The sequence below is a fragment of the Phenylobacterium sp. T106 genome, assembly GCF_057219735.1.
Window position 1 is genome coordinate 1 of the sequence record NZ_JBXVWA010000001.1, and the last position, 886,537, is coordinate 886,537.

Sequence of the window (886,537 nt, forward strand, 5' to 3'; positions counted from 1 at the left end):
GCGGCTCGATCTTCGCCCACTGCTCGTCGCTGAACCAGAATTCGTTGCTCATGATCCACCTCCGCAGAGCTTGAATCACGATTTGGCAAACACCATCAACAAGCTGATCGAGTTTTCACCCTAGAACGTCGCGGTCCAGGATATCGGACCGCGCCTCCGCCGCGGCGGCCGCCAGAGGGCCGCCGCGGCCCCCACATCCGGCTCTTGCCGGTCGGCCGCGCCGGCCCGACGCTGCGCGCGGCGCGGGTCCCCGCGCCGAGGTCCAGGCACGGAGGAGCGCTTGCGCATCATCGATCGGGACGAGGTGGCCCGGAAGCTCACCTACGAGCTCTGCATCCCGCTCGTCCGGGAGGCGATGATCGCCTTCTCGAAGGGCGTCACGCGCCAGCACCTCCGCTCGATCCTGCCGCTGGGGCCGAAGGGGGTGTTCGGGATCATGCCGGGCGCGCTGGGCGAGGGCGCGATGTTCGGCGCCAAGCTGATCAGCGTCTACCCGGGCAACTTCGCCAAGGGCGTCCAGTCGCACCAGGGCGTGGTGGTGCTGTTCGACGGCGAGAGCGGCGCGCCGGTCTGCGTGGCGCACGCCGGCGAGATCACGGCGATCCGGACGGCGGCGGCGAGCGCCGTGGCGACGGACGCGCTGGCCCGGCCCGAGGCGGCCGCGATGGCGATCCTGGGCTACGGCGAGCAGGCGACGACGCACGCGCGCGCGATCGCGAAGGTGCGCCGGCTGTCGAAGATCGCCGTGTGGGGCCGCGACGCCGGGCGGGCGACGGCCTTCGCGGCCAGGATGGGGGCGGAACTGGGCCTTCCGGTCGCCGCGGCCGACAGCGTCGAAGCCGCCGTGGCGGACGCCGACATCATCACGGCGGTGACCAATGCGCGCGAACCGATCCTGCGCGGCGCCTGGGTGGCGCCGGGCGCGCACGTGAACCTGGTGGGCTCCAGCGGTCCCGGGCCGACGGAGGTCGACCACGACCTGGTGGTCCGTTCGCGCTTCATTGCCGACAGCCGCGAGGGCGTTCTCGCCCAGGGGGCCGAGTTCCTCTACGCCAAGGCCGCGGGCCTGGTGGGCGACGATCACGTGGTAGGCGAGATCGGCCAGGTGCTGGCGGGCGACCTGCCGGGACGCCAGTCCGCCGACCAGATCACGGTCTACAAGTCGCTGGGTCACGTGGTGCAGGACCTCGCGGCCGCCAAGGCGCTCTACGAGGCGGGCTGATGCGCGGGTTCTGCCTCGTGTTGTCGATGGCGCTGGCCGTGGCGCTCGGCCCTGCGCCTGCGGCCGCAGCCGCGGAGCCGGAGCTTCGGGTCGTGCTGAAGCCCGGGGGGATCGACGCGGCGGCCGGCCGGGCGTTCGTCGAGGTGAGCCTGACCATTCCCGACGTCGACGTTCCGGCGGGCGCGCCGCTGCTGACGCTGCCCCTGGTGATCGCGAACACCGACACCGTGGCGGCGACCCTGACGGAGCTGAAGGTCACGGACGCCGCGAGCGAGGTCCCGCTGAGCGTGAAGGACGACCCCGTCGCGATCGCCTACTCGCGCCGCTGGGTGGCCGGGCGGGCGGTGAAGGGGGACGTGACCGTGACCTACCGGGCGCCGGTGGACAACACGCCGCCCCGGAAGGGCTCGGGACCGCCGTACGGCCTGCGGACCGAAGGCGGCGGCGTCTCGGGCGTGGGCAACACCTTCATTCTGCTGCCCGAGGGCGGAACGGCCTATCGGGTGGCGCTGTCCTGGGACCTGAGCCGGATGCCGGCCGGCTCGACCGCGATGTCGAGCCTGGGCGACGGCGACGTCACGCTGCCCGCCGGGCCGGCGGAGCGGCTCCACCGCACCCTGTTCATGGCCGGACCCATGCGGCGCGCGCCGGCGAAGGTGACGGCGACCGGCTTCTCCGCCGCCTGGCTGGGCGACCCGCCGTTCGACCCGCGGCCGCTGATGGAATGGGCGTCGCGCCTGCACGGCTGGATGAGCGGCTTCTTCCAGGACCCGGAGACCCCGCCCTACCGGGTCGTCCTGCGCTACAACCCCATAAACGCCGGCGGCGGCGCGGCGCTGACCAACTCGTTCCTGCTGACCTGGGGCGAGACGGCCAAGGACCCCGAGGCGCTGAAGGGGACCCTGGCGCACGAGATGATCCACACCTGGACCGCCTCGGGCCTTGGCGGCCAGTGGTACGGCGAGGGGATCGCGGTGCACTACCAGGCGCTGTTGCCGATGCGCGCCGGCATGCTGACGCCCGCGCAGTACCTGGACGACATCAACGACACGGCCCGGCGCTACTATACCAATGCGCTGAACGACACGCCGGACGCCGAGATCGCCGCGCGGTTCTGGGAGGACACCCGGATCCGTACGCTGCCGTACGACCGGGGCGCGATGTACTTCGCCGTGCTGGACGGGAAGATCCGGCGGGCCAGCCAGGGCCGGCGATCGCTGGACGACCTGATCCGCGAGATGGTCCGGCGACGCCGCGCGGGCGAGACCGTGCCCGAGAGCGGCTGGGTCGAGCTGCTGGCGCGGGAGCTGGGCGAGGAGGGACGCCGCGTGCACGCGGACATGCTGGCGGGCCGGCTTATGCTGCCCGAGAGCGGCGACTTCGGTCCCTGCTTCAGCCGCACGACGGGCAGGTTCCGGCGCTTCGACCTGGGCTTCCACCCCCGCTCGCTGGTGGGGGACGTGAAGACCATCCGGGGCCTGGTCCCGGGCTCGGAAGCCGCCAGGGCCGGACTTCAGGACGGCGACGTCGTCACCTACTCGGTCGCCATGGACAGCGTGCAGGGCGACCAGGCGCGGATGCTGACGCTGCGCGTGACCCGCGCGGGCCGGACATTCCCGGTGACCTACCTGCCGCGCGGCGAGACCGTGGACGCCTGGCAATGGACGCGGGTCCCGGGCGTGCCCGACGCCAGATGCGCGACCTGAGACGGCGCTAGTGGCGCCGATGGATCAGCGCAGGGTCCCGCTCACCAGGGCGCGGATGTCGCGGCTGAAGCGCGCGCGGGTTTCGGCGTCGCGGTACATCATGTGACCGCCGGGATAGCAGCGGAACGTCATGGCGGCCTTCAGGGGCGCGGGGAGGTGACGCGCGATCTCGGCGTCGCCGGCGCAGTTCGCGAGGCTGTCGTACAGGCCCGAGGCCACGAGCACCCTGAGCCTCGGATTCAGCGCCACGGCCTCGGCCGTGCCGGGCAGGGGCGGGCCGAGCTTCGGCGGGCCGGCCCCCGTGCGGACGGCCTCTGCGAAGGCCTTCTCGCGCGCCTCGGAGGTGACCGGGCCGGTGGCGTAGTCCCAGCGCGCGCCGACGCCGGGCGGGGGCTTGCCGTCCGGGCCAGGCGGCTCGGCCTCGAGGCCCACGTACGGCAGGTCGGTGCGATTCCCGAGGTCGCCGCGCAGGTAGCGCAGGATGGCGTCCGCGGCGCGGTCGGACGGCTCGTCGACGCGGCGCATGTCGAAGACGTTCAGCGGCCTGTCGCCGCCGAGCGCGGTGCGGAACTGCCGCGGCGTCAGCATGAGGGTGCGGCGATCGACCTGGTCCGCCGGCACGCCGGTGAGGCGCGCCAACCCCGCCGCGATGTGCTCGCGCTCGTCGGGGTCCAGCTGCTCGCGCCGGGCCAGCGCCGGCCCGTAGGTGTCGCGGGCCCACCGCGCGGCGGCGCGGCGGACGGCGTCGGGCGTGCGTCCGACGTCCGGGGCAAGCCGGCCGTGATGGAAGGCGGTCACCGCGTATCCCACGACCCTCAGGTGGTCGATCGGCGGGTCGGCGGCGCCGCGGGCGAGCCCGGTTCCGCCGGAGATCAGCCCCAGGCCGTCGACCCGGACACCCCGCGCCAGCAGGGCCTGGCCGACGTTGGCGGCGCGGCCTGCGCCCCAGCTCTCGCCGATCAGGTAGAGCGGGTTGGCCTCGGCGGCGTGCTGCGCGCGCCAGGCGCGGACGAACTCGGTCACCGACGCCACGTCGCCCAAGGTGCCGTAGAACCCCTGGGCGTACTCGGGGCGGGCCGCGCGGCTGAAGCCCGTGCCGATGGGATCGACGAAGACCAGATCGGCGTGGGTCAGCCAGGTGTCGGCGTTGTCGACGAGGCGGCCGACTTCGCCCCGCTTCGGGCCGGCGACCTCGAAGTGCAGCGTGGCCGAGTTGGCGCCGGGGCCGCCGTTCCAGACGAAGGCGAGGGGGCGGGGCTTCGACGAGGGGACCCGGTAGGCGATGTAGAACATCCAGCCCCTGGTCTCGCCCGTCCCCGGGTCGCGGATGGCGATGCGGCCGGTCTCGGCCGTGTAGGCCAGCGGCCGCCCGGCGATGGTGATGGCGTGGCGCGTGACCACAGGGGCCTCGGCCGCTGGCTGGGCGACGGCGGTCGCGGCGGCGGTCGCCAGGACCGCGGCGGCGAGCAGGGCCCTCACCTCAGAGCGCCTGGGGCGCGAACCGCCCGCCGGTGATCCAGCTGCGGATGTCGCCGGTGAACGCCTTCAACGACGGCTCGTGCGTGTAGGCCATGTGGCCGCCCACGTACTGGCGCTGGATCACGCGTTCGCGCGGCCAGTCGCTCTTGGTCACGAGGTAGCGGGCCGGGCCGACCGTGGTCGTCAGGTCGTAGATGCCGGTGCCGATCATGAGCCGGAACTTCGGATCGGCCGCGAAGGCGGGGCCGATGCGCGCCTGGTAGTCGTAGTCCAGGAAGGGGCCGCCCGGCCCCAGCGTGCCGTTCCAGGCCCAGCCGCTCGTCTCCGGCGCCTGGGCCCGGTAGTCCGAAGCCGGCCGGGCGACGCCGAGGTCCCGGTAGTGCGCCAGCATGGCCGGCTCGACCGCGGCGGTCACCGGGCCGAAGGGGTCGGCCGCGCGCTGCCCGGCCGGCGCGGGACCCACGTAGCGGGCGTCGTACATGCCCAGCACCTGGCCGGGGAGAAGCTCGCGCAGGAAGGCGATCTTGGTGATCTGGAGATCGTTCCGCAGGTAGTAGTCGGCGCTGACGCCGGTCATCGCCTGAAGCTTCGCGGCGACCTCGCGGCGCCTGGCGGCGGGCAGGTCGTGGCCCTGCAGGAGGGCCTGCAGGTATTCGCTCATGCCCCAGGCGTAGGCGGCGTCCACCACGGCGCCCATGGACCGGCCTTTCCAGGCCGGGGCCCGGCCGTGGTAGGCGGCGACGGCGGCCAGCGCCGTGAGATTGGTGGCGTAGGCCAGGGCGTTCTTCGCGCGCTGGCTGGTCTCGATCATGTTGACGGCCTGGCCGAAGAGGAAGACGCCGGAGAGCGGCATCACCTTGGCCAGCTGGCCGGCCATGAGGGCCGCGCGAAGGGTGCCATAGCTCTCGCCCAGCACGAACTTCGGCGAAGCCTCGCGGCCGTTCGCCCGGATCCAGTCCGCCACGAAGTCGGAGACCGACTGGGCGTCGCCCTCGACCGAGTACACGCGCGACCGGTCGCCGCCGGGCAGCAGGCGCGAGAAGCCGGTCTCGGCCGGGTCGACGAACACCAGGTCGGCCACGTCGAGCACCGTCTCCGTGTTGTCGACGAGGCCGCCGGCGGAGGGGACCTTGGGATCCTGGGAGACCACGAGCCGTCGGGGGCCCAGAGCCATCATGTGCAGGGTGGCGGACGAGCTGGACGGGCCGCCGTTGAAGGCGAACAGCACCGGACGGGTGGCGGGGTCGGCGCCGGCCTTCACATAGGACGTGCAGACGAAGCGCACGCCGGGCCGGCCGTCTGCGGCCGCGACGACCGTCTCTCCGACCGTGGCGGTGAAGTCGACCTTCCGTCCGTTGAAGACGCCCGAATGCGTGCTCACGAACGGGCCGCCGGCGCCCGGGAGGGTCTCGGCGGCGTTCGCCGCGCCCGCGGCCGCCACGGCGAGGCCGCCGGCGCCCAGCAGCTCGCGCTTGGTGATCCCGGCCATATCCGCCCCCTGGTTTCCGTCGCCGGGGGAAGGCTAGCCCGGGGCCGCCGGATAATCTTTTCCTTCTGGCGGCGCGGCCCAATTCCCGCGGCATAGGCTATGCCGACGGCGCTTCGGGTCCCGCATTGATCTTGTCGCCCGCGACGGCGCTCGCCAGCAGTTCGAATAGAAAATCCCGACCCCGAAGGTACGATGATGCGGTCGTGAGGGGTCGTATCCATGCCGCTTAGAACCGCCGTCGCAGCCGGCCTGGCCCTGGCCGTCGCGCTCTCGGCGCCGGCGCTCGCGGCGACCCACAGGTACGTCGTCATCGCCAACGGCGAGAAGGTGGGCCATCTGACCGCCGACGTGCAGGGGCGCACGACGCGGGTCGACTACGCGGTCTCGAACAACGGCCGCGGCCCCAAGGCCCGCGAGACGATCGAGGCGGACGCCGGGGGCCTGCCCGTAGCCTGGACCATCGAGGGCGAGAGCCTGTTCGGCAGCCCCGTGGCCGAGCGCTACGCGTGGCGCGCCGGCGAGGCCGAATGGACCAGCCAGGCGGACAAGGGCCGGGTCTCCGCGCCCCGGCCGCTGCTCTACATCGGCAACGACGTCAGCCCCTGGATGCTGGGCGTCTATGTGAAGGCGCTGCTGAAGGCTCCCGGCCGCACGCTGCCTGTGCTGCCGTCGGGACAGCTGCGGCTGAGCGAGGTGCGCCGGACCACCGTGGGCGCGGGCAAGCTGGCGGTCCCGGTCACCGTCTACGAACTGGCCGGCATCGACCTGGCCCCGGACTACATCCTGGTGGACGGAAAGGGCGAGCTGTTCGCGGTGGGCGGCCTGATCCGCGAGGGGTACGAGGCCGAGGTCCCCAAGCTGGACGCCCTGAAGCGCGAGATCAGCCTGGCGCGGGCGCAAGAGGCGCAGGCGAAGCTGGCGCATCGCTTCGGCGGGCCGGTGCGGATCCGCAACGTGCGCGTCTTCGATCCGGTGTCGATGACGTTGAGCGCCGACCTGAAGACCGTGGTGGTGTTCAAGGACCGCATCACCGGCGTGCTCGCCAACGACACGCCAGGCCCGCCGCCGAAGGGCGAGGCGGTGATCGACGGGCAGGGCGGGACGCTGATGCCCGGCCTGCACGACATGCACTCGCACACCAGCCTGTCGTCCAACCTGTTCAACCTCGCGGCCGGGGTGACCGCGACCCGCGACCAGGGCAACGACAACGAAGAGCTGCTGTCCATGCTGGACGGGCTGGCCGCCGGCCGGCTGGCGGGCCCGCGGATCGTGCGCAACGGGTTCCTGGAGGGCCGCAGCCCCTATTCGGCGCGGCTGGGGTTCGTGTCGGACACGCTGGAGGACGCGCTCGCTCGGGTCCGCTGGTACGCCGACCACGGCTACTGGCAGGTCAAGATCTACAACAGCTTCAACCCCGACTGGGTGGCCCCCGTGGCGGCCGAGGCCAAGCGGCTCGGGATGGGGGTAACGGGCCACGTGCCGGCCTTCTCGTCGCCCGACCGGGTGATCCGGGACGGCTACGACGACATCGCCCACATCAACCAGCTGATGCTGGGCTGGATCCTGGACCCCAAGGAGGACACCCGCACGCCCCTGCGGCTGACCGGCATGGCGCGCGGCAAGGACCTGGACCTGAGGTCCGAGCGCGTCCAGTCGACCGTGCGGCTGATGAAGACCCGCGGGACCGCGCTGGACACCACGGCGATGATCCTGGAGCGCCTGATGCTCTCGCGCGCGGGCCAGGTGCAGGCGGGCGACCAGCCGTACCTGGACCATGTGCCGATCGGCTACCAGCGCTACCGCAGGCGCAGCTTCGTCACGATCCGCACGCCGCAGGACGACGCCGACTACCAGGCCGGCTACCGCAAGGTGCTCGAGGTGCTGAAGATGCTGGACGACGCGGGCATCCAGCTGCTGCCGGGCACCGACGACGGCACGGGGTTCTCCAGCCTGCGGGAGATGGAGGTCTATGTCGCGGCGGGCATCCCCGCCGGCCGGGCGCTCTATTTGGGCACCCTGGGCGCCGAACGCTATTTCCGGCGCGACCACGAGGCGGGCAGCATCGAACGCGGCAAGCTGGCCGACGTGATCCTGGTGGACGGCGACCCGGTGGCGAACATCTCGGCGCTGAGGAAGACCCGCATGACGATGGTCGGCGGGGTGGCCTACTACCCGGCGGAGATCTACGAGCACCTGGCGATCCGGCCGTTCGCGTCGCCGCCGCCGGTGACGAAGGCCGCGCCGTGAGGCTCGCCGGGGCGATCCTGTCGGGGCTGGTGGCCGTCGTGCTCGGGACGGGGGCCGCGGCGGCCGAGCCCCCGAAGCGGCTGGACGTGGTGCTGACGCCGCACGCCACCGGCGGCGAGGGCAGCCATCTCGGCGTCCGGATGACCCTGGAGGCGCCGGGGCTGAAGGCCGGCGATCCGCTGGTGCGGCTGCCGATCCGGCTGGTGGGCATCCCGACGCCGCCGTGGCCGGCGGACGCCGTCCAGGCGCGCGACGACCGGGGACCGATCCCGCTGTCGCAGGCCGAAGAGCCCCCGACGCCGCAGGGGGTCTACCGCCGCTGGATCGTGGGCCGGGCGAGCGCCGGGGACGTGGTGGTGAGCTACCGCGCGCCGCCCCGACGGGTGACGGCGGCCACCAACAACGGCCCGCTGTTCGACCTGCGCGAGGAGAACGGCGGCTTCGCCGGCTCGGGCAACGGCTTCTTCGCCGCCCCGGCCGCGCCTGGACCCTGGCGGGTCCGGCTGAGCTGGGACCTGTCGGCGGCCCCCAAGGGGTCGCGCGGCGTGTGGTCGCTGGGCGAGGGGACCGTCGAGACGGTGATCCCCTCCGACGTGCTGCAGTTCAGCTACTACTACGTGGGGCCGCTGAAATCCTATCCGCCGGACCCCGGCTCGGGCTTCGACGTCTACTGGCTGTCCGAGCCGCCATTCGACCCCAACGAGCTGGGCGCCAAGCTGAAGGCCCTCTACGGCGGCATGGCGGCCTTCTTCGGCGACAGGGGCGGGAGCTACCGGGTCTTCGCGCGGCAGAATCCCTACAAGGGCACGGGCGGCACCGGCCTCGCACGGTCGTTCATGTTCGGCTACCACCTGCCGGCGAAGCCCACGGTCGACAGCCTGCAGGGGCTCCTGGCTCACGAGATGGCCCACACCTGGCCGGGGATGCAGGGCGATCACGGGGAGACCGCCTGGTACTCGGAAGGCATGGCCGAGTACTATTCGACCGTGCTGTCGTGGCGCGCGGGGGCGATCAGCACGGGACGGCTGCTGGAGACCTTCAACGAGCGCGCGACGGCCTACTATTCGAACCCCTACGTGCGCGCCTCGAGCCCCGAAGCGGCGAAGAGGTTCTGGACGGATCCCGTGGCGCAGACCGTGCCGTACGGCCGGGGCTGGCTCTACCTGCAGCAGGTGGACGCGGCGGTGCGGGAGGCCTCGGGCGGCCGGCGCAGCCTGGACGACCTCGCCAAGGCGATGCGCCGGCGCCAGGACGCCGGCGGGCCCTATGGCGTCGCGCAGTGGCTGGAGCTCGTGGGGGCCGAGATCGGGCCGGTGGCGGCCACGGCCGGATACGAACGGATGGTGCGCGGCGACCTGCTGATCCCGCCGTCCGGGCTGTATGCGCCGTGCCTCGTCGTGCAGCCGCAGGCGGTGCGGCCGTTCCAGCTGGGCTTCGCGCGGGCTTCCCTGAACGACGACCGCGTGGTGCGCGACCTGGAGCCCGGCTCGGCGGCCGACCAGGCGGGCGTGCGCAACGGCGACGTCATCGTCGAGGCGAGCGACATCAGCGAGGTGCGCAAGGACGAGACGCGGCCGCTGATCCTCACCCTGCGGCGCGGCGACGCCACGACGACCGTGAGCTACCTGCCGCGCGGCGCGCCGGCGGAGGGCTATCGCTGGTCGCGCGATCCGAACACGCCCGACAACGCCTGCCGCTTCTAGGGGACCCATGACCGACCAGCTCCGCCACGGCGTCCGCCTGATCGACCTCGTCATGCTGGGGGCAGGGACGGCCATCGGCGCCTCGATCTTCTCGGTGCTGGGACCGGCGGCGCAGGTGGGCCGCGAGGGCATCCTGGCGGCGTGCCTGCTGGCGGCGCTGCCGATGGTGCTGTTCGGGCTGGTCTACGCCTACATGGCCTCGGCCGTGCCGCGCACCGCCGCCTCCTTCGAGTGGCAACGGCAGTTCACCCACCCGCTGATCGCCTTCGGGATCGTCTGGCTGCGGATCCTGTCGAACGCCGTGGTGATGATCGTGCTGGGCACGGTGCTGGTGAACTACCTCGGCAAGGTGGCGCCCGTTCCGGGCAAGCCCGTGATGTTCGTCCTGTTCCTGGCGGTGTTCGCGCTGAACTACCTGGGCGTGGCCATAGCGGCCCGGGCGCAGACGGTGATGATGCTGCTGCTGCTTGGGGTGTTCGCCGTGTTCGTGGCCGCGGGCGCGCCCCACCTGAAGCCGCAGCTCGTCGCGGACTCGGTCGGCGTGGGCTGGGTTCCCATCGTCGCGGCGCTGCCCCTGATGATCCAGCTGTTCCTGGGTATCGAAACCACCACCGAGGTGGGCGAGGAGGTGGCCGATCCGAAGCGGGTCGTGCCGCTGGCCCTGGGGCTCGCGCTGCTGCTGACGGTGGCCGTCTACCTCGCCATCGCGTTCACGGCGCTGTCGCTGGTGGGCGCCGAGGGGCTCGCGGCCAGCGACGCCCCGCTGCTGACGGCGGCCGAGGCGGCGCTCGGCGGCTGGGCGGCGCCGGTGATCGTGACGGCCGCCGTACTGGCGCTCGCCAAGTCGATGAACGCGGTGTTCCTGGTGTTCGCGCGGTTCCTCTACGCCATGGGCCGCGCCGGCGTGCTGCCTGCGCCGCTCGGCCGGATCCATCCGCGGTTCGGAACGCCGCACGTGGCGACGATCGTGGCCTTCGCGGCCTGCTGCCTGGGCCTATTCCTCCCGTCCAGCCTGCTGTTCCTGCTGCTGGCGGTAAACATCCCGACGATGATGAAGTACCTCGGCTCGTGCCTCGCGGCCTACAACGTGGCCCGGCGTCATCCCGAGATCCACGCGCAGGCGCGGCTGCGGTTCGGGCGGACGACCGTGCGGACGCTGTCGGTCCTGGGCATGATCGCCGCGGCGGTCATCGCGTCGGTCGGGATCACCTCCGACTGGCGGCCCTATGTGCTGCTGGCCGGCTGGCTGGCGGCTGGGCTGCTTTACTACCGCCTCCGCCGCCGTGCTCGAGGCTCCCCTAGCCTGATAAGCAGCTGAGAGGGTGCTGGCAGTCTAGCGGCAAAATGTCTCCAGTTTGGGCAGGAAGGGGCCGCCGCTGGGGGCGCCTTTGCACAAGCCGCTGTCCTTCGAGCGCCATCGCTTTCCCGCTGCCTAACTCAGCGACACCGCCTGCGCATTGCGCGGACCGGTGGGCCAGGGGAAACGTCCGCTTTTCGGGGCGAAGCCAACTTCCGCTCATGGCGCACTGTCAAATGCGAAAGTGCACGTTTGGATTCTCACATCCGCCGTTACCTGAAGCGTAAGGATCGCCGCTTACGCACAGGTCGCCCGGAGAGGGCGCGACGCCACAATCACCTGTTTCCTAAGGGTATCTCGCCGCCGGCCGCTGGTCGGAGCGACAGGATTTGAACCTGCGACCCCTTGACCCCCAGTCAAGTGCGCTACCAAGCTGCGCCACGCTCCGCTGGCCAGGCGGCGAGGCGCGTCTTCTAGCGGAAGCGCGGATGAGGGCAACGGGAAAGTTGGCGGCCTTGGCGGCGGGCGTGGCCTGCGTCGCCGGCGAGGCCGCAGCCGCCGACTGCGAACCGCCGGGATGGGTTCGAACGCCAACGGCTTCGGAGCTGGCCGAGGCCTATCCCAAGACGGCCCGCCAGACTGGCGTCGAAGGCCGCGCGACGCTCGCGTGTCGCTCCGAAGAGGACGGCCGGATGGTCGACTGCTCGGTCGTCGGCGAGACGCCGGCCGGGCATGGGTTCGGGGCGGCCGCGCTGTCGCTGGTCGGCAGCCTTCAGGGGACACGCCCGTGCCAGGGGGCGTCGAGCCTTCAGCCCGATGGCGCCCGGTTGACCATGCGCTTCGTGCTGCCACACGCCGAACCCCCGTTCCGTGAGGCAATCTACAGGCGCGACAAGGCCTTCGCCCGGCTCGGCGCGGCCGGGCCGTACTACCCTGAACGAGCCGCGCGCGTGGGCGCTACGGGCGTCGTCAACATGGACTGCCGGGTCGACGAGCGTGGACGGCTGAAGGACTGCACCGTCCTCGATGTCTCCACACCTGGCTACGGATTCGAGTTTGCGGCCGTAAGGATGGCCGAGAAGGGCTGGATGACCGCGGGACCCGAAATCCCAGGCGCGGCGCCGCCCCCGGACCGCCGGTGGAGGTTCCGCGTCATCTTCGACGGGCGGACTCGCTGAGGTTCGGGCCGTCCCGCCCGTTCACCCCGCGATCGGCCGTGCGTCGATGCCCTTGCCCAGTTCGTAGGTCGCTCCCGTGGCCCCGTAGGCGGCGGTGCGGCGGGTGAGGCCGGTGGCCTGGCGCAGGCGCAGGGTGGCCTCGATGCCGGTGCAGTGGCCCAGCAGCATGTAGCGGACGCCCGCGGCCTTCAGCTCGGCCCCCGTCCAATCCAGCCGCTCGTCGTTCAGGGCGAAGGTGTGCAGGCCGCCGATCAGCGCCAGCAACGGCTTGCCGCCGGCGATGGACCGGGCCCGGCGGACGATGTTGACCACCCCGGCGTGGCCGCATCCGGAGAGGGCCACGACGCCCTCGGCGGTGTCGAACACCATGGCCATGTCCTCGGGCACGTCGTCCTCGCCGCCGCCGGCCAGCCTCCAGCCCAGCGGATAGTTCTTCTCGCCGGTCTCACGCGGGACCGGTCCCGTCAGCCAGACGCCCGGCGCGATCTCCACGGGGCCCTTGTGCACGATGAAGGCGGCGCCGGCGGCCTCCAGGTCCGCGTGGAACCTGGGGATCGCCGGCCGGTAGCCCTGTCCGCCCGCCAGGAAGAAGCCCTCGGCCACATGCACGCGGGTCAACGCCTTGGGGTTCCGCGCCGCCAGCGCCTTGCGCAGCACCAGGAAGCCGCCGGTGTGGTCGCCGTGATGGTGGCTGAGGACGACGTCCTCCACGTCGGACAGGTCGATCTTCAGCTCGCGGGCGTTGGCGAGGACGGTCTCGGGACGCGCGCCGGTGTCGTAGAGGATCTTCCGGCCGTCCACCTCGACCAGGGCGGCGTAGCCCCATTCGCCCACCCCCTGGTCGGCCATCATGGTCGAGAGCACCGTGACCTTGAGCCGGGCCGCCTGGGCCGCCAGCGCGGGCAGGGGCGCCGAGACAAGGAGGATGAGGGCGAGCAGGAACCGCATGTGGCCTCCGGGACGAACGGCCGAGCTTAGGTCAGCCCCGGCGTTCCATCCAGCGGATCAGCGGGGCGAGCGGGACCCACCAGAGGATCCCGGCGAGGGCGTAGAAGACGAGCTGGGCGGCCCAGTGCGAGGGCAGGCGCTCGCCGACGGTGACCGCCACGATGATGTAGACGAACAGGAACGCCAGGATCGCGAGCATTCCGACGAACTTGCGCAGGCGAGGGGACATGGCCTCCACATAGAGCGCTCGCCGCGGCGGCGTAAGCCCGCTAAAGGGACGCCGCATCCGAGAAACGTCCGCTTCCCCCCGAGGCCATGATCTCCTTCCTGAGTTCCGACCGCTCCAAGCCGGTGGCCATCTGGCTGTTCGTCGTGGCGGCCCTGGTGCTGGGGATGATCGTCGTGGGCGGGGCGACCCGGCTAACGGATTCCGGCCTCTCGATCACCGAGTGGAAGCCGGTGACGGGCGCGATCCCGCCGCTGGGCGCCGACGACTGGAACGCCGAGTTCGAGCGCTACAAGCAGATCCCGCAGTACGCGCAGCTGAACGCCGGGATGAACCTCGCCGAGTTCAAGTTCATCTACTGGTGGGAGTGGTCGCACCGGTTCCTGGGCCGGCTGGTGGGCCTGGCCTTCGCCGTCCCGTTCGCGGTGTTCGCGTTCCGGCGGCAGCTGCCGCGGCGGCTGCTGGTGCGCCTGGGGGTGATCTTCCTGCTGGGCGCCGCCCAGGGGGCGATCGGGTGGTGGATGGTGGCGAGCGGGCTGTCGGAGCGCGTCTCGGTGGCGCCCGAGCGGCTGATGGTCCACCTGGGGCTCGCGTTCGCCCTGCTGGGCGCGCTGCTTTGGACCGCGTTCGACTGCTGGGCCGGGGCGGCGCGCCAGACCCTGCCCAGTCCCTGGGGCCGGCTGGCCGCGGGGCTGCTGGGCCTGATCTACCTGCAGATACTGCTGGGCGCCCTGGTGGCCGGCAACGACGCGGGCCGGGTCTACAACGACTGGCCCCTGATGAACGGCGCGCTGCTGCCGGACGACTACTGGGCCGGCGGGATCTGGGCGACGCTGGCGCACAGCCAGGGCGCGACGCAGCTGCACCACCGGCTCGTGGCCTATGTCCTGACGCTGGTCGCGGTCGCGATGGCGGTCAGCGCCTGGCGCACGCCCTACCTCGCGCGCACCTCGAAGCTGCTGGCGGCCGGCGTCGCGGGCCTGGTGGTCGTGCAGGCGGTCCTGGGGGTCGCGACCCTGATGGCGGGCGCGCCGCTGGGGCTTTCCATCGTGCACCAGCTGACCGCGGCGGCCCTGCTGGGCCTCGCCGTGGCGTTCGCCTGGCGGGTGCGGCGGGTCTAGTACGTGGGTTGTCATCCCGGTTTGCGCGGAGCGGAAGACGCCTGCGGTCGAGGGTTGGCGGCGGGGTTGGTCCTGGGTTGTCATCCCGGTTTCCGCGGAGCGGAAGACCGGGATCCATACGCGCCTGTGGTCGAGGGTGGTGCGCGGCGTTGGCGGCGGGGTTGGTCCTGAGCCGCGGAGTCTATGGGTCCCGGCTCTCCGCTTCCCTTCGGCCGGGATGACAGCGGAAAAGATGTGGTATTATATTACCGGATGCAAAATCTATAGAAAGAACAGTAGGTTAGAAGAACTCTGGCCTACCGCTCTCGGTTGACATGGGGCGGGGCATTCGGCATAAGCCGCGCCTCACTGTCGGGGGCGCAGTCCAGCGGTCCCGCGCAAGGTTCATTGGATCGTCCCTCATGCTGAAGAGCACCACGGCTTCGCTGAAGCCCGCCGAGGTCGAGAAGAAGTGGATCGTGGTGGACGCCGAGAACGCCGTGGTCGGCCGCCTCGCTTCGTTCATCGCGATGCGCCTTCGCGGCAAGCACCGGCCTGACTACACCCCGCACGTCGACTGCGGCGACTACGTCGTCGTCGTGAACGCCGACAAGGTGAAGTTCACCGGCAAGAAGGCCACCGACGAGGTCTACTACTGGCACACCGGCCACCCGGGCGGCGTGAAGCAGCGGACCCCGGCCCAGATCCTGGGCGGCAAGTATCCCGAGCGCGTCCTGCAGAAGGCCGTCGAGCGCATGCTGCCGAAGGAGAGCCCGCTGGCCCGCAAGCAGATGACGCACCTGCGCATCTACAACTCGCCGGAGCACCCGCACGCGGCGCAGAACCCCGAGACCATCGCGTTCGCCGACCTGAACGCCAAGAACGTGCGGAGCGCGTGATGAGCGAAGCCAACACCCAAGCCACCGGCTTCGACGCCCTGAAGGGCCTCGGGACGCAAGCCGAAGAGGCCGTGGTCCGTGAGCCCAAGCGCGACGCGCAGGGCCGCAGCTACGCCACCGGCAAGCGCAAGAACGCCGTCGCCCGCGTCTGGATCAAGCCCGGCAAGGGCAAGATCACGATCAACGGCCGCGATCAGGAGGTCTACCTGGCCCGCCCGGTGCTGCGCATGATGATCGCCCAGCCGCTCGAGATCGCCGACCGCATGGGTCAGTTCGACGTCGACGTGACCGTGGAAGGCTCGGGCCTCTCGGGCCAGGCCGGCGCGATCCGCCACGGCATCGCCAAGGCGCTGACCTACTATGAGCCCGGCCTGCGCTCGGTGCTGAAGCCGCACGGCTTCCTGACCCGCGACCCGCGCGTCGTCGAGCGGAAGAAGTACGGCAAGGCCAAGGCCCGACGCAGCTTCCAGTTCTCGAAGCGCTAAGCCAGCGCGCGATAACTCGCGTTTGGAGGGCGCTTCGGGCAACCGGAGCGCCCTTTCTCTTTGTCCTTTCATCGCTCGGAGGCCGCCATGGCCCACACAGTCTTCATCGATGGCGAAGCCGGCACGACGGGGCTGCAGATCCGCGAGCGCCTGGCGCGGCATGACGGCGTCGAGGTGGTCTCGATCGATCCCGCCCGGCGCAAGGACGCCGACGCGCGCGCCGAGCTGCTGAACGGCGTCGACGCGGTGGTGCTGTGCCTGCCGGACGACGCGGCGCGCGAGGCCGTGGGCATGGTCCGCTCCAACACGGTCAAGGTGGTGGACGCCTCGACCGCGTACAGGGTGGCGCCGGACTGGGCGTACGGCTTCGCCGAGATGGACCGGGGGCAGCGGGACGCGATCCGGCGCTCGACGCGGGTGTCGAACCCGGGCTGCTATCCGACCGGCTTCATCGGGCTGGTGAAGCCGCTGGTGGCGGCGGGCCTCGTGCCGGCGGACTTCCCGCTGACCGTGAACGCCGTCTCCGGGTACTCGGGCGGCGGCAAGGGGCTGATCGGCGAGTTCGAGGACCGGCCCGCGCCGGCGGGCACGAACGACGCCTTCCGGGCGTACGGCTATTCGCTGGCGCACAAGCACCTGCCGGAGATGCGGACGCACACGGGCCTGGCGCACGCGCCGGTCTTCGCGCCTTCGGTGGGGCGCTATGCGCAGGGCATGCTGGTGGAGGTCCCGCTGCAGCTCTGGGCGCTGCCGGGCAAGCCGGCGCCGGCCGACCTGCGCCGCGCGCTGGCGGCGGCCTACGCCGGCGAGACCTTCGTCGAGGTGGCGAGCGAAGCCGAGTGCGCCGAGCTGGCGAAGACGCGGGCAGGGGCGGCGGGCTACGTGGCGGCGCTGGATCCCCAGGCGCTGAACGGCACCAACCGCATGAAGCTGTTCGTCTTCGGCAGCGCCGACGGGGCGCAGGCGCGGCTGGTGGCGATCCTCGACAACCTGGGCAAGGGGGCGTCGGGCGCGGCGGTGCAGAACCTGAACCTGATGCTGGGCCTGCCGGAGGACGCCGGGCTGTGATCCTGCGGCCGGCGACGCCCGCCGACGCGCCGGCCCTGGGCAGGATCCACATCCTGGCGATGCGGACGCTGACCTTCCTGCCGCAGCTGCACACCGTCGAGGAGGCGCAGGGCTGGATGGCGCAGACGGTCCTGCCGGCGCACGCGGTGACCGTGGCCGAGCTGGACGGCGAGGCCGTGGGCTACGTCGCCTGCTCCGAAGGCTGGATCGACCAGCTGTACGTGCATCCCGAGCAGCACGGGCGCGGGATCGGCGCCGCCCTGCTGGCGGCCGTCCTGGCCGACGGCCGGCCGCGTCAGCTCTGGACCTTCCAGCAGAACGCCCGGGCGCGCGCGTTCTACGAGGCGCGGGGCTTCCGGGCGGCGGAATTCACGGACGGGGCGGGGAACGAGGAGAAGACGCCGGACGTGCGCTACGTCCGGGAGGCGTGACGCGCGCAAGGGTGTGGGGCGTGAGGCCGGTGGAGCCGCCCCTCTAACCGCAGAGGTCGCGGAGGATGCGCGGAGGGCGCGGAGGCCTCTGCGCGCTCTGCGTTCTTCTCTGCGTCCTCCGCGGTTCAATGGACGCCTGCGGCGGCCAGGAAACCGGGATGACAAGGAGATGGGGGAACGCGTGGTTATCGGGTTCATGCGCTCAGCGGACTTGAAACTGGGGCCGTGAGGCGCACGTATTCGGGTCATGCACACCGACCGCAGACATTTCCTGGCCGCCGCCTCCGCCGTCGCCCTGGCCGCGCCGCTCGCCGCCGAGGCCGCCGCCAAGGACGCCTACGCCAACTCCGCCTTCCGCCGGATCAGCGACGCCGAATGGCGCAAGCGCCTGCCGCCCGCGAGCTATCTGGTGCTGCGTCACGAGGACACCGAGCGGCCGGGCACGAGCCCGCTGCTCAAGGAGAAGCGCAAGGGGACGTATGTCTGCCTGGGCTGCGACCTGCCGCTGTTCTCGAGCGTCACCAAGTACGAGAGCGGGACCGGCTGGCCCAGCTTCTACCGGGCGCTGCCGGGCGCGCTGGGCACCAAGACGGACTACAAGATCGGCGTGGCGCGGACCGAGTACCACTGCGCCCAGTGCCTGGGCCACCAGGGCCACGTGTTCGAGGACGGACCGCGGCCGACGGGCCTGCGCTACTGCAACAACGGCGTGGCGCTGAGGTTCGTGCCGGCGTAGCGCCGCCGCCATGGCTCCCGGGGAAGGCTGACAAAAAAGAGGCCCGGGGGCGACGTTGCGCACCCGGGCCAGGAGGAAACCGTCGGCGCTCAGGGCTTGGGGGAGGGCGACGGGGAAGGGCTTGGGGACGGCGACGAGGCCGCCTGCTGGCGGATCTTCCCCGCGCCCGAGATCTCGGTCTCCAGGCTCCGGGGATTGGTCAGCAGGCGCACGTCGCCCATCCCGGAAATCTCGATGCGCGCCTGGTCGGTCGGCGCGATGGTCGCGTCGGCGGCGCCGGAGACCTCCACGTCGGCCCGCCGGGTGCGCAGCGCGCCCAGGTCGAGGTCGCCCGAGCCCGACAGATCGACCTTGAGCTCGTCGACCTCGCCGCTCGCCGTTACGTCGGCGGCGCCCGAGACGTCGAGGTCCAGCCGGGGCTGCCGGTAGTTCTCGATGGCGAGGTGGTTGGAGCCGGACACGTCGAAGCTGGTGACGGCCGGCGCCGTGACGACGATGGTGAGACGCGGGTGGCGTCCGTGGCGGCGGTGCTCGTAGCGGATCGAGTCGCCGCTCACCACCACGCGGTCGACGGCCTGCTGCGGTCCGGTGACCACCACGCTGCCGGCGCCGGGCGCCTGGACGTAGCGGACGTCGGCGGGCAGGTCGATGTCGAGCCGGTCGGCGCCGCTCCAGGCCAGGGTCCGGGTGGCCTGCGGGCCGCCCGCGTCCCAGCCTCGGTCCCAGTCGCCGTCGTGGCGGCCGTGGTGGCGGTCGTTGTCCCAGTCCCAATCCCAGTCGCCGGACAGGACCTGCCAGCCGCCGCGGGAGACGGCCTCGGGGCCGCCGATGGCGAGGGCGCCGGCGAAGCTGGCCACCGAGAGCACGAAGCCGGCGACGGTGATCATGGCGAGTACACGGATCATCGGAGGCTCCTCAGGCTTGCGGTTCGAGAGCCGGCTTCAGGAGCCGGTAGTGGAGCCGCCCGTACCAGACGAGGGCGTTCATCAGGCCGATCGAGATGATGGTCATCAGGGCGCCGCCCGAGGCCGAGCCCGCCATGACGCCGAGGCCGGCCAGGATCGCCGTCGCCGGTCCGCCGGGCGGATCCAGGAAGGGCCCTGCGGCGAAGACGAACGCGCCGGCGAAGAAGCAGACGATCACGGCGATGAAGATGCCGATGATGGCGCCGGCCACGCCCATCAGGATGGGCAGCAGGATCAGGATGTCGATCGCGCCCAAGCCCAGCACGGCGAACACCGCCGCGGCCGCCGACGACGGGCTGCGCTCGTCGCGCCAGCGGTTCAGCGTGCTCTCGGCGCGGATCTCGCGGGCCAGCCGGTCGGGGTCGCCCAGGGCCGCGGCCACCTCAGCCTCGGTGCGTCCGGCGGCCTCGCCGTCGGCGAAGTGGGCCTCGTAGTCGGCCACGATATCGGCCACGGTTTGCGGCGGCAGGCCTCGCAGGCCTTCGCGCAGCCGGGCCAGGAAAGCCTGGCGTGTCATGCCTTCGCCCCTCCAAAGACGATCTGGTCCACGGCGCCGGAGAACGAGGTCCAGGCGTCCTTCTGGCTGTTGAAGCTGGTCTTCCCGGCCTCGCTGAGCCGGTAGTACTTGCGCGGCGGCCCGGCGGAGCTCTCGACGAGGTAGGTCTCGACGAGCCCGTCCGACTGCAGGCGGCGCATCAGGGGATAGATGGTGCCTTCCCCCATGCCGATGGCGTCGGCGAGGCGGCTGGCGATCTCGTAGGCGTAGCTGTCGTGCTGATGCAGAAGGGCCAGAACGCAGAGTTCGAGCGCGCCCTTCTTCAGCTGGATTTCGATGGCGTCCGGCACGTCCGCGCCTCCTTGCTGAGCCATGAGGTACGGCAAGGTAGTGAGTGGTGCAAGGTAGCTTGCATTAAACCTTAGTAAGGTGGAACTCGTGGCCGGAGCGGCGATCGGCCCCGGGGGCGAGGGTGGCTTTGTGCCCGCCGCCGCGCTAGCAGGCGCCCATGATCCGCCTCGACAACATCTCCAAGCAGAACGGCCACCAGATCCTGTTCATCGAAGCCTCGATGGGCGTCCAGAAGGGCGAGAAGGTCGGGCTCGTCGGCCCGAACGGCGCCGGCAAGACGACGCTGTTCCGCATGATCACCGGCCAGGAGCAGCCCGACGACGGCCTGGTGGTGATCGATCCGGGGATGACCATCGGCTACTTCAGCCAGGACGTCGGCGAGATGTCGGGCCAGACCGCGGTCGAGGCGGTCATGGACGGCGTGGGCCCGATCAGCGCCCTGGCCGCCGAGATGTCCGCCCTGGAGGCGGCCATGGTCGATCCGGACCAGGCCGACCGGCTGGACGAGACCATCGCGCGGTACGGCGAGGTGCAGGAGCGCTTCCAGGAGCTGGACGGCTATGCGCTGGAGGCGCGCGCCCGCGAGGTGCTGGCGGGCCTCAGCTTCAGCCAGACGCGCATGGACGGCGACGTCGGCCTGCTGTCGGGCGGATGGAAAATGCGCGTGGCGCTGGCCCGCATCCTGCTGATGCGGCCCGACGCGATGCTACTGGACGAACCCAGCAACCACCTGGACCTGGAAAGCCTGATCTGGCTGGAGGCCTTCCTCAAGAGCTACGACGGCGCGCTGCTGATGACGTCGCACGACCGCGCCTTCATGAATCGGATCATCGGCAAGGTCGTGGAGATCGACGGCGGCGATCTCATCACCTACTCGGGCGACCTCGACTTCTACGACCAGCAGCGCGCGCTCAGCGAACAGCAGCGCCAGGCGCAATACGAGCGCCAGCAGGCCATGCTGGCCAAGGAGATCAAGTTCATCGAGCGGTTCAAGGCGCGCGCCAGCCACGCCGCCCAGGTGCAGAGCCGGGTCAAGAAGCTGGACAAGATCGAGCGCGTGGAGGCGCCGCGCCGCCGCCAGTCGGTCCAGTTCGAGTTCCGCAGCCCGCCCCGCTCGGGCGAGGACGTGATCAGCCTGCGGGGCGTGCACAAGGGCTATGGCGAACAGCGGATCTACGAGGGGCTGGACTTCCTCGTGCGCCGCCGCGAGCGCTGGTGCGTGCTGGGCGCGAACGGGGCCGGCAAGTCGACGCTGCTGAAGCTGGTGGCGGGCGCCGCCGCGCCCGACCAGGGGACGGTCAACATCGGGGCCAGCGTGAAGATGGGCTACTTCGCCCAGCACGCCATGGACCTGCTGGACGGCGAGGAGACGATCTTCGAGTCGCTGGACAGCGCGTTCCCGCACGCCGGACAGGGCGTTCTGCGCACCCTGGCCGGGTGCTTCGGCTTCTCGGGCGACGATGTCGAGAAGCCGTGCCGCGTGCTGTCGGGCGGCGAGAAGGCGCGGCTGATCATGGCCAAGATGCTGTTCGACCCGCCCAACCTGCTGGTCCTGGACGAGCCGACCAACCACCTCGACATGGCCACCAAGGAGATGCTGGTCCAGGCCCTGGAGTCGTTCGAGGGCACCATGCTGTTCGTCTCGCACGACCGCCACTTCCTGGGGGCGCTGTCGAACCGCGTGCTGGAGCTGACGCCGCAGGGCGTCCACCAGTACGGGGGCGGCTACACGGAGTACGTCGCCCGCACGGGCCAGGAAGCGCCGGGCCTGCACCCCGGCGGATAGGATCCGCTACTCGTCGCTGCGGACGCCGCCGCAGGCCATGTCGCCTTCCTCGCAATCGAGCTCGGCCTTGAGCGTGGCCGTGCGCTGGTCGGTGGCGCCTTCCAGGCAGAGCAGGCGCGCGGCGGGGTGGAACGAGCCTCCGCGGGCGCCGGCGCGGGCCTCGCAGTCGAGGTCGCGGAAGCGGATCCAGGCGCGCTGGGCCGCGCGCAGGCGGGCCTGCCCATTGGACGAGGCGGCGGCGAGGAGCTTGCGGTAGACGGCGTTCAGCTCGCGGTCGGCGATGCGGTAGCGGGCCTGGGCCTGGGCGTTCATCGCGCCCTGGCTGAGTCCGTCGAGCTCAGGGCGGCGCTCCTGGGCCCCGGCCGGCGCGGCGAGGCACGCGGCCGCGAGGGCGGCAAGGACGAGCCGCCGCATGCCTCAGCTCTTGACCTTCACGTACTCGCCGGGTGCGTCGCAGATCGGGGGCAGGGGCCCCTTGGCCGGGTCGCGGGCGGGGACCAGGCCGCCCGAGCGGGCCTTCAGCCACTCGGCCCAGTGCGGCCACCAGGAGCCGGGATGCTCGACGGCGCCGGCCTGCCACGCCTCGAGCGAGGCGGGGAGCTCCGCGTTGGTCCAGTGCTGGTACTTCCTGGCGACCGGGGCGTTGATCACGCCCGCGATGTGGCCCGAGCCGGCCATGGTGAAGGTGGTGGGGCCGCCGAACAGCTTCGCACCCTTGTAGACCGAGCGGGCCGGGGCGATGTGATCCTCCTTCGAGGACTGCACGTAGACCGGCACCTTGACCTGGCCGAGGTCGATCTTCACGCCGTCCAGGACGAGCTCGCCCTTGGCCATGGCGTTCTCGCCGTAGAACTTGCGCAGGTAGAAGGTGTGCAGGGTCTTCGGCATCCGCGTCTGGTCGGAGTTCCAGAACAGCAGGTCGAACGGCTTGGGCTCCTTCCCGAGCAGGTAGTTGTTCACGAAGAACGACCAGATCAGGTCGTTGCCGCGCAGCGCGTTGAAGGTGTCGGCCATGGTCTGGCCCGAGAGGACGCCGCCACCCTCGTCCATCTTCGCCTCGAGGTCCTTGAGCCAGTCCTCGTTGGTGAAGAGCAGCAGGTCGCCCGCCTCGGAGAAGTCCTGCTGGGCGGCGAAGAAGGTGGCCGAGCCGATGGACTTGTCGCCCTTGGCCGCCATGTGCGCCAGCGTGGCGGAAAGCAGAGTGCCGCCAATGCAGTAGCCGACGGTGTTCACGTGGTCGACGCCGGCCTGCTTCAGGGTGGCGGCGACGCCCTCGTAGATGCCCTCGCGCATGTAGTCTTCGAAGGTCTTGGTGGCGAGCCGGCTGTCGGGGTTCACCCACGAGGCCACGAAGACGGTGATCCCCTGGCTCACCAGCCAGCGGATCAGCGAGTTCTCGGGCCGCAGGTCCATGATGTAGAACTTGTTGATCCACGGCGGGAAGATCAGCAGCGGGATCTCGTGCACCTGCTCGGTGGACGGAGAAAACTGCAGCAGCTCGATGATTTCGTTGCGGAAGATCGCCTTGCCGGGCGCGGTGGCCACGTTCTCGCCGATCTTGAACATGTCGTAGTCGGTCTGGGCGATGGCGAGCTGGCCGCCGCCGCGCTGCAGGTCGGCCTGGAAGTTCTGCATCCCGCGCACCAGGCTCTCGCCCTTGGTGGCCATCACCTCCTTCAGCGCCGTGGGATTGGACGCCAGGAAGTTCGACGGCGAGAAGGCGTCGGTGAGCATCTTCATGAAGAACTCGACGCGGCGCTTCTCGAGCGGATCGACGCCGTCCACCTCGGCGACGAGGCCGTTCAGCCAGTTGGCGGTGAGCAGGTAGGACTGCTTGATGGCGTCGAAGACGGGGTTCTCGCTCCAGTCGGGGTCGGCGAAGCGCTTGTCCCCCTTGGCGGGGGTGACGACGGGCTCGGGCGTGTCGCCGGAGGCGCGCCGGGCGCTGGACTGCCAGAGGTCGAGGTAGCGCGAGAAGAGGTCGGCCTGCGCCCGCATCATGCGGTCGGGCTGGGCGGCGAGGCGGGTCATCACCTGGGTGAGCGCCGGCGCCACGTGGAACGGGTCGGGCGACAGCGCCGCGGGACGGTCGGCCTGGCGCAGGGCCATCTCGGCGATCGCGCCCTGGGCGGCGAGGGCGGCCCGGGCCAGGTTCATCGAGAGCTGCTCGATCTGCGCGCGCTGGTCCGCGGTGAAGGCGGCGGGATCGAAGGCCGCCGCCGCCGGCGATTCGGCGGCCGGCGCGGGCTTGGCGGACGCCCGGGCGTCGGCCGCAGCCGTCTCGGCCGCGATCTCGGCGGCCTGGGTGAAGGTCTTGGCCTCGGCCGCGGCCTGCGCGGCGCCCTTGCCCTTGCCGGCCTTCGCCGCCTTCTTCGAGCCGGCCTTCTTCGCCTTGGGCGGAGCCGAGGTCTGCTCGCTCATCGCGTCGTCCCTTCCGATTGGCGCGCGCGTCTCGAGGCGCGCTCTTTCGCCTGCAACAATGATCGCTTATGACCTTGCCGCAAATGAGTGCGCCGCGCCTGCCTTTTTCGACAACCCGCAGGATGTCCGTCGGGGTCCTGGCCGCCGGCGCGAGCGTGCTGCTGAGCGGCTGCATCGGCAATCCGTTCGTCGACGCCAAGATCGATCCGAGCTCGCCGATCGCCGCCGACGTGGCGCGGATGACGCGGCAGGACGCCCGGTTCCCGACCTTCGCGGGGATCCCCAAGCCGCCCACGGACCTGCGCCCCGCGGCGCAGTACGGCCGCAACGCCCAGGGCGTGCTGGCAGCCGGAGAGCAGCTGGTGGCGGCGACCGAGCCGTCGACCTGGACCCTCCAGGGCACCGACGCCTTCGCCGAGCGGGCCCGCAGCGACGCCGGACCGCAGATCGATCCCCCCCGGCCCGAGGACGCCGAGGCCTTCGCCCGGGAGCTGCGCGAGCGAGCTACCCCGCCTCCGCCGCGTTAGGCCGCTTCGTCCGACCGGGACCACCGATCGGAGCGGGCGGCCGGCGACGGAGGCAAAAAAAGCCCGAACCGGCTTGGCGGACTCCCGCCCGGAGTCTATCGAAGCCCCGACTTTCCGCTCGCAATCGGCCGCCCGGGCGTGTGGCGGCGCAAGAGCCTGGAACATGACACCCGAATTTCACCGTATCCGCCGCCTCCCGCCCTACGTCTTCGAGGAGGTCAACCGCATCAAGGCCCGCCTGCGCGGCCAGGGCGTGGACATCATCGACTTCGGCATGGGCAACCCCGACATGCCGACGCCGAAGCACATCGTCGACAAGCTGGTCGAGACCGCGCGCGACCCCAAGGCCGGGCGCTATTCGGCCTCGAAGGGCATCGCCGGCCTGCGCAAGGCCATGGCCGGCTACTACGCCCGCCGCTTCGGGGTGAAGCTGGATCCCGAGCGGGAGGTGATCTCGACGCTGGGCTCCAAGGAGGGCTTCGCGAACCTGGCCCAGGCGCTGACCGCGCCCGGCGACGTGATCATCTGCCCGAACCCGGCCTATCCGATCCACGCCTACGGCTTCATCATGGCGGGCGGGGTGATCCGGCACGTGCCCGCGGGCAGTCCCGAGGAGTACCTCTCGGGCATCAGCCGGGCGGTGAAGCACTCGGCCCCGCCGCCCAGCGTCCTGATCGTGAGCTATCCGTCGAACCCCACGGCCCAGTGGGTGGACCTCGACTTCTACAAGGAGGTGGTGGCGCTGGCCCGCAAGCACGACCTGCTCGTGCTGAGCGACATCGCCTATTCCGAGATCTACTTCGACGACAACCCGCCGCCGTCCCTGCTGCAGGTGGAGGGCGCCAAGGACATCGCCGTCGAGGTGAACTCGCTCTCCAAGACGTTCGCCATGGCCGGCTGGCGCGTCGGCATGGTGGTGGGCAACGAGCGCATGTGCGCGGCGCTGGCGCGGGTGAAGAGCTACCTCGACTACGGCGCCTATACGCCGATCCAGGTGGCGGCCGCGGCGGCGCTGAACGGGCCGACCGACTGCATCGACGAGATCCGCGCCATCTACAAGAGCCGCCGCGACACCCTGGTGGAGTCGATGCGCCGCGCGGGCTGGGACATTCCCGCGCCGCCGGCCTCGATGTTCGCCTGGGCCAAGCTGCCGCCGCAGTACGAGGAGGCCGGCTCGATGCTGTTCTCCAAGCTGCTGATCGAGGAGGCGGGCGTGGCCGTGGCGCCGGGCATCGCCTTCGGCGAGTACGGCGAGGGCTATGTGCGCATCGGCCTGGTGGAGAACGAGCACCGCATCCGGCAGGCGGCGCGCAACGTGAAGAAGTTCATCGCCAACGCCGACGATATCCTGGGCCGCGCGCACAACGCGCTCGCGGCCCAGTGACCCCCCGGGCCGGCGCAGGCGCAAGAGGATAGGCGAGATGGAAAGGCACCCCTGGGGGATCGGCCTGGCGGGCCTGGGCACCGTGGGCGCGGGCCTGCTGGAGCTCCTGCGCGAGAACCCGGCGTATGCGCCGGCCGGCGGGCTGTTCTACGTCAGCGGCGTCTCGGCGCGCTCGCGCTCGCGGCCGCGGCCTGTCGACATCTCGGCCGTCCCCTGGTTCGACGACCCGGTGGCCCTGGCCCAGTCCGACGAAACGGACATCTTCGTCGAGCTGATCGGCGGCTCGGACGGGCCGGCGAAGGCGGCGGTGGAAGCGGCGCTCAACGCGGGCAAGCCCGTGGTGACGGCCAACAAGGCGCTGATCGCCGAGCACGGGGCCGAACTGGCGGCGCTGGCCGAGGCCAGGGGCGTTCCGCTGCTGTTCGAGGCGGCGGTGATGGGCGGGGTCCCGGCCGTGAAGGTGGTGCGCGAGGCGCTGGTGGGCGACGAGATCCACTCGATCTCGGGCATCCTCAACGGCACGTGCAACTACATCCTGACCGAGATGGAGGCCACGGGCCGCTCGTTCGAGGACGTGCTCGCCGAGGCCCAGCGGCTGGGCTACGCCGAGGCGGATCCCACCATGGACGTGGGCGGGTTCGACGCCGCCCACAAGATCACCATCCTGGCCGCGCTGGCGTTCGGCTGCGCGCCCAACTTCGCGGCGGCCGAGATCGAGGGCATCGAGCAGGTGGCCCTGCTGGACATCCGCATGGCCAGGGACCTGGGCTACCGGATCAAGCTGGTGGCCTCGGCCGAGCGCTCGATCCACGGCGCGCTGGTGCGGGTGCACCCGACGCTGGCGCCGCTGGACCATCCCCTGGCGCGGGCCGGCGGGGCGCTCAACGCGCTGTTCATCGAGGGCGAGCGGACCGGGCGCATCTTCCTGCAGGGCCCCGGCGCGGGCGCCGGGCCGACGGCCGCGGCGGTCGCCGCCGACATCGCCGACGTCCTGGCCGGCGCGCGCCGCCCGGTGTTCGCCGGGCCCGCCGAGACCCTGGCGCCGTTCGACCCCGTCGACCCCTCGAAGATGATGGGCCGCGCCTACCTGCGCTTCCTGGTGAAGGACGAGCCCGGCGTGATCGCGGCGGTGTCGGAAACCCTCGCCGAGGCGGGCGTCTCGATCGAGAGCTTCCTGCAGAAGCCGGCCGAGGGCGCCGAGGGCGTGCCGATCGTCCTGACCACGCATGCGGTGGCCGAGTCGGTGCTGACGGCGGCAGTGGAACGGATCGCGGAGCTGCCGGCGGTGCTGGACCGCCCAAGATTGTTGCGGATCGCTCGCATCTAGGGTCAAAGGCGCGTCCAAGACTCGCCCACAGAGTTTGCCGCAGGGGCTGGAAACGACATGAGTTCGAACGTGCTGGACCGCAACCTGATCATGGACGCCGTCCGTGTGTGCGAAGCCGCCGCCATCGCGGCGTGGAAGATGGCGGGCCGCGGCGACGAGAAGGCCGCCGACCAGGCCGCGGTGGACGCCATGCGCACCGCGCTGAACGACCTCGACATCGACGGCGAGATCGTGATCGGCGAGGGCGAGCGCGACGAGGCGCCGATGCTCTACATCGGCGAGAAGGTGGGCAAGGGGAAGGGCGCGAAGATCGACATCGCCCTGGACCCGCTGGAGGGCACGACGCTCACCGCCAAGGCGATGGCCAACGCGCTGGCGGTGATGGCCTGGGCGCCGAAGGGCACCCTGCTGAACGCCCCCGACACCTACATGGACAAGATCGCCTGCGGGCCCGGCTATCCGGCCGGCGTGATCGACCTGGACAGGAGCCCGGCCGAGAACGTGCAGGCGCTCGCCAAGGCCAAGGGCGTGGAGCCCAGCGAGATCACCGTCTGCATCCTCGACCGGCCGCGGCACGCCGACATCATCGCCTCGGTGCGCTCGGTGGGCGCGCGGGTGCACCTGATCACCGACGGCGACGTCGCGGGCGTGATCAACACCGCCGATCCGGAGACGGGCGTCGACCTCTACGTGGGTTCGGGCGGCGCGCCCGAGGGCGTACTGGCCTGCGCGGCCCTGAAGTGCGTGGGCGGCCAGTTCCAGGGCCGGCTCGTGTTCCGCAACGCCGACGAGCGCGCCCGCGCCGCGCGGGTGGGGATCACCGACCTCGACAAGAAGTACGACCTGCACGAGATGGTCCGCGCCGACGCGATCTTCGCCGCCACCGGCGTGACCAAGGGCGCGCTGCTGGATGGCGTGCGGATGTCGGGCGGCTTCGTCCACACCCACACCCTGGTGATGAACTCCGCGAGCCACACGGTGCGCGAAGTGCGCATGAAGCGGCCGGCGTAGGACCCTCCAGCGGGCCGCTAAGGGTGGATACCTTACCTCCCCCGCGAAGCGGCGGGAGGGGGACCGCCCGCCGAAGCCGGCGCGAGCCGGCTGGAGAGCGGGTGGTGGAGGGGGCGGGCCTCATCCGCCGAGCTCAACAAAGCCGATCGTTCCGCAATGCCAGCGGCTCGCCCCCTCCACCCCTCGCTCTTCGGCTGCGCCTCGGCGAGCGGTCCCCCTCCCGCCGTCGCTGCCGCGACGGGGGAGGCAAGGTCCCTTACGGGTCGCACCCAGTCGTTGGCCGAGGGCCGCGAACCGGACACCCCCGGGATTTGCCCAAGATGCGTATGCGATAGACCCGTCCGCCGACCTACGTCCGAATCTGTCGGGCCGCGCCGCCATGCTCCCCGTCGATATGCTGGACGCGCTCGACATCACCGAGGAGGAGGCGCAGGGCCTCGCCGAGCTGGCGCGGCATGACCTGGCGCTGGCGCGGGACTTCGCGCGCCGGGCGCAGGCCGCCGAGGACCCGGACGAGGCCAACCGGCTGGCGCGCAGCTACCAGCGCGCCGCCCGGTCCTACCGCCAGACCCTGGCTCTGAAGGCGCGGCTGAAGCGCGACCTGGCGGCCGCCGCCAAGGTTCAGTCGGACACGCCCCGGCCCAAGCCCGGCGGCGCGGCCGTCGCGCGGCGCATCGGAGAGCTGCGCACGGCGCTCCTGCGCCTGGCCTGGGATGAGGCCGAGCGGCTCGACATCGAGGCTGACGAAACCGAGGACGGGGACCTTGCCGTCCAGACGTTTGCCTGGCATCGGCGCGACATCGAGCAGGCCGTCGCCCAGGACTGCCTCAAGCCCGATTTCGGCGACGAACCGGTGGACGACCATGTGGCGCGCCTCGCCCTCGGCCTCCGCTTCGCGCCCGACGCGCTCGCGCGCTGGCGCACCCTGCCGGACCCGCCGCAGGCGGCCCTCGAGATCGAGCCCGAAGAGCTCGATTGGCGCAGCTCGGCGTGACCGGCTCCCGTCCGCGGCGAAGGCGCCCGCGCCGCGCGGGTGGGGATCACCGACCTCGACAAGAAGTACGACCTGCACGAGATGGTCCGCGCCGACGCGATCTTCGCCGCCACCGGCGTGACCAAGGGCGCGCTGCTGGATGGCGTGCGGATGTCGGGCGGCTTCGTCCACACCCACACCCTGGTGATGAACTCCGCGAGCCACACGGTGCGCGAAGTGCGCATGAAGCGGTCGGCGTAGGGCGGCCCGCAAATCGCCGCGTCATGGCCCGGCTTGTCCGGGCCACCCACTGGGCTGTGCGCCGGGGCTTTTCATGTGCGCTCGATCCGGCGAGGCAGAGCCCAGTGGATCCCCCGGACGGGCCGGGGGATGACGGGGAAGAGCAAAGAAGCAGCGCTGACAGTCCAAGGCTTATCCGGTCCCGTGGTCAGCTTCAGGCGGCTACGTCCGGAATTGGCGTAGGTCGGGGCGAGGCTTCGCGCTGGCGACTCGTCGGGGCAGGGCGGATAGTGCCGCCGACGGAGACGGGAGCGGCATGGCGGACGGAAGCGCGAACCTGGGCTATCTTGGCGTCACCCGCTCGCTTTCGGGGCGGCTGTGGCGGCAGCGCGCGGCGTGCCCGCAGCTCACCCGCAGCCACCAGCTCAACCACGGCCTTTCGGAGCCACTGGCCCGCGCGATCGCCGCGCGCGGCGTGGACGAGGCCGCCTGCGCCGACTACCTCGCGCCGACGCTCAAGGCGCTGTTCCCCGATCCCTCAAGCTTCGCCGACATGGACCGGGCCGCCGAGATCCTGGTGGACGCGCTGGAGGCGCGGCGACGCATCGTGGTGTTCGCCGACTACGACGTGGACGGCGCCTCGTCGTCGGCGCTGATCGTGCGCTGGTTCCGCGCCATGGGGCTGGAGCTGTCGATCTACGTCCCCGACCGGATCACCGAGGGCTACGGGCCGTCGCCGGCCGCGTTCCGGAGCCTGAAGGACGGCGGGGCCGACCTGGTGATCACCGTGGACTGCGGGGCCGCAGCGCACGACGCCCTGGCCTGCGCCGCCGAGATCGGTTTGCCCGTGGTGGTGATCGACCACCACCTGATGCGCCCGGGCGAGATCCCCCCGGTGGCCGCGCTGGTGAACCCGAACCGGCCGGACTGCGCCTCGGGCCAGGGGCACCTGGCGGCGGCGGGGGTGGCCTTCGTGCTGCTGGCGGCGCTGAACCGCGAGGCGCGGAAGCGCGGCCTGGGCCCCGAGCCCGACATCCGGCCGTGGCTGGACCTGGCGGCCATGGGGGCGGTCTGCGACGTGACGCAGCTCACCGGCTTCAACCGGGCGCTGGCGGCGCAGGGGTTGAAGGTGATGTCCGGCTGGGCGAATCCCGGCCTGAAGGCGCTGATGGCCGTAGCGAAGGCGCAGGGGCCGGCTTCGGTGTTCCACGCGGGCTTCCTGCTGGGCCCCCGGATCAACGCCGGCGGCCGGATCGGGCGGTCGGACCTGGGCGCGCGGCTGCTGGCCACCGACGACGCCGAGGAGGCGGCGGCTCTGGCCGAGGAACTGGACGCGCTGAACGCCTCGCGCAAGCAGGTGGAGGCGGAGGTCCAGGAGGCCGCCGTGCGCCAGATCGAGCGCGAGTCGAACCAGGCCGACGCGCCGTGCCTCTTGGTGGCGCAGGACGGCTGGCACCCCGGCGTGATCGGCATCGTCGCCGGCCGCCTGCGCGAACGCTACCGCAAGCCGGTGATGGTCATCGGCATCGACCGCGCCGCGGACGTGGGCAAGGGTTCAGGCCGCTCGCAGCCGGGTGTGAACTTGGGCCGGGCGGTCCAGGCGGCGTACGAGGCCGGGCTGCTGCTGTCGGGGGGCGGGCACGCGATGGCGGCCGGCCTGGCGGTGCGGCCCGCCATGCTGCCCGAGCTGCGGGACTTCCTCTGCGAGCGGCTGGCGCAGGAGGCGCAGGTCGCGGCGGCCGAGGACGCGCTGGAGATCGACGCGCTGGTGACCGCGCGCGGCGCCGACCGCGGCCTGTGGTCGGATTTCCAGCGGCTGGCGCCGTTCGGACCGGGCAATCCCGAGCCGACCTTCGCGGGCGCGGACATGCGGATCGAGCGGCCCATGGCGCTGCGCGGCGGGCATGTGCGCGTGACGCTGACGGACGGCTCCGGCGGGCGGCTGAAGGCCGTGGCGTGGCGGTCGGAAGACACGCCGGCCGGCCGCCGGCTGCTGCAGGAGGGCGGCGCGATCCACGTGGCCGGGCGGCTGAAACCCGACGACTGGAACGGCCGCGAAGGGGTCGAACTGGAGATCGAGGACGTCGCCGATCCGCGCGCCTGCTGAGCATTCCTGCGGCTTGAATTCGGCCGCTTGCGCCCCAAATCGAAGGCCGCTATAGAGCCCGCCTCGCGCACGCGGTCCCTTCGTCTATCGGTTAGGACGTCAGGTTTTCAACCTGAAAAGAGGGGTTCGACTCCCCTAGGGACTGCCACGCGAATTTCCCCGTTTTCAGGATTCTCGCTTCCTGCGGCCCCCACAGGGCCGCGAAAGACCATTGACGCTCCGACCTCCAGCGAGAACAGTGTTATAGTATGGCCCTGAAAATATCGGGGGAGTAGCGGGCCGAGGGGCGAATGGCGGGTTTCGAATTTGAGCAGGTGGATGCGCCGCCGCCGGTGCGCATCTCCGGGCGAGTGAAGTGGTTCGATGCGGGGAAGGGGTACGGCTTCATCGTGCCCGACGATCCCAGCCAGACCGATCTGAAGGACGTGCTGCTGCACGTCACCAGCCTGCGCAGCTCCGGCCGCGAGAGCTGCCTGGAGGGGAGTCTCATCACCTGCGACGTCGTGCGCCGGGCCAAGGGCTGGCAGGTGGCCGAGGTTGTGCTGGTGGACGAGAGTTCGGCCACGCCCATGGAGCGCCGGCCGGACTTCGGCCGCGGCCGTCCCGAGGGCCTTTCGGCGCGGCCGCCGCGCCGCCCGCTGGCCGCCACCGGGCCGCTCGAAGAGGCCAAGGTGAAGTGGTTCAACCGCGCCAAGGGCTACGGCTTCGTGGTGCGCGACAGCCAGCCCGGGGACATCTTCGTGCACATCGAGACCCTGCGCCGCGCCGGCATGGAGGACCTGCAGCCCGGCGAGAGCGTCATGGTGCGGTTCGCCGAGGGGCCGAAGGGCCTTGTCGTCGCCGAGATCGAGGCGTCTAACCTGGATTGAAGACCGCTTCGGAGTTCGCGTCCTTGTCCCCAGTATCGTTCGCCCGGCGCAGCCTCGGCGCGCTGGCCCTGGCGCTCGCGGCCCAGGCCGCCGCGCTGGCCCCGGCCGCGGCGCAGGACATCCCGCGGATGGACCCCAAGTCCTGCCGCGGACAGCCGGAGATCAAGCCGTTCGAACCGCTGTCGGTCCGCACGGACCGTGGCGTCGCCACCTTCCAGGTGGAAGTGGCCGACACGCCCCGCGAGCATCAGTTCGGACTGATGTGCCGGCGCAAGCTGGCGTCGGATCGCGGCATGCTGTTCGTGTTCCCGGCGCCCGCGCCGCGGGTGTTCTGGATGCGCAACACGCTCATCCCGCTGGACATCGTCTATATCGGCGCGAACGGCCGCGTGGTGTCGATCAGCCGCAACGTCCAGCCGCTGGACGAGAGCGGGGCGCCCTCGGCCGGGCCGGCCAAGTACGTGCTGGAGCTGGCCGGCGGGCGGGCGGCGCAGATCGGGCTGCTGCCGGGCGACCGCGTGCTGCACAGGGCGCTGCCCCGTGGATGAGCTGATCCCCGATCCGCCGCCGGGCTTCCTCCCGTCGCAGGGCCGCGGCCAGTTCTCGACGCTGAACGGGCCCTACTTCCACAAGCCGCCGCAGGACGGGCTGGTGAGCCACGCGTTCTATGCGCTCCCCCGCCACACGAACGGCATCGGCCTGGTGCACGGCGGGATGCTCTCGGCCTTCACCGACGGGCTGCTGGCGTCGGCGGTGGGGCACGGCACGCAGAAGGTGGGGGTCACGATCCACCTGTCGCTCGACTACCTGCACATGGCGCGGCAGGGCGACTGGGTGATCGGCGAGGCGCGGATGACCCGCGCCACCAAGGACGTGGCCTTCGCCGAGGGCTGGCTGCGCGCCCGCGGCGTGGACATCCTGCGCGCCTCGGGGATCTTCAAGCTGATGGACCGGCGGGGGTAGGGGCGCGCTCGCGTTGCGGAAAGGTGGAAACGCCTATATCCCGAGCCCGCCGGCGCCCTCGGGGCGTAGCGCAGCCTGGTAGCGCATCTGCTTTGGGAGCAGAGGGTCGCGTGTTCGAATCACGCCGCCCCGACCAGCCGGCGGGACATTGAAGGCTTCAGAAGACCAGCATGCTCGCGCGCATCTACCGTCCGTCCAAGAACGCCATGCAGTCCGGCCGCGGCAAGGCCGTCGACTGGGTTCTCGAGTTCGAGCCGAAGGCCGCCCGTCGTCCGGACCCGCTGATGGGCTGGACCGTCACGAGCGACACGGAATCGAGCCAGGTGCGGCTGACCTTCGACACGCGGGAGGAGGCGGTGCGCTACGCCGAGGCCCACGGGATCGCCTTCCAGCTCATCGAGCCGCCGCCGGCCAAGCGCATCATCAAGGCCTACGCCGACAACTTCGCCTTCAACAGACGCATCCCCTGGACCCACTGACGCCCGCTGGTCCCGGCGAAGTTCGCGCCCGTAGCTCAACCGGATAGAGCATCCGCCTTCTAAGCGGACGGTTGCAGGTTCGAGTCCTGCCGGGCGCGCCAGGGGCGCGGGGCCGCGTATTGACCCCGGGCGCGAGGACCCTCAACAAGCGCCATGCCCTGGAGCCGCACCTACGACGAGGCCGAGCCGCAGCGGGTGAACAGGTGGCTCGCGCAGAGCGGCGTCTGCTCGCGGCGCGAGGCCGAGGGCCTGATCGCCGACGGGCTGGTGACCATCGACGGCGAGCGGGTGGACGATCCCGGCCGCAAGATCCTGCCGGGACAGACCCTGACGCTGGCCGACCGGGACGGAGCGGCGCGGGCCGGGTTCACGGCGGTGCTGAACAAGCCCGTGGGCTACGTCTCGGGCCAGCCCGAGCCCGGCTACACGCCCGCGGCGCGGCTGCTCACGAAGGCGGCGCTGGTGGGCGAGGGCGAGGCGCCCGATCCCCGCGCCAGCCTGCCGCCGCTGGGCCGGCTGGACTTGGACAGCCGGGGCCTGCTGATCCTGTCGGACGACGGGGTGCTGGCCAAGGCGGTGATCGGGCCGCAGTCGGAGCTGGACAAGGAATACGTGGTCCGCGTGGCCGGGGCGATCGACGAGCGGAAGCTGGCGCGGCTGCGCCACGGGCTGGAGCTGGACGGCCGCAGGCTGAAGCCCGCCAAGGTTAGCGTCGTCCAGGGCCAGACGCTGCGGTTTGTCCTGAAGGAGGGTCGCAACCGGCAGATCCGGCGCATGTGCGAGCTGGTGGGCCTGCGCGTGATGGACCTGCAGCGGGTGCGCATCGGGCCCCTGCGGCTGGGCGAGCTGCCCGAGGGGCGCTGGCGGCGGCTCACCGACGCCGAGCGCGAGGCTCTCATTTCAGCGTCAGCGGGACCGGCGACCGGTCGGGCTTGAGCAGCACCGTCCAGTCGGCGCGGGTGGGCATCTCGTCGAGGATCCAGCGCGTCAGCCGCTCGTAGTGTTGGACGAACTGGCCCACCTGGGCGTCGCTCATGCCCGCGCCGGTCCGGGCGCGCAGCTTGGCCTCCTGCTCTGTGCGCCAGCCGCGGACGACCTCGAAGCCGGGCGCCTGGAGGAGCACCAGGCGGTCCAGGCGGCCGAAGAGCGCCCCGTAGGACTCGGCGAGCTGGCGGTTGATCCAGGCGCGCCATGCGCCGGTGGGGTCGTCCCGGCGTTCGAGCGTGTTTACCGGCGTCATCAGCCGGACGGCCGGCTCGGGGACCGCGCCCACGCACCAGCCTTCCAGGATCACCACGTCGGCCGGGCCCTCGAACTCGCGCCACCGGGTGGTGGGCAGCCGCTCGTCGGTCGCCTTGTCGAACACCGGCAGGCGCGTGGTGATGCGCTGGCGCAGCTGGTCCAGGACGGCGCAGGCCAGGGCCACGTCGTGCGTGCCGGGCGGACCGCGCACCTGGAGCAGGCGGTGGACCTGCCCCGCAAGCCAGCCGCGGGCCTCACGGCCGAGGTAGAAGTCGTCGATCGACAGGCAGGCGGCGTGCAGGCCCCGCTCGGCCAGCAGGCGGGCGGTGATCGCGGCGATGGTCGACTTGCCCGAGCCCTGCGCCCCGCAGAGACCCACGACGACCGTCCGGCCGAAGTCGTTGCGCCAGTCCTGCGCGCGGTCGGCGAGCGGCCAACAGATCTCGTCGAAGGTGTCGCGGAAGGTCTCCGGCAGGCGCTCCTGCGCCATGAATTCAGCCAGCCAGTCGTCCAAGCGCCCCCGCTCTTTCGGCTAGTATCCCCCGATGATCGGCAGAATCTCGCCCGTGATGTAGCTGGCCGTCTGCGGGGAGGCCAGGAAGACGTAGGCGGGCGCGATCTCCTCGGGCTGGGCGGGGCGTTTCATGGGCGTCTGCGACCCGAACTTCGCCAGATCGTCGCCCCGGCGGTCGGCCGGGTTCAGCGGGGTCCAGACCGGGCCCGGCGCGACGCAGTTCACGCGCACGCCCTGCTTGATGAGCGAGCCGGCCAGCGAGCGGGTGAAGGCGTGGATGCCGCCCTTGGTCATGGAGTAGTCGAGCAGGCCCTTGGAGCCCTCGATGCCGGTGACCGAGCCGGTGTTGATGATCGAAGCGCCTTCCTTGAGGTGGGGCGCGGCGGCCTTGGCCATGTTGAAGTAGCCGTAGAGGTTGGTCTTCAGCGTGCGGTCGAAGTGGTCGAAGGTGATGTCCTCGATGGACTCGGCGTGCTCCTGGAACGCGGCGTTGTTGACGAGGATGTCCAGCCCGCCCAGGGCCTCGACGGTCTTGGCGACCGCGTCCTCGGCATAGGCGGGATCGGCGACGTCGCCCGGCAGAAGGATGGCCCGGCGGCCCTCGGCCTCGACCGCAGCCTTGGTCTCCTCGGCGTCCGCCTCCTCCTCGAGATAGGCGATGGCCACGTCGGCGCCCTCGCGCGCGAAGAGGACCGCCACCGCGCGGCCGATCCCCGAATCGGCGCCGGTGATCAGGGCGACCTTGCCCTCCAGCTTGCCGGAACCCTTGTAGAAGGGCGCGTCGTACATCGGCTTCAGCTCGAGGTCGGCTTCCAGGCCGGGCTTCTCGAGGTGCTTCTTCGGCAGCGGCGGGACCGGATAGTCGCGCGCGCCCGTCTGCGGCGGCTTGTCGTCGTCTTCGCCGGACGGCTGGAACGAGCGCTCCTCGCCCGAGTCGATGCGTTGCTGGATCTCGCGCTCGTGCTCGGCGACGCCGCGGGCGGCCTCTTCGAAGCCGTGGTCGGTGCTGGTCATGGGGCTCTCCGTCTGCTCGCCGGGGGCAAGCATCGGGGAGGGCGGTAAGTTCCCGGGTCAGCCCGCTGCGGCGGCGTAGGCGTCGAGTCCCGCGCGCAGGTCGGCCATCAGGTCGCCGGGATTCTCTAGCCCCACGTGGAGGCGCATGAGCGGGCCGCCGTAGTCGCGCGACAGCGTGCGCACCTTCAGCTGGGGGTCGCAGGCGATGGCGAGGCTCTCGAAGCCGCCCCACGAGAAGCCGAGCCCGAAGAGCTTCAGAGCATCCAGGAAGGCGTCGACCGCCGCGCGCGGTGCGGGTTTCAGCGCGAAGCCGAACAGGCCGCAGGCGCCGGCGTAGTCGCGGGCCCACAGGTCGTGGCCCTCGCAGCCGGGCAGGGCCGGGTGGTACATCGCCGCCACCTCGGGCTGGTCCCGCAGCCAGGCGGCCACCGCGAGCCCGCTGCGGCCGTGCTTCTCCATCCGGGTGGGCAGGGTGCGCAGGCCGCGCAGCATGGCGTAGGCGTCCTCGCCCGGAACGGCCCAGCCCAGGTGCGTCACGCCGTCGGCCAGCCGGCGGGCGAGACCCGCGTCGCGCACCGCGGCCGAGCCCATGAACACGTCCGAGTGGCCGCCCACGTACTTGGTCAGCGCCTGCAGCGAGAGGTCGACCCCATGCTCCAGCGGCTTGAAGAGCAGGCCGGCGCCCCAGGTGTTGTCGATGGCGGTGAGGATGCCGCGGGCGCGGGCGAGTTCGGCGATGCGGGGCGCGTCCTGCATCTCGAACGACAGCGAGCCCGGGCTCTCGAGAAGGATCAGCCGCACGTTGGGCGCCGCCCCGCCGACCAGCGCCTCGGGCGGCGTGGTCGGGTCGAAGTAGGCGATGTCGACCCCGTAGCGGCCCAGCATGGCGTCGCAGAAGCGCCGGATGGGCTTGTAGCAGTTGTCGGTGACGAGCACGGCGTCGCCGGCCTTGAGCACCGCCAGCAGGGCCCCCGCGATCGCCGCCATGCCGGACGGGTAGAGCGCCACCGCCTCGCCGCCCTCCATCTCGGCCAGCGCCGCGCAGAGGGCGGCCTGGGCGGACAGGCCGGCGCGGCCGTAGGTGACGTTGCGGGCGTCGTCGTACAGGGCCGCCGCGTTGGGCAGCAGCACCGTTGAGCCCTTCTGGATCGGCGGGCCAACGGTGCGGGCGAGGGGACCGTCGAGCTTGCCGGCGCGGATCAGGCGGGTCTCGTCCGACATGCGGGGTTGCGGGTCCAAGCGGCGCTGGCGAAAGTGGCCGACCAGTTAGAGCCCCAAGCTCATCCTCGTTTCAAGGAGCAGGAATGATCCGGCGCCTCTCGGCGGTTGCGTTGCTCGCGGCGCTGGCGGCGGGCTGCAGTCCGCCGAAGCCCGCGGAGAAGGCGGCCCCGCCGCCTGCGCCCGTGAAGGCCGCGCCGGTGCAGCCGGGCTATACCGCCGCCGCAAGCCCGACCCTGGAGGCCGTGCGCCGCCGCGGCTACGTGGCCTGCGGCGTCCACGAGGGGCTGCCCGGCTTCGCTCTCAAGGACGCCCGCGGCCTGTGGCGCGGGTTCGACGTGGACCTGTGCCGCGCGGTGGCGGCGGCCACGCTGGGGGACGCGGCCAAGGTCCGCTACACCGCCATCCCGGGCGCGGACCGCTTCGGCGCGCTGCAGCGGGGACAGATCGACGTCCTGTCGCGGAACACGTCGCAGACCTTCGCCCGCGCGGCCGGCCTGGGCCTCAGCTTCCCGGTGACCACCTACTACGACGGGCAGGGCTTCCTGGCCCCCAGGACGCTGGGGCTGACCAGCGCCGAGGAGCTGGGCGGCGCGCGGATCTGCGTGCAGGCCGGCTCGGCCAGCGCCGACAACATGGCGGACTACTTCCGCGTCCGGGGGATGGCGTACAAGCCGGTGATCGTGGCCTCGGAGGAGGAGGCGCGGACCCGCTACCAGAGCGAGGCCTGCGACGTCTTCACGGCGGACGTCTCGGCGCTCGCGGCCGCGCGCTCGCTGATGAACAACCCGGGCGCCCACGTGATCCTTCCGGACGTGATCTCGAAGGAGCCCCTGGGTCCTGTCGTGCGCCGCGACGACCCGGTGTGGGGCGAGATCGTGCGCTGGACCTTCCACGCCATGGTCATGGCCGAGGAACTGGGGCTCACCTCGCAGACGGTCGAGCAGACGCGCGAGACGGCCACGGATCCCGAGACGCGCCGGCTGCTGGGCCTGGAGGGCGAACTCGGGCCGCTGCTGGGGTTGAAGCCGGACTGGGCCTTCCAGGTGATCCGGCAGGTGGGCGCCTACCACGAGGTGTTCCGCCGCGACCTGGGCGCGGATTCGCCGCTGCAGCTCGACCGCGGGCTGAACGCCCTTTGGACGGCGCCGAAGCCGGGCCTGATGTACGCGCCGCCGATGCGGTGACGGCGGAACCGCTCTCGTCACCACCCGGCTCGTCCGGGTGATCTGCGCGCTTCAGAGGTCCATCACCATGGCGCAGCGGTCCTTGAGGCCGCGGGCGCGTTCGTTGGCCAGCGCCTGGCGGACGGTCGCCGGCGCCTCGGCCTCGGGCCATTCGCGGAAGCCCGCCGAGGCGTAGAAGGGCGCGTTCCAGGGGATGTTGCGGAAGGTCGTGAGGCTCATGGCCGTGAGGCCTCGGCTCCGGGCCCACTGGGCGGCGTGGGCGAGGAGGCGGCGGCCGAGCCCCTGGCCCTGCTGGTCCTGACGCACGTCGAGTTCGTCCACGTGCAGGCGCGCGCCCTCGACGCGGGCGGCGAGGAAGGCGACCGGCGCGCCGTCGCGGTCCACGACCCACAGCGTGCCGGCGTTCAGGTGCGGCCGATAGGCGTCGGCCGGCGCGACGGTGGTGAGGAGCTCGGGCGGGATGTCCTGGCCGACGAACTTCTGGGCGGCGGAGAGCTCGATCCTCGGGAGTTCGGGCAGCTCGTGCGCCAGGGCGAGGCGGATCTCGATGGGTCAGGCTCCGGTGACGACCGCGGTGTCGGCGCGGCCGCCCCACTCGGTCCAGGAGCCATCGTACACCGGCACGTCGGAGCGGCCCAGCCGGGCGAGCGCCAGCGCGAGAACGGCCGCCGTCACGCCGGAGCCGCAGGTGGTGATGATCGGGCGGCCGAGGTCCACGTGGGCGAAGGCGGCGCGCAGCTCGGCGCCGTCCAGAAGCGTCCCGTCGGGGCGGACCAGGTCGGTGAAGGGCAGGTTGAGCGCGCCCGGCATGTGGCCGGACCGCAGGCTGGCCCGCGGCTCGGGCGCCTCGCCGGTGAAGCGGGCGGCCGAGCGGGCGTCGACCACCTGGGCGGACCGGTCGGCCAGCACCTCCGTCACGTCGGCGAGGTCGGCCACCAGGGCGGGCTCGAAGGCCGGGAGCACGCGGGCGGGCGCCGGCGACGGCGTGGCGGTGCCGATGGGGCGGCCCTCGGCGCGCCATTTCCTGAGGCCGCCGTCCAGCACGAAGACGTTGTCGTAGCCCATGGCCCGCAGCGTCCACCAGACCCGCGCGGCGGAGTAGAGGCCGTGGGCGTCGTAGGCGACGATCGTGTGCTCCCGCGCGAGCCCCAGCGCGCCGGCCGCCTCGGCGAAGGCGACGGGAGAGGGCAGCATGTGCGGCAGGTCGGTGTCGGGGTCGGCGATGGCGTTGATGTCGAAGAACACCGCGCCCGGGATGTGGCCCGCCTCGTAGAAATCCCGCCCCTGTCCCGGCTGGCCCACCAGCGGCAGGGTGCCGTCCACCACGCGGACCGCAGGGTCGTCCAGACGTGCGGCCAGCCAGTCCGTCGTGACGAGGGGGTCTAGGCCAGCCATGGCGGGACCGGCAGGTCCTTCTCCCGCAGGAAGGCGGGATTGAAGATCTTGGACTGGTAGCGCGAGCCGTGGTCGCAGAGGACGGTCACGATGGTGTGGCCCGGCCCGAGGTCGCGGGCCATGCGGATGGCGCCGGCGACGTTGACGCCGGTGGAGCCGCCCATGACCAGGCCCTCGTACTCCATCAGGTCGTGGATCGTGAGGAGCATCTCGGCGTCGTCGATCCGGTAGAGGTGGTCGACCGCGAGCTCGGCGATGTTGGCGGTGATCCGGCCCTGGCCGATGCCCTCGCTGATCGACGTGCCCTCGGCCTTCAGCTCGCCGCCGCTATAGTAGGAGAACAGCGCCGAGCCGTGGGGCTCGGCGAGGCCGATCTTCACGTCGGGATTGCGGCCGCGGAGAGCCTCGGAGACGCCGGCCAGGGTGCCGCCGGACCCGATGGCGCTGATGAAGGCGTCCACCTTGCCGCCGGTCTGGGCCCAGATCTCGGGACCCGTCCCCTCGACGTGCGCCTGGCGGTTGGCCACGTTGTCGAACTGATTGGCCCAGACCGCGCCGTTGGGCTCGCTGGCGTCAAGTTCCGCCGCCAAACGCCCGGAGTACTTCACATAGTTCATCTCGTTGGCGTAGGGGACGGCGTCCACCTCGACGAGCTCGGCGCCATAGAGCCGGATGGCGTCCTTCTTCTCCTGGCTCTGGGTGCGCGGGATCACGATGGTGCACCTGTAGCCCAGCGCCTTGCCCACCATCGCCAGGCCGATGCCGGTGTTTCCCGCGGTGCCTTCGACGATCCGGCCGCCGGGACGAAGGGCGCCGCGCGCCTCGGCGTCCCGGACGATCCAGAGCGCGGCGCGGTCCTTCACGGACTGGCCGGGGTTCATGAACTCGGCCTTGGCGAGGATCTCGCAGCCGGTCAGTTCGCTGGCGCGGCGCAACCGGATGAGCGGCGTATTGCCGATGGCGTCGAGGACGGAGCTGGCGACCTTCATGCGGCCTACTTAAGGGGCTCGCGCGGCGGCGAACAGAGGCCGCCTACGCTTTGATGAGCGACAGTTGGACGACGTTGGTCCGCTCGGTCCGGAAGCCAGCCTCGCAGTAGCTGAGGTAGAAGCGCCACAGCTTGCGGAAGCGCTCGTCGAAGCCCAGGCGGCGGATCTCGTCCCAGGCGGCCTCGAAGCGGCGGGCCCACTCGGCGAGGGTGTCGGCGTAGCAGACCCCAAAGCGGCTGACGGGTCCCCAGGCGAGACCGGTGCGGTCGGTCACCGCCTTCAGCCGCTCCTCGGACGGCAGCATCCCGCCGGGGAAGATGTACTTCTGGATGAAGTCGGGCGTGCGCTTGTAGTGCTCAAAGAGCTCCTCGCGGATCGTGATGATCTGCAGGCCGGCCTGGCCGCCGGGCTTGAGGCTCTCGCGCACCTTCTCGAAGTAGGTGGGCCAGTAGCGCTCGCCGACCGCCTCGAACATCTCGATGGAGGCGACGCGGTCGAACTGGCCGGCCACGTCCCGGTAGTCGACCAGCCGGATGTCCGCCTTCTCGGCGAGCCCTTCGCGGAACATCCGCTCCTTGGCGAAGCGGTACTGCTCCTCGGAGATGGTGATGCCCGTGACCCGCGCGCCGACCTCCTTGGCCGCGAACTCGGCGAAGCCGCCCCAGCCGCAGCCGATCTCGAGGACATGGTGATCGGGCGCGAGGGCCATGCTCTCGCACAGGGTGCGGTACTTGCGCTTCTGCGCCTCCGGCAGCGACTCGCCGGGCTTTTCGAAGCGGGCGGCCGAGTAGGTCATCGTCCGGTCCAGCCACTGGGAATAGAAGGCGTTGCCCAGGTCGTAGTGGGCGTGGATGTTCTTCTTCGAACCCGTGCGCGAATTGCCGCGCAACGTGTGCTGCATCCAGTTCAGCGCCGCCATGATGCGGTTGCCGAACGCGACCTTCTCGAAGCGCGCGAAGTTGGAGGCCAGCACCTCCAGCAGGGCCGACAGGTCGGGCGTATCCCATTCGCCGGCCATGTAGCCTTCGCCAAACCCGATGGTGCCGTTCGAGATCGTGCGCTTGATGAAGTCGTAGTCGTGGACGATGAGGCGGGCGTCGGGACCGGGCTCGGCGCCCTTCAGGCGGACCTCGCGGCCGTCGGGCAGCACGAAGGTCATGGTCCCGATGGCCCAGTTCTCGATCATCGTGCGCGCCGCGGTGCGAAATGTGAGCGGCGTGCCGCTGAGGTCCGGCATCGGCGAACCCTTGATCATCTTGCCCCCTGTACCCCGGCCGAACGATACCACTGCCGCCCGCCCGCGCTAATCGACTGAGCGTGGGATACGGTCAAGTCGAACGCTCAGAGGCGCCGTTGGCTCTTGAGGCTCCACGCGCGTCGGGTCATTGGAGCCGGCATGACCATTCTCTCGCTAGACCGCTGGAAACTCTCGATCGGCGACGGTCAGCCGCTGGTGGTGATCGCCGGGCTGAACGTGCTGGAGGACCTTGAGCTCGCCCTGAGCGTCGGGCGCGACCTGAAGGCGCTGACGACCGAGCTGGGACTGCCGTACGTGTTCAAGGCCAGCTTCGACAAGGCGAACCGCTCGTCGATCCTGAGCTACCGCGGGCCGGGCCTGGAAAAGGGGCTGGAGATCCTGCGCACGGTGAAGGCCGAGCTGGACGTCCCGATCTGCACAGACCTGCACGAGGTGGACCAGGCGGGTCCGGTGGCGACGGTCGCCGACCTGGTGCAGATCCCCGCCTTCCTGTGCCGCCAGACCGACCTGGTGACGGCGGCGGCGCGGGCGACGGCGGACGCGGGCGGGCTGCTGCACGTGAAGAAGGGGCAGTTCCTGGCCCCGCAGGACTGCCGCTCGATCCTGGACAAGGTGTTCGAGGCCGCCGGCCGTCACATGACGGTGCTGTGCGAGCGCGGGGTGTCGTTCGGCTACAACAACCTGGTCGTGGACATGCTGGGCATCCCGCAGATGCAGGCGCTGGGGGCGCCCGTGAGCATCGATGCGACCCATGCGGTCCAGCTTCCGGGCGCGCAGCAGGGCTCGAACGGTGGCGCCTCGACCGGCGGGCGGCGCGGCGGCGTGCCGGTGATCGCCAAGGCCGCGGTGGCGGCGGGCGCGGACGCGGTGTTCCTGGAGTTCCACCCTGAGCCCGACCAGGCCCTCTGCGACGGCCCGAGCGCCCTGCCGCTGGAGGCGGCGCGGCCGCTGCTGGCGCAGCTCAAGGCGATCCGCGACCTTCAGGCCGCCTGACCGGGCCCCGCCGAGGCGCCCAAATGGGGCACGGCGGGGGGCTCGTTCGCCTTGACCGGCCCGCCAACGCGTCTCACAGGACTCGCCATGGATCTGGCCGCCCTGCAGAGCCTGCTCGCAGCACTTCCCGGGACGCGTGTCGCCTGCGTGGGCGACCTGATGGTGGATTGTTTCGTCTACGGCGCCGTGAACCGGATCTCGCCCGAAGCGCCCATTCCCGTGCTGGCGCGGTCGCACGAGCTGAAGATGCTCGGCGCTGCGGGTAACGTGGCGCGCAACGTCGCCGCCCTCGGGGGCGCGGTGGCCCTGGTCGGGCTCGTCGGCGACGACGCCGAAGGCGGCGAGGCGCGCAGGCTGGTGGCGGAGGCCGAGCTGGAGGGCGAACTGGTGGCCGATCACGGCCGCCCGACCACGCTGAAGACCCGCTTCGTCTCCGGCGGCCAGCAGCTCCTGCGGGTGGACCACGAGACCGTGCGACCGGTCTCCGGCGAGGTCGAGCAGCAGGTGATCCGGGCCCTTCGCCAGGCGGCCCTGGGGGCGGGCGTCATCCTGCTCTCGGACTATGGCAAGGGCGTTGTGACCGACGCGGTGATCGCCGCCGCCCGGGAGACGGGCGCCACCGTCATTGTGGACTCCAAGGCGCGCTCGTTCGCCCGCTACGGCGAGGTGGACCTGGTGAAGCCCAACGACGCCGAGCTGGCCTATGCGACCGAGTCGCCGACCGGAACCGACGCCGAGGTCGAGGCGGCGATCGCCCGGGCCCTGGAGCTGTGGTCCACGCGCGGCGTCCTGGTGACGCGCGGCGGCAAGGGCATGTCGCTGGGCCTTCGGGGCCAGCCGGTCCGGCACTTCCCCACCGTGGCGCGCGAGGTGTTCGACGCCTCCGGCCTGGGCGACACCGCGCTGGCGGCGCTGGGCCTGGCGGTGGCGGCGAAGGTCGACATCGAGACGGCGATCGCCTTCGCGCAGCTGGCCTCGGGCGTGGCCCTCGCCAAGGCGGGCACGGCGACGGTGAGCCCGGACGAGCTGGTGGAGGCGGTGCTCGCCCAGCATTCCGCTGTGGCCGAGGCCAAGATCGCCACGCCGCAGCGCCTGGTCGAGGAGGTCGCCCGCTGGCGCGCGCAGGGCCTGAAGGTGGGGTTCACCAACGGCTGCTTCGACATCCTGCACCGCGGCCACGTGGCCTACCTCGCGCAGGCGCGGACGTGGTGCGACCGGCTGATCGTGGGGGTCAACTCCGACGCCTCGGTGCGGGCCCTGAAGGGCGAGGGGCGGCCGGTCAACGACCTGGAGAGCCGCGCCCTGGTGCTGGCGGGGCTGCGCAGCGTGGACCTGGTGGCGCCGTTCGACGAGGCGACGCCGCTGAAGCTGATCGAGGCTGCGCGGCCCGACGTGCTGGTCAAGGGCGCGGACTACGCTGAGGACCAGGTGGTGGGCGGCGACCTGGTGAAGTCGTGGGGCGGCGAGGTCAGGCTGGCTGAGATCGTCGACGGCTATTCGACCACCGCGGCTATCGCACGGATGAAGAACAGGGCTGACGCATGACCCGCAGGATCGTCTTCGTCACCGGCGGGGCCGGCTTCATCGGCTCGAACATCGTGGCGCGCCTGGCTGAAGACCGGGCGCTCGACCTGGTGGTCTGCGACCGTCTGCGCGAGGTGGAAACCGGCAAGTGGCGCAACCTGGCCAAGCACCCCATCGGCGACTTCGTCGAGCCCGAGCAGATGTTCGACTGGCTCGAGCGGCGCTGGCGCGACGTGGAGCTGGTGGTCCACATGGGCGCGATCTCGTCGACGACCGAGCCGGACGCCGACAAGATCATGCGCAACAACTTCCAGCTCTCGCGCGACCTGTTCCGCTGGTGCGCGGACCGGCAGCGGCGGCTGGTGTACGCCTCCAGCGCGGCGACCTACGGCGGCGGCGAGCATGGGTTCGACGACGACAACGACTATGAGGCGCTCGCACGCCTGCGGCCGCTGAACACCTACGGCTGGTCGAAGGCGCTGTTCGACCTCTTCGCCGCCCGGCAGGCCGGCCGCGACTACGCGCCGCCGCAGTGGGTGGGGTTGAAGTTCTTCAACGTCTACGGCCCCAACGAGGAGCACAAGCTCTCGATGAAGTCGGTGGCCTCGCAGATCTGGCCGCAGGTGCGCGAGGGGCACGCGGTGCAGCTCTTCAAGAGCTACCGCAAGGACGTCCCCGATGGGGGCCAGAAGCGGGACTTCGTCTACGTCCGCGACGCCGCGGACGTGGTGCGCTGGCTGTTCGAGAACCCGCAGGTGAACGGAATCTACAACCTGGGCTCGGGCCAGGCGCGCACCTTCGAGGAGATGGCGCGGCAGGTGTTCGCCGCCGCCGGCAAGAACGCCCAGATCGAGTACGGCCCCATGCCGCCCGCCATCCGCGACAAGTACCAGTACTTCACGCAGGCCCGCATGGAGCGCCTGATGGAGGCCGGCTACCCCGGCGCGCTGACGCCGCTCGAGGAGGGGATCGGCGAGTACGTGACCCGCTACCTCGCGCAGCCCGACCCCTATCGATGACCCCGCCCGAGGCCCCCGCCCGCAAGCGCCGGGGCTGGCTGCTCCCGACGGTGCTGGCGGTGCTCACGTTCCTGGCCGCCGGCGTGGTGGTGTTCTGGGGCGACCTGGTGTCGACGGCGCTGGACCCGAAGGTCCCGTTCCAGACCTACGATCCGCCCCTGGCGCCCGACTATGCGGCGCCTTCGGCCTGGTACCTGCGGCCGAGCCCGGCGGCCGCCCAGGAGGCCGACGTCTTCTTCGTGGCGCCCACGACCTACGACGGCGGCCGCAACTGGAACGCCCGGCTGAACGCCCGGCGGGCGAACCGGCAGTTCGTCACGGTCATGGCGCCGAACTACGTGGGGCCGTACGTGGGCGTGGGCCGGGTCTTCGCGCCGCGCTACCGGCAGGCCAGCCTCTACAGCCTCACCACGCTGCGGGAGGATGCGCGCGAGGCGCGGCAGTTCGCCTACGGAGACGTGCGGACGGCCTTCCGTCACTACCTGCGCCACGACAACCGGGGCCGGCCGTTCTTCATCGTGGGAGTGGAGCAGGGGGGCACGCTGGCGACGCGGTTGCTGGCGGACGAGGTGGCGGTCGACCCGGTGCTCAAGGGGCGGCTCGTGGCCGCCTACCTGGTGGACACGGTCGTGCCCGCGGACTCACCCCCCATCAGCCCCTGCGTCGAGCGCCGGCAGGCCGGCTGCCTGGCGTCCTGGGCGCGGGTCTACGAGGAAGACTTCGACGCCGCCGAGCGGCTGCTCGCCCGGGCGCTGGTCTGGACGCCGGACGGGCGGCTGGACAACCTGGCGCCGCGCCCGGCGCTTTGCTGGAACCCGATCCTGGGCGCGGTGACCGACCAGCCCGCGCCCGCGCGGCTGCACCTGGGCGCGGCCAACGCCACCGGCCTGGAGTGGGGCGCCCGCCCGGCGTTCCTGGCGCGGCAGGTGGCGGCGCGCTGCGAAGCGGGCGTGCTTCGCGTGACCCGCCCGCGCTCCTCGGCGCTGCGGCCGACCGGCAACTGGGCCGACCGGCGCAAGGCCCCGGGGTTCAACCTGTTCTACGCCGACCTCGAGGCGGATGCGAAAGCGCGGCTGGCGGTGTGGCGCGCCCGGTGATTATGTCGCCCCCGACGAAAGAGGGAGCGACGCCATGACCAACCGCCAGATCCTGCTGGATCGCCTGCCGGGAGCCGAGCGCCTTGCGCCCGAGCATTTCGCCCTGGTGCAGGGCGAGCGCCCCACGGCCGGACCGGGCGAGGTGCTGCTGAAGACCCGCTACATCTCGCTGGACGCGGCCAACCGGGCCTGGATGCAGGGCGCGACGTATCGCGCGGCGCTGCAGGGCGGGCAGGTGATGGCGGGAGCCTCGATCTCGGAGGTGGTGGAGTCGAACGTGGACCACCTGAAGCCGGGCGACCTCGTCTTCGCCGACCTCGGCTGGCAGGACTATGCGGTGGCCCCCGGCGCCGGACTGTCGCGCCTGCCGGACCTGCGTCCAGAGACCTATCTGCTGAGCGTCTACGGCATCGCCGGGCTGACGGCGTACTTCGGGCTCCTGGAATGCGGCCAGCCCAAGCCGGGCGAGACGGTGGTGGTCTCGGCCGCGGCCGGGTCGGTCGGCACCATCGTGGGCCAGATCGCCAAGATCCTGGGCTGCCGGGTGGTGGGCATCGCGGGCGGCGAGGACAAGTGCCGCTGGCTGGTGGAGGAACTCGGGTTCGACGCCGCGGTCGACTACAAGGACCCGGAGTTCAAGCGGCGCCTGCGCGAGACCGTGCCCGACGGCATCGACGTCTACTTCGACAACACCGGCGGCGATATCCTGCAGGCCTGCCTGTTCGCCATGAAGAACTATGGCCGCATCGCCTGCTGCGGCGCGCTCTCGCAGTACGACGGCGCACCGTCGCCCTACGGGCCCCGCGGGATTCCCGGCCTGATCGTGAGCAAGCGGCTCACGCTACGCGGCTTCGTGCTGTTCGACTACGATGACCGGCGCGACGAGGCGCTGGCGGCGCTGAAGGGATGGGTCGACGCCGGCCGTATCAAGGTCCCGGAGGACGTGATCGAAGGGTTCGAGAATCTGCCGGCCGCACTGATCGGCCTGCTCAACGGCGAAAACCGCGGCAAGCGGATGGTGAAGGTATGAGCGCCGACGCCTTCAGCGCCACCTACGCCGAAGCGCGCGACAAGTTCCTGGCGGCGGCGAAAGCCGCGGGCGGCGCGGTCTCCAGCTACGCCCATCCCGAGCGGGCGCCAGATGGCGGCGCACTCGCAACCGACGTGGCGTGGTTCGGTCCAGCGGATGCCGCGGCCGTGTTCGTCACCGTCTCGGCGACGCATGGGGTGGAGGGGCACTGCGGCTCGGGCGCCCAGGTCGACTGGCTGCGGCGAGGCGAGGCCACGAACCTGCCTGCAGGCGTGGCGGCGATGGTGGTGCACGCCATCAACCCCTACGGTTTCGCGTGGAGCCGGCGGGTGACGCACGAGAACGTCGACCTGAACCGCAACTTCGTGGACTTCACCCGGCCGCTGCCGGCGAACCCCGCCTACGACTCGCTGCACGCCGCGGTGAAGCCCGCCGACTGGAGCGAGGCCACGCAGGCGCAGAGCCGGGCGGTCCTGCTCGGGTACGCCCGCGAGCACGGTTTCCCGGCGCTGGTGCAGGCGATGTCGGGCGGCCAGTACAGCCACCCCGATGGGATCTTCTACGGCGGGCGCGAGGAGACCTGGTCGCGGCGGACGCTGATGGCGATCTTCCGCGAGCGGCTGGCCGGCGCCGCGCACGTGGGCATCATTGACTATCACACGGGGCTGGGCCCCAACGGCTACGCCGAGCCGATCTGCAGCGCCCTGCCGACGTCGGAGGAGTACCGCCGGGCGCGCGACTGGCACGGGCTCGCGGTGAAGAGCCAGTCCGGCGGGGAGTCGGTTTCGGCGCTGCTGGCCGGCGACTGGCTGGAAGCGACGCCGAGGCTGATGCCGCATGCACGCGTCACAGGCGTCGCCCTGGAGTACGGCACCCTGCCCAGCACCGAGGTTCTGGATGCGCTGCGCGCCGACAACTGGCTGCACGCGCACGGAGACCCGCTGAGCCCGCAGGGCCAGGCGATCAAGGCGCAGGTGAGGGCGGCGTTCTACGGCGACAACGACATCTGGCGCGGGATGGTGCTGGGCCAGTCGCTGGTCGCCGCGCGACAGGCGCTGGCGGGTCTCGCGCGGGCCTTGGCGGGGTAGGGCGGCGGCCCTCGCTCAGACTGTCGGGTCGGGGATGCGGAAGAGGTCGCGTTCGGCGCCATCCGGGAACCGGGCGCGGCCGAGACTTTCCCCGCCGAGCGCGACGACGAGGCGGCGGGCCTCCGTGTTGTGGTCCTCCATGTAGGTCCGGACCTCGGGCCACCCGAACCCCCGGTAGGCGTAGGCCACCGCCGCGATGGAGGCCTCCTTCGCAAACCCGCGCCCGCGCGCCTCGGGCAGCAGCCACCAGGTGAGCTCGCGGGGCCAGCCCTTGCCCTGCCAGAAGCCGCAAACTCCGATGAAGTCCCCCTCGCGTTTGCGCTGGAGCGCCCAGACCCCGAACCCCTGGAGGTCCCAGCCGCCGCGGTCGGCCGCGAGACGCGACCACGCGGCGCCAGGGGTCAGCGGACCGCCGTAAGCACCCGAGGCCTCGGCATCGGTGTAGAAGCGCTGGTAAGCCGGCTCGCACCCCAGGCTGGGCGGCAACAGCCGCAGGCGTTCGGTCTCCAGGGTCGGGATTTCCACGTCGTCTCCCAGGATCTGCAGGCGTCAGCCGGCGTCGCGCAGGGCCAACCCCGCCTTCCAGTCGAACAGCTCCGACAGGATCTGCAGCGCCTGGCCGCGTTCGGACTTCAGTTCAGGGTCGCGCTCGACCGCGAGCCGGGCGTCGTCGCCGGCGATGGCGATCAGGTCGCGGTGCACGAAGGGGTCGGCGAAGACGTAGGTGGGCAGGCCGGACTGGCGCAGGCCCAGCGCATCGCCGCCGCCGCGCAGCTCCAGGTCCTTCTCGGCGATGGCGAAGCCGTCGTCGGTGCGGCGCAGGATGTCGAGCCGCTGTTCGGCGGTCTCGGACAGGGGCGGGTCGTAGAGCAGCACGCAGGCGCTCTCGCGGCGGCCGCGGCCCACCCGGCCCCTGAGCTGGTGAAGCTGCGCGAGGCCGAAGCGCTCGGCCTGCTCGATCACCATGATGGTGGCGTTGGGGACGTTCACGCCCACCTCCACCACGGTCGTGGCGACCAGCACCGAGAGCTTGCCGTCGGCGAAGCCGGCCATCACCGCGTCCTTCTCCGCGGCGGGCATCTTGCCGTGCACCAGGCCGACGCCGGGGCCGATCGTCTTGCGGAGGGCCAGGGCGCGCATCTCGGCCGCGGCCAGGTCGCTGACCTCGGACTCCGAGACCAGCGGGCATATCCAGAAGGCCTGAGCTCCGCCGCGGACGGCGTCCCTCAGGCGGCCCACGATCTCGTCGATCCGCGGCATCGGCACGGCGCGGGTAGCGACCGGCGTCCGTCCCGGGGGCTTTTCGTCGATGCGGCTGACGTCGAGATCCCCGTACATGGTCAGCTCGAGCGTGCGCGGGATCGGCGTGGCCGACATGGCGATGAGGTGGACGGCCTCGCCCTTGGCCTGCAGGCGCTGGCGTTCGGCGACGCCGAAGCGGTGCTGCTCGTCGATCACGGCGAGCTGCAGGCGATGGAAGACCACGTCGTCCTGGAAGAGGGCGTGCGTCCCCACTGCCACCTGGGCGTGGCCGCGGGCGAGGGCCCGCAGCTTTTCGGCCCGCGCCGCGCCCTTGTCCCGGCCCGTGAGCAGGACGACGCCGACGCCCTGCGCCTCGAGGGGCCCCGAGATGGTCTCGTAGTGCTGGCGGGCGAGGATCTCGGTCGGCGCCATCAGGGCGCTCTGGCCGCCCGAGTCGGCGACGTCGGCCATGGCGCACATGGCCACGACCGTCTTGCCGGAGCCGACATCGCCCTGCACCAGGCGGCTCATGCGCTCGCCGGCCGCGAAGTCCTGGCGGATGTCGGCCAGGGCGCGCTCCTGGGCTCCGGTAAAGGCGAACGGCAGGCCGGCCCGGAGGCGGCCGGCGAGCCCGCCGGCGCTGATCCGGGCCGCGGGCTCGCGGCGGCGCGCGGCCTTGCGCTGGGCCATGGCGAGCTGGTGCGCCAGGAGCTCATCGTAGGCGAGACGGCGGCGATGCGGACTGAGGGGGAAGAGGTCGGCCTCGCTCTCCGGGTTGTGCATCGCCGTGAGCGCCTCGCGCCACGAGGGGAAGCGCTCGCGGACGCGGAACGGCATGTCCTGCCACTCGGGCAGTTCGGGCGCGCGTTCGAGCGCCTCCAGGGCGAAGACGCGAACGCGGCGGGCGGGCAGCCCCTCGGTCGCCGGGTAGATCGGCTCGACCTCGGGGATCTCGTCGCGACGCTCGGGCGGGACGATGTAGTCGGGGTGGACCATCTGGCGGCCGAACTTGCCCTCGTCGACCTTGCCCGAGACGATCCGGCGTGCGCCCACGGGATGGCGTTGCTGCAGGCCCTCGCCGAAGCGGCCGAAGAACACGAGCATCAGCAGGCCGGTGTCGTCGGCGGCCTGCACGCGCCAGGGCTGGGCGCTCGTCCGTGGCCGCTGGTGGTCCTGGATGATCACCTCGAAGGTCATCACCTCGCCGTCGCGGGCGGCCGAGAGGACCGCCGGCGTCCGCCGCACGACGGTGTGCGGGCGCAGCCAGAGGACGTCGCGGACCTTCGGGCCCGCCACCCGCTCCAGAAGCGGAGCCACGCGCGGACCCACGCCCTTGAGGGACGTGACCGGCGCGAAGAGCGGGAACAGAATCTGCGGCCGCATCGCTGGAGCATAGCCTTTGGGCCCAACGCCGCGCATCATGGACTGACGGGCGCCGTTCGCCCGGGGGGCCATACGGGGGCAAGCAGCATGCTTCGAAAGGAAGCCTGGATCGCCATTGTCGGGGCTCTGACGATCGCGGGGTGCAGCGGCGGCGGCGACGACGAGGTGCTGGCGCGCGTCGGCGCCGAGCGGATCACGGTGTCGGACGTGGACGCCGAGCTGAAGATGAACGGAGTCGCCAGGACCTCGGACCCGAGGGTGCGGCGCGCCGCCCTCGAGCAGATCGTCAACCGCAAGCTGTTCGCCCAGGACGCCCGTGAGCGTCGGCTGCACAACAATGCCGAGGCCCAGGCCATCCAGAAGGCGGCCACCGAGACGTTCCAGGCCAGTCTCGCGCGTTCGTACATCACCCGCGAGGTGAAGAACCCGACGCCGGCGGAAGTCGCAGCCTTCATCGAGGCGCGTCCGCGGATGTTCGCGCGCCGCACGGCCTATCTGGTCGAGCGCATGCGGGCCCAGGGGACGCTGGACGCGGCGCTGGTGGAAGCCCTGAAGCCCACCCAGACGCTGGAGGCCGCGGAGGCCGTATTGAAGGCGCGGAACATCCCCTACCGGCGGATGGTGGACGAGCTCGACACGCTGCGGATTCCGCCCCAGGTGGCCGACAGCCTGGACAAGCTGGCGCCGGGCGAGCCGTTCGTCCTGCCCGAGCCCGGCGGATTCAGCGTCGGGCGCGTGCGCGACCGCCGGGTGCGGCCGATTGCGGGCGCGGAAGCGACGGCGATCGCCTCGGCGGTGATCGTCGCCGAGCGCCGATCCAAGGCGCTGGGCGACCGGATGAAGGCCATGCGGGCCGAGAAGGTGCGCTATGCCACGGCGGCCGACGCGCCCACGAAGGCCGCCGTCAAGCCACCGGGACCGCCGAGCGCCCAAGCTCCATCCAAGCCTTCATCGCCGGATCCAGCCGGGGCGCGTTGACGGCCTCGTAGAGCGCCTGGTTCTCGGGGCTGAGGATCTCGCGCCAGGCGTCGAGGCGCCCGCTGCGGAAGAAGTCGCTGTTGCTGCGCCATGTCCCGCGATCGGCGCCAGGGGCGTTCTGGTCGGCGGCGGCCTTCATGCGGGCGAACGACCCGGCGGCGAGGAACTGCGGCCAGCGCGCCTCGTCCACGTCGCGGCCGAGGAACGCCGCCAGGCGCCGCAGCTCGCCGTCGAGGTCGAGGGTCAGATCGCGGTAGTGCAGCAGGTGCAGGTTGGGCAGCGCGCGATGGATCCACCAGCTCGCGGTGAACCAGACCACAGACTGGAACGGGGCGCCGTCGAACATCCACGGGAACTGGCCCTCGGTGGCCCAGCGGGGGAAGAGCGCATTGGGATCGAGCCGCGCGCCGGACCCGATGCCGCTCTGGCGGCTGTCTCGGGTGTTGGCCACGTGATCGAGCATCGACAGGAAGGCGTCGCGCGGGTCGCGGCCGCAGAAGACGTAGCGGACCTGGGGATGCCAGGGCAGGCCGTCGCTGGGGGTGTGGGTCTTGATGATCCGCGGGCCGGGCTCGGCCTCGAGATCGGCGATCAGGCGATCCAGCGGCGCGGCGTGCATGTCGAGCCAACGGACCATGCGCCCGAGGGGCCGCGGCAGGTCGGGCGTGTCGTGCGCGATCATGGCGCACAGCTTCGCCGTCCAGGTGGTCCCGCACTTTGGCGGCGCGATGACCACGATGTCCCCCTCGCGGGGCCGGAAGGCCGCCCAGCGGGCATTGTCGAACACCGCGTTGCGGTAGTGTCGCGCAAGCTGGGGCAGGGCGGGGACCATGCGCATGACTCGCCCGCAGGCGCCCTTGTCGCAAGCCCGTGCGTTCACCGCTGGCGCACCGCGCCCCAGGGCCCTATATGCCGCAGTCCCTCATGACCACCGACGATGCAAGGCTGAAGAAGCTGAAGCTGCGCGCCTGGCGACGCGGCTTCAAGGAAGCGGACCTCATTCTGGGGCCGTTCGCGGACGAACACGTCGCGACGTGGTCTGACGCGGAACTCGACTGGTTCGAGCGCCTTCTCGAGCAGCCGGACCAGGACGTCTATGCGTGGATCCTGGAGCGGACGCCGACCCCCGGCGAATTCGACGGGCCTTTGATGAACCAGCTCAAGGCTTTCCGCGACAAAGCTCACCGATCGATCGTGGGGCCCGGGTCGAATGGCTGACGACGCGACCCCCTCGCCGCAGGCCCGGATGCGGCGGGTGGCGGACGATCCCGGCGGCCTGGACCTCGTCGGCGCGCCCGAGGGCTTCGATGCGCTGGTCATGGCCGACCTCATCAAGGCCCGCAAAGGCCTTTCGGTGTTCGTCGCGCGCGACAGCGCCCGCCTGTCGGCCTTCCTCGATGCGTTCCGGTTCTTCGCCCAGGGCGTCGAGATCCTGGCTTTTCCCGCCTGGGACTGCCTGCCCTACGACCGGGTGGGGCCCTCGGCCGCGGTCGCCGCCCAGCGCATGGCGACCCTGTCGCGTCTCGCGGGCGATCTCGACGCCAAGCCGCGCCTGCTCGTCACGACCGTCCCCGCGCTGCTCCAGCGCGTGCCGCCGCTGAAGGCGATCAAGCGGGCGAGCTACGCCGCGACCGTCGGCAACAGCGTCGAGATCGCGGAGATCGAGAGCTACTTCGCGGTGAACGGCTACACCCGGGCGTCCACGGTCTCGGAGAAGGGCGAGTTCGCGATCCGCGGCGGCGTCATCGACGTCTTCCCGCCGGGCGCCGACGAGCCGGTGCGCCTGGACCTGTTCGGCGACACGCTGGAGAGCATCCGCGCCTTCGACCCCGAGACCCAGCGTTCGACGCGGCAGCTGAAGGAGATCTCGCTGCTTCCGGTCAGCGAGACGCTGCTGGACAAGGACGCCATCAGCCGGTTCCGCACGGGCTACCTTGAGGCCTTCGGCGCGCCGGGCGACGATCCGCTCTACGCCACCATCTCGGAAGGCGGCCGCCGCGCGGGGATGGAACACTATCTGCCGCTGTTCTACGGCGATCTGGCCACCCTCTTCGACTACCTGCCGAAGGACGCGGTGATCGCCCTGGACCACCTGGCGCGCGACGCCCGCGACGAGCGGCTGGCGATGATCGAGGACGCCTTCGACGCCCGCAACGCCACCGAGCGGAAGACCCACTACCACCCGCTGGAGCCGACGCGGCTCTACCTCGACGCCGAGGAGTGGGACAAGCGGCTCAGGTCGCTGGCCACGCGGCGATTCTCGGCCTTCAACGAGGCCGGGGGCGAGGCGGTCGTCGACATGGGCGCGCGGGCGGGGCGCAACTTCTCGGCCGAGCGGAAGCTGGACAGCGTCAACCTCTTCGAGGCGACGGTCGACCACGCCAACAAGCTGGCCGCCGCCGGCAAGCGCGTGTTGTTCGCCTCGTGGTCTGAGGGTTCGTCCGACCGGCTGAGCCATATGCTGGCGGACCACGGGCTGAAGAAGCTGCCGCTCGCCCCCTATTGGGACGCCGCGCGTTCGGCCGACCCGAAGACGCCACAGCGGGTGGTCCTGCCGCTGGACGCCGGATTCGAGACCGACTCGCTGGCGGTCATCTCCGAGACCGACATCCTGGGCGACCGGCTGGCGAGGCCGCGCAAGCGGCGGCGGGCGTCGAACTTCCTGGCCGAAGCCTCGGCGCTGACGCCGGGCGACCTGGTCGTGCACATCGACCACGGCATCGCGCGCTACGAGGGCCTGAAGACGCTGGACGTGCAGGGCGCCCCGCATGACACGCTGGAGTTGCAGTACGGCGGCGAGGCCAAGCTGTACCTGCCGGTGGAGAACATCGACCTGCTGACGCGCTACGGGGCCGACTCCGAGGGCGTGCAGCTGGACCGCCTGGGCGGCGCGGCCTGGCAGGCGCGCAAGGCCCGCGCCAAGGAGCGCCTGCGCGAGATGGCCGACGGCCTGATCCGCATCGCAGCCGAGCGGGCGATGAAGCAGACCGACGCGGTGGAGCCGCCGAGCGGCCTGTTCGACGAGTTCTGCGCCCGCTTCCCCTACGAGGAGACGGACGACCAGCTGGCGGCGATCGGCGACGTGCTCGAGGACCTGGGCGGCGGCAAGCCCATGGACCGGCTGATCTGCGGCGACGTCGGCTTCGGCAAGACCGAGGTGGCGTTGCGGGCCGCCTTCGTGGTGGCGATGAGCGGGCAGCAGGTGGCCGTGGTGGCGCCGACCACGCTGCTGGCGCGCCAGCACTACAAGACCTTCTCCGAGCGCTTCGAGGGCTGGCCGGTGCGGGTGCGTCGCCTGTCGCGCCTCGTGGCGGCGAAGGAGGCCGCGGAGACCCGCGAGGGCCTGGCGAACGGCGAGGTCGAGATCGTCGTCGGCACGCACGCGGTGCTCTCGAAGCAGGTGAGCTTCAGGAACCTTGGCCTCGTGATCGTCGACGAGGAGCAGCACTTCGGGGTCAAGCACAAGGAGAAGCTCAAGGAGCTTCGCGCCGACGTGCACATGCTGACGCTGACCGCGACGCCGATCCCCCGCACCCTGCAGATGTCGCTGTCGGGCATCCGGGAGATGTCGATCATCGCCACGCCGCCGGTCGACCGCCTGGCGGTGCGGACCTACATCACGCCATGGGATCCCGTCGTGGTGCGCGAGGCGCTGCTGCGCGAGAAGTACCGCGGCGGCCAGGCCTATTTCGTGGCGCCGCGCATTTCGGACCTGCCCGATCTGGAGCGGTTCCTGCGCGAGCAGGTCCCGGAAGTGAAGTTCGTGGTGGGCCATGGACAGATGGCGCCGACGCAGCTCGAGGAGGTGATGAGCGCCTTCTACGACGGGCAGTACGACGTCCTGCTGTCCACCACGATCGTGGAGAGCGGCCTCGACATCCCGACTGCCAACACCATGGTCATCCACCGGGCCGACATGTTCGGTCTCGCGCAGATGTACCAGCTGCGTGGGCGTGTGGGCCGCTCCAAGGCGAGGGCCTATGCCTACCTCACCACGCCGGCCGAGAAGCAGATCACGCTGTCGGCCGAGAAGCGCCTGAAGGTGCTGCAGTCGCTGGACAGCCTGGGCGCGGGCTTCCAGCTGGCCAGCCACGACCTCGACATCCGCGGCGGCGGCAACCTGCTGGGCGAAGAGCAGAGCGGGCACATCCGCGAGATCGGCGTCGAGCTCTACCAGCAGATGCTCGAGGACGCGGTCAACGAGATCAAGGCGCGGGCCGGGGCCGAGGACCTGGTCGTGGATCGCGGCTGGTCGCCGCAGATCAACACCGGCGCGGCGGTGCTGATCCCGGATGAATACGTCCCCGACCTGAACGTCCGCCTGGCCCTCTACCGCCGCATTTCGGACGCCGAGAAGGCGCAGGATCGCGAAGCGCTGGCGGCCGAGCTGATCGACCGGTTCGGGCCGCTGCCGCCCGAGGCCGACCAGCTTCTGAAGGTGGTCGCGATCAAGGGGCTCTGCCGGGAGGCCAACGTGGCGAAGATCGACGTGGGTCCGAAGGGCGCCGTCGTCAGCTTCCGCAACGACGACTTCAAGAACCCGGGCAGCCTGGTGACCTTCATCGCGAAGAACGCCGTCGCCTGGCGGCTGCGTCCCGACAACAAGGTGGTGGTGAAGGGCGAGTGGGAAACGCCGAAGCAGCGGCTCGACGCGGCCGAGAAGGTCCTGTCGGAACTCGCGAAGCTGGCGGGATGAGGCCGCCCGCTGTCCTGCGGCGGGATACTGCTGGAACCTGCAGGAAAGGAATTCACTGTAGGTCGTCGCACAATGCGCCGGCGTCTGGCCGGAGGAGCTCGACATGAACCGCAAGACCCTTATGGCCGCCGCCGTCCTGAGCGCCGTGGCCACGACCCCCGCGCCGGTCCTGGCGCAGGCGTCCGCCGATGGCCCCGATGCGCGTTGCGTGCTCGTGCTGCAGGCCGTCGCGCGTGACCCGAAGCAGCGCGACGCGGCCATCAAGGGCGTCTATTTCTTCATGGGGCGGCTGAGCAGCCGGGGCCCCGCCACGCGCCTCGACGCGATCCTGCTTGCGGAAGCCCGGGCGATGGACGCCGGGAAGGCGCAGGCCGAACTCGCCCGCTGCGGGGCCCAGCTGACTCGCGAAACCCAGGCCTTCCAGGCCGCGAACCAGAGGCTCGCCGGCCGCGTCGCGGGGGGCGCTGCGCCTGCCAAGAAGTAGCCCAGGCGCCCGGGCCTGCCTGAGCGGAGGGACCGGGTTCAGCCGGCCTTGAGGGCGTGCGCCATGGCGGCGGCCTGCTCGAGCGCGTGACCGACCGCGTCCGGAGAAGCCACCTCGGCGACGCCGAGGTCGAACTCGACGACGAAGGGCGTGGCGCCCTGGCCGGCCTCGAAAGCGGTGCACCCGATCACGGCGGCGATCCGCTCGCCGGCCGCGCGGGCGTTGTGGAGCGGCGTGGCTGGCAGGGCCAGGGCGAACACCTCGGGCGCGAGGCGGGCGGCCGTGTCCTCGACCCGCACCAGGCGGCCGATCATCGAGCCGATCTGGGGGACGGCGCGCGCCACCCAGCCGCCGGCGCGCGGCGCCTTCAGGTCAGGCTTCTCCGCCACCTTCAGCATGCAGACCGACAGCGGACGGTTCCGGGCCTTGGCGCTCTTGGCCAGGCGCATGACGTGGGCGGCGAAGAGGTCGCGGGTGAAGAGTCCCGTCGCGGCGTCCATGAGCCCCGAGCTGCGCGCCTGCTCCAGCGCGCCCCGGATCGCCTTCTGCCGACGGTAGGCGCGGGCCAGTTCCACCACGCGCAGCGCCGTCTCGTTCTCGGGCGTATCGGGAGACGCCACGTCGGAGATGCCGCGGTGATAGGCCTCGGACGCCGTCACGGCGCTGTTCGCCCGCATGTAGAGCAGCGCGGGCGTGTGGTAGAGGCGGGTGTTCCGGCGCAGGCCGGCGGCGATCGACAGCGCCTCGTGCGGATTCTCGTCGGCCCAGAGGACCACGGCGTCGAACGGCCGCTCGTGCAGGTAGTCGAAGGCGGTGAAGGCCGTGAACGCACCCACCACCTCGGCGCCGTTGCGCTGGAGCGCGTTCGAGAGCGCCAGGAACTGCGGCGCGGGCTCGCCGATCGCCAGGATCCGATAGGGCGCGGGGTCGTCCTCGGGCGCGTCGAGCGCGTGCCCCCGCTCGGAGAAGGTCTCGGTCCGGACCTCGTACTCTTCCTCGGCCACGGCGGTGCGGACCAGGGTCTCGAGCCGCATGGCCGCCTGGGCCGGGTGGAGGGGCGCGGCCAGGGTCAGGTCGAAGCCGCGGTCCTTCTGGAAGGGATCCAGCGCGCCCATGGCCAGGACGGGGAGACGGCGCGGCGCGCAGGCCTCGCGCAGGCGGCCCGCCACGGTATCGACGTCGCCGTCGAAGCTCGCGAGATCGACGATCGCGGCCTGGATTTGCAGGTCGGCGAGGGCGATGCAGGCGGCGGCCTCGGTCCGCGCCGTGATCGTGCGCCAACCGAGCCGGTCGAGGCCCTCGGCGAGCGCGCCGGCCTCGGCGTCGTCGCGTGCGACGATCAGCACTCGCGCCTGGACCCCTGCCGTCATATCCCCGTCCAAACACTGCCCGGTTCCGTCATAAGTACGGAATCGCAAGGCCGGAAGGTTCGTCGCATACCCGATCGCAGGTTGCAGAAGGGTTAGTTGTCGCACGTGGAGGGGACATGAGTGTGGATCTGACCGGCCAGGTGGCCGTGGTGACGGGCGCCAGTGGCGGACTTGGCGAGCACTTCGCGCGGATCCTCGCCCGGTCGGGCGCCGCCGTTGCGGTGACGGCGCGGCGGGTCGAACGCATCGAGGCGCTGGCGGCGGAGCTGCGGGCCGAGGGCGCGCGGGTCCTCGCCCTGCCGCTCGATGTCGCAGAAGCCGAGACGATCGCCCCGGCGCTCGACCGGATCACCGAGGAGCTGGGCCCGATCGGCATCCTGGTGAACAACGCCGGGGTCGGCGGGGAGGGGCTGGCCCTGGACATCTCGATCGAGGCGTTCGACCAGACCTTCGCGGTGAACGTGCGCGGCATGTTCTTCGCGGCCCGGGAGGCGGCGCGCCGCATGATCGCCGCCGGCGTCGAGGGCCGGATCCTGAACATCGCGTCCATCGCCAGCCACACGGTGCTGCCGGGGCTCTCCGCCTACTGCGGCTCGAAGGCGGCCGTGGCGATGCTGACGCGGTCGATGGCGCGGGAGTGGGCGCGCAAGGGCCTGGCCGTGAACGCCCTGTGCCCGGGCTACATCGAAACCGGCATCAACGACTTCTGGTGGCCGACCGAGGGCGGCCAGAAGCAGCTCAAGGGCTTCCCGCGGCGACGGCTGATGGACGCGACCGACCTGGACGCTGCGTTCCTGATGCTGGTCGGGCCGGCGGCCAGCGCGATCACGGGCTCGGTGATCACCATCGACGACGGCCAGTCTCTGCCCGGCGGCGGCTAGGTCGCGAGGCAGTTGGCTGACCGAGCGGCAACGGGCTTAGATCGCCGCCAAACCACAGGGAGACAGCGCATGCGCCAGGGTCCGCTCACCGGCCTCAAGATCGTGGAATTCGCCGGCATCGGGCCGGGGCCGTTCTGCGGGATGCTGCTGTCGGACCTCGGGGCCGACGTAGTGCGGATCGACCGCAAGGGCCCGGGCCGCGGTTCGCCCACCGACGTCACCGGCCGCGGCCGCCGCTCGGTGGCGCTGGACCTGAAGTCGCCCGACGCCATCGAGGCCTGCCTGAAGCTCATCGCCCAGGCGGACGTTCTCTTTGAAGGTTTCCGGCCGGGCGTCATGGAACGCCTGGGCCTGGGCCCGGACGTGGTGCTGAAGCGCAACCCCAAGATCGTCTACGGCCGCATGACCGGCTGGGGCCAGACCGGGCCCTACAGCCAGGCCGCCGGCCACGACATGAACTACATCGCCATCACGGGCGCGCTGCACGCCATCGGCACCAAGGACAAGCCGGTGCCGCCGCTGAACCTCGTCGGCGACTTCGGGGGCGGCGCGCTCTACCTCGCGTTCGGTCTGCTGGCGGGCGTCATCCAGGCGCGCGAGACCGGCAAGGGCCAGGTGGTCGACGTGGCCATGAGCGACGGCGCCGCCAGCCTCATGGCCATGTTCTACGGCATGAAGGCCGCGGGCGGCTGGAAGGAAGAGCGCCGCCAGAACCTGCTGGATGGCGGGGCGCACTTCTACGACACCTACCAGTGCAGCGACGGCAAGTGGATCTCGATCGGCTCCATCGAGCCGCAGTTCTACGCGCTGCTGCTCGAGAAGACGGGCATCAACGACCCGGACTTCCAGAAGCAAATGGACCGCTCGATGTGGCCCGACCTGCGCGAGAAGCTGGCCAACGTCATCAAGACCAAGACCCGCGACGAATGGAGCGAGATCATGGGCGCGACCGACGTCTGCTTCGGCCCGGTCCTCGACCTCGACGAAGCGCCGAAGCACCCACACAACGTGGCGCGCGAGACCTTCGTCGAAGTGGCCGGCGTGGTGCAGCCGGCGCCCGCGCCGCGCTTCTCGGCCACGCCCGGCAAGATCCAGGGCCCGCCGCCGGCCATCGGCGCGAACAACCAGGACGCCCTGAAGGACTGGGGCTTCTCGGACGCGGAGATCGCCGCCCTGGCGTGAGAGCGGGGCCGGCGGGTCGACCCGAGCGTTAGCTGAAGGCGCCGTTCAGGTCGGGTTCAGCGAGCCGGCTGCAGATTGACGTCCGGATCGGTCGTCGCGCTCTCCCGTCCCTCGAAGCGGCGGACGGTCCGGATGGAACGACACGCCCATCGGCGGCGCGCCACCTACTAACCCAGGTGGCGCGCCGTTATCATTGGGCTCCCGCTTGCCGGGGCCCCCGAGTCGAGCCACGCCGCGCCGAATGACCCCCATCGAGATGATCCGCCGCTTCCGCGCGCGGGACTGGGACCCGGTCCACATCGCGCGGGTGGCCCTCGTCGTGCTCGGCAAGGCGCTCTCGCGCCTCTGGGGCCGGGACGTGATGCTCTACACGGGCGGCGTCTCGTTCTTCGTGATGCTGGCGATCTTCCCGGCCATCGCCATCGTGATGGGCCTCTACAGCCTGCTGTCGGATCCGAGCCAGGTCGCCGCCCAGGGCGAGGCCCTGTCGCGGGTGATGCCGGACGCCGCGCGGATGATCCTGCAGAGCGAGCTCATCCGGCTGTCCACCGCGCCGATCGAGAACATCTCCACCCAGAGCATGATCGCCCTGATCATCGGGGGCTACGCCAGCCACCGTGGGTTCAAGGCGCTGCTGGCCGGCCTCTCCTTCATCCACGACGAGCACAGGCCGCGCGGGTTCCTCAGCTTCAACCTGCTGGCGCTCGCCGTCCTCTTCGCGGCCCTGGGAGCGCTGGGCCTGCTGTCGGCGGCGTTCTTCGTGTTCCGGATCCTGGGGGAAAGCTTCGACCTGCGGCCGCTCCGCGGCGTCCTCTGGCTCTACAGCGAGTGGACCTGGGCCAGCGCCGGCATGGCGCTGGGCATGGCTCTGATCTACCGGTGGGCGATGTCGCGCGATCCCGTGGACTGGCGCGCCTCGCTCCTGGGCGGCGGCGTCGCCTCGGCGCTCTGCATCTTCGCGTCGTGGGGGCTGGGGATCTACGTGGAGCAGATCGCGGCGCTGGGCGCCACGTACGGCTCGATCGCCACCGTGGTCATCTTCCTGATCTGGCTCAGCTGGAACGTGAACGCGATCTTCTTCGGCGGCGCCCTGGCCACGGAGGTCGAGCTCGCGCTGCACCGGCAACGGCTGTCGCTGGCGTCCGAGCTGGGCCACCTGCGCGAGTAGGCTTCAGGCCTTCCAGATCGCCGCGGCGTTGCCGCCGAGGACGGCGGCCTGGCGCGCGGGCGTCAGCCCACGGACGCCGTCCCGGATGAGGTCGGCGGCGTCCATGCGGGAGTCCACGTGGGGGAAGTCGCTGCCCCACAGGATACGGTCCTCGCCGACCAGCTCCAGCATCGCGCCGATGGTGCGCTCCTCGGGCTCGGCCACGAACCAGACGTTGCGCCGCAGGTAGTCGCTGGGCTTGTGCTGGAGGGTCGAGGCGGCGCGGAAGAACTGGTGCTTCTCGTCGAGCCGGTCCATCAGGTAGGCGGCGAACCCGCAGCCGGCCTCCACGCAGACCACCTTGAGCGCCGGGAACCGGTCGAAGAGTCCGTCCAGGACCATGGAGGCGATCGCGGGGATCAGCTGCCCCGTCGCCCCGAGCCCGAAGCCGAAGGTGGGGCCCGGCATGGTGGCCAGCCAGTCGGCGAAGGGGCGGGCGGCGCCCTCGAAGCGAACGATCACATGCAGGCAGCCGGGCACGCCCGCCGCCTCGCACAGCTGCCAGATCGGGTCGAAGTGGGCCTGGCCCGGCCGGTGGGCCGAGACGGTCTCCGGCGGCACGAAGACGCCGCCGAATCCGAGGTCGAGGCAGCGCTTCAGCTCGGCCGCCGCGGCGTCCACATCGCGCCAGTTCAGCAGGGCCATGGGCACCACGCGCGATCCGGCGTCCTGGTGGAACTCGGCCTGCCACGTGTTGTAGGCGCGGCAGTAGGCGTTCGCGAGGTCGAGGTCGTCGGTGGGAAACGGCAGGATCCCGATGGTGGGGAAGAGGACGCAGCGGTCGACGCCCCACTCGTCCAGCATCCGGAGCCGCGCCGCGGGATCGTAGCTGGAAGGCAGGCAGCCGTCCGCGTAGCGGTGCTTGCCGGCGAACAGCTCCTCGCGCGGGATGTGGGCGCCGCCCAGGCCCGCCAGCCGATCCGACAGGACCACCTTCTCGCCGATGATGAGGTGCTCGGAACCGTCGCGCTCCTCGATGCGGATGGCGCGGTCGCGGAAGCGGGGTTCGAGGTAGCGGAGCCAAAGGTCGGCCGGCTCCATGACGTGCGAGTCGCAGTCGATCACCAGGGACATGGGGCGCCCTCCCGACGCGTCGGGCCAGCGTCGGACCCTGACCTAGGGGGAGGTCAAGGGCTTGCGCAGGATGAAGCTCAGGGCGCCCTGCTCGTAGCTGACGTCGAGGAGCTCGACGCCCGCCTGCCCGGCGAAGTGGGGCACGTCGATGCGGGCCAGCGGATCGTCGGCCAGCAGGCGAACGCGGGCCCCGGCCGCGGCGCCCTCCAGGGCGCGGCGCAGGCGCAGGGTTGGCACCGGGCAGCGATGACCGCGGGCGTCCACGAGGATCTCGGACGACTTCATGGGCCGGGCATACACCGCCGGCGCCGCGGGACCCAAGCTCGGCCGCTGTGCGTTGCCCATCGCATGACGTTCACAACCGACGTGCCGGCGCGCCTCGACCGGCTGCCGTTCGGCCGATTCCACTGGCTGGTGGTGACCGCCCTGGGCGTCACCTGGATCCTCGACGGGCTCGAGGTGACCATCGTGGGCTCGTTGTCGCCGGCCATCTCCGACAGCCTGAAGCTCAGCGCGGCCGAGATCGGCCTGGCCGGCAGCGCCTACATCCTGGGCGCAGTGCTGGGCGCCGTCGTGTTCGGCCGGCTGACGGACCGCTTCGGCCGGCGAAGGCTTTTCACGATCACGGTCGGGGTCTACCTCGGCGCGACGATCCTGACCGGGTTCTCCTGGGACCTCTGGTCCTTCCTGTTCTTCCGGTTCCTGACCGGGGCCGGGATCGGCGGGGAGTACGGCGCGATCAATTCGGCGATCGACGAGCTGATCCCCGCCCGTCACCGCGGACGGGTCGCCCTGGCGATCAACGGCAGCTTCTGGATCGGCGCGGCCATCGGCGGCGTGATCTCGCTGGTGGTGCTGGACCCCGACGTCATCGAGCCGGGGCTGGGCTGGCGGCTCGCCTTCATCATCGGGGGGCTGCTGGCACTGGTGATCGTGTTCATCCGCCGCTTCATCCCGGAGAGCCCCCGCTGGCTGATCACGCACGGCAGGCCCGAGGCGGCCGAGGCGGTGGTCAGCGCGATCGAGCAGCGGGCCGGGCAGGGGCCCCAGACCGGACTGCCGTCCATCCGGCTCGCCCGCCGGACGCGGACCAGCTGGCGCGAGATCGCGGGGACGCTGCTGCGGCGCCATCCCCGGCGGACCGCTCTGGGTCTCGTGCTCATGGCCACCCAGGCGTTCTGCTACAACGCGATCTTCTTCACCTACGCGCTTGTCCTGACACGCTTCTACGACATCCCGGCCTCGGCGGTGGGATGGTTCATTCTGCCGTTCGCGCTGGGCAACGTGCTGGGGCCGCTGCTGCTGGGACCGCTGTTCGACTCCTGGGGCCGGCGGCCGATGATCGCGCTGACCTACGGCCTGGCGGGCGTCCTCCTGTGCGGCACGGGCTGGATGTTCGCGCAGGGCTGGCTGACGGCGCAGACCCAGACCGCGGCCTGGATGGTGATCTTCTTCTTCGCGTCGGCCGGGGCCAGCGCCGCCTACCTGACCGTGGGCGAGCTCTTCCCGCTGGAGACGCGCGCCATAACCATCTCGCTCTTCTACGCGGTCGGAACGCTGCTGGGCGGCGTGGCCGGGCCGGCCGTCTTCGGAGTCCTCATCGACACCGGCGAGCGCGGGCAGATCTTCCTGGGCTACCTGCTGGGCGGCGGCCTGATGCTGCTGGCGGCGGCGGTCGAGCTCTGGCTGGGCGTGGCCGCGGAGGGCAAGTCGCTGGAGGAGGTGGCCGCCCCGCTCTCGCTCGCGCCTGAGGACGGGCCCTAGCGGGCCGGACGGCGAAGGTCTAGATCGGCCCGGTGACGAACGACGCCCGAGTCATCGCGGTGAGCCGCAAGCGCGCGCACGGGGTGGACAAGCCCAACCAGCTGATGATCCGGCTGGTCGCCGGGCTCGGCGTCGAGGGCGACGCCCACGCCGGCGCGACGGTGAAGCACCGCAGCCGCGTACGGGCGAACCCGAACCAGCCGAACCTCCGGCAGGTCCATCTGATCCATGCGGAACTGCACAACGAACTCGCGGCCCAGGGCTTCCATGTGACGCCGGGCCTGATGGGCGAGAACATCACCACCCGCGGCGTGGACCTGCTCGGCCTGTCCCAGGGCGCCCGGCTGCGGCTGGGCGATGCGGCGCTCGTCGAGGTGACCGGCCTGCGCAATCCCTGCCTCCAGCTCGACGGCCTGCAGCCCGGACTGATGGCCGCCTGCGTCGGCCGGACGGCCGCGGGAGACATGGTCCGCAAGGCCGGCGTGATGGCCGTCGTGCTGGCCGGCGGGGAGGTGGGGGCCGGCGACCCGATCGCCGTCGAGCCGCCCGAGGGCCCCTACAGGCCGCTGAAGCCGGTCTGATCCCGCAAGCAAGCGGGGCGGCGGGCTGGAGACCGCCGCCCCGCCGCCGTCGCCGGCGCTCCGGGGAAGGAACGCGCCCTAGCGGGACAGGTGCAGGGCGGCGATCTGCCCGGCGATGCTCTGAAAGACGGGCGTGAGGTTCGAGGAGTCCTCGACGTTGTAGTAGTAGTCGTTGGCCGTGGCGCAGTTGCGCAGCAGGCTCGAGTCGCCGGTCTCGACCTCGACGCGGACGGTGTAGAGCTCGATGCCCTTGGCCTTGATGTTGCTGCACAGGAGCGCGAGGCGGGAATCCAGGGCGGCGGTGCGGTCGGCGCTTGAGGCGCCCTGCTGCAGCGGCTGACCGTTGGCCTTCAGCACGCGCCCCTGCCAGATGTAGGCCGTGCCGGCGTACGAGCCGTCGTTCGGCGTGTCGCGCTGATCCATGGTGTTTTCGCCGTCGGTCATCAGGATGATGATCTTCTTGTAGTTCGGCGTGTTGTAAGCGGTGCCGTCGGCGAAGGGGGCGCCCGGCGCCACGGTGTTCCAGCCCCAGGCCAGGCCGATCGGGATGTTGGTGTTGCCGTCGGCGTTGAGGCTGTTGATCGCTGAGCGCAGACCGCTGTAGTCGGTCGTCAGGCGCTTGAGCCGGCTCAGCCCGCAGCCGCGGTTCGGACCGAAGTCGGTCGTCATGCTGCCCTTCCGGCTGCCCGTGTACTTGTTCACCATCCCCTGGCGAACGCGCCAGTTCGAACTGCTGGTGTTGTCGGGCACATAGTCGTTCCGATAGTCGTCCCCGTAGCCCGAGGTCTTCGAGTCCGGCTCGTCCACCGCGAAGAAGGGCGTGTAGAGGGTGACGGGATTGCCGACGTCGGGCGGCGTGTCCTGGACGTCGTACGGGGCCTTGCGCATCTCGACGCAGCCGCGCCAGCTGGTGCCCAGCTGCGAGAACAGCGTGAAGCGGTTGGCGAACTGGGTCCCGCTCGAGGTCGTGAAGATTTCGTTGTTGATCGGCGAGGCGCCGTTCTGGTCGATCCAGGTGGAGTAGCGGTGGGCCGTCGAATCCAGGCGCACCGTATTCGAGAACGGCACCAGCGAGATGCGCACCGCGTCCGGCTCGCTCGACTTCTCGGCGAGCTCCTCCATCTTGTCGATGAAGTCCTTGGCGGCGTTCTTGAGGTCGGAGAGCTTGCTGCCCTCGTTCATGGACCCGGTGTTGTCGAGGACGAGCGCGATCTCGACCTTCATCTCGGCGCGCACCACCTCGGTGGAGGCCCCCACATGCATCACGCCGTCGGACAGCATGCCGGCGATGAACGGGGTCACGGCCAGGCGGGCGCTGGCGACGATGCGCCCGTTCTCTCCGAAGCGGAACGTGGACTGGGCCAGTTCGAAGTCGCTTCCCAGCTTCAGGTTCTGGTTGAGGTAGCGGTCCCCGATGACCTGCAGCTCGGAGTCGGTCGTCGCGTTGGACCGCGCGGCGGCCAGGGCGGCGGAATCCAGGGCGTCCTGCAGCTGGCTCTTGGCGCTGGTGCCCCGGGCGAGATCGACGGCCCCCAGGCCGGCGATGCAGATGGGTCCCATCGAGAGGGCCGCCACCATCGCGACGTTGCCGCCGCGGTCGAGGAGGTAGCGGCGCAGGCGGGAAGGGATCGACTGGGTCATCGCAGGTGTCCGCGAATGGAAGCAGGGCCCGTTCGATAGCCGCCGGTTGGGTAATTTCGCCTTAGCTCTAAGTCTTAATTTCGATTCACCATGTATCGGCCAGGGTTAAGCGCCGTTTTCCTAGAGATGTAACCGGCCGTTTGCCTCGACGTGGCAGCCTCCCGGACATGCCGAGGTTGTCGCCCGCTTCTGCTTTCTCGCGCGACGAGCGCGGCGCCACGGCGATCGAGTTCGCCTTCGTGGCGCCGATCCTCTTCTTCGCGCTGTTGTCGCTCATCGAGATCGGGATGCTGGGCATGATGTCGTCCGGGCTCGACAACGCGGTCATCGACACCGCGCGCCGGATCCGGACGGGTCGGGACGACATGGCCTCGTCCGCGAACGACTTCAAAAGCCAGATCTGCACCAAGCTGGGCGGCGACTCGAGCTCGTGCATGAGCCGGCTGACGATCAGCGTGCAGAAGTTCCCGAAGTTCTACGACGCCAACCAGGTGTCCGCCGCCCAGCCGGCCGGCCAGTTCGACCCCGGCGGTCCGGGCGACATCGTCCTGATCAAGGCCAACTATCGCTGGCCGCTGATGACGCCGTTCCTCGCCACCGCCTTCGATCGCTCCGGTCCGTTCGAGGTGACAATCGCCTCGCGCGCGGCCTTCAAGAACGAGCCCTACGAATGACCCGTCTTCCCGTTGCACGGCCCGGCGTCCGCCGCGACGCGGTCGGGACGCTGGTGCGCGGCCTCCAGGATCGCCGCGGGGCGGCGGCCATCGAGTTCGCCCTGATCTTCCCGATGCTGTTCGTCCTGATCCTCGCCGCCGGCGAGGGGCTGCAGGCCTACATCGCCCAGCGGCAGGTTTCGCACATCGCCGCGACGATGGCCGACATCACGGCCCAGAGCCGGGTCGTCACCGTCTCGGAGGTGGACGACATCCTCACCGCCTCGACCTCGATGATCCACCCGTTCCCGACCACGAGCCTGCAGCAGCGGGTCGCGAGCGTGAGCGCGAACGGCTCGGGGACCGTCTCGACCGACTGGGTCCAGAACCGCGGCTGGCTCGGGTCCGGCAATCCGGGAATCCCGAATGGCTACCTCGCGGCGAACGAGAGCGTGGTGGTGGCCGAGGTCACCTACGATTACCGGCCCACGTTCGGCCTCTTCATGCCGGAGTCGATCCGCATCACGCGTCAGGCCTATTCCCGGCCGCGCCTGTCCCCGAAGGTCGAGCGGACCACCTGAGACCCTGCGCCTCACGGCGCTCGCGCTTTCGGCTTCGGCGGGAGTAGGCTCCCGCCAGGCTGACGGGGAGGCGCGCATGCTCACGAACCAGACAGGCCGGGCAGCCGCAGCGCGTGGGCTTGCGGCCGCAGCGCTGATCGGCCTCGCGGCCTTCGCCCCTCCGTCGGATCAGGGGGTGGGCGGCGCGCCGACCCGGGCCGTGGCCTCCGACGGCCGGTACATCTCCTGGCGCGAGCATGTCGTCGACGACGGCGCGGAACTGGACGGCGCGCTGACGGGCGGCGACGGCCTGATCCTGGCCGACCTCGACGGGGACGGGCGCGAGGACATCGTCTCGGTGCACGAGTCCGACACCCTCTACGACGGCCGGCCCGACGGCTTCGTCCGCATCGCGTTCGCCACGGGAGATCCCCGGCGCTGGGTGAACGTGACGCTGGCGCGGGGCCGCGAGGCGGCCGCGCCGGAGGACGCCGCGGTGGGCGACGTCAACGGCGACGGTCTCCCGGACATCGTGGTCGCGTCGGAACTGGCCCACGTGGCGTACTTCCAGAACCCGGGCCGGGAGGCGCGGCGCGGCGCGGCGTGGCGGCGACTGATCATCCCGCAGACCGAGGGCCACGGCTCGTACATCCGCGTGTTCCTGGCCGACCTGGACGGCGACGGGCGGCCCGAGGTCACCACGGCCAACAAAGGCGCGCAGAACCCTTCGCCGGCCGAGACGCGAACGACCCCGGTCTCGGTGCTGCGGCCTCGGGGGGACCCGCTGATGGGCCCCAACTGGGTCGAGCAGGTGCTGGGCCGCTATCCGGTGCCCCAGAACGCCCAGCCGGTGGATCTGGACGGAGACGGGGACAAGGACATCGTGGCCGGCGTTCGCGTGGGCGCCCGCCTGGTGATCTTCGAGAACGCCGGGGGCGCCTTCCGCGAGATTGCTGTCCGGATCGACGGCGCTCAGACGGGCGGTTTCCACCTCGGGTACGCCGACGTCGACCGTGACGGGCGCCTGGACATGGTGGGGGTGACGAACAAGGGGCTCGCCTGGATCCGTCAGCCCGAGCGCCTGGACGGCGTCTGGACCGCGCACGAGATCGGCGACACGGGCCCGGATCGCGCGACCGGCGTGCTCGTCGCCGATCTGGACGGCGATGGCGACGAAGACGTGCTCACCGGAGGCTACAGCGCCCCGCCGCGGGACCGCGACGGCGACCTGCCGCTCGACGCCGCCATGGGCCGGCTGGCGTGGTTCCAGAATCCGGGTGCGGCCAAGGCGGGCGCGGGGCCCTGGCCGCGGCACGATATCTCCAGGCGCCGCCGCGGCATGTTCGACATGTTCGTGGCCCGTGACCTGGACGGCGACGGCGACCAGGACATCCTGTTCACGCGCGGCAACAGCGAGCCATACGACGGCGTGTTCTGGCTGGAGCAGGTGCGGACCGCGCAGCCCGCGCCGGCCCTGACGCCGGCGCGGCCGCGCGAGAGCCGCGAGATGCCGCTGCCTTAGCGCGGGGGCGGCTGGCTACCGGCCGGCCACGCTGCCCGCGATCGAACCCGCCACCTCCGAGGCCATGCGGATCTGCGCGTCCCGGTCCTCGATCGCATAGCGGTCGGCGATGAAGGCGAAATCTGTGTAGGCGACCCACACCTTCCCGTCCGCGTCCTGGGTGACGAGGATCCGAACCGGCCAGTCGAGGCCGGCATAGGGGTTCGACGTCAGGAACTGCGCGCCCAGCGGCGGATTGCCGAAGATCAGCAGCTTGGAGGGCCGCAGGTCGATCTGCGCGCCCTTGGCGAGAGCCGACTGGTCGATCTCGGTGAAGAAGCGGATCCCCTTGGCCGAGATGTCGGCCTTGATGCGGCCGACCGTCTCGTCGAAGCCGTAGGCGCTGGGCGTGCGGATGACGCCCTGGGCGACCTGCGGCGGGGCGGCCGGATCGGCCACGGCGGCCGCGGCGCCGGCCGTCAGGGCGAGCGAAACGCCGGCGGCAAGCGCGAGTAGGGATTGGCGGGCGATACGGGTCATGCGGGGGTTCCTTCGGTCATATGTCCGGCCTCGGCCTCGTGGAGGATGACGCCCTCCGTGGGGTCGACGCCCTGGGTCCAGGGGGATTGCTCGAGCACGCGCCGGGTGTGGGCGTAGCCCGCCTCCCAGCGCGTGCGGATGCCGAGCGGCGAAAAGTCGATGTCCTTGGCGTGGTCCTCGCCCGCCAGCGGCGGGGCCAGCAGGCGGATCACGTGCATCTGGGTGGCGCAGCCGTAGGCGGCGAGCTCCGCCACCTCCGGGGTCTGGCGCACGTCGGGCGGCAGGCGGTCGGCCAGCTCCGAGATGATGTGGCGGAGCTTGTGGATCTGCTTCTGGCGGGCGATGTGGGTGATCGCCCGGCTCGAGTACTGCAGGTCCTTCTGCCGCGACAGCACGCTCCAGATGCTGTCGGGCTCGGGGCCGTTCGGCGCCCACATGTGGACGGCGAAGACCACGCCCGAGCGCCGGGGCCGGTCGTCGAAGACCGCCTCCACCGGCGTGTTCGAAAGGATGCCCCCGTCCCAGTAGAGCTCGCCGTCGAGGCGGACCGCGGGGAAGGCGGGGGGCAGGGCGCCCGAGGCCATGACGTGGCGCACGGTCAGAACGTCGTCCCGGCTGTCGAAGTAGCGCATCTGGCCGGTCTGGACGTTGGCGGCGCCCACGGTCAGCCTGGGCCGCCCTGCATTCAGGAGATCGGGGTCGATGAGATCGGCGAGGGTCTTCTCGAGCGGATCGGTCGAGTAGTAGCCGGCGAGCTCCGAGCCCAGCGGCGTCTGCATGCCGAGGAAGGCCCAGGGGTTGGGCCGGAAGAAGGCCTCGAGGCCCCGGCTCACGGTCATGGCGTTCGCGGCGAGCGCGCCGAGGCCCGGGATCATGCCGGCGAACTGGACCGCCCGCGAATGGGTGACACGGGACCAGAACTCGAGCAGCCGGCCCAGGCGGTCGCCAGGGGCGTTGCCGGCGATCAGGGCCGCGTTGATGGCGCCGATGGAGGTGCCGATGACCCAGTCCGGCTCGACGCCGGCCTCCTGCAGGGCCTGGTAGACGCCGGCCTGGTAGGCGCCGAGCGCGCCGCCGCCCTGGAAGACCAGGACGATCTGGCCGAGCTTCGCCTTGTCGATCGGCGACCGGCTGGTGGATTTGGTTTCGGCTGCGGTGTTCATGTCGCGGTTGTCTCAGCCGCCGACCTGAAGCGGAAATGACCGTTGGCTAACTGGGCGATGCGTTCCGTGCATCGGTGCGGCGATTACGCGCGCACACGATGGAGTCTGAAGTATTCGGCGATCACGACGTGGCGCATGGTGACCATAACCTAAAGCGAATTCATGGGCGAATGCCTCGCCTCTAGGGTCTGGGCATCGGAAAACACCTAGAGAACGGACCCATGAAGACCACGCTTCTCCTTACGGCCGCGGCTGCGGCGAGCCTTGTGTTCGCGACGGGCGCATCGGCCGGAACCTGCCCCGCCGACCAGATGCGGGCCGACGCCCGGACCGCGGGCGAGACCATGCCCGCCAAGGTTACCGACACCGAGCTGGCGTTCGTCGCCCTCGGCGACCAGATCGGCGGCCTGGACAACCGCCGCCTGCGTCTGCGCCGGCTCGTGGTGCTGCCCGGCGGCGTCGTCCCCTGGCACAGCCACACCGACCGGCCCGCCCTGATCATGACCGTCTCAGGTCAGATCACGGAGTACAGCTCCACCTGCGCCGTCGGCATCGACCACAAGCCCGGCGACGTGGCCCGCGAGGTGAAGGGCGTCAGCCACTGGTGGAAGAACAACGGCAAGGTCCCCGCCGTCCTGATCGCCGCCGACATCAAGAACGACGCCGAGCCCGCCGCGGGCGGCGACCACATGTGAGCAACCCCGCGGCGCGCGCCACCCCCGCCCGACGCGCCGCGGCCCCCGAGCCGGTTATCCCCCCAGTCCCAGCCGGCCTCGGCGACCGGGCAGCCGGCGGCTCCATGAGCCGCCGGCTGCCTTTGCCATTTCCGGAGCAACCCATGACCCGTGACCTTGCCCGCCGGCTCGTCGTCGGCCTGATCGGCTTCCTGACCCTGGTCGACCTCTTCGCGGCCCAGGCCATCCTGCCCACCCTGGCGCAGACCTACGGCGTCTCGCCCGCCGCCATGGGCGTCGCCGTCAACGCCTCGACCGCCGGCATGGCCGCCGCGGGCCTGGCGGTCGCGCTGTTCTCGCATCGGCTGCCACGCCGCGAGGGGATCTGGATCAGCCTCGCGCTCCTCGCCATCCCGACAGCGCTGCTGGCCTACGCTCCCGACCTCGCGACCTTCACCGCCCTGCGGATCGTCCAGGGCGTGTTCATGTCGGCCGCCTTCACCCTGACCATGGCCTACCTGTCGGAACAGGGTGCGGGCGCGACGACCGCCGGTGCCCTGGCGGCCTACATCACCGGGAACGTGGCCTCGAACCTCGTGGGCCGGCTCACGTCGTCGGCCCTGGCGGCGACCGCCGGCGTCGCCGTGAACTTCTACGCCTTCGCCGTTCTCAACCTCGCCGGCGCGGCCCTGGTGTTCCTCACGCTCAGCCGGACGCCTGGGATGGCGGTCGAAGTGGGCGATCCGCGCGCCGGGATCGCGGCTCGCCTCAAGGCGCATTTCGCCAATCGCTGCCTCGCGGCGAGCTTCGGGATCGGCTTCTGCGTGCTATTCGCCTTCCTGGGCGTCTTCACCTACGTGAACTTCGTCCTCGCCGCGCCGCCGCTGGACCTCAGCCCCATGGCGCTGGGCGTGGTCTACCTCGTCTTCCTGCCGGCCATGGTCACGACGCCTTTGGCCGGGGCCGTGGCCAGCCGCTTCGGTCCGCGCCCGACGTTCTTCGCGTCGCTGGGCACCGCCGTCGCCGGACTGCCCCTGCTGCTCGCGGGCGCAATCGCGCCGGTCATCGCCGGCCTGACGCTGGTCGGGGCCGGGACCTTCTTCGCCCAGGCCGTGGCCACGGGCTTCGTCGGCCGCGCAGCAAGGACCGACCGCGCCGCGGCGAGCGGGATCTACCTGGCCAGCTACTATCTGGGCGGCCTCGCGGGCGCCTGGATCGTGGGGCGGGTGTTCGCTTCGGCCGGCTGGCCCAGCGCGGTCGGGCTGGTCGCCGTGGCCCTGGTCGCTGCGGCCGCCCTGGCGGCGACGCTGCAGCCCGCCACGGCGGGGTCCAGGACCGGGGCGGTAGGGGCGGCGGGCCGGATAGCCGCTGCCGGCGTCAGCCGGCGACGGGGAGTTCGTCACCCGCGTCTTCCGCAGGGGCAGGCACGGGATCCAGGGTCCCCGTCGGCCACTTGAAGGCTCGCGCCGCCTGCACAAAGGCGCCGACGGCCGGGGAGTGGGGCCGGCCGCGCACCGTCACCAGCATGATGGTGCGCACGAACTCCGGGTCGATCAGGCGGCGCGTCACCAGGCCGGGGTCGGTGACCGAGAGTTCCGGGAAGAAACCGATCCCGAGGCCGGCCTTGATCATCCCCTGCACCCAGTCGTCGCGCTCGGACGAGAACACCTTGTTCCAGCGGACGCCGGCCTCGCGCAGCTGCCGGCGCGCGACGTCGAAGATCTCGCAGTTGGCGCGGCTCACGTAGGGCTGCTCGTGCGTGTCGCGGCAGCTGATGACGTTCTTCGCCGCCAGCGGATGGTCCGGCGGAATCGCGAGCACGAACCTCTCCTGGAAGAGCGGCAGGCCGTGGAACCGCACGTCCGGGCCCTCGGGCAGGCCGAAGAGCGCCAGGTTGAGATCGCCCTTGGAGAGCATCTCCATCAGCTCGGTGGAGCCTTCCTCGGTGACCTCGAGCTCGACGTTGGGGTGCGCCATGCGGAACTTGACGATCAGGTCGGCGATCAGCGCGGGTCCGATGGTGCACATGACGCCGATCTTCAGGGCGACGTTCTCGAGCTTCTTCGCCGCGCGCGCCTGCTGCTTGGCGGCCTCGGTCTGCGCCTGGATCTGCTCCAGGTAGGGCAGCATCATGCGCCCCAGCTCGGAGAGGTGGGTGTTGGCCCGCTCGCGGTGGAACAGGGGCCCGCCCAGCTCGTGCTCGAGCTGCTGGATGGCGCGGGTCAGCGCCGGCTGCGAGACGTTCGCCTGCTCGGCCGCGCGGGTGAAGTTCAACGTCCTCGCGAGCGCGAGGAAGTAGCGGACCTGCTGCATTTCCATGGCGGGATCCCCCGATGGCCAGGAACGCCCATCACGAGGCGGTACGCACCTCCACGGGCGGAGAGACTACACGGATTTCACGGCTGCGCGTCACGGCCTCGAAGACCAGCCGCGCGCCGCGCTCGAACGTCAGGTACGACCACAGCCAGTCCAGCACGACCTGGACCCGGTTTCTGAAGCCGATCAGGAACCAGACGTGGGCGGCGCACCAGAAGATCCAGGCGAGGAAGCCCCTGAGCTTGACGGGCCCCAGGTCGGCCACGGCCGCCTTCCGACCGATGGTCGCGAGGCTGCCGTAGTTGGCGTAGCGGAACGGCCCCGGCGAGGCGCGGCCGTGAGCGCGGGCGTCGATCAGCTTCGCGACGTAGGCGCCGGCCTGCTTGGCCGCCGGCGCGACGCCCGGTGCGACGCCGCCCCGGCCGTTCGGCATTCTTGCGACGTCGCCGATGACGAAGACCTCCGGGTGGCGGGGGAGGGACAGGTCGGCGTCCACGATCACCCGGCCGGCGCGATCGGTCTCGGCGGCGAGCCAGCGCCCGGCCGGCGAGGCCTGGACTCCGGCGGCCCAGACGATGGTCGCAGCCTCGATACGGGTATCCCCGACGGTGACCGCCTGGGCCTCCACGTGACCCACCGGGCGTCCCTGCATCAGCTCCACGCCGAGCTTCTCGAGCGCTCCCTTGGCGTAGGCGGAGAGCGAGGGGCAGAACGTCGAGAGCACGCGGGGACCGGAATCGATCAGCAGGATCCGCGCCCGCTGGCCCCGGATGCGGCGGAAGTCGCAGGCCAGCGCGCGCCGGGTGAGCTCGGCGATCGCGCCGGCGAGTTCGACGCCCGTGGGGCCGCCGCCCACCACCACGAAGGTGAGCAGGCGCTCGCGCGCGGCGGGGTCCATGTCGAGCTCGGCGGACTCCAGGGCCAGAAGCACCCTGGATCGCAGCGCCAGCGCGTCCTCCAGCGACTTGAGCCCGGGCGCATGCTCGGCCCAGCCGTCGCGGCCGAAGTAGGCGTGGGTGGCGCCGGTGGCGACGATCAGCTGGTCGTACGGGATCGTGCGGTCCCCGAGGCGCACCTGGCGCCCGGCCAGGTCGACGCCGGTCACTTCGTCCAGCTCGATATGCACGTTCGGCTGCCGGCGCAGGATCATCCGCACCGGGCTCGCGATCTGGGTGGGCGCGAGCCCGGCGGTGGCCACCTGGTAGAGCAGGGGCTGGAAGAGGTGATGGTTGCGGCGGTCGATCAGGGTGACGTCCGCATCGGTGCGGGCGAGCTTCGCGGCCGCGGTGAGGCCGCCGAACCCCGCGCCCACGATCACGACCCTCTGGCGCGGCGTGGACATGTCAGTGCGCGGTCCAGCCGCCGTCGACGGTGAGCGCCGCGCCGGTGATGGAGGCGCCGTGGCGGCCGCACAGGAAGGCCGTCAGGGCTCCGATCTCCTCGACGGTGGCGAACCTGCGGTTGGGCTGGGCGGTCAGGAGGACGTCGGTGACGACCTGCTCGTGCGTCATGCCGTGGGCGCGCGCCTGGTCGGCGATCTGCCGTTCCACGAGCGGCGTCCAGACGTAGCCCGGGCAGATCGCGTTGCAGGTCACGCCGGCGCGCGCGGTCTCGAGCGCGACGGTCTTGGTCAGCCCCACCACCCCATGCTTGGCGGCCACATAGGCCGACTTGAACGGCGAGGCGACCAGGCCGTGGGCCGAGGCGATGTTGACGATCCGGCCGAAGCCGCGCTCCACCATGGAAGGCAGCACCGCCTTGATGGCGTGGAAGGCGGACGAGAGGTTCACCGCCAGGATCGCGTCCCACTTGGCGGTGGGAAACTCGGCGACCGGGGCGACGTGCTGGATGCCGGCGTTGTTGACCAGGATGTCCACGGGCCCGAGGGCGTCGTGCGCGAAGGCGATCATCTCGGCGATCTGTTCCGGCATCGACAGGTCGGCCGGCGAATAGGCGGCCTCCACCCCGTACAGGGCCGACAGCGTCTCGCGGGTCTGCTCAATCTGAGCGGGGTCGCCGAAGCCGTTCAGCACGACCGCCGCGCCCTGTTCGGCCAGGCTCTCGGCGATGCCCAGGCCGATGCCGCTGGTGGAGCCGGTGACGATGGCCACCCGGCCGGTGAGCGGGCGGGTGAGGGTGGCGGCGGTCTCGCTGGCCGTAAGGGTCATGAGAGGTCCTCGGACGATGTGTTTCGAAGGATCGGGGTCGGCGTGGTCCGGCGGAAATGCCGAAAGCGCATGGACCTCAGGCCGCGTGGCGCATGAAGCTCGGGCGCCAAAGCGCGGCCATGTCCGGCGGCCCGGCGGCGTCGACGAGCCCGCGCCGGAACAGATCCAGCAGATGCGCCAGGACCGAATGGCAGGCCGCGGGATGCAGACGCCGGTCGTGGTCGGCGTAGAGCCGTTCGACGAGCTGGCGGACAGTGGCTGCGCCATGCGCCTCCAGGGCGAGCAGCACCTGGGTCTCGCGCTGGCGGCGATGGGCGATGTAGGCGTCCAGGAAGGGGCCTGTCGCCTCGACCGGCGGGCCGTGCGCGGGCAGCAGCCGCGCGTACCGCCGGGCACGGATCCGCTCCAGGCTTCGCATGTAGAGACCCATGTCCCCGTCAGGCGGGCTCACGACGCTGGTCGACCAGCCCATCACGCAGTCGCCGGGGAAGAGCGCGTTCTCCTCCAGCAGGGCGTAGGCGTAGTGGTTCGAGGTGTGCCCCGGTGTCGCCACCGCCTCGATCGACCAGCCGGGACCGCGGAAGACCTGGCCGTCGGCGAGGGCCTCGTCCGGCCGGAACGCGAGGTCGTCCCCGGCCTCGAGGCGCTCGGCGCCGCGCGACGGGCGACAGGGCGCGCCGCCGGCGTAGATGACCGCGCCGGTGGCCTCCGCCAGCGGGCGCGCGGCCGGCGAATGGTCGAGGTGACTGTGGGTGACGAAGATGTGGGTGATCGTCTCGCCCCGGGTCGCCGCCAGGATGGCGGCCACCTGGGCCGGATCGTCGGGCCCGGGGTCGATGACCGCCACCTCGCCCCGCCCAACGATGTGAGCGCCCGTGCCGGTATAGGTGAACGGGCCGGGGTTCTCGGCCACCACCCGACGGATCAGCGGGCTCATCTGGTCGGCGCGGCCGTACTCCAACGACATCTCGCGAACGAAGGGGATCATGGCGCAGGCTCCGTGATGAGGCGTCGGAGCGCCCGGCCCAGGCGGGCCACGGCGGCGATCTTGTCGGGGAAGGGCAGGGCGATGGGCGGCCCCATGTCGGTCTTGTTGACGTCGACCACATAGAGCCGGCCCGACGGGCCATCGCGCAGGACGTCCAGGCCGCCCCAGTCGAGGCGCATCGCCTGGGCGAAGGCCGACAGCTGGGCGATCTCCAGCGGCGAGAACACGTCCCGCGGCCGCGCCAGGCTGACGCTGGCGTTGTGGTTGGCGAAGCGGTCCGCGACCGGGCGTCGCTTGATGAACACCACCTCGGGCCGCCCGCCGACGAACGGCGTGCGGAGGTCCACCGCCAGGCCGTCCTGCACGTTGTCGATCAGGCGCTGATAGGTGCGTCCGGGCCGGGGCCGGCACGGCAGTTCCACCAGGCGACCGTCATGCGCGCCGTTCAGCTCGCCTTTCTCGACCGCCGGGCCGACGCCGGCCTCCGGGTCGAGCGCCAGGGGATAGCCGAAGACGTCCTCGAACACCTGGGCGACGCGGCTCTTGCTCACGTCGGCGCAGCCGAAGTTGAAGGCGCGCGAATGCCAGCGGGGCGGTGCGCGACCCACCGTGGAGTCGTCGAAGTAGAAGCTGGCCGCGGCCTCCTCCGGCGAGCGGGCGATGCCGATGCCCTCCCAGGCCGCCGCCGCCCAGATCAGGTACCAGGGGCGCGGCCGGTCGGGCGCGAACCAGATCTTCGGCGCCGGGCCCTTTAGGGCGTTGGCCGCCGCCTTGGCCCGCACCGCGAGGTAGAGGCCCAGCCACGTGGCCGCCTCCGAGGCCAGGGCGCGGTCGAGCGGGATCATGGCCCCGGTCTTCTTCACCCGGACGACCCCGCCGCTGAGGGTGAAGTCGGATGTCCAGAGGACGTCGCTCATGGCCGGGTCGGCGCGAACACCGCTCCCACGCGCTGGAGGAAGACGCCGAACTCGCGCCGCCGGAAGATCCCGAGGAGCAGCACCGCAGCGCCCAGGTTGATGCACGCGGCGACGAACAGCCCGCCGCCGTCGCGGTTGGGATCGACCCCCAGCGGCGTGAACAGGTGGAAGCTGACGGCGCCGGCCATCACGAGGAGGCCCGCGAGCGCGCCCGCCGCCTGGAGATGGCGGAACCGGGGCAGGAGCCCGGCCACGAGCAGCGTGGAGGCGAGCAACTCGATCGAGCCGATGACGTATTGGCTGAACAGTCCGGTCTGGGCGAACAGGCCCGGCAGTCCGAGGTCCGTCGTCCAGCCGTTGAGACGTCCGAAGATCACCTGGGTCTTGGGGTGGTCGGTGAACTTGAAGCGCAGGCTGTCCAGGAACACGGCGGCCATGAAGAGCGCGAGGCCGTGCGGGATCAGCCCGATGAGGCGGCGGCTCATCGCAGCACCTCCGGCCAGTTGCGGTCAGCCTTGGCGATGTTGCCGGGGATGTCCTTCGCCCAGCGCTGCTGCACCTTCTGGTCGTAGTTCAGGTAGAGCTTGCCGCCGACGACCTTCCAGGCGAGCGGATCGCTCTTGGCGGTGTAGCCGCCGGCCACGGCCCAGGCGCAGTAGCCGCCGTACTGCGGGACATAGGCGGCCGGGTTGGCCCTGAAGCGGGCCAGGTTGGCGGCGCTGGCGAACCGGTATTCGGCGCCCTTGAACGTGGCGACGAGCTTCGGATCCCCCTTCCGCGGGGCGCCTTCGAAGTAGCTCAGCGGGTCATAGCCGCCGATCGCCACCTTGCTGAAGGCGGGCAGGTAGACCTCCGGGGCCGCGGCCGCCAGGGTCGGCGCGCCCGCGCCGGCCAGCGCGATCAGCGCCGCAGCGGCGAGGGCCGTCAGGTTTGGTGTTTTGGGCAAGTGGACGTTCCTCCCAGAGCCCCGCCGCTGCGGCGGTCGACCGTCCATCGGTCGGCTCCTGGGTATCCGCGCCTCGCGCCCGGCGCTCATGCCGAAAGGTTATCGTCGTCCCTGCGCCAGACTCATCTGTCGTTGTTCGCCGAACGTAAATCCTTCAGGATCGCGCCCAGGGGGTTGGCTCATGAGCGGGTTGCATCGCGCGGCGGGGATCGTCGGCCTCATGGGCGCGGCTGTCCTTGCCTTATCGACTTCGGAGCGGCGCGCGGTCGCCGCGGATCACCTCGATCCGCCGACGCGGACGGATCCGGCCTTCGACACCACGGCGGACAGGGCGGCGGACATCGCCGACGTCTACGTGTGGCACACGGCCGACAATCTGGTGATCGCGCTGACCTTCGCGGGACCGGCGCCCCGGGAGCAACGTCCCACCTACGACCGCGACGTGCTCTATACGATCAACATCTCCAACGCAGGCTTCCCGACCGATCCGGAGATCTCGATCCGCTTCCGGTTCGGCCAGGACAGCTCCGGCAACTCCGGCATCGAGATCTCGGGTCTTCCCGACGGCGGGCCGCCCCTGGTCGGCCCCGTGGAGACGACGCTGTCGCGCAACGGCATCCTGGCGCGGGCCGGGCTCTACGACGACCCGTTCTTCTTCGACCTGCAAGGCTTCCGCGAGACGCGTTCGACGGGGAACCTCCAGTTCGTCGCCTCGCGCAGCTTCTTCAGCGGGACCAACGACACCTCGCTGGTGCTGCAGATCCCCCGCAGCCGGGTCGAGACCGGGAACGAGCTCAACATCTGGGCCACCAGCGCCCGCTTCGGGGGGCAACTGCAATGATGCGTCGCCCGGCGGCCCGCCGCACCGCGATCCTCGCCCTTCCGCTGGTGCTCGCCGCGTGCAGCGGCGGAAGCGGCGCCGATATCGTCGATCGGCCGTCCACCGCGCCCCCGGGCGCACCCCTGAACGTGCAGAACTGTCTCGACCAGCCGATCGGGCCGGGCCGCCCCAGCGTCGCCAACATCGTCGTGCCCGACACGATCAAGGTCGACTTCAGCCGGCCGGCGGGCTTTCCGAACGGCCGGCGCCTGACGGACTCCGTGATCGACATCACCCTGGCGTGGATCTTCGTCGACCTGGCCAAGCACGATTCCGGCGTGCTCGCCCGGCTTCCCCTCGGCCCGCAGGCGAACGACGTGCCGTTCCGCGCCGACTTCCCCTACCTGGCGCCGCCGCACGGAGGGGCTCCGACTCCGGCCGGAGGGTCGAACTTCATCTTCCGGACCGATCCGGTCTCGGCCTATGTGCAGGTGGACCGCATGGGCATGCCGGCCATCGCGACCGCGCTGATCGGAAGCAGCGCCAAGGTCCCCTACAACGACGACAATCCCGGGATCGACGGGACGCGGAAGTACGTGAACGAGATCACGGCGACCCTCGGCGTGCTCGCCAATGCGCTGCAGGACGACTTCCAGAGGGCCGGCCTGTCCATCTGCGCGCGGCCGGGGCCTTAAGCCATGACGGCGAGCGCCGCCTCGCCGCGCTGGCTCTGGCTGGCAGTCCCGGTGTTGTCGGTGGCGAGCGTGCTCGCGGTCCAGCGCCTGACTGCCCCCGCGCACGACCTCTCGCCGCGACCGCCGCCCGCCGTCCGGCAGACCGTCCCATCGGCCCCCGCGAGCTTCGGCGCAGCCCTCGGGCGCGCCGACGCCGACCTCGCCGCCGCCGAGGCCCGGGCGGCCGAGCGGCCGGGGGAGTGGATCTTCCTGGAGACGCTCGCCCGGCGGCGCGTCACCCGCGCACAGCTCACCGGCTCGTACGATGACTACGCGGCCGCGCAGGCCGCGCTGGACCGCGCCTTCACCCTCGCGCCCACGGGGGCCGGACCGCACCTCACCCAGGCGGCCCTGCACTTCAGCCTGCACCGGCTGGATCGCGCCGAGGCGGCGCTCGATGCGATCGGGCGTTACGCCGCGCCGCCGGGCGCCGTCGAGCGCGCGGAGGCGCTGCTGCTGCGCGGCGACATCGCCCTCTACCGCGGCGACCTGAAGGGCGCGGCTTCGTTCTACCGACAGGCCGAAGCCGTGGAGCCGGGCCCGGGGACGGCGTTCCGATGGGCGGTCTATTTCATGAAGACCGGACGGCCGGCCGAGGCCGAGCGCTTCTTCGACGCCGCCCTGCACGCCAACCCGGCGCCCACGCCGCAGTTCCGGGCCGGGATCGAGCTGCAGAAGGGCGTGCTGGACCTCGAGCGCGGCCAGTGGGACCGGGCGCTGGCCGCCTTCCGGCGCGCCGAAGAGATCTTCCCCGGGCACTATGTCATCGAGGAGCACATCGCCGAAACCCTGGCGCTCAAGGGCGAGACGGCCGCCGCCGAGCGGCTCTACGCCGACATCGTGCGCCGGACGGGACATCCCGAGTTCATGGACGCGCTCGGCGAACTGGCCCTGAAGCGCGGCGACCGGCAGGCGGCCCTGGGGTGGCGGGCGCGCGCGGGCGCCGAGTGGGCGCGGCGGCTGAGGCTCCTGCCCGAGGCCGCCTACGGCCACGCCCTGGACCATTACCTCGCCGCCGGCGACCCGATCCGCGCCCTGGAGATCGCCGAACGCAACCACGCGGCGCGCCCGAACGGCGACTCCAAGGCTCAGCTGGCCGAGGCCCTGCTCGCGGCGGGCCGCGCCACGGACGCCCGCCACGTCGTGGAGCCCGTCCTGCGAAGCGGCTGGGAGACCGCCACGGTCCACGCCGTGGCCTCGCGGGTCTACGCGGCCGCAGGCGAGCCCCGCCTGGCCGCCCGCGAGCGCACGCGCGCGCTCGCCATAAACCCCCACGCCTTCGACTGAGCGCGCGCCCGGAGGGGGCTCGTGAAGGCCGTGTCCAACCGCTGGCGGACGGGGTGTCCCCCGCAGCTATATCCCGCATCGTCCCATGACGTCCGGGAAACCATAATAGAGTCAGATGATTGTTAGCTTAATTGCTTAGCTTCGTCCCACGTCGTCCCGTAGAATCCCGTTCTGCGAGTGGGGCCTGAAGTGGGGCCTCCAAAGGGGCCAAGAGCATGGCGCGGACGCTACACCGCCTGAAGGCGAAGCAGGTCGACATTCTTGGAGCGGGACGGCACGCCGACGGCGGCGGGCTCTACCTGGATAAGGACGAACAGGGCAGGTCGCGCTGGCTGTTCATGTGGTCCCGATGCGGGAAGCGGCGAGAGATGGGCCTGGGTGCAGCGGGGCGAGCAGGGGTGTCTCTTGCAGAGGCTCGAGAACGGGCTAGTGCCGCACGGGAAGCGGTCCGGGAAGGGCGTGATCCCATCGAGGAGCGCCGCGCCGCCAAGGCACCGCCGGCTCGCGTTTGGACGTTTGGCGAGGTCGCAGACCAGTTTGTGACCGCGCTGTCGCCTCAGTGGCGCAATGAAAAGCATCGCGCTCAGTGGTCCATGACACTGAAGGTCTACGCGGCACCGTTAAGGGCACTTCCGGTAGACCAAGTTAGAACCGACGACGTACTAGAGGTCCTGAAGCCGGTCTGGGAGGCCAAGCCGGAAACCGCATCCCGGTTGCGAGGACGCATTGAGCGCGTCCTCGATGCCGCCAAGGCGCGGGGACTTCGCAACGGTGAGAACCCGGCGCGTTGGCGGGGGCACCTGGATCACCTGCTACCCCGTCGGCAGAAGCTGACCCGGGGCCACCATGCAGCTTTGCCGTATGCTGAGGTCCCGGGCTTCGTGACCCAACTGCAGGAGCGCCAGGCCGTTGCAGCTCTGGCACTAGAGTTCCTGATCCTTACGGCTTCGCGTTCTGGGGAGGTGCTCGGCGCCACTTGGTCCGAGATCGATCTGCAAGCGAAAATCTGGGTGGTCCCCGCCTGCCGTATGAAGGCGGGTCGCAATCACCGGGTGCCGTTATCTGGACGAGCTGTCGCGATCCTCGAACAAGTTCGCCTTCTGTCCTCGCACCCAGAACCCAGCACCGCGTATATCTTTCCAGGGCAAGGGCGGGCCTCCCTCTCATCTATGGCGCTCGCTATGTTACTTCGCCGCATGGACCTCGAAGTCACAGTGCACGGCTTCCGGAGCTCGTTTCGTGATTGGGCCGGCGAGGTGTCGAGTTTCCCTCGCGAGGTAGCTGAGGCGGCGCTTGCGCACACCCTAGGGGACTCGACGGAGCGCGCCTATCGCCGTGGAGACGCTTTGGAGAAGCGCCGGCGGCTCATGGACGCGTGGGCAGGCTACGTCGGGCGCGCACCTGGCACAGTGCTGCGCTTTGGGTCCGGCAAACGCAGCGCCGCGTAGGCCAAGCACGTTCCCCCAAGCCGGCGGAGCGCCAACACGCCAGGTCCTGCGGTGCCGGTGAAGGAGTGGGCGCACGCGGCGCAACTTCCGTGACTATAACAGAGGAAGTACCTGTGGACCGTCCGGGCATTGCTAGAACAAAACAGCAACGCGCTATTGCGTGCCGAGAATTCGTGCGTAGGATTTGGGGTCATCCAAGCGGACGAGATGCCGTCTGCGATTCGAGGGACCAAGGGATGACAACACAGAATCTATTGCCGCTGGCGTTCACGGTGGCTGGCGCAGTTTCGTACTCGGGGCTGAGCCGATCGAAACTGTATGAACTCATGAAAGATGGCTCGCTCGCGAGCGTACAGGTCGGCGGCCGCCGCATGATCCTTCGTGAGACGCTGGACGCGTTTTACCTGAAGCTATCGGGTGCTGCTTAAGATGGGCACCTCTCGGCGAAGGCATGGCCTAAGCAAGAGCCTTGGTCCGCCCGAAGGCCAGCCTTGGGTATGGCTGACTAGAACGATGATGTGCTCAATCACGTATCGAGCGCTCGGAATCCACGCGCGGCGAATTCTCGATTTCCTCCTCGCGGAGCACGCCAGCCACGCCGGACGCGAGAATGGCAACCTTGCAGCGCCTTACAGTCAGCTAGAGTCTTGGGGGGTGACTGCGGCCGATGTGCGCAAAGGCTTCGAGGAATTGTTCGTCACCGGCTTTGTAAGGTTGATCCATCGAGGTCTGCGACAGGCGGGCGGGGGCGAGCCGTCACGGTATGCGCTCACCTGGCTTCCAACGTTTGTAGGGAGCGCCAGGGAGGCTCCGCCTACCCATGATTGGGAGGGAGTCATTCGCCGTCTTCCCGGGAAGGGGGTGGGGACCGTGCGCGCCGCGAAAGCGTGGCTACGGCGCGAGACGGCACCAAACCGGCGCCCTCCGCCACGTGCCTCAAAGTCGAACACAACCCCTCACCTGCAAGTGGTGTCGCCTCTCAATCGACAGCCGAGGTTTGCTCAATGAGCACGTTCCTCGCCTCTCACCTGCAAGTAGGCACCGCCCCTCGCTTGCGAGGTACATTGTATATCTTGGGGAGATGCGGCTGGAATACCTGCAGCCATTTGGTCGGCCGCGCTCGCGTAGCGCGCCCCTCAAGGCGCCGTAGCGAGCGAGCGTGGTCGTTGCTCGGCGTGTTGCCTAGCCCGCGGCGCCGATGACCAAGAAGATTGCCAGCCCGAGCCCGGCCCCCCCAGCCAAGAGCACCGTCCGCGAGCCGACGCCGGCCGAAATCTCGGCCATGGCAGCCGCGAGCGAGAAGCAGACCAAGCGGCTCGCTCGACCGACCGTCACCTACACGGTCGATGGCAGTACCACCGCCAAGATCAGTAACCCGCACAGTGACTGGAGAGGCTGGATCGAGCAGACGCGGGAGGCCTTCGGGACGGCCTCGGAGCCGTTCATGCACCTTGCTTTCGCTCAGGCGCTCAACGCGGTCGCCAGCAAGCAGCGGCGGCCTACCGAAGACGAGGCGAACGCGACCCTGGCGCTCATGGCGGCCATCGAGCCGCGGGACGAACTGGAGGCGGCCATCGGCGTGCAGATCATCGCGGCGCACGCGGCGAGCCTCGACTTCATGCAGCGGGCTCGCCTGAACGCAGGAGAGTACGTCGCGAGCGCGGCGACCTACGCCAACATGGCGACGAAGGCCTCGCGCACCATGGCCGCGCACATCGAGAGCCTGGCGAAGCTCCGCAGCGGAGGGAAACAGACCCATGAGGTCCGGTACGTCTACGTCAACGGCCCAGCCGCCTTCGGTCCCGGAGCCAAGGCCGCAGCCGCCTACGGGGGAGGGGGTGGCGACCTTCGAAACCCCGGCCAATCCCATGCGCCGCAATTGCGATACGAGCCGGGCGAACGCTGCCCCCCGATGTGGGGCGCGGACCCGCCAGGGAACGCCGTGCAAGGGGCCGAAGGTGAAGGGGCGCAAGCGGTGCCGAATGCACGGGGCGCGGGCGGGAGCACCGAGGGGGAAGGCTAATGGGGCCTATCGTACGGGCCTGCATACGCTGGAGATGGCGGAGGCGCGGGCGCTGATCCGGGAGCTTCGGAAGGCTGCCCACGAACTGTACGGCAACGTCTAGCTCAGGGTGACCTGCCTTCCGCCCAGCGCAGCCGCGTCGCCAACAACTCTGACATTCTCGGTCGAACCTGTTCGGGTGAGCCTGCTCTCAAGCGCGCTCCAGGCTCGCGTCATCTTGCGTCGCGGAAGAGGAGGGCGCTCAGTTACCTTGCTCATCACTAGATCGATGGGACACGGCGCAAAGATTCCGATTGGATGGCGGGAGCGAGTGTGTTCAGGCGAGAGTTCGCGCGTCGAGCCATAACTCGTCCTGAGGGGGCGAGGCTTGCCGACGTCGGCTGGGCTGCCACAGCTCTCATTGCGCCAACCCTTCTCAAGTTTGGCCTGGACGCCGCGCTAACTGAAGTTCCCCCGTTCCTGACCTACTTCCCGGCCCTTACGGTGGCCGCGGTCCTACTCGGCCCGCGATGGGGCGCGGCCATCCTGCTGGGCTCAGCGGCTTTGGCGAACTATCTGTTCTTTGGCCCGGGGCCAGGCTGGGCGACATCGTACAACGATATCGTCATGCTGCTGCTGTTCCTGCTGGGGGGATCGCTCATCGTGCTCTTGGCTGCAGAGATGCGGCGCATATCGGTGGACTTGGCGCGGTCGGCGGAGCGTGAGCATGCGCTGAACGCCGAACTCCGGCACCGGGTTAACAACAACCTCGCGGTCGTCCAGTCGCTCGCCGCCCAGACCGCCCGCTCGGCACCCGATACCAGGTCGTTCTATGAGGCTTTCCGCGGAAGGCTGCTCGCGCTGCGTGATGCGCACAGCCTGCTTGCGCGAGCTGACTGGGAGCACTGCGCTCTGCCGGAACTCGCCCTATCTGCCCTGGAGCCCTTCTTGGCGTCTGGGGCGCTAAGCATCACCGGTCCGAAATGTGAGCTTCCACGGGCCTCCTGCGTGCCGCTGGTGCTGGCGCTTCATGAACTCGCGACCAATGCGTCCAAGTACGGCGCCCTCAGCGTGCCCAAGGGACGCCTCGATCTCTCTTGGTCCATCGCAGGTCAGCAACTCACCATGGTGTGGAAAGAAATTGGCGGCCCTCCCGTAGCGCGGCCATCGCGGCGCGGGCTCGGCTCCCGACTACTTTCTCGGCAGAGCGGGCTGGACGACGTGACCCTGGTCTTCGATCCTGCCGGTGTGACCTGCACCATTCGCGTGCTGCTGGAGAAGGCGCGAACGCACTGACACTCCAAACACACTCGGAACAAACTGCAGCTCTCGGGGCTTTGCGAGGCGACCAACCAGGAGCTTCGCTGTGCCTCGCAACATCATCTACATCGTTGGCCTCGTCGTAATCGTTCTTGCCGTTTTGTGGTTCTTCGGCCTGCGGTAGGACTGCCCGAATAGCCCCGGGCGCTGATCCGGCAGCTTCGGGAGTCAGCGCGCGACTTGCGCGGCGGCTGGGGCTGAGGGCGCCGTACACCTCTCGGCGCCGGCAGCCGCGTTGCCGTGAAAACTACCCAAAATGGGGTTTGGGGAGCTCGTGAACTTGCCCACCTGCTCCACGTTTCGCAGATGACCCCCAACATCGAGCCCTTCCAAGAAGCTCGTTAAGGCCTCCCGTTGGTGAGACTCTTCCTTGCTACGGTACGAAGTGGAGTTCCTCTTTGCGTCTGGCGAGGCCGCTAGGCGTCATAGCCTCAAGGCGCGCGACGACGGCGACGCTCGAACGAAGGCGGCGCTAAAGTTCGCCACCCTTGAGCCTGATAGGCGCGTGACGAGTTACACGCTCCGAGATCCTAATGGGCGCGTGGTCTTCGTTTATCGCAGCTCAGAACCAAAGTTCTGACGCTAGAAGCAGTCGCCTAGTTGCCATTTCCGCCTTCCGGCACGCCTGCCCCTCGCATCAGGTCTCCGACACTCCTGCCTTGAAGGGTGCACGACGCTACGACGCGGTCATAGCTCTGCCGAATAGGCCGACACTTGATGTGGCGGCCTTGAGCGATCCCCGCCAGGGTCCCTTTAGCCTGCCTACCGCCGGACTCATGAAGCTCAGGCGCGTAGAAGTCCGAAAGGCGCACCTCAACCCACTCTGACGGCGACGATCCTAATCCGACGCAGAGCGAGTCTCCGTCGCCAACGTAGGTGACCGGTCCCTCGAAAGGACCGCGGAGAAGTGCCGGCGGAGCCGGGCCCTGGTCTGGTATGGCCTTGCAGGGGTCAGCGGCCGCGGCTGTTGCCATGCAGACCACCGCGGCAGTCGCACTAAGCAGGCAGCCTTGTCTCTTGATTGGCAGCAACAGTTCCATGTTTGTTCCGACGCATGGGGCGCGGCTCAGAGGATCGATCACCACTCGCCTGGCAGGGTACCCTAGCGCAGATGCGCAGCCACGGGACCCGGTTGGCGCAGGCGTGCGTGGAGCCTCACTGTCGGTCATGGGTACTGTTGAGCGTGGACGCGCTGGAGCGTGAGTTTGGCTCCGACTTGTTGCTCTGGGGTCGGCGGCCTCCTTGCCGACATTGCGGGGGGCCGACCCATTACATGGCGTCGCCAGGCCCCTCGACCCCGTTCCGGCCGTTGCTGTCCGGGGCGGTTGCTGAGGCCTTGCGTCGGGCCTTCCTCAAGTCCTTCGGTTTCACCCGCAGGGACATCCGGCGCATTCAGGCGATGGCCGAGACGGTGGAGCCAGGTTTTGCGCCGGCAGCGCTCGATGATCTGGACGTGCCGTTCCGGGTCGGGGCGATATGGCCCGGCCAGGAAAGCCGCTCCAGCGGGAAGTACCTGGGCGAATGGAATGGTCGCACGCTGCTGTTCTGGGAGATGAACGGACCAGAGACGGACCAGTGGCGTCGGAAACGGGCGAGGGGCCCGAAGCCCGTTCCGTCTATCCGGACGGTGCGACACGCCTAGCTGGCGAGCCGTGGCTTTCGGGACAGCCCCCGTACCTGCGCCCCTCGTCCGCTGCTAACCGTCAGCGGTGTTGCACGTTGCGGTTTGGTCTCCTGAGCCGGGCTCAGCCGCGGCTCAATCCTCCTCCCACGCTTGGTTGATAATCTTCGCGGCCAGCGCAATCTTCTCGTCCGGCAGGAACCGCACGTAATGATTGGCTACCGACTGTGCCGTGTCCTGGATGGCGTAGCCCGCCACTTCGTATGAGCCAGTCTTCTTCAGCACATGGGTCGCCAGGACGTCCCGGACCGCGTGCGGGCCATGCGGGAGCAGGCCCGCGATCGCGCCACGTCCGGTGTATGGGTTGTAGATCCCGTAACGTCGGATGACGTCGCTCCACGCGTGAAAGAAGCCGGTGGAGGTGTAAGCGAGCCCGCTTCCTCCCCGCCGACCTGTCTTTACAAATAACGTCCCGGGATCCGGCCCGCCGCCTAGCAAGACAGCGCGGTGACGAGCGATCCAAGCTTCGATGTGAGTGTAGAGCTCGCCCACGTCAGGCAACGCGATCTGGACGGCTCGTCCTTTGAAGAAGCCGGAATCGGCGTTCTTGAACGCCGCTGCGGGGCAAAGGACTTCCCACGTCTCGGTCGACGCATTGAAGCGGAGTTCACCCCTGCGCAGGTCGGTGAGTTGGCGCTCAGTTCTGGGGTCTCCGCCGCGCGGACAGAAGAGGAGTTCCCGAAGATTGCGTTGCCGAAAGCCGAGGTGGAGGCCGAGGCGGATCATTAGGAATGCGCGGACAGCCTGTGCGTAGGATCGCGAATGATACTGTAGCGACGGCAACTGGCGCAGGATCTCGTCTGCGACCTTACGGTACTCCCCGACCGGGCTTGGCGTGTTGAGCACGACCATGATGGGTTCGAATGGATCGCGGTGCACCCGCGTAACCTGCCGCAGTTCCTGTTGCCGCTGGGCGGCATACTTGCGAAGCGCCGCGCACCCATCCTGCCAGTTCGCCTTGAGCCGCGCGATGTCCGCGGCGTCGACGAGTCCGGGGATCGGCAGGAGGCGGTCTGCGAGGGAGGGCGTCTGCGTGATCCAGCCGACGTCCGCCGCACACATCGCTGCGGCCTCTCGCAACATGTCGCGCTCGCTGGCCGTCAAGAAGCCACGCCTTTGCTCGCGCCAGCGCAGGTGCCAATCATGCACTCGCGGGAAGAGGAGCAACGCGAGGCCGACGGCCTCCACCGGTGCACCAAAGCCACGCGCGGGACTATCTGGGGCGGCTACAAGAGCTCCGAAGATCAGCCCCAGGTGCTGAATTCTGATGTCGACGCTGGCCGGGCTCCAGACGCCATAGCGACGGTACCCCTCCGGGGGCACGGCAGCCGTCTTGAACTTGACGAGAGCCGCAACCTCGCTCGTCAGCTCAGGCGGCGCCTCGATAGTCGCCGAGGCGCCGTCCCAGTTCCCGGAGCCATTAGACTTCGCAACTGTTCCGAAGCCAGGGAAACGCACGGCGAAACGATGCCGGGCGGCTTGGCGCACGTAGTCCCCATACGCCGTGCTGCCGGCCACGATGGTGCGGCGGACCCAGGACATGATCTCCTGCTGCTCGTCGAGGGGGCGTTGCATGAAGTCTGGCGGCAGGTGCCAGGAAAGGCGCTGCACCTCGCTGGCCGAGATGTCAGGTCTCAGGGCGCCGCCATCACCCTTCGGCCGGAGCAGTTCGGTGAAGTAGCCTTGGGGCAGCTTCCAGTACCCCTCAAGAAACTGGACCGCTGCCAAGCTGGTCGGCTGCCTCGGCAAGCTAAAGCCGGAGCGCCAGTGCACGAGAGTGCTGCCGTTTAGGGTCAGGCCTTTGTCCGCAAGCGTTTGCGCCAGAGCCTTTGAGGTCAGCGCACGCCGAGTCATCTGCAGCGTCAACGCCCGGGCGAACGTGGTCGGATGGAACCAGCTGTCATCCCCAACGCACCGGATCGCGAGCGTGCTCCGACGTTTCCTGAGCGAACGCGCCTGCCGCCGGTAACGTAGGAGCGGTCCGATCTCCAAGCTGAGCGCGTCGAAGCCTGGTGTGAGCGCGTTCTCGATGCTCAACAGGGCGGTACGGTCGATACCGGCAGCGCGCGCGATTGCGGCCCAATCCCAGCGTCGAGCTTGCACAGGGGCATGGGCGCGGCGGGCGAGAAGACCCTCCATATAGCTGGCGATACGCTGGAGGTCTGACCACGGTAGTGGCTGAACTGACGCTTCTTTGCAGGATAAGGATATTCTCGCTGCCAGGTTCTCCACCGAGGTGGCGGCCGTTTCAGGGTGTTGCGACATCGCGGTCTCGCCAGAGCCGGTCCAGCACCGGACGGAATCAGAACCTTCGGGCCACGGCGACCTGTTCCGATGCGCCGGAGAAATTGTGAGGCAGTAGGACTGCTCGAGACGGTGGCAGAGCAGCTGAAGCCGGCAAGAGAACCCAAGGTGCTCCCCTCGACTCCCTGCTGCGGTGGTGCGTAGCCTTCGTAAGGCATAGGACGATGAGGGGGCTAATGAGACTAGCTGTCCTAGGTTTCGCATTCGCGGCAGCGGTGTCGTTTGTGACGACGCCGCAGGCTTCGGCGCAACAGCCCGCCATTTGCAATTGCCAAGGGTACGCAGGTCCTGGCGGGCCATGCTACCGCGGACCCGGCGGCCCCGCCTACGATGGGCCTGGAGGGCCTGCTTACCGAGGCCCCGGTGGCGCGTGCTATGCAGGCCCGGGAGGCCCCGCTTATCGAGGGCCCGGGGGTCCCGCTTACGATGGGCCCGGTGGGCCAAGCTATCGCGGTCCCGGTGGCCCCGCATACAACGGACCCGGAGGGCCCGCATACGACGGGCCAGGCGGGCCCTGTTACCGGGGACCTGGAGGCGCGTGCTACAACGGTCCTGGCGGCTCGGGTCGAGGCTGCCCCGCCGTCTGCAGTCGGTGAGGACGTCCTTCCCGCGAGTGTGCGGCCGGTTCGCCTATGCGGTTGCCACGTGGTCCTGCTGTAGACCCTGAAGCAGTTGAACCAAGAGCTTCCGGCTCTTCGGGATCCTATCGTCACGCATGCTCTGAGAAGCTCAATGATCGGGCATTCTCACGTGAGGTTCCGTGACGTGCGCCATCGAACCAGTCAACTGGACAGCCATATGTAGCAATGCCCCACGGCGGAGCAGCTCTCCGGCAACTGCGTTTGAAATAGCTAGCGAATTACCGAAGTCGGGTGTCCGGCCCCACTTCAGGCCCCACTTGTCTCGGCGGCTAGGGGTAGGCATCGATGCGCCGATGGATCGGATCAGCCCTGAACGCCGCAGTGCCTTGATGTCGCGCATCCGGCGCTCCGACACGCGTCCGGAAAGGATCGTGCGTAGCTTGCTCCATCGCCTCGGGTATCGGTTCCGCCTGCAGTGGAAGCAGGCACCCGGTCGGCCAGACATCGCGTTTCCGGGGCGTCTCAAAAGCCATTTTCGTGCACGGCTGCTTCTGGCATCAGCACCCCGGTTGTGGCTTGGCTCGCGTCCCCGCAACACGCAGCGATTTCTGGCAGGCGAAGTTCGATCGCAACCGGGCCCGGGATGCCCGCGATCTTGCTCGGGCGGCCGACGAAGGGTGGGCGACCCTTGTCAATTGGGAGTGCGAGACCGCCGACGACGAGGCGCTCGCAAAGCGGCTCCGTGAGTTCGTTGGTCCTGTCTCCAGATCAGCATGTGGACAGGACGATGTTGGATCTTGCCCCCGTGCCAATAAGCCGTAGAATCCAAATCCGGCCCAACGGCCGACTCAGTGGAGAGCCAGGTGAGGGCTATCGATCTCTATGCAGGCATCGGAGGGTGGAGCCTTGGGCTGCGCCTCGCCGGTATCGAGGTGGTCGCCTCGTATGAGTGGTGGCAGCCTGCGATCGACACCCACAATGGAAACCACGGGGGTGCCCTTAAGCCGGTGGACATCCGCCAGCTTTCCCTGGCGGACCTGCCCTCCGACATCGACCTGGTGGTGGGCAGCCCGCCCTGCACCGAGTTCTCCTACTCAAACCGCGGCGGGAGCGGCGACATCGTCGAGGGGCTCAAGGATCTTGTGAAGTTCCTCGAGGTCGTCGACCATCTGAAGCCGCGATACTGGGCGCTGGAGAACGTGCCGCGGGTAGCCAAGGTGATGGCGCGCGGCTTCGCCGATCCGAAGCACGCGCTTTATCGCTTCCGGCATCTCGATCCCCGCATTGAGGTCGTGGACTTCTCCGACTACGGGGCGCCGCAGTCTCGCCGCCGCTGCATCGCCGGCAACATCCCCTTCGACCTTATCCAGGCCTACAAGGGGCGCCTGCCGCGCCGGACCCTGGGGGATGTGGTGGGCGGTCTGGCGCAGCGCGACGTCGTGGTCGATCCCGTCTGGCGCGTGGAGCTGCCGGCGCACAGTCTCACCGAGATCGAGACCGAGGCACCACTCAACGCCGAGGAGCTGCGGATGAACAGCGAATCCAAGCTGTTCCATCCGGTCTACAACAACATGGCGTTCCCCGATCGGCTGGACCAGCCGGCGCGGACTGTGACGGCAACCTGCACGCGGGTGTCCCGCGAGAGCATCGTAATCGCCGACCCGAAGGCGAAGGGCCATTTCCGGCGACTGACGATCCGCGAGCGGGCCTGTCTCCAGGGCTTCCCGATCACCTACCAGTTCTACGCGCGCTCCTTCGCCGAGAAGGCCAAGATGGTGGGCAACGCGATACCGCCCACCTTCACGCACTTGGTGGCACTTGCCGCCCAAGGCATCTCTGCGGAGCAGGTGAAGGGCTTTGCTGTCGCGGGTCGCCAGTTGCGGCTCCCGGAAAAGTCGGCACCGGTGACCCTACCCGATAGCGAGGGACGTAGCTATCCCGAGCGGCGGGCGTTCCGCGCGGCGCTACCCGGCCTCCGCTTCAAGAGTGGTATGCGGTTCGACTTCTCAAACGAGGTGAGTGCGGATGGGACGGAGTGGCGCGTACGGTTCTTCTTCGGCCCATCGAAAGACATCCGCGAGGTAGAGCTCGACGGCACCACCTTGTCGGAGCTGCGGCGCGAGTTCGCGGGGTCGGATTTCGCCGAGTTCCGGGCCCGCCTCGTGAAGGCCGAGCAGGAGCTTGCCCGGACGTCGCCACAGGCGCTCCAGGACCGTTGGACCCATCGCGCAAACGGCCTTGGTCCCTATGACGTCGTAGATCTGTTGGGATCCCTGGCCGCCGATCTTGTCGACATCCTCAGAAAGCAGGTGGAGGCCGACACCGCGCCCGTGCGCGCCTTCGTTCGCCAACGAGCGGAGACCGCGCCTGGCAGGGGCCCGACACCGGGCCTGGGCAAGGTCGAGAAGTACGCGGTTGAGGTCCTCGCGGGGCTGATCGTCGGCGACTGGTTCAACGGCCTGGGCTGGCACGCGTCGCAACGGGCCGCCGCCTAAGTCTCATTCCTCCTCGTCGGGTACGTCGACCTCGCCCACGGGCAGTCTGCCGTGACGGCTGCGCTCGGTGATCCGGTAAGGGTTCCGGCCCTCCAAAACCGCGTCGACGAGCCGATAGCGGTTAAGCTCCGTGTGTGACTTGGGGCTTCCGATCACCCTGCGCCCCTTATCCTTCAGCTCTGCAAGCGGAATCCGGACTTTGCGTAGATCGATGATGCGCGACGTTTCGTCGGGTTCGACCCCGATCACTAGAATAGGGAGGGTGATTGAGAGCTCCGCCGACGGCAGTTCCCGCAGGACGCGCTCGTAGTAGGCCACGTTCGAATCGATCCTCTTGGCGAGCGCCGCGGTGGGCACAATGCAGAGGCCCATGTCGATTAGGGACTGGGAGTAGGCGGTCTGGAACTTGAAGATGTCGGAGTACCAGCGGCTCATGTTGCCGAACTGGACTTCGGCCTGGATGGTCAGGTCTCCGAAGGATTTCCGAAAATCCGCCGCCAGCTTGGAGTCGGCGATCCCCGTTGCCAATGGGTGGTAGGTCCACCCGCGGTCCACAGCGAGGGCGCGATCATAGTAGGTGTTTTGGATTTTCTGGACGACGTCGAGTTTCTTGTTCTTGCTCTTACCGGCATAGACAAAGAGGGGCATCGCTCGGACCGCCGATACGATCTCGTCTAGCGCCACGCGGTACTTCGGGTGCTCCAGTATTTCGCGCGCGTACCGGTAGCTGTACATCTCGAGCTTCATGCACACCGCCTTCCCCCCGCCAACCATCGGGCGATTCCGTGCACAGGCCGACTCGCGAGACCCTATGGGGCGAAGAGGGCCGCTGGGTGTTCGAAGGACTGATCGAGAGAGGCTTCCAGGTGGAGTTCCGCTCGCACGCGCGGGCGATCCTCGGGATCGACTTCCCCGGCGCGGCCGAGGAACTCGAGCAGGCTCTGCTTGCGACGACTATCCCTATCGAGGAGATCATCGCCGGGGGCGGTGGAGAGGCCAAGGGAACCCAGAGGCTCCGCCGCGCCCTCCATGCTCTGGGCTGGCGCAAGATGGAGTTCGTGGTCGAGACCCGCATCAACGGCGTAGCCCGCGAGAGCCAGTCGCATGAAGTGGACCACGTCCGGGAGCTCGACGGCGGCGAGCGCATCGCCTTGGAGATCGAGTGGAACAACAAGGATCCGTTCTACGACCGCGACCTGGAGAACTTCCAGCGGCTGCACGCCAACGGGGCTATCTCGATCGGCATGATCGTCACTCGCGGACGCTCACTGCACGAGAACATGCGCCGGCTGGTTCGTCGCTTCCTGGACGAGCGTGGGATCGATGATCTCGAGGGCATGCGCCAGTGGGGTTATGACCCCACGTCCCGCCAGCGCACGGCCATGCATCAGCGGATGACGCGGGCGAAGGACCCAGTCGGGTTCCGCGACGCCTTCGTCGACAAGTTCGTCTCGGACAAGTTCGGCGAGGCCACCACTCATTGGCGCAAGCTTGACGACCGCCTGCGTCGCGGGGTGGGCAATCCCTGTCCCCTGGTGCTGATAGGCCTGCCGGACAGCATCGTGACCTTCAATGAGGGGAAGGCGGCGCTGGCCGAGGTCGAGGCAGCGGAGGCCGCTGCTGAAGCTGGCGCGGACTCCGGCGCGCCCGTGTAGCGGCACCGTGCGCCTGCGGGTCTCTCTAAGGGCGGTCCCGAATTCCCACGGGACCTATCCACGCACTGCCGGTCGGCCGGGAGGTGTTCTCCCTGCGGCGCCGGGGTGGGGCGTTCGAAAGTCCGCTATCGGCACCTCCTAAGTTCCGCTCCTGACGCGCATTGCGGACGGTTAGCACCGCCGCCTAGAGAAACTATTCGTTCCCCTAGCTTGGCCCGAAATGGGGCCGGCAGTGGGGCCCACCCGACGCCTGATCCAAAACACGTGAATTTACAAAGGGCTCTGGCGGACGGGGTGGGATTCGAACCCACGGTGGGCGTGAACCCACGGCGGTTTTCAAGACCGCTGCCTTAAACCACTCGGCCACCCGTCCGGCGCGGGCGCTATAGCAGGGAAGGGCGCGGGGGCTCCACCGCTACGGACGGTTAACCACGCCGCAAGGTTCGGCCGCGAGGATTCCGACCGAGTCGGAGACCTGCACCCATGTCGGCGTCCAATCCTTCGCGCACCGCGCGGCTCGCGATCCTGTTGGTGGCGGGGGCCTCGCTGGCCGCCTGCGCCACGCTGGAGCCGCGGTATCCGAGCCGGCAGGCGAACCTGCCGCCGGGCGCCGGCGGCGGCGAGCGGAAGATCGGCAAGCCGTACCAGGTGGGCGGGGTCTGGTACGTGCCGCGCGAGCAGCCGGACTACGACCAGGTGGGCGTCGCGTCCTGGTACGGCGACGCGTTCCACCTGAAGGCCACGGCGAACGGCGAGGTCTTCGACATGAACGCCGTATCGGCGGCGCACACGACCCTGCCGCTGCCGTCGATGGTGGAGGTCACCAACCTGGACAACGGCCGGCGCCTCGTGGTGCGGGTCAACGATCGCGGACCCTTTGTCGACAATCGCATCATCGACCTCAGCCGCGAGGCCGCTCGGCAGCTGGGCATGGACCGCGTGGGGCTGGCCAAGGTGCGGGTGCGCTATGTCGGCCCTGCGCCGCTGCTGGGCCCCGCCGACGGCTACCGCGTCGCCGACGGCGGCGCTCTGCCCACCCGCATGCCCTCGGCCGCCGCGACGCCGGCGCGCTACGCGGCGCGGGCGGGGACGGACCCGGCCCTGGAGTTCGCCGGCGCCGCGCCGAGAACCCCCGCGCCCTACGCCGCCGCCCCGGTCTCGCAGGCGCCCATCACCAGCCAGGGCCTGGCGCCGGTGACGGGGAGCGAGATCCTTTCCACGCCGATCCCGCCGCCGCCGGGCGCGGCTCCGCTGCGCGCGGCCATGGCGACCGCGTCGAACCTGCGTGTGCAGGCGGGCGCGTTCTCGAGCCAGGCCAACGCCGAGCTGGCCGCCAGCCGGCTGTCCGCGGCGGGCGCGGCGGCGGTCGAGCCGATCCAGACGACCGACGGGATGACGCTGTACCGGGTGATCCTGCCCGCGCCCGCGGACGAGGCCGGGGCCTATGCGCTGCGCGACCGCGTGGCCGAGTTCGGCTTCGCGGACGCGCGGGTCGTGCGCACCTTCTGACACCGCCCGCGCGCGCCGGGCCTCAGCGTCGCGGAGCTTCTGGACAAAGCGCCCGAACCGGCCAATTTGGCCGGCAGATGGCGCGCGGTCGGTTCATCACCTTCGAGGGCGGCGAGGGCGCCGGCAAGTCCACCCAGGTCGTCCGCCTGGCGGCGCGGCTGGGCCGGACCGGGCGCGAGGTCCTGACGACGCGCGAGCCGGGCGGCTCGCCGGGCGCGGAGAGCATCCGCGACCTGGTGCTTCGGGGCGACGCCGACCGCTGGAGTCCCCTGACCGAGACGCTGCTCATGTACGCGGCGCGGCGCGATCACGTGGAGCGGGTGATCCAGCCGGCCCTGGAGCGGGGCGCCTGGGTGATCTGCGACCGGTTCGCCGACTCCACGCGCGCCTATCAGGGCGCGGCCGGCGGCGTGGACCCGGCGCTCATCGAAGCCCTGGAGAAGCACGTCATCGCCGACGTGACGCCGGACCTGACGCTCGTGTTCGACCTGCCGGTGGAGGTCGGACTGCAGCGGGCGCAGGCGCGCGCCGGGGCGGAGATGCGCTTCGAGTCCAAGGGCGCGGCCTTCCACGAGCGCCTGCGGGCGGCCTTCCTGGAGATCGCCGCCCGCGAGCCCGGCCGGTGCGTGATCATCGACGCAGCGGCCAGCATGGACGCGGTCGAGGCGGCGGTCGGGGCGGCCGTCCGCGAGCGGCTATCGACAGATGGCTGAGCTGGACGTTCCGCATCCGCGCGAGGTGTTCACGCTGCAGGGCCAGGAGGCCGCCGAGGCCGCGTTCGAGGACGCGCGCAGCCGGGGGCGACTGCATCACGCCTGGCTGCTGACCGGGCCCATGGGGGTCGGCAAGGCGACCTTCGCCTACCGCGCGGCGCGCCGGCTGCTGGGCGCGGCCCCCGATCCGGACCATGGCCTGCTGGCCTCGGACCCCGAGCACCCGGTCTGCCGCCAGGTGGCGGCGCGCAGCCACCCGGACCTGATGGTGCTGGAGCGGGAGGGCCCCGACGGCAAGGCCCGGCGGCTGATCCCGGTGGACGACGCCCGCAAGCTGGCCGAGTTCTTCTCGAAGTCGCCGGCGGCGGCCCCGCACCGGGTGGCGATCATCGACGCCGCCGACGACCTGAACGTCAACGCCGCCAACGCCATCCTGAAGACCCTGGAAGAGCCGCCGCCGCGCGGCGTACTGCTGATGGTCTCGCATGCGCCCGGACGCCTCCTGCCCACGATCCGTTCGCGTTGCCGCCGGCTCGCCTTCCGCCCGCTCGAGCTTGAGGAGTCCGCGGCGTTCGTCCGCGCCCACGCCCAGGTGAACGTCGAGGAGTCGCTGCGCCTGTCGCGGATGGCCGAGGGCGCCCCCGGCCGGGCGCTGCAGCTGGCGGCCGCCGAGGCGCTGGCGATGGACGACGCGGCGCGCGAACTGCTGGCGGACCTGCCGAACGTCGACGAGACGCGGGCGCTGTCGCTGGCCGAGGGGTTCCGCGGCGGGGAGGGGCCGGCGCGGTTCGCCCTGCTGTTCGACCGTCTCTCGGACCGCGTGCACGCCCTGGCGAAGGACCGCGCCGCTCAGGGGATCGGCGACCTTGATCGCTGGGCCGCGGCGTGGGAGACGCTCCAGCGCCTGCCGCGCGAGGTGGACGGGTTGAACCTGGATCGCGCCGACGCGCTGTTCGCCGCGCTGGCCGAGCTGCGCCAGGCCGCCCGGACCTAGGGAGACGGCCCGAACCGCCGATGCTGATAGACAGCCACGTCAACCTGCACGCCCCGCAGTTCGATGAGGACCGCGACGCGGTGATCGCCCGGGCGCGCGCCGCCGGCGTGCATCTGATGGTCAACATCTCGGACCGGGTGTCGAACTTCGCCGCGGTGCGCGCGCTCGCCGACCATCCCGACATCTGGTGCACGGTGGGCACGCACCCGCACGAGGCGAAGGAGGACCCCGGCCTTTCCGCCGCCACGCTGGTGCGGATGGCGGCCGATCCGCGCGTGGTCGGCATCGGGGAGTGCGGCCTGGACTTCCACTACGACCTCAGTCCTCGCGAGATCCAGGCCAGGGTTTTCCGCGTCCACGTGGAGGCCGCGCGCGAGACCGGCCTGCCGCTGGTCGTCCACACCCGCGAGGCCGACGCGGTCATGGGCGAGATCCTGGAAACGGAGTACGCGCGCGGGCCGTTCCGCCTGCTGATGCACTGCTACACCTCGGGCGCGGAGCTCGCGCGCCGTTGCGCGGCCCTCGGCGCCTGGTTCTCGGTGTCCGGGATCGCCACGTTCAAGGCCGCCGAGGATGTGCGCGCGGTGATCCGCGACATGCCGGAGGACCGGATCATCGTGGAGACGGATTGCCCCTATCTGGCCCCGGTCCCGCACCGCGGCCGCCGCAACGAGCCGGCCTATGTGGGCCATGTGCTGGCGAAGCTGGCCGAGGTGCGCGGCTGGAGCCTGGAGGCGACCGAGCAGCGGACGACCGACGCCTTCTTCGACCTTTTCGACCGGATCCCGCGCCCATGACCGGCCGCCTAGAGATCACCATCCTGGGCTGCGGCTCCTCGGGCGGCGTTCCGCGGGCGGACGGCGACTGGGGAATCTGCGACCCGGCCGAGCCGAAGAACTTCCGCACCCGCTGCTCGCTGCTGGTCAAGCGGGTGGGGGAGGGGCGCGAAACGACGGCGCTGGTCGACGCCTCGCCGGAACTGCGGATCCAGACCGCCCGGGCCGGCATGACGCGCTGCGACGCGGTGCTCCTGACCCACGACCACGCCGACCAGGTCCACGGGCTGGACGACGTGCGCGCCTTCTTCCTGCGCCAGCAGGCGCGGATCCCCTGCTGGATGGATGCGGCCACCGACCGGACTATGATGCGGCGGTTCGGCTACATCTTCGAGGGGGAGGGCGGCTATCCCGCCATCTGCGAGCGGCGGCTGATCCCGGACCACGGCGCGCCCTGGCAGGTGGACGGCCCGTCGGGCGCGATCCCGGTGCGCACCTTCGACCAGGATCACGGCGGCGTCCGTTCGGTCGGCTACCGGTTCGGCGACGTGGCGTATTCGAGCGACGTGGTCGACCTGGACGACGCCGCCTTCGCCGCGCTGGAGGGGCTGGACGTGTGGATCGTGGACGCGCTCCGCCGCCGTCCTCACCCGACCCACGCCCACCTGGATCGCGCCCTGGAGTGGATCGCACGGGCGCGGCCGCGGCGCGCGATCCTGACGAACATGCACATCGACATGGACTACGCCCAGCTGGTCGCAGAGCTGCCGCCGGGCGTCGAGCCGGCCTACGACGGTCTCAGCTTCATCCATGACCTGGCGGCGTCGTGAGCGCGCGGCGGCTCAGGTTGGGGTTCCTGGCCTCGGGGAACGGGTCGAGCGCCGAGGCCATCGTGGACGCCATCGGCGCAGGCGAACTCGACGCCGAGGCGCGGCTGCTGGTGAGCAACAAGAAGGACTGCGCGGCCTTCGCCTGGGCGGCGGAGAAGGGGGTCCCCTGCCTGTGCATTCCCACGGTGGCTGACCCCGTGGGGGCCGACGCGCGGCTGGCCGACGCGCTCGCAGGCGCAGGGGTCGAGCTGATCGTGCTCTCCGGCTACCTGCGCCGGCTGGGCCCGCAGACGCTCGGGCGGTTCGCCGGGCGCATCCTCAACATCCACCCGGGACCTCTGCCCCGGTTCGGCGGGGAGGGGATGTACGGGGCACGCGTGCACCAGGCGGTGATCTCGGCCGGCGTTCCCGAGAGCGCCATCGTCGTCCACGGCGTGGACGAGATCTACGATCATGGGCCCGAGCTGGCCCGGCGCAGCGTCCCGGTGCTGCCGGACGACACGGCCGCGTCGCTGGAGGCGCGCGTGAAGGCGCTCGAGCCGGGCTTCTTCGTCGAGACCCTGCGGCGCGTCGCCTCGGGCGAGCTCCGGGTCTAGCCGGCCAGCGCGGGCCGGCGGCCCGACAGCTTCGCGGCGGCGAAGTAGCAGGGGATCGACAGCGCCGAGAGGGCGGTGAAGGTGAACAGGGTCCAGCTGTAGGGGTGCGTGTTGCCCTGGGCGGTCAGCACGTCGACCATGATGCCGCTGCCGGTGATGCCGATGCCCAGGCCGACCACGTTCAGCGACATGATGTAGAACGCCACCACCGTGGAGCGGACCTGGGGCGGGCAGAGTTCCTGCACCGCCGAGAAGGTCGGGCCATAGAAGACGCCCAGCTGGAAGGAGCCCACGACCAGGCAGAGCCAGAAGATGGCGTTCTGCGGATCGATCAGGCGATAGGTCAGGTTGATGGGCAGCAGCGCCAGCAGCACCCACACCATGAACATCGGGCGGCTCTGGCCCGTGGCGGCGACGAAGCGGTCGCAGGCGATGCCGCCGAAGAGATTGCCGGCCACGCCCGCGAACACCGAGATCAGCCCGGTGATGATGGCGATCTCGGCCTTCTCGAAGCCCCGCTCCCGGACCAGCCAGAGCTGGTCGAAGGTGGCCGCGCCCAGGAGGAAGTGGATGGCGACGCCGGCGGCGATGGTGAGCTGCAGGGGCGGGGACGCCTTCAGCGCCGCCACGAACACCTTCAGGAGTTCGCCGAACTTCGGCCGCTCGACCCCGTGAGCCGCGGGCGGCCGCGTCTCCTTCACCTGCAGCACCACCAGCGAGAACAGGACCCCGATCGCGCCCAGCAGGAAGAAGCAGTTCCGCCAGCCGATCGCCGGGCCGAGGAAGCCTGCGATGAGCAGACTGACGCCCACGCCCACCGGCACGCCCATGTAGTAGAATCCTGACGCAAAGCCGCGTCTTTCTGGAGGAAACCGGTCGGCGAGCAGCGACATGGACGTGGGCGTGAGCGCGGACTCGCCGATGCCGATGAAGACCCGCGGAATGGCCAGGGAGACGAAGTTCTTCGCGAGGCCCGACGCCGCCGTCAGGGCGCTCCAGGCGAACATCGCGATCGCGATCAGGCGCGGTCGGTTCACCATGTCGGCCAGCGCGCCCATGAAGAAGCCGGCCACCGCGTAGAAGACGATGAAGACCAGGCCGGTCAGGAGACCGAACTCGGTGTTGGTGAGCCCCAGGTCGGGCACGATGAAGTTCGAGAAGCTCGCCAACAGCTGGCGGTCCACGAAGTTGATGACGTTCATCAGGGTGAGCAGCACCAGGAGGCCGTAGCCTCCGCGCGCGCCCGCGTCGCCGGCGGACTGCGTCATCTTTCCTCCCATGCGAGAGCGGCTCTGACGGCCGCTTCGTTCACGCGATAGAGCCCGGCTTCCCTGGGGCTTGCAATGGGGATCACCGGACGTAACCCTCGGCGGATGTTCGAAAGACGCGAGTTCCTGGGCGGCTCGGCCGCCGCGGCGGTGCTGGCCGGTTCTGACGCCGCGGCCGCGGCCCCGATGTACGGCCTGATCGGCAAGATGCTGGCGCAGCCCGGGAAACGGGATCAGCTCATGGCGCTGCTGATGAGCGGCCTCGGCAAGATGCCGGGCTGCATGAGCTACATCGTCGCCAGGGATCCGGGCTCGCCCGACGCGATCTGGATCACCGAGGTGTGGGACAGCGCCGCGAGCCACGCCGCGTCGCTTCGGCTCCCGGCGGTGCAGACGACCATCGCCGCCGCGCGGCCTCTGATCGCGGGCTTCGGAGAGCGCTTCGAGACAGCGCCGGTGGGGGGCGTCGGCCTGGCCCGGACCCCATAGGCATATTTCCGATAATCTTCCTTAGGCGAGAAATGGACGGGAGAACACTCGGGGCCCCTCCGGCCCTGAGCAGCTATCCGACGACGTGCGCCAGAAGCCAGACGATCCCCGCCCACAGAGCGAGAGACGCCACTCCGCCAAGGGCGAGTCCATAGCCCGCCGGCCAAGGGCGGCTGGGGCGCGCCGCGACGCCAAGGGTTCGCGACGGTTGGAAGACGGCCTCGCGCATGGCGCTCGCTCCATGGGCTTCCATTCCCCGCCGAAGCTACCTGGATTCGCCTCTCAGGCGAGTCGCCGCCCGATGCGTTCACGAACTTGCGAAGATGCGTCCGACAACCCACATGTTACGTAATTACTGGACACGAACCCCGGGAGCCCAAATGCGCCTCCTTGCTCTCTCCGCAGCCGCCCTTTTCGCCAGCGCCGCCACGGCGGCGTTCGCTGCCCCAGCCTCCGTCGACGTTGGCCTGTCGCCCGAGATGCAGGCCAAGTTCCAGAAGACCTACGGGATGCGGGAGGCCGACATCCTGATCGGCGACCTGCGCGCCTCGGTGGAAAAGGCGCTGGGCAAGACCGGCGCCTACGACGGCGCGCGGATCTCGCTGACCATCACCGACGTGAAGCCCAACCGCCCGACTTTCAAGCAGCTCGGCGACAAGCCGGGACTGTCTCTCGAGAGCTTCGGCGTCGGCGGCGCGGCCATCGACGGCCAGGTGGTGGCCGCCGACGGCCGGACGACGCCCTTGAGCTACCGCTGGTACGAAAGCGACATCCGCCAGGCCGTCGGCAACTGGACCTGGAGCGACGCCACCTGGACGTTCGATCGGTTCGCCCGGAAGCTGGCCCGGGGCGAGGAACTCGCCAAGCGCTAGCCGGCAGCACATCCTTGCGCCAGCGGACGGCGCGCGGTCTGATCGCCGCGCGCCGTTCTGCATTTCCGGACCCCGATGACACGCCCTGCCCCGCCAGCCGACCTGAAGCCGATCGACCGCCTGCTTGCGATCATGGCCCGGCTCCGCGACCCCGCAGACGGCTGCCCCTGGGACCTCGAGCAGACCTTCGCCACCATCGCGCCCTACACGGTGGAGGAAGCCTATGAGGTCGCCGACGCGATCGAGCGCGGCGACCTCGCCGACCTGAAGGACGAGCTCGGCGACCTCTTGCTGCAGGTGGTGTTCCACACCCGCATGGCCGAGGAACGCGGCGACTTCGGCTTCGACGACGTGGTGCGGGCCATCAACGACAAGATGATCCGCCGCCATCCGCATGTCTTCGCAGAGGAAACCTACGCCAGCCTGGAGCATCAGAAGGCCGGCTGGGAGGCGTTGAAGGCGGCCGAGCGGGCGGGCAAGGGGAAGGCGCAGAGCTTGCTGGACGACGTGCCCGTCGGGCTCCCGGGGCTTACCCGGGCGGTGAAGCTCTCGAAGCGAGCCGCGCAGGTGGGCTTCGTCTGGCCCAGCGTGCAGGACGTCGTGGCGAAGCTGCACGAAGAGGTCGGCGAACTGCTGGCCGAGATCGAGGCCGGCGACCTGGAGAAGGCCCGCAACGAGATCGGCGACGTCCTGTTCGTCGTGGCCAACATCGCCCGCACGTTGGACGTCGATCCCGAGGACGCGGTGCGGTACACCAACGCCAAGTTCGTTCGTCGTTTCAAGTACGTCGAAGCAGAACTTGCCAAGCGCGGAAAGACGCCGGACCAGTCCGATCTCGGCGAGATGGACGCGCTCTGGGAAGAGGTGAAAGCCCGGGAACGCGCCGGCTCTTCCTGAATCCGCCGAGCTGTGCCTTGCTGGGCCGGGTTGCGGTGGGGAACGTCATGAACGTCGCAGGAATCGTGGGAGCGCTCGCGCTCGTCGGCATGTGCCTCGGGCCCGCTCCGGGGCTGGCGCAGACGGCCGACGCCAAGCGGCAGCTGGCGCAGCAGCTGATGGACGAGACCGGTATGACCGCGAACCTCGCTTCCATGACGAGGAACATGATCGAGCAGATGATGGCCCACGCAACTGCCGACATGAGTCCCGAGACCAGGGCCAAGGCCGGGCAGATGGCCGAGGCGATGTCGGCGGCCCTGCAGCGCGTGACCCCCCGGATCATGGCGGTGAGCATCGACGCTTACGCCCAGACCTTCACCGAGGAGGAACTGCAGGAGATACTCGCGTTCTACCGGACGCCTGTCGGCCGCTCGATGGCCGCGAAGATGCCGGCCCTAATGCGCAACGTTACGGACGCCAGTCTGGCGATCATGCCCGAGATGCAGGCGGCGATGGCCGCCGAGCTCTGCGCCCGCCAGACCTGTCCCGACCGCCTCAAGGCGCTCGCCGAGAAAGCTCCAAAGCCCTAGCCCTCTGCGGCGTCGACCTTGGCCGCCGGAAACTGCTGCTCGAACTGACCCAGCGACTGGGGCGTCAGGCTGACGGTGAGGGTGACCGCGCCGTCCTCCCCTTCCCGGCGCTCGATGACGCGCCCATGGCGATAGAGCCAGGCCACCGCGGCGCCGTCGCCGGGCGGCGTCAGCACCTGGACGGGCGGGGCCTCGTCGACCAGCCCGGCGATCGCCGCGAGCAGGTCGTCGACCCCCTGCCCCGTGACGGCCGACACCACGATGGCGGGCGGCTGCGCGCGGCGGGCGTCCTGCAGCACCTCGGCGCGGGCCTCGGCGTCGAGGAGGTCGGCCTTGTTCCAGACCTCGAGGATGCGGCGCTCGTCCATGTCGACGTCCAGCTGGCCGAGGACCGCGCGTACGTCGTCCGCCTGCTCGCGGGTCTCGGCGCTGGCGATGTCGCGCACGTGTAGCACCACGTCGGCCTCGCGCACCTCCTCCAGGGTGGCGCGGAAGGCCTCGACCAGTTCATGGGGCAGGTCGGAGATGAAGCCAACGGTGTCGGAAAGCATGGCCGGCCGGCCGTCGGGCAGCTTGAGCGCGCGGATGGTGGGGTCCAGCGTGGCGAACAGCATGTCCTGCGCCACCACCTCGGCCTTGGTCAGCCGGTTGAACAGCGTGGACTTGCCGGCGTTGGTGTAGCCGACCAGGGCCACGGCCGGGAACGGGATCCGCCGGCGGGCCGAGCGGGCGAGGGTCCGCGTGCGGCGCACCTCCTCCAGCTCGCGCTTCAGCTTGCCGATCTTCTCGGCGATGAGCCGCCGGTCGGTCTCGATCTGGGTTTCGCCGGGGCCGCCCATCACCCCGAAGCCGCCGCGCTGGCGCTCGAGGTGGGTCCAGGTGCGCACCAGGCGCGAGCGCTCGTAGGTGAGGCGCGCGAGTTCCACCTGCAGCCGGCCCTCGCGGGTGCGGGCCCGCCGGGCGAAGATCTCGAGGATGAGGCCGGTGCGGTCGATCACCTTGACCTGCCAGGCCTTCTCCAGGTTGCGCTGCTGCACGGGCGTCAGCGCATCGTCGACGACGACCACGTCGGCCTCCGCCGCCCGGACGCGCGCGGCGATCTCCTCCACCTTGCCGCCGCCGAACAGGGTCGCAGGCGTCAGCTTGCGCAGGGTCGCAATGACGGCCTCGCGGACCTCGAGGTCGAGCGCGAGCGCGAGGCCGGCGGCCTCCTCCAGCCGCGCCTCGGGCTGGCGCGCGCCAGCGCGCCCTTCCCGGTCGGGATGGACGACGATCGCGCCCTGCACGGGCGCCTCGCGGTCAACGAATTTGGTCGGGCTCAATCGGCCTCGTCGTCTGCCGGCTCGTAGAGCTGCACGGGCTGCGCCGGCATGATGGTGGAAATCGCGTGCTTGTAGACGAGCTGGGATTGCCCGTCCCTGCGCAGGAGAACGCAGAAGTTATCGAACCAGCTCACCACGCCCTGCAATTTCACGCCGTTCACCAGGAAGATGGTGAGGGGCGTCTTCGACTTCCGCACGCTGTTAAGGAAGGTGTCCTGCAGGTTCTGTTTCTTGTCGCTCACGGCTTTCCGCCTTTTCGTTGTCGCCGGGCGGCCGTCCGCCCACACACGGGAGTGACGCTAAGCGCCAAACGGCGGCGCTTGCAATCACGGGCGGCGCTTTTCCTGCGGTTGCCGGAAATCCGCCCGAGAGAGGTCAACGCGCAACCTAGATCGCGGTCGCCTTGGCCCGCTCGATATAGAGCTGCCGCAGTCGCGAGGCCACCGGCCCGACCTTGCCGTCGCCGACCGGCTTGCCGTCGATCCGGGTGACCGGCAGCACCAGCGTGCCGGCGCCCGTGATGAAGGCCTCCCGCGCCTGCACGGCCTCGTCGGGCGTAAACGGCCGCTCGTCGACCTTCAGCCCGGCCTCGCGGGCCACGTCCAGGAGCGACAGGCGGGTGACGCCCCGCAGGATGTTGGCCTGGGTGTCCCGGGTGCGCAGCACGCCGTCGCCGTCGAGGATCCACGCGTTGGAGGATGCGCCTTCGGTCACGAGCCCCAGGTCGTCGACGAACCAGGCCTCGACGGCCCCGGCCTCGCGGGCCTTCTGCTTGGCCAGGGCGTTGGGCAGCAGGCCGACGGTCTTGATGTCGCAGCGGCCCCAGCGGTTCTCGGGGGTGGTCACGACGGCGACCCCCGCGGCGGCTCGCGCCTCGGTGGCCGCGCGGTCCACCCGGCTCACGGTGACGACCACGGCCGGCGGCGTCGGAACGGTCGGGAAGGCGTGGTCGCGGCGGGCGACCCCGCGGCTGACCTGCAGGTAGACCAGGCCCTCGCGGATCCGGTTGCGGCGCACGGTCTCGCGCAGGACCGTGGTCAGCGCCTTGCGGCTCATGGGCATGTCGATCCGCAGCTCCGAGAGGCTGCGCTCGAGGCGCGCGAAGTGGCCCTCGGGATCGGCGAGCTTGCCGTCGAACAGGGCCCACACCTCGTAGACGGCGTCGGCCAGCTGGTAGCCGCGATCCTCGATGTGGACGGAGGCCTGGCTCTTCGGGACGAACCGGCCGTTGACGTAGGCGATGCGGCTCATGCCCCCTAGAGCTCCTCGGATTCCAGCGCCCGGGCGCCCGACAGGCCCAGGGACTTCAGCTTGCGATGCAGCGCCGACCGCTCCATGCCGATGAAGGCGGCGGTGCGCGAGATGTTGCCCGAGAACCGCAGCATCTGGGCGTTGAGGTATTCGCGCTCGAAGACCTCGCGCGCCTCGCGCAGCGGCAGGGCGATGATCCGCTCGGCGCCCAGCGACCCGGACTGGTCGTTCACCGAAGCCTCCGGCGGCAGCATGTCGGCCGTGATCGGGTCGCCGACGGCGCCCGACGCCAGAATCAGCATCCGTTCGACGTTGTTGCGCAGCTGGCGCAGGTTCCCCGGCCAGGCCCGGACCTGGAGCATGGCTAGCGCGTCGTCCGACAGCCGCCGCTTGGGCAGGCCCGAGGCGTCGCAGATGCGGGTGATGAAGTCCTCGATGAGCTCGGGGATGTCCTCGCGCCGCTCGGAGAGCCCCGGGACGTTCACCGGGACCACGTTCAGCCGATGGAACAGGTCCTCGCGGAAGCGCCCGGCGGAGATCTCCTCGCGAAGGTCGCGCGAGGTGGACGAGATCACCCGGACGTCGACCTGCACGTCGGCGTCGCCGCCCACCCTTCGGAAGCGCTGTTCCACCAGGACGCGCAGGATGCGGCTCTGCGTCTCGCGCGGCATGTCCGCCACCTCGTCGAGGTAGAGCGTGCCGCCGTGGGCGCGCTCGAAGACGCCGATCTTGGCGGGGCGGCCGCCTGCGCCCTCCTCGCCGAAAAGCTCGACGTCCATGCGCTCGGGCGTCATGCCGGCGGCCGAGATCGGCACGAACTCGTTGCGGGCCCTGTGGCTGCCGCCATGGATCAGCCGCGCCACGGTCTCCTTGCCCGAGCCTGGGGGGCCGGAGATGAGGACCCGGCTGTTGGCGCCCGCCAGCTTGGCGATCATCTGGCGCAGCTGCTGCGCGGCCATGGAACGGCCCAGCAGACCCTCGGGCGTGATCGCCTGGGCGCGCAGCCTGCGGTTCTCGCGCCGCAGGTTTGCGGCCTCGAGCGCCCGTTCGACCACCAGGATCAGCCGGTCGGACTTGAACGGCTTCTCCAGGAACTCGTAGGCCCCCCGCTTGATGGCCGAGACCGCGGTCTCGATGTTGCCGTGCCCCGAGATCATGATGACCGGCAGGTCCCCGTCGAGGGTCTTGACCAGGTCCAGCAGCTCCAGGCCGTCCATCCCGCCGCCCGACATCCAGATGTCGAGGATCAGCAGCGCGGGCTTGCGGGCCCGGACGGCCGCCAACGCGCTTTCGGAGTCGTTGGCCGTGCGGACGTCGTACCCCTCATCCGTGAGGATCCCCGCGACCAGCTCGCGGATATCGGCCTCGTCGTCGACCACCAGAACGTCAGACGCCATCTTTCACCTCTATTCCGCAGATACGGCCGCCGCCGGCCTCGCGTGGCGCTGGGCGGCCGCCGCCGGCAGTCGCAGCACCGCCAGGGCCCCCTGCCCGTCACGGGCGTCGGTCAGCTCGAGTTCGCCCCCGTGGTCCTCCAGGATCCGCTTCACGATCGCGAGGCCCAGGCCGGTGCCCTTCTCGCGCGTCGTGACGTAGGGCTCGGTGAGCCGGTCGCGGTCCTTGGCCGGCAGGCCGACGCCGTTGTCCTCGACCTCGAACGCCACGCCATGCTCGTCGGAGACCAGCCGCGCGACGATCCGGCCCTTGAGCTTGGGCTCCTTCGCCCGCCGCCCCTCGACCGCCTCGGCCGCGTTCTTCAGCACGTTGGTCAGGGCCTGGCCGATCATGCGCCCGTCGGCGTGCAGCGCGGCCTCGTGGATCGGCTCCTCGAGCACGACCTCGAAATCCGGGCTGGCGACGCGCTGCGCGAACACCGCCGCGCGCAGGAGCTCGGCGGCGTCCAGCCGGGCGAACTTGGGCGCGGGCATCCGCGCGAAGGACGAGAACTCGTCGACCATCCGGCCGATGTCGCCGACCTGGCGCACGATGGTGTCGGTGCAGCGATCGAAGGTCTCCAGCTCGGCGGGCGCGATGTCCTTGCGGTACTTGCGCCGCAGGCGCTCGGCCGAGAGCTGGATCGGCGTCAGCGGATTCTTGATCTCGTGGGCGATCCGCCGGGCCACGTCGCGCCAGGCGGCGTTCCGCTGGGCGGCGACCAGACGCGTGACGTCGTCGAAGGTGAACACGAGGCCGCCCTCGGACTGGCTCGCCCGGACGCGAAGCCGCCGCTGGTCGCGGCCGCGGGTGATGTCGATCTCCTCCTCGGCCTCCCCGGAGCGGCCCGCCGCCGCAAGCTCGGCGAACTCGGGCACCACGTCGGCCAGGCGGCGGCCGCGGCCCTGGTCGCGCGGCAGCGCGAGCAGCACGGAGGCCTGGCGGTTTGTGACCGAGATGCGCCCGTCCGGGTCCAGGCCGATCACGCCCGCGCTGACCTCGGCCAGCACCGTCTCAATGAACTGGCGCCGCTCCTCGGCTTCCTCGCCGGCCCGGCGCAGGGCCTCCTGCTGGGCCTGCAGGTCGTGGGTCATGCTGTTGAAGGCGCGCGACAGCACGGCGATCTCGGCGGGATCCGATTCGGCGTCCACGCGGGCCGACAGGTCGCCGCCGGCCACCCGCCCCGCCGCCTGCACGAGCCGGCTGATGGGCGCGGTGATGGAGTTGGCGGCCGCAAGCCCGAGCCAAACCGCGCCGACCAGCACCAGCATGGCGGTCTCGGCGTAGCTCAGGACGAAGATCGCCTGGATCCGCTCGCGGTTCTTGGCCACGTCCCGGTACGAGGCGAGCTCGGACTCCGACTCCCGCATGTAGCCCATGATCCCGGGCTTCAGCGGTCGGGTCACGTACAGGTAGACGTCGTTGAACGCGGTCAGCTTGTAGAGCCCCCGCATCACGCCCGCGTCGAAGTTCGGGATGTAGATTTCGCTCTGGTCGGCGGCGGCGTAGGCGGCCTGGGACGGCAGCACGTACGGCGGAGCGCCCGACGCCTCGGCCCGGGCCAGGACCCGGCCCTGGCGGTCCACCAGGTAGGCGGCCGGGAAGGCGTGGAACGACGCCAGCGCCTCCAGATAGCTCCCGGCGCTATCGGGCTTCTCCGCGATCCCCGCCGCCTCGCGGTTGAGGTCGCCGGCCATGGGAATCACATGGTCGCGGATGTAGCCGGTCTGCTCGTCGATATAGGACTGGAAGACGGTCGCGGAGTTCTCGACCACGGTCTGCACCCGCTGGGAGAACCACTTCTCGACCCCGCTGGAGACCACGAGCCCGTAGAAGATGAGCACGACGGCCGCCGGAACGAGGGCCGCCGCCGCGAACAGCCCCACGAACCGCACATGCAGGCGCGCGCCCGCGTCCGAGGACCGGGCGTCGAGCAGCTCGAAGATCCGCGTGCCCACCGAGACGAGCAGGAAGAGGATCAGGACGAGGTTGAGGAACAGGACCGTGAGGATCACGTCGCTGGCGGGACCCAGCGGCCCCTTCTCGGGCGGCGACGCGGCGAGGAAGATGGCGACGCCCGTCAGCAGGGCCGCCAGGCCATAGCCCACGCCGAGCGCGAGCCGGGACTGGAGCGCGGCTCGGATCCGGGTCAGCGCCGGATGCCGGAACGCGGGGTGGGCAAGCAACGCCATCGCGTGCGGAGCCTAGGGACCTGTGCTCCGAAATCAACACCTATGTTGCGCGGGCGCACAGCGCAGCCTGTACGCTACGACAGCGCCCGGGGATGGCGTTACCGGCGTCCCCGGGCCATCTCCACGCCGAGATCCTGGATCTTCTTGCGCAGGGTGTTGCGGTTGAGGCCGAGGATCTCGGCGGCGCGCACCTGGTTGCCACGGGTGGCGGCCAGCGTGAGCTGGATGAGCGGCCGTTCCACCTCCTCGAGAACCCGGTCGTACAGGCCGGCGGGCGGTATCCCGTCGGGCTGATCGGCGAAGTAGCCGGCCAGCTTCTGCTCGACGAGCTGCGACAGGGTCGCCGGACCCTCCTGGCCCTGCATCACGGGCTGCTGGTCGGAGAGTTCCTTCTCGATGATCCGCGCGGTGATCAGGTCCTCGCCGTAGAGCGCGCAGATGCGCCGCACGAGGTTCTCCAGCTCGCGGACGTTGCCGGGCCAGCTGTGGCGCTTCAGGCGGTCCAGCGCGCCGGCGTCGATGGTCTTGGCCGGCAGGCCCTCGCGGTTGGCGCGCAGCAGGAAGGCGCGGGCGAGGTCGGGAATGTCCTCGGCGCGGTCCCGCAGCGGCGGCAGGCGCAGCGGGGCGACGTTCAGGCGGAAGAAGAGGTCCTCGCGGAAGAGGCCCTGCTGGATCAGGGCGCGCAGGTCGCGGTTCGTGGCGGCGATGATGCGCACGTTCGGCCGGCGTCCGGTCTTGGGGTTCAACGCCGGCTCCGAGCCGTCGATGACCCGGAGCAGGCGCGTCTGGGCGTCGAGCGGCATGTCCCCGATCTCGTCCAGGAACAGCGTCCCGCCGTCGGCCTCCACCAGCTTCCCGAAGTCGCCCTCCTCCTTGCCGAAGAGTTCGCTCTCGACGCGCTCGCGCGGGGTGGCGGCCAGGTTGATGACGACGAACTTGCCGTCGCGCCGCCGCCCCATGTCGTGGAGGGCGCGGGCGACCAGTTCCTTGCCCGTGCCGCTCTCGCCGGTGATCAGCACCGTCAGGTCGGCGCCCACGAGCCGGGCGATGGTCCGGTACACGTCCTGCATCGGGCCCGAGCGCCCGATCAGCGGCAGCCGGTCATCGCGGACCGCACGCGCCTGCGCCTTGGAGGCCTCGGCGTCCGCGGGCCGCGCCAGCGCCCGCCTGGCGGCAGAGGTCATGTCGTCGAGGTCGAACGGCTTCGGCACGTACTCGAAAGCGCCGACCTCCGCCGCGTTGACGGCGGTGATGAGGTTGTTCTGCGCGCTCATCACGATCACCGGCAGCTTGGGCCGCTGCTTGCGGATGCGGGGCAGGACGTCGAAGACGTTCTCGTCGGGCATGACGACGTCGGTGACGACGAGGTCCCCCTCCCCGTCGCTCACCCATTTCAGCAGGGTCGTTGCGTTGCCCGTCGCGCGCACCTGATAGCCCAGGCGCGTGAACGCCTGCGACAGGACCAGGCGGATCGACGAGTCGTCGTCGGCGATCAGGATCTTCTTCGAGGCCGCGTTCATTCGGGCGCATCCAGGTAGGTGTCGTCGGCGGAAGCGATGGGCAGGAGCACGCGGAAGACGGTGCGCCCGGGTTCGGATTCGAAATCGATGAGGCCCCCGTGCGCCGCGACGAGCTTGGCGACGAGCGCGAGGCCGAGACCCGCGCCGTTGGCCTTGGACGTCACGAACGGCTGGAACAGGCTCTCGCGGATGTGCTCGGGGATGCCCGGCCCATTGTCCTGGATGCGGACCTCGATCGGGGCGCCGCGGAGCGCCTGGCCCTTGGCCGAGCGGACGCGGACGCCATGCCGGTAGGCGGTGTGGATCGAGACCTCGCCGCGGTCGTCGCCGCGGGCGTGGGCGGCCTCGGCGGCGTTCTTCACGAGGTTCAGAAAGACCTGGATCAGCTGGTCCTCGTCGCCCAGCACGGGCGGCAGCGACGGGTCGTAGATCTCCTTCAGCCCCAGTCCGTCCGCCACGCCGTTGGCCGCCAGAGCGCGGACGCGGTCGAGCACCTGGTGGATGTTGATCGGGCTGAGCGACGGCAGGGCGTCGTCCGAGAAGGCCTCCATGCGATCGACCAGCCGGCGGACGCGATCGGTCTCGTCCACGATGAGCTGAGCCAGCGGCGCGTCCTCGGCCTTGGCGCCGCTCTTCAGCAGCTGGGCCGCGCCGCGGATCCCCGCCAGCGGGTTCTTGATCTCATGCGCCAGCATGCGGCCGAGGCCGACCAGGGAGCGGAGGCCGGCGGCCTCGTGCGCGCTGCGTTCGTTGCCGAGCCCGCCCTTCACCGACAGGGTCAGCAGCACCGAGCCGTCGCCCAGCGGGGCCGCCGCGCCGTCGGCCTCGAAGGGCGGCAGGCCGAAGAGGCTGATCTGAACGCCGCGCTCGCGGACGCGGCCGTCCTCCTCGATGGCGCGGTTGAGCAGCGAGACCAGGGCCGAGCCCGGCGGCAACGCCGCGCGGAAGCGGCCGCGGGCGAGCAGGCCGAGGCCCTGGCCGAACAGGCCTTCCGCGGCCTCGTTCACGGCCACAAGGGCGCCGTCCTGGCTCACCACCAGGGCGGGATCGGGGGACAGTTCGAAGGCCTGCGCCTTCAGGGCGTCCATTTCGACGCCGCGGGTCTGCAAGCGTGTCGTGCCGGTCATGCGGCCAGTCTCCGGTCGGGTGCGATCCAGAGGGCTTCGAGCCCCCGTTCGACCGATCGGGCGTCCTCCAGGCGGCAGAGCGCCGCGCGCGCCTCGCGCCGGGCCGCGGGGTCCGCGGGCCAGGGGGCGTTCTCGATGTAGGCGGCCAGGTGCTTGCGGAAGATCCGCAGGCCCAGCCGTTCTCCGTAGAAGTCGATGCTGTCCCGCAGGTGGGCGACGGCGATGGCGAGGCGCGCCTCGGCGTCAGGCGGCGTGAAGGCGCGGCCGTCCAGCTCGGCCTCGATCTCGGCTGCGATCCACGGGCGCCCGTAGACGCCGCGCCCGATCATGACGGCGTCCGCGCCGGACGCGGCCAGGGCGGCCCGGGCCGTCCGACCGTCGACGATGTCGCCGTTGGCGATCACCGGGGTCGACACCGCCGCCTTGACCTCGGCGATGGCGGCCCAGTCGGCCTGGCCCTTATAGAACTGGCAGCGGGTCCGCCCGTGGACAGTGATCGCACGGACCCCGATCCGTTCGGCCGCCACGGCCAGCCCGGGCGCGTTGCGCGAGGCGTCGTCCCAGCCCAGGCGCATCTTGACCGTCACCGGGACATCCACCGCGGTGACGGCGGCCTCCATCAGCTCCAGCGCCAGGGCGGGCTCGCGCATGAGCGCCGAGCCGCCGTGACCGCCGGTGACCTCGCGGGCCGGGCAGCCGAAGTTCAGATCCACGATGTCGGCGCCGGCGGCCGCCGCCATGCGCGCGCCCTCGCGGATCGCCTGGGGATCGCGGCCGACCAGCTGGATGACCGTGAGCGGGAGCCCCTCCCCCACGGCCGCGCGGCGGACCACGTCGGGCCGGCCCCTGGCCAGTTCGGCGCATGCGACCATCTCGGTCGAGACATAGGCCGCGCCCAGGCGTGTCGCGGCGCGGCGGAACGGCAGGTCCGACACCCCCGTCATCGGGGCGATCCAGACCCGTCCCGCGACCTTGACGCCCCCGACCTCGAGTTCTTTGCTCATTTTCTAATCACGTACATATGCCCCATTTCTAGGCACAATGCTGCGGCGCCGTAAAGCGTGAAAGCTGGAATAAGTCGCCCCGCTTCCCTAAGAGCCACGCGATGAAATTCTCCGCCGTCGTCGTTGCAGCCGGTGAAGGTCTCCGCGCGGGGCCCGGCGATCCCAAGGCCTGGCGCCTCCTGGGCGGACGACCGATCCTGCGCTGGTCGGTTGAGGGGCTCTTGAGCGCGGGGGCCGAGCAGGTGGTCGTGGTGGTGGCCCCGGACCGGCTTGCGCAGGTGGAGGGCGCGCTCGCGGGCCTCGCCGGGTGGACGGCCGTGGCTGGCGGTTCTACGCGCGCCGCATCCGTGCAGGCGGGCCTCGCGGCCCTGACGGCGGCGGATGACGACGCGGTCCTGATCCACGACGCAGCCCGACCCTTCGTCGCCCGTGCGCATGTCGAGCGGTTGCTGGCCGCTCTCGAGCACGCCGACGGCGCCATCCCCGCGACGCCCGTGCCCGACACGCTGAAGCGCGGCGACGGCGTGGTCACCGCGACCGTCTCGCGCGACGGCCTCTGGCGCGCCCAGACGCCCCAGGCGTTCCGGCACGACAGGCTGAAGGCCGCCTACCGGACCTGGCCCGCGGGCGAGGAGCCGACCGACGACGCCTCGGTGATGGAGCGGGCGGGCGGCGCGGTCGCCCTGGTGGCCGGCGACCCGATGCTGATGAAGCTCACCTACCCGGAGGACTTCCTGATGGCCGAGCAACTCGCCGGCGGCCAGCGCATCGTGCGCATGGGCCAGGGCGTCGACGCCCACCGCTTCGGTCCCGGCGACGCGGTCTGGCTCTGCGGCGTCCTCATCCCGCACGAGCATGGCCTGATCGGCCACTCCGACGCCGACTGCGGCCTGCACGCGCTGACGGACGCGATCCTCGGAGCGGTCGGGGACGGCGACATCGGCGAGCACTTCCCGCCCACGGATGAGCGGTGGAAGGGGGCCTCGTCCGACCGGTTCCTGAAGCACGCCGCCGACAGGGTCGCCGCCCGCGGCGGCCGGATCGTCAACGTGGACGTCACCCTGGTCTGCGAGCGGCCCAGGATCCGGCCTCACCGCGACGCCATGCGCGCCCGGATCGCCGAGATCCTGGAGATCCCGGTCGAGCGCGTCAGCGTCAAGGCGACCACGACCGAGGGCATGGGCTTCACCGGCCGCCAGGAGGGCCTCCTGGCCCAGGCCGTGGCGACCGTGGAGACGCCGGCCTAGGTCGCCCCGACGCCGACGTCAGGCCCGGCTCACGGCAGCCAGGTCCAGCGCCCCTTGAGGTTGGCGTAGAGGGCGCCGGCGAGGTTCGTGTAGTCGTCGGTCCAGGGCCGGGCCTTGAAGGGGTTGCCGTCCGCCCACTTGCCCGTGGCCTTGAAGGCGGCGAGCGCCTCGGGGTTGCGGGCCACGATCACCGCGTCCTCCGAGGAATCCCAGGTTCCCGGAGGGTCCTTGTCGGGCGCACGGTAGTTCTGCGCCAGGGCGTAGCCGCCGGCGGCGCGGGCCACGGCCTGGGCGGGGTTCATCAGGTCGAGGTTGCGGTTCGAGAGGTGCAGGATGAGCACGCCGTCCGGCCTCAACTTCGACAGGTAGCCCCGCACGGCCTCGACCGTCAGCAGGTGGGCGGGCACCGCGTCCGACGAGAAGGCGTCGATGAGCAGGATGTCGAAGCTGCCGGCGGGCTGCTTCGCCACGGTCAGGCGCGCGTCGCCGATCACATAGTCGACCGGGCTCTTGGCGCACCGGGTCGTGTAGCTGAAGTTCTCGACGCTCGTGGCGACCTTCACCACCAGGGGATCGATCTCGAAGAACGTGAGGTGGTCACGCTCGCGGACGTAGGCCGCGACCGAGCCCGTGCCCAGGCCGACGGCGCCGATGCGGAGGCCCGGGGCGGCTTGCTGCTTGAGGGCGAAGACCTGCCCGATGGGGGTGTTCGGCGTGTAGTAGACCAGCGGCTTGCACATGTAGCGCGGGTCCTGCGACTGCGCCCCGTGCAGGGTGGTGCCGTGGGCCAGCATCTTCACGCGCCCCACCGTGCTCACATAGGTCTCGGACTGCTTGAGGACGCCGAAGAAGCTGCGCCAGCTCTTGCGCGTGTCGGTCCGGTCGGCCGCCGTTTCGGCCGCATAGCTCAGGATCGCGACGATCGCGAAGATGAACAGCGCGTGGCGGCGCACCAGGAAGGCGGCCAGCACCGCCAGGACCAGCAGGGTCTTCAGGCCCATGTCGAAGAGTTCGGCCGGATCGAAGCGGCCGACGATCTCCTCGGTGGACATCGTACGGCTGGCGAAGGTGACCGCCACCGGGGTCAGGGCCGCGGCGGCCACGCCCACGATCAGCATCGCCCACGTCCAGATGGGGACCTTCTGCAGGTCGCCCCAAGGCCGCGCCAGGCAGGCCAGCGCCAGGACGATGGGATACTCCCACACGTCGTTGAAGATGACCGGCGCCAGGAAGGCGTTGAAGGCGCCCCCGACCACGCCGCCGAGCGAGAGGCAGAGGTAGAACTCCGTGAGGTGCGCCGGATCCGGCCGGCGCGCCACGAGCTGCTGGTGGCACATGAGCGCGGTGAGGAAGAAGGCCGCCAGGTGGACGAACAGCAGGAATGCGAACAGCGTCGAGCGGAACGGCAGGATCGCCGCGCAGGCGGCGATGGCCGCGGCCTGCAGGGTCAGCGTCACCTCCGGCGGGATGGCGGGCCTGTCCTGGAAGGCGATGATGAACGTGGTCAGGTAGAGCGCCAGCGGCAGCACCCAGAGGAAGGGCGCCGACGCCACGTCGGTGGTGATGTAGGTGGTCACCCCCAGCATCAGGCTGGACGGAATGGCCGCCAGCCCGACCCAGATCGCGCGCGTGCGCCACGAGGGGGGCGGCTCGGTCGTGATCGCCGCCTCAGCCGCCTCGGCGCGGACGCGTGAGACCGCCACCGCCAGGACCCCGATGACCACCACGAACAGGCCGTAGCCTGCGCTCCATCCCATGCGCTGCCCCACCAGCGTCATCGTGGGCTCGACCACAACGGGATAGGCCAGGAGCGCGATCAGGCTGCCAAGGTTGGACGCGGCGTAGAGCGCATAGGGCTCCTTGCCCTCGATGGTCCCGAGGGTGCGCGCATGCCAGGCCTGCACCAGCGGCGCGGTGGCGGAGAGGATCGCGAACGGGGCGCCGATCGAGAGCGCCAGGACCGCCAGCAGCCAGAGGTTGGGATGGTCGGACGAGGGCGGGCCTGCCAGCCCGTTCACCCGCAGGGGCAACGCCACGGCGGCGATCAGCAGGGCCGCGACGTGCGTCATGGCCTGGGCGCGGACGGACGGGATTCGCTGCAGGAGGTGGGCGTAGAAGTAGCCCGCCAGGAGGGCGATCTGGAAGAACGCCATCGAGGTGTTCCAGACCGACGGACTTCCGCCCAGCAGCGGCAGCACCAGCTTGGCGACCATCGGCTGGACCAGGAACACCAGCGCGGCGCTCGTGAACACCGTGAGCACGAAGAGCGCCGCGGGCGGTTGGCGGGCCGCAGGCGCGGCGGCGAGCGTGGTCATGGGTCTCGAATCGCCTTGAACGGAGTGGCCTGTCGATGCTCTGTGCAGAGCGGCGCACGGTAAAGGGGACCAAGGCATGTCGATGTTCAACCTGGAGATCGTCACCCTGGCCCGGCTTCTCATCGACGAGGCGCGCGAGCGTTCGCTCCGGATCGTCACCGCCGAGAGCTGCACCGGCGGCCTGGTGGCGGGCGCCATCTGCTCCATCCCCGGCTCGTCCGACGTGTTCGAGCGCGGGTTCGTCACCTATTCGAACCGGGCCAAGCAGGAGCTGCTGGGCGTGCCCGGCGACCTGATCGCCGACCTGGGCGCGGTTTCCGAGCCCGTCGCGCGCATGATGGCCGAGGGCGCGCTGGAAGCGTCCAACGCCCACATCTCGGTGGCCATCACCGGGGTGGCGGGTCCCGCCGGCGGGACGCGGCTGAAGCCGGTGGGCACGGTCCACATCGCCACGGCGCGGACGAACCAGCGGCTGGTGCACGAGGAGCACTTCTTCGAGGAGGAGACCCGCGAGGGCGTCCAGCTGGGCGCCGTGCAGGCCGCCCTGCAGATGCTGCGCGACCGCGTGACGTCGAAGTAGCCGTGACGGCAGACGGCGCGCCCTCGTCCGCCGAGCCGGCGGCCGCCGAAGGCCAGTTGGTCCGCGCCCTGCGTCGGCGCGACATCATCGGGTTCCTGCTGAACGTCATGCTGGGCGCGGGCATGCTGACCGCCCCGGCCAAGGTCTACGGCCTCGTCGAGGGCTGGGGCCTGCTGGTGCTGCTGGCCAGCGCCCTGGCCGTGCTGCCGGTGATCCTCTGCTTCGCCGAGCTCGGCAGCCGGTTCAGCGGCACCGGCGGGCCCTATCTCTACGCCCGCGCCGCGCTGCCGCCCTGGATCGCCTTCGCCTCGGGCTGGATGCTCTGGGTGGCCCAGGCGCTGGGCGCCGCGACCCTCAGTAACCTCTTCGTCAGCTACCTGGCCGGCTTCGTCCCCGCGCTGGGCGAGGGCGCGGGGCGGATCCTCGCCCTGGGCGCCGTCGGGCTCGTCTGCACGGGGATCGTCCTGGTGGGCATCCGGCAGGCGGCCGGCGCGAGCAACCTCGTCATCGCCGTCAAGCTGGCCTTCATCGCGCTCTTCCTGGCCGCCGTCCTGCCGTTCGCGCAGATGGACCGCCTCGCGCCCGCCGCGCCGCCGCCCGCGGCCACGCCCTTCATCCAGGCCATGCTGATCTTCATCTTCGGGTACTCGGGCTTCGAGCGCGCTGCGCTCGTCGCCGGCGAGGCGCGGGACCCGCGGCGCGACGTGCCGGCGAGCCTGCTCTTCGCCCTGGCCCTCGTGACGGCGGTCTTCGCCCTCGCCTTCGGGGCCTGCGTGGGGGTGCTTGCCGACCCGGCCGCCAACGATCGCCCCTTCGCCGAGGCCGGACGGACCCTCTACGGGCCGCTCGGCGCCGCCGTGGTCTCGGCGGGCGCCCTGGCCGTCACCCTCGGCACCCTCCTCGTGATCGTGGTCTCCATGCCCCGCAACCTGCTGGCGCTGGCCGAGCATGGGGAGGTTCCTGCGCTGCTCGCCAGGATCCATCCGCGCTGGCGGACGCCGCACGTGGCCATCGTGGTCTCGAGCCTCGTCGGCTTCGGCGCCGGCATGGCCAGCGACCTGCTGAGCGCGCTGACCATGTCCACGGCGGCGCGGCTCGTGGTCTACATCCTGGCCTGCGTCGCGCTGATCCGGCTGGTTGGCCGCGCCCAGGCGCCGCCCGCCGCCTTCCGCCTGCCCTTCGCCCGCGTCGCCGCCGTCTTGGCGATCCTGTCCATGGCGGCCGTGGTCGCGTTCGGGGCGACGAAGGAGCTTCCGGCGCTGGCCGCCGTCCTTGCGGCAGGGTTCGTCATCATGCTCGCCACCCGCGCGGCGCGCCGGAGGACGACCCCGCAAGGGTCCTGAGTGGGGCGGCGGCGCGCCTAGCCGTAGAGCGCCTTCGCGCGATCCTCGAAGCAGCGCATCAGGCGCTCCACCGCATGGTGGAAATTGGCGGCCAGGAGGCCGTCCAGCAGACGCGACTTGAACTGGAAGTCGATGTCGAACTCGATCCGCGTGCCGGCATCGTCCGGCAGAAAGCGCCAGCGGTTCACCAGCCTGCGGAACGGGCCCGAGAGCAGGTTGACGTCGATCTGCCGGGCGGCGCCGTCGCGCAGCACCCGGGTGGCGAAGCGCTCCTTCAGGAACGAGAAGCCGACGCCGGCCTCGGCGTCCAGCTGGTCGGCGTCGTCGCGGACCTGCCGCCGGTTCCACGTGCGCATGGCGGTGATCCAGGGCACGAACTCGGGGTAGCGGTCCACGTCGCCGACAAGCTGGAAGAGCTGGTCGGGCGTGTACGGCAGCACGCGCGAGACGTGGTGCTGCAACCTACGCCGCGTCCCGCGCCCGGCGCGCAGCCTGCAGCCGGGCGAAGTCCTCGTCGGCGTGGTGCGACGAGCGCGTCAGCGGGCTGGACGAGACCACAAGGAAGCCCTTGGCCCTGGCGATCTCCTCGTAGGCCCTGAACTCGTCGGGGTGCACGAACCGGTCGATCGGCGCGTGCTTTCGGGTCGGCTGCAGGTACTGGCCGATGGTGATGAAGTCGACGCCGGCGGACCGCATGTCGTCCATCACCTGCATCACCTCCTCCTTCGCCTCGCCCAGGCCGACCATGATGCCGGACTTGGTGAACTGCTCGGGATCGCGTTCCTTGACCCGTTCCAGCAGGCGCAGCGAGTTGTAGTACCGCGCTCCCGGGCGGATCGGCAGGTAGAGCCGCGGCACGGTCTCGAGGTTGTGGTTGAAGACGTCGGGTCGGGCGTCGATCACCGCATGCACGGCCTCGAGGGGCTTGCGCAGGAAGTCCGGGGTCAGGATCTCGATCGTGGTGCCGGGCGAGGCCGCGCGGATCGCTCCCACGACCGCGGCGAAGTGCGCCGCGCCGCCATCGGCCAGGTCGTCGCGGTCCACCGAGGTGATGACCACGTGGCGCAGGCCCATCTTGGCCACCGCATCGGCCACGCGGGCGGGCTCGGTGGGATCCAGCGGATTCGGCTTGCCGGTCGCCACGTTGCAGAACGCGCAGGCCCGGGTGCACACCTCGCCCATGATCATCATGGTGGCGTGGCTCTTGGACCAGCACTCGCCGATGTTCGGGCAGGCCGCCTCCTCGCAGACGGTGACCAGGCCGTGGCCCTTCACGATCTCGCGGGTGGCGTTGTAGCCGGCCGACCCCGGCGCGCGGACGCGCAGCCACTCGGGCTTGCGCAGGATCGGCGTCTCGGGACGGTTCTGCTTCTCCGGATGCCGCGGACGCGCAGCCTTGCCGGAGACGGTGTCGATGACCACGGCCATGGCCCCTAGATCGTCCGTCCGGCCCGCCGGATCAAGCGCATCGCGGGGTCCGGCCCGCGATCACGGCAGGTAACCAAGCTTTTCAGGGGGAACGGCGCTCTGTAGGTTCCCGCCAACGACAATATGGGAGCGATCGCCCTTGAGCGCGTTCGACAGCGCGGCTGCGCAGTCCACAATCTTCGACGCCCTGGTTGCTTCCGCGCGGAAGTACGGGGCCAGGAAGCCGATCCTGGAGGACCAGGAGCGTAGTCCCCTCTCCTACCTCGACCTGATCCGGGCCGCGTTCGCGCTCGGCCGCAAGATCGCTGCGTTCACCGCCAAGGGCGAGCGCGTGGGCGTGATGCTGCCGTCCAGCTCGGGCGGCGTGGTCACCTTCTTCGCCCTGCACGCCTTCGGCCGCGTGCCGACGATGCTCAACTTCACGTCCGGCATCCGGAACCTGAAGGCGGCCTGCGAGCTGGCGGGCGTCAAGACTGTGCTGACGTCCCATCGCTTCGTCGAGCAGGGCAAGCTGCACGACCTGATCGACGCCCTCGAGACCCTCACCAACGTCGTCTACCTGGAGGACGTCCGGAAGACCGTGGGTCTGTCGGACCGCCTGTTCGCCGCGGCCGCCGGGGCCCTGCCGAAGTCGTTCCGCGCCGCCACGCGGCCCAGCGACCCGGGGGTGATCCTCTTCACGTCAGGCAGCTTCGGCACGCCCAAGGGCGTGGTCCTGAGCCAGGCCAACCTGGTCTCCAACGCCAAGCAGGTGGCCGCGCACATCCGGCTCGACCCGAACTGGGTGTTCTTCAACCCCCTGCCGATCTTCCACTGCTTCGGCCTCACCGGGGGCGCGCTGCTGCCCATCCTCGAGGGGATGAAGGCGTTCCAGTATCCCTCGCCGCTGCACATCAAGCAGATCCCGCCGCTGGTGAAGGACACCAAGGCCGCGGTGCTGTTCGCCACCGACACCTTCCTGAACCAGTACGCCCGCTCGGCCGATCGCGACGAGCTGGCCGGCCTCACCTTCGTGGTCTGCGGCGCCGAGAAGGTCCGGGAGGAGACCCACAACCTCATCGCCGAGAAGTTCGGACCCATTCCGATCCTGGAGGGCTACGGCGCCACCGAGGCCTCGCCGGTGATCGCGGTGAACCTGCCGGCCGACAACCGGCGCGGCACGGTCGGCAAGCTGCTGCCGGGCGTGGAGACGCGGCTGGAGCCGGTGGAGGGCATCCCGGGCGGCGGCAAGCTGCTCGTCCGCGGCCCGAACGTCATGGCCGGCTACCTGAACGCCCAGGGCGGCGTGGACGCGCCGTCGGGCGGCTGGCACGACACCGGGGACGTGGTGTCGATGACCGACGATCAGTGGATCAAGATCCTCGGCCGCGTGAAGCGCTTCGCCAAGATCGGCGGCGAGATGGTCTCCCTCACCGCCGCCGAGGACCTGGCGTCGGCAGTGTGGCCCGACTGCCGCCACGCGGTCATCGCCCTGCCGGATCCCAAGAAGGGCGAGCGCCTGATCCTGGTCACCGACCGCCGCGACGCTGACGCAGCCCCGCTGGTGGCCTACGCCCAGCAGATCGGCGCGCCCGAGCTCACGGTGCCGCGCAAGATCATCAAGGTGCAGGAGATCCCGGTGCTCGGCACCGGCAAGACCGACTACCCCGCCATCCAGCGGATCGTCGACGCCGAGCTCCAGCGGGCGGCCTAGGCCCCCCTCCCGGGGAGGGATTTCAGATGTGCAGGACCTTGCCGTAGGCGTCGAGGGTCGCCTCGTGCATGGCCTCGCTCATGGTGGGGTGCGGGAACACCGTGGCGTGCAGCTCGGCTTCCGTGGCCTCCAGCGTCATGGCGATGGCGAAGCCCTGGATCATCTCGTTGACCTCGTGGCCGATCATGTGCGCGCCGATGAGCGCGCCGGTCCTGCCGTCGAACACCGTCTTGATGAAGCCGTCCGTCTCGCCGGCGGCGATCGCCTTGCCGTTCACGCGGAACGGGAAGCGGCCCACCTTCGGCTCCAGCCCCTGCTCCTTGGCCTGGGCTTCCGTGACGCCGACGGAGGCGATCTGCGGCGTCGTGTAGGTGCAGCCCGGGATCGGGGCGGTCAGGTTCGTGGGCTTCAGACCCGCGATGTGTTCGATGCAGTGCACGCCCTCGTGGCTGGCCTTGTGCGCGAGCCAGGGCGGTCCGGCCACGTCGCCGATCGCGTAGAGGCCCGGCACGCCCGTGGCGCCGTGGCTGTCGGTGACCACGTGGGTCTTCTCGACCTTCACGCCCAGGTCCTCGAGACCCAGGTCCTCGACGTTGCCGACGATGCCGACCGCCACGATGCAGACGTCGGCCTCGAGGGTCTCGGCCTTGCCGCCGGCCTCGATCTCCAGCGCCACGCCCTTGGCCGTCTTGCTGAGCTTCTTCACCGACGCCGGCACGCGGAACCGGATCCCGCGCTTCTCGAAGCTCTTGTGGGCGGCCTTGGAGACCTCCTCGTCCTCGACGGGCAGGATGCGAGGCATCATCTCGACCACTGTAACGTCCGATCCCAGGGCCCTGTAGAAGCTCGCGAATTCCATGCCGATGGCGCCCGATCCGATGACCACCATGGTTTTCGGCGCCGCCTTCGGAACCAGGGCCTCGCGATAGGTCCAGATGCGCTCGCCGTCGGGCTCGAGGCCGATGGCGGGGATGGTGCGCGCGCGGGCGCCGGTGGCGAGGATCACATGCTTGGCGGTCAGCCGCCGGTCGCCCACGACGACGGTCGGCGCGGCCTCGCCCTTCTCCAGCCTGGCGACGCCCTGGACCACCTCGACCTTGTGCTTCTTCATGAGGAAGCCCACGCCCGAGTTCAGCTGGGCGGCGACCTTGCGCGAACGCTGGACGACGGCGTCGAAGTCGAACGCCTTCTTCTCCACCGACAGGCCGTAGTCCTTCAGGTGGTCGAGCTGCTCGTAGACCTCGCCGGACTTCAGCAGCGCCTTGGTGGGGATGCAGCCCCAGTTCAGGCAGATGCCGCCCAGCTCGGCGCGTTCGACGATGGCGGTCTTCATGCCGAGCTGGCTCGCCCGGATGGCGGTCACGTAGCCTCCCGGCCCCGAACCGATCACGATGACGTCGAAGGCGTCGGCCATCAGAGGAGCCTCTCGATCGCGCCGTGCAGCGCCCTGGGTTCAACGGTGGGCGCGAAGCGTCCGACCACCTGTCCGTTCCGGTCGACCAGGAACTTGGTGAAGTTCCACTTGATGCCCTCGGTGCCGAGGATCCCCTTCTTCTGCCCCTTCAGCCAGACGTAGAGGGGGTGGGCGGAGGGGCCGTTCACGTCGATCTTCCGCATCAGGGGGAAGTCCACGTTGTAGGTCACCGAGCAGAAGGTCTTGATCTCGTCGGCGTCGCCCGGCTCCTGCGCGCCGAACTGGTTGCAGGGAAAGCCCAGCACGACGAAGCCGCGGTTACGGTGCTTGCGGTACAGGTCCTCCAGGCCGCCGTACTGGCGCGTGAAGCCGCACTGGCTGGCGGTGTTCACGATCAGCATCACCTTGCCGCGGTAATTCGCCAGCGGCGCCGGCTGCCCGTCGATGGTCTCGGCCGTGAAGTCGTAGATCGTGCTCATGCCAGCCCCCTCAGGCGATCATGGTCAGCGGCTCTTCGATCAGCGCCTTGAAGGCGGCGAGCCAGCGGGCGCCCACCGCGCCGTCCACCACGCGGTGGTCGCAGGTCAGTGTGACGGACATGACGGTGGCGATGGCCAGCTCATCGCCGCGCACCACGGGCCGCTTCTCGCCGGCGCCCACCGACAGGATGGCGCCCTGCGGCTCGTTGATGATCGAGGCGAAGGTCTTGATGCCGAACATGCCGAGGTTCGAGACGCTGAAGGTGCCGCCCTGGAACTCCTCGGGCTTCAGCTTCTTGGTCCGTGCCCGCTCGGCCAGGTCCTTGGCCTCGGTGGCGATCTGGCCCACGCCCTTGGTCTCGGCGGCGCGGATGATGGGGGTGATCAGCCCGCCGGGCACGGCCACCGCCATGGCGATGTCGGCGTGATGGTGCATGGCGATGCCTTCGGGCGTGTAGCTGGCGTTGGCCTCGGGCACGCGCTTCAGGGCCACCGCGGCGGCCTTCATGACCATGTCGTTCACGCTGACCTTGATCCCGTCCTTCTCGAGGATCTGGTTGATGCGCGCCCGGGCGGCCAGCAGCGCGTCCAGTTCGATGTCCACGGTCAGGGGGAAATGCGGCACGTCGCGGAAGCTGTCTGTCATCCGCCGCGCGACCGTCTTGCGCATCCCGTCCAGCGGAATGAGGTCGTAGCTGCCGGGGGCGATGCCCATCTGTTCCAGGGTCTTGTGCTCGCGCGGCGCGGCGGCCGGCGCCGGCTTGGCGGCCGGCGGCGCCTCGGCGGCGGCGGGTGCGGGCTTCGCCGCCCCCGGCTGGGCCTTGTCGATGTCGGCCTTCACGATGCGCCCGTGCGGGCCCGAGCCCTGCACCGCGGCGAGGTCGATCCCCTTCTGCTCGGCCAGGCGGCGCGCCAGGGGCGAGGCGAAGATGCGGCCCTCAGATCCTCCCCCGCTCGCGGGCGAGGGGGACCGGGAGGGGGCGCTGGGGCCGGCCGCAGGCGCGGGTGTCGGGGCTGGGGCCTGCGCCCCCTCCGACGCCTTCGGCGCCGCCGGCGCGGGGGCGGAACTTGCCGCCGCGGCGGGCGCGGACGCCGACGCGGCGGGCTCACCCTCGCCGGAAAGGCGGGCGATGGGCGTGTTGACCTTCACGCCCTCGGTTCCCTCGGCGACCAGGATGTCCTCGACCACGCCCTCGTCGACCGCTTCGACTTCCATGGTGGCCTTGTCGGTCTCGATCTCGGCGATCACATCGCCCGAGCTGACCTTGTCGCCCTTCTTGACGTGCCACTTGGCGAGCGTGCCCTCCTCCATCGTGGGCGAAAGGGCGGGCATCAGGACGTCGATGGGCATGTCGTCTCTCGGCTCTCAGACGCTCGGTTGCAGTTCGGTCAGTTCGGCCGGCGACCAGCGCGCCTTGCGCCGCCGCGCGCGCTCCTCCGGCGTCTCGTCGTCGAAGACGTGGGGCTCCGGCGTGCGGCCGTCGAAGCCCTGGAGGTCGACGCCCGTGACGTTCAGGATGGCGTAGCGCTCGCCGTCGATGATCACCGTCGCGCCCACGTAGCAGCCGCACTCGGCGCAGAACATGTAGTCCGACTTGCGGTGCCCGAACCGGTAGTGGTGCAGCCGGCCGCCGATGAACGTGATCTGGGCGTCCGGATGGCTGGTGGAGATCGCGCCATGCCGGCGGCAGAAGCCGCACTGGCAGGCGCGGAGCGGCAGGTCGGCCGCCGCAACACCCTCGATCGCGACGCGCACCGCGCCGCAGTGGCACTGACCGTGCAGACGGCTCATGCGGGCTCCCTGGAGAGATGGGCGAGGCCGGCTGCGTTGGCCTCCCAGTTCTGGCCGTCGAAGGCCTCGATCACGATCTCCAGCCCCTCGACGGTGTCGAGGCAGCGGGCGTTCACGCTCCAGCCGTCCGGGTTGGACCTGGGGCGATAGAAGCTCTTGATCCCGCACTCCGAGCAGAACAGGTGCTTCGCCACGCGGGTGTTGAACGTGTACTCGGCCAGCCGGTCGGCGCCCTTGGTCAGCCGGAAGCGGCTCTCCGGCACGATGATGTGCACGAAGCCGGTCTTGGCGCACATGGAGCAGTTGCAGCTCTGCGCCTCGACACGACCCGGCAACGCCACCTCGAAGCGGACCCCGCCGCAGTGGCACCCGCCCGCCCGCCATTGGAACGGGCTCCGGCTCACGACCTGTAGCTCACGGCCTTGGCCGCCTTCACGATCCGATCGACCGAGGGCATCGAGAGCGCCTCGAGGTTGGCGGCGTAGGGGAGCGGGACATCTTCCTGGGTCACCCGCATCGGGGGGGCGTCGAGATAGTCGAACGCGAGCTCGGTGACCTTGGCGCAGACCTCGGCGCCGACGCCCATGGGGCCCCAGCCTTCCTCGACGGTCACCAGACGATTGGTCTTCTTCACGCTCTCGACGACGGTCTCGATGTCCATGGGACGGATGGTGCGCAGGTCGACCACCTCGGCCTCGATCCCGTCCTTGGCCAGATCCTCGGCCGCCTGCAGGCAGAAGCCCACCATCCGGGAGTAGGCCACCAGCGTGACGCCTGTCCCCTCGCGCCGAACCTTGGCCTTGCCGATCGGGACGACCCAGTCGATCCCTTCGGGCACGTCGAACTCCTGGCCGTAGAGCATCTCGTGCTCCAGGAAGACCACGGGGTTCGGATCGCGGATCGCGGCCTTGAGCAGCCCCTTGGCGTCGGCCGCGTCGTAGGGCGCGATCACCTTCAGGCCCGGCACATGGCCGTACCAGGCGGCGTAATCCTGGCTGTGCTGCGCCGCCACGCGAGCGGCTGCGCCGTTGGGTCCGCGGAAGACGATCGACGTCTTGATCTGGCCGCCCGACATGTAGAGCGTCTTGGCCGCCGAGTTGATGATGTGGTCGATCGCCTGCATGGCGAAGTTGAAGGTCATGAACTCGACGATCGGCTTCAGCCCCGCCATGGCGGCGCCGACGCCCAGGCCCGCGAAGCCGTGCTCGGTGATCGGGGTGTCGATGACCCGCTTGGGCCCGAACTCCTCGAGCAGGCCGCGGCTGACCTTGTAGGCGCCCTGGTACTGAGCGACTTCCTCGCCCATCAGGAAGACGTCGCCGTCCCGGCGCATCTCCTCGGCCATGGCGTCGCGCAGGGCGTCGCGGACGGTGACCTTCACCAGGTTCACGCCCTCGGGCAGCTCGGGGTCTTTCAGGGCGGGCTTCGGCGTGACGGGCGTAGCGCCCTCGCCTTCGGGACGCGGCTTCGCCGCCTCGGGCGGCTGCTTCTCGGGGTCGCCTGCGGCCGTCTGCATCGGCGCGGGCTGCGTCTGCGGCGTCGGCTCCGGCGCCGCCTTGGCCGCGCCACCCTCGCCGCCCAGCCGGGCGATGGGGGTGTTGACCTTCACCTCCTCCGTGCCCTCGGGCACCAGGATCTCGGAGACCACGCCCTCGTCGACGGCCTCGACCTCCATGGTCGCCTTGTCGGTCTCGATCTCGGCGATCACGTCGCCGGAACGGACCTGGTCGCCCACCTTCACGTGCCACTTGGCGAGGGTGCCCTCTTCCATCGTGGGCGAGAGCGCCGGCATCAGGATGTCGGTCACGGCTCAGGCCCCCTGTTCGACGGTCGTGTAGACGTGGGTGTAGAGCTCGGACGGGTCCGGCTCGGGGCTGGTCCGGGCGAACTCGGCGGCGTCGGCGACGATCTTCTTCACCTCGGCGTCGATGGCCTTCAGCGTGGCCTCGTCGGCCCAGCCGTTCTTCTCCAGCATCTCCTCCACATGGTCGATCGGGTCGCGGGTCTTGCGGACCTCGTCCACCTCCTCCCGGGTGCGGTACTTGGCCGGGTCGCTCATGGAGTGGCCGCGGTAGCGGTAGGTCTTCATCTCGAGGATGTACGGCCCCTTGCCCGACCGGCAGTGGTCGCAGGCCCGCTGCGCCGCCGCCTTCACGGCGGTGACGTCCATGCCGTCCACCTGCTCGCCGGGGATGTTGAACGAGATGCCGCGCTTGTAGAGCTCGACCTCGGACGTCGAGCGGTCGATGGCCGTGCCCATGGCGTACTGGTTGTTCTCGATCACGTAGATGACCGGCAGCTTCCAGACCGCGGCCATGTTGAAGCTTTCGTAGACCTGGCCCTGATTGGACGCCCCGTCGCCGAAGAAGGCGAAGCTGACCTTGCCGTCCTCGCGATAGCTGTTGGCGAGCGCCAGGCCCGTGCCCAGCGCCACCTGCGCGCCCACGATGCCGTGGCCGCCGTAGAAGGCGGCCTCGGTCGAGAACATGTGCATCGAGCCGCCCTTGCCCTTGGACGACCCGCCGATCCGGCCGGTGAGCTCGGCCATCACCTCGCGCGGATCCATACCCGCCACCAGCATGTGGCCGTGGTCGCGATAGCCGGTGATGAACTGGTCGCCCGGCCGCTTGGCCGCTTCGCAGCCCACCGCGATGGCCTCCTGGCCGATGTAGAGGTGGCAGAACCCGCCGATGAGCCCCATGCCGTAGAGCTGGCCCGCCCGCTCCTCGAAGCGCCTTATGAGCAGCATCTCGCGGTAGTACTTGAGGAGTTCGTCCTTCGTGACGGACGTCGCGTCCGCCCCGTTGGCCTTGCGCTTACCGGCTGCGGCCGTCGCTGCGCGCGCCATGCGTCACCCCGTGATCGTTTGATGTCGAAGGATCGCCCCGGAGCGAACCTTACTTCATACGGATCACATAGTCCCTAGGGTCTGCGAAGCCTAGAAGGGAGCGCGCCCTCTCCTCCAGCAGATCGGCGGAAAGGCTCTCGTCGCGGAGCAGCTTCGCGCGGACCTCGAGGTCGTGCCGCTGGGCCGTCAGGGCCTGGAGCTCGCGGGTCTTGGCCGCGAGCGCGGCGTCGCGGGTGTCCGACTTGAGAAGCCCGCCCTCGCCCGTGAAGGCGTGGAACCCGAAGTAGGCGATCAGGAGCGCCAGGAAGGCGGTCGACAGGTACGGACGCAGACTTGCGAGCACGGCGATTCCCAGCGGGGGTTTCGCCCTTGTGCGCCACAATCCCTAACGGCGCGCTAACCATCCCGTCCGCGAGGGGCAGGCACCCTCCCGCCCGTGGGCGGCGTGCACCATCGTGCACCCCGGCGCCTGCCGACGCCTCTTCCCGCAGCCGCATCGCCGAGGTGGGTGGATCATCCCTGCACGAGACACATGGAGGTAGGCATGATTTCCGACACCTGGCGAGCGGTCCTGCTCGCATCCGCCCTGCTGAGCGCGCCGCTGGCGGCTCAGGCGCAGACCATCTCGGAGGTTGGCGACGCCGGCGAGACGCTGGCGACGGCGAACATCATCTCGGGCGGCTTCAGCCGCATCACGGGCACGCTCTCGAACCGGGGGTCCGTCGACCTGCCCATCGACGATGTGGACATCTACCGCATCAACATCCTGGATACGGCCGCCTTCGGCGTGACGGTCGAGACCCAGCTCGTCGACTATGGCCTGCCCATCGACAACATCGACGACACGATGCTGTACCTGTTCGACGCGGACGGGGTTCAGGTCCTGCACAACGACGACGAGGCCGGGCCGGGGCTGGATCCGGTGTTCCTGCCGGGCCAGCTCGCCGCCTTCGCGCCCGGCGTCTACTATCTGGCCTTCGACCAGTTCCCGACGCGTTCGATCCTCGCGAACGGCGGCCACCTCGACGGTTGGGACCGCGCCGACACGTTCTTCCCGGAGTTCGGGACCTACACCCTCACCTTCACGGGCACGGGCGGAAGCCGGACGCCTCCGGCCGTGGACATTGCCGTCCCGGAGCCCGCGACCTGGGCGCTCATGATCCTGGGCTTCGGCGCGGCCGGCTCGGCGCTGCGGCGGCGTCGGCCGCTCGCCGCCTAGATCTGGCGCAGCGCCCCGCGGCCGGCGTAGACGGCCTGGTCGCCCAGTTCCTCCTCGATGCGGAGAAGCTGGTTGTACTTGGCCGTCCGGTCGGACCGGGCCAGCGAGCCGGTCTTGATCTGCCCGCAGTTGGTGGCCACCGCGAGGTCGGCGATCGTGGAGTCCTCGGTCTCGCCCGAGCGGTGGCTCATCACCGCGGTGTAGCTGTTGCGGTGCGCGAGATCGACGGCGTCGAGCGTCTCGGACAGCGTGCCGATCTGGTTGACCTTCACGAGGATGGAGTTCGCCAGACCCTTGCCGATGCCCATGCCGAGGCGCTCGGGGTTGGTCACGAAAAGGTCGTCGCCGACCAGCTGCACCTGCCCGCCCAGGCGGTCGGTGAGCAGCTTCCAGCCGTCGAAATCGTCCTCGGCGCAGCCGTCCTCGATCGTGACGATTGGGAATTGGCCGACCAGGGCCGCGAGGTACTCGACCATGCCGGCCGGATCCACCGTCTTGCCCTCGCCCTCCATGATGTACTTGCCGCCCTTGAAGAACTCGGTGGAGGCGACGTCGAGGCCCAGGTGGAAGTCCATGCCCGCCTTGTAGCCGGCGCTCTCGCCGGCCTTCATGATGAACTCCAGCGCCGCCTCGGCGCTGGACAGGTTGGGCGCGAAGCCGCCCTCGTCGCCCACGTTGGTGTTGTGCCCCGCGGCCTTCAGCTGCGCCTTCAGCGCGTGGAAGATCTCGGCGCCCGTCCGCAGGCCCTCGGCGAAGGTTTCCGCGCCGGTGGGCAGGATCATGAACTCCTGGATGTCGATCGGATTGTCCGCGTGGGCGCCGCCGTTGATGATGTTCATCATGGGCACCGGCAGGACCCGCGCCGAGACGCCGCCCACGTATTTGTAGAGCGGCAGCGCCGACGAGCTCGCGGCCGCCTTGGCGTTGGCCAGGCTCACGCCCAGGATCGCGTTGGCGCCGAGCCGGCTCTTGTTCGGCGTGCCGTCCAGCTCGATCAGCAGACGGTCGATCCGCCGCTGGTCCTCGGCGTCGCTGCCCGACAGCGCGTCGTAGATCTCGCCGTTCACGGCCTCGACCGCCTGGGTCACGCCCTTGCCCAGGTAGCGTCCCTTGTCGCCGTCGCGCTTCTCGACCGCCTCGTGCGCGCCGGTGGAGGCGCCGGACGGCACGGCCGCGCGGCCCATGGAGCCGTCCTCGAGGATCACGTCCACCTCGACCGTCGGGTTCCCCCGGCTGTCCAGGATCTCGCGGGCGATGATGTCGACGATCTCGGTCATGGGCGCTCCCTGAAGTGGGGGCGAGCCTTAGCCCAAGCCGCCGCGCCGGGGCAATCTCACGCGATACGGAACTTGGGGGGCGGCAGGGCCAGGCGGGCGTCCGACAGGCGCTCGCCCCGGAAGAACCGCACGATCATCGCCTGCACCTCCGGGTGCGCCTCGAAGACATTGTGCCCGGCGTTCTCCACCAGCACCTGGGTCCGGTTGCGGAACTGCGCCGCCACCTCGGCCTGCTCCTCCAGCACGGTCCGCCCGTCCAGCGACCCGGCGACCAGGAGGCTCGGATGGTCGATTCGGATGGGCCGGCGGAACGCCTCGCCCAGGTCGACGCCGTCGACGGAGCCCGAGAGGTGCGGCATCGGGAAGTTCAGGGCGTCGCCAAACACCGCCGTTTCAGCCTCGCGGCGGACCATCGCCAGCTTGCGCGGCGAAATCCCGGACGCGAGGTCCATGGCCTCGGGCATGCCGCTGACGGACAGCCCGCCGGCGAACTGGCCCGCGAAGGGCGCCAACGCGTCGATCCGCCCGGCGTCGAGCGCCAGATAGAGACGCGGCAGCATCGCCAGGGTCTCGGGGTTCGCCACGAGGCCTCCGGCCAGCAGCTGGACGGCGAAGCCGCCGATCCGCAGCTCCAGCGGGCCCGATGGACGGGGGACGGCTATCGGCTGGGGATCGGCCTCGAGGCGCGCGTGCACTCGCCGCATCAGCGCCGAAAGGTCGGGCACGGCCTGCCTAACCTCCGGGGCGGCGTCCAGGAGCCGGTCCACGCGCTCCAGGTAGCGGTCGCTCCGCGCCGGCCGCTTCACCGTCTGGTCCTGCCCCTCGAGGCTCGCCAGCGCCACGCGGTCCACCCGGTCGCCGTGACGCTTCAGCACCGCCAGCCCAAGGTGCGAGCCGTAGCTGATGCCCCAGAGGTTGATCCGTTCGGCGCGCAGGTGACGGCGCAGGTCGTCGACATCGTCGGCGCTCTCGTTCGTGTTGTAGCCGCGCATGGCCACGCCGGCCGCCGTCCACTCGGCCCAGGCCCGCGCGAACTCGGCGCGCATGTGGGCCGTGAGCCCCTCGCGGGTCAGCACCGGGGGCGGGCCCGCGTAGGCGGGACGCCGCGGGATGTGATTGGAGAGCCCCGTGCCGCGCTGGTCGAAGGCTATGACGTCGGCGATCTCCCGCAGGGCCATGGCGATGGGGAACCTGGGGCCCGTGAAGGTCCCCGTGGCGGTCCCGCCCGGCCCGCCTGCGAGGTAGACGATCGGCGGTCCCGGGCGCGCCGCGGTGGAGGGGAAGCGCACGTAGCTCAGCCGGATGCGGCGCGAGGTCGGATCGCGCCGGTCCTCGGGGACCTCGAAGAAGCCCCGCTCGGCGTCGACCTCCTGGCCCCGCCAACCCTTGAAGCGGAAAGGCCCGGGCGAGGTGTGGCTCTGCGCCAGCGGGACGCCTGGCAGGGCGAGGCCGGCGGCGGCGGCGAACAGGGAGCGGCGAGGCAGGCGGGCAGGAATCATTTGCCGAAGCTGCGGCGGAGCGGCGTCGTGCGCGGCGGCGCTTCGGTGAATGGGGCCGACGGCTCGGCGAACGACCGCGCCGGGCGGCGAACGGCGCCGTAAGGTGCCCCCATGTGGCGCGCGCTTCTGGTCGCCGGACTGCTTGCCTTGGCGCCGGCCGCCGCCGGGGCGCAGGGCCTTGCCTGGGAATCCTGCCGGGCTGAGCGGCAGGAAGGCCCGCCACGTCTCGCCGATTGCCGCGCCGTGGCGGGGCCTATCGATCCCCAGGGACGGGAACTGTGGCTGCGGGCCGCCGTCCCGCCCCGTCGTTCCATGGACCCGAAGGCGGTCTTCGCGATCGGCGCCGCCTCGTCGGAGGTCTGGTTCAACGGCGTGAGGCTTGGGGCCAACGGCCGGCCCGGCGCCGTGGCCGAGGCGGAGATCCCCGGCCGCTACCATTTCGACGTCCCGATCCCCGAGACGCTGTGGCGCCCCGCCGGGAACGAGCTGGTGGTCCACATGTCGGCGTTCCACGGCGGCCTGCGGTTCGCCCATCCCGTCGGATGGCTGGGTGTCGGGGCGGCGCGCCAGCCGTCTCGCCTGCCCCTGCTCGCCGTCACCTTCGTGGCCGCGGGCGCCCTCGCCGCCGCCGCCTTCGGCTTCGGGGCCATCCACGCGATGCGCCGGACGGGCTCCAGCCTGGCGCTGGCGGCCCTCTCCGGCGTCGCCGCGCTGCAGGCCGCGGTCGAGATGCTGCGGCACATCTGGCGCTACCCGTATCCGGTCCACAGCTGGCGCGTCACCGCGATCTGGCTCCTGACCGTGGCGTTCGCCGCCCTGCTCGCCGCCTGGGCCGGATCCAGGTTCGCCCTTCGGCGGCGTCCATGGCTGCTGGCCGCGGCCGCCATCGCCCTTCCCGCCACCTGGCTGCTGCCGGGCTTCGACGTGAAGGCGGGCGTCGCGCTGCTGGCGGGCGTGGGTCTCGCGGGGGTGGCGGCGGCGGAAGGTGTGGTGACGAAGGTCGCGGGCGCGCGGCCGACCCTGGCTTGGCTCGCGACCTTCATGGCGTTGGGCGTGCTGCAGCCGATCTGGCTGCTGGATCTGTCGTTCTTCGTCTTCGCGGCCACGCTCGTCCTGCCGCTGCTGATCGTCGAGGTCCTGCGCCTCGGCCGCGACGACACGGCCCGCGAGGCCGCCCTCACGCGCGCGGCCAGCCGACCGGACCGGCTCACGGTCGCCTCCCCGCGGGGCGTCGAACTCGTGCCGCTGCCGGACATCCTCGCGATCGTCGGCGCCGACGACTACGCCGAGCTGCGGCTCCGCGGCGGACGCTCGCTGCTGCACGCCGCACGCCTCGAGCGGCTGGAGACGCAGCTTCCCCCCACGTTCCTGCGCATCCATCGCTCGGTCATCGCCAACCTCGCCCACGTGGAGCGTCTGGAGCGGGACGGCGGACGCTGGCGGCTGCATCTGAGCGAAGGGCCGCCGCTGCCGGTCAGCCGCTCGCGCCTGGCCGCGGTGCGGGACGCGCTGGACGCGCCGCAGCCCCTCCGCGCAATCGCTTGACCGGAAGGGCGCCGGTCGCGCATGCGGGGCGGCTCGCGGAGGAACCCATGCTGCTCGTCGAAAAGCCCCTGGACGGCGTCGCCGTCGTCACCCTGAACCGCCCCGAGGCCATGAACGCGCTGTCCAAGGCGCTGCGCGAGGCCCTGGCCGAGGCGATGACGGGTCTCGACCGGGATCCGGACGTGAGGGTCATCGTGCTGACCGGCGCGGGCGATCGCGCCTTCACCGCCGGCCTTGACCTGAAGGAGCTCTCCACCGACCCGCTGGGCATGGGCGCGGCGAACGCCACCGACCCGGCGCAGAACCCCGCCCGGGCCGTGCTGTCGTGTTCCAAGCCGATCATCGGCGCGATCAACGGCGTGGCCATCACGGGCGGCTTCGAGGTCGCCCTGGCCTGCGACGTCCTGATCTGCTCGGAGAACGCCCGCTTCGCCGACACCCACGCCCGCGTCGGCATCACGCCCGGCTGGGGCCTCTCCCAGAAGCTGAGCCGCGTCATCGGCCCCTATCGCGCCAAAGAGCTGTCCCTGACCGGCAACTTCCTGGACGCGCGCACCGCCAGCGAATGGGGCCTCGTGAACCGCGTGGTCCCGGCCGCCGAGCTGATGCCCACCGCCCTGAAGCTCGCCGCCGAGATGGCCTCGATCGATGGCGACATGCTGGTGACCTACAAGGCGATGATCGACGACGGGTACGCCCTGGACCTCGGCGCAGGGCTGGAGCTCGAGCACAGCCGCTCGGTCGCCCACAACGCCGCCGTCACGCCCGAGATGGTCGCCCAGCGGCGCGCCGCGGTGCAGGCGCGCGGCCGCAGCCAGTAGTCACGCCCGGAAGCGGTCCCAGGGGCCGGTGATCGCGAACGTCAGCCCCGGCGAATAGGAGTTGACGAACAGCGTCGATCCGTCGGGCGAGAAGCAGACTCCCGCCAGTTCCGTCGCGGAGAGTGGCCCGGCAGTGTTCACCAGGCGGCCGAGGGCGTAGATCTTCCCGTCCGGCGTGATGCCGCGGAGGTAGTCGGCGCCGTCCATCGGCAGCTTGTCCTCACAGACCACGAGGTGGCCGGCCGGGGACAGCACCAGGTTGTCGCACATCTTCATGACGCGCGGGTCGGTCGGTTCGACGAACAGCTGGAGCCTTCCTGGCTCATCGGCCTCACGCGGATCGCCCTCGAAGCGGCTGGGACGGTAGCGCAGGACCTGTCCGAGGGTCTTTGGGCCCCCGCTGGTGCAGGTGAAGTAGAGCTCGCCTTCGCCGAACACGATCCCCTCCCCGCGGGCGAACCATGCCGCGCCCTTCGCGTGCCCGCGGTGGCGCAGGTCGTCGTCCGGGTTGTCCACGCCGTCCAGGTCGATCCAAACGGCGTCGCGCCAGTCGCCAACCGCCCAGGGCGCGTCGCCGCGCCAGTTGCGGGTGTCGGCGCGGTCCTTGAAGCCCAGCGCCTGGAGTCGGCCGCCCTTCAGCGGCGCGCGGCGGTCGTTCGGCAGGAAGCGGTAGAACAGGCCGCGGCCGTCGGTCTCGTCCTCGGTCAGGTAGGCGACGCCGGTCCGCGGATCGATGGCCACGGCCTCGTGCTTGAATCGGCCCATGCCCGTGATGGGCTCGGCCCGGACCAGGCCCTTGTGCCGCGCAGGGACCTCGAAGACCCAGCCGTGCGACTTGCCGATCGTGTGGCCGTCCGGGTTGGGGCCGGCCGAGCGCACGATCTCCTCGCAGGTGAGCCACGAGCCCCACGGCGTGATTCCCCCGGCGCAGTTCGTGCTCGTGCCGGCCAGGCTGAGCCACGAGGACTCCAGCCGGCGGCGGCTCACGTCGTAGATCAGGGTCGTCGTCCCGCCGGGCAGGATCTTGCCGTCCTGGTTGCGGTCGTAGGCCAGGCCGGCCTCGACCTTGCCCGCCAGGCTGTGCCCCTCGCCGAACGCCCCGATGTCCATATGCCGCGGGCTGAGCTCGTGATTGCGCACCAGCGCCACCCGGTTCCGGTCGAGGCGGAAACAGCCCATGCCGTCCATGTTGCGCGGCGCGACCAGGCCGTCGCTCATCGGGTCGCCGGCCCGCTGCACGACGGTGTAGGCGAAACCCTCGGGCAGTTCGAAGAGGCGCGCGGGGTCGGGCTTCAGCGGGCCGTAGCCGTAGACCTCGTTCCGGTAGCCGTCCCCGTCCAGCGCGTCCGCTTGGGCCAGGCGCGACAGGCCCAGGAAGGCTGCGCCCGCGGCGGACCCGATCAGGCGGCGTCTAGACAGGCTCATGGGAATCCCTCCGGCGGGGAGCTTATCGCGGGCCTGCGTGGCGACGGCATGACAATTCGCCAGAACGCAAAGCGCCGGCCCTAAGGCCGGCGCTGCGTGATCATCGAAGAGGCGCCTTCGGCGGCGTCAGTCTTCCTTCGGCGTCAGGACCTGGCGGCCCTTGTACATGCCGGTCTTCAGGTCGACGTGGTGCGGACGCTTCAGCTCGCCCGTCTCCTTGTCTTCGTGGAAGGTGTTGGGGCCGAGCGCGTGGTGCGACCGGCGCATGTTCCGCCGCGACGGCGAGGTTTTGCGTTTAGGAACAGCCATCGGAAAATCTCTGCGGCGTGGAATTGGGTTCGGGCGACAGGGCCGCTCGAAGTGAGCGCGGGCTTATGCATGAAACCCCGCGCGCGATCAAGCGGTCTGGGCTAGCCTCGCGCGTCAACGACAGGCGGGGGCCGTCATGCCGCAGGAACTGATCTTCGCGCCCATGGGGGCGATGGCGCTTCTCACCTTCATCGTGCTCGGGTTCATCCCCGCGCGCCGCTTCAGGGCCGTCGCCGGCGGCCGCGTGACGGGCGAGGACTTCCGGTTCGGCGAATCGGGCGCCGTTCCGGGCGACGTCTCGATCCCCAACCGCAACTACATGAACCTGCTCGAGCTGCCCGTGCTCTTCTACGTGGGCGGGCTGATGTACTACGTCGCGGGCCGGCTGGATCAGACCGCGCTGGCGGTGGCGTGGGCGTACGTCGCCCTGCGCGCGATCCACTCCGCGATCCACCTGACCTACAACAATGTCATCCACCGGCTGACGGCGTTCGCCATCTCGAACTTCGTGCTGATGGCGTTCTGGCTGCTGTTCTTCATCTGAGCAGCCGCTTCGGCGCGACGGTCGCCCAGGCGAGCCGCATCAGTCCGGGCAGGCGTTCCGCGTCGAGACGCTGGTAGTCCAGAAACGTCCAGCCTTTCAGTCCCCAGCTCCCCTCGATGCGGGTCAGGGCGTCGCCGTCGAGGAGGTTGTGCTGGTCCTCGGGCGAGAACTTCAGGACCGCCCGCGGCGCGTCGGGGCGCAGGGTGCAGAAGATCTTCTTGTTCACCCGGAAGTCCGTGACGTCGAAGTGGGAGGACTCGTAGGCCTCCGGCATCGAGAGCGCTGTGGCGCGGACGTCTTCGCGGGTCGGCATATCGCCAACATAGCCGGGCCACACGCGGCGCGCGACTGAGCGCCTGGGCGACAGGGCCTCAGACCAGGCGGCTGCGTTCCTTCGCCGCGCCGATGAAGCTGGCGAACAGCGGATGCGGATCGAAGGGGCGGCTCTTGAGCTCCGGGTGGAACTGGACGCCCACGAACCATGGGTGGTCCTGCCGCTCGCAGAGTTCGGGAAGCACGCCGTCGGGCGAGAGGCCGGTGAACTTCAGCCCGGTCTTCTCGATGGCGTCGCGGTAGGCGATGTTCACCTCGTAGCGGTGACGGTGCCGCTCGGAGATCGTCGTGGACCCGTAGATGTCCGCGACCCGGCTGCCCAGGCTCAGGACGGCCTCATAGGCGCCGCAGCGCATCGTGCCGCCGAGTTCGCCGCCTTCCGAACGGACCTCGCGCTGATTGCCGCGGACCCACTCGGTCATCAGCCCGACGATCGGCTCCGACGTCGGCCCGAATTCGGTGGACGACGCCGCGGCGATGCCCGCGAGGTTCCGGGCCGCCTCGATCATCGCCATCTGCATGCCGAAGCAGATGCCGAAGTACGGGATGGCGTGCTCGCGCGCGAAGCCGACCGCACGAATCATGCCCTCCGAGCCGCGCTCCCCGAACGCGCCGGGCACCAGCACGCCGTGGACGTTGGCCAGCCGTTCGCCGATCAGGTCCTCGTCCTGCTCGAACGCCGTGCCCTCGATCCATTCGAGCCGGACGCGCACGTTGTTGGCGACACCCCCGTGCACCAGGGCCTCCACCAGCGACTTGTAGGCGTCGGTCAGGGCCGTGTACTTCCCGACGATCGCGATGTTCACCTCGCCGTCGGGATGGCTCAGGCGGTGGGAGATGTCCTCCCAGCGCGACAGGTCGGGGGCCGGCGCCTTGTCCGTCAGGCCGAAGACATCCAGGACCTCGGCGTCCAGGCCTTCGCGGTGATAGTCCAGCGGGACCGAATAGATGTTGGCCGAGTCCATCGCCTGGATCACGGCGCTGGGGCGCACGTTGCAGAACAGCGCCAGCTTCTTCCGCTCGCTCTCGGGGATCGGCATGTCGCAGCGGCAGAGCAGGATGTCCGGCTGGATCCCGATGGAGCGCAGCTCCTTCACGGAGTGCTGCGTCGGCTTGGTCTTCATCTCGCCGGCCGTCTTGATGAACGGCAGCAGCGTCAGGTGGATGAAGCAGGCGTGGCCGCGCGGCAGCTCCTGGCCCAGCTGGCGGATCGCCTCGAAGAACGGCAGGCCCTCGATGTCGCCCACCGTGCCGCCCACCTCCACGAGCACGAAGTCCACGCCCTCGCCCGGATCGGAGAGCACGAAGTCTTTGATCTCGCCGGTCACGTGGGGGATCACCTGGACGGTGGCGCCGAGGTAGTCGCCCCGGCGCTCCTTCTCGATGATCTTCTTGTAGATCTGGCCGGTGGTGATGTTGTCGTTCTTGGTGGCGTTGACGCCGGTGAACCGCTCGTAGTGCCCGAGGTCGAGATCCGTCTCCGCGCCGTCGTCGGTCACGAAGACCTCGCCGTGCTGGTAGGGGCTCATCGTCCCCGGATCGACGTTGAGATAGGGGTCGAGCTTGCGCAGGCGGACGTTGTAGCCTCGCGCCTGCAAAAGCGCCCCGAGCGCGGCTGACGCGAGACCCTTGCCAAGTGAGGAGACCACGCCGCCGGTGATGAAGATGTACCGGGCCATGGGCGTTCAGATTAGCCGCGATTCGCGGGGCGTGCGCCGTGCGATTCGCTCTATCCCCAGACTTACTTCTGCGCGGGCTGGGCCGGCGCCGGAGCCGGCGCGGGGGCGGCGCCCGGAAGCTGGCCGAAGGGGCTGTTGATGGTCGGCGCAGGCGCCTGCAGCGGCGCGGGCGCGGCGGGCGACGGGGCCACGGGCGTGCCGGCGGGCGGCTGCGGCGGCGCCTTGTTCAGCTCGGCCGGATTGATGGCGTTGACCTTCAGGCGGTCGACGACCGACGCCGAACCCCGTTCGCGCCCCGCCACGATGGTCAGCAGCAGCCCGAGCGCGAAGAAGATGGCGCCCAGGATCCAGGTGGTGCGCGTGAGCAGGTCGCCGGTGCCGCGGACCGACATCAGCGAGCCCGTGCCGCCGCTCACCAGCCCACCCCCCTCGGAGCGCTGCAGCAGCACCACGACCACGAGGAAGAGGGCGACGATGACCTCGATCACGAGCAGGAGGTTCAGCAGCATCCGTTCGGTCTTCCGTTGTAGCGGGGGGTCCGATGGACACATCCCGCCCGAAATGAAGGGCGCGCTCTATCACCGCGCCCCCTGTAAAGCCATAGCTAGTGCGTCGCACCTGTCGATCAAAGGGCGGCAGGGGCAGGCATGATTCTCGATCCCGACCGTCTCCCGATCCTGGAGACCGAACGGCTGCGGCTGACGCCGCTCGCCGCCGCGGACGCCGGGCGCCTGTTTCCGATCATGGGCGACCCGGAGGTGATGGCCTACTGGGACATCGCCGAGGTCGACGATCCGGACATCGTCGCGGGGATCGTCGAGGCGCAGGTCGCCGACATGGCCGCAGGCCGCGCGATCTACTGGTCCATGCGCACGCTCGCGCACGGCGTCTTCCTCGGATCCTGCGATCTCTCGGAGATCGACGGCTGGAACCGTCGCGCCGAGGTCGGCTTCATGCTCGGCCGCGACGCCTGGGGCCAGGGATACGCCCTGGAGGCCATGCGCAGCGTGGTGGCCTTCGCCGCGGCGGCGGGCATTCGCAAGCTCGCCGCGCGCACGCACCTCGGCAACCTCCGCTCCGAGGCGCTGCTTGAGAAGCTCGGCTTCGTGAAGGAGGGCCTGCTCCGGGGGCACATCCTCAAGGACGGCGAGCGGCGCGATTGCCGCGTGTTCGGACTTCTGCTGTGAGCCGGCCATCCCCATCTCAAGCGCCATGACGAACCCGATCGCGATCCAAGGCTTCGACCACATCGTCCTGCGGGTGCGCGACAAGGAGCGCATGCTGGGCTTCTACGCCGGCGTCCTGGGCCTCACGGTCGATCGTGACCGGCCGGAACTGGGGCTGACCCACGTGCGCGCCGGACGCCAGATGATCGACCTGGTGACGGTGGACGGTCCGCTGGGACGCGCGGGCGGAGACCCGCCAGGCCCCGCGGCGCGCAACCTCGACCACTTCGCGCTGCAGGTCCGGCCGTTCGACGCCGAGGCGATCCGGGCCCACCTGACCGCGCACGGCGTCGAGGTGGTCGACGAAGGCCAGCGCTACGGCGCGGACGGCGACGGGCCGTCGCTCTACATCCGCGACCCCGAAGGCAACGTGGTGGAGCTCAAGGGCCCCGGCGCCTAACCGCTCGTCAGAGCGCCCGGATGATCCCCAGGAAGTCCTCGGCCTTGAGCGAGGCGCCGCCCACCAGCGCGCCCCCCACCTCGTCGGCGTGAAGGATCTGGGCGGCGTTCCCGGGCTTCACCGACCCGCCGTAGAGGATCGGCGGGCTCCGCCCGAAGTCGCCGAACAGCTCCACCAGCGTCTCGCGGATCGCGCGGTGCACCTCCTCGATCTCGGGAGTCGTGGGCGTCAGGCCGGTCCCGATGGCCCAGACCGGCTCGTAGGCGACCGAGAAGGGCCGGCCCGCCAGTTCGGCGGGGAGCGAGCCCCGCACCTGCCCGGTCACGACCGCCAGCGCGTCGCCGGCCTTGCGCTGCTCCAGCGTCTCGCCGACGCAGACGATAGGCTCCAGCCCCGCGCGCAGCGCCGCCTGGACCTTCGCGGCGACGACGGCGTCGGTCTCCCGGTACCCCGTCCGCCGCTCGGAGTGGCCGAGGATCGCCAGCGCCGCGCCCGCGTCGACCAGCATCTCGGCCGACACGTCGCCGGTGAAGGCGCCGCTGTCGTCCCAATGGTGATCCTGTCCCCCGACCAGCACGGCCGTGCCGCTCAGCGCCTGGGCCATGCGGTGGATCAGGATGGCCGGCGGGCAGATCGCCACCCGGGCGGGCGTGGCGCCCAGTCCGCCCGCGATGGCGCGCGCCTCGTCCAGCGAGGCGGCGAGCCCGTTCATCTTCCAGTTTCCGGCGATCAGCGGCGTGGGCTTGGACATCGTTCCCCCTGTGGCGACACGAAGCCGGGCGGTTAAGGCATGCGGGCGCGGCTGTCACGCGCTTGCCGCGCCTGCGGCCTCTCCCCTATACCGGCGCGCGACCTGTTCCTGAGGACCCCGCCCGAATGCTCTCCTCCATCCGCGAATTCGCGAAGTCCTGGCCTGCCAGGATCCTGATGGGCATCCTCGCCATCAGCTTCGTCGGCTGGGGCGCGAACAGCGTCGGCGTGTCGATGATCCCCACGAACGAGGTGATCAAGGCGGGCTCGCGCAGCCTGTCGATGCAGGAATTCCGCCGCGAGTACGACAACTACAAGAAGCGCCTGGAGCAGCAGTCGGGCCAGACCATCACCCAGGAGATGGCCGAGGAGAACCGGCTCGACGCCGCCGTGCTGACGGGCGTCGCCACGCGCGAGGCCTTCGCCGAGCTCCTGTGGCGCACGGGCATCCGCCCCGCCGACAAGCTGGTCCTGGAGCAGATCGAGAAGATCCCCGCCTTCTTCGACCCGATCACCGGGCGGTTCGACAAGAAGACGTTCGAGACCCAGCTCGCCCAGAACGGCCTGACGCCCGAGATGTTCGACCGGGGCGCCCGCGACGACATCGCCGCCATGCACTGGGCCCGGGCGATCCAGAACGGCCTGGCCGTGCCGCGGTCGTACGGCGCCCTCGCCTCCGTCTACGCGCTCGAGAGCCGCGACCTTGCCTACTTCATCCTGACGCCCTCGGCCGTGCCGCAGCCCGCCGCGCCGACCGACGCCCAGCTCCGGGCGTTCATGAACGAGAACAAGCAGGCGCTCACCGTGCCCGAGACGCGTGTTCTCACGATCGTGCCGTTCACGCCGCAGTCCGTGGCCGCGAGCGCCGCGTCGGGCCCCATCGATCCGGCCGAGCTGCAGAAGCGCTATCAGTTCCGCAAGGACACGCTCTCGCAGCCCGAGACCCGGACGGTCGTCCAGATCCCGGCGAAGGACCAAGCCGCGGCGCAGCAGGCGGCCGCCCGCCTCCAGCGGGGCGAGGCCCCCGCCGCCGTGGCGCGCGCGCTCGGCGTCGACGCCGTGACCTACGAGGAGAAGCCCCGCACCGCGATCGCCGACCGCAAGGTGGCCGAGGCGGCGTTCCGCATGCAGGCCGGCCAGATCGCGCCGGTTCAGGGCGACCTGGGCCTGGCCGTCGTGAAGGTCGTGTCGGTTTCGCCGGGTCGCGAGGTCTCGCTCGAAGAGGCGCGCCCCATGCTCGAGGCCGAGATCCGCAAGGACATGGTCGCCGAGAAGGTCTACGCCCAGACCCAGGCCTACGACGACGCCCACCAGAGCGGCGGCAGCGTGGCCGAAGCGGCCGCCAAGGCCGGCGTGCAGGCCCAGACGATCGGCCCCATCAACGCCCAGGGCGTGGACGATCAGGGCCGGCAGTACGGCGGCATCCCGCCCAAGATCCTCGAGACGGCCTTCTCCCTGCCCGCCGGCGGCGAGAGCGAGATCACCGAACTCGGCGAAGGGGCCTACTTCGTCGTCAAGGTCGAGAAGGTGGTGGCGCCGCACATGCGCCCGCTGGAGGAGATCCGGCCGCAGCTCACCCAGGAGTACATGCGCCGGCAGGTGATCCGTGCGCTGGAGGCCAAGGCCAACGAGCTCTCGGCCCGGGTCCAGAAGGGCGAGCGCATCGAAACGGTCGCCTCGGCCGCGGGCGTGTCCGTGCAGCGCGTGCCCGGCCTGACGCGCCAGACGGCCGAGACGCAGCAGCAGCTCGGCCGCGAGGTCATCGGCCGCGCCTTCGCGGCGAAGCCCGGCGAAGCCTGGAGCGCCCGCGCGCCGAACGGCCTGGCCGTCGGCCAGGTCTCGAACGTGCGCATGGACGCGGGCCCCACGGCCGCGCGGCTTGCGGAAACCAACCGTGGCGAGCTGACCCAGGCGATCTTCCGCGAGATGGCCGACAGCGCCCAGGCCTACGCCCGGACGAAGCTGAAGGTGAAGACCAACGCCGAGCTCGCGCGGTCGGCCGCCGGCTTCGCGCCCGCCGAGAAGGGCAAGGCGGAGCCCAAGAAGTGATCTGCGAGCCGCCGTTCGAGGCCTTTCGTTCCACCTACGACGGCGGCGCTCCCCAGGTTGTCTGGACGCGGCTGATCGACGATCTCGAGACGCCCGTCTCGGCCTACCTCAAGATCGGCCATGGCAAGCCGTACGCGTTCCTGTTCGAGTCGGTGGAAGGCGGCGCGTTCCGGGCGCGCTACTCCGCCATCGCCATGAACCCAGACCTGGTGTGGCGCTGCCAGGGCGACCGTGCCGAGATCGCCCGTGGCGACGACATCGCGGCGGGCCGGTTCACGCCGCAGGACGGCGGGGCGCTGGACAGCCTTCGCGACCTGCTGGCGTCCTCGCGCATCGAGATGCCCGCGGGCCTGCCCCCCATGGCGGCCGGCGTCTTCGGAGCGCTCGGCTACGACACGATCCGCCTGGTCGAACGGCTGCCGCACGTGAATCCCGACCCGCTGGGCCTTCCCGACGGCGTCATGGCGCGCCCCTCGATCGTCGCGATCTTCGACGCCATCGCGCAGGAGATCCTGGTGGTCACGCCGGTGCGTCCCGACGGCGCGACCTCGGCGAAGGACGCCTACGCCGCGGCGGAGCGCAGGATCCAGGCGGTCGCGGACGACTTCCGGAAGTCGGCGCCGCGCCTGCGTGGCGATGCGACGCCCGAGCCGGACAGGTTCACGACCCCCGTGAGCCGCGAGACCTATCGCGGGATCGTCGAGAAGGCGAAGGAGTACATCCGCGCCGGCGACATCTTCCAGGTGGTGCCCAGCCACCGTTTCCGCGCGCCCTTCACGCACGACCCCTTCGCGCTCTATCGCTCGCTGCGGCGGAGCAATCCCTCGCCGTTCCTGTTCTTCCTCGACTTCGGCGCCTTCCACGTGGCGGGTTCCAGCCCCGAGATCCTGGTGCGGCTGCGCGACGGCAAGATCACCATCCGTCCTATCGCCGGCACCCGCCCGCGCGGCGCGACGCCCGAGGAGGATCGCCGCCTCGAACAGGAGCTGATCGCCGATCCCAAGGAGCGCGCCGAGCACCTGATGCTGCTCGACCTCGGCCGCAACGACGTGGGCCGCGTCGCCATGCTGAAGCAGGCCGGCGCCAACGAGCCCCAGCCGCGCGCCCAGGGCCCCCGCGTGCGTGTCACCGACAGCTTCTTCGTCGAGCGCTACGCCCGCGTCATGCACCTGGTCTCCAACGTCGAAGGCGATGCGCCCGAGGGGCTGGATCCCGTCGACGTGGTCATGGCTGCGCTGCCCGCCGGCACGCTCTCGGGCGCGCCCAAGGTTCGGGCCATGGAGATCATCGACGAGCTGGAGATCGAGAAGCGCGGCATCGCCTATGCGGGCGCGGTCGGCTACTTCGGCGCCGACGGCAGCGTCGACACCTGCATCGTGCTGCGCACAGCCCTCTTCAAGGACGGCGTCATGTACGTCCAGGCCGGCGGGGGCGTCGTCGCCGACAGCGATCCCGACGCCGAGTACGACGAGACCCTGCACAAGGCCCGCGCCCTGCGGGATGCGGCCGAGGAGAGCTGGCGGTTCGTCTGAGGCCGGCGGCTATTCCGCCAGGAACGCTTCGACCGTCTCCATGAAGGCGTCCAGCCGGTCGTGGTGGACCCAGTGCCCCGCACCCTCGAAGTTCACGAGGCGCGCGTTCCGGAAGTGCCGGATCCTGCCGTCCACAACGGGGTCCGAAGCCCAGGACTCGGCGCCGCGCACCAGCAGCACCGGCGCGGTGATCCGGCTCCAGAGGCGGTGCTGGTCGGCGTGCGACAGGCCGCCGACGCCGCCGCCCCAGCGGGCGTGGTTGTCGAACTTCCAGGAGTAGGTCCCGTCCTCGTTCTGATGCGCGCCGTAGACCGTCAGGTGACGCGCCTGCGCTTCGTTCAGATGGGGATTCTCGCTGGCCATCCGCGCGACGGCGTCATCGAGGCTGGCGTAGCGCCGAGGCGCGCGGCCGGAGTTCTCGCGGCGGTCCGCCACCTGCGCGCGGATGCGTTCCTCGATCGGCCGCTTGCCCTGTTCGGCCATCACTGCGGGAGATGGTCCCAGCCCCTCGATGGCGACGACCTTGCGGGCGGCCTCGGGGAACGCGCCGCAGTAGTTCAGGGCGATCCCCGCGCCCAGCGAGTGGGCGATGATGGTGGCCGGCGCCATGCCCTTCTGGTGAACGATCTGGGCCACGTCGTAGATGTAGGCGGCCATGTCGTAGCCGCCGCCGATGGCCCAGGCGCTGTCGCCGTGGCCGCGCAGGTCCGGCGCGATCACGTGGTAACGGTCACGGAGTCGCTCGGCGACCCAGTCCCAGTTGCGGCAATGGTCCCGCCCGCCATGAACCAGCAGCATCGGGGGCGCGTCGGGATTGCCCCAGTCCACATAGTGCAGCTTCAGACGCTGCGAGAAGTAGAAGTGGGACGTGGGGCCTTCCATCGCGGTCTCCGGCGCAAGTCGCCTCCACCTACCATCTCTGCCGCGAGTGGGTAGGCCGATCGGCTCAGTCCGGGGCGCCCTGCGCAGCGTGGTTGGTCGTGACCGGCGGGGCCAGCACCATCGCGCTCGCAAACAGCACCGAGGTGACGGCCAGCGCGAGCGCCGCCAGCAGCGCCGGCCACGCCCTGTCGCGACGCACCGCCGGCTGCAGCAGGCTGCGGGCGTTGGAGAGCTCGTCGGGGTCCAGGGCCGAATCGCGAAGTCCCATGGCATGAGCATCCCGCTTGGCGGTCGGCGCGGCAAAGCCTATGGAGCCTGCATGATCCTGGTCGTCGATAACTACGACAGCTTCACCTACAACCTCGTTCACTACCTGAACGAGCTGGGGGCGGAGACGCTCGTCCACCGCAATGACGCGCTCACCGTCGACGAGGCGCTGGGCCTGCGGCCGGAAGCGGTGCTGTTGAGCCCCGGCCCGTGCACCCCGAACGAGGCCGGCATCTGCCTCGACCTGATCGCCCAGGCGCCGGAGAACCTGCCGATCCTGGGCGTGTGCCTGGGCCACCAGGCGATCGGCCAGTCCTTCGGCGGGACCGTCGTGCGGGCGCGCGCGCTCATGCATGGCAAGACCAGCCTCATCCATCATCTCGGCACGGGTGTGTTCGCCGGGTTGAAGAACCCTTTCACCGCCACCCGTTATCACTCGCTGTCGGTGCAGGAGGACGTTCTGCCGCAGGTCCTGGAGAAGACCGCCTGGACCGAGGACGGCGAGATCATGGGCGTGCAGCATCGCTCGCGCCCCATTCACGGCGTCCAGTTCCACCCCGAGTCGATCGCGACCGAATGCGGGCACGAGCTGCTCGGCAACTTCCTCGACCTGGCCGGCGTCAGGCGGATCGCGCAGGTCTGAGCTTCCGCCCATGTCCGACGCCTTCAAGCCGCTGCTCATGCGCCTCGCCGACGGCGCGACCCTGTCCGAGGACGATGCGCAGGACTTCTTCGCCGCCTGCCTGAGGGGCGAGCCGACGCCGGCTCAGGTCGGCGCGGCCCTGACCGCCATGCGGATGCGGGGCGAGACTCTGGGCGAGATCGCGGCCTGCGCGCGGGCCATGCGCAAGGCGGCCATCCACCTCGAACCGCCCTACCCCGTCATCGACGTCTGCGGGACCGGCGGCGACGGCCTGCACACGCTCAACATCTCGACCGCCGTGGCGTTCGTGGCGGCCGGGGGCGGCCTGAAGGTCGCCAAGCACGGCAACCGGGCCCTGACCTCGAAGTCCGGCGGCGCAGACGTGCTCTCCGAACTCGGCGTGGCCATCGACGCCGGCCTGGAGCGCCAGCAGAAGGCGCTGGACGAGGCCAACATCTGCTTCCTGTACGCTCCGGCGCACCACGGCGCGATGCGGCACGTCTCGCCGCTCCGCGCGCAGCTCGGCTTCCGCACCATCTTCAACCTGCTGGGTCCGCTCACCAACCCCGCCGGCGCGAAGCGGCAGGTCGTGGGCGTCTTCGCCGAGCGCTGGGTCGCGCCGCTGGCGCAGGTGCTGGGCGCCCTGGGGTCAGAACGGGCGTGGGTCGTCCACGGCGGCGGCATGGACGAGATGACCACGACCGGCGAGACGAGCGTGGCCGAGTTCCGCGAGGGCCAAGTGCGCCTGTTCACCGTCACCCCGGAGGCCGTGGGACTGAAGCGCGCGGCTTTGGCCGACCTGACGGGCGGCACGCCGGCCGAGAACGCCGAGGCGCTGCGGCGGCTGCTCAAGGGCGAGCCAGGCCCCTACCGCGACATCGTCCTGCTCAACGCCGCTGCGGCCTTCCTGGTGGGCGAGAAGGTGGAAACCCTGCGCGAGGGCGTCGAGCTCGCGGGACGGGTCATCGACGATGGCCGGGCCCAGACCGCGCTGGACAGGCTCGTCGCCATCGCCCCTCGCTCGCTGGACGGCTGATGGGCGACATCCTGCAGAAGATCGCGGCCTACAAGCGCGAGGAGGTCGCCGCGCGGAAGGCCGCCGGCCCCGCGGACCCCGGCCGAGCCCCCGGCCCGCCGCGCGGCTTCCGGGCCGCCCTCGAGCGCCGCCATGCGCCCGGCCGCCTCGCCCTGATCGCCGAGATCAAGAAGGCCTCGCCCTCCAAGGGGCTGATCCGCGCCGACTTCGACCCGCCGGCTCTGGCCCGCGCCTACGAGGCCGGCGGCGCGGCCTGCCTGTCCGTCCTCACCGACGGCCCCAGCTTCCAGGGCGCGGACGCCTACCTCGCCGCCGCCCGCGAAGCGACGGCCCTGCCCTGCCTGCGCAAGGAGTTCCTCGTCGATCCGTGGCAGGTCGCCGAGAGCCGGGCGCTGGGCGCTGACGCCATCCTCGTCATCCTGGCGATGGTGGACGATGCGCTCGCGGCCGAGCTGATGGCCGAAGCGCGGCGGCTCGGGATGGACGCCCTGGTCGAGGTGCACGACGAGGCCGAGATGGCCCGCGCCGGTGCCCTGGGCGCCGACCTCGTCGGGGTCAACAACCGCGACCTGCGCACCTTCGTCACCGACCTCGCCGTGACCGAGCGCCTCGCCGCCGCCGCGCCCGCGGACGCTCTGCTGGTCACCGAGAGCGGGATCTTCGGCGCCGACGACGCCGCCCGCCTCGAGCGGTCCGGCGCCAAGGCCATGCTCGTGGGCGAGAGCCTGATGCGGCAGGCCGACGTCACCGCGGCGACTCGCGCGTTGCTGGGCGGTTGATTCCCGCCTGACGCCGCCAAATTCCCGAAGAGTTTCAGAGCCTCGCCGCGTAACTTGACATTAACGCGGAACACCTAGAGAACATCCTCGGAAGTTGGCGGTTTGTTCCACGAGGGCCCGAGATGCTCACCCGCAAGCAGCACGAATTGCTCATGTTCATCCATGAGCGCATCAAGGAAACGGGTGTTTCCCCGTCCTTTGACGAGATGAAAGAGGCGCTCGATCTTGCGTCGAAGTCGGGCATCCATCGCCTGATTACCGCGCTGGAGGAGCGCGGCTTCCTTCGGCGGCTGCCGCACCGGGCCCGGGCCCTGGAGGTGGTCAAGCTCCCGCAGCAGGCTACCGCGGCAGCGCCCCCCAAGGGACGCGCGCCCTTCAAGCCGCAACTGGTCGACGCCGGCAGCGCCATGCCCGCCATCGCCAACGACACCCGCGAACTTCCCATCCTGGGCCGCATCGCGGCCGGCACGCCGATCGAGGCGATCCAGCAGGAGAAGGACCGCATCCCCGTGCCCGAGACCATCCTCGGGGCCGGCGAGCACTTCGTGCTCGAGATCGCCGGGGACTCGATGATCAACGCCGGCATCCTCGACGGCGACTTCGTGGTCATCCGCCGCACCGACACGGCGGTCTCGGGCGACATCGTCGTGGCCCTGGTCGACGGCGAGGAGGCCACTCTGAAGCGCCTGCGCAAGAAGGGGGCGTCGGTAGCCCTCGAGGCGGCGAACCCGGCCTACGAGACCCGCATCTTCGGCCCCGATCGGGTGTCGGTGCAGGGCAAGCTGGTCGGCCTGATCCGCCGCTACCACTAGGCTGTCCTGCCCGCTCAGGCGGGCACGAACACGAAGTCGACGATGAAGACCCGCTCGCCACGCCCGTGGCGGGCGGTTTTCATAAGGTCCTCGACGTCCGCGAAGCCGCCGGCCCGCGCGATCGCGTCGGTGATGTCGGCGAGGTCCACTTCCTGCAGCCGCGTCACCTCGACGAAGCCGTCCAGGAGCGGGTAGCGCCCGCCGACCTTCACGCGGGGCGTGAGCCACAGCCGGACGCTGGAGGTGATCTCCCCCGCCCGGATCCGGGCGCGAAGCGGCCTGGCGAACATCATCGCGGGTCGAACCCCCAGGTCCAGGGCCGCCGGCCGCGCAGGTCCTGGGCCCACACCACGCGCCAGCCGTTCCCCTCCCGGTAGATCTCGGCCGACCCGCCCTTCGCGAAATCCCCGCCGGTGAGCACGAGCGGCGCGGCGCAGTCCTGCGGCCGGACATCGTTGCGCAGGACGACGATGTCGGCGGCGGCGCAGAGCGCCTCCAGTCGGCCGGCCTTCAGCGGGCGGCGCACGTTCCAGGCGGCGGCCAGGCGTATCGGCGCCCCCGCCGCGGGCGCGCAGCTCCAGCGATCGCACGCGAAGCGGCGGTCGCGCTCCTCATCGCTGATCACGGCGGCCAGTCCACGCCGGCGCGCCCAGAACTCGGCGCCGAACAGCTTGGCGTCGGGCCGGAGCAGGACGGCCTGCCGCCCATCCCGAACGGCCACGGCGGCGCCGTCCGCGGCGACCCAGACGTCGGGCGCCGCGGGTCGGGGGGCCCAGAGCACCGCCATGGCCAGCGGAACACCCATCCATCGCAGCGGGCCCCGCCACAGGCATGTGAACAGCAGGCCCAGGAAGCTGGCCGGCAGCACCCACGCGGGCGCGCTCGGGACGAGGATCTCCGCCGCCGGGGCGCGAGCCGCCCAGGCGGCCACCTGGTTCATCAGCCCGATGGACCAGCCGGCCAGTTCCAGGGGCGCCTGCCCCAGTCCCAGGGGCGTCAGGGCCGCCCCCAGCGCCAGGCCGGGCATCATCAGGAAGGACGAGATCGGCGCCACCGCGAGGTTGGCGAAGAGGCCCCATGTCGAGACCCGGTTGAAGTGCTGGATCGCGAACGGGCCCGTGGCCAACCCCGCGACGAAGCTCACGGCGATGCTCGCGGCGGTCCAGGTGACCGCGGCCTGAAACGCCCGGATCGCCCAGGGCGCCTGGATCTCCTTCACCGGCCGCGGCCAGATCTCGGCCAGGGCCACCAGGGCGGCGGTGGCCGCGAACGACATCTGGAAGCCGGGCTCAGTGACCGCTTCCGGCTGGAGCAGAAGGACGCCCAGGGCGGCCAGCGCCAGGGCGTGGAGGCTGATCGCCTGACGGTCGGCCAGGATCGCCGCGAACGCCACCGCGGCGGTGATGGCGGCCCGTTCGGCGGGCGGCGGCGCTCCGGAGAGCACCAGGTATCCGCCGACGGCCGCGAGGCCGAACAGCGCGGCCGCCTTCTTGCCGTGCACGCGCAGCGCCAGCCACGGCCAGGCGGCGATCAGCAGGCGCGCGAGCCCGAAGGCGAAGCCGCCGACGATGGCCATGTGCAGGCCGCTGATCGAGACGATGTGCGCAAGCCCCGCGGCCCGCAGGTTCTCCACCTGCTCCTTGGGAATGAAGGCCTCGTGGCCCGTCGTCATCGCCGCAGCGAGGCCCCCGGTCTCGGGCCCGAGCGCCTCGACGATCCGGCGGGTGAGATTCCAGCGCACGGCGTTGACCCGCATCGCCAGGGCAAGTCGCCAGGGCGGCTCGGCCGGAGGCGTCGTGGCCTCGGGGGCGCGCAGCGCGAGGCCGACCGCGCCGACGCTCTCGAAGTAGGCGTCGCGGGCGAAGTCGTAGGCGCCGGGGCTGGCCGGCGGCGGAGGCGGATTGAGGATGGCCAGCAGCCGCACCGACTCCCCGGGCGCCGGCAGCGCCGCGCCGGGCTTCAGCGTCACCCGGACGCGGATCGGCGTCGCCTCGGCGTCCCAGCCGCCGACGCGCGTCGGCGCCAGCAGGAGGCGCTGTCCCCCCTCGCCCGGCGCGGCCACATCGACAACCCAGGCGTCGACCCACTGGGGCCGCGCGCCCGCCTGGGCGACGGACGCCTTGACGGCCTCCGCCCGCAGCTTGGCCACGGCGAAGCCCCCCACCACGCCGGCGCTCAGGACCAGCGCCATGGTGGCGGCGCGCCAGTAGCTCCAGCGCGTCGCGCCCAGGAGCAGCGCCGACACGAGCAGCAGGAGCCAGGCGACCCAGGCCTGCGGCTCGCGCATCAGTGCGAAGTAGAGGCTGCAGCCGAGTCCGAAGGCCACCGGGGCCCACAGTGTCCACCGGTCGGCCTGCTGCTCCACCTGCGTGGAGACCCAGGCCCGGATGCGTCCCAGGCTAGGAAGCCGCGGAACGCGCGTGTTAAGAGGCGCCGCCGCCGTCGAGGCCAGCCCCTCCCCTATCCCCTCGAGTTCGATGTCAGACCGTCCCGTCCGCACCAGGATCGCCCCTTCGCCTACCGGCATGATGCACATTGGCACGGCCAGGGTGGCGCTTTTCAACTGGCTGTATGCCCGTCACACGGGCGGGAAGTTCCTGCTGCGCATCGAGGACACGGACCGCGAGCGTTCGACCGACGCCGCCGTCCAGGTGATCTTCGACGGCCTGACGTGGCTCGGGCTGGAGCCGGACGAGACCCCGGTGTTCCAGTTCGCGCGCGCCGACCGGCATCGGGCGGTCGTGGACGAGATGCTCTCCCGCGGCGCCGCATATCGCGACTACATGACGCCCGAGGAGCTGGAGGCCGAGCGCGAGTTGGCGCGGGCCGAAGGGCGCGTGATCCGTTCCCCCTGGCGGGACCTGTCGCCCAACGACGCCCCCGACCGCCCGTTCGTCGTGCGCCTGAAGGCGCCGCAGGACGGGGAGACCGTGGTGGACGATCAGGTGAAGGGCCTGATCCGGTTCGAGAACCGCACGCTGGACGACCTCATCCTCCTGCGCACCGACGGCACGCCGACCTACAACCTCGCCGTCGTGGTGGACGACCACGACATGGGGATCACGCACGTGATCCGGGGCGACGACCATCTCAACAACGCCGCGCGGCAGACGCTGATCTACCAGGGCCTCGGCTGGGAGGTCCCGGCCTGGGCGCACCTGCCGATGATCAACGGCCCGGACGGAAAGAAGCTCTCCAAGCGCCACGGCTCGCAGGCCGTGAGCGAGTTCGACGATATGGGCTACCTGCCGGAAGCCATGCGGAACTACCTGGCCAAGCTGGGCTGGGGGCATGGCGACGACGAGATCTTCTCGGACGCCGAGGCCGCCGCGTGGTTCGACATCAAGGACGTCGTCAGCGCGCCCGCCCGCCTGGACTGGGACAAGCTGAACCACCTCAACAACCACTACATCCGCCAGGCCGACCCGGTTCGCCTGGCCGGCCTGGTGCGCAAGGTCCTGGAGAGCCGGGACGTGCGGCTGCGGGCCGGGGACGACACGCTGATCGCCCAGACCGTCCCGTTCGTGCGGGACGGCGCCAAGACCACCCTCGACCTCGCCGACGCGGTCGTGTTCGCCCTCAAGGAGCGGCCCCTCGAGCTGCCGGAGAAGACCCGGGCCCAGCTCGCCGAGCCCGAGATGGCGGCGCGCTTCCAGGCGCTGCGGGCCGCGCTCGCCGAATCGCCGGCCTGGGACGTCCCCACGCTCGAAGGATGCCTGCGCAACTTCGCGGAATCGCAGGGGATCGGGCTCGGCAAGTTCGGCCCGCAGCTACGCTCGGTCCTGTCCGGCGGCGCGCCGGCCCCGGACCTCGCCGGGGCCATGACCGCGCTCGGCCGGGAGGAGAGCCTCGGGCGCATCGACGATGCGCTTTCGCTCCTCGCGTAAAGAGGTATAAGCCCTCGAACGAGTGTTTCATCTCGCAGCCGCGAAGGGGGTCTCATGGGCGAAACGGCGAAGGTCCAAATCGACGGCAAGACAGTCGAGTTGCCAGTGCTGCGGGGCACGGACGGGCCCGCGGTGATCGACATCCGCAAGCTCTACGGCGACGCTGACGTCTTCACCTATGACCCGGGCTTCACGTCGACCGCCTCTTGCGAGAGCAAGATCACCTTCATCGACGGCGACAAGGGCGTGCTGCTGCACCGCGGCTACCCCATCGACGAGCTGGCCGAGAAGTCCAGCTTCCTCGAGGTCTGCTACCTGCTGCTCCACGGCGAGCTTCCGAACGCGGGCGAGTTCGCCCAGTTCGAGAAGAACATCGTGTACCACACCATGGTCCACGAGCAGTTCGACCGCTTCTTCAACGGCTTCCGTCGGGACGCTCACCCGATGGCCATCATGACGGGCGCCGTGGGCGCCATGTCGGCCTTCTACCACGACAGCACCGACATCAACGATCCCGAGCAGCGGATGATCTCCGCGCACCGGCTGATCGCCAAGATGCCGACCATCGCGGCGCGCGCCTTCAAGTACTCGCGCGGCCAGCCGTTCGTGTATCCGCGCAACGAGCTCTCCTATGCCGAGAACTTCCTGCGCATGTGCTTCTCGGTGCCGGCCGAGGACTGGAAGCCCAATCCGGTCCTGACGGCGGCCATGGACCGCATCTTCATCCTGCACGCCGACCACGAGCAGAACGCGTCGACCTCGACCGTCCGCCTCGCGGGGTCGTCGGGCGCCAACCCGTTCGCGTGCATCGCCGCGGGCATCGCCTCGCTGTGGGGCCCCAAGCACGGCGGCGCGAACGAAGAAGCGCTCAACATGCTAAAGGAGATCGGGACCGTCGACCGGATCCCCGAGTTCGTCCAGGGCGTGAAGGACCGGCGCTACCTGCTCATGGGCTTCGGCCACCGGGTCTACAAGAACTACGACCCGCGCGCGAAGGTGATGCAGCAGGCCTGCCACCAGGTCCTGAAGGAAGTGGGCGCCGAGAACGACCCGCTGCTGCAGGTCGCCATGGAACTCGAGAAGATCGCGCTGAACGACGAGTTCTTCATCCAGCGCAAGCTCTACCCGAACGTCGACTTCTACTCAGGCATCACGCTGCGCGCCCTGGGCTTCCCGCCCGAGATGTTCACCGTGCTGTTCGCCCTGGCCCGCACGGTGGGCTGGATCGCGCAGTGGAAGGAGATGATCGAGGATCCGTCGCAGAAGATTGGCCGTCCGCGGCAGATCTACACGGGCGCTCCGCAGCGCAGCTACGCGCCGATCGACAAGCGCTGAGCCCGGGATTAATCGGAATTGCGAGGGGGCCGGTCCCGGAAGGGGCCGGCCCCTTTCGTCTGGGTCAGCTTCGTCCGGGTCAGTCCAGCAGGCTCAGCACCGCGTCGGCGGCGGCGTCGCTGGGGTCCGGCCCGCCCCGCCCCATCTTCAGCAGCGCCGCGTTCTGCCGCTCGATCTGCGTCGTGCGCAGGGCGGGATCGTCGAGCCGTCGCGCGACCTCCGCCGCCAGGGCCAAGCCGTTGCAGTCCGCCTGGATCATCTCCGGGGCGACGAAGTCCTGCGCCGCGATGTTGAAGAGGGTGACGTACTTGGTGCGGATGAGCCGCTTCAGGATGGCGTAGGTCAGCGGCGCCAGGCGGTAGGCCACCACCATCGGGCAGCCCGCCAGCGCCAGTTCCGTCGTGACCGTGCCCGAGCAGGCCAGCGCCACCGTCGCGGCCTTCATGGCGTCCCGCTTGGCGCTCTCGCCCTCGACCACATGCGCGCGGCCAGGCCAGAGGGCGACACGGGCCTTCACCGCGTCGGCGACCGTCGGCGCCGCCGGGACGACGACGTGCAGGTCGGGCCGCTCGGCCAGCAGCCGGGTCACGGCGTCCTCGAACGCCGGCATCACCCGCTCGATCTCGGACGGACGGCTGCCCGGCAGCACCAGCAGGATCGGATCGTCCGGCGCGGCGCCGATCGCATTGCGCAGCCGCGACGGATCGGCGCCGGAGAAGTCGATGGCGAGCGTCGAGTCCCCCACGAACATCGCCCGCAGGCCCTCGCGCTCGAAGGCCGGCGCGTCGAACGTGTGGATGGTCAGGAGGAGGTCGAACCACTTCGCCGCGGTCTTCGCCCGGCCGGGGCGCGAGGCCCACACCTGCGGGGCCACGTACTTCACGAGGGGGAGGCCCGGCTGCTGGCGGCGCAGGCGCTGGGCCACGCGCAGGGTAAAGCCCCACGAGTCCACCAGCACGGCGACATCCGGCCGCTCCCGCGCGGCCAGGGCGGCGGTCTCGTCGGCGCGGCGCACCACCCTCGGATAGGCCAGGAGGCCCTCGGTCAGGCCCAAGATCGACAGCTCGGAAATGTCGAAGGGGCTATCCAGCCCCTCGGCGGCCATCCTCTGCCCGCCTACGCCCACGAACCGGACTGCGCCGTCCAGCCGGCGCTTCAGCGCCCGCATGAGCCCCGCCGCGCGGTCGTCGCCCGACGCCTCGGCCGCCACCAGCATGACCGTGAGCGGCCGCCTAGTCATGGCGCCTGCGCCGGCTCCACGCCCAGGATGAAGACGCCCAGGTCGTCGGCGAGCGCGATCACCTGCTCGCGGTCCAGGACCAGCAGCCGGCCCGCCTCGCCCACGATCCCCGCCAGGCCCGCGCGCGCGACGCCATGGATGGTGGCGAGCCCGATGGTGGGCAGGTCGACCCGCGTCTCCTGGATCGGCTTCGGCGCCTTGGCGAGGACGCCCGCCCCGGCGCCCGGCCGGCCCCTGAGGTGCGCCGGCAGGTCCGCCACGCGGGCGAGCATGGCGTCGGTTCCCTCCTGGGCCTCGACGGCGAGCACGAGCCCGTGGGCCACCACGGCGGCCTGGCCGACGTCGAGCCGCCCGACGGCCCGGGCCACCTCGACAGCGCGTTGCGCATCGGCCAGGTCGGCCTCGCCGGCCGTCACCCGGCCCAGATACCCGGCCGGCAGTGTCAGGTCGTCCATGACCTCGTGGGCGCCCTCGACACGGAAGCCTTCCCGCTCGAACTCGCCCACCAGGAGGCGCAGCAGCGCGTCGTCGCCCTTGCGCGCGGCGGCGACCGCGCGAGGCAGCAGCATCAGGCCGCGCAGATCCGGCACGAGGCTCGCGAAGTCCGGCCGGGCCACGTTGCCGGCCAGGCAGACCGACTCACAGCCCGCGCGCTTCAGGGCCTTCAGGCACTTGCCCAGCTCGGCCAGCCCGACCTCGGCCCCGGCGTAGTCCGCCAGGTCCCCGCCCGCGAAACCCTTCAGGCGGACGACGAAGAACGGACGTCCGGAACGTTCGCAGTGCTGGGCGATCTCCACCGGCAGGCCCCCGCCGCCGGCGATGAGGCCGAGCTTCTGCACCTAGAGTTCCCGCTCCGGCAGGCAGAGCGGCCGGTTCGCATCGGCGCGGATGAAGTCGATGATCTCCATCACCGGCGGCGAATGCCCGAAGGCGGCGGCGGTGTCGTCGATCCGTTCCTGGAAGGTCCCTTCCTCGGCGAACAGCAGCCGGTAGGCCGAGCGCAGGGTGCTCACGGTGTCGCGGTCGAAGTTGCGCCGCTTCAGCCCCACGAGGTTGAGGCCTTCGAGATGGGCGTGGTTGCCCCACACCATGCCGTACGGGATCACGTCCTTGGTCACCGCCGCGAGCCCGCCGATGAAGGCGTAGCGCCCCACGCGGCAGAACTGGTGCACCGCGGCCAGCCCGCTCACCGTGACGAAATCGCCCACGATCGTGTGCCCGCCCAGCGTGGCGCCGTGCGCCAGCACTACATTGTCGCCGACCACGCAGTCATGGCCGATGTGACTGGTGGCCATGAAGAAGCCGTCGTCGCCGACGCGCGTCACGCCGTCCCCGCCGGGCGCCCCGATGTGCATCGTGACGTGTTCCCAGATGCGGTTCCGGTCACCGATGACCAGTTCCGTGGGCTCGCCCTTGTAGCCGGTGTGATGCGGCGGCCCGCCGAGGTTGGCGAAGTTGCGGACCGAGCAGTCCGCGCCGATCGTGGTGCGGTTCTCGATCACCACATGGGCCAGGATCTGGGTGCGCGGTCCCACGCGGACGTGCTCGCCCACGATCGAATAGGGGCCGACGGTGACGCCGTCGGCCAACTCGGCGCCCGCGGCGACGAGGGCGGTCGGATGGATCTCTACGGCCAAGCGGTCAGGTCTCCACCACCATGGCGGCGAACTCGGCCTCGGCGGCGACCCTGCCGTCGACCTTGGCCTCGCCGGCGAACTTGAAGACGTCGCCCCGGTGCCGGACCACGCGCACGTGCATCCGCACGACGTCGCCCGGCCGGACGGGCGCCCGGAAGCGGCAGTTGTCGGCGCTCATGAAGAAGATGGCCTTGCCCTCGGTGTCGACCTCGAGCGACTTGGACATCAGCACCGCGCCAGTCTGCGCCATGGCCTCGATCAGCAGCACGCCGGGCATCACCGGATAGTCGGGGAAGTGGCCCTGGAAGAAGGGCTCGTTCACCGTCACGCACTTGATGCCGACGATGCTCTCGTTCTGCTTGTACTCCTCGCACCGGTCGACGAGCAGGAACGGGAACCGGTGGGGTATCCGCTCCAGCACCTCGGTGATGTCGATCTTCGTCGGGTCGCTGCCTGCAGGCGCCTTGCGCGTCATTGTGGTCCCCTCCCCCCTCGGCTGGCCATCCGGGCCAACCAGGCCGTCTCCTTCAGCCAGTGCCGGATCGGGCGCGCCGGCATGCCGCCCCAGGTTTCGCCGGCCGGAATGTCCTTCATCACGCCCGCCGCCGCGCCGACGCGGGCGCCGGTCCCGATGACCACGTGGTCGGCCACACCGGCGCGGCCGCCGAACTGGGCTCCGTCCCCGATGGTGACACTGCCCGAGATTCCCGTGTGGGCCGCCATCACGCAGTTGCGACCCACGCGCACGTTGTGAGCAATCTGAACCAGGTTGTCGATCTTGGTGTTCTCGCCGATCACCGTGTCGTCGTAGGCGCCCCGATCGATGGTGCTGTTGGCGCCGATCGAGACGCCGTCCTGGATGACGACACGCCCCAGTTGCGGGATGTCGATCAGCCCCTTGGGGCCCGCCGTCGCGCCGAAGCCGGGCTCGCCGATCGTCGCCCCGGCGAGGATTTTCACGCGGTCTCCGACCAGCGCGAAGCCGATGGTGACGTTCGGACCGATGTCGCAGTCGCGGCCGATGGCGACCCCCGGGCCGATGACGGTGTTGGCCCCGATGCGCGTCCCGCGGCCGATCTGGGCCGCCGGCCCGACCACGACCCCCGGACCCAGCACGACGTCGCGCTCGACCAGGGCGTCCGGCGCGATCGTCTGCGCGCCCCCGCCCCTGGCCCGGTGCAGCCTCGCCGCCGCGAGGGCGTAGGCGCCCTGCGGGTTCGGGGCGGTCAGCACGGCGCAGCCGGCGGGCGCCAGCGCCTCGGCGCCCTTGGGCAGCACGCAGGCGGCCGGACGCGCGCGCGCCAGCTCCGCGGCATAGCGCCGATCGGACAGGAAGGTGATCGTGTCGGGCCCGGCGTGGGACAGCACCGCCACCCGCGCGATCATGCGCTCGCCGTCGGCCGGATCGGCAAGCTCGGCCCCCGCAAGCGCGGCCAGTTCGCCCAGCCGGACGGGTCCCAGGTCCTCGAAGAAGCGCGGGTCGGGCATTTCGCCGCTATAGGCCAGTTCGACCCGCGCGTCTGCTATCGCGCCGGCGCGGCCGCGGGACGCGCGGCGCCCGGGGTCGCTTGCTGGTCAAGCCGCTCGCGATCGAAGGTGAACTGGGTGATCTTCCCGTTCAGCGCGGTCACCACCTGCGGGGTGATGTCGGTCGTCGGGTTGGCCAGGACGATCACCTGGCGGTTGAAGAGCATGCCGCAACCCTTGGCCTGGTAGGCCTGGCGGATCAGGGGCTCCATCTCCTCGCCCACGCGGTTGATGGCCTTCTGCTGGGTGAGCTGCAGCTCGTTCTCACGCTGCTGGCGCTTGCGCGCGAAGGCGTTGGCCTTCACCTGCACGGCGGCGGCGCGCTGCTCGAAGGTGTTCTGGTCGATCGAGGCGCGCTGGGCGTCGATCTGCTTGGCCTCGTTGTCGATGGCCGTGCCTTCCGACTGCAGCTCGGCGTTCACCTGGGCGGCCAGCTGCTGCATGCGCGTCTGCACGTACTTGCCGACCGTCGAGTTGGCGAGCACGCCTTCCGGCGAGACGACGCAGAGGCCGGCGGGCGCCGCGCCGTGGGTTACCTGCGGAGCTGCAGCCGCCGGAGCCGGCGTGGCCGGACGGGCGGGCTGTTGCTGGGCCGCAGCCGAGGATGCCGTGATCGCGAGAGCCGCAGCGGCGCTCGTCACGGCGAAGGTCTTGAAGGTCATGATTTCCTAGAACCTGGTTGAAGTGGAGAACCGGAAGAGTTCCTTCCTGTCGTAGTCTTCCTTGGCCAAAATTCGGCTGAAGTCGAAGCGGATCGGGCCCATGGGCGACTTCCAGAAGACGCTCACGCCCGCGGAGGCGCGAAGCGACAGGTCGTCGCGGATACAGACGTTGCGCGTGCCCGGCACCGCGGGGTTGTTGATGAACTTGGTCGGGTCCGCCGGGTCGGGAATGCTCGGCTGCAGGCAGTCGAGGTCGCCCGGCTGGTAGGTCTTGTCGCGCTTGTCGAGCTTGCCCAGCGTGCCGACGTCGGTGAACAGGGCCGCCTTGATCCCGTACTGCTCGGGCAGGAAGGTGGGGACGGTCAGCTCGAAGGTGCCGATCGCATAGGCCTTGCCGCCGAGGGCGTCCGCCCTCTGGAGCGAGATGTCCCGCGGGCCGATGCCGGCGGTCTCGAAGCCGCGGAACGTCAGGCCGCCCTTGTAGTAGCGGTCGTTGATCCGCACGTCGTCGCCGGCCCAGCCCAGCACGTAGCCCGCCGATCCGGTCACCGAGAAGATGAAGTCCTTGGTGAAGCCGTGGAACCAGGCCGCCTCGATGTCGGTGCGCACGTAGTTCACGTCGCCGCCCAGGCCCGCGAGGTCCTGGTTGAAGTCGATGTAGAAGCCGCGCGTCGGGTTCAGGTAGTCGTTGCGGCGATCGAGGCGGGCCCCGTAGCCCACCAGCGAGGTCAGGCGCTTGCCGATCTGGCTGCAGAGCGCGGTCGAGAGCACCTGTCCCTGCGTCGGGTCGCAGAAGAAGCCGTCGAGGTCGATGTCTTCCTGCCGCAGCACGTAGCGGACGGCCCCGCGGCTATCGATGCTGAGCGGGAAGTTGCCGCGCAGGGTGAAGCCGACGGTCGACGTCTTGTAGGCCGAGAAGTCCGAGTAGTCGAGGCGGTAGGCGTAGAGGTCCACGCCCGCGGCCAGGTCGCGTCCCAGGAACCGGGGCTCGGTGAAGCCGAGGTCGATCTGCTGGCGGAGGGAGCCCACCGAGATACGCGCCCGCACGTCCTGCCCGCGGCCGCGGAAGTTGCGCTGGGTCACGCCGAGGTCCAGCACGAGCTGGTCCACGGACGAGTAGCCGGCGGAGAACGAGAGCTCGCCGGTCGGCTGCTCCTCCACCTTCACCTGGATCGCCGTGCGGTCGGGGGCCGAGCCCGGGACCTCGGTGATGTCCACTTCCTTGAAGAAGCCCAGGGCGCGGATCTGCCGCTTCGAGCGGTCGACCAGGGCGCGGTTGTAGGCGTCGCCCTCCACCACGCTCATCTCGCGCCGGATGACGTAGTCCAGCGTCTGCGTGTTGCCGACGATGTCGATGCGATCGACGTAGACCCGCGGGCCCTCGTTCACCTCGAAGGTGACGTCGACGACGCCCTTGGCGCGGTCGGGGGTGTAGCGCGGACGCACGTCCACGAAGGCGAAACCGGCGGCGCCGGCGGCGAAGGTGAGCGCGTCGGTCGCCTGCTCGATCGCCTCGTCCTGGTAGGTCGTGCCCGACCGGATCGGCACCAGGGCCTCGAGCACGGTCTTGTCCAGCTTCTGCAGCGTGGTCTGCACCTGCAGCTTGCCGAACCGGTAGCGGGGGCCTTCGTCGACCGTGTAGGTCACCACGAAGCCGTTCTTGTCCGGCGCGAGCTCGGCGACCGCCGACGACACCCGGAAGTCGTAGTAGCCGCGGTTGCGGTAGTGCTTGCGCAGCTGCTCCTTGTCGTACTCCAGCCGGTCCGGATCGTAGTTCGCGTTGTTCGAGAAGAACTTGTACCAGCGGCTCTCCTCGGTCACGACCACGTCGCGCAGGTCGTTGTCGCTGAAGGCCTTGTTGCCCAGGAAGTTGACCGAGAGGATGCCGCTCTTCGGGCCTTCGTCGATCTTGAAGATCAGGTCGACCCGCTTCTGCGGCAGCTCGATGATCTGCGGCTCGACGGTGGCCGAGATGCGGCCCGAGCGGCGATAGAGTTCGACGATCCGCTGGACGTCCCCCTGCGCCTTGGCGCGCGTGAAGATCCCCCGCGGGCGGACGGTCACCTCGTCGCGCAGCTTGTCTTCCTTGAGCCCCTTGTTCCCTTCGAAGATCACGCGGTTGATGATCGGGTTCTCGACGACGGTGACGATCAGGTCGCCGTTCTGGAAATCGACCTTCACGTCGGCGAACAGGTCGGTGCGGAACAGCGCCTTCAGCGCCAGGTCCATCTTCGCCGAATCGACCGTCTCACCCGGCTGCACCGGGAGGTAGGAGACGACCGTCGACTGCTCGATTCGCTCGTTGCCCTGCACCAGGATCCGCTGGACGACGCCGCCCTGCTGCTGCTGCGCGGCGGCGACGCCGGGCGCAACGACGGCCGCTGTCCCCATGAGCAAGGCAAGGCTCGTGGCGAGCGCGGCGCAAGGTACGCGGTTTTGATGCATCGAATCAGCCGTTTGAGGGGACGATCGGGCTCAGGAGAATAGCCCGCCGAACAGATTGAACACACGCAGGCGCTGCAAGTCGTTCCAGGTGGCGAACAACATCAAACCGAGAACCAGTGCAAGACCCACACGGTATCCTGCAGCCTGAACCTTGGCGGCAAGAGGGCGCCGCGCGATCGCCTCGTAGGCGTAGAACAGGAGATGGCCCCCGTCGAGCACCGGCACGGGCAGCAGGTTCATGAACCCGATGCTGACGGAGATCAGCGCCACCAGCTGGACGAGGCCGAATGCGGCGGCCGCGACCATCGCGCCGATGTCGGTGTGTCCTTCCGCGCTGACCGAGGTGACCTTCTTGGTGACGTCGGCGATTCCCAGGGGGCCGCGCAGTTCGTCCGCGCTCACCTGGCCGGTGATCATGCGTCCGAGATAGTAGACCGTGGTCTCGAGCACCCCCCAGGTCTTGGCCACGCCCGCGCCGATCGCTTCGATCGGCCCGTAGCGTACGCGCACGTAGTCGTCGGCGCCCTGGGCCGGCGTGATGCCGATGGCGCCGACCCGGCGCTCGCCCGAGATCCGGTCTTCCTTCACCTGCCAACGGGGCGTGGCGCTGAGCACCAGCCGCTCCTCGCCGCGCATGACGCCGAAGGTGGTCGGCACCCCGCCGCGGACCTCGATCGCCTGCACGATCTGGCTGAAGCTGGTCATCTCGCGGCCGTTGACGGCCACGATGCGGTCGCCCGGCCGGAAGCCCGCCGCCGCCGCCGGACTGCCAGGGGCGATGGTCTCGGCCCGGAACGGCAGGACCATGTCGCCGAGGCTGGCCAGGATCGTCGCGAAGATGGCGATGGCGAGCAGGAAGTTCGCGGTGGGGCCCGCAGCGACGATCACCGCGCGCTGCCAGATCGGCTTGAAGTGGAAGTATCGCTCGATCTCGGCGCCGCGCCCGGCTTCGACCAGTTCGCGCCGCATCGAGGCGAGGTCGTCGGCGTCGGGGATCGAGGCCGCGTTGTCGTCACCGGAGAAGCGGACGTAGCCCCCGATCGGCAGCCAGCCGATCCGCCAGTCGACGCCGTCCTTGTCCTTCCAGTGGGCGATGGCCGATCCGAAGCCGATGGAGAAACGGTCGATCTTGGTGCCCAGCCACTTGGCGGCCAGGTAGTGCCCGAGCTCGTGAACCGTCACCACCACGCCCAGCACCAGCAGGAAGGGAATGACGGTCAGCAGGACGCTCTGCAGGATCTGCATGAAGGCTCCTCAGGCCGCGGCGAGGTCGTGGACGACCTCATCCGCCACGCGGCGGGCGGCCGCATCGGTTTCGCGCGCGCTCTCCACCGCGTCGTTCAGGGCGGAGAAGTCGTTGGTTCGGTCCATGCGCTCCAGCGTTTCCGCAACGACGTTCGGGATATCCAGAAAGGCGATGCGTCGGTCAAGGAAAGCCGACACCGCGCGTTCGTTGGCCGCATTCATCGCGGCCGGGGCCTGGCCCCCCGTCGCCAGCGCCTGCTTGGCGATGGAAAGCGCCGGAAATTTGTCCGGGTCCGGATGCTGGAAGGTCAGCGGGCCCGCCGTGACGAGGTCCAGCTTGGGGGCCGGCCACGGCAGCCGGTCGGGCCAGGCGAAGGCGCAGGCGATCGGCGGGCGCATGTCCGGCGGGCCGAGCTGCGCCAGGGTCGAGCCGTCCGCGTACTCCACCAGCGAGTGGATGATCTGCTCCGGATGCACCAGGACCTCGATGCGTTCGGCCGGCATCGAGAACAGGTACGCCGCCTCGATCACCTCCAGCCCCTTGTTCATCATTGTGGCCGAGTCGACCGAGATCTTGGCGCCCATCGAGAAGTTCGGGTGGGCGATGGCCCGTTCGGGCGTCGCGGCGGCCATCTCCTCGCGGGTCGCGTTCCGGAACGGTCCGCCCGACGAGGTGAGGATCAGGCGCGAGACCTGGGCCGCGACGGCCGGGTCCAGCACCTGGAAGATCGCCGAGTGCTCGGAATCCACCGGCACGACCGCCCCGCCCGCCAGCTTCGCGGTGCGCAGCAGGGACGGCCCGGCGCAGACCAGGCTCTCCTTGTTGGCCAGGGCGATCACCGCCCCGGCCTTCGCGGCGGCCAGCGTGGGCGCGAGCCCGGCGAAACCGACGATGGCGGACATCACCCACTGGGCGTCGGCGGCGGCGGCGTCGCGGACGGCCGCGGCGCCGCCGGCCGTCTCGATCCCGGAGCCCTTCAGCCGCTCGCGCAGTTCGGGCAGCGCGCCCTCGTCCTCGATGACCGCGATGCGCGGCCGCCAGCGCAGCGCCTGCTCCGCCAGCCGCGAAGCGTTGCGGCCCGCGGCCAGGGCGACCATCTCGACCTCCACCTGCGCCTGCTCGAACAGGTCCAGCGTCGAGAGGCCGATCGAGCCTGTGGATCCCAGGATGCTGACCTTGCGCGGCAGGCTCAATGCCACCCCCACTGGTTGGCGAGCCGGGCCAGCGCCATCACCACCACGGCGAACATCAGGCCGTCGACACGGTCCAGCAGGCCGCCGTGGCCCGGAATGAGGTCGCCCGAGTCCTTCACGCCGAAGCGCCGCTTGATCGCCGACTCCCAGAGGTCCCCGGCCATGGTGGCCAGCCCCACGGCGAGACCCACGAAGGCGGCCGCGAGCAGGTTCAGACGGAAGGCTGGCAGCGCCGCCATCATGGCGCCGACCGCCGTGGCCGCCAGCAGGCCGCCCACGAAGCCGGACCACGTCTTGTTCGGCGAGAAGCGCGGCCAGAGCTTCGGCCCCTTGAGCGCGCTGCCCACGAGGAACGCCCCGATGTCGGCGGCCCAGGTGGCGGCGAACAGCATCATCACCCACCAGTGCCCCTGATCGGTCTGCCGCAACCAGACAAGGCACAGCGCGGCGGGCGCGATGTAGAGGACCCCGTAGGCGGCGTCCGCCGGCCGCTCCGCGACCCCCCGGGCCACGATGGCCGCGCCCGCGGCGGTGAGCAGGATCGCGCCCCAGGCCCACGGGAAGTCTCCGCGGTAACCCACGAAAACACTTATGAGAACAGCCGCCGCCACGACCGCGGCTACCCGGGTCGGCGACACCGGCGCGCTCATGCCGCCCCACTCGATGGCCAGCAGCGCGACCCCGATGGCGATCATCACCAGGTACGGCCATCCGCCGAACCAGACGGCCGCGACCACGGCAGGCGCCAGCACCACGGCCGACGCCGCGCGCAGGCCGAGGTTCGACCAGTCGAACCGCTTAGCCGGCGGCGAGGACGTCATCGGATGCGATTGCGCCATAGCGCCGATCCCGGGCCGCGAATTCCGCGAGCGCCGCCTCAAGATGCTCCTGACCATAGTCGGGCCAAAGCACGTCCTGGAACACGAGTTCCGCGTAGGCGGCTTCCCAGAGCAGGAAGTTTGAAAGCCGCTGCTCGCCCGACGGCCGCACGATCAGGTCCGGCGGCGGCGAGTCGGCGGTCGCCAGCAGGCCGGCGAAGACCGCCTCGTTCATCTCCGAGGGTTGCCGGCGGCCCGCGGCGACGTCCTCCGCGAACCGGCGCGCGGCGTCGGCGATGTCGGTCTGGCTGCCGTAGTTGAAGGCGATGTTCAAGTTGAAGACGGTGTTGTGGGCGGTCCGCGCCTGGGCGTCCTCGAGCAGGCGCACCAGCTCGTCCGACAGGCCTTCGCGCCGCCCGATGACCCGGACCCTGACGCCCTCGCGCTCGAGCCGGGCGAGATCGCTCTCGAAGTAGCGCTTGGGCAACGCCATCAGTTCAGCGACCTCGGCCGCGGGCCGGCTCCAGTTCTCGGTGGAGAAGCCGAAGACCGTCAGCCAGCCGATGCCGAGCTTCGGGGCGGCCGACACGGTGCGGCGAAGCGCCTCCACGCCCGCGCGATGGCCGAGCGGCCGCGGCAGGCCGCGCTGCTTGGCCCAGCGGCCGTTGCCGTCCATGACGATCGCCACGTGCAGGGGCCGCGCCCCGTCCTGGGGAACGCCCGCGTTCGAAGAGGTCTCGGCGGCAGCCATGGGGTGAACGCTATCCTGCACGCGGGTCAGACGTGCATGATCTCCTGTTCTTTTGTTTTCAAGGCTTCGTCGATGCGCTTGATCGCCTCGTCGGTGATCTTCTGGACCTCGGTCTCGAAGCGCTTCTCCTCGTCCTGGCTGATGACGCCGTCCTTCTGCGCCTTCCGGCAGTCTTCGTTGGCGTCGCGGCGCACGTTGCGGACCGCGATGCGCTGCTGCTCGGCGTACTTGCCCGCGATCTTGGCGAGGTCCTTGCGCCGCTCCTCCGTGAGCGGCGGGATCGGCAGGCGCAGCGTCTGGCCGTCGACCACCGGGTTGAGGCCCAGGTCGGAGGCGCGGATCGCCTTCTCCACCGAGACGACCAGGCCGCGGTCCCACACGTTGATGGTGATCATCCGCGGCTCGGGCACGCTGATCGCGCCGACCTGGTTGAGCGGCACGTTCGAGCCGTAGGCCTCGACGTGGATCTGATCCAGCAGGCTCGCCGACGCGCGGCCGGTGCGAAGCGACCCGAACTCGTCCTTGAGGGCCGCGACAGCCTTGTCCATGCGGGCCTTGTAGTTGGAAAGCACAGGCTTTTCGGCGGTGGCCATCTAGGCGTCTCCGTATTCGGGTCTTGGGGCCGACTTTAGCGGCTAGGCGATGGTCGTGAAGACGCCTTCGCCGTTAAGGACTTTCAGCAGGTTCCCGCGTTCGCGGATGTTGAACACCACGATCGGGATCTTGTTGTCCCGCATCAGCGACACCGCCGAGGCGTCCATGACCTTGAGGTCCTTTGCCAGCACGTCGGTGTAGCTGAGGGTCTGGTAGCGTTCGGCCTTCGGATCCTTCTTGGGATCGGCCGTGTAGACGCCATCCACGCTGGTGCCCTTGAACAGCGCCTCGCAGCCCATCTCGGCCGCGCGCAGCGCCGCGCCCGAGTCGGTGGTGAAGAACGGCGCGCCGACGCCAGCGGCGAAGATCACCACGCGGCCCTTCTCCAGGTGCCTCAGCGCGCGGCGGCGGATGTAGGGTTCGCAGACCGCCTCCATCGGGATCGCCGACTGGACGCGGGTGAAGACGCCGATCTTCTCGAGCGCGGCCTGAACCGCCAGGGCGTTCATCACGGTGGCCAGCATGCCCATGTAGTCGGCGCTGGCCCGCTCCATCCCGGCCTCGGCCAGGGCCGCGCCGCGGAAGATGTTCCCGCCGCCCACCACGACGCACACCTCCACGCCGGCGCGCGCCACCTGGGCGATTTCCTCGGCCACGGCGCCCAGCGTCTTCGGGTCGATCCCGAAGCTGTCGCCGCCGACGCCAGCCTCCCCGGAGAGCTTCAGGAGGATGCGTTTGTAGCGCGGCTTGGCAAAGGCCATCGGCGGAGAATCCTCGGAAAGCTGGGCGAACATACAGCAAGGGCGCGGCGCGTCGACCGCACCGCGCCCCTGGGAGTCTCGATGATCCGACGCCGTTAGGCGCCGGCGCTCATCGACGCGACCTCGGCCGCGAAATCATCTGCCTTCTTCTCCACGCCCTCGCCGAGGGCGAAGCGCACGAAGGCCTTCAGGGCCACCGGCGAACCGGTTTCCTTCGCGATCTCCGCCACGAGCTGCTCGACCGTCTGGTCGGGGTTCATGACGAAGGGCTGCTTCAGGAGGACGACCTCCTCCTGCCACTTGCGGATCCGGCCCTCGACCATCTTCTCGGCGATCTCGCGGGGCTTGCCCGACTCCATCGCGGTCTGGGTCTGGATCTCACGCTCCTTGGCCACGACCTCGGGGTCGAGTTCGTCGGACGACAGGGCGAGCGGAGCCGTGGCCGCCACGTGCATGGCGATCTTGCGGCCGACGTCCTGCAGCTTCGCCGCGTCGCCGGCGCCTTCCATGGCCACGAGCACGCCCATGCGGGCGACGCCGTCGCCCTGCACGTTGTGCAGGTAGAGCGCGACGGCGCCCTGCGAGACCGACAGCTTGGCCGAACGGCGCAGCTGCATGTTCTCGCCGATGGTCGCGATCAGGTTCGTGATCGTGTCCTGCACGACTTCGCCGTTGGCCGCCTTGGCGTTGCGGATCGCGTCCACGTCGCCGTCGACGGTCAGGGCCACGTCCGCGAAGTCGCGGGCCGCGTCCTGGAACTTGTCGTTCTTCGACACGAAGTCGGTCTCGGCGTTGAACTCGACCAGCACGCCGGTCTTGCCGTCGGCGCTGATCTTGCCCGCCACCAGGCCCTCGGCGGCCGCGCGGTCGGCCTTCTTGGCCGCCTTGGCCAGGCCCTTGGTGCGCAGCCAGTCCATCGACGCTTCGATGTCGCCGTTGTTCTCCTGCAGCGCCTTCTTGCAGTCCATCATGCCGGCGCCGGATTTCTCGCGCAGGTCCTTGACCAGCGCAGCGGTGATTTCCGCCATGGTCAGCTCCTCATAAGTTCAGGGACCGGCGGCCCCAGGTGGAGGCCGCCGCACGTCAATTCGGGTGGGGCTGGCGCGCGAACGCGTCAGCCGGCTTGTTCTTCGCTCGCCGCGCCGGCGCCGCCTTCAGCCGTCTCGGCCGCCGCGGCGGTGGTATCGGGCTCGCCCGACATCTCCGCTTCCAGCGCAGCCGCGTCGGCCGGGGCGACCTCAGGCTCGGCCGCCGGCTTCGGGGCCGCGCGCGAGAGCGCAGGCTCGATCGGGGCTTCCGAAGCGCCCAGGTCGATGCCCGACGCCGCCTGCCCGGCCGCCAGGCCGTCCAGGATCGCGTCGGCCATCAGGTCGCAGTACAGCTGGATGGCGCGGGCCGCGTCGTCGTTGCCCGGGATCGGATAGGTGATGCCGTCCGGATTGCAGTTGGTGTCCAGGATGGCGATCACCGGGATGTTCAGCTTCCGGGCTTCCTGGATCGCGATCGCTTCCTTGTTGGTGTCGATCACGAACATCAGGTCGGGAATGCCGCCCATGTCCTTGATGCCGCCCAGGCTCAGCTCGAGCTTGTCGCGCTCGCGCGTCAGCTGCAGCAGTTCCTTCTTCGAGCGGCCCTGGCCCTCGCCCGACACCAGCGCGTCGGTCTCGCGCAGGCGCGCGATCGAACCCGACACGGTGCGCCAGTTGGTGAGCGTGCCGCCCAGCCAGCGGTGGTTCACGTAGTACTGGGCGCAGCGCTTGGCCGCCGTCGCGATCGGCTCCGAAGCCTGGCGCTTCGTGCCCACGAACAGGATGCGGCCGCCGCCGGCGGCGACTTCGCGCACCTTCACCAGCGCCTGGTGCAGCAGCGGGATCGACTGCGACAGGTCGATGATGTGGATGTTGGAGCGCGAACCGAAGATGTACTTGTCCATCTTCGGGTTCCAGCGGTGCGTCTGGTGGCCGAAGTGGGCGCCGGCCTCAAGCAGCTGGCGCATGGAGAATTCAGGCAGAGCCATCGTCTGTAACTCGTCTTTCTTCCGGTTGGACCGCCGCGGGCAACCTCTCCTGGGAGAGACCGGAACGGACAGGACGGGATGTCTCCCCGCCTGGCCCGCACACCCGCGTGTGGATTGGAGCGGCGCATGTAGTTGGAAACCGGCAGAAAAGCAAGCCGGGGCGGCCTGCCGCCGTCCGACCGACCGCGCGGCGGTTACCTGCGGCCGCAGGCGTTCACGTAGACGCTGATCTCGCAGGGCTCCGGGCGCGACGCTCCGTAGGGCGTGCTGTAGACCGAGCGCCCGCTGAAGGGCCTGTACGGTTCGAAGCCCGGCGCCTGCGGCGACTCAGGCGCGCCGTAGCGCCTGGGCGAGGTCGACGACGGCGCAGGCTGTTGCGGCAGGTAGCTCTTCGGCTTGTACGTCTCATACGACCCCGGCGATCCGAACGTCGCCCCCGGTCGTTGGCCAGGCGAGAACGTTCCCTGGGCCGCCGCCGGGCCGGCGATCAACGCCGCCGCGAGGATGATTGCAGATTGCCGCTTCATCGTATGACGCCTCCCGTCGTCTGAAGAGAAGCAGCCGCGGCTGGGGCGGGCAACGGACCCAACAGTATGAACGCGCCTGCCCTCAGGCCCAGGTCGCCATGACCCTGCGGCGAGACAACGCCGCCCGGACCGCGCCGAGCCAGGTCGTCGCAGCCGCTCGCTGGCCTCGGGTTCAGAGATCCTCGACGAACACCACGCCGGGGGCCGTCTTCAGGGCGCCGCGGACGGCGCCGTCCAGGGTGAATCGGCCCGGCAGCCGGAGCTCCACCTCGCGGTTTCCCTCCAGCCGGGCCGTCAGGACCACTTCGCCGCCGCGACCGTTCGAGACGCCCAGCCGCTTCTTGATCGCTTCGATCTCGGCGCTGTGCGGGGTGATGTGCACCCGCAGGCCCGCCACCACGTTCTCCACGGCCTTCTCCACCGGCTCCACATCGTCGCCGAAGAAGCGGACTTCACCGTCGCTGGCCTTGGCCCGCACCCGGATGGACACCGCCTTGCCGGGCTCCAGCAGGTCGCGGCACTTGCGCAGGCTCTCGGGCGGGAACAGCACCTCGTACTCGCCGGTGGGGTCCGAGAAGGTGACGAAGGCGAACTTCTCCCCGCTGCGCGAGGGCCGCTCCTGCTTGCGGCGGACCACGCCGGCCATGCGCAGGGCCTCGGCGCCGGCCACGGCCTTGGCGACCGCATCGGTGAGCAGGTCGGTGCGCTTGCGGCGCAGGGCCTCCACCATGTCGTCCAGCGGATGGCCCGAGAGGTAGAAGCCGACCGCCGCCAGTTCCTGATCCAGGCGCTCCGTCGGCGTCCAGGGCTCGGCCTTCGACAGCCTGGGCCGCTGGGCCTCGGCCTGATCGCCGCCGAACAGCGAGGCCTGGGCCGACTCCCGGTCGGCGGCGACGCTCTGCGCGTAGCCGATCAGGGTGTCGGCGGCCTCCACGAGCTGCGCCCGGTTCGGATGGATCGCATCGAAGGCGCCGGCGCGGGCCAGCGTTTCGAACGTGCGCTTGTTCACCTGCTTGGGATCGACCCGCTCGACGAAGTCGAAGATGTCGCGGAACGGGCCGCCCTCGCGGCGCACCTGGGCCACGTGTTCCATCGCCTGCAGGCCCACGTTGCGGATCGCGCCCAGGGCGTACAGCACCTCGCCGCCCTCGACCTCGTAGTCGGCGGCCGATGTGTTGACGCAAGGCGGCCGGATCTTCACGCCGAAGCGCTTGGCGTCCTGGTAGAACACCGAGAGCTTGTCCGTGTTGGCGATGTCGAGGCTCATCGAAGCCGCGAAGAACTCGACCGGCGCGTTCGCCTTCAGCCAGGCTGTCTGGTAGCTGACCACCGCATAGGCCGCCGCGTGCGACTTGTTGAAGCCGTAGCCCGCGAACTTGTCCACGAGGTCGAAGATCGCCCCGGACTGCGCCGCAGGGATGCCCTTGGCCTCGGCCCCCGAGATGAAGCGCGCACGCTGCGCCTCCATCTCTTCCTTCTTCTTCTTGCCCATCGCGCGGCGCAGCAGATCGGCCTCGCCGAGGCTGTAGCCGGCCAGGATCTGGGCGATCTGCATCACCTGTTCCTGGTAGACGATGATGCCGTAGGTCTCCTTCAGCACCCCCTCGAGCGTCGGGTGCAGGAAATCGATCTCGCGCCGGCCGAACTTGCAGTCGATGAAGGCCGGGATGTTGTCCATGGGGCCAGGGCGGTAGAGCGCGCCCACGGCGGTCACGTCCTCGATGCAGTTGGGCCGCAGCTGGCGCAGGGTGTCGCGCATGCCCTGCCCTTCCAGCTGGAAGACCCCCACCGTCTGGGCGTTGCTCATCAGCTCGTAGGTCTTCTCGTCGTCGAGCGGCAGCTTCGCCATGTCGACGGCCGCGCCGCGCTTCTCGAGGTACCTGAGCGCCCGGTCGATCACCGTGAGCGTCTTCAGGCCCAGGAAATCGAACTTCACGAGGCCTGCGCTCTCGACCCACTTCATATTGAACTGCGTAGCCGGCAGTTCGGACCTTGGGTCGCGGTAGAGCGGGGTCAGCTGGGTCAGTGGCCGGTCGCCGATGACCACCCCGGCGGCGTGCGTCGAGGCGTTCCGGTAGAGCCCCTCGAGCTGCAGCGCGATCTCGAGCAGGCGGGCCACGGCCTCGTCGCGCCGTCGCTCCTCCTGCAGCCGCGGCTCGATCTCGATGGCCTGCGCCAGGGTGACCGGATTGGCGGGGTTCGCCGGCACCATCTTGGCGAGGCGGTCGACCTGGCCCAGCGGCAGCTGCAGCACCCGGCCCACGTCGCGCAGCACGGCGCGCGCCTGCAGGGTTCCGAAGGTGATGATCTGGGCGACCTTGTCGCGGCCGTAGCGCTGCTGGACGTAGGCGATCACCTCCTCGCGCCGCTCCTGGCAGAAGTCGATGTCGAAGTCCGGCATCGACACCCGCTCGGGGTTCAGGAAGCGCTCGAACAGCAGGCCGTACTGGAGGGGATCCAGGTCGGTGATCGTCAGCGAATAGGCCACCAGCGAACCCGCGCCCGAGCCGCGGCCGGGCCCCACGGGGATCCCGCGCGCCTTCGCCCACTTGATGAAGTCCGAAACGATCAGGAAGTAGCCCGGGAAGCCCATCTGGGTGATCACCTGGATCTCCCGTTCCAGGCGGGCCTCGTACTCCTCGGGCGGCCGCACGTTGGCGCGGCCCGCCGACATGCGGAGCTTCAGGCCCTCGCGCGCCTGCCGGGCCAGCTCATCGGCCTCGGAGACCTCCCCGCCCGTGAACCGCGGCAGCAGCGGGTCGCGCTTGTTGACCATGAAGGCGCAGCGGCGCGCGATATCCACCGTGTTGTCGCAGGCCTCGGGCAGGTCGGCGAACAGCGTGCGCATCTCGGCCGCCGACTTGAACCCGTGCTCGGGCGTCACGCGCCGGCGCTCGTCCTGCCCGACGAAGCTGCCGTCGGCGATGCAGAGCAGCACGTCGTGCGCCGCGTAGGCCTGGGCGTTCTTGAAGTAGACGTCGTTCGTGGCGACGAGCGGCGCGTCCTCGTCGTACGCGAAGGCCACCAGCTCGGGCTCCGCGGCGGCCTCGGCCGGCGTCCCGTGCCGCTGGAGCTCCACGTAGAAGCGGTCGCCGAACGCCTCGTGCATCTCGCTCAGCGCCGCGCGTCCCTCCTTGACCTTCCCCGACGCGAAGAGGTGGTCCACCGGGCCGTCGGGGCCGCCCGACAGGAGGATCAGGCCCTCCGCATGCCGCCGGACCTCGGCCCAGGGCACGTGGGGCTCGTCGCTGGCGTCGATGTCCAGGTACGCCTTGGACGAAAGCTCGCAGAGGTTCAGGTAGCCGGTCTCGTTCTGGGCGATCAGAACGACCGTCGGCGCCTTGGCCCAGCGCTCCGCCGGCGCCTCGCCCACCCCGCGGACCGGAAGCGCGCAGGCGATGATGGGCTGCACCCCCTCGCCCTTCGTGGCGACCGAGAACTCCAGGGCGCCGAAGAGGTTGGCCCGGTCGCACAGCGCCACCGCGGGCATGCCGTCGGCCTTGGCGAGCGCGCCGATCTTGTCGGCCTTGATGGCCCCCTCGAGGAGCGAATAGGCGGACCGGACCCGGAGGTGGACGAACCCTGCGCCGCCGCTCTCCCCCAAGGCCAACTCCCCCATTCGCATGGCGGTCAGCTCACCAGGCCGGCCACCGAGCAGACCAGCCACACAAAGCTCGCCACCGACGCAAAGGCCAGCGATTCCCGGGCCAGACGAACCATCATCCGCATCCTTCCTGTGTGGCGCCTGTGGAGAACCTGTGGGCGCGTTCCGGGTTCGTTCTTATTCTCCTTTTGTTCCGGACGTCAAGCCCAGGGATAGGATCCCCTGCCCCTTGGATCATGGAGGCGTCACGCGCCACTGAAGGAAGCCTTCGCGGCGCCGCGTGTGGGACAGGCGCTCTGCAATCTCAAGACGCTGCCTGGGGCTCCTTTGCATCGCGGCGCGTCAACCAATGACCGCCGATCCGGCGCCGCGCCGCAATTGCTGGCGCCCACCCGCGCAACCCGTCTGCTGCTTGCCCAACCCCTTGCGCCACAAGGGATTGCGGCGTCCGCTCGGACGTGACGCCGCGACTGCAAAGCGCTCTCCTGAGACCTTTGCGCAGACGCCGCGTCGCTCCTGGGGAGGGGCGCCCCGAAGGGCCGATCGGTCAATCGGGGAACATGGGGATGAGGATCGGAAGACTTGCGGGGCTGCTGGCGGGCGCGTCGGCCACGGCCCTTTGTGCAGGCTCGGCCCTGGCGCAGGGCGCGGTGGGATCGGTTCCGGTCGCGGGGTCCGCGCCCACGGTGGCGACACTGGCCGTCGATGCGGCGGACGAGGCCGACAGCGATGCGGCGGGCGCGGCGCTCGACGAGGTGCTGGTCACCGGCACGCGGCTCAGGGCCGGCGGGTTCACGGCGCCCACGCCGGTCACCGAGATCGGGGCGGATCAGTTCCAGCAGCGGGCGGCCGCCAGCGTGTTCGAGGTCGTGCGCGACATCCCCTCGTTCCGCGGCACGAGCGGTCCCAGCGTGAATTCCACGGGCGCCCAGAACGCGTCGAAGGCGAACCTGGACCTGCGCGGCCTGGGCTCGGTGCGGACCCTGGTGCTGATCAACGGCCGGCGGCACGTTCCCGATGCGCCCACGAATGTGTTCGACACCAACCTGATCCCCACCAGCCTGATCGAGCGCGTGGATGTGGTGACGGGCGGCGCCTCGGCGGCCTACGGCTCGGACGCCGTGGCCGGGGTGGTCAACTTCATCCTGAAGAACCGGCTGGAGGGCTTCACCGCGGACCTGCGCTTCGGGGTCAGCCAGCGAGGCGACAACCACGAGTACAACCCCTCGTTCGCCTACGGCCGCAGCTTCATGGACGGCAAGCTGCACTTCATCATCGGCGGCGACTACACCCACTCCGAGGGCACGGGCACGATGTACGCCCGGAAGTGGGGCCAGAAGGAGCCGGGCGCATTGTCCCTGCCGGCGACCCGCGCCGCGGGCCTGCCGGCGACCCTGATCTCCAACAACGTCGAGACCGCCGCGTACAACGCCAGCGGCCTGATCACCTCGGGGCCTCTGCGGGGCATCGCCTTCGGTGAGAACGGGACGTTCTTCCGCTTCCCGTTCGGATCCATCGTCGGCGGCACCGAGATGATCGGCACGGGCAACTACGGCAGCGTCGAGAATCCGGATCAGTTCCTGCGGCCGCCCTACAAGCGGAGCGCCGCCCTCACCCGCGTCGAGTACGAGATCGACGAGACGACCAGCGCCTACGCCCAGCTGGGCTACGGGATGCTGCGCACCTACGGCCGTTCGTTCGGGGCCCGCGTGCCCAACTTCAACAACTACGTCGTGCGCATCGACAATCCGTTCCTGCCGAGAGGCGTGGTCGACCTGATGCGGGCCAACAACGTCACGACCTTCACCTACTCGGCCAGCCGCCACGACGACCTGGGCTCGATCGCGTCGCGAAACCGCTCGGAGACCACCCAGTTCGACGCCGGCGTGAACGGCGAGTTCCGGGGCTGGAATTGGGATCTGGGCGTCGGGTTCGGCAAGGCGCAGTTCGCGCCCTACATCAAGAACACTCCGCGCGAGGCCGACTTCTACGCCTCGGCCTTTGTGGTCACGGGCCCCGACGGCAGGCCGGCCTGCGGCCCGGTCTCGGCCAATCCGTACTTCAATGCTCAGACGCCGGCGGTGCGGGCGCGGCTGATCGCCAACCTGTCGCCAGGCTGCGTGCCCTACAACATCTTCGGTACCAACCTGGAGCAGAACCAGGCGGCCCTGGCCTACTTCAACTCGGCCTCCGCGGCGGACATGCAGTTCCGCCAGCGGGACGTGGCCTTCAACGTCGCGGGGGCGCCGTTCTCGCTCCCGGCCGGCGAAGTGTCGGTGGCGGCGGGCGTGGAGTGGCGGCGCGACACCGCCAGCGTCGTCAACTGCGCCGACTGCCAGAAGCTGGCGCTGATGAACCAGAACTACTCGCTCTACACCGGCGCGATCGAGGTGAAGGAAGCCTACGTCGAGTTGGGCCTGCCGGTGCTGAAGGACATGGTCCTCGCGAAGGACCTGTCGCTGAACGCCGCCGCGCGGCGGACCGACTACTCCACCTCCGGCGCCGTCACGACCTGGAAGGTGGGCGGGACGTGGGACGTCACCGACTTCCTGCGGTTCCGCGCAACCCGCTCCCGGGACATCCGGGCCCCCAACATCAACGAGCTGTTCAATCCCGGGTCCGAGGGCAACCCGAACGTCGTCAACCGACGGACCGGCGCCTCCGGCTTCACCAAGTCGAACACCGTCGGCAACCCGAACCTGATCCCGGAGACCGGCGACACGACCACGGTCGGCCTGGTCTTCCAGCCGAAGTGGGGCTGGAGCGAGGGGCTTCGGATTTCGGTCGACTACTGGGACATCGAGATCAAGGACGTGATCGCGACCCAGAACGTCCAGGACATCCTTGACGCCGTGCTGCTGCGCGGCGACCCGGAACTGTCCACCTTCGTGGTTCTCGACCCGTCGAGCCCGGTGGGCGTGAGCCGGGTCAACGTCCCCCAGCAGAACCTGAACGCTCTCGAGACCAACGGGCTCGACATCGAGATCGCCTACACGGTGCCGATGGCCAACCTGAACCTGCCGGGTCAACTCAGCCTGCGGGCCCTGGGGTCATGGATCGACAAGTACAAGACGATCACCCGCACCACGACGATCGACAGCTCCGGCGTGACCGGCACGCCGACCTGGTCCTGGAACGGCGTTGCGACCTATCGCCTGGACCGGTTCACCGGCAGCCTGATGGTCCGCTACACCGACAGGATCCGCTTCAGCGCCACGGCCGTCGGACTGGACGGCCTGACCCCCGGGACGCCTGAGTACCTGGCTGTCGCGCGGCTCTCCAACAGCATCAACCAGAACTACTGGCCCGAGGCGGTCTACTGGAACGCCAGCCTCCAGTACGACTTCGTCGAGGGACCGGGCCGCAGGGTCCAGGGCTACCTGACCGTCGACAACCTGTTCGACAAGCAGCCGCCAATCGTCGCCATCAGCATCAACGGCACGGCCTACGACCTGATCGGCCGGGCCTTCAAGGTCGGCGTGCGCGTCGCTTACTGACCCAGGGGACAAGACACATGAGGATGAGCAACCGCGCCGCGTTCGCAGCCTTCGCCGCCCTGGCCGCGGCCTCTGCGGGCGCGGCCCCGAAGCCCGATCATTCGCTGCGCTCGACGCCCGAGACGGTGCGGCGGGGGATCATCTCCGCCGACACGCCGCCGGTTCTGCGGATCAAGTCGGGGCAGACCGTACGGATCGACACGATCTCGCATGGCGGCGTCACGGACGACCCCGTGGCCTTCTTCGCCACGGCCGGCATCAAGCCCGAGGAGGTGCTGGACGACGTGAAGGCCGTGGCCCGGCTGCCGCGCACGGAGGGCTTCGGGGGGCACATCCTCACGGGTCCGATCTACATCGAAGGCGCCGAGCCGGGCGACATGCTGGAGATCCGCATCCACGCCGTGGAGCCGCGCGTGAACTATGGCGTCAACAGCCCGGGGCCGGGCGGGGTCGCGCCGACCATTCTGACGGAGCGCACTCAGCTGATCATCAAGTTCGATCCGAAGCGCGGCGTGGTGTTCAACTCGCCGGGCGTGGAGACCCCGCTGCGGCCCTTCATGGGCATCATGGCCGTGGCGCCGGGCGAACCCCGGACCGTCGGCTCGCGCGCCCCGGGCGACTTCGGCGGCAACATGGACCTCGCGCGCCTGACTGCGGGCTCCACGCTCTACCTGCCGGTGTTCCAGCCGGGCGCCCTGTTCGTCACCGGCGACTCCCACGCAGCGCAGGGCGACGGCGAGGTGTCGGGCAATGCGGTGGAGGCTTCGATGACCCCGACCCTGCAGTTCATCCTCCACAAGGGCCTCGGCAAGGGGATGACGCCGTGGGCGGAGGACGCGGACTACTACTACATCATGGGCATGGACCGGGACCTGGACGTCGCCCTGCGCCGCTCGGTGGAGAAGACGGTCGAGTTCCTGGTGACGAAGAAGGGCCTGACGCCGCTGGAAGGCTATTCGCTCGCCAGCACGGCGGTCGACTTCGCCGTGGCTGAAGCCGTCGATGACGTGCTGATCATGTACGGCAAGGTCGCCAAGCGGTGGTTCGCCAAGAAGGAGCCCTACTGGGCGGCGCCCGCCAGGTGATCCGCCGACCAGGGCTCCAGATGCCCGTCGCGCAGGGCGAGCACCCGGTCCATGTGGCGGGCGAGCTCGAAGTTGTGCGTGGCGACCAGCGCGGCCACGCCCTGGCTCCGGGCCAGGGCGTAGAGGCTGTCGAAGACCGCCGTCGAGGTCGTCGGGTCCAGGTTTCCGGTCGGCTCGTCCGCCAGCAGCAGGCGCGGCGCGTTGGCGAGCGCCCGGGCGACCGCCACGCGCTGCTGTTCGCCGCCGGAAAGCTGCGCGGGCTGGTGATGGGTGCGGTCGCCGAGGCCGAGGTCCGCGAGCAGCACGCGGGCCCTCTCCCGCGCGACCCGCTTGGGCGCGCCCGCGATCATCATCGGGATCGCCACGTTGTCCTCGGCCGAGAACTCGGGGAGCAGGTGGTGGAACTGGTAGACGAAGCCGATGGTGGCCAGTCGCACGCGCGTGCGCTCGCGCTCGTTCAGGTTCGAGCAGTCGGCGCCCAGCACGGCGATGCGCCCGGCGTCCGGGCGCTCCAGCAGGCCCGCTGCGTGGAGAAGGCTGGACTTGCCCGAGCCTGACGGCCCGACCAGCCCCACGATCTCGCCCGCCCGGAGATCGAGGTCGACGCCCTTCAGAACCGGCAGGGAGCCTGCGCCGGTGACGTAGGTCCGCTCCAGCCCGCGGATCGACAGGACCACGTCATTCATAGCGAAGGGCCTCGACGGGATCGAGCTTGGACGCCCGCCACGCGGGGATGAGGCTCCAGAGACACGCCATGCTCAGGGAGAAGACCGAGATCCAGAACACCTCCAGCCAGTCCACCTTCGCGGGCAGGCGCGACAGGTAGTAGACGTCCGAGGCGAACACCTGGGCGCCCGTGGCCCACTCCACCAGCGACTGGATCGGGCCGATGTTCAGGGAGAACAGCACGCCCAGCGCGACGCCCGCGACCGTGCCCGCCGCGCCGATGCTGGCGCCGATCATGAAGAAGATCCGCAGGACCGAACCGCGGCCCGCCCCCACCGTGCGGAGGATGGCCACGTCGCGGGTCTTGTTCTTCGCCAGCATGACGAGGCCCGAGATGATGTTCAGGGCCACGATGGCGATCACCACGCCGAGGATGATGCGCATCGCCGTCCGCTCGACCGCGAGCGCGCCCCAGAACGCCACGTCCCGTTGCGTCCAGTCATTGACGATGGCCGCCGGCCCCGCCGCCTTGGTGATCGGCCCCCGCATGCGGGACGCGTGGTCCGGGTCGGTCACCTTGATCTCGATGGCGTCAGCCGTGTCCTCGCGGCCGAAGAACAGCTGAGCCTGGGCGAGCGGCATGTAGATGTAGGCCTGGTCGTACTGGCTCATGCCGACGCTGAAGGTGGCCCCCACCGTGTAGGGCTTCTGGAGCGGCGTCCCGCCGAACGCGGTCGCCCCGCCGGTCGGCGAAATGAGCGTCAGGGTGTCGCCAGGCGCGACGCCCAGCGACTGTGCGAGCCGGGCGCCGACCACGATCACGTCGCCGCCGTACTCACCCTTCCCGAACTCGCGCAGCGAGCCGGCCGTCAGCTGGCCCGAGACCAGCTTCGTCGCCTGCAGGTCCGCCAGGCTGATGCCACGCACCAGGGTTCCGGTGATCTGGCTGGGGCCGATGGCGATGGCCTGGGCCTCGATGATCGGCGCGGCCTGGACCACGCCGGGCACCTTGACGATGCGCGCCACCGCCCGGTCGCGCTCGGGGCCGTCGAGCACGCCGCCGGTCACGAACAGATGGCCCTGGAACCCGAGGATGCGGTTCAGCAGCTCGGACCGGAACCCGTTCATGATCGACATGATCGCGATCAGGCCCGCGACGGCGAGCATGATGCCCAGGAACGAGATGATGGAGATCAGGGACACGCCGCCCTGGCTGCGGCGCGCACGCAGGTAGCGCACGGCGATCATCCGCTCCCAGGGCCCGAAGGGCGCTGCCCGCGCGCCGGTGACCCCGCGGGCGTCGCTCACGCCGTGATGGCCTGGAGCGCGGCGTCCAGCGGCAGGGTCTGCCGCTCGCCGGTCGCCCGGCGCTTCAGCTCCACGACGCCGTCCGCGACGCCCTTCGGCCCCACGATCAGCTGCCAGGGGATGCCCACCAGATCGGTCGCAGCGAACTTCGCCCCCGGGCGGTCGTCCCGGTCGTCGTAGAGCGGGTCCACGCCCGCCGCCGTCAGCGCCTTGTAGGCCCGCTCGCAGACCTCGTCGCAGGCGCTGTCGCCGGCCCGCAGGTTGAGCACCGCCGCCCCGAAGGGCGCCACGCTGTCGGGCCAGATGATCCCGGCCTGGTCGTGGCTCGCCTCGATGATGGCGCCGGCCAGGCGCGAGACGCCCACGCCGTACGACCCCATCTGGACGTTGACCTCCTTGCCGTCGGGCCCGGCGACCTTCGCGCCCATGGGCTTCGAGTACTTCTCGCCGAAGTAGAAGATGTGGCCCACCTCGATGCCGCGGGCGGTCATCCGCTTGTCCTCGGGCAGAGCCTCGTAGCGGGCGGGCTCGTGCATCTCGTCCGACGCCGCGTACAGGCTGGTGCGCTGGTCGACCATCGGCTGCAGGTCGCCGTCCCAGTCGATGTCCGGGCCGGGCGCGCCCATTTCCACCAGGTCGCGGTGCGCGAAGACCTGGCTCTCTCCCGTCTCGGCCAGGATGATGAACTCGTGGCTGAGGTCGCCGCCGATGGGTCCGGTGTCGGCGCGCACCGGGATCGCCTTCAGACCCAGGCGCGCATAGACGTTGAGGTAGGCCAGGAACATCCGGTTGTAGGCCCGCCGCGCGCCCGCTTCGTCGAGGTCGAAGGAGTAGGCGTCCTTCATCAGGAACTCGCGGCCGCGCATGACGCCGAAGCGGGGCCGGCGCTCGTCCCGGAACTTCCACTGGATATTGTAAAGATTCAGCGGCAAGTCCTTGTACGACTTGACATAGCTGCGGAAGATGTCGGTCACGACCTCCTCGGCCGTGGGCCCGAACAGCAGCTCGCGCTGGCTCCGGTCGAAGATGCGCAGCATCTCGTCCCCGTAGTCGTCGAACCGGCCGCTCTCCTTCCACAGGTCCGCCAGCTGGATCGTCGGCATCAGGATCTCGACGGCGCCGGCGCGGTCCATCTCCTCGCGGACCACCTGCTCGATCTTCTTCAGAACCTTAAGTCCCAGCGGCAGCCAGGCGTAGATGCCCGCGGCCTCCTGCCGGATCATGCCGGCGCGGAGCATGAGCTGGTGCGACACGATCTGCGCGTCGGCAGGCGCCTCGCGAAGCGTGGGCATGAAGTACCGCGAAAGACGCATGGGATTCCTGGGACTGTCCGACGAAGGCGCCCTGATACCCTTGCCGCCGGAACCTTGGCAACGATGTGGCGGGGAAGTGGTTGCCTCAGGCGACCTGCGGCAGCGGCGGCAGCTTCACCAGTCCCAGCTGCACCACGGCGAACAGGATCACCCAGAGCACCGCCGACACCCACGTCGTGGTGAGGAACTTCCGCTTCAGCTTGGGATCGACCGGGGCGCCGGGATCCCCGCCGTCTCCCCTGTCGATGCCGGCTTCCGCGTGGCTGACCACGCCCAGCGGGAGGACGGCGAACAGCACCGTCCACCAAAGGACGAGATAGATGCCGATCCAGGTGATCGGGTTCATCTCAGTGGGCGCCCTTCGGGGTTTCCATGAGCTCGACGAGGACGCCGCCCATGTTCTTCGGGTGCACGAAGATCACCGGCGTGCCGTGCGCGCCGATGCGGGGATTGCCGCCGTTGAGGACCGTCGCGCCCTTGGCCGCCATGTCGTCGCGGGCGGCGATGATGTCCTCCACCTCGAAGCAGATGTGGTGTTGCCCGCCGGCCGGGTTCTTCTCGAGGAAGCCCTTCAGGGGCGAGGCGTCGCCGTGCGGCTCGATCAGCTCGATCTGGCTGTTCGGCAGGTCCACGAAGCAGACCCAGACGCCCTGCTCGGGCATGGCGAACTTCTCGCCGATCTTCGTGGCGCCCAGGACGTCGCGATAGAGCGCGACCGACTTCTCGATGGAGGGCGTCGCGACGCCCACGTGGTTCAGTTTCCCGATCATGCCGCCCCTATACGCCGTCGGCGCGATCCGCGCGAGATCACGTCGCGGAAGCAGGCAGCGGCGCCGGGGCGATGCCGCCCAGGCCGTCCGACGCGAAGACGGCGCCCGCCTGCAGGAGCGCCTGGATGCGGGCCGGCTCGATCCCCCAGTCCCGCAGCACCTCCACCGTGTGTTCGCCGATGTCGGGCGTCGGACGACGGCCATGGATCGGCGTCCGCGCGAAGTCGGCGTAGCCGCGCACGGTGATCATCGGCCCCAGCCGGGCATGCTCCCACGCGTCCAGGAAGCCGTTCTCGTGCAGCCAGGGGTCCTGCAGCGCCTCGGCGCTGCGCAGGACCGGCGCGGCGGGCACGCCTGCGGCCAGTAGGCTCTTCAGCAACGGGCCCCGTTCACGCCCGGCCAGGGCGGCCTCAAGCCGCTCGGCCACCTCGCCGTCCCGCGGCGCCAGCAGCGGCGCCGGGCCGAGATCCACGTCCAGCGCCTGGCCCAGCGCATGCGCCTCGGCGTCGGTGTCGCAGGCGATCCCGATCCAGCCGTCCGCGCAGGCGTAGTACCGATGCGTCGCGCGCACGCCGAGGCAGTCCTCCCCGCCGAGGTCGTTCGGCGGCCGGCCGTCGTAGGTCACCGTCTCGCCGAGCTGGAACAGCAGGCTCTGCGCCAGCAGGCTGGTCTTGATCTCCTGTCCGACGCCCGTCCGTTCGCGCGCGTGCAACGCCGCGACCACGGACGACGTCACGACGGACGCGGTGGCCACGTCGTTCATCGGGATGGTGAGGAGAATGGGATCGCCCTCCCCGCCCTGCGCCGCCTGCATCCCGCCTTCGGCCTGCAGCAGGGGATCGAAGCCGGGCAGCGCCGCGCGCTGGCCCTGGTCGCCGTACGCGTTGATCGAGCACGAGATGATCCGCGGATTCACCGCCCGCAGGGCCTCGTAGTCGATCCCCAGCTTCGCGCGAACGCCCAGCCGGTAGTTGTCGATCACCACGTCGGCGGTCCGGGCCATCTCCAGGAAGAGTTCGCGCGCGCCCGGCGCCCGCAGGTTCAGCCCGAGCGCCCGGCTGCCGCGGTTGTACATCAGGAACCCCGGACCGTCGGATCGGAAGGGGTCCGCCTCGGGGGGCTCGACCTTGATCACGTCGGCGCCCAGGTCGCTCAGCAGCGCGCCCGCGAAGGCCCCCGCGATGACGGTGCCCAGGTTCAGCACCTTCACCCCGGCCAGCGGCGCCGCTGTCGGCGCGGCGGCTGGCGGCGACGCCGGCTTCGCGGGCCACTGCGGCGGCGCGTCGACCGCTTCGGGCAGGCCGCGGATCGACGCCGGCGTCTCGGACAGCCGCGCCGGCGGGGCCGGCATCGCCACCGCGCCGTGCCGCGCGTGCGGAAACGTCAGCCGCATGCCGGCCTCTGCGACGGTCTCGCTCGCGAACCAGGTCTCGCGGCGCCGGACCGGACCGCAGGGCACGTCGTTCGCGCGCAGGTCCTCCAGCCACTCGTCGCGGGTGCGGGTCAGGAAGATGCCTTCCAGCAGGTCGCGCGCCGCCAGCATGTCCATCTCGAGCGCGTCGAAGGCGTCTTCCAGGCCCAGGACCTCGAAGGCCTTGCGGTAGAAGTTGGTGAACAGCGTGCCCAGGAAGAACCACTCGCCGTCGGCGCACTGGTAGAGGCGATACCGCGGGTTGGCGCCCGGCGGCGTGCCGCGCGGCAGCGGCGGCTGCAGCAGCGCCCGCGCGGCGCCGGACGCTTCGGCGGCGCCGTGCAGGCCGCTCACCGTCACGGCCTGGCCGCGACCGCTGCGGGTCCGCTCCAGCAGCGCGGCGCCGATCGCCGCCGAGCCCATGACGCCCTGCGCGTACCAGAGGACGGGGATGATCAGGTGGATGGGGACGTCCGCATTGGCGCCCTGCCGGAACGCCGCCCCGGTGAGGCCGCCCAGCAGGCTGTGGTGCGCGGGCAGCCCGCTCCACGCCCCCGAGGTCCCGTAGGGCGGCATCCAGGCGTGCACCAGGGCAGGATGCTCTGCGGTCAGCGTGGCGGCGTCGAGGCCCAGCGCCTCCAGGCGGCCTGGCGCATGGTCGAACAGCGCGACGTCGGCGCCGGCGATCAGGGCCTTGGCCTGCGCCAGGCCAGCGGGCGTCTGGAGGTCCAGCGTCGCGACCTGCTTGTTTCGATTTAAGGCGAGGTAGCCCGGATGGTCCCGCCAGCGGTCGCCGCCCGGCGGCTCCACCTTCACCACCTCGGCCTCGAAGTCGCCGAGCAGCATCGCAGCCATCGGGCCGGCGACGCCCTGGCTGAAGTCGGCGATCCGCACGCCCTTGTAGGCGGACATGTCCGCAATCCTCCCGGCGCGTGTGATCCGCGCTCATGGCGCGCATCAAACCGGGTGTTCGAAAGGCCCGCAAGGGAGTGCTAGCGTCGCCCGGGCGACGGAGACGAGACATGCGGACGGCGAGGCTGGGATCCCTGGGCGAGGTGAGCCGCCTGACGCTGGGCGGCGGCGGCATCGGGCAGATCTGGGGCGAGGTCACCCGCGACGAGGCGGTGGCGACCCTCAAGGCCGCGCTCGACGCCGGCATCGACCTGATCGATGCGGCGCCGATGTACCGCAACGCCCAGGCCTTTATCGGCGAGACCTTCGGCGGTTCGCCGCCGGCCCACCTGCGCTTCACGACCAAGTGCCAACTCGGCACGCCGGCCCCGGGCGAGACCGCCGCCATCCTCGAGGAGTCCCTCGCGAGCAGCCTCGCCGAGATGCGGCTCGAGCGCGTGGACGTCTTCTTCCTGCACTCCAACATCCACGCCGAGGGGTTCGCCTACGCGTTCGGGGACTCGGCCAAGGACCGGTTCTCCACGGTCTGGTCGGTCTACCTGCACGAGGTCGCGCCGACGATGCAGCGGCTGAAGGCTCAGGGTCGGATCGCCGCCTGGGGCATCACCGGCATCGGCGTGCCCACAGCCGTGATCGAAGCCATCGGCCAGCCGGAACGCCCGGACGTCGTGCAGGTGATCGCGAACCTCATGGACAGCCCGGGCGCGCTGAAACGGTACGCCGAACCCGCCCGGCCCCGCGCGGTCGCCGCCGCCGCCAAGTCCGCCGGCTGCGGCGTGATGGGCATCCGCGCCGTCCAGGCCGGCGCGCTGACGTCGGCCGTGGACCGCGAACTGTCGCCGAACAACCCGGACCGACTGGACTACGACCGCTCGGCGCCTTTCCGCGCCCTCTGCGCCCGCTGGGGCCAGGACCCGGCTTATGTGGCGCACCGCTACGCCCTGAGCCTGCCCGACTTCGACACCATCGTCCTCGGCGTGAAGACGCGGGCCGAGCTGGCCATGTGCGTGCAGGCTGAGGCCGACGGCGCCTACTCGGCCGCGGAGATGGCCGAGATCGACGCGCTGGGCCTGGCGCCCCGCTAGGTCGACCTCTCCGTCCGTTGCGGCGAAGGCCGGGACCGACGCGGCAGGCCCTAGACCCTCAGCAGGATCGTCTCGACCACGGGACGACGGCCCCAGATGCGCTGGCTCGCCTTCTTCACGGCGCGGCTGATGGCGGTCTCGACGCTGTCGTCGTACTCGCGCTCCTCGCCCTTGAGCCGCTTGATGGCGCCCTCGGCTTCCTGCACGAGTTCCTCCAGGACTTCGGCCAGGTCCTCGTCGTCCACCGTCGGCAGCCCCACGGCGCGGATCTGCGGCGCAGCCGCCAGCCGATTGCGCCCATCCAGCACCACGGCGACCGCGACGACTCCGTTGAACGACGCATGCCGCCGTTCGCGCAGCGCCTCGCCGTTCTCGGGCGTGAGCACGCCGGCGTCCACGTAGAGACGGCCCGACGGCACCTCGTCGATCACTTCCGCGCGGCCCGGCGCCAGGCGGACCATGTCGCCGTTGCGCGGCGTCACCTGCTGGGGGATCTGCAGGTCGGCGGCGAAGGCCGCGTGCTCCATCAGATGGCGGCGCTCGCCGTGCGTCGGCACCGCGATCTGCGGCCTTGCCCAGCGGTACATCTCGGCCAGCTCGTCGCGACAGGGGTGGCCCGAGACGTGGATGCCCGGGTGGTCGCGCTCGGTGTAGAGCCGCACCCCGCGCTCGGTGAGCTTGTTCTGCAGGTTGCGGATCGGGATCTCGTTCCCGGGGATCACCCTGCTGGAGAACACGCAGGCGTCGCCCGCCCCCAGGCGCACGTGGGGATGGGTCCCGTCGGCGATGCGCGCCAGGGCCGCCCGGGGTTCCCCCTGGCTGCCGGTGCACAGGTAGAGCACGCCGTCGTCAGGGAAGTGCTTGGCCTCGGTGTCTTCGAGAAACGGCTTCAGGCCCTCCATCAGGCCCACCGACCTGGCGGCCGCCGCCATGCGATGCATCGAGCGCCCGACCAGGCACACCCGCCGGCCGTTCGCCTCGGCGGCGCGGGCCACCGAGTCCATCCGCGCCACGTTGGAAGCGAAGCAGGCGACCGCCACCCTGCCCTTCAGCGAGCCGATCAGGGGGATGAGCGTCTCGCGGACGTCGGCTTCGGACCCGGCGTGGCCGTCGACGAAGACGTTGGTGGAGTCGCACACCATCGCCAGCACGCCCTCGTCGCCAAGGCGGCGGATCGCGTCCGCGTCGGTGACGCCGCCCAGCAGGGGATCGGGGTCGATCTTCCAGTCCCCTGTGTGGAGCACGGTGCCCAGCGGCGTCTTGATCGCCAGGCCATTCGGCTCGGGGATCGAGTGCGTAAGCGTGATCAGCTCCAGCCGGAACGGCCCCAGCTCGATCGTCCCGCCCAGCGGCACCTCGGTGATGGCGGCCGCCTCCAGGAGGTCGGCCTCGCGCAGCTTCTCGCGGAGGATGAAGGCCGTGAAGGGCGTGGCGTAGATGGGCGCCTTCAGCCGCGGCCACAGCCAGGCCACCGCCCCGATGTGATCTTCGTGGGCGTGCGTCAGGACGATCCCGAGGATGCGGTCGGCGTACTCCTCGATGAACTGGGGATCCGGCAGGATCACCTCGACGCCGGGCGTCGTCTGGTCCCCGAAGGTCACGCCCAGGTCGACCACGATCCACCGCCGGTCGTGCGGCGGGCCGAAGGCGTAGAGGTTGAAGTTCATCCCGATCTCGTTCGAGCCGCCCAGCGGCAGGAAAACGAGTTCGTCGTCGCGCCCGATTTTCGAAGGTGGGGCCATCAGCCGGCTTTCTTGTTCCGCCGCCAGATCTCCAGCATGCCACGGATGGTGAGGTCGGGGTCGAAGTGGTCGATGCTGGTCGTCGCGCCGTGGAACAGCGAGGCGACCCCGCCGGTGGCGACCACGGTCAGCGGCCGCCCGTGCTCGGCCTTGATGCGGGCGATCAGGCCTTCGATCAGGGCGATGTAGCCCCAGAACACGCCGGACTGCATGGCGCCCACGGTATCAGTCCCGACCACCCTCTGCGGTTTCTGGATCGCGACCCGGGGAAGTTTGGCCGCCGCCGTATGCAACGCTTCCATGGACAGGTTGATCCCCGGGGCGATCACGCCGCCCTCGAAGCCGCCGTCAGCCGCGACGATGTCGAAGGTGGTGGCGGTGCCCGAGTCGATGACGATCAGGTCGCCGGGGTAGACCACGTGCGCGCCGATGGCGTTGACGAGACGGTCGGCCCCCGCCTCCGAGGGCTTCTCGATCCGCACCGGGATGCCCAGGTCGACGTTCTCGCCGATGACGATCGGCTCCACGTGCAAGTAGCGCCGCGCGAGGTTGCGCAGGTTGAAGATCGACTGCGGCACGACGGACGAGATGATGCAGCCGTCGAAGCGGTTGAGGTCGAGCCCCGCCATGCCCAGCAGCTGGGAAAGCCAGACGGCGTATTCGTCCGCCGTCCGCGTGGAATCCGTACCGGCCCGCCACTGCGCCATCCAGCGCTCGCCGTCGTGCACGGCGAAGAGCGTGTTGGTGTTGCCCTGTTCGATCGCGAGCAGCATGTGATCACGCCCCTCCAAAGAAGACGTCGCCGGCCGTTATGCGCTCCAGGCCGCCATCGTCCAGCCTGAGCCTGAGCGCGCCGTCCGGATCGAGACCCTCCGCCACGCCGGCCACGGTGCGGTTGGGAAGCCGCGCCTCGCAACGCTGGCCGATCCCCGTGGCGCGCTGGGACCAGCCCGCGGCGATCGCCGGGAAGCCTTGGACCGACCAGGCGCCCCGCCAGCGCTCGAAGGCGCCGGCCAGGACCTCCAGCGCCTCTCGTGGCCGGGGCGGCGGCCCGGACATGTGGTCGGCGAAGCTAGCGGCGGGCCGCTCCACGTCGCTGGGCGCGTGCGCCAGGTTCACGCCGACGCCGACCGCGAGCCACAGCCGCCCGTCCGGACGGCTGCCGCTCTCCACCAGGATGCCCACCGCCTTGCGGCCATGGATCATGACGTCGTTCGGCCACTTCAGACGCGCGACGCCGGGCCCCAGGCAGGCGTCGGCGAGATCGCAGGCCGCGAGCGCCGCCACGAACGACAGCTGCGCGGCCTCAGCGGCCGGACGGTCGGTCGTGGTCAGCAGGGTCGCCGCGAGGTTGCCGCGCTGCGTCGACCACGCGCGGCCGCGCCGGCCGCGTCCAGCCGTCTGCACCTCGGCGGTGATCCAGACCGGGCCGGCCTCCCCCGCGTCCGCGCGGCGGCGGGCCTCGGCGTTGGTGGAGTCCAGTTCGTCGTACGCCTCTATCGGCGGGTGGACGGACAAGCGCCCTAGACCAGCCCGAGCGCCTGGGCGGCAGTGGCCGCGGCGTCGTTCAGCCAGTAGAGGGCCACGATCACGACCGGGAAGGCGAAGGCCGCCGAGGCCAGCGCGATCGCGTTGGCTTCCGCCGGCGGCTTGTCGGTCGCGCCCTGGCTGCCGTCGAACCACATGACCTTGATCAGGCGCAGGTAGTAGAACGCGGCCACAACAGAGCCCACCAGGCCGGCCACGGCGACGCCCCAGAGGCCGGCATCGAGCGCGGCCTTGAAGACGAAGATCTTGGCGAAGAAGCCGGAGAACGGCGGCAGGCCCAGAGCCGACAACGAGAAGATCGTCATGGCGAAGCCGATCGCCGGACGCTCCTTGATGAGGCCCGCCATGTCCTCGATCGTCTCCATTGCCCGGCCCTGGCGTGACAGCGCCGCGAGGCAGGCGAAGAAGCCGGTGACGTCGATCATGTAGAGGACCATGAACACCAGCATGGCCTGCACGCCCTCGGACGTGCCCGAGGCCAAGCCCAGCAGGGCGTAGCCGATGTTGGCGATCGACGAATAGGCCCACAGGCGCTTCAGGTTCTTCTGCACCAGGCCCGCGAAGGCGCCCACGGCCACCGAGATGAGCGAGATCGCCACCAGGACCTGCTGCCACTGGTCCACGGCGCCGGCGAAGCCGTCGGCCAGGACGCGGGCGAACAGGATCATCGCGGCCAGCTTGGGCGCGGCGGCAAAGAACGCCACGACCGGCGTCGGCGCGCCCTCGTAGACGTCCGGGGTCCACATGTGGAACGGCGCCGCCGAGACCTTGAACGCCAGTCCGCAGATCAGGAAGACGAGGCCGAACAGCAGGCCGGTGTTGGCCTCCGAGCCCGCCGCCACCGCGATCTCGCTGAACAGCGTCGATCCGGCGAACCCGTAGATGAGGCTGGCGCCGTAGAGCAGCAGGCCGGACGAGAGCGCGCCCAGCACGAAGTACTTCAGCCCCGCCTCGGACGCCTTGGCGTTGTCGCGGTGCATCGCAGCCATGATGTAGAGCGCCAGCGAGTGCAACTCGACGCCCACGTAGAGCGAGATCAGGTCGCCCGCCGAGGCCATCATGCCCATGCCCAGGGCGGCCAGCAGGATCAGCACCGGGAATTCGAAGGTGCGCATGCCGCGCCGCTCGAACCACGGCTGGGCGAGCGGGATGGCGATGGCCGACGCCAGGTAGATGGCCACCTTGGCGAAGGTCGCCGCGGCGTCGGAGATCAGCCCGCCGCCAAACGCCGTGCCGAACGGCTGGGTCGCCGCGGCCACGGCCGCCGCCACCAGCACGACCACGCTGGCCCCGCCGATGAGCGTCGTCTGCTTCTGCGCGAACGCGCCGATCACCAGGAGCGCCAGCGCGCCCACGGCGAGGATGATTTCGGGAACGGCCAGCGCCAGGTTTGCCGAGAGCATCTACGGAACCCCTACCCGCCGATCGCCGCCTGATAGACCCGCACGAGCTGGTCCACCGACGCGCCCGTCAGGTCGAATACGATGTTGGGCTGCACGCCCATGTAGAGGGTCGCCACGATCAGCGGCGTGAAGATCGCGACCTCCCGCCAGTCCAGGTCGGTGATCGTCTCGAGCTTCGGGTTGGTGATCGTGCCGAAGACCACGCGGCGATAGAGCGTGAGCATGTAGACGGCCGAGAGGATCACCCCGGTCGCCGCCAAGATCGCGGTCCAGGTGCTCACCTGGTACGTCCCGGTCATCGACAGGATCTCGCCCACGAACCCGCTCGTGCCCGGCAGCCCCACGTTGCCCATGGTGAAGAGCATGAAGACGGCGGCGTACCACGGCATCCGGTTCACCAGCCCGCCGTAGAAGGCGATCTCGCGGGTGTGCATGCGGTCGTAGATCACGCCGACGCAGAGGAAGAGCGCCCCGGAGATCACCCCGTGGCTCAGCATCTGGTAGATCGCGCCCTGCTCGCCCGTGGCGTTGCCCGAGAAGATGCCCATGGTCACCAGCCCCATGTGGGCCACCGACGAGTAGGCGATCAGCTTCTTCACGTCGGTCTGCCGGAAGGCCACCAGCGAGGTGTAGATCACGGCGATGACGGACAGCGCGAACACGAGCGGCGTGAACAGGTCGGACGCGTTCGGGAACATGGGCAGGCTGAAGCGCAGGAAGCCGTAGCCGCCCATCTTCAGGAGGATGCCCGCCAGGATCACCGACCCGGCCGTCGGCGCCTCCACGTGGGCGTCGGGAAGCCAGGTGTGCACCGGCCACATGGGCATCTTCACCGCGAACGACGCGAAGAACGCGAGCCACAGCCAGGTCTGCGCCTCGGGCGAGAACTGGTAGGCCATCAGTTCGGGGATCGAGGCGGTGCCGGTCGTGCCGATCATCCACAGGATGGCCGCCAGCATCAGGACCGAGCCCAGCAGCGTGTAGAGGAAGAACTTGAAGGCCGCGTACACCCGGCGCGCCCCGCCCCAGATGCCGATGATCAGGAACATCGGCACCAGGCCGAACTCGAAGAAGACGTAGAACACCACGATGTCGAGAGCGCAGAACACGCCCGTGACCAGCACCTCCAGCAGGAGGAAGGCGGCCATGTACTCGTGGACGCGGTTCTCGATCGAGCGCCACGACGCCACGATGCAGATCGGCATCAGGAAGGTGTTCAGGAGCACGAACAGCACCGAGATGCCGTCGATGCCCATCCGGTAGTGTAGTCCGGCGAACCAGGGGACGTCCTCGACGAACTGGAAGCCCGGGTTGTTCGGGTCGAACTGGAATGTGAGCAGCAGCGCGACCGCGAAGGTGGCCAGCGTCGAGGCGAGCGCGATCCACTTCGACGTCTCGACCGCCTTGGCGTCGTCGGCGCGCGCGAAGAGGCGCAGCGCCAGGATGCCGAAGACGCCGACCAGCGGCAGGAAGGTGACCAGGGAGAGAATGGGCATGTCCGTCATCCCCCTCAGGCGTTCCAGGCCACGAGGGCGTAGGTCAGGAGCCCGGCGACGCCGAGCAGCATCACGAAGGCGTAGTGGTAGACGTAGCCGCTCTGGAGCTTGCCCGCGCCCTTGCCCACCTGGACCGAGAGCGCCGAGACCCCGTCAGGCCCCAGTCCGTCGATGATCTTCTGGTCCCCGCCCTTCCAGAACAGGTCGCCGAGCAGCTTGGCCCCCCGGACGAAGACCGCGTCGTAGACCTCGTCGAAGAACCACTTGTTGTAGAGGAACTTGTAGGTGACGCCGCCGTTGGCCGCGAGCCGCGCCCCCAGGCCTTCGCGCCAGAGGTACATGTAGGCCGCGACGAGCAGGCCGAGGATCGAAGCCACCAGCGGGGCCAGGATCACCCAGGCCGGCGCGTGGTGCGCCTCGGCCGGCGCCTCGGCGTGCTCGGGCGCGGGACCCGCGGCCTTGGCGGCCGGCGCGGCGGCTTCGGCGTGGGCCGCGGGCGCCGCCGGCGCGCCGGCGGCCTCCGGCCCATGGCCCGTGACGGGCGCGTTGTAGATGGCGCCCTTCCAGAACTCGGCCTTCTCGTCGCCGATGAACTGATGGTGGAAGGCGAAGCCGGCCGCGATCGCACCGACCGACAGCACGATCAGCGGGATGCGCATGGTCCACGGGCTCTCGTGCGGCAGGTGCGCGCCGTGGCCGTGGCCATGCCCGTGCTCCGCATGCGCGGCATGGGCCGGCTCAGGCTCGGAGTGCGTCTCGATCTGAGCGTGGGTGGCGTGGTCGTCCGCGTGGCCGGCATGGTCGTGGTCGCGGTTGTGCCAGTGGTGCTCGAGATCCTCGGACGTCCAGCGGGCGTGGCCGTTGAAGGTGAAGAACGCCACCCGCCACGAGTAGAACGCCGTCAGCCCCGCCACGAAGATGCCGATCACGAAGGCGAAGTAGCCCATGGGCGTTCCGGCGCCGCCGGCCTCCCACGCCGCGTGGATGATCGCGTCCTTCGAGTAGAAGCCCGCGAAGCCCAGGTCGACGAACGGGATCCCGAGGCCGGTGATCGCGATCGTCCCGATCAGCATCACCGACCCGGTGATCGGCAGGAACTTGAAGAGCGCGCCGTAGCGCCGCATGTCCTGCTCGTGCGCCATGCCGTGGATCACCGAGCCGGCGCCCAGGAACAGCAGCGCCTTGAAGAAGGCGTGGGTGAACAGGTGGAACATCGCCGCCTGGTAGGCGCCCACGCCCGCGGCGAAGAACATGTAGCCGAGCTGCGAGCAGGTCGAGTACGCGATGACCCGCTTGATGTCGTTCTGGGTCAGGCCGACGGTCGCGGCGAAGAGCGCGGTGACCGCGCCGATCACCGTCACGATGGTCTTCGCGACCGGGGCGTATTCGAACATCGGCGACAGCAGGCAGACCATGTAGACGCCGGCGGTCACCATGGTGGCCGCGTGGATCAGGGCGGACACCGGCGTCGGGCCCTCCATGGCGTCGGGCAGCCAGGTGTGCAGGAAGAACTGCGCCGACTTCCCCATGGCGCCCACGAACAGGAGCGCGCAGGCCAGGTCGACGAGGCTGAAATGCCAGGACCCGAAGTCCCAGCCGCGGCCAACGCTGCCCGCGATCTGCGGGAACACCTGGGCGAACTCGATCGAGCCGTAGGCCCAGAATACCGTCATGATGCCCAGTGCGAACCCGAAGTCGCCCACGCGGTTGACGACGAACGCCTTGATGGAGGCGGCGTTGGCGGTGTCCTTGTGGAACCAGAAGCCGATCAGCAGGTAGCTGGCCAGGCCCACGCCTTCCCAGCCGAAGAACAGCTGCATGAAGTCGTTCGCGCTGATCAGCGACAGCATCGCGAACGTGAACAGCGACAGGTAGGCGAAGAACCGCGGCTTGCTGGGATCGTCCGCCATGTACCCCCAGGAGTAGAGGTGCACGAGCGAGCTCACGGTGGTGACCACCACGAGCATCACCGCCGACAGGCCGTCCAGCCGGAACGCCCAGTTGGAGACGAAGTCGCCCACGTGGATGAACGGCGCGTAGATGACCGTGAACGGCTCGAGGCCGCCCCACGTCCATTGGGCGAACACCACCCACGACAGGATCGCCGACAGGAACAGGAAGCCCGTGGTGACGCCGCGGCTGAGATTGTCGCCCAGCCGGCGCCCGAACAGGCCCGCGGCGATCGCCCCGATCAGCGGGCCGAACAGGATGACGGTGACGAGGACTTTCGGATCCACTTGCGATCAGCCCTTCATCATCGAGGCGTCGTCCACGGCGATGTCGCCGCGGTTGCGGAAGAAGGTGACGAGGATGGCCAGGCCGACGGCGGCCTCCGCGGCCGCCACGGTCAGCACGAACATCGCGAACACCTGGCCCGCGAGGTTGCCCAGGAAGACCGAGAACGCCACCAGGTTGATGTTCACGGCGAGCAGCATCAGCTCGACCGACATCAGGATGACGATGATGTTCTTGCGGTTCACGAAGATGCCGAAGACGCCGATCGTGAACAGGATGGCGGCGACCGCCAGATAGTGCGCGAGCCCGATGGTCATCCGCCTACGCTCCTTCGGAGCTACGGAGGATGGATCCTCCGGTTCGAGAATACAGGCTCATGGATGCTCGTTCTGCCGAGCCTTGGCGGAGCAGGATCATTCGCCGATCCCTTCGCCGGGCTTCAGGTTGGTGATCCGCATCCCCGTCTTCGGCGTGCGCAGCACCTGGTCCATGATCACCTGGCGGCGAACGCCGGGCTTGTGGCGCAGCGTGAGCACGATGGCGCCGATCATCGCGACCAGCAGGACCAGTCCGGCCGCCTGGAAGAAGTAGATGTAGTCCGTGTAGAGCACCCGCCCGATCGCCTCGGCGTTCGAGAGCGCGCTGCCGGCGCCCGAGGCCATCGGGCTCTCGTTGTCCTTGGCGGCGCCCGATCCGGCGACCGTGGCCGAGACCAGCACCATCTCGGCCGCCAGGAAGACCGCGATCAGCAGGCCCAGCGGCATGTACCGGGCGAAGCCCTGGCGCAGCGCCGCGAAATCCACGTCGAGCATCATCACGACGAAGAGGAACAGCACCGCGACGGCGCCCACGTAGACCACCACCAGCAGCATGGCGATGAACTCGGCGCCCATCAGGACGAAGAGCCCGGCCGCCGAGAAGAAGCTCAGGATCAGCCACAGCACCGAGTGCACCGGGTTGCGGGCCGAGACCACGCAGAATCCGGCCGCCACGGTCACCGCCGCCATCAGGTAGAATGCGATCGCCTGCAGGGCCATTTCGGCTCTCTAAATCCCCTCGAATTACGCTTGCGGAAGCTGCGGCGGAATCGCGCCGCCTCTCCTATCGGTACGGTGCGTCCAGTTCCAGATTCTTCGCGATCTCCCGCTCCCAGCGGTCGCCGTTATCCAGCAGGCGCTCCTTGTCGTAGTAGAGCTCCTCGCGGGTTTCGACGGCGAACTCCAGGTTCGGGCCCTCGACGATGGCGTCCACCGGGCAGGCCTCCTGGCACAGGCCGCAGTAGATGCATTTGACCATGTCGATGTCGTAGCGGGTCGTGCGCCGGCTGCCGTCGGCGCGCGGCTCGGCCTCGATGGTGATGGCCTGCGCCGGGCAGACCGCCTCGCACAGCTTGCAGGCGATGCAGCGCTCTTCCCCGTTCGGGTAGCGGCGCAGCGCATGCTCGCCGCGGAAGCGCGGGCTCTGCGGGTTCCGCTCGTGCGGGTACTGCACGGTCTTCTTGGGCCGCACCATGTACTTCATGCCGAGGCCGAAGGCCCCCACGAAGTCCATCAGCGCCGCGCCTTTCAGCGCCTGTCCGATCCGGTTCAGCATCTACTTGTTCTTCTCGCAGGCGTAGTCGTCCAGGTACTGGGCGTCGCCGTTCCGTTGAAGCTTCAGGGCGCCGCCCTTGTCGGCGCAGGCCTTCTGCGCGGCCTTGATCTCGTCGTAGGTCGCAAGCCCGCCCGCCTTGCCGAAGCCCGCGCCCGAGGAGCAGGCCGCAAGGGTCAGCGCGGCGGAGACGGCGATGGCGCGCACGATCATCCGGGCATCCCCGTGTAGACGAGCCACCCCGACACCACGAACACGGCCACGAGCGACGTCGGCAGGAACACCTTCCAGCCCAGGCGCATCAGCTGGTCGTAGCGGTAGCGCGGCACGATGGAGCGGACCATCGCGTTCATGAAGAACACGAAGAAGGTCTTGGCGGCGTAGAAGAAGAGGCCATGCAGGCTGACGAGCCACGCCGGCCAGGTCGCCAGGTAGCCCTCGGGCCAGGGCGCATGCCAGCCGCCGAGGAAGAGCACCGCCATCAGGCCGCTCATCAGGACGATGTTGGCGGTCTCGGCGAGGTAGAAGAGCATGTAGGGCGTGGAGCCGTATTCGACGGCATAGCCCGCCACCAGCTCCGACTCCGCCTCGGGCAGGTCGAACGGCGGCCGGTTCGTCTCGGCGAGCCCCGAGATGAAGAAGATCACCCCCATCGGGAACATGATCAGGATGAGCGGCAGATTGTGCGGGAAGCCGCCGCCGAACATGTTCCAGTTCCAGAAGCCCCCGGCCTGCTTCTCGGTGATCACCGTCAGGTTCATCGAGCCGGCCAGCAGGATCACGGTGATGATCACGAAGCCGATCGAGACCTCGTAGCTCACCATCTGCGCCGCCGACCGCAGCGACCCCAGGAACGGGTACTTCGAGTTCGAAGCCCAGCCGCCCATGATGATGCCGTAGACGCCCATCGAGCTGACGGCGAACAGGTAGAGGATGCCGACGTTGATGTCCGAGACCATCCAGCCGGGCGCGATCGGCATCACCGCCCAGGCGCCGAGCGCCAGGGTCACGCTGATGAGCGGCGCGAGCAGATAGACGGCCTTGTCGGCGCCGGCCGGGATCACAAGCTCCTTCACCAGGAACTTGCCCAGGTCGGCGAAGGACTGCAGCAGCCCGAACGGCCCCACCACGTTGGGGCCCTTCCGCGCCTGCACGCCCGCGAAGATCTTGCGGTCGCCGTAGATGATGAAGGCGATCGTCAGCAGCAGGACGACGGTGACGGCCAGGATGTGGGCCACCGTGATGATCGTCCAGCCGATCGGGGAGCTCCAGAATTCCGCCACGCCCCTACTCCGCTGCGATCTTGGCCGCGCCCGAGGCGAGCTGGGCGCATTCGGCCATCGTCACGCTGGCGCGCGCGATGGGGTTGGTGAGGTGGAAGCTGCGCACGGCGCCCGAGAACGGCGCGTCCGAGAGCTGGCCCTTCGCGCCCAGGGCGGCCAAGTCCACGGCGGCCGGCGTCTCGGCCACATAGCCGATGCGGCCGAAGCTCGGGTGGTCGGCGAAGAGCTTCGCGCGGAGCTGATCCAGGCTGTCGTAGGGCAGCGTGGCGCCCACGCGTTCGCTGAGCGCCCGCAGGATGGCCCAGTCCTCCCGCGCCTCGCCCTTCGGGAACACGGCGCGGAAGCCCATCTGCACCCGGCCTTCGGTGTTCACATAGAGGCCGTTCTTCTCGGTGTAGGCCGCGCCCGGCAGGACCACGTCGGCGCGGTGCGCGCCGGCGTCGCCGTGCGTGCCGAGGTAGACGACGAAGGCGTCGGACTTCGACAGGTCGATCTCGTCCGCGCCCAGCAGGATCAGCAGGTCGGCGCCGCCCTTGTCCGCCAGCTCGGCGGCCGAGCGGCCGCCCTCGGCGGGCACGAAGCCCAGGTCGAGGCCGCCGACCCGGCTCGCGGCCGAATGCAGCACGTTCCAGGTCATGCCGAACGCCTTGGCGACATCGGCGGCTGCGCGCAGCACAGCCAGGCTGTCAGGCCGGTTCAGAGCGCCCGCGCCGATCACGATCGCCGGCGCCTTGGCCTCCCTGAGTCCCTTCACGAAGTCGGACTTCGACTTCGCGAGGCCCGCGAGCGAGGCCGGGCCCGCGCCCAGATGCTCGTAGCCGTAGGTCAGGTCGGCGGCCTCGCCGACCACGCCCACGCGGGTGGCGCCCGCCAGCCAGCGCTTGCGGATGCGCGCGTTGAGCACCGGCGCCTCGAGGCGCGGATTGCTGCCGACCAGCAGGATATAGTCCGCCTCTTCAAGGCCCTGGATCGACGAGTTGAACAGCCAGGTCTCGCGGGCGCCGTGGCCCAGCACCATGCCGTCCTGGCGGCAGTCGAGGCTGGTGACGCCCAGGCTGCCGAACAGGTCCTTCGCCGCCTTCATGGACTCGGCGTCCTGCAGGTCGCCGGCGATGACGCCGATGCGGTCGGGGTTGGTCGACCGGACCTTGGCGGCGACCACGTCCAGCGCCTCGGCCCAGGTGGCGGCGCGCAGCTTGCCGTTCTCGCGCACGAAGGGGCGGTCCAGCCGCTGGCGCGACAGGCCGTCGACGGCGTAGCGGGTCTTGTCCGAGATCCACTCCTCGTTGACCGCCTCGTTGATGCGCGGCAGCACGCGCAGCACCGCGGGGCCGCGGGCGTCGACGCGAATGGCCGAGCCCAGGGCGTCCATGACGTCCACGCTCTCGGTCTTCTTCAGCTCCCAGGGCCGGGCGTTGAACGCGTACGGCTTGGAGGTCAGCGCGCCCACCGGGCAGAGATCGATCACGTTGGCGCTCAGTTCGGACGCCACGGCCTTGTCGAGATAGGTCGTGATTTCAACGTCTTCGCCGCGCGAGATGAGGCCGATGTCCGGCACGCCGGCCACCTCGGTGATGAACCGGACGCAGCGCGTGCACTGGATGCAACGGGTCATGACCGTCTTGATCAGCGGACCCATGTACTTCTCTTCGACGGCCCGCTTGTTCTCGGCGTAGCGGCTGTCGTCGCGGCCATAGCCCATGGCCTGGTCCTGCAGATCGCACTCCCCGCCCTGGTCGCAGATCGGGCAATCCAGCGGGTGGTTGATGAGCAGGAACTCCATCACCCCGTGGCGCGCCTTCTTCACCATCGGCGTGTCGGTGAAGATCTCCTGCCCCTCGGCGGCCGGCAGCGCGCACGACGCCTGCGGCTTCGGCGGGCCGGGCTTCACCTCGACCAGGCACATGCGGCAGTTGCCGGCGATGCTCAGTCGTTCGTGGTAGCAGAACCGGGGGATCTCCTTGCCCGCCAGCTCGCAGACCTGGAGGACGTTCATCCCCGGCTCGAACTCGACCTCGACCCCGTCGACCTTGGCGATCGGCATCTCGACTTACTCCGCCGCGATCGACGCGCCGGCGTAGGAGCCCTTGCGCGCACGATAGGTGTTGATGCGGTCCTCCACCTCATGGCGGAAGTGGCGGAAGAGGCCCTGGATCGGCCAGGCGGCCGCATCGCCCAGGCCGCAGATGGTGTGGCCCTCGACCTGGCTGGCCACGTCGAGCAGCAGGTCGATCTCGGACATCTCGGCCTCGCCGGTGACCATCCGCTCCATCACCCGCCACATCCAGCCGGTGCCTTCGCGGCACGGCGTGCACTGGCCGCAGCTCTCGTGCTTGTAGAAGTAGCTCGCGCGGGCGATCGCCTTCACCAGGTCGGCGTCCTTGTCGAACACGATCATGGTGCCGGTGCCCAGGCCCGAGCCCCGCGCCTGCAGGTCCTCGTAGGTCATCACCGCGACCTCGGCCTCCTCGGCCGGGATCATCCGCACCGAGATGCCGCCGGGGATCACGGCCTTCAGGTTGCCCCAGCCGCCGCGCACGCCGCCCATGTGCTCTTCGATCAGCGTCTTCAGCGGGATGCCGACGACGTCCTCGACCACGCAGGGCTTGTTCAGGTGGCCCGAGCCCGCGAACAGCTTCGTACCCGTCGACTTCTCGGTGCCGAACTGGGCGAACCAGTCGGCGCCGCGGCGCAGGATCGTGCCCACGACCGCAATGGTCTCGACGTTGTTCACCGTGGTCGGGCAGCCGTAGATGCCGGCGCCGGCGGGGAACGGGGGCTTCAGGCGCGGCTGGCCCTTCTTGCCCTCGAAGCTCTCCATCAGGGCGGTCTCGTCGCCACAGATGTAGGCCCCGCCGCCGTGCTGGACGCGGACGTCCACGTCGTAGCCCAGGATCGATCCGGGCCCGAGCAGCTTGGCGTCATAGGCCTGCCTGATGGCGGCAAGCAGGCGCTCGCGCTCGTGCACGTACTCGCCGCGGATGTAGATGTAGGCGTTGTGGCTGCGCATGGCGCGGCAGGCGATCACGCAGCCCTCGATCAGGAGATGCGGGTCGTTGCGCAGGATGTCGCGGTCCTTGCAGGCGCCCGGCTCGGACTCGTCGGCGTTGACCAGCAGGTAGTGCGGCCGCTCGCTCTCCTGCTTCGGCATGAAGGTCCACTTCAGGCCCGTGGCGAAGCCGGCCCCGCCCCGGCCCCGCAGGCCCGAGGCCTTGATCTGGTCGCAGATCCACTCGGGCGTCTGGGCGACCATGTCGGCCGTCCCGTTCCACGCCCCGCGCGCCTTCGCCCCCTCCAGGCCCCAGTCGCGCTGGCCGTAGAGGTTGAGGAAGATGCGGTCCTTGTCGGCCAGCAAACCGGGCACGTCAGGAGTCTCCCTTGCGGCCGCGCAGGGCGGCCATGAACCACACCTGGACGGCGAAGCCGCCCACGACCGCCGCGATCACCACGGCGAGCGCCCAGGACTGGCCCTGGGCGTAGAGCACGATGCCCACGATGGCGACGAGCGCCGCCACCACGTTGGCGATCATCATCACGCTGCGCCGCCGCTTGATGGCCTCAACGTCGAGCGTCATGCGCTCACCTTCGGGGCCTTGCCGGCCTTCGGCGGCAGATTCGGGATCTTGATCTTCTTGCCCAGCGAGCCGTCGAAGAGTTTCGGGTCGGTCAGCGTCAGCGGCCCGCCCTCCGGAGCCGAGCCCTGGCGGCCGATTTCCGATCCCGGCGGCGGCCCCTTCCCGGCCGCGAACGCGTCGAGCAGTTTCTCGAGGCCCTCGGGCGTGAGGTCCTCGTAGTAGCGGTCGTTGATGGCGGCCATCGGCGCATTGGCGCAGGCGCCCAGGCACTCGACTTCCTGCCAGTAGAACTTGCCGTCCGCCGAGCGATGGTTCTGCGGGCCGATCCGCCGCTTGCAGACCGCCATCAGCGCCTCGGAGCCGCGGGTCTGGCACGGCGTCGTGCCGCACACCTGCACCAGCGCGTGCGTGCCCACCGGCTCCAGCATGAACATGGTGTAGAAGGTGGCCACCTCCAGCACCCGGATCACCGGCACGCCGAGGAGCTCGGCCACCGCGCGGATCGCGGGCTCGGGAACCCATCCCTCCTGCTTCTGGACCAGCCACAGGACCGGCACCATGGCCGACTGCTGGCGGCCCGGCGGGAAGTTGGCCATCCACTGCTTGGCCGCCTTCAGCGTCTCGGGCGCGAAGGTGAAGCTGGCGGGCTGGTTCGGCGAAAGTCGACGGACGCTCACGCGGGCCTCACTTGCGGAAGTCCACGCGGGCGATCCGGCCGCCCGCGAGGGTGTAGATGGCGATCACCTGGAAGGCCTCGGTCACGCCGTCGCGGAACACCCGCTCGTGGTCGATGACGGTGTCCCCCACGCAGATGCGGTTCACCAGTTCGGCCCGGTTCTTCGGGAAGTCGGCGAAGACCTGTTGGTACTTCGCGCGGTAGGCGTCCTTGCCCTGGAGCGTGACGTCGCCGTTCAGGTCGGCCACCACCACGTCGTCGGCGAAGAACGCGCAGTGCGCGTCCAGGTCCTGGCGGTTGTAGGCCTCCAGCTGCCCGGCCGCGACGTCCAGCGGCGAGAGGGTCGCGGGCGCGGTCAACGGTCGATCTCCCCGAACACGATGTCGAGCGAGCCCAGGATGGCGGAGACGTCCGCCAGCATGTGGCCGCGGTTCATCCAGTCCATGGCCTGCAGGTGCGGATAGCCCGGCGCGCGGATCTTGAGCCGGTAGGGTTTGTTGGTGCCGTCGCTCACCAGGTAGACGCCGAACTCGCCCTTAGGCGCCTCGACGCAGGCGTAGACCTCGCCCGGCGGGGTCCGATAGCCCTCGGTGAAGAGCTTGAAGTGGTGGATGAGCGCCTCCATCGAGCGCTTCATCTCGCCCCGGGCCGGCGGCGTGATCTTGTTGTTCTCGGCCTTCACCGGGCCGGGCGACTTCAGCAGCGCGTCGCAGCACTGCATCATGATCTTCGTCGACTCCCGCATCTCCTGCATCCGGCAGAGGTAGCGGTCGTAGCAGTCGCCGTTCACGCCCAGCGGGACGTCGAACTCCATGTCGTTATAGGCCGCGTAGGGCTGGCTGCGGCGCAGGTCCCACGGGATGCCCGAACCCCGCACCATCACGCCCGAGAAGCCCCAGGCGATCGCCTCGTCCCGGGTCACCTTCCCGATGTCGACGTTGCGCTGCTTGAAGATCCGGTTGCCCGTGATCAGGCCCTCGATGTCGTCGCAGATGCGCGGGAAGTGGTCGCACCAGTCCCGGATGTCGCGGACCAGCGCCTCGGGCAGGTCCTGCCGCACGCCGCCGACGCGATAGTAGTTGGCGTGCATCCGGGCGCCCGACGCGCGCTCGTAGAACACCATCAGCTTCTCGCGCTCTTCGAAGCCCCAGAGCGGCGGCGTCAGCGCGCCCACGTCCATGGCCTGCGTCGTCACGTTCAGCAGGTGGTTCAGGATCCGGCCGATCTCGTCATAGAGCGTGCGGATCAGCAGCGCCCGGTACGGGACCTCGACATCCAGCAGCTTCTCGATGGCCAGGCAGTACGCATGCTCCTGGTTCATCGGCGCCACGTAGTCGAGGCGGTCCATGTAGGGGATGGTCTGGCCGTAGGGCCGCGCCTCGATCAGCTTCTCCGTGCCGCGGTGCAGGAGGCCGATGTGGGGATCGACCCGCTCCACGACCTCGCCGTCCAGCTCCAGCACCAGGCGAAGCACGCCGTGCGCGGCCGGGTGCTGCGGGCCGAAGTTGATGTTGAACTTGCGGACCGGAGTCTCGCCCTCCCCGATCGTGCTCGGGAGGTCGGTCGCCGCCGCGGGTGCGTTCTGGCCGGTCATTTCTCAACCTTCTCGTCGCCCGGCAGCGCCGGCGAGAAGCCCTTCTCCATCCCCTCCCACGGCGAGAGGAAGTCCCAGTTGCGCCATTCGACCGACTTCACGGGCTCGTAGACCACCCGCTTGAGCTCGTCGTCGTAGCGGACCTCGACGTAGCCGGTCATCGGGAAGTCCTTCCGCAGCGGATGGCCGTGGAAGCCGTAGTCGGTGAGGATCCGGCGAAGGTCGGGGTGCCCGTCGAAGAAGATGCCGTACATGTCGAACGCCTCGCGCTCGTACCAGTCGGCGGCCGGGAACAGCGACACCACGGACGGCACCGCGGTGTCCTCGTCGGTCTGCACCTTGAGCCGCACGCGGCGGTTCTTCGTCATCGACAGCAGGTGATAGACGACGTCGAAGCGCAGGGGCCGCTCGGGATAGTCCGCGCCGGCGAGGTCGATCAGCTGGTGGAAGCCCTGCGCGTCGCGAAGGTAGCTCAGCGCCTCGAGCACCCGGGCGGCCGGGGCCGTCAGCGTCAGCTCGCCGAACGCGGTCGATGCGCCGGTGAAGACGCCCTTGGCCTCCTTGCAGATGGCCTTGCCGAGCTTCTCGAGCTCTGTCGCGGTCGCCGGCCAGCTCATCGCACGATCGTCCCGGTGCGGCGGATCTTCTTCTGCAGCTGCAGCACGCCGTAGACCAGCGCCTCGGCCGTGGGCGGGCACCCGGGCACGTAGATGTCCACCGGCACGATCCGGTCGCAGCCCCGCACGGTCGAGTAGCTGAAGTAGTAGTAGCCGCCGCCGTTGGCGCAGCTGCCCATCGAGATCACGTACCGCGGCTCGGGCATCTGGTCGTAGACCTTGCGCAGCGCCGGGGCCATCTTGTTCACGAGCGTGCCCGCCACGATCATCACGTCGCTCTGCCGCGGGCTCGCGCGCGGGGCGAAGCCGTAGCGCTCCAGGTCGTAGCGCGGCATCGAGGCCTGCATCATCTCGACCGCGCAGCAGGCCAGGCCGAACGTCATCCACATCAGCGACCCGGTGCGGGCCCAGGTGATGAGGTCGTCGACGCCGGCGGTCACGAAGCCCTTGTCGGCGAGACGCTGCGAGACGCCGTCGAAGAACGGGTCGTGCAGCTTCGGGTCGTAGCCCTCGACGGTCGTCCGGCCCGCGGCGCCCGCAGGCGCGACAAGAGAATTCGGGCCCGCGGGAACGCCCGAGCCAGGCGGAACGATCACTCCCATTCCAGGGCGCCCTTCTTCCACTCGTAGATGAAGCCGACGGTCAGGACGCCCAGGAAGGTCATCATCGACCAGAAGGCGTACTTGGCGACGTCGGGCGGCAGGTTCATCAGCGCGACCGCCCAGGGAAACAGGAACGCCACCTCGAGGTCGAAGATGATGAACAGGATCGAGACCAGGTAGAACCGGACGTCGAACTTCATGCGCGCATCGTCGAAGGCGTTGAAGCCGCACTCGTACGACGACAGCTTCTCCGGGTCGGGCGCCTTGGGCGCGAGCACGGTCGCGAAGAGGATGAAGACGATGCCCAGCGCCGCCGCGATCCCCAGGAAGATCACGATGGGCAGGTACTCGAGCAGGAAGGCGTTCACGTAAGTCTCCGGCGGGAGTCGCGGCGCCCTTCTAGACCGTTCGACCGGGTGTTTCAAACAGGGGTTTTGCGCTGCGAAACGCCGCGGCGGGGATGGTCGCGGAAGCGCCACGCCGACGGGCGCCGCACTCTTCCGTTGACACGATTCCGACCCGCCCATATGAGAGCCGCCTTCGCATCGCCGGACGGCTTTGCGCGGGTGTAGCTCAGTTGGTTAGAGCGCCGGCCTGTCACGCCGGAGGTCGCGGGTTCGAGTCCCGTCACTCGCGCCACGTCCGTGGCGCACCGAACATCCCACATTCGATCGTCGCGCCGCCGGCCGGGCCGCTCCCGTCGCGAATCGCCCTGCGCCGTTCCACGCAAAAAAAGACCCCCGATCCACGGGGATCGGGGGCTTGAAGAGGGCCCGCAGGGCTAGGGACCCGCAGGCTCCCGCCAGAGCGGCCCCGGGGGCGGCCCCCCAGCCACCCTCCGAAACCGTCGCCGGACGAGTTGGGCTCGCACCGGCGAGCCCGGGGGAAGGTTCCGGCCTTCATGGCGTCCCGTTGGACGCGGCCCTCCTGCCGAGCCTGCGGGAGCTGGGCGACGGCGCCGGAGGACTGGGGCTTGTGGGCAAAGTGTCGGGTCTGCCCGGCCCCCGATAAGGCCTGAACCCACCGTGAGAAGACCAGCGATAGCCCTGAATCGACATGGAGCGGTCCCGATCTTTCCCCGAGCAAACGCCGATCTTTCCGGCTTGGTGGCGACGGTTCGCCCCACTAGGTTAGCGGCGCGTCCGAGTCAGGGCTGTGGCGGGGATCGGCCGGGGGGCCGGCTCCGCGGATAGAACGGGGACACAAGAGTTCGATGCAACTGGCCCACGAGGCTGGCTTTTCCCTGGGTTCCCTGGAAGTGCGGCCGTCGACGCGCGAAGTCATTGCTTCCCACGGCCGCGAGGTCCTGCAACCCCGCGTGATGCAGGTGCTCGTCATGCTGGCGCAGGCCGACGGCGCGGTGGTCAGCCGGGACGACCTGATCGCCAGATGCTGGGGCGGCCGCGTCGTCGGGGAGGACTCGATCACCCTCGTGATGGGCAAGCTGCGAAAGCTCGCCACGCGAAGCGGCGGCGCATTCGCCATCGAGACGATCCCCCGCGTCGGCTATCGCCTGACGGTCCCCGACGCCGCCGAGCCGGTCCGTGTGGCGGCGCGGACGGCGGAGCCGTCGCGGCCCCGGATCGTGGTGCTCGAGTTCACCCACCAGCCCGGCGACGAGGATCAGGCCTGGTTCGCCGAAGCGCTGGCCGACGAGCTCACGGCCGGGCTCTCCAAGTCGCCACTGCTCGCCGTCACCCCCCGGCAGTCCCTGCTGTATTCGGACGTCGTCGGCGCGCCGCCCGGCGCGATCTGCACGCGCCTCGGGGTGGACTACGTCCTGGACGGCAAGGTGCGGGCCCTTGGCGGCATGGTCCGGATCTCGGTCGACCTGATCCAGGGCGCCGACGAGACCAGCGCCTGGTCCGGCCGCTACGATCGGCCGATGGTCGATCTCTTCTCGCTCATGAACGAGATCACCACCTCGATCATCGGCACCGTCGAGCCCGCCGTGCTCGAACGCGAGGAGACGAAGGCGCTCGCCACGCCCGAGCACAGCCTGCAGTTCTGGCGCCTGTTCGTGCAGGGCCGTCGCGCCTTCTGGCGCTCGACGCCCGAGGACGTGAGGGCGGCGGAAGAGCTTCTCGAGCAGGCCCTCAGGCTCGAGCCCAACGACGTCTCGGCCTTGTCCATCCTGGCGCACTGCAAGCTCTACGACGTCTGGAGCGGCACGGCCCGGGAGCCGGCGTCCAACATCGCCGAGGCGCATCGCATCGCCCTCCTCGCCGTCAGCGCCGGCGCCAACGACGCCTTCGCGCACTTCACGCTGGGCGTGGTGCTGTCCCTCATGGACCGCCTGCCAGAGGCGAAGGCCGAGCAGCGGCGCGCCCTGGAGCTCAACCCGTACCTCGCCGCGGCCCTGGGCGAGATGGGCCGGCTGCTCGCGTTCGAGGGCGAGTCCGGCGAGGCGATCGCCTATTCGAGCCGGGCGATCGCGGCGAGCCCGAACGACCCGCAGGCCTGGCTCTGGTTCCGGGCGAAGGCGCTGGCCCGCTTCGCCGCCGGCGATTACCACGAGGCAGCGCGGGACGCCGCCGACGCCCGCGCCCGCAAGCCCGAAAGGTTCTCGCTCTGCTATCTTCTTGCGGCCTGCTACAGCGCCGCCGGCCAGGTCGAGCAGGCCCGACGCGCCCTCGCCGAGGGCGACGCGCTCGCCCGCGAGCAGCATCCCGGCAAGGACGTGGGCTATTCGCTGGAGGCCCTCAGGACGGGCCATCCGTTCGTCAGGCCGCAAGATAGCGAACGCCTCGTTAAGGCTTTGCAGGCGATCGGCTGGAAAGGCCGCTGAGCGATCAACTTCTGCTACCTGTGGCGTCAGGATCTGCGAAGTCGTTCGCATCGCAAGATCTGCGCTTAACCCTAACTCAAGTCCTGACCGGCCACTCTCGCGATTAAAAGGTGGGGTAAGGTCTCGACAGAATGACGAAGACATCCAAGCCGCAGAAGGTGGCTATTCTGGGCGGCGGCATGGGCGGGCTCGCGACCGCCTTCAACCTATCGAACCGGCCGGGCTGGCAGGACGAGTACGAGATCACCGTCTACCAGCTCGGGTGGCGGCTCGGCGGCAAGTGCGCCTCCTCCCGCGGCGAGAATGCGCGCATCGAAGAGCACGGCATCCACGGCTTCGTCGGCAGCTACTTCAACGCCATCCCGATGATGCACGAGGTGTACGCCGAGCTGAACCGCCCGGCGGGGATGCCCCTGGCCACGTTCGACCAGGCGTTCCTGCGCTCGAACTTCGCCATGATGTGGGAGTTCGAGAACGGCGGCCTCAAGCCCTGGCCGACGCGCTTCCCCGAGAACAAGCTCTCGCCGATCGATACGTCGGACTACCGGGGTCTCGAAAGCTGCCTCGAGGCGATCTTCTACGAAGTCGAGCAGATGCAGAGCTCGGTCGCGGGCGTGCCCAAGCTCGTCGAGCTCGCCATCTCGGCGCTTCTGGCCAGGGCGCGGGAGCAGGTGCGCGACATCCCGCTCTCCGCGGGTCCGAACCATCCTCTGGTCGGCGAGATCGAGGCTGCCCGCCGGCTTGTGCTGGGCTTCGTCGAGACGGTGGACGTCCTGGCGCCCGGCATCGCCGATCACTTCGACGACCTTCGCCATGCGCTGCTGACGCTGGACTTCTACGCGACGATGATCATCGGCGCGCTCAAGGACAATGTCGTGGTCAACGGCTTCGACGTGCTCGACGACGAGAACTGGAGCGACTGGCTGATCCGCCACGGAATCCAGGCGGCGACCCTGAAGTCTCCCGTCGTGATGATCACGGTGAACATCTGCTACCAGAGCCCGAACGGCGACACCTCGCGCGCCGCGCGGATGGCCGCCGGCGCCTTCCTGGACTGGACGCTCCGCACCTGCGCCTACCGCGAGGCCTTCCTCTGGAGCTTCGCCGCCGGGACCGGCGAGACCGTCGTGGCGCCGATGTACGAGGTGCTGAAGCGTCGCGGCGTGAAGTTCGAGTTCTTCCACAAGGTGGACGCCCTGCGCCTCAGCGCCGACCGTCGCGCCGTCGACGCGGTCGAGTTCACCCTGCAGGCGACCCTCAAGGACCCCGCGCGGGGCTACGAGCCGCTGATCGAGGTCAAGGGGCTGCCATCGTGGCCGCACCGGCCGCTCTACGAGCAGCTGAAAGAAGGCGAGTTCATGCGGGCCCTGCAGCAGGATCTCGAGTCCTACTGGTGTCCGTGGCCGACGGCCGCGTTCCCGCACCTCAAGACGCCCAAGGTGCTGCGGCGCGGCGCGGACTTCGACCACGTGGTCTTCGCCATTTCGCTCGGCGCCGCGCCCTTCCTGTGCCGCGAGCTGATCGACGAAAGCGCGCGCTGGCGCGACATGGTCGCTCACATCCCGACCGTGCAGACCCAGGCGATGCAGATCTGGCTGTCCAAGGACCTCTACGAACTGGGCTGGTCCGAGAAGCTGGACCCGGCCAAGAACGAGATCCCGATCAGCGGCACCTACTTCTGCCCGCCCAACGGCAACGCCGAGTATCACGACCTGATCAAGTACGAGGACTGGCCAGCGAACAACCGCCCCAAGGCGCTCTGGTACTTCTGCGGCCTGATGCCCGACTACGAGCCGATGCCGCCGTTCTCCGACCACGAGTACCCGGCGCGCCAGGCGCAGCGGGTCAAGGCCCAGTGCATCCAGTACCTGCAGACCTCGATCGGCACGATGCTGCCCAACGCCACCGTGCGGGCCAACAACCCGATCGGCGACCCGATGGGACTCGACTTCGACCTGCTGGTCGACACCCGCGACGTCGACGCCCAGGGCGTCCAGCGCTTCGACAGCCAGTTCTGGCGCGCCAACATCGACCCCACCGAGCGGTACGTGACGACGCCGCCCGGGAGCGTGAAGTACCGCCTGGAGGCCTGGGGATCGGGGTTCGAGAACCTCACCCTCGCCGGGGACTGGATCTACACCGGGCTCAACGTCGGCAGCTTCGAGGGCGCGGCCATGAGCGGCAAGCTCGCCAGCTACGCCGTCGCCGGCTACCCGGCCCTGGACACGGTGATCGGCTATCCCACGCAGCCGCGCCCGGCGGACGCGAACGGCACGCCCGCGCCCTGCTCGCGCCAGGTCCCGCGCCTGCGCCTGGTGGGCTGACGCCGGTCCCCTACCCCTCGCGCACAGGGGTCAAGGCGGTGTCGACCATGATCTCGGCGGAGATCTCCTCGAGGGCGGCCTGCACGTCGGCCGCCCCGACGCCTGGCGGCAGCCGCAGCCGGGCCTCCAGGTGGAAGAGCACGCCGCCGGCGTGGGGCTCCGCGCTCAGCCGCGTGTCGAAGGCCTCGATGTTGACCTCGAGCCCGGCGAGCACCGCGGTCACCTGCCGGACGATGCCGGGCCGGTCCTGGCCCACCAGGCTCAGCAGCAGCGCCTCGCCGCCGTCGCCGCCCGCGGCCGAGACCGCAGGCGCGATCCGCACCTCCAGCCCGCGCGCGTCCACCGACGCCACCGCCTCGCGTAGCGCATCCGTCCGATCCTCGGCCAGCTCGACGAGGACCGAGCCCACATAGAGGCCGCCCAGGCGGCTCAGGTGGCTCTCCAGCCAGTTGCCGCCTGCGGACAGCACGGCCTGCGCCAGGGCCTCCGTCAGTCCGGGCCGGTCGCTGCCGCTTACGTTCAGGATCACCGACACCATCAGCGCTTGCCCTCCCACCAGTACGCGGCGCGCCTGCGCTCGCCAAGCATCACGCGATGCACCTTCTCGCCGTTGCGGATATCCGCGGTCGGGTCGGCGTCCAGCACCACCAGGTCGGCGAGCTTGCCGCCGCGCCATCCCGTGGCCGCCAGCGCCGGGAACACAGATACTCTCATGCCGCGTCCTCGTCCCGGCGACGCCTCGATGGCGCGGCCGATGTCCTCAGCCCTGCGTATCGCCCGCGCCCGTGCGAAGGAAGCCCGGCGTTCGAACCGGGGCTTTGCGGACCCCGCGGCAACCCGGTACCCCTCGGGCATGTCCGAGCTCGCCATGCCCATCGAGGTCCTCCGCTTCCAGAGCGGCGACGTTGAGATCACCGCGGATGTCGCCGGGCCGCCGGACGGAGCTCCGGTGATCCTGCTGCCTGGCGGAGGGCAGACGCGCGGCGCCTGGGGCGGCGCCTTGGCCGAGGGCGCACGACGGGGCTTCCGCATGATCAGCGCCGACCTGCGCGGCCATGGGGAGAGCGGCTGGTCGCCGGGCGCGGACTACGGCATGGGCGCTCACGCCGGGGATATCCGGGCGATCGCCGCCACGCTGCCGCGGGCGCCCTTCCTGGTCGGCGCCTCGCTGGGCGGCATGGCGAGCCTCTGCTACGCGGCCCTCCAGCACCCCTTGGCGGGGCTGGTGATGGTGGACATCGCGCCCACGGTGAACACCGCGGGCACGGACCGCATCCTGGCGTTCATGCACAGCGCCCCCGAAGGCTTCGCCAGCGTCGAGGAAGCCGCCGACGCGGTGGCCGCCTATCTGCCGCACCGCAAGCGGCCGAAGGACACCTCGGGCCTCCTGCGGAACCTGCGCCTGCGGGACGGGCGCTACTTCTGGCACTGGGATCCGCGCATGTTCCGCGAGGACCGCCCCGCGCGCGACGTCGAGGGGCTGCGCGATGCGGCGCGGCGGCTGGCGAGGCCCACGCTGCTGGTTCGCGGACGCCTCTCCGATGTCCTGTCCCAGGAAGGCGTCGACGACTTCCTGCAACTGGTCCCGCATGCCGAGTACGCCGACATCGCGGGCGCCGACCACATGGTCGCCGGCGACCGCAACGACGCCTTCAACGCTGCCGTGTTCGCGTTCCTAGAGCGACATCGCTGAACGGACGCGGCCGGTCACTCGCCCGGCCGGTACGTCCTCTCCACGTGGCCCTTCAGCTGGTCGGGGTGGAAGTAGACCTCCCGCAGGTCGCCCGCGGCGTAGCGTTCGGCCTGGTCGTTGAAGTGAGGGCTCTTCGGATCACCGCTCTCGCCACCGGCGCTCACCGCCCGCGCCCGGACGCGCGGCCCGAACTCGACCACCGCCACGAAGCTGTTGCCGCTCGTGCCGTAGTAGCGCCGGGTTCCGGGGTAGCGGCGGGCCCCGAACGACGCGAGCGAGCCCCAGGCCGCCGACGCGAAGGGCACGGCGATCGACGGGGCGTCGTCCCGGAACGTCTGCACGATGTCGCCGCTCAGCCGCTGGAAGCGATTGATCTCGCCCCAAGGGACCTGCCAGCTCCCGAAATCCGCCGCCAGCCGGTCCGTGGCTTCCGACAGCGCGGCGAGCTGCTCGCCAGGGGGCCGCGCCGCCATGGCCTCGAGCAGCAAAAGGCTGCCAGGGCGCCCCGGAGGGGTGCGGGCGGCCAGCGCCTCGGCCCAGAACACCGCCAGCGACGTCTCCGTCGACGCCGCCGACCACCGCCTGTCCCAGGCCCGCAGGCGCGCCACCGGCTCTGCGAGCCGGCTCCTCACCGGGTCGCCGGGCGGAAGCCCGTCCCAGGCGCTCGCCAGGGCCGGGATGAGGATGTCGAAGGCGGGAAGGTCCGGATCGTAGGCCGCGCGCAGGAGCGACTCCAGCGTGACGTCGCGACGTCCCTCGAGGACCCGCGTCGCGTGCAGCGTGCGCGCGTTCCGTCCAGCCACGTCCATGTAGCGCGGGAAGGCCTCGCGCCTGGGGCTCTCCGGACCAGCGCCCGAGTAGGGCCAGTCGTTGACGTTGAACACCCAGCCGCCCTTCGGATTCACTACGTTCGGCCGCTCGGTGAAGGCGTGCAGCGGGCCCCAGTCCGTGGCCGGGTCCGAGCCGTCGACCACCTTGGCGTAGTCGAACCGGTCGTCGCGCCGGGGAATGAACTGGGGGTGCAGATAGGCGGTCGCGCCATTCCGGTCGGCGAAGAGCGTATTGTTGGACGAGTTGGCCTTGGCGGCCTCGGCCACGCGCAGGAAACCCTCGAGGTCGGTCGCCTTCGTGCGGAGGAACGACTGCGTCAGGGCTTCGACCGGCTTGTACATCATGGCGAACGCGATCCAGCGATCGCCCTCGGCCCGCACGATGGGCCCATGGTGCGTGCGGTGCACGGCGAACTGTCGGCTGCCGAGCGAGCCGTCCGCCCTCCGGTAGCTGACGCTGACCGTCGAGGTCCTGACCGGCCGCAGCTTGTCCCCGTAGCGGTAGGAAAGCTCGGCCGGTGTCCGCACGATCGTCTCGGCGAACTCGTCGACCACGTCGACGCCGCTCGAGGTGTGCATCCAGCCGGCATGGGCGTTGAAGCCCTGGTAGACGAAGAACTGGCCCCACGTGACGGCGCCGTAGGCGTTCAGGCCCTCGTCGCTCGTCATCTGCAGCTCCGAGCGGAAGAAGAAGCTGGTGTGCGGGTTGATCAGCAGCAGGGCGTGGCCGTCGCGGGCGATCTGCGGTCCGATCGCGACGCCGTTGGAGCCTGAAGGCTCCCTCAGCCTCTCCGGCGTCTCGGCCACGCTCGCCCGCTGATCCCCGCCGTAGAAGGCCTGCAGTCCGGCGAGCGGAATGCGCTCGATGTCGCCGCCGATGCTGCCCTCGGTGAAGCTGAGCGCCATCCAGGGCTCGAACCGTGTCAGCACCCTCGGCTTCACGTCCGGATGGGTCGCCAGATAGTGGTTGAGCCCGGCGGCCCAGCCCTCCATGAGCGCCCGCAGCCAGGCCGGCGCCGCGGCGTAGCGGCGCTTCAGATCGGCTTCGTCGACAAACAGCCTCTGGCGAAGGTCCTGCCAGATCGCGCCCTCGCCCTCCGCCTCGGCGAGTCGGCCCAGGTTCACGAGATAGTTCGTCTCCACGCGATTGAAGTCGTCTTCCGCCTGGGCATAGGCCGCGCCGAACACCGCATCGGCGTCGGTCTTGCCGCGAACATGTGCGATGCCCCAATCGTCGCGGACGATGGTCACCCGCGCGGCCTGCGCCTTCCACTCCGCGCGGGGCTCGCCCGTCGCCGGCGTCGCGATGAGCAGCGCCACCGCGACCAGACCTTTCCACCCCACCGAACGCCCCTCCAGACAATGGCTGTCGCCCCACCTCGCCCACGCCCGCAGCGAAAGTCCAGCCGTGACATCCGGCCACGCTTGGTGCCGGGCGGGACTCACGCTTCCTTGCCGCCAAGGGGCTCAAGTCTGTGAGTGGAGTGCGCATGCCCGACGCCACCTACGTCGCCTTCGTTCCCGCCGGAATGAGCGCAAAGCTGCGGTCCGTCCTGCAGTCCGAGGACACCGGCGCGCTGACGTGGCGCGAGCGCAGGGTGATGTTCGGCAGCGAGTTCTACTTCTCCGGCCCGCCGAAGCTCGCCCGGGCGACCCACGCCTACGTCAGCGAGTGGGTCGTCCGCCACTGAGACCCCGCCGGATTCCTGCCGGCCGATCCTCCAGCGAGGTTCCTCCGCCGCGTGTCGTCGGCGCGCGGTCGTGACGCCCTGCCGGCCTGATCGCCTTACTCCCTGCGGCCAGGTGGGGTTTCTCCACGTACATGCGGCATGAACGCGTTTGCAGTCGCCCGCTTCCGGCTCCCCGAGTGGGTCGAGAGGACCCTCCGCCTGACCGCTCCCGGCCGCCCCTTGGCCTTGGAGCCCGAGCGGGCCGCCGCGGCTATTGCTCCGCGGCGGCCTGGTAGCCCGTCACCAGCTCTTGCCATTGCGCCATCTCCGGGAAGCGCGGGAAGCTTCGGCTGGCCGGGGTGACCGCCCAGGGCAGCCGTTCGTCGGTGAAGGTTTCCACGAAGGGCGTGAAGTCGCCCGCCTCGTCGAACATCGTGGCGCGTATGTTGACCAGCCATTCGGCGCCTTCCGGCCGCGTGTAGAGCCAGCTCATGCAGTGCGGGCAGAAGTGGTGCTGCGTCGGTCCATGAAGGCCGCCGATCACCGGCTCGCCCGAGAGCACCTCGAACGCTCCGGCAGGGTACATCGCGGAGAGGGAGAACGCGCTGGCCGTCATCCGCTGACACCCCGTGCAGTGGCACGCCATGGTCAGCAGCGGCGGGGCCGTGGTCCGGAACCGCACCTGGCCGCAGCGGCAGCCGCCCTCGCGCACCTGCGTCATCTGGGCCTCCCGGGATTGAACGCGCGCCAGCATGGCCCCTGAGCTGATCGGGGCAAAGGGCGATTCCCCGGGCTCACGGCCGGCGCGGCGCGATGGAAAGCTGGATCTCGATGCGGTCCCCGGCGGTCACGCCGACCTTGCGCCGCACGGCGTCCTTGAGCGGAACCAGATAGGTCCCGTCGCGCGGGAAGAGCGAGGTGGTGAACGTCACCCCGTCCAGCGTCGCCGACACCGGGACGACGCCCCAGCCATAGCTCGCGACCCGCGCGGCGGCCCTGATGTCGTCGGCCAGGTCGCGCGGAACGACGGCGAAGAAGAACGGGCTCGGGCCGCGCCAGTGAATGACGTCCGCCTCGAAGGCGATGCTCGCATGCGCGGGCCCGTCAGGCTTCATCCGCGCCCGCCTGCCCGTGGCGCCATCCGCCGGCGCCCGGATCGACCACGGCTCCCGCGGCGCGCACCTCGATGCCGGCCCCCTCCCTCACCTCGCCCACGACGGTGAAGCCCGGGGGCTTGCGGACGCCGGGCGGCGCGGTGCAGACGACCTCGTAGTCGTCGCCGCCCGAGCCGAGGCGCAGGAGCGCCGCCGGGATATCGGGCTGGGCTTCCAGCCAGGTGGCCGCGCCGCCGGACAGGGGAAGCTGGTCGAGGTCGATGACGATCTGGACGCCGCTGGCGTCGGCGATGTGGCGCGCGTCCGCGATGAGCCCGTCCGAGACGTCGGCCGCCGCCGTCGCCACGCGGCGCAGCGCGTCCCGCAGGTCGAGGCGCGGCTCCGGAAGCCGGTAGCGGAAGGCGAGCTGCCCGCTGGGGTCGGAGATCTCCCCGCGGACGGCCGCCAGCCCCAGGGCGCCGTCGCCGATGGTCCCGCTGACCAGCAGCCGGTCGCCGGGGCGGGCGCCCGCGCGCCGGACCATCCGGCCCTGGGGGACCCAGCCCATGACCGTCAGGCTGGCCATCAACGGCCCGGGGGTCGAGACGGTGTCGCCGCCCAGGAGGCTGACGCCGAAGGTCTCGAAGTCGGCGGCGAGGCCCAGGGCGAAGCGTTCCCGCTCCCGTTCGCCGGTGGCCGCCGGCCACGCTATGGCGAGGAAGGCGGCGAACGGCTCGGCGGCCTTCGCGGCGAGGTCCGACAGGTTCACGCGCGCCAGCTTGCGCGCCACGAGGTCCGGAGCCTCGCCCACCGGGAAGTGGACGCCCTCCACGATGGCGTCCTTGGTGACCACGATGTCGTGGCCCTTGCGGCTGGGCAGTATGGCCGCGTCGTCCTTCAGCTCCAGAGCGCCGGGCGCTCCTCGCGTCAGCGGCCGGAAGAGCCGCGCGATTTCGCCGAACTCATCCAGGCCGGACATCGCGCGCGACGGCGTCCAGGGCGCCGTTGACGAAGCCCGGCTCGGTCCCCTCGAAGAAGCTCTTCGCGATCTCCACGTACTCGTCGATGGCCACCTCAGTGGGGACGTCCGGGCGGTGGGTCAGCTCATAGGCGCCCGCCCGCAGGATGGCGCGCACCGTGGCGTCCAGGCGCTCCAGCCGCCAGTTCTCCGCCAGCCTGCGCGCGATCGCGGCGTCCACCTGCGCCTGGCGGGCCACCACGCCGCGCACCAGCTCGGCGAAGAAGCCTTCGTCGGCGGACGCCAGCCTCTGCCCCTCCCCGTCCGGCCCTTCCACGTCGCGGTCGAAGCGATGGTCGGTGAACTCGCGGATGACGTGCTCCACGCCTGCCGCCGAGACCTCCATCTGGTAGAGGGCCTGCACGGCCGCGAGACGCGCGACCGAGCGCGAGGCGTGCGAGGTCATCGCCGCCCGCCCGTGAGCTGCCGCTTCAGGGCGATCATCGAGAGGGCCGCCCGTGCGGCGCCGCCGCCCTTGTCGCCCTCGCTGATGCGCGCCCGCGCCCAGGCCTGCTCGTCGTCCTCGGTGGTGAGGATGCCGTTGCCGATGCACAGGCGCTTGCCGATCGTCAGCTCCATGATGCCCCGGGCGCTCTCGTTGGAGACGATCTCGAAATGGTAGGTCTCGCCCCGGATGACGCAGCCCAGGGCCACGTAGCCGTCGTAGTGCTTGCCGGTGGGCCGGTGGGACGCTTCCTCGGCCAGCGCGATCGCGCCGGGGATTTCCAAGGCGCCCGGCACCGTGACCACGTCGTACTCGGCCCCGAAGGCCGAGAGCGCCTGGGTGGCGCCCTCGAGAAGGGCGTCGGCGAGGTCGTCGTAGAATCGCGCCTCCACGATCAGGAGGTGAAGCGGCTCGTCGCTCATGGTGGTCCCTGCAGGCAGTTGGAAGCTGCTCTTAGGCCGTTTCGCGCCACCGGGCGAGATAGCGCGCGAGCATGTCGATCTCGAGGTTCACGCGCGCGCCCGGTCGCAGGCGGCCCAGGGTGGTCACATCCCAGGTGTGCGGGATCAGGTTCACCCCGAAGACGTCGTCCTCCACTTCGTTGACCGTCAGGGACACGCCTTCCACGGTGATCGAGCCCTTGGGCGCGATGAAGCGATGCAGGGGCCGCGGCGCGCGGATGCGGACACGGTGCGATCCGCCCTCGCTCTCGACCGAAAGCACCTCGCCCACGCCGTCGACGTGCCCGGAGACGATGTGGCCGCCCAGTTCGTCGCCCACCCGCGCAGCGCGCTCGAGGTTGACCGGGTCGCCGGCCTTCCAGTCGGAAAGGGTCGTCAGGCCGAGGGTCTCGCCCGACACCTCCACCGCGAACCAGTTGTCGCCCTTCTCCACCACGGTCAGGCAGCAGCCCGCGTGGCTGACGGACGCTCCGATATCGATCGTGGACAGGTCGAACCGGGTCTCGATCTCGAACCGCCGGTCGCGGTTGGTGTCGCGGACCGCGCGCACGCGCCCCACGTCGGTGACGATGCCGGTGAACATCTCAGATCCTCGCGTAGCGCTCCCAGAGGTCCTCGCCGAGCTGGCTCACCTCCACGCGCCGGAAATGGGGGACTTCGGCAAGCGCCGCAACAGCGAGCGAGCCCACGCCGGGCCGTCCCTCGCCGCCGATCAGGATCGGGGCGCGAAACCACTCGATCGCGTCCACGAGCCCGCAGCGGAGAAAGCTGCCCGCCACCTGCCCGCCGCCTTCCACCAGGAGGTCCGCCAGGCCTTCCCGCGCCAGCGCCTCCACCGCCTTGTGCAGGTCGGGCCGATCCTCGCCGAGCGCCGGCACGGTCACCACCCGGACGCCCGCCGCGGTCAACGCCGGGTCAGGCTCGCCCGTGGCCACGACATAGGTGGACGTCTCGCGCGCCGTGCGCACGAGCGTGGCGTCCAGCGGCAGCCGCTGGCGGCTGTCCAGGACCACGCGCGCGGGCTGGCGACCGTTGTATCCCGGCAGCCGGACCGTGAGGGCGGGATCGTCCGCCAGGGCCGTCTCGATCCCCACCACCACGGCCTGATGCGCCGCCCGAAGACGATGGGTCTGTTCGCGGGCGGCGGGTCCGGTGATCCACTTGCTCTCGCCCGATGCGGTCGCGATCCGTCCGTCCAGCGAGGTGGCCAGCTTCAACGTGATCGTCACGCCGCTACCTCGGCTCGGCCCCGGCCTCGCTCAGCCCTTCTTCGCCCAGGAAGCGGGCGAAGTCCTGGGTCTCGCGGAAGTCGCGATAGACCGAGGCGTAGCGGACGTAGGCGACGTCATCGACCTGCTTGAGCTGCTTCATCACGAGTTCGCCCACGGTCGACGACGGCAACTCGGTTTCGCCCATGCTCTCGAGCTGGCGCACGATGGTCGAGATCATCCGCTCGACCCGCTCGGGCTCGATGGGGCGCTTGCGGATGGCGATGGAGATCGAGCGGGCCAGCTTGTCCCGGTCGAACGGCGTGCGGCGGCCCGAGCGCTTCAGGATCGTCAGTTCGCGCAGCTGCACGCGCTCGAAGGTCGTGAAGCGGCCCTCGCACGCCGGGCACAGGCGGCGACGGCGGATGGCGGCGCCGTCCTCGGACGGACGGCTGTCCTTCACCTGGGTCTCGTCATGACCACAGAACGGGCAACGCATATCTAGCCCCTCCTGCAGCCACTTAACGCTATTAGCTGTAGATGGGGAAGCGCCTCGTCAGGGCCACGACCTCGCTGCGGACTTTCTGCTCGACGGCCGAGGAGTCCTCGCCGGTGGAAACCGCGTCGAGAACCTCGCCGATCCAGCGGCCGACCTGGCGGAATTCCTCCGGTCCGAAGCCTCGCGTCGTGCCGGCCGGCGAACCCACCCGAAGCCCCGACGTCTGCATCGGCGGCAGCGGATCGCCGGGGATCGAGTTTTTGTTCGTGGTGATCCCGGCGCGCTCCAGCGCCACCTCGGCCTGGGCGCCCGAGACGTTCTTGGGCGTCAGGTCGACCAGCATCAGGTGGCTGTCGGTGCCGTTGGAGACGATCTTGAAGCCGACGCTCTGCAGGCTGTCGGCCAGGGCGCGCGCGTTCGCGATGACCTGCTTCGCATAGGTGTTGAACTCGGGCCGCAGCGCCTCGCCGAACGCCACAGCCTTGGCGGCGATGACGTGCATCAGCGGTCCCCCCTGGAGCCCCGGGAAGACGGCCGAGTTGAGCTTGCTCGCCAGCTTCTTGTCGTTGGTCAGGATCAGGCCGCCGCGCGGTCCCCTCAGCGTCTTGTGTGTCGTCGTCGTGACGATGTGGCTGTGCGGGAACGGGTTGGGGTACTCGCCCGCGGCCACCAGGCCCGCGTAGTGCGCGATGTCGCTCATCAGCAGCGCGCCCACTTCGTCCGCGATCTGGCGGAACTTCGCGAAGTCGATGTGGCGCGAATAGGCCGATCCGCCGGCGATGATCACCTTGGGCTTGTGCGCCCGGGCGACCTCTGCGGCCTCGTCATAGTCGATCAGGTGGTCCTGGGCCCGCACGCCGTAGGCGACAGGGTGGAACCACTTGCCGGACTGGTTGACGCTCTTGCCGTGCGTCAGGTGGCCGCCGTGGTCCAGGTTCATGCCCATGAACGTGTCGCCGGGCGTCATGGTGGCCATGAAGACGGCCTGGTTGGCCTGGCTGCCGGAGTGCGGCTGCACATTGGCGTACTCGCAGCCGAACAGCTGCTTCGCGCGGTCGATCGCCAGCAGCTCGGCCTCGTCGACCACCTCGCAGCCGCCGTAGTACCGCTTGCCTGGGTAGCCCTCGGCGTACTTGTTGGTCAGCACCGAGCCCTGGGCGTCGAGCACGGCCTTGGAGACGATGTTCTCCGAAGCGATCAGCTCGATCTGGTCCTGCTGCCGCTTCAGCTCTCCGTCCAGGATCCTGGCGATGGCCGGGTCGGTCTGGCCGACTCCCCCCTGGAAGAAGTCTTCGGACGGGCGCTGGGACTGGACGTGCAGGTTCAAGGGCAAGGCCTTTCGCGGGAGCGCCGAGTCTGAGCGGCGGAGGCGCCTCCTTTACTCCCGAACGCCGCCCGCTCCAACCGCGGCCGCCCGCAGTATTTCTGGGAACTCGTTTCGATCTCCGCACGTTGCGGCCAAAAGGCCGGGGACGCCGAGGGCGGTCGTCTGGCGGCCGCGTGGCTTATCGAGGGGGCGTAAGTATGACTGCAGGCATGAACGACGACGGCCCGGCCGGCGAGGACGTCCTGCGCCTGGGCGCAGCGATCGTGGCGGCCTATGTGAGCCGCAACCAGGTGCCGATCGCGGAGGTGCCGGACATGATCCGCACCGTGCACCAGGCCCTCGCGCAGCTTTCTTCGGGCGGATCGCCCGCGCCCGTCGAAGAGCGGCCCAAGCCCGCAGTGCCCGTCGGGCGCTCGGTCCAGCACGACTACATCGTCTGCCTCGAGGACGGGAAGCGGCTGAAGATGCTGAAGCGCTACCTGCGTTCCCGCTACAACATGAGCCCCGAGGACTATCGGCGCCGCTGGGGACTGCCGCCGGACTACCCCATGGTCGCGCCGGCCTACGCCGCGCGCCGGTCCGACTTCGCCAAACAGATCGGCCTTGGCCGGGGCGTGCGCCGGCGGAAGTGAGGATCGGGCCGTCCTGCGGACGGGAGAACGCCCCTGCGCGAGGCAGGGGCGCCCGGGACTCCACCCCTATGTCGGGTTGTGGCGGCGCAGAGCCCTCTCCTGCAGTTGAGCACGCCTCGGCCTTGGCCGCGTTGCGCCATGGCGCCGCAGACGCTTCGACAGGGCGCGCGCATGCGCAGTCCGCCGCGCAAGCGCGCGGGGCCGAGGGTTCGCGCGGAATTCGTATCCGAAGGCCGCCTCAGGCGGCGTAGCCGCCCACGCGTTGCACGTTGCAACGGACCCAGAGCGCTTCGAGGACCTCGACGAGCTCGTCCATCATGCGGTCGTCGTGGGCCGGCGACGGGGTGAACCGAAGACGCTCGGTGCCGCGAGGCACCGTGGGGTAGTTGATCGGCTGCACGTACACGCCGTGATCCTCGAGCAGGATGTCCGAGATCATCTTGCAGTGGACCGGATCGCCGACCAGCACCGGCACGATGTGGCTGACGCTGGGCATGACCGGAAGCCCGGCCTTGCGGAACTTGGCCTTCAGCGCCGCAGCCCGCTCCTGGTGCGCGACGCGGACCTCGTCGTGTTCCTTCAGATAGCGGATCGAGGCCACCGCGCCTGCGGCAAGCGCCGGCGGCAGCGAGGTCGTGAAGATGAAGCCGTCCGCGTAGCTGCGAATCGCGTCGCAGATCACGGCGTCCGCGGCGATGTAGCCGCCCATGACGCCGAACGCCTTGCCCAGCGTGCCTTCGACGATGTCGATCTCGGCCATCACGCCGTCGCGCTCGGCCACGCCGGCGCCGCGCGGGCCATACATGCCGACCGCGTGCACCTCGTCGAGGTAGGTCATGGCCCCGTACTTCTTCGCGAGCGCGACCGTGCCCCGCATGTCGGCGATGTCGCCGTCCATGGAGTAGACGCTCTCGAACGCGATGAGCTTCGGCGCGGCCGGGTCGGCGGCGGCCAGAAGTTCCTCGAGGTGGCCCAGATCGTTGTGCCGGAAGACGACCCGCTGCTCGCGCTTGCCGGCGCGGATGCCGCTGATCATCGAATTGTGGTTCAGCTCGTCCGAGAAGATGATCAGGCCGGGCAGGATCTTGTAGAGCGTCGACAGCGAGGCTTCGTTGGACACGTAGCCCGACGTGAAGAGCAGCGCCGCTTCCTTCTGGTGAAGGTCGGCCAGCTCGCGCTCCAGTTCGACGTGGTAGTGGGTGGTGCCCGAGATGTTGCGCGTGCCGCCGGAGCCGGCGCCGGCCTCCTCGATCGCCTTGTGCATCGCATCGAGCACGATCGGGTTCTGGCCCTGGCCGAGGTAGTCGTTGGAGCACCACACGGTGACTTCGGAGGTCGAGCCGTCGTCGCGGGTCCAGGTCGCCCGCGGGAAGGCGCCGCGATGCCGCTTGAGATCGGCGAAGACCCGATACCGTCCCTCGGACCGGACGCGCTCAAGCGCCGTCGCAAAAGCCTGCCTGTAGTCCATCGACTCGATCCCGGCTGCGGGCCCTTGCGAGCGCGCGTTCCCCGGCCCCTCTTCAACGCCTGCCTTTTGGCGCCCTGATTTCAGGTTGTCCATTGGTTCGGCTGTCGCACGCGGGCCACGTTTCGTGAACGAGTACCTAGAATTCGTGAACGACGCTTAGCTTTGACACCGATCAACTCGTCCGCTGCTGCGAAGGCGGCAGATTGCCGCGCAGCATCTCCAGGATCCCGGAGAAATCCTTACCGCCGCCGCCCAGCCGGTCGAACAGCGCGTAGAGCCCCTCCGCGGCGGCGCCGAGCGGCGCGGCCGCCCCCGCCTTGGCCGCGGCGTCCTGGGCGAGCTTGAGGTCCTTCAGCATCATCGCCGTGGCGAATCCGCCCTCGTAGCCGCGATTCGAAGGCGCGGCGGGAACCGGCCCGGGCCATGGGCAGTAGCTCGTGAGGCTCCAGCACTGGCCCGACGACTGCGACGAGATCTCGTGGAACTTCACGGGGTCCAGGCCCAGCTTCTCGGCGAGCGCGAGGGCCTCGCAGACGCCGATCATCGAAATGCCGAGCACCATGTTGTTGCAGATCTTGGCGGCCTGCCCGGCGCCGTGGTCCCCCGCGCGAATCGTCGCTCGCGACATGGGCCGGATCGAGTCCTCGACAGCGGCGAAGTCAGCCTCGTCGCAGCCCACCATGAACGCCAGCGTCCCCGCATCGGCCGCCGCCACGCCGCCCGAGACCGGCGCGTCGGCGAATCGGAAGCCGGCGGCCTTCGCCTGGGCGGCCACGGCGCGCGCGCTGTCGACGTCGATGGTCGAACAGTCGATCAGGAGGGCCGTCGGCGGCGCGTTCGGCAGGATGTGTTCGGCATAGACGCTGCGCACGTGCGGCCCAGCGGGCAGCATGGTGATCACGACCTCGGCGGCGCTCACCGCGTCGGCGATGGACCCGGCCTTGCGACAGCCGGCGCCTGCAGCCCTCTCCACGGCGGCAGGCGACAGGTCGAAGGCCATGACCTCGCGCCCCGCCTTCGCCTGGTTGGCGGCCATCCCGCCGCCCATGTTGCCCAGGCCGATGAACGCAACGCGGGTCATGACTACCTCTTCGATCTGGTGACTACTTGGGCTTGCGGAACTTGTAGATGAACTGGTCGGTGCGGCCCCGGATGGCGGGGTCGAACACCGCCTTCGCGTGGTCGTCGGCGGGATTGCGCAGCAGCGTGCTTTCGCCCTCGAACCTGAAACCCACGGCCTCCACCTCCTTGCGCACGAGCGCCGGGTCGATGCGATGCAGCCGGTCCTGCGGATCCGGGGGCGTGCCCGCGGCGGCGGCGTGGTCCAGCACGACGAACACGCCGCCCGGCTTCAGGGCGTCGAAGATCGCCTTGGTCGCCTTGCGCCCGTTCTCGGGGTTGCGAACGTAGACGTCGTGATAGTTCTGCGACGTCCAGACCAGGTCGACCGGCGCCGGCAGCTTCATCTCGACGAGCGGAACCTGCACGACCTCGATGTTGCCGTAGGCCGGGTCGGCCGCCACCGCGCGGATCGGCGGCGGGTTCGCCGGAGGGGCCGCGCCCGCCGGCGGCGCGTTGATCACCGCATAGACCTTCCCCTTGGGCCCGACGGCTTTGGCGAAGATCCGCGTGAAGTATCCGCCGCCCGGAATGAAATCCGCCACGGCCTGGCCCGGCCTGACCCCGGCGAACTCCAGCATCTCGGCCGGCTTGCGGTCGGCGTCGCGCTTCGTGTCGGCCTCCGGTCGGGACTTGTCGGCCACGGCGGCGAGCTGGTTCGCGGTGGGCGCAGCGCTTGCGGACGCTGACCAGGACAGCGATGCGGCGGCGCACGCGGCCAGCAACAGGATCGGCTTCATGGGGTTCCTCCCGCCGGCCAGCACCGGCCGGTCGCGGTCACGTTAGAGGCGACCACTCCTCGTTGGAAGGCAGCGGGGCGAAGATGGCGTCCAGCGTCGCCTCGCTCACGTCGTGCGGCCGCGCCTCGCTCCACTTCGGCGCATTGTCCTTCTCCACGATCACCGCGCGCACGCCCTCGATGAAGTCGTGCCGCTGCACGACGCGCGCGCCGATGCGGTACTCCATCGCCATGTTCTCGGCGAAGTCCTTCGCCCTGGCCCCGAGCTGCAGCTGGCGGAACGCGACCTTCATGGTCTGGGGCGACTTGGTGGCCATGACCTTGAGTTGCTCGCGGGCCCAGTCCGTGTCGGCCGCTTCCAGCGCGGCTACGATGGCCTCGACGCTGTCGCCCGAGAACAGGCGCGCGATCTCGTCCTGATGCTGGGCGATCGGAGGCCGTCCGGCGTCGCCTTCGAACTCGGTCAGCAATGTCTCGATGCGCGTCGGCTCGGCGAGGATCGCAGCCTTGAGGTCGGCGACCTTCCCGCTCTCCACGAAGTCCGTCGCCAGGCCCAGGAGCTCGCAGTCCGCCGCCTTGATCCGCGCGCCCGTCAGCGCCAGCCACAGGCCGATGTGATCGGGCATCCGGCTCAGGTACCAACCGCCCCCGACGTCCGGGAACAGGCCGATCCCGGTCTCCGGCATCGCGAACGTCGTCCGCTCGGTCGCCACCCGGTAGCGGCAGGGGCGCGAAAGGCCCACGCCGCCGCCCATGGTCACGCCATCCATGATCGCCGCGGTAGGCTTGGGATAGTGGAAGAGAAGGTGGTTGAGCCGGTACTCGACGAAGAAGAACTCGCGGGCCAGCCGTCCATCACCCGCGCCGCTCTCCGCCAGCATGCGGATGTCGCCGCCGGCGCAGAAGCCGCGCTCGCCCGAGTGGTCGAACAGCACCAGGTCCACCGCCGGATCGTCCCGCCACGCCACCAGCGCGTCGGTCATCAGCCGGCACATGTTGGTGGTCAGCGCATGCAGCGCCTGCGGCCGGTTCAGCGTGATCCGTCCCACGCGCCCCTCGACGCGACAGAGGACTTCCTGGGCTTCGCTCATGACCGGAACAGCTCCCTGGCGGTGATGACCCGCATGATCTCGTTGGTGCCTTCGAGGATCTGGTGGACCCGCAGGTCGCGGACGATCCGCTCCAGCGGATAGTCGCGCAGGTAGCCGTAGCCGCCGTGAAGCTGCAGGGCCTGGTTGGCGACCTCGAATCCGGCGTCGGTGGCGAAGCGCTTCGCCATGGCGCAGTAGCGCGTCGCGGCGGGATCCCTGTTGTCCAGCGCGTGGGCGGCCCGGCGCACCATCAGGCGCGCGGCGTCCAGCTCGGTGGCCATGTCCGCGAAGCGCCACTGGAGCCCCTGGAACTCCCTCAGCGGCTGACCGAACTGCCTGCGCGTCTCGAGGTACGCCTTGGCGGTGTCGAGGGCCAAGCCCGCGCCGCCCAGCGAACACGAGGCGATGTTGATGCGTCCGCCGTCGAGGCCCGCCATGGCGATCTTGAACCCCGCTCCCTCTTCGCCGACGCGGTTCGCCACCGGCACGCGGCAGTCGTCGAAGTTCACCTGGGCCGTCGGCTGGGCGTTCCAGCCCATCTTGCGCTCCTGGGCGCCGAACGAGAGTCCCGGCGTCCCCTTCTCCACCACCAGCGTCGACACGCCCTTGGCGCCCGGCCCCCCTGTGCGGACCATCACCACATAGACGTCCGAGCTCCCGGCGCCGGAGATGAAGGCCTTGGAGCCGTTGAGCACATAGTGTTCCCCATCGCGCACGGCCGTCGTCGTCAACGCGGCCGCGTCCGAGCCGGAGCCGGGCTCGGTCAGGCAGTAGGAGGCGATCAGCTCCATGGTCGTCAGCTTCGGCAGGAAGCGGCGACGCAGGTCCTCGTCGCCGAACCGGTCGATCATCCACGAGGCCATGTTGTGGATCGAGATGAAGGCGGCCGTGGCCACGTCGCCGTAGCTCAACTGCTCGAAGACGATCGAGGCGTCGAGCCGGGACAGAGCCGACCCGCCCACGTCCTCGCGGACATAGAGGCCGGCGAAGCCGAGCTCCGCCGCCTTGCGCATCACCTCGACGGGGAAGGTCTTCTCTTCGTCCCAGCGGGCGGAATTGGGCGCGAGTTCGGCGAGGGCGAAGGCGCGGGCGGCGTCCTCGATCGCGCGCTGGTCTTCGGTCAGGTCGAAATCCATGGGCGCGGTTGAGCGCGGCGCGCTCGGGCTGTCAATCGGCGCCATATCGGCGACGCTATTGCGAGCTTGGCTGCGTCGACGGGAGGGCGCGTATGCACGTGGTGGAGAGCGCGCTGGGGCTGCGTGGGCTCGCCCGCCGTCGCGGCCGGTTGCTCCTGACCCTCATCCTCTCGCTCGCTCTCCACGGCGTCGTGCTCGGCTGGTTCGCGCTTCGCCAGGACAGCGCGACGCCACCCTCCGAGACGCCGGCTATCGAGGTGCAGCTAGTCGAAGCCTCGCGGCAAGCCCGCGCGGACCCGACCGCATCGTTGTCCCGCCGCGCCGATCCTGCGCGCACGACGCCCGACGCCGCGGACCCGCAACCCCGCTACGCCACGCCGCCGACGCACGGCGCAGGCGGTGAGCAGGGCGGCGTCGACCTGTACGGCCCCGTGTTCGCTGACGGACGCTGGCCGCGACCACGCCTCGTGCAGCGGCGCTGCGATCCACTGAAGGATCCCGACCTCAGTTCCCCCGAATGCCGGCGCGAGCGTGAGATCGACGCCGCCGTGACCCGCAACGCCGACCCCGCCAACGGCGCCGGCGACTTCGCCCGGGAGGCGCGCCACAACGAAGCCCTTCGCCGCTACCGGGAAGCGCCGGGGGCTGCGGGCTTTCCGGGAGTCCGCTGCCACATCCTGCATCGGTGCTAGCCGCCTGCTCCGCCGACCGCCGCGTCGCGGGGGTTGCGTCGATCGCGCAGCGGGTTCAAACGCCCGCGCATGACCAAGGCTCCCCTCGCCGCCTATCCCGCCCTGCGCATGCGGCGGCTTCGACAGTCGGACTGGATCCGCCGGCTCGTCCGCGAGACGGTGCTCACCCCGGCCGACCTCATCTGGTCGATGGTGGTGCACGAGGGCGAGGGCCAGGTCCCGGTGGGCTCCATGCCCGGCGTCGCCCGCCTGTCCGTGAAGGACGCGGCCGCCGCGGCCCGGGAGGCGAAGGCGCTGGGCATCCCGGCGATCGCCGTCTTTCCGCACATCGACGGCGCCAAGAAGGACGCGAGCGGCAGGCTCGCCGCCGACCCCGACGGCCTCGTCTGTCGCGCGGTGAAGGCCATGAAGGACGCCGCGCCCGAGGTCGGGATCATGTGCGACGTCGCGCTGGACCCCTTCACCGACCATGGCCATGACGGGCTCCTTCAGGACGGCCGGATCGTCAACGACGCCACGGTCGAGGCGCTGGTCGCGCAGGGCCTGGTCCAGGCGCGGGCCGGCTGCGACATCCTTGCGCCCAGCGACATGATGGACGGCCGCGTCGGCGCGCTGCGCACCGCCCTCGAGGCCGAGGGCCTGCAGGACGTGATGATCATGTCCTACGCCGCGAAGTACGCGTCGGCCTTCTACGGGCCGTACCGGGAGGCCATCGGCTCGGGCAAGCTCGGCACGGGTTCGGTCGAGAACCCCGGCGACAAGAAGACCTACCAGATGGACTCCGCCAACCACGCCGAGGCGCTGCGCGAGGTGGCGCTCGACATCGCCGAGGGGGCCGACATGGTGATGGTCAAGCCGGGGATGCCCTATCTCGACATCGTCCGGCAGGTGGTGGACGCCTTCTCACTGCCGACCTTCGCCTTCCAGGTCTCGGGCGAGTACGCCATGATCATGGCCGCGGCCCGGAACGGCTGGCTCGACGAGGAGCGCTCGATCCTCGAAAGCCTCGGGGCCTTCAAGCGCGCGGGGGCCGCCGGGGTCATCACCTACTTCGCCCCGCGGGCGGCGCGGCTGCTGGGGGCCTGAACTCAGGGCCAGCCCGCCCGCCCCGCATCGACCTCGGCCGCGATCACCTTGCCGGTGCGCCCGGCCGCGCCGCCGCCGAGCCCCGCCGCCGTCAGCATGAAGAGCGTGCGTCCCGCCTCGCCCCCCAGCATGCAGGCGTAGCAGGGCTGCCCCGTCTCGATCACCTCCAGCACCTTGCCGCCTTCCGCCACGCGGACGCACTCGGGCGCGCTGGGATTGGCGACCCAGACGGCCCCCTCGTCGTCGAGGCAGATGCCGTCAGGGACCCGGGCGCCGAGCTCGGCCCAGACGCGGCGGTTCGACAGCCCGCCGTCCGGAGCGACGTCGAAGGCCGTCAGGACGCCGCCGAAGCTCTCCCCCAGGATGAGCGTCCTGCCGTCCGGCGTGATGACCGTCCCGTTCGGAAAGGCCAGGTCGTCGGCCACGACGCGCGCCCTTCCATCCGGCGACACGTAGGCGAGCTTCGCCTTGACCATCCCGGCGGCCACGTCGCCCTTGGCCATCGCGGCGTCCAGATCGAAGCCGAAGTTGCCCACGTAGGCCCCGCCCTGCGCGTCCACGACCATGTCGTTGCAGTGGAAGGTGGCGATGTGGCCGAGGTCGGCGTGCAGGGAGACCCGGCCGTCCGGCGTGCGACGCAGAAGCTCGCGGCGCGTCATCGAGACGATCAGCATGGAGCCGTCCGGCTGCCAGCCCAGGCCCGACGGCTGGTCGTCGATGGTGTACTCCGTCCGCAGGTCCCCCGCCGGCGATACGGACTTCACCGCGTGATCGTAGAAGTCGCTGAACCAGAGCCGGCCGTCCCGCCAGCGAGGCCCCTCCCCGAACTGAAGCCCGGCGGCCAGCTCCCGCGTCGTCCGTCCCATCTGCGTCTCCCCAGGCGTGAGGCGCCCATGATCGGCCGTGCGACCCGGGCTGTCACCCGCGATCAGCCCGGCCCGGGAAGCCACTCGCCCAGGATGGCGTTGACCTTCTCCGGCGCCTCCTGCTGCACCCAGTGGGAGACCTTGGGCAGGCGCCGGATGGTGAGGTCGCGCACGAACTCGTCCGTGCCGTCGAGGAGCTCGACGCCCAGAGCGGCGTCCTCCTCGCCCCAGACGATAAGCGTCGGAGTCTCGATCCGCGGCCAGGGACCGCGCATCTTGCCCCCCAGCTGAAAGGCCGCGCGGTACCAGTTGATCATGCCGCGGATGGCTCCGGGCCGCTGGGCGTCGCGCGCATAGCGGTCGAGGACGTCGTCGCCGAAGTTGGACTTGTCGACCGCCATGCCGTGGAACGCGCGGCGGATGGCGCGGGCGTCGCTCGCGGTCATCATCGCCTCGGGCAGGCCCGGGATCTGGAAGAAGAACATGTACCAGGAGCGGCCCAGCTGGCGCAGGTTGCCCTTCGACAGGTGCCGCGCCATCACGCCGGGGTGCGGGACGTTCATGATCACCAGGCGCTCCAGCGGACGCGGCGCGTGGGTCGCGAACGTCCAGGCCAGCCCCGCCCCCCAGTCGTGGCCGATGAGCGTGACCTTCCGCGCCCCGCTGGCGTCGATGAGCGCGGCGACGTCCTCCATCAGCCGGTCGATGAGATAGGCCTTCACCTCCGCGGGCTTCGGCTCGGTCTCGCCGTATCCGCGCAGGTCCGGCGCCCAGGCGCGGTAGCCCATGCTCGCCAGGAACGGCAGCTGGAAGCGCCAGGAGAACCGGCTCTCCGGGAAGCCGTGCAGGCAGAGCGCGAGATGATCGCCCTCCCCCGCCTCGTCGACGGCGAAGCGGAAGCCATTGGCCTCCACGGTGCGGGTCGTGATCGTCATGTGGCCCTCAGGGACATGTGAAATGCGCGCTCTCCCGGTCCATCCCGGGAAGCTGGATGACGCCCCGGTAGGTGAAGCCCACCTTCCGGAGCACCGCCATGGAGGCGAAGTTCTCGAGCGTGGTGATCGCCGCCAGCGCCGGGATGCCGAGCGGCCCCTGGGCATGGGCGAGCACCGCGGCCGCGGCCTCCTGGGCGTAGCCCTGGCCCCACACCCGCTCGATGAAGGCGTACCCGACGTCGGGGACATCCAGCCCCTCGCGCCGCACGAGGCCGGCCATGCCCACGGGCGCGCCGTCGCGCTTCTGGACCGCCACCCACATGCCGAAGCCGTGCTCGCGGTAGCTCGCGCGCATGCGGTCTTCGATGAAGCGCGCCGCGTCCGCCACGTTCCGCACGCCCCGGTCGCCGATGTTTTCCAGGAAGCCCGGGGAATTCAGCAGATCGACCAGGAACGGCGCGTCGTCGTCCTCGACGTCGCGCAGGACCAGCCGCTCGGTTTCAAGAACCACCGCCACGCCGCAACTCCCCCTCGTGCAACACCATCTTAACGCGGCTCGCGCAGTTTGCCCGGCGAAACACAGTTAAGGCGGGTGAACCATGGCGGTGGGCGGCGACCAGCCGATCATCCTCAAGCGGATCAAGAAGGGTGGCGGCGACGGGCACCACGGCGGCGCCTGGAAGGTGGCCTACGCCGACTTCGTGACCGCGATGATGGCGTTCTTCCTGCTGATGTGGCTGATCAACACCACCTCGCCCGAGCAGAAGCGCGGCATCGCGGACTACTTCGCCCCCGCCAGCGTGTCGCAGACCAGCTCGGGCGCCGGCGGCATCCTGGGCGGCGCGGCGCTGGCCAACGACGGCTCCAAGGCCTCCGGCTCGTCGGACGTGATCGAGGAACTGGCGCCGTCCTCCCGCAATCCGAACGACGGCGACTCCAAGGAAGGCGGCAAGCCGATGACCGCCGAGGAGGCCGCCGCGGCCGAGCAGGCGGCCGCCCAGGCGGCCCGGGAGGACGCGGCGTTCGCCTCTGCCGCCCAGTCCCTGCGGCAGGCGATGCAGTCGATGCCCGAACTGGCCGAACTCTCGAAGAACATCATCATCGACGAGACCCCGGAGGGCCTGCGCATCCAGCTCATCGACCAGGAGGGCCGGTCGATGTTCAACCAGGGCTCCACCCAGCCGAACGACCGGGCCAAGCTCCTGCTGCGGGCGGTTTCCAAGGTGATCAACCAGCTGCCGAACAGGATCTCGATCTACGGCCACACCTCGGCGAGCGCCAACGGCGCCAAGCCGGAATCGGACTGGTCGCTCTCGTCGGCCCGGGCCGACAGCTCCCGCAAGGTGCTGCAAGGCGCCGGCGTCGACCCCGACCGCGTCTACCAGGTGTCGGGCAAGGCCGGGTCCGAACCGCTTTATCCCGACGATCCGGTGCTGCCCGGCAACCGCCGCATCGCCATCGTGTTGCTGCGTGAGGCGCCGGTGCTGCCTCCGGAACCGGGACTCTAGCGTAGTCCTTGCGTGGAGGCCGCGCATGACGCCTAATCTCGGGCGAAAGGCGCTCGACGCGAAAAGGGCGACCGCGGATCCGTGACGCAGCATTTTCCCACCCGACAGCTCCGGTTCTTCCTGACCGCGCCGTCGCCGTGTCCCTATCTGCCCGAGCGGTTCGAACGGAAAGTCTTCGCCCACCTGCCGCTGTCGGACGGCGCCCAGGTCAACGACAGCCTGACCCAGGTCGGCTTCCGCCGGTCGCAGAACATCGCCTATCGGCCCGCGTGCGAGGCCTGTTCCGCCTGCGTCTCCGCCCGGCTTCCCGCCGCCGACTACGTCTTCTCGCGCTCCGAGCGGAAGATCCTCGCCCGGAACGCCGACATCGAGCGCCACCTCGTCGAGGCCGAGGCGACGATGGAGCAGTTCGATCTGCTCCGCCGCTACCTGCTGGCGCGCCACGCCAGCGGCGGCATGGCCGAGATGACCTGGCCCGACTATGTCGCCATGGTCGAGGACACGGCGGTCCGCACGCACATCATCGAGTATCGGCTCAAGACACGGGACGGCGGTCCGGGCGACCTCATCGCCTGCGCCCTGGTGGACCTGATGAGCGACGGCCTGTCGCTGGTCTACAGCTTCTACGACCCCACCCTCGCCCGGCGCAGCCTCGGGTCGTTCATGATCCTGGACCATGTCGTCCAGGCGTGCCTCACCGCGCTGCCCTATGTGTATCTGGGCTACTGGGTCCGCGGTTCCGAGAAGATGGACTACAAAGCCCGCTTCTCCCCCATCGAACTCCTCAAGCCCGACGGCTGGACGCTGGCCGCGGCGCGGGACCTGCCGGTGCGTCCGGCCTGACCCTGTGAAACCCGGGGGCGGCGTTCGCAACCTGTGGCATGCCGTCCGAGAAGCTCATAGACTGCGGGCGTGAAGTCAGCCCCTCGATCAAGCGCATGGCGCGGCAGCTTCGGCTGAACCTCGGAAGGGAGACACCTCCCTCCTTCGGCGACTTCGAGCTCGGCCCGTCCAACGCGACCGCCGTGGACGCCGTCCTGGCCTACCCGCGGTGGCCCGGCGGGTGCCTGGCGCTGATCGGCCCGCAGGGCGTCGGCAAGAGCCACATCGCCCAGGCCTGGGCTCAGCGGGCCGAGGCTGCGCGGACAGATCCTGAATCGCCCGATCTCGCGGCCGCCGCGGGCCGGCCGGTTCTGCTGGAGGACGTCGACCGCGGCTTCTCGGCCGAGGGCCTTTTCCACCTGATCAACCTGGCGGGCCGCGCCGGCGGCGGCTTGCTGCTGACGGCCCGAACGCGGCCCGCCACCTGGCAGACCGACCTGCCCGACCTGCGGTCTCGCCTCAACGCGTTGCCGGTGGCCGAGATCGCCCCGCCCGACGATGCGGTGCTCGAGGGCGTGCTGCGGCGCTTCTTCCGGAACCGCAACATCCGGCCGCCCAAGGAGGTCTATCCTTACCTCCTGGCGCGCATGAACCGGTCGATCCCCGACGCCGAGGAGATCGTGCGCCGCCTGGACGAGGCCGGCGACGCGGGATTCCGGCCGGTCACCCGCGTGCTGGCGCGGCAGATTCTCGAGGACGCGCAGCAACTCGACCTGTGAGGGCCGAAATATTTTCCGGCGCGATAGACAAACCGATTCTTTTTCCTCCACTGGTTCGACCCGTGGCGGCGGGGCCACGGCTTCGGGACGTTCGGATGCTTGCGCCAGGCCCAGGGACGGCGGCGCCTGAGCTGGAACTCAAGTTTCAGCTGGGCGATGGCGCCGTCGAAGCCCTTCAGGCGCTCTTCCCCGTCGAGGCGGCTCGCACCGCCCGCCTGCACGCCGTCTATTTCGACACCGCCGATCACAGGCTGCGGGACGGCGGCTTCAGCCTTCGCGTCCGCCGAAGCGACGAAACCTACATCCAGACGCTCAAGCACCGGAACGGCGGCGGCCTTTTCCAGCGCGACGAGTGGGAGACCGAAGTCGCCGGCCCGGACCTGGACCTCGCCGCCCTTGCGGGCACGCCGGCCGCGAACGTGCTGGCCGACGCCGCCGTGAACCCGGCCTTCACCGTCGAGGTCGAGCGGCGCACGCATGCGTGGGTGCGTGGCGAGATCCACATCGAGGTCACCTTCGACACCGGCGTGATCACGGCCGGCGAGCGGACCGAGCCGGTCGCGGAACTGGAGCTGGAGCTGATCTCGGGCAGCCAGCAGGACCTGTTCGACCTCGCGCGCGACCTTCAGCAGCGCGCCGCGCTGACGCTGTCGTTCGAAAGCAAGGCCGAGCGGGGCTACCGGCTGGCGGGCCACGACGGCGTCGCGGCGCTCAAGGCCCAGGCATCAGCCATCGGCCCGGACACGACCGGAGGGGCGGCGTTCCAGTCGATCGCACGCGACGCCCTCGTCCAGATCGCGGGCAATGCGCGCCTATTGCAGCGGGCCCACAACCCGGACGTCCTGCACCAGTTGCGGGTGGGCCTGCGGCGGCTGCGCGCGGCGCTGTCTGTCTTCCGGAACATGCTCGACCCGAACGGGCTCAACCTGGCGCGCTCGGAGACGCGGTGGCTCGCCGGCGAACTCTCGGAGGCGCGCGACCTCGACGTGTTCCTGCAGCTCGCGGCGACGCCCGACGAGATCGAGGAAAGCGCCGGCCGCGCGGCGTTCTTCCGCGCGCTGCGTCACGCCCAGGCCGAAGCCTATGAGAAGGCCCTGGCGGCCGTCCGCTCCCAGCGCTTCCGCAGCCTCCTCGTGACGCTCGGCGAGTGGATCGAGGTCGGCGCGTGGCAGGGTCTCGCGAACGAACGGTCCCGGCGCCTGCGCGAGGGATCGGCCGCCGCGCTTGCGGCCGCCGTCATGGACCGCCAGGACCGGCGCCTGCGCCGCCGCTCGCACGGCTTCCGGCGGCTCGACCCGGAGGCGCGGCACGACCTGCGCAAGGAGGCCAAGAAGCTCCGCTATGCCGCCGCTTTCTTCGGCGAGACCTTCCCGCAGCATCCGAAGCGACGCGCGCGCTTCATGACGGTGCTGCGGGCCCTGCAGGACCGGCTGGGACTGCTGAACGACATCGCAGTCGCCCGCACCGTGGCCGCGCGGGCTGTCGGGCGGCGTGGCGGGGAGCTCGCGTTCGCGGCCGGGCTTGAGGTGGGGCGCATCGCGAGAGGCGAAGATGACGCCGTCGACGCGGCCAACGCGACGTTCAAGGCGTATCGGAAGTTGAAGCCCTACTGGTCGGCCCCGGACGATCATGAGGACCTTAACCTTTCGAGACCACGTTTAGAGAGCGTCTGACGCCGCCCGAGAGTCTGCATGCCCAACGACGCCGTTCCGATCAGCGCCAACACGCCCGCGCCGGCTGACGCCGGTCCGCTCGCGATGGAGGACCTGTCCGGCTCGCCGTTGCGCTTCTTCAACCGCGAGCTCTCGTGGCTGGCCTTCAATCGCCGGGTGCTGGCCGAGAGCATGAACCCGCGGCATCCACTGCTCGAACGGCTGCGGTTCCTGGCCATCAGCGCCAACAACCTCGACGAATTCTACATGGTGCGGGTCGCGGGTCTGAAGGCGCAGGTCCGCGAGGGCATACGCGTCGTGAGCCAGGACGGCCTGACCGCGGCCGAGCAGCTGGTCCGGGTGAACGCGGCCGCCGCCGAGCTCATGGCCGACCAGCAGACCCGCTGGCGCGAGCTTTGCGCCGAGCTGTCCGCCGAGGGCCTGCGGTACGTTTCCGCCGCCGAGGTCACCAACGCCGAGCGCGCGGGTCTCGAGGAACGGTTCCTGAACGACCTGTTTCCGGTGCTGACCCCGCTGGCCATCGATCCGGCGCATCCGTTCCCGTTCATCCCGAACCTGGCGTTCTCGCTGGTGCTGAAGATCCGCCGGACCGCCGACGGGCGGCAGCTCTATGCGCTGGCGCCGCTGCCGGCCCAGGTGGCGCGGTTCTGGGACATCGCCCCCGGCCGCCAGAGCACGCGGCGCAAGGCCGAACGACGGGTGATCTCGCTGGAGAGCATGGTCACCCTCTTCCTCGACCACCTGTTCCCCGGCTGCGAGATCGAGGAACAGGGCGTGTTCCGGCTGATCCGCGATTCCGACGTGGAGATGGAGGAAGAGGCCGAGGATCTGGTGCGCGAGTTCGAGGCGCGCCTGAAGCAGCGGCGCCTGGGTTCCGTCGTTCGCATCGAGATCGAGGACGACATGCCGGAGGAGCTGCGCAGCTTCATCCTGCAGAGCCTGCGCGTGGAGCCCGAGGACGTCATCGTCTTCGACGGCCTGCTGGGACTGGACGAGCTCACCCAGATCATCCCGGCCGACCGCCCCGACCTGAAGTTCAAGCCCTTCGAGCCGCGGTTCCCGGAACGCATCCGCGACCACGGCGGGGACTGCTTCGCCGCGATCCGCGAGAAGGACATCCTGGTCCACCACCCGTTCGAGAGCTTCGACGTGGTGGTCCAGTTCCTGCGCCAGGCGGCGCGCGATCCGAACGTTCTGGCGATCAAGCAGACGCTCTACCGCACCAGCCAGGACAGCCCCATCGTCGCGGCCCTGATCGAGGCCGCCGAGAACGGCAAGAACGTCACCGCCGTCGTCGAGATCAAGGCGCGCTTCGACGAGGAGGCGAACCTGAAATGGGCGCGAGACCTCGAGCGGGCCGGCGTGCACGTCGTGTTCGGCTTCATCGAGTACAAGACGCACGCCAAGCTTTCGACGGTCGTCCGGCGCGAGGGCGACGTCCTGCGCACCTACTGCCACTTCGGGACCGGCAACTACCACCCGATCACCGCGCGCATCTACACGGACCTGTCGCTGTTCACGACCGATCCCGCCTTCGGCCGGGACTCGGCGAAGCTCTTCAACTACGTCACCGGCTACGCCCAGCCGGTGAGCCTTGAACGGCTGTCCTTTTCGCCGGTCACCATGAAGCGGGACCTGCTGCGGCTCATCGGCGAGGAAAGCGTCAATGCGCGCGCCGGCCGGCCGGCCGGGATCTGGGCCAAGATGAACTCGCTGGTCGACCCGGAAGTGATCGACGCGCTCTACGAGGCGAGCCGGGCGGGCGTTCCCGTCGACCTCGTGATTCGCGGGATCTGCTGCCTGCGTCCCGGCCTGCCGGGGCTCTCCGAGAACATCCGGGTCAAGTCCATCGTCGGCCGGTTCCTCGAGCACGGGCGGATCGTGGCCTTCGCCAACGGCCACGCAATGCCCTCGCCCCACGCCCGGGTCTTCATCTCCTCGGCCGACTGGATGCCGCGCAACCTCGACCGGCGCGTCGAGTGCATGACGCCGGTCGAGAACCCCACCGTCCACCAGCAGGTGCTGCAGCAGATCATGCTCGCGAACCTGAAGGACGAAGCGCAAAGCTGGACCCTCGACGGCGACGGCGGCTATAGGCGTGATCCTGCCTGGGACCACCCGAACGCCTTCTCGGCGCACGAGTACTTCATGACCAATCCGAGCCTTTCCGGTCGTGGGCAGAGAGTGAAGGACATGCCGCGCGCGATCGAAAATGTGGCCTCGCGAGGATAGCGCGCCGCGCTCCGACGGCCGGCAGGCCGCGGTCATCGACGTGGGATCCAACTCCGTCCGCCTCGTGATCTACCGGGTGGACGGCCGGGCCCTCTGGACCATCTACAACGAGAAGGTGGTGGCCGGACTGGGCCGCGACCTTCCGGCCACGGGCCGGCTGAACGCCGAGGGCGTGGAGGCCGCGGTGGGCGCCCTGCGACGCTTCCGGGCCCTGCTCGAAGGCTGGCGCGCCGAGGAGGTGAGCGCGGTCGCCACCGCCGCCGTGCGCGAGGCGGCGGACGGGCGCGCGTTCCTGAAGCGCGTCCTCGACGAGACGGGCCTCGACGTCCGCGTCCTCTCGGGCGAGGAGGAGGCCCGCTACGCCGCCCTGGGCGTGCTGTGCGGCCAGCCGGACGCGGACGGCGTGGTCGGCGACCTGGGCGGCTCCAGCCTCGAGCTGGTCCGGCTCGGGGGCGTAACGAATCCGGAGGGCGTGACGCTGCCCCTGGGACCCTTCTCCCTGGGCGCTCCCAAGAGCCTGAACATCGAGCGCACGCGCCGCATCGTCGACGAGCATCTCGCGCCCCTGGCCCGGCGCTTCGCGAGCCCGGCGTTCCATGCCGTCGGCGGCGCCTGGCGCAACCTCGCGCTGCTGCACATGCAGCTGGCGGACTATCCGCTGCACGTGGCGCATCAGTACGAGATCGGCCGCAGCGATGCGCTGGATCTGGCCCGGTTCGTCCAGCGGCAGTCCCGCTCGTCGCTCGAAGGCATCGATGGCCTTTCGAAGAAGCGCTTCGATACGCTGCCCTACGCTGCGCTGGTGCTCGAGCGCGTCCTCGAGCGGCTGGGCGTGGAAAAGGTGGTGGTGAGCGCCTATGGGGTGCGGGAAGGCATGCTTCTCGAGGCCATGTCCCCCGAGGTCCGCCGCCTCGACCCCCTCATCGAGGGCTGCGAGGCGCTGACGGCGCAGCGCGGAATCTCGCCGGTGCTGGGACATGCGCTGGAAGCATGGGTCGGGCCTCTCTTCGAGAGCCTGCCGCCGCTCTTCGGGGATCGCGACCGGGTCCTCGTCGCCGCCGCCTGCCGCCTGGCCGACCTCGGCGCGCGGCTCCACCCCGACCATCGGGCGGATCTGGCCTTCGACCAGGTGCTGCGCGCGCCTCTGGCAGGCATGCGGCATCCCGAACGCGTCTTCCTGGCCGCCGTCGCTTTCTCGCGCCACTCGGCCGCGCAGCCGCCCCACCCGACGGTGGCGCGCGTGCTCAGCGCCGAGCGCCGGCAGAGAGCGCGGGCGCTCGGCTCCGCGATACGGCTGGGCTGCGACCTCTCGGGCCACAACCCGCGTCTGCTCGAGAAGTCGGGCGTCACGATCCGCGGGGATCGCCTGGCGTTGAACGTGCTGGCGGGTTGGGAAGACATGCTGCTCGGCGAGCAGACGACGCGCCGGGCCCAGACGCTCGCGCAGGCGCTGAAGCTGAAGCTCGAGATGGGCTGACGCGAAGAGGGGGGCCGCCGCGAGGCGCCCCCATCCCCGAACCTTCGGCCATGGCCCTCGAGCGGGTGCTGACGGGCGGCAGGGTCGCAGGGTCCATACGAAGAGGGCGGCGCCCCGGTCGCCCGGAACCCCGCCCTCTCTTCCAGATCCGTTGGGGGATCTGAGCCTTCGAGGTGGATGGCCGTCTCGATTCGCTGGGCGAACCCAGCTCGGCGTCGACCGCACCCTCCGTGCCACCTCCGGAACCGCCGGCGCCACCTGGGGTCGCCCCCGTGTCGCACCGCCTGCCCTGGAGAGCCTCCTGCCCGCTCCGCGTTCCGGTCGCCCGGTCCGCCGCGCCGCAGTCCCTCTCGGCAAGTGGAGCGTCTCAGAGGCCCGCCCGGGGCGCAACCGCCGCACGGCGCGGGGCTGTGGAGCGACGGTGGCGCCGCGGGTGGAGGACCTGTGGAGCGCCGGAGGAGCGTTCGCCAAACGGCCGTCTTTCCCGAGGCTTGGACTTATCCGCAGATTCAGCGGCCGCACGCTGCGCTTGCCGGCCCCCGGGTAAGGCGGATCAATAGAGTCGGGCGAGGCCTCAAGCGGAGTACGGACGTGTCGGCGTATGACCTGATCATCGTGGGCGGCGGGATCGGCGGATCGGCTCTGGCGACCGTCATGGCGCGCGCCGGGGCGTCCGTCCTCGTCCTGGAGCAGTCCGCGGCCTATGAGGACCGGGTGCGCGGCGAGTGGATCGCGCCCTGGGGCGTCGACGAGGTGAAGCGCGTCGGCCTCTACGACCTTTTGATCGAAGCCGGCGGCCATCACCTGCACCGCCACGTCACCTATGACGAGACCCTGGACCCGGCAGCGGCCGAGGCCCGGACGCTGCCGCTGGGCATCTTCCGGCCCGACGTGCCCGGACCGCTGTGCCTCGGCCATCCGCACCACTGCCAGACGCTGTTCGACGCCGCGTCCGCCGCCGGCGCCGTCACGCTGCGGCAGGCCCGCGTGACCGAGCTTCAGGGCGGCGCCACGCCCAGGGTCGTCTACGAGGTCGACGGCGAGACCTTCACCGCCACCGCGCGCCTGCTGGTGGGCGCCGACGGCCGCACGTCGCAGGTCCGCGAGGCGGCCGGCATCACGCTGCACCAGGACAAGCCCCACCACTGGTTCGGGGGCCTCCTGATCGACGGCGCGGACGAATGGCCCGCCGACATGCAGGCGATCGGCACCGAGGGCGACTTCGCCTTCCTCGCCTTCCCGCAGGGCGGCGGCAAGGTGCGGATCTACGGCGGCTACGCGCTCGACCAGGCCCAGCGGTTCAAGGGCCCGGACGGCGCACGGCGCTTCCTGGACGCCTTCGCCATGAGCTGCAGCCCGCAGAACCGCCACCTGGTCTCGGGCGAGCCGGCAGGCCCGCTCTTCAGCTACTTCAACAACGACTCCTGGACCGACGAGCCGTTCGCGCCGGGCGTCGTCCTGGTGGGCGACGCGGCGGGATGGAACGACCCCATCCTGGGACTTGGCCTGTCGATCACCTACCGGGACGTGCGGATCGTCAGCGAGCTGCTGAAGGAAACCGAGGACTGGGCGGGGCTGTCTTTCGCGCCGTACGCCGAGGAGCGCGCCGAGCGCATGCGGCGCCTCCGGTTCGCGGCCCGGATGCAGGCGGCGCTCGACATGGAGTTCGACGAGGCCGCCCGCGCCCGCCGCGCGCGCGTCTTCGCCAAGTCCGCCGCCGACCCCAGCTTCAAGGTCCAGGGCTTCGCCGTCATGGCGGGGCCGGAGGCGCTGCCGGCGGAAGCCTTCACGCAGGAAGCCTGGGACCGCGTCATGGGAGAGCCCGCATGAGCCTCGACATCGCCGCCTACAACGCCGACTGGCTGAAGGCGTGGAGCGACAAGGACGTGGATCGCCTGTGCGCCTTCTACGCCGAGGACTGCGTCTACAAGGACCCGCAGACCGCCGCCGGCCTCACCGGCGCCGCCGCGCTGCGCCAGTACCTGACCGGCCTGTTCGGCGCGACGCCGAAGATGACCTACACGCCCGACGAAACCTGGCCGATCCCCGGCGGATTCTGCGGCCGCTGGTACTGCGACATCGAAGGCGGCGGACGGATGCGGGGGTTCGACCTGGTGATCCTCGACGGCGACAGGATCGCGCTCAACGAAGTCTACGTGCACCAGCTGTGACCGTCCTCGCCCGACCCGACATCCGCCGGCCCGAGGCGATCGACGCGGCCTGGCTGACGGCCGTGCTGCAGTCCGCCGGCGTCGACGCGGTCGTCCGCAGCTTCACGGCCAAGGGCGTGGGCACCGGCCAGATCGGCGACAGCGTGCGCTTCAAGCTGGAGTACGAACGCGGCGGCGAGAGCGCCCCGGCGTCTCTGGTGGGGAAGTTCCCCGCGGCCGGCGACGAGAGCCGCAACACCGGCATCGCGCTCGGCAACTATGTGCGCGAGGTCCGCTTCTACCAGCGCCTGGCGCCCACGGCCCTGATCCACACGCCCAGGTGCTGGTTCACCGATGTCGACGAGGCGACCAGCGAGTTCGTGCTGATGATGGAGGATCTGGCGCCCGCCGAGCAGGGCGACCAGTTGCAGGGCGTGAGCCTGGAGCAGGCGCGCCTGGTCACCATCGAGGCCGCCAAGCTGCACGCGTCCCACTGGGGCGACGACGCCCTCGACGACATGCCCTTCGTGTCTGGCTCGCGCGCGGCGCCGGCCAGCGCGGCCAACCCCGACGCGGTGAAGATGCTGTGGGAGGCCTTCAAGGGCCGCTACGGCCCGCACCTGGCCCCTGAGTGGATCGAGGCCGGCGAGTGGCTCGCGCCCCGCTTCGGCAGCCTCGGCGCGTCGCACGACGGACCCCGCTGCCTGACGCACAACGACTTCCGGCCCGACAACATGATGTTCGCCACCGCGGCGGGCGGCTACCCGGTCACGGTGCTCGACTGGCAATCGTATGCGTACGGGTCTGGCCCCACCGACCTGGCTTACTTCCTGGCAGGCGCCCTGCCCCGCGACGTCCGCCGCGCGCACGAGGACGAGTTCCTGCAGCTCTACCTCGACACCCTCACGGGCCTCGGCGTGCAGGGCTACGGGATGGACGACCTGCGGCGTCACTATGCCCGCGGCGCCTACCTCCTGTTCGGGACGGCCTTCTTCGCGGCCATGATCGTCACCCAGACCGAGCGCGGCGACCGCATGTTCCTGCAGATGCTGGGCTCGGCCGCCGACCACATGTGGGACCACGGCGTCGTCGGCGGCGACTGACCGCCAACCCGCGGCGGCGCCGAGAAGGCGTCTTCTATCCGTCACGGCGCCGACACGCCCGGCGGCTAGTCTGCCGACGTTACCTCGCAGATCTCTCCAAGCGGCGCCCCCAAGCCGCAACGGCCGCGACCTCCCCTCGGTCGCGGCCGTCTTTTTCTGCGCCTCAGGCGGCGAGCGCGAGCGCGGCGCGCGAACCTAGCGTCTTGCGGGCGGCAAGCCAGTTCACGATGCGGAAGCGGCCGTCGAAATCCTCGACGAGCGCGGTGCAGCTTTCGACCCAGTCGCCGTCGTTCAGGTAGACCACCCCGTCCATGTCACGGATCTCGGCCTTGTGGATGTGGCCGCAGATGACCCCCTGGACGCCGCGGCGGCGGGCCTCGTCGGCCATGGCGGCCTCGAAGCGGTCGATGAACGCCACCGCATCCTTCACCTTGTGCTTCAGGAAGGCCGAGAGGCTCCAGTAGTTGAGGCCCAGGAGCCGGCGGACGCGGTTGAAGTGGGTGTTGATCGCCAGCAGCAGGCGGTAGCTCCAGTCGCCCAGGAACGCGAGCCAGCGGGCGTTCTGCACCACGCCGTCGAACTCGTCGCCGTGGGTGACGAGGTAGCGCCGCCCGTCGGCGGCCTCATGGATGGCGTCGCGGGCCACGACCACGCCGCCGAAGTGGACGCCGCAGAAGTCCCGCACGCGGTCGTCGTGGTTGCCGGGGATGTAGACGACGTTCACGCCCTTGCGCGCCAGCCGCAGGATCTTCTGAACGACGTCGTTGTGCGCCTGCGGCCAGTACCAGCCCGACTTCATCTTCCAGCCGTCGACGATGTCGCCGACGAGGTAGAGCGTCTCGCACTCCAACTCCCGGATGAACTCGAGCAGGAGCTCGGCCTGACAGCCGCGCGTGCCCAGGTGGGTGTCCGAAATGAACGCCGTCCGGCAGCGGACGGCAGGGTCGTGGTCCATGTTGCTTCGAGCCCCCAACGGCCAGCCGCTTCCGAGGCTCCGGCGAGTCGATGACGGTGCGGTGACGGCTCAGCCGTCCGCGTCGAGCGCGTAGCCGGCGGACCTCACCGTGCGGATGAGGTCGGGCTCCCCGTTCTGGCGAAGCGCCTTGCGGAGCCGGCCCACGTGGACGTCGACCGTGCGGACCTCGACGTAGGTGTTCGCGCCCCAGACGGCGTCGAGCAGCCGCTCCCGCGAGAAGACGCGGCCAGGCCGCTGCATGAAGAAGTCCAGCAGCCTGTACTCGGTCGGGCCGAGATGGATGTCGCGACCGCTTCGGGTGACCCGGTGGCGGGCCCGGTCCAGCACGAGGTCCGCGTACTCGAGGCGCTCCTCGAGCAGTTCGGGACGCGTGCGGCGCAGGAGCGCCCGGATGCGGGCCACCAGCTCGCTCATGGCGAACGGCTTCACCACGTAGTCGTCGGCGCCGGTGTCGAGGCCGCGCACCTTGTCGGCCTCCTCGCCCCGGGCGGTCAGCATGAGCACGGGCGTACGGCGGGTCTCCACGCCGGCCCGGAGCTGTCGGCAGACCTCCACGCCGGACACCTTGGGCAGCATCCAGTCCAGGACCACCAGATCCGGCGGCTCCTCGGCCACTCTCAGCAGGGCTTCCTCGCCATCGGCGGCGCGTTCGACCCGGAACCCCTCCTTCACGAGGTTGTAGTCGAGCAGGGTGGCGAGGGCGTCTTCGTCCTCCACCACCAGCAGGTATGGCGTCGTCACGCGCCGCCCTCCGTTCCGAGTTCAGGCAGGCTCACCTTGGGGCGCTCGCCCACCAGTTCCTCGCCCGTCATCTGGAAGTGCAGGATCTCGGCGATGTTGGTGGCGTGGTCGCCGATGCGTTCGAGGTTCTTGGCCACGAACAGCAGGTGCGCGCCCGCCGCCACCGAGTTGGAGTGGTTCTGCATCATCGCGAGGAGTTCGCGGAACAGGCTCTCGTAGTGCTCGTCCACCTCGCCGTCCCGTCGCCAGACGTCCAGCGCCGGCTCCACGTCTCCGGCGGCGTAGGCGTCGAGCACCTCGCGCAGGCGCGCGGCCACCAGACGTCCCATCCGCTCGATGGCGCCCGTGAGGGGCAGCACAGGCTCTCCGGCCGACAGGACCAGGCTGCGCTTGGCGATGTTGCGCGCCAGGTCGCCGCAACGCTCGAGGTTCATCGCCAGCTTGAGGGTCGAGATCGCCCGACGCAGGTCGGCGTCGCCCGGGCGGTGACGGCGAATGAGGTCCAGCGCCCGGCGTTCGACCTCGCTCTGCAGCGTATCCAGCCGCAGGTCGCGGACGATGAGGGCCTGCGCCAGCGGGACGTCGCGCCGGACCACGGCGTCCACGGCATCGACCACCTGGGCTTCGGCAAGCCCGCCCATGCGGATGACCTCGGCCACGAGCTGGCGCAGTTCCGCCTGATACGAACGAGTCACGAAGCCCTCTCTCGGTCCGCGGGCAAAGTACTGCGGTCCGGCGACACTTTTGCGACAGCGTCGCCCTATCCCGCCGCCGCCAGCGGCAGATAGACGCTGAAGGTGGCCCCCTCGCCTTCCGCGCTCTCCACCATCAGGCCGCCCCGGTGACGGTTCACCACGTGCTTCACGATGGCCAGGCCCAGGCCCGTCCCGCCGCTCTTCTGTCCCTCGACACGATAGAAGCGTTCCGACAGCCGCGGCAGATGCTGGCGGGCGATGCCAGGGCCCTGGTCGATCACCCGCAGCACCACGTAGCCCTGGCCGTCGGCGGCGTCCGGCGAGAGCAGCGACAGCCCGACGCCTGGGCGGCTGGGCGCCCGCGCGGCCTCGAGCGACGACGCGGCCTCCAGCGCCACCTCCACGCGCCCTCCTGGCGGCGTGTACTTCACCGCGTTGTCGACGAGGTTCTGGATCACCTGCACCAGCTGATCGCGGTCCCCGGTCACCGAGCCCACGCCAGGGCCGGCGCGGGTGGCGATCGAGACCTTGCGCTCCTCGGTGAGGGGCCGGATCGCATCGGCCACGTCCTGCACGGTGCGGGCGAGGTCGACCTTGCCCGAAGGCGCGATGTGCTCGTTGAGCTCGATGCGGCTGAGCGAGAGCAGGTCGTCCACGAGCCGGGCCATCCGCGTGGCCTGCTGCGCCATGATGCCCAGGAACTTCTCGCGCGCCTGGGCGTCGTCCTTCGCGTGGGTGCGCAGGGTCTCGACGAACCCGGCCAGCGACGCCAGCGGCGTACGCAACTCGTGGCTGGCGTTGGCGAGGAAGTCGGCGCGCATGCGCTCGGTCCGCCGCGCATCCGTCTCGTCGCGCAGGACCACCACCAGCTGACGCTGCCCGTCGACCGGCTCGAGCGGCCGCGCGAAGGCGCGCCAGTAGCGGGGCTGCACGCCGATGGTCTCGAAGGCGACCTCCACGCCCGTCGAGGTGGACAGCGCCTCCTCGATCGCCTCCAACACCTCGGGACGGCGAAGCGCCACCCCGAGCGGCGCGCCGGCGAGCTCGACCCGGAACACCTCGCGCGCCGCCTGATTCCCGTAGGCGATCTCGGGCGCCTCGCCCTCCCGGCCGCGCACGAGGATCACCGGCTCCGGCAGCAGCTCCAGGATCATCTGGGCGGCCGCGCCGGCCCCGGCGGAGGTGACGGCCTCGCCCATGGCGTCAGGCGCCCGGCACGCCGAGCTGGGCCGCCGCGTCGCGGAGCGCCTTCTGGTCGGCGGGCGCGCCGGCGAAGGCTCGCGTGGCGTCGCGATAGGCCTGGGCCGCCTCATCCCTTTGCCCCAGGACCATCCGCGCCCGCATCAGGCGCTCCCATCCGGCCCGGTCGCGGGGGTTCTGCTTGAGCCGCTCGGCAAGCCCTCCGACCATCCCCTGGATCATCTGCTGGCGGTCGCCCTCGCTCATGTCCTGGGCCGCCGCCATCTGTTCGGCCGTGGGCCCCCGCGGCGCGGCGCCGACGCCGGGCGGCATCGCCTGGCCCTGGGCCATCGGCGCCGGCGGGAGCCGGCCGGTGAGGTCGATCTTGCGCTCGGCGGCCACCTTCTCGACGAAGGCGCGGACCTCCATGGCCCACGGCGCCTCAGGCGGCGCGGAGCGGATGAGCGCGATCCAGTCGTTCATGGCCCCGTCGCGATCGCCCGACTGGTCCTTCGCGACCGCCAGGTAGTAGCGGGCCCGGGGATCGCCCGGGTCGGCCGCCACGGCGCGGCGGAAGAGCGCCTGCGCGGCGGGCCCCACCTGCCCATCCTGGCTGAGCACCGTGGCCTCGCCCTGCGCCGACAGGTACTCCGCGTTGTCGGGGTCGAGCGCCACCGCGCGGCCGTAGGCCGTGGCCGCCTCGGCGTTGCGGCCCGTCTGCAGGTAGGACCAGCCCAGCATGCGCCAGCCCTCGGCGTTGTCGGGCCGCTGGGCCATCTGCTGCTCGAGCATGGCGATCATGGCGCCCACGTCGCCCTGCGGATGGTCTCCGGGCAGGTCGCCGGCGGATGCGGCGGCCTTCGGCAGAGCGGGCTTCGCCGGGACGTCGGGACGCCCGATGTTCAGGTAGAGCCCGGTGCCCGCGAGCGTGACGATGGCGACAACGCCGAGGGCCACGATCAGCAGGGTGCGCTCGGCGAACGGCCGGGCCGGCGCGTCCGGGCGACGCCCTTCGGCCAGCACGCGGCGCTTCAGGTCGCTCTTCAGCGCCTCGGCCTCGGGCTCGGCGATGACGCCCGCGGCGGCCTGCGACTCGATCTCGCCGAGCTGGTCCTTGAGGACCGTCACGGCGTCGGCGCGCTGCGCGCGCTGGGCGTCGCGGCGGCGCACGAGCGGCACGGCGAGGCCCACCGCCGCAAGCACCGTCATCAGCGTCAGGATCATCCAGAGCATTCAGCCCGCCTTGTCGGAATTGAGCAGTCGCGCGGCCTCGGCCTCGTCCTCGGCGGTGAGCGCGCCCACCTTCTGCGGCGCACGGCTGCGCATATAGGCGTAGGCGCCGAGCCCGCCCAGGAGCAGGACGCCCAGCGGCCCGAACCACAACGCGAGGGTGTCGGCTCGCAGGGGCGGCTTGAGCTGGACGAAGCTGCCGTAGCGCTGCACCAGGAAATCCACGGCCTCCTCGTCGGACGCGCCCGCGGCGATCCGTTCGCGCAGGATGATCCGCAGGTCACGGGCGAGCGCGGCGTCGGAGTCGTCGATCGACTGGTTCTGGCAGACCACGCAGCGCAGCTCCTTGCTGAGCTTGTGCGCACGGGCCTCCAGCGCCGGATCGGCGAGCTGCTCGTCCGGGTTCACGGCCGCGGCCGGTCCGGCCATCAGGGCCAGGGCCAGAGCGGCGACGGCGTTGCGCCTCACGATTCGCTCCTCAGCTTGGCCATCAGGGGCTCGATCTTCCCGCTCCAGACCTCGGGCGTCACGGCGCCCACGTGCCGATAGCGCACGCGGCCCTGCTTATCGATGACGAAGGTCTCCGGCACGCCGGCCACCCCGAGCTCGATGCCGATGCGGCCGGTGGGATCATCGCCGACCCGGACGTAGGGGTCGCCATTCTCCGCCAGCCAGCGGAGCCCCTGCCCCGGCTGGTCCTTCCAGTTCAGCCCGTGGATGATCACGCCCTGGGCGCGGAGCCGCATGAACACCGGATGCTCGACGCGGCAGGGCCCGCACCAGGAGGCGAAGACGTTCAGCAGCACCGGCCCGCCGGTCTGCAGGTCGGCGGCCGACAGCCCCACGTCGCCGGGCCGGAGCGGCGGCGCGGTGAACGCCGGCAGCGGCTTGTCCTGATAGACCGTCGGAAGCCGGCTGGGGTCGCGCCCGAGGCCTGCGAAGAACACCGCCAGGACCGCGACGAACGCCACGGCCGGAGCCAGGAACAGGAGACGCTTCATTCGGCGGGCGCGGCGTAGGGTTGCGGCCGCGTGGGGGCGGCCTTGGCGGTGGATCCAATCCGCAGGCGCCGGTCACTGAGCGAGACCGCGCCTCCCAGCGCCATCACGACACCGCCGATCCAGACCCAGATGATGAGCGGGTGATGCCACAGGCGCACGACGATGCCCTGAGCCGACTCTTCGCCGACCGAGACATAGAGGTTGCCGCTCAGTCCCACGCGGATGCCCGCCTCGGTGGTCTGCGACTGGGCCGACGGGAAGAAGCGCCGCTCGCTGCGGAACTGGAAGTCGGGTCCCGGACCCTTCACGGCGAACCGGGCGGTCCGGGCCTCCCAGTTGGGGCCCCGGGTGGTCTCCACCGTCGTGAGGGTGAGCTCGCGGCCGGCGAAGGCGACGGTCTGGCCGGGCTGCATGTTGAGGACCTTGTCCGTCTCCCAGGCGGTCACGCCGGTGATGCCGAGCGTCAGCAGGCCCAGGCCGGCATGGGCGAGCGTCAGCCCGACGATCGCCCTGGGCGTCGTGAGGATCGACCGGGCCAGATAGCTGCGCCCCGCCCACCAGCGCCGGGCCAGGATCGCGATCGACCCCGCCAGGAGCCAGGTCGCCAGCGCCAGGCCGCCGGCGGTCACCAGCCCCTTCACGCCGCCCGCGACGGCGGCGACCGCCAGGACCAGCGCGGCCAGCGCCGCAGGGATGCGCAGCCTCTGGAAGACGCGCTTCGCCTCGTCGCGCTTCCAGTTCAGCATCGGCCCCGCCACCACGAGCAGCATGAGCGCCGCGGCGAACGGCATGAAGTTGAGCGTGTAGTACGGCGGGCCGACCGAGATCTTGTCGCCATTGGCCAGCTCGATGAACACCGGCTGGAAAGTACCCCAGAACACGACGGCGCAGAGCACGCTGAGGAACAGGTTGTTCAGGATGATCCCGCCCTCGCGGGAGACCGGGGTGAACACCGCCCCGGGCCGCAGGGCCGAGGCCCGCCAGCCGTAGAGGCCGAGCGCCAGGCCCGTCGTCAGGATGATGATGCCCAGGATGTAGACCCCGCGCTCCGGATCGACGGCGAAGGCGTGGACGCTGGTGAGGATGCCGGAGCGGACGAGGAACGTGCCCACGAGGCTGAGCGAGAAGGTCAGGATCGCGAGCAGGATCGTCCAGCTCACCAGCGCGCCGCGCCGCTCCAGCACGAGCGCCGAGTGCAGGAGCGCGGTGCCCAGCAGCCAGGGCATCAGCGAGGCGTTCTCCACCGGATCCCAGAACCACCAGCCGCCCCAGCCGAGCTCGTAGTAGGCCCAGGCGCTGCCCAGGGTGATGCCCAGGGTCAGCGGAACCCAGGCGGCAAGGACCCACGGCCGCACCCATCGCGCCCAGGCCGCATCGACCCGGCCCTCCATGAGCGCGGCGACCGCGAAGCAGAACGCGATCGAGAAGCCCACGTAGCCCAGGTAGAGCAGCGGCGGGTGCATCACCAACCCAGGGTCCTGGAGCAGCGGGTTGAGCTCACGCCCTTCGATGGGCGCGGGATCCAGCCGCAGGAAGGGGTTGGACGTGAAGACCAGGAACCCCAGGAAGCAGACCGCGATCAGGCCCTGAACGCCGATCACCCGCGCCTGCAGCGTCTCGCGCAGCGTGCCGCCGAAGAACGCCACGCCGGCGCCGTAGAGCGCGAGAATCAGCACCCAGAGCAGCATCGAGCCTTCGTGGCTGCCCCAGGTCGCGGCGAACCGGTAGGCGGCCGGCTGCGCGGTGTTGGCGTGGTTGGCGACCAGGGTCACCGAGAAATCGCAGGTCATGAAGGCGTACGCGAGGCAGCCGAACGCCAGCGTCACGAAGCCGACCTGCAGCAGGGCGGCCTGCCGGCCGAGCGCCATGAGCACCCGATCGCCCCGCCACGCGCCGACGAGCGGCGCGAGTGACTGGACGAGCGCCAGCAGGAGCGCCAGAATCAGCGCGAACTGACCGACTTCCGCCGACATGGACTTTATGCTCCCCTCGACATGCGGCGCGTGGTAGCGCGTTCAGCTAGGTTGGGAAATGTTACAGTGCCGGGGAGAGCCGTGAAGGCGTAGTCGGTGCGGCGGGGGCCGTCGGTGCTGGGGGCGTTCGGGTATGTCGGAAGTCTATAAGATCGCGATCATCGGATCCGGTCCGGCCGGGATGAGCGCGGCCGCGCGCGCGGCCAAGAAGGGCATCAGCCACGTCCTGCTCGAAAAGACCGACCACCTCTCCGACACGATCTACCGCTATCAGAAGGGCAAGCATGTGATGGCGACGCCGTCCGTGCTGGTGCTGCGCGCGGAATGCGAGTTCGACGCGGGCAAGCGCGAGAAGATCCTCGACCAGTGGAACAACGACGTCAAAGCCGCCGGCGTGAACGTGAGGTTCAACGCCGAGGTGAAGGCGATCAGCGGCGACAAGGGCGCCTTCACGATCGAGTTGAAGGCCGGCGGCGCCATCCAGGCCGAGAACGTGATTCTCGCCGTGGGCACCCAGGGCAACCCGAACCTGATGCGCTGCGAGGGCGGCAACCTGCCGCACGTGCAGTACAGCCTCGACGATCCCGGCGAGTACACCGACGAGCACATCACCGTCGTGGGCGGCGGCGACGCCGGCATCGAGAACGCGCTCGGCCTCATCGCCGACGCCGGGCAGAACAACACCCTCACGCTGCTGAACCGCGGCGCCGACTTCCCGACGGCGAAGAAGCCGAACGTGGACGCGCTGCTCGCGGCCCGCGACGCCGGGCGCATCACCGTCATGACAGAGACCCAGGCCGCCTTGGTGGAGCCCGGCTGGCTGACGGTGGACACCCCGCAGGGCCAGACCCGCTACAAGTGCGACCGCATCATCGCGCGCATGGGCGCTGCGCCGCCCCGGGCCTTCGTGGAAGCCGCCGGCGTGCAGTTCGCCAGCCCCGACCGCAGCGCCTTCCCGACGCTGACGCCCACGTTCGAGAGCACCAGCAAGCCGGGCATCTACGTGATTGGCGCGCTCGCGGGCTACCCGCTGATCAAGCACTGCATGAACCAGGGCTACGACGTCGTCGAGTTCATCAGCGGCAACACCACCCTGGAACCCGCCGACGAGCCGCTGCTGCAGGAGAAGCTGAAGGGGCTCCCCGGGCGCCGCAGCGTCTCGGAGTGGCTCGAGTTCCTGCGCAGCCGGGTCGAGATCCTGAACGGCCTCTCGCCCCTGCAGATGCGGGAATTCCTCCTGGACTCCCAGGTCCGCGCCTACAAGGCCGGAGAGCCCATCTTCGTGCGCAACGAGCCGGGATCCTCCCTGTTCGGCATCGCCGAGGGCTCCGTGAAGGTGGAGGTCGACCCCTCCAACCCGAACATCACCGTGCCGATCGGCGAGAGCTCCATCTTCGGCGAGGTCGGCCTGATCTCTGGCCGCAAGCGCGGCGCCACGATCCGCGCCGCCGAGCCCACGATCTGCGTCGAAATCCCCCGCATGGCCGCCCTGAAGCTGATGAGCCAGGTGCCGCAGGCCCGCGAGACGGTGCAGCGCATCACCACCGAGCGTCAGGTGCTGCAGATCTTCAAGTCCGGCCTGACCCCGGCCGACATCGCCGAGGTGCTCGCGGGCGCCGAGGTGTTCGAGGTGAAACCCGGCGAGGCGATCATCAACGAGGGGGACATCTCGGACGACCTCTACATCATCCGCTCCGGCTCGATGATCGTGGAGAAGAACCTGGGCGGAAAGCCCGTGTTCATGTCCTACGTCCCCGCCGGCTCGTACTCCGGCGAGATGGCGATGATCGAGCGCAGCCCCCGCGTCGCCACGGTGAAGGCCGCCATCCGCTCCACCGTCGTCAAGCTGCCGGCGGAGCCGTTCCGCGCGCTGCTGGCCCGCAAGCCCGAACTCGCCAAGCGCATGACCGACGAGATGCGGGCGCGGCGCGAGATCAACGAGTTCATCGAGAGCCAGAAGGAGGAGTTCGGCGGCGCCGTCGACATGTACTCCTCGGTCGCCAACTTCCTGATCAAGCAGGGCATCGGCGAGGCCACGGACGTGCTCCTCATCGACGAGAGCCTCTGCGTCGGCTGCGACAACTGCGAGAAGGCCTGCGCCGACAGCCACGACGGGCTCTCGCGCCTGAACCGCGAGGCCGGCACCACCTTCGCCAACATCCACGTGCCGACCTCGTGCCGCCATTGCGAGCATCCGCACTGCATGAGCGACTGCCCGCCCAATGCGATCCGCCGGGGACCGGACGGCGAGGTGTTCATCAACGAGACCTGCATCGGCTGCGGCAACTGCCAGCGCGCATGTCCCTACGGCGTGATCCAGATGGACAAGCCGCCGCCGAAGAAGCCGCCGCTCTGGGAGTGGATGCTGTTCGGCAAGGGGCCCGGCCCCGGCCAGCCGCCCTATGAGTGGCGCAAGAAGGCCGCCAAGGCCGAAGGCGGCGAGAGTCCGAAACTGGCGATCAAGTGCGATATGTGCTCGGGCAAGGCGGGGGGCCCGGCCTGCGTGAGAGCCTGTCCAACGGGGGCGGCGATCCGGGTGACGCCCGACGCCTTCCTCTCCGTGGCCCGCATAGAGAAGGCCGGGTAGACGTCGTGACGCAGGCCGGGGGGCATACAGAACGCGTCAGGCAGAGGACCCACGAAGGGTTCCTCCGCCACAAGGGGTTCCTGTGGGCGCAGGTCGCCACGGGGCTCTGCGTCGTGGTCATCGGGGTCTACTGGCTGACCGCGATCCGGCTGAACGAGCCGCCCAGCGGGGGCAGCTGGCTGGGCTATCTCCTGGGCACGATCGGCGCCGGCCTCATCGTCTGGCTGGCGTGCCTGGGCGTGCGCAAGCGGGTGATCACGGCCGGACACTATTCGCTCAAGGCCTGGGTGTCGGCCCACGTCTACCTTGGCCTGTCCCTCATCGTCATCGCGACCCTCCACACGGGCTTCCAGTTCGGCTGGAACATCCACACCCTGGCGTACGCCCTGATGATGCTGGTGATCGCCTCCGGGGCGGTCGGGATCTGGGCCTACGCCACCCTCCCCGAGCGCCTGCACGGCAATCGCGGCGAGACCACGCGCCGGCAGATGCTGGACATGATCGAGAGCCAGGACCGGCAGCTGCACGAGCTGGCGCAGCCGCTCGACCGCGAAGGCGCGGCCGTCGTGCGCCTGTCGATCGAAGACACCGACCTGGGCGGCGGGTTCTGGAAGCGCCTGACCGGCAGCTACGACGACTGCGCGAACCGCCGGGCCCTGGCGCGGCTGCGCAACCTTCCCTCTCCCACCAGCGCCAAGCAGGCCGAGGCTCTGACCAAGATCGAGCAGGTCATGCAGCAGAAGGCCGAGACCCTGGCGCTGGCGCGACGCCAGATGCAGATCACCGCCGTACTCGAGGGCTGGCTCTTCGTGCACATACCCGCAACCTTCGCCTTGCTGGCGGCGCTGACGGCGCACATCGTGTCCGTCTTCACGTACTGGTGATCCGGTGGCGCAGGACTTCCAGCTCAAGCTCATCACCGAGCGCGCCGGCGGGGGCGACCCGATCGTCCGCGAGCGCCGCGTCGAAGGGCCTCAGGCCTCGATCGGCCGCGGGGCCGACAACGACATCGTCCTGGCGGACCTCAGCGTCGACCCCATCCACGCCCGCCTGAGGTTCACCGGGCCCGGCCGCGTGAGCATCGAGGCCGCCACCGGCCTGACCGTCGAAGTGAACGGCAAGGCCGTGCCGCGCGCCGACCTCGGCGCCGCCAGCCGCCCTGTCGTGCGGATCGCGAGCTACACCCTCGCCTTGGAGCCCGGCGAGGGCGAAGGCGTCGTCATCACGGTCACGCGCGAGGCGGACGAGCGCCATCTCACGCCGTCCGTGTTCTCGCTGCAGTCGCGGGTGTTCGGCCGGCGGAACATGGCCTGGGCGTTCGGGTCGGGCATCTTCCTCGTCTGCCTGCTGGTCCCGCTCCTGGCGGTGCTCTGGTTCAACGAGAACAAGCTCATCCACCCTGACGAGCAGTGGTCGAGCGGGCCGCTCTCGACAGCGCACGCGTTCCTCGAGAACGACTGCAAGTCGTGCCACGCCAACGCCTTCGTGGCGGTGCGTGACGACGCCTGCCTGTCGTGCCACCAGGCGGGCGAGTCCGGACCGAAGGCCCTGGCGCGCGCCAAGGACGCCGGAAGCCCCTTCCAGCCGCTGCTGGTGGTGGACCACGCGCCCCGCGAGCGCCTCTCGAAGGGCACGCCGTTGCCCGACGGCATCGGCGCCAAGATCAGCACGGTCATCCAGCGCGCCGTGGGCCATCCGACGGACCGGTGCGCGAGTTGCCACATCGAGCACACCAAGCCCACGGCCAAGCCGGTCGACGCCGCGGCGCCGCTCACCGACAAGCCGACGCTGGTGGTCGTCAACGACTGCCAGAGCTGCCACGCGCGCCTCAAGATGCGGTTGTCGGACACCGAACTCGTCGACACGCCGGACTGGAACCGTCACCCCGCCTTCAAGCCGCTGATCATGACGGCGGCCGGCCCGAAGCCGCAGTTCCAGCGGGTGGCGCTGACGTCCGGACCGCAGGAGCGCAACGGCCTCACCTTCCCGCACCGGATGCACATGGATCCGCGGGGCGGCGTCGCCCGCCAGGCCATCGAACTGGGCAAGGCCGCCGGCTACGGCGGCCCGCTGGACTGCGGCTCCTGCCACGAGGCCAAGGGCGTCGGTTTCCGCCCCATCGAGATGGAGAAGGACTGCGGCACGTGCCACAGCCTGGCCTATGCGCGGAACGCCGACGGCTCGCTGAAGCTGCTGCCGCACGGCGAGCTGCAGAAGGTGGTAGACACCCTCGCCGGCCGCACGCTCGCCGCGCCCGGCGGCGCCGGCCGCGAGCGGCCCGGCACGATCCGGCCCACGATGTTCGCGGCCTCGGGCGCGAGCGCCTACCGCACGACCTTCTCGCCCGGCGGTACCTGCTACGACTGCCATTCCATCGACTGGGAAGGCGACGTCGTGAAGATGGCGCCGGTGAAGCTCACGCAGCGATACATGCCGCGCGGGGCCTTCGACCACTCGATCGCCGAGCACGGGGCGCTGGGCAAGACCGGCAAGGCCGGCGCGTTCAAATGCGCCGACTGCCACAAGGCCCAGACGTCCGACCGCGCCTCGGACGTCCTGGTGCCGGACCTGGCGAAGTGCACGACCTGCCACGGCCAGCCCACGAGCAAGATCGCAGCGGCCGACGACGCCGACTGCACGACCTGCCACGCGTTCCACCAGCCCGGGCAGGCGACTCCCAAGCCGGGCCACCCGCCGCTGAACACGCTGCGGTGGACGCAGATGATGTCCCGCCGCCCGGGCGCCTGACCCGCGCCCGGCGACCTCCGCACAAGAAAAGCGCCGCCTCGGTGTCCCGAGGCGGCGCGCTTGGTTCGGCGATGGTCGAGCTGACCTACACCACGCCGTAGGCCAGCATCGCGTCGGCGACCTTCTTGAAGCCGGCGATGTTGGCGCCCTTCACGTAGTCGACGACCTTCGAGCCCGGCCGGCCGCCGTACTCGACGCAGCGCTCGTGGATGCCGGACATGATGTCCACCAGGAGGCGCTGGAGCTCCTCTTCCTTCCACGAGATGCGGGCCGAGTTCTGGCTCATCTCCAGGCCCGAGACCGCCACGCCGCCGGCGTTGGCCGCCTTGCCCGGCGCGAACAGGATCCCGGCCGCCTTGAACTTGTGCACGCCGTCCAGGTCGGTGGGCATGTTCGCGCCTTCCGACACCGCGATGCAGCCGTTCTTGAGCAGGACCTCGGCGTCGGCGCCCTTGAGCTCGTTCTGGGTGGCGCATGGCAGCGCCAGGTCGCACTTGACGCCCCAGGGGGTCTTGCCGGCGTGGAACTCGGCGCCCTTGAACGCCTTGGCGTACTCGCTGATGCGGCCACGCCGCCGGGTCTTCAGGTCCTTCACCCAGTCGATCTTCTCCTGGGTCATGCCGTCCGGGTCGTAGATGAAGCCTTCCGAGTCCGAGAGCGTGAGCACCTTGCCGCCGAGCATGGTGCACTTCTCAGCAGCGTGGGTGGCCACGTTGCCCGACCCCGAGATCACGACCGAGTGGCCCGCGATGTCCTTGCCCTGCGTCTTCAGCATGTTCTGCAGGAAGTAGGTCGCGCCGTAGCCGGTGGCCTCGGTGCGGATCAGCGAGCCGCCGTACTCCAGGCCCTTGCCGGTGAGGACGCCGGTGAAGTGGTTCGTGATGCGCTTGTACTGGCCGAACATGTAGCCGATCTCGCGCGCGCCCACGCCGATGTCGCCGGCGGGCACGTCCACGTCGGCGCCGACGTGGCGGTAGAGCTCGATCATCAGGCTCTGGCAGAAGCGCATGACCTCGTTGTCGGACTTGCCCTTCGGGTTGAAGTTCGACCCGCCCTTGCCGCCGCCCATCGGGAGCCCGGTGAGGGCGTTCTTGAACGTCTGCTCGAAGGCCAGGAACTTCAGCGTGCCCTCGGTCACCGAGGGGTGGAACCGGATCCCGCCCTTGTACGGGCCGATCGCGTTGTTGTTCTGGACGCGCCAGGCGCGCTGGACGCGGATGTTGCCGTTGTCGTCTTCCCAGCAGACGCGGAACGAGATCACGCGGTCCGGCTCGGCGATGCGCCGCAGGATCTGCGCCTTGTGATACTCTTCCTTGTCCTGGATGAAGTCGAAGATGTCCTCGGCGACTTCCTGAACCGCCTGCACGAACTCGGGTTGCCCCGGATTGCGGCGCTTCACGCCTTCGATGAAGGTCGCAAGATCGACGTGGTCGCTGACTGCCATGTAGTTCCCCCATTCGGCTGGGCCGGATCGCCCTGCCCGCACTTCCCGCGGAACCTTAGCCGCGAATTTCGTACGGGCTAGCGGCAATCACGGACGCACGTGAGGCGGCGCCTCTTTCAGGCTTCACAAGTCGTAGGAATTTGCGACAACTCAAAGCTGGCTGGGATGGGGGAATACGATGACCAAGGCTTCCGATCTGTTCGTGCAATGCCTTGAGGAAGAAGGCGTCGAGTATGTCTTCGGCGTGCCGGGCGAAGAGAACCTCGACTTCCTCGACAGCCTCTCCCGCTCCAAGAAGATCAAGCTGATCCTGACGCGCCATGAGCAGGGCGCGGGCTTCATGGCGGCCACCTTCGGCCGCCACACCGGCCGGACCGGCGTCTGTGTCGCCACCCTCGGCCCCGGCGCCACCAACTTCGTCACCGCGGCCGCCTACGCGACGCTCGGCGGCATGCCGATGATGATGCTGACCGGCCAGAAGCCGATCAAGAAGTCCAAGCAGGGTCGTTTCCAGATCCTCGACGTGGTCGACATGATGAAGCCGATCACCAAGTACACGCACCAGCTTGCGTCGGCCGACAACATCCCGAGCCGCGTGCGCGAGGCCTTCCGCCTCGCCGAGGAGGAGAAGCCGGGCGCCGTCCACATCGAGTTCCCCGAGGACGTGGCCGACGAGCAGACCGACTCGACGCCGCTGTCCAAGAGCAACGCGCGCCGCCCGGTCGCGGACGAGAAGTCGATCCGCGCCGCCACCAAGCGGATCGAGCAGGCCAAGAGCCCCATCCTGGTGATCGGCGCCGGCGCCAACCGCACCATGACCAGCCGCATGCTCACCCAGTTCATCGAGAAGACGGGAATCCCCTTCGTCTCGACGCAGCTGGGCAAGGGCGTCGTCGACGAAATGAACCCCAAGTTCATGGGCTGCGCCGCGCTCTCGGCGGGCGACTTCGTGCATCGCGCCATCGAGGCCGCCGACCTGATCGTCAATATCGGCCACGACGTGATCGAGAAGCCGCCGTTCTTCATGCAGCGCGGCGGCACCGAGGTGATCCACATCAACTTCCGTTCGGCGGAGGTCGATCCGGTCTACTTCCCGCAGTACGAGGTGATCGGCGATATCGGCAACGCCATCTGGCAGATCAAGGAAGACATCCTTCCCCAGTCCAGCTGGGACTTCTCGGCCATGCACAAGGCCCGCGCAGCCGAGGTGGAGCACACCGCCAAGTACGACGGCGACATGCGCTTCCCGATCTACCCCCAGTACCTGGTCAAGCAGATCCGCGAGGCGATGCCGGACGACGGGATCATCTGTCTCGACAACGGCGTCTACAAGATCTGGTTCGCCCGCAACTACCCAGCCCGCAAGCCGAACACCGTCCTGCTGGACAACGCACTCGCCACCATGGGCGCCGGTCTGCCCTCGGCGATGGCCAGCGCCATGGTCTACCCCGACCGCAAGGTCATGGCGATCTGCGGCGACGGCGGCTTCATGATGAACAGCCAGGAGATGGAAACGGCCGTCCGGCTGAAGCTGAACATCACGGTGCTGATCCTGAACGACAACTCCTACGGCATGATCCGCTGGAAGCAGGCGAACATGGGCTTCAAGGACTGGGGCCTCACCTACGACAACCCCGACTTCGTGAAGTACGCCGAGAGCTACGGCGCCAAGGGCTTCCGGATCGACTCGGCCGCCTCCCTGCCGAAGGTGCTGCGCGGGTGCCTGGACACTCCCGGCGTAAACCTGATCGACTGCCCGGTGGACTACTCGGACAACGATCCCATCCTCAACAAGCAGATCAAGGAACTGAGCGCGGCCCTCTAGACGGCAGAACGCCAGGACACCGACCATGACCGCGCTTCGGGAATCCTACCCGCTGTACCTCGCCAACGAGGCCCAGACGCCGAACCTCGATCTGGAGGTGACGGACAAGTACACCGGCAAGGTGGCGACACGCGTGGCCTTGGCCAACGCGCAGATCATCGACGCAGGCATCGCCGCGACGGTGGAAGCCGCCGAGCCGATGGCCCGCATGCCGGCCTACGAGCGCCAGGCCGTGCTGCAGCACTGCGTCAACCGCTTCCAGGAGCGGTTCGAGGAGCTGGCGTTCGCCCTGTGCATCGAGGCCGGCAAGCCGATCCGCGACGCCCGCGGCGAGGTGACCCGCCTGATCGACACGTTCCGTATCGCCGCCGAGGAGAGCGTGCGGATGACGGGCGAGGTCCAGCCGCTGGACATCAGCCCGCGCGCCAAGGGCTACCAGGGCATGTGGAAGCGGGTGCCGATCGGCCCCTGCTCGTTCATCAGCCCCTTCAACTTCCCGCTGAACCTGGCGGCCCACAAGATCGCTCCGGCCCTGGCGGTCGGCTGCCCGTTCGTGATGAAGCCCGCCTCGCGCACGCCGCTGGGCGCCATCATCATCGGCGAGATCCTGGCCGAGACGAACCTGCCGAAGGGCGCGTTCTCGATCCTGCCGGCGCAGCGGGACGGCGCGGACCTGTTCACCACCGACGAGCGACTGAAGCTCCTCTCCTTCACCGGATCCCCCGGAGTCGGCTGGGATCTCAAGGCCAAGGCCGGCAAGAAGAAGGTGGTGCTGGAGCTGGGCGGCAACGCCGCGGTCATCGTCGACGCCGACACCGACCTGGACGACGCCGTCGAGCGGATCATCTTCGGCGCCTTCTACCAGTCGGGGCAGAGCTGCATCGGCGTGCAGCGGATCATCATCCACGCGGACATCTACGACACGCTCAAGGACCGTCTCGTCGCGAAGGCGAAGACGCTCATCGCCGGCGACCCCCGGGAGGAGGCCACCTTCGTTGGGCCCATGATCGACGTGAAGGAGGCCCAGCGTCTCGACAGCTGGATCCAGGCGGCGGTGGCCGACGGCGCGACGCTGCTCTGCGGCGGCAAGCGCGAGGGCGCGATGCTCGAGGCCACCCTGCTGGAGGGCGTGGGCCGCAAGGCGGCGCTCTATGCCGAGGAGGCCTTCGGCCCCGTGGCGATCCTCTCGAAGTTCACCGACTTCGGCGAGGCGCTCGCGGAGGTCAACGACTCCAAATTCGGCCTGCAGACAGGCGTCTTCACGCGCGACCTCTACAAGATGCTCGAGGCGTGGGATCATCTGGACGTCGGGGGAGTCGTGATCGGCGACGTGCCGAGCTACCGCGTCGACAACATGCCCTATGGTGGCGTGAAGGATTCTGGGCTGGGTCGCGAAGGCGTTCGTTTCGCGATGGAGGATATGACCGAAATTCGGAATCTGGTCATCCGGCGGCGCTGAGCGTGCGTAATTGATTCCGGGACAGTGCGCGCTGCTTTGGGGAGGCGGCTTGTGTTGACGATAGCGCAGATCACGGATCTGCATGTCACCACAGAGAAGGATCCGCTTAACCAGAAGCGGAACGAGGATCGCCTGCGCCAGGTGATGAAGACGATTCACGCCTTGCGCCCAAGGCCGGTGGCGATCATCGCCAGCGGCGACCTGGTCGATCGCGGCGAGCTCGAGGAGTACTTCGAGCTGAAGCGGCTCATGGATGAGAGCGAGATCCCGGTCTACTACGCCCTGGGCAACCACGACGGGCGTGAGGCCTTCCTGCAGGTCTTCTCCGGCCCGGGCGCGCAGACGGACGAAGACGGCTTCGTCCAGTACGTTGTCGACTTCGGTCCTTTCCGGATGGTGGTCTGCGACACTCTCGAGGGGCCCAACCACGGCGAATACGACGAGGCCCGCTGCGCCTGGCTGGCGCGGACGCTGGATGCGGCGCCGGACCAGCCGACGGCCATCATCCTGCACCACCCGCCGATCCCGTCCGGCATCCGCTGGATGGATCCGGATCCCCGCTCGCCCTGGATCCTGCGCCTCGCCGAGGTCCTGAAAGGGCGCGACCAGGTGCAGGTCATGATGTGCGGGCACATCCACCGGGCCTTCACCGGCCTCTTCGCGGGCCACATGGTGGCGTCCGCGCCCGCGACCTCCATCCAGCTCACCCTCGACCTCACCGAGGTCGACATGCACGTGCCGGACGGACGCGAGATCCTGGTGGAAGAGCCCCCGGGCTTCGCCCTGCTGATGGCGCACGAGGGAGCGCTCACGACGCACTGCTGCCTCGCGGGCGACTACACGCCGGCGGTCACCTACAATTTCCCCTTCCGGAAGCTCGCCTGATCCATGCCGAGCGGGGTCAAGCGCAGCGGCGTCCTGGGCAGCCTGCTCGCGCTACGGGATCGACTGAGGGCCAGCGGCGGCAAAGGCCTGGCCGACGCCCTGGTGCTGGCCGGCGTGACGGTCGTGGCCGCCAGCCTGGCGCTCGCCATGAACGTCACGACGCCCGTGCGCTTCGTGGAGAACCTGACCTACGACTTCCGGCTCGCCCTGGGAGTTCCGCCCGCGCAGCCCGGCGCGTTCGCCATCATCAAGGTGGACGACCTTGCCCTGAACGCGATGCGCGATTCGTCCGAGTGCCGATGCCTCGCGCCGATCAACAAGGCGTGGCTGGCCGACGTGCTGGTGGCGCTCGACGCCAAGGGCGTGAAGGCCATCGGCCTCGACTACCTGCTCGACACCTGGTCGTCTGACGAGGAGTTCGAGGCCTTCAGCCAGCGCATCGCGGGCGTGAAGGCCCCCATCGTGGCGGTGGTGGACCCGGCAATGACCCCGGGCGTCGACTTCAAGGTGAGCCCCAAGATCCGGTACTCGGACGCCAAGGCGCTGATCCTCACCGACTATGACGGCGTTGTGCGTCGCTACGATCCCAAGCCCGGGAAGATGCCCGCCCTGGCTACGGAGGTGGGGGTCGCCGCCGTGGGGCTGAAGCCGCCCGCCGGGCCCTTCGACATCCGCTACCGCGCGCCGGATCCCACGGTTGAGGCCGAGAACGCCGGCGCCATCGCGCCCTCCTTCTCGGCCGCCCTGGTCGAGTTCATCCCGGCCAACCAGCTGAAGGACAAGATCGTCTTCATCGGACGCACGACGCGGGCCGCCACGGCGGACGCCGACACACCCGTCGAGGACATGCACACGACGCCGCTGCGCTTCCTGGAGGGACACTATCGCGGCACGCCCGGCGTCGAGGTCCACGTCCACGCGCTTTCGCAGATGATGGCCGGCGATCGGGTGAAACGGTCGGGGCCCCTCTGGACCACGGCCATCGTGCTGTTCTCCGCCCTTTTCGGATCATTCATCGGCCGCTCGACCCAGAGCTGGTGGGTCTCGGTGGGCATCGTGTTCCTGGGGATCGGGATCGGCGCCGCGGGCGCGGTCTTCCTCTACAAGTACACCGCCGTGATGGTGCCCATGGTGGCGCCGGCCTGGGCCTTCGCCTTCGGCTTCTTCCTTCTCTCCCGGCTGTCGGCGGCCGAGTTGCAGAACCAGCGCGCGTTCTATTCCTCGACGCTGGAGCGCTATCTCGCGCCGCAGGTGATCGACCGGATGGTGGGCGGGCAGGAGCAGGTCAAGATCGGCGCCGAAGAGCGCGAGATCACCGTGATGATCTCGGACCTGGAGAACTTCTCGAACCTCGTGGCCAGCCTGCCGCTCGAGACCTTCGAAGGGGTGATCAACGAGTACTTCGACGGCGTCATCGACATCCTGTGGAAGCACGAGGCCATGATCGACAAGATGACCGGCGACGGCATCATCGCGATCTTCGGCGCGCCCGTGCCCTACGAGGACCACGCCGACCGCGCCATCGCCTGCTGCCGCGAGATCGACGTCTACGCCCTGGAGATCCGCGAGCGGATGATCGCCCGCGGCATCAAGTTCGGCTACACGCGCATGGGCCTGTCGTCGGGCATCGGCCTGGTGGGCAACTTCGGCGGCGAGCGCCGGTTCAACTACACCGCCTACGGCGAAGTGGTGGTGATTGCGGCGCGCCTGGAGGCCGCGAACAAGACCTTCGGCACGCGCATCCTGTTCTCCGGCGACACGCTCAAGCTGGCCAAGCGGGACGTGCCGATCGAGGCGGTGGGCGAGATCGACCTGAAGGGCGTCCCGGTCCCTATCCCCGCCTACACCACGCCCACCGTCGAGGTTCCCCGCACCTAAGGCCCCTGCCCTGGTGACCGCCCCCCCGCCGCTGCGCGAAGGTTGCGCCGATGGGCCGCCTCATCGATGCGATAGAAGCCCCAGGTCGCGATGGAGAGGCCGCTCAGCAGGACCATAATCGGCACGTAGACCCAGGCGACCTGCATCATGCTGTCCAGGCTTTCGGGGCCTGGCCGCGCCTTCTCCGGGAACCCGGCCCAGGCCAGCAGCAAGCCCGGTATCGCCACGGCCAGGGAATTGACGATGCGCTGGGGCAAGCTGTCCGCCGTCATCAGCAGCCCCTCGGCGCGGTCGCCGGTGGCGGCCTGCACGTCCTCGACGATGTCGGCCACCATCGAGGACACGATGATGAAGCCGCCAATCGTGCAGACCCCGGCCGCGAAGGCGAAGCCCCCCAGCAGCATCAGAAGCTGGGGCGACGCCTCGAGCGTGAGAAGGCCAAGGAGCTTGCCGACCATCGGCGCATGCATGAAGCCGACCCCCAGGAAGAACAGCGTCATGCACGCCCGCTTCTTGCCGAACCGCTCGGCTATCCGAGGGGCGAACAGAGCCGCCACGATGGGTGGCGGGATAGCGAGCAGGGACAGCACGAGGATGTCGCCCGACTTCAGCCCCCAGAAGAAGGTGTAGAAGTAGAGCCTCAGCCCGCTCTCCATGCCCAGCGTTATGCCCGCGAAGACGCCGGCCGTGACGGCGACGAGGAAGCTCCGGTTGCTCAGCGCCCGGATCACCCTGCCCGCCTGCACCCGCAGGCTGATCCGATCCGCGATCCTGGGCGGCTGGAACAGGCGTGGGATGGCGTGGCGGGTGCCCAGGGCCATCGCCAGGATGGAAGCAGCTACGATGGCCGAGATGGTCAGGGCGAGCGGCCCATATCCCGCCGGATTCAGCTGTCCGACGGGGTACGCCGGCGTCGCACGCAGGAAGACGCCGTATATCAGGACCGTGGCCACGCCCGACGTCGCGGCGCCGATCATCCACCGGTAGCTGATCAGCACGGTGCGGTCGTGATAGGCCTTCGCAAGCTCCGGACCCAGCGCGTTGCTGGCGATCTCGAAGACGCTGAAACTCACGTTCAGGAACAGGCCGGTGGCCAGGACGTACCAGAACATCTGGTCCGCGGCCCAGTCCTGGGGCGGATGCCACCGGAAGTAGATGGCGACGGGGATCAGGAACAGTCCGGCGACGAGGAAAGGGTGCCGACGGCCCCAGCGCGTACGCGTCTGGTCCGACGCGTTGCCGATGAGCACATCGATCAGTGCGTCCGAGAAAACCGTGACCGACAAGGCCAGCGCCACCACCACGGCGGGGACCCCGACCACCTGGTTGTAGAAGAACATCGCCAGGGCGCCGAGCGCATTGAACGCGCCCGGAGCGGCTGAGCCCAGACCGTAGAACAGCTTGATGCGGAAGCTCGCCTTCGGAGGCGCGTCGTGGTCGTCCGACGTCGCCGTCTCATGCGCAGGGTCGATGATCGCGCGGCCTCCCGACTGCGCCTCTTCCCCAGCCCAGGGTGCGAACCGGCGCCGGCCCTTGTCAAGCTCGAAGGAGCACGGCCGACGGGAGGTTCGCCGCGACCCGGTTGCGCCCCCTCCTCGGCGGAACGCGCTCTAGCGTCCGGCGGCAGCCTCGCTCACCGGCACGCCCAGCCAGGCGCTCATGTCCGCCTCGTCGGTGACGCGGTACGGCCGGCCCCAACGGTCGGTGAAGAAGCGCTCCATCTCGGGCCGCGTGAACGGTCGGGAGCCCAGGCGGCCGAAGATGGCCATCTGGTAGCCGGTCTCGTCCACGCCACGATCCCGGTCGAGGCCCTTGGACAGCGCCAGCGCCGGCATCGGCGTCTTCGCCCAGGCGATCAGCTCGGGCTTCGGCGCCGGCGAGAAGCCGTAGAAGTTGGGCTGGCTGGAGGGACTGGTGATCTGCAGCACCTTCAGGCCATTGCGGCCGTCGGCGACGTAGGCGAAGGCCGAGGCGTTGGTCGAGGCGACGATCACGTCCTCGGCGTCGTTGAGCTGTCCGCCCGCATCGAACTTCTGGTAGACGCGCGGCCGCTCCGGCCGGGTCACGTCGACGATGACGAGGCCCTCGCGCTTGGCCGCCACGTAGGCGTAGGTGCGCGCGATGTAGACGCGGCGAGCGTCGGCGATCGGAACCGTCGCGCCTTCGACGAGCTTCGGCTGGTCGAGCTTGGTCACGTCGAGCACTTCCAGGCCCCGCTGGGTCGTGACCCAGAGGTAGCGGAACTGCAGGGCCGAGGCCCGCACGTCCGGCAGGGCGACCGTCGTGACGTGCCGCGGCTTGAGCGGGTCATCCAGATCGACCACGACCAGGCCCGCGTCGGCGGCGATGTAGGCGTAGTGCCCGCCCAGGGTGATGTGGCGCGCGCCGCGCAGGACGCCGCCGCCGTTCCAGGTCGCGGCCCGCTTCAGCTTGTTGTTCCGCGGATCGCCGTCGGCCAGCGTGTTCACGTTCACCAGGATCAGACCTTCCTCGGCGTCGGTGACGACGGCGTACGAGTAGATCGGATGGAACTTCTGCTCCTGGTTCACCTCGAGCAAGCTCGACTGGCCGCCCGTGAACGGGTTCGGCACCATCATCTTCTGCATCGCCTCGTTGCGAAGCGGCGCGATGTTCTGGTTGGTCGGCAGCGCCATGCAGGTGGCGTTCGCGGAGTCCACGCGCGTGTCGTGGCCCACGGACGAGAACGGCGCGGTGATGACCGGCTGCGAGACGCTCTTGTTGGCCACGCTCGCGATGTCATAGACGCGGAAGCCGCCCTTCCCTTCGGCGACGAACATGTACTCGCCGCGCATCTGCAGGCAGCGGGCGGGGCCTTCAGACTTGTGGACGATGTTGCGTATCCACTCCGCGCCGTCCTCTTCGCCGCCCTTCAGGCCCTTGGCGAACGGAGCCCCGCGCACCCGGGTCTTGATCTCGCGGCCGTGGCCTTCGACGTGGTCCTTGTAGAAGTCGGGATAGGCGTAGCGGTGCAGGTACGAGCCGAAGACCGCCTGCGGTTCGCTCCACTCGCTGACCCGGACCGCCTCGATTCCCCCGTCCAGCCCGACCCAGGCGTTCTGGCCCACGAAGTTCACGTAGTTGGTCCCGAGCAGGAGCAGCTGGGCCATGATGGCGTTGTTGTCGTTCGCCGCCGAGACGTGGCAGTCCGTGCAGGTCTTGGTCTCGGTCGTGCGCACCGTGTGCGGGAAGTGCGGCGCGAACGCCTGGCTGGAGAAGCCCGAGGCCGCGATCGGCGGCTGCTGCACGTAGATGCGTTCGCGGTTCACGTTGGTGGAGGACAGCACCAGCGCCGACGACGAGCGCACCGGAGCGATGGTCGCGCCCTTCGTCGTCATGTGCTTGCCGAGCTGGTACATCTCGTCGCGCGCCACCTGCGGATTGTAGGTCGCGTAGTTCCGGGTGGTTTCACCCTCGTACTTGTGGGCCTTCGCCTCCCAGTTGGCCTCGATGGGCAGGTGGCAGCCCGCGCACGCCGTGGTCCACGCCGTGTGGCAGGCGAAGCACTCCATCTCCTCGTCCTTGTGCGCGCGCTCGCCGGCGGCCACGCCGGGACCCCAGGTGAACGGACGGCCGTTCTGGCTGATCTTGCCCATCAGCTTGGCGCGGGCGGCCTTGGCGTTGAAGTCCGGGTTGCCGCGGCTGACGCTGTCCTTCACCAGCTTCACCCGCCACTCCAGCTTGGGGTCGAGGAGCGAGCGCTGGACGAGCACGCGGCGGCCGTCCTGCTCGACCCACTCGAACCGGCGCTGACCGTCGGGGTTGCGCAGCAGGGACAGGTCGTTGCCCTTCTCGTCCGCCGCGGGACCGGAGGTCCTCAGGGTCGGGTACGCATCGGCCGTGCCGTGGCAGTCCTTGCAGCGGATTTCGACGGCGTTGGCGACTTCGCCATAGATCAGGCCCGAGCCGTGGCTGTCCTGGGCGAAGTGGCAGTCGGCGCACTGCATGCCCTTCTCGGCATGGATGTCCATCATATGGACCGCCTTGCCGGGGCTGTTCTGGCCGGCGGGCGTGAACTTGGGCGCGTCCTTGCGCACGAACTTCTCGGGATCGTCGTTCGAGACGATCTTGCCCTCGGCGTCGAGGAGGTTGCCCTCACGGTCGCGCTTGAAGATGGCGCGGAAGTTCCAGCCGTGGCCGTGGTAGTCCGCGAACTGGGTGTCCTTCAGCTTGGCGTTCAGGTCGAAGACGTTGCGCAGGAAGTCCAGGTCGGCCCACTTGCCGCGCGGCGCGGCGCCTTCCGGGTTGCGGTCCAGGACCTTCCGGATCTCCTCGGCCGTCGGATACTTCTGGCGCTCGGGCCACATGAACGGCGCGTCGGACTCGTAGTCCCACATCGTGTAGCCGAGGTAGGTGTTCACGAACATGTTCGGCTGGTGCATGTGGCAGTTCATGCACTGGGCCGTCGGAATGGCGCGCGTGAACGCGTGCTTGATCGGGTGGCCGGACTCTTCCTTGCTGATTGTGGGATCGACCTGCGCCGACTGGCCGTCGCGGCCGTAGGGCGCCCAGGTCAGGCTGGCGTGGGGCTGGCGGTTGTTGGCGTAGACCACGTGGCAGCCGCCACATCCGGACGTGCGGTAGTCGCCCGGCTGGTCGTTGGTCCCCATGAACCACATGAAGGGGTCGTTCAGGCGGGTCTTGTGGATGTTGAGCACCGGAATCGCCACGCGCAGACCGGTGCCGGGGCCTCGGTTCGACTGCTTCAGGTCGGGCCGGCCAGGTTCCTCCAGGCGTTGCAACGCGCCGTTCGCGTTGGGCAGGCCCACTTCGGCGAACTGGGTGTTGATGTTGCGGCCGCCCCGCTCGAACACCCGGAAGATGTCGCCGGGGGGCACCACGTGCCACGTGGGCAGCGGGTAGAGGGTGGGCAGCGCGCCGCGTTTGGCCTGCTCGGGCGTGACCTTCCCGGGCGGGTTGCCCGGCGACACCAGCCGCGCCGGCTCGCCGTGCGTGGTGTAGGCCTCGCCCAGGACGTAGTTCTTGAAGGGCAGAATCCCGTTGTTGTACGAGCCGCCGCCCCAGAGCATGGCGCCGGTCGACATCAGCGACCGCTCGGCCCGCTCGATGATCTCCATGTGGCAGGCGCCGCAGGCGAGCCGCGCGACGCGGTAGTCCGACGGGTTCATGAAGCGGACGAACTCGGGCGATTCCTTGTTCAGCAGCGTGTAGCTGGCCTTGGGGTTCGCCGAGCTGGGGTAGTGCCAGGTCTTGGGGTACTTCGGCAGCACGTGGCCCTTGTCGCGGATCCTCGCGTACTCGGGCGACGTCTTGGCGAGGCCGGCCGGCGCGATGGCGGTCGCGTCCCCGCCGTGGCACGAGGTGCAGCCCAGCTTCACCGCCTGGCTCACGTGCATCGTCTTGGCGTCGGAGTCAGTGTGGCACGAGACGCAGCCCTTCGACGCCGCATCGGCCTCAGCGTCGGTCATGCCCAGCTTGGCTGCCGGCGCCATGACATAGCTGCGCTTCACGGGCTTCTCGCCTTCGGCCGCCTTCAGGGAAAGGGGCGCGACCACGGTCAGCGCGATCAGCGCTCCCAGCCTCAGCCATTTTTTCCCGGATTTCAGCATCTTGACCCTAGAAGGTGAGAATCGCGTTGAGCAGGATGGAGTAGTACTGGTCGTCCCGGCCGGCGTTGCTGAACAGGTCCTTGAAGCCCTTGCCAGCGTCGAACACCGCGCCCGACGCCCGGAAGACGATGTTCTGCGTCATGTGCGGGCGCCAGATCGCCGACAGCGAAGCGTCCCAGCCCAGCGACTTGGGGATCGAGCCTTCCTGGCGCAGGTTCTGGACGATCGTCGTGTTGACGAACCCGATGTGGTTCACGTTGGCCGAGAGCCGCAGTTCGGGCGTCACGTCGAAGTCGGCGCCGCCGCCGAACAGGGTCGTGCCCGGATTGTTGAAGTTCGACTGCCCTTCCTCCTTGGAGGCGCGCAGGCTGTTCAGGACGCCGTTGCGGGCATTGACGCCGATGACGCGGCCGCCGCCCGCGAAGGGGATCGTCTGGCGGATCCAGTAGCTGGTGTCGGACCCGGCGAACTGCGGGTTCTCGAAGATGGAATCGAAGCCGCGCTCGGTGTTGTCGTACGGGTTCTTGTCGCCCGAGGCGTAGAGGAACGAGCCGCGCACCCGGATCCAGTTGAAGTCGATCGACGGCTCGGCGGCCAGGAAGAAGGCGCGGATCTTGGCCTGGCGGTCGGTGAAGATCGACCGCCGGTCCTCGCCGAACGCGTAGTATGCCGACGCCGTGATGTTGTAGCGGCCCCAGTGCCCGTCGGCGTTGTAGCCCAGATAGGTCACGTCGTAGTCCCGGCCCCGGAGGGTGCCCAGGAGCGCCGGGCGCTGCGGGAACCCGTTCTTGTCGACGTAGATCTCGTCGCCTTCCCGGTTGCGGTTGTGGACAACGGTGAGCTGCGAGGTCAGGCCGGGCACGGGCAGGTCCTGGCGATAGACGTTCGCCACGAACACCCAGTCGTCGCGCAGGCGCTGCGTCAGGTCGTTGAGGCCGGAGTTCGTATCCTTCTCGACGCGCCAGAAGGCGCCCAGGTTGTACTGGATGCGGTTGTTGTCGCGGTTGCCGAAGAAGCGCACCCCGAGCTGGTTGTCCTGGAAGAGGAAGCCCCGGAAGTCGCTGGAGAACGGCTGGATCCCCACGCGCACCGAGTCGAAGTCGTAGCGCGCGCCGACGTTGCGCAGGTGGTAGTCGACGAACAGCTCCTGCACGCCGATGAACGCGTCGTTCCGGTGCGTCTTGCGGCTGGGCTCGACGTAGAGGACCCGCTTCTCGGGCACGTCGACGTAGTTGTCCTGGAACGCCAGGGCGACGCGCACCTCGTACTCCGGCGGCATGTAGGCCGTGGAGCCCTTGATGATCGAGCCCGCGACGATGAAGGTCTGGGCCAGCACCAGCGAGGTGTTGCGCCCGAAGATGTCGAGGCTGCCGGCCCGGGAGGTCGTCTGCACCGACACCGGGATCGGGAAGCTGCGCGGCTCGACAACGGTGTCCGAGATCGCCGTCAGCGCCAGGAACAGGTTCTCGGTGCCCGCGATCGGGATATCGCCCTTCCAGAAGTTCTGGTTGTAGGGATCCCACCACCGCGGCTTGGTGACGCCCAGCGCGCCGGCCAGGCGCCAGCGGTCCGGTATCGGAAACTCGTCCTTCGGGAACGCCTCCGGCGGGGGCGCACGGACCGCGCCGGGGTTGGTCTGCTGGATCTCTTCCGGATACTCCTCGACCCTGCCGGGCCGGCGTCGTCCCTCGAGCGGGGCCGCGTCCGCCGGGGGCGGCAGGGAGTCGGCCGGAGCCGTGGTCTCGGGTTCGGCCGCGGCCGGAGGCGGCGGCGAACTGTGCGCCTGCGCGGCGGCGTTGCTCGCGAGCGCGACGGCCGAGACGGCGCCGCCGGCCACCCCGGCGTCGGCGAGAAGGTCGTCGATGCTGCGGAAGGCCGTCGGCCCCGGGCCGCAGGTCCGCTGCAGGATGTCATCGATGCTGAGGCCGCCGCTCGCCTCGGCTCCGGCCTTCGCCGCAGCCTCGGCCTGCCCCGCGAGGGCGGCGAAGGCGACAAAGGCGAGAAGCTGAGCGCGTCGCATGCCTTATTTCCCTTGGCACGCGTTCTGATCGTTCGTGTCGAGGAACGGCGCGAACGGACAGCCCACGTAGCGCAGGCGCGTATTCGTTGGACCCACGAACAGGGTGTCGGAGCGAATCGCTACCGGAGCGTTACCGACGCTGCCGCCGACCTTCAGTCCGCCGTTGTGCGTGCCCAGGAAGGCGATCATGTCGTCCTGATCGATGCCGTCGCCCGACACGCCGATGGCGCCGACGAGACGGTTCCCCCGGTAAATCGGCACGCCGCCCGGGAAGATCTGCAGGCCGTTCTGCAGGCGGTTCTGCCCCGGCGCCACTTCGGGCAGCGACGTGCAGCGCGCCGGGGTGTCGGCGTTGGCGCCCAGCACGAAGCCAAGGTGCTGGCCGATGTTGCCAATGATGAGGGCCGACTGCAGCCCGGTGGAGAGCGGGCTCCACTGGCTGATCGGCCGCGACAGCGGACCGGGCGGGCGGCCCACCTCGCCATCCGGGAAGTAGGGCCGATGCAGGTTGCCGATGGCTCGCGGCGTGATGGCGTTCTGGCCCGTCAGGGCGTTGGCGTTGCCGAAGAAGTCGCGCGTGCGCTGCACAAAGCTGCGCACGTCGGCGCTCGGGTCGGCCGAGAGCGTGCTGGCGGCGAACGTGCCCGAGAACAGGTTGGTCGAACGCGCCTTCTGGGCCGAGACGTCGATCCCGAACACGGGCGCGTCCGGCGAACGCACGATGCCCAGGATCTGGCCGCGGCTGTCGACCAGGGTGATCGTCACCTCGGCGCGGCTGTCGAGCGGACGGCGGATCTGCCCCCTCGCCCGGCTCATGATCGTGAAGGCCTCTTCGAGCAAGGCGCGCGATTCCGCCGCCGAGAGCGGCGTCAGGCCGTCGGCCGCGTCGGTGCCGCCGCGGATGGGGAAACGGTTCGATCCGGTCCCGTCGCTCAGCACCATAGCGCCGGCGATCGAGAACTCGGCCGAGGTGGCCAGGCGGAGGCCCGAGGCCTCGGAGCCATAGGCCTGGCCGGCCAGAGCGGCGCCGCCGGCATAGTAGCCGGTGACCGCCGTGAAGCTGCCCGCCGCGCCCAGCGTCGAGAAGGCCGGCGCGCTGGACGGCGTCGTCCGCAGCGTGCCCGTCGAGGCGTCGGAATAGCGGAGCGCCGTGCCGTCGACGGTGATCCGGTCCGCCCGCTGGTCGACCGGGGCGTCGAAGCCCACGGTGGCGGCGTAGGCGATGTTCTCCTCGTCGTCCGCGTCGACGTCGAGGATGTTGCGGTCGAAGCCGTAGTCGCCGTCGCCGACGACGCCGACGCCGCCCACGAGCGTTCCGTTCTTGTAGATCGGGAACCCCCCGGGATCGGCCGACAGCCCCAGCGGCGAGCGGCGCGGCCCGATGCCCAGCGTCGCCCCGCGGTTCACCACGTCTGAGCAGGGAAGCGAGGAGAACTGCACCCCGAACAGCGGCCCGCTCTCCAGCCCCACGGCCGAGGGCGCCGGCGGGAAGTGCTCCTGCACGATCTGGCTGGCGGTGCGGGTCGAGAAGGCGTTGCCGCCCGACGACGAGAGGTAGGCGCCTGTGATCGCCTTGGCGATGGCCGCCGCCGTTGCAGGCACGACGACGCCCTGGGCATCGAGGTTCGTGCCGGAGGGGCCGTCCCGAAGCCGCGTGGTCGCGCGCGCGCCGGCCATCGAGTAGACGGCCAGCACATTGCCCACGCGGTCCGTCACCGCGATCACCGACGGCAGGTTGCGGGCGCGGGCCTCGGCCACGGCCTGGGCGATGATCTGCTGGACTTCGGCGCTGGTGAGGGCGACCGGAGCCGGCAGGGTGTAGACCCCCGCCGCGGTCGGGCCGGGCGCAGGTGGCGGCGGCTGCGGCGCAGGCGCGGTTCCGCCCCCTCCGCCGCCTCCGCCGCCGCAGGCCGCGAGCGCCAAAGCGGCCACACACACGGCCGAGCGCAGAACTGATCTCATCTGAGCGACCTCGCCGCCTGGGCGACCTGAGCCAGGGAGGCGCGGAAGGCCTCCGGGCGGTAGCTGTTCGGATCCCGGACCTGGGCGTACGCCCGGTCGAGCAGCGGACGGACGCGCGCCACGGCCCCGCGATCGGCCTGGCCGGCCGCCACCAGGGCGTTGAGGAGCGTGTCGGCCGCCATGACGGCCTGCGCGCTGCCCGTGTAGTCCGTGTAGCGGCGCGCGATCTCGCCCGTGAGCACCGCATCGAGGATCGCCAGCGTCTCGGCGCGCGAGAAGCTGCGAGCCGCGAACGTGTCGGCGAGCGAGCGGGACGTGGCTGCGAGCCGGGTGGCGGCGCGGAGCGACTCGCCGCGGTCCCGCGCCATCGCCGCGTGGAAGGCCCGCGAGTCCGCCTCGAGACGCTGGGCCAGACCGGGCGCGATCACCCGCGCCGCGGCCTGCAGCATGATCATGTTCTCGTCGTTGAACGGCGGCTGGCCGGACGGGATGGGCCGTCCGGGGTTGGCCTCCCACTTCGGCCGGGCGCGCGGATCGTCCGAGATCTCGCGGTGGCAGGCGTGGCAGTCGAAGAAGTAGAGCTCGGGGAAGGCCCCCTGGTGCTTGCCGCCCTCGCCGTACAGCGACAGCGCGCGGTCGAGGGCCATGGCCTGCCCGACGGCCCAGGTCTTCACGCCGCCCGCATAGCCCTTGCGCTTCACGTAGTCGGCGTCGACGTCCCAGTGCTGGACGATGCTGGAGAACAGGTCGAGCTCGAAGGCGACCCGCGGATGGCCGGCGGCCATCATGCGGTGATCGACGAACTGGCCCTGGCGCGAGCTGCCGAAGTGGCAATCCAGGCAGACGCCCGCGCGCACCTTCGGGTTCTCGAGCGGCCGCAGGCCGTTGGCGACGTTGTTGGCGTGCGTGCCCTCGACGGAGCGGTGGCTGGCGAGCCAGCCCGACGAGGCGCCGTGGCAGGCCTCGCAGCCGACACCGTCCGAGATCTGGAACTTGGCGCCGCGGGCCGGCGCGGGATCGGCGTGGCAGCCCAGGCATTCCTTCGCGTTCTGGGCGGGGCCGAGCCCCATCTTGCGGGCGATGGCCTGGCCCCGCGCCTCGGTCAGCACCCGCCAGGCGCGGCTGTGGGCGCCGGCGGCGCTGGACGGGCTCTGCCAGGTGATGAGTTCGTTCTGGCGGACGTTGACGCCCGAATCCACCTGCCGGCTGTGACAGCTGGAGCCTGCGCAGGACGCGACGCCTTCATGGACGCCCTTGGTGGCGGCCGATCCCGTCGCGGCGGTCGCCACAGGGCCAACGCCGACGGCGACCGCGCCCGCGATAGCGGCTGCGGCGGCGCATAGCGCGCCCACGATACGCGACGCTCGTGCTCCCCCCATCCTCATCCCCCGGCGCCCCTTACTCCCCCAAGAGTCTTAGCGGGCTCAGCTTGCCTACGGTAGTCCGAATAAGGCGAATGGGACCAGATCGGAAGGCCGGCGCCTAGTCCTACGGCGCCGCTCTCCTAGGAGGAGTCTCCGCTTCCAAACTGAAGCCTCGAATTGTAAGACGGACTGGGAGCCGGGTTTTGGGGGGTCGAGTATGGTATGGCGTCCGTCGAGGCTGCGGCGCGCGACGCGAATCGGCTTGCTGGCGCTCGCCACCTCGGCATTGACCCCGACGGTTTCGACCTGGGCCCAATCGGCCGCGCCCCAGCCCGCGACGACCCCCGGAACCAGCGCCGCAGAGGTGAACCCCGCGAGCCGCATCAGCCGGCCGCCGCCCCGCCGAGGCGCGGGCGCCTTCACGCCCGAGCCGCCGGGCCCCTGCCCGCTCGAGTCCTCGGACGTCCAGGTCACCCTGACCTCGGTCACCTTCCAGGGCGCGACGGCCGTCGGCGCCGATGAGCTCCGCGGAGCCTACGCCGACGTGATCGGAAAGCCGCAGCCCGTCGCGGTGATCTGCCAGATCCGGGATCGCGCGGCGCGCATCGTCTTCGACTCCGGCGTGCTCGCCCGCGTCGAGATCCCCGAGCAGCGCATCGCCGGCGGCGCCCTGGTCCTGGAGGTCATCGAGGCCCACGTGGTGAACGTGCGGGTCCGCGGAGACGTGGGTCCGGCCCAGGCCCTGGTCGAGCGGTACGCCGAGAAGCTCCGCGGCATGAAGCCCTTCGACATGGCCAGGGCGCAGCGGTACCTGCTTCTTGCGTCGGACGTGCCCGGCATCCGGGCGCGGGCCGCCGTGCGCCCCTCCACCAGCACCGAGCGCGGCGCGGTGGACATCGACATCACCGTGGCCCGTGAAGGCCCGGACGTGTTCGCCAACGTGCAGAACACCGGCTCCAAGCAGGTCGGGCGATGGGGCGGCCTGATCCGCGGCGAGTTCGCGGGCTACACCCAGTACGGCGAATCGACGGCCCTGACCGCGTTCCACACCCTGGACTCCAACGAGCAGTGGCTGGTCCAGCTCGCGGAGACCGCGCGGTTCGGGGCCGAGGGCCTGGTCGGCCGGGGGTCGATCACCTACGGCGAGAGCCGGCCGGGCGACTTCCTGAAGCCCCTCGACCTCAAGAGCAGGTCGGTGGTGGGCAACGTCGAGGCCGCCTACCCGGTGATCCGCTCGCGGAGCCAGAACCTCAATGTCGCCGGCGGCTTCGATTTCATCGACCAGCGCACGCGCCCCGGCGGCGCCGCGACGCTGAGCCACGACAAGCTGCGCGTCCTCTACGCCCGCGCCGACGGCGACTACCGGACGGAGATCGCCGGCCGCCCCGTGCTCACCAGCGGCGCGGTCAGCATCCGCAAGGGCGTCGACGTCTTCGGGGGCAGCGACGCCGGCGACGTTCTGCTCACCCGCGGATCCGGCAAGCCTGGCGCGTGGGTGCTCCGCGCCCAGGGCGGCGGCGACATCGCGCTCTCGGACCGCTTCACGGGCCAGCTGCGGATGCAGGCGCAGTACTCCGGCAGCCAGCTGATGCCGTACGAGCAGATCTCGCTGGGCGGGCTCACGGTCGGCCGGGGCTACGATCCGGCGGCGCTGCTCGGCGACAAGGGCGTCTCGGCCGCTGCGGAACTGCGCTACGGGCCGCTGCAGCTGCATCCCAAGGTGGCGGCCGCACCGTATGCTTTCTTCGACGCGGGCTGGGTGGCCAACAACAACGCGTTCGCGGCCGGCGTACAGAAGGATCGCACCCTGAAGTCGGTCGGCGCGGGCGTCGTGTTCCGGCTGTTCAACCGCGCCAACCTGGAAGTCACCTACGCCCATCCACTCGACGCCACCCGGACGGGGGGGCCGCGTCCAACAGACCGCGTGCTGATCCAGCTCACGGCCAGTCTGCTCTGATGCGGAAAGAGAAGTAAGCATGCCCACGCTCATGAGTTCAGCCGAAGGCCGCCGCCGCTTCCTGTTCGCGCGGACCGCCCTCTGCGGCGCTCTGGCCGGCATCAATTCGTTCTACGCGCCCTCGGCCGCGGCCTTGCCCGTGGGCGGCGTTGCGCAGGTCAGCGCCGGCGGCGGCGCGCCCACCATCACCAGCACCACCGACCGCACCGACGTGAGGCTCAATGCGCCGCGCACGGTGCTGAGCTGGACGACCTTCAACGTGCTCCCGACCGAGACGGTGAGCTTCCGGTTCGACAGCAACAGCTGGGTGGTGCTGAACAAGGTCACCGGCCTCACCCCCTCCAAGATCGAGGGCGTCGTCGAGGGCAAGGTCGGGTCGAACTACGGCGGCAACATCTGGTTCTCGTCGCAGAACAGCATCATCTTCGGCGCCGGCGCGCAGGTCGACGCGGGCAGCCTGTTCGTGGCGATCGGCACGCCCGACACCTCGCAGTTCCTGAATCCCTCGAACAACCTGTTCTCGTTCTCCGGCGGCGACGCCCTGCCCAACTCGCGGGTCATGGTGCTCCAGGGCGCCAAGCTGACCGCCAACGGCGGCATGGTGGCGCTGATGGGTCCCACCATCCAGACGCGCGCCAACGCCGTGGTCAGCGCGGTGAACGGCAGCGTGCTCTACGGCTCGGCGAAGAACTTCCAGATCCGTCTGGCGCCGGGCGCCGGCGGCGACTTCGACCTCGTCGACTTCATCGTGCCTAGCGTGGACGACGGCGCCGACAGCCAGGTCGCCATCGACCTGGGCGGGGACACGCGCGCGAACTCGGTCTTCCTGGCCGCCGTCTCGAAGTCGGCGATCGGCAGCGCGGTGATCAACCTCGAGGGCATGACCACCGCGCAGCAGGCAAAGGCCGACGGCGGGGACATCGTCCTGTCGGGCGGGGGCGGGATCGCCAACCGGCAGGCCGCCCCCACGCTGGACGGCGCCGCGGCGACGGACATCTACCTCAACAAGGCCACGGCCTCGCGCGATCTGCAGGTGCGCAACGTCGGCCGGATCTTCGGCCGCCCGTGGGTCCGCCCACCCGAGGAAACCAAGAACCCCCCCACTCTCACCGAAGACGCCAACCCGCCGGAGGACAGCGGCGACAACGGCGGTGGGAACGGCAATGGGAACGGGAACGGAAACGGCAACGGCAACGGATTCTTCGGCGGCGCCATCGACTCGGTGGTGCTGGACAAGGCGCTGGTCTCGGCGCTGTTCGACCCGACGGCCATCTCCGCGATCAGCACGGGGCGTGACGCCAGCATCAAGGCGACCGCCTCGATCGAGCTGGGGCGCATCGTCGCCAGCCGCGACGTGTCTGTCGAGGGCGCGGACGTCAAGGCCAACAGCCTCATCGCCGCCCGTGACCTGACCGCCGCCTCCACGAAGGGAGATATCCTGCTGGCCGGCGTCGGCGTGACCGGCGTGGGCGCGATCTCGGGCAAGGTCGACGCGAAGATCGACGCGATCAGCGCGCCGAACAGGCTGACGGTGACGTCGGGCCGCGACATCACCCTGGGCGACGGGGTGTCGACGGTTTCCGGGGTGATCAACCTGTCCGCGCCGCAGAACGTCACGATCGAGCTGGCCCAGGCGAAGGTCGACAGCATCACCGCCGGCGCCAGCGTCGACCTGCGCGGCGGCGCGATCGAGGCCAACAGCATCACCGCCCCGCGCGTGTTCGGCATGGCCCAGAGCCTGAAGCTGGGCACGGTGACCACCAGCGGCGACCTCTACGTGGTGGCCACCGGCGGCGACGCGGTCGTGGGCAAGGCGACCGTCGGCGACGACATCTTCGTGCTGGCCACCGGCGGGACCGCCTCCCTGGGCGATGTGACCCTCACCGGCGGGGCCCCGGATTCGGTGCAGGTGGAATTCGTCGGCAACCCGGACCGGGCCGGCAACGGCCGCGTCGTCCGCGTGGAGTCGACCAACTTCGACGCCAAGCTCGGGCTTGGGACCGGCGGCGTCACCGGGGCGACGGAAGTCTCGGTCCGCGCCGGCCAGGACGCGGTCGTCGACGTGCTGCGGCCGACCCCGGGCGCCTTCTCGGTGATCGCCTCGCGAGACGCCACGCTGAAGGCGCCGACCGTGCGGCTCGACGCGGTGTCGGCCGGCCGCGATCTGACCGTCGGCTCCACCACCGGCGACTTCACCCTGTCCAGCTCCTTCACGGCGGTGAGAAACGTCACCATCACGGCGGCGGGCGCGCTCAGGGTCGCCGACGTCCGCGCCGACGCCGGCTCCGTCTCGCTCATCGGCAGCACGGTGACGGCGGGCGCGGTGTCCGCGAGCGAAGACCTCACGCTCCGGGCGACGGCGGCGAACGGCTCGGTCACGACCACCAGCTACCGCACGGGCCGCGACCTCATCATCCAGGGCACAACACTCAACCTTGGCTCGACGATCGGGCCGGTTACGCGTGATCTTTCGATAACATCGCTCGGGAACTTCACGTCGACGACCGCGCTCAGCGCCGGCCGCAACCTGACGCTGGACGTGGCGGGCACGGCGAATGTCGCAGCCCTCAGCGCGGCGGGAACGCTGCGCATCCTGGCGGGCGACCTGGACCTCACCGGCGTGGTGACGGCGGCCAACGCGCAGGTGGAATCCCGGAACGGCGCGCTGCGGGTCGGCGGCGCGGCGGGCGGAGCCGGCGCCCTCATCCTCGACAACGCCGAATTCGGCCAGTTCCGCGTGGCGGGGACCTTGAAGTTCTACGCCGGCTCGACCACGGGCGGGACCCGCGGCGACCTGTTCATCCAGAACCTGACGGTGAACCCTGCCAACACGCCCAGCCTCGTGTTCCTGGTCGGCTCCAACAACACCGCGAACGTGCAGGGCGTGGCCGCGCCGACCACCGGCGGCGGCCTCCTGCGCATCGGCGACGCCACCGACCTGAGCTGGCGGCCGAATTCGATCCTCGTGACAGGCGGACTGGGCGCGGCGACCTTCAACGGCGGCCAGTACAGCGACATCCGGGCGTTCACCGAGGTTCGCCTGGCCGCACGGAACGACATCCTGATGGGCTCCCAGCGGTTCATCACGCTGATCCAGGGCACGGCGGTCGGCGAGATCGACACGGCGGCAGGCCGCCCCGCGGGCGTCGCCCCGACGCCGGACGAGACCAACCGCATCTTCGTCTCCGCGGGCAAGCTCGAGGTCTCGGCGGACAACAAGGTCGTACAGCAGAACACCGCCCCCCTGGGCTTCGGCCAGGCGGTGGGCGTGTTCTTCACGGGCCAGTCGAACCCGGCCCTGGTGATCGATCCGCCGAAGGTGGTGGAGCTCTGGGGCGCGTTCTCCGGCGCGAACGGCCAGGTCGTCACCGGCGCGCCGGCGGGAACGGGGGTCAGCTTCACGGTGGTGGACGCGGCGGGCAATCCGATCTCCAAGCCGTCCGACGCCAACTACCGCTTCAACAGCTGCGACGTGGGCACCTCGAACTGTTCGCCGGCCTTCGTCAGCGGCGGCGGCGGCTCGGGCGGCGGCGGCGGAGGTTCGGCCGATCCGATCGTGTCGCAGACCAGCGCCGGCATCCTCGCCGCCCGCGACCAGCTCGGCGGCCCCGGCGCGATCCTCGGCAACGACAGCTCGAACTCCAACGACTCGCAGGACTCCGAGGAGGCCGGCGAAGCCCAGGTCTCGTCCGAGAACCTCACGGCGCCCACGGTGGTGCTGGGCGTCGCGCCTCCCGACACGGACGAAATCGTCGCCGATCCGGTCACCACCGGAACCGGCAGCCAGGAAATCTGGCGCCAGCGCAGGCAGAAGAGATGATCGTGCAGCGTTCCCTCCTGGCGCTTGCGGGCGCCCTCCTCCTCGCGTCGCCGGCCGCGGCCCAGACGCGCGCCGACCTCATCCCCTTGGGCCAGAGCGCAGCATCGGGCGCGGTGTGCCAGGCGGTGCGCGACTACGACGATCCCCTGGTCCAGGCCGCCGGCCGCCGGGCCTGGAACATCCGCTGCCGCGGGTGGGAGGGCAGCCTGGGGCGGCTCTACACCTTCGAGGGCGGAGACGCGGGCGCATGGGAGACCTCGCTGGGCGCCCGCGCGCAGTGCGCGGACCAGAAGTCTGAGACGGTCGCCGGCCTCGGGCCGGTGACGCGGCGCGCCTGCCGCGCCGCCCGGACCAATGCGCCCTACCTGGCCTACAACGCCCGCCGCGGCGGCGGCGCCTACACGGCCGAGGGCCCCGCGCAGATCGCGGATGTGCTCGAGACGGGCCTGAAGGTGGTCTCCGGCGCGCTGAAGCCGCCGAAGGCCAACGAGGTTCAGACGTCGGCCGCCAGCGCCGAGATCGCCGCCGACTTCGGGGGCGCCACCGGCGGCCTCGCGCGCAGCCAGGCGGCGGCCGCGACCGACCCCGCGCGCCTGCGGGCCCGCGCCTACGTCCAGAACAACGAGTGGCGCTTCGAACAGGCCGAGACCGATTTCCAGGCGCTGCTCGCCGACGCCGAAGCCCGGCGAGCCCCGCCGCGCGAACTGGGCGAGGCCATGCTCAACCTCGCCCTGAACGTCTCCAACAACGGCCGCTTCGTCGAAGCCGACCGGCTGTTCCGGGACGCCGAGGTGCAGGTGGCGGCCGCCAACGATCCCTTCCTGTCGGCCCAGGCGCGGACCTACCGCGCGCTGCATCTGCGCAACGCCGGCCGCTTCGCCGAAGCCGCCCAGGCGGCCCAGGCTGTCCTGCGCGCCAACGAAGAGGCCCGCGCGGCCCAGGGACTCGGCTCGGCCGGCCCCACCGTGACCCGCACGGGCGCCGGCGAAGTGGCCATCGGGGGCGATCTCGCGACCGCGCTCAACAGCCGGCCCGCCGGCCGCGACGTCCTGGGCGGTTCGAAGGTCTCGCTGGCCGACCAGCTGATCGTGCAGGACGCCCAGGCCCTGGAGGTCGCAGGCTCCTCGCTGGCGGCGCAGGGCGACATCGCCGCCGCCCGCGAGGCGCTCAACCGCGCCGCCCAGCTGCTGACCCGCGCCGAAGCCAACGGCGCGCTGAACGTCTGGCTGCGCGCCCGGATCGAGGCCGACCTGGCCGAGGTCGACATGGACTCCGGCCAGCCCGCGGCCGCCGTCGCCCGGTACCAGGACGCCGTGCGGACGATCCGCCTGCGACATGCCGGCACCGCGGCCGAAGGCGGGCTGCTGCTTGACCTGGGCCGTGCGCAGGCCGCCGCTGGGCAGGAAGACGCCGCCCTGGCCAGCTATGCGCGGGCCTTCGACCTGTTCCAGGCCCAGCGCGGCGCGCTGGGCGCCTCGGCGGACGACGCCGCGCCCTATTTCGACCTGCTCATCAAGCGCATCGAAGCGGACCCCGCCAGGGCCGACGAGTACCGGGCGAGGTTCTTCTCGGCCGGCGCCAGCGTGATCTCCAACGCCACGGCGCAGACGGTCTCCAAGCTGGCGGCCCGCGTCGCCTCGGGCGACGGCGCGGTGACGGGACTGGTGCGGGCGCTCGAGGACACCCGGCGCGAGTTGCGCGTCGCCGAGGCGCAAGCCGCCCAGCTGCAGGCCGCGAACGGCTATGCCGGCGCCGAGCGGACGGACCTCGAGACGCGGCTGCGCGCGCTCCAGACGCAGGCCGACACGCTGGAATCCCAGTTGCTGGCCGCCAACCCGCGCTATTCGCAGCTGGTGTCGTCGCAGGCGACCCTCGCCGACCTGCAGAAGGCGCTCGCGCCGGACGAAGTGTACGTGAAGATCCTGCTGCTCAACGACCGCAGCTACGGGATGCTGGTCTCGAAGACGGCCGCCAAGCCGTACGCCATCGCCAAGAGCCGCGGTCAGATCGGCGCCGACGTGCGCGTCCTGCGCTCGCCGTTCGAAGCCGAGGACACCCTCCCGCCGTTCGACGTGGCCCGCGCGCACCAGCTGTTCACGACCCTGTTCGGCCCCGTGGCGGCCGAAGTCATGGCGGCGAAGCACCTGATCTATGAGCCCGACGGGCCCCTGATCTCGCTCCCCGTCGCGACGCTGGTCACCCAGGACCCGGCCGCGCTGCTGGCCAAGGCCGGCGACGGCAAGGACCCCGACTACCGGCAGGTCGCCTGGCTGGGCGCCAAGACGGATTCCGCCCTCGTGCTCTCCGCGGCCAGCTTCCTGCAGTCGCGGGCCTTCGCGCCCTCGCGGGCCAAGCGGAGCTTCCTGGCCTTCGCCGACCCGACGACGCCGATGAAGGGCGACCCCAAGGCCTACTCCTCGGTGGTCCGTCGCTCGGTGTCCCTGCGCAGCAATCGCGACATCTCGAACATCTGCGAGAACACCCGCCTGGCGCTGCTGCAGATGCCGCCGCTGCCCGACACGGCCGACGAGGTTCGCCAGGTGGCGGCCAGCGTCGGCGGCGCCACGTCCGACGCCATCATCACCGGGGCGCCGTTCACCGACGACGCCGTCAAGGCCCGCGGCGACCTCTCGGACTACAAGGTCCTCTACTTCGCCACCCATGGCCTCCTGCCGCAGCCGTCGGCCTGCCTGCCCGAACCGGCCCTGATGACCTCGGTCGGCGGCGGCGAGAGCGATGGCCTCCTGGACGCCAGCGAAATCCTGGACCTGAAGCTCGACGCCGACCTGGTCGTGCTCTCGGCCTGCGACACGGGCGGTGCGGGCGGCGATCCCTCGACCACCGGGATGCAGGGCGGGGGCGAAGCTCTGGGCGGACTGACGCGCGCGGTGATCTACGCCGGCGGGCGCAGCCTGATCGTGTCGCACTGGTCGGTGGACTCGGTGGCGACGGTCCGGCTGATGACCGGCATGTTCTCTGCGGGCGCGCCGTCGAGCGCCGAGGCCCTCACCCAGTCGCAGCGGGCGCTCCAGCAGAACGACCAGTTCTCGCATCCGTACTACTGGGCGCCCTTCACGATCGTGGGGGACGGCTCCAAGGCGCTCCCCTCCGGGTCCACGCGCACGGCGTCCAACTGATTCTGGCGGACGCGACGCGCAGCGGCCTATAGGGCTGGCATGGCCAACGCCGCCGTCCAGCTGAACACCGAGCCGTACGACGCCTCGATCCCGCGGCCGATGGGGCGGAACTCGGCGGGCGAAGGGTTCCTCCGCGGGTTCCTGCGCTACGCCGACGTCGACCGGTTCCACTTCTGGAACACCTTCGACGAGGACCAGACCCACCTCGACGCCCTGCTGGAGCGCCTCGGGCCGGTCGGCCGGCCCGTGAGCTGGATCGCCCGCGGCGATCGCGACAGCCTCAGCGAGGCCGGGGCGGTGTACATTCCTTCCCCTGAGATGCGTCAGGAAGCCTGGGCACGCCGGGCGCTGGGCGGGCACGCCTATTCGCTGACGGGCGTCACGCACACCATCGCCGAGACCTACATCCTGGATGAGATCGCTGGCCTGCTGTCCGCGCCCATCGAGCCCTGGGACGCGCTAGTGTGCACGTCAGAGGCGGGCCGCAAGGCCGTGGAATCGTTGCTGGAAGGGGTCGCGCTGTACCTTCAGGAGCGGTTCGGGGCCACCCGCATTCCGCCCGCCCAGCTGGTGACGATCCCGCTGGGCGTCCATGCCGACGACTTCCGTCGCGACGAGAAGGCCCGTGGCCGCTGGCGCCGCAAGCTCCACATTCCGAACGACGCCCCGGCCGCCCTGCACCTGGGACGCTTCAGCCTCACCACCAAGATGCACCCGGGCCCCATGGGCGGCGCGCTGGCCGAAGCCGCGCGCAGGCTGGGACGCCCGGTCTACTGGATCCTCTTCGGCGGAGCCCGACGCGATTCGGACGAGGAGGCGTTCCTCGCGGCGGCCCGCGCCCTGGCGGACGATGGCGTGATCCTGACGCCGGTGGGAGACACCTCGGCCCGGGCGCGCGACGAGATCGTGTCGGCGGCGGACGTATTCCTGTCGCTGAGCGACAACGTGCAGGAGACCTTCGGCCTCACCCCTGTGGAGGCCATGGCCGCGGGCCTCCCCTGCGTGGTGAGCGACTGGAACGGCTACAAGGACACGGTCCGGCACGGCGTCGACGGCTTCCGGGTGCGGACACTCGCCCCGCGGCCCGGCCTCGGAACGGACCTGGTCTACGCCTACGCCAACCGCCTGATGACCTACGACAACTATGCGGGATCGACCGCGCTGTTCGCCGCGCCCGACGTCGGCGAGGCCGCCGAGGCGCTGACCGCGCTTTTCTCGGACCCCGACCTGCGCGCGCGGATGGGGGCCGCAGGCCGCGCGAGGGCGCGGGAGGTGTTCGACTGGCGGGTGGTGATCCCTCAGTACCAGGCGCTCTGGACCGAGCTGGCGCGCCGCCGCGCCGCTGCGCCGCCTCAGCCGGCGCGGGACAACCCGTTTCGGCCCGACCCGTTCCGGATGTTCTCCGCCTATCCCAGCGCTGCGCTCTCGCCCGCGACGGAGGTGTCCCTGGCGCGGCCGTTGACGGAGGCTGAAGCCGAGGCGCTGCTGACGCGCGCGCACGTCCGCAACCCGGCAGCCCGCCTCCCGCACCCGGACGAGGCGATCACCCTGATCAGCGTCCTGGCCGCCGCGCCGCTGACGGTTGGCGCGATCCTTGCGGAGACTCCGCCCGAACGCCGACCCTTCATCGAAAGGGGGATCCTGTGGCTCGCCAAGTTCGACTTCGTGCGTCTTCGCGACGGATCGTCGCGTACATGAACACGCAAGCGCCTGGTTCAGGTACCGTTCAGGACCTCGATGTGTTAGTCCATGGGTCTGCGCGCAAACGTTCCAGACTGTCGTACGGGGGTGAATCCGATGCGTAAACTCTTGATTGCAGCCGCCTTCTCGCTCGCCTTCGGCGGCGTGGCCGTGGCCAGCGACTACATCGTCGTGAGTTCGACCGATCCGGCCATCAAGCGTGGGCAGGCGTTCGACGCCGGCGCGAAGGTCGCCCTCGGCGCGGGCAAGACCCTGACGCTGATGCGGGCCTCGGGCGAGGTCGTGACCGTGCGCGGGGCTGCGGCCGGCGCCACGATCCCGGGGTCCAAGCTGGCGGCGGCCGACGCCGCGCGGTTCGAAACCATTCGCGCCCTGGTGCAACCGCCGCCCGAAGGCCGCACTTTCGGAGCGCGTCGCGGCGGCATCTGCCCGGCCCTCGAAAGCCTTCAGACGCTGGACGACATCGTCCGCGTCGCCGAGACCAGCGGCTGCAAGACCGTGGCGCGCCAGGCGCTCGACAACTACCTGGCGAAGAACGGCGCCGAGCCGCCGGTGCAGCAGAACTAGCGGCGACCGCCGAGGACTGACACACCCTCCGACTTCTGAGCGCCGCCCGTCGGGCGGCGCTTTCGATTCAGCACGGGCTAACCATGCTCGTTAGCCATCCCGGAACACCGGCTGTGTCATTGCGCCGCACGTGGTGCGTACATCCGTCATCGAAGCCGCGCGGCGCGTACTGCGGCGGTTGCCGAGGGGCGTAGCGACGGCGCTGGCCGGCGTGGTCGCGGCAGCGGCGGGCTCCACGGCCTTGGCCGGGGACCTCGAGGTGCTCCCGCCCGAGCCGGTCAGTTCGGCGATCATCCGTATGCCGCTCGATCATGCGGTGGCGCTCCGTGGATCGGGCGACATCGGCAAGGTCGTGGTCAGTCAGCCGGAAACGCTGGAGGTGAGCGCGAGCGGGGACCGGGGGCTCTATGTGATCGGCCGCCAGCGCGCCGGCGCGAACCTCCTCGTCTACGACCGCGCGGGGCGGCTGTCTCAGACCGTCGACGTGCGCGTGGGCTACGACGCCGAAGCGCTGCGTGCGAGCCTCGCCGCCAGCCTGCCGGGTGAGGAGATCAGCGTCTCCGAGCTCTCCACGGGCCTGCTCCTGGGCGGCGTCGCGTCCAGCGCGGGGGCCGCCGACGCCGCGCTGCGCCTGGCTGAACAGATCGCGCCCGGCGCCGTCACGTCCCATGTGGTGGTCCGTGGCGCCCAGGTGAGGCTCGATGTCCGGATCTTCGAGGCCGGCAGCCGGCGCGTCCGCGACATCGGCTCGGCGCTCGCGTTGCGTGACGGGGCTCACGTGGACCTGCGCGCCGGCTCTGGCCTCATAGGCGCCGAGCCGCCTCAGTTGACGAGCCGCCTGCGTCTCACTCCCGGTCGCTACACCGTGGACGCGGCGCTGGACGCGCTCGAGACGCGCGGCGAGATCGAGATGCTGGCGCAGCCGACACTGGTCTCGACTTCGGGCGCACAGGCGCACTTCCGAGCCGGCGGCGAGGTCCCCTACCCGGTCCCCGGTGGATCGAACGGCGAGTTGAAGCTGGAGTTCAAACCCTATGGCGCCGCCGTCACCGTGGAGCCGAACGTCCAGGCCAATGGACTCATCCGACTGAGGCTCGACGCCGAGCGCAGCGAACTCAACCCCGGCGTAGGCCTGCGTGTGGGGACCTTCACCGTGCCGGGCCTGCTGACCCGCCGCGCCACCACAACGCTGGAGCTGCGGGACGGCGAGAGCCACCTGATCGCAGGCCTCTTCGAGGAGTCGTCCACCGACGCGGTCAGAGGGGTCCCTCTCGCCAGCCGGGCCCCTGTCATCGGACCGTTGCTGCGGGCGATCCAGCGAACCGAGGATCGGCGGGAACTCGCCATCCTCGTCACCGCGCGCCTTGTGCAGAGCGACAGCGCGGCCCTCCCGCCGCACTCGACTGGACCTCCGGCGCCCGCGCCGAACCGCAGCAGGGCCTCGTTCGCGCGGAAGTACGCCCTGCCCGTGGTGACGGAGGTAGCGGAGGCCCTGGCGCCGCCGGTGCGCTGGGCGAAGCGCCAGATCATCCGTGCCCTGACCACGTTGCGCCTGCGCGCCTGAGCGCAGCGACGACTCGTGCGAACCTCCCTCTCAAGTTTGGGAGGCGTCACATGCTGGCTCGGGTCCTGTTCTGCTTGGTCGTCACAGCCATGGCCTCGCCGGCCGCGGCCGGCAGCCTTCCGGACGTCGTGCAGCCGCAGGCGTCCATGGCGCTCCCGGGCCCCACCTGCCGGACGGCGCCGGGTGGCGAGGCCGCGACCACCTGCGCGGTCGCCCTGCCCGCCTCGGCGCTTCAGGGCGGCGCCCTGGTTCTTCAGGTGACCGTCGCCGACACGCCCCGGACTTGCTCCGCGGCGCAGGTGCTGGAATTCAGCGCTCCGGAGCGCGGGGCCTTCCCGATCGTGCAGGGCGCGGGCGGCGAAGGCCGCAAGCCCGCTTGCCATTCGGCCTCGCGCCCGGCTTCATCGGCGAATGCCGCGCCTTAACCCTAATGCGATCTGGCTTTCGCCGCTGCTGGCGCTCTTCGTCGTCCTGTTGATGAGCTTCGAGGACCCTTTTCGCGTGGCGCTGGCGGGGCTTCTCCTGGCGTCGAACGGTCCGGCCTGGCGCGCCATTCACGCCGCAGCGCCTCATCCTCACGTGAAAAGATGATCGCATGCATTTGATTTAACGAGCGATATGAGGAGAGGTTGGTAGGCCGGCTGGGACTCGAACCCAGGACCATTCGATTAAAAGTCGAATGCTCTACCACTGAGCTACCGGCCCGCGACTCCATGGGCCTCCTACGGCGACCCTGTGGCGAAGCGGCGCGGAACCTAGAGGGCTCCGCGCGAAAGTGAAAGCCGCATTCGACGGAGCGGCTTAACACCAAGTCTCCGGTCGGCCATGCTCGGCGCATGGGAACCCCCGCCCCCCGCCTTCTGATCCTCGCCGCCGCGCTGGCCGCGCTGACCGCCGTCAGCGTCGCCGATGCGCAGACGCGGCCCGCCACCAAGCGCCCGCCGGCCAAGGCGGCCCCGCGCAAGCCGCCCGAGCCGCCACCGCCGGTCTACACGCCGCAGGAGCGGATGAAGACGTCCAGCGAGGTCAAGGAAAGCAGCGTCACCGGCGCCGCCACCACGCCGCTGCGCGACCTCGGGGTCAAGAAGACCGACATTCCCGAGGTCCTGCTGCAGGCGCTGGCCGATCCCTATGCGCGCCCCCCCCGCAACTATGGCTGCAACTACCTGATCGCGCTGGTACGGCCTCTCGACGACGTCCTTGGACCGGACATCGACCGGGAACTGCCGGGCGACGAGGACCTCGTGACCCGCGGCAAGCTGCTGGGCGTGGCCGCCGACGTCGCCTCCAGCGCGCTGATTCCCTTCCGCGGGGTGGTGCGCAAGGTCACCGGCGCCGAGGCGCACGACCGGCTCGTGCAGTCGGCCTACGTGGCCGGCAGCGTTCGCCGCGCCTACCTGAAGGGCCTCGGCGAGGCGAAGGGCTGCAATCCGCCCGCGACGCCGAGCCACGAGCGAGCCGGCTCCACGCCCGTCGTCGACAAGCGCGAGCCCCTCAAGCCGAAGTATCCGACGAAGACGTCTGACGCATCGCAAATGCGCGACGGAACGACGTCAGTTCCCCGGCGGAAATAGCCGCCCGAAGCGCCGCCATCAGCGCCTGGAAGAAAGCCAGGTTGTGCCACGACAGCAGGACCTGGCCGAGGATCTCGTTGCTCTTCACCAGATGGTGCAGATAGGCCTTGGAATAGTCGCGGCTGGCCGAGACGGCGCTCTCCGGGTCCAGGGCCGACTCATCCTCCGCGAAGCGCGCGTTCTTGAGGTTGATTGGGCCATCCCACGTCCAGGCCTGGCCGTGCCGTCCGGACCGGGTCGGCAGGACGCAGTCGAACATGTCGACCCCGCGCGCGACGGCCTCCACGATGTCGATCGGCTTCCCGACCCCCATCAGGTAGCGCGGCCGGTCGGCGGGCAGCATCGCGGGCGCATAGTCGAGCACCTCGACCATGGCGGCGTGCCCCTCGCCGACGGCGAGGCCGCCGATGGCATAGCCGTCGAAGCCGGTTTCCAGCATGCGCTCGGCGCTCTCCCGCCTGAGCGCCTCGTCCACACCCCCCTGCTGGATCCCGAAGAGGGCCTGCGCGTCGCGGCTGCCGAAGGCGGCCTTCGAGCGCGCGCCCCAGCGGGCCGAGCGGCGCATCGCCTCGGCCGCGCGCTCCGACGTGGCCGGCAGGGCGACCAGTTCGTCGAGCTGCATGACGATGTCGGATCCCAGGAGATCCGCCTGGATCTCCATCGACCGTTCCGGCGACAAGGCGTGCCGGCTCCCGTCGAGGTGGCTCTGGAACGTGACCGCCTCTTCAGTGACCTTTGAGATCTTCGAGAGCGACATCACCTGGAACCCGCCCGAGTCCGTGAGGATCGGCCTGTCCCAGCGCATGAAGCGGTGCAGGCCGCCCAGGCGGCGCACCCGCTCGGCCGTGGGCCGCAGCATGAGGTGGTAGGTGTTGCCCAGCAGGATGTCGGCGCCGGTCGCCCCCACCTGCTCGACGGTCAGCGCCTTGACGGTCCCCGCGGTGCCCACGGGCATGAACGCCGGCGTGCGGATCTCGCCGCGAGGTGTCGACAGCACGCCCGTGCGGGCCTCGCCGTCGGTCGCGGTGAGGGTGAAGGGGAAGGCCGCCATCACGCCGCTCGCCAGAGCAGGCTGGCGTCGCCGTAGGAGTAGAAGCGATATCCCGTCGCGACGGCGTGCGCGTAGGCCGCCCGCATGGTGTCGAGCCCCGCGAACGCCGACACCAGCATGAAGAGCGTGGACCTGGGCAGGTGGAAGTTGGTCATCAGCCCGTCCGCCGCCCGGAAGCGATAGCCGGGCGTGATGAAGATGGCCGTCTCGTCGCGAAACGGCGACACAACCCCGTCTTCGCCCGTGGCGCTCTCCAGCAGGCGGAGCGACGTCGTGCCCACGCAGACGATGCGGCCGCCGGCCGCGCGCGCCGCGTTCAGGCGCGCGGCGGTCCCGACGCTGACTTCGCCCCACTCGGCGTGCATGCGGTGCCCGGCCACGTTCTCGGTCTTCACCGGCAGAAAGGTGCCGGCCCCCACGTGCAGGGTCACCCGCTCGACGCCTACGCCCATACCCTTAAGCCGCTCGAGGAGCTCGGGCGTGAAGTGAAGGCCCGCGGTGGGGGCGGCGACCGACCCCTCCTGCTCGGCGTAGACGGTCTGGTAGTCCGCGCGGTCCTTCTCGTCCTCGCCGCGCTTGGCGGCGATGTAGGGCGGCAGCGGCATCATCCCCCGCTCGGCGATCGCGGCCATCAGGTCCTGTCCCGAGAGGTCGAAGGCCAGGGTCACCTCGCCGCCCTCCCCCTTCTCGCGCACGGTGGCGTAGAGCGCGCCCAGCAGACAGGCGCGATCGCCGGCTTCACCGAAGACGATCCGATCGCCGGGCTGGAGCTTCTTCCCCGGCCGCATGAAGGCCGTCCAGACATGGCCGCTCTTCAGCTGGTGCAGCGTCGCCTCCACGGCGACACGGCTGTCTCCGCGCACGCGATGGCCCTTCAGCCGCGCCGGGATGACGCGCGTGTCGTTGACCACCAGGACATCCCCGGCCCGCAGCTGCCCGGGGAGGTCGCTGACGGCCAGGTCCCGAAAGGGCAGGCCCGGCTCCACCACCAGCAGACGCGCAGCGTCACGCGGGCTTGCGGGCCGCAGGGCGATCCGGTCCTCGGGCAGGTGAAAGTCGAAGTCGGCGAGCTGCATAGGAGCGCGGGTCAAGGCCATGCGGCGGGCACGGCGTCAAGCGCGGCGCTCGTCCACCGCCTTGCGGGCCCGCTCGACGGCGTCCGCGAGGCGCGCGCGATCCTCGGACCACTTCGCCTCGAGTTTCGCGCGGCGGGCCTCCAGGACCGCAAGATCATCAGCGTGCGCAGCCTCGGCGGCGGCGAGCCGGGCTTCCGCATCGCCGAGGCGCTTCAGCGCCGCCTTGGACGGCCCTGGCGCGGCCTTCGCGACGTGCTTCGCGGGCTTCAGCTTCGCCAGCGCCGCACGCGAGCCCGCCGGCCGCCTCAGGACCTCGCCCGGCCGCGCGCGGGCGGCCTCGGCCACCTCGGGGTCATCGGCCTCGTGAGCCAGTCCCGTCTTGAAGAGGTCCTGACGGCTGCCCCAGGCGGCCAGCGCCTTGGGCCGCGAAGTGGTCGCGACGACGTAGTCGGTCAGGCCGTCGGACGTCACGAACACCTTCAGCTTCGCCGCCATGATCGCCTCAGCGCAAGGCACCGCCGGCTAGGCGTCGGCCGCGACCTTCATCGAGACGATCTTGCCGGGATTGCGGGGCGGCTCGCCCTTGGGCAGCGCATCGACGTGCTCCATGCCCTCGGTCACCTCGCCCCAGACGGTGTACTGGTTGTCCAGGAAGGTGGCGTCGTCGAAGCAGATGAAGAACTGGCTGTTGGCCGAGTTCGGATTGGCGGTACGGGCCATCGAGCATACGCCGCGAACGTGAGGTTCTCGGCTGAACTCCGCGGGAAGATTAGGTTTCTTGGATCCGCCCATGCCCGATCCGGTGGGATCGCCGCCCTGCGCCATGAACCCGGGGATCACGCGGTGGAACACCACGCCGTCGTAGAAGCCCTCGCGCGCCAGTTCCTTGATCCGGGCGACGTGCTGGGGCGCCAGGTCGGGGCGGAGCTTGATCGTCACGGGGCCGCTCTCGAGCTCCATGAGCAGGGTGTTTTCGGAGTCCATCATTTCACCTCGACAGGAATCTGAATGTCGCACGCGGAGAAGTTGGCGCCGCCGGCCGCGATCGCCCGGGCGACTTCGGCCTTGAACCACTTGCCGGCCGGATCGATCACGCGGATCTTCGGCCGTTCCTTCTCCGGGATATCGCTCAGGACGCGGACACGTTCCATCCGGTCCTGCGGGTCGGGGACCGGCTCCCCCGTCTTGATGGCGGTGACCACCTCCTGTCCCGCGATCACCCGTCCGAAGGCCGTGTAGCGCCGCTCGAGACGCGGGAACGCCGCGCGCATGAGGAAGAACTGGCTGTTGGCGCTGTTCTCGTCCTCGCCGCGGGCCGCCCCCGCGACGCCCGCGCAGTAGAGGACGTAGCCGTTGATCTTCCCGTCCCGCGTCATCGGCGCGAGCATCATCGACTGGGTCGAGACCGGAACCGACTTGATGAACCCGATCTCCGCGACGCTCTGATCCTGGACCAGGGCGAAGGGCGTGTCCGGCCCCCGGCGGAACAGGAACTCGGCCTTCAGGTCGGGCTGCGACGAGCCTCCGGTCCCCCGGTTCTCGGGATCGCCGGTCTGGTCCATGAAGTCCTCGATCACCCGGAAGAAGGTGAGGCCGTCGTAGAAGCCCTCACGCGCCAGCTGGCGGACGCGGTCGCTGAACAGCGGGGCCACCTCGGGCACCAGCTCGAGGATGATCCGGCCCTTGTTGGTGTCGATGACCACGACGTCGTTGGGGTCGGGCGTGCGCCAGTCCGCCGCCGTCGGCGCGGCCGGCTTCGGCGGGGCGGGCGGCGCGGCGGGCTTTCGCTGGGCCTGGGCGGAGGCGGCGCACGCAGCCGCCAGGGCGGCGGCCAGGAGAACGGTCCGGAGCGTCATGGGGTCCTCGTAGCCGGACGATGGGCGGCAGGCCAGCCCCGCCGCGCGTCTAGCTCCGCCCCACCTTGGCCAGCAGGCGTTCCTTGACCGCGGGGCTCACGAACTTGCCCACCTCGCCGCCGAGCTGCGCGATCTCCTTGACCAGCTTCGAGGCGATGGCCTGGTGGCGCGGGTCGGCCATGAAGAACACCGTCTCGATCTCGCGGTCGAGCTGCTGGTTCATGGCGGTCATCTGGAACTCGAACTCGAAGTCGGCGACGGCGCGCAGGCCGCGGACGATGAGCGTGGCGCCCATCTCGCGGGCGAAGTGCATGGTCAGGCCCTCGTAGGGCTGCACCACGACCTCGGTCTTGGCGCGCAGCGGCGCGATGGCCTCCTCGACGATGGCGACCCGCTCATCGAGGGAGAACAGCGGCCCCTTGCCGGCGTTGATCGCCACGCCGATCACCAGACGGTCCACCAGCTTGGCGGCCCGGCCCATGATGTCCAGGTGGCCGTTGTGGATGGGATCGAACGTGCCCGGATAGAAGCCGACGCGGGTCATGCGCTTTTTGGTCCCCCCAAGACGACCTTCGCCCTTTCGCCGCCAGGGCGGCGTCTGGCAAGTGGAAAACGCCCGAGGCCGCGCCCGCGCGCGACACACCTGTCGTTTCGTCAGCGCGCCAGATCGAAAGTTGCGAAGGGCTGGAGGCTGTCGATCGCTTCCACGGGCTGCGGCTCCCGCCAGGCGAACAGCCGGAACTGCATCCGGTCCGGCTCGACATCGATGACTGTGAAGCCGTTCCGCTCGCTGACCGGGGCCAGGGGCGACGTCGTCAAGGAGGAAGGCTTCTGCGGCGCGGACCCTCGGACGGCCGACGGCCAGCTGCTCGTGGAGCTGCCCAGCGTGCCGGCAAGGATCACGTTCACCGGGTTTGCCGACAAGTCGAGGTCGCCACTGCGCTCGATGCGGATGCCGCCGACCGCATGGAGATCGCCCGAAATGACCGCCGCCGGACGTGTGGCCTGCGCCGAGAGCGCGCGCATGAGGCGCTGGTGCTGACGGTTCCAGCCCTCCTGCCACATGTATTTGGGCCGTTCGACCGACAGCCGGCCCTCGCCCGATGCCGCGTTGAAGTCGGTGACCTGCGATCCATCGGCCGTCACGCGCGCAGCGCCCGAATTGACCACGATGTCGGGATACCATTCGCGCCACTTGCCGGCGGACCAGCCGGGAGGGTGCGACGGCACATGCAGCAGCTGGGCGGTGTCCTGCGCCTGGGTGCGGGCCAGAAGCCAGGCCTCGACCTCGGGGGGCACGAGGCCGGCCGCAGGCCCCTTCAGGGTGAGGTGGCCGCCGCAGTCGTAGATCAGCGCCTCGAACAGGCGTCCTACGCGCAGGCTGCCGAAGCTCTCCGACAGACCGTCCGGGCGGGCGCCCGAGATCCCGAGCGGGCGCGTGGCCTCAGGCAAGAACTCCGGATAGAACAACGTCTGGACCGCACGCTTGGCCTCGGCCGAGAAGTGGTCTGGCGGAAAGGTGACGAAGCGCTCCTCGGCCTCGTCGTTCTCAAAATAGTCGTGGTCGTCGCCAACGAAGTAGCTGGGCGTCGAGCGCAGGCTAACGCCATAGAGCGCGGCGATTTGCGCCTCGCCGATGCGCCGGATGATATCCTCGTTCACCGTGCCCAGGAGCGGCTGCTCACGGTCGAACATTCCAAACCTGGCGTACCGCGCCTTCGTGGACGCCGCGACGCGCGGGTTGCGAGACTCCAGCCACGTCCGCTGGTCCCAGTAGATGTGGTCGCCGTTGGCGATGATCGCCTGAGGCTGGAAGCTCATCGCCCGCGCCAGCAACCGGCGACGCACCGCCATTGGTCGGAAGACCTCGGGCGCGCCCGGCGGCGACATGTCGGGATCACCGCCCGCGCAGGTGAAGGAGACCAGACGGAAGTGGTCGGGGCGCGAGTCCGGCGCTTCCAGAGTGGCCAGCGGCCAGGGATCGCAAAGCGCATCGCCGCCTTCGAACAGCTGCAGGCGGTGCACCCGACCCGGCGTCAGTCGCGATGCGCGGAAGCGCCAGTAGCGCCCGGCGATATCCGAGCGCAGGCCCGGAATCTGTCGACCGTCCACCCGCAGGGTCAGGCTTCTGCGGGCCGGACGCGTCAGGGAGGCCTTCAGCAGGATCTCGTCGTGGCTGACGGTGGGCAGGAGATGCGCAACGTCGCCGGTTCGCCATTCAGCGGCCTGCGCCGCGACGTTCGAAACGCCCAGGGAGAGGGCCCCCACGCCAACGCCCGCAGCGGCGAACAGTTCGCGCCGGCTCGGCCCGGCGCCCCGCTCGGAATCCGTCGTCATCACAACTCCCGTTCCGCCGTCCCGGCGGCGCTGCCTGCCCGTCAGCCTACGTTGCGACCTTGGCGCCGAATGTCTTCCAGATGACATTCGGGGCATGAGCTGGATCGACACCCTGCCCTGTTCGGCGCGCGATGCGCTGCTTTCAGCCGGTCGACGACGCGACTACCCGGCCGGCGCACAGGTCTATGGCCTGGGAGATTCTCCCGGCGGCCTCTATCGGGTGCAGGCCGGCTCGGCGCGGATCTACCTCGGCGGCGCCGATGGCCAGATACTAATCCTTCGCCTCTCCCGCGCCGGCGACATCTTCGGGCAGACGGTCGCCCTGGACGGCGCGCCGGCGCCGATCTTTGTGGAGGCCAGGACCCCGCTCTCGGTGCTGTTCTTTCCGCAGGCCGAGCTGAGCCGGCTACAGATGCGACATCCGGAGATCCTCGAGGGTCTCTCGCGTCAGGCTGCGACCACGATCCGCGGCCTGATGGCGGCGCTGCAGGAACTGGCGCTCATGCCGCTGCCTATGCGACTGCTGTCCCGCCTACGGGCCCTGTCGCGCGACGCGCCCGCTGCCGAGGGCTGGAGCCGGGTGGACATCTCGCAGTGGGAAGTGACCGCCATGCTGGCCGCCTCGCGTCCCGCCGTGAACAAGGCGCTGCGCAGCCTGGAACGTGACGGCGCCGTGCGGCTGGGCCGCGGCTGGATCGAGCTGCGCAGCCACGGCTGAGGGCTGCCTCAGCCCTCGCCGCCGCCCGCGCCGCCCTCGGCCTCGTCGGACTCCTCGCGCGCGACCTCCGGAGCTTCGGGGTCCTCGCCCGTGTCGGCCAGCCGTTCGACCGAGACCACGTGTTCGTCGGCGCTGGTGCGGAAGATGATCACGCCCGACGTGTTGCGGCCGACCATCCGGACCTGGCGGACCGGCGTTCGGATCAGCTGCCCCTGGTCGGTGACGAGCAGGATCTGGTCGTTCTCGTCGACCGGGAACGAGGCCGCCAGGCGGCCGCCGCGCTTGGTAAGGTCCTGCGCCAGCAGGCCCTGGCCGCCACGGCCCGTGCGGCGGAACTCGTAGGCCGACGTCCGCTTGCCGTAGCCTTCGGTCGACACGGTGAGGATCACCTCCTCGGCAGCGCCGAGGGCCGCGATCCGCTCGGGCGACAGCGCGGCGTCGCCGACGGCCTCCTCATCGTCATCGGGCCCGGCGGCGTCCTCGATGTCCTCGCCCTCGCCGCCCGCCGCGCGGCGCATGGCGTTGGCGTGCTTCACGTAGGCGGCCCGCTCGTCGGCGGTGGCCGCCACCGAGCGCAGGATCGCCATCGAGATCACGGAGTCGCCGTCGGCCAAGCGGATGCCGCGGACGCCGGTGGAGTCGCGGCCGGCGAACACGCGCACCTCATCCACCGCGAAGCGGATGCAGCGGCCGAGGGCAGTGGTCAGCAGGATGTCGTTCTGGTCGGCGTTGCAGACCCCGACACCGATGATGGAATCGCCCTCGTCCAGCTTCATCGCGATCTTGCCGTTGCGCTTGATGCCGATGAAGTCGCTGAGCTTGTTGCGCCGCACGTTGCCCGAGCGGGTGGCGAACATGACGTCGTACTGGTCCCAGGTCGCCTCGTCCTCGGGCAGCGGCAGGATCGAGGTGATGCTCTCGCCGGGCTCGATGGGCAGCAGGTTGACCCAGGCCTTGCCGCGCGAGGTCGGGGTGCCCACCGGCAGGCGCCACACCTTGAGCTGGAACGCCTTGCCGCCGGACGAGAAGAACAGCATCGGGGTGTGGGTGTTGGCCGAGAACACCCGCGTGACGGCGTCTTCGTCCTTGGTCGCCATGCCGGAGCGGCCCTTCCCGCCCCGGTGCTGGGTGCGGTAGATCGCCAGCGGCGTGCGCTTCACATAGCCGCCGTGGGTCACGGTGATGACCATGTCCTCGCGGGCGATGAGGTCCTCGTCCTCGACGTCGGCGTCGCCCTCGACGATCTGGGTGCGACGCGGCACGGCGAAGGCGTCCTTCACCGCCACGAGCTCCTCGCGGACGATCGCCATGACCTTCTCGCGCGAGCCCAGGATCTCGAGGTGCCCCTGGATGACGCCCGCCAGCTCGCGGGCCTCGCCGAAGATCTCCTCGCGGCCGAGGCCGGTCAGGCGCGACAGGGTCAGCGCGAGGATCGCGCGCGCCTGCTCGTCGGTGAGCCGGATCTGGTTTCCGTCCACCACGACCGTGCGCGGGTCGGCGATCAGCTCGACCAGCGGCAGCATGTCGCCCGCCGGCCAGTCGCGCGCCACCAGCCGCTCGCGCGCCTCGGTGGGGTCCTTCGACGAGCGGATGATGTGGATGAACTCGTCGATGTTGGCGACGGCGATGGCGAGGCCCACCAAGACGTGGCCGCGGTCGCGCGCCTTCGAGAGCTCGAACTTGGTGCGCCGGACGACGACCTCCTCCCGGAAGTCGACGAAGGCGGTGACCATTTCCTTCAGGCCCATCTGCTCGGGCCGGCCGCGGTTCAGCGCGAGCATGTTGACGCCGAACGAGGTCTGCAGCGGCGTGAACCGGTAGAGCTGGTTCAGCAGCACGTCGGGCGAGGCGTCGCGCTTCATCTCGATGACGATGCGCATGCCTTGCCGGTCGCTCTCGTCGCGCAGGTCCGCGACGCCTTCCACGCGCTTCTCGCGCACCAGCTCGGCGATGCGCTCTACCAGGGCGGCCTTGTTCACCTGATACGGGATCGAGGTGATGACGATCGCCTCGCGGTCCTTGCGGATCTCTTCGATCGTGGCCTCGCCGCGCATGATCACCGAACCGCGTCCGGTCATCAGCGCCTGCCGCGCCCCGGTGCGGCCGATGATCAGTCCGCCGGTCGGGAAGTCGGGCGCAGGCACCAGGTCGAGCAGCTCGTCGAGCCCGATCTCGGGGTTGTCCACATAGGCCAGGCAGGCGTCGACGACCTCGCCCAGGTTGTGCGGCGGGATGTTGGTGGCCATGCCCACCGCGATGCCGCCGGCGCCGTTGACCAGCAGGTTGGGGATGCGCGACGGCAGCACCACCGGCTCCTGCTCGGAGCCGTCGTAGTTGTCCTTGAAGTCGACCGTGTCCTTGTCGAGGTCGGCCAGGATCGCCATCGAGGCGCGCGTCAGCCGGCTCTCGGTGTAGCGCATGGCCGCCGGCGGGTCGTTGTCCACCGAGCCGAAGTTGCCCTGCCCGTCCACCAGCAGCAGGCTCATCGAGAACGGCTGCGCCAAGCGGACCAGGGTGTCGTAGATCGCGAGGTCCCCGTGCGGGTGGTACTTACCCATCACGTCGCCGACGATGCGGGCCGACTTCACATACCCCCGGTCGGGCGTGTGGTTCTGCTCGTTCATCGAGAACAGGATGCGCCGGTGCACCGGCTTCAGGCCGTCGCGCACGTCCGGCAGGGCGCGGCTGACGATCACGCTCATCGCGTAGTCGAGGTACGAGCGCTTCAGCTCGTCCTCGATGGCGATAGGGGCGATCCCCCCGGGCGCGTGCTCGGGAGGCGGGGTGTCTGCGGAATCGGTCAAGGGAAAGGAACGCCGTTCGAATCGGGAGGCTTATGTAGGGGTTCCTGATAGCACTCCGAAGGGGGCTGCGTCATCTCGCGCGGGCGCACGCGTACGCGCGCACGCGAAGCATCGACAGCCGCGGCGCGCGATGCCACGGGAGCGGATCGGATAAGGAGGCCTGGATGGCGGCGGCGTTGGCGTGGGGCGTGAAGCAGAGCTTCCGGAGCTATGTGACCGGCTCGGGCGGATCGGTGCGGGCCGACGCCGGAGCGGCCGAGGCGGACGACGGGTTCGTCTTCGCGGCCGACGGCGGCGACCTGGCCTTCGACGGCGAAGGCCGGCCGCGCGGGACTGGCCGGTTCCGGGGCGCGCTCGCGTTCCAGGCCCACGGCGGCCTGCTCTCGGTGAGCTTCTCCGACCCCTGGGTCGAGGCCGGGCCCGACGGCTGCGTGCTGTCCGTGGCCGACGCCGGCGGCCGGCGCGTCCCCTTCGCGAAGCTGGACGCCGCAGGGGCGGCCGCGGCGGCGGACGGCGCGGTCACCCTGCCCTGCGCCATCACGCTCGACGGCATGATGATCCTGGGCGACCACTACCCGCCCGGCACCGTCCTGGACCCGGTCACGGTGAGGATCTGACCGCGAGGGCGACGGGGCCCTGCATCGGAACGGCGCGCCGGGTGTTTTCCACGCTCAGCCTTCACCGTCCACGAGGTCCCGCTTGGCCCCCGCCGCCGATCCCGTCACCCCCGTCTACGACATGGCCCGGATGGCCCTGTCGGGCGACCCCGTCATGCTGCGCGCCCTGGCCGCGGCCATCGGCGGCTTCAGCATCCGGCTCGCGGCGGCGCTGGCGATCCTGGCGGTCACGCTGTGGCTCGCACGGCGCCTGGGCCGGGTCGCCGAGAGGGCGATCTCCCGCGTCCACCGCAACGGCCAGGCGCCCGACCAGACCCTGGCCGCCTTCCTCTCGGGCCTCGTCCGCTATGTGATCATCGGCATCGGCCTCGTGGCCGTGCTGCAGCAGCTGGGCGTCCAGGCCACCTCGGTCCTGGCGGTGCTGGGCGCCGCCTCGCTGGCCATCGGCCTGGCGCTGCAGGGCACGCTGGGCAATGTCGCGGCCGGGGTGATGATCCTGATCCTGCGGCCCTACCGCACCGGCGACCAGGTGGAGGTGAACGGCCGCAGCGGCACGGTCCGGGGCCTCGACCTCTTCAACACCCGCCTGGTGGACTACGACGGCCTGACCGTCTTCCTGCCCAACGGCAAGGTGTTCGGCGACACGATCGTCAACATCAGCCGCGGCGGCCGCCGGCGCATCGAGCTGCACTTCGGCGTCGACTACGAGGACGACCTGGACGCCGCGATCGCCACGCTGATCGAGCTGGCGCGCGCCGATCCGCGGGTGCTCGACGATCCGGAGCCCTGGGCCAAGGTGACCGCGCTCGCCGACTCCTCGGTGACGGTGACCCTGCGCTGCTGGGCGCAGCCGCAGGACTGGGTGAATACCCGATACGACCTGGTGAAGGCGGCCAAGGCGGCGCTGGAGGCCGCGGGGCTGTCGTTCCCCTACCCGCACCAGGTGCAGCTCGACCGCAAGGACACCCGGCCGGCGCCAGGGGCGGTCCGCGGGGAACCACGAATGGACACGAAGGACACGAATGCGCCCGGCGCGCCGTGAGGCCGGGGGTCGGGCCCGTCACTCGTTGTCGGAGCCGCGGCGCGGGGAATCCGGGTATGCGTGGCGCTGACGGCCCGCGCCGAGGCGGGGCCCTGGGAGGAAGACCATGACGCCTGTCGCCCGCCGCTCGGCGCTGACCCTGCTCGCCGCCATGGGGCTCGCGCCCGCCGCCGCCCGCGCCCAGTCGAGGATGCCGCAGGTGGTGATCTACCACCTGGAGGGCCGCCGCTCGGAACGGGTGGTCTGGCTGATGGAGGAGCTGGGCCTGCCCTACCAGCTGGAGTTCAAGCGCGGCGACCTGATGGGCTCGATGGCCCAGATCCGCGCGCTCAGCCCCATCGTCCCCATGGCGCCCACCGTGAAGTACGGCGACCAGATCCTGGTGGAGTCGGGCGCCATCCTCGAACTGATCCTCGAGCGGCACGGCGGCGGGCGGCTCATGCCCGCCAAGTCCAGCGCCGACTACGCGCGCCACCTGATGTGGATGCACTATGCCGAGGGCTCGCTGGCCGCGCGGCTCTTCTCGGACTACCGGGCCTGGATGGCCGCCCCGCCCACCCGCCGCTCGCCGCTGGTGGACTCCGAGGCCGTGGTCCAGTTCGCCGACGAGCACCTGAAGGCCCACCCGTGGTTCGGCGGCGCCCAGTTCTCGGCGGCCGACATCATGATGCACTTCCCCCTGAACGTGGCGACGGCGCTGAACATCGTCGACGCCGCCCAGTTCCCGGCGGTGGCGGCGTGGAAGACCAAGGTGGAGGCGCGCCCCGCCTTCGTCCGCATGCGCGCCAAGGCCCTGCCCGACGGCAAGATGCCGGGCATGCTCCCGGTCCTGCCCAAGCACGCGCCCAGCGGCCCGCGCTAGCGGCGGGATCGCCTCTCCGGACACCCCGGGGCGGAGGGGAACCACGAATGGACACGAAGGACACGAATGCGCCTTGCGCGCCGTGAGGCCGGGGATCGGGCCCGGCGGACCATTCGTGTGCTTCGTGTTCATTCGTGGTTGGCAAACCCGAGAAAGGGTCCACGGACGCACGCGGAACACGCGGACGGGCGGCTCGGCGGAGCGCACTGGACGGGGCGGCGCAACCCGGCGTAGCTTGTTTCTTGCACTGCAAGTGTATGGGGGGACTTGCCTTGAAAATCCAATCGATCGCGGCGCTTGCCGCCGCCTTTTCGCTCGCCGCCGGCCCGGTGCTGGCCGAGACCAAGGTCCAGGAGGGCACGGAATTCCCGCTGCGCCTGGAAGACACAATCTCCAGCAAGACGGCCGCCGAGGGCGACCGCTTCACCGTCACGCTCACCGAGGACGTGAAGCTGGCCGACGGGACCATCCTGCGCGCCGGCTATCGCGGCGTGGGCGAGGTGGTGGAGGCGCGCAAGAACGGCGCGCTGGGGAAGACCGGCAAGGTGAACCTGCGGGTCAGCTACCTGAAGATCGGCGACCAGCGCGTGCGCCTGCGCGCCGCCAAGAGCGCCCAGGGCGACCACCGCACCGGCACCCAGATCGTCACCGTCGTGCTGGTGGGCGTCTTCGCCGGCTTCGTGAAGGGCAAGAACGTGACCATCCCCAAGGGGACGCAGTTCACGGGCTACGCCGACCAGGACACGGTGCTGGACACGCCGCTGGCGCCGCCGCCGGAGGACATTTGAGGAGCGGCGGCAGCCGCGCCCTTCTCCTTTGTCATCCCGGTTTCGCCGCCAGGCGAACACCGGGATCCATAGACTCCGCACCTCAGGACCACCCCGGGCCGCACCGCCGCGCCGGGACCTCGAACGCCTGCGCGTATGGGTCCCGGCCTTCGCTGCGCGAAACCGGGATGACAGCCGTGGGGGGTGTGGGCGTGGAATCGGGCCGCGGAAGCACGCGGAGGACCACGGCCGAGCCGGCGTCGCCCGGGCCGTGATCCGGGCCGTCCGTGCGGGTCCGTGTGCTCCGTGGACCTCCCTCTTCGGGCGCCGGCGGCGGTGAGGCCGCGAGCATCTGTCCACGGAAGAGCACGGAAGAACACGGACAGGGGGCGGCTGCCGGGCCGGCGATCCTCGCCCTCCCCGTTTTGTCATCCCGGTTTCGCCACTGGCGAAGACACAGCCAACCGCCCGCCGCGCGGTTCAGGGGGCCCGGTTCACCGTCTCGATGGAATAGGCCTGCCAGCGGCCGTCGCGGAAGGCTTCCCAGACGGCACGGAAGCGGGTGGGCGACAGGCGGGTGATGGTCTCGCGCACGCGCACCGTCCCGCCGACCGAGCGGACCTCGCCCTCCAGCGCCAGGACGTCGCCCGCCCAGGCCTTGGCGCGCACCGTGGCCCAGGCGCCCGAGGCGTCGAACACCACCCGCACGATCTCGCCGGTGAGCGGGTCGCGGCCCCAGATGTCGCGGGCGTTGATGGTCCGGTCGGCGGACACCCCCTGCCCGCTCAGCCACGGGCTGCCGGGGAGCTGCTCGACGCGGTAGTCGGCGACCACGACCTCGCGGGTGAGCGGATCCTCGGCCGAGACCCGCCAGCGGCCGACCAGGTACTCGACGCCGGCGGCGGGCGGGGTCGGCCCGGGGGCCGGCTCGGGGGTCTGAGCGGGGGCCTGGGCGTGGGCGGCGGCGGCGAGCGCGGCGGCGGCGAGGGCCACGAGGACGGTACGCATGCGGGGATTCTCCCTGAGACTGGGCAAAGTCTAGCGGTGGGGCGCGGCCGGTGGGGTTAAGGTGCGGTAATCCAGGGAGGCGGCGATGGGCGTGTTGATCACCGGCGGGACCAAGGGCATCGGCCTGGCCATCGCCGAGCACCTGGCGGCGCGTGGGGCCCCGGGGGGCGAGCCGCTGGTGCTGGGGTGGCATGCGGACGCCGAGGCGGCTGACGCGGCGCGCCTGCGCATCCAGGCGCTGGGCGCCGAGGCCTCGACCATGCGGGGCGATGTCGGCCGGCCGCAGGACTGCGCTCGGCTCGTGCGCGCCGCGGCGGCCGTGGGCGGCGGGCCGCTCCACATCGTGCACTGCGCGGCGGCGATCTGGCCGACGGCGCTGCTGGAGGCCGACCTCGACGCGTTCGAGGGCGCGATGCGCACGAACGGGCTCTCGCTGCTCTACCTCGTGCAGGCCGCCCGGCCCTGGCTCGCCCCCGGCTCGTCGATCGTCTTCATCACCAGCGCCGGCGCGCGCACGGTGCTGGCGAACTACGCGGCCCTCGGCTGCGGCAAGGCGCTGGCCGAGAGCCTGGTCCGCTACCTCGTCCCCGAGCTCGCGCCGCTGGGCGTGCGCATCAACGCCGTGGCCCCGGGGCTGGTCGCCACCACCTCGGTGGCGAAGATGGCCGGCGGCGAGGCGGCGGCCGAGCGCGTGCTGGACCGCGGCGCGCGGGCGAACCCCTCGGGGCGGCTGACCGAGGGCGCGGACTACGCCGCGGTGGTCGAGTTCCTGCTGGGCGACGGGGCGCGGTTCGTCCAGGGCCAGGTGATCCACGCGAACGGCGGGGCTTGGGTGGGGTGAGTTGGGGTGCGCGGGGCTCAAGTCCGGGCGCGGAGCGTGCCCGACGCCTACGCCGCCGGGCCTGTGGCTGGCCGTGGACTTAAGGGCGGGTGTAATCCGGGGGATGGCGACCGCCTAGATCGCCGGCGCTCATGATTACGACAGCCACGCGGTAACGTAGCGAGAGCATGGGCGCGCTCGAAGAATCGGCTTAACAGGATATCAACTATCTTTGTTCGCCGAATCAGCACCTCCTAGATGAAGGAGGGCTGCCGAATGCTGTCTTTCAGTGTTGGCGCATTTCTGAAGGTTGCGTCCCTCAATCCCAAACCTCAGAAGACCGCGCTTCGAAACCGAATCCTGGGAAGCACGGGTCAGCCGTACGACTTCCATCGGAGCCTCAAGCTGGCCACCGGGAAGTTCATCACTGGTGATGCCGCCCTGCCAGATCTAATCGAAAGCTAAGGCTGTTACGCAGCTTCCGGAGAGAAAGTCTCTCATAGCCGGTCTGACCAAGCTCGGCATTTGGCGCACAGGCTCGCGCGGCAGTCCCTTCAAGGTAGCGCCAAGAGTCTATGAGAGCCCGAATTCTCTTTTCAAGATCTCGTTCCAGCCCGAATTCGGCATCGAAGATGGCCAGAAGCGGACCGCCTACCAGTTGTGGAACACCAAGACACCCGACCTCAGACCCTCTGCCGCCTATCGCACTTTGAAGGTGATGGCCGATCTCTATGCGGATAGCCCACAAGGCCTGGCCGACTTCGGCGTGCTGTCGCTCCATGAGCCGAAGGTCTTTCTCCTTTCGGATCAGGCTATCACCCCGGCTGAAGCGGCAAGCCTCATCCAGGGGATCGAGCATACCATGCTTGAAATCTACGATGAGGCGGGCGCACCCGCTCCCCCACCGCCGGGACAACACCCTCCAGGTCCTTAAGGGCAGCCTGCCCGCCCCCTTAGTACTCGACAGCGGCTCCTACGAGCGGCCGCTCTGCCAGTTTGCAATCTGCACGCGCAACGTGCAGCTTGTCTCAGAGCCACTTCGGGGGGAGTGATGACGAAGACGCGATCTTTCTCGATATACTTGCTGAAGCAGGCGTTCGATCCAGCGACTGCTCTCGAGGCGGCGCATTCACTCCAGACAGTAACCAATGCCAGCGCCCTACCTTCGGGCTCGGTGCTACATATCCTGCCGAGCGCCCCGCGCGACCCATGGTGGAAAGGGTTCTTTGGCATCCCCCAAACACTAAAACAGCAGGGAACAGGCGCCCTCATGTTCGTTCCTGCTGCCGGCAGATGGTTTGCCCTCTGCTTTGGTCACGTTTCTCAAAATCTTAAACCCGAAAGCTACGAATACGATTTCGGATTGCGCGTAACGCTTAACAGCGTCGATCGCTTTGCGCTTAAGAGCACCGATATATTCGAGCCAGGCTCCGCCAGACGGAGGCGGATCCAAGTCCCCAGCCCCTCCGACTTGACGCTGTTCGATTTCAACGACGACAGCAACATACTGAAAAGTCTGACAGGTAAGGTCAAATCCACCCGATCTCACCTTTTCAAGAATGCTACTGGGGCAAGCAACTTACGGATTAGCGCTAAGATTGATTCGTCCTCGATTTCTTCTCTCTGCTCGGAACTGCTCATCATCTACAATTCTGAAGAGTTCAAGACGATCTTCCCGGACATCCAGAGCGTTTCTCCCATTTCAGATCCGGCCGTCATAGCAGCACGAAACATCGAATTAGTTACAGCCCTCCGCGCGAAATCCGACTCGGTCTCGCTTACCGTTCCAGACATGATCAACTACAACGAAAGCCTCTTCGTAACCTTCACTGGCGAGCGGCAGGGACAGCTGTACGACGGGGCCGACATAAGCTATTTTTACGATTACCTCGACGAGAAGGGGAAAGACCTTGCCTCCCTGTCCCTGGACGATTTGCGTCGATACAAACTCGTCCTTGTAAATGAAGACAGCAGCGACCGGATACCGTTTCCGCTGTATCGCGCCCTCATCTTTGATGTCTCGGCCCCAGGCGGCATAGTTTACCACCTTTCGGATGGACACTGGTATAGGTTTGATCAGGCTTATGTAGATCGCATGAGAGCGTATCTTGATCCGCTCTTCAAAGACGACCCTGCCCTACCGGCGTATTCTCACTCAACCGAAGGTGCTTATAACCTAGCGGCAGCTGCCGCCATGCCTGACACTATCTGCCTCGACACCACCAATATAAGTCCAAGCTCTCACACTCAGATCGAACCATGCGACCTATACAGCGTGGAAAATAACGTAGCGGTACTTCGTCACGTGAAATTTTCCACAAGATCAAGTCAACTTAGCCACCTGTTCAACCAAGGTACCAATTCGGTCGAACTCCTAAAGATCGAGCCCGCATCGGCGGCAAAGCTCAAGGCATTGATCTCGAGCGGCGGCACCTTGATGGCCGCACCAGTGGATGCTGGCAAGTACGCTGTGCGCTACTGCATCGTCACTTCGAAGGATCCCTCTAAGAAATCCGAGAACCTGCCCCTCTTTTCTCGCATGTCCCTGGTACGAGCAGCCAAATTTCTGACGCTAATCAATGTTGAGCGCAGCGTCTGTTTTGTCATGGATGCTTCTCCTGCTGCGGCAAAAAAGAGAATTCCCCGCAAGAAGACAGGTAGTCCGTGATGCGCCAGGGCGCCTGATGCTTGTTCGCCGGCAAGCCCTTGGGCGACAGCTTCCCTGCCACTGCTCTCCGCCCGACCCACTCGCGCCAGCGGTCTCACAGCCGCATACGCCCGAGGCGTAGTCGAAGCCGACGACGGTGACGCCGCCGTCGCGTCGCGCCAGGTCGGGCAGCCGCGCCCCCCCTGCCCGCTGCTTGCCCTCTCCACCACCCGCTCTTCGGCCTGCGGCCTCGGCGGGCGGTCCCCCTCTCCCGCTGTCCGGGAGAGGAAGGGGCGGGAGAGGAAGGGGTGGGGGTTGGGGCGGGGGCGGGTCGTGCGGCGTGCGAATGCGCGTCCGCCCACGCCTTGACTCGCCGTCGCGGCATTCCATCTACCGGGTGGTATAATCAACGACGGAGCCCCCCGATGCCCACTCGCCGTATCCTGGCCCTCGCCGCCGCCTGTACGCTGGCGCTGCCGGGTCTAGCCCAGGCCGCGACGCCGGCCGCGACCAAGGGCGACATCGTCGACACGGCCGTGGCGGCCGGTCAGTTCAAGACGTTGGCCGCGGCGCTGCAGGCCGCGGGGCTGGTGGGGACGTTGAAGGGGGCCGGGCCGTTCACGGTGTTCGCGCCCACGGACGCGGCCTTCGCCAAGCTGCCGGCGGGCACGGTGGACACGCTGCTGAAGCCCGAGAACAAGGCGCAGCTGGTCTCGGTGCTGACCTACCACGTGGTGCCCGGCGCGGTGACCAGCGGGGCGCTGGCCGGCAAGGTCACCGACGCCAAGACCGTGGAAGGCCGCACCGTGAAGGTGGACGCCACGAAGGGCGGCGTGACCGTGAACGGCGCCAAGGTGACGGCGGCCGACATCGCCGCGACCAACGGGGTGATCCACGTGGTCGACACGGTGCTGCTGCCGAAATAGCGGCCGCGCCGAAATCGGGGCTGCCGGCGGCCGTCCCTGCGGATCTTCGCCTGTCTCCCAAAGCCCGGAAGGTCCGCGCCGCCGCGGCGGCGCCGCGCCAGGATCACCCCCCCGGCGCGGCGTACGCCCGCAGGAAGGCCGCACAGAGGTCGTCGATCACGGTGGTCAGGTCGATCGGGCTGGCCGCCCCGCCGCCCAGGTGATCCTGGTGCAGGATCGCCACCAGCAAGGGCGACAGCAGGAACAGCGCCGCGGCGCGGGTGTCGGCGGCGATCATCTCGCCCCGGGCCACGTGGACGTCCAGCCGCCGCCGCAGCGCGTCGACCGTGGGGTCGATGACGTAGCGCAGGGCCGACGGCCCGATGCGGTCGTCGAGCAGCCCCTCGGCCAGGGAGACGGCGAAGACGTCGCCCAGCCGCGCGTCGCGGGGCCGGCGCATCGCCGCCACCAGGGCGTGGGCGTAGTCGCGGATGGAGGTCTCCAGGCCGCCGGTCGGCTGGGCCACCGCCTCGAGGCCGCGGCGGCCGTCGGCCAGGTAGGCGTCGAGGATCGCCGCCATCAGTTGCGGCCGGTCGGCGAAGTAGTGCCGCAGCGTCGGCGTGGAAACGTCGCCCGCCTGGGCGAGCTGGCGGAAGCTGGGGCGCGCCGTCTCGCGGCGCATCAGGCGCGCGGTGATCCGGCGCAGCAGGGCGGCCCGCTTGGCCTCGTAGTCCGCGTCGCGCGCGCCCTTCGGTCTCGCCACCCTGGCACCCCTCCCGGCGGCGGCTTAGCGGGAAATCGGCGGGGGGGATAGTGTGGGGCGAGCGGGCCCCGGCGCGAGGGGCGGTGGCGCCGTCCCATTCAACCGCAGAGGGCGCGGAGGGGGCGCAGAGGGCGCGGAGAGCTCTGCGCCCTCCGCGTTCTTCTCTGCGTCCTCCGCGGTTCGATCGAGCGCCTGCGGCGTCCGCGGGCGGGAGAGGAAGGGTGCGGGCCCTCCGCCGCTAGCGGGCGAGGACGGGGGCGGCGCGGCGGCGGTTGCGGAGGGCGGCGCCGGCGAGGCCGAAGCCGGCGATCATCAGGGCCCAGGCGCCGGGTTCCGGGACGGCGGCGCCGGTGGCGATGCGGACGTCGTCCAGCAGGACCGCGTCGGTGACGTGCAGGGCGATGCTGACGCCCGTGATGGCCGCCGAGCCGTAGTCGAAGCCGAAGAAGGTGAGGCCGCCGTCGCCGGCGACGGTGGGCGAGAGGAGCTCCACGCCGCCGCCCGAGAGCGTGACGGTGATCTGGGCCGGGAGCTCCAGGTCGACGATGTAGGCGCCGAAGGCGCGGATCGGCGCCGAGAAGGTGAAGACCGGCGAGCCGGCGCCGAACTCGGTGTAGGCGATGTAGCCCTTTGACCCGGAGGTCGGGCCGCCGCCGTACGGATAGCCGGTGGTGACGCCGAGGGCGCCGTCGAGGGTGGCCGTGCCCGTTCCGTAGCTCCACGACGGCTGCACCCCGTCGGCGAAGCCTTCGAAGTCCTGCAGCGTGAAGCTGCCGACCGCAGCGTCGAACGCGGCGGCCGCGGTCGCGGCGTTGGCGTTGATGTCCGAATAGACCGTGGAGGCGGCCGCCGGCAGGGCGGCGGAGGCCAGGACGGCGGCGGCGGCGAGGATCCCGATACGCGACATGTCAGCAGCTCCCGATGTAGGCGAGCTGAGCCTTGTCGGTCCGCGGGCGTTGGTAAACACGACTCGCCTGGGAGGCGATGTTTTGGGCTGGGGCGGGCGCTGGGAGGTTGCAGGCATGGGGCTGTGCTGGCCGCTTGCCCTCTCCACCGCCCGCTCTTCGGCGGGCGGTCCCCCTCTCCCGCGCGCGGGAGAGGAAGGGGGTGCGACGGGCGGCGCGGAGGCCTCTGCGTTCTCCGCGTTCTTCTATGCGTCCTCCGCGGTTCATTCGAGCGCCTGCGGCTTGCGCGGAGAGGGCCGTCGCACCCGGGCGCGTCGTGCGGCCGCTTGCCCTCTCCACCGCCCGCTCTTCGGCGGGCGGTCCCCCTCTCCCGCTCGCGGGAGAGGAAGGGCTACGCCTTGGGGCGGAAGCGCTTGTTGGCGGGGAAGCCCTTGGGCGCGAGCTTGCCGGCGCTCGCGCGGCGGCCGACCCATTCGCGCCATTCCGCCCAGACGCGGGTGCGGCCGGCGGCGTCGACGGTGGCGAGGCCTTCGGCGGCGTTGAAGGCGGCGGCGTCGCGCAGGCCGCCTTCGCGGTAGGCCTGGAGCTTCACGCCCTTGCCGCGCGACATCTCGGGCAGTTCGCCGGCAGGGAAGATCAGCAGCTTGCCGTTGTCGCCGATGACGGCCAGGTGGTCGGCCCCGGCGAGCGGGATCGAGACCTGGGCGGCGCCGTTCAGCACCTGCTTGCCGGCCCGGCGGAAGGCGATGGCCTCCTCCTCGGGCAGGATGAAGCCGTAACCCTCCTTCGAGGCGATCACGCGCTTGGCGCCCGGGCGGTGCATGAAGACGTCGACGATGCCCACCTTGTCGTCGAGGTCGATCATCAGGCGCACCGGCTCGCCGTGGCCGCGGGCGCCCGGCAGCTTGTCGCAGCCCAGCGTGAAGAAGCGGCCGTCGCTGGCGAAGATGAGCAGCTTGTCGGTGGTCTCGCCGGGCACCAGGAACTGGAGCTTGTCGCCCTCCTTGAACTTCAGCTCCGAGGGGTCGTCGACGCGGCCCTTGGCGGCGCGGATCCAGCCGCGTTCGGAGAGGATGACGGTGATCGGCTCGCGCACGATCATGGCCTGGACGGCGGCCTCGGCGTCGACCACCGGGGCGTCGGCGAAGGCGGAGCGGCGGACGTTGAGGTCGGCGAGCTGGGCCTTCACGTCCTTCAGCCCCTGCCCCACCAGCTTCCACTGGGCCTTCTCGGAGGCGAGCAGGCCCTGGATGCCGTCGCGCTCCTCGGCCAGCTCGGCGTGCTCGCGGCGGATCTCCATCTCCTCCAGCCGGGCCAGCTGGCGCAGGCGGGTGTTGAGGATGGCGTCGGCCTGGATCTCGGAGAGCTCGAAGGTCGCGATCAGGACCTCCTTTGGCTTCTCCTCGTAGCGGACGATGCGGATCACCTCGTCGAGATTGAGGTAGGCGATCATCAGCCCGTCGAGGATGTGCAGCCGGGCCTCGATCTTCGCGAGCCGGTGGCGGGCGCGGCGGACCAGCACGTCGCGGCGGTGGTCGAGGAACGCCTTCAGCGCCTGCCGCAGGCTCATGACGCCGGGCGTGCCGCGGGCGTCCAGGACGTTCAGGTTGACGCTGAAGCGGGTCTCGAGGTCGGAGAGCCGGAACAGGCTCTCCATCAGGACCTCGGGCTCGACGTTGCGGCTCTTGGGCTCGAGCACCAGGCGCACGTCCTCGGCGGACTCGTCGCGCACGTCGCCCAGCAGCGGGGCCTTCTTGTCCTCGATGAGCCCGGCGAGCTGCTCCACCAGGTCGGCCTTCTTCACCTGGTAGGGGATCTCGGTGACGACGATCTGCCAGGTCCCGCGGCCGGTGTCCTCCTTGTCCCAGCGGGCGCGCACGCGCACCCCGCCGCGGCCGGTGGAGTAGGTCTCGATGAGGCTTGCGCGCGGCTCGACGATGACGCCGCCGGTGGGGAAGTCGGGGCCCTGGACGTGGGTCATCAGGGCCTCGACCGAGGCCTCGGGGTCGTCGAGCAGCAGGAGGCAGGCGTCGATCAGCTCGCCGGCGTTGTGCGGCGGGATCGAGGTGGCCATGCCGACGGCGATGCCCGTCGAGCCGTTGGCGAGCAGGTTCGGGAAGCCGGCCGGCAGCACCACGGGCTCGTCGTCGGAGCCGTCGTAGGTGGGCTTGAAGTCGACCGCGTCCTCGTCGATGCCGTCGAGCAGCAGGGTGGCCGCGGCCGTCAGCTTGGCCTCGGTGTAGCGCATGGCCGCGGCGTTATCGCCGTCGATGTTGCCGAAGTTGCCCTGGCCGTCGACCAGCGGGTAGCGCTGGGCGAACGACTGGGCCATGCGCACCAGGGTGTCGTAGATCGCCTGGTCGCCGTGGGGGTGGTAGCTGCCCATCACCTCGCCCACGACCTTGGCGCACTTGCGCGCGGCCGCCTCGGGGTTCAGGCGCATCTCGCGCATGGCGTAGAGCACGCGGCGCTGCACGGGCTTGAGGCCGTCGCGCACGTCGGGCAGCGCGCGGTCGGTGATGACGCTGAGCGCATAGGCCAGGTAGCGACGGGAGAGCGCCTCCTGCAGCGGCTCGTCGATGATGCGGTCGGGCTCGCCGGAGGGACCTTCGGGCGGCGGGGTGTCGAGGGGCATCGGCGTCTTCTGGCGAGGAATTGGGGAATCAGGCGGGCGTGACCCTCCATCCCTATCGCACCCCTGCCCCCGCGTCAGTGCGGCGAGACGCCGGAGGCGCGGATCGGCGACACGCTTCGTTAACGGCCAAGGCTAAGCCGGCGTTTACCTGTGAGGGGGATGCTGCAGGCGTGGGACCCCTTCGGGGGACCGGGCAAAACGCCCGGAGTGCGTGGGGGCGGCAAAACGCCGGACAGACGAGCTTTGAACCGACCCGACCCATTGCGCGCGGCCGGCCGCAGGCGCCCCCGGAGGGCCGACTTCGGTATCCGCGGCGGCCTGGCCTTCGCCATCATCGCCTCCCCGCGCGTGAACGCACCGGCCTGGTTCGGACTGGCCGCGGCCGTGCCCGCGCTGCTGCTCGCGGCGGCGGCGGCGATGACCCAGGCGGGACTGCCCAGGGCGGCGGGGCTCTATGCGGCGCTGTTGCTGGCGCCCGCCGTGCTGCTGGCGCTGGGCGCGCTGGAGCGACGGCGCGTCGCGCCCACCCCAGCGGAAACCCGTGACGAGGACCTCGCCCGCGCGCTCGTGCTGACCGTGGGACAGGCCTCGGGGCTGCTGTTCGTGGTGATGCTGGGGGCCCGCTTCTCGGGCGAGGCGATCGCGGTGGGGCTGGCTATGGCCGGCATGCCACTGGCGCTCTCGCTGGCGCATAACCTGTGGCGCCGCGCGGTGAAGCCGCTGGACGAGCGGCTGGCCGCGACCCAGGTGAGCGTCCGGCGCAACTGGACGCTGGAGTGGCTGCAGGCCGAAGCCCTGCGCAGCCCCCCTCGCGAGCCGGCCTCGGTGACGGTGCTGAACCCCCGGCGCGCGCCGCCGGTCACCCTGCGCGTCATGCCGGCGGCGGTGGACGAAGGCTGGATGCGCTACGGCGAGCGGGCGGTCCGCGACGCCGCCGCCGACGAGGCCGCCTGAACCCTCGCCGAGACCGCGTCCCTTCGCCAGCGACCGGAAGCCGAGGCGCGAGCCCATGCTCAGGCGGCGGGCGTAAGCAGCGCGGGCGGTCGCCGGCCCGAAACGGGCGCCCCGGTAGACGCGGCCGAGCGCGAGGCCGGCCTATGGTTGGCGGCAATTATGCAATCGCCTTCACCGCGCGTTCAACGCGAAGAGCAAGCTTGACCTGATGTTGCTGGCGCCGCCGCGGACGAACGTGGGAGCCTGGTTCGCGCTCGCCGCGTCCGGGCCGGCCGCCATGCTGGCCGTGGCGGCCGCCGCGACGCGCGACGGGCTGCCGCGGATGGCCGGGATATGGGCCGCGGCGATGCTGCTGCCCGCGGCGGCCCTGGCGATCCGGACCCTGGACGGCGGGCGGCCCGGGCAGCCGGCTCTGCGTACCGACCAGGCGCTCGTGGCGGCCTTCGCGCTGACCGTCGGCGAGGCGGCGAGCGTGCTGCTGTCGGTGCTGATGGGCGCGCCGCTTCCCGGCCAGGCGGTGGCGAGCGGACTGGCCGTGGCCGCCGCGCCGCTGGCCTGGGCTGTGGCCAAGGACCTGGGCCGCCGCACCTGGCCCAACTTCTCGCTACAGCCGACCGGCCTCGCGCAGGCGCTCCAGAAGCCAGATGCGGGCGGGCGGCAGGGGCCGGTTGAGTGGGCCGAATATGTTCGCCTCGAGGAAATGGCCGGTGAGGTCGAGGCCGGCGCCGATATCGCCGGGCAGGAGCCGGCCCTGCGCCGAGAGCAGGAAGGCGGGGAGCGCCAGCAGCCGCTCGCGGTAGGGCTCGCCCGCCTCGCGACTGACGGCCCGGCCGGTGCGGGGGCTGACGTAGACCAGGTCGTCGACGGCGCCCGTGGCGGCGCAGCGGGAGAGATCGAGGCCGAAGCCGAGATCCTGCAGCAGCCCCGCCTCGAACCGCACGAAGACGGCGGGCCAGATGTCGGCGTGCGCGAGGGCGGCGGCCAGGGCCTCGAAGGCGAGGAAGGCCCCCGGATGTGGCTCGCGCTCGGGCAGCGCGCCGGCGGTCACGGCGGCGGCGGCGGCGAGTCCGGCCAGGGCCAGGGGATCGTCGAAGAGCGCGGCCGGCCCCTCGCCCTGGGGCTCGAGGGCCGCCGAGCCCAGCTGTTCGGCGACCCGGGCGCGGTAGCGGACGAGGGCGCGCGCGCCGGGCTGCAGGAGGGGCCGCATCCGCTTGGAGCCCCCGCCGGCGACGTGGGCGGCCCATCTGCCGTGGCGGGCGGTCAGCAGGTCGACGATCGCGCCGCTCTCGCCGTGGGCGCGGGCCGCGAGCACGAAGGCGTCGTCGGTGAATTCCATCGGATCAAGCTGTGGGCGCCCGCGGAGGAAATCCAGCCCCCAGAGACGGCGGCCGCCGAAGCGGCGCTCAAGGAGCTGGACGTCCTGCTGGACATCTACCGGGCGCAGGTGCTGCGCGACCGCCGGCGGACAGCGGCGTAGCGCGCGAAGGCGCCGCGGCGCCCGGCGCTCACGCAGGCCGAGGCTCCGGGCCTCGGGCGGCGCGCTCGATCACGGCGCGCCAGGACGGCGCGACCGGCAGGCCGAAGGTGTCGCGCAGGTGGTGCTCGATGCCGTCGGCGTCGAGGATCTCGTAGCTGGGCTCCCCGCCGACGGGCCGCACCGCGAGCCGGTTGAAGAGGAGGCCGTAGCGCGCCTGCGGGGTCGTGCGGCCGGCCAGCAGGGTGTGGCGGAAGTGGCTGGTGGGATGGGTCGAGGTGAACCAGTTGGCCATCTCGTAGTCGCGCGGCTCGCAGGGCGTGAGCGACACGTCGTAGGCCGGAACCCAGCCCGCCTCGCGCCGCACTTCGAGGCGCAGCTCGTCGCCGACGGGCGTGAGGCGATAGACGTCGTGCGGCGTCCGGGTCTCCACGCGGGGCGCGAGCGGCAGGGGCGCGGTGAGGACGCAGCCGCCGAAGCCCACGTCGACCAGCACGCCTGCAGCCTCGCCCGGAATCCCGACCTTCAGCACCTGGTGCGTCCGCGGCTGGGCGGTCGCTTCCGGGGCCATGTTCCAGCGGACCCGGGCGGCCAGCCCGGTGACCTGAAAGCCCAACGCCTCCAGCACGCGGCGGAACAGGCTGTTCTGCTCGAAGCAGTAGCCCCCTCGCCCGCCCGCGATGATCTTGGCGTCCACGGCGGCGGGCGAGATGTCGACCCCGCGGTCCAGCAGGCAGTCGATGGCCTCGAAGGTCACGGCGGCCGGGTGCAGGGCGTGCAGGCGCGCCAGCACCTGCGGCGTGGCCTCGCGCGGGCCGTCGTAGCCGATGCGGGCGAAGTAGGCGTCGAGGTCGACCATGCCGCTGACTAGTCCGCCGCGCGCCCGGGCGGAAGGGGTTGCGGGACGGGGGCGCGGGTGCGCACCCTGCGCCCGGGAGGGTCGGGCATGCTGCTGCAGGTCGTGGACATGGCGGGCGACGGGCGCGCGCGGGGCGTGGCCTGCGGGCGGGCGCTGGCGGACCGGATCGCGGCGCACATGGCCGACTGGGACCGCTGGCTGACCGCGGTGACCGGCCGGCCCGGCCTGGACTACGTCCGGGCCATGGTGCGCGACACCGACTACCGCGCCGCCATCGCCGTCCACGCGCCGGACCTGTTGGACGAGGTCCTGGGCGTGGCCGAGGGCGCGGGCGCCGATCCCGACCTGGTCTACGGCCTGCAGCTCATGGACGAGGAGTGGTTCCATCGCGGCCGGGCGGGCGTGCTCGCGCCCCAGCCCGAGAAGTGCAGCAGCTTCGCGGTCGTGGAGCCCGGCGGCGACGCCTGGATCGGCCAGAACATGGACCTGGGCGCCTACACCGACGGGCACCAGGTGATGCTGCGGATCGGGCGCGACGGCGACCGGCCCGGGGCCCTGGTGTTCACCACGGCCGGCGTCATCGGGCTCATGGGCGTGAACGACGCCGGCGTGGGCGTCTGCGTGAATTCCCTGCCCCAGCTTCCCGCGGCGCCCTACGGCCTGCCGGTGGCGTTCGTGCTTCGGCGGCTGCTGCAGGCCCGCAGCGTGGCCGAGGCCGCGGACCTGACGCTGGCCCTGCCCCACGCGACCAACCAGCACTATGTGATCGCGGGCGCCGGCGCCGTGCGTTCGTTCGAGACGAGCTCGGCCGGCGTGACGGAGTACCGCCCGCCGGATCCGTCGCGCGTCTTCCACACCAACCATCCCCTGTCGGACGTCGAGGCCGCGCCCGAGACCGAGGCCGCGCGGCGCAACTCGGTCCAGCGGCTGGCCTCGGTCACCGCGCGCCTGGCCCAGGGAAAGCCGGGGCTGGCCGAGTTCCAGGCGGCGCTCAGCGCCTGCGACGACCCGGAGCATCCGGTCTGCCGCGAGGGCGGCGGCAACATCGGCTTCACCTGCGGGGCGATGATCTCGCGGATCACGCCCGGCGGGATCGAGGCCTGGGCCAGCCCCGGCCCGCCGCGGCGCGAAGGCTTCACGGCCGTGGGCTTCTGAGCCGATGCGGCGGGCCGCGCTCGTGGCGGCGTTGGCGCTGCTGGCGGCGGGCTGCGGCGCGGGCCCGGTCACACGGGCGGACTGCCCGGCCGGCGAGCGGTGCCTGCGGGCCGGCAACGTGTCGGACCCCGGCTCGCTGGATCCCGCCCGCGCCTTCGTGAAGCAGGAGCAGACGGTCATCAACGACCTGCTCGTCGGGCTGACCACCTTCGACGCCGCGGGACGGCCGGTCCCCGGCATCGCCGAGCGCTGGACCGTGAGCCCCGACCAGCTCACCTGGACGTTCCACCTGCGGCCCGCCCAGTGGTCGGACGGGGTTCCGATGACGGCCGAGGACTTCGTCTTCTCGCTGCGCCGGGTGGCCGACCCCAAGACGGGCGCGCTCTACGCGAACCTGATCTTCCCGATCGCCGGCGCCCGCGAGGTGATCCGCGGCCGCCTGCCCCCTGAGCGCCTCGGGGTCGAGGCGCCCGACCCGCGAACGGTCGTGATCCGCCTGGAGCACCCCGTCCCCTACCTGCCCGACCTGATGGCCCACTACGGCCTCATGCCCGTGCCGCCGCATGCGGTGCGCCGGTGGGGCGACGGCTGGACGGCGCCGGGCCGGTTCGTCTCGAACGGGCCTTTCCGGCTGGCGGAGTGGCGGCTGGGCGACCGGCTGATCCTGGTGAAGAACCCGCGCTTCCACGACGCCGCGGGCGTCTGCCTGGATCGCGTCGTCTACCTGCCGATCAACGACTACGTCTCGGCCGAGCGACAGGTGAAACGGGGGGAGCTGGACCTGAACTCGGCCTTCGCGGCCAGCCGCATCCGCTACCTGCGCGGCGCGGGCGCCATGGGCGCCTATGTGCGGACGCACCCGTGGACCGACCTCGTCTACGTGGTCTTCAACCAGAAGCATCCGCCGTTCCAGGACGTGCGGGTGCGCCAGGCGCTGGCCATGGCGATCGACCGCCAGTTCATCGCCCGCAGGCTGCTGGGCGCGGGCCAGGCGCCAGCCGACGCCTTCGTGCCGCCCGGCATGGGAGCCCTGCCCGCCGCGCCGGACTGGGCGGGCCTGAGCTTCGCCCAGCGGCAGGCGCGGGCGAAAGCGCTGCTGGCGCAGGCCGGGTACGGGCCGGAGCGGCCGCTGCGGTTCCAGCTCAAGACGTTCATCGCCTTCGAGCGGGTGACGCCGGTGCTGCAGGCCGACTGGCGCGCGATCGGCGTGGAGGTGACGCTCTCCACCACCGACATTCCGGTCTTCTTCGGCGAACTGCAGACAGGCGCGTTCGAGGCGGGTCTCACCGACTGGATCGCGGACTATCCCGACCCGACCAACTTCCTGAACCTGATGCGCTCGGACGAGCCCGGCGCGAACTACGGCGGCTTCGAGGATCCCGAGTACGACCGGCTGGTGGGCGCCGCCGAACGGGAGGCCGACGCCGGGGCGCGGGCCCGCCTGCTGCAGGCGGCCGAGCGGCGACTGCTGCAGGCCGCGCCCGTGGCCCCCGTCTGGGTCAACCCGAGCCAGAACCTGGTGAACCCCCGCATCACGGGCTGGGTGGACAACGTCGCGGACGTGCACCCCAAGCGCTGGGTCTGCTTCCGCGAGTGACGCCGCGGCGCGGCCCCGTCCTGCCCTACCGGTGCGCGGCGGCGGCCGTGCGGACGGCGCGCTGGAAGGCCGAGAGGGCGTCGAAAAGCGCCTTGTCGTCGGGCTTCGGCCACTGGGAATTGACGGCGATCACCAGCCGCTCCTTGGGGACGATCAGGATCGACTGGCCGTAGATGCCCGACGCCTCGAACGCCTCGGGACCGATCCACCAGAAGTAGCCGTAGCCCGCGGGTGCGGGACGGCCGTTGTCGATCTGGCGCGAGGCGGACTCCGCGATCCAGCCGGGCGGCACGACGCGGCGGCCGGCGATCACGCCGTCGTCCAGCACGAACTGGCCCAGGCGTGCATAGTCGCCCAGCGTCATCAGCAGGCAGCAGCCGGCCAGCTCGCGCCCCTGCGGATCGACCCGCCAGGCGGCGTCGCGGGCCATGCCGTAGGGCCGCCAGATCTTGCGGGAGAGGTAGTCGGCCAGCGGCTCGCCCACGGCGCGGGCGATGACCAGGCCCGCGAGGTGGGTCTCGGCGGTGTTGTAGTGGAACGCCGCGCCCGGCGGCCGCTCGCGCGGCAGCTTCGCCATGACGTCCGTCAGCGGATCGCTCCCGCCAAGCGCCGCGCGGTACCAGCGGAAGAGGTCGGACGACCCGCCGACGTAGCCCTCCTCCCATTTGACGCCGGAACTCATGGTGAGGAGCTGGCGAACGGTGACGCCCTCGTAGGCCGACCCCTTCAGCTCGGGCGCAAACCGCTCGACGCGGTCCGAGAGCCGCAGCCGCCCGTCGCGGATCGCGGCGCCGGCCAGGAGCGACGTCACCGACTTGGCGACCGACTGCGACACCCAGCGATCGGTGGGCTGGCGTCCGCCGGCGTAGCGCTCGAGGATGATCTCGCCGTCCTTCACCACCATGACGCCCGAGACGTTGTAGGCGGCCATGTAGCTGTCGAGGGTCCAGCGCTTGCCCTGCCAGTCATACGCCGGCGCGATCTGCCGGGCGGCCACCGGCAGGCCGCGGGCGACGGGCCCGCGGGACACGATCCGCACCTTGAAGGGCGTGGCCGTGTCGTTGCCGCCGTCTATCGGCCCGTCGGGCGCCCAGACGACGGGCGCGGAGGCCGGGCGCGACGGCTGGGCCGCCATTGGCGCGGCGATGGCCATCGCGGCCATGGCGATCGCGGCGATACCCATGGGTCCCTCCCCTTTCACCCGCCCAAGGTCCCCGCGTCCGGAGCTGCGCGATAGAGAATTCCACTGCCGACCATCGGGTATTTCGTTTTGTCAAAGACTGGGGGGCAGACCTAGGCTTTCGTCATCGCAGTGGGGGGACAGGAGGAAGACCATGGACGACGCCAGCCCCCTATCCGATCCGCGTAAGCAGGCCGCCGCGCTGCGAACCCTGCTCGGCCGCACCAACCGTGACTGGTGGCCCAACCAACTGTCGCTGGATATCTTGCACCAGCACGGCGCCCACGGGAATCCGATGGGCGACGACTTCGACTACGAGGCCGAGTTCAAGAGCCTCGACTACGCCGCCGTGAAGCGCGACCTCACCGCGCTGATGACCGACAGCCAGCCCTGGTGGCCGGCCGACTACGGCCACTACGGCCCGTTCTTCATCCGCATGGCCTGGCACAGCGCCGGCACCTACCGCACCGGCGACGGGCGCGGCGGGTCGTCGTCGGGCGGGCAGCGGTTCGCTCCGCTCAACAGCTGGCCGGACAACGCCAACCTGGACAAGGCGCGGCGGCTCCTGTGGCCGATCAAGCAGAAGTACGGCCGCAAGCTGTCGTGGGCCGACCTGATGATCCTGGCCGGCAACGTGGCCATCGAGTCCATGGGCGGGCCGACCTTCGGGTTCGGTGGCGGCCGCGCCGACACGTGGGAGCCCGCCAAGGATATCTACTGGGGCACCGAGGAGAAGTGGGTGAACCAGGGCAGCCCGACGCGCATCGACGCCGAGGCCGGCCGCGCGCTGGAAAACCCCCTGGCCGCCATCCAGATGGGCCTGATCTACGTCAATCCCGAGGGCCCCGGCGGCAAGCCGGACCCGCTGATGTCGGCGCGCGACATCCGCGAGACCTTCTCGCGGATGGCGATGAACGACGAGGAGACGTTGGCGCTCACGGCCGGTGGCCACACCTTCGGCAAGTGCCATGGGGCGGGCGACGCCTCCAAGATCGGCGCGGAGCCCGAGGGCGCCGACATCGCCCAGCAAGGTCTGGGCTGGCAGAGCGGCCACGAGAGCGGGATCGGAGACCACACCATCACCAGCGGCATCGAGGGCGCCTGGACTCCCACGCCCATCCGCTGGTCAATGAACTACTTCCGGATGCTGCTCGAGTACGAGTACGAACTGGTCAAGAGCCCCGCCGGCGCTTGGCAGTGGCAACCCATCGACCAGAAGCCCGAGGATATGGCGCCGGGCGCGCACAGCCCCGAGCGGCGGCTGCCGACGGTGATGACCACCGCCGACATGGCCTTCAAAATGGACCCCGCCTATCGCGAGATCGCCGAGCGGTTCTATCGCAATCCCGACCAGTTCGCCGACGCGTTCGCCCGGGCATGGTTCAAGCTGACCCACCGGGATATGGGCCCCAAGGTCCGCTACCTGGGCCCCGAGGTTCCGGCCGAGGACCTGATCTGGCAGGACCCGTTGCCGCCGGTCGACCATCCGCTGGTGAACGCGGCCGACATCGCGGCGCTCAAGGCGAAGATCCTGGCCTCGGGGCTGTCGGTCGCCGACCTGGTCAAGACCGCTTGGGCCTCGGCCTCGACCTACCGTGGCTCGGACCGGCGCGGCGGCGCGAACGGCGCGCGGATCCGGCTCTCTCCGCAGAAGGACTGGGCGGTCAACGAATCCGCCGAGCTCGCCCGCGTGCTGGGCGTCCTGGAGGGGGTCAAGGCCGGCTTCGACGCTGCGGCCGCCGGCGGCAAGAGGGTCAGCCTCGCCGACCTGATCGTATTGGGCGGTTCCGCGGCGATCGAGAAGGCGGCGAAGGACGCGGGCCGCGACGTGGTCGTCCCGTTCACGCCCGGCCGGACCGACGCCTCGGCCGAGCAGACCGATCCGGCGAGCTTCGAGGTGCTGAAGCCCAGGGCCGACGGGTTCCGCAACTATCTCGAGACCCCGTTCTCGGTGCCGACAGAAGAGCTCCTGATCGACCGGTCACAGCTGCTGGGCCTGACGGCGCCGCAGATGACCGTGTTGGTAGGCGGCCTGCGGGTGCTGGGCGCCAACTTCGGCGGCGCGAAGCACGGCGTGTTCACCGATCGGCCCGGCGCGCTCACCAACGACTTCTTCGTCAACCTCCTCGACATGGGCACGGCGTGGAAGCAGGTCGACGACCGCGGCGACGAGGTGTTCGTGGGCACGTGCCGCCATTCCGGCGAGGAGAAGTGGACCGCGACGCGGACCGACTTGGTGTTCGGCTCGAACTCGCAGTTGCGGGCGCTGAGCGAGGTCTACGCCTCGGCCGACGCCGAGGACATGTTCGTGCGCGACTTCGTCGCCGCTTGGGTGAAGGTGATGAACGCCGACCGCTTCGACCTGCCCAGGGCGAAGCGGATCGGCAAGGCGGCGTAGCGACGGTCGTCGGGCGGACCGGGCAGCTTGCTTGAGGCCGGGCTCGGCATAGCGCCTGTGCGCCCAACAGCTGTCATCCCGGTTTCGCCGGAGGCGAACACCGGGACCCATACGCGCCCGATGGCGGTGGCGGCCCGCGGCGGTACGGCCGCGCCTCATCCGGAGAGACGGAGTCTATGGGTCCCGGTGTTCCGCTGCGCGGAAACCGGGATGACACGCAAGTGAGAACGGCGCACGGGCGCGACGGAGTCCCCGAGGAGGACGGGGGTTGGGCCTCGCGGCTCAGGCGTCGAAGTCGAGGCCGACGGGGCCGTAGAACTCGCGCTTGTCGGCCCAGCGTTCGTCCACGGCCACGTGGAGGAACAGGTGGACGGGCCTGTCGAGCAGCTCGGCGAGCTCCTCGCGGGCCTTCTGGCCGATCCACTTCAGGGTCTGGCCGCCCTTGCCGAGGATGATCGGGCGCTGGCTCTCGCGCTCGACGTAGATGGTCTGCTCGATGCGGACGCCGCCGTCCTTGCGCTCCTCGAAGGCGGTGGTTTCCACGGCGGCCGAGTACGGCAGCTCCTCGTGGACGCGCAGGTAGAGCTTCTCGCGGGTGATCTCGGCGGCGAGCAGGCGGGCCGGCAGGTCGGCGGTCTGGTCCTCGGGGTAGTACCAGGGGTTCTCCGGCATCAGGGCCGCGAGCCGCGCCTTCAGGTCGTCGACCCCGTCGCCGGTCTTCGCCGAGATCATGAAGACCTCGTCGTAGACGCCGGTCTCGAAGAGCTTCTGCGAGACGCCCAGCAGCTCCTCGCGCTTCATGCCGTCGATCTTGTTGAGGGCGAGGATCGCCCTGCGACCGGCCTTCTTCAGGCCCTCGACGATCGACTCCACGTCGGCCTGGGCCTTGCGGTCGGCCGGGCTGTCGTGGAGCTGGGCCGGCACGTCCACGAGGTGGACCACGGCGTCGGCGTCCTCGGCCCCGCCCCAGGCGGCCCGCACCATCGCCCGGTCCAGCCGGCGGCGGGGGCTGAAGATGCCAGGCGTGTCCACCAGCACGATCTGCGCGTCGCCATGGATCGCCACGCCGCGGACCGGGAACCGCGTGGTCTGCACCTTCTGGGTCACGATCGAGACCTTGGCGCCGACGAGCCGGTTGGTGAGGGTCGACTTGCCCGCGTTGGGCGCGCCGATGATCGCCGCGAAGCCGGCGTGCTGGGTCTGGGTCATGGGATCTCGGCGGCCTCCGGGCCATCGCCTTCGCGCTTCTGCAGCATCGCCTGAGCGGCGGCCTTCTCGGCGGCCTGGCGCGAGCCGCCCTGGCCACGCTCCTCGGCGAAGCCCTTGACGCGGACCGCCACCGTGAAGGCCGGCGCGTGGGCCGGCCCCTCCCGCGACAGCACCTCGTAGGCGGGCAGCGGCAGGCCCTGTCCCTGCGCCCACTCCTGGAGGCGGGTCTTGGGGTCCTTGGCGCGCGGGGTGTCGATATGCTCGAACTCCGGCGCCCAGAAGGCGTCGAAGAAGGCCCGCGCGGCGCCCAGCCCGCCGTCGATGTAGAGCGCGGCGATCAGCGCCTCGCAGGCGTCGCCCATGACCGCGTCGGACCGGCGGGCGCCGACCTTGGTGGCGCTGGCCGAGAGGCGCAGGGCGGCCGGCAGGCCTGCCCGCTCGGCCGCGCGGGCGCAGGCGTGGTAGTTCACGAGGGCGGCCAGCCTGCGGCTCATCTCCCCTTCCCGCGCGTCGGGGTCCAGGGCCATCAACCGCTCGGCGGCGCAGAGGTTCAGCACCCGGTCTCCGAGGAACTCCAGGCGTTCGTTGTGGCGAACCTCGCGCGCGCCGTCGCCGACGCTGGCGTGGGTGAGCGCGCGCTCCAGGAGGTCGCGGTCGGAAAAGGTGTAGCCGATCCGGCGTTCGAGCTCTTCGACCGCCGCCGCCCGGGCGTTCATTCCGGGCTCACTTGAGGATCTTGAAGAACCGGCTGGGACGGGCGTCGAGGATCCACGTCCAGGGCTTGAAGATCGAGGCCTCCGGCTTCCAGGACAGCAGGATGATCTGGGCCTTGCCCACGAGGTTCTCGGCCGGGACGAAGCCGACACCGCCGAAGCCGGACGGGACCCGGCTGTCCAGCGAGTTGTCGCGGTTGTCCCCCATGGCGAAGTAGTAGCCCTCGGGCACGACAAAGGCCTCGGTGTTGTCGAGCTGGCCGTCCGTGCCGAAGTCCTGGGTCACGAACCTGCGGCCGTCCGCCAGGGTTTCCTGGTAACGGGGCACGTCGACCGCGCCGTTGGGCGTCTCGGTGCGCGCGGGCGAGAGCGCGTCGCGCTGGACCAGCTGGTCGTTCACGTAGAGCAGGCCGTTCCGCATCTGCACGCGGTCGCCGGCCACGCCGATGATCCGCTTCACGTAGTCGGTGCGACCGTCGCTCGGCAGCTTGAAGACCGCGATGTCGCCCCGCTTTGCGGGCTGATCCATGATCCGGCCCTCGAACAACGGGGGGCTGAACGGGATCGAGTGGCGCGAGTAGCCGTAGCTGAACTTCGAAACGATGATGTAGTCGCCCTCGTAGAGGTTGGGCTCCATCGAGGCGGACGGGATGGTGAACGGCTGGAAGAACAGGATCCGCAGGAACAGCGCGATCAGGAGCGCGTAGACGATCGTCTTCACGATCTCGACGAATTCCTGGACCGCGTTGCTCTTCTCGGGGGCCTGGGCGCCGCCCTGCACGTTCTCGCTCATGGAAGTCCCTGGTCCGCGCCGCGCCGTCCCGAAGCGGCCGTTAGCTAGCCGCTGGATACCCCATGAGCAAGTTCGGCGCCCGTGAACATTGCGACAGGCGACGATCCAGCGCGGCCGCCGGCCTGGGCGGGCGGGCCAATTCATGCTGTTTCCTGCCTCCCACGTTCGCCGAAGGAGCCTGACCCATGCCGACCCGCGAGACCGTCGACGCCTTCGTGGCCCAGGTGCTGCGCGGCGAGCACGTGGAGGCGATCCGGGACTGGTACGCCGAGGACGCCTCGATGCAGGAGAACCAGCAGCCGCCGCGCGTGGGCCGCGAAACCCTGATGGCCGGCGAGGCCCGGACCCTGGCGCGCGTGGCGGCGGTGAAGACCGAGCTCCTGGCGCCGCCGCTGGTGGACGGCGACCGCGTGGCCATCCACTGGCGCTTCACCTTCACCTCGAAGGCCGGCGAGGATCGCAGCTTCGAGGAGATCGCCCTGCAGACCTGGCGCGGCGACAAGGTCTGGCGCGAGGTGTTCTGGTACGACCCGGCGCAGATGACGGGGTAACCCGGCGCGGCGTCTCTGCATCCTCCCCCGCAGGGGGAGGGGGACCGCCGAAGGCCGTGGAGGGGGCTGCCCACGGCGCCACCGACCCCTCCACCCTGCTGCGCAGGGTCCCCCTCCCCTTGCAGGGGAGGACCGAGGTTGGCGTCCATGAGCGACGCTATCCGCGCTCCACGGCGGCCTTGATGGCGGCGAGCCCCGCCCGCATCCAGGCGCCGTAGGGGCCGTTCAGGAAGGCCAGCTTCAGCTCCTAAGCCGGCGTCACTGCGTCCTCCCCCGCAGGGGGAGGGGGACCGCCGAAGGCGGTGGAGGGGGGCTGCCCACGGCGCCACCGACCCCTCCACCATGCTGGCGCATGGTCCCCCTCCCTTTGCAGGGGAGGACCGAGGGTGGCGTCCATGAGCGACGCTATCCGCGCTCCACCGCCGCCTTGATGGCGGCGAGCCCCGCCCGCATCCAGGCGCCGTAGGGGCCGTTCAGGAAGGCCAGCTTCAGCAGGAAGCCGCCGAGCCCGGGGCCCAGGACGCCCGGAAAGACATCGGGCTTCAGCTCGAACGAATAGGTCCAGGTGACCCGTGTCCGGTCGCCCTCGGCGGTGTAGAGGAAGTCTCCCAGCCCGTAGCGGAGCGCCTTGGCGGCGGGCGTGGTGTAGCCCCAGACCACATAGCGGAAGCGCCAGGTCGTCTCGGACCGTTCGTTGTCCAGCACCTGTTCGACCACCGTGGTGTCGTCGGTCAGGAACACGAGATGGCGGCCGCCCACCGGCCCGAAGCCGTTCGGCGTCAGCGGCAGGGTGTCGACCACGCCCGGCAGACCGGCCGCAGCCGGGTGGCGGCGGCTGAGGGGCGTGGCGTCCACCGCCCGCACCGTTTCGGCGAACGGGCGGTCGATCAGGGTCGTCTCGACGCGGCTCACCAGCCGGTCCGGAGCCGACACGGGCGGATGCGGCGTCTCGGCAAAGCCTGGCGGCAGGCTCCGGCGGATCGTTTCGGACATGGCCCCTCCCCCTCGCGCCGCCGATCGGCGGCTACTTGATCTTGATGGTGGCCGCGCCCTGCGGCCCCTCGATGTCGAAGCTGTCGCCCGACTTCTTGTCCGCGGGATACGCCACGCACTGCTCGTTCGGATCAAAGTTCGATTTCGTGCACAGCTTGTCGCCGTCCCGCCGCCACTCGCCGGTGACCTGGCCTTCCATGGCGGTGAACTTGCCGTCGGGCGTGTACGTCACGTCGATCTCCATCCCCTGCACGCTGAGGATGATGCCCTTGCCCACGACCTCGTCGATGGTGTCGGCGGCGGCCGGCGTCGCCAGCGCCAGGCAGGCGGCGGCCAGGATCAGTCTCTGCATCGTCATCTCCCCGATCTGTCGACGGACGCGGTCGAGGCGACCGCGCACGGCGACGCTAGCACACATCCCGCCGCTTGACGCCGGCACGGGAAGCGTCGGATGGGATGGCCGGGCCGGACCCGACGGCCGTCGCGAGGCGAGCGCATGGCGTCTGGACTGGCTGCACTTCTGGACGACGTCGCCGCCATCGCCAAGCTGGCCGCCGCCTCGCTCGACGACGTCGGCGCGGCCGCGGGCAAGGCCGGCGCGAAGGCCGCCGGCGTGGTGGTGGACGACGCGGCGGTGACGCCGGGTTACGCCATGGGCTTCACGCCCGACCGCGAGCTGCCGATCGTCGGCAAGATCGCCCTCGGGTCGCTCAAGAACAAGTTCCTGTTCCTCCTGCCGGGCGCGCTGCTCCTGAGCGCCTTCGCCCCATGGGCGGTGACGCCGCTGCTCATGATCGGCGGCGCCTATCTCTGCTTCGAGGCCGCCGAGAAGATCCTCGAGGCCGTCCAGGGGGAGCATGCGGACGACCAGCCCGAAGAGCTCGCGCTCTCGTCCGAGGAGATGGAGAAGGAGAAGGTCGCCGGCGCCATCCGGACCGACCTGATCCTGTCGGCCGAGATCATGGCCATCGCCCTGGCGCAGGTGGAGACCCTCTCGTTGCCGATGCAGGCCGCGGCGCTCGCCGTGGTCGCGCTGGCGATCACCGTGGGGGTCTACGGGGTGGTCGGCCTCATCGTGAAGATGGACGACATCGGCCTGCACCTGGCCCAGCGCCGCGCCGCGGCCCTGCAGGGCGCGGGGCGCGCGCTCGTGAAGGGTATGCCGGCGGTGCTGAGTCTGCTGTCGACGGTGGGCACCGCGGCCATGCTGTGGGTCGGCGGCGGCATCATCGTGCACGGCCTCCACGAGTACCACTTCACGCCGGTTCCGGCCTGGATCGAGCACGCCGCGCACGCGGTGGCCGAGGCCACGCCCGGCGGCCTCGGCGCCGTCAGCGGGTGGATCGTGACCGCGGGGCTGTCAGGCATCGTGGGCCTCGCCGTCGGGGCCGTGATCGCGGGCGCCCTGCACTTCGTCCCGCGTCGCAAGACCGCGCACTGAGCGCGGCCGGCGTCAGCTCTTCTCGATCCGGGTCCAGACCTGGGTCTTGCAGAGGATGTTGCCGATGAAGCAGCCCTTGGCGCGCAGGCGCTGGGCGTCGATCGGCTCGGCCTGGCCGCTGAAGGTGCGGTTGAGGTCGGGCACGAAGACCTTGCCCTGCCAGACGCCGTTCTTGCGCGGCTGGAACTCGCGGAACAGCTGCAGGCCGATCAGGTTGGGCGTGCCGCCCTCGCGCGCGTCACGCTTGGCCTTCTCGCTGGCCCAGACGACGTAGCCGCAGGCGCCCTGGGCGCACGGGCGGATGTCCACGTGCACCGAGTTCTTGGGATTGCGCCAGGTGCCGAACAGGCTCGCATCCTGCGCCGCGGCGGCGGGCGTGGCGCTCAGCAGGGCGACGGCGGCGAGGACGAGCTTCAGCTTGGGCATTCCAATTCTCTGGAGGAACAACGCGGCGCATATGCGGCGTTCCGCATGAGCGTCAAATGAACAACGTTCGGCCCGGACGTTCAGGTTTCCGGCAGCGCTTCGATGATGACGAACGCCTGAGCATAGGGATGGTCGTCGGTGAGCGACAGGTGGATGACGGCCCGATGGCCCGGGGGCGTCATCTCCTGCAGGCGGGCGAGCGCGCCGCCGGTGAGCTGCATCGTGGGCTGGCCCGAGCGCATGTTGACCACGCCCATGTCGCGCCAGAAGACGCCGCGCCGCATGCCGGTGCCGAGCGCCTTGGCGCAGGCTTCCTTGGCGGCGAAGCGCTTGGCGTAGCTGGCGGCGGCGTCGGCCTTGCGCTCGGACCGGGTCCGCTCGAGCTCGGTGAAGACGCGGTGACGGAACCGGTCGCCGAAGCGGTCGAGGCTCGCCTGGATGCGCCGGATGTCGGAGAGGTCGGAGCCGAGGCCGAGGATCATGCGGCCCGCGTCACGCGTGCTTCGTCCATCAGCGCCCGCATGCGCTGGATGGCGGGCCCGAGGCCGATGAAGATCGCTTCGCCGATCAGGAAATGGCCGATGTTGAGCTCGGCCACCTGGGGGATGGCGGCGATCGGCTTGACCGTCTCGTAGTCGATGCCGTGGCCGGCGTGCACCTCGAGGCCCAGGTCGGCCGCGCGTTCGGCGGCGGCGACAAGGCCCTTCAGCAGCGCCTCGGCCTGGGGCTTCCGTTCACGGACCGCCTGGCAGTAGGCGCCGGTGTGCAGCTCGACCACCTGGGCGCCCACGGCCTGCGCCGCCTGCACCTGGGCGTCGTCGGCGTCGATGAAGAGCGAGACGCGGATCCCGGCCTCAGCCATCCGGCGCACGACGGGGGCGATGGCGTTGCGGCCGCGCACGACGTCGAGGCCGCCCTCGGTGGTGACCTCCTCGCGCCGCTCGGGCACGAGGCATGCGGCGTGCGGGCGATGGGCGAGCGCGATCGCCTCCATCTCGGGCGTCACCGCGCATTCGAAGTTCAGCGGCCGACCGCGGCGGCGGCAGATGACCGCGAGCGCGTCGATGTCGGCGTCCGAGATGTGGCGGCGGTCCTCGCGCAGGTGGGCGGTGATCCCGTCCGCGCCGGCCGCCAGGGCCATCTCGGCCGCGCGCACGGGGTCGGGATAGCCCTCGCCCCGCGCGTTCCGCACGGTGGCGACGTGGTCGATGTTCACGCCGAGTCTCAGCCGGGACATGGGGCGCTCCGGACGCTCGTCCTCGCCTCCCCCGCGCAGCGGCGGGAGGGGGACCGCTCGCCGAGCCGGGCCGCAGGCCTGGCGGAGAGCGAGGGGTGGAGGGGGCGAGCCTCAAGCTCGGCGGATGCCTTGGCGGAGATCGACGGCTCGGAATGCGGCCCGCCCCCTCCACCGTCCGCTCTGCGGCGGACGGTCCCCCTCCCGCCGCTCCGCGGGGGAGGTGTGAACACACGCGCGATCACTTGCGCAGCCTCTTGGAGCCCGGCTCCTCGGCGGGGATGGCGGCGAGCTCGGGCGGGATCTCGTCCGGCGCGTAGCTGGGCACGTCGACGGTGGCCAGCGCCACCAGGGGCCAGCCCACGTCGGCCCGACCGCCGGAGCGGTCGACGATGCACGCGCAGCAGAGCACCTGGCCGCCCGCCGCCTCGATCGGCTCCACGGCCTCGCGGAAGCTGCCGCCGGTGGTGATGACGTCCTCGACCACGACGACCTTGGCCCCCGGCGCGATCGTGAAGGCGCGCCGCAGCTTGAACCGGCCGTCCTCGCGCTCGACGTAGATCGACGGCACGCCGAGCGCGCGGGCGACCTCGTAGCCGGGGATGATCGCGCCCACCGCGGGCGCCACGATCACGTCGGGCTTGCCGAACTGTTCCACGATCTTCGCCGCCAGGGCCCGGCAGAGCCGCTCGGTGCGGTCCGCGTACTGGAAGACCAGGTTCTTCTGCAGGAACATCGGCGAATGGCGGCCGCTGGCCAGGATGAAGTGGCCTTCGCGCAGGGCGCCGGCGCCGCGGAATTCCTCGAGGACGTCGTCGGTGTTCATTGTCTGCGAGATAGTCCCGTTTTCGGCGCGCCGGAAGGTCCCCCGGCCCGGCGGACGCGCGCCACTTTTCGGGCGTATCGAAAGGATGCGTTAGCCCGCAGCCGATAAAGCTCGGCCATGGCCGATGGTGCGGGCATCAATCCGCCGACGAGCGCAACGGCGCCAGGCGGGCAGGAGATGTTTCCGGGAGACTTCCCGGAAGGCCTGAAGCCGCGCCTGCGGCTCTTCTTCAGCGCCGACCTGGTCGAGGCCACCCGCTACAAGCAGTCCCGCAATGTCTGGCGGCCCGAAATCCTGAATTTCTACAGGGACTTCGACTTCATTCTGAAGGCCGAGCACCGGGCGTTCGCCGACCGCCATCAGCCGGACCTGACCGCCCCCACGTTCTGGAAGAGCAACGGCGACGAGCTGCTCTACGTCTGCGAGATGGCGAGCCCCGCCGAGGCCCATGCGCTGATGTACGTCTGGCTGACGGCGCTGGAGCGCTACCGCGCCACCACGGCCGACGACGCCGAGCACCTGGACGTAAAATCGACGGCCTGGATCGCGCTTTTCCCGGCGCCGAACGCCGAGATCTTCTTCCGCCGCGGCGACTTCGGGCCGCTGGACCAGTCGACGCGCGATCCGCTGATCGTGCAGTCCGAGATCCGTGACGAGTGGTACGCCTATCCCTTCGGGTCGACGATCACGCGCGAATTCGTGGGGCCCTCGATCGACACGGGGTTCCGGCTGACCGCCTGGGCGACGCCCTGGCGCATGGCGCTGTCCGTCGATCTCGCCTTCCTGCTGATGGGCACCTCGCCCGGCGGCATCGGGCAACTGCGGCTGAACCTGAGCGGCTGCGCGCGCCTGAAGGGCGTGGCCTGCGACCAGCCGTACCCGCACCTCTGGGTCCCCGTGGGCGGCCGGGCTGCGGCCGGAGCGGTGCGCTGCGACCCCTATATCGACGACCAGCAGGTGATCCGCGCCTTCTGCGAGGCGCTGATCGAGCAGAACTACAGCTCGATCACGCCGCTCTTCATCGAGCCCGGGCGGACCGACAGCTACGACTGGGTGCCCCCCTACATCCTGAAGCGGATCCGGGCGCACTGGCGCGACGAGATCGAGCACCGCCTGGCGGTGGAGGAGCTCGCGCGCCTCGGGGCGTGAGGGGGCCCGCTGGCTCAGGGGCAGGTTCCAGAGGCTCGGAGCCTCTCCAACCGCGATCTCGGACCTGGATCTGGCTCCCGGCATTCGCCGGGACGATCGGACGTCGTTGAAGGCCTAACCCTTCGTCCGCTCGACGTCTTCCACGCTGGGATTGGCGCGCAGCGCCGCGGAGATGTGGGTCAGGTGGCGGGCATCGTTGACGTCCACGTCGATGTCGACAGCGAAGAAGTCGGACTGCCGGTGGTGCATGCGCAGGCCCACGATGTTGCCGCCCGCGTCTCCGATGATGGTGCAGACCTGGCCCAGCACGCCCGGCGCATTGCGGATGGTGGCCGTGAGCCGCGCGCGGGCCGTGGCGTTGCGCTCGGCCTCGGGCGTCCACTGCAGGTCGCGCCAGAGCTCCTCCCGGTCCTCGTACTGGGCGAGCTGCTCGCAGTCGATCGTGTGGACCGTGAGGCCGCGCCCGTCGTTCTCGAGGATGCCGACGATGCGGTCGCCGGGCACGGGCGAGCAGCACTCGCCGAAATGCAGCGACACGCCGGGCGTGAGGCCGCTGCCCCGGACGTAGAGCCGGGCGCCCTTGCCGTCCTGGATGTGCTGGCGGGCGGTGGCCGCCTCGCGCTCGGCCGCCTTCAGGCCGGGGAAGACCGTCTCCAGCACCTGGGCCGGCGAGGCCCGGCCGCGGCCGACGGCGTCGAACAGCTCGTCCTCGCTGGCGACCGCGAAGCGCTCCATCGCCGGGCGCAGGGAGACGTCCTTGCGGCTCTTGCCCGCGGCCTCGAACATCTGGTCCACCGTCGCGCGGCCGAGGCGAATGAACTCCTCCCGCTCGGTCTGGCGGATGTGGCGGCGGATCGCCGAGCGGGCGCGGCCGGTCACCGTGAGCGAGCGCCAGTCGGGCGGCACCACCGGCTTGCCGCCGCGGATCACCTCGACCACGTCGCCGTTGGAGAGCGCGGTGCGCAGCGGCTTCAGCTCGCCGTTGATCTTGGCGCCGATGGTGGTGTCGCCGATGTCGGTGTGCAGGGCGTAGGCGAAGTCGAGCGGCATGGCGCCGCGCGGCAGGCTGACCAGCTGGCCCTTCGGCGTGAAGACGAACACCTGGTCGAGGTACATCTCGAGCTTGGCGTGCTCGACCAGCTCCTCGGCGTCTCCGCCGTGCTCCAGCACCTGGACGAGGTGGCGCAGGTTGACCAGCGGGTCCCGGCCGCCGGCGGCCTTCTGGTGCTCGGGGTCGAAGCCGTACGAGGTGTTCTTGTAGCGCCAGTGGGCCGCCACGCCCTCCTCGGCCACCAGGTCCATGGCCTCGGTGCGGATCTGCATCTCGATGCGCATGCCGCGGTAGCCGACCACGGTGGTGTGCAGCGAGCGGTAGTTGTTCCGCTTGGGCGTGGAGATGAAGTCCTTGAACCGCTCGGGAACGCTGGGCCAGGCGCGGTGGATCACGCCCAGGGCGCGATAGCAGTCCTCCTCGGAGTCGGTGATGACCCGGAAGGCGTAGATGTCGGAAAGCTGAGAGAATCCAATCGACTTACGCTGCAGCTTGCGCCAGATCGAATAGGCGCTCTTCTCCCGGCCGTAGACGCGTGCGGGGATGCCCGCCGCCTGCAGCCGCGAGGTGATCTCCTGGCTGACCGCCGACACCGCCCCGCCCTGCTCGCTGCGCAGCACCTCCAGCCGCCGAAGGATGGCGTTGCGTCCCACCGGGTTGAGGTGGGCGAAGGCCAGCTCCTCCAGCTCCTCGCAGATGCGGTGCACGCCGATGGAGCGGGCCAGCGGGCCGTAGATGTCGAGCGTCTCGCGCGCGATCCGCTCGCGCTTGGCGGCCTGCTTGATGAAGTGCAGCGTCCGCATGTTGTGCAGCCGGTCGGCCAGCTTCACGAGGAGGACACGGACGTCCTTGGAGATGGCGAGGATGAACTTCCGCAGGTTCTCGGCCTGGCGGAGGTGGTCCTGGGAGAGTTCCAGCTTGGAGAGCTTGGTGACGCCCTCCACCAGCTCGGCGATCTCGGCGCCGAACAGCTGCTCGACCTGCTCCCGGGTGGCGTCGGTGTCCTCGATGACGTCGTGCAGGAGGGCCGTGACGATCGTCTCGGTGTCGAGCCGGTAGTCCGTGAGGATGCCGGCCACCTCGATCGGGTGGGCGAAATAGGGGTCGCCGGACGCCCGCTTCTGCGAGCCGTGCTGGCGCATGGCGTAGACATAGGCGCGGTTCAGCAGCGCCTCGTCGGCCGTGGGATCGTAGGAGCGGACCTTCTCGATCAGCTCGAACTGACGCAGCATCTTGGGCCGCGCCGGGCTGGCCGCGGCCGGCGCCGGCATAGGTGCGTCTTTAGGGGGTCCGGCGGGCTGGACCGCCGCGTCCTGGATCAGAGGGTCTGCGCCTTCCGGGCTCAGTACCGCTCCTCCTGGCCGCCGTCACGGTCGCTCTGCAGCGCGCGGACCAGTTCCAGCTCGCTCATCTGCATGTGGGTCGGATCGGCCAGCAGGGCGAGGGTTTCGGCCTCTTCCTCGGCTTCCGAACGCTCGTCGACACGCTGCAGGGACGCGATCACGCTTTCCCGCAGTTCCTCGCCATCGACCACGTCGTCGGCGATTTCGCGCAGGGCCACGACCGGGTTCTTGTCGTTGTCGCGGTCGACCATGATCTGCGAACCGGCCGAGATGGCGCGGGCGCGATGGGCGGACAGGAGAACGAGCGAGAAGCGGTTCGGGACCTTCTCGATGCAGTCTTCGACGGTGACGCGGGCCATTCAATCTCTCGGAGCGGCGGGGAAGTAGAACCGGCGAAGATAGAGCTTTGGGCCGTTTTGTGCAACGCCGCAAAGGCCGCAGGCCCGGCGTCAGCCTCCGCCGAGGATCCGCTGCGCGTCGGCCTTGAGCTCTGGCGAGAAGGCGTCGCCGAAGTCCTCGATCGCGTAGAGCGGGCGGACTTCCAGCTCGACCTCGCCGTCGCCGTCGAGGGCCGGCCAGCGCTTCGCCCATTCCAGGACCTCGGCCAGGGAGCCCGCTTCGACGAGCGTGAAGCCGGCGACGATCTCCTTGGTCTCGGTGAACGGGCCGTCGATGACCAGCGGCTTGCCGTTCCGGAACTTGACGCGCGCGCCCTCCCGCGACGGCTTCAGCCCGTCGCCGCCCAGGATCTTCAGCGAGCGCCCCATCGCCTCGTGATAGGCCATCATCGCCTCGGCGAGCTCGGGCGTGGCGTCGTCGGCGCCCTCGCTGTTGGCGTCGGCCTTGCGGATGAGGATGAAGCGCATGAAGTCCTCCGTGACCCGGCCGCCATGTGCCGGCCGTTCCCGAGCCTAGGACGGACCGCGGTCGCTGACGCCGACATTCCGGGCGCTTGGGCGACAGGAGGATTCAACCACGAACCACACGGACGACACGAACGGGCCCTGCCGGATGGCCCGCGCCGCCTGGAGCGACCGCGGCGCGTTCGCGTGGTTCGTGTGGTTCGTGGTCCAGAACAGCGCCTGCGGCGGGATCAGGCCCGCGTGGCGTCGCGACCGACGGTCGTCGCGGACACCAGCTCCGCGGCCGTCTTTCCCAGCACGGGATGCCGCCAGTCCGGCGCGATCTCGGCCAGGGGGCCCATGACGAAGAGGCGTTCGTGGGCTCGGGGGTGCGGGACCACCAGGCCCGGCTCGTCCAGCACGCGGCGGCCATGGGCGATGAGGTCCAGGTCGAGGGTGCGCGGCGCGTTGCGGGCCCAGCGCTCGCGGCCCATCTCGGCTTCCAGCTTGAGGAGGGCGGCCAGCACGCCGGCGGGTCCGGCGTTCGCCTCGACAAGAACGACGCCGTTGCGATACTCAGGGCCACTGGGATCGGGCCAGGCGGCCGAGCGCCACCAGGACGACCGCACGAGGATTTTCAGGCCGACATCCGGGAACCGCGCCAGCGCCGCCTCCAGGAGCGCCTCGGACGAGCCGTACGGCCCCGGAAGGTTGCTCCCCAGCGCGATGACGACGGCGTCCTGCAGGTCGGGGAGTTGGTTGGCGATGACGTTCTATCCTACCGACCGGCTGGCCTTGTTCATCGACGGCGCCAACCTCTATTCCGCCGCCAAGAACCTCGGCTTCGACATCGACTACCGGAAGCTCCTCGACGAGTTCAAGAAGCGCTCGGTGCTGGTGCGGGCCTACTACTACACCGCCCTCGTCGAGAACGAGGAGTACTCGCCGATCCGGCCGCTGGTCGACTGGCTGGACTACAACGGCTACCGCCTCGTCACGAAGCCGGCGCGAGAGTACGTGGACAGCCACGGCCGCAAGCGCTTCCGGGGCGACATGGACGTCGAGATCGCCGTCGACATGCTGGAGATGGCCGAGCATGCCGACCATATGGTGCTGTTCTCGGGCGACGGGGATTTCCGCCGGCTGGTGGAGGCGGTGCAGCGCCGGGGCTCGCGGGTGACCGTCGTCTCGACCGTGAAGAGCCAGCCGCCGATGGTGTCCGACGACCTGCGCCGGCAGGCCGACAACTTCGTGGACCTGGCCGACCTGGCCGACATGATCGGCCGGCCCTCGCGCCTGCCGAAGTTCATTTCCGAGAGCCGCGGGCCCGCACGTGAAGACGCCGAGAGCTGAGGCCCCGCCGGAGGCGCCGGCCGACTGCCCGCTCTGCCCGCGCCTGGTGGCCTACCGCGAGGCCAACAAGGTCAGCGTGCCGGGGGGATTCAACGGCGCCGTGGCCTCGTTCGGCGACGAGGCCGCGCGGCTGTGCGTGGTGGGACTGGCGCCGGGCCGCATGGGGGCGAACCGCACCGGCCGGCCATTCACGGGCGACGGCGCCGGGTGGATGCTCTACGAGACCCTGCTCAAGACGGGCTTCGCGCAGGGGACCTACGACGCGCGGCCGGACGACGGCGTCACGCTGGTGGACTGCATGATCACCAACGCCGTGCGCTGCGCGCCGCCGGGAAACAAGCCGGAGACGGCCGAGGAAGCGACGTGCCGGCCGTTCCTTGCCGCCCGCCTCGCCGCCCTGCCCCGGCTGAAGGTGATCGTGACCCTGGGCGACGTCTCGCGGCGCAACGTGCTGCGGGCGCTGGGGCTGAAAGCGTCGGCGGGGATCGCGGGGCACGGGACCGAGTTCCCGGCGGGCCCCTACACGGTGCTGAACAGCTACCACTGCTCGCGGCTCAACACGAACACGGGCCGGCTGACGGCGGAGATGTTCGAGGCCGTGTTCCGCCGCGCGCGGGCGATCGTCGAGGGATAACCGCCTCTCCCCGCGCTCCGGAGGCGCGACGAGAGAAAGGGGGCGGAGCGGCGCGTCGGCGACCCGGCCCTTGCCACAGGCCGCGCAAGCGGGACCGCAGCACCCTTTCGCGGAACCACCGACGCGAGCGCCTCCTGCAGCACCGCCCTCTCCCTACCCTCTCCCTCTCTCGCTCCGCTCGGGGGAGAGGAGGCTGTTGCCTCTGCGGAAACGCGCAGTTGGGGTAGGCTCTCCGAAACTCCGGAGGATCCCATGGCCGACAGCGCCGTCACCGCAGATCAGGACGAAGTGCTCTACGAGGTGAGCGAGCACATCGCGACGATCACCTTCAACCGCCCCGAGCGGATGAACACGATCTCAGGGCCCATGCTGAACCAGCTCACCGAGCTGCTGCTGAAGGCCGATCGCGACCGGGACGTGCGCTGCATCATCCTGACGGGCACGGGCCGCGCGTTCTGCGCCGGGCTGAACCTGGGCGGGGCGACCAAGGGCTCGACGGGTCTTGAGGGCGCATCGACCTCGACCGACATCGACCTGCGCGCGACACCGCCGACGGTGCTGTTCAACCTCGGCACGCCGACCATCTGCGCGCTGAACGGCTCGGCCGCGGGCTACGGTATGGACACGGCGCTGGGCTGCGACATCCGCATCATGGCCGATAACGCCAAGATGGCCGCGGCCTTCACCAAGCGCGGGATCGTGCCCGAGAGCGGCGGCACCTGGCTGCTGCCGCGGCTGCTGGGCTGGTCCAAGGCGGCCGAGATCATCTTCACCGGCCGCACCCTGAACGCCGCCGAATGCGTCGAGCTGGGCCTGGCCTCGCGGGCCGTGCCGGCCGACCAGGTGGCGGCCGAGGCGCGCAAGCTGGCGCTGGAGATCGCCGCCAACGCGCCGCTGGCCGTGCAGGCCTCGAAGCGGCTGATGCGGATGGGCCTGTCCGAGGGCTTCGACGAGCACGTGCACCACGTGTTCCTGCAGCTCCTGCCGCTGCTCAAGACCGAGGACTCCCTGGAGGGCATGCGGGCGTTCATGGAGAAGCGCGAGCCGGCGTTCAAAGGCCGCTGACCTCAACCGCAGGGATCGTGGCGATCCGCAGAGGTGGTGGGGCCCGGGCGGCCCTGCACACTTCGCGGTCGCTGCGGTCCAAAGAATGCGCCGCGGGGCGCGCCGCCTATGGCCGATGTCCCGGCGCGCCTGTAGCGTCGCCGCCATCAGCCGCTTCGGATTCCCGCGTGAAACTCGTCCTTGCCGCCGCGCTCGCGGCCGCCCTCGCCGCCCCTGCCCTGGCCGCTCCGCCCAAGCCGGACCCCGCGCTTCTCGACCGCACCCTTGAGATCCTGAAGCGGGGCGTGGCGTTCCCGACGGTGGCGGGCCGCGGCCAGACCGTGGCCTACGCCGAGTACCTGAAGAGCATCCTCGTCGCCGGCGGATACCGGCCGGACGAGATCACGATCGAGCCGCTGAACGGGACGGCGTTCCTGATCGCCCGCTACCCCGGGACCGACCCGAAGCGGCCGCCGATCGTCATCTCGGGCCACATGGACGTGGTCGAGGCCAGGGCCGAGGACTGGGCGCGCGATCCGTTCACGCCGGTCGTCGAGGGCGGCTATCTCTACGGGCGCGGCGCGGACGACAACAAGGCCGACGTCTCGGTGGTCGTGGCGACGCTGGCGAAGCTGCGGAAGGAGGGCTGGAAGCCCGGCCGCGACGTGGTCCTGGCGCTCTCGGGCGACGAGGAGACCACCATGGTCACCACCGCAGAGCTGGCCAGGCGGCTGAAGGGCGCCGAGATGGTGCTGAACGCCGACGGCGGCGGCGGCTCGCTGGACGAGGCCAGCAAGGCGGTGGCCTACGGCGTCCAGGGCGCCGAGAAGACCTACGCCGACTTCACCATCACCTTCACCGACCCCGGCGGGCACTCGAGCCGGCCCACGCCCTCGAACGCCATCTATCGCCTGTCGGCGGCGCTGGAGAAGCTGCGCGCCTACCGCTTCCCGACGATGCACAACGAGATCACCCGGGCGATGCTGGAGGCGGCGTCGCGGAGCACGCCGGGCGACCTGGGCGCGGCGATGAAGCGCTTCGCGGCCGATCCCGCCGACAAGGACGCCGTCGAGCGCCTGTCGGCGGACCCGAACTACAATCCGGTGCTGCGGACCACCTGCGTCGCGACGATGCTGTCGGGCGGACATGCGCCCAACGCCCTGCCGCAGAAGGCGAGCGCGACCGTGAACTGCCGGATCTTCCCGGGCACGTCGTCCGAGAGCGTGCGGCGAACCCTCGCGGAGGTGATCGGCGACGCGAGCGTCACGGTGACCCGGGTCGACGACGGCTCGGTCGACAGCCCCGCCTCGCCGCTGCGGCCGGACGTGATGACGGCGATCCGGAAGGCCGTGCACGCCCGCTTCCCGGGCCTGCCGATCGTGCCGAGCCAGGCGTCGGGCGCGACCGACAGCATGCATTTCCGCGCCGTGGGAATCCCCAGCTACGGGGTCTCGGGCCTGTTCATGCGGCCCGGCGAGGCCTTCGCCCACGGCCTGAACGAGAAGGTCCCGATCGCCGCCCTGGAGGGCAGCCTCGCGCACTGGGACTCGATCCTGCGCGACCTGGCGAAGTAGGTCAGCCGTAGAGCGCCTGCAGGCGCGCGCGTTCGGCGCGGGAGGCCTCGGCGAAGTCGGCCGACGCCCACAGGCGGTGCTCGCCGCGGGCGTAGGCGGCGGCGTTGCGGGCGTACATCCAGGCGTTCATGGCGTTGGCGGCGGCGTTGTCCCGCTCGCGCACGACCTTGCCGGGCGCGCCCATGACGATCGAGTTGGGCGGGATGATCGTGCCCTCCTTCAGGAAGGCCTGGCCGGCGATGATGGAGTTCTCGCCGATCTCGCAGCCGTCCATGATGGTGGCGCCGATGCCCACCAGAACCCGGTCCCCGATCCGGCAGCCGTGCAGCGTGACGTGATGGGTGATCGAGCAGTCCTCGCCGATGATCGTGCCGGTCCCGGCGCCGATGTGGATCATCACGAAGTCCTGGATGTTGGTGCGGGCGCCGATGCGCACCTCCAGCACCTCGGCGCGCACCACGACGTTGGGCCAGATGGACGCTTCCGACGCGACCTCGACTTCGCCGTAGAGCTGCGCACTCGGGTGCACGAAGGCGTCGGGCGCGATGCGAACGTCGGGGCCGAAGCGGGACTGGGGACCTTGCTGCATGCCACGAGTCTAGCGCAGCTTCCGCGGCGTCAGCGCCAGTAGCGGTAGGTCCAGAGCGGCTGGAAGCCGGCGCGGCGATAGAGGCGGCGGGCGGGGTTGCCTTCCTCGACCTGCAGGACCACCCGGCCGATCCCCTCCGAGGTCAGGGCGCGTCCGAACGCGCCGAGGATCGCCGCCGCATGACCCCGGCCGCGGGCCTCGGGCGCGGTGCGCATGTCGTGGACGCCGCCCCACCCTTCGAACACCGTCAGCACGCCGACGGCGCGGGTCGCCCCGTCCGCGCCGGCGGCGCCGTAGCGGGCCGAGGGCGCGCGAGAGAGGTTGCGGATGCGCAGCGCGCCTTCGGCCGGATCGAAGCCGTCCCCCAGGAAGACCGCGCTCCAGGCGTCGTCGGGCCGCTCCAGCAGCCGCGCCGGCGCGTCGCTCAGGGCCGCGATGCGGGCCGCCTCGCCTAGCTTCATCACGGTGGGCTGCCGGCCGGCGACGCCGTGACGGGCCGCCGCCTCGCGGATCGGGTCGAGGGCCGGCGTGTCGGCGAGGCGGAAGGCCGGCGGCAGGCGATGGTCGCGGAAGGCCTCGACGACCCGGTCCACGCTGCGAGGATCGAGGTCGTGAGAGAGGGGCACGGCGCTCTTGGCGCGGCCGATCGCGCCATCGTCCAGGGGGACCAGCCAGCCGTCCACCTCCAGGACCCGGGGCGGCGCGACCGCGGCCACCACCGACCGCTCGAGCGCGGCGACGTCGAGGCTCAACCCTTGTCCCGCATGAGCCGGGCCTTGTCGCGCTGCCAGTCCCGCTCGGCCGCCGTCTCGCGCTTGTCGTGGATCTTCTTGCCCTTGGCGAGCGCCACCTCCAGCTTTGCCAGGCCCTTGTCGGACCAGTAGAGCTTGGTGGGGATCAGGGTCAGGCCTTCGCGCTGGACCGCGCCCATCAGCCGGTCGATCTCGCGGCGCTTGAGCAGCAGCTTCCGCGGCCGCCGGGGCTCGTGGTTGAAGTGCGGGCCGGCCTGGGCGTACTTCGGGATGTCGGCGTTCACGAGGACGATCTCGTCGCCTTCGACCGCCGCATAGCTCTCGGCGATATTGGCCTTGCCGTTGCGCAGGCTCTTCACCTCCGAGCCGGTGAGCGCGAGCCCCGCCTCGAACGTCTGCTCCAGGAAATAGTCGAACCGCGCGCGGCGGTTCTCGGCGATCGTCTTGCCGGCCATGGCTAGATAACGCCCGCCTCGCGCATTCCGGCCAACACCTCGGCGCGCGCGGCTTCCGAGCACGGCACCAGCGGCAGGCGGCCCTCCTCGCGGCAGAGGCCCAGATGCGACAGCGCGAACTTCGTAGGACTGGGGCTGGCGTCGGAGAAGAGCGCCTTATGCAGCCGGATCAGCCGGTCCTGGCCATAGAGCGCCTCGGCCCAGCGGCCGGCGAGCGCGTCGTTGTAGAAGGCCGACACCTGCTCGGGCGCCACGTTGCAGGTGACCGAGATGCAGCCATGGCCGCCGTGGGCCATGTAGCCCAGGGCCGAATCGTCGTTGCCCGAGAGCATCACCCAGTCCTCGCCGCACTCGAGGCGCTGGAGGCTGGCGCGGGGCAGATCGCCGGTGGCGTCCTTGATGCCGACGATGTTCGGGAGCTTCGCGAGCCGGGCGAGCGTGGCGTTGGAGATGTCGACGCTGGTCCGCGCGGGCACGTTGTAGACTAGGATCGGCAGCTGCACCGCGTCGTTGATCGCCTTGTAGTGGGCGAAGAGGCCCTCCTGGCTTGGGCGGTTGTAGTAGGGCGTCACCACCAGCGCGGCGTCGCAGCCGATGGCCTTGGCGTGGCGCACCAATTCGATCGCCTCGTCCGTAGAATTGGAGCCGGCCCCGGGAATCACCGGCACGCGGCCCCGCGCCGTGGCGACGCAGAGCTCCATCACCCGGCGGTGCTCCTCGTGGCTCAGCGTGGACGCCTCGCCGGTGGTGCCGACGGGAATCAGGCCATGGACGCCGCCGGCGATCTGGCGCTCGACCAGGGCCACGAAGGCGTCCTCGTCGACCGCGCCGTCGCGGAACGGGGTCACCAGCGCCGGCAGGACGCCGCGGAAGAGAGGTTCGGACATGGGGTGTGCAAAAGGCCGTGAATATGTCGCCTAGTGAGGCGACGTTCAGATGTGGCCGGACAATATGTTGCCGCGGGCTTGGCTCGCAATGTCGATTCCATTCATCCCCAGTCGGGGGGAGACAGGTTGAACGCACGGGTCCGTAACGCGCTGCTCGCCGGATGCGCCCTGGTGGTCGCCACCACGATGGCCCGCGCCCAGGGCGTCGACCCGATCGGGGACCTGCTGTCCGGCGGCGCCCAGACGCCCCCCGCGCCCACGGCGCCGGCGCCCCCGCGCCAGACTGTGGCCCAGCCTCTCTCCGCGTCCGACCAGCAGCTGTTCGCCCAGGGCCTGTCGGCGGCCCGCCGCGGCGACGTCGCCGGCGCCCGCGCGATCATCCAGCGCCTCGACGACACCATCGCGCGCCGGACCGTCACCTGGGCCCTGGTGGACGCCAACGCCGGCGCGCTGAGCTTCGCCGAGCTGGACGCCGCACGCCGCGAGCTGACCGGATTCCCCAGGCCCGGCCGTCGGCAGATCGCGGCCGAACGGCTCGTGGAGACCTCGGGCAAGTCCCCGTCGGAGATCGTCGCGTGGTTCGCCGGCGAACCCCCGCAGAGCGCCCAGGGCGCCATGGCGCTGGCGAGCGCCTACCGCTCGCTGGGGCGCCAGGCCGAGGCGGCGGAGCTGATCCGCACCTGGTGGCGGACGCGCAGCTTCGAGGCCGAACCGCAGCGGCAGATGCTGACGCGGTTCTCCGATGTCCTGACGGTCGACGACCACGTCCGGCGGGCCGACGTCCTGCTCTACGGGGCCCAGGGCCCCGCGGCGCGCGACATGGTGACCCTGCTGCCGGCCGACCGGCAGCCGGCGGCGATCGCGCGGATCGCCCTGCGCTCCGGCGGGGCCGACGCCTATGCGGCGCTGTCGCCCGCCGACCAGGCTTCGCCCGGCGTGGCCTTCGAGCGCGCCGCCGCGCTGCGTCGCGCGGGCCGCGAGGCCGAAGCCATCGCGCTGCTGCCGAACTTCCCAACGGAGATCGTCACCCCCGAAGGCGCCGACCGCATGTGGGACGAGCGCAAGCGGCTGGTCGCCTACGCCCTGAAGCTGAACAACTGGCGCGCGGCGTACCAGGCCGCCGCCAACTCGGGGCTGAGCGAAGGGACCGACGCCACCGAGGCCGAGTTCTACGCCGGGTGGATCGCCTTGAACCGGCTCAACGACGCCCCCGCCGCCGCCCGGCACTTCGCGGCCATCGAGAGGATCGGGTCGTCGCCGATCACCCGCGGCCGCGCCTTGTACTGGATGGGCCGCGCCGCCGAGCAGCGGGGCGACCGCGCGGGCGCCGAACGCCACTACCGGGACGGCGCGCAGTACCTGACGAGCTTCTATGGCCAGCTCGCCGCCGAGAAGGTGGGCCAGCCGATCCGCCTGGCGAGCGATCCCGTCCCCACGGCCGCCGAACGCGCCCGCTTCGAGGGACGCCAGGAGGTGCAGGCCATGCGGCTCCTGGCCGACCAGGGCCAGCGCGACCTGTTCCGGGCCTTCGCCCTGCACATCGACGACATCCTCCCGACCACGGTGGAGGTCGCCATGCTGGTGGACGCGATCCGCGGCTATGGCGACCAGGACACCTCGATGAAGGCGATCCGGGCCGCGGCGACCCGCAACCTGATCCTGATCGACCGCGGCTATCCCTACCGCACGCCCCCCAGCGTGGCCGGCGCGCCCGAGCCTGCGCTGGTGCTGGGGATCACGCGTCAGGAGAGCGGCTTCGACCCCGGCGTCCGCAGCCACGCCGACGCCCGCGGCATGATGCAGCTCCTGCCCTCGACCGCCCGTATCGTGGCGCGGCGGATGGGCGAGCCCTACTCGGGCCCTGCCGCGCTGTACGAGGCCGACTACAACATGCGCCTCGGCTCGTCCTTCCTGGGCCAGCTGGTGAACCAGTTCTCGGGCTCGTACGTGATGGCGGCGGCGGGCTACAACGCCGGGCCCGGCCGGCCCGTGCAGTGGATCAACACCTGCGGCGACCCGCGCGCCGGCTCGAACGACCCGCTCGACTTCATCGAGTGCATCCCGTTCTCGGAGACCCGGAACTACGTGATGCGGGTGCTGGAGAACATGACGGTCTACCGCGCCAAGCTGAACGGCGGCTCGGCGCCGATCACCCTGTCATCGGACCTGCGGCGGGGCGGATACAGCTACGCCGCCGCCACGGGCGCAGCGACCTCGGCGAGCAACCCGTAGCGGTTAGACTGCGGCGAGACGCGCGGGCGCGGTCCTGAACCACGCGACGACGAACAGCGCGGCGAGCAGGATGTCCGGGCTCGCGACCAGCGGGACCGCGATCGGGATCCGTCCCGTCAGGTGGAGCGCCCAGCAGGCGGCGAAGTAGATCACCTTGCCCCCGGCGCCGAGTAGCATGAAGGGGCGGTAGCGGGCGGGATCGCGGCCGATCACCAGGTAGCCGAACTGCCACATCAGCGTCGAGGCGGCGAAGCCGTAGTAGGTGTCCGGATGGCTGAAGGGTCCGCTCGCGCCGGCTACGGCGCCCTCCAGAACGAAGAGCGGGGCGATGATCAGGACGCCCCAGACGCCCCCGATGGTGAAGACCCACTTCGCGAATGTCATGACCGCCCTCCCCGGCGCCTGGCGACCAGGATGGGCCCATCGGCGGTCTCTTCCAATCGGCCCTCGAGCGAGAACGCCTCTGCAAGAATGCATGGCCGGAGCGCGTGGCCCGGGGGGCCGTCGGCGATGACGCGACCGCCGCTCAGGACCACCAGCCGGTCGCAGCAGCGCGCGGCGAGGCCCAGGTCGTGCAGCGTGACGACCACGCCCGCGCCACGGGCGGCTTCCTCGCGGAAGATCTCAAGAGCCAGCAGCTGGGCGTCCGGATCGAGCCCGGCGACCGGCTCGTCGGCCACCAGGAGCGGCGCGGCCGCGACGAGCAGCCTCGCGAGCAGCACCCTGGCGCGTTCGCCCCCGGACATCTGCAGCACGCCGCGGTCCTCGAGCCCGGCCAGGCCTACCCGGGCCAGCGCCGTCGCCGCGGCGGCCAGGACGGCGGCGGGCGGGAGCCGCGCGGCGCCCAGGCTCGCGATCCGCAGGGCGCTCATGTTCCAGCCCACGTGACGCTCCTGCGGCAGGTAGGCGGCGAGGCGCGCGCGCTCGGGGTCGGAGAGGCGCGCCACGTCGCGGCCGCCCAGCTGGGCGCTGCCCGCGGCGAGGGACGCCAGGCCGAGGCCCGCGCGCAGCAGCGTCGTCTTGCCCGCCCCGTTGGGACCGACCACGCCCACGACCTCGCCCGCGGCGACGGCGAAGGTCGCGGCGTCGAGCACCGTCCGACCGCTCCGGCGCACCGTGGCGTTCTGAAGGAGGAGCGCGCTCATCCCCGCCAGCTCCGCGCCGCCCGCCATGCGATCAGCCCGAACAGCGGCGCGCCGAAGAGCGCGGTCACCACCCCGAGCTTGAGTTCCAGGTCGGTGGGAATGAGCCGGGCGGCGATGTCGGCGGCGGCCAGCAGCACGGCGCCGGCCAGCGCCGACGGCAGCAGCACGCGCCCGGGATCCCCGCCGGCGGCCGCGCGCACCAGATGCGGGGCGGCAAGGCCGACGAAGCCGACGATGCCCGCCATGGCGACCGAGGCGCCCGTGAGCAGGCTGGCCCCGGCGACGGCCGCGGCGCGCAGGCGCGCCATCGGCAGTCCGGACAAGGCGGCCGTCTCCTCCCCGAGAGTCAGCATGACGAGGCCCCGGGCCGCGTAGAGGCAAAGCCCCACGCCCGCCGCCAGCGCCGGGAGCTGGCGCAGGATGTCGCCCCAGTCGCGGTTCGCGACCGATCCGAGAAGCCAGGAGAACACCTCGGCTAGGGTCACCGGCGAGGGCGAGAAGTTGAACACCAGCGAGGTGAGCGCGCCCAGGAACGCCGAGAGGGCGACGCCGAAGAGGATCAGCGTCTCCGGCTCGCGAAACCGCGCCGCCAGCCAGGTGAGCAGCGCGCCGACCAGCAGCGCCGCGCCCAGGGCGGCGGCCTCGATGGCGCCCTGCAGGCCGGCGAGCCCCAGCGAGATCGCGAGCGCCGCGCCCAGTCCCGCCCCGCCCGAGACGCCGAGGACGCTGGGATCGGCGAGCGGATTGCGCAGCAGCCCCTGCATGACCGCGCCGGCCAGGCCCAGCGCGCCGCCGACCACGAGGGCTGCGGCCGTGCGCGGGAGCCGGATGCCGAAGAGAATCTCGTGCGGGCCGGACGACGGCTGCGCGAACGCCTGGGCAAGCTGGTCCCAGGTCAGCGCCACCTCGCCCATCAGCAGCCCGGCCACCGCCAGCGCCAGGACGGCCGCCGCCAGCAGCAGATTGAGCGCCAGCGGCCTCATGGCCGGCCCGCGCGGCGCGGCGCGCGGTCCGCGAGCCTCTCGGCGGCCTCCGCTGCGCCCCAGTCGGGGCAGCCCAGCAGGGCGCCCGGCAGGCTGGCGACCGTAGCGCGCTCGACGGCGCGCTGCAGGATCCGGTGCCGACCGACGCCCCAGCTGTCGCCGGCGAGCTGGAAGGTGTCGAAGAAGCCCTGCACGACCGCCCTGGGGGGATCGAGGGCCAGGGTCTCGAGCGAGACCACCTGGTAGCCGGGCCGACGTTCCACGTTGGTGAAGCCCGCGGCCCGCAGGATCGCGTCCACCAGGGTGCCCGGGCCCGCCGTCGCGCCGCCGGGCGTCAGGTAGAGGGCCCGCGCGCCGGCCCAGGCGCCGGCCGCGCGGCGCAGGCGGGCGTCCATTCCGGCGATCACGGCCTCCCCGGCCGCCGGGCGTCCCAGCGCGGCCGCCACGGCGCGGACGCTGCGGCGGACATCGTCGAAGTCATCGGCGTCGCCGATGGTCACCACCGTCACCCCGCGCTCCTGGAGCGCGCGGAGCAGGCGCGGCTCGCCGCCCCAGTAGCGCACCGCCACCTGGGGCCGCGCCGCCAGCGCGGTCTCCAGGTCCACGCGCCGAATGGGCAGGCCTGCGGCCAGCCGGCGCAGGCGCGAGTCCGCGTCGTCCGCACGCGTGGAGAGGCCGACGATGGACTCGCGAGGGCTGAGCGCCAGCACGTACTGGTCGGCGCACTGGTCGAGGGAGATGACCCGCGGCGCGGCCTGCAGGGCGGCGGGCGCCAGCAGCGCGGCGCCAAGGGCGGCCGCTAGTCGGCGACCAGCCCGTGGAGCATCCCGTCCAGGGTGATCTGCATCAGCTCGTCGGAATCGGCCCACTCGAACGCCGGCCGGCTGATCAGCAGCGCCACCACCCCATGGCAGGCCATCCAGAGCGCCTGGGCGGCCGAATCGCCCGCGCCCGTCCGCAGGCGCCCCTGCGCTGCGATCTCGCGCACCACGCCGGCGAAGTGTTCGTAGCATTGGTGGCTCAGGTCCGAGGGCGGCGCTGGCGCCTGCGATACCGGACCGCGGTCGCAATACACAAGCTGGTACGCATAGGGATGCTCGAGCCCCCAGCGCATGTAGCCTTCGAGGATCATGCGCAGGCGCACGACCGGATCCAGCTTCAGGGCCGCGCACTCGGCGTTGCGGACCAGGAGCTGCTGCAGCACGCCCTCGACGATCTCGTGCAGGATGCAGGCCTTGTCGTCGAAGTGCATGTAGAGCGCCGTCGAGGAGACCCCCACCTCGTCCGCAATCTTGCGGATGGTCGCGCCCTCGTAGCCCTCGGCCACGAAGATGCGCTCCGCGGCTTCCAGGATTTCGGCGCGGCGCAGATGCCCGTCGCCCTTGGCCTTGCGCGCGGTCTTCCGCGTCGCAGTCCCCACCGTGCTCATGGAGTCTCCCCAGATCCTTGGCCCGGACAGCGGACCCCAATTCATGGACGGTGACAACCCCCGGGCGGCGGGCTGGACGGTGCGGGCCTGCAGCGCGTAAGGCACGGCCATGAGCGCCCCGGAGATCGCCGACGCCGCAGAGGTGATGCGCACCCACGGGTGGGCGGACTACGCCCTGCTGGATTCCGGCGGCGGCCGCAAGCTGGAGCGCTACGGTCCGTACAAGGTCGTGCGGCCCGAGCCGCAGTGCCTCTGGGCGCCGCGGCTGCCGGCAGGGGACTGGGAAGCCGCCGACGCGGTTTTCGACCCCTCCGACGACGAGGACGCCGGACGCTGGCGCTTCCGCGGCCGGCCGAAGGAGACCTGGCCGCTGTCGTGGCGCGACGTGCGCTTCCACGGCCGTTTCACGGCCTTCCGGCACCTGGCGTTCTTCCCCGAGCAGGCCGCCAACTGGGCGTGGCTCGACGGGCAGGTCCGCGCCGCCCGCCAGGCGGGCGAACAGCCGCGGGTCCTGAACCTGTTCGGCTACACCGGCGTGGCGAGCCTCGCGATGGCCGCGGCGGGGGCGGCCGTCACCCATGTGGACGCCTCGAAGAAGGCCGTGACCTGGGCGCGCGAGAACGCCGAGCTGTCCGGGCTGGCGGACCGTCCGATCCGCTGGATCACCGAGGACGCGCGCAAGTATGTGCAGCGCGAGGTGCGGCGCGGCTCCACCTACGAGGGGATCATCCTGGATCCGCCGAAGTACGGCCGAGGCCCCGGCGGCGAGGTGTGGCGGCTGTTCGAGGACCTGCCCGAACTGGCGGGGCTGTGCGCGCAGCTTCTCTCGGAGAACGCGCGGTTCCTGGTGCTGAACGCCTACGCCGAGCGCATCTCCGGCGCGGCGCTGTCCGGCCTCCTGGCCGAGAAGCTCGCCGGCCGCGGCGGGCGTATCGAGTGGGGCGAACTGGCGCTGGTGGAGGCGCGAGGCGACCGCGCCATCGGCATGAGCTTCTTCGCCCGGTGGTCGCGATGAGCAGCCGGACCATCACCTCGCTCTCGAATGAGACCGTCAAGCGCGTGCGGGCCCTGCACATGCGCAAGGAACGCGACGAGACGGGACTCTTCGTGGCCGAGGGCCTGAAGAACGTGATCGAGGGGATCGACACCGGGCACGCGCCGAAGATCCTGATGCACGGCGCCGACGCCGCCGGCCACCCCATGATGCGAAAGGCCGTCCAGGCGACGCTCGCGGCGCGCGGCGAGGTGATCGAGGTGACCCACGACATCCTGGCCAAGGTCTCGCGGCGCGAGAACCCGCAGGCGGTGGTGGGGGTGTTCCACCAGGCCTTCACGCCGCTCGCCGACGTGACGCCCGGGACAGCGGCGTGCGTGGTGGCGCTGCACCGGGTGCGCGATCCGGGCAACCTTGGGACCATCGTGCGCACCGCCGATGCCGCGGGGTGCGGCGCCGTGGTGCTGGTCGGCGAGTGCTGCGACCCCTACTCGGTGGAGGCGGTGCGGGCGACCATGGGCTCGATCTTCGCTGTGCCGCTGGCGAAGGCGTCGGAGGCCGAGTTCGCCGACTGGCGAAAGGGCTGGAGGGGCTCGGTCGTGGGCACCTTGCTCTCGGCCACCGTGACCCATGCGGACGCCAGCTACCGCAAGCCCGCCATGGTCCTGATGGGCAATGAGCAGCAGGGCCTGCCCCCCGACATGGCCGCCCTCTGCGACGTCAACGTGAAGATCCCCATGCGAGGGCGGGCCGACAGCCTGAACCTGTCGGTGGCGACGGGGATCATGATCTACGCCGCCACGTCCTGAGCCCTCTACCGCTGTCTTCCCGGTTTCGCCGCAGGCGAAGACCGGGACCCATACGCACCCGATGTCGGAAACGGCCCGCAGGCGACGCCGCCGCGCCTCATCCGGAACCGCGGAGTCTATGGGTCCCGGTGTTCCGCTTCGCGGAAACCGGGATGACAGCCTGGGCAGGGGAGCTGTGCTTCGCGGACTCCCGACCGCGGGCCCCGCGCGGAAACGGATCACGTGCCGCGGGGCTTGGCGCGGGTCGTGGGCTGGGCGGCGGCGGGGTCTTCGGGCCACACGTGCCTCGGATATCGGCCCTTCATGTCGGTTCGGACGTCCTTCCACGAGCCCCGCCAGAAGCCCGGCAGGTCCTTGGTCGTCTGGATGGGCCGGTGCGCGGGCGACAGCAGCGCGAGGGTGAGCGGGACGCCGCCCACGGCGGGGTGCTGGGCGATGCCGTAGACCTCCTGCACGCGGACCTCCACGCGGGGACCGGTTTCGGCGGCGTAGTCGATGGCGAAGCTGTTGCCGGTGGGGGCCGTCCAGCGGGCGGGCGCCTCGGCGTCCAGGCGGCGCTGCTGGTCCCAGGGGATCAGCGCGCGCAGGGCGCCGTCCAGGGCGTCCGGCTTCAGGTCGGACAGGCGGCGGACGCCCGCGAGGAGCGGCGTCAGCCAGTCGTCGAGGCGCTCCAGGAGCGCGGCGTCGGAGAGATCGGGCCAGGCCGGGTCCCGCGCGTGCAGGAAGCCGGCGCGCTCGCGCAGCGAGGTCGCGGACGAACCCCAGGGCAAGGCGGCCAGGCCCTCGCGGCGGAGGCGGTCGGCGAATGCGCGGGCGACGAGGGACGGGTCGGGGTTGTCGTCGATCTCCTCGCGGATCGTCAGCCGGCCGAGGCGCGTGAGCCGCTTGGCGCGCAGGCGGCCGCCGCCGCTCTCCTCCAGGCGCGCCTCCACCTCGAACTGGTCGGCGAAGACCGCGAGCTGGGCGGGGTCCAGCGGCGCGGCGAGCAGGATGCGGTCGCGGGTCTGGCCGCCGCCCAGCTCGGCGACGGCCAGCCAGGGTTCGCGCGCCAGGGCGTCCGTGGGCTCGACGAAGGCGCCGCGCCCCGTGACCAGCTGGAACTCGCCCTGCCCTCCGCGCGCCTTGGCGATCCGCTCGGGATAGGCGAAGGCGGTGATGAGGCCGTCGGAGAGCGGCTCGCCCCTCCCCGCCGCGGCGGTGGCGGCCGCCCAGCGGTCGGCGAGCGCCCGGGCGTCCCGGGCGCGGGGGCTGCGGTCGCGATCGAGCGCGTCCAGCCGATGGCGGATGTCGGCGTCGCGTCCGCCCAGGCCCCGCTCGGTGAGGAGAGCCGCGATACGCGCGGCGCGGATCGCCTGGCCAGTCTCGGCCGCTTTCAGCACCATGTGCGCCAGGCGCGGCGGCAGCGGCATGTCGCCAAGCGCCCGGCCGTGGTCGGTGAGCACGCCGTCGGCGTCCAGCGCCTCCAGCCGGCGGAGCAGTCCGCGGGCCTCGGCGAAGGCCGCGGCGGGCGGCGGGTCGAGGAAGGCCAGGTCCGAGGCGTCCCGGGCGCCCCACCGGGCGAGATCCAGGGCCAGGCCCGAGAGGTCGGCGTCGAGGATCTCCGGGTCGGCGAAGGCCGGAAGCGCGCGGGTCTCGGCCTCGTCCCACAGCCGGTAGCAGACGCCCGGCTCGGTGCGCCCGGCGCGGCCACGCCGCTGGTCCGCCGCCGCGCGGCTGACCCGGACCGTGGCCAGGCGGGTCAGGCCGCTGGCGGGGTCGTAGCGGGGAACCCGAGCAAGGCCGCTGTCGATCACCACCCGGACCCCTTCGATGGTGAGGCTGGTCTCGGCGATGGACGTCGCCAGCACCACCTTGCGCCGTCCGGACGGCGCCGGCCGGATGGCGCGATCCTGGTCGCGCGGGTCCAGAGCGCCGTAGAGGGGCGCGATCTCCACCCCCGCACGGCCGCGGTCGGCCAGCCGCTCGGCCACGCGCAGGATTTCCCCCTGTCCAGGCAGGAACACAAGAAGGCTGCCGGCCTCCTCGGCGAGGGCCCGCTCGACCACGCGCACGACCTGGTCGTCGACGCGCAGCGCGGGATCGCGGCCGACGTAGCGCGTTGCGACAGGAAACATCCGCCCCTGGCTATCGATCACCGGGGCGCCCTCGAGCAGGCGCGCCACCGCAGCGCCGTCGAGCGTCGCAGACATCACCAGCAGGCGCAGGTCCGGGCGCAGGACCGACTGGGCGTCACGGGCCAGCGCGAGGCCGAGATCGGCGTCCAGGCTGCGCTCGTGGAATTCGTCGAAGATCACGGCGGCGACGCCCGACAGCTCGGGATCGGCGAGGATCATGCGGGTGAAGACGCCCTCGGTGACCACCTCCACCCGCGTGCGGGGCGACACCCGGGTCTGCATCCGCACGCGCAGGCCGACTGTCTCGCCGACCCGCTCGCCCAGCGTCGCCGCCATCCGGTCAGCCGCGGCGCGCGCAGCCAGGCGGCGCGGCTCCAGCACGATGATCCGCCCGCCTCCGCTCCACGCCTCGCCGAGCAGCTCGAGCGGGACCACGGTGGTCTTGCCGGCCCCCGGGGGAGCGACCAGGACGGCGGCGTTGCGCTCGGCCAGCGACGCCTTCAGTTTGGGCAGGGCTTCGTGGATGGGAAGCATTGCCCCGCCTCTAGCCGGAAGCGGGGGCATGTGGGAACCGGCTCCGGCCTTCCCGCTTGACCCGGGGGCCGCACGCAGGCCACGGTCGCGCCAAATTTTACCTGGCGGCCGGGGGGCCGCCATTCGGAGGACCTCCACAAATGTGGCGTGTTAAGCCGCTCGACGCGATCCTTGCGACCGCGGAAAAGAAGTCCCTGCACCGCTCGCTGGGCGCCTTCCAACTCACCATGCTGGGCATCGGCGCCATCATCGGGACCGGCATCTTCGTGCTCACGGCCGAGGCGGCTCAGAAGGCCGGCCCCGGCATGATGCTGGCGTTCGTGATTGCAGGCTTCGTCTGCGCCGTGGCCGCGCTCTGCTACGCTGAAATGGCCGCCATGGTCCCCGTCTCGGGTTCGGCCTACACCTACAGCTACGCCGTCATGGGCGAGCTCCTGGCCTGGATGGTCGGCTGGGCGCTGATCCTGGAGTACGCCGTCGCCGCGGGCGCGGTCTCGGTGGGCTGGTCCGGCTATGTCGTCGGCCTGATCGAGAACGCCTTCGCCATCGACATCCCCAACGCGCTCGTGCGGGGCCCGATGGACGGCGGCCTCGTGAACCTCCCCGCCATGGGCATCGCGCTCGTCGTCACCGCCCTCCTGGTGGTCGGCACGCGGGAGAGCGCCGTGGTCAACTCGTTCCTGGTGGCGATCAAGGTGGCCGCGCTCACCCTGTTCATCGTGCTCGCCGTGCCGGTGATGAACATGGAGAACTTCACCCCGTTCGCCCCGCTCGGCTTCGCCGGCATCTCGGCGGCGGCCGCGTCCATCTTCTTCGCCTACGTGGGCTTCGACGCGGTCTCCACCGCGGCCGAGGAGACCAAAAACCCGCAGCGGAACATGCCCATCGGCCTGATCGGCTCGCTGGCCGTCTGCACGATCTTCTACCTGCTGGTCGCCGCCGGCGTGATCGGCACGGTGGGCGCCCAGCCCGTCCTGGGGGCCGACGGCGCGGCGCTGCGTCCCGGCAGCCCCGAGCTCTCGGCGGCGTGCACGGCGATCGGCGACGCCAAGGTGGTCTGCTCCAAGGAGGCGCTCGCCTGGACCCTGCGCGAGATCGGCTGGCCGCAGATCGGCAACCTGATCGGCCTCGCCGCCGGCCTCGCCCTGCCCTCGGTCATCCTGATGATGATGTTCGGCCAGACCCGGATCTTCTTCGTCATGAGCCGCGACGGCCTCTTGCCGCCGGTGCTGTCCAAGGTGCACCCGAAGTTCCACACGCCGCACGTGATCACGATCATCACGGGAGTCTTCGTGGCGCTCTTCGCCGCCTTCTTCCCCGTCGGCGTGCTGGCCGACATCTCGAACTCGGGCACCCTGTTCGCCTTCGCCATGGTGGCGATCGCGGTGGTGGTGCTGCGCCGGACCGACCCGAACCGCAACCGTCCCTTCCGGACGCCGGCGGTCTTCGTGGTCGCGCCCCTGGCGGCGATCGGCTGCGTGTACCTGTTCTTCAGCCTGTCGAACGAGACCAAGCTGATGTTCGTCGGCTGGGCCCTCTTCGGCCTGCTGGTCTACTTCCTCTACGGCTATCGCAAGAGCCACGTGGCGCACGGCTCGCCCGAGACGCACGAGCTCGATGCGGACGCCCCGCCGCCGCCCATCGCGGGGGCCTGACGGACAATTCCAGACGACGGAAAGGCCCGGGGGCTCCTCCCGGGCCTTTTCTTATGGCGCGCGTCGCCCGATCATGGGGCCATGAACGCGCCCTCGCCTCCGCCGCTTCCGATCCGCGCCCTGATCGCGCCGGTCACGCCCCTACAGCAGAACTGCACCATCGTCTGGTGCGTGAAGACGAAGAAGGCGGCGATCATCGATCCTGGCGGCGAAGTCGATCGGCTCCTGGCGGCGCTGAAGGAGCATGACCTGACGCTCGAGAAGATCTGGATCACCCACGGCCACCTGGACCACGCGGGCGGCACGGCCGCGCTGAAGGAGCTGACCGGCTGTCCCATCGAGGGGCCCCACCCGGACGACCAGTTCTGGATCGACGACATCGGGACCTCGGCGGCCAAGTGGGGGATGCCCGAGGCGCGGCCGTTCACGCCGGACCGCTGGCTGCAGGACGGCGACGTGGTGACCCTCGGCGAGACCGAGTTCGAGGTCTACCACTGCCCGGGTCACACGCCGGGCCACGTGGTCTTCTTCCATCGGGAAGCCAGGTTCGCCCAGGTCGGCGACGTCCTGTTCCAGGGCTCGATCGGACGCACCGACTTTCCGAAGGGGAACTACCAGCAGCTCATCGACGCCATCACCGGCAAGCTGTGGCCGCTGGGCGAGGACGTGCGCTTCGTCCCCGGCCACGGGCCGATGTCCACCTTCGGCCAGGAGCGCAAGACCAACCCCTTCGTGGCGGACATGATCCTGTCGGACGGATGAGGCCCGCTTCGTCCAGGACGCTTGCGACCAACGGGTTTCAGGTGAGACATCTGCAGGTTACGGGCGGCCGCGAACCTGTCGCCCATGGAGCTTGCGACTGACATGGCCGGGGCCGGCGCCCGTATCCTCATGGTCGACGACGACCCCGGCATCCGCGACGTGGTGTCGGACTTCCTGGGCCGTCACGGCTACAAGGTCGAGACCGCAGCCGACGCGACCGAGATGGAACGCGTCCTGGAGCGCGGCCCGATCGATCTCATCGTCCTGGACGTCATGCTCCCCGGCGAGGACGGCCTCGCCGTCTGCCGCAGGCTGACCTCCAACGACAACGCGCCTCCGATCATCATGCTCTCGGCGATGGGCGAGGACACCGACCGCATCGTCGGCCTCGAACTGGGCGCCGACGACTATCTGGCAAAGCCCTGCAATCCTCGCGAGTTGCTGGCGCGTGTTCGCGCGGTGCTGCGGCGGGCCGAGCAAAGGTCGACCGCGGGCGCGCTGGGGGCGGGCTGCGAGTTCGCGGGCTGGCGCCTGGATCTGGTCCGCCGTGAGCTGCGGTCCCCGGACGGCGTCGTCGTGAACCTCTCCTCGGGCGAGTTCTCGCTGCTGCGCGCCTTCGTGGAGCGCCCGCAGCGGGTCCTGACCCGCGACCAGCTGCTGGAGTTCGCCCGCGGCCCGGACAGCGACGCCTTCGACCGCGCCATCGACGTCCAGATCAGCCGCCTGCGCCGCAAGCTCGACGACGGCGGCGGCGGGCACGACCTGATCCGCACCATCCGCAACGAAGGCTACATGTTCACCGCCAAGGTGAAGCGCACGTGACGCGCCGCTCCGCGCCGCTCATCGTCCAGCTGCTCACCCTGACCGGGCTGACGCTGGTGGCGGCGTGGGCCATGAGCACGCTGCTGCTGTTCGCCCTTCCCCCGCCGGCGCCGGACTTCTACCGGGTGTCCGAGATCGCGCGGACCTACCAGGGCGCGGACCTGATCTTCACCGAGCGCAAGCCGCTGACGGTGGTGACCACGCGCAGGGCGCCCTCGCCGGTGCTGGAAGGCCGCACGATCCCGGACATCCGCGCGAAGATCGCCGACGACCTGGGTGTCCCGGTCGCCGACGTGGTCGTGGCCGGCGAGCGTGGGCCGCTGTCGGATCGCCGCGTCGGCCGCATCATCCGCGACCGCGCCGCCCGCGTCGGCATGACCGGCGAGGAGCACTTCCTGGTCCTGCCGTTCAAGGTGGGCGTACGGCAGGCCGACGGGACCTGGCGGGTCGTGCAGACCAAGCCCACGTTCGGCCTCTCGGACTGGCAGCAGCGGCTGGCGCTCTGGTTCGCTCTTTCGGCCCTGCTGATGTCGCCGATCGCCTGGCTCTTCGCACGAAGGCTCACCAAGCCGATCAAGGAATTCGCCGAGGCCGCCGAGCGGCTGGGCCGCGACCCCAACGCCCCGGCGCTGGCGCTGAAGGGGCCGGCCGAGATCGGGATGGCGTCCCGCGCCTTCAACGACATGCAGGAACGCCTGAAGCGCTACGTCGAGGATCGCACCGCCATGGTCGGCGCCATCGCCCACGACCTGCGCACGCCGCTCACGCGGCTGAGGTTCCGGATCGAGGCGCTGCCGGAGGACCAGCGCGCGAAGTATTCCGCCGACCTGGACCAGATGGAGGAGATGATCACCGCCACCCTCGCCTTCGTGCGCGACGCGACGAAGACGGGGGAGCGGACGCCGCTGGAGCTGTCCTCCCTCGTGGAGAGCCTGTGCGACGAGATGGCCGAGACGGGAGCCCGGACCGAGGTGGAGCCCGGCGACAAGGTGGTGCTCGAGGGCGACCCCATGGCGTTGCGCCGGCTGATCGCGAACCTGCTCGAGAACGCGGTGAAGTTCGGCGGCCGGGCCCGCGCCCGCGTGTTCGCCCAGGCCGGCCATGCGGTGGTCGAGATCGACGACGACGGTCCCGGCATCCCGGCGGCCGACGCGGAGAAGGTATTCGAGCCCTTCTATCGGCGCGAGCCGTCGCGCAGCCGGCAGACGGGCGGCATCGGGCTGGGGCTCGCGGTGGTGCGCACCATCGCCCGCGGCCACGGCGGCGACGTCAGCCTGATCAACCGGGCCGGCGGCGGCTTGACGGCGCGGGTTCAGTTGCCGCTGTAAGTCGGGCGATTCCGCGGCGCGCTTCGACGACGCCGGTATCCGAACTGAAATCCTCCCGCAAAGCGCCGCCGCCACGAGTCACGTCGGGTTCATGCGGGCCCGTCGATGCTGGACCGAACATGACCGCCACACCGTCGAAACGCCGCCGCTTCCGTCTCCCGAAGGCCGCCTGGATCGCCCTGGGCGTGATCGTGCTGGCGGTGGCGGCCCTCGTCGCCTTCCAGATGCGGCCCAAGGCGCCGAAGGATCCCTACCGGTTCGCCACCGTCGAACAGGGGGACCTGACGCGCTCGGTCTCGGCCTCGGGCAGCCTGCAGGCCCTCATCACCGTCGACGTGGGCTCGCAGATCTCGGGTCAGGTCACCCGCGTGCTCGCCGATTTCAACGACGAGGTGCGCGCCGGGCAGACCCTGGCCGTGATCGACCCGCAGACGTTCCAGTCGCGCGTGGCGCAGAGCCGGGCCGACATCGCCGCGGGCGAGGCCGGCGTCCGCCAGGCCGAGGCCACGCTGGCCAACGCCCAGGCCGACTACAACCGCAAGAAGGAGCTGGTGGACAAGGGCATCTATTCCCCCAGCACCCTCGATCAGGCCACGGCGGCCATGCGGGTGGCCCAGGCCCAGGTGGCCGCCGCCCGCGCCCGGGTCCAGCAGAGCCGCGCCACCCTGCGCAGCCAGCAGGTCGACCTCGGCCGCACCACCATCTCGGCGCCGATCGACGGCGTGGTCGTCGACCGCAAGGTGGAGCCCGGCCAGACGGTGGCGGCCAGCCTGCAGGCGCCGGTGCTGTTCACCATCGCCCAGGACCTCTCGAAGGTGGAGGTCAGGATCAGCGTCGACGAAGCCGACGTGGGTCAGGTCCAGGAGGGCCAGATGGTCCGCTTCACCGTCGACGCCTTCCCGGACGACACGTTCGAGGGGATCGTCACCCAGGTGCGCATGCAGCCCACCACCGAGCAGAACGTGGTCGCCTACACGGTCATCGCCGAAGCCGACAATCCGCAGCGCAAGCTGTTGCCCGGCATGACCGCCAACGCCGACATCGTCATCGAGACGAAGCGGAACGTGGTGAAGGTCCCGGCCGCTGCGCTGCGCTGGACGCCGCCGGCCGAGAACGCCGGCGGACGCGGCGGCGGCGCGCCCGGCGCCCCCGGCGGCGGCATGGTCGTGGGCGGCCCGGGCTTCGGCGGAGGCCCCCAGCGCGGCGGCGGCGCCCGGCAGGGCCAGGGCGGCCAGCGCGGCGGCCCGGGCGGGCGCATCGTCGAGCAGCTCGACCTCGACGCCCGGCAGCGGAAGGCGTGGGAGGACATCCAGGCCGAGATGCGCCCCAAGCGCCAGGCCGCCATGGCCGCCGCGGGCGGTGATCGCCGCGCGGCGATGACCGCCATGCGCCAGGTGACGCGGGAGAGCCTGGCGAAGCTGACGCCGCAGCTTCGGCCCGACCAGCGGACCAAGCTGGCCGCGCTCCTGGAGACCCTTGCCGAGGGACGCGGCCGCGCCGCGGGCATGCGCGGCGGCACGGTCTATGTGCTGCGCGACGGCAAGCCCACGCCGATCCCGGTGCGCATCGGCGCCACCGACGGGACGGCCACGGAGATCGTCAGCCGCCAGCTCAAGCCGGGCGATCAGGTGATCGTCGGCGGTGGCCCCAAGCCGCCGGCCCGGCTGGGACCGCCCGGCGGCGGAGGCGGCGGGGGCGGCGTTCGGGTGAAGATGTGATCTCGGTCGCCGCCCTCACCAAGGTCTACCGGATGGGCGACGAGGACGTGCCCGCGCTGGCGGGCGTGTCGCTCGAGATCGGCCGCGGCGAATACGTGGCGGTCATCGGCCCCTCCGGCTCGGGCAAGTCGACGCTGATGAACATCCTGGGCGGGCTCGACCGGCCCACCTCGGGCAGCTACCGCTTCGAGGGCGAAGAGGTCGGCGAGTTCGACGACGACCAGCTCGCGGGCTTCCGCCGGCGGCGGATCGGCTTCGTCTTCCAGTCCTTCCAGCTCCTGCCCCGCCTGACGGCCCTTCAGAACGTCGAGCTGCCGATGATCTACGCCGGCGCCGCGCCGGCCGAGCGCCGGGCGCGGGCCCGGGAGCTGCTGGAGCGCGTCGGCCTCGGCTCGCGCATGGGACACCGGCCGACGCAGCTCTCGGGCGGGCAGCAGCAGCGGGTGGCCATCGCCCGCTCGCTGGCCAACCGCCCCGACCTGTTGCTCGCCGACGAGCCGACCGGCGCGCTCGACACCCATACCGGCGAGGAGGTGCTGAAGCTCTTTCATGAGCTCAACGCCGACGGGCTCACGCTGGCGATCGTCACCCACGATCCGGACGTGGCGAACGAGGCCCAGCGGCGGGTGGCGTTCCGCGACGGCCTGATCGTCTCGGACGAGCGGAGCGCGGCATGAGGTTCGTCGAGCTGATCCGCTTCGCGCTGGGCGCTATCGTCGCGCACCCCATGCGCAGCGGCCTGACGTCGCTGGGGGTGGTGATCGGCGTCGCCGCCGTGGTGATGATGACCGCCATCGGCCTGGGCGCGCAGCAACGGGTCACCAGCGCGATCTCCGGGCTGGGCTCGAACCTCATCATCGTGAGTCCAAGCTTCCAGCGGGGTCCCGTCAGCCAGGGCGCGGGATCCGGCATGTCCCTTCGCGACAGCGACGCCGAGGCCATCGCGCGTCAGGTCGAGGACGTCGCCGCCGTCGCGCCGGCGGTCACCACGCGCGCGCAGCTGGCGGCGGACGGGGCCAACTGGAACACGCGGATCGACGGCGTCACGCCGGACTATCTCGTGGCCCGCGACCTCGTCATCGCCCGCGGCCGGATGTTCGACGAGCGAGAAGCGCGGCAGGGCAAGAAGGTGATCGTGGTGGGCCCGACGGTGGCCCGCGAGCTGTGGGGCGACACCGATCCGATCGGCAGGCGCATCCGCGTGCGCTCGGTCCCGTTCGAGGTGATCGGGGTCCTGGAGTCCAAGGGCAACGCCGGCCTGGGCCAGGACCAGGACGACGTGGCCCTGGCGCCGCTGCAGGCGGTGCGGTCGCGGCTGGTGGGCCGCCGGTTCCGCGGGGACACGATCCAGACGATGTACGTGAAGTCGCTGGACGCCGACTCCCTCGACCGGGTGCAGGAGGACGTCACCAACCTGCTGCGCGAGACCCACCGCATCCGGCCCGGCGAGGAGGACGACTTCCAGACCCAGAACATGGCCTCGATCCTGGCCACCATGCAGGCGGCGGTGGCCACGTTCACGGTGTTCCTCGCCGCCGTGGCGGCGGTGTCGCTGGTGGTGGGCGGCGTCGGCATCATGAACATCATGCTGGTCTCGGTCACCGAACGGACCCGTGAGATCGGCCTGCGCATGGCGCTGGGCGCCAAGCGGTCCGATGTGCTCATCCAGTTCGCCCTGGAGTCCGTCGCGCTCTCGATGGCGGGGGGGCTGATCGGCCTCACGATCGGTGTGCTGGGCGCGCTCGGCGTCGCCAGGCTGGCCGACTGGCCGGCCGCGGTCCCGCCCTGGGCCGCGCCGCTGGCTCTGGGCTTCTCGATGGTCGTGGGGCTGGTGTTCGGCGCCTACCCGTCGTGGCGGGCCGCCCGCCTCGACCCCATCGAGGCGCTGCGTCGCGAATAAGTCGCGTCTGCGGCTGCAACCTTGACTGGCTTCAGGGGTTAGCCAGACCGCAAGCCCCTTGCGGAACGACCCCAGTCAGCACGGAGACCCACCGTCGACGAAAACGCCCGAGGAACCCAGGCGCGCCGCGCCGGCGTCCCTCCCGTGCACCGGCCGATGGCGAGCGGTCGGCGGCGCGCGTCCCGCGAAGACAGCCCCCAACTCGCCGAGTAAGTGAGGAGAGTCCCTCGATGGCCACCGCTGACACCGGCAAGCCCCGCGCCCGACGCGGCTTCGCCGCCATGAACCCCGAACGCCGCCGCGAGATCGCCCGCAAGGGCGGCGCCAGCGTCCCCGGCGAGAAGCGCAGCTTCGCCAAGGACCGCGACCTCGCCGCTTCGGCCGGCCGCAAGGGCGGCGAGGCCAGCCGCGGCGGCGGCCGCACGCGCGGCAGCGAAAGCTGAGGCGCCGACCCGCGCCATTCCAACATGACGATACCGCGCAGGGGATGAGAGACCCAGGTCTCTCATCCCCTCTTGCTGTCGGGGCTCAGGCGCGGAGCAGCACTTCGGCGAAGCCGGGTTCGGCGCTGCGCCAGCTTTCCTCCACGGACCAGCCGGCGTCGCCGGCGAGCGCCGCGAAGCCTTCCAGCGTGAACTTGTGCGAGTTCTCGGTGTGCAGTGTCTCACCCGCGCGAAAGTGGAACGGCCGGCCGGCCACGCGCACGGTCTGGTCGGCGAGGCTCTCGAGGTGCATCTCGATCCGACTCTCGGCGGGGTTCCAGATCGCGCGGTGGCGAAAGGCCGCGAGATCGAAGTCCGCGCCGAGCTCACGGTTGATGCGGGCAAGCAGGTTCAGGTTGAAGGCGGCCGTCACGCCCTGGGCGTCGTCGTAGGCCGCCACCAGGACCTCTGGCGACTTCACCAGATCGATCCCCACCAGCAGGGCGGCGCCGGGCCCCAGGAGGCGACGCGCGCCCTCCAGGAAGGTCCTGGCCTGCGCCCGGTCGAAGTTGCCGATCGTGGAGCCCGGGAAGAAGCCGACCACCGGCCTGCCGCGCGCCGCCTCGGGCAGCTGCAGGGCGTTGGTGAAGTCGTCGCGAAGGGCGGCCACGGTGAGCCCGGGATAGTCGGAGCGGATCGCCCGCGCGGCCGCCTGCAGCGCGGTTTCCGAGATGTCGATCGGGACGTACACGGCGAGCTGGGGCGCGGCGTCGAGCAGGATGCGAGTCTTGGTGCTGGCGCCCGAGCCGAACTCCACCAGCGCCGCGGCGTCGGGGATGCGGCGGGCGATCCGGGCGGCCTGGTCCTGCAGCAGCGCGATCTCGGTCCGGGTCGGATAGTACTCCGGCAGTTCGGTGATGAGCTCGAAGAGGCGCGAACCCTCGGCGTCGTAGAAGTGCTTGGGCGGGATCGACTTGCGGGACTTCGACAGGCCCGCCAGCACGTCGGCCTCGAAATCCGACGCCGCGGCGCCTTCGCCGTGTCCGTCCAGCGCCAGGCGCACGCCGGAGAACATCCAGCGCTGATGCGGATAGAAGAAGTTGCGGTAGCTGGCGCGGACGTGGCCGGCCGGCGTCACCGAGGCGCCGCCGCGCAGCACGAACTGGCCGGACATGAACTTGCCGTTGTACTCGCCCACCGCCCCCGCCGCGGGGCGGAACCCGGGGTACGGAAGGTAGGCGCTGCGGGTCCATTCCCAGAGCTCGCCACGGCCCCTGAGGTCGCCGCCGGCGGTCGCCGCGTGCTCCCACTCGGCCTCGGTAGGGAGGCGCGCGCCGGCCCAGGCGGCGTAGGCGTCGGCCTCGTAGTAGCTCACGTGGCTGACCGGCTGGTGGGAATCGAGCGGCCGCGCGCCCGTGAGACCCATGATGGTCCAGCCGCCGGCGCCCTCGCGCCAGTAGACGGGGGCCTGCCAGCCCTCGGCCCGGCAGAGGGCCCAGCCGTCGGACAGCCAGAGCTCGGGCCGCCGGTATCCGCCGTCGGCCATGAACGCCAGCCATTCGCCGTTGGTCACCAGCCGGTCCGCCAGGCGGAAGGGCTCGAGCCAGACGCGGTGGCGTGGCCCTTCGTTGTCGAACGCGAAGCCGTCGCCGGCATGGCCGATCTCCGCGAGGCCGCCCGGAACGTCCACATAGGCCATGGGGCCAGGGTCGGCCGCGGGCGCGGGCCGCGGCGGCGCGAAGGCGGGGCTGAGCGGCGACTGGGCGAACAGGTGCAGGATGTCCATCAGGATCAGCTCCTGGTGCTGCTCCTCGTGCGCCAGCCCCAGGTCGAGGAGGCCGCCCAGCGTGTCCACGCCGTTCGCCAGCAGCCGCTCCATCGCCGCGTCCACGTGCGCACGATAGGCGAAGACGTCGGCCACGGTCGGACGGGTGATCAGCCCCCGCGCCGGTCGCGGCTGCCGCGGGCCGACCGCCTCATAGTAGGAGTTGAACAGGTAGCCGAACCGCGGATCGAACACGCGGTAGCCGGGCAGGTGCGGCCCCAGCATGAAGGTCTCGAAGAACCAGGTGGTGTGGGCGAGGTGCCATTTCGTCGGGCTGGCGTCGGGCATCGACTGGGCGCCCATGTCCTCGGGCGTCAGGGAGCGCGTCAGGGCCTCCGTACCGCGGCGCACGGCCCGGTAGCGCACAATGGCGTCCGTCGCGCTCGCCTCGACGTGCAGGCGAGAGCGATCCTCAGGCCGTCGTTCGGTCTCGCGCATCTGAGGTCCCTTCATGATCGAACGCCGCACCCGACGTCCGTCACCATGGGGACAAAACCGGAACGCGGCAACAGGTCGGGTCATGCCCCGTCCGCATCGCATCGATGCCAACGCCGATTCGCCCACAGCGGTTCCGCCGTCCTGGCGGAGCGGCCGGAACGGTCCCAGGCGCGCCGCGTTCAGATGACCTGGCGGCTTCGTACCGGTCGAGCGGCCGGGTTCCCAAAGGGGTGTGTATGACCTCCGTGTCGAGTTGGCGGGATGATGTCGTCGGACTCATTCCCGCGCTGCGAGCCTTTGCGTGGTCCCTCAGCCACAACGGGTCCGACGCCGACGACCTGGTTCAGGACACGCTGATCAAGGCGTGGGCCAACCGCGACAAGTTCGAGCCCGGCACCAACCTGCGCGCCTGGCTCTTCACGATCCTGCGGAACACCTACTACACGAACGTCCTGCGCCGCCGCCGCGAGGTGCGCGACGAGATGGGCGAGTACGCCAGCACGCTGAAGACCCCGCCGACCCAGGAGTGGAGCGTGGCCATGCGCTCGCTGCAGGCGGCCCTGCAGCAGCTTCCCAGCGAGCACCGCGAAGCCCTGATCCTGGTGGGCGCGGCGGGGCTCTCCTACGAAGAAGCCGCCGAGATCTGCGGCTGCGCGCTGGGCACGATCAAGAGCCGTGTGAACCGGGCCCGCGCGCGCCTGCTGAAGATCATGGACGCGGACGACCCGACGGACGTCATGGCTCTGGAGTCGGCGGCGGTTCTGGGGACGGCCTAGCCGCGTCCTGCCCGGCGGCGGCCTCGAGCTCGTCCACCACGCGCATCACGTGCTCGGGCACACCCCGGGCCTCGAGTCCCCGGAACATCCCTCTCAGCGCCGCATCAACCGCGGCTGCGCGCTTCCTGCCCGCCATCGCGCCCCCCTGCCCGCGCAGACTACACATGTGAGCCGCGCGAGGTCGAGCCGCCGACCGCTGCTATTTCGTCTCCGCCGGATAGACCACGGGCAGGACCACCGCCGTCGGATGGGCGGCGTCGACGTAGATCGTGTTGACCGCCACCCGCGGCTTCAGCTTCGCCGAGCCCGGCGGCTCGCCGGTGTTGGGGTTCACTTCGAAGCGCGGGCTGTTCGACGAGGTGATGTGCAGCGCGATCCGGTGCCCCTTCTCGAAGGTGATCGCCGTGGGCCACAGGTCGATGACCAGCTTCTCGGGCGCGCCGGGGGTCATCATCCGCACCTGCTCCGGCATCCGCCCGTCGCGGAAGCGCGTGCGGATCGGCGCGTCGAGGATCAGGGCCTCGTAGCCGTCGGGATAGACGTCCACCAGCTTGGCGACGAAGTCGGTGTCGGGCCCGTCAGTCGCGGCCCACAGCTCCACCTTCACCGGGCCGGCGATGGCGACATCCTTCTCCAGCGGCGGGGTCGAGAAGCGCAGGTAATCCTGCCGCTGGCCCACCTTGCGCTGGTCGTCGGGTCCGCGCTCGAAGGTCAGGTTGGCGCCGCCGAAGGTGGTCACCGGGTTGGCGGGGTCGAAGCGGTAGCTCCACCGCTGCCCCTTGCCCGTCGGCGCGCTCGGGACCAGGCTGTTCCCGGGGCCGGGATAGTAGCGCACCTCGCGGTAGGCGGGCGGCCAGTTCGCCGAAGCGAGCATCCGGTTCTTCGGGCTGTAGGCGTCCTTCCGCGCGCTCGCCATCATGAAGTACTGGACCGGCGGCTCGTCCATGATCCCGTTGTCCTGGCCCTTCAGCCAGTAGTCGAACCAGCGGATCTCCTGGTCGCCGCCCAGGCTCAGACGGTCGCTGCCAGGATAGGCCAGTTCGCCGGAAAGCTGGCCGTGGCCGAACGGGCCCATCAGGAGCTTCTGGTTCCCGCGCGCGCCGGCGGCGCCGTGGTTCTGCAACCACTCGAAGTTCTCGACCGTGCCGCCGTTGAAGATGTCGTACCAGCCGCCGACGTTGTAGATCGGGATCTGGATGTACTTGCGGTTCTGGACCATGGAGACGCGGTTCCAGGACACGTCGTCGAAGGCCCGGCCGCGGGTGCGGTTCAGCGCCTCCTCCGAGACCCCCTGCCCGCGCAGCCAGCCGACGGTGTCCTTCTCCTTCAGGACGCCGCCCGGATAGCTGTAGGCCAGCCGGTCGGCCGGGGCGACGACCACGTAGGCGGCCTTCAGGTGCGGAGGCGCAGCCATGGCCGCCGAGTTGGCGGTGATCCCCAGGGCCGAGCCGCCGGTCATGCCGACCCTGCCGTTGGACCAGGGCTGGGTCCCGGCCCATTCCACCGCGTCGTAGCCGTCCTCGATGTCGTTCTCGAAGGCGGCGTAGAAGCCCTGGCTGCGACCCTTGCCGCGGACGTCCTGGAGCACGAAGACGTAGCCGGCGTCGGTATAGCGCTTCGCCTGCGCCGCCAGCCGCTTGCGGTTCTCCTCGCCCCTGGGATCGGCCTTCGGATCGATGCGGCCGTCCTTGAGGTAGGGCGTGCGCGAGAGGACCACCGGCCAGGGTCCCTGCCCTGCCGGCTTGAACACATTGGCGGACAGCTTGACGCCGTCGCGGAGCGTCATGACCTCCTCGACCGCTCCGGGCGGCAGCCCCGGCCACGGCGCGGGCTTCTCGGCGGCAGCTGCGGCCCGCCGCTGCGCCAGCGCCGGATCCGCCGCGGCGGTCGTGAGGATGAGCGCCGCCGTCGAGGCGAGCGCCAGCTTGCGCCAGCTCAGCATGTGTCCCGTTCCCTCCCGCGGGTCTTGCCGCCCGCGCCTTCGAAGCCCTGTGGCGGCATCTAAGCACGCACCGTGCGAGGTGTCCTTTCCGCGCGGAAACGCGGCGGCTAGAACCCGCGTCATGGACCGCGCCCACGCCGAAGCCCTCGACGCCGACGATCCGCTGCGCGCGTTCCGCGACCTGTTCGACCTGCCGGACGGCATCATCTACCTCGACGGCAATTCGCTGGGGCCGATCCCGAAGGCGACGCGCGGGCGGATGGACGACGTCCTGGCGCGCGAATGGGGCCACGACCTCATCACCAGCTGGAACAAGGCGGGCTGGATCGACGCGCCCCAGCGGGTGGGGGACAAGATCGCGCGGCTGATCGGCGCGACGCCGGGCGAGGTGGCGGTGGCGGACTCCACCTCGGTGAACCTCTTCAAGCTCGCGGCGGGCGCGCTCCCCCTGCGCCCGGGGCGCCGGAAGATCGTGACCGAAGCCGGCAACTTCCACACCGACGTCTACGTGCTGGAGGGCCTGGCGGCGCTGGTCGGCGCGACGCTCGAGGTCCTGCCCCGCGACCAGGTGCTCGGCGCCGTCGACGACGAAACGGCGCTGTTGGTGCTGACCCATGTCCACTACGCCACGGCCGAGGCCTGGGACATGGCGGCCGTCACGGCGGCGGCGCACGCGAGGGGTGCGCTGGTCCTCTGGGACCTCAGCCACACCGTGGGCGCGGCCGGCTGCGACCTGAACGGCGCGGACGCCGACCTCGCCGTCGGCTGCGGCTACAAGCACCTGAACGGCGGGCCGGGCGCGCCGGCCTTCCTGTTCGTCGCCAAACGTCACCAGGCGGCGATCCGCCCCCCTCTGTCCGGCTGGATGGGCCACGCCGCGCCCTTCGCCTTCGAGCCCCGCTACCGCCCGGCCCCCGACATCCGCGCCCAGCTCTGCGGCACGCCGCCCATCCTGGGGATCGCAGCGCTCGAATGCGGCGTCGACATCCATCTGCGCGCGCCCGCCGGCGCCGTCGCCGCCAAGGGCCGCAGCCTGTGCGAACTGTTCACGCGGCTGGTCGAGGCCCGCTGCGGCGGGCTCGGCCTGACGCTGGTGGGCCCGCGCGACATGGCCCGGCGCGGCCTGCACGTGGCGTTCGCCCATCCCCACGGCTACGCGCTGGTCCAGGCCCTGATCGCCCGCGGGGTGATCGGCGACTTCCGCGACCCCGACATCTGCCGGTTCGGCTTCACGCCGCTCTTCCTGAGCCATGCCGAGGTCTGGGACGCGGTCGAGATCCTGCGCGACGTGCTGGAGACCCGCGCCTTCGAGCGTCCGGAGTTCCGGGTCCGGGCGACCGTGACCTGAAGGCAGGCTTCCGCCGCGGGGTCCCCGTTGCTAGCTATTCCGCCGACGGGCGCGGAAACGCCCGCGAGGAAACCCAAGGGCCAGAATGACCGACGATCCCATCCAGCTGCTGATCGACATCGCGCGCGTCCACGGGCGTGAGCGCGCAGACCGCGTGGCCGTGCACTTCGAGGGCCGCGACCTGACCTACGCCGAGCTCGACCGGCGCTCCGACCAGGTGGCGGGGCTGCTGCAGAAGCTGGGCGTGAAGGCCGGCGACCGCGTGGCCTGGCTCGGCCGGGCGTCGGAGGCCTGGTACGAGATCTTCTTCGGCGTGGCCAAGGCGCGCGCCTGCTTCGCCCCGATCAACTCGCGCCTCGCCGTGCCCGAGATCGCCTTCATCCTGCAGGACTCCGGCGCCGACGTGTTCTTCGTGAGCCCCGAGTTCTACGCGGCCGCGGAAGCCGTGCTGAACCAGGTGGACCGCGAGGTGCTCGTGGTGGGCGTGGGCGGCGGCGGTCCCGCCTTCATGGACTACGCGTCGGCCCGCGACTCCGCTCCGACCCCCGCCCTGTCCGAGCCGGCGGCGGAGGACGACGTCCTGCAGCTCTACACGTCCGGCACGACGGGCCTGCCGAAGGGCGTGCGCCTGACCAACGCCAACTACAGCGCCTTCCTCAACCTGCGCCACGCGATCGAGGGGTTCTCGTACGAAGCCGACGACACCGTGCTGATTCTGATGCCGATGTTCCATGTGGCCGGCACGAACATCAGCTTCGCCGGGCTGGCCTCGGGCGCGCGCATCGTGCTGCAGGCCGACTTCGTCCCCCCGAAGGTGCTGGAGGCGTTCGGCGTCGAGCGCGTCAACCACGTCTTCCTGGCCCCGGTGATGATCAACGCCCTGCTGCAGACCCCCGGCGTGGACCAGGCCGACTTCTCCAGCCTGAAGACCGTGAGCTACGGGGCTTCGCCGATTTCGGAAGCGGTGCTGGCCAAGGCCACCCAGGTGTTCGGATGCGGGTTCATCCAGTTCTACGGCATGACCGAGACCACGGGCGCCGGAACCACGCTGGCGCCCGGTGAGCACCGGGGCGAACTTCTGCGCTCGTGCGGCCGGCCCTGGCCGACGCTGGAGACCCGGATCGCCGACGAGGACGGCGCCACGCTGCCCGCGGGCGAGATCGGCGAGATCGAGATCCGCGGCCCGATCGTCATGGCCGGCTACTGGAACCGGCCCGAGGCGACCGCCGAGACCATCCGGCCGGACGGCTGGCTGCGCACCGGCGACGCCGGCTACATGGACGAGCACGGCTTCTTCTTCGTCCACGACCGGGTGAAGGACATGATCGTGTCGGGCGGCGAGAACGTCTATCCGGCCGAGGTGGAGAACGCGATCCTGGGCTGCCCGGGCGTGGCCGACGCCGCGGTCATCGGCGTGCCCGACGACAAGTGGGGCGAGGCGGTGAAGGCCATCGTCGTGAAGGCGCCCGGCGCCGATCCGACGCCCGACGACGTCATCGCCTGGGCCCGCCAGCGGATCGCCGGCTACAAGGCGCCCAAGAGCGTGGACTTCATCGACGTCCTGCCGCGCAACCCCTCGGGCAAGGTGCTGCGCCGCGAACTGCGCAAGCCGTACTGGGAAGGGCGGGACCGGAAGGTCGGCTGAGCGGCGTCCGGGCCGGACGGGCCGGCCCGGACACGGCTGTCAGGCGCTGGCGGCGGCGCTGGGACGGGCCTTCACGCGCTCGAACCAGTCGGCGACGCGCTTGTTGTTCGTGTCCACGGGCTGGCCCACCATGGCCCCGAAGTCCATGAAGGCGAACAGCTGGATGTCGGCCAGGGTGAAGCGGTCGCCGGCGATCCACGGGCCCTTCATGTTGGCCTCCAGCCAACGCAGGCCGTCCTGGGCCACCGCCTTCAGGCCCGGCGACGCCTCGGGCAGGCAGCGGATGCGCGACTGGAACATCGCAAGGCCTTCGCCGTAGCGGAAGCCGTTCGTCATGGGCTCGCAGATGTTCAGGTCGACGCGGCGGGTCCACATGCGGGTCTCGGCGCGCTCCTCGGGCGTCGTGCCGATCAGCGGCGGGCTGGGGTGCTTCTCCTCAAGGTACTCGCAGATGGCGGTGATCTCGCTGAGGAGCCCGCCGCCGTCCATCTCCAGGGCCGGGGTCTGGCCCGCCGGATTGACCTTCAGGTAGGCGTCCTGGCGGTTCTCGCCCCCGCGGAGGTCCACCTCGATGCGGGGAAGATCGATCCCCTTCTCCGCCATGAACATCTTCACGACCCGCGGATTGGGTCCGATCGACGTATAGAGCTTCAACGCTAGTCCCTTCCCTCTTCTCGTTGTCCGACCCGGGGCCGGCTCGCCCCAGGGGTGGAATCACTCGCCCGTTGGGCGTATAACGCCGCGTCATGCAAGAGCGCAGTTTCCGCAAGGATCTGACGGGCTCGGACGAGAGCCTCGATCATTTCCTGTCGCGCCTCAAGGGACAGCTCTCGCGGCCCAAGGCGCGCTCCCGCCGCTATCCCCCACCGGAGGACGGCCACTTCGTCACCAGCCGGCGCCCGTTCGGCGGCGCAGGCGGCGCCGAGGCGCCGATCCCTTCCGACCGACCTCCGGCCGACTGCCACGCCGTCTAGGGCCGCCTTTAAACTCGAGCGCGTTCCCGGAGCGAAGGCGGCTGCCGCTTTGCCGAACGCACTCCAGGGCTCAGGCGCCATTCGATATCGGCGCTTTCAACACCTCCCGGCCGTCCCGGCGAATGCCGGGACCCAGATCCATGCGCGGGACTTGGTGGGAGGGGCTCCGAACCCGCGGAACCCGCCTCTTAGCCACGCCATCTGGATCCCGGCCTTCGCCGGGATGATCGGGCCTTGAGTCCGGAACCTAGGGCTGCAGCGTGAAGTTCGAGGCCAGGACGCACTCCGCCCTTCCCTGCGGCGTCCTGACCGTGGCGGGCTGGCCGGCGCCCGGGGCGTAGAACCACTCGCCCTTGGCGGTCTTCACCTGCAGGAGGGCCGGTCCCGTGAACTGGCAGACCGGGTAGGTCGCCGGGCTCCAGCCGCCACCGTAGCGCAGGGTCGAGCAGTCCATGTGGCCGAACTGGCGGCCGAACACGACGCCTTCGTAGAGCGTGGCCTTGAACGCCCTGAGCCGCCGGGCTTCGAACTGGGCGGCTGTGATCTCGGGACACGGCGGACCGGCGACCGCCGCCTGCCGGGCGCGGTCGAGCGCAAAGTCACGCTGCCGCAAGTAGCTGCCGCCATAGAGCCAGGCGGCGAAGCCCAGGAAGACGGCCGCCGCGACCCAGACCGCGGCCCTCTGGCCGGCCGTCAGCCGGCGGCGGCGCGTCATGCGGGCGCCCTCGCGGTGGCCAGCACGCACCGTGCGACGCCGTCCCGGGTGGACACCGTCGCCGGGCGCCCGGGCCCGGGCCGGAAGCGCCACTCGCCGCGGGCGGTGCGGACGCGCAGGTCGCTCGGCCGGTCGAACTGGCAGACCGGATAGCTCGCGTCGCCGCGGCCGCCGTCGACGAAGATGGTGGCGCACTCCATCTCGCCCTTGCTGCGCTCGAACGAGACCTCGCCGTAGTCCGAGCGGCGCAGGCCGCGGGGCGCCGCCAGCAGTTCGGCCTCGGTGATCTGCGGGCACGGCGGGCCCTCGATGGCCCAGGCCTTCGCGTCGTCGACCCGCATCTGATGGATCCGCAGGTAGCGCGCGCCCAGCCCTCCGACGACCAGGACCGCGATCGCGGCGAGGATCGTGGGGCCGACCCACGTCTGCTTTCCAGCGAGCATCGGCGGAGCTCCGAACTACAGTTGTACGACGGAGCAAATTTACAGGCGTAGGTCAAGCCCTCAGGCGGCGAGTTTCTCCGTCGAGGCCTGTGCCGGGCGCGCCCGGTTGGAGAAGCGCAGGACGCCGTCCTCGAGCTTGGCGTAGCGCAGGCTCATCAGGTCCAGGGCGTAGTTCTGGTTCAGCTTCCACGGGACCTTATTCCCCTGCTTGGGGAACTTCGCCATGGCGCGCTGGACGTAGCCGGACGAGAAGTCGAGCCAGGGCTCGAAGGTCACGCTCAGATCATCGTTCACCGGCGTCGCCTGACGCAGGCCCGTCGCCTTCATTTGGTTGAGCAGGCGGCAGACGTACTCGCACGTCAGGTCGCACTTCAGCGTCCACGAGGCGTTGGTGTAGCCGAACGCCGAGGCGAGGTTCGGGACGCCCTCGTACATCATGCCCTTGTAGGCCAGCGTCTGGGACGGATCGACCTGGCGGCCGTCGACACTGATCTCGACGCCGTTCCAGACCTCCAGCACGAGGCCGGTCGCCGTGACCACGATGTCGGCCTCAAGCTCCTGGCCGGACTTCAGGCGGATGCCGGTCTCGGTGAAGGTCTCGATGTGATCGGTCACGACCGAGGCGCGGCCGGCCCTGATCTCGCGGAACATGTCGGCGTCCGGAACCAAGCAGAGGCGCTGGTCCCAGGGGTTGTAGGTGGGCGTGAAATGGCGGTCGACGTCGTAGTCCGGCCCGAGCTGTTCGCGCACCATCTTGATGATGTTGGCCTTCACCTGCGCGGGCTTCCGGCGCGCCAGGTTGAAGAACCACATGCCGAAGAGGACGTTGCGCCAGCGCACGATGTCGTAGGCGAGCTTGCCGGGCAGCCGCCTGCGCAGCCAGTTCGCCATCGCATCCTCGGCCGGGCGGCTCACCACATAGGTGGGCGAGCGCTGCAGCATGGTCACGTGGCCCGCCGTGCGCGCCATCTCGGGGACGAGCGTCACGGCCGTGGCGCCGGAGCCGATCACCACTACGCGCTTGCCGGCGTAGTCGAGGCCCTCGGGCCACTTCTGCGGATGGACGAAGGTTCCCTTGTACCGGTCCGCGCCGGGCCACTCGGGCGTGTAGCCGCCCTCGTAGGAGTAGTAGCCGCCGCAAAGGAACAGGAAGCCGCAGGTGAACCGCTTCACGGCCCCCGCGACCTCGGCCTCCACCGTCCAGCAGGCGTCCTCGGTTGACCACGCGGCGCGCCTCACCTGATGGCCGAAGCGGATCTTGCGGTCGATGCCGTTCTCGGCGGCGGTCTGGCGGACATACCTCAGGATCGACGGACCGTCCGCGATCGCCTTCGCCTCGGTCCACGGCTTGAAGGCATAGCCCAGGGTATACATGTCGGAATCCGACCGGATGCCCGGGTAGCGGAAGATGTCCCAGGTGCCGCCGATCGCCTCGCGGCCTTCCAGGATCACGTAGCTGCGGTCGGGGCACGCCGTCTGCAGGTGATAGCCGGCGCCCACGCCGGACAGCCCTGCGCCCACGATCACAACGTCGAAGTGTTCAACCATGTCCGCCTGCCGCCACCGATCGGGACACGGGTATAACTGAACACCGCTAAGTTGTCAGCGTGCCTGGTCCGCGGTCAGAACCGCGACCGGAACCCGGCGCTCACGCGGTGCCGCGACGCGTCGCGGTAGCCCACCTGTCCTTCGTAGTCGACGTACGGCGCGAAGCCGTTCGGCAGGACGAAGAGGAGGCTGGCGCCCAGGTTGAACGCATTGCGATCCGGGGCGTCGTTGCTCAGGCGGAACGGCGTCCTGGCCGGATCGAGCGCCAGGCGGGTCGTCGCAGTGCGGGCGTCGTCGTCGAACTCGTGCTCGAACTCGACGCGCGCCTGGGGGACGACGACGCCCCAGCTTGCGCCGATCGCATAGGAGGCCCGCGCGCCGAGGATCGACGTGAACGACGTCGACCGTGCCCGGGAAACGTTCAGCGCCAGGCCGACGCCGCCGTCGCGCTCGGTGTAGGCGTCGATCTTCGTGCGGATGTAGCGCAGCCGCGCGTACGGCCCGAGGCTGAGCGGGCCCATCTGGCCGTCATACCCGAGGCCGACCGCCGCGTGGTACTCGCGCCCATCCGGCGACCCCACGGCTCGGACGTTGGTCTGCGGGATCAGGCGGTTGCTTTCCTGGAACGTCGCGTTGCGCCGGATCCGGTGGTCCGCGAACCCGACGCCGGCCGAGGCGTCCAGCCAGACCGCATCCGACAGCGAGGTCGAGCCGAACGCCAGAATCGTCACCTGCTCGGTGTCGATGCCGCCGGCGTCGGCCTGGGGCGTGAACGCATTGCCCGGCCGGTTCGCGTCGAAGTCGGAGCCGTAGTCGCTGTAGGTCGCCGAAAGGCCGACGATCGTGTTGGGCGAGAGCCGCCAGTCGACGCCGGCGGTGATGCGCCAGGCGTCCGCATCGAACCCGCGCTCGTTGTCGAACGGCCCGCGATCCTGGTCGAACCATTCGCCCTGCACGCTGCCGAAGAAGCCGAAGCCGCCTTCGGCCTTCGCGTCGCTGTCGCCGGCGCGGACGCCCTCCAGCCGTCGCTCGGTCGCTTCGGCCAGCGCCTGCGCGCGCGCCAGCGATGTCGAGGCCAGCACCGACGTCTGGTTCGGGTTCAAGGAGGACTCGCTGTCCCCGGAAAGCTGCCCGCCGCGCGAGGCGGCGCAGAGGCTCGCAAGCGCGCCGGTGGCGCCCGTGCAGGCCTGCAGGAAATAGGTCTGATAGGCCGCGTTCCCCGCCGATTGGGCGTGGGCGGCGCCGCCGCCAAGGCCCCCCAGCGCCACGAGGGCCGTGGCCGCCCGACGCATCATCCGCATGACCATGCTCCCCTCCTCAGTTCTTCGTCACGAAAAAGAAGTCCCCGGCTTCATGTCCGGCAAAGCGGATCGGCGCGTAGACCGGGATCTGGTCGATGCTGGCCCCGGCGGCCGAGGTGGTCACCTGCTGCACGACCCTCTGGGCCAGGCGCTGGCTCTCCATCACGCCCTGGTTGGCCTCCAGCGCCGCCAGGAACGCCGCGGCGAAGACCGAGTGCTCGCCCCCGCCGCCGTCCAGCACCGGCTGCACACCGCCCGAGGTCAGGACCACGCGCGCCCGTTTCGTGGCCATGGCCTTGAGCCAGCGCATGCGCTCCTCCTCGGTCAGGCCCGCCTCCATCCGGGCCATGGAGGCGCGGGTGAGCACGCCCGAGTAGCAACTGTCGGCCACCAGCAGCACCTGCTTGGCCGTCATGGCGTTGAGGACATCGGTGATCTGGATGGACGAGATCCAGTTGGCCGTGGAATTGAGTTCCGCGTCGACGGGCAGCCAGTAGCCGCGGTTGTTCACCCGGTCGAGTTCGCCGTGCCCGGCGTAGTAGATGAGGAGGTTGTCCTGCGCGGTAAGCTCCTCGCGCAGCTTGTTGAGCGCGGAGAGCAGCTGGTACCGGTCGGCGTTCAGCAGCAGCGTGGTCTTGAAGCCGTAGCGGCGGCGCAGCACGTCGTCGACGGCGCGGGCGTCGTTGACGGCGGTCTCCAAGCGCTCGAGGTGACGGTAGCTGTTGTTGCCGATGATCAGGGCGTGGTAGCGGCCGAAGCTGAAGTCCGGCGGCGGCCTGATCACGCCCGGCTGGGCGGTCCGCACGGCGACAGGCTTCTGCTCGGTCGCGGCCGCCAGCCTCGCCGCTTCCTCCCGCGCCGCTTCCGCCCGTCGGGCCGACTCACGCAGCGCCGAGGCCTCCTTCTCGAGCCGGGCCACTTCACCGTTGAGGGTCCCCAGGCGCTCACGCGCCTTGGCGAGCTCCGCCTCACGGGCCGTGAGTTGCGCCTCGAGTTCGGCCCGCCGTCCGTCACCGGACTGGGCCCGCCCGCGGCTGTCGTCCAGCGCTGCCCGTAGCCGCTCCACCTCGGCCCGCTGCGCGGACATCGCCTCCAGGCTGCGGCCCAGCTCGCCTTCGGCCGCCTTCAGGCGCGCGCCGAGTTCGCCCAGTTGGCGTCGCGCCGCCTCGGCCTGCGACAGCGCGCCTGCGACGTCAGCGGCGCGGCGGGCCTCTGCCGCCGCCAGGTCTGTCTGAAGGGTCCGCGATCGCGCCTCCAGCTCGGCGACCGATGCCCGGGCCCGGGCCAGCTCTGCGTTTCGGGCCTCGACGACCTGCCTCTGAGCCTCCATCTCGCGTCGCATGGCGGCGAGTTCGGCGCTGGCGCTCTGCTGCGCCGTCATCGCCGTGCCGGCCCGCTGCGTCTCGACCTCGACCGCCGCCGTCCGCGCGGCAAGCTCGCGCTGGGCGTCAGCCAGCCTGCGCTCGGTTTCCCCCAACGCCGACCGATCGCGCTCCAGGCGCTGGCGCACCGCATCGAGATCCTGCTGGAGGCGCCCGCGTTCGGCCCGCTCCGCCTCCAGAAGGCCGGCGAGCGCATCCCGCTCGCGTCGCAGCCCTTCCAGCTCCTCGCCCGGCGCGAACGAAAGGCTCGCCGCATCGAGGCCGGACGCGCGGCGATACCATTCCAGCGCCTTCGCCACGTCGCGCGGAACGCCCACGCCCCGTTCGTAGAGGGACCCAAGGTTGATCTGAGCGCGAGCGTAGCCCTGCTCCGCGGCGAGCTCGTACCATTGGCGCGCCAGATCGGGCTGCTCCTGCCCGCCGACGCCCTTCTCCAAAATCTCGCCGACGTTGGTTTGCGCCTCGGGATCACCGGCTCGGGCTGCGGGCAGCCAGACGTTCATCGACGCCGCCGCAGTGGCGCGATCGAACGCCGTGTACTCCCCGCCCCGGACGGCGCAGTCCCCGGCCGTGGTCTTCACCGCGCGGCGCTGCGTCACATAGGTGGCCTGGGTCCCGAGCCTCTGGACCTTTCCCGGGAGCAGGCAGTCGACGATCAGGAGACTCTCGGCAGGCCGCGTCGCCGCGGCGGCCTCGCCGGCGCCGGCGAACGCAAGCGCCAGGGCCCACGCCAGCCTCTTCCGTCCCAGGATCCGCGCCGTCCCGCCCACGCGCCGCACCCTTCGCATGCCCCCGGATCGATAACAGGGTTGTGTGAGCTACGTAAGTCGGATGCCGAGGGACGCCCGCTTGTGCCCCGCAAACGGAACCCCCGAGCCCGCGGACGTCTCAGATCAACGATCCGTGAACATTGATCGTTGGGCTCGCAGAGGAGGTAAAAGTACGATTTAAGGTAGAGCTGTTGACAACCTAGGGGTGGTCGGGGGCCTCGCAGAGAAGGAACTGATCCATGGCTGACGCCGAACGCCTCTCGCGCCTGGAATTCCGGCCCTGGCCGCACGCCGACCCGGTGCCCTGGCCCTATCTGATCGACATCCTCGACAAGCGGCAGATCCTCGAGATCGCGAAGGTCCAGGTCCAGCTGCACGAGGACATGCTCCGGGCGCAGCTGAAGGCTGTCGACGCGGTGCAGAAGGCGATCGGCGTCGCGCGCTGACCCGTCGACCTGGCGGCGGTTCCGGCCGCCGCCCCCGCCTCAAGCCAGGAGTTCCGCAATGCCTGCGATCGACCGCGCTTCCGCGCCGGTCGCCGATGCGCGCGGCGTCGTTGCGCTGATCGGCTTCCAGAAGATGGGCAACCTCGGCCTGGGCTACCTGTCGGCGGTGCTGCGCCGCGCAGGCTGGGATGTCCGGGTCATCGACATCGAACAGCCCCCCGAGGCGATCGTGCGCGCCGTCGCCGACGCCAGGCCGCTGCTGGTCGGGTTCTCGCTGATCTTCCAGTACTACATCCGCCGCTACGACGACCTGATGTTCAGCCTGCGGCGCGCGGGCGTGGACGCCCACTTCACCATGGGCGGGCACTATCCCAGCCTCAGCCCCGAGCAGACGCTGAAGGCTGCCCCCGACCTCGACAGCGTCGTCCGCTTCGAGGGCGAGGAGACCCTGCTGGCGCTGGTGGAGACCCTACGTGACGGCGGCGACTGGCGCGCCCTGGACGGCCTGGTCTACCGGACGTCGGACGGCGTGCAGGCCAACCCGCCCCGCCATCTGGTCCACGACCTCGACGCCCTGCCCTTTCCCGACCGCGACTTCGCACCGACCGAGATCCTGGGACGGCAAGGCATGCCGATCCTGGCCAGCCGGGGCTGCGCGCGCACCTGTTCGTTCTGCTCGATCCACACCTTCTACCGGACCGCGCCGGGCAAGGTGGTGCGGCTGCGCAAGACCCGCGAGGTCGTCCGCGAGATGGCCGAGCTGTACGAGACCCGCGGGGTCACGGTCTTCCTGTTCCAGGACGACGACTTCCCGATGTTCGGGCCCAAGTGGCGGGCCTGGGCGCACGACCTGGTCGACAGGCTGGTCGAGAGCGGCCTCTCGCGGAAGGTGATCTTCAAGCTCAACTGCCGCGCCGACGCGGTGGACGCCCACCTGCTGTCGCGGATGCGCGATGCGGGTCTGTACCTGGTCTACATGGGCCTGGAGTCCGGGGACGAGGACGGCCTGGTGACGCTCAACAAGGAGATCACCGTCGAGCAGAACCTCGCGGCGGTCCGGATGCTGAAGGACCTGGGGATCCGCTTCGAGTACGGTTTCATGCTGCTGGATCCGTCCAGCACCTTCCGCTCGGTGCGGGCGAACCTGGCCTTCCTGCGCGAGATCGTGGGCGACGGCTGCTCGCCGGCCACCTTCTGCAAGATGCTTCCCTACGACGGCACGCCCATCAAGGCGACGCTGGAAGCGGCGGGCCGGCTGAAGGGCGACGTCTGCACCCCCGACTACGACTTCCTGGATCCCCGCCTGGACGCCTTCTACGCCGACCTGGCGCGCATCGTGGAGGTGACCGGCTGGGTGCACGGGCCGCGGGCGCTGACCATGCAGCTCTCGTGGGCGCATCTGGAGGTGGCGGTGGTTCGGCGGCTGTTCCCCGCCCTGCCCGACACCGACGCCTACGAGGCCACGCTCAAGGCGCTGACGGCGCGCAGCAACGCCGAGCTCTTCCAGATCGTCGAGGCGCTGGCCGACCTGCACGAGCATGGCGTGGGCCGGGCGCCCGATCCGGCGGCGCTTCGCGACCTGTGCGACGCGACCCTGGCGGCGGTGATCCGCGAGCGCGACGCCTTCGTGGCCCGCAACCAGGCGGTCCTTCTGGAGGCGCTGGAGGCGGCGGCGTGAGCGCGCCTAGCCCGGCTCGCGCAGGTGGGCCCGCTCGTTGAGGCTGAGCACGTTGCGCTGGCCGGTGCGGGCGCACATGAAGCGGTGGATGGAGGTGTAGTCGGGCTCGAAGAAGAGCCGCGGGGCCATCCCCAGCACGTGCGCCGTCCAGACGTTGATCACCCCGCCATGGCAGAAGACGGCCACGCGGCGGCCCTGGTTGGCCTCGATGATCGACTCCAGCGTCTCGACGACGGGCCGCTGGAACGCCACGATGTCGACCGAGTGCTCACCCGTCGCCATGCGGAGCCAGGCCTCGTAGTTCTCGCGCTTGAGCACTTCCATGGGCACGTAGGCGCCGGTGTGGCGGTCGAACTCGCAGATGCCGTCGTGGCAGTCGATCTCGTGGCCCAGGTGCCCGGCGAACGGCTCCGCCGTCTGGCGGGCCCGCAGCATCGTCGAGGAATAGACGGCGTGGATGGGCTCGTGCCGCAGCCAGTCCGCCACGCGCCGGGCCTGGCGATGGCCTTCCGCGCTGAGGGGCGGGTCCGAGGTGTCGTCGCGGCGCTCGGGCAACCCGTGGCGGATGAGGATCAGTTCCATTCGGGGCGCCTAGGCTTCGAAGCGGAAAGCCGCGCCGTCGCGACGCACCCGGCCGGCGGTGGGGCCGGCGTAGTGCGTGCCGATGACCAGCGTCGGGTCGTCGGCCCATTCGGCGAACAGCCGCCGGCGGGTCGCGGTCGCCGCGGCGGGGTCGACGTCGAACGAGGGGCACCAGTGCGGATGCGCGAACTGGCAGGGGTGATGGGTCATGTCGCCGGTGATCACCGCCCGCTCGCCCTGCGACTCGATCACCACGGACACGTGGCCGGGGGTATGGCCGACGCTGGGCGTCAGCCGGATCTCCGGCGAGATCACATGGTCGAGGGGGACGAAATCCACGAGGCCGGCGTCGAGCACGGGCTGGACCGAGTCCGCCATGATCTGCTGCTGCTCGGCGTCGCCCTCCGCGGTCCAGTGGTCGAACTCGGCCCGCCCGAGCAGGTAGCGCGCCTTGGGGAAGGTCGGGACCCAGGCGCCGTCGACGCGCATGGTGTTCCAGCCGACGTGGTCCACGTGCATGTGGGTGCAGACGACGGCGTCGACGCTGTCGGGGCTCCAGCCCGCCTCGGCCATCGCCTCCAGGAACTTCGTCTGCAGGCCCCCAGGCCCGGTCATGCCGGCGCGCGGCTTGTCGTTGCCGATGCAGGTGTCGACCACCAGGCGCAGGTTCGGCGCCTCCACGAGCAGGGCGTGGATCGAGAGCAGCAGCTCGTCGTTCTCGCTCACGAAGTGCGGATAGAGCCAGGGCAGCTTGCGCAGCTCGGCCGGCGTCGCTTCCTTCAGGAAGACGGTGTCCGGGCTGTATGCGATCGGCATCTGCACCTCGACCACCCGCGTGATCTTCACCGCCCCCACCTGCCAGCTCAGCATGGCGTCTCCCCTCGTCTATGCAGGCAGCCTGTCAGCCCGACGCGGGGGTAGGCAAGCGACGAGCCCGCGAACGCCAGGTCGGGCCGCTGTTGGCACGCCCTGCTCCGCCAAGTCGTTCAATTGGCTGGGAAGAAATGGCGGTGACGGAGGGATTCGAACCCTCGATACGCTTTCACGTATGACGATTTAGCAAACCGTTGCCTTCAGCCACTCGGCCACGTCACCAGCGCGCAGGCCACTTTCGCGCCCGCGGGAGGGCGGTTCTTAGCGGACGATGGCGCGTCTGCCTAGACGGCCTCGAACGGGATCGGCGCGTTCGCTTCAGGCCTCGGCGTCCGCGGCGGCCTGGGCGGCGCGGAAGGCCTGCATCATCTTCTCGAACTTGCCCGAGCGGATCAGCTCGAGCCGTTCCTCCAGCCCTCGATGCAGCTCGACCAGCACCCGGGCGGCGTGGGCGTTCTGCTGGATCGCCGCCCAGTAGGCCGCGACCTTGGCCGCCTTGGGCACGGGGTTTTCGAGCCCGACGCCCGGAATCACGCTGCCTATCATGAAGAGCGCGGGCACGAGGGCGCAGTCGGCCATGGTGAGGCGGCCGCAGCAGGCGAAGCCGTCCTCGCCGATCATCCTGTCCAGCGCCTTGATGTTGCGGACGACCTGCCCGCCCAGCAGTTCGACGACGCCGGCGTTGCGGTCGGCCGCCCTGGCCTGGCCCGACAGCATGAAGAGGTTGTTCATGAGGTACACGTCGCCGATCCGGGCCAGCGTGCGGATATGGGCGGTCTCGCGCGCCGTCTCCCCCAGTAGGGAAGGCTCGGGGAACACGTCCTCCAGGTACTCGGCGATGACCTCGGACTCGGGCATCAGGTCGCCGTCGATGTCGAGGACGGGGATGCGGCCGATGGGATTACGCTGGCGGAAAGTCGGCATGCCGAAGTCGGCCGGACGCTCCAGCTCGATCCGGTCTTCGAGGCCCTTGGCGTAGATCTGCATCCGCACGCGCGCCGAGTACGGGCTGAGATCGCCGGAATAGAGCTTCATCATGACCCGCCGGGCCTCCCTGTCGTCGCCGACAGTGCTAGGCGATTTCGGCGACCAGGCAAACGCAAGACGCCCCGGCCAGGGGCCGGGGCGTCGCGTGTCGGCTCAGGAGTCTCGATCAGGCCGCAGCGGCGCCGATCCGGTGACGACGGTTGCGAAGCATCGCGCCCGCGCCGCCGAAGCCCAGGATCATCAGCGCCCAGGTGCCGGGCTCCGGGATCGCCGCGCCGGGCACGCCGGACAGCGTGATGGTCGGCGACGCGCTACGCTCGAAGTCCGACGCCGCGGCGCGGATGACATAGCGCTCGGTGACCGAGTAGGTCCCGTTCGGATTGGTGTTGAACACCGAGTTGAAGTTGCCGGACGCCGCGCCGATCGCATTGTGGTTGAAGGAGGCGAGGTTCGTGCCGCCGAACAGTTGGTTCGACGCCGAGATGTAGGTGTCGAGCTGCACGTTCACCGGGCCGCCCTGGTTGTTGCTGGTGAACGACGAGAAGAAGGCGTCACTCAGGTTCGTGAGGTCGGTCCGCGTCACCCAAATGGTGAGATCGGCCGCGCCGGAGTCGGCCGTGTTCACGGTCACGGTGTCGCTGTGCAGCAGGCCGGGGAAGCTCGGAGGCGCCGAGCCGTCCACGGTCACCGCTTCGAAGCCGCCGCAGTTCACCACGCCGCAGTTGGCTTCGAACGTGAAGACGCCGTCACCGGCCTGGGTGTAGACGGAGGTCGAACCGTCGAACGAGATGTAGACGGCGGCCGACGCCGAGTTCGCGAGCAGAGCGGCAGCTGCAGTCGTCGCAGCAAGAGCAAGAATTTTCACGGCTTGGAGCCTCCACAGGTGTCCCTGTGGCGCTCAACAAGAAGCCGCCACAGTTTGTTCCTGCGCAGCCAGAAGGATTGTCGTTTTCAACCCTCAGGAGATTCCAATCTTCCGACGGGGGATTTTGTTCCCGTTCGCGCGCCCGGGCGCCAAGGGCGGCGGCCGCCAGGACGCGACGCTTCCAGCGCCCGCGCCGTCGGCGGCGAAATCAGGCTGGACGGATCAGCCCTGGGCGAGCCACTGGCGCGCCTGGCGCTGCGCCTCCGCCACGTCCTCGGACGCCATCTCGCCTGCGATCTCCTTGCGGTAGACCTTGGCTTCCATCGAGCCCCGCATGGCGGCCAGGTTGAACAGCATGTGGGCCGAGACGTAGTCGAGCGGCGCGCCGCCCTGTCCCGTCGAATAGAGCAGTCCCAGGCGGAACAGCTCGTCGCCCGTCGCGTCCGGATTCGGCAGCGGCAGGCCATCACACTTCGTGTCGACGCTCGCCAGCATGGTCATCATTCCCATCCAGCGCCGGCCGGTCCGCTTCTCGGACCCCTAACCGGCCTATCGCGACGAAGAAAACCAAGCTTCAGTTGAACACATGGTTAAGGCCGCCGTTGTCGAATCGACAGAATTGATGAGTGGCCAATGGGTCGCAGGCTTAACGACGTCCCAGGCGCCCTTGTGCAGACCGCGTACGGCAGGCGTTCAGCGACAGTTCAGACCCGAGACGGCATGATCTTCGGCAGATGAGACGCCTGTTCCTCATGATCGCAGCGGCCGCGTGCGTAGCCGCGCCTCTCGGCGACGTGGCCTGGAGCCAGGGCCGCGGCGACGGCGACCGTCGCGGCGGCCGCGCCGAGCGGCATTACGCGCCACCCGACCGAGGGGAACGCCGGAGCGGCGACGAGCGCCGCGACAGGGGAGACCGCCGCCGGTTCGACGAGCGGCGCGCCGGTCCGCCGCGCGGCCGCTGGGTCGATGACGGGGGCCCGCCGCGCCCGGCGCCGCCGTACGAGGGACGCCGGCGATACGAGGACGGCCCGCGGCCCGCCTTCGCGCCGCCCGGGGCGCGCCGCGGCGGCTACCTGCCCGATCGCTTCCGCGGCGGCGTGGTCGAGGACTACCGGCGCTACCGCCTGCGCCCGCCGCCGAGCGGGTACGCCTGGGTGCGCGTCGGCAGCGGCTTCGCCCTGGTCTCGGAGTCCAGCGGCCAGATCTTCGACATCATTCCCGACTGATCAGAGACCCAGCTTCGCCTTCAAGAGCTGGTTCACCGCACCTGGATTGGCCTTGCCCTGGGTGGCCTTCATCACCTGGCCCACGAACCAGCCGATCGCCTGGGGCTTGTCCTTCACCGCCGCCGCCTGGCCGGGGTTGGCCGCGATGAGGTCGTCGATGATCTTCTCCAGCGCGCCGGTGTCGCTGACCTGCTTCAGGCCCTGCCTGTCGACGATCTCGCCGGCGCCGCCCTCGCCCGCCCACATGCGCTCGAACACGTCCTTGGCGATCTTGGACGAGATCGTCCCGTCCTCGATGAGCTGGACCAGCTCGGCGATCGCGGCAGGCGCGATGGGACTGTCGGCGATGTCCAGGCCGCCGGCCGTGAGCTTGGCGGCGAGGTCGTTCGTCACCCAGTTGGCCACCAGCTTGGCGTCGCACCCCTTGGCCGCCGCTTCGTAGTAGTCGGCGCGGGCCTGCTCGCTGATCAGCACGCCGGCGTCGTAGGCCGAGAGGCCGTACTGCGACTGGAAGCGCGCCTTCTTGGCGTCCGGCAGCTCGGGCAGCTCGGCCTCGATCCGCTTGATCCACACCGGGTCGAGCTCCAGCGGCAGGAGGTCCGGGTCGGGGAAGTAGCGGTAGTCGTGCGCCTCTTCCTTGGAACGCATCGAGCGGGTCTCGCCCTTGTTCGGGTCGAACAGGCGGGTCTCCTGGTCGACCTTGCCGCCGTCCTCCAGGATCTCGATCTGGCGGCGGGCCTCGTACTCGATCGCCTGCTGCATGAAGCGGAACGAGTTGACGTTCTTGATCTCGCAGCGCGTGCCGAGGTGGGAGAAGTCCCCGCTCTCGCGGTACTTCTCGTAGGCGCCTGGGCGGCACACCGAGACGTTCACGTCGGCGCGCAGGTTGCCCTTCTCCATGTCGCCGTCGCACGAGCCCAGGTAGATCAGGATCGTCCGAAGCTTCTTCACATAGGCCGCGGCCTCGTCGGACGAACGCATGTCGGGCCGGGAGACGATCTCCATCAACGCCGTGCCCGCGCGGTTCAGGTCCACGTAGGTGGCGTTGGGCGCCTGGTCGTGCAGCAGCTTGCCGGCGTCCTGTTCCAGGTGCAGCCGCTCGATGCGGACGGTGAACGTGGAGCCGTCGTCACGCTCGACGGTCACCTCGCCCTCGCCCACGATCGGATGCTGGTACTGGCTGATCTGGTAGCCCTGCGGCAGGTCCGGATAGAAGTAGTTCTTCCGGTCGAAGCGGGACCATTCGTTGATCTGCGCCTTCAGGCCCAGGCCCGTCTTCACGGCCTGCTCCACGCAGTGGCGGTTGATGACCGGCAGCATGCCGGGCATGGCCGCATCCACGAGGCTGACCTGCTGGTTCGGACCCGCGCCGAATCCCACGGCGGCGCCCGAGAACAGCTTGGCGTTCGAGGCCACCTGGGCGTGCACCTCGAGTCCGAGGACGATCTCCCACGGGCCGGTGCGGCCCTGGATCAGCTTGGCGGTCGTGTCGGTCATGCCGCGCCTACTACCGAAGCGCGCGGCATTTCGGAAGCTTGCTCAGAAGTCACTTGCGCGAACGCCATGATTTGGACTCAAGGTGCGGCGCGTCTTGACGGCGCTTAGACCGGGGAATGAGGAACACCCAATGAAGACTATCGCTTTCGCCGCCGCGCTCGCCGTGGCTGCGGTCTCCGCGCCCGCTTTCGCGCAGGACCACGCGGGCCATGCCCCGGCCGCCGCGGCCGCCGGCAAGCTCAGCGTCGAGACCACGCCGATCGGCGACATCATCAAGAACGAGAAGGCCAAGGCCGCCCTCGAGGCCGCCGTGCCGCAGATCCCGCAGTTCTACGACCAGATCGCCACCATGACCCTGGCGCAAATCGCGCCGATGAGCCAGGGCGCGCTGGACGACGCCAAGCTGAAGGAGCTGCAGGCGAAGTTCGACGAGATCAAGTAAGGCGACGTCCCTCCCCTGCCCTGGGGAGGGAACGACCGCACAGCGGTCAGGGTGGGGAGACCGGCGGCGTCCCGCGTGGACCTAGGTCTTCCCGCCCGGCTCGCGCCGGCGGCGCGGCCCACCCTCCCCATCGAAGGGAGGGCTTCTTCCTCTTCACCACCACTTCGACGGCTTGGCGCGGAAGTCCGCGGCCTTCTCGATGGCCGAGCCCAGCGAGAACAGCGTGCCCTCGTCGAGGTTGCGGCCGATGAGCTGCAGGCCCAGAGGCAGCCCCTGAGCGTCGCGGCCGGCGGGCACGCTCATGCCCGGGAGGCCCGCCAGGTTCACCGTCACCGTGAAGATGTCGTTCAGGTACATCGCCACCGGATCGTCCGACTTCTCGCCGAGCGCGAAGGCGGCCGACGGCGCGGTGGGCGTCAGCAGCGCGTCCACCTTCTCCCAGGCCCGGTCGAAGTCGTCGGCGATGCGCCGGCGGACCTTCAGCGCCTTCAGGTAGTAGGCGTCGTAGTAGCCGGCCGAGAGGACATAGGTGCCGATCAGGATCCGGCGCTTCACCTCGGCGCCGAAGCCCTCGGCCCGGCTCTTCTCGTAGGTGTCCGTCAGGTTCGCGCCGTCGACGCGCAGGCCGTACCGCATGCCGTCGTAGCGGGCGAGGTTCGACGAGGCCTCGGCGGGGGCGATGATGTAGTAGGCCGGCAGCGCGTACTTCGTGTGCGGCAGGGAGACCTCGACGATCTCGCAGCCGGCTTCCTTCAGCCAGGCGATGCCCTGCTCCCAGAGCGCCTCGATCTCGGCCGGCATGCCGTCGACGCGGTACTCCTTCGGGATGCCGACGCGCAGGCCCTTCACCGACTTGCCGCAGAAGCTCGGGAAGTCCGGGACCTCCACCGGCAGGCTGGTCGAATCCTTCGGGTCGTGGCCCGACATGGACTTCAGCAGGATGGCGGCGTCCTCCACCGAACGCGCCATCGGGCCCGCCTGGTCGAGCGACGAGGCGAAGGCCACGATCCCCCAGCGCGAGCAGCGGCCGTAGGTGGGCTTGATCCCCACCGTGCCGGTGAAGGCCGCGGGCTGGCGGATGGACCCGCCGGTGTCGGTCGCCGTCGCGCCCAGGCAGAGGTCGGCCGCGACCGCCGCCGCCGAACCGCCCGACGAGCCGCCGGGCGTCAGGTTGCGGTTGCCACCCTCGATCCGCCAGGGGTTCGCCACGGGGCCCCAGGCCGAGGTCTCGTTGGACGAGCCCATGGCGAACTCGTCCATGTTGAGCTTGCCCAGCATCACCGCGCCGTCGTGCCAGAGCTGGGACGTCACCGTGCTCTCGTAGGCCGGCTTGAACCCGCGCAGGATCCTGGATCCGGCCGTGGACTCCACGCCCTCGGTGCAGAATAGATCCTTGATGCCCAGGGGCGCGCCTTCCAGCAGCCCCGCCTCGCCGCGCGCGCGGCGGGCGTCGGAGGCGCGGGCCATCTCGACCGCACGGTCCGGCGTCTCGACCACATAGGCGTTGAGCGCCCGCGACTGCTCGATGGCGCCCAGGTGGGCGGTGGTGATCTCCTCGGACGAGAAGTCGCCCTTGGCGAGGCCGTCCAGCGCGGCCTTCAGCGTCAGTCCGGTGAGGTCGGACATGCTATTCCACCACCTTGGGAACGACGTAGAAGCCCTTCTCGGACTTGGGCGCGTTACCGAGCACCCGGGCGGGATCGCCGCCGTCGGTCACCACGTCGTCTCGCATGGGCAGGTGGGTGTGCACCGAGGTGGTCATCGGCTCGACGCCGTCGGTGTCGACCTCGTTGAGCTGCTCGATCCATTCGAGAATGCCCGAGAGCTCCTTCGCCAGCGGCTCCAGCTTCTCCTCGGGCTCGGCGATGCGCGCCAGCCTGGCGACCTTGCGGACCGTCGCCGCGTCGATGGCCATGACCATCCCTCCAAATTCCGAGCGCGTGGGTTAGCGGCGCCCCCCTGCGAGCGCAAGGGGGCGTGGTCCCGGAGGCGGAGGCGCAGCCGTCAGTCCGCCTTGGCCTTGGGCTTCAGGTCGGTGGGAGCCTTGCCGGACAACTTGAGCTTCAGTCGCTCGAACTCGCCCTGCTCGGCTGGGGTCAGGCGGGGCCGGCCGGCGACCACGCCGACGCCGATGGTCTGCTTGACGAAGTAGGTTTCGCCCGCGTCGATCTCCAGCGTGAGCTTGTCGGTGACCTCGGACTGGATGGTGAAGAGGTGCGGCCCGGGATCGGTGACGTAGACCGCGTACGATCCGTTTCCGAGCTTGGCGATGCCCTTGTCGCCCTCGTGGACCGAGAACGACAGGGCCATGCCCAGCATGTTCGAAGGGCGGAAGAAGACCACCTGTCCCTTGCCGGCCGGGGGCGGCGCGATGCGGCCCGAGGCCTCCACGAAGCCCGCGGAGGGCGGCGCCGCCGCAGCCGCCGGCGCTGCCTCGGCGGCCGGCGGGGGCGGCGGGTCCTGGGCCATCGCCGGCGCCCCGGCGGCGGCGGCGAGCAGCAGCGCGACGGGCGCGACGAGGGTTCGAAGGGTCATAAGCGGCTACTCCGTTGGGGCCGCCGGGGCGGCGAAAGCTGGCGGCGGCTTGAGCGGAAGGTCGGCGGCCAGCTTGGCCTGACCCAGAGCTCCCGCCGGGATGTCGATCTCGCCGCCCTTGGCGAACATCGCCAGCAGGCCGACGTAGGGCACGAAGCTGGCGGCCATGATGGCGTTCGAGTTGTCCCTGCCCGCGGCGCCGAGGCGGAAACCGCGCAGGTCGACCCGCGCGCCGTCCACGACGATGTACCGGGCGGCGAGAACCAGCTTGGCGGGCTTGCCCAGGGCTCCGGACTTGCCTGCGTCCACCACCTGCCCTTGCCCCTCGGCGCCGGCCGGAACGGCGACCCTGCCGTCATGGGTCAGGGGCGCGGCGAGCCTGATGGCGAACATGTCGCCCTGTCGCGCGGTCTTGCTGCTGATCGAGCGAACGAGTTCCAGGATCACAGGAGAGCCCGCCGGTGCGAGACTGCCGGGCGCCGGCGCGGGAACGGGGGAAGGCGTCGCGGGAGCCGAAGAAGGCGTCCCGGCAGAAGGCGTCCCGGCGGCGGCGGGAGCGTCTCCCGGCTGGGCCCAGGCATGCGCCGCCAGAGCGGCCATGCCGGCCGCCAGAATCACACAACGCATACCACTCACCCCCACAACGCTACCGCTATACGCGTGCGAGCCAGCTTGGCAATGCGGATGCTGCCAGCGGTCGAGAGGCCGGTTGTCGCGGGGCTCCCGCACGGCCTATGGAACCGTCATGGCCGTCCTCGACCTCACCGAACTTCCCCGGGGAGCCCCCATCGTGGGGCTCGACCTCGGGGAGAAGACGATCGGCGTGGCGGTGTCGGACGCGACGCAGATGATCGCCTCGCCGCTGGAGACGATCCGCAGGACGAAGTTCACGGCCGACGCCGAGGCGCTCTTCCGATTGATGGAATCCCGGCGCGCGGCGGCGATCGTGGTGGGCCTGCCGGTGAACATGGACGGGACCGAGGGGCCGCGCTGCCAATCCAGCCGCGCCTTCGCCCGCAACCTCCTGCGGCTGCGCCCCGAACTGCCGGTCGCCTTCTGGGACGAGCGGATGAGCTCGATGGCCGTCAACCGGATGCTGATCGCCGAGGCCGACGTCAGCCGCGCGCGCCGCGCCGAAGTCGTCGACAAGACCGCGGCCGCCTGGATCCTGCAGGGCGCGCTGGACCGGCTGCGCAACCGCTAGACCTCGGCGCCGGGGCGTCGGCTAGGAGGCGCCGTCCCGAAGCGGCAGTCCCAGCATCCAGCTGCGGAACTTCAGCGCGAGTGTGGCGCCCGCGTCGCCGTGCGCGCCGAGCCGGGCGTCGCGCGGCGCGTAGCCGAACCGCCGGCGGAAGGCCGTGCTGAAATGGGCGTGGCTCGAGAAGCCGAACGCTTCCGCCAGCTCGGCGACGCCGCGCGGCTCGGAGGGGTCGGATAGCCGGACGTGCACGGCTTCCAGCCGCCGGCGGCGGACGTAGTTCATGATCCCCCCCAGCGGCCGGAAGGCGCGGTAGAGCGTGGGCCGCGTCACGCCCAGGGCCCTGCAGATCCCGGCGGGTGTCAGGTCCGGCGCGGCGAGGTTCTCCTCGATGTGGCGCCGCACGCGGTAGGTCAGCCGGCTCTCCAGGGGCCCGGCGCTCGACGCCTCGATGGGCGCCAGCGCCTCCAGGCCATCCGCGAGCAGCCGCAGCGTCGTGCGCTGCAGGAGCGGCGCATCGGCGGCCTCCACCTGCGGCAGGTAGCGCACGAGCGCGAGGAGATGCTCGGTGAGGACGCGCGCCGCGGCGCCTTCGAGCCGCCGGCCGTGGAGATCCAGCGTCCGCGGCGCCAGCGCCATGAGCGCGGGGCGCGGAACCGACAGGAGCACGAACTCCGTCTCCTCGGTCTGCGCCTGCCAGGGCCGTGCGAAATCGATCATGCACACCTGCCCGGGCCGAAGCTCGCAGGCGCGGCCGTCGAAGTCCCCCGCCAGCAGACCGTGGGTGACCAGGCCGATGGTGAAGGTGTCCCGCCCGTCGGCCGCGACGCGCTCGGAAGAGCGGTTCAGCCGAACGGGGCTTAGCCGCCCGTGCGAGACGATGAGCTGGGCGACCAGCCAGGTTTCCGAGCGGACGCTGAAGTCGTCTTCCGCCAGGCCCGGCGGCAGCCGGACATCATAGGCGCCGATCAGGTCCTCCCATCGCCGCCGGCCCTCGCCCCTGGGGACCTCCGCGCTCTGGAACGTCAGGTAGGGAACACCCCCGCTCAAGCCTGCACCCCGAACTACACATCCGCCCCCTCCTGCTAGCGCGGCGAGAGCCGATCGGAAACAACGTTGGCGTGCGAGCGACCCCGCCTGTGTCCCGGCGATTAGGACGGCGGCACGAACGAGGAATCGAGGACCAGCGTCTGGGTGTTCTGACCTGCGACCACGCCGAAGGCGGCGGCCTCCCAGCCCGGCGGTCCCATCTGGGCCTGGGCGCCGTTGGAGAATGCGAACGCCTCCTGCGGGACGCCGAACGCATTGGTTTTCAGCTTGCCGTCGCCGTCCGCGTCATGGAACGCCGAGATGGCGTACCGGCCCGGCGGCAGGTCCGCGACCTGGGCCTGCACCGTCGCGCCCGTCACGGGCAAGGTGAGGACGCGGACGGGCGTGCTGCGGCTGCGGTACGCCGCCTCGTTGTCGTAGAGCAAGGCCCGGATGGCGCCGCTGGGCGTGACGATCTCCTTGAACACCACCGTGAGCGAAGCCTCCGCGGCTTCGGCTCTCGCGGTCGCGAACAGGCTCACCGCCAGCGCCAGCGGCAGGAAACTGGGACGTCGCATGATCTCTCTTCTCCGGCGATCGAACTCGCGCCGGAGCTAGGCGGGCCGCGGACGCCCCGCATCCCGAGTTACGCGAGCGGCGGCCGCGCCTTCGCGAGCCGCGCGCCGCGCCGTCCACGCTTCGTGAACGACGCTCAGAGCCCGCCGGCGAACAGGTCCACCTTGCCCAGGTTCGCGCCCCGCGCCCGCAGGATCGCGTAGGCCATGGAGAGGTGGAAGTAGACGTTGGTCGTGGCGAAGCTGGCGAGCCACTGGCCGAGGCTGAAGGTCGGCTCGAGCTGGCCCAGGCTGATCTTCAGCACCATCTCGTCGCGGCCGGCGAACTGCTCGGGCTTCAGGGCCGCGAGCCAGGCCTTCGCGTTCGCGATCTCGGCCTTCAGGCCCGCGACGTCCAGGTCGGTGGCGATATCGGGCGGGACCTCGAGCCCGGCCACGCGCGCCGTCCACTGCTTGGTGAAGTTGATGACCACGCGGACCTGGAAGCTCAGCGGGTTCATGTCGTCGATGAGCCGCCACTCCAGCATCTCGGCCTCGGACGCGCCGAGCGCCCTGGCGCGTTCGGCGCCGCGATCGAGCACATGGCCGAGCGTGCCGAGCGCGCGGTCGTACATTCCGACAAAGGTGAAAAGATCGACGGCCACGGGTTCCCTCCCCTCGAGTGCAGCTCCAGCTGATATGGTCCCATGGCGCAGCTTCGCAAAGGCGGCGGCGCACGAACCTGGGGACGGGCGGGCCGCATCGGCTTCCCATCGCGGGCGACCTCACCTAAGAGGGCGCTTTAATGAGCGGCGCGCCCCCTGGTCTGAACGAGGTCCTCCAGCGGACCTTCTCCTTTCCCAAGCGCCATTTCCTGTCCGCCACGGATCTGAACGAGGTGGAGGTGCGAGACCTCCTCGACCTCGCCGACGGGTTCGTCAGCCTGAACCGGCAGACCTCGAAGAAGCTCGACCTGCTGAAGGGTCGCACGCTGATGAACCTCTTCTTCGAGAACTCCACGCGCACCCAGGCCAGCTTCGAGCTGGCCGGCAAGCGCCTGGGGGCCGACGTTGTCAACATGAGCCCGCGCTCGTCGTCGATCTCGAAGGGCGAGACCCTGATCGACACGGCCGTAACGCTGAACGCCATGCAGCCGGACCTGCTGGTGGTGCGCCACGCCTCGTCGGGCGCCGCCTCGCTCCTGTCGCAGAAGGTGGGCTGCTCGGTGATCAACGCCGGCGACGGCCAGCACGAGCATCCGACCCAGGCGCTGCTGGACGCCCTCTCCATCCGCCGTGCCTTCGGCGACATCGCGGGCCTCAAGGTCGCGATCTGCGGCGACGTCCTGCACAGCCGCGTGGCGCGCTCGAACATCGCCATGCTGCAGATGCTGGCGGCCAACGTGCGCCTCGTGGGCCCGCCCACGCTGATCCCCGCCGCCGCCCACCTCTGGAACGTCGAGATCTTCCACGACCTGCGCAAAGGCATCGCCGGCTGCGACGTGGTGATGATGCTGCGCCTGCAACTCGAGCGGATGGACGGGGTCATGGCGCCGTCGCAGCGGGAGTACTTCCGCTTCTTCGGCCTCGACCGCGAGAAGCTGGCCTTCGCTGCGCCGCACGTGCGGGTGATGCACCCTGGCCCGATGAACCGTGGCGTCGAGATCGATTCCGACGTCGCCGACGACCTCTCGGTGAGCCTCATCCAGGACCAGGTGGAGATGGGGGTGGCCGCGCGGATGGCCGTCCTGACCTCGCTGGCCGCCCGGCTGGAGAACGACCGGTGAGCCGGCCCCTCGCCTTCACGAACGCGCGGCTGGTGGATCCGGCGAGCGGGTACGACGGGCCCGGCGCGGTGCTCGTGACTGAGGGCGTGGTCGCCGACGTCGTGCGCCGGCCAGACCCCGGCGCCCTCTCCGCCGACGTCGAGGTCGTGGACGCGCAGGGCGCGCTGCTCATCCCCGGGCTGATCGACCTGCGGGTCAAGACGGGCGAGCCCGGCGCCGAGCCCAAGGAGACCCTGAAATCGGCCGCGCTCGCCGCGGCCGCTGGCGGGGTCACCACGATCGTGGTCCAGCCCGACACCCATCCCGTGATGGACGAGCCGGCGGTGGTGGACTTCATCCTGCGCCGCACGCGCGACATCGAGCTGATCAACGTCTACCCCGCCGGCGCGGCCACCAAGGGCTGCGAAGGCCAGCGCATGGCCGAGATCGGCCTGATGCACGAGGCCGGCTGCCTCTATGTGACCGACGCCGACCGCCCCATCGTCGATTCCAAGGTGCTGCGCCGCGTCCTCAGCTACGCCAAGGCGTTCGGCGTGCCCGTCGCCCACCGGCCGGCGGACCCGTGGCTCTCGGCGGGCGCCGCGGCCAGCGAGGGCGAGTTCGCCGCCCGCATGGGACTCCCGTCGGTCCCGGCGGTGGCCGAGAAGATCATGCTGGAGCGCGACCTAGCGCTCGTCGAACTCACCGGCGCCCAGCTCATCGTCGACCAGGTGACCACCGCCGCGGCGCTGGAGAGCCTGCGGCGCGGGCTGGACCGCGGCCTGCCGGTGACCGCGACCACCTCGATCAACCACCTGTCCTTCAACGAGCTCGACATCGGCGACTACCGCACCTTCTGCAAGCTGGACCCGCCGCTGCGTTCGGAGGACGACCGGCAGGCGGTGATCGACGCGGTCGCCTCGGGCCTGATCCAGGTGATCGTCTCGGCGCACGCGCCCGCGCCCGCCGAGGACAAGCGCCTGCCCTACGACGAAGCCGCGCCCGGCGCCGTGGGCCTGCAGACCCTGCTGGCCGCGCTGCTGGCCTTCCACCACGAGGGCCGCATCCCGCTCATCGACCTGATCCGCACGGTCACCGCCGCGCCGGCCGACCTGCTGGGCCTCCCGGCGGGCCGCATCGCCAAGGGCGCGCCGGCCGACCTAGTGCTCGCCAGCCTGGATACGCCGATCCACATCGACGCCGACAAACTGGTCTCGAAGTCGAAGAACTCGCCATTCGACGGGCGGCGGCTGCAGGGCAAGGTTTTGCGCACCCTCGTGGACGGCCGGACGGTCTACGCCGCCTGAACCCCGGCGACAAAGTCGAGGTAGGCGTCGCTCGCCTGGATGATGTCGTGGGCCAGGAGCTGGTCCGGGCCCTGGTAGCGAAGCGAGCGTTCGTCCCGCAGGACGAGACCTCCGTCCGCCCCGAGCCCGTCGCGATAGGCACGGTACTCCCGCCAGCCGCCGTAGTGCTGCCCCTCGTCGATCGCGACCGCGACGCGCTCGGGGAAGTCACTGAGGAACTTGAAGTGAAGGAGCGCCGCCAGCATCGGCGGCAGCGACAGCGGCGTGATGGCGTGCGTCGCCATGAGGTAGCGGCGGCCGCGCCGCCACTTCACCAGCGGGACCTTGCTGAGCACCGGCGGGCGGGGCTGGTAGGCCGTGAAGTCGAACAGCCGCGCCCGAGGGCCCCCGTGGAACTGCACGTGCGGGAACGGGCCGGCGCGCACCGCGTGGTAGGGTCCCGGATCGAACCATGGGCAGGTCTCCACCAGGGGGGTGCCTGGCGTGTGGACCGCCTCGCGCACGTCGCCGGCGCCGAACATGTCGAGCATCAGCGCCAGCAGCCCCTCTGCGCCCTGCCCGTCGAGAAACCGGCACAGCTGGCGCAGCCCGGCGCGGTCGAAGGCGGGGAAGACGAACTGCTCGTCGGCGTCCACCGTCAGCGTCCAGTGACCGTCGCAGTAGGCGTCCAGCACGGAGTTCACCCAGCCCAGCCTGCGCGCGGCGAACCTGCCCTCGCCCGTCAGAAGGTGGGCGTCCGGCTGGGCCGCCACGAACGCCCGCGTCCCGTCCGTCGAGCCGTCGTCGATGACCAGGAACCGATCCACGCCGAGGGCGCGGTGGTGGTCCAGCACAGACTGCAGCCGCAACATCTCGTTGCGCACGACCAGGCACGCCCGGATTTCGCCGGGCCGGTCGGGCACGGACCGTCCCTCCAGCCGCATGTCTGCTCCCCCGCGCTCCACGAGTTCGCCTAGCAGGGCGCAACAGACAACGGAAGCTTGACGTTCACCATTAGTTCCCCTTTGCTTGGGCGGGGAGACGAACGGCGCGGCGCGCGTTAGGACGGTTCGGCGAACAAGGGGGGCCGTCATGTCGCAAGTCCTGGGACCATTGGAGATCGGCGCGGCTCTGATCGGCGGTTATCTGCTGGGGTCGATCCCGTTCGGGGTGATCGCCACCCGGCTGGGCGGCGCGGGTGACCTGCGCAAGGTGGGGTCCGGTAACATCGGGGCGACCAACGTCCTGCGGACGGGCCGGCGCGACCTGGCGCTGATCACGCTGCTGGGCGACGGCGGCAAGGGCGCCGTGGCGGTCCTGCTGGCATGGCTGGCCACCCGCAACGGAACGGTCGAGCAGCAGGCGGTGCTGACATCGCTCGCTGCCGGCGCGGCCTTCCTGGGCCACCTGTTTCCCGTCTGGCTGGGGTTCAGGGGCGGCAAGGGGGTCGCCACCTTCTTTGGCACGTTGCTCGCCGCGGCCTGGCCGGTGGGCCTCGCGGCCGCCGCCGCCTGGCTGATCACGGCCTTCCTGTTCCGGATCTCGTCGCTGGCGGCGCTCGTGGCCGTGGCCCTGGCGCCGGCGCTCGCCTTGGCGCTGGGACGGCCGAAGCCGATCGCGCTGCTGGCCCTCTTCATGGCGCTGCTGGTGTACGTGCGCCACATCGAGAACATCCGGCGCCTGCTCAAGGGACAGGAGCCCCGCATCGGCGCCGGCAAGGCCGCCCCGGAGATCTCCGAGGGGTGATCCGCGCGCTCACCGACGCCCAGCGCCGCGACTGGCTGCGGCTGGCCCGCACCGAGAACGTGGGCCCGGTGACGTTCGATCAGCTCATCACCCGCTACGGCGAGCCTGCGATCGCGTTGGCCGCCCTCCCCGACCTCGCGCGGCGCGGGGGACGGAGCGGCCTGCGGATCCCGGCCGCCGCCGAAGCCGAGGCCGAACTGGCGGCCGGCGAGGCGCTCGGCGCCCGCATGATCGCCGCGTGCGAACCCGACTTCCCGCCGGCCCTGGCCGCGCTGGACCCGCCACCGCCGCTGATCTGGACGCGCGGCGACCCGTCGATCCTGGACCGGCGGACGGTGGCCATCGTCGGCGCCCGCGTCGCCTCGGCCGCCGGCCAGCGGTTCGCCCGCGGGCTCGCCGCCGATCTCGGACAGGCCGGCTGCGTCGTCGTCTCAGGCATGGCGCGCGGCATCGACGCCGCCGCGCACGAGGGCTCCCTTCCCACCGGCGCCGTCGCCGTCCTGGGGGGCGGTGTGGACGACGTCTACCCGCCCGAACATCGGGGACTCTACGAGCGCCTCGTCGAGCAAGGCTGCATCGTTTCGGAGAGCGAGCCGGGCCGCACCGCCGTGGCCCGCGACTTCCCGCGCCGCAACCGGATCATCGCCGGCCTCGCGCGCGCCGTCGTGGTCGTCGAGGCCGAGTTCCGATCAGGCTCCCTGATCACGGCGCGCCTCGCCAACGAGCAGGGACGCGAGGTGCTGGCCGTTCCCGGCTCGCCGCTCGACCCCCGCGCCAAGGGAACCAACGACCTGATCCGCCAGGGCGCGGCGCTCTGCGAAGGGGTGGACGACGTCCTGCGCGCCCTGGAGGGCCTCCGAGGGTTCGGGGAGCCCGAGCGCGCCGCCTTCCGCGGCCCCTCCTGCCAACCGGACGACGCGCTACGGGAACGGCTCGCGGCGCTCCTCTCCCCCACGCCGGTCAGCCGGGACGAGCTGGTGCGCGCGACGGGCGCGCCGGCGCCCCTGGTGTTCGCCGCCCTAATGGAGCTTTCGCTCGCGGGCCGCGCCGAACTGCTGCCCGGCGGCATGGTCGCGACAGCGTGAGCCCCCTAAGGGGGCTCGCCGGGGCGGCGTGAATCCGCGCCGTTGACACGCCGCAGGGAGCGCCCCCACCTTCCGCGCCTTCGCAGGGACAGCCACGCCTAAATGAACGTCGTCATCGTCGAGAGCCCGGCCAAGGCCAAGACCATCAACAAGTACCTGGGCTCGGACTACAAGGTGCTGGCCAGCTACGGCCACGTCCGCGACCTGCCCGCGAAGGACGGCTCGGTGCGCCCGGACCAGGACTTCGACATGTCCTGGGAAGTGGACGGAAAGGCGGCCAAGCGCCTCTCGGAGATCGCCGAGGCCGCCAAGGGCGCGGACAAGCTGATCCTGGCCACCGACCCCGACCGCGAGGGCGAGGCCATCAGCTGGCACGTGCTGGAGGTGCTGCAGAAGAAGCGGGCCATCAAGGGCGCCGAGGTGCAGCGGGTGGTCTTCAACGCCATCACCAAGTCGGCCGTCACCGAGGCGATGGCCAACCCGCGCGACATCGACATGGAACTGGTCGAGGCCTACCTCGCCCGCCGCGCCCTGGACTACCTCGTCGGCTTCACGCTCTCGCCGGTGCTGTGGCGCAAGCTGCCCGGCGCCCGCTCGGCCGGCCGCGTGCAGTCGGTGGCCCTGCGCCTCGTCGTCGAGCGCGAGCTGGAGATCGAGCGGTTCAAGAGCCAGGAATACTGGACGGTCGAGGCCGAGGTCGCCGCCGGCGGCGACCCCTTCACCGCCCGCCTCGTCAAGCACCAGGGCAAGCGCCTGACGAAGTTCGACCTCGCCAACGAGGCCAGCGCCTTCGCCGCGCGCGACGCGGTCAAGGCCGCGACGTTCAAGGTGGCCTCGGTCGAGCGCAAGCCCGGCCGCCGCTCCCCGCCCCCGCCCTTCACCACCTCGACCCTGCAGCAGGAGGCCGCCCGCAAGCTCGGCTTCAACGCCCAGCGCACCATGCAGACGGCGCAGAAGCTCTACGAGGGCGTCGACATCGGCGGCGAGACCGTGGGCCTGATCACCTACATGCGGACCGACGGCGTCCAGACGGCCCCCGAGGCGCTGGACGAGGCGCGCGCCGTCATCGGCGGGCTCTACGGCAAGGAATATGTGCCCGAGAAGCCTCGGTTCTACTCCACCAAGGCCAAGAACGCCCAGGAGGCGCACGAGGCGATCCGCCCGACCAGCCTCGCCCGCAACCCGGGCAAGCTGGGCCTCGAGGGCGACCTGGGCCGTCTCTACGAGCTGATCTGGAAGCGCATGATCGCCTCGCAGATGGAGGCGGCCCGGATCGAGGACACCAACATCAACCTCGAGAGCGCCGACGGCCAGACGGGCCTGCGCGCCACGGGCCGCGTGGTGACCTTCCCGGGCTACCTGGCCGTCTACGAGGAAGGCCGCGACGACCCCGAGGACGAGGAAGGCGGCCGGCTGCCGCAGGTGGCCGAGGGCGCCGAGGCCAAGGTCCGCTCGGCCAAGGCCGACCAGCATTTCACCGAGCCGCCGCCGCGCTACTCCGAAGCCAGCCTGGTGAAGAAAATGGAGGAGCTGGGCATCGGCCGGCCCTCGACCTACGCCTCGATCCTGACGGTGCTGCGCGACCGCGCCTATGTGCGGATGGAGAAGCAGCGGTTCGTACCCGAGGACCAGGGCCGGATGCTCATCGCCTTCCTGGGCGAGTTCTTCGAGCGCTACGTTGAGTACGACTTCACCGCCGGCCTCGAGGAGCGCCTCGACCTGGTCTCGGCCGGCGAGCTCGACTGGAAGGTCCTCCTCCGCGAGTTCTGGACCGAGTTCAACGCCAAGATCGGCGAGACGGCCGACCTGAAGATCAGCGACGTCCTCACCGCGCTCGACCGCGTCCTGGGCCCGCACCTGTTCCCGGACAAGCCCGACGGGTCCGACCCGCGCGCCTGCCCGACCTGCGGCATGGGCCGGATGGCGCTGAAGTCCAGCCGCTACGGCCCCTTCCTGGGCTGCTCTAACTATCCGGAGTGCCGCTACACCCGCCCAATCGGCGTCCAGGCCGAGGGCGACGAGGCCGCCGCCGGCGACCGCGAGCTGGGCGTCGATCCGGTGACCGGCGAAACCGTCTACCTCAAGACCGGCCGCTTCGGCGTCTACGTCCAGCTCGGGTCGGGCGAGAAGCCCAAGCGGGCCAGCCTGCCCAAGGGCTGGAGCGCCCCCGACATGGACCTGGAGAAGGCTCTGCGCCTCCTGCGCCTGCCCCGGGAGGTCGGGATGCATCCGGAGGACGGCAAGCCGATCCTGGCCGGCATCGGCCGCTTCGGCCCCTTCGTGCTGCACGAGGGCGTCTACGCCAACCTGCCCACCGTGGACGAGGTGTTCGAGGTGGGCGTGAACCGCGCCGTCGACCTGATCGCCACCAAGCGCGCCGGGCGCCGCGGCGGGGCCGAGGCCGCCGCGCTGAAGGAGTTGGGCCCTCATCCGGTCGATGGCCAGCCGGTCCGGGTGCTCTCAGGCCGCTACGGCCCCTACATCAAGCACGGCTCCACCAACGCCAACGTCCCGCGGGGCGCCGATCCGCTCTCGGTGACGATGGAGCAGGCGGTGGCCCTGATCGCCGAGCGCGAGGCCAAGGGCGGTGGGAAGAAGGGCAAGAAGCCGGCGCGGGCCGCGGCCGCCAAGACCGAGGGCGGCGCGAAGGCCGCGAAGAAGCCGGCCAAGAAGGCGGCCGCCAAGAAGAAGGCCGCGCCCAAGGCCAAGGCGAGCGCGATCGACGACGACGAGGCGCCCTTCTAGGCGGGGCCGATCAATCGGAGGCGCGACGCGAGTACGTCGTGATCATCCCAGGCTTGGTCCAGGAATCGGCGCTTGCGGGTTGGGTGACTCTACTGAGGGGGCGACGGATGGGCGATGACGCAATAGGCGAGACACCGGAGGCCAAGAAGGCTGTGTTCCGGCGACTGGTGGAACTCTACGCGACAGCCGATGTGGACGCACTCGAAGCCCTCGTGGCCCCAGACTATGTCGGACACACCGCCGCCGGCGATCGCGACTGGGCGGAGTTTCGGCAGAGCATCCTCAACTTCCACCAGCTGTTCGACTATTCGCCGGACTCCTTCACCGTCGAAGACCAGTTCGCCGACGGCGACAAGGTTGCGAGCCGCATGATTGCGCGTGTGCGCAACCGTGAAACGGGCGAACCGATGAGCATGATCGGCATCAACCTTGCGGTGATCAGGGGTGGGAAGATTCGGGAGGAGTGGAACACCTGGGAAGTGATGGCGGATGTTGCGCAGAGCAACGACGCAGGATCGGACAGCGGGTCGCTGTCGGTCCGCGGAGCGTCGAAATCCGCATGAGTCCTCGCACCGCGACGCGCACGACGGCGGGATGACGAGCGGTGCAGAAGGCCGCTAGGCTGCTTCCATGCCGAACGCCACCCTTGACGGTCTGAGCTTCTATTTCGAACGCGCCGGTTCCGGGCCGCCGCTGCTGTTCATCTCGGGGACCGGCGGGGATCTGCGGGTGCAGCCCAACGTCTTCGCCTCGCCGCTGGCCAAGGCGTTCGACCTTCTCGCCTACGACCAGCGCGGCCTGGGGCGCACCGGCAAGCCCGACGGGCCCTACACCATGGCGCAGTACGCCGACGACGCGGCCGCGCTGATGGCCGACCAGGGCTGGGACGACGCCCTCGTCGTCGGAGTGTCCTTCGGGGGCATGGTGGCGCAGGAGCTGGTGCTCCGGCATCCGCGCCGGGTGCGCCGGCTGGTGCTGGCCTGCACCTCGCCGGGGGGCGCGGGCGGGGCCTCGTTCCCCTTCCACGAGATCGAGCATCTGAAGGGCGAGGAACGCGCCCGCCACCTCATGCCCATCAGCGACACGCGCCGGGACGCGGCCTGGCAGAAGGCGAATCCCGAGGAGTACGAGCGCTTCGTCCAGCTCGCCGCGGCCGATCCCTACGCCGGCGAGCCCGGCCGGGCCGACGGCGCGTGGAACCAGCTGGAGGCCCGCTCGCACCACGACACCTGGGATCGCCTGCCGCAGATCGACTGCCCCGTCCTGATCGCCGCGGGGCGCTACGACGGCATCGCCCTGCCCGCGACGCAGGAACGGATGGCGGCGCGCATCCCTGGCGCCGAGCTCCAGTGGTTCGAGGGCGGACACCTGTTCATGATCCAGGACCGCGCCGCCTATCCGGCGATCATCGCTTTCCTGTCCGATGGTCCGCTCGCCTGAGAGGCGACTGGCGTTGACGCCGCGCTCTGGCCCCCGAAACATCGCCGCGACACGCTTCGGGCGCCTGCGGGCCTCCGACTAACGGGATCTATCCATGAAAATCCGGAATCTGGCCGCCCTGGCCGCGGCGGGCGCCTGCCTGTCGCTTGGCAGCGCGGCGGCAGCGGACGTGGTGACCTTCGACGACGCCGCTTCGAACGCCTTCATCTTTCAGCAGATCAACTCGCACAGCTTCCAGGGACTGACGTTCACGACGGGCGATCCGTCCTGTTGCGCCGCGATCTGGAACAGCGGGGAAACCCCCGAACAGAGCAACGGCACCAACAACCTGATCTTCGCGGCGCCCGACGAGATCGTCATCACCCGCCAGGGCGGCGGCCTGTTCGACCTGTCCAGCATCGACATGACGCTCTCGTGGTACACCACCGTCAACGGGAGCGCTCCCGAACCCGACGCCGACATCCTGGCCGACACGGTCACGCTCACTGCGGATACGACCGGGGGTCAGGTCGTCCAGGTGCTGACCCTGGGCCAGGGGTTCCATACCTACAGCCTTGGCCTCACCGGCGTGAACAGCGTCTCGATCACCCGCCTCGCGTCCGCGCCCGTCTTCTCCTACTGGGGCCTCGATAATCTCAGCGGGGAGAACTTCGGCGGCGCGGTGCCCGAGCCCGCGACCTGGGCTCTGATGATCGCGGGGTTCGGCAGCGCGGGGGCGATGCTTCGCCGCCGACGGGCCGCCGCCGCCTGAGCCTGGGAGCGGACGCGCCCACAAGGTCGCGTCCGCCTCACGGCAGGTCGATCATCGCCTTCCTGGCGGCCAGCCCCCGGGCCGAAAGCCGGTAGCCCACCTCCAGGCTCTCGGTCAGCCCGAGCGCCTTCAGCTTGCGCACGTCCTGCTTGAAGGGAAGCGTCTCGCGCCCGAGCATCGCCGCGAGGTCGCCGGCGCGGCGGGCGGGGTGCTCCGCGATCAGGTCGAGCACGCGGGCGGTCCAGGGGCCGCGCGCGTCCAGCCGCCGGAGCGCCGCCAGGACGCCGGTGAGGTCGGTGTCTTCCCGCAAGGCGGCGCGCGGGTCGGCGCCCAGGAACCGGACGCGGATTCGGTAGAGGGTCCCCTCTCCCGCCAGTTCAGCGCAGGCGGCCGCCGCCGAGGGATAGCCGGCGGCCACGGCGTCGCCGTCCGTCACCGCCTCGACCGCCGCCACCTCGTCGATCGCCAGCTGGCCCAGCGCGGTGTTCAGCGTCCCGCCCGACCGCACGGTCGGCCGCCTCCAGCGCCGGAGGACGACGCTCAGCTCGCCGCGCCGGATCGCCTCCAGCTGCGCCATCTTCAGCAGCATCAGCCGGCGGCCAGTTCGAGGATCTCCACGACGTGCTCGGGGCCGGCGATGGGCCTCGGGCTCGTCCGCACCCCGTTGTCGTGCATCGTGTGCTCGGCGATGGCCTGGAACGAGTCGCGCCCGACGCCGACGCTCTTCAGATCGGCAGGCAGGCCCAGCCTGCGCACGAGCGCGCCGACGCCCTCCGCGGCGGACGCCGACCCGAGCGCCCGCGCCACCAGCGCCTGCTGCGCGCCGGCCGCAGGAGCCGTCCACTCCAGGACCGCCGGCAGGATCACGCACGAGGTGATCCCGTGCGGCACGCCGTAGGTTCCGCCCAGGGTGTGGCCGAGCGCGTGGCTGGGCCCCATGCCCCGGCCCGAGCCGACGCCTGCGATCGCGTGCCACATGCCGAACTGGCACTGCAGCCGGGCGTCCAGGTCCTGGGGCGCGGCCTTCGTGGCCAAGAGCCCCTCGGCCAGCCGCGCCAGGCCGTCGGCGGCCAGGGCGTCGGCGTACGGCGCACGCTGCGGATTGCAGAGCTGTTCCACCGCGTGGTCGACCGCCTTCATGCCGGTGGAGAACCAGAGCTGCGCCGGCGTCGCCAGCGTCACCGCCGGGTCCAGGATCACGGCGCGCGGCGCGAGCAGGGGGTGGGTGTAGCCCTCCTTCGCGCGGCGGGCGACGTCGGTGACCCCGGCGAACGGGGTGAACTCGGCCGCCGACAGGGTCGTGGGGATGGCGATCATCCGCACGCCGGCCGTAATGCTCGAGACGTCCACGCGGCCGGGTCCACGCCCGGCGCGGTAGGCGTCCAGGGCCTGGGCGTCGCCGACGTCGGCCCACAGAGCGAGCTGCATGACCTTGGTCGCATCGATCACCGAGCCGCCGCCCAGGGCCACCAGCAGGTCTGCGCCGGTCCGCCGGGCTTCGGCCGCACCGGCGATCACGCCCTCCCGAGGCGAATGCGCGCCGACGCCGGCGAAGACGCCGACGCAGAGTTCGCCCAGCTCGGCGGCGAACGCCCGGGCCAGCCCGTCGGCCAGCGAACGGGTCGTGGTCACGAGCAGCCGCGAGCAGCCCCACGCCCTGGCGAGTTCCTGCGCGACCTCGGCCGCGGGCCGCCCGTAGGTGATCTGGTCCTGTCTGGGGAACCGGTGCGTTCCGGTGAGCATCTGATGGTCCTCCGTCACCCCGAAGGTGCTAAGCACGACCGATGGCTCCCCCGAAGACACCGAAGTCGGCCCGCTTTGCCAAGGGCCTTCCCGACCGCGAAACCCTGCTGAAGTTCATCCGGGAGAGCGGCGAGACCGACAAGGCCGCGATCGCCCGGGCGTTCGGCCTGAAGGGCGAGGACCGCCGGGCGCTGCGGCACCTGCTGAACCAGCTGCAGGACGACGGAACGCTGGGCAAGCGCGGCCGCCGCGGACTTGCCGAGGCGGGCGCCCTGCCCGAGGTGGGCGTGGCCGACGTGGTCGAGCGCGACACCGACGGCGACCTTTTGGTCAGGCTCGTCCGCGGCGAGGACGCGCCCTTGGTGCCGCTGGCGCCCGGCGCCGACGTGAAGGGCTCGGCGCCCGGCCTGGGCGACCGGGTCCTCGTGCGGTTCGTCCCCCTGGAGAACGGCGAGTTCGAGGCGCGACTCATCAAGCGCCTGGGCCAGAGCGCCCACCGGATCCTCGGCGTCGTGCGCAAGGCGCGTCGGGAAATCCGCGTCGAGCCGGTGGATCGCCGGTCCAAGGACACCCTGGTCCTGCCCGAGGGCGAGGACGTGCGGGACGGCGACCTCGTGGTGGCGCAGGTCGAGCCGCACGGGCCCCGCTACGGACCCAAGCGCGGCAAGCTGCTGGAGACCGTGGGCCGCGAGGACGACCCGCGCGCCTACTCCCTCATCGCGATCCACGCGCACGGCGTGCCCACGGGCTTCTCCGAGGGGGCCGAAGCCGAGGCCGAGGCGGCCGAGGCGCCCACCCTCGCCGGCCGCGAGGACCTGCGCGACGTCCCGCTGATCACCATCGATCCTCTGGACGCCCGCGACCACGACGACGCGGTCTACGCGCACCCGGACGACGACCCCAAGAACCCTGGCGGCTGGGTCTGCTGGGTGGCCATCGCCGACGTGGCCGCCTACGTCCGCCCCGGCTCCGAGCTCGACCGCATCGCCCGCGACAAGGGCAACAGCGCCTACTTCCCCGACCGCGTGGAGCCGATGCTCCCCGAACGGCTCTCGAACGGCCTCTGCTCGCTGCGCGAAGGCGAGAACCGCGCCTGCCTGGCGGTGCGCATGGTGTTCGGGGCGGACGGCCGCAAGCGCAGCCACCGCTTCGTCCGCGGACTGATGCGCTCGGCGGCGAAACTGGCCTACGAACAGGCGCAGGCCGCCATCGACGGCGCGCCCGACGACAAGACCGGCCCGCTGCTGGAGCCCGTCCTGAAGCCGCTCTGGGCCGCCTACGCCTGCCTGAAGAGGGGCCGCGACGCCCGTTCGCCCCTCGCCATCGAGAGCCTCGAGCGCAAGATCGCCATCAGCCGGGAGGGCGAGATCGCGGCGATCACGCCGCGCGCCACGCTCGACGCCAACCGGCTGATCGAGGAGTTCATGATCCAGGCCAACGTCTGCGCCGCCGAGACGCTGGAGGAGAAGCGGACGCCCCTGATCTACCGCATCCACGACCAGCCGAGCCCGGAGAAGCTGCAGGCGCTGGGCGACTTCCTGGGCTCCATCGGGATGCCGTGGACCAAGGGCGAGGCGCCGCGCACCGAGCGGTTCAACCGCCTGCTGGACGAGACCCGCGACGGGCCGCACGCCGACATCGTCAACGAGGTGGTGCTGCGCACGCAGATGCAGGCGGTCTATTCCAGCGAGAACATCGGCCACTACGGGCTGAACCTGGCGAAGTACGCGCACTTCACCTCGCCCATCCGCCGCTACGCCGACCTGATCGTGCACCGCGCCCTGGTGACCGCGCTGAAGCTCGGGAGCGACGGCCTGTCGGAGTTCGACATCGCCAAGATGAAGGACACCGCCGAGCTGATCTCCTTCGCCGAGCGGCGCGCCATGGCGGCGGAGCGGGATGCGACCGACCGCTACGTGGCCGCCTTCCTCGCCGACCGGGTGGGCGCGGAGTTCGACGGCAAGATCACGGGCGTCACCCGCTTCGGCCTCTTCGTGCGGCTGGCCGAGACGGGCGCAGACGGCCTCGTCCCCGTCAGCACCCTGGGCGGCGAGTACTTCGTCCACGACGACCGGACCCACGCGCTCGTGGGCGAGCGGACCGGGGCGCGCTGGCCGCTGGGCATGTCGGTCCAGGTCCGGCTCCGCGAAGCGACGCCCATCACCGGCGGGCTGGTCTTCGAGATGCTGAGCGACTCCGCCCCGCCCGACGACTCGATGCCGCGACCGCGACTCGGCGTGCGCGGCCGAGGCGGGGGACCGCCCAGGCCGCGCCCGGGCCGTCCCCCGGGCATCCGCACCGGACGCAAGAAGAAGATGGGCGGCAAGCGGCGTTGAGCCGCGTTCCGCAAGGGCGCCCTTTCCTCCGGTCCGCCGCAAGTCATACAGTTGTTCGCATGTCCGAGAGCGCCACCATCGTCCACAAGCCGGAAGGCCCGCCCCGCATCGCCGGCCAGCGCGCCGTGCGTCCGAAGAACGCCGCCACGGTGATGATCATCCGCCGCGACGCGAAGAAGCCGCGGGTGCTGATGGGCCGCCGCCACGGCGGCCACAGCTTCATGCCCGATCGCTGGGTGTTCCCGGGCGGACGGATCGACCGCGCCGACTACCGGGCGCCCTACGCCACCGACCTGCGCACCGACGTGCACGGCCTGTTCGACAAGTACCTCCCCGTCGGCAAGGGCCGCGCCCTGGCCCTGGCGGCGGTCCGCGAGACCTGGGAAGAGGCCGGGCTGCTGCTGGCGCGTCCCGGCGAGGCGCGCGGGACGGGGCCGTGGAAGGACTTCGTCGCCCAGGGCATGCTGCCCGACCTCGACGCCATGGACGTCGTGGCCCGCGCGATCACGCCGCCGTCCGTCGGCAAGCGCTTCGACACCTGGTTCCTGACGGCTGACGCCGAGCGCCTCACCAGCCTGGACCGCCAGGGCGACTGCGGCGAGCTGGACGAGATCGCCTGGGTCGACTTCGACGAGGCGATGGCCCTGCCGCTGCCGGCCGTGACCCGGATCATGATCAAGGAAGCGGTCGCCCGCATGGACGACCCCAACCGCCCGAAGCCGTTCCTGCGCTACAAGACCAACGAAGGCGGCATGCGGCCGGTGGCGCTCTAGCCGCGCACGGTTGACTTCACGGCGCGGATTCGTATTTTCCGCGCCTCCTGAACACCCGCCGGCGGTGCGTATCCGTTTGGCCCCGCCCGAGGACTAGACCCATGGCGAAGCCCGCCTCCATCAAGATCCGCCTGAATTCGACGGCCGACACCGGCTACTTCTACGTGGCCAAGAAGAACGCCCGCACCAAGACCGACAAGCTCGTGCTGAAGAAGTACGACCCGGTGGTGCGCAAGCACGTCGAGTTCCGCGAGGGCAAGATCAAGTAGATCCGCCAAGGCGTTGACCTGACATCAGAACGCCCGGCCGCAACGGCCGGGCGTTTTGCGTATCTGGCGGAGAGGCGCGGGCGGCCGGCTTGACAACCTGGGCCGGTCGACGGACCGTGGCTTCGACCACCCGCGCCTTGCGGGGTCGCCGTGGGGACGCCCCGCGGTGAATAGGTGGAACGGCCGGCCGGCCGCGACGCCCATTCACCGCGGGGCGTTTTCGTTCTGGAGCTTCCCATGGAGCATCCCGGCCTCTCCCCGGACCAGCTCGACCGCTACGCTGCGGAAGGCGTCGCCCACCTGCCGGCCGCGGTGGCCCCGAAGACGTCGCCGCCCTCTCGGAGGTGGTCTGGCGCCGCCTCCGCGTCGGCCACGGCATATTCCGCGACCGGCCGTCGACCTGGAGGGTTCCCCATCCGGCGCAGCTGGCGGCGCGCACCGACGAGCTGGCGGCCCTCGCCAGCCCCGCGGTCCGCGCCGTGCTGGACCAGTTCCTCGGAGCCGGCGGCTGGACCCCTCCCGATCGCTGGGGCCTGCCGCTGGTCACCCTTCCGGGCTTCGCCGACCGCTGGGACGTCCCGCACAGGAACTGGCACCTGGACCTCGCGGTCTCGGCGAAGGCCCCGGCCGTGGCGCGCGTGTTCGTCCTGCTGGCCGACCACCCGGCGGGCGGCGGGGCGACCGGCTACGTCGCCGGGTCCCACCGGGTTCTGCGCGCGCTCGCGGCGGCAGAGGGTCGCGAATTCCGTTCCGGCGAGGCCCGGGCGCGCCTGGCGGAGCGGTCGCCCTGGTTCGCCGCCCTCTTCGGCCGCCCCGATGGCCCGGACCGCCGGGCCCGCTTCATGGACGCCTGGGGCGAGGCCGAGGGCGTGCCGGTGCGGGTGGGCGAGATGGCCGGCCGCGCCGGGGACGCCTGGTTCATGGACCCGCACCTGCTGCACGCCACCATGCCCAACGCCGGCGCGAGCCCGCGGATGATGCTGACGGAGTGGATCTACGGCCGGTGAGGCGGACGGATGTCAGGCCGCGCGAGCGATCACGCGGTTGCGGCCGGCCGACTTGGCCTCGTAGACCGCCTCGTCCGCGCGCTTGATGAGGGCGCTGGGCGTGTCGTTGGCGTCCCCGCTGGACGCGACGCCGATCGAGATCGTGACGCTGAGCAGCTCGTCGCCGCCCATGACGCGGAACGGCGCGCCGGCCACATGGAGGCGAATGCGCTCGGCGATCCGGCGGGCGTCCTCCAGGTCCGTGTCGGGCATGACCACCACGAACTCCTCGCCGCCGTGGCGCACCGGCAGGTCGATGGCGCGCACGTTCGACGCCAGCCGCACCGCGAACTCGGCCAGCACCTCGTCGCCGACGTCGTGGCCGAAGCTGTCGTTGACCTTCTTGAAGTGGTCGATGTCGATCACCAGCACCGCCACGGGCTCCCCGCCCCGGCAGGCGCGGCGCATCAGCGCCTCCAGCTGGCCCTGCATGTAGCGGCGGTTGTGCAGGCCGGTGAGCTGGTCGGTCACCGCCAGTTCCAGCGAGTGGTCGAGGTTCGAGCGCAGGTAGTCGGTGTAGCGCTTGCGGCGGATCTGGGTGCGCACGCGGGCGGCCAGTTCGCCGGGATCGACCGGGCGCGCCAGGATGTCGTTGACGCCGATCTCCAGCGCCTTCACGGCGCGCGCCCGGTCGTCGATGTCCGTCACGGCGAGGATGGGGATGGAGCGGGTGGCGTCGTCCGAGCGCAGTCCGGCGGCGAACCGCAGGCCGTCGAAGGCCCGGGCGGCGGTGTTGACGATGCACAGGTCCACCGGCCCGCGGGCGGTCAGCGCGGCCTTGTAGGCCTCGGTCTCGACCACGGGACGATGCTCGACGGCCAGCTCGGCGGCCACGCGCTGGGCCTGGCGCTGGTTGTCGTCGACGATCAGGATCCGACCGCCCGAGCCGCCAAGGCGCGAGGCCGCGCCGGCGATGACGCCCATGCGGCGCCCCGAGGCCTCGCGGTCGCGCAGCTCGTCGATCACCGCCTTCAGGCGCACCAGGCTGCGGACGCGCGCGAACAGCATCACGTCGTCGATCGGCTTGGTCAGGAAGTCGTCCGCGCCGGCCTCCAGGCCCGCGACGCGGTCCGCGCGGCCGTCGAGGGCGGTGACCAGGACCACGGGGACGTGGCGGGTCTCGGGATCGTCCTTCAGCCGCCGGCAGACCGCGAAGCCGTCCATGCCGGGCATCATCACGTCGAGGAGCACGATGTCTGGCCGCTCGGACGCGGCAATGGCCAGGGCCGTGGGCCCGTCGCAGGCCGTCAGCACGTCGTAGTACTCGGCCGAGAGCTTGGCCTCGAGCAGGCGGACGTTCGATTCGATGTCGTCGACGACCAGGATGCGGGCGGACATTGGCGGCTAGCTCAGGAGCCGCTTGATGGTCTCGAGGAAGTGGGTCACCGAGATGGGCTTGGAGATGTAGGCCTCGCAGCCGCCCTCACGGATCCGCTCCTCGTCGCCCTTCATGGCGAAGGCGGTCACCGCCACCACCGGGATATGGGCGAGGTCGTCGTCTTCCTTCAGCCACTTGGTGACTTCCAGCCCGGAGATCTCGGGCAGCTGGATGTCCATGAGGATCAGGTCGGGCTTGTGCTCGCGGGCAAGCGAAAGCGCCGCCAGCCCCTCGCGGGTCTCGAGGGTCTCGTACCCCTGGGCTTCGAGCAGATCATGAAAGAGCTTCATGTTCAGCTCGTTATCCTCGACGATGAGGACTTTCTTGGCCATTCAGGACCCGACAGCGTGCTCGAGGCCAAGCCGGTTCTCGGCCCTCCCCACCCTGCGGATGGTTATCGGGTGCTATATCCTTAAACTTCGTTATCCGCGTCGCGAGGCAACCCCGCCGTGTCCCAGCCTCCCCCGATCCCGAACCTGACCGCGCTGGGCCTGGCGGCCGAACGCCCGCTGGTGCTGATCGACGTGGACGAGGTGCTCGGCCTCTTCATGCAGGGCTTCGGCGACTTCGTGGCGCAGCACGGCTACGAGATGCGGGTCGAGCGCTTCGCCCTCTTCCAGAACATCTATCCGCCGGGCTCGGACCAGCACATCGACATGGAGACCGGGCGTCGCCTGTTCGACGCGTTCTTCGCCACCCACTGCCACGAGATCGAGCCCGCGCCCGGCGCCATCGCGGCCCTGAACCGGCTGCACCGGCACGCCGAGATCCTGATCCTCTCCAACGCGCCGCCCCAGGGGGAGAAGCTGCGCGCGGCCTGGCTGGCGAAGCACGGCATGGAGCATCCCCTGGTGCTCAACTCCGGGCCCAAGGGTCCGATCGCCAAGGGCCTCGTCGCCCAGACGCTGCACCCCACGGCCTTCGTGGACGACCTGCTCCCGAACCTCGACTCGGTGGCCGAGCACTGCCCGGAGACGGCCACCTTCCAGCACGTGGCCGACCTGCGGCTGCGCCCCTTCGCGCCCCGCTCGGACCGCCACCCGCGCATCGACGACTGGGCCGAACTGGGCGAGGCCCTCGAGGCCGCCGTCCGGCGCTGACCGGAGCAGGCCGCCACAGGCCCTGGTTTCCGGACGGCTGAGCTCCCACTCTTGTTGGGAGCCAGGTGGTGGGCGTGGATCGAGACACCGGGATCATCGCTGCGGACGGCGTGACGCTTGCGGGCGCCCTCGCCGGGCCGGACCGCGCCAGGATCGGCGTCCTGATCCTGAGCGGATCGGGACCGCTCGATCGGAACTCGGACATGCCGGGCCAACCGCTCGGCGTCGCGAGGGCGCTCTCGGAGGAACTGGCCCGAAGAGGAGTCGCCAGCCTCAGGTTCGACAAGCGTGGCGTGGGCGGCTCACAGGGGACCTATCTGGCCACGGGCTTCCACGACGAGACCGCCGACGCCGAGGCGGCGTTGGCCGCGCTTGGCTCGGCGCTGCCGTCCGCGCGGATTGTGGTGACGGGTCACTCCGTGGGCGCGACCATCGCGATGCGCCTCGCAGCGAGAGCCACGCTGAGCGGCGTCGTCCTGCTGGCCGGCGCCGCCCGGCAGGGCGCGGACGTGATGCGGGCTCAGTCCGCGAGGCTCGCCGAGACGCTGAGCGGCCCTTCGCGCCTGCTGGGTCCGGTGCTCAGGCTGCGGCAGGCGATGGCGCGGCGCCGACTGCTGAGTTCGCGCGGCGACGTCCTGCGGCTCGACGGCGCGGACCTCCCCGCCCGGTGGTTCCGCGAGTACATGGCCTACGACCCCACCGACGACCTGCGCGCGATACGCTGCCCGGTGCTCGCGATCACGGGGGCCGACGACGTACAGGTCGAGCCGTCGGACGTCGGCCGGATCGGCGCGATGATCGAGGCGCCGTTCACCGGCGAGACGCCCGCGGGGATCAGTCATCTGCTGCGGCGGACCTGCAGCGCCCCGGGCCTCGCCTCCTACGGGGCGGAGATGCGCTCGCCACCCGACCCCGGGGTGCTGGCCCGCGTCTGCGACTGGATCGAGGCTGAGGCGCGCGGAACAGATCGGGTATAGCTGGCGGCATGATCCGCATCGGGGTGGATTTCGGGGGCACGAAGATCGAGGCCGCGGCGCTGGACGCCCAGGGCCGGTTCCAGGCGCGCGTGCGCCGGCCGACGCCTCCCGGCTATGAGGACCGGCTGGAGGCCACGCGCGAGGCCGTCGCCGAGGCCGAGCGGCTGGCGGGCGTCGCGGCGGCGCGGGTGGGGGTCGGCGGACCAGGATCGCCCTCCCCGTCCACCGGCCTGATGCGGAACTCGAACTCCACGGTCCTGAACGGGCGGCCGTTCCCGGCCGACCTGGAGCGCGTGCTGGGCCGGCCGGTGCGCTACGCCAACGACGCCAACTGCCTTGCGCTGTCAGAGGCGACGGACGGAGCCGCGGCCGACGCGGGCGTCGTTTTCGCCGTGATCGTCGGAACCGGCTGCGGCGGGGGGATCGCCGTGGACGGCCGCCTGGTCGAGGGGCGCAACCTGGTCGCCGGCGAGTGGGGCCACACGCCCCTGCCCTGGCCGCGCGCCGAGGAGCTTCCCGGCCTGCGCTGCTGGTGCGGGCGCACCAACTGCCTCGAGCTCTGGCTGTCCGGCACCGGCTTCGCGCGCGACGCGGGCCGGCCCGCCGAGGCGGCTTTGCCGGACGATCCGGCGCTGGCGCGCTACGTCGACCGCCTGGGGCGCGCCCTCGCCGTCGTGGCCGACATCCTCGACCCGGACGTGATCGTGCTGGGCGGCGGCATGTCGAACCTGGACGTCCTCTACCCGCGGCTGCCGGCCGCGATCGCGCCGCACGTCTTCGCGGACGCCTACGGGGTTCCGATCCGCAAGGCCGCCCACGGCGATTCGTCCGGCGTCCGCGGCGCCGCCTGGCTCTGGCGCCTGGACGAGCTCGAATGAGGGCCTTCTGCCGCGACTGTTTCTGGCAGGGCGAGCAGCCCGCCCGGCGGTGCCCCGCCTGCGGCAGCCCGCGCGTCGTCGCCCATCCCGAGCTCGGCGAACTCGCCATCGCGCACATGGACTGCGACGCCTTCTACGCCAGCGTCGAGAAGCGGGACCGGCCCGAGCTTCGCGATCTGCCCGTCATCGTCGGCGGCGGCAAGCGCGGGGTGGTGACGACCTGCTGCTACATCGCCCGCATCTCGGGCGTCCGCTCGGCCATGCCGATGTTCAAGGCGCTGAAGGCGTGCCCCCAGGCGGTGGTCGTGAAGCCCGACTTCGCCAAGTACCGCGCCGAGTCGAAGCGCATCCTGGGCATGGCCGCCGAGCTGACGCCGCTCATCCAGAACCTCAGCCTCGACGAGGCATGGATGGACCTCTCCGGCACCGAGCGCCTGCACGGCGCGCCGCCCGCGATCACCCTCGCCCGGCTGCAGGCCCGCATCGAGGCCGAGACAGGCCTGACCGTCTCCATCGGACTGGCCGCCAACAAGTTCCTGGCCAAGATCGCCTCCGACCTCGACAAGCCGCGCGGGTTCTCCGTGATCGGCCACGAGGCGAAGGACTTCCTGGCGAACAAGCCCGTCCGCATCCTTCCGGGGGTCGGCCCCGCCATGGTCGCCACGCTCGAGAAGGCCGGCTTCCGCACGGTGGGCGATCTGGCCCGGGTGGACGTGAAGGTCCTGGCCGAACGCTGGGGCGCCCACGGCCTGCGCCTGCACGCCCTGGCCCACGGGCGCGACCATCGCGCCGTGAACCCCAACGAGGCGCGCAAGGGAATCAGCTGCGAGACGACCTTCAACGAGGACCTGTCGCGCGTGGCCGAGCTCGAGGACAGGCTGGCGCCCCTCGCCGAGCGCGTGGCCCGCCAGGCGCGCCAGGGCGGCGTCGCCGGCCGCGTCGTGACCCTCAAGCTGCGCGCGACCGACTTCCGCATCGTGACGCGTCGCCGCACCCTGCCCGTGGCCACCCAGACCGCGCACACGCTCTTCAAGGTCGGCCGCGAACTGCTCGCGAAGGAGGCCGACGGCCGGCCCTGGCGGCTGATCGGCATCGGGATCGCCGACCTGGTCGACGCCGAGAGCGCATCCGACGACTTCTTCGCCGGCGAGGAGAAGAAGGCGCTGGCCAGCGAGCGCTCCATGGACGCTATCCGCGCCCGGTTCGGGCCCGGCTCGGTGACCTCCGGGCGCATCCTGCGGGCCCGCGTGGCGTCGGACGAAGAGTGACGCCGCCCCCGATCGCCCTGAAAACCGGCAGCCGCCGCCCCGTGCAGAACCCCCTCGCCGGCAGGCCGGGCGCCGTAGAGTGAACATGCCCCGTGACGATTCATCCCTTCCAAAAGGCGCTATCTGGCATATCTAATCGGAACGGGATGGACCGCGCCGGTCCCGCCAGGAGAACGGAAACATGAGCGAACGGAAGGAAGGTGGCGCTGACACCGGCGTTCGCTCGGCGGTCATCACCCAGACCAAACCGAAGACGCAGAAACCCTCGATGTACCGGGTCCTGCTGCTGAATGACGACTACACGCCGATGGAATTCGTCGTGTACGTACTTGAGCAATTCTTCAACAAGTCGCGCGAAGATGCGACTCGCATAATGCTCCATGTTCATCAGCATGGCGTGGGCGTCTGCGGGGTCTACACATACGAAGTGGCGGAAACAAAAGTGGCCCAGGTCGTTGATACGGCGCGGCGGCATCAGCACCCGCTGCAATGCACCATGGAGAAGGATTAGGCGCACTTGCCTTCATTTTCCCGCCAACTCGAAGAATCCCTGCATCGCGCCGTGGCGTACGCCAACCAGCGCAAGCATGAATACGCCACCCTGGAGCACCTGCTCCTCAGCCTGATCGACGACGAGGACGCCGCCGGCGTGATGCGCGCCTGCGACGTGGAGCTGGGGGCCCTGCGCACCACGCTCACCAACTACGTCGACAACGAGCTGCGCAGCCTGGTCGTCGACGACGGCGAGGACGCCAAGCCCACGGCCGGCTTCCAGCGCGTGATCCAGCGCGCCGTGATCCACGTGCAGTCGTCCGGTCGCGAGGAAGTGACCGGCGCCAACGTGCTGGTCGCGATCTTCTCGGAACGCGAGAGCCACGCCGCCTACTTCCTGCAGGAGCAGGACATGACGCGGTACGACGCGGTGAACTACATCGCGCACGGCATCGCCAAGAAGGCCGGCGCGTCCGAAGCCAAGCCCGTGAAGGGCGCCGAGGACGAGGAGAAGCCCGCGGTCAAGACCGGCGGCGAGGCGCTCGAGGCCTACTGCATCAACCTCAACGAGAAGGCCAAGCAGGGGAAGGTCGACCCGCTCATCGGGCGGATGGCCGAGGTGGAGCGCTGCATCCAGATCCTCTGCCGCCGGACCAAGAACAACCCGCTTCTGGTGGGCGACCCCGGCGTCGGCAAGACCGCCATCGCCGAGGGCCTGGCCCGCAAGATCGTCAACAAGCAGGTCCCCGAGGTCCTGTCGAAGTCGACCATCTTCTCGCTCGACATGGGCGCGCTGCTGGCCGGCACCCGCTATCGCGGCGACTTCGAGGAGCGCGTGAAGCAGGTCGTCAAGGAGCTGGAAAACCACCCCGACGCGATCCTGTTCATCGACGAGATCCACACGGTGATCGGCGCCGGCGCCACGTCGGGCGGCGCGATGGACGCGTCCAACTTGCTGAAGCCGGCGCTGGCCTCCGGCACCCTGCGGTGCATGGGCTCGACGACCTACAAGGAGTTCCGCCAGCACTTCGAGAAGGATCGGGCGCTGGTCCGGCGCTTCCAGAAGATCGACGTCAACGAGCCCACCATCGACGACACGATCAAGATCCTGAAGGGCCTGAAGACCTACTACGAGGAGTTCCACAAGCTCCGCTACACGAACGACGCCATCCGCGCGGCGGTGGAGCTGTCGGCGAAGTACATCACCGACCGCAAGCTGCCCGACAAGGCGATCGACATCATCGACGAGGCGGGCGCCTCGCAGATGCTGCTCCCCGAGGGCAAGCGGAAGAAGACGATCGGCCTCAAGGAAGTGGAGTCGGTGGTCGCCAAGATCGCCCGGATCCCGCCGAAGTCGGTCAGCAAGTCCGACACCGAGGCCCTGAAGCAGCTCGAGGGCGACCTCAAGCGCGCCGTCTACGGCCAGGACGAGGCGATCGACTCGCTGAGCTCGGCCATGAAGATGGCCCGGGCCGGCCTGCGCGACGCCAACAAGCCGATCGGCTGCTACCTGTTCTCGGGGCCCACCGGCACTGGCAAGACCGAGACGGCGCGCCAGCTGGCCTCCACCCTGGGCATCGAGCTGCTGCGCTTCGACATGTCGGAGTACATGGAGCGCCACACGGTGAGCCGCCTGATCGGCGCGCCCCCCGGCTACGTCGGTTTCGACCAGGGCGGCCTGCTGACCGACGCCGTCGACCAGCACCCGCACTCGGTGGTCCTGCTGGACGAGATCGAGAAGGCGCACCCTGACGTCTTCAACATCCTGCTCCAGGTCATGGACCACGGGCAGCTGACGGACTCCAACGGCAAGAAGATCGACTTCCGCAACGTGGTCCTGATCATGACCACGAACGCCGGCGCCTCCGACGCCCAGCGCAACGCCATCGGCTTCGGCCGCGGCAAGCAGGACGACGAGGTCGACGAGGCGCTGAAGCGGCTCTTCACGCCCGAGTTCCGCAACCGCCTGGATGCGATCGTCCAGTTCCGGCCGCTCACGCCCGAGATCATCCGCCAGGTCGTGCAGAAGTTCGTCATGCAGCTGGAAGCCCAGCTCGCGGACCGGCACGTCACGATCGAGACGGACGACGACGCGGCGGACTGGCTGGCCAAGAACGGCTTCGACGAGCTCTACGGCGCCCGGCCGCTGGCCCGGGTGATCCAGGAGAACATCAAAAAGCCGCTGGCGGACGAGATCCTGTTCGGCCGGCTGACCAAGGGCGGCCACGTCCGCGTGGTGCTCAAGGACGGCAAGCTCGGCTTCGACATCGAAGGCCAGGAACGCGAGCCCGGCGCCCCGGTCGTCGAGACCCCGGCGCAGGAGCCCGAAGCGGTCTGATCCGCGAAAGCGCCTGAAACACCAAGGCCCGGGAGCGATCCCGGGCCTTTTTCGTCGTCCGCCGGGAACAAGCGCGGCCTTGGCCCGTTACTTCGCTGTTCAAAGCGACGGACAACGTCGCGAAGCGTAAGCTCCGGGGGGAGAATGCCCAGTCGCGCGTGCCTCGCTGCCGCGGCTCTGCTGGCGCCGTCCTGTGCGTGGGCCGACGCAGCGTCGGACCTCTCCCGGATGTCGATTGAGGAGCTCTCCAACGTTGAGATCACCTCGGTGTCCAAACGGCCGGAGCGCCTGGGCGACGCCGCGGCCTCGGTGTTCGTCATCAGCAACGACGACATCCGCCGCACCGGCGTCCAGACCGTCGCCGAGGCCCTGCGGCTCGCCCCGAACCTGAATGTCCAGCGCGTAGACGCCCTCGACTATGGGATCTCCGCGCGCGGCCTGAACGGCTTCGAAAGCTCCAACAAGCTGCTGGTGCTCATCGACGGACGAAGCGTCTATTCACCCTTCTTCTCCGGCGTCGAATGGAGCCAGCTGCATCCCGACCTCCCGGACATCGACCGCATCGAAGTCGTCAGCGGCCCAGGCGGGACGCTCTGGGGCGCCAATGCGGTGAACGGGGTCATCAACATCGTGAGCCGCCCCGCGGACCTCACCCAGGGCCTCGCCGCTCAGGGGGCGGCCGGCGACGGGTACTACTTCTACACGGTGCGCTACGGCGGCAAGGTGGGAGACCACGGCGCCTATCGCGTCTATGCCCGGGCGTTCGACCGCGCCGACACGCTGCGCAACGGCGTCGACGCCGGCGACGGCTGGCGCGGGCGACAGGCGGGCTTCCGCACCGATTTCAACTGGGACGATGACCGCCTCACGCTGCAGGGCGACGCCTACGTCGACCGCGTGCCGTCCCTGATCCCCGGCGCACGCGGCAAGCTGGTCGGCGAGAACGTGCTGGGGCGCTGGAACCACAGCTTCAGCGATCGCTCGGAGCTGGAGGTGCAGGCCTACTTCGACCGATACGAGCGCATCGCCCGCGGCATTCTCGACGGGGTCGTCACCTACGACGTGCAGGCCCAGCAACGGCTCGCCACAGGTCCGCACAAGATCGTCTTCGGGGCCGGTTACCGTCGCTGGTCGGACCGCTTCGCCAACTTCGTCAACGGCTTCGTCCTCGATCCGCCGCGCGACCGCTTCAGCATCGCCAACGCGTTCGTCCAGGACCAGGTCACGCTGGGAAACGTCACGCTGACAGCCGGGGTCAAGGTGGAGCACAGCACGCTGGGCGGAACCGAATGGCTGCCCAACGGCCGCATCGCCGTCCAGGTCGCAGACAACGCCATGGTCTGGGGCGCCGTCTCGCGAGCGGTCCGCAACCCCTCGCGGCTGGACAGGGACCTGGTGTTCCCGCCGTTCCTCTTGCGGTCCGACTTCCAGGCCGAGCGGCTCACCGCCTACGAACTCGGCTACCGCGGCCGTCCGACCTCGCGGATCTCGGTCTCGGCGACGGTCTTCTACCATGACTATCGCGGCATCCGCTCGAACGAGACGACGCCGGTCACGGTGTTCCCCATCCGGATCGGCAACGGCCTCGAAGGCGAGACCTGGGGCGTGGAGGCCTGGGGCGACTTCGATGTGACCGACCGCTGGCGGCTGAGCCTCGGCGGCTCCACGCTGGGCAAGGACTTCCGTGTCGCCCGCGGCTCGCTGGATCGCTCCAACCTGGCTGCGGCCGGCCACGACCCGGACTTCCAGATCCTGCTCCGCTCGCAGTACCAGCCCACCGACCGCATCGATTTGGACATCCGCCTACGCTACGTGGACGACGTGCCGGCCGAGCGCACGCCCGGATATCTGCGGGCGCCGGCCTATGCCGAGGCGGACGCCCGGATCAACTGGCGCATCACCGACCGGGTCGAGGTCGCCCTCGCCGGGCTCAATCTGCTGGACGCGTCGCACCCCGAGGCCACCGAGCCCCGGCGAACGGAGATGAGGCGCAACTTCCAGGTTTCGCTCCGCTACGGCTGGTGACGGTGATCGGGCGCCTCGCCATCGCGGTCGCCGCCACATTCGCCGGCCTGGCTGAACGGGCGGCGGGCGAGGAGGGATCGCTGGAGTACGCCGTGAAGGCCGCCTTCCTGCACCGGTTCGGCTCGTTCGTGTCCTGGCCCCAGGCCTCCGCGACGCCGCGCGCGCCGGTCCAGATCTGCGTGGTGGGCCGCGACCCGTTCGGCGCGACCCTGGACCGGACCGTGCAGGGCCAGACGATCAACGGCCGTCCGATCGCGGTACGGCGCCTGTCGGTCATCTCGCCCGGCTCGGGCTGCGACATCGCCTACCTCGGCGGCTCGCCGGCCCAATCGGTCGCCGCCGCGGCGCGCGCCGTCCTGGCGGCGCCCGTGCTCACGGTGGCGGAGGTCCACGAGCCCGGCGTGGTGATCCAGTTCGTGCTCCGCGGCAACCGCGTGCGGTTCCACATCGACCGGCGCGCCGCCGAACAGTCGCGGCTGACGGTCAGCTCCAAGCTGCTCAATCTCTCGGTGGACCCGGGGCCATGAACAGCGCCCTGCCCCTCCGCGGTCCGGTGGCGTCCATGTGGGGCGCGATCGCGCTCCTGATCGCCGGTCTCGTGATCGGCGTGTTCAACGAGCGGACGTTCCAGGCCTCGCGCGCACAGGTCCTGCAGGCCCAGGCGCGCGTCCTGGCCGCCACGGTCGAGCCGGCCGTGGTCTTCGCCGACGCCATCGCGGCGCGGGAACTCGTCGGGGCCCTCGCGGCCGATCCTCAGGTGTCGGCGGCGGCCGTCTACGATGGCCGGGGCGCCCCGATCGCGATGCTCGAGACGCCGGGCGCCCAGCCCATGCCCAGGCGCGGCGCCGACGCCGTGGCCCGCCAAGGCGGGCGCAGCGCCGCGGCGGTCGCTCCGGTGACCCACGAGGGGCGCGAGATCGGCCGCGTCTACGTCCGCAGCGCCGTGCAGCCGCCGCTTGCCGTGGTCCAGCGGCATGCCGGTGTCGCGCTGCTGCTGCTGACCGCCATCCTGATCGTGGTGCTGGCGCAGGCCGCGCAGGCCGAGCAGGCCCGGGCGGCCCGGGAGTCCCGCGCGCGCGCCGCCGAACTCGCCGAGCTGAACGCGCGGCTTCAGCAGCAGATCGAGCGGCGCGAGACCGCCGAGGAAGCGCTGCGACAGGCCCAGAAGATGGAGACCCTGGGCCAGCTCACTGGCGGAATCGCGCACGATTTCAACAATCTATTGCAGACTGTGCAGGGCGCGCTGGACATCATCTCGCGCAATCCGGGGGACGCCGAGCGGGTCGCCCGCTGGTCGCGCCTGGGCCAGGAGGCGGCCCAGCGTGGCGCACGGGTCACCGCGCAGCTCCTAGCCTTCTCCCGCGCGCAGAAGCTCGAGATCCGGGCGGTGGACGTCCGCGCCGTCATCGCTCGGCTGAAGGAACTGCTTCCGAACGCGCTGGGGACGGCGGTCTCCCTTCACTTCGAGGTGGGGGACGGCGAGCAGACGGTGATGGCGGACGAGACGCAGCTGGAGCTGGCGGTCCTGAACCTGTGCATCAACGCCCGCGACGCCATGCCCAACGGCGGCGACGTGGTCGTCTCCACCGCCCAGATCTCGGTCGAAGGCGACCCGGAGCTGCCGGCCGGGACCTACTTGCGGCTTTCGGTGGCCGACACCGGGGTGGGGATGCCGCAGGACGTGCGGGCCCGCGCCTTCGACCCGTTCTTCACCACCAAGGGCGTGGGCAAGGGCACCGGCCTGGGCCTGGCCCAGGTGTACGGCATCGCCCGGCAGGCCGGCGGCACGGCGCGGCTCGAAAGCGCCACGGGCCAGGGCACCACGGTGACGATGCTACTGCCCCTGGCGCCCGACGCGCCGCGGGCCGAGGGCGAAGCGGCTGCGCCGACGCCTGAGGCCGTGGCCGGCGCACGAATCCTCGTGGTCGACGACGACGATGGCGTCCGCACGTTCGTATGCGAGGCGCTCACGGCGATGGGCTATCGCTGCATCGCCGCTCGCGACGGCCAGAGCGGCCTGGAACAGCTGGCGGACGAACCCGTGGACCTGCTGATCGTCGACTACGCCATGCCCGGGATGACCGGGGCCGAGTTCGCGGCCGCGGCGCTGGCGACACGCCCCGACCTGCCGATCATCTTCGCCAGCGGCTATGCGGAATCCGAGGCGCTCGACGCAGCCATGGGCCGGCCCACGTCCCTGCTGCGCAAGCCGTTCGACTCCCAGACCCTCGCGCGCCGCGTCGCCGAGGCGCTGAGCGCCGCCGCGGTCGGCTGAGCGGAAGCGTCCTGGTCGCGGAGGCTCAGGCTTCCCGCGTCTGCCGCCGCCAGAGCGCGGCGTACTCGCCCTGGTTGGCCAGCAGTTCGGCGTGGGTCCCCCGCTCGACGATCCGGCCGCGGCGCAGCACGAGGATCTGGTCGGCGTCGGCGATGGTCGAGAGGCGGTGGGCGATCACCAGCGTGGTGCGGCCAGCCTTCACCTTGCGCAGGGTCTCCTGGATCGCCGCCTCGGTGGGGCCGTCCAGCGCGCTGGTGGCCTCGTCGAGGATCAGGAGGCGCGGGTTCGCCAGCAGGGCCCGGGCGATGCCGACACGCTGGCGCTCGCCGCCCGAGAGCTTGAGGCCCCGTTCGCCGACGCGCGTCGCCATGCCGTCCGGAAGGCCGTCGATGAAGGGGCCCAGCTCGGCCGCGTCGGCCGCCGCCCTCACCTCTTCCGCCGTCGCGCCGGGCCGCGCGAAGCCGATGTTGGCGTAGAGCGTGTCGTTGAACAGCGCCACGTCCTGCGGCACCAGCGCCACCGCCCGCCGCAGCTCGGCCTGGCGCACCCGGCGCATGTCGACGCCGTCGATGGTCACACGACCCCCCTGAGGATCCAGCAGGCGCATGGCGAGACGCACCGCCGTGGTCTTGCCGGCGCCCGACGGTCCGACCAGGGCGACGGTCTGGCCGGGCGCGGCCGCGAAGGAGACGCCAAGGAGGCCCGACGAGCGGGCGTCATGGCGGAAGCTCACGTCCTCGAAGGCGATCGCCGCCCCCCGGCCGCTGGCGGGCGGCAGGGTCTCGGCGTCGGGCGCGTCGACGATGTCGGGGGTGATCTCCCGCAGCGACACCATCTGCTCCATGTCGATCAGGCCCTGCCGGATCTCGCGATACTGGAACCCCAGCATGCCCAGGGGGGCGTAGAGGCCGGACAGCAGGAAGATCGCCGTGGTGATGTCCCCGATCTGCAGCCGCTCGCCGGCGACCTCCATCCCGGCCATCACCGTCATCGCCGCCAGGCCCACGTTCAGGATCAGCGACTGGGCGGCGTTCAGCAGGTTGAGCGAGCCGTTGGCCCTTGAACTGGCGTCCACGTAGCGCGCCATCGCGCGGCCGTAGTCGTCCACCAGCCGGGTTTCGGCGCCGAAGGCCTTCAGGGTCTCGTAGTTCATCAGCGCGTCGGCCGAGAGGCCGGCGGCCCGGTTCTCGGCGTCGTTGAGCTCGCGCCGGTGCGACAGCCGCCAGTCGGTGATCTTGAACGTGATCAAGGCGTAGAGCACGAGGGTGGCGAAGGCGGTCAGCGCGAACCGCCAGTCGAGCCGCACGACCATGACCACCATGGCGAGGACCAGTTCGACGAAGGTCGGGCCGAGGCTGAAGATCAGGCTGCGGATCAGGAAGTCCGTGGACCGCGCGCCCCGGTCGATGACGCGCGACAGCGTGCCCGTCTGCTTGGTCTGGTGGAAATCCAGCGACAGCGACAGCGCGTGGCCGAAGCTCTCCACCGCCGCGCGCGCCATGGTCGACTGCGAGACCCGGGTGAAGATGGCGTCCCGGGCATAGGGCGCGCACGCTGAAATCAGGCGCAGCACGCCGAACGCGACGGCGAGGCCCACGAACTCGGCGCCGACCACCAGTCCGGTCCGCGCGGCCGGAGACAGCGTGTTGATCGCGTCGCCCAGCATGACCGGCGCGAGCACGCCGCAGAGCTTGCCCACGAAGACCAGCGTCAGGGCGGCCGCGATCCGCAGCCGCAACTGCGGCGCGCCCGAGCGCATGACCAGGGCGAACAGGTCCGACATGGAGGCCCAGAAGTCGAACTTCGCTTCCGCAGACGCGACGGCGCCGGGACCGCCGAAGCGGCCGCGCATGATCTCGGCATGACTCAACGGCGAGGGCCTTCCATCTGCGGCGACGCTGGACTCATTCGAACTTGCGACTCCTAATGGTCCACGTTTCGGGTCGGCCCGCACGCCTGCAAGGGCGCGCGGGGCCCGCGTTCCCACTGGAGTACGCGTAATGCGGCGTCGCAGCCAACGCCTGGAGTCAGCCTGCGTGTTCTGCGGGTCGTCGGACGACGCCGATCCGGCGTTCCTGGCGGCGGCCGAAGCCTGCGGCAAGGGTCTGGCGGACGCCGGCATCCGGCTGGTCTACGGCGGCGGCGGGGTCGGGCTCATGGGGGCGGCTGCCCGCGCGGCGCACCGTGCGGGCGGCGAGGTGCTGGGGATCATCCCCACCTTCCTCGTCGCTGCGGAGCGCGCGCTGGAGACGGTGGAGCACATCATCGTCGACAACATGCACGAGCGGAAGATGCTCATGTTCCAGCGCTCGGACAGCTTCATCATCCTGCCCGGCGGCATCGGGACCCTGGAGGAGGTGGTCGAGCTGCTCTCCTGGCGGCGCTTGGACCTGCACGCCAAGCCGGTCGTGTTCTACAACCCGCGCGGGTTCTGGGAGCCGCTGTTCAAGCTCTTCCAGCACACCGTCGACGAGCGCCTGACGCCCCCGGAGTTCATGCAGGCCTGGGTCGCCGTGGACACCGTCGATCAGATCGTCCCGGCGCTGCTGGGCCAGGGGCGGGAACTCTACCCCTCCGAAGCCGCCGTCGGCCGCAGGGGCTAGCCGCGGCGCGGGCCGCGAGGATTAACCTCTACTTAACTCTGTAGCGTGGCCGAAATACCACTGCTGCGGGAAATGGTCGCGCTAGGCCGTTCAGCCGAACAGTTCGGCGAACACGCTTAATCCGTCGGCCCCCCAAATCACGTACTAGAGGCACGTCTCTCAACTACCGATGGAAACCACATGCGCACCTTCCTCCTCGCCACCGCCTCCGCCCTCCTGGTGACCGCCGGCGCGGCTCAAGCCCAGGACTGGACCGGCTTCTACGTCGGCGCGACCGTCGGCTACGCCGATCGCTCGGAAAGCAGCGGCGAGAGCGTGCTGTTCGACACCAACCTGGACGGCACGTTCGGCGACACGGTCCGCACGGCGGCCGGCGCGGACGCCTTCTCGACCGGCTTCTGCGGCGGTTCGTTCAACACCAACGCGGCACCCGGCGGCTGCCGCAAGGACGACAATGACGACTACGAGCTGTCGATCCGCGCGGGCTACGACTACCAGTTCGCGGGCAACTGGGTCGTCGGCGGCGTCATCGAGTACAGCGAGCTCCAGCTGCAGGACGCCGTCACCGCGTTCTCCATCACCCCTGCGGCGTACAACTTCACCCGCAAGCTGACGGACACCCTGGCGGTCCGCGCCCGCGGCGGCTACGCCATGGGCGACAGCCTGTTCTACGTGACCGGCGGCTACGCCCAAGGCGACGTCGAGCACAGCTTCCGCACCACCAACACCGTCAACGCGTTCCCGGAGCGGGGCGGCGGCAAGGCCAAGGGCTACCAGCTGGGCCTCGGCTATGAGCGGAAGATCACCCAGAACGTGACCCTCGGCGTCGAATTCCTGCGCACCAGCCTGGATGACGACGACTACGGCGTCCGCGCGGCCAACAACGGGACGACCGCGGCGACCAACCCGTTCCTGCTCGTCAACACCGCCGGCACGGACTTCCTGCGCTCGGACGACGACTTCGAGTACAACAGCTTCCGCGTGACGGCCGGCTGGCGCTTCTAAGCCCGCCGCGTCACCGAACGTTCTGCAGGCCCTCTCCAGGCTTCCTGGGGAGGGCCTCGCCGTTTTCAGGGCTCCGGCGCGACCGCCCGCATGCGCCGGATGGCGGGGTCGGCCTCGATCTCCGCGGCCAGCCACGTCCGGAACGCGGCGATCTTCCGCGCGCGGCGCCGATCACGGGCGTGGACCAGCCAGTATCCCGCGTCGCGGCCGATGAAGACGTCGAACGGCTGGACAAGACGGCCGGCCGCGATGTCCGCCGCGAACATGACGGGCGAGCCGATCGCGACACCGCCGGACGCGAGCGCCGCCGCCACCTCCATGACCTGGTTGTCGGCTACGAGCCGCGGCGTCTCGGGGGACGGGCCGTCGCTTGAGACCCCCGCGGCGCGAAACCACGCGGCCCACTCGGCGTCGGACCCGACGCGCGGCGCGGCGATGAGGTCATGCGGACGCGGCGATGCGCCAAGCGCCGCCATCGCCTCGGGCGAGACCAGCGCCGTCTGCGCCGCGGACACGAGGAAGTGGGCTTCCAGCGCGGGATCGGCGACGCCCCGGCTGGCCCGGATCGCGAGGTCCGCCTCGCCCCGCAGGAGGTCCCTGACCCGGGAGTCGGTGTCCACCCGCACCGCGATGCCCGGGTGAGCGACCTGAAAGCCGCCGAGCCGCGGCGCCAACCATCGCATGGCGAACGTCAGGAGCGTGGTCAGGCTCAGGACGCCCTCGCCCGTGTCGACGATGTCGGCGAGCGCCGATCTCAGGGCCGTCATGGCCTCGGTCGCCGCCCGCGCCAGGCGCTCGCCGGCCGGGGTGAGCGCCACTTCCCGGGGGAGGCGCCGGAACAGGGGCTGGTCGAGACGCCGCTCAAGGGCCTTCACCTGCCAGGACACCGCAGCCTGGGTCATGCCGAGCTCCTCGGCCGCCCGCGTGAAGCTGAGCAGCCGAGCGGCCGCCTCGAACACGCGGATGGCGCTGAGCGGGAGTGTGGCGAGCGGGTCTGACATAAGGCTGGCTTATGCATACAGCAGCAGAACCGGTTTGTCGAAGGCCGCCGCTGGGTCCATTTCCTGTGTCTATCGGACAACCAGATCGTGAGACGGACATGGAAGAGCTGCATCGGATCCATAAGGACGTTCCATTCGGCTATTGGGTGGAGTGGGCGCCGCCCGCCTTCCGCGCCCTCGCCCGCACATGGCGCGCCCTGACCGCCACGCGCGGGCGCCTGCTCACCCTGCGCTAGCGTCGCGGCGGATCCCCGAGCTCGCCTCGATCGCCACCGGGGTCTTCCGTCCGGCGCCGGACTGTCGCCTACTGGGCCCATGGGCGAGCCGGACGGGCTGATCGAGGAATGGGTGCGCATCCCGGTCGCGGGCGGGCGCACGCTGTCGGCGCGGCTCTGGCGGCCGAGGGCCGGGGGCCGGGTCCCGGCCATCCTCGACCTGTCTCCCTATCGCGCCTTCGACCTCTTCCGGCCGGTCCTCGAGCCCCTCCTGCCCTGGTGGGCGCAACAGGGGTACGCGGTACTGGCGGTGGATATCGCCGGCTCCGGCGGCTCCACCGGGCTCCTGGGCGACGAGTACCTCGCCGGCGAGATCGACGATGCGGCCGCCGCCGTAAGTTGGGCGGCGGACCAGGCCTGGTGCGACGGGGCCGTCGGCCTCTCAGGCCTGTCCTGGGCCGCCTTCACGGCATTACGGACCGCGGCGCGCAGGCCGCCGGCGCTGAAGGCCATGGTGCTGGGCGGCGTCTCCGAGGACGGCTGGACCACCGACGTGCAGAACCTCGGCGGCCAGATGTACGCCGCCCGCGTGGACTGGGCCGGCGTGATGCTGATGTTCAACGCCCTGCCCCCGGACCCGCAGCAGTACGGCGAAGGCTGGCGCGCCGCCTGGCTGGCCCGCCTGGAGGCGAACCGCCCCTGGGTCATTCCGTGGCTCAGCCATCCCGAACGCGACGGCTACTGGCAGGCCAAGGCGGCGCCGATGGGCGACCTGCCCCTGCTGCTCTACTCGGGCTGGGCCGACAAGTACGCCACCTCGGTCCTGCGCATCGCCGCCGGGTGGAAGGGCCCGGTGCGCACGATCATCGGGCCCTGGGAGCATGTGACGCCCGCGACGGCCGCGCGCGGTCCCCGGATCGGCTTCCTGCAGGAGGCGCTGCGCTGGTGGGACCTGTGGCTGAAGGGCCGCGACACCGGCGTCATGGCCGAGCCGCCGCTCCGCTACTGGCTGGGCGAGCCCGACCGCAAGGGCGGCCTGGAGCGCGGCGCCTGGCGCGGCGCCGAGTGGCCGTTCGACCCCGGCCACGCCGCCGAGTTCCGGATGGGGCGGGACCCGGTCGTGCTCCGGCCGACGCCGCGCGGCGCCGCGGCGCTCTCTTCGGACCTGTACGAGGATGGTCCCGAACCCTGGCCGGTGGACGGCCTCTTCGCCGACGTGCCCGTCGTCGCCGACCTCGAGGTCGCCTCCGCGCCGGTGCTCACGTGCCGGGTGTCGTCCGACCGGCCAGCCGGCCTGCTTGTCGCGCGGCTCCTCGACATCGATCCCGAGGGCCGGGCCGTGCGGATGACCACCGGCGCCCTGAACCTCGCCTTCCACGACGGCTCGGGCCGCGCCTCGCCGCCGCAGGCGGGCGAGCCGATCGAGGTGGCCCTGCCCTTCCAGGCAGTCGCCTGGCGGCTCAAGGCCGGACACCGGCTGGGCCTTTCCCTCTCGGCCGACGGCTGGCCGACCCTGTGGCCGGGCCGCGCGGGGGCGACGCTCACCGTCGCGGACGTGGTGGTTCGGCTGCCTCGTCCCGGGCGGCCGGCGCCGGCGAGCCCCCGCTTCGAGGCTCCCGTCACCGCGGCGGGACCGGCGATGGCGGCCGCCCGCTGGCTCGATGCGGCGCAGGAGAGCTTCCTGCCCAGCGGACTCACGGGCGCCCTGGTCCGCGCGCCGCCGCCGTTCGCCTTCCACCTGCCAGCCACCGGCACGGACTACCGCGTCGCCTCGCGGTTCGAACTGCTGGTGACCGAGGCCGGGCGGCAGGCCGCCGCCGCCAAGGTCTATCGCGTCGCGCTGGAGCGTCCGGGCTGGTCGATCCGGGTGAACACGCGGCTGGTGGTGCGCTCGGCGCCAAGCGCCTTCCTCGTGAGCTGGACCGTGCAGGCGTCCGAGAACGGCGCCGGCGCCTTCGACCGCAGCGGCGAGGCGAGAATCCCGCGCGGGCCCGTCTAGAGCGCATCCCGCCGGGGATGAGGCTCCCACAGGCGATCAAGACGCGCTCCAGGCAAAGGGCGACGAGCCCGTTCTCCCCGGATCGGCTTGATTCAAGCCGACCGGGACGGGCTCTAGGGGACGTTGGCTTCCAGCTCGTCGAGCCAGACGCGGGCCACGCCATCGCTCGGCGCCCGCCAGTCGCCGCGCGGCGAGAGCGCGCCGCCCGAGATCACCTTCGGCCCGTTGGGCACGGCCGAGCGCTTGAACTGGCTGATCTCGAAGAAGCGGAAGAGGAAGACCCCGAGCCACTTCTTGATCGTCGCCAGGTCGTAGGCGTTGCGCGCCTCGGCCGGGAAGTGCGGCGGCCAGGGCTCACGCGCAGCGTCGCGCCAGGCGTGCCACGCCAGGAACGCCACCTTCGACGGCGCGAGCCCGTAGCGGGTGATGTGGAAGAGGTTGAAGTCCTGCAGCTCGTAGGGGCCGACCTTGGCCTGGGTCGACTGGATCGCGCCGGAGGCGTCCGCCGGCACCAGCTCGGGCGAGATCTCGGTGTCCAGGATCGACAGGAGGGTCGCGTTGGCCCCCTCGCCCAGCTGCCCGGTCTTCACCACCCAGCGGATCAGGTGCTGGATCAGCGTCTTCGCCACGCCCGGATTGACGTTGTAGTGGCTCATGTGGTCGCCGACGCCGTAGGTGCACCAGCCCAGGGCCAGCTCGGAGAGGTCCCCGGTGCCCAGCACGATCCCGTCGCGCTGGTTGGCCAGGCGGAACAGGAAGTCGGTCCGCAGCCCCGCCTGCACGTTCTCGAACGCGATGTCGTAGACCGGCTCGCCGTCAGCGAAGGGATGACCCATCTCCTTCAGCATCAGGTTCGCGGAGGGGCGGATGTCGATCTCCTCGCCGGTGACCCCCAGCCCCCGCATCAGCGCCCAGGCGTTCGACTTCGTGCCCTCGCTGGTGGCGAAGCCCGGCATGGTGAAGCCCAGGATGTCGGAGCGCGGCTTGCCCAGCCGGTCGAAGGCCTTGGCCGCCACGATCAGGGCGTGGGTGGAGTCGAGGCCGCCCGAGACGCCGATGACGATGTGCTTGGACTTCGTCGCCTGCAGCCGCTTCACCAGGCCCGAGACCTGGATGTTGAAGGCCTCGTAGCAGTCCTGGTCGAGGCGCGCCGGGTCGTCGGGCACGAAGGGGAAGCGGTCCAGGGGCCGGATCAGGCCCACGTCGTCATGGTGCGGCTGGTGGACGAAGGTCACGCGCCGGAACGTCCGCTCGGGATGGCCGGCCGCCACGGCCGCATCGTTGAACGTCGGGGTGCGCATCCGCTCGAGCCGCAGGCGCTGGACGTCGATGTCGGCCAGCGCCAGCTGCGAGCCTGTGGGGAAACGCTCGGTCTGGGCGAGACGGCGGCCCAGTTCGTGGATCGAGGCCTGACCGTCCCAGGCCAGGTCGGTGGTGCTCTCGCCGGGTCCCGCCGCCGAATAGAGGTAGGCCGCCTGGCAGCGCATGGACTGGCTGGCGCAGAGGACCTCGCGGTCGTCCGCCTTGCCCACCACGATGTTCGAGGCCGACAGGTTGCAGAGGATGAGCGCCCCCGCCAGCGCGCCGGCGGTGGACGGCGGCGCCGGGGCCCAGAAGTCCTCGCAGATCTCCAGGTGGAAGACGAAGTCGGCGAGGTCCTCGGCCTCGAACACGAGATCGGTTCCGAACGGGACCTCCTGCCCGGCCAGGATGGCGGTCAGGCCCACGACGCCCGCGCCCGGCGCGAACCAGCGCTTCTCGTAGTACTCCCGGTAGTTGGGCAGAAAGCTCTTCGGCACGACGCCCAGGACGCGGCCACGCGAGATCGCCACCGCGCAGTTGTAGAGACGGCCGTTCACCGCCACCGGCGCGCCCACCAGCAGGACGGGCTTGAGGCCCTCGCTGGCGCGGACGAGGCCGGCGATCTCGGATTCCACGCGCTTGAGCAGCGCGTCCTGGAGGAAAAGGTCGTCGACGGCATAGGCCGACAGGCCCAGCTCGGGGAAGAGCATGAGGTCGCAGCCCTGGGCGTCGCCCCGCCGCGCCAGCTCAAGGGTCTCCGCCGCATTGAACCCCGGGTCGGCGGGGATCACCTGCGGCGTGCAGACGGCGGCCCGCACGAAGCCGTGGGCATGGATCGAGTGGAAGGCCGCCTTGGTCACCGAGAGCTCCCGCCGGTCTTATGCTCAAAATGAGCATATACCTCTTCGCCGTGAGGCAGGCAAACCTAGACGGATTCCTGTCCGGCAGGCTCAACGCATGAACGACGCCGGAGCGCCCGGGATGTCAGTCGTCGCGGTGGACGCGCTCGCGGCGCTCGTGACGCTCCTGCGCCTCGAGGCTCAGCGTGGCGATCGGGCGGGCGTCGAGACGGGCCAGGCCGATCGGCTCGCCGGTCTCTTCGCAGTAGCCGTAGCTGCCGTCCTCGATCCGGCGGAGCGCCTCGTCGATCTTCGAGATCAACTTCCGCTGACGGTCACGCGTTCGCAATTCCAAGGCCCGATCGGTCTCGGACGACGCCCGATCCGCCAGATCGGGATGATTCTCGGTTTCCTTCTGGAGGTGCGACAGCGTTTCACGCGACTCGCGGAGGATGTCCTCTTTCCACATGAGGAGCTTCTGCTTGAAGTACTCAAGCTGACGCTCGTTCATGAACTCCTCGTCCTCGGAAGGACGGTATTCAGGACTTTCAGCCAGAACTGCGGCTGCTTTCATGAAAACCTCACGCCCCTGAGGAACCCTGAGACACGCGGCGGGTGTATAGCAAATGCGTCGCTGGTTTCAACGTCGCCCGCGTAACGAGGTCCTACGCCGCACGCCCTGCGGCCTGGAACTTCGCAAGCTCTACCGCCGCGCGAGTTTCTATCTCGTCAAGCACGGCCTCCAGCCGGGGATCGTCGGTCGCCGAGCGCTGCTCCTTCACGGTGCGCGCGAGGGCCTCCAGCTGGGAGGCGTTCAGCTCGTCGCCGAGAAGCGCGATCTTGATGCGATCCAGCTCGTCCAGAAGACGTCCGGCGCGCCGGACGGACCGGCGGCGGCGTTCGGTGGGGCTCTCGACGTCCTGGAGGGCAAGCAGGGCTTCCACGCCCATGACACCCCCCACGCCGGCTGCGCTGGAAACCTGGGCCGCGGGCGCCGCCGCGGCGCCTCCGGCGACCCGGAAGGCCTCGCCGCCGCTCGCGCCCCGCGCCGACTTGGCGCCCGAGGCCTGCGAAAGACCGCCTGTACCGCTGACCTTCATGGGACGCTTCGCACCCTCTCACTCGCTGGGCAGCTTCGCCGCGCAAGCTTGAAGCATGGTTAACGGGAGGCTGAATCTGCCTAGTCGAACTTGCCCACCCGACTCCGACCGAGCTTGATTTCATTCCGCTTTTTCCTGGCATGGTTCTCGCGTGATCGAGGCGAAACCCTGCGTCCAAGGTTGCCCATGCGTCGCCTGCTATCCGCCCTCGTCCTCGCCGCTCTCGCCCTCGGCGCCCAGCCGAGCCTCGCGAAGTCGAGGATCAAGGACATCGTCGAGTTCGAAGGCGTCCGCGAGAACCAGCTCATCGGCTACGGCATCGTGGTCGGCCTGAACGGCACCGGCGACGCGCTCCGCAACGCCCCCTTCACCAAGCAGAGCCTGGAGGCGATGCTCGAGCGGCTGGGCGTGAACGTCCGCGACGCCAACCTCAACACCAAGAACGTCGCCGCCGTCATGGTGACCGCCAAGCTGCCGCCGTGGGCGGCGCCCGGCTCGCAGATCGACGTGGCCGTGTCGGCCCTGGGCGACGCCAAGAGCCTGCTGGGCGGGACGTTGCTGGTCACGCCGCTCCTCGGCGCCGACGGCCATGCCTACGCGGCGGCGCAGGGCACGGTGCAGACCGGCTCGATCAGCGCGGGGGGCGCCTCGGGCAGCTCGATCACCAAGGGCGTGCCCACCGCGGGCCGCATTGCCGGCGGGGCCTCGGTGGAGCGCGAAGTCGGGTTCCAGCTCGCGAACCTGGGGCAGATGCGGATGACCCTGCGCAACCCCGACTTCACCACCGCGCGGCGCATCGCCGACGTCGTGAACGCCGCCTATCCGGGCGCGGCGAGCGCCGACAACCCCACGATCGTGACCCTGCGTCTGCCGGCCGGCGAGAACATGGTGTCGTTCCTGGCCAAGGTGGAGAACCTGCCGGTCGAGCCCGACACGCCCGCCAAGGTCGTCATCGACGAAGTGGCCGGCGTCATCGTCATGGGCGACGCCGTCCGGGTGTCCACCGTGGCGATCCAGCAGGGCAACCTGACCATCACCGTGCGCGAGCAGCCCGCGGTCAGCCAGCCCGGTCCGTTCTCCCGCGGCGAGACGGCGGTCATCCCGCAGAGCGACCTCGCCGTGGAGGAGGAGAAGGGAAAGCAGTTCCTGACCCTGAAGACCGGAACGTCCCTGTCGACGCTCGTGGCGGGCCTGAACGCCCTGGGGGTCACGCCGCGCGACATGATCTCCATCCTGCAGACGATCAAGGCGGCCGGCGCGCTGCAGGCCGAGATCGAGGTGATGTGATGAGCGACCTCTCCGCGCCGATCGCGCTGTCCCCCACCCTGCTGGCCGCCACGCCGCAGCAGACCGCCGCCGACCTGGCGAAGAGCCGGGCGAAGGATGCGGCGCAGAAGTTCGAGGCCCAGTTCCTGTCGACCATGTTCCAGCAGATGTTCTCGGGGCTGAAGACCGACGGCCCGTTTGGCGGCGGGACAGGCGAGGAGATGTTCCGCTCGCTGATGACTGAGGCCATGGGCAAGCAGGTCGCCAAGGCCGGCGGCATCGGCCTCGCCGACACCGTCCAGCGCGAGATCCTCAAGCTGCAGGGGCTGACCTGACATGGCTCTCGCCGCACAAGACGCCGCCGATCGCTGCGAGCAACTGACCGTCCTGACGGAGCGCCTGACCGAACTGGCCGCCGCGCAGGCCCAGGCCTTCGAGCAACGCCGGCCGAACGCCGCCGCCGCCCTGCTGGAGGAAACCTCGCGCCTCGCCAACCTCTACCGGCACGAGAGCGCGCGCATCCGCGCCGACCCCAGTCTGATCGAGGGCGCGCCGCTGGCCGCCCGCACCGCGCTCGTGCGCGCCACCGAGGCCTTCGACGCCGTCCTCGCGCGCCAGGGCCGCGCCATCGAGGCGGCGCGGATCATCACCGAGGGGCTGGTGAAATGCATCGCCGACGAGATCGCCGCCCAGCGCAGCCAGGTCAGCGTCTACGGGTCCGGCGGCGTGCAGACCTCCACGGTCGCTCCGACGGCCATCACGCTGAACCGCCGCGCCTGAACGAAGAGTCTTCGGCGGTCTTAGCCGTTCCCTAGGGATTGGAGCCTAAATCCCACGCCGGCGGCGGGAGCGGGTTTCCGCCGCCTACCGGGAGTTCCACGTGACATCACTCTATGAGCGCATTGGCGGCGCGCCGGCGGTGAAGGCCGCCGTGGACGTCTTCTACGGCAAGGTGCTGGCCGACGCGCGCATCGCCCACTTCTTCGAGGGCGTGGACATGACGGCGCAGAACGCCAAGCAGCGCGCCTTCCTCATCATGGCCTTCGGCGGCCCCAACACCTACAGCGGCGCCGACATGCGGCGCGGCCACGCCCACCTCGTGGCGCGCGGTCTGAACGACAGCCACTTCGACGCCGTGGTGGAGAATCTCGCGGCGACGCTTCGCGAACTGGGCGTCGGCGACGGCGAGATCGGCGAAGTGGCCGCCATCGCCGAAACGGTGCGCAACGACGTCCTGGGACGTTCCGCCGACGCGGCCTGACGTCGCCGTTGTCTGCCCCAGCGTCAGCGTCCTAAGTTCACCAGGCTGCCGGGTCGTCCGGCAGTCTGCGTTCTCAGGGCGGGGTGAAACTCCCCACCGGCGGTAATGCCCACCCTCCTTCGGGACCCGGTGGGACGAGCCCGCGGGCGCCTGGCCACTCGCCATACGTGGGGCCAGGGACGAGCAGACCCGGTGCGATCCCGGGGCCGACGGTCACAGTCCGGTTATGAGAACGGCCACGTCGCGTCGGGCGGACTCCGCCCCGGCGCGTGCATGGCCTGCCCCTGAGTCGTGGTCCTTTGAACCCGGTCAGGGAGAAGACCATGACCCAAGTTGCGACCCTCGAATTCCCCACCGCCAACGGCGCCTTCCGCGCCGGACGCATCGCCTTCGTGCATGCGCTCTGGCACGCCGACATCGTGCGCGAGGCCTACCACGGCTTCCTGGACGAGATCGTGAAGCTCGGCCTGCCGGCCGAGGCCGTGGAGGTCTTCGAGACTCCCGGCTCCTTCGAGATCCCGCTGCACGCCCAGACGCTGGCCCGCAGCGGACGCTACGCCGCCATCGTCGCGGCCGGCTTCGTGGTGGACGGCGGCATCTATCGCCACGACTTCGTGGCTTCCACCGTCGTCAACGCCCTGATGCAGGTCCAGCTGGCGACCGAGACGCCGGTGTTCTCGGTGGTCCTGACGCCGCATCACTTCCACGAGCACGACGTCCACCAGGGCTTCTTCCACGCCCACTTCCGCACGAAGGGAGCGGAGGCGGCGCACGCCTGCGTCGGCACGCTGCAGAGCCTCGCCAAGCTGGCCGGCGCGGCCTGATGGACGCCGCCATCCAGGCGCCGCCGGGCTTCGAGCGACACGATCGTCGCAGTCCGGTGACCGACCCCTGGGAGCCGCTCTACCGGCGGCTCTCGGGCGACGCCGTCGTCCTGGGCGTCCGCGCAGGCGCCCAGCACTGCAACAGCCGCGGCTTCGTGCACGGCGGCCTCATCTCGGCGCTGGCCGACAACGCCATGGGCCTCTCGTGCGCGCGTCGGATGGGCGGGGACGCCAGCCTCCTCACGGTGAACCTCAGCGTCGACTTCCTGGGCGCCGCCCTGACGGGGCAGTGGCTGGAGTTCGACACCGTGTTCGTGAAGCCCGGAGGCACGTTGGCGTTCGCCCAGGCCTTCGTCACCGCCGACGGCCAGCCGTGCGCCCGCGCAAACGCCGTCTTCCGGGTGCTGAGGAAGATGGCCGCGTAGTCGCTGGGCTCAGGCCCGGCCCGTCAGGGCGAGCTCCCGCTCGATCCCGATCGCGGCGAGGAAGTCGCGGTCGTGGCTCACCACGAGCAGGGCGCCGTCGTAGCCGCGCAGCGCGGCCTCGACGGCGCCGATCGAGTCGAGGTCCAGGTGATTGGTCGGCTCGTCCAGGATGAGCAGTTGCGGCGGCCGGTCGCCCAGCAGCACGCAGGCCAGCGCCGCACGCAGCCGCTCGCCGCCGGACAGCACGCCCACTGGCTTCTCGGCCGCCGTGTTCCGGAACAGGAAGCGCGCCAGTGCGGACCGCGCGGCGTGTTCGCTGGACTTCGGGTTCAGCCTGCGGAACGCCGCGATCAGGGTGAGATCGTCGCCCAGCAGCGCGGTCTGCTGGTCGAGCAGGGTCGCCGGCGCGCCCCGGACGATCCGGCCGGCGGTGGGCTTGAGCTCCCCGGCCGCCAGGCGGATGAGCGTCGTCTTGCCCGAACCATTGGGTCCGGACACCGCCAGCCGTTCGGGTCCCGTGATCCGCAGCGAGAGTGGGCCCAGCAGTGGGTCGCCTCCCGGATAGCCGAAGGCCACGTCCTCGAACGCCAGCACCGCCCGCCCCGCCGCGAGACCCGACGGCGGCAGCTCGAAGCCCAGCCGGCGCACCCGCTCGATCTTCGCCTCCGCGCCCGCCAGCGCGTCGGCCGTCTGCGCCCGCAGCCGGTCGGCCACGTGGCCCGCCCGCGCGCCCGACGTCTCGGCGCGCTGCTGCTGGGCGTCGAGGAGGATCTTCGGCGCGTCGCCCTTCGCACGCAGGCGCTTTCCGGCGGCGTCCTTGCGCTGCTTGCGTTCGGACGCCTGCTGGATCTCGCGCGCCACCCGGGCAGAGTCCTTCTGCGCGTCGGCGAGTTCGCGCGCAGCCGCCGCCTCGGCCTCGGCCTTGCGGGCCGCGTACAGGTCGTAGCCCCCGCCGTAGACCTGCGCGCCGAGGGACGTCAGCTCGACGATGCGGTCCATCCGGCGCAGCAGGGCGCGGTCGTGGCTGACCACGATGGCTCCGCCCTTCCAGCGCCCCAGGACCTCGGACACGAGCCCGCGCGCCTCTACGTCGAGGTTGTTCGTGGGCTCGTCCAGGATCAGCAGGTCCGGTTCGGCCGCCAGGAGGCCGGCCAGCATCGCGCGCGTCACCTGGCCGCCGCTGAGCGAGGCGGCCTCGCGTAGCAGGTCGAACCCCGCGAGGCCGACTTCGGCCAGGACGGCGTCGAGCCGCGCCTCCAGCGTCCAGTCCGCGGCCGCCAGGTCTTCCTCGCTTCCCAGCCCGGCCTCGATGCGGGCCAGGCGGGCGAGCGGCGCGGCCACGCCCATCAGCTCGGCGATGTTTGCGCCCGGCGGCGGCTCGAGCGTCTGGCGCATGACCCCCAGCCGGCCTGTCCGCGCCACCGCGCCCGCGGTCGGTTCCAGTTCGCCGGCGATGATCCTGAGCAGCGTGGACTTGCCGACACCGTTCCGTCCCACAAGGCCGGTGCGTTCGGCCCCGAAGGCGAGCGTCAGGTCCTGGAAGAGGCCACGGCCGTCAGGCGTGGCGTAGGCGAGGCCGTCGAGGGTGACGAATGCAGGCATGGGTGAGGATCATCGCGCCGTGGACGTTCGGGGTGGTCGGAATGTCCAGCGCCAGCCGCATCGGCCTGCTCCTCGGTTGAAGCCGGCTACATAGGCGCGCGGCGGCGATCGCGCAAACCGGGGCCGGTTCGCGGCTTTCGGACCTGTGTTGGCTTGGCCACATTGGCCCCGCGAGGGCGAGCGCCGATCTTCCGGCCGAAAGGGAGATCGCCATGCCGTTCGTCGTCCGCCCGCTATCCGTCGCCGCCTTCCGCCCCCTGTTCGCCCTGTCGGACGCCGAGCTCGCCGCGCGCGGGGTCCTGCGCCGGCGGGTCGAGGGGCCGGGAGCGCCCTGCCGCGTGACGCTTGAGGACGCTGCGCCCGGCGAGAGCGTGTTGCTGCTGAACTACGAGCATCAGCCGGCGGACACCCCGTTCCGCGCCAGCCACGCGATCTTCGTCCGCGAGGCGGCCGAGGACCGCACCTTCGCGCCTGGAGAGATCCCGCCGGCCTTCGCGGCGCGCGCGCACCTGTCGCTGCGGGCGTTCGACAGCGACGGCATGATGGTGGACGCCGAGCTCGCGCCCACGGCCGAGCTGCCGGCGGCGATCGAGCGGCTGCTGGACAGCGCGGGCGCGGCCTACCTGCACGCCCATTACGCAGGCGCCGGCTGCTTCGCCGCGCGGATCGATCGCGCGTGACGGGCTGACGATTGCGTGATGGCGAAACCAGACTGATCTGAGGGAGTTCTGGGCGGCGGTTCCCAACGGAGCGCCCATCGTGCCCAGACCCCGATTGCCCTTGCTGACCGCCGCCGTTCTGATGGCCGGCGCGCCGCTGCCGGCCATGGCCCAGGCCTGGCAGGCCACGGTGGTCGCAGCTGCGCCACGGGCCGCACCGGCGCAGAACCTTTCGACCGTCAGCGCTCCCGCGTTCACGCCCAAGCGCCAGACCGTCATCCTGCGGACAGAGCCGCAGGCCCGCCAGCTGGATCTCAGCCCGGCCGACGACGCGCCGGAGGTCGACATCCAGCCCAAGGCCGAGTGGTCGGACGACGAGGGATTGCGCCTGACGCCGACGCGTCTAGCGTTCAAGCGCCGCTTCTGAAGGTCGTCCCGCCCCGCATGCCTCTGCGCCTCGCCACAGCGTTCGCCGCGCTTGCCGGAGCCGCCGCGGCGCAGGACATGACCTGCACGCCCACGCGCGCCGACGCCCAGCGCCTCGAGCGGCTGGACATGGCGTGGCGCGAGGCGCGCGCCGACGCCGTCCGGGGCGGCGCGGCGGACGAGCTGAGGCGACTGGGACTGCTGGCCGAGCCGCGGCTGTCGCTCAACCGGCCGCAGCCCACGCCCGGACGCTACCAGTGCCGCACGATCAAGCTGGGCGCCGCGCGCGAAGGCATGCTGCCGTACATCGCCTACGGCTGGTTCCGCTGCTCGGTGCAGCTCACGCCCGGCGGCGACCTCGTCATGCGCAAGACTACCGGCTCCCAGCGTCCTGTTGGACTCATCTGCCCCTCCGGCCGCCGCGCCGCGCGCTTCGTGGGCGTCCTGGAACTCGGCGACGAAACCCGCACCCCGCGCTACGGGACCCAGGACGACCGGGACATGGTCGGCGTGGTCCAGCGCGTCGGGAACGAGCGCTGGCGCATCGTTTTCCCGTGGCCGGCCTATGAATCCAAGCTCGACATCCTGGAGCTGCGGCGCACCCGTTGAGGACCGCGGCCCGCTGGACTGACGCCGGGGCAAGTCTCGTTGCCTCGCCTCAACCAAACCTTGGGAGGATGGGCGATGGCGACCGGTCTCTTCAGCGACCTTCTGGTCATCGACTGCGCGAGCTTCATCGCCGGCCCGGCGGCGGCGACCGTCATGTCCGACTACGGCGCCCGCGTGATCAAGATCGAGCCGCCCGTCATCGGCGACGCCTACCGCAACCTGTTCCGGCTGCGCGGCACCCCTGACGACATCGACTACTTCTGGGCCCTGGAGTCGCGGAACAAGGAGAGCCTGGCGCTCGACCTGCGGCAGCCCGAGGCGCAGGCCGTCCTGCAGGCTCTGGTGCGCAAGGCGGACGTGTTCATCACCAACATCCCCTTCCCCGCCCGCGAGCGGCTGGGCGTGCGCGCCCAGGACCTGCGTCCCCTCAACAGCCGGCTGATCTACGCCTCGCTGTCGCCGTATGGCGAGGCGGGGCCCGAACGCGACCGCACGGGCTTCGACGCCACGGTCTGGTGGGCCCGGTCGGGCCTGATGGACATGGTGCGCGCGACGCCCGACCTGGAGCCGGCCATCTCGATGCCGGGCATGGGCGACCATCCGACGGCGATGGCCATGTACGGGGCGATCGTCACGGCGCTCTACAAGCGCCTGCAGACCGGCGAAGGCTCGGAGGTCTCGACCTCGCTGCTCTCGAACGGGCTCTGGGCGAACGGATGCCAGGTGCAGGCCGCGCTCTGCGGATACGAGCTGGCCAAGCGTCCGCAGCGCGGCGAGCGGGGCGTGCTGAACGAACTGTACCGGGCGGCCGACGACCGCCAGTTCATCATCTCGAGCACCAACCCGGCGCGCGACTGGCCGCTGCTGGCCAGGGCCCTTGGCCACGCCGACTGGCTCACCGATCCGCGTTTCGAGACCCCCGAGGCGCGGCTTGCGAACGGGCCGGCCCTGGTCGCCCTCTGCGACGAGATCTTCGCGACCCAGCCCTATGCGCACTGGGCGAGGATCCTCAGCGCCGGCGACGTGACCTTCGGCATCGTGGGCTCGATCTACGACCATCTGTCGGACGAGCAGATCGACGCCAACGGCCTGCTGCCGCAGGTCGAGGACAGCTGGATCCGCACCGTCGACAGCCCCTTCCAGATCGCCGGCGAGGGCAAGCGCGCGCCCCGCATGGCGCCGGACATCGGCCAGCATACCCGCGCGCTGCTGGAGGAGTTCGGGTTCGACGCCGCCACGATCGAGGCCGTCACGGCCGGTTGAGGGCCCCGTTCGTTCTCCCTGCTGCCAGCGTCGTGTCAGCAGCCCGCAGGGGCCAGATGACGCAGGCGCTTTGTTCCCCCTGTGTTCACGTGTTATCTGAGTCGCGGGTTACCTAAATTACGCCGTCCGCTCCCGGACCTCCGCGGGCGGCAAGGCGTTTCCGGGACAGAATGGCCGACCACCAGAACTTCATCCGCGTACGCGGTGCGCGCGAGCACAACCTCAAGGACGTCAGCGTCGACATTCCGCGCGGCGACCTGGTGGTCATCACCGGCCTGTCGGGATCAGGCAAGAGCTCGCTCGCCTTCGACACCATCTACGCCGAGGGCCAGCGCCGCTACGTCGAGAGCCTCTCGGCCTATGCGCGCCAGTTCCTGGAGCTGATGAGCAAGCCGGACGTGGACCTGATCGAGGGCCTGTCGCCGGCCATCTCGATCGAGCAGAAGACCACCAGCCGCAACCCACGCTCCACCGTCGGCACGGTCACCGAGATCCACGACTACATGCGCCTGCTGTGGGCGCGGGTGGGCGTGCCCTATTCGCCCGCCACGGGCCTGCCGATCGAGAGCCAGACCGTCAGCCAGATGGTCGACAAGCTGAACGCCCTGCCCGACGGCACGCGCCTGAACCTGCTGGCCCCCGTCGTGCGCGGCCGCAAGGGCGAGTACCGCAAGGAGTTCGCCGAGTGGCAGAAGGCCGGCTTCCAGCGCGCCAAGATCAACGGCGAGCTGATGCTGATCGAGGACGCCCCGGCCCTCGACAAGAAGTTCAAGCACGACATCGACATCGTCGTGGACCGGATCGTCACCAAGCCCGGCCAGGACCAGCGCTACGCCGACAGCCTGGCGACGGCGCTCCAGCTCGCCGACGGCATCGCCGTGGCCGAATGGGCCGACCTGGCCGAGGGTGAGACCGAGCCCCGCCGGCTGCTGTTCTCGGAGAAGTTCGCCTGCCCGGTGTCCGGGTTCACGATCAGCGAGATCGAGCCGCGGCTGTTCTCGTTCAACAACCCCTACGGCGCGTGCCCCGTGTGCGACGGCCTGGGCGCGAAGCTGGCCTTCGACGCCGACATGATCGTCCCCGACAAGGACAAGAGCCTGCACAAGGGCGCCATCTCGCCCTGGGCGAAGGGCCCCTCGCCGCTCTACACCCAGACCCTGCAGGCGCTCTCGCGCCACTACGGCTTCTCGATGGACGAGCCGTTCTGGAAGCTGCCCGAGCAGGCGCGCAAGGTCGTGCTCTACGGCTCGGGCGACGAGAAGATCCGCTTCGTCTATGACGACAACGCCCGCAAGTACGAGGTCAACAAGACCTTCGAGGGCGTGCTGCCGAACCTCGAGCGCCGTTGGCGCGAAACCGACTCGTCCTGGGTCCGCGAGGAGCTCGGCCGCTACCAGTCCGAGACGCCCTGCGAGGCCTGCGAGGGCTACCGCCTGAAGCCCGAGGCGCTCGCGGTCCGCATCGCCGGCGACCATATCGGCACCGTTTCGCGCCTCTCGATCAAGCACGCGAAGGCCTGGTTCGAGGGCCTGGAAGGCCAGCTCACCGACAAGCAGATGGAGATCGCGCGGCGGATCCTGAAGGAGATCAACGACCGCCTGCGCTTCCTCGTGAACGTCGGCCTGGACTACCTGAACCTGTCCCGCGCGTCGGGCACCCTGTCCGGCGGCGAAAGCCAGCGCATCCGGCTGGCCAGCCAGATCGGCTCGGGCCTGACGGGCGTGCTCTACGTGCTGGACGAGCCGTCCATCGGCCTGCACCAGCGGGACAACACGCGGCTGCTGGAGTCCCTCAAAGGCCTGCGCGACCTCGGCAACTCCGTGCTGGTGGTCGAACACGACGAGGAGGCCATCCTCACCGCCGACCACGTGATCGACATGGGCCCCGCGGCGGGCGTCCACGGCGGACGCGTGGTGGCCGAGGGCAAGCCCGCCGAGATCATGGCGAACCCGGACAGCCTCACCGGGCAGTACCTGTCCGGAGCGCGCGAGATCGCCGTGCCGGACGACCGGCGGCCGATTTCGAAGAAGAAGGTGCTGCGCGTCGTGGGCGCGCGGGGCAACAACCTCAAGGACGTGACCGCCGAGATCCCGGTGGGCACGTTCACCTGCATCACCGGCGTCAGCGGCGGCGGCAAGTCGACGTTCACGATCGAGACGCTCTACAAGGCCGCGGCCCGGCGGCTGCACAACGCCTCGGACGCGCCGGCGCCGCACGAGCGGATCGAGGGGCTGGAGCACTTCGACAAGGTCATCGACATCGACCAGTCGCCCATCGGCCGCACGCCGCGGTCCAATCCCGCGACCTACACCGGGGCCTTCCAGCCCATCCGCGACTGGTTCGCCGGGCTGCCCGAGGCGAAGGCGCGCGGCTACGGGCCCGGTCGGTTCTCGTTCAATGTGAAGGGCGGGCGCTGCGAGGCCTGCCAGGGCGATGGCCTGATCAAGATCGAGATGCACTTCCTGCCGGACGTCTACGTCACCTGCGACGTCTGCCACGGCCGCCGGTACAATCGCGAGACGCTCGAGATCCTATTCAAGGGCAAGTCGATCGCCGACACCCTGGACATGACGGTCGAGGAGGCCGCCGAGTTCTTCAAGGCCGTGCCGCCCATCCGCGAGAAGATGGAGACGTTGAAGCGCGTCGGCCTCGGGTACGTGAAGGTGGGCCAGCAGGCGACCACGCTCTCCGGCGGCGAGGCGCAGCGGGTTAAGCTGTCGAAGGAGCTTTCCCGGCGGGCCACCGGCAAGACGCTCTACATCCTCGACGAGCCCACCACGGGTCTCCACTTCGAGGACGTGAAGAAGCTGCTGGAGGTGCTCCACGAGCTCGCCGACCAGGGCAACACGGTGGTGGTCATCGAGCACAACCTCGACGTCGTGAAGACCGCCGACTGGCTGATCGACTTCGGCCCCGAGGGCGGCGACGGCGGCGGCGAGGTGGTCGCCCAAGGCTCGCCCGAAGACGTGACGCGCAACCCGCGCAGCTGGACGGGGCGGTACCTGCACGAACTGCTCGAGCGCCATCGCGAGCGCCGGGGCGCGAAGCGGCGGGAGAAGGTCAGCGCGTGAGGCTCCTGATCCCTCCCCGGCAGGAGAGGGATCATCTAGGGTTCTCTCAACAAGGGGAGACCAGCCTATGAAACTCTATGGCGCGCCGATGCCGGCGCCGAACCCCAGGCGCGTGCGCATCTTCCTGGCCGAGAAGGGCGTCGACCTGCCTGAGACGCCGGTGAACATGATGCAGCGCGAGCACAAGAGCGCCGAGCACCGCGCACGCAACTCGCTGGGGCAGGTGCCGACGCTGGAGCTGGACGACGGGACCTGCATCTCCGAAACGGTCGCCATCTGCCGGTACTTCGACGAGATCCATCCCGAGCCGCCGATGTTCGGAAGGACGCCGGTCGAGAAGGCGCAGGTCGACATGTGGATCCGCCGGGTGGAGTTCACGGTGATGAGCCCGGTCGGGATGTACTGGCGCCACGCCCACCCGTTCACGGCGCGGCTGCTGACCCAGTTCAAGGACTTCGGGGAGTCCAACCGGGAGCACTACCGCAACGCCCAGGGCTGGCTGGACCGCGAGCTCGCGGATCGCCCCTTCCTCTGCGGCGACGCCTACACCATGGCGGACATCTGCCTGCTCTCCACGGTCGACTTCGCCACCTGGATCGGCCTGCCCCTCGAAGAGTCGAACGCCAACCTCAAGGCCTGGCACGACCGCGTCAGCGCCCGGCCCTCGGCCGCGGCGTAGGCCACGGGGAACTCAGGAGGCGCCGCTCGCGTCCCGCGGCGACGGGCGGCGTCGCGCGGGCGTCAGGACGCCTCGGCGGCGTCGGCCTCGATCGCCCGGTAGGCGGTCGCGAAGGGGCCGTAGATCATCACGATCTGCAGGACCTGGAGCAGGAGCTGCATGACCAGCGTCAGCATGGTGGCGATCGCGGCCACCGGCGTCAGGCTGCCGAGATCCTGCATCGCCGCCTGGCCGCCGGAGAGCTCGACGATGGCGAAGCTGATGACGCTGAAGAGGATGTAGACGATCACATAGAAGATCACCGCCAGCACGATCATGCCGAGCAGCGACCAGAAGCGCCCTTTGGTCTTCTCCCAGGCGAGCCCCAGGGAAATCCGGCCGGTGACGAAGACCGTGGGCAGAAGCAGCGAGAGGCGCACGCCGATCCACATCGCCACGATGAAGGCGATCAGCGCCGCCACGAACCCGCCCACCGCGCCGCTCTGGCTGGCGCCGGCGGTGAACACGATGCCCACGATCCCCCACAGCGCGTAGATCACGATGCAGATGAGGTTCGCCACGGTGAGGCGAAGCTCGTCCTTGCCGAGCCGCAGATGCGCAAAGCCGTGCTCGGTCGGCCGCAGGACCAGGCGCATGACGCCGGCGGCGATGATCGACATGAGGAGCGCTGTCATCACCATGACCAGCAGGAAGGCGGGCCACGAACTGGCCAGCAATCCGGCGACTTCCTGCGGGTTGGCGTTCAAGAGCTCGCCCTTGCGGGCCAGCGCGATGAACTGCGGCCCCAGGGTCGCCATCATGGCGAGCGCGATCAGCAGGATGCCGCCGAAATAGACGGCGCTCCAGGCCAGCATCACGCCCGGATGCTCCTTGGTCAGCCGGAAGCCTTCCAACGCCGCATCGCTTGGTGAGAACTGAGCCATTCAACCCCTCTGCGCGAGCCCGACTCGGCTCGCGAGCCAGAACGCAGACTCTGCCGTGCATGGCAAACGGCGTGCAAGGCCCCGCTCGCGATCCAGGCGCACAGTTGCTAGTAGGCAACGCATGTCCATGAGACCTGTTCACGTCGTGGGAGGCGGCCTCGCCGGTTCCGAGGCCGCCTGGCAGATCGCGAGCGCGGGCGCGCCCGTCGTGCTGCACGAGATGCGGCCCGTGCGCGGCACCGATGCGCACCAGACCGACCGGCTGGCCGAGCTCGTCTGCTCCAACTCGTTCCGCGCGGACGACTGGGCCGGCAATGCGGTGGGCCTGCTGCACGCCGAGATGCGGGCGCTGGGCTCGTTGATCATGTCGGCCGGCGACGCCCACCAGGTCCCGGCCGGCGGCGCCCTCGCCGTCGACCGGGACGGCTTCGCCCAGGCGGTCACCGATCGGCTCGAGGCGCACCCGCTGGTCACGATCGTCCGCGAGGAGGTCGCCGGCCTGCCGCCGGTCGACTGGGACAGCGTCATCGTGGCGACGGGTCCCCTCACCTCACCCGCACTGTCCGACGCGATCCTCGACCTGACCGGCGAGGGGCAGCTCAGCTTCTTCGACGCCATCGCCCCGATCGTGAACTTCGACAGCATCGACATGGACATCGCCTGGCGGCAGTCGCGCTACGACAAGGCCGGGCCGGGCGGCGACGCCGCAGCCTACATCAACTGCCCCATGGACCAGGCGCAGTACGAGGCCTTCATCGACGCCCTGCTGGCCGGGCCCAAGTCCGAGTTCAAGGACTGGGAGCACGTGCCCTATTTCGACGGCTGCCTTCCGATCGAGGTGATGGCCGAGCGCGGGCGCGAGACCCTGCGGCACGGCCCCATGAAGCCCGTGGGCCTCACCAACGCGCACCGGCCCGACGAGAAGCCCCACGCCGTCGTGCAGCTCCGCCAGGACAACGCCCTGGGCACGCTCTGGAACATGGTGGGCTTTCAGACGAAGCTGAAGCACGGCGCGCAGACCGAGATCTTCCGGATGATCCCGGGACTCGGGAAGGCGGTATTCGCGCGCCTGGGCGGCCTGCACAGGAACACCTTCATCAACTCGCCCCGCCTGCTCGACGGATCCCTGCGGCTGAAGGCCCAGCCGCGACTGCGGTTCGCGGGCCAGGTCACGGGCGTCGAGGGCTATGTCGAGAGCGCGGCCGTCGGCCTGCTCGCCGGCCGCTTCGCCGCCGCAGAGCGCCTGGGCCGGACGCTGGCGCCGCCGCCGCCCACGACGGCGCTGGGGGCCCTCGTCGGCCACATCACCGGCGGCCACCTGGAAGGCGGGCCCGGGTCGTTCCAGCCGATGAACATCAACTACGGCCTCCTGCCGCCGATGGCGCCGCCGAAGCGCGACGCCGACGGTCGCCGGCTGGGCGCCAAGGAGAAGACCCGGCTGAAGAAGCGCGCCGTGGGCGAACGGGCGCTGGCCGACCTCGCGGCCTGGGCGGGCCATCCCGCGCCGACGCTGGCGGCGGCCGAGTAGATCCAGGCCCCGGTCAGATCCGCCCGGAGGCCGTCGCCCAGACCAGCCGCAGTCGGTCGACCAGGGGAGACCGTCGCCGGCCGACCAGGGCCGCGTGCGCAGCCGCCGGAAAGGCGACCGGCTCCAGCTTGCGGACGGCGCTACGGGCCGAGGCCAGCGCCTTGCTCGCCAGGGCGGCGACCCTCGGCTCGCCACGCTTCGACAGCGCCCAGGCCGCCCCGGCCGCCCGCGCAGGACCGGCGTCTCCGCCGGGCGCCAGGATTCGGGCCGCGATCTCGGCGGCGCGGCCCCCGGTGTCCCGGGCCCAGCGCAGGGCCTCCTTGGGCCGCATCGGCGTGGCGTCGAGCTCGCGGTAGCGCGCATCGATCATGGCCTCCAGCGGCGCACGCTCGAGGCCATGGCGCGCCACGGCCGCCGCCAGCGCCTGCGCCGTCGGATGCCGGCGAACGGGTCGAGCCTCGTAGATCTCGTCCAACACCTCCCGCCACCACGTGAGGCGGATCTCGCCCAGGAGCGGATTGGAGGTGACCTTCGGGGCCCGCGCCAGCTCGTGATCGTAGGCGTAGACGGCGATCACGTCGGCCCGCCTGACTGCGTCGCCGATGAACCGGCTGGAGAGCCAGCGGTCAGGGTCCACCCGCCGGACCAGGTCGTCGAGATCGTCGTCCATCGCACCCTCAACGAAAAAGGCCCGCCGATGGGGCGGGCCTCTCCGTCATTTCGCCGGCCGCTATCCGAACAGCGTCTGCGTCATGGTCATTGACGTCAGCATCGGGATGCTGAGCAGAAGGTTCGTGCGCGAGAACAGCATCGCCGTACGGCCCGCCTTGGCCTTGGCGTCGGCGTCCGCGTCCACGATGCCCAGGGCGATCTTCTGGTTCGGCCAGATGAACACCCAGACGTTCAGGAACATGATGATCGCCAGCCACATGCCCACGCCCAGCAGCGTGAAGCCCTTGTCGCTCGGGGCGAGGCCGCCGAACAGGCCGAAGGTGAACGCCTCGTGCGCGTAGTTCGCGCCGCGAGCGTAGGCGACCAGCACGCCCATGAGCACCGTCGCGGCCGCCGCCCAGCGGAACCAGAACAGCGCCTCGGGGGCGATGTACTTGGAGACCGCCGGCTTAAGCTCGGCGGGGATCTCCGGCATTTTTCGGATCTGGACGAAGTTGAAGTAATACAGCAGCCCGATCCACAGGATGCCGAAGAAGGTGTGCAGCCAGCGCAGGACCGCCTGCCAGAAGGCGGCGTCCGTCCCCTGCGGGCCTTGCGAGTACGCGACGACCATGACCAGCGCGAGGACCACGCTGAGGATCACGGTGTTGCGGAAATTGGCGAGTAATCCAGCCATCTAGCTTGCCCTTGTGAGTCCCTGCCCTAGGTCGAGAGGTATAGGACCTTTCGTCACAGGCCGGAAGGACGCATCAGACGGCGATCAGGGCGGCCGCAACCCGCCGGCCTTCCGACGTGAGCAGATTGTAGAGCCGGGCGGCGGAGGGCGTGTCCATGAACTCCAGCCCGATCCCGGCCGCGCGCAGGCGTTCGCGCACCTCGCGGGGCGGCATGGCGTTGCGGGCGCCCACGCCCAGCAGGACGAACTCCACCTCGGCGGCGCCGGCGTCGAGCACCGGCTGCAGCGCCGCGGGCGTCAGCTCGTCCAGGCGCGCCACGGACCATGCGCGGGGCTCGTCCCTGAGGATTAGCACCGAGCCGTCGTGGCGGGCGCCGTCGAGGCGGAAGCCGCCGTCCCCGTAGGCGTCGATCGCGGGCGCGTTGCGGGCCATGGGCCGTCTCCTACCGCCCGCCCCGACCGGCCTCGATCGAGACCGTCAGGAAGACGGGGTCCGTCGTCGGGCTGCCGGAGCGCATCGGGATCGCCTGCGGGTGTCTCGGCCTGCCGGAACGCGCGCTAGGGCCGCGCGTCCAGGGGCTTCAGCACCTCGGCGTCCTCGCCCCGCTTCACGCCCAGCCACATCAGCACCACGGCGGCCACGAAGAACGACGAGTAGGTGCCGACCACGATGCCGAAGATCATCGCGATGGAGAAGCCGAACAGGGTCTCGCCGCCGAAGGCCGCCAGCACGCCCAGCGCCATCAGGCCGGTGACGCCGGTGATGGCCGTCCGCGACAGCGTCTCGTTGATCGAGAGGTCGATCACCTCGGACAGCGGCATCCGCTTGTACTTCCGCAGGTTCTCCCGGACGCGGTCGAGCACGACGACGGTGTCGTTCACCGAGTAGCCGATGATGGTCAGGATCGCCGCCACCGTGTTCAGCGAGAACTCCATGTTCGTGACCGCGAACAGGCCGAAGGTGAGCAGCACGTCGTGGATCAGGGCCGCGGCCGCGCCGATGCCGAACGTCAGGCCGAACCGGAACCAGATGTAGACCATCATCATCCCGACCCCGAGCGCCAGCGCCAGCACGCCGTTGCGGAACAGCTCGCCCGAGACCTTCGGCCCCACGACCTCCGTGCGCTTGAACTCCAGCGGCCCGATCGCGGCGACCAGCGCCCGCTTGGCGCCCTCCACGGTCACGGCCGGATTCTGGCCTTCCGGGGTCTCGAAGCGCACCAGCGCGTCCTGCGGGCTGCCGAACGCCTGCACCTGGACGTCGCCGAGCTGGCGGGCGTTCAGGGTCTCGCGAACCCGTCCCAGGTCGATGGGCTGCCTGGAGGTGATCTCCAGGACCGTGCCGCCGCGGAAGTCGACGCCGCAGTTCAGGCCCGCGCAGGGCGGCTCGAACGGGAACAGGGTCAGGAAGACCGCCGCGATCGTCGCGACCAGCGACACCCCGGCATAGACCTTGGCGAACCGCATGAAGCGGAAGTTGGTCTTGACCGGCAGCAGCTTGATGAGCGGCCACCACGTGGAAGGAGTCTTGCTCATCGGCGGCTCACTGGATCGGAAGGAACTTGGGCCGCGTCGTCCGCAGCCACAGGGCCAGGATCACCTGCGTGATCAGCACGGCCGTGAACACCGAGGTGAACACCCCGATGGCCAGGGTCCAAGCGAAGCCCTTCACCGGGCCCGCGCCGAGGCTGAACATGATCAGCGCGGCCCCGAGGTGGGTGATGTTGGCGTCGAAGATGGTCAGCATCGCGCGGTTGAAGCCCGCATCGATGGCGGCGATCACCGTTCGCCCGGCGCGCATCTCCTCGCGCATCCGCTCGTAGATCAGCACGTTGGCGTCGACGGCGACGGCCAGGGTCAGGATGAGGCCCGCGATGCCCGGCAACGTCAGGCTGGCCTGTGTGATCGACATCGCCGCGATGATCAGCAGCCCGTTGACCAGCAGGGCCAGGATCGAGACGCCGCCGAACAGGAAGCCGTACGCCACCACCATGAAGGCGAGCACCAGAACGAACGCGCCGATGGCCGAGATCTGGCCGGCGGCGATGGCGTCCGCGCCGAGCTCGGCGCCGACGGTCCGCTGCTCTTCGACGTTCAGGCGGGTCGGCAGAGCGCCCGCGCGCAGCACCAGGGCCAGGTCGTTGGCGCTCTCGACCGTGAAGCTGCCGCTGATCTGTCCGCTGCCGCCCGTGATCGGCTCGTTGATGGACGGCGCCGAGATGTACTGGTTGTCGAGGACGATCGCGAAGCGGCGGCCGACGTTGCGGATGGTCGCGTCGCCGAAGCGGCGCGTGCCCAGGCCGTTGAACCGGAAGCTCACGATCGGCTCGTTCTTCATCTGGTCGAAGCCCGGCTGGGCGTCGGTCAGCATCTCGCCCGTGACCAGCGCGCGGCGGTCGACGACCAGCGGCGGCTGACCGCCCTCGCCCGGCATCAGCATCTTGCCGGGGGGGACGCGCCCGGCCATGGCCGCGGCGACGTCGGCGTTCTCGTCCACCAGGTGGAAGGTGAGCTTGGCGGTCTTGCCCAGCACCTCCTTCAGGCGTTCGGGATCGCTCTCGCCGGCGGCCGCGACCACGATGCGGTTGGACCCCTGGCGCTGGATCGTCGGCTCGCGGGTGCCCAGTTCGTCGATGCGCCGGCGGATGATCTCGATGGACTGGTCCACCGCCCGCTTGGCTTCGGCCTCGAAGGCCTCGGCGATGAAGGTGAGCCGGAGCGTCTGGCCGGGAAGGACCTGGACGGTCGTGTCCCGCCCGCCGACCGCGCCCTGGATCGTGGAGCCGATGGTGTTTCGCAGCACGCGCGCCGCGGCGTCCACCTGACCCGGATCGACGATGCGCACGTTCACCCCGCCGTTCACGGGCCCGAGGTCCGCAAAGGCGATCTGCTCCTCCCGCAGCGTCGTGCGGACGTCCTCGACCATGTTCGTCAGGCGCTCGCTGCGCAGGGCGTCCGTGTCGACCTCCAGCAGGAGGTAGGATCCGCCCTGGAGGTCGAGGCCCAGGTTCAGGGTCTGGCGCGGCATGAAGCCGGGAAGCCCGTCGCGCACGCTCTGCGGCAAGGCGTTCGGAAGCGCGAACAGCAGCCCGAGCACCACCGACAGGATGACGAGGACGACCTTCCAGCGGGAGAGGGTAACCATCTGGAGGGGCGCTTAGGCCTTGGAGTCGTTGGCCGGCGCGGGCTCGCCGCGCGACCGGACGTCCGAGATCATGCCCTTCACCACCTTCACGGTGACGCCGGTGGCGATCTCGAGACCGACTTCCTTGTCCTCGACCCGAACGACCTTGCCGATCATGCCGGACGAAAGCACCACCTGGTCGCCGCGCTTCAGGGCGGCCAGCATCGCCTGATGCTGCTTCATGCGGCGCTGCTGCGGCCGGATCATCAGGAAATAGAACAGCACGATCAGCAGGATCGGCATGCCGATGACCTGGATCAGGGCATTGGGGTCGTTCATCTCAGCTCCGGAAGCGTTGCCCTGGCGTAGGGCCGGAAATCGGGTCGGCGGAAGCTATGCGCAAGGACCCGCTTTTGCAATCGAAGCGGCGCGGGTGGTAGGCAGCGGGTCATGCAGGGTGACGACAGGACGGTCTTGAGCCGCATCGCCGAGGCGCTGGAGAGGCTCGCGCCGCCGGCGCCGACGGCCGTAAGCTTCGATGGCGGCAGGCTTTTCCGCCACGATCCGCGCAGCGGCGCGTTCCATGCCGCGCCCGACTATCCGCTGCCGCTCCAGAGCCTCGTGGGCGTCGACCGGCAGAAGGACCGCTTCGTCGAGAACCTGAAGCGCTTCGCCCAGGGACTGCCCTCGAACCATGCCCTGCTCTGGGGCGTCCGGGGCGCGGGCAAGAGCTCGCTCGCCAAGGCGGCGTTCATGTCGGTCGCCGCCGATGCGCCGACCCTGAAGCTGGTGGAAGTCGACCGGGACGAGGTCACGACGCTGCCGGCGCTGTTCGACGTGCTGCGGGGCCGCCCCGAGCGGTTCGTCGTGCTGTGCGACGACCTCTCCTTCGAGGAGGGCGCCGCGGCGGCCAAGGCGCTGAAGTCGGCGCTCGAGGGCGGGGTCTCGGGACCGCCCGCCAATGTCCTCTTCGTGGCGACCTCGAACCGTCGCCACCTGATGCCGCGCGGCCACCAGGAGGACCGCGGCCTGGTCGCCGCCGCCGAGGACGCCGAGGAGGAGGTCAGCGTCTCGGACCGCTTCGGGCTGTGGATCGGCTTCCCGCCGATGGACCAGGCGACCTACCTCGCCGCCATCGCGGCCTACGCCGCACAGTTCGACCTCGCGGCGCCCGACCTCGAACGGCGCGCCCTGCAGTGGGCGCAGCTGCGCGGCGCACGATCTGGCCGCGTCGCCTGGCAGTTCATCCGCGATCTCGCCGGCGAGCTGGGCAAGCCCCTGCCCCTCTGACGCGCACGAAAAAGGCCGGCGCCATCGCGCCGGCCTTCTCGATCCAGCAGGCCTCCGCGGATCAGGCGGCCTGGAGCTGGCCCGCGGACATCTTGCCGCTGCGCTTGTCGCGCTCCAGCTCGAAGGAGACCTTCTGGCCTTCATTGAGGCCCGACATGCCCGCGCGCTCGACGGCCGAGATGTGGACGAATACGTCCTGCCCGCCATCGTCCGGCTGGATGAAGCCGAAGCCCTTGGTCGCGTTGAACCACTTCACGGTTCCAGTTGCCATTTCAGTGCCCTTTCCGGGAAATAATTGGCGTCATGTGCCGACGCTTGCATCAAATTCTCGGATAGGGTCGTCGGTAAATCCGCGGCGGATCTAATGAAAATCCAGCCGGAAAAATTCGCGAGCCAGTGCGAAATTCGATGCTCAAAACATAATGTATTTCTGACCGCGCGCAAGAATGTCTTCGGCAATGGGCGACATGCGGCCATTTTAACTCTACAATGCCGGCAAGCAGCCGAGGCGGCCGGTCCGACCGCGCCCGGCGCCCCCCAGGAGGTTTTCCATCATGCGCGCAACTCCCGACCGTGACGTCTTCACCGTGGTGCGCCACGACGGCGGCTGGGCTGTCGAGCACGAGGGCCAGGTCTCCGACATCACCCGCGACAAGGAGGTCGCCAAGGCCTCGGCCAACAAGCGGGCCCGGGCCTCGTTCGACGCCGGCCGCTCCTGCGTCGTCCGGGTCTTCGGCGAGCATGGCTATTTCGATGCCGCGTAGCGCTGCGCCCGCCTCCCTGAAGCGGCTGGCGCCGGCGCCCCGCTTCCGGGCCGAGATCGAGGAGGCCGAGGCCACCGGGGTCTCCCGCGACGCCATGACCCTGCGCCTGACCCTGGGGGACTGCACGGCGCTCAAGCGCGACCGGGAACTGCCGGTCGCCGACATCAGCTTCGCGGGCGGCGTGATGCGCTACCTGGGCGTGAAGGTCGAGCCCGGCGGCGTGCCGGAGAGCGTGCTCGACCTGGAAGCCTGAGGCCGGGCTACCGCGGGAGGACCAGGTTCGGATCTACGGGTCTGGCCCGCTCCTGCGGCGTCGGCGCATAGCGGACCTCGAAGTGGAGCTGTGGCTCGGAAACGCCGCCGCTCGACCCCGCCTGACCGATCTGCTGGCCCTGCGTGACCTTCTGCTGCATGCGCACGTCCACCCGTCCGAGGTGGGCGTAAGCGGTGACCCAGCCGTCCGCGTGCTTGACCAGCACGAGGTTGCCGAAGCCCGGCACCTGGTCGCCCGCATAGACCACGTCGCCCGCGGCCGCGGCCCGCACCGGCTCGCCGGCCGGGACCCGGATGTTGACGCCGTCGTTGCGCTGGCCGCCGCCGCGGTCGCCGAAGCTCGACAGGATGTCGCCGCGCACGGGCCAGATGAACAGGCCGCGGCCCATCTGGCTGATCTGGGCGTCGCTGACGGGCGGGCTGGCCGTGGGCGCGCCCACAGGCGGGCCGGAGGGCCGATAGGGCTGCGGCGAGCTCGGCAGCGCTGTGGGCGGACGCGGGGCCGAGCGGGGCGGCGGCAGCGTCTGTCCCACAGGGGGCGGCGTCTCGAAGGAGGACGGCGGACGCGGCGCGGGCGGCGTGGGCCTGGGCGGCGTCGGCGCCACGGCGGGCGTGGAGGCCTCGATCGGGCCGCGGTCGCGATAGCCGGCCGGCAGCTGCAGGCGCCGGCCCGGGGCCACGCTCGCGCCGCGACGCAGGCCGTTGGCGCTCCGCAGCTTGTCCACCGTGGTGGAGAACCGCTGGGCGATCTCGGCGAGCGTGTCGCCGCGCTGGACGACATAGGCCTTCGCCGAGCCGCCCGGGCCCCGGATCGTCTGGCCGGGCTGCAGCCGGTAGGGGCGCTTCAGCTTGTTGATGCGGGCGAGTTCGGGCACCGACGAATCGAGGCGGCCGGCGATCTCCTCGAGCGTGTCGCCCTTGCGGACCCGATAGGCGCGCCCGGGCGTGTCGACCGTGACCACGCGTCCCGTGACCTCGAGCCCTGCCGCGGACTCGGACCGGGCCTCCGGCGCACGGGCCGCCTCGGGCTCTGGCTCGCGGCGCGCGCTGCTGGTGCGAGGCGGCGGCGGCTCTTCGGCCGCGGCGGCGGCCTGCGCGCCGGGAACCTGAAGCTTCTGGCCGCGGAAGATGGACGAGGAGCGGCCCATGCCGTTCGCGGCCTTCAGCGCCTCGACCGTGGTCCCGAAGCGGACCGCGATGCCGAAGAGCGTGTCGCCCGACTTCACCGTGTAGGTCTCGCCCGCCGTCGAGGCGGACGTCCGCCGCGTGCTGCGCGCCGGGGCCGGCGCCTCGGCCTTGGGGTTCTTCAGCACCTGACCGGGCTGCAGCCGGTAGGGACGGCGCAGGTCGTTCGCGCGGGCCAGATCCTCCATGTCCACGCCGAGCCGTGAGGCGATCTCAGCGAGGGTGTCGCCGCGCCTGACCGTGTAGGTGTCGGGCGTCGCGGCGCGGCGCGTCCGCGCGAAGGCGTCGACGGCGGGCGGCTCGAACGACAGGACGGGCGCGCGCTCGGCCTCGGCGATCGCTGCGGTCTGGGCCGGCGCCGCGGCGGCGGGCGGCAGGGGCAGCAGCACGGCGCTCTCGATCGCCGCGGTGGGCGCCGCCACCGTCGTCTCGGCCGTCGCCGTCGCCGCGGGCGGCGGCGGCGAGACCGGCGCGGGCGCAGCCCCGGTCGCCCGCGACTGAGTCAGGATCGGGTGGTCCGCGTAAGGGCTGACGCAGGCGGAGAGGGCCGTGCCGGCCAGCAGGATCAGGGCCGTTCGTCCGAGAAGATGCGTCATCGCCGCTCCGGGGTAGGACAGAGAATCATCGGGGCGTGAGGGGGAATGATGGCGGCGAGCCGGCGCCCCCGCCAACCCGCAAACGCTGCGCAACACGAAAAGGTCAGAGCTCCTTGGCCACGCCTTCGAGGAGAGGCACGAAGCGGACGTCGATCAGGTCCTCCACCTCGAACCCGCCCTGCCCGTCGCCGGTGTAGCGGCGGAGCGTCTGGACGGGACCCTTGCCGATCGGCGCCACCAGGATGCCCGTGGGCTTCAGCTGCGCGAGCAGAGCCTTGGGCTCTCCCGGCGCCGCGGCCGTGACCATAATGCGGTCAAACGGCGCCTGCTCGGGCCAACCCTCCCCGCCATCGCCGAAGCGGGTGATGATGTTGGTGAGGCCCAGCTCCCTGAAGCGGCCCTCGGCCTCTTTCATGAGGGTGCGGTACCGCTCGACCGTATAGACCAGCCGCGCCAGCCTGGAGAGGATCGCGGTCTGGTAGCCGGACCCGGTCCCGATCTCGAGGACCCGGTCGCGGCGGTCGATCTTCAGCGCCTGGCTCATCAGGCCGACGATGAAGGGCTGGCTGATGGTCTGGCCGCAGGCGATCGGCAGGGCCGAATCCTCGAACGCGCGGTCCTTGAAGAGCTCCTGCGTGAACAACTGGCGTGGCGTCGTCTCGATCGCCGTCAGCACCTTGGCGTCGGTCACGCCCTGGCTGCGCAGCGCCAGCAGCAGGCGCGCCATGCGGGTTTCGGGCGTGTCGTCGGCGTCGGACATCAGAGCTTCGGCGGGACGCCGCCGAGGCGTCCCCTCATGTCGTTGAGGGTGGGCAGGTGGGTCAGGTCGATGTGCAGGGGCGTCACCGAGATCTTGCCGTCGTAGAGGGCCCGCAGGTCGGTCCCCTCGGCCGGGCTCGAGCGAAGCTGGCGGAAGCCGACCCAGAAGTACTCCCGCCCCCGCAGGTCCGTGCGCCGTTCGGCGTGGCGGACCTGGACGTCGCGGAATCCCTGACGGGTGACCTCGACCTCGCGGATCTCGCCGGCCTTCCCGTTCGGGAAATTGATGTTCATCACCACGTCGGGCGGCCAGCCGATCTCCATCAGGCGGTTGATGATGCCGGGCGCATGGGTCTCGGCCGGCTCGAAGCTGGTCCCTTCCTCGTAGAAGCCCATCTGCGACAGCGCGATCGACGGAATGCCCAGCGCCATGCCCTCGATGGCCCCGGCGACGGTGCCGGACATGGTCACGTCCTCGGCGAGATTCGCCCCGCGGTTCACGCCCGACAGCACGAGGTCGGGCTTCTTCCCCTGGATGATGTCGTTCACGCCCAGCATCACGCAGTCGGTCGGCGTCCCGGTGGTGGCGAAGCGTCGCTCCGAAAGCGTGCGCACGCGGATCGGGTCGGCCAGGGTCAGCGCCCGGCTGGCGCCCGACTGCTCGTACTCCGGCGCGACCACCCAGACGTCGTCGGACAGCCTGGCCGCGATGCGCTCCAGCGCCTCCAGGCCATCGGCGTGGATCCCGTCATCGTTGGTGATGAGAATCCTCACCCTGCGCCCCCGATGTGGGTCACGCCGGGCATGTAGGGATGCAGAGCCTGCGGGATGGCGATCCGGCCGCCCTCGTCCTGGTAGTTCTCCATGATGGCGACCAGGGTCCGGCCAACCGCGAGGCCCGAACCGTTGAGGGTGTGCACGAAGCGGGTGCCCTTCTCGCCGGCCTTCTTGGTCCGGGCGTCCATGCGCCGGGCCTGGAAGTCGCCGCAGTTGGAGCACGAGCTGATCTCGCGGAACTGGCCCTGGCTCGGCAGCCAGACCTCGAGGTCGTAGGTCTTGCGGGCCGAGAAGCCCATGTCCCCCGAGCAGAGGAGCATGGTGCGGAACGGCAGCTCCAGGCGCTTCAGCACCGCCTCGGCGCAGCTCACCATCCGCTCGTGCTCGTCCTCGGATTGCTCGGGCGTGGTGATCGAGACCAGCTCGACCTTCTGGAACTGGTGCTGGCGGATGATGCCGCGGGTGTCGCGGCCCGACGCCCCCGCCTCGGCCCGGAAGCAGTGGGTCAGCGCCGTGAGCCGCAGCGGCAGCTCCTCCTCGGGCGTGATCTGCTCGCGCACCAGGTTGGTCAGGGTGACCTCTGCGGTCGGGATCAGCCAGCGCAGCTCGGGCGCCTCGCCCGCCTCCTCGACCGCGCGCGCCGTCTCGAGTCCGGGAAAGGCGACGAACTGGTCGTCCGAGAACTTCGGCAACTGTCCGGTGCCGAACATCGTCTCACTGCGGACCAGGAGCGGCGGGGCCACTTCGAGGTAGCCGTGCTCGCGGGTCTGCAGGTCGAGCATGAACTGGCCGATGGCCCGTTCCAGGCGGGCGAGCTCGCCCTTCAGCACCACGAAGCGTGCGCCGCTCATGCGGGCGGCCGCCTCGAAGTCCATCAGCCGCGCCGCTTCGCCCAGGTCGACGTGATCCCGCGGCTTCGAGATGGCGAACGGGGTGCCCCAACGGCGCACTTCGACGTTGTCGTGCTCGTCGGCTCCGGCCGGCACGTCGGCGGCCGGGACGTTCGGCAGGGCCGCGACCATTCCCCGCAGCGCCTCGCCCGCCGCCCGCTCGGCCTCGGCGTGCTCGGCGAGCTGGCCCTTGAGCGCCTCGACCTCGGCCATCAGGCGCTGGGCCTCGGCCTCGTTCTTCTGCGCCTTCGCCTGGCCGATCTTCTTGGACGCCTCGTTGCGTTCCGCTTGCGCCGCCTGCCCGGCGGTCTGGGCGGCCCTCAGGCGGGCGTCGAGTTCGAGGATCTCGGCGACGCGCCCGGCGGAGCCCTTCGACGCCCAGGCTTTTTCGTAAAGCTCGGGATTGTCGCGAATGGCTCGGATGTCGTGCATGGGCCGCTGGGGAGATGGTGAGGAGGCTGAGCGGCTCTCTCTAGAGCGCGTCGGAGGGGGCGCCAAGCTTGCCGGCCGCCCGACGGCCGGCGATCATGTCGCGGGCGCCGGGGCGCTGCACGAAGCGGGGGTGGATATTGTACCGGATGCTCAGCCGCGGCGTTCTGGCGGCGCTTGTGATCGTGCTTGCGCCGGCCGGGGCCGCCGCCGAGGAGGCTCCCGCCCTGGCCGTGCGGATCGGCGGCGACGAGATCCGGATGCCGGTTCCGGCGGGCTACTGCGAGCCCACAGGCCGCTATGCCAACATCGCCCAGCTCACCGACGCCATGGATCGGGAGAACATCACCTACCTGGCCCTGGTGGACTGCGCGGCGGTGAACGCGGGGCGCGAGCTCTCGCGCTACCTGTTCCTCCGCGCGCCGAAGGTCTTCGCGTCCGAGCGGCTGACGCGGGAACAGCTCTTCGAGCGCATGGGGCCGATGCCCGAGAACGCGCCGAACCTCCTGCTCGACAACCCGGCCATGGACCAGGCGAAGGGCGCCGCCCGCCGCGCCACGGGCCGCAACGTCGAGCTCAGCGGGGAAATGCGCCCTGTCGCCAAGGACGACGCCGGCTACTACATGGCCGGCGGCCTGCAGCAGGACGACGCCGGGCGCAGCCGCAGGACCTCGGTCGGCATCGGGGCCACCGCCGTCCGGGGCCACGTGGTGACGGTGAACAGCTACGTCCGCGGCTCGGACCTCGCCGCCGTCCGCGAGGCGCTGAAGGTCGCCCGCGAGACCACGCAGGGACTGGTGGCCGCCAACCCCTAGGGCCGGCGCCGGACGCCGCCGGCGAGCTCGTCCCGGTCAGCGGGATCGCGGCGGCCTCACGCCGCGTCCGCGGCCGCCTCGTCTTCCCTGTCCCGCCGGCGCTCGATGAGCTTCACGCAGCCGATCGACAGGAAGTAGAGCGCGATGATGGGGCCCGCGAGGAGAAGCTGGCTGATGGGATCGGGCGGGGTCACGACCGCCGCGACGATCACGACGCCGAGCACGGCGTAGCGCCAGCCCTTCCACAGCATCTCGGAATTCACGATGCCCGCCAGGCCCAGCAGCGTCAGCACCACCGGCAGCTGGAAGCACAGCCCGAACGCCAGCAGCAGGGTGGTCACGAGAGTGAGGTAGTCCGACACCTTCGGCAGCAGCTGGACCTGGATGCCCGAGGCGCCGACGATCTGCTGGCTCAGCGAGAACCAGAGCACGAAGGGCAGGATGATGTAGTAGACGAGCGCCGCGCCCAGGGCGAACAGCACGGGCGAGGCCAGCAGGAACGGCAGGAAGGCCCGGCGCTCCCGGCGGTAGAGGCCCGGGGCCACGAAGGCGTAGGTCTGCCAGGCGAGGATCGGGAAGGCCACGACCACGGCGCCGAACCCGGCCAGCTTGAGCTTGGTGAAGAAGAACTCCAGCGGCGCGGTGAAGATCAGGTCAGGCGCGCCGCCGGTGACGGACGCGAGGGTCTTGAGCCCGATCAGCACGAAGAAGAGATCGAAGGCGCCGTTGGCCTGCCCCGCCTTCTGGGCCGCGAAGATCTGCCCCGCCAGCTGGAAGGGGTGCAGCAGCACCTCGTAGATCTGGCTGGAGAAGCCGAAGCACACGATGAACGCGACCACGACGGCGGCCACGCAGACGATCAGCCGCTTGCGAAGCTCGATCAGGTGGTCGAGCAGCGGCGCGCGCGACGCCTCGATGTCGGCTTCGTCGCTCTCGTAGCTCAAGGCTTGGCCTCGACGGTCTTGCGCGCCCTGGGTCGCCCGGCTTTAGGCTTCCGCGCCTTGGGCTTCGGGGCCGCCGCGTCCGGCGCGGCGTCGGTTTGCGGGGCGGCGCTCTTCTTCGCGCGCGGCTTGCGGGCCGGCTTGGCGGGCGCGTCCGACACCTCCACCGGCGGCGGCTCGGTGGCGTCGTACTGATAGCTCATCGGCGGGTGCAGCTGGACGCCGACGTCCGAGAGGCTCTGTTCGATCTCGCCGACGGTCGAGCGCATCGCCTCCTCGTGGCTCGCCATGTCCGCGAACTGGCCCCGGCGCATCGCCTCGACCTCCTTGCGCAGCTCATCGAGCTCGGACTGCCGCGCCATCTCGTCGAAGCTGGCGCGGAACTCGGCGGCCATGCCGCGGAGCCGGGCCACGAACTGGCCGAGACGCCGCAGCATGATCGGCAGGTCCTTGGGGCCGACCACGACCAGCGCGACCACCGCGATGATCAGCCATTCAATTCCGCCGACGTCCGGAAGCATGGGGGTGGCCTAATGAGAAGCGCCGGCCGCATCAAGCGGACCGGCGCCGGATTCCGTCTCTCATGCTCGCGGATCAGCTCCGCGCGCTGTCCTTCTCGTCCTGCGCGAGCTTCTTCGCGTCCTGCTGCGCAGGCTCGTCGTCGCCCTTCAGGCCGTCGCGGAAGGCCCGGATGCCCTTGGCGGCGTCACCCATCAGGCCCGAGAGCTTGCCGCGCCCGCCGAACAGCAGGAGCGCGACCACGAGGACCGCCAGAACGTGCCAGATGCTGAATGCGCCCATGCGCTGAAAACTCCCTGGACGACGCCATCCGCCGCCGCCGTTGTCTCACGCGGAGATATATAGTCGCTCCGCCGGGCGCGCGCCAACGCGGGTTTGCGATCGCCCGCCCCTGCCCAGATCAAAACCCCCCAAATGGCGATGTGCCCGCGCGGAACCGCGTGGGACGCTTCTTCCAAGCGACAGCACGGATCGGAGGATCGGGAAATGCTCGGCCACTTGATGCGCACCACCCTGGCGGCCACGGTCGGCGTGGCGGCCGCCGCGACGGCGCAGGCGACGACGATCGACTTCGACAGCCTCCCCTATTCGACGCCCGGGGCCGTGGTCGAACTCAACACCCAGTTCGCGCACCTCGGCGTCCTCTTCGAAGCCGGCGTCGGGAGCATCGACACGTTCGGTGGGGTCATTGTCCTCCCCGGCGATCCGGACGGGACCAACGTCGGCTACATGCGGCTGGGCGCCCCGCAGACGATCCGCTTCGTCGATCCCTCCAACTCGGCCGTGAACGCCACGACCAACTTCGTCTCGTTCGACAATCTCGGCCTCCTCGCGAGCGGCGGCGAGTACAGCGGCTTCACCGCGCGAGCCTTCGACCTGAACGGCAACCTGCTCGGCGAGACGACGGTCGCGCCCGTGGGGCCGGCCCAGGCGCGCTCGGTCTTCCAGACCACCTTGAGCTTCACAGGCATCCACCGGATCACGACGACCCGCATCCTGAGCCCCCGTGGCGGCATGCAGCCGATCGACAACCTGACGTTCGGGCCGCTGACCGTCGTGACGCCCGGGGGCGTGCCGGAGCCGTCCACATGGGCCATGATGATTCTCGGCTTCGCGGCGGCGGGTCACATCCTGCGGCGCTCCCGGCCAGGACGCCGCGCCGTCAGCTGACGTCCGCAACCCGCACGCCCCCCGGACCGATCAGGGCTGCGACGGCTCGTCTTCCGCGAGGAAGTCGACATGGAACTCGGGCGCGTCGCCCTCCAGCGGGTCCTCGTCGCCGCCCGCAAGGTTCGGATCCGGAACGCTGAAGCCGGCCGGCAGGTCGAGCGAGAGCAGGCCGGCCGCCTTCATCTCGGCCATGCCCGGCAGGTCGCCGAGCGTGGCCAGCCCGTAGTGCTCCAGAAAGGCGTCGGTGGTCCCGTAGGTCACCGGCCGGCCCGGTGTCCGCCGTCGGCCGCGCATCCGCACGAGGCCCAGTTCGAGCAGCACGTCGAGGGTGCCCCGGCTGGCCTGCACGCCGCGCACCGCCTCGATCTCGGCCCGGGTCACAGGCTGGTGGTAGGCGATGATGGCCAGCGTCTCCTGCGCGGCCTTGGAGAGCCGGCGCGGCTCGTCCCGCTCCTCGGTCATGAGCCACGCGAGGTCCTCCGCGGTCTGGAAGCGCCAGCCGCCGGCCACGTTCGCCAGCACCACGCCCCGACCCTCGTACATCCGCCCGAGCTCGACGATCGCGCCCATGACGTCGGCGCCCTCGGGCAGCCGCGCGGCGAGATCCTGCTCGGTGAGCGGCCCGGCCGCGGCGAACAGCAGCGCCTCGATCTCGCGGGCGGTCTCCCGGTAGTCGCTCATGCCGCAGCCTCGCCCTTGCGCGCCCTCAGGTAGATGTCGGCGAACGCCTCGAGCTGGCGAGCCTCCATGGCGCCTTCCTTCACGAGTTCGAGGCTGGCCGACAGCGTCGAGGCGACGTAGCTGGCCCGCGAGGGTCCGGCGGCCGGCGTCCCCATCGGCGCGATGCCGCCCAGCGGCGTCCAGCGGTCGAGGTCGGGCAAAAGGCGGCGCAGGCGGTCGCGGGCGTCCTCGAGCGGATAGGCCACGGGCGCGGCGGGCTTGTAGCTGCGCTGCGATTCCTTCTGCCGCTGGCCGATGTAGGCGCTCATCAGGCTGTAGAGGTCGCCCTCGATCCTGCCCGACGGGATGACGCGGATGGCCTCCGGGTCCCCTCGCACGAACACGTCCCGGCCCAGTTGCGGGCCGGCGCGCAGCGCCTCGGCGGCGTTGCGCATCGCCTCGAGCTTCGCCAGGCGGAAGGCGAGCTGCGCCGCCATCTCCTCGGCCGGCGCCTCCTCGGCCTTGGGCTGCTCGGGCTTCGGCAGCAGCAGCCGCGACTTCAGATAGGCCAGCCATGCGGCCATCACGAGGTAGTCGGCCGCGAGGCTGAAGCGGCGTCGGCGCGCCTCCTGGACAAAGGCGAGGTACTGCTCGGCGAGCCGGGTGACCGACAGCTTCAGGAGATCGACCTTCTGCGTCCGCGCCAGGGCGAGCAGGACGTGCAGCGGGCCCTCGTAGCCCTCGAGGTCGACGATGAGCGCCTCGCCGTCCTCGGCTGCGGTCGCGGCCGCCGCGAAGTCGAGGCTGGGCTGGAAAGCCTGGCTCATGCGGCCACGCCTCGCCGGCGGCCCCCCGCCGTTCGCGCCAGGATGTCGAGCCCCGGGCTCACCGGACGAAGCAGCTCTTTCCGGCGCCCTGGAGACGCGCGCAGAAGGCCTGGGCGTCGGCCCGCGAGGCGAAGCCGGTGACGAAGGTGCGGTAGAGGCTGCCGCCCTCGATCTTCTCCACGGCCTTGCCCTTGCCGGCGGCGAGCCCGGGCGCGGCCGAGACGGCGTCGCTCCAGGCCTTGTCCGCCAGCGCCGTGGAGCTCACCGCGCCGACCTGGACACGCGCCGCGCCCGCGGACGCCGTCACCTTGGGCTCCGGCGCGGCGGCCTTCTTCTCGGGCGGCGGCGCAGGCTTGGGCGGCGGTGCGGCGGCCACGGCCTTCGGCGGCGGCGTGACGGCCTTCGCGGGCGGCGGGGGCGCGGCCTTGGCCGGCGGGGGGGCAGAGGCCGGGATGGCGGGCTTCAGCGCCGCGGCGGTCGCGCCCGGCGGCGGCTGCGCTGGCGGGATCTGCGCGACCACGACGGGGGTCGTCGGCCGCGCCTGGGGCTGTTCCGGCGGCGGCACGAACTTCGGCCCCTCGGGCACGGTCTCCATGGGCGCGGCTTCCGCGCGATAGATCTCGAGCCCGGCCGCGGGATCCTGGGGCTGGGCCGTCGCGGGCGCGGCTTCCTTCATGCCGCCCACCGGCGCGCCCACCACCTGCGGGGCCTCGCCGGCCTGGCGCACCCCCTGCTGGTAGAACACGAAGATCGCCGCCACCAGCGCGGCGAGGACCAGGACGGACAGGATCAGGGTGAACGGGATCGGGCGCGCGCCGCGGACGGGCTGGCGCGGATCGAAGCTCAATGGGGCGTCAGCGGTGGGCGGCGTGTAGGCGCCGCGCTCATGGTCGGACATCGCAGGCTCCGAATCGCGCACGTTCGGGGAGCAGTCTATCGGAGGCGACCGAGTCGAGGTTGCGGCGCCCGTGGATTTTCTGTGGGCGCCTCAGGTCTTCCCCAGGCCCTCGAGTTCCGTGGTGTCCATGCCGTAGCGATGGAAGAGCGCGCGGAACTCGCGCAGTTCGTCCGCGGAGATACGGCCGGGGCGCAGCTGGATGTGAAGGTCCTGACCGCGGCTGCTCACGCCGCTGACCGCCCGGATGCGTTTCAGCCATGCCGCAAAGGCCCATTCGTCGCCCGGGGAATGGTACATGGGGCCGCGGACCACGAGGACGTCCACGGGGCTCAGCTCAGCACGTCCAGGTGGAACAGCTTGCGATGCTCCTCGATGGCGTAGCGGTCGGTCATCCCGGCGATGTAGTCGCAGACCACCCTCGCCCGGCCCGCCTCGTCACGGCCCTGCGTCCGCGCCCCCCATTCCGCGGGCAGGACGTCGGGCTCGGCCATGAAGAGCTGGAACATCTCGGCCAGCATGCGCCGCGCCTGACTGCGCGTGCGGTTCACGCGCCAGTGCCGGTACATCCGCTCCATCAGGAAGGCCCGCAGCTGCGCGAGGTCCTCCACCATGTCCCGCGAGAACGCCACCAGCGCATGGCCAAGCATGCGGACGTCCTCCGGCGAGCGGACCTTGCCCGCCGCGGCGCGCCGCGCCGTCTCGGCCAGGACGTCGTCGACCATGGCCCCGATCATCCGCCGGACGGCCTCGAGCCGCAGGATCCCCGGCTCGCAGCCCGGGAAGTCCCGCCGCGCGCCCGCCACGTTCGGCCCGATCAGGGGCACCTCGGCCAGTTCGTCCAGGTTGAACAGCCCGGCCAGGACGCCGTCGTCCACGTCGTGGTTGTTGTAGGCGATGTCGTCGGCGAGCGCGGCGACCTGGGCCTCGGCGGACGCCCAGGTGTCCAGGCGCAGGCCGTACTGCGCATCGAACTCCGAGATCGCGCTCCAGGACGGCTTGGCCAGCTGGTCGACCACCGGCCCGTTGTGCTTGATCACGCCCTCGAGGGTTTCCCACGACAGGTTGAGGCCGTCGAAGCGCGGGTAGCGCCGCTCAAGCCGCGTCACGACCCGGAACGTCTGGACGTTGTGGTCGAAGCCGCCGTAGCCCTGCATCTGGACCTGCAGCTCATCCTCGCCCGCGTGGCCGAACGGCGGGTGGCCCAGGTCGTGGGCGAGCGCGACCGTCTCGGCGAGGTCGGGATCGAGGCCCAGCGCAGTGGCCAGGCTGCGGGCGATCTGCGCGACCTCGAGGCTGTGGGTGAGCCGGGTGCGGAAGTGGTCGCCCTCGTGCGCCACGAAGACCTGGGTCTTCTCCTTCAACCGCCGGAAGGCGGACGCGTGGATGATGCGGTCGCGGTCGCGGGCGAAGTCCGTGCGCGTGCGGCTGGGCGGCTCGGGGAACTTGCGTCCCCGGGACGTCGCCGGGTCCTCGGCGAAGGGCGCGCGCTGTGGAAGGGAGGAGGCCATCGAACCGTTCTGTCAAAGGCCTCTTGGTCGAAGCCGTCCGGGCCCTCATATAGTCCAGGCCCTTCATTCGTCTAACAGCGCATGACCACCCCCGACCTGACCCTTTCGCCCGCCGCGGCTCGACGCATCCACGCCATCGGCGCGCAGGAGGGCCGGCCGATGATGCTGCGCGTCGCGGTCGAGGGCGGCGGCTGCTCAGGCTTCCAGTACCAGTTCGATCTCGTCGACGAGGCCGGCCCCGACGATCTCAAGGTCGAGCGTGACGGCGCGGCGGCCCTGGTGGACGTGGTGTCGCTCGCGCTCCTGAAGGGGTCGGAGATCGACTTCGTGGACGAACTCGCCGGCGCCGAGTTTCGCGTGCGCAACCCCAACGCCAAGTCCAGCTGCGGCTGCGGCGTCAGCTTCTCAATCTGAGGCCGGAGGGCCCAGCGGGCGCGGCGGCGGCTCCGCGCCGACCTCGGTGATCTTGATGTTCCTCGGGACCTGGAAGAGCTGCGGGCGGTCGGGCAGGCCGTGGCGGTACTCGTCGTAGCGCAGCACGAGCACCGGCTGGCCGCGCCGCAGGTAGCTGACCATCAGAGGGATCGGCCGACGGGCGTCCATCAGGAAGGCCAGGGTGTGGTCGCCGATGGTCACGGTGTGCAGCGCCGCGCCGGTCGCGCCCCAGGGGGCCAGCCTCTGCCGTTGCGGCGCATAGGTCGCGACGAAGGCCGCCTCGCAGCCGAACTCGAGCGTGCGGAACGGCGCCGGGAGGTCGGGCGCCGGCGGCAGCACAGGCGCGCGCACCACAAGCTCCGGCCCGGGGTCGATGCTGTGCCGTCCGGTGCGGCTGACCTGATCGTAGACCCAGATGTCGGGCTCGGCGATGATGACCACCGTCGTTTGGCCGCGGACCGGATCCGGCGACTCTTCGCTCCGCAGGAAGTGCTCCCCTTGCCGCCAGAGGTCCCGCGGCTGCGCGGCCCGATCAGCCGCCGCCAGGCCCGGCGAGATGTTGCGCATGGTCATGCGGAAGAGCTGCGGCGGGGCGCAGCGCCCCTCGTCGACCGGTGGGCCGAGCGACCCCTGCAGTGGCGGCTCGGGCGCGGCCGCCGGCGGCGTCTCGACGTTCGCCGGCGGCGACTGGGCGGCCGCCGGAAGTGCGGCGGCGAACGCCAGGGCGGTCAGGAGGGAGGCGTGGCGGCGCATGCGCAGGCCATGGGCTCACGGGCCTTGGCGAGGGTCAAGCGGGCGTGCGGGCCTTGAGCCGCTGCGGCGCGCCCTCTAGCTTCCGCGCCGAAGCTGGAGCCCTTGATGCGCATCGCCACCTGGAACGTGAACTCGGTCAACGCGCGGCTCGACACGGTGGTGCGGTGGTTCGAGGAGGCCAGGCCCGACATCGCCTGCCTCCAGGAGATCAAGTGCGTCGACGAGAAGTTCCCGGCCGAGGCCTTCGAGCGGCTCGGCTACAACGTCGCCGTCAACGGGCAGAAGACCTACAACGGGGTCGCCCTGCTCTCGAAGACCCCGCTCGAGGATGTCCGCAAGGGCCTGCCCGGCGACGACGCGGACGAACAGGCCCGCTACATCGAGGCGGTGGTCTCGGGGCCGCAGCCGGTCCGCGTGGCTTCGATCTACCTGCCCAACGGCAATCCGGTCACCACTGAGAAGTTCGCCTACAAGCTGGCGTGGATGGCGCGGCTCCACGCGCACGCCCGGGAGCTGCTGTCGTGGGAGGAGCCGTTCGTGCTGGCCGGCGACTACAACGTCATTCCCGAGCCCCGCGACGCCGAGTTCCCGAACAACTGGCTGGGCGATGCCCTCTTCCAGCCGCAGACCCGGCAGGCGTTCCGGGCGTTGAAGAACCTCGGCCTCGTCGAGGCCTACCTGCAGGCCGACGGCGCGCCGGGCGCCTACACCTTCTGGGACTACCAGGCCGGCGCCTGGGACCGGAACAACGGCATCCGGATCGACCACGCCCTGCTCTCGCCCCAGGCCGCCGACCTGCTGGCCGGCGTGGCCATCCACCGCAATGTGCGCGCCTGGGAAAAGCCGTCCGACCACGTGCCCCTGGTGGTCGAGCTCGACGCCTGACGACTCGGCTTAGTCTGGGGCCATGGACGAGGCTGCGCGGCTCCTGACGCTGCTCGCGCTCACCGGCGGGGCGCTGACCCTCGTCGGCGGGGCCTTCGCCTACGTTCTGGATGAGACGCGCCGCATCCGCCGGACCCTGACCGAAGGGCTCGGCGCGCCGCCGCAGCCGGTGCTGATCGCGCGGGGCCGCGGCGCCGGCGTCGGCTTCAACCTTGCCGCCGGGTTGGTGGCAGCAGCCTGGGATCGCGGGGGATGGCGGCTGACCTATCGGCTGCAGGAACTGATGGGCGTGGAACTCATCGTCGACCGCCAGGTGGCGGCCCGCGCCTTCCGGGGCGAGCCCCGACGCGCCCTGGACCAGCTCGCCGAGCCCCAGGCCGGTGTGCGCCTGCGGTTCGTCTTCGATGATCCCCAGCATCCCGACTTCGAACTGGACCTCTGGCTGCCGCAGGACGAAGGCCGACGGGGGCGGTTCGATGCGCCGGAGGCCCTGATGGAAGCCAATCGCTGGATGGCGCGGATGGAGGCGATCCTGCGCCGCACGGACGGGCCGGCGCGCAAGGCCGCCGTCGCCACACCTGCGCGCCACGCCCCGGCCGCCGCGCCGGGACCTCTGTTCGAAGGCGACGATGACGACGACGGGCCCGAGGCCATGGACGGCCGCGAGGGCATCACTTGACGGCGTAAATTTTCGCGGCAGTGTCTGCGGGCGAAGGAGTTCCCCATGACCGCCCTCATCGCCGCCGCCGCGTTCTTCATCGCCATCCATCTCTGCGTGTCGGGCACGCGCCTGCGGGACGCGATCATCGGCCGGATCGGCCAGGGGCCGTACATGGGCCTCTTCGTGCTGGCCTCCTTCGCGGGTCTCGCCTGGCTGGGGGTCGGCTTCGCCGCGGCGAGGACCGACCCTTCGAACACGCCCTTCTGGACCGTCGGAGAGGCGTCGCGGCAGGTGCAGCTGGCGCTTCAGCTGATCGCCTTCCTGCTCATCGTGCCCGGCGTGACGACCCCGAACCCCACGAGCGTGCGGCAGGAGGCGAGCCTCGAGCGCGCCGATGTGGTCCAGGGCATGGTTCGCATCAGCCGCCACCCGTTCCTTTGGGGCGTGGCCGTCTGGGCGTTCGGGCACCTGACCGTGAACGGCGAGCCGGCGAGCCTCATCCTGTTCGGCTCGATGCTGGGGCTCGCGATCTTCGGAACGTTCAGCATCGACGCCAAGCGGCGGCGCGCGCTGGGCTCAACTTACGACGCCTTCGTCGCCAAGACCTCGAACGTGCCCTTCGCGGCGATCCTGTCGGGCCGGCAGCCGTTCCGGCCGGCCGAGATCGGATGGTGGCGGATCGCCCTGGCCGTCGCACTGTGGGCCGCCCTCGCCTGGGGACATCCGCACCTGTTCGGGGTCGCGGCTCTGCCTTAGGGACGCCGGCCTGCTGCGGGCGTGCGGGCGATCGGCGCCTATGCCAGCGCGAACGCGACCGCCGCCTCGCAGTGGACGAGCGTCGTGTCGACCACCGGCGCCTCGATGTCCGCCGGGTCCAGTAGGAGGCCGATCTCCGTGCAGCCGAAGATCACGCCGTCCGCGCCGGCCTCCCGCCCTCGGGCGACCATCTCAAGACCGGCCGCGACGGAGCGCTGGGTCACGATCCCCTGGCAGAGCTCGTCGTAGATGATCGCGTGCAGGCGCTCGCGGTCGGCGGGCTCGGGGATCAGCGGCGCGAGCCCGGCGGCGCGCAGCCGCCCGCGGTAGAAGTCCTGCTCCATCGTGAAGCGGGTGCCCAGCAGCAGCGGCCGCTCGACCGCCCTCGCCGCCAGCGCCGCGGCCGTGGCGTCTGCGATGTGCAGGAAGGGCACGGAGATGGCGGCGCAGATGGCCTCGGCGTTGACGTGCATCGTGTTCGTCGCGAGCACGATGGCTTCGGCGCCCGCGCGCTCCAGGCGGGCCGCCGCCTCCGCGAGGATCGCGGCGGTCTCGTCCCAGGCGTTGCGCGCCTGCGGCTCGGCGATCGTCGCGAAGTCGAGCGAGCGAACGAGCAGTTCGGCCGAGTGGAGCCCGCCCAGCCGCTCCCGCACGAGACGGTTGATCTCGCGGTAGTAGAGCGCCGTGGACTCCGCCGACATCCCGCCCAGGATGCCGATCGTCTTCATCAGAGGTCGGCGTAGACGTGCGTCTCGGCCGCCGCGCCCGGGTGGGTCGTGGCGCCCAGGTGCACCGGACCGACCGCCTGCGCGAACTTCCACAACGCTCCGGACTGGTAGTTCGTGCGCCGCGGCTTCCACTCCGTCTTGCGCCGGGCAAGCTCCTCGGGCGCGACCTCCAGCTCGATCGTCCCCGCGTCCGCGTCGATCGAAATGATGTCCCCGTCGCGAACGAGCGCGATCGGGCCGCCCTCCTGCGCTTCAGGGCCCACGTGACCCACGCAGAGCCCGCGCGTCGCCCCGGAGAACCGGCCGTCGGTGATGAGCGCGATGTTCTCGACGCCCTGGCCGTAGAGGGCCGCCGTCGTGGAGAGCATCTCGCGCATCCCCGGGCCGCCCTTTGCGCCCTCGTAGCGGATCACGAGAACGTCGCCTTCCTTGTAGTTGCGCGCCTCGACCGCGGCGAAGCAGGCCTCCTCGCCGTCGAAGACGCGGGCGGGGCCGCGATGCTTGACGTGCTTCAGCCCGGCGACCTTCACGATCGCGCCGTCCGGGGCCAGCGAACCCCACAGGCCGACGACGCCGCCGGTCGGGGAAAGGGGCCTCGAGGCCGGCCGGATCACGTCCTGGTCGTCGCGCCACTTCACGTCGGCCACGTTCTCGGCCAGCGTCTTACCGGTGACGGTCATGCAGTCGCCGTGCAGGTAGCCGCCCTCGAGGAGGGTCTTCAGCAGCATCGGCGCGCCGCCCGCCTCCCCCATGTCCTTGGCCACGTACCGGCCGCCCGGCTTCAGGTCGGCGATGTAAGGGGTCCGGGCGCAGATCTCGGCGAAGTCGCGGAGCGTGAACTGGATGCCGCACTCGTGCGCCATGGCCGGCAGGTGCAGACCGCCGTTGGTGGAGCCGCCCGTCGCGGCCACGACCACGGCGGCGTTCTCGAAGGCCTTCCGCGTGCAGATGTCGCGGGGACGGATGTTCTTCTCGATGAGCCGGACCACGGCTTCGCCGGAGGCGCGCGCGTAGTCGTCACGATCGAGATAGGCCGCCGGCAGCGCCGAGGACAGCGGCAGCGCCAGGCCGATCGCCTCGGACACCAGGGCCATGGTGTTCGCCGTGAACTGGCCGCCGCACGCGCCGTCGCCGGGACAGGCGTGCTGCTCGACCTGACAGAGGCGCGCCTCGTCGATCGTCCCCGCCGAGAACTGGCCCACCGCCTCGAACACGTCCTGGACGGTCAGGTCCTTGCCGTCGAGACGGCCCGGCAGGATGGAGCCGCCGTACAGGAAGACGCTGGGCACGTTCAGGCGCAGCATCGCCATCATCATGCCCGGCAGGCTCTTGTCGCAGCCCGCGATGCCGACCAGCGCATCATAGGCGTGGCCGCGAACCGACAGCTCGACCGAGTCGGCGATGACCTCGCGGCTCACCAGCGAGGAGCGCATGCCTTCGTGACCCATGGCGATGCCGTCGGTCACGGTGATGGTGGAGAACTCCCGCGGCGTCGCGCCTGCGGCCTTCACACCCTCGGCGGCCGCGTGGGCCTGCCGTTCGAGCGCCGTATTGCACGGCGCCGACTGGTTGCCGCAATGGGCGACGCCGACAAACGGCTGGGCGATCTCTCGCGTGCCGAGGCCCATGGCGTAGTAATACGAGCGATGCGGAGCCCGGGCCGGGCCGATCGTGGTGTGGCGGCTGGGCAGACGTGACTTGTCCCAGGAACCATCCGGGTTGCGATGCATGGGGAGCGCCTCCGACTTCGCGCCTTCCTTAGAGTCGCCGGCGGCGAGACGCGAGTCCCGACCAACTCTGGCTGCGAGCTCGCGCATAACGAGCACTCTCGGACCAAATGTTGCACCGCCGACATGTGAAGGCGGGAACGCGCGCCAATCCCTGATGGAGAAAGGTATCGCCGCTTACTGCAGGTGCGAAAACCCACCACCGAAGGCGTCACTGTGGCGCGCGTAAACAAAGAAGGCGCGCCATAGGCGCGCCCGTAGGTTGTTATCAGGATGAACAAAGTCAGAAACCCGACCAGCATCGCTTAGGTCAGCACGCTTTACAAGTTGACTGCGTACGCCTGCTGATTGCCGTCACGGCAAGTAACTGAGTCTTATTTAGTTATCAGCGTTCACGTGGCGCATTTCGCGTTGACGGCCCACCGGACCTGCTTCAGCTTGCCTCGTAAGCGCAGCGAATAGCGCTACATCCAAGCTGCGGGGAGGCAGTTTCTGATGAGATTCAAGCATTGCATGCTTGCGTCCAGCGCTGTGCTGGTCGCCGGCCTGGCGACGTCCGCCCAGGCCCAGACGTCGGCGAACACCATCGCTGAGCTCGTAGTGACCGCCGAGAAGCGGGAGCAGAGCCTGCAGGACGTGCCGGTCGCGATTTCAGCATTCACGTCCGAACAGCGCGACATCGTCGGCATCCAGTCCATCCAGGACATGACCAACTTCACGCCGGGACTTCAGTACTCGACGTCGACCGACCGGGTGTCGCTGCGGGGCCTGGGCCGCCTCACCAATGTGCTGTCCGCCGACGCCTCGGTGGCGAACTACGCGGACGGGGTCTACGAGACGTTCGCCGTGCGGGCGGGCTCGTCCACCCTCTTCCTTGACCGCGTCGAGATCCTCCGCGGGCCGCAGGGCACGCTCTACGGCCGCAACGCCATCGCGGGCGCGATCAACATCATCTCGCGGCGGCCGACCGACAGCCCCTACGCCGAGGTCCGCGCCACGTACGGCAACTACAACCGCTCGGTCCTGGAAGGCGCGGTCTCGGGTCCGATCAACGATCAGGTGAAGGCCCGGCTCGCGGTGAACTGGGAGCGGCAGAGCAAGGGCTGGATCAAGAACACGATCCCCGGCTTCCCCAGCGAGGGCAACGTCATCGACAGCTTCTACGCGGAAGCCCAGATCGACGTGAAGTTCAACGAGCGGCTCGAGATGTGGTCGAAGTTCGGCTACACCAACTGGCGTCACGGCGCCGGCGGGCCGGGCTCGCAGTCCGCGGGCTGGACGCCCGAGGTCTTCAACCTCGACGGCAGCCGCAAGGCGCTCCGCTCTGCGACCAACCCCAACGGCGCCGACTCGTTCGACCTGACCGAGTTCTACTCGGACGCCACCCACTTCAACCCGGGCTTCGGCTGTTCCGGCCTGGCGCAGAACGTGGTGCTGGCGAGCCCCGACGGCTGCACCAACGCCTCCTATCGCAGCCCGTGGCTGATCAACCGTCCGATCACCTACAACGTGCGCGTCCCGAACGCGTACACGGTGGCCAGCCACTGGACGTACCACGCCGACAACTTCGATATCCGCTACATCCTGGGCGGCGTCCGCTACTGGTACCACCTCAAGGGCTCCACGCCGGGCGGCAGCCAGTATCCGGGCGTCCTGTCGTACCGCATCGGCGCGGCCGGGACCCAGATCTACCCCGGCGAGCAGTTCGACTACCAGGAGCGCAACGGCTTCATCTCGAACGAGCTGAACCTGGTCTCGACGACCGAAGGGCCGTTCCAGTGGATCGCCGGCGCCTACTACTACCACCAGCACTACAGGCAGCCGGTCCACACGATCGAGGATCCGCGCCAGACGCAGTGGTCTATCTCGCCCCCGTTCGGCGTCTGCCTGAACGGCGTCGGGGCCGCGGCGAGGCCAGTGGCCTGCGCGCCCGGCATCGGGCGGCGCTTCGACAACCGGCCGTCGGTCAGCAACACCTCGTATGCCTTCTACGGACAGGTCAGCTACGACCTGGGCGAAGCGTGGACCTTCACCGGCGGCCTGCGCTACTCGCATGACCGCAAGTACGGCACCGAGAAGACCCGGCTCCTCTGCCTCGGCCTGCCCGCCTGCCTCGGCGGCCTGCCGCCCGAGTTCTTCCTGGCCCCGCTCGACCTCACCGGCGTGAACACCGTCGTGGCGGGCGGTACGGGCCTGGGGATCGACGTCATCCCCGAGGGGGTGGAGGGGGCGACCTTCTATGACGGGGCCACCGGCCTCGCGAGCCGCAAGTACGACGCGACCTGGTCCGCCGTGACCGGCACCGCAAAGGTCGAGTGGCACCCCGACCCCGACACCCTGGGCTACGCGAGCTACGCTCGCGGCTACCGTTCGGGCGGCTTCAACATCGGCATCTTCACGGTGCTGAGCTTCCTGCCCTACTCCAAGGAGGAGACCGTCGACGCGTTCGAGCTGGGCCTCAAGAAGACCTGGGGCCAGACGCTGCAGACCAACGTGGCGCTCTACCACTACGACTACTCGAACCTGCAGATCCCGATCTCGGTCGTGCAGACCGGCAGCCTGATGGGCCAGACCATCAGCCAGGGCACCACGTCGTTCTACAACACGCCGAAATCGCGCTCGCAGGGCGTCGAGGTCGAGGTGCTGTGGCAGCCCATCGAGAACCTGCAGATCATCGCGAACTACTCGTACATCGACGCCGAGATCCGGAAGGGCTTCGCCGTCGACACGGTGGACCCGACCGCCTCGCAGCCCAACGCCAAGCCGATCCACACGATCGCGCAGTGCCAGGCCGGCGGCGCGGCGGTGGCCGGCGACTGCGTGCTCGACGAGCCCACGGTCGGCCTGCCCGGCGGCGGCTTCCAGCGCATCCAGAGCCTGAAGGGCAACGACCTGCCCAACGCGCCGCGGAACAAGATCGCCATCGCGGCGAACTACACCTGGAACTTCGAGCCCGGCTCGCTCACGGCCAGCCTCTCGTACTCGTGGCGCGACCACGCGTACGGCTCGCTCTTCCAGCGCTGGTACAACCGTTCGCCGACCTGGGACCAGGTCGACGCCCGCCTGCTCTGGAGGGACGCCAACGACAAGTTCGAGATCATCGGCTTCGTGAAGAACATCTTCGACGACATCGGCTACGACCAGGGCGCGACCGGCCGGCGGATCGACGGGCAGTTCACCAACCTGCTCTACGGCCCGAACCCCGCCGGAACCACCTGCAGCCCGGTGGCCCAGGGGGCCAGCAACCCGGCCGCGGGGAACATCGGCACCATCTACTGCGTGCAGGGGATCTCGAAGACCTACTACACGACGCCGCCTCGGACTTACGGGCTCGAGCTCCGGTACAAGTTCTTCTGATCGCCGTCCGATCGGAATGAGGCGAGGCGCTCCGCCGCGAGGCGGGGCGCCTTTCTCATTGCGAGCCCTGGAGCACGCGGTCGATCTGGGCGCGCCACGCCGTATCGTACTCGGCGGTCCAGTCGGGGCCGGCGAGGTCGCGGCAGGTCTCGTGCACGACGCCGAAGAAGCGGTCGAACTCCTCGGACGGCGTGCCGAAGCCGTCGTGGTTCAGGCGCTCGGCGCGCACGAGATGCAGCTGATAGGGCCCGCCGGGGTCCATGAGGCAGTTCAGCACCATCGCCAGCATCTCGCCGCGCACGCTGCCGTTCACGTCGCGGGCGAAGCGCGGTTCGGCCTGGGGGAACTCGGCGAAGAGGCGCGCGAACACCGCGGGCGCGGGATCCCCTGCCCGCTCGGCCACCGCTTCCAGAGACTGCGAGATGATCTCGGCTTCGTTCATCGGACTCGCCCTGCCTATAGTTCGGCAACAGGATACGGGAGGAAGATCGTGGAATTCCAGGATATCCAGTACGCCGTCGAGGACGGCGTCGGCGTGATCACGCTCAACCGGCCGCAGTATCGCAACGCCCAGAGCTGGCGGATGCTGGACGAGATCGACCAGGCCTTCGACCTGGCGCGCCTCGACCCCGAGGTCCGGATCGTGCTGGTGCGCGGCGCGGGCGGCGTCTTCTCCACCGGCCACGACCTGGGGACGCCGGAGGGGGCGGCCTACCGGGACGCCAAGATCGGAAAGGGCGGGATCCGGCACTACGACGCCTTCAAGACCTACAACCTCGACCTGCTGCTCAAGTGGCGGAACTTCGAGAAGCCGACCGTGGCCATGGTCGAGGGCTACTGCATCTATGCGGGCTGGATGCTGGCCGCGGCCATGGACGTGGTCTTCGCGGCGGACGACGCCCAGTTCCTGCCCGGGTTCGTGGAGTACATGTCGATCCCCTGGGACATCGGCATCCGGCGGGCGAAGGAGCTGTGCTTCGAGAGCCGGTTCATCGGCGCCGAGGAGGCCCGCGAGGCCGGCTTCGTGAACCGGGTGCTGCCGAGCGCGGACCTGGAGCGCGAGACCTTCGCCTGGGCGCGCCGGGTGGCCGAGAACGACCCCGGCTATCTCCGCTTCGCCAAGCTGCAGATGAACAAGGCGCAGGACGCGCAGGGCTTCAGCCGCGCCGTCGAGGACTCGCTGGGCGACTACGTGGCGATGATGTGGATGCCTGGGAACGAGATGCGCGTGGCCGGCGAGCGGCGCCTGCTCACCGTGGACCTGGCCGTGCGCGGCCGGCGCGGCGAGCGGCATGGACTGACGCCGGGGCGCCCGGAGGAGAAGACGGCATGAGCGATACGTTCCGCGCGCTGCGCCTGCACAAGACCGACGCCGGCCAGGAGGCCCGCCTCGAGGACCTGACCCCGGCCGACCTGATGGACGGCGACGTCACCGTCCGCGTCGAACACTCGACGATCAACTTCAAGGACGGGCTGGCCCTGACCGGCCGCTCGCCGGTGGTGCGGGTCTGGCCGCTGATCCCGGGGATCGACTTCGCGGGCGTGGTGGAGAGCTCGAGCCATGCCGGCTTCGCGCCCGGCGACCGGGTGGTCCTGAACGGCTGGGGCGTGGGCGAGACGCACCACGGGGGCTATGCCCAGCGCGCCCGGGTCAGGGGCGACTGGCTGGTGAAGCTGCCGCAGGGCCTGACCACCGCCCAGGCCATGGCCATCGGCACGGCAGGCTACACCGCCATGCTGTGCGTGCTGGCCCTGGAGAAGCAGGGCGTCACGCCCGACAGGGGCGACGTCCTGGTGACCGGCGCGGCCGGCGGGGTCGGCAGCGTGGCGATCGCCCTCTTGGCGAAGCTGGGCTACCGCGTCGTCGCCTCGTCGCGGCGGAAGGAGAGCGAAGGCGCCTACCTGACGGGTCTCGGCGCCGCCGAGGTGATCGACGCCGCCGAGTTCCAGGGTCCCGCCCGCCCGCTCGGCAAGGAGCGCTGGGCCGGCGCGGTGGACGCGGTGGGCAGCCACACCCTGGCCAATGTGCTCTCGCAGACGCGCTACGGCGGGGTGGTCACCGCCTGCGGCCTGGCCCAGGGCCTGGACCTGCCGGCCTCGGTGGCGCCCTTCATCCTGCGCGGCGTGGTGCTGGCGGGGATCGATAGCGTGATGCGCCCGGCGCCCGACCGGGTCGAGGCCTGGGACCGCCTGGCCCGCGACCTGGACCTCGCCAGGCTGTCGGCCATGACAAGCCGCGCCACGCTCGCGGACCTGCCGCGACTGGCGGGAGACATCCTGGACGGCAAGGTGCGCGGCCGGATCGTCGTGGACGTGGATGGATAGCTGACGGGCGAGCAGCCCGCGGACGCGACGGGTCAGCCGCGGGGCGGCCCCGTGGCGCGGCCGCCCGGCTGCGACGGCGTCAGGACCGGCCGGGGCAGGACCGCCACTGACGCCGATCCGGAGAGACGGGCGCGCAGGTCGCGCGACGGGCGGGCGGGCGCCTCCGCGCGCGGCCCCTGAAGACGGGCCATGAGATCGCGCAGGGTCGGAAGTTCGGCGGGCTCGGGCGTCACGAGGCTCGCCGCCTCGTCCACCACCCCTTCCAGGGTCCGAAGCAGCAGCGGGAAGCTGGCGGTCTCACGCTCGCGCTCGCCGGCCAGGTCGCTGTCGAGCCGCGCCGGTTCGGGGGTGGATTCCAGGTCCGCGTCCCGGCCGGCCAGGGGGCCGTCCGGCGCGGCGCGCGATGCGAGCCGCGCCTCACGCTCGAGCCGCAGCTCCAGGGCGATCGACAGGCGCACCGCCGCGAAGCACTTGAGGTAGAGCTCGGTCAGGCCGAAGAACCGTGCGTCACCCACCACCGACGCCTTGGCCGCCTCGGCCACGGCGCAGCCCAGCTCTAGGGCGGGCTCGCGCATCCGGGCGAGCATCGCAAGGCGCGGGTCGGGCGACGACATAGAACAAATGTAGAACATGCGGCGTAGGGAGTCAAACCTGGCGGCCGTCCCCCCTCTCGCTTCGCGAGCTCCCCCAGGGGGGAGCATCTTTGCTTTCGGGCCTCGCAAAACCCACCGTCATCCCGCGGCTTGTCCGCGGGATCCATGTTTCCGCCGGCTGTGAGGTAGCCGGCGTGACAGGACCGCTCGGAGACGCCCGCGTGGCCGCCGGCATGGGTCCCGCGGACGAGCCGCGGGATGACGGGGCTGGGCAGGGCGGCGAGCTCGCAGGGGCTCGATTGAACCGCGGAGGACGCGGAGGAGAACGCAGAGAGCGCAGAGGCCTCTGCGCCCTCCGCGCATCCTCCGCGATTTCTGCGGTTAGACGGGGCGGGGCCACCGCCCCTCGCCTTCATCGGCGATAGCCCGCCCGAATACCCACCGTCATCCCGCGGCTTGTCCGCGGGATCCATGTCTCCGCCGGCTTTGAGTTGGCCGGCTTGGCAGGACCGCTCAGCGCCTACGTGGCCGCCGGCATAGGTTCCGCGGACGAGCCGCGGGATGACGGAGCTGGGCTATCGCATAGGGCTCACGGCCTTGCGTGCGGGCGCCGTAGGCGCTCGATTGAACCGCGGAGGACGCAGAGAAGTACGCAGAGAGCGCAGAGATCTCCGCGCCCTCCGCGAATCCTCCGCGATCTCTGCGGTTAAAGGGGATTGGGCCACCCCCTCACCTTCATCGGCCATAGCCCGCGCGACAAGCCACCGTCATCCCGCGGACGAGCCGTGGGCTGGGCTACAGGGCCTTTTCGATGGCGGCGACGAGGGCGGGGTCCTGGGGTTCGGTGCGGGGGCCGAAGGCCTGCAGCGCTTCGCCGTCCTTGCCGATCAGGATCTTGTGGAAGTTCCACACCGGGACGGCCGGCTCGCCGAGCTGCTGTTCCACCCATTCGTAGAACGGGTGGCGGCCGGCCTCCTTCACGTCGACCTTGGCGGTCATGGGGAAGTCGATGCCGAAGGTCGTGGCGCAGAAGGTCTCGATCTCCTTCTCGCTGCCCGGCTCCTGGCCCATGAACTGGTTGCAGGGCACGCCCAGGACCACGAGGCCCTTGTCCTTGTAGTCGGTGTAGAGCTGCTCCAGGCCGTTGTACTGGGGGGTGAGGCCGCATTTCGAGGCGGTGTTCACCACCAGGACCACCTTGTCCTTGAAGGTGGCGAGCGGCAGCGGGCCGCCGGCGATGGCGTCGAACGTGTAGTCGTGGGCGCTGGTCATGGGGCCTCCGGGCTTCGTGGCCGGGACGCTAACGCCGTTACCCTGCGTCCTCCAACGCCTGTTCCACGGCCACGGCGAGGTCGAGGGCGGCGATGGCCTCGGCGGCGGTCACCACGGGGCGCGGCGCGGCGCCCCGGACCGCCTGGAGGAAGCCCTCGACGCTGGCGCCCAGCGGGTCGCGCGCGGCGGGGGTGTCGGCGAAGTCGGGGTTCAGCGGGAACGGCGTCGTGTTGCGGAAGGTGCGGGCCACGAAGTCGATGGCGACCTCGCCCGAGGGATAGACCACCCGCATGGTGCGGTGGCGGGCCTCGGCCATGCGCGAGACGTCGAAGACGGCCGTGAAGCCGCCCTCGAAGGTGGCCTCGGCGCGGACCTGGTCCCAGACCCCGTCGGCGGCGCGGGCGCCCTCGGCCTCGGCGGTGACGGCGTCCCCGGCGGCGATGGCGAGCGCCAGGTCGATGTCGTGGACCATCAGGTCGAGCACGGCCGACACGTCGCGGCTGCGCTCGGAGGGCGGGCCGTGGCGCACGGCTTCCAGCAGCAGCGGCTGTTCCATGGCGTCGAGCAGGCCCATGGCCTGGAACACCACGCGTTCCTGGTGCCCGCAGGCGACGACGACGCCGGCGCGGTCGGCGGCGGCGCGGACCCGCTCGGCGTCGGCGACGCCCACGGCGATGGGCTTCTCCACGTAGACGTGCTTGCCGGCGGCGATCGCCGCCAGGGCCTGCCCGGCGTGGACGCTGGCGGGCGAGGCCACGGTGACCACGTCGACCTCGGCGAGAAGCTGGTCCAGGTCGGCGAAGGCGCGGCCGCCGAGCGGCATGGCGACCGCGGCCGCGCGGTCGGGATGCACGTCGAAGACGCCGGCGAAGGTCACGTCGGGCAGCCGCGCGTACTGCCGCGCGTGGTAGCCGCCAAACACCCCTGCCCCGATGACGCCGCCGCGCAAGCTCATGGGCGCGGCCGTAACACGCGCCGCCGGCTCGACGCCACCCGCCCGAGGTCATACAACCGTTTGAAGATAGGGAGACGCATCATGACCACGGTTCGCGAGATCCGCCTGAAGAGCCGGCCCAGCGGCATGCCCACCGCCGCCAATTTCGAGCTGGCCAGCGTGGAGCTGCCGGCGCCGGGCCCGGGCGAGGTGCAGGTGCGCAACACCTGGATGACCGTCGACCCCTACATGCGCGGCCGCATGAACGACGTGCAGAGCTATACGCCGCCGTTCCAGCTCGGGAAGGCCATGGACGGCGGGGCGGTCGGCGAGGTCACGGCCTCGGGCGATCCAAACTTCAAGCCGGGCGACCTGGTGCAGTCGGGCTTCGGCTGGCGCGAGGGCTTCAACGCTCCCGCCGCCCAGGTGCAGAAGCTGGACCCCATGGGCCTGCCGCCGCAGGCGTTCCTGGGCGCGGCCGGGATGCCGGGGCTGACGGCCTATGCGGGCCTGCTGAAGGTGGCGGCGCTGAAGGACGGCGACGTGGTGTTCGTCTCGGGCGGCGCGGGCGCCGTCGGTTCGATGGTGGTGCAGATCGCCAAGGCCAAGGGCCACACGGTGATCGCCTCGGCGGGCGGGCCCGAGAAGGTGGCGTTCCTGAAGTCGATCGGGGCCGACCAGGTCATCGACTACAAGGCCGAGAAGGACCTGACGGCGGCGCTGATGAAGGCCGCGCCGTCCGGCATCGACGTCTATTTCGACAACGTGGGCGGCGAGCACCTGGAGGCGGCGCTGACGGCGGCGCGCCCGTTCGCGCGCTTCGCGCTGTGCGGCGCGATCTCAATGTACAACGCCACCGAGATGCCCCCCGGCCCGCGCAACCTGGTGCTGATGGTGGGCAAGCAGCTGCGGATGGAGGGCTTCATCGTCTCGACCCACTGGGACATGATGCCGGCGTTCCTGAAGGACCTGTCGGGCTGGGTGAAGGACGGCAAGGTCACCTGGAAGGAGACGGTCTTCGAAGGCATCGAAAAAGCCCCCGACGCCTTCCTGGGCCTCTTCAAGGGCGAGAACCTGGGCAAGATGCTGGTGAAGCTGGGGTAGGCGTTCCCGTATTGTTCACATCGCGCGGCGGCGCTATGCTCGCCGCATGGAAGCCGACGACCGTCCTGACCTTATCCTCAAGGATGAGGTCTTCCGGATCCAGGGCGCGATCTTCGAAGTGAATCGCGCCCTGGGCCGAGGATTCCTGGAGGCAGTCTACCAGGAATGCCTGGGCTACGAGTTCGAGACACGGGAGATCACGTTCCGGGCGACGCCCAGTCTGAGGCTCACCTACAAGGACCGTGTTCTCAAGCAGACCTACATCCCGGACTTCACCTGCTTCGACGCGATCGTCGTCGAACTGAAGGTCGCGCGAGAGACGGCTCCCGAGCACCGGGCGCAGGTGCTGAACTACCTCAAGGCCACCGGGATGGAGGTGGGACTGCTCGTCAACTTCGGGGCATATCCCAAAACGACGGTCGAACGGCTGGTTCTGCGGAGGGAATAGACCGCGAACCATCGCGAACCAGCGCGAACGGCAGCGGACACAGGAGCAAGCCGTGAGAGGCGCATGACTCCCTGTTGGCGCTGGTTCGCGATGGTTCGCGGTTCAACATTGCGGCTTCGCCGCCTTCTCGGCGCGGTGGGCGGTTCTTGCTGGACGCTGGGTGGTTAGGGCGTAAAACGCTGCGGTCCTCCCCCAAGGTCTGGAGTTTCCGCCCGTGCCGCGCCTGTTCAGCGCCTATGTGATCGTCGACTGGAGCGCCGCGGCGAAGCCGACCACCGGCGCGGACTCGATCTGGATCGGCGTTCTGAAGCGCGACATCCGCTTCCGGATGGCGTTCGAGAGCTTCAACCCGGCGACGCGGGCCGAGGCCGAGACGCGGCTGACGGCGATCCTGGACGACCTGAAGAAGCGCAACGAGCGCTGCCTGCTGGGCTTCGACTTTCCGCTGGGCTTCCCGCGGGGGTTCGCGGCGGCGCTGAAGCTGCCCGGCGAGGCGCCGTGGCAGGCCACCTGGGACCAGCTGGCCAAGATGGTGAAGGACAAGCCCGACAACACGAACAACCGCTTCGGCGTCGGCTCGGAGGTCAACCGGCGGCTGACCGGCGGGCCGTTCCCGTTCTGGGGCTGCCCGCCCAAGGACGCGCTGACCACGCTGCAGCCGAAGCGCACCCGCAACCACGGGCCCGACGACCTGCCCGAGTTCCGCCACGCCGACCTGGCGGCGAAGGGCGCGGCGTCGATCTGGAAGCTCTACTACAACGGCTCGGTGGGCGGTCAGGCGATCCTGGGCATCCCGTTCGTGCGGCGGCTGAAGGCGGCGCGCGGCGAGGGCTTCAAGGCGTGGCCCTTCGAGACGGGCTTCAAGGCGCTGACCGAGGCGGACCTGGCGGGCGTCGACGTGGTGGCGGCCGAGGTCTACCCCTCGATGCTGAAGCCGCAGGGCGCCCCGGGCGAGGTGAAGGACCTGACCCAGGTGCGCACCACCGCCGAGCACTTCGCGCGCCTGGACGAGGCCGGCAAGCTGGGCGCCCTGTTCGCGCCGCCGAAGGGCGCCGCGGCCGACGCGGTCCTGGACGCCGAGCGCGAGGAAGGCTGGATCCTGGGCGCGGGCATGTAGGTTAGCCGGCCCGCAGCCGCTGCAGCGCCGTCCGGTAGCGGCGCGACAGGGGGATGCGGAGCTCGCCGATCTCGACGGCGTAGTCGCCCGACCCCTCCGGCGCCAGGCCCGTCACCCGCGCGGCGTTCACCAGCCAGGAGCGGTGGGTGCGCACGAAGCCCAGCGGCGACATGAGGGTCTCGAGCCCGCCCAGCGCGGTCCGCATCAGCGGCCGCCGGCCGTCGTCGATCAGGAACTCGGCGTAGTTGCCGGCGGAACGGATCGCGACAATCGCCTGCACCGGAACGCGGATGAGACGCGCGCCGTCGCGGATGTCGAAGGTGGCGGGCGTTGCGGGCGCGGGAAGCGCGGCCGGGCGCAGGATCCAGCCCAGGGTCACCCAGAACAGGAACACCGAAACCGCGAACCCGGGCGCGTCCTTGGCCAGCTCATAGGCCAGTTCCTGCCCGAGCGGTGTGAAGTGGTAGCGGGCGTCCGCCGCGGCGTAGGCCGCCTGGCGGATGAGCACGAAGCCGCCGATGTGGACCAGCGCGAAGGGCGCGAACGCCAGGGCGAGCCCCGCGGCCATCCGGAGCGGCGACGGCCGGGAGCGCCGGATCCAGAGCGCCGCCAGCCCCGCGATCAGCAGGGCCGGCGCCATGCTCACCAGGCTGGAGCCTTCCAGGACCACGACTTCGGCGATGGGCTGCCCGGGAAAGTCATGGCGGCGGGTGAGCACGTTGAAGAGGATGATGACGGCCACCACCGACATCCCGATGGCCCAGGACAGCAGGAGCCCGCGGACGGTGTCGCCGTCGATCCCGCGCAGGAGGCCTTCCAGCCCCGCCCCGGGCGGTTCGTCCCTGGCCGCGAGCCGTTCGTCCCGGCCCGGCTGGCGCACGAGGGCGGCGCGATGTTCCATCGCCGCCATCGCCTGCCCTTCGGATTTCGCCATGACCGTCCTGACCCGATGCGCCGCGACCTGCGCCGCCGTCAGCCTACTCGCAATCGCCGCGTGCGCGCCACGCCCGAGCGCGGCGGTCGCGGCCGCGCCCGAAGCGGACTGGCCCTACTACGGCGGCGACGCGGGCGGGCAGCGGTACTCGTCCGCGGCGCAGATCACGCCGGCGAACGTGGCGGGACTGAAGGTCGCCTGGACCTACTCGACCGGCGAGCTGGCGCGGAACGGCGCGGAGATCGAGCACGCGGCGTTCGAGAACACGCCGATCCTGGCCGAGGGCCGGCTCTACATCTGCTCGCAGTTCAACCTGGCGGCGGCGCTCGATCCGGGGACGGGCCGCGAGATCTGGCGGCACGACCCAAAGGTGGACCCGACGGTCCGCTACCCCAACGACAACGTCTGCCGCGGCGTGACCTTCTGGCGCGACCCCGAGGCGCCGGCGGGCGCGGCCTGCGCGGCGCGGGTGTTCCTGCCCACGGTGGACCGGCGGCTGATCGCGCTGGACGCGGCGACCGGCGCCCCCTGCCCCGGCTTCGGCAAGGGCGGGACCGTGGACGTGGGCCTGGGCGTCCTCTTAGAGCGCAAGGGCCAGATGCAGATCACCTCGCCGCCGGTGGTGGTGAACGGCGTCGTGGTGGTGGGCTCGTCGATCGACGACAACCAGCGGGTGGAGGAGATCTCGGGCGTGGTGCGGGCCTACGACGCGCGCACCGGGGCGCCGCGCTGGGCCTTCGATCCGCTGGCGGGCGCCGGGCCGGGCGTGAAGGCGGGCGCGGCCAACGTCTGGGCGCCCATGTCGGCGGACCCGGCGCGCGGCCTCGTCTTCCTGCCCACCTCGAGCGCGAGCCCGGACTTCTTCGGCGGCCTGCGGCCGGGGAACAACGGCATGGCCAATTCGGTGGTGGCCGTGGACGCCGCGACCGGCCAGCCGCGCTGGAGCTTCCAGACGACGCACCACGACGTCTGGGACTACGACGTCCCGGCCCAGCCGACCCTGGGCGACGTGGCCTACGGCGGGCGCGCCACGCCGGCGGTCATCCAGGCCACCAAGCAGGGGCTGATCTTCACCCTGGCGCGGGAGACCGGCGCGCCCGTGATCCCGGTGGAGGAGCGCCGCGTCCCGCAGGGCGGCGCCCCGGGCGAGCCGCTGTCGCCGACGCAGCCCTTCCCGGCGGCGCCGCGGCCGCTGAGCCCGATGGAGATCGCGCCCGAGGACGCCTACGGACTGACGCCCTGGGACCGCGGCGCGTGCCGCAGGCTGATCGAGGGCGCCCGGCGCGAGGGGATCTATACGCCGCCGTCGCTGCAGGGGACGATCCTGTACCCGTTCACCGGCGGGGGCATGAACTGGGGCGGGCTGGCCTTCGACGCCGGCCGGCAGGTGGTCTATGTGAACACCTCCAGCGCGCTGCACCTCGTGACGCTGATCCCCGCGGACAAGGTGAAGGCCACCCAGCAGGCCGAGATGGACACCGAGGTCTCGGCCCAGCGGGGCGCGCCCTACGGCATGAAGCGCGAGGTGCTGCGCTCGCCGCTGGGGCTGCCCTGCAACCCGCCGCCCTGGGGGCAGCTGCACGCCGTGGACATGCGCACCGGCAAGGTGCTGTGGGAGGTCCCGCTGGGGACCACGCGGGACCTCGCGCCGGGCTCGCAGCTGCTGCTGGGCGACATCGGGGTCCCCGGCTTCGGCGGGCCGATCGCCACGGCGAGCGGGCTCGTGTTCATCGGCGCGGCGATGGACAACTACCTACGCGCGTTCGACGGCGCGACGGGGCGCGAGCTGTGGAAGGGCCGGCTGCCGGCCGGGGGCCAGGCGACGCCGATGACCTACGTCTGGAAGGGCCGGCAGTACGTGGTCATCGCCGCCGGCGGCCACGGGAAGAGCGGGACCAAGCCGGGCGACCAGGTGGTGGCCTTCGCCCTGCCCGGGCCGCTGCGTCGTTGAGGCGCTAGAGCGGCCGGCGGCTCAGCAGCCAGAAGCGGCCCAGCAGCAGCGCGCCCGACAGGAAGCTGGCGGCGATCACGGCCCAGGTCATGCCGAGGATCCCCTGCCCCATCGGGATCGCCAGGAACCAGGCCAGCGGCATCATCACCAGGATGTAGCTGGTGAGGTGGGTGATCGTGGGAACCCAGACGTCGCCGCGGGCGCGCAGCGACTGGGCGGCCACCACCTGCAGCGCGTCGGGCGCGAAGAAGAGGCAGGCCAGCGCCAGGGCGGGAATGGCGATCGCCAGGGTCGCGGGATCGGTCGTGTAGGCGCCCGAGATCAGGCCGGCGGCGGGCCAGATGGCGAGCGAGATCGCGACGCCGAAAGCGAAGGTCACGGCGAAGGAGACGACGCCGGCCCGGGTCACGGCGGCGGGATCGCGGGCGCCGTAGGCCTTGCCCACGAGGACCGCGGCGCCGGTGGCCAGGCCCAGGGGCACCATGAAGACGATGGCGGCGACGTTGAGGACGATCGTCCACGCCGCGACGGTGAGCGCGCTGATCCAGCCGGCGATCACGTTGAGGCTGGCGAAGGCGGCGACCTCGAAGAAGTTGGAGATCCCCGCGCCGTAGCCGATGCGCCGCTGCTCGATCTCGGCCGGCCGGTCGCGCTCGGGCCGGTCGAAGACGCCGAGCGCGCGGGCTTCGGCCATGCGCAGGATGAAGGCCACGCTGATCAGCGCCAGGAAGGTCCGAGCGCCCATGGTCGCCCAGGCCCCGCCGACCGCGCCCATGGCCGGCAGGTCGAAGGTTCCCGGCACCAGCAGCAGGTTCAGCGCCAGGTTCACGACGTTGGCCGCCCACATGAACCAGGCGGCCGGCCCGGGGCGGGACAGGCCCTCGAGCCAGAAGGCGCAGGCGACGCTGATCGCATAGCCCGGCAGCGACAGCGAGAAGACCAGCAGCACCCGGCTGGCGCCGTCGGCGAGGTCCTTCTCGAGTCCGATCACGTGCATGAACGGCGGGCCGCCGACGGCCAGGATCACGGCCGACACCAGGCCCAGCCAGAAGGCGTAGGCCAGGCCGCGCCTGAGCACCGCCCCGGTGAGGTCGCGGCGTCCCTCCCCGATCCGGCGCGCGGTCATCACCTGGACGCCGGTCAGCAGGCCCACCACGGCGGTCAGCACCACGCTGGTCGGCGCCCAGCCCAGCGCGTGGTAGCCGAGCTCGCGCGCGGAGAAGCGGCCGACGACGATGGCGTCGGTGAGCCCCATGGCCATGATGCCGAGGCGCGACAGGACAACCGGTCCCGAAAGCTTCAGGAGGGTGTCGAGATCGGTGCGGAAAGGGCTCGTGCGCCCCCGAGACTCCGCGGGCGCCTGGCCCGCGGGGCGGTCCATGGCTGGCAAGCTCGGGTTTTCAAAGAGGCGTGGAGACTGGCGCCGGCGTCGCGGGACGGCAAGGCCAGCTTCAGCTTGGGCGGCCTTCTCCCTGCGCGCGTGGCCTCAAGGGCACATCCAAACGCCGGCGCCGGGCGGTAGCCGCAAGGGAGAACCGGGCAGCGAGGGCGATATGGGCGGCATCAACAAGGCGCGGATGTGCGCCGAGCTGGAGGGCGAGTTCGTGGTCTTCCTGATCGGCGCCCGCATCCTGCGGCCGTGGAAGATCTGGAAGTGGCGACCCGTCGCCGCGGCGATGCGAAGGATGCGCAGCGAACTGGAAGCCCGCTCGGAGCTGGGCCTGCTGCACGCGCAGGACTTCAACGGATTCCCGGACGTCATGACCGTGCAGTACTGGCGCAGCTTCGAACATCTGGAGGCCTACGCCCGCGCCGAGGACCACGAGCACATGCCGGCCTGGCGCAGCTTCTACCGGACCGTGGGCATGGATGGCGACGTCGGCATCTGGCACGAGACCTACCTGGTCGCGCCCGGGCGCTACGAAGCGATCTACGGCGGCATGCCCACGTTCGGCCTGGGCGCGGCGGGCCGGCTCGTCGACGCGGTCGGCGCGAAGCAGGAAGCCCGCCAGCGCCTGAAGGCCGCAGCGTGACGACGGCCGCGGGCGCGAGGCCCGCGGCCGCGCAGGCTCAGGCCACGGCGTCGAGGTCGGTCTTCAGCTCGCGGGTCCAGACCCGGAGCTGGCGACAGGCCTGCACGAACGTCTCGGCGTCGTCGTCGCCGGACAGGGGCACGAAGCCGCTGTCGAGGTCCGCCGCCATGACCCCGGCCCGCTCGAAGAACGGCAGCGCTGCCTCGGTGTGGCCGATCACCTTGCAGTGGGCGAAGGCGTCGCTGACGAAGTCCTTGGCGGGCTTGTCCATGCCGAGCAGCGCCGCGCCCTCGGCCGAGACGATCACCGCCACGGCGTCGTAGAGCACCGACGGCCCGCCATCGATCTTCTGCTGCGCCGGCTGGAGCGAGCCGTCGCTGAGCCGCGCGCCGCCGACCTTGGGGGCGATCAGCTCGTAGATGGCGCCCTCGGCTTCGATCGCGTCGACGAGCGCCTCGAGCAGGTCGGCGTCGGAGCCGTCCGCGATGAGGATGCCCACCTTGCGGCCGCGGAAACTGGGCGGCGGCCGCTTCAGGATGCTGAGCGGGTCAGAGGCCGGGAGGTCCTGGATCACCGGCGCCGCGGGCGGCGCGGCGGTCGGGATCTCCGCCAGGCCGAGCCCGTCGGCCACCCGCGCCGCGAGACCCTCGTCGATGTTGCGCAGGTGCGAGACCATGCGCGCCCGGATGTCCTCGCGCTCGCACTTGCTGAGCTCGAAGACGAGGGCGTCGGCGATGTGCTTCTGCTCCACGCCGGTCTGGCTGACGTAGAATTGCCGGGCCTGGCTGTAGTGGTCGGCGAACGTCTCGGGCCGGATCTGCCGCTTGTCGCCGGCCTCGGGCGCGGCGAAGTGGCGGTAGCCCCGCTCGGGACTCTCACGTGGGCCGCCCCAGCTGTTCGGCTCGTAGTTCACGCGGCCCGACGGGTTGCGCATGGCCATGTGGCCGTCCTGCTGGAAGTTCATCACCGGGCATCCGCGGGGCTGGTTGATCGGGATGTGGGTGAAGTTGGGGCTGCCCAGCCGCTTCAGCTGGGTGTCGAGGTACGAGAAGTTGCGGCCCTGCAGCAGCGGGTCGTTGGTGAAACCGATGCCGGGCACGACGTTCTGGGTGCAGAAGGCGACCTGCTCGGTCTCGGCGAAGAAGTTGTCGACCACCCGGTCCAGCACCAGACGCCCGACGACGCGGACCGGCACGAGCTCCTCGGGGATGATCTTCGTGGAGTCGAGGATGTCGAACTCGAAGCTGTCGGCGAAGGCGTCGTCGAACACCTGGACGCCGAGCTCCCACTCCGGCGGATCGCCCAGGGTGATGGCGTCCCAGAGGTCGCGGCGGTGGAAGTCCGGATCGGCGCCGTTGATCTTCACGGCCTCGTTCCACATCACGGACTGCAGGCCGAGCTTCGGCTTCCAGTGGAACTTCACGAAGGTCGAGCGGCCGTCATCGGTGATGAACCGGAAGGTGTGGACCCCGAAGCCTTCCATGAACCGGAACGACCGCGGGATGGTGCGGTCCGACATGATCCACATGACCATGTGCATGGACTCGGGCGTCAGGGTGATGAAGTCCCAGAAGTTGTCGTGCGCGGTCTGGGCCTGCGGGAAGCCGCGATCGGGCTCCTGCTTGGCGGCGTGGACCACGTCGGGGAACTTCATCGCGTCCTGGATGAAGAAGACCGGGATGTTGTTGCCGACCAGGTCCCAGTTGCCTTCCTTCGTGTAGAACTTCACGGCGAAGCCACGGACGTCTCGGGCGAGGTCGAAGGACCCCTTGTTGCCCGCCACGGTCGAGAAGCGGACGAAGACCGGCGTGCGCTCGCCGGCGCGCTGGAAGAGATCGGCGCGGGTGAGGTCGGCCAGGCTCTCGGTGGTCTCGAAGTAGCCGTGCACGCCGAAGCCGCGGGCGTGGACGACCCGCTCCGGGATGCGCTCGTGGTCGAAGTGGAAGATCTTCTCGCGGAAGTGGAAGTCTTCCAGGAGGGCGGGGCCGCGCGCGCCCACCCGCAGCGTGTTCTGGTCGTCGGCGACCGGCACGCCCTGCTGGGTGGTCAAGACCGGGGTGTCGCCCTCGGCGATCTGATGGGTTTCGCCGCCAGCGCCGGGATTCCGGTCGCGGTAGATGTCGTCGGACATGTCGTCCCTCCTGTGGCCCGCCTCAACCGCGGGACAGGAGGAAAGTTCAGGCGCGCCCGAAAAGAGCTGCGCGCCGGCCGCCGGCTCACACCGCCGCCGCCACCCTCCGGGAGAGATCGACGCGATCGTCCTTCAGCTTCTCGGCCACCAGGAACGCCAGTTCCAGCGCCTGCTCGCCGTTGAGCCGCGGGTCGCAGTGCGTGTGGTAGCGGTCGGCGAGGTCGCCTTCCGCCAGGGCCCGCGCGCCGCCCAGGCATTCGGTGACGTTCTGGCCGGTCATCTCGAGGTGCACGCCGCCGGGATGCGTCCCCTCGGCCTTGCAGAGGTCGATGAACGACTTCACCTCGGACAGGATGCGGTCGAACGGCCGCGTCTTGTAGCCGGTGGCCGCCGTCAGGGTGTTGCCGTGCATCGGGTCGATGGCCCAGACCACGTTCGCGCCCTTGGTGGCGCGCAGCAGCGCCGGCAGACGGCCCTCGATCTTGTCGTAGCCGAAGCGGCCGTAGAGCGTCAGCCGGCCGGCCTCGTTCTTCGGGTTCAGCACGTCGATGAGCTTCAGCAGCTCGTCGGGCTCGACGGTCGGACCGACCTTCACGCCGATCGGGTTGCGGATGCCGCGGAAGTACTCGATGTGCGCGCCGTCGAGCTGGCGCGTGCGCTCGCCGATCCAGAGCAGGTGCGCCGAGGTGTCGTACCACTCGCCCGAGGTGCTATCGACCCGGGTCATGGCCTCCTCGTAGCCCAGCAGCAGGCCCTCGTGGCTGGTGAAGAAGTCCACCTGGTGGATGGTCGGATGCGTCTGGGCGTTGATGCCCAGGGCGTCCATGAACGACAGGGCCTCGGAGATCTTGTCGCCCAGTTCGCGGTAGCGGGCGCCCTGCGGGCTGTCGGCCACGAAGCCCAGGGTCCAGCGGTGGATGTTGTAGAGGTCGGCGTAGCCGCCGCTCGCGAAGGCGCGCAGCAGGTTCAGCGTGGCCGACGACTGGCTGTAGGCCTGGATCAGCCGCTGCGGGTCGGGCGTGCGGCTCTGCGGCGTGAAGTCCATGCCGTTGATGTTGTCGCCGCGGTAGCTGGGCAGCTCGACGCCGTCGATCGTCTCGACCGGCGAGGAGCGCGGCTTGCCGAACTGGCCGGCCATGCGGCCCACCTTCACCACCGGCTTGCCGCCGGCGAACGTCAGCACCACCGCCATCTGCAGGATCAGGCGGAAGGTGTCGCGGATGTTGTCGGCCGCGAACTCCTTGAAGCTCTCGGCGCAGTCGCCGCCCTGCAGCAGGAAGGCCTTGCCCTCGACCACGTCGGCCAGGGCCGCCTTGAGGCGTCGCGCCTCGCCCGCGAACACCAGGGGCGGCATCTTGCGAAGGGTGGTCTCGACCCGCGAAAGCTCAGCCAGGTCCGGATAGTCGGACGGGATGTGCTTGGCGGGCTTCGTTCTCCAGGATGCGGGCGTCCAGTGTTCGGTCATCTGCTCAAGTCCGGTACCGCCGTCGTCAGCGGGCCGGGCGTTTTACCCACATTGCAGCGCAGCGTCACGCCCCTGCGGACCGGCTGCGGCGTTCGATGCCACGGGGGCCGGCCGTTGCACCGGCCCAAGTTAACCGCAGAGATCGCGGAGGGGGCGCGGAGGGCGCGGAGATCTCTGCGCGCTCTGCGGTCTTCTCCGCGTCCTCCGCGGTTCAATCGAGCGCCTGCGGCGGCCATCGGCCTCCGCACCCCACAGCTGTCATCCCGGTTTCGCCGCAGGCGAAGACCGGGACCCATACGCACCCGATGGGGGCCGGCCCGCGGGCGGCGCCGCCTGCGCTTCATCCGGAGAGGCGGAGTGTATGGGTCCCGGTGTTCCGCTTGCGCGGAAACCGGGATGACAGGGGGTTGGGGTGGGCAGGACCCCCTCTCGCTTCGCGAGCTCCCCCAAAGGGAGAGCATCGACCGCTCACGTCCCTGCGGCTGTCATCCCGGTTTCGCCGCAGGCGAAGACCGGGACCCATACGCGCCCGATGTGGGATGCGGCCCGCGGGCGGCGCCGCCCGCGCTTCATCCGGAGAGGCGGAGTGTATGGGTCCCGGTGTTCCGCTTGCGCGGAAACCGGGATGACAGGGGGTTGGGGTGGGCAGGACCCCCTCTCGCTTCGCGAGCTCCCCCAGGGGGGAGCATCGACCACCCACGTCCCCTCAGCTGCGGCGTTCGGCGTCCTCGGAGTCGGCGAGGGCCGCCGCGACGGCGGTCAGGGCGGCCGCGGCCAGCCACCACTCCTGCCAGACGCCGAAGCTGATGGCGCCGAAGAGGACGTAGATCATGGCCGACCCCGCCGCGCCCGCCGCGACCAGGCTGCGCGCCTCGCCGGCGAACCGGCGGAAGACGAACGCCCACACCAGCGCGCCCAGGACCGCGCCGAGGGCCCCGAGCTCGAGCCAGAGCTGCAGGGCGCCGTTGTGCGGGTGGAGCTGGATCCAGGGGCTGAAGGCCCGGCTGGCGTCCAGGCCCCAGCCGCGGAACGGATGGTCGGCCAGCCGGGCCAGGGCGTAGCCCCAGTAGCCGACGCGCTGGGCCCAGGACTCCGGCAGGTGCTGGCCGGTCTGCAGCTTCAGCGCGGCCAGGATCAGGAGGGGCATCAGCAGGATCAGCGTCGCCGTCGCCACCGCCAGCGACTTCGGCGCGGAGCGGGGCCAGATCCAGACCGTCACGCCGGCGGCCACCGCCAGTCCGACGGCGAGAACCGGCGCGTCCGACCCGAACTTCGCCCCCACCAGCGCCGTGCCCACCGCCATGGGAACCGCCAGCAGCCAGGGCGCGCCAGCGCGCGCCGCGCCCGCGGCGACGACGGGCCAGAGCAGCGCCAGCACGAAGCTGCCGTGCGCGATGTTCTTCTTGCCGAGGTCCGGCCGGATGGGGTCGTGGATCAGGTCGCGCAGCGCGCGGTAGAGCCCTGCCTCGGTGATGGCCTCGACCGCGAGCACGGCGCCGTACGCGGCCAGGCCCCAGCCGAAGACCTTCAGCGCGAGGCGGCGCTGGGCCGGAGCGGCGCGACGGGCGCCCTGCCAGGCCGACCAGTAGAGCAGCACCTGGAAGGCGAGCTTCAGGGCGGTGCTGTCTTCCAGCCGCGTGGCCTTGTGGGGGCTCCAGAAGGTGGCGGCGGCGGCCCAGGCGACGGTGAGCAGCAGCAGGATGGCGAGGGGCCGGTCCCGCTCGTCCACGCGGACGGCCGGCAGGCAGATCAGCCCCGCCAGGCTGAGCAGGGGCGCGAAGCCGAGGGGGCCCAGCCAGGCGAACAACGGCGTCAGGGCGGCCACGCCGACCATCACCCAGCCGCACCACGCCCCGAGGCGATCGCCCCTCTCGCTCATGGCCGCCTGATAAGGGCGTTCGCCGGCTTAGGCCACCTGTCCGAGCGCGGGCGGCGTGTACTTCTCGCGCATGGTGACCAGCTCCTCGGCGAGGGTCGGGTGCACGGCGCAGGTGGAGTCCCACTGCGGCTTGGTCACGCCCATCTTGAGCGCGATGGCGGCCATCTGGATGATCTCGCCTGCGTCGGGGGCGACCACGTGGCAGCCCAGGATCCGCTCGCTGCCCTGCTCGACCACGAGCTTGATGAGCGCGCGCTGGTGGCCGCCGTAGAAGGTCTCCTTCATGGGCCGGAACTTCGAGAGGTAGACGTCGACCTTGCCGTGCCGATGCCGCGCGTCCGCCTCGGAGAGGCCCACCGAGCCGATCTGGGGCTGGGTGAAGACGGCCGAGGCGACCATCTCGTGGTCGAAGGACATCGGCGTATTGTGGAACTCGGTGCGGGCGAACGCCTCGCCCTCGCGGATCGCCACGGGCGTGAGGTTGATCCGGTCGGTGACGTCGCCCACGGCCCAGATGTTGTCGACGCTGGACCGCGAGAAGCCGTCGACCTTCACCGCCCCGTTCGCCGCGAGGTCCACGCCGGCGTTCTCCAGCCCGAGGCCGGCCGTGTAGGGCTCGCGGCCGAGGGCGAACATGACGACGTCGCTCTCGCAGCTGTGCCCGTTGTCGAAGGTGTTGAGGATGCCGGTCGCGGTCTTCTCGAGGCGCGTGTGCTGCGTCCCGAGGAGGATGCGCACGCCGGCCTGCTCCATCTCCTCGGCGATGTGGGCGCGAATGTCGTCGTCAAAGCCGCGCAGGACGTTGGGGCCCCGGTGGACCACTGTCGTTTCCACGCCCAGGCCGTTGAAGATGCCCGCGAATTCCAGGGCGATGTAGCCGCCGCCGGCGATCACGATGCGCTTAGGCAGTTCGGGCAGGTGGAAGGCCTCGTTCGAGGTGATGGCGAGCTCGACGCCGGGCAGCTCGCGGGGCATCCAGGGCCGTCCGCCCGTGGCCACCAGCACCTTGCCGGCCGTCACGTCGCCCTTCCCTTCGAGCTCGATGACGTGGCGATCCTTCAGCCGCGCCTTGCCGTGGAAGAGCTCGGCGCCGGCGTTCTGCAGGTTGCGGACATAGATGCCGGAGAGCCGGGCGATCTCCTTGTCCTTCTCCACCAGGAAGCGGGACCAGTCGAAGCGGGTCTCGCCGACCTCCCAGCCGTACCCGCGCGCCGTCTCGAAATGCTTCGCATATTCCGAGGCGTAGACCATGAACTTCTTGGGCACGCAGCCGCGGATGACGCAGGTGCCGCCCACCCGGTGCTCCTCGGCGACCCCCACCTTGGCGCCGGACATGGCCGCCACGCGCGCCGCGCGGACGCCGCCCGAGCCGGCGCCGATGACGAAGAGGTCGTAGTCGTGATCCGCCACGCGCGGTCTCCTCAAGGTTCCAGTTCGACGACGCCGTCGGGCGTCCCGACCAGCGCCCGATCGGCCAGATCGAGGAACAGGCCGTGGTCCACGACGCCGGTCACGCTCTTCAGCGCCGCCGCCAGCGCGGCGGGCTCCGCGATCGTCCCGCAGGCGGCGTCATAGATAAGGTTGCCGCCGTCCGTTGTTACCGGCTCCCCGTCCCGGCGTCGAAGCATCGGTGCGATGCCGATTTCGAATTCCGCCAGGACGTCGCAGATGCGCGCCTGCACGGTCTTGTGCCCGAACGCCGTGACCTCGACGGGCAGGGCGAACTTTCCCAGGGTTTTCACCTGCTTGGCGGCGTCGGCGATGACGACGCAGGAGCGGGACGCCTCCCAGACCAGCTTCTCGCGCAGGAGCGCGCCGCCGCCGCCCTTGATCAGCGCCAGCCCGGGGCCGATCTCGTCGGCGCCGTCGACGGTGAGGTCGATGGCCCGGGTCTCGCCCAGTTCCCCCAGCCGGATGCCCAGGCTCGCGGCCAGCTCGGCCGTGGCCTTCGAGGTCGGCACGCCCACGATGTCGAGCCCGCGCGCGGCGAGCGCCCGGACGAACCAGGCCGCGGTCGAGCCGGTGCCCAGGCCCACCACCATGCCGTCCTGAACGAGGGCGGCGGCCGCCTCGCCCGCGGCGCGCTTCTGGGCGTCGGCGTCCATCACTTGCCCTTGGCCTTCTTCGCGCTCATCGCTTGGCGGAAACGGGCGGCCCAGCCGGGCTTCTCCACCTGCTGGCCGCGGGCCAGCGCCAGGGCGTCGGGGGCCACGTCGCGGGTGATGACCGAGCCCGAGCCGGTGTAGGCGCCCGCCCCGATGGTCACCGGCGCCACGAGGGCCGAGTTGGAGCCCACGAAGGCGCCCTCGCCCACGTGGGTGTCGTATTTGAAGAAGCCGTCGTAGTTGCAGAAGATCGTGCCGGCGCCGATGTTGGCGCCCGCGCCCACCGAGCCGTCGCCCAGGTAGCTCAGGTGGTTGGCCTTGGCCCCCTTGCCCACCGTGACCTTCTTCACCTCGACGAAGTTGCCGATGTGCGCGTCCTCGCCGATGTCGGCGCCCGGCCGCAGCCGCGCATAGGGCCCCACCAGGGCGCCCTCGCGCACCACGCAGCCCTCGAGGTGGCTGAACGCCCGGATGACGGCGGCCGTCTCCACCTTCACGCCGGGCGCGAAGACGACGTACGGCTCAACCGCGGCGCCGGCGGCGATCTCCGTGTCCCACGAGAAGAACACGGTCTCGGGCGCGGTCATCTGCACGCCCTCGGCCAGGAAGTAGGCCCGCCGGCGCCGCTGGAACTCCGCCTCGGCCTGGGAGAGCTGGAGCGGCGTGTCGGCGCCCATGACCGCGGCTTCCGGCGCGATGTGGGCGCGGACCAGCGCCTCCTCGTGCACGGCTTCGGCCACGATGTCGGTGAGGTAGTACTCGCCCTTGGCGTTGTCGTTGCGGACGCGCGACAGCCAGCGGAACAGGTCGCCGCGGTCGGCCAGGTACATGCCGGCGTTGCATGTCCGGACGGCGCGGACCTCCTCGGTGGCGTCGGCGGCCTCGACGATGCGCACCACGTGCCCGTCCGCCCCCCTCAGGACGCGGCCGTACTTCAGCGGGTGGACCGGCTCGAACGCCATGATGGCCAGCCGCGTCCCGCGGCCGCGCAGGGTGAACAGCGGCTCGAGGTCCTGGGCCGTCAGCAGCGGACAGTCGCCGTTGACCACCAGCACCTCGCCCTCGAAGTCCGCGAGCGCGTCGGCCGCGCAGAGGACGGCGTGGCCGGTGCCAAGGGGCGGATCCTGGACGACGACCGCGGCCTCGCCCAGCCGGTCGACGACCAGCTGGCGCACGGCGGGGCTGTGCGCGCCGACCACCACGTGGATGCGCTCGCAGCCCGCGGCCTGCACCGTGTCGATCACGCGGTCGAGCAGCCCGCGGCCGCCCACGGCGTGCAGGACCTTCGGGGTCCTGGACTTCATCCGCGTGCCCTGGCCCGCGGCCATGATCACGGCGGCTCTGGCGGTCATTCGGCGCTTCCCCACGCAAGTCCATGAGTCTCGGCTCCCGCCCGGCTTAGCAAGCCTTGTGGCGGGGCGCGACTAGCGGTTAGCGTCCGCGCCATCCTGTCCCCGGAGTCTTCATGGCATCTCAGCTGCGTCCGGCCGCCCTCGTCTGCGCGGCGGCCCTGGCGGCGCTCGCGCCCGCCACCGCCCTCTCCGCCCCCGACGCGGCGCTGGAGGCCAAGTTCGACGGCCTGATCGATCCGGCCGAGATGGGCGGGTGGATGAAGACCATGTCGGCCGAGCCGATCCACGTGGGCGCGCCGCACAACCGACGCAACGCCGAGATGACCCTGGCGCAGTTCAGGAGCTGGGGCTGGGACGCGAGGATCGAGACCTTCTGGGTGCTCTATCCGACGCCGAAGGAGGTGGCGCTGGAGCTCGTGGAGGGCCGCGGCGCGCCGTTCAGGGCCACGCTCTCCGAGGCTCCGGTTCCCGGCGACGAGAGCTCGTCGCGCACCAGGGACCAGCTTCCGGCCTATGTGGCGTTCCAGGGCGACGGCGAGGCGACGGCGCCGCTCGTCTACGTGAACTACGGCATGCCCGCCGACTACGAGGCCCTCGAGCGCCTGGGCGTCTCGGTGAAGGGCAAGATCGTGATCGCCCGCTACGGCGCCGGGTGGCGGGGCCTCAAGCCGAAGCTGGCCCAGGACCACGGGGCCGTGGGCGCGATCATCTACTCCGACCCGCGGGACGACGGCTACGCGGTGGACGACCCCTACCCGAAGGGCGCGGCGCGGCCGCCGCAGGGGTTCCAGCGCGGGTCGGTGGCGGACATGACGCTGTTCCCGGGGGACCCCACGACGCCGGGCTACGGCTCGACCAAGGACGCCAGGCGGGTCGCCCGCGAGGACTCGCCCACCATCCTGAAGATCCCGACGCTGCCGATCGGCTACGGCGACGCCCAGGTGCTGCTGGCGTCGCTGGACGGCCCGGTGGCGCCGGCGAGCTTCCGCGGCTCGCTGCCCATCACCTACCACGTGGGCGGCGGGGACGGCGGCGCCCGCGTCCGCCTGAAGGTCGCCTCGGACTGGAGCCTGAAGCCGGCCCACAACGTGATCGCCACCCTGAAGGGCCGCGAGCGGCCGGACGAATGGGTGGTGCGCGGCAACCACCGGGACGGCTGGGTCTTCGGGGCCACGGACCCGATCTCGGGCCATGTGGCGATGATGGGAGAGGCGAAGGCGCTGGGCGCGCTGGCCAAGACCGGCTGGCGGCCGAAGCGCACGATCGTCTATGCGAGCTGGGACGCCGAGGAGCCGATGCTGCTGGGCTCGACCGAGTGGGCCGAGACCCATGCGGCGGAGCTGAAGGCCAAGGCGCTCGTCTACATCAACTCGGACTCGAACGGCCGGGGCTTCCTGTCGGTGGGCGGGAGCCACGCGCTGCAGCGCTTTGTCAACCAGGTCGCCGCCGACGTCGCGGACCCCCAGACGGGCGTCTCGGTTCGCGACCGGCTGCGGGCGGCGCTGGCCGTGGCCGCCGCAGAGCAACCCGGCAACGCGCGGGCGGCGGCGCTGGGCCGCATCGCCGCGGACCCGACGCGCGACCTGCCGATCGAGGCGCTGGGGTCCGGCTCGGACTACTCGGCGTTCCTGCAGAACCTCGGGCTCGCGAGCCTCAACGTGGGCTTCGGCGGCGAAGGCGAGTCGGGCGGCGTCTACCATTCCGCCTACGACACCTACGAGCATCACAGCCGCTTCGTGGACCCCGGCCACGCCTACGCCGGCGCCCTCGCCCGGGTGACCGGCCGGATGGTGATCCGCCTGGCCGACGCCGAGGTCCCGGTGCAGCGCTACGGCGACTTCGCGGACACGGTGGCCAGCTACCTGGACGAGGTGAAGCGGCTGGCGGACGGCAAGCGGGAAGAGGCCGCCGCGCGGACCCGCCTGCTGGCCATCGGCGCCTACCGGCTGGCCGACGATCCCACGATCCCCCGCAGCGACCCGGCGCCGCTTCCGGCCTCGCCGCAGCTCGACTTCGCCCCGCTCGACGGCGCCGTGGCGCGGCTGCGGACCAGCGCGGCGGCGTTCGACCAAGCGCTGGCGGCGAAGGGCCCGGGCCTGGCCCCGGCGCGGCGCAAGGCGCTGGACGCCGTCCTGCTGCGCCAGGAGCAGCGGCTGCTGCGCGACCGCGGCCTGCCGTTCCGCCCCTGGTACCGGAACATGATCTACGCGCCGGGGCGGTTCACGGGCTACGGCGCCAAGACCCTGCCGGGCGTGCGCGAGGCGGTCGAGGAGCGCCGCTTCGAGGACGCCCGCGCCTACATCATGCTGACGGCCGAGGCGCTGAACGACTACGCCGCCGGGCTCGACGCGGCGACGGCGGTGCTCAATGGCGGTTGAGGCGCTGCGCGGCGCGACGATCGCCTTCGACCTGGACGGCACCCTGGTCGACACCGCCCCGGACCTGATCGGGACCCTGAACCAAATCCTGTGGGAGGACGGCCTGCCGGCCCTGCCGCTCGCCCAGGCGCGGGCCTACATCGGCCACGGCGCGCGGCATCTGCTCAAGCTGGGCTTCGAGGCGGCCGGCCAGAGCGTGCATCCGACCCGGCTGCAGCAGCTCTTCGAACGCTTCATCCCGCACTATCGCAGCCGGATCGCCCAGGAGAGCCGACCCTTCCCGGGCTGCGAGGCTGCGCTGGACGCCCTCGCCGCGGCCGGCGCGACGCTCTGCGTCTGCACCAACAAGCCCTCGGACCTGTCGGAAGCGCTGCTGGACGCCCTGGGCCTCACCGCCCGTTTCGCCGCCGTCGTGGGGCCCGACCGGGCCCCGGCCCCCAAGCCCGACGCGGCCCACCTGCGGGCCGCCGTCGACGCCGCAGGCGGGGACATCGGGCGCACGATCCTGGTGGGCGATTCGGGCACGGACGCCGGCGCCGCCCGCGCGGCCGGCGCGGGGCTGGTGCTGGTGGATTTCGGCTACACCGAGATCCCGGTGGCCGACCTGTCGCCCGACGCAGTGATCTCGCACTACGACGACCTGCCGGAAGCCTGCCGGAGGCTGCTGGGCGCTTGCGGCGGGAAAGCCGGTCGGCTATAGCCCCCGACCTTCCCGGGTAAGGATGCGTAGCTCAGCGGGAGAGCACCTCGTTCACACCGAGGGGGTCACAGGTTCAATCCCTGTCGCATCCACCATCCTCTCCGACATCCACGCGTCGACGTCTCACCCCGGCAGGCCGGGCGTGGCCTTGGGCGCGGCGCGGGCCAGGAGGACGGCGACCGCGCAGGACGCGAGGCGCGTGCGCTCGGAGTCGGCGCGGCTGGTGAGGATGATCGGCACGCAGGCGCCCAGGACGACGCCGGCCGCCTCGGCGTCGCCCAGGAACGTCAGCTGCTTGGCCAGCATGTTGCCCGCCTCGAGGTTGGGGACGACCAGGATCTCGGCCTGGCCCGCGACGGGCGAGACGATCCCCTTCTCGGCGGCGGCGTCCCGGTCGATGGCGTTGTCGAGCGCCAGCGGACCGTCGAGCACCCCGCCCGCGATCTGTCCCCGGTCCGCCATCTTGCACAGCGCGGCCGCGTCGATCGTGGAGGGGATCGCGGGGTTCACAGTCTCCACCGCCGACAGGATCGCCACGCGCGGGCGCTCCACGCCGATCACATGGGCCAAGTCGATGGCGTTGCGCACGATGTCGGCCTTCGCGGCGAGGTCGGGCGCGATGTTGATGGCCGCGTCGGTGATGATCAGCGGCCAGGGGTAGTCCTCCACGTCCATGATGTAGGCGTGGCTGACCCGACGCTCGGTGCGCAGGCCTTCCGGCGCGAGGACGGCGCCCATGAGCTCGTCGGTGTGCAGCGAGCCCTTCATCAGGAGCCGCGCCTGGGCGGACCTCACGAGGGCGACGCCCCGGTCGGCGGCGGCGTGGCTGTGCGGCGCGGGCTCGATGCGCAGGCTGGCCGGATCCACGCCGGCCTCGCGCGCGGCGGCCTCGATCTTCCCGGGCGGCCCCACCAGGATCGGCGCGATGAGCCCCAGGCGCGCGGCCTCGGCTGCGGCGGCGACCGAGGCGGCGTTGCAGGGGTGCACGACGGCGGTGGGGACCGGCGCACCGCCCGCCGCGGCGGCCATGAGGCGGTCGTAGCCGCGATGCTGCCGGGTCATGCGCCCTCTCCCACACCCTCCGGCGCGAGCCGCGCCAGGGTCTCGTCGGCGATCATGCGCTCCTCGTCGGTGGGAATGCGCAGGATCTTCACCCGGCTGTCGTCCGCATGGAGGTTCTCCCGCTGCTCCCGGTTCGCCAGCGGGTCGAGCCGGACGCCGGCGTAGGCCAGCCGCTCGCAGATCGCCGCGCGGATGGCGGGACTGTTCTCGCCGATGCCGGCCGTGAAGACCAGGGTGTCGAGCCCGCCCATGGCCGCGACGAGGCCGCCCGCCTCGCGAACCGTGCGCCAGACGAAGAGGTCGATGGCCTCGCGGGCCTCGGGCGCGGCGCTGGCCTCGAGGACCCGCATGTCGGCCGAGATCCCGGAGACGCCCAGCAGCCCCGAGCGGCGGTAGAGCAGGTCCTCGAGCTCGGTCGGCGCCATTCCGGCGGCCTGCAGGTAGAGGACGACGCCGGGATCCAGGCTGCCCGGCCGCGTCCCCATCATCAGCCCGTCGAGAGCGGTGAAGCCCATGGTGGTGTCGAGGGAGGCGCCGTCCACCATGGCGCAGAGGCTGGCGCCGCTGCCCAGGTGCGCGGCCAGGACGCGGCGGCCCACCGCCCCGTGGGCCCCGCCGGCGAGGGTCCGGGCCAGGTAGGCGTAGGACAGGCCGTGGAAGCCGTAGCGGCGCACGCCGCGGTCGTGCCAGGCCCGCGGCAGCGGCAGGCGCGCCGCCACCGGGGCGATGGTGTGGTGGAAGGCGGTGTCGAAGCACGCCACCTGCGGCAGGCCGGGGTGGAGCCCCGTGACGGCGCGGATGGCGGCGAGGTTGTACGGCTGGTGCAGGGGGGCCAGCGCGTCGAACCGCTCCAGCTCGGCCAGCACCGCGTCGTCGACCACGACCGGATCGACATAGCGGCCGCCGCCGTGCACCACGCGATGCCCGACGCCCAAGAGGTCGACCGGTTCGGGGCGCGACCCCATCCAGTCGAAGACGAGGCGGAGGGCGGCGTCCGCCTGCCCCGCGTCCCCGGTCTTCCGATCCACCACGGCCGCGCCGGCCGCGTCGTGCGCCAGCAGCCGAAGCGCGCCGCCCAGCCCCTCAACCTTGCCGCCGAAGAGCCGCGGACGGCCCGCCGCCGCCGCGTCATAGGCCGCGAACTTCAGGCTGGACGACCCGACGTTCAGGCAGAGCACCGCACGTGGCACGCATCGATCTCCCGGTCATCGCGCGGCGGCCGGATGGACGCCGGCGGGCGGTCCGGCGGCGGGCGAAGCCCCTGCGCGCGAGATCAACACGACGCGCCGCATCGATCCAGCCTCTCGGGCGTCGAGGCGGCGCCGCGTTGCGGCCCAGGTCAAGCCGCGCTTATCTGAGTGGGGCCAGGCCGTCGCCGACGTCCGGCGCGCGCGAGGAGGAAGTGTGGCGGACGAGCAGGCCGAGTCGTTCCGGATCCTGGCCGAGACGCTGCCCCACCTCGTCTGGACCGCAGGCGACAACGGGGTGGTGGACTACTACAACGCCCAGGCCGCCAACTATTCCGGGCTCCAGCGCGACGCCTCGGGCTCGTACGACTGGGCGCCCATCGTGCATCCCGACGACCTGGAGGCCACCACGGCCGCCTGGTCCCGCGCGGTCGCCGAGAGCGCGCCCTACACGGCCGAACACCGGCTGCGCATGGCGGACGGATGCTGGCGCTGGCACGTCAGCCGCGCGACGCCCGTCCGCCGCGGCGACGGGATGCGGTGGTACGGGACCGCGACGGACATCCACCAGCTCAAGTCGGCGCAGGAGGCGGCCACGCTGAACGAGGCGCGCCTGAGGATCGCCCTGCAGTCGGGGGGCCTGGGCGACTGGGACTGGGACGTCGGCACGAACCTGGTGACCCTGTCGCCCCGGGCGCGCGCGATCTACGGGCTGGAGCAGCACCAGGTCGACCTGACGGACCTGCGCGGCCTCGTGGCCCTGGAGGACTCGGCGTCCGTGCGACGGCTCATGGAGGCGACCGTCAGGGACGGCTCGGAGTTCGAGGCGGAGTTCCGGATCACGCGGCCGGACGGCGCGCGGCGCTGGGTGCACGCGAGGGCGCTGCTGAACGAGTCGGACGGCCGGGTCCTGGTGGGCGTGCTGGGCGACATCACCGAGGCGCGCGAGGCCGAGGAGCGCCGCCGCCTGCTGGTGAACGAGCTGAACCACCGGGTGAAGAACACGCTCGCCGTCGTGCAGGGCCTGGCGAGCCAGAGCCTCCGATCGTCGGGCGCCGAGGCGAAGGCCGGCAGCGAGTTCCTGCAGCGCCTGGGGGCGCTGGCGCGGGCGCATGACATCCTGACCGCGGAAAGCTGGCAGCCGGTCGACCTGGCCGACCTGCTGGTCGGACAGCTGCGCGTGCATGTGGACGAGGGCCGGTTCGGCCTGGCCGGGCCCTCGGTGCGGCTGGGTTCGCGGGTCGCGATCGACCTGGCGCTCGTGGCGCACGAGCTGGCCACCAACGCGGTGAAGTACGGCGCGCTGTCGAACGCCACTGGCCGGATCGAGATCGCCTGGCAGGTGGACGGCGAACGCGTGGAGATCGACTGGCGGGAGACCGGGGGGCCGCCCGTGGCCGAGCCGAGCCGGACCGGCTTCGGCACCCGCCTGATCGGCCGCGCCCTCGCCGCCGACGGCGGACAGGCGAGCATCACCTATGCGCCCGAGGGGGTGCGTTGCCGCATCCGTTGCCCGCGCGAGACCTGAGCGTCGCGGCCGCGTGAGGCTCAGAAGGCAGCACGATCCGGCCGGCGTCGCCGCAAGGCTGCGCCCGCCGCGCCGAAGCCGAGAATCATGAGCGCCCAAGTCGCGGGCTCGGGCACGACAGCGGCGCCCAGGGCCCGGCTAGAACCAACGAGGCCGATATCCTGAGGGCCGCCGCTGAAGCTGCCGCGCACGTAGGACACGCCCAGTCCTGACGGCAGCCGCTCGATGGACTGGCCGTAGCCCCAGATGAGGTTCGTCGCGCCGGGAGGCCCTTGCGTCACCGTGGCGCTGACGAAGCCCGGGAAGCTGAACCAGGTGGACCCCGCGACGAGTCCGTAGTCTGCCAGGAAGGGGTTCCACGCCGCCGCCTCGCCGGCCGCCGAGCCGTAGAAGCCACTGCCGAGCGAGACATAGGCGTCGCCGCCGCCTGCCAGATAGGCGTCGAGATCCGCGAACTCCGACGCCCCGAAGCCCTGGCCGAAGTGGAACACGGCGTCGTAGCCGGCCGCAGCGGCGAGGCTGAAGGTGGACGAGGTCTGCACCGACTTCCCCAGACCCGTGAGCTGGGCGGTCAGCTGGGTGAGCACGCCGGCCGACACGTTCCCATTGCCCGTGAGCAGCAGGTAGTTCGTCCCTCCGAAGGTGGTGGCGATATCCTGGACGAACGCCACGGTTCCGGGCTGGTAAGGCGCGCCATAGGCGAAATCGCTGAGGGTCCATTCGTCGCCCGAGGCCACGAGCACGCCCGCATGGCCCGTCCCGGCCGCGCCCATCGCCAGCGCGCCGACCAGCCCGCACACCACGCTGAACTTCGCCATCGTCTCGTCTCCCACGCAAAACAAGCCCGGAAGACCTAGGCAGCGCCGCGCCCGGCGGCGTCCCCCGATTGGGGGTGCGTCGGCGTCGCCGTCAGCGGCGTGGCGTGCGGCCGCGGATGCGGTCGAAGCCGGCCTTGATGTTGGCGAAGCGGGCCTCGATGAACGGCTCGAACTCGTTGTCGGTGAAGATGTACGGCCAGTCGTCCTCGATGCCCTCGCGGACCAGCTCGCCCACGTAGAGCGGGTCGATGCCGGCCTGGATGCGCTCGCGCAGCGAGGCCGCCCCCACCGCGCCCACGTCGCGGGAGCGGTCCTCCAGGTTGTAGCGGCCCGGCACGTTGCGGGCGGCGTCCATGATGTTGGTGCGGATGATCCCGGGGCAGAGCACCGAAACGCCGATGTTGCGCGGCGCCAGCTCGTTGCGGAGCCCCTCGGAGAGGGCCACGACCCCGTACTTGGTCACGCTGTAGGGATTGCTGGTTCCCGAGATCAGGCCGGCGATCGAGGCGGTGGAGACGATGTGCCCGCCCTCGCCGTGGCTCTCGATCAGCGGGCCGAAGATCTCGACGCCCCAGACCACGGCGCGCAGGTTCACGTCGAGCAGCCAGTCCCAGCCGTCGTCCGTCCAGCTGCCGTAGAGCCCGCCGCCGCCGACGCCGGCGTTGTTCACCAGGATGTGGACCTTGCCGAAGCGTTCGATGGTGGCCGCGGCGGCGGCCTGCAGCTCGGCCTTCAGCGAGACGTCGGCGCGCACGCCCTCCACGTCGAAGTTCGTCCGGCGCAGCCCCCCGAGCGCCTTGTCCAGGGCCGCCTGCTCGATGTCGCACAGCATCACCTTCACGCCGGCCTGGGCCAGCGCGGTGGCGATGCCCAGCCCGATGCCGGACGCGCCGCCGGTGACGAACGCGACCTTGCCTGCGAGATCCTTCATGCCCGCCCTCTCCTGTCTCCATGGCGCCGAGCGCGAAGGCCGGCGACGCGGTCGCGCCGCCGGCCGGCGATGCGGGAACCGCTAGGGGTCGACCCGGGCCTCGGCGTAGCCCGAGAGCACCTCGATCCCGTCCTGGTTCTTGGTGGAGACGGCGAACTTGGCGATGCCGTCGGCCACCTCGGTGACCGTGGCCGAACCGTCCAGGGTGTCGCCCGGCCAGACCTGGCTGGTGAAGCGCACGCCGTACTTGGTGAGGCGCCCGTCGCCGACGAGGTCGGTCAGCATCTTGCCGGTCATGCCCATGGTGAGCATGCCGTGGGCGAACACCGACGGGTAGCCGGCGACCTTGGTGGTGAAGATCTCGTCGGTGTGCAGCGGGTTGTAGTCGCCCGAGGCGCCCGCGTACTGGACGATCTGGGTGCGCTTCAGGTCCTCGACGAGGCGCGCGGTGTGGACGTCGCCCACCTTCAGCTTGGCTGCGGACAGCGGCATGGCTCAGGCCTCCTTCTTCGCGGGCTGCTCGACCGGACGCTCGGTGCGCACGCCCACGCCGCGGGCCGTGACCACCAGTTCGCCGTCCTGGTTGCGGTACTCGGTGACGCTTTCGGAGAAGACCAGCTTGCCCGAACGCTTGCCTTCCTTCTCCCAGGTCTTGCCCGGGAAGGTGGTGGCGGTGAGCACGTCGCCGGCGCGCAGCGGCCGGTGGTACTCGTAGTGCTGCTCGGCATGGAGGCCGCCGCCGCCACCGCCGCCCCCTCCCCCGCCGCCGCCCGGCGCGCGGGTGATGCCGGTGGGGTTCTTGCCCGACCCGAACCAGGGCTGGCCGATCTTGGGCCGCAGGAAGTAGTCGGGATCGAACTGGGCGCTCGACTGGACGAAGGTGGGCGGGGCGATGACGCCGCCGGCCTCGGTCTTCTTCGCGGCCTCGGCGTCGTAGTAGACGGGATTGGGGTCACCGATGGACCGGGCGAACATCATGATGTGCCCGGCCTCGATGGGAAACGTCTTGGCGGCCATGTAAGCGCCCTCCCTCTCGTTGTTGTTGAATACCGTTCCTTCCAAGTGAGGCGACCCGCGCGGCGCTCGTCAACCGTCGATCCGCGTGACGTTGCGGCGCCCGTGGCCCGCGGACGCCGTCAGGCGCGGAACGGAAAGACGCCGCCCGCCATGGCGGCCAGCGCCAGCACGGCGCAGGTCGCGACGGCCCAGGGCAGGGTGAACTTCTGGTGCTCGCCGAACTCGACGCCGGCCAGGCTCACCAGAAGGTAGGTCGAGGGCACGAGCGGGCTCAGCAGATGGAAGGGCTGGCCCACCAGCGAGGCGCTGCCGATGGCGGCCTTGTCGACGCCGTAGCTCGCCCCCGCCTCGGCCAGCACCGGCAGCACGCCGAAGTAGAAGGCGTCGTTGGAGATGAAGAAGGTCATCGGCAGGCTGAGCGCCGCGGTGATGGAGGCCATGTAGGGGCCCATGGCGGGCGGGATCAGCGCCAGCAGGCTCCTGGGCATCGCCTCGACCATGCCCGTGCCGGCGAGGACGCCCGTGAACACCCCGGCGGCGAAGATCAGGCCGGCCATGGCGATGACGTTCGGGGCATGGGCGGCGATGCGCGCGCGCAGGTCCGCCGGGCGCGGGTAGTTCACCAGGCTGGCGACGGCGAAGCCGGCCATGAAGAGCGCCGGCAGGGGCACGACTCCGGCGACCAGGGCCGCCAGCAGCGCCGCCGTCAGGGCGGCGTTCACGGCGAGGAGCCGCGGCCGGCGGGCTTGCGGGTCGGACGAGACCGTGACGCCGGGATCGGGGCCCGCGGGAGCCAGGGCCAGGACGCCCAGGCGGCGACGCTCGCGCCGGCCGTAGAACCAGGCCAGCGCCAGCAGCCACAGCACCGCGACGCCCATGGCCGGGATCATCGGGCGGAAGATGGCGCCGGCGTCCACCTGCAGCGCCGCGGCGGCGCGCGCGGTGGGGCCGCCCCAGGGGGTGAGGTTCAGCACGCCGCTGGAGAGCATGATCAGGCAGGCCATGATCCGCGGATCGAGGCCCATGCGGACATAGAGCGGCAGGAGCGCCGCGACGGTGACCATGTAGGTGGTCGAGCCGTCGCCATCGAGCGAGACCAGCACCGCCAGCACCACCGTTCCGACCACCACCCGGACCGGATCGCCGTGCACGACCGCCAGCACGCGGCGCACGACGGGATCGAACAGCCCCGCGTCGATCATCAGGCCGAAGTAGAGGATTGCGAACATGATCATCACGCCCGTGGGCGCGATGCGGGTGACGCCTTCCAGCGCCATGGCGCCCAGGTCGAGGCCGTGTCCCGCGAAGAGGCCGAACGCGACCGGGACGAGGATTAGGGCGACCAGCGGCGCCAGGCGGCCCGTCATGATCAGCGTCATGAACGTCGCCACCATGGCGAAGCCCAGAAGGGCCAGCGCTCCCTCGGTCAAGCGGTCCCCTCCCCGGTCCGCCGCGAAGTGACCACGACCGCGCCCGCCGGGGCAAGCGGCGCGCGGCGAAAGGGGTCAGTAGGGACGCGTGGTCGTCATCGGCGCGCCGGGATCCGGCGGCGGCGGCGGGCGGTAGGCCGGCAGTTGGGGCGCGGGCTCGGGCTCGACGCGCGGCGGCGGCGGCAGGGCGATGACGGGCGCCGTGATCGCCTCCTCGGCCGCGTCGGCGGCGTCGCGGGACGGCGCGGGCCTCGAGATCGCGACCCCGGACGGGGCGCGCGGCGCAGGCGGCGGCCGGGTCGAGGACGCCGTCGGCGCCGCGACGGGTGCGGCGAGCGAGGGCGGCGGCGGGGACGGCGCGGCGGCTTCGGCCGGCGGGGCGGACTGCGCGAGCTGGGCGGGCTGGGCGGGCTGCGCCGGGGCCGGGGCGGCGGCGACCTCGACAGCGGACGGGGCGGCGGGCGCGGCGTCGTCCGACCGCGTGAGGACGTAGCCGAGGCCGCTCAGGCCCGCCGCCACGACCAACGCCGCGGCGAGGGCCGGCAGCCGCGATGGAGCCTTGCGGGCGACGCCGGCGCGAAGCGGCGGCGCGACCATGGGCGCCTCCGCCAGCGGTTCGGGCGCGGGCGCTTTGGGCGGGAGGGGTTCGGGCGCGACGGCTTCGGGCGCGAGTCTGGGCGACTCGGCGCTGTGCGGCACGGGCGCCGGCGCCGGCTCCAGCGGCGGCGGCGGGGCCTGGACCGGGGCGCGCGCAAGGGGCGCCGCCATGGGCATGCCCGAGAAGGCCGGCGCGCCGCCGCCGGTCGGACGGGCGAACACGGGCGTGATCTTCCGCGGCTCGGCCGGGGCCGGCGGGGGCGGCGCCCCCTCGCCTTCCGCCTGCGGCGCGACGTCGGCCCCCGGGCCCGGCCTTGCCGGCGCGGTCGCCGGGGCCTTGGGCAACGGCCCCACGCGGAAGGGCGCCTGGGGCATCTTCGGCCAGGCGCTGTTGCGCACGAAGGGGTTGTCGTCCGGTTCGGATGCCATGGGGCGGGAAACTCGCGGCCGAGTTGGTCAGGACTATGGCCCAGGCCGGCCGGGACGCGCCAGCATCACGGCGCGATCGTGCGGGATGGCCCGCCGGCCCTCCCAGGGAAGGCCGGACCCAGCCGTCAGGCGCCGTTGAGCGGCGGGTGGTACGCGTCGATGAGGTCGCGCCGCTCGGCCTCGCGCACGGCGCGGGTGACGTTCAGGCGCGTGAGCACCGTGGCCGCGGCGTACTTGCGGCGGGCGCGCTCGAGATCCGAACGCCACGTCTGGCTGGCGAGGTTGTCGGTCTCGCCGGCGTAGACGACCGTGGCGCCGTCGTCGGTGAGTTCGGCGATGACGTAGTTCGCCCCCGCCGGCGGCAGGAAGCGGTTCTCGTCCATCGGCGTGTAGCGGTAACGCGTGCCGGACGCCCCGGCGAGATCGATCTGGCGGGTCACGGAGCCTCCATCCAACACAAACGCGACAAGCGCCCCCGGGGTCCCTTTCCGAAGTGACTTGGACCAAATCTAGGCCGAGCTTGACCGTAGCCCCAGCCTTGCGCCGCAATTGAGGGCGGAACAACCTTCGCCATATGCACGTTGGGCCTCGACCCGGAGCCCCGGGCGACGTTCACCAGGGAGGACGATCCCGAACGCAGAGCTGGACAGCCGCGCCAGACGCCGGGACAAGACCCCATGCAGCAACCCGCCGCATTCGAGATGGACTCCGCGACGGATCGCCCCACGGCGATTCTCAGCGGCGACTGGACCACGGCGCAGCTGGGCGACGCCGGGCAGGCGCTGGCGAAGGCGACGGGCGGTCGCGGCGTCGATGTGGACCTGACCCGGGTCCGCCGCATGGACACCGCGGGCGCGTACGCGATCACCAAGGCCGTCGGCGAGGGCTATTCGCCCGAGCGGGTCCGCGGCCGTCCCGAGATGCAGCGCCTGCTGGAGCTGGTGGACAAGGCGGTCCAGGTGAAGCCGGTGATCCGCCGGGAGCCCCAGGGCTTCCACAACCTGACGATCCGCATCGGCAAGGGCGTGATCGACCTGCAGCACGAGTTCCTGTCGACCATGGGGTTCCTCGGTCGGCTGCTGGTGGTCTCGTTCCGCACGTTCCTCAATCTCTTCGTGCGCCCGCACCGGATCCGCTGGGCGCCGATCTTCTCGCAGATGGAGCGCGCCGGGCTCGACGCCATCCCGATCGTGGCCATCACGACGTTCTTCATCGGCGCGGTGGTCGGCCTGATCGGGGTGAACATGCTGCGCCAGTTCGGCGCCGAGGTGTTCGTCGTGGAACTCGTCGGCGTGGCGGTGCTTCGGGAGTTCAACATCGTCATCACGGCGGTGCTGCTCGCGGGGCGCTCGGCCTCGGCGTTCGCCGCGGAGCTGGGCTCGATGAAGATGCAGCAGGAGGTGGACGCCATGCGCGTCATGGGGGTCGACCCGTTCGAGGCCCTGGTCCTGCCCCGCTTCATCGCCCTGATCCTGACGATCCCGCTGCTGACCTTCGTGGCCACGCTGGCGGGCCTGCTCGGCGGCCTGATGGTGAGCTGGACGACGCTGGGCCTGGGGCCGACGTTCTTCCTGCAGCGCATCGTCGACAGCGTGGGCGTGAACCACTTCTACATCGCGCTCTCGAAGGCGCCGGTGATGGCCGCGGTGGTCGCGGGCATCGGCTGCCGGCAGGGGCTGCTCACGGGCGGCGACGTGGAGTCCCTCGGCCGGCGGGTGACCGCCGCGGTGGTGCATGCGATCTTCGCCATCATCCTGCTCGATGCGGCGTTCGCCCTGATCTACATGGAGCTCGACCTGTGAGCGGGCCGGGCGACGGGCCGATCCTCGACGACGACGCTCCGGCCATCGAGGTGCGCGGGCTGCGCACGGCGTTCGGCGACCATGTGGTCCACGACAACCTCGACCTGGTCGTCCCGCGCGGCGAGGTGCTGGGGGTGGTCGGCGGGTCGGGGACCGGCAAGTCGGTGCTGCTCAACAGCATCATCGGCCTGCAGCAGCCGGCCGCGGGCAGCATCCGGGTGTTCGGCCAGGAGCTGCGCCGCGCCAACGAGAGCGCGTGGAGCGAGCTGGAGCGGAGCTGGGGAGTCCTCTTCCAGGGCGGCGCGCTGTTCTCCAACCTCACCGTGCGCGAGAACGTCGCGGCGCCGATGTTCGAACACACCGCCATGTCGCGCCGGGAGGCCTACGAACTGGCCGACGTGAAGATCGCCATGGTGGGGCTGCGGCCCGAGGCCGGAGCCCTGAAACCGGCGGAACTCTCGGGCGGCATGAAGAAGCGGGCCGGGCTGGCGCGGGCGCTGGCGCTGGACCCCGAGCTGCTGTTCCTCGACGAGCCCACGTCCGGTCTCGATCCCGTCGGCGCGGCGGCGTTCGACGAACTGATCGCCGACCTGGCGGCCAGCCTGGACCTGACCGTCTTCATGATCACCCACGACCTCGATTCCCTCTACGAGATCACGGACCGCGTCGCCGTCCTGGCCGACAAGCACGTGGTGGCCAACGCGCCGGTGCGCGAGCTGGAAGCCTCGGACCATCCCTGGATCCGCGAGTACTTCCTCGGGCCCCGCGGCCGCGCCGCGCGCCAGGCCCGAGCTGGAGCTGACGCCTGATGGAAAGAAACGCCAACTACGCCCTCGTGGGCCTCTCGACGCTGATCCTGACGGCGGCCCTGGCGGTGTTCATCGTCTGGCTGGCCCGCCTGCGCATCAACGCCGAGTACGACCTCTACGACGTCGTCTTCCAGGGACCGGTGCGGGGCCTCAACGAAGGCGGCGAGGTCCACTTCAACGGCATCAAGGTGGGCGAGGTCGTCCGGATCGCGCTGGACCAGACCAACCCGCGCAACGTCATCGCGCGAGTCCGCGTCACCGAGGACGTGCCGATCCGCGTCGACAGCTACGCCACCCTGGAGCCCCAGGGGATCACCGGCCTCAACTACGTCCAGATCACCTCGGGGACCGGCACGCGCCAGCTTCTCAAGGACAACGCCGAGGCCGAGTGCGAGACCCGGCGGCGGCGCATCGGCGAGGAGTGCATCCCGGTGCTGAAGAGCCAACGCTCGGCCATCTCGGACCTGCTCGAGGGCGGCGGCACGGTGCTGACGCGCACTATCGAGGCGCTGGACCGGGTGAACCGCGTGCTGTCCGACCAGAACATCAAGACGTTCTCGGCGGCCCTGTCGGACACCCAGGCCTTCACCGCCGAACTGCGCGAGCGCAAGGCGATCATCGCCGACCTGCAGAGCGCGGTGCAGCGGATCGACACCGCGGCGGACGAGATCGCCAAGCTGTCGGCGTCCACGCGCGGGCTCGTGGAGGGCGACGGCAAGCGCGCGATCTCCAACGTCGCCGACGCCGCTGAGGAGGCTTCGGCCGCGGCGCGGGACGCTCGCGCCATGATCGCCCGCCTCCAGGGACCGACGACCGAGTTCGCCACCAACGGCCTGCCGCAGGCGACGGCCGCCCTGATCCAGCTCCAGACCGCCGCGGAGTCCCTCGAGCGGCTGGTCAACGACATCCAGTCCAGCCCGACCGGCGCGCTCGGCAAGGGTGCGGCGCAAGAGGTGAAGGTGCCCCAATGATCCGCAGAAGGACCCTCGCGCCGGCGGCGGCCGCCCTCGCCGTCACCGCCCTGACCCTCGGCGGCTGCGTGTCGCTGCTGCCCAAGTCGAAGCCGGCGCACCTCTACCGCTTCGGCCAGCCGCTGGCCCCCGAGGCCGTCACCGCGCCCCAGGGCTCGGTGGGCGTGCTGCGGGCGAGCGCCACCTTCCAGCGCGAGGCCGCGGGCGACCGGTTGCTCACGATCACCAACGGCAAGGCGGCCTATGTCGCCGAGACGCGCTGGGTCGCACCGGCTGCGGTGTTGTGGGACGAGGCGGTGCTGGCGGCGTTCGACGCCGACCCGGGCCCGGTGCGGATCCTGTCGCGCGGCGAGCCGGCCTCGGCCGCCTATGTCCTGCGCCTGGACGTGCGGAACTTCGAGACCCACTACACGGCAGGGCCCAAGGCCGCGCCGACGGTCATCGTCCGCGTCCGCGCCGCGATCACGCGGGGGACCGACCGTGAGATGGTGCGCGAGCAGATCTTCGAGAAGCGCGTTCCCGCCGCGGACAACCGGGTGACGGCGATCGTGGTGGCCTACGACCGCGCGGTGGCCGAGCTGCTGCGCGAGGTGGTGGCCTGGACGAACGCCCAGGCCCAGCCGGTTTGAGCCGCGTCAAGGCGCACGCCCATCGCGCCGCCAAGCTCCCGAAGACGGAGGTGGCGCATGGACATCGCGGAACAGGACCTGGCGCGGATCACTAGGGCTGACAGCGGCTTCCGCTGCGAGTTCACGCGCGACTTCGACCATACGCCGCAGGAGGTCTGGCGCATGCTGACCGACGCGGCCCGGCTGCCGGAATGGCTCGCCCCGGGAACCATCGAGCCCAGGATCGGCGGCCGGGCGCGCCTGGACTTCGTGGACAGCGGCATCGTGATCGACTCCGAGGTGACCCTCTACGAGCCCGACCACCTGCTCGAATACTCCTGGAGCGGCCCGGACGAGCCCACGCGGCGGATGACCTGGACCCTGAGCGCGCTGCTAGACGGCTGCCGCCTGACGCTCGTGCTCCGGCTGCCCGAGGGGGATGACGTGGCGCGGAGCTGCGCGGGCTGGGAGGCTCACCTGGACATGCTGGCCGCCGCCCTCGAAGGCGTGCCGGTCAAGTTCCCCTTCGAGACCTTTATGGCCGCGCGGGAGGCCTACAAGACACGGCTGCCCTGAGCCGGCCGCGGCCCCGATCAGGTCGGTCAGTCGACGCCGGCGATCCGCTTCGCGGCGGTGACGGTGTTCTGCAGGAGCATCGCCACCGTCATCGGCCCCACCCCCTTGGGAACCGGCGTGATCGCGCCCGCGACCTCGAGCGCCTCCTTGTAGTGGACATCGCCCACCAGCTTCGTCTTGCCCAGGGCCGCCTGCTCGGGGTTGTCGAACGGCACCCGGTTGATGCCGACGTCGATGACGGTGGCGCCGGGCTTGATCCAGTCGCCGCGGATCATGCGCGGCCGGCCGACGGCGGCCACGAGGATGTCGGCGCTGCGGCACACCGCCGCCAGGTCCTGCGTCTTGGAGTGGGCCATGGTGACCGTGCAGTCGGCCGCCAGGAGAAGCTGGGCGATCGGCTTGCCCACCAGCCGCGAACGGCCCACCACGACCGCGTGCTTGCCCGCCACGTCGCCCAGGGTGTCGCGGATCAGCACCATGCAGCCGACCGGCGTGCAGGCCGTCAGGGCCGGCTCGCCCACGGTCAGACGGCCCGCGTTCACGACGTGCAGGCCGTCCACGTCCTTGTCGGGGTCGATGGCGGAGATGATGGGCTTCTCGTCCAGGTGCGACGGCAGGGGCAGCTGCACCAGGATGCCGTGGATCAGCGGATCGGCGTTCAGGTCGGCCACCAGGCGGATCAGCTCGTCCTGGCGCGTATCGGCCGGCAGCCGGTGGGTGACCGAGTGCATGCCGGCGGCGAGGCTCTGCTCGCCCTTGGACTTCACATAGGCCTGCGAGGCCGGGTCGTCGCCCACCAGGACCACCGCCAGGCCCGGCTGCAGCCCATGTTCGGCGCGCAGCCGCGCCACCTCGGCCGTGACCTCGGCGCGGATGCGCTCGGCCACCGGCAGCCCTTCGATGATTCTCGCCGTCATGGCGCGCTGCTAGACCCTGGGGCGCGCGCGCGCAATCGCAGCCAGGCGGCGACAGCCCAGGCATGCGCCTCGCGTTCCAGCCGGACCACCGCCTCGTGCGGCGCCATCCACACCAGCCGATGGTCGGCCTCGGTCTTCAGGGCGGGGTCTTCCGCGGCCACACGGCCGGCGAAGAAGGCGCCGCGCGTGTTTCGGACCACGCCGTCGTGGTGCAGGAAGTAGTGGTCCGCGCGGAGGAACGGCGCCGGCTCCAGCGTCACCGCGAGGCCCGCCTCCTCCCCGCACTCGCGCACGGCCGCGGCCGCCTCGTCCTCGCCCTCATCCAGGCCGCCGCCCGGGAGGTGCAGCAGGAGGCCCCGGCCCTCCCAGGCCACCTCCACGAGCGCGACGAGCCCGTCGCGCTCGATGACGCAGAAGGCGGCCGGCCGGTCGGCGGGCGTGTAGCCGGCCGGCGGCTCGCCGAACTGGGGGCCCGACATCAGTCGATGCCGTACAGGGCGAGATAGGGATCGACCTTGCCGGCCAGGACGTCGCGGACCGCGACCGGCTTCCAGCCCACCTGTCGGTTCTCGCTGGCGCGCCAGGCCTCGACGATCACGTCGCGCAGCTCCGAGGCGCCCACCGCCAGGCGCGCGGACGCGAAGGCCACGCCCCGACGGTCGCCCGGCGCGAGGCCGCCCGCCTTCTCCAGCTCGTAGAAGGGCACGACCTGCCGGCCCGTGGCGACGAGGTACTCGCCGACGCGCTGCTCGAACGGGCAGTTACAGAGGCGCAGGGGCGTCATGCGCCCGGCGACGTCCGAGGCCTTCACATTGGCCTGCACGAAGTCGCTCTCGAACGGCCCGTGGATCTTGGCGGTGGTGTAGCCCTTCGGGTTCGGGCCGCTCCAGCCGTTGTAGCTGTCGGTCACGTGCAGGGGCTGGCTGCCGTCGCCGACGAAGTGGGAGAGCTCGCCCAGCGTCTGCAGGATGAGGGCCTCGCGGCGGAGGCGATCCTGCCGGAACCAGACGCGGTTCCTGGCCCACTTCGGGTTCTTCTCCGCGGCGTCCAGCACGCGCCAGTAGGCGAGGTCGGTGGTGAGCTGCTGCCAGCGGTCGATGAGGGCGTAGGGCAGATAGCCGGTCTTCCACTGGTCGAGACTGGCGGCCCGGAGCTGGGTCTCGAACTCGGCGCGCGTGGGCGCGAGCGGCAGCATGGGCGGTCCGCCGAGCAGCCGGCCCTCGGGGTCGAGGTCGATGAAGTGGGCGGCGTCGCGGTCATGGCCATGCATGCGGCCCGAGCCCTTGGACCGGTCCGGCTCGCGCGAGAACTCGCCGACGTCGCGGGCGGCCTGGGGGGTGCGCAGGAAGGCCGGGACCTCGGCCGGCAGGGCGCGCATGGCCAGCTCGCCCAGCATGCGGTGGCCGGTGTTGCCCCAGGCGAGCAGCGAGCCGGGGAGCGCGAGGGCGAGCGCGGCCACGGCCGGCGCGAGGAGGTGTTTCATGCCCTCCGTTTCGCGTGAGCGCGTGACAGGCGCAAGCGCCTCGAGCCTCTGGACGGGACAACGAGGCTCCAAACCAACGGCTCGAGCGCGGAACGCGCTCTAGGTCGTGTTACTCATAGCGCCCGCTGAGGTCCGCTTGTCGCCGCTTGAGCGATGACCGCCTTGCCTCCCCCGTCGCGGCAGCGACGGCGGGAGGGGGACCGCTCGCCGAGGCGCAGCCGAAGAGCGAGTGGTGGAGGGGGCGAGCCGCTGGCAGGGGCGACCGTTCAGGCTGTATCTCGCTCAGCGGTCGAGGCTCGCCCCCTCCACCCCCCGCTCTCCAGCCGGCTCGCGCCGGCTTCGGCGGGCGGTCCCCCTCCCGCCGCTTCGCGGGGGAGGTAAGGCGCCCGCAATCCACCGTTGCTGACGGTCTGCTCCCGGCGGAGCCCCCAGAGGCCGCGTTCGACCCGTTACGGACATCGACGCCTGCGCCCCAACCTCCGTGATCCCGGGCGCAGCGCTCGCCAGAGCGCGAAGACCCGGGACCCAGCCGCACAGCCTCCAACGCGGCTCCTACGACTGCATCCACGACAGCGGCCCCTCGGGCGCCTCGAACCACGCGTCGGACAGGTCGCGCCAGTCCGGGTTCTGCGCCTCGATCAGCTGGAGCTTCCAGTCCCGTCGCCAGCGCTTGATCTGCTTCTCGCGCCGGATCGCCTCGCCCATCACCGCATGAACCTCGTACCAGACGAGCCGCCTGCAGCCGTGGGTCTTGGAGAAGCCTCGAAGGTCCCGAGCTTGTGCTGTCGGATGCGGGTGACGAGGGTGCTGGTCACGCCCGTGTAGAGCGTCCCGTTGCGCCCGCTCGCCAGGATGTAGACCGCGATGAGGGGGTCTCGGCCGACCATGGCGCGAGGCTAGGTCAAGCTCGCATGCGCGTCGCCTTTCCTGGCGCAGCTTGCCAGGCGGCGGGGCTGGGTCCCGGGTCTCCGCGCTCTGGCGAGCGCTCCGCCCGGGATGACGGGGGGAATGGAGTGCTACGTCCGCAACCCACCCATCTCTGACCTTCACGAGGTCCGTTTAGGGCGCTTCCACCTGCTTCCAGCTTATGAGTACACGCTTAGTCGCGGATGCGCAGGGCGTGCTCGACGCGGGCCACCCAGCCGCGCACCGCCGGGTAGCCGGCCAGGTCGAAGCCGCCTTCATGCGCCCAGCGGGTGTAGGCGACGAGCGCCACGTCCGCGAGCGTCGGGGTCTCGCCCACCAGGAACGACGAGCTTTGGAGCCCCAGCTCCAGCCGGGCCAGCGCCTGGGCGGCGCGCTCGACGATCCGGCTCTCCAGCTCGGCCACGGGCTTGCCGAGGTACTTCACCTGGAAGCGGGCGACGGCGACGTAGGGCTCGTGGCTGTACTGCTCCCAGAACATCCACTCGAGCATCCGGGCGCGATCGTAGGCGTCGGCGGGAATAAGCGACGAGCCCTCGGCCAGGTGCAGGATGATGGCGTTCGACTGCGCCAGCGGGCGGCCGTCGTCGAGGACCACGGCCGGCACCTGCCCCGCCGGATTCATCGCCAGGAAGGCCTCCGTGCGGGACTCGCCCACCATGATATCGGTCTCGATCCAGGTGTAGGCGCGGCCCACGAAATCGGCCGTCCACTTCACCTTCAGGCAGTTTCCGGACTTGCTGTCCCCGTAGATTTTCACGACCTGCCCTCCTGATGCGAAGCGCTGCCTTGGGCCGATTTCCCTCGGGCGGCAAGCAAGGAGGCTTGCCCCGGGGTGTAAGGAAAACTCACAGCATGCGGCAAGACGGCCATCGGGGGTTGCCCCGGGCGACCTCAGCCGGTAGGACTCCGGCCACCAGTTCAACGACGAAGGAGACGCCGTCAATGCGACGCCGCCTCGCCGCCCTGGCAGTCATTTCCGCCATCGGTATCGCGTCCAACGCGCAAGCCGCGAACAACGATCCCGTGGGCGACCTGCTCACCTCGATGATTTCGGGCGCCCTGCCCGGAACCGGCGTGTTCAACGTCAAGGCCACGCTCTATCACGCCGGCGCCAAGGGCGTGGGCGCGCTCGACTCGCTGGGATGCCGTGTCGTCCCGATGCGGACCATCGCGGTCGACAAGAACATCATTCCGCGCCGCACGGTGATCTTCATCAAGGAGACCGTGGGCCTGAAGATGCCCGACGGGAAGCCGCACGACGGCTACTGGTACGCCTCCGACGTCGGCGGCGCGATCAAGGGCCAGCGCATCGACCTCTACACCGGCCACGGCAAGGCCTCGATGCAGCCGATGCAGAAGCTGAACCTGTCCACGCTGACGGCGGTCAAGGTCGGCAAGTTCGACGGCTGCCCCCCGCGCTGAGGCGCGGCGGCCAAGCCCCCAGACCTACCGAGCATCCCGGCGAATGCCGGGACCCAGATCACAGGTTCTGAGGCCGGCTTGGAAGGGCTCCGAGCCTCCCCTTCTTGCGCCCGCCCCTTCCCATCTGGATCCCGGCATTCGCCGGGACGCTCGCTAGGGGGGAGCGCAAAGGCTAGGCCGGTGCGCGAAAGGCAACTCAGCTTGATCGAAAAGTCCAACTTCCACGTCTTCACCGGCGGCGGCGGCACGGGCAAGACCACGCTGATCGAGCACCTGCGCGCGCGTGGGGAGCTGGTGGCGGCCGAGAACATCCGCGCGGTGATCCGGGAACAGGTCGCCGCCGGAGGACAGGCCGTGCCGTGGATCGACCCGGCCGCCTGCTGCGACCTGACCACCACGCGCGACATCGCCACCTTCGACAGCCTCGCGCACGAGACGCGGCGGGTCTTCTTCGACCGGGGCCTGATGGACATGCACGGCGCGAACGGCGCGCCGCCCTCCCCGGCCCTGCTGGAGGCGCTGGCCTCGCGTCGGTACAACAGCCGCGTGTTCGTCTTCCCGCCGTGGCGCGAGATCTACGCGCCGGACGCGGAGCGCCGGCAGGACTGGTCGGAGATGGAGGCCGTGTTCGAGCGGATCGTGCGCACGCTGCCCGAGCTCGGCTACGCGCCGGTGATCGTTCCGAAGGCCAGCGTCGAGGACCGCGCGGCGTTCGTCCTCGCCCACTCGGCCTAGAGGCCGCCGCGGCGCGCGGCGCGGCCGCTAGGTCTCGACGAACGCGCGCTCGAGCACGAAGTCGCCGGGCTGCGAGATCGAGCCTTCCACGTAGCCGCGATCCAGCAGCTGCTGCTTCAGGTCGACCAGCACCGACGGTCCGCCGCACAGCATGACCCGGTCGACGGCGGGATCGAAGGGCGGCAGGCCCAGGTCGCGGAACATCTGGCCGCTCTCGATGAGATCGGTGATCCGGCCGCGGGTCTTGAACTCTTCGCGCGTGACGGTCGGGTAGTATTTCAGCTTGCTGCCGATGATCTCGCCCAGGATCTCGTCGTTGGGCAGGTCGCGCTCGAAGAGCTCGCGGTAGTTCAGGTCGGCCACCTCGCGCACCGTGTGGGTGACGATGACGTCGTCGAACCGCTCATAGACCTCGGGCTCGCGGGCGAGCGACAGCCAGGGCGCCAGCCCGGTGCCGGTGCCCAGCATGTAGAGCCGCTTGCCGGGCTTCAGACCGTCCAGCACCAGGGTGCCGGTGGGCTTGCGGCCGATGAGCACCTGGTCGCCGACCTTCAGGTGCTGCAGCCGCGAGGTGAGCGGACCGTCGGGCACCTTGATCGAGTAGAACTCGAGCTCCTCGTGCCAGGACGGCGAGGCGATGGAGTAGGCCCGCACCAGGGGCTTGCCGGTTTCCAGCATCAGCCCGACCATCACGAACTGGCCGCTCGCGAAGCGCAGGCCCGGGTCGCGGGTCGTGCGGAACGAGAACAGGGTGTCGGTCCAGTGCTGAACCCAGGTCACCGTCTCCACATAGAAGGCGGCCGAGGCCTTGATCGCGGCGGCGGGCGCCGGCGGGGCGAGGGTCACGTCGTTCATTCCTGATACTGCCTAGATGTCGCCGCCGACGTTGTTGGGCGTCCCCGGCGCACGGGCCACATGGATGCCGCACTCGGTCTTGTCCATCCCCTTCCAGCGGCCGGCGCGGACGTCCTCGCCCTCTTCCGCGGGCGAGGTGCACGGCCAGCAGCCGATCGAGGGGAAGCCCTGGGCCACCAGCGGATGGGGGGGCAGATCGTGGGCGGCCGCGTAGGCGTCGAGGTCCGCCTTCCCCCAGTTGGCCAGGGGATTGAACTTCACCTTGCCGTCGGCGTGCTCGACCACCGGCAGGTTCAGGCGGTCGCCGCCATGGAAACGCTTGCGGCCCGTGATCCAGGCGTCGAACTCGCCCAGCGCCCGGTCGAGCGGCAGGACCTTGCGGATGTGGCAGCAGGCGTCGGTGTCGGTCTGCCAGAGCTTCGCCTGGGGATCGCCGGTGGCGAGGTCCTGGTACTGGGGGCGCAGGTCGCGGACATTCGTCAGGCCCAGGCGCTCGGCGAGGGTCTTGCGGTAGTCCAGCGTCTGGCCGAACAGCATCCCCGTGTCGAGGAACAGCACCGCGATGTCCGGCTTCACCTTGGCGGCGATGTCCAGAAGGACGGCCGACTCCGCGCCGAACGAGGAGACCAGCGCCAGCCGGTCGCCGAAGCTCTCGACCGCGGCCTCGAGGACCGTCCGTGGGTGCGCCCGCCGCAGCTCGGCGTCGAGCCGAAGCGCGGTCGCGCCGCTGGCGTCGAAATCGTCGTAGGCCAAACTCATCACGCACGCTCCTCGAACGCGACGGGCCGGTCGTCGGCGGCCCGCTGGTAGGCATGGCGATAGCGCCGCGCCGCCGCCTGCCATTCGTTGGCGCTGGAGCCGTCGGCCGGCTCGTAGGCGTCGAACCCGACGCGGATCATCCACGGCGCCTGCTCGCGCAGCACGTCGCCGACCGCGCGGACCTCGCCCTTGAATCCGAAGCGTTCGCGAAGCAGGCGCGCGTTGGAGTAGGCGCGGCCATCCAGATGCTTCGGGAACTCCAGCGCCACCAGGGTGAGGCGCGGAAGGTCGTAGGCCAGCGCCTCGACCTGCTCGTCGCTCTTCAGCCGCACGCCCAGCCGCCGCCCCTCGGAGAGCAGCCGGTCGCCGTCCGACTGGAAGCGGGCCAGCGACAGGATCACGTCGCCGGTGGCCATGTCCTCGTCGTCGGCCACGTGGGTGAAGGCGTCGGCGACGGTCTTCGCCACGCCGTCGCGGATCTCAATGAGCGTCGGCATAGACGGCCTCCTTGAAGGGCGCGACGCCCGTGCGCCGGAAGGTGTCCAGGAACCGCTCGCCGTCCTTGCGCTCGCGCAGGTAGACGTCGACGAGGGTGTCCACCGCGTCCGCCACCTTCTCGTAGGGCAGCGCCGGGCCGAGCATCGAGCCGACCGCCGCGTCCTCGGCGCCCGAGCCGCCGAGGGTGAGCTGGTAGAACTCCTCGCCCTTCTTATCGACGCCCAGGATGCCGATGTGGCCCACATGGTGGTGGCCGCAGGCGTTGATGCAGCCGCTGATCTTGATCTTCAGCTCGCCGACCTGCTCGGCGCGGTCCTGATCGCGGAACTTCTCGGCGATGTGCTGGGCGATCGGGATCGCGCGGGCGTTGGCCAGGGCGCAGTAGTCCAGGCCCGGGCAGGCGATGATGTCGCTGACCAGGTTGATGTTCGGGGTCGCGAGGCCGGCGGCCTCGAGGCCCGCCCACACCGCCGGCAGGTCGTCCAGCTTCACATGCGGCAGCACCAGGTTCTGCTCGTGCGTGACCCGGATGTCGCCCTGGCCGAAGCGCTCGGCCAGGTCGGCCACCACGTCCATCTGGTCGGACGTCGCGTCGCCGGGCGTCTCGCCGATCGCCTTCAGGCTGATCTCGACGATGCCATAGCCGGACTTCTTGTGCGGCTTGACGTTGTTGCGGGCGAAGCGGGCGAAGGCGGGCGTCGAGGCCTTGGCGGTCTCGAACGCCTCGGAGCGCTCGGGCAGGGTCTCGAAGCCCAGGGGCGCGAAGGCCCCGCGGATGCGGGCGAGCTCGGTGTCGGGAAGGTCGACCGCCTCGCCGATCTTGGCCCACTCGGCCTCGACCTGCCGGGCGAACTCGTCCTTGCCGAGCGCCGCCACGAGGATCTTGATCCGGGCCTTGTAGATGTTGTCCCGGCGTCCGTGGCGATTGTACACGCGCAGGATCGCCTCGAGGTACGAGAGCAGCCGGTTCACCGGCAGGAACTCGCGGATCGTCGGCCCGATGTGCGGCGTGCGGCCCATGCCGCCGCCGACGATCACCTCGAAGCCCAGGGCGCCGTCGCGCGCCCGCTTCAGCACCAGGCCGATGTCGTGCACCCGGGCCGCCGTGCGGTCCTTCGGCGCGGCGGTGATGGCGATCTTGAACTTGCGCGGCAGGAACGTGAATTCCGGGTGGAAGGTGGACCACTGGCGGATCGCCTCGGCCCACACCCGCGGATCGTCCACCTCCTCGGCCGTGGCCCCGGCGTAGGGGTCGGTGGTGGTGTTGCGGATGCAGTTCCCCGACGTCTGGATGGCGTGCATGTCCACGCTGGCCAGGTGGTCCAGGATGTCGGGGGCGTCCTTCAGCTTGATCCAGTGGAACTGGAGGTTCGTGCGCGTGGTGAAGTGGCCGTAGCCCTTGTCGTAGGTGCGCCCGATCCAGGCCAGCTTGCGAAGCTGGGTCGGATTCAGCGAGCCGTACGGAATGGCCACCCGCAGCATGTAGGCATGGAGCTGCAGGTAGAGGCCGTTCATCAGGCGCAGGCGCTTGAACTGGTCCTCGGTCAGCTCGCCCGACAGCCGGCGTGCGACCTGGCCGCGGAACTCGGCGGACCGGTCGGCCAGCATCTCCTTGTCGATGGTGTCGTACTGGTACATGGCGGCCCTACTTCCGCTTGATCAGGTTGACGCGGCCGGTCGAGCGCGCCGCGCCGCTGGCGTGCTGCAGCGCCTCGATCACCGCCCCGCCCTCGGCCTGCTTGCCATGGTGCGGATGGTTGGTCGGGCCCAGCGCCCGGATGCGTTCGCGGTAGCTCAGCGGCGCCCAGAGGCCCTCGGACTCCACGAGGTCGATCAGGTAGACGTCGACCACGGTCGTGCCCTGGCTCTTGCCCTGCGCCTCGGCCTCCACGGCCTGGGCGTCGTCGTCGGACCAGAGCTGGGCGTCGGCGAAGCGCTCGACCCACGCGCCGTCCTTCCAGAACACGACCTCGCCGTCGGTCAGGCGATTGGCGGTGAGCGCCTTCATGCGCGGGCCTCCCGAAGCAGGGTTTCGAGGCGCGGCGAGGCTTCACCCGGACGGGCAAGCGCCATGGCCTCGCCGACGATCAGCAGCGCCGGTCCGCGCACGGCTTCCGCCGTGTCGGGCAGGCCGGCCAGCGTGGTGGTGAACCGCCGCTCGTCGGGGCGGCTGGCGTTCTCGACGACCAGGGCCGGGGTCGCGCCGTCGCGCCCGGCGGCGAGCAGGCGCGCCGCGATCGCCGGGGCCATGGACACGCCCATGTAGACGACGACGGTCTGGTTCGCCCGCGCGAGGCTTTCCCAGTCGAGATCGGGTTCGCCGCCCGCCTTGGCGTGCCCGGTGACGAAGGTGACCGCCTGGGCCGAGCCGCGATGGGTCAGCGGGGCCCCGGCTCCGGCCGCCGCCGCGAGCGCCGCCGTGACCCCGGGGACGACGATGCACTCGACGCCGGCCTCGCGGCAGGCCTCCAGCTCCTCGCCCCCGCGGCCGAAGATGAACGGGTCGCCGCCCTTGAGGCGCACGACCTCGAGGCCTTCGAGCGCGAAGGCCACCAGCATACGGTTGATCTCGTCCTGGCTGTAGGCGTGGCGCGACTTGCGCTTGGCGACGCTGATCCGGCGCGCGGAGGCCGGCGCCAGGTCCAGGATCTCGTCGGTCACCAGGCCGTCGTGGACCACCACCTCGGCCGCCTGCAGCGCCTTCAGGGCCTTGATCGTCAGGAGTTCGGGATCGCCGGGACCCGCGCCCACCAGCGCCACGCGGCCGGGACGGCGGGCTCCGCGCCCCCCGAGGACCACCAGGCGGTCGCTTCGCTTCTCGTGTTCGCGGCCTTGGCCCATTTAGCTTCTCTAACGACGCGGCGACCCTACAAACACGACGGGACGGACTGACGCCCGCCCCGCCGACCGCCCACCGCTGAAAAGGGCCGATACAGCGGCGGACGCTTGCAATAAGTGCGTCGAGAGGCCACTTCGCAACCCAAGGACTTCTGCCGGGGCGTTCAGGAATTCTAGGCGGCGACGGGATGGATCAGCGGAACACACAGCGTCGACGCCTGCCGCCGCTGAACGCGCTGCGGGCGTTCGAGGCGGCCGCCCGGCACCTCAACTTCAGCCGCGCGGCCGACGAGCTCTCGGTCACGCCGGGCGCCGTGAGCCAGCAGATCCAGAACCTCGAGGACTATGTCGGAGCGGCGCTCTTCAAGCGTACGCCGAAGGGGCTGCTGCTGACGGACGCGGCCCAGACCGCCCTGCCCGCCCTTCGCGAGGCGTTCGACCGGCTGGCGGAAGCCGCTTCCCTGCTCACCGCCGCCGTGGACGGCCGCAGGCTGACGATCACCGCCCCGCCGTCCTTCGCCGCCAAGTGGCTCGCGCCGCGCCTTGGCGCCTTCGAGCGCGCCCATCCGCAGGTGGACGTCTGGCTGAACGCCGGCATGGACCTGGTGGACCTCAACGCCGGCGAAGTGGACCTGGCGCTGCGCTACGGCGGCGGGCGCTATCCGGGACTGGAGGTGCGCCGCCTGGTCAGCGAGGCGGTCATCCCGGTGGTGAGCCCGGAGCTGATCAGGGAGATCCCGCTCGATACGCCCGAGGACCTCGCCAACCACGTGCTGTTGCACGACGGCTCGCCCGAGATCGACGATTCCTGCCCCGACTGGCCCATGTGGCTGGCGGCGCGCGGCCTGCGCGGCATCGACGGACACCGGGGCCCCCGCTTCAACCAGTCCAGCCTGGTCATCGAGGCCGCGGCCAACGGGCGCGGCGTGGCCCTGGCCAAGCGCACCCTCGCCAAGGCCGACCTGGACGCCGGCCGGCTGGTGGCGCCCCTGCAGATCGCCACGGCGGTCGACTTCGCGTACTATCTGGTGCACCCCAAGGCCAAGGGACGGCTCCCGCAGGTGAAGGCCTTCATCGGCTGGATCGAGGCGGAGGCGCAGGCGCACGAAGAGGCGCTGCGGGCCATCGACAACGGCGCCGGGATCTGAGGAAACGCCAGGACTGAGTTCAGTAGGAGGTCTCGTGGCGTTGCTTGTTTCGGCGACTGCGTCCGAAGGGGCGCAGGTTCCGGGCGCGAACTATGTGCGGCGTTTGCGGCTGCAGGCGCAGCTCGAACATCTGAACGCCGAACTGCTCAGCCAGGACAGCGCGACCTCGGTGCTGCAGGCGCTGTGCGAGCGGCGCGATCCGCGGGCGCCGAAGGTGCAGGCGCGACGGCTCCCGGCCCCCGAGGACGTGGCGGCGGCCAACGCCGCCCGCCGCCAGCTCGGCGCGGCCGCCGACGCGCCGATCCGGCGGCGCCGTGTGCATCTCATCTGCGGCGAGGCGCTGCTCTCGCGCGCCGACAACTGGTACCTGCCCGCCCGCCTGACCGAGGACATGAACGCCGGCCTCGAGTCGACGGACACCCCGTTCGGGGTCGTGGTCCGGCCTCTCGCGTTCCAGAGGCGCACGCTCTCGGCGCGCCGCCTGTTCAGCCCCCTGCCCCCGGGCTGGGAGACGTGTGACGCGGGCGCTTTCGACCATCCGGTTTCGATCCCCGACGACGTCCTGGAGCATCGTGCGCTCCTGCAGACGCCGGATGGACGGCCCTTCAGCCTGCTGGTGGAAACCTACACCGCGGCGGTGCTGGCGGGCTCGGCGTAGAGCCACATCTGAAGGAAGCCTCGAGGCTCGAGTGCAGAACTCGCGCGGCTGATCGTGTGCCCACCGCTTGCCCTTTCCACCACCCGCTCTTCGGCGGGCGGTCCCCCTTTCCCGCGAGCGGGAAAGGAAGGGGTTTTCCTTTCCCATGCATGGGAAAGGGGGACCGCTCGCCGAGCCCGCAGGGCGTAGAGCGAGGGGTGGAAAGGGAGCATCGCCGGACCGGATCAGGCGGCGTTGCGTTGAGGGGTTAGCCTCCGCCGATGCGGGAGAGATAGCCCTCGATCTCGGCCACCGCCTCGTCGAGCGCGGCGCGGACCTGGGGGGCCATCCCGGCGTCGCCGGCCTCGGCCTGTTCGGCGAGATCGCCCAGCGCATGGGCGCCGATTCCCCGCGAGGCGCCCTTGATGGTGTGGACGAGGTCCTGCCAGCCGGCGTCGGGCGAGGCCAGCTTCCCGCGCCAGATCTCGGCCTGGCCCTGAAACAGCGCCAGGACTTCGGTCACGACCTGAGTGTCCCCGGCGGCGAAGCCTTCGAGGTAGTCGAAATCGACGATCTGCTTCACGTGATCACCAGAAGCGCCTGCGGGCGCCGACCCTGCGCGGCCCAGGCCCGACGCAGGTGGTGGGTGTACAAGGATTCGAACCTTGGACCCGCTGATTAAGAGTCAGCTGCTCTACCAACTGAGCTATACACCCGTCCCGGCTCCGGACGGTCCCGAAGGGGCCCGGCGGCGAGGGCGCGGAAAATACGCAAAATCGCGCCGATGGCAAGGCGCGTTTCCAGAAAGCTTCGGGAAGCTGACGGCGGCGGGCCGTTGACACGGATCAGCCCGCCGCCGTCCCCCAAGCGGCCGCCGTGTCAGGCCGCCGCGCAGGTGACCGTGTGACGGCGCCGGCGAAGCATCGCGCCGGCCCCGCCGAAACCCAGGATCATGAGCGCCCATGCCCCCGGCTCGGGGATGCCGCCCACGTCGGGCGAGCCGGAGACGGTCAGGGTCGCGAAGCCGGCGTTGCCGAAGCAGCAGCCGAACTCGTTCTGGCCCACGGGCGGCCCGTTCACGGGCCAGCCGTCGGTCGTGTAGACGCCCGGCGCGCCGAACGCGCCCGGGGCGAAGAAGTAGAAGCCGCCGCCCCCGAAGGCGTTGGCCACGCCGTCGTCGTACGAATAGCCGAAGGACATGAAGTCGCCGCCGACATTGAAGGCGTTGGGGAAGGTGTTGAACTCCATGTCGCCGCACGCGAAGAACGCGTTGTCGTCGGTGCAGCTGTCGGGCGTGAACGTGCCGTCGGCGATGAAGCCGGGACGCGTCAGCGTGAAGCTCATCGTCACCGGCGTGTCGAGAAAGGGCCCTTCGGGATCCTCGGGATTGACGAGGCTCAAGGTCATCGAACCGGCGAAGGTGTAGGTCACAGCGGCCTGGGCCGCCGGCGCGCCAAGGCAGGCGGCGAGCGCCACGCCTGCAAGCACTCGTCTCATGATCGCACCCCACTCGAAGCTCAACGCCCGGTGCGCACACCAGCGCGCATCGGATGATCAAACGTGCGGCAAGGTTCGCGCGTGGGACAGCTCTCGAAACCGAGGGGTTGACGCTCGTGATTACCCGCGGGCTCGGAACTTGCTAGGGTCGGGACAGTCGAACCGGGAGGCACGACCGGTCCCATGTTGAAACGCGCGCTCAGCATCGCCGAGGCGGCGCTGTCGGCTGAGACGCCGGAGGCGGCCAGCGCCGGCTTCTTCGGCGCGGTGCGCGGCCTGGGCGCCTCTTACCTGCAGACCCGCCTCTACCGGCGCCCCATCACGCCCCTGACCTCGGAGGCGCATTTCGCGGCCGGCGGCGTCGTCGCGCGGATCGCGCCCGAGACGTGGCGCGCCGGCACGCCCGCCTTCGACTACGTCTGCTTCGAGAACAATCCGCTGCTCGAGGCGATTCGTGGCGGGATGACGCGCTACCGCTTCTCGGACTTCGCGCCGCGCGGGCACAAGGGGTACGGGACCTACTGGGAGGCCATGGGCGAGGCGGGCATCGCCGACGCGGTCTGCGCGACGTCGTACGGCCGCCACCGCACCATCGCCTCGCTCCACCTGGGCTTCCTGGATCCGGATCTCGCGGGCGAGGACGCCCTGGCGGTGCAGCTCGCCGGCCTGATGCTGACCGAGAAGCTGATGACGTTCTCGCCGCTCCCGTCCGAGGACGACGACGTGCGGCTGACGGCGCGCGAGCGGGACGCCCTGGCCTGGGTGGCCGAGGGCAAGTCCGACTGGGAGATCTCGGTGATCCTGGGGGTTTCCGAAACCACCGCCCGCTTCCATGTGGACAACGCCCGCAAGAAGCTGGGCGCCGTGAACCGGGCGCAGGCCGTGGCCCGGCTCGCCGCCGCCCGCCTGCTCTGAGACGCACCGCAATCGCGCGGGACGCCTGCAACCTTGACCGCAGCGCCGGGAAGCCGGATGCAGCGTCAGCGGGAACGTGGAGGAACGGTTCATGTCGCGCGCCATCCTGCCCCTTGTCCTAGCCCTGGCCGCGGCCGGCGCGGCGCAGGCGGCCGACTATGTGGTCGTCGCCTCGAGCGAGGCGAGCCTGAAGCCCGGACTCACGCTGGACGCGGGCCAGCGGGTCGCCCTGCCCGCGGGACAGACGCTGACCCTGATGAGCGGCGGAGGCGAGGTCGTCACCCTGCGCGGCGCCGCCGCGGGCGTGACGGCGCCGAGCCGCCGGCGGAACGACGACGGCGGTCGGGTCCAGGCGCTGGCCGCCCTCATCGCCCCGCCCCCGACCTCCCGGCAGTTCGGCGGCCGCCGCGGCGGCATCTGCCCGCCGGCCTCCGAGCTCCAGACCGTGGACCAGATTCTCGCCGCGCAGCAGGGCGCCTGCCAGAAGCAGGCGCGGGCGGCCCTCGAGGCGCTGATCGCCCAGGCTTCACCGTAGCGCGCAAGCTTCGCCTCTGCGGGGTACGCCCTTGCCATGGGGCGCCGCACCGTTAACCATGGATTCGGCGTCCGTTCCGGCCGCCGAACGAGCGGGGGCGGGAATGAAGTTCGCAGCATTCGGCGCGGTCGTGGCCGCGGGCGTCCTCGCCATCGCCGGCCAGGCGGCGGCCAGCACGTGGGTGGCCACCTACCGGGGGGTCGTCGACGGCGGCTACGATACCACCGGCGTCTTCGGAACCAGCGATGCGGCCCTCGACGGGCTCGCGTTCGTCGCGACCTTCACCTATGACACCGAGGCGCCCTTCTCGACGATCACGCCGGCGGCGAACGGGGAGATCGGCGACGGATTGCTGATCGGCTCCACGATCACCATCGGCGGGACGACCTTCGACCTCGGCTCGGGCTTCACGAACCAGGTCCAGACCCACAGCGTCTCGCCCTACGGGGCCTTCGGGCCGGGCTACGCCTTCCACACGGTCAGCGCCTTCTTCGAGATCCCGGGGCTCTTCTCCGTCAACAACCAGCTGACCCTCGACGGGGCGACGGCGGCCGCGGGCGTGCTGGCGCAGGCCGTGGCCGAATCGCCGGTGGTCAACGCCTTCACGGGCGGACCGGCCTCGTTCTCGGGCTACCTCCAGATCGAGGAGTCCAGCATCTTCGGCAACAACTCGGCCTACGCCTTCCTGCGCCCGGACTTCTACTCGGTGTCCGAGGTCGTGACGGGGGGCGTGCCCGAGCCGACGACCTGGGCGCTCATGATCCTCGGCTTCGGCGCGGCCGGCAGCGCCTTGCGCCGGCGTCGGACGGCGCCGGCCGGCTAGGTCCAGACTCCAGCGATTTCAAAAACTTCCGACCGTCCCGGCGAAGGCCGGGACCGGGATCGTGATCGGGACGGCTCCGACCCGTTAGGGGCCGGTGTAGAGTTCGCCCAGGCCCACGGCGGCCTTGCCTCTCGCCTGATCCAGCTCGTCGCGCACGGCGCCGGCGGCGGCCATGGCCTCGCGCTTGCCGTCCATCCGCTTGAGCGCCGCCCGCAGCAGTCGCGGCTCCACGGGCGTGGCCACGGCCACGACGTTGTCCACGCCGAAGGGCTTCGTCGCCTTGGTGCGGGCCAGGACGACGCGGGACTGGCCCGCCTCGACGCGGCCGTCGCCGTCGCCCTCCAGGGGGTAGAGCATCTGCACCGTGCCGTCGCCGGCCAGGTTGAACGCGGTCAGCCAGGCGGCCTCGCCGCGATGCGTCACGGCCAGATCGACGGCCTCGCCGGCACGGTAGAGCTGCCCGGCCGGGCGCGGCCCGACCGCCACCTTCACCACCCGCTCGTTCGCCGAGGCCGCGAGCTGGCTCACCGCCTTGCGCTTGAGGATGACGCCGGTCAGCTGCTCCGCGCTGGTCAGGCCCTCGGCGACCCGGTCCCCGCGGCTGTCGGTGACCCAGCCCTCCTTGGCGTTCCAGGTCAGGTCGGGCACGCCCCGCGGGATCGAGGCCCACGGCCCGCGCCCGCTCAGCAGTTCGGCGGCCTGGTCGTCGGCGGGCTTCACCTCGATCGGGATCTCATCGGCGGGCGGCGGCTTGAGCGGCTGGAAGATCACGCTGCGCTCGTTACGCGCCGGCACGGCCGCCGAGGCCCACTGCTGGGTGGACGACAGCTCGCGGGTCCGGGTCTCCAGCGTCGCGGCCAGTTCGGCCAGGGAGAGCCGGCCATCGTCGTCGAGGTCGGCGGCCAGGTGGCCGTTGGGCCGCCGGTCCTGCAGCGCGCTCTCCAGAGCGAAGGTGAGCAGGCCGCGGGAGGGCGAGTCGCCGCGGGGCAGCGGACCCTCGAGGGCGAACTGGTCGTCCTGGGCGGCGCCCACGTAGACGAGGTTCGGCGGATCGCCGGCGCTGGGCGCCTTGGCCGCGGGATCCGGCGGGCCGGGCGGCAGCGAGATCGCCATCGGATTGTCCAGCGCCGTGCGCCGCTTGAACGGCGTGGGCGCGACGACGGCGCGGTTCAGCGTGCCGGAGTGGCAGGCGTCGGCGATCTGCAGGACGTTCACGCTGGTCGGGAAGAAGTTCATCAGCCAGCCGCGCAGGTCGTTGTCGAGGACGAACTGGTCGGGATCGGGCTTGGCCACCCGGAAGCCGGAGAGGGCCATGAACTCGTCCATGCCGTCGACCTCGGTGGGGTCGCGCGAGCGCGCCTGGGCGCCGTGGCCCGCGTAGAAGAAGATCACCCAGTCGCCCGGCTTGGAGCGCTTGCCCAGCGCCTCCAGCGCGCCGCGGATGCTCGACCGGGTGGCGTCGGTGTCCTTGATCGAGACGATGTCGGTGGCGCCCTGGACCTGCAGCAGGCGGGTCAGCGCGGCGGCGTCGTTGGGCGGCCCCTCCAGCGAGGGAATGGGGTCGGTGTAGGTAGAGACCGCCACGATCAGCGCTCGGATCTCGGCCTGGGCCGGCGTCGCGAGCGCCGCGGCGGCGAGCCCTGCGGCGACGGTGCGCGCGAGCGTCTTCAGCATGGTCGTCCGGCCCCTACTCTGCCCTCACACATACGGGCGCGGCGGCGCGGCGGCCGCCTTCGGGGCGATGATAAGCGGGAGCGCGGCGCGCAGGGCAAGGGGCCGCGGGCGGGATGGCGCGCAAGTGCGGCTCAGCGCCGCTGCCGACGCAGGCGGATGACCCGGTAGACGTAGAGGAACAGGACGGCGGCGATGACGACCTGGGTCACCGGATCCATCCAGCGCTCCACCCGGTCATACTCGGCGGCGAGCACGTATCCGGCCGAGGCCAGCCCCAGCGTCCACAGCGCGGTCCCGAGCGAGGTCCAGAACAGGAAGCTCGGCCACGGCATGCGGACGATGCCCGCCGGGACCGAGATGAACGTCCGCACGGTGGGAATCAGGCGTCCGATGAACACGGCCACGGCGCCATGGCGTTCGAAAAGCCCCATGGCGCGGTCGAAGTCCTTGGGCTCGAGGGTCAGCAAGTGGCCTTTCCGTCCGATCCAGCCGCGCAGCCTGTCGCGGCGCACCCGTCGTCCGACGACCTTCCAGGCGCTGGCCCCGGCGACCGCGCCGACGGTCCCGGCCGAGACGACTCCGGCGAAGCTCAGTTGGCCCTGCGCCGCCGCGAAGCCTGCCAGGGGCATGATGACTTCCGAGGGGATGGGGGGAACCACGTTCTCGGCGAACATCAGGAAGGCCACGGCCACAAGGCCGCCTGCGGCCACCGCCGCCACAATCCACTCGAACATCGCGACCCCGGATGCGGTTGAGCCGTTCTAGGTGGGTTGGAGGTCACGCGGGACAAGGTGCCCGAGGTGTTTCCGGCCACTGGGTCGCGCGGAAGCGCGGGCGAGACGATGCTCAGCGCGCCTGCGGCCCTTTCCCCTGCGCGGCCACGACGCTTGGCGCGCCGGGGCGGTCGGGGGTATCTGGGCGCGTCGCGTTTCGGGGGCGGCGCGTAACGGAGTAGGCTGGCCGGATGACGGCGTCCCAGGCGGAACAGATCGCCGGCGTGCGGCCGATCCTGATGCGCGTGCTGGCGAACGCGGGCCGGCTGCTGGGCGGACGCACGATCAACGCGCTGCTGGGGCTGGCCACCATGGCGATCGCCGCCCGGGCGCTGGGCGCGCCGACGCTGGGCGTGCTGGTCCTGATCCAGGCCTTCGTGGCGTTCCTCGCCGACGTGGTCGAGTTCCAGTCCTGGCAGACGGTGCTGCACTACGGCTCGCGGCCGCTGGCCGAGGGGCGCAAGGCCGACTTCCAGCGCGTGGTGCGCTTCAGCCTGACGCTGGACATCGTGAGCGCCCTCGTGGCGGTGAGCGTGGGCGTCGTGGGCTCGTTCCTGTTCGCGGGCCGGCTGGGATGGTCGGAGGCCGAGGCTCCGATCGCGGCGCTCTTCATGCTGACGGCCGTCTTCACGGTCTCGGCCACGCCCACGGGCCTGCTGCGGCTGTTCGACCGGTTCGACGTGATGGCGCGCCAGGCGGTGCTGATCGCCCTGATCCGGCTGGTGGCGAGCGCCATGGCCTGGGTGCTGGGCGGCGGGCTGCCGGGATTCCTGCTGGCCTATTTCGTCGCGACGCTGGGGAGCTGGTGCTATCTCGCCGGCTCCGCGTACGCCGAGCTGAAGCGGCGGGGCCTGACCGAGGGATTCTCGTGGCGCGGACCGTTGGCCGCCGGCATGCCGGGCATCTGGCGCTTCGCCTGGAACACCAACCTGGCGGCCGGGCTGGACGTCCTGTTCACCCACGTGGCGACGCTGATGGTGGGCGCGATCGCGGGACCGACGCAGGCGGCCTTCTGGCGCGTGGGCCGGCAGGTGGCCGACGCCATGGCCAAGCCCGCGAAGCTGCTGACCCCGGCGCTCTATCCCGAGCTGGCCCGGCTGCGGGCCGACGAGCGCATGCACGCCATGTGGCGGCTGGCGCGCAACGTGGGCCTTCTGACCGGCGGCGTGGGCGCCCTGCTGCTGCTGGTCACCACCGTGGCCGGGCCGCCGCTCCTGTCGGCGGTGCTGGGCAAGGAGTTCGCGCCGGCCGCCGACGCCATGACGTGGCAGGTGGCTGCGGCGGTGATCGGGATCTGCGCCCTGCCCCTGGAACCGCTGCTGATCTCGCTGGGCAAGCCTGGGCGGGCCGTCTGGGTGCGCCTGGCGGTGGGGATCGCCTTTGTGGCCGCCCTGCCCTTCCTCATTTCGCGGTTCGGCCTTATAGGCGCGGGCGCCGGGCTGGCTGCCGCGGCCGGCGCCCTTGCCCTGGGCATGCTGTGGTTCATCCTCAGAGAGAACGGGAATCGGCGGGCCGCCGACGCGCGCGCGCCCGATCCCCCGGAGAGTCCGAAAGGCGATCTTTGACTGCGACGCCCACCACGCTTCCTGGCCCCACCCCAACGGCGCCGGACCGCCCGTTCCGCCTGGACGGCTTCGCCACGCTGACCGAGGCGCTGGACTTCGCCGCGGGCGGTCCGACGGGCGTGAACCTGTACGGCCTGCGCGGCGAACTGGCGGAGGCGATCCCGTACGCCGAGCTGCGCGCGAGAGCGCTGGCCATGGCCGCCCGGCTGCTGGCGGCCGGGCTGAAGACCCACGACCGCGTGGGGCTGGTCGCCGAGACGGACGCCGAGTTCGTGGTCGCCTTCTTCGCCTGCCAGTACGCGCGCCTGACGCCGGCGCCGCTGCCGCTGCCGGCGCCCCTGGGCGGCCGCGACGCCTATGTGGAACAGATCGCCCGGATGCTGGGATCGGCCCGGGCGGCCGCCGTGTTCGGGCCCGAGACGCTGCAGCCGTGGCTGGCCGAGGCGGCCAAGGCGGCGGACGTGAAGCTGGTGGGGCGCGTGGGCGAGCTGCCGGAAGCCGCCCCCGTGGCGCTGGAGCCTCCGCGGCCGGACGACCCCTGCTACGTGCAGTTCTCGTCGGGCAGCACGCGCAATCCGACCGGCGTGCTCTGCACGCACCGGGCGCTGATGGCCAACGCCTTCGCCGCCACGAGCAGCGGCCTGAAGGTGACCCCCGCGGACCGGGCGATCTCGTGGCTGCCGCTCTACCATGACATGGGACTGGTGGGCTTCCTGCTGATGCCGCTCTCGGGGCAGATGTCCATCGACCTGATGCCGACGGGCGCGTTCGTGCGCCGGCCGCTGCTGTGGCTGGACCTGATGTCGAAGAACGGCGGCACGATCAGCTACAGCCCTTCGTTCGGCTACGAGCTGTGCGCCAAGCGCGGCGACGGGTCGCGCGAGGGCCTCAAGCTGGACCAGTGGCGCGTGGCCGGCTGCGGCGGCGACATGGTGCGGCCGGGCCCGCTCACCGCGTTCGCCGAGCGGTTCGCCGCCGCCGGCTTCCGCCCGGAGGCCTTCGTGGCGAGCTACGGCATGGCCGAGGCGACCCTGGCGCTGACCATGGCGCCGCTCGACCGTGGCCTGGTCTTCGATTCCGTGGACGTGACGCGCATGGAGCGTGACGGGGCGGTCGTGAAGGGGACCGGCGCCCGGGCGCGGGGCTTCGTGCGCTGCGGGGGGATCTTCCCCGGTCACGAACTGGAGGTGCGCGACGAGGCCGGAACCGCCCTGCCCGAGCGGCAGGTTGGCCGCATCTTCGTCCGCGGGCCGTCGCTGATGCGCGAGTACTTCGGCGACAGGGCGGCGACCGAGGCGGTGCTGTCCGCCGACGGCTGGCTGGATACCGGCGACCTGGGCTACCTGGTGGACGGCGAGATCGTGCCGACCGGCCGGGCCAAGGACCTGATCCTGCTGAACGGCCGCAATGTCTGGCCGCAAGACCTGGAATGGACGGCGGAATCCGAGGTCGAGAAGCTGAAGAGCGGCGACGTGGCGGCCTTCTCCATCGATCGCGACGCGGGCGAGCAGCTGGTCGTGCTCGTGCAGGCGCGGACCTCGGATCCAGAGGTGCGGCGCGCGCTGGTGGACGACGTGGCGGCCCTGCTGCGCGCCCGTCACGGCGTGGAGGCGCAGGTGGAGCTGGTCGGCCACAACGCCCTGCCCCAGACCTCGTCCGGCAAGCTGTCGCGTTCGAAGGCGCGGGCGCTGTTCCTGGCGGGGGCCTTCAAGCAGGAGGTGCCGGCCTGAGGACGCCCTCGAGCTGTCGTCCCGGCTCCGCCAGCGGCGGACGGCGGGCCCCTGACGCGCTGCGCGCAGAGGACGGCCCCCGGGGCGCGGCATGAGGGGCCTCGCCGCGGTGACCGGAGCCACCGGGTTCCTCGGGCGCCAGCTCGTCCGGGTGCTGGCGGCCGACGGCTGGCGCGTGCGGATCCTGGCGCGGCGCGACCCCATCGACCCCCTCTGGCGCGACTGCGAGCCCGAGGTCGTGCCCGGCAGCCTGACGGACGAGGCCGCCCTGGCGCGGCTGGCGGCGGGGGCGAACGTGCTGATCCATGCCGCGGGGCTGGTGAAGGCGCCGAACCGGGCCGCCTTCGACGCAATCAACGCCCAGGGGGCGCACCGCGTGGCGCTCGCGGCGCGCGAAGTTCCCCACGTGATCCTGGTCTCGAGCCTGACGGCGCGCGAGCCGCAGCTGTCGCACTACGCCGCCAGCAAGCGGGCCGGCGAGGAGGCGATGCGGGTGGTTCTGGGCCCCCGGCTGACGGTGGCGCGGCCTTGCGCCATCTACGGCCCCGGGGACCGCGAACTGCTGCCGGTGTTCCAGGGTGCGGCGGTCTCGCCGGTGCTGCCGGTGCTGTCGGAGCGGGCGCGCGTGTCGATGATCCACGTCGAGGACGCCGCGCGCCAGGTGGCCGACCTTGCTGCAGCGCAGCCCGCCGGCCTGCTGACGGCGCTCTGCGACGATCGACCCGCGGGCTACGGCTGGTCCGAGCTGATGACGGCGGCGGCGAGGGCCTGCGGCCGTACGCCGCGGCTCGCGCCCGTTCCGTGGACGATCGTGCGCGCGATCGGAATCACAAATGATTTCACAGCGCTGCTGGGCGCCTCGCCGATGCTCACCTCCGCCAAGGCGCGCGAGCTGCTGCATCCGAACTGGGCGGTCGCCGAGGACGAGCGTACGAAAGGACTTTCGGCGGCGCGGTACGATCTGGAGGCCGGGTTCGCCGACACCGTGGCCTGGTACCGCAGTGCGGCATGGATGAAACATTAGCTGCGGTTTTGTGACCGGTCGGCGCACGGGTTGTGGAAATCGCGGTCGGACAAGGCTATGTGCGCGACTGGCGTGAACTGATCGAACAGGCCGTGGGGGGCCTCCGAATGGCGGAACTGACGACGGATCTGACCGTCCGCGAGGTGGCGCGAGCCGCCGAGACGGTCCTGGGCCGTAGCGTTCAGGTCACCCATGACACGGACATCGCCCGCGACCTCGCTGTAGATTCGCTTGCGCTGATGAACATCGTCATGGAGCTTGAGGATCGTTTCGACCTCTCGATTCCCCTTGATCGTCTGGCGACGGTGCAGACGGTTGGCGATCTCTCCGATCTGATCAACAAGCTGCGGGTGAAGGCTTAACGATGGGGCTCCTCGACAAGCACCTGGGCTACCGCGCCCCCCTCGACGGCATCCGCGCGGCCGGCGCCGATCCCTCGGCCGTTCGATTCGACGCCGTGCTCTCGCCGACCGAAGGCCTGCTCGACGGCCGGAAGGTCATCCTGCTCGGGACGAACAACTACCTGGGCCTGACGTTCGACCCCGCCTGCATCGAGGCGTCGGCCGAGGCGGTGAAGCAGTGGGGCACCGGCACCACGGGCTCGCGGTTCGCCAACGGCACCTTCGCCGGCCACACGGCGCTGGAGACGGCGCTCGCCAAGTTCTACGGCCGCAAGCACGCCATGGTGTTCACCACCGGCTACCAGGCCAACCTGGGCGGCATCTCCGGCCTCGTGGGCCGCGGCGACCACCTGATCCTGGACGCCGACAGCCACGCCTCGATCTATGACGCGGCCAAGCTCTCGGGCGCCGAGGTCATCCGCTTCCGCCACAACGACCCCGAGGACCTGGCCAAGCGCCTGCGCCGCATGGGCGACGCCGCCAAGGGCAGCCTGATCGTGGTCGAGGGCATCTACTCCATGATCGGCGACGTGGCGCCGCTGAAGGAGATGGTCGCCGTCAAGAAGGAGGCCGGCGCCTACCTCCTGGTGGACGAGGCCCACTCCATGGGCGTGCTGGGCGAGAAGGGCCGCGGCCTGGCCGAGGCGGCCGGCGTCGAGGCCGACGTCGACTTCATCGTCGGCACCTTCTCCAAGAGCCTGGGCGCCGTCGGCGGCTTCCTGGTCTCGGACGAGGACAATTTCGACCTGCTGCGCATCGTCAGCCGGCCCTACATGTTCACCGCCTCGCTGCCGCCGGCGGTGATCGCCTCCACGCTCGCCGCCCTGAAGCGGCTCGAGGAGGACTCCAGCCTGCGCACGCGCCTGTCGGCCAACGCGGACCGGCTCTACGACGGCCTGCGCGACATGGGCTACGCCGTGGGGCCCCATGCGAGCCCCATCACCGCCGTGGTGATGCCCGACCAGGCGACCGCCGTGATGATGTGGAACGCGCTGCTGCAGCGGGGCGTCTACCTGAACCTCGCGATCCCGCCGGCGACGCCCGAGAACAAGTCGCTGCTGCGTTCCAGCGTCAGCGCGGCGCACACGCCCGAGCAGATCGACCAGGTGCTGGCGATCTTCGAGGATCTGGGCGTTGAGTTCGGGCTGCTCCAGCGGGCGCGGCGCGCCTCGGCCTGACCCCCGAAGCCACAACTTCGACTTGATCGCCTTGCAATTGCCCGTTGCGATCGGCGGGCGTAGCGTTCGCACCTCTGGCATGGAGGGCGATGGATGGCGACGCTGGTCTACAACAACGCGGGCAAGATCCGGGACAAGAAGCTCACGCCCAAGCTCGAGAAGCTTCTGACCGACGCCGCCGAGGCGGTGGGGATCGACAAGGTGTCGGTGACCTCGGGCGGTCAGGATCCGATCGGGACGCCGAATGCGCGCCGGACCGGCTCGACCCGGCACGACGGCGGCCAGGCGGCGGACATCCAGCTGCTGGACGACGGCGAGGTGCTGGATTTCGACAAGCAGCGCAGCCGTTTCGAAGCCTTCGTCACCAAGGCCGCGAGCCTGGGCGCCACCGGCATCGGCGCGGGCGTCGACTACATGGGCACGAAGACCATCCACGTGGGCTTCGGGTCGAAACTGGTGTGGGGCGCAGGCGGCAAGAGCGTGAACGCGCCCACCTGGCTGAAGACCGCGGCCGCCAAGGGGTGGGGCCAGCCGGCCCCCGCCGCCCCCGCCAAGGCGAAGGCGGGACGCAACGTCGTGATCGCCCGTGGGGGGCTGAAGCTGCGCGGCGGACCCGCCCAGACGTTCCCCGAGGCCAAGACGCTCAAGTTCGGAACCGAGCTCGTCGTGCGGTCGTTCGGAGGCCCTGGTGGAGACTGGGCGCTTGTCGACCTCGAAGATGACGGTCAGCTCGACGGCTTCGTTTTCGCGGCCTTCCTCGCGCCGGTCGAGGATGACGACGACGCGACCTGAAGCTGCCGCGGCCAGGAGACGAACGCCGGCCCTGCGCCTCGGCGCGCTGCTGCTCGCGCTGACCGCGCTTGCGGCGTGCGGCGACGGCGCCGAACCGCGCGCGGCCTCGTCCTCCCCTCCTCCGCCGGCGGCGTCGGCCAGGCCGGCTCAGCCCGAGCCGCCACGAAACGGCATACCCGCGGCGTTCCTGGGCGCGTGGGACCTGCGGCCCGCCGACTGCAGCCAGGGGGGCGGCGACGGACGGCTGGTGATCGGCGCCGGCGGGCTCAAGTTCTACGAGAGCGAGGGACGCGTGGACTCGGCGAGGGTCGAGGGCGACACCCTCACCGTGACGGCTTCCATGACGGGCGAAGGCGAAACCTGGACCGAGACCTACCGCTTCCAGCTCATGCCCGGCGGCGGGGAGCTGGTTCAGCGTGTCTCGCCGGGAGACGATGGCCTTCGGCGCGTCCGCTGCAGCGTGGCCCCCTAACCCCGGCCTCGCAGGCGGGCGCTCGTACGGCGTCCGGAGGGCTTCAGCGCCGAGGACGCGTGTCGGCGTAGGCCTCGGGGTGCGGCGTGGCGGCGGGTGCGCCCTGGCGAGGCGCCCGGCCGGCCGCCTGGTCGAGACGGTCCAGGTCCAGGATCAGGACGCCGGCGTCCTCAATGCGCAGGATGCGGTCGCTCTCCCAGGCCCGCATCAGGCGCGCGACCGTGTCGCGTTGCAGCCCCGCGTGCGCCTCGATCGTGCCGTCGGCCGGGAGGATCGGGAGACGAAGGCCGGCCGCCTCGATGTGGCCGTGCTCGTCGCACAGGCGGCGGAGCGCGCGCGCCAGGCGCGTGCGGGCGTCGTGGAAGACGATCTCCTCGAGCATCTGGTTCGAAGCCCGCAGGCGGCTGCACAGGAGGGTCACGACCTGCAGCATGGCCGCCGGATGGGCCTGCAGGACCGGCATCAGGGCCTCGCGCTCGATCTGCAGCATCTGGGTGGGCCGCACGGTGACCGCGGTCGCCGTGCGCGGGCCCTCGTCAAGAAGGGCGATCTCGCCGAACAGATGGCCCGGCCCCGAAATGCCGAGGACCACCTCGCGGCCGTCCAACGCGTGCACACAGAGCTTCACCTGTCCGCTGACGACGACGAACAGAGACGTCTCGTAATCGCCCTCGAGGAACAGGATGTGGTTGGGTTCGAGCGTCCTGCGGACGGCGGTCGCGGCGACGGCCTGGAGCGCCGCGGCGGGGAGACCTGCGAAAAGCGGCTGCCGCCGCAACTGGTTCACCAGGGAGTCGTCGAGCACGGTTGTCATGCAAGCGCCACATTGGCCTCAGATTGCGCCGTTCTCAACAGGTATGCGGCCGCCACCCCGGATTCCAGGGGCCGTCGCTGGACGGTCTAGCGGCGGGCAAGGCGCCGGCGTCGCCGCAGCTCCAGCCAGGCCCCGGGGGCGGCCAGGAAGGGATGACGCTCGCGCCAGGGCGTGAGCTCGATCTCGATGCCGGTATGGCGGGCGATCTTGTATGCGGCGTAGCGGGCCGCCCCGTCGAACGTGAAGGCCGCCTTCAGGATCCGCACCACGTTGAGGGGCTTGCCGGCCAGGCTGGGCAGCGTCCAGCCCGGGAGACCCCGGCGATCGGGAACCAGCATCCCCCCCTCCTCGGTGTGACGGACGCCCGCGGCCGTCCAGGCGAGCGGAAGGAGTGCGTCGTAGCGGTCGCCGTCGTGGGCCAGCACGGTGTCGGCGCGGTCGGCGGACTCCACGCGGAACTCGGCGGCGTACGTCCGGCGGAACAGGGCCGACCAGAAGGCGGCGGCGGGCCCGCGCTCCGGTCCCAGGGCGGCGGCGAAGCGGCTGGCGGTGGCGACGGCCGAGGCGACGGCGGCGCGGACGGCGGCGGCCGACGCCTCGTCGGCCGCCCAGACGCGCTGGCAGGGCTGCACGAAGCGGGCCCAGACGGTGGTGTCCAGGGTCCGCCCCTCGGCGGCCCGCCGGAACGTGGCGAGCGGCAGCGTGGCGACCTTGGCCTTCAGCGGCGGAGCGCCGGCCGCGACCGCGATCTCGTGGTAGCTGACCTCGGGCCACAGGACGGCCTCCACGGCGCCGCGCAGGCCCCGGCGGTGGGGGCGCCGGGTCAGGCGGTAGAAGTCCAGCACGCCCGAGAGGTCGCCCGTCCGCAGGGTGGAGCCGTAGTAGAGCACGGCGGCGTCCACCGCCGGATCGGCGAGGGCCGCGGCCAGGCGAACGACGGCGTCGGGCGCCGGGGCGGCCAGTTCGGCCTCCAGCCTGGCCTCGAGCGCATCCCTCATGGGATCACGAACTCCAGCTCCGGGCCCTGCCGGAGGGTGAGCGCGCCGCCCTCGAAGATCTCGCCGTCGAGGACGAAATGACCCGCGAACGAGAGGTCGATCTCGGCGATGTCCCGGCGGCGGTAGCCGGCGCCGGCCAGCCAGGGCGGATCGCGGCCGGCCAGGATGGCGGGGACCGCGGCGGCGAGGCGGCGGGGCGGCGCCTCCACCGAGAGGACCTTGAGCCCCTCGTGCGGCGGTCCGAAGGGCTTCAGCCCCAGCGGGAAGCGCTTCAGGGTCGAGGCCAGGACGAGGAACCAGGCGCGCTCGGGCTCGTCCCCCAGGCGGGCCGGCTCGCCGCGACGCCAGGGGTCCTCGGGGCCGCCGACGAAGGTGCGGCCCGCCGCGCCCACGATGGTGACCGCGATGGCGGCGCTGTCGAAGAAGCCGCGGCGGTGGTTTGTCTGCGCGAGCTCGGTCCCGCGCACGAAGGCGCCGAATCCGAACAGGAAGCCCCGGCGCTCCGGCGTGGCGAGGCCCGGGCGCACCACCTCCAGGCAATGCCGGCGCTTGGGCGGCTTGCCCGCCCGGACGGCGGCAAGGAGATCCTCCAGCGTGGAGCCCAGCGGCACGCCGAGGTCGAGGGCGAGCGCATTGGTCTTGCCGTTGGGCACGATAGCGACCCGCGGCGTGCGGCCGCCGTAGGCCTCGGGCAGGCGCGTGAGCACCTCGCGGATCGTCCCGTCGCCGCCATCGATGGCGACCAGCTCCACGCCCTCCGCGGCGAAGCGGCGCAGCGCGGCGTACAGCTCGCCTTCGTGCTCGGGCGCGACGTCCAGGACATCGTCCGGCAGCGGGAGCCTGCCCCCGGCGCGCTGGTTGCGGTGGCTCTTCTGGTTCCAGATGACGCCCGCGCGGATCACCGCGACAGCCACGAGACGACGCGTTCGCGCGGCGTGGCGAAGGCCTGGACCAGCTGGACGGTGTGGACCACGAGGCTGAGCGCGGTCCAGATCGCGACCAGGTAGAAGCCGACGTCCGGCCGGCCCAGCGCCCAGGCCGGCGTCAGGATCAGGAGGTTCGGGTTCCGGCGGGCGGTGATCTGACGGAAGAAGCTGTCGAAGGGGCGCCACGCATGCACGTGCATGCCGAACGCCCGCATGAAGATCCCCTCCTCCACGCGCTGCACGACGTAGCCGACCAGGATGACCGCCAGCGCGAGTTCGGGCAGCGGCAGCGGGCTCACAGACATCCACTCGACGTACCAGCCGGCCGGGGGCGGGCTGGCGAGATGGAAGGCGCCGACGTACCAGGCCCACCACCAGAACGGCGGGTGGATCAGGTCGATGCCGTGGTCGAAGACGTTGCCGATCTTCGACGAGGTCATGGTGACCCGGGCGAGCTTGCCGTCCACGGTGTCGAGGAACGTCATGATCCAGGCGCAGATCAGCCCCAGGCCGAACTGGCCGTTCCAGAAGTAGTACTGGGCCCCGAGCACGAGCAGAAAGCCTAGGAACGTCACCATGTTGGGCGTGAAGCCTGCCATGGCGCACCAGCGGGTCACGATGCGCGCCGGCACGGGCCAGACATGCTTGGTGACGAGGTCGGTGACGCCCTTGTACGAGCCCTTGAAGGTTCGGGCCTCGACGGCGCGGACGTTCTCGCGGCTGAGTTTCAGGAGGATCGGCTCCTCCCGCTTCCGGAGTTCCTGGTTGTAGCTGAGCTCCTCCAGCGACAGCCGGGTCAGCCCCCCGGGATCGCGCCCGGCCTCCAGGGCCGCCGCAGCCTCGTCCGCACGCGCCGCGGGCACGTGGGCGGCGACCGCCTCGCCGTCGGCGGCGACCAGCACCGCGCCGGGGCGGGCCACGAGGGTCTTGATGACGCTCTCGTCGTAGACCCAGGTCCCGCGCGTGAGGACCACGGTCCCGCCGGGCGGGGCCGAATCGGCGACGCCGGCCCGGCGGTAGATGCGCCGGAGCCGTTCGCGCCCGGTCATGCCCCAGATCCGGACGTCGCTGTCGCCCAGGATCCGGCCCGCCGGGGCCCCCTCCACGTTCGTCTGCAAACCAAGCCTCTGACGCAAATCGGTGGAACCTGATACCGAGCGTCGTTCCCTTAGGAAAGCCGCGCCCTCGTTTGACCGCCTTTCGCCTCGCCCACATCTCGGATCCGCATCTGCCGCCGCCCGACCTGCCGTTCCGGTGGCGGGACATGGCGTCGAAGCGCGCGCTGTCGCGCCACGCGTGGCGGCGCAAGCACCGGCGGCACGACAAGCGCGTTCTGGACGCGCTGACCGGTCACATCCGGGGCCGCGGCGTCGACCACCTCGCCGTCACGGGCGACCTGATCAACTTCGCCACGCCCGAGGAGTTCGCCGCGGCCCGCGCGTGGCTGGAGACCCTGGGCGACCCCGCCGACGTCACCGTGAGCCCCGGCAACCACGACGCCCTCGCGGCCCACGGCGCGCCCGAGGCCTTCGCGCCCTGGCGCCCCTGGCTGGGCGACGGGGATGCGGACGGGTTTCCGTACCTGCGGGTGCGCGGCCCGGTCGCGATGGTCAACCTCTCGTCCGCGCGCCCCACGCCGCTGCACCTGGCCACCGGGACGCTCGGACGCGAGCAGGTCGAGGCCGCACGGGCTCTGCTGGACCAGGCACGCGGGCGCTTCCGCGTGGTCCTGGTGCACCATCCGGTGTCCCGCGGCGTCGTGTCCGGCCGCAAGTCGCTGACGGACGCCGATGCGCTGAGGGCCGCGGTCGCGGACGCAGGGTGCGAACTTGTCCTGCACGGCCATGCGCACGAGGCGGTGCTGAGCAGCCTTCCGGGTCCCGCCGGCCCGATCCCCGCGCTGGGCGTGCCCTCGGCGTCCACGCCCCTCGGCCGCCCGCACGACCAGGCCGCGCGCTGGAACGAGATCGAGGTCACGGCCGAGGGCGGCGGCTTTCGCGCCGGGGTCACGGCGCACGGCCTGGCGCCGGATCGGACGGTGGCGACGCTGGGGCGCTTCCACCTCATCTAGCGGCTAAACACCTTGTTTAAGCGGCTGGCCGGTTTATAAATGTGCATTCATTTATAAACGGGAGCGGTCGCATGGAGAGGCCTCTCGAGGGGCAGGTTGCGCTTGTGGCCGGCGCCACCCGCGGGGCGGGCCGCGGGATCGCCCGGGCGCTCGCCGAAGCGGGCGCGCGCGTCTACTGCACCGGGCGCAGCGCGGCAGGCCATCCGCCCGGCATGGACCGGCCCGAGACGCTCGACCAGACGGTCGCGCTGATCGAGGGGGCCGGCGGCCAGGCGGTCGGCGTCCGCGTCGACCACACCCATGAGGACGAGGTGGCCGCGCTCGCCGCGCGCATCGGCGACGAGGCGGGCCGCCTCGACGTGCTGGTGAACAGCGTCTGGGGCGCTGACCCGATGATCGACTGGGGCAAGCGCTTCTGGGAGGCGGACCTCTCGGGCGTGCGCGCCTATCTGGACCAGACGCTGGTCAGCCACCTGATCACCAACCGCCACCTGGCCCCGATGATGGTGGCGGCGAAGCGTGGCCTGATCGTCGAGGTGATCGACGGCCATCTGCCGGGATACCGCGGGCACCTCCTGTACGATCTCGTCAAGGCGGCGCTGGGACGGGCGGCCTACGGCATGGCCGCCGAGCTGCTGCGCACCGGCGTGACCGCCCTCGCCGTCTCGCCGGGCTTCCTGCGCTCGGAGGCGGTGCTCGAGCACTTCGGGGTGACCGAGACGACCTGGCCCGACGCCGTCGCCAAGGACCCCTACTTCGCGGAGTCGGAGTCGCCGGCGCTGGTGGGACGCGCGGTCGCGGCCCTGGCGGCGGACCCACACGTCGGGCGCAAGGCGGGCCTCACCCTCTTCGCCGCCGACGTGGCGCGCGAGTACGGTTTCACGGACGTCGACGGGCGCACGCCGGACTTCCACGGGTTCTTCGACGCCCAGGCGAAGGCCATGGCGTCGGCCGACCCGCCGCCGCAGGACGACTACAGCCGCTTCCTGATGTGGTCGCGGTACTGGCAGATCCACCGCGTGCCCGAGCGGCGTGAACTGGCCGAGGACCTGGCGCGGGCGCTGGGCTTCGCCGACCTGGGGCCGGGCCTCGCGCCCGTGGCGCGATGAGCGCCGCGACGCCCTCTCCCGCCGTCATCGGCCTGCGGGCGGGCCGGGGCGGCTGCGTGGCCGTCGCCGTGACGGCGGGGCCGCGCGTCGTGCTGTCGGCCTTCCTGGCGACCGCGGAGCCGGGCGACCGCCTCGCCCTGGAGCCCTACGCCGTCGCCTACGAGCGGGCCCGGCAGGGCGCGACGGCCGAGGCCGCCGCAGCGGTCGAGGAAGGCCGCCGCCGTCAGGACGCCCTGGCCGCGGCGGCGCTGAGCGGGCTGGTGGAGCGGCTGCGGCGCCGGGGCGAGGCGCCCGCGTCGGCGGCGCTGCTGGTCAACCGCGCGGGCTGGATCACCGACCTCCTGGCGTACAGCCTCGGCGCGCCCGAGCACCCCGCGGTGGCCGAAGGACTGGCCGTGCGCGAGGCGATGCGCGCGGCGTGCCGGCATTGCGGCCTGACCTGCGCCGAGATCGACGAGAAGTCCCTGCCCGAGGCGGCGCGCGATCGGCTTACCCTCGGCGCGGACGAGATCGAGGCGACTCTCAAGGCGCTGGGCGCCGACGCGGGTAAGCCCTGGCGCAAGGAGCAGAAGCTGGCGGCGCTGGCCGCCTGGGCGCAGCTGGGAGCCTGCTAGGCGTGCCGCGGAAGAAGTCGATCAGCGACGAGGCGATCCTGGAGCGCGCCCTGCCCCTGATGGCCGCGGCGGGGCCGGCGGGGTTCACGCTGGCCGACGTGGCGCGCGACGTCGGCGTGTCGCCGGCCACGCTGCTCCAGCGCTTCGGCGACAAGCAGACGCTGGTGGCGCGCGCCTTCGCCCACGACAACGTCCGCTTCACGGCCTGGGTGGCCGGGCTGCCCGACGGCGTCGGCAGCGAGGTCGTGATCGGCATCTACACCGACGCCACCCGCCTGTTCGGAGACAACCCGAGCCTCGCCGACCACCTGCTCTGGCTTCGCGAGGACATCCGCGACCCGGCCATGAACCGCCTGGCGCGGGAGCGGTTTGCCCTGTTCCGGGCTGCGATCGTGCGGCGGCTGCCGCCGCTGCCGATCCCGGCGGAGCGGGCGGCCGCGCTGCTCGACGCGCAGCACCACGGCGCCCTGGTGCAGTGGGCGATGGACCCGCAGGGCTCGCTGGCCGATCACGTGCGGCAAAGCCTCACCGACTGGTTCCGGCTCGCCGGCGCCTGAGCGCACGAAAGCCGCCGTTCCCGCTTTCGCCGCGGGGGGCCGGTCCCTATGATCGCGCTTCGCCGCACCGCCAGGAACGCACCGTGAGCAACGCCACCGCCCGCAAGTTCGGGCACCCGAACACCCTGGTCGCGGAGACCGCGAAGTGGCTGGTGCTCGTGCGGCCGCAGCAGCCGACCTACGGATCGCTGGTGCTGGTCTGCAAGGAGGAGGCGACGGCCTTCTCGGATCTCTCGGCCGAGGCCTTCGCCGACCTCAAGACCGCCGTGGACGGCGTCGAGGCGCTGCTTCGCCATACTGTGGCCTACGAGCGCATCAACTACCTGATGCTGATGATGGTCGACCCTGACGTCCATTTCCACGTGCTGCCGCGCTACGACGGCGAGCGCAGCCATGGCGGCCATGTGTTCCGGGATGCGGGCTGGCCGGGTCCGCCGGCGCTTGCGTCGCACGTCGCGCTGAGCGAGGAGGAGGCCGGCGCGCTGGCCGCCGAGTTCGCCGCCCTCTGGCGGGCATGACCGCCGCACCCCGGGGGACCGATTGAGCCGCATCGACCGCTACCTGCTCCGGCTGGCCTTCTGGCCGATGGTCGGGGCGACCGGGGTCACCCTGATCGCGCTGCTCCTGGAGCGCACGCTGCGGCTGCTCGACCTGCTGGCGGCGTCCAGCGACCGGTTCGGCTTCGTGGCGCAGCTCGCGGTGAACCTGGTGCCGCACTATGTGGGCCTGACCCTGCCGGCCGCGTTCTTCCTGGCCCTGATCATCGTCGTCAACCGGATGAACCAGTCCTCCGAGGTGGACGCCCTCCTGGCCGCCGGCGTGTCGCTGACGCGGCTGGCGGCGCCCTACCTCTGCCTGGCCGCGGGGCTGGCGGCGGTGAGCCTGGTGGTGTTCGGCTTCCTGCAGCCCTACAGCCGCTACGCCTATCGCGCCGTGCTGCACACCGCCCAGAACGCCGGCTGGAACGGGCTGGTCCCCGCCGAGACGATCCTGATCCCGTCCAAGGACCTGACGATGACGACCGACGCCGCCGATGCGGCCGGCCAGCAGCTCAGCCGGGTCTTCATCCGCCGGATCACCGAGACCGGTCGCGAGGAGATCACCACCGCCGGCATGGCCGAGGTCCGCCGCACGGCCGACGGCCGCAACGTCCAGCTGATGCTCAAGAACGGCCAGCAGCTTCGCTATGACCGCCAGGGTCACCCCGAACTCCTCAGCTTCGAGGACTTCACGATGCAGCTGCCGGTGCAGGGGCCAGCCCGGCTGCTGCGGTCGCGGGGCGGCGACGAGCGGGAGCTGACCCTCTTCGAGCTGGCCGACCAGGCCGAGAGCGGACGCACGTCGATCCCGCGCGACACCCTGCTGGGCGAGCTCTACGGGCGGCTGGCGCGCGCGCTTGTGCTCCCGCTGCTCCCACTGCTCGCGGTGCCGCTCGGGCTGGCCGCCAAACGCAGCGGCCGCGCGCCGGGCGTGATCGTGGGCGGCCTCCTGCTGCTGGCGTTCTACCACGCCGTCCAGCTGGGCGAGGGCCTGGCCGACACGGGGCGGGCGAACCCGGCGCTCGCCGTGGGCCTGCCCTTCGTGGTCTTCGCGAGCATCGCGATCGTGGTCTTCGTCAGCAGCCGCAAGCGGCCCGGGGAGACCCCGATCGGCCGGGTGATGGAGCTGATCGCCACCCAGGTCGCGCGCTTCAAGCTGCGTCGCGCGGGCCAGGCGCAGCCGGCATGACGCTCTCGAGCTACCTGCTGCGCCTGATGGGGTCGCGGATCCTCGCGGCCCTGGCGATCATGGTCGGCATCCTGCAGATCCTCGACCTGCTGGACGTGACCACCGAGATCCTGGACCGCAAGCTGGGCGCCGAGGGCGTGGCCTACTACGCGATGCTGCGGCTGCCGCGCCTGATCGAGCAGGCGGCGCCGCTTTCGGTGCTGGCGGGCTCGCTGTTCGCCTTCGGCAAGCTGGCCGGCGAGAGCGCCGTCACCGCCATGCGCTCGACGGGGATATCGGCCTACCGCGTGACGATGATCGCCGCGCCGGCCGCCCTGGCCCTGGCCGTGGCGCAGCTCGCGATCGGCATGGTCATCGCTCCGCGCACCGACGCGCAGCTTTCGACCTGGTGGCAGAGCTCGACGCCGGCGGATCCGGACAAGGTGGTGGATCCCCTCACCTTCCGGCTTGGCGACGAGATCGTCGTCGCGGTGCCCCGCGATCCGGACGGACGGAGCCTGGAGAAGGTGACCATCTACCGGCGCGACCAGACGGGACGCCTAGTGCAGCGGACCACCGCGCAGGCGGCGGTCTACGAGAACGAGCGCTGGCGGCTGGTGGAGCCGCGGTTCGAAACCCTTGGCGCGGCCAGCATCGCCGAGGGCGCGGCGCGGTCCATGGACTGGTCGGACACGCTGAAGCCGGGGGACGTGCGGACGCTGGCCATGGGGCAGACGTCGGTGACCCCGGCGGAGGCCAGCCGGGCGCTCGCCGGCGGCCTCTCGGTTCGGCCACGGACGTTCTACGACACCCAGCTGCAGCGGGCCTGGGCGGCGCCTGCCGCGTGCCTGGTGATGCTGCTGCTGGCCGCGCCTGCCGCGCTGGCGAACTTCCGCGGCGGCGGCGCGACCCTGATCGTCCAGTGCCTGGCGTCGGGCCTGCTGTTCCTGGTGTTCGACGGCGCCTTCACGGCGCTGGGCGAGAACGGCGCCGCGCCGCCCCTGCTGGCGGCCTGGGCGGCGCCCGCCATGTTCGCCGCGTTCGGATTGACCATGCTGATCTATCGCGAGGGCTAGCGCCTTGGGGGGCGTCCAGATCCAGCCGGTCGAAACAGCCGCCGACCTTGAGCGGTTCATCCGCGTGCCGATGCGGCTGGGCGCGGGCGACCCGAACTACATCGCGCCCCTGATGTTCGAGCGCCGGGAATCGCTCTCGGCCAAGGGCAACCCGTTCTTCGAACACGCCGACGTGCAGTTCTGGCTGGCGGTGCGGGACGGCCGCGACGTGGGCCGGATCAGCGCCCAGATCGACCACCTGAACCCCACGACGAAGGACGGCGTCGGCCACTTCGGCATGGTCGCGGCCGAGGACGACGCCGAGGTCTTCGCCGCCCTGTTCGCCACGGCCGAGGCCTGGCTGAAGGCGCGGGGCTGCCGCACGGCCGTCGGGCCGGTGAACCTCTCTACCAACGAGGAAGTGGGCCTGCTGGTGGAGGGCCACGAGGCCCCCCCGATGTTCATGATGGGCCACGACGCGCCGCACACGCCCGGCCGCATCGAGGGCGCGGGCTACGCCAAGGCCAAGGACATCTTCGCCTATGTCTGCAGCGTGGCCGACGACCTGCCCGCGCCGATCCTGCGGCGGGTGCGCAAGGGTCCGGCCGAGGGCGTCACCCTGCGGATGCTGGACATGAAGCGTTTCGACGCCGAGGTCCGCACCCTCACGAGCATCCTGAACGACGCCTGGAGCGAAAACTGGGGCTTCACACCCACCACCGAGGCGGAAACCCAGGCATTGGCGTCGACGCTGAAGTTGGTGATCGACCCGCGGCTGACGTGGTTCGCCGACATCGACGGCGAGCCGGCGGGCTTCATGGTGTTGCTGCCCAACATCAACGAGGCGATCGCCGACCTGAAGGGCCGGCTGTTCCCGTTCGGCTGGGCCAAGCTGCTTTGGCGGCTGAAGGTGAAGGGCGTGAAGACCGGCCGCGTGCCCCTGATGGGCGTGAAGCGCAAGTTCGCCGCCAGCCTGCGCGGCCAGCTCCTGCCCTTCCAGCTGATCGACGCCGTGGCCCAGCAGGCGCGCAAGCTGGGCTACGAGCGCTACGAACTCTCGTGGATCCTGGAGGACAACGCCGCCATGCGCCGCATCTGCGACGTCGGCGGCGCGAAGGTCTACAAGACCTATCGGCTGTACCAGAAGGCGCTCGCTTGAGCGGGTTCGCCGCGCTGGTGCTGGCCGGCTCGCGGCCCGGCGCGGTCGATGCGGTCGCGGCCTATGGGGAAGCGACGCACAAGGCCCTGATCCGGCTGCAGGGCCGCACCCTGCTGGCGCGGGTGGCCGTGGCGCTGCGCGACGCAGGCGCGGGCCGGATCGCCGTCGTCTCCAGCCACCCGGATGTGCGGCGCGAGGCCGAAGTCCTGGGCCTGGAGGTCCTGGACGAGCAGGCCGGACCCAGCCTGAGCGTCAAGGCCGCGGGCGCGCACCTGGGGACCCCGCTGTTGGTGACGACGGCGGATCACGCGCTGCTGGACGGCGAGTGGGTCCGCCGGTTCCTGGACGACACGCCGAGCGACGCCGACGTCGCCGCCCTCGTGGCCGGCCGCGCCACCGTGGAACGGGCCGCCCCAGACACCCGGCGCACCTGGCTGAAGCTCGCCGACGGGCACTGGAGCGGCTGCAACCTGTTCTACCTGGCCAACGCGCGCGCGCTGGCCGTGGTCGACCTCTGGCGGCGGGTGGAGGCCGAGCGGAAGCGCCCGTGGCGCATGGCGGGCATCCTGGGCGTCGGCATGCTGGCGAGCTATGCGTTGGGCCGGCTGACGCTCAAGGCCGCGGCCGAACGGCTTGGCCGGCTTGCCGGCGTCACTGCGGCGATCGTGGAGACGCCCTACGGCCTGGCTTCGGTGGACGTGGACAAGCCCGCCGACCTGGACCTGGTGCGGAAGATCGTCGGCGACGCGTAGCCGCCTCTCGCCGCGCGTCCGATGCTTAGGCCGGGACGGTCCAGCCGCTTGAGAGGCGGTTGAGGTTGTCGACGTCCTGGGGGAAGTCCATTTCCCCCCATTCGAGGCCCTCGATGGAGCAGACCTTCACGTCGACGCCCGCGCGGGCGAGCTCGTCGATGACGGACAGGTACCAGCGGCGCAGGCCCTCGGGGTGGGCCAGGACGCTCTCGACGCCGGCGCGGAACTTGGCCGCGCCCGCCTTGGAGAAGCGCAGGAAGCCGATGCTCTCGGCGTCATAGGCCTCGATGGTCTTGCCGATGGCGACGAGGCGGCCGTGCTCGGTCAGCACCTTCATGTCGTCGGCGTCGTAGGCGGGCTTGCGGTCGATGGTGACCGTGATCTCGGCGGGCGGCGCCGCCAGCAGCGCCTCGGCCACGCCCGGACCGAACAGCGTGTCCCCGTTCAGCACCAGGATCTCGCGGTCGAATTCCTCGCGGACGATCCAGCACGAGGCGGTGTTGTCGCTGACGGTGTAGAAGGGGTTGAAGGCCAGCCGGACGGGCATGGCGAGCCCCAGCTTGGCGATCTCGGCCTCCACGGCGTCGGCGCGGAAGCCCGTCACGATGACCGTTTCGGCCACCCCGGCCGCCTGCAGGCGCAGGAGCTGCCACGCCAGCAGGCTGCGGCCGGAGAGCTCGACCAGGCACTTGGGACGGTCCTCGGTGAGCGGCAGGAGGCGCTTGCCCTGGCCGGCGGCGAGGATGATGGCTCTGTTCGGCGCGGTCACGTGGTGGTCCGTCTGCGGAGCCGGCCCTTATGTCGGGCCGGACCCCAAAAGTGAAGAGACCTCGCAGGGCGAACAGCCCGCGAGGTCCCTGACACCGTACACGCGGCGCAATGCGAGGCGCCGCTGCATCCCGCCCTACTTCAGGTGGGCCGCCAGGTGCTTGTTCATCTCGAACATGCTGACCTTGTCCTTGCCGCCGAAGATCGGCTTCAGCTTGGCGTCGGCCAGGATCTCGCGCTTGTTCGCGGGATTCTGCAGGTTGTTCTTCTTGATGTAGTCCCAGATCTTCGAGACGGTTTCCCCGCGCGAAAGCTGGCCCGAGCCCACGACGGCGGCCAGTTCGGCGGAGGGCGTCAGGGGCTTCTGCAGGGCGTTCGTGTTTTTTCCAGTGGCCATGGGCTCCCCCAGCTAGTGAGTGTCGCACGACCGCCCGGCGGGGGGCCGGGTCCGAGTCGCTTGGATGCATCCTAACGCGGAAGAGGCGGCGCGCCACCGGAGATGCGCCACGGGGGGGCCGGCGTCGTCGGGTTGTCCGCCTCGAAGGCGCGTGACGCCGCTGCCGCGGGGCGCAGAACGCGGTGCATCAGGTCGATCAGGCCTGGCCCATCCGGCTCCTCGCCGTAGACCTCGATGTCGAACAGGACGCCCGCCGCAGCCAACGCCGTCTCGACGACGCCCGCACGGCCCGCGTGTCCGCCAAGCTGGTATCCGATGCGGACGAACCCATTGATTCTCTGGGCAATCTCCACCGCGGACCGGGGGCCGAAGCCACGCCCTCCGTAGGCCGCCACGGCGGCGATCCGCTCGGCGCGCCAGCCCGCGAGCACCAGCGCGAGGTCGGCCCCGGCCCCGAAACCAACCACCCCCACCCGTTCATCGTCGCAGCCGCGCTCGTCCGCCAGGTGGTCCAGAGCGGCCCAACCGGCCTCACGACGGTCATCGGCCGAGAGGTCCGACAAATCGGGCGCCAGGACGAAAAAGCTGTGGGCGGATAACCGGGCCGCCCAGGAAAGCAGCCTCGAATCCAGCCCACGGCGCCCTCCGAGCAGCAGAATCGGCGGGTGGCGGCCGGGTGTGGGCGGGGTGGCGACGGCGGCGTCGACGGCGCCGTCGTCGAGGGCGATCTCGATCAGGGCGTGAGGCATGGACGAGACTTTATTCCTACTCGTTTTATAGGAATATATGGAATGTCTCGGCGCCTCTTCAGATTTGCTGGGCGCGCCATGCCACGTGGCCTCCGTTACGGCGCCCACAGCCAACGGACGTTTGACATAACCCCACGGCAGGAGGCCAGATTTCCGCCAACGAACAAGAGCTTGTCGGGAGGCGTAGCGTCATGGGCTGGACCATTGCGGATATCTGGGAAGCGATCGCGCGGTCGCAGCCCGATCAGGCGGCCCAGATCCAGGCGGACCGGGTGCTGACCTGGTCCCAATTCGACGCCCGCGCGGACGCGCTCGCGGCGCACTTCATCGCCAAGGGCCTCAGCCGCCAGGGCAAGGTCGCGGGCTACCTGTTCAACGGGCCGGAGTACCTCGAGACCTACTTCGCCGCGTTCAAGGGCGGGTTCGCGCCGGTCAACACCAACTACCGCTACGGGCCCGAGGAGGTGCGCTACCTCTTCGACAACGCCGACGCCGAGGCCGTGGTGTTCCACGCGGGCTTCACCGAACTGCTGGAGAAGATCCGGCCCCAGCTGCCCCAGGTGAAGGCCTGGGTGGCGGTGGCCGAGCCGGGCCACACCGTGCCCGCCTGGGCGGAAGACTACGACGCGATCGTCGCGAAGGCGCCGGCGCAGCGTCCGGTGAAGGCGCCCTGGGGACGGTCGGGCGACGATCTGCTGCTGCTCTACACCGGCGGCACCACCGGGATGCCGAAGGGCGTGATGTGGCGCCAGGACGACCTGTTCCAGGTCCTGGGCGCAGGCGGCAACGCGGCGCTGGGGATCCCGCCGGCGACCTCGATCGAGGAGCTGGTGGTGCGGATCAAGGGGCCTGAGCACCTGAAGCCCACGTCGATGGTCGCCGCGCCGCTGATGCACGGCACCGGCCAGTTCTCGGCCTTCATCGCCTTCAACGCCGGCGGCACGGTGTGCACCCTGCCCTCGCGCAAGTTCAACGCCATCGAGCTGTGGAACGAGGTCGAGCGGCTGAAGGCCACCAACATCGTTATCGTGGGCCTTGCGTTCTCCACGCCGATGCTCGAGGCGCTCGACGCCAATCCCGGGAAGTGGGACCTCTCGAGCGTCCGGGCCATGAGCTCGTCGGGCTCGATGTGGAGCTACGAGAACAAGCGCGGGCTGCTGGGGCACATCCCGCAGGCGATGATCGCCGACAGCTTCGGCTCGTCCGAGGCCGTCGGACTGGGCGCCTCGGCGTCGGCCGCGGGCCAGGAGGCCCAGACGGCGGCGTTCATGCTGGGCCCGAACACCGGCGTGTTCCGCGAGGACGGAACCCGCGTGGAGCCCGGCTCGGGCGAGCGCGGGCTGGTGGCGGTCACGGGTTTCCTCCCGCTCGGCTACTACAAGGACGAAGAGAAGACCGCCAAGACGTTCAAGGTGATGGAAGGCGTCCGCTGGAGCGTCCCCGGCGACTGGGCCGAGGTGAACACGGACGGGACGCTGAAGCTGCTGGGCCGCGGCTCGGTCTGCATCAACACCGGCGGCGAGAAGGTCTTCCCCGAAGAGGTCGAGGAAGCGCTGAAGCGCCATGCGGCCGTGCGCGACGCGGTGGTCGTGGGCGTGCCCGACCCTCGGTTCGGCGAGCGGATCTGCGCCGTGGTCGAGCCCGAGGCCGGCGCCTCGCCGACCCTGCCCGAACTCTCGGCCCACGTGCACGCGCAGCTTGCGGGCTACAAGGCGCCGCGCGAGCTTGTGGTGGTCGAGTCCATCGGGCGCGCCCCCAACGGGAAGGTCGACTACAAGGCCGTCAAGGAACGGGCGCTGGCGGCCCTCGGCGTGAGCGCCTAGTCGAGTGGAGTCGACGGCGGGCCATGGACCCGCCGCGTCGTGGGGGAAGTCGGAAGCGTGACGGACAACGAGGAAGGCGCGTCGGCGTCCGGCGGGCGCCGGTCGGGGGTGCTTCGGCGGCGCTGGATCATCATGATCGCCGGCCCGGTGCTGGTGCTGGCGGTGCTGGCCTACTTCGTGCTGACCGCAGGGCGATCCGAGACCACCGACGACGCCTACGTCCAGATCGCCAAGACCCCGGTGGCGCCCTCGATCGCCGGCCGCGTGGTCGAGATCTACGTCAAGGAGAATCAGTCCGTGAAGCGCGGGCAGGTGCTGTTCCGCCTCGACCAGCGCGAGCTGCAGGCCCGCCTGGACCTGGCCGAAGCCCAGCTGGCCGCGGCCCGCCTCGCCGTCGGCCAGGCGCGGGCGGCGTATGCCCGGGAGACGGCCGGGATCAACGCCGCGCGCGAGAACCTGGCGTTCGCGCAGCGCGAGGTCGTGCGACAGCGGCAGCTCAACGCCGCCGGCGCCGCGTCGGGCCAGGCGGTGGACCAGGCGATCCACGCGGCCAACCAGGCGCGCGACCAGCTGGCGATCGCCGAGCGGCAGGCGGCGCAGGCGCTGGCGGCCCTGGGCGGAGAGGCCGACATCGGCGACCGCGCGCCCAGCGTCATGCAGGCCAAGGCGCAGCTGGAGCGGGCGCGGCTGGACCTGAGCCATGCGACCGTCGTCGCGCCCTCGGACGGCGTCGTGGCGCGCGTCGACCAGCTTCCCATCGGCGCCTACCTGAACGCCTCTCAGAGCGCCTTCTGGCTGCTGTCGGGCCGGCCCTGGGTCGAAGCCAACTTCAAGGAAACCCAGATCGGCAGGATGCACGTCGGGCAGCCCGTGGAGATCGACATCGACGCCTATCCCGGCGGCCCCCTGAAGGGTCACGTGGCCAGTTTCCCGCCGGGGACCGGCGCGGCCTTCTCGGTGCTGCCGGCACAGAACGCCACCGGCAACTGGGTGAAGGTCACGCAGCGCCTGCCCGTGCGCATCGAGTTCGACAGGCCGCCGCCCGAGCGCGCGGCGCGCGCCGGGCTGTCCGCCGTGGTCAAGGTGGACCTGACCGCGCCCGGGCGCGGGCGGTAGCGGCGGTGGCGGCCCGCCTCGCTTCCCTGGCGCCGCTGGCCGCGCTCGCGATCGCGCTCGCCGGCTGCACGACCGTCGGGCCCGACTTCAAGCCCCCCGCCCCGCCCACGGGCGCGGCCGACTATGCGATGGCGGGGGAAACGAGGGCCGCCATCGTGCGCCTGGACCCGGACGCGCGGACGGCCGGTCCCTGGTGGGCCGCCTTCCGTTCCGAGGCGCTGGACCGGACGGTGCGGATGGCCCTGGCCGAAAGTCCGGACGTGGCGGCGGCGCAGGCGACGCTAGAGCGCTATCAGGCCGAGGCCCTGGAGGCGGGGGCGGAACTGGGCCCGCAGGTCGAGGCCACCGCCAACGTCCAGAGGCAGAAGTTCAACTCGCGCGCCTTCGGCTTTCGCCGCTCGGCGGACGGGACGCCCTCCCCCTTCTCCGGGAGCCGGGTGTTCAACCTCTTCTCGGTCGGTGGCCGGGTCAGCTACGACCTCGACCTGTTCGGCGGCGGCCGGCGGCGGGTGGAAGAGGCGCGCGCCCGCGTGGACCAGGCCGCCCGCGAGGCCGACGCGGCCTATCTCGCCCTGTCCGGCAACGTGGCCCTGCAGGCCTTCCGGGTGGCGGAGCTCCGGGAACAGATCCAGGCGCTGGAGACGATCGTCGAGGATGACCGCATTCTGCTCGGCCTGGCGCGCAAGGCGCTGGACATCGGCGGCATCCCGCGCACGACGCTGACCGGGATCGAAGCCCAGCTGGCCGAGGACGAGGCCGCCCTGCCCCCGCTGCGTCGCCAGTACGATGCGGCCCGGCACCAGCTGGCCCTCCTGGTGGGCCGCTCGCCCGCCGACTGGACGCCGCCGGACTTCGACCTGGGGGCGCTCGTCGTCCCGGCCCAGGTTCCCGTGAGCCTGCCGTCCGATCTCGTGCGCCGTCGCCCCGACATCCTCGCGGCCGAAGCCGAGGCCCACGCCGCAACGGCCGCCATCGGCGCCCGCATGGCCGAGCAGTACCCGAGCCTTCGACTCTCGGCCAACGGCGCGCTGTCGGGCCTCTCGCCCGACGAGGTCTTCGACACCCAGTCCACCGGCTACACCCTGCTGAGCGGGCTGACCGCGCCGCTGTTCGACGGCGGCGCCCGCAAGGCCCGCACCCGGGCCGCGGAGGCCGAGGCGAAGCTGGCGGTCGCCAACTATCGCCGGACCGTCCTGAAGGCGTTCCGCGAGGTCTCCGACGCCATGGCGGCGCTGCGGAGCGACGAGGAGGAAGTCGCGGCCCTCACGCGGGCCGTGGCGCACAGCCAGAGGGTCGCGGACGACACGCTGGCCGCGGCGCAGCTCGGCGCGCGCACCGCCGCAGACGTGGTCCAGTCCCGGCGGCAGCTGAGCTTCGACCGGCGGCGGCTCGCCGAGGCTCGCGGCCGGCAGCTCGCCGACCTCGTCGCGCTCTACGCCGCCTCGGCGGCCGACTGGCGCACGGCCCAGGCTTCGGGAGACGCCGATGGCGGCCGCACAGGACGTTAGGAACCGGGTCCCTATCACCGGCGCGCTGATGCTGGCGACGCTGATGAACACCCTGGATTCGACGATCGCCAACGTGGCGCTGCCCCACATGCAGGGCAGTCTCTCGGCATCGCCCGAGCAGATCACCTGGGTCCTGACGTCCTACATCCTGGCGACGGCGGTGGCGACGCCGCTGGCCGGCTGGCTGGCCCAGAAGATCGGGCGCAAGACCATGCTGGTCTATTCGATCGTGGGCTTCACCGTGGCCTCGATGCTCTGCGGCATGGCGCAGACGGTCGACCAGATGGTGGCGTTCCGCGTGCTGCAGGGCCTGGCCGGCGCGGGCCTGATGCCCCTCTCCCAGTCGGTGATGCTCGACATCTTCCCGATGGCGATGATCCCGCGGGTGATGAGCATCTGGAGCGCGGCGGTCATCATGGGGCCCATCATCGGCCCCAGCCTGGGCGGCTGGATCACCGAGAACATGGACTGGCGGTGGGTGTTCTTCATCAACCTGCCGATCGGCATCCTGGCCTGGCTGGGCGTCCAGAACTTCATGGCTCGCGACCGTGGAGGACGCGAGCGCCCGTTCGACTTCATCGGCTTCGGCGGGCTCATCGCCTTCATCGTCGGGCTGCAGATGATGCTCGACCGCGGTCCGCAGAAGGACTGGATGGAGTCGATGGAGATCTGGTTCTACGTGGCGGTCAGCGTCGCGGGGCTCTGGGTCTTCGTCGTGCAGACCGCGACCGGCAAGCACCCCTTCTTCCACCGGGACCTGGCCAAGGACCGGAACTTCATCGGGACCACGATCTTCAGCTTCTTCACGGGCGTGCTGCTGTTCTCCACCAGCGCGCTCCTGCCGTCGTTCATGCAGAACCTGCTGGGCTACTCCGCCATGCACGCGGGCGTGGTCAGCATGCCGCGCGGGATCGGTTCGCTGATCGCCTTCCTGCTCGTGCCGTGGTTCGTCGTCCGCTTCGGCGCGCGTACCTCGCTGGTGATCGGCCTCGTCCTGAACATCGTGGCGCTATGGATGATGGGCGGGTTCAACCTGCAGATGACGTCGACCCCCTTCATCGTCAGCGGATTCATCCAGGGCTTCGGCACCGGGCTGCTCTTCTCCCCCCTCAGCACCCTCGCCTATGCGACGCTCGACCCCGTCCACCGGATCGAGGGCACGATCGTTCAGACCATGGGCCGCAGCATCGGCTCCAGCGTCGGCATCTCGGTGGTGCAGGCCATGGTGATCCGCGACGCGGCGGCCGTGCACAGTCACCTGGCCGGACGGATGGACCCGTCGAGCCCCGTCCTGCAGGGCGTGCTGCCGCCGCTCATGAGCCTTCAGTCGCTGCCGGGCCTGTCGGTTCTCAACGGCGAAGTGACGCGGCAGTCGTCGATGCTGGGGTACGTCAACATCTTCAGCTGGATGGCGCTGGCCACCTGCGTGCTGCTGCCCCTCGTGCTCATGCTGCGCAGAGCGGCGCCGATCATGCGGGAGCCGGGCTCCGCGGCGCACGCCGACTAGGGTGACCTGGGCCGGGGCTGCCTCGAGAGCCGAGCCATGAGCAGCGCGGCGCGCTTGGCCTGGACCGGCAGGCTCCTGAGGTCGGCCGTCTCGCCCGGGGCGTGGCTGCCCTCTCCGGCCATCCCCAGCCCGACCAGCCCGTCGATGAAGGCGACGAACGAGATGTCGCCCGCGCCCCGGCCGGCGGGATCGCCTTCCGGCATCGCGGGGAGCCCGAGGCTGGCGTTGACGCGATTGAGCTCGGCCAGCAGCGCCCGGTTGCCCGCGGTGGGCGCCATGGGCGGGTAGCTGTCGTCCGAGAATTCGAGCGTCGCCGTGGCCTTGTCGAGGTGCTGCGCCACGATCGCCTGCATGCGGGCGCGCACGCGGGCCTCCTGTTCCGGCGACAGGGTGCGGATGTCGCCGCGCGCGATGGCCTCGGCCGCGATGACATTGGGCTTGCCGTTGGCCTGTCCGCCCGTGTCGTCGGCGTTGAGGGCCGCGGACGTCCCCCCGACGACGAGACCGACGTTGTAGGTCAGGTTCGGCTCGGGCAGCTCGCGGCGGAAGGCGTCGAGGATGCGGGTGAGCTCGTAGATGGCCCCGCAGCCCGCCTGCCCCTTGCAGACGCCCGAGGAATGGCCGGACGGCGCTGCGGCGCGGAGGGTCCAGGACGTCGAGGAACGGCGCGCGATCGAGCCGACGTCCCGGCCGCCGATCCGCGACAGGCCCTCGAAGTCGAGCGCCACGTCGCTGTTGCGCCCGGCTTCGATCAGATCGGCGCGGGCGACGGACAAGGGCTCGCCGGGCTTCTCCTCGTCGCCCGTGAGGACCACCGTGATGTCCGCGGCCTTCAGGGCGCCGGCCGCATGCATCGCCCGCAGCGCCGCGACGATGATCACGTCGCCCCCTTTCATGTCCCCTACGCCCGGCCCTTCGGCGGTGTCGCCGGTGACCTTCCAGCCCTGGAACGGACTGTCCGGCTCGAAGACGGTGTCGAGATGGCCGATGAGCAGCAGGCGCTTGCCCCTGCCGTCGCCCTTGTGGGTGGCGATGAGGTGTCCAGCCCGGCCGGTCTGGGTCATGGGAACCCAGCGCACGGTGAAGCCCAGCTGCTCGAATTCGGGACGCAGCATGTCGCCGACGCGCTGGACGCCGGGCAGGTTCATGGTCCCCGAGTTCACCTTCACCAGGGACTCGAGGAGCTTGAGGTGGCGGCCCTGCTCCGCATCGACGACCGCGACCATGCGAGCCTCGGCCGGCGTCAGCCGAGGCGCAGCCTGGGCCGACGCCGCGGCCGGCGACGCCGCGGCGAGGATGAGGAGGAACCGGAGAAGAAGAGGCATGCGCCTCTCTTAGCCCGGCTGGCTCCGCAGACTACGGACGAATTCGACCAGGGCGGAACGCGAGACGCCGCGCGGCAGTCCTGCATAGGCCTTCAGCAATTCCAGGGCGCCTGGCTCAGCCAGGAGAGCGGCGACTTCGTCGACCGCGCCGCTGTTGGCCGAGGCTTCCCCGAACATCTCGGCCACCGGCACGCCAAGGGTCTTGGCGATGCGCGTGAGCATGGAAGCGCTGACGCGGTTGGCTCCGCGTTCGTACTTCTGGATCTGCTGGAAGGTCACGCCGGCGGCTTCCGCCAGCGCCTGCTGCGACAGCCCACGCACCTTGCGCAGCAGCCGGATGCGTGCGCCGACGGCGACGTCTACCGGATCTGCAGCCGCTTCAGGTTTGTTGGCCATGGGTCTTTCGGGTCTCCTTGGGGGGCTTGCTATCGGGCGCGGCTAGCGGGACCGTCTGCGGGGGGAACGGCTTCTTCCTGGCAGACCGCGTTGTCCGAAATGAAGTAGCAGCTCTCTGCGATCGCGATGCCGACAGCCCTTCTCAGCGGGCCGAAGGCAGGGACGTCGCGCTCAAGCTGGATCAGTTCTTCCTCATAGGGGATCAGGAGTTCGACAAGGTTCTGGGCGAGACGTTTGCCGTGCTCCGAATCCATGGGTTCCCCTTTTCTTGGAAAGTCGAACATCGATCGGGCGAATGCAAGCAACCCCAGCGCGCGGCCGACATAACAGCGCTCATCCGTCGCAGGTTGCGCGGAACCCCTCGCGGCAGAGGGGGTTAGTCGCCTCCGATGGTCCGTCCCCGACGCCATGAAGGATCCCCCAGCATGGGCACGATCGTCGACTTCGACGAGGTGCTGCTCGACGCGTGCCCGCCGCACGCGCGCGCCGACCTGATGGCGGAGGCGCAGATGCTGGCCAGCGTCTTCGCGCCCGGACGCCCACGCTCCGCGCTGGAACAGCTCGCCAGCCAGCTTTCCGGCGGCCACCGCGACGGCGAGATGAGCCGCTCGCACGCCTACCGCCTCGCCGCCGCCCTCAGGCGGATCGCCCGCGCCTCCGACGGCGACCACTGATCGCTGGATCCGCCCTGCCGTCGCGGCTTCGGCGCCGCCCGGCAGAGGGAGCGACGGGCTATGCAACTCCGGCAGTTCCGGGCCGACAAGGCTGGAATCGTCCTGACGCGGAACCGGCGCAGGGCGCTGCCGTTCCTCAGCCCGATGTCCCAAGCCTATGACGCCTCCGCCTTCGAGCCGCCGCCGGACGCCGAGGCGTTCTATGCCGAGAGCCTCCGGCTATTGACGGAGTCGGGCATCGGCTTCCTGCTGTCCGGGACCTATGCGGTCTGCGCCTACACGGGGATCGTCCGGCCGACCAAGGACCTGGACGTCTTCTGCAAGGCCGGCGACTTCCCGAAGATCCTCGCCTACTTCCAAGCCCGCGGTTATCGCACCGAGGTCGAGGACGAGCGCTGGATCGCCAAGGTCTGGCAGGACAACCGCTTCTTCGACGTCATCTTCGCCATGTCGAACGGCGCCGCGCCGGTGACGGACGCCTGGTTCGAGGACAACGACACCATCGAGGTCTACGGCGCCACGGCGAGGATCACGTCGCCGACCGAGCTCGTGGTCTCCAAGATGTTCATCCAGGATCGCTATCGGTACGACGGCGCCGACGTCGCGCACGTCATCCTGCGCCAGCACGACCGCATCGATTGGAAGCGGCTGCTTGCGTACATGGAGCCGTACTGGGAGGTGCTTCTGATCCACCTCCTGAACTTCCGCTTCATCTATCCCACCGAGCGGAACGTCATCCCCGCGTGGGTGATGACGGAGTTGACCGAGCGCCTCTCGGCGCAGATCGAGCTGCCCCCGGCCCGGATCAAGGTGTGCCGCGGACGGATGTTCAGTCCCCGGGACTACCTCGTCGACATCACGGATTTCGGCTTCGCCGACGTGGTGGGCAAGGGCTTGGAGGAGCGGCATGAACCCATCGCCTGAGCCGGGCGCGGCTGCAGCGCGGCCGCTGAGGCTGGCCGCCATCGGGGACCTGCATGTGGGCGAGGACATGCGCCAGCCGTACCGGGACCTCTTCGCGCGGATCGCGCAGGAGGCCGACGTGCTCGCCCTCTGCGGCGACCTGACGAACTTCGGGAAGACGCCGGAGGCCGAGATCCTGGCCGAGGACCTGCGGGTCTGCACCATCCCCGTGGTGGGCGTGCTGGGCAACCACGACTATGAGTGCGGCCAGCCCGGCGAGGTGGCGCGCATTCTCCACGACGCCGGGATGCATGTCCTGGACGGCGAGGCCTTCGAGATCGCAGGGGTGGGCTTCGCCGGCTGCAAGGGGTTCATCGGCGGCTACGGGCGCCACATGCTCTCCGCGTTCGGCGAGCCCGAGATCAAGGCGTTCGTGCAGGCCTCGGTGGACGAGAATCTCAAGCTCGAGACCTCGCTGCGCATGCTGCGCACCGAGCGCATCGTCGTCGTGACCCACTACGCCCCGGTGCAGGCGACGGTGGAGGGCGAGCCGCCCGAGATCTTCGCCTTCCTGGGCAGCACCCGCATGGGCGAGACGATCGACCGGTTCGAGGGCGTCCGCTGCGCGCTTCACGGCCACGCCCACCGCGGGGCGTACGAAGGCCGGACCCCCGGCGGGGTGCCCGTCTACAACGTCGCGCGCCCGGTGCTGAACCGTGACCTGGGCGTCGAGTACGCGCTCATCGAGGTCTAGGCCGACCCTGGGCCGCAGGCGCAAAAAAAAGGCCGCGCCCGGGGGCGCGGCCAGTTCATAGGGAGGAAACGCCCAAAAGGGCAGGACCTTTGTGCGCCGATGTTGCATTGCACGCAAGCGGAAATTTCTTGCAAGGGTGAAATCAGCGTCGCCGCAGTCCATGCGGTTGATTTTATGTAGATTTGTTCCGCGCCGCATGACGTGTTGCGACGCGGCAAGCCCGGGCTACGCTCTCCGCCGCACGATTTCCGTGAGGCCGGCCGCGCACCACGCGTAGAGCCGCGCGCGGACGGCGGCGAGATCCGTGGACCGGCACAGGCCGTCCGAGAGCTGGTCGATGCGCCCGGTCTCGGAGAGCGTCAGCATCATCGCGCCGCTGAGGAACTGGTAGCCCCAGTAGAGATCGCGCCGCTCGGCCCCCGGACAGGCCGCCTCGAGGGTGTCGATCAGCTGGCGCACCACCGGGTCGAAGAACCGGTGCATCGTCTCGCCGCCCCAGGCGGGCGTGTTGTTCACCAGCGCGACGAGCCGGAAGTAGTTCTTCCAGCCCTCGTCGTTGGTCGAGGCGAGCTCGACGAGCGGGTCGATGAAGGCCTCGATCACGCCTTCGAGCGTCATGCGGCCGGCGTGGGCGGCCGCATAGGCTGCGATCGCCTCGACGCGGATCTCGTTCAGGATCTGCGCACGCCGCGCGAAGACGCTGTCGAACAGCTCTCGCTTGGCGCCGAAGTAGTAGTGGATCAGCGCGGTGTCGACGCCCGCCTCGCCCGCCACCTGCCGGACGGTGACGCCGTAGAAGCCGTGGCGGGAGAAGAGGGACTCCGCGGCGTCCAGTATGGCCTGGCGCAGGTCCGGCCCCTGCCCCTTGGGCCTGCGGCCCCGCACCGCGCCCCCGGTCTGTCCACCCGCTCGAACCATGGCCCTCGCTATCACCGTTTTCCGCCTGTTGGCAGCTTCCGACGGCTGATCCCGGCCGAAGCGTGCAGGCGATAGACGCGCTGACCTGTGCCGTCGACGTGCCCCCATGGCGGACCCGCTTCAGGCGAGCCTCAGTTCCCGAAGATCCAGTTGCCGGTCAGGCTGGACAGGGCGACGCCGACCAGGATCATCTGGCCGCCCCCCGTCATGCTGATGACGGTGTCGGAGCCCACCTGGGACAGGCTGTACTGGGTTCCGGGATCCAACATCACGCGGTCGCCCTGGACGAGGCTGAAGTCCGTGACACGGTCGACGCCGGCGTCGCCGAAGGTGTGGAAGATGTCCGCCCCCTCGCCGCCGGTGACCGTGTCGCTGTCCTTGTCCCCCGAGAGGTAGTCGTCTCCCGCGCCGCCCTGCAGCACGTCGTCCTGCTGGCCGCCGCGGATCGTGTCGGCGCCCGCCCCGCCCTCGCAGGTGTCGGCGCCCAGGTTGCCGTAGACCAGGTCCGCGCCATCGTCTCCCGAGAGGCGGTCGTTGTCCTTGCCGCCCACGACCCAGTCGTCGCCGCCCCCCCCGGCCGCGGTGTCGTCGCCCACGTTCCCATTGATGTCGTCGAAGTTCGCGCCGCCCAGCAGGCTGTCGGCCCCGTCGTCGCCACGCAGGTAGTTCGCGCCGTCGCGGCCGTTGACCGTGTCCGCGCCGCCCCCGCCGAACAGGCGATTCGCGCCGCCGTCGCCGATGATGTTGTCGGCGTAGGCCGTGCCCACGATGTTCTCGACGTCGAGCATTTCCTCGATCGCGCCGCTGATCGAGCGCGGGGCGTTGATGGTGACGTCGATGCCTTCCAGCTCGCCCGAGAAGTCCACGGTGTCGATTCCGGAGGCGCCCCAGATGAGGTCGTTGCCGCCGCCCGGAATCAGCCAGTCGTCGCCGCTCCAGCCCTCGAGGTAATCCGCCCCCTCGCCGCCCGACAGCGTGTCCGCGCCGGTGTCGCCGAAGAGCCCGTCGTCGGACGCGCCGCCGACGAGGGAGTCTGCGCCCCCCTCGCCCATGAGAAGGTCCGGCAGCGCCCCGCCGACCAGGGTGTCCACGTTCAAGTCGCCGAACATCACCACCGACTCGATGCCGGTATAGGTCCCGCCGCCCGCCGTCAGGCTCGCGTAGGTCAGGACCGCGCTGGCGGAGGACAGCGGCACGAGCCAGAGCTGGTCGGCCCCCTCGCCGCCATCGACGGTGCTGCGGCCGTCGACCACGATGATGACGTCGTTGCCGGATCCGCCGAACAGACGGTTCGCGCCCGAGCCGCCGTGCAGCGTGTCGCCCCCCTCGTCGCCGGTGATGGTGTCGGCGCCCGCCAGGCCCCACAGGTCGTCGGCGCCGTCGCCGCCCGCCAGGCTGTCGTCGCCGGGATCGCCGTGGAGCACGTCGTTGCCGGCCGCTCCGGAGAGCGTGTCGGCGTCGTCGCCGCCGGCCATGGTGTCGGCGCCGTCTCCGCCGTCCAGCACGTCGGCGCCGCCGCGCGCCATCACGTAGTCGTCTCCAGCCCCCGCGGTGATCCGGTCCGCCACGGCCACGCCGGCGAGGGTGTCGTTCGCGGGGCCGCCCGCCAGGGTGAGGATGTAGGCTGCGGGGTCCCAGCTCCAGCTGGTCGCCTGGGTCCCATCCGTTGCGGGCCCGCCGTAGAGGTGCTGGACCGCCAGGATGTCGAGCGAGCCGAGGGCCGTGGCGGGGCCGCCCGCCGGATTGTAGGTCATCACGGTGTGCGCGATGTCGTCGATCGACGCGTCGAGCGTCGTCTGGCCTTCGAACGGATGCTTGAGCCCGATGGCGTGGCCGATCTCGTGCACCAGGGTGTCGAAGGTCGCCTGGCCGAGGTCGATGAAGATGTCGCCGCCGAAGTGGTCCTCGAAGGCGCCGTCGGGGTCGTCGAAGACGAACGGATTGAACGCGAAGGCGGCGCTGTCTTCGATGCCTTCCGGCCCCAGCCGGAAGTCGTAGACGCCGAAGCGGATGTCGCCGCGCCCGGCGGGGACCTCCAGGAAGGTGAGCCCGCTGGCGTCGCCCCAGGCCTTCAGGGCCTGCCGCGCCACATCCTGCTCGGCGGCCGTGAGCGGTTGGAAGCTCCCCAGGAAGGCGCCCGGAAAGGCCAGGGCATAGTCGGGATGGGGCGCCGCATCGAAAGAATAGGTCACGAACGTCGGACGTCCGCTGACCCCGATGCCGTTCCAGGAGACGCCGGACAGCAGAGCGTCGAATGTCGTTACGCTCGGCAAGCGCCCCCCCATCGGCAAGGGCCGCGCGCCTTCGTCGCCCGTTTCCCCCCTGGGTCCGGACTACAGTTTCAACGCTTCAGCTTGGCAAGCGCGCTCGCCGGTTGAGCGAGCGCGCCTCTCCGATCCTCAGGCCGTCACCATCACGCGGCGGGCGTCGCGCTGAAGGACCTCCTCGGCCTGGCGCATGATGTTCGCCACCAGTTCCTTGCAGGTCGGGATGTCGTGGATCAGGCCCTGGCTCTGGCCGACAGTCCAGATGCCGCCGTCGGTGTCGCCCTCGCCCAGCACGTTCTTGCGGCCCCGCACGCCGGCCACCAGGTGGCGCACGTCCTCGATCGTCTTGGTGGGGTCCTGCTGGATCTTGACCACCTCTTCCGAGATGGCGTTGCGCGCGACGCGGCTGGTGTTGCGCAGCGTGCGGTTGGTCAGCAGCGTGTCGCGCTCGGAGTTCTCGACGATCTTGCGCTTCACGTTCTCGTGGATGTCGCACTCCTGGGTGGCCATGAAGCGCGTGCCCATGTTCACGCCGTCGGCGCCGAGCGCCAGGGCCGCCGCCAGGCTGCGGCCGTCCGCCATGCCGCCCGAGGCGATGATCGGCACGTTCACCGCATCGGCCGTCGCCGGCAGCAAGACGATCAGGCCGATGTCGTCCTCGCCCGGGTGGCCCGCGCACTCGAAGCCGTCGATGGAGATCACGTCGCAGCCGTGCTTCACCGCCGACACCGAGTGGCGCACAGAGGTGCACTTGTGGATCACCTTGACGCCGGCCTCCTTGAAGGCGGGCAGATGGTCGACCGGCGCGCGGCCGGCGGTCTCGACGATCTTCACGCCGCTCTCGATGATCGCCTGGCGGTACTCGTCGTAGGGGATGGGGTTCAGCGACGGCAGCAGCGTCAGGTTCACCCCGAACGGCTTGTCGGTGAGGTCGCGGCAGCGCTGGATCTCCTTGTGGAGCTCCTCGGCCGACTGAGAATGGTGGGCGGTGATGAACCCGAGCGCGCCGGCGTTGGCGACGGCCGCCACGAGCGGCGCATATCCGACGCCCGTCATGCCGCCCATGACGAGCGGGGTCTCGATACCGAACATCTCGGTGATGCGGGTTTTGATCATGGCCTTCTCCCCTTCGCCGCCTCTGGCGCGCGGTCGGTCAAACACACGTTAGACTCCGGGACGCAAGCTGCAAGGGTGACGCTGGGCAAGGCAAGGGGTCCCGAACGGACGGGCCATCGTCTCTCGAAAGCGAGGGGTCTGCGATGGTACCGCCCCCCCGGATCGAACGGGGGACCTCCAGAGCCACAATCTGGCGCTCTAACCAACTGAGCTAGGGCGGCGCGTCATCGCGAGCGCGCTGTAATAGTCGGCGGTGGCGGTCCGATCAAGCGGGCTCGGAGCCGCCGCGCGCGGGATCGCGCACAGGGTCGCCGCGGGCAAAGAAAAAGCCCCGGCCGCGCATGGCGGCCGGGGCCTTTTTGTCGTCGATCCTTGCGGATCAGCCCTTCGGAAGAACGAAGCGGATCGGGATCCGCACCGTGCCGCCGCTGACGGGCTGCCCGTCCTTGGTCTGCGGCCGCATCTTGAAGAGCCTGGACATCTTCATCGCAGCGTCGCCGAAGCCCATGTCGGAGGGGTTCTCCGAGACGATGGAGCAGCCTTCCAGCGTTCCGCGGGCGGTCACCTGGCAGCTCAGCGAGGCCGAGCCTTCCACTTCCATCCGCTGCGCGCGGTCCGGATAGTACCGGGCCACGTCCTCACCGGTCGGGCGGCGAAGCCAGTCCGGGTTGGTGATCACCGAAGGACGCGGCGGTTCCGGCGGCGGCGCGGCCGGCGGACGCGGCTCTTCAATCCGACGCTCGACCGGCGGAACCGGCAGCGGCGGGATCGAGGGCAGGTCCGGAACGGCCACCGGCGGACGCGGCTGCAGCTTCGGCGGCGGCGGCGGCGGGGTGTTCGGCGGAGGCGGAGGCGGAGGCGGCGGCGGAGGCGGCGGGACGGGCTTGATGAGAGCCACGTCCGTCACCTCGTCCGAGTACTCCTTGTACTTCGGCTCGAACCGCGACTTCCAGAGATAGACCCCGAGCGCGCCATGGACCACGACGGCCCCGACGAGCGCGATGATCATCCCGGGCCGGCGCTTCGGCTTCGGATCGTCGAACGGGTTGTGCCGGGTGAGGGCTTCGTGGTGAGCGTCAGTCATGGGTCACCACCTACTTGTCTTCACCGACGAGGGCCACGCTGTAGAAATTGTTGTCCTGCAGCATGTTCATGACGCCCATGAAATCGCCGTACAGCACGTCCTTGTCCGCCCGGATGAAGATGCGTTCCTTCTCAGGATTGCGCGTGTTCCCCAGGTTCTTTCGAAGGTCGTCCCCCAGCGTCGCCAGATCCGTCCGGAAGTCCTGGATGAAGATGCTGCCGTTCGGCTGGATCGAGATGTAGACCGGCTTCGGAGGATTGGTGCCCGGCGGGGCGACCGCAGGCGGGAGCTGGACCTTGACGGTCACGCTCGCCAGCGGCGCCGCCACCATGAAGATGATCAGAAGCACGAGCATCACATCCACGAAGGGCGTGACGTTGATCTCGGAGTTCTGCTGCTCCTCGTAGCGCCCGCCCCCTCCACTCGAGAGTTTGGCGGCCATCTAGATTACGCCCCCTTGTCGAGCTGCCGGGAGATCGCGTTCATCAGCTCGGCCACGAACCCTTCCGACCGCGCGCCGTAGGCGGAAATGCGGGTCTGGAAGTAGTTGTAGAAGATAACCGAGGGGATGGCGGCGAACAGGCCGAGACCGGTGGCGAGAAGCGCTTCGGCGATGCCGGGCGCCACGACGGCCAGGTTGGTCGTGTTGGTGTTCGCGATGCCGATGAACGAGTTCATGATCCCGTAGACGGTGCCGAACAGGCCGATGAACGGACCGTTGGAGCCGACCGAGGCCAGGTACTGCATGCCGCCCGAGAGGCGACGGGCCAGCGAGGCCTGGACGGCGCTCACCGCGTGTTCCGCACGGCCCATGGTGGTGTCGCGGTGCTCGCCGGCGATGGAGAGGCCGGCCTGCTTGGACAGCTCGATCTCCTGGGCGGCCGCGGCGGCCATGTCGGCCAGCGGGTTGCCGTCATACTCCTCGGAGAGCGCGATCCGGCTCATGTCCGTGATCGACTTGGCGCCCCGGAAGCTCTCGACGAAGCCGTCGGACTGACGGTTCAGCGAGCGGAACTCGAGGATCTTGGTGACGAGGATCGTCCAGCTCAGCACCGAGGCGAGAGCGAGGCCGATCATGATCACCTTAACCACGGGGTCGGAGTCCATGAACATGGTGCCGACGTTGAGCTTGCCCGCGTTCTTCATGGTCGGCGGATCGGCCGGTTCGTCGGCGGGCGCGGCAGGCGCGGCGGCCGGAGCAGCAGCAGCGGCGGCGTCGGCGGGAGCCGCGGCGGCCGCATCTGCAGCCGGGGCGGCCGGGGCGGCGGCGTCCTGAGCGAACGCCGGCGCGCTCACGCTCAGCGCCACGGCGCCGAGGAGAGCGGAGAAGGTCATCTTCAGTTTGTTGTCGAGCATCTGTCGCCAGTTCCTGGTTGGTCTAGCACGATTGGCCGGAGGGTCGTCGCGCGAGAGCGTCTCCACCCTAGTTAAAACAAAGCCCGGCGCCCAAACCACTCGCGCGGCCAGAACGCCAGAGGCGCTATCGCTGCGCCCGACCCGGAACGCGGGACCCCGACTTGCGCAGGGATTGGCGTTGGGCGGACGGCCTTGAACTCCTGCGGGAGGAACCCAAAGTCTTACCGCTTTGTAAGACAAGCGGACCGACCCTTTGGCAACCCCATATCGAAGCGTCAAGGGGCAGAAGCTTTCCCGCGGCCGTCATTTTTCTGACGCTTCGGCACGAATTGTGCGCTGCACACAGGACTTCGTCTGAAGAGCTCTCGAAAGGCGACCGCTCGTCGCGGGCTGATGCTGCGACGCAGCAATCTTTTGGAACACAGATTGCTCAAATGACAGGCGTTCTGCGGCCGGCCCGGCCGCCGCGGACCTGCCATAGCAGCCCTCGCGGCGCGCGATCACGCCCGTCCGGGATGGGGGCGCAGCCTCGATGGCGGCGCCCGGCGGCGCAGTGATGAGGAACCGTGGGAGATGGTGCCTGGGGGCGGATTCGAACCACCGACACGCGGATTTTCAATCCGCTGCTCTACCAACTGAGCTACCCAGGCCCGGGGTCCGCCCGCGCGGGAGGCGTGTCTATAGAAGAGCCGCTTTTGGAAGTCCAGCGACGCGGAGACAGGAATTTCGAGGCCTATTCGTCGGCCGCATCGCGGTCGGGCAGGCCCTCCTCCTCCTCGGCCGGGATGGCGTAGCTTCCCGACAGCCAGCGCTGCAGGTCGACGTCGGCGCAGCGGCGCGAGCAGAACGGCCGGTAGGCCGGATCCGGCGGCTTGCCGCAGGTCGGACACCTCGCTCCGCTCATGAGCGCGCCACGTCGAACTGCTCCCGCGGGCGCGCGGGATCGGGGCGCAGGTCGAAGCGGGCGCCGAAGCGATCGGCGAGAGCCCGGATCAGGGGGGTCGCGGCGGCGGCCACGTCGGGCGCGCAGGCCGCGGCGAGGCGTGCGCCGGGCTGGGCGGCCGCCTCGTCCTCCAGGCGCCGCACGAGGCGTTGCGCGAGGGTACGGTCGGTGAGCGCGCCGCGCGCGTCGGCCAGGCGCTCCGAGAGCGGCCGTGTGCGGCGGGGAATCGAGATCTCCATGGTCCCGAACCGTCCCACGGGTCCGATCGCCACCCCCGGATTGTCGGGTCCGAAGGCCTGCCGGGCGGCCGCCATCAGGGCGGCGCCGTCGTGGCCGCGGCCCACCAGGTCCACGATCACCAGCCCGCCGAGGCTCTTCAGGCGCAGCAGGCGCGCGGCCTCGGACAGCGCCGCGAGGTTGCCCGCCCGAGCGGCCCGCTTGGCGTCGGCGCCCTTCCGCTCGCCGAGGTCCACATCGATGGCCGTCAGCGCCCGTGTGGGCTCGATGGCCACGGAACCGCCCCCCGGCAGCGGGAAGACGGTCTCCAGGGCCTCGGCCTCGGCCTCGTCGGCGGCGGCGCGCGCGGCGCGGCCCTCCACCAGGGCGGCGTCGCGGACCAGCGTGGTCAGGATGTCGCCGACGTCCGGCGGAGGCTGCAACAGGCGCGGCGCGCCCTCCCCCGCCCCGATCAGCCGTGCGGTCGCGAGCTTGCCCGCGCGCGGCTCGCCACGGATGTCGACCTCCACGGCCGCGCCGCGAACCGGCCGCTGATCGGGCTTGAACGGCAGGATCGCCTTCTGGCCGCCCCCCAGGTCGAGGAACGCCGTGGCGAGCGCGGGCTCCACGTTCTCGACGCGCGCGACGAGGCGCGCGCCGAGCTGCAGCCGGGGATCGTCGCCGTCTCGCTGCAGGATCAGGCGCTCGGGGCGACCGTCGAGCGTCACGACGCCTCGCGTTTCGCCGACGCTCCTGTCGAGGAAGATGCGGCGGGCGCTCATGGGCGGCGGAACCCCAGGCCATCGAGCAGGCTCGCCGCCTCGTGGAGGGGCAGTCCCACGACGCCCGAGTAGGAGCCCTGGAGGGCGATGACCATCGCGCCGGCGCGGCCCTGGATGGCATAGCCGCCGGCCTTCCCAACGCCCTCCCCGCTCACGAGGTAGGCCTCGACGTCCGAGGCGCTCAGGCGCTTGAAGTGGACCCGGGTCTCCACCAGCCGCCGCGCCGTCCGCCCGCCCGGCGCGCACACCGCCACACCGGTGAGCACGCGGTGCGCGCGGCCGGAGAGCAGTTGCAGGCAGGACCTCACCTGCGCGTCGTCCTCGGCCTTGGGCAACACGCGACGGCCGACGGCGACCACTGTGTCGGCGGCCAGCACATGGGCGTCCGGCCAACGGGCGGCCACCAGCGACGCCTTGGCGCACGCGAGACGCAGCGCAAGCTGGCGCGGGGTCTCATCGGGTTGTGGGGATTCGTCGAGCTCCGCCGCGTCCACGGCGTCTGGAACCACGCCGATCTGACGGAGAAGGTCGAGCCGCCGGGGACTCGCGGAAGCCAGGACGAGGCGCTGCTGCGCGGGCAAGTCTCGCGCCTCGGTCTTGTCAGCGGACGCGGAAGGTGATGCGGCCCTTGGTCAGGTCGTAGGGCGTCATCTCCACGAGCACCTTGTCGCCGGCCGACACCCGGATGCGATTCTTGCGCATCTTGCCCGCCGTATGGGCGATGATCTCGTGGTCGTTCTCGAGCTTCACCCGGAACGTCGCGTTCGGCAGCACTTCGCTGACCGTACCCGGAAACTCGAGCAGTTCTTCCTTCGCCATGCGGCTCCTTGGTCCTTCCTCGACTTCACATACGACGACGGCTCGCGCCGTCTGGCTGCGAGCCGCAATCTGCGACGCCGAATATAGCGCATCGGATGGGGGCAGGTCGATACGGCGCGGCCTCAGCCGCCAAACCGCTCCCGAATGCGGGCCGCGAGCCCGTCGCGGACCTGCCGATACGCCTCCAGCCGGTGCTCGCGGGAGCCCTCCACGAGCGTCGGATCCATCGTGGGCCAGTACTCGATCTCGGCGTCGCGGCCGCGGGCGATCTCGATGGCGCGGTGCTGCGCTTCGGGAGTCAGCGAAATGACCAGGTCGAAGGAATCGTCCTCGAGGTCGTCGAAGACCTTGCAGCGATGGCGCGCCAGGTCGACACCCAACTCCTGCATCACCGATGCGGCCAGGGGATCGACCTCCATCTCGTCCTCGTCCGGGTCGAAGCTCGCCCGCTTCAGGCCGCAGCTGTCCACGAAGATGCGCGTGCCGGCGATCAGCTTCAGCAGCGCCTCCGCCATCGGCGAGCGCACCTGGTTGAAGTTGCAGCAGAAGAGGACCGCATCGGGCTGGCGTTTGCCGGGTTGGTCCGACATGCCCCATCAACCTCGCCAGTGGAGGGCGCAGATGAGGGTGAAGAGCCGGCGCGCCGTGTCGAGGTCGGTCTCGATCTTGCCGCCCAGACGCGTCTGCAACAGCTCGGACGCCTCGTTGTGCAGGCCGCGTCGGCCCATGTCCAAGGCCTCGATCTGCTGCGGCGTCGAGTTTCGGATGGCCTGGTAGTAGCTGTCGCAGATCATGAAGTAGTCCTTGATCAGCGTCCGGAAGGGCGACAGCGACAGGATGTGGCGGCGCTCGTACGAGGGCCCCTTGATGTCGAGCACCAGCCGGTTCTCCAGCAGGCCCATGCGCAGGTCGTAGGGCCCCCCGTCGGCGCCCTCGGGATGGAAGTAGTTCTCCTCCAGCAGATCGAAGATCGCGATCTGACGCTCCTGCTCCTGGTCGCGCGAAACCGCGGCGAGCGACTCCTCGTCGAGCTCGACCGACTGCAGGCGGTGCGTCTTCTTCAGGTCTTCGGCCATGGTCCCACGCGGAGCTTTATTGCAAACCGGGGGCTCCCGTCATCCCGCCTCCGCAGAAGCTGGGCCTTGGACATGGAAAAAGCCCGGCTTCGCCGGGCCCCGGGCTGTCGGGCGCGGCCGGCTAGCGGCCCTGCCCCAGCCGGATCGCAGCCGAGCGCGCGTGCGCCGGAAGCCCCTCGGCCTCGGCCAGCGTGATGGTCGCCTGGGCAAGGGCGGCGAACGACTCCGGATCGCACCGCACGATCGAGGTCCGCTTCAGGAAATCGTAGAGGGACAGCCCCGACGAAAAGCGCGCGGCGCGGCTGGTCGGCAGCACGTGGTTCGAGCCGGCCACGTAGTCGCCCACCGCCTCGGGCGCGTAGCGGCCGAGGAAGATCGCGCCTGCGTGCCGCACCCGGTCGGCGAGCCGCTCGGGCTGGTCCAGCGCGAATTCCACATGCTCGGGGGCGATCTGGTCGACGAGACCCGGGCTCTCGTCCAGCGGCGCGATAATGACGGCGCCGTGGTCGCGCCACGAAGCCGCCGCGTCCGCCCCGGTCGCCAGCGCGGAGAGCTGCTCGGCCACCGCCGCCTCGACCCGGGCCGCGAACGCCTCGTCGTCGGTGATGAGGATGGATTGGGCGGCGGGATCGTGCTCGGCCTGCGAAAGAAGGTCCGCGGCGATCCATTGCGGATCGTTCGCGCCGTCCGCGACGACCACGATCTCGGACGGCCCCGCCAGAGCGTCGATCCCCACCGTGCCGTAAACCCGCCGCTTGGCCGCGGTGACGAAGGCGTTGCCGGGGCCGACGATCTTGTCGACGGGGCGGATGGGTCCCGCGCCATAGGCCAGGGCCGCGACAGCCTGCGCGCCGCCGACACGCCAGATCTCGGTGACGCCCGCTTCCTGCGCAGCCGCGAGGACGGCAGGCTGCAGCCGTCCGGGCGGCGTCACCATGGCGATCCGCTCGACGCCGGCCACGGCCGCGGGCACGGCGTTCATGAGCACGGTGGACGGATAGGCCGCGCGGCCTCCAGGCACGTAGATGCCGACCGCCTCCAGCGGCCCCCATCGCCAGCCCAGCTCCACGCCGGCCGCATCCGTGAAGCGCTGGTCCGCCGGCCGCTGCCGCTCGTGGTAGGCGCGGATGCGCGCAGCAGCGAAGGCGATGGCCTCGCGCACCTCTGCGGGGCAGGCCTCGGCGCCCCTGGCGATCTCCTCGGGGGTGACCCGCAACGTCGCCTCGGTCAGCTCGACGCGATCGAACTCCCGGGCAAACCGCAGCAGCGCCTCGACGCCCTCCTGCCGGACCGCGGCGAGCACATCCCGCACCAGGGCGTCCACCTCTTCGGGCGTCTCGCGGCGCTCGGCGATGAAGGCGGAAAAGGCGTCCTGAAAACCGGGGTCGGAGGCGTGGAAGCGGCGCATGGCGCGCTCTCATAGCCGCGCGCGGCGGCCAAGGCCATCGCGTCAGTCGGCGTGCTTGGGCGCGCGCGGCGTCGGCCAGGGTTCCGAGACGTCGGCCAGGACCGCATCGATGCATTCGACCTCGGCGCGGAGATCCCCGCCGCCGGCGAAGCTGAGGGTCAGCACGCCGCCCGGCGCCTCGCCCGCATCGAAGCGGATCGCCAGCAGCTCGAGCACGGCGTCCTTGCGGTCGCGCCGGATCTTCCTGGCCTTCAGGTCCAGCACGCCGCCGACCTGGAACGCCGAGCGCACCCGCTGCCGCGTCCCTGCCTCCCAGCGGTACCGATTGAAGGCGATCGTCAGGCGCCGCGCCCGGGCTTCAAACGAGACGTCGCCCACCTTGGCCACGGCGTCCTGCAGCGCGGCCGAGATCACGGCCAGGTCCTCTTCGTCCTCGGCCAGCAGTTGGAGCTGCCCCGTACCGGTCATGCCTACTCGACCTCTTCCGCGCCGTCGCCCTTGAGGCGCCGGACCTGCGCGCCACATGCGCCCAGCTTCTCCTCCAGGCGCTCGAAGCCGCGGTCCAGATGGTACACCCGGTTCACGACCGTCTCGCCACGCGCCGCGAGGCCCGCGATCACGAGGCTGACAGACGCCCGAAGGTCGGTGGCCATCACCTGAGCGCCCTCGAGCGCCGCGACGCCGCGAACCCTCGCCTCGCCGCCCTGCACCGAGATATCGGCTCCGAGGCGGCGGAGTTCCGGCGCATGCATGAACCGGTTCTCGAAAATGGTCTCGCGGATCACGCTCTCGCCCTCGGCCAGGGTCATCAGCGCCATGAACTGCGCCTGCAGATCGGTGGCGAAGCCGGGATAGGGGTCGGTGGTGAGCTCGACAGCCTTCAGCCGGCCGCCGCCGCGCTTCACTGTCAGGCCGTCCGCGTGGGACGTCACGTCCACCCCCGCTTCGACCATCTTGTCGATCAGCGCCTGGATGAAGTCGCTGCGGGTCTTCGTCAGCCGCACCTCGCCGCCGGCCATCGCGGCGGCCAGCGCGTAGGTGCCCGTTTCAATCCGGTCGGGCAGCACCGCATGGGTCGCGCCGGACAGGCGGCTCACGCCTTCGATTCGGATCGTGGGAGTCCCCGCCCCCGTGACCTTGGCGCCCATCTTGTTCAGGCAGTCGGCCAGGTCGGTGATCTCAGGCTCGCAGGCCGAGTTCGTCATCACCGTTTCGCCATCGGCCAGGACCGCGGCCAGCAGCGTGTGCTCGGTGGCGCCGACCGAGACGAAGGGGAAGTCGATCTGGCCGCCCTTCAGGCCCCGCGGCGCCTGCGCGTAGACGTAGCCCTCATGCAGGTCGATCTTGGCGCCCAGGGTCTCCAGCGCCTTCAGATGAAGGTCCACCGGCCGGGCGCCGATCGTGCAGCCGCCGGGCAGTGAGACCTTCGCCTGCCCGCTCCGCGCCAGCAGCGGTCCCAGCACGTTGAACGAGGCGCGCATCTGCCGGACCAGGTCGTACGGTGCAAATCCGCTCACGATCTCCGGCGTCGTCAGAAGCGTCTCCGGCCCGTCGGCCCCCTCGGACTCGGCGACCTCGACGCCCAGTCGCTGCAGCAGCCGTCCCAGGAACCGTGTGTCCGCGAGCCGGGGCATGTTCGTCAGCCGCAGGGGCTCTTCCGTGAGAAGGCTCGCGGCCATCAGCTTGATGGCAGAGTTCTTGGCGCCGCTGATGGGGATCTCCCCCTCCAGCCGAGCGCCGCCGGTGATGGCGATGCGATCCAATCGGTGTCCTAACGAAGCCCGTGCGGCCCGCGTCCCTCGCGCGGTCCATCTGCGCCGCTATCTAGCGTGCCCCGCGCGAACGCGCCAAGCCGTCAATCCGTGGAGGTTTCGCGCGGCTTCACAGGAGGCTGCGGTGCGGAGCCCGCCTTGCGGCGCCTGAGGTTGGCGCGCAACGCCTGGGCGAGTTGGGCCTCGCGGGATTCGCGCTGAGGGTTCTTGCCGTCCGGCGTCCTGGACATGGCCCGCAGGTGCGACCCCGAGGCCGTCGCCGTCAAGTCCGGCGGCGCGATTTGGGGCTTCACGCCGCGCGCGGCTCCCGCTATAGCGCGCGCCTTCGCCGCCGTAGCTCAGTGGTAGAGCGCATCCTTGGTAAGGCTGAGGTCGGCAGTTCAATCCTGCCCGGCGGCACCATCGGAAGGGTCCGGATCAGGTCCGGGCCCTTCCGTCCAGCCATGAAGCCCTTTCATTTGACCTCGAGGCCGGAGCGGTCTCGGCTTCCCGCGTGATCCGGATACGCGCTCCCTTCGCCGTCGCCTGCCTCCTTCTTGCCCTCGCCGGCCCCGGTCTGGCTGAGTCGACCGCGCCGGACGGCTATGTTCAGGAGGCCGTGTCGGTTGACCCGCGTGTCTGGGTGCTCATGCAGCCGACGTTCCAGGTGCAGCCGGCCGGCAATGTGACCGTGATCGAACAGGCCGACGGGCTGGTGCTGGTGGACACAGGTGGCTCGCCGGGCGCCGGGCGCCGGGTTGTCGAGACGGTCAGGCGACTGAGCTCCAAGCCCGTCAAGGCGATCGTGATCACCCACTGGCACGGCGACCATCCCCAGGGCCTGTCCGAGATCCTGAAGGCCTGGCCAGCCGCGCGCACCATCGCGACCCGCGCGACGCAGAGCCACCTGCGCACGGCGAAGACCATGAACACGCCGGCCGCGCCCGACGCGGCCGCGAACGCCGCCCTGCAGAAGAGCCTGCAGGACTTCATCCCCTACGTGCGCCGCATGGGTGAAGAGGCGAACACGGCGGAGGAACGGGCGGGCTGGGCCGCGTCGGAGCGGCTCATGCGCCAGTACGCGGTCGACATGGACGGCGCGGTGACGCTGTCCGTGTCCGAGGGGTTCGACGTGCGGCTTGACCTTCCCGACCCGCAGACGCCGGTCGAGGTGCTCCATCTTGGCCGCGCGAACACCGACGGCGATGCGGTGGTGTGGCTGCCGCGCCAGAGGATCCTGGTGGCCGGCGACATCGTGGTCGCCCCCGTCCCCTTCGGCTTCGGCAGCTACCCCGCCGACTGGATCGGGGCGCTGGGCAGGCTGCGGGCGATGGACTTTGCGACGCTGATCCCCGGACACGGGCCCCCGCAGCGCGACCGCGCGTACGTCGACCGGCTCGTGGCGGCGCTTGCCGACATCCGCGCCCAGGTGAAGCCCCTCGCCGACTCCGGACGCACGCTCGAGCAGGTGCAGGCGGCGGTCGATCCCAGCCGCCAGATGCGAGCCTTCGTCGGCGACGACCCCTGGCTCCGGCGATGGTTCCGTCAGTACTGGGTCACGCCGATCGTCGCCTCCGCATACAAGGAGGCCCGCGGCGTCCCTATTGTGCAGAGCCTCAGCGGCGAGTAATTATATCCGGGTAATAAAATCTCGGAGTCTGCGGCATGGGCGCCAGCCCCACCTTCACGGCGTTTGCCGGTTCTCGCCGTCACGCAACGGGCGGCCTGTCCGACATCGCCAGGGCCGCGGCTCGTCCCGACGCGCCGCATGTCCTGGTGTTCGACGACGAAACGGGACGCGTCGTGGATCTCGAGCTGCGCCATGGCCCCGACGGCGCCGTGGCCGAGTATGAAGCGCGCGCAAAGCGGACCTCGCCGCCTGGCGTCCAGAAAGGACGGGGGCGTCCCCGCCTTGGCGTCGTCGCCCGCGAGGTGACCCTCCTGCCCCGGCACTGGGACTGGCTGGCGCAGCAGCCGGGCGGCGCATCGGCCGCGCTGCGCCGCCTCGTCGAGGAGGCCCGCCGCACGTCCGCGGGCCCGGACCGCCGCCGGGCCGCCCAGGAGGCGGCCTATCGGGTCATGACGACCCTGGCGGGCGACCTGCCGGCCTATGAAGATGCTGTCCGCGCGCTCTACGCGGGCGACGCCGCCGCGTTCGCCGCCCACATGGCGCCCTGGCCGTCCGACATCTCGGACTATGTGCAGCGACTCGCCGGTCAGGCGTTCGCCCCGCCTGCCGGGGCGGAGCCCACCGCCGGCGCCGCCGGCTGACCCCGGCACTCGATGCTGAACGTGAAGCTGGCGCCCACGCCCAAGCCGCCTTGATAGCGCCGCTCGCACAGCGAGATATGCTCCCCGAGCGCTTTCAACACCTCGGCGTTCGAGGGGCCGCCCGCGATAGGCAGGCTCATGCAGCCGCTGACCGCCACGGCGATCGCGATCGTGATCAGGCGTCTCATCATGGTCATTCCTCCTTTGCTGCGGGGAGCCACAGGTCGACGGCTTGGCCCGTGCAGGCGGCGGCCTGGACGGCTGTCGCCCCGCCGGCTTCCAGCCGCTCGAGCCGCGCCCCGGTCACGGTCCAGACCTGCGCCAGCGCCCAGGCCAGCAGGGCCACCACCAGCCCCCAGGTGCGGCTCTTCAGCCCTTCGACGGCGCGCAGGGTCGAAGCGGCGGCGGCCTTGATCTCGCCCAGCCGTTCCTCGCAGCGCGCCTCGTGGTCGCTCAGCCTCTGCTCCAGCATCGCCAGGCGTTCGGACTGCGTCGCCATGGCTAGCCCGCCCCGCCGGCGGTGACCCCGGCTTTGACGGAGGCCCCTTTGGTCTTGCTGACGGTGTTTTCCGTCGTGGCGTTCTGCTCGCTCTGACCCGTGAACAGGCCGATGGGCAGGTTGTTGAGGAGGCCCACGATCTGCTGGGCGGACGTCATGGGCGCCTGAAGCTGCTGCTGCTGGACGTTGCGGAGCGCGTCGCCGGCGCTCAGCTGAGCCGTGATGTTGGCGCGCTGGTTGGCCGCGTCGGTCTGGGCGAGATTCGCGAGCTGGCCCGCGGCCTCGAGTTGCTGCTGCTGGCCCTGGAAGCCGAAAGCGGCCTTCTGCGCCCGGTCCTGCAGCGCCGTCTGCGCATTCGCGATCCGGGCCTGGGTGGCCCGCTCGGCGTCGCCCGCCGCGGCCCCCAGGGCCGTCTGGTAGGCCTGCGACCGCAGTCCCGAAAGCGTGGCGGCCCGCGCCCGCGCCAGCTCGCCCTCGGTCATGCTCTGGGTGAGCGCTGCGCCCGAACCGCCGAACGCGCCCGAGCTCGCCAGGTCCAGCGCCTGCTGGGCCCGCACCTGGCCGGCATGGGCGTCGAAGTCCGCCGCGCTCGAGTCGACCACCTGATCCAGGTACGGATTGAGGTACCGGCCGACCCAGTCATAGGCCTTGCCGCCCGAGGCGAACGGGGTGTCCGCCTGCATCAGCGGCTGGGTCCAGGCCGTGTTGGCCGCGCCCTGGGTCAGGTTGCGCGCCTGCTGGAACTCGGCCGGCGCCCCGCTGAGCGCGCCCGCTGCGGCGCCCGCCTGCTGCTGCAGGCCGTGCGCCGGCGCGACGAAGCTGTTGGGATCCTGGCCCAGCAGCTGGTCCACCCGCCCCGCTGCGCCCTGCACGGGACCGACGGCCCAGTCCGGCACGATGGGCGTCCGGGCGCCCGTGAACGTCCCCGACTTGTTTGTCTTGGTCTTGCTGGTCTCTGCGCTGCCGGAAAGGCTGAAACCGAATGGCGCCGACATTCACACCTCCTGAAACTGCTGATTGGGTTGCGCGCGCTCAGAGCCGCCCGGCCGGCGCGCCGTCGAAGGTCGGCTGCCCGATCCGGCAGCCCGTGGGCGCGCTCTCCCCCGAGAACCGCAGCCGGAAGAGCCGGCCGCTGAGCAGCAGGTCCGCCTTCGGATCCCGCGGCGCCATCGCCACCGACTGCGCCACGGCCGTCGGGTCCTGCGGATGCAGGCGCGCCGCGGCGGTCACGGTCACCGCACCGATCTGGTCCTTGAAGTCGGGCCAAAGCCCCCGGACCAGCAGCGTCGCCTCGGGATCGAGGTAGCTGTCGGCGGTTTCGATGAACCAGGCGAAGGCGCCGCCGTCCGCCGAACGGCCCTTCTCGTGCAGGAACACCGAGCCGTCCGCGGCCGCGGCGATCGGGTAGGCCGAGGGGCCCGCGTCCACGAAGGCCGTGCGCGCCATGAGGCCTCGATGCCAGGCGCCCGCGTCGAGGCCGCTGAGCGCCAGCGCCAGGTAGCGGCTGTTCTCGTAGCCGTCGCGCCGGTCGGGATAGTCGAAGCGGATCTCCGAGAACTCGGCGTTGGATGACGCGACCACCTTGTCGCCCTGGCTCGCGGCCAGTTCCTCGGCGAAGTCGCGGCGGATCGGGCACGCCAGCGGCTCGGGCTGCCCGCCCGGGGCGTAGCTGTAGAACTGGCGGTCGGGGCTCGCCCAGAACGCCGTCTGCCCCACCACCACCGCCGCGTTCGGCCCGATGAGGCCGCAGTTGCGGCCCACCCGCTCGAAGCGCCACGGCTGGTTCAGCGCCCCGACGAACGAGCCCAGGAACAGCGCGTCACCGGTCCACACCAGCAGGTAGGGCCCGCACATGCGGCCGCCCACGATCCGCCCGCCGCCGGTCAGGACGTACTCGCGGGCCGTCGAGCCGCTCGCGCTCGTGCTCCACTGGGTGTTGTTGCGGATCGAGGAGTGCCGGATGCACAGCGGGTTGAAGACGCCCGAGACCTCCTCGTTGCACCCTAGCGCGAAGACCTGGTAGCCGCCGTTCAGGGGCGCCACGAGCATGTGGGTCACGTTGGCCGGCGCGTTCGCGAGCGGCTGGGCCGGCTGCCCCGTGTCGTTGGTCCAGGCGAAGATGGTCTGGTTGCGAGGGCTCGCCAGCAGCTGCTGCCCCCAGGCGCCGAACGACCAGGTCAACGGAAAGTAGTCGGTGGTCGAAGGCAGGCCGTAGCCGCCCACGCCGTAGCCGCCGGTGCCGAAGCCCGCCGACCCGGCGCCGTCCACGGCGCCGGCCGTGAACCCCGACGCCGGCCTGATGTCGAACAGCTGGCCGCCGCGCCAGAGCTGCAGGCGGCTGTGCGTCCCGAACGCGATGTCCAGGACGCCCTGGTTGTCGGTCCACGGGAAGACCGCGCGGCAAACGCCCGTCAGCGGCTCGCTCATCAGCCGTTCCCAGCCGCCGATCGTCTCGGGACGGCCCAGGCGGAAGCGGACGTTCGAGCCGTCGGCCCAGCGACCGCCGGCCGCGTGGGACGTGTCGTCGCCGTTCAGCCCCGGCGGGAGGTCGAGGGGGATCTTCATCGCGTTCTCGCTGTGCTTGAGGCCGCGGGGCTGCACCCCGCCCGCAGCGCTTGTGTCCGGCGCGCCGAGGCTCCATTGATCCGCGTCCCGATCAGCCGACGCTCAAGGTTCCCGGTGTCCGACGCCCCGCCCGCTACCGCTGTCATCCGCGCCGAACCCGACGGCTACGACATGGCGAAGGTGGAGCTGATGGGGCGGCAATCGGCCGGCGCAGGGTTCCTGCGCGCGGCCGTCCAGGGGCGCGGCGAAAGCCCCGTCTACGGCTACTCGCCCGTCGCCAGCTCGGCCGAGGGCTTCAAGGCGATGGTGCGGGCGATCGATCCGTCCGCGCCTTTCGAGTGGATCCCCTCGCCGCAGCTCGAGCGCGTCGCCAGGGTGGGCGTCCTCTACCTCGCCGACTCCACGGTCGCGACGCACGCCCGCACCCGCATCCGGGCCGGCCTGGCGTCCTACTCCGTCTGCGGCGTCACCCACACCACCGCCAGCACCACGGCGATGGACGAGATCGTGAACCTCCTCCGCGAGCCGGTGGCCCCGTGGGACGCTCTCGTCTGCACCTCGACGTCCGTGATCGAGACCGTGCGCCGGCTCCACGAGCTCGAGCGCGACTACCAGCGCTGGCGTTTGGGCGTCGACGTGACGCCCCGGCTTCCGCAGCTGCCGCTGATCCCGCTGGGCGTCCACTGCGACGACTTCGCATTCGACGAGGCCGCCCGCGAGGCCGGGCGCGCCGCCCTCGGCCTGTATCCTGACGAGGTCGCCGCGCTCTTCGTGGGCCGCCTCGTCTACCACGCCAAGGCCCACCCCTACCCGATGTTCAAGGGCCTCCAGGCGGCGGCCGAGCGCACCGGGCGCAAGATCGCGCTCATCATGGCCGGCTGGTTCCCGAACGACTCCGTGGCCAACGCCTTCAAGGCCGGCGCGCGCGACTTCGCGCCCGACGTGCGCGTCCTGTGGATCGACGGCCGCCGTCGGGACCTCCGCGACCAGGCCTGGGCCGGCGCCGACGTCTTCGTCTCGCTCTCCGACAACATCCAGGAGACCTTCGGCCTGACGCCCATCGAGGCGATGGCCGCGGGGCTGCCGGTGATCGTCAGTGACTGGGACGGGTACAAGGACACCGTCCGCCACGGCGTCGACGGCTTCCGCGTCCGCACGATCGCCCCGGCGCCCGGCGCGGGCCAGGCGCTGGCGCGCGGCCTCGAGACCCACTCGCTCAACTACGATCACTATTGCTGGGCGGCCGCCCAATCCACCGCCGTCGACATCGCCGACTTCACCGAGGTCTTCTCGCGGCTGGCCGGCGACCCCGAGCTGCGCCGCCGCATGGGCGAGGCCGGCCGCGCCCGCGCGCGCCAGCTCTACGCCTGGCCCGTCGTCTACCGCCAGTACCAGGACCTTTGGGCCGACCTGAACGCCCGCCGCCGCTCGGCCGGGACCGACCCCGCCCTGCAGGCCTGGATCCAGGCGGCCCCCAGAGCCGCCCCCGCCCGCGCCGACCCCTTCCACGCCTTCGGCCACTACCCGACGGAGACGCTGGGCGCGGACAGCATGCTGCGGGCAAGGACCGGAACCTCAGTCTCGGACCTGAGGACCCTTGTTGCGCATCCCCTCTTCGGTTTGCTGTCGTCGCCATCCAGTTCTCTGGAGAACGTCCTTACGGCTCTGATCGACCAGCCCGCGACGATCCATACGGTCGCAGCTAAGCTGAAGGCCCCCGTCGCCCTGGTTGTCCGGTCAGCCGCTCTGCTGACAAAGCTGAACCTCATTGACGCGGCTCCCGCCGGCTCGTGAACACGGCCCGCCAGGCAGTTGCGTGAAGGTGAGCCCATGATCGACGTCGCCAACGCCTATGGGTTGCGATTCTACGTCCCCGCTGCGGACACCGCAGTCGGCGCATGTCTCCGGGACTACGGGGAGTTTGCCCGCCCTGAGCTCGACCTGATCTGCGACCTTTGCAGCGGGGCCTTCATCGATGTCGGCGCCAACATCGGCGCGATCTGCCTGCCGTTTGCTCAGCGAAACCCACAATCGCAGGTCCTCGCCATCGAGGCGCAGCCTGTCATCGCAGACCTGCTGAAGCGAAACGCCACCGAGAACGGGCTCTCGAATGTCACCTGCATCAATGCAGCCGCGGGAGAAGTCTCCGGCACGATAGAGGCGCCTATATTCGACCTGCATTCGACTGGGAATGTGGGCGCGTTTTCCTTGTACTCTGGCGAGGGAGATCGCCGACCTATCAACATGATCACACTTGATGAGTGCGCGCCTCCCGATAGCCGTTTTGTGAAGATCGACGTGGAAGGGTTTGAAGGCCGGGTGCTTGCCGGCGCTGAGCGGCTGGTAGCGGAGGTACGCCCGTCATGGCTAGTGGAGGTCTCTCGCCAGCGAGGCGAGACCGCACATGCCGTCTTCAGTACCTTCAGGGAGCACGGCTACCGCCTGTACTGGTTCTTCTCTCCATTCCTGACCCGGAGACGAGAGCGCCGCTTGGACGAACGGCCCAAGTTGCGCGGCGATATCTCCGTCCTCGCCGTTGACGAACCCCCGGCCTGGCGCCTTTGCGAAGTCGGAGACGCATGGCCACGAGACGCGTCGGAGTTTCCTTATCTGGCCGACTACGGCATCTTCGGCGCCAACTAATCTCCATCCAAGGCGTCAGATGCCCCGTATCCGAGGCGACCTCGAAGAGCTGTGTATGCGCTCCAGGCGAAGTCTCCCTGTCGTGGTTGGGCCGACGGCCGCCTTGGCGAAACTGGGCGTCGAAGCCGCCTGCAACTGAAATTCCTAGGGCGCCGCGTTTCCAGCGGGGTAATCGACAGCGATGAGCGACAAGGAACGGCTGCTCCCAAAGAGCGAGCACTGGCGTGCTTCATTCCAACTTCTCGCGGAAGGAAACTACGAGCTCGGCTTTCGGCTCTATGAAACCCGCCCCATCGAAATGGGCGGACGCGGCGCCGGGAAGCCGCAGCTATCCGTCCCCGAATGGAACGGCGGCGAAATCCGCAGTCTCCTAATCCTGCCAGAGCAGGGGTACGGCGATCAAATCATGTTCGCTAGGTACGCGCCCATGCTCCGGAGGCGCGGCGTCCAGGTCACGATCATGTGCCATCCTAGGCTCGTACGACTCTTCGCGTCCCTAGGCGTTCCCGTCCTTTCCGCTCAGGGCCGCGTGGAGTTGCCACCCGTGGATGCTTGGGCGCTTGGCCCCTCGCTTCCCTACCTGTGTGGAACGCGTCTCGATACCATTCCACCGGCTCCCTACTTGAGCGCGCCACCCAGGTACCGCGGGCGAGTTGGTTTGATGCTCGCCGGCAATCCTGCCTACGCAAATGACCAGCATCGGTCGCTCAGTGAGGCGGAGATGGCAGAACTTAGGGCTCTGCCAGGCGCAATCGACCTGTCTCCGGAATCAACTGGTGCTTCTGATTTCCAAGACACAGCCGAGATAGTCGCGGGTCTGCAGGTTGTTGTGAGTGTGGACACAGCAGTGGCGCACCTCGCTGGCGCGATGGGTAAGCCGTGCATGCTGCTGCTGCCGGAACCAGCTGACTGGCGCTGGCTGCGAAACCGCACTGACAGCCCTTGGTACCCTTCAATGCGCTTGTTCCGGCAGAGCAAATTGGGGGACTGGACTACCCCAATTGGACAACTGAAGGCTGCCCTAGAAGCGGCGTACTAAGTACATGAGGACCTTCCCGGGCCCCCCCACACCTGCGGCGCTTAGGATAGTCGCATTGGAAGCGCCGCCAGCAGCAGGCGGTGCCGCATTGGCGGTTGCGAGAGCGGCGCTGTAGGGAAGTCCCGGCACGATGCTCTCGAAGCCTGCTTGACCGCCACCCCCGGCATTTGAGGAGAACGGCACACCACCCGCGCCACCACCGTCCTCGCCTGCAGCACCCGCGCCTCCTGCGGTGCCGCCAGCGCCGCCAGAACGGTTGGCATCACCATTGACGCCGACTCCTCCGCTTCGACCTTGGTTGCCACCCATTCCTCCAGTCGCCGTGACTACTAGGCCAGAGGGCAGTGTAACCGACGTCGAACCGCCGCTGCCGCTGGTGGGACCCGCACTCCCTCCGCTACCGATGACGATCGAAACTGACTGTCCTCGGCCAATGCGTGCTCTCTTGTAGACGCCGCCGCCACCACCTCCCGCCAAGTCACTAGCGCTAGACCCACCCCCACCGGCACCCCAAGCGAAGACAAAGAGCGTGCCTGAGTATCGCGCGGTGAAGGTTGCCGCGCCGGGCGTCACTGACTCGTAGACCTGAGCCAAGCGCAGAGACGCCCCCTCCTTCTTCCCCCCCATCCCCTGCCCCACAAGCCCCCGGAGCTTCTGTCCCGTCGCCATCAGTAGTCCGCCCATTCCGCGATGAAGCAGATGCTCTTGGCGATACCGGTGGCCACGTAGATCCGCTCGTTCGCCTGCAGGATCAGGGGGTTGTCGTCGGAATATCCGAAGTCCAGCGCCGCCGGCGGATCGGTGGCGCTCACGGTGTCGCTGGCGCAGGCGACGGTCGCAAACAGGTACTTGCTCGCGCCGGCGGTGCCCACGTCGCGGTACGCCTGCATGACGCCGGCGCCGCCCGTGGTCTCCTGCGGCAGCGCCACGAGCCGCGTCACGCGCCCGCCGCTGGCACCCGCGGTGACGAGCAGGGCCGTCCCACCGGGGTTGGTCGTCGGCGGAAAGGTCGCCTGCGCGGTGTTCACGACCGCCGCCGCCGACCTCGGCGTCTGCGGCGTCACGATGCTGTTGGGGGTCACGGGCATGTCGTTAGGCTCCTTAGAGGGCGACGGCGAACGCCAGGGCCAGGCCCCGCACGGCGCTCGCGTAGTCGCTGAGATCGGCTGTGGAGAGGCCCTGCCAGCTGGCGTTGACCCCGTCGGTCCGCACGAACTTGCCGGCGTTGCCGGCCTGGGCGGGCAGGCTCCCGGCGTTGTAGGACCAGGCCGTCGCGGCCACGTAGTCCTTGATCGACAGCCCGCCGTAGCCGGGCGTCTTCACCGCCGCGCCGTCCGTGGCGGCCCAGGCGATGTCGCCGGCGTCGATCGTCACCGTGGCGCCCGCACCGGTCGTCAGCGTCACCGGACCGTCGCAGGCGTTCCAGACGAGGTAGCTCTTGCTGACGGCCGGGATCGTCACGGTGAAGGGCCCCGCCCCGCCCGTGAACTTGATCATGGCCGCGCGCGCCTCGTCGTCGGGCGCATTGGCGATGGTGAGCGCCGCGTTCCCCGTCAGCGGCTTCGTCAGCCAGCCGGCGATGGCGTAGTCGGCGTGGGCGAGCACAGCGTTCAGCTTCTCGCCCCACAGGTTGATGTTCTCGCCGGTGAACTGCAGTTCGAACCGGAGCGATGGCGACCAGGAAGAAGGCATCAGACGATCACGGCTCCCGTGTCTTGGCGGATCCAGTGCGCCCCGTCCGAGTGGGCGAGGATGTTGAGGTCGGTGACGAGCACCAGGGTCTGCGGATGCTCCGCCGCCGGCGGCAGTGCGGCCGCGGCCAGGGCGAAGAGCGGCGTCGGCGCCGCCGGGTGCAGCAGCGCGGTCAGGGCGTCGTGGAACGACTTCAGGATCGCCCGCACGGCGTCCGGCGCGCCCGGTCCCACCGGCAAGGGCGTCACCAGCCGCTCCTTGCGCCGATCAGGTCGGGCAGCTCGCTGCGCAACCGGCCCGCGGCGCGGCTCCGCGCATCCTTGGCGTTGAGCTCGGCGATCGCGCGGTCCAGCCTGGCCTCGTAGGCCGAGGCCAGCTCGCCGTCCCGCAGGAAGGGGGCCGCCTCGCACAGGGTCGCGAAGAGGTAGACGTCGGGTCCGTCCGCCAGCAGCGCGTTGGTCCCGGCCGCATCGCTCAGCGCGAACGCCTTCAGCATTCTCAGGGTCAGGGCGTAGGCCTTGTCGGACGGCCGGTCGAAGGCGATCGCCGCGCCGTCCACGCTCCACGCCCCCGGTTCGCCGCGCAGCGACGAGGCCGCGATCAGGCTCGGGTCCAGGAACGGCAGCTCGACGCGCCCGTCGGTCTTCACGATCCACAGCCGCAGGGGCTCGGTAAACCCCGCCGGCAGCGGAACGGTCCTGGCGCCCGCCGTCGTGGTCAGCGCCACCTCGGCCTCGGCCAGGCGCGCGCGCAGCACGCGGTTGAGTCGCGCCTCCGCCAGCGCGATGAACTCCGGGATCCGGGCGGTGAGATCGCCGCGCACAAGCCAGTTCGCCGCCGCAGCCTTCAGCTCGGCGTAGGTCGTGATCGCCATGGACCAACCTCGCAGGTTCGATTGTGTGGGGCGCGGGACGCCGCGGCGCCCCGAAGGCCGGGTTGCGCGGCGGGCCTTTCCGGCCCGCCGCGCGCAGCGTCACGGCGCTACTTGTTGGCCAGGCGGCAGGCGAGCTGCGGCCGGATGGTCTTGTACCCGTACAGGACGTCGAGGCGGCACGGGAACTTGTCGTTGTTGATGTCGTACTGGCGCACGATCCGCATCGAGATCCCGTCGAACACCTCGCGCGAGGCGAAGTCGACGCCGCGGGGCAGCAGCATGTCCGCCGTGGCGAACGCGAACGCGCCCTTCTGGTAGGCCATCGACAGGCCGTGGGCCTGCGACGGCGTCCCCGGGAAGGTCATCGCCGCCGTGGCCGACGTCACCGGGATCGTGACGTTCTGGCCAGGGCCGGCCAGCACGATCGCCGGCGCGATGGTGACCACGCCGGCGCCGCCGGCGTAGGGGTCGTTCACGACCACGAACTGCTGCAGGACCCCGGTGGACTGCTTGGTCTCGGGGTGCACCCGGAACACGTTGGCGATGGTGAACACGTCGCCCTTGTTCATGCCGCCGGTTCCGGTCGCCACGGTGATCGCCGTGACGGGCGTCGAGACGAGCGGCAGCGCGCCCACCGTCGTGTTGGTGGTGTAGCCGGTCTGCACCGCCGCGCCGCGCTGGTGCGACGGCCACAGGGTGTTCTCCATGAAGTCGAACCCTGCGGTGCGGCCCATGAAGCCTTCGCGGTTCTGCTTGCTGATCGTGGCCTTGTCGTTGAACAGGCCCTTCAGCGCGTCCACCAGGTCCACGTTGTCCTGGGTGTTGAGGTTGCAGGTCCGGCCGTTCAGCGGCGCGAGGTTGTCGACCAGCACCTTGCGGCCCTGCAGCACCTTGGCGAAGGACGCCGGCTGGCCGTGGTTGTCGACCTGGTTCCAGACATCCTTGTACATGCTCATGGCGTCGGCCTCGATGTTGGCCGCGAGCACGCTCATCGCCGGCTCCAGAACGCGCTCCGAGAAGTCGTCCAGCGCCATGGTCAGGTCGGCCGAGGTGAAGTTGAAGTCGACCCCCTTCTGGGTCTGCACCTTCAGATCGACGCTCGACTCGATGGTGTCCAGGTCGGCCCCGGAGCCCAGGGGCGCCCCGTTGCGGACCTTGTACTGGTTCGGCAGCCGGATCTTCAGTGTGTCGCCGATCTTGGCGCCCGACTGGGCGAACCGGTCGTCGTAGTCCCGCGTGATCGTGCCCACGAAGTTGAGCTTCTGGTGCAGCACGCGCAGCGCTTCCCGCGTCACCGCGGTGGCGGTCAAGAGAGTGTTGGGCATGGGTTTCCTTGCGGACTTGGGTTGAGGTCGGGCCGCGCGAAGACGCCCGAGCCGCCCGCCGGCGGGTGTTCGGGGTCCGGCCGGCGCGAGCCGGCGGCGGCTGTCGGGAGCGCCCTCGCCCGTGCTCCCGCGCGGGAGGGGCCGAGGGCGCTGGGCTGGAAGACGGGTGCGGCGGCGTCAGCGCCCGCCGGAGAGCTGCTCGCCGCGTCGGCGCATCCATTCCTTGGTGCTGAGCTCGTCGCGCACGCCGGCGCCGGCGGCGCCGCCGCCCGACACCAGGACGGCCGGCCGGACCGCCTGGGCGGCCTCGGCCTGCGCGCCGCGCTGGCTGGCCTCGTCCGCGGTCCACGCCTTGTGCAGCAGCTTCCACAGCCGCGGGTCCGCGGCCTGCGCCAGCTCCTCCAGAGTCACGCCGAACGCCTGGGCGTACTCGACCAGCTTGCTCGCCACCTCCGGCGACCAGCCGTCGATCTCCTCGCGCAGCCGGGCGCCGGTCTTCGCCATCGCCTCGGCCGCCTCGCGGGCGGACTGCAGCTGCGCGCGTTCGTCGTCGTGGGCGACGGCGTAGGCCAGCTCGTCGCGCGCCGCCTGCGCCTCCTGGAACTGGGTCCAAAGGGCCTGCGCCGCTTCGGGGTCCGAGGCCGCGTAGGCCTCCCAGTCCACGCTCTCGAACGCCTCGATCTGGTCGTCGAGGACCATCAGGCTGATCCGGTCGCGGCTGCCGCTCCGCAGGGCGGCCGAGCGGCGCGACATCGCCTCGCGCTCGGCCTCCAGAGCGCGCCGATGCTCGGCGATCTCCTGGGTCTTGCGGGTGTAGTCGGCCTGCCGCAGGAAGGCGCCCTTCAGCGCCGCCGGCACGGTGTGGGTCACGCCGTCCAGTTCGAGCTCGAACATCTCGTCCGCCGGGTCGCAGTCCGGACCGGCGCAATCCTCGTCGCGCATGGGGTCGTCGCCCGCCAACGGCAGGATATCGTCGTGCATCTTGTCCTCTGGAGCTGAGCCCCTCAGGGGCGGGTGGAGAAGAACTCGGTCTCGCCGCCGATGCCGACGGCGAAGCTGCAGCCGACGAAGATCGTCGGCCAAACGGCCAGCAACGCCGCCATCGCGGCGAGCCGCCGCCGGTCGAAGCGCAGGACGGCGGAGATCGCGAACACCAGGACCGCAGGCGCCATGGCCACGACCGCCGTCCACGGATCCCACAGGCTGCAGTAGAGCGGTCGGCGGCCGCCGTAGAGCCACAGCATGGCCAGGTAGGGCCACGCGGCCAGTCCGGCCGCAATCCAGAACGCCGCTCGGGCCATGCGCGCGCGGTCAGCCATGGGCCATCCCACAGCTCAACGCCCAGCCTGGACCCGCGAGCACGATCGCCAGCATGACCAGGGCCCGGCGAGCGTCGAACGCGGACAACGCCGAGAGGCCAAACGCGACCGCCGCCGGCGCGAGAGCCAGGTTGTTCACGCCGGCCCAGGCGCGACAGTAGTCGTCGCCGTTGGCGTGCTGATACGCGGCCATGGCCAGCGTCAGCGCCAGGGGCCAGCAAGCCAGGCCCAGGCCCATCCAGAACAGCGGAACGCTCATCCGCCTCAACGCAGGCCTCCCTGGTACAGCGCTCGGGCCAGCGCCTCGCGCGCCCGGTCCGCCTCCGGGCGCGTCCCGCTCAGGGCGAAATGGCCGGACTTCGGGGCGAACTGCCAGGCCAGCGCGGGCGTGGCGAGGCGGATCGCGGCGTCGCCGACGCCCGCCCGGAGCGGATCGCCGAGATCGTCCAGGTCGACGGTGATCACCTTGCGGATCCGCGGATGTCGCCGGACCGCGTCGTAGAGGTCGCTGTTCAGCGGGGCGGCCACCAGGACCAGATGGTCGACCACGCCGCCGTTCTCGGCCACGGCGAACGCCTGGGCTGCGGCCATGACCGCCCCGTTGGAGTAGCCGCCCACGTTGTACTGCTCGCGGCCGGCAAGGCTGCGCGACTGCCGCGCCGCCGCCTGCATGGCGGGGGTGGCGGCCATGGCCTTGGCGTAGGCCAGATCGTTGCGCGCCGTCACGCTGCCCGCCTCGCCGATCAGCCGCCGCAGTCCCGCGGACGTCCAGGGGTCGCCGTAGTTCGGCACGATCGGGTCGCGGATTCCCGCCTTGGCGAACGCCGCGCGAAACCGCTCGAGATAGACTCCGCCCTGGCCGACCGCCCCGTAGAAGATGAAGACGCAGGATGATCCTGCAGACTCGGGGGCGGCCTGGGCGTCCGCGGGCTCGGCGCGGGCGGCGGGCGCGGCGGCCGCCGCGGCCAGGGCAGCCGCGGCCAGGGCCGCCACGAGCCCGGCCCATGTGCGTCGCCCGGCCACTACCTCAGTCCCCGGCGCTTCAGGTCGTGGGCCAGTTCGTCGCGGCGCGCGTCGAACACCTCGCCCTCGCCGCTCAGGCGGAAGTGCCCCGTCTGCTCGCGCCATTGCCGGGCCAGCTTCGGCGTCGACGCCGCCAGCGCCGCGTCGCTCATGCCCGCCCGCACCGGATCCCCGTACTTGGTCAGGTCCATGGTGATGACATTCCGGATCCCGGGATGGGTGCGCACCGCATCGTAGAGGTCCTTGTTGATGGGCGCCCCCAGCAGGACGAGATTGTCGACGACGCCGCCGTTCTCCGCCACCGCGTACGCCTGCGCGGCGGCCATCACGGCCCCGTTGGAGTATCCGCCCAGGTTGTACTGCTCATCGCCCAGGGTTCGCGAGTGGCGCGCCGCGGCCTGCATGCCGGGCGTCGCCGCGAGGGCCTGCGCATGCTTGAGCCCGTTGGACTTGAGGACGTCCAGCACTTCGCCGGCCATCCGCCGCCGCCCCGCCGCGCTCGCGGCCGGGTCGCCGTAGTTGGGGATCACCGGCCGGTCGATCCCGGCCTTCTCGAACGATCGGCGGAAGCCCTCCAGATAGTCGCCGCCCTGGCCTGCGCCGCCGTAGAAGATGAACTCGCACGCGCCGGGCGACAGGGCTCCCCCGCCCCGGCGCGGAATGCCGCGGGCCGGGTCGAACCGGCCTGGCGCCGTCGGGCGGGCCCCGGCGGCCGGCCCCGGGCTGGACCGCCCGTCGCCTTCGATCATCGGAACGCCCGAGGCGCTCATTGCGTCCTTCCACATCCGCACCCCCGAATTGACCAGAACATTTCAAGAACTGCAAGGCTTCGCTTGGCCCGGCCCGAACCTAGGCCTCAGGCGGGGCGCTGCAGGGCGCGCATCCGGTTGGTCTCGGCCTCGAAGGCCTCGATCTCCAGCTTGCGGGCCTGGTGCGCGCGGTCCTGCTTCAGGGCGGCGATCTCGCTCCTGGCCGCCGCCAGCGCCTGCGCCAGCTGGGCGACCTGGCCCTGCGCGGCCTGGACCTGCGGATCCTGTCCCTTCGCCGCCGGCGGCAGCAGCGCGGCCAGGCGTCCCGCGATCTCGTCCGCGCCGGGCCAGTCGAGGTTGCGCGCCAGCAGGTCGCCCAGCACCGGCGCGGCTCCGGGATAGGCGCGGATCAGCTCGATCATCTGGGTCGCGGCCTCCTCGCGGCGGCTCGTGAACGAGGGGCCGGCCCGGACGGTCAGGTCGTACTTGCCGGCGCCCAGGTCGTGGATCCGCCCGATGGCGCGCAGCTGCTCGGCCGAGGGCCCGGCCGCGCGGCCGCCAGGCGCCACGCCCACGCTGTGCGCCGCGCCGTCCTGGCCCAGCACGCGGACCACGCGCGCCGTCGCGTACACCTTCGGGATGAGGTCCAGCAGGATCCGCCCGGCGTGCCGGATCGCCCGGCTCAGGTTGTCGATGTAGTGGAACGTCGAGACGTCCCCCTCCCGTTGCCGCGCCATGATCGCGCGGCCCGAGGTCTCGTTGGACCGCGCGCCGAGGCTCGCATCGTAGAGCCCCATGATCGACTTCATGTCGTCCGAGGCGTTCATCGCCTCCTGCAGCGCGCCGGCCGGCGCGCCCGCATAGCCCTGCCGCATCGGCGGCTCGGGGCCGTCGTACTCGATGTAGGCGTGGCTCTGGACGTTCGCCGTCGCCCACTTGTTCGCGTCGGTGTCGAACGCGCCCTTCCGGCCGATGAACGGCGCCTTGGGCGCCAGGGCGACCAGTTCCGTCGACGTGGTGCGCCAGTAGTTGAACATCCGCTGCGGGTCTTTCGCGTCGCGCACCAGGCTCCGCAGCCGACGCCGGCCGTCGACGATCAGCTCCTCGCCGAACACGGGGACGATGGGGATGAACCGCCCGGCCCACTCCACCGTCTCCAGCACCTCGGCGCCGGAGAGGATGCGCTGCACCACCCGGTGGCTGGCGCTCCTGCGCGGCCGCCCCACCGGCGTCACGCCGAGCGCGTCGAACAGCGCCTTCTGCGCCCTGTAGGTCGCCTCCTCGATCACGCGCCCGTCCGACAGCGCCAGGATGGTCCGCTCGACGCGCTCGCGCCGCCAGTACTCGGCGAGCGTCACGCGCTCCCCGTCACGGGCTTCCCCGGCCGGACGGATCGCCCCGCCGCCGTCCCAGTCGGCCACCGCCGCGCCGGGCCACCGCGCCGCGAACGCCGCCGCCGGCAGCGAATCCACCACGAAGGCCGTGTTCCAGTCCGACGAGTCCGCCCCCGTCGACTCGGGGTCCCCGTAGATCGAGAACGGATCGGCCACCCGCTCGATGGCGATGTCCTGTTCGAAGGAGTCGTCCGCGGCGTACCGGGTGTTGATCCGGAAGTACCCCACCCCGCTCGTCACCGCGAAGTCCAGGGCCGTGTCGTAGGCCACCTCGGCGTCGGAGCTCTGCTCGATATGGCGGATCAGGCCGTTCATCACCTCGGCGGTCTCGGGGTCGGCCGCGCCGTCCACCGGATGCACCGCGATCGCCGGCTTGTTCTGGCGCGCGTCGTTCACCACCTGGCGGATGAAGGCCGGCAGCCGGTTGATGGTCAGGCAGGGCCGCCCTTCCTGCTCGCGCCCGCGCCGGACCGCCTCGGGCCACTGCTCGCCCAGCCGCGCGAAGCGCAGGTCGTCCAGCGCCTCGCGCCGGTTGTCGGCCTCGGCGTCGGCCGCCAGTTCGAAGGCGGCGCGGGCCTCGGAAAGGATCTCGTCGGACAAGGCAGGACCTCACGTGAAGGCGCCCGCGCGAGCGACGCCCGGCGGGTGGAAGGCGGTCTGCGAGGACCGCGGCGGCTGGTGGATCGGAACGCGCCGGAGGCTCACCGCACCGCGGCGGCCGCACTCATCAACGCTGACAGAAACCTACCGAAAACGTGTCGGCTTGTCAAGAACAAAAACGAAACATCAATCGTCGTCGTCGCGGTCCAGCTCGGCCACCAGCCGCTTCAGCCGCGCGAGGTCCTCCGGCGCCAGCGCCTTCTCGCGGGCAAAGTGCGCCACCAGCGGCGCGAGCTGGCCGCCGAACAGGCGGTCCAGCAGCCCGCGGCTCTCGTCGGTAACCCAGTCCTCGCGCCGGATCAGGGGCGCATAGACCACCATGCCGCGCCGGCGCTCCGACCTGAGGGCGCCCTTGGTGATCAGCCGGCGGATCAGCGTGCGGACCGTGGCCTCGCCCCAGCCGTTGGCCGAGCCGGCCTCGGCCAGGATCTCCTCAGCGCCCGCCCCGTCGCGGCCGGCCTCGGCGGCGGCCCAGGCCACCGCCATGACCTGGCTCTCGGCCGCGGAGATCCGCGGCGGTGTGGCCATCCTCAGGCCGCCGCGCGGCGGATCCGCGCCTCGAGGTGCCGCTCGCAGAGCACGCCCACGGTGCTGGCCAGCAGGCCCAGCATCACGGCCAGCGCCGCCTCGGCCCATCCCGGGGCCATCACCGTGATCGAGGGCGCCGGCCGCACGTTCGCGATGCCCAGGAAGCCGGCGAACAGGATGTAGCTGGCCGCCAGCGCGCCCAGCGGGATGCCCGCCGACCGCACGATCCTCAGGCGCCCCAGCGAGCCCGCCAGGCCCTTGGCGTCGCCCTTGCCGACCTTGCCCAGGCTCATCGCCCAGACGACGAGCGCGGCCACCGTCGAGATGAGCAGGATCGCGAAAACCGTCTTCACCTCGAGCGAGGCGTCCGCGAAGACCCGGCCGATATGCAGCCGCTCTGCGGGCGGGACGACCGTCAGGCCGCCCTCGCCGCAACCCGCGCACCGCGCGGCCTCCTGCGCCCGCGCCACGCCCGAGAGCGCCATCACGAAGATGAGCGCCGCCGGCGCCGTCATGAACCTCACGCGCCTCATGGGCGGCCTCCCGTGTTATTACGTCTGTAGCAAATTCAGACTACAGACGTAACAACACCTGTCAACCGCCCAGTCGGGACGCGCGTCAGACCCCGCGGCGACGCTGGAACAGGCCGACCAGGAAAAGCAGCAGGACCGCGCCGGCCGTGGCGGTCAGAAGGCTCGGGATGATCCCTTCGCCCACGCCGAAGCCCAGCATCGTCGCCACGAAGCTGCCGAGGAATGCGCCCACCACGCCGACAATCAGGTTCATCAGAAGTCCGTGATTGCGGCCCATGATCTTCTCGGCGATCCAACCGGCCAGGATGCCGATGATGATCGCGCCCAGGATTCCCACACCGTTCATCGAGTTTCTCCGTCTGTCCGGCATTCGGAATGCAGACGGAGGACGCGGGTTGCACGGCGCAGCCGTCAGCGGATGCGCGGCCCCGACATCATCAGGTTCAGATAGAGGATGACGGCGATCGCCACCCCGACGCACGTCAGCGGCCGCGCCTCGAACAGATCCAGGGCCTGCCGCGCGATCTCCGGCACCGCCGAACTCCTGACTCCCTCGCCCCCCGACCGCCCGAACTATGTTTCCCGGGCCTTAACGTCGTCTGGAGCGTCAGGATTAACGCACGCCCGCGCCGGCGCCTTTGTCAGCCCATCCAGCTCAGGGCGCCGCCCGCGGGCCCGAGGCTCCGGCGGCGCGCCTCCGGGGCGCGCTCCACGGCGGCGGCGCCGCGCCGGTTCAGCGCGAATTCGCCGAAGGCGTCCGCGCCGTGGCTGGCCTGATCGTGCAGCGGCCCGCCATAGCTGTGCGTCGCCCGGATCCACCGCTTGCGGTAGGCCCGCAGCCGGTCCAGCCCCAGCGCGCAGCGCTCCTTGTCGAACCAGGTCAGCGGGATCATCAGCCGCGCCGCGCTGATGCGGTCCTCAGGATCTGCGGCCGCGCCGACCTCGATGCGCGACAGGCCCAGGCCGCCCAGCACCTCGTAGCGCGAGCGCCCGGTGCCCAGTTCGCGCGCCATCACGTCGTGCGGCAGGTGGTGGACGCCCCACACGTACGGCCGGCTCCCGATGGCCTGGCGCACGATCGCCTCCAGGCCCTGGCCCGCGGTCTCGAAGTAGTCGATCACCCGCACCTCGCGCCCCGCCTGCTGGAAGAACCAGATGGCGGTGTAGTCGTCGATGCCCAGATCCCAGGCGGTGTCGACCCGCAGCGCCGGGTCGTGCGGCACGCCGCCGATGCGCCCCTCCCGCTCGGCCGCGCCCAGCAGCGAGGCGTAGTAGGCCCCCGGCGTCGCCGCATCGAAGTTCACCAGATACTCGGACGAGAAGCGCGCCTCGCCCTCCTCCTCCGACCCCAGCTCGGCGGCCAGCTCCCGTCGCTCGCGCTCCAGCTGCTCGGCCGTGAACACGTCGGTGGCGGTGGCGGGCGACTTCAGCGTGAACCACTCGGGGTCCTTTTCGCGGCTCTCGAACGCCCGCGTCGCATGATTCCGCCCCCGCGGCGTCCAAAGGAACACCGCCCACCCGTCGTTCTCCAGCAGGATCGGGCGCAGGTAGGTCCAGGCCTCGGGCCGCGTCAGCGACCACTCCGAGAACACGACCCCGGCCACCGACGACCCCACGAGGCTGTTGTAGGTGTCGGAGCCCAGGACCTGCCAGGTGGAGCCATTGCCCAGCCGCACCTTCATCTCGCTGTCCACGAACTCCGGCTTCATATCGTCGGTGAACGCCTCCTCGATCCGCCGCTTGCCCGTGTGCGGGTTCACGGCGTCCCAGATGGCCTTGCGGCCCTGCGCCGCCTCGGGCAGCAGGTGCCAGTAGCCGCCCACCCTCGCCTGCGCGGCCCACGCGCCCCAGTTCATCGCCACCTCGTCCTTGCCCCATCGGCGATGGGCCACGACGTCCACCCGCTTGGCGCCGCCCAGCAGGGCGTCCCAGAGTTCGTTCTGGTGCATCCGCGGCTGCCACTCCAGCACGCGCGTGATCTGCTGCACCATCAGCCCTCGCCCTCCGGGAAGATCTCGCGCAGCACCGCGCGGCCGTCGGCGCCCACGACCTTCTCGAAGCGGCGCACCCGGAAGATGATCTCCACGGGCTCGGGCTTCGCCGGCGCGCGCGGCGTCCGGCGGGCGGCCCACCGATCCGGCGCCAGCGCCACGGCGCGGCGGATCAGGGCGTCGATCTTCACCTTGGCCGAGCGCACCGTCTCTTCGGTGACGGCCTCGGCTACGTCCAGCGCCCGATCCCCGCAGACCTCCGCCCCGAACTCCCGCGCCGCGTCCGCCGCCTCCCCGAACTCCGGATAGGCCTTGCGCCAGTTGTACAGCGTCGCGGTGCACGGCATGCCCCGCTCCCGCCCGAGCCGCTCGTAGGTCGTGCCCTCCGCCAGCCTGTCCAGGATCTTCTGCGCCAGCGGCCCCGAATACTCCGTCGGCCCCCGCCGCGCCCGCACCGAGGGACCCTTCCGCTTCGTCATCTGGAACTCCTTCTTCAAGTCGAGGGGCTCTCACCCCGAGCCTCCACCACCCCGCCGCACCTTCCTCTCCCGCGACGCGGGAGAGGGGGACCGCCCGCCGAAGAGCGGGTGGCGCCGGAGGCGCTCGATGGAACCGCGGAGGACGCAGAGACGAACGCAGAGCGCGCAGAGATTTCCGCACCCTCCGCGCCTCTCCTGCGATCTCTGCGGTTAGAACAGGACACCGCACCTTCCTCTCCCGCCTAGCGGGAGAGGGGGACCGCCCGCCGAAGAGCGGGCGGTGGAGAGGGCGAGCCGCAGCCACGGCGCGGGAAACGCATCCCGCCCGGCAGGGCTGGCGCCGCAGGCCCTCGATGGAACCGCGGAGGACGCAGAGAGCGCCGAGATCTCCGCGCCCTCCGCGCCGCCTCCGCGATCTCTGCGGTTAAGCAGGACGGCTCCACCGCCCCTCACGCCCGCCGAGCCCTCGTATGCGATGGCCCTGCCCCTGCGCACGAGGCGGACCGCGGGAAGGATGCTCCGCACTGGGGCAGCTCGCGCAGCGAGAGGGGGCCTCCACCCCGAACCCTGCCAGCCACCCCCTCCCCGCCGGCGCGTCGCGCCGCCGGACCTCCCCCAAAGGGGAGGACCCTGGGGTGATGCTCCCCCCCTGGGGGAGCTCGCAAAGCGAGAGGGGGTTTCACCCCCGAACGCCTGTGAAGTCGCCCGACGTCATCGCAGCCGGAAGACCGTCCTCAGCCGCCCCACGCCTGCAGCTCGCCCCCGAGCCCGGGGTGCGCCGTCACGGATTCAGGCGGCTCTTCGAACGGGAACGGGTACGGATGCGGCCAGATGTAGGGCGGCGCCGGATGCGACGCGAACCGGTCCGCCGTCCAGGCCAGCCGCGGTCGCTGCTTCACCCCGCAGCCGGTCGCCTTGCGATGCCAGACAGCCCCCCACCTGGCGTCCCAAAGGGCCAGGCCAGCCTCGAAGACGTGGCGCGTGAAGTCGTCGCTGCGCCATAGCGGACCGTTCGGATTGACCTCGAGTTCGACCGCGTTGTCACTCTGCTCGCCATAGGCGCCCGCCTGCACGCACAAGCTCGCGTAGAGCGGATCCGAAGGGCGCCGATGGTTGCCCACGAGCACCCAGTAGCCGCTCTGCGCCACCGGCGCAGGCCGCTGCGGCGGGTCGAAACGTGTTCGACGGTCGATGACCGTCGCCACATCCTCGACGGGGTGGGTAAGCACAGGTCCGAGCGTCCCCGGCCGCGGCGGGCTCCCGCTCTCAAAGGGCCACAGCTCCCCGTAGGCCGGCTCCACCTCGCCAAGCAGGCCGGCTATTCGCTGTAGCTTGTCGGCGATGCTCTCCGCGCTCTGGGCGCGACTCGGCCATCCCCACAGATACCCGTAGCTCTCGGACACCGGGTCGAACGGAATGGCGGTCGGAGCGATCAACCTAGAACAGCCTCCACTTAGCCTCGGGAGGCGTGTGACGAACCGTCATATTCGGGGCAATCTCGACGCGTCTCTCAAAGAACGGCAACGCTCCCTTCTCCGCGATATGCCAATCCACCGCCCTTCCCCCGGACGCTTCTCGTTGCCTACCGGCTTGCAAGCGCGGAGACGTGTTGAACTTCCGGTACTTGGGATCGTCTGCCATGAAGGCCACGAGCGAGGCATATCCCGGCCCCTTCGCCTCCAGCAACTGTCGACGAGGATCCCACACGGCGCACCCGTCAAAGGCGACAGCTCCCCTAGGCGTCCGAACCACATAGTCCAGGCCCGGCGCTCGCGTGATCTGATCCTCGTAGTCGCGGCTGCGCTGCGAGCGTGTGTCATCCCGCTGCTCGGGTTCCCACCCACCGAGCGGATGGCAACTCGGATCCTCCTCTCGCTCGCCTTGCAGCATCTGGGCGGCGTCCGGGATCGTGCCCGGAGGCGCCTTGTCCACCACTCGGACGCGGGTGGCAGGCCCCGGCTCGTCCTCTCCTGCCATCCGCTGTGTTTGCTCGGCGTAAAGGCGCTCCAGTTCGCCCGAGCGGACGATGCTGCCGTCCGCCAGCCGGAATTCATCGCCGCCGATGTGCTCCACCCAGTTGAGGGGGTAAGGGCGATTGGGAAGGTAGCCTCCACGGATGTTCGGGAACGTCTCAAAGAAGCCGCCAGTGCTCCCAGGCGCAGGCAGGGCCTGCCCGGGAGGGGGCGCGATGCGTTCCGGTGCTGGACGAACCGCGCGGGGCCGGAAGCGCGCCTCTTGCATGGGAGGCGGGCCAAAGAACTCGTCGTGATCCGCCTGCAGAGAGGCCTCGCGATCTCGGGCGATCTCGGCCAAAGGGCGCCGGTACCAGGCGTCCAGTTCGTCGCCCTCCAGGTCAGCCGGATTTACGAACAGTCTCTTCATCGACCGCATCCCCACAGATCAGCCACCAGTGGTCCACGCGCCTGTCACGCGACAGCGCGGCCACCAGAGCCGGCAAGATGTCCTTGGAAGGCGCCCCCAAGGCGAACGGACACCGTTTCGCCCCCGCGCCGGTCGCACTCATCAACGCTGACAGAAACCTACCGAAAACGTGTAGACATGTCAAGAACAAACTGCGAACTGGATCACGCCTGTCCGTTGCAGTATCGCAGCGCCCGGCGCGCCGTCCGCGCCCAGTCCTCCGGCGGGTCGAGGGCGAGGTAGCGTTCGTACAGCGCCGCGGCGTCGCCCAGCGCGCCGGCCTTCATCCGCAGCTGCGCCAGGTTGAACACCGCGTCCGGGTGGCGCGGGTCGGTCTCCAGCACGCGCGCCAGCTCGCCGGCGGCCGCCTCCGAACGTCCTTCCGCGTCCAGCGCCTGGGCCAGGTTGTAGCGCGCCTCCACGAACCGGGGGTCGCGCCCCAGCGCGCGCTGGTAGGCCAGCCGCGCCTGGTCGAAGGCGCCCTGGGCCAGCCGGATGTTGCCTTCGTTGTAGGGCGCGATGGCGTCCCGGCGATCGGCCCGGGCGCACAGGTCGTAGAGATGCGCCGCCGCCTCCAGGTCGCCCTCGGCCTCGGCCATGGCCGCGGCCTCGAACAGATCGTCGACCGTGGCGTGGGCCTCGTCGAACGCCAGCTGCCCCTGCCCTTCCAGGGTCGTCAGCCCGTCGGCCCACTTGAGCGCCGCGTCGCCCGCGGGCGTCAGCACGATCCGGTAACGGCCCCGCGGCGACAGGTCCCGCGCCCGGGCCAGGATGCGGACGACGCCGCCCAGCGTGCGGCCGCCCGACACCAGGTCGGCCGCGGTGCGGATCAGCTGCGCGTCGCCGAAGCGCGTCCGGTCGCCGTCCAGGCCGATCAGGTCGAAGGCGGCCAGCACCTGGGCGTCCTGCGCCGTGAGCGTCGTGCCCGCCAGCGCCGTCGCCAGCGGCAGCGTCGCTTCGGTCGCCGCCTCGCCGGCCAGCGCCGCCGCGAACGAGCGCTCGCCCAGCACCGGGACCCCGCGCGCCTGCGCCGCCCCGATCCGCTGCGGAAGCGCGCCGGAATCGATGAGCGCGGTGGCGAGCTCGCCCACCACCAGAGCGTCGGACCGCCGCGTCAGGTCGCGCGCGACGCCGCCGCCACGGGCCTCGATCTCGCCCGCCAGCCGCTCGCGCGCGCCCGCCTGGAACCGGCCGTAGAGGGCGATCGCGCGGTCACGCACATCCATCGGGTCAGGAGGCGGCGGGCGCCCGCTTCTTCGGCGGCGCCTTGGCGGCCGTCGCCTTCGCCGGAGCCTTGCCCGCGGCCGAAGCCTTCCCCCCGGCCGCCTTCGCCGCCTTGCCGAGGCTGGGCGCCGGCGGCCGGCGCTCCTCCTCGATCGAGCGGCGCAGCGCGTCCATCAGGTTCACCACATTGCCGCGCTCGGGCGCCTTGGTGATCACCGGCTGGCCGCCGGCGATCTTCGACTTCACCAGCGCCAGCAGCGCCTCCTCGTAGCGGTCCTCGAAGGCCGCCGGGGCGAAGGTCGCCTGCTTCGAGGCGATGATCTGCCCCGCCATGGCCAGCATGTCGTCGCCGTACTTGGCGTTCAGCTTCTCGAGCGCGCCCGAGGCCTCGCGGATCTCCTTGGCCGAGCGCAGCGTGGTCAGCCGGAAGCCGTCCTCGATGGGCTGGATCGCCACCAGGCGCTCGCGGCCGGACAGGACGATGCGGGCGATGGCCACCTTGTCGGCCCGGCGCATGGCCTCGAGGATGACGGCGAACGTCTCCTCGGCGATCGGGCCGTCGGGCGCGAGGTAGTAGGTGGAGTCGAAGTAGATCGGGTCGATCTCGGCGGCGTCCACGAACCCGTCGATATCGATGGTCTTCGAGGACTCGATCTCGATCTCGTCCAGCTCCTCGGCCGTGACGACGACGTACTTGTCCTTCTCGAACTGGTAGCCCTTCACCAGGTCGGCGCGGTCGATCTCGCCCAGTTCCGGGTCGTGGTACTTCTGCTGGACGCGGTTCAGCGTGTCCTTGTGCAGCAGGTTGAAGCTGATCTTGCCCGCGCTCGCCGACGTCGCCGGGAAGAGCTTCACCGGGCACGACACCAACGAGAGCTTGAGATAACCCTTCCAGCTCGCCCGACCGGCCATGCGGAACCTACCTCTTCATCCCAACGTCGCGGAGCATCTTAGGCGTAAGGTCTGAACTACTCGATACTAGACCATCCCACGGGTCCGCGGCCAAGGTCTCCAGGCGCCGGACCACTGAAAGACGGTCGAAGGTGTGTCCTCCCGACAACTTCCGCAGCTCGTCCCAGGCGATGGGCGTGGCCACCGGAAAGCCCGGCCGGGCGCGCAGCGAGTACGAGGCCACCGCGCTCGCGCCGCGGGCGTTGCGGATGTAGTCCACGAAGATCTTGCCCTTGCGGCGCTCCTTGCCGGAGACCGCCGTGAACAGGCTGGGGCTGTCGGCCGCGGCCGCCCGCGCCACCGCCTCGGAGAAGCCCTTCACCGTCGCCCAGTCGTGCCGCCCGGGCCTCAGCGCCACCACCAGGTGCAGGCCCTTGCCGCCCGTGGTGCGCAGGAAGGGCGTCAGCCCCAGCGCCTGCAGCCGGTCGCGCAGCACCTCCGCGCCGTCGCAGACCCGGCTCCACGGCAGGCTCTCGTCCGGGTCCAGGTCCAGCACGATCCGGTCCGGGTGCTCGGGGTCGTCGATCCGGCAGCCCCACAGGTGGAACTCCACGGCGCCGAACTGGGTCAGGCCCAGGTACCCCCGGGGCTCGGTGATGGCGATGAAGGCCGCGCGCCCCTCCTCGTCCGACAGCTCCACCGTCTCCAGGCCCGGCGGCAGGCCGTTGAACGCGTGGCGCTGGTAGAACAGCTCGCTCAGGTCCCCGCTCGGGCAGCGGATCACCGTCACCGGCCGGCGCAGCACCTCGGGCAGCAGCCAGTCGCCCACGCGGGCGTAGTAGATCGCCACGTCCAGCTTGGTGACGCCGGTGTCCGAGAACGCGCGCTGCGGGTTGGTCAGGTGGATCGCCGCCAGGTCGCGGTCGCTGACCAGCCGGGGCTTCACCGCCCGCGCCGCCGGCTGCGGTTTCCAGGGTGCGATGGAGATCAGCGTCGGCGCCCGCGGCGCGCCGATCCGCGAGCGGCTGCGGTAGCCCACCTCCACCTTCCACGCCGGGTCCACCCACCTGGCGCCCGGCGTCGGCGGGACCGGCACGACCGGCTTCGCCCGCAGGTGCGGCTCCAGCGCCCGGTAGATCTCCCGCGCCAGGTCCTCCCCGATCCCAGAGCCCACGCGGCAGGCGTACTCCAGCTCGCCGCCGCGTTCCTCCGCCAGCACCAGCGACGAGGCGTTCTTCGGCATGTTCGACAGGAAGCCGATGACCACGAACTCGTCGATCTCGACCCGCTTCACCTTCAGCCAGTTGGCCGACCGCTGCTGCACGTAGCGACTGTCCGCGCGCTTCGAGACGATGCCCTCCAGGCCCAGGCGGCTGGCCTCGGCGAACAGCTGGTCGCCCTCGCCCTCGAAGTGGTCGCTGATCTGGATCTGCGAGCGGGGATCGGCCACCGGCGCGAGCAGCCCCTCCAGCGCCCGCTTGCGATCGATCAGCTTCGCGCCCGACAGGTCGTAGCCGTCCAGGTGCACGAGGTCGAAGGCGAAGTAGGTCATGGCGTGGCTGTCGCCCGCCGAGAGCGCCTGCTCCAGCAGGTCCAGCCGCGCCACGCCGCGCGGGTCCTGCACGACCAGTTCGCCGTCCAGGATCGCCGTCCGGCACGGCAACCGTTCGAACGCCTTGGCCACCGCCGCGTAGCGGTGCGTCCAGTCCACGCCGTTGCGGGTGATCATCCGCACCTGGCCGCGGTCCACGAACACCAGGGTGCGATAGCCGTCGTACTTGATCTCGTGGATCCAGCCCGGCCCCTTCGGCGCGGCGTCCGCGGGCGTCGCCAGCTGCGGCTTCCACCTGGCCGGCAGGGGCGCCGCCACCGAGCCCTCGATCCTGCCCGGGGCCGCCTTCCTCACGGCCCTGCGCGGCTTCGGCGCCGGCTCGGGCTCGTCCACCGACCGGCCGCTGACCACGCTGTCCGGCGCCTCCACAAGGACGTCGTAGTCCTCGATCGGGCGAGCCGACGGGTCCCGCTCCTTGATCAGCAGCCAGTCGGTCCCGTCGCCCTTCAGCCGCACCAGGGTCCAGCCGCCCGACAGCTTCTCGCCCAGCAGCCGGAACTTGATCTCGCCGTCGGCCAGCCCCTGCTCGGGGTCCTTCAGCGTCACATAGGTCCCGCGGTCCCAAATGATGACGTTGCCCGCCCCGTAGTTGCCCTCCGGGATGCGGCCCTCGAACGATCCGTACTCGAGGGGATGGTCCTCGGTCAGCTTGGCGAAGCGGCGGACCTTGGTGTCCAGGCAGGGCCCCTCCGGCACCGCCCAGCTCTTCAGCACCCCGCCCATCTCAAGCCGCAGGTCGTAGTGCAGCCGCCGGGCCTTGTGCTTCTGGATGACGAACATGGGCGCGTCCGACGCCCCGCCGCCCGGCCCGCCCGCCGGCTCGGGCGTCGCCGAGAAGCGCCGCTTGGCGCGGTAGGTGTCGAGCCGATCGGCCATCGCGCCGACCATGCCGGGGCGTGGCGGGATCGTCTATGGTCGCGCCATGCCCGCCGAACCGCTCGCCCTCGACCTTCCTGACGGCCAGGCCGTCTCCGCCCTCTGGCAGTCGCCCCCCTCGCCCCGGGCCGTGCTCAGCCTCGCCCACGGCGCGGGCGCCGGCATGACCCATCGCCACATGGCCGTCGTCGCCGACGGCCTGGAGGCGCGCGGCGTCGCCACCCTGCGCTACCAGTTCCCCTACATGGAGAAGGGCGGCCGGCGTCCCGACCCGCCGCGGGTCGCCCACGCCGCCGTGCGCGCCGCCGCGGTCGAGGCCGCCCGCCGTGCGCAGGGCCTTCCGCTCTTCGCCGGCGGCCGCTCGTTCGGCGCGCGCATGACGTCCCAGGCCCAGGCCGCCGCGCCGCTGGCCGACGTGCGCGGCCTGGTCTTCTTCGCCTTTCCGCTGCACCCGGCCGGAAAGCCGGGCGTGGACCGCGCCGATCACCTGAAGGCCGTCGAGGTCCTCATGCTCTTCCTGCAGGGCTCGGCGGACGCCCTGGCCGACCTCGCCCTGCTGCGCCCCGTCGTCGAAGACCTCGGCCCCCGCGCCACGCTCGTGCTCGCGGAGGCGGCGGACCACAGCTTCCACGTCCCGGCCCGCACGGGCCGCAAGGACGCCGACGTCATGGCCGAACTGCTCGACCGGGCCGCCGCCTGGATGACCGGCCAGCCCTAGGCCGCCAGGACGTCCAGGGCCACCTTCAGCAGCGCCTCCAGCCGCGCCGCCTCCCGCGGATCGCCGGCCGCCGCCTCGCGCGGGGTCTTCTCCTCGCCGCAGATCAGGTCGCAGGCGGCCACCAGGTCGGGCTGCCGCCACAGCCGCCGGCGAAACTCGAGCAGCCGCCGGCGCGCCGCCTCCGTGCCCTCGCCCCGCGCCAGCACGTCCTCCAGCGCCGGTGGGACGAACTCGCCGCGCACGCGCACGTCCAGGGTCGAGGGGATCGCCTTCTCCAGCTTCACCCGCCGGTACGCCGCGCCGTAGCGCTGCCCGGCCGCCAGACGGTCCGCGCCGATGCGGCCCTTCGCGGCCAGCCAGTCCAGCCCGCTCTGCCGCCGGTAAGGCTGGCCCCGCCGCCCCGCCGTCGGCTCGGCGATCGCCTCCCCCCGCGCCCGCGACAGCGCCACGGTCTCGGCGACGCCCGCCTCCACGGCGGCGGCGTGCGCCTGCGCCTTGCGCTGGCGCTCCTGGCGGATCATCCGCTCGCGCGCGACGTCCTCCGGTCTCAGCTTCGCCCTGCGCATCACAGCTTCAGTCCCCGCGCCACAACCGCGTCGGCCAGCCGGTAGACCGCCTCCGACGCCTCCGCCTCGCCCTCGATCACCACCAGCCCGGCCGCCGTATGCGCCAGCAGTTCGCGCAGGAACTGCCCGCGCTCGCCGGGCTTGCGCCGGCCGAGGGCGCCGGCCACCAGCGTGGCGGCGTCGCCATCCCGGCTCATCGGCCGAGCACCGGATAGCCGCCGGCCGCCTGGACGGCCGCCACGTGCTCGGCGTGGCCTGCGAACCGCGGCCGGATGGCGCGCCGGTCGGCGACGCCCAGTCCGGCCTGGAACCCGGCTTCCAGCCACGATCCACGTCCGGATCTGACGCCGGTCTCGGCGCAAGCTCGCGCCTGGGTCGCGCCGCCGCAGCGGAGCACGGAGTACGTTTCCTGATGTGTGTTCACCATGTGTTCTGTATATATTCTACATCGGCTTGAGTCAAATACGATGACATGTAATCTACAGCCATGGACGGACGCGCCGAGCGCCTCAGGCAGGCCCGCATCGAGCGGGGGTTCGACACCGCCGCCGCCGCGGCGGACGCCTTCGGCTGGAGCCGCAACACCTACGCGGCGAACGAGAATGGCAACGCGCCCTTCTCCTACCGGCGGGCCAAGGCGTACGCGGCCGCGTTCGGCGTCACGGCCGAATGGCTCTACGACGCGACCGGCGCCGCCGCGCCCGCGGGGGCGGGGGCGGAGTTCGTCCCGGTGATCGGGCACGTGGGCGCCAATCCCGAGGGCGTGGTCCTCTTCGCCCTCGGGCAGGACCCGGCGGAGATCGCGCCGATCCCGCCCGGGGGGACCGAGCGGGCGCGGGCGCTGCGCGTCGTCGGCCACTCCATGCGCGGCCTCGCCGACGACGGCGCCCTCATCTACTTCGAGGACCAGCGCACCGCGCCCACCCCCGACATGCTGGGCCAGGTGGTGGTGGTCGAGGTCGAGACCGACGAGGTGCTGGTCAAGCGGCTGCTGCGCGGATCCCGGCCCGGCCTCTACGACCTCGAGAGCATCGCCGGCCCCATGCGCCGCGACGCCCGACTCCGCTGGGCCGCGCACATCACCGCGATCATCCCGCCGTTCCAGGCCCGCCGGATCATCCGCGGCGCCGCCTGATCTGCATCTAAGCTACAGAGCTGCTTCGACCGGAGTCCGTATATTTCATGTGCAACGAATTCCGGTTCGAGAACTCGCTCCAGGACCTGCTCGAGGCCTTCAGCCAGCTCAGCGTCCCCATCGACTGGGAGGGCGGCGCGCCGAACCTCGAGCCCCGCGCCTCCATCCGGCCCACGGACCCGGCCTACCTGCTGGCCGGCCGGCCCGGCGGCGGCGGCCGGCTCACCCAGCTCCGCTGGGGCTTCCCGGGCCCCCGCGGCCCCGTCATCAACTTCCGCTCCGAGGGCCGCACCTTCGGCTCGGGCCGCTGCCTGGTCCCGGCGGACGGTTTCTTCGAGTTCACCGGCGCCAAGGCGCCCAAGTCCAAGTGGCTGTTCACCGCGGCCGAGGGGGGCTTCTTCGCCATCGCCGGCCTCATCCGCGACGACCGCTTCACGCTGCTCACCTGCCCGCCCGGCCCCGATATCGCGCCCTACCACGACCGCCAGATCGTCATCCTGCCGCGCCAGCACTGGGCCGCCTGGCTCGACACCGCCCAGCCCCAGCCCCCCATCGCCCCCCTCCCCGCGGGCGTCCTGAAGGTGACCCAGGTCCGCTGAAGAGCGCTTGGCCTTTCGCCTGTCACCCCGCGCTCAGTCCCCCAAGCCACACCGCCGCAGTCGCGCCTTGAGCCGGCTCAGCCCCACCGGCGTGACCCCGATCAGCGCGGCGAGCTCGGCCTGCGGCGCCGCCTGCACCAGGGCCGGACGCTCCCGGGTCAGCCGCGTCCAGCGCTCGGCGGCCGAGAGCGTCAGGAACTCGAACTCGCGGATCTCCTTGCGCCGCGCATAGTCCATGAACAGTCGGCGCGACGCCGTTTCCCAGGCGTGGTGGCGCGCCGCCTGCCGCTGCAGTTCGCTCCAGGGCGCCTGCTCGACCTCGGCCGCCGTGAGGGCCACCGCGCTGAAGCTCGCCGCCTCGCCCGCCAGCGCCGCCATGCTGGCGAAGATGTCGCCGCCCTCCACGATCGACTTCGTGAAGGCCCTCCCCTTCGCATCCTCGTAGACCAGCTTCACCAGGCCGCAGATCACCAGCCGGACGTGCCCGTCGGCGTCGCCCTGGTGGAACAGATGCTCGCCCGGCTTGTACCTGCGCGAGACGACCCTCCGGTCGAGATCCTCCGCGTCGGGCAGCGGCCCGCCGGCGATGGTCGAAAGACGCGTCGAAAGAGCGGAAGGCCGGTCGCGCATTAACCGCGGATAATCGGGCAACCCGCGCGCCGTGGCCATTTGCATCTTCGATCTTGGGGAGCACGCCATGGACCTTCGCGACGCCACTGTCCTCGTCACCGGGGCCACGCGGGGCGTGGGCGCCGCCTTGACCCGTCGCCTGCTGGCCGAGGGCGCCCATGTCATCGCCCTGGCGCGGGACGCCGATCGCCTGGCCGAGGCGGCCCGGGGCGCCGCGGGCCGGCTTACGCCCTGGCCCCTCGACCTCGGCCGCCGCGAGGACGTGGATGCGGCCGTGGCGGCCCTGCCCTCGAGAAGCCCCGAACTGTCCGTCGTGATCAACAATGCGGGCGTGCAGGTGATGAGCGACTTCGTCCATGGCGAGGCGGCCGCCCGTCTCGGCGACCTCCGCGCCGAGATGGCGATCAACCTCGAGGCGGTGGTGGCCCTATGCGCCGGCCTGCTGCCGCACCTCGCGAGCCGGCCCCGCGCCGCCATCGTCAACGTGACGAGCGGCCTTGCTCTGGCGCCGAAGCGGTCGGCGCCCGTCTACTGCGCGACCAAGGCCGGGGTCCGGGCGTTCACCCGGGCGCTGCGCTACCAGTGCGAGGACGCCGCGCCGCATGTCCACGTGGCCGAAGCCGTCCTGCCGCTGGTCGACACCGAGATGACGCGCGGGCGGGGCGCCGGAAAGCTCAGCCCGGATGCGGCCGCGCTTCAGATGCTCGGGGGCCTCAAGGCCGGCCGGCGCGAAATCTACGTCGGGAAGGCCGCGGCCCTGCCGCCGCTGCTGCGTCTCGCGCCCGGCCTCGCCTACCGGCTTCTGCGGGACGACTGATCCCCCGGCAGGCCTACGGCAGGTCCTCGGCCAGGATGGCCATCTCGAACATGAACGAGCCGTCCTCGTCCTCGTCCTGGAACACGACGCCGATGAACTCCTCGCCAATGTAGACCTCGGCGGAGTCCTTCTGCTTGGGACGCGGCACGAGGTTGATCCGCGCGTTGGCGAAGGTGCCACGCAGATGGCCTTCGATCCTGCGGATGGTCTTCTCGTCCACGCCAACGCTCCTGGTCCAGTCCGGGCGGTCTTCTAGCGAATGCCTCGTCCGGGCGAAACCTAAGATCGGCGAAACCCGGGTCTCGCGGACGTCAGATCGAGTAGTCCGAGATGATCGGCAGGGTGTGATCCATGGTCCGCGCCGGCTCCTCGCAGGTCGGGCAGTTCACCAGCCGCGCCGGCACGCCGGCCGCGGTGCAGCCGGCCGGCACGTCCTTCAGCACCACCGAACCCGAGGCCACCTTGGCGTAGTCGCCGATCTGGATATTGCCCAGCACCTTGGCGCCGGCGCCCAGCAGGACGCCCTTGCCGATCTTCGGGTGTCGGTCGCCGCGCTCGGCGCCCGTGCCGCCCAGGGTCACGCCCTGCAGCATCGAGACGTCGTCGCCGATCACCGCCGTTTCGCCGATGACGATGCCGGTGCCGTGGTCGACGAACACGCCCTTGCCGATGCGCGTGGCGGGGTGGATGTCCACCTGGAACAGCTCGCTCGTGCGGCTCTGCAGGTAGAAGGCCAGCGTCTCGCGGCCCTCGCCGTACAGCCAGTGCGCCACCCGCTGGGTCTGCAGGGCCAGGAAGCCCTTGAAGAACAGGAACGGCTGCACGTAGCCCTTGCAGGCGGGATCGCGCTCGAACACGGCCTTCAGGTCCAGTTCGGCGGTCGCCACGATGTCGGGCTGCGACTCGTAGGCTTCCTCGATGGTGTCGCGCAGGCTCATGGCCCGCAGCTCCTGGTCGCCCAGCTTGCGCGCGAGCTGGTAGCTCAGCGCGTCGCCCAGCGTATCGTGGTTCAGGATGACGGCCGCCAGCAGGCTGGCGAGCGCCGCCTCGGACTTGGCGGCGGCGTAGGCCTCGTTGCGTAGCGCCGCCCACACCGGGGGCGGGGCGGTGACATCGACGACCTCAAGGCGCTGGCTCATGGCGTCCTCTCGACCCATTGGGTTCTCCCTACCCTAACATAGCGGCGGCCAAAGCCGGCGCCAGAAGCCCTTCACGAGCCATATGGTGGGCCTTCAGCAGCATCGCCACCGTCAACATGTCCTGCAAATCGCCGGCCATGGCGGCGTCGAACGCTTCGCGGAACGGGACGCGCACCTGCTCCAACGCCTCGGTGTCGTCGGCGTGCCGCTTGTCGCCGGCCGCGTGCAGGCCCGTCGCGAGGTATCCGATCGCCCGCTCGTCACTGACCGAGTTCGAGAGCTGCGCGGTCAGGATCACCTGCCAGTCCGTGGCCGCGAGACCGGTCTCCTCGGCCAGTTCGCGCTGCGCGCTCGCGAGCGGATCGTCGGCCAGGGGCCCGCCGCCTTCCGGGATCTCCCAGCTGTAGTCCATGGCCGGGAAGCGGTGCTGCCCCACCAGCACCGTGGTTCCGTCCTCGAACAGCGGAAGGACCGCGATCGCCAGGTTCTTGTAGCCGACCAGGCCGTACACGGCCGGCGCGCCGGTCGGCGCCGTGGCGGCGTACTCGGTCACGCGGATCCAGGGGTTGTCGTAGACCACGCGTTCGGGTCCGCGCACCCATGGCGTCCCGTGCGGCCGCAGCCAGGCCGGCTTTTCGCCCATCGAACTGTCCCTTGGCTTGCCGCCGGCTCGGCCGTCCCCATAAAGAGCCTCCTCCCTCACCTCAAGCGCCGGACCGGTCCCTTGCCCTCGAAGCTCCCCGCGCCGCCGCAGTTCGGCGCCGCCCTGCCGCTCCAGCCGTCGCCCGAGGCGCTCCGTTTCCTGGCGCTGCGCCGCTCCACGTCGGCGCTCACCCTCGTCGAGCCGGCCCCGTCGGGCGAGGAACTCGCCGACCTGCTGCGCCTCGCCGCGCGGGTTCCCGACCACGGCAAGCTCTCGCCCTGGCGCTTCATCGTTGTGTCGGCGGACGCCAAGGCGGCCCTGGTCGCCCGGCTGGCCGTGGTCGCCGAGGCGCGGGGCGACGCCGCCCTCGTCACGAAGCTGGGCAAGCTCGCGGTCCCGCCCCTGGCGGTGGTGGTCGTCTCCTCGCCGCGCGCGGTGGCGGCGATCCCCGAGTGGGAACAGGTGCTCTCGGCCGGAGCGGTCTGCGCGAACCTGCTCTATGGCGCGCTCGCCATGGGCTACGGCGCCAACTGGATCACCGACTGGTACAGCTACGACCCCGAGGCCGCGGCGGTCTTCGGCGTGCGGGCCGGCGAACGCATCGCCGGCGTCATCCTGTTGGGGACGCCCCGCGAGCCGCCTCTCGAACGCGAGCGGGCCGCGCTCGACCCCCTCGTGACGCATTGGGCGCCCTGACGGCTCACGAAACACGATGGCCCGAGAAACACGACGGCCGGACGACGCACCGCGCCGCCCGGCCTGAGGTGACACGCCCGAGGAGAGTTGGGCAAAGTCAATTCTAGGCTTCTGGCCCGCGTTTGCAACAGCCGCCGTCGATCTGCCGCACGCCGATCAACTGGCGCCCGGCACGGTGAACACGCGCACCGACAGTTCCCAAGCCGCACATACTCAAGCTTTGCTTCGGAAGACTCGGTCTTGGACTCTGCCGACGTCGTTCGCGGCGCCTCGGCAATTCAGTGCGGGCCCAGGATCATCTGCCGGCTCGGATCGCCCGGGCGCCTCAGGCCGGCCCGTAGCGTCGCCGACGACGCATCGCCGCGCCGGTCGCGCCGAACCCGGCGATCATCAGGGCCCAGGCCGAGGGCTCGGGCACGGCCCCAACCGGGTCGCCAAAGACCCGCAGCGAGAAGTCGAGGTCGTTGGAAACGCCCCAGTTCCCCGTCGAGCGCCGGTGGCTGGCCTCCTTCAGGGTCGGGTTCGGCGCGTAGAAGGCAAGACCGCTCTCGAACGTGTCGTCCTCGCGGACTTCGAAGGTGATCCAGTATTCGCCGGGGCCCAGCACCACGTTCGCGCCGTGCACCCCGTGCCAGTCGTAGAAGTCGCCGCCCTGCTCGGCCGCGATGTGGACCTGCGCCGAGAAGATCTCGCTGCCGGGAACCGCCCCGAGGCTGTTGGCGATCCCCATGTGGACCGTCTGCGGCTGCGCATTGAGCCCGAAGAAGCTCTCGAAGTCGGTGATCCGGGTGGTTTGCGACACGGTGAACGCCGCGGCGAGCCCGATGTGGTCGTCACCGAACTCTCCGATCGCCCAGACGGCGAATGGGAACTCCACCTCGCCGGTGTCGACGATGACGTCGGCGGCGGCGGGCGCCGCGTGAAGGGCGAGCAGCGCGGCGGCGGCCAGCGGCGCGAGTGACCTGGACATGGAACAACCCCCATCTTCGAGCGGCCCCGGGGCGAACCGGGACTCGCTGGCTAGCCCGGGCCGCAGCGGCCGCGCTTCACCTGTTTGGGTGATGGACACGTCGTCGACGCCGCCGGCGCCTTCGTTCATCATCGCCCCTGCGCCTTCAGGGGGGGCCCTTTTGGAGCGACAGGAAGCCGGGACGCCGCCGGGCGGCGCAGCGATCCGCATCGCCATCGTCGAGGACGACCCCGCGATGGCGGCCTGGCTCGCGGGCGTCATCGCGCCGGCCGAGGGCCTTCGGGTCGTCGCGACCGCCTCCACGGCCGCCGAGGGCGAAGCCCTTGTCGCCGCGGGCGGCTACGACGTCCTGCTGTGCGACCTCGGGCTGCCGGACGGGGACGGCATCGCGCTCATCCGCGGCAGCGCCCTTCGCCATCCGGGCGCGGACGTCATGGTGGTCACCATGTTCGCCGAGCAGAGACGGGTGATCGACTGCATCCGGGCCGGCGCCCGCGGCTATCTCCTGAAGGACATGGAGCCCGAGGCCTGCGTCGCCGCCATCCGCGACGTGCGCCGCGGCGGATCGCCCATCAGCCCCGCGATCGCCCGCCAGGTCCTGCGCCACATCCGCCCCGAGCCGCAGGCCGGCGACGCCACGCTGACCGACCGCGAGCGCGACGTCCTGAACATGCTCGCCCGCGGCTTCTCCAAGAAGGAATGCGCCGAGCTGCTGGGCCTGTCGGTCAACACCGTGGGCACGCACGTGAAGAGCATCTACGTGAAGCTCGAGGTGAACTCGCGCGCGGAGGCTGTGTTCGAGGCGTCCAGCCAGGGAATCCTGGATTGACCATCGCCGGGCGGTTCCCATGGCCGCTCAGGCTCTGGCTGGGCTGCCTGCTGGCGTTGACGCTCGGCGCGGCGGCGGCGGCGGCGGCGGCCCGGGCCGAGGACGGCCTCGTGGTGCGCGAGGCCGAGTTCGCCGTCTCCGAGAGCGACACTCCGCCGGCGTCGGGCTGGACGCGGCGTCCCCTGCCCCAGCTCTCGCTCGAGGAGGAGGCCCGCGCGCAGAAGCACCACAGGATCACGGTGTGGGTGCGGGCGCGGTTCGATATGGACCAGCTGGGGGCCGGCCCGCACGCGCTCTACACCGAGGACATCGCCGAGCGCTACGTCGCCTACCTGAACGGCGTCGAAGTCTATCGCACCTACGCGGGCAAGGACGACCGCGTCATCGGCTGGAACCGCCCGGTCCTCGTGCCGCTGCCGGCCCAGGCGCTGCGGGCGGGCCCGAACGAGCTGCTCCTGCGGGTCGACTCGGCGCTGGACTGGTTCCTGGTGGTGGGCGACATCCGCCTGGCGCCCTTGGCCGAGCTGCGGCCGATCCACGCGCGCCAGACCCTTTGGCGGGTCAAGGGCGCCGAGATCGCCAACTACATCGTCCTCGCGCTCACCGCCGTCACCTTTCTCCTGTGGCTGTCACGCCGGCGCCAGGAGCCCGAGCTCGCCTGGCTGGCCGCGCTCGGCATCGCCTACTTCATTCGCGGCACGGTGTTCTTCTTCGAGCGGGCGCCCTTCGACCCGCTGCTCTTCGGCCTGCTCTCGCAGACGATGATCTTCTTCCTGACGCCGCTCGGCTTCGGGTTCGTCGGCGAGTATTTCAAGGTCCCGCACCGCGAGCGCTGGAACGTGCTGTGGTTCGCCCTGGGGACCGCCAACGCCATCGCGTCCGTCGTCCTCACCGCCCTGGGGCACGAGGGGCGGATCTGCACCGCCATCGTCCTGGCCACCGGGGCCGTCAGCATCGGCGTGCTCGTGCGGGCGCCCTGGCGGGGCGACGCCTTCGCGCGCGTCCTGCTCCTCACGATCATGGCGGCGACGCTCGCCGTGGGCGTGCACGACCTGGGGCGGCAGGACCACCTGCTCTGGTGGGACGGCGCCGGCTTCTATCTCCAGCCCTACAACGCCTTCGCCATCCTGGCCGCGTTTTTCTTCGTCGTCGGCCGCCGCTTCGTCTCGGCCGTCCGCACAGTCGAGTCGCTCAACGCCTCGCTGGAGGGCCGCATCGCCGCGGCGCGGGCCGACCTGGCCGCCAGCGAGGCGGCCCGCCGCCGGCTCGAGGTGGAGCGCGCCCTGGAAAGCGAACGCGAGCGCCTGATGCGCGAGGTGCACGACGGCATCGGCTCCAGTCTTGTGACCGCCCTCGCGGTGGCGCGGAAGCAGAAGCATCCTGCCGAGACGATAGACCTGCTGCGCCGGGCCGTGGCCGACCTGAAGCTCACCGTGGATTCCCTGGACCCGCTGGGCGGCGACGTCCTCGCCCTGCTCGGGAACCTGCGCCACCGCTGGGAGCCCGACCTCGGGCGCGCGGGCCTCGTCGTGCGCTGGGATGTTGGCGATTGCCCTCCGATCGGGTGGCTGGATTCGGCGAACGCCCTGCAGTTCCTGCGGCTGATCCAGGAGGCGGTGGCCAATGCGCTAACCCACTCGGCCGCCAAGGTGCTCGTCTTCGCCTGCGCGCCCGAGACGCGCGAGGGCCGTCCGGGCGTCCGCGTCGCGATCACCGACAACGGCAGGGGCTTCGCCCGCGACGGCGAGCCGGGGTCGGGCAAGGGGCTGAGGACCATGGCCGCGCGCGCCGAGACGATCGGCGCCGCCTTCGCCTGCGCCAGCGCGCCGGGACGTGGGACGACGGTGGAGGTCTGGCTGCCCGTGGATCGCCGCCGCGCCTGAGCCGCCCCGGGCCTTACCCGCGGCCGCGGTAGGGCGCGACGCCCTGGTCCGGGAGCCACAGCCCCTCGGGCGCCGGGCCGGTCTGCCAGAACACGTCGATCGGGATGCCGCCGCGCGGGTACCAGTACCCCCCGATCCTCAGCCACTGCGGCGACAGCTCGCGCACCAGCCGCTGGCCGATCGCGACCGTGCAGTCCTCGTGGAACGCCCCATGGTTGCGGAACGACCCCAGGTAGAGCTTCAGCGACTTCGACTCCACCAGCCAGTCGCCCGGAACGTAGTCGATCACCAGGTGCGCGAAGTCCGGCTGCCCCGTCACCGGGCAGAGCGACGTGAACTCCGGCGCCGTGAAGCGCACCAGATAGGTCGTCCCGGCATGCGGATTGGGCACGCGCTCGAGGACCGCCGCCTCGGGGCTCTCGAACCCCCGCGCCTCCCGCCCGAGCTGCGTGAGATGGGTCTCTTCCATGCGCGGGCTTTACCGGCTAGCACGGCCCCAAACAACAACGGGAGGACGCGCGATGGCCCAGGGTGATTTTCACGACTTCGTGGTGGTGGTCACGGGCGCGTCCACCGGGCTCGGCCGCGCCGTCGCCGTCGAGGTCGCCTCCCGCGGCGCCAAGGCGGTGATCATCAACTACGCGCGCAACCGGGACGACGCCGAGGAGACCGCCCGCCAGTGCCAGGCTCACGGCGCCGAGACCGTGCTGGTCCAGGGCGACGTGGCGAACGACGATGACTGCCGCCGCATCGCCGCGGCCGCCGAGCCCTACGGCCGCGTCGACGCGCTGTTCAACAACGCCGGCACCACGACCTTCAACAATCACGCGAACCTCGACGGCGTCTCCGCCGACGACTTCCTGAAGCTCTACGGCGTCAACGTCATCGGGCCCTACCAGATGGTCCGCGCCTGCCGCGCGCTGCTGGAGGCCGGCGAGCGCCCGGGCGCGGTGGTGATGACCGCCTCCATCGCCGGCGTCACCGGCATCGGCTCGTCGGTGCCCTACGCGGCCTCCAAGGGCGCGCTCAACACCATGACCCTGTCGCTGGCCCGCGCGCTGGCGCCCAAGATCCGCGTCAACGCCGTCTGCCCCGGCTTCATCGACACCCCCTGGTTCGGCAAGGGCGTCGGCGAAGCGGCCGCCGCTCGCGTCCGCGAGAACGCCGCGGCGGGCACCCCGCTGAAGGCCGCCTCCACCGCCGAGGACATCGCCGTCTCCGCGGTCTTCCTGGCCTCGCCGCACTCGCGGCACGTCACCGGCGAGACGCTCCTCGTGGACGCCGGCTCGCACCTGGGATTCGCGCCCCTCGTGGCCCGCTGATCGGCCCCGGCGCCCATTTTTCAGGCGCCGCGCGCTCAGCCTGATTAATCGTTCGTCAGCGGACTCGTGGCTTCGCTGGACCGGGCCCCCCGCGTTGATCTGAGGCGTTCGCCGCCGACCATGGCGCGGCTTGCCGGTCACGGCCGGATGCATCAAGAGGGGATAGACAAATGAGAACGCTCAAACTCGCGCTGGCGGCAGCCGCCGCCTCGCTTTGCTTCGCCGGCGCCGCCGCCGCCCAGGAGGAGAGCTCCGGCCCGTCCTTCTCGTTCAACATCGGCGCGTCGACCGACTACGTGTTCCGCGGCTTCAGCCAGACCGACGAGGATCCGCAGGTGTTCGGCGGCGTCGACGCCACCCTGGGCATCGGATACGCCGGCGTGTGGGTGTCCAACGTGGACTTCCTGGACTCCACGGACGCCGAGTTCGACATCTACGCGGGCGTGAAGCCCACCGTCGGCGCGGTCACCTTCGACCTGGGCGTGATCTACTACGGCTACATCGACAAGGGCGCGTCGAACTACGACTACTGGGAATTCAAGGCCGCCGCCTCGGTGCCGGCCGGCCCGGCGACCCTGGGCGTGGCGACCTACTATTCGCCGAACTTCTTCGGCGCCGCGGACGACGCGTTCTACTACGAGGCCAACGCGGCGGTGACGATCCCGGAGACCAAGTTCTCGGTGAGCGGCGCCATCGGCCGTCAGGAGCAGGACGGCGGCCTCGATTACACCACCTGGAACGTGGGCGTCGGCTTCGCGCTGACCGACAACGTGGGCTTCGACGTCCGCTACTTCGACACGGACGCCTCCAACGCCGCCGACCCGCTCGGCTACGGCGACTCCCGGGTGGTCGGGGCGATCAAGCTCGTCTGGTGACCGCTCGCGCGATTCGCGCAGGGGAGCCGCCGCCTGACCGCGGCGGCTCTTTCGTATGCGGCGAGGCCGTTCCAGGTTGCCTACGGAGGCGGCAATGCCTAGGTTCCGCCGCCCTGGCGGGCCGCGCTGGCCGAGCGGGCCGGCGCCCTGGCGCTTCCACGGCTTGTTTTGACTGACGGACCGCCTGCACCGCCCTATGGTCGGGAATCGACAGGACGTCAGCGGAGTTCGGCGCATGGAGCGCATGACCGTTCGGGCCCAGACCGTCGTCTTCGACATGCTGCTCGCGGCTGTCGCCTTTTCCGTCGCCTTCTTCGTCGCGCCGACGCAGCCCGAGCTGGGCTTCGGTCAGGCGGGCGCCATGTCCTTCTTCCAGCTCGCCGCCCTCTATGCGGCCATCGCCGGCGTCTTCAGCCTCGCGTTCCGGCGCGAGCTATCGCCGTGGCGCTACGTGTCCATCCCGGACGCGCTGGTGCTCACGCGCAGCGCGGTGCTCACCGTGGGCGTCTTCCTGCTCGCCTGCTTCGTCCTCGACCGCGCCGAAGGGCTGCCGCGCTCGACGCTGGTGATGGCGCCCCTGTTCCAGATGGTCAGCGCCATGGGCGTGCGGATCCTGCGCCGCGCGCTGCACGAGCACGCCCTCGAGAGCTTCTCCCCGCTCAAGACCGCCACCGACCGCCTCGCCCAGGCCCCGTCCCTGCTGCTGATCGGTCCGCCGTCGCTTGCGGACACCTATCTGCGGGACGTCGCCCGCAGCAACGACCGCGCCTACACGCCGGTCGGCATCATCGGCACGGATCGCCGCGACGTGGGCGCACAGGTGCGCGGGGTCTGCATCCTGGAAGCCATCGATCGCCTCGACGCGGCGCTGGCCGACCTGCGGCGCTGGAACCGCTACCCGCGCGCGATCCTGTTCCTGGAGGAGCCGGCCAAGCTCAAGGGCCTCACCGCCGATGTGCTGGGCCGCCTCAAGACCGACGGCATCCGCCTGCTGCGGCTGCCCTCGATCGTTGAGCTGAGCCACCACGAGGGGCTGACCCTCCTGCCGGTGCGCGACATCAACATCGAGGAGTTGCTGGCGCGCGACCCCATCGAGCTCGACCGGGGCGCCATCGGCCGCCTGATCCAGGGCCGCCGCGTTCTCGTGACCGGCGCCGGCGGATCCATCGGCGCGGAGCTCTGCCGCCAGGTGGCCAGCTTCGGCTGCGGCCACCTCACGGTGCTCGACTTCTCGGAGACGGCCCTCTTCGAGATCGAGCGCGAGATGCGCGAGACCTATCCGCACATTTCCACCAAGGCCGTCCTCTGCGACGTGCGCCACGCCAAGCGCCTGGCCAACGTGTTCGTCCAGGAGCGGCCGCACCTCGTCTTCCACGCCGCGGCGCTCAAGCACGTGTCCATGGTCGAGCGGCATCCCGCCGAGGGCCTGCTCACCAACGTCGTCGGCACCTGGAACGTGTGCGAGGCCGCCAAGGCCGCCGGGGCCGGCCAGATGGTGCTGATCTCGACCGACAAGGCCGTCGACCCCACGAACGTCATGGGCGCCACCAAGCGGCTCGCCGAAGCGGTCATCCAGGCCCAGCAGACCACCAACGACGGCGGCACGCGCTTCTCCGCGGTCCGCTTCGGCAATGTCCTGGGATCCTCGGGCTCGGTGGTGCCGATCTTCAAGTCGCAGATCGAGCGCGGCGGTCCGGTGACCGTGACCCATCCGGAGATGACGCGCTTCTTCATGACCATCCCGGAGGCCGCCCAGCTGGTGCTGCACGCGACCGCGGCGTGCCACGAGGACGATCGCCGGGACTCGCGGCTCTTCCTGCTCGAGATGGGCGACGCGGTGTCGATCCTCGACCTGGCCCGGCAGATGATCGCCCTCTCCGGACGCAAGGACGTGGAGATCGAGATCACGGGGCTGCGTCCGGGCGAGAAGCTCACGGAAGCCCTGCTGGACGAGACCGAGACCTCCCTCCCCGCCGCCTCGAAGGTCCTGGAGGTGATCTCCGGCTCAGCCGTGCGCATGACGCCCGGCCACCTGGAGGATCTGGCCCAGGTCGCCCGCGACGGCGACACCGAGGCCGTGCGGCGCGCGCTGTTCGACCTGGTCGCCCAGGTGCGCGGCGAGGCGCCCGCGGCGCCGCCCAGCCTCCGCGTCATCAAGGGCGGCTGACCACACGCGGCCGCGGCGGACCAGGGCGTTCCCCCTGAGGTCAGGGCTTTCACATATGGCCGATGGCCTTCGCGCCGCCGCACCTGCCTCTCCCGCAAAGCGGAAGAGGGGGACCGCCCGGCAGGGCTGCCGCCGCAGGCGCTCGATCGAACCGCAGAGGACGCAGAGACGCGCGCAGAGAGCGCAGAGATCTCCGCGGCCTCCGCGCTCCTCCGCGATCTCTGCGGTTGAAGGCGGACGGCTCCACCGCCCCTCACGCCCGGCGACTTCACAGGGGGAGAGCCTGCTCCGGACGTGATCCGCGCCGAAGCGGTGGAGGGGGTCTCCGGCTGGCGCTCAAGACCCCTCCACCCTGCTGCGCAGGGGAGGACCAGGGCGACGGCCAGGATCCGGTCGGTGCAGCATTTCCCCAGGTCCTCCCCCGCAGGGGGAGGGGGACCGCCGAAGGCGGTGGTGGGGGGCTGCCCGCGGCGTTCAACACCGCTCAACCCTGCTGTGCAGCACCCCCTTGCAGGGGAGGCGGGGAGTCGGCGTCGCGCCCGCGGCTACTCGGCCGCGACGACCCGTTCAGGCGCCTTGGCGGCTTCCAGTCGCGAGACCAGCGCCTCGTACTCGTCCCACAACGCCTTGGGCGTCGCCTCGCCGAAGCGCTCGTAGAACGCCGGGATCAGCGCCGCCTCCTGACGCCAGATCGCGGGATCGACTGTCAGCAGCAGGTCGAGTTGCGCATCCGTCAGGCTGAGGCCGGACGTGTCCAGGCTGGCCTTGGCCGGCACGAGGCCGATGGGCGTCTTCACCGCTTCCGCCTTGCCGTCGAGCCGCTCGACGATCCACTTCAGGACGCGGCTGTTGTCCCCGTAGCCGGGCCACACGAACTTGCCCCGCTCGTCCTTGCGGAACCAGTTGACGAAGAAGATCCGCGGCAGCTTCCCGGCGTCGGGCGCGGTCTCGCCCATCTTCAGCCAGTGGGCGAAGTAGTCGCCCATGTTGTAGCCGCAGAACGGCAGCATCGCGAACGGGTCGCGGCGCAGTTCGCCGATGGCGTTCTCGGCGGCCGCCGTGCCTTCCGAGGCCACGTTCGAGGCCATGAACACCCCGTGGCGCCAGTCCAGCGCCTCGGTGACCAGCGGAACGGCCGACGCGCGGCGCCCGCCGAACAGGATCGCGGAAATCGGCACGCCCGCGGGGTCTTCCCACTCGGGCGCGGCCACCGGGCATTGCGCGGCCGGAACCGTGAAGCGCGCGTTCGGGTGCGCGGCGGGCTCGTCGCTGTCCGGGGTCCAGTCGCGCCCCTTCCAGTCGATGAGATGCGCGGGCGGGGTGTCGGTGAGGCCTTCCCACCAGACGTCGCCGTCGTCGGTCAGCGCCACGTTGGTGAAGATGGCGTTGCCCCACAGGGCGTCCACGGCGTTCTTGTTGGTGACCTCGCCCGTGCCGGGCGCGACGCCGAAGAACCCGGCCTCCGGGTTGATCGCGTACAGGCGGCCATCCTCGCCGAAGCGCATCCAGCAGATGTCGTCGCCGATCGTCTCGGCCTTCCAGCCCTTCAGCGTGGGCTGCAGCATGGCCATGTTGGTCTTGCCGCAGGCGCTCGGGAAGGCCGCGGCGATGTACTTCACCGCGCCCTCGGGCGACGTCAGCTTCAGGATCAGCATGTGCTCGGCGAACCAGCCTTCGTCGCGCGCCATCACCGAGGCGATGCGCAGCGCGAAGCACTTCTTGCCCAGCAGCGCGTTGCCGCCGTAGCCCGAGCCGTACGACCAGATCTCCCGCGTCTCGGGGAAGTGGACGATGTACTTCACCTCGTTGCAGGGCCACGCGACGTCCTTGACGCCGTCGACCAGCGGCATGCCCACCGTGTGCACGCAGGGGACGAAGAAGCCGTCGTCGCCCAGCATGTCGAGGGCGCCCTTGCCCATCCGCGTCATGATCCGCATCGAGACCGCCACGTAGGCGGAATCCGTGATCTCGACGCCGATCTGGCTGATCCGCGAGCCGAGCGGGCCCATGCAGAAGGGCACGACGTACATCGTGCGGCCGCGCATCACGCCCCTGAAGAGGTCCTTCAGGTCCGAGCGCATCTCGCTGGGGTCGAGCCAGTTGTTGGTCGGGCCGGCGTCCTCCGGCTTCTCCGAGCAGATGAACGTGCGGCTCTCGACGCGCGCCACGTCGCGAGGATCCGAGGCGGCGTAGAAGGAGTTCGGCCGCTTGGCCGGGTTGAGGGGCTTCAGCGTCCCCGCGGCCACCAGCTCGGCGGTCAGGCGGTTCCACTCTTCCTCCGACCCGTCGCACCAGACGACGCGGTCCGGTTCCGCCAGGTCGGCGATCTCACGCACCCATTGCACAAGCTTGGCATGTTTGGTCGGCGCGGGTTCGAGTCCCGGCACGGTCCTAAGGCTCATAGATCTGCTACTCCTCGAACCCATTTTGGCACAGGGGCGTCCCCAGCGCCCCCTTACCGCGAGCGATCCTCATAGAGGCTGTAACCCCGTCTGCATACCGCGGGCCAATCCGTCACCGGCGAAGCTCGCGCTATCGTGTGGATAGAATACGGAAATGGCGCCCGCTTGGCTCATGTTCCAGGCATGCCGTTGCGGCAGACCAGGGGCCATCGGCGAATCGGCTGCGGGAATCCGGGGGCTGGACGTGCGGGCCGCTCCCCCGCGACCCGCACGCCATGACGCCGCTCCCCAAGCGCGGCGTGCCCATCGAGGCGCCGCGAACCTAAGTGACGTCGAAGGCTAGACGCCGCCGATCGCGCCCGCCCCCCAGTGAATTCGCCCGGCGTCCGCTGCGACGTTGGCGACAGCGCCGGATTGAGGCATTTCTGACACCGTATGAGCCTGATGGCGAACCCCGGCGCCCAGCGGCCCACCGACCCGCTGCTCGAGATCTACCTCGAGCGGCGCGCCAATCTCGTCCGGTACTTCGCGGCGCGTTGCGGCTCGACCGAGCTCGCCGAGGACCTGGCCCAGGAACTCTACGTCAAGATCGCCACCCGTGACCTCAGCGTCACGGCCGAGAACCCCGTGGCCCTCATCTACCGCATCGCGGCCAACGTCATGCTCGACCGCGCCCGCGGCGACGCGCGATCCAGCGCCCGCGACGCCGCTTGGCGGCGGGTCGCCCACGTCACGATCGGCGACGAGGACGTGGCCGAACTCGCCCCGGCCGACGAAGCCGTCTCGTCCCGCCAACGCCTGCGCCAGTTGGTGGACGCGGCGGCCGAACTGCCCCCGCAGCAGCGGCGCGCGTTCCGGCTGCACAAGCTGGAGGGCCGCAGCCACGCCGAGACGGCGCGGGAGATGGGAATATCCGTCAAATCAGTGGAAAAGCATGTGTCGGCGGCGCTGAAGACGCTGACGGCGAGACTCGGCCCATGAGGCTCTACCTGAAATTGTACCGGACGACCGGGGGGCAAGCGCCCTCGGCGACGTCTAACCGTGCGACGGGCCGTCGCATGGGGCCTGTCAGGGGAGAGCGATGAACCTCGGCTGGCGATACGGCGACGAGACGCGGCGCGAGGACGCCGCCGTCTGGGTCGTGCGGCTGGAAGCCGGAGACCTTCGGGAAGCGGAGGCTGTGGCCTTCGACGCCTGGCTGTCGGCCAGCCCCCAGAACGCCGCCGCGTTCGACGCCGCCCTCGCCGTTTCGCAGGGCTATGGCGCGCAGGGCCACGCGGTCGCGCGGGCGCTCGCCGAACGCCGCGCCACGCCGGCGCCGGTCGGCGTCGGTCGCCGGGCCGCCCTCGGGCTGGGCGCCGCAGCCGCGGCTGCGGCCGTCGCGGTGGTGCTCGCGCCTGAACTCGCCGGCCCCGAGACCCAGACCTATGTCACGGCCAAGGGAGAGCGCCGCACGATCGCCCTCCCGGACGGCTCGACCCTGGACCTGAACGGCGGCACCCGCCTGACGGTCAGTTTCTCGCGCGGCGCGCGGCGCGTCACGCTCGAGGAGGGCCAGGCGGCCTTCGACGTGGCGCACGCGGCCCGGCGGCCGTTCGTGGTGGCGGCCGGCGACCGCCTCGTCCGCGTGGTCGGCACCCAGTTCGACGTCCGCCGGCTCGGCGGCCAGGTCTCCGTGACCGTCGCGCGCGGCTCGGTCGAGGTGCGCCCCGGCGACGGCGCCGCGGGCAAGGCGTACCGCCTCCGCCCCGGCCAGAGGTTCGAGCACGAAGAAGGCGCCGCCGAGGCCCGCGTCGCGGCCGCCGAACCGCGGGACGTCCTCGCCTGGCGCACGGGACGGCTCATCTACCGCGAGCAGCCCTTGCGCGAGGTCGTTGACGATCTCAACCAGCAGTTCCAGACCCCGATCCGCATCGAGGATCCGGCGCTCGGCGCCATGCCCATCTCAGGCGTGCTCGTCCTCGACGATCAGGCTGCGGTGATACGTCGCCTCGCCTTGCTCGTTCCCATAAGCGCGGTACGTTCCGGCTCGGCCGTGGTCCTCAAGCGCGATCCTGCGTCGGACCGTTAAGCAGGGCGTGGAGCCATTCGACGACGGGGCCTGCCTCTCCGAGCGGTGCTGGGCGGCGTTGTCCTTGCCTGCGTAGCGGGCCGGGCCGACGCGGCCGATGCGCGCCTGCGCCTCAACATCCCGCCGCGCTCCTACGCCGACGCGCTGATCGATCTGGCGCTGCAGGCCAACGTCTCCATCCTCGGGACCGCCACCTGCGGCGCCGGCGGTCGCGTCGAACTCTCGGGCTCCTACACGCTGGACGAGGCGCTGGACCGGATCCTGGCGGGGGCGCCGTGCCGCTATCGCCGTATCGATTCCCGCACAGTGCGGATCACCGCCGCGCCGCCTCGCCTCTCGTTTCCGCCCCCGCCCGAGCCGCCGCGCGCCGCGGCGGTGGTGGCCGAGGTGCTCGTCACCGCCACCAAGCGGCCGGCCGCGCTGGACCGCCTCCCCGCCGGCGTCAGCGCCATCTCACGCGACCAGATCGCCGCCACGCGCGCGAACGACGTCGGCCAGACGATCGGTCAGCTGGCGGGCGTTCTTTCCACGAACCTGGGCCCGGGGCGCGACAAGCTGCTGGTCCGAGGCCTGTCGGACGGCGCGTTCACGGGGCGCACCCGGACCACCGTGTCGACCTATCTCGACGACGCGCCGATCAACTACAACGCCCCGGATCCGGACCTCCGCCTGGTCGACGTCGAACGCATCGAGGTCGTGCGCGGCCCTCAGGGCGCGCTGTACGGGTCGGGCGCCATCGCGGGCATCTACCGGATCGTGACGGCCAAGCCTGACGTCCGCGACGTTGCGTTCGGAGCCTCCGCGACGGTGGCGACGACCGAGGGCGGGAGCACCAGCCACGAGCTCGACGGATACATGAACCTGCCCCTGCTGCAGGACCGCGCGGGACTTCGCCTGGTCGCCTACCGCGACGTGCAGGGCGGCTATCTCGACGATGTCCGCCTCAGGGTCACCAACGTCGATCAGACGCGGCGCGACGGCGGCCGCCTCGCGTTCCGGCTGCAGCTCAGCGACGACTGGCGGTTCGACGCCCTGGCCGCCACCCAGAACCTCCGGTCCAACGACACCCAGTACGTCACCGCCGAGATGACGGGGGGCCGGCGGCAGCCCCAGGCGATGGCGCGGCCGGGCTCGCCCGCCGCGCCGGACGAGCGGGGGAACCGGATCCGCGAGACGCACAACAACGACTTCTCGTACGGGGGCGTGCGCCTGCAGGGGGATTTCGGCTGGGGGACCGTCGCGTCGTCGACGAGCTACATCCACCACGTCTTCGCCAGCCAGTACGACGCGTCGGCCGCGCGCGGGATCTTCGGGGCCGAACTGGCCGACCTCGGCGTCTATGACGAGCGGACCCGATCGACGATGGTCGTGCAGGATCTCGTGGTGCGTTCCTCGCCGGCGGCCCGCTTCGACTGGCTGGTCGGCCTCTATGCGGCCCGCACGCGCGCCCGCAGCCCGTCCACGCTGGAGTTCCTCTCGCCGGCGTCTGCCTCCACGGTCTACTGGGAGAGCCGCCGGGACAAGCTGACCGAGTACGCCCTCTACGGCGAAGGCTCGTACGACCTCGGCGGCGGCTGGACCGCCTCGCTGGGCGGCCGGGTCTTCCAGACGCGCGTCGTCACCACCGCGGACCTCAGGATCAGCGCCCCCTTCGCGCCGCGCTTCTTCGATCAGGCGCGGACTTTCGACGGCTTCTCCCCCAAGATCTCGCTGCAGCGTGAGTTCCCGAACGGCGATCTCGTCTACGCCCTGGTCAGCGAGGGCTATCGCCCGGGCGGCTTCAATTCGTCGGGCTTCTTCCCGATCCGTTCGACCCGCACGACCTTCCGGCCCGACCGGCTGCGCAACTTCGAGGTGGGCGCCAAGTTCCGTCGCCTGGACAACCGTCTGACCGTCCGCGCCGCGGCCTACTACGACGACTGGGCGAACATCCAGACCGACCAGTACCGGCAGTCCGGGCTCGCCTACACAGCCAATGTCGGGGACGCGCGCATCCTCGGCCTCGAAGGCGAGGCCGCCTACGAATTCCCCATGGGTCTCACGGTTCAGGCGAACGGCCTCGTCTCGGACTCGCGGGTCAAGAACATCAACCCCGACTTCCCGGTGTCGCCCGCCGCGCGGATCGCCGACGAGCTGCCCGGCGTGCCGGACGTCTCCGCAGGCGTGCTGGTCACCTACCTGCGCCCGCTCGGCGACACTCTGTCCCTGCGCCTGGTGGCCGAGGCGAGCTACGTCGGTCGGTCCGGCCTGTCCTTCGATCAGCCGCCGCGCACCGACCACTACCTGCGCACCGAGCTGGCCGCCGAGGTCTATGCCCGACACTGGCGGCTCACCGCCTTCGTGACCAATCCCCTGAACGACGACGGCGACACCTTCGCCTATGGCAACCCGTTCAGCTTCGCCGACAACCCGCAGACGCCCGACATCATCGAAGCCGTCCGCCAGGCGACCCCGCAACGCCCGCGCACCTTCGGCGTGCGACTCGCGGCCGCATTCTGAAGCGCGGCCTCGGCTGGGGGGCAGGCTCCTGCGGCGGCGTCTTTACCCATGGTGGGATGGGAGCGGGGTACGTGGTAAAACTCACGGCGCTCGTTTGTGCGCAGAATCAGGACGCATCCCTGGATGCGTGCCTTCGCAAGCTGAGCTTCTGCGACGAGGTGGTGGTGGTCGCCGACCGCTGCACCGACCGCAGCCAGGAGATCGCGCGCCGCCACGGGGCGGTCGTGATCGACGGCATTTTCCCGCTCGAGAACCAGCGCCGGCAGGCGGGCATCGAGGCCGCCACCTCGCAGTGGATCCTCGAGATCGAGCCCGACGAACTCGTGGACGCCGCGGTGGCGTGGGAGATCCGCGCCGCCATCCAGATGCGCCCGGTCGGCGACTGGTACGAGCTGCCCATCGACAACTACATCGGCGAGACGCGCGTTCGCGGCGGTTGGGCCGGCCCTCTCGCCCCGCGGCGGGAAGCGCGCCTCTACAAGCGCGGCCTCAAGGCCTGGGGCCCCCGGCGCCTCAACGCGCCCTATGTGCTCGCCGGCGCTTCGGGAGGCGCTCTGAAGGGCGCGATCCGCCGCTCGGTGGGCCGCGACGCGGGCAGCGTCGTCGCCCGGCTCGATCGTCTGACGGCGCTGGCGGCCGAGGATCTGGCCGAGGCCGGGCGGGTCCGCGGCGTGGGCGCCATCCTCGCCTCGGGCCTCCTCACCTTCCTCGGCGCCTACATCGCGCGGGGCGGATGGCGGGAAGGTCGCATGGGGGTGCTGGCGGCCACCGCCTCGGCGCTCTTCCCCGTGCTGTCGCGGCTGCGCGCCGCCGAGGCCGCCTCGGCCCGGCTGGAGGCGGCCTCGTCCGAGCCGACCGGCGTGGCGGCGCTGCGCAAGGTGGTCGGGCTCGGGCGCTAGTCAGGCGCCGCGACGCGGTTTACGGACGAGCCTGCGCGCCATCGCGCGGATTCCTCGAGCGCAGGTTCCCTTGGCGATCCTCGTCACCGGCTCCGCCGGCTTCATCGGCTTCCATCTGGCCCGGCGCCTGCTGGCCGCGGGCCATGCCGTCGTCGGGCTCGACAGCCTGAACGCCTACTACGATCCCCAGCTCAAGCGCGCCCGGCTCGCGATCCTGGAGGCCTCCGCCGCGTATCGGCACGTGACCATCGACCTGGCCGACCGCGAACGCATGCCGGCGCTGTTCGCCGAGACCAGGCCCGAGGCCGTGGTCAATCTCGCGGCCCAGGCGGGCGTCCGCTACAGCCTCGAGAGCCCGGAAACCTACGTGGACTCCAACGTCGTCGGTTTCCTGAACGTCCTGGAGGGGTGTCGGGCCCATCCGCCGCGCCACCTGATCTATGCGTCCACCAGCTCGATCTACGGCAACCACGCGAATCTGCCGTTCAGCGTGCACGACGCCGCCACGCACCCGATCACCCTCTATTCCGCGAGCAAGGCCGCGAACGAGGCCATGGCGCACGCCTACGCCCACCTGTTCGGCATCCCCTGCACCGGCTTCCGCTTCTTCACCGTCTACGGCCCCTGGGGTCGTCCCGACATGGCGCTCTTCAAGTTCACCGACGCCATCCTGAAGGGCCGGCCGATCGAGGTGTACGGCCAGGGCGAGATGCAGCGCGACTTCACCTATGTCGACGACATCGTCGATGGCCTCGTAGCCGCTATCGACCGTCCGCCGTCGGCCGATCCGGCCTGGGACGCCACGAAGCCCGATCCCGCCACCAGCGCCGCGCCCTGGCGGGTTCTGAACCTCGGCGCCAGCCGACGCGTCGAGCTCATGCGCTACATCGAAGTCCTGGAGGAGAAGCTCGGCAGGAAGGCCGAGATCCACTTCCTGCCCATGCAGGCAGGCGACGTCGCCGCGACCGAGGCCGACACCGCCGAGACCCGGCGGGTCCTCGACTATGCGCCGTCCACGTCGATCGAGGTCGGGGTCGGGCGGTTCGTGGACTGGTACCGCGAGTACTACGGGGTCTGAGGCGCGGCCGCAGCGCAGCGCGAGGTCAGACCGGCGCGTCCAGGGACTTCGCCGGCTGCGAGAACCACCTCGGCCCCTGCTCCGTCATATGGAAGCAGTCCTCCAGGCGGACCCCGAACGCGCCCGGGAGATAGATGCCCGGCTCGTTGGAGAAACACATGCCGGGCGCCAGCCGCGTCGTCTCACCGCGGACCAGGTTCACCGGCTCGTGCCCGTCCATGCCGATGCCGTGGCCCGTCCTGTGGGAGAGACCAGGCAGCTTGTAGTCCGGGCCATACCCCAGGCTCACGTAGTAGCCGCGCACGGCGTCGTCGACGCTGCCGCAGGTCGCCCCCGGTCGGGCGGCCTCGAAGACAATCTCCTGCCCGCGCCGCACCTCGCCCCAGACCTTGCGCTGCTGCGGCGTCGCCTCGCCGAACACGAACGTCCGCGAGATGTCCGACTGATAGCCTTCGAAGGTGCAGCCGCAGTCCATCAGCACGACCTCCCCGGGCTTCACCGCCTGGGGCTTGCCAGATCCATGGGGGTAGGCCGCGGCCTCGCCCAGCAGGACCAGCGCGAACTCGGGCCGCCCGCCTAGCTTCGCCGTGGCTCCGTTCATGATCGCGCCGATGTCCTCGGGGCGCATGCCGGCCTCGATCCGCGGGATGGTGTCGCGATAGGCCGCCATCGTGATGTCCGACGCGTGCTGCATGAGCGCGATCTCGGCCGGGGTCTTCAGCATACGGCAGGCCCGCACGACGCCGGCGCCGCTGACGACGCGCACGCTTGGCAGGTTCCGCTTCAGCCCGTCCACGATGAAGAAGCGGTTGGTTTCCTCGATCGCGACGGCCTGCGAGGCGGCCCCGCGGCCCTTCAGCCACGTCGCGACGATCGCCAGCGGATCCTCGTGTTCGTGCCATGTCAGCACGTCGGCCGGCACGCCGAGGCTTTCGCGGATCGACGGCTCCTCGAAGAAGGGCGTCACCATGACGACCTCGCCGCGGGCCGGCATGAGCGCGCAGGTGAGCCGCTCGCTGCGGCCCCAGCGCACGCCTGTGAAGTAGGCCAGGCTGGAGCCCGGCTCCACGATCAGCGCCGCAAGCCCCTCTCGCCGCAGCAGACCCTGGACCTTGGCGATCCGCGCCGACCGTTCCGCCGAGCTGATCCGCGGCGGGGGTGGTCCCAGCGCGGCGACCTCGGACGCGGCGGCTTCGGCGAGCGGTGGCGCCAACGCGGTCGCGGAGCAAAGGCCCATGAACGTTCGGCGATCCATGCCAAGCTCCTCCACGATCCGGCGTCGACCGAAGGCCGGCTCACATGGGCAGGGTTATCGCACATGGCTGAGATAGTTCGGTGGGTCTTGGCGCTCGCGAACCTCCGCTCCCGCTCCGGCCGCCGACGCCGCGGCGCTCAGGGTGTTTCGAGCCTCCTGCTCACAGCAGGGTCACAGCCGCAGGTCCGCGGCGCCCTTTGGCAACACCGCCTTGACGTCGAAGACCACGGCGTTGGCGCGTCCGTACGCGCGGATCGCCTCTGCGCCGAGGGCTGCGAACTGCCGGTGCGCCACCGCAAGCACCACGCCGTCATAAGCCGCCGTCGCCGGCTCTGAGACCATCTCCAGCCCGTACTCGTGGCGGGCCGCATCGTGGCTGATCCAAGGGTCCCAGACATCGACCCGGACGCCGTAGTCCTCGAGCTCGCGCACGATGTCGATCACGCGCGTGTTGCGCAGGTCGGGCGTGTTTTCCTTGAACGCCAGCCCCATCACCAGCACGCGCGCGCCTTTCACCAGCGCGCCCCGGCGGATCATCTCCTTCACCAGCTCGCGCGCCACGTGGCCGCCCATGCCGTCGTTGATCCGCCGTCCGGCGAGGATCACTTCCGGGTGGTACCCGACGGCCTCGGCCTTGTGGGTGAGGTAGTAGGGGTCAACGCCGATGCAGTGGCCTCCCACGAGGCCCGGCCGGAAGTTCAGGAAGTTCCACTTCGTGGCCGCCGCGCCCAGGACTTCATGCGTATCGATCCCAAGCCGGCCGAAAATCAGGGCGAACTCGTTCACGAGCGCGATGTTCAGGTCGCGCTGGGTGTTCTCGATGACCTTCGCCGCCTCGGCCACCCGGATGGAGCTCACGCGATGGGTGCCGGCCCGAACGATGGAGGCATAGAGCGCATCGACGAACTCGGCGGCGGCCGGCGTCGATCCCGCCGTCACCTTCACGATGTCGGCCAGCCGGTGGTGCGAGTCGCCCGGGTTGGCGCGTTCCGGGCTGTAGCCGGCGAAGAAGTCACGGTTGAACCCAAGACCGGAAACCTCCGCCACCACCGGCACGCAATCGTCCTCGGTGGCTCCGGGGTAGACGGTGGATTCGTAGATCACCACCCCGCCCTGGCGTATGGCGCTTCCCACAGTTCGGCTGGCGGCCATGAGGGCGCTCAGGTCCGGGCGCTTGTGGCCGTCGATGGGCGTCGGCACCGTCACGATGAAGACGTTGGCGCCTGCGAGCGCCGCGGGGTCGCTCGAGAAGCTCAATCGACGGGCGGCGGCCAGGTCTTCGGCCGGCACTTCCATCGTCCGGTCCTGGCCGGCGGCAAGTTCGGCGATCCGGGTCTCGCTCAGGTCGAAGCCCACCACGTCGTGGTCGGCAGCGAACGCCACGGCGAGCGGCAGGCCCACATAGCCGAGGCCGATGACCGCGATGCGGGCCGGCGTCCGTGTGAAAGGGTTCATCACCATCGGCGCGGGCTTACCATGGTTTGGCCGCCGCGCGCCTGAGCTCACGGATGGCGCCGTAGAGGTGGTAGAGCGAGGTGGCCGGCGAGGGCTCCGGAAGGAACGCGCCGTCCGCGGCCATCCGCTCGCGCCAGCACCCCGGCTGGGGCGTGTCGAGGAAGGCAAGCAGGCCGTTCGCGGCCTCCACCGCCGCCGCCCGCTCGCCGAGCAGCACGGCCGCCTTCAGGTGCTCGGTCTGCGCCCACAGCCTGGCGCCGGCGTCCCGCACCGACAGGTCCGGCCAGACGGCGTTCTGGACGACGCCTCGCCCTGGGTCCCAACCCTTGCGCCCGGCGGCGAAGAGGCGCTTCGCCGCTTCCGCCGCTTCCGCGTTCCCCCGCGCATTCGACCACTGGTGCAGCAGCCAGGCCCACTCGAACTGGTGCCCCGGCTCGATGAGGCCGGCTTCGCCATCCACGGCGCTCCATCCGGCGTCGAAGAACTCTCGGACCGCCCCGGTCGCCGGATCGATGAACCGCCGCAGGGAAAGCGTCGCCACCTCGTCGGCCAGCACCCGAGCCCACCCTGGAGCTCCCGCCGACTCCCAGGCCAGCGCCGCCTCCAGCAGGTGCATGTGAGCGTTGGCCTGGAAAGGCTGCGGCCCGGCTTCTCGATAGCCCCCTTCGGCGTGCTGGAACTGCGCCCTGAGGCGTTCCGCGATCGAGGCCGCCTCCCCCGCCGCGTCGCCGTCAGTCCGGCTGAGCGCGCAGAGCGCCAGCAGCACGAACGCGTGCTCATAGAGCCGCGGCTCAGGGTCGGTCACCTGACCTTCCACGGTGAACGCGGCCGCATACAGGCCGTCCGCCCGCCTTCCCTGCCGCCGGAACCAGCCGAAGCCGTCGTGGGCCATCATGGTCCAGGGGCCGGTGATCCCGTCCTCGGCGGCGCTTGCGAACACGAAGGCCTGGCGCGCCTGAACGCGCGCACGTCTCCTGACGTCGTGAACCGACCCGTCCCAGGCCAGGGCTTCGCGGAAGCCCCCCGTGGCGGCATCGACGCCCTGCGTCGCCCACAGCGGCAGGGCCTCGGCGTCCAGCCAGACGCCGAACCATTCGGCCGCCTCTTCGAGACTCCCGAAGGGCGTACGGCGCGGTCGCAGCACCGGCCCGGGCGCGCGCACCAGGACGGCCTGCGGCGCCGCGACGACCGCGACGTTCGCGCCGACGACGGCGATCTCGACGCCCGGCGCCGCACGCACCGACGCTCCAGCCATGGCGGCCCGAGCCTTCCGGACGTCCTGGGCGGCCTCCAGCCCGCACACGAGCACCGCGTCCGGCTCGGCCACGACGACCAGCCGCCGCGCGCCGACGACCCGGACGTCCACCCCGTCGGCCGCTCGCACCAGGACCTGCGACGCGCCTGGCGCCTGCACGCCCGGCGTGAGGCTGTTGCCGTTCGCATCCTGCTCGGATGCGGCGAGCACGGCGTCCCACGCGCCCAGGTCCGACCAGGCCCATGCAACCGGCAGCACCGCCCCCCGGTCGGTGCGCTCCATGACGGCGCGGTCGAAGGCGATCCGGGGCGCCTGGCCAAAGCTTGCCCCGAGCCGCACCGCGCCCGCCTCGGCCTGACCCTCCCGCACCGCAGCCTCGACCGCGCTCGCCACCTCGGCCGCATGGCGCGCGATTTCGTCCCGGAGCACCTGCGCCCGGGCGACGAAGACGCCGCCGTTCCAGAGCGCGCCTTCCGCGACCAGGGCGGCCGCACGCGCCGCCTCAGGCTTCTCCAGGAACTCGACGATCGGCCGCACAGGCTCCCCTCCGGGGGCGGGCCGGATGTAGCCGAGCGCCGTGGAGGGCCTGTCCGGCCGCAGCCCCAGGGTGACGATCGCCCCGCCGCGCGCGGCGCCGACGGCCACCCCCACGGCCTCCCGGAAGGCGTCCGCGTCCGGGATGTGATGATCGGCGGGGAGCACAACCAGCACGGCGTCCGGATCCTCCCGGGCGGTCCAGGCGGCCGCCGCGGCGATCGCCGGCGCGGTGTCGCGGCTTTCCGGCTCCAGAATGATGAGCGCGTCCATGTCGACCGCCGCGAGCTGCTCGCGCACGAGGGCCTCGTCCCGCGCCGCCGCGGAGACGATGATCCGGCCGCCCGCCAGCGCCCGGGCGCGCAGGAGCGCCGCCTGGAAGGTGGAACGCGTCCCCAGAAGCGGGAGGAACGGCTTCGGCCGCCCCGGCCGCGACAAGGGCCAGAGCCGCTCGCCGACCCCGCCGCACAGGATCAACGGATAGACGGGCGAAGCTATGGGGGTCTCCCGCGCGGGCCTGACACGCGCTTCACCTAGCGCGTGCGCGCCGAAACGGGAACGGCCTGGCTCGGCGGCGTGAAGCCCGCCCTCGATTGCCCCTCAGGGGGCCCGCATGTAAAAGACTGCCGGAGTTTGAGCAGGCGCGGTCCGCCGCGCCGTGGAGGGAGGTGCGCTCAGGCCACCAGTGCGCGCAGGCCGAGGCCGATGCAGGTCCACAGAGCGAGCGACGCGATTGCGCCCAGCGTCAGGCCGACACCGACGGGGATGCGGCGGGCTGGAATTTGCACCGCGGCGGGCGTCATCAACTCGACAGACACGTCGGACGGCATCTTTCTACTCCGACTCCGCCCGCTTTTCGGGCTGAGACGAGTTAAGCGCGACGAGCGTGAACAAGTCGTTTGGGGATAGAGCTAACAGGACGGCAACCATAGGGGCGCGACGCGCACGGGCGCCGGTGAGGGGTGAGCGAGTTCAGCGATGACGGACGTCCTCGCACGTACGACAGAGACAGGTCCGGCGGCCGGCCGGCCGATCGCGGCGCGTGGTCAAGACGCGGAGGTCTCCGCGGCCTCCAGCGTGGCGAAGCGCTGCATCGACATCGCCGGCGCCGCGCTCGCCCTCTTGGTGTTCCTGCCGCTCCTGCTCACCATCGCCCTGCTCGTACGCATTGAGTCCGGTGGTCCGGTGATCTTCAAACAGCGTCGAACCGGCCGCGGCGGGCGTGTCTTCACGATCTACAAGTTCCGGACCATGACGGTGGCCGAGGATTGCGCCAACGTGCGCCAGGCCACGCGCGGCGACTCGCGGGTGACCGCGGTGGGCGCGGTGCTGCGGAAGCTCAGCCTGGACGAGCTGCCCCAATTCCTGAACGTTCTGAAGGGCGACATGTCGATCGTGGGCCCGCGGCCGCATGCCCTCGCCCACGACGAGCACTACGCCGAGCACATCCCGACCTACCGTGACAGGTTCCGCGCGAAACCCGGCCTCACCGGCCTCGCGCAGGTCAACGGGCTTCGGGGCGAAATCCGGGACATCGGCTGCATGCGAGACCGCATCGCCGCCGACAACCTGTATATCGACAGCTGGTCGCTCGGCCTGGACTTCGCGATCCTGGCCAAGACGGCGGTCATCATATTCCGCGATCCACAGGCGTACTGACGCCGCTTCGGCGCCTTGGTTGACGATTGTTGAACGCCGCTTGCAACCGAATGGTCGCATCGTCCGAATATAGAGCGACTGCCCGGGGAGGACGGGGCCGTGGCGCGGCTCTTGCTCGCTTCCCGGCGTGGTCGACGGGACGGCGGGGAAGATGTCCGGAATTGAAACGCGGTTCGGAGCGGAGGAAGACGCCGAGCGCATTCGCGCCGCCTTCTACGGCTTTCTTAACGCGCACCAAGGCGAAGTCGACGGCGACGCCCGGATCTCCACCGAGATCGGCTCCCGGGGTCCCCGCCTCAGCGTCCGGCTCTGGAGCCCGGAGGCCATGGAGGCGTTCCTCCGCGGACTCGGCAAGCCTGACCGCCGAGCCTGCCATGAATAAGCTGGCGGAGTTTCATGGTCATGCCGAGCCGGCCCAGTGGACGCCTGCCAGCCCCTCCCGGACCGCCGTCGCGCCATTCCCGCCGGCCACACCGGTGAAGGCCAAGGTCGCCACCAGCCGGCGCAAGCGCGCCTTCGACATCGTGATGGCGCTGGGCGCGCTGCTGGTCTTCCTGCCCCTTCTGCTCACGATCGCCCTTCTCGTCCGCGTCGAGACGCCTGGTCCGGCGCTGTTCCGGCAGCGCCGTACGGGCCTGAACGGCGTGATCTTCACGGTCTACAAGTTCCGCACCATGACTGTCGCCGAGGACGGGGACGTCGTACGTCAGGCGACCCGGCAGGACGCCAGGGTCACGGCGCTCGGGGCGATCCTGCGCAAGTTCAGCCTCGACGAGTTGCCCCAGTTGCTGAACGTCCTGAAGGGCGACATGTCGCTGATCGGCCCCAGGCCGCACGCGGTGGCCCACGACGAGGCGTGGAGCAAGACCGTGCCCGGCTACGACCTGCGATTCCGCGCCCGCCCGGGCCTGACCGGCTATGCCGCGGTCTGCGGCTTCCGTGGCGAGGTGCGTGACCCGCAGGCGATCATCGACCGGGTCCAGAGCGACAACGAGTACATCGATACCTGGTCGTTCGCGCTCGACATGAAGATCGTGTGGCGGACCCTGCCGCTGATCTTCGGGGACGAACGCGCCTACTGATCCCGATTAACCGATCGCTCAGAGCCCCCGGCTAGGGTCGCCCCCGAGACGGTTGGGGAGGCCAGAATGGCCGACGATACCGGCGCCTTCCGCGCCGTTCCTGAAACTCAGGACGCCGCGCCGGTCCATCGGCGTGGCCCGCTGCGTCCGGCGCAGTTGCACAGCGTGCGGTCGCGGATTTCCGGCGCGGGCCTGGCGCGCCTGTTCCAGGCCGGCGACGTCGTGGCCCTGATGCTGGCGTCGAGCGTCGCAACGCGCCTGACCCGGCTTCCCGAGGTGATGTGGCTGGGCGCGCCTATGCTGGCGCTCTTCCTGCTCGTCGCCACCGGCGCCTACTCCATGAACGCGCGCGAGCGTGCGCGCCGCCGGTTCGGCCGGCTCCTGCTGGCGGCGGCCGCGGCGGGCGGCGGCGCTGGGGCCCTCTACGCGGCCTTCGATCCGGCCTTCCCGATGATCGCCTGCACCATCTGGGTGGCCGCGGCGGCGACCGCGCTTTGCATGAGCCACATCGCCTGGCGGGCCGTCGTCCGCACGCTGCGCAGGAAGGGGCATATCACCCCGAACCTCATCATCGTGGGGGGCACGTCGGCCGCGCAGCGCCTGATCCGGCGCGCGCTCAGGACCCGTGACGTCAACATCCTCGGCATCTTCGACGACCGCCGAGACCGGGTCGGTCCGGAAGTGGCGGGCGTCCCCGTCCTCGGCAAGACCGCCGACCTGATCGACCACCGCATCCTGCCCTTCGTCGACCGCATCGTGATCACCGTGCCGCCCAAGGCCAGCGGGCGCATCGCCGAGTTGCTCGAGCGGCTCGCGCCGATCCCGAACCCGATCTCGCTGCTCCTCGACGACGCCGACGATGAAACCGAGGCGCAGGCTGTCGGCCGCGTCGCCGACTTCGACCTCGCCCACATCTCGGGGACTCCGGAGAAGTCCGGCTACCACGCCGCCAAGCGCGTGCTGGACCTGACGCTCTCGGTGCTGGGCCTGATCGCCCTCGCCCCGCTGATGCTGGCCGTGGCGGTCGCCATCAAGCTCGACAGCCCCGGCCCCGTCTTCTTCCGCCAGCGCCGCCACGGCTACATGAACGAGGAGTTCCTGGTCTGGAAGTTCCGCTCGATGCGTGTCGAGGCGACCGACCACAAGGCGGCCCGCCAGGTGACCGCCGACGACGACCGGGTCACGCGCGTGGGCCGGTTCATCCGCAAGACCAGCCTCGACGAGCTGCCGCAGATCTTCAACATCATCACCGGCGAGATGTCGATCGTGGGCCCCAGGCCCCACGCCATCGGGATGCTCAGCGGCGGCGCCGAGGCCTCGAAGCTCGTCGAGACCTACGCCCACCGGCACCGGATCAAGCCGGGCCTCACCGGCTGGGCCGCGGTCAACGGGAGCCGGGGTCCGGTCGACACGCCCGAGGACGTCCGCCGACGCGTCGCCCTCGACCTCGAATATGTCGAACGCCGCTCCTTCTGGCTGGACGTCGCCATCATCCTGCGCACCGCGCCGTGCCTTCTGGGGGACACGGGCTCGGTAAGGTAGGGACAGGGCGGCGCCGGGCGGACCCGGCTGCGATCAATGCGGGGCGTTCGTGTCAGCGGAGGCCACGGGGGAGCGAGGCGCCCGGCCGAAACCGCCCAGCTTGCTCTTGAGCCGCATGCACGGCTTCTCCAGCAGATGCCAGCTCGCGAACCCGCAGATGGCGGCCACGATCAGCGTGGTCAGCGCGTGCAGTCCCAGTGACATCTGCGGCCAGTACCAGATGAGGAGCGTTCCGATCGGCCAAGCATAGAGGTAGAGGCCGTAGGAGATGTCATCCTTCGCGTTGATTGTGCGAAGCGGCGCCCATTCGAGGTTGAACGCCAGCCAGAACAGCGCGTACGCGCCGGCCGTGACAAGAACGGCGACCGCGAGGGCGGGGATCATGAGGCCGCCGACGCAGAGTACAGCTGCGATCAGGGCGATCCCGCCCCGATAGGTCTGCGGGTAGAGTCTGAGGAGGCCCCCGCAGCAGAACGCTGCCGTCAGCGGCGCCGTCCTCGTCGGCGCTCCAATCACGGCGTGAACCGGCCGCAACAACTGGTCAACGGCCTCTCCGAGCGGCGTTTGCAGGGCTATGGTGGCCGCCAGCAGGGCCACGGTCAGCGCCAGATAGAGAACGCGATGGCGGTAGAAGCCCGCGATCCCCAGCAGGGCGGCGAGGATATAGCAGCGGAACTCGTAGCTGATCGTCCACATCGACCCGTTGAGGACAGGGTAGGCCAGCCCCTCGAACGCCTCCGGCGCGGCCGGCGCGCGAAGCGCCAAGCCGTTCGCGACCACCTTCAGCCAGTCCAGGCCCGACATCGTCCCGAAGTTGGCGCCGCCGAGCGGCGCCACGAGAGCCATGCATATTGCGTAGCATACGAGAAACGCTGGATAGATTCGAAGCACCCGCTTCATGAGGTATGAGCGGGGGTCGGAGATGAAACTCGCCGTGATCAGGTATCCGCTGATCAGGAAGAAGCCGTAGACCGCCGCCTCGCCCAGGCTGATGGTCCCGAAGATCATCTTGAGCGGTTCACGGCTGAAGTCGCCGTCGAACATCTGCGGTGTATGCGAGAAGATCACCGCCGAGGCGAACAACAGGCGCAAGGCGCCAAACCCGTTGTCGCGACTCTCACCCGCAGCCATGGAAAGCACCCCGCCGATGGCGACGACGCGCCTAGCGGCGCGGCAACTTGAACCCGAACGGCTTCAGCACCAGGGCGATGTAGACAAGAACCCCCAGGACGATGAGGAACGACAGCAGGCCCTGCCCCTCGTTGCCGACATAGTTGGCGAAGGCGCATCCCACCGCGGGCGGCAGATAATGCAGGATGGTATCCTGTGGCTCTTCCGGCTGCACCGACCGGTGCAGGAACAGCACAACGAGCCCACCGAAGATCGCTACAGTGATCCAATCATAGACGGTCTCCACCTGAGCGCTCCCATGGTTCGATGCCTAGCCTAGTATCAGGATGCGCGCCGTACGCAATCGTGCGCGAACCCGCTGTCTCACCAGCAAGAGACGTGCCGCCCTGCTGCTGACCCCTGACTAGTATCATATAGAATCGTTCCCGCCTTTGTCGCAGCTTGAGGTTTGCGATGCTCCCCTTGCGCGTCGCGCTGGTCTGCTTGTTGACCGGATTTGCCGGATGCATGCCCTCCGGCGCGCCGGGTGCTGTGGCGCGGGCGGCGCCCGCATACGCGCGCCCCGGAAAGCTCGTGCCGCTCAATGCCGATCGAAGCCTGAACCTGCGTTGCAGCGGCCAGGGCGCCCCGACCGTGTTGTTCGAGTCCGGCTTCCGGGCGACCTCTGAGGCATGGAGCAAGGTGCAGCCGGAGGTCGCCCGCGCCACGCGGGCCTGCTCCTATGATCGCGCCGGTTCCGGCTTCAGTTCACCGGGCCCCGACCCCCGCGACGGCGCCGCGATCGCCCTCGACTTGCGTCAGGCGCTGACCCAGGCCGGCGAGAAGGGACCGTTCATCCTCGTCGGCCATTCGGCGGGCGCCCTCTATGTTCGACTGTTCGCAGCTCAGAAGCCCGTCGAAATCGCCGGCATGGTCCTTCTCGACCCGACGCCCGAGCAGATCGTTCCACCTCAGGTCGACGGCCTTCAGGGGTTGCGGGCAAGGGCCCGGCGATGCCTGGCCGTCAGCATGGAGACGCCGCAGCCGCCACCCGAAAGCCTCGCATGGGCCGGCTGCGTGTCCCCGCGCGAGCCGCAGGATGTCGCGCGACTTCTGCGTCGGCCAGCGACCTGGCGAAACCAGATCTCCGAGCTCGACAGCATCTTTGGCAGCACCTCTGAGCAGGTGCTCAGGTCGAGGGCGGTGACGGCGAGAATCCCCACCTACGTCCTGTCAGCTTCCGAAACTGTGGTCGGGCCGCCCTCGCTTGGCTACGGCGTCTCGCCCCTCGAACTGAAGCATCAGCAGATCGCGCACAGCGCCCGCGTCGGCTCCCAGCGGCGCATCTTCTCCTCGCACTTGATCATGATCGACCGTCCGGACGCCGTCTTGCAGGCGATCGGCGAAATGGTTGTGGCGGCGCGCGCTGGCGAGGCGCCCGATCCCCTTCCTCCCAGCGAAGAGGTTGCTCCGCTTCCGTCCGAGATCGAGGAGTTGATGCACCTCCCAGACATGCTCACCTCACAGAGCCGGGAGCTGGAGGAACTCGAGTCGCCCGATTGACCGGCGCCGGCGCCCCGCGAACCTTCGACGGCTACTTCGCGCTGGCGAGCTCCCGCTTGAGCTTGCGGGCCTCGGCGGCCGTGATGCACTTCGGCGCAGCCCACGACCCGCCCGTAGCCGCAGCCTGATCGGCTTTGACGAACTGGGCGGCGACGCCGAACTCCCGCTCGAAGCCGCGGCGCGTGGCGGCCGACTTGTCGCAGACGTAGACGGTCCTGGACGGCTTCGCGCCGGGTTCCCCGGCCTTCGCCGGGGCGGGCTGCGCGAGGGCGGGGCCAGCGATCATGGCCGAAAAGACGGTGGCGCAGAGCATGGCGCGCATGGGCGTTCCTCCGGACTTGGCGGCTCACGAGCCGCTCTTCGGAGACAAACGACAACGTATATCGCGTCTATGCAACAGTTTTCCGACACTTTGGGGCGGTTCAACTTATCGCCCGACGACCTCGACTTTCATGACAGCGGCATCGGGGTTTCACAGAACTGTCACATACCCCGCACATATTCGGAATCTGCAAAGGACGGCAGTGGCGGACTTGAACCGCGGAGCGTCCGTCAGGGGAGCCTTCGCCGGTGCGCTATGGCGTTGTCCGTCCTTCGCCGGACCTTCCGCCGGCGAGTGTCCAGCGCCGCCGCATCGAAATGGCCGGGAGCGACGTCATCGTGGCGGACGGCGCACACAGGCTTTGGGCCGCGCGCCCCGTGCTGGCGCCGGGCGACGAGATCCTGGTGTACGCGCTGGAAGCGTTCGGCCTGACCACGGGCGAACTCGCCCGGCTGCTCCGCCGCCTCCTCGAGATCGGCGTCACTCTGCGGATCGTCGGGGGATCCCAGGGCGAGACGCTGACGCCGGAGGGCGGCGTGCCGCGGGCCCTTGCGCTGCTGGCGGACTACGAGGCGCGGCATCCGCGCGCGGCCGGCGAGCGCCGCCGCGGGCGGGCGACGGGTTCGCCCCTCACCCAGCACCAGCTCAAGTTCGCACGGCAGATGCATCGGCGCGGACACTCGATGCGCGCCATCGGCCTCATCTTCCAGCAATCGCCGAGCGAGATGGCCGCCCTGCTTCGTGAGACGGCGGAGGAAGGAGAGGACGACGGCGCCCTCCCCGAGCCGCCCGACGCCCGGACGGGGCCTACACCGCCCTAGCAGCCCGTGGCGAGGCTATCCGGCGCGGACAGGCTCCGCGCCGTCCTGCCTAGAACTTGGCCGTCAGGCCGACGCTGTAGCTCTGGCCGATCTTGTAGGAATTGGTTTCGAACCGCCGGCCGTTCAGCGCCTGGTACTCGAAGGAGTCCCGGCCGGTCAGGTTCCGCGCCTCGAACGATGCGGACAGTTCGCGGTCCATGATCGTGAAGGTCTGGCGGTAGACGAAGTCGATCCGCAGGCCCGGGTTCTGGACCAGGTCGGGCAGGTCGATGCTGCTGGCCCGCGCCGAGACGCGCTTGCTGGCGTAGGTCACCAGGAACGTCGCCTGCGAGCCCGCCTCGTCGTCCTCGAAGCCGAGCTGCAGGTTCGCGAGGTGGTCCGACTGGCCCTGCAGCGGCTCGCCGCTCACGATGTAGTCCGTGGCCGCGGGCGTGGTCCGCACGCCGGTCGTGTTCAGCACGATCGTGTCGCCCGCGCCGGCCTTCAGCTCGGACTTCGTGTAGGTGTAGTTGACCGCCACCAGCCAGCGCTTGCCGTCGACCCAGCCGTAGCCGGTGTCGAACTCGAAGTACTTCTTCACCTCGGCCTCCAGGCCGTAGAGGTCGGCCGACGGTGCGTTGAAGAAGGTCTGCTGGAAGTTGCCGTCGGACCCGAGGACCGCCAGGACCTCCACCGGCTTGTCGAGCCGCTTGTAGAAGCCTCCGAGCGTGAGGTACTGGCCGCGCGCGAAGTAGTACTCGTAGCGCAGGTCGGCGTTCTTGAAGCGCGTGTCCTCGAGGAACGGGTTCCCCGTCAGGATCCTGTCGGTCTCGCTGTCGCGGTAGCGCTGCGGCGCAAGCTCGCGGAACTGGGGCCGGCCGATCGTCTTGGAGAGGCCCAGGCGCAGCTGCTGGTCCTCGGCGAAGTTCCAGGTCAGCGTCGCCGCGGGCAGGATGTAGTCGTTCGAGATGCGGCGGCTGAACTGCGCGCCCGCTGCGCGGTTGAAGATGTCGAAGGTCGAGATCGTCTCCTCCGCATCCTCGTAGCGCACGCCGATGCTGCCCCTCAGGAGGGGCCGGATCTCGGAGTCGATCTGGACGTAGCCCGCGTAGGTCCTCAGTCCCGCGTTGTAGAGCGCGGTGTCGCCGGTCAGGGCCGAGCCCGTGAGTTCGCGCAGGACGATGATGTCGTCGTTGATGTTGCGATCCGAGACCAGGAAGTCGATGCGCTCGCCCGCGTACCGCGCGGGGTCCCAGTTGCGGCCGGCGTCGTAGGTGAAGTCCCGACGCACGGAGACCCGGTCGTTCTCCTGCCAGGCCAGGCCCATGCGCAGCTCGGCCTGCCGGACGAAGTCCACGGGCAGGTCGTAGCGCACGTCGAGGTTGGCGGTGGCGATGTTCTCGTCGAGGTCCGAGAACGAGACCAGCTGGTTGGCGCCGGACAGGAGCGCGACCCGGGTCCCGTTGGCGCCGAGGCCGTAGCGATAGAGCCGCTCGTACGGCGCTTCGCGCGTCGTGCGGCCGTAGGTGCCGCGCCAGTCCACGTCGAAGTCGCCCAGCTTGTGCTTGCCGGACAGCTGGCTCATCTGCAGCTCGCGCCGAAACCACTCGGTGTTGAACGAATTGACGTTCGCGCTGCCCGACGAGACGGCGGAGTTCTGGGTGATGCGAGCGCGCTTCGAGGTCGAGCGGATCCACAGGCCCGTGTAGCGGATCTCGTTGTCGCCGAACTCCCAGGCAAGGCCGCCCAGGCCGCTCCAGTTGATGTCGTTCTGGTTCGACTCGAACTGCGCGTCGCTGGCGAGCGCGATGCCGCCGACGTCGGGCAGCGTCGTCTGGCGCACGCCGACGCGCTCCAGCCAGCTGTTGCGGTAGCTGAGCACGCCCACGACGCCGACACGGCCGTAGTCGGTGTCCAGACCGGCGCCGCCGGCCAGGTCGAGGCTGCCGTTCAGCGGGATGCGGTCGCGCTGGATCAGGTTGAGCGGCGCATTGTTGAAGCTGCGGCCGACCGCCTTGAACTCGTCGAGGGAGAGCCCGCCCTGCGAGCCCGTAAACACGACCGGACGGGTGGCGGCGAACTGGCGCACGCCCACCGGCAGCTTGCGGGCGCCGTCGTCGAAGCCCGTCTCGTCGATCTTCGAGCCGTAGTACGTCAGGCCCTTCTCGTCGCTGATCTGGGTGTCGAAGCCGACGCTGCCGCCGACGTTGAGATAGGCCTTGTCCGGCACGCCGATCGTCTGCAGGTCGATGACCCCGCCGCCGAATTCGCCCGGGTAGTTGGCCGAGAACGTCTTCTGCACGGCCGTGCCGGCCAGGATCGACGCCGGGAACAGGTCCAGCGGCACGACCCGCTGCAGCGGCTCGGGGCTGGGCAGCGGAGAGCCGTTGAGCAGCGCCTGCGAATAGCGCTCGCCCAGCCCGCGGACGTAGACGAAACGGCCGGAGACGACCGAGAGGCCGGTGACCCGGGTCAGGGCCTGGGCGGCGGTGTCGTCGCCGGCGCGCTGGACGTCCTCGATCGTCAGGAAGTTCGCCACCTCGGGCGTGTCGCGGATCTGGTCCGGGATGAACTTGCCCTGGACGATGATCTCCTCGACCTCGGTGTCGGTGGCCGGCGCGGGCGTGGCCGGGGCCTGGGCCCAGGCCGGAGCGGCCGCGGTCAGCGCGGCGCTGGCGAACAGCATCGCCCGTAGGCTGCAAAGGTTGGCTTGCATCGATGTCTGGCCTTCGTCGGAAGGAAAGGGATCGGGCGGCGGCTCAGGCCGCCGCCCGTGCTCCGGGGATCAGCAGCTGGCCGCGCCGGCGAGGCCGCAGGTCCAGCCCACGTACCAGTTGTCGTTCGGGCCAGAGACCGCGCCGATGTAGCTCACGCCCAGGAAGAAGGCGGAGGTCGGCGTCGGGTTGGTCGCCACGCGGCCGCTCTCGTTGCTTCCGTTGATGAACACCTGGCTGAAGGTCGGCGTGAAGCCGGTCGAGATGTTGTTCGTCCCGGCGGAGAAGCGCTGTGCGGGACCGTCGTTCTGGTTGTTGTCGGTGGCCCGGAACGGACCGGCGCCGCAGGACAGGGCCACGGAGGCGAAGTTCGGGGCCGGCGCCGCGAGCGTCGCGGCGTCGTCGATGTCCAGGCACGGGATGGCGGGGTTGGCCGAGTAGATCACCCCGTTGAGCAGATCGAAGCCGGTGCCGCTGTTCAGGACCATGCCCTGGTGCTGACGGCTGTCGAACACCGTGTTCTGCAGTCCCTGGCGGCAGACGAAGTTGGACACCTTCGGACGCGAGCGCAGCAGCGGCGCGCCGTTGGCGGTCGAGCCGGCGCTGGACGCCTCGAAGCAGCGGCTTTCCTCGGTCGGGCTGTCGGAGAACACGATCAGGAACTGGATGGAGCCGCTGTAACCCTCGTCGGTGTCGAGCCCGTCGTCGTCGTACTGGTCGATCACCACGTGACGCATGTTGACCGTGCCGCCGAAGAGCTCGATGCCGTCGTCGGCGCCCTTGTGGACCTGCACGAAGTCGACCGTGGTGCCGCTGCCGACGCCGCCGAACGTGATGCCATTCAGTTCCTCGTTCGGCGCCACCTCGTAGCCCGCTTCCTTCACCTGCACGTAGCGCAGGACGCCGCTGGACTCGGTCGGCGCATTGCCGCCCCAGTTGATGGTCTGGATCGCCTCGAACCGGAACTCGCAGTTCGACGGATTGGCGGGGAAGCTGGTGGCGGTCGGCGGGCAGCGATTGATCGGGGCGCGGCCGGCGATGACGATGCCGCCCCACTGGCCCGAGAGGTCAGGGCCGCCGTTGAGGTCGTTCAGGCTGGTGAAGATGATCGGCCGCGAGGCGGTGCCGTCCGCGACGATCCGCGAGCCGCGATTGACGACCAGGTACTCGGCGATGCCGCCGAAGATCGTCACGCCGGGCTCGATGGTGAGGACGCCTGACGCCGCCCCGGCGCGCGGCGCCTGGGCGTCCGGCCCCTGGTCCTGCCCGACGGCCACGACGCCATCGATGCGGTAGGCGGTGCCCGGCCGGAACGGGATCGTGAGATTGCCGGTAATGGTGCGCGGGATGCCGCACGACCGCAGCGTCCCGTTGGCCACCGTGCCCAGGTTGATGAACCCGGTGGGGCAGTCGGCCGACGCCTGGCCGTTGCCGCCGGTTCCGCCGCCGGTTCCGCCCGTCCCCCCGGTCGCGAACTGCCCTTCCCCGGGCGAGGACACGGACGAACCACCGCCGCCGCAGGACGTCAGCAGCAGCGCAGCCAGCGCGCTCAGGGCGAATGGCTTCAGCGAGTTCAAGGCTGGCATCGGGATCTCCCACCGTTCGACGACGCGCGGGCAAGCGGCCGCATCGGAGAGTCCCCGCCCGAGCCCACTGCCCAGTCCGGACACTTACGGGCCCTTCATGACGGCTCGGCTGCGCTCTTGTGACGGTTCGGATTCGGCGGCGCGGGCTTGCGGCGCCTGCCCGAGACGCCGACGGGGCCAGGCCGGAGGCCGTCGCAATGCTGTCGCATCGACGCCCTAACTGCCGCGACAAAGTGATCTGGCCGCGCGGCGCCCCCTTGGGCTAGTGTGAAGGCCTCATGGGTGGGGCGTACATGAAGCGGGGCGACGCACATCGCACGGTCTTGGCGGCAGCGCTCTGCCTGTCCGCCATGGGGTCCGGCGCGGCCTCGGCCCAGGTGCTCTCCATCGGCGACGACGGCGCCGTGACCACCTACGCGGGCCCGATGGTGTACAGCGACAGCGGCGCGACCCTGATCGTGCGGCCCTCGCCGGCGGCGACGCCCGAGACCGCCCCGCCGCAGGAGGTCGTCCGGCTGATCCACGAGTCGTCAGCGCGGCACGCGGTGCCGGCGCATCTGGTCGAGGCGGTCGCCTGGCAGGAATCCCGGTTCAATAACAGAGCTGTGTCACCAAAGGGCGCGCTGGGTGTCATGCAACTGTTACCCAAGACGGCTAGCGACCTCGGCGTGGATCCTTCCGACCTCCGCGGCAACATCGAAGGCGGCGCGGCCTACCTGGCCCAGCAGCTGCGCCGTTTCGGCGACGTGCGGCTGGCGCTCGCGGCCTACAACGCCGGGCCGGAGGCCGTGCGCCGCTACGGCGGGATCCCGCCCTATGCCGAAACCCAGGCCTATGTCCGCGCGATCCTGGCGCGGCTCGCCGCCGCCCGACCCGAGTGACCCGATGAGAACGACCTACGCCCTGGCTGGCCTGGCGGCCCTGATCGCGGCGCCCGCGCAGGCCCAGGCCCAGGATCCCGCCGGATCGGCGCCGATCCTGGCCGCGCTCAACTGGGTCCAGAACACCCTGCTGGGCAATGTCGCCACCACGGCGGCCGTCATCGCCGTGGCCGCCGTCGGCTTCCTGATGCTGACCGGCCGGATCGAATGGAAGCGGGGCCTGACGGTGATCGTCGGCGCCTTCATTATCTTCGGGGCCGTCTCGATCGTGGCCGGCATCCGGTCGCTGGCGGGAGGCTGATCCCGTGAGCCGCCTCGCGTCCGATCCCGTCTTCGCCGCCCTGACGCGGCCGCAGATGATCGGCGGCGTCACCTACCCGTACATGGTCCTGAACCTGATCGTGACGCTGGAGGTGTTCCTGATCACCCGGTCGTGGTGGTCGCTGGGCATCGCGGTGGTGGTGCACGCCATCGGCTACGTGGGCTCCCTGCGCGAGCCGCGTTTCTTCGACCTCTGGATGACCCGTCTACAGACCTGCCCGCGCGTGCGAAACTTCAGCTTCTGGGGCGGGAACTCGTACCGGCCATGAGCGACCACTTCATCACCACCGCCGCCGCCAAGGTGCTGGCGCCGCGCGAGGCCGCGGTGGGAGACCGGCTGCCCTACGAAGGCCACGTCGACGACGTGACGCTGCGCACCCGTGACGGGCTGCTGGTCCAGGTGCTGCATCTGGCGGGCTTCCCCTTCGAGACGGCGGCGGACGAGGAGCTGAACTACCGCAAGGCGATCCGCGAGACCGTGCTGCGCGGCGCGGCCAGTTCGCGCTTGGGGGTCTGGCACCACGTGGTGCGCCGGCGCGTGACGCCGAAGTTCCCGGCTCCGCCCGAGGAGCCGTTCTGCAATGCGCTGGACGGACGCTGGCGCGAGCAGTTGGCCAGCCGCCGCCTGTACGTGAACGAGATCTTCCTGACCCTGGTCCTGCGGCCGACGCAGGGCAGCGCCGGGTTCATTGAGCGTCTCCTGAAGGGGCCCCGGGCCCGCGACGCCGACATCACGCGCGACCTGCGCGAACTGCACGCCACCCGCGAGGCCTTCGCCGCCGCCCTGGCGCCCTACGGCGCGCGGACCCTCGGCCTGTACGACGCGCCCGGCGGCGCGCGGCGCTCGGAGCCGGCGGAGTTCCTGAGCCTGCTCCTGAACGGCGACGTCCGGCCGGTGCTGGCGCCCTCGGGCGACCTGTCCCACGCCATCGCGGCCCGCCGCCTCAGCTTCGGGCTCGAGGCCATGGAGTTCGGCGGGGGCTCGGGCGAGCCCGCGTTCGGCGCGATGATCTCGATGAAGGACTACCCGGCGCGGACAGCCCCGGGCCTGCTCGACGGCGTCCTGCGTCTGCCGATGGAGATGGTGCTCACCGAGAGCTTCGCCTTCGTCGACCGCCAGGCGGCGCTCGACCGGATGGGCCTGGCCCTGCGCCGGCTCAAGGCGGCCGAGGACGACGCCTACAGCCTGCGCGCCGAACTGGCCCAGGCCCGCGACGACGTGGGCGCCGGTCGGGCCGCCTACGGCGAGCATCACCTCACCATCCTGGCCAAGGCCGATACGCTCGAAGACCTCGACTTCGCGGTCGCCGACGTGCAGTCGGCGTTGGCCGAGGCGGGCGCGGTCGCGGTGCGCGAGGACGTCAATCTCGAACCCGCGTTCTGGGCGCAGTTCCCCGGCAACTTCAAGTACATCGCCCGCAAGGGCCTGATCTCGGCCGGCAATTTCGTGGGGCTGGCGAGCTTCCACAACCACCCGAGCGGCACGGCGGAAGGCAACCACTGGGGCCCGGCCATCGCGGTGCTCGAGACGACCGCCTTCGGACCCTACCACTTCAACTTCCACCAGGGCGACCTCGGCAACTTCACGGTGATCGGGCCTTCCGGGTCGGGGAAGACGGTCCTGCTGACCTTCCTGCTCGCCCAGGCCGAGCGGCTGAAGCCGCGCATCGCCTACTTCGACAAGGACCGCGGCGCCGAGCCGTTCATCCGCGCCGTCGGCGGCCGCTACGACGTGCTCTCGCCCGGCGAGCCCACGGGCTTCAACCCGCTGGCCCTGCCCGACACGGCCGGCAACCGGGCCTTCCTATCCGAGTGGGTGGCCCAGCTCCTGACCTCGGAAGGCGACACGCTCGACAGCGAGGACCGCGCGATGATCGCCGACGCGATCGACGCCAACTTCGCCCAGCCGCCCAGCCACCGGCGGCTGCGCTATCTGCGCGAGCTGTTCCGCGGCGCGCGGCGGCCGCAGGCCGGCGACCTGGCGGCGCGCCTGTCGGCCTGGTGCGACGGCGGCGACCACGCCTGGCTGTTCGACAACGCCGACGACCTGCTCGACCTCGAGACCCGCATCCTCGGGTTCGACATGACCCGCCTGCTGGACGCGCCCACGGTGCGCATCCCGGCTATGATGTACCTGTTCCACCGCCTCGAGCAGCGGCTGGACGGCGAGCCGGCTATGTTCATCGTCGACGAGGGCTGGAAGGTCCTGGACGACCCGGTGTTCGTCCGCCGGATCAAGGACTGGGAAAAGACCATCCGCAAGCGCAATGGGCTCGTGGGCTTCTGCACCCAGTCCGCCTCGGACGCGCTCGACAGCCGGATCGCCTCGGCGATCATCGAGCAGGCCGCGACGCAGATCTTCTTCCCCAACGCGCGCGCCAAGGCGGCCGACTACATCGACGGCTTCGGCCTCTCCGAGCACGAGTTCGGCCTGGTGAAGAACCTGCCCGATACGTCCCGCTGCTTCCTCATCAAGCGCGGCGATCACTCGGTGGTCGCGCGCCTGGACCTCTCGGGCCTGTCGGGGGAGCTGGCGGTGCTGGCGGGCACCGAACGGGCGGTGCGCCGGCTGGACGCCCTGCGCGCGCAGGTGGGCGATGCGCCGGCCGACTGGCTGCCGTCGTTCATGGAAGGCCGGAACGCGGCATGAGCGGAGCCTGCGCCAGTGTCGTCGACGACGGCGTGATCCGGGGCGTGCTCGCCACGATCGACTGCCAGACCCAGGCGTACGCCCAGGGCGGATACCTCGCGCTGACCCAGGGCTCGCCGGTGTTCCAGGCCGCGCTGACGGCGCTCCTCACCATCTATGTGGCGTGGATCGGCTGGAGGCTGCTCTTCGCCCAGGGCGGCATCCGCCTCACCGACGCCACCGGCATCGCCGTCATGGTCGGGGTGATCCTCGCGCTCGTGACCAGCTGGTCGACCTTCCAGACGCTGGTGTTCGACATGGCCGGCCGCGCGCCCCTGCAGATCGCCGCCATCGCCTCTTCGCCGTGGACCGAGGCGAGCCGCTCCTCGCTGGCCGCGGACCCCATCGCCGGACTGGAGGCCACCTACGACGAGCTGACCCAGACCGCGGCGGCGTTCGGCAAGGTGGCCGGCGTCGACGCCAAGCCCTACGCCAGCCCGCAGGCGGCCGCCGCCGAGGCGGTGTCGCTGGCCAGCGGCGCGCTCTTCTTCTCCAGCGTGGGGGTGATCTCGGCAGCCACGCTGGCGATCGGCATCCTGACGGCGGTCGGGCCCGTCTTCATCGCCCTGGCGCTGTTGCCTGCGACCCGCGGGATCTTCGTGGGCTGGCTGCGGGCGCTGCTGGCGGCGGCGCTCACTCCCATGGTGGGCTGGCTGCTGCTGGTCCTCATGCTGGCCGTCATCGAGCCCTGGCTGGGCGCGCTGGCTCAGCAGCGCGTCGCCATGCAGCTCCAGCCGCAGACGGCGATCTCGACCGCCGCGCTGATCTTCGTGTTCGCGGCCGGCCAGGCTGCGCTGGTGCTGGGCGCCTGCGTGATGGCGCTGGGCTTCCGGATGCCGCGGGCCCGCAGCGAGGCGGGCCTCGGCGAGCCCGCCCGCGCCTCCGCCTCCGGCGCGCCCATCGTGGCCGCCGACATCCTGCCCTCGCGCGCCGAGCGCCTGGCCCTCGACCTCCAGCGCGACCGCGCCCAGGCCGCCGCGCAGCGGTCGCGCGCGGCCTCGACGGCCGCCGCCGCGTCGGCCGCGCCGCGCGGCGTCTCGGTGCAGCTGGGCGACAGGCCGGCGCGCCTGGGCGAGACCTACCGCCGTCCCACCGTCACCTCCCGACCCGCGGGAGCGCCCCGATGACCCGAACCGCGACCTCCCTGGCCCTGGCGGCCGCCCTGTTGGCGTGCGCCGCACCGGCGTTCGCCGTCACGCCGCAGCCGGGCCCCGGCGACCCCCGCATCCATGTAGTGGACTACGACCCTGCCGAGGTCGTCGAGCTCCGGACGGCCCTCGGCTACCAGCTTTCCGTCGAGTTCGATCCGGCCGAGAAGATCGAGAACGTGGCCATCGGCGACTCGCTGGGCTGGCAGGTGACGCCGAACCGCCGCGCCAATCTGCTCTTCCTGAAGCCCATGGCGACGCGGCCGCCGACCAACATGACGGTCATCACCAGCCTGCGGCGCTACAACTTCCAGCTCAGCGTCCAGAAGCGGTCGGCCGCCCTGCCCTTCTCGGTCCGGTTCCTCTACGCCGCGCCGGTGGTGGCCGTGATCGCGCCGCCGCCTCCTCCGCCGCCGCCCGTCGAGGCGAATGCGGCCTATAGCTACCAAGGCTCGACCCGCACCCTGCCCATCAAGGTCTTCGACGACGGCCGCGACACCTACTTCACGTTCCGGGGCGAGGAAGACCTGCCCGCCATCTTCGCGGTGGACGCCGACGGCGGCGAGGCGGTGGTGAACACGCGCCTGCGGGACGGCTACGTCGTGGTCGACCGGATCGCGCGCGGCTTCGTGCTTCGCCGCGGCTCCGAGGTCACCCGCATCTACAACGATGGCTTCCGCGTGGAGGACGCCAGCATGCTGCGGCAGCGCAAGAAGGACCCCTGGTGGCGCAGATGAGCGGCAAGAGCCCACGTGACGTGAGCCCGGTGTTCGCCCGCGGCGAGGCGCGCGCCCCCCGCGTGCGCGCTCCGAATTCGCCCATGACGCTGTGGGCGGGCCTGGGCGGCGCGGCCGTGCTGGGTCTCATCGTGTTCAACGGCCTGAGCAGCGGCCGGCAGGCGCACGCCCAGGCGGCGCCGACCCAGACCGAGCGCCCGGCCGCGACGCCGGCCCCCGCAGCTCCCGTGCCCGCGCCCCAGCCGGCCCCGATGCCGCCCCCCGCCCAGGCCGCGCTGCCGCCTCCGCCTCTGGTCCCCGGCGTCGATCCCAATCAGGCCCACTGGCGTGCGCCCGCGATGGTCGTGGACTTCTCGGCGGCCGACGCCGCGCCGGCCCAGCTCGCCCAGGCGGCCCCGGGCGCGGTCGCGGTGGTCGCGCCCCCCGCGAACGACGTCCGCGAGAGCTCGGACGAGCGCTTCGCCGCCCGGGTCATCGGCAACACCGCGGATTCCGCGCGCGCCAGCCAGATGCGCGACCTCGGCCGAACGGTGCCGCAGGGCACGGTGATCGCCGCGGTGCTGGAGACCGCCATCAATTCCGACCTGCCCGGCTCCGTGCGCGGCGTCGTCAGCCGCGACGTGCGCAGCTTCGACGGAAGCCGCGTGCTCATCCCGCGCGGCTCGCGCCTCGTGGGGCAGTACAAGTCGGCCGCCGCCGTGGGGCAGACCCGCGCCTTCGTGGTCTGGACCCGCATCATCAGTCCCACCGGCGTCACCATCGACGTCGGCTCGCCCGCGACCGACCGCCTGGGCCGGGGGGGCCTGGAGGGTGAGGTGGACACGCACTTCTTCCGCCGTTTCGGCGCCTCGATCCTGCTGTCGGTGGTGTCCGCGGGCTCGCAGGCCCTGGCCAACAGCGTCGCCGACAACAACAACACGACGTTCGTGATCGGCTCGCCCGCCCAGGCCAACCAGGTCGCCTCCATCGCCCTGCAGAAGCAGATCGACATCCCCGACACCATCAAGGTGGCTCAGGGCGCGCCCGTGCAGGTGTTCGTCGCGCGCGACCTGGACTTCTCGGCCGTCGCGCGCTGAGGGAGGCCGAGCCATGACCGCCAACGTCTATCTCTCGGCCTATCTCGCGCCCCTGTCGCCCTGGCTGTCGCGTCCAGACGTCACCGACGTCCTGGTGAACCGCGCGGGCGAGGTCTGGGTCGAGACGACGGGCGGCGGGATGACGCGCGAGCCGGCCGACCAGCTGGACGAGACGGCGCTCCAGCGCCTGGCCCGGCAGATCGCCGCCGCCAGCCACCAGGGCGTCAACCGCGAGCAGCCCCTTCTGTCGGCCACCCTGCCGGACGGCGCCCGCGTGCAGGTGGTGGCGCCGCCTGCGACCCGCGGGGGGCTGGTGCTGGCGGTGCGCAAGCACCTGATCTCGGACCTGACGGTCGCCGACCTCGCGCGCGACGGTCTTTTCGACGCCACGACGCGCTCGGACCCCGCTCGCGACGCGCGCGACGACGCCGAGCTCGAGGCCCTGCTGGCGGCCGGCGACCATGCCGGCTTCCTCAAGCTGGCCGTCCGGCGGCGCAAGACCATCGTGATCTCGGGCGGGACCGGCAGCGGCAAGACCACCCTCCTCAACGCGCTCGTCAAGGAGATCGACCGGGACGAGCGGCTGGTGGTCATCGAGGACGCCCCGGAGGTCCGGCTCGACCACCCCAACAGCGTGGGCCTCGTCGCCGTGCGGGGCGATCTCGGCGAAGCCAAGGTGGACGCCGACCAGCTGCTGGCCGCCTCGCTGCGCCTGCGCCCCGATCGCATCCTCCTGGGCGAGCTGCGCGGGCGCGAGGCGTTCGCCTTCCTTCGCGCGGTCAACAGCGGCCATCCAGGCTCGCTGACCACGGTCCACGCCGACAGCCCCGCCGGCGCCCTCGACCAGATCGCCCTCCTGGCGCTGACGTCGGGGGTCGACCTGGGCTGGGAGAAGGTCCAGACCTACGTCAGCCGCGTGATCGATATCGTCGTGCAGGTGGACCGCATCGACGGCGCGCGGCGGGTCACCGAAGTGCGCTTCCAGCCCACGGCCCCCTAGGCGCGCGAAAACGCCGCAGAATTTCGGCCCGATGGGGACGTTCTCTTAAGCATAGTCGGTCATGTTGGCGGCCATGGATCGTGCCGCCAGACAGTGGATCGAGCGCCGCGCCGAGCCTCGCGAGCCGGTCAGCCTGCGCGCGCGCGTGCTGCACGGCCAGGGGCTCGCCATGTGGGCCGACTGCGTGATCCGGGACCTGAGCGCGTCGGGCGCCAAGATCGAACTGTCCCACTTCCACAAGCTTCCGCCCCGCTTCGTGCTGCTCCATTTCGAGGACGGCGTCGCGTTCGAGGTGGTCCTGAAGTGGCGCCGCGCCGACCTGGCGGGCGCCGCCTTCGAGGGCCGCCACGACCTCAAGGGCGAGGTCCCGGCGCACATGAAGGCGGCGCAGGACCAGTACATCGCCCTGAAACCCGCCCTGGGGCTCCGCTAGAGCGAGCAGGCGATGTGCGCCAACGAAACCGGCAACGCTTGCGCTCTCAAGCGCAGTCTGTTGTTCACGAAAGGCCGACTCCTTTAAGGCAGACGTTCCGGATGGTCGCTGGCCAGGCGCCACTCCACACAACGATTTATCGACGCGCTATCCAGCGCGTCCCGCGCCAGGAATAGTCGAATGCTTCGCGCCATTCTTCGCCGCTTCTCGGTGAACTCCTCTCGCGAACACCTTCAGCGAGTAAACCGCGAGTTCGCGAAGCGGATCCGCCCGGAACACTACGTCCTCGATGCCGGGGCAGGCACGGCGCCGTACAAGCCGCTGTTCGCACACGCGCACTACGAGTCGGCCGACTTCGAGCTCGTCGACAAGGAGTACGTTCGAAGCACCTACGTGTGCGACCTTGCGGCTATCCCGGTGGAAGACGCGCGGTTCGACTTCATCATTCTGAACCAGGTCCTGGAGCACCTGCCGGACCCCGTGGCCGCCCTGACGGAGTTGAACCGAGTACTGAAGCCGGGCGGGGAGCTGCTGTGCACGGCTCCGTTCTTCTATGAGGAGCACGAGAAGCCGTACGACTATTTCCGCTACACGCAGTTCGCGTACCCCATCCTGCTCGAGAAGGCCGGCTTCAAGATGGCCTCGCTCGAGTGGAACGAGGGCTATCTTGGGACGGTCGGCTATCAACTGCGATTGGCCGCGACGTTCCTGCCGACGGTGATCCCGGACCTCAAGCCACGGCCGCTGGCCTGGCTGCTCGCGCCACTGATGCTCGTGTTCCGTGGCGTGTTCCTGGTGGCGGCGCTCATGTTCCAGCGGCTGGACGTCGCTGCGCCATATCGCGGCGGCGGCCATCCCAAGAACTATGTGGTCGTGGCCGCCAAGCCCGCCTGACCGGCGCCCCCCGCATGGGCCAGTGCGTCGCGCACCATCGCCCTCGCCACCTCGCGCTCTGCGTCGACCGCGCTCTTCGTTTCGGAGCGAAGCCGGTCAAGATCCCGCAGACTGGCGACGACGCGGTCCGCCAGCGCGCCGCTCAAGAGTTCGGTGACGTCGGCGGCCGCCCACTCGAGTCCAAGCTGCCGCATGACGCCAGCCGACTTGTGCTCGTAGTTGATGGCGATGGCCGGAACGCCGAAGTTCATCGCGATGATCGCGCTATGCAGTCGAGTGCCGACCACGAGGTCGCAGCCAGACAGAAGCGTCCCGAGCTGGCTGTCGTTGAGTTCGTCCATCACGACCTCAAAGCGCGCGGGGTCCTTGGTCCGGGCCTTTACTTTGAGCGCGTTCATCCGGTCGTCGCGATGGTAGGAGTCGATGCCCGTGCAGGTCGAGACGGCCACCACGTCCCATCCTGCTTCCATGACGCGATCGGCGAGGGCGGCCAGCGCACGCTCGTACTCGGCTTGAGTGGTCTTGAGGCGACGGTCGAATGGCGCGAGCTCGCGGACCGTCAAGGCCACGCGGCGACGCCGTTGCTCAGGGGGCAGGACGGTGGGCTCTACCAGCCACGCGGTGTCGGCCCCGCCGGTGACGCGGTGCAGAGGGAGCCGCAGCTGCGCCAGTAGATCGCGGCTGATGCTTTCCCGAAGAGCCACAACCTCAGCCCGCTCCAATAGACGCCTGAGGAACCTCCGGAAGGTCGGCGTCTCGGCCGGTCCCAGGCTGTGACCAAGCAACTTCAGCGGGCGGCCTGCGACGCAGGCCGCGAATGGCGTCTCGAACTGACGCACCCCGTAGAGGTCGACGAAGAAGGAGCCTCCCACCTGGATGATGAGTTCGAAGCCCTTGAGCCACGCGATTCGCTCCTGGTCCTCCGACGCCAGCAGCGAAGCGACGAACCGGAATCGAGGGTTAGCCGCGAGCCAGAGCAGGTGCGGGGCCAGCCTGCGCCGCAGCCGGACCAGGCGGTTGCCCCGGCCTCGCGCAAAGACGTCGGCAATCACCTCCCGTCCGAGAAGGTAGCTCGAGCTTGTCGGGTAGCGGCTGGTGACCGTGATCGAGGCGTCCGGACGCTGTCGCTCGATTTCCTCGATCAGCCCGCGGAGGATCGCGGCGTCGCCCCGGTTCCCACACGTGTGATTGCCGATCAACAAGATCCGCATGACATCGACCGCCCCCTTCGGCTGAGGAGAGACTCCTAGTGGCTTGATCAGAAAGTAGCTACTGCTCTTCGAACGCTCACCGCGAGTCGGCAGAAGCGCTCACCATCGGCCCTGCGACGGAGGACGAACGGAGCGTCGAAGGGGGCCTGCGGCGCGACCGGTACTCGTGAGCATTGCAGATGGATGAGCCTGCCAACAGCGGTTCCCCGGCGCCACTTCGCTCGGCAGCGATGCGGGGCTTCGTCGCGACGGGTGCGTCCCAGGGGATAAAGCTCCTGGTGCAGATCGTGTCGGTCATCGTGCTGGCCCGCCTACTGGCCCCACATTCCTTCGGCATCTTCGCCATGGTGGCGCCGATCATCTCGTTCGCTACGCTCATCCAGGACTTCGGCCTCGCCAACGCGATCATTGCGCCGAAGGAGATCAAGGACTCGCAGGCGACCGGCATCTTCCACGTCAACATCGCACTCGCCGTCTTGCTGGCGGCGGGTCTCTGCGCTCTGTCGCCGCTCTTGGCTTGGCTCTATGGCGAGCCATTGGTTGTCTGGGTCACCATCCTGATCTCCACCCATATCGTCTTCTCGGCGCTCGGGGCGGTGCAGATTGCGCTGCTTTCCCGTCGCCTGATGTTCTTCCGTCTGGCGGTGATCGAGATCGTCGCGGCGATCAGCGGCGTGGTCTTCGCGATCGCGGTCGGGTTTCGAAGCGACGGGCCTTGGGCGCTGATCGCCCAGTTCGCCGGCGCCAGCTTGGTCACCGCCATTCTGGCATGGATACTGTCCGGCTGGGCGCCGCGGGGACGCGCCACGTTCGCCGAGATTCGGCCGCTGTTGAGGTTCGGCTACGGGATGACCGGCTTCAACCTCAGCACATACGTCGCGCGCAACGCCGACAACGTGCTCATCGGCTGGTCAGCCGGAGCGGCTTCGCTGGGCTTCTACGACCGCGCATACAAGCTGCTCGTGTTCCCGATCATGCAGATCAACACGCCGATCTCGAAGTTCATGATCCCGTTGCTGTCGCGGATCTCCAGCGAACCGGAACGCTATCGGCGCGCCTATGACCGGGGGCTCAAGGTCATGCTGATGATCAGCGGCCCCATGGTCGCGCTGCTGATCGCAACGGCGGATGTCCTCATCCCCTTTCTCCTCGGCGAGGAATGGCGGCCATCGGTCGCAATCTTCCGATGGCTTGGCCTCGTGGGTCTCTACCAGATCGTCTCGAACACGTTTGGGTGGGTGCTGATCACTCAGAGCCGGACAACTGAGTTGGCGCAGGTTGGACTGTTCAATGCGGTGACCAGCGTCGCAGCCTTTGCGATTGGCCTGCCGTGGGGTGCAGTCGGCGTCGCCGCCGCCTACGGAATCTCGGGGCTGCTGGTTCGCTTCCCCGCCAATCTTTGGGTGGTCGGGCGGCGGGGTCCCGTCCGCGCCGGCCAGATCCTGGCCGCCTGCGGTCCGCAGGCCCTGTCGATGGCCGCCGCAGCGTGCGCGTGGGTGCTGCTTCGGCCCTTCCTGCCGAGCGCGCCGCTTGTCTACATTGGCATCAGCGTCCTCATATTCTACGGCGTCGCCTTCGCCGTGCTTCTATCGGTCTCGAGCACTCGCATGGTGATCTTGGAGTTAGCGTCTTCGGTGCTGCGCGCGCGGCGGGGCGAAGGATGAGTTCGTCGGATCAGCGCGGCGCGCCAAAGCTCTGCGTCGTCACCATCGCGTTTCCGCTCCTGTCCGAGACGTTCGTCATCGACCAGGCGCTGGCGCAGGAGGCGAGAGGCTTCTCCGTCGAGGTTGTCGCCGACAAGCTCGCGAGCGACGATCCCGTGGTCATGGCCAATCCCGAGGTCCGCCGTCTCATGGAGGCGGCGGAGCGGCGATGGGGCGACCTTACGGGCGCGATCGATGCGACGGCTCGCCTGCCCCGCCGCGCCCGCCGCATCGTCGAGGCCGCGGCCGACCTGGCCTGCGACAGCCGCTTCCGGCGACACGACGTACTCATGGCCCACTTCGGCGAAACCGGCGCTCGCCTGGCGCGATCGCGCGCCGCCGGCCGGTTCCGAACACCCTTCGCGACCATTTTCCATGGCAATGACGTGGCGCTGGCCATCCGCTACGGCACGCTGGGGCGCTACCGGTCGCTCTTCCGGCAGGCCTCCCTACTCCTCCCCGTCAGCCGCTACTTCCGTGATGTTCTGGTGGGGGCTGGCGCTGATCCCGAGAAGACACTCGTCCATCGGACCGGCGTCGACTGCGCCGGCATAGCGTTCCAGCCGGACCGACCACGCGGAGAGACGCTGACGTTCACGACCGCCTGCCGGTTCGTCGAGAAGAAGGGTCTCGAATACGCCATCCAGGCCCTGGGCGAACTGGCGCGCCGCCGTCCCACTCTGAGCTGGCGCTACGAGATCATCGGAGACGGTCCGCAGCGGGCGAAGCTCGAGCAGGACGTGCGCGACTTGGGACTGACCCAGCAGGTCGTGTTCCTCGGCTCCAAGCCGCACGACGAGGTCAAGGTGCGCCTGTCGCGAGCGCACGCCTTCCTGTTGCCCAGCGTGACCGCGTCGAACGGCGACATGGAAGGCGTGCCGGTGGCGCTGATGGAAGCCATGGCGTCGGGACTGCCCGTCGTGAGCTCCATCCACAGCGGGATACCGGAGCTCGTCCAGGATCACGAGAGCGGCTTGCTTGCGGCCGAGCGCGACGTCTCAGGTCTCGCCGACGCCCTGGAGTGGTTGGCGGACAACGCGGCCGGCTCACGGGCCCTGGCCGAGAGCGCGAGGCGGAAGATCGAGGCGGAGTTCGATCAGCGCGCACTCAACGACCGCTTGGCAGAGATGCTCATGAACCTCGCCCGCGGGACAGCCACGCGCGCCGGCTGAGCCGAGTCACCGCCGCGCAGCGCCCCGGTTCATCGCTTCAGCCCTTTGGCGCGCGCCAACGCTGGTCTCCTCCAGGCCGTCCTGGACGACACGCCCCGTCGCCGTGTCGTAAACGGCCCAGCCGTCGCCCTGGCGGCGCGTCGCGTAGCGATCCTCCAGCGCCAGCTGATCCCTTTGCTGGGGATCCAGCGAAGGGTCGTCGTCGTCGGCGCCGTCGATTCGGGCCGCCGCGATTGTTGCGGCCGCTTCCTGCACCGCGCGCGCCTCGACGTCAGCCCGCGCGTTTTCTGTGGCCTGCTTCAGCGCCACTTGGCCCTTGATCACGAGGTCGTTCGCGCCAGCTGATTGATCGCTCAGGCGCTCGCGAGCGTCGCAGCCTGCGACGAGCAGGCCGACGGCGAACCAGATCGAAATCCAAGGCGCCGCACTCATCGTCCTCTAAGCCAGTCCCAGGCCCCTCTGCGTGCCCACCAACGCCTGGCGGGCGTCGCGCTGCATTGCGCGCAGTATACCCACGACGAAGCCATCGATCAGCTGCCAATCGGGGGGCCCATCGGGTCTCGCGCCCATCGAGAAGCGGCAAAGCACGCCGTCCGGGATCACGCCCCGCATCGCCATCCGCAGGCGATCCGCGCGCTGCGCGTTGCCGCTGTCGGGCAAGGAGTCGCCGATCCGGGACCAGTAGACCACCGCCTCGCGACGATTCTCCGCCTCGGCGAGAATTCGCCGGCAGGGAATCCCGGCCGTCTGGGGCAAGCCGATCTGGGCCGGCTCATTGCTGAGCAAAGTGTAGCCGAACGCCGGGTAGCAGACCTCTGGCCGATGGAGCTGGAGCTCGTCGGTCTGCTTCTCGCCGTACGCCAGGAGCATCATCACCTGCTGCTGGGTCGTCGCCTCAGTGTAGAGGCGGACGACCAGCTGGTTGTAGAGCTTGGCCGACAGGCTGCCGGGGTTCAGCGCCAGTGGGTCCGCGATGTCGACCGACTGCCACGTCCCGAAGGCCGCGGGCACGATGGTCTCGAGCCGGCGCGACTTGAGCAGCGTCACGACTTTGCGGGGCCGCAGCGCCTCGGCTGCCCCCAGAGCGGCGATGCAGCCCGCTCCTATCAGCAGGTCGCGGCGCGTGGTCATTTCGGCCGCCATGCCGCCGGCAGGATACGGCTCAGCACCTGGTCCGCCGCGAAGATCAGTGTGAGGCAGATAACGAAGAGCACGAGGCCGGCCGTTTCGTGCAGGAAGCCCTGCCCCACGTCGTCGCCAAAGAAATACGTCAGGAGGACGAGGATCATGATCCGCACGATATTGCCCAACACAGCGATAGGAATGGTCAGCGCTGTCAGGATCGCCGAATAGCGCGCCCGAGACCCATGCATGAGATAGATGTAGAGGAGGCTCACCGCGATCAGGCCGATGAGCGAGTTCATGCCCGCGCATGCGTCTTCGACCAGTAGCTGATACTGGGCGACGTAGATGGTGACACCTTCACGGGTGATGGGCAGGCCGGCCAAAGCCAGCAGTTCGGTCGACGCGAACGAGACCAGGGTCTTCAGCGGCGCGGTGACCTGGTCCATGACCCAGCCTGGCGGCGGGATCAGGAACGCCATGTAGAACAGGGGGAACCAGTTCTTCACGAGCGCGCGGGCCCCGAACTCGAGGTAGATGACCGACAATCCCACGCCATAGACGCCAGCCGTCTCAAGGCTGATGAAATCGTAGGCCCGGCCGAAGGTATAGAGCGCCAGCGAGCCCAGCAGGCCCGCGCCGGCAAGGACGCCGTTCGCAGGTTCACGCAGCGCGCGCATTCCTTCGAGCCGCCGCGCGATCAGCCAGATGCCCATTGCAAGGATAAGCGGCCCGTGGGCGCCGAATTCCTGCGACCAGACTTGCTCGCCGAGCGACAGGATGGTCGGGACAGCGAGCACCGCAAAGCCGATGATGAGCGGCCATCTCAGCAACCATCGGCGCAGCTCCGCGGCCGCGCCGGTCACACCGCTCTCTGCCGCTGCGCCCTCAGACATCGTTAAGGACCGTACCGATTACCTTCGCGTGGTCGAGCTGCAGATCTTCCATGAGCGTCTTCACATCGTGAAGCATCGAACGGTGCTTGCGGGCGACGATGATGCCATATCCCACGACCGTGCCGATCCGGCGTGCGTCGGCGCAGATATTGGCCGGCGGGGTGTCGATGATCGTAATCTCGTAATCGCGCAGGCACGAGTTGATCACCTCCTCGAACCATTCGCGGGCGAGGAGCTCCTGCGCATTCGCCGCTGCGCCGCCCGAGTACAGGATCGAGAGGTTCGTCTGCACGTCGGGTACGATGTAGTCCCCGACGGACGCGCCGGCGTTCGCAAGCAAGGAGCGCAGGCCAGGCTGCTCTCCATCCGGGGGGGGGGATCGCAAGCTGCACCTCGGGAGCGCGCAGGTTTCCGTCGATGAGCAGCGTGTTGAAGCCCGCCTGCGCGAACGAGATGGCCAGGTTCACCGATATGAACGTGCAGCCGGTATTCTCCGTGGGCGCGCAAACGGTCAGTCCGCGGCGGCCTGCCTGCAAGTGCTGGGCGACCAAGTGGGTCCGCAATGCGCGGATGCTCTCGGCCGCTCGGCCGGAGGGCTCGTTTTGAGTCGGGAGTGAGCTTGGCGACGCCCATCCTTGCGGAGGCGGCGTCGGCAGCCTTCGGGCGGGTTTGCTCACGACGGTTGCAGCCTCGCGATGGGCTCGAGCCGGGGGCGACGACGAAGTCTTTGGAACACGCTCGGCTTCCGACCACCCTCGACAATCCCGAGGCAGGGCACATCGAGGCTGCCGTTCAGGTCCTCGATCCCCCGCACCCGGCGACGCAGCAGCTCGACCAAGAGCCCCAAGCCGAGACCGAAGGTCGTTCCAAGCGCGAGCGACCCGCCCAGGATCAGGCGCTTGTCGGGGAAGGCGGGGCTGGAGGGCGTCACCACCACGCCAAGCGCCGTCATCCCCGTGTCGGCCACGGCGGACTCGAGGTTAAGCTCCGCCGCCCGGCTCGCGGTCTTTCGATACTGTTCGCGACGGAGATCGACCTCTGCCTGCAACTGGCGCAGCCGTTCGACCTTGTCCCGTTGCGAGATCACGCGTGACTTCTGCGCCTCGAGCGCACGCTCAGCCGCCCCGACGCTCGCCGCGGCGGCATTGGCGCTGGCTCGCAGTGCGGCGACCTCTTCCTGCGCGATCTTTGCGATCGAATCCCGCCGAGCCCTGAGCTCCTGCATCTCGGGGTGGTTCGGGCCCAGCGAGCGGGACAGCTGTGCGATCTGACCTTCGATCTGCGCGAGCTGCAGGCTCGCGGCAGAGTTGGTTGGCATCGTCACGCTGGGCGCGGTCACGACGGCCGCCTGGCTGGCCAGGGAGCGGAGGCGATCGCTGTCCAGGTCCGTCTGGTCCTGCATGACGATGCCACTCTCGCGCTCGTAGCCGGCCTTGACCTGCTCGGCCTGCTCAGCCGCCTTCCGCGCGATGTCCGCCTGCGACGTATACCAGGCCGCCATCTTCGACGCGTCGCGTCGACGCGCCGTCAGGCTGGAGTCCATGTAGGCTTGGCGTAGCGACTCCGCGCCCAGACGGGCCTCCACGGGACTCGACGAACTGAAGGTGATTTCAAGAATGGACCCCGCGACCAGCTTCGCGCTGACCCGATCGGCGACCCGTTGGGCGAGCCAACGGCGGAATTCGCGGGTCTCCGACGCGGGCCGGGCGGCATACTGGGCGATCAGGTTCGGATCCGAAAGCCAGCCCAGCTCTTCCACAACTCGCCCGGTGGTGCCGTAGTCTTTCATGACTTCGATCTGCGTCGCGACGTAGGTGTTGACCGCCCGCAGGCCGATCGACTCTCCCGTCACGGGGTCCGCGCGAAGCACGTTCAGCAGGACCCGCGCGCGCGCTTCGTAGCGAGGCGCGGCGATGACGGTTACGACATAGGCGCCCAGGAACGTGCAGATCATCGCCGCAAGGACGATGACCTTTCGTGCCCAGAGTATGCGGAAGAACTGAACGATACCCATTCGCCGGACCTTAGTTCAGAAGAGCCGCTCGCCAACGGTCAGCACGTCGCCCGGCATCACGGGATCGTCGGGCTTGACCTTGACCGTCTTGCCTTCTCGCACGAGCTTCACCTTCTTCTCGCTCCCAGTCTCATTGACCCCTCCTGCTCGCGCGATGGCGATGCGAACGGTCATGCCCGGCAGCACGGAAAACGAACCGGGCGCCCTCACCTGGCCGTTGACGTAGATCACTTCATTTTCCGCCGGAGGAATGAATATCTTGTCACCCCGCTCGAGCACCGGGTCGATGTCGGGACCGCTGCCGGTGGCGAGTGAATCAATCCGGAAGCGCTTCGAAGCGCCGTCAGCCTTGGTCACGATGATGTAATCCGCGCCCGTCGCCGTCCGCCCCCCAACCCTCGCCAGGAGTTCGGACAGCACGTAGTTCCGATCGAGCGGGACGAGGCCCGGCTGCCCGACGGAGCCAAGCACGGTGACATAGCGGCTGGCGACGCCTGCGAGGTCGACGCGCACGACCGGGTCGGAGAAGAATCCGCCCTTCGCGAGGCGGTCGCGCAATTCCTCCGCCAGCTGCGGGACGGTTCGACCGGCCGCGGGCATGCTGCCGAGCAACGGGAGCAGCACGTTTCCATCGTTGCCGACGCGAACACGTGCATTGAACTCGGTGCGCCCGATAACGCCAACGGCGATCACGTCGCCCGGGCCGAGGACGAAGGAAGGATCCGCGGTGCTTGCCACAGGACCTTCGGCGACCACCTCGCCGGTGGCCGCGGGCGGAGCGCCCGCAGCGGGAGGCTGCGGTGTGGCCGGCGGCGGCGCCTGCGCCACGGCGGCCATGGGCAATATGGCCGCCGTGAAGAGGGCCAGCAGGGCGAGAAGAGGCCTACTCATTACGCATCCTCATGGAGTCAGAACCGGCGTCGAGCGGTTAGGCTGATACGATCAGCCGTGTAGTCAGCTTCGGCCAGCGTCGATTGTCTATCCTCATGTCGCACATCCAGCGAGAGCGATGATTTGTCTCCCAGCTGCAGCGTCCCGGCGGCAAAGACCGCCGCAATCTCTTCCTCGCTCGGCGCAAGCGCCATCGCCGCAGCATCCACGCTCGACTTGCGGCGTAGCAGGTTGGCGCCGAGAGTCACGCCAATTCGTCGATTTGGAGAGTAGGTCACCTGCCCCTGCGCGAACTCGTCCCGGCCGAAGTTGACGCCGGGTCGTGTGGAAGGGGTAATGCTGCGGCGGTACGAGACGTTGGCCTGCAGGCGCGAACTGGCCCGGTAAGCCAGCCCGACATCCCAAACCAGCCCGTTTTCGGTGGTCGAGGGCGTAAGGGTGCTCGCCACCTCGGTCCTGGAGTACTGCAGCGACGCCCGGCCCGTCAGGCGAGCGCCGATGGGTCGCTCATACTGAACTCCGACGGTGTAGAGCTCGAACCCTTGGGCCACAAAAGCGGGCACGGTCGGGGGTTGGTCGTTCTCGGTCTTGGCGTACGAGCCGACGGCGGAGAGCGACCCGAGGACCCGGTTACTATAGCCAACGGCGGCCGATAGCGTCGTGGTCTGGGACTCCGCCGTAAAGTCCGAGGAGCCCTTGATGCCGGACCTCTGCAGCGACAACGACTGCCCGAAGCCCACTCCTAGCGAGCAGCCAAGGGAGATGCCGTATGCGTAGATCGTCTGGATGTTCCTACCCGTAACCTGGTCCGGCACTTCGTCCAGGTCTTCCGTATTGCTTCGGCGGCGAGAGTAGGAAGCCGTCGGCGTGGCGACGCAGCGCTGGGCCACAAACGACGAGCCCGCCTGAACCTGGATGCGCTCGCTGTTGAGGTCACTGTTCCGCTGGTAGAACTCATAGCCGGCCGACCCCGACAGGAAGAGCACGCTGCGCCCGAATGGAAAGGATCCACGCGCGGACAGCGATGGCGAGTACACCATGTCTTCGGTCTGCCCGGAGACGTCCGTCGGACGCGTCAGGTCACCGCGCCCGACATCCGTGTCGTACCTCGCCCGCACGGTAGCTTCCGCCGTGAAACTCCGACCCGCGGAAGGCGACGCCTGCAACGAGGGTTGCGCCACGGCGGCGGAGACGCCCGAGGCAGCCACTCCTCCAGCCAGCATGACCGTTCGGCTCAGCGCTCCAATATCGATCGGTCGCCGGGGTCGGCTCATTGAGGCGCCTTGGCAGGCGCCGCCGGCGCCTTCGTGGCCGGGGCGCCTGCTTTGGCTGCGGGAGCTCCCTTCGTCGGCGGGGAGCCATATGCCGCATTATACTTAACCTTGTCGGCCGAAGCCGCGAGCTGTTGCTGGAAGGCCCGTGTCACGGCTTCCCTGGCGCGCGTGCTCTGCAGATACTGCGAGGCGTGCTGAGAGGCGACGTTGTTGGGCACGGGCGCGACGCGGGTCTCGAGGATCTGGGTCACGGCCAGGTTCGCGCCGCTGGGCACGACGAACAACTCGCCCGGCGGCAGCTTCATGATCTGGGCTGTCATTTGGGGATCGATCCTGAGGGCATCGACCGCCTGGTTCCCGCGCTGGAACGGGATGTTGCGCGACTGCAGAAGAGCAATCAGCTCATCGACCGTCTTGATCGGCCGCAGCAAATCCAAGAACGCGGCGTCTTGGGGACGCGCGAAGCGGATCTGCTGGGTCAGGAAGACCTTGCGCTGGGCGTAGAGGTCCGGATGTTCAGCGATAAACTTGTCGATCTCTTCGCGGCTCGGCGCCGGCACCGCCTTGACGATATCCTGCTGCCAGCTCTGGACAAGAAGAGCCTCTTCGAGCCTGATTTCCTGGCGCGCAAACTCCGGACGCTTGTCAATTTTCTTCTCGCGGGCAGCCTCGGCGAGGATCTTGCGGTTGACGATCTGCTGCAGAGCGGCCCGCTCAGCTTCCCGGCGCGTCTTGGCGTCGGGGGCCCGGAAATCACCGAGCTCGTCCTTGAGTTCGAGCATGGTGATTTCTTTGCCATCGACCGTGGCGGCCACCTGGCCCTTCGGTTCCTTATCGCCGCAAGCCGATATCAGCAGGCAAACGGCGAGCGCAGCCACGGTTCGCGAAGTCAGCATCAATCCCTCTGCTCAAATGAGGCGGCGTCACGGCCAGGTTAACATCAGCCCGCACGAATGAGCGGCCATCGGATCGTGAACCTTAAAGCCCACAAGGCGGGCACGGTGCAAGGCGAAGATCACCCCGCGCTGCTTAACCAAATGCCAACGTGACACCGGCTCTTGTCGCCGCAATGTGCGGGTGGTCAAAGCCGAACGCGGCGAGGTCCGGGAAGTAACCATGGCAGAGCGACGCGTTCCGCGGATTCTGGCTGTCGCCTCAGGCGGCGGCCACTGGATCCAGCTTCGGCGGCTGAGAGCGGCTTTCGAGGGGCTTGACGCGGCGTATGTCAGCGTCTTCGAGGACTACGGCGTCGAACTGGCCGGCGAGAGGTATTACGTCGTCCCCGACATCACGCGCCAGAACATCATCCGGTTGCCGATCGTCGCCGCGCGCCTCGCATTCATTATCCTCAAAGAGCGCCCGACTGTGGTGATCACCACCGGCGCGCTGCCGGGCCTGATCGCCATTGCCGTCGCGCGCTTGCTGGGCAACGCGCGCACCATCTGGATCGACAGCATCGCGAACTGTGAGCGGCTGTCGTCGTCGGGGCGTCAGGCTCGCTACGTGGCGCACGAATGGCTGACGCAATGGCCGGAACTCTCGGGCCCGGACGGGCCGCGCTACTGGGGCTCCGTCATATGATCTTCGTTACCATCGGCTCACTCTATCCCTTCGATCGTTTCGTCAGGGCGATGGATCAGATCGCCCTGGGCCTGCCGGGGGAGGAGTTCCTCGCCCAGACCGGGGACGGCGCCTACAAGCCCGTCAACATGAGGCATGTGCGGATGCTTCCGCGAGGCGAGTTCGTGCAGGTCGCGCGGTCGGCCAGACTGATCGTGGCGCACGCCGGCATGGGAAGTGTGCTGTCGGCGCTGGAATTCGCCAAGCCGATCGTCTTGTTTCCTCGGCGCTTCGAACAAGGCGAACACAACACAGATCACCAGATGGCGACCGCGCGTTGGTTGATGCAGCGTCCAGGCGTCCGCGTGGCCTTCGACGAGGACGAGTTGGCGCAGGCCGTGCAAGGCGCCTTGGCTGATGACCGCGCGCTCGAACCCATGTCCGCGTCGGCGCCGCCGGAGTTCGTCGCGCGGATCAGATCCTATATCCGGGACGCAACGAACTCGTGACGCATAGGGCGCCCGCGCCCCTAAAAGATGTCGCCTCCGAAGAGGATGAAGCCCTGCCCTAGGTGGATCTCCGGCGGCGTGATGGACGGCGGCCCCATCTCGATCACCTCGCCGGGACGCTGGTAGCCCAGGAAGCGCGCGAGGGCCTCCCAGTGCACGGGAGCGTCCTGGTTCTGGTCGAGCCAGGCAAACAGGATCCGATTGTCACCCACATCTGCGACGCCCACATCCGTCGTGTTCGTTTGGACGATCCCCTCGCCGTTGCTACGAAACAGGAACGAGTCGACGCTGTTGTTGTCCAGCAGGATGTTGCGCGCACTTTCGATCCGGATCCAGGATCGCATCTCCGGATAGCCGACTACGAGGTTGTCGCTGACGTCGGCGCCGTTGCCGCCGGTGATGGCGATGCCATTGTAAGCGCCGCCGATGATAGCATTCTGATGAATGGACACGTTCTCGTAGGGAAGCTGACGAGTCTCGTCCTTCAAGAAGATTCCCTGAGCGTAGGTGCCCTCCCCGCGGACATAGATGTTGCCGGCAATGTTGATATGGTGGGCGACCGTCTTCGTGTTGGTCGTCCAGAACTGGATGGCGTCCGGATGCTCTTCGCCCACCCTGGCGAAGTTGGTGAAGAAGTTGCCGATGACGTCAACGTAGGATGAGCCGCCCCCTCGGATGCCGTCGAACCGGATTTCCGAAAAGGTGTTGTAAGTGATCAGCAGGTTTGAGCTGTCGAGGTGCGACAAGCCTTGCGTGAGGTCATAGAAGTCAGAGTTGCTGATCCTAACGTGAGCGCTATTGCGCACATGCAGGCCGTTGCCCTCGCCTATGGCGCCCCCGCCGATCACGCCATGGACGTCGAGGTTGTCCAGGACGATGTTCGTGGAGCCGATGACCTCGATGCCCTTGGTTCCCGCGGCCACCTCGATCTCGAGGTTCGTGAATGTCAGGCCGCTCACCGACGTGAGCTGTAGGCGGGCGAACTGTGCCGTGGCGCCGGGGTCGGCCGATGTGATCGTGACGTTGGTGAACGCCATGTTCTTCAGAGTGAGGTCGCCGTAGTCGCCAGCTGCAAGCCGGATGACATCGCCTTCCGATGCCGTCTTCAGCGCGGCCACAAGCGCGCCGCGGTCGGCGACGAGTACCTCGGCCATGTACAGTCCCTTCCCGCGCAAGCTAGGCTGTGTTGCGTTGCATAGAACGGGTCGCAGCTCAACCGTTCGCCCCTGAGGGGAGAGATTGCTCGCCAGCGGTTACCACGCCGTTTCGGCAGTTGGTTGATTGCGGGGGTTCTTAGGGCCGCGTTTTCTACTTCGCCTTCTATATGCGAAGAAGCCGCCATCGAACGTCGAGCGCGGCTCCCGGGAACTTGTGAAGATGCAGATCGGTCGGTGGCGAGTTGGGTTGCGGTTGCCGCCGCCCGCGCTGGAGGTGCTGCAGCTCGCCCTTCAGTGGCTCGTCTATCTGACACGCTGGCCATGGTTCCAGCGACCCGCCCAAGCTCTCAAGCCGTACATGCAGCACCACGGGCTCTGGCGCTATGTCGCCATCGCGGTGCTGCTGGTCGGATTGGTCGGCTTCTGCCTCGTCTATGGCTTCTTCTTCGCCCTCACCGCGCCCTATCTGATAACCGAGTTTCTCGCGCCGGTTGCCCTTCTGGGCATGCTGGTCATCTGGGCGCTGCCCAATCAGCGCACTGTGCCGATCAAGTTCGCCGAAGCGCTGCTGTTTGCGTTCCTTGTGGGCCTTGTGCTCTGGCCAAACTATTTGGCCATAGCTCTTCCTGGGCTGCCGTGGATTACAATCCAGCGCCTGATCGGCATCCCCATGGCCGTGACGTTCCTGGTCTGCCTCTCCTCGTCGCGGCAGTTGCGGGCCGACATCCTGGAGACGCTGAAGTCGTCTCCCGGGGTGTGGCAGTTCGTCCTGGCCTTCGCCGCCATACAGTTCCTGACCTTGCCGCTGTCCAACGCCATCGCGGCGAGCGCGCAGAAGGCCATCATCCAGCAGATGAGCTGGACCGTGGTGTTCTTCCTCAGCGTCTATGTGTTCCGGACCCAGGGCTCGATCAGGCGGTTCATCGTGCTGCTCTGCTGGTTGGCGGTCCCGCTCGCGATGATGACCATTCCGGAGTCGCGGGTGCAGCACGTGCTGTGGGCAGAGATCGTGCCGAGCTGGCTGAAGGCCGCCGATGGAATCGACTTCCTCCGTGCGAACATGCGCAGCGCCGATGGGATCTATCGGGCGAAGGCGACGTTCTCCACGCCCCTGGGGCTCGCCGAATACATGGCGATCGTCACGCCCTTCTTCATTCACTTCGCCGCCACCAGCCGGAGCATGCTCGTGCGGGTCGCCTGCGTCGTAATGATCGGGATCGCCTTCTACTGCATCCAGCTGTCTGGGTCTCGCTTGGGCGTGGTGGGCATGCTCATCTCGTTCCTGAGCTACGTGCTGATCTGGAGCCTTCAGCGGTGGCGGCGCGCGCGCAATGATCTGATCGGACCAGCCCTCGTGCTGGCCTATCCCTTCATCTTCGTGACGGTGCTCGTCGCCAGCCTGACGAACCGGCGCCTCTACGTGATGCTGATGGGTGGCGGAGCGCAGAAGGCGAGCACGGAGGCTCGCTCCCAACAGCTAGAGATGGCGCTGCCGCGCTTCTTCAAGAACCCGTTCGGCAACGGCGCCGGCCAAGCCGGCGACTCGATGGGCTATGCGGAAGGCGCCTTTGTCGCGGTGGACAACTACTACATCGTCATCGGACTGGAGTACGGCGTCGCGGGACTCATTGCCTTCTTCGGCCTGGTTCTGCTGATCCTCTACTACGCGGGCATGGGCTCGATCAGCGAGGAGGCGCGTCAGGACGACGACCGCGAGCATCTGTTGCTGATGCCAATCGCGGTCTGCTTGTCCGAAATCCTGATCATCAAGTGGGTCTTCGGACAGGCGGACATCCACTCGGTCCTGTTCCTGATGTTCGGGATGGTCGTCGCCATCCGCTGGCGGCGACAGCACCGCGCAAAGCTACGCGCGGCGACCGCTCAGGCCGAAGCTCACCACGAACCGGGCCCAGTTCTTCAGCGCGAAAGGGCTGATCGTCAGAGCTCTGACAAGCAGACGGCGCGCAAGGCCCGGGTTGCCTAGCTTTGCCAGACCCCAGCCGATCCGGCCAAGGTGGGCCGCCACGACGGCCGGCTCGATCTCACCGTAGCGACGCAGACGCTGCACGATACGGATCTGCGAGCGCACGCCGCCACGGCGGATTTTCGAGATGCTGTCGTTCTGCAGGTAGGTCATCACCAGCGGCTCGTTGATGAAGACTACGTGGGTCTTGTACAGAAGCTCGATCGCGAATGACCAGTCGTTGTTGTTCACCAACAACTCATCGAATGGCCCCACAAGCTCAAGCGCCTCACGGTTGATGAGCAGCGTCTGGGTGCTGATCAGGTTCTCTTTGTTGATCAAACGCTTGAAGTCGGCGCTCTCAGGGTTCTCGATGGCCGGAATGCAGCAGACTCGATTGGGCCCGTAGCGGGACTTCTCGTCGCGTCCGTACTGTATCTTGGTGTGGAAGACGGTCACCGGTCCAGGCGGCGCTGAAGTGGCCGCCGCGACCTGGGTGGCCAGCTTGTCCATGAGCCACTCGTCGTCGCTGTCCTGGAATGCGATGAACTCGCCCCGTGCGAGCTTCAGGCCGGCGTTGCGCGCCCGCGAGGCGCCGCGGTTCCCCTCCAGCCGGACATAGACGACGCGCGGATCCTTTATGGCAGCCACCAACTGGGGGGTCTCGTCCTTCGACCCGTCATCCATCACGAGCAGTTCGAGGTTGGTGTAGCTCTGGCCTAGCACACTCGCGATCGCGCGCGGCAGAGTGCGTGCGCGGTTGTAGGTCGGGATGATCACCGATACGAGGCCCGGCTCGCGGGCGGACATTGCGCCGGCATCCACGGAGGCCGGCGAACTTGCTTTGAGCTCCTCGTCCAACATCAACACACCTGCCCCACGAAAAGCCAAACCTGGGTGATCCGTTAGCGTACACATCGCCTAGACGCATTAACGGATTGGCACGAGGCATCGCCCAGTCTGCGCAGTCGTCGACTGGGCTACAGGGGGGCGACGGGTGACACCCATCGGACAGCGGGCAGCTTGATGACCATTTCCGTGCTGATTGTCTCGTTCCGCACGCTCGACGATGTGAAGCAGTGCCTGCGCGCCCTCGAGGTCTCGACCTACACGGACTTCGAGGTCGTCATCTGTGAGAACGGGGGTGAGGACGCGTGGTCCGCGATGGCGGCCGCACTGCCGGAGCGCCTGCCAGGCGGGCAACGCATCAACCTCCTCCCGCCGCTCGACAACCCGGGTTTCGCGGGCGGCGTGAACGCCTGCCTGCGATACGCGGGTCGGGCCGAGGCCTATTGGGTGCTGAACCCGGACACCCTGCCTGAGCCGGACGCGCTCGCCCACATGGTCGAACGGCTGCGTCGTGGGGACGTCGCGATGGTAGGCCACGACCTGGTCCTGACGTCGGGCAACCTGGCGAGCCGCGGAGGGTTGTGGCGAGCCCTCGGGGCGCTCGCCGTCTCGATCGACAGCGGCAAGCCGCGCACACGGGCCACAAACCCGGAGCAGCTCGAAGGCAGGATCAACTATGTCGTCGGCGCCTCGATGCTGGTCGGTCAAGGCTATGTCGAGCGGGTTGGCCTCATGCGCGAGGACTACTTCCTCTATTGTGAAGAGGTCGAATGGTGCCTGCGTGGCCAGGCCATGGGCGAAAGGCTGGGCTATGCGCCAGACGCCGTGGTGCTGCATCGGCACGGCACGTCCACGGGCGCGGGCGGCCCGATCCGGGGCCGTTCGAAGCTCTCCGTCTACCTGCAGGAGCGGAACCGTCTCCTGCTGACCCGTGACCTCCGTCCGCTGCTTCTGCCCTTGACCGCGCTGATTGCCCTGACGCATCTGACGATCCGCTACGGGAAGGCGGGGGCCGTTCGTCAGTTGGCCTTCGCCTTGCAGGGTTGGGCGGCGGGCCTCACCAACGAGCGCCATAAACCCAACTGGCTGACGCGGGCTGGCGCAGGGCGTCCGGCACTGCCATCTGACGTGCTATCTGGAGCCAAATGATGACGGCGAAGTCCTTCCTCAAAGAACGTTTTCCGAGGGCGTGGAACTTCGCGCGCACGGCGAGCCTGCTGGGAAAGCTGGCCCCGCGGGTGTTCGGCTACGAACCCAGAACCTGCGTGCTCTGCGGCTATCGCGGGAAGTTCTACGCCGAGATCCACTTCCCGGACATCTTTGTCTACGATGCGGTCTGTCCCGCATGCGGATCGAACACTCGCAATCGACTGCTCAAGCTCGCTATCGATCGCGAAGGGCTCGCCGGCCCCGATAAGTCTCTGCTGCATTTCGCGCCCGAGGATAGCGTGCGCGCCGTGCTCCAGCCGATGGTGGGGCGCTATACGACCGCCGACCTCTTCGCAAAGGGCGTCGACCTCAAACTGAACATCGAGGCCATCGATCAACCCGATGAATCCTGGGACCTGATCGTCTGCTCTCACGTCCTGGAACACGTCGACCACATCAAGGCGCTGCGCGAGCTTCGGCGCATCCTGAAGGACGGCGGGAAGCTGCTGGCCATGTTCCCCGTCGTCGAGGCGTGGTCGGAGCACTACGAGAATTCAGCGGTGCAGAGCGAACGCGACCGTGGGCTGCACTTCGGCAAGGAAAATCACCTTCGCCGCTTCGGCGGATCGGTCCGGAAGGACTTCGAGGCCGCGGGATTTCGAGTGACGTGCTTCTCGCCGATCGGGCCGGAGGTCGTGCAGTACGGCTTGATCCCCGGCGAAGTGCTCTTCATCGCGACGCGAGCTTGAGATCCGAACGCCTAATCTAAACCGCAATGGTCGAGCACGAGGGGGGTGAAATGAACATCCTTCGCAGAGCCCTGGCCGTATCTCGACGTTGGGGCTGCCACCGCCGGCTCGGCACGGATAGTTAAAGGTTTATGGGTATGCGATTGGGTCCGGAAAATACGACGCTGCACTGGTGGAGGCTCTGATCCGTGGCGAAGTTCAGCGGACTGCGTTTTTGGGGCAAGGGAAAGAGGACGTCACCCGTCCCGGCGCCTGGCCCCGCCGAGGTCGAAGGCCGTCAGGCCCCGGCGCCCCTCCGCGCCGAACCGATCCGTGAGACCGAGCGCCCGGCCAAGCTTCCACGATTTCGCGCGACTGCAGTCGATCAGCTGGATCGACGGGGCGGCGACGCCTCGGGCGCCATCCGCATCAAGCTTCGCAACGCCTTCACGCCTTCGCAGCCCGTACTCGATCAACGGATGTTCGCCGGCCGGCAGGAATTCCTCACGAGGATGATCCGTTCGATCGAGGACCAGCGCCTCCACTTGGTCATCTACGGGGACCGCGGCATCGGCAAGACGTCGCTGCTGCACATGCTCTCCGAAGTGGCGCGAGAGGCCCGCTATATCGTAATCTACACCTCCTGCGGCTCCGCTTCGGCCTTTGACGAGACCTTCCGCGCGGTGGCCGCGGAAATCCCGCTCCGCTTCCACAGCAGTGTTCGCCCCACCGCCTCCGAGGCGGAAGGCGGCTTCGCGCTGGCCGACCTGTTGCCCAACGCTGAAATCACGCCGCGCCTCTTCGGCGAACTGTGTGCGCGGATCACCGGGACCCGAGTGCTGATCGTCCTCGATGAATTCGATCGCGCGGAATCGGCTCGCTTCCGGCGCGACATCGCCGAGTTGATCAAGGTTCTTTCCGACCGGCTCCTGCGCGTGCAGCTGGTCGTGGCCGGTGTGGCGGCCGACGTGACCGACCTGATTGAGCACATCCCCTCGATCCGGCGGAACATCCTCGTCATGCGCGTTCCGCTGATGCTTGACGAGGAGATCCACGAGCTGATCGCCAACGGCGAGCGTGTCGCCGGCGTGTCGTTCGACAAGCTGGCCCGTGACTTTGTGACCCGAGCGGCATACGGGTCGCCCTACATCGCCAGCCTGCTCGCGCAGCACGCCGGGCTCATAGCCCTTGAGGATCGCAGGACGAAGATCTCGTCGCGCGATGTTGCAGAGGCGGTCGGCCGCGCACTCGACGAGGTGGCGCTGCGCATCAACAAGCCGACGCAGAAAACGATCGACAAGATCCTCAAGGACGAGGCCGACGCGCTGACGCTACTGGCGCGGGCGTCGCTTTCGGTCGGCGGCGCTTTCGAGATAGACGAGGTGGATCGCGTGGCGACCCGTCCCGAGGAAGCCCAGCGCGCGCGCAAGCTCCTCCTGCGCCTTGCCGAGGATCGCGAGCTGCTCGAGTCGCGGAACGCGGGGTTCGGCCCGCAGTACCGGTTCACGGACGACGGCGTGCCCGCCTACCTCTGGTTCGGCGCGGCGCAACAGGAGTTTTCGCCCACCGCGATGCCCGCCGGCCGGGCCGCCTCCGGCGCCGAGTAGCTCGCCGCCGTCACCCTAAAAGGAAAGGGGCCCAGGAGCTTGGCTCATGGGCCCCGATTCTCGGAACTTGCGGCGGCTCAGAAGAGCCAGTCGCCGCTGCCGAGGCTGCTCGTGCCCGAGATGGACGCCACGTGGACAAAGCCCGACGCTGCGCCGCGTCCATCCATGTCTACAAGGACCGAAACCCCGCCCGCGCTGTTCGCCTGGAACTGCACCCAGCCGTCAGCAACAGGGTTCGCGCCGTTGTAGCGCGAGAGGAGCGGGCCGAGGTCCAGCTTGTCGACGCCGCGCTGGAAGTCCGTGATGATAGTGGGCTGCGACGGTAGGTTGGCGAACTGGAAGACATCAGCCCCGGCGCCGCCGGTAAGCGTCGTGGCGCCGCCGGTGACAATCAGCGTGTCGTTGCCCGCCCCGCCGTCCAGTTTGCCGGCGACGCTGTTGGACGTGATCACGTTGTCCAGCTCGTTGCCGACCGCGTTCTGGGCGCGCGTTCCGGTAAGGACCAGGTTCTCGATGTTGGCCTGCAGCTTGATCGTGGCCGACAGGGCCGTCTTGACCACATCGATGCCGCCGTTGGCGAGCTCGATCGTCCGATCTCCAGCCGCGTCGAGGATATAGACGTCATCGCCGGCGCCCCCGGTCATGGTATCGGCGCCCTCGCGGCCGTCGAGAAGGTCTTGCTGCGCACCGCCGACCAGGTTGTTGGCCGCGCGGTCGCCCACGATCACCTGCACGTTCGGCTCGATCGCGCCGCCAACCTGCGTCTTGAGGCCCAGGGGGGAAGCCTGCAGTCCGGCGTCCAGCACGCTAGCGGTCTTGGGATGCGAGAGCAGCCACTTCGCCAGCGCGGAGGTATCGCCGACCGCGGTCCTCGCGAGCATGTCATTGTCGGTTAGGACAACGCCCGCGCCGTTCTTGTTCTGAACGATAGACGTCGTGTCGTTGCCCGTAACCTTCACGTTGGTGGAGAAATCGACCCGGATCCATGACGTCATGTCCGAGTAACCCGACACCAGATTGTCGCTGATCTCGACGCCCTTGCCGCCCTGGATGGCGATGCCGTTGTACGCCGCGCCGACGATCGCGTTGCCGACGATCGTCACGTTTTCGTACGGCATCTTGCCGCTCTCGTCCTTCATGAAGACGCCCTGCACGGGCTTTCCTTCGCCGCGGACGAAGATGTTGTTGGCCACCAGGATATCGTGAGCGGCAGCGGTGGTGTTCGTGGTCCAGAACTGAATGGCGTCAGGATGCTCGGAGCCGGGCCGGTAGATGTTCGTGAAGTAGTTCCCGGAGATTTCCACGTAGTTCGAGCCGCCGCCACGCACCGCGTCGTAGCTAATCTCATGGAACTTGCTGTCGACGATCTTGACGTGCTCGCTGTCTTGGTGCGCAACGGCGCTATTCAAAGCCTGAAATTCTGAGCTGCTAATCGTCACGTGCTTACTGTTGAGGATGCGGATGCCGTTACCCTCTCCATCGTAGCTGCCGCCGACGTGGCCGTGGACGTAGACGCCCTCGACCGTCACGTTGCTGGAGGCGTTGATCTCCATCGCGCGCTGACCGGCGTCGACCGAGAACTCGACGTTCGCGATAGTGATCCCGCTAACCGACCGCAGGTTCAACGTGTCGAAGATGGCCGGATCATTAGGATTGGCGGACTCGATCCTGACGGGCTTGTCGAACTTGAAGCCTGCGAGCGTGTGTGTCCCGTATTCACCGGACGCGAGCTGGATCGTGTCGCCGCCTTGCGCGTTCTGGAGCGCTGTCGTCAATCCCGACAGCGAGTCTACGCTATAGATCATCTTGTTACTGGCCCCGATACATCGCCGCTCTCTAGTTCGAGGCGGCATCTGTTGGGGCGAAGGTACGAAGTCCCGCTTTCTCTACGGTGAATCGGGGTACTTAATTTTGTGTGTACTTTAGAATTTATAAATCTCTAAGAACCTTTTGCCAACAACAACACCGAACACTGTTCAGTATTCTGAATCTGGAATTCAGAAGAAGACCTTCACACTACAGCTTGTATAGGCGACGACTGTTCTCGTCCGCGCCTTCCAATCTTCCCATCGGCCCAACGACGATATCGCGCTTAAGCACGACAGCGGGGTTGCCGACCACAATGCTGCGCGGCGGTACATCCTCGAAGACGACGGCCCCGCCGCCCACGATGCATTCATCGCCCACGGTGACACCGGGCAGAATGATGCTTCCCCCGCCGATGAAACAGTGTCGTCCGATGCGGATTGGCCGGTTCTCACCGGTCAGATTGTCCCGACTGATCAGCAGGGTCTTGAAGGCGATGAGCGTGCGATCGCCGACCGCGATGTCGCCGACCCGATACGTCACAAACCGAGACGAGAGTGAGATGCTGACCCCCTCGCCGAACACGATCCCGAGCTTGCGCGCAAGGCGGCGGGTGCGCCATTCAATGAGCGTATTCCGAAGAGCTCGGAGCTGATTTAGCGACTTCAGGGCCATCGACGGCTAGGCTGCCATGGTCCGCGCTGGTGTTTCAACGAGCCATTCCACGAAGAGGACTCTGCCACTGATGCTCGATGGTGTTCGCCGATGGATCAACCGCCTCATCCAGACCCGGCTGTGGGGAATGGATATTCATCCGTCCGCCCGCATCGCGCCGACGGCGCTCATCGACAGAACCTGGCCGCGCGGAATCCACATCGGCGAAGCCTGCATCATTGACGAGGAGGTCGTCGTGCTGGCGCACGACATGACCCGCGGGATCTACCTCGACACGATCGTCGGGCCGCGCAGCTATCTGGGCCCGCGCGCGATCGTGATGCCCGGCATAAGAATCGGGTCTGACTGCATTGTTTCGGCCGGAGCCGTCGTCACGCGAGAGATGCCCGACGGCTCCATCGCGGTCGGAAATCCCGCACAGATCTCTCCGCGATCCAGCCCATCCGGTTAGGGCTAGCCCAAAACGAAAACCGCCGCCCCGAGGGGCGGCGGTTCCCAATCGGTACTGCGATCGGCTTAGGCGGCGACCAGAGCCTTGCGCCGCGAGCGGATCATCGAACCCGCACCGGCGAAGCCAAGGATCATGAGGGCCCAGGCGCTCGGCTCGGGAACCGGAACGAAGGTGCCGCTGCCATCCCACGAGGCGTTCACGCCGCCCGTACCCTTCACCACCAGAACTTGCGGCGTGTTGATATTGATGAACACGGGCGACGTGCTGAAGTAGCTGGCGATGTTGCCGCCGTTCCCCACCGGCATGTCGGAACGGGTCAGCTCGACGCCGTTGAACGTCACGCTGGTGAACGTCAGCGACGAAAGCGCGTCAAAGCCGATGGAGATGCCGGCGAAGCCGACCATGCCGCTCGGCAGCGAGAAGGTGAACGTGTCGACGAAGTTGGTGCCGTCCCACTCATGCTCGGACGAACCGTCACCGGCATCCGCCGGCGGGAAGTAGATACCCGGGCCGGTCGGATCGCTGATGTCGTCATCGCCGAAGTTCAGCGTGATGCTCTGGTCGGGGTTCTCCGTCCAGTCGGCAATGTAGGTGATGGCGCTCGCCGACGTCGCGAAACCTGTCAGAGCAACCGCGACGGCCGAGGCCGTAAACAGCTTGGAGATAGCCCGCATGATCCTGATACCCCTTTGAACAATTGCCGACCTTAACTGCGCGTTAAGGCCTAGTCAACGAATTACATAACGCAACCTTTATATCCGAACCCACCGTCGCGCATCGCATCGAAGCAGCAGTTCGGGTCTCGTAGGCACTTAAAGTCCGGCCTTAACGCGCCAGCAACTCTATTCCCCTCATGGGCGAGTATTTTTCACCCCCTGACGGAACAATGCGCCAAGTGGCTTCCGCGCTGGGGATGCTGACGGGCACAATCCTGCCGCGGTACGCAGGTGTCGGCCATGCGGCGCCTGGCTGTCATCGAAACGTGGTGGCTCGGGTCGCGCTCACCGGCGGGCTCACGTCCTGGCTCGACCCAGCGGGCTGCGGCCGCCATCACATGCTACGGTGATCCCGCCAGTTGACGCAGGTACCGGCCGTACTCGCTCTTGCCCTGGACTTCAGCGGACTTGAGCAATTCCGATCGGTCGATCCAGCCGTTCTCGAAGGCGATCTCCTCGAGGCAGCCGATGCGAAGGCCCTGGCGCTGTTCGAAGACGCGGATCAACTCGCCGGCGCCGATCAGGCTGTCATGCGTGCCGGCGTCCTCCCAGGCGAAGCCGCGACCCAGCAGCTCGACGTGCAGCCGGCCCTCCTGCAGGTAGACGTCGTTCAGCGCGGTGATCTCGAGTTCGCCGCGGGCCGAGCGGGTCAGGGTCTTGGCGATCTCGCTGGCGCGGCCGTCGTAGAAGTACAGCCCCGTCACCGCGTAGTTGGACTTGGGGTTCGCGGGCTTTTCCTCGATGGAGAGCGCCCGGCCGTCCGCCGAGAGCTCGACTACGCCGTAGCGCTCGGGGTCGTGCACCGGATAGCCGAACACCGTGGCGCCCTCGGTCCGGGCGTCGGCGTTCTTCAGCATCTGCACGAAGTTCTGCCCGAAGAAGATGTTGTCGCCCAGGATCAGGGTGGACGGCTGGCCGCCGACGAAGTCCTCGCCCAGCAGATATGCCTCGGCCAGACCGCCAGGATGCGGCTGGATCACGTATTCGAACCGGACGCCGAACCGCGAGCCGTCGCCCAGCAGGCGCTTGAAGCCGGCCTGGTCCTCCTCGGTCGTGATGATCAGGATCTCCCGGATGCCGGCCAGGAACAGCACCGACAGCGGGTAGTAGATCATCGGCTTGTCGTAGACCGGCAGCAGCTGCTTCGACGTCGCCATGGTCAGCGGGTGAAGGCGGGTGCCGGCGCCGCCGGCGAGGACGAGCCCCTTCCTCATGACCGCCCCCTCAGGCCTTCACCAGGCCGAGGCGATCGGAATGGAACCCGCGCTCGCGGATGCGCTCCACCCAGCCGTAGTTGTCCACGTACCAGCGCACGGTGTCCTCCAGGCCGCGGTCGAGCGGCATGCGCGCCTTCCAGCCCAGCTCGCGCTCCAGCTTGGTGGAATCGATCGAGTACCGGAAGTCATGGCCGGGCCGGTCGGTGACGAAGGTGATCTTGTCGGCGTGCGGCGTGTTCGCGGGCGCCATGGCGTCCAGATGGGCGCAGATGGTGCGCACGACCTCGATGTTGCGCTTCGTCGCGTCGCCGCCGATGCAGTAGGTCTCGCCCAGGACGCCCTTGTGCAGGACCAGGAGCAGGGCCTCGGCGTGGTCGTCCACGTGCAGCCAGTCGCGCACCTGGCGGCCGTCGCCGTAGACCGGGATCGTCTTGCCCTCCAGCGCGCGGGTGATCACCGTCGGGATCAGCTTCTCCGGAAACTGGTGCGGGCCGTAGTTGTTCGAACAGTTGGTGATCACCACCGGCAGCTTGAAGGTGTGGCCCCAAGCGCGGACAAGATGGTCGGCGGCCGCCTTCGAGGCCGAATAGGGCGACTTCGGATCGTAGGGCGTCTCCTCGGTGAAGTCGCCGGTCTCGCCCAGGGCGCCGAACACCTCATCGGTCGAGACGTGGTGGAACCGGAAGGCGTCCTTCCGGTCCGCCGGAAGCCCGCCCCAGTAGGCGCGCGCCACCTCGAGGAGGACGGCGGTGCCGGTGATGTTGGACTTCACGAAATCGAGCGGGCCCTCGATCGCGCGATCGTTGTGGCTCTCCGCCGCCAGGTGCATCACCGCGTCTGGCTGATGCTTCGCGAAGACGGCCTCGAGCCTGGCCCGATCGCACACGTCCACATGCTCGAACGCGTAGCGCGGGTCGGCCGCGACGCTTTCGACATTCTCCAGGTTGGCCGAGTAGGTGAGCGCGTCGAGGTTCACCACCTGATGGCCGTCAGCGATGGCGCGCCGAACCACGGCCGAGCCGATGAAGCCGGCGCCGCCGGTGATCAGGATCTTCATGCACGCCTTCCTGTGCGGGACGCCGCCCGCCGTCAACTCCCGGACGGCAACCTGGACCTGCTCGGGTTTACGGGTCGTTTCGGATACCCCGCCTCTCAACGCCCCGCGACGGCGCGGCCCTGGAGCGGCGCCTCGGCGACAGCGCCCGCCGGACGGCCGAAGCGCTTCTCGATGTCGCGCTGCAGCGCGCGTGCGGCGAAGGCATGACCGGTGAAGAGCGTGTCGAGGGCCCAGCCGACGATGGGGATGCCGGACGCCACGCTGTCGAGGCCCAGGTAGGCGGCCATCCGCGCGAGCGTCGCCTTCGACGCCCCCGCCTGGACGGCTTCCGAGAGAAGGAGCGCCGCAGCGCCGACCGAATAGGCCGTGCCGGCGACTGGAATCCACGCCACGACGCCGTCGATGCCCAGGCCCCAGCGCCCGATGCCGATTACGCGGTCCGACAGCTGCTTCACGCGCTCCGCGCGCCGCCACGCCTTGTGGGCGCGTTCGATATCGTTGGTCATGGGCGTTGAAACGCCGGCCGCCGGGGCGGCGGTTCCATGATTCAGATCATGTCGCCGCCGGCCGCGTCGAGCAGCAGGAAGATGCGCCCGGAATCTGCGGCCAGCATGTTCGCCAGGACGAAGCCCTCGGGGTCACGGCCCACGGCGTCGTCCACGAGCGTCTTGTAACGGCGGACGTAGACTTCGGCCTTCCGCCGGATCGCCTCGTCGGTGAAGAGGCGCCGGCCGATCCGGCGCGTAGCCGCCGGCGCGAGGCGCTTGACCACCGCGCGCGCGCCCTCGGCGTCGCCGGTCTGCATGGCGGCGGCGATCTCCTCGACACGCCCCAGCGGCAGGAGCTTCTCCGCGTCCACCCCCATATTGGCGAGTTCCGTCGCCAGCGTCTCTTCCAGCCGCTCGCCCTCGCCCTCGGCGCCGTCGAGGGAGGCCAGCAGGTCCTTCCACGTCCAGGTGTCGTCGCCCGGGGCCTCCTCGGCGTCCTCGTCGTCGTCGGAGCCGGTCGGATGGCCGCCGGCGGCCTGGAAGACGGCGGAGAACTCGCGGTCGGTTGCGGTGGGCGTAAAGCGTATCCGGTTCTTCAGGCCAAGACGGTCCGCGAGCGCGCCAGGGTCTTCGGTCGGCGGCTCTGCCGGGGGCGCCGTGGTCTCCGGCGGCGGCGCGGCGGCCGACGCAACGCCGGTCCCCGCCTCGCGCCGCGGCGGCCGGGGCGTCGGCGACGGCAGCGCCTGCGGCGACGCCGCGGCGACGCCCATCAGGCGAACGGCCTCGGAGAGCATCTCGAAGTTCTTGCGGACGCGCTCCTGGAACGCCGCGTCGATCGCCTGCGCCTCCTCGGCAGTGCGGCGCGCCTGGGCCATCAGCTCATCCATGCCCTCGGCGACCACGGCGCGGGCCTGCTCGGCCTGTCCCGCCGCGGTGACCGGGAGCTGCGCGGCGCGCGCCTCGATGTCGCCCAGCATGGCGGCGAGTTCGTCCAGCGTCGCACGCGCCGACGCCGCCCCGTCGGCCAGCTTGCGGGCGGTGAGGGCCCCGGCGTCCTCGACCATGCGGGAGGACTGCTCGATCAGCGCCTTCGCCTCCTCGAGTCGCGCCTCGAAGACCTGATTGGCCTTCTGGCCGGCGCCGAAGGCGGCTTCGGAGAGGTTGTCCACCTGCTCGCGCGCGGCGGCGGCATGACGGGCCGCGGCGTCCCGAGTCTCTTCGGCGGCCTTGGACAGCGCCTCGATCGCCGCGCGCGTCTGGGTTTCGAGCTGCGCGCGCTGCTCGGCCGCCGCGCGCGAGACCGCCTCCAGCGAATGCAGCGTCGACTGCCCGAACTCCTCGCGCTCCGCGCGGGCGGTCTCGGCCAGGTCGCGGAACTGCAGGGCCGCGTCGGCCATCAGGCGCCGAAGCTGTTCCCCGCCGCTGGTGGCCCGCTCGGCCATGGCGGCTGCGGAGGCGCGCGCCGACTCGATGAACTCGCCCAGCTTCTCGGCGTGGGCGGCGGCCTCATCGGCAAAGCCCCCATGGTCCGCCTTGAGCGCCTGGCTCAGCGAGACCAGCGCCGTCCGCTGCTCGGAAAGCCCCGCCTCCACCGCCCTCACCTGCTCGGCCACGCCGTTCCCGGCGGTCTCGAGGCGGGCGATGTGGCGGGTCAGATCCTCCCCGGCGGTCCGGGCGGCGGTCGAGACCTCGCCGGCTGCGGCGGCCAGATCGGCAGCGCGCGCCGCCAGCGCCGTCTCCGCCTCGCGGATCTGCGTTTCGGCCACGCCGGCCGCCTCGCCCACCATGCGGGCCTGCTGGACGATGGCGTCGCTGACCTTCATCGCCTGGGCGTCGAGGGTCTGCGCCAGGGCGCTCATCTCAGAGCGCTCGCGGCCCAGCGTGGCGGCCAGTTCCTGCGCCGTGCGGGCCGAATGGGCGGAGGCCCCGGTCAGCTTGTCCGTCTCGAACGCCAGGGCGTCACGCATGGCCAGCAGGGTCTCGCGGGCTTCCTCGGCCGCCCGGCCGGCGCGGGCGATCTCGTCCCTCACCGCCTGCGCGACGTCGCCGGCGCGGGCGGCCGCGATGAGGGCCGGAGCGAGCATGTCGTCGGCCGCGGCCTTCGCCAGGCGGGTCTCCCAGGCGAGCTTCTGGGCCTGGCGGATCATGAAGGCGGCGCCGAAGACGAAGGCCGCCGGACCGATGGCGAGGAGCGCGAACACGATCAACGCGAACGGCTCGTTCTGCAGCGGCGCCACGTTGGCGCGGTAGCCCAGGGCGAACGCGATCGGGCCCAGGGCCCACAGGACGGCTACCGCGAAGGCGGTCAGCCAGATGGGCCAGCCGGCAGGCCCGCTCGGCTCGACGTCGAAGACCCGCTCGTGCGCTGGCGCGGCCGGCGCTTCGGCGAGCGCTGCGCGGGAGCCTGAAACAGTGATCGACTGCTCGTTCTCACGGTCGATGGACCTGAAGCCGACAGGCTCGACCGAGAACGGCTCGGGCGCAGTCTCCGCGTCCAAGGGCGCTTCGGCCGCAGGCTCGGCGCCCGCGAAGTCCATCGGCTGCCGCCGCTTCGAGAACAACGCCTCGTCCCTTCCACTCGAGCCCGCGGACCTCCGCCGCGCCAGGCCGCCACCTATCAACAGCCGGCAAGACCTCAGGTCTGCAGGATTACCCGGGGCGACAGCCGACGCAAACAGGTGGCGTGCGGAATCGCCCGGTGACGGCTGAATGTCGCGGAGCCGTCAGGCGCGGACCAGCGGGGCCTTGTCCGGGCACACCCCGGCCTTCTCGAGGCTGGCCGGCTCAATGCGGGTGGCGCGGGGAGCGGCCTGCCGCGGCGTGCGAGCCACGACGCGTTCAGAAACCGCGTTGCGCGGCTCGACCTTGGGCAGGTCGACGGTGACGCCGAAGTGGGAAAAGGCCGCAGCAGAGGAATGCACGACCAAGGCGGCCACCATTTCCGTCAATGTCGCCATGGGGGTCTTTCCCGGACGATTCGCGCCTATCGTGGGTATGCCACGTTGGCTGCGCGGGTCGTAGACGTCAGGCGGCTTAAATTTTTGCAATGTTGAGTCACTTCGCGACGGCTCGCACGGGTGCGAGCGTCACGACGACGGGGTAGTGATCCGAGCCCAGTCTGGGCCCCCGCTCGACCTTCACCGTGGCCCAGCCGGGCCCCGCGTAGACATGGTCGATTGGCAGGATGGGGAACGGCGCTGGCAACCGGTTGTGGCTCACCCGCTCTGCCGGCCAGGTTGGCAGGTTCCGCGTGCGCCGGATGAGGCCGAACACGCGATCGTCACGGCGCCGGGCGAACGACCAGGGCGTGGAGTTGAAGTCGCCCGCCAGGATCAGGCGGTCCTTGGGCAAGGGGGCGAGATAGGTCTCGAGCTCGGCGCGCTGGGCCCGGTCGAGAGCAAACCTTGTCGGCCAGTGCCGGTGGACTCCCACCACCACGTACGCGCCACGCTCGTCGACCAAGGTCGACGATGAAAGGTAGCCGGGGCGGCCCTTCGTGGGACTGGATCGATACCGGCGGATCGGCTGGCTCCGCGTGAAGACCACCGCGCCGCAGCTCGAGCACGAGACCGCGTAGCCGCCGCGGCGCCTGAGCGCGTCGCGAACCTTGCCGGCTTCCTCGACGATGATGATGTCCGCGTCCTGGCGAAGCAGCCACTCGATGGCTTCGGCCGACCTTTTGTTGCCACCCCAGGCGTTGAACTGGATGACCTTGATCTGGCCGGGCGACCCCTCGGGGATCGTGCTCGGCCGAGGCGACAAGAGCTCGCGGGCCATAAGCGAGCCGGACGCTGCTACCGCCAGCGCCGCCACAACCGATAGCGCCCCTTGTCGCGGCCAGCTTCCGATGACGGCCAAGACGAGCGCCAGCACGCCCGACGCCAGATAGATCGGGGCCAGATGCGTCAGTACGTCCAGGCGGGAACTGAAGCGCCCGCCTTGGGCCAACGTCGCCGCTGCGAGCGCGCCGAGCGCGAGGGGCCACGCGGCGAGGGCAAGAAGCGTCTTGAAGGTCGCCATCCCCGTCAGGATGCCTGCCGCGACTCGCGAGGCTGGGCTGGGCGACGTGGGCCGCCACCTTTGAGCATCACGTCCGTCGCACGCACGGGCGCCCCTTCAATCTCGTTGCCGCCACTGTCGACCCAGACCGGGCTGCTCGTCGATCCGCGGAAATCCAGGCCGGGCCTCGCCCCGCCGGGCGCGGCGGACCACGCGCGGACGTTCCTCAGCACCGGCGGCGTCGAGGCGTTCTGCACCGTGACGACCCACTTGTAGCTTTCCAGGATCGCCACGACGTCTTCGACGCGGACATCGCGATTGGTCCCGTCCTTGATGAAGACGCCTTGGCAGCGACAAGCAATGCGCACGCGTCGGACCACGATCCCACTGTTGTCGCCCCACCCCTGGATCGCGTCCGGGTGCTGATTGCCTTTGTTCAGCGGATCCTGGGCGTTCCAGCCCGATCCGACGAAAGCGGCGTCCTCGATCAGAAAGTTGGTCATCGAGCGGAAGTTCAGGGCGTCGAACGGGGAGCCGACCAGCCTCGCGTTGCGGAGCACGACATCGCGGGAGTCACCCGCGAAAAAACCTCGCGTCCGGTGAACCTCGAGGTCCTCTACGAGCACATCGGCGACCCGCTCCAGGAAGACACCGGCGCCGACCCCTCGGAAGCCGCGCACGACGATCTTGCTGGAGTCGCGGATCTCGAGCCCGCGGAAGCCCGGCGCCTGCTCGAAGCGACCTCCAACGATTGTCAGGCCCCGCGCGCCGGTGATCCGCACGCCGCGGATCCGGGAGTCTGCAAGATCGAGCGTCAGGTTCGGCGGCAGGTTCGCGAGCACGATGGGGCCATAGGCTCCCGGTGGAACCTTGATCGTCGATCCCGGTCGAGCCGCGCGCAGGCTGTTCAGGTCAAACGCGGGGCTAGGCCTCGCCGCGGATTCCGCCGACTGTTTGAGGTCTTGGGCCGAGACAGGCGACGAGGGCGGGCCCGCCGAGGCGCCGGCCGCAACCAGGACCGGAGCGATGAGGTAAGCCCACCTAGCTTTGACCTTCTGATGCACGAGCCCTTACTCGCAAGGACTCGTGGCGCTGTCACGTTCTCTCTGCAGCGGCTCGAAAGGTAGACTCGTGGTGTCGCAGGCGGCTCATGAGGGCGCCTGGTCACGGTCCGCACCGCCGACGGGGTGACGGCTCACGCCGACGCTGGCGGTCTGGGCCAGAGCGGCTTCGAGGCAGGCGATCACGCTCTCCCGCTGGCTAGACGTCTCACATCCGGCGCCCCAGGGCCTCGCTGTCGCCTTTGCCGCGCGAGCCGACGCGCGGCCGCAGTCGCGGTCGTGGGGCGCACCACCTGCGATCCGCGTGCGTGCGTGAAGGCTGCCGAAATGCGCTCGGAACGGCCGCCGGCGCGCCGGGTCAGGCGACGAGGCTGAGGGTCGCGCCCTCGTGGTTCAACAGCCATCGCTTGCGCGGCAGGCCCCCACCGTATCCCGTAAGGGCGCCGTTGGAGCCGATCACGCGGTGGCAGGGCACAACGACAGCGACCGGATTGGAGCCGTTGGCGAGGCCAACGGCGCGCACGGCCTTCGGTCGGCCGATGCGGCGGGCAAGCTCGGCGTAACTGATCGTCTGGCCGGGCGGGATGTCGCACAAGGTCCGCCAGACCTCCTTCTGGAATTCGGTGCCGTCGCCCTCCCAGGCGATCTGGTCGAGCGCCCGCACGTCCCCTTCGAAATAGCGGGTGATCGCCGAGCGCAACGGCGCCTCCCCGTCGACGAGCGTCGCCTGGGGATAGCGGCGAGCGATCCACTTCAGCATCGCCGGCTCGTAGTCGGTCCAGTTGAACGCGCGGAGCACGCCCTGCGCGTCGGTGACGACCAGGGCCGTTCCGATCGGCGTTGCGATGCGGTCGAGGGTGAGGGTTTCAGGCTGCGCGGCGGGCATCGGACTTTCTCTTCCTGGACAGACTGGCGGACCGGAGGCCGGGGTCGGCGGCCCAGAAGTGCTGAGCGGCGTATGCGCGCCAGGGCCGCCAGGCCTGGCTTCGGGCGAAGAGCTGCTCGGGCGTGGGGCGCACGCCGGCCTCGTCGGCCATCGCCCGCATGAGGCCCACATCGGCCTGCGGGAAGGCGTCGGGCTCACGCAGCTCGCGCAAAGCGATGTACTGCGCCGTCCAATCTCCGACACCCGGCAGCGCCTTCAGCGCCGCGATAGCGCTGTCGAGGTCCGCGCGCGGTGTGAAGATGGCCGGGTCCTGAGCGACCGTGCGCGCCAACGCTTCGATCGCGGCGCCCCGCGCCCGCGGCATGTTGAGCGTCAGCGATATCTCTTGGCCGATCACCCGCTCGGGCGGGGGGAAGACCCGGGTCAGCCCGAGCTCCGCCGCGGCGGGATCGTCGATCGGCTCGCCGTAGGCCGCGACCAGCTTCGCGGCCAGGTTGCGGGCAGCCGCCACGCTCACCTGCTGGCCCAGGATGGCGCGGACGGCGAGCTCGAAGCCGTCCCAGGCGCCCGGAGCGCGCAGGCCCGGACGGGCCGCGACCAAGGGCGCCAACGCCGGATCCTGCGACAGGTGCGCGCCGATCAGCACCGGATCGGCCGAAAGGTCGAACACGCGCCGGAGGCGCGCGATCACCGCTGGAAGACTCTTCAGCCGCGGGAAGCGGATGTCGGCCTGCAGCGCGCCGTCACGCCGTGGCGTGACGATCACGACCCCGCGCTCGCCGTCCACTGCGAGCGTTCGGGCATACCGCCTCTTCTCCACCCGCTCGACGCCGGGGATGGCGCGCTCGGCCAGGAACCGGATCATCGCATCCCAGTCGTACGGCGGCTTGTAGGGCAGGCGCACGACGATGCCGTCGGACGCAGGCGCCTCGGCCTGACGCGAGCGCCGCAGCTCGCCCGGCGGGCGGCCGAACAGTTGCTGGAAGGTCTCGTTGAAGCGCCGCACGCTGCCGAAGCCCGCCGCAAGCGCCACATCGCTCATCGGCAGGCGCGTTTCCTGTATCAGCTGCTTCGCGAGCAGGACGCGGCGGGTCTGCGCCACCGAGATGGGCGAGGCCCCCAGGTGCTGACGGAACAATCGCCGAAGCTGCCGCTCGCCCACGCCGAGCCGGGCGGCGAGCGCGTCGACGTCGCCGGCGTCCATCGCGCCGCCCTCGATGAGCGCCAGCGCTCGGCTGACGGTGTTCGACGTGCCGCGCCACGCCCCCAGGTCCGGTGACGCTTCGGGCCGGCAGCGCAGGCAGGGTCGGTAGCCTGCCTCCTGCGCGGCCGCCGCGCTCGGATAGAAGGTCATGTTCTGCGGCTTCGGAGTGCGCGCCGGGCAGATCGGCCGGCAGTAGATGCCGGTCGTCTTCACAGCGCCGAAGATGCGCCCGTCGAACCGCGGATCGCGGGTGACGAAGGCGCGGCGGCAGGCTTCGAAATCCATGTCCATCGCCCGGAAGATGGACGCATGGTTCGGCGAAGTCTCGCGGTTTTCGGACACGGATGGCGCAGCGGATGGACAGCCGGATTCCCCTGCAAGTCCTCGGTGAACAAGGAGGCGGAGACCGGCACGAATTCTGCTATGCGGACTCAATGGCCCGGATCAGCGTCGTCATTCCCCACTACAGCGACTTGACGTCATTGGCCACGTGCCTGGATGCGATCAGGCAGCAAACGGTAAGCCCTTACGAGATCATCGTGGCCGACAACGCCTCGCCGGAAGGCGAGGCAGCGGTGAGGGCCGTTGTCGCAGGTCACGGCAAGGTTGTTGTGGTCCCGGAAAAGGGCGCGGGGCCGGCCCGCAATGGCGGGGTGGCCGCCAGCAGCGGCGATGTCCTCGCCTTCACGGACTGCGACTGCGTGCCGACCTCCAGGTGGCTGGAGGAGGGTCTCAGGATGCTCGAAGAGTGCGATTTCGTGGGAGGCGCGATGCACGTGCTCGTCGCTGACGACGATCACCTCACGCCCGCCGAGGCGTTCGAGCGGGTCTTCGCGTTCGACAACCGGGGCTATGTGCTCAGCAAGGGCTTCACCGTCACCGCCAACCTCTTTTGCACGCGATCCATGTTCGACCGCGTCGGCGGCTTCCGGAAGCACGTTTCCGAGGATCTGGAGTGGTGCCACCGTGCCCGGGACCTCGGATACCGCATCGGCTATGCGCCCGATGCGCTGGTCGGCCATCCCGCGCGGCGTACCTGGCCTCAACTGAGGAACAAGTGGCGCCGCCTCGACGAGGAAGCGTTCAATCTCCAAGCCAATAGGCCCGACGGCCGTCGCCGATGGCTCGTCAAGGCTCTAGCTATGCCAGTGTCCGCCCTCGCGCACACACCGAAGGTGCTCTTGACCGCCCGCCTTCGGCGCCTTGACCAGCGCCTGAAGGCGCTGTGGATGCTTTATCGTCTGCGGGTCTGGCGCGCATATGACTACCTCCGCATCTTGCGCGCGTCGCGCTGACGGTTCGTGCGGGGTCCAGGGAACTCCATGGGCTTGGTTCGAGTCGCTGATCGAGAGACTGAAGGGATCGACGCGATCATCCGATCTCGGCCATCACGCCATCGTGCAACACATCGGGCGAGGAATCATTGGCGCCGGACATGCAGGCCGCGCATGAGGCCTCGAAATGGTGGGAAATGAGCAAGAGTACTTTGTCGAGGCCGGCCAAGCGTGACCTCGACCGGTCGATCGCAGGCTCGGCAGGCCTGCGCGCACATACGCCTGTAGCATCGTGACGCGACACATCCTCGTCACCGGAGGCGCCGGATACATCGGCGCCCATACGGCCAAGGCCCTCGCCGAGCGCGGCTACGTGCCCGTGGTGTACGACAACCTCAGCTCTGGCTTCACCGAGGCCGTACGCTGGGGTCCTCTCGTACAGGGGGACATCCGCGACACGGACGCGCTCGCGGCGGCGATGATCGAGCACGCGGTCACGGCCGTGATCCACTTCGCAGGTCTGATCGAGGTCGGCCGCTCGGTGTCCGAGCCGGGCCTGTTCTGGGACATCAATGTCGGGGGCACAGGCTCGCTGCTCGCCGCCATGCGCACCGCCGACGTCCGGCGGCTGGTCTTCTCGTCGAGCGCAGCAGTCTACGGCGCCGGCGGCCGGGGTCCGCTCGAGACCATCCCCGAACCCGCGACGAAGGCGCCGTCGAGCCCGTATGGCGACACCAAGCTCGCCGGGGAGATGATGATCGCCGCCCACTGCCAGGCGCACGGGGCGACGGCGGTCGCCCTTCGCTACTTCAACGCCGCCGGGGCCGACCCGTCGGCCGTGATCGGCGAGGCACACGAGCCCGAGACCCACCTGATCCCCCTGGCCATGGCGGCGGCGCTCGGCGACGGCAAGCCACTGACCATCTTCGGCGAGGATTTCGACACCCCCGACGGCACCTGCCTGCGCGACTACATACACGTCAACGACCTCGCCGCCGCGCACGTGGCCGCCCTGGAGGTCGCGCTCCCGGCGGGCGCCTTCGAGGCGGTGAATGTCGGCACCGGCCAGGGCAGCTCCGTCCGGCAGGTGGTCGCCGCCGTGGCGCGCGCGCTGGGGCGTCCAGTGCCGCACACGATAGGCGGCCGGCGCGCCGGCGATCCCCCGAGCCTGGTCGCAGATCCATCGCGCGCGAAGGAGCTGCTAGGCTGGGAGCCGCTGTGCTCGGATCTCGACGCCATCGTCCGCGACGCCCTGCGCTGGGAGGGCCAGCCGCGCTACGGCAAGGGCGATCGGGCGAAGCGCCAGGCCTGAGCGCCTCCAACTCCCCTGGTCGCGCGTAGAGAAATCCTGGGGGCCCCTCGCCTTGCCCCAGGCAGGTCGCGCCTATAACTCACGGCCGAGCCTTCTCGGCCGGCCCGGCATGCGCGCGGGCTCCAGACCACGTGGTGTAGTATCGACCATGGGCGCGCCCGTCCTCACACGTTCAGAAAAGCTCGAAGCCGGCTTGACCCCCCAGACCCTGACCCACCTGCAGCGGCTCGAGGCCGAGAGCATCCACATCTTCCGCGAGGTGGTGGCCGAGTGCGAGCGGCCGGTGATGCTGTACTCGATCGGCAAGGACTCGGCGGTGATGCTGCGCCTGGCGCAGAAGGCCTTCTATCCGTCCAAGCCGCCCTTCCCGCTGCTGCACGTCGACACGACCTGGAAGTTCCGGGCGATGTACGAGATGCGCGAGCGGATGGCCCGCGAGAGCGGCATGGATCTCCTGATCCACCAGAATCCTGAAGCCAAAGCGCGCGGCATCAATCCGTTCGACCACGGCAGCCTGCACACCGACATGTGGAAGACCGAGGGCCTGAAGCAGGCGCTCGACAAGTACGGCTTCGACGCGGCGTTCGGCGGCGGACGGCGCGACGAGGAGAAGAGCCGGGCCAAGGAGCGGATCCTCAGCTTCCGCACCGCCGAGCACCGCTGGGATCCCAAGAACCAGCGCCCGGAACTCTGGCGGCTCTACAACACCCGCAAGGCCCAGGGGGAGAACTTCCGCGCCTTCCCGATCTCGAACTGGACCGAGCTCGACATCTGGCAATACATCTACCTGGAGGACATCCCGATCGTGCCGCTCTACTTCGCGGCCGAGCGGCCGGTGGTCGAGCGCGGCGGCAACCTGATCATGGTGGACGACGAGCGCATGCGCCTGTTGCCGGGCGAGGTCCCGCAGATGCGCTCCATCCGCTTCCGCACCCAGGGCTGCTACCCCCTGACCGGGGCCGTCGAGAGCACGGCGGCCACCCTTCCCGAGATCATCCAGGAGATGCTGCTCACCACCACTTCGGAGCGCCAGGGCCGGGTGATCGACCACGACCAGACCGCCTCGATGGAGAAGAAGAAGCAGGAGGGCTACTTCTGATGGGCTCCATCGAAAATCACCTTTCCTCTCCCATCCCATGGGAGAGGGGGACCGTCCGCCGCAGAGCGGACGGTGGAGAGGGCCGGCCGCAGGCGCTGAGCCCGATCCGGCGCGATCGGCCCGCAGGGCGTGCGGTTTTCCCTATCCACCTCTCTCCCGCTTCGCAGGAGGGGAACTGATGGCCCACCAGTCCGCCCTCATCGCCGAGGACATCCACGCCTACCTCAAGGCGCACGAGACCAAGAGCCTGCTGCGGTTCCTCACCTGCGGCTCGGTGGACGACGGGAAGTCCACCCTGATCGGCCGGCTGCTCTACGATTCCAAGATGATCTTCGAGGACCAGCTGGCCGCTCTGGAGGCGGATTCCAAGAAGGTCGGCACCCAGGGCGGCGACATCGACTTCGCCCTCCTCGTGGACGGCCTCGCCGCCGAGCGCGAGCAGGGCATCACCATCGACGTGGCCTACCGCTTCTTCTCGACCGACCGGCGCAAGTTCATCGTCGCCGACACGCCCGGCCACGAGCAGTACACCCGCAACATGGTCACCGGCGCCTCGACGGCGGACGCGGCCATCATCCTGATCGACGCGCGCAAGGGCGTGCTGACCCAGACGCGACGGCACAGCTACCTCGTGAGCCTGCTCGGCATCCGCCACGTGGTGCTGGCGGTGAACAAGATGGACCTGGTGGACTGGAGCCGGGAGATCTTCGACGCCATCGTCGCCGAGTACCGCGACTTCGCCGCCCAGATCGGCATCCGCGACTTCACCGCCATCCCGATGTCGGCGCTGAAGGGCGACAACATCACCGACACGTCCGACAAGTCGCCTTGGTACGACGGCCCGCCGCTGATGCGCTGGCTGGAGGAAGCCCCGGTCGAGGACGACCTCCAGGGCAAGCCCTTCCGCATGCCGGTCCAGTGGGTGAACCGCCCCAACCTCGACTTCCGCGGCTTCTCGGGCCAGATCGCCTCGGGCGTCATCCGGCCCGGCGACAAGGTGAAGGCCCTGCCCTCCGGCCGCGAGAGCACGGTCGAGCGCATCGTGACCTTCACCGGCGATCTTCCGCAGGCCGTGGCCGGCCAGTCGGTGACGCTTACCCTGAAGGACGAGATCGACATCAGCCGGGGCGACGTTCTGGCCGCCGCCTCGAGCCCGCCGGAGGTGGCGGACCAGTTCGAGGCGACCATCGTCTGGTTCGACGAGGAGCCTCTGCTCCCCGGCCGCTCGTACCTCCTGAAGTCGGGCGCCCGGACGGTGTCGGCGCAGGTGACCGAGCCCAAGCACCGGGTCAACGTCAACACACTGGAGAAGCTCGCGGCCACGCGCCTGGAGCTGAACGAGATCGGCGTCTGCAACCTGTCGCTGGCCGCGCCGATCGCCTTCGACGCCTACGCCGAGAACAAGGACCTGGGCGGCTTCATCCTCATCGACCGGATGACCAACCGCACCGTCGGCGCCGGCATGCTGCACTTCGCGCTCCGCCGCAGCCACAACATCCACTGGCAGGCCACCGACGTCGACAAGGCCGCCCGCGCCGCCGCCAAGGGCCAGAAGCCGCGCGTGCTGTGGTTCACGGGGCTTTCGGGCGCGGGCAAGTCCACGATCGCGAACCTGGTGGAAAAGCGGCTGCACGCCGAGGGCCGCCACACCTACCTGCTGGACGGGGACAACGTCCGCCACGGCCTCAACCGCGACCTCGGCTTCACCGAGGAGGACCGGGTCGAGAACATCCGCCGGGTCGGCGAGGTCGCCAAGCTGATGGCCGACGCGGGCCTGATCGTGCTCACCGCCTTCATCAGCCCCTTCCGCGCCGAGCGCCGGATGGTCCGCGAGATGATGCCGGAGGGCGAGTTCGTGGAGGTCTTCGTGGACACCCCGCTGGCCGAGGCCGAGAAGCGGGACGTGAAGGGCCTCTACGCCAAGGCCCGCAAGGGCGAGCTCAAGAACTTCACCGGCATCGACAGCCCCTACGAGGCGCCCGAGGCGGCCGAGATCCGCATCGACACGACCGCCATGACCGCCGAGGAAGCCGCCGAGGCGATCTTCCGCTGGCTTCACGCCTGACGGCCGCCGTGCCGCCGACCGACTTCTGGACCTTCGCCGCGGTGGGCTTCGCGGCCCAGCTCGTCGATGGCGCGCTGGGCATGGCCTATGGCGTCATCTCCACCTCCGTCCTGCTGAGCGTCGGGGTGACGCCGGCCAACGCCTCGGCCAGCGTGCACGCGGCCAAGGTGTTCACCGGCCTGGCCTCCGGCCTGTCGCACATCGTCTACCGCAACGTGGACTGGAAGCTGCTGGCGCTGCTGACCGGCGGCGGCGTGGTGGGCGGGGTGCTGGGGACCTCCGTACTCACGTCGGTGCCCGGCGAGGCGGTGAAGCCCTATGTGGTGGCCTGGCTGGGCCTGATGGGGCTGGTCATCCTCTACCGCGCCTGGCGGCAGACAAGGCCCAAGGTGTTCTCGTGGAAATCGCCGTTTCCGCTGGGCCTGGCCGGCGGCTTCTTCGACGCCATCGGCGGCGGGGGTTGGGGTCCGGTCGTCACCTCGTCGCTGATGGGCGCGGGCGCCGACCCGCGCAAGGCCATCGGCACCACCAACACCGCCGAGATGTTCGTCGCCGCCGCCACCTCGGCGGCCTTCCTGGCGGCGCTGCTGACCGGCCACTGGGAGACCGAGGGCCTGCGCGGCCTGCTCTGGTCGGTGGGCGGGCTGATCGCGGGCGGGGTCGTCGCCGCCCCCGTCGCCGGCTGGATGACCAAGGTCCTGCCCCTGCGCCTGCTGACCTGGGTCGTGGGCTTCGTCGTCGTCGGCCTCGCCATCTGGCAGGGCGCGCTGCTGCTGCGCTAGGGCGCGTTCCGCCGCCCGGATCAGAACTCCAGCACGATCTTGCCGAAGTGCTCGCCGGCCGCCATCGCGGAGAACGCCGCCTTGGCCTCGGTGAACGGGAACACCTTGTCGACCACAGGGAAGATCTTCTTCAGATCCATCATCCGGCACATCGACTCGAACATGTCGCGCGAGCCGACCGAGAGGCCCTGCAGCTTGGCCGAGTTGCCGATGAGCGCCGCGGGATTGAACGGCTCGCCCGCGCCCGCCACGACGCCGATGATCGCGATGTGGCCGCCGATCTTGATGGCGCGCATGCTCTCCTGGATCGTGCCGCCGCCGCCCACCTCCATGATGAAGTCGGCGCCGCGGCCGTTCGTCACCTCACGTACAGGCCCGGACCAGGCGGGCGTGGTCTTGTAGTTCACCAGGTGGTCGGCCCCGAGCTCCTTGGCCCGCTCCAGCTTGGCGTCCGACGACGAGGTGATGAGCGTCCGCAGACCCGCGGCGTGGGCGAACTGCAGTCCGAAGATCGACACCCCGCCTGTGCCCTGCAGCACCACCGTGTCCCCGGGCTCGAGCCGGGCGTCGTAGAACAGGCCGCGCCAGGCGGTGAGCGCGGCGCAGGGCAAGGTTGCGACCTCGTTATCCGAAAGGAACTCGGGGACCTTGGACAGGCCATGTTCCGAGAAGGTCTGCAGCTCGGAGCCCGCGCCCGGGATCGGGAAGCCCAGGGCGGTGACAACCTTCTCCAGCGTGGGCGGGCCCGAGATCCAGCCCTGGAAGAACAGCGTCGCCACCCGGTCGCCCGGCTTGAAGCGCGTGACGCCCTCGCCCACCGCCTCGACGTAGCCGCAGCCGTCGGAGAAGGGCGTGATGACGTCGCTCGTCGTCGCGGGCGCGCGCCCGTACATGCCGTTGACCATCAACAGGTCGCGGTAATTCAGCGACACCGCCTTCATCCGCACCAGCACCTGGCCCGGACCGGGCTTCGGGTCGGGCAATTCGACGACCTTGATGGCGTCCAGGCCCCACGGGGCGGTGACGTTCAGTGCGCGCATGACTTACCTCCGGGCCGCCACTACGCCGCGCCCGACCCCACCCCGCAAGCGTGTCGCCACGTCAGTCTCGCGCGTTCGGCAGGACGGGCCGCTTGCCCCATTGATCGGGGTCGTGTCCCCAGACCATCACCGTATCGGGCCCACGCAGGGCCAGGAGCGCGTCCAGCGAACGGTTCATGGCCGCGTGATCCGACATCTGGGGAAACTGCCGGGTCTCGACGACGCCGCAGTGGTAGCAGGCGTCGCCCGCCAGGATGTGGTCGCCCCGGTCGCTCCGGACGCGCAGCGACTGGTGGCCGGGCGTGTGACCGTAGCTGGGGACCAGCACGGCCGAGCCGTCGCCGAACAGGTCGTGCTCGCCTTCCACCAAGGTCACGGGGTGCCCAAGGTCGAAGTACCGCTTGCGGAGGCCGTACCGGCTCGAGAGTTCGGGCTCGAACCCGGCCTCCCACTCGCGCCTCTGGACGATGACCGTGGCGTTCGGCAGCTCCCGCAGGCCGCCGGCATGGTCGAAGTGCAGGTGCGACAGGGCCGCCCACCGGACCCGTGCCGGATCGATGTCCAGCCGCTCGAGGTTCCGGGTCAGCGTCTCCTCGGGCGCGAGCGTCGCGTCGAGACCCGCCCTGCGCAGCGCGACGCGGTAGCTCTCGTCAGGATCGACCATCGCCGCAGGGAGTCCGCAGTCGAACAACGCCACCCCCTGGGGATGCTCGAGGACGTAGAAGGGGATCGGCACGCTCACCCGCTCGCCCGGCATGGCCATGGCGACGCCCTCGCTGTGGAACTGACCGCACAGGCAGCCGAACAGGCGCAGGCTCATGGAGTCCTCCCTCACGCCGGGTCCAGCCGGCCCACGCCATATAGCCGGAGCGCGCCGATAAGGCCCGCCACGCACATCGCCGTCATCAGCAGGTATCCGTGGGCGCCGAACCGATCGAACAGCGGGCCTGAAGCCATGGTCGCGAGGCCCGCGAGAACCCCGCCCGACAGCGCCGAGTTGATCGCCTGGGCCGCCGAGGCGTTGCGCGGCGTCGACAGACGCTCGACGAGCTGCAGCGAGGCCAGGAAGGTCGCCGCGTAGCTGAAGACGTGCAGCGCCTGCAGCGGAAACACCAGCCAGAGCGGCGGCGAGAACGCATAGGCCGTCCAGCGGACGATCGCCGCGACGCCGCCGATCACCAGCAGGTTGCGCGGGCCGACCCGCCGTCGCCACGGCTCCATCCACCAGAGGAAAGCCACCTCCACGGCGACCCCCACGCCCCAGAGCACGCCCGTCATGCTCTCGGGGATCCCCTGCTGTTTCCAGGTGAGGGTCGAGAAGCTGTAGTAGAAGGCGTGCGCGGACTGGATCAGGCCGCAGGCGAAGGCCGCGGTCATGAAGGCCGGGTCGCGCAGCAGGTCGCCGAGGCCCGCGAAGCGGTCGGCGGCCGGCGGGGGCGCGGCGCCCTCCTCGTGCACGCGGTCGGGCGGCAGGCAGTATCGCGCGGCGAGCGACGTCAGCGCCACCGCCGCGGTGATCCAGACCAGCACCAGGTCGGGCGTGCCCCAGCTCAGTACCGCGCCCATGCCGACGTTCGCCACGATGAACGCCGCCGACCCGATGCCCCGGGGCCAGCCGTAGTTGAAGCCGTCCCGCCGCGCGCGGTTCAGCACGATCACGTCGGTCAGCGGCGAGACGGTGGAGAACGCGGACGACGCGGCGAACCACACCACCATCCAGCCCGCGAACCCCAGCGGAAGCGCCATCAGGGCATAGCAGACCCCGACCCCCAGGCTCATCCAGATGAGCGCGGTGCGGCGCAGCCGGAAGCTGTCGGCCCACACCGCGAGCAGCGGCGCCGTGAACGCCCGCGCCAGCATGGGCAGCGACAGGATGAGGCCGATCTGCGCGCCGTTCAGCCCGCGGTCGGCGAACCAAACCGGCATGTAGGGCGAGGACGCCCCCGTGCCGACGAAGATCGCCGCATAGAAGAGGCCGAGGCGGACCGGCAGGGACATGGCGGGGAGTTACACGGAGTCGGCCACTCCGGCGCCCCGCGCCTCCGGCGACGCCGAGCTGGATGGATCCCCCGGACAAGCCAGGGGATGACGCCGAAAGACATCCGGCCTGTCGCGCCCCTTCCCACTGCCCGTCGTGGCCCGGCTTGTCCGGGCCACCCATTGGGCTGTGCATGAGCCACCTTGAGCGCCGCCGCTGCCTCTCTCGCCAAGCCGGGGGATGACGTGGAGAGGGCGGTGGCCCTAATGTCCGCAGACAACGAAAAGGGAGGCCGCATGACCCGCGCCAACAGCGCCGACCGGAACCTTCGCGAGCGCGCCGCCGCGGTCATCCCCGGGGGCATGTTCGGGCACCAGTCGGTGGGCCTGCTCCCGGACGACTATCCGCAGTTCTTCGCGCGGGCGGAAGGCGCGCACCTGTGGGACGTGGACGGCGCCCGCTACCTCGACTTCATGTGCGCCTACGGCCCGAACCTGTTCGGCTACGGGCATCCCGAGATCGACGCCGCCTACGTCCGCCAGCTGGGCCTGGGCGACACGCTGACGGGCCCGACGGCCCTGATGGTGGAACTCGCCGAGGCGCTGGTGCGCATGGTGAGCCACGCCGACTGGGCGATCTTCTGCAAGAACGGCACGGACGCCACCACCATGGCGCTGACCACGGCGCGGGCGCACACGAAGCGGAAGACGGTGGTGCGGGCCAAGGGCGCCTACCACGGCGCCGCGCCCTGGTGCGTGCCGCGGCCGGCCGGGGTCATCGACAGCGACCGCTCGCACCAGATCCTCTACGACTACAACGACGTGGCCAGCCTGGAGGCGGCCGTGGCCGAGGCCGGCGACGACCTCGCCGCCGTGTTCGCGGCCCCCTTCAAGCACGACGCCTTCATCGATCAGGCGGATCCCGACCCGGCCTACGCCCGCCGCGCCCGCGAGCTCTGCGACGCCACGGGCGCGCTCCTGGTCGTGGACGAGGTGCGGGCCGGCTTCCGGCTCAGCCGCGACTGCTCGTGGGAGCGCCTGGGCGTGCGGCCCGACCTGTCCTCGTGGGGCAAGTGCGTGGCCAACGGACACCCGATCTCGGTGCTGCTTGGGAACGACAGGGCGCGCAAGGCGGCGGCGTCGATCTACGTCACGGGCTCGTTCTGGTACCAGGCCGCGCCCATGGCCGCGGCGCTGGAGACGCTCCGGCTGATCCGCGAGACCGACTATCTGGAGCGGATCACCGCCCTGGGCGAGCGCCTCCGCCAGGGCCTCGACGAACGCGCACGGGCCGCCGGCTTCGGCTTCCGCCAGACGGGTCCCGGGGTCATGCCCCTCTTCCTGTTCGACGACGACCCCGACCTGCGGAAGGGGTTCTGCTTCTCGTCCGAGATGCTGGGCCGGGGCGTCTACGTGCACCCCTGGCACAACATGTTCCTTTGCGCCGCCATGACCGAGGCCGACATCGACGCGGCGCTGGACGCGGCCGAGGGCGCGTTCGGGGTCCTGAAGCGCCAGGCGCCCGAACTGCCCCCCGTTGAGAAAATGGCCTTCCTCGCCGCCGGAGCCCGCTGATGGACGACTACTCGAACTACGATGGCCTGGGCCTCGCCGAACTGGTCCGCAAGGGGCAGGTGACGCCGGCCGAACTGGTCGAGGCGGCGATCGCACGCGCCGAGCGGCACAATCCAAAGCTGAACGCGATCGTCTACGAAGGCTTCGAGGACGCCCGCAAGGCCGCGACGGGACCGCTTCCGGACGGCCCGTTCAAGGGCGTACCGTTCCTGATCAAGGACCTCGGCATCTCGGTCGCGGGCTGGCCCCGCACGCACGGGAGCCGGTTCGGCAACCTGGTGGACGCCGCCGACAGCGGCCTGATGGCGCGCTACCGCAGCGCGGGCGTCGTCCCGCTCGGCAAGACCAACACGCCCGAGTACGGCATCACCGGCACCACCGAGAGCGCGCGCCTGGGCCCCTGCCGCAACCCCTGGAATCCGAACCACATCGCCGGCGGCTCGTCGGGCGGCTCGGCCAGCGCGGTCGCGGCCGGGATCGCGCCCCTGGCGCACGCCTCGGACGGCCTGGGCTCCATCCGCATCCCCTCCGCTTGCTGCGGCCTGGTGGGGCTGAAGGTGACCCGTGACCGCAACCCCAACCTGCCCGACGGCTTCGACTACGCGATGGGCAATGTGGTCGACCACGTCGTCACCCGCACCGTCCGCGACAGCGCGGCCATGCTGGACGTGACCGGCGTGCCCGAGCCCGGCTCGCCCTACCCTGCCCCGCCCAAGGCCCGGCCCTACGTCGAGGAACTGGGCGCAAGCCCGGGCAGGCTGCGGATCGCCTGGTCCAGCGAGACCCCGTCGGGCCGTCCGATCGACCCCGAGATCCAGGCCGCGCTGGAGAAGACGGCCGCCACGCTGAAGGCGCTCGGCCACGAGGTCTTCGAGAAGGGCCTGGGCGTCGACTACCGCGCCCTCTACGCCTCGCGCGGCGCCGCGGCCGCCGCCAACTTCGCCGCCGGAATGGCCCGGCTCATCGCCGAGGTGGGCCGCGAGCCCGAGCCGGACGAACTGGAGCCGCTGACCTGGGCCTCGCTCAAGGCCGGCCGCCGCCAGACCGGCGCCGACGTCATGTATTCGCTGCAGGAGACGCGGATGCTGGCGCGCGAGGTGGTTCGCTTCTTCGAGGACGTCGACGTCTATCTCTCGCCGGTGCTCGGCACGCCGGTGCCCGAGATCGGCTTCATCGACCCGGTGAACCTGGAGCCGCGCGAGGTGAACCGCCGCCAGGGCCGCGTCTTCCCGTTCACGCCGCCGTTCAACTACACCGGCCAGCCGTCCATGAGCCTCCCGCTCCACATGGACTCCGCCGGCCTGCCGATCGGGATGATGTTCACGGGCCGCTACGCCGACGAGGCGACGCTGTTCCGCCTGGCCGCTCAACTCGAGAAGGAGACGCCGTGGAAGGACCGGCGTCCGCAGGTGTGGGGCTGATGGGGTTCTGGACGCGGCGGAACTGGATGACGCTGGCGGCGATCAGCGGCTTCGTCGCCGTGGCCGTCGGCGCGTTCGCGGCGCACGGGGTGAAGGATCCCAAGGCGCAGGAGTGGCTGCGGACAGGCGCCACCTACGGATTCATGCACACCATGGCGACCTTCGCCTGCGCGACCCTGATGCAGGTCGGCGCGCGCCGCGCCCGGCTCGCCCCTGCCTTCTTCCTGTCGGGGGTGGTGCTCTTCTCGGGCAGTCTCTACGCCATGGCGCTGGGCGCGCCGCGATGGCTCGGCGCGATCACCCCCATCGGCGGCCTGCTCTTCCTGACCGGCTGGCTCATCCTGGCCTGGGCGGCCCGGGGCGTGGATCCTCAGGCGGGCTAGGGCTGCGTCGGCAGCGCGAGCGTGCGCAGCGAGACGGCCGAGCCCACCAGCGCCGCCAGCATCACCAGCGCCATGGCCGTGGGGCCGCCGTCGTGCCACAGCGCGACGAGGCTCGCCGCCGCCGCTCCGGTGGCGAACGACAGGGTCCCCATCAGCGCGGATATGGATCCGGCGCGCAGCGGGTCCACGTTGAGGGCGCCGGCCATGGTGTTCCCCTGCATGAAGCCGTAGCTGGCGAGCAGCAGGAACAGCAGCGGCAGCACGGTCCATTGACCGCCAAGGCCGGTGAGCGCGGCGAGGGCGAGCAGGACGGCGAAGACCAGCGCGATCGCGCTGGCGCGAAGGAGCACCGCGTCCGGCGTGAGCCGGCGCAGGATCATGCGGTTCACCTGACCCGCCCCGATGACGCCCAGCGCGTTCAGGCCGAAGAGCCAGGGATAGACGGCGGCGGAGTGGCCGTAGGTCCCCATGATCAGTCCCGGCGATGAGGAGATGTAGGTGAAGAGCGTCGCCCCGTTCAGCGCGCCGGCGAGGCCGTAGCCGATCAGGCGGCGCTGCCGCAGCAGGGCGGCGTAGGCCTGGAACGGGTTCTCCCGCGACGCCTGGACGGCCGTGGCTTCCGACCGGGACTCCCGCAGTCTCGCGAAGGCCGCGACGGCAAGCGCCGCGCCGAAGATCGTCATGAACCAGAAGTTCAGCCGCCACCCGCCCATCGCCAGCAGGGCGCTTCCCAGGATCGGCGCGAGGATCGGGGCCAGGCCCATGATCAGCATCATCAGGCTGAGCATCCTGGCGGTTTCCGCGTGGTCGAAGCGGTCGCGCACGATGGCGCGCGACACGACCCCTCCGGCGCAGGCGCCCAGCGCCTGCACGAAGCGCGCGGCCAGCAGCATCTCGGCGGAGGTCGCCAGGGCGCATGCGGCCGACGCGGCCATGAAGATGAGCACGCCCAGGAGAAGGGGTATGCGCCGGCCGATGCGGTCCGACCAGGGGCCATAGAAGGGCTGGCCGACCGCCATCCCTGCCAGGAACGCCGCGACGGTCGCCTGGGCCTGAGCCGGGTCGGCCTCGAGGCCAGCCGCGATCGCGGGCAGGCTCGGCAGGTACATGTCGATCGCGAGCGGGCCCATCGCGGTGAGGGCGCCCAGCAGGACCACCAGGCCCCAGGGCGTCCTGGGCGGCGCCCCGGAAGAAGTCTCGTTGGCGGACGTCACGACAGGGCTGCCATATGGAGTTCACGCGCCGCGGAAAACCGAAATCGGTGCGGCAGGGCGTCGGAAACGCCGGGAGGGTTGGATGGGTGCGCTGGAAACGATGATGCCGCCGCCGAAGCGGGCGCGGGTGAACGGAATCGAGCTCGGCTACTACGAGGCCGGGCCGCGCGAGGGCGTTCCGATCGTCCTGAGCCACGGCTTCCCGGAACTCGCCTTCTCATGGCGCCACCAGATCAACGCGCTGGGCGAGGCGGGACGATGGGTCATCGCTCCCGACCAGCGCGGGTACGGCATCTCGTCGAAGCCCGCCGGCGTGACCGACTACGACATCGACCAGTTGACCGGGGACATGGCGGGGCTCCTCGATCACCTGGGGGTCGAGAAAGCCATCTTCTGCGGGCACGACTGGGGCGGCATCGTCGTGTGGCAGATGCCGCTCATCCATCCCCAGCGAGTGGCGGGCGTGATCGGGCTCAACACGCCCTTCATGCCGCGCGCGCCGGCCGACCCCATCGCCATCATGCGCCAGCGGTTCGGGCCCGACATGTACATCGTGTGGTTCCAGAACCCGGACGAACCCGAGGCCGTGCTGGGCGCCGACACCACCCGTACGATGGACTTCTTCATGCGACGGCCGGCGGCCGCGCCCGTCGAGACGCCGCCCACATCGGCCTCGGGCTCCACCTTCGCCTTCCGCGACCTGCTGAAGATGTGGAGCCCGGACGCCGACCCGCGCGAGCGGCTGCTGACGCCCGACGAGCTGGCGGTATTCGCCGACGCGTTCCGCGACGGCGGCTTCTTCGGGCCCGTCAGCTGGTATCGCAACTTCACCCGCAACTGGGAGCGCGCCGAGACGTTGCCCACGCGGATCGACGGCGTCCCCTGCCTGATGATCACCGCCGAACTGGACGCCGTCCTGCCGCCCTCCGCGGCAGAGCCGATGCCGGCCTTCATCGGCGATCTCGAAACCCGGCTTGTCCAGGGCTCCGGCCACTGGACACAGCAGGAGAAACCGGACGAAGTGAACCGCCTGATCCTGGACTGGCTGGACCGGCGCTTCCCGAAGTAGAAGGCCTGAATGGAACGAAACACCCCGGCGCCCGCGGTCGCGACCACGAGCCACCGACGCGGCCTGTTCCCGGACAACGAGCCGTTCGCCAGCGGTTACCTCTCGACCGGAGGACCGCACGAGGTGTTCTACGAGGAGTGCGGCAATCCGCAGGGCAAGCCCTGCGTGATCCTGCACGGCGGGCCCGGGGGCGCGATCAACCCGACCATGCGCCGCTTCTTCGATCCGGCGAAGTGGCGCATGGCGCTGTTCGACCAGCGCGGCTGCGGCAAGAGCCGCCCCAACGCCAGCCTGGACGACAATACGACCTGGGCCCTGGTCGACGACATCGAGCGGCTGCGCCAGCACCTTGGCGTCGAGAAGTGGTGCGTCTTCGGCGGCTCGTGGGGCTCGACGTTGGCCCTGGCCTACGCGATCCGGCATCCGGAGCGGGTGGAGAGCCTCGTCCTGCGCGGCGTGTTCCTGCTGACGCAGCGCGAGCTGCGGTGGTTCTACCAGGACGGGGCGTGCATGATGTTCCCCGACGCCTGGGCGCGGTTCTGTGCGCCGATCCCCCCCGAAGAGCGTGGCGACATGATCGCCGCCTACCACAAGCGCCTGACCAGTCCCGACCGGCGCATCCAGGCCGAGGCGGCCGCCGCCTGGAGCCAGTGGGAGGGCGACACGATCTCGATCCGGGGCCCGGAGGCGCGGCCGTCGAAGTTCAACGAGATCGACTTCGCCATCGCGTTCGCGCGCATCGAGTGCCACTTCTTCGCCAACGGCGGCTTCTTCGACAGCGAGAACTGGATCCTGGAAAACATCGGCCGGATCGCCGACATCCCGGGCTGGATCGTGCAGGGCCGCTTCGACGTTGTGACGCCGCTGGAGAGCGCCTGGAAGCTCAAGGCCGCCTGGCCGCGGAGCCGGTTCGAAGTCGTCTGGGACGCCGGCCACGCCTCCACCGAACCGGGCATCGTCGACGCCCTGGTGAGGGCGACGGACCAGGCCCTGGCCGTCTGAGGCGCGCCTGACGATGAGCCGCGCCGACATCGTCCGCGCCTACCTGAAGGCCATCGAGACCCGCAACGACTCGCTCTCGTTCCTCACCGAGGACGCGGTGCAGGAGGAGTTCCCGAACGCGCTTGTTCCGGCCGGCGCGCGCCGCACGATCGAGGATCTGAAGGCCGCGAACGCCCGCGGCAAGAACGTGCTGACCTGGGAGACCTACGAGATCGTGACGATGCTCGAGACCGGGGACGTCGTCGCCTGCGAGGTCCTATGGCGCGGCGTGCTCGCGGTGCCGCTCAGGTCACTGAAACCCGGCGACGCCATGAAGGCGCGCTTCGCTGTCTTCTTCGAGTTCCGGGGCGACAAGATCCGCCGCCAGCGCAACTACGACTGCTTCGAGCCCTTCTGAGGTATCCCCAGACTTGGCGGCATGCGGCCTGCGGGCTACTGAGTGAGGCATGAGTTCGCTCGCCACCACCTGCGCCGGCTGCGCGCTCATGGCAGCGGCAATGGCCGCCCCGCCACCGGTTGCGAAAGCACCGACGAACCGCTTGTTCTACGTGGTCGAGTCCGGCGCTGAGTCCTGGACGGTGATCGACGACCAGCAGATCGAGGTTGTCGGCGGCGGCCCCGTGGTTCGCGCTTGGACGATCCGGGTGGTTCGGAACATCGCGGCCAGCCCTCCTCCACAGCCCGGATATGTGAGGACCCTCACAGACTACGACTGCGAACGCCGCGAATTCCGCTGGCGCGAGTTCACGGCGTTCTCCCGCTCTGGCGAGCCCCTGGTAAAGCGGCAGAACCCTGACTTTGGCTGGGAGAACGCCTTCAAGGCTCCTGACACAGCCGCGGCGTTGCGGATCGCGTGCGGTCAAGGCGGCGGCGGCAGCGCGGTGAGCGCAGAGAGCGCGGGCAAACTCGTCGTCTCGCTCATGGCGTCGTGGGATCCGCCAGCCGCACCGACGGCCGACACTAAGGCAAAGTCCACTAAAGGGCCTCCTCCCCCGAAATCGCAGGCGAAGAAGCCCTCGCTCAAGGACCTGTGGCCATAGCCGCCTAGACCAGGCTGCCCTTGCCGCTCGTCACCTCGGCGTAGCGGTGCACGCGCACGGACTGGACCAGGCCGAAGCCGATCATGACCGTCAGCATGACCGTCCCGCCGTAGCTCAGCATGGGCATCGGCACGCCGACCACCGGCGCCAGTCCCATGACCATAGCGCCGTTGATGATCACGTAGAGGGTGAAGGTCGCGGTGACGCCGGCGGCGGCCAGGCGGCCGAAGTGGCTGTGGCTCAGGTAGGCCATCCGCAGCGCCATGAAGATGGCCGCCGCATAGAGGATCAGCACCGAGATGCAGCCCACGAAGCCGAACTCCTCGGCCAGCGCGGCGAAGATGAAGTCGGTCTGCTTCTCGGGCAGGTAGTTGAGCTGGCTCTGGGAGCCGAAGCCGTAGCCCTTGCCCAGCAGCCCGCCCGAACCCAGGGCGATCATCGACTGCAGGATGTGGTAGCCGGACCCCGAGGGATCGCTCTCCGGGTCCAGGAAGGTCAGCACGCGCTGGCGCTGGTAGTCGTGCATCACGAACATGACGAACGGTGGGATGATGGCCGCGACGCCGAGGATGGCCCCGGCGATGATCTTCCAAGAAAGACCCGCCAGGACCACGATCGCGCCGCCGGTCAGCGCGATGAGCATCGCCGTACCCAGGTCCGGCTGGTGGGCCACCAGGAGGACCGGGAGCGCGATCATCGCCGCCGGGATCAGCAGCCACCACGAGAGCCGGGCCTGCTTGGCCGAGGCGCCGTGGTAGAGCCGGGCGAGCGCCAGCACGATGCCCAGCTTCATCACCTCGGACGGCTGGAAGCTGAACGAGCCGATGGAGAGCCACCGCTGGGCGCCCAACCGGGTGTCGCCGACCAGCTCGACCGCCACCAGCAGCAGCAGTCCCACGATGTAGACGGGATAGGCGACGGCGCGCCAGACGCGGATGTCGATCACCGCCAGGGTGAGCATGAGCACCAGGCAGATGCCGAAGCGCATCACGTGGTTGCCCGCCCACGGGCTCCAGGACGAGCCGCCGGCGGAGAACAGCATCAGCGCGCCGGCGCCGGCGATCAGCGAGATGACCAGCACGAAGACCCAGTCGATCTCGCTCAGCTTGACGATCAGCCGGTCGCGCTCGCCGGGACGGGTCAGGGCAGAGACGGTCATGCGGGGCGTCCCGGGGCTGTGGGGGCGGCCGGCGCCGCCGGCGCAGGCTGGACGCCGGCGGGCGTGAGGGTCGGCGCGAGCGGGACGGTGTCCTGCTCCAGGTCCGGCGTCATCTCGGGCATCGGCAGCGGTTTCTGCACGCGGGCCAGGATCTCCGGGTCCTTCAGCAGCGCCGTGCGCATGATCTCGCGCGCCCGCGGCGCCGCGGCGGTCGAGCCGCCCATCCCGTGCTGGACGATCACCGCCAGGGCGTAGCGGGGCTCGTCGATCGGCGCGTAGCAGACGAAGAGTCCATGGTCGCGCAGGCCCCAGACGCCGCCTTTGCCGCGGGAGCCGCCCTTGTCGTAGTTGCGGACCTGCGCGGTACCGGTCTTGCCCGCCATCAGGATGTCGCCGAGGCCAAGCTGGCTGGCCCGATAGCCGGTCCCGCCGACGTCCGTCACGGCCGCCATGCCGGCGCGCACCCGGTCGATGTGCTCACGCGGGAACGGCAGGTCCGGCACCTCGGAGCCCCGCGGCCGCTCCCGCCCCCCGACCGACTTGATCAGGCGCGGGTTGAGCGCCTTGTAGTGCGTGTTCGCCAGCCGCGCCGTCATCACGGCGAGCTGCAGGCAGTTCACCTGCAGATAGCCCTGGCCGATGGCATAGCTCAGGTTCTCGCCCGGCCACCAGGGCTGCATGGCCTCGTTCTTCTTGAAGTAGCGCTTCTTCCAGGCGGGGTCGGGGACGATGCCCTTCTTCTGGCCGGGGATGCCGATGTCGAAGGTCTGGCCGAGGCCGAACGCCCGGGCCGCCTGGGCGATCCGATCGGGCCCGACGCGCAGCGACATGGCGTAGAAGTAGGTGTCGCAGGAGTTCTTGATCGCGTCGTTGAGGTTCTGCGGCCCGTGCCCGCCCTTCTTGTGGCAGTGGAAGAAGCGGCCGCCGAAGAACATGCCGCCGCCGCACGAGACGGTCTGGTCGGGGTCGATCCCCGCCATGAGCACGGCCAGGGCGGTCATCGTCTTGAAGGTGGAGCCGGGCGGGTAGAGGCCCGACAGGCACTTGTCGAGCAGCGGCTTGCGCTCGTAGCCCGCCAGCGCCCGGTACTCCGCGCCCGTGAGCCCGCGCACGAAGCGGTTGGCGTCGAACGAGGGCGCCGAGGTCATGCAGAGGATGTCGCCGGTGCGGCAGTCCATCATCACCGCGCCGCCGCTCTCCTCGCCGAACACCTCGAGCGCGCGGTTCTGGATGTCGACGTCGAGGGTGAGCTGTATCTCCTCGCCCGGGATCGCGGGGATGTCGCCCTCGTCATCGTGGCGCACTTCGCGGCCGTTGGCGTCGACCTCGACCTTGCGCGCGCCGGGCTTGCCGCGAAGCGGCAGGTCGAACGCCTTCTCGACGCCCTGCTTGCCCACCCGGAAGCCCGGATGAAGCATGATCGGATCGGGCTTGCCGCCGGTCTTCACGATCTCGTCGATGTCGTCCTTGTTCACCTTGGCCACGTAGCCGATCACGTGGGCGAAGGCGCCCCCATGGGGGTACACGCGCACCTCGCCCATGTCGGCGGTGACGCCGGGCAGCTCGGGCGACCGCACGTTGATGGCCGAGAACTGCTCCCAGCTCATGTCTTCCATGACCGAGACGGGCGCCCGCTTCGGCGCGGCGTTGATGTCGCGCAGCAGGCGACGCTGGCGCGCCTCGTCCAGCGGCACGTAGTGGGCCAGGGTCTTCAGGGTCGCCTCGGCGTCGACCCCCTTGTCGCGCGCGACGAGGAGCCGGAAGTTCGGGCGGTTGGCCGCCAGGATCGCCCCGTTCCGGTCGACGATCACGCCCCGCGGGGCCGGGGCCAGCTTGAAGTTGAACTGGTTGGAGGCGGCGAGCTTCTCGTACCGCTGCGTCTCGAAGAGCTGCAGGTAGGCGAGCCGGGCGCCCAGCGCGCCGAGCCCAAGCCCGGCGAAAGCGCCCAGCAGGATCGAGCGGCGATGGAACACGCCCTGCCGCTCGTTCACTTCCTCGAAGAAGATGGCGGGTTGCGTCATGCCCCTGCCCTCCCGCTCGCGCGAGATCCGCTCGGCGCCAGCGTACGTCCAAAGCCCGCGGGAGCAACCGGCTTGCTCATCGGAACCTCACGTCGGCGTCCTCGAACCGTTCGATGAGCCGGTCGGCGAAGGGATAGAGGACGACTGTGGCGAGGAATTGCCAGAACACCGCCACGGCGTCGGGCGCGTTCTGCGAGTTCAGCATCGTGAAGAGATAGCCGGCCCCCAGCGCCAGGAGGGTCGCCGCGCCGTACCACACCCACATCATGAGCCGGCTCTGGCCCGCCAGGATCGATCGCGACCCGAGCACGACGCCGTACGGCAGCAGCAGGCAGACGGCCCAGAACCCCAGCGGGCTGCCCCAGAGCAGATCCTGGTAGAGGCCGATGATCATCACGCAGATGGGCGCGAGCATCGAGGGCCGGATGTAGGCCCAGGCGAACACCACCGGCAGGGCGAAGACGGGCTCCGGCAGGCTGACGCCGAACACCCGGATGGGAAGGGCGAACAGGAAGGCGCCCGCCATCACCGCCAGCATCGGCAGCCCCAGCCACCGCCAGGGCGCCAGGCCGCGTGCTGCGGCGGAACTCACGGCGCGCCCTCCCGGGCGGCGGAGGGCGCCGCCTTCGCCGGCGGGGCCTTCGCAGGCGGGGTCTTCGGCGCAGGCGTCCGGGTGTTCGAAGCAGGCGGGGTTGCGGCGGGCGCGGCGCCCGCCGGTGGGACCGCGCCGGCCGGCGCCGTGGGCGTCCCAGCCGGCGCGGCCGGCGCCTCGATCGGCGGCGGCGGCAGCGTCGAGGCGCCCGGCGTGGGCGGCGGCGGCTCCACCTTGTCCAGCCCGGCGCGGTCGACGATCTGGGTGAAGTCCTGGAACAGCAGGATCCGGACGTAGTCCACCGGCGCCTTGTCCGAGGCCAGCACCACCCGCCAGCGGCCGTCCAGCCCCCTGACCGCGATGCCCACCGGCAGGCCCCGCGGCAGGACGCCGCCGTCGCCCGAGGTGACGATCCGGTCGCCCGCGCGTACGGCGTTCGTGCCCCGCAGATAGCCGAGCTGGGGATTGGGCCCGCCGTCCCCGGTCAGGATGGCGCGGGCGTTCGTGCGGTCGATCATGACCGGGGTGCGGGAGGCGGCGTCCGTCAGAAGCAGGACGCGGCTGGCGCCGTTGGTCACGCCGACGATGCGACCGACCAGGCCGTTCTCGCTCATCACCGGATTGCCGGGCCGGACGCCGGCCTCGCTGCCGATGTTGGCCAGCCGCGAATGGGCGAACGGGCCACGGGATTCCGTCACGATCCGCGCCGTGGCCATGGGGATCGGCGGGTCGGTCTTGAGGCCGAGGATCTGGCGGTACCGCTCGTTCGTGTCGCGCAGGGCGATGGCGACGTCGCGCCACTGCTGCATGTTCTTGAGCTCGGCGCGAAGCCGGCGGTTCTCGGACACCGCGAAGAAGTAGCCTCGAACGCCCTCGACCCCCTGCCCCGTCAGCCGGCCCGGCGTGGACAACGCATCGCCCACCGGCGCCATCACCTTGTCGGACAGGGTGCGCGGGTTGCCGTACTGGTCGGTGTCGAACGTCTCGCGGCGGTCGGACAGCAGGATCGCCACCGAGGCGATCAGCACCACGATGAAGACGATGCCCGCCGTCCAGGTCAGCGGGACCCTGAGTTCGCCGAGCGGGTTGTCCCTCAAGGACATCTCAGACTCCGCTCGCGCGCCTGTCCTACGCCAGAGTGGATTCCAGGACGCCCTTCATCCACTTCGGATGCTCGAGCACCTTGCCGCAGCCGAGCGCGACGCAGCTCAGCGGATCGTCGGCCACCGTCACCGGCAGGCCGGTGTGGTCGCGGATCTCGGCGTCGAGGCCCCGCAGCAGCGCGCCGCCCCCGGTCAGCATGATGCCCTTGTCGGCGATGTCGGAGGCGAGTTCCGGCGGCGTGGCTTCCAGCGCCATCTTCACCGCGTCCACGATCTGACCGACCGGCTCCGACAGCGCGTCGGAGGCCTGCTTCTCGCTGATGCGCACTTCCCGCGGCACGCCCTGCATCAGGTCGCGGCCCTTGACCTCGATCGACAGGCCCTCGCCGTCGGCGGGCGCGCGGGCGGTGCCGATCTCCTTCTTGATCCGCTCGGCGGTGGTCTCGCCGATCAGCAGATTATGGTTGCGGCGCATGTAGCTGATGATCGCCTCGTCCATCTTGTCGCCGCCGACGCGGACCGAGCGCGAATAGACGATGCCCGAGAGCGAGAGCACGGCCACCTCGGTGGTGCCGCCGCCGATGTCGACCACCATCGAGCCGGTGGGCTCGTGGATCGGCAGGCCAGCCCCTATGGCGGCCGCCATGGGTTCGTCGATCAGGCCCACGCGGCGGCCGCCGGCGTTCAGGCAGCTGTCGTTGATGGCCCGGCGTTCCACGGCCGTGGCGCCCGACGGCACGCACACGATCACCTTCGGGTTCACGAAGCCCTTTCGGTTGTGAACCTTGCGGATGAAGTACTTGATCATCTCCTCGGCGACTTCGAAGTCGGCGATGACCCCGTCCCGCATCGGGCGGATGGCTTCCATGTGGCCCGGCGTGCGGCCCAGCATCTGCTTGGCCTCGATCCCCACCGCGTGGACCACCTTGCGCCCGCCCACGTTGCGAAGCGCCACCACCGAGGGCTCGTTCAGCACAATCCCCTTGCCCTTCATGTAGATGAGCGTGTTCGCCGTGCCGAGGTCGATGGCGATGTCGTTCGAGATGGCGCCGAAGAGGGAAGAGATCATGCAGGGCCCTGAGGGGATAGGGGCTAATGACGCGTCCGACAGAGGGTCCAAGCCGACCGACCTGACGCCTGGAAGATGCGTCGAGTCGCTAGGCTTTGTCTGGCGGGCTTTGAAGTCCCTCTGCCCTGCCGAATCTCTCATTTCAAGGCTTAAAGAGCAGTGTGCGCTTTCGCGTCGCGCGCGAAATGCGCTGCGGCGCGGCGCCGCGGAAACACCGGATTTCCGTTGCAGCGCCGCAGGCGGGCAATCTACCGCTCGTTGAGCGGCAGGACCGAGAACCTGCGCTCGAGCCGAAGCAGGCTCAGCACGACAGCCAGACCGAAGACGGTGAGCAGCGCCGCGAGCAGGTGCGCACGGCCCCATTCGAGGGCTTCGACCGACTTGAAGATCTCGATCGACAGTACGTTCGAGACCCCCGGGATGGCGCCCCCGATCATCAGCACCACGCCGAACTCGCCGATGGTGTGCGCGAAGGTCAGGATGGCGGCGACGACGTAGCCGGGGACCGACAGCGGCAGGACGACGCGGGCGAACGTCTGCAGCCTGCTCGCGCCGAGCGTGGCGGCGGCGTCCAGGCTGTCCTCGCCCACGGCCGCGAAGGCGTTCCGCAGCGGCTGCACCGCGAAGGGCAGCGAGTAGAGGATCGAGCCGATCACCAGGCCCTCGAAGGTGAACGCCAGGGTGCGGAAGCCCAGCGCCTGCAGGGGGATCATCAAGGGGCTTTCCGGTCCCATGGCGATCAGCAGGTAGAACCCGAGGACCGTGGGCGGCAGGACGATGGGAAGCGCCACGAGCGCCGCCACGAACTCGCTCGCAAGCCCGCGCCTGCGCGCCAGCCACCACGCGAGCGGCGTGGCCAGGACCAGGAGGATCAGCGTGGTCACGCCCGCCAGCTTGAGCGTGAGCCAGATGACGGACAGGAGTTCGCTCACGGGATCTCGTACCCGTAGCGGCGGACGATGGCCTTCGCCTCCGGACCTTGCAGGAAGGCCACGAAGGCGCGGGCCGCGGCGTTGCCGGCGCCGCGGCGGAGCAGGACCGCCTGCTGCTCGATCGGCGCATGGAGACGGCTCGGGACGATCCAGCGCGAGCCGCGCCTCGCGTTGACCACCTGGGACAGGGCGACGAACCCGATCTCCGCGGCGCCGGTGTCGACGAACTGGTAGGCCTGGGTGATCGAGGCCCCCTGGACCAGCCTGCCCTTCAGCCGGCCCTCGAGGCCCAGGCTGCGCATGGTCTGCATCGCCGCGAGCCCGTAGGGCGCCGTCTTCGGATCGGCGATGGCGATCTTCTCGAAGCGACCCTGGCGCAGGACGTCGCCGCGCGGGTCCACAAACCCCGGAGCCTTCGAATAGAGCACCAGCCGTCCCACGGCGTAGGTGAACCGGCTGCCCGGCGCCGCGAGGCCTTGCGCCTCGGCCCGCTCCGGCCGCTCCCGGTCGGCGGAGAGGAACACGCCGTAGGGCGCGCCGTTGGCGATCTGGGTGAAGAACTGGCCCGAGGACCCGAAGCTCAGCGTCGCATCGTGGCCCGTCCGCGCCTTGAACCGCGCCGCGATCGCCTTGGCCGGCTCGGCGAAGTTCGCCGCCACCGCCACCTTCACCTCGGCGGCCCCGGCGGGACCCGCGAGCGCGGCGGCGGCGAGGAGCCCGAGCATCAGGCGGCGGAACATCGGGTTCTGTCTCAGGTCCATGCTGGAGCGGCAAGGCTTCATACCGGAGGACCGGCGGCCAGCGCGAGCGGCGTGTTCAGCCCAACGCGGTCAGCACCACGCCCAGGCTCGTGAGGACGCCGCCGATCCACTGGCGGGCGGACAGCCGTTCGCGGAAGAGGCGGCGGCCGACCGCCGCGGCGATGGGCGCCTCGATGACGCCCACGGCCCGCACGGGCGCCGCCGGCGCCAGCGCCAGGGCGGCGAACCAGCATGCCGAGGCGGCCGACCCGAACGCCCCCGCGCCCAGCGACGCCTTCCAGGATTCGCGGACGGCCCTCAGCGCCTGTGGCTGCATCACCGCCAGCGCGCCTCCGAGCAGCAGGGACTGCAGCCCCTGGGCGACGACGAGCCCGGCCAGGGCGGCGTAGATGGGATGGGCCGGCTCCAGCGCCAGTCCCGACTGCCGGTAGCCGTTGAGCGCGACCGCGAAGGCCGCGCCCGACGCCAGCCCCAGGGCGGCGCCCGCCGCGCTGCCGCGCAGGTCCGCGCGACGAGGCCAGCTCAGCACGAGCAGCCCCGCCGTTGCGACGAAGACGCCGGTCCAGGCGCCCGCCGAGAGCCGGTCGCCCAGCGCGATCCACCCCAGGACGGCGCCCAGGGGCAGCGAGGACTGCTGGAACACGGTCGCCACCGCAAAGCCCGACCGGCCCATCGCCAGCAGGAGAAATCCCGTGGCCGCGACCTGAGCCACCGCCCCGACGGAGACGCCGGCCAGGAAGCGCAGCGACGGGTCGGGCCGCGCGTCCGGCGTCAGCAGGACCGCCAGCGCGAACAGCCCGATCGAGAACGGCAGGCCGAACAGGAAGCGCACGAGCGTGGCGCCCCAGGGGCCCGCCTCGCCCACCAGGCCGCGCTGCAGCGCATTGCGCGCCACCTGCAGCGGCGCGGCCGCCGCCGTCAGCAGAATCCAGAGCATGCCTTGCTCCAATGCCCCCCTTCAGCGGAGGACAGGCCGCGGCGCGGCCAGGGTGACCGGGTTCGGGCGAGGCTTGTGGAGGCGGCAGGTTTGCCCACCGCCTTGCAGCGCTCGCCACCCTCCCCTCACGGGGAGGGAACGCGGCGTCAGAAGCCGCTGGCGACCTTGGCGCCAGGCGCGCTCTTCTCCTTGCGAGCGAAGAGGTTGTTGAGCGCGTTGACGTACGCCTTGGCCGAGGCCGTCAGGGTGTCGGTGTCGGCGGCGCTGCCGGTGGCGATCCGGCCATCGTCCTCGAGGCGGACGCTGACCTGGGCCTGCGCGTCGGTGCCCTCGGTGACCGCGTGCACCTGGAAGAGGCGCAGGATCGCATCATGCGGCACGACGGCGTGGATGGCGTTGAACACCGCGTCCACGGGGCCGTCGCCCTGCGCGTTGGCGCTCTTCTCCTCGCCGTCGATGGTGACGGTCAGGAAGGCCTCCTGCGGCCCTTCGGTGCCGGCGATGACGCGCAGGTGCTTGACCTGCACCTTGTCGGCGCTGCTCGCCAGGGCGTCGTCGACCAGGGCGATGATGTCGTCGTCGAAGACGTGCTTCTTCTTGTCGGCCAGATCCTTGAAGCGCTGGAACGCCTCGTTCAGCGCGTTCTGGCCCAGCTCGTAGCCCAGGTCCTTCAACTTCTCGCGGAAGGCGTGGCGGCCCGAATGCTTGCCCATCACCAGGTTCGACTCGATCTGGCCCACGTCCTCGGGCTTCATGATCTCGTACGTCTCGGCGTTCTTCAGCATCCCGTCCTGGTGGATGCCGCTCTCGTGGGCGAAGGCGTTCTTGCCGACGATGGCCTTGTTGAACTGCACCGGGAAGCCGGTGATGGCCGAGACGTAGCGGCTGGCGCGGGTGATGTGCTGGGTCTCGACGCCGGTGGCGAAGGGCAGCTTGTCGCCCCGCACCTTCAGCGCCATCACGATCTCTTCCAGCGCAGCGTTGCCGGCCCGCTCGCCTATGCCGTTGATGGCGCACTCGATCTGGCGCGCGCCGCCCTGGACGCCGGCGATGGAGTTGGCGACGGCCAGTCCCAGGTCGTTGTGGCAGTGGGTGGAGAAGATCACCTTGTCGGCGCCCGGCACGTTCGCGATCACGTCCCGGAACATGTCTGCGTACTCCGACGGATAGGAGTAGCCCACCGTATCCGGCAGGTTGATCGTGCCGGCGCCGGCCTTGATCGCCGCCTCGATGCAGCGCAGCAGGAAGTCGCGCTCGGTGCGGGTGGCGTCCTCGGCCGACCATTCCACGTCGCCGCACAGGTTGCGGGCCAGGGTGACCGATTTGGTCACCATCTCCAGCACCTGCTCAGGCTCCATCTGCAGCTTCCACTTCATGTGGACCGGGCTGGTGGAGATGAACGTGTGGATGCGGCCGCGCTTGGCCCGGCGGACCGCCTCGGCGGCGCGCTCGATGTCCGCGGCGCCGGCGCGCGCCAGGCCGCAGACCACGCTCTCGGTGACGATCTCGGAGATCGCGCGGACCGCCTCGAAGTCGCCGTTCGAGGCGATCGGGAAGCCGGCCTCGATGACATCGACCTTCATGTCCTCGAGGATCTTCGCCAGCTCCAGCTTCTCGTCGTGGCTCATGGAGGCGCCGGGCGACTGCTCGCCGTCGCGCATGGTGGTGTCGAAGATGATGACGCGGTCGCTGGCCGACGGCGGGGCGGCGGCGGGTTCGGATACGGGGTTGGTCATGTCTAACTCGCGGATTTCGGTTCGATGGGGCGGAGGTTCGTAAAGACCCCTGGTCGCCCGGCCGCGAGCTTGCGCGTGCCTAGAGAGGCGCCCAGGGGCGGCTAAGCCCCAGCGAGAGAAGAAGCAGGCTGTTCAGCCGCGTGCGCATGGCGGCGTCTGTACCGAAAGGGGCCTCCAGCCGCAAGTATCTTGCGGCGGATGCGTCGCTAGGCCGCCAGTTCGGCAAGAACCTTCCTCACGGCCGGCCGCTCGCGGATTCGCTCCCGGTGTTCGTGCACCCGGGGGAACTGCGCGGGATCGACCCCGTCGCCTTCGAGCCAGTCGGCGATGGTGAAGAGGTAGCCGTCGCAGACGGTGTGCTGGTCGCCCATGACGAAGGGCCCGCGGAAGAATTCGCGCTCGATCAGCGCGAAGCAATCGCCGACCGACTGCGGGACCTTGCGGCGCATGTCCTCGAACGAGCTCTCCTCGGTGGCCCAGCGATAGCCGCGGTGGCGGTGGGCGTGGGCGACGTGCACGGTCGAGGCCAGATAGCTCATGAACGAGAGGGCCTGCCCGTAAGCCCAGGGGTCCTCGGGCATCAGCTCGGCATGCGGGTAGGCGCGCGCCACCCAGGCCAGGATCGCGACCGTCTCCGTCAGCACCCCGTGCTGCGTGACCAGCGACGGCACCCGGCCCTTCGGATTGATCGCCAGATACTCCGGCTTCCGCTGGTCGCCGACACGGGCGTCCGTACGCACGGCCTCGTAGACCGCGCCCGCCTCCTCCAGCGCGATGTGCGAGGCGGTCGAGCACGAGCCGGGGGAATAGTAGAGCTTCATCATGATCCGTCGTCCTTCCCTCGCCGGGCCAGCCAGCCTCGCGCGTACCAGCCCAGCGCCAGCCATAGCGTGGCGACCACGGCCAGCTCCACCCAGTGGCGTCCGATCTCGCCGCGCAGGAGCCGGACCACGGAGGCGCCCGCGAACGCCGTCAGCGCGATCTTGGGCACGATGCCGATGCCGGTCCCGGCCACGAAGTCGCGCGCGCGCATCGGTGTGACGCCCGCCGCCATGTTCACGACGATGAAGGGCGCCGATGGCACGAGGCGCACGATCAGGCTGGCCAGGAAGCCGTTCTCGCCGACCAGCCGCATGAAGCGGCGGACGCCGTCGCCGGAGAACCGTTCGAGCACCCGGGCGCCCGCGGCGCGGCCCAGGTAGAAGCCCAGCAGCGCCGACACCATCGTCCCGATCCAGCTGTAGGCCGCCCCCGAGACCGGGCCGAACGCCACCACCGCGGCGGCGATGAGCACGATCTGCGGCGTCCCGATGAAGGCGAGCGCGGCGAACGCGGCCACCGCCAGCGGCAGGGCCCACGGGCCGCGGGCGGCGGTCAGCCAGCCCTCCAGCGTGCGTTCGGAGTCCACGCCCAGCAGCTGGGCGCCGAAGACGAACACGACGCCGACCCCGCCGAACAGGACGAACGAGACGGCCAGCGTCCGCCACGCCTGGGCGTCCATGTTCGAGAGGAAGGCGACGAGGCGGCGCATCGGCCCGACGGGTCGCCTGTTCGGCGACCACGGTCAACCCAGGGGGGCTGGCCGGATACGCGAGTCCGGTCTAGCTATGTCGCCATAGTTGTTGAGTGTCAGCGTTCCCTGCCGTCCCGGCAGCGCTGCCGTCGCGCTGGGGGGCGTCATGGCGACTTTTGTCTTCACTACGATCGAAGCAGCACAGGCGCTGGCGTTCAGCTCCAGCGACATCCTCACCGTCGAGGCCGGTTCGGCCACGCAGACGACGGTGATCTACAACGCAAACGGCACCTTCAACGTCACCATCGGGTCCACGACCCAGACGTTCGGCGCGGGCTTCAGCCTTGGGGCCAATGCGACCCGCGCCAATTTCCCGGACGGATCGAAACTCTGGGTGGGCAGCGCCGGCGGCGACAACATCCGCCTGACCGTTACCGCGACCACGGGCAGCGGCGGCGCCTATGGCGGGGCCGGCAACGACACCCTGGAGAGCGTGGGCGGCGGCTTCTGGCTGGTCCAGGGCAACCAGGGCGACGACCGCATCATCCTCAACGGCGGCAGCCAGACCGTCTACGGCGGGCAGGACAACGACTACATCTTCGTCGCCGGCGTCACGACCATCGGCTCGCGCAACTTCATGCAGGGGAACCGGGGCGAGGACACGATCATCGGCTCGGGCAATCCGGACACCATCCTGGGCGGCCAGGGGAACGACAACCTGACCGGCTCGGGCGGGCGGGATACCATCAACGGCAACCTCGGGGACGACGTTATCCTCGGGGCCGGGCTGATCGCCGGCGAGGGCGGCAACGACGTCATCACGGTGAACACCGGCATCGTCGACTCGCTCGTCAACACTCCCGTGATCTCGACCGTCTTCGGCGGCGACGGCGACGACCGCATCATCATCACGCCCAACGAGACCCCCGCGTCGCACCCGGGCGCGAGCGTCAACGGCGACGAGGGATCGGACTCGATCCTGGGCGGCAACGGCGCCGACACGCTGCTGGGCGGCGGAGGCGCCGACACGCTCGTCTCGGGCGGCTCGAACGCCGGCAACGATGTACTCGACGGCGGCGCGGGCAACGACGTCCTGTCGGCGCGCATCGGGTCCAACATCCTCCAGGGCGGCGCCGACAACGACCGGATCACCGGCGGCGACGGGGCCGACACCATCGACGGCGGGACAGGGCTCGACACCCTCACCGGCGACGTGGGACCTGGCTCGGGCTCGGACGTCTTCGTCCTCGACGATCCCTATTTCGCCCTGGAGCCGACAGGCCTGGACCGGATCACCGACTGGAGCGTCACGGACAAGCTGCGCCTGAGCTTCGTCGTGGGCCAGGCCTACAGCGAGACCAGCGCCGCCGACTTCACCGCGGCGGTTCTGGCGGCGCAGAACACCTTCGCGGCCGGCGTCATAGAGGTCATGGCGATCCAGGTCGGAAGCGACGTCGTGCTGTTCGTCGACGGCGGCCGCAACACGGTCGAAACGGGCGCGATCCTGGTGGGCCGCTCGCTGGCGGACATCTCGGGCGCGAACTTCATCTGACGCCGCACGCGGACTTACGTATTTTCACGTTGCATTTTTACGCAACATGGGCGAGTTGTCGGGCTCCCGTTGCTTGAGGAGGCCCTTCCGTTGCCCGCGTACGCGTTCGACACGATCACGGCAGAGCAGGCGCTGAACATCCGCGCCGGCGACACGCTGACCTTCAACGGCGGCCCCGCGAACCGCGTCACCGTCGTCTACCAGTCGGTCGACCCCCTGGCCCTGTCGCCGGAACTCCCGCGCATTCTCGTCACCTTCGGCGGTCGCACGGTCGCATTCGGGACCGAACTCGCGCAGCTGTCACGCACCGGCGGACTGGTGATGGCCGACGGCAGCCGGCTCTACATCGGCGACACGGGCGACGAGCGCGCTTCGGGCGGCCCTGCGGACGACGCGGCCTACGGCGGCGCCGGCGCGGACACTCTGGACGGCGGCGACGGGCGCGATCTCGTCCAGGGCAACGGCGGCGACGATTCCCTGGTCGGCGGCGCCGGCGCCGACACCCTCTATGGCGGCCAGGGGGACGACGTCATCCTGACCGGCCGCGAAAGCCCCGGCCTGCCCGGCGAGCAGGGCGACTGGGCCCATGGCAACCTCGGCGATGACGAGATCATCGGCGGCGCGGGCCGCGACACGCTCCTGGGCGGCCAGGGCGATGACGTCATCGGCGGCGGGGATGGCGGAGACCTCCTCTTCGGCGACCGCGGCGACGACGAGATCCACGGCGGCCTGGGCGACGACACGCTCATGGGCGGCGACGGCGACGACAACCTCTCCGGAGGCTTCGGGCAGGACCTCATCTACGGCGGCGACGGAAACGACCGCCTGGCCGCGCAGGGTCCCGAGGCCGTCACCCTGGCGGGCGAAGCCGGCGACGACACCCTGACGGCGGCCAGCGCAGGCAGGGACAAGCTGCTGGGCGGGGCCGGACGCGATCGGTTCGAGATCATCGGCAAGACCATGCCGTCGGCGGGCGCCGACGCCGAGATCCTGGACTGGGAAGCGCACGACTCGCTCCACTTTCCGGAGGTCAGCATCTTCGTCGCCGACGGCGGCGGCTCGATCCTGCCGCGCAGCTATTCCGAGTTCGTGGCGGCCGACTACGCCCAGGCGCTCTCGATCGCCAACGAGCACATCTCGGCGGCCGGGGCGAAGTATGTGGCGGCGCAGGTGGGCGGCGACGTCTACGTGTTCGCCGACCTGGGCGACCCGGCCGACGGCGCGGACGTCTCGGTCCTGCTCGTCGGCCGCACCCTGGCCGACATCTCGCTGAACAACTTCGGCTGACGGAGAGCCCGAAGGCCCGGCGCGCGGCGAGCCACCGCGCCCGGGCCACTTCGCGCCAAGCGGCGGTTTGAATGCGGCGCAGCATGGGTTATGTCCGCGGCCGTCCAACCCTTAAGGCCGGGAGCTCATCCGCCATGTCCCTGGAGTCCGCCGCGCTCGCCCGCGTGAAGCCGTCCGCGACCCTCGCGGCCGACGCGAAGGCCCGCGAGCTGAAAGCCCAGGGCAAGGACGTCATCGGCCTGGCTGCCGGCGAGCCCGACTTCGACACGCCGGACAACATCAAGGACGCCGCCATCAAGGCGATCCGCGACGGCAAGACCAAGTACACCAACGTCGACGGCATCCCCGAGCTGAAGGAGGCCATCTGCGCCAAGTTCTACCGGGAGAACGGCCTCACCTATAAGCCCAGCCAGATCAACGTCTCGCCGGGCGGCAAGCCGGTGATCTGGAATGCGCTGCTCGCCACGCTGAACCCCGGCGACGAGGTCATCGTCCCGACGCCCTACTGGGTGAGCTACTGGGACATCGTGCTGCTGGCCGGCGGCGAGCCGGTCGCGCTGCCGACCAGCGCGGAGACGAACTTCAAGGTCCGGCCGGACGACCTCGAGCGCGCGATCACGCCGAAGACCAAATGGATCATCCTGAACTCGCCCTCGAACCCGTCGGGCGCGGCCTACACGCGGGCCGAGCTGCGCGCCCTCGCCGACGTGCTGCTTAGGCACCCGCATGTGTGGATCCTGACCGACGACATGTACGAGCACCTGGTCTTCGGGGATTTTGAATTCTCGACGATCGCCCAGGTCGAGCCGGGCCTCTACGAGCGCACCCTGACCATGAACGGGGTCTCCAAGGCCTACGCCATGACCGGCTGGCGCATCGGCTACGCCGGGGGCCCCGAGCCCCTGATCAACGCCATGCGCAAGGTCATGAGCCAGACCACCTCGAACCCGGCGTCCATCTCGCAATGGGCGGCGGTCGAGGCGCTGAACGGCACGCAGGCCTTCATCAAGCCCAACGCCAAGCTGTTCGAGCAGCGGCGCGACCTGGTGGTCTCGATGCTCAACCAGGCCCGCGGCATCCACTGCCCGACGCCGGAAGGCGCGTTCTACGTCTATCCGTCGGTGGCCGGCCTGATCGGCAAGACCGCGCCGTCGGGCAAGGTCATCGGCTCGGACGCGGACTTCGCCGTCGAGCTGCTGGAGACCGAGGGCGTGGCCGTGGTCCACGGCGCGGCCTTCGGCCTCTCGCCGCACTTCCGGGTCAGCTACGCCACGGCCAACAGCGTGCTGGAGGACGCCTGCCAGCGCATCCAGCGGTTCTGCGCCAACGTGAAGTAGGCGCCGCCGTCAGGGCTGCATCCCCGGGTTCCACGCCGGGCGGAACTCGCCGTCGATCAGCCAGCGGATGGGTCCGGCCAGCGACTGGATGACCTCGACCATGAACGTCAGGTCGAGGTTCTCCAGGGTGTCCGTGGGCTGGTGGTAGGTGGGCGGGATCGGCCAGGCGCTGATGGTCTGGGCGACCACGCCCTTGCGGGCGAGCTGGTAGTTGTCCGAGCGCTGGAAGAAGTTCTGCTCGGGGTAGCGATCGGGGACCAGCGAGGCGCCCTGCGCCCTCAGCGCGGGGCCGAGGTCGGTGCGCTCCCAGCCCGTGAGCATCAGCGCCTTCCGGTCCTTGGGGTCCGGCACGCCGATCATCTCGAACTCGAGGTTGGCGACCAGCGTCGACAGCGGAACCGGCGGGTGCGCCAGGAAGTACCTGGCGCCGTGCCCGCCTTCCTCTTCGCAGCCGAACAGCGCGAACTGGACGGTGCGCTTCGGCGCGCGTCCCGAGGCCAGCATGCGCGCGAACTCGACGACGGCCGCCGTGCCCGAGGCGTCGTCGTTGGCGCCCGGATAGACGACCCCGCCCCGGACGCCCACGTGGTCGTAGTGGGCGCTCAGCAGCACGGCCTCCTGGGCGCGGCCCGCCTTGGTCCGGCCGGGGATTGCGGCGAGCACGTTGTAGGTGGTCCGTTCCACGGGCGCGCCCCGCGGCGCCGCGAGCCGCGCGACCTGCCCCTCCAGCGCCCGAAGCTGCGCCAGCGCTTCGGGCCGCGCGAAGATGACCGTCGGGCCCTTGGTCTGGGCCGCGACGGGCGGCTCCTCCACACCCAGGATCTGGACGCCCCGGGGCCCGCGCTCGGCAAGCTGGTCCCAGGCCCGCAGAACGCTGTCCGGCGCGGGGGCGATCACGGCCGCGGCGCCCGCACGCAGGAACACGCCCACCGCCTTCGGATCATAGGGCGCCTCGTACAGGGCCACCTTGCCGGCCGCCGCCTCGGGCGCCGCGAGGCCCACGCGCACCAGCGGCGCTTCGATGGCGTCCGCCGGGTCGACCGTCACGATCTCGCGGCCCTGCGTCAGGGTCAGCCCGCCCACCGCGAGACTGGGCGGCGACGCGTAGGTGGGCGTTCGGAACGTCACGGCCTGCAGGTAACCGCCCCCAGGGGCTGCGCCCTTGACCCGGTAGCGCTTCAGCCGATCGGCCAGGTAGCGGGCCGCCGCGTTCTCGTCGGCCGTGCCGCAGGCGCGTCCGCGCATCTTCGGATCGGCGAGGTGACGCATGGTTTCGGTGACGCAGTCGGCGCAGACCTTTGCAGTGCGCGCCGGGGCTGCGGCGGCCGGCAGGGCAAGGCCAAGCGCCGCCGCAATCAACACGAAGACCTTCACGCCGCCTCTCCAGTCCGCCCACGACGGTTGAGCGGACTGTCATGGCAGACCGTCGGGCGGAGTGGCTAGTGCTTCGCGCGCCAGCCGGCCTTCGCGGCCTCGCGGGTCAGGTTCAGGCAGACCTTGTCACCTTCGATGTGGTCCACCCAGGTCAGCGGGATCAGGTGATGCTTGAGACCCGCGCCCATGTCGAACTTGGCAAGCTCGATGTCGGCGCCGAAAACCTGATCGACACGGCCGACGTGCCCGCCGTCCGAGCCGACGACTTCCATGTGTTCCTGGATCTCCGAAGTCTGGATCATGCGCGTCTCCTCGTCATAGGCTGCAGGCCTAACGAGCATGATCCGACGAAGGTTTCCGTGGCGGACCCGATCAACCTGAACAAGGCGCGCAAGGCGCGGGCGCAGACCGCGCGCAAGGCCGAGGCGGCCGCGAACCGGGTGAAGTTCGGCCGCCCCAAGGCCGAGACGGCCGTCTCGAAGCTCGAGGCGGAACGCGCCCGCCGCGAGCTGGACGGCAAGAAGCGGGACTAGGCGGCCTTCGGCAACGCGCCGTCGCGCACCTCGGCGGGGATCGCGTCGTACCAGGTGGCGGGCGTGATGCCGAGGCGCTTGCGGGCGGCGTCCAGCGGCTCGGCCATGATGCGCTCGTAGTCCTCGCCCAGCAGCCACTTGGCGGCCTTGCCGCGCTGGTAGCCCTGCCAGATCGCCTTCGTATAGGGGTAGTCCTTCGACTTCCGCGCGCGCGTCCAGGCGCCGAAGGCGATCAGCGCCCAGCCGAGCCCGCCGGTCTGGGCGAACGAGAACGCCACCAGACACGCCTCGCCTAGGGCGTCGCGATGGTAGCCCGAGAGGATGTGCCAGATGTCGTGGACGTCGCGGGTCCGCCGGCCGAACCAGGCGTAAGGGTGCTGCTCCTCGATCTCGTTGCCGCCTTCGCGGCTCACGTCGGCGAGGCCTTCGGCCGAAAGATGTTCCGAACGGATGAACTCGCGGTAGGCGGCGCCGACGCTGCCGGCGGGCAGGCTGTCCAGCCAGGCGTCGTCCATCAGCTTCCTGGCGAACTCCTCGCGGGCGTAGGCGATGCGGCCGCCGTGGGTCGTCTGCAACAGGCGCTGATAGCCATTGGCCGTGGACCGGCCATTGAGCGCCCGCATGATCTCGAAGACCTGGTGGGTGTCGTCCTTGTCGGCCAGCAGCTTCTGCAGCGCACGCCAGGCGTGGCCCCAGCGCATCTTCGCCGCGTCCCAGCGCGGTTCGTCGGGGCGGAAGTCGGTGGTGGTTTCGGCGGCGAGGGTCATGGGGGCGTGGCGCTCGTGGCTCGATGTGAACAGTGTCCAGATAAAATGACGCCTCCGTCAGGTTTTGGCAAGAGGGCTGTATCGGCGTAAGCGAAAGCCGTAAACGCAAGCCCATGGCGATGCTGAAGAAGCGCTCCGTCCAGCTGTCCGGCCACGCGACCTCCATCGCGCTGGAGCCGGAGTTCTGGGCCGTGCTGGACGAAATGGCGCGGCAACGCGGGTCCAGCCTCGCCGCCCTCATCGCAGCCATCGACCGCGACCGCGGCGACCGCCCGCTCGCCAGCGCGTGCCGCGTGGCGGCGCTGATGTTCGCGCAGCGCCACGAACCCGGCGGGAGCTGAAACCATCCCGCGCACGCGACGCGCCTTAAGCGGCGGGCGCGATGTGCTACATATGTTCCGATGCCCGACACCGACTCGATGGACCTGTTCGGCGGTCCGCCCGCCCCGCGTATCTCCGACCTCGCCCGCGCCGACGCCCGGCCGGCGGACTATCTTGCCGGCCTGAACCCCGAGCAGCGCGCCGCCGTCGAGGCGGTGGAGGGGCCGGTGCTGGTGCTGGCTGGCGCGGGCACGGGCAAGACGCGCGTGCTCACGACCCGCCTGGCGCACATCCTGGCCACCGGCCGCGCCCGGCCCTGGGAACTCCTCGCCGTCACCTTCACCAACAAGGCCGCGCGCGAGATGCGCGAGCGGATCACCGCCATCATCGGCCCCTCGGCCGAGGGGCTGCGCTGGCTGGGCACCTTCCACTCGATCGCCGCGCAGATCCTGCGCCGCCACGCCGAGCTTGTGGGCCTGAAGTCGAACTACACGATCCTCGACACCGACGATCAGGAGCGGCTGATCCGGCAGATCCTCGAGGCCGAGAACATCGACCCCAAGCGCTGGCCCGCCAAGCTGCTCGGGGGTCTGATCGACCAGTGGAAGAACCGCGGCTGGCGGCCCGATCAGCTGCCCGCCGCCGAGAGCCAGCAGTTCGCCAACGGCCGCGGCCAGGCCCTCTACCGGCTGTATCAGGAGCGCCTGCGCATCCTCAACGCGTGCGACTTCGGCGACCTCCTGCTGCACAACCTCACGATCTTCACCAGCCAGCCGGACGTCCTGGCCGAGTACCACAACCGCTTCCGCTACATGCTCGTGGACGAGTACCAGGACACCAACGTGGCCCAGTACCTGTGGCTGCGCCTCCTGGCCCAGAAGAGCCAGAACCTCTGCTGCGTGGGCGACGACGACCAGTCGATCTACGGCTGGCGCGGCGCCGAGGTGGACAACATCCTGCGGTTCGAGCGGGACTTCCCGGGCGCCAAGGTGGTCCGCCTGGAGCGCAACTACCGCTCGACGAGCCACATCCTGGCCGCCGCCTCGGGCCTAATCGCCACCAACAAGGGCCGGCTCGGCAAGACCCTGTGGACCGAGGCCGAGGGCGGCGAGAAGGTCATCGTGCGCGGGGTCTGGGACGGCGAAGGCGAGAGCCGCCTGATCGCCGACGAGATCGAGACGGCCAAGCGGCGCGGTCGCCGCTTCTCCGACATCGCCATCCTGGTGCGCGCCGCCTTCCAGATGCGCGCCTTCGAAGAGCGGTTCGTGCTGCTGCAGATTCCCTATGTGGTGATCGGCGGGCCGCGCTTCTTCGAACGCGCCGAGATCCGCGACGCCATCGCCTACCTGCGCCTGATCCAGTCCGAGGACGACGACCTGGCCTTCGAGCGGATCGTCAACCAGCCCAAGCGCGGCATCGGCGACACCACCGTGCAGAAGTTGCTGCAGGTCGCCCGGCTGGGCGGGGTCACGGCCATGACCGCGGCGCGCCAGCTGGTGCTGACCGACGAACTGCCGGCGCGGACCCGGACCGCGCTCGGCGGCTTCCTGCGCGATATCGACCGCTGGCGCGGACAGAGCGAGCACGTGGCCCACGCCCGGCTCATGGAGACCGTGCTGGAGGAAAGCGGCTACACGGACATGCTCAAGCTCGACAAGTCGCCCCAGGCGCAGGGGCGGCTCGAGAACCTGAAGGAGCTCGTGCAGTCGATGGGCGGCTACGAGACCCTGCAGGCCTACCTTGAGCACGTCTCGCTGGTGATGGAGCTGGAGCGCGGGCCGCAGGCGGACTCCGTCCAGGTGATGACCCTGCACCAGGCCAAGGGGCTGGAGTGGCCGCTGGTGTTCCTGCCGGGCTGGGAGGAAGGCGTCTTCCCCTCGCAGCGTTCGATGGACGAGAAGGGCGAGAAGGGCCTCGAGGAGGAGCGCCGGCTGGCGTACGTGGGCATCACCCGCGCCCGCGAGGAGGCGCGGATCAGCTTCGCCGCCAACCGCCAGGTCTACGGCCGCTGGACCAGCCAGCTCCCCAGCCGCTTCGTCGACGAGCTGCCCCCCGGCCACGTCGAGGCCAGCTCCGAGACCGGCTACTACGGCGGCGGCCCGGGCATGCAGCAGCACGGCAGCCGCTGGGACGCCGACCCCAACTTCGGCGGCGGCTACGAGAGCCCCGGCTGGCGCCGCGCCCAGGCCAACCAGTACCGCGGCAGCCATCCCGGCCGGCAGGCGGTGATCGAGGGCGACGGCCGCCTGGTGGCCACCTCGGACAGCTCGGCCGGCAGCGACTTCAAGCGCGGCGACCGCGTCTTCCACCTGAAGTTCGGCTACGGCCTCGTCCGCGGGGTCGAGGGCAACAAGCTCACCGTCGACTTCGACAAGGCCGGCGAGAAGAAGGTCATCGACAGCTTCGTGGAGAAGCAGTGATGGCGGCGATGTACATGATGGCGAGCCCACGGCACGGCACCCTCTACGTCGGGGTCACAAGCAGCCTCCTTAGGCGAGTGTCTCAACACCGCGAGGACATCTTCGACGGCTTCACGAAGCGGTACGGCGTGAAGCGCCTCGCTTGGATCGAATGGCACGACGAAATCGAGGCGGCGATCCATCGTGAGAAGCGCCTGAAGAAGTACAAGCGCGAGTGGAAGATCAACCTGATCGAGCGCGACAATCCAGAATGGGCAGACCTCTTCCCCCAGTTCTTCAGGGCCGAGGGTCCGCTCTCCCATCTGCAGGCGCGGCCACCTTCGATGTAGTCCGTCATGGCCCGGCTTGTCCGGGCCATCCATGAACATCGTTATGGATGGGCGACCCGAGACGTTCGGCGGCCCGGGTCCTCATCACGACCGCCAGCGATCATGGATCGCCCGGATGAACCGGGCGATGACATTTCACCGCCATGGCCTGGCTCGTCCGGGCCACTGCGAGCCGGCCGCTTGGGCGCCGCGCCCAGTGGATCCCCCGGGCGAGCCGGGGGATGACGGGAAGCCGGGCAAGTTTTTTTGGTGGCCTAAGCCCGCGCCTTGGCGTCTCCTCCGGTCGAGCTTGAGGGGAGTCTCGCGCGGATGCCGATCGCGGCGGCCAGGGTGTATTCCGACGGTCATCGGCTGCGCCACCTTCGGCTGCACGAGCCCGAGGATCGGCCGATCCAGCCGCACCAGTTCGCCTGGATCGGGCTTGTCGACCCCACCGAAGACGAGCTCCGCGTCCTGCAGGACCGGTTCAACCTGCATCCGCTGATCATCGAGGACGTGCTCTGCGAGCATCCGCTGCCCAAGGTCAGCGTCTATGGCGAGCAGGTCTTCGTCGCCGCGCGGACCGGGCGGCTGGAGGGCGAGGAGATCATCTACGGCGAGACCTGCGCCTTCCTCTGCCGCAACATCGTGATCACCATCCGCAAGGGCTCGGACCGGGGCTTCACCGAGGTGCGGCGGCACCTGGAGGGCGCGCCCACCCTGCTGCGCAACGGCATCGCCTACGTCCTCTACTCGATCCTCGACTTCATCGTGGACAGCTACCAGCCGATCGTCGACGCGATCGAGGAAGAGGTGCTGGAGATGGAGCGGCGCGCGCTGGACGCGTTCCTGAGCCGAGAGGACGTGACGCACATCTTCAACCTGCGCCAGTCGCTGGTCCGGTTCCGCCGCGTGCTGGGCCCGATGGAGGAGGTGTGCGCCCGGCTCGAGCATCTGCACATGCCGTTCATGGACCCGGCGATCCGGCCCTACTTCCGCGACGTGGGCGACCACGTCCGGCGGGTCTCCAGCGCCATCGAGCAGCTCCGCGACGTGCTGTCGTCGGTGTTCGAAGTCGCCAACCTCTTCGAGAGCCAGCGGCAGAGCGCCATCACCCGCCAGCTCGCCGCCTGGGCCGGGATACTGGCGGTGCCCACGGCCGTGGCGGGCATCTACGGCATGAACTTCGAATACCTGCCCGAGCTGCAGTGGAAGTACGGCTATTTCGCCGTCCTCGGCTTCGTGGTGACGGTCATGCTGGCGCTCTACTTCGTCTTCCGCCGCGCGAAGTGGCTCTGACCGGCTGAGCCGCAACCAATCGCCGCGATGCGCGCTTTGCCGCCGATGCGGATGTTGCGAAACGATGACCTTCGGCGACTGGCTCTGGGCCTCCCCATCGCCTGCGCCACCGGGCTCCTCCTCGGCGGCGCCCTGCAGCCCACGCTCGACGAGCGCGAGGCGGCCGGACCCCAGATCCTGATGGGCGAAAGCGGTCCGCGCCGGATGCTCGCCGCCGACGACGCCGGCGTCGCGCGCTACGCCGGAAGCCTGCCCGACTATGTGGTCGGAACCGATGCGACGCGGCCGGCGTACGAGCCTGCCGTCCACGCCGAGGACGCCGCGCTCGACCACGACGCGGAGACCCGCGGCGACGTGATGGCCTACGAGGATCCCTCGCCGGTCACGATGGCGTCCTACGTCGAGCCCCCGCGGGAGGAGCCGATCTATCCTTCGATGCGCGGGAACACGCACTACGAGGGCGACCTGCCCGCGCCGCCGCCTCCTCCGGCCGATCTGGACAGCGAAGCCGTCATCTCCGGCTGATCCCTCTCGCCTTCGCGCGCGCCAGCCGCTAGAGCCTCGCGCCCATGACCGACGAGGCCGTTCAGATCATCGCCCGCGGCCCCCGCGCCGACGCCGAAGCCGCCGCGGCGGCGCTCGAGGCCGACCCCGCCACCGAGGCCCTCACCTTCTCGATCCTGGAAGAGGACGAGGACCGCGACGTCTGGCGCATCGACGCCTTCCCCAACGAGGCCGGCGAGCAGGCGGCGATCTCCCGCGTGCTGGGCGGCTGGCCGACCCTGCGCGTGGTCACCGAGAAGCTGGCCGACGCCGACTGGCTGGCGATGGCGCTCTCGGGGCTGCCGCCGGTGCGCGCGGGCCGCTTCTTCGTCTACGGCGCGCACGACCGGGGACTGGCCCCCGCGAGCACCGTCAATCTGCGCATCGAGGCGGGGGCGGCGTTCGGCACCGGCCACCACGGCACCACGGTGGGCTGCCTGCAGGCCTACCACGACCTCCTGAAGGCCCGCCGGTTCGAGCGCGTGCTCGACGTCGGTTGCGGCACCGGGGTGCTCGCCATCGCCGCCGCGCGGACGGGCTCGCGCATCGCGGTCGGCACCGACATCGACGGCCCTTCGGTGCGCATCGCCAACGAGAACGCCGCGCTCAACCGCGCGCCGGCCCGCTTCGTCCACGCCTCCGGGCTGAACCATGCGCGGGTCCGGGACGACGGGCCCTACGACCTGGTGTTCGCCAACATCCTCGCCCCGCCGCTGGTGGCGCTGTCGCAGGACATCCGGCTGGCCCTGAAGCCCGGCGGGGTCGCCATCCTGTCGGGCCTGCTGCGCACCCAGGAGCGGCGCGTTCTCGCCGCCTACCAGTCGAAGGGGTTCCGGCTGGTCCGGCGGCTGCATCGCGACGCCTGGGCGACCCTGGTGCTGAGGCGCGGCTGAGGCCTCAGCCCACCGCCTTCTTCGCCCCCAGCTCGGCCAGCCAGTGGCGGGTGCGGTCCTTGACGAGGTCGGCGAGCCCGAGCGGCGTCAGTTCTTCGCCGTCGATGCGCTCCAGCACCTCGTAGGTGAAGGCCCCTTCGCCGTGCGCCGTCCACGCCGCCTGCATCGCGCGGTTCATGTGCGCGCCCTGCTTCAGCGAGAACCAGATCGAGTTCTGCGCGGGGCCGATGTTGCGTGCGCCCGCCACCCAGGTCTCCCCGGTGGCGGCGCACCGGATCGCGTAGACGCCGGCGACGGAGCCTCGCTCCTTGAAGTCCCGGATGGCCTCCCGGCGCGCCGACTTGTCCATCACGCCGGCCTCCGGCGCAGCGCCAGGACGCCGAAGAAGGCGAGCAGGCCGATCGGGCCGAACATGAAGGTCAGCGCCAGGCACGGCAGCACCATCCAGTGCGGAATGTTCCGACGCCCCGCGATCTCGACCTGCCACGCGCCCACGAACAGGTCGAACGCCAGGAAGTGGGTCCAGCCGATCGTCGCGCCGAACGGATTGCCCAGCAGGGCGACCACGCCGGCGAGCGTGGTGTAGTCCGGCATGCCCGCCGGCCGGCCGCTGTCGGCGCCGACTCCCAGCATGCCGCCGACCAGCGCCGCCAGGTAGACGGCCGCCAGCGCCGCGACGACCACGCGGGCGGCCAGCACCGCCAGGTCCCGCCGCGGCGGCGCGAGGGCCAGCGCTGCCCAACCGGGAAGGGCGGCGAAGTTGACGATGCTGAATATCTGCTCGGGTGACATGGGCCCCTCCCCGCCCTCCCATGCGCCCGGACGGCCGCCGAGTCAATTATACCCGGATAAATTGGCGCGCCGAGAGGCCTTTGCTCCGCCCCGGGGAACCGCTTACATCCCCGCCATGCGACAGACCTTCGACGAAAGCACCGATCCCTCGTTCGGCCCCCGCCACGTGCCGCTGATCCGCCAGGCCATGGCCCAGCAGGGCCTCGACGGCTTCCTGGTCCCGCACGAGGACGAGCATCAGAACGAGTACCTGCCGGCCGCCAACGACCGCCTCGCCTGGGCCACCGGCTTCACCGGCTCGGCCGGCGCGGCGGTGATCCTGAAGGACAAGGCCGCGGTGTTCGTGGACGGCCGCTACACGCTGCAGGTCCGCGACCAGGTCGACACCGGTCTCTTCGAGATCCGCGACCTCGTGGAAGGCGGCGTGCCGGCCTACCTCGAAAGCGCCGCGGCGCGGGGCCAGCGCATCGGCTACGACCCGCGCCTGCACAGCCCCGACGCGCTTTCGCGGCTGCGCGACGCCGCCGCCAAGGCGGGCGCAGAGCTGGTGGCGGTTAACGACAATCCCCTGGACCGCGCCTGGGGCCAGTCGCGCCCGCCGCAGCCGCAGGCGCCAGTCGTGCCCCATGCGCTGGAGTTCGCCGGCGAGGAGTCGTCGGCCAAGCGTGCGCGGGTCGGCCAGCTGGTCGGCGGCAAGGGCGGCGACGCCGCGGTGCTCACCGCGCCGGCCTCCATCGCGTGGCTGTTCAACGTGCGCGGCGGCGATGTCATCCGCTCGCCCCTCCCGATCGGGCAGGCCATCCTCGCCAAGGACGGGACGGCGCGCCTCTTCCTCGATCCCGCCAAGGTCACCCCCGACCTGCCGGCCTGGCTCGGCAACCAGGTGCGGCTCGAGACGCCCGACGACCTCCCCGCCGCCCTGGCGGAGCTGAAGGGCAAGAGCGTGGTCGTCGATCCGGCGCAGTCGTCGGCCTGGTACTTCGACACCCTGGCCGAGGCCGGTGCGAGCGTGATCCGCGCCGAGGATCCCTGCGCCCTGCCCCGCGCCTGCAAGAACGCCGTCGAGATCGAAGGCGCCCGCCGCGCCCACGTCCGAGACGGCGCCGCCCTGACGCGCTTCCTCCACTGGGTCGCGACGGACGGCCAGCAGAGCCCACCCGACGAGGTCGAGGCGGTCACCCGGCTGGAAGGCTTCCGCGAGGCCACGGGCGCGCTGAAGGACCTGTCCTTCGACACCATCGCCGGGGCGGCCTCCAACGGCGCCATCGTCCACTACCGGCCGACGCAGCGGCTCAACAAGCGGACCGAGCAAGGCTCCCTGCTCCTGATCGACTCCGGCGCCCAGTACCTGGACGGCACCACCGACGTGACGCGCACGGTCGCCATCGGCGAGCCGAGCGCCGAGATGCGCGAACGCTTCACCCTGGTGCTGAAGGGCCATCTCGCCCTGGCCGCGATCCGCTTCCCCGCGGGCACGACAGGGTCGGCCATCGACGTGCTCGCCCGCCAGGCGCTGTGGATGCACGGCCTCGACTATGACCACGGCACCGGGCACGGCGTCGGCAGCTACCTGGGCGTCCACGAGGGCCCGCAGCGGATCTCGAAGGCGCCCAACAGCGTCGCGCTGCGGCCCGGGATGATCCTCTCCAATGAGCCCGGCTACTACAAGGAAGGCGGCTACGGCATCCGCATCGAGAACCTGCAGGTGGTGACCGAGGCCGAGGCGATCCCCGGCGGCGAGCGCCCAATGCACGGGTTCGAGACCCTGACGCTGGCGCCCATCGACCGGCGCCTGATCGTGGCCGACATGCTGACCCCCGCCGAGCGCGCCCAGCTCGACGCCTATCACGCCCGCGTGCGCGACCAGATCGGGCCGCTGCTCGAACCCGAGGTGCGGGCCTGGCTTGAAGCCGTGACGGAGCCTCTCTGATGACCGAGCCCAACGCCGCGCAGGCCGAGTACTGGAACCTGAGCGCCGGCCCCACCTGGGCCGCCATGCAGGCGCCGCTCGATCGCCAGCTCGCCCCGCTCGGGCGGGCGGCGATGGCCGCGCTGGACCCGAAGCCGGGCGAGGCGATCCTCGACGTCGGCTGCGGCGCAGGCGAGACCACGCTGGAGCTCGCAGGCCGCGTCGCCCCCGGCGGATCGGTCACCGGGCTCGACATCTCGGGCACGCTGCTCGATGTGGCGCGCCAGCGGGCGGAGGGCGTCGGCGGGGTGCGCTTCGTCGAGGCCGACGCCCAGACCTACGGCTTCGAGGCGGGCGCCTTCGACGGTCTCTTCTCCCGCTTCGGGGTCATGTTCTTCGCCGATCCCGTCGCGGCCTTCGCCAACCTGCGCCGCGCGCTGAAGCCCGGCGGCCGGCTCGCGTTCATCTGCTGGCGCGACCCGTCGGAGAACCCGATCATGACCCTGCCGATGCAGGCGGCCCTGGCGCACGTGCCGCCGCCCGCGCCGCCGACGCCGGGCGCGCCGGGCCCCTTCGCGTTCGCCGACGGCGACCGGGTTCGCGGCATCCTCGCGGACGCCGGCTTCCGCGATGTCGCGCTCACGCCGCACGCCGAGAAGGTGGGCGCGGGCGACCTGGAGACCTCGGTCGGGCTCGCGCTCAAGGTCGGACCGCTGGGCGGCCTCTTGCGCGAGAACCCGGACAAGGCCGGGGTCGTGATCGACGCCGTGCGCGCCGCGCTGGCCCCCCACGTGGGCCCGGAGGGGCTGCGCCTCGACTCCGCCACCTGGATCGTCACGGCCCGCGCCCCCTGACGCGGCGTCCGCCGCCGGTCACATGCCGCGGCGGACGGGGACCAGGTCGGGGAACTGCGGCTCGCGGCCCTCTTGCCTGGCCTTGAAGGCCTCGGCCATGTGCGGTCCGGCGAACATGCCGGCCTGCCAGACGCCCAGATAGTCGAGCGAGGCGGCCGTCCCGTGCTCGCGGGCGTAGTTGATCATCACCTTGGAGCCCGCGACGGCCAGCGGAGCCTTGCCGGCGATCTCGGCCGCCGTCGCCAGCGCATGCGCCACCACCGCCTCGTGGTCTGGCAGGACGGCGTTGACCAATCCGATCGCCTGCGCCTGCGCGGCCGGCAGGCGGCGGCCCGTGTAGGCGAGCTCGCGAACCCAGCCCTGGGGGATCAGGCGGCACAGCCGCGGGAAGGTGCCCGCGTCGGCGGTCATGCCGATGTTGATCTCCTGCACGCAGAAGAAGGCGTCGGCGCTCGCGTAGCGGATGTCGCACGCGCTGGTCAGGTCCACGCCGCCGCCCACGCAGCCGCCCTGGATCGCCGCGATCACCGGCACGCGCGCCTCGTCGAGGCACGAGAAGGTGTCCTGGAGCGAGCGCAGGTGGTGGCGCGAGGCCTCGGCCGCCGACCACCGGTCGCCCCCGTGCCCGCCTCCCTCGCCCACGCCCGAGAAGTTCTGCAGGTCCATCCCCGCCGAGAAGTGCTTGCCGGTCGAGGAGATGACGATCGCCCGGGCGCGGGCGTTGTCGTCGATGTCGCGCACGATGGCCGGCAGTTCGCTCCAGAACGCGCGGTTCATCGCGTTGAACGCCTCGGGCCGGTTCAGGCGGATGTGCGCGACCTTGCCGACGAGGGTGACGTCGAAGCAGGTCCAGGCGGTCTCGAATGCGTTGCTCATGGGTCCTCCGGCGCGAGACCCGAACGGACCACGGCTCACCGCACGGAAGGGAAGCCCCGCCTCAGCGCCGCACCCGCATCCAGAAGGACGCGCCGTAGAGGTCCAGGGTCTCCAGGGCGCCGCGGCACACCGCCGCCCGCGCCTGGGCCCGCAAGGCCGGGTCCTGGGAGACGAACCAGGCCGGGAAGAGGATCTCGAACCGTTCGGCCCCGAACAGCAGCGCCGTGGCCAGCAGGTACTGCTCGTTCCACATGCGGTGCACGTGGCCCGAGATGTAGTCGTCGGGCAGGTAGACGTCGTGGATGTGCACGATCACGCCCGGCTTCAGCCGCGGCAGGATCTCCAGGAAGAAGACGGTGACGTCCGAGCCCTGGAAGGCGCGGTGCGAACTGTCGAGGAAGAAGATGTCCCCCGGCCCGAGGGCGTCGAACATCTCGGGCGCGCAGGCCTCCAGCGGCTTGCGGATGACATGGTTGCAGAGCTGGTCGATATCGGCGCGCGGCTGCGGATCGACCGAGGTGATGCGCGTGCGCAGTCCGTAGGTCCGAATGGCGTTGCGGGCGTACTTGGTCGACATGCCCGACCCGATCTCGACCATGCGCGCCGGGTTGAGCGAGCGCAGCATCGCGGTCAGCGCCATGCCGTCCAGGGTCGGGTACCAGGCGTTGAGCCAGTAGGGCGTCAGCTCCTCGCCCGTGCCGCCGAACGGGATCTCCGCCAGGTCGGGCTGGATCCGGGCCATCTGTTCCAGGAGCGCCGCGTAGCGGTCCCGTCCCGCGCCGATGATCTCGGCCAGTCGCGCGTGCGGCGGGTGGCCGGCGCCGTACCGGATGCGCGCGGTGTAGGGGTAGTCGAACTGCTCGAAGGTGTGCACGGCCCGATCGGTCGCGAAGACCAGCGTCTCGAGCGGCATCAGCGGCGCGAGCCTGGGGTCGCGCAAGGCTCCCGTCCGGGCGTAGGCGGCCTGGGCGCCCGGCAGGTCGCCCATCTCGCGCAGTCCCGCGGCCAGGTCGTTCCAGAAGACCTCGGTGTCCGGCGACAGCTCGACCGCCCGGCGCAGATCCGCCACCCCCTCGGCCACGCGTCCCATCTTGCACCGGCTGACCCCCAGCAGGCGGAACGCCGTGGCATTGGCCGGCTCGCGCGCCAGGAGGTCGAGGAAGATCAGCTCGGCCTGGTTCAGGAACCCGCAGCGCAGGCGCTCGAAGCCGATGGCCAGTTGCTGATCGCTGGAGACCGCCCCGCTCACGGCGCCCCACCGTCCACCAGGGCGATCCACTCGTCCTCGGTCATGACCTGGATCCCGAGCTCGGTCGCGGTCTTCAGCTTCGACCCCGCGCCGGGCCCGGCCACCACCAGGTCCGTCTTCTTCGACACCGAACCCGAGACCTTGGCGCCCAGCCGCTCGGCCTGCGCCTTCGCCTCGTCGCGGGTCATCCGCTCCAGGCTGCCGGTGAAGACGACCGTCTTGCCCGCCACCGCCGTGTCGGTCTTAGGCTTCTCGGCGTCGAGCACCTGGAGCTGGCTCTTGAGGTCCTGGACCATGGCCCGATTGTGGTCCTCGGCGAAGAAGGCGGCGGCGGCCTCGATCACCGCGTCGCCGATCTGGTCCATGGCGTCGAGTTCCTCGACGGCCTCGGGATCGCGCGCGGCGACCCTGTCCATGGCCTCCAGGAAGGCGTCCACGCCGCCGTAGCCGCGCGCCATGACCACAGCGGTGGTCTCCCCGATGTGGCGGACGCCCAGGCCGTAGATGAAGCGGTCCAGCGGGATCGACCTGCGCTCCTCGATGTTGCGCAGCAGGTTGCCGACGCTGGTCTCGCCGAACCGATCGATGGCGAGGATCTCGTCCCGCCGCGTGTGCAGCCGGAAAATGTCGGCCGGGGAGTTCAACCAGCCCTTCTCCGAGAAGAGCACGAGCTGCTTCTCCCCCAGGCCCTCGATGTCGAAGGCGCGGCGGCTGACGAAGTGGCGCAGGTGCGCGAGCTTCTGGAAGGGACAGGCGAACTCGCCCGAGCAGCGGCGGACCACGGTCTCGGCCCCCGAGGCCGTAGTCTCCCGCACGACCTCGGTGTGCAGCGGGCATGGGCAGACGTGCGGAAAGGCGAAGGGCTCCGCGCCGGGCGGCCGCTCCTCCGGGATCACCCGCACGATCTGGGGGATCACGTCGCCGGCGCGCTGCAGCACCACCGTGTCGCCCACCCGCACGTCGAGCCGGGCGATCTCGTCGGCGTTGTGCAGCGTCGCGTTGGTCACCACCACGCCGCCCACCGTGACGGGCGTGAGCCGCGCCACGGGCGTCAGGGCGCCGGTGCGGCCCACCTGGATGTCGATGGCCTCCAGAACCGTCCGGGCCTGCTCCGCGGGGAACTTGCGCGCCACACCCCACCGCGGCGCGCGGCTCACGAAGCCCAGGCGGCCCTGCCAGTCGAGGCGGTCGACCTTGTAGACCACGCCGTCGATGTCGAAGCCCAGGTGCGGCCGCTCGGCCTCCATCCTGCGGTACGCTTCGAGCAGTCCCTCCGGCCCCTTCACGCACTGCGACTGCGGCGTCACGGGGAAGCCCCAGGTCTTCAGCTTGCGCAACGCCTCCCACTGCGTCTCCGCGAAGGGGGCGCTCACATGGCCCCAGGCGTAGGCGAAGAACCGCAGCGGCCGCTGGGCCGTGATCTTCGGATCGATCTGCCGCAGCGACCCGGCGGCGGCGTTGCGGGGGTTGGCATAGGTCTTCTGGCCGGCCGCCTCGGCGGCCGCGTTCAAGGCGGCGAACTCGGCGTGCCCCAGGTAGACCTCGCCGCGGATCTCGACGACGTCGGGCCACCCCGAACCCGCCAACCGGTGCGGAATGTCCCTGACCGTCCGAATGTTGGCGGTGACGTCCTCGCCCACCCGGCCGTCGCCGCGCGTCGCCGCCTGGACCAGCAGGCCCTTCTCGTAGCGGATCGAGCACGACAGGCCGTCGATCTTCGGCTCGGCGGTGTAGGCGACCTCCTCGTCCAGCCGCAGGAACCGCTTCACGCGCGCGTCGAACTCCAGCGCGTCCTCGTCCGAGAAGGCGTTGTCCAGCGACAGCATGGGCACGCCGTGCTCGACCGGCGCGAACTGCTCTGACCGCGCCGCGCCCACCCGCAGCGACGGCGAGTTGTCGCGCACCAGGTGCGGGAAGCGGGCCTCGATCTCGGTGTTGCGACGCTTCAGCGCGTCGTAGTCGGCGTCGCTGATCGCCGGCTCGTCGTGCTGGAAATAGGCGATGTCGTGATGCGCGATCTCGTCCGCGAGGCGCGTCAGCTCCTCGACGGCTTCAGCTTCGGTGAGGGCGGCGACGTCCTTGGCCATGGCGAACGTCTAACCCGCTCCGCCGCCCGGGCGGAACCCTCCTCCGGCGGCGCGGGCCGGGTGACGGCGCGGTCAGGCCGCCGACAGCGTCCGTCCGGCGTCCACCCGTGCGCGGAAGCCCTGTATCTCGGCCTGCAGGCGCAGGTCGGCGCTGTAGTGGGCCATGTGGCCGGCGCCCGGCAGGCTGACGTAGGTCGCGTCGGGGGCCTGCAGGGCGGCCCACTGCGACTGGTGCGGGTCGATGAGCCGGTCGCCGGCGCCGGCCATCACCAGCGTCGGCGTCGCGAGCCCGGGCAGCAGGTGCTGCAGGACCTTGGCCTCCCGGACCATCCGACCGGAGTCCGCGGCGCTGGCGCGCAGCTGCGAAGGCCGCAGCGTGAGCGGGATCGGAAACTCCCAACGGAAGCGCCCGGCCACGGGCGCGGGGGCGAACAGGTGCTTCAGGATCGCCGGCGTGAGCAGCCTCGCCGTCGGCGGCGCGAGGGTGAAGCGCTGGACGTCCCCCACGACAGGCAGGCCCGGTCCGGCCAGCGCGACCGAGTCGAGCCGCGGCGTGGGCCGGTAGTAGCCGGAGACGAGCGCCAGCCCGGTCACGCGGTCGGGCGCGAACAGCGCCATATGCGCGGCCACGAACGTCCCCCAGGAGTGGCCCACGACGAACGCCCGTTCCACGCCAAGGGCCGTCATGGCGTCCAGCAGCAGCCGCGCCTGGTCGCGCGCGGTGAAGGATCGGCCTCGGGGGCGCTCGGAGTAGCCGTAGCCCGGGCGATCGAAGGCGATGACGCGCCCGTTGCGGGCCTGGGACTCGAGGAGGCCGCTCAGCGCGAAGTCCTCGGCCATGACGCCGACGCCGTGCACGAGAACGACCGCCGGCCCCTCGCCGGCCTCGAGGTAATGGAGCCGCACGCCGCCGACCGTGACGAAGCGGCCCCGGGGCGGATGCCGCGCTTCGGCCTTTCGGGCCATCAGATGGTTGGTGAGGGCGAGCGCGGCGAGGCCGCCGGCGATCGCGACGGCATAGCCGGCCCGGCGGCCGACGTTGCGGGAGGCAGGCATGGGTGTTTCCTGAGGCGGGCCCCACCAACAGGCCAGCACCCCGGAAGTTCCGCCTCGCCCGGTCAGGCGTCCATCAGCGCCCGTGCGGCGGCGCGGGCGGCGTCGGTGATCTGGGCGCCGGCGAGCATGCGGGCGATCTCCTCCTCGCGGTCGGCGGGGGAGAGCACCTCCACGGTCGTCCGCACGCGCTCGCCGTCACCGGCCTTGGCGATCCGCCAATGGGCCTCGGCGCGGGCGGCGACCTGCGGGCTATGGGTGACCACCAGCACCTGCGCGGCCGAAGCCAAGCGCTTGAGCCGCAGTCCCACGGCGTCCGCCACCGCCCCGCCGACGCCCTGGTCCACCTCGTCGAAGATCATCAGCGGCTGGGGACCCGCGCCGCGTCCCGCCAGCGCCGCCTTCAGCGCCAGGGCGAAGCGGGCGAGTTCGCCGCCGGACGCGATGGCGCCCAGGTCGCCGAACGGGGCGCCGGGATTGGTGGCGATCTCGAAGGCGACCCGGTCGCGGCCGTTCGGACCGGCCCGCTCCTCGGGCAGCGGCTCGACGGCGACCCGGAAGCGGGCCTTGTCCAGCTTGAGCGGCGAGAGCTCGGCCATCACTGCCCCGGCCACGCGTTCGCCGGCGTCCGCGCGGCCCCGGCTCAGGACCTCTGTGGAAGCGAGGTAAGCCCCGCGGGCGTCCCGTGCCGCCGCCTCCGCGGCCTTCAGCGCCCCTTCGGCGGACTCCACGGCGCGCAGGCGTTCGGCGAACTTCGCCCTGAGCGCCGGCAGGCCTTCCACGGCGACGTTGAGCTTCCGGGCCAAGCCCCGCAGGTCGAACAGGCGCTCCTCGGCCTTCTCCAGGCGGTCGGGCTCGAAGTCGAAGGCTTCCGCGGCGGCGTCGATCGCGGCTTCGGCCTCTGCGGCCTCGCTCAGCACACGGTCCAGGGCCTCGGCGGCGGCGGCGAGGCGGCTGACGGCCGGACCTTCCGCTCCGGCGCCCGCGCTGAGCGCACGGTCGCGCGCGCGCTCCAGCGCCCGGATGGCCGAGGCGACCTTGCCGCCCAGGCCGTCGAAGGTCTCGCGGGCCGCGCCGATGTCGGCGAGCGCCTTCTCGGCCGCCCCCAGGATGGCGCGCTCCTCGGCGAGCGCCGCCTCCTCGCCCTCGCGGGGGTCCAGCCGATCCAGCTCGGCGAGCCGGAAGGTCAGCTCCTCCACCTCGGCGGCCGAGCGGGCCGCGTCGGCCTTCAGCGCCTCGACCCGGGCCTGCGCCTCGCGCCAAATGGTCCAGGCGTGGGCGACCTCCCGCCCCTGCCCCTCCAGGCCGCCATAGGCGTCGAGCAGCGGGCGATGCGTGCGCGCGTCCAGCAGGCCCACGGTCTCGTGCTGGCCATGCACTTCCAGCAGGGCCTCGCCCAGCTCCTTGAGCACGCCGACGCCCGTGGCCTGGTCGTTGACGAAGGCGCGGCTGCGCCCATCCGCCGACAGCGTCCGGCGCAGGACGAGGTCCTCGTCGCGGGCGTAGGCGAGCCCCTTCTCCTCCAGCAGGTCCCACACAGGGTGCGCCGGCGCCGGCGCGAATACCGCCGTCGACACGGCCTGCGACGCGCCGCGCCGCACGAGGCCGACGTCGCCGCGCGCCCCGGTGGCCAGGCCCAAGGCGTCCAGGATGATCGACTTGCCCGCGCCGGTCTCGCCCGTGAGCGCGGTCAGGCCCGGCCCGATCGAAAGGTCGAGGGCCTCGATCAGCACCACGTCGCGGATCTGCAGACCGATCAGCATGGCGGGGAATGTCGCCGGGAATCGGCCCCCTTTGAAGGCCTAGTCCTTCTTCGTGAAGGGAAGCCGGAAGCGCTTCTTCTTGGGCGCGTCCACGGCGGCGGTCTCGGCGGGCGCCGGCGCCTCGGCCGTGGTGGCCGCTTCGGTCGTGGATTCAGGCGCCGCGGCGGCCGCGGGCGGCTTCACCGTCCGCTGCTTGTCCTTGGTGAACGGCAGCCGCATGAAGCCCCGCCCGCCCGACTTCGGCTCGACGGCCGGCCGCAGGCCCTTGGACGTCAGCAGCTTGTAGGCGTCGTTGTACCAGGGATCGCCCGGGTAGTTGTAGCCGAGCACCGCGCCGTTCCGCTTGGCTTCCTCGAGCAGGCCCAGCGTCAGGTAGGTCTCGACCAGGCGGTACAGCGCCTCCGGGGTGTGGCTGGTGGTCTGGTAGCGATCGACCACCGTCTTGAACCGGTTGGCGGCGGCCAGGGTGTCGCCGTTGCGCAGGTACCAGCGGCCGATGGTCATGTCCTTGCCGGCCAGCTGGTCGTTGACCATGTCGATCTTCAGCCGGGCGTCCGACGCATACTCCGTGCGCGGATAGCGCTGCACCACGTCCCGTAGCGCTTCCAGCGCCTGGGCGGTGGCGGCCTGGTCGCGGTTCACGTCGACGATCTGCTCGAAGTAGCAGATGGCCTTGATGTAGTGGGCGTAGGCGGCGGTGGGGTTGCCCGGGTAGAGCTGGATGAACCGGTCGGCGTCGCCGATCGCCTCGGCGTAGTCGTTCGACTCGTAGTGGGCGTAGGCCTGCATCAGGATCGAGCGGCGCGACCATTCCGAATACGGATGCTGACGCTCGACCTCCTGGAAGTAGGCGACCGCCTGGGCCCACTGGCGACGGTCGAGCCGGTTGGCCCCTGTGGCGTACAGCAGTTCCACCGGCCGCTCCTCGTAGGCGAGGCGCGGCTTGTTCTTCTTGTTGCTGGAGCAGGCCGACAGGGCGAGCGCGCACGCTGCGGCCACGAGTACGACGCGACTGGATTTGCGGACCAAGAACACCTTCACCTCAAGACCGGCGCGCGCCCCAACGCGTAAGAGTCGCTATCTACACTACGACTTGTGGCGAGCAAACGGCGCGCCGGGTCGCAGCGCGCGGCTTCAGAGGGTCTGGCGAAGGCTCTCCACCTGCTCGGCATGGGTGGCTTTCGGCCGTTCCACGCCCAGCTGCTCGGTGATCATGTCCGAGAGCGACGGCAGGGTCGAACGATCCACGCGGTGGCTGTCGCCCCAGAGATCGGCGCGCATCAGCGCCTTGGGACAGTGCAGGTAGGCCTCGCGCACCTCGACCCGCAGCAGCGACTTCGGGACCTTTCCGAACTCGGTGAAGCCCGCCGCGAGCGCCTCGTCGACCACCAGGCTTGCGCGGCCGTTGACGCGGTAGATGTCGTCGACGCCGGGGATCATGAACATCATCCCCACCTCGCCCGAGCCCTCGGCCACATTGCGCAGCGAATCCAGTCGGTTGTTTCCCGGGCGATCGGGCATCAGGAGGCTCTTCCCGTCCTCGGCCACGTGGACGAAGCCCGGCCCGCCGCCCCGCGGAGAGACGTCGACGGCGCCGTTCGCCCCCACGGTCGCCAGGGCGACGAAGGGCGAGAGCTCGATGAACCGGCGGCCGTGCTTGTCGACCCAGCCGATGTCCTTGGCCACGGTCAGCGGATGGGGCGGCTTGTAGAGCTCGTCGAGCTGGGCGCTCGCATCATCGGGCATGGCGCACCTCCGGCGCGCATTAGGCCCCAGTTGCGAACCGTTCGCAAGAGATAGCTGGCAGGGCGTCGCCGACGACGATGTCTGCCGATCAGACCGCTTCGCGGAGGTCCTCGACCAGGGTGCGCACGCGCCACGCGTCGGGCCGGGCCAGCAGCGCGCGGACCAGGGCGTTGTTGAGGCCGTGCCCCGCGCAGACGCCTTCGAACCGGCCGAGGACCGGACCGCCCAGGACATAGAGGTCCCCGATGGCGTCCAGCGCCTTGTGGCGCACAAACTCGTCGGGCCGGCGCAGCCCCTCGGGGTTCAGGATCACATCGCCGTCCAGGACGACGCAGTTCTCCAGGCTGCCGCCGCGGGCGAGGCCCATGGCGCGCAGGGCTTCCACGTCGCTCAGGAAGCCGAAGGTCCGGCAGTCGGCGAGTTCGGCGCGGAAGGCGGCCTCGTCCATGGGGAGGTCGACGCTCTGCCGGCCGATGGCCGCGCTGTCGAACACGATCGTGAACGCCACCTCGAAGCCGTCCGCCGGAGAGAGGCTGGCGCGCTTGTCGCCTTCGGTCACCTCGACCGTGTCGAGGATCTCGATGTAGCGGCGCGGCGCCTCCTGGGTCCGCAGCCCGGCGCGGTCCAGCACCCGCACGAAGGGCGCGGCCGAACCATCCATGATCGGCATTTCGGGGCCATCGACCTCGACCACGGCGTTGTCGACGCCCAGCATGGCCAGCGCGGCCATCAGGTGCTCGATGGTCGAGACCGTCACGCCGGCGGCGTTGCCGATGACGGTGCCCAGCTGGGTCTTGCAGACGGCCTCGCCCGCCACCGGGATCGCGTTGTCGCGGTCCCTCACGTCGGTGCGCACGAACACGACGCCGCTGTCGGCGGGCGCCGGGCGAACGGAGACGCGGGTGTACTCCCCGGTGTGGACGCCGATCCCGGCGAACAGCGCCGGCGACCGGACGGTATGTTGGAACGCGGCCAAGGCGGACCTTCCTGCAACAACGCGGCGCGAAGCCGACCTTTGCCCCCAACGCGCTGGCTAAGCTGGTTGATGCACCGCAGCAAAGCACTTCGTGTTTCGCAATGTTTCGGTGAACCGAGCCTTAACGGCCTCGCCGCCGGGCCCTTGATTCTACTGCGCAAATCGGCGGCAGGGCGAACGTCGCCAGCCGCTTCGCGGACCGCTCAGACCGCCGGGTAGAGCTGCGTGCCCACGAGGTTGCGCGACCGGTCGAGAACGCGCACCTGCACGGCGCGTCCCAGCGGCGCGATGCGGTCGGCCAGGCGCTTCGCGTACGCCTCGGCCCGCGCGCCCGACCTGAACACAAGCGGTTCGAGGCCGGTGCAAAGCACCGCCCACCCCTCGGCCAGCGGCGACACCCAGATGATGCGGCTCGACATGCGAAACCTCCCGGAGTGGGCTCCGGGAGGTTCTAACAGACCCCGCTTTTCAGCGGAGTGACGATTTCGCGACCGTTTCTAGTTCGCCAGCCGGCGGAGGAACGACGGGATCTCCAGGTCCTCGTTCTGGTCGGCCACGTCCTCGGGCGCCTGGGCTTCGAGCGGCTGCGCGCCGCCGCGGCTCGGCGCGGGGGCCGGGCGCGGCGCGGGGGCGGCCTCGCGCGCGGCCGGAGCCGGCGGGGCGTCGAAGCGCGGACGCCCGCCGAAGATCGAGAGGAACCCGCCGCGCGGCTTTCGCGGCTCGAACGCCGGCTCCGCGAAGAGCGGCGCGTCGTCGGTGTCCTTGTCCTCGGCCGCGGCGGGGTCGACGATCCGCGTGAGCGGCGCAGGCTCGCTGGCGGCGGCCAGGGGCTCGCTCCGGGCTTCGGCCGCCAGCGGCGGCGCGAAGATGTCGGGCTGCTCCTCTTCGCGCGCGGCCTCGGCCTCGAACGCGGACACGGCGGCGACCGGTTCCAGGACCGGCGCCTCGGCGACCGGCTCGGGTCGGGGCGTCACGGTGGCGCGCAGCGGCTCCACCGACAGCGAGCGGCGCTCGATCTTGGGCTCGATGGCGGCGATCGAGGCGCCGTCCATGCCCGTGGCGACCACCGACACGCGGACCTTGCCTTCCAGCGTCGGGTCGAAGGCGGCGCCGAAGATGATGTTGGCCTCGGGGTCCACCTGCTCGGAGATGGCGTTGGCCGCCTCGTCCACTTCCAGGAGGGTCATGTCGAGACCGCCGGTGACGTTCACCAGGACGGCCTTCGCGCCCTTCAGCGACACCTCGTCGAGGAGCGGGTTCTGGATGGCGTTCTGGGCGGCCATCAGCGCGCGGTCCTCGCCGTTCGCCTCGCCCGTGCCCATCATCGCCTTGCCCATCTCGGTCATGACCGTGCGGACGTCGGCGAAGTCGAGGTTGATCAGGCCCGGCAGCACCATCAGGTCGGTGATCGAGCGCACGCCCGAGTGCAGGACCTGGTCGGCCATGCCGAAGGCCTCGGCGAAGGTCGTCCGCTCGTTGGCGACACGGAACAGGTTCTGGTTGGGGATGACGATCAGGGTGTCGACGTAGCGCTGCAGCTCGCCGATGCCGGCGTCGGCCAGGCGCATCCGGTGGCGGCCTTCGAAGTGGAAGGGCTTGGTCACCACGCCGACCGTCAGGATGCCGCGCTCACGCGCGCACTTGGCGATGATCGGGGCCGCGCCCGTGCCCGTACCGCCGCCCATGCCGGCGGTGATGAACACCATGTGCGCGCCGTCCAGGTGCTCGCCGATCTCGGGGATGCTCTCCTCGGCCGCGCTCATGCCCACTTCCGGGTGCGCGCCGGCGCCGAGGCCCTGGGTGACCTGCACGCCGAGCTGGATGCGGCGCTCGGTCTTGGCGAACTGGAGCTGCTGGGCGTCGGTGTTGGCCACGACGAACTCGACGCCCTCGAGGCCGGCGTCGATCATGTTGTTGACGGCGTTGCCGCCCGCCCCACCGATGCCGAACACGACAATTCGAGGCTTCAACTCGGTCGCGCGCGGCGCGGACAGTGAGATGGTCATGGGACGCTTCGTCCTTCCCCAGTTTTGCGGTCTAGCGCGCCCGGCACCCCTCGCCCGGCGCACCCGGAGTAACGATGCGTTAAGTACGCGCCGACACCCTTAATCGAGTGTTAACCGCATACATTGAGTCGGAACTGGATCGAGCTTCGCCTAAGGGGATTTTCGCAGGCGCCGCCAAGGAAACGCGAACAGCTCAACAGTAACGCTGCGGCGCTGTGCCTCGCGGTCTCGGGCGAGGCTCCGAGCCCCCTCGGGCTAGAGGCCCAGAGCGGCCTTCACGGCGTCCCACGACACGAGCTTGAAGTTCTGCTTCGCCCCGGGCGGCCCGTCATCGACGTCGTCCTGCATGACGATGAGACCGTTGGCGAAGGCGCCCGCGAGTCGGCCCTGAGCGGCGACCCCGTCGGTGCCGGTCACCGCGTCGACCCCGTTGCCGGCGACCACGCTGAAACGGCCGTGATAGACGGTCTGCGCCTCGCCGACGTTCCAGACCGCGAAGGCCGAGTCGCCCTGGCTGGAGGCGATCAGCCAGGCGCCGGCGTCATCCTCGAGCAGGGCGAGGCCCTCGACGTCGGGCATCAGCATCTGGGACGGCGCCTCGGCGATCAGCTCCGGCGCGGGCTGGCCCAGGCCCAGGTCGAAGCGCCACACGCCCCTGGCCTCCTCGCCCAGGTAGAGCTGGCCCCGCGCGTCGTCGGCGACGCAGCCTTCCGGCTGGGACGCGACCGCGAAGCGGCGCTCCTCGACCACCTGCGCAGACCCGTCGGCGCGCGCCGAGACCCGCAGCTGGCGCACCTGGCCGTCCGTGCCGTTGACGATCATGAGGAACGCCTCGCCCCGCCGGGCCAGGCACAGGCCGTAGGGTTCGGCCAGATCCACCGGCACGGCGCTCCACAGGGTGAGCTTCAGGCTGTCGGGATCGAGGAAGAACAGCGCCGCGCCGGCGCCCGGTCGGCCCCGGTCCGAGGCCGCCACCAGCACCCTCTGCCCCGCCGGCGTCGGGAAGCCGTCGCGGATGTCCACGTTGTTGGGCCGCCCGCCGGGCAGGAACTGGAGCGGCTGTCCGGCCAGGTCGTAGACATGGAGACCGGCCCCCTTGTCGGTCCCGATGATCACGCCGCGGCGGCGGTCCCTGGAGTCCACCCAGATCGCCGGGTCGTCGGCGGCGTCGCGGCCCCCGCCCCCGATCGCCGGCGTCTCGGCGGTGGCGAGCACGGGCTTGCCGGCCCCGACCGTCTGGCCCCGCGAGTCGGAGACAGCCTCGGGATCGAGCGTCGCACAGGCGCCGAGGGCGAGGCTCGCGGCCAGAAGGAGAGCGGCGATGCGCATGGCCGCCGTATGGGCCGCCGTCGCCGACAGTTTGATGACACCCCCATGACAGACGGGCTCTCGCCGCCGCAGCGCGACCGGAATCGCCACCGGTGTCGGCATTCCGTCACGCGGCCGTTCAGGTTCCGTCGTGAAGCTTCGCTATCGGCCCTCCGCAAAGAGGGGCTGAATGACATGAACCACAACTCGATCCTGCGCGGCGCGCTCCTGGCGTCTGTCGCCTCCTGCATCGCCGTCCAGCCCGCCTGGGCCGAGGCCGAGGCGTCGGCGGTGGACGAGGTGGTGGTCACCGGCAGGCCGATCGCCGAGTCCGAGGCCGCCGCGCTGAAGGTGCAGCGGGAGTCTCCGTCGCTCGTGAGCGTGATCGCCGCCGATGCGGTCGGCCGGTTGCCGGACCAGAACATCGCATTCGCCGTGGGCCGGTTGCCGGGACTGGCCGTCGAGCGCGATCAGGGTCAGGCGCGCTACGTGAACCTGCGGGGCGCGAAGCCCAACTGGACGACGGTGGCGTTCGACGGCCTGACCATCATCAGCCCCGAAGGCCGCCAGACGCGCTTCGACAACATCCCGTCCGCGATCGCGAGCCAGATCGTGGTCTCGAAGGCCGTGACGCCCGACATGCCGGGCGAGACGATCGCCGGGAACATCAACATCGTGACCCGCAGCCCCTTCGACCACGCCGGCGCGTTCGTCGACGCCAAGGTGGAGCTGGGCTACGTCGAGCTGGGCGGCGGCGAGGAGTCGAACGTCAGCGTCGTCTATTCGAACCGCTTCCTGGACGACCGGCTGGGACTGCTCGCCCAGGTCTCGCACTACCACCGCAACATGGTGACCGATAACTGGGAGACCGATCCCTACCAGACGGCGGGCAACGGTCGCGATCAGCGCCCCGGGTTCGAGAGCCGCCGCTGGGCGCGCGAGTTCGAGAACAAGATGTACCGGCTGACCCGGGAGAACGTCGGCGCGACGCTCAAGCTCGAGTACGAGCTCGACGAGAACAACCGCATTTTCGCCAGCTCGGTCTTCACCCAGTACGACGACGAGGAACTGCGCAACAACTACATCTTCCGCATGGACAACGGCGCCGCCAACACGGGCGCGTCGGCCTGTCCCGCCACCCCGGCCCCGATCACGACCAGCGGCTTCGCCGACATCTGCGTCTCGGGCAACACGCCCCAGAAGGGGGTCGTCTACGGCGCCCAGATCACGTCCAACACCCGCAGCGGCGAGACCACCGAGTACACCTGGTCGAACACGCTGGGCGGGCGCCATGCCTGGGGCGGCTGGGACATCGACTGGCGGCTCAACTACAGCCAGACCGAGGACGGCCAGGACATCTCGTCGGTGGCGAACTTCGCGAGCCCCAGCGATCCTGCCCTGCGACCGACGGTCGAGTACGACTTCACGGACCGCAACAACAACACCGTGCGACTCTACCGCACCGTCGTGACGAACGGCGTCCGGTCGCGGGGCGCGCCGGTCACCTTCATCGACGACTTCCAGATTCCCCTGGTGACCGGAAACAACGCGGCCATCACCACCATCGACGCCGGCGACCCCACCTTCGCCTACACCGCCAAGTTCGACGCGGCGCGCGACCTGGAAGCGTTCGGACTTCCCGTGCGGCTCAAGTTCGGCGGCGAGTTCACGGCGCGGACGAAGAAGCACGAGGAAAAGACCTACGCCGCCACGGCCGCCCAGCTCGCCGCCGCAGGCCGGACCTTCGCCTACGATGCGATCCGCAACCTCAAGCCCTACCAGGCGGAACTCGGCCTCGGATATGCCTTCAACTACTACACCAAGGTCGACCAGGACCGCCTTGCCAACGACCTGCTGCGGGCGGGCGTGCTGGTTCGTCAGAACACCAACGCCAACTACTTCCGCGTCCAGGAGGAGATCCTGGCCGGCTACGGCATGGCGACCGCCGACATGGGCTGGGGTTCGGTCGTGGGCGGGCTGCGCCTCGAGCGCGCCCGCAACTCTGGCGAGGCGTTCGCCACCGTGGCGGGCACGACTCAGCTCGTGCGCGCCACCAACGACTACGTGCTGGCCTTTCCCAGCCTGCATGTGAACTGGGACCTGAACGACGAGATGAAGGTCCGGGTGGGCCTCACCACCGGCGCCGCGCGGCCCGACTTCGACGAACTGCGGCCCAACCTCACCGCCAACGACACGCTGCAGACCATCTCCGGCGGCAATCCGGACGCCCGGCCTGAAAAGGCGGTGGGCGTCGACGCCTACTTCGAGTGGTACATGACGCCGCGGGGCTTCCTGTCGTTCGGCGTCTACTACAAGGATCTGAAGGACGTCCTGTTCACCCAGTCGGGCGTTTTCGGGCGCGACACGCTGAACTTCGGCGGCGTGGACCGCTCGGGCTACACGCTGACGACGCTGCGCAACGGCGGCTCGGGCCACCTGCTGGGCGCGGAAGCCGCGATCCAGCAGTCGCTGGACTCCTACCTCGAAGACAACGCCGCCGTGCCCGACTGGGTTAAGGGCTTCGGCGTCCAGGCCAACCTGACGCTCAACGACAGCGAGGTCACGGTCCCGGCCGTGGGCAACGTTCCGACCCGGAAGGTCCCGCTGATCGGCTCGTCGGACGTCGTCTACAACGTCGCCCTGATCTACGAGCGCTATGGCTTCTCGGCGCGCCTTGCCTACCAGTGGCGGTCGAAGTGGATGCAGTCGATCGGCGACTACCAGACCTTGAACGGCAAGGTCGTGCCCGTGACCAACGGCGACGTCTACTGGAACGACGACGAGGAACTCGACCTGTCGCTCCGGTATCGGATCAGCGACCGACTGCAGTGGTCCCTCGACGTGGCCAACATCACCAACGATCCCGGACGCCGCTTCGCCGACGACGAGGCGTACCCGATCGAGTGGGAGCGGTTCGGCCGGCGCTGGATCATGGGGATCAGCTACACATTCTGAACCAACGCCGACCATCGGCCGCCCCGGGCCTACCTCGGAGGTAATTGAACCTCGGGCGGGTCTGCGGGCATCCATGGGCCTCCATAGGCGGGAGGCGACGGATGACGGGGTTCAGGATCCTGCTGGCGGCGATGTGGGTGACGCTGCTGGTCTACACGGGCATGGTGATCGCCGAGCACGGCATGGGGCTCGTGCCCATCTTCTTCGGCGACATCGCCAGGATGGCGTGGCCCGGCCAGTTCAACCTGGACTTCCTGCTGTTCCTGATGCTGGCGGGCCTCTGGACCGCCTGGCGCAACGACTTCTCGCCCCTCGGGCTCGCCTTGGCGCCCGTGGCGCTGTTCGGAGGCGCGGGCTTCATGCTGCCCTACCTGCTTCTCCTGACGGTGCAGACCGGCGGCGACATGCGCGCCGTGCTGCTGGGGCGTCGACGCGCCGCCGCGGGCTGAGGCGTACGCTCCGGCGCTCGGAGCCTCAGCGGCCCGTGAACACGGCGGGCCGGCGTTCCAGGAAGCTGGCCACGCCCTCCTTGTGATCCTCGGAGGCGAAGCACTCGGCCATGGCCGCGAGATGATGCGTCATGTGTTCGGCCACATCGCGCTCCAGGCCCTTCCAGACGAGTTCCTTGGCCCGCGCGGCCGAGAAGGGCGAGGTCTTGAGATAGAGCCGCGCCTCGGCCCGCGCCGCCTCCTGCAGCGCCTCGGGCTCGACGACCTGGTGCGCATAGCCGATGCGCAGCGCCTCCTCCGCCTCCAGGAACGCGGCGGAGAACAGAAGCCGCAGCGCCCGCTGCGGGCCGATGAGCCGCGGCAGCAGCCACGATCCGGCGCCGGTGTCCGGGACCAGGCCGCGCTGGCCGAAGTTCCACGCGATGCGGGCGCGGGTGGACATGATCCGCACGTCGCACTGGCTGGTGAACTCGGCCCCCATGCCCATGGCCGCCCCGTCGATGGCCCCGATGACCGGCTTCGGCAGCCGCATCAGGGGCCAGGCCAGCGCGTCGGACCCGCTGGAGCGTGTGCCGGACCGGGAGCCTCGCTGATCGCTGGGCGTGTCCTGCAGGTCCGAGAGGTCGGTCCCGGCGCAGAACGAGCCGGGGACGCCGGTGACGATGAGGACCCGCGCCGCCGGATCGGCGCCGACCCGGGCGATCGCCTCGTGGAAGGCGCCCAGCATGGCGTAGGTCATGGCGTTGCGCTTCTCGCCGCGGTCGATCGTGAGCGTGGCGATGCCTTCGCCGTCGATGTCGAGCCTGATGTGATGTGCCGTCATGGCGCGCCTCCCGGATGGCCGGAGATCACGCTAGAGACTGCGCGCGCCCCGCGTAAACGGGTCCCCTACGGAAGCTGACGCCAGAACGGCTAGAGGTTGTCGCGCAGCCAGGCCGCGGCCTTGGCCACGGGGTTGGCGCGCGGATCCAGCGGGGCGCGCTGGAGCTTGGCCGACGAGAGCTGCTTGGACGACACCGCCTCGCGCGGCCCGAAGGCGGCGCGGTGCAGGATGCCGGCCGCCGCGGTGAAGGCGGGCCCCGATGCGGCGTCCGCCAGATGCGGCACACGGCGGGGGCGTCCCAGCCGGACGGGACGGTCGAACACACGCACGGCCACCTCGCGGACGCCAGCGAGCTGGCTCGCGCCGCCGGTGAGCACGATGCCCGCGCCGGGCTCGACCGGCGCGCCGGCCGCCTTCAGCCGGTCGCGCAGCAGCTCCAGGGTCTCCTCCACGCGCGGGGCGATGATGCCCTTCAGCAGGCTGCGCGGCGCGACGACCGGACCCGCGCCCGGATCGTCGCCGCGCGGCGGGGCCTCGATCATCTCACGGTCCTCGTTGGCCGAGGCGATGGCCGATCCGTGCAGCGTCTTGATCCGCTCGGCGCCGGCGATGGAGGTCGAAAGGCCGCGGGCGATATCCTGGGTCACGTGCTGGCCGCCCACCGGCACGGTCTCCACGTGCACCAGCGAGCCGCCGCGGAAGACGGAGGCCGAGGTCGAGCCGCCGCCCATGTCGATGCAGATGGAGCCGAGGTCCATCTCGTCCTCTTCCAGCGCGGCGAGGGCCGAGACGAACGGAGCGGCGACCACGCCTTCCAGCTGCAGGTGCGCGCGCTCGACGCAGGCGCCCAGGGTGTTGAAGACCGTCTCGGCCACCGAGACCACCAGCAGCTCGACGCCGAGGGTCTTGCCGAACATGGCGCGCGGGTCGCGCACACCGCCCTGCCCGTCCACCGCCCAGGCGATCGGCAGGATGTGGACGGCCCGGCGCCCCGGCAGCTTGATCTGGGCGAGGGCGTTCTGGATGGCGCGGACGAGGTCGCCATCGGCGATGGGACGGGCGCCGATGGAGACGCGCCCCTGCACGCGGCTCGAGGTGAGCTGGCCGCCGGCGGTCGCCACGGTCACGCCCTGGACGTTCACACCGGCCACGTTCTCGGCCCGCTCCACCGCCTGCGCGATGGCCTCGGAGGCTTCGTCGAGGTTGACGATGGCGCCGCCACGGATGCCCCGCGACTGGACGTAGCCCACGCCGCAGGTGGTCAGGGTGCGATCGCCGCGCCGCACGCCATCGGGCTTCATGATGAAGCAGGCGACCTTGGACGCGCCGAGATCCACGGCGGCGATCAGCTTCGGGGGTGCGAGCGCGGCCTTCAGGCCCTCACGGCCGTCCTTGCGGGCGACGTCCTTTTTCGGCTGGTCCTTCATCGCTGGGCGTTCGGCGGTCTTGAGCATGGGGGGCACTCGGGTTCTCACGCGCCTTCAGCCGGGGGCTCGGCGGGCGCGGCGGCGGTGACGGCGGGTTCGGAGACGCGGGGCCTGACGGCCACCATGTCGGGGTTGCGCAGGTCGATGCGCTCGAAGCCGAGCTCCAGGATGCGCGAGCGAAGGTCCAGCTGCTCGAGCTGCATCAGGGCGGCCTCTTCCTCGACCGCGGGGAGCTGGATCAGCGATCCGTCCTTCAGCCGCAGGTCCCAGCGCCGGTCGTCGACCCGCACGAGAGCCTCCAGCCGCGCCATCAGCTTCGGCCGCTGCGCCAGCGTCGGCAGGATCTCGCCGGCGTGCCGGTCGCCGCCGGCGCCCACCACCAGCGGCAGGTTCGCGAACCGGGCGGGATCGGCCTCGCGGATCACCTGGCCTTCCTGGTCGATCACGACGCTCTTTCCCGCGTGCTGCCAGACCGCCAGCTGCCGGCGCTCCTTCACGGTGATCACCAGGGTGTCGGGCAACAGGCGCACGACCTGCGCCTCCTTCACCCAGCCCACCCGCTCGACCCGGCCCTTCAGCGCGTCCAGGTCCATGCCCAGCAGGGGCTGGTCGCGGTAGACGCCCGCGGCCTTGACGATATCGGGCGTGGCCATCGCTGAGGCGCCCTGGACGTGCACCGTCCGCAGGGCGAAGCCGGCCTCGCCGAAGCGGCCATCCACGCCCGCGCCGATGGCGTCGGCCAGCATCTGGCCACGGCCGCCGGTGGCGAGGACGCCGGTGACGGCGAGCGTGAGCACGCCGGCGGCGATCATCAGAACCTGCTTGGGAGAAACGCGTCCCTCGGAAGGCCTCGCCGTCCCTTCGCCCGCCTTGCCCCGGTTCGTGGGGCGTTTCGGCGGACCGGCGGGACCCTTACCCCGGCTTGCGACTCGCGATCCCCCCCGCACCGCCGCGGGCATAAGCGTCCTCCACGATCCACAGCACCAACCGGTCGAAGTCCACCCCGCCCGCCGCGGCCTGCTCGGGCACGAGCGAGGTGGGCGTCATCCCCGGCTGAGTGTTCACCTCAAGGAGGACCAGAACATCGTTAATGCCGTCATAACGAAGGTCCGACCTGGTAACTCCGCGACAACCAAGCGCGGCATGGGCCATCTCGGACATCTTCTTTGCTTTTTCAGAGACATGCGCGGGGATTCGTGCAGGCAGGATGTGCTGCGATCCGCCAGCCTCGTACTTGGCTTCGTAGTCATAAAATCCCGTCCGCGGGACGATCTCGGTGACCGTCATCGCCTTGCCGTCCATGACGCCGACAGCAAGCTCCAGCCCGGGGATGTAGGGCTCGATCATCACCTCTTCGCCGAAGGTCCAGCCGGGAGCCACGATCTCCTGCGGCGGGCGATTCGCGCCGTCGAACACCAGGAAGACGCCGACCGAGCTGCCCTCCGCATTCGGCTTCACCACGTAGGGGGGCGGCATCACATGTTCGCGAGCCGCCTCGAACCGGTTGAAGAGCCCGCCGCCGGGCACGTCGACGCCCGCCGCCGCCAGCACCGCCTTGGCCTTGGCCTTGTCCATCGCCAGGGCGGAGGCGAGCACGCCGCAGTGGGTGTAGGGCAGGCCGAGGGTTTCCAGGACGCCCTGCACGCAGCCGTCCTCGCCCCAGGCGCCGTGCAGCGCGTTGAAACAGACGTCGGGCCCCAGTCCGACCAGCACCTGCGCCACGTCCCGGCCCGCGTCCACGCGGCTGACCCGGGCGCCCAGCCGCTCCAGGGCGGCGGCGCATTCACGCCCGGAGACCAGGCTCACCTCCCGTTCGGAGGACAGGCCGCCCATCAGGACGGCGACGTGATGCCCGGATAGGGGACCTGCCATGTGCGACTCGCGGGTGCTGGGAAGCTCGCCCTGCGGGTGGAGCCTGGGCCTCGCCGGGTCAAGTGAGGTTTCGGCGCCATTCCGACGCACCCCGCGGCGAGCGCCGGCCACGCCGCGTCCAATCGCCTTCCGCGCCGATCGCGCAACCGCGGGGGGAAATAAGCGCGCGAGGCGGGAAAGCAGCCTGATCAACACCCTACAAACGGAGATTGAGGCCCCGCGATGGGCCTTCCACCCTGGGCGCAAGTCCTGCCCGGCCCAACGAGGTCGTCGCACGCAGGAACATCGGTCGATGGGGGACCAGAAGATGAACCACGCTATCCGCATGTCCAGCCTGGCGCTCGGCGGCGCCCTGACGCTGTTCGCGTCCGCCGCGCAGGCCGAGAATGTGATGACCTGGAGCAATGCCCAGGCGGGCGTGGCCACCTGCGTCGCAGGACAGACCTGCAACCGGCCGGGCGGTCCACGGATCCTGGCGCGCGAAGTCGACACCGAGGCGAACGAGACCTCGATCGGAGCGTCGGTGCGCTACGTCGATTACGGCCCGTCGCCCTTCTACGGAGAGGCTTTCGCCTCGGCGGAAGCGGGCGAGGGCCTGCTCGGCCTGCCGGTGCTGAAAGCCTTCGCCAGCGGCGGCTTCTCCGGCGGCGGCGCGTCGCCGGTCGTCACGTCCATCGACGTCGCCTCGGTGCAGGCCATCCAGGGCTACACCAACACCGGCGAGACGGCGCTCGCCATCCCGCTCAACGCGTTCCGCGGCCTGGTCGACTTCGTCGCAGCCGGGAACCCGATCGGCGGCCGCGTCGGCGCGAACATCGCGGTGACCACGAGCGCCATTCTGGATCCGTTCGTGGCGGCCGAGTACTGGCGGCGCTCGAGCGACCTTTCCGGGGGCCAGTGGACGGGAAGCTGCGGTTCGACGGGTGCGCTGGCGGTGGGCACGGCTTCGGTCCAGCCGCTCAATGCGCCGAACACGACCCAGTACCTGGGTCTCGCGGCGACCTCGTGCAGCGGCGCAGAGACCTATGTCCTCAATCCCGGCGAAAGCTTCTACGTCTGGGCGACCCTGGGCGTCCTGCGCAGCGGTCCCGGGGTCACCGACGCGAGCCACACCTTCAACATCACCATCGCGCCCGAGTATGAGGCGCAGGTGACGAACGAGCTCGCGCCGCAGCTCGCGGTGGCCGACGGCGCCAACCTGGCCATCCCGGTGGCGGCCATCCCCGAGCCGACCACCTGGGCCTTGATGATCCTCGGCTTCGGCGCCGCGGGCGCGGCGCTGCGGCGGCGGCGAATGGCGGCGCCGACGGCCGGCTGACCTCTCACGGTCGGCGGCGGAGGCCTGCGGCCCTGCGCCTGGGTCAGTTGCGCCGTCGCCGCCACCGTGACGCGAGCCAGAACGCGAAGGCCAGTCCGCAGCCGGCGAGGATGCCTGCGGTAAGGTCGTGCAGGAGCGTCAGGCCGAACGTGACCAGCAGCACGGCGGCCGGCCGCCATTGCCTGAGCAGGGCTGCGAACTCGTCCTTCTCGGCCATGTTCCAGGCCACGACCAGCAGCAAGCCCGCGAGGGCGGCCAGCGGGATGCCGCTCGCCAGGGGCGCGGCCAGCAGCATGAAGCCCAGCAGGAATACGGAATGAAGGATCCCCGCCACGGGGCTGCGCGCGCCCGCGCGAACGTTCGTGGCGGTGCGCGCGATCGTCCCGGTGACCGCGATGCCGCCGAAGATCGCCGAGGCGACGTTCGCGAGGCCCTGCGCGACCAGCTCCATGTTCGAGCGGTGCACGCGGCCCGTCATGCTGTCGGCGACCTTGGCGGACAGCAGGCTCTCCAGGCCCCCAAGGAGCGTGAACGACAGCGCGACCGGCGTCAGCTCGAGCCATAGCCGCGCATCGAACGCGGGCAGGCGCGGCGCCGGCAAGCCGCTCGGGATGGCGCCGAAGCGGCTTCCGATGGTGTCGACGGGAAGGTGCAGCAGTGCGGCGGCCCCGGTGGCTGCGATCACGGCCACCAGCATGCCCGGCCAGGCCGGGCGCCAGCGCTTCAGGGCCAGGACGACCACGGCCGCGCCCACGCCCACCGCGAGGGCGTAGGGGTTCCACGTGGGAGCGGCGTTGGCGAGCGCGGCGAGCTTCGCCAGGACCGGGCCGGGCTCGGCGCCCTCGAGTCGCAGGCCCGCCAGGTCGCGCAGCTGGCTCGCGGCGATGGTCACGGCGATGCCCGCCGTGAAGCCCACGGTCACGGTGTGCGGCACGTGGCGGATCAGCCGGCCCAGCCGCAGGGCGCCCACCAGGGCCAGCATGACGCCCGAGAGCACGACCGTCACCGCCAGCCCCTCCGGGCCGTGACTGGCGACCGTGGCGGAGACCAGCACGATGAAGGCTCCGGCCGGGCCCCCGATCTGCACGCGACTGCCGCCCAGGGCCGAGACCAGGAAGCCGCCGACGATCGCAGTGACGAGGCCTTGCGCCGGCGACACGCCGGACGCGACCGCGATGGCCATGGAGAGCGGCAGCGCCAGGACCGCGACCGTCAGCCCCGCTATGGCGTCCCGGCGCAGGGCGTCGAGGCCGTAGCCTTCCGCCAGGGTCGTGGCGAGCTTCGGCCGGTAGAGGTGCGAGGTTGCACTCCCGTCGGGCACGAACACAGGATGACCCTTCGGCTCGCCCTTGGGAATGACGCAGATCAACCCTGCCGGCGGCCGCGTCTGCCCTTCCCGACGCGCGCTACGAGATGCGTTCGATCAGCCGGCCCTCGGTGTCGAGCACGAAGGCGTCGGGCATGTGGAGGCTGCGCCAGAGGTCGTGGGCGTCGCAGTCCAGCTTTTCGCCGAGGTACATGCTGAGCACGGTGCCGTGGGTAACGGCGAGCAGAGGCGCGCCCTGGTGCCGGGCCAGCGCGGCGGCCAGCCGTTCGGCCGCCTCGTGCGCCGTCTCCTGCCCGCCCACGGGCTCGGAGGGCTTGGCGAAGACCGCCGCGATCCGCTGGCGGAAGGCCTCATCGGTGCCGAACGACAGGTGGTGACGCTTGTGCTCGTGCAGGCCGGGATCGACCTCCACCGGCAGGCCCGCGCGGGCAGCCAGCACCTGGGCGGTCTCGAGGGCCTTCGGCTCAGGGCTCGAGACGATGGTCGTGGGGGCGTACTCCAGGATCCGGTCGGCCAGCTTCTCGCACCCGGCCCTGCCCTCCGGGCACAGCGACCAGGTGGTGGACGGCGTCGCCGGATCGATCGCGGGCCGCCCGTGCCGAACGAGGATCAGGGCCGCCTGCGCCACGGTCAGGCCCTCCCGATCCGCTTGATCTCCCAGTGGAGATCGATGCCCGTCTTCGCCTTCACATCGGCGCGCACGGCCTCGCCCAGGCCCTCGAGGTCGGCGGCCGTCGCCTCCCCGGTGTTGATCATGAAGTTCGCGTGCAAGGGCGAGAACATGGCTCCACCGTACAGCTTTCCGCGCCATCCCGCCTCATCAACCAGCTTCCACGACGAATGGCCCGGCGGATTCTTGAAAGTTGATCCGCCCGTCTTCTCACGGATGGGCTGGGTGGTCTCCCGGCGGGCGGTGATCTCGTCGATCCGCGCCTGTACGGCGGCCGGTTCGTCGGGGCGACCGCGGTAGGTCGCCTCGACCCAGATGACGTCCGCCGGCGCCTGCGAGTGGCGATAGGTGTAGCCGAAGTCGGCGAGCTGAAGCTCTTGGCGCTGGCCCCTGCGGTCGTAGCCCCAGGCCGACACCAGGATGTCCCTGGTCTCGCCGCCGTAGCAGCCGGCGTTCATGGTCAGCGCGCCGCCCACCGTCCCCGGGATGCCGGCGTAGAACTCCAGCCCCGCCAGACCCGCCTTCGCGGCGGCCCGCGCGACCGCCGCATCCAGCGCCGCCGCGCCGGCCTTAATGGTGTCGCCTTCGACGGTGACGCCGGCAAACGACCGGCCGGCCAGGCGGATCACGACGCCCGGCACGCCGCCGTCGCGGACGATCACGTTCGAGCCGACCCCCAGCACGGTCACCGGGACCTGCGCCGCCAGCGCCCTAAGGAAGTCGCGAAGGTCCTCGTGGTCGGCCGGCAGGAACAGCACCTCCGCCGCCCCGCCGACGCGGAACCAGGTAAACGGACCCAGCGGCTCGTCCCGCAGCAGCTTGCCGCGGACTGGCGGGAGGGAGTCGCGCCAGTCCGTCACGCGCCCAGGGCTTCCAGCTCGCCGGGCAGCGCATAAGCCCAGCTCGTGATGTCGCCGGCGCCCAGCAGGACGACCAGATCGCCCCGCGCCGCCTCCTCCCGCACCATCGCGGCCAATTCGGCGGGCGAGCCCAGCGGCAGCACCCGGCGGTGGCCGTAGCGGCGCAGGCCCGACACGAGGCCGTCCTTGCTGGCGCCGTCGATCGGCTGCTCGCCCGCGGCATAGACGTCGGCCACGATCACCGTGTCGGCGTCGTTGAAGCAGGCGCAGAACTCGCTGAAGAGGTCGCGCAACCGCGTGTAACGGTGCGGCTGCACCACGGCGATCACCTTGCCCTGAGTCACGGCGCGGGCGGCCTTCAGCACCGACGCGATCTCCACGGGGTGGTGCCCATAGTCGTCGACCACCCGCACGCCGTTCGCGACGCCGGTGGTGGTGAAGCGCCGGCGGACGCCGCCGAACTCCTTCAGGCCCTTGCGGATCGCGGCTTCGTCCAGGCCCAGCTCCCGCGCCACGGCCACCGCGGCCAGGGCGTTCAGCACGTTGTGGTGCCCGGCCATGGGCATGTGGAGGCCCGAGAACCGGAGCGGATCCCCCTCGTGCGGCCGGATCGCCACATCGAAGTGCGCGCCGTCCGGCCCCATGGTGATGTTCTCGGCCTTCACTTCGGCCTGCGGGTTGACCCCGTAGGTGACCAGGCGGCGGTTCTCGACCCGCGCCGCCAGGGCCTGCACCTCGGGATGGTCGGTGCACACCGCGGCGAAGCCATAGAACGGGATGTTCTCGACGAAGTCCTGGAATGCCTTCTTCACGGCGTCGAACTCGCCGTAGTGGTCTAGGTGCTCGGGATCGATGTTGGTAACCACGGCGCAGGTCGACTTGAGCTTCAGGAAGGTGCCGTCGCTTTCGTCTGCCTCGACCACGATCCAGTCGCCCGCGCCCACCTTGGCGTTGGTGCCGTAGGCGTTGATGATGCCGCCGTTGACCACCGTGGGATCCAGGCCGCCCGCGTCCAGCAGCGAGGCGATCATGGAGGTGGTCGTGGTCTTGCCGTGGGTGCCGCCCACCGCCACCGAGAACTGAAGCCGCATCAGTTCGGCCAGCATCTCGGCCCGCCTGACCAGCGGCAGGCGCTTCTCGCGCGCCGCCACCATCTCCGGATTGTCGGCCTTCACCGCGGTCGAATAGACGACGGCGTACGCGCCTTCGACGTGGCCGGCGTCGTGTCCGATGAAGATCTTCGCGCCCAGGCGCTGGAGCCGCTCGGTGTTGGCGCTGGCCTTGGCGTCCGAGCCCTGCACCGTGTAGCCGGTGCGCATCATGATCTCGGCGATGCCGCTCATGCCGATGCCGCCGATGCCGATGAAGTGCACGGGGCCGATTTCGAAGGGGACGGGACGGCGGTTCATGACCGCGTGCTAGCCCATCTCGCGGGCCGCCGGAACCACGTCATTCGACGTGAGGCGCGGGATCACGCCCCGATCTGCTTGGCGAGCACCTTGGCGAGCCCCGCCACGATGCTGCGCCGATGGTCGGCCTCTGCCGGGCTGGTGGACCGCAGGAGCGGGAGCGCTTCGACATGCACCAGGATGGCCCGCGCATCCGCCACCACGTTCGGCGCCGTCGCCTTGGCGAGGCCATTGGCCACCGCCGACAGTTCCTCCAGCCCGTAGGCGCCGGCCACGCAGGCGATGTCTGCGGCCACCTCGCTGAGGCGAATCAGGTTCTCCGCACTCGTCCCCCCGCTGCGGCCGAGGGCCTGGGCCGAGGCGATGGCCTTGTCCAGGCCCTGCAGGGCCGTGGCGCGATGCTGGGCCAGATTCTGTTCGGCCGCCGCCATCGCGGTCTCGAAGTTCATGCCTGTGGGCTGGTCGAGGCAGCCCTTAAGTCGGCTCTGCATGCTCACGCGTCCGTCCAGGTTTCACCGGTTCGGCGCCGCTTCCGCCGTCGCGACCCACAGGATCCTCTTCAGGAGCGTCGTCGGGGAGAACGGCTTCACGAGGATGAAGTCTGCGCCGCAGGTCTTCACGCTCGTCACGAAGTCGACGCTGGGATTGACCGCGGTGCCGATGAGCGCGGTCGACCGCTGGGTGGCCGCGTCGATCTCGCGGATGCGCGCTATGAGATCGGTATCTGGCTCGTCGTTGGCGCCGAGGTCCGCCACGACGAGCGCGGGTCCTGCCGGTCCGGCGTCCAGCGCGGCCGGCGTCACCTCGCCGCTCAGCCGCGTGAACTTCCGGAATCCGAAGCCCATCAGCATCTGCACGAGGATCTCGGAGTAGCTCTCGCTGCGCTCGACGACGAGCACGCGCGCTTCGCTGAAGTCGAAGCAAAGGCTGGGACTGATCTCACGGAACACGCGTCACCCTCCCTCGACGCGCCTATGACGATCCTCAGTCTCCGCCTGATTCTCCAATAAGCGGTAAATGAGCCCTACACCACCAGCAGTACCCCTAGGGGGCTCAGGCGCCGGCGGTCTTTTCCACGACGTCGGCCAGCCGCTCTGCGGCGTCCGGGATGGCGACCGAGCGGGAGGCGGCCGCCATCTTGGCGAGGCGGGCGGGGTTGTTGAGCAGGATCGTTAGCGCGCTCGCCAGGCTCTCCACCGTCAGCTGGGCCTCGCGGGCGATCTCGGCGCCGCCCGCGTCGGCGAGCAGCTTGGCGTTCTGCCCCTGGTCGTCGTCGATGGCGATGGCGAGGGGCACGAGGATGGCGGGCTTACCCGCGACGGCGAACTCGCAGACCGTGCCGGCCCCGGACCGGCCGATCACCAGGTGGGCGTCGCGCAGGCGGCTCGCGATGTCGCGGAAGAAGGGAGCGATCTCGGCGTCCACCAGGGAGTCCCGATAGGCGCGCCGCGCCGTGTTCATGCTCTCGGCGCGGGTCTGCTGCACGATCTGCAGCCGTTTGCGCAGGTCCTCCGGCAGGGCCTTGACCGCCTCGGGCACCAGTTCGGAAAGCAGCCGTGCGCCCTGGCTGCCGCCGGTGACGAGCAGGCGGACCGGCCCGTTCGGCTCGGGCGGGATGTACGTCAGGTCCGCCAGGGCGCGGATGGGGGGACGCACCGGGTTGCCGACGACCTGCGCGCGCGCCGCCACCTTCTCGGGCGCCTTCTTCAGTGTCGGAAACGCGCATGCGACCGTCTGGACGTGCGGCGCCAGCATGCGGTTCGCGCGGCCCATGACGGCGTTCTGCTCGTGGATCACCGTCGGACGGCGATCCAGGATCGCCGCCACCAGGGCCGGCGCGGAAGGATAGCCTCCGAAGCCCACCACCACCTTCGGCGCGATCTCGCGGAAGACGGCGCGCGCCTGCAGCACGCCACGGGACACCGCGAAGCCCGCGCGCATCATGCCGATCGGGTCGCCGCGCTTGAAGGTGGCCGCCGAGAGGCCGATGCGCCGCTCGGCCGGGAAGTCCTGTGCGAGGCCGGCCACGCGCTCGTCCGACGCCAGCACGATCCCCCACCCGCGCGCGATGAGCGCCTCGGCCAGCGCCTGGGCGGGGAACAGGTGTCCGCCGGTGCCCCCGGCCGCGACGACGGCGATCTTACGCATCAGACCTCAAGAGTAGGCCCCCGCCTTCGCCAACCCAGCATCCGGGGAGTAGGCCCCAGGACGGCGCCGGGTCAACGCCAGGGCCAGCCCCATCGTCAAGCCCATCGCCAGCATCGACGACCCGCCGTAGCTGATGAAGGGCAGGGTCATGCCCTTGGTCGGCATCATGTTGAGGTTGACCGCCAGGTTGATGATGGCCTGCTGGCCCACCAGGACGAACAGCCCCGCCGCGGCCACCTGCTCGAAGGGATCCGTCAGCTTCATCGCGCGCTGCAGACCGCGTACGACCACGAAGGCGAAGAGCGAGATCACCAGCAGAAGGAAGACGAGTCCGAACTCCTCGGCGCCCACGCTCGCCGCGAAGTCGGTGTGCAGGTCGGGCACCTTGCGCTTCATGACGCCCTCGCCGGGCCCGCGTCCGAAGAGCCCGCCCGCCGCCTGGGCCACGGCCGCCGCGTCCACCTGGTGGGTGTCGGCCTTCTCGGGCGAGAAGAAGCGGTCCACGCGGCTCTGCACGTGGGGGAACAGGAAGTAGGTCGAGCTCAGCCCTGCGATCGCGGTCGCGCCCAGGAGCATCACCCAGCTCATGGGCACGCCGGCCATCCAGAAGGCGGCCCCGAAGGCCACCGTGATCAGCACGGTCTGGCCGACGTCCGGCTGGATCAGCAGCAGCCCGATCGAGACCGCGAAGAGCCCGAAGGCAATGGAGACGCCGGGCACCCCCTGCCCCTTCTGTCCCTCGGCGAACATCCACGCCACGAGGATCACCAGCGCGGGCTTCATGTATTCCGAGGGCTGGAAGGTGAACCCGCCGAACTCGATCCAGCGGGTCGCCCCCTTGGCGTTGTGGCCGATGAACGGCAGGGCGATCATCACGGCGATGGCGGCCAGCCAGATGAAGAACGCCGCCCGCCGCACGCCCCTCACGTCCAGCATAGAGACGCCGACCAGGATCACCACCGCGCCCAGGGCGAACACGCACTGGCGCACGGCGAAGTGGAACGGGTCGCCGATGTTCATCCGGGCCGCCGCCGCGGGACTGGCCGCGAACGCGATGACCACCCCGATGGCGATGAGCATGCCCACCACGCCCAGCATCCAGCGGTCGACCGTCCACCACCAGACGCCCAGCGGCGAGCGGTCGGAGCGCGGGAAGGCGTGGTGGTTGGTGCTGGGCGTCGTGGTCGTCATGCGGCCCCCACGGTGGTGTCGGACGCCGTCTGGCCGGCGGCGATGGCGTTGACGGCGGTGCGGAAGGCCTCGCCACGCTGCTCGAAATCGGCGAACTGGTCGAACGAGGCGCAGGCCGGCGACAGCAGGACGATGGCGTCCCGGCCGCTCGCGGCGGCGTCGCGGAAGGCCGCCTCGGCGGCGGCCGGGATCGTGCCGCACCTGGCCGCCGCGACCCGGCCTTCCAGCGTCGCCGCGAAAGCGTCCGACGCCTCGCCGACGAGATAGGCCTTGATGACTCGCGGGAAGAGGTCGGCCAGGTCCTCGATGCCGCCCGACTTCGGCTGTCCGCCGACGATCCAGTAGACCTGGGGATAGGAGCCGAGCGCCTGGCGCGCCGCATCCGCATTCGTGGCCTTGGAGTCGTTCACGAACCTCACGCGGCCGACGACGCCGACCGTTTCCATCCGGTGCGCCAGCCCGGGAAAGGTCATCAGTGCGCGCGACGCCACGCCGGGATCGATGCCCAAGCCCTTGGCGGCGGCGTAGGCGGCGGCCGCGTTCTGCCAGTTGTGCCGGCCGGGCAGCGAGCGGGCGCGCTTCAGGTCGGCGACCTCCACCGCGCGCTCGCCCGAGGCGTCGTACAGCAGGCCGTCGAGCACATAGACCCCGCGGCTCATGGCCTTGCTGGCCGAGATGGGAACGATGGTCCGGCGGTTGGCCGCCGTGGTCTCGGTGCAGATGCGCTGGCCCCAGACGTCGTCCACGCCGATGACCGCCGTGTCGCCGCGGCCCTGGTTGCGCAGGATCCGCTTCTTGGCGGCGACGTAGCCTTCCATGTCGCCGTGCCGCTCGAGGTGATCGGGCGAGATGTTGAGCAGGACGGTCACGTCGGCCTTCAGCGACGACGTCAGGTCCAGCTGATAGGAGGAGAGTTCGAGCACATAGACGGCGCCGCCGTGCATGTCCTCCAGGCTCAGCACGCCCGTGCCGATGTTGCCGCCGATGCGGACGTCGCGGCCGGCCTCGGCGCAGACGTGGCCGATCAGCGCCGTCGTCGTCGACTTGCCGTTGGTGCCGGTGATCGCGATGATCTTCGGGCGCTTGTGCGGCGCGGCGGCGTTCACGGTGCGGGCGAAGAGCTCGATGTCGCCCAGGATCTCGACGCCCTCGCGCCGGGCGCGCTCCACGGTCCAATGCGGCTTCGGGTGGGTCAGCGGCACCCCGGGGGACAGCATGAGGGCCGCAAGCCCGCTCCAGTCGGCCTCGGTCAGGTCGGTGAGCGTGAAACCCTCGGCCACAGCCTTCTCGCGCGTCGCGGGGTTGTCGTCCCAGAGCGCCACCGTCGCGCCGCCGGCCATCAGGGCGCGCGCCGCGGCCAGGCCCGTGCGGGCGAGGCCGAACACGGCGACGGTCTTCCCCTCGAATCCGCGGACCGGAATCATGACGGCGTCGCCGGCCCTCCCCTACCGCAGCTTGAGCGTCGCGAGGCCCACGAGGGCCAGCATGATCGAGACGATCCAGAACCGGATCACGACCGTCGATTCCGACCAGCCCAGCTTCTCGAAGTGGTGGTGGATCGGCGCCATGAGGAAGATCCGCCGCCCGGTCCGCTTGAACCAGGCGACCTGGATGACGACGCTCAGCAGCTCGGCCACGAACAGGCCGCCGATGATCGCCAGCACGATCTCGTGGCGCGTGGCCACCGCGATGGCGCCGACGGTGCCGCCCAGCGCGAGCGAGCCCGTGTCCCCCATGAAGATCTTGGCCGGCGGGGCGTTGTACCAGAGGAACCCGAGGCCTGAGCCCACCAGCGCGCCGCAGATGATGGCGAGCTCGCCCACGCCCGGCACGAAGTGGAGCTGCAGGTAGTTCGAGAAGACGTAGTTGCCGACCAGGTAGGCGATCAGGCCGTAGGCGGCCGACGCGATCATCACGGGCACGGTCGCGAGCCCGTCCAGGCCGTCGGTGAAGTTCACCGCGTTGGCCGCGCCCACGATCACGAAGGCCCCGAAGGCGAGGTAGAACCAGTTCAGGTCCAGCAGCCACTGCTTGAACACCGGGAAGGCGACCGACGTCAGCAGCTCAGGGGTCTCGGGAGGCTTGGCGGCGAAGACGATGATCAGGGCCACCGCCGCCATGGCGATCGCGGCCTCCATGACGAGGCGCATCCGGCCCGAGACGCCGGCGGTCGTCTGCTTGGTGACCTTGGCGTAGTCGTCCATGAAGCCCAGCAGGCCGTAGCCGGCCGTGACCATCAGCACCGCCCACACGTAGACGTTCGTCAGGTCGCCCCAGAGGAGCGAGCCCGCGAACAGGCCCGCCAGGATCATCACCCCGCCCATGGTGGGCGTGCCGGACTTCTCGATGATGTGCCGCTCGATGCCTTCGGCGCGGATCGGCTGGCCCCTGCCCTGCTTGGCCTTCATCCAGCGGATGAAGCGCGAGCCCAGCGCGACGACCACCAGCTGCGCCGTGGCGATCGCCAGCACCGTGCGGAAGGTCTGATACTTCAGCAGGTTCAGGACCGGGACGTAGTCGTGGGCGCCGAAGGTCTGCCAGAGCCAGTAGAACATCAGCGCGCCTCCCCATGTCCGGCGGCGGCGGATCCCAGCGCGGCGAGGGCCTCGGCGACCAGCCCGGCCTTCGATCCGTTCGAGCCCTTCACCATCACCACGTCGCCCGCCTGGACGGCGCCGGCGACCTGCGACGCCAGCGCCGCAGCGGTTTCGGCGTAGCCGCCCCGCCGAGTCGAAGGAAGCGCGTCCCAGAGCGATTTCATCAGGGGTCCGGCGCAGAACACGAGGTCGATCGATGCAGCCGCCAGCGGTTCGGCCAGCCCGGCGTGGAACGCGACGGCCTCCGGCCCCAGCTCCAGCATGTCGGTCAGGGCGACGATCCGCCGCCCCTGGGACCGTCGCGCGCCCAGCGTGGCGATGGCCGAGGCCATCGAGATGGGGTTCGCATTGTAGCTCTCGTCGATCAGCGTGAACCCGCCGCCATCCGCCAGCGCGACCTCGCGCTCGGCCCCGCGGCCGGCGAGCGGCTCGAAGGATCCGAGCGCGGCGAGGCTCTTGTCGAGATCCACGTCCATGGCCTGCAGCACCAGCAGCACGGCCATGGCGTTGAGGCCCCAGTGCAGGCCCGTCTGCAGGATCGGGAAGTCCATCGCCTTGCCGTCCAGCCGCGCCTGGACGACGGCATGGCCGCCTGCGGCCTGGAAATCGATCAGTCGCGCGTCGCAGCCGTCGGCGGATCCGAACGTGCGGATTTGGGCGCCTGCAGCGCGCGCGGCGGCCGCCAGCACGTCGAACCAGCGGTTGTCGGCGTTCAGCACCGCCACGCCGCCCGCCTCCAGCCCCTCGAAGATCTCGGCCTTGGCGCGCGCCACGCCGGCCTCGCCGTCGGGGAAGTTCTCGGTGTGGACCGGCCCGACAGTGGTCACCAGAGCCACGTGCGGGCGCACCATCCGGGTCAGCGGGCGGATTTCGTCGGCATGGTTCATGCCGACCTCGAACACCGCGCGCGCGGTCGCGGCCGGCATCCGGGCCAGCGTGAGCGGCACGCCGATGTGGTTGTTGTAGCTCTTCACCGACGAATGCGCCGGCCCGGCGAGGGTCAGCCCCGCCATGATCGCCTGGGTCGTCGACGTCTTGCCGACCGAGCCTGTCACCGCGGCCCGACGCGCGCCGCCGGCGCGCTCGCGCGCAGCCGCGCCCAGCGCCTCCAGCGCCGCCTGGGTGTCGGCCACCTTCACCGCGGGACCGCCGACGTCCTGGCTCACCAGCGCTCCGGCGGCGCCCTTCGCCAAGGCCTGCGCCACGAACTCGTGGCCGTCGCGCACCCCGGCCAGCGCCACGAACAGGTCGCCCGGCTCGAGCGTGCGCGTGTCGATGGAGACTCCGCCGGCCGTGAAGCCGCCGTTCGCCTGCCCGCCCGTCGCCCTCGCGATCTCCTCGGAGGTCCAGAGCGGGTCAGCCATGGACCAGCTCCAGCGCCCTGGCGGTCTCGGCGACGTCGTCGAAGGGGTGCACGACGTCGCCCACGATCTGGCCCTGCTCGTGGCCCTTGCCGGCGACCACCAGGATGTCGCCGTCCTGCAGCATCGCCGCCGCCGCGCGGATCGCCTCGCGCCGGTCGCCGATGTCCCGGGCTCCGGTCGCGCCGGCCAGCACCTCGGCCCGGATCGAGGCCGGGACTTCCGAGCGCGGGTTGTCGTCGGTCACGATCGCCACGTCGGCCAGGGCGGCGGCCACCCGGCCCATCAGGGGGCGCTTGGTCCGGTCGCGATCGCCGCCGGCCCCGAACACCACGATCAGCCGCCCCCGCACGTGCGGCCGCAGCGCGCTGAGCACCGTCTCGAGCCCGTCCGGCGTATGGGCGTAGTCCACGTAGGCCTCGCCGCCCCGGGGGCCGGCGCCGACCCTCTGAAGGCGCCCCGCGACGCCGGTCAGCTTCTCGAGGCCCGCGAAGGCATCTTCGTAGGACAGGCCCGCGGCCTTGCAGAGCCCTGCCGCCACCAGGGCGTTCGACGCCTGGAAGTCGCCCGCGAGCGGGAGCCGCACGTCCCAGACGCGGCCGTCCGCCCGGATCGAGAGCCGCTGGCCGTCGGGCAGCATCTCCCGGCCCAGCAGCTTCAGCGCCTGGCCGCTCTCCCCCACGCTCATGACCCGCTGGCCAGAGACCACCGAGGCCGCGGCGAAGAACGCGAAAGCCTCGGAGTCGGCATTCAGCACCGCAGTGGCCCCGCGCGGCATCAGCTGTTCGAACAGGCGCAGCTTGGCCTTCAGGTAGGCGTCCATGGTGACGTGGTAGTCGAGATGGTCCTGGGTCAGGTTCAGGAACCCGGCCGCGGCCAGCCGCACGCCGTCCAGCCGGCGCTGGTCGATCCCGTGCGAGCTGGCCTCCATGGCGAAGTGGGTCACGCCCAGCTGGCTGATGCGCGTGAGCAGCTCGGCGACGTCGCCGGCGTCGGGCGTGGTCAGGCCGGGCGGCGTGATCTGGTCGGTGCGGCCGTCGGGGTGCGACACCGTCACGCCCAGCGTGCCCATGCTGGCCGAGGCGTGGCCCGCCCCGGCGAAGATCTGGCGGCAGAAGTTGGCGACCGAGGTCTTGCCGTTGGTGCCCGTCACGGCGACGCATGTCTGCGGCTGCCGGCCCCAGAAGTTCGCGGCCGCCAGCGCGTAGCCGCGACGGGGATCGCGGCAGACCACGGTCGGCACGGAGAGGTTCAGGTCCTGGTCGGCGATCACCGCCGCCGCGCCCGCCTCGACAGCCTTGGCGGCGAACGCGGCGCCGTCGGCCCGCGAGCCCGGGAGGGCGGCGAACAGGAAGCCCGGCTTCACCTTGCGGCTGTCCGAGGTCACCCCGGTGATCTCGGGATCCACGCCCAGGTGGCGCTTCACAAGGCTGGTCAGGCGGACGATCATCCTACTTCGCTCCTGAACGGAGCTTGGCAGGATCGGGCCGAGGCCCTGCGGAGGCTTGGCGGAGCCGGGTCATCGGCCCTCGCCCAGTTCTTCCACGGTGGGCTGCTCCACCGGGATGGCCTGGCCCAGCTCGGGCCGGCGCTGGACGCCCAGGAACGGCGCGATGCGCTCGATCACCCGCCCCGCCGCCGGCGCGGCCACCCAGCCGCCCGTGGCGTAGCCGGCGCTGCGCGCGGTGGCGCGGGGCTCGTCGAGCAGGATCAGGACGAAGTAGCGCTTCGTGTCGACGCCCCCGTGGGTCGGGAAGATCGCCGCGAACGACGAGACCTGCTTGGCGCGGCTGTAACCGCGGATCGCAGGGTCGTACTTCTCGCCGGTGCCGGTCTTCCCGCCCACGGCCAGACCGGGGATGTTCGCCGACTTGCCCGAACCGCCGGTCACGTTGGCGCGCATGATCGACAGCATCTGCAGCGAGGTGCGTTCCGACATGACCCTGGGACCATCCACCTTGGTCCCGGGTTCCAGCTTGCGGACGGTGAGCGGGATCAACTTCCCGCCGTTGAGAACGGCGCCGTAGGCCCGGGCGAGGGCGAGCGGCGTCACGTTGATCCCATGGCCGAAGGACGTGGAGGCCACGGCGTCGTCGTTCCACACCTTGGGCGTGAGCGGACGGGCCGTCTCGATCAGCTCCACCTTCGCCGGCGACGTCAGGCCCAGGCCGCTGAAGTAGTTCCCCATCCGCTGCGGGCCGATGCCCACGGCGAGCTTGGCGGTGCCGATGTTCGAGGAGTGCTGGAACACCTCGACCAGGTTCAGGACCTTCCGGGCCGCGTGGTAGTCGTGGATCGTCCGGTAGCCCAGCTTGAACGGCTGGGTGGCGTCGAAGGTGGTCTCGGGCGTGGCGACGCCGGTGTCCAGGCCGATCGCGACGGTGAAGCCCTTGAAGGTCGAGCCCATCTCGAACACTGAGGCCGCCGCCCGGTTCGTCTGGGCGTAGACGCCGGCCTTGCCCGGCTTGTTGGGGTCGAACACCGGCCAGCTGGCGAGCCCCAGGATCTCTCCGGTGTGGACGTCGGTCACGAGGCCCACGGCGCCCTTCGGCGTGAACTCGGCGACGGCCTTCCAGAGCTCGTCCTCCAGCGCGCCCTGCACGCGCAGGTCGATGGAGAGCGGCGCGGGCCGGCCGCCGGCCGCGCCGGCGCGAATCTCTTCGTTGAACGCCGCTTCCGCGCCCGACAGCCCTTCGCCGCCGGCGTCGGAGAATCCGATGATGTGCGCCGCCGACGGCCCGAGCGGGTACACGCGGCGCTGCTCGGGCTCGAAGGTCACGCCCGGCAGGCCCAGCTGGTGCACCTTGTTCCGTTCGGCCGGGGTCAGCGCGCCCAGGACGAAGATCCGCCGGTTCCCGCGCAGGGCCCGCTCGAGCCGCTGGGGCTCGAGGTTGGGAAGGGTCGAGAGCAGCGCGCGGCGGGTCTCGCCGGGGTCCCAGATCTCGCGCGGATCGATGTAGAGGCCGTAGTGCAGCAGGTCGGCCGCCAGCAGCATGCCGTTGCGGTCGACGAGGTCGGCCCGCGAGGCGCCGAGCGGCGCGGCCATCCGGCTGTGGCGGGCGTCGGAGAACAGCGCCGCGCGGGTGGCGCCGACCGCCAGCCACAGGAAGCCCAGGCTGAACAGGACCAGCACGAAGAAGATGCGCAGGCGCGTGTCGTCCTCGGGACGTCCCGATGCGCGGGCGCGCTCGAACGCATGCTCGAGCCCCCAGACGCGCTCGACGAGCCAACGCGGCAGGCCCCTGCGGCCGAACGCGTTCTGGCCCAGGCTCATCGGGCGGCTCCGGGCGGCGTCGCGGGCGCCGGCGCCAGGGTCGCGGCCTGGGCGACGCGCACGGGAGCGGCTTCCGCGGGCGGGGGCGGCGGGACGCCCGGGACGTGGTCCGCCTGGGCCACCATGGCGGCCACCGGCGATGGATGTTCGGCCTTGGGCGCCGGCCCGGCGCGGGCCAGGTCGATGAGCTGGTCGGCGGTCGCCTCGCGGTTGGCCGGCACCATCTCCATTTTCAGGAAGGTGGCGGCGAGCCGTTCGAGCCGGCCGGGCTGCTCGAGGTGCGCGACCTCGGCCTGCAGCAGGCGGATGCGGGCCTTCTCGGCGGCGATCTGGCGCTCGACGGTCGCGATCTGGGCGCGCTCGCGGCCGGCCATGGTCTTGGCGAGGTAGACGCCGAGGATCAGCACCACCAGCAGGCCCACGCCGATCAGATCGACGAGGCGAAAGCCCCGAACCCTCTTCGTGAACACGCTCATGCCGCCGCCCTCCAGGCCGGGGCGTCGGTCCTCACCGCCGCCCTCAGCTTCGCCGAGCGGGCGCGGGGATTGGCCGCCACCTCCGCTTCCGACGGGCCTTGCGCGCCGTTGAAGAGGAGACGGAACGTGGGCGCGGGTCCCTGCGCCAGCGGAGGCGCATGCCGCGACCCGGAAGGCGTCCGCCCCGCCCGCTCGCCGAGGAACGTCTTCACGATTCTGTCCTCGAGCGAATGGAACGTGACGACGCAGAGCCGTCCGCCGGCCTTCAGGACGCGTTCGGCGGCGGCCAGCCCGGCCTCCAGTTCGCCCAGTTCGTCGTTCACGGCGATCCGGAGGCCCTGGAAGGTGCGAGTGGCGGGATGGATCTTGGCGCCCCTGCGGCCGCCCAGCGCCTGCTCGACGAACTCGGCCAGCTCCAGCGTGCGGGTGAACGGCTTCTCGGCCCGGCGCCGGACGATGGCGCGCGCGATGCGGCGGCTCTCCCGCTCCTCGCCATAGACGAAGATGATCCGGGCAAGCTCATCCTGCTCGGCGGTGTTGACGAGGTCGGCGGCGGTCGGGCCGCTATCGCCCATGCGCATGTCGAGCGGCCCGTCGGCCATGAACGAGAAGCCCCGCCCGGCCTCGTCCAGCTGCATCGACGAGACGCCGAGGTCGAGGGCCACGCCGTCGGCGTGGCCCTCGCCCAGCACCGCGTCCATTTCCGAGAAGGTGGCTTCCACCAGTCTGAAGCGGTCTTCCGGAAATCCCGCGGCAAAGCGACGGACCGTAGGGTCGCGGTCAAAGGCCACGACCTTCGCGCCCGTCGCGAGGATGGCGCGGGTGTAGCCGCCCGCGCCGAAGGTGCCGTCCACGACCGTCCCGCCGGCCCCGCAGGCCAGGGCGTCGATGACCTCGTCGAGAAGGACGGGGATATGGGGCTTTCCCGAGGCGCTCATCCGGCGCCTCCCAGGCGGGCGGCGCGCTGGCGCACCCGCATCTCGGCGAGGCCCGTGCGGGCCCGTTCGCGATCCGCCGCGCGCTGGGCGCGGTAGGCGTCGCGCTCCCAGATCTCGAAACGGTCGCGCAGGCCCACGACGGCCACCCAGTCGGTGATGCCGTACTGCTCGCAAAGCGGCTCGGGCAGGGTGATGCGACCCGCGGTGTCGAAGCTCAGCTTCTGCATCTCGCCGAAGACGTTGCGCTCGATGGAGTCGCGGAGCTCGTCGCCGAACTCCAGCTCGTCGGCCATCGCGCCATAGCGGTCGAACAGCGCTTGGCCGCCGCCTTCGATGCAATCAGAGCGGATGGAGGGGAAGACGAAGACGCCGTCGGCGGGGCCCGAGAGCGCGGCGCGGTATTCCTGCGGCACGACGATGCGCCGCTTCGCGTCCAGCTGCTTCTCGAACGTCGAGAGAAACATCTCTCCGACCGACCCCCTGCCCTTCGCCGCGCCTCCCGGAACCCGCGCCCGACCCCGCGTTCCGACCGACGAATTGCAATTGGGTTAACATGGGACTGAGTGGGTTTCAATGACACCAGATGACTATTTGCGCGAAAACAACGGCGTCCAGCGCGGCCATGGTTAATGCGCACGAGTTATCCACAGAACATACTTGGAACAACTTGGGCGCGATGAAGCCTGAGGCGTGATTTCGTCGCCCTGGTGGCCAACGCCGCGCCGGTGTCAGCGCGTCCCAATGAGCGTCAAGAGATCAGACGGCCTGTAAGCCGGGTTCTGTGCCGCCTCCTTGCGGAGACGCGGCGGTCATTCCTCTGGACCGGCCGTTGCCGGCCGGTTCTCGCGACCTACCCGGACCCCTGAGCCGGCGACGGCCCTGCCCTCTTGCGAGCGCGCGGGATCCCTATTCGGTCTTGCTCCTGGCGGGGCTTGCCATGCGGCCCCTGTCGCCAGCGGCCCGGTGGGCTCTTACCCCACCCTTTCACCCTTACCCTCCTTCGCTCAGCTTCGGAGGGCGAGCCCGGCGAAGCCTTTGCGGAGCAGGGCGGTCTGCTCTCTGTGGCGCTATCCCTGGGGTCACCCCCGGTGGGCGTTACCCACCGCCATGTCGTCGTGGAGCCCGGACTTTCCTCGACCCCGAAGGGCCGCGACCGCCCGGCCGTCTGATCCGCGGGTCCTCTACCACGTCGCTCCCCGCGTGGGCAGGGGGCGCGCCGGACCTCACCCGGCCAGTCGAAGCAGCGCGATCAGTCGCGCCCGGGTCTCGCCGTCGGCCACCCCGTCCACCCGCCCCTGCCGCCAGTGCCGCTGGAAAGCGCGGACCACCGCGGCGGTGTCGGCGTCGAACACGCCCGAGGGCGGCAGGTCGTAGCCCAGGCGCGTGAGGCCGGCCTGCAGCGCGAACACGGCGGCGCCCTCCTCGCCCTCGCCGATCGGCGCGCCCGGCGCGGCGGGCGCCTCGGCCCAGAGCCCGTGGCCGGCCTCGGCCAGACGCTTCCACGGGAAGAGTTCGCCCGGGTCCTCCTTGCGGGCGGGCGCCACATCGGCGTGGCCCACGATGTCGCGGTCCTCGATCGTCCAGCGACTGCGGATGTCGGCCAAAAGCTCGATCACCGCCGCCACCTGGGCCTCCGGAAAGGCGCGGTAGCCCCATTCATGCCCCGGATTGACGATCTCGATGCCGATGGAGTCGGCGTTCACGCCTCGGCGGCCGCGCCAGAACGAGACGCCGGCATGCCAGGCGCGACGTTCCTCGGGCACCAGCCGGAAGACCCGGCCGTCCTCCTCGACCACATAGTGCGCGCTGACGCGGGCCTCCGGGTCGCGCAGGCGCGCGATGGCCTCCTCGCCCGTCTTCATGCCGGTGTAGTGCAGCACCAGCACGCTGGGCGGCGCCGTGCGGGCGTCGAAATTCGGCGAGGGCGCCTCGATCAGGTTCATTCGCCACGGTTCCGGAGCGCGAGCAGAAGGGCCATCACCTGACTGCCCCGCAGCGCGATGATCAAGACGCCCGCGAGCGCCAGCACGCTGCCGATGACCAGCCGCGGCCCCAGCGGATCGTTCATCACCGCGACGCCCAGCGCGATCGTGAGCAGCGGCGTCACCAGGATCAGGGCCGAGATCAGGTTCGCCTCGTAGCGCTGCAGCAGGGTGACGTAGACGGTGTGCGCGCCCACCGAGACGATCAGCGCCGAGAACATCAGCGCGGCCAGGAACGGCCAGCCCGCGGCGATGGCCGTCTCCACCTGCCCCGGCTCCAGCCAGGCCGACAGCGCCGCCATCGGCCCCACCGAGACCAGCCCCACCCAGGCTTGGAAGGTGATGGGCCGCATCCCCTCGATCTGCTTGGTCAGGATGACGCCGACGGCCGACATCACCGTGGCGCCGGCGATCAGCATGAGGCCCATGGACATGGCGAGGCCCGCGGGATTCCACATCACCGTCAGCACGCCGGCGAAGGTGAGCAGGATGCCGAGTCCGCGGCGCCAGCGGATCCGCTCGCCCAGGAAGATCATGGACAGGATCAGCGTCATCGGCATGCCCAGCTGCAGCACCACCGCCGCCGCCGACGGCGTGGCGTACTTCAGGCCCACGAACATCAGCCCGAAGTTGCCGCCGCCCATCAGGAAGGCGGTCAGCATCAGGCGCCACAGCAGGCGCGGCGCGGGGCGCAGGAAGGGGATCAGGCAGGCGGCCACGATCACGAAGCGCGCAGCCGCGTAGAACAGCGGCGGCACGTCCAGCGTGCTCACCACATACTTCGAGACGATGTTGTTGATCGCCCAGATCAGGCACATGACCATGAGCAGGGCGAAGTCGCGGAGCGCCATCGGGGTCCGGGTACGGCGCCCCGGGCCCCGGCTCAACCGTCATCCCTTCAGGAATACCTCCAGGTCGCGGTTCACCCGCTCCATGTGCGTGACGAAGAGGCCGTGCGGGGCGCCGGGGTAGACCTTGAGCTCTGAGCCTCGGATGCCGGCGGCGAAGCGCCGTCCCGTGATCTCCAGCGGCGCCGAGGCGTCCTGGTCGCCGTGCAGGATCAGCGTCGGCCGGTCGACCCGCCGAAGGTCCGGCCGCACGTCGGCCTCCACCAGCCCGCGGAACGTGGCGATCGCCACCGGCGCCGGCGTGGCCAGCATCAGGTCCACCAGCCACGCCTGCATCGCCGGCGACGTCTGCGGCGTGAAGAAGGGCGCCTGGTTCGCCCGCGCCCACGCCGGGAAGTCGGCCTTCCACTCGGCCATGCGCGCGTCGAAGGCGGCCCGAGGCGCGCCGTGGGGATTGTCGGCCCTCTGGGCCAGGCAGGGTCCGGCGGGGGCGACCAGGGCGATCCGGCGCACGCGGCCCGTCCCATGGCGCGCCACGTAGCGGGCCGCCTCGGCGGCGCCCATGGAGTGGGTCACGAGGTCCACCTCGGACAGTCCGAGCTGCTGGATCACTGCGGCCAGGTCGTCGGCCAGGGTGTCCATGTCGTAGCCGCCGGCCGGGACATCCGAGCGGCCGTGGCCCCGCCGGTCGAAGGCGATGCAGCGGAAACCCGCGTCGGCCAGGTGCGACACCTGGTAGGCCCACATCTCGCTCGAGAGCGCCCAGCTCGAGACGAACACCACCGGCGGGCCCTCCCCCCAGTCACGATGGAACAGCCGGGTCCCGTCCTTCGCGCGGACGTCCACCCTGCGCCGCGGGGCGGCGGATGCCCGGGGCGCGGCGGCGGCGCCGGCGGCGGCCAGGCTGGCGGAGAGGATCTGGCGACGGTTCATGGGAGGACTCCTTCACAATGGACGCAGGGTCGCGCCCGCCGGGAAGGCCGTCGATTACGCCGCAGGTAAGCTCGCGCTCGCCCCGCAGCGCCTGAGGAACCGGTGGAAGCGCCAGAGGCAGGCTTCCAGATGGCTGAGCGGCCCCGGCGCGTAGAGCGGGCTCGCGACGCCCCTCTGCACGCCGTCGCACGCGGGGATGTCCTCCATGTGGATCGCCGTCACCTGCTCCCGGAACCCCGCCGCGAACTCCGGCGAGGCCGCGAGCGCTGGCGGCGCCAGCAGGTGCACGCGCAGCCGGAACGCCGCCGACTGAAGCTGGCTGAGCTCATACCAGACGCCCACCGGCGCCTCACCCTGGCTGAAGAACATCAGCGTGAGCGGGAAGATCGCGGCCACCACGAACGGGTCGTGCCCCTCGGCAGGCGGGTTCTCGAGGATCGTGAAGAGGTCGCCGCCCGTCCCCTCGTAGGTTCCAAGCCCCGGGTTGGTCTGCTGCAGGGTCGCCGCGTGCGGTCCGATGTGGTGGTAGGACTCCAGGAAGTTCTCGACCATCACCTTCCAGTTCCAGGGCGAGTCGAACTCGACCACCCCGACCGTCACCAGGGTTTCGGGTTGGGCGTAGGCGATGCGTTCGGCCAGGGGTTCCAGCTGCGGCGCCAGCGGCGCGGCGCGTCCGTCGAGGTTGGCGAAGACCCAGCCCCCCCAGCGTGTGCTCGCGATCCGCGGCAGGCCGCAAGCGGCCGCGTCGAAGGTCTGCGAACGCTCCATCGCCGGCGCCGCGGCCAGGCTTCCGTCCAGCCGGTAGCGCCAGAGGTGATAGGGGCAGGTCAGGGCCTTGGCGTTGCCCGAGCCCTCGACCACCGGCATGCCGCGGTGGCGGCAGACGCGCGACAGCACGCGGATCTCCCCCTCGGAGTCCCGCGTGACCACGAGCGGGGTGTCCAGGAGATCCACGGACCGATAGTCCCCCGGCGCGGCGACGTCGCTCTCGCGCGCCACCGGCAGCCATCCGGCCCGCAGCACGGCGTCGGCTTCGGCGGCGAAGACGGCGGGATCGAGGTAGGCGCGCCCCGGCAGCGCCAGGGCTCCGCGGACGTCGTCTGTGTCGGGACCGTAGGCGTCCTGCAGGATCTCGGACATCTCAGGACCTCCGCTTCACGAACCGCAGCGCCGTCAGCGTATCGGAGAACCCGACCACCTTGTTGTCGACCAGGCCGAACGACTTGGCGGCGGCCATCACGTCCACGTCCTTGACGGTCGCGGCCTTGCCCTTGCGCGAGACCACCCACAACGCGCCGCGCTCGGCCAGGGCGGGGACCAGGCCGCCGATGCGGGCCAGTTCGTCGGCGTTGTCCGCGGCATAGAAGAGCAGGTCGAGCGCCGTGAGATCGTCCGTCAGCTGGACGTCCCGCGCTGCGAGCTCGCCGGCGAGGGCTGCGTCCGCCACGCCCAGCACGGCGGCCCGCATGCCGGGCTTCACGCCGATCTTGTCCAGCCGGCTCTTGGGATTGGCGATGGCGTCGGCCCACCGCGCCGCCTGCGGCTCGCCCAGGCTGAAGCGGGCGCCGTCGGCCAGCACCAGATCGCCGCCTTCGGCGCGCAGACCCTTCAGGGCCTCGCCCGTCCAGGCCCGGCGCGCCCGCCCGCGGAAGACCAGCCTCGCCGCCTCGTACTGCAGCCGGCCCTTGTCGGCTCCGTCCGCGAACCGCGCCGCCACCTGTGCGTCCTTGCCCATGGCGCAGCTTTGCGCAGACCATCCGCCGCTGTCATCCCCCGCTCGTCCGGGGAGGTCCGCGACGACGAAGCGGTTCACCGCAAGCCTCACGGCCCAGGCCGGGCCTTGACGGATAAAGACGAAGGCCCGCAAGCGTCGCCGCCTGCGGGCCGTCATTAGGAACTCGGATGCGCCGTTGGCGGAGCCGCCCTACGCCGCCTGACCCAGGCTCAGGGACTCGTATCGGGCAAGGTGGTGATCCACCGAGCCGAAGGCGGTCTCGATCATGGTGGCGCGCTTGAAGTAATGGCCGATCGCCATCTCGTCGGTCATGCCCATGCCGCCGTGCAGCTGGATGGCGTTCTGGCCGACGAAGCGGCAGGCCTTGCCGATCTGCACCTTGGCGGCCGACACCGCCTTCGCGCGCTCGGCGTCGTCGGTGACCTTGATGTTGGCCATGTAGGTCATCGACACCGCCTGCTCGACGTTGATGAACATGTCGACCATGCGGTGCTGCAGCACCTGGAACGAGCTGATCGGCACGCCGAACTGCTTGCGCTGCTTGGTGTACTCCAGCGTGCCCTCGTGCAGCTTGCGCAGCACGCCGCAGGCCTCGGCGCAGGTGGCCGAGATCGCCTCGTCCACCACCTTCTCCACCAGCGGCAGGCCGTTGTCGGCCGGGCCGATCAGGGCGTCGGCGCCCAGGCTCACGTTCTCGAAGTAGACCTCCGAGGCGCGGTTGCCGTCGACCGTCGGATAGTCGCGCGTGGTGACGCCCTTGGCGCCCTTCTCGACCAGGAACACCGAGACGCCCTGCGCGTCGCGGGGGCCGCCGGCGGTGCGCGCGGTGACGATCAGGTGGGTGGCGAACGGGGCGCCCAGCACCACCGCCTTGTGCCCGTTCAGCACCCAGCCGGCGCCGTCCTTCTTCGCCGTCGTTTCCAGAGCGGCCAGGTTGTAGCGGCCCTTGGGCTCGGCGTAGGCGAAGGCGAAGATGTTCTTGCCCTCGATGATCCCGCCGATCAGGTCGGCCGCGCCGGCGTGGCCCGAGTGCTTCAGGAAGCCGCCGCCGATCACCACCGTGCCGAGGTAGGGCTCGACGACCAGCGCCTTACCGAACTCCTCCATCACGACCATGTTCTCGATCGGACCGCCGCCCAGGCCGCCCAGCTCTTCCGAGAACGGCGCCCCCAGGATGCCGAGTTCCTCGGCGAAGGCCTTCCAGACCTCCGGCCGCCAGCCCGGCTCCCTGGTCACCACGGCCCGACGCTTGTCGAAGTCGTAGTTGTCCGCGAGGTACGCCGCGACCGTGTCGCGAAGCATCGACTGTTCTTCGGTGAAGCTGAAATCCACGGGGCCGTCTCTTCCGCTGGTGTGTGTTCTGGGTGGTTGGCTTGAGCTTTAGAGCCCCAGCACCGCCTTGGCGATGATGTTGCGCTGGATCTCGTTCGAGCCGCCGTAGATCGAGGTCTTGCGGCCGTTGAACATCTCGCCCGCGAGGCCTTCGGCGTACTCGGGTCCGACGCCGGCGGCGTTGCCGCCCAGGTCGCGCAGGAACGGCGCGCCGTAGTGGCCCACCGCCTCCAGCGCCAGCTCCTGCAGGCGCTGCTGGATCTCGGTGCCCTTGATCTTGAGGATCGAGCTCTCGGGGCCGGGGCCCTTGCCGCTCGATTCACCGGCCAGCGTGCGCAGCTCGGTGAACTCCAGCGCGGTCAGGTCGATCTCCAGCTCGGCCACCTTGCGGCGGAAGAAGCTGTCCGCGATCAGCGCCGAGCCCGTGTCGCTCCGCTCGGTGCCCGCGATGGTCCGCAGCTTCTCGAGATTGCGCTTCGAGCGCGCCACGCCGGCGATCCCGCTGCGCTCGTGCGCCAGCAGCGCCTTGGCGCAGGTCCAGCCCTGGTTCTCATGGAAGATGCGGTTCTCGACCGGCACCTTCACGTTGTCGAGGAAGACGTCGTTGACCTCGTGGCCGCCTTCCAGGGTGATGATCGGGCGCACAGTGATGCCGGGCGTCTTCATGTCGATCAGCAGGAACGAGATGCCCGACTGCGGCTTGGCGTCGGGATCGGTGCGCACGAGGAAGAAGCCCCAGTCGGCGTGCTGGCCCAGGGTCGTCCACGTCTTCTGGCCGTTGACGAGGTAGTACTCCTTGCCGTCGTCGCCGGTGATGCGCTCGGCCTTGGTCTTGAGGTTGGCCAGGTCGGAACCCGCGCCCGGCTCGGAGTAGCCCTGGCACCACCAGACCTCGCCGTTGTAGATGCCCGGCAGGAACCGCTTCTTCTGCTCGTCGGTGCCGAAGGTGTAGATCACCGGGGCCAGCATCGACAGGCCGAAGGGCAGGAGGCCCAGGCAATCGGCGCGGGCGGTCTCCTCGGACCAGATGTACTTCTGCGTGGGCGTCCAGCCCGTGCCGCCCAGTTCCTTCGGCCAGCCCGGCGCCACCCAGCCCTTCTTCGCCAGCACCTTGTGCCAGAGAAGGTACTCGTCCTTGGTCAGCGGGCGGCCCTCGTCCTGCGCCTTGCGCAGCTCGGCGGGGTAGTTCTCCGCGATGAAGGTCCGGACCTCCTCGCGGAAGGCGTTTTCTTCCGGGGTGAAGTCGAGGTTCATGGCCACTGCTCCGTCGGGCGCCACATGCGCCGCTCTCGGGCCGACCCTATACGCGCGGCGATGCCGGCGCGAAAGATGACGCTTGCGTCAACGTAAGGTCACATCGCCCGCTCCCGCTCAGACCGACAGCCCCGGATCCCCCTCCAGCACCTCCCGGACGAGCCGAGGGCGCTCGCCGGGCTTCCACCGCCTGGCGGTGTGGACCACGCGATAGCGGAGATCGCCGCCGTCCGGCCGTTCGCTGCGCGCGATCGGGCGCGGGATGCAGACGAACTCGGTGCGCATCTCGTCGGCGCTGAGCCGGACCGTGGCGTAGCCATGCCCGCCCATGTCCACGAACTCGAGGTGCGGCGCGAGCGCGGGGTTCGAAAGCGCACGCGCGGCGCCCGCGTCGAAGCTCCGGGCGTACTCGAGGCAGGCCCGCACCCCGTGCTTCAGCAGCATGTTGAAGGTCGGGTCGGGTTTGGCCGCGCCCGGCCGGTCCGCCAGGAACAGCGGCCGCAGCGGATGGTCCTTCTTGAGGGTGTGTTCGTACGCCTCCAGGCCCCCCGGGCTAGAGAGTGACCCCCCGATGAAGCTCAGGCCTACCGGTTCGAATTTGCCTGGGGGGAGCTGAGCCGACGCGTAGCCGGCCCAGAAGCTGTGGCGATCCCCAGAGACGATGGCGAATCCGGTGATTTCCGCGTCGCGGACCAGGTCGCAGATCTCGGCGCGCTCGGCATAGGCGGTGCTGTGGTCCCCCGCGGCGAGGATCGCAAAGTCGTCGGGCCAGGGCTTGACCATGCCGGCCGGCAGGTTCTGGGGATCGGCGCGCGAAACCAGCGCGCCCTTGGAGTTGCCCCAGATCTTCCAGGTGGCGCGCGACGCCTTCAGCCGGGCCTTGAACCAGGCCTTCTGCTCGGCCCCCAGGATGGTCTGCGGCGGCGCGTCCTTCTGGGGATTGGGCACGCTGACGCCGCCATAGGTCAGCTGGTCGGGCGGACGCCCTCCGTTGGCGGTGCGGCCCGCGTCCAGGGTCTGGGCCGCGTCCTCCTGGAACATGCCGAGGAACTCCGGCGGCGTCAGCTTGTCGAGGGCGGGGTCCTCGAATGGGCTCGCGCTGCGATAGCTGTGCTGGTCGGTGATGAGCAGCTCCAGGTGTCGCCCGTAGCGGAAGGCGCGGTAGCCGATCAGGCTGTTGATCGCCGCGAGGTTGTTCGGCTCGTCGCCCAGGCCGTCGGCGTCCCAGCGCTCGATCTTCACGTCCTGGACGGTGGGCGGGTCGAACGTGTCCCACGACGCGCCCGCGGCCTTCCGGCAACGGGACGGCAGATACTCCCACCAAGCCTGGTTCGCGGCGACCTTCAGCGTCTGGCCGGGACGGGCGGGACCGCCCTGCTTCAGGATGCTCTGCCAGCCCTGCCAGGAGAATTCGTGGTTGTCCCAGATGGCCACGAACGGCCAGCGCGCCCGCGCGTCCTTCAGGTCCGGGTCCGCCAGGAAGCTCCGATAGCAGGCGCGATAGCCCTCCAGGGTCAGCGGATAGTGCAGTTTTCCGGTCCTGCCGCCGTCGGGGAACCGCGCCACCTCGTAAATCGTGCGGTCGAAGCGCTTGCCGCCCTCCTCCGGGTACTGCAGCACCTCGTAGATGAAGTCCCCCAGGTGGAGGACGAAGCCCAGCTGGTCCTCCGGCTTCGCCCGCTCGTCCTCGAAGATCATGCGGCGATAGCCGTTCAGCTTGCCCTCGTTGATGCTCTGGCAGCTCACGAACGCGAAGGTGACAGGCCTGGGATCGCCGTCGCGCGGCGCGGTGACGGTCCGCCCCACCCGGCTGCCGTTCCCCTCGGCGTCGGCGAAGCGGTACCAGTAGACGCGCGACGGCCGCAGCCCTCCGACCAGCACCCGCGTCGTCCAGTCCGCCGCCGAAGAGACGGGGGTGCGGGCGCGGGCCACGACGCGGCGGAACTCACGGTCTTCGGCGACCTCGACCGAGAGCATGCGCCGCGCGCCCTCGGCATAGGGCCGGCGGGTCCATAGGATGACGCTATGGGAATCCGGATCGCCGGAGGCGACGCCCTCGGGATAGAGGTCCTCGCGCTCGCGCCAGGCCTGGCGTGAAGCGCGCGCCGGCCCGCTCCACGCCACCGCCGCGCCCATCGCGGCCGCCATGCGCAGGAACTCCCGGCGATCGTTTGTCATGGGCGCCCCCGCTCCCGGGCTTCTGCCCCGCTCGCCCACGCTGCACCTGATGGGGCCGCGCCGGAAGCACCGCTCGTCGCGTTTTCCGGCGCGCCTGGGCGCGGCTCAGCGCCGTCCTCGACGACGGCGCCCTGTTGGTCTGCTCGGACGTGCGAGCGTGCCCGGGCGGCCTGGCTCGGGCCGCGACGCCCCTACCGGTTTGCCCGCAACTCGACCTGCACCATCACCCGCGCGCCCGGCCTGGTTCCCGACGAGGCCTTGGCGCGCAGGGCCGCGGGACCGGCGGCCGCGACCAGGTTCGGGCTCCGCGGGCGCGAGTCGACCAGGACGCAGTTGTCGAGGCTCCGGTCGTCGCGGACGCGACAGTTGAAGCCCACGTTCCCAACCCGGCCCTCGTCGTCGTAGATCACGATCGCCGGCAGCTTGGCTTTCGCCGGGTTCAGCCACTGGATCGGGAAGCGCACGGTGCGGCCGGCCGTGGGGGCGCCGGACGGCGCCTTGGTGGGCATCTGGAACCCGCCGCTCACGGCCAGTGCGGCGGCGCCGAAGCCGGGGCCGGTCTCGCTCAGCGACACGCAGTCCTTGAGCCCGCCGCCGGCGTCGACCGTGCACTCGATCGTCGCCGAGCCGGCGAGGTTCGCCGCCAGCGCCGCAGGCGGATAGGCCTTGGTCATCTCCTCGGCGCCGGGGGTCTTGCTCCACCCCGGCATGTCCGCGGTGGACGGCGGCGGGCGCTGCGGCGCGGCGGCCTGCAGCATGAGCGCGATGACTAGGGCGGGCATGTCCCAGTTCCCCCGATGAAGCGACCTCTCCGAAACTGAACCCTGGCCATGGGAGTTGGCAACCTTGCCCTGCATGGCTTGCCACTGCGCGGCGCACCCGCCACAACCCCCGCCTCAATGCCCCGCATCGTCACCTACAACGTCCACCGCTGTGTCGGGAACGATCGCCGCCTCGACGTGGGCCGCATCGCCGCGGTCCTGGCCCGGCTCGATCCGGACATCGTGGCGCTGCAGGAGCTGGACGTCGGCCGCAGGCGCACCGGCGGCGTGGACCAGGCGCACGAGATCGCCCGGCGCCTGTCGATGAACCACCACTTCCACGCCGCGATGGAGGTCGAGGAAGAGCGCTACGGCGACGCCATCCTCACCCGGCTGCCCGAGCGACTGGTGAAGACCGGACCCCTGCCGGGCCATCCGCGGGTCGCGGCCCTGGAGCCGCGCGGCGCGCTCTGGGTCGAGGTGCAGGTGGAAGGCCGCCCGCTGCAGGTGATCAACACCCACCTCGGGCTCGTCCCGCGCGAGCAGCAGGTGCAGGCGGCCGAACTGGCCGGCGCACGATGGCTCGAACATCCGAAGTGCCAGTGGCCGGCGATCCTCACCGGCGACTTCAACGCCACCTCCAGCTCGATCGTCTATCGCACCCTCACGCAGCATCTGCGCTCGGCGCGGCGGCTGGCGCGCCGAAGGCAGGCTTCGTCCACCTTCCCCTCGCCGTTGCCCGTCCTGCGCATCGACCACCACTTCGTGAGCCCGGGGATCGAGGTCGCGGACGTGTTCGCGCCGTTCGACCCGCTGTCGCGGACCGCGTCCGACCACCTGCCGCTGGTGATGGACTTCGATCTCGCCTGACCCCGGTGGGCCGGCCCTCAGCCTTCGTACGTAAGCTCGCGCGCCTGCCGGAACAGCCGCTGGCGCCGGCGCCAGACGCGCCAGGCGTCGCTGGGATCGGCCGGATCGCCCAGGTGGAACGCCGCCACGAGTCCGCCCAGGCGGCTGCGACGCGAGGGATCGACCGGCTGCAGGCGCCCGTCGCGGTTCAGGTGGTCGATGGCCTGCACCAGGCTCCCGCGTTCGGTCCGCGCCTTGCTTACGGCGTCGCCGGTCACGCCCATGAAATGGCCCACGAGGCGGTCGCGCATGGCCGAGATGGTCAACCGGGCCTCGTCGTCGGCCGCCTCCACCGCCAGTTCGATCTCGGTGTCGTAGCCGAAGGAGCGGTTGTTGAGGTTGGCCGAGCCCACGCGGATGATCTGGTCGTCCAGGATGCTAACCTTCGAGTGCACGATGATGTTCGAGCCGCCCGAGGTGGTCGGATAAAGGGCGCGGAACCTGCCGAAGACGTCCGCCGCCCGCAGCCGCCAGATCATCACCCCGCGGGCGTGGTCCATCGTCATCTGGTCGAAGTAGCTGGGCGAGTGGCCCGTGGTGACGACCACCACCTCGGGCCCGTCGGGCTCGGCGAGCCGCCGCGCCAGCGCCTCGGTGATCACGGGCGAGGTGAAGTACTGGTTCTCGAGATAGATCGTCTCCCGCGCCCGCGCGATGGAGGCCAGCGCGAGGCAGCGGATCTCCTCGATTCTCGGCTGGTCGCGCCACTCGGGATGGGTGCGGGCGATCGCGACGCGAGGGCGCGTCATGTGGACCGGAACGTGGTCGGGCCAGGGATCGCCGCCGGCGCCCTCGGGCGGGGCGACCTCTTCGCCCTTGGTCCCTATCCGCCAGCGCATCCGGAAGTGGTCGCCCAGCGCGCGCGCCGCGTCGCCGTCGACCATCATCATGACCTCGTGCCGCGGGTCGTGGCATTCCTGGTCGGGCATGATGCGCCGGCGGTCATGCTCCAGGTGGCCGGGGCTGTCCCAGCGGTCGACGCCGATGTCGCCGCCGCCGACGAACGCCAGCCGGTCGTCGATCACCACCACCTTCTGATGGTGGCATGCGCCCATGGGCACCGCGTCGTCCAGGTGGAACTTGATCCGCGTGTGCTCGAACCAGCGCCGGGCGCGGTGCGGGAAGAACTCCTGCGTGGCGCTGATCGGCAGGGCCGACTTCCAGATCAGCAGCCGGATGTCGAGTTCGGGCCGCTCGTCGGACAGGGCCAGCAGGACGCGTCCCACCTCGTCGGGGTCGTCCGGCCCGTCATAGCCGTCGGGGAACAGGCGCGCACGGGGATCGAACCCCCAGCCCAGGATCAGGATCGACCGCCGGGCCCTGCGGAACGCTTCGTAGAGCGCGGTGAAATAGGCCTCGTTGTCGATCAGGAACGCCGCCCGGTCCGCAGGTTCCGTCCTCCAGCAGGTTTCGCCGGGGATCAGCAGCGTCATCGTGGTCCTCGTCGCGGCCAGGCGCGCCGCCCCGTCTCAAAGCGTATGGTGCAGCTTGGTTCCTGACAAAGCGAGGTTCGCCGGACAAAAAAAGGCGCGCCGCGGTGGGACCGCAGCGCGCTGGCGGGAAGCGCCAATTCAGTTGGGCTTGGGTTCTATTGCTTGGCGACCGACGACGGTCCGCCCATGTAGGCCTGGCAGGGCCCGGTCAGCTCGGCCGTCAGGCGTTCGCGGCGATCGGCGCTGCGGCCCTCCTTCCGCGCTCTGTTGAACTCCTCGTTCGCCCGCTCGGTGATGTAGGGGGCGCGGGCCCCGCGCTCGGCCTTGATGAAGCTGTCGAGGCTGGCCGGGTCGACGACGCCGTTGATCGAGGCCGCGAGGCCCTTGCAACGGTTGGCCTTCAGGAACTCGACGTCGGTGACGCGGCCGGCCGCGCTGGCGGTTCCGGATGCGAGCGTGGCGGCGGCAAGTGCGATGGCGACGAACTTCATAAACGTTCTCCCTGGAAATCTGAACGAATGCTGCCCGCCGTCCGCCCTCATCTCAAATGAACAAGCTGCAATGATTAGTATTCCCACATTAATATTAAGTCATGATACGCGGTTGTTACATGCGACCATAAACACCTTGTAATGATGCGGTCACATCGTGTCAGATGCTTTCTATGCTGAAGCTGGAACCGAAACTCGACATTCCGGCGGTGACGGCGCTCCTGCGCCGGGCCTTCCCCGACGCCGATCACGCCGCCATGCCGCAGGTCACGGACCTTTCGCCGGGCAGGCTCCATATGGTTTCGCCCTATCGTTCCGGCCTCCTGCGGCCAGGGGGCGTGATCTCGGGTCCGACGCTGATGGGGCTGGCGGACCACGCCGCCTACGCCATCACCCTGGCGCACATCGGCCCGCAGCTCATGGCGGTGACCTCGCACCTGACGATGAGCTTTCTCCGCGGCGCCCAGCCGGGGGACATCCATGCCGAGGCCGAGCTGCTGCGGCTGGGACGGCGGCTCGCCGTCTGCGACGTCCGGCTGTGGAGCGAGAGCCCGGAGCGGCTGGCGGCCCAGGCCAATGTGACCTATGCGATCCCGGGATGAACGGCCCGCCTCCCCCGATCCGCACCCCCTGCATCAAGGTCTGCGTCGTGGACGGCGAAAGCGGCCTGTGCCTGGGCTGCTACCGGCGGCTGAACGAGGTGGCGGCCTGGGCCCGCTTCACCGACGCCGAGCGTGACGCCATCCTCGCCGAGCTCCCCGGCCGCCGCAGCCTGATCCGGCCGGAGAAGCTGGGCCTGTTCTGAGCGCGCCTCCGGACGGTAAACGGCCGGAAACCCTGTCGATTCACGGGATTCCAACCGAACCTGACCTAGCCTCCCGGTGACAAGACAGGCCGGAACGGCCGCTTACCAGGTGATGCAGGTGTCTTCTCTCGGCAAGTTCGCCCTGGTGGCGACGATGTCCGCGGTCGCCAGCGGCGCGGCCGTCGCGGCGATGAGCCCCGGTCCGCTGCGCATGGCGCGGCTGAACGCCGAGGGTTTCGTCGCCGCCTCGCCCCAAGCCGGCTCGGGGGCCGTCGCCAAGGGTCCGGACGGCCACTTCTGGGCCGACGCCGAGGTGAACGGCAAGCCGGTGCGCTTCCTCGTCGACACCGGCGCCACGGCGGTCGCGCTCACGCCGCAGGACGCCCAGCGCCTGGGCATCCGTCCGGCGGACCTGAAGCCCGGCTACAACGTCACCACCGCCGGCGGCTCGTCGCGGGCCGCGGCCGTCACGCTTGCGTCCGTTTCGGTGAACGGCGCCCGGCTCGAGAACGTGCAGGCGCTGGTCGTCTCGGACGGCCTCGACGTGTCGCTGCTCGGGATGAGCTACCTAGGCCGCCTCACCCGCTTCGAGGCCACGCGCGACACGCTGCGCTTCGAGCCCTGACACAACCGCCAGCGCCTGGTCGATCACCTCGAGCCCGGCGCCCGGCTTCACGCCCTCGACCGTGAGGATCCGCCGCCACGTCCGCGCCCCGGGCCGACCGTGGAACAGCCCAAGCATGTGCCGCGTCATGGCGGCCAGGTGCGTCCCGCGCGCGAGTTCCGAAGCGACGTAGTCCCGATAGGCCGCAACGGCCGCGAACGGATCCACGGCCTCGCCCGCCCCGAACACGCACGGGTCCACGGCGCCCAGGATCGCGGGCGTGTGGTAGGCGGCCCGACCCAGCATCACCCCGTCGACGTGGGCGAGATGCGCCTGCGCCGCCTCGAGCGAAGCGATCCCCCCGTTGATGACGATGGTGAGATCCGGCCGCTCACGCTTGAGCCGCCAGACCAGGGGATAGTCCAGCGGCGGAATGTCCCGGTTCTCCTTCGGAGACAGGCCCTTCAGCCAGGCCTTGCGCGCGTGCACGGTGAACCGCGTCACCCCGGCCTTCGCGCAGAGGTCCACCAGCCCGAACAGGCTCTCCTCGGGATCCTGGTCGTCGACCCCGATGCGGCACTTCACCGTCACCGGGACCTTCACGGCCGCGCCCATGGCGGCCATGCACTCGGCCACGAGGTCTGGCTCGCGCATCAGGCACGCGCCAAAGCGGCCCGACTGCACGCGGTCGGACGGGCATCCGACGTTGAGGTTGATCTCGTCGTAGCCCTCGGCCTCGCCCATGCGCGCCGCCGCCGCCAGGTCGGCGGGCTCCGAACCGCCCAGCTGCAGCGCCACGGGATGCTCCTGCGGCGAGAACGCCAACAGCCGCGCCCGGTCGCCGTGCAGCACCGCACCGGTGGTGAGCATCTCGGTGTACAGCAGCGCCCGCGCGGACAGCGTCCGATGCAGGACCCGGCAGTGCCGGTCGGTCCAGTCCATCATGGGGGCGACCGAGAGGCGGTAGGCGGCGGGCGTCGTCACCGGCGCTAGGTAGGCGAGGACGCCCGAAAAATCAAAACGGCTCGCTCTCCGGAGGCGGCGGCTTCTGGCCGGCGTCGGTGGCGTGCTCGATGCGGCCGAGCTCGACTTCGGTGCGCGAGAACACCTCCTCCTGGCCGGTGTCGAGCACCTCGTCCGCATCGGAGTCTTCGGGCGACGGCGGCGGCGGGGCGGGATCCGGGGTGTTCGGCATGCGCAGACAACGCGCAAGGCCCTGTCGCCGCTCCCGAGTGTTCAGGCCGCGTCGTAGTGGACCAGGACGACGCAGCCCTTCCGGGTCGTCCAGTTCGGATGCTCGCCGCCCTTGGGCGTGCCGAGATAGTCCCCCGGGCCATAGGCCGCGCCGGCGATGACCAGGTCGCCGGAGATGACCACCGTGTGCTCGAAGCTGCGATGCTCGTGGTCGGGAACGACGGCCCCCGGCTCGCACCGCAGGAGGTAGGTGTCGCGGGTCCATAGGCGCTTGAAGCGGATGCCCGGCGCGTAGTCGCGCCAGCGGCCGTCATCGAACCGCGCCTCCACGTCCGGCGCATCCACGCCCTCGAGGCCGGCGGCGACGCGGCTCCAGAGGCCCGGGGGCGGATCGCCGGCCGGCATGGCCAGGTCGAGGCCGGCCAGGAACTGGTCGGCGGCCTCGTCGATGAACCAGTGCGCCCCACGCCTGCGCGTCATCCTGCCAGACTCTCCTTCAGCGCTGCGGTTCCCCGCCGCACCCAGCTCTTCACCGTCCCGAGCGGCGCCTGCAGGTGCGCCGCGAGCTCGGAATGGGTCAGTCCGTATACATACATCAGCACGACCGCGTTCCGATGCACCTCGGGCAGATCGGCCAGGGCCTGCCTCAGGCGCGGGTGGACGAACGTCTCATCCAGCCGCGGCGCCTCGATCTCGGCGGGAAGCTCGTTCATCTGCCGCGGCCGGCAGTCGATGGCCGCGTGCCGCGTCAGGATCGTGATCCAGGTCGACGCCTTCCCCTTCGCCGCGTCGAAGCGATGCGCGTTCTTCCAGATCTTCAGGAAGGCCTGATGCGCGGCGTCCTCGGCCAGGGCGCTGTCACGCAGGATGCGGTGAGCGATGCCGTAGAGCCGGCCGCCGACCATACGGTACAGCGCCTGGGCCGCGGCGCGATCGCCGCCGGCCATGGCCCCCAGGAGGCGCGCCAGTTCGCCTTCGTCCAGCATACCCTTCCCATACCGGCGTCATCCGACAGCCGCATCCGGCGCGCGCCGTGACGGAGTACCCACCACGACAGCCCGCCGCCGCCCTCCGCCCGGATCGGGCGGCGCAGGTGATACGCGAAACATAGAGACAGATATGCATACTAGCTAAACAATAAATCCCGTTCCACGCCGATATATATGAGCCCCTGTATTCGCGAATTCATCAGATTTCGCGACTGGAACTGTTCGTCTATTCGTCATTCGGGATGGCGAGTATTGTGCCGCAAGCCTTGCAATGCACGGCGTCGGGGTCGTGGCGCGCCAGGCCGCATGTCGGACATGGGTAGCGCACCTTGTAGGGGCGGATCAGCGTCTGGGCGAGACGCACGAAGAGCGTGATGCCGCTCACCATGATCACGATCGTCAGCAGCTTGCCCCAGGTGCCCGGCAGGGTGATGTCGCCAAAGCCCGTGGTCGTGAGGGCGGTCATCGTGAAGTAGAGCGCGTCCACGTAGCCGCTGATGCCCGGGTGCGTCCTGGCGAAGCTGGCGTAGACGAAGCCGGTGACGACGAACACGAAGGTGACGAGGGTCGCCACCGTCTTGCCCACCTCCTCCCAGCGGGTCTCGTCGTAGCGGCGGCCCACCGTCTCCCAGAAGAAGTCCGAGTGGACCAGCGACCACAGCCGCAGCACGCGGAGGAACGCGAGGTTGAAGAGCCATAGCGGGAACAGCAGCGTGGCCAGCACGAACAGGTCGATCCACACGCTGGGCCTTCGAAGCCAGTCGCGCAGGGTGACGTGGGTCAACGCCCGGGCGCCGATGTCGATGGTCAGGATGAAGGCCGCCAGGTAGTCGACGGTGAAGAAGACCGCGTCCATCTCGCGCAGGAACGGGGCGGCGATGAAGAACGCGATCAGGGCGATGTCGATGGCCAGGACCCCGTACCGGAAACGCACGGCCTGCGGCGACTTGCCGAGGTAGAGCTCGCGAAGCCGCACGCGCAGCCGGGGCAGCCAGCTTCGCTTCGGGGCCTGCTCCGCCTTCGGGTCCGTCACGCCCCGTCTCTCCCCGGCCTGACCATGAACCCCAAGCGTCCTGCCGGGTTCTTCGTTCAGCGCGCAGGTTCGCGCGATGGCGTCAGGAGTACAACCATGCCTGCCAAGTCCGGAGCCCAGCAGAAGGCCGCCGGGGCCGCCCTGTCGGCCAAGCGGGGCGACACGCCCAAGACCAAGCTCAAGGGCGCCTCGAAGTCGATGATGTCCATGTCCGAGAAGGAACTGGAGAAGATGGCGTCGACGAAGCGCAAGGGTAAGCCCGAGAACGTGAAGTCCTGAACCCTTGCGGGGCCGCCCGCTGACCGGCCAAGCTGCCCCCTGAACCGGACCGACCGAGTCCGGGCGAGGGAGGGACCATGCATCCGATCACGCGGCGCGGCTTCGGCGCGCTCGGCTTCGCGGCCCTGGCGGCCGAGGCCTTCGCCAAGGCGCCGGCCATCCGGTCGGCCTGGCCCGACGCCACCGAGACGGCCGCCTCGATCCGAAGCGGCCGGCTCTCCGCGGCCGAGGCGACGCAGGCCGCGGTGGACCGGACGCTGAAGCTGCAGCCGAAGCTCAACTTCCTCGTGGCCTCGGACTTCGACCGCGCTCTCTCCCGCGCCGGCGGCCCGGCCCGCACGGGCGCGTTCGGCGGCGTTCCGTTCCTGGTCAAGGACCTGGACGACTACGCGGGGCTACCGACCCGGCTCGGGAGCCGCGCGTTCCTCCCGCTTCCCGCGGCCCGACGGCAGGACGCGCTGATCGACGCCTTCGAGGCGACCGGCGTCAACGTCATCGGCAAGTCCGCCACGCCCGAAGCCGGGTTCCTGCCCACCACGGAGCCGGTCGCCTTCGGGCCGACGCGCAACCCCTGGGACCCGTCACGGTCCGCCGGCGGGTCGTCCGGCGGCGCGGCGGCCGCCGTGGCCTCGGGCGCCGTTCCGATCGCCCACGCCAGCGACGGCGGCGGCTCGATCCGCATCCCCGCCTCGTGCTGCGGCCTCTTCGGGCTGAAACCCTCGCGGGGCCGCATGATCGGGACCCGCCAGGAGACCAAGATCTCCGACCTGTCGGTGAACCACGTCGTGACGCGGACCGTCCGCGACTCCGCGGCCATGTTCGCGGCCATCGAGGATCGCGGCCCCGGCGCCCAGCTGGCGCCGGTGGGGCTGGTGACCGCGCCCCTGCGGCGGAGGCTGCGCGTGGGCCTGGTCGCCGAGGGCGGCGCCGGCAAGGCGCCATCCGCCGAGGTGCGCGCCGCCCACGAGAGCGCGGCGGCGCTGATGCGGGAGCTCGGGCACACGGTGGTGCCCACCGCGTGGCCCATGGGCCGCGACTTCATCAACGACTTCCTGCTGCTGTGGGCGTCGGGCGCCGCAGGGCTCGCAGAGACCATCGGCAAGCTCGCCGGGCGGCCGGCGGACGCCGACCTGATGGAGCCCTTCAGCCTTGGCCTGGTGGAGATGGCGCGCCGCGCCGTTCCGGACGCCCTGCCCAAGGCGCTCGGCCGGCTGCAGGCGGCTGCCGACGCCTACGACGCCTGGTTCACGCGCAATCGCTTCGACGTGGTGCTGACGCCGGTGCTGGCGTGGGCGCCGCCGAAACTGGGCGAGGTGGGCCCGGCGGTTCCCTTCGATACGCTCATCGAGCGCCTGATCGAGTATGTGGGCTACACCACCTACCACAACGTGGCCGGAGCCCCGGCGATGAGCGTGCCGCTGCACTGGACGCCTGACGGCCTTCCCGTGGGAAGCCAGTTCGCCGCCCGCGTCGGCGGCGAGGGCCTCCTGCTGCAGCTGGCCTATCAGCTCGAGGCGGCGCGCCCCTGGGCCGACAGGGCCCCGGCCGTCCGAGCCTGAGCCTCCCAGCCCGGTTGGCGACCGGGTCCGCTAGATCGTCCCCATGGCCGTCCACATCGCCATGGCGAGGCCCAGCGCCCGCATGTCGCCCTGGGTCGTCGGGGCCATCTTGTTCATGGCGTAGGCGAAGGTGGTGCGCGCATCCATGTCGATGATCACCAGCGAGCCGCCGTAGCCGCCCCAGTAGATCGTGTTGGGGTTGGGGAACGGGATCATCCCGCCCGACAGCCCGAAGCCCATCCCGAAGCGGGCGGGGACGTCGAGGATCAGGTCCTGGCCCTCGACCTGGAGCTCCAGCGCCCTGCGGCACCCCGCCTCCGACAGGAACCGGCGGCCCTTGGCGACGCCGCCGTTCGCCAGGATCGTGTGGACCAGGGCCACCGAGCGCGCGTTGCCCGTGCCGCCCGCGGCCGGGATCTCGGCGCCGCGCCAGGCCCGCGTCTTCGTCGCCGAGACGTCGATCCCGGGGTTGAGCGACATGTTCTTCATCAGCTCGGTCTGTTCCGGCCGGTCACCGACGCCCACGGGCGGAGGAATCAGCTCGGCGACCCGGTCGTCCTCGGAGGCGGGAAGGCCGATCCAGAAGTCGGCGCCCAGCGGCTCGGCGATCTCCTCACGGAAGACCGTCCCCAGCGACCGGCCCGTGATCCGCCGCACCACCTCGCCCACGAGGTAGCCCTGCGTCAGGGCGTGATAGCCGGGCTGCGTCCCCGGCTCCCAGTAGGGCGCCTGGGCCGCCAGCAGGCTGGTGGCCTTGTCCCAGTCGTAGAGAGTTTCGGTGGCGATCCTCTCCTTCCAGCCCGATAGGCCCGCCGAGTGGCTCATGAGGTGGCTGACCTTGACACCCGCCTTCCCGTTGGCCGCGAACTCGGGCCAGTACTTGGCCACGGGCGCGTCGAAATCGAGCTCGCCCCGATCGGCCAGGAGAAGCGCGGTCAGCGCCGTCATCGTCTTGGTGGTCGAGTAGACGTTGACGATGGTGTCGCGGGTCCACGGGCGGGTGCGCGCCGGGTCCGCCCAGCCGCCCCAGATGTCCACGACGGGCTCGCCCTCGACCGTGGCGCAGAAGCAGGCGCCGATGTCCTCGCCCGTCCGGAGGTTCTCCTCGAACTGCGCGCGGACCGCGGCGTAGCGGTCATGGACTTCGCCCTGCACGGAGCCGTCGGCCATCGTTCGTCTCTCCCCTCAGGCGGCGAGGCCCTGCAGCCGCGCCGCCGTTTCGCGCACCCGTTCCGGCCCGCCCAGGATCTGGCGGTTCTGGCCGATGCGCTTGAACCAGTAGTGTAGCCCCAGCAGGTCGGTCATGCCGATGCCGCCGTGCACCTCGGTCGCGGTCCGGGCGATGAACCGGCCGATCTCGGAGGTGTGCGCCTTGGCGTGGGCCGCCATCAGCGGCGCCTCGTCGGGCGCGTTGTCGAAGGCGTAGGCGGCATACCAGACGAGCGCGCGCGCCGGCTCCAGTTCGGCCGCCATCTCCGCGCAGAGGTGCTTGACCGCCTGGAAGCTGCCGATGGTCCGGCCGAACTGCTTGCGCTCCTTGGCGTAGTCGACGGCCTTGTCGAGCATCGTCTGGGCCGCGCCCAGGGTGTCGGCCGCCAGCATCGCCCAGGCCGCGTCGCGCAGCCAGTCCAGGCCCTGGTTCGAGGCGAGCGCCTCTGCCGGCGTGTCGCTGAAGGTGAGCTCGGACAGCCGTCGCGTGGCGTCGATGGACGGCATGGGCGCGGCGTCCACCGGTTCGGCCAGATGCAGCCCGCCCGTGCGGTCGGCGACGATCAGCAGGCCGGCGCCCGGTGCGTCCAGGGCGAACAGCGCCTTGCCGCTCAGCCTGCCGTCCTTGGCCGTCACGCCGGCGCCCTCGCGCGCGCCGGCGATGGGCTCGGAGATGGCGACGCCGGCCGTCACATCGCCCGACGCCAGCTTCGGCAGCCAATCCGCCTTCTGCGCCTCGGACCCGCCAAGCGTGAGCGCGAGCGGCGCCAGCACCGCCGAACCGAGAAACGGCGTCGGCGCCACGACCTTGCCCAGCGCCTCCGCCGCCAGGGCCGCCTCCAGCAGGCCCAGCCCCAGGCCGCCGTACTCCTCCGGCACGAGCAGGCCCGGCAGGCCCATCTCGGCGAGGCCGGTCCAGATGTCGGGCGCCGTCATCTCGCCGCCGTCCGCGAACCGGCGCACTCGCTCCAGCGGCGACAGCGACGCCAGCGCCTTGTTCAGGCTGTCCTGCAGCAGCCCCTGGTCTTCCGAAAGCGCGAACCTCATGCGGGCACCACCTTGGGCTCGCGCGGCATGCCGAGGCCGCGTTCGGAGATGATGTTCTTCTGGATCTGCGCCGTGCCGCCGCCGATGATCAGGCCCAGGTCGAACATGTAGTTGCGCTGCCAGGCGCCCTTCGCCCGCAGGTGCGGCCCGTCTTGGTAAAGGATGCCCAGTTCGCCCAGGGCGTCGATCGCCAGCGCCGCGACCTGGTGGTTCAGCTCGCAGCCCTGCAGCTTCACGACCAACCGAGCGAGGCCCGCGGTATCGTCGGTCATCACCCGCAGACCGTTGAACTTCATGGACAGCACGCGGGCCTGAAGCTGCATCAGCCGGTCGCGGAAGATCGGATTGTCGATGATCCGCTGACCGTCGACCGTCTCGGTCTTCATGAGCTCGATCAGCGCCTTCAGCCGCGCCTCCGTGGCGTTCGGATCGCCCAGCATGCCGCGCTCGTGCTTCAGCGTGGTGTTGGCGACGAACCAGCCCCGGCCGCGGCCACCGACCACATTGGCCTGCGGCACGCGCACGTCGGTGAAGAAGACCTCGTTGAACTCGGCCACGCCCGTCATGGTCTTCAGCGGCCGGACCTCGATCCCCGGCGTGGACATCGGGAAGAGGATGTAGCTGATGCCCTCGTGCTTCGGCTTGTCGGGCTCGGTGCGGACGAGGCAGAACATCATCTGCGCCTGCATCGCCGTACTTGTCCATATTTTCTGGCCACTTATGAGGAAATCCTCACCATCCTCGACCGCCTTCGTCTGCAGGTTGGCAAGGTCGGATCCCGCGCCCGGCTCGGAGTAGCCCTGACACCAGATGATGTCGCCGGCGAGGGTCGGCGGGATCCACCGCCGCTTCTGCTCCTCCGACCCCACCTCAAGCAGGGTGGGAACCAGCATCGAAATCCCCTGCCCCGCCATGCCGCGCGGCGCGTTGGCCTCGATAAACGCCTCGGCGATGATCCGCGACTTGAGGATGTCGGGTTCGGCGCCATAGCCGCCGTATTCCTTCGGGATCGTGCGCGCGGCGTAGCCGTGGGCGATCAGGGTCTTCTGCCAGGCCTTCGCGTCGTTCGGGACGCCATCGCGGTACTCGCCCCGATGAGCCTCGAGGAAGCCGCGCACCTCCTCGCGGAAGGCCGCGAGTTCCGGCGTCAGCGTCAGGTCCATGCAGCCCTCCCGGAGTCTTTGACGCGACACTCCAGCCCTCTTTCGGCGGGAGGCGCAACGGCGCCGTGGCGTCAGCGTTTGCCGAGAAATGGTGTAGGAGACCGCATATGCGTCGCGCCCTCACAGCCGCCGCCGCGGCTCTCGCTATCGCCGGCTGCCAGAGCCCCGGTTCGTCGGACCCCTTCGTGGGCTTCGGCCCGAACCCCGCGCTCCCGGCGGCGCAGAAGAGCCTGATCCCGTCCATCGGGGCGCCGGACGCGGTCGGGTGGCCGGAGGGCGCCGCGCCCAAGGCGCCGCCCGGGTTCGCCGTGACGCGCTTCGGCTCAGGGCTGGACCACCCGCGCTGGCTCTACGTGCTGCCCAACGGCGACGTGCTGGTCGCCGAATCGGCGGCGCCCCCGAAGCCTCCCGGCCAGGACGAGGGCATCCGCGGCTTCTTCCAGAAGATGCTGATGAAGAAGGTCGGGTCCGCCGTCCCGAGCGCCGACCGGATCACCCTGCTTCGCGACGCCGACGGCGACGGCGTGGCCGAAACCCGGACGATCTTCGCGCAGGGCCTCAAGAGCCCGTTCGGGATGACCCTGGTGGGCGGGACGCTCTACGTGGCCAACCACGACGGGGTGGTCAGCTTCCCGTACCGCACCGGAGACACCCAGGTGTCCGGCGCTGGGACGCCCGTGTTCGCCCTCCCGGGTCCGCCGATCAACCACCACTGGACGAAGAACGTGGTGGCCAGCCCCGACGGCGCGAAGCTCTACGCCACGGTCGGCTCCAACTCGAACATCGGCGAGAACGGCATGGCGGCCGAGGCGGGCCGGGCGGCCGTCTGGGTCTACGACATCGCGAGCGCCAAGGCCGAGGTGTTCGCCACGGGCCTCCGCAACCCCAACGGCATCGACTTCGATCCGGCCACGGGCGCCATGTGGACGGTGGTCAACGAGCGCGACGAGATCGGTCCGGACGTCCCGCCCGACTATCTCACCAGGGTGCAGGCCGGCGGCTTCTACGGCTGGCCCTACAGCTACTGGGGCGTCGTCGACGCACGGGTGAAACCCCAGAACCCTGAACTGGTCGCCCGGGCGATCCGGCCGGATTACGGCCTCGGCGCCCACACCGCCTCGCTGGGTCTCGTCTTCTACCGCGGCGAGGCCTTTCCCGCGCAGTACCGCGGCGGCGCGTTCATCGGACAGCACGGCTCGTGGAACCGCAAGCCGCTGAGCGGCTATCGCGTCGTGTTCGTCCCGTTCGCCGGCGGAAGACCGACCATGGCGCCACAGGTCTTCCTCACCGGATTCCTCAACGCCGAGAACAAGATCCAGGGACGTCCTGTCGGCGTGGCCATCGACGGGCGCGGCGGCCTGCTGGTGGCCGACGACGTCGGCGACATCGTGTGGCGCGTCGCTCCCGTGGCTGGCTGACGACCGCCGCTCAGCGCTCGGGGAACTTGTAGACGCAGAGCTTGTTGCCGTCCGGGTCCCGGAAGTAGGCGGCGTAGAAGAAGTCGCCCCGCGGGCCGGGCGGACCCTCGCAACTCCCGCCCGCCGCGAGCGCGGCCGCGTGGACCTGGTCGACCGCCGCGTCGGACGGGGCCTCGAGCGCCACAATGACCCCGTTGCCGACGGACTGCGGCCCGCCGTCGTGGGGCAGAGTGACGCCCAGCATGGCGCCGCGCCGTGGCCCGCCGAAGTAGGTCGAGCGCTCGTAGTCGAACGCGCGGCGCCCCCCGAGCGGGACGAGGACGGCGTCATAGAACGCCCGCGCCCGCTCGAGGTCGGTCACACCCAGGGTGGTGTAGCCGATCACGCCTCAGCCCATCTTGAAGACGCAGATCTTGTTGCCATCCGGGTCGCGGAAATAGGCGCCGTAGAAGGTGGGCAGGCGCTGGCCGGGCGCACCCTCGTCGGTTCCCCCGGCGGCCATCGCGGCGGCGTAGGCGGCGTCCACCTGCTCCTTCGACTCGGCCGGCAGGCCGAACATCGAGCCGTTGCCGGCGCTCGCCGGCTTCTCGTCGTAGGGCTTGCTGACGGCCAGCATGCCCGGCGTGGACTTGCTGCCGTAGAACTGCATGCGGTCGCCGTTCGCGAAGGTGCGCGCGCCGCCGAGCGTCGCGAGCACGGCGTCGTAGAACTTCACGGCCCGCTCGAGGTCGTTGGTGCCGATGGTGGCGTAGGCGATCATGGTCTCGTCCCTCCCGTTGAAGCGCGACCTTAGCGGATGACCTGCACGGAAGCGCAAGCGATGGATGACGCCGGCGCCGTGGCGGGTCCATGATGCGTGAAACGAGCGGGGGAATTCCATGCGCAGAGCTCTCTTCGGCGGAGCTATCGCGTTGTCGGCGACGCTGGCGGCGGGCGGTCCGGCTCAGGCCGAGCTCTCGAGCGCCGTGCAGGTGGAGACCTCTCCGCTGAAGGGCCTGTCGCAGCCGGCGGAGATCATCGTCGACCGCTGGGGCGTCCCGCACATCTACGCGGCCTCGTCGCGCGACGCCTTCTTCCTGCAGGGCTGGAACGCCGCCCGCGACCGGCTCTGGCAGATCGACCTCTGGCGCAAGCGTGGCCTCGGCCGCCTGTCGGCCAGCTTCGGCCCGGCCTTCGTGGCGAAGGACCGCGCGGCCCGGCTGTTCCTCTACCGCGGCGACATGGCCGCCGAGTGGGCGGCCTACGACCCGCAGGCGCGGGAGGCCGTCGAGGCCTTCGCCGCGGGCGTCAACGCCTATGTGGCGGACGTCCGCGCGGGCCGTCGCGCCCTCCCCGTCGAGTTCAGGCTGACCGGCAGCCAGCCCGAGGAGTGGCAGGCGGAGGACGTCCTGCGGATCCGCAGCCACGCGCTCGTGAGCAACGTCACCTCCGAGGTCGCCCGGGCGCGCACCGTCTGCGCGGGCGGCGTGGAAGCCGACGCCCTGCGCCGCAAGCTGGAGCCTGCGCACAAGCTCGTCGTCCCCAAGGGCCTGGATCCCTGCGACGTGCCCGCCGAGGTGCTCGCGGACTATGTGCTCGCCACCGAGGGTGTCAGCTTCAAGGCCGGCGGGCGCGAACTCGCCGCCGTCGACGCCAAGACGCTCAGCGACGTCATCGCCGAGCGATCCGCCGAAGGCTCGAACAACTGGACCATCTCCGCGGCGCGTTCGGTCACCGGACGGCCGATCCTGGCCGGCGACCCGCACCGGCCGGTGACCGTGCCGTCGCTGCGCTACATCGCCCACCTGGACGCGCCCGGCCTTTCGATCATCGGCGCGGGCGAGCCTGCCCTGCCCGGGGTGTCGATGGGACACAACGGGACCTCGGCCTACGCCATCACGATCAACTATGTGGACCAGGAGGATCTCTACGCCTACGAGCTCCGCGACAACGCCTACCGCTACAAGGGCGGCTTCGAGCCCATGCGCGAGGTGGTCGAGACCATCGAGGTGAAAGGCGAGGCGCCGCGGCAGGTCACCCTGCGCTACACGCGCCACGGCCCCGTGGTGTGGCAGGACGCCCGGCGCGCCTTCGCCATCCGCACGATCTGGAGCGAGCCCGGGACGAGCGGCTACTTCGGCTCCTCGCGGATGTGGCGGGCCGGCGGCTGGGAGGACTTCCAGCGCGCCCGCGACCGCTGGGGCGGCCCCCCGTTGAACCTCGTGTACGCCGACACCCGGGGCGACATCGGCTGGGCCGTGGCGGCCAAGACGCCGGTCCGGGCCGGATGGGACGGCCTGATGCCCGTGCCGGGCGACGGTCGATACGAGTGGCAGGGCTTCCTGGGCGACGGCGGCCTGCCGACCGTGAAGAACCCCGCGGCAGGCTTCTTCGCGACGGCCAACGCCATGAACATCCCGGCGGAGCCCGACTATCCCCGCACGCGCCGCCAGCTCGGCTTCGAATGGGCCGACTCCTCGCGGACGGACCGGATCCACGAGGTGCTGAAGGCGCTGCCCCGGAGCACGCTGCGCGATTCCATGGCGCTGCAGGTCGACAGCGTGAGCCCGCAGGCGCGGCGCGGCGTGGCCCTGTTGCGCGGGCTGAGCTCGCCGGACGCCGACGTCGCCCGCGCCCTCGCGCTGCTGGCCGCTTGGAACGGCGACACCGCCACCGACAGCGCCGCGGCGGCGATCTACGAGACCTGGGCGGTGAAGCACCTCGGCCGGCACACGGTGCAGGCGTTCGCCCCGGCGGCCGCGCGCGACCTGATCGGCGCAAGCTCGCCCGATCCGATCCTGACGCGCCTGGAGGCCGCCTCGTCGGCGGTCCGCGACCCGATCCTGCTCAGCAGCCTCGGCGACGCCGTGGCCGAGCTCAGGGGCCGGCTGGGCCCCGACATGTCCGCCTGGACCTGGGGGCGGCTGCATCGCGTGCAGCTGGTCCCCGCCGCCGCCGCGCTGGCCGACGACCAGCTCGCCGCGCAGATGACCCTGGGCCCCCTGCAGGTTCCCGGCTCGGCCTCCACCCCGCGTGCGGCCACCTACGACCCGCGCACCTTTCTGCAGACGTCGGGCGCTTCGGTGCGGTTCGTCCTGGACGTGGGGGCCTGGGACAACTCGATGGCCATCAACACGCCGGGCCAGTCCGGCGACCCGATGAGCCCGCACTACCGCGACCTGTTCCCGCTGTGGGCGGCCGGGCGCTACGTGCCGCTGCGGTTCACGCGGCCCGCGGTCGAGGCCGACGCCGCCACCGTGATCCGGCTGACGCCCGCGCCGTGAGCCGTCAGCCGCCGATCGTCTTGCGCAGGCGGATCAGCAGGTTCCCGCCCCACTCCAGGTCGCGGACGTCGGTGTACCGGAGCGGCGCCACGCTGCGGGGGCCCGTGTAGACCTCCCGGATCCGCTTGGCGGCGCGCATGTTGATCCCATTCGCCTCGATGCGAAGCGAGAGGTCCGGGCGCAGACGGATGTCGGTGTACAGGATCAGGTACGGCGAGATCTTCTTGGTTTCGATCTCGGTCAGCCGGAAGACCCGCTCGCGGATGCCGCCCAGCAGGTCGAGGCCCCAGGTCATGCGCCAGGACGGGACGGCATGGCTGAAATGGGCTTCCCAATCCACCGGGTGCAGCGTCGAGATCTCGCGGTTCGACACGGTCAGCGGATCGAGGACGCGGGTATCCCGCCAGGTGACCTGCCCCTTGATCTGCGCGGCCCGCAGGCCCAGCCGGTCCAGGGGCATCGTCAGGCCGAGAGCCACCTCGTTCTTGCGGCCCGAGCCTATGTTGCCCGGCGCGTCGGCGAGGATCGCGCCCGTGGGGCCGACGATGGGGATTCGGTCGACGACGTCCGTCAGGTCGTAGCGCCGCGCCGTGAGCACAACGGCGCCGTCCTTCCAGAACCGCCGTTCGAGCGCCGCCTCGTAGACCCAGGCCTGCTGCGGGGTCAGGTCGGGGTTGCCCGCGACGACGACGCCCGTCGAGGCCACCTGCGGCGAGGCGACGAAGTCGTCGAAGTTGAGCTGCCCCACCTCGCGCTCGACGCGCAGGCGCACCTGGGTCAGGGCGTCGGGGTTCCAGGTGACCGCGGCCCGCGGCTTGAGGAAGGACAGCGACTTCTCTAGCTGCACGTCGCCTTCCGAGGTGACGCGGGACACCTCGTGGCGCGCGCCGGCCTCGACGATGAGCCGGGGATTGATCCGCCAGGAGGCGCGCAGGATCGCCTCGCCCCGCAGTTCTTCCACCACCACGTCCCCGGCGGGCAGCGGCACGGGCCGGCCGTTCTGGGAGAGGCTCGTCTCACTGTTCAGGTAGTTGTAGGCGCCCTCGGCGCCGACCTCGACCTTCAGCGCGGCCGACGGCGTCACGTTGAACTGGATCCGGCCGACCGTCTCGGCCGTGTCGCGGTCCAGCGCGAACTCGCGGAGCAGCCCCGGCGCCTCGAAGTGCGATGTCTGATCCTGCAGGAAAAACTGCTGGAACAGGAGCGCCTCCAGGCCCACCCGCTCGGACAGGCGGCGCGTGAAGCGGATGCCCGCCTCGTGCTGCCCCCGGTCGTTCGTGCCCTTCTCGTACTCCACCGCCCGCGTGAAGCGGTCGTGGTCGTAGATCTCGGTGGCGCCGTAGTTGAACTGGATGGCGCCGGTCAGGCTGAGCTGGCCGCCGGCCAGCGGGGTCGTGAACGCGCCGGTCGACTGGAACCTGTGGCCGTGGGAGTCGGCATTGATCCTGGAGTCGATCAGCCGCGTCCCCGCGGCCGAATAGCGGATGCGGCCGCCGTCGCCGATCTCGTCATTGGGAAAGTGCCCCGTGGAGATCTGCTGGCTGAACTCGGCTGACCGGCCTCCCGAGAACGTCCACTGCCCCTCGAACCGGATGCCCGGCAGGATGCGTTCGTCGTAGACGAAGTCCACGTAGGGCTGGATGGCGCCCCGGAAGCCCGCCTGGCGACGCCGCACGACGTTGGCCACGACCGTGCGGCCCTCCATGTCGATTCCGGGCGCGCCGCCGCGGATCACCTCCACCCGCTCAACCGACGTGGCCGGGATGCGGCGGAGGATGTCCTCCAGACTGTCGTTCTTGGCCAGCGGCGGGTGCCCGTCGATCAGCACGTTGCCGCCCGAGCCTTCGAGACCCCGGACCGTGGAGCCCTTGTCGAAGGTGAAGCCCGGCAGGCGGACGACCATGTCGTAGGCGCTGACCGGCCGGATCTCGGCGAAGAACGACGGCGGATAGGCAATGAGACCGCGTTCCGCGGGCGGCGGCGGAACCGGCGCCGTCGCGACGACGGCCTCCGCCTGCGGCTGCGCCGCGGCGGCCATTAGAAGCCATGGACCCATCTTCGGGGTTCCCTCCCGGGCCCCACTTTCGCGCGCTTCGAACGGCTAAGCTACCGCCGATAACCTGACGCGCCGTTTTTTCGAAGGGTCGGTGCGGCGGCCGCGATCCGGGGTCAGACGCGGCCGGTCACCGGGACCAGCGACCCGGTGACGGCGGTGGCGCGTTCGCCGGCCAGGAACAGGATCACGGCGGCGAGGTCCGCCGGCGCGACCCACTGGGCGGGATCGGCGTCGGGCATGTCTGCGCGGTTGGCCGGGGTGTCGATGATCGAGGGCAGGACGGCGTTCACGGTGATGCCGTCGCCCTTCAGCTCCTCGGCCAGGGACTGGGTGAGCGCGTGCACGCCCGCCTTGGCGGCGGCATAGGCGCCCATGCCGAGGCCGGCCTTCAGCGCGGCCGCCGAACCGACGTTGACGATCCGGCCGGCGGCGCTCTTGCGCAGGTGGGGGATGGCCGCACGGCTGGCGTTGGCGGCGGTCACCACGTTGAGCTTGAAGAGGTCTGCCCAGCGCGACGGATCCTGGCCCTCGATCTTCTCCCAGACGAAGCCGCCCGCGATGTTCAGGAGCGCGTCGATCCGGCCGTAGCGCTCGCCGACGGCGGCCATGGCGGCGGCGGCCTTCACGGCGTCGGCGAGGTCGACCTCGGCCAGAACCAGCGCGTCCCCGGCGACGCCCTGGGGCGCCTTCGCCGCGTCGATCAGCGCCAGGCTCGCGCCCTGCTCCGCGGCCGCCCGGGCGACCGACGTCCCCAGGATGCCGAAGGCCCCGGTGATGGCGATGACGCGGCCGGCCATGATGGTCTCCTCGGACATGGAAATGGCCGGGGTCGCCCCGGCCATTCCTCGAAAGCCGATTTCGGCGCCGGGCGCTAGAGGCGCTCGACGATCGTGACGTTGGCCAGGCCGCCGCCTTCGCACATGGTCTGCAGCCCGTAGCGCTTGCCGCGGGCCTTCAGGGCGTTGAGCAGGGTGGTCATCAGCTTGGTGCCCGAGGCGCCCAGCGGGTGGCCCAGGGCGATCGCGCCGCCGTTGACGTTCAGGCGGTCCGGATCGGCGCCCAGCTCCTTCAGCCACGCCACCGGGACCGAGGCGAAAGCTTCGTTGACCTCGAACAGGTCGATGTCGTCGATCGACATGCCGGCCTTCTTCAGGGCCCGCGCCGTCGCCGGGATCGGGGCTTCCAGCATGATCACCGGGTCGTGGCCCATCACCGACAGGTGGTGGATGCGCGCCATCGGCGTCAGGTTGTGCTCCTTCAGCGCCTTTTCGGAGACGACCATCACGCCCGAGGCGCCGTCGCAGATCTGGCTCGAGGTCGCCGCGGTGATCGCGCCGCCTTCCTGCAGCAGCTTCACGCCCTTCATGGCTTCCAGGCTGGCCTCGAAGCGGATGCCCTCGTCGGCGTCATGGCGCACGACGTTGCCCTCGGCGTCCTTGCCGTCGACCACCAGGATCTCGTCCTTGAAGGCGCCGGCCTGCGTGGCCGCGATGGCCCGCTGGTGCGACAGGAAGCCGTACTCGTCGAGCTGGTCCTTGGTCAGGCCGTACTTCTTGGCCACCATCTCGGCGCCGGCGAACTGGCTGAACTGGATGTTCGGATAGCGCTCTTCCTGGCGCGGGCTCTTCGGCACGCCCATGCCGGCCTTCATCGGCAGCACCACCGACATGCCCATGGGGCAGCGGGTCATGCTCTCGACGCCCGAGGCGATCACGACGTCCATGGTGCCGCTCATCACGGCCTGGGCGGCGAACTGCAGGGCCTGCTGCGAGCTGCCGCACTGGCGATCGACCGAGGTGGCGGGCACGCTCTCGGGCAGGCTGGACGACAGCACGGCGTTGCGCGCGATGTTGGTCGACTGCTCCCCGGCCTGGGTCACGCAGCCCATGATCACGTCCTCGATCACCGCCGGATCGATGCCCGTGCGGCCGACCAGGTCGTCCAGGACCTTGCCGGCCAGGTCGGAGGGGTGCCAGTCGCGCAGGCGGCCGCCCTTGCGGCCACCGGCGGTGCGGGATGCGGCGACGATGTAGGCCTCGGCCATGTTGCTCTCCGTTTGCTGCGGCGCAGGGCCGGAACGGAGGCCCGCGCGTCGCGCAGCGCTCTACGCGGGCGCCGCTACGGAAGACAACGCGGCCGCCTTCAGCGCCGCGCGAACGTCTCGGCCAGGATGCGCTCGAGCCACTTCCGGTCGATGTCGTCGAAGGCGGCCGGGCGCTCGGAATCGACGTCGAACACTGCGATCAGCTCGCCCTCCGCACCGAACACGGGCACGACGATCTCGCTGGCCGAGCGGCTGTCGCAGGGGATATGGCCGGGGAAGGCGTGGACGTCTTCCACCACCTGGGTCGTGCGCGCTGCCGCCGCCGTCCCGCAGACTCCCCGGCCGAACGCGATCCTCAGGCAGCCGAGGGTGCCCTGGTAGGGCCCCACCACCAGCTCGTCGCCCTTCGCGGGATCGACGACGTAGAAGCCGGTCCAGAAATAGTCCTCGAAGCTGTTGGCCAGCATGGACGCCACCGTCGCCATGCGCGCGGTGAGGTTCGGCTCGCCGTCGAGGACGGCCGCGATCTCGTCGGCGACCGCAGCGTAGCGCTCGGCCTTGGCGTCGGGCAGCACCGTCTCGTTGAAGGCTTCGGCCATGCCGCGTCTACGCCTGCAGCGCGCGCTTGAGCAGGTCCAGGGCGGCCGCGGCGAACGCGCGCATGTTGGCGCTCCGGTCGGCCGAGCCCGTCTCGACGGTCAGCACGGCCTCCAGGGGACCGGCGACGGCCACGCAGGTGTGGCCGGCGGCGTCGCCGTAGCCGTTGCCGGTCGGACCCGCCGCGCCGGTTTCCGAGATCCCCCAATCCGCGCCGTACCGCTCGACCTGGTTGCGGGCCAGCAGCAGGGCATAAGGCTCGCTCGCCGAGCGCATGCCCTCCAGCGCCTCGCGGGGGATGTCGGTCAGGAGGACCCGCGCCTTCGGGGTGTAGACCACCGCCCCGCCCAGGTAGTAGGCGCTGGCGCCGGGCACGCTCAGCAACGCCGCCGAGATCAGGCCGCCCGACGAACTCTCCGCCACCGCGATCTTCTGGCCCCGCGCCTTCAGGATCTCCCCGATCTCCGCGGCCAGCGCCTCCAGTTCGTCCATCGTGTCCTCTTCCCCAAACGCGTGTTCGGGGCCCATGATGCCCGCATTCAAGACGAGAACCATACTCCGGGAGGAATTTGATGGACGCCCAGTCGCAGTGGACCGGCCTGGACGCCGCCCGTTTGGAGCGGATCACCGAGCACCTGGAGCGCAACTACATCGCCCCCGGCAAGATCGCCGGCTGCCAGGTCGCGGTCGCCCGCCATGGTCACCTCGCCTACCAGCGCTCGCTGGGCTCGATGGATCTCGAGCGCAACAGGCCGATGCGCGACGACGCCATCTTCCGCATCTACTCGATGACCAAGCCGATCACGTCGGTGGCCCTGATGACGCTCTACGAGCAGGGCTACTTCCAGCTGAACGACCCGGTGAGCCGGGTCGTGCCCTCGTGGAAGAACCACCGCGTCTGGGTCTCGGGCGAAGGCGAGAGCATGGTGACCGAGGCGCCGACCCGTCCGATCACCTTCCGCGACGTGCTCGCGCACACCGCGGGCCTCACCTATGGCGGCGGCCTGCCCGGCGTGGGCCTGCAGCACCCGATCGACAAGATCTACCGCGAACTCAAGATCCGGTCCCTGGACGGCCGCGACACCATGGCCGAGTTCATGGACAAGCTGGGGCGTGTGCCGCTGCGCTATCAGCCCGGCACGGCGTGGATGTACTCGCTGGCGACCGACGTCTGCGGCGCCCTCGTCGAGCTCATCTCGGGCAAGCCGTTCGCGCAGTACCTCGAGGAGGTCATCTTCCAGCCGCTCGGGATGAAGGACACCGCCTTCCAGGTGGCGCCCGAGAAGCTCGACCGGTTCTGCGCCAACTACCAGCGCGGCCCCGACAAGAAGCTGAAGGTGATCGACGATCCCGAGACCAGCCCCTTCCGCCACGAGCCGGGCTTCAAGTCCGGCGGCGGCGGCCTCACCGGGACGATGGCCGACTACCTGCGCTTCTGCGAGATGCTGCGGCGCGGCGGCGAGCTGGATGGCGCCCGCATCCTCGGGCCCCGGACGGTAGCGATGATGCACATGAACCACCTGCCCGGCGGCAAGCAGCTCACCGAGCTGGCCATCGGCGGCTTCTCGGAGACGGCCTACGACGGCGTGGGCTTCGGCCTGGGCTTCGCCAGCTCCCTGGACGAGGTCGCGGCCGGCGGCCTGGGCGCGGGCGACTTCTACTGGGGCGGCGCGGCCTCCACCATCTTCTGGGTCGATCCGAAGGAGGACCTGAGCGTCGTCTTCATGACCCAGCTCATGCCCTCGGGCACCTTCAACTTCCGCGGCCAGCTCAAGAGCATCGTCTACTCGTCGATCATCGACTGAGCAGCGGCCCTGGTCGTTCCGGCACTGGACCTCGGCGGGGCGCGGGCCTAAGTCCTCGCCCATGCCGATGTCCCAGCCCGACCTGGAAGCCGCCCTGCGCGAGGGCTTCCCCGACGCCACGATCGAGGTCACCGACCTCGCCGGCGACGGCGACCACTACAAGGCCCGGATCGTCTCGAAAGCCTTCGCGGGCCTTCCGCGCGTGCGGCAGCACCAGCTCGTCTATGCCGCCCTCAAGGGCAGGATGGGGGGCGAACTGCACGCTCTGGCGCTCGAGACGTCCGCGCCCGCCTGACGCGCTTGACCCCGGCTGACGCCTTCCCCACTTTCTGCCCGACCGATCCGCGCCGAAAGGGCGACTGACATGACCGACACCGCGACCTCGAACCCCGTCCACGACTGGATCGCCAAGTCGGTGGCCGAGAATCCGGTCCTTCTGTTCATGAAGGGCGAGCCCGAGCAGCCCCGCTGCGGGTTCTCCGCCGTGACGGTGCAGATCCTCGACCATCTCGGCGTGGACTTCGTCGGCGTCGACGTGCTGCAGAGCGATGCGCTGCGCGAGGGCATCAAGACGTTCTCGGACTGGCCGACGATCCCGCAGCTCTACGTGAAGGGCGAGTTCGTCGGCGGCTGCGACATCGTCCGCGAGATGTTCCAGTCGGGCGAACTCAAGACCATGCTGGAGCAGCAGGGCCTGATCGGCGCGTGACGAAACTGCTCGAGCCGCCGGAGGGCCGCCAGGTCTTCCGCCTCGCGTTCGAGCCTCAGCCTGCCGACATCGACGAGAACGGTCACGTCAACAACGTGGTCTACCTGCGCTGGGCGCAGGACCTGGGCGTCGCCCACTGGCGCAGCCTCGCGCCGGCCGACGCGCAGGCCCAGTGGGCGTGGGTCGCGCTGCGGCATGAGATCGACTACCGCCGCGAACTGAAGCTGGGCGAGACCGCCCAGGGGCGAACCTGGGTGGCCGAGACCGCCGGCGGCCCCCGCTTCGACCGCTTCATCCGCATCGACGGTCCGGACGGCGCGATGTGCGCCCAGGTCGTCACGACCTGGGTGCTGATCGAACAGGCGACGGGGCGGCCGCGGCGCGTTCCCGAGTGGATCACCGGGCTCTTCACCTGATCCCGGCAGGCCCGAGGGGGTGAACGAACCGCGCCGCCGGGGGTTTTCCTAGGCCCACCCACAGCTCCCGCAGGCCGATGGACTTCGACGACACTGTGCGCGCCCTCGGCGCCCGCTTCGACTGGGCTCCCACCTGGGTCTTCAGCCTCCTCCTCATCGCGCTCGCCCTCGCGGTGGCGCTGGTGCTCTACGGCGCGATGGTGCGGTTCTTCCGCAAACGCCTGCGCTCGGAGCAGTCCTTCTGGCGCCCCCTGCTGCTGCGCACGCGACGGCCGGCGCGCCTGGCGCTGTGCATCGGCGCCATCGGCTGGGCGGTGCACGTCGCCCCCCTCCCAGCGCGCGAGGCCTCGCTGGTCCAGCACGGGCTGCTGATCGCCTTCATCGTGCTCGTGGGCCTCGCCGCCATGACCGCGCTCGACATCGGCGCGGCGCTCTACCTGCGGCGCTATCGCGTCGACGTGTCCGACAACCTGCTCGCCCGCAAGCACCTCACCCAGGTGCGCATCCTGCGCCGCGCCATGACGACCCTGGTGGTGCTGCTCACCGCCGCCTTCGCCCTCATGACCATTCCCGGCGTGCGCCAGTTGGGCGTCAGCCTGCTCGCCGCCGGCGGCGCGGCGGGCATCATCGTCGGCCTCGCGCTGCAGCCGGTGCTCTCGAACCTGCTCGCCGGGGTGCAGATCGCCCTCACCCAGCCGATCCGCATCGACGACGCGGTGATCGTGGAGGGCGAGTGGGGCCGGGTCGAGGAGATTACCTCCACCTATGTCGTGGTGAAGATCTGGGACCTCCGCCGCCTCGTGGTGCCGCTCAAGTACTTCCTGGAGAAGCCCTTCCAGAACTGGACGCGCGAGTCGGCCGACCTCCTCGGCGCGGTGATGCTCTACGTGGACTACAGCACGCCGGTGGACGCGATCCGCGGGCGGCTGGACCACATCCTCGCCGAGAATCCGAAGTGGGACGGCAAGGTGAAGGGGGTCCAGGTCACCGACGCGCGCGAGCGCACCATGGAGGTCCGCATCCTGGTCAGCGCCGCCAACTCGGGCGACGCCTTCGACCTGCGCTGCGAGGTCCGCGAGAAGATGATCGCGTGGCTGAACGTCGAGCACCCCACGGCGCTGCCCCGCGAGCGGTTCGAGATCGCCTACGCCGAGGCCGAGGACGCCTCAGCCGGGCCCGGTCCAGCCCAGCAGCGGGTTCAGTAGGAACACGGGCGTGCGCGGCGGGACGCCCAGCTCCGCCCAGGTGAAGGTCAGGTCGGTCCGTCCCATGACGACCGTGCGGCAGGCATCGATGCGCCGGCGTCCGAACGCGACGGTCAGGGCGTCGCCCTTCCGCTCGACGTAGAAAGCGAAGTCGGCCTTCACCGTGCACCCGTTCGACGCGACGCTGATCGTCAGGCCGTCCTTGCCCGCCACGGCGGCGTAGAGGGGCTCGAGTTCGGCGAGCGCGGGGTTCGCCGGCGCGACCACGCGCACGCCGCCGGTCGCGCAGCCGGTCAACGCCAGGGCGGCCAGCAGGAACAGGCGTCGGTCCATCGCCGCAGTCCCGCACGGATGGCGGCAAAAGCAAAGGGCCCCGGATCGCTCCGGGGCCCTCGCAAACGCGATACGGCGGCGTCGATCAGGACGCGTAGAACTCGACCACCAGGTTCGGTTCCATCTTCACCGGATACGGCACTTCCGACAGCTCGGGCGCGCGCACGAAGGTGGCGCTCATGGCCTTGCCGTCGACGGTGATGTACTCGGGCGTGTCCCGCTCGGCCGACTGAAGGGCCTCGAGCACCAGGGCCATGTTGCGCGAGCGCTCACGGACCGACACGACGTCGCCCGGCTTCACGCGGTAGCTGGCGATGTTCACGCGCTTGCCGTTCACCAGCACGTGGCCGTGGTTGACGAACTGGCGGGCGGCGAAGGGGGTCGGCACGAACTTCGCGCGATAGACCACCGCGTCCAGCCGGCTCTCGAGCAGGGCGATCAGGTTCTCGGAGGTGTTGCCCTTGCGGCGCGACGCTTCCTGGTAGATCCGGACGAACTGCTTCTCGGTGATGTTGCCGTAGTAGCCCTTCAGCTTCTGCTTGGCGCGCAGCTGCAGGCCGAAGTCCGAGACCTTGGACTTGCGGCGCTGGCCGTGCTGGCCGGGGCCGTAGGCGCGGGTGTTGATCGGAGACTTCGGACGACCCCAGACGTTTTCGCCCATCCGGCGGTCGAGTTTGTACTTGGCGCTATGGCGCTTGGACATTCGTTCACTCTCGTCGACGCGGGCCGGCGACCTCTCGAAAAGGAGATCGCGATTTCAACGGCGGCTTCGCATCTGCCCGTCATAGGTTTCCGTCCGCGCGGGCGGGCCCGGCGGCAGGAAGCCGCGGTCTATGGCTTCGGGCCCCCGAGAAGTCAAGCGCTGCAACCGAGGCGGCGATTGCGGGTTCTTGCGTCAGGACGCATCCGACCGAAGGCTTCTATTGGCCCTCTCAGTTCATCCGACGGCCGCCGGTCCGCGCCCGATCGTGCACATCGGCTACCACAAGACGGCCACCACGTGGTTCCAGCGGCACGTCTATCCGCAGGCGACCAGCCACCGCTGGGTCCGGAGAGCCGTCGCGCGGCAGGTCTTCCTCGACCCCTGGGGACTCGCCTTCGATCCGCTCGCCGCGCGACGCGCGCTGGCGTGCCCGTCCGATCCGCGCCCGGTCGCGGTCTGCGAGGAGAACCTCTCGGGCTACATCCAGAACGGCGGCCTGCACGGCCTCATGGCGCCCGAGGCCGCGCGCCGGATCCACGCCACCCTGCCCGACGCGCGGATCGTGATCGTCATCCGCGCCCAGCCCGAGGCGATCGCCGCGAGCTATGTGCAGTACGTTCGCGCGGGCGGCACCCATGCGCCCGGCCGCTACCTCTTCCCGGCCCGTCACCTCACCGGGGCGCGGCGGCACCCCTACAAGGCTCCGGCCTTCGCATTCGAGCACTTCGCCTACCACCACCTGATCGGCTTCTACGACGAGCTTTTCGGTCGGCGGAACGTCACCGTGATGACCTACGAGGACCTTCGCCGCGATCCGGCGGCCTTCCTAGACCGGTACGCGCGGGAGGCGGGCCTCATCGTGGACGCGGACCAGGCGGTCCGTCACCGGCCGAACGGCTCCTTCGGACCGACCACGCTGCTGGTCGGGCGCGCGACAGGCCTGTTCACCGCACGCTCGGTCACCGACAAGACCTGGATCGTCAGCCTTCCCGGCTTCTACGAACTTCGACGTCGCCTGCTCCAGGCCATGTCGGCCTTCGACCGCGGCGGTTCGGCCGAGGCGATCCTGGGCGCGGCGAACGTCGCGCACATCCGGAGCTATTTCGCCCCGAGTAACGCCGAGACGGCCCGCCTGCGCGACCTGGACCTGGCGGAGCTGGGCTACCCGATGGCGACAGCCCGGCCGCGGGCCAAGGGCGCGGCGCGTTCGTCCGGCGGGGCCCCGGCCTACGCCGCCACGACGGCCGGCACGCGGTAGGCGCCGCTCAGCAGTTCGGCCCGGGGCAGGTAGGCGCGCAGGAACAGCGCGAACGGTCCGGCCGGCGCCGGCAGCCAGTTGGCCTCCCGCCCGGCGCCAGGGTTCTCATGGCCGATCCAGATATCGAGCGAGCCGTCGGGATTCCTCGCCAGGCCGGGCGTACGGTCGCCGATGGCGTAGCGGTTCAGCGGATTGTCGGTGAAGAAGTACTGCCCGTCGTCCATCGCCTCGTACAGGCTCAGCGACCAGAAGGAATTCACCGGCAACGGCGCATCCGCCGGGAAGTGAAGGCGCCAGGCTCTCGTTCCGTCGAACAGGCCGCTCGGTCCGCCCGCCTGCATGTACATGGCCTCTTCCGGCGGAAGCGCGGCAAGGCCGCTCAGTGCGACCGTCCCCCGCAGGCCGTAGTCCTGGCCGAAATCGCCCAGGCGGGCCGTCGGGTAGCTCCAGCCGTCGATCATCGCGCCGCCCCCGAGGCCGCCACGGCCCCGGACCGCCTTGCGGCCCTCGGCCAGGCCGGCCTCGATCTCGCTCACGTCGGCCGGGCCGAACCGGGCCGGATCGAAGTTCGTCAGGCCCAGCGGGGCCATCTCGCGCAGCTTGGCGAGGTCCGTGGCGGGGGGCGGATTGGCGGCGAGCAGGTCGGCGATGGCCTGGAACAGCTCGCGCCAGTCCGCGGTGCGGGCGGCGTAGGGCCCCGGGCAGGGCGTCTCGGGCGCCTGCATGGAAATGCCCGCCTGCACGGCGCGGCAGGCCTCCAGGTCGTGGGGGCCGTCGACGAGAATGCGCGCAAGCGCCCACACATGGCTCGTGGGCGACCGGACCACGTTGGCGCCCTCCGCGGCGTCCGTGGGCCCCACGAGGCGGAACGTGCCTCCGTCCGGCCCCGTCGTGCGTGTGCCCAGGATGGCGAAGTTGTTCGTGTAGGCGTCCATCAGGGCGAGCGACAGGTAGCGGTCGCCGGCCGCCGGCAGGGTGATCGTCACGGGCCCGACCGACAGGTCCACGTGGGCGGTCGAGTAGAGCGTGTCGGTGTTGGGCGTCGTCACCGCCCGGTGCCGGTGATTGGCGAGGTTCCGCACATGCGTGAACGCCCCCATCGACTGTCCCAGCGCCATGCCGCGCTGGCGCGTCGTCGCCACCTCGATCAGCGGCAGCCCATAGACGAACGCCTCGCGCGCCGCCGTCCGAAGGTCGGTCACTCCACCCCTCCCGTCCGCGCGGCGAGGTCCTTCGCCGCCGCGCGCGCCTCGGCCCACCAGCGGCGGACCATCTCCTCGGCCGACCCGTCCCGCGCCAGACGCACGGCCTGCCCGGCCCAGAGCGACATCATCTCCGGATCGTCGGCCCTGGCGGCCGAGGCGCGCAGCGGCTGGGTCAGCCGGTTCTGAACAGGATAGGCCGGGACGTCCGCCTCGACCCCATGCATCAGACGCATGAACCTGTTCTCCACGCCGCGGGCGTAGCGGCCGGTGAAGGCGCGGGTCAGGCGGGTGGGCTCGTCGCCGGCCTCACGGATCGCCCGCCGCCAGGGCTCCGCGGTCACCGCTTCGTCGGCGAGCAGGAAGGCGGTGCCCATCTGCGCGGCCGAGGCGCCCAGGGCCAGGGCGGCCGCCACGCCGCGGCCGTCCATGACGCCGCCCGCCGCGATCACCGGCAGGTCCACCGCCGCCAGAACCGTCGCCACCAGCGCCATGGTCCCCACGAGGCTCGCCTCGAGCTCGGCCAGGAAGTGGCCCCGGTGGCCGCCGGCCTCGAAGCCTTGCGCGCAGATCCCGTCGGCTCCGGCCTCGGCCCAGGCCACCGCCTCGGCCACCGTCGTGGCTGTGCCCACCACATAGGTCCCGGCGCTTTGCAGCGCCTCGACCTGCGCGCGGCCGAGCACGCCGAAGGTGAAGGAGGCCACGGCGGGCGCCGCTTCGGTCACCGCCGCGAGCTGCGCCTCGAAGTCCGGCGCGAACTGGTTGGGGACGGCCGGCAATGGTTCGCCGCGTTCGGCGTACCAGGGGGCCAGTCGGTCCAGGGCGGCGGCGACGTCCGCCGCGTCGGGCGTCGCGCGCGGCGCCATCAGCAGGTTGACGCCGAAGGGCCGATCGGTCGCCCGCTTCATCGCGGCCACCGCCGGCCCGATGTCCGCGGGCGCGAGGGCGCCGGCCGCGAGCGAGCCCAGGCCGCCGGCCCGGCTGACCGCCAGCGCGAGCCCGTCCAGCGAGGCCCCCACCATCGGCGCCTGCAGGATGGGGATAGGCAGGCCGTCCAGAAGCGCGCGCAGGCTCAAGCGTCTCGCCCCGTCTTCCGCGCGATCTTCTCGAGCACCTTGCCGCGGCCGCGCGACAGGGCCGTGATCACGCCACGGAGGGTGCGCACCTCCTGGTCGGTGAACCGCGCCTTGCCCAGCGCCGAGCGGAGGTTCTGGATCATGTTCGGCGTCTTCTCCGGCGGATGGAAGAAGCCCGCCGTCTCGAGTTCGCGCTCCAGATGCTCGTAGAGGCCCAGCAGGGCTTCGCCGGTGGCGGGCTCGGGCGCGGGGCGGAAGTTCGCCGGGGCGGCGTCGAGCTCGGCGGTGCGCCACTCGTAGGCGTTGATGGCCACGGCCTGGCCCAGGTTCAGCGACCGGAACCTCGGGTCGATGGGGATCGTCACCACCGCCTGGCACAGCGCGATGTCGGCGGTCTCGAGCCCCGCCCGCTCGCCGCCGAAGAGCAGGCCGGTGCGCTGTCCCTGGACGGCCGCCGCCCGCAGTTCGGCCGCGGCGGCGCGTGGCGTGACCACCGGAAGGGTGAGCTCGCGCGGCCGGGCCGTCGTGGCGAAGACCACCTGCAGGTCCGCGACGGCGGCCGCGACGCTGTCGTAGACCCGCGCCGCGTTCAGCGGCCACTCCGCGCCCGACGCCAGGGCCCAGGCGCGCTCCTGCGGCCAGCCGTCGCGCGGGTTCACGAGCCTGAGATCCGAAAGGCCGAAATTGGCCATCACGCGCGCCGTGGCTCCGATATTCTCGGCAAGCTGCGTCGCGTTCAGGATGATTGCAGGCGCTAGGGGAGACGCTTCGGCCATGGCGCGTTTAGAGAAGGCTGAACCCGCCATGGCAAGCCTCCACCGTCGTTCCCTGATCGCCGCCGCGCCCGCCATGCTGCTGGCGTCGTGCGAGCCACGGATGCCGACCACGGTGTCGACGACGCCCCGGATCGACGTCGAGGGCTTCGGCCGCGCCCTGGATGCGATCGCGGCCCGCGCGGCGCCCGGCGTGCTGGGCGTCGGCCTCGCCAACCTGGAGAGCGGGCAGGCCTTCCTGCTCAACGGCGAGCGCCGCTTCCCCATGCAGAGCGTCTTCAAGCTGCCGCTGGCGGCCGCCGTGCTGGCCGAGGTGGACGCCGGGCGCGCCAGGATGGACGAGCGGTTCGAGCTGACCGAGGAACAGCTTTCGCCGCAGCACTCGCCGATCTCCGCCGCCTGGCCCGCGCGCCGGTCCTTCTCGCTCCGGGACCTCCTGGAGGCGACCGTCGTCGAGAGCGACAACACCGCCGCAGACGTGCTGATGAAGCACATCGGCGGGCCGGGCGCCGTCTCGGCCTGGCTCGTGGGCCGCCGGGTGCCGGGCGTGCGGGTCGACCGCTACGAGCGCCAGCTCGCCTGCGACATCGCGGGCATGCCGTCCTTCCGGCCGCAGTGGCGCACCGCCGAGGCGTTCGCGGCGGCCCGGGCCGCCACGCCGCCGACGACGCGCCACGCCGCGCAGCGCGCATACATGGACGACCCCCGCGACACGGCCACGCCACGGGGGATGATCGAGTTCCTGCAGATGCTCGACAAGGAGGAGCTGATTTCGCGCGCATCCACGCGCGGACTGCTCCGGATGATGTCGCGCACCGCGCGGGGCGCCGCGCGGCTGAAGGCGGGGCTTCCTCGCGGGGCCTTCCTCGCGCACCGTCCGGGGACGGCCGCCGCCGACCTGGGAGTCTCGGCCGCCCACAACGACGTGGGAATCTTCACGCTGGCCGACCGGCGCGCCTACGCCATCGCCGTCTTTCTGAGCGGATCGACACTGGACGAAGCCGGTCGCGACGCCATCATCGCCCGGATCGCCGACGCTGCCGTAAGGGCAATCGGGTAGTCGCGCGCCATAGCCTTTCCGGACGGGCCCGCGGTAGCTATACGAACCCAAACGAACTTCCGCCCGGAGCGCCCGCCCCTCATGGCCAAAATCAAAGTCGCCAACCCCGTCGTCGACCTCGACGGGGACGAGATGACCCGCATCATCTGGAAGCTCATCAAGGACAAGCTGGTCTTCCCGTTCGTCGACGTGCCCGTCGAGTACTACGACCTCGGGATCGAGTACCGCGACCAGACCGAGGACAGGGTCACCGTCGAGGCGGCCGAGGCGATCAAGAAGCACGGCGTCGGCATCAAGTGCGCGACCATCACCCCCGACGAGGCGCGGGTGAAGGAATTCAACCTCAAGAAGATGTGGAAGTCGCCGAACGGCACGATCCGCAACATCCTGGGCGGCGTCGTCTTCCGCGAGCCGATCATCTGCAAGAACGTCCCGCGCCTGATCCCCGGCTGGACGCAGCCGATCATCATCGGCCGCCACGCCTTCGGCGACCAGTATCGCGCCACCGACTTCAAGGTCCCCGGTCCCGGCAAGCTGACGGTGAAGTTCGAGGGCGCCGACGGCAAGGTGATCGAGCACGAGGTCTATCAGTTCGAAGGCGCCGGCGTGGCGATGGCCATGTACAACGTCGAGGAGTCCATCAAGGACTTCGCCCGCGCCTCGTTCGAATACGCGCTGGCGCGGAAGTACCCGCTGTACCTCTCGTCCAAGAACACGATCCTCAAGGCCTACGACGGCACCTTCAAGGACCTGTTCCAGGAGCTGTTCGACGCCGAGTACGCCGACAAGTTCAAGGCCGCAGGCCTCGTCTACGAGCACCGCCTGATCGACGACATGGTCGCCTCGGCCCTGAAGTGGTCCGGCGGCTTCATCTGGGCGTGCAAGAACTACGACGGCGACGTCCAGTCCGACCAGGTCGCCCAGGGCTTCGGGTCCCTGGGCCTGATGACCTCGGTGCTGATCACGCCGGACGGGAAGGTGATGGAGGCCGAGGCGGCCCACGGCACCGTGACCCGCCACTTCCGCCAGCACCAGAAGGGCGAGTCGACCTCGACGAACTCGATCGCCTCGATCTTCGCCTGGACCCAGGGTCTGAAGCACCGGGCCAAGCTCGACGGAAACGCCGAGCTCGCCCACTACTGCGACACCCTCGAGAAGGTCTGCGTCGCCACGGTGGAATCGGGCTCGATGACCAAGGACCTGGCGCTCCTCGTGGGCGACACCCAGGGCTGGCTCACCACCGAGGGCTTCATCGACAAGGTCGCGGCGAACCTCGAGAAGGCTCTCGCGGCCTGACCGCCTAGGCGCGCTTCTGCAGCCCCGGCGCCCTGCCCGCTCCGTGCGGGCGGCGCGCCGGCGTCAGCGCCCTTCGGCCCAGACGTCGAGCGGCTGCTTCTCCTCGTGTCGCACCAGCACGATGTAGCCCACGACGAACGCGACGATCGCGGCGAGCGTGCTGCCCAGGAATCCCCAGCCGGCGGCGAACCACAGGGTGAGCCAGAGGGTGGCGTCGCCGATCAGCAGCATCGCCCAGCGCGTGAGGATGCTGAAGGCGTGGTAGGTGCGCTCGTGGGTCACGACGTCCTGCGTCTGGTCGCCGAAGTGCTCACGGGTCTCCATACGGACCTCCGTCAAGTTGGCGTCCGCTGACGGCGCGCCCAGCGCTGAAGGTTGTCAACTCACGCTTCGGTGCAGCTCCGAACGGAAAACGGCCGGGCAAGCCCGGCCGTCCCTTGTCTCTGCGTGGCGACGGGGAGCCCGCCTAGTTTGCGAGCGCCGCCTTGATCGCCGCGACGCCCTCGGCAGCCCGGCCGCCGTCGGGCGCGCCGCCCTGCGCGAAGTCCGGGCGGCCTCCCGCGCCCTGCCCGCCCATGGCCAGCACGGCGGTCTTGGCAAGCTCGGCGGCGTTGAAGCGGGCCTGCGCCGCCCCCGTGACGGCCACCGTCGCCGCAGCCTTGCCGTCCGCGGTCCCGACCAGCGCGATGACGCCGTCGGGGAGCTGCTTCTTGAACTCCTCGGCGATGGCGCGCAGGTCCTTGCCGCCGACACCCTCCATGACGCGGGCGAGCACCTTCACGCCGGCGATCTCCTCGGGACCGCCGGCCGCCCCACCGCCGCCGCCGCCCATCGCCAGCTGCCGCTTGGCCTCGGCCAGCTCCTTCTCCAGCTTGCGCGCCTGAGCCTGCAGGGCCTCTACGCGGGCCGTCACCTCGGCGACCGGGGTCTTGAACTGCTCGGCCAGCGCCTTGGAGACCCCGGCCTGCTCCAGCAGGTACCGCCGCGCCGACTCGCCCGTGAGCGCCTCGATCCGGCGGACGCCGGCCGCGACGCCCTGTTCGGAGACCACCTTGAAGAGCGCGATGTCGCCCGTCCGCGCCACATGGGTGCCGCCGCAAAGCTCGACCGAGTAGGCGCCGTCGCCGCCAAGAGCCTGTCCGAGCGTCAGCACGCGGACGCTGTCGCCGTACTTCTCGCCGAACAGCGCCATGGCGCCGGCCTCGATCGCCTCCTGCGGGCGCATGCTCTTGGTCTCGGCGGCCAGGTTCTGCCGCACCACGGCGTTCACCTCGGCCTCGATGCGATCGAGCTCGTCGGCGGTGAGCGGCTGGCCATGGCTGAAGTCGAAGCGGATGCGCTCGCCGTCCACCATCTGGCCCTTCTGGGTCACGTGCCGGCCCAGGACATTCCGCAGCGCGGCATGCAGGAGGTGCGTCGCCGAGTGGTTCGCGCGGGTCGAGGCGCGGTTGGCGGCGTCCACCGACAGCTGGACACGGGCGCCGGACGAAAGCGCCCCCTCGGTCACCTCCAGGTCGTGCACGTGCAGGTCGCCGGCCTGCTTCTGCACGTCGAGCACGCGGGCGCGGCCGCCGTCCCAGAGCACCTCGCCCTTGTCGCCCGCCTGACCGCCGCTCTCGGCGTAGAAGGGCGTACGGTCGAACAGCGCCTGCACGCGCGCGCCCGTCCCGGCGCCGTCGACCTCGCGGCCGTCCTCCACCAGGGTCAGCAGCTCGGCCGTGCCCTCGGTCTCGTCGTAGCCGGTGAACACCGTCGGCCCCAGCCGCTCGCGGATGGCGAACCACTCCGCGGCCGCCGCCACCTGGCCCGACCCCTTCCACGCGCCGCGCGCCATCTCGCGCTGGCGGCTCATGGCGGCCTCGTATTCCTCGAGGTTCACCGTGAGGCCCTTGGCCCGCACCGCGTCCTGGGTGAGGTCGAGCGGGAAGCCGTAGGTGTCGTAAAGGCGGAACGCCGTCTCGCCCGACAGCACGTCGCCCTGGCCGAGCCCGGCGGTGGCCTCGTCCAGCAGCGCCAGGCCGCGGCCCAGCGTCACGCGGAAGCGCTCCTCCTCCTGGCGCAGGGTGTCGACGATGGCGTCCTCGGCGCGGCGCAGCTCGGGATAGGCGTCGCCCATCTCCTTCACCAGCGTGGGCGCCAGGCGGTGCATCAGAGGCTCCTCGGCGCCCAGCAGGTGCGCGTGGCGCATGGCCCGGCGCATGATCCGGCGCAGGACGTAGCCGCGGCCTTCGTTCGACGGCATCACCCCGTCGGCGATCAGGAAGCTGGTCGAGCGCAGGTGGTCGGCGATCACGCGGTGCGACGGGCCGTTGGAGGCGCCGCCGGCCCCGCCCACCAGCTCGCGGCTGGCGGCGATGATCGTGCGGAACAGGTCGACGTCGTAGTTGTCGTGCACCCCCTGCAGGACGGCGGCCACGCGCTCGAGGCCCGCCCCCGTGTCGATCGACGGCTTCGGCAGCGGCTGGCGCGCGCCGTCGGCGAACTGCTCGAACTGCATGAAGACGAGGTTCCAGATCTCGACGAACCGGTCGCCGTCCTCGTCCGGGCTGCCGGGCGGGCCGCCGGGGATGTGCTCGCCGTGGTCGTAGAAGATCTCCGAGCACGGCCCGCAGGGGCCGGTGTCGCCCATGGACCAGAAGTTGTCGCTGGTGGGGATGCGGATGATCTTGTGATCGGGCAGGCCCGCGATCTTCTTCCAGAGATCGAAGGCCTCGTCGTCCGTGTGATAGACGGTGATCGTCAGCTTCTCGGGCGGAAGCTTGAACTCCCTGGTCAGCAGCTCCCAGGCCAGGACGATCGCCCGCTCCTTGAAGTAGTCGCCGAACGAGAAGTTGCCCAGCATCTCGAAGAAGGTGTGGTGGCGCGCCGTGTAGCCGACGTTGTCCAGGTCGTTGTGCTTGCCGCCCGCGCGGACGGCCTTCTGGGACGAGGCGGCGCGGGGCCACGGCGGCGTCTCGGCGCCGGTGAAGTAGTTCTTGAACGGCACCATGCCCGCGTTGACGAACAACAGCGTCGGATCGTTCTGCGGCACGAGCGGAGCCGAGGCGACGACGGCGTGGTCGTTCCTCTGGAAGAAGTCCAGGAAATGCGTCCGGATCTCGTTCAGGCTCGGCATCTAGGTCTCGGTTTCGAAAGGTGCGTTACGCGGCGCCCCTAGGTGGGGGCGCGTCGATTTACGCGAAACCTCGCGGATCGCAAAAGGCGACGCGGGCGCGGCGTCACAAAGCCGCCCAAGGCGCCCCGTCCCGCGGCGCCAGGTCGAGGCTTGCGGCGGCCCAGTCCAGATTTATCGCGGCCAGGCGGCCGAACACCCGGCGGAGCCAGGCGGGCGCGGCGTCGTCGCCCACCGCGCGCAGGGCCATGTCGGCGGCCTGGGCCGCAGCCCAGGCTCCGCCCTCGGGCATCAGGGACGCCGGAGCGGGGCCGCCTTCGAGATGGGCTGTCGGCAGAAGTGTGGCGAGGTCGGTCTCCGAGGCTCCGCGCACGGCGTGGCTCCAGTCCACGAACTTCACCCCGTCCGCCCCGAGCCAGATGTTGTCGCTGCGCATGTCGCCGTGGACGAACGCCGCGCCTGTCCGGACAAGGCCCTGCTCGGCGTCCAGCAGGCGGCCGCCCCAGGCCGCCAGCCAAGCCGGGGAGCAGATCCCGAGCCGAAGGATCGCTTCGGGCGCGGCCGCGATGTCCGCCCATCCGGTGGAGCCCGCCGCGCTCGCGGCCGCAAGCCCGTCGGCCGGCGCACGCGCCAGCCGCCGAAGGGCGTCGACCACGGCCGGGAGATCGCCGGGCCGCCACGCGACGCCCTGATGTCCCGCCGGCCAGCGGCCTTCGAGCGCCTCCAGCACGAGGACGGGGCGGTCCGGATCGTCGTCCAGCCAGGCCAGAACCCGCGGCGCGAGCTCGGGAGGCGCCGCCGACAGGGCCGTGCGCTCGTTTCGAAGCCACGCCGCCGTGGCCGGCGTGGTCGCGCCCTTGACGAACACATGCTGTCCGTCCGCCAGCGTGACGAGGAAGCGGTGAGCGGCCGAAAGGCCCGTGTCGGGCCGGACCTGGCGCGTCCAGGCGCGCCCCATCGCGCCCTCCACGCGCTTGCGCAGGTCCGCGGGAGGCTCCGGCTGGGCGCTGCTGGGGACGTAGTCGGCCATCGTTCCGCAACTCCGCCTCGCACGCTAGCGCATGGCCCCCGCCGCAGGCGACCCTGGGTACAATAGGCTCCCCCGCCGGCTGGACCCCTGGACGGGGGTGCGCCAAGGTGAGGCCAAGAGCGCGCCAGCCGCGCCGACGACCGAGGAAACCGCCATGAACGCCCCCGTCCTGACCAAGCACGTGCCCATCGAGGGCCTCCGTCGCACCGACTATGGCTCGTTCCAGGTCACGCCAGTGTCGCCGCACATCGGAGCCGAGATCCGCGGCGTCGACCTGGCCCGGCCAATGACGCCCCAGCTCCTGGCCGACATCCGCGCCGCCTGGGCCGACTGGTCGGTGCTCGTGTTCCGGGACCAGCGGCTGGACCGCGAGGCGCACAAGGCGTTCGGCCGCCACTTCGGCCGGCTGCACGTGCACCCCATGGCGCATGGCCGTCCGGACCAGGATCCCGAGATCCTGGTCGTCAAGACGACCGCGGCCTCGCCCTACACCGCCGGTGAGGCCTGGCACACGGACGTCAGCTGCGATCCGATCCCGCCGCTGGGCTCGATGCTCTACATCACCGAGACGCCGGCCTGCGGCGGCGGCGACACCCTGTTCGCCAACATGTACATGGCCTTCGAGATGCTTTCGCCGTCGATGCAGGCCTACATGGAGGGCCTGACGGCGGTGCACGACGGGGCGCTGCCCTACGTCGGCAACTACAAGTCCCAGCCGCCCGAGGGCGGGTACCCCCGCACGCGCCACCCGGTGGTCACGCGCCACCCGGACACCGGGCGCAAGGTGCTGTTCGTGAACTCGGGCTTCACCACGCACATCGAGGGCCTGCACCGCTGGGAGAGCCGCGCCCTGCTCGACATGTGCTTCGACCTGCTGAAGCGGGAGCCGAAGCTGCACTGCCGCGTGCGATGGGAGCCCAACACCCTCACCTTCTGGGACAACCGCTGCACCCAGCATCACTCGGTCTGGGACTACTATCCCCACTCGCGCTACGGCGAACGCGTGTCGATCGTTGGGGAAGAGGCTCCGGCGGCCTGAGCTTGGCGGCGTGAGCCCGCCGGCTTGAACTTGGCGGCTGAGCCTGCCCGGCGGAGCCCTCTCGGCTTGAACTCCGGGGCCTCAGCCCCCGGCGCAGACCAGCGCGGGCAGGTGAAGGTCGGGCGACTGGGCGTCGGCGGAGCCGAACGTTCTAACCGCAGAGCGCGGAGGAGGCGCGGGGGACGGCAAGGACTCTGCGCTCTCTGCGTTCGTTTCTGCGGCCTCCGCAGTTCAATCGAGCGCCTGCGACGTCCGCACAGGGGGCCGTCGGCCATATGCGATAGCCCTGCGGCGCAGACCGGACAGGCGGCCGGCCTCCCGCGCGAGGGTGGGAGGCGCGACGCGCGCCGCTTAGAGCGAGCCGTCCTCGTCGTCGGTCTCGCCCTCGGCCGGACCGACCAGGAGCTGCTCCTCGACAGTCTCCTTGGCGCCGCGGACCTGCCGCTCGATCTGCTCGGCGATGTCCGCGTTCTGCTTCAGGAACTCCCGCACGTTGTCGCGGCCCTGGCCGATGCGCTGGCTGTTCCAGGAGAACCAGGATCCCGACTTCTCGATCACGCCGGCCTTCACGCCGAGGTCGATGATCTCGCCCAGCTTGGAGATGCCCTCGCCGTACATGATGTCGAACTCGACCTCGCGGAACGGCGGGGCCACCTTGTTCTTCACCACCTTCACGCGGACGTTGTTGCCGACGATCTCGTCGCGCTGCTTCACCGAGCCGGTGCGGCGGATGTCGAGGCGGACCGAGGCGTAGAACTTGAGGGCGTTGCCGCCGGTCGTGGTCTCGGGCGACCCGTACATCACCCCGATCTTCATGCGGATCTGGTTGATGAAGATGACGAGCGTCTTGGCCTTGGAGATCGACGCGGTCAGCTTGCGCAGCGCCTGGCTCATCAGGCGGGCCTGCAGGCCGGGCAGCTGGTCGCCCATCTCGCCCTCGATCTCGGCCCGCGGCGTCAGCGCGGCCACCGAGTCGACCACGATCACGTCGATAGCCCCCGAGCGCACCAGGGTGTCGGTGATCTCCAGCGCCTGCTCGCCCGCGTCGGGCTGCGAGACCAGGAGCTCGTCGAGGTTGACGCCCAGCTTGTGGGCGTAGGCCGGGTCGAGCGCATGCTCGGCGTCCACGAAGGCGGCGGTGCCGCCGGCCTTCTGCACCTCGGCGACGACGTGGAGTGCAAGCGTCGTCTTGCCCGAGCTCTCCGGCCCGTAGATCTCGACGATCCGCCCCTTGGGCAGGCCGCCGATGCCGAGGGCGAGGTCGAGGCCGAGCGAGCCCGTCGAGACGGCCTCCACCTCCATGGTCGTCTTGTCGCCCAGCCGCATGACCGAGCCCTTGCCGAAGGCTCTGTCGATCTGCGCGAGCGCCGCTTCGAGGGCGCGCGCCTTTTCCGAATCTTCCTTGCCCACGAGCCTCAACGCCGACTGAGTCATTTCCGAACCCTCTCTATCGCAGATTCCCGCCGAACCGGTCGGGAGAACGCGTCGCCGCGTCGAGGACTCAAGCTGTACCGCCTTCACCGGATGTTCGCAAGACGTTCCGCGAACACGGCCGCGGCAGGAGCCGGCCTCGTCGTCGACCCGGTGCGACGCCCGCCCGGGTTGATGATCCTGTTCTGAGGATCAGCTACGTCAAAAGCGGTCGTAGATGACCGCCGCCCGCGCGATCAGCGCGTGTCGCGGCCGGGGACGGCCCCGTCGGCCGGCTCGGGCCCGGGAAGCGGCCGGGCGAGGTCTTCCGCCGCGTCGTTGGTGCTAGGGCTTCCCGTCGCCGCGGGCTGGTCCGCCTGCGGATGGTCGAGCCGGAGCGCATCGAGCGCCCGCTCGCCCTCCTGGCCGAAGAAGCTCCGCAGCCGCACGTCCATCTGGGGAAACGGGACCTCCACGCCCGCGCGGTCCAGCGCCTCGGCGATCGCCCAGGTGTAGGCGGCCTGCATGGCGGCGGGCCGCTTGACGGCGTCGAGGGTCGGCCAGACGAGCAGTTCGAACTCGAGCCCGGAGTCACCCAGGCCGACCAGCCACACCTGGCTGCGCTCGGTTTCGGTCTCCGGCAGGGTGAAGGGCACGCTGCGCGCCGCCTCGAGCACCACGCTGCGGACCTTCTCGCGATCGCTGCCGTAGGCGACCCTGAACGGTATGTGGATGCGCCGCCCCCGCCCGTGGAGCGTCCAGTTCACCACCGGCCCCTCGATGAACTTCGAGTTCGGGATGATGAGGTCGATGTTGTCGTTGGTGCGCACGTGCACGGCGCGAGGGCCGATCGTCTGGACGAGGCCGCGCCGTCCGTCCGCGAGCTCGACGTAGTCGCCCACGTTGAGGACCCTGTCGAAGATCAGCACCAGGCCGGAGACGAACTCCTTCACGATGCCCTGCAGCCCCAGGCCGACGCCCACGCCGACGGCGCCGGCGAACACCGCGAGGGAGGAGAGGTTGAGGCCCACCGTCGACAGTCCGGCGATGACCGCGAAGATCGCCAGGCCGTAGGTGACCAGCTTCTGGACGATGTAGAGCGCATCGGCGCCGTAGCGGACGCGGCCCCGGAGCCGGCCGATCCCGGCGCCCGCGAGCCGCGCCAGCAGCAGGCCCGCCACGATCATGCCCGCGCCGGCCACCAGTCCGCCCAGCGTGACGGGCGTGCGGCCTATGGCGAAGAGGACCAGGCCGCGCAGCTCATCGAGTTCCATGGGCCGCGAACGCCGCCTGCGGCGCAGCCGTTCCGGCTCAGAAGGGGAAGAAGTAGGGGATCGCCGCCACGCCGGCCGCCCAGGTGAGCACGTTGAGGGGCAGTCCGATCTTCAGGAAGTCGACGTAGGCGTAGCGGCCGAGCTGGTAGACGAGCACGTTCGTCTGGTAGCCGAAGGGGGTCGCAAAGGCCGCGCTGGCGGCCATCATCACCGCCACCAGGAACGGCCGCGGGCTGACGCCCAGGCTTTCGGCCAGCGCGATCGCGACCGGCGTCAGCAGAACCGCCACCGCGGCGTTGGACAGGATCTCGGTGAGGAACAGCGTGGCGCCGTAGATCAGGGCCAGGGCGGCGAGCGGCCCCAGCGCGCGCGTGCCCGACGCCAGGGTCTCGGTGGCGGCGGCCGCGAGCCCGGTGACCTCGAGCGAGAGGCCCACGACGACCATCCCCGCGATCAGCAGGAGGATCTCCGGGCGCAGGCCCTGGTAGGCTTCCTCGGGGGTGATGACCCGCATGGCCACGAGCAGGACCGCCCCCGCGAACGCCGCGGCGGCGATCGGCGCGAGGCCCAGGGCGGCCGCGGCCACGACGCCCACGAACACCAGCAGCGACGCCGCCGCCCGTCCCACCCGCAAGGGCGCGTCGGCCGGGTACATCCGGGGATCGTCGCGCGGATCGTTCAGCTCGGCGTCGGCGGGGCCCAGCGCCGGGCTCTCGCCCTCTCCGGTCCGCCCCGCCGAAAGCAGCCGTCCGGAGAACAGGAACAGGTAGACCGCGCCCACCAGCGCGATGACCAGCGCCACCGGCGTCATCTCGAATACGCCGAAGCCCGGTTGCCCGCCGCTGCGGGCCATGTCGTTGACCAGCAGGTTCGTGGAGGTGCCGATCAGGGTGCACGCGCCGCCGAGGATGGTGACGTAGGACAGCGGGATCAGGAACCGCTTGGCCGAAAGGCCCATCTGCTCGGCGATGTCCTTCACCACCGGTGCGCCCAGGACCACGATCGGGGTGTTGTTGAGGAACGCCGAGGCCACGCCGGACAGGGCGATCATGAGCCAGAGGCCGGCGGCCCCGAGCCGGCTGCACCCGCGCACCCCGGCGCGGATCAGCACCCCCAGCAGGCCCGACAGCTCCATGGCGCGGCAGATCACGAAGAGCGACGCGAGCGCGATGATCGCCGGGCTGGCGAAGGCCGCCTGCACCTCCACCGGCCGCAGCGCGCCCGACCCGAGCAGCACGGCGGCGCCGCTCAGGGCGACGACCTCGGAACGGAAACGGCCGGAAATCAGCGCCGCGACCACCGCCAGGAGCACAGCCAGCGACACGACTTGCGGCGTGGTCATCCGACGCCATCCCGCCACGCGACGCCGCGTGGCCCGGACGATGGCGATCGCCTCGACTTCCGGGAACTGAGGGCCTGCGCCACCCCACCGTCTCTGCTAATATCTCGCGATGCGAGACAATAGAGCGAGGCCGCCCGGCCGCAAGCTGAGCCTCGTGGCCCCCGTGGTCATCGCCGCTCTGGTGGCCGTCGTCCTGGCGCTGGCCTGGTTCGCCAGCCGCCCGGCGGACGCCCCCGCCGCGCCCCCGCCGCAGGTCACGCCGCCGGCGCCGGAACCGACGGCTGTCGCCGAACCGGCGTTGCTCACACGCGCGGACCTGATCGCCGCGGCGGAGACCGCCGCCCGCTCCGAGGCCTCGGAACAGGATCGTCGCCCCGAGCCGGCGTTGCTTGAAGGACGCGCGTTCCGGGTGGCGATCCCGTTCGGCTGCGACGGGCCGCAAGGCGGGGCCGGGCCGGCCCAGGCCGGCTACGCGCTGGACGCCGAGACCCGCACCCTGCGCATCACGGCGCGCCCGATCGACTGGACGACGCTGCCGCTCGTCCGCGAGGCGGCGGACGCCTCCCGGATCGAGGCCGTGGAGGGGTTCTGGATCCCCAGGCCCTGGCGCGCGTCGGACTCCTGCCCGCCTCGGCGCGATCGCCCTGCCCTGGCGACGCCGACCCCGCCTGCGCCCCAGACCGTGGGCCTCGCGCACGTCTTCGAGACGGGCAGTTCACGCCTCGAACGGCGAAGCGACCGGCCCTACCAGACCACCCGGAAGCTGGGCCCCGACGCGCCGCTGCCCCTCGCCACGCCCTTCCAGCTCGTCCTGGAGGGCCGGGTCGCGGCCTGGCCGGACGGGAAGCCGGTGCGCTGCTGGAGCGAGTCGGCCGACCACCGCCCGATCTGTCTCGTCGCCGTCGACCTGCAGAAGGTGACGCTCCTCGACCCCGTCAGCGGCGAGTCCCTCGCCGAGTGGGGCCCCTGATGGCGCATCCCGCCGCGATCACAGCGCGCTCAGGCGGCCGCCAGGTCCGGTCCCTCCGCCGGGAAGCGGACGACCGGCAGGCCCGATTCGCCCGCGGCCTGGCCCTCGGGCTGCAGAGCCGGGGTGTAGCAGGGGACGCCCCATAGCCGCTGCAGTTCGCCAGCCAGCTCCTCGTTCGTCCGCCGGCCGGCATTGGGCCCCACCAGAAGCGCGGCCGCCGGCGCGGCCTGCATCGCCAGGGTGAGCGCCAGGGACGCCGTGGGCGCGGGGCCCACCACCACGCGGCCGGCCCGGTGCAGGCGATCCATCCAGCGCACCGCGCGCGCCTCGTCGGCGCACACGAGCAGCACCGGTCCTGAGAGGTCGTCGTTCATGTCGTCTCCTATGGGTTCAGGCCCGACTGTCGCACCCGCGCCCGCAACTCGCCGGACTCGCCGAGCACCTCGAGGGTGACGTCGAACCCGACCGCGGCGTAGGCGCGGGCAAGACGGCGCGCGTGCCGTTCGGCGGACCCGCCGCTGGGGAAGCAGGCGGGCTCGAGGTCCTCGGCCTCGACCCGCCACGGTCCGTCATCGCTGCGCACGCGGACCCGACGCTCAAAGTAGAAGCCGCCGGGCGCCCAGGCGCGCGGGAGCTCCGGATACGTCGGGTCGAACGCCATGCTGTGGGCGGCCACGTGGTCCCTCATTCTCTGCAAAGCCCGCTCCTGGCGGGCGGTCGAGCGGCGGGCCAAGGCCTGAACACCCCGTCCGCCGCTCTCCACCGGGGAGCCGCGGCTCTGCGGCCGACGACCCACATGTATCGTATCGCGATACGTCTTTGCGGCGCAAATCACAGCCGCGGGAGGCGCTGCGACGTGCGCCCCGGGCGCGCGCGCTCGCCCCTGGCCAGGGATGGGCAAATCGCTGATGCTCCAGCCTACGTCCTTCCCCGACGAGCCGACCGCGCCCGGCTCAAGAGGCTGCGCTTGGAACAGACGCCGATCCGACGCCGCAAGCTCGTGCAGGCCGACTACGCGGCCCTCGGGGCGTTCCGCCACGCCCTCCGGCGGTTCCTGGCGTTCAGCAGCGCCGAGGCGGCGGCGCAGGGCCTGACGCCCCAGCAGCACCAGGCGCTGCTGGCGATCAAGGCGCATGAGGGCCCCGAGCCCGTCAGCGTCGGCGAGCTCGCGCGGGCTCTGCTCATCCGCAACCACAGCGCCGTGGGGCTGGTCGACCGACTCTCGGCGCGGGGCCTGGTCACCCGCGGCCACTCCATCCGGGACCGGCGGCGCGTCGTGCTTCACCTGACCCCCGCGGGCGCCAAGGTGCTCGAAGCGATCTCGCGCCGGAATCTGGCGAAGCTGAAGGCGAGCCTGCCGGTCTTCACGGATCTGCTCCACGCCCTGGAGCAACTGGAACTCCCGGCGCCGGAGCAGCGATCCCAGATCGTGGACACCGTCTGACCGCCTCTAGCCGAGAAACGCCCGCTCGTCCGCCGACGGCGGACGGGGCCGCACGACCAGGCGCAGGCAGCTGCCGGCGTCGAAGGCGAGACCCGGATCGAACATCCGGTAGACCACCTCCCACAGGTGGTCTCCGGGGCCCACGCCCTGGGGTGGAACCACCACGTCCCCCACCTGTGGGAGCTGACCGGCGAAGTCGGCGAGGTTGAAGTCGAGCGAAGGCGAGGTCTCCGCCTCCGCCTGTCCCTGGATGTGGACACGGATCACGCTGGCCACTCGATGGCTCCTGTACTGGACGACGGTTCGGGGCCCGAGACTCAAGTCGGCAACGCCGGGCGGCGGGCTGCCCGGACTCCTCTGGAATGCGCCGCGCGCTTGGACATGCCGTCTCCTCCACGCCTGTCGGGCCGGTCAGGGACACAACTCCGCAAGCGCCGGATCGATCGCATCACGATCCGTTGCACGTCGCCAATTCGCATCAATCAGGATTGATTTATCAATCTGGCTTGATCTAAATGACGCATGGCTCCGCGTCAGTCCCTCGAGATGTCACCGCCTCCGTTCCTCCAGTTGGCGGCCCACCCCCTGCGCTGGCGGCTGCTCGAGGAACTCGGTCGAGGAGATCGCACCGTTCAGGAGCTGACGGAGCGGGTCGGCGAGCCGCAGAACCTGGTGTCGTACCACCTGGGCAAGCTGCGCGCGGGCGAGCTGGTGTCGGCGCGGCGCAGCGCCGCGGACGGTCGCGACATGTACTATCGCCTGCACCTCGACCGCGTGGGCGGACAGCTCTCCACCGCCGGCGCGGCGCTGCATCCCGGGCTGCGCCTTGCGCCTCGGGCTCCGGCCGACGGTTACGCGCGCTCGGGGCGCGTGCTGTTCCTGTGCACCGGCAACAGCGCCCGATCCCAGATGGCGGAAGCGTTGCTTCGCGTCCGCTCGGACGGGCGCATCGAGGCCGAGAGCGCGGGCAGCCAGCCGCGACCGCTGCATCCCAACGCCGTCAGGGTCATGCGCGAGGACTTCGGGATCGACATCAGCGGCCAGGCTTCGAAGCCGATCGCCGACGTGGCCGGACGGCGCTTCGACTCCGTGATCAGCCTCTGCGACCGGGTCCGGGAGGCCTGCGCCCAGCTCCCGGGGCGGCCGGAGACCCAGCACTGGAGCCTGCCGAACCCCGCCACGGGCGGGGCCGACGCGGCCACCTACCCTCTCTTCCGCCACGTCGCGGACGAACTCTCCAACCGCATCACCTTCCTCCTGGCCGCGTTCGCCGAGCCCGCCGCCGCCTAGCCTTCAACCGGAGACCCGAGATGGCCGAGCCCTTCGACATCGTGAATGTCCGCTACATGGTGGATGACGTGCAGGCGGCCGCCGAGTGGTACGCGAAGCACTTCGGCTTCTCCGTGACGATGGCGACGCCGGCGTTCGGGTCGGTCTCACGCGGCGCCCTGCGGCTGCTGCTGAGCGGCAAAGCGAGTTCCGCGGGCCGCCCGATGCCGGACGGCCGGGTCCCCGAGCCGGGGGGCTGGAACCGCTTCCAGTACATCACCGACGACATCGCCGCCGACGCCGAGCGGCTGCGCGCGGCCGGCGTGACGTTCCGCAACGAAGTCCTCTCGGGGCCCGGAGGATCGCAGGTCCTCGTCGAGGACCCGTCGGGCAACGTGGTGGAGCTGTTCCAGCCCGCCGCCGAGTGGCAACCGACGCGCTGAAGGGGGGACTGGCGATGATCAAGCCGATCGCACTCGCAGCGGCCCTCTTGCTCGCCGCGCCCTGCGCGCAGGCGCAGACGTCCCCCACGGCGAACCTCCAGCAGGTCAGGGTTCGCTACATCGTCGTCGACGTCGCCCGCACGGTCGCCTTCTATAGGGACAAGCTCGGCTTCCGGCTCGACATGCAGGCCGGCCCCTACTTCGCGGCGCTGTCGAAGGGCGGCGTGCAGCTGCTGATCAGCCCCGCGACCGGGCCGGGCGGCGCTTCGCAACCGATGCCGAACGGGGACAAGCCTGCCCCGGGCGGCTGGAACCGGCTGGTGCTCTACATCCCGGACCTCGAGGCCGAGGTCGCGCGGCTGCGGAAGGACGGCGTGCGCTTCCGCAACGACATCGTCGTCGGGGCGGGCGGCAACGAGATCCTGCTGGACGATCCCTCGGGCAATGTCGTGGAGCTTTTCCAGCCGACGATCAGCGTCGCGACGCCCTAGGCGGTCCACGCCCCCGTCACTACGGCGGGCAGGCTTGCATCCAGCGTGCAGACGAGACCCTGCGCGGCGTAGTCCAGCGTCACCCGTCCCTGCAGCTCGGCTGAAAGGCCCCGCTCGATGAGCCGGGTCCCGAAGCCGCGGCGTGTCGGAGGCCTGACCGGCGGGCCGCCCGATTCGCGCCAGGTCAGCGCCAGCCGCCGCGTGTCGCCGGCGCCGTCGACCGTCCACTCGACCGCCACCTTGCCCCCGGGCGCGGAGAGCGCGCCGTACTTGGCGGCGTTCGTGGTCAGTTCGTGGAAGGCCAGCGCCATGGCGATGGCCGTCTTGGGCGGAAGGAAGACCGGCGGGCCGGCCACGCTGAAGGGGCTGGAGCCGGAAAGGCTCACGTAAGGCGCGGCCGCCTGAAGGACCAGGTCGCGCAGGTCGGCGCCTGACCAGCGCTCGTCCGTCAGCACGTCGTGCGCGCTGGCCAGGGCCATGAGGCGCGACGTCAGCGTCTCGCGCACGTCGTCCGGGATATCGCCGCGGCGGAGCGTCTGGGCGGTCATGGCCTGGACGGTGGCGAGCGAGTTCTTCACCCGGTGATTCAGCTCGTTGACCATCAGCCGCAGGTGCTGCTCGGCCGCCTTGCGCGCCGTCACGTCCGTGGCGGCCCCGAACCACTCGGTGATGGCGCCCTGTGCGTCCAGGATCGGGACGGCGCGCGAATGGACCCAGCCGGCGCTGCCATCGACCCGTCGCACGCGGTGCTCGAGCTGGAACACCGACCTCGCCGCGACGGCCGCGCTGACCGCGGCGTTCACGAGCGCGCGGTCTTCGGGGAACAGGTAGGTTCCGGGCCAGTCGACGCTTGGGCTGTCGGTGTCCACCAGGAAGCCGCGCCCATCGAGCTGCAGCAGTTCGCGCCAGTCCGGGCTCATCCGGAAGACCATGTCCGAGGTCGAGGTGACCAGGGCGCGCAGCCGCGCCTCGCTCGTGCGGACGTGCTCCTCGGCCTCCTCGCGCTGGGCGCGGGTCCACGCCCGCTCGGCCACCTCTCGGATCAGCTCCATCTCGTCCGGCCGCCAGCGACGCGCCGCCAGGGTGTGGACGCACAGCGCCATGCGCCAAGCGCCGCCGCGGAAGAGCGGGATCGCGAGAACGCCGCGCATCAGCGTCCTCCCGAAGGCCGGCTCCGCGCCGTCGCGCGCCTGCGCGCTGGGCGCCGCGTCCTCGACCGCCACGGTCCGGCCGAGCTGCATCTCGGCGATCAGGGACGGTCCGAAGTCGCTGAGGCGATGCCGCCCGGCCAGCCCGGCCACGCCCGGGCGGGCATACTCGTGCCGCACCTCGAAGGCGTCGGCCTCGGCCTCCACCTCGGCCCAGTGCACCCGGTCCGCGTCGAGATGGTTGCAGAGCGCGCCCGCGCTGGCGGCCAGGATGTCTTCGGCGGACTCCAGCTCGTCCAGCGCTTCGTCGAGCTCGAACAGGAAGGCCTGGCGCCGCTCGCCCCGCACCCGCTCGGTCGTCTCCATGCAGGCGCAGAACATGCCGGCCGTCTCGCCGCGCTCGTCGCGGACCGGGGAGTAGCTGAAGGTGAACCACGTCTGTTCGTCGTACCCCTGGCGGTTCATCAGCAGCGGCAGGTCGGCGCGGAAGCTGGCGCGGCCGTCCATGGCCGCCTCGATCAACGGCCAGATGTCGGGCCAGATCTCGGCCCAGATGTCATGGAACCGGGCCCCGAGCGCCGCCGGATGCTTCTTGCCGAGGATTTCCGCGTAGGCGTCGTTGTAGAGGAACCCGAGCTCGGGTCCCCACGCGACGAACATCGGGAACTTCGAACCGAGGAGCAGGCCTACGACGGAGCGCAGCGACTGCGGCCAGGTGTCCGGCGGGCCCAGCGGCGATGCGGACCAGTCGCGCTCGCGCATGAGGCTGCCGACGTCGCTCTCGCCGTCGAGCCAGGGGTGAGCGGCAGGTACTGACATGCCGACCGCCACATCGCCCTCCCCGCGTTGTCGTCAGCCATAAAGCGCAAACGCGGCCCGTTCGTTGCGCCAGGCGTCCTCGTCAGGGCGCGCAAGGACGTCCAGGTCGCCGGGCGCCGCCTGCGGATCGTCCACCCACTCGCGCAGCAGCGGGCCGCCGTTGATCACATCGATGGGCAGCTTCCCCAGCTCGTACTCGTAGGGGAAATCGCGCCAGAGGTCGTAGTCGGGCCGGATGCGGCGGATCGCCTTGAACGCCAGCGCCTGAAGGCGCCAGGGCTTGAAGGCGGCATGGTCATAGCTGCGCGGGTCCTCGGTGTGGATCATGACGCCGCTGCAGAGCTTGCCCACATGCTTGTGGAAGGTCGGCTCGAACAAGAAGTCTCGCAGCGTGCAGCCGCCAAGCCAGTCCGGCGCGAGGGCCCGCATCTCGGCGATCACGGCCCGGGCGTCGATGTCGGGCGCGCCGAAGCCCTCGAGCGGCCGGGTCGTCCCGCGGCCCTCCGAAAGCGTCGTGCCCTCCAGCATCACCGTGCCGGCGTAGGCGCGGGCCATCCACAGGTTCGGGGCGTTCGGGCTCGGATTGACCCAGGTGCGCTCGCCCAGCGGCCAGCCGTAGCCGGGCGCCGCCCCGGGGTCGTACCCCTCCATGGCGATGACGCGGTACTCCACGTCCAGCCCCTTGAGCTTGATGAACCACAGGCCCAGCTCGCCGAGGGTGAGCCCGTGGCGCATCGGCATGGGACCGGCCCCGACGAAGCTCTCCCAGCCCGGCCGGAGCGTCAGCCCCTCGACGGGACGGCCGGCCGGGTTCGGCCGGTCCAGCACCCACACCGCCTTCCCGTGCCGGGCGGCCGCCTCCAGGACATAGAGCAGGGTCGTGATGAACGTGTAGATCCGGCAGCCCAGGTCCTGCAGGTCGACCAGCAGGACGTCGAACGTCTCCATGGACGCATCGGTGGGCCGGCGGACCTCCCCGTACAGGCTGAAGATCGGAATGCCATGGACCGGATCGTTGAAGTCCGGGCTCTCGACCATGTTGTCCTGTTTGTCGCCGCGCAGGCCGTGCTGGGGACCGAAGGCCGAGGTGAGCCGGACGTCGCCCGTCGCCGCGAGCGCATCGAGGGCGTGCGTCAGGTCCGCTGTGACCGAGGCCGGATGGGCCAGCAGGGCCACCCGCCGGCCGGCCAGCGGCTTGCGCAGCTCAGGGTCCGCCAGCAGGCGGTCGATGCCGAATCTCATGCGCCCGACGGTGCGGGAAGTTCGATCGCGAATCCATCGGCGTGGTGGAAGTCGGGGCGGCCGGACGGATGGCGCAGGGCCCAGTAGGAGAGCCGCCCGCCCGCCTCCTCGATCACGGCCGCCAGGCCCAGCCGCTCCGCCTCGGCCGGGAGCTCGATGACGGCGCTCAGCTCGAGCGCCCGCGGCCGGCGCAGCACCTGGATCCGCGGCGGGCCGGCGTCGGCCGGCCGCATGCCCGCGCGGTAGCCGTCGAAGGCGTAGGCCGCCCACCGCGCCGACGGCGACAGGTTCCACTCGAGGTAGCCGGCGGGGTGCGAGACGAAGGCCTCGAGGCAGGTGTGACGCCAGAGTTCATCCACCCGCGCCGGCGCCGCGGGCGCGGGGATCGCCAGTTCCGAGAGATCGCCGCGCACCGTGTACCGGACCGCGAGCGCGCCGCGGCCCGCGGGTGTCGTCTCGACCGTGATCGCTTCCACGGCGGCGCAGGGGAAGTCGGGGTGAGGCGTCAGTTCGCAGCGCATGCGGCGATCCTAGAGCATCGCGCCGGCCGATGCCGCGGCTGACGGCGGCTCAGCCCGGAACGGCGCCTGCCCCGGCGCCGAAGAGCCTGAACAGGAACGGCGCCAGGAAGGCCAGGACGCTGAGCACGAGACCGACGAGCAGCACACGATAGGCGTAGCCCAGGAGCCGGTACTTCTTGCGGGCGAGCACCGTGCCGTTCTGGTAGATGTCGCGCGCCATCGCCTCGTAGGCGGTCCGCGTGTCGCCGCAGACCTCGAGCAGCATCTCGACGTAGCGGTCCTCCACCTCCTGGGTGAACGACCCGAAGAACAGGATGTTGGCCGGCCCGTTCGGCCGCGGCGGCGCCTTCACCGCCGGCAGGACCGCCAGGATCGTGATGAAGGCGGCGATGAAGGCCGTGCTGCCCAGGATCAGGACGGCAGGCGGCGTTGCGGTTCCCCGGGCCTGGCCGATGGAGATGGTGAAGATGACGAAGGTGATGCCGAGCAGCATGCTGGCCTTCTGATCGGCCATCTGGGACAGCTGGTACTGGACCGTCTGCGTCGTGCGCAGCAGATGGATCGCGTCGTTCGAGAACGCTTTCCGCTGCTCCTGACCGGGCGCCAGTTCGGTATCACGCATCCAAAGCCGCCCCCCAGCGGCGCATCAATGTGCCCAGCGCCGGCCCGGCGGTCAAACGCGCCGGCGTCCGCCGCGCGACCCGACTGGGCTCGCGGCGGACGCAGGGCGGGTCGTCAGAGCAGGTCGCCGCCGCAGGCGCCCGCGGTGGTGCCCGTGTTCTGGAACGCCTTGATCACGTTGCGGCCCACGGTCCAGCGGTGGACCTCGTCCGGCCCGTCGACCAGGCGCTGCGAGCGGATGTGCGTGTACCAGGCGGCCAGCGGCGTATCGCGGCTGTAGCCGAGGGCGCCGTGCAGCTGGATCGCCGTGTCGACCACATGGTGCACCATGTGCGCCAGGTAGACCTTCGCGATCGAGTTCTCCTGGCGCATGTCCATGCCCTTCTCGGCCTTGTAGGCGATGTGCAGGAGCATGAGGCGGGCGATGTAGAGCTGGCTCGCGCACTCGGCCATCATGAACTGGACCGCCTGGCGCTTGTGCAGCGGCCCGCCGAAGGTCTCGCGGCTGGTGATGTGCGCGGCGGCCAGGTCCAGCGCCCGCTGGGCCATGGCGACGTTGTGCATGCCGTGCCGCAGCCGGCCGTAGGCCAGGCGGTGCTGGCCCATGTTGAACCCGTTGCCCACGCCGCCCACGATGTTCTCGGCCGGGACCACCAGGTCCTTGATCTCGATCTCGGAGTGGCCGCCGCCCATGATGTGGCTGAGCGGGCCTTCCATGGCCATGGTCGGGATATCGCGCTTGATGCGGTAGCCGGGGTTCGGCAGCTCGACGATGAAGGTCGAGAACTGCTGGTGGCGGGGGCCTTCGGTGTCGGTCCGCGCCATGACCAGGGCCAGGTCTGCGGCGCTGGCGGCCGAGGAGAACCACTTCTCGCCGTTCAGGACGTAGTTCTCGTTGCCGTCCGGCACGGCGGTGGTGCGCATGCCGGTGGCGTCGGCGCCGGCGGCCTTCTCGGTCATCGAGTAGCAGACGCGCTTCTCGCCGTTCAGCAGCGGCTTGAGGAACTTCTCCTTCTGGTACTCGGTCCCGTGCGCGATGAGCGTCAGGATCGTGGCGTCGTCCGGGCCCTGCGAGTTCATCGACAGAGCGCCGAGGTAGCTCTCGCCCAGCTCCATCTGCACCAGCGCGTTCGCCAGCGGGCCCAGCCCCATGCCGCCGTATTCCTTGGGCACGAAGGGCATCCAGAGACCCTGGGCGCGGGCCTTGGTCCGCAGCTCCTGCAGGACCGTCTCGAAACTCGCCTTGTCCTTCACCCGCTCCTGCGCCGGGATGCACTCGTCGTGCACCCACTGACGGACCTTCTCGCGGATCGCCTTGGCCTCGGCGGGGATTTCGAAGTCGATCGACATGGCGCGCCTTCCCTACTGGTTCTTCGAACGCACCGTGCGGCCCCTCCGTGGCGGCAGGCAAGGGCTTCCTTCCCTTCCCGTGCACGGGAAGGGTCGACCATTCGTCGAGAAGCGACCTTGGGAAGGGCGAGCCCCGGCTGGGCGGCGGCAAACGGGCGCGCGCGGCTTGCCCGGGAAAGGGAAGGCTACGCCTGCTGCAGGGCCGCTTCGGTGGCCTCCATCTCGCCGCGGATCCAGTCGTGGCCGCTGGTGACCATCACGCCCTCGATGGCGCTGATGTGGCCACGAAGGCGCTCGCGGATCTCCTGCGGGACGTCCTCGCGGCCGGCGACGTAGCGGGCGATCTGGTGGACGGCGAAGGCGGTGTGCAGGGCGAGGCGGTCACGATCCTCGTCGGAGAGCTTCATGTGCAGGCTCCGTGCTGACAGGGTCACGCTAGGCCTCGAGCTTGGCCTGCGCCAGAGTAACCGAAACGAGGGAACGCCGCCTTGAGTTCAGACCCCGACACGCGCGCCGCCGCGCTGCTGGACCAGATGAGCCTGGAGGAGCAGATCGGACTGCTGTCCAGCCGCATGCCGCTGGTGCTGAAGCCGCGGCCCGACGGCGTGCCGAAGTGCGCCGGCTGGGTCCCAGGCCTGCCGCGGCTGGGCGTCCCGGACCTGTTCGAGACCGACGCGAGCCTGGGGGTGGCGGCAGCCGGGCGACGGGAGGACCTCGCCACCGCCCTGCCCTGCGGCCTGGCGCTCGCGGCGGCCTGGAGCCCGGAGCTCGCGAACGAGGCCGGCGCGATGATCGGCGCAGAGGCCCGCGCGAAGGGGTTCAACTGCCTGCTCGCGGGCGGCGTCAACCTGGCGCGCGAGGCGCGCAACGGCCGGAACTTCGAATACCTCGGCGAGGATCCCCTGCTGGCGGGCATCCTGTGCGGCGCCTCGATCCGGGGAATCCAGGCGCAGAACATCGTCTCGACCATCAAGCACTTCGCCCTGAACAGCCAGGAGACGGGCCGCATGGTGCTGTCCGCCTCGATGGACGAGGCGGCGTTCCGGGAGTCCGACCTGCTCGCGTTCCAGATCGCCATCGAGGCGGGCGAGCCGGGCTCGGTGATGTCCGCCTACAACCGCGTCGACGGGGTCTATGCCTCCGAGAACCCATGGCTGCTCAACGACGTGCTGCGCGGCGAATGGGGCTACAAGGGGTGGGTGATGTCGGACTGGGGCGCGGTGCATTCCGCCGCGCCGGCCGCGAACGCGGGACTGGACCAGCAGTCCGGACGCGAGTTCGACCGCGAGCCCTTCTTTGTCGGCCCCCTCGCCGCCGCGGTGGAGGCGGGCGACGTCTCCGAGGCGCGGATCCGCGAGATGGCGCACCGGTACCTGCGCTCGCTCGCCGCCTGCGGCGTGCTGGACCATCCGGTCGCGCCGGGGACGCCGGACCTCGTCCGCGGCGCGGACGTGGCGCGCAGGGCCGCTGAGGCAGGGATCGTGCTGCTCAAGAACGATGGGCTCTTGCCGCTCGAAGGGGTGCGATCCATCGCCGTGATCGGGGGACACGCCGACATCGGCGTGCTCTCCGGCGGCGGCTCCAGCCAGGTCATTCCGAAGGGCTCCGTCCGCTTCGACCCGCCGCCCGACGCGCCGCGCTGGAGCGCCGGGGTCATCTACCAGCCCGACCCGCCCCTCGAGGCGATCCGCGCCCGCGCCGCGAACGTGCATGTGGCGTTCGACGACGGCGGCGACGCGGCGCGCGCGGCGCGTCTCGCGGCGGAGAGCGACGTGGCGATCGTCTTCGCCGTGGAGTGGGCCACCGAGGCCCTGGACACCACGCTTCGGCTCCCGGACGGCCAGGACGACCTGATCGCAGCGGTCGCCGCCGCCGCCCGCCGGACGGTCGTCGTCCTGCAGACGGGCAATCCGGTGCTGATGCCCTGGCTGGATGCGGCGGGCGCCGTGGTGCAGGCCTGGTACCCGGGCTCGGAGGGCGGCAAGGCCATCGCCGGCGTGCTGTTCGGCGACGTGAACCCCTCCGGCCGCCTGCCGATCACCTTCCCGGCGTCGGAAGCGCAGCTGCCGCACCCCAGGCTCCCCGGCGGCGACCTGCCCATCGTCAACGACCGGGGCGACACCCCGCCGTTCGATATCGTCTACACGGAGGGTTCGGACGTGGGCTACCGCTGGTTCGCCAGGACGGGCGCGACCCCGCTGTTCCCGTTCGGCCACGGGCTCTCGTACACGACGTTCCGCTACGCTGGCCTGGCCCTCGACGGGCCTGCGGCGAGTTTCGAGGTCACCAACACCGGCCACCGCGCGGGCGTCGAGACGGCGCAGGTCTACCTCCTCGAAGCGCCCGGCCGCCGGCAGCAGCGTCTCGTCGGTTGGGCGCGCGTGGCGCTGGAGCCCCGGCGAGACGCGGCGGGTGACGGTGCAGGCCGATCGGCGCCTGCTGGCCGACTGGGACACCGAGACCCGCGGCTTCCGGGTCCGTGGCGGCGACTACCGCATCGCCGTGGGCTCCAGCGCCGCCGCGCTGCACCTGGAGGGCGTGACCAGCCTCTAGCGGCTAGCCGAGGTGTTCGCGGAGGAAGGCTATGGTCTCGCCCAGCGCAAGCTCCAGGCCGGCGCCCTCGTACACGTCGAAGTGCCCACCCGGGACGCAGACCAGGCGCTTGGGCTCGCCGGCCCGGGCGAAGGCGGCCTCGGCTTGCGCGGTGGGCGTCACCACGTCGTCGGTCGCGACGATCATCAGCAGCGGCCGCGGCGCGATCTGGCCGATCCACCAGCCGGGCTCGTGGCCCCGCACCGCCTCGAAGGACGACAGGGTCACCTCGTTCACCCAGGTCGGTCCGCCGGTGCGGGTGAAATAGGCGTGGCCGTCGTCGCCGGGCAGCGCGGCGGGGCCGTCGCCGGGCGCGGTGACCGGGATCATGGACGCGGGGTTCCCGGCCGACCGGGATTCGCGCTCGGCGTACAGGGCCGCGACGAACGCCTCGTGGTCGGGACGCAGCGCCAGCAGCGCCGAGCCTGAAATGAAGGGCGCCTGCGAGACCACGCAGCTCACGCGAGGGTCCAGGGCGCCGGCCTGAAGCACGTGGCCGCCGGAGAAACTGGATCCCCACAGGGCGATCCGCGAGCCGTCCACCTGGCGCAACGTGCGCACGAAGCTCACGGCGTCGCGATAGCCGCGGAGCTGCCGCGGGGGATCGACCTCCTGGCGGGGCGCGCCGTCGGAAAGCCCGAAGCCGGCGTGGTCGAAGGCGAAGACGTGGAAGCCCGCGCTCGCCAGCGCCGTCGCCTGCGGCTCGAGCTGCGCCGCGACGGCCGAGAAGCCGTGGGCCATCACGACCACGGGCCGCGGCCCCGGCGCCTCGGCGGCGTAGAACGTCCCCCGAAGCGTCGTTCCTTCCGACATGAACGCCATCGCGTCGCCGGCCATGATGTCGTCCTCCCGCAATGCCGCAGCCGGCCCGGTTACGGCCGGCGGCGCAGGTTCGGATGCGCGCTAGGCGAGGCCAAGGGCGCGCGCGACGGCGCCGGTGTCGAAGTAGGGCCGTTCGCAGACGATGAGGTCCGAGCCGGGCGCGAACTCGAAGCCTGCCGCCATGCGGACCCGGAAACCGCGGCCCGTGGGCTCGACGGTGCGGTCGCCCAGCCGCAGCGGACCCAGGTGCGTGCCGGTCAGCCAGAACTCCACCAGGACCGTGTCCCCGTCGTGGGCGATGGCGATGATCTCGTTGCCCTGGTCGGGAAAGGGCGTGCGGCTGGCGGCGAAGTAGCGGCGCACGGCGGTCTCGCCGTCGAAGACCACGCCCGAGCCGTGCAGCTCGTACCGGGGATGGGCGAAGGTCGCGATGACCGCGTCCCAGTCGTGGGTGATCTCCTTGGCCATGTGCTCGCGCACGACGGCGATGCGGCGGTGGGCGAGGTCGTCCATGCGCCCAGGCTAGCGGCGGCGCATGGCGGCGTACAGCAGCGCCGCGACAACGGCCGGGCCGGCCGACCACGCCAGCTCGACGGGCCGCGCCGAGACGATCAGGACGATGGCGGCGCCCGTCGCCGCGACCGCCGTGGCGCCGGCGGCGGCCCGGCGCCATGCCGACTGGCCGCGCATCACGCGCAGGAGCGACAGGGCCGCCAGGACGTAGGTGTAGAGGCTGAGCAGCGAGACCATGTTGGTCAGCGTGGAGAACTGCGCCGCCAGGCTGGGCGCCGCGGTGAAGAACGCCACGACCGTCATCAGGCCGCCCGCGACGGCCAGGTTCAGGGTCCCCGCATGACGCCCGAGCCGACTGCCGAACAGGCGCGGAAACACGCCGCCGTCGGCCGCCGTGCGGGTGGTCTCGGCCGCCACCAGGCTCCAGCCGCTGAGGCAGCCGGTCGCCCGCACCGCCGCGCAGAGCGCGATCACCGCCGCCAGCCCTGCCCCCAGCGCCACGCCCGCGGCGTCCGCGAAGGGCGCCTCCGAGCGCGACAGCAGGGCCGAAGGCACCAGGCCCATGACCACCACGCTCGCGGCCATGTAGAGCGCGGCCGCCCCCAGGACGCCCAGGATGGTCGCGCGGGGCACGTTGCGCGCGGGGTCTCGCACCACGGCGGCGGCGGCCGCCGCCGATTCCAGGCCCAGGAAGGCCCAGAAGCAGCTCAGCGCCGAACCCCGGATGGCCTCCGCCGCCGGCGCGCCCGAGGGATTCCAGGAGGCGAGGAAGACCTCCGGCCGGAACGAGAACCAGCCGACGGTCGCGATCAGCAGGATCGGCGCAAGCCCGACGGCCAGGGTCAGCCCCTCGATCCGCGCGACCAGCCGCGGGCCGCCCCAGGCTCCGAGGATCCCTGTCCAGACGATCGCGATGGTCAGCGCGAGGCGCGCCCCGCCGCCCGCCAGCGCGGGAACCAGGAAGCCGATCGCCCCGGCGGCGGCCAGCGCCAGCGGCACCATGCCCACCCAGATCGAGACCCAGAACAGCATCACCGTCTGGGCGCCGAAGAAGCCGCCCAGGCCCGCCTTCACGTAGTCGCCGAGCCCCTGCGACGCAGGCAGCAGGATGGCCAGCCAGACGAACACGCCCGCGATGGCCAGCGCGGCCGCCGTCGCGGCCACCCACCCGAGGATCGAGATCGAACCCGTGGACCCGAGAGTCGCCGGGAGCAGGTAGACGCCCGAGCCGATCATGGAGCCGGCGACGAGCCCGGCCGCTCCCAGCACGCCTATGCGGCCATGGCCGCCTGCCCGCGCGGTTGCCGCGACCATGCCGTTTCCCCCGGCCGGCACGCTGCCTTACTCCCGCCACCAGGCGCAAGCTCACTCGTCATCGGCAACGCTTGACACTCCAAATTACAGGCGTAACGTCTGCTCGAGCTACGGGTGTAAGATGTCGAAGATCTCAGGCGCTGAAAGTCAGATCATGGAGGCCCTCTGGGCCCGCGGGCCGCTGACGGCCGACGAGATCGTGCAATCGGTCGGCCCGGCCCAGAGCTGGGGCGAGGCGACCGTGAAGACGCTCATCAACCGCCTGCTGAAGAAAAAGGCGCTCGCGTCCGAACGCACCGGGGGACGCGCCATCTACCGGGCGCTGGTGACCCGCGAGGACTATGTCACCCGCGAGAGCCAGGGCCTGCTCGACCGCCTGTTCGGCGGACAGGTCGCCCCGCTCGTCGCCCACTACGCCCGCCACCGCGCCTTGTCGGCCGAGGAGGTGGCTCGCCTGAAGAAGCTCATCGCGGAGTTCGAGTCCGATGACGACTGAGGTGCTGGCGGCCCTCGTGAGGGCGAACCTGGTCGGGGCGGTCGCCGTCCTTGCGGTGCTGGCCCTTCGCATTCCCGTCCGGCGGCTCTTCGGACCAGAGGTGGCCTACGGCCTCTGGGCGCTGCCGCCGCTGGCCGCCTTCGCGACGCTGCTGCCCGCAAGGACCGAGGACGGCGCCGACGCCACCGGGTTCATCGCCGCCACCGTCGGCGACTACTCGGCGGGCCTGCTTGCGGTCTGGGCGATCGGCCTGGGCGTCGTCTTCGCGGGCCTGGCCCACGCCCAGGCGCGGTTCATGGCCGCCGTGCGGACCGGTCGGGCGGGCCCCTCCGTCGTCGGCGTCATCTCGCCACGCATCGTCATGCCCGCCGACGACGGGCGCTACAGCGACGAGGAGCGCGCCCTGATCCGCGCCCACGAGCGGGAGCACGTGAACCGGATGGATCCCCGCGCCGGCGCCTTCGCCTCGGCCCTGCAGGCGGTGTGCTGGTTCAACCCGTTCGTCCATATGGGCGCCCACATCATGCGCCTGGACCAGGAACTCGCGTGCGACGCCGCCGTCCTCCGCCGGCGGCCGCGTGACCGCGCGCTCTACGCCCGCACGCTTCTGAAGACCCAGCTGGCGAGCCAGCCGCTGCCGTTCGGCTGCTACTGGCCGGCGCGCGGGCCCCATCCGCTCGAGGTCAGGATCGGTCTGCTGAGGACCGCCCACGGCTACGACGGCGTCGTGGGCCCCCTGCTGATCGCAAGCGGCCTCGTGATCGGCGCCTGGCTGGGGTGGCGGGTGAACCCGCCCGTGCCGCCGCCCGCCCCCATGATCGAACTCTGGCGCACCAACACCGGGCCCACGATGTCGGTCCTGCTCATCCGCGCGCCCGCCGCGGACGCCGAATAGCCTTCAGGGCAAGGAGTCTCCGATGCCGATCCCGCTGACGCGGGCGCGATGGCTCGCGCCGGCGCTCCTGCTCGCGGCCTGCGCCGGCGAACACGCCGAGACCCGGCTCGTCGCCGACCAGCGCCGCGTGGATCCCCCTCGCCTGTGGCGCGTGGACAGCCTGGACCCGGCCGGCAAGGTCGCCGCGACGCTGCTGGTCTGCGCCGACTCCACCCTGCGTGACGGGTTCGGGCGGGCGCATGCGGAGGTGAACGGCCGGCCCTGCATCACGCTGAAGGGCGGGGTCGAGCGTGCGGGCCTGCACGCCCATCGCTGCCAGATCGACGGCCGCCGGTACGGCGTGACGGTGACCCGGACCGGCGACGCCGCGCGCGACTTCACGGCCGCCTTCGCCTTCGCGGCGCTGGACGGATCGCCCGCCCGCGCCCGGCAGGTGCGGCGTTTCCGGAACACCGGCGAGCCGTGCCCCCCGGGCTGGGGGATCGGCGACCAGGCCCGGCCGGGCGCGCCTCGCAGCGCCAATGCCCTTGCGGCAACATGGGGTCCGTCGCCGGTTGAGCGCGGCGTCGCCGCCCACTAGCGTGCGACGCAACGAAGACCGGGAGGATCCGATGCCTGAAGCCATCCTCGAGCCCCAGCTCCCGATCGTCGATCCACATCATCACCTCTGGGACCGCCGCACCTACGCGACGCCGCAGGTGACGGACCACCCGTTCATGACGGCGATCCAGCCGGCGCAGCGGTACCTGCTGGACGAGCTGATGGCCGACACGGAGAGCGGCCACAACGTGGTGGCCACAGTGTTCGTGGAGTGCCGCGCCTTCTACAAGGCCGACGGCCCGGTCGAGCTGCGCAGCCTGGGCGAGACCGAGTTCGTCAACGGCGTCGCAGCCATGAGCGCCAGCGGGACCTACGGCGACTTCCGCGCCTGCGCCGGCATCGTCGGGAACGTGGACCTGCTCCTGGGCGACGCGGCGGGCGCGATCCTGGAGAAGCACGTCGAGGCGGGCGGCGGGCGCTTCCGGGGCATCCGCAACTCGGCCTCCTTCGACGCGGACAAGGACGTGCTCGGCCCCCTGAACCGGGTCGAGGCCGGGCTCTACCTGCGGGACGACTTCCGCCAGGGCTTCCGCCGCCTGGCCCCGCTCGGGCTATCGTTCGACGCCTGGCTGCTGGAGCCGCAGCTGCCCGACCTGATCGATCTGGCCCGCGCCTTTCCCGACACCACCATCATCCTGGACCATGTGGGGACGCCGCTCGGCCGCGGCAGCTACACGGGGCGACTGGAGGAGCGCTTCCCCGCGTGGAAGGCCAACATCCTGGAGCTGGCCAAGTCGCCGAACGTGAATGTGAAGCTCGGCGGCCTGGCGATGGCGTTCTGCAACTTCCCGTCGTTCCTGCAGGAGCCGCGGGCGCCGTCGAGCGAGCTGGCCCAGCAGTGGCGCCCCTACATCGAGACCTGCATCGAGGCTTTCGGCGCCGAGCGCTGCATGTTCGAGTCGAACTTCCCCGTCGACATGGGCAGCTGCAGCTACGCCACGCTTTGGAACGCCTTCAAGCACCTCGCCGCCGGCGCGTCGGCCGAGGAGAAGTCCGCGCTGTTCTCGGGCACGGCGAACCGGGTCTACCGGCTCGGACTCTGAGGCGCCGTCAGGCCTTGGCCCCGCTCCACTTGGGCGGCGGCGGCGAATACGCGCGGAAGGCGTCCAGCGCGGCCTCCGTGGTGTCGGCGTAGACCAGCATGTCCACATAGGCCTGGGCGAGGAATCCGGCATCGGCCATGCGCTGGATCGTGGCGCGCATCAGGTCGTAGTAGCCCGACACATTGACGAAGCCGCACGGCTTGGCGTGGATGCCCAGGAGCGCCCAGGTCCACTGCTCGAAGATCTCCTCGAACGTCCCGGGACCGCCCGGCAGGCAGAGGAAGGCGTCGGAAAGCTCGGCCATCTTCAGCTTGCGCTCGTGCATGCTCTGGACGACGTGCAGCTCGGTGAGGCCGCGGTGGGCGATCTCCTGGTCCACGAGCCCCTGGGGCATGACGCCGACGACGCGTCCGCCGGCCGCCAGGGCCGCGTCCGCCACCGCCCCCATCAGCCCGACCTTCCCCCCGCCGTACACGAGGGTGACCCCCTCGCGGGCCAGCCGGGTTCCGCAGGCGACGGCCGCCTCCAGGAACTTCGGATCGACCCCGGCGGAGGAGCCGCAATAGACACAGATGCTCTGCACGGGGCGCGCCTCCGACCGCGTCTGGAAAGGGGGTCGCCGCTTAGCCCGAACACACTCGCGTGTCACGAGTGCTGGCCTTGGGGGATTTCCCTGCTACAAATTCGCCCACGGCTCGTCAGGGAGATTGGCCGGGCGTCGACTTGCGGGCGGCGTGGGACTTCTATTCTCGGTTAGGTTGCGACGAAATGGCGAGCGGCACTGTTAAGTGGTTCAACACGGCGAAGGGCTTCGGCTTCATTCAACCGGACGACGGCGGATCTGACGTCTTCGTTCACATCTCGGCCCTGAACCAGGCAGGCCTCGACGGCCTCGGCGAGGGCGACAAGGTCAGCTACGAACTCGAGCAGGACCGCCGGTCCGGCAAGCTGGCGGCGACCCAGATCGTCGTGACCGAGCAGGGCGCCCCCGCGCCCCGGCGTTCGGGCGGCGGCTTCGGCGGCGGTGACCGCGGCGGCTACGGCGGCGGCGGCGATCGTGGCGGCTATGGCGGGGGCGGCGGGTACGGCGGCGGCCGCGACCGTGGCTTCGGCGGCGGCGGCGGCGGTTTCGGCGGCGGCGGCGGACGTCCGCGCGGCGAGGTCGCGGGCTCCGGCTCGGGCACGGTGAAGTGGTTCAACCCCACGAAGGGCTTCGGCTTCATCAAGCCCGAGGGCGGCGGCCAGGACATCTTCGTCCACATTTCCGCGGTCGAGCAGGCCGGCCTCTCGGGGCTGAACGAGGGCCAGACCGTGGCGTTCGACCTCGAGCAGGACCGCCGCAGCGGCAAGACCTCGGCGACCAACCTGAAGGTCACCGGCTAGACGACGGCAGGCGGGCCCGTTCCGGCGGGCCCGCAAGCCCAGCGGCCAGGGCGCAACTCGCGCGGCGACAAGGCGTTGTGAACGCTCGATCGAGGCAAACCTCGTGGAGCGTGAGATGCGTATCTTGCTGAGTTTGCTGGCCGGCGGCCTCGTCGCCGCCCCGGGCCTGAGCTCCGCCCAGGAGATCCAGGCGGCGCAGAACGTCCAGGCGCAGGAAATCCCGGCGCCGGCCGGAACGACCGCGGCCTTTGCGCCGCTTCCCGTCATCGAGGCGACCGCGCCGGCTCCCGAGCCGGCCACGGCCAAGCCCGCGCCTGCGCCCGTGGAGGGCGCGGCTGCGCCTGCGCTCGACACCCCGACCGCGGTCGCGCCGGTGCTGGTGCAGGAGGGAGGCGACAACGGGGTCAAGCAGACGATCGGCACGACCCTCGGCGGGGTCGTCGGCGGCCTCGCGGGCGCGGCGGCCGCGGGCCCGGTGGGCAAGTTTGCGGGCGGCTTCGTCGGCAAGCGCCTGGCGCGCGGGATCTTCGGCGGCGACGACATCCCGGACGTGAAGACCGTCCCGGTGGATCCGGCCCAGGTGGCCGCCAATTCGGCCGCGGCGGTCGCGACGCCGGCCGTGGCCGAGGCGCCGGCCAAGGCCGCGCCGGCCCGCGAGTAGTCTCGACACCCGGTCATCCCGGCGGACATTCGCCGGGCCGGTCGGGAGCTGTTGAATCGCTGAACGCAGCTAGGGTCCGGGCGGCTCCACCGGCGACAGCCGGGCCGCGACGCCTCCAGGCACGCGCGCGACGTAGGGCCCGAAGCGGGCGTCCGGCTGCATGTAGTCCGTCGACACGTACTGTGCGCCCGAGGCGAACGCCGCCGTCTGACGGCTGGTGTCGCCCGCCCGCGCCTCGCGCGTATCCGCGTCCGCGCGCGTGCGCACGATGAGCCCGGCCCGCACCGCGGCGGCGATCCGCTCGCGCTGCGCTTGCGGCTCGTTCAGAGTGATGTAGCCGGCCGCCGGCGAGCTCTCGTCGATGTTCACGAAGGCGACCCGCCCTTCGAGCACGCGACGCTGCTCCCGGTAGCGGGCCACCTGATCCGGCGGGCAGTCGAGGGCGAACATGACCCGGCCGCGCGCAGCCTTGAGGCGGGGCCAGGCCCCGGCCGCCGCGGCCTCGCGGAGGTTGGCGTGGCGCCCTTGCACCTGATCCGGGGTGATGAGCGCCGCTTCGGGGAAGACCGAGCGGATCTCGCGGTCGATCGCGTCCATGCCGGCGGCGTCGAACAGCGGCGCCACCGTGGCGCCCGGCAGCGAGAGCCCCCCTTCCTTGAGGTTGAGGATCACCAGGATCGGCACGTGCCCGGGGTGCGCCTTCGACCAGGCGCGGATGTCCGAGAGGCAGTCGGTGAAGCGCGGACAGACCGAGCGGTAGTCGACCGACGGCTCGTGAAGCACCTTGAGCCCGGGCAGCTTCAGGGGCGCGAAGTCGTAGGGCGTCGTCTTCCCCTGCCCGCTCCGGTACCCGAGGGGATTGGCGTAGAGGCCGACCTGCGGATCGTAGACGATGTCGAGCTCGAGCTGGCGGGCGCCGGCGTCCAGCTGCCGGGGCAGCGGCGGGTGGCTGTAGTCGATGGCGTCGGCTTCCTTCGGGTTCACCGCCCGGATCAGGGCGAACTCGTTGGGCGCGATGGCCATCTTGTAGCTGTTGTGAGTGCCGATGACCTGGATGGCGTTCATCGGCAGCCGGTCGACCACGGCTCGCGTGCACCCCGCGTCGCCTGAAGGGCGCTCGAGGTCGCAGGTGGCGGACACGGCCGCGGCGGCCAGAAGTGCGGCGATCATCGGTTCTCCTCGCGAGCCGCCTCAGACTAGGCGGGGCGGGACCTTCGCGAAAGCGGGCCACGTCGCCGGATCCGACCCGCAAACCACGCCGCCGGAGCCTGCGCCACCGCCATGGTTGTAGACCACAACCCGCGCTTGACCCCTGCGTAGAGTTGTGAGCCTAACTATACTGTAAGTAGTATCTTTCGACGGCCGGAACCTTCGCCATGCTTGGTGGGTTGATGGCCCGTTGGGGGACCGACCGACCAGGAGTGGGGTTGACTATGCATCGGAGCTTCGTGCTCGCTTCCATCGCCTCGGCATTCGCCGTCGCCGCCGCGCCGGCCGCTTCGGCGGCCACCATGCTGAACATGGGCCCCTCGAACCTCTGCGGCGAGAGCGGCTGCTTCTCCGACACCACGCGGGTTCTGAGCCGCACCTGGTCCGCCAGCGAGTTCCGCGGCCCCCTGTCCATCTCGTCGTTGTCCATCGACAAGGCGATGCTGGGGTCGATGCAGGACTACGCCTTGCGCGTCAGCTTCGTGAACAGCGCGGGCGACACCGTCGCGAACTGGGGTTCGTACACCCTCGCCGTGCTTTCGGGCGACGTGGTGACGCTGGGCGGCGAGACCGTGAACTGGAACACCGCCGACGGCGACCTGACGCTGAAGCTCGAGCTGCTGATCCCCAACAAGGGCGGCGCCGGCGGCGGCGGGTTCGGCGGCTTCGGCGGCTTTGGCGGGGGCGGTTTCGCGGCGGCCCCTGCGTTCGGAGGCGGAGATGGACCGCCCGGCCTCGGCCGCCTCACCTCGCCGCAGCTGCCGCCGCCGGCGCTGCAGAACATCCCAGCCTCGGTCAGCGCTCCTGCGCCCGAACCGAGCGCCTGGGCGCTCATGCTGATCGGTTTCATGGGCGCCGGGCACGCGCTCCGCAGCCGGCGGCGCACGCCACTTCCGGTATAGTTAATTTTCTCCTACGCGGTGAACGGCGCTCGCTCCTTTGGGGCGAGCGCTTGTGATTCCACCCATGGTGGCGCTTCCTCGCCCCAAATGAACCGGGTGGATGGGGATGCCTCAGGTCCATAAGACGCTCGCGGCGCTCGCCGCTGTCGCCGCGATCGGCCTCGCCGCCGCGCCCGCCGCGGCCGTGACGATGCTCAATGTTGACTGGAACGAAGGCTGCGGCGCCACCAACTGCTTCCGCGAAGGCCGCTACACCCACACCTGGTCGGCGTCGAACGCGACCGGCCCGATCAGCATCGGGCGCCTGCTGCTTGACCGCAGCATCCTGGGCGACCTGGACGGCCAGGTGTTCCGCCTGTCCTTCCAGCTGAACGGCGAGGAGCTGGGCAGCTGGGGCAGCTTCACGATGGCCGGCATCGGCGGCGATGAACTGAACTTCTGGGGCCAGGACTTCATCTGGAACCCGCAGGATGGCGACCTGGTGCTCGTCCTCGAAATCGTGCCGCCGCCCAAGCCCGGCGTCGGCGGCCGCTCCGGATTCGCCTCCGCGCCGCTCGAATTCGCCGAAGGACCGGTCGGCGAGGACTTTGAGGGCGGAAACTTCGACGTCGAAGGCCCTCCCCCGGAGCGCGGCGGCGATCCGATGCCGAGGCCGACGGCGGCGATCCCCGAGCCTGCGACCTGGCTCATGATGATCGGCGGCTTCGCCCTCGCCGGAGCAGCCTTGCGGCGTCGCCGCGCGGCGGTCACCGCCTAGAGCGTGTTCCGAAGGGTGGGATCGGCATTCCGATCGAGACGCGTTCGAGCGCTTGATTGAAATCCCCACCATCCCGTCGGAGCGATTCCGTCTGAACGGGTGGGCTCTCGCGGGTTGACTCCCGCGAGGCGGGGCACGACACCCCCCGCATGATCCCCAGATACACCCGCAAGGAAGCCGCCGACGTCTGGAGCCCCCAGACGCGGTTCTCGATCATGTTCGAGATCGAGGCGCACGCGGCCGACGCCATGGCCGAGCTGGGCGTGATCCCGCGGGAAGTGGCCCGGGTGATCTGGGAGAAGGGCAAGGGCGTGATCTGGGACGCCGAGCGCATCGACGAGATCGAGCGCGAGGTGAAGCACGACGTCATCGCCTTCCTCACCCATGTCACCGAGATCGTCGGGCCCGAAGCGCGTTTCCTGCACCAGGGCATGACGTCGTCCGACGTCAACGACACGGCGCTCGCCGTCCAGCTCAGCCGCGCCACCGACCTCCTGATCGAGGACGTGGACATGGTGCTGTCGGCGCTGAAGCAGCGCGCCTACGAGCACCGCCTGACCCCCTGCGTCGGCCGCAGCCACGGCATCCACGCCGAGCCGACCACCTTCGGGCTGAAGCTGGCGGGCCACTACGCCGAATTCCAACGGGCCAAGGAACGGCTGGCCATGGCGAAGTTCGAGATCGCCACCTGCGCGATCTCGGGCGCGGTCGGCACCTTCGCCAACGTCGCGCCGCAGGTCGAGGCGCATGTCGCCGCGCAGATGGGCCTGGCCGTCGAGCCCGTATCCACCCAGGTGATCCCGCGGGACCGGCACGCCGCCTACTTCGCCGCGCTGGCGGTGGTGGCGAGTTCGATCGAGCGCCTGGCCGTCGAGATCCGCCACCTGCAGCGCACGGAAGTCCTCGAAGCCGAGGAGCCGTTCGATCCGGGCCAGAAGGGCTCGAGCGCGATGCCGCACAAGCGCAACCCGATCCTCACCGAGAACCTGACGGGCCTCGCCCGCCTGGTCCGCTCGGCCGTCGTGCCGGCGATGGAGAACGTGGCGCTGTGGCACGAGCGCGACATCAGCCACTCGTCGGTCGAACGCGGGATCGCCCCTGACGCCACCGTCCACCTCGACTTCGCGCTGCGGCGCCTGGCGAACGTGGTGCAGCGCCTGGTGATCTATCCCGAGAACATGGCGAGGAACCTCGACCGCCTGGGCGGGCTGGTGCACTCGCAGCGGGTCCTGCTGGCGCTGACCCAGAAGGGCCTCAGCCGCGAGGCGAGCTACGCGGCCGTCCAGCGCAACGCCATGAAGGTCTGGCGCGGCGAAGGCGCCTTCCTCGACTTCCTGAAAGCCGATCCTGAGGTGACGCTGAGCGAGGCCGAACTCGGCGAGCTCTTCGACCTGGGCTACCACTTCAAGAACGTCGACGTGATCTTCGCCCGGGTGTTCGGCGAGGAAGCGCACGCCAAGGCCGCCGCCGAGTAGGCCGCTCGACGGAGGCCGGTGATTCCGACGACGATCGACGACCTGCGCCGGCTCGCCCTCGCCCTGCCTGGGGCCCACGAGGTGATCTACAAGGGTGCCCCCTGGTTCAACGTGGGGACGAAGAGCTTCGCGCTGGCCCTGGACGGCCGCGTCGTCATGAAGCTGGAGCGCGGGCGGCAGGAGCTGCTGTTCGAGATCCGCCCCGAGACCTTCTCCCGATGCCGCGTGGCCACCGCCTACTGGAGCTACGTGGAACTCGCCAACATCGACGAGGCGGAACTGGCGGACCTCGTCCTCGAGGCCTGGACCCTGATCGTGCCGAAGAGGGTCAGCCGGGCGTACCTGGCGTCGCGCGACGACGCGCGGTGATAGCCCCCTCACCTGCGATGGCCGCGCCCCCGATCGTCATGGCCCGGCTTCCGCCGTTGTCATGCCCCCCCGTGGCATAGCCCGATGGGTCCCCGGGACAGGCCTGGGGACGGTCGGCGCGGGTTCACCGGATCGCGCGGGATAGCGGTGTAGACAGGCCTCGGCGGGACGCCTCGGCGGCCCGCGTTTACTTGCCGGATTTCACGCCTTCGCGGGCCTGCGCGAGCAGCTCGGCCATCTTCATGCGGACCTCGCCCTCGGTGACGCTGACGCCGGCGCCCTTGAGGTCCTCGAAGACCTTGCGCAGCACGTCCTCGTCGCCGGGCAATTCGAAGTCCGACTTCACGACGGCCTTGGCGTATTCGTCCACGTGCGGCCCTTCGAGGCCCATCAGTCCGGCCGCCCATTGGCCCAGAGCGCGGTTCCGGCGAGCGTGCGCCTTGAACTCCTGCTCCTGGTCCAGGGCGAACTTCTTCTCGAAGCCCTGTTCGCGTTCGTCGAAGGTCGTCATCGGATCCTGGGGGTAAACTCACGGAGCGGGCGATCCCATATCGTGCGACGACCCGACCCGCAATGGAAAGCGGCATCGCGGCGCGCGTTTGCGGAACCCGGGCGCATTCGCTATTTTTGCCACGCCTGAATGGGGGCGAGAGGCCGAGTCGGACCCGCGCGCGAAAGATCATCCGCGCGCGTTTTTCGTTCCGCCGACGCGGACTAGTCCTCGCCCCATGGAGAAGGCCTGAGACATGACCCGCCGCAAGAAGATCTACGAGGGCAAGGCCAAGATCCTCTATGAGGGCCCCGAGCCGGGGACCCTCATCCAGTACTTCAAGGACGACACCACGGCCTTCGACGCCACCAAGAAGGCCGTGCTCGAGGGCAAGGGCGTCATCAACAACCGCATCAGCGAGTTCATCATGATGAAGCTGAACTCGATCGGGGTTCAGAACCACTTCATCAAGCGGCTGAACCTTCGCGAACAGCTCATCAAGGAAGTCGAGATCATCCCGCTGGAGGTGGTGTGCCGCAATGTCGCCGCCGGCTCCCTCTCCACGCGCTACGGGCTGCCGGAAGGCCAGGCCCTGCCCCGCTCGATCATCGAGTTCTACCTGAAGGACGACAAGCTCCACGACCCGATGGTCTCGGAGGAGCACATCACGGCGTTCAACTGGGCCTCGACCCAGGAGATCGACGACATGATGGCCCTGACCCTGCGGGTGAACGACTTCCTGTCCGGCCTCTTCCTCGGGGTCGGCATCACGCTCGTCGACTTCAAGATCGAGTTCGGGCGCATCTGGGAGAACGACTACAGCCGCGTGATCCTGGCCGACGAGATCAGCCCCGACAGCTGCCGGCTCTGGGACACCCAGACCAACGAGAAGCTGGACAAGGACCGCTTCCGCCGCGACCTGGGCAATGTGATCGAGAGCTATACCGAGGTTGCACGCCGCCTGGGGATTATGAAGGAGATGCCAACCGTGATTCAGGGAGGCCTCCACTAGTGCGCGCCAAGGTCCACGTGTTCCTGAAGCCCGGCGTCCTCGACGTGCAGGGCAAGGCGGTCGAGCAGGCGCTGCACGGCCTGGGATGGAACGGCGTCGAGCACGTCCGGGTCGGCAAGACGATCGAGTTCGACCTCGCGAGCGCGGACCGGGCGGCCGCCGAGGCCGAGGTCAAGGCCATGTGCGAGAAGCTGCTCGCGAACACGGTGATCGAAAGCTACCGGGTGGAGCTGGCCTAGGGATGCGGCGCGAAGCCGCGGTCGCCGCCGCCGTCCTGCTCGCCTCCTGCTCCAGCGGTCCCGCGGCAGACTCGCCGGTGGCCTACATGGACCTGGACTGCGCGCAGCCCTTCGAAGCTCAGGTGGCGGCGGTCACCGCCCAACCCAAGCTGGTTCCCGCAGGCGTGGTGGGCGCCGAACCCTACCACTACTACTCCAGCGCCGACGGCCGGACGTCCTACCTGGTCACGCGGCCGGGCTCGCCGGCGCATCCGGCCATCGTCATCCAGCGCGCCGCCACGGGAATCCACACCTCGGGCTGCGCCTACGGCGACAAGGCGGCGTTCGCGGAGCTCATCGCCTATCTCGAGAGCCTGAAGACGTGGACCCGAAAGGGATCGAACCCATGAACGAATGGAACCTGGCGCAGATCAACGTCGGCCGCCTGCGAGCCCCGATCGACGACCCGATGATCGCGGACTTCGCGTCCAGTCTGGACCGCATCAATGCGCTGGCCGACGGCGCCCCTGGCTTCGTGTGGCGCCTGGTGGGCGCGGGCGGCGACGCCACGGACATCCAGCCACGCGCGGACGACCCGAACCTGATCGTCAACATGAGCGTGTGGCGCGACCTCGACGCTCTCGCCGCCTTCGTCTACCGCTCGGACCACCGGAGCGTGATGCGCCGCCGCGCCGAGTGGTTCGAGAAGATGGACGTCTACATGGCCCTCTGGTGGACGCCCGCCGGTCGCACGCCGAGCGTCGAGGACGGCCTCGCGGCGCTGGAGCGCCTGGAGCGCCTCGGCCCCACGCCGGCGGCCTTCACCTTCCGCGACCCCTATCCCGCACCGGATGGCCGGCCCGCGGCGCCGGTCCTGGACGTCTGCGCCTGAGGCCGCTCTGCCGCCTCGCGCGGCCGGTCAAACAATGCTAACGCGCGCGGCATGAAAGCCGCCGTCATCGTCTTCCCGGGATCGAACTGCGACCGCGACTGCAAGGTGGCCATCGAGCGGTCGACCGGCGCGCATGTGGACATGGTCTGGCACGGCGAGACCACGCTGCCCGACGGCGTCGATCTCGTGGTCCTGCCGGGCGGGTTCTCGTACGGCGACTACCTGCGCTGCGGCGCCATGGCGTCGCTCTCGCCGATCATGGCCGACGTGAAGGCCGCCGCCGGGCGCGGAGTCGCCACCGTCGGCATCTGCAATGGCTTCCAGATCCTCTGCGAAGCGGGCCTGCTCCCAGGAGCGCTGCTGCGCAACGAGAAGCTGAAGTATGTCTGCAAGCCGGTGGCGCTTGAAGTCACCAACAGCCAGACGCGCTTCACCGCCGGCTACCAGGGCCGCCGGCAAGCTGTGATGACGGTCGGCAATGGCGAGGGAAATTTCTTCGCGGACGAAACCACGCTCGACCGCCTCGAAGGCGAAGGCCAGGTGGTCTTCCGCTACGTTTCGAATCCCAACGGCTCGGCCCGCGACATCGCCGGAATCATCAACGGGGCCGGGAACGTGCTCGGGCTGATGCCGCATCCCGACCGGGCCTTCGAGCCCGACCTGGGCTCGGCCGACGGCGCCATACTCTTCCAGAGCGTATTCGCCAGCGCCTGAGTCAGAAGCCGGCCTACGCCGGCGAAACTCTCAAGGGAGCCGCTCCCGTCGGTCGATCGCCACCGCAGTTGACTGGGTGAGCGAGGACGGAGGTCGGCGCGAAAACGCCGCCCGCCTTGCCTCCCGCCCGAAAAGCAGGGCGGATAGGATCCGCCGCGCCAGGCGTCCCGAGGAAAGAACCATGACCGCGAACAGCGCGACCGAAGAGCCGCGCGGCCACATCACCGGCTTCGGGTCGCGGCCCTATCGCAGCTACGTGCTCACGGCGCTGCTCTTCATCTACATCCTGAACTTCGTCGACCGCGCGCTGCTGTCGGTGGTGGCGCCGCAGATGAAGCCCGAGCTCGGCATCTCGGATACGGCGTTCGGGCTCCTGACCGGCTTCGGCTTCGCCCTGCTCTACACCCTGGTGGGCATCCCGCTGGCCCAGATCTCCGAGACCCGGCACCGGGTCTGGATCATGTCGATCTGCGTCGCCCTCTGGTCGCTGATGACGGCGCTCTGCGGGCTCGCCGCGCCGATCACCATCGGCTCGATCACGATCGGCGCCTTCTGGGTCCTGCTCGCCTGCCGCGTCGGCGTGGGCATCGGCGAGGCGGGCTGCACGCCGCCGGCCAACTCGCTGATCGCCGACTACTATCCGCCGAAGTCGCGCGCGACGGCGCTCGGCTACTACGCCATGGGCGTGACGCTGGGCACGGTCCTGGCCAACCTCATCGGCGGGCCCGCCACCGACGCCTTCGGCTGGCGCATGGCCTTCCTGATCGTGGGCCTGCCCGGCATCCTGGTGGCCGTCGTCCTGAAGCTGACGGTGCGCGAGCCGCCCCGCGGCTTCACCGACCCGCCCGGCACGCCGCGGCGCGAGCGGGTGCGCTTCGCCGACGCCATGGCCGAGATCACCTCGAAGCGGTCGTTCTGGACCATGGCCGTCGCGGCCACCATCGCCGCCTTCTGCGGGTACGCGATCAACACCTTCCAGTCGCTGTTCCTGAACCGCACCTTCGGCCTCTCGGCCGGCGAAGCCGCCGTGCTCATCAACGTGCCGGTGGGGATCATCGCCGCCTTCGGCACCTTCGCCACGGGCTGGCTCGCCGAGCGCCTGACGCCGCGCTTCCCGAACGCCATCGCCTGGCTGCCGGGCTGGGGCATGCTGCTGAGCGTGCCCTTCTACCTGCTGGCCTTCACGACCCAGAACCTCTGGCTCTGCGCGGCTGGGCTCTGCATCGGCGGCGCGCTCAAGTACTCCTACCTCACGGGCCAGTACACGATCGGCCAGGGCGTGGTCACCGCCCAGGCGCGGGCGGTAGCGATCGCCATCCTGCTGTTCGTGGTGAACCTGCTGGGCTACGGGCTGGGGCCGCTGTTCATGGGCGCGCTCAGCGACTTCCTGTTCTCGCTGCAGGTGGCCGGGCTGGGCGCGCCCGACCTCGCGCGCGAGGCGTGCGAGACGGCTGCGCGCGCCCGCCTGTCGCCCGAGCTGCGGTCGGTCTGCGAGATCGCCAATCCGCAGAGCCTCCAGCGTTCGATGCTCATCACGTCCGCCATCTACGGCGTCGGGGGCGTGTTCTTCCTGATCACCTGCCGCACGCTGCAGAAGGACATGGTCGCCCGGTAGCCCGCGGCTCGCAGCGGGCCACTCAGCTCACCAGCGCGGCCAGGTCCTGTCCGGCCGGCGCCTCGCCCTGCCCCAGGATCTCGCGCTTCTTCGCGTCGTTGAACGCCTGCAGGCGGGCCATGTAGGCGAACCGGCCGTAGTCGCGGCCCGCGGCGCTCATCTTGTCGAACCAGTCGTCCTCGCCCAGCATCTCGCCCAGGCGCGGCGGATTGCGGTGGAGCATCTGCACATCGGTCTTCCTGGGCTCCAGGCTGCGCAGGATGCCGCGGTTGAAGTGGCTGTGGATGGTCACCCGCTCGCCCGCCTCGGTCCGGTCGCCCTGCCAGTGCCAGACGCCGTGGTGGAAGTAGACCACGCTGCCCTTGGGCATCTCGACGGGGACGCCCTGGTTGTGCCCCTCGCCCGGCCGCGGCGGCCGGCGATGCTTGTGGCTCCCCGGCACGATCCAGGTCGGGCCGCTGGCGACGGTCCAGTCCTCCAGCGCCCAGACGCCCACGCCCGTGAGCGAGAACTCCGGATAGGGCTCAGGGACGTGCGCGTAGTCGGTGTGCATGGGGATGAAGCCCGGCCCGGGCCCGCGCCGGATCGCCGAGATCGAGGCGATCACCGCGCCGCGGCCCAGCGAGGCGTCGATCAGGGTCATCAGCAGCGGGTTCTGCACGAGCTGTTCGAACTCGCGCCCGTGATAGGTCATCCAGTTCAGCGTCGTGGCCTGGTGCTGGGTCAGGGTGCGGAGCGTCGCCTCGCGCACCTGGTCCGCGAACGTCTCGGAGATCGCCCGCTCGATCACCGTGTAGCCCTGCTCCTCCATCTCGCGGATGTGGCGCGTGAGGCCCTGGCGTCGGGCGCGGTGCTCGAGATCCGGATTCTCGACGGTGCGGCGGCCCATGTCGTCATGGAACATCCCCATCAGGCGGACCGCGCCTTCGGGCATGCCGCCGGCGCCGCCGAAGCGGATCGCACCGGGACCGAACACGGTCCGGATCTCCCGCAGCATGGCGTCCACCGCGCCCGGGGCCTGAAGCCCCACCACCTGGGCCGCCATGAGCGCGGCCTGATAGTCGCCCTCGCAGGTGGCGGCCGCCGAGGCGTCGAAGCCGCGCGCCACGGACACCTCCTGCCCATCCCAACGGACCGTCCAGCTGGCGACGTCCTCGGGCAGGCCGAGGTGAGGCGGCGCATCCGTCATCCGCTCCGAGACCGAGAACGGCTCGCCGAGGCGGTCCCGCCGGGTTTCGAACCACGTCCGCGCCTCCGCCAGCCAGGCGTCAGACATGAACTCGAAGTGGTGCGGCAGGGTATGCATCGGCGTCCTCCCAGGCGGTTCTTGGGACCGCTCCATCGGAGAGTCCGCGCCTTCCGCGGGGGGAGGTCAACCGATCAACGGCCGCTGCCGCCTCACGCAAAACCGCCTGGACTGCCGCTACGGCGGCAGGCCACGGTCCGCGCCATGAGCGATGACCTTCCCGTCCGCGACGTCCTGCCCGCCCACCGCTTCGACGAGGCGCGCCTCGCGGCGTGGATGGCGGCCAACGTCGACGGCTACCGCGGCCCCCTGGTGGTCAAGCAGTTCCAGGGCGGCGCCTCGAACCCGACCTTCCTGCTGACCGACGCCACCGGCCACCGCTACGTGCTGCGCAAGAAGCCGCCGGGCCAGCTGCTCGCCTCCGCCCACCAGGTCGACCGCGAGTACCGTGTGATGAAGGCCCTCGACGGCCAGATCCCCGTGCCGAAGATGCGGGCGCTCTGCGACGACGATCAGGTGATCGGCGCGACCTTCTACGTGATGGACTACCTGCAGGGCCGCATCTTCCGCGACGCCACCCTGCCCGGCCTGTCGCCGAAGGATCGCGCCGAGATCTACGACGACCTCAACGCCACCCTCGCCAGGCTGCACAAGGTGGATTTCGAGGCGGTGGGCCTCGGCGACTACGGCCGGCCCGGCAACTACTTCGAGCGTCAGGTCGCCCGCTGGACCCGCCAGTACGAGGGCGCCAAGACCGAAGAGATCCCGGCGATGGACGCGCTCATCGAGAAGCTGCCGGCGCGCATCCCGGCCGACCAGTCGGTCTCGATCGCGCACGGGGACTACCGGCTCGAGAACGTCATGTACCACCCCACGGAGAACCGCATCATCGCGGTGCTGGACTGGGAGCTTTCCACCATCGGCCATCCGCTGGCCGACATCGCCTACAACGCCTTCATCTGGCGCTCGCACTCCCCGGGCTGGGGCAGCCTGGACGGCGTCGACTTCGCGACCAGCGGGATCCCGACCGAGGCCGAGTACGTGGCGAAGTACTGCGAGCGCACCGGCCGCGGCGAAATCCCGGACTGGCCGTTCCTGATGGCGTTCTCGATCTTCCGCCTCGCCTCGATCAGCCAAGGCGTCTACCGCCGCATCCTCTCGGGCAACTCGGCCCGCGAAAGCGAGGCGATCAACGGCTGCGGGGCGCTGGCGGAGCAGGCCCTGGCGATCCTGGAAGGGCGCGCGTAGCGCCGACGCCCCACCGCACCGTCATCTTGGAGAGACAGAATGGACCTGGGCCTCAAGGACAAGGTCATCTTCATCGCCGGCGCCAGCCGCGGCATCGGTCTGGGCATCGTCGAGGCCTGCCTGGCCGAAGGCGCCAGGCTTGCGATCACCGCCCGCGGCGCCGAGGCGCTGGAGGCCGAGCGCGCGCGGCTGGCGGATATCCATGGCGCCGATCGCCTGCTCGCGATCAGCGGCGACATGCGCGACACCAAGGTGATCGAGGACGCGGTCGCCCGCACGGAGGCCGAGCTCGGGCCGATCTTCGGCGCCGTGGCCAACGTCGGCCTCTATCCCTGCCCGCCCGGCTTCGAGGTGGACGACGAGACCTGGGACGCGGGCTTCACCCAGAACCTGGACAGCGCCTGGCGGCTCGCCCGCACCGCGCTCCGCGTCATGACGCCCCGCGGCGAGGGCTCGGTGCTCCTGATCAGCTCGATCGCCGGCCTGGGCGCCCTCGGAACCGCCATGACCTACGGCACCGCCAAGGCGGCCATGAACCACATGACCAAGGAGCTCGCCCGCATCGCCGGCTCCAAGAACGTCCGCGTCAACGCCATCGCGCCGGGCAACATCATCTTCCCGGGCGGGACCTGGGAGGCCAACGCCACGGGCCCGCGCGCCGAGGCCTGGGCCCGCTGGATCAAGCGCGAGGTGCCGCTGAACCGCTACGGCAAGCCCGAGGAGATCGGCGCGGCCGCCGCCTTCCTGCTCAGCCCCGCGGCCAGCTTCATCACGGGCGCGGTGGTCCCGGTGGACGGCGGGCAGACGCGGTAGGCGATCCTCCGCCCACCCGCGCCGGCCCGGACGATCAGGGCTTCGGCGGCGTCAGCTCGGGGAACTTGATCCCCAGCTGGTCCAGGTACGTGGGGTGCTTCGCGGCGTCGTAGTACAGGGGCCGCATCCGGTCTCTGAACTGCGCCATGATGTCGGCGTTCCGCTCGATCATCGGCTTGTCGCCCGGCCCGATGACCGGGACGTACTTGCCCTCCTTGGGCTGCTCGGTGTCGAAGTAGGCCTTGGCTGCGGGGATCAGCTTCGGGTCCAGCAGCAGGTCCAGCGCCGTCATCGCCGCCACCTTGCCCCCGGCCACCACGCCCTTGTGCGCGATCGGCGTCGCCATCGAGATGGCGTTGGCCCAGTTGTGGCCCGGCAGGCTGGGGATGTTGGACGGATAGAGCAGGACGACGGTCGGCACGGTCCACGAGATGTCGCCGATGTCGTCCGAGCCGCCGCTCACCGGTGGATCGGCCGGCGCGCTCAGCGGCTCGAGCCTGGTCGCCAGCCCCTTCTCCTCGCCGCCGACCAGCTTCTGCACCGCGCGGGCGAAGGTCTGCTCGTCCGTCGTCCAGGTCGGCAGACCCACCTTGTCGATGTTGGCCTTCATCGCCAGGGCTATCGGCTTGTTGAAGTGCCGCGGGGCCGCCGTCCCCACGATGCGCCGGGTCACGGTCGTGTCGGTCATCTGCGCCGCAGCGTCGGCGATCCGGTTTCCGAGGGCGAAGTTCCGGGAGATGTTCTCGAAATCGATCTCGCGGAAGAAGTACCAGACGCTGGCTTTCGAGGGCACGACGTTGGGCTGGTCGCCGCCGTCCGAGATCACGTAGTGCGAGCGCTGCAGCGGCCGCAGGTGCTCGCGGCGCATGTTCCAGCCCAGGTTCATCAGCTCGACCGCGTCCAGCGCGCTCTTCCCGCGCCAGGGCGCCATGGCCGAGTGCGCGGACTCGCCGCTGAAGGTGTACTCGACCGACACCATCCCGGTGCCCAGCGGACGGCCCCAGCTGGTCGCCAGGTTGTCGCTCACATGCGTGAAGATGGCGGCGTCCACGCCCTTGAACACGCCGTCGCGCACGAACCAGGCCTTGGACCCCAACAGCTCCTCGGCGACGCCCGGCCACAGCATCAGCGTCCCGGGGATCTTTTCCCGGGCCATGATCTCCTTCAGCGCGAGGGCGGCGAGGATGTTCACCGCCTGGCCCGAGTTGTGTCCCTCGCCGTGGCCCGGCGCGCCCTCCACCATCGGCTTCCGATAGGCCACGCCCGGCGTCTGGCTCGCCTTGGGGATCCCGTCGATGTCGCTGCCGAAGGCGATCACTGGGCCGCCCGACCCCTGGGTCCAGGTGGCGGTCCAGGCCGTCGGCATGCCGGAGACCCCGCGCGTGACGGTGAAGCCGTTCTTCTCCAGGAGATCGGTGAGATAGCGGGAGGTCTCGACCTCCTGGTAGCCCAGTTCGCCGAAGCTGAAGACGGTGTCGACGATCACCTGGCCCAGCTTGGCCTGCGACTCGACCTTGGCCGCCGCCTCCGCCTTCAGCTTCGCCGCCGAGGGCGCGGCCCACGCGCCGCCTCCGAACGCGACCGCCGCGATGCAAGCCGCCGCCAGGATGCTTCCGCGCATGGTTGTCCCCCCCGCCTCGCGCCGAACGGACACGAGGCGCCGGCGGAAATCAAGCGGCGCTCATCCGCCGGCCAGCGCCGCGGTCTCGGCTGCGCAATCGCGCGTCGGACGCTTCCCCGCCTGCCGCGCAGCCAGGATCTCGGCCCGCGCCGCCTCGAGGTCGGCGCGGAACTCGGGAACGGAATGCAGCCTGGCGACCGTGGCCGCGCCCATCACGCGCCCCTCTTCGACGTCGCTCAGCCAGTGGACGTTGCAGATCAGCCGGCTGTGCCCGAACGCCCGGCCGCGCGCGAGGATCTGTTCGGCCCGCTCGGGCGCCGCCGCAGCGATGATGAGCCCCCAGCCCCAACCGATGGCGCTGTGGCCCGAGGGGTAGGAGCCGTCCCGGCGCAGGACCGCATCGTAGGCCGGCGTGCACATCGCCGTGCCGGTGGCCGCGAACGGGCGGGTGCGCAGGTACTTGGTCTTGGTGGGATAGGTGGAGCCGCCCATGTCGATCAGGCTGCGGCGCAGGAGGGCGTAGAGCCTCGGCGTGGAGGCCTGGCTGATGTCCACGTCGGCGGCGCACGAGAAGGCCTGCACCGCCGCCGGGGTGCTGAGGTCGGCGTCGAGGGTGGCGATCTCCCAGCGAGGTCCGGTGCGCACCGCCGCCCGGTTCGCCTCTTCGTCGCGGGCGAGCGCCGCGGACCCGGGTTGCGGAGGCGGCGGCACCAGCGCCAGGCTGCTGGGCGCCCCGCCGCGCGGAAGGTAGCCGGACGGGGCGGCGGCCGGCGCCGGCGCCGTCGTGTCCTGCGCCATCGGCGCGGGCGTCGGCTGGGTCGCCGAGATCAGGCCCAGGGCGGCGATCGCCACCGTCATGCTCGCAACCCGCCGCCTCATTCCGCTCTCCCGTTCATCGTCGCGGGTGGGATAGCCGAATTCCGATCCCAAGCCCACGGGGCGCGCCAAGCCTTGCCGTAGCCGCCGCGCCCGCGCCATGCTCGCGGACGCCGAGCCGGAGCGCGCCGATGCCGCAGATCACCGATCCGCCGCCGCAGGCGGTGCTGGACGACCTTGCCGCCCTCGCGTCGCGGATGGCCCACGTGCCGCCGAAGACGGCGGGCAACCTCCTCATCGCGACCTGGAACATCCGGGCCTTCGGCGACCTGACGCTGAAGTGGGCGAGCGCCGAGGGCGATTCGCCGCGACGCGACCTCCACGCCGCCGTCCTGATCGCTGAGATCCTCTCCCGCTTCGACGTGATCGCGGTCCAGGAGGTCAAGGCCAACCTCCGCGCCCTGCGCCATGTGCTCAAGAAGATGGGCCCGCGCTGGGGCTTCGTGATGACCGACGTCACGCGCGGCGACCCGGGCAACGGCGAGCGCCTCGCCTTCATCTTCGACAGCGAGCGGGTGAAGCTCTCGGGCCTGGCCTGCGAACTCGTCGTGCCGGAGGACCTCAACGACCCGCTCGCCGACCCGGCCAACGCCTTCCAGCGGCAGTTCGTCCGCACGCCCTACGCCGTGAGTTTCCTGGCCAACGGCAAGACCTTCGTGCTCGTGACCCTGCACGTGAACTACGGCGCCGGACCGTCGGACCGGGTCGGCGAACTGCGCGCCATCGCCAGGTGGCTGCGGAACTGGGCCGAGCAGATGGACGACTACGGCCAGAACCTGATCTGCATGGGCGACTTCAACATCGACCGGCGCGACGACCCGCTATGGCAGGCGTTCACCTCGACGGGGCTCACGCCCGCCCCGGGCCTCGAGCGGATCCCACGGACCCTGTCGTCGTCGCTGGACAAGCCCGACCTCGGGAGCTTCTTCGACCAGATCGCCTGGTTCCAGACGGTCAAAGGCAAGCCCTACCTGACGCTCGATTTCCGCCAGGCCGGGGGCATCGACTTCCAGGGCGCGGTGCTGACGGGACTGAACCGCAACCAGCTCTCCTGGCGGATCAGCGACCACTACCCCCTGTGGGTGGAGTTCGGCGTGTGAGCGGCCGCGGCGGTCGCCCCCTCGCCCTTGCGGGAGAGTCCCGCTAGAAGCCGCGTCCATGAGCGCCGCCCCCGCCAAGACCATGGCCGAAAAGGCCGCCGAATACGGCCTGAAGCCCGACGAGTACGACCTGATCGTCAAGCGGCTGAACCGCGAGCCCAACGACGTGGAGCTGGGCGTGTTCTCGGTCATGTGGTCCGAGCACTGCAGCTACAAGTCCAGCCGCAAGCACCTGGGCAAGTTCCCGACCAGCGGCCCGAAGGTGATCCAGGGACCGGGCGAGAACGCCGGGGTCATCGACATCGGCGACGGACAGGCCTGCATCTTCAAGATGGAGAGCCACAACCACCCCAGCTTCATCGAGCCCTACCAGGGCGCGGCGACGGGCGTCGGCGGCATCATGCGCGACGTCTTCACCATGGGGGCGCGGCCGATCGCGCTCCTGAACGCGCTGCGTTTTGGAGACCCGTCCCACCCCAAGACCAGGCGGCTGGTGTCCGGCGTCGTCGCCGGCATCGGCGGCTACGGCAACTGCGTGGGCGTGCCCACCGTGGCGGGCGAGACCAATTTCCACCGCGGCTACGACGGCAACATCCTGGTCAACGCCATGTGCGTGGGCCTGGCCGACGCCGACAAGATCTTCTACTCGGCCGCCCCGGCCGCCGGGCTGTCGGTGGTCTACTTCGGCTCGAAGACCGGGCGCGACGGCATCCACGGCGCCACCATGGCCTCGGCCGAGTTCAGCGAGGACGCCGAGGAGAAGCGCCCGACCGTCCAGGTCGGCGACCCCTTCGCCGAGAAGCTGCTGATCGAGGCCACGCTGGAGCTGATGGCGTCGGGCGCCGTGGCCGCCATCCAGGACATGGGCGCGGCCGGCCTCACCTCCTCGTCGGTCGAGATGGCCGGCAAGGGCGGCGTCGGCATCGAGCTCGACCTCGACGCCGTGCCCCAGCGCGAAGAGGGCATGACCGCCTACGAGATGATGCTCTCGGAGAGCCAGGAGCGGATGCTCGCCATCCTGAAGCCCGGCCGCGAGCGCGACGGCCACGCCATCTTCGAGAAGTGGGGCCTGGACGCCGCCATCATCGGCCGGACCACCGACACCGGCCATCTGGTCCTGAAGCACCACGGCGAGACCGTCGCCGACGTCCCGCTGGCGCCGCTGTTCGACGACGCGCCGATCTACGACCGCCCGTGGACCGCCCCGGTCGCCCCGCCGCGCCTCACGCTGGCCGACGTCAACGAGCCCGGCGACCTCAAGGCCGCCGTGCTGAAGCTGATGTCCTCGCCCGACATGGCGTCCAAGCGCTGGCTCTGGGAGCAGTACGACCGCCACGTCATGGCCGACACGCTGGAGGACTCGGCCACCGGCGCCGACGCCGGCGTCGTCCGCGTGCACGGCACGAGGAAGGCGCTTGCCGTCACCTCGGACGTGACGCCCCGCTATGTCCAGGCCGATCCCTTCGAGGGCGGCAAGCAGGCGGTGGCCGAGGCCTGGCGCAACCTGACCGCCGTGGGCGCCACGCCCATCGCCATCACCGACAACCTCAACTTCGGCAACCCCGAGCGGCCCGAGATCATGGGCCAGATCGTCCGCGCCATCGACGGCATGGCCGAGGCCTGCCGCGCCCTCGACTTCCCGGTCGTGAGCGGCAACGTCAGCCTCTACAACGAGACCAACGGCGCGGCCATTCCGCCCACCCCCGCCGTGGGCGGCGTGGGCCTGATCGCGGACTCCGCGAAGCGCGCCGACTTCTCCAACCTGAAGGCGGGCGACGTGCTGGTCCTGGTCGGCGCGACGCGCGGGGAGCTGGGCGCCTCGATGTACCTGCGCGAGGTCGCCGGCCGCGAGGACGGCGCGCCGCCGCCGGTCGACCTGGCGCTCGAGAAGACCACCGGCGACCTCGTCCGCGGCCTGATCGAGGCGGGCGCGCTGCGGACTGTCCACGACCTTTCGGACGGCGGCCTCGCCGCGGCGGTCTGCGAGATGTGCCTGGCCTCCGACGTCGGCTGCGAGCTGCGGCTGGAAGGGCCCGCCTGGGTGGCGCTGTTCGCCGAGGATCAGGCCCGCTACCTGGTGGCGCTGAACGACCCGACCCCCGTCCTGCAGGCCGCCCGCGCCGCCGGCGTCCCGGCCGCCATCCTGGGCGAGGCCGGAGGCGCGGCCATTGTCGTGGAGGGCGCCTTCGACCTGCCGCTGGACGAGCTTCGCGCCGCGCACGAGGGCTGGATGCCAGCCTACATGGGCGACTGATGCCGCCGGGGGCGCAAGAGGTCGCCGACCGCCTGGGCCCCCTCGCCGCCCGGCCGCACATCGCCGCGGCCCTGCAGAGGCTGGGCGAACCGGGCTCGGCCCACGCGATCCCGACGCCCGCCGCCGTGATCGACCTGGCCGCCTTCGACCGCAACGTGGCCCAGATGGCCGCGCGGGCGGCGCAGGCGGGCCTTGCCCTTCGCCCCCACGCCAAGTCCCACAAGTGCGCGGCCCTCGCCCACCGACAGCTGGCCGCCGGGGCCGCCGGCGTCTGCTGCGCCAAGCTCGCCGAGGCCGAAGCCCTGGCCGCCGAGGGGATCGGCCAGATCCTCGTCACCTCCCCCGTCGCGGGCTCGCTGAACGCGGCCCGGGCGGCGCACCTCGCGGCCACGCTGCCGGACTTCCGGCTCGCGATCGACCACCCCGACGCCGCCGCCGAGCTGGCGGCCGCGGCCCGCACGCCGATCCAGGTGATCATCGACGTGGACGTGGGCCTGGGCCGCACGGGCGTGCATGACGCCGCCCAGGCCGCCGCGGTCGCCCGCGCGGTCCTGGCCCAGCCCGCCCTGCGTCTCCTGGGCGTCCAGGGCTACGGCGGGAACTGGCAGCACATGGAAGGCGCGAACGCGCGCGCCAGCGCCGTCGCCGCCGGCATGGAGACGCTGCAGGCCGCCATCGCCGCCATCCGCGCCGCCGGCGGCACGGTGGACGTCGTCACGGGCGGCGGCACCGGCACCTTCACCGCCGACGCCGCGCAGGGGGTCCTGAACGAGGTCCAGCCCGGCTCGTACGCCTTCATGGACCGGGAGTACCGCGAGGCGCTCGGAAGCGACCCGGAGGGCGCCTACGAGCAGTCGGCGACCATCGTCTCCACCGTGATCTCCGCCAACCACCCGAGGTGGGTGACGGTCGACGCCGGGCTGAAGGCCTTCTCCACCGAGGGGCCCATGCCGGTCCCGCTGTCTCCCAGGTTCGCGGGCTGCGCCTACCGCTTCTTCGGCGACGAGCACGGCCTGCTCATGCGCCCGGAAGCCGCCGTCGCCCGCGGCGAGCGGGTGGCCTTCGCGCCCGGCCACATCGACCCCACGCTCGACCGCTACGACGTCTTTCACCTCGTGGAGGACGACGTGCTCGTCGACATCGTCCTCGTCGAAGCCCGCGGCGCGTCGCAGTAGCCAGGCCGCGGCGGCGCAGGCATAGTCGGCGCCTCGTGAACCCGGTCCGGGAGAGCCAGATGAAAACCGCCATGTCCCCGACGAAAGGAGATCCCATCCACATCCAGGACATGACGTTCCATGCTCACTCGACCCGGGAGGGCCCCGGCCGACGCCGCGACTGACGCCCCCTCGTTCCGCGCCCCGCCGACCGCGCGGGCGCGCAAGTTCCTCTCCTACTACCGGCCGCACCTGCCACTGCTGGCGGCCGACCTCGGCTGCGCGATCCTCGTGGCGGGCGCCGCCCTCGCCTTCCCCCTCGCCGCGCGCTGGGTCACCCAGCGCCTGGCCGACGCGGGCGCCACGCCGGCGGTGCTGCGCGACATCTACCTGGCGGGCGGCGCCATGCTGCTCCTGCTGGCGGCGCAGGTCCTGGCCACGCTCTTCGTCGACTACCAGGGCCACGTCATGGGCGCGAAGATGGAGGGCGCGCTGCGCAAGGACCTCTTCGAGCACTGCCAGAAGCTGTCGTTCTCCTTCTACGATCGCCAGCGGGTCGGCCAGCTGATGAGCCGCATCACCAACGATTTGCACATGCTGGGCGAGCTCTACCACCACGGCCCCGAGGACCTGGCCATCGCGGCGCTCAAGTTCGGAGGCGCCGTCGCCATCCTGGCGCTCCTGGACCTGCCCCTGACCCTCGTCATCCTGGCGGCGACGCCGTTCGCGGTGGCCTACGCGCTCCACTTCAACCGGCGCATGGGCGCGGCCGTCGCGCGATCGCGCCAGCGGATCGGCGCGATCAACGAGCAGGTGGAGGACTCGCTCGCGGGCATCCGCGTCGTGAAGTCGTACGCCAACGAGGCGCTCGAGATCCGCCGCTTCGACGCCGCCAACGCCGACTTCCTGGCGAGCCGCCGCGAAGGCTATCTCAGCGAGGCCTATTTCTCGGTCGGCGCGCTGGCCTTCGGCCAGCTCCTCACGCTGGCCGTCATCGTCGGCGGCGCGGCGCGCGTCGTCCAGGGCGGCCTTTCCGTCGGCGACCTGCTGGCCTTCCTGCTGTGCGTCGCCGTGCTGGTGGATCCCGTCCAGCGTCTCGCCAACTTCGCACGGCTCTGGCAGCAGGGCTGGACGGGCTTCACGCGCATGATGGAGATCCTGGACGTCCGGCCCGACATCCAGGATCGGCTAGGCGCGCAGCCGATCGGCCGGGCGCGCGGCGCGATCAGCTTCCGCGACGTGGCCTTCCGCTACGAGGACGGCGGGCCGCAGGTGCTGTCCGGGGTCTCGTTCGATGTCCGCCCGGGCGAGTTCGTCGCCCTGGTCGGCGCGTCGGGCGTCGGCAAGAGCACGCTGTGCGCCCTCATCCCGCGCTTCTACGAGGTCAGCGACGGCGAGATCCGCATCGACGGGACCGACGTGCGCGACATCACGCTGGACTCGTTGCGCCGCAACGTCGGCGTCGTGCAGCAGGACGTCTACCTCTTCGCCGGCACGGTGGCCGACAACCTGCGCTACGGGCGTCCCGACGCGTCCGACGCCGAACTGGAGGCCGCCGCCCGGGCCGCGAACGCGCACGGCTTCATCTCGGCGCTGCCGAAGGGATACGCCACCGACATCGGCCAGCGCGGGGTCAAGCTGTCCGGAGGCCAGAAGCAGCGGCTGACCATCGCGCGCGCCTTCCTCAAGGACCCGCCGATCCTGATCTTCGACGAGGCCACCAGCGCCCTCGACAACGAGAGCGAGCGGGCGGTCCAGACGGCGCTCCTGGAGCTGGCCCGGGCGCGCACCACGCTGGTGATCGCCCATCGCCTGTCCACCGTCCGCCACGCCGACCGCATCCTGGTGCTGAGCGACGGCGGCATCGCCGAGTCCGGAACCCACGACGCGCTGATCGCGCGGGACGGGCCCTACGCCCGGCTCTACAGCGTGCAGGCCAGCTTCTGAGCGGCTAAGGTCTCGCCTGGAGGCCAGTCGGGGAGAGGCTCATGCGGCGTCTGGGCATGACGGGGATCGCTGCGGCGACGCTCGCGGCGGCGGCTGTGCTGGGCGCGGCGTCCGCGCACGCGCAGTTCGCCTCCGAGATCGAGGCCTATGAGTCGGGGGCCAACGCCCTGGCCGACGCCCAGCGCGACGTGACCCAGCGCGCGATCGACGAAGCCAACCGGGCGCTGAAGGCCAAGGACTACGCCAGGGCCCGCCGCTACGCCGCCACGGTGACGCGGGCCGACCCCAAGCGCGTGGAGTCGTGGCTCCTGCTCGGCGCCGCCCAGCAGGGTCTCGGCGACTGGTCGGCCGCGCGACGGACCTACACGACGGCGGTGCGCATCGCGCCCAAGCACCCCGAGGCGCGCGCGGGCCTGGGGATGGCCTACGCGCACACGGGAGATCCCAAGGCGGCCGCCGAGCTCGCCTGGCTGGCGGGGCAGGTCGCGGAGTGCGACGGATGCTGGCGCGCCTCCCAGCTCACGGGCTGGAAGACGGCGCTGGAAGCCGCCATCCAGGCGACGCCGGCCGCCGCCTCCCGCTGACGAGAGCGCATGACCCAAACCGACCTCAGCGCCCTCGAACGCGCCGCCCGCCTGGCCTGGACCTTCACGCTGCCCCTGATCGAGGTGGCCTCGCCCCGCACGGCCGCCTTCGCCGGCGGCGGGCCCTGGAACACCTTCGCCCACGGCCGCGACCTCGTGGACCATACGGCGCGCGAGATCACCACGCCCAACAACGACACGCTCTACTCGTCGGCCCACGTCGACCTTTCCCGGGGGCCCGTGAGGGTGACGATTCCGCCAACGGGCGGACGCTACTTCTCCCTCGCGCTGATGGACGCCTACACCAACAACTTCGCCATCCTGGGCACACGCACGACCGGCGGGGACGGCGGTCGCTACGTGCTGGTGGGGCCCGACGAGCCGCGCGCGGGTCGGGATGTCGTGCGTGCGCCCACTTCCCGCGTCTGGGCGCTGGCCCGGATCCTCGTCGAAGGCGAGCACGATCTCGACGCCGCCCGCGCCGTTCAGGACGGGCTGCGGATGCAGGGCCCGGCGGTCGACGCCCCGCCGCCGGCCGCAAGCCGTGACGCGCCGTGGCAGGACTACTTCCGAAGCGCCGCACGCCTGATGGCCGAGAATCCGCCCCTTCTGCAGGATGGCGTCATCGTCCAGGCCATGGCGCCGCTGGGCCTGGACGCCTTCGATCCGGATCGGTTCACGGCCGACGAGCAGGCCGCCATCGCCCGCGGCGTCGCGCAGGCCCGGCAGGGCAGCCTGCGCAGCGGGCTGAAGAAGGCGCCGTTCACCGAGGGCTGGACCTACCCCTATGCGCGCCTGGGCGACTTCGGCCAGGAGTACGACTACCGCGCCGCCGTCGCCATCGGAGGGCTCGCCGCCCTACCGCCGGAAGAGGCCATGTACATGCGCGCCAAGGGCGACCTGCCGCGCTACCTGTTCGACCCCGAGGCGCTCTGGCGGCTGCACTTTCCGGCGGACCGCCTGCTGCCGGTGAACTCGTTCTGGTCGCTGACCCTCTACGAGGGCACGGACGACGGGCAGTTCTTCTTCGCCGACAACCCCTTGCGCCGCTACGCCATCGGCGACCGCTCGCCGGGGCTCCGTTACAATCCCGACGGCTCGCTGGACATCTGGATCGGCCGGGAGAACCCGGGCGAGGACCGCGTCGCCAACTGGCTGCCCGCGTCGGACAAGCCCTTCTCCCTCTTCCTGCGCGCCTACCTGCCCAGGCCGGAACTGCTCCACGGGGCCTATCTCGTGCCGCCCGTGGAGCGCGTGCAGACCTAGTTCAGCGCGAGCCCCGGCAGGTCGCCGTTCGCCCGCCAGGCCTTCAGCACGTCGAAGAAGACGAGCGGCCCGGCGCCGTACATGTCGGAGAAGAAGCCCTGCCGGTTCCCGGCGGCGCCTTCCGAGTTGTAGTAGCCGGGCGTGCACTCGGAATAGAACCTCTGGCCCATGCGGGCGAGGCTTCGGACCTCGTCCACATAGGCGGCTTCCGCCTCGCGCGTCGGCTCCAGCGCCTCGGCGCCCCGCTTGCGGGCCTCGGTGACCATGTACGTCACGTGCCGGGCCTGTTCGTTGAGCGCCTGGGGCACCGAAACCGTCACCGCGGTCTGGGTGAAGCCCAGGAAGAAGCAGTTGGGGAAGCCGGCGGTGGTGAGGCCGTGCAGGGTCCGGATGCCCTCGCCCCAGTGATCCGAGAGTCTGACGCCGCCGCGCCCGACGACGTCGTAGCCGGCGCGGCGCGTATAGCTGGTGCCCACCTCGAACCCGGTCGCGAACACCAGGCAGTCGACGTCGTAGGCGCGTCCGTTCGCCACCACGGCCGTCTCGGTCAGGGCCTCCACGCCGCGCCCCTGGGTGTCCACCAGGGTCACGTTGGGGCGATTGTAGGTGTCCAGGTACTCGTCATGGAAACAGGGCCGCTTGCAGAACTGGCGGTACCAGGGCTTCAGCGCCGCGGCCGTGGCCGGGTCCTTCACGATCGCATCCACCCGCGCCCGCACCTGGTTCATCTTGCGGTAGTCGGCGAGTTCCAGGAGCTGGGCCCGCTCCTCGCTGGTCAGCCGCCGTCCGAGCTGCTTGCCCGCCTTCTTCACCGCCGCGTTCTGGAGGTTGCGGAAGATATCGGTCCAGCCGTCATGGACGAGGTCTTCCTCGGCGTCGCCGCCCGAGACCAGGATGTTGAAGTTGTCCATCCGACGCTGCTGCCAGCCCGGCGTCAGCGACTTCGCCCAGTCGGGGTCGGTAGGGGCGTTGTTGCGCACGTCCACCGACGAGGGCGTCCGCTGGAACACGTAGAGTTCCTTCGCCCATTCGCCGAGGTGGGGGATGCACTGGATCGCCGTGGCGCCGGTGCCGATGATGCCGACCCGCTTGTCCGCCAGGCCTGTCAGCCCGCCGCTCGGATCGCCGCCGGTGTAGCGGTAGTCCCACCGCGACGTGTGGAAGGTGTGGCCCTTGAAGTCGTTGATGCCGGGGATGCCCGGCAGCTTCGGGCGGTTCAGCGGCCCGCTGGCCATCGCCACGTATTGCGCCTTGAACCGGTCCCCGCGGTTGGTCGACACCCACCACCGCTTCGCGGCCTCGTCCCACTCCAGGCCCGTGATGGACGTCTGGAACAGCGCGTCGTCGTAGAGCCGGAAGTGTCGGCCGATGTTGCGGCTGTGCTCCAGGATTTCGGGCGCGAACGAATACTTGTGCCGCGGGATGTATCCCAGCTCCTCGAGCAGGGGCAGGTAGACGTAGCTTTCCACGTCGCACATGGCGCCCGGGTAGCGGTTCCAGTACCAGGTGCCGCCGAAGTCGCCTGCGACGTCGATCACGCGGATGCGCTCGAACCCGGCCTCGCGCAGGCGCGCGCCCATCAGGAGGCCCCCGAAGCCGCCGCCGATGATGGCGAACTCGACCTCGTCCGTCACCGGCGCCCGCGTGAAGCCGGGCTCCACGTAGGGGTCGTCGACGTAGTGCGAGAACTCCGCCGTGACCTGCACGTACTGGCCCACGCCGTCAGGCCGGATCCGCTTGTCGCGCTCGGCGAGGTACTTGGCGTGCAGGGCGTCGGGATCGAAGTCGATCTCTCCGACGATGGCGGCGAGTTCAGGGCGGATCGTCATGCCCGGAATTTGGCGCCCGGACCCGCGCGTGCGTCAAACGATTGTTGAGGCTGGCCGCCTGTGGCTCGGTTTTCCGGGCGCCGCTCTCGCCACGCGCCGCTAAAGTGCCGGCGAACGCTGGAGACATCGCATGAACCGCTACTGGACCCTGGCCAAGCGCCCGCCGCCGCCGTGGCCGGACGAGGGCACGTTCGCGCTGCGCGAGGCGCCGATCCCGAAGCCCGGCCCGGGTCAGGCGCTCACGCGGACCCTCTACGTCTCGCTCGATCCCTACCAGTGGGGCTACAAGCGGCGCGGCGTGGAGCCGGAGGGCGCGCCGTGCCACGCCCGCACCGTGGCCCAGGTGGTCGAGAGCCGGATCGACGGGCTGGCCCCCGGCGACTTCGTCTTCTGCACCAACGGCTGGGCCGAGTACGGGCTGATCGGCGAAGGCGTCCCGCGCCCCGGCTACATGGTTCCCCGCAGGCTGGACCCCGCGCGCGGCCGCATCTCGCAGGCCGTCGGCGTGCTGGGCATGCTGGGCCTCACCGCGTACGCCGGCATGATCCTCCAGTGCGACCCGAAGCCGGGCGAGACCGTGGTCGTCTCCGCGGCGTCGGGCGGCGTCGGCCAGATCGCGGGCCAGCTCGCGCGCCTCAAGGGCGCCCGCGTGGTCGGCATCGCCGGGCGCGAGGAGAAGTGCGCCTATGTCACCGGCGAGCTGGGCTTCGACGCCTGCGTCAGCCACCTTTCGCCCAGCTTCGCGCAGGACCTGGCGGCGGCGTGCCCCGACGGCGTGGACGTCTACTTCGAGAACGTCGGCGGGGCGGTCTTCGAAGCCGTGCTGCCGCTGTTCAACAGCAAGGCGCGGATGACGATCTGCGGCCTCATCGCCCACTACGGCGACGTGGGCGGCGACGCCGGAGCCGCCGAGCGCGCGGCCGCAGAGGCCCGGGGCGTCACGGTCACCAACCTCTTCGTCGGCGACTACGTCGAGGGCCACCACGACGCCTTCCTGGACGACATGGTCCCCTGGGTCGCCGAGGGGCGCGTGAAGTACCGCGAGGACATCCGCGAGGGCCTGGAGACCATCCCCGCGGCCTTCGCCGAAATGCTGAAGGGCGGCAACTTCGGCAAGATGCTCGTCCGGGTGGCTCCCGACCCGACGCTCTGAGCTTCGGCCTGCGGCTGGACAAAGGTCTGCCCCCGCCCTCTTCTGCAGCCTGGTTCGGGGAGCGAGACGGATGCGGCTGGCAGGATTGATCGGCGCCGTGATGCTGGCGACGGCGGGCGGAGCCTGGTCGCAGAGCGTGGAGCCGCCGCCCCGGGCCTTCGGGGCCCGCGACCTGTTCGGCCTGCAGCAGGCCAGCGATCCGCAGGTCCGGCCCGATGGCGGGGCGATCGCCTATGTGCGCGTGGCCAATGACATCATGACCGATCGCGCCCGGCGGTCGATCTGGCTGGTCGACCCGCAGAGCGGCGTGCAGTCGCCGCTGGTCGTCGACGAGAACGCGAACCTGGGCCCCCGCTGGTCGCCGGACGGTTCGCGGCTGGCCTATGTGGCGGCGGGCGCGGACGGCGTGCAGCTGATGGTGCGCTGGATGGCGTCGGGGCGTTCGGCGCGGGTCGCCAGCCTGGAGCAGGCGCCCAACGACATCGCCTGGTCGCCCGACGGCAGGTCGCTCGCCTTTACGATGCTGGTGGCCGACGAAGGCCGGCCGCTGGCGCCGCCGCTCAGCAAGCCCGCGGGCGCGAAGTGGGCCGAGCCGTTGAAGGTGATCGACCGCGTGACCTTCCGCGCCGACGGCGAGGGCTTCCTCAAGCCGGGGTATCGGCACCTGTTCATGGTCTCGGCCGACGGCGGCCAGCCGCGCCAGCTCACCTTCGGGAAGTTCGACGACGCCGGGCCGATCAGCTTCACGCGCGACGGCAAGTCCGTGCTGTTCTCCACCAACCGCGCCGAGACCTGGGAGCGCGACCCGCAGGAATCCGAGGTCTACGCGGTGGGCGTCGCGGACGGCGCGATGCGCCGGCTCACCAACCGCGTGGGGCCTGACGCGAGCCCGTCCGTCTCGCCCGACGGATCGAGGATCGCCTACCTGGGGTACGACGACGCCCGGCGCCGGGGCTACGAGAACGTCCGGCTGCACGTGATGGACGGCGACGGCCGCAACGTGCGTGTGCTGACCGGCGGCCTGGACCGAAGCGTCAACGCGGCCGAATGGGCCCCCGACGGCAAGAGCCTCTACATCCTCTACGACGACGAGGGCGTGGTCCGCGTCGCGCGCGTCGGCCTGGACGGCAAGGTGGAGCCCCTCTTCACCGGCGTCGGCGGCGGCGGCCTGGATCGGCCCTACACCGGCGGCCAGTTCTCGGTCGGGCGCGGGGGACTGATCGCGTTCACGGCCACGACCCCGGAGCGGCCCGCGGACCTCGCCATCTGGAGCGGCGGACGCGTCCGGCGGCTGACCGATCTCAACGCCGACCTGTTCGCCGGCAAGACCCTGGGCAAGGTCGAGGCCCTGCCGGTCACGTCCAGCTACGACCGCAAGCCGATCGGCGCCTGGATCGTCTATCCGCCCGACTTCGACCCCGCGAAGAAGCACCCGCTGATCCTGGAGATCCACGGCGGCCCCTTCGCCGCCTACGGCCCCACCTTCGCGACCGACATGCAGCTCTACGCGGCGGCGGGCTACGTCGTGGTCTATGCGAACCCGCGCGGCTCGACGTCCTACGGGGAGGCCTTCGCCAACGAGATCGACCGCAACTACCCCAGCCGCGACTACGACGACCTGATGAGCGCGGTGGACGCCGCGATCGCCAAGGGCTTCATCGACGAGAAGCGGCTCTATGTGACCGGCGGGTCGGGCGGCGGCCTGCTGACGGCCTGGATCACCGGCAAGACGGACCGCTTCCGCGCCGCGGCGACCCAGAAGCCGGTGATCAACTGGGCGAGCCAGGTGCTGACCACCGACGGCTATGCGTTCATGGGGCCCTACTGGTTCGGCAAGATGCCGTGGGAGGACCCGCAGGGCTATTGGGCCCGTTCGCCGCTCTCGCTGGTGGGCAACGTCAAGACGCCGACCCTGGTGGTCGTGGGCGACAAGGACGACCGGACGCCCCCGTCCGAGGCGGACCAGTACTTCGCGGCCCTGCAGATCCGCGGCGTGCCCACGATGCTGGTCCGCGTGCCCGACGCCAGCCACGGCGGCATCGCGGCGCGGCCGTCGCAGTCGGCGGCGAAGGCGGCCGCCATCCTGGCGTGGTTCGAGCGCTACAAGTAGGCGCACCCCCCACGGCAATGGATGCCAAGGGTCTTCGGACGTGTTCTATATCCTCCCGACACGTTGGGTGACGGGGGTGATCCAAGCATGGCGCGCGACGCGGCGTCGCTGTCGGCCATTCGCGCGTCGGCGCGGCTCGCGAACGGCTTCGCGCTCGATCTTGTCAAGCTGGGCGGCTTCGGGCGCGACGTCATCGACGGGCTCCTCCTGACCGCCATCAGCCAGGCCAACGTCACGCTGATCACGCGCAGTCCCGAGCTGCAGGCCCGCTACGCGACGCTCGACCAGGCCCCGCCCGACGACCTGCGACGGCCGGTCAGCCTCAGCGCCCTGTCCAATTCGCTGCGGATCCCGTTCGAGACGGTCCGCCGGCGGGTGACCGCCCTCGCGGACCTGGGCATCGTCCGCATCCAGCCGCGGGGCGTCATCCTGCCGACCGCGCCGCTCAGTTCGCCGCTCTACCGGATGATGGCCGAGGCGCACTACAACCTGGTCCGCAGCCTGTACGTCCGCCTGCGCGCGATCGGCCTGCTCGAGCACCTGCAGCGGACCGGAGAGCCCGCCTTCGAGACCCAGAACCCGCCCATGCGGCTGGTGAACCGCCTGTCCGCCGAATACCTGCTGCGCCTGGCCGAACCGATCAGCCGCGAGGTGGGAGACGTCGTCACGGGACTGATCCTGATGGACATCATCCAGGCGAACACCCAGCACCTGCCGGACGGCGACGCGGGCTCCGATGCGGACGGCTGGTCGCCCGACGGCTTCGTGCCCGACGAGCAGCGCAAGGGCGTCCGCGCCGCGACCCTGAGCGAGCGGCTGGGCATCGCTCCCGAGACCGTCCGGCGACACCTGACGCGGCTCGCCGAGCGCGACCTGTGTGAACGAAAGGGGGACGGATTCGTCGTCCCGGCCCGCGTCCTGGCCCGCGAGCTGTTCGTCCAGTACATGCTGGACAATCAGTCGCACGTGCACCGCCTCTGCTCCGCCCTGGCAGATTTTGGGGTTCTGCCACTTTGGGAACGCGAGATCTTGTCCCTCAAGGGCGCAGCCTGACCGAAACGAGAACGCGCCACGCCCCCAAAATGGGTAGGCGTCGATTTCCCTGCCGTGAGAGCTTGCCGCAACTTATGGACGTACCTCGGGGGAGGTACGGATGCGGGGGCCGCCCATCGGGGGGTGGCGCGGTCCCCGCTTCACTTGGTCGGGGGCAATGACGAAACCTTTGGAACGCGAGATCAAGGGCGCACCGGTGCTCAGGCCCGCCGACACCGGCCGCGGCGACGGCCCCCACCCTGTGGACCGGCACGTGGGCCTTCGGATCCGCATGCGGCGCAAGGAAATGGGCGTCAGCCAGGAGCGGCTGGCCGAATCGCTCGGCATCACCTTCCAGCAGGTCCAGAAGTACGAGCGCGGCGCCAACCGCGTTTCCGCCTCCAAGCTGTGGGAGATCGCCGCGGCGCTCAGAACGCCGGTGGCCTACTTCTACGACGGCCTGGGCGACCAGGAGACCCTCGCGGCGCAACGCGACGCCGCGCAGGAGTTCATGTGCTCCAGCGAGGGCATGGAGCTGATGGCGGCCTTCCCGCGCATTGCCGAACCGGCCGTGCGCCGCAAGATCGTCGAACTCGTCCGCGTCGTCGCCGAAGAGTCCTGACACCCATCCCGCGGCGCGGCCGCACCCCGTTCCCACCTGCGGCGAAGGCGCGCGGGCGAAGGCTGTGATATGCACACGGCCAAACGGAACAGGGGAGCAGGACCATGGGCGCATTCGACAGGCTGGCCATCGTCGCCCTGGCGGGCGGTCTCATGCTGGCGACCGCCGCCGCCGCGCAGCAGCCGGCCGCGCCGAGGCGCAACCCGGCCGACCCCGCGACCTGGACCACCGGCCGCGCCGCCGACTACCGCGCGCCGGCCGACGTCGCCTTCCGGACGGTCAGCATCCTCAGCGAGGGCGTCCGCCTCCACGGCGAGATGTTCGCGCCCAAGGCCAAGGCGGGCCAGAAGCTGCCCACCATCATCATGGGGCACGGCTGGGGCGGCACGGCCTCGGGCTTCCGCGCCGACGCCGTGCAGATGGCCCGCGCGGGCTACCAGGTCCTGGCGTTCGACTACCGCGGCTGGGGCGAGAGCGACAGCCGGGTGGTTCTGACGAAGCCGCAGCCGAACCCGCTGCCGCCCGGGCGCCGCTTCACGGCCGAGGTCGAGGCCGTGCGCGGCTATGTCGACCCGTCGGAACAGACTCAGGACTGGTTCAACGTCCTCGACTGGGCGGCCGCCGAGCCGACGGTGGACGCGGGACGCATCGGGATCCGCGGATCGAGCTTCTCGGGCGGGCTGGTGGTCTATGTCGCCGCGCGGGACGAACGGGTGAAGGCGCTGGTCTCACAGGTGGGCTCGGTCCCGTCCGGCCCGCCGGCCGGCGCGGTCAATCCGGCCGCCGCCTCGATGCGCCAGCAGGCGGCGCGCCTGGCCCGCGGCGAAGTCGGCTATCCCGAACCCGGGGCGCAGGTGGTCGGCGGCCTCATCGGCGCGCCCATCGGCGACAAGCTGCTGCGCTGGACCCCTGGGGACGACGCGCCGAACGTGCGCGCGGCCAGCCTGTTCATCATCGCCGAGAACGAGGAGCTGTTCGACAACCGGCCGAACGCGATCCTCGCCAGCACCCGCGTGAAGGGTCCGTCGAAGCTGGTCACCCTGCCGGGGATCAAGCACTACGGGGTCTACTCGGAGAAGCGCGAGGAGGCCGTGAACCTGGCCATCGCCTGGTTCGACGAGCACCTGAAATAGGCCTCACGCCGCCGGCGAGACGAGCCCCTCGAACAGCGGCCGCACGTAGTGGGCGATGACGTCCTGGGCGGCGAGCCCCGGCGTCCAGTAGTGCAGCTCGGCGGCCGCGTTGATGGCGGTCGTGATCGTCTGGGACGCGATGTTCACGTCCACCGGCGCCACCGACCCGTCGGCGATGCCGTCGCAGAGGATTGACGCGAAGCGGTACGAGATCCGGTCGAAGCGCTGCAGCAGCCCCAGCCGGATCGCCTCCGGCACGGCGCTGAGCGCCGAGGTGCGCAACAGCGGCGCCTGCCCGCTCATCTGGTGTTCGATGAGGGCCGAGACCGCCGACACCAGCACGTCGCGGCCGGATCCCCCCTCACGCTCGGCGGCGTGGATCGCGCCCCACATCAGGTCGAACGTGCGCTGGAAGCAGCCGACGACCAGTTCGTCCTTGGTCTCGTTGTGGTGGTAGAAGGCGCCCTTCGAGACCTTCAGTCTGGCCGAGATGCGCTCGACCGAGGCGCCGTGATAGCCCTCGTCGTTGATCAGCTGGGTCGCCGCACGCAGGAACGGCTCGGCCGACGCCGCGGCGCCGGGATCGCGGGAGAGGTCCAGCGGCCTGGGCGTCGTCCAGCTCGTCCCCCGCCCCAGCAGGCCGTGCGTCAGGATCGCGATCATCCGTTCGGCGGTGCGCGGATAGTCGGCCGGCTCGACCTGGTGCTGCCAGGCGCAGATCCACAGCACCTGGCTCAGCAGCAGGTGCGCCCGGGCGTTGCGGTGCAGGCGCGGCAGGGTTTCGTGGCCCGGCAGCAGCCGGCGAAAGCCGCGGAACATGTCCACATAGGCGGTGTTGACCGTCGGCGCGTTCAGCGCGCGGACGTCGCTGTACACCGGCAGGACGTCGGCTTCCCCCCGTCCCACGCGCGCGGCGTGTTCGAACCAGGCCCGAAGGAAGGCCGCCAGGCGCTCGTCCGCGGTCGCCTCGCGGTCGGCCTCGCCGAGCAGCCCCTGGTAGGTCTCGATCCCCTTGAGGAACGCCGCCGCCGCAAGCTCTTCCTTGTTGCGGAAGTAGTAGATGACCCCGGTGGGCACGAGGTCCAGGCGCGCGGCCACGTCGCCCAGCGTCATGCCGCGGACGCCCTTGCGGTTCATCTCCTCGATCGCGGAGCGGACGATGGCGTTTCGCTTGGCCTCGAAGCGCCGCGTCGGCCGTCGCGCGCCCGCCGCTTCCACGGCGGCCGCTCCGGCGTCGTTCGCTGGTCTCCCCATGGCGGCATCTTTATCCAAAACGCGCCGGTCCTCCATGCCCCCTTCCGCGGCGTGAGTTGGCGCCGCGGCGCTGGCGCGTTTAGTTGGACGGCGGGTTTGCGGGAGATGCGTGATGCTGCTTGAGGGTCTGAAGGTCGTGGAGATGTCGACCTGGGTGGCGGGCCCGTCCTGCGCCGCGGTCCTGGCGGACTGGGGCGCCGAGGTGATCAAGGTGGAGAGCCCGATCGGCGACGTCACCCGCGCCTTCTTCGCGAATCCCGAGAACGGCCAGAGCCCGATCTTCGCCAACGAGAACCGCGGCAAGAAGGGCGTCGTCCTCGACACCACCCAGCCGCACGGCCGCGCGGCGCTGAAGGCCCTGCTTCGGGACGCCGACATCTTCGTCACCAACACCCGGCCGGGCTCGCTGAAGAAGATCGGGCTCGACTACGACAGCCTGAAGGGCGACTTCCCCAGGCTCATCTACGCCGCCGTCACCGGCTTCGGCCTCACGGGCCCGTACGCGGACGAAGGCGGGTTCGACATCACGGCCTTCTGGGCGCGCAGCGGCGTGGCCCACGCCACCATCCCGACCGACCAGGAGCCGTTCCCCTCGCGGCCGGGGTTCGGCGACCACATGACGGCGATCACGACGGTGGCCGGGATCCTGGCCGCCCTGCACGAGCGCCACGGCACGGGACGCGGCCGCCTGGTCGAGACCAGCCTCCTGCGCGCCGGCAGCTACGCCATCAGCTGGGACCTTGCCCTCCAGCTCTACTACGGCGAGGTCCAGACCGCGGGGCCGCGCAACGACCGCCCCGTGGCGATCTCCGGGTTCTTCCGCACCAAGGACGACCGGCACTTGGTGATCGTGCCCAAGAACGTGAACTGCTTCACCAATGTGATGATTGCCATCGACCGCCCCGAGGTGGTGGCCGACCCGCGCTTCGAGCTGCCGATGCTGGACCTCGACATCGTTCGCGAGGCCCGCGCCATCTGCGACGAGGGCTTCGCCCGCTTCACGCTCGAGGAGATGGGCGAGCGGCTGAACAGCCTGGACGTCGCCTGGGGGCCCCTGGGGACCCTAGCCGAGCACGCGGCCTCGGAGCGGGCGGAGCTCGCGGGGTGCTTCGTGGAGCTCGAGGATGGACTTGGCGGCGTCTTCCGCGCCCCCGCCACCCCTGTGCGGTTCCCCGAGGGCGCGCCGCCCGTGCGTCGCCCGGCGCCGGGGCTCGGCCAGCACACGCGGGAGGTGCTGGAGGCGGCCGGCCTGACGGCGGAAGAGATCGAGAAGGTGCTCTGAGGCGCCGCCGCCCGGCCGACGAAGAATGGGCCGCGCAGGCGAACCGCGCGGCCCAAGGTCGAGGAAGGAGAACGCCCCGAGAGGGCTGACCCATCAGCGCCCGCCGGCCGGTCCGGCGCAATCGCGGGGCGTCCCGCGCCGCGGATCGCTCGAATATCGCCCAGCTTCGAGGCAGGACCGCGCCAGGCTGCCCGCTTTCCCGGCTATCGGGTGCCGTACATGCGGTCGCCGGCGTCGCCCAGGCCCGGCAGGATGTAGCCGTGATCGTTCAGCCGCTCGTCGATGGCGGCGGTCCAGACCTTCACGTCCGCGTGGTGGCCCCGGAACTTCGACAGGCCCTCGGGCGAGGCGAGGAGGCACGCCATCCGGATGTCCCGCGCGCCCGCTTCCAGCAGCCGGTCGACCGCCGCGATGGCCGTGTTGCCGGTGGCCAGCATCGGGTCGATCACGATCACCGTCCGCTCGGCGATGTCGGCGGGCGCCTTGAAGTAGTACTCCACGCAATGCAGCGTCGCGGGGTCGCGGTAGAGGCCGATGTGGGCGACGCGCGCGGCCGGAACCAGCTCCAGCATGCCCTCCAGCATGCCGAGCCCCGAGCGGAGCACGGGGGCGAACACCAGCTTCTTGCCGGCGAGGCTCTTGGCGGTCATCCGCTGCAGCGGCGTCTCGATCTCCACGTCCTCGAGCGGCAGGTCGCGGGTGACCTCGTAGCAGACGAGCGCCGCGATCTCCTTGAGGAGCTGCCGGAAGCTCTTGGTGGACGTGTCCTTCATCCGCATGAGCGTCAGCTTGTGCTGGACCAGCGGATGGTCGACGACCGTGACGCCCTTGGTAAGCCTGGCCATCTGCAGCCCCCCTAGAAAACCGTGCCGTCCGATACGACGGTGATCGGCGGTCCGCCGTCCGCGCGCAGCTGGCGGGCGATCCGCCGGCCCGCCGACCAGGTGCCGCCCTCCAGCACCCGCGCCAGCGGGAACTCCTCGGGCCGCACGCCCAGGCGCCCGCGCACCATCGGCGCGATCCGGTCGAGGAGCGCCACCGTGAGCGAGCGCCAGCCCACCACCAGCGGACTGCCCACCGCGTGGGCCCGCGCCGCATCCCCGGCGTCCGCCAGCTGCAGCACGCCCGTATCCACGAACAGCCCGCCGTTGCGGTACTCGGCGAGGCCGGTCAGGCCGTCGACGTCGGTCACCTCGACGCCCGCCCACTGCAGCGGCTCGATCAGCGAATAGCTCATCCACTGCGACAGCTTGTGCAGCGGCACGTAGCCGTCCACGGCGGGGTGCGTCCAGCAGTCGCCGAGCGGCGTCCCGTCGAGACTGAGTCGCCCCGGCCAGATCGGGCCCAGGCGGTCCAGAAGCACCTCCAGGATGACCGGCGCCGGCAGCCGCCCGCCTTCCGCGCGGCCGGCCATCTCGTCGAACAGCACGGCGGGGCGGCCCACCGCCTCGCCCAGCCGCCGCAACAGCGACGCACGGCCCTCCAGACCCACCATCGGGTTGTCCGCACGCACCTGGAACGCCCGCGCCACGGCCTCCGCGTCCACCCGATCCAGGGCGTCCGCCCGCATCGGATCGGCCGGGTCCGACGACATGGCGCCGGCCTCGAACATCCGCAGCGACGCGATGCCCAGGCCCTCGGAACGCCCGATCTCCACGCCCGTCGCGGCGTCGCGGTATCGCCACGCCGCGCCCGCGCCCGCGTCCAGCAGCACGGACGGGATCACCAGGTCGAAGGCGACGCGGCCCAGCTCGGTGGGATCGGACGGCTTCGCCGCCTCGGCCCACAGGTCGCGCCCCCCGGCGACGAACATCCGCCACCGCGCGTGGAACGGCACGGCCAGGTCCGGGTAGTTCGCCCTCACCGTCTCCGCCGTCAGGTCGGCCGCCGCCTCCAGCCGCGCCAGGTCCACCCGCCACTCGGCCAGCGCGCCCGCCTGGGCCAGGGCCAGCATCTCCTGCGCCCGCTCGCGCACGGCGTGGGCGGACAGCAGGCGGCGCGCTTGCGGAAGAAGGTCGGGCAACTAGAAGGCCTTCAGGTCACGGCCCACGACCTTCTTCAGGTCGTCCTCGCTGGGCGCGCCCTCGGGCGTGAAGTAGCCGGCCGCCTTCTTGGCCTCCATTTCCACGCTCGCGTCCGGCGGCACCAGCTCGTCCGGGATCGGCACGCGCTCGCCGATCTCGATCCCGCCGCCGACGAGCGCGTCGTACTTCATGTTGGACATCGAGACGAAGCGGTCGATCCGGCGGATGCCCAGCCAGTGGATCACGTCGGGCATCAGCTGCTGGAAGCGCGCGTCCTGAACCCCCGCCACGCATTCCGTGCGCTCGAAGTAGGTGGCCGCCTGGTCCCCGCCGGGCTGGCGCTTGCGCGCGTTGTAGACGAGGAACTTCGTCACCTCGCCCAGGGCCCGGCCTTCCTTGCGGTTGTAGACGATCAGGCCCGTGCCGCCCTGCTGCGCCTGGCGCGTCGCCTCCTCGATCTCGTGGGTGAGATAGGGCCGGCAGGTGCAGATGTCGGATCCGAAGACGTCCGAGCCGTTGCACTCGTCGTGCACGCGGCAGGTCAGCGGGACCCTGCGGTCGCCCAGCTTCGTGGCGTCGCCGAAGATGTAGAGGGTGATCCCGCCGATCGGCGGCAGGAACACCTGCATGTCGGGCCGCGTGACCAGTTCGGGGTACATGCCGCCGGTCTGCTCGAAGAGCGTACGGCGCAGGGTCTGCTCATCCACGCCGAAGCGCTGGGCCACCCCCGGCAGATGCCAGACGGGGTCGATCGCCGCCTTGGTCACCGCCACGTCGCCCGTATCGTGCAGCACCTTGCCGTCGGGCTTCAGCCGCCCGGCGCGGATGGCCGCATGGATCTCGGGCAGGTCGATGCGCGCCTTGGTCACCGCGATCGTCGGCCGGATGTCGACCCCCTCGGCGATCTCGGCGGCGAAGTCCTCGGCGATGCGCGCGCCCCAGGGATCGAGCGAGACGATCCGGCCCGGCTCGCTCCACTGCGGATGCGGGCCGACCGGCACGACGGGATGGGTGTTGACGAGCTCGGGGCGGACCATCGGGTCCATGGCCCCCGAGGCGACCGCCAGGGCGCGATAGACCGAGTAGGCGCCGCCGTGCGCGCCGATGGCGTTGCGGTCCGATCCAGCGTTCGCGGTGGCCACCACGGGCCCGCGCTCACGGGCGGTCGCGGCGTCCCAGCGGATGGGGAAGCGGCTCGCCGCCCCCGCACCGGGATGCGAGGTGAGCCGGATATGGGATGTCCTGTTGCCGGACATGGATAGGCAAGCCTCCAGAGTCGAAAAGGCCCCGCGCGGTCTCGCCGGCGCAGGGCCTTTGAGAGCGAACACTGATCCTAGGCTGTGGAATTGGCAAGATTTCCTGAACCGCGGCGCCCTTCCCCACCCCCGCACGCGCACGCTGCAGCCACCCCGGGACTGGACGGGGCAGAGCCGCCCGAAGGGTGACGCCCAAAAAATAGGCGCCGGACGTTTCGGCCCGGCCCGCGGGCGCCCATGGCTGGACAGGCGGCGGCGCCATCCCAGGCTGTCGCGATGATCCAGGGGCCCGCCTCTCTGCCGGACCTTCCCGTCCTCGAGCGCGCGAGGGGCGAGGGCCGCGTCACGGTCGCGAGCGACGGCCGGCGCACCCGGCTCCAGAGGCTCTACCAGGAGGGCTGCGCCAACATCCGCCTTCCGGCCTCGGACGGGGCCGAGGCGGTGCTGATCAACACCGCCGGGGGCCTCACGGGGGGCGACCGGCTGAGCTGGTCCGCGGAGGTCGCGGCGGGCGCGGCCCTCACCTTGACGTCCCAGGCCTGCGAGAAGGTCTACCGGGCCCGCGACGGCGTGGCCGAGGTCGCCGCCAGGCTCGAGGTTCGCGAGCAGGGCCGGCTCGACTGGCTACCGCAGGAGACGATCCTGTTCGACGGCGGGGCGATATCGCGCCGGCTCGAGGCCGATCTGGCGCCCGGCGCGCGCCTGCTGGCGACGGAAGCCGTGGTGCTGGGCCGCTCGGCCATGGGCGAGACGGTCCGGCGCGGCCTGCTGCGGGACCGCTGGCGGGTCCGGCAGGAGGGCCGGCTGATCTTCGCCGACGAACTGCGGCTGGAGGGCGCGGTGGCGGACCTCGCGGCCCGCGCGCCGCTTCTGGACGGTGCGCGGGCCTTCGCCTCGATCCTCGTGGTCGACGGAGAGGCGGGGCGCCTCCTCGCGCCGCTCCGCGCGCTGCTGGGACCGGGCGGCGGCGCGAGCGCCTTCGACGGCAAGCTCTTCGCCCGCTTGGCGGCCCCCGACGGCCTCGCCCTTCGCCGCGTGCTGCTGCCCGCGCTGGAGCTGCTGCGGGACGGCCGCCCCCTGCCCCGCGTGTGGAGGACCTGACGTGAACCTCACCCCGCGCGAGAAGGACAAGCTGCTGGTGGCCATGGCCGCCGAGGTCGCCCGCAAGCGCCTGGCGCGCGGCGTGAAGCTGAACCATCCCGAGGCCGTGGCGCTCATCACCGACTTCGTGGTGGAGGGCGCCCGCGACGGCCGGCCCGTGGCCGACCTCATGGAGGCCGGGGCGCACGTCATCACCCGCGCCCAGTGCATGGCCGGAGTCCCCGAGATGATCCACGACGTCCAGGTCGAGGCCACGTTCCCCGACGGCACGAAGCTCGTGACCGTCCACCACCCGATCCGCTGAAGGAGACCCCGATGCGCTGGAAACTCGTCCTGCTCGCAGCCCTGGCCGGCACGCCGGCCCTGGCCCACGACGGTCATCACGAGACGCTCGCCGCGGCCGAGCAGGCGCGGCACCTGCTGACCCAGCCCGACCACGTCCTGGCGCTGGCGGCGCTGGTCGTCCTGGCGGCGACCGGGGGCTGGGCATGGCGCCGCGCCACGGTCCGCAAGTGATCCCGGGCGAGGTCATCGCGGCGCAGGGCGACATCGAGCTCAACGCCGGCGCGCCCGTCGTGACGTTGCGGGTGGCCAATACCGGCGACCGGCCGATCCAGGTGGGCAGCCACTACCATTTCAGCGAAACCAACCCGGCCCTGCGCTTCGACCGCGCGGCCGCGCGGGGCCTCCGCCTGGACATCGCCGCCGGCACGGCCGTGCGGTTCGAACCCGGTCAGGAGCGCGAGGTCGCGCTGGTCCCGCTCGCGGGCGCCCGCACGGTCTACGGCTTCCGCCAGGACGTGATGGGCCCGCTCTGATGCCCGCCCGGATCGCGCGCGCCGCCTACGCCGACATGTTCGGCCCCACCACCGGGGACCGCGTGCGCCTGGCCGACACCGAGCTCTTCGTCGAGGTCGAGCGCGACTTCACCACCTATGGCGAGGAGGTGAAGTTCGGCGGCGGCAAGGTGATCCGCGACGGCATGGGCCAGTCCCAGGTCACCCGCGCGGCGGGCGCCGTCGACACGGTGATCACCAACGCCCTCATCATCGACCACTGGGGCGTCGTGAAGGCCGACGTGGGCCTGAAGGACGGCCGCATCGCCGCCATCGGCAAGGCCGGCAATCCCGACACCCAGCCGGGCGTGGACATCGTCATCGGCCCGGGCACCGAGATCATCGCCGGCGAGGGCAAGATCCTGACCGCCGGCGCCATGGACGCCCACATCCACTTCATCTGCCCGCAGCAGATCGAGGAGGCGCTGATGAGCGGCGTCACCACCATGCTGGGCGGCGGCACGGGCCCGGCGACCGGGACCAACGCCACCACCTGCACGCCCGGACCCTGGCACCTGGCCCGCATGATCGAGGCCGCCGACGCGTTTCCCATGAACCTGGCCTTCGCGGGCAAGGGCAACGCCAGCCTGCCGGACGCCCTGGTCGAACAGGTGGCGGGCGGCGCCTGCGCGCTGAAGCTGCACGAGGACTGGGGCACGACGCCCGCCGCGATCGACTGCTGCCTGTCGGTCGCCGACGACCACGACATCCAGGTGATGATCCACACCGACACCCTGAACGAGAGCGGGTTCGTCGAGGACACCATCGCCGCGCTGAAAGGCCGGACGATCCACGCCTTCCACACCGAGGGCGCGGGCGGCGGCCACGCGCCCGACATCCTCAAGGTGGCGGGGTTCGCCAACGTCATCCCGTCGTCCACGAACCCGACGCGGCCCTACACGCGCAACACCCTGGCCGAGCACCTCGACATGCTCATGGTCTGCCACCACCTCGACCCGGCGATCCCCGAGGACGTGGCCTTCGCCGAGAGCCGGATCCGCAAGGAGACCATCGCCGCCGAGGACATCCTGCACGACCTGGGCGCGCTCTCGATCATCTCGTCCGACAGCCAGGCCATGGGCCGCGTGGGCGAGGTGCTCATCCGCACCTGGCAGACCGCCGACAAGATGAAGCGCCAGCGGGGTCCGCTCCCCGGCGACGGCCCCGCCGACAACGCCCGGGTCAAGCGCTACATCGCCAAGGTCACCATCAACCCGGCCATCGCCCACGGGCTCTCGGCCCACATCGGCAGCGTCGAGGCGGGCAAGCGCGCCGACCTCGTGCTCTGGAACCCGGCCTTCTTCGGCGTGAAGCCCGACCTGGTGCTGCTGGGCGGGTCGATCGCCGCCGCGCCGATGGGCGACCCCAACGCCTCGATCCCCACGCCGCAGCCGGTGCACTACCGGCCGATGTTCGCGGCCTACGGCCGGAACGTCTCGCGCTCGTCGGTGGTCTTCACGTCGAAGCTGGCGCTCGAGCGGGGTCTGCCCGAGCGGCTGGGGACGTGGAAGGCGATGGTGGCGGTCGAGAACGTGCGCGGCGGCATCGGCAAGGCCGCCATGATCCACAACGCCGCCACCCCGGTCATCGAGGTGGATCCCGAAACCTACGAAGTCCGCGCCGACGGCGAACTCCTCACCTGCGAGCCCGCCGACGTCCTGCCCATGGCCCAGAGGTACTTCCTGTTCTGATGACGACCATGACCCCCATCACCCGCATCGCCCCCGCCGGCGGCTGGGCCGGCTTCGCCGCCGACATGGTGGTGCTCGACTACGACGGCCGCCACCGCCGCCGCGTGGTCCTGACCGGCGTGTCCGGAACCCGCTACCTCCTGGACCTCGCCGAGGCCGCCCATCTGCGCGACGGCGACGGCCTGCTGCTCGCGGAGGGCGGCGTGGTGCAGGTGATCGCCAAGGCCGAACCGCTCCTCGAGGTCCGCGCCGGCACGCCCCAGGGCCTGCTGCGCCTCGCCTGGCACATCGGCAACCGGCACCTCGCGGCGCAGGTGTTCGAGGACCGCATCCTCATCCGTCGCGACCACGTGATCGCACACATGCTCGAGCACCAGGGCGCGCGGATCCGCGAGATCGAGGCGCCGTTCGATCCCGAGGGCGGCGCCTACCACGGCCATCAGCACAGCCACGACCATGCCCACTGAAGCCCGCCTGCTGCGGCTGCTGACCTGGCTGTCGCCGGCCTTTCCGACCGGCGCCTTCGGCTTCTCGCACGGTCTCGAGACCGCCATCCGGGACGGCGCCGTCGACGACACGCGCTCGCTCACCGCCTGGCTCGCCGGCCTGATCGAACACGGCTCCGCGTGGAGCGACGCGGTGCTGCTCAAGGCGGCCTGGACGGCGAGCACGGCCGAGGATCATGCGGCGCTGGACGACGTGGCCGAGCTGGCCGAGGCGCTCTGTCCCTCGCTCGAACGCCGGCGCGAGACGATGGCGCAGGGCGAGGCGTTCCTGACCGCCGTCGCGGCCTGGAGCCCGCCGCCGATCGTGCGGGCCCCCTACCCCGTCGCGCTGGGCGCCGCCGCCGGCGCGGCGGGCCTGCCGCTCGAGCCGGCGCTGTCCGCCTGGCTCCACGCCTTCGCCTCGAACCTGGTCAGCGTCGCCGTGCGCGCCGTGCCGCTGGGCCAGTCCGACGCCTTGCAGGTGATCGCCGCGCTGGAGCCGGTGATCGTGCGCACCGCCAACCGCGCCGCCGCCTCGACCCTGGACGACCTCGGTTCGGCGTCGGTCGTCTCGGACATCGCCTCGATGCGGCACGAAACCCTGGACGGGAGGCTCTTCGGCTCATGAACGGACACGGCCTCAACGGCCCCTTGCGCGTCGGCATCGGCGGCCCCGTCGGATCGGGCAAGACCACCCTCACCGAGAAGCTCTGCAAGGCGATGCGCGACCGCTGGTCCATCGCGGTCGTCACCAACGACATCTACACCCAGGAAGACGCCCTGATCCTGAACCGGCTGCAGGCGCTGCCCGAGGACCGGATCCTGGGCGTGGAGACCGGCGGCTGCCCGCACACCGCGATCCGCGAGGACGCCTCGCTCAACCTGGCCGCC

The 886,537-nt window shown here is 70.5% G+C and carries 862 protein-coding genes, 13 tRNA genes, 1 other RNA gene, 5 pseudogenes and 1 riboswitch (1 of these 882 cut by a window edge); of the genes and pseudogenes, 392 read left to right on the forward strand and 489 right to left on the reverse strand.

Going from position 1 to position 886,537, the window contains the following annotated elements; genetic code table 11:
• The first annotated feature begins 280 nt into the window (after positions 1–280).
• Positions 281–1,222, forward strand: a complete 942-nt coding sequence (locus tag AC2D8W_RS00005) for an ornithine cyclodeaminase family protein (RefSeq protein WP_484669800.1) — start codon at positions 281–283, stop codon at positions 1,220–1,222.
• Positions 1,222–2,928 carry a M61 metallopeptidase family protein gene (locus tag AC2D8W_RS00010; RefSeq protein WP_484669801.1) on the forward strand — a complete coding sequence of 569 codons (1,707 nt, stop codon included), beginning with the start codon at positions 1,222–1,224 and terminating at the stop codon, positions 2,926–2,928. The genes AC2D8W_RS00005 and AC2D8W_RS00010 overlap by 1 nt, the downstream gene beginning before the upstream one ends.
• A 24-nt stretch (positions 2,929–2,952) precedes the next feature.
• Here the strand turns inward: AC2D8W_RS00010 and AC2D8W_RS00015 are convergent, their stop codons facing one another.
• Both AC2D8W_RS00015 and AC2D8W_RS00020 read right to left on the reverse strand, forming a co-directional pair.
• On the reverse strand, positions 2,953–4,407 hold the full coding sequence (locus AC2D8W_RS00015) for a S10 family serine carboxypeptidase-like protein (protein WP_484669802.1): 1,455 nt from the start codon (positions 4,405–4,407) through the stop codon (positions 2,953–2,955).
• Position 4,408: 1 nt separating this feature from the next.
• Positions 4,409–5,896: a S10 family peptidase gene (locus AC2D8W_RS00020; RefSeq protein ID WP_484669803.1), complete on the reverse strand. Its 1,488-nt coding sequence runs from the start codon at positions 5,894–5,896 to the stop codon at positions 4,409–4,411.
• Positions 5,897–6,115: 219 nt separating this feature from the next.
• On the opposite strand from AC2D8W_RS00020, the gene AC2D8W_RS00025 reads away from it, so the two are divergent.
• From AC2D8W_RS00025 to AC2D8W_RS00035, 3 genes are read left to right on the forward strand one after another with little or no spacing between them, the layout of a single operon-like run.
• On the forward strand, positions 6,116–8,143 hold the full coding sequence (locus AC2D8W_RS00025) for an amidohydrolase family protein (protein WP_484669804.1): 2,028 nt from the start codon (positions 6,116–6,118) through the stop codon (positions 8,141–8,143).
• On the forward strand, positions 8,140–9,846 hold the full coding sequence (locus AC2D8W_RS00030; protein ID WP_484669805.1) for a M61 metallopeptidase family protein: 1,707 nt from the start codon (positions 8,140–8,142) through the stop codon (positions 9,844–9,846). The genes AC2D8W_RS00025 and AC2D8W_RS00030 overlap by 4 nt, the downstream gene beginning before the upstream one ends.
• A gap of 7 nt (positions 9,847–9,853) precedes the next feature.
• A complete protein-coding gene (locus AC2D8W_RS00035) occupies positions 9,854–11,164 on the forward strand; it encodes an APC family permease (RefSeq protein WP_484669806.1) in 1,311 nt (436 codons plus the stop codon).
• Positions 11,165–11,514: 350 nt separating this feature from the next.
• Here the strand turns inward: AC2D8W_RS00035 and AC2D8W_RS00040 are convergent.
• Positions 11,515–11,591: transfer RNA gene (locus AC2D8W_RS00040), tRNA-Pro, on the reverse strand.
• 67 nt (positions 11,592–11,658) lie between these two features.
• Between AC2D8W_RS00040 and AC2D8W_RS00045 the strand changes: the two genes are divergently transcribed.
• Entirely contained in the window at positions 11,659–12,321 is a 663-nt protein-coding gene (locus tag AC2D8W_RS00045) for a TonB family protein (RefSeq protein ID WP_484669807.1), read from the forward strand.
• A gap of 21 nt (positions 12,322–12,342) precedes the next feature.
• Here the strand turns inward: AC2D8W_RS00045 and AC2D8W_RS00050 are convergent, their stop codons facing one another.
• Entirely contained in the window at positions 12,343–13,269 is a 927-nt protein-coding gene (locus AC2D8W_RS00050) for an MBL fold metallo-hydrolase (RefSeq protein ID WP_484669808.1), read from the reverse strand.
• A 31-nt stretch (positions 13,270–13,300) separates the two neighbouring features.
• On the reverse strand, positions 13,301–13,498 hold the full coding sequence (locus AC2D8W_RS00055; RefSeq protein WP_484669809.1) for a DUF2842 domain-containing protein: 198 nt from the start codon (positions 13,496–13,498) through the stop codon (positions 13,301–13,303).
• An 86-nt stretch (positions 13,499–13,584) separates the two neighbouring features.
• Here AC2D8W_RS00055 and AC2D8W_RS00060 point away from each other — a divergent pair, with 86 nt between their 5' ends.
• The 6 genes from AC2D8W_RS00060 to msrB all read left to right on the forward strand — a co-directional run bounded on the left by AC2D8W_RS00060 (position 13,585) and on the right by msrB (position 18,214).
• Positions 13,585–14,616, forward strand: a complete 1,032-nt coding sequence (locus AC2D8W_RS00060) for a COX15/CtaA family protein (protein ID WP_484669810.1) — start codon at positions 13,585–13,587, stop codon at positions 14,614–14,616.
• A gap of 404 nt (positions 14,617–15,020) precedes the next feature.
• Positions 15,021–15,494 (forward strand): 50S ribosomal protein L13, encoded by a 474-nt coding sequence (gene rplM / locus AC2D8W_RS00065; protein WP_484670532.1) that lies wholly within the window; start codon positions 15,021–15,023, stop codon positions 15,492–15,494.
• On the forward strand, positions 15,494–15,979 hold the full coding sequence (gene rpsI / locus AC2D8W_RS00070; RefSeq protein ID WP_484669811.1) for a 30S ribosomal protein S9: 486 nt from the start codon (positions 15,494–15,496) through the stop codon (positions 15,977–15,979). Before rplM ends, rpsI begins: the two co-directional genes overlap by 1 nt.
• An 87-nt stretch (positions 15,980–16,066) precedes the next feature.
• Entirely contained in the window at positions 16,067–17,047 is a 981-nt protein-coding gene (gene argC / locus AC2D8W_RS00075) for an N-acetyl-gamma-glutamyl-phosphate reductase (protein WP_484669812.1), read from the forward strand.
• Positions 17,044–17,478: a GNAT family N-acetyltransferase gene (locus tag AC2D8W_RS00080; RefSeq protein WP_484669813.1), complete on the forward strand. Its 435-nt coding sequence runs from the start codon at positions 17,044–17,046 to the stop codon at positions 17,476–17,478. The genes argC and AC2D8W_RS00080 overlap by 4 nt, the downstream gene beginning before the upstream one ends.
• 247 nt (positions 17,479–17,725) lie before the next feature.
• Positions 17,726–18,214: a peptide-methionine (R)-S-oxide reductase MsrB gene (gene msrB / locus AC2D8W_RS00085; protein ID WP_484669814.1), complete on the forward strand. Its 489-nt coding sequence runs from the start codon at positions 17,726–17,728 to the stop codon at positions 18,212–18,214.
• An 89-nt stretch (positions 18,215–18,303) separates the two neighbouring features.
• Here msrB and AC2D8W_RS00090 read toward each other — a convergent pair whose 3' ends face one another.
• Genes AC2D8W_RS00090 through AC2D8W_RS00100 form a run of 3 tightly spaced genes read right to left on the reverse strand, consistent with a single transcriptional unit; the run spans position 18,304 to position 20,025 of the window.
• Positions 18,304–19,119 (reverse strand): GIN domain-containing protein, encoded by an 816-nt coding sequence (locus AC2D8W_RS00090; protein WP_484669815.1) that lies wholly within the window; start codon positions 19,117–19,119, stop codon positions 18,304–18,306.
• A gap of 10 nt (positions 19,120–19,129) precedes the next feature.
• Positions 19,130–19,696, reverse strand: coding sequence for a DUF1700 domain-containing protein (locus AC2D8W_RS00095; RefSeq protein ID WP_484669816.1), 567 nt, complete (start codon positions 19,694–19,696; stop codon positions 19,130–19,132).
• Complete coding sequence (locus tag AC2D8W_RS00100; RefSeq protein WP_484669817.1) at positions 19,693–20,025, reverse strand: PadR family transcriptional regulator; 333 nt, start codon at positions 20,023–20,025, stop codon at positions 19,693–19,695. The genes AC2D8W_RS00095 and AC2D8W_RS00100 overlap by 4 nt, the downstream gene beginning before the upstream one ends.
• A 158-nt stretch (positions 20,026–20,183) precedes the next feature.
• Between AC2D8W_RS00100 and AC2D8W_RS00105 the strand changes: the two genes are divergently transcribed.
• Positions 20,184–21,812, forward strand: coding sequence for an ABC-F family ATP-binding cassette domain-containing protein (locus AC2D8W_RS00105; RefSeq protein ID WP_484669818.1), 1,629 nt, complete (start codon positions 20,184–20,186; stop codon positions 21,810–21,812).
• 6 nt (positions 21,813–21,818) lie between these two features.
• Here the strand turns inward: AC2D8W_RS00105 and AC2D8W_RS00110 are convergent, their stop codons facing one another.
• Both AC2D8W_RS00110 and phaC read right to left on the reverse strand, forming a co-directional pair.
• A complete protein-coding gene (locus AC2D8W_RS00110; RefSeq protein WP_484669819.1) occupies positions 21,819–22,226 on the reverse strand; it encodes a lysozyme inhibitor LprI family protein in 408 nt (135 codons plus the stop codon).
• 3 nt (positions 22,227–22,229) lie between these two features.
• A complete protein-coding gene (gene phaC, locus AC2D8W_RS00115) occupies positions 22,230–24,233 on the reverse strand; it encodes a class I poly(R)-hydroxyalkanoic acid synthase (RefSeq protein WP_484669820.1) in 2,004 nt (667 codons plus the stop codon).
• A 122-nt stretch (positions 24,234–24,355) separates the two neighbouring features.
• Between phaC and AC2D8W_RS00120 the strand changes: the two genes are divergently transcribed.
• The 15 genes and pseudogenes from AC2D8W_RS00120 (at position 24,356) to AC2D8W_RS00190 (ending at position 35,049) form a co-directional block, all read left to right on the forward strand.
• On the forward strand, positions 24,356–24,760 hold the full coding sequence (locus AC2D8W_RS00120; RefSeq protein WP_484669821.1) for a hypothetical protein: 405 nt from the start codon (positions 24,356–24,358) through the stop codon (positions 24,758–24,760).
• A 163-nt stretch (positions 24,761–24,923) separates the two neighbouring features.
• Positions 24,924–26,144 carry an LL-diaminopimelate aminotransferase gene (locus AC2D8W_RS00125; RefSeq protein ID WP_484669822.1) on the forward strand — a complete coding sequence of 407 codons (1,221 nt, stop codon included), beginning with the start codon at positions 24,924–24,926 and terminating at the stop codon, positions 26,142–26,144.
• A 37-nt stretch (positions 26,145–26,181) separates the two neighbouring features.
• Entirely contained in the window at positions 26,182–27,471 is a 1,290-nt protein-coding gene (locus AC2D8W_RS00130) for a homoserine dehydrogenase (protein ID WP_484669823.1), read from the forward strand.
• Positions 27,472–27,528: 57 nt separating this feature from the next.
• On the forward strand, positions 27,529–28,482 hold the full coding sequence (glpX, locus tag AC2D8W_RS00135) for a class II fructose-bisphosphatase (protein ID WP_484669824.1): 954 nt from the start codon (positions 27,529–27,531) through the stop codon (positions 28,480–28,482).
• A gap of 379 nt (positions 28,483–28,861) precedes the next feature.
• Positions 28,862–29,476 carry a hypothetical protein gene (locus tag AC2D8W_RS00140; protein ID WP_484669825.1) on the forward strand — a complete coding sequence of 205 codons (615 nt, stop codon included), beginning with the start codon at positions 28,862–28,864 and terminating at the stop codon, positions 29,474–29,476.
• Between the two features lie 18 nt (positions 29,477–29,494).
• A pseudogene (locus AC2D8W_RS00145) lies at positions 29,495–29,716 on the forward strand (fructose-bisphosphatase class II); the annotation flags it as partial.
• A gap of 295 nt (positions 29,717–30,011) precedes the next feature.
• Positions 30,012–31,802, forward strand: a complete 1,791-nt coding sequence (gene recJ / locus AC2D8W_RS00150) for a single-stranded-DNA-specific exonuclease RecJ (protein WP_484669826.1) — start codon at positions 30,012–30,014, stop codon at positions 31,800–31,802.
• 73 nt (positions 31,803–31,875) lie between these two features.
• Positions 31,876–31,950, forward strand: a tRNA-Glu gene (locus AC2D8W_RS00155).
• Positions 31,951–32,092: 142 nt separating this feature from the next.
• Entirely contained in the window at positions 32,093–32,671 is a 579-nt protein-coding gene (locus AC2D8W_RS00160) for a cold-shock protein (RefSeq protein ID WP_484669827.1), read from the forward strand.
• A 23-nt stretch (positions 32,672–32,694) separates the two neighbouring features.
• Positions 32,695–33,219 carry a DUF192 domain-containing protein gene (locus AC2D8W_RS00165; RefSeq protein ID WP_484669828.1) on the forward strand — a complete coding sequence of 175 codons (525 nt, stop codon included), beginning with the start codon at positions 32,695–32,697 and terminating at the stop codon, positions 33,217–33,219.
• Complete coding sequence (locus tag AC2D8W_RS00170; RefSeq protein ID WP_484669829.1) at positions 33,212–33,634, forward strand: PaaI family thioesterase; 423 nt, start codon at positions 33,212–33,214, stop codon at positions 33,632–33,634. The genes AC2D8W_RS00165 and AC2D8W_RS00170 overlap by 8 nt, the downstream gene beginning before the upstream one ends.
• Before the next feature lie 59 nt (positions 33,635–33,693).
• A tRNA-Pro gene (locus AC2D8W_RS00175) sits at positions 33,694–33,770 on the forward strand.
• 34 nt (positions 33,771–33,804) lie between these two features.
• Positions 33,805–34,113 carry an ETC complex I subunit gene (locus AC2D8W_RS00180; RefSeq protein ID WP_484669830.1) on the forward strand — a complete coding sequence of 103 codons (309 nt, stop codon included), beginning with the start codon at positions 33,805–33,807 and terminating at the stop codon, positions 34,111–34,113.
• 24 nt (positions 34,114–34,137) lie between these two features.
• Positions 34,138–34,214: transfer RNA gene (locus AC2D8W_RS00185), tRNA-Arg, on the forward strand.
• A gap of 52 nt (positions 34,215–34,266) precedes the next feature.
• The gene (locus AC2D8W_RS00190) at positions 34,267–35,049 is read left to right on the forward strand and encodes a pseudouridine synthase (protein WP_484669831.1); all 783 of its coding nucleotides are present in this window, start codon (positions 34,267–34,269) and stop codon (positions 35,047–35,049) included.
• On the opposite strand, the gene AC2D8W_RS00195 is transcribed toward AC2D8W_RS00190, so the two are convergent.
• Genes AC2D8W_RS00195 through metC form a run of 3 tightly spaced genes read right to left on the reverse strand, consistent with a single transcriptional unit; the run spans position 35,009 to position 38,104 of the window.
• Positions 35,009–35,869, reverse strand: a complete 861-nt coding sequence (locus AC2D8W_RS00195) for a kinase (protein ID WP_484669832.1) — start codon at positions 35,867–35,869, stop codon at positions 35,009–35,011. The two genes, AC2D8W_RS00190 and AC2D8W_RS00195, sit on opposite strands and share 41 nt — an antisense overlap.
• 18 nt (positions 35,870–35,887) lie before the next feature.
• Positions 35,888–36,883 carry an SDR family oxidoreductase gene (locus AC2D8W_RS00200; RefSeq protein WP_484669833.1) on the reverse strand — a complete coding sequence of 332 codons (996 nt, stop codon included), beginning with the start codon at positions 36,881–36,883 and terminating at the stop codon, positions 35,888–35,890.
• A 57-nt stretch (positions 36,884–36,940) separates the two neighbouring features.
• Entirely contained in the window at positions 36,941–38,104 is a 1,164-nt protein-coding gene (gene metC, locus AC2D8W_RS00205) for a cystathionine beta-lyase (RefSeq protein WP_484669834.1), read from the reverse strand.
• An 83-nt stretch (positions 38,105–38,187) separates the two neighbouring features.
• Between metC and AC2D8W_RS00210 the strand changes: the two genes are divergently transcribed.
• Positions 38,188–39,288, forward strand: coding sequence for an amino acid ABC transporter substrate-binding protein (locus AC2D8W_RS00210; RefSeq protein WP_484669835.1), 1,101 nt, complete (start codon positions 38,188–38,190; stop codon positions 39,286–39,288).
• A gap of 51 nt (positions 39,289–39,339) precedes the next feature.
• Here AC2D8W_RS00210 and AC2D8W_RS00215 read toward each other — a convergent pair whose 3' ends face one another.
• The 4 genes from AC2D8W_RS00215 to AC2D8W_RS00230 are packed head-to-tail and all read right to left on the reverse strand — an operon-like array spanning position 39,340 to position 42,927.
• Positions 39,340–39,837, reverse strand: coding sequence for a GNAT family N-acetyltransferase (locus AC2D8W_RS00215; RefSeq protein WP_484670533.1), 498 nt, complete (start codon positions 39,835–39,837; stop codon positions 39,340–39,342).
• A gap of 3 nt (positions 39,838–39,840) precedes the next feature.
• Positions 39,841–40,683: a 3-mercaptopyruvate sulfurtransferase gene (gene sseA, locus AC2D8W_RS00220; RefSeq protein ID WP_484669836.1), complete on the reverse strand. Its 843-nt coding sequence runs from the start codon at positions 40,681–40,683 to the stop codon at positions 39,841–39,843.
• A complete protein-coding gene (locus tag AC2D8W_RS00225; RefSeq protein WP_484669837.1) occupies positions 40,671–41,672 on the reverse strand; it encodes a cysteine synthase A in 1,002 nt (333 codons plus the stop codon). Before AC2D8W_RS00225 ends, sseA begins: the two co-directional genes overlap by 13 nt.
• Before the next feature lie 43 nt (positions 41,673–41,715).
• A complete protein-coding gene (locus AC2D8W_RS00230; RefSeq protein ID WP_484669838.1) occupies positions 41,716–42,927 on the reverse strand; it encodes a class I SAM-dependent methyltransferase in 1,212 nt (403 codons plus the stop codon).
• A gap of 141 nt (positions 42,928–43,068) precedes the next feature.
• Here AC2D8W_RS00230 and kdsA point away from each other — a divergent pair, with 141 nt between their 5' ends.
• From kdsA to AC2D8W_RS00260, 6 genes are all read left to right on the forward strand, one after another.
• On the forward strand, positions 43,069–43,923 hold the full coding sequence (gene kdsA, locus AC2D8W_RS00235) for a 3-deoxy-8-phosphooctulonate synthase (protein WP_484669839.1): 855 nt from the start codon (positions 43,069–43,071) through the stop codon (positions 43,921–43,923).
• An 87-nt stretch (positions 43,924–44,010) separates the two neighbouring features.
• Positions 44,011–45,468 (forward strand): D-glycero-beta-D-manno-heptose 1-phosphate adenylyltransferase, encoded by a 1,458-nt coding sequence (gene rfaE2, locus AC2D8W_RS00240; RefSeq protein WP_484669840.1) that lies wholly within the window; start codon positions 44,011–44,013, stop codon positions 45,466–45,468.
• Complete coding sequence (gene rfaD / locus AC2D8W_RS00245; RefSeq protein ID WP_484669841.1) at positions 45,465–46,466, forward strand: ADP-glyceromanno-heptose 6-epimerase; 1,002 nt, start codon at positions 45,465–45,467, stop codon at positions 46,464–46,466. Before rfaE2 ends, rfaD begins: the two co-directional genes overlap by 4 nt.
• Positions 46,463–47,563 carry a DUF3089 domain-containing protein gene (locus AC2D8W_RS00250; RefSeq protein ID WP_484669842.1) on the forward strand — a complete coding sequence of 367 codons (1,101 nt, stop codon included), beginning with the start codon at positions 46,463–46,465 and terminating at the stop codon, positions 47,561–47,563. The genes rfaD and AC2D8W_RS00250 overlap by 4 nt, the downstream gene beginning before the upstream one ends.
• A 34-nt stretch (positions 47,564–47,597) precedes the next feature.
• Positions 47,598–48,593, forward strand: coding sequence for an NADP-dependent oxidoreductase (locus AC2D8W_RS00255; protein WP_484669843.1), 996 nt, complete (start codon positions 47,598–47,600; stop codon positions 48,591–48,593).
• Positions 48,590–49,681, forward strand: a complete 1,092-nt coding sequence (locus AC2D8W_RS00260) for a M14 family metallopeptidase (RefSeq protein WP_484669844.1) — start codon at positions 48,590–48,592, stop codon at positions 49,679–49,681. The genes AC2D8W_RS00255 and AC2D8W_RS00260 overlap by 4 nt, the downstream gene beginning before the upstream one ends.
• Before the next feature lie 15 nt (positions 49,682–49,696).
• On the opposite strand, the gene AC2D8W_RS00265 is transcribed toward AC2D8W_RS00260, so the two are convergent.
• Positions 49,697–50,206, reverse strand: coding sequence for a GNAT family N-acetyltransferase (locus AC2D8W_RS00265; protein WP_484669845.1), 510 nt, complete (start codon positions 50,204–50,206; stop codon positions 49,697–49,699).
• Between the two features lie 24 nt (positions 50,207–50,230).
• Positions 50,231–52,306 carry an ATP-dependent DNA helicase RecG gene (recG, locus tag AC2D8W_RS00270; RefSeq protein WP_484669846.1) on the reverse strand — a complete coding sequence of 692 codons (2,076 nt, stop codon included), beginning with the start codon at positions 52,304–52,306 and terminating at the stop codon, positions 50,231–50,233.
• A gap of 87 nt (positions 52,307–52,393) precedes the next feature.
• Between recG and AC2D8W_RS00275 the strand changes: the two genes are divergently transcribed.
• On the forward strand, positions 52,394–53,284 hold the full coding sequence (locus AC2D8W_RS00275; RefSeq protein WP_484669847.1) for a peptidyl-prolyl cis-trans isomerase: 891 nt from the start codon (positions 52,394–52,396) through the stop codon (positions 53,282–53,284).
• On the opposite strand, the gene AC2D8W_RS00280 is transcribed toward AC2D8W_RS00275, so the two are convergent.
• Entirely contained in the window at positions 53,211–54,116 is a 906-nt protein-coding gene (locus AC2D8W_RS00280; RefSeq protein WP_484669848.1) for a sulfotransferase domain-containing protein, read from the reverse strand. The two genes, AC2D8W_RS00275 and AC2D8W_RS00280, sit on opposite strands and share 74 nt — an antisense overlap.
• A 92-nt stretch (positions 54,117–54,208) precedes the next feature.
• Between AC2D8W_RS00280 and AC2D8W_RS00285 the strand changes: the two genes are divergently transcribed.
• From AC2D8W_RS00285 to AC2D8W_RS00295, 3 genes are all read left to right on the forward strand, one after another.
• Positions 54,209–54,502: an FAD assembly factor SdhE gene (locus AC2D8W_RS00285; RefSeq protein ID WP_484669849.1), complete on the forward strand. Its 294-nt coding sequence runs from the start codon at positions 54,209–54,211 to the stop codon at positions 54,500–54,502.
• 28 nt (positions 54,503–54,530) lie between these two features.
• The gene (gene mfd, locus AC2D8W_RS00290; protein ID WP_484670534.1) at positions 54,531–57,980 is read left to right on the forward strand and encodes a transcription-repair coupling factor; all 3,450 of its coding nucleotides are present in this window, start codon (positions 54,531–54,533) and stop codon (positions 57,978–57,980) included.
• A 103-nt stretch (positions 57,981–58,083) separates the two neighbouring features.
• Positions 58,084–58,464, forward strand: a complete 381-nt coding sequence (locus AC2D8W_RS00295; protein WP_484669850.1) for a hypothetical protein — start codon at positions 58,084–58,086, stop codon at positions 58,462–58,464.
• A 38-nt stretch (positions 58,465–58,502) separates the two neighbouring features.
• Here the strand turns inward: AC2D8W_RS00295 and AC2D8W_RS00300 are convergent, their stop codons facing one another.
• A complete protein-coding gene (locus AC2D8W_RS00300) occupies positions 58,503–59,834 on the reverse strand; it encodes a diguanylate cyclase domain-containing protein (RefSeq protein WP_484669851.1) in 1,332 nt (443 codons plus the stop codon).
• Between the two features lie 116 nt (positions 59,835–59,950).
• On the opposite strand from AC2D8W_RS00300, the gene AC2D8W_RS00305 reads away from it, so the two are divergent.
• The 3 genes from AC2D8W_RS00305 (at position 59,951) to AC2D8W_RS00315 (ending at position 63,065) form a co-directional block, all read left to right on the forward strand.
• Positions 59,951–60,715 (forward strand): SDR family NAD(P)-dependent oxidoreductase, encoded by a 765-nt coding sequence (locus tag AC2D8W_RS00305; RefSeq protein ID WP_293479882.1) that lies wholly within the window; start codon positions 59,951–59,953, stop codon positions 60,713–60,715.
• A 69-nt stretch (positions 60,716–60,784) separates the two neighbouring features.
• Entirely contained in the window at positions 60,785–61,897 is a 1,113-nt protein-coding gene (locus AC2D8W_RS00310; protein WP_293479880.1) for a CaiB/BaiF CoA transferase family protein, read from the forward strand.
• A 241-nt stretch (positions 61,898–62,138) separates the two neighbouring features.
• The gene (locus AC2D8W_RS00315; protein ID WP_293479878.1) at positions 62,139–63,065 is read left to right on the forward strand and encodes a YihY/virulence factor BrkB family protein; all 927 of its coding nucleotides are present in this window, start codon (positions 62,139–62,141) and stop codon (positions 63,063–63,065) included.
• 3 nt (positions 63,066–63,068) lie between these two features.
• Here the strand turns inward: AC2D8W_RS00315 and AC2D8W_RS00320 are convergent, their stop codons facing one another.
• Entirely contained in the window at positions 63,069–64,178 is a 1,110-nt protein-coding gene (locus tag AC2D8W_RS00320; RefSeq protein ID WP_484669852.1) for an amidohydrolase family protein, read from the reverse strand.
• Between the two features lie 42 nt (positions 64,179–64,220).
• Positions 64,221–64,463 carry a sulfurtransferase TusA family protein gene (locus AC2D8W_RS00325; protein WP_484669853.1) on the reverse strand — a complete coding sequence of 81 codons (243 nt, stop codon included), beginning with the start codon at positions 64,461–64,463 and terminating at the stop codon, positions 64,221–64,223.
• Between the two features lie 63 nt (positions 64,464–64,526).
• On the opposite strand from AC2D8W_RS00325, the gene AC2D8W_RS00330 reads away from it, so the two are divergent.
• Complete coding sequence (locus tag AC2D8W_RS00330) at positions 64,527–65,942, forward strand: MFS transporter (RefSeq protein WP_484669854.1); 1,416 nt, start codon at positions 64,527–64,529, stop codon at positions 65,940–65,942.
• 32 nt (positions 65,943–65,974) lie between these two features.
• On the forward strand, positions 65,975–66,523 hold the full coding sequence (locus AC2D8W_RS00335) for an MOSC domain-containing protein (RefSeq protein WP_484669855.1): 549 nt from the start codon (positions 65,975–65,977) through the stop codon (positions 66,521–66,523).
• Positions 66,524–66,601: 78 nt separating this feature from the next.
• Here the strand turns inward: AC2D8W_RS00335 and AC2D8W_RS00340 are convergent, their stop codons facing one another.
• Complete coding sequence (locus AC2D8W_RS00340) at positions 66,602–68,164, reverse strand: pilus assembly protein TadG-related protein (RefSeq protein ID WP_484669856.1); 1,563 nt, start codon at positions 68,162–68,164, stop codon at positions 66,602–66,604.
• A 167-nt stretch (positions 68,165–68,331) separates the two neighbouring features.
• Here AC2D8W_RS00340 and AC2D8W_RS00345 point away from each other — a divergent pair, with 167 nt between their 5' ends.
• The 3 genes from AC2D8W_RS00345 (at position 68,332) to AC2D8W_RS00355 (ending at position 70,899) form a co-directional block, all read left to right on the forward strand.
• On the forward strand, positions 68,332–68,838 hold the full coding sequence (locus AC2D8W_RS00345; RefSeq protein WP_484669857.1) for a TadE/TadG family type IV pilus assembly protein: 507 nt from the start codon (positions 68,332–68,334) through the stop codon (positions 68,836–68,838).
• A complete protein-coding gene (locus AC2D8W_RS00350; protein ID WP_484669858.1) occupies positions 68,835–69,398 on the forward strand; it encodes a TadE/TadG family type IV pilus assembly protein in 564 nt (187 codons plus the stop codon). The genes AC2D8W_RS00345 and AC2D8W_RS00350 overlap by 4 nt, the downstream gene beginning before the upstream one ends.
• Before the next feature lie 76 nt (positions 69,399–69,474).
• Positions 69,475–70,899 (forward strand): FG-GAP repeat domain-containing protein, encoded by a 1,425-nt coding sequence (locus tag AC2D8W_RS00355; protein ID WP_484669859.1) that lies wholly within the window; start codon positions 69,475–69,477, stop codon positions 70,897–70,899.
• 15 nt (positions 70,900–70,914) lie between these two features.
• Here AC2D8W_RS00355 and AC2D8W_RS00360 read toward each other — a convergent pair whose 3' ends face one another.
• Together AC2D8W_RS00360 and AC2D8W_RS00365 are read right to left on the reverse strand one after the other, a co-directional pair.
• Entirely contained in the window at positions 70,915–71,418 is a 504-nt protein-coding gene (locus AC2D8W_RS00360) for a DUF302 domain-containing protein (protein ID WP_484669860.1), read from the reverse strand.
• Positions 71,415–72,581, reverse strand: coding sequence for a patatin-like phospholipase family protein (locus tag AC2D8W_RS00365; RefSeq protein ID WP_484669861.1), 1,167 nt, complete (start codon positions 72,579–72,581; stop codon positions 71,415–71,417). Before AC2D8W_RS00365 ends, AC2D8W_RS00360 begins: the two co-directional genes overlap by 4 nt.
• A 221-nt stretch (positions 72,582–72,802) precedes the next feature.
• Between AC2D8W_RS00365 and AC2D8W_RS00370 the strand changes: the two genes are divergently transcribed.
• Positions 72,803–73,276, forward strand: coding sequence for a cupin domain-containing protein (locus tag AC2D8W_RS00370; RefSeq protein ID WP_484669862.1), 474 nt, complete (start codon positions 72,803–72,805; stop codon positions 73,274–73,276).
• Between the two features lie 143 nt (positions 73,277–73,419).
• A complete protein-coding gene (locus tag AC2D8W_RS00375) occupies positions 73,420–74,712 on the forward strand; it encodes an MFS transporter (RefSeq protein WP_484669863.1) in 1,293 nt (430 codons plus the stop codon).
• On the opposite strand, the gene AC2D8W_RS00380 is transcribed toward AC2D8W_RS00375, so the two are convergent.
• The 7 genes from AC2D8W_RS00380 to AC2D8W_RS00410 all read right to left on the reverse strand — a co-directional run bounded on the left by AC2D8W_RS00380 (position 74,633) and on the right by AC2D8W_RS00410 (position 80,590).
• Positions 74,633–75,574, reverse strand: coding sequence for a LysR family transcriptional regulator (locus AC2D8W_RS00380; RefSeq protein WP_484669864.1), 942 nt, complete (start codon positions 75,572–75,574; stop codon positions 74,633–74,635). The genes AC2D8W_RS00375 and AC2D8W_RS00380 overlap by 80 nt on opposite strands.
• 31 nt (positions 75,575–75,605) lie before the next feature.
• Positions 75,606–76,913 carry an NAD(P)/FAD-dependent oxidoreductase gene (locus AC2D8W_RS00385; RefSeq protein ID WP_484669865.1) on the reverse strand — a complete coding sequence of 436 codons (1,308 nt, stop codon included), beginning with the start codon at positions 76,911–76,913 and terminating at the stop codon, positions 75,606–75,608.
• A gap of 1 nt (position 76,914) precedes the next feature.
• Positions 76,915–77,739: a 3-hydroxybutyrate dehydrogenase gene (locus AC2D8W_RS00390; protein WP_484669866.1), complete on the reverse strand. Its 825-nt coding sequence runs from the start codon at positions 77,737–77,739 to the stop codon at positions 76,915–76,917.
• A 76-nt stretch (positions 77,740–77,815) separates the two neighbouring features.
• Positions 77,816–78,727 carry an MBL fold metallo-hydrolase gene (locus AC2D8W_RS00395; protein ID WP_484669867.1) on the reverse strand — a complete coding sequence of 304 codons (912 nt, stop codon included), beginning with the start codon at positions 78,725–78,727 and terminating at the stop codon, positions 77,816–77,818.
• Positions 78,724–79,644: a hypothetical protein gene (locus tag AC2D8W_RS00400; protein ID WP_293479848.1), complete on the reverse strand. Its 921-nt coding sequence runs from the start codon at positions 79,642–79,644 to the stop codon at positions 78,724–78,726. The genes AC2D8W_RS00395 and AC2D8W_RS00400 overlap by 4 nt, the downstream gene beginning before the upstream one ends.
• Positions 79,641–80,129, reverse strand: coding sequence for a hypothetical protein (locus tag AC2D8W_RS00405; protein ID WP_484669868.1), 489 nt, complete (start codon positions 80,127–80,129; stop codon positions 79,641–79,643). Before AC2D8W_RS00405 ends, AC2D8W_RS00400 begins: the two co-directional genes overlap by 4 nt.
• Entirely contained in the window at positions 80,126–80,590 is a 465-nt protein-coding gene (locus tag AC2D8W_RS00410; RefSeq protein WP_484669869.1) for a YHS domain-containing (seleno)protein, read from the reverse strand. Before AC2D8W_RS00410 ends, AC2D8W_RS00405 begins: the two co-directional genes overlap by 4 nt.
• Before the next feature lie 181 nt (positions 80,591–80,771).
• Between AC2D8W_RS00410 and AC2D8W_RS00415 the strand changes: the two genes are divergently transcribed.
• The 8 genes from AC2D8W_RS00415 to AC2D8W_RS00450 all read left to right on the forward strand — a co-directional run bounded on the left by AC2D8W_RS00415 (position 80,772) and on the right by AC2D8W_RS00450 (position 89,843).
• Positions 80,772–81,431, forward strand: coding sequence for a hypothetical protein (locus AC2D8W_RS00415; RefSeq protein WP_484669870.1), 660 nt, complete (start codon positions 80,772–80,774; stop codon positions 81,429–81,431).
• A complete protein-coding gene (locus AC2D8W_RS00420) occupies positions 81,428–82,105 on the forward strand; it encodes a DUF4331 family protein (RefSeq protein ID WP_484669871.1) in 678 nt (225 codons plus the stop codon). Before AC2D8W_RS00415 ends, AC2D8W_RS00420 begins: the two co-directional genes overlap by 4 nt.
• A gap of 3 nt (positions 82,106–82,108) precedes the next feature.
• Complete coding sequence (locus AC2D8W_RS00425; RefSeq protein ID WP_484669872.1) at positions 82,109–83,431, forward strand: tetratricopeptide repeat protein; 1,323 nt, start codon at positions 82,109–82,111, stop codon at positions 83,429–83,431.
• A gap of 215 nt (positions 83,432–83,646) precedes the next feature.
• Complete coding sequence (locus AC2D8W_RS00430; protein ID WP_484669873.1) at positions 83,647–84,879, forward strand: tyrosine-type recombinase/integrase; 1,233 nt, start codon at positions 83,647–83,649, stop codon at positions 84,877–84,879.
• Between the two features lie 236 nt (positions 84,880–85,115).
• Entirely contained in the window at positions 85,116–85,307 is a 192-nt protein-coding gene (locus tag AC2D8W_RS00435) for a helix-turn-helix domain-containing protein (RefSeq protein WP_484669874.1), read from the forward strand.
• Positions 85,308–86,747: 1,440 nt separating this feature from the next.
• Positions 86,748–87,005, forward strand: coding sequence for an HGGxSTG domain-containing protein (locus AC2D8W_RS00440; protein ID WP_484670535.1), 258 nt, complete (start codon positions 86,748–86,750; stop codon positions 87,003–87,005).
• 194 nt (positions 87,006–87,199) lie between these two features.
• Complete coding sequence (locus tag AC2D8W_RS00445) at positions 87,200–88,177, forward strand: sensor histidine kinase (protein WP_484669875.1); 978 nt, start codon at positions 87,200–87,202, stop codon at positions 88,175–88,177.
• A 1,297-nt stretch (positions 88,178–89,474) separates the two neighbouring features.
• Positions 89,475–89,843, forward strand: coding sequence for a hypothetical protein (locus AC2D8W_RS00450; protein ID WP_484669876.1), 369 nt, complete (start codon positions 89,475–89,477; stop codon positions 89,841–89,843).
• 114 nt (positions 89,844–89,957) lie between these two features.
• On the opposite strand, the gene AC2D8W_RS00455 is transcribed toward AC2D8W_RS00450, so the two are convergent.
• Positions 89,958–91,919, reverse strand: coding sequence for a hypothetical protein (locus AC2D8W_RS00455; protein ID WP_484669877.1), 1,962 nt, complete (start codon positions 91,917–91,919; stop codon positions 89,958–89,960).
• A 1,237-nt stretch (positions 91,920–93,156) separates the two neighbouring features.
• On the opposite strand from AC2D8W_RS00455, the gene AC2D8W_RS00460 reads away from it, so the two are divergent.
• Together AC2D8W_RS00460 and AC2D8W_RS00465 are read left to right on the forward strand one after the other, a co-directional pair.
• A complete protein-coding gene (locus tag AC2D8W_RS00460; protein ID WP_484670536.1) occupies positions 93,157–93,513 on the forward strand; it encodes a hypothetical protein in 357 nt (118 codons plus the stop codon).
• A gap of 117 nt (positions 93,514–93,630) precedes the next feature.
• Positions 93,631–95,262, forward strand: a complete 1,632-nt coding sequence (locus AC2D8W_RS00465) for a DNA cytosine methyltransferase (protein ID WP_484669878.1) — start codon at positions 93,631–93,633, stop codon at positions 95,260–95,262.
• Between the two features lie 3 nt (positions 95,263–95,265).
• On the opposite strand, the gene AC2D8W_RS00470 is transcribed toward AC2D8W_RS00465, so the two are convergent.
• Positions 95,266–96,009 (reverse strand): BglII/BstYI family type II restriction endonuclease, encoded by a 744-nt coding sequence (locus tag AC2D8W_RS00470; RefSeq protein WP_484669879.1) that lies wholly within the window; start codon positions 96,007–96,009, stop codon positions 95,266–95,268.
• 119 nt (positions 96,010–96,128) lie between these two features.
• Here AC2D8W_RS00470 and AC2D8W_RS00475 point away from each other — a divergent pair, with 119 nt between their 5' ends.
• The gene (locus AC2D8W_RS00475) at positions 96,129–96,917 is read left to right on the forward strand and encodes a BglII/BstYI family type II restriction endonuclease (protein ID WP_484669880.1); all 789 of its coding nucleotides are present in this window, start codon (positions 96,129–96,131) and stop codon (positions 96,915–96,917) included.
• A gap of 283 nt (positions 96,918–97,200) precedes the next feature.
• Here AC2D8W_RS00475 and AC2D8W_RS00480 read toward each other — a convergent pair.
• Positions 97,201–97,290, reverse strand: a tRNA-Ser gene (locus AC2D8W_RS00480).
• 110 nt (positions 97,291–97,400) lie between these two features.
• Here AC2D8W_RS00480 and AC2D8W_RS00485 point away from each other — a divergent pair.
• From AC2D8W_RS00485 to purN, 6 genes are all read left to right on the forward strand, one after another.
• Complete coding sequence (locus tag AC2D8W_RS00485) at positions 97,401–98,426, forward strand: septal ring lytic transglycosylase RlpA family protein (RefSeq protein ID WP_484669881.1); 1,026 nt, start codon at positions 97,401–97,403, stop codon at positions 98,424–98,426.
• A 77-nt stretch (positions 98,427–98,503) separates the two neighbouring features.
• On the forward strand, positions 98,504–99,139 hold the full coding sequence (gene tmk / locus AC2D8W_RS00490; protein WP_484669882.1) for a dTMP kinase: 636 nt from the start codon (positions 98,504–98,506) through the stop codon (positions 99,137–99,139).
• The gene (locus AC2D8W_RS00495; protein ID WP_484669883.1) at positions 99,132–100,133 is read left to right on the forward strand and encodes a DNA polymerase III subunit delta'; all 1,002 of its coding nucleotides are present in this window, start codon (positions 99,132–99,134) and stop codon (positions 100,131–100,133) included. The genes tmk and AC2D8W_RS00495 overlap by 8 nt, the downstream gene beginning before the upstream one ends.
• A gap of 20 nt (positions 100,134–100,153) precedes the next feature.
• On the forward strand, positions 100,154–100,930 hold the full coding sequence (locus tag AC2D8W_RS00500) for a TatD family hydrolase (RefSeq protein ID WP_484669884.1): 777 nt from the start codon (positions 100,154–100,156) through the stop codon (positions 100,928–100,930).
• On the forward strand, positions 100,927–101,739 hold the full coding sequence (locus AC2D8W_RS00505) for an MBL fold metallo-hydrolase (RefSeq protein ID WP_484669885.1): 813 nt from the start codon (positions 100,927–100,929) through the stop codon (positions 101,737–101,739). Before AC2D8W_RS00500 ends, AC2D8W_RS00505 begins: the two co-directional genes overlap by 4 nt.
• 17 nt (positions 101,740–101,756) lie before the next feature.
• Entirely contained in the window at positions 101,757–102,335 is a 579-nt protein-coding gene (purN, locus tag AC2D8W_RS00510) for a phosphoribosylglycinamide formyltransferase (protein ID WP_484669886.1), read from the forward strand.
• Here the strand turns inward: purN and AC2D8W_RS00515 are convergent.
• Positions 102,332–103,603 (reverse strand): spinster family MFS transporter, encoded by a 1,272-nt coding sequence (locus AC2D8W_RS00515; protein ID WP_293479826.1) that lies wholly within the window; start codon positions 103,601–103,603, stop codon positions 102,332–102,334. The genes purN and AC2D8W_RS00515 overlap by 4 nt on opposite strands.
• A gap of 105 nt (positions 103,604–103,708) precedes the next feature.
• On the opposite strand from AC2D8W_RS00515, the gene AC2D8W_RS00520 reads away from it, so the two are divergent.
• From AC2D8W_RS00520 to AC2D8W_RS00535, 4 genes are all read left to right on the forward strand, one after another.
• On the forward strand, positions 103,709–104,092 hold the full coding sequence (locus tag AC2D8W_RS00520) for a putative quinol monooxygenase (RefSeq protein ID WP_484669887.1): 384 nt from the start codon (positions 103,709–103,711) through the stop codon (positions 104,090–104,092).
• Positions 104,093–104,472: 380 nt separating this feature from the next.
• Positions 104,473–104,964, forward strand: coding sequence for a hypothetical protein (locus AC2D8W_RS00525; RefSeq protein WP_484669888.1), 492 nt, complete (start codon positions 104,473–104,475; stop codon positions 104,962–104,964).
• Positions 104,965–105,039: 75 nt separating this feature from the next.
• A complete protein-coding gene (gene mazG, locus AC2D8W_RS00530; protein WP_484669889.1) occupies positions 105,040–105,861 on the forward strand; it encodes a nucleoside triphosphate pyrophosphohydrolase in 822 nt (273 codons plus the stop codon).
• A 47-nt stretch (positions 105,862–105,908) separates the two neighbouring features.
• Positions 105,909–106,433, forward strand: coding sequence for a DUF2059 domain-containing protein (locus AC2D8W_RS00535; RefSeq protein ID WP_484669890.1), 525 nt, complete (start codon positions 105,909–105,911; stop codon positions 106,431–106,433).
• Here the strand turns inward: AC2D8W_RS00535 and hflX are convergent.
• The 8 genes from hflX to dusB form a co-directional block, all read right to left on the reverse strand.
• The gene (hflX, locus tag AC2D8W_RS00540) at positions 106,430–107,755 is read right to left on the reverse strand and encodes a GTPase HflX (protein WP_484669891.1); all 1,326 of its coding nucleotides are present in this window, start codon (positions 107,753–107,755) and stop codon (positions 106,430–106,432) included. The two genes, AC2D8W_RS00535 and hflX, sit on opposite strands and share 4 nt — an antisense overlap.
• Positions 107,752–107,997, reverse strand: a complete 246-nt coding sequence (hfq, locus tag AC2D8W_RS00545; RefSeq protein ID WP_111274395.1) for an RNA chaperone Hfq — start codon at positions 107,995–107,997, stop codon at positions 107,752–107,754. The genes hflX and hfq overlap by 4 nt, the downstream gene beginning before the upstream one ends.
• Positions 107,998–108,142: 145 nt before the next feature.
• Positions 108,143–109,006, reverse strand: coding sequence for a D-amino-acid transaminase (locus tag AC2D8W_RS00550; RefSeq protein WP_484669892.1), 864 nt, complete (start codon positions 109,004–109,006; stop codon positions 108,143–108,145).
• Between the two features lie 5 nt (positions 109,007–109,011).
• Positions 109,012–110,403 carry a nitrogen assimilation response regulator NtrX gene (ntrX, locus tag AC2D8W_RS00555; protein ID WP_293479813.1) on the reverse strand — a complete coding sequence of 464 codons (1,392 nt, stop codon included), beginning with the start codon at positions 110,401–110,403 and terminating at the stop codon, positions 109,012–109,014.
• Between the two features lie 9 nt (positions 110,404–110,412).
• Positions 110,413–112,632, reverse strand: a complete 2,220-nt coding sequence (locus AC2D8W_RS00560; protein ID WP_484669893.1) for a sensor histidine kinase — start codon at positions 112,630–112,632, stop codon at positions 110,413–110,415.
• 98 nt (positions 112,633–112,730) lie between these two features.
• A complete protein-coding gene (gene ntrC / locus AC2D8W_RS00565) occupies positions 112,731–114,152 on the reverse strand; it encodes a nitrogen regulation protein NR(I) (protein WP_293479809.1) in 1,422 nt (473 codons plus the stop codon).
• The gene (locus tag AC2D8W_RS00570) at positions 114,149–115,279 is read right to left on the reverse strand and encodes a two-component system sensor histidine kinase NtrB (RefSeq protein ID WP_484669894.1); all 1,131 of its coding nucleotides are present in this window, start codon (positions 115,277–115,279) and stop codon (positions 114,149–114,151) included. The genes ntrC and AC2D8W_RS00570 overlap by 4 nt, the downstream gene beginning before the upstream one ends.
• The gene (gene dusB, locus AC2D8W_RS00575; RefSeq protein WP_484669895.1) at positions 115,276–116,283 is read right to left on the reverse strand and encodes a tRNA dihydrouridine synthase DusB; all 1,008 of its coding nucleotides are present in this window, start codon (positions 116,281–116,283) and stop codon (positions 115,276–115,278) included. The genes AC2D8W_RS00570 and dusB overlap by 4 nt, the downstream gene beginning before the upstream one ends.
• Before the next feature lie 101 nt (positions 116,284–116,384).
• Between dusB and AC2D8W_RS00580 the strand changes: the two genes are divergently transcribed.
• Positions 116,385–117,530: a bifunctional 2-C-methyl-D-erythritol 4-phosphate cytidylyltransferase/2-C-methyl-D-erythritol 2,4-cyclodiphosphate synthase gene (locus tag AC2D8W_RS00580; protein WP_484669896.1), complete on the forward strand. Its 1,146-nt coding sequence runs from the start codon at positions 116,385–116,387 to the stop codon at positions 117,528–117,530.
• 29 nt (positions 117,531–117,559) lie between these two features.
• Here AC2D8W_RS00580 and AC2D8W_RS00585 read toward each other — a convergent pair whose 3' ends face one another.
• On the reverse strand, positions 117,560–119,845 hold the full coding sequence (locus tag AC2D8W_RS00585; RefSeq protein ID WP_484669897.1) for a spermidine synthase: 2,286 nt from the start codon (positions 119,843–119,845) through the stop codon (positions 117,560–117,562).
• An 82-nt stretch (positions 119,846–119,927) separates the two neighbouring features.
• Between AC2D8W_RS00585 and AC2D8W_RS00590 the strand changes: the two genes are divergently transcribed.
• On the forward strand, positions 119,928–120,425 hold the full coding sequence (locus tag AC2D8W_RS00590) for a CinA family protein (protein ID WP_293479896.1): 498 nt from the start codon (positions 119,928–119,930) through the stop codon (positions 120,423–120,425).
• Positions 120,426–120,427: 2 nt separating this feature from the next.
• Positions 120,428–121,768, forward strand: coding sequence for an APC family permease (locus AC2D8W_RS00595; protein ID WP_484669898.1), 1,341 nt, complete (start codon positions 120,428–120,430; stop codon positions 121,766–121,768).
• 17 nt (positions 121,769–121,785) lie between these two features.
• On the opposite strand, the gene AC2D8W_RS00600 is transcribed toward AC2D8W_RS00595, so the two are convergent.
• Both AC2D8W_RS00600 and lipA read right to left on the reverse strand, forming a co-directional pair.
• Positions 121,786–122,229: a type II toxin-antitoxin system RatA family toxin gene (locus tag AC2D8W_RS00600; RefSeq protein WP_293479799.1), complete on the reverse strand. Its 444-nt coding sequence runs from the start codon at positions 122,227–122,229 to the stop codon at positions 121,786–121,788.
• 1 nt (position 122,230) lies between these two features.
• Positions 122,231–123,196 (reverse strand): lipoyl synthase, encoded by a 966-nt coding sequence (gene lipA / locus AC2D8W_RS00605; protein ID WP_484669899.1) that lies wholly within the window; start codon positions 123,194–123,196, stop codon positions 122,231–122,233.
• A 139-nt stretch (positions 123,197–123,335) separates the two neighbouring features.
• Here lipA and AC2D8W_RS00610 point away from each other — a divergent pair, with 139 nt between their 5' ends.
• Positions 123,336–124,889: an AMP-binding protein gene (locus AC2D8W_RS00610; RefSeq protein WP_484669900.1), complete on the forward strand. Its 1,554-nt coding sequence runs from the start codon at positions 123,336–123,338 to the stop codon at positions 124,887–124,889.
• A 22-nt stretch (positions 124,890–124,911) separates the two neighbouring features.
• Here the strand turns inward: AC2D8W_RS00610 and lpdA are convergent, their stop codons facing one another.
• From lpdA to AC2D8W_RS00650, 8 genes are read right to left on the reverse strand one after another with little or no spacing between them, the layout of a single operon-like run.
• Complete coding sequence (lpdA, locus tag AC2D8W_RS00615) at positions 124,912–126,303, reverse strand: dihydrolipoyl dehydrogenase (protein WP_484669901.1); 1,392 nt, start codon at positions 126,301–126,303, stop codon at positions 124,912–124,914.
• Entirely contained in the window at positions 126,303–126,782 is a 480-nt protein-coding gene (locus AC2D8W_RS00620; RefSeq protein WP_484669902.1) for a glutathione peroxidase, read from the reverse strand. The genes lpdA and AC2D8W_RS00620 overlap by 1 nt, the downstream gene beginning before the upstream one ends.
• A 10-nt stretch (positions 126,783–126,792) precedes the next feature.
• Positions 126,793–128,133 (reverse strand): pyruvate dehydrogenase complex dihydrolipoamide acetyltransferase, encoded by a 1,341-nt coding sequence (locus AC2D8W_RS00625; RefSeq protein ID WP_484669903.1) that lies wholly within the window; start codon positions 128,131–128,133, stop codon positions 126,793–126,795.
• Positions 128,134–128,148: 15 nt separating this feature from the next.
• Complete coding sequence (locus tag AC2D8W_RS00630; RefSeq protein WP_484669904.1) at positions 128,149–128,574, reverse strand: GFA family protein; 426 nt, start codon at positions 128,572–128,574, stop codon at positions 128,149–128,151.
• Entirely contained in the window at positions 128,571–128,978 is a 408-nt protein-coding gene (locus AC2D8W_RS00635; RefSeq protein ID WP_484669905.1) for a GFA family protein, read from the reverse strand. Before AC2D8W_RS00635 ends, AC2D8W_RS00630 begins: the two co-directional genes overlap by 4 nt.
• Complete coding sequence (locus AC2D8W_RS00640) at positions 128,975–130,381, reverse strand: pyruvate dehydrogenase complex E1 component subunit beta (RefSeq protein WP_484669906.1); 1,407 nt, start codon at positions 130,379–130,381, stop codon at positions 128,975–128,977. The genes AC2D8W_RS00635 and AC2D8W_RS00640 overlap by 4 nt, the downstream gene beginning before the upstream one ends.
• 3 nt (positions 130,382–130,384) lie before the next feature.
• Positions 130,385–131,422, reverse strand: a complete 1,038-nt coding sequence (gene pdhA, locus AC2D8W_RS00645; RefSeq protein ID WP_293479781.1) for a pyruvate dehydrogenase (acetyl-transferring) E1 component subunit alpha — start codon at positions 131,420–131,422, stop codon at positions 130,385–130,387.
• Positions 131,423–131,471: 49 nt separating this feature from the next.
• The gene (locus AC2D8W_RS00650; RefSeq protein ID WP_293479780.1) at positions 131,472–131,765 is read right to left on the reverse strand and encodes an FtsB family cell division protein; all 294 of its coding nucleotides are present in this window, start codon (positions 131,763–131,765) and stop codon (positions 131,472–131,474) included.
• Between the two features lie 201 nt (positions 131,766–131,966).
• On the opposite strand from AC2D8W_RS00650, the gene AC2D8W_RS00655 reads away from it, so the two are divergent.
• Positions 131,967–132,641, forward strand: a complete 675-nt coding sequence (locus AC2D8W_RS00655) for a DVUA0089 family protein (protein ID WP_484669907.1) — start codon at positions 131,967–131,969, stop codon at positions 132,639–132,641.
• On the opposite strand, the gene eno is transcribed toward AC2D8W_RS00655, so the two are convergent.
• Positions 132,638–133,918, reverse strand: a complete 1,281-nt coding sequence (gene eno, locus AC2D8W_RS00660) for a phosphopyruvate hydratase (RefSeq protein WP_484669908.1) — start codon at positions 133,916–133,918, stop codon at positions 132,638–132,640. The genes AC2D8W_RS00655 and eno overlap by 4 nt on opposite strands.
• 56 nt (positions 133,919–133,974) lie before the next feature.
• Positions 133,975–135,417, reverse strand: a complete 1,443-nt coding sequence (locus AC2D8W_RS00665) for an alpha/beta fold hydrolase (protein WP_484669909.1) — start codon at positions 135,415–135,417, stop codon at positions 133,975–133,977.
• 111 nt (positions 135,418–135,528) lie between these two features.
• Between AC2D8W_RS00665 and AC2D8W_RS00670 the strand changes: the two genes are divergently transcribed.
• Together AC2D8W_RS00670 and AC2D8W_RS00675 are read left to right on the forward strand one after the other, a co-directional pair.
• Positions 135,529–136,962, forward strand: a complete 1,434-nt coding sequence (locus tag AC2D8W_RS00670) for a LytR/AlgR family response regulator transcription factor (protein WP_484669910.1) — start codon at positions 135,529–135,531, stop codon at positions 136,960–136,962.
• A gap of 47 nt (positions 136,963–137,009) precedes the next feature.
• Positions 137,010–137,783, forward strand: a complete 774-nt coding sequence (locus AC2D8W_RS00675) for an enoyl-CoA hydratase (RefSeq protein ID WP_484669911.1) — start codon at positions 137,010–137,012, stop codon at positions 137,781–137,783.
• On the opposite strand, the gene AC2D8W_RS00680 is transcribed toward AC2D8W_RS00675, so the two are convergent.
• Together AC2D8W_RS00680 and rpmF are read right to left on the reverse strand one after the other, a co-directional pair.
• Positions 137,784–139,208 carry an alkaline phosphatase PhoX gene (locus tag AC2D8W_RS00680; protein ID WP_484669912.1) on the reverse strand — a complete coding sequence of 475 codons (1,425 nt, stop codon included), beginning with the start codon at positions 139,206–139,208 and terminating at the stop codon, positions 137,784–137,786.
• A 126-nt stretch (positions 139,209–139,334) separates the two neighbouring features.
• Positions 139,335–139,517: a 50S ribosomal protein L32 gene (gene rpmF / locus AC2D8W_RS00685; protein WP_293359783.1), complete on the reverse strand. Its 183-nt coding sequence runs from the start codon at positions 139,515–139,517 to the stop codon at positions 139,335–139,337.
• 136 nt (positions 139,518–139,653) lie between these two features.
• On the opposite strand from rpmF, the gene AC2D8W_RS00690 reads away from it, so the two are divergent.
• Positions 139,654–140,061, forward strand: a complete 408-nt coding sequence (locus AC2D8W_RS00690; protein WP_484669913.1) for an MAPEG family protein — start codon at positions 139,654–139,656, stop codon at positions 140,059–140,061.
• Here AC2D8W_RS00690 and AC2D8W_RS00695 read toward each other — a convergent pair.
• The 3 genes from AC2D8W_RS00695 to secG form a co-directional block, all read right to left on the reverse strand.
• On the reverse strand, positions 140,054–140,374 hold the full coding sequence (locus AC2D8W_RS00695) for an MmcQ/YjbR family DNA-binding protein (RefSeq protein ID WP_484669914.1): 321 nt from the start codon (positions 140,372–140,374) through the stop codon (positions 140,054–140,056). The genes AC2D8W_RS00690 and AC2D8W_RS00695 overlap by 8 nt on opposite strands.
• 58 nt (positions 140,375–140,432) lie before the next feature.
• A complete protein-coding gene (gene pyrG, locus AC2D8W_RS00700; RefSeq protein ID WP_293479767.1) occupies positions 140,433–142,073 on the reverse strand; it encodes a CTP synthase in 1,641 nt (546 codons plus the stop codon).
• A 62-nt stretch (positions 142,074–142,135) separates the two neighbouring features.
• Positions 142,136–142,582 (reverse strand): preprotein translocase subunit SecG, encoded by a 447-nt coding sequence (gene secG / locus AC2D8W_RS00705; RefSeq protein ID WP_293479766.1) that lies wholly within the window; start codon positions 142,580–142,582, stop codon positions 142,136–142,138.
• Between the two features lie 138 nt (positions 142,583–142,720).
• Here secG and AC2D8W_RS00710 point away from each other — a divergent pair, with 138 nt between their 5' ends.
• The gene (locus AC2D8W_RS00710) at positions 142,721–143,260 is read left to right on the forward strand and encodes a GNAT family N-acetyltransferase (protein WP_484669915.1); all 540 of its coding nucleotides are present in this window, start codon (positions 142,721–142,723) and stop codon (positions 143,258–143,260) included.
• 25 nt (positions 143,261–143,285) lie between these two features.
• Positions 143,286–143,699: a VOC family protein gene (locus AC2D8W_RS00715; protein ID WP_484669916.1), complete on the forward strand. Its 414-nt coding sequence runs from the start codon at positions 143,286–143,288 to the stop codon at positions 143,697–143,699.
• A 7-nt stretch (positions 143,700–143,706) separates the two neighbouring features.
• Here the strand turns inward: AC2D8W_RS00715 and tpiA are convergent, their stop codons facing one another.
• Complete coding sequence (tpiA, locus tag AC2D8W_RS00720; protein WP_484669917.1) at positions 143,707–144,450, reverse strand: triose-phosphate isomerase; 744 nt, start codon at positions 144,448–144,450, stop codon at positions 143,707–143,709.
• Positions 144,451–144,575: 125 nt separating this feature from the next.
• On the opposite strand from tpiA, the gene AC2D8W_RS00725 reads away from it, so the two are divergent.
• Both AC2D8W_RS00725 and trpE read left to right on the forward strand, forming a co-directional pair.
• On the forward strand, positions 144,576–146,498 hold the full coding sequence (locus AC2D8W_RS00725; protein WP_484669918.1) for a peptidylprolyl isomerase: 1,923 nt from the start codon (positions 144,576–144,578) through the stop codon (positions 146,496–146,498).
• Positions 146,495–148,030, forward strand: a complete 1,536-nt coding sequence (trpE, locus tag AC2D8W_RS00730; protein ID WP_484669919.1) for an anthranilate synthase component I — start codon at positions 146,495–146,497, stop codon at positions 148,028–148,030. Before AC2D8W_RS00725 ends, trpE begins: the two co-directional genes overlap by 4 nt.
• A 9-nt stretch (positions 148,031–148,039) precedes the next feature.
• Here the strand turns inward: trpE and AC2D8W_RS00735 are convergent, their stop codons facing one another.
• On the reverse strand, positions 148,040–148,912 hold the full coding sequence (locus tag AC2D8W_RS00735) for an alpha/beta fold hydrolase (RefSeq protein ID WP_484669920.1): 873 nt from the start codon (positions 148,910–148,912) through the stop codon (positions 148,040–148,042).
• Between the two features lie 64 nt (positions 148,913–148,976).
• The gene (locus AC2D8W_RS00740) at positions 148,977–149,180 is read right to left on the reverse strand and encodes a hypothetical protein (RefSeq protein WP_293479754.1); all 204 of its coding nucleotides are present in this window, start codon (positions 149,178–149,180) and stop codon (positions 148,977–148,979) included.
• A gap of 51 nt (positions 149,181–149,231) precedes the next feature.
• Between AC2D8W_RS00740 and AC2D8W_RS00745 the strand changes: the two genes are divergently transcribed.
• The 4 genes from AC2D8W_RS00745 to lexA all read left to right on the forward strand — a co-directional run bounded on the left by AC2D8W_RS00745 (position 149,232) and on the right by lexA (position 152,449).
• Positions 149,232–149,822 (forward strand): anthranilate synthase component II, encoded by a 591-nt coding sequence (locus AC2D8W_RS00745; RefSeq protein WP_484669921.1) that lies wholly within the window; start codon positions 149,232–149,234, stop codon positions 149,820–149,822.
• Between the two features lie 10 nt (positions 149,823–149,832).
• A complete protein-coding gene (trpD, locus tag AC2D8W_RS00750; protein WP_293479750.1) occupies positions 149,833–150,858 on the forward strand; it encodes an anthranilate phosphoribosyltransferase in 1,026 nt (341 codons plus the stop codon).
• The gene (trpC, locus tag AC2D8W_RS00755; protein ID WP_484669922.1) at positions 150,858–151,637 is read left to right on the forward strand and encodes an indole-3-glycerol phosphate synthase TrpC; all 780 of its coding nucleotides are present in this window, start codon (positions 150,858–150,860) and stop codon (positions 151,635–151,637) included. Before trpD ends, trpC begins: the two co-directional genes overlap by 1 nt.
• Before the next feature lie 122 nt (positions 151,638–151,759).
• Positions 151,760–152,449, forward strand: coding sequence for a transcriptional repressor LexA (gene lexA / locus AC2D8W_RS00760; RefSeq protein WP_484669923.1), 690 nt, complete (start codon positions 151,760–151,762; stop codon positions 152,447–152,449).
• A gap of 14 nt (positions 152,450–152,463) precedes the next feature.
• On the opposite strand, the gene AC2D8W_RS00765 is transcribed toward lexA, so the two are convergent.
• Both AC2D8W_RS00765 and AC2D8W_RS00770 read right to left on the reverse strand, forming a co-directional pair.
• The gene (locus tag AC2D8W_RS00765; RefSeq protein ID WP_484669924.1) at positions 152,464–152,742 is read right to left on the reverse strand and encodes an ASCH domain-containing protein; all 279 of its coding nucleotides are present in this window, start codon (positions 152,740–152,742) and stop codon (positions 152,464–152,466) included.
• A complete protein-coding gene (locus AC2D8W_RS00770; RefSeq protein WP_484669925.1) occupies positions 152,739–154,976 on the reverse strand; it encodes a ComEC/Rec2 family competence protein in 2,238 nt (745 codons plus the stop codon). The genes AC2D8W_RS00765 and AC2D8W_RS00770 overlap by 4 nt, the downstream gene beginning before the upstream one ends.
• Here AC2D8W_RS00770 and gltX point away from each other — a divergent pair.
• On the forward strand, positions 154,927–156,336 hold the full coding sequence (gene gltX / locus AC2D8W_RS00775; protein WP_484669926.1) for a glutamate--tRNA ligase: 1,410 nt from the start codon (positions 154,927–154,929) through the stop codon (positions 156,334–156,336). The two genes, AC2D8W_RS00770 and gltX, sit on opposite strands and share 50 nt — an antisense overlap.
• Before the next feature lie 54 nt (positions 156,337–156,390).
• Positions 156,391–157,671: a citrate synthase gene (gltA, locus tag AC2D8W_RS00780; RefSeq protein WP_293479738.1), complete on the forward strand. Its 1,281-nt coding sequence runs from the start codon at positions 156,391–156,393 to the stop codon at positions 157,669–157,671.
• A gap of 79 nt (positions 157,672–157,750) precedes the next feature.
• Here gltA and lpxB read toward each other — a convergent pair whose 3' ends face one another.
• From lpxB to sidA, 18 genes are all read right to left on the reverse strand, one after another.
• Entirely contained in the window at positions 157,751–158,911 is a 1,161-nt protein-coding gene (lpxB, locus tag AC2D8W_RS00785; protein WP_484669927.1) for a lipid-A-disaccharide synthase, read from the reverse strand.
• A complete protein-coding gene (lpxI, locus tag AC2D8W_RS00790; RefSeq protein WP_293479734.1) occupies positions 158,908–159,750 on the reverse strand; it encodes a UDP-2,3-diacylglucosamine diphosphatase in 843 nt (280 codons plus the stop codon). The genes lpxB and lpxI overlap by 4 nt, the downstream gene beginning before the upstream one ends.
• Positions 159,751–160,548, reverse strand: coding sequence for an acyl-ACP--UDP-N-acetylglucosamine O-acyltransferase (gene lpxA / locus AC2D8W_RS00795; RefSeq protein ID WP_484669928.1), 798 nt, complete (start codon positions 160,546–160,548; stop codon positions 159,751–159,753). It lies immediately after the preceding gene.
• Between the two features lie 4 nt (positions 160,549–160,552).
• Entirely contained in the window at positions 160,553–161,023 is a 471-nt protein-coding gene (gene fabZ, locus AC2D8W_RS00800) for a 3-hydroxyacyl-ACP dehydratase FabZ (protein WP_293479731.1), read from the reverse strand.
• Entirely contained in the window at positions 161,020–162,036 is a 1,017-nt protein-coding gene (lpxD, locus tag AC2D8W_RS00805; protein ID WP_484669929.1) for a UDP-3-O-(3-hydroxymyristoyl)glucosamine N-acyltransferase, read from the reverse strand. The genes fabZ and lpxD overlap by 4 nt, the downstream gene beginning before the upstream one ends.
• Positions 162,037–162,071: 35 nt before the next feature.
• The gene (locus AC2D8W_RS00810) at positions 162,072–162,737 is read right to left on the reverse strand and encodes an OmpH/Skp family outer membrane protein (protein WP_293479728.1); all 666 of its coding nucleotides are present in this window, start codon (positions 162,735–162,737) and stop codon (positions 162,072–162,074) included.
• Positions 162,738–162,743: 6 nt separating this feature from the next.
• A complete protein-coding gene (gene bamA, locus AC2D8W_RS00815; RefSeq protein ID WP_484670537.1) occupies positions 162,744–165,128 on the reverse strand; it encodes an outer membrane protein assembly factor BamA in 2,385 nt (794 codons plus the stop codon).
• Positions 165,129–165,212: 84 nt separating this feature from the next.
• Positions 165,213–166,427: an RIP metalloprotease RseP gene (rseP, locus tag AC2D8W_RS00820; protein ID WP_484669930.1), complete on the reverse strand. Its 1,215-nt coding sequence runs from the start codon at positions 166,425–166,427 to the stop codon at positions 165,213–165,215.
• 9 nt (positions 166,428–166,436) lie between these two features.
• Positions 166,437–167,627, reverse strand: a complete 1,191-nt coding sequence (dxr, locus tag AC2D8W_RS00825; protein ID WP_484669931.1) for a 1-deoxy-D-xylulose-5-phosphate reductoisomerase — start codon at positions 167,625–167,627, stop codon at positions 166,437–166,439.
• Complete coding sequence (locus tag AC2D8W_RS00830; RefSeq protein WP_484669932.1) at positions 167,618–168,442, reverse strand: phosphatidate cytidylyltransferase; 825 nt, start codon at positions 168,440–168,442, stop codon at positions 167,618–167,620. The genes dxr and AC2D8W_RS00830 overlap by 10 nt, the downstream gene beginning before the upstream one ends.
• A complete protein-coding gene (gene uppS / locus AC2D8W_RS00835) occupies positions 168,420–169,190 on the reverse strand; it encodes a polyprenyl diphosphate synthase (protein WP_484669933.1) in 771 nt (256 codons plus the stop codon). The genes AC2D8W_RS00830 and uppS overlap by 23 nt, the downstream gene beginning before the upstream one ends.
• A gap of 26 nt (positions 169,191–169,216) precedes the next feature.
• Positions 169,217–169,783, reverse strand: coding sequence for a ribosome recycling factor (gene frr, locus AC2D8W_RS00840; RefSeq protein WP_293479718.1), 567 nt, complete (start codon positions 169,781–169,783; stop codon positions 169,217–169,219).
• A gap of 42 nt (positions 169,784–169,825) precedes the next feature.
• Complete coding sequence (pyrH, locus tag AC2D8W_RS00845) at positions 169,826–170,545, reverse strand: UMP kinase (protein WP_293479716.1); 720 nt, start codon at positions 170,543–170,545, stop codon at positions 169,826–169,828.
• Positions 170,546–170,640: 95 nt separating this feature from the next.
• Entirely contained in the window at positions 170,641–171,573 is a 933-nt protein-coding gene (gene tsf, locus AC2D8W_RS00850) for a translation elongation factor Ts (RefSeq protein WP_484669934.1), read from the reverse strand.
• 86 nt (positions 171,574–171,659) lie between these two features.
• A complete protein-coding gene (gene rpsB, locus AC2D8W_RS00855) occupies positions 171,660–172,562 on the reverse strand; it encodes a 30S ribosomal protein S2 (protein WP_484669935.1) in 903 nt (300 codons plus the stop codon).
• A 194-nt stretch (positions 172,563–172,756) separates the two neighbouring features.
• Positions 172,757–173,089: a hypothetical protein gene (locus AC2D8W_RS00860; protein WP_484669936.1), complete on the reverse strand. Its 333-nt coding sequence runs from the start codon at positions 173,087–173,089 to the stop codon at positions 172,757–172,759.
• 172 nt (positions 173,090–173,261) lie between these two features.
• Entirely contained in the window at positions 173,262–176,693 is a 3,432-nt protein-coding gene (dnaE, locus tag AC2D8W_RS00865; protein ID WP_484669937.1) for a DNA polymerase III subunit alpha, read from the reverse strand.
• A 26-nt stretch (positions 176,694–176,719) separates the two neighbouring features.
• Entirely contained in the window at positions 176,720–176,812 is a 93-nt protein-coding gene (gene sidA, locus AC2D8W_RS00870) for a cell division inhibitor SidA (protein WP_293479706.1), read from the reverse strand.
• Positions 176,813–177,259: 447 nt separating this feature from the next.
• On the opposite strand from sidA, the gene AC2D8W_RS00875 reads away from it, so the two are divergent.
• Together AC2D8W_RS00875 and AC2D8W_RS00880 are read left to right on the forward strand one after the other, a co-directional pair.
• Positions 177,260–180,190 (forward strand): TonB-dependent receptor plug domain-containing protein, encoded by a 2,931-nt coding sequence (locus AC2D8W_RS00875; protein WP_484669938.1) that lies wholly within the window; start codon positions 177,260–177,262, stop codon positions 180,188–180,190.
• 23 nt (positions 180,191–180,213) lie between these two features.
• Complete coding sequence (locus tag AC2D8W_RS00880) at positions 180,214–181,275, forward strand: acetamidase/formamidase family protein (RefSeq protein ID WP_484669939.1); 1,062 nt, start codon at positions 180,214–180,216, stop codon at positions 181,273–181,275.
• Here AC2D8W_RS00880 and AC2D8W_RS00885 read toward each other — a convergent pair.
• The 6 genes from AC2D8W_RS00885 to AC2D8W_RS00910 form a co-directional block, all read right to left on the reverse strand.
• Entirely contained in the window at positions 181,251–181,961 is a 711-nt protein-coding gene (locus AC2D8W_RS00885) for an ABC transporter ATP-binding protein (protein ID WP_484669940.1), read from the reverse strand. The two genes, AC2D8W_RS00880 and AC2D8W_RS00885, sit on opposite strands and share 25 nt — an antisense overlap.
• Complete coding sequence (locus tag AC2D8W_RS00890) at positions 181,954–183,249, reverse strand: lipoprotein-releasing ABC transporter permease subunit (protein WP_484669941.1); 1,296 nt, start codon at positions 183,247–183,249, stop codon at positions 181,954–181,956. Before AC2D8W_RS00890 ends, AC2D8W_RS00885 begins: the two co-directional genes overlap by 8 nt.
• On the reverse strand, positions 183,246–184,562 hold the full coding sequence (proS, locus tag AC2D8W_RS00895; RefSeq protein ID WP_484669942.1) for a proline--tRNA ligase: 1,317 nt from the start codon (positions 184,560–184,562) through the stop codon (positions 183,246–183,248). The genes AC2D8W_RS00890 and proS overlap by 4 nt, the downstream gene beginning before the upstream one ends.
• An 85-nt stretch (positions 184,563–184,647) precedes the next feature.
• Positions 184,648–184,908: a DUF1467 family protein gene (locus tag AC2D8W_RS00900; protein ID WP_293482334.1), complete on the reverse strand. Its 261-nt coding sequence runs from the start codon at positions 184,906–184,908 to the stop codon at positions 184,648–184,650.
• A 1-nt stretch (position 184,909) separates the two neighbouring features.
• Positions 184,910–185,332: a methylmalonyl-CoA epimerase gene (gene mce / locus AC2D8W_RS00905; protein WP_484669943.1), complete on the reverse strand. Its 423-nt coding sequence runs from the start codon at positions 185,330–185,332 to the stop codon at positions 184,910–184,912.
• A 37-nt stretch (positions 185,333–185,369) separates the two neighbouring features.
• Positions 185,370–187,655 carry a CaiB/BaiF CoA transferase family protein gene (locus tag AC2D8W_RS00910; protein WP_484669944.1) on the reverse strand — a complete coding sequence of 762 codons (2,286 nt, stop codon included), beginning with the start codon at positions 187,653–187,655 and terminating at the stop codon, positions 185,370–185,372.
• A 110-nt stretch (positions 187,656–187,765) separates the two neighbouring features.
• Between AC2D8W_RS00910 and AC2D8W_RS00915 the strand changes: the two genes are divergently transcribed.
• Positions 187,766–188,740 carry an aldo/keto reductase gene (locus tag AC2D8W_RS00915; RefSeq protein WP_484669945.1) on the forward strand — a complete coding sequence of 325 codons (975 nt, stop codon included), beginning with the start codon at positions 187,766–187,768 and terminating at the stop codon, positions 188,738–188,740.
• Between the two features lie 50 nt (positions 188,741–188,790).
• Here the strand turns inward: AC2D8W_RS00915 and AC2D8W_RS00920 are convergent, their stop codons facing one another.
• From AC2D8W_RS00920 to AC2D8W_RS01015, 20 genes are all read right to left on the reverse strand, one after another.
• A complete protein-coding gene (locus AC2D8W_RS00920) occupies positions 188,791–190,482 on the reverse strand; it encodes a ribonuclease J (RefSeq protein WP_484669946.1) in 1,692 nt (563 codons plus the stop codon).
• Positions 190,482–191,255, reverse strand: a complete 774-nt coding sequence (locus AC2D8W_RS00925; protein WP_484669947.1) for a type III pantothenate kinase — start codon at positions 191,253–191,255, stop codon at positions 190,482–190,484. The genes AC2D8W_RS00920 and AC2D8W_RS00925 overlap by 1 nt, the downstream gene beginning before the upstream one ends.
• 4 nt (positions 191,256–191,259) lie before the next feature.
• A complete protein-coding gene (locus tag AC2D8W_RS00930) occupies positions 191,260–192,000 on the reverse strand; it encodes a biotin--[acetyl-CoA-carboxylase] ligase (protein ID WP_484669948.1) in 741 nt (246 codons plus the stop codon).
• A 5-nt stretch (positions 192,001–192,005) separates the two neighbouring features.
• The gene (gene nuoN, locus AC2D8W_RS00935; RefSeq protein ID WP_484669949.1) at positions 192,006–193,433 is read right to left on the reverse strand and encodes an NADH-quinone oxidoreductase subunit NuoN; all 1,428 of its coding nucleotides are present in this window, start codon (positions 193,431–193,433) and stop codon (positions 192,006–192,008) included.
• An 11-nt stretch (positions 193,434–193,444) separates the two neighbouring features.
• On the reverse strand, positions 193,445–194,938 hold the full coding sequence (locus tag AC2D8W_RS00940) for an NADH-quinone oxidoreductase subunit M (RefSeq protein WP_484669950.1): 1,494 nt from the start codon (positions 194,936–194,938) through the stop codon (positions 193,445–193,447).
• A gap of 5 nt (positions 194,939–194,943) precedes the next feature.
• Complete coding sequence (gene nuoL, locus AC2D8W_RS00945) at positions 194,944–197,166, reverse strand: NADH-quinone oxidoreductase subunit L (protein ID WP_484669951.1); 2,223 nt, start codon at positions 197,164–197,166, stop codon at positions 194,944–194,946.
• 6 nt (positions 197,167–197,172) lie between these two features.
• A complete protein-coding gene (gene nuoK, locus AC2D8W_RS00950; protein ID WP_293484983.1) occupies positions 197,173–197,481 on the reverse strand; it encodes an NADH-quinone oxidoreductase subunit NuoK in 309 nt (102 codons plus the stop codon).
• Positions 197,482–197,577: 96 nt separating this feature from the next.
• Positions 197,578–198,201, reverse strand: coding sequence for an NADH-quinone oxidoreductase subunit J (locus AC2D8W_RS00955; protein ID WP_484669952.1), 624 nt, complete (start codon positions 198,199–198,201; stop codon positions 197,578–197,580).
• A 64-nt stretch (positions 198,202–198,265) separates the two neighbouring features.
• Positions 198,266–198,757 (reverse strand): NADH-quinone oxidoreductase subunit NuoI, encoded by a 492-nt coding sequence (gene nuoI, locus AC2D8W_RS00960; protein ID WP_293484987.1) that lies wholly within the window; start codon positions 198,755–198,757, stop codon positions 198,266–198,268.
• A complete protein-coding gene (locus AC2D8W_RS00965) occupies positions 198,758–198,967 on the reverse strand; it encodes a hypothetical protein (RefSeq protein WP_484669953.1) in 210 nt (69 codons plus the stop codon).
• Positions 198,964–200,037 (reverse strand): NADH-quinone oxidoreductase subunit NuoH, encoded by a 1,074-nt coding sequence (gene nuoH / locus AC2D8W_RS00970; RefSeq protein WP_484669954.1) that lies wholly within the window; start codon positions 200,035–200,037, stop codon positions 198,964–198,966. Before nuoH ends, AC2D8W_RS00965 begins: the two co-directional genes overlap by 4 nt.
• A 4-nt stretch (positions 200,038–200,041) precedes the next feature.
• Entirely contained in the window at positions 200,042–202,081 is a 2,040-nt protein-coding gene (gene nuoG, locus AC2D8W_RS00975) for an NADH-quinone oxidoreductase subunit NuoG (RefSeq protein ID WP_484669955.1), read from the reverse strand.
• A 6-nt stretch (positions 202,082–202,087) separates the two neighbouring features.
• The gene (nuoF, locus tag AC2D8W_RS00980) at positions 202,088–203,401 is read right to left on the reverse strand and encodes an NADH-quinone oxidoreductase subunit NuoF (protein ID WP_484669956.1); all 1,314 of its coding nucleotides are present in this window, start codon (positions 203,399–203,401) and stop codon (positions 202,088–202,090) included.
• 1 nt (position 203,402) lies between these two features.
• Complete coding sequence (locus tag AC2D8W_RS00985) at positions 203,403–203,612, reverse strand: hypothetical protein (RefSeq protein ID WP_293484997.1); 210 nt, start codon at positions 203,610–203,612, stop codon at positions 203,403–203,405.
• Positions 203,609–204,289: an NADH-quinone oxidoreductase subunit NuoE gene (gene nuoE / locus AC2D8W_RS00990; protein WP_293484999.1), complete on the reverse strand. Its 681-nt coding sequence runs from the start codon at positions 204,287–204,289 to the stop codon at positions 203,609–203,611. The genes AC2D8W_RS00985 and nuoE overlap by 4 nt, the downstream gene beginning before the upstream one ends.
• A 7-nt stretch (positions 204,290–204,296) precedes the next feature.
• The gene (locus tag AC2D8W_RS00995) at positions 204,297–204,647 is read right to left on the reverse strand and encodes a nuclear transport factor 2 family protein (RefSeq protein ID WP_293485001.1); all 351 of its coding nucleotides are present in this window, start codon (positions 204,645–204,647) and stop codon (positions 204,297–204,299) included.
• On the reverse strand, positions 204,644–205,882 hold the full coding sequence (locus AC2D8W_RS01000) for an NADH-quinone oxidoreductase subunit D (protein WP_293485003.1): 1,239 nt from the start codon (positions 205,880–205,882) through the stop codon (positions 204,644–204,646). Before AC2D8W_RS01000 ends, AC2D8W_RS00995 begins: the two co-directional genes overlap by 4 nt.
• Entirely contained in the window at positions 205,879–206,499 is a 621-nt protein-coding gene (locus AC2D8W_RS01005; protein WP_484669957.1) for an NADH-quinone oxidoreductase subunit C, read from the reverse strand. The genes AC2D8W_RS01000 and AC2D8W_RS01005 overlap by 4 nt, the downstream gene beginning before the upstream one ends.
• A complete protein-coding gene (locus AC2D8W_RS01010; RefSeq protein WP_484669958.1) occupies positions 206,496–207,122 on the reverse strand; it encodes a NuoB/complex I 20 kDa subunit family protein in 627 nt (208 codons plus the stop codon). Before AC2D8W_RS01010 ends, AC2D8W_RS01005 begins: the two co-directional genes overlap by 4 nt.
• Positions 207,092–207,469 (reverse strand): NADH-quinone oxidoreductase subunit A, encoded by a 378-nt coding sequence (locus AC2D8W_RS01015; protein ID WP_293485009.1) that lies wholly within the window; start codon positions 207,467–207,469, stop codon positions 207,092–207,094. Before AC2D8W_RS01015 ends, AC2D8W_RS01010 begins: the two co-directional genes overlap by 31 nt.
• Before the next feature lie 194 nt (positions 207,470–207,663).
• Here AC2D8W_RS01015 and AC2D8W_RS01020 point away from each other — a divergent pair.
• The 3 genes from AC2D8W_RS01020 to AC2D8W_RS01030 all read left to right on the forward strand — a co-directional run bounded on the left by AC2D8W_RS01020 (position 207,664) and on the right by AC2D8W_RS01030 (position 212,213).
• Positions 207,664–207,740, forward strand: a tRNA-Asp gene (locus tag AC2D8W_RS01020).
• 574 nt (positions 207,741–208,314) lie between these two features.
• A complete protein-coding gene (locus AC2D8W_RS01025; RefSeq protein ID WP_484669959.1) occupies positions 208,315–209,889 on the forward strand; it encodes a winged helix-turn-helix domain-containing tetratricopeptide repeat protein in 1,575 nt (524 codons plus the stop codon).
• A 131-nt stretch (positions 209,890–210,020) separates the two neighbouring features.
• Entirely contained in the window at positions 210,021–212,213 is a 2,193-nt protein-coding gene (locus AC2D8W_RS01030; protein WP_484669960.1) for an NAD(P)-binding protein, read from the forward strand.
• A gap of 10 nt (positions 212,214–212,223) precedes the next feature.
• Here the strand turns inward: AC2D8W_RS01030 and AC2D8W_RS01035 are convergent, their stop codons facing one another.
• Together AC2D8W_RS01035 and AC2D8W_RS01040 are read right to left on the reverse strand one after the other, a co-directional pair.
• Positions 212,224–212,751: a glycine cleavage system transcriptional repressor gene (locus AC2D8W_RS01035; RefSeq protein WP_484669961.1), complete on the reverse strand. Its 528-nt coding sequence runs from the start codon at positions 212,749–212,751 to the stop codon at positions 212,224–212,226.
• Positions 212,751–212,879: pseudogene (locus tag AC2D8W_RS01040) on the reverse strand (hypothetical protein); the annotation flags it as partial. The gene AC2D8W_RS01035 and the pseudogene AC2D8W_RS01040, both read right to left, overlap by 1 nt.
• 187 nt (positions 212,880–213,066) lie before the next feature.
• Here AC2D8W_RS01040 and AC2D8W_RS01045 point away from each other — a divergent pair.
• Positions 213,067–213,906, forward strand: coding sequence for an alpha/beta fold hydrolase (locus AC2D8W_RS01045; RefSeq protein WP_484669962.1), 840 nt, complete (start codon positions 213,067–213,069; stop codon positions 213,904–213,906).
• A 14-nt stretch (positions 213,907–213,920) separates the two neighbouring features.
• Here the strand turns inward: AC2D8W_RS01045 and AC2D8W_RS01050 are convergent, their stop codons facing one another.
• Positions 213,921–216,080: a penicillin acylase family protein gene (locus tag AC2D8W_RS01050; RefSeq protein WP_484669963.1), complete on the reverse strand. Its 2,160-nt coding sequence runs from the start codon at positions 216,078–216,080 to the stop codon at positions 213,921–213,923.
• Between the two features lie 146 nt (positions 216,081–216,226).
• Here AC2D8W_RS01050 and AC2D8W_RS01055 point away from each other — a divergent pair, with 146 nt between their 5' ends.
• The gene (locus AC2D8W_RS01055; protein ID WP_293485023.1) at positions 216,227–216,427 is read left to right on the forward strand and encodes a hypothetical protein; all 201 of its coding nucleotides are present in this window, start codon (positions 216,227–216,229) and stop codon (positions 216,425–216,427) included.
• Positions 216,428–216,677: 250 nt separating this feature from the next.
• On the opposite strand, the gene AC2D8W_RS01060 is transcribed toward AC2D8W_RS01055, so the two are convergent.
• From AC2D8W_RS01060 to glyA, 9 genes are all read right to left on the reverse strand, one after another.
• Positions 216,678–217,127 carry a GFA family protein gene (locus AC2D8W_RS01060; RefSeq protein WP_484669964.1) on the reverse strand — a complete coding sequence of 150 codons (450 nt, stop codon included), beginning with the start codon at positions 217,125–217,127 and terminating at the stop codon, positions 216,678–216,680.
• Positions 217,128–217,200: 73 nt separating this feature from the next.
• Positions 217,201–217,521 carry a DUF1905 domain-containing protein gene (locus AC2D8W_RS01065; RefSeq protein WP_484669965.1) on the reverse strand — a complete coding sequence of 107 codons (321 nt, stop codon included), beginning with the start codon at positions 217,519–217,521 and terminating at the stop codon, positions 217,201–217,203.
• On the reverse strand, positions 217,511–218,479 hold the full coding sequence (gene thiL / locus AC2D8W_RS01070) for a thiamine-phosphate kinase (protein WP_293485031.1): 969 nt from the start codon (positions 218,477–218,479) through the stop codon (positions 217,511–217,513). Before thiL ends, AC2D8W_RS01065 begins: the two co-directional genes overlap by 11 nt.
• Complete coding sequence (gene nusB, locus AC2D8W_RS01075) at positions 218,463–218,924, reverse strand: transcription antitermination factor NusB (protein WP_293485033.1); 462 nt, start codon at positions 218,922–218,924, stop codon at positions 218,463–218,465. The genes thiL and nusB overlap by 17 nt, the downstream gene beginning before the upstream one ends.
• Positions 218,921–219,385: a 6,7-dimethyl-8-ribityllumazine synthase gene (gene ribH / locus AC2D8W_RS01080; protein ID WP_484669966.1), complete on the reverse strand. Its 465-nt coding sequence runs from the start codon at positions 219,383–219,385 to the stop codon at positions 218,921–218,923. The genes nusB and ribH overlap by 4 nt, the downstream gene beginning before the upstream one ends.
• Positions 219,386–219,416: 31 nt before the next feature.
• Positions 219,417–220,007 carry a riboflavin synthase gene (locus tag AC2D8W_RS01085; RefSeq protein WP_484669967.1) on the reverse strand — a complete coding sequence of 197 codons (591 nt, stop codon included), beginning with the start codon at positions 220,005–220,007 and terminating at the stop codon, positions 219,417–219,419.
• Between the two features lies 1 nt (position 220,008).
• Positions 220,009–220,653, reverse strand: coding sequence for a RibD family protein (locus AC2D8W_RS01090; RefSeq protein ID WP_484669968.1), 645 nt, complete (start codon positions 220,651–220,653; stop codon positions 220,009–220,011).
• 4 nt (positions 220,654–220,657) lie between these two features.
• Positions 220,658–221,131: a transcriptional regulator NrdR gene (gene nrdR / locus AC2D8W_RS01095; protein ID WP_293485041.1), complete on the reverse strand. Its 474-nt coding sequence runs from the start codon at positions 221,129–221,131 to the stop codon at positions 220,658–220,660.
• A gap of 31 nt (positions 221,132–221,162) precedes the next feature.
• Positions 221,163–222,383, reverse strand: a complete 1,221-nt coding sequence (gene glyA / locus AC2D8W_RS01100; RefSeq protein ID WP_484670538.1) for a serine hydroxymethyltransferase — start codon at positions 222,381–222,383, stop codon at positions 221,163–221,165.
• 284 nt (positions 222,384–222,667) lie between these two features.
• On the opposite strand from glyA, the gene AC2D8W_RS01105 reads away from it, so the two are divergent.
• Positions 222,668–223,090 (forward strand): Ros/MucR family transcriptional regulator, encoded by a 423-nt coding sequence (locus tag AC2D8W_RS01105; protein ID WP_484669969.1) that lies wholly within the window; start codon positions 222,668–222,670, stop codon positions 223,088–223,090.
• 238 nt (positions 223,091–223,328) lie between these two features.
• On the opposite strand, the gene hemA is transcribed toward AC2D8W_RS01105, so the two are convergent.
• The 5 genes from hemA to AC2D8W_RS01130 all read right to left on the reverse strand — a co-directional run bounded on the left by hemA (position 223,329) and on the right by AC2D8W_RS01130 (position 228,643).
• Positions 223,329–224,558, reverse strand: coding sequence for a 5-aminolevulinate synthase (gene hemA / locus AC2D8W_RS01110; protein WP_484669970.1), 1,230 nt, complete (start codon positions 224,556–224,558; stop codon positions 223,329–223,331).
• A gap of 172 nt (positions 224,559–224,730) precedes the next feature.
• The gene (gene mmsB, locus AC2D8W_RS01115) at positions 224,731–225,639 is read right to left on the reverse strand and encodes a 3-hydroxyisobutyrate dehydrogenase (protein WP_484669971.1); all 909 of its coding nucleotides are present in this window, start codon (positions 225,637–225,639) and stop codon (positions 224,731–224,733) included.
• A gap of 22 nt (positions 225,640–225,661) precedes the next feature.
• Positions 225,662–226,417, reverse strand: a complete 756-nt coding sequence (locus AC2D8W_RS01120) for a class I SAM-dependent methyltransferase (protein WP_484669972.1) — start codon at positions 226,415–226,417, stop codon at positions 225,662–225,664.
• 37 nt (positions 226,418–226,454) lie between these two features.
• Positions 226,455–227,507 carry an enoyl-CoA hydratase/isomerase family protein gene (locus AC2D8W_RS01125; RefSeq protein ID WP_484669973.1) on the reverse strand — a complete coding sequence of 351 codons (1,053 nt, stop codon included), beginning with the start codon at positions 227,505–227,507 and terminating at the stop codon, positions 226,455–226,457.
• The gene (locus AC2D8W_RS01130; RefSeq protein WP_484669974.1) at positions 227,504–228,643 is read right to left on the reverse strand and encodes an isobutyryl-CoA dehydrogenase; all 1,140 of its coding nucleotides are present in this window, start codon (positions 228,641–228,643) and stop codon (positions 227,504–227,506) included. The genes AC2D8W_RS01125 and AC2D8W_RS01130 overlap by 4 nt, the downstream gene beginning before the upstream one ends.
• A 92-nt stretch (positions 228,644–228,735) precedes the next feature.
• Here AC2D8W_RS01130 and AC2D8W_RS01135 point away from each other — a divergent pair, with 92 nt between their 5' ends.
• Positions 228,736–229,335: a hypothetical protein gene (locus tag AC2D8W_RS01135; RefSeq protein ID WP_484669975.1), complete on the forward strand. Its 600-nt coding sequence runs from the start codon at positions 228,736–228,738 to the stop codon at positions 229,333–229,335.
• Between the two features lie 69 nt (positions 229,336–229,404).
• A complete protein-coding gene (hemB, locus tag AC2D8W_RS01140; protein ID WP_484669976.1) occupies positions 229,405–230,421 on the forward strand; it encodes a porphobilinogen synthase in 1,017 nt (338 codons plus the stop codon).
• Positions 230,422–230,423: 2 nt separating this feature from the next.
• Here the strand turns inward: hemB and AC2D8W_RS01145 are convergent, their stop codons facing one another.
• The 3 genes from AC2D8W_RS01145 to AC2D8W_RS01155 all read right to left on the reverse strand — a co-directional run bounded on the left by AC2D8W_RS01145 (position 230,424) and on the right by AC2D8W_RS01155 (position 232,739).
• The gene (locus AC2D8W_RS01145) at positions 230,424–231,287 is read right to left on the reverse strand and encodes an SMP-30/gluconolactonase/LRE family protein (RefSeq protein WP_484669977.1); all 864 of its coding nucleotides are present in this window, start codon (positions 231,285–231,287) and stop codon (positions 230,424–230,426) included.
• Positions 231,288–231,349: 62 nt separating this feature from the next.
• On the reverse strand, positions 231,350–232,222 hold the full coding sequence (locus AC2D8W_RS01150) for an alpha/beta fold hydrolase (protein WP_293485060.1): 873 nt from the start codon (positions 232,220–232,222) through the stop codon (positions 231,350–231,352).
• Positions 232,223–232,229: 7 nt separating this feature from the next.
• The gene (locus AC2D8W_RS01155) at positions 232,230–232,739 is read right to left on the reverse strand and encodes a GNAT family N-acetyltransferase (protein WP_293485062.1); all 510 of its coding nucleotides are present in this window, start codon (positions 232,737–232,739) and stop codon (positions 232,230–232,232) included.
• A gap of 82 nt (positions 232,740–232,821) precedes the next feature.
• On the opposite strand from AC2D8W_RS01155, the gene AC2D8W_RS01160 reads away from it, so the two are divergent.
• From AC2D8W_RS01160 to AC2D8W_RS01200, 9 genes are all read left to right on the forward strand, one after another.
• Positions 232,822–233,730, forward strand: coding sequence for a flagellar motor protein MotB (locus AC2D8W_RS01160; RefSeq protein ID WP_484669978.1), 909 nt, complete (start codon positions 232,822–232,824; stop codon positions 233,728–233,730).
• A gap of 81 nt (positions 233,731–233,811) precedes the next feature.
• Positions 233,812–234,573: an arginyltransferase gene (locus AC2D8W_RS01165; protein ID WP_293485066.1), complete on the forward strand. Its 762-nt coding sequence runs from the start codon at positions 233,812–233,814 to the stop codon at positions 234,571–234,573.
• 38 nt (positions 234,574–234,611) lie between these two features.
• Positions 234,612–235,331, forward strand: a complete 720-nt coding sequence (locus AC2D8W_RS01170; RefSeq protein ID WP_484669979.1) for a P-loop NTPase family protein — start codon at positions 234,612–234,614, stop codon at positions 235,329–235,331.
• A gap of 95 nt (positions 235,332–235,426) precedes the next feature.
• Positions 235,427–237,004 (forward strand): CYTH and CHAD domain-containing protein, encoded by a 1,578-nt coding sequence (locus AC2D8W_RS01175; RefSeq protein ID WP_484669980.1) that lies wholly within the window; start codon positions 235,427–235,429, stop codon positions 237,002–237,004.
• Positions 237,005–237,022: 18 nt separating this feature from the next.
• Positions 237,023–239,236, forward strand: a complete 2,214-nt coding sequence (locus tag AC2D8W_RS01180; RefSeq protein WP_484669981.1) for an RNA degradosome polyphosphate kinase — start codon at positions 237,023–237,025, stop codon at positions 239,234–239,236.
• The gene (locus tag AC2D8W_RS01185) at positions 239,217–240,713 is read left to right on the forward strand and encodes a Ppx/GppA phosphatase family protein (RefSeq protein ID WP_484669982.1); all 1,497 of its coding nucleotides are present in this window, start codon (positions 239,217–239,219) and stop codon (positions 240,711–240,713) included. Before AC2D8W_RS01180 ends, AC2D8W_RS01185 begins: the two co-directional genes overlap by 20 nt.
• A gap of 591 nt (positions 240,714–241,304) precedes the next feature.
• On the forward strand, positions 241,305–242,543 hold the full coding sequence (locus AC2D8W_RS01190; RefSeq protein WP_484669983.1) for an FAD-dependent oxidoreductase: 1,239 nt from the start codon (positions 241,305–241,307) through the stop codon (positions 242,541–242,543).
• The gene (locus AC2D8W_RS01195) at positions 242,540–242,884 is read left to right on the forward strand and encodes a nuclear transport factor 2 family protein (RefSeq protein ID WP_293485077.1); all 345 of its coding nucleotides are present in this window, start codon (positions 242,540–242,542) and stop codon (positions 242,882–242,884) included. The genes AC2D8W_RS01190 and AC2D8W_RS01195 overlap by 4 nt, the downstream gene beginning before the upstream one ends.
• On the forward strand, positions 242,881–243,966 hold the full coding sequence (locus AC2D8W_RS01200; RefSeq protein ID WP_293485079.1) for a phosphotransferase: 1,086 nt from the start codon (positions 242,881–242,883) through the stop codon (positions 243,964–243,966). Before AC2D8W_RS01195 ends, AC2D8W_RS01200 begins: the two co-directional genes overlap by 4 nt.
• 163 nt (positions 243,967–244,129) lie before the next feature.
• Here the strand turns inward: AC2D8W_RS01200 and AC2D8W_RS01205 are convergent, their stop codons facing one another.
• The 8 genes from AC2D8W_RS01205 to AC2D8W_RS01240 form a co-directional block, all read right to left on the reverse strand.
• Positions 244,130–244,921, reverse strand: a complete 792-nt coding sequence (locus AC2D8W_RS01205; protein WP_484669984.1) for a UDP-2,3-diacylglucosamine diphosphatase — start codon at positions 244,919–244,921, stop codon at positions 244,130–244,132.
• Positions 244,922–244,990: 69 nt separating this feature from the next.
• Positions 244,991–245,683 (reverse strand): phosphate regulon transcriptional regulator PhoB, encoded by a 693-nt coding sequence (phoB, locus tag AC2D8W_RS01210; protein WP_293485081.1) that lies wholly within the window; start codon positions 245,681–245,683, stop codon positions 244,991–244,993.
• Positions 245,680–246,378: a phosphate signaling complex protein PhoU gene (gene phoU, locus AC2D8W_RS01215; protein ID WP_293485083.1), complete on the reverse strand. Its 699-nt coding sequence runs from the start codon at positions 246,376–246,378 to the stop codon at positions 245,680–245,682. Before phoU ends, phoB begins: the two co-directional genes overlap by 4 nt.
• Positions 246,379–246,443: 65 nt before the next feature.
• Positions 246,444–247,577, reverse strand: coding sequence for an ATP-binding protein (locus AC2D8W_RS01220; RefSeq protein ID WP_484669985.1), 1,134 nt, complete (start codon positions 247,575–247,577; stop codon positions 246,444–246,446).
• Between the two features lie 4 nt (positions 247,578–247,581).
• Positions 247,582–248,790, reverse strand: a complete 1,209-nt coding sequence (ccmI, locus tag AC2D8W_RS01225; protein WP_484669986.1) for a c-type cytochrome biogenesis protein CcmI — start codon at positions 248,788–248,790, stop codon at positions 247,582–247,584.
• Complete coding sequence (locus tag AC2D8W_RS01230) at positions 248,791–249,255, reverse strand: cytochrome c-type biogenesis protein (protein ID WP_484669987.1); 465 nt, start codon at positions 249,253–249,255, stop codon at positions 248,791–248,793.
• Positions 249,252–249,788, reverse strand: coding sequence for a DsbE family thiol:disulfide interchange protein (locus AC2D8W_RS01235; RefSeq protein WP_484669988.1), 537 nt, complete (start codon positions 249,786–249,788; stop codon positions 249,252–249,254). Before AC2D8W_RS01235 ends, AC2D8W_RS01230 begins: the two co-directional genes overlap by 4 nt.
• Positions 249,785–251,761 carry a heme lyase CcmF/NrfE family subunit gene (locus tag AC2D8W_RS01240; RefSeq protein WP_484669989.1) on the reverse strand — a complete coding sequence of 659 codons (1,977 nt, stop codon included), beginning with the start codon at positions 251,759–251,761 and terminating at the stop codon, positions 249,785–249,787. The genes AC2D8W_RS01235 and AC2D8W_RS01240 overlap by 4 nt, the downstream gene beginning before the upstream one ends.
• A 133-nt stretch (positions 251,762–251,894) precedes the next feature.
• On the opposite strand from AC2D8W_RS01240, the gene AC2D8W_RS01245 reads away from it, so the two are divergent.
• The 3 genes from AC2D8W_RS01245 to AC2D8W_RS01255 are packed head-to-tail and all read left to right on the forward strand — an operon-like array spanning position 251,895 to position 257,096.
• On the forward strand, positions 251,895–254,348 hold the full coding sequence (locus AC2D8W_RS01245) for an NAD(P)-binding domain-containing protein (protein ID WP_484669990.1): 2,454 nt from the start codon (positions 251,895–251,897) through the stop codon (positions 254,346–254,348).
• A gap of 5 nt (positions 254,349–254,353) precedes the next feature.
• Entirely contained in the window at positions 254,354–255,232 is an 879-nt protein-coding gene (locus AC2D8W_RS01250; protein ID WP_484669991.1) for a hypothetical protein, read from the forward strand.
• 4 nt (positions 255,233–255,236) lie between these two features.
• Positions 255,237–257,096: an FHA domain-containing protein gene (locus tag AC2D8W_RS01255; protein ID WP_484669992.1), complete on the forward strand. Its 1,860-nt coding sequence runs from the start codon at positions 255,237–255,239 to the stop codon at positions 257,094–257,096.
• Positions 257,097–257,181: 85 nt separating this feature from the next.
• On the opposite strand, the gene gdhA is transcribed toward AC2D8W_RS01255, so the two are convergent.
• Positions 257,182–258,540: an NADP-specific glutamate dehydrogenase gene (gdhA, locus tag AC2D8W_RS01260; protein WP_484669993.1), complete on the reverse strand. Its 1,359-nt coding sequence runs from the start codon at positions 258,538–258,540 to the stop codon at positions 257,182–257,184.
• A gap of 178 nt (positions 258,541–258,718) precedes the next feature.
• Between gdhA and AC2D8W_RS01265 the strand changes: the two genes are divergently transcribed.
• From AC2D8W_RS01265 to AC2D8W_RS01280, 4 genes are read left to right on the forward strand one after another with little or no spacing between them, the layout of a single operon-like run.
• Positions 258,719–260,365, forward strand: coding sequence for an acetolactate synthase large subunit (locus AC2D8W_RS01265; RefSeq protein ID WP_484669994.1), 1,647 nt, complete (start codon positions 258,719–258,721; stop codon positions 260,363–260,365).
• A 25-nt stretch (positions 260,366–260,390) separates the two neighbouring features.
• Entirely contained in the window at positions 260,391–261,824 is a 1,434-nt protein-coding gene (locus AC2D8W_RS01270) for an aldehyde dehydrogenase family protein (protein ID WP_484669995.1), read from the forward strand.
• Between the two features lie 54 nt (positions 261,825–261,878).
• Positions 261,879–262,709, forward strand: coding sequence for a phosphodiesterase (locus AC2D8W_RS01275; protein WP_484669996.1), 831 nt, complete (start codon positions 261,879–261,881; stop codon positions 262,707–262,709).
• A gap of 3 nt (positions 262,710–262,712) precedes the next feature.
• Positions 262,713–264,587, forward strand: coding sequence for a CHASE2 domain-containing protein (locus tag AC2D8W_RS01280; RefSeq protein WP_484669997.1), 1,875 nt, complete (start codon positions 262,713–262,715; stop codon positions 264,585–264,587).
• Here the strand turns inward: AC2D8W_RS01280 and AC2D8W_RS01285 are convergent.
• From AC2D8W_RS01285 to AC2D8W_RS01305, 5 genes are all read right to left on the reverse strand, one after another.
• Positions 264,584–266,062, reverse strand: a complete 1,479-nt coding sequence (locus AC2D8W_RS01285) for an MFS transporter (RefSeq protein ID WP_484670539.1) — start codon at positions 266,060–266,062, stop codon at positions 264,584–264,586. The genes AC2D8W_RS01280 and AC2D8W_RS01285 overlap by 4 nt on opposite strands.
• 135 nt (positions 266,063–266,197) lie before the next feature.
• Positions 266,198–270,175, reverse strand: a complete 3,978-nt coding sequence (locus AC2D8W_RS01290; protein ID WP_484669998.1) for a hypothetical protein — start codon at positions 270,173–270,175, stop codon at positions 266,198–266,200.
• A 7-nt stretch (positions 270,176–270,182) separates the two neighbouring features.
• The gene (locus tag AC2D8W_RS01295) at positions 270,183–272,195 is read right to left on the reverse strand and encodes a hypothetical protein (protein WP_484669999.1); all 2,013 of its coding nucleotides are present in this window, start codon (positions 272,193–272,195) and stop codon (positions 270,183–270,185) included.
• Between the two features lie 3 nt (positions 272,196–272,198).
• Positions 272,199–274,157, reverse strand: coding sequence for a heme-binding protein (locus tag AC2D8W_RS01300; RefSeq protein ID WP_484670000.1), 1,959 nt, complete (start codon positions 274,155–274,157; stop codon positions 272,199–272,201).
• A complete protein-coding gene (locus AC2D8W_RS01305) occupies positions 274,154–275,356 on the reverse strand; it encodes a multiheme c-type cytochrome (RefSeq protein ID WP_484670001.1) in 1,203 nt (400 codons plus the stop codon). The genes AC2D8W_RS01300 and AC2D8W_RS01305 overlap by 4 nt, the downstream gene beginning before the upstream one ends.
• A gap of 529 nt (positions 275,357–275,885) precedes the next feature.
• On the opposite strand from AC2D8W_RS01305, the gene AC2D8W_RS01310 reads away from it, so the two are divergent.
• From AC2D8W_RS01310 to AC2D8W_RS01340, 7 genes are all read left to right on the forward strand, one after another.
• Positions 275,886–277,478, forward strand: a complete 1,593-nt coding sequence (locus AC2D8W_RS01310; RefSeq protein ID WP_484670002.1) for a ShlB/FhaC/HecB family hemolysin secretion/activation protein — start codon at positions 275,886–275,888, stop codon at positions 277,476–277,478.
• A 19-nt stretch (positions 277,479–277,497) separates the two neighbouring features.
• Positions 277,498–281,298 (forward strand): two-partner secretion domain-containing protein, encoded by a 3,801-nt coding sequence (locus tag AC2D8W_RS01315; protein WP_484670003.1) that lies wholly within the window; start codon positions 277,498–277,500, stop codon positions 281,296–281,298.
• A gap of 2 nt (positions 281,299–281,300) precedes the next feature.
• Positions 281,301–284,435, forward strand: coding sequence for a CHAT domain-containing protein (locus AC2D8W_RS01320; RefSeq protein WP_484670004.1), 3,135 nt, complete (start codon positions 281,301–281,303; stop codon positions 284,433–284,435).
• Between the two features lie 39 nt (positions 284,436–284,474).
• Positions 284,475–286,133, forward strand: a complete 1,659-nt coding sequence (locus AC2D8W_RS01325; RefSeq protein WP_484670005.1) for a glycosyltransferase family 4 protein — start codon at positions 284,475–284,477, stop codon at positions 286,131–286,133.
• 99 nt (positions 286,134–286,232) lie between these two features.
• A complete protein-coding gene (locus tag AC2D8W_RS01330) occupies positions 286,233–286,703 on the forward strand; it encodes a hypothetical protein (RefSeq protein WP_293484704.1) in 471 nt (156 codons plus the stop codon).
• A 130-nt stretch (positions 286,704–286,833) separates the two neighbouring features.
• Positions 286,834–288,267: a type II and III secretion system protein family protein gene (locus tag AC2D8W_RS01335; RefSeq protein ID WP_484670006.1), complete on the forward strand. Its 1,434-nt coding sequence runs from the start codon at positions 286,834–286,836 to the stop codon at positions 288,265–288,267.
• 50 nt (positions 288,268–288,317) lie between these two features.
• Positions 288,318–288,692 (forward strand): hypothetical protein, encoded by a 375-nt coding sequence (locus AC2D8W_RS01340; RefSeq protein WP_484670007.1) that lies wholly within the window; start codon positions 288,318–288,320, stop codon positions 288,690–288,692.
• Positions 288,693–288,897: 205 nt separating this feature from the next.
• Here AC2D8W_RS01340 and AC2D8W_RS01345 read toward each other — a convergent pair.
• Positions 288,898–288,972 (reverse strand) — tRNA-Lys (locus tag AC2D8W_RS01345).
• A gap of 131 nt (positions 288,973–289,103) precedes the next feature.
• On the opposite strand from AC2D8W_RS01345, the gene AC2D8W_RS01350 reads away from it, so the two are divergent.
• Positions 289,104–289,841 (forward strand): hypothetical protein, encoded by a 738-nt coding sequence (locus AC2D8W_RS01350; protein WP_484670008.1) that lies wholly within the window; start codon positions 289,104–289,106, stop codon positions 289,839–289,841.
• Here AC2D8W_RS01350 and tgt read toward each other — a convergent pair.
• The 7 genes from tgt to AC2D8W_RS01385 all read right to left on the reverse strand — a co-directional run bounded on the left by tgt (position 289,762) and on the right by AC2D8W_RS01385 (position 296,272).
• The gene (gene tgt, locus AC2D8W_RS01355; protein WP_484670009.1) at positions 289,762–290,892 is read right to left on the reverse strand and encodes a tRNA guanosine(34) transglycosylase Tgt; all 1,131 of its coding nucleotides are present in this window, start codon (positions 290,890–290,892) and stop codon (positions 289,762–289,764) included. The genes AC2D8W_RS01350 and tgt overlap by 80 nt on opposite strands.
• Positions 290,892–291,968 carry a tRNA preQ1(34) S-adenosylmethionine ribosyltransferase-isomerase QueA gene (queA, locus tag AC2D8W_RS01360; protein ID WP_484670540.1) on the reverse strand — a complete coding sequence of 359 codons (1,077 nt, stop codon included), beginning with the start codon at positions 291,966–291,968 and terminating at the stop codon, positions 290,892–290,894. The genes tgt and queA overlap by 1 nt, the downstream gene beginning before the upstream one ends.
• 36 nt (positions 291,969–292,004) lie before the next feature.
• Entirely contained in the window at positions 292,005–292,463 is a 459-nt protein-coding gene (locus AC2D8W_RS01365; protein WP_484670010.1) for a hypothetical protein, read from the reverse strand.
• Positions 292,464–292,490: 27 nt separating this feature from the next.
• On the reverse strand, positions 292,491–292,955 hold the full coding sequence (locus AC2D8W_RS01370; RefSeq protein WP_293484690.1) for a peptidylprolyl isomerase: 465 nt from the start codon (positions 292,953–292,955) through the stop codon (positions 292,491–292,493).
• Entirely contained in the window at positions 292,952–293,824 is an 873-nt protein-coding gene (locus tag AC2D8W_RS01375) for a peptidylprolyl isomerase (RefSeq protein WP_484670011.1), read from the reverse strand. The genes AC2D8W_RS01370 and AC2D8W_RS01375 overlap by 4 nt, the downstream gene beginning before the upstream one ends.
• 49 nt (positions 293,825–293,873) lie before the next feature.
• Positions 293,874–294,368: a pantetheine-phosphate adenylyltransferase gene (gene coaD / locus AC2D8W_RS01380; protein WP_293484686.1), complete on the reverse strand. Its 495-nt coding sequence runs from the start codon at positions 294,366–294,368 to the stop codon at positions 293,874–293,876.
• A 110-nt stretch (positions 294,369–294,478) separates the two neighbouring features.
• On the reverse strand, positions 294,479–296,272 hold the full coding sequence (locus tag AC2D8W_RS01385; RefSeq protein WP_484670012.1) for a metallophosphoesterase family protein: 1,794 nt from the start codon (positions 296,270–296,272) through the stop codon (positions 294,479–294,481).
• Here AC2D8W_RS01385 and AC2D8W_RS01390 point away from each other — a divergent pair.
• Complete coding sequence (locus AC2D8W_RS01390) at positions 296,256–296,879, forward strand: Crp/Fnr family transcriptional regulator (RefSeq protein WP_484670013.1); 624 nt, start codon at positions 296,256–296,258, stop codon at positions 296,877–296,879. The genes AC2D8W_RS01385 and AC2D8W_RS01390 overlap by 17 nt on opposite strands.
• An 8-nt stretch (positions 296,880–296,887) precedes the next feature.
• On the opposite strand, the gene gyrA is transcribed toward AC2D8W_RS01390, so the two are convergent.
• On the reverse strand, positions 296,888–299,581 hold the full coding sequence (gyrA, locus tag AC2D8W_RS01395; protein ID WP_484670541.1) for a DNA gyrase subunit A: 2,694 nt from the start codon (positions 299,579–299,581) through the stop codon (positions 296,888–296,890).
• Between the two features lie 266 nt (positions 299,582–299,847).
• Here gyrA and AC2D8W_RS01400 point away from each other — a divergent pair, with 266 nt between their 5' ends.
• The 4 genes from AC2D8W_RS01400 to AC2D8W_RS01415 all read left to right on the forward strand — a co-directional run bounded on the left by AC2D8W_RS01400 (position 299,848) and on the right by AC2D8W_RS01415 (position 302,992).
• The gene (locus AC2D8W_RS01400) at positions 299,848–300,300 is read left to right on the forward strand and encodes an HtaA domain-containing protein (protein ID WP_484670014.1); all 453 of its coding nucleotides are present in this window, start codon (positions 299,848–299,850) and stop codon (positions 300,298–300,300) included.
• Positions 300,301–300,382: 82 nt separating this feature from the next.
• Positions 300,383–301,342, forward strand: coding sequence for a mechanosensitive ion channel family protein (locus tag AC2D8W_RS01405; RefSeq protein WP_484670015.1), 960 nt, complete (start codon positions 300,383–300,385; stop codon positions 301,340–301,342).
• 106 nt (positions 301,343–301,448) lie between these two features.
• Positions 301,449–302,204: a glutathione S-transferase family protein gene (locus tag AC2D8W_RS01410; protein ID WP_484670016.1), complete on the forward strand. Its 756-nt coding sequence runs from the start codon at positions 301,449–301,451 to the stop codon at positions 302,202–302,204.
• Positions 302,205–302,476: 272 nt separating this feature from the next.
• Positions 302,477–302,992 carry a hypothetical protein gene (locus AC2D8W_RS01415; RefSeq protein WP_484670017.1) on the forward strand — a complete coding sequence of 172 codons (516 nt, stop codon included), beginning with the start codon at positions 302,477–302,479 and terminating at the stop codon, positions 302,990–302,992.
• A gap of 459 nt (positions 302,993–303,451) precedes the next feature.
• Here AC2D8W_RS01415 and AC2D8W_RS01420 read toward each other — a convergent pair whose 3' ends face one another.
• Complete coding sequence (locus AC2D8W_RS01420; RefSeq protein ID WP_484670018.1) at positions 303,452–303,979, reverse strand: hypothetical protein; 528 nt, start codon at positions 303,977–303,979, stop codon at positions 303,452–303,454.
• Between the two features lie 85 nt (positions 303,980–304,064).
• On the opposite strand from AC2D8W_RS01420, the gene AC2D8W_RS01425 reads away from it, so the two are divergent.
• From AC2D8W_RS01425 to AC2D8W_RS01440, 4 genes are all read left to right on the forward strand, one after another.
• Positions 304,065–304,820, forward strand: coding sequence for an SDR family NAD(P)-dependent oxidoreductase (locus AC2D8W_RS01425; protein ID WP_484670019.1), 756 nt, complete (start codon positions 304,065–304,067; stop codon positions 304,818–304,820).
• A gap of 697 nt (positions 304,821–305,517) precedes the next feature.
• Entirely contained in the window at positions 305,518–305,733 is a 216-nt protein-coding gene (locus AC2D8W_RS01430; protein WP_484670020.1) for a hypothetical protein, read from the forward strand.
• A gap of 117 nt (positions 305,734–305,850) precedes the next feature.
• Positions 305,851–307,467 (forward strand): DUF6119 family protein, encoded by a 1,617-nt coding sequence (locus tag AC2D8W_RS01435; protein ID WP_484670021.1) that lies wholly within the window; start codon positions 305,851–305,853, stop codon positions 307,465–307,467.
• Between the two features lie 404 nt (positions 307,468–307,871).
• On the forward strand, positions 307,872–308,372 hold the full coding sequence (locus AC2D8W_RS01440) for a fasciclin domain-containing protein (protein WP_484670022.1): 501 nt from the start codon (positions 307,872–307,874) through the stop codon (positions 308,370–308,372).
• Between the two features lie 103 nt (positions 308,373–308,475).
• Here AC2D8W_RS01440 and AC2D8W_RS01445 read toward each other — a convergent pair whose 3' ends face one another.
• From AC2D8W_RS01445 to parC, 3 genes are all read right to left on the reverse strand, one after another.
• The gene (locus AC2D8W_RS01445) at positions 308,476–309,114 is read right to left on the reverse strand and encodes a TetR/AcrR family transcriptional regulator (protein WP_484670023.1); all 639 of its coding nucleotides are present in this window, start codon (positions 309,112–309,114) and stop codon (positions 308,476–308,478) included.
• Positions 309,115–309,352: 238 nt separating this feature from the next.
• The gene (locus AC2D8W_RS01450; RefSeq protein WP_484670024.1) at positions 309,353–310,021 is read right to left on the reverse strand and encodes a PEPxxWA-CTERM sorting domain-containing protein; all 669 of its coding nucleotides are present in this window, start codon (positions 310,019–310,021) and stop codon (positions 309,353–309,355) included.
• Positions 310,022–310,410: 389 nt separating this feature from the next.
• The gene (gene parC / locus AC2D8W_RS01455; RefSeq protein WP_484670025.1) at positions 310,411–312,654 is read right to left on the reverse strand and encodes a DNA topoisomerase IV subunit A; all 2,244 of its coding nucleotides are present in this window, start codon (positions 312,652–312,654) and stop codon (positions 310,411–310,413) included.
• Positions 312,655–313,002: 348 nt separating this feature from the next.
• Between parC and AC2D8W_RS01460 the strand changes: the two genes are divergently transcribed.
• Entirely contained in the window at positions 313,003–313,608 is a 606-nt protein-coding gene (locus AC2D8W_RS01460; protein ID WP_484670026.1) for a hypothetical protein, read from the forward strand.
• Between the two features lie 171 nt (positions 313,609–313,779).
• Here the strand turns inward: AC2D8W_RS01460 and AC2D8W_RS01465 are convergent, their stop codons facing one another.
• The 3 genes from AC2D8W_RS01465 to AC2D8W_RS01475 form a co-directional block, all read right to left on the reverse strand.
• Positions 313,780–314,178 carry a hypothetical protein gene (locus AC2D8W_RS01465; RefSeq protein WP_484670027.1) on the reverse strand — a complete coding sequence of 133 codons (399 nt, stop codon included), beginning with the start codon at positions 314,176–314,178 and terminating at the stop codon, positions 313,780–313,782.
• A gap of 34 nt (positions 314,179–314,212) precedes the next feature.
• Positions 314,213–314,944 carry a DNA repair protein RecO gene (gene recO, locus AC2D8W_RS01470; RefSeq protein WP_484670028.1) on the reverse strand — a complete coding sequence of 244 codons (732 nt, stop codon included), beginning with the start codon at positions 314,942–314,944 and terminating at the stop codon, positions 314,213–314,215.
• Between the two features lie 169 nt (positions 314,945–315,113).
• Positions 315,114–315,941 (reverse strand): arylamine N-acetyltransferase family protein, encoded by an 828-nt coding sequence (locus AC2D8W_RS01475; RefSeq protein WP_484670029.1) that lies wholly within the window; start codon positions 315,939–315,941, stop codon positions 315,114–315,116.
• A gap of 87 nt (positions 315,942–316,028) precedes the next feature.
• On the opposite strand from AC2D8W_RS01475, the gene AC2D8W_RS01480 reads away from it, so the two are divergent.
• Positions 316,029–317,096: a C45 family autoproteolytic acyltransferase/hydrolase gene (locus AC2D8W_RS01480; RefSeq protein ID WP_484670030.1), complete on the forward strand. Its 1,068-nt coding sequence runs from the start codon at positions 316,029–316,031 to the stop codon at positions 317,094–317,096.
• 4 nt (positions 317,097–317,100) lie between these two features.
• Complete coding sequence (locus tag AC2D8W_RS01485) at positions 317,101–318,693, forward strand: peptide ABC transporter substrate-binding protein (RefSeq protein WP_484670031.1); 1,593 nt, start codon at positions 317,101–317,103, stop codon at positions 318,691–318,693.
• 25 nt (positions 318,694–318,718) lie between these two features.
• On the opposite strand, the gene AC2D8W_RS01490 is transcribed toward AC2D8W_RS01485, so the two are convergent.
• Complete coding sequence (locus AC2D8W_RS01490) at positions 318,719–319,876, reverse strand: serine hydrolase domain-containing protein (RefSeq protein ID WP_484670032.1); 1,158 nt, start codon at positions 319,874–319,876, stop codon at positions 318,719–318,721.
• Between the two features lie 151 nt (positions 319,877–320,027).
• Between AC2D8W_RS01490 and katG the strand changes: the two genes are divergently transcribed.
• Positions 320,028–322,271 (forward strand): catalase/peroxidase HPI, encoded by a 2,244-nt coding sequence (gene katG, locus AC2D8W_RS01495; protein WP_484670033.1) that lies wholly within the window; start codon positions 320,028–320,030, stop codon positions 322,269–322,271.
• Positions 322,272–322,553: 282 nt separating this feature from the next.
• On the opposite strand, the gene era is transcribed toward katG, so the two are convergent.
• Genes era through lepB form a run of 3 tightly spaced genes read right to left on the reverse strand, consistent with a single transcriptional unit; the run spans position 322,554 to position 324,986 of the window.
• Positions 322,554–323,480, reverse strand: a complete 927-nt coding sequence (gene era, locus AC2D8W_RS01500; protein ID WP_484670034.1) for a GTPase Era — start codon at positions 323,478–323,480, stop codon at positions 322,554–322,556.
• Complete coding sequence (rnc, locus tag AC2D8W_RS01505; RefSeq protein WP_484670035.1) at positions 323,477–324,196, reverse strand: ribonuclease III; 720 nt, start codon at positions 324,194–324,196, stop codon at positions 323,477–323,479. Before rnc ends, era begins: the two co-directional genes overlap by 4 nt.
• A 7-nt stretch (positions 324,197–324,203) precedes the next feature.
• A complete protein-coding gene (lepB, locus tag AC2D8W_RS01510; protein ID WP_293479238.1) occupies positions 324,204–324,986 on the reverse strand; it encodes a signal peptidase I in 783 nt (260 codons plus the stop codon).
• A gap of 185 nt (positions 324,987–325,171) precedes the next feature.
• On the opposite strand from lepB, the gene AC2D8W_RS01515 reads away from it, so the two are divergent.
• The gene (locus AC2D8W_RS01515; protein WP_484670036.1) at positions 325,172–325,537 is read left to right on the forward strand and encodes a nuclear transport factor 2 family protein; all 366 of its coding nucleotides are present in this window, start codon (positions 325,172–325,174) and stop codon (positions 325,535–325,537) included.
• A 405-nt stretch (positions 325,538–325,942) separates the two neighbouring features.
• Here the strand turns inward: AC2D8W_RS01515 and AC2D8W_RS01520 are convergent, their stop codons facing one another.
• The gene (locus AC2D8W_RS01520) at positions 325,943–326,530 is read right to left on the reverse strand and encodes an SRPBCC family protein (protein WP_484670037.1); all 588 of its coding nucleotides are present in this window, start codon (positions 326,528–326,530) and stop codon (positions 325,943–325,945) included.
• Between the two features lie 31 nt (positions 326,531–326,561).
• Positions 326,562–326,882, reverse strand: coding sequence for a hypothetical protein (locus AC2D8W_RS01525; protein ID WP_484670038.1), 321 nt, complete (start codon positions 326,880–326,882; stop codon positions 326,562–326,564).
• Positions 326,883–327,026: 144 nt separating this feature from the next.
• Here AC2D8W_RS01525 and AC2D8W_RS01530 point away from each other — a divergent pair, with 144 nt between their 5' ends.
• Positions 327,027–327,971, forward strand: coding sequence for a DUF808 domain-containing protein (locus AC2D8W_RS01530; protein ID WP_484670039.1), 945 nt, complete (start codon positions 327,027–327,029; stop codon positions 327,969–327,971).
• Between the two features lie 12 nt (positions 327,972–327,983).
• On the opposite strand, the gene AC2D8W_RS01535 is transcribed toward AC2D8W_RS01530, so the two are convergent.
• From AC2D8W_RS01535 to pyrE, 4 genes are all read right to left on the reverse strand, one after another.
• A complete protein-coding gene (locus AC2D8W_RS01535) occupies positions 327,984–328,397 on the reverse strand; it encodes a DUF2147 domain-containing protein (RefSeq protein ID WP_484670040.1) in 414 nt (137 codons plus the stop codon).
• Positions 328,398–328,477: 80 nt separating this feature from the next.
• Positions 328,478–328,879 carry a holo-ACP synthase gene (gene acpS / locus AC2D8W_RS01540; RefSeq protein ID WP_293479250.1) on the reverse strand — a complete coding sequence of 134 codons (402 nt, stop codon included), beginning with the start codon at positions 328,877–328,879 and terminating at the stop codon, positions 328,478–328,480.
• Complete coding sequence (locus AC2D8W_RS01545) at positions 328,876–329,634, reverse strand: pyridoxine 5'-phosphate synthase (protein WP_484670041.1); 759 nt, start codon at positions 329,632–329,634, stop codon at positions 328,876–328,878. Before AC2D8W_RS01545 ends, acpS begins: the two co-directional genes overlap by 4 nt.
• Positions 329,635–329,872: 238 nt before the next feature.
• On the reverse strand, positions 329,873–330,457 hold the full coding sequence (gene pyrE, locus AC2D8W_RS01550; protein ID WP_484670042.1) for an orotate phosphoribosyltransferase: 585 nt from the start codon (positions 330,455–330,457) through the stop codon (positions 329,873–329,875).
• A gap of 117 nt (positions 330,458–330,574) precedes the next feature.
• Between pyrE and AC2D8W_RS01555 the strand changes: the two genes are divergently transcribed.
• Entirely contained in the window at positions 330,575–331,606 is a 1,032-nt protein-coding gene (locus AC2D8W_RS01555) for a hypothetical protein (protein ID WP_484670043.1), read from the forward strand.
• 114 nt (positions 331,607–331,720) lie between these two features.
• Here AC2D8W_RS01555 and AC2D8W_RS01560 read toward each other — a convergent pair whose 3' ends face one another.
• From AC2D8W_RS01560 to folK, 4 genes are all read right to left on the reverse strand, one after another.
• A complete protein-coding gene (locus tag AC2D8W_RS01560; protein WP_484670044.1) occupies positions 331,721–333,928 on the reverse strand; it encodes a RelA/SpoT family protein in 2,208 nt (735 codons plus the stop codon).
• Between the two features lie 71 nt (positions 333,929–333,999).
• Positions 334,000–334,359 (reverse strand): DNA-directed RNA polymerase subunit omega, encoded by a 360-nt coding sequence (gene rpoZ, locus AC2D8W_RS01565; RefSeq protein ID WP_293479262.1) that lies wholly within the window; start codon positions 334,357–334,359, stop codon positions 334,000–334,002.
• A 90-nt stretch (positions 334,360–334,449) separates the two neighbouring features.
• Positions 334,450–334,866: a YciI family protein gene (locus AC2D8W_RS01570; RefSeq protein ID WP_484670045.1), complete on the reverse strand. Its 417-nt coding sequence runs from the start codon at positions 334,864–334,866 to the stop codon at positions 334,450–334,452.
• Between the two features lie 227 nt (positions 334,867–335,093).
• Positions 335,094–335,609, reverse strand: a complete 516-nt coding sequence (folK, locus tag AC2D8W_RS01575) for a 2-amino-4-hydroxy-6-hydroxymethyldihydropteridine diphosphokinase (RefSeq protein ID WP_484670542.1) — start codon at positions 335,607–335,609, stop codon at positions 335,094–335,096.
• Between folK and AC2D8W_RS01580 the strand changes: the two genes are divergently transcribed.
• The 4 genes from AC2D8W_RS01580 to AC2D8W_RS01595 all read left to right on the forward strand — a co-directional run bounded on the left by AC2D8W_RS01580 (position 335,608) and on the right by AC2D8W_RS01595 (position 339,447).
• Entirely contained in the window at positions 335,608–336,195 is a 588-nt protein-coding gene (locus tag AC2D8W_RS01580; protein WP_484670046.1) for a LabA-like NYN domain-containing protein, read from the forward strand. The two genes, folK and AC2D8W_RS01580, sit on opposite strands and share 2 nt — an antisense overlap.
• Positions 336,176–336,829: a uracil-DNA glycosylase gene (locus AC2D8W_RS01585; protein ID WP_484670047.1), complete on the forward strand. Its 654-nt coding sequence runs from the start codon at positions 336,176–336,178 to the stop codon at positions 336,827–336,829. Before AC2D8W_RS01580 ends, AC2D8W_RS01585 begins: the two co-directional genes overlap by 20 nt.
• A gap of 252 nt (positions 336,830–337,081) precedes the next feature.
• Positions 337,082–337,894 carry an enoyl-CoA hydratase/isomerase family protein gene (locus AC2D8W_RS01590; RefSeq protein WP_484670048.1) on the forward strand — a complete coding sequence of 271 codons (813 nt, stop codon included), beginning with the start codon at positions 337,082–337,084 and terminating at the stop codon, positions 337,892–337,894.
• 167 nt (positions 337,895–338,061) lie between these two features.
• Entirely contained in the window at positions 338,062–339,447 is a 1,386-nt protein-coding gene (locus tag AC2D8W_RS01595; protein ID WP_484670049.1) for a M20/M25/M40 family metallo-hydrolase, read from the forward strand.
• Between the two features lies 1 nt (position 339,448).
• Here the strand turns inward: AC2D8W_RS01595 and AC2D8W_RS01600 are convergent, their stop codons facing one another.
• From AC2D8W_RS01600 to dapA, 4 genes are read right to left on the reverse strand one after another with little or no spacing between them, the layout of a single operon-like run.
• Complete coding sequence (locus tag AC2D8W_RS01600; RefSeq protein WP_484670050.1) at positions 339,449–340,036, reverse strand: gamma carbonic anhydrase family protein; 588 nt, start codon at positions 340,034–340,036, stop codon at positions 339,449–339,451.
• Between the two features lie 29 nt (positions 340,037–340,065).
• Positions 340,066–340,788, reverse strand: coding sequence for a GNAT family N-acetyltransferase (locus tag AC2D8W_RS01605; protein ID WP_484670051.1), 723 nt, complete (start codon positions 340,786–340,788; stop codon positions 340,066–340,068).
• Complete coding sequence (gene smpB / locus AC2D8W_RS01610; protein ID WP_293479278.1) at positions 340,785–341,243, reverse strand: SsrA-binding protein SmpB; 459 nt, start codon at positions 341,241–341,243, stop codon at positions 340,785–340,787. Before smpB ends, AC2D8W_RS01605 begins: the two co-directional genes overlap by 4 nt.
• A gap of 2 nt (positions 341,244–341,245) precedes the next feature.
• Complete coding sequence (dapA, locus tag AC2D8W_RS01615) at positions 341,246–342,130, reverse strand: 4-hydroxy-tetrahydrodipicolinate synthase (RefSeq protein WP_293479280.1); 885 nt, start codon at positions 342,128–342,130, stop codon at positions 341,246–341,248.
• 126 nt (positions 342,131–342,256) lie between these two features.
• Between dapA and AC2D8W_RS01620 the strand changes: the two genes are divergently transcribed.
• Entirely contained in the window at positions 342,257–344,362 is a 2,106-nt protein-coding gene (locus AC2D8W_RS01620; RefSeq protein WP_484670052.1) for a lytic transglycosylase domain-containing protein, read from the forward strand.
• A 3-nt stretch (positions 344,363–344,365) separates the two neighbouring features.
• Here the strand turns inward: AC2D8W_RS01620 and AC2D8W_RS01625 are convergent, their stop codons facing one another.
• The 5 genes from AC2D8W_RS01625 to AC2D8W_RS01645 are packed head-to-tail and all read right to left on the reverse strand — an operon-like array spanning position 344,366 to position 347,919.
• On the reverse strand, positions 344,366–344,746 hold the full coding sequence (locus AC2D8W_RS01625) for a hypothetical protein (protein WP_484670053.1): 381 nt from the start codon (positions 344,744–344,746) through the stop codon (positions 344,366–344,368).
• Positions 344,743–345,507 (reverse strand): ATP-binding cassette domain-containing protein, encoded by a 765-nt coding sequence (locus tag AC2D8W_RS01630; protein WP_484670054.1) that lies wholly within the window; start codon positions 345,505–345,507, stop codon positions 344,743–344,745. The genes AC2D8W_RS01625 and AC2D8W_RS01630 overlap by 4 nt, the downstream gene beginning before the upstream one ends.
• Positions 345,504–346,490, reverse strand: a complete 987-nt coding sequence (locus AC2D8W_RS01635) for a FecCD family ABC transporter permease (RefSeq protein ID WP_484670055.1) — start codon at positions 346,488–346,490, stop codon at positions 345,504–345,506. Before AC2D8W_RS01635 ends, AC2D8W_RS01630 begins: the two co-directional genes overlap by 4 nt.
• The gene (locus AC2D8W_RS01640) at positions 346,487–347,359 is read right to left on the reverse strand and encodes an ABC transporter substrate-binding protein (RefSeq protein WP_484670056.1); all 873 of its coding nucleotides are present in this window, start codon (positions 347,357–347,359) and stop codon (positions 346,487–346,489) included. The genes AC2D8W_RS01635 and AC2D8W_RS01640 overlap by 4 nt, the downstream gene beginning before the upstream one ends.
• The gene (locus AC2D8W_RS01645; protein WP_293479290.1) at positions 347,290–347,919 is read right to left on the reverse strand and encodes a TetR/AcrR family transcriptional regulator; all 630 of its coding nucleotides are present in this window, start codon (positions 347,917–347,919) and stop codon (positions 347,290–347,292) included. The genes AC2D8W_RS01640 and AC2D8W_RS01645 overlap by 70 nt, the downstream gene beginning before the upstream one ends.
• 109 nt (positions 347,920–348,028) lie before the next feature.
• On the opposite strand from AC2D8W_RS01645, the gene AC2D8W_RS01650 reads away from it, so the two are divergent.
• Positions 348,029–348,934: a class I SAM-dependent methyltransferase gene (locus tag AC2D8W_RS01650; RefSeq protein ID WP_484670057.1), complete on the forward strand. Its 906-nt coding sequence runs from the start codon at positions 348,029–348,031 to the stop codon at positions 348,932–348,934.
• Complete coding sequence (locus tag AC2D8W_RS01655; RefSeq protein WP_484670058.1) at positions 348,931–349,722, forward strand: TrmH family RNA methyltransferase; 792 nt, start codon at positions 348,931–348,933, stop codon at positions 349,720–349,722. The genes AC2D8W_RS01650 and AC2D8W_RS01655 overlap by 4 nt, the downstream gene beginning before the upstream one ends.
• A 218-nt stretch (positions 349,723–349,940) precedes the next feature.
• On the opposite strand, the gene hrpB is transcribed toward AC2D8W_RS01655, so the two are convergent.
• Positions 349,941–352,370, reverse strand: coding sequence for an ATP-dependent helicase HrpB (gene hrpB / locus AC2D8W_RS01660; RefSeq protein WP_484670059.1), 2,430 nt, complete (start codon positions 352,368–352,370; stop codon positions 349,941–349,943).
• Between the two features lie 140 nt (positions 352,371–352,510).
• On the opposite strand from hrpB, the gene AC2D8W_RS01665 reads away from it, so the two are divergent.
• From AC2D8W_RS01665 to AC2D8W_RS01700, 8 genes are all read left to right on the forward strand, one after another.
• Positions 352,511–354,025: an amino acid permease gene (locus AC2D8W_RS01665; RefSeq protein WP_293479298.1), complete on the forward strand. Its 1,515-nt coding sequence runs from the start codon at positions 352,511–352,513 to the stop codon at positions 354,023–354,025.
• Positions 354,026–354,106: 81 nt separating this feature from the next.
• On the forward strand, positions 354,107–354,787 hold the full coding sequence (locus AC2D8W_RS01670) for an MBL fold metallo-hydrolase (RefSeq protein WP_484670060.1): 681 nt from the start codon (positions 354,107–354,109) through the stop codon (positions 354,785–354,787).
• Between the two features lie 84 nt (positions 354,788–354,871).
• Positions 354,872–355,609, forward strand: a complete 738-nt coding sequence (locus tag AC2D8W_RS01675; protein ID WP_293479301.1) for a response regulator — start codon at positions 354,872–354,874, stop codon at positions 355,607–355,609.
• A complete protein-coding gene (locus tag AC2D8W_RS01680; protein WP_484670061.1) occupies positions 355,606–356,937 on the forward strand; it encodes an ATP-binding protein in 1,332 nt (443 codons plus the stop codon). The genes AC2D8W_RS01675 and AC2D8W_RS01680 overlap by 4 nt, the downstream gene beginning before the upstream one ends.
• 119 nt (positions 356,938–357,056) lie before the next feature.
• Positions 357,057–358,655, forward strand: a complete 1,599-nt coding sequence (locus tag AC2D8W_RS01685; protein ID WP_484670062.1) for an efflux RND transporter periplasmic adaptor subunit — start codon at positions 357,057–357,059, stop codon at positions 358,653–358,655.
• Positions 358,652–359,332 (forward strand): ABC transporter ATP-binding protein, encoded by a 681-nt coding sequence (locus tag AC2D8W_RS01690; protein ID WP_484670063.1) that lies wholly within the window; start codon positions 358,652–358,654, stop codon positions 359,330–359,332. Before AC2D8W_RS01685 ends, AC2D8W_RS01690 begins: the two co-directional genes overlap by 4 nt.
• Positions 359,329–360,555, forward strand: a complete 1,227-nt coding sequence (locus tag AC2D8W_RS01695; protein WP_484670064.1) for an ABC transporter permease — start codon at positions 359,329–359,331, stop codon at positions 360,553–360,555. Before AC2D8W_RS01690 ends, AC2D8W_RS01695 begins: the two co-directional genes overlap by 4 nt.
• A gap of 230 nt (positions 360,556–360,785) precedes the next feature.
• Positions 360,786–360,998: a con-10 family general stress protein gene (locus AC2D8W_RS01700; protein ID WP_293483241.1), complete on the forward strand. Its 213-nt coding sequence runs from the start codon at positions 360,786–360,788 to the stop codon at positions 360,996–360,998.
• A gap of 85 nt (positions 360,999–361,083) precedes the next feature.
• On the opposite strand, the gene egtB is transcribed toward AC2D8W_RS01700, so the two are convergent.
• On the reverse strand, positions 361,084–363,240 hold the full coding sequence (egtB, locus tag AC2D8W_RS01705; RefSeq protein WP_484670065.1) for an ergothioneine biosynthesis protein EgtB: 2,157 nt from the start codon (positions 363,238–363,240) through the stop codon (positions 361,084–361,086).
• 236 nt (positions 363,241–363,476) lie between these two features.
• Between egtB and AC2D8W_RS01710 the strand changes: the two genes are divergently transcribed.
• The gene (locus AC2D8W_RS01710) at positions 363,477–364,016 is read left to right on the forward strand and encodes a sigma-70 family RNA polymerase sigma factor (RefSeq protein WP_293483239.1); all 540 of its coding nucleotides are present in this window, start codon (positions 363,477–363,479) and stop codon (positions 364,014–364,016) included.
• 199 nt (positions 364,017–364,215) lie between these two features.
• Here AC2D8W_RS01710 and AC2D8W_RS01715 read toward each other — a convergent pair whose 3' ends face one another.
• Complete coding sequence (locus AC2D8W_RS01715) at positions 364,216–365,958, reverse strand: CocE/NonD family hydrolase (RefSeq protein ID WP_484670066.1); 1,743 nt, start codon at positions 365,956–365,958, stop codon at positions 364,216–364,218.
• 121 nt (positions 365,959–366,079) lie between these two features.
• Here AC2D8W_RS01715 and kynU point away from each other — a divergent pair, with 121 nt between their 5' ends.
• Both kynU and AC2D8W_RS01725 read left to right on the forward strand, forming a co-directional pair.
• A complete protein-coding gene (gene kynU / locus AC2D8W_RS01720; RefSeq protein ID WP_484670067.1) occupies positions 366,080–367,306 on the forward strand; it encodes a kynureninase in 1,227 nt (408 codons plus the stop codon).
• A gap of 85 nt (positions 367,307–367,391) precedes the next feature.
• Complete coding sequence (locus tag AC2D8W_RS01725; protein ID WP_484670068.1) at positions 367,392–368,951, forward strand: long-chain-fatty-acid--CoA ligase; 1,560 nt, start codon at positions 367,392–367,394, stop codon at positions 368,949–368,951.
• Between the two features lie 39 nt (positions 368,952–368,990).
• On the opposite strand, the gene AC2D8W_RS01730 is transcribed toward AC2D8W_RS01725, so the two are convergent.
• Positions 368,991–369,605, reverse strand: a complete 615-nt coding sequence (locus AC2D8W_RS01730) for a glutathione S-transferase family protein (RefSeq protein ID WP_293483233.1) — start codon at positions 369,603–369,605, stop codon at positions 368,991–368,993.
• Between the two features lie 92 nt (positions 369,606–369,697).
• Between AC2D8W_RS01730 and AC2D8W_RS01735 the strand changes: the two genes are divergently transcribed.
• Positions 369,698–369,925, forward strand: coding sequence for a hypothetical protein (locus tag AC2D8W_RS01735; RefSeq protein WP_293483232.1), 228 nt, complete (start codon positions 369,698–369,700; stop codon positions 369,923–369,925).
• A 247-nt stretch (positions 369,926–370,172) separates the two neighbouring features.
• Here the strand turns inward: AC2D8W_RS01735 and AC2D8W_RS01740 are convergent, their stop codons facing one another.
• From AC2D8W_RS01740 to AC2D8W_RS01760, 5 genes are all read right to left on the reverse strand, one after another.
• Entirely contained in the window at positions 370,173–370,640 is a 468-nt protein-coding gene (locus AC2D8W_RS01740; RefSeq protein WP_484670069.1) for a hypothetical protein, read from the reverse strand.
• Entirely contained in the window at positions 370,637–371,083 is a 447-nt protein-coding gene (locus tag AC2D8W_RS01745; RefSeq protein WP_293483228.1) for a hypothetical protein, read from the reverse strand. Before AC2D8W_RS01745 ends, AC2D8W_RS01740 begins: the two co-directional genes overlap by 4 nt.
• A 60-nt stretch (positions 371,084–371,143) precedes the next feature.
• Positions 371,144–372,631: a flavin-containing monooxygenase gene (locus AC2D8W_RS01750; RefSeq protein ID WP_484670070.1), complete on the reverse strand. Its 1,488-nt coding sequence runs from the start codon at positions 372,629–372,631 to the stop codon at positions 371,144–371,146.
• 74 nt (positions 372,632–372,705) lie between these two features.
• On the reverse strand, positions 372,706–373,938 hold the full coding sequence (locus AC2D8W_RS01755; protein WP_484670071.1) for an autotransporter outer membrane beta-barrel domain-containing protein: 1,233 nt from the start codon (positions 373,936–373,938) through the stop codon (positions 372,706–372,708).
• 10 nt (positions 373,939–373,948) lie between these two features.
• Positions 373,949–376,102 (reverse strand): caspase family protein, encoded by a 2,154-nt coding sequence (locus tag AC2D8W_RS01760; RefSeq protein ID WP_484670072.1) that lies wholly within the window; start codon positions 376,100–376,102, stop codon positions 373,949–373,951.
• 221 nt (positions 376,103–376,323) lie between these two features.
• Here AC2D8W_RS01760 and AC2D8W_RS01765 point away from each other — a divergent pair, with 221 nt between their 5' ends.
• Together AC2D8W_RS01765 and AC2D8W_RS01770 are read left to right on the forward strand one after the other, a co-directional pair.
• Positions 376,324–376,530 carry a hypothetical protein gene (locus AC2D8W_RS01765; protein WP_484670073.1) on the forward strand — a complete coding sequence of 69 codons (207 nt, stop codon included), beginning with the start codon at positions 376,324–376,326 and terminating at the stop codon, positions 376,528–376,530.
• A 58-nt stretch (positions 376,531–376,588) separates the two neighbouring features.
• Entirely contained in the window at positions 376,589–378,208 is a 1,620-nt protein-coding gene (locus tag AC2D8W_RS01770; RefSeq protein ID WP_484670074.1) for a B12-binding domain-containing radical SAM protein, read from the forward strand.
• Between the two features lie 6 nt (positions 378,209–378,214).
• On the opposite strand, the gene AC2D8W_RS01775 is transcribed toward AC2D8W_RS01770, so the two are convergent.
• The 6 genes from AC2D8W_RS01775 to AC2D8W_RS01800 all read right to left on the reverse strand — a co-directional run bounded on the left by AC2D8W_RS01775 (position 378,215) and on the right by AC2D8W_RS01800 (position 382,016).
• Positions 378,215–378,790, reverse strand: a complete 576-nt coding sequence (locus tag AC2D8W_RS01775) for a histidine phosphatase family protein (RefSeq protein ID WP_484670075.1) — start codon at positions 378,788–378,790, stop codon at positions 378,215–378,217.
• Between the two features lie 9 nt (positions 378,791–378,799).
• The gene (locus AC2D8W_RS01780; RefSeq protein WP_484670076.1) at positions 378,800–379,660 is read right to left on the reverse strand and encodes an MBL fold metallo-hydrolase; all 861 of its coding nucleotides are present in this window, start codon (positions 379,658–379,660) and stop codon (positions 378,800–378,802) included.
• Between the two features lie 135 nt (positions 379,661–379,795).
• Positions 379,796–379,885, reverse strand: a tRNA-Ser gene (locus AC2D8W_RS01785).
• Between the two features lie 96 nt (positions 379,886–379,981).
• The gene (locus AC2D8W_RS01790) at positions 379,982–380,701 is read right to left on the reverse strand and encodes a glutathione S-transferase family protein (protein ID WP_484670077.1); all 720 of its coding nucleotides are present in this window, start codon (positions 380,699–380,701) and stop codon (positions 379,982–379,984) included.
• A gap of 115 nt (positions 380,702–380,816) precedes the next feature.
• On the reverse strand, positions 380,817–381,515 hold the full coding sequence (locus AC2D8W_RS01795; protein WP_484670078.1) for a PEPxxWA-CTERM sorting domain-containing protein: 699 nt from the start codon (positions 381,513–381,515) through the stop codon (positions 380,817–380,819).
• A 222-nt stretch (positions 381,516–381,737) separates the two neighbouring features.
• Positions 381,738–382,016, reverse strand: coding sequence for a sel1 repeat family protein (locus AC2D8W_RS01800; protein ID WP_293483208.1), 279 nt, complete (start codon positions 382,014–382,016; stop codon positions 381,738–381,740).
• 233 nt (positions 382,017–382,249) lie between these two features.
• On the opposite strand from AC2D8W_RS01800, the gene AC2D8W_RS01805 reads away from it, so the two are divergent.
• Positions 382,250–382,741: an RcnB family protein gene (locus AC2D8W_RS01805; protein ID WP_484670079.1), complete on the forward strand. Its 492-nt coding sequence runs from the start codon at positions 382,250–382,252 to the stop codon at positions 382,739–382,741.
• Here the strand turns inward: AC2D8W_RS01805 and gatB are convergent, their stop codons facing one another.
• Entirely contained in the window at positions 382,742–384,238 is a 1,497-nt protein-coding gene (gene gatB / locus AC2D8W_RS01810) for an Asp-tRNA(Asn)/Glu-tRNA(Gln) amidotransferase subunit GatB (protein WP_484670080.1), read from the reverse strand.
• A 130-nt stretch (positions 384,239–384,368) separates the two neighbouring features.
• Here gatB and AC2D8W_RS01815 point away from each other — a divergent pair, with 130 nt between their 5' ends.
• On the forward strand, positions 384,369–384,680 hold the full coding sequence (locus AC2D8W_RS01815; RefSeq protein WP_293483203.1) for a hypothetical protein: 312 nt from the start codon (positions 384,369–384,371) through the stop codon (positions 384,678–384,680).
• Between the two features lie 153 nt (positions 384,681–384,833).
• On the opposite strand, the gene gatA is transcribed toward AC2D8W_RS01815, so the two are convergent.
• The 4 genes from gatA to AC2D8W_RS01835 all read right to left on the reverse strand — a co-directional run bounded on the left by gatA (position 384,834) and on the right by AC2D8W_RS01835 (position 387,662).
• Positions 384,834–386,306 carry an Asp-tRNA(Asn)/Glu-tRNA(Gln) amidotransferase subunit GatA gene (gene gatA / locus AC2D8W_RS01820; RefSeq protein ID WP_484670081.1) on the reverse strand — a complete coding sequence of 491 codons (1,473 nt, stop codon included), beginning with the start codon at positions 386,304–386,306 and terminating at the stop codon, positions 384,834–384,836.
• A 1-nt stretch (position 386,307) separates the two neighbouring features.
• A complete protein-coding gene (gene gatC / locus AC2D8W_RS01825) occupies positions 386,308–386,595 on the reverse strand; it encodes an Asp-tRNA(Asn)/Glu-tRNA(Gln) amidotransferase subunit GatC (protein ID WP_484670082.1) in 288 nt (95 codons plus the stop codon).
• Between the two features lie 89 nt (positions 386,596–386,684).
• A complete protein-coding gene (locus tag AC2D8W_RS01830) occupies positions 386,685–387,215 on the reverse strand; it encodes a DUF2846 domain-containing protein (RefSeq protein ID WP_484670083.1) in 531 nt (176 codons plus the stop codon).
• A gap of 6 nt (positions 387,216–387,221) precedes the next feature.
• Positions 387,222–387,662 carry a hypothetical protein gene (locus tag AC2D8W_RS01835; protein WP_484670084.1) on the reverse strand — a complete coding sequence of 147 codons (441 nt, stop codon included), beginning with the start codon at positions 387,660–387,662 and terminating at the stop codon, positions 387,222–387,224.
• Positions 387,663–387,960: 298 nt separating this feature from the next.
• On the opposite strand from AC2D8W_RS01835, the gene ruvX reads away from it, so the two are divergent.
• Complete coding sequence (gene ruvX, locus AC2D8W_RS01840; protein WP_484670085.1) at positions 387,961–388,419, forward strand: Holliday junction resolvase RuvX; 459 nt, start codon at positions 387,961–387,963, stop codon at positions 388,417–388,419.
• Between the two features lie 21 nt (positions 388,420–388,440).
• Here the strand turns inward: ruvX and AC2D8W_RS01845 are convergent, their stop codons facing one another.
• The 3 genes from AC2D8W_RS01845 to AC2D8W_RS01855 all read right to left on the reverse strand — a co-directional run bounded on the left by AC2D8W_RS01845 (position 388,441) and on the right by AC2D8W_RS01855 (position 390,661).
• A complete protein-coding gene (locus tag AC2D8W_RS01845; protein WP_484670086.1) occupies positions 388,441–389,463 on the reverse strand; it encodes a helix-turn-helix domain-containing protein in 1,023 nt (340 codons plus the stop codon).
• Positions 389,464–389,564: 101 nt separating this feature from the next.
• The gene (locus AC2D8W_RS01850; protein WP_484670087.1) at positions 389,565–390,020 is read right to left on the reverse strand and encodes a DUF2141 domain-containing protein; all 456 of its coding nucleotides are present in this window, start codon (positions 390,018–390,020) and stop codon (positions 389,565–389,567) included.
• A 134-nt stretch (positions 390,021–390,154) separates the two neighbouring features.
• Entirely contained in the window at positions 390,155–390,661 is a 507-nt protein-coding gene (locus AC2D8W_RS01855; protein ID WP_484670088.1) for a DUF1993 domain-containing protein, read from the reverse strand.
• A 140-nt stretch (positions 390,662–390,801) separates the two neighbouring features.
• Here AC2D8W_RS01855 and AC2D8W_RS01860 point away from each other — a divergent pair, with 140 nt between their 5' ends.
• Positions 390,802–391,782, forward strand: a complete 981-nt coding sequence (locus tag AC2D8W_RS01860) for an aspartate carbamoyltransferase catalytic subunit (protein WP_484670089.1) — start codon at positions 390,802–390,804, stop codon at positions 391,780–391,782.
• Positions 391,779–393,068: a dihydroorotase gene (gene pyrC / locus AC2D8W_RS01865; RefSeq protein ID WP_484670090.1), complete on the forward strand. Its 1,290-nt coding sequence runs from the start codon at positions 391,779–391,781 to the stop codon at positions 393,066–393,068. The genes AC2D8W_RS01860 and pyrC overlap by 4 nt, the downstream gene beginning before the upstream one ends.
• Here pyrC and AC2D8W_RS01870 read toward each other — a convergent pair.
• Positions 393,056–393,970 (reverse strand): glycosyltransferase family 2 protein, encoded by a 915-nt coding sequence (locus AC2D8W_RS01870; RefSeq protein ID WP_484670091.1) that lies wholly within the window; start codon positions 393,968–393,970, stop codon positions 393,056–393,058. The genes pyrC and AC2D8W_RS01870 overlap by 13 nt on opposite strands.
• A 169-nt stretch (positions 393,971–394,139) precedes the next feature.
• Between AC2D8W_RS01870 and plsY the strand changes: the two genes are divergently transcribed.
• From plsY to AC2D8W_RS01900, 6 genes are all read left to right on the forward strand, one after another.
• The gene (gene plsY / locus AC2D8W_RS01875) at positions 394,140–394,793 is read left to right on the forward strand and encodes a glycerol-3-phosphate 1-O-acyltransferase PlsY (RefSeq protein ID WP_484670092.1); all 654 of its coding nucleotides are present in this window, start codon (positions 394,140–394,142) and stop codon (positions 394,791–394,793) included.
• Complete coding sequence (dprA, locus tag AC2D8W_RS01880; protein ID WP_484670093.1) at positions 394,790–395,878, forward strand: DNA-processing protein DprA; 1,089 nt, start codon at positions 394,790–394,792, stop codon at positions 395,876–395,878. Before plsY ends, dprA begins: the two co-directional genes overlap by 4 nt.
• 102 nt (positions 395,879–395,980) lie before the next feature.
• The gene (gene topA, locus AC2D8W_RS01885; protein WP_484670094.1) at positions 395,981–398,623 is read left to right on the forward strand and encodes a type I DNA topoisomerase; all 2,643 of its coding nucleotides are present in this window, start codon (positions 395,981–395,983) and stop codon (positions 398,621–398,623) included.
• 107 nt (positions 398,624–398,730) lie between these two features.
• Positions 398,731–399,186, forward strand: a complete 456-nt coding sequence (locus tag AC2D8W_RS01890) for an ester cyclase (RefSeq protein ID WP_484670095.1) — start codon at positions 398,731–398,733, stop codon at positions 399,184–399,186.
• 67 nt (positions 399,187–399,253) lie between these two features.
• Positions 399,254–400,063, forward strand: coding sequence for an alpha/beta fold hydrolase (locus AC2D8W_RS01895; RefSeq protein WP_484670096.1), 810 nt, complete (start codon positions 399,254–399,256; stop codon positions 400,061–400,063).
• Between the two features lie 94 nt (positions 400,064–400,157).
• Complete coding sequence (locus AC2D8W_RS01900; protein ID WP_484670097.1) at positions 400,158–400,814, forward strand: PEPxxWA-CTERM sorting domain-containing protein; 657 nt, start codon at positions 400,158–400,160, stop codon at positions 400,812–400,814.
• A gap of 37 nt (positions 400,815–400,851) precedes the next feature.
• Here AC2D8W_RS01900 and AC2D8W_RS01905 read toward each other — a convergent pair whose 3' ends face one another.
• Both AC2D8W_RS01905 and AC2D8W_RS01910 read right to left on the reverse strand, forming a co-directional pair.
• Positions 400,852–401,403, reverse strand: a complete 552-nt coding sequence (locus AC2D8W_RS01905) for a hypothetical protein (protein WP_484670098.1) — start codon at positions 401,401–401,403, stop codon at positions 400,852–400,854.
• Complete coding sequence (locus AC2D8W_RS01910) at positions 401,403–402,593, reverse strand: iron-containing alcohol dehydrogenase (protein ID WP_484670099.1); 1,191 nt, start codon at positions 402,591–402,593, stop codon at positions 401,403–401,405. The genes AC2D8W_RS01905 and AC2D8W_RS01910 overlap by 1 nt, the downstream gene beginning before the upstream one ends.
• A gap of 5 nt (positions 402,594–402,598) precedes the next feature.
• Between AC2D8W_RS01910 and rnr the strand changes: the two genes are divergently transcribed.
• From rnr to AC2D8W_RS01930, 4 genes are all read left to right on the forward strand, one after another.
• Complete coding sequence (gene rnr / locus AC2D8W_RS01915) at positions 402,599–404,893, forward strand: ribonuclease R (protein ID WP_484670100.1); 2,295 nt, start codon at positions 402,599–402,601, stop codon at positions 404,891–404,893.
• Positions 404,894–404,952: 59 nt separating this feature from the next.
• Positions 404,953–405,666 (forward strand): NUDIX hydrolase, encoded by a 714-nt coding sequence (locus AC2D8W_RS01920; protein ID WP_293482154.1) that lies wholly within the window; start codon positions 404,953–404,955, stop codon positions 405,664–405,666.
• Positions 405,667–405,767: 101 nt separating this feature from the next.
• Positions 405,768–405,935: a 50S ribosomal protein L33 gene (gene rpmG, locus AC2D8W_RS01925; RefSeq protein WP_293482155.1), complete on the forward strand. Its 168-nt coding sequence runs from the start codon at positions 405,768–405,770 to the stop codon at positions 405,933–405,935.
• A 344-nt stretch (positions 405,936–406,279) separates the two neighbouring features.
• The gene (locus AC2D8W_RS01930; RefSeq protein WP_484670101.1) at positions 406,280–406,942 is read left to right on the forward strand and encodes a phytanoyl-CoA dioxygenase family protein; all 663 of its coding nucleotides are present in this window, start codon (positions 406,280–406,282) and stop codon (positions 406,940–406,942) included.
• A gap of 12 nt (positions 406,943–406,954) precedes the next feature.
• Here AC2D8W_RS01930 and AC2D8W_RS01935 read toward each other — a convergent pair whose 3' ends face one another.
• Together AC2D8W_RS01935 and divK are read right to left on the reverse strand one after the other, a co-directional pair.
• Positions 406,955–408,319: a PleD family two-component system response regulator gene (locus AC2D8W_RS01935; protein WP_484670102.1), complete on the reverse strand. Its 1,365-nt coding sequence runs from the start codon at positions 408,317–408,319 to the stop codon at positions 406,955–406,957.
• A 6-nt stretch (positions 408,320–408,325) separates the two neighbouring features.
• A complete protein-coding gene (gene divK / locus AC2D8W_RS01940; RefSeq protein ID WP_293484224.1) occupies positions 408,326–408,691 on the reverse strand; it encodes a cell-cycle response regulator DivK in 366 nt (121 codons plus the stop codon).
• A gap of 117 nt (positions 408,692–408,808) precedes the next feature.
• Here divK and AC2D8W_RS01945 point away from each other — a divergent pair, with 117 nt between their 5' ends.
• From AC2D8W_RS01945 to AC2D8W_RS01985, 9 genes are all read left to right on the forward strand, one after another.
• Positions 408,809–409,459 (forward strand): HAD family hydrolase, encoded by a 651-nt coding sequence (locus tag AC2D8W_RS01945; protein ID WP_293484222.1) that lies wholly within the window; start codon positions 408,809–408,811, stop codon positions 409,457–409,459.
• Positions 409,460–409,527: 68 nt separating this feature from the next.
• Positions 409,528–410,436, forward strand: coding sequence for an alpha/beta hydrolase (locus AC2D8W_RS01950; protein WP_484670103.1), 909 nt, complete (start codon positions 409,528–409,530; stop codon positions 410,434–410,436).
• Between the two features lie 8 nt (positions 410,437–410,444).
• Entirely contained in the window at positions 410,445–411,314 is an 870-nt protein-coding gene (locus AC2D8W_RS01955) for an ROK family protein (protein WP_484670104.1), read from the forward strand.
• Positions 411,311–412,582, forward strand: coding sequence for a DNA polymerase IV (locus AC2D8W_RS01960; protein WP_484670105.1), 1,272 nt, complete (start codon positions 411,311–411,313; stop codon positions 412,580–412,582). Before AC2D8W_RS01955 ends, AC2D8W_RS01960 begins: the two co-directional genes overlap by 4 nt.
• Positions 412,583–412,763: 181 nt before the next feature.
• Positions 412,764–413,093 (forward strand): ATP-dependent Clp protease adapter ClpS, encoded by a 330-nt coding sequence (gene clpS, locus AC2D8W_RS01965; RefSeq protein WP_068877522.1) that lies wholly within the window; start codon positions 412,764–412,766, stop codon positions 413,091–413,093.
• A gap of 6 nt (positions 413,094–413,099) precedes the next feature.
• Positions 413,100–415,412 carry an ATP-dependent Clp protease ATP-binding subunit ClpA gene (gene clpA, locus AC2D8W_RS01970; RefSeq protein WP_293479022.1) on the forward strand — a complete coding sequence of 771 codons (2,313 nt, stop codon included), beginning with the start codon at positions 413,100–413,102 and terminating at the stop codon, positions 415,410–415,412.
• 228 nt (positions 415,413–415,640) lie between these two features.
• Positions 415,641–417,437 carry a TOL_0244 family TonB-dependent receptor gene (locus tag AC2D8W_RS01975; RefSeq protein ID WP_484670106.1) on the forward strand — a complete coding sequence of 599 codons (1,797 nt, stop codon included), beginning with the start codon at positions 415,641–415,643 and terminating at the stop codon, positions 417,435–417,437.
• A complete protein-coding gene (locus tag AC2D8W_RS01980) occupies positions 417,434–417,964 on the forward strand; it encodes a TOL_0243 family YfiR-like periplasmic protein (RefSeq protein ID WP_484670107.1) in 531 nt (176 codons plus the stop codon). Before AC2D8W_RS01975 ends, AC2D8W_RS01980 begins: the two co-directional genes overlap by 4 nt.
• Positions 417,961–419,712: an ATP-binding protein gene (locus AC2D8W_RS01985; protein ID WP_484670108.1), complete on the forward strand. Its 1,752-nt coding sequence runs from the start codon at positions 417,961–417,963 to the stop codon at positions 419,710–419,712. The genes AC2D8W_RS01980 and AC2D8W_RS01985 overlap by 4 nt, the downstream gene beginning before the upstream one ends.
• Positions 419,713–419,737: 25 nt before the next feature.
• On the opposite strand, the gene AC2D8W_RS01990 is transcribed toward AC2D8W_RS01985, so the two are convergent.
• Positions 419,738–421,564, reverse strand: a complete 1,827-nt coding sequence (locus AC2D8W_RS01990; protein WP_484670109.1) for an ABCB family ABC transporter ATP-binding protein/permease — start codon at positions 421,562–421,564, stop codon at positions 419,738–419,740.
• Positions 421,565–421,712: 148 nt separating this feature from the next.
• On the opposite strand from AC2D8W_RS01990, the gene AC2D8W_RS01995 reads away from it, so the two are divergent.
• The gene (locus AC2D8W_RS01995) at positions 421,713–422,315 is read left to right on the forward strand and encodes an LOG family protein (RefSeq protein WP_293481253.1); all 603 of its coding nucleotides are present in this window, start codon (positions 421,713–421,715) and stop codon (positions 422,313–422,315) included.
• 180 nt (positions 422,316–422,495) lie between these two features.
• Positions 422,496–423,320: an outer membrane protein gene (locus AC2D8W_RS02000; protein WP_484670110.1), complete on the forward strand. Its 825-nt coding sequence runs from the start codon at positions 422,496–422,498 to the stop codon at positions 423,318–423,320.
• Between the two features lie 65 nt (positions 423,321–423,385).
• Here AC2D8W_RS02000 and AC2D8W_RS02005 read toward each other — a convergent pair whose 3' ends face one another.
• On the reverse strand, positions 423,386–424,321 hold the full coding sequence (locus AC2D8W_RS02005; protein WP_484670111.1) for a LysR substrate-binding domain-containing protein: 936 nt from the start codon (positions 424,319–424,321) through the stop codon (positions 423,386–423,388).
• A 98-nt stretch (positions 424,322–424,419) separates the two neighbouring features.
• Here AC2D8W_RS02005 and AC2D8W_RS02010 point away from each other — a divergent pair, with 98 nt between their 5' ends.
• Complete coding sequence (locus AC2D8W_RS02010; protein WP_293481250.1) at positions 424,420–424,557, forward strand: hypothetical protein; 138 nt, start codon at positions 424,420–424,422, stop codon at positions 424,555–424,557.
• 79 nt (positions 424,558–424,636) lie between these two features.
• Entirely contained in the window at positions 424,637–426,535 is a 1,899-nt protein-coding gene (locus AC2D8W_RS02015) for a CocE/NonD family hydrolase (protein WP_484670112.1), read from the forward strand.
• Between the two features lie 113 nt (positions 426,536–426,648).
• Here the strand turns inward: AC2D8W_RS02015 and AC2D8W_RS02020 are convergent, their stop codons facing one another.
• The 3 genes from AC2D8W_RS02020 to fliX form a co-directional block, all read right to left on the reverse strand.
• Positions 426,649–428,697 (reverse strand): NAD(+) synthase, encoded by a 2,049-nt coding sequence (locus AC2D8W_RS02020; protein ID WP_484670113.1) that lies wholly within the window; start codon positions 428,695–428,697, stop codon positions 426,649–426,651.
• 124 nt (positions 428,698–428,821) lie between these two features.
• On the reverse strand, positions 428,822–429,250 hold the full coding sequence (dksA, locus tag AC2D8W_RS02025; RefSeq protein ID WP_293479002.1) for an RNA polymerase-binding protein DksA: 429 nt from the start codon (positions 429,248–429,250) through the stop codon (positions 428,822–428,824).
• Positions 429,251–429,341: 91 nt separating this feature from the next.
• The gene (fliX, locus tag AC2D8W_RS02030) at positions 429,342–429,776 is read right to left on the reverse strand and encodes a flagellar assembly regulator FliX (RefSeq protein WP_293479000.1); all 435 of its coding nucleotides are present in this window, start codon (positions 429,774–429,776) and stop codon (positions 429,342–429,344) included.
• A gap of 186 nt (positions 429,777–429,962) precedes the next feature.
• Here fliX and AC2D8W_RS02035 point away from each other — a divergent pair, with 186 nt between their 5' ends.
• From AC2D8W_RS02035 to AC2D8W_RS02060, 6 genes are all read left to right on the forward strand, one after another.
• Positions 429,963–431,063 carry a flagellar basal body P-ring protein FlgI gene (locus AC2D8W_RS02035; protein WP_293478998.1) on the forward strand — a complete coding sequence of 367 codons (1,101 nt, stop codon included), beginning with the start codon at positions 429,963–429,965 and terminating at the stop codon, positions 431,061–431,063.
• Positions 431,063–431,377, forward strand: coding sequence for a rod-binding protein (locus AC2D8W_RS02040; protein WP_293478996.1), 315 nt, complete (start codon positions 431,063–431,065; stop codon positions 431,375–431,377). Before AC2D8W_RS02035 ends, AC2D8W_RS02040 begins: the two co-directional genes overlap by 1 nt.
• A 1-nt stretch (position 431,378) precedes the next feature.
• The gene (locus AC2D8W_RS02045) at positions 431,379–431,822 is read left to right on the forward strand and encodes a flagellar basal body protein (protein WP_293478994.1); all 444 of its coding nucleotides are present in this window, start codon (positions 431,379–431,381) and stop codon (positions 431,820–431,822) included.
• A gap of 100 nt (positions 431,823–431,922) precedes the next feature.
• Complete coding sequence (locus tag AC2D8W_RS02050; RefSeq protein WP_484670114.1) at positions 431,923–432,303, forward strand: group I truncated hemoglobin; 381 nt, start codon at positions 431,923–431,925, stop codon at positions 432,301–432,303.
• A gap of 65 nt (positions 432,304–432,368) precedes the next feature.
• Positions 432,369–432,541: riboswitch (FMN riboswitch) on the forward strand.
• An 85-nt stretch (positions 432,542–432,626) separates the two neighbouring features.
• Entirely contained in the window at positions 432,627–433,127 is a 501-nt protein-coding gene (locus AC2D8W_RS02055) for a 6,7-dimethyl-8-ribityllumazine synthase (RefSeq protein WP_293478990.1), read from the forward strand.
• On the forward strand, positions 433,127–433,552 hold the full coding sequence (locus AC2D8W_RS02060) for a PaaI family thioesterase (RefSeq protein ID WP_293478988.1): 426 nt from the start codon (positions 433,127–433,129) through the stop codon (positions 433,550–433,552). The genes AC2D8W_RS02055 and AC2D8W_RS02060 overlap by 1 nt, the downstream gene beginning before the upstream one ends.
• 9 nt (positions 433,553–433,561) lie before the next feature.
• Here AC2D8W_RS02060 and AC2D8W_RS02065 read toward each other — a convergent pair whose 3' ends face one another.
• The gene (locus AC2D8W_RS02065; protein WP_484670115.1) at positions 433,562–435,154 is read right to left on the reverse strand and encodes an ABC-F family ATP-binding cassette domain-containing protein; all 1,593 of its coding nucleotides are present in this window, start codon (positions 435,152–435,154) and stop codon (positions 433,562–433,564) included.
• Positions 435,155–435,366: 212 nt separating this feature from the next.
• Here AC2D8W_RS02065 and AC2D8W_RS02070 point away from each other — a divergent pair, with 212 nt between their 5' ends.
• The 6 genes from AC2D8W_RS02070 to AC2D8W_RS02095 all read left to right on the forward strand — a co-directional run bounded on the left by AC2D8W_RS02070 (position 435,367) and on the right by AC2D8W_RS02095 (position 441,861).
• Positions 435,367–435,834, forward strand: a complete 468-nt coding sequence (locus tag AC2D8W_RS02070; RefSeq protein WP_484670116.1) for a DUF1203 domain-containing protein — start codon at positions 435,367–435,369, stop codon at positions 435,832–435,834.
• 79 nt (positions 435,835–435,913) lie between these two features.
• Positions 435,914–436,240, forward strand: coding sequence for a hypothetical protein (locus AC2D8W_RS02075; RefSeq protein ID WP_484670117.1), 327 nt, complete (start codon positions 435,914–435,916; stop codon positions 436,238–436,240).
• Positions 436,241–436,257: 17 nt separating this feature from the next.
• Positions 436,258–436,848, forward strand: a complete 591-nt coding sequence (locus AC2D8W_RS02080; RefSeq protein WP_484670118.1) for a DUF4893 domain-containing protein — start codon at positions 436,258–436,260, stop codon at positions 436,846–436,848.
• A 75-nt stretch (positions 436,849–436,923) separates the two neighbouring features.
• The gene (locus AC2D8W_RS02085; RefSeq protein ID WP_484670119.1) at positions 436,924–438,111 is read left to right on the forward strand and encodes a CaiB/BaiF CoA transferase family protein; all 1,188 of its coding nucleotides are present in this window, start codon (positions 436,924–436,926) and stop codon (positions 438,109–438,111) included.
• A gap of 170 nt (positions 438,112–438,281) precedes the next feature.
• A complete protein-coding gene (uvrA, locus tag AC2D8W_RS02090) occupies positions 438,282–441,182 on the forward strand; it encodes an excinuclease ABC subunit UvrA (RefSeq protein ID WP_484670120.1) in 2,901 nt (966 codons plus the stop codon).
• Positions 441,183–441,249: 67 nt separating this feature from the next.
• A complete protein-coding gene (locus tag AC2D8W_RS02095; protein ID WP_484670121.1) occupies positions 441,250–441,861 on the forward strand; it encodes a glutathione S-transferase family protein in 612 nt (203 codons plus the stop codon).
• A 62-nt stretch (positions 441,862–441,923) separates the two neighbouring features.
• On the opposite strand, the gene AC2D8W_RS02100 is transcribed toward AC2D8W_RS02095, so the two are convergent.
• Positions 441,924–442,784, reverse strand: coding sequence for a hypothetical protein (locus AC2D8W_RS02100; RefSeq protein WP_293482536.1), 861 nt, complete (start codon positions 442,782–442,784; stop codon positions 441,924–441,926).
• A 121-nt stretch (positions 442,785–442,905) separates the two neighbouring features.
• Here AC2D8W_RS02100 and trmFO point away from each other — a divergent pair, with 121 nt between their 5' ends.
• Entirely contained in the window at positions 442,906–444,312 is a 1,407-nt protein-coding gene (gene trmFO, locus AC2D8W_RS02105) for a methylenetetrahydrofolate--tRNA-(uracil(54)-C(5))-methyltransferase (FADH(2)-oxidizing) TrmFO (RefSeq protein ID WP_484670122.1), read from the forward strand.
• A 13-nt stretch (positions 444,313–444,325) separates the two neighbouring features.
• Here the strand turns inward: trmFO and AC2D8W_RS02110 are convergent, their stop codons facing one another.
• From AC2D8W_RS02110 to yajC, 6 genes are all read right to left on the reverse strand, one after another.
• The gene (locus AC2D8W_RS02110; protein ID WP_484670123.1) at positions 444,326–444,982 is read right to left on the reverse strand and encodes a squalene/phytoene synthase family protein; all 657 of its coding nucleotides are present in this window, start codon (positions 444,980–444,982) and stop codon (positions 444,326–444,328) included.
• Positions 444,983–445,042: 60 nt separating this feature from the next.
• Positions 445,043–445,660, reverse strand: a complete 618-nt coding sequence (locus tag AC2D8W_RS02115; RefSeq protein ID WP_293482533.1) for a hypothetical protein — start codon at positions 445,658–445,660, stop codon at positions 445,043–445,045.
• Between the two features lie 73 nt (positions 445,661–445,733).
• The gene (locus AC2D8W_RS02120; RefSeq protein WP_484670124.1) at positions 445,734–446,093 is read right to left on the reverse strand and encodes an Mth938-like domain-containing protein; all 360 of its coding nucleotides are present in this window, start codon (positions 446,091–446,093) and stop codon (positions 445,734–445,736) included.
• 125 nt (positions 446,094–446,218) lie between these two features.
• Positions 446,219–447,196 (reverse strand): protein translocase subunit SecF, encoded by a 978-nt coding sequence (secF, locus tag AC2D8W_RS02125; protein ID WP_293482531.1) that lies wholly within the window; start codon positions 447,194–447,196, stop codon positions 446,219–446,221.
• Between the two features lie 7 nt (positions 447,197–447,203).
• Positions 447,204–448,805, reverse strand: a complete 1,602-nt coding sequence (secD, locus tag AC2D8W_RS02130) for a protein translocase subunit SecD (RefSeq protein ID WP_293482530.1) — start codon at positions 448,803–448,805, stop codon at positions 447,204–447,206.
• Positions 448,806–448,817: 12 nt separating this feature from the next.
• Positions 448,818–449,123 carry a preprotein translocase subunit YajC gene (yajC, locus tag AC2D8W_RS02135; protein WP_293482529.1) on the reverse strand — a complete coding sequence of 102 codons (306 nt, stop codon included), beginning with the start codon at positions 449,121–449,123 and terminating at the stop codon, positions 448,818–448,820.
• Between the two features lie 111 nt (positions 449,124–449,234).
• On the opposite strand from yajC, the gene AC2D8W_RS02140 reads away from it, so the two are divergent.
• A complete protein-coding gene (locus tag AC2D8W_RS02140; protein ID WP_484670125.1) occupies positions 449,235–450,074 on the forward strand; it encodes an ATP-binding protein in 840 nt (279 codons plus the stop codon).
• A gap of 61 nt (positions 450,075–450,135) precedes the next feature.
• Here AC2D8W_RS02140 and AC2D8W_RS02145 read toward each other — a convergent pair whose 3' ends face one another.
• Positions 450,136–450,345: a cold-shock protein gene (locus tag AC2D8W_RS02145; protein ID WP_484670126.1), complete on the reverse strand. Its 210-nt coding sequence runs from the start codon at positions 450,343–450,345 to the stop codon at positions 450,136–450,138.
• A gap of 283 nt (positions 450,346–450,628) precedes the next feature.
• On the opposite strand from AC2D8W_RS02145, the gene AC2D8W_RS02150 reads away from it, so the two are divergent.
• Positions 450,629–450,838, forward strand: coding sequence for a DUF2188 domain-containing protein (locus AC2D8W_RS02150; RefSeq protein WP_293482526.1), 210 nt, complete (start codon positions 450,629–450,631; stop codon positions 450,836–450,838).
• On the forward strand, positions 450,828–451,091 hold the full coding sequence (locus AC2D8W_RS02155; RefSeq protein ID WP_484670127.1) for a hypothetical protein: 264 nt from the start codon (positions 450,828–450,830) through the stop codon (positions 451,089–451,091). The genes AC2D8W_RS02150 and AC2D8W_RS02155 overlap by 11 nt, the downstream gene beginning before the upstream one ends.
• 7 nt (positions 451,092–451,098) lie before the next feature.
• Here the strand turns inward: AC2D8W_RS02155 and AC2D8W_RS02160 are convergent, their stop codons facing one another.
• The 4 genes from AC2D8W_RS02160 to serS form a co-directional block, all read right to left on the reverse strand.
• Complete coding sequence (locus AC2D8W_RS02160) at positions 451,099–452,892, reverse strand: LysM peptidoglycan-binding domain-containing protein (RefSeq protein WP_484670128.1); 1,794 nt, start codon at positions 452,890–452,892, stop codon at positions 451,099–451,101.
• Positions 452,893–452,995: 103 nt separating this feature from the next.
• Complete coding sequence (locus AC2D8W_RS02165) at positions 452,996–453,652, reverse strand: protein-L-isoaspartate(D-aspartate) O-methyltransferase (protein WP_293482523.1); 657 nt, start codon at positions 453,650–453,652, stop codon at positions 452,996–452,998.
• Complete coding sequence (gene surE / locus AC2D8W_RS02170; protein WP_484670129.1) at positions 453,652–454,425, reverse strand: 5'/3'-nucleotidase SurE; 774 nt, start codon at positions 454,423–454,425, stop codon at positions 453,652–453,654. The genes AC2D8W_RS02165 and surE overlap by 1 nt, the downstream gene beginning before the upstream one ends.
• The gene (gene serS, locus AC2D8W_RS02175; RefSeq protein WP_484670130.1) at positions 454,422–455,750 is read right to left on the reverse strand and encodes a serine--tRNA ligase; all 1,329 of its coding nucleotides are present in this window, start codon (positions 455,748–455,750) and stop codon (positions 454,422–454,424) included. Before serS ends, surE begins: the two co-directional genes overlap by 4 nt.
• 146 nt (positions 455,751–455,896) lie before the next feature.
• On the opposite strand from serS, the gene AC2D8W_RS02180 reads away from it, so the two are divergent.
• Positions 455,897–456,562 (forward strand): hypothetical protein, encoded by a 666-nt coding sequence (locus tag AC2D8W_RS02180; RefSeq protein WP_484670131.1) that lies wholly within the window; start codon positions 455,897–455,899, stop codon positions 456,560–456,562.
• 56 nt (positions 456,563–456,618) lie between these two features.
• On the opposite strand, the gene tatC is transcribed toward AC2D8W_RS02180, so the two are convergent.
• The 3 genes from tatC to AC2D8W_RS02195 form a co-directional block, all read right to left on the reverse strand.
• A complete protein-coding gene (gene tatC / locus AC2D8W_RS02185) occupies positions 456,619–457,506 on the reverse strand; it encodes a twin-arginine translocase subunit TatC (RefSeq protein ID WP_293482519.1) in 888 nt (295 codons plus the stop codon).
• Complete coding sequence (gene tatB / locus AC2D8W_RS02190; protein ID WP_484670132.1) at positions 457,503–458,024, reverse strand: Sec-independent protein translocase protein TatB; 522 nt, start codon at positions 458,022–458,024, stop codon at positions 457,503–457,505. The genes tatC and tatB overlap by 4 nt, the downstream gene beginning before the upstream one ends.
• Positions 458,025–458,097: 73 nt before the next feature.
• The gene (locus AC2D8W_RS02195; RefSeq protein ID WP_293482517.1) at positions 458,098–458,304 is read right to left on the reverse strand and encodes a twin-arginine translocase TatA/TatE family subunit; all 207 of its coding nucleotides are present in this window, start codon (positions 458,302–458,304) and stop codon (positions 458,098–458,100) included.
• 204 nt (positions 458,305–458,508) lie between these two features.
• Here AC2D8W_RS02195 and AC2D8W_RS02200 point away from each other — a divergent pair, with 204 nt between their 5' ends.
• Positions 458,509–459,192: a PEPxxWA-CTERM sorting domain-containing protein gene (locus AC2D8W_RS02200; protein ID WP_484670133.1), complete on the forward strand. Its 684-nt coding sequence runs from the start codon at positions 458,509–458,511 to the stop codon at positions 459,190–459,192.
• Positions 459,193–459,222: 30 nt separating this feature from the next.
• On the opposite strand, the gene scpB is transcribed toward AC2D8W_RS02200, so the two are convergent.
• The 5 genes from scpB to AC2D8W_RS02225 all read right to left on the reverse strand — a co-directional run bounded on the left by scpB (position 459,223) and on the right by AC2D8W_RS02225 (position 463,085).
• A complete protein-coding gene (gene scpB / locus AC2D8W_RS02205; RefSeq protein WP_484670134.1) occupies positions 459,223–459,873 on the reverse strand; it encodes an SMC-Scp complex subunit ScpB in 651 nt (216 codons plus the stop codon).
• Positions 459,870–460,679, reverse strand: coding sequence for a segregation and condensation protein A (locus AC2D8W_RS02210; RefSeq protein ID WP_293482247.1), 810 nt, complete (start codon positions 460,677–460,679; stop codon positions 459,870–459,872). The genes scpB and AC2D8W_RS02210 overlap by 4 nt, the downstream gene beginning before the upstream one ends.
• Before the next feature lie 58 nt (positions 460,680–460,737).
• Positions 460,738–461,577 carry a cell division protein FtsN gene (gene ftsN, locus AC2D8W_RS02215; RefSeq protein ID WP_484670135.1) on the reverse strand — a complete coding sequence of 280 codons (840 nt, stop codon included), beginning with the start codon at positions 461,575–461,577 and terminating at the stop codon, positions 460,738–460,740.
• A 90-nt stretch (positions 461,578–461,667) separates the two neighbouring features.
• The gene (locus AC2D8W_RS02220; RefSeq protein WP_293482245.1) at positions 461,668–461,901 is read right to left on the reverse strand and encodes a hypothetical protein; all 234 of its coding nucleotides are present in this window, start codon (positions 461,899–461,901) and stop codon (positions 461,668–461,670) included.
• A gap of 5 nt (positions 461,902–461,906) precedes the next feature.
• Positions 461,907–463,085, reverse strand: coding sequence for a deoxyguanosinetriphosphate triphosphohydrolase (locus AC2D8W_RS02225; RefSeq protein WP_484670136.1), 1,179 nt, complete (start codon positions 463,083–463,085; stop codon positions 461,907–461,909).
• Between the two features lie 81 nt (positions 463,086–463,166).
• On the opposite strand from AC2D8W_RS02225, the gene erpA reads away from it, so the two are divergent.
• Complete coding sequence (erpA, locus tag AC2D8W_RS02230; RefSeq protein ID WP_484670137.1) at positions 463,167–463,499, forward strand: iron-sulfur cluster insertion protein ErpA; 333 nt, start codon at positions 463,167–463,169, stop codon at positions 463,497–463,499.
• Here the strand turns inward: erpA and AC2D8W_RS02235 are convergent.
• A complete protein-coding gene (locus AC2D8W_RS02235) occupies positions 463,491–464,273 on the reverse strand; it encodes a hypothetical protein (RefSeq protein WP_484670138.1) in 783 nt (260 codons plus the stop codon). The genes erpA and AC2D8W_RS02235 overlap by 9 nt on opposite strands.
• A 105-nt stretch (positions 464,274–464,378) precedes the next feature.
• Here AC2D8W_RS02235 and xth point away from each other — a divergent pair, with 105 nt between their 5' ends.
• Genes xth through AC2D8W_RS02250 form a run of 3 tightly spaced genes read left to right on the forward strand, consistent with a single transcriptional unit; the run spans position 464,379 to position 466,575 of the window.
• Positions 464,379–465,158, forward strand: coding sequence for an exodeoxyribonuclease III (gene xth, locus AC2D8W_RS02240; RefSeq protein WP_484670139.1), 780 nt, complete (start codon positions 464,379–464,381; stop codon positions 465,156–465,158).
• A 22-nt stretch (positions 465,159–465,180) separates the two neighbouring features.
• Positions 465,181–465,837: a hypothetical protein gene (locus AC2D8W_RS02245; protein WP_484670140.1), complete on the forward strand. Its 657-nt coding sequence runs from the start codon at positions 465,181–465,183 to the stop codon at positions 465,835–465,837.
• Between the two features lie 45 nt (positions 465,838–465,882).
• Positions 465,883–466,575, forward strand: a complete 693-nt coding sequence (locus AC2D8W_RS02250; protein ID WP_484670141.1) for an NnrU family protein — start codon at positions 465,883–465,885, stop codon at positions 466,573–466,575.
• 38 nt (positions 466,576–466,613) lie between these two features.
• Here AC2D8W_RS02250 and AC2D8W_RS02255 read toward each other — a convergent pair whose 3' ends face one another.
• Both AC2D8W_RS02255 and ilvD read right to left on the reverse strand, forming a co-directional pair.
• Complete coding sequence (locus tag AC2D8W_RS02255; RefSeq protein ID WP_484670142.1) at positions 466,614–467,303, reverse strand: aspartate/glutamate racemase family protein; 690 nt, start codon at positions 467,301–467,303, stop codon at positions 466,614–466,616.
• Entirely contained in the window at positions 467,303–469,033 is a 1,731-nt protein-coding gene (gene ilvD / locus AC2D8W_RS02260; protein ID WP_484670143.1) for a dihydroxy-acid dehydratase, read from the reverse strand. The genes AC2D8W_RS02255 and ilvD overlap by 1 nt, the downstream gene beginning before the upstream one ends.
• 492 nt (positions 469,034–469,525) lie before the next feature.
• Here ilvD and AC2D8W_RS02265 point away from each other — a divergent pair, with 492 nt between their 5' ends.
• Positions 469,526–472,387, forward strand: coding sequence for a TonB-dependent receptor (locus AC2D8W_RS02265; protein ID WP_484670144.1), 2,862 nt, complete (start codon positions 469,526–469,528; stop codon positions 472,385–472,387).
• 55 nt (positions 472,388–472,442) lie between these two features.
• On the opposite strand, the gene AC2D8W_RS02270 is transcribed toward AC2D8W_RS02265, so the two are convergent.
• Positions 472,443–472,829: a globin gene (locus AC2D8W_RS02270; RefSeq protein ID WP_484670145.1), complete on the reverse strand. Its 387-nt coding sequence runs from the start codon at positions 472,827–472,829 to the stop codon at positions 472,443–472,445.
• Positions 472,830–472,877: 48 nt separating this feature from the next.
• On the opposite strand from AC2D8W_RS02270, the gene AC2D8W_RS02275 reads away from it, so the two are divergent.
• Both AC2D8W_RS02275 and acuI read left to right on the forward strand, forming a co-directional pair.
• On the forward strand, positions 472,878–473,720 hold the full coding sequence (locus AC2D8W_RS02275; protein WP_484670146.1) for an enoyl-CoA hydratase-related protein: 843 nt from the start codon (positions 472,878–472,880) through the stop codon (positions 473,718–473,720).
• Complete coding sequence (gene acuI / locus AC2D8W_RS02280) at positions 473,717–474,712, forward strand: acrylyl-CoA reductase (NADPH) (protein ID WP_484670147.1); 996 nt, start codon at positions 473,717–473,719, stop codon at positions 474,710–474,712. Before AC2D8W_RS02275 ends, acuI begins: the two co-directional genes overlap by 4 nt.
• Before the next feature lie 32 nt (positions 474,713–474,744).
• Here acuI and AC2D8W_RS02285 read toward each other — a convergent pair whose 3' ends face one another.
• From AC2D8W_RS02285 to AC2D8W_RS02295, 3 genes are all read right to left on the reverse strand, one after another.
• The gene (locus AC2D8W_RS02285; RefSeq protein WP_484670148.1) at positions 474,745–475,326 is read right to left on the reverse strand and encodes a hypothetical protein; all 582 of its coding nucleotides are present in this window, start codon (positions 475,324–475,326) and stop codon (positions 474,745–474,747) included.
• 774 nt (positions 475,327–476,100) lie between these two features.
• The gene (locus AC2D8W_RS02290; RefSeq protein ID WP_484670149.1) at positions 476,101–476,577 is read right to left on the reverse strand and encodes a glutathione peroxidase; all 477 of its coding nucleotides are present in this window, start codon (positions 476,575–476,577) and stop codon (positions 476,101–476,103) included.
• Between the two features lie 37 nt (positions 476,578–476,614).
• On the reverse strand, positions 476,615–477,532 hold the full coding sequence (locus tag AC2D8W_RS02295) for a Gfo/Idh/MocA family protein (protein ID WP_484670150.1): 918 nt from the start codon (positions 477,530–477,532) through the stop codon (positions 476,615–476,617).
• Between the two features lie 81 nt (positions 477,533–477,613).
• Here AC2D8W_RS02295 and AC2D8W_RS02300 point away from each other — a divergent pair, with 81 nt between their 5' ends.
• The 3 genes from AC2D8W_RS02300 (at position 477,614) to AC2D8W_RS02310 (ending at position 480,180) form a co-directional block, all read left to right on the forward strand.
• A complete protein-coding gene (locus tag AC2D8W_RS02300; protein WP_293482228.1) occupies positions 477,614–478,615 on the forward strand; it encodes an NADP-dependent oxidoreductase in 1,002 nt (333 codons plus the stop codon).
• Between the two features lie 46 nt (positions 478,616–478,661).
• Positions 478,662–479,063, forward strand: coding sequence for a GxxExxY protein (locus AC2D8W_RS02305; RefSeq protein ID WP_484670151.1), 402 nt, complete (start codon positions 478,662–478,664; stop codon positions 479,061–479,063).
• Between the two features lie 214 nt (positions 479,064–479,277).
• A complete protein-coding gene (locus AC2D8W_RS02310; RefSeq protein WP_484670152.1) occupies positions 479,278–480,180 on the forward strand; it encodes a cobalamin biosynthesis protein CbiG in 903 nt (300 codons plus the stop codon).
• Position 480,181: 1 nt separating this feature from the next.
• Here the strand turns inward: AC2D8W_RS02310 and AC2D8W_RS02315 are convergent, their stop codons facing one another.
• Complete coding sequence (locus AC2D8W_RS02315) at positions 480,182–481,114, reverse strand: LytTR family DNA-binding domain-containing protein (protein ID WP_484670153.1); 933 nt, start codon at positions 481,112–481,114, stop codon at positions 480,182–480,184.
• Here AC2D8W_RS02315 and AC2D8W_RS02320 point away from each other — a divergent pair.
• Positions 481,113–483,065, forward strand: coding sequence for a pyrroloquinoline quinone-dependent dehydrogenase (locus tag AC2D8W_RS02320; protein WP_484670154.1), 1,953 nt, complete (start codon positions 481,113–481,115; stop codon positions 483,063–483,065). The two genes, AC2D8W_RS02315 and AC2D8W_RS02320, sit on opposite strands and share 2 nt — an antisense overlap.
• Before the next feature lie 4 nt (positions 483,066–483,069).
• Here the strand turns inward: AC2D8W_RS02320 and AC2D8W_RS02325 are convergent, their stop codons facing one another.
• Complete coding sequence (locus AC2D8W_RS02325; RefSeq protein WP_293482224.1) at positions 483,070–484,446, reverse strand: MATE family efflux transporter; 1,377 nt, start codon at positions 484,444–484,446, stop codon at positions 483,070–483,072.
• A 172-nt stretch (positions 484,447–484,618) separates the two neighbouring features.
• Between AC2D8W_RS02325 and AC2D8W_RS02330 the strand changes: the two genes are divergently transcribed.
• Positions 484,619–485,098, forward strand: coding sequence for a DUF4188 domain-containing protein (locus tag AC2D8W_RS02330; RefSeq protein ID WP_484670155.1), 480 nt, complete (start codon positions 484,619–484,621; stop codon positions 485,096–485,098).
• A 37-nt stretch (positions 485,099–485,135) separates the two neighbouring features.
• On the opposite strand, the gene AC2D8W_RS02335 is transcribed toward AC2D8W_RS02330, so the two are convergent.
• The 6 genes from AC2D8W_RS02335 to glmU form a co-directional block, all read right to left on the reverse strand.
• The gene (locus AC2D8W_RS02335) at positions 485,136–487,229 is read right to left on the reverse strand and encodes a catalase (protein ID WP_484670156.1); all 2,094 of its coding nucleotides are present in this window, start codon (positions 487,227–487,229) and stop codon (positions 485,136–485,138) included.
• A gap of 85 nt (positions 487,230–487,314) precedes the next feature.
• Positions 487,315–488,694, reverse strand: a complete 1,380-nt coding sequence (locus tag AC2D8W_RS02340) for a class II 3-deoxy-7-phosphoheptulonate synthase (protein ID WP_484670157.1) — start codon at positions 488,692–488,694, stop codon at positions 487,315–487,317.
• Between the two features lie 706 nt (positions 488,695–489,400).
• The gene (locus AC2D8W_RS02345; protein WP_484670158.1) at positions 489,401–490,573 is read right to left on the reverse strand and encodes an O-antigen ligase family protein; all 1,173 of its coding nucleotides are present in this window, start codon (positions 490,571–490,573) and stop codon (positions 489,401–489,403) included.
• Positions 490,574–490,600: 27 nt separating this feature from the next.
• Positions 490,601–491,983: a glutathione-disulfide reductase gene (gene gor / locus AC2D8W_RS02350; RefSeq protein ID WP_484670159.1), complete on the reverse strand. Its 1,383-nt coding sequence runs from the start codon at positions 491,981–491,983 to the stop codon at positions 490,601–490,603.
• A gap of 11 nt (positions 491,984–491,994) precedes the next feature.
• On the reverse strand, positions 491,995–492,678 hold the full coding sequence (gene rpiA / locus AC2D8W_RS02355) for a ribose-5-phosphate isomerase RpiA (RefSeq protein ID WP_293482218.1): 684 nt from the start codon (positions 492,676–492,678) through the stop codon (positions 491,995–491,997).
• Positions 492,678–494,030 carry a bifunctional UDP-N-acetylglucosamine diphosphorylase/glucosamine-1-phosphate N-acetyltransferase GlmU gene (glmU, locus tag AC2D8W_RS02360; RefSeq protein ID WP_484670160.1) on the reverse strand — a complete coding sequence of 451 codons (1,353 nt, stop codon included), beginning with the start codon at positions 494,028–494,030 and terminating at the stop codon, positions 492,678–492,680. The genes rpiA and glmU overlap by 1 nt, the downstream gene beginning before the upstream one ends.
• Positions 494,031–494,143: 113 nt before the next feature.
• Between glmU and AC2D8W_RS02365 the strand changes: the two genes are divergently transcribed.
• From AC2D8W_RS02365 to AC2D8W_RS02375, 3 genes are all read left to right on the forward strand, one after another.
• Positions 494,144–496,408, forward strand: coding sequence for a transferrin receptor-like dimerization domain-containing protein (locus tag AC2D8W_RS02365; protein WP_484670161.1), 2,265 nt, complete (start codon positions 494,144–494,146; stop codon positions 496,406–496,408).
• The gene (gph, locus tag AC2D8W_RS02370; protein ID WP_484670162.1) at positions 496,398–497,108 is read left to right on the forward strand and encodes a phosphoglycolate phosphatase; all 711 of its coding nucleotides are present in this window, start codon (positions 496,398–496,400) and stop codon (positions 497,106–497,108) included. Before AC2D8W_RS02365 ends, gph begins: the two co-directional genes overlap by 11 nt.
• Positions 497,109–497,128: 20 nt before the next feature.
• Positions 497,129–497,203 (forward strand) — tRNA-Val (locus tag AC2D8W_RS02375).
• A gap of 28 nt (positions 497,204–497,231) precedes the next feature.
• On the opposite strand, the gene AC2D8W_RS02380 is transcribed toward AC2D8W_RS02375, so the two are convergent.
• Together AC2D8W_RS02380 and AC2D8W_RS02385 are read right to left on the reverse strand one after the other, a co-directional pair.
• Entirely contained in the window at positions 497,232–498,170 is a 939-nt protein-coding gene (locus AC2D8W_RS02380; protein ID WP_484670163.1) for a bifunctional enoyl-CoA hydratase/phosphate acetyltransferase, read from the reverse strand.
• Positions 498,167–499,360 carry an acetate/propionate family kinase gene (locus AC2D8W_RS02385; protein WP_484670164.1) on the reverse strand — a complete coding sequence of 398 codons (1,194 nt, stop codon included), beginning with the start codon at positions 499,358–499,360 and terminating at the stop codon, positions 498,167–498,169. The genes AC2D8W_RS02380 and AC2D8W_RS02385 overlap by 4 nt, the downstream gene beginning before the upstream one ends.
• Positions 499,361–499,574: 214 nt before the next feature.
• On the opposite strand from AC2D8W_RS02385, the gene AC2D8W_RS02390 reads away from it, so the two are divergent.
• Positions 499,575–500,885 carry a sensor histidine kinase gene (locus tag AC2D8W_RS02390; protein WP_484670165.1) on the forward strand — a complete coding sequence of 437 codons (1,311 nt, stop codon included), beginning with the start codon at positions 499,575–499,577 and terminating at the stop codon, positions 500,883–500,885.
• A gap of 20 nt (positions 500,886–500,905) precedes the next feature.
• Here AC2D8W_RS02390 and AC2D8W_RS02395 read toward each other — a convergent pair whose 3' ends face one another.
• The 7 genes from AC2D8W_RS02395 to AC2D8W_RS02425 all read right to left on the reverse strand — a co-directional run bounded on the left by AC2D8W_RS02395 (position 500,906) and on the right by AC2D8W_RS02425 (position 506,547).
• Positions 500,906–501,703, reverse strand: coding sequence for a PEPxxWA-CTERM sorting domain-containing protein (locus tag AC2D8W_RS02395; RefSeq protein ID WP_484670166.1), 798 nt, complete (start codon positions 501,701–501,703; stop codon positions 500,906–500,908).
• Positions 501,704–501,794: 91 nt separating this feature from the next.
• Positions 501,795–502,634, reverse strand: coding sequence for an SDR family NAD(P)-dependent oxidoreductase (locus AC2D8W_RS02400; RefSeq protein ID WP_484670167.1), 840 nt, complete (start codon positions 502,632–502,634; stop codon positions 501,795–501,797).
• A gap of 81 nt (positions 502,635–502,715) precedes the next feature.
• Positions 502,716–503,126 (reverse strand): MaoC/PaaZ C-terminal domain-containing protein, encoded by a 411-nt coding sequence (locus AC2D8W_RS02405; protein WP_484670168.1) that lies wholly within the window; start codon positions 503,124–503,126, stop codon positions 502,716–502,718.
• Positions 503,127–503,129: 3 nt separating this feature from the next.
• Entirely contained in the window at positions 503,130–503,651 is a 522-nt protein-coding gene (locus AC2D8W_RS02410) for an FAS1-like dehydratase domain-containing protein (RefSeq protein ID WP_484670169.1), read from the reverse strand.
• 119 nt (positions 503,652–503,770) lie between these two features.
• A complete protein-coding gene (locus AC2D8W_RS02415) occupies positions 503,771–505,081 on the reverse strand; it encodes a CitMHS family transporter (protein ID WP_484670170.1) in 1,311 nt (436 codons plus the stop codon).
• 75 nt (positions 505,082–505,156) lie between these two features.
• Positions 505,157–506,107 carry a hypothetical protein gene (locus AC2D8W_RS02420; RefSeq protein WP_484670171.1) on the reverse strand — a complete coding sequence of 317 codons (951 nt, stop codon included), beginning with the start codon at positions 506,105–506,107 and terminating at the stop codon, positions 505,157–505,159.
• A gap of 125 nt (positions 506,108–506,232) precedes the next feature.
• Positions 506,233–506,547 carry a hypothetical protein gene (locus AC2D8W_RS02425; protein ID WP_293482206.1) on the reverse strand — a complete coding sequence of 105 codons (315 nt, stop codon included), beginning with the start codon at positions 506,545–506,547 and terminating at the stop codon, positions 506,233–506,235.
• A gap of 237 nt (positions 506,548–506,784) precedes the next feature.
• Here AC2D8W_RS02425 and AC2D8W_RS02430 point away from each other — a divergent pair, with 237 nt between their 5' ends.
• From AC2D8W_RS02430 to AC2D8W_RS02450, 5 genes are read left to right on the forward strand one after another with little or no spacing between them, the layout of a single operon-like run.
• Complete coding sequence (locus AC2D8W_RS02430; protein WP_293482205.1) at positions 506,785–507,909, forward strand: MlaE family ABC transporter permease; 1,125 nt, start codon at positions 506,785–506,787, stop codon at positions 507,907–507,909.
• Positions 507,906–508,718, forward strand: coding sequence for an ABC transporter ATP-binding protein (locus AC2D8W_RS02435; RefSeq protein WP_293482204.1), 813 nt, complete (start codon positions 507,906–507,908; stop codon positions 508,716–508,718). The genes AC2D8W_RS02430 and AC2D8W_RS02435 overlap by 4 nt, the downstream gene beginning before the upstream one ends.
• Positions 508,718–509,689 carry an MlaD family protein gene (locus AC2D8W_RS02440; protein ID WP_293482203.1) on the forward strand — a complete coding sequence of 324 codons (972 nt, stop codon included), beginning with the start codon at positions 508,718–508,720 and terminating at the stop codon, positions 509,687–509,689. The genes AC2D8W_RS02435 and AC2D8W_RS02440 overlap by 1 nt, the downstream gene beginning before the upstream one ends.
• Positions 509,686–510,318 carry an ABC-type transport auxiliary lipoprotein family protein gene (locus AC2D8W_RS02445; RefSeq protein ID WP_484670172.1) on the forward strand — a complete coding sequence of 211 codons (633 nt, stop codon included), beginning with the start codon at positions 509,686–509,688 and terminating at the stop codon, positions 510,316–510,318. Before AC2D8W_RS02440 ends, AC2D8W_RS02445 begins: the two co-directional genes overlap by 4 nt.
• 57 nt (positions 510,319–510,375) lie before the next feature.
• Positions 510,376–510,873 carry an SRPBCC family protein gene (locus tag AC2D8W_RS02450; RefSeq protein ID WP_484670173.1) on the forward strand — a complete coding sequence of 166 codons (498 nt, stop codon included), beginning with the start codon at positions 510,376–510,378 and terminating at the stop codon, positions 510,871–510,873.
• 26 nt (positions 510,874–510,899) lie between these two features.
• Here the strand turns inward: AC2D8W_RS02450 and folD are convergent, their stop codons facing one another.
• The 6 genes from folD to AC2D8W_RS02480 form a co-directional block, all read right to left on the reverse strand.
• Complete coding sequence (folD, locus tag AC2D8W_RS02455; protein WP_484670174.1) at positions 510,900–511,790, reverse strand: bifunctional methylenetetrahydrofolate dehydrogenase/methenyltetrahydrofolate cyclohydrolase FolD; 891 nt, start codon at positions 511,788–511,790, stop codon at positions 510,900–510,902.
• Entirely contained in the window at positions 511,787–512,269 is a 483-nt protein-coding gene (locus tag AC2D8W_RS02460) for an NUDIX domain-containing protein (protein WP_484670175.1), read from the reverse strand. Before AC2D8W_RS02460 ends, folD begins: the two co-directional genes overlap by 4 nt.
• Entirely contained in the window at positions 512,269–513,273 is a 1,005-nt protein-coding gene (locus AC2D8W_RS02465) for a phospholipase C/P1 nuclease family protein (RefSeq protein ID WP_484670176.1), read from the reverse strand. Before AC2D8W_RS02465 ends, AC2D8W_RS02460 begins: the two co-directional genes overlap by 1 nt.
• 552 nt (positions 513,274–513,825) lie before the next feature.
• Positions 513,826–513,978, reverse strand: coding sequence for a GIY-YIG nuclease family protein (locus AC2D8W_RS02470; protein ID WP_484670177.1), 153 nt, complete (start codon positions 513,976–513,978; stop codon positions 513,826–513,828).
• Positions 513,978–514,160 carry a GIY-YIG nuclease family protein gene (locus AC2D8W_RS02475; protein ID WP_484670178.1) on the reverse strand — a complete coding sequence of 61 codons (183 nt, stop codon included), beginning with the start codon at positions 514,158–514,160 and terminating at the stop codon, positions 513,978–513,980. The genes AC2D8W_RS02470 and AC2D8W_RS02475 overlap by 1 nt, the downstream gene beginning before the upstream one ends.
• Positions 514,161–514,372: 212 nt before the next feature.
• On the reverse strand, positions 514,373–514,957 hold the full coding sequence (locus AC2D8W_RS02480; protein ID WP_484670179.1) for a glutathione S-transferase family protein: 585 nt from the start codon (positions 514,955–514,957) through the stop codon (positions 514,373–514,375).
• A 185-nt stretch (positions 514,958–515,142) separates the two neighbouring features.
• Here AC2D8W_RS02480 and AC2D8W_RS02485 point away from each other — a divergent pair, with 185 nt between their 5' ends.
• Together AC2D8W_RS02485 and AC2D8W_RS02490 are read left to right on the forward strand one after the other, a co-directional pair.
• Entirely contained in the window at positions 515,143–515,622 is a 480-nt protein-coding gene (locus AC2D8W_RS02485; RefSeq protein ID WP_293482196.1) for a 3D domain-containing protein, read from the forward strand.
• Positions 515,623–515,823: 201 nt separating this feature from the next.
• Positions 515,824–516,357: an AAA family ATPase gene (locus AC2D8W_RS02490; RefSeq protein ID WP_484670180.1), complete on the forward strand. Its 534-nt coding sequence runs from the start codon at positions 515,824–515,826 to the stop codon at positions 516,355–516,357.
• A gap of 27 nt (positions 516,358–516,384) precedes the next feature.
• On the opposite strand, the gene AC2D8W_RS02495 is transcribed toward AC2D8W_RS02490, so the two are convergent.
• From AC2D8W_RS02495 to cobA, 6 genes are read right to left on the reverse strand one after another with little or no spacing between them, the layout of a single operon-like run.
• Entirely contained in the window at positions 516,385–517,212 is an 828-nt protein-coding gene (locus tag AC2D8W_RS02495) for a ferredoxin--NADP reductase (protein WP_484670181.1), read from the reverse strand.
• Positions 517,213–517,224: 12 nt separating this feature from the next.
• Entirely contained in the window at positions 517,225–517,971 is a 747-nt protein-coding gene (locus AC2D8W_RS02500; RefSeq protein WP_293482193.1) for a phosphoadenylyl-sulfate reductase, read from the reverse strand.
• Positions 517,971–518,468, reverse strand: a complete 498-nt coding sequence (locus AC2D8W_RS02505) for a DUF934 domain-containing protein (protein ID WP_293482192.1) — start codon at positions 518,466–518,468, stop codon at positions 517,971–517,973. The genes AC2D8W_RS02500 and AC2D8W_RS02505 overlap by 1 nt, the downstream gene beginning before the upstream one ends.
• Positions 518,452–520,107 (reverse strand): nitrite/sulfite reductase, encoded by a 1,656-nt coding sequence (locus tag AC2D8W_RS02510; RefSeq protein ID WP_484670182.1) that lies wholly within the window; start codon positions 520,105–520,107, stop codon positions 518,452–518,454. The genes AC2D8W_RS02505 and AC2D8W_RS02510 overlap by 17 nt, the downstream gene beginning before the upstream one ends.
• Positions 520,108–520,114: 7 nt before the next feature.
• Complete coding sequence (locus AC2D8W_RS02515; protein ID WP_293482190.1) at positions 520,115–520,477, reverse strand: DUF2849 domain-containing protein; 363 nt, start codon at positions 520,475–520,477, stop codon at positions 520,115–520,117.
• Positions 520,474–521,310 carry a uroporphyrinogen-III C-methyltransferase gene (gene cobA, locus AC2D8W_RS02520; protein ID WP_484670183.1) on the reverse strand — a complete coding sequence of 279 codons (837 nt, stop codon included), beginning with the start codon at positions 521,308–521,310 and terminating at the stop codon, positions 520,474–520,476. The genes AC2D8W_RS02515 and cobA overlap by 4 nt, the downstream gene beginning before the upstream one ends.
• 185 nt (positions 521,311–521,495) lie before the next feature.
• Here cobA and gcvA point away from each other — a divergent pair, with 185 nt between their 5' ends.
• Both gcvA and AC2D8W_RS02530 read left to right on the forward strand, forming a co-directional pair.
• Positions 521,496–522,455 (forward strand): transcriptional regulator GcvA, encoded by a 960-nt coding sequence (gene gcvA / locus AC2D8W_RS02525; protein WP_293482188.1) that lies wholly within the window; start codon positions 521,496–521,498, stop codon positions 522,453–522,455.
• A 34-nt stretch (positions 522,456–522,489) separates the two neighbouring features.
• Positions 522,490–523,113 (forward strand): hypothetical protein, encoded by a 624-nt coding sequence (locus tag AC2D8W_RS02530; protein WP_484670184.1) that lies wholly within the window; start codon positions 522,490–522,492, stop codon positions 523,111–523,113.
• A gap of 247 nt (positions 523,114–523,360) precedes the next feature.
• Here AC2D8W_RS02530 and AC2D8W_RS02535 read toward each other — a convergent pair whose 3' ends face one another.
• The 3 genes from AC2D8W_RS02535 to AC2D8W_RS02545 form a co-directional block, all read right to left on the reverse strand.
• Positions 523,361–523,675: an Hpt domain-containing protein gene (locus tag AC2D8W_RS02535; protein ID WP_484670185.1), complete on the reverse strand. Its 315-nt coding sequence runs from the start codon at positions 523,673–523,675 to the stop codon at positions 523,361–523,363.
• Positions 523,676–523,732: 57 nt separating this feature from the next.
• Positions 523,733–523,808 (reverse strand) — tRNA-Lys (locus AC2D8W_RS02540).
• Between the two features lie 163 nt (positions 523,809–523,971).
• Positions 523,972–524,589, reverse strand: a complete 618-nt coding sequence (locus tag AC2D8W_RS02545; protein WP_484670186.1) for a PEPxxWA-CTERM sorting domain-containing protein — start codon at positions 524,587–524,589, stop codon at positions 523,972–523,974.
• 183 nt (positions 524,590–524,772) lie between these two features.
• Between AC2D8W_RS02545 and AC2D8W_RS02550 the strand changes: the two genes are divergently transcribed.
• From AC2D8W_RS02550 to AC2D8W_RS02560, 3 genes are all read left to right on the forward strand, one after another.
• Positions 524,773–525,504 carry a helix-turn-helix domain-containing protein gene (locus AC2D8W_RS02550; RefSeq protein WP_484670187.1) on the forward strand — a complete coding sequence of 244 codons (732 nt, stop codon included), beginning with the start codon at positions 524,773–524,775 and terminating at the stop codon, positions 525,502–525,504.
• 91 nt (positions 525,505–525,595) lie between these two features.
• Positions 525,596–526,039, forward strand: coding sequence for a hypothetical protein (locus AC2D8W_RS02555; RefSeq protein WP_484670188.1), 444 nt, complete (start codon positions 525,596–525,598; stop codon positions 526,037–526,039).
• Between the two features lie 103 nt (positions 526,040–526,142).
• Positions 526,143–526,862: a PEPxxWA-CTERM sorting domain-containing protein gene (locus AC2D8W_RS02560; protein ID WP_484670189.1), complete on the forward strand. Its 720-nt coding sequence runs from the start codon at positions 526,143–526,145 to the stop codon at positions 526,860–526,862.
• Positions 526,863–526,946: 84 nt separating this feature from the next.
• Here the strand turns inward: AC2D8W_RS02560 and AC2D8W_RS02565 are convergent, their stop codons facing one another.
• The gene (locus AC2D8W_RS02565; RefSeq protein ID WP_484670190.1) at positions 526,947–528,536 is read right to left on the reverse strand and encodes a caspase family protein; all 1,590 of its coding nucleotides are present in this window, start codon (positions 528,534–528,536) and stop codon (positions 526,947–526,949) included.
• Between the two features lie 131 nt (positions 528,537–528,667).
• On the reverse strand, positions 528,668–529,270 hold the full coding sequence (locus tag AC2D8W_RS02570) for a DedA family protein (protein WP_484670191.1): 603 nt from the start codon (positions 529,268–529,270) through the stop codon (positions 528,668–528,670).
• 230 nt (positions 529,271–529,500) lie between these two features.
• Between AC2D8W_RS02570 and AC2D8W_RS02575 the strand changes: the two genes are divergently transcribed.
• From AC2D8W_RS02575 to AC2D8W_RS02605, 7 genes are all read left to right on the forward strand, one after another.
• Positions 529,501–530,874 (forward strand): lipopolysaccharide biosynthesis protein, encoded by a 1,374-nt coding sequence (locus AC2D8W_RS02575; RefSeq protein ID WP_484670192.1) that lies wholly within the window; start codon positions 529,501–529,503, stop codon positions 530,872–530,874.
• Positions 530,871–532,604, forward strand: a complete 1,734-nt coding sequence (locus tag AC2D8W_RS02580; RefSeq protein ID WP_484670193.1) for a fatty acyl-AMP ligase — start codon at positions 530,871–530,873, stop codon at positions 532,602–532,604. The genes AC2D8W_RS02575 and AC2D8W_RS02580 overlap by 4 nt, the downstream gene beginning before the upstream one ends.
• Before the next feature lie 91 nt (positions 532,605–532,695).
• The gene (locus AC2D8W_RS02585; protein ID WP_484670194.1) at positions 532,696–533,628 is read left to right on the forward strand and encodes an NAD-dependent epimerase/dehydratase family protein; all 933 of its coding nucleotides are present in this window, start codon (positions 532,696–532,698) and stop codon (positions 533,626–533,628) included.
• Between the two features lie 107 nt (positions 533,629–533,735).
• Positions 533,736–533,990 (forward strand): acyl carrier protein, encoded by a 255-nt coding sequence (locus tag AC2D8W_RS02590; protein ID WP_293482249.1) that lies wholly within the window; start codon positions 533,736–533,738, stop codon positions 533,988–533,990.
• Between the two features lie 2 nt (positions 533,991–533,992).
• Complete coding sequence (gene spt, locus AC2D8W_RS02595; RefSeq protein ID WP_484670195.1) at positions 533,993–535,207, forward strand: serine palmitoyltransferase; 1,215 nt, start codon at positions 533,993–533,995, stop codon at positions 535,205–535,207.
• Positions 535,208–535,300: 93 nt separating this feature from the next.
• Positions 535,301–535,999 carry a hypothetical protein gene (locus AC2D8W_RS02600; protein WP_484670196.1) on the forward strand — a complete coding sequence of 233 codons (699 nt, stop codon included), beginning with the start codon at positions 535,301–535,303 and terminating at the stop codon, positions 535,997–535,999.
• Positions 535,980–536,471 carry a hypothetical protein gene (locus tag AC2D8W_RS02605; protein ID WP_484670197.1) on the forward strand — a complete coding sequence of 164 codons (492 nt, stop codon included), beginning with the start codon at positions 535,980–535,982 and terminating at the stop codon, positions 536,469–536,471. Before AC2D8W_RS02600 ends, AC2D8W_RS02605 begins: the two co-directional genes overlap by 20 nt.
• A gap of 43 nt (positions 536,472–536,514) precedes the next feature.
• On the opposite strand, the gene AC2D8W_RS02610 is transcribed toward AC2D8W_RS02605, so the two are convergent.
• The 4 genes from AC2D8W_RS02610 to AC2D8W_RS02625 form a co-directional block, all read right to left on the reverse strand.
• Complete coding sequence (locus AC2D8W_RS02610) at positions 536,515–537,285, reverse strand: Crp/Fnr family transcriptional regulator (protein ID WP_484670198.1); 771 nt, start codon at positions 537,283–537,285, stop codon at positions 536,515–536,517.
• Positions 537,286–537,371: 86 nt separating this feature from the next.
• Positions 537,372–538,283: a hypothetical protein gene (locus tag AC2D8W_RS02615; protein WP_484670199.1), complete on the reverse strand. Its 912-nt coding sequence runs from the start codon at positions 538,281–538,283 to the stop codon at positions 537,372–537,374.
• The gene (locus AC2D8W_RS02620; protein ID WP_484670200.1) at positions 538,280–539,197 is read right to left on the reverse strand and encodes a diacylglycerol/lipid kinase family protein; all 918 of its coding nucleotides are present in this window, start codon (positions 539,195–539,197) and stop codon (positions 538,280–538,282) included. Before AC2D8W_RS02620 ends, AC2D8W_RS02615 begins: the two co-directional genes overlap by 4 nt.
• Complete coding sequence (locus AC2D8W_RS02625) at positions 539,182–540,327, reverse strand: CDP-alcohol phosphatidyltransferase family protein (RefSeq protein ID WP_484670201.1); 1,146 nt, start codon at positions 540,325–540,327, stop codon at positions 539,182–539,184. The genes AC2D8W_RS02620 and AC2D8W_RS02625 overlap by 16 nt, the downstream gene beginning before the upstream one ends.
• A 71-nt stretch (positions 540,328–540,398) precedes the next feature.
• On the opposite strand from AC2D8W_RS02625, the gene AC2D8W_RS02630 reads away from it, so the two are divergent.
• The 9 genes from AC2D8W_RS02630 to AC2D8W_RS02670 all read left to right on the forward strand — a co-directional run bounded on the left by AC2D8W_RS02630 (position 540,399) and on the right by AC2D8W_RS02670 (position 548,233).
• A complete protein-coding gene (locus tag AC2D8W_RS02630) occupies positions 540,399–541,280 on the forward strand; it encodes a metallophosphoesterase family protein (RefSeq protein ID WP_484670202.1) in 882 nt (293 codons plus the stop codon).
• 71 nt (positions 541,281–541,351) lie between these two features.
• Positions 541,352–542,389, forward strand: coding sequence for an SDR family NAD(P)-dependent oxidoreductase (locus AC2D8W_RS02635; protein WP_484670203.1), 1,038 nt, complete (start codon positions 541,352–541,354; stop codon positions 542,387–542,389).
• The gene (locus tag AC2D8W_RS02640) at positions 542,386–543,003 is read left to right on the forward strand and encodes a hypothetical protein (RefSeq protein WP_484670204.1); all 618 of its coding nucleotides are present in this window, start codon (positions 542,386–542,388) and stop codon (positions 543,001–543,003) included. The genes AC2D8W_RS02635 and AC2D8W_RS02640 overlap by 4 nt, the downstream gene beginning before the upstream one ends.
• Before the next feature lie 2 nt (positions 543,004–543,005).
• A complete protein-coding gene (locus AC2D8W_RS02645; RefSeq protein ID WP_484670205.1) occupies positions 543,006–543,560 on the forward strand; it encodes a TetR/AcrR family transcriptional regulator in 555 nt (184 codons plus the stop codon).
• An 83-nt stretch (positions 543,561–543,643) separates the two neighbouring features.
• A complete protein-coding gene (locus AC2D8W_RS02650) occupies positions 543,644–544,078 on the forward strand; it encodes an HIT family protein (RefSeq protein ID WP_484670206.1) in 435 nt (144 codons plus the stop codon).
• Between the two features lie 22 nt (positions 544,079–544,100).
• Entirely contained in the window at positions 544,101–545,288 is a 1,188-nt protein-coding gene (locus tag AC2D8W_RS02655) for an LptF/LptG family permease (RefSeq protein ID WP_484670207.1), read from the forward strand.
• Positions 545,285–546,343, forward strand: coding sequence for an LptF/LptG family permease (locus tag AC2D8W_RS02660; RefSeq protein WP_484670208.1), 1,059 nt, complete (start codon positions 545,285–545,287; stop codon positions 546,341–546,343). Before AC2D8W_RS02655 ends, AC2D8W_RS02660 begins: the two co-directional genes overlap by 4 nt.
• 4 nt (positions 546,344–546,347) lie before the next feature.
• A complete protein-coding gene (locus AC2D8W_RS02665) occupies positions 546,348–547,481 on the forward strand; it encodes a dATP pyrophosphohydrolase (protein WP_484670209.1) in 1,134 nt (377 codons plus the stop codon).
• Positions 547,478–548,233, forward strand: a complete 756-nt coding sequence (locus AC2D8W_RS02670; protein ID WP_484670210.1) for a nucleotidyltransferase family protein — start codon at positions 547,478–547,480, stop codon at positions 548,231–548,233. The genes AC2D8W_RS02665 and AC2D8W_RS02670 overlap by 4 nt, the downstream gene beginning before the upstream one ends.
• A gap of 25 nt (positions 548,234–548,258) precedes the next feature.
• Here AC2D8W_RS02670 and AC2D8W_RS02675 read toward each other — a convergent pair whose 3' ends face one another.
• From AC2D8W_RS02675 to AC2D8W_RS02685, 3 genes are all read right to left on the reverse strand, one after another.
• Entirely contained in the window at positions 548,259–549,002 is a 744-nt protein-coding gene (locus tag AC2D8W_RS02675) for a phosphocholine cytidylyltransferase family protein (RefSeq protein WP_484670211.1), read from the reverse strand.
• Positions 549,003–549,137: 135 nt separating this feature from the next.
• A complete protein-coding gene (locus AC2D8W_RS02680; protein ID WP_293480104.1) occupies positions 549,138–549,398 on the reverse strand; it encodes an SWIB/MDM2 domain-containing protein in 261 nt (86 codons plus the stop codon).
• A 71-nt stretch (positions 549,399–549,469) separates the two neighbouring features.
• Entirely contained in the window at positions 549,470–550,147 is a 678-nt protein-coding gene (locus AC2D8W_RS02685; RefSeq protein WP_484670212.1) for a dienelactone hydrolase family protein, read from the reverse strand.
• 191 nt (positions 550,148–550,338) lie between these two features.
• Between AC2D8W_RS02685 and AC2D8W_RS02690 the strand changes: the two genes are divergently transcribed.
• The 4 genes from AC2D8W_RS02690 to AC2D8W_RS02705 are packed head-to-tail and all read left to right on the forward strand — an operon-like array spanning position 550,339 to position 556,101.
• On the forward strand, positions 550,339–551,970 hold the full coding sequence (locus tag AC2D8W_RS02690; RefSeq protein WP_484670213.1) for an acyl-CoA synthetase: 1,632 nt from the start codon (positions 550,339–550,341) through the stop codon (positions 551,968–551,970).
• A 57-nt stretch (positions 551,971–552,027) separates the two neighbouring features.
• Positions 552,028–553,086, forward strand: a complete 1,059-nt coding sequence (locus AC2D8W_RS02695) for an HlyD family secretion protein (RefSeq protein WP_484670214.1) — start codon at positions 552,028–552,030, stop codon at positions 553,084–553,086.
• Between the two features lie 5 nt (positions 553,087–553,091).
• A complete protein-coding gene (locus AC2D8W_RS02700; RefSeq protein ID WP_484670215.1) occupies positions 553,092–554,594 on the forward strand; it encodes an efflux transporter outer membrane subunit in 1,503 nt (500 codons plus the stop codon).
• Entirely contained in the window at positions 554,572–556,101 is a 1,530-nt protein-coding gene (locus tag AC2D8W_RS02705) for an MDR family MFS transporter (RefSeq protein WP_293480094.1), read from the forward strand. Before AC2D8W_RS02700 ends, AC2D8W_RS02705 begins: the two co-directional genes overlap by 23 nt.
• Here the strand turns inward: AC2D8W_RS02705 and AC2D8W_RS02710 are convergent.
• The 3 genes from AC2D8W_RS02710 to AC2D8W_RS02720 are packed head-to-tail and all read right to left on the reverse strand — an operon-like array spanning position 556,098 to position 558,076.
• Positions 556,098–557,426, reverse strand: coding sequence for a M20/M25/M40 family metallo-hydrolase (locus AC2D8W_RS02710; protein WP_484670216.1), 1,329 nt, complete (start codon positions 557,424–557,426; stop codon positions 556,098–556,100). The genes AC2D8W_RS02705 and AC2D8W_RS02710 overlap by 4 nt on opposite strands.
• Before the next feature lie 9 nt (positions 557,427–557,435).
• Positions 557,436–557,822 (reverse strand): helix-turn-helix domain-containing protein, encoded by a 387-nt coding sequence (locus AC2D8W_RS02715; protein WP_293480090.1) that lies wholly within the window; start codon positions 557,820–557,822, stop codon positions 557,436–557,438.
• A 29-nt stretch (positions 557,823–557,851) separates the two neighbouring features.
• Positions 557,852–558,076, reverse strand: a complete 225-nt coding sequence (locus AC2D8W_RS02720; protein WP_293480088.1) for a hypothetical protein — start codon at positions 558,074–558,076, stop codon at positions 557,852–557,854.
• Between the two features lie 171 nt (positions 558,077–558,247).
• On the opposite strand from AC2D8W_RS02720, the gene AC2D8W_RS02725 reads away from it, so the two are divergent.
• The 3 genes from AC2D8W_RS02725 to AC2D8W_RS02735 are packed head-to-tail and all read left to right on the forward strand — an operon-like array spanning position 558,248 to position 560,153.
• Positions 558,248–558,496: a hypothetical protein gene (locus AC2D8W_RS02725; protein WP_484670217.1), complete on the forward strand. Its 249-nt coding sequence runs from the start codon at positions 558,248–558,250 to the stop codon at positions 558,494–558,496.
• Positions 558,497–558,556: 60 nt separating this feature from the next.
• Positions 558,557–559,420 (forward strand): nucleotidyltransferase family protein, encoded by an 864-nt coding sequence (locus AC2D8W_RS02730; protein WP_484670218.1) that lies wholly within the window; start codon positions 558,557–558,559, stop codon positions 559,418–559,420.
• Positions 559,404–560,153, forward strand: coding sequence for a metallophosphoesterase family protein (locus AC2D8W_RS02735; RefSeq protein ID WP_484670219.1), 750 nt, complete (start codon positions 559,404–559,406; stop codon positions 560,151–560,153). Before AC2D8W_RS02730 ends, AC2D8W_RS02735 begins: the two co-directional genes overlap by 17 nt.
• A gap of 225 nt (positions 560,154–560,378) precedes the next feature.
• Here AC2D8W_RS02735 and AC2D8W_RS02740 read toward each other — a convergent pair whose 3' ends face one another.
• The 17 genes from AC2D8W_RS02740 to murA all read right to left on the reverse strand — a co-directional run bounded on the left by AC2D8W_RS02740 (position 560,379) and on the right by murA (position 573,901).
• Positions 560,379–561,071 (reverse strand): TetR/AcrR family transcriptional regulator, encoded by a 693-nt coding sequence (locus AC2D8W_RS02740; protein WP_293480080.1) that lies wholly within the window; start codon positions 561,069–561,071, stop codon positions 560,379–560,381.
• A gap of 131 nt (positions 561,072–561,202) precedes the next feature.
• Entirely contained in the window at positions 561,203–563,344 is a 2,142-nt protein-coding gene (locus AC2D8W_RS02745; RefSeq protein ID WP_484670220.1) for a matrixin family metalloprotease, read from the reverse strand.
• 126 nt (positions 563,345–563,470) lie between these two features.
• Positions 563,471–564,454 carry an NAD(P)H-dependent flavin oxidoreductase gene (locus AC2D8W_RS02750; RefSeq protein WP_293480078.1) on the reverse strand — a complete coding sequence of 328 codons (984 nt, stop codon included), beginning with the start codon at positions 564,452–564,454 and terminating at the stop codon, positions 563,471–563,473.
• A gap of 144 nt (positions 564,455–564,598) precedes the next feature.
• A tRNA-His gene (locus AC2D8W_RS02755) sits at positions 564,599–564,675 on the reverse strand.
• 158 nt (positions 564,676–564,833) lie between these two features.
• Entirely contained in the window at positions 564,834–565,538 is a 705-nt protein-coding gene (locus AC2D8W_RS02760) for an energy transducer TonB (RefSeq protein ID WP_293480076.1), read from the reverse strand.
• Positions 565,539–565,548: 10 nt separating this feature from the next.
• The gene (locus tag AC2D8W_RS02765; protein WP_293480074.1) at positions 565,549–565,980 is read right to left on the reverse strand and encodes an ExbD/TolR family protein; all 432 of its coding nucleotides are present in this window, start codon (positions 565,978–565,980) and stop codon (positions 565,549–565,551) included.
• A 5-nt stretch (positions 565,981–565,985) separates the two neighbouring features.
• Positions 565,986–566,894 carry a MotA/TolQ/ExbB proton channel family protein gene (locus tag AC2D8W_RS02770; RefSeq protein WP_484670221.1) on the reverse strand — a complete coding sequence of 303 codons (909 nt, stop codon included), beginning with the start codon at positions 566,892–566,894 and terminating at the stop codon, positions 565,986–565,988.
• Positions 566,895–567,468: 574 nt separating this feature from the next.
• Positions 567,469–567,544, reverse strand: a tRNA-Phe gene (locus AC2D8W_RS02775).
• An 83-nt stretch (positions 567,545–567,627) separates the two neighbouring features.
• The gene (locus tag AC2D8W_RS02780) at positions 567,628–567,798 is read right to left on the reverse strand and encodes a DNA gyrase inhibitor YacG (protein ID WP_484670222.1); all 171 of its coding nucleotides are present in this window, start codon (positions 567,796–567,798) and stop codon (positions 567,628–567,630) included.
• Positions 567,795–568,835 (reverse strand): ribonuclease E/G, encoded by a 1,041-nt coding sequence (locus AC2D8W_RS02785; RefSeq protein ID WP_484670223.1) that lies wholly within the window; start codon positions 568,833–568,835, stop codon positions 567,795–567,797. Before AC2D8W_RS02785 ends, AC2D8W_RS02780 begins: the two co-directional genes overlap by 4 nt.
• On the reverse strand, positions 568,832–569,416 hold the full coding sequence (locus AC2D8W_RS02790) for a Maf family protein (protein WP_484670224.1): 585 nt from the start codon (positions 569,414–569,416) through the stop codon (positions 568,832–568,834). The genes AC2D8W_RS02785 and AC2D8W_RS02790 overlap by 4 nt, the downstream gene beginning before the upstream one ends.
• A 19-nt stretch (positions 569,417–569,435) precedes the next feature.
• Entirely contained in the window at positions 569,436–569,654 is a 219-nt protein-coding gene (infA, locus tag AC2D8W_RS02795; protein WP_111458197.1) for a translation initiation factor IF-1, read from the reverse strand.
• 122 nt (positions 569,655–569,776) lie between these two features.
• On the reverse strand, positions 569,777–570,244 hold the full coding sequence (locus AC2D8W_RS02800; protein ID WP_293480064.1) for an arsenate-mycothiol transferase ArsC: 468 nt from the start codon (positions 570,242–570,244) through the stop codon (positions 569,777–569,779).
• A gap of 6 nt (positions 570,245–570,250) precedes the next feature.
• Positions 570,251–570,730: a UPF0262 family protein gene (locus AC2D8W_RS02805; protein WP_293480062.1), complete on the reverse strand. Its 480-nt coding sequence runs from the start codon at positions 570,728–570,730 to the stop codon at positions 570,251–570,253.
• A 121-nt stretch (positions 570,731–570,851) separates the two neighbouring features.
• Positions 570,852–572,138, reverse strand: a complete 1,287-nt coding sequence (hisD, locus tag AC2D8W_RS02810) for a histidinol dehydrogenase (protein ID WP_293480060.1) — start codon at positions 572,136–572,138, stop codon at positions 570,852–570,854.
• A gap of 42 nt (positions 572,139–572,180) precedes the next feature.
• Positions 572,181–572,606: a DUF2948 family protein gene (locus tag AC2D8W_RS02815; protein WP_484670225.1), complete on the reverse strand. Its 426-nt coding sequence runs from the start codon at positions 572,604–572,606 to the stop codon at positions 572,181–572,183.
• Between the two features lie 2 nt (positions 572,607–572,608).
• Positions 572,609–573,901, reverse strand: a complete 1,293-nt coding sequence (gene murA / locus AC2D8W_RS02820) for a UDP-N-acetylglucosamine 1-carboxyvinyltransferase (protein ID WP_293480056.1) — start codon at positions 573,899–573,901, stop codon at positions 572,609–572,611.
• A gap of 336 nt (positions 573,902–574,237) precedes the next feature.
• Between murA and AC2D8W_RS02825 the strand changes: the two genes are divergently transcribed.
• The 3 genes from AC2D8W_RS02825 to AC2D8W_RS02835 all read left to right on the forward strand — a co-directional run bounded on the left by AC2D8W_RS02825 (position 574,238) and on the right by AC2D8W_RS02835 (position 576,160).
• A tRNA-Thr gene (locus tag AC2D8W_RS02825) sits at positions 574,238–574,312 on the forward strand.
• A 196-nt stretch (positions 574,313–574,508) separates the two neighbouring features.
• Positions 574,509–575,519 (forward strand): MBL fold metallo-hydrolase, encoded by a 1,011-nt coding sequence (locus tag AC2D8W_RS02830; protein WP_484670226.1) that lies wholly within the window; start codon positions 574,509–574,511, stop codon positions 575,517–575,519.
• Between the two features lie 35 nt (positions 575,520–575,554).
• A complete protein-coding gene (locus AC2D8W_RS02835) occupies positions 575,555–576,160 on the forward strand; it encodes a DUF2239 family protein (RefSeq protein WP_484670227.1) in 606 nt (201 codons plus the stop codon).
• Here the strand turns inward: AC2D8W_RS02835 and AC2D8W_RS02840 are convergent.
• From AC2D8W_RS02840 to AC2D8W_RS02855, 4 genes are read right to left on the reverse strand one after another with little or no spacing between them, the layout of a single operon-like run.
• On the reverse strand, positions 576,106–576,351 hold the full coding sequence (locus AC2D8W_RS02840) for a hypothetical protein (protein WP_484670228.1): 246 nt from the start codon (positions 576,349–576,351) through the stop codon (positions 576,106–576,108). The genes AC2D8W_RS02835 and AC2D8W_RS02840 overlap by 55 nt on opposite strands.
• A gap of 2 nt (positions 576,352–576,353) precedes the next feature.
• Positions 576,354–576,659 carry a hypothetical protein gene (locus tag AC2D8W_RS02845; RefSeq protein ID WP_484670229.1) on the reverse strand — a complete coding sequence of 102 codons (306 nt, stop codon included), beginning with the start codon at positions 576,657–576,659 and terminating at the stop codon, positions 576,354–576,356.
• Positions 576,660–576,661: 2 nt separating this feature from the next.
• On the reverse strand, positions 576,662–577,654 hold the full coding sequence (locus tag AC2D8W_RS02850; protein WP_484670230.1) for a hypothetical protein: 993 nt from the start codon (positions 577,652–577,654) through the stop codon (positions 576,662–576,664).
• Positions 577,655–577,691: 37 nt separating this feature from the next.
• Positions 577,692–579,224, reverse strand: coding sequence for a hypothetical protein (locus AC2D8W_RS02855; protein WP_484670231.1), 1,533 nt, complete (start codon positions 579,222–579,224; stop codon positions 577,692–577,694).
• A gap of 114 nt (positions 579,225–579,338) precedes the next feature.
• Here AC2D8W_RS02855 and AC2D8W_RS02860 point away from each other — a divergent pair, with 114 nt between their 5' ends.
• Together AC2D8W_RS02860 and AC2D8W_RS02865 are read left to right on the forward strand one after the other, a co-directional pair.
• The gene (locus AC2D8W_RS02860) at positions 579,339–581,018 is read left to right on the forward strand and encodes a glycosyltransferase family 4 protein (protein WP_484670232.1); all 1,680 of its coding nucleotides are present in this window, start codon (positions 579,339–579,341) and stop codon (positions 581,016–581,018) included.
• Between the two features lie 36 nt (positions 581,019–581,054).
• On the forward strand, positions 581,055–581,867 hold the full coding sequence (locus tag AC2D8W_RS02865; protein WP_484670233.1) for an FkbM family methyltransferase: 813 nt from the start codon (positions 581,055–581,057) through the stop codon (positions 581,865–581,867).
• A 1,021-nt stretch (positions 581,868–582,888) separates the two neighbouring features.
• Here the strand turns inward: AC2D8W_RS02865 and AC2D8W_RS02870 are convergent.
• From AC2D8W_RS02870 to ligD, 23 genes are all read right to left on the reverse strand, one after another.
• Positions 582,889–583,590 carry a glycine-rich domain-containing protein gene (locus AC2D8W_RS02870; protein WP_484670234.1) on the reverse strand — a complete coding sequence of 234 codons (702 nt, stop codon included), beginning with the start codon at positions 583,588–583,590 and terminating at the stop codon, positions 582,889–582,891.
• The gene (locus tag AC2D8W_RS02875) at positions 583,575–583,994 is read right to left on the reverse strand and encodes a hypothetical protein (RefSeq protein ID WP_484670235.1); all 420 of its coding nucleotides are present in this window, start codon (positions 583,992–583,994) and stop codon (positions 583,575–583,577) included. The genes AC2D8W_RS02870 and AC2D8W_RS02875 overlap by 16 nt, the downstream gene beginning before the upstream one ends.
• Before the next feature lie 13 nt (positions 583,995–584,007).
• Positions 584,008–584,598: a hypothetical protein gene (locus AC2D8W_RS02880; RefSeq protein ID WP_484670236.1), complete on the reverse strand. Its 591-nt coding sequence runs from the start codon at positions 584,596–584,598 to the stop codon at positions 584,008–584,010.
• Complete coding sequence (locus tag AC2D8W_RS02885) at positions 584,598–584,846, reverse strand: hypothetical protein (protein ID WP_484670237.1); 249 nt, start codon at positions 584,844–584,846, stop codon at positions 584,598–584,600. The genes AC2D8W_RS02880 and AC2D8W_RS02885 overlap by 1 nt, the downstream gene beginning before the upstream one ends.
• The gene (locus AC2D8W_RS02890; RefSeq protein ID WP_484670238.1) at positions 584,843–585,472 is read right to left on the reverse strand and encodes a phage adaptor protein; all 630 of its coding nucleotides are present in this window, start codon (positions 585,470–585,472) and stop codon (positions 584,843–584,845) included. Before AC2D8W_RS02890 ends, AC2D8W_RS02885 begins: the two co-directional genes overlap by 4 nt.
• A 107-nt stretch (positions 585,473–585,579) precedes the next feature.
• Positions 585,580–586,797, reverse strand: a complete 1,218-nt coding sequence (locus AC2D8W_RS02895) for a P22 phage major capsid protein family protein (RefSeq protein WP_484670239.1) — start codon at positions 586,795–586,797, stop codon at positions 585,580–585,582.
• Positions 586,798–586,974: 177 nt separating this feature from the next.
• Entirely contained in the window at positions 586,975–587,778 is an 804-nt protein-coding gene (locus tag AC2D8W_RS02900) for a hypothetical protein (RefSeq protein WP_484670240.1), read from the reverse strand.
• A gap of 23 nt (positions 587,779–587,801) precedes the next feature.
• The gene (locus tag AC2D8W_RS02905) at positions 587,802–588,116 is read right to left on the reverse strand and encodes a hypothetical protein (RefSeq protein ID WP_484670241.1); all 315 of its coding nucleotides are present in this window, start codon (positions 588,114–588,116) and stop codon (positions 587,802–587,804) included.
• Positions 588,109–588,384, reverse strand: a complete 276-nt coding sequence (locus tag AC2D8W_RS02910; RefSeq protein WP_484670242.1) for a hypothetical protein — start codon at positions 588,382–588,384, stop codon at positions 588,109–588,111. The genes AC2D8W_RS02905 and AC2D8W_RS02910 overlap by 8 nt, the downstream gene beginning before the upstream one ends.
• Positions 588,381–589,109 (reverse strand): hypothetical protein, encoded by a 729-nt coding sequence (locus AC2D8W_RS02915; protein ID WP_484670243.1) that lies wholly within the window; start codon positions 589,107–589,109, stop codon positions 588,381–588,383. The genes AC2D8W_RS02910 and AC2D8W_RS02915 overlap by 4 nt, the downstream gene beginning before the upstream one ends.
• Before the next feature lie 29 nt (positions 589,110–589,138).
• Entirely contained in the window at positions 589,139–589,924 is a 786-nt protein-coding gene (locus AC2D8W_RS02920; protein ID WP_484670244.1) for a hypothetical protein, read from the reverse strand.
• Between the two features lie 71 nt (positions 589,925–589,995).
• On the reverse strand, positions 589,996–591,882 hold the full coding sequence (locus AC2D8W_RS02925; RefSeq protein WP_484670245.1) for a portal protein: 1,887 nt from the start codon (positions 591,880–591,882) through the stop codon (positions 589,996–589,998).
• Between the two features lie 186 nt (positions 591,883–592,068).
• Positions 592,069–592,470, reverse strand: a complete 402-nt coding sequence (locus tag AC2D8W_RS02930) for a BlaI/MecI/CopY family transcriptional regulator (protein WP_484670246.1) — start codon at positions 592,468–592,470, stop codon at positions 592,069–592,071.
• Positions 592,471–592,472: 2 nt separating this feature from the next.
• On the reverse strand, positions 592,473–593,003 hold the full coding sequence (locus AC2D8W_RS02935) for a hypothetical protein (RefSeq protein WP_484670247.1): 531 nt from the start codon (positions 593,001–593,003) through the stop codon (positions 592,473–592,475).
• An 85-nt stretch (positions 593,004–593,088) separates the two neighbouring features.
• Positions 593,089–593,349: a GlsB/YeaQ/YmgE family stress response membrane protein gene (locus tag AC2D8W_RS02940; RefSeq protein ID WP_484670248.1), complete on the reverse strand. Its 261-nt coding sequence runs from the start codon at positions 593,347–593,349 to the stop codon at positions 593,089–593,091.
• A 65-nt stretch (positions 593,350–593,414) separates the two neighbouring features.
• On the reverse strand, positions 593,415–593,537 hold the full coding sequence (locus tag AC2D8W_RS02945; protein WP_484670249.1) for a hypothetical protein: 123 nt from the start codon (positions 593,535–593,537) through the stop codon (positions 593,415–593,417).
• Between the two features lie 107 nt (positions 593,538–593,644).
• On the reverse strand, positions 593,645–594,994 hold the full coding sequence (locus AC2D8W_RS02950; RefSeq protein ID WP_484670250.1) for a hypothetical protein: 1,350 nt from the start codon (positions 594,992–594,994) through the stop codon (positions 593,645–593,647).
• Positions 594,994–595,473 (reverse strand): terminase small subunit-like protein, encoded by a 480-nt coding sequence (locus tag AC2D8W_RS02955; RefSeq protein WP_484670251.1) that lies wholly within the window; start codon positions 595,471–595,473, stop codon positions 594,994–594,996. Before AC2D8W_RS02955 ends, AC2D8W_RS02950 begins: the two co-directional genes overlap by 1 nt.
• Before the next feature lie 734 nt (positions 595,474–596,207).
• A complete protein-coding gene (locus AC2D8W_RS02960; protein WP_484670252.1) occupies positions 596,208–596,909 on the reverse strand; it encodes a hypothetical protein in 702 nt (233 codons plus the stop codon).
• 1 nt (position 596,910) lies between these two features.
• Positions 596,911–597,855 carry a hypothetical protein gene (locus AC2D8W_RS02965; protein WP_484670253.1) on the reverse strand — a complete coding sequence of 315 codons (945 nt, stop codon included), beginning with the start codon at positions 597,853–597,855 and terminating at the stop codon, positions 596,911–596,913.
• Positions 597,856–598,058: 203 nt separating this feature from the next.
• A complete protein-coding gene (locus AC2D8W_RS02970; RefSeq protein WP_484670254.1) occupies positions 598,059–599,120 on the reverse strand; it encodes a tetratricopeptide repeat protein in 1,062 nt (353 codons plus the stop codon).
• A 4-nt stretch (positions 599,121–599,124) separates the two neighbouring features.
• On the reverse strand, positions 599,125–600,030 hold the full coding sequence (gene ku, locus AC2D8W_RS02975) for a non-homologous end joining protein Ku (protein WP_293483283.1): 906 nt from the start codon (positions 600,028–600,030) through the stop codon (positions 599,125–599,127).
• Between the two features lie 7 nt (positions 600,031–600,037).
• Positions 600,038–602,497 carry a DNA ligase D gene (ligD, locus tag AC2D8W_RS02980; protein WP_484670255.1) on the reverse strand — a complete coding sequence of 820 codons (2,460 nt, stop codon included), beginning with the start codon at positions 602,495–602,497 and terminating at the stop codon, positions 600,038–600,040.
• Positions 602,498–602,543: 46 nt separating this feature from the next.
• Between ligD and AC2D8W_RS02985 the strand changes: the two genes are divergently transcribed.
• A complete protein-coding gene (locus AC2D8W_RS02985; RefSeq protein ID WP_484670256.1) occupies positions 602,544–603,215 on the forward strand; it encodes an alpha/beta hydrolase family protein in 672 nt (223 codons plus the stop codon).
• On the opposite strand, the gene AC2D8W_RS02990 is transcribed toward AC2D8W_RS02985, so the two are convergent.
• The 3 genes from AC2D8W_RS02990 to AC2D8W_RS03000 are packed head-to-tail and all read right to left on the reverse strand — an operon-like array spanning position 603,212 to position 604,208.
• Positions 603,212–603,781: a hypothetical protein gene (locus tag AC2D8W_RS02990; protein WP_484670257.1), complete on the reverse strand. Its 570-nt coding sequence runs from the start codon at positions 603,779–603,781 to the stop codon at positions 603,212–603,214. The genes AC2D8W_RS02985 and AC2D8W_RS02990 overlap by 4 nt on opposite strands.
• Positions 603,781–603,978, reverse strand: a complete 198-nt coding sequence (locus tag AC2D8W_RS02995) for a hypothetical protein (RefSeq protein ID WP_293483291.1) — start codon at positions 603,976–603,978, stop codon at positions 603,781–603,783. The genes AC2D8W_RS02990 and AC2D8W_RS02995 overlap by 1 nt, the downstream gene beginning before the upstream one ends.
• On the reverse strand, positions 603,975–604,208 hold the full coding sequence (locus tag AC2D8W_RS03000; protein WP_484670258.1) for a hypothetical protein: 234 nt from the start codon (positions 604,206–604,208) through the stop codon (positions 603,975–603,977). Before AC2D8W_RS03000 ends, AC2D8W_RS02995 begins: the two co-directional genes overlap by 4 nt.
• A gap of 60 nt (positions 604,209–604,268) precedes the next feature.
• On the opposite strand from AC2D8W_RS03000, the gene AC2D8W_RS03005 reads away from it, so the two are divergent.
• Entirely contained in the window at positions 604,269–604,916 is a 648-nt protein-coding gene (locus tag AC2D8W_RS03005; protein ID WP_484670259.1) for a helix-turn-helix domain-containing protein, read from the forward strand.
• A gap of 47 nt (positions 604,917–604,963) precedes the next feature.
• Positions 604,964–605,515: an SOS response-associated peptidase gene (locus AC2D8W_RS03010; protein ID WP_484670260.1), complete on the forward strand. Its 552-nt coding sequence runs from the start codon at positions 604,964–604,966 to the stop codon at positions 605,513–605,515.
• A 33-nt stretch (positions 605,516–605,548) separates the two neighbouring features.
• Here AC2D8W_RS03010 and AC2D8W_RS03015 read toward each other — a convergent pair whose 3' ends face one another.
• Complete coding sequence (locus AC2D8W_RS03015; protein ID WP_484670261.1) at positions 605,549–606,145, reverse strand: Crp/Fnr family transcriptional regulator; 597 nt, start codon at positions 606,143–606,145, stop codon at positions 605,549–605,551.
• A 67-nt stretch (positions 606,146–606,212) separates the two neighbouring features.
• Here AC2D8W_RS03015 and AC2D8W_RS03020 point away from each other — a divergent pair, with 67 nt between their 5' ends.
• Entirely contained in the window at positions 606,213–606,962 is a 750-nt protein-coding gene (locus tag AC2D8W_RS03020) for an SDR family oxidoreductase (protein WP_484670262.1), read from the forward strand.
• A 13-nt stretch (positions 606,963–606,975) separates the two neighbouring features.
• On the opposite strand, the gene AC2D8W_RS03025 is transcribed toward AC2D8W_RS03020, so the two are convergent.
• The 3 genes from AC2D8W_RS03025 to AC2D8W_RS03035 all read right to left on the reverse strand — a co-directional run bounded on the left by AC2D8W_RS03025 (position 606,976) and on the right by AC2D8W_RS03035 (position 608,744).
• Positions 606,976–607,182 carry a DUF3126 family protein gene (locus AC2D8W_RS03025; protein WP_293483298.1) on the reverse strand — a complete coding sequence of 69 codons (207 nt, stop codon included), beginning with the start codon at positions 607,180–607,182 and terminating at the stop codon, positions 606,976–606,978.
• Between the two features lie 91 nt (positions 607,183–607,273).
• On the reverse strand, positions 607,274–608,101 hold the full coding sequence (cysE, locus tag AC2D8W_RS03030; RefSeq protein WP_484670263.1) for a serine O-acetyltransferase: 828 nt from the start codon (positions 608,099–608,101) through the stop codon (positions 607,274–607,276).
• A 28-nt stretch (positions 608,102–608,129) separates the two neighbouring features.
• Entirely contained in the window at positions 608,130–608,744 is a 615-nt protein-coding gene (locus AC2D8W_RS03035; protein ID WP_484670264.1) for an NUDIX domain-containing protein, read from the reverse strand.
• 81 nt (positions 608,745–608,825) lie between these two features.
• Between AC2D8W_RS03035 and AC2D8W_RS03040 the strand changes: the two genes are divergently transcribed.
• The gene (locus AC2D8W_RS03040) at positions 608,826–609,440 is read left to right on the forward strand and encodes a nitroreductase family protein (protein WP_484670265.1); all 615 of its coding nucleotides are present in this window, start codon (positions 608,826–608,828) and stop codon (positions 609,438–609,440) included.
• 325 nt (positions 609,441–609,765) lie between these two features.
• On the opposite strand, the gene AC2D8W_RS03045 is transcribed toward AC2D8W_RS03040, so the two are convergent.
• A complete protein-coding gene (locus tag AC2D8W_RS03045; protein WP_484670266.1) occupies positions 609,766–610,410 on the reverse strand; it encodes a PEPxxWA-CTERM sorting domain-containing protein in 645 nt (214 codons plus the stop codon).
• Positions 610,411–610,570: 160 nt separating this feature from the next.
• Between AC2D8W_RS03045 and AC2D8W_RS03050 the strand changes: the two genes are divergently transcribed.
• Positions 610,571–611,239: a response regulator gene (locus tag AC2D8W_RS03050; RefSeq protein WP_293483309.1), complete on the forward strand. Its 669-nt coding sequence runs from the start codon at positions 610,571–610,573 to the stop codon at positions 611,237–611,239.
• Positions 611,236–613,122: a sensor histidine kinase gene (locus AC2D8W_RS03055; protein WP_484670267.1), complete on the forward strand. Its 1,887-nt coding sequence runs from the start codon at positions 611,236–611,238 to the stop codon at positions 613,120–613,122. Before AC2D8W_RS03050 ends, AC2D8W_RS03055 begins: the two co-directional genes overlap by 4 nt.
• 13 nt (positions 613,123–613,135) lie before the next feature.
• Here the strand turns inward: AC2D8W_RS03055 and queF are convergent, their stop codons facing one another.
• On the reverse strand, positions 613,136–613,591 hold the full coding sequence (gene queF / locus AC2D8W_RS03060) for a preQ(1) synthase (RefSeq protein WP_484670268.1): 456 nt from the start codon (positions 613,589–613,591) through the stop codon (positions 613,136–613,138).
• Positions 613,592–613,643: 52 nt separating this feature from the next.
• On the opposite strand from queF, the gene AC2D8W_RS03065 reads away from it, so the two are divergent.
• From AC2D8W_RS03065 to AC2D8W_RS03075, 3 genes are all read left to right on the forward strand, one after another.
• Positions 613,644–614,444 (forward strand): SDR family NAD(P)-dependent oxidoreductase, encoded by an 801-nt coding sequence (locus AC2D8W_RS03065; RefSeq protein WP_484670269.1) that lies wholly within the window; start codon positions 613,644–613,646, stop codon positions 614,442–614,444.
• A gap of 170 nt (positions 614,445–614,614) precedes the next feature.
• Positions 614,615–615,319: a TorF family putative porin gene (locus AC2D8W_RS03070; RefSeq protein ID WP_484670270.1), complete on the forward strand. Its 705-nt coding sequence runs from the start codon at positions 614,615–614,617 to the stop codon at positions 615,317–615,319.
• Between the two features lie 235 nt (positions 615,320–615,554).
• On the forward strand, positions 615,555–617,486 hold the full coding sequence (locus AC2D8W_RS03075) for a polysaccharide biosynthesis protein (RefSeq protein ID WP_484670271.1): 1,932 nt from the start codon (positions 615,555–615,557) through the stop codon (positions 617,484–617,486).
• 545 nt (positions 617,487–618,031) lie between these two features.
• On the opposite strand, the gene AC2D8W_RS03080 is transcribed toward AC2D8W_RS03075, so the two are convergent.
• Positions 618,032–619,912, reverse strand: coding sequence for a phosphoenolpyruvate carboxykinase (GTP) (locus AC2D8W_RS03080; RefSeq protein ID WP_484670272.1), 1,881 nt, complete (start codon positions 619,910–619,912; stop codon positions 618,032–618,034).
• A gap of 411 nt (positions 619,913–620,323) precedes the next feature.
• Here AC2D8W_RS03080 and AC2D8W_RS03085 point away from each other — a divergent pair, with 411 nt between their 5' ends.
• The 5 genes from AC2D8W_RS03085 (at position 620,324) to AC2D8W_RS03105 (ending at position 626,435) form a co-directional block, all read left to right on the forward strand.
• Positions 620,324–620,869, forward strand: coding sequence for an RNA polymerase sigma factor (locus tag AC2D8W_RS03085; protein WP_484670273.1), 546 nt, complete (start codon positions 620,324–620,326; stop codon positions 620,867–620,869).
• Between the two features lie 100 nt (positions 620,870–620,969).
• Positions 620,970–621,959: a FecR family protein gene (locus tag AC2D8W_RS03090; RefSeq protein ID WP_484670274.1), complete on the forward strand. Its 990-nt coding sequence runs from the start codon at positions 620,970–620,972 to the stop codon at positions 621,957–621,959.
• Positions 621,960–622,004: 45 nt separating this feature from the next.
• On the forward strand, positions 622,005–624,458 hold the full coding sequence (locus AC2D8W_RS03095) for a TonB-dependent receptor (protein WP_484670275.1): 2,454 nt from the start codon (positions 622,005–622,007) through the stop codon (positions 624,456–624,458).
• 71 nt (positions 624,459–624,529) lie between these two features.
• Positions 624,530–625,357: a glycosyltransferase family protein gene (locus tag AC2D8W_RS03100; RefSeq protein WP_484670276.1), complete on the forward strand. Its 828-nt coding sequence runs from the start codon at positions 624,530–624,532 to the stop codon at positions 625,355–625,357.
• 70 nt (positions 625,358–625,427) lie between these two features.
• Positions 625,428–626,435, forward strand: a complete 1,008-nt coding sequence (locus AC2D8W_RS03105) for an NAD-dependent epimerase (RefSeq protein WP_484670277.1) — start codon at positions 625,428–625,430, stop codon at positions 626,433–626,435.
• Positions 626,436–626,460: 25 nt separating this feature from the next.
• On the opposite strand, the gene AC2D8W_RS03110 is transcribed toward AC2D8W_RS03105, so the two are convergent.
• From AC2D8W_RS03110 to AC2D8W_RS03125, 4 genes are all read right to left on the reverse strand, one after another.
• Entirely contained in the window at positions 626,461–627,690 is a 1,230-nt protein-coding gene (locus AC2D8W_RS03110) for a M24 family metallopeptidase (protein ID WP_484670278.1), read from the reverse strand.
• A 171-nt stretch (positions 627,691–627,861) separates the two neighbouring features.
• Positions 627,862–629,145: a nucleotide sugar dehydrogenase gene (locus AC2D8W_RS03115; RefSeq protein WP_484670279.1), complete on the reverse strand. Its 1,284-nt coding sequence runs from the start codon at positions 629,143–629,145 to the stop codon at positions 627,862–627,864.
• 16 nt (positions 629,146–629,161) lie between these two features.
• Complete coding sequence (locus AC2D8W_RS03120) at positions 629,162–631,411, reverse strand: AGE family epimerase/isomerase (protein WP_484670280.1); 2,250 nt, start codon at positions 631,409–631,411, stop codon at positions 629,162–629,164.
• 197 nt (positions 631,412–631,608) lie between these two features.
• Positions 631,609–631,764, reverse strand: coding sequence for a hypothetical protein (locus tag AC2D8W_RS03125; protein WP_484670281.1), 156 nt, complete (start codon positions 631,762–631,764; stop codon positions 631,609–631,611).
• Between the two features lie 148 nt (positions 631,765–631,912).
• On the opposite strand from AC2D8W_RS03125, the gene AC2D8W_RS03130 reads away from it, so the two are divergent.
• The 4 genes from AC2D8W_RS03130 (at position 631,913) to AC2D8W_RS03145 (ending at position 635,217) form a co-directional block, all read left to right on the forward strand.
• Positions 631,913–632,593, forward strand: coding sequence for an exopolysaccharide biosynthesis polyprenyl glycosylphosphotransferase (locus AC2D8W_RS03130; RefSeq protein WP_484670282.1), 681 nt, complete (start codon positions 631,913–631,915; stop codon positions 632,591–632,593).
• Between the two features lie 127 nt (positions 632,594–632,720).
• Positions 632,721–632,975, forward strand: coding sequence for a hypothetical protein (locus AC2D8W_RS03135; RefSeq protein ID WP_484670283.1), 255 nt, complete (start codon positions 632,721–632,723; stop codon positions 632,973–632,975).
• The gene (locus tag AC2D8W_RS03140; protein WP_484670284.1) at positions 632,968–633,675 is read left to right on the forward strand and encodes a sugar transferase; all 708 of its coding nucleotides are present in this window, start codon (positions 632,968–632,970) and stop codon (positions 633,673–633,675) included. Before AC2D8W_RS03135 ends, AC2D8W_RS03140 begins: the two co-directional genes overlap by 8 nt.
• Positions 633,676–633,741: 66 nt before the next feature.
• Positions 633,742–635,217 (forward strand): exopolysaccharide biosynthesis polyprenyl glycosylphosphotransferase, encoded by a 1,476-nt coding sequence (locus tag AC2D8W_RS03145; RefSeq protein ID WP_484670285.1) that lies wholly within the window; start codon positions 633,742–633,744, stop codon positions 635,215–635,217.
• Positions 635,218–635,250: 33 nt separating this feature from the next.
• Here AC2D8W_RS03145 and AC2D8W_RS03150 read toward each other — a convergent pair whose 3' ends face one another.
• Both AC2D8W_RS03150 and AC2D8W_RS03155 read right to left on the reverse strand, forming a co-directional pair.
• Positions 635,251–636,348 (reverse strand): acyltransferase family protein, encoded by a 1,098-nt coding sequence (locus tag AC2D8W_RS03150; RefSeq protein ID WP_484670286.1) that lies wholly within the window; start codon positions 636,346–636,348, stop codon positions 635,251–635,253.
• A gap of 31 nt (positions 636,349–636,379) precedes the next feature.
• Entirely contained in the window at positions 636,380–636,634 is a 255-nt protein-coding gene (locus AC2D8W_RS03155) for an XrtV sorting system accessory protein (protein WP_484670287.1), read from the reverse strand.
• A gap of 167 nt (positions 636,635–636,801) precedes the next feature.
• On the opposite strand from AC2D8W_RS03155, the gene AC2D8W_RS03160 reads away from it, so the two are divergent.
• Positions 636,802–637,890 carry an alpha/beta fold hydrolase gene (locus AC2D8W_RS03160; RefSeq protein ID WP_484670288.1) on the forward strand — a complete coding sequence of 363 codons (1,089 nt, stop codon included), beginning with the start codon at positions 636,802–636,804 and terminating at the stop codon, positions 637,888–637,890.
• Between the two features lie 31 nt (positions 637,891–637,921).
• Here AC2D8W_RS03160 and AC2D8W_RS03165 read toward each other — a convergent pair whose 3' ends face one another.
• Complete coding sequence (locus AC2D8W_RS03165; RefSeq protein ID WP_484670289.1) at positions 637,922–638,212, reverse strand: hypothetical protein; 291 nt, start codon at positions 638,210–638,212, stop codon at positions 637,922–637,924.
• Between the two features lie 317 nt (positions 638,213–638,529).
• On the opposite strand from AC2D8W_RS03165, the gene AC2D8W_RS03170 reads away from it, so the two are divergent.
• The gene (locus AC2D8W_RS03170) at positions 638,530–639,033 is read left to right on the forward strand and encodes a hypothetical protein (protein WP_484670290.1); all 504 of its coding nucleotides are present in this window, start codon (positions 638,530–638,532) and stop codon (positions 639,031–639,033) included.
• Positions 639,034–639,082: 49 nt separating this feature from the next.
• On the opposite strand, the gene AC2D8W_RS03175 is transcribed toward AC2D8W_RS03170, so the two are convergent.
• Both AC2D8W_RS03175 and AC2D8W_RS03180 read right to left on the reverse strand, forming a co-directional pair.
• Positions 639,083–641,728: a TonB-dependent receptor domain-containing protein gene (locus AC2D8W_RS03175; RefSeq protein ID WP_484670291.1), complete on the reverse strand. Its 2,646-nt coding sequence runs from the start codon at positions 641,726–641,728 to the stop codon at positions 639,083–639,085.
• Positions 641,729–641,797: 69 nt separating this feature from the next.
• The gene (locus AC2D8W_RS03180) at positions 641,798–643,312 is read right to left on the reverse strand and encodes a hypothetical protein (protein WP_484670292.1); all 1,515 of its coding nucleotides are present in this window, start codon (positions 643,310–643,312) and stop codon (positions 641,798–641,800) included.
• Between the two features lie 323 nt (positions 643,313–643,635).
• Between AC2D8W_RS03180 and AC2D8W_RS03185 the strand changes: the two genes are divergently transcribed.
• From AC2D8W_RS03185 to AC2D8W_RS03230, 10 genes are all read left to right on the forward strand, one after another.
• Positions 643,636–644,193: a lytic transglycosylase domain-containing protein gene (locus AC2D8W_RS03185; RefSeq protein WP_484670293.1), complete on the forward strand. Its 558-nt coding sequence runs from the start codon at positions 643,636–643,638 to the stop codon at positions 644,191–644,193.
• Positions 644,194–644,197: 4 nt separating this feature from the next.
• A complete protein-coding gene (locus AC2D8W_RS03190; RefSeq protein WP_293481224.1) occupies positions 644,198–644,494 on the forward strand; it encodes a TrbC/VirB2 family protein in 297 nt (98 codons plus the stop codon).
• 4 nt (positions 644,495–644,498) lie between these two features.
• Complete coding sequence (locus AC2D8W_RS03195) at positions 644,499–644,783, forward strand: VirB3 family type IV secretion system protein (RefSeq protein ID WP_293481223.1); 285 nt, start codon at positions 644,499–644,501, stop codon at positions 644,781–644,783.
• Positions 644,780–647,164, forward strand: coding sequence for a VirB4 family type IV secretion/conjugal transfer ATPase (locus AC2D8W_RS03200; RefSeq protein WP_484670294.1), 2,385 nt, complete (start codon positions 644,780–644,782; stop codon positions 647,162–647,164). The genes AC2D8W_RS03195 and AC2D8W_RS03200 overlap by 4 nt, the downstream gene beginning before the upstream one ends.
• Positions 647,161–648,330, forward strand: a complete 1,170-nt coding sequence (locus tag AC2D8W_RS03205; protein ID WP_484670295.1) for a TrbL/VirB6 family protein — start codon at positions 647,161–647,163, stop codon at positions 648,328–648,330. The genes AC2D8W_RS03200 and AC2D8W_RS03205 overlap by 4 nt, the downstream gene beginning before the upstream one ends.
• Positions 648,327–649,088: a TrbG/VirB9 family P-type conjugative transfer protein gene (locus AC2D8W_RS03210; RefSeq protein ID WP_484670296.1), complete on the forward strand. Its 762-nt coding sequence runs from the start codon at positions 648,327–648,329 to the stop codon at positions 649,086–649,088. Before AC2D8W_RS03205 ends, AC2D8W_RS03210 begins: the two co-directional genes overlap by 4 nt.
• The gene (gene virB10, locus AC2D8W_RS03215) at positions 649,085–650,164 is read left to right on the forward strand and encodes a type IV secretion system protein VirB10 (protein WP_484670543.1); all 1,080 of its coding nucleotides are present in this window, start codon (positions 649,085–649,087) and stop codon (positions 650,162–650,164) included. Before AC2D8W_RS03210 ends, virB10 begins: the two co-directional genes overlap by 4 nt.
• 13 nt (positions 650,165–650,177) lie before the next feature.
• Positions 650,178–651,164: a P-type DNA transfer ATPase VirB11 gene (virB11, locus tag AC2D8W_RS03220; protein ID WP_484670297.1), complete on the forward strand. Its 987-nt coding sequence runs from the start codon at positions 650,178–650,180 to the stop codon at positions 651,162–651,164.
• 73 nt (positions 651,165–651,237) lie between these two features.
• Positions 651,238–651,597: a PilZ domain-containing protein gene (locus AC2D8W_RS03225; RefSeq protein WP_293481218.1), complete on the forward strand. Its 360-nt coding sequence runs from the start codon at positions 651,238–651,240 to the stop codon at positions 651,595–651,597.
• A 180-nt stretch (positions 651,598–651,777) separates the two neighbouring features.
• Entirely contained in the window at positions 651,778–652,491 is a 714-nt protein-coding gene (locus AC2D8W_RS03230) for a class I SAM-dependent methyltransferase (protein ID WP_484670298.1), read from the forward strand.
• Here the strand turns inward: AC2D8W_RS03230 and wcaK are convergent.
• A complete protein-coding gene (gene wcaK / locus AC2D8W_RS03235; RefSeq protein ID WP_484670299.1) occupies positions 652,461–653,702 on the reverse strand; it encodes a colanic acid biosynthesis pyruvyl transferase WcaK in 1,242 nt (413 codons plus the stop codon). The two genes, AC2D8W_RS03230 and wcaK, sit on opposite strands and share 31 nt — an antisense overlap.
• A gap of 179 nt (positions 653,703–653,881) precedes the next feature.
• Between wcaK and AC2D8W_RS03240 the strand changes: the two genes are divergently transcribed.
• The gene (locus tag AC2D8W_RS03240) at positions 653,882–655,366 is read left to right on the forward strand and encodes a lipopolysaccharide biosynthesis protein (RefSeq protein WP_484670300.1); all 1,485 of its coding nucleotides are present in this window, start codon (positions 653,882–653,884) and stop codon (positions 655,364–655,366) included.
• Positions 655,363–656,577, forward strand: a complete 1,215-nt coding sequence (locus AC2D8W_RS03245; RefSeq protein WP_484670301.1) for a glycosyltransferase — start codon at positions 655,363–655,365, stop codon at positions 656,575–656,577. The genes AC2D8W_RS03240 and AC2D8W_RS03245 overlap by 4 nt, the downstream gene beginning before the upstream one ends.
• Positions 656,578–656,583: 6 nt before the next feature.
• Here AC2D8W_RS03245 and AC2D8W_RS03250 read toward each other — a convergent pair whose 3' ends face one another.
• The 8 genes from AC2D8W_RS03250 to AC2D8W_RS03285 all read right to left on the reverse strand — a co-directional run bounded on the left by AC2D8W_RS03250 (position 656,584) and on the right by AC2D8W_RS03285 (position 663,670).
• A complete protein-coding gene (locus AC2D8W_RS03250) occupies positions 656,584–657,009 on the reverse strand; it encodes a hypothetical protein (RefSeq protein WP_484670302.1) in 426 nt (141 codons plus the stop codon).
• 6 nt (positions 657,010–657,015) lie between these two features.
• Positions 657,016–657,720 carry an exosortase C-terminal domain/associated protein EpsI gene (locus AC2D8W_RS03255; RefSeq protein WP_484670303.1) on the reverse strand — a complete coding sequence of 235 codons (705 nt, stop codon included), beginning with the start codon at positions 657,718–657,720 and terminating at the stop codon, positions 657,016–657,018.
• The gene (gene xrtV, locus AC2D8W_RS03260) at positions 657,705–658,565 is read right to left on the reverse strand and encodes an exosortase V (RefSeq protein ID WP_484670304.1); all 861 of its coding nucleotides are present in this window, start codon (positions 658,563–658,565) and stop codon (positions 657,705–657,707) included. The genes AC2D8W_RS03255 and xrtV overlap by 16 nt, the downstream gene beginning before the upstream one ends.
• A 22-nt stretch (positions 658,566–658,587) precedes the next feature.
• Positions 658,588–658,887, reverse strand: a complete 300-nt coding sequence (locus tag AC2D8W_RS03265) for a P-loop NTPase family protein (protein ID WP_484670305.1) — start codon at positions 658,885–658,887, stop codon at positions 658,588–658,590.
• Positions 658,888–659,268: 381 nt separating this feature from the next.
• Positions 659,269–660,609, reverse strand: a complete 1,341-nt coding sequence (locus tag AC2D8W_RS03270) for a GumC family protein (protein WP_484670306.1) — start codon at positions 660,607–660,609, stop codon at positions 659,269–659,271.
• 15 nt (positions 660,610–660,624) lie between these two features.
• Positions 660,625–661,500: an SLBB domain-containing protein gene (locus AC2D8W_RS03275; RefSeq protein WP_484670307.1), complete on the reverse strand. Its 876-nt coding sequence runs from the start codon at positions 661,498–661,500 to the stop codon at positions 660,625–660,627.
• Between the two features lie 17 nt (positions 661,501–661,517).
• Positions 661,518–662,540 (reverse strand): hypothetical protein, encoded by a 1,023-nt coding sequence (locus AC2D8W_RS03280; protein WP_484670308.1) that lies wholly within the window; start codon positions 662,538–662,540, stop codon positions 661,518–661,520.
• Positions 662,541–662,770: 230 nt separating this feature from the next.
• On the reverse strand, positions 662,771–663,670 hold the full coding sequence (locus AC2D8W_RS03285) for a hypothetical protein (protein WP_484670309.1): 900 nt from the start codon (positions 663,668–663,670) through the stop codon (positions 662,771–662,773).
• Between the two features lie 181 nt (positions 663,671–663,851).
• Here AC2D8W_RS03285 and AC2D8W_RS03290 point away from each other — a divergent pair, with 181 nt between their 5' ends.
• Both AC2D8W_RS03290 and AC2D8W_RS03295 read left to right on the forward strand, forming a co-directional pair.
• The gene (locus tag AC2D8W_RS03290) at positions 663,852–664,355 is read left to right on the forward strand and encodes a hypothetical protein (protein WP_484670310.1); all 504 of its coding nucleotides are present in this window, start codon (positions 663,852–663,854) and stop codon (positions 664,353–664,355) included.
• Positions 664,352–664,843, forward strand: coding sequence for a glycosyltransferase (locus AC2D8W_RS03295; protein ID WP_484670311.1), 492 nt, complete (start codon positions 664,352–664,354; stop codon positions 664,841–664,843). Before AC2D8W_RS03290 ends, AC2D8W_RS03295 begins: the two co-directional genes overlap by 4 nt.
• A 20-nt stretch (positions 664,844–664,863) precedes the next feature.
• On the opposite strand, the gene AC2D8W_RS03300 is transcribed toward AC2D8W_RS03295, so the two are convergent.
• Entirely contained in the window at positions 664,864–665,997 is a 1,134-nt protein-coding gene (locus AC2D8W_RS03300; protein ID WP_484670312.1) for a right-handed parallel beta-helix repeat-containing protein, read from the reverse strand.
• Positions 665,998–666,220: 223 nt separating this feature from the next.
• On the opposite strand from AC2D8W_RS03300, the gene AC2D8W_RS03305 reads away from it, so the two are divergent.
• Positions 666,221–667,984: an O-antigen ligase family protein gene (locus AC2D8W_RS03305; RefSeq protein WP_484670313.1), complete on the forward strand. Its 1,764-nt coding sequence runs from the start codon at positions 666,221–666,223 to the stop codon at positions 667,982–667,984.
• Here the strand turns inward: AC2D8W_RS03305 and AC2D8W_RS03310 are convergent.
• Positions 667,865–668,827: a glycosyltransferase family 2 protein gene (locus AC2D8W_RS03310; RefSeq protein WP_484670314.1), complete on the reverse strand. Its 963-nt coding sequence runs from the start codon at positions 668,825–668,827 to the stop codon at positions 667,865–667,867. The genes AC2D8W_RS03305 and AC2D8W_RS03310 overlap by 120 nt on opposite strands.
• A 162-nt stretch (positions 668,828–668,989) precedes the next feature.
• On the opposite strand from AC2D8W_RS03310, the gene AC2D8W_RS03315 reads away from it, so the two are divergent.
• The 3 genes from AC2D8W_RS03315 to AC2D8W_RS03325 all read left to right on the forward strand — a co-directional run bounded on the left by AC2D8W_RS03315 (position 668,990) and on the right by AC2D8W_RS03325 (position 672,296).
• Positions 668,990–669,961 carry a glycosyltransferase family 2 protein gene (locus AC2D8W_RS03315; RefSeq protein ID WP_484670315.1) on the forward strand — a complete coding sequence of 324 codons (972 nt, stop codon included), beginning with the start codon at positions 668,990–668,992 and terminating at the stop codon, positions 669,959–669,961.
• Positions 669,961–670,710, forward strand: coding sequence for a class I SAM-dependent methyltransferase (locus AC2D8W_RS03320; RefSeq protein WP_484670316.1), 750 nt, complete (start codon positions 669,961–669,963; stop codon positions 670,708–670,710). Before AC2D8W_RS03315 ends, AC2D8W_RS03320 begins: the two co-directional genes overlap by 1 nt.
• A 188-nt stretch (positions 670,711–670,898) precedes the next feature.
• Positions 670,899–672,296 (forward strand): AAA family ATPase, encoded by a 1,398-nt coding sequence (locus AC2D8W_RS03325; RefSeq protein WP_484670317.1) that lies wholly within the window; start codon positions 670,899–670,901, stop codon positions 672,294–672,296.
• 77 nt (positions 672,297–672,373) lie between these two features.
• Here AC2D8W_RS03325 and AC2D8W_RS03330 read toward each other — a convergent pair whose 3' ends face one another.
• Together AC2D8W_RS03330 and AC2D8W_RS03335 are read right to left on the reverse strand one after the other, a co-directional pair.
• Positions 672,374–674,101 (reverse strand): right-handed parallel beta-helix repeat-containing protein, encoded by a 1,728-nt coding sequence (locus AC2D8W_RS03330; protein WP_484670318.1) that lies wholly within the window; start codon positions 674,099–674,101, stop codon positions 672,374–672,376.
• 211 nt (positions 674,102–674,312) lie between these two features.
• Positions 674,313–674,777 (reverse strand): acyltransferase, encoded by a 465-nt coding sequence (locus AC2D8W_RS03335; protein ID WP_484670319.1) that lies wholly within the window; start codon positions 674,775–674,777, stop codon positions 674,313–674,315.
• A gap of 70 nt (positions 674,778–674,847) precedes the next feature.
• On the opposite strand from AC2D8W_RS03335, the gene AC2D8W_RS03340 reads away from it, so the two are divergent.
• Positions 674,848–675,228, forward strand: coding sequence for an acyltransferase (locus AC2D8W_RS03340; RefSeq protein WP_484670320.1), 381 nt, complete (start codon positions 674,848–674,850; stop codon positions 675,226–675,228).
• A 65-nt stretch (positions 675,229–675,293) separates the two neighbouring features.
• Here AC2D8W_RS03340 and AC2D8W_RS03345 read toward each other — a convergent pair whose 3' ends face one another.
• The 10 genes from AC2D8W_RS03345 to AC2D8W_RS03390 all read right to left on the reverse strand — a co-directional run bounded on the left by AC2D8W_RS03345 (position 675,294) and on the right by AC2D8W_RS03390 (position 686,141).
• Entirely contained in the window at positions 675,294–675,902 is a 609-nt protein-coding gene (locus AC2D8W_RS03345) for an FxDxF family PEP-CTERM protein (RefSeq protein WP_484670321.1), read from the reverse strand.
• Positions 675,903–676,285: 383 nt separating this feature from the next.
• Positions 676,286–677,158: a glucose-1-phosphate thymidylyltransferase RfbA gene (gene rfbA / locus AC2D8W_RS03350; protein ID WP_484670322.1), complete on the reverse strand. Its 873-nt coding sequence runs from the start codon at positions 677,156–677,158 to the stop codon at positions 676,286–676,288.
• Positions 677,159–677,168: 10 nt separating this feature from the next.
• Positions 677,169–678,218, reverse strand: a complete 1,050-nt coding sequence (rfbB, locus tag AC2D8W_RS03355) for a dTDP-glucose 4,6-dehydratase (RefSeq protein ID WP_484670323.1) — start codon at positions 678,216–678,218, stop codon at positions 677,169–677,171.
• A gap of 95 nt (positions 678,219–678,313) precedes the next feature.
• Positions 678,314–678,724: a DUF4112 domain-containing protein gene (locus AC2D8W_RS03360; protein WP_484670324.1), complete on the reverse strand. Its 411-nt coding sequence runs from the start codon at positions 678,722–678,724 to the stop codon at positions 678,314–678,316.
• A 41-nt stretch (positions 678,725–678,765) separates the two neighbouring features.
• Positions 678,766–681,243, reverse strand: coding sequence for a polar localization protein TipN (locus AC2D8W_RS03365; RefSeq protein ID WP_484670325.1), 2,478 nt, complete (start codon positions 681,241–681,243; stop codon positions 678,766–678,768).
• A 186-nt stretch (positions 681,244–681,429) separates the two neighbouring features.
• Complete coding sequence (locus AC2D8W_RS03370) at positions 681,430–681,663, reverse strand: hypothetical protein (protein WP_484670326.1); 234 nt, start codon at positions 681,661–681,663, stop codon at positions 681,430–681,432.
• 97 nt (positions 681,664–681,760) lie between these two features.
• Positions 681,761–682,726 carry an endonuclease/exonuclease/phosphatase family protein gene (locus AC2D8W_RS03375; RefSeq protein WP_484670327.1) on the reverse strand — a complete coding sequence of 322 codons (966 nt, stop codon included), beginning with the start codon at positions 682,724–682,726 and terminating at the stop codon, positions 681,761–681,763.
• 5 nt (positions 682,727–682,731) lie between these two features.
• Positions 682,732–683,769 carry a hypothetical protein gene (locus AC2D8W_RS03380; RefSeq protein ID WP_484670328.1) on the reverse strand — a complete coding sequence of 346 codons (1,038 nt, stop codon included), beginning with the start codon at positions 683,767–683,769 and terminating at the stop codon, positions 682,732–682,734.
• 355 nt (positions 683,770–684,124) lie between these two features.
• Complete coding sequence (locus AC2D8W_RS03385) at positions 684,125–684,652, reverse strand: methylated-DNA--[protein]-cysteine S-methyltransferase (RefSeq protein ID WP_484670329.1); 528 nt, start codon at positions 684,650–684,652, stop codon at positions 684,125–684,127.
• A complete protein-coding gene (locus AC2D8W_RS03390) occupies positions 684,633–686,141 on the reverse strand; it encodes an AlkA N-terminal domain-containing protein (RefSeq protein WP_484670330.1) in 1,509 nt (502 codons plus the stop codon). The genes AC2D8W_RS03385 and AC2D8W_RS03390 overlap by 20 nt, the downstream gene beginning before the upstream one ends.
• A gap of 149 nt (positions 686,142–686,290) precedes the next feature.
• Here AC2D8W_RS03390 and AC2D8W_RS03395 point away from each other — a divergent pair, with 149 nt between their 5' ends.
• The gene (locus tag AC2D8W_RS03395; protein ID WP_484670331.1) at positions 686,291–687,151 is read left to right on the forward strand and encodes a glycosyltransferase family 2 protein; all 861 of its coding nucleotides are present in this window, start codon (positions 686,291–686,293) and stop codon (positions 687,149–687,151) included.
• 76 nt (positions 687,152–687,227) lie between these two features.
• On the opposite strand, the gene AC2D8W_RS03400 is transcribed toward AC2D8W_RS03395, so the two are convergent.
• Positions 687,228–687,359, reverse strand: coding sequence for a hypothetical protein (locus AC2D8W_RS03400; RefSeq protein WP_484670332.1), 132 nt, complete (start codon positions 687,357–687,359; stop codon positions 687,228–687,230).
• Between the two features lie 63 nt (positions 687,360–687,422).
• Here AC2D8W_RS03400 and galE point away from each other — a divergent pair, with 63 nt between their 5' ends.
• The 4 genes from galE (at position 687,423) to AC2D8W_RS03420 (ending at position 692,388) form a co-directional block, all read left to right on the forward strand.
• Positions 687,423–688,442 carry a UDP-glucose 4-epimerase GalE gene (gene galE / locus AC2D8W_RS03405; protein ID WP_484670333.1) on the forward strand — a complete coding sequence of 340 codons (1,020 nt, stop codon included), beginning with the start codon at positions 687,423–687,425 and terminating at the stop codon, positions 688,440–688,442.
• 148 nt (positions 688,443–688,590) lie between these two features.
• Positions 688,591–689,541, forward strand: coding sequence for a sulfate adenylyltransferase subunit CysD (gene cysD, locus AC2D8W_RS03410; RefSeq protein WP_484670334.1), 951 nt, complete (start codon positions 688,591–688,593; stop codon positions 689,539–689,541).
• Positions 689,542–689,719: 178 nt separating this feature from the next.
• A complete protein-coding gene (gene cysN, locus AC2D8W_RS03415; protein WP_484670335.1) occupies positions 689,720–691,606 on the forward strand; it encodes a sulfate adenylyltransferase subunit CysN in 1,887 nt (628 codons plus the stop codon).
• A gap of 8 nt (positions 691,607–691,614) precedes the next feature.
• The gene (locus tag AC2D8W_RS03420) at positions 691,615–692,388 is read left to right on the forward strand and encodes a sulfite exporter TauE/SafE family protein (RefSeq protein WP_484670336.1); all 774 of its coding nucleotides are present in this window, start codon (positions 691,615–691,617) and stop codon (positions 692,386–692,388) included.
• Between the two features lie 20 nt (positions 692,389–692,408).
• On the opposite strand, the gene AC2D8W_RS03425 is transcribed toward AC2D8W_RS03420, so the two are convergent.
• The 3 genes from AC2D8W_RS03425 to AC2D8W_RS03435 all read right to left on the reverse strand — a co-directional run bounded on the left by AC2D8W_RS03425 (position 692,409) and on the right by AC2D8W_RS03435 (position 695,426).
• The gene (locus AC2D8W_RS03425; protein ID WP_293479464.1) at positions 692,409–693,428 is read right to left on the reverse strand and encodes a zinc-dependent alcohol dehydrogenase family protein; all 1,020 of its coding nucleotides are present in this window, start codon (positions 693,426–693,428) and stop codon (positions 692,409–692,411) included.
• Between the two features lie 61 nt (positions 693,429–693,489).
• On the reverse strand, positions 693,490–694,248 hold the full coding sequence (locus tag AC2D8W_RS03430; RefSeq protein ID WP_484670337.1) for an N-acyl homoserine lactonase family protein: 759 nt from the start codon (positions 694,246–694,248) through the stop codon (positions 693,490–693,492).
• Positions 694,249–694,259: 11 nt separating this feature from the next.
• A complete protein-coding gene (locus AC2D8W_RS03435) occupies positions 694,260–695,426 on the reverse strand; it encodes an MFS transporter (RefSeq protein ID WP_484670338.1) in 1,167 nt (388 codons plus the stop codon).
• Between the two features lie 276 nt (positions 695,427–695,702).
• Between AC2D8W_RS03435 and AC2D8W_RS03440 the strand changes: the two genes are divergently transcribed.
• The 3 genes from AC2D8W_RS03440 to AC2D8W_RS03450 are packed head-to-tail and all read left to right on the forward strand — an operon-like array spanning position 695,703 to position 698,784.
• On the forward strand, positions 695,703–696,980 hold the full coding sequence (locus AC2D8W_RS03440; protein WP_293479469.1) for an aminotransferase class III-fold pyridoxal phosphate-dependent enzyme: 1,278 nt from the start codon (positions 695,703–695,705) through the stop codon (positions 696,978–696,980).
• Entirely contained in the window at positions 696,980–698,401 is a 1,422-nt protein-coding gene (locus AC2D8W_RS03445) for an amidase (RefSeq protein ID WP_484670339.1), read from the forward strand. The genes AC2D8W_RS03440 and AC2D8W_RS03445 overlap by 1 nt, the downstream gene beginning before the upstream one ends.
• Complete coding sequence (locus AC2D8W_RS03450; protein WP_484670340.1) at positions 698,401–698,784, forward strand: DUF423 domain-containing protein; 384 nt, start codon at positions 698,401–698,403, stop codon at positions 698,782–698,784. Before AC2D8W_RS03445 ends, AC2D8W_RS03450 begins: the two co-directional genes overlap by 1 nt.
• Here the strand turns inward: AC2D8W_RS03450 and AC2D8W_RS03455 are convergent.
• Positions 698,781–699,998: a multidrug effflux MFS transporter gene (locus tag AC2D8W_RS03455; protein ID WP_484670341.1), complete on the reverse strand. Its 1,218-nt coding sequence runs from the start codon at positions 699,996–699,998 to the stop codon at positions 698,781–698,783. The genes AC2D8W_RS03450 and AC2D8W_RS03455 overlap by 4 nt on opposite strands.
• 82 nt (positions 699,999–700,080) lie before the next feature.
• On the opposite strand from AC2D8W_RS03455, the gene AC2D8W_RS03460 reads away from it, so the two are divergent.
• Genes AC2D8W_RS03460 through AC2D8W_RS03475 form a run of 4 tightly spaced genes read left to right on the forward strand, consistent with a single transcriptional unit; the run spans position 700,081 to position 703,109 of the window.
• Positions 700,081–701,067 carry an alpha/beta fold hydrolase gene (locus tag AC2D8W_RS03460; RefSeq protein ID WP_484670342.1) on the forward strand — a complete coding sequence of 329 codons (987 nt, stop codon included), beginning with the start codon at positions 700,081–700,083 and terminating at the stop codon, positions 701,065–701,067.
• A 9-nt stretch (positions 701,068–701,076) separates the two neighbouring features.
• The gene (gene pip / locus AC2D8W_RS03465; protein WP_484670343.1) at positions 701,077–702,069 is read left to right on the forward strand and encodes a prolyl aminopeptidase; all 993 of its coding nucleotides are present in this window, start codon (positions 701,077–701,079) and stop codon (positions 702,067–702,069) included.
• A 13-nt stretch (positions 702,070–702,082) separates the two neighbouring features.
• Positions 702,083–702,466 (forward strand): nuclear transport factor 2 family protein, encoded by a 384-nt coding sequence (locus AC2D8W_RS03470; RefSeq protein WP_484670344.1) that lies wholly within the window; start codon positions 702,083–702,085, stop codon positions 702,464–702,466.
• Between the two features lie 49 nt (positions 702,467–702,515).
• Positions 702,516–703,109: a surface-adhesin E family protein gene (locus AC2D8W_RS03475; protein ID WP_484670345.1), complete on the forward strand. Its 594-nt coding sequence runs from the start codon at positions 702,516–702,518 to the stop codon at positions 703,107–703,109.
• Positions 703,110–703,113: 4 nt separating this feature from the next.
• Here the strand turns inward: AC2D8W_RS03475 and rodA are convergent, their stop codons facing one another.
• The 11 genes from rodA to AC2D8W_RS03530 all read right to left on the reverse strand — a co-directional run bounded on the left by rodA (position 703,114) and on the right by AC2D8W_RS03530 (position 714,950).
• Positions 703,114–704,268, reverse strand: a complete 1,155-nt coding sequence (rodA, locus tag AC2D8W_RS03480; protein ID WP_293479482.1) for a rod shape-determining protein RodA — start codon at positions 704,266–704,268, stop codon at positions 703,114–703,116.
• On the reverse strand, positions 704,265–706,289 hold the full coding sequence (gene mrdA, locus AC2D8W_RS03485) for a penicillin-binding protein 2 (protein ID WP_484670346.1): 2,025 nt from the start codon (positions 706,287–706,289) through the stop codon (positions 704,265–704,267). The genes rodA and mrdA overlap by 4 nt, the downstream gene beginning before the upstream one ends.
• A 76-nt stretch (positions 706,290–706,365) precedes the next feature.
• Positions 706,366–706,881 carry a hypothetical protein gene (locus tag AC2D8W_RS03490; protein WP_484670347.1) on the reverse strand — a complete coding sequence of 172 codons (516 nt, stop codon included), beginning with the start codon at positions 706,879–706,881 and terminating at the stop codon, positions 706,366–706,368.
• Positions 706,878–707,984, reverse strand: coding sequence for a rod shape-determining protein MreC (gene mreC, locus AC2D8W_RS03495; protein WP_484670348.1), 1,107 nt, complete (start codon positions 707,982–707,984; stop codon positions 706,878–706,880). The genes AC2D8W_RS03490 and mreC overlap by 4 nt, the downstream gene beginning before the upstream one ends.
• 25 nt (positions 707,985–708,009) lie before the next feature.
• On the reverse strand, positions 708,010–709,053 hold the full coding sequence (locus AC2D8W_RS03500) for a rod shape-determining protein (RefSeq protein ID WP_012522835.1): 1,044 nt from the start codon (positions 709,051–709,053) through the stop codon (positions 708,010–708,012).
• A 248-nt stretch (positions 709,054–709,301) separates the two neighbouring features.
• The gene (modB, locus tag AC2D8W_RS03505) at positions 709,302–709,985 is read right to left on the reverse strand and encodes a molybdate ABC transporter permease subunit (protein ID WP_484670349.1); all 684 of its coding nucleotides are present in this window, start codon (positions 709,983–709,985) and stop codon (positions 709,302–709,304) included.
• Positions 709,982–710,725 (reverse strand): molybdate ABC transporter substrate-binding protein, encoded by a 744-nt coding sequence (gene modA / locus AC2D8W_RS03510; RefSeq protein WP_484670544.1) that lies wholly within the window; start codon positions 710,723–710,725, stop codon positions 709,982–709,984. Before modA ends, modB begins: the two co-directional genes overlap by 4 nt.
• A gap of 76 nt (positions 710,726–710,801) precedes the next feature.
• Positions 710,802–711,683 (reverse strand): EamA family transporter, encoded by an 882-nt coding sequence (locus tag AC2D8W_RS03515; protein WP_484670350.1) that lies wholly within the window; start codon positions 711,681–711,683, stop codon positions 710,802–710,804.
• 146 nt (positions 711,684–711,829) lie between these two features.
• Positions 711,830–713,419, reverse strand: coding sequence for a 2-isopropylmalate synthase (locus AC2D8W_RS03520; protein WP_293480037.1), 1,590 nt, complete (start codon positions 713,417–713,419; stop codon positions 711,830–711,832).
• 206 nt (positions 713,420–713,625) lie between these two features.
• Positions 713,626–714,243 (reverse strand): glutathione S-transferase family protein, encoded by a 618-nt coding sequence (locus AC2D8W_RS03525; RefSeq protein ID WP_484670351.1) that lies wholly within the window; start codon positions 714,241–714,243, stop codon positions 713,626–713,628.
• Positions 714,240–714,950 (reverse strand): TVP38/TMEM64 family protein, encoded by a 711-nt coding sequence (locus AC2D8W_RS03530; RefSeq protein WP_484670352.1) that lies wholly within the window; start codon positions 714,948–714,950, stop codon positions 714,240–714,242. Before AC2D8W_RS03530 ends, AC2D8W_RS03525 begins: the two co-directional genes overlap by 4 nt.
• Positions 714,951–715,098: 148 nt before the next feature.
• Between AC2D8W_RS03530 and AC2D8W_RS03535 the strand changes: the two genes are divergently transcribed.
• The 3 genes from AC2D8W_RS03535 (at position 715,099) to AC2D8W_RS03545 (ending at position 719,108) form a co-directional block, all read left to right on the forward strand.
• Positions 715,099–716,484, forward strand: a complete 1,386-nt coding sequence (locus AC2D8W_RS03535) for a calcium-binding protein (protein WP_484670353.1) — start codon at positions 715,099–715,101, stop codon at positions 716,482–716,484.
• A gap of 90 nt (positions 716,485–716,574) precedes the next feature.
• Positions 716,575–717,771, forward strand: coding sequence for a calcium-binding protein (locus tag AC2D8W_RS03540; protein WP_484670354.1), 1,197 nt, complete (start codon positions 716,575–716,577; stop codon positions 717,769–717,771).
• A gap of 134 nt (positions 717,772–717,905) precedes the next feature.
• On the forward strand, positions 717,906–719,108 hold the full coding sequence (locus AC2D8W_RS03545) for a pyridoxal phosphate-dependent aminotransferase (RefSeq protein ID WP_484670355.1): 1,203 nt from the start codon (positions 717,906–717,908) through the stop codon (positions 719,106–719,108).
• A gap of 9 nt (positions 719,109–719,117) precedes the next feature.
• Here AC2D8W_RS03545 and AC2D8W_RS03550 read toward each other — a convergent pair whose 3' ends face one another.
• The gene (locus tag AC2D8W_RS03550) at positions 719,118–720,482 is read right to left on the reverse strand and encodes a M28 family metallopeptidase (RefSeq protein WP_484670356.1); all 1,365 of its coding nucleotides are present in this window, start codon (positions 720,480–720,482) and stop codon (positions 719,118–719,120) included.
• A 65-nt stretch (positions 720,483–720,547) separates the two neighbouring features.
• A complete protein-coding gene (locus AC2D8W_RS03555) occupies positions 720,548–720,784 on the reverse strand; it encodes a DUF2171 domain-containing protein (RefSeq protein ID WP_484670357.1) in 237 nt (78 codons plus the stop codon).
• 57 nt (positions 720,785–720,841) lie between these two features.
• Here AC2D8W_RS03555 and AC2D8W_RS03560 point away from each other — a divergent pair, with 57 nt between their 5' ends.
• Positions 720,842–721,015, forward strand: a complete 174-nt coding sequence (locus AC2D8W_RS03560; protein ID WP_484670358.1) for a DUF4169 family protein — start codon at positions 720,842–720,844, stop codon at positions 721,013–721,015.
• On the opposite strand, the gene AC2D8W_RS03565 is transcribed toward AC2D8W_RS03560, so the two are convergent.
• Positions 721,012–721,782 (reverse strand): Coq4 family protein, encoded by a 771-nt coding sequence (locus tag AC2D8W_RS03565; protein WP_484670359.1) that lies wholly within the window; start codon positions 721,780–721,782, stop codon positions 721,012–721,014. The two genes, AC2D8W_RS03560 and AC2D8W_RS03565, sit on opposite strands and share 4 nt — an antisense overlap.
• Positions 721,783–721,895: 113 nt before the next feature.
• Here AC2D8W_RS03565 and AC2D8W_RS03570 point away from each other — a divergent pair, with 113 nt between their 5' ends.
• The 6 genes from AC2D8W_RS03570 (at position 721,896) to AC2D8W_RS03595 (ending at position 727,566) form a co-directional block, all read left to right on the forward strand.
• Positions 721,896–722,123, forward strand: a complete 228-nt coding sequence (locus tag AC2D8W_RS03570) for a ribbon-helix-helix domain-containing protein (protein ID WP_484670360.1) — start codon at positions 721,896–721,898, stop codon at positions 722,121–722,123.
• A 60-nt stretch (positions 722,124–722,183) separates the two neighbouring features.
• A complete protein-coding gene (locus AC2D8W_RS03575) occupies positions 722,184–724,523 on the forward strand; it encodes an ATP-dependent helicase (protein WP_484670361.1) in 2,340 nt (779 codons plus the stop codon).
• A 17-nt stretch (positions 724,524–724,540) separates the two neighbouring features.
• Complete coding sequence (locus AC2D8W_RS03580) at positions 724,541–724,852, forward strand: GIY-YIG nuclease family protein (RefSeq protein WP_484670545.1); 312 nt, start codon at positions 724,541–724,543, stop codon at positions 724,850–724,852.
• Between the two features lie 309 nt (positions 724,853–725,161).
• Positions 725,162–726,130, forward strand: coding sequence for a magnesium/cobalt transporter CorA (gene corA, locus AC2D8W_RS03585; RefSeq protein WP_293484889.1), 969 nt, complete (start codon positions 725,162–725,164; stop codon positions 726,128–726,130).
• A 51-nt stretch (positions 726,131–726,181) separates the two neighbouring features.
• Positions 726,182–726,655: a hypothetical protein gene (locus AC2D8W_RS03590; protein ID WP_484670362.1), complete on the forward strand. Its 474-nt coding sequence runs from the start codon at positions 726,182–726,184 to the stop codon at positions 726,653–726,655.
• Positions 726,656–726,699: 44 nt separating this feature from the next.
• Entirely contained in the window at positions 726,700–727,566 is an 867-nt protein-coding gene (locus AC2D8W_RS03595) for a 50S ribosomal protein L11 methyltransferase (RefSeq protein ID WP_484670363.1), read from the forward strand.
• 4 nt (positions 727,567–727,570) lie between these two features.
• Here AC2D8W_RS03595 and AC2D8W_RS03600 read toward each other — a convergent pair whose 3' ends face one another.
• Positions 727,571–727,915: a GIY-YIG nuclease family protein gene (locus AC2D8W_RS03600; protein WP_484670364.1), complete on the reverse strand. Its 345-nt coding sequence runs from the start codon at positions 727,913–727,915 to the stop codon at positions 727,571–727,573.
• Positions 727,915–728,358: an ABA4-like family protein gene (locus tag AC2D8W_RS03605; protein WP_484670365.1), complete on the reverse strand. Its 444-nt coding sequence runs from the start codon at positions 728,356–728,358 to the stop codon at positions 727,915–727,917. The genes AC2D8W_RS03600 and AC2D8W_RS03605 overlap by 1 nt, the downstream gene beginning before the upstream one ends.
• A 115-nt stretch (positions 728,359–728,473) precedes the next feature.
• Between AC2D8W_RS03605 and AC2D8W_RS03610 the strand changes: the two genes are divergently transcribed.
• Positions 728,474–730,288 (forward strand): aminopeptidase P family protein, encoded by a 1,815-nt coding sequence (locus tag AC2D8W_RS03610; RefSeq protein WP_484670366.1) that lies wholly within the window; start codon positions 728,474–728,476, stop codon positions 730,286–730,288.
• Positions 730,288–731,121, forward strand: a complete 834-nt coding sequence (locus tag AC2D8W_RS03615) for a class I SAM-dependent methyltransferase (protein ID WP_484670367.1) — start codon at positions 730,288–730,290, stop codon at positions 731,119–731,121. Before AC2D8W_RS03610 ends, AC2D8W_RS03615 begins: the two co-directional genes overlap by 1 nt.
• Before the next feature lie 18 nt (positions 731,122–731,139).
• Here the strand turns inward: AC2D8W_RS03615 and AC2D8W_RS03620 are convergent, their stop codons facing one another.
• The 11 genes from AC2D8W_RS03620 to AC2D8W_RS03670 all read right to left on the reverse strand — a co-directional run bounded on the left by AC2D8W_RS03620 (position 731,140) and on the right by AC2D8W_RS03670 (position 744,206).
• Entirely contained in the window at positions 731,140–731,997 is an 858-nt protein-coding gene (locus tag AC2D8W_RS03620) for a crotonase/enoyl-CoA hydratase family protein (protein WP_484670368.1), read from the reverse strand.
• A gap of 61 nt (positions 731,998–732,058) precedes the next feature.
• The gene (locus AC2D8W_RS03625; protein WP_484670369.1) at positions 732,059–733,246 is read right to left on the reverse strand and encodes a class I SAM-dependent methyltransferase; all 1,188 of its coding nucleotides are present in this window, start codon (positions 733,244–733,246) and stop codon (positions 732,059–732,061) included.
• Positions 733,243–735,333 (reverse strand): NAD-dependent DNA ligase LigA, encoded by a 2,091-nt coding sequence (gene ligA / locus AC2D8W_RS03630; protein WP_484670370.1) that lies wholly within the window; start codon positions 735,331–735,333, stop codon positions 733,243–733,245. Before ligA ends, AC2D8W_RS03625 begins: the two co-directional genes overlap by 4 nt.
• 72 nt (positions 735,334–735,405) lie before the next feature.
• Positions 735,406–736,389 (reverse strand): alpha/beta fold hydrolase, encoded by a 984-nt coding sequence (locus tag AC2D8W_RS03635; protein ID WP_484670371.1) that lies wholly within the window; start codon positions 736,387–736,389, stop codon positions 735,406–735,408.
• 62 nt (positions 736,390–736,451) lie between these two features.
• On the reverse strand, positions 736,452–738,149 hold the full coding sequence (gene recN, locus AC2D8W_RS03640; RefSeq protein WP_484670372.1) for a DNA repair protein RecN: 1,698 nt from the start codon (positions 738,147–738,149) through the stop codon (positions 736,452–736,454).
• Between the two features lie 39 nt (positions 738,150–738,188).
• Positions 738,189–739,148, reverse strand: a complete 960-nt coding sequence (locus AC2D8W_RS03645; protein WP_484670373.1) for an outer membrane protein assembly factor BamD — start codon at positions 739,146–739,148, stop codon at positions 738,189–738,191.
• A 135-nt stretch (positions 739,149–739,283) separates the two neighbouring features.
• Positions 739,284–739,895: an MSMEG_1061 family FMN-dependent PPOX-type flavoprotein gene (locus AC2D8W_RS03650; RefSeq protein WP_484670374.1), complete on the reverse strand. Its 612-nt coding sequence runs from the start codon at positions 739,893–739,895 to the stop codon at positions 739,284–739,286.
• An 88-nt stretch (positions 739,896–739,983) separates the two neighbouring features.
• Complete coding sequence (gene lpxC, locus AC2D8W_RS03655) at positions 739,984–740,871, reverse strand: UDP-3-O-acyl-N-acetylglucosamine deacetylase (RefSeq protein WP_484670375.1); 888 nt, start codon at positions 740,869–740,871, stop codon at positions 739,984–739,986.
• Positions 740,872–741,074: 203 nt separating this feature from the next.
• Positions 741,075–741,290: a hypothetical protein gene (locus AC2D8W_RS03660; protein ID WP_293485390.1), complete on the reverse strand. Its 216-nt coding sequence runs from the start codon at positions 741,288–741,290 to the stop codon at positions 741,075–741,077.
• Positions 741,291–741,368: 78 nt separating this feature from the next.
• Positions 741,369–742,877 carry a cell division protein FtsZ gene (gene ftsZ, locus AC2D8W_RS03665; RefSeq protein WP_484670376.1) on the reverse strand — a complete coding sequence of 503 codons (1,509 nt, stop codon included), beginning with the start codon at positions 742,875–742,877 and terminating at the stop codon, positions 741,369–741,371.
• Between the two features lie 255 nt (positions 742,878–743,132).
• Entirely contained in the window at positions 743,133–744,206 is a 1,074-nt protein-coding gene (locus AC2D8W_RS03670) for a phytase (RefSeq protein WP_484670377.1), read from the reverse strand.
• Between the two features lie 174 nt (positions 744,207–744,380).
• On the opposite strand from AC2D8W_RS03670, the gene AC2D8W_RS03675 reads away from it, so the two are divergent.
• The gene (locus AC2D8W_RS03675) at positions 744,381–747,140 is read left to right on the forward strand and encodes a TonB-dependent receptor (RefSeq protein ID WP_484670378.1); all 2,760 of its coding nucleotides are present in this window, start codon (positions 744,381–744,383) and stop codon (positions 747,138–747,140) included.
• A gap of 101 nt (positions 747,141–747,241) precedes the next feature.
• Positions 747,242–747,589: a hypothetical protein gene (locus AC2D8W_RS03680; RefSeq protein WP_293482161.1), complete on the forward strand. Its 348-nt coding sequence runs from the start codon at positions 747,242–747,244 to the stop codon at positions 747,587–747,589.
• A 25-nt stretch (positions 747,590–747,614) separates the two neighbouring features.
• Here AC2D8W_RS03680 and AC2D8W_RS03685 read toward each other — a convergent pair whose 3' ends face one another.
• The 4 genes from AC2D8W_RS03685 to AC2D8W_RS03700 all read right to left on the reverse strand — a co-directional run bounded on the left by AC2D8W_RS03685 (position 747,615) and on the right by AC2D8W_RS03700 (position 751,711).
• The gene (locus tag AC2D8W_RS03685; protein ID WP_293482162.1) at positions 747,615–748,412 is read right to left on the reverse strand and encodes an enoyl-CoA hydratase/isomerase family protein; all 798 of its coding nucleotides are present in this window, start codon (positions 748,410–748,412) and stop codon (positions 747,615–747,617) included.
• A gap of 89 nt (positions 748,413–748,501) precedes the next feature.
• Complete coding sequence (gene ftsA / locus AC2D8W_RS03690) at positions 748,502–749,839, reverse strand: cell division protein FtsA (protein WP_484670546.1); 1,338 nt, start codon at positions 749,837–749,839, stop codon at positions 748,502–748,504.
• Between the two features lie 44 nt (positions 749,840–749,883).
• Positions 749,884–750,798, reverse strand: a complete 915-nt coding sequence (locus tag AC2D8W_RS03695) for a cell division protein FtsQ/DivIB (RefSeq protein WP_484670379.1) — start codon at positions 750,796–750,798, stop codon at positions 749,884–749,886.
• A complete protein-coding gene (locus AC2D8W_RS03700) occupies positions 750,752–751,711 on the reverse strand; it encodes a D-alanine--D-alanine ligase (RefSeq protein WP_484670547.1) in 960 nt (319 codons plus the stop codon). Before AC2D8W_RS03700 ends, AC2D8W_RS03695 begins: the two co-directional genes overlap by 47 nt.
• Before the next feature lie 1,204 nt (positions 751,712–752,915).
• Here AC2D8W_RS03700 and AC2D8W_RS03705 point away from each other — a divergent pair.
• Positions 752,916–753,029: pseudogene (locus AC2D8W_RS03705) on the forward strand (PEPxxWA-CTERM sorting domain-containing protein); the annotation flags it as partial.
• A gap of 43 nt (positions 753,030–753,072) precedes the next feature.
• Here the strand turns inward: AC2D8W_RS03705 and AC2D8W_RS03710 are convergent.
• The 26 genes from AC2D8W_RS03710 to AC2D8W_RS03835 all read right to left on the reverse strand — a co-directional run bounded on the left by AC2D8W_RS03710 (position 753,073) and on the right by AC2D8W_RS03835 (position 780,324).
• Positions 753,073–754,350, reverse strand: a complete 1,278-nt coding sequence (locus AC2D8W_RS03710; protein WP_484670380.1) for a SulP family inorganic anion transporter — start codon at positions 754,348–754,350, stop codon at positions 753,073–753,075.
• A gap of 85 nt (positions 754,351–754,435) precedes the next feature.
• Complete coding sequence (locus AC2D8W_RS03715; protein WP_484670381.1) at positions 754,436–754,984, reverse strand: histidine phosphatase family protein; 549 nt, start codon at positions 754,982–754,984, stop codon at positions 754,436–754,438.
• Positions 754,985–754,986: 2 nt separating this feature from the next.
• Positions 754,987–755,886, reverse strand: a complete 900-nt coding sequence (murB, locus tag AC2D8W_RS03720; RefSeq protein WP_484670382.1) for a UDP-N-acetylmuramate dehydrogenase — start codon at positions 755,884–755,886, stop codon at positions 754,987–754,989.
• The gene (gene murC, locus AC2D8W_RS03725) at positions 755,883–757,295 is read right to left on the reverse strand and encodes a UDP-N-acetylmuramate--L-alanine ligase (protein WP_484670383.1); all 1,413 of its coding nucleotides are present in this window, start codon (positions 757,293–757,295) and stop codon (positions 755,883–755,885) included. The genes murB and murC overlap by 4 nt, the downstream gene beginning before the upstream one ends.
• A gap of 62 nt (positions 757,296–757,357) precedes the next feature.
• Positions 757,358–757,786 (reverse strand): hypothetical protein, encoded by a 429-nt coding sequence (locus AC2D8W_RS03730; RefSeq protein ID WP_293482171.1) that lies wholly within the window; start codon positions 757,784–757,786, stop codon positions 757,358–757,360.
• Between the two features lie 21 nt (positions 757,787–757,807).
• The gene (locus AC2D8W_RS03735) at positions 757,808–758,245 is read right to left on the reverse strand and encodes a response regulator transcription factor (protein WP_293482172.1); all 438 of its coding nucleotides are present in this window, start codon (positions 758,243–758,245) and stop codon (positions 757,808–757,810) included.
• A 103-nt stretch (positions 758,246–758,348) separates the two neighbouring features.
• Positions 758,349–759,443, reverse strand: coding sequence for an undecaprenyldiphospho-muramoylpentapeptide beta-N-acetylglucosaminyltransferase (murG, locus tag AC2D8W_RS03740; RefSeq protein ID WP_293482173.1), 1,095 nt, complete (start codon positions 759,441–759,443; stop codon positions 758,349–758,351).
• A 6-nt stretch (positions 759,444–759,449) separates the two neighbouring features.
• Complete coding sequence (locus tag AC2D8W_RS03745) at positions 759,450–760,634, reverse strand: peptidoglycan glycosyltransferase FtsW (protein ID WP_484670384.1); 1,185 nt, start codon at positions 760,632–760,634, stop codon at positions 759,450–759,452.
• On the reverse strand, positions 760,631–762,058 hold the full coding sequence (murD, locus tag AC2D8W_RS03750) for a UDP-N-acetylmuramoyl-L-alanine--D-glutamate ligase (protein ID WP_484670385.1): 1,428 nt from the start codon (positions 762,056–762,058) through the stop codon (positions 760,631–760,633). The genes AC2D8W_RS03745 and murD overlap by 4 nt, the downstream gene beginning before the upstream one ends.
• A 21-nt stretch (positions 762,059–762,079) precedes the next feature.
• The gene (gene mraY, locus AC2D8W_RS03755) at positions 762,080–763,189 is read right to left on the reverse strand and encodes a phospho-N-acetylmuramoyl-pentapeptide-transferase (RefSeq protein ID WP_484670386.1); all 1,110 of its coding nucleotides are present in this window, start codon (positions 763,187–763,189) and stop codon (positions 762,080–762,082) included.
• A complete protein-coding gene (locus tag AC2D8W_RS03760; RefSeq protein ID WP_484670387.1) occupies positions 763,189–764,595 on the reverse strand; it encodes a UDP-N-acetylmuramoyl-tripeptide--D-alanyl-D-alanine ligase in 1,407 nt (468 codons plus the stop codon). Before AC2D8W_RS03760 ends, mraY begins: the two co-directional genes overlap by 1 nt.
• A complete protein-coding gene (locus tag AC2D8W_RS03765) occupies positions 764,588–766,042 on the reverse strand; it encodes a UDP-N-acetylmuramoyl-L-alanyl-D-glutamate--2,6-diaminopimelate ligase (RefSeq protein ID WP_484670388.1) in 1,455 nt (484 codons plus the stop codon). The genes AC2D8W_RS03760 and AC2D8W_RS03765 overlap by 8 nt, the downstream gene beginning before the upstream one ends.
• Positions 766,043–766,111: 69 nt before the next feature.
• Positions 766,112–767,866 (reverse strand): peptidoglycan D,D-transpeptidase FtsI family protein, encoded by a 1,755-nt coding sequence (locus AC2D8W_RS03770; RefSeq protein WP_484670389.1) that lies wholly within the window; start codon positions 767,864–767,866, stop codon positions 766,112–766,114.
• Complete coding sequence (gene ftsL, locus AC2D8W_RS03775) at positions 767,863–768,342, reverse strand: cell division protein FtsL (protein WP_293483379.1); 480 nt, start codon at positions 768,340–768,342, stop codon at positions 767,863–767,865. Before ftsL ends, AC2D8W_RS03770 begins: the two co-directional genes overlap by 4 nt.
• Positions 768,339–769,280, reverse strand: coding sequence for a 16S rRNA (cytosine(1402)-N(4))-methyltransferase RsmH (gene rsmH / locus AC2D8W_RS03780; protein WP_484670390.1), 942 nt, complete (start codon positions 769,278–769,280; stop codon positions 768,339–768,341). Before rsmH ends, ftsL begins: the two co-directional genes overlap by 4 nt.
• Positions 769,277–769,744, reverse strand: a complete 468-nt coding sequence (locus tag AC2D8W_RS03785) for a division/cell wall cluster transcriptional repressor MraZ (protein ID WP_293483375.1) — start codon at positions 769,742–769,744, stop codon at positions 769,277–769,279. Before AC2D8W_RS03785 ends, rsmH begins: the two co-directional genes overlap by 4 nt.
• A gap of 288 nt (positions 769,745–770,032) precedes the next feature.
• An RNA gene (gene rnpB, locus AC2D8W_RS03790) (RNase P RNA component class A) lies at positions 770,033–770,449 on the reverse strand.
• A gap of 54 nt (positions 770,450–770,503) precedes the next feature.
• Positions 770,504–771,223: an N-acetylmuramoyl-L-alanine amidase gene (locus tag AC2D8W_RS03795; RefSeq protein WP_484670391.1), complete on the reverse strand. Its 720-nt coding sequence runs from the start codon at positions 771,221–771,223 to the stop codon at positions 770,504–770,506.
• On the reverse strand, positions 771,220–772,113 hold the full coding sequence (locus tag AC2D8W_RS03800) for a DMT family transporter (RefSeq protein WP_484670392.1): 894 nt from the start codon (positions 772,111–772,113) through the stop codon (positions 771,220–771,222). The genes AC2D8W_RS03795 and AC2D8W_RS03800 overlap by 4 nt, the downstream gene beginning before the upstream one ends.
• 39 nt (positions 772,114–772,152) lie before the next feature.
• Positions 772,153–773,043, reverse strand: coding sequence for an alpha/beta fold hydrolase (locus AC2D8W_RS03805; RefSeq protein WP_484670393.1), 891 nt, complete (start codon positions 773,041–773,043; stop codon positions 772,153–772,155).
• A gap of 54 nt (positions 773,044–773,097) precedes the next feature.
• Entirely contained in the window at positions 773,098–774,183 is a 1,086-nt protein-coding gene (locus AC2D8W_RS03810) for an aromatic ring-hydroxylating oxygenase subunit alpha (protein ID WP_484670394.1), read from the reverse strand.
• 1 nt (position 774,184) lies between these two features.
• Positions 774,185–774,778, reverse strand: a complete 594-nt coding sequence (locus AC2D8W_RS03815; RefSeq protein WP_484670395.1) for a DUF3052 domain-containing protein — start codon at positions 774,776–774,778, stop codon at positions 774,185–774,187.
• A gap of 189 nt (positions 774,779–774,967) precedes the next feature.
• On the reverse strand, positions 774,968–776,110 hold the full coding sequence (locus AC2D8W_RS03820; RefSeq protein WP_484670396.1) for an acyl-CoA dehydrogenase family protein: 1,143 nt from the start codon (positions 776,108–776,110) through the stop codon (positions 774,968–774,970).
• A gap of 48 nt (positions 776,111–776,158) precedes the next feature.
• Entirely contained in the window at positions 776,159–777,364 is a 1,206-nt protein-coding gene (locus AC2D8W_RS03825) for an acyl-CoA dehydrogenase family protein (RefSeq protein ID WP_293481325.1), read from the reverse strand.
• Positions 777,365–777,481: 117 nt separating this feature from the next.
• Positions 777,482–779,542, reverse strand: coding sequence for an alkaline phosphatase D family protein (locus AC2D8W_RS03830; protein WP_484670397.1), 2,061 nt, complete (start codon positions 779,540–779,542; stop codon positions 777,482–777,484).
• 191 nt (positions 779,543–779,733) lie between these two features.
• On the reverse strand, positions 779,734–780,324 hold the full coding sequence (locus AC2D8W_RS03835; RefSeq protein ID WP_484670398.1) for a TonB family protein: 591 nt from the start codon (positions 780,322–780,324) through the stop codon (positions 779,734–779,736).
• 117 nt (positions 780,325–780,441) lie between these two features.
• Between AC2D8W_RS03835 and AC2D8W_RS03840 the strand changes: the two genes are divergently transcribed.
• Complete coding sequence (locus AC2D8W_RS03840) at positions 780,442–781,173, forward strand: endonuclease/exonuclease/phosphatase family protein (protein ID WP_484670399.1); 732 nt, start codon at positions 780,442–780,444, stop codon at positions 781,171–781,173.
• 17 nt (positions 781,174–781,190) lie between these two features.
• On the opposite strand, the gene AC2D8W_RS03845 is transcribed toward AC2D8W_RS03840, so the two are convergent.
• Together AC2D8W_RS03845 and AC2D8W_RS03850 are read right to left on the reverse strand one after the other, a co-directional pair.
• Positions 781,191–782,645, reverse strand: coding sequence for a phospholipase D-like domain-containing protein (locus AC2D8W_RS03845; protein ID WP_484670400.1), 1,455 nt, complete (start codon positions 782,643–782,645; stop codon positions 781,191–781,193).
• Between the two features lie 155 nt (positions 782,646–782,800).
• Positions 782,801–783,136 (reverse strand): hypothetical protein, encoded by a 336-nt coding sequence (locus tag AC2D8W_RS03850; protein ID WP_484670401.1) that lies wholly within the window; start codon positions 783,134–783,136, stop codon positions 782,801–782,803.
• Positions 783,137–783,309: 173 nt separating this feature from the next.
• Here AC2D8W_RS03850 and AC2D8W_RS03855 point away from each other — a divergent pair, with 173 nt between their 5' ends.
• From AC2D8W_RS03855 to AC2D8W_RS03865, 3 genes are all read left to right on the forward strand, one after another.
• Positions 783,310–783,738 carry a PaaI family thioesterase gene (locus AC2D8W_RS03855; RefSeq protein ID WP_293480238.1) on the forward strand — a complete coding sequence of 143 codons (429 nt, stop codon included), beginning with the start codon at positions 783,310–783,312 and terminating at the stop codon, positions 783,736–783,738.
• Positions 783,735–783,941 carry a DUF1289 domain-containing protein gene (locus AC2D8W_RS03860; RefSeq protein ID WP_484670402.1) on the forward strand — a complete coding sequence of 69 codons (207 nt, stop codon included), beginning with the start codon at positions 783,735–783,737 and terminating at the stop codon, positions 783,939–783,941. The genes AC2D8W_RS03855 and AC2D8W_RS03860 overlap by 4 nt, the downstream gene beginning before the upstream one ends.
• 76 nt (positions 783,942–784,017) lie before the next feature.
• The gene (locus tag AC2D8W_RS03865; RefSeq protein ID WP_367118727.1) at positions 784,018–784,566 is read left to right on the forward strand and encodes a TIGR02281 family clan AA aspartic protease; all 549 of its coding nucleotides are present in this window, start codon (positions 784,018–784,020) and stop codon (positions 784,564–784,566) included.
• Here the strand turns inward: AC2D8W_RS03865 and dusA are convergent.
• The 5 genes from dusA to AC2D8W_RS03890 form a co-directional block, all read right to left on the reverse strand.
• Positions 784,510–785,529 (reverse strand): tRNA dihydrouridine(20/20a) synthase DusA, encoded by a 1,020-nt coding sequence (gene dusA / locus AC2D8W_RS03870; protein ID WP_484670403.1) that lies wholly within the window; start codon positions 785,527–785,529, stop codon positions 784,510–784,512. The two genes, AC2D8W_RS03865 and dusA, sit on opposite strands and share 57 nt — an antisense overlap.
• 31 nt (positions 785,530–785,560) lie before the next feature.
• Positions 785,561–785,740, reverse strand: a complete 180-nt coding sequence (locus AC2D8W_RS03875; protein ID WP_484670404.1) for a hypothetical protein — start codon at positions 785,738–785,740, stop codon at positions 785,561–785,563.
• Between the two features lie 41 nt (positions 785,741–785,781).
• On the reverse strand, positions 785,782–786,219 hold the full coding sequence (locus AC2D8W_RS03880) for a cupin domain-containing protein (protein ID WP_293480230.1): 438 nt from the start codon (positions 786,217–786,219) through the stop codon (positions 785,782–785,784).
• Positions 786,216–786,725 carry a sigma-70 family RNA polymerase sigma factor gene (locus AC2D8W_RS03885; RefSeq protein WP_484670405.1) on the reverse strand — a complete coding sequence of 170 codons (510 nt, stop codon included), beginning with the start codon at positions 786,723–786,725 and terminating at the stop codon, positions 786,216–786,218. The genes AC2D8W_RS03880 and AC2D8W_RS03885 overlap by 4 nt, the downstream gene beginning before the upstream one ends.
• A gap of 229 nt (positions 786,726–786,954) precedes the next feature.
• Positions 786,955–787,761, reverse strand: a complete 807-nt coding sequence (locus tag AC2D8W_RS03890) for a potassium channel family protein (RefSeq protein WP_293480226.1) — start codon at positions 787,759–787,761, stop codon at positions 786,955–786,957.
• Positions 787,762–787,857: 96 nt separating this feature from the next.
• Between AC2D8W_RS03890 and AC2D8W_RS03895 the strand changes: the two genes are divergently transcribed.
• Together AC2D8W_RS03895 and AC2D8W_RS03900 are read left to right on the forward strand one after the other, a co-directional pair.
• Positions 787,858–788,040, forward strand: coding sequence for a DUF3008 family protein (locus AC2D8W_RS03895; RefSeq protein ID WP_484670406.1), 183 nt, complete (start codon positions 787,858–787,860; stop codon positions 788,038–788,040).
• Between the two features lie 77 nt (positions 788,041–788,117).
• A complete protein-coding gene (locus AC2D8W_RS03900) occupies positions 788,118–789,599 on the forward strand; it encodes an amidase (RefSeq protein ID WP_484670407.1) in 1,482 nt (493 codons plus the stop codon).
• A gap of 30 nt (positions 789,600–789,629) precedes the next feature.
• On the opposite strand, the gene AC2D8W_RS03905 is transcribed toward AC2D8W_RS03900, so the two are convergent.
• The 3 genes from AC2D8W_RS03905 to AC2D8W_RS03915 are packed head-to-tail and all read right to left on the reverse strand — an operon-like array spanning position 789,630 to position 793,018.
• Positions 789,630–790,769 carry a serine hydrolase domain-containing protein gene (locus AC2D8W_RS03905; protein ID WP_293480220.1) on the reverse strand — a complete coding sequence of 380 codons (1,140 nt, stop codon included), beginning with the start codon at positions 790,767–790,769 and terminating at the stop codon, positions 789,630–789,632.
• 15 nt (positions 790,770–790,784) lie between these two features.
• Positions 790,785–791,855, reverse strand: coding sequence for an acyl-CoA dehydrogenase family protein (locus tag AC2D8W_RS03910; protein ID WP_484670408.1), 1,071 nt, complete (start codon positions 791,853–791,855; stop codon positions 790,785–790,787).
• On the reverse strand, positions 791,852–793,018 hold the full coding sequence (locus tag AC2D8W_RS03915; protein WP_484670409.1) for an acyl-CoA dehydrogenase family protein: 1,167 nt from the start codon (positions 793,016–793,018) through the stop codon (positions 791,852–791,854). Before AC2D8W_RS03915 ends, AC2D8W_RS03910 begins: the two co-directional genes overlap by 4 nt.
• Positions 793,019–793,125: 107 nt before the next feature.
• On the opposite strand from AC2D8W_RS03915, the gene AC2D8W_RS03920 reads away from it, so the two are divergent.
• The gene (locus tag AC2D8W_RS03920; RefSeq protein WP_484670410.1) at positions 793,126–794,436 is read left to right on the forward strand and encodes a PQQ-dependent sugar dehydrogenase; all 1,311 of its coding nucleotides are present in this window, start codon (positions 793,126–793,128) and stop codon (positions 794,434–794,436) included.
• Positions 794,437–794,446: 10 nt separating this feature from the next.
• On the opposite strand, the gene AC2D8W_RS03925 is transcribed toward AC2D8W_RS03920, so the two are convergent.
• Together AC2D8W_RS03925 and AC2D8W_RS03930 are read right to left on the reverse strand one after the other, a co-directional pair.
• A complete protein-coding gene (locus tag AC2D8W_RS03925; protein WP_484670411.1) occupies positions 794,447–794,821 on the reverse strand; it encodes a VOC family protein in 375 nt (124 codons plus the stop codon).
• Positions 794,822–794,824: 3 nt separating this feature from the next.
• Positions 794,825–795,196, reverse strand: a complete 372-nt coding sequence (locus AC2D8W_RS03930) for a VOC family protein (protein WP_484670412.1) — start codon at positions 795,194–795,196, stop codon at positions 794,825–794,827.
• Positions 795,197–795,314: 118 nt separating this feature from the next.
• On the opposite strand from AC2D8W_RS03930, the gene AC2D8W_RS03935 reads away from it, so the two are divergent.
• Entirely contained in the window at positions 795,315–797,699 is a 2,385-nt protein-coding gene (locus AC2D8W_RS03935; protein ID WP_484670413.1) for a penicillin acylase family protein, read from the forward strand.
• Positions 797,700–797,703: 4 nt separating this feature from the next.
• Here AC2D8W_RS03935 and AC2D8W_RS03940 read toward each other — a convergent pair whose 3' ends face one another.
• The 5 genes from AC2D8W_RS03940 to AC2D8W_RS03960 all read right to left on the reverse strand — a co-directional run bounded on the left by AC2D8W_RS03940 (position 797,704) and on the right by AC2D8W_RS03960 (position 802,888).
• Complete coding sequence (locus tag AC2D8W_RS03940; protein ID WP_484670414.1) at positions 797,704–799,737, reverse strand: TonB-dependent receptor plug domain-containing protein; 2,034 nt, start codon at positions 799,735–799,737, stop codon at positions 797,704–797,706.
• Positions 799,738–799,868: 131 nt separating this feature from the next.
• Complete coding sequence (locus AC2D8W_RS03945; RefSeq protein WP_484670415.1) at positions 799,869–800,552, reverse strand: SDR family NAD(P)-dependent oxidoreductase; 684 nt, start codon at positions 800,550–800,552, stop codon at positions 799,869–799,871.
• A 74-nt stretch (positions 800,553–800,626) separates the two neighbouring features.
• Positions 800,627–801,799 carry an acetyl-CoA C-acetyltransferase gene (locus AC2D8W_RS03950; protein WP_293486043.1) on the reverse strand — a complete coding sequence of 391 codons (1,173 nt, stop codon included), beginning with the start codon at positions 801,797–801,799 and terminating at the stop codon, positions 800,627–800,629.
• 98 nt (positions 801,800–801,897) lie between these two features.
• A complete protein-coding gene (locus tag AC2D8W_RS03955) occupies positions 801,898–802,398 on the reverse strand; it encodes a GAF domain-containing protein (RefSeq protein WP_484670416.1) in 501 nt (166 codons plus the stop codon).
• A 7-nt stretch (positions 802,399–802,405) separates the two neighbouring features.
• Positions 802,406–802,888, reverse strand: coding sequence for a CinA family protein (locus tag AC2D8W_RS03960; protein ID WP_484670417.1), 483 nt, complete (start codon positions 802,886–802,888; stop codon positions 802,406–802,408).
• An 80-nt stretch (positions 802,889–802,968) separates the two neighbouring features.
• On the opposite strand from AC2D8W_RS03960, the gene AC2D8W_RS03965 reads away from it, so the two are divergent.
• From AC2D8W_RS03965 to AC2D8W_RS03985, 5 genes are all read left to right on the forward strand, one after another.
• On the forward strand, positions 802,969–804,201 hold the full coding sequence (locus AC2D8W_RS03965) for a serine hydrolase domain-containing protein (RefSeq protein ID WP_484670418.1): 1,233 nt from the start codon (positions 802,969–802,971) through the stop codon (positions 804,199–804,201).
• Positions 804,202–804,262: 61 nt separating this feature from the next.
• The gene (locus AC2D8W_RS03970; RefSeq protein WP_293486052.1) at positions 804,263–804,496 is read left to right on the forward strand and encodes a BolA family protein; all 234 of its coding nucleotides are present in this window, start codon (positions 804,263–804,265) and stop codon (positions 804,494–804,496) included.
• A 69-nt stretch (positions 804,497–804,565) separates the two neighbouring features.
• Positions 804,566–804,910, forward strand: coding sequence for a Grx4 family monothiol glutaredoxin (grxD, locus tag AC2D8W_RS03975; protein ID WP_484670419.1), 345 nt, complete (start codon positions 804,566–804,568; stop codon positions 804,908–804,910).
• Positions 804,907–805,326 carry an acyl-CoA thioesterase gene (locus tag AC2D8W_RS03980; protein WP_484670420.1) on the forward strand — a complete coding sequence of 140 codons (420 nt, stop codon included), beginning with the start codon at positions 804,907–804,909 and terminating at the stop codon, positions 805,324–805,326. The genes grxD and AC2D8W_RS03980 overlap by 4 nt, the downstream gene beginning before the upstream one ends.
• A gap of 77 nt (positions 805,327–805,403) precedes the next feature.
• Positions 805,404–806,531 carry a mechanosensitive ion channel family protein gene (locus AC2D8W_RS03985; RefSeq protein ID WP_484670421.1) on the forward strand — a complete coding sequence of 376 codons (1,128 nt, stop codon included), beginning with the start codon at positions 805,404–805,406 and terminating at the stop codon, positions 806,529–806,531.
• Here AC2D8W_RS03985 and AC2D8W_RS03990 read toward each other — a convergent pair.
• Positions 806,493–806,864: a hypothetical protein gene (locus AC2D8W_RS03990; protein WP_484670422.1), complete on the reverse strand. Its 372-nt coding sequence runs from the start codon at positions 806,862–806,864 to the stop codon at positions 806,493–806,495. The two genes, AC2D8W_RS03985 and AC2D8W_RS03990, sit on opposite strands and share 39 nt — an antisense overlap.
• An 85-nt stretch (positions 806,865–806,949) precedes the next feature.
• Positions 806,950–807,567: a 30S ribosomal protein S4 gene (rpsD, locus tag AC2D8W_RS03995; RefSeq protein WP_293486061.1), complete on the reverse strand. Its 618-nt coding sequence runs from the start codon at positions 807,565–807,567 to the stop codon at positions 806,950–806,952.
• 220 nt (positions 807,568–807,787) lie between these two features.
• Between rpsD and AC2D8W_RS04000 the strand changes: the two genes are divergently transcribed.
• Positions 807,788–808,825: a sulfotransferase gene (locus AC2D8W_RS04000; RefSeq protein WP_484670423.1), complete on the forward strand. Its 1,038-nt coding sequence runs from the start codon at positions 807,788–807,790 to the stop codon at positions 808,823–808,825.
• Here AC2D8W_RS04000 and AC2D8W_RS04005 read toward each other — a convergent pair.
• The 3 genes from AC2D8W_RS04005 to AC2D8W_RS04015 are packed head-to-tail and all read right to left on the reverse strand — an operon-like array spanning position 808,795 to position 811,879.
• Positions 808,795–810,027, reverse strand: a complete 1,233-nt coding sequence (locus AC2D8W_RS04005; protein ID WP_484670424.1) for a DUF1254 domain-containing protein — start codon at positions 810,025–810,027, stop codon at positions 808,795–808,797. The genes AC2D8W_RS04000 and AC2D8W_RS04005 overlap by 31 nt on opposite strands.
• On the reverse strand, positions 810,024–811,103 hold the full coding sequence (locus tag AC2D8W_RS04010; protein ID WP_484670425.1) for an NAD(P)H-dependent flavin oxidoreductase: 1,080 nt from the start codon (positions 811,101–811,103) through the stop codon (positions 810,024–810,026). The genes AC2D8W_RS04005 and AC2D8W_RS04010 overlap by 4 nt, the downstream gene beginning before the upstream one ends.
• The gene (locus AC2D8W_RS04015) at positions 811,100–811,879 is read right to left on the reverse strand and encodes an RNA methyltransferase (protein ID WP_293486067.1); all 780 of its coding nucleotides are present in this window, start codon (positions 811,877–811,879) and stop codon (positions 811,100–811,102) included. The genes AC2D8W_RS04010 and AC2D8W_RS04015 overlap by 4 nt, the downstream gene beginning before the upstream one ends.
• A gap of 28 nt (positions 811,880–811,907) precedes the next feature.
• On the opposite strand from AC2D8W_RS04015, the gene bla reads away from it, so the two are divergent.
• Together bla and AC2D8W_RS04025 are read left to right on the forward strand one after the other, a co-directional pair.
• A complete protein-coding gene (bla, locus tag AC2D8W_RS04020; protein WP_484670426.1) occupies positions 811,908–812,936 on the forward strand; it encodes a class A beta-lactamase in 1,029 nt (342 codons plus the stop codon).
• An 81-nt stretch (positions 812,937–813,017) separates the two neighbouring features.
• A complete protein-coding gene (locus AC2D8W_RS04025; protein ID WP_484670427.1) occupies positions 813,018–814,232 on the forward strand; it encodes an NADP-dependent isocitrate dehydrogenase in 1,215 nt (404 codons plus the stop codon).
• A gap of 63 nt (positions 814,233–814,295) precedes the next feature.
• Here AC2D8W_RS04025 and AC2D8W_RS04030 read toward each other — a convergent pair whose 3' ends face one another.
• The 3 genes from AC2D8W_RS04030 to AC2D8W_RS04040 all read right to left on the reverse strand — a co-directional run bounded on the left by AC2D8W_RS04030 (position 814,296) and on the right by AC2D8W_RS04040 (position 818,374).
• Complete coding sequence (locus AC2D8W_RS04030; protein ID WP_293480709.1) at positions 814,296–814,556, reverse strand: hypothetical protein; 261 nt, start codon at positions 814,554–814,556, stop codon at positions 814,296–814,298.
• A gap of 142 nt (positions 814,557–814,698) precedes the next feature.
• The gene (gene alaS, locus AC2D8W_RS04035; protein ID WP_484670428.1) at positions 814,699–817,347 is read right to left on the reverse strand and encodes an alanine--tRNA ligase; all 2,649 of its coding nucleotides are present in this window, start codon (positions 817,345–817,347) and stop codon (positions 814,699–814,701) included.
• 103 nt (positions 817,348–817,450) lie between these two features.
• Entirely contained in the window at positions 817,451–818,374 is a 924-nt protein-coding gene (locus AC2D8W_RS04040; RefSeq protein ID WP_484670429.1) for an aminoglycoside phosphotransferase family protein, read from the reverse strand.
• A 154-nt stretch (positions 818,375–818,528) separates the two neighbouring features.
• Between AC2D8W_RS04040 and AC2D8W_RS04045 the strand changes: the two genes are divergently transcribed.
• Positions 818,529–819,413: a TauD/TfdA dioxygenase family protein gene (locus AC2D8W_RS04045; protein ID WP_484670430.1), complete on the forward strand. Its 885-nt coding sequence runs from the start codon at positions 818,529–818,531 to the stop codon at positions 819,411–819,413.
• Between the two features lie 351 nt (positions 819,414–819,764).
• Here AC2D8W_RS04045 and recA read toward each other — a convergent pair whose 3' ends face one another.
• The 3 genes from recA to AC2D8W_RS04060 form a co-directional block, all read right to left on the reverse strand.
• Complete coding sequence (recA, locus tag AC2D8W_RS04050) at positions 819,765–820,847, reverse strand: recombinase RecA (protein ID WP_484670431.1); 1,083 nt, start codon at positions 820,845–820,847, stop codon at positions 819,765–819,767.
• Between the two features lie 233 nt (positions 820,848–821,080).
• Positions 821,081–822,097: a mechanosensitive ion channel family protein gene (locus tag AC2D8W_RS04055; RefSeq protein ID WP_484670432.1), complete on the reverse strand. Its 1,017-nt coding sequence runs from the start codon at positions 822,095–822,097 to the stop codon at positions 821,081–821,083.
• Positions 822,098–822,134: 37 nt separating this feature from the next.
• Entirely contained in the window at positions 822,135–823,439 is a 1,305-nt protein-coding gene (locus AC2D8W_RS04060) for an SLC13 family permease (RefSeq protein ID WP_484670433.1), read from the reverse strand.
• 109 nt (positions 823,440–823,548) lie between these two features.
• Between AC2D8W_RS04060 and AC2D8W_RS04065 the strand changes: the two genes are divergently transcribed.
• Complete coding sequence (locus AC2D8W_RS04065; RefSeq protein WP_484670434.1) at positions 823,549–824,409, forward strand: hypothetical protein; 861 nt, start codon at positions 823,549–823,551, stop codon at positions 824,407–824,409.
• Positions 824,410–824,438: 29 nt separating this feature from the next.
• On the opposite strand, the gene AC2D8W_RS04070 is transcribed toward AC2D8W_RS04065, so the two are convergent.
• Together AC2D8W_RS04070 and AC2D8W_RS04075 are read right to left on the reverse strand one after the other, a co-directional pair.
• The gene (locus tag AC2D8W_RS04070; RefSeq protein ID WP_484670435.1) at positions 824,439–824,783 is read right to left on the reverse strand and encodes a hypothetical protein; all 345 of its coding nucleotides are present in this window, start codon (positions 824,781–824,783) and stop codon (positions 824,439–824,441) included.
• Positions 824,784–824,791: 8 nt separating this feature from the next.
• Positions 824,792–825,085: a hypothetical protein gene (locus tag AC2D8W_RS04075; RefSeq protein WP_484670436.1), complete on the reverse strand. Its 294-nt coding sequence runs from the start codon at positions 825,083–825,085 to the stop codon at positions 824,792–824,794.
• A gap of 291 nt (positions 825,086–825,376) precedes the next feature.
• Here AC2D8W_RS04075 and AC2D8W_RS04080 point away from each other — a divergent pair, with 291 nt between their 5' ends.
• The gene (locus AC2D8W_RS04080) at positions 825,377–825,853 is read left to right on the forward strand and encodes a MarR family winged helix-turn-helix transcriptional regulator (protein ID WP_484670437.1); all 477 of its coding nucleotides are present in this window, start codon (positions 825,377–825,379) and stop codon (positions 825,851–825,853) included.
• A gap of 6 nt (positions 825,854–825,859) precedes the next feature.
• Here the strand turns inward: AC2D8W_RS04080 and AC2D8W_RS04085 are convergent, their stop codons facing one another.
• Entirely contained in the window at positions 825,860–826,129 is a 270-nt protein-coding gene (locus tag AC2D8W_RS04085) for a hypothetical protein (protein WP_484670438.1), read from the reverse strand.
• Between the two features lie 246 nt (positions 826,130–826,375).
• Here AC2D8W_RS04085 and AC2D8W_RS04090 point away from each other — a divergent pair, with 246 nt between their 5' ends.
• The 3 genes from AC2D8W_RS04090 to AC2D8W_RS04100 are packed head-to-tail and all read left to right on the forward strand — an operon-like array spanning position 826,376 to position 828,056.
• The gene (locus tag AC2D8W_RS04090) at positions 826,376–827,143 is read left to right on the forward strand and encodes an arsenate reductase/protein-tyrosine-phosphatase family protein (protein WP_484670439.1); all 768 of its coding nucleotides are present in this window, start codon (positions 826,376–826,378) and stop codon (positions 827,141–827,143) included.
• Positions 827,144–827,163: 20 nt separating this feature from the next.
• Positions 827,164–827,565, forward strand: coding sequence for a VOC family protein (locus AC2D8W_RS04095; RefSeq protein ID WP_484670440.1), 402 nt, complete (start codon positions 827,164–827,166; stop codon positions 827,563–827,565).
• Between the two features lie 14 nt (positions 827,566–827,579).
• Positions 827,580–828,056, forward strand: a complete 477-nt coding sequence (locus AC2D8W_RS04100) for a VOC family protein (protein ID WP_484670441.1) — start codon at positions 827,580–827,582, stop codon at positions 828,054–828,056.
• On the opposite strand, the gene AC2D8W_RS04105 is transcribed toward AC2D8W_RS04100, so the two are convergent.
• The 6 genes from AC2D8W_RS04105 to AC2D8W_RS04130 form a co-directional block, all read right to left on the reverse strand.
• Positions 828,053–830,023: a PAS domain-containing sensor histidine kinase gene (locus AC2D8W_RS04105; RefSeq protein ID WP_484670442.1), complete on the reverse strand. Its 1,971-nt coding sequence runs from the start codon at positions 830,021–830,023 to the stop codon at positions 828,053–828,055. The two genes, AC2D8W_RS04100 and AC2D8W_RS04105, sit on opposite strands and share 4 nt — an antisense overlap.
• Before the next feature lie 33 nt (positions 830,024–830,056).
• Entirely contained in the window at positions 830,057–831,265 is a 1,209-nt protein-coding gene (locus tag AC2D8W_RS04110; RefSeq protein ID WP_484670443.1) for an exo-beta-N-acetylmuramidase NamZ family protein, read from the reverse strand.
• Positions 831,262–831,786: a DOMON-like domain-containing protein gene (locus AC2D8W_RS04115; RefSeq protein ID WP_484670444.1), complete on the reverse strand. Its 525-nt coding sequence runs from the start codon at positions 831,784–831,786 to the stop codon at positions 831,262–831,264. Before AC2D8W_RS04115 ends, AC2D8W_RS04110 begins: the two co-directional genes overlap by 4 nt.
• A 49-nt stretch (positions 831,787–831,835) precedes the next feature.
• Entirely contained in the window at positions 831,836–832,408 is a 573-nt protein-coding gene (locus AC2D8W_RS04120) for a Pycsar system effector family protein (protein ID WP_293481431.1), read from the reverse strand.
• Between the two features lie 113 nt (positions 832,409–832,521).
• A complete protein-coding gene (locus tag AC2D8W_RS04125) occupies positions 832,522–833,757 on the reverse strand; it encodes an acyl-CoA dehydrogenase family protein (protein WP_484670445.1) in 1,236 nt (411 codons plus the stop codon).
• A gap of 185 nt (positions 833,758–833,942) precedes the next feature.
• On the reverse strand, positions 833,943–834,164 hold the full coding sequence (locus tag AC2D8W_RS04130) for a hypothetical protein (protein ID WP_484670446.1): 222 nt from the start codon (positions 834,162–834,164) through the stop codon (positions 833,943–833,945).
• A gap of 165 nt (positions 834,165–834,329) precedes the next feature.
• On the opposite strand from AC2D8W_RS04130, the pseudogene AC2D8W_RS04135 reads away from it, so the two are divergent.
• Both AC2D8W_RS04135 and AC2D8W_RS04140 read left to right on the forward strand, forming a co-directional pair.
• Positions 834,330–835,925, forward strand: a pseudogene (locus AC2D8W_RS04135) (glycoside hydrolase family 3 protein); the annotation flags it as partial.
• Between the two features lie 250 nt (positions 835,926–836,175).
• Entirely contained in the window at positions 836,176–836,310 is a 135-nt protein-coding gene (locus AC2D8W_RS04140; protein WP_484670548.1) for a hypothetical protein, read from the forward strand.
• A 3-nt stretch (positions 836,311–836,313) separates the two neighbouring features.
• Here AC2D8W_RS04140 and AC2D8W_RS04145 read toward each other — a convergent pair whose 3' ends face one another.
• The 3 genes from AC2D8W_RS04145 to AC2D8W_RS04155 all read right to left on the reverse strand — a co-directional run bounded on the left by AC2D8W_RS04145 (position 836,314) and on the right by AC2D8W_RS04155 (position 838,998).
• Positions 836,314–837,186 carry an alpha/beta hydrolase gene (locus tag AC2D8W_RS04145; RefSeq protein ID WP_484670447.1) on the reverse strand — a complete coding sequence of 291 codons (873 nt, stop codon included), beginning with the start codon at positions 837,184–837,186 and terminating at the stop codon, positions 836,314–836,316.
• 66 nt (positions 837,187–837,252) lie between these two features.
• Complete coding sequence (locus tag AC2D8W_RS04150) at positions 837,253–837,684, reverse strand: ester cyclase (protein ID WP_484670448.1); 432 nt, start codon at positions 837,682–837,684, stop codon at positions 837,253–837,255.
• A 9-nt stretch (positions 837,685–837,693) separates the two neighbouring features.
• Positions 837,694–838,998 carry an amino acid permease gene (locus AC2D8W_RS04155; RefSeq protein WP_484670449.1) on the reverse strand — a complete coding sequence of 435 codons (1,305 nt, stop codon included), beginning with the start codon at positions 838,996–838,998 and terminating at the stop codon, positions 837,694–837,696.
• Positions 838,999–839,119: 121 nt separating this feature from the next.
• Between AC2D8W_RS04155 and AC2D8W_RS04160 the strand changes: the two genes are divergently transcribed.
• Genes AC2D8W_RS04160 through AC2D8W_RS04175 form a run of 4 tightly spaced genes read left to right on the forward strand, consistent with a single transcriptional unit; the run spans position 839,120 to position 842,032 of the window.
• Positions 839,120–839,494, forward strand: a complete 375-nt coding sequence (locus AC2D8W_RS04160) for a BlaI/MecI/CopY family transcriptional regulator (protein ID WP_484670450.1) — start codon at positions 839,120–839,122, stop codon at positions 839,492–839,494.
• Positions 839,484–840,389: a M56 family metallopeptidase gene (locus AC2D8W_RS04165; RefSeq protein WP_484670451.1), complete on the forward strand. Its 906-nt coding sequence runs from the start codon at positions 839,484–839,486 to the stop codon at positions 840,387–840,389. The genes AC2D8W_RS04160 and AC2D8W_RS04165 overlap by 11 nt, the downstream gene beginning before the upstream one ends.
• 22 nt (positions 840,390–840,411) lie before the next feature.
• Entirely contained in the window at positions 840,412–840,969 is a 558-nt protein-coding gene (locus tag AC2D8W_RS04170) for a hypothetical protein (protein WP_484670452.1), read from the forward strand.
• A gap of 31 nt (positions 840,970–841,000) precedes the next feature.
• Complete coding sequence (locus tag AC2D8W_RS04175) at positions 841,001–842,032, forward strand: amidohydrolase family protein (RefSeq protein WP_484670453.1); 1,032 nt, start codon at positions 841,001–841,003, stop codon at positions 842,030–842,032.
• A gap of 7 nt (positions 842,033–842,039) precedes the next feature.
• Here the strand turns inward: AC2D8W_RS04175 and AC2D8W_RS04180 are convergent, their stop codons facing one another.
• A complete protein-coding gene (locus AC2D8W_RS04180) occupies positions 842,040–842,615 on the reverse strand; it encodes an LOG family protein (RefSeq protein ID WP_293481442.1) in 576 nt (191 codons plus the stop codon).
• Between the two features lie 185 nt (positions 842,616–842,800).
• On the opposite strand from AC2D8W_RS04180, the pseudogene AC2D8W_RS04185 reads away from it, so the two are divergent.
• From AC2D8W_RS04185 to AC2D8W_RS04195, 3 genes and pseudogenes are all read left to right on the forward strand, one after another.
• A pseudogene (locus AC2D8W_RS04185) lies at positions 842,801–842,998 on the forward strand (cold-shock protein); the annotation flags it as partial.
• A 219-nt stretch (positions 842,999–843,217) separates the two neighbouring features.
• A complete protein-coding gene (locus AC2D8W_RS04190) occupies positions 843,218–843,415 on the forward strand; it encodes a cold-shock protein (RefSeq protein WP_293481488.1) in 198 nt (65 codons plus the stop codon).
• 115 nt (positions 843,416–843,530) lie between these two features.
• A complete protein-coding gene (locus AC2D8W_RS04195) occupies positions 843,531–844,076 on the forward strand; it encodes a hypothetical protein (protein WP_484670454.1) in 546 nt (181 codons plus the stop codon).
• Between the two features lie 69 nt (positions 844,077–844,145).
• Here the strand turns inward: AC2D8W_RS04195 and AC2D8W_RS04200 are convergent, their stop codons facing one another.
• Positions 844,146–845,246, reverse strand: coding sequence for a phosphatidylinositol-specific phospholipase C1-like protein (locus AC2D8W_RS04200; protein WP_484670455.1), 1,101 nt, complete (start codon positions 845,244–845,246; stop codon positions 844,146–844,148).
• Positions 845,247–845,509: 263 nt separating this feature from the next.
• Here AC2D8W_RS04200 and AC2D8W_RS04205 point away from each other — a divergent pair, with 263 nt between their 5' ends.
• The 4 genes from AC2D8W_RS04205 (at position 845,510) to AC2D8W_RS04220 (ending at position 848,788) form a co-directional block, all read left to right on the forward strand.
• Positions 845,510–846,187, forward strand: coding sequence for a hypothetical protein (locus AC2D8W_RS04205; protein ID WP_484670456.1), 678 nt, complete (start codon positions 845,510–845,512; stop codon positions 846,185–846,187).
• 106 nt (positions 846,188–846,293) lie between these two features.
• Positions 846,294–846,944 carry a PEPxxWA-CTERM sorting domain-containing protein gene (locus AC2D8W_RS04210; protein ID WP_484670457.1) on the forward strand — a complete coding sequence of 217 codons (651 nt, stop codon included), beginning with the start codon at positions 846,294–846,296 and terminating at the stop codon, positions 846,942–846,944.
• Between the two features lie 149 nt (positions 846,945–847,093).
• Entirely contained in the window at positions 847,094–848,419 is a 1,326-nt protein-coding gene (gene purB / locus AC2D8W_RS04215; RefSeq protein ID WP_484670458.1) for an adenylosuccinate lyase, read from the forward strand.
• Positions 848,420–848,437: 18 nt separating this feature from the next.
• On the forward strand, positions 848,438–848,788 hold the full coding sequence (locus AC2D8W_RS04220) for an MmcQ/YjbR family DNA-binding protein (RefSeq protein ID WP_484670459.1): 351 nt from the start codon (positions 848,438–848,440) through the stop codon (positions 848,786–848,788).
• 187 nt (positions 848,789–848,975) lie between these two features.
• Here AC2D8W_RS04220 and AC2D8W_RS04225 read toward each other — a convergent pair whose 3' ends face one another.
• Positions 848,976–849,299, reverse strand: coding sequence for a DUF1476 domain-containing protein (locus AC2D8W_RS04225; protein ID WP_484670460.1), 324 nt, complete (start codon positions 849,297–849,299; stop codon positions 848,976–848,978).
• A gap of 235 nt (positions 849,300–849,534) precedes the next feature.
• Here AC2D8W_RS04225 and purC point away from each other — a divergent pair, with 235 nt between their 5' ends.
• The 6 genes from purC (at position 849,535) to AC2D8W_RS04255 (ending at position 853,729) form a co-directional block, all read left to right on the forward strand.
• Complete coding sequence (gene purC / locus AC2D8W_RS04230) at positions 849,535–850,290, forward strand: phosphoribosylaminoimidazolesuccinocarboxamide synthase (RefSeq protein ID WP_293481449.1); 756 nt, start codon at positions 849,535–849,537, stop codon at positions 850,288–850,290.
• Positions 850,290–850,529: a phosphoribosylformylglycinamidine synthase subunit PurS gene (purS, locus tag AC2D8W_RS04235; protein WP_293481450.1), complete on the forward strand. Its 240-nt coding sequence runs from the start codon at positions 850,290–850,292 to the stop codon at positions 850,527–850,529. Before purC ends, purS begins: the two co-directional genes overlap by 1 nt.
• A 2-nt stretch (positions 850,530–850,531) precedes the next feature.
• Positions 850,532–850,918: a hypothetical protein gene (locus tag AC2D8W_RS04240; protein ID WP_484670461.1), complete on the forward strand. Its 387-nt coding sequence runs from the start codon at positions 850,532–850,534 to the stop codon at positions 850,916–850,918.
• The gene (locus AC2D8W_RS04245; RefSeq protein WP_484670462.1) at positions 850,915–851,400 is read left to right on the forward strand and encodes a DUF3291 domain-containing protein; all 486 of its coding nucleotides are present in this window, start codon (positions 850,915–850,917) and stop codon (positions 851,398–851,400) included. Before AC2D8W_RS04240 ends, AC2D8W_RS04245 begins: the two co-directional genes overlap by 4 nt.
• Positions 851,401–851,451: 51 nt before the next feature.
• Positions 851,452–852,114, forward strand: a complete 663-nt coding sequence (gene purQ, locus AC2D8W_RS04250; protein ID WP_484670463.1) for a phosphoribosylformylglycinamidine synthase subunit PurQ — start codon at positions 851,452–851,454, stop codon at positions 852,112–852,114.
• A 181-nt stretch (positions 852,115–852,295) separates the two neighbouring features.
• Positions 852,296–853,729 (forward strand): spinster family MFS transporter, encoded by a 1,434-nt coding sequence (locus tag AC2D8W_RS04255; protein WP_484670464.1) that lies wholly within the window; start codon positions 852,296–852,298, stop codon positions 853,727–853,729.
• Positions 853,730–853,751: 22 nt separating this feature from the next.
• On the opposite strand, the gene AC2D8W_RS04260 is transcribed toward AC2D8W_RS04255, so the two are convergent.
• Positions 853,752–855,035 (reverse strand): phytanoyl-CoA dioxygenase family protein, encoded by a 1,284-nt coding sequence (locus AC2D8W_RS04260; RefSeq protein WP_484670465.1) that lies wholly within the window; start codon positions 855,033–855,035, stop codon positions 853,752–853,754.
• A gap of 144 nt (positions 855,036–855,179) precedes the next feature.
• On the opposite strand from AC2D8W_RS04260, the gene AC2D8W_RS04265 reads away from it, so the two are divergent.
• Together AC2D8W_RS04265 and AC2D8W_RS04270 are read left to right on the forward strand one after the other, a co-directional pair.
• Entirely contained in the window at positions 855,180–856,223 is a 1,044-nt protein-coding gene (locus tag AC2D8W_RS04265) for a phosphotransferase (RefSeq protein ID WP_484670466.1), read from the forward strand.
• A gap of 39 nt (positions 856,224–856,262) precedes the next feature.
• Positions 856,263–857,036 (forward strand): SDR family NAD(P)-dependent oxidoreductase, encoded by a 774-nt coding sequence (locus AC2D8W_RS04270; protein ID WP_293481458.1) that lies wholly within the window; start codon positions 856,263–856,265, stop codon positions 857,034–857,036.
• A gap of 34 nt (positions 857,037–857,070) precedes the next feature.
• On the opposite strand, the gene AC2D8W_RS04275 is transcribed toward AC2D8W_RS04270, so the two are convergent.
• Positions 857,071–858,657: an amidohydrolase gene (locus AC2D8W_RS04275; RefSeq protein ID WP_484670467.1), complete on the reverse strand. Its 1,587-nt coding sequence runs from the start codon at positions 858,655–858,657 to the stop codon at positions 857,071–857,073.
• A 60-nt stretch (positions 858,658–858,717) separates the two neighbouring features.
• Complete coding sequence (locus AC2D8W_RS04280; protein ID WP_484670468.1) at positions 858,718–859,536, reverse strand: acid phosphatase; 819 nt, start codon at positions 859,534–859,536, stop codon at positions 858,718–858,720.
• A 128-nt stretch (positions 859,537–859,664) separates the two neighbouring features.
• Between AC2D8W_RS04280 and AC2D8W_RS04285 the strand changes: the two genes are divergently transcribed.
• The 6 genes from AC2D8W_RS04285 to AC2D8W_RS04310 all read left to right on the forward strand — a co-directional run bounded on the left by AC2D8W_RS04285 (position 859,665) and on the right by AC2D8W_RS04310 (position 867,838).
• A complete protein-coding gene (locus tag AC2D8W_RS04285; protein ID WP_484670469.1) occupies positions 859,665–860,633 on the forward strand; it encodes an endonuclease/exonuclease/phosphatase family protein in 969 nt (322 codons plus the stop codon).
• 58 nt (positions 860,634–860,691) lie between these two features.
• Positions 860,692–862,887: a phosphoribosylformylglycinamidine synthase subunit PurL gene (gene purL, locus AC2D8W_RS04290; RefSeq protein WP_484670470.1), complete on the forward strand. Its 2,196-nt coding sequence runs from the start codon at positions 860,692–860,694 to the stop codon at positions 862,885–862,887.
• Positions 862,887–864,062 carry an alanine racemase gene (locus AC2D8W_RS04295; RefSeq protein WP_484670471.1) on the forward strand — a complete coding sequence of 392 codons (1,176 nt, stop codon included), beginning with the start codon at positions 862,887–862,889 and terminating at the stop codon, positions 864,060–864,062. The genes purL and AC2D8W_RS04295 overlap by 1 nt, the downstream gene beginning before the upstream one ends.
• A 120-nt stretch (positions 864,063–864,182) precedes the next feature.
• The gene (locus AC2D8W_RS04300) at positions 864,183–865,988 is read left to right on the forward strand and encodes an ABC transporter ATP-binding protein (RefSeq protein ID WP_484670472.1); all 1,806 of its coding nucleotides are present in this window, start codon (positions 864,183–864,185) and stop codon (positions 865,986–865,988) included.
• A gap of 41 nt (positions 865,989–866,029) precedes the next feature.
• Positions 866,030–866,572 carry a tetratricopeptide repeat protein gene (locus AC2D8W_RS04305; RefSeq protein ID WP_484670473.1) on the forward strand — a complete coding sequence of 181 codons (543 nt, stop codon included), beginning with the start codon at positions 866,030–866,032 and terminating at the stop codon, positions 866,570–866,572.
• Positions 866,573–866,581: 9 nt separating this feature from the next.
• Positions 866,582–867,838 carry a DUF1254 domain-containing protein gene (locus AC2D8W_RS04310; protein WP_484670474.1) on the forward strand — a complete coding sequence of 419 codons (1,257 nt, stop codon included), beginning with the start codon at positions 866,582–866,584 and terminating at the stop codon, positions 867,836–867,838.
• Here the strand turns inward: AC2D8W_RS04310 and AC2D8W_RS04315 are convergent.
• Complete coding sequence (locus AC2D8W_RS04315) at positions 867,835–869,667, reverse strand: flavin-containing monooxygenase (protein ID WP_484670475.1); 1,833 nt, start codon at positions 869,665–869,667, stop codon at positions 867,835–867,837. The genes AC2D8W_RS04310 and AC2D8W_RS04315 overlap by 4 nt on opposite strands.
• Before the next feature lie 130 nt (positions 869,668–869,797).
• Between AC2D8W_RS04315 and AC2D8W_RS04320 the strand changes: the two genes are divergently transcribed.
• The 5 genes from AC2D8W_RS04320 (at position 869,798) to AC2D8W_RS04340 (ending at position 875,717) form a co-directional block, all read left to right on the forward strand.
• The gene (locus AC2D8W_RS04320; protein WP_484670476.1) at positions 869,798–870,820 is read left to right on the forward strand and encodes an NADP-dependent oxidoreductase; all 1,023 of its coding nucleotides are present in this window, start codon (positions 869,798–869,800) and stop codon (positions 870,818–870,820) included.
• A gap of 70 nt (positions 870,821–870,890) precedes the next feature.
• A complete protein-coding gene (locus tag AC2D8W_RS04325; protein WP_484670477.1) occupies positions 870,891–872,930 on the forward strand; it encodes a prolyl oligopeptidase family serine peptidase in 2,040 nt (679 codons plus the stop codon).
• A gap of 87 nt (positions 872,931–873,017) precedes the next feature.
• Positions 873,018–873,983: a hypothetical protein gene (locus AC2D8W_RS04330; protein WP_484670478.1), complete on the forward strand. Its 966-nt coding sequence runs from the start codon at positions 873,018–873,020 to the stop codon at positions 873,981–873,983.
• A 157-nt stretch (positions 873,984–874,140) separates the two neighbouring features.
• A complete protein-coding gene (locus tag AC2D8W_RS04335) occupies positions 874,141–874,584 on the forward strand; it encodes a helix-turn-helix domain-containing protein (protein ID WP_293481471.1) in 444 nt (147 codons plus the stop codon).
• Between the two features lie 104 nt (positions 874,585–874,688).
• On the forward strand, positions 874,689–875,717 hold the full coding sequence (locus AC2D8W_RS04340; RefSeq protein WP_484670479.1) for an alpha/beta hydrolase: 1,029 nt from the start codon (positions 874,689–874,691) through the stop codon (positions 875,715–875,717).
• A 3-nt stretch (positions 875,718–875,720) separates the two neighbouring features.
• Here AC2D8W_RS04340 and AC2D8W_RS04345 read toward each other — a convergent pair whose 3' ends face one another.
• On the reverse strand, positions 875,721–876,971 hold the full coding sequence (locus AC2D8W_RS04345; RefSeq protein ID WP_484670480.1) for a TetR/AcrR family transcriptional regulator: 1,251 nt from the start codon (positions 876,969–876,971) through the stop codon (positions 875,721–875,723).
• A gap of 112 nt (positions 876,972–877,083) precedes the next feature.
• Between AC2D8W_RS04345 and AC2D8W_RS04350 the strand changes: the two genes are divergently transcribed.
• On the forward strand, positions 877,084–878,253 hold the full coding sequence (locus AC2D8W_RS04350) for a CaiB/BaiF CoA transferase family protein (protein WP_484670481.1): 1,170 nt from the start codon (positions 877,084–877,086) through the stop codon (positions 878,251–878,253).
• Positions 878,254–878,456: 203 nt separating this feature from the next.
• Here AC2D8W_RS04350 and upp read toward each other — a convergent pair whose 3' ends face one another.
• Genes upp through AC2D8W_RS04365 form a run of 3 tightly spaced genes read right to left on the reverse strand, consistent with a single transcriptional unit; the run spans position 878,457 to position 881,533 of the window.
• Entirely contained in the window at positions 878,457–879,098 is a 642-nt protein-coding gene (gene upp, locus AC2D8W_RS04355) for a uracil phosphoribosyltransferase (RefSeq protein WP_293481475.1), read from the reverse strand.
• An 11-nt stretch (positions 879,099–879,109) separates the two neighbouring features.
• A complete protein-coding gene (locus AC2D8W_RS04360; RefSeq protein ID WP_484670482.1) occupies positions 879,110–880,276 on the reverse strand; it encodes a DUF1688 family protein in 1,167 nt (388 codons plus the stop codon).
• Positions 880,277–881,533: a GTP cyclohydrolase II gene (locus tag AC2D8W_RS04365; protein ID WP_484670483.1), complete on the reverse strand. Its 1,257-nt coding sequence runs from the start codon at positions 881,531–881,533 to the stop codon at positions 880,277–880,279.
• Between the two features lie 276 nt (positions 881,534–881,809).
• Here AC2D8W_RS04365 and AC2D8W_RS04370 point away from each other — a divergent pair, with 276 nt between their 5' ends.
• The 8 genes in view from AC2D8W_RS04370 to ureG are tightly spaced (at most 11 nt apart) and all read left to right on the forward strand, a layout consistent with a single transcriptional unit that may run on beyond the window.
• The gene (locus tag AC2D8W_RS04370; protein WP_484670484.1) at positions 881,810–882,634 is read left to right on the forward strand and encodes an urease accessory protein UreD; all 825 of its coding nucleotides are present in this window, start codon (positions 881,810–881,812) and stop codon (positions 882,632–882,634) included.
• 1 nt (position 882,635) lies between these two features.
• Entirely contained in the window at positions 882,636–882,938 is a 303-nt protein-coding gene (locus AC2D8W_RS04375; protein ID WP_293481479.1) for an urease subunit gamma, read from the forward strand.
• Positions 882,939–882,949: 11 nt separating this feature from the next.
• The gene (locus tag AC2D8W_RS04380; protein WP_293481480.1) at positions 882,950–883,150 is read left to right on the forward strand and encodes a hypothetical protein; all 201 of its coding nucleotides are present in this window, start codon (positions 882,950–882,952) and stop codon (positions 883,148–883,150) included.
• Positions 883,123–883,452 (forward strand): urease subunit beta, encoded by a 330-nt coding sequence (locus tag AC2D8W_RS04385; RefSeq protein WP_484670485.1) that lies wholly within the window; start codon positions 883,123–883,125, stop codon positions 883,450–883,452. The genes AC2D8W_RS04380 and AC2D8W_RS04385 overlap by 28 nt, the downstream gene beginning before the upstream one ends.
• Complete coding sequence (ureC, locus tag AC2D8W_RS04390; protein WP_484670486.1) at positions 883,452–885,161, forward strand: urease subunit alpha; 1,710 nt, start codon at positions 883,452–883,454, stop codon at positions 885,159–885,161. Before AC2D8W_RS04385 ends, ureC begins: the two co-directional genes overlap by 1 nt.
• Positions 885,161–885,628, forward strand: coding sequence for an urease accessory protein UreE (locus AC2D8W_RS04395; protein ID WP_484670487.1), 468 nt, complete (start codon positions 885,161–885,163; stop codon positions 885,626–885,628). Before ureC ends, AC2D8W_RS04395 begins: the two co-directional genes overlap by 1 nt.
• Positions 885,618–886,274 (forward strand): urease accessory protein UreF, encoded by a 657-nt coding sequence (locus tag AC2D8W_RS04400; protein WP_484670488.1) that lies wholly within the window; start codon positions 885,618–885,620, stop codon positions 886,272–886,274. Before AC2D8W_RS04395 ends, AC2D8W_RS04400 begins: the two co-directional genes overlap by 11 nt.
• A protein-coding gene (ureG, locus tag AC2D8W_RS04405; protein WP_293481485.1) for an urease accessory protein UreG crosses the window boundary here: on the forward strand, positions 886,271–886,537 show its beginning. The gene runs 369 nt beyond the window's last position; the window shows 267 of its 636 coding nt (coding positions 1–267); its start codon is at positions 886,271–886,273; the stop codon falls past the right edge of the window. Before AC2D8W_RS04400 ends, ureG begins: the two co-directional genes overlap by 4 nt.

Coding starts and splice junctions, on each gene's coding strand:
- AC2D8W_RS00010 (WP_484669801.1), top strand. CDS start 1,222: ATGCGCGGGTTCTGCCTCGTGTTGTCGATGGCGCTGGCCGTGGCGCTC.
- AC2D8W_RS00020 (WP_484669803.1), bottom strand. CDS start 5,896: ATGGCCGGGATCACCAAGCGCGAGCTGCTGGGCGCCGGCGGCCTCGCC.
- AC2D8W_RS00025 (WP_484669804.1), top strand. CDS start 6,116: ATGCCGCTTAGAACCGCCGTCGCAGCCGGCCTGGCCCTGGCCGTCGCG.
- AC2D8W_RS00035 (WP_484669806.1), top strand. CDS start 9,854: ATGACCGACCAGCTCCGCCACGGCGTCCGCCTGATCGACCTCGTCATG.
- AC2D8W_RS00050 (WP_484669808.1), bottom strand. CDS start 13,269: ATGCGGTTCCTGCTCGCCCTCATCCTCCTTGTCTCGGCGCCCCTGCCC.
- AC2D8W_RS00055 (WP_484669809.1), bottom strand. CDS start 13,498: ATGTCCCCTCGCCTGCGCAAGTTCGTCGGAATGCTCGCGATCCTGGCG.
- AC2D8W_RS00060 (WP_484669810.1), top strand. CDS start 13,585: ATGATCTCCTTCCTGAGTTCCGACCGCTCCAAGCCGGTGGCCATCTGG.
- rpsI (WP_484669811.1), top strand. CDS start 15,494: ATGAGCGAAGCCAACACCCAAGCCACCGGCTTCGACGCCCTGAAGGGC.
- argC (WP_484669812.1), top strand. CDS start 16,067: ATGGCCCACACAGTCTTCATCGATGGCGAAGCCGGCACGACGGGGCTG.
- msrB (WP_484669814.1), top strand. CDS start 17,726: ATGCACACCGACCGCAGACATTTCCTGGCCGCCGCCTCCGCCGTCGCC.
- AC2D8W_RS00090 (WP_484669815.1), bottom strand. CDS start 19,119: ATGATCCGTGTACTCGCCATGATCACCGTCGCCGGCTTCGTGCTCTCG.
- AC2D8W_RS00095 (WP_484669816.1), bottom strand. CDS start 19,696: ATGACACGCCAGGCTTTCCTGGCCCGGCTGCGCGAAGGCCTGCGAGGC.
- AC2D8W_RS00105 (WP_484669818.1), top strand. CDS start 20,184: ATGATCCGCCTCGACAACATCTCCAAGCAGAACGGCCACCAGATCCTG.
- AC2D8W_RS00110 (WP_484669819.1), bottom strand. CDS start 22,226: ATGCGGCGGCTCGTCCTTGCCGCCCTCGCGGCCGCGTGCCTCGCCGCG.
- phaC (WP_484669820.1), bottom strand. CDS start 24,233: ATGAGCGAGCAGACCTCGGCTCCGCCCAAGGCGAAGAAGGCCGGCTCG.
- AC2D8W_RS00120 (WP_484669821.1), top strand. CDS start 24,356: ATGTCCGTCGGGGTCCTGGCCGCCGGCGCGAGCGTGCTGCTGAGCGGC.
- AC2D8W_RS00125 (WP_484669822.1), top strand. CDS start 24,924: ATGACACCCGAATTTCACCGTATCCGCCGCCTCCCGCCCTACGTCTTC.
- AC2D8W_RS00130 (WP_484669823.1), top strand. CDS start 26,182: ATGGAAAGGCACCCCTGGGGGATCGGCCTGGCGGGCCTGGGCACCGTG.
- glpX (WP_484669824.1), top strand. CDS start 27,529: ATGAGTTCGAACGTGCTGGACCGCAACCTGATCATGGACGCCGTCCGT.
- AC2D8W_RS00140 (WP_484669825.1), top strand. CDS start 28,862: ATGCTCCCCGTCGATATGCTGGACGCGCTCGACATCACCGAGGAGGAG.
- recJ (WP_484669826.1), top strand. CDS start 30,012: ATGGCGGACGGAAGCGCGAACCTGGGCTATCTTGGCGTCACCCGCTCG.
- AC2D8W_RS00160 (WP_484669827.1), top strand. CDS start 32,093: ATGGCGGGTTTCGAATTTGAGCAGGTGGATGCGCCGCCGCCGGTGCGC.
- AC2D8W_RS00180 (WP_484669830.1), top strand. CDS start 33,805: ATGCTCGCGCGCATCTACCGTCCGTCCAAGAACGCCATGCAGTCCGGC.
- AC2D8W_RS00190 (WP_484669831.1), top strand. CDS start 34,267: ATGCCCTGGAGCCGCACCTACGACGAGGCCGAGCCGCAGCGGGTGAAC.
- AC2D8W_RS00200 (WP_484669833.1), bottom strand. CDS start 36,883: ATGACCAGCACCGACCACGGCTTCGAAGAGGCCGCCCGCGGCGTCGCC.
- metC (WP_484669834.1), bottom strand. CDS start 38,104: ATGTCGGACGAGACCCGCCTGATCCGCGCCGGCAAGCTCGACGGTCCC.
- AC2D8W_RS00210 (WP_484669835.1), top strand. CDS start 38,188: ATGATCCGGCGCCTCTCGGCGGTTGCGTTGCTCGCGGCGCTGGCGGCG.
- sseA (WP_484669836.1), bottom strand. CDS start 40,683: ATGGCTGGCCTAGACCCCCTCGTCACGACGGACTGGCTGGCCGCACGT.
- AC2D8W_RS00225 (WP_484669837.1), bottom strand. CDS start 41,672: ATGAAGGTCGCCAGCTCCGTCCTCGACGCCATCGGCAATACGCCGCTC.
- AC2D8W_RS00230 (WP_484669838.1), bottom strand. CDS start 42,927: ATGATCAAGGGTTCGCCGATGCCGGACCTCAGCGGCACGCCGCTCACA.
- kdsA (WP_484669839.1), top strand. CDS start 43,069: ATGACCATTCTCTCGCTAGACCGCTGGAAACTCTCGATCGGCGACGGT.
- rfaE2 (WP_484669840.1), top strand. CDS start 44,011: ATGGATCTGGCCGCCCTGCAGAGCCTGCTCGCAGCACTTCCCGGGACG.
- rfaD (WP_484669841.1), top strand. CDS start 45,465: ATGACCCGCAGGATCGTCTTCGTCACCGGCGGGGCCGGCTTCATCGGC.
- AC2D8W_RS00250 (WP_484669842.1), top strand. CDS start 46,463: ATGACCCCGCCCGAGGCCCCCGCCCGCAAGCGCCGGGGCTGGCTGCTC.
- AC2D8W_RS00255 (WP_484669843.1), top strand. CDS start 47,598: ATGACCAACCGCCAGATCCTGCTGGATCGCCTGCCGGGAGCCGAGCGC.
- AC2D8W_RS00260 (WP_484669844.1), top strand. CDS start 48,590: ATGAGCGCCGACGCCTTCAGCGCCACCTACGCCGAAGCGCGCGACAAG.
- recG (WP_484669846.1), bottom strand. CDS start 52,306: ATGCGGCCGCAGATTCTGTTCCCGCTCTTCGCGCCGGTCACGTCCCTC.
- AC2D8W_RS00275 (WP_484669847.1), top strand. CDS start 52,394: ATGCTTCGAAAGGAAGCCTGGATCGCCATTGTCGGGGCTCTGACGATC.
- AC2D8W_RS00280 (WP_484669848.1), bottom strand. CDS start 54,116: ATGGTCCCCGCCCTGCCCCAGCTTGCGCGACACTACCGCAACGCGGTG.
- AC2D8W_RS00285 (WP_484669849.1), top strand. CDS start 54,209: ATGACCACCGACGATGCAAGGCTGAAGAAGCTGAAGCTGCGCGCCTGG.
- mfd (WP_484670534.1), top strand. CDS start 54,531: ATGCGGCGGGTGGCGGACGATCCCGGCGGCCTGGACCTCGTCGGCGCG.
- AC2D8W_RS00295 (WP_484669850.1), top strand. CDS start 58,084: ATGAACCGCAAGACCCTTATGGCCGCCGCCGTCCTGAGCGCCGTGGCC.
- AC2D8W_RS00300 (WP_484669851.1), bottom strand. CDS start 59,834: ATGACGGCAGGGGTCCAGGCGCGAGTGCTGATCGTCGCACGCGACGAC.
- AC2D8W_RS00305 (WP_293479882.1), top strand. CDS start 59,951: ATGAGTGTGGATCTGACCGGCCAGGTGGCCGTGGTGACGGGCGCCAGT.
- AC2D8W_RS00310 (WP_293479880.1), top strand. CDS start 60,785: ATGCGCCAGGGTCCGCTCACCGGCCTCAAGATCGTGGAATTCGCCGGC.
- AC2D8W_RS00315 (WP_293479878.1), top strand. CDS start 62,139: ATGACCCCCATCGAGATGATCCGCCGCTTCCGCGCGCGGGACTGGGAC.
- AC2D8W_RS00320 (WP_484669852.1), bottom strand. CDS start 64,178: ATGTCCCTGGTGATCGACTGCGACTCGCACGTCATGGAGCCGGCCGAC.
- AC2D8W_RS00325 (WP_484669853.1), bottom strand. CDS start 64,463: ATGAAGTCGTCCGAGATCCTCGTGGACGCCCGCGGTCATCGCTGCCCG.
- AC2D8W_RS00330 (WP_484669854.1), top strand. CDS start 64,527: ATGACGTTCACAACCGACGTGCCGGCGCGCCTCGACCGGCTGCCGTTC.
- AC2D8W_RS00340 (WP_484669856.1), bottom strand. CDS start 68,164: ATGACCCAGTCGATCCCTTCCCGCCTGCGCCGCTACCTCCTCGACCGC.
- AC2D8W_RS00345 (WP_484669857.1), top strand. CDS start 68,332: ATGCCGAGGTTGTCGCCCGCTTCTGCTTTCTCGCGCGACGAGCGCGGC.
- AC2D8W_RS00350 (WP_484669858.1), top strand. CDS start 68,835: ATGACCCGTCTTCCCGTTGCACGGCCCGGCGTCCGCCGCGACGCGGTC.
- AC2D8W_RS00355 (WP_484669859.1), top strand. CDS start 69,475: ATGCTCACGAACCAGACAGGCCGGGCAGCCGCAGCGCGTGGGCTTGCG.
- AC2D8W_RS00360 (WP_484669860.1), bottom strand. CDS start 71,418: ATGACCCGTATCGCCCGCCAATCCCTACTCGCGCTTGCCGCCGGCGTT.
- AC2D8W_RS00365 (WP_484669861.1), bottom strand. CDS start 72,581: ATGAACACCGCAGCCGAAACCAAATCCACCAGCCGGTCGCCGATCGAC.
- AC2D8W_RS00370 (WP_484669862.1), top strand. CDS start 72,803: ATGAAGACCACGCTTCTCCTTACGGCCGCGGCTGCGGCGAGCCTTGTG.
- AC2D8W_RS00375 (WP_484669863.1), top strand. CDS start 73,420: ATGACCCGTGACCTTGCCCGCCGGCTCGTCGTCGGCCTGATCGGCTTC.
- AC2D8W_RS00380 (WP_484669864.1), bottom strand. CDS start 75,574: ATGGAAATGCAGCAGGTCCGCTACTTCCTCGCGCTCGCGAGGACGTTG.
- AC2D8W_RS00385 (WP_484669865.1), bottom strand. CDS start 76,913: ATGTCCACGCCGCGCCAGAGGGTCGTGATCGTGGGCGCGGGGTTCGGC.
- AC2D8W_RS00390 (WP_484669866.1), bottom strand. CDS start 77,739: ATGACCCTTACGGCCAGCGAGACCGCCGCCACCCTCACCCGCCCGCTC.
- AC2D8W_RS00395 (WP_484669867.1), bottom strand. CDS start 78,727: ATGATCCCCTTCGTTCGCGAGATGTCGTTGGAGTACGGCCGCGCCGAC.
- AC2D8W_RS00400 (WP_293479848.1), bottom strand. CDS start 79,644: ATGAGCGACGTCCTCTGGACATCCGACTTCACCCTCAGCGGCGGGGTC.
- AC2D8W_RS00405 (WP_484669868.1), bottom strand. CDS start 80,129: ATGAGCCGCCGCCTCATCGGGCTGATCCCGCACGGCCTCGCGCTCTTC.
- AC2D8W_RS00415 (WP_484669870.1), top strand. CDS start 80,772: ATGAGCGGGTTGCATCGCGCGGCGGGGATCGTCGGCCTCATGGGCGCG.
- AC2D8W_RS00420 (WP_484669871.1), top strand. CDS start 81,428: ATGATGCGTCGCCCGGCGGCCCGCCGCACCGCGATCCTCGCCCTTCCG.
- AC2D8W_RS00425 (WP_484669872.1), top strand. CDS start 82,109: ATGACGGCGAGCGCCGCCTCGCCGCGCTGGCTCTGGCTGGCAGTCCCG.
- AC2D8W_RS00430 (WP_484669873.1), top strand. CDS start 83,647: ATGGCGCGGACGCTACACCGCCTGAAGGCGAAGCAGGTCGACATTCTT.
- AC2D8W_RS00435 (WP_484669874.1), top strand. CDS start 85,116: ATGACAACACAGAATCTATTGCCGCTGGCGTTCACGGTGGCTGGCGCA.
- AC2D8W_RS00440 (WP_484670535.1), top strand. CDS start 86,748: ATGCGCCGCAATTGCGATACGAGCCGGGCGAACGCTGCCCCCCGATGT.
- AC2D8W_RS00445 (WP_484669875.1), top strand. CDS start 87,200: ATGGCGGGAGCGAGTGTGTTCAGGCGAGAGTTCGCGCGTCGAGCCATA.
- AC2D8W_RS00450 (WP_484669876.1), top strand. CDS start 89,475: ATGGCGTCGCCAGGCCCCTCGACCCCGTTCCGGCCGTTGCTGTCCGGG.
- AC2D8W_RS00460 (WP_484670536.1), top strand. CDS start 93,157: ATGTCGCGCATCCGGCGCTCCGACACGCGTCCGGAAAGGATCGTGCGT.
- AC2D8W_RS00470 (WP_484669879.1), bottom strand. CDS start 96,009: ATGAAGCTCGAGATGTACAGCTACCGGTACGCGCGCGAAATACTGGAG.
- AC2D8W_RS00485 (WP_484669881.1), top strand. CDS start 97,401: ATGTCGGCGTCCAATCCTTCGCGCACCGCGCGGCTCGCGATCCTGTTG.
- tmk (WP_484669882.1), top strand. CDS start 98,504: ATGGCGCGCGGTCGGTTCATCACCTTCGAGGGCGGCGAGGGCGCCGGC.
- AC2D8W_RS00495 (WP_484669883.1), top strand. CDS start 99,132: ATGGCTGAGCTGGACGTTCCGCATCCGCGCGAGGTGTTCACGCTGCAG.
- AC2D8W_RS00500 (WP_484669884.1), top strand. CDS start 100,154: ATGCTGATAGACAGCCACGTCAACCTGCACGCCCCGCAGTTCGATGAG.
- AC2D8W_RS00505 (WP_484669885.1), top strand. CDS start 100,927: ATGACCGGCCGCCTAGAGATCACCATCCTGGGCTGCGGCTCCTCGGGC.
- AC2D8W_RS00515 (WP_293479826.1), bottom strand. CDS start 103,603: ATGACGCAGTCCGCCGGCGACGCGGGCGCGCGCGGAGGCTACGGCCTC.
- AC2D8W_RS00520 (WP_484669887.1), top strand. CDS start 103,709: ATGTTCGAAAGACGCGAGTTCCTGGGCGGCTCGGCCGCCGCGGCGGTG.
- AC2D8W_RS00525 (WP_484669888.1), top strand. CDS start 104,473: ATGCGCCTCCTTGCTCTCTCCGCAGCCGCCCTTTTCGCCAGCGCCGCC.
- mazG (WP_484669889.1), top strand. CDS start 105,040: ATGACACGCCCTGCCCCGCCAGCCGACCTGAAGCCGATCGACCGCCTG.
- AC2D8W_RS00535 (WP_484669890.1), top strand. CDS start 105,909: ATGAACGTCGCAGGAATCGTGGGAGCGCTCGCGCTCGTCGGCATGTGC.
- AC2D8W_RS00550 (WP_484669892.1), bottom strand. CDS start 109,006: ATGAGCCGCATCGCCTACGTCAACGGCCGGTTCGTCCCGAAGAGCCAG.
- ntrX (WP_293479813.1), bottom strand. CDS start 110,403: ATGGCGTCTGACGTTCTGGTGGTCGACGACGAGGCCGATATCCGCGAG.
- AC2D8W_RS00560 (WP_484669893.1), bottom strand. CDS start 112,632: ATGGCGTTGCTTGCCCACCCCGCGTTCCGGCATCCGGCGCTGACCCGG.
- ntrC (WP_293479809.1), bottom strand. CDS start 114,152: ATGAACGCGGCCTCGAAGAAGATCCTGATCGCCGACGACGACTCGTCG.
- AC2D8W_RS00570 (WP_484669894.1), bottom strand. CDS start 115,279: ATGACCGGCACGACACGCTTGCAGACCCGCGGCGTCGAAATGGACGCC.
- dusB (WP_484669895.1), bottom strand. CDS start 116,283: ATGAGCAAAGAACTCGAGGTCGGGGGCGTCAAGGTCGCGGGACGGGTC.
- AC2D8W_RS00580 (WP_484669896.1), top strand. CDS start 116,385: ATGAAATTCTCCGCCGTCGTCGTTGCAGCCGGTGAAGGTCTCCGCGCG.
- AC2D8W_RS00585 (WP_484669897.1), bottom strand. CDS start 119,845: ATGACCACGCTCGCCGCCGCGCCTGCGGCCCGCCAACCGCCCGCGGCG.
- AC2D8W_RS00590 (WP_293479896.1), top strand. CDS start 119,928: ATGTTCAACCTGGAGATCGTCACCCTGGCCCGGCTTCTCATCGACGAG.
- lipA (WP_484669899.1), bottom strand. CDS start 123,196: ATGGCCGTGGTCATCGACACCGTCTCCGGCAAGGCTGCGCGTCCGCGG.
- lpdA (WP_484669901.1), bottom strand. CDS start 126,303: ATGGCCGACGCCTTCGACGTCATCGTGATCGGTTCGGGGCCGGGAGGC.
- AC2D8W_RS00620 (WP_484669902.1), bottom strand. CDS start 126,782: ATGAGCACGATCTACGACTTCACGGCCGAGACCATCGACGGGCAGCCG.
- AC2D8W_RS00625 (WP_484669903.1), bottom strand. CDS start 128,133: ATGCCCATCGACGTCCTGATGCCCGCCCTTTCGCCCACGATGGAGGAG.
- AC2D8W_RS00630 (WP_484669904.1), bottom strand. CDS start 128,574: ATGAGCCGTCTGCACGGTCAGTGCCACTGCGGCGCGGTGCGCGTCGCG.
- pdhA (WP_293479781.1), bottom strand. CDS start 131,422: ATGGCGCGCGCAGCGACGGCCGCAGCCGGTAAGCGCAAGGCCAACGGG.
- AC2D8W_RS00655 (WP_484669907.1), top strand. CDS start 131,967: ATGATTTCCGACACCTGGCGAGCGGTCCTGCTCGCATCCGCCCTGCTG.
- eno (WP_484669908.1), bottom strand. CDS start 133,918: ATGACCGAGATCGTCGACATCATCGCCCGCGAGATCCTGGACAGCCGG.
- AC2D8W_RS00665 (WP_484669909.1), bottom strand. CDS start 135,417: ATGATTCCTGCCCGCCTGCCTCGCCGCTCCCTGTTCGCCGCCGCCGCC.
- AC2D8W_RS00670 (WP_484669910.1), top strand. CDS start 135,529: ATGTGGCGCGCGCTTCTGGTCGCCGGACTGCTTGCCTTGGCGCCGGCC.
- AC2D8W_RS00675 (WP_484669911.1), top strand. CDS start 137,010: ATGCTGCTCGTCGAAAAGCCCCTGGACGGCGTCGCCGTCGTCACCCTG.
- AC2D8W_RS00680 (WP_484669912.1), bottom strand. CDS start 139,208: ATGAGCCTGTCTAGACGCCGCCTGATCGGGTCCGCCGCGGGCGCAGCC.
- rpmF (WP_293359783.1), bottom strand. CDS start 139,517: ATGGCTGTTCCTAAACGCAAAACCTCGCCGTCGCGGCGGAACATGCGC.
- AC2D8W_RS00690 (WP_484669913.1), top strand. CDS start 139,654: ATGCCGCAGGAACTGATCTTCGCGCCCATGGGGGCGATGGCGCTTCTC.
- AC2D8W_RS00695 (WP_484669914.1), bottom strand. CDS start 140,374: ATGCCGACCCGCGAAGACGTCCGCGCCACAGCGCTCTCGATGCCGGAG.
- pyrG (WP_293479767.1), bottom strand. CDS start 142,073: ATGGCCCGGTACATCTTCATCACCGGCGGCGTGGTCTCCTCACTTGGC.
- secG (WP_293479766.1), bottom strand. CDS start 142,582: ATGCTGCTGAACCTCCTGCTCGTGATCGAGGTCATCGTCGCCCTCTTC.
- AC2D8W_RS00710 (WP_484669915.1), top strand. CDS start 142,721: ATGATTCTCGATCCCGACCGTCTCCCGATCCTGGAGACCGAACGGCTG.
- AC2D8W_RS00715 (WP_484669916.1), top strand. CDS start 143,286: ATGACGAACCCGATCGCGATCCAAGGCTTCGACCACATCGTCCTGCGG.
- tpiA (WP_484669917.1), bottom strand. CDS start 144,450: ATGTCCAAGCCCACGCCGCTGATCGCCGGAAACTGGAAGATGAACGGG.
- AC2D8W_RS00725 (WP_484669918.1), top strand. CDS start 144,576: ATGCTCTCCTCCATCCGCGAATTCGCGAAGTCCTGGCCTGCCAGGATC.
- AC2D8W_RS00735 (WP_484669920.1), bottom strand. CDS start 148,912: ATGGAAGGCCCCACGTCCCACTTCTACTTCTCGCAGCGTCTGAAGCTG.
- AC2D8W_RS00740 (WP_293479754.1), bottom strand. CDS start 149,180: ATGGGACTTCGCGATTCGGCCCTGGACCCCGACGAGCTCTCCAACGCC.
- AC2D8W_RS00745 (WP_484669921.1), top strand. CDS start 149,232: ATGATCCTGGTCGTCGATAACTACGACAGCTTCACCTACAACCTCGTT.
- trpD (WP_293479750.1), top strand. CDS start 149,833: ATGTCCGACGCCTTCAAGCCGCTGCTCATGCGCCTCGCCGACGGCGCG.
- trpC (WP_484669922.1), top strand. CDS start 150,858: ATGGGCGACATCCTGCAGAAGATCGCGGCCTACAAGCGCGAGGAGGTC.
- lexA (WP_484669923.1), top strand. CDS start 151,760: ATGCTCACCCGCAAGCAGCACGAATTGCTCATGTTCATCCATGAGCGC.
- AC2D8W_RS00765 (WP_484669924.1), bottom strand. CDS start 152,742: ATGATGTTCGCCAGGCCGCTTCGCGCCCGGATCCGGGCGGGGGAGATC.
- gltX (WP_484669926.1), top strand. CDS start 154,927: ATGTCAGACCGTCCCGTCCGCACCAGGATCGCCCCTTCGCCTACCGGC.
- AC2D8W_RS00770 (WP_484669925.1), bottom strand. CDS start 154,976: ATGCCGGTAGGCGAAGGGGCGATCCTGGTGCGGACGGGACGGTCTGAC.
- gltA (WP_293479738.1), top strand. CDS start 156,391: ATGGGCGAAACGGCGAAGGTCCAAATCGACGGCAAGACAGTCGAGTTG.
- lpxB (WP_484669927.1), bottom strand. CDS start 158,911: ATGACTAGGCGGCCGCTCACGGTCATGCTGGTGGCGGCCGAGGCGTCG.
- fabZ (WP_293479731.1), bottom strand. CDS start 161,023: ATGACGCGCAAGGCGCCTGCAGGCAGCGACCCGACGAAGATCGACATC.
- lpxD (WP_484669929.1), bottom strand. CDS start 162,036: ATGCCCGACCCGCGCTTCTTCGAGGACCTGGGACCCGTCCGGCTGGGC.
- AC2D8W_RS00810 (WP_293479728.1), bottom strand. CDS start 162,737: ATGACCTTCAAGACCTTCGCCGTGACGAGCGCCGCTGCGGCTCTCGCG.
- bamA (WP_484670537.1), bottom strand. CDS start 165,128: ATGGGGACAGCGGCCGTCGTTGCGCCCGGCGTCGCCGCCGCGCAGCAG.
- rseP (WP_484669930.1), bottom strand. CDS start 166,427: ATGCAGATCCTGCAGAGCGTCCTGCTGACCGTCATTCCCTTCCTGCTG.
- AC2D8W_RS00830 (WP_484669932.1), bottom strand. CDS start 168,442: ATGACGTCCTCGCCGCCGGCTAAGCGGTTCGACTGGTCGAACCTCGGC.
- uppS (WP_484669933.1), bottom strand. CDS start 169,190: ATGGCTGCCGCCGAGACCTCTTCGAACGCGGGCGTTCCCCAGGACGGG.
- frr (WP_293479718.1), bottom strand. CDS start 169,783: ATGGCCACCGCCGAAAAGCCTGTGCTTTCCAACTACAAGGCCCGCATG.
- pyrH (WP_293479716.1), bottom strand. CDS start 170,545: ATGGCCTTTGCCAAGCCGCGCTACAAACGCATCCTCCTGAAGCTCTCC.
- tsf (WP_484669934.1), bottom strand. CDS start 171,573: ATGGCGGAAATCACCGCTGCGCTGGTCAAGGACCTGCGCGAGAAATCC.
- rpsB (WP_484669935.1), bottom strand. CDS start 172,562: ATGGCTCTGCCTGAATTCTCCATGCGCCAGCTGCTTGAGGCCGGCGCC.
- AC2D8W_RS00860 (WP_484669936.1), bottom strand. CDS start 173,089: ATGAAGCGGCAATCTGCAATCATCCTCGCGGCGGCGTTGATCGCCGGC.
- sidA (WP_293479706.1), bottom strand. CDS start 176,812: ATGATGGTTCGTCTGGCCCGGGAATCGCTGGCCTTTGCGTCGGTGGCG.
- AC2D8W_RS00875 (WP_484669938.1), top strand. CDS start 177,260: ATGAGGATCGGAAGACTTGCGGGGCTGCTGGCGGGCGCGTCGGCCACG.
- AC2D8W_RS00880 (WP_484669939.1), top strand. CDS start 180,214: ATGAGCAACCGCGCCGCGTTCGCAGCCTTCGCCGCCCTGGCCGCGGCC.
- AC2D8W_RS00885 (WP_484669940.1), bottom strand. CDS start 181,961: ATGAATGACGTGGTCCTGTCGATCCGCGGGCTGGAGCGGACCTACGTC.
- proS (WP_484669942.1), bottom strand. CDS start 184,562: ATGCGTCTTTCGCGGTACTTCATGCCCACGCTTCGCGAGGCGCCTGCC.
- AC2D8W_RS00900 (WP_293482334.1), bottom strand. CDS start 184,908: ATGAACCCGATCACCTGGATCGGCATCTATCTCGTCCTTTGGTGGACG.
- mce (WP_484669943.1), bottom strand. CDS start 185,332: ATGATCGGGAAACTGAACCACGTGGGCGTCGCGACGCCCTCCATCGAG.
- AC2D8W_RS00910 (WP_484669944.1), bottom strand. CDS start 187,655: ATGTCCGCCTACAAGGGCGTGCGGATCGCCGACTTCAGCCAGGGCGTC.
- AC2D8W_RS00915 (WP_484669945.1), top strand. CDS start 187,766: ATGCGGACGGCGAGGCTGGGATCCCTGGGCGAGGTGAGCCGCCTGACG.
- AC2D8W_RS00920 (WP_484669946.1), bottom strand. CDS start 190,482: ATGGCCCCACCTTCGAAAATCGGGCGCGACGACGAACTCGTTTTCCTG.
- AC2D8W_RS00925 (WP_484669947.1), bottom strand. CDS start 191,255: ATGCTGCTCGCGATCGAACAGGGCAACACCAACACGCTCTTCGCCGTG.
- nuoN (WP_484669949.1), bottom strand. CDS start 193,433: ATGCTCTCGGCAAACCTGGCGCTGGCCGTTCCCGAAATCATCCTCGCC.
- AC2D8W_RS00940 (WP_484669950.1), bottom strand. CDS start 194,938: ATGACGGACATGCCCATTCTCTCCCTGGTCACCTTCCTGCCGCTGGTC.
- nuoK (WP_293484983.1), bottom strand. CDS start 197,481: ATGACCATCGGGCTCGCGCACTATCTGGCGGTCGCCGCCATCCTGTTC.
- AC2D8W_RS00955 (WP_484669952.1), bottom strand. CDS start 198,201: ATGGCCCTGCAGGCGATCGCATTCTACCTGATGGCGGCGGTGACCGTG.
- nuoI (WP_293484987.1), bottom strand. CDS start 198,757: ATGCTGAACCGGATCGGACAGGCGCTGAAAGGCGCGGCGCTGATGGAC.
- AC2D8W_RS00965 (WP_484669953.1), bottom strand. CDS start 198,967: ATGATCGTGCGCGCCATCGCCGTCTCCGCCGCGCTGACCCTTGCGGCC.
- nuoG (WP_484669955.1), bottom strand. CDS start 202,081: ATGCCGATCGCCAAGGTCGACGGGGTCGAGGTCGAGTTCGAGCCGGGG.
- AC2D8W_RS00985 (WP_293484997.1), bottom strand. CDS start 203,612: ATGACGCTCGACGTTGAGGCCATCAAGCGGCGGCGCAGCGTGATGATG.
- AC2D8W_RS01000 (WP_293485003.1), bottom strand. CDS start 205,882: ATGACCGGCCAGAACGCACCCGCGGCGGCGACCGACCTCCCGAGCACG.
- AC2D8W_RS01005 (WP_484669957.1), bottom strand. CDS start 206,499: ATGAGCTGGCCGGCGACCGCGACAGAGCTCGAGAAGCTCGGCAAGGCC.
- AC2D8W_RS01025 (WP_484669959.1), top strand. CDS start 208,315: ATGCAACTGGCCCACGAGGCTGGCTTTTCCCTGGGTTCCCTGGAAGTG.
- AC2D8W_RS01030 (WP_484669960.1), top strand. CDS start 210,021: ATGACGAAGACATCCAAGCCGCAGAAGGTGGCTATTCTGGGCGGCGGC.
- AC2D8W_RS01035 (WP_484669961.1), bottom strand. CDS start 212,751: ATGGTGTCGGTGATCCTGAACGTAAGCGGCAGCGACCGGCCCGGACTG.
- AC2D8W_RS01045 (WP_484669962.1), top strand. CDS start 213,067: ATGTCCGAGCTCGCCATGCCCATCGAGGTCCTCCGCTTCCAGAGCGGC.
- AC2D8W_RS01055 (WP_293485023.1), top strand. CDS start 216,227: ATGCCCGACGCCACCTACGTCGCCTTCGTTCCCGCCGGAATGAGCGCA.
- AC2D8W_RS01060 (WP_484669964.1), bottom strand. CDS start 217,127: ATGACGCAGGTGCGCGAGGGCGGCTGCCGCTGCGGCCAGGTGCGGTTC.
- AC2D8W_RS01065 (WP_484669965.1), bottom strand. CDS start 217,521: ATGAAGCCTGACGGGCCCGCGCATGCGAGCATCGCCTTCGAGGCGGAC.
- thiL (WP_293485031.1), bottom strand. CDS start 218,479: ATGTCCGGCCTGGATGAGTTCGGCGAAATCGCGCGGCTCTTCCGGCCG.
- nusB (WP_293485033.1), bottom strand. CDS start 218,924: ATGACCTCGCACGCCTCGCGCTCGGTCGCGCGTCTCGCGGCCGTGCAG.
- ribH (WP_484669966.1), bottom strand. CDS start 219,385: ATGAGCGACGAGCCGCTTCACCTCCTGATCGTGGAGGCGCGATTCTAC.
- AC2D8W_RS01085 (WP_484669967.1), bottom strand. CDS start 220,007: ATGTTCACCGGCATCGTCACCGACGTGGGGCGCGTGCGCGCGGTCCGC.
- nrdR (WP_293485041.1), bottom strand. CDS start 221,131: ATGCGTTGCCCGTTCTGTGGTCATGACGAGACCCAGGTGAAGGACAGC.
- AC2D8W_RS01105 (WP_484669969.1), top strand. CDS start 222,668: ATGAACGACGACGGCCCGGCCGGCGAGGACGTCCTGCGCCTGGGCGCA.
- hemA (WP_484669970.1), bottom strand. CDS start 224,558: ATGGACTACAGGCAGGCTTTTGCGACGGCGCTTGAGCGCGTCCGGTCC.
- mmsB (WP_484669971.1), bottom strand. CDS start 225,639: ATGACCCGCGTTGCGTTCATCGGCCTGGGCAACATGGGCGGCGGGATG.
- AC2D8W_RS01120 (WP_484669972.1), bottom strand. CDS start 226,417: ATGAAGCCGATCCTGTTGCTGGCCGCGTGCGCCGCCGCATCGCTGTCC.
- AC2D8W_RS01125 (WP_484669973.1), bottom strand. CDS start 227,507: ATGAGCGAAGCCCAGGAAGTCCTCTGTCGCGTCGAGGGGCGCGTGGGA.
- AC2D8W_RS01130 (WP_484669974.1), bottom strand. CDS start 228,643: ATGGATTTCGACCTGACCGAAGACCAGCGCGCGATCGAGGACGCCGCC.
- AC2D8W_RS01135 (WP_484669975.1), top strand. CDS start 228,736: ATGCACGTGGTGGAGAGCGCGCTGGGGCTGCGTGGGCTCGCCCGCCGT.
- hemB (WP_484669976.1), top strand. CDS start 229,405: ATGACCAAGGCTCCCCTCGCCGCCTATCCCGCCCTGCGCATGCGGCGG.
- AC2D8W_RS01145 (WP_484669977.1), bottom strand. CDS start 231,287: ATGGGACGGACGACGCGGGAGCTGGCCGCCGGGCTTCAGTTCGGGGAG.
- AC2D8W_RS01150 (WP_293485060.1), bottom strand. CDS start 232,222: ATGACGATCACGACCCGCACCGTGGAGGCCAATGGCTTCCGCTTCGCC.
- AC2D8W_RS01160 (WP_484669978.1), top strand. CDS start 232,822: ATGGCGGTGGGCGGCGACCAGCCGATCATCCTCAAGCGGATCAAGAAG.
- AC2D8W_RS01170 (WP_484669979.1), top strand. CDS start 234,612: ATGCCGTCCGAGAAGCTCATAGACTGCGGGCGTGAAGTCAGCCCCTCG.
- AC2D8W_RS01175 (WP_484669980.1), top strand. CDS start 235,427: ATGCTTGCGCCAGGCCCAGGGACGGCGGCGCCTGAGCTGGAACTCAAG.
- AC2D8W_RS01180 (WP_484669981.1), top strand. CDS start 237,023: ATGCCCAACGACGCCGTTCCGATCAGCGCCAACACGCCCGCGCCGGCT.
- AC2D8W_RS01185 (WP_484669982.1), top strand. CDS start 239,217: ATGTGGCCTCGCGAGGATAGCGCGCCGCGCTCCGACGGCCGGCAGGCC.
- AC2D8W_RS01195 (WP_293485077.1), top strand. CDS start 242,540: ATGAGCCTCGACATCGCCGCCTACAACGCCGACTGGCTGAAGGCGTGG.
- AC2D8W_RS01205 (WP_484669984.1), bottom strand. CDS start 244,921: ATGGACCACGACCCTGCCGTCCGCTGCCGGACGGCGTTCATTTCGGAC.
- AC2D8W_RS01220 (WP_484669985.1), bottom strand. CDS start 247,577: ATGGGCGAGGCCGTCACCTCCGCCGGGGCCGGCGCGGCCGCCCAGATG.
- ccmI (WP_484669986.1), bottom strand. CDS start 248,790: ATGCTCTGGATGATCCTGACGCTGATGACGGTGCTTGCGGCGGTGGGC.
- AC2D8W_RS01235 (WP_484669988.1), bottom strand. CDS start 249,788: ATGAAGCGTCTCCTGTTCCTGGCTCCGGCCGTGGCGTTCGTCGCGGTC.
- AC2D8W_RS01240 (WP_484669989.1), bottom strand. CDS start 251,761: ATGTCGGCGGAAGTCGGTCAGTTCGCGCTGATTCTGGCGCTCCTGCTG.
- AC2D8W_RS01245 (WP_484669990.1), top strand. CDS start 251,895: ATGTCGGAAGTCTATAAGATCGCGATCATCGGATCCGGTCCGGCCGGG.
- gdhA (WP_484669993.1), bottom strand. CDS start 258,540: ATGGCAGTCAGCGACCACGTCGATCTTGCGACCTTCATCGAAGGCGTG.
- AC2D8W_RS01265 (WP_484669994.1), top strand. CDS start 258,719: ATGACCAAGGCTTCCGATCTGTTCGTGCAATGCCTTGAGGAAGAAGGC.
- AC2D8W_RS01270 (WP_484669995.1), top strand. CDS start 260,391: ATGACCGCGCTTCGGGAATCCTACCCGCTGTACCTCGCCAACGAGGCC.
- AC2D8W_RS01280 (WP_484669997.1), top strand. CDS start 262,713: ATGCCGAGCGGGGTCAAGCGCAGCGGCGTCCTGGGCAGCCTGCTCGCG.
- AC2D8W_RS01290 (WP_484669998.1), bottom strand. CDS start 270,175: ATGCTGAAATCCGGGAAAAAATGGCTGAGGCTGGGAGCGCTGATCGCG.
- AC2D8W_RS01295 (WP_484669999.1), bottom strand. CDS start 272,195: ATGCGACGCGCTCAGCTTCTCGCCTTTGTCGCCTTCGCCGCCCTCGCG.
- AC2D8W_RS01300 (WP_484670000.1), bottom strand. CDS start 274,157: ATGAGATCAGTTCTGCGCTCGGCCGTGTGTGTGGCCGCTTTGGCGCTC.
- AC2D8W_RS01315 (WP_484670003.1), top strand. CDS start 277,498: ATGCCCACGCTCATGAGTTCAGCCGAAGGCCGCCGCCGCTTCCTGTTC.
- AC2D8W_RS01325 (WP_484670005.1), top strand. CDS start 284,475: ATGGCCAACGCCGCCGTCCAGCTGAACACCGAGCCGTACGACGCCTCG.
- AC2D8W_RS01330 (WP_293484704.1), top strand. CDS start 286,233: ATGCGTAAACTCTTGATTGCAGCCGCCTTCTCGCTCGCCTTCGGCGGC.
- AC2D8W_RS01340 (WP_484670007.1), top strand. CDS start 288,318: ATGCTGGCTCGGGTCCTGTTCTGCTTGGTCGTCACAGCCATGGCCTCG.
- AC2D8W_RS01350 (WP_484670008.1), top strand. CDS start 289,104: ATGGGAACCCCCGCCCCCCGCCTTCTGATCCTCGCCGCCGCGCTGGCC.
- tgt (WP_484670009.1), bottom strand. CDS start 290,892: ATGGCGGCCTTCCCCTTCACCCTCACCGCGACCGACGGCGAGGCCCGC.
- queA (WP_484670540.1), bottom strand. CDS start 291,968: ATGCAGCTCGCCGACTTCGACTTTCACCTGCCCGAGGACCGGATCGCC.
- AC2D8W_RS01365 (WP_484670010.1), bottom strand. CDS start 292,463: ATGGCGGCGAAGCTGAAGGTGTTCGTGACGTCCGACGGCCTGACCGAC.
- AC2D8W_RS01370 (WP_293484690.1), bottom strand. CDS start 292,955: ATGATGGACTCCGAAAACACCCTGCTCATGGAGCTCGAGAGCGGCCCC.
- AC2D8W_RS01375 (WP_484670011.1), bottom strand. CDS start 293,824: ATGACGCTCCGGACCGTTCTCCTGGCCGCCGCCCTGGCGGCTGCGTGC.
- coaD (WP_293484686.1), bottom strand. CDS start 294,368: ATGACCCGCGTCGGCTTCTATCCGGGCACGTTCGATCCCATCCACAAC.
- AC2D8W_RS01390 (WP_484670013.1), top strand. CDS start 296,256: ATGAGCTGGATCGACACCCTGCCCTGTTCGGCGCGCGATGCGCTGCTT.
- gyrA (WP_484670541.1), bottom strand. CDS start 299,581: ATGAGCGTGATCGTCAGCCGCGCCCTGCCGGACGTGCGCGACGGCCTG.
- AC2D8W_RS01400 (WP_484670014.1), top strand. CDS start 299,848: ATGGCGGCGGCGTTGGCGTGGGGCGTGAAGCAGAGCTTCCGGAGCTAT.
- AC2D8W_RS01410 (WP_484670016.1), top strand. CDS start 301,449: ATGACGCCTGTCGCCCGCCGCTCGGCGCTGACCCTGCTCGCCGCCATG.
- AC2D8W_RS01420 (WP_484670018.1), bottom strand. CDS start 303,979: ATGCGTACCGTCCTCGTGGCCCTCGCCGCCGCCGCGCTCGCCGCCGCC.
- AC2D8W_RS01425 (WP_484670019.1), top strand. CDS start 304,065: ATGGGCGTGTTGATCACCGGCGGGACCAAGGGCATCGGCCTGGCCATC.
- AC2D8W_RS01430 (WP_484670020.1), top strand. CDS start 305,518: ATGGCCGATCTCTATGCGGATAGCCCACAAGGCCTGGCCGACTTCGGC.
- AC2D8W_RS01435 (WP_484670021.1), top strand. CDS start 305,851: ATGACGAAGACGCGATCTTTCTCGATATACTTGCTGAAGCAGGCGTTC.
- AC2D8W_RS01440 (WP_484670022.1), top strand. CDS start 307,872: ATGCCCACTCGCCGTATCCTGGCCCTCGCCGCCGCCTGTACGCTGGCG.
- AC2D8W_RS01450 (WP_484670024.1), bottom strand. CDS start 310,021: ATGTCGCGTATCGGGATCCTCGCCGCCGCCGCCGTCCTGGCCTCCGCC.
- parC (WP_484670025.1), bottom strand. CDS start 312,654: ATGCCCCTCGACACCCCGCCGCCCGAAGGTCCCTCCGGCGAGCCCGAC.
- recO (WP_484670028.1), bottom strand. CDS start 314,944: ATGGAATTCACCGACGACGCCTTCGTGCTCGCGGCCCGCGCCCACGGC.
- AC2D8W_RS01475 (WP_484670029.1), bottom strand. CDS start 315,941: ATGGTCGACCTCGACGCCTACTTCGCCCGCATCGGCTACGACGGCCCG.
- AC2D8W_RS01480 (WP_484670030.1), top strand. CDS start 316,029: ATGCTGCTGCAGGTCGTGGACATGGCGGGCGACGGGCGCGCGCGGGGC.
- AC2D8W_RS01485 (WP_484670031.1), top strand. CDS start 317,101: ATGCGGCGGGCCGCGCTCGTGGCGGCGTTGGCGCTGCTGGCGGCGGGC.
- AC2D8W_RS01490 (WP_484670032.1), bottom strand. CDS start 319,876: ATGGGTATCGCCGCGATCGCCATGGCCGCGATGGCCATCGCCGCGCCA.
- katG (WP_484670033.1), top strand. CDS start 320,028: ATGGACGACGCCAGCCCCCTATCCGATCCGCGTAAGCAGGCCGCCGCG.
- era (WP_484670034.1), bottom strand. CDS start 323,480: ATGACCCAGACCCAGCACGCCGGCTTCGCGGCGATCATCGGCGCGCCC.
- rnc (WP_484670035.1), bottom strand. CDS start 324,196: ATGAACGCCCGGGCGGCGGCGGTCGAAGAGCTCGAACGCCGGATCGGC.
- lepB (WP_293479238.1), bottom strand. CDS start 324,986: ATGAGCGAGAACGTGCAGGGCGGCGCCCAGGCCCCCGAGAAGAGCAAC.
- AC2D8W_RS01515 (WP_484670036.1), top strand. CDS start 325,172: ATGCCGACCCGCGAGACCGTCGACGCCTTCGTGGCCCAGGTGCTGCGC.
- AC2D8W_RS01520 (WP_484670037.1), bottom strand. CDS start 326,530: ATGTCCGAAACGATCCGCCGGAGCCTGCCGCCAGGCTTTGCCGAGACG.
- AC2D8W_RS01525 (WP_484670038.1), bottom strand. CDS start 326,882: ATGCAGAGACTGATCCTGGCCGCCGCCTGCCTGGCGCTGGCGACGCCG.
- AC2D8W_RS01530 (WP_484670039.1), top strand. CDS start 327,027: ATGGCGTCTGGACTGGCTGCACTTCTGGACGACGTCGCCGCCATCGCC.
- AC2D8W_RS01535 (WP_484670040.1), bottom strand. CDS start 328,397: ATGCCCAAGCTGAAGCTCGTCCTCGCCGCCGTCGCCCTGCTGAGCGCC.
- acpS (WP_293479250.1), bottom strand. CDS start 328,879: ATGATCCTCGGCCTCGGCTCCGACCTCTCCGACATCCGGCGCATCCAG.
- AC2D8W_RS01545 (WP_484670041.1), bottom strand. CDS start 329,634: ATGTCCCGGCTGAGACTCGGCGTGAACATCGACCACGTCGCCACCGTG.
- pyrE (WP_484670042.1), bottom strand. CDS start 330,457: ATGAACACCGACGACGTCCTCGAGGAATTCCGCGGCGCCGGCGCCCTG.
- AC2D8W_RS01555 (WP_484670043.1), top strand. CDS start 330,575: ATGGCCGATGGTGCGGGCATCAATCCGCCGACGAGCGCAACGGCGCCA.
- AC2D8W_RS01560 (WP_484670044.1), bottom strand. CDS start 333,928: ATGCCGGCGCCGGCCGCGGCCAGCCCGGCGCGGCCCAAGATGCTGCGT.
- rpoZ (WP_293479262.1), bottom strand. CDS start 334,359: ATGGCCCGCGTCACCGTCGAAGACTGCATCGAGAAGGTCCCGAACCGC.
- AC2D8W_RS01570 (WP_484670045.1), bottom strand. CDS start 334,866: ATGCGCTTCATCCTCATCCGCAAGGCCGACGCCAACAGCGAGGGCGCC.
- AC2D8W_RS01580 (WP_484670046.1), top strand. CDS start 335,608: ATGACGTTCTATCCTACCGACCGGCTGGCCTTGTTCATCGACGGCGCC.
- AC2D8W_RS01590 (WP_484670048.1), top strand. CDS start 337,082: ATGGCCGACAGCGCCGTCACCGCAGATCAGGACGAAGTGCTCTACGAG.
- AC2D8W_RS01600 (WP_484670050.1), bottom strand. CDS start 340,036: ATGCAGCAAGGTCCCCAGTCCCGCTTCGGCCCCGACGTTCGCATCGCG.
- smpB (WP_293479278.1), bottom strand. CDS start 341,243: ATGGCCGGCAAGACGATCGCCGAGAACCGCCGCGCGCGGTTCGACTAT.
- dapA (WP_293479280.1), bottom strand. CDS start 342,130: ATGTCCGAACCTCTCTTCCGCGGCGTCCTGCCGGCGCTGGTGACCCCG.
- AC2D8W_RS01625 (WP_484670053.1), bottom strand. CDS start 344,746: ATGACATTCGCGAAGTGGGTCTTCACCATCGGGGGCGTCTGGGGCGTC.
- AC2D8W_RS01630 (WP_484670054.1), bottom strand. CDS start 345,507: ATGAGCGCGCTCCTCCTTCAGAACGCCACGGTGCGCCGGAGCGGTCGG.
- AC2D8W_RS01635 (WP_484670055.1), bottom strand. CDS start 346,490: ATGAGGCCGCTGGCGCTCAATCTGCTGCTGGCGGCGGCCGTCCTGGCG.
- AC2D8W_RS01645 (WP_293479290.1), bottom strand. CDS start 347,919: ATGAGCACGGTGGGGACTGCGACGCGGAAGACCGCGCGCAAGGCCAAG.
- AC2D8W_RS01650 (WP_484670057.1), top strand. CDS start 348,029: ATGAGCGCCCCGGAGATCGCCGACGCCGCAGAGGTGATGCGCACCCAC.
- AC2D8W_RS01655 (WP_484670058.1), top strand. CDS start 348,931: ATGAGCAGCCGGACCATCACCTCGCTCTCGAATGAGACCGTCAAGCGC.
- hrpB (WP_484670059.1), bottom strand. CDS start 352,370: ATGCTTCCCATCCACGAAGCCCTGCCCAAACTGAAGGCGTCGCTGGCC.
- AC2D8W_RS01665 (WP_293479298.1), top strand. CDS start 352,511: ATGTGGCGTGTTAAGCCGCTCGACGCGATCCTTGCGACCGCGGAAAAG.
- AC2D8W_RS01670 (WP_484670060.1), top strand. CDS start 354,107: ATGAACGCGCCCTCGCCTCCGCCGCTTCCGATCCGCGCCCTGATCGCG.
- AC2D8W_RS01675 (WP_293479301.1), top strand. CDS start 354,872: ATGGAGCTTGCGACTGACATGGCCGGGGCCGGCGCCCGTATCCTCATG.
- AC2D8W_RS01685 (WP_484670062.1), top strand. CDS start 357,057: ATGACCGCCACACCGTCGAAACGCCGCCGCTTCCGTCTCCCGAAGGCC.
- AC2D8W_RS01695 (WP_484670064.1), top strand. CDS start 359,329: ATGAGGTTCGTCGAGCTGATCCGCTTCGCGCTGGGCGCTATCGTCGCG.
- AC2D8W_RS01700 (WP_293483241.1), top strand. CDS start 360,786: ATGGCCACCGCTGACACCGGCAAGCCCCGCGCCCGACGCGGCTTCGCC.
- egtB (WP_484670065.1), bottom strand. CDS start 363,240: ATGCGCGAGACCGAACGACGGCCTGAGGATCGCTCTCGCCTGCACGTC.
- AC2D8W_RS01710 (WP_293483239.1), top strand. CDS start 363,477: ATGACCTCCGTGTCGAGTTGGCGGGATGATGTCGTCGGACTCATTCCC.
- AC2D8W_RS01715 (WP_484670066.1), bottom strand. CDS start 365,958: ATGCTGAGCTGGCGCAAGCTGGCGCTCGCCTCGACGGCGGCGCTCATC.
- kynU (WP_484670067.1), top strand. CDS start 366,080: ATGGACCGCGCCCACGCCGAAGCCCTCGACGCCGACGATCCGCTGCGC.
- AC2D8W_RS01725 (WP_484670068.1), top strand. CDS start 367,392: ATGACCGACGATCCCATCCAGCTGCTGATCGACATCGCGCGCGTCCAC.
- AC2D8W_RS01735 (WP_293483232.1), top strand. CDS start 369,698: ATGCAAGAGCGCAGTTTCCGCAAGGATCTGACGGGCTCGGACGAGAGC.
- AC2D8W_RS01740 (WP_484670069.1), bottom strand. CDS start 370,640: ATGACGCGCCGCCGCCGGCTGACGGCCGGCCAGAGGGCCGCGGTCTGG.
- AC2D8W_RS01745 (WP_293483228.1), bottom strand. CDS start 371,083: ATGCTCGCTGGAAAGCAGACGTGGGTCGGCCCCACGATCCTCGCCGCG.
- AC2D8W_RS01750 (WP_484670070.1), bottom strand. CDS start 372,631: ATGGTTGAACACTTCGACGTTGTGATCGTGGGCGCAGGGCTGTCCGGC.
- AC2D8W_RS01755 (WP_484670071.1), bottom strand. CDS start 373,938: ATGGTCATGCGGATGATGCGTCGGGCGGCCACGGCCCTCGTGGCGCTG.
- AC2D8W_RS01760 (WP_484670072.1), bottom strand. CDS start 376,102: ATGCGAAGGGTGCGGCGCGTGGGCGGGACGGCGCGGATCCTGGGACGG.
- AC2D8W_RS01765 (WP_484670073.1), top strand. CDS start 376,324: ATGGCTGACGCCGAACGCCTCTCGCGCCTGGAATTCCGGCCCTGGCCG.
- AC2D8W_RS01770 (WP_484670074.1), top strand. CDS start 376,589: ATGCCTGCGATCGACCGCGCTTCCGCGCCGGTCGCCGATGCGCGCGGC.
- AC2D8W_RS01775 (WP_484670075.1), bottom strand. CDS start 378,790: ATGGAACTGATCCTCATCCGCCACGGGTTGCCCGAGCGCCGCGACGAC.
- AC2D8W_RS01780 (WP_484670076.1), bottom strand. CDS start 379,660: ATGCTGAGCTGGCAGGTGGGGGCGGTGAAGATCACGCGGGTGGTCGAG.
- AC2D8W_RS01790 (WP_484670077.1), bottom strand. CDS start 380,701: ATGATGAAGCTCTATTCCGGCGATCTCAGCCCGTACTCGGCGCGCGTG.
- AC2D8W_RS01800 (WP_293483208.1), bottom strand. CDS start 382,016: ATGACCATGCTGGCGAGCGTCGACACGAAGTGTGATGGCCTGCCGCTG.
- AC2D8W_RS01805 (WP_484670079.1), top strand. CDS start 382,250: ATGAGACGCCTGTTCCTCATGATCGCAGCGGCCGCGTGCGTAGCCGCG.
- gatB (WP_484670080.1), bottom strand. CDS start 384,238: ATGACCGACACGACCGCCAAGCTGATCCAGGGCCGCACCGGCCCGTGG.
- AC2D8W_RS01815 (WP_293483203.1), top strand. CDS start 384,369: ATGAAGACTATCGCTTTCGCCGCCGCGCTCGCCGTGGCTGCGGTCTCC.
- gatA (WP_484670081.1), bottom strand. CDS start 386,306: ATGTCCGACCTCACCGGACTGACGCTGAAGGCCGCGCTGGACGGCCTC.
- gatC (WP_484670082.1), bottom strand. CDS start 386,595: ATGGCCATCGACGCGGCGACGGTCCGCAAGGTCGCCAGGCTGGCGCGC.
- AC2D8W_RS01830 (WP_484670083.1), bottom strand. CDS start 387,215: ATGACCCTTCGAACCCTCGTCGCGCCCGTCGCGCTGCTGCTCGCCGCC.
- ruvX (WP_484670085.1), top strand. CDS start 387,961: ATGGCCGTCCTCGACCTCACCGAACTTCCCCGGGGAGCCCCCATCGTG.
- AC2D8W_RS01850 (WP_484670087.1), bottom strand. CDS start 390,020: ATGCGACGTCCCAGTTTCCTGCCGCTGGCGCTGGCGGTGAGCCTGTTC.
- AC2D8W_RS01860 (WP_484670089.1), top strand. CDS start 390,802: ATGAGCGGCGCGCCCCCTGGTCTGAACGAGGTCCTCCAGCGGACCTTC.
- plsY (WP_484670092.1), top strand. CDS start 394,140: ATGTCGCAAGTCCTGGGACCATTGGAGATCGGCGCGGCTCTGATCGGC.
- topA (WP_484670094.1), top strand. CDS start 395,981: ATGAACGTCGTCATCGTCGAGAGCCCGGCCAAGGCCAAGACCATCAAC.
- AC2D8W_RS01890 (WP_484670095.1), top strand. CDS start 398,731: ATGGGCGATGACGCAATAGGCGAGACACCGGAGGCCAAGAAGGCTGTG.
- AC2D8W_RS01895 (WP_484670096.1), top strand. CDS start 399,254: ATGCCGAACGCCACCCTTGACGGTCTGAGCTTCTATTTCGAACGCGCC.
- AC2D8W_RS01900 (WP_484670097.1), top strand. CDS start 400,158: ATGAAAATCCGGAATCTGGCCGCCCTGGCCGCGGCGGGCGCCTGCCTG.
- AC2D8W_RS01905 (WP_484670098.1), bottom strand. CDS start 401,403: ATGCTGCTGAAGATGGCGCAGCTGGAGGCGATCCGGCGCGGCGAGCTG.
- rnr (WP_484670100.1), top strand. CDS start 402,599: ATGGCTCCCCCGAAGACACCGAAGTCGGCCCGCTTTGCCAAGGGCCTT.
- AC2D8W_RS01920 (WP_293482154.1), top strand. CDS start 404,953: ATGTCCGAGAGCGCCACCATCGTCCACAAGCCGGAAGGCCCGCCCCGC.
- rpmG (WP_293482155.1), top strand. CDS start 405,768: ATGGCGAAGCCCGCCTCCATCAAGATCCGCCTGAATTCGACGGCCGAC.
- AC2D8W_RS01935 (WP_484670102.1), bottom strand. CDS start 408,319: ATGTCCGCCCGCATCCTGGTCGTCGACGACATCGAATCGAACGTCCGC.
- divK (WP_293484224.1), bottom strand. CDS start 408,691: ATGGCCAAGAAAGTCCTCATCGTCGAGGATAACGAGCTGAACATGAAG.
- AC2D8W_RS01955 (WP_484670104.1), top strand. CDS start 410,445: ATGATCCGCATCGGGGTGGATTTCGGGGGCACGAAGATCGAGGCCGCG.
- AC2D8W_RS01960 (WP_484670105.1), top strand. CDS start 411,311: ATGAGGGCCTTCTGCCGCGACTGTTTCTGGCAGGGCGAGCAGCCCGCC.
- clpS (WP_068877522.1), top strand. CDS start 412,764: ATGAGCGAACGGAAGGAAGGTGGCGCTGACACCGGCGTTCGCTCGGCG.
- AC2D8W_RS01975 (WP_484670106.1), top strand. CDS start 415,641: ATGTCGATTGAGGAGCTCTCCAACGTTGAGATCACCTCGGTGTCCAAA.
- AC2D8W_RS01985 (WP_484670108.1), top strand. CDS start 417,961: ATGAACAGCGCCCTGCCCCTCCGCGGTCCGGTGGCGTCCATGTGGGGC.
- AC2D8W_RS01990 (WP_484670109.1), bottom strand. CDS start 421,564: ATGCGCGGCCGCTTCGGCGGTCCCGGCGCCGTCGCGTCTGCGGAAGCG.
- AC2D8W_RS01995 (WP_293481253.1), top strand. CDS start 421,713: ATGCGGCGTCGCAGCCAACGCCTGGAGTCAGCCTGCGTGTTCTGCGGG.
- AC2D8W_RS02000 (WP_484670110.1), top strand. CDS start 422,496: ATGCGCACCTTCCTCCTCGCCACCGCCTCCGCCCTCCTGGTGACCGCC.
- AC2D8W_RS02005 (WP_484670111.1), bottom strand. CDS start 424,321: ATGTCAGACCCGCTCGCCACACTCCCGCTCAGCGCCATCCGCGTGTTC.
- AC2D8W_RS02010 (WP_293481250.1), top strand. CDS start 424,420: ATGGAAGAGCTGCATCGGATCCATAAGGACGTTCCATTCGGCTATTGG.
- AC2D8W_RS02015 (WP_484670112.1), top strand. CDS start 424,637: ATGGGCGAGCCGGACGGGCTGATCGAGGAATGGGTGCGCATCCCGGTC.
- dksA (WP_293479002.1), bottom strand. CDS start 429,250: ATGAAAGCAGCCGCAGTTCTGGCTGAAAGTCCTGAATACCGTCCTTCC.
- fliX (WP_293479000.1), bottom strand. CDS start 429,776: ATGAAGGTCAGCGGTACAGGCGGTCTTTCGCAGGCCTCGGGCGCCAAG.
- AC2D8W_RS02035 (WP_293478998.1), top strand. CDS start 429,963: ATGCGTCGCCTGCTATCCGCCCTCGTCCTCGCCGCTCTCGCCCTCGGC.
- AC2D8W_RS02040 (WP_293478996.1), top strand. CDS start 431,063: ATGAGCGACCTCTCCGCGCCGATCGCGCTGTCCCCCACCCTGCTGGCC.
- AC2D8W_RS02045 (WP_293478994.1), top strand. CDS start 431,379: ATGGCTCTCGCCGCACAAGACGCCGCCGATCGCTGCGAGCAACTGACC.
- AC2D8W_RS02055 (WP_293478990.1), top strand. CDS start 432,627: ATGACCCAAGTTGCGACCCTCGAATTCCCCACCGCCAACGGCGCCTTC.
- AC2D8W_RS02060 (WP_293478988.1), top strand. CDS start 433,127: ATGGACGCCGCCATCCAGGCGCCGCCGGGCTTCGAGCGACACGATCGT.
- AC2D8W_RS02065 (WP_484670115.1), bottom strand. CDS start 435,154: ATGCCTGCATTCGTCACCCTCGACGGCCTCGCCTACGCCACGCCTGAC.
- AC2D8W_RS02070 (WP_484670116.1), top strand. CDS start 435,367: ATGCCGTTCGTCGTCCGCCCGCTATCCGTCGCCGCCTTCCGCCCCCTG.
- AC2D8W_RS02080 (WP_484670118.1), top strand. CDS start 436,258: ATGCCTCTGCGCCTCGCCACAGCGTTCGCCGCGCTTGCCGGAGCCGCC.
- AC2D8W_RS02085 (WP_484670119.1), top strand. CDS start 436,924: ATGGCGACCGGTCTCTTCAGCGACCTTCTGGTCATCGACTGCGCGAGC.
- uvrA (WP_484670120.1), top strand. CDS start 438,282: ATGGCCGACCACCAGAACTTCATCCGCGTACGCGGTGCGCGCGAGCAC.
- AC2D8W_RS02095 (WP_484670121.1), top strand. CDS start 441,250: ATGAAACTCTATGGCGCGCCGATGCCGGCGCCGAACCCCAGGCGCGTG.
- AC2D8W_RS02100 (WP_293482536.1), bottom strand. CDS start 442,784: ATGGCTCAGTTCTCACCAAGCGATGCGGCGTTGGAAGGCTTCCGGCTG.
- trmFO (WP_484670122.1), top strand. CDS start 442,906: ATGTCCATGAGACCTGTTCACGTCGTGGGAGGCGGCCTCGCCGGTTCC.
- AC2D8W_RS02110 (WP_484670123.1), bottom strand. CDS start 444,982: ATGGACGACGATCTCGACGACCTGGTCCGGCGGGTGGACCCTGACCGC.
- AC2D8W_RS02115 (WP_293482533.1), bottom strand. CDS start 445,660: ATGGCTGGATTACTCGCCAATTTCCGCAACACCGTGATCCTCAGCGTG.
- AC2D8W_RS02120 (WP_484670124.1), bottom strand. CDS start 446,093: ATGGCCCGCAACGCGCCCGCGATCGACGCCTACGGGGACGGCGGCTTC.
- secF (WP_293482531.1), bottom strand. CDS start 447,196: ATGAGCAAGACTCCTTCCACGTGGTGGCCGCTCATCAAGCTGCTGCCG.
- secD (WP_293482530.1), bottom strand. CDS start 448,805: ATGGTTACCCTCTCCCGCTGGAAGGTCGTCCTCGTCATCCTGTCGGTG.
- yajC (WP_293482529.1), bottom strand. CDS start 449,123: ATGAACGACCCCAATGCCCTGATCCAGGTCATCGGCATGCCGATCCTG.
- AC2D8W_RS02140 (WP_484670125.1), top strand. CDS start 449,235: ATGCAGGGTGACGACAGGACGGTCTTGAGCCGCATCGCCGAGGCGCTG.
- AC2D8W_RS02145 (WP_484670126.1), bottom strand. CDS start 450,345: ATGGCAACTGGAACCGTGAAGTGGTTCAACGCGACCAAGGGCTTCGGC.
- AC2D8W_RS02150 (WP_293482526.1), top strand. CDS start 450,629: ATGCGCGCAACTCCCGACCGTGACGTCTTCACCGTGGTGCGCCACGAC.
- AC2D8W_RS02155 (WP_484670127.1), top strand. CDS start 450,828: ATGCCGCGTAGCGCTGCGCCCGCCTCCCTGAAGCGGCTGGCGCCGGCG.
- AC2D8W_RS02160 (WP_484670128.1), bottom strand. CDS start 452,892: ATGACGCATCTTCTCGGACGAACGGCCCTGATCCTGCTGGCCGGCACG.
- AC2D8W_RS02165 (WP_293482523.1), bottom strand. CDS start 453,652: ATGTCCGACGCCGACGACACGCCCGAAACCCGCATGGCGCGCCTGCTG.
- serS (WP_484670130.1), bottom strand. CDS start 455,750: ATGCACGACATCCGAGCCATTCGCGACAATCCCGAGCTTTACGAAAAA.
- AC2D8W_RS02180 (WP_484670131.1), top strand. CDS start 455,897: ATGCTCAGCCGCGGCGTTCTGGCGGCGCTTGTGATCGTGCTTGCGCCG.
- tatB (WP_484670132.1), bottom strand. CDS start 458,024: ATGCTTCCGGACGTCGGCGGAATTGAATGGCTGATCATCGCGGTGGTC.
- AC2D8W_RS02195 (WP_293482517.1), bottom strand. CDS start 458,304: ATGGGCGCATTCAGCATCTGGCACGTTCTGGCGGTCCTCGTGGTCGCG.
- AC2D8W_RS02200 (WP_484670133.1), top strand. CDS start 458,509: ATGCTCGGCCACTTGATGCGCACCACCCTGGCGGCCACGGTCGGCGTG.
- scpB (WP_484670134.1), bottom strand. CDS start 459,873: ATGAGCGACTACCGGGAGACCGCCCGCGAGATCGAGGCGCTGCTGTTC.
- AC2D8W_RS02210 (WP_293482247.1), bottom strand. CDS start 460,679: ATGAGCCAGGCTTTCCAGCCCAGCCTCGACTTCGCGGCGGCCGCGACC.
- ftsN (WP_484670135.1), bottom strand. CDS start 461,577: ATGTCCGACCATGAGCGCGGCGCCTACACGCCGCCCACCGCTGACGCC.
- AC2D8W_RS02225 (WP_484670136.1), bottom strand. CDS start 463,085: ATGGCCTCCTCCCTTCCACAGCGCGCGCCCTTCGCCGAGGACCCGGCG.
- erpA (WP_484670137.1), top strand. CDS start 463,167: ATGACCACCCCCGACCTGACCCTTTCGCCCGCCGCGGCTCGACGCATC.
- AC2D8W_RS02235 (WP_484670138.1), bottom strand. CDS start 464,273: ATGCGCCGCCACGCCTCCCTCCTGACCGCCCTGGCGTTCGCCGCCGCA.
- xth (WP_484670139.1), top strand. CDS start 464,379: ATGCGCATCGCCACCTGGAACGTGAACTCGGTCAACGCGCGGCTCGAC.
- AC2D8W_RS02245 (WP_484670140.1), top strand. CDS start 465,181: ATGGACGAGGCTGCGCGGCTCCTGACGCTGCTCGCGCTCACCGGCGGG.
- AC2D8W_RS02250 (WP_484670141.1), top strand. CDS start 465,883: ATGACCGCCCTCATCGCCGCCGCCGCGTTCTTCATCGCCATCCATCTC.
- AC2D8W_RS02255 (WP_484670142.1), bottom strand. CDS start 467,303: ATGAAGACGATCGGCATCCTGGGCGGGATGTCGGCGGAGTCCACGGCG.
- ilvD (WP_484670143.1), bottom strand. CDS start 469,033: ATGCATCGCAACCCGGATGGTTCCTGGGACAAGTCACGTCTGCCCAGC.
- AC2D8W_RS02265 (WP_484670144.1), top strand. CDS start 469,526: ATGAGATTCAAGCATTGCATGCTTGCGTCCAGCGCTGTGCTGGTCGCC.
- AC2D8W_RS02270 (WP_484670145.1), bottom strand. CDS start 472,829: ATGAACGAAGCCGAGATCATCTCGCAGTCTCTGGAAGCGGTGGCCGAG.
- acuI (WP_484670147.1), top strand. CDS start 473,717: ATGAGCGATACGTTCCGCGCGCTGCGCCTGCACAAGACCGACGCCGGC.
- AC2D8W_RS02285 (WP_484670148.1), bottom strand. CDS start 475,326: ATGTCGTCGCCCGACCCGCGCCTTGCGATGCTCGCCCGGATGCGCGAG.
- AC2D8W_RS02290 (WP_484670149.1), bottom strand. CDS start 476,577: ATGACCAGCGCCCACGACTACACGTTCGACGCCATCGCCGGCGGCCCG.
- AC2D8W_RS02295 (WP_484670150.1), bottom strand. CDS start 477,532: ATGAGCTTGCGCGGCGGCGTCATCGGGGCAGGGGTGTTTGGCGGCTAC.
- AC2D8W_RS02300 (WP_293482228.1), top strand. CDS start 477,614: ATGACCACGGTTCGCGAGATCCGCCTGAAGAGCCGGCCCAGCGGCATG.
- AC2D8W_RS02305 (WP_484670151.1), top strand. CDS start 478,662: ATGGAAGCCGACGACCGTCCTGACCTTATCCTCAAGGATGAGGTCTTC.
- AC2D8W_RS02320 (WP_484670154.1), top strand. CDS start 481,113: ATGACCGTCCTGACCCGATGCGCCGCGACCTGCGCCGCCGTCAGCCTA.
- AC2D8W_RS02315 (WP_484670153.1), bottom strand. CDS start 481,114: ATGGCGAAATCCGAAGGGCAGGCGATGGCGGCGATGGAACATCGCGCC.
- AC2D8W_RS02325 (WP_293482224.1), bottom strand. CDS start 484,446: ATGGACCGCCCCGCGGGCCAGGCGCCCGCGGAGTCTCGGGGGCGCACG.
- AC2D8W_RS02330 (WP_484670155.1), top strand. CDS start 484,619: ATGGGCGGCATCAACAAGGCGCGGATGTGCGCCGAGCTGGAGGGCGAG.
- AC2D8W_RS02335 (WP_484670156.1), bottom strand. CDS start 487,229: ATGTCCGACGACATCTACCGCGACCGGAATCCCGGCGCTGGCGGCGAA.
- AC2D8W_RS02340 (WP_484670157.1), bottom strand. CDS start 488,694: ATGACCGAACACTGGACGCCCGCATCCTGGAGAACGAAGCCCGCCAAG.
- AC2D8W_RS02345 (WP_484670158.1), bottom strand. CDS start 490,573: ATGAGCGAGAGGGGCGATCGCCTCGGGGCGTGGTGCGGCTGGGTGATG.
- rpiA (WP_293482218.1), bottom strand. CDS start 492,678: ATGGACGCCGACGCCCAGAAGCGCGCCGCGGGCGAGGCGGCCGCCGCC.
- glmU (WP_484670160.1), bottom strand. CDS start 494,030: ATGACCGCCAGAGCCGCCGTGATCATGGCCGCGGGCCAGGGCACGCGG.
- AC2D8W_RS02365 (WP_484670161.1), top strand. CDS start 494,144: ATGGCATCTCAGCTGCGTCCGGCCGCCCTCGTCTGCGCGGCGGCCCTG.
- gph (WP_484670162.1), top strand. CDS start 496,398: ATGGCGGTTGAGGCGCTGCGCGGCGCGACGATCGCCTTCGACCTGGAC.
- AC2D8W_RS02380 (WP_484670163.1), bottom strand. CDS start 498,170: ATGACCCGGCAGCATCGCGGCTACGACCGCCTCATGGCCGCCGCGGCG.
- AC2D8W_RS02395 (WP_484670166.1), bottom strand. CDS start 501,703: ATGGCGAAGTTCAGCGTGGTGTGCGGGCTGGTCGGCGCGCTGGCGATG.
- AC2D8W_RS02400 (WP_484670167.1), bottom strand. CDS start 502,634: ATGAAGGATCTCGCAGGCAAGGTCGCGTTCGTCACCGGCGGCGCGTCC.
- AC2D8W_RS02405 (WP_484670168.1), bottom strand. CDS start 503,126: ATGCCGCTGTCCGCAGCCAAGCTGAAGGTGGGCGACGTCCACACCGCG.
- AC2D8W_RS02410 (WP_484670169.1), bottom strand. CDS start 503,651: ATGGCCGCCAAGACGTTTCCCATCGAGGCCGGGCACATCATGATGTTC.
- AC2D8W_RS02420 (WP_484670171.1), bottom strand. CDS start 506,107: ATGGCATCCGAACCGGACGACAACCCCTTCGTGCGCAACAGCGCCTGG.
- AC2D8W_RS02430 (WP_293482205.1), top strand. CDS start 506,785: ATGCAGCAACCCGCCGCATTCGAGATGGACTCCGCGACGGATCGCCCC.
- AC2D8W_RS02440 (WP_293482203.1), top strand. CDS start 508,718: ATGGAAAGAAACGCCAACTACGCCCTCGTGGGCCTCTCGACGCTGATC.
- AC2D8W_RS02445 (WP_484670172.1), top strand. CDS start 509,686: ATGATCCGCAGAAGGACCCTCGCGCCGGCGGCGGCCGCCCTCGCCGTC.
- AC2D8W_RS02450 (WP_484670173.1), top strand. CDS start 510,376: ATGGACATCGCGGAACAGGACCTGGCGCGGATCACTAGGGCTGACAGC.
- folD (WP_484670174.1), bottom strand. CDS start 511,790: ATGACGGCGAGAATCATCGAAGGGCTGCCGGTGGCCGAGCGCATCCGC.
- AC2D8W_RS02460 (WP_484670175.1), bottom strand. CDS start 512,269: ATGTCGGGCCCCCAGTTCGGCGAGCCGCCGGCCGGCTACACGCCCGCC.
- AC2D8W_RS02465 (WP_484670176.1), bottom strand. CDS start 513,273: ATGAAACACCTCCTCGCGCCGGCCGTGGCCGCGCTCGCCCTCGCGCTC.
- AC2D8W_RS02470 (WP_484670177.1), bottom strand. CDS start 513,978: ATGGGCGAGGCGATCCGGCGCGAGAAGCAGATCAAGCGCTGGCGACGG.
- AC2D8W_RS02475 (WP_484670178.1), bottom strand. CDS start 514,160: ATGGTCGGCCGAGACCCCCTCATCGCGGTCTACATCCTGGCGAGCGGG.
- AC2D8W_RS02485 (WP_293482196.1), top strand. CDS start 515,143: ATGCGACGCCGCCTCGCCGCCCTGGCAGTCATTTCCGCCATCGGTATC.
- AC2D8W_RS02495 (WP_484670181.1), bottom strand. CDS start 517,212: ATGAACGACGTGACCCTCGCCCCGCCGGCGCCCGCCGCCGCGATCAAG.
- AC2D8W_RS02500 (WP_293482193.1), bottom strand. CDS start 517,971: ATGAGTTTGGCCTACGACGATTTCGACGCCAGCGGCGCGACCGCGCTT.
- AC2D8W_RS02505 (WP_293482192.1), bottom strand. CDS start 518,468: ATGCCGACGCTCATTGAGATCCGCGACGGCGTGGCGAAGACCGTCGCC.
- AC2D8W_RS02510 (WP_484670182.1), bottom strand. CDS start 520,107: ATGTACCAGTACGACACCATCGACAAGGAGATGCTGGCCGACCGGTCC.
- AC2D8W_RS02515 (WP_293482190.1), bottom strand. CDS start 520,477: ATGAAGGCGCTCACCGCCAATCGCCTGACCGACGGCGAGGTCGTGTTC.
- cobA (WP_484670183.1), bottom strand. CDS start 521,310: ATGGGCCAAGGCCGCGAACACGAGAAGCGAAGCGACCGCCTGGTGGTC.
- gcvA (WP_293482188.1), top strand. CDS start 521,496: ATGGATCAGCGGAACACACAGCGTCGACGCCTGCCGCCGCTGAACGCG.
- AC2D8W_RS02545 (WP_484670186.1), bottom strand. CDS start 524,589: ATGAGACGAGTGCTTGCAGGCGTGGCGCTCGCCGCCTGCCTTGGCGCG.
- AC2D8W_RS02550 (WP_484670187.1), top strand. CDS start 524,773: ATGTTGAAACGCGCGCTCAGCATCGCCGAGGCGGCGCTGTCGGCTGAG.
- AC2D8W_RS02555 (WP_484670188.1), top strand. CDS start 525,596: ATGTCGCGCGCCATCCTGCCCCTTGTCCTAGCCCTGGCCGCGGCCGGC.
- AC2D8W_RS02560 (WP_484670189.1), top strand. CDS start 526,143: ATGAAGTTCGCAGCATTCGGCGCGGTCGTGGCCGCGGGCGTCCTCGCC.
- AC2D8W_RS02565 (WP_484670190.1), bottom strand. CDS start 528,536: ATGCTGAAGACGCTCGCGCGCACCGTCGCCGCAGGGCTCGCCGCCGCG.
- AC2D8W_RS02570 (WP_484670191.1), bottom strand. CDS start 529,270: ATGTTCGAGTGGATTGTGGCGGCGGTGGCCGCAGGCGGCCTTGTGGCC.
- AC2D8W_RS02575 (WP_484670192.1), top strand. CDS start 529,501: ATGACGGCGTCCCAGGCGGAACAGATCGCCGGCGTGCGGCCGATCCTG.
- AC2D8W_RS02585 (WP_484670194.1), top strand. CDS start 532,696: ATGAGGGGCCTCGCCGCGGTGACCGGAGCCACCGGGTTCCTCGGGCGC.
- AC2D8W_RS02590 (WP_293482249.1), top strand. CDS start 533,736: ATGGCGGAACTGACGACGGATCTGACCGTCCGCGAGGTGGCGCGAGCC.
- spt (WP_484670195.1), top strand. CDS start 533,993: ATGGGGCTCCTCGACAAGCACCTGGGCTACCGCGCCCCCCTCGACGGC.
- AC2D8W_RS02600 (WP_484670196.1), top strand. CDS start 535,301: ATGGCGACGCTGGTCTACAACAACGCGGGCAAGATCCGGGACAAGAAG.
- AC2D8W_RS02605 (WP_484670197.1), top strand. CDS start 535,980: ATGACGACGACGCGACCTGAAGCTGCCGCGGCCAGGAGACGAACGCCG.
- AC2D8W_RS02610 (WP_484670198.1), bottom strand. CDS start 537,285: ATGACAACCGTGCTCGACGACTCCCTGGTGAACCAGTTGCGGCGGCAG.
- AC2D8W_RS02615 (WP_484670199.1), bottom strand. CDS start 538,283: ATGAGGGATGCGCTCGAGGCCAGGCTGGAGGCCGAACTGGCCGCCCCG.
- AC2D8W_RS02635 (WP_484670203.1), top strand. CDS start 541,352: ATGGAGAGGCCTCTCGAGGGGCAGGTTGCGCTTGTGGCCGGCGCCACC.
- AC2D8W_RS02640 (WP_484670204.1), top strand. CDS start 542,386: ATGAGCGCCGCGACGCCCTCTCCCGCCGTCATCGGCCTGCGGGCGGGC.
- AC2D8W_RS02660 (WP_484670208.1), top strand. CDS start 545,285: ATGACGCTCTCGAGCTACCTGCTGCGCCTGATGGGGTCGCGGATCCTC.
- AC2D8W_RS02680 (WP_293480104.1), bottom strand. CDS start 549,398: ATGGCCACTGGAAAAAACACGAACGCCCTGCAGAAGCCCCTGACGCCC.
- AC2D8W_RS02685 (WP_484670212.1), bottom strand. CDS start 550,147: ATGCCTCACGCCCTGATCGAGATCGCCCTCGACGACGGCGCCGTCGAC.
- AC2D8W_RS02690 (WP_484670213.1), top strand. CDS start 550,339: ATGGGCTGGACCATTGCGGATATCTGGGAAGCGATCGCGCGGTCGCAG.
- AC2D8W_RS02705 (WP_293480094.1), top strand. CDS start 554,572: ATGGCGGCCGCACAGGACGTTAGGAACCGGGTCCCTATCACCGGCGCG.
- AC2D8W_RS02710 (WP_484670216.1), bottom strand. CDS start 557,426: ATGCCTCTTCTTCTCCGGTTCCTCCTCATCCTCGCCGCGGCGTCGCCG.
- AC2D8W_RS02715 (WP_293480090.1), bottom strand. CDS start 557,822: ATGGCCAACAAACCTGAAGCGGCTGCAGATCCGGTAGACGTCGCCGTC.
- AC2D8W_RS02720 (WP_293480088.1), bottom strand. CDS start 558,076: ATGGATTCGGAGCACGGCAAACGTCTCGCCCAGAACCTTGTCGAACTC.
- AC2D8W_RS02725 (WP_484670217.1), top strand. CDS start 558,248: ATGGGCACGATCGTCGACTTCGACGAGGTGCTGCTCGACGCGTGCCCG.
- AC2D8W_RS02730 (WP_484670218.1), top strand. CDS start 558,557: ATGCAACTCCGGCAGTTCCGGGCCGACAAGGCTGGAATCGTCCTGACG.
- AC2D8W_RS02735 (WP_484670219.1), top strand. CDS start 559,404: ATGAACCCATCGCCTGAGCCGGGCGCGGCTGCAGCGCGGCCGCTGAGG.
- AC2D8W_RS02740 (WP_293480080.1), bottom strand. CDS start 561,071: ATGGTTCGAGCGGGTGGACAGACCGGGGGCGCGGTGCGGGGCCGCAGG.
- AC2D8W_RS02750 (WP_293480078.1), bottom strand. CDS start 564,454: ATGATCAAAACCCGCATCACCGAGATGTTCGGTATCGAGACCCCGCTC.
- AC2D8W_RS02760 (WP_293480076.1), bottom strand. CDS start 565,538: ATGACTGACGCTCACCACGAAGCCCTCACCCGGCACAACCCGTTCGAC.
- AC2D8W_RS02765 (WP_293480074.1), bottom strand. CDS start 565,980: ATGGCCGCCAAACTCTCGAGTGGAGGGGGCGGGCGCTACGAGGAGCAG.
- AC2D8W_RS02770 (WP_484670221.1), bottom strand. CDS start 566,894: ATGCTCGACAACAAACTGAAGATGACCTTCTCCGCTCTCCTCGGCGCC.
- AC2D8W_RS02780 (WP_484670222.1), bottom strand. CDS start 567,798: ATGAGCGGAGCGAGGTGTCCGACCTGCGGCAAGCCGCCGGATCCGGCC.
- AC2D8W_RS02785 (WP_484670223.1), bottom strand. CDS start 568,835: ATGAGCGCCCGCCGCATCTTCCTCGACAGGAGCGTCGGCGAAACGCGA.
- infA (WP_111458197.1), bottom strand. CDS start 569,654: ATGGCGAAGGAAGAACTGCTCGAGTTTCCGGGTACGGTCAGCGAAGTG.
- AC2D8W_RS02800 (WP_293480064.1), bottom strand. CDS start 570,244: ATGTCGGACCAACCCGGCAAACGCCAGCCCGATGCGGTCCTCTTCTGC.
- AC2D8W_RS02805 (WP_293480062.1), bottom strand. CDS start 570,730: ATGGCCGAAGACCTGAAGAAGACGCACCGCCTGCAGTCGGTCGAGCTC.
- hisD (WP_293480060.1), bottom strand. CDS start 572,138: ATGCGCCGCTTCCACGCCTCCGACCCCGGTTTTCAGGACGCCTTTTCC.
- AC2D8W_RS02815 (WP_484670225.1), bottom strand. CDS start 572,606: ATGACCGGTACGGGGCAGCTCCAACTGCTGGCCGAGGACGAAGAGGAC.
- AC2D8W_RS02835 (WP_484670227.1), top strand. CDS start 575,555: ATGGGCGCCAGCCCCACCTTCACGGCGTTTGCCGGTTCTCGCCGTCAC.
- AC2D8W_RS02840 (WP_484670228.1), bottom strand. CDS start 576,351: ATGATGAGACGCCTGATCACGATCGCGATCGCCGTGGCGGTCAGCGGC.
- AC2D8W_RS02845 (WP_484670229.1), bottom strand. CDS start 576,659: ATGGCGACGCAGTCCGAACGCCTGGCGATGCTGGAGCAGAGGCTGAGC.
- AC2D8W_RS02850 (WP_484670230.1), bottom strand. CDS start 577,654: ATGTCGGCGCCATTCGGTTTCAGCCTTTCCGGCAGCGCAGAGACCAGC.
- AC2D8W_RS02855 (WP_484670231.1), bottom strand. CDS start 579,224: ATGAAGATCCCCCTCGACCTCCCGCCGGGGCTGAACGGCGACGACACG.
- AC2D8W_RS02865 (WP_484670233.1), top strand. CDS start 581,055: ATGATCGACGTCGCCAACGCCTATGGGTTGCGATTCTACGTCCCCGCT.
- AC2D8W_RS02870 (WP_484670234.1), bottom strand. CDS start 583,590: ATGGGCGGACTACTGATGGCGACGGGACAGAAGCTCCGGGGGCTTGTG.
- AC2D8W_RS02875 (WP_484670235.1), bottom strand. CDS start 583,994: ATGCCCGTGACCCCCAACAGCATCGTGACGCCGCAGACGCCGAGGTCG.
- AC2D8W_RS02880 (WP_484670236.1), bottom strand. CDS start 584,598: ATGCCTTCTTCCTGGTCGCCATCGCTCCGGTTCGAACTGCAGTTCACC.
- AC2D8W_RS02890 (WP_484670238.1), bottom strand. CDS start 585,472: ATGGCGATCACGACCTACGCCGAGCTGAAGGCTGCGGCGGCGAACTGG.
- AC2D8W_RS02895 (WP_484670239.1), bottom strand. CDS start 586,797: ATGCCCAACACTCTCTTGACCGCCACCGCGGTGACGCGGGAAGCGCTG.
- AC2D8W_RS02900 (WP_484670240.1), bottom strand. CDS start 587,778: ATGCACGACGATATCCTGCCGTTGGCGGGCGACGACCCCATGCGCGAC.
- AC2D8W_RS02905 (WP_484670241.1), bottom strand. CDS start 588,116: ATGGCTGACCGCGCGCGCATGGCCCGAGCGGCGTTCTGGATTGCGGCC.
- AC2D8W_RS02920 (WP_484670244.1), bottom strand. CDS start 589,924: ATGTGGAAGGACGCAATGAGCGCCTCGGGCGTTCCGATGATCGAAGGC.
- AC2D8W_RS02930 (WP_484670246.1), bottom strand. CDS start 592,470: ATGGCCACACCGCCGCGGATCTCCGCGGCCGAGAGCCAGGTCATGGCG.
- AC2D8W_RS02935 (WP_484670247.1), bottom strand. CDS start 593,003: ATGAGGCGCGTGAGGTTCATGACGGCGCCGGCGGCGCTCATCTTCGTG.
- AC2D8W_RS02940 (WP_484670248.1), bottom strand. CDS start 593,349: ATGAACGGTGTGGGAATCCTGGGCGCGATCATCATCGGCATCCTGGCC.
- AC2D8W_RS02950 (WP_484670250.1), bottom strand. CDS start 594,994: ATGGTGCAGCAGATCACGCGCGTGCTGGAGTGGCAGCCGCGGATGCAC.
- AC2D8W_RS02955 (WP_484670251.1), bottom strand. CDS start 595,473: ATGACGAAGCGGAAGGGTCCCTCGGTGCGGGCGCGGCGGGGGCCGACG.
- AC2D8W_RS02965 (WP_484670253.1), bottom strand. CDS start 597,855: ATGAAGAGACTGTTCGTAAATCCGGCTGACCTGGAGGGCGACGAACTG.
- AC2D8W_RS02970 (WP_484670254.1), bottom strand. CDS start 599,120: ATGGATGTGCGTGACCGCGCGATCGCCCTCTACGGCCGGTTCCAGGCG.
- ku (WP_293483283.1), bottom strand. CDS start 600,030: ATGGCCGGTCGGGCGAGCTGGAAGGGTTATCTCAAGCTCTCGTTGGTG.
- ligD (WP_484670255.1), bottom strand. CDS start 602,497: ATGGCCGATCGGCTCGACACCTACCGCGCCAAGCGGCGCTTCTCGGCG.
- AC2D8W_RS02985 (WP_484670256.1), top strand. CDS start 602,544: ATGCCCGCCGAACCGCTCGCCCTCGACCTTCCTGACGGCCAGGCCGTC.
- AC2D8W_RS02990 (WP_484670257.1), bottom strand. CDS start 603,781: ATGCGCAGGGCGAAGCTGAGACCGGAGGACGTCGCGCGCGAGCGGATG.
- AC2D8W_RS02995 (WP_293483291.1), bottom strand. CDS start 603,978: ATGAGCCGGGATGGCGACGCCGCCACGCTGGTGGCCGGCGCCCTCGGC.
- AC2D8W_RS03000 (WP_484670258.1), bottom strand. CDS start 604,208: ATGGTGAACACACATCAGGAAACGTACTCCGTGCTCCGCTGCGGCGGC.
- AC2D8W_RS03005 (WP_484670259.1), top strand. CDS start 604,269: ATGGACGGACGCGCCGAGCGCCTCAGGCAGGCCCGCATCGAGCGGGGG.
- AC2D8W_RS03010 (WP_484670260.1), top strand. CDS start 604,964: ATGTGCAACGAATTCCGGTTCGAGAACTCGCTCCAGGACCTGCTCGAG.
- AC2D8W_RS03015 (WP_484670261.1), bottom strand. CDS start 606,145: ATGCGCGACCGGCCTTCCGCTCTTTCGACGCGTCTTTCGACCATCGCC.
- AC2D8W_RS03020 (WP_484670262.1), top strand. CDS start 606,213: ATGGACCTTCGCGACGCCACTGTCCTCGTCACCGGGGCCACGCGGGGC.
- cysE (WP_484670263.1), bottom strand. CDS start 608,101: ATGAGCCAGCGCCTTGAGGTCGTCGATGTCACCGCCCCGCCCCCGGTG.
- AC2D8W_RS03035 (WP_484670264.1), bottom strand. CDS start 608,744: ATGGGCGAAAAGCCGGCCTGGCTGCGGCCGCACGGGACGCCATGGGTG.
- AC2D8W_RS03045 (WP_484670266.1), bottom strand. CDS start 610,410: ATGTCCAGGTCACTCGCGCCGCTGGCCGCCGCCGCGCTGCTCGCCCTT.
- queF (WP_484670268.1), bottom strand. CDS start 613,591: ATGGAAGAGACCCATCTCACGCAGCTCGGGCGGGAGGCGCGGGGGTTC.
- AC2D8W_RS03065 (WP_484670269.1), top strand. CDS start 613,644: ATGGCCCAGGGTGATTTTCACGACTTCGTGGTGGTGGTCACGGGCGCG.
- AC2D8W_RS03070 (WP_484670270.1), top strand. CDS start 614,615: ATGAGAACGCTCAAACTCGCGCTGGCGGCAGCCGCCGCCTCGCTTTGC.
- AC2D8W_RS03075 (WP_484670271.1), top strand. CDS start 615,555: ATGGAGCGCATGACCGTTCGGGCCCAGACCGTCGTCTTCGACATGCTG.
- AC2D8W_RS03080 (WP_484670272.1), bottom strand. CDS start 619,912: ATGGGTTCGAGGAGTAGCAGATCTATGAGCCTTAGGACCGTGCCGGGA.
- AC2D8W_RS03085 (WP_484670273.1), top strand. CDS start 620,324: ATGAGCCTGATGGCGAACCCCGGCGCCCAGCGGCCCACCGACCCGCTG.
- AC2D8W_RS03090 (WP_484670274.1), top strand. CDS start 620,970: ATGAACCTCGGCTGGCGATACGGCGACGAGACGCGGCGCGAGGACGCC.
- AC2D8W_RS03110 (WP_484670278.1), bottom strand. CDS start 627,690: ATGGATCGCCGAACGTTCATGGGCCTTTGCTCCGCGACCGCGTTGGCG.
- AC2D8W_RS03115 (WP_484670279.1), bottom strand. CDS start 629,145: ATGAACCCTTTCACACGGACGCCGGCCCGCATCGCGGTCATCGGCCTC.
- AC2D8W_RS03125 (WP_484670281.1), bottom strand. CDS start 631,764: ATGCCGTCCGACGTGTCTGTCGAGTTGATGACGCCCGCCGCGGTGCAA.
- AC2D8W_RS03130 (WP_484670282.1), top strand. CDS start 631,913: ATGACGGACGTCCTCGCACGTACGACAGAGACAGGTCCGGCGGCCGGC.
- AC2D8W_RS03140 (WP_484670284.1), top strand. CDS start 632,968: ATGAATAAGCTGGCGGAGTTTCATGGTCATGCCGAGCCGGCCCAGTGG.
- AC2D8W_RS03145 (WP_484670285.1), top strand. CDS start 633,742: ATGGCCGACGATACCGGCGCCTTCCGCGCCGTTCCTGAAACTCAGGAC.
- AC2D8W_RS03150 (WP_484670286.1), bottom strand. CDS start 636,348: ATGGCTGCGGGTGAGAGTCGCGACAACGGGTTTGGCGCCTTGCGCCTG.
- AC2D8W_RS03160 (WP_484670288.1), top strand. CDS start 636,802: ATGCTCCCCTTGCGCGTCGCGCTGGTCTGCTTGTTGACCGGATTTGCC.
- AC2D8W_RS03165 (WP_484670289.1), bottom strand. CDS start 638,212: ATGCGCGCCATGCTCTGCGCCACCGTCTTTTCGGCCATGATCGCTGGC.
- AC2D8W_RS03170 (WP_484670290.1), top strand. CDS start 638,530: ATGGCCGGGAGCGACGTCATCGTGGCGGACGGCGCACACAGGCTTTGG.
- AC2D8W_RS03175 (WP_484670291.1), bottom strand. CDS start 641,728: ATGCAAGCCAACCTTTGCAGCCTACGGGCGATGCTGTTCGCCAGCGCC.
- AC2D8W_RS03180 (WP_484670292.1), bottom strand. CDS start 643,312: ATGCCAGCCTTGAACTCGCTGAAGCCATTCGCCCTGAGCGCGCTGGCT.
- AC2D8W_RS03190 (WP_293481224.1), top strand. CDS start 644,198: ATGAGAACGACCTACGCCCTGGCTGGCCTGGCGGCCCTGATCGCGGCG.
- AC2D8W_RS03200 (WP_484670294.1), top strand. CDS start 644,780: ATGAGCGACCACTTCATCACCACCGCCGCCGCCAAGGTGCTGGCGCCG.
- AC2D8W_RS03205 (WP_484670295.1), top strand. CDS start 647,161: ATGAGCGGAGCCTGCGCCAGTGTCGTCGACGACGGCGTGATCCGGGGC.
- AC2D8W_RS03210 (WP_484670296.1), top strand. CDS start 648,327: ATGACCCGAACCGCGACCTCCCTGGCCCTGGCGGCCGCCCTGTTGGCG.
- virB10 (WP_484670543.1), top strand. CDS start 649,085: ATGAGCGGCAAGAGCCCACGTGACGTGAGCCCGGTGTTCGCCCGCGGC.
- virB11 (WP_484670297.1), top strand. CDS start 650,178: ATGACCGCCAACGTCTATCTCTCGGCCTATCTCGCGCCCCTGTCGCCC.
- AC2D8W_RS03225 (WP_293481218.1), top strand. CDS start 651,238: ATGGATCGTGCCGCCAGACAGTGGATCGAGCGCCGCGCCGAGCCTCGC.
- AC2D8W_RS03230 (WP_484670298.1), top strand. CDS start 651,778: ATGCTTCGCGCCATTCTTCGCCGCTTCTCGGTGAACTCCTCTCGCGAA.
- wcaK (WP_484670299.1), bottom strand. CDS start 653,702: ATGCGGATCTTGTTGATCGGCAATCACACGTGTGGGAACCGGGGCGAC.
- AC2D8W_RS03240 (WP_484670300.1), top strand. CDS start 653,882: ATGGATGAGCCTGCCAACAGCGGTTCCCCGGCGCCACTTCGCTCGGCA.
- AC2D8W_RS03245 (WP_484670301.1), top strand. CDS start 655,363: ATGAGTTCGTCGGATCAGCGCGGCGCGCCAAAGCTCTGCGTCGTCACC.
- AC2D8W_RS03250 (WP_484670302.1), bottom strand. CDS start 657,009: ATGAGTGCGGCGCCTTGGATTTCGATCTGGTTCGCCGTCGGCCTGCTC.
- AC2D8W_RS03255 (WP_484670303.1), bottom strand. CDS start 657,720: ATGGCGGCCGAAATGACCACGCGCCGCGACCTGCTGATAGGAGCGGGC.
- AC2D8W_RS03270 (WP_484670306.1), bottom strand. CDS start 660,609: ATGGGTATCGTTCAGTTCTTCCGCATACTCTGGGCACGAAAGGTCATC.
- AC2D8W_RS03275 (WP_484670307.1), bottom strand. CDS start 661,500: ATGAGTAGGCCTCTTCTCGCCCTGCTGGCCCTCTTCACGGCGGCCATA.
- AC2D8W_RS03280 (WP_484670308.1), bottom strand. CDS start 662,540: ATGGTGTACTCGCCATCGCTGTCCGCGCGTGGATCCTTTCCATTCGGG.
- AC2D8W_RS03285 (WP_484670309.1), bottom strand. CDS start 663,670: ATGCTGACTTCGCGAACCGTGGCTGCGCTCGCCGTTTGCCTGCTGATA.
- AC2D8W_RS03295 (WP_484670311.1), top strand. CDS start 664,352: ATGATCTTCGTTACCATCGGCTCACTCTATCCCTTCGATCGTTTCGTC.
- AC2D8W_RS03300 (WP_484670312.1), bottom strand. CDS start 665,997: ATGGCCGAGGTACTCGTCGCCGACCGCGGCGCGCTTGTGGCCGCGCTG.
- AC2D8W_RS03305 (WP_484670313.1), top strand. CDS start 666,221: ATGCAGATCGGTCGGTGGCGAGTTGGGTTGCGGTTGCCGCCGCCCGCG.
- AC2D8W_RS03310 (WP_484670314.1), bottom strand. CDS start 668,827: ATGTTGGACGAGGAGCTCAAAGCAAGTTCGCCGGCCTCCGTGGATGCC.
- AC2D8W_RS03315 (WP_484670315.1), top strand. CDS start 668,990: ATGACCATTTCCGTGCTGATTGTCTCGTTCCGCACGCTCGACGATGTG.
- AC2D8W_RS03320 (WP_484670316.1), top strand. CDS start 669,961: ATGACGGCGAAGTCCTTCCTCAAAGAACGTTTTCCGAGGGCGTGGAAC.
- AC2D8W_RS03330 (WP_484670318.1), bottom strand. CDS start 674,101: ATGATCTATAGCGTAGACTCGCTGTCGGGATTGACGACAGCGCTCCAG.
- AC2D8W_RS03335 (WP_484670319.1), bottom strand. CDS start 674,777: ATGGCCCTGAAGTCGCTAAATCAGCTCCGAGCTCTTCGGAATACGCTC.
- AC2D8W_RS03340 (WP_484670320.1), top strand. CDS start 674,848: ATGCTCGATGGTGTTCGCCGATGGATCAACCGCCTCATCCAGACCCGG.
- AC2D8W_RS03345 (WP_484670321.1), bottom strand. CDS start 675,902: ATGCGGGCTATCTCCAAGCTGTTTACGGCCTCGGCCGTCGCGGTTGCT.
- rfbA (WP_484670322.1), bottom strand. CDS start 677,158: ATGAGGAAGGGGCTCGTCCTCGCCGGCGGCGCCGGCACCCGCCTTCAC.
- rfbB (WP_484670323.1), bottom strand. CDS start 678,218: ATGAAGATCCTGATCACCGGCGGCGCCGGCTTCATCGGCTCGGCCGTG.
- AC2D8W_RS03360 (WP_484670324.1), bottom strand. CDS start 678,724: ATGACCAACGATATCGAACGCGCCCACAAGGCGTGGCGGCGCGCGGAG.
- AC2D8W_RS03365 (WP_484670325.1), bottom strand. CDS start 681,243: ATGGACTTCGCGGGCGCCGAGCCTGCGGCCGAAGCGCCCTTGGACGCG.
- AC2D8W_RS03370 (WP_484670326.1), bottom strand. CDS start 681,663: ATGGCGACATTGACGGAAATGGTGGCCGCCTTGGTCGTGCATTCCTCT.
- AC2D8W_RS03375 (WP_484670327.1), bottom strand. CDS start 682,726: ATGGCGACCTTCAAGACGCTTCTTGCCCTCGCCGCGTGGCCCCTCGCG.
- AC2D8W_RS03385 (WP_484670329.1), bottom strand. CDS start 684,652: ATGCCCGCCGCGCAGCCTGAAACCCTCACCCTCGACCGCATCGCAACG.
- AC2D8W_RS03390 (WP_484670330.1), bottom strand. CDS start 686,141: ATGGATTTCGAAGCCTGCCGCCGCGCCTTCGTCACCCGCGATCCGCGG.
- AC2D8W_RS03395 (WP_484670331.1), top strand. CDS start 686,291: ATGGCCCGGATCAGCGTCGTCATTCCCCACTACAGCGACTTGACGTCA.
- cysD (WP_484670334.1), top strand. CDS start 688,591: ATGGGCGCGCCCGTCCTCACACGTTCAGAAAAGCTCGAAGCCGGCTTG.
- cysN (WP_484670335.1), top strand. CDS start 689,720: ATGGCCCACCAGTCCGCCCTCATCGCCGAGGACATCCACGCCTACCTC.
- AC2D8W_RS03425 (WP_293479464.1), bottom strand. CDS start 693,428: ATGCGCGCACTGAACGTCACCGCCCCGTGGGGCCTGGACGCCATCAAG.
- AC2D8W_RS03430 (WP_484670337.1), bottom strand. CDS start 694,248: ATGAGCCTGCGCCTGTTCGGCTGCCTGTGCGGTCAGTTCCACAGCGAG.
- AC2D8W_RS03435 (WP_484670338.1), bottom strand. CDS start 695,426: ATGTCCCTGCCGGTCCGCCTCGGCCTCTTCTATGCGGCGATCTTCGTC.
- AC2D8W_RS03440 (WP_293479469.1), top strand. CDS start 695,703: ATGACCCGCGCCAACAGCGCCGACCGGAACCTTCGCGAGCGCGCCGCC.
- AC2D8W_RS03445 (WP_484670339.1), top strand. CDS start 696,980: ATGGACGACTACTCGAACTACGATGGCCTGGGCCTCGCCGAACTGGTC.
- AC2D8W_RS03450 (WP_484670340.1), top strand. CDS start 698,401: ATGGGGTTCTGGACGCGGCGGAACTGGATGACGCTGGCGGCGATCAGC.
- AC2D8W_RS03460 (WP_484670342.1), top strand. CDS start 700,081: ATGGGTGCGCTGGAAACGATGATGCCGCCGCCGAAGCGGGCGCGGGTG.
- pip (WP_484670343.1), top strand. CDS start 701,077: ATGGAACGAAACACCCCGGCGCCCGCGGTCGCGACCACGAGCCACCGA.
- AC2D8W_RS03470 (WP_484670344.1), top strand. CDS start 702,083: ATGAGCCGCGCCGACATCGTCCGCGCCTACCTGAAGGCCATCGAGACC.
- AC2D8W_RS03475 (WP_484670345.1), top strand. CDS start 702,516: ATGAGTTCGCTCGCCACCACCTGCGCCGGCTGCGCGCTCATGGCAGCG.
- rodA (WP_293479482.1), bottom strand. CDS start 704,268: ATGACCGTCTCTGCCCTGACCCGTCCCGGCGAGCGCGACCGGCTGATC.
- mrdA (WP_484670346.1), bottom strand. CDS start 706,289: ATGACGCAACCCGCCATCTTCTTCGAGGAAGTGAACGAGCGGCAGGGC.
- mreC (WP_484670348.1), bottom strand. CDS start 707,984: ATGTCCTTGAGGGACAACCCGCTCGGCGAACTCAGGGTCCCGCTGACC.
- AC2D8W_RS03500 (WP_012522835.1), bottom strand. CDS start 709,053: ATGATCTCTTCCCTCTTCGGCGCCATCTCGAACGACATCGCCATCGAC.
- modA (WP_484670544.1), bottom strand. CDS start 710,725: ATGTTCCGCCGCCTGATGCTCGGGCTCCTCGCCGCCGCCGCGCTCGCG.
- AC2D8W_RS03515 (WP_484670350.1), bottom strand. CDS start 711,683: ATGCTCTGGATTCTGCTGACGGCGGCGGCCGCGCCGCTGCAGGTGGCG.
- AC2D8W_RS03520 (WP_293480037.1), bottom strand. CDS start 713,419: ATGACCAACCCCGTATCCGAACCCGCCGCCGCCCCGCCGTCGGCCAGC.
- AC2D8W_RS03525 (WP_484670351.1), bottom strand. CDS start 714,243: ATGATGAAGCTCTACTATTCCCCCGGCTCGTGCTCGACCGCCTCGCAC.
- AC2D8W_RS03530 (WP_484670352.1), bottom strand. CDS start 714,950: ATGCGCCGCCTCGTCGCCTTCCTCTCGAACATGGACGCCCAGGCGTGG.
- AC2D8W_RS03535 (WP_484670353.1), top strand. CDS start 715,099: ATGGCGACTTTTGTCTTCACTACGATCGAAGCAGCACAGGCGCTGGCG.
- AC2D8W_RS03545 (WP_484670355.1), top strand. CDS start 717,906: ATGTCCCTGGAGTCCGCCGCGCTCGCCCGCGTGAAGCCGTCCGCGACC.
- AC2D8W_RS03555 (WP_484670357.1), bottom strand. CDS start 720,784: ATGATCCAGACTTCGGAGATCCAGGAACACATGGAAGTCGTCGGCTCG.
- AC2D8W_RS03565 (WP_484670359.1), bottom strand. CDS start 721,782: ATGACCCTCGCCGCCGAAACCACCACCGACTTCCGCCCCGACGAACCG.
- AC2D8W_RS03570 (WP_484670360.1), top strand. CDS start 721,896: ATGGCGATGCTGAAGAAGCGCTCCGTCCAGCTGTCCGGCCACGCGACC.
- AC2D8W_RS03575 (WP_484670361.1), top strand. CDS start 722,184: ATGCCCGACACCGACTCGATGGACCTGTTCGGCGGTCCGCCCGCCCCG.
- AC2D8W_RS03580 (WP_484670545.1), top strand. CDS start 724,541: ATGGCGAGCCCACGGCACGGCACCCTCTACGTCGGGGTCACAAGCAGC.
- corA (WP_293484889.1), top strand. CDS start 725,162: ATGCCGATCGCGGCGGCCAGGGTGTATTCCGACGGTCATCGGCTGCGC.
- AC2D8W_RS03590 (WP_484670362.1), top strand. CDS start 726,182: ATGTTGCGAAACGATGACCTTCGGCGACTGGCTCTGGGCCTCCCCATC.
- AC2D8W_RS03595 (WP_484670363.1), top strand. CDS start 726,700: ATGACCGACGAGGCCGTTCAGATCATCGCCCGCGGCCCCCGCGCCGAC.
- AC2D8W_RS03600 (WP_484670364.1), bottom strand. CDS start 727,915: ATGGACAAGTCGGCGCGCCGGGAGGCCATCCGGGACTTCAAGGAGCGA.
- AC2D8W_RS03605 (WP_484670365.1), bottom strand. CDS start 728,358: ATGTCACCCGAGCAGATATTCAGCATCGTCAACTTCGCCGCCCTTCCC.
- AC2D8W_RS03610 (WP_484670366.1), top strand. CDS start 728,474: ATGCGACAGACCTTCGACGAAAGCACCGATCCCTCGTTCGGCCCCCGC.
- AC2D8W_RS03615 (WP_484670367.1), top strand. CDS start 730,288: ATGACCGAGCCCAACGCCGCGCAGGCCGAGTACTGGAACCTGAGCGCC.
- AC2D8W_RS03620 (WP_484670368.1), bottom strand. CDS start 731,997: ATGAGCAACGCATTCGAGACCGCCTGGACCTGCTTCGACGTCACCCTC.
- ligA (WP_484670370.1), bottom strand. CDS start 735,333: ATGGCCAAGGACGTCGCCGCCCTCACCGAAGCTGAAGCCGTCGAGGAG.
- AC2D8W_RS03635 (WP_484670371.1), bottom strand. CDS start 736,389: ATGCCTGCCTCCCGCAACGTCGGCCGCCGGGCCGGCTATGCCGTCGCG.
- recN (WP_484670372.1), bottom strand. CDS start 738,149: ATGCTGATCGGTCTGCAGATCCGCGACGTGGTGCTGATCGAGGCCCTC.
- AC2D8W_RS03650 (WP_484670374.1), bottom strand. CDS start 739,895: ATGCCCGATGATGCGAGCGCCCAGCTCGACGAGCTCTACAAGCCGCCC.
- AC2D8W_RS03660 (WP_293485390.1), bottom strand. CDS start 741,290: ATGTCGAGCCGCATCATCTGGGTGTCGCCGCTGGCCGAGGGGTGGGCG.
- ftsZ (WP_484670376.1), bottom strand. CDS start 742,877: ATGACCATCTCACTGTCCGCGCCGCGCGCGACCGAGTTGAAGCCTCGA.
- AC2D8W_RS03670 (WP_484670377.1), bottom strand. CDS start 744,206: ATGCGCATCGCCGCTCTCCTTCTGGCCGCGAGCCTCGCCCTCGGCGCC.
- AC2D8W_RS03675 (WP_484670378.1), top strand. CDS start 744,381: ATGAACCACAACTCGATCCTGCGCGGCGCGCTCCTGGCGTCTGTCGCC.
- AC2D8W_RS03680 (WP_293482161.1), top strand. CDS start 747,242: ATGACGGGGTTCAGGATCCTGCTGGCGGCGATGTGGGTGACGCTGCTG.
- AC2D8W_RS03685 (WP_293482162.1), bottom strand. CDS start 748,412: ATGACGGCACATCACATCAGGCTCGACATCGACGGCGAAGGCATCGCC.
- ftsA (WP_484670546.1), bottom strand. CDS start 749,839: ATGAAGGACCAGCCGAAAAAGGACGTCGCCCGCAAGGACGGCCGTGAG.
- AC2D8W_RS03695 (WP_484670379.1), bottom strand. CDS start 750,798: ATGCCCGCGGCGGTGCGGGGGGGATCGCGAGTCGCAAGCCGGGGTAAG.
- AC2D8W_RS03700 (WP_484670547.1), bottom strand. CDS start 751,711: ATGGCAGGTCCCCTATCCGGGCATCACGTCGCCGTCCTGATGGGCGGC.
- murC (WP_484670383.1), bottom strand. CDS start 757,295: ATGAACCGCCGTCCCGTCCCCTTCGAAATCGGCCCCGTGCACTTCATC.
- AC2D8W_RS03730 (WP_293482171.1), bottom strand. CDS start 757,786: ATGCAGAGCCGACTTAAGGGCTGCCTCGACCAGCCCACAGGCATGAAC.
- murG (WP_293482173.1), bottom strand. CDS start 759,443: ATGCGTAAGATCGCCGTCGTCGCGGCCGGGGGCACCGGCGGACACCTG.
- AC2D8W_RS03745 (WP_484670384.1), bottom strand. CDS start 760,634: ATGACGACCACGACGCCCAGCACCAACCACCACGCCTTCCCGCGCTCC.
- murD (WP_484670385.1), bottom strand. CDS start 762,058: ATGATTCCGGTCCGCGGATTCGAGGGGAAGACCGTCGCCGTGTTCGGC.
- mraY (WP_484670386.1), bottom strand. CDS start 763,189: ATGTTCTACTGGCTCTGGCAGACCTTCGGCGCCCACGACTACGTCCCG.
- AC2D8W_RS03760 (WP_484670387.1), bottom strand. CDS start 764,595: ATGGCTGACCCGCTCTGGACCTCCGAGGAGATCGCGAGGGCGACGGGC.
- AC2D8W_RS03765 (WP_484670388.1), bottom strand. CDS start 766,042: ATGATCGTCCGCCTGACCAGCCTTGTGAAGCGCCACCTGGGCGTGGAT.
- AC2D8W_RS03770 (WP_484670389.1), bottom strand. CDS start 767,866: ATGAGCCTGGGCCAGAACGCGTTCGGCCGCAGGGGCCTGCCGCGTTGG.
- ftsL (WP_293483379.1), bottom strand. CDS start 768,342: ATGAGCGTGTTCACGAAGAGGGTTCGGGGCTTTCGCCTCGTCGATCTG.
- rsmH (WP_484670390.1), bottom strand. CDS start 769,280: ATGAGCGCCTCGGGAAAGCCCCATATCCCCGTCCTTCTCGACGAGGTC.
- AC2D8W_RS03785 (WP_293483375.1), bottom strand. CDS start 769,744: ATGTTTCTCTCGACGTTCGAGAAGCAGCTGGACGCGAAGCGGCGCATC.
- AC2D8W_RS03795 (WP_484670391.1), bottom strand. CDS start 771,223: ATGAACCTGATCGAGGCGCCCTCGCCGAATTTCGACGCCCGCACGGCG.
- AC2D8W_RS03800 (WP_484670392.1), bottom strand. CDS start 772,113: ATGGCGCTCCGCGACTTCGCCCTGCTCATGGTCATGTGCCTGATCTGG.
- AC2D8W_RS03805 (WP_484670393.1), bottom strand. CDS start 773,043: ATGAACCGTCGCCAGATCCTCTCCGCCAGCCTGGCCGCCGCCGGCGCC.
- AC2D8W_RS03810 (WP_484670394.1), bottom strand. CDS start 774,183: ATGTCCGAGATCCTGCAGGACGCCTACGGTCCCGACACAGACGACGTC.
- AC2D8W_RS03815 (WP_484670395.1), bottom strand. CDS start 774,778: ATGGGCAAGGACGCACAGGTGGCGGCGCGGTTCGCGGACGGAGCCGAC.
- AC2D8W_RS03825 (WP_293481325.1), bottom strand. CDS start 777,364: ATGAACCTCGACTTCACCCCGGAAGAAAACGCCTTCCGCGAGGAGGTC.
- AC2D8W_RS03830 (WP_484670397.1), bottom strand. CDS start 779,542: ATGACAAACGATCGCCGGGAGTTCCTGCGCATGGCGGCCGCGATGGGC.
- AC2D8W_RS03835 (WP_484670398.1), bottom strand. CDS start 780,324: ATGCCCGCCCTAGTCATCGCGCTCATGCTGCAGGCCGCCGCGCCGCAG.
- AC2D8W_RS03840 (WP_484670399.1), top strand. CDS start 780,442: ATGCCCCGCATCGTCACCTACAACGTCCACCGCTGTGTCGGGAACGAT.
- AC2D8W_RS03845 (WP_484670400.1), bottom strand. CDS start 782,645: ATGACGCTGCTGATCCCCGGCGAAACCTGCTGGAGGACGGAACCTGCG.
- AC2D8W_RS03850 (WP_484670401.1), bottom strand. CDS start 783,136: ATGAAGTTCGTCGCCATCGCACTTGCCGCCGCCACGCTCGCATCCGGA.
- AC2D8W_RS03855 (WP_293480238.1), top strand. CDS start 783,310: ATGCTGAAGCTGGAACCGAAACTCGACATTCCGGCGGTGACGGCGCTC.
- AC2D8W_RS03860 (WP_484670402.1), top strand. CDS start 783,735: ATGAACGGCCCGCCTCCCCCGATCCGCACCCCCTGCATCAAGGTCTGC.
- AC2D8W_RS03875 (WP_484670404.1), bottom strand. CDS start 785,740: ATGCCGAACACCCCGGATCCCGCCCCGCCGCCGCCGTCGCCCGAAGAC.
- AC2D8W_RS03880 (WP_293480230.1), bottom strand. CDS start 786,219: ATGACGCGCAGGCGTGGGGCGCACTGGTTCATCGACGAGGCCGCCGAC.
- AC2D8W_RS03885 (WP_484670405.1), bottom strand. CDS start 786,725: ATGCTGGACGAAGGCGAACTGGCGCGCCTCCTGGGGGCCATGGCCGGC.
- AC2D8W_RS03895 (WP_484670406.1), top strand. CDS start 787,858: ATGCCTGCCAAGTCCGGAGCCCAGCAGAAGGCCGCCGGGGCCGCCCTG.
- AC2D8W_RS03900 (WP_484670407.1), top strand. CDS start 788,118: ATGCATCCGATCACGCGGCGCGGCTTCGGCGCGCTCGGCTTCGCGGCC.
- AC2D8W_RS03905 (WP_293480220.1), bottom strand. CDS start 790,769: ATGGCCGACGGCTCCGTGCAGGGCGAAGTCCATGACCGCTACGCCGCG.
- AC2D8W_RS03910 (WP_484670408.1), bottom strand. CDS start 791,855: ATGAGGTTCGCGCTTTCGGAAGACCAGGGGCTGCTGCAGGACAGCCTG.
- AC2D8W_RS03915 (WP_484670409.1), bottom strand. CDS start 793,018: ATGGACCTGACGCTGACGCCGGAACTCGCGGCCTTCCGCGAGGAGGTG.
- AC2D8W_RS03920 (WP_484670410.1), top strand. CDS start 793,126: ATGCGTCGCGCCCTCACAGCCGCCGCCGCGGCTCTCGCTATCGCCGGC.
- AC2D8W_RS03930 (WP_484670412.1), bottom strand. CDS start 795,196: ATGATCGCCTACGCCACCATCGGCACCAACGACCTCGAGCGGGCCGTG.
- AC2D8W_RS03935 (WP_484670413.1), top strand. CDS start 795,315: ATGCGCAGAGCTCTCTTCGGCGGAGCTATCGCGTTGTCGGCGACGCTG.
- AC2D8W_RS03940 (WP_484670414.1), bottom strand. CDS start 799,737: ATGGCCGCCGCGGCGCAGCCGCAGGCGGAGGCCGTCGTCGCGACGGCG.
- AC2D8W_RS03945 (WP_484670415.1), bottom strand. CDS start 800,552: ATGGCCGGCCGCGTCATCGCCATCACCGGGGCCTTCGGCATCCTGGGG.
- AC2D8W_RS03950 (WP_293486043.1), bottom strand. CDS start 801,799: ATGGCCGAGGCCTACATCGTCGCCGCATCCCGCACCGCCGGTGGCCGC.
- AC2D8W_RS03955 (WP_484670416.1), bottom strand. CDS start 802,398: ATGGCCGAAGCCTTCAACGAGACGGTGCTGCCCGACGCCAAGGCCGAG.
- AC2D8W_RS03960 (WP_484670417.1), bottom strand. CDS start 802,888: ATGGACGAACTGGAGGCGCTGGCCGCGGAGATCGGGGAGATCCTGAAG.
- AC2D8W_RS03965 (WP_484670418.1), top strand. CDS start 802,969: ATGGACGCCCAGTCGCAGTGGACCGGCCTGGACGCCGCCCGTTTGGAG.
- AC2D8W_RS03970 (WP_293486052.1), top strand. CDS start 804,263: ATGCCGATGTCCCAGCCCGACCTGGAAGCCGCCCTGCGCGAGGGCTTC.
- grxD (WP_484670419.1), top strand. CDS start 804,566: ATGACCGACACCGCGACCTCGAACCCCGTCCACGACTGGATCGCCAAG.
- AC2D8W_RS03985 (WP_484670421.1), top strand. CDS start 805,404: ATGGACTTCGACGACACTGTGCGCGCCCTCGGCGCCCGCTTCGACTGG.
- AC2D8W_RS03990 (WP_484670422.1), bottom strand. CDS start 806,864: ATGGACCGACGCCTGTTCCTGCTGGCCGCCCTGGCGTTGACCGGCTGC.
- rpsD (WP_293486061.1), bottom strand. CDS start 807,567: ATGTCCAAGCGCCATAGCGCCAAGTACAAACTCGACCGCCGGATGGGC.
- AC2D8W_RS04015 (WP_293486067.1), bottom strand. CDS start 811,879: ATGGCCGAAGCGTCTCCCCTAGCGCCTGCAATCATCCTGAACGCGACG.
- bla (WP_484670426.1), top strand. CDS start 811,908: ATGGCAAGCCTCCACCGTCGTTCCCTGATCGCCGCCGCGCCCGCCATG.
- AC2D8W_RS04025 (WP_484670427.1), top strand. CDS start 813,018: ATGGCCAAAATCAAAGTCGCCAACCCCGTCGTCGACCTCGACGGGGAC.
- AC2D8W_RS04030 (WP_293480709.1), bottom strand. CDS start 814,556: ATGGAGACCCGTGAGCACTTCGGCGACCAGACGCAGGACGTCGTGACC.
- alaS (WP_484670428.1), bottom strand. CDS start 817,347: ATGCCGAGCCTGAACGAGATCCGGACGCATTTCCTGGACTTCTTCCAG.
- AC2D8W_RS04040 (WP_484670429.1), bottom strand. CDS start 818,374: ATGGCCGACTACGTCCCCAGCAGCGCCCAGCCGGAGCCTCCCGCGGAC.
- AC2D8W_RS04045 (WP_484670430.1), top strand. CDS start 818,529: ATGAACGCCCCCGTCCTGACCAAGCACGTGCCCATCGAGGGCCTCCGT.
- recA (WP_484670431.1), bottom strand. CDS start 820,847: ATGACTCAGTCGGCGTTGAGGCTCGTGGGCAAGGAAGATTCGGAAAAG.
- AC2D8W_RS04055 (WP_484670432.1), bottom strand. CDS start 822,097: ATGGAACTCGATGAGCTGCGCGGCCTGGTCCTCTTCGCCATAGGCCGC.
- AC2D8W_RS04060 (WP_484670433.1), bottom strand. CDS start 823,439: ATGACCACGCCGCAAGTCGTGTCGCTGGCTGTGCTCCTGGCGGTGGTC.
- AC2D8W_RS04065 (WP_484670434.1), top strand. CDS start 823,549: ATGCGAGACAATAGAGCGAGGCCGCCCGGCCGCAAGCTGAGCCTCGTG.
- AC2D8W_RS04070 (WP_484670435.1), bottom strand. CDS start 824,783: ATGAACGACGACCTCTCAGGACCGGTGCTGCTCGTGTGCGCCGACGAG.
- AC2D8W_RS04090 (WP_484670439.1), top strand. CDS start 826,376: ATGGCTCCGCGTCAGTCCCTCGAGATGTCACCGCCTCCGTTCCTCCAG.
- AC2D8W_RS04095 (WP_484670440.1), top strand. CDS start 827,164: ATGGCCGAGCCCTTCGACATCGTGAATGTCCGCTACATGGTGGATGAC.
- AC2D8W_RS04100 (WP_484670441.1), top strand. CDS start 827,580: ATGATCAAGCCGATCGCACTCGCAGCGGCCCTCTTGCTCGCCGCGCCC.
- AC2D8W_RS04105 (WP_484670442.1), bottom strand. CDS start 830,023: ATGTCAGTACCTGCCGCTCACCCCTGGCTCGACGGCGAGAGCGACGTC.
- AC2D8W_RS04110 (WP_484670443.1), bottom strand. CDS start 831,265: ATGAGATTCGGCATCGACCGCCTGCTGGCGGACCCTGAGCTGCGCAAG.
- AC2D8W_RS04115 (WP_484670444.1), bottom strand. CDS start 831,786: ATGCGCTGCGAACTGACGCCTCACCCCGACTTCCCCTGCGCCGCCGTG.
- AC2D8W_RS04120 (WP_293481431.1), bottom strand. CDS start 832,408: ATGCGTGATACCGAACTGGCGCCCGGTCAGGAGCAGCGGAAAGCGTTC.
- AC2D8W_RS04125 (WP_484670445.1), bottom strand. CDS start 833,757: ATGTCGATCGACTTCGAAATCCCCGCCGAGGCCAAGGCGATCCGCGAG.
- AC2D8W_RS04130 (WP_484670446.1), bottom strand. CDS start 834,164: ATGAAGCTCTCCGACGAGGATCGTGACCGCCTCGCCCTGCACACCGCC.
- AC2D8W_RS04145 (WP_484670447.1), bottom strand. CDS start 837,186: ATGGCCGGCGACGCGATGGCGTTCATGTCGGAAGGAACGACGCTTCGG.
- AC2D8W_RS04150 (WP_484670448.1), bottom strand. CDS start 837,684: ATGGACGACCTCGCCCACCGCCGCATCGCCGTCGTGCGCGAGCACATG.
- AC2D8W_RS04155 (WP_484670449.1), bottom strand. CDS start 838,998: ATGGTCGCGGCAACCGCGCGGGCAGGCGGCCATGGCCGCATAGGCGTG.
- AC2D8W_RS04160 (WP_484670450.1), top strand. CDS start 839,120: ATGTCGAAGATCTCAGGCGCTGAAAGTCAGATCATGGAGGCCCTCTGG.
- AC2D8W_RS04165 (WP_484670451.1), top strand. CDS start 839,484: ATGACGACTGAGGTGCTGGCGGCCCTCGTGAGGGCGAACCTGGTCGGG.
- AC2D8W_RS04170 (WP_484670452.1), top strand. CDS start 840,412: ATGCCGATCCCGCTGACGCGGGCGCGATGGCTCGCGCCGGCGCTCCTG.
- AC2D8W_RS04175 (WP_484670453.1), top strand. CDS start 841,001: ATGCCTGAAGCCATCCTCGAGCCCCAGCTCCCGATCGTCGATCCACAT.
- AC2D8W_RS04195 (WP_484670454.1), top strand. CDS start 843,531: ATGCGTATCTTGCTGAGTTTGCTGGCCGGCGGCCTCGTCGCCGCCCCG.
- AC2D8W_RS04200 (WP_484670455.1), bottom strand. CDS start 845,246: ATGATCGCCGCACTTCTGGCCGCCGCGGCCGTGTCCGCCACCTGCGAC.
- AC2D8W_RS04205 (WP_484670456.1), top strand. CDS start 845,510: ATGCATCGGAGCTTCGTGCTCGCTTCCATCGCCTCGGCATTCGCCGTC.
- AC2D8W_RS04210 (WP_484670457.1), top strand. CDS start 846,294: ATGCCTCAGGTCCATAAGACGCTCGCGGCGCTCGCCGCTGTCGCCGCG.
- purB (WP_484670458.1), top strand. CDS start 847,094: ATGATCCCCAGATACACCCGCAAGGAAGCCGCCGACGTCTGGAGCCCC.
- AC2D8W_RS04225 (WP_484670460.1), bottom strand. CDS start 849,299: ATGACGACCTTCGACGAACGCGAACAGGGCTTCGAGAAGAAGTTCGCC.
- purC (WP_293481449.1), top strand. CDS start 849,535: ATGACCCGCCGCAAGAAGATCTACGAGGGCAAGGCCAAGATCCTCTAT.
- AC2D8W_RS04240 (WP_484670461.1), top strand. CDS start 850,532: ATGCGGCGCGAAGCCGCGGTCGCCGCCGCCGTCCTGCTCGCCTCCTGC.
- AC2D8W_RS04245 (WP_484670462.1), top strand. CDS start 850,915: ATGAACGAATGGAACCTGGCGCAGATCAACGTCGGCCGCCTGCGAGCC.
- purQ (WP_484670463.1), top strand. CDS start 851,452: ATGAAAGCCGCCGTCATCGTCTTCCCGGGATCGAACTGCGACCGCGAC.
- AC2D8W_RS04255 (WP_484670464.1), top strand. CDS start 852,296: ATGACCGCGAACAGCGCGACCGAAGAGCCGCGCGGCCACATCACCGGC.
- AC2D8W_RS04260 (WP_484670465.1), bottom strand. CDS start 855,035: ATGCATACCCTGCCGCACCACTTCGAGTTCATGTCTGACGCCTGGCTG.
- AC2D8W_RS04265 (WP_484670466.1), top strand. CDS start 855,180: ATGAGCGATGACCTTCCCGTCCGCGACGTCCTGCCCGCCCACCGCTTC.
- AC2D8W_RS04270 (WP_293481458.1), top strand. CDS start 856,263: ATGGACCTGGGCCTCAAGGACAAGGTCATCTTCATCGCCGGCGCCAGC.
- AC2D8W_RS04275 (WP_484670467.1), bottom strand. CDS start 858,657: ATGCGCGGAAGCATCCTGGCGGCGGCTTGCATCGCGGCGGTCGCGTTC.
- AC2D8W_RS04280 (WP_484670468.1), bottom strand. CDS start 859,536: ATGAGGCGGCGGGTTGCGAGCATGACGGTGGCGATCGCCGCCCTGGGC.
- AC2D8W_RS04285 (WP_484670469.1), top strand. CDS start 859,665: ATGCCGCAGATCACCGATCCGCCGCCGCAGGCGGTGCTGGACGACCTT.
- purL (WP_484670470.1), top strand. CDS start 860,692: ATGAGCGCCGCCCCCGCCAAGACCATGGCCGAAAAGGCCGCCGAATAC.
- AC2D8W_RS04295 (WP_484670471.1), top strand. CDS start 862,887: ATGCCGCCGGGGGCGCAAGAGGTCGCCGACCGCCTGGGCCCCCTCGCC.
- AC2D8W_RS04300 (WP_484670472.1), top strand. CDS start 864,183: ATGCTCACTCGACCCGGGAGGGCCCCGGCCGACGCCGCGACTGACGCC.
- AC2D8W_RS04305 (WP_484670473.1), top strand. CDS start 866,030: ATGCGGCGTCTGGGCATGACGGGGATCGCTGCGGCGACGCTCGCGGCG.
- AC2D8W_RS04310 (WP_484670474.1), top strand. CDS start 866,582: ATGACCCAAACCGACCTCAGCGCCCTCGAACGCGCCGCCCGCCTGGCC.
- AC2D8W_RS04315 (WP_484670475.1), bottom strand. CDS start 869,667: ATGACGATCCGCCCTGAACTCGCCGCCATCGTCGGAGAGATCGACTTC.
- AC2D8W_RS04320 (WP_484670476.1), top strand. CDS start 869,798: ATGAACCGCTACTGGACCCTGGCCAAGCGCCCGCCGCCGCCGTGGCCG.
- AC2D8W_RS04325 (WP_484670477.1), top strand. CDS start 870,891: ATGCGGCTGGCAGGATTGATCGGCGCCGTGATGCTGGCGACGGCGGGC.
- AC2D8W_RS04330 (WP_484670478.1), top strand. CDS start 873,018: ATGGCGCGCGACGCGGCGTCGCTGTCGGCCATTCGCGCGTCGGCGCGG.
- AC2D8W_RS04335 (WP_293481471.1), top strand. CDS start 874,141: ATGACGAAACCTTTGGAACGCGAGATCAAGGGCGCACCGGTGCTCAGG.
- AC2D8W_RS04340 (WP_484670479.1), top strand. CDS start 874,689: ATGGGCGCATTCGACAGGCTGGCCATCGTCGCCCTGGCGGGCGGTCTC.
- AC2D8W_RS04345 (WP_484670480.1), bottom strand. CDS start 876,971: ATGGGGAGACCAGCGAACGACGCCGGAGCGGCCGCCGTGGAAGCGGCG.
- AC2D8W_RS04350 (WP_484670481.1), top strand. CDS start 877,084: ATGCTGCTTGAGGGTCTGAAGGTCGTGGAGATGTCGACCTGGGTGGCG.
- upp (WP_293481475.1), bottom strand. CDS start 879,098: ATGGCCAGGCTTACCAAGGGCGTCACGGTCGTCGACCATCCGCTGGTC.
- AC2D8W_RS04365 (WP_484670483.1), bottom strand. CDS start 881,533: ATGTCCGGCAACAGGACATCCCATATCCGGCTCACCTCGCATCCCGGT.
- AC2D8W_RS04370 (WP_484670484.1), top strand. CDS start 881,810: ATGATCCAGGGGCCCGCCTCTCTGCCGGACCTTCCCGTCCTCGAGCGC.
- AC2D8W_RS04380 (WP_293481480.1), top strand. CDS start 882,950: ATGCGCTGGAAACTCGTCCTGCTCGCAGCCCTGGCCGGCACGCCGGCC.
- AC2D8W_RS04385 (WP_484670485.1), top strand. CDS start 883,123: ATGGCGCCGCGCCACGGTCCGCAAGTGATCCCGGGCGAGGTCATCGCG.
- ureC (WP_484670486.1), top strand. CDS start 883,452: ATGCCCGCCCGGATCGCGCGCGCCGCCTACGCCGACATGTTCGGCCCC.
- AC2D8W_RS04395 (WP_484670487.1), top strand. CDS start 885,161: ATGACGACCATGACCCCCATCACCCGCATCGCCCCCGCCGGCGGCTGG.
- AC2D8W_RS04400 (WP_484670488.1), top strand. CDS start 885,618: ATGCCCACTGAAGCCCGCCTGCTGCGGCTGCTGACCTGGCTGTCGCCG.